A 673,102-nucleotide genomic window follows, 5' to 3' on the forward strand; every position below is an offset into this window, starting at 1 on the left:
GCGGCGACCGACCCCGCCGCGCTCTTGAAACTGTCGCTTCGGATCAACAGCCAGAGTGCACCGCCTCCGATCAAAGCCGCAGCCAGCGGATTATCACGAACAGCCGTGGTGAGCCCCTCGAAAAAGCTGTCTTGGGTTCCGCTCATCGCACCATCCCTTTCACGGTTTCCTTGTCTTTTTCCAACTGACTCAGCGTTTCGCGCGGCGCCAGATTGCGTGCGTCCAATCGGCTCATGCCAACCAGGAACAAGATCGCAGCCAGGATGCCGGCGCCGACGGCCGACATCAGGTAGGACATCGGCTGCGACCAACCCGAGGCGATCAGCGCCGCCGAAACGGCCATCAGGGCCATGACAATCGCGGGGATGACCAGGATCGCGCCAGCGGCGAAAAGTCCCACCGCCACACCGATTTGCTGCACTTTCGCGCTAACCTCAGCTTTCGCCAGGTCCACCTCGTTCTGAAACAGCTTGGCGAACTGAGAAAAAGCATCGCCAAGTAAAGTGGAGATCGTTCGGAGGTCGGTCTTCGTCGTCATGGCGTCCGACCCGCAAAAGACGAGTTTTGGGCGCGGTAGGCGGATGAAGATGCGCCGCCCCCCTGAGGTGACGTCCGCCCGTACTCGGGTTGAGCGGAGCTCATTCCCGCCACGTTCGTCGAGGACGGCCTTGCAGACGCCTTCAGGAAGCGCACTGCGGCAAAACCGGCGAGCACCGACAAACCTAGAAATGCTGCCGGCTGACGCCTTGCAAAGTCAGTCGCGCCATCCAGAAGATCACGCACACTCCCATTGCGGATCTTTTCTGCGGCTACGTCAACATAGCCTGCGGCCGAGCTGATGCTACGCGCAGCGATAGGCACATCGTTTTCGAAAGCACGCGCCGCTTCGCGTATATTGTCGGCAAGCCGGCCGACGAAATCCGCCCCGTTACGTTGTTGCTCGCGCGCCTGATCCTGAAGCTTGTCAGCGGCACTAGAGGCCACATCCTTCGCTGCGTCAGCTGCATCCTTGAGCTTGTCCCGGGCGGCGTCGGTCGATGTCTGCACCAAATCAGCAGCGCGCTGTTTCAGATCGGCCCCCGCATCGACCGCCTGGCTTTTCAAACCAGCGGTCTTTGCATTCTGAGCATTCGAGTTCGGCGAAGACTTGACGTTTCGTGTGGAGGTGTCGAAATCGCTCATGGCTGTCTCTTTCAGCTAGATGATGTACGGGAAGGTTCAAACGCCGTTGTTACAACGTCATCGGCTACTTCTTTCAGCCTTTGGGTCATGTCACCCGCGAGACGCCTGGACGGCTCACCGAGTTCTGCATTGGAAAAACTTTGCGTAGCCGCATCCGCAGCCGAAAGAACCCGATCTTTTGCCATCGCCAGGCCTGATTGAGCAGCCGTCGTGGCGGCCTGCTTGACCTGATCACTGGCGCCGCCCAGAACTTCAGCTTCTGCTCGCGTTCTTGGGAGCGAAGCTGCGAGGATAACGCCTATCGCCACGCCCAGCCCACCGACCAAGGCCGCGTTGTCTCGGATGACCCGGGCTGCGGCTGCGGGCGCAGTGTTCGCGGCCTGCACAGCCGACGCACGCGCACGCTCCACCGCTTCTTTGGCCTTCGCGGAAGCGGCGTCCATGCCAGATATCAGGTTATCTGTCACGTCATGGGTCACTCGCATGGCACGATCCTTGAGGTCGGCCGCAATATCCGCAGCCTCGCCCGCCAAATCCGTCCCCCGGCTCTCCGCCGAATGAATTGCCTGCCGCATACCGGACGCAAGTGAATGAGCGTGCCCCGCGGTTTCGTCCATGACGTCCTGCACCTTTTCCACGGCGGGCGCGGCCATTTCAGCGGCGCGGCTGCGGACGGTCTTTGAAGTGAGAGCGAGACCAGCTCCGATCATCAAAAGCGGGAGTGGAAATCCACGCGCCAGCCTCATCACGGGAACGGCAATCGCGGTTCCGACGGCGATCGCCTGCATCGGATTAGCCATGGCCTGTTCCTTAAGAGAACCCAGCCAACCCTGCGTCTTGTGGCTGATGAACTCCGAAACCTCGGCCTTGATGCCTTCAGCAGATACCTTGTAACGGAGGTCTTCGGCGGTATCAGTGATCTGCTCCTTCAACCGGTCTACGGTAGCAGTAAGCTGCGCCCGGCTGTTTTCCGAGTTCCGTTTCAGCGCGTCTAGGGATTGTGTCATTGGATTCGCCGCCCTGCGAGTTGGTGTTCTCTAAACGAACTCTGCGACGGTTGATTTGTTCCGGAGGTTTGTTCATGAGCGGCGGAAGCGTGCTCGTCATCAATTGCTTTGGTCAATTCGGCGCCGAACAGGAATATCTGCGCGGAATAGTACATCCAGAACATGAGTACGATGAGCGCGCCCGCCGCGCCGTAAGCTGAACTTGGGGCGGCCTGCCCGAGGTACCATCCAATCAAGGATTTGCCCACGGTGAACAGCAATGCGGTGACAAATGCGCCTAGAACAAGATGGCGCCAACGGATCGTGGCATCAGGCAAGACCCGGTATATCGCTGCGAACAACAGCGTGAAGATCGCTAGAGACACCACGATGTTGAGAACGCTCAGCACGGCCTTGCCGGCAGACCAGGTTTCCAACGCCGACAAGCCGGTGCTGGCGGCCAGAGACACGATCAGCAGGAAGCCGAGCGCACCGACGAGACCAAGGCTGGCGGCGCGGGCTTTGATCATGGAGAAGATCGACCCTTCGACCGGGGTGGCCTTGAATGTGGCATTCAAGGCGGTTCTCATCTCGCCGAACACGCCGGATGCCGTGATCAGCACGGTGATGACGCCGATGATCGTCGCCGCGGCCCCTGAAGCGGGATCGCTCGATCGTTCCAGAATAGACTTGATGAAGTCGCCGCCGGACTGCCCCAGCAGGCGACCGAGTTCCGCGCTGATGGCTTCGCGCGCGGTGTCCTGCCCGAACGCCAAGCCGGCGATGGCAACGACGATCAGCAGCACCGGCGCCAGCGACGTCGCGGCGAAGAAGGCCATCGAAGCTCCGCGGCTCAGGGCATCGTTGGCCAGGAAGCCGGATACAGCGGCCTTCAGGACCCGCCACAAGAATCCCATGGGCTCTTTCCTCAGTTGCGAAAGCGCCGCGCGTCCGGCGCAGAGCTGCAACGGCGGGATGTCACGGAAAGTTTCGTTGCGGTGCCAGTTCGTTGCGGCCCTGCGCCGCGGACCCCATGCGCGGGACGTTGCCTCACCGGCGTATCTCGGCGAGTTCCATAACTTGACTTGGCTCAACAAACCCGTGCGTCTGCACCATAATCTTGCGGTTTACGGCGAGCTGGAACGCGTTTGGCCAGGCGGCAGGACTTAACTGCTGTGAGGCGTCCGACTCTCGATCAGATAGGGCTGAGAATGAGGGCCGAACTTGCCCTTCCACCGTCGAAGCGGGATTTGCGGCTGGACCTGTTTCGGGGCCTCGCCAACTGGCTGATGTTCCTTGGCCACGTCTCCACCAGCGTACTGGCCTGGTTTTCGTTCCGGAACTACGGCTTCAGCGACGGCGCCGATCTGTTCGTGTTCATTTCCGGCTACACCTCCGCGCTGGTCTTTGGCCGGCGAATGCTGGAGGGCGGGTTTGTCTTTGGGACAACCCGGCTGTTGCGGCGCGTGTGGCAAATCTATGTGGCCCATGTCTTGCTGCTCGTGATCTACCTGGCTTCCGTCCATTTCCTGTCGAATCATTTCAACGCTCCCTACCTTATCGACCGCTTCAATGTCCGCCTGTTGTTGAACGCGCCGGTCGAGGCGATCACGCAGGCGTTGCTGCTGAGATACAAGCCGCTGAACCTTGACGTGCTGCCGATGTACGTCGTCCTGATGGGCGCGTTTCCGCCGGTTCTGTGGCTGATGCTGCGACACCGAAATTGGGTCATGCTGGGATCGGTGCTGCTCTATGTCCTTGCAAGGCAATTCAATTGGAACCTGCCGTCCTATCCGTCGGGGGTGTGGTATTTCAATCCATTAGCGTGGCAGCTTCTGTTCGTGCTGGGAGCCTGGCTGGCGATGGGCGGCGCCGATACGCTGCACTTCCTGCTGCGCTCAAGGACCTTCCTCATCCTCGGGCTGGCTTACCTGGTGTTCGCCGCCGTCATGACGCTGGCGGCGCTAATCCCCGACCTGCAGAGGTTGTTTCCGCGGGTTCTGTACGAGGCCTTTACTCCCAACGACAAGACCAACCTGGCGCCGTATCGCTTCCTGCACCTGGCCGTCCTGATCGCGCTCGCCGCGCGGTTCATCCCGATCGATGCGCCGGCGCTACAAGCCCCGATCTGGCGGCCGCTGATCAAATGCGGGCAGCAGTCCCTCGAAGTTTTTGCCGTCGGAATCTACCTGTCGTTCATCGGCTATTTTATCCTGGAAACCACCTCCAACGGGATTGTTGCCCAATTGCTGGTCGGCGCCGCGGGCATCTCGATCATGACGGCGGTCGCCTATTATCGGTCGTGGTCGAAGCGCGTTGAAAAGCCGGCCCACGCCGTCCATCCACCGGCGGACATGGCCGGGCTTGCCGCGACGCCAAACGAACAGCGCCAAAGGGCGGCCCCCCTCAATCGGCGTAAGTATTTGAATTAGCTGGCAGGAGTGGCAGGGCTCGAACCTGCGACCCCCGGTTTTGGAGACCGGTGCTCTACCAATTGAGCTACACTCCTGCAGGGAACCGGCGTGCGCAGGCCGGTTCGGGCCGTTTCAAGCATAGGGCATGCCCGGTTTGCAAGCGGCAAGCGGCTTTACGCCCTATCCAAAGCACGGCTTCTGCGCCAGACTTCGCATGCCGCCAACAACAAAAAGCAAACGGGAGAGACCATGAACGCGCAAACCGCCGCCCGGCAGACCTCCGTCCCCCAGACCCCTTCGCTGCCGCACGCCAAGCCTGAGACGATCGGGCTCTCGACTGTCCGGCTGCAGCGGGTGTCGGACGCCTTCAAGCGCGAGGTCGACAAGGGAACGCTGCCCGGCGCCACCGTCATGGTGGCGCGGCGCGGCCAGATCGGCTGGTTCGACGCGATCGGCCGCCAGGGACCGGCGACCGCCACGCCGATGGCGCATGACAGCATCTTCCGCATCTTCTCGATGACCAAGCCGATCGTCTCCATCGGCATCATGATGTTGCTCGAGGACGGGCACTTCGTGCTGGGCGATGCGGTCGCCAAGTTCATCCCGGAGTTCGCCGACCAGAAGGTCGGCGTCGAGAACAACGGCAAGCTCGAACTGGTGCCGGTGCAACGACCAATGACGATCCAGGATCTGTTGCGGCACACTTCGGGCCTGACCTACGACCATACCGGCAGCGGCCTCGTCCAGCAGCTCTACCAGCAGTCGCGGCTGCGCAGCCGCAAGATCAGCAACGCCGAGCACGCCACCATCATTGCCGGCATGCCGCTGATGTGCCAGCCCGGCGCGGAATGGAATTACAGCCGCTCCACCGACGTCCTCGGCCGCATTATCGAGGTCGTCTCCGGCAAGTCGCTTGGCGTCTTCCTGACCGAACGCATCCTGGCGCCGCTGCAAATGACGGAGACGGCGTTCCACACATCGGAGGCGAACGCCGGGCGACTTGCCGAGGCCTTTGCGACCGATCCCTGGAACGGCGACAAGGTCCAGCTCTTCAATATGCTGGAGCAGCCGGTGATGGAGTCCGGCGGCGGCGGGCTGGTCTCGACCACCATGGACTACGCGCGGTTCTGCCAGATGCTGCTCGGCGGCGGCGCGCTCGGCGGGGTCAGGATCATCGGCCGCAAGACGCTGCAACTGATGGCGTCCGACCACCTTTCCGCGAACGTCAAGGTCGACTCGCCGCTGATGCCCCCCGGCCACGGCTTCGGCCTCGGTTTCGCCGTCCGCACCCATCAGGGCATGGCGCCGTTCCCGGGATCGACAGGCCAGTTCTTCTGGAGCGGGATGGCCGGCACGTTCTTCTTCATCGATCCCGCCGAGGACATGTTCGCCGTGTTCATGATGCAGGGCCCAGGCCAGCGCGAATACATCCGCAACATGCTGCGAAATCTGGTGTACGCAGCGGTGGAGTGAGGACAGCCGAGTTCGCGCGATACCCTTTGCTGTCATGCCCCGCGAAAGCGGGGCATCCAGTACGCCGTGACATTGATTGTAATCGAGACGGCTGCGTTTACTGGATCGCCCGCCTTCGCGGACGATGACAGCGAGTAGAAAATGCGCCCCGTCCCGCCCCCTCTCAACTGATCGTTGCGCCGCCGTCGATGACGATGGTCTGGCCGGTCATGAAGTCACCCGCCTTCGACCCCATCAGTACCGCAGCGCCCGCGATCTCGTCGGGAACGCCGATGCGCAGCAGCGGCGAACGCGCGGTCGAAGCCTTCAGCGTCTCCGGATTGTCCCATAGCGCTTTGGCGAAATCGGTCTTGATCAGGCCGGGCGCGATGCAGTTCACCCGGATGTTGTGCTGGCCGTATTCGCAGGCGAGGTTGCGCGCGAGCTGCATGTCGGCGGCCTTGGAGATGGCGTAGGCGCCGAGCACGGTAGAGCCCTTCAGGCCGCCGATCGACGACACGATCACGATCGAACCATCCTTCCGCTCGATCATCTGCGGAACCACCATGGTGATCAGCCAGTTGTTGGCGACGATGTTGTTGTCCAGGATTTTTCGAAACTGCTCGTCGGAGATGCCGCCGAGCGGACCGTAGTAGGGGTTGGACGCCGCGTTGCAGACCAGCACGTCGATCTTGCCGAAGGCCCGGTTGGATTCGGTGACCAGGTTCTGCAGGTTCTCCTTGCTGGAAATGTTGGCGGCGATCGCCACCGCCGTGCCCTTGCCGAACTTGTCATTGATCTCCTTGGTGACGGCGTCGCAGACATCCTGCTTGCGCGAGGAGATCACGACCTTGGCGCCATGCTCGGCCATCCGCTCGGCAATGGCGCGGCCAATGCCGCGGGTGGAGCCGGTGATGACAGCGACTTTTCCCGACATATCGAACAGGCTCATGTCTCACTCCCGATGTTGACCCGGCGCTTTGGCCGGCTTTTGATTTTTTCTCACGCAGTTTTCGATAATTGGGGCCTCACGCCAGCTGGGTCGGCGACGGCGCGACTTCCGGACCCGCCGGCTGGTGCATGGCCTTGTGCGAGGCGTCCGCGATCCATGGCTGCTGGTTGACCATCGGCAGCCGCCAGCCATTGTGATCCGCACTTGCGAGATGGTCGAGCCGCGTCACCGAGCAATTGTCGATGGTGAAGGCAAGGCCCTTGTCGGGCAGACCGCCGAGGGCGAGCCCGATCGCCGCCTTGATCGTTCCGCCATGCGCAACCGCGATGATGTCCTTGCCGGCATGTTCGGCCGTGATCCGCTCGATCCCGCGCCGGACCCGGATGTAGAGGTCCATGAAGCTCTCGCCGCCGGGCGCCGGCTCGTCGATCGCGGCAAACCAGTTGCTGCCGGACGGACGGCTCGCCAGGAACGCCGCGCGGTTCTGCCCCTGCCACTCGCCGAGATGCTGCTCGGCGAACGCCGCTTCGTGCGGCATCGCAGCAGGCCTAGGGAATCCCGCCGCCCAAATCGCATCCGCTGTCTGATGCGTCCGTTTCAGGCTGCTCGCGTACCACACCGCGTCCCGCGGCAGAATTTTTCCGACCGCGTCGAACACCACACGATCGCTGGTGTCGCAGCCAAGGTCCTCTTGCCCATAGATGCAGCCGCCGTCTTCCCTGACCGGCGCGTGCCGCACCCACCACCATCGAGTCACCACCACGCCGGCGGCAACAGCGTGCGAAGCGTCATGTGGTTTGGCTGGATTGGACATCGCGGTGACCCTTCAATACTGTGTGTCCTACGTTAACGCACACCCGGCCTCAAGTGACTTTGATCGCCGGAGTGCTTTGCGCTTGAAATCTTGTTTGAATTCCGCAGGCCGGGGGCGCGGAACCGAAACAAACAATAACAGACAGGGAGACACTCATGGGCCGCCTCGAGGGCAAATCCGTCGTCATCACCGGCGCTGGCAGCGGCATCGGGCGCGCGGCCTCGGTTCTGTTCTCCAGCGAGGGCGCCAAGCTCGTCATCGTCGACCGCGCCGAGGGCGTGAAGGAAACCGCCAGGCTCGTCAGCGACGCCGGCGGTACGGTCGAGGCGGTGGTCGCGGATGCCGGTTCGGAAGCCGACGTGAAGGCCTTCATCGACAAGGCGGTTTCGAAATACGGCAGGCTCGACGCGATCTGGGCCAATGCCGGCGTCAGCGGCGGGCTGGTGCCGCTGGCCGAGCAGACCGTGGAGCAATGGCAGGAGGTGCTGCGCGTCAATCTGATCGGGCCGTTTCTCGCGATCAAGCATTCGATGCCGCACATGATCAGCCAGAAGGCCGGCTCGATCGTCTGCACCGCCTCGGTCGCGGGCCTGAAGGCCGGCGCCAGCGGCCATCCCTATGCGGCGAGCAAGGCCGGCGTCATCAGCCTCGTGCAAACCACCGCCTACTCGCTGTCCGGCACCGGGGTGCGCGTCAATGCGGTCTGCCCCGGCCTGATCGAAACCGGCATGACCAAGCCGATCTTCGACAATGCCAGGCAGCGCGGCACCGACGGCAAGATCGGCCAACTCAATCCCCTGAAGCGGGCCGGCCAGCCGCACGAACTCGCGGCGATGGGCCTGTTTCTGGCCAGCGACGACGCCTCCTATGTCAACGGCCAGGCGATCCCGGTCGATGGCGGCCTCACCGCCTCGATGCCCTATACCGGCAAGCCGGCCTGACTTTCGCCGGATCATGGTCAAAGTCCGTCGGGCGGCATGCCGGATGATGCCGCCGCCACCGCGCTGCGGCGGATGCGCTCGCGGTAGAAGGCGTAGAGGCCGGACGCCACGATGATCGCGGCGCCCAGCACCATCATCGCATCAGGCACGTCGCCGAACACGAGATAGCCGAGCAGCATCGCCCACAGCAGCGCGGAGTAGCGGAACGGCGCCACCGCCGAAATGTCGCCGGTGCGCAGCGCCTGGATCAGATACTGGTAGCCGATCAGCACGAGTACCGCGCCCAACGCCAGCAATCCGAGCCCGCCGGTCGAAGGCGGTGACCAGCCGCCGAGCGGAAACAGGATCGCAGCGCCCGCGATCGTGACCGTCACGGTCGTGACCAGCGTAATGAACAGCGACGGGATATGCGACGGGATTCGCTTGGTCGCGAGATCGCGCAGCGCGCTGAAGGCCACCGACACCAGCGCCAGCAGCGCGAACTGGTTGAAGCCTTCCATCCCAGGCCGGACGATGATGAGCACGCCGATGAAGCCCGCCGCGATCGCCGACCAGCGCCGCCAGCCGACCGGCTCGCCCAGGGTCAGCGCGGCCCCCAGCGTCACCGCCAGCGGCAACGCCTGGAAGATGGCCGCGGTATTGGCGAGCGGCAGATGCACAATCGCGGCCAGGAACGTAATCGTTCCGCCGACTTCGCCGAACACCCGCAGCGCCACCGGCTTCATCATCAGGGTGCGCAGCGGGCGCAGCGCGCCCTGGTGCCAGGCGAGCGCCCCGATCAGCACGGTCGCGAACACGCCGCGGACCAGCATGATCTGGCCGAAGTTCATCTCCGATGACATCGCCTTGGTGATGGCGTCGTTGATGGTGAACGCCGCCATCGAGACGGCCATCAAGAGGCTGCCGCGAAGGTTGGGGGAAAGCGCGAGCCAGGTCAGGTCGCGCCGGCCTTCTGCGCATATACCCACGCGGCCTTCGACAGCGGCACGGTGCGCGCTGCCGACTCCAGCGCCTTGGCGTTGGACGCGGTGCCGTCCCGAACCCGCCCGGCGATGCCCTGGGTGATGCCGGCCAGACGAAACATGTTGTAGGCAAAATACCAGTTCAGGTCAGGCACGGCGCTGCCGGTGACCTTGCAATAGATCTGCGCGGCCTCGTCGATATCGGGAATGTTGAGCGCCTTGAGATCGGCATTGGCGAGACCCGGCATGATCCACTGCATCAGCAAATAGGTGAAGTCGGCCATGGGGTCGCCGAGCGTCGACAGCTCCCAGTCCAGCACCGCCTGCACGCGCGGTTCGGTGGCGTGGAAAATCATGTTGTCGAGGCGGTAGTCGCCATGGACGATCGAAACGCGCTTCTGTTCCGGCACGGTTTTCGGCAGCCACTCGGCCGCCTTCTCGAATTCTGGAATATGCTGCGTTTCCGACGCGCGGTACTGCTTGGTCCAGCGATCGACCTGGCGCGCGAAATAATTGCCCGGCTTGCCGAAATCGCCGAGCCCGATCTTGTCGGGCTCGAAGATGTGGAGTTTCGCCAGCGTCTCGATCTTGCTGGTGAATATCTTGCGCCGGTTTTCCGGTGTCTGCGAGGGCAGCGTCGGATCCCAGAACACCCGGCCCTCTTCCATCGACATGATATAGAACGCTGCGCCGATCACGGCGTCGTCGGTGCACAGCGCATAGGCCTTCGCGACCGGAAACCCCTGCTTGCCGAGCGCGGCAATGACGCGGAACTCGCGATCGACCGCATGCGCCGACGGCAACAATTTGCCGAACGGCTTGCGCCGCATCACGTAAGCTCGCGCCGGCGTTTCCAGCTTGTAGGTCGGATTGGACTGGCCGCCCTTGAACTGGCGGACCGTCAACGGCCCCTTGTAGCCCTCGACATGCTCAACCATCCAGCGATCGAGGTTCGCCTCGTTAATGCGATGGCGCTCCTCGACCTCCTTGGTGCCGGAGAACTCTTCGTCTTTCCTGACGCCGTCGGCCACGATGACGCTCCCCTTCGTTTCTTATCCGTCGTTCCGGGGTGGTCCGGAGGACCAGACCCCAGGAGTGCAATTGCACCCCGGGGAACCTCGAGATTCCCCGATGTGCACCGCACATCTGAGGTTCGATGCTGCGCATCGCCCCGGAATGACGGCTGAGAGAGCGCGGCGTTCGCGCCCCCGTTATTTCAGTTACTGCGCAGCGTTTGCATACTTCCGAAGTTCAAGTCTGGCAATGGCGCGGTTATGCACCTCGTCCGGACCGTCCGCCAGCCGCAGCGTGCGCACATGCGCGTAGTCGCTGGCCAGCCCCGCCTCATCGGAGACGCCGGCACCGCCATACGCCTGGATGGCGTTGTCGATGATCTTCAGCGCCATGTTCGGCCCCGCCACCTTGATCATGGCGATCTCGAGCTGCGCGCTCTTGTTGCCGACCTTGTCCATCATGTCGGCGGCCTTCAGGCACAGCAGCCGGTTCATCTCGATGTCGGTCCGGGCTTCGGCAATGCGCTGTTCCCAGATCGAGTGTTCGATGATCTTCTTGCCGAACGCGGTGCGCGACGACAGCCGGCGCACCATCTTCTCCAGCGCCGCCTCGGCCTTGCCGATGGTGCGCATGCAGTGATGGATGCGGCCGGGACCGAGGCGGCCCTGCGCGATCTCGAAGCCCCTGCCCTCGCCGAGCAGGATATTCTCCTTGGGAACGCGCACGTTCTCCAGCAGGACCTGGGCGTGGCCGTGCGGCGCGTCGTCGAATCCGAACACCGGCAGCATCTTCTCGACCTTGATACCGGGGGTGTCGAGCGGAACGATGATCTGGGACTGCGCCTGGTGCCGCGCGGCCTTCGGGTCGGTCTTGCCCATCAGGATCGCGACCTTGCAGCGGGGATCGCCCATCCCCGACGACCACCATTTGCGGCCGTTGATGACGTAATGATCGCCGTCCTTTTCAATGCGGGTCTCGATATTGGTCGCGTCCGAGGAAGCCACCGCCGGCTCGGTCATCAGGAATGCGGAGCGGATTTCGCCGTCCATCAGCGGCCGCAGCCATTTGCGCTTCTGCTCCCTGGAGGCGTAGCGCATGAACACTTCCATGTTGCCGGTATCGGGGGCGGAACAGTTGAACACTTCCGAAGCCCAGCTGATGCGGCCCATTTCCTCTGCGAGCGGCGCGTATTCGAGGTTGGTCAATCCCGCGCCGCGGAATTCGTCGTCCTCATGCGACGACGGCGGCATGAACATGTTCCAGAGGCCCTCGGCCCTGGCCCTCTTCTTGAGGTCTTCGAGGACCGGGATCACCTTCCAGCGCGGTCCCTCGGCGTCCTGCTTCTGGTAGATCGGCACCGCGGGCCGGACATGCGCGCTCATGAACGCCTGCACGCGGTTGAGCCATTCTTTCTGGCGATCTGACATATTGAAGTCCATGGGAGGCTCCTGACCTTCAGCTTCGGGGATCGTTGGGCCGCACTGTCCGCCCGCCCCGGCATTCCCGCAAGGCATTTCGCGGCTGCGAGGCGACGGCGCGTATCGGGCCGAAACGCGACGCTGCCGCCGCGCGAATTGACTTTTCCTGCCCTTCAAACGATAGTTTCATACAACTGTTTGAATTGCAACGCCGCAAGCGGGTTCCTGATATGTCGAGCGATCGGACCAGGTCTGCCATCCTCGCCGCAGCCGAACGGCTTTACGCCGATCGCGGCTTCGGCGACGTCACGCTGCGGGACATCGTCGCGGAGGCCAGCGTGAACCTCGCCGCGGTGAACTATCACTTCGGCTCCAAGGACGAACTTATCGCGGAGTTGTTCGTCACCCGCAGCCTGGCCACCAACCGCGAGCGGCTCAATGAATTGAAAACCGCGGAGGAAACGGGCGGCGGCAGGGCACCGATCGACGCCATCCTGCGCGCCCTGGTGGGACCGACCTTGCGCGGCTGTCTCGGTCCCGACCGCGAAGGATCGACCGCGGCGCGCTTCATGATCCGCGCCTCGATCGAATCGGTGCCGCCGATCCGCCGCATCAAGAACCGCGAGGTCGATCATTTGCGAAAATTCATCGCCGCGATGCGCCGCGCCATGCCCGGCCGCGACGACGTCGATCTGTATTGGGGTCTGCATTTCGCGCTGGCGATGTCGCACCACACCATCCGGGAGAACGAGCGGCTGACAAAACTTTCCGAAGGAAAATGCGACCTCGACGACGTTCAGGGAATCATTGATCGCGTTGTCGCGGTGTCGGTGATGGCGCTGACGGGCGGCGCGACGCAGGCCAGGAAACCCGCCGGCAGGCTGGCGGCGCGGGGAGCGCGCTGACGCGAATGTCGGGGGCCGGCGGCCTCGTGGTTCGGAGCATCGTTGATGATGCGCAGCGTTGACGCGCTCCCTATACGTCGTCATTGCGAGCGCAGCGAAGCAATCCATGCTTACTTCCCTTGCGGCGCGATGGATTGCTTCGCTGCGCTCGCAAAGACGATGGATACAGTTTTGCGATTTCGCAGCGCATTTCGCCCGAGGCTTGCTTTCGTTCAGTGGCCCCCTTTGGCTGGACAGGTTTTACGTGTTTGCCCGTCGCGTTATCTTGGCGCAGTCTTCTCCGGCCGTCCTAGTCCGGATACTCTTCCGAACCCTGAACCCAAAGGAACGACTGCAAGTCGATCATGTCGCGCGGCTTGAGGTCTTGAATGTCGGTTCGCACGCGGCGGACAAACGAGAGGAGATCGCGATACAGCGGCCACGAGGGCCGTGAAGCGTAAGCAAGCTCGACGCCGTAGCGTCGCGCGGCTTCCCTTGTGACGGTCGGCTTGAAGAAAAAATGGGTCCTGGGTTGCGCGATAAAACCAAACACCGTTACCAGCGGCCAGGTCAGCACCCGGGTTTGTCGCTGCGGCAGCGCGGCCACGGTTTCGATCCAGGAAGAGAAGCGCGCTTCCATCGCGCGCGCGCCGTGCAACAGATCGAACAGCCCGCGCGAAAACGCCTCCGCCCCCGCCTCGGACCGGATCGCGTCCCGCAACGCCATCTTCTCGAACGAGAAAAGCAGATTGGTGCGCGACTCGATGCGGCTGGCGAGCGCCGCTATTTCCGCGAAGCGGCCGGAACGGAGCTTTGCCGCAAATTGCGTTTCGCCGAGCCCGTCACGCCAGCGCAGATGCGCCTGCCATTTGTAGTCCCGTTCCAGTTCGACATAATCGTCATCCCTGAATCCGCCCGGAAACCTCCTCACGAATTTGCGGCGTGCGCGCCGGGCTTGGACGAAATTCGCCGGGAGCCTCGTCGTTGTCAGAGCGCCGACGGATCGCCGTCGCGGGGCGCGATCGGGACCTGGCGGCGTGGCCTTGGCGTTTTGTCGAGGCGTGGTCATCACGCCGCAACGTCCTGGTAACGCGGCGGTTCCGCGCACCAGGCGCTGCGGGGAACCGGAATGGGTCGTCTTCGTTTGACAGGGAAACAGGAGAACGCAGATGGGACTTGCATCCTACGAGATCGTCGGCCACGGCGGCGAGTGGCGCGTGCGCCATGACGGCAAGGCCGAGAACGTCTACCAAACCAAGGAGTCGGCCTTCGAAGCCGCAGTCGCCGCCGCTTCGTTGGCGCTCCGGCAAGGTCACGAGGTCAGGCTATCCGCGCCGGGCCACGGTTCGGCGACCGGGGCGGCCAACACCGGCTAGTTCGCAGCGATCAGAGCCCGCCACCCCTGGCGGGAACCTCGTTGGCGCCTGCAGCGTTGGCAACCCCGAAGCTGCAGCACGGGAGCGGTGAATGCCGGCGCCAGACGTTCGGAAAGGGATGCCGCCGGTCGAATTGCCGCGCGAGGAATTCGAGAAGCGCTATCGCAGCCGCTTCGTCGATCCGGCCTTCCAGCCGCTGCAACGCGAACTGGATGCCATCGTCGCAGCGGCGTGGGACGCCTACAGCGGAGGTCGCAAGGCCCCGCTGACCCGCAAGGCCGGTCCCGGGTTCGCTGATCCCGACTATGAAATCTCGGTGGACTGGCTGGCCGCGCGCGACGCGATCATGGAAGCGCAGCGGCGTCATGACGATTCCGCCCTGCCACGCCGCATTCTCATCATCAACGGTTCGGCGCGCAGCGAACATACCTGCCCCGGCGAGATGTCGAAGAGCTGGCGACTGGTCAAGCTGGCGGAGCCGGTGTTCTCCGGAATGGGTTTTGCGATCGATATCCTCGACCTGTCACGCCTGACCTCGGAGTTCGGCCGCCAGATTCACCCCTGCAAATCCTGCATCTCGACCGCGATGCCGCTCTGCCACTGGCCATGCAGCTGCTATCCGAATTATTCGCTCGGGCAGACCGACGACTGGATGAACGATATCTATCCGCTCTGGGTCGCAGCCCACGGCATCCTGATCGTCACGCCGGTGAACTGGTATCACGTCCCGACCGCGCTGAAGGCGATGATGGACCGGCTGGTTTGCGCGGACGGCGGCAACCCCGATCCCACCTCGACGCACGGAAAGCGCGCGAAGGAAGCCAAGGCGCTTGAGCTTAAGGGCTGGCCGTATCCGCGCCACCTCGCCGGGCGTTACTTCGGGCTCGTCGTGCACGGCGACAGCGCCGGCGCGGAGGACCTGCGCCGCTCGCTCTCGGACTGGTTGACCGACATGTCGCTGATCTCGGCCGGCCGAAAGAGCGAAGCCGAAGGCTATATCGGCTACATGGAGCCGTATGCCACCTCGCATCAAGCGCTGGATGAGGACCAGGAATTCGAACAGGAGGTGCTGAATGCAGCCCGCGCACTCGGACAGGCCCTGCAGCTTGCGTTGGCGGGAAAGCTCGAAAATCCCGCCAAGGGCCTTGTCGACCCCAATCCGAAATGAAGTCCCACTCAGGCCGGCGTTCCCATCGCGTAGGGCTTGAGCATCGCATACATCATGGCGTGCGTCGGCGTGGCGACGCCAAGCTGACGGCCGAGGCTCACCACCTTGCCGCTAAGCCAGGGCAGTTCGAGCCGGTTGCCGCGTTCGAGATCGAGCGCCATCGACGCCTTCATCGCCGGCGGCGCGTGGCCGACGAAATCGAGAATCTTCGCCAGCGCGTCGGCCGGCAGGGCGATCCCCCTCGCCCGACCGACATCGATCACTTCCTGGAAGGCGGCGATCATGATCGGGCGCAGGTCGGTATCGTCGCGCAGCCTGCCGATCGGCTGACGCGTCGCCGCCGTGATCCCGGCATTGGTCGCAAGCAGGATGAACTTCATCCAGAGTTCGGTGAGAATCTGATCGCTCAGCGTCGCGTCGAAGCCGGCCTTCAGGCAGAGCGCGAGAAAATCCTCACCGCGCTGGCTGCGCTTGCCATCCAGTTCGCCGAAGATCACGCGCATGAAGGTTCCGACCTGCTGGATGATCCCGGGGGCTGCGATCGACGCGCTGATTTGCGCCACGCCGCCCATGACGGCGTGGCCGCCCAGGATCGGCAGCAGCCGCTCGGCGGCGTCGATGCCGTTCTGCAGCGGAATGACCGCCGTGCTCTTGCCGACCAGCGGCTTGATCGCCGTTCCCGCGCTTTCGACGTCCCACAGCTTGACGCAGAACAGCACGAAATCGACGGTGCCGATATCGGCGGGGTTGTCGGTCGCCTGCGTCGGCACCAGATGGGTGTCGCCGCGCGGGCTGAGGACTTTCAACCCCTCGCGCCTCATGGCGGCCAGATGCGCGCCGCGCGCGATGAAGGTGACGTCGGCGCCCGCCCTGGCCAGCGCCGCGCCAAAACCGCCTCCGACGCCGCCGGCGCCGACAATTGCCACACGCATGGCGTTATTCCTTTGATTGCTGGAACGCGTAGGATGGGTAGAGCGAAGCGAAACCCATCATGCCGCCTCCGCGCAAGTATCGATGGGTTTCGCTTCGCTCTACCCATCCTACGTAATCGCGGGGCGCGCTACGCCGGCTTGCCGTAGCTGTAAAACCCCTGGCCCGACTTGCGGCCGAGATGGCCGGCGGCGACCATTTCCTTCAGCAACGGCGCGGGGCGATATTTCGGGTCGTTGAATCCCTGGTAGAAGACCTCCATCACCGACAGCATGGTGTCGAGCCCGATCATGTCGGCCAGCGCCAGCGGGCCGATCGGGTGGTTGCAGCCGAGCTTCATGCCGGCGTCGAGGTCTTCGGCCGTCGCCAGCCCCTCCTGCAGCGCGAAGATCGCCTCGTTGATCATCGGGCACAGGATGCGGTTGACCGCAAAGCCCGGACTGTTCTTCGCGGTGATGGAGACCTTGCCGATCCGCTTGGCAAAGGCTTCGGCGCTGGCGTGGGTGGCGTCGGAGGTCTGCAGGCCCCGGATCAATTCCAGAAGCGCCATCAGCGGCACCGGGTTGAAGAAATGCATGCCGATAAAACGGTCCGGCCGGTCGGTGGCCGCGGCGAGCTTGGTGATCGAGATCGAGGACGTGTTGGTGGCGAGCAGCGCTTGCGGCCGCAGTTTTGCGCAGAGGTCCTTGAGGATCTTCACCTTCAGGTCCTCATTCTCGGTCGCCGCCTCGATCACGAGATCGCAGGTGGAAAATCCTGCCGTGTCCGTGCTCGTCGTGATCCGCGCCAGCGCGGCCTTCCGATCGGCGTCGGTCATCTTCTGCTTGTTGACCAGCCGCTCCAGGCTGGAGGAGACCACCGAAATGCCGCGGGTGAGCGCGGCATCGGAAACATCCGTCATGACCACGGGCAGACCCGCCGCCGCGCATACTTGCGCGATGCCGTTGCCCATGGTGCCCGCGCCGACGATGCCGATTGATTCAATCATGGTTGGGGTAACTCCGTTGCAGGGCTCTACTCCGCCGCTTCCCTGACATGCCGCGCCGTCGGCGTCCGCATCGTCACCAGTTCCTCGGCCGCGGTCGGATGCAACGCGAAGGTCGCGTCGAAATCGGCCTTGGTCGCCTTCATCTTAACAGCTATCGCGACCGCCTGGACGATTTCGGCGGCGGTGTCGCCGACGATGTGACAGCCGAGAACGCGGTCGCTCGCGCCGTCGACCACGAGCTTCATCAGCACGCGGGTGTCGCGGCCCGACATCGTCGCCTTGATCGGGCGGAAATCGGCCTTGTAGATGTCGACGTGGCTGAATTGCGCGCGGGCCTCGGCTTCGGTCAGGCCGACGGTGCCGACTTCCGGCTGCGAGAATACCGCGGTCGGGATGGTGGCGTGATCGACCTGGACCGGCCGCTTGCCGAACACGGTATCGGCAAAGGCATGGCCCTCGCGGATCGCAACCGGCGTCAGGTTGGTGCGATGGGTGACATCGCCGATCGCGTAGATGTTGTCGACCGAGGTCTTCGACCAGCCATCGACGGCGATACCGCCGTTCGCCGGGTTGATGGCGATGCCGGCCTTCTCGAGCCCGAGATTGGCGACGTTCGGATGCCGGCCGATCGCGAACATCACCTTGTCGGAGGCAATGCTGGAGCCGTTCGACAGATGGGTGGTGAATTCGTCGCCGTGGCGGTGGACCTTGTCGACGGTGCAGCCGGTGAGAATGGTGATGCCCTGCTTCTCCATCTCGGCGCGCACGTGCCTGCGGACGTCCTCGTCGAAGCCGCGCAAAATGTTGTCGCCGCGATAGACCACGGTGACGTCGGAGCCGTAGCCGGCGAAGATGCCAGCGAATTCCAGCGCGATATAGCCGCCACCCTGGATCACGATCCGCTTTGGCAGCTTCGGCAGGTCGAACGCCTCGTTCGAGGAGATGACGTGCTCGATGCCGGGAATCTCGCGCCCGTGGTTGGGCGCCCCGCCGGTCGCGATCAGGATGTACCTGGCCGTCACCTTCTCGCCGGTCAGAAGCCGCAGCGTGTGGGCGTCTTCCAGCACCGCGCGGGTCTTTGCGACGCGCGCGCCGGACTTCTCGACATTGGCGGCATAGATGCCTTCCAGGCGCGCGATTTCCTTGTCCTTGTTGGCGACCAGCGTCGGCCAGTCGAAGGAAAATTGCGGGATGGTCCAGCCGAACCCCCTGGCATCCTCAATCTCGTGGCGGACGTGCGAGCCGAGCACGAACAGCTTCTTCGGCACGCAGCCGCGGATCACGCAGGTGCCGCCCATCCGGTATTCCTCGGCGACCATGACCCTGGCGCCGTGGCCGGCGGCGATGCGCGCGGCGCGAACACCGCCCGAGCCACCGCCGATGACGAAGAGATCGACGTCGAACTCAGCCATTTCACCCCCGCCCGCGTCCGATCCCGGCCGGATCCGGATCAGATCTCCTTGCCGCGCTTCTTCATTTCGGCCCGGAACTGGCCGTTGACCGTTTCCGCGAAGTTCTGCGCCCACTGGTTCATGTAGGACATGCTGAACTGGATGGCGCGGGGCTCGTTCGCCAAGAGCTTCTGGCCCAGCGGCGACTTGTAGAAGTTCACAAGGTCCTTCAGCTCCTGCTCGGTGAACTCGTTGGCATAGACCTGGGCCATGCCGTCGCCGATTTCCTTTTCACGGCCGGCCAGACCCTTGGCAACCAGGACCGCGACCTCGTTGAGATCCTTCTGGTAGTTGAGGTTGCTTTGCAGCAATGCGTTCTTGGTCTGCTCGACGATGTTGGGAACGGCGCTGGCGTACATCGCGCTCGCGTTTTTCATGGTCAGAATTTCCTTGGCGGCGGCGAGCGCCGCGGGCGTCGCCGGCTTCAGCCCCGGAATCGTGGCCGGCGCGGGCGCCGGCGCGCTCTTCTGCTGCGCGTCAGCCGGGACGGCGGCGAGCGCCAGCCCCAGAGACAGGCCAGCCGCCGACAAAATCCTTGAAAGGCGCATCATTCCAGTTCTCCTCATTTACCGGCGTTACCGCCGCTCAACTACGCGAATTCCCTGACCACTTGCCAGGATGGCGATGGTCGCCAGACCAATGAACAAGCCGTGTTCGACGACGCCCGGGATCAGGTTCAGGAGGCCCGCCAGGCGCGGCGCCTCCGCGATGCGTCCAAGATGGGCATCGACAATCCAGTGGCCGCCATCGGTGACAAAAACGTGGCCGTCCCGGCCCTTCCGGAGCACCATTTGCCCGGAAACGCCGCTTTGCGCAAATGCCGCCGCCATCGCCCGCTGCGTTGCGGCCAGTCCGAACGGAATCACCTCCACCGGAAGCGGAAAACGGCCGAGGACATCGACCCATTTGCTGTCGTCGGCAATCACGATCATGCGATCCGAGGCGGCCGCCACGATCTTTTCCCGCAACAGCGCGCCGCCGCCGCCCTTGATCAGATTGAGCGCGGGATCGATCTCGTCGGCGCCGTCCACCGTGAGATCGAGCCGGTCGATCGCATCGAGCGTGGTCAGCGGAATCTTGCAGGCTTCCGCCTGGGCACGGGTCGCCTCCGAGGTCGGCACGCCCACCACTTTCATCCCGCCCGCAACCTTCTCGCCGAGCAGCTCGACGAAATGCTTCGCGGTCGAGCCGGTGCCGAGCCCGAGCTTCATGCCGTCCCGCACCCGCTCCAGCGCCCGCGCCGCCGCCTGCCGCTTCAACTGGTCCATATCCACCTGCTGACGATGCCCCTCAAGCCCCTGGTGAGGCTTCTCTACCCCCGTTTTGGCGTCGGGAACAGTACCACAGGCCAGCGCACGGGGACGATCGTGCAGGTTATAAGCTAACCTACTTGCATGAAGGCGCGCCGGCGGATAGCGAATTCCGATGATCCTTCCCCGCACCGTTGTCTTCGACCTCGACGGCACGCTGGTCGATACCGCGCCCGACCTGATCGCCGCGCTCAATTTCGTGCTTGGCCGCGAGGGCATCGCGCCCTTGCCGCTGCATTCGGCGCGCAACATGATCGGCGCCGGCGCCCGCAAGCTGATCGAGCGCGGGCTCGAGGTGGAAGGCGTCGCAATGGGCGTCGCCGACATCGATCGCTTGATGCGGGATTTCATCGACTACTACGCCGCCCACATCGCCGACGCCTCCCGCCCGTTCGAGGGGCTGGAAGCCGCCCTGGACGATCTCGGGGCGCAGGGTTATCGATTCGCGGTGTGTACCAACAAGCTGGAATGGCTGTCGAAGCGGCTACTGGACCAACTGGGCCTGAGCCGGCGGTTTTCGGCGATCTGTGGCGCCGACACGTTCGGCGTCGCCAAGCCCGATCCGGTCATCCTGCAACAGACCGTGGCGCGGGCGGGCGGGCATATCGCCGCGACCATCATGGTCGGCGACGCCGGGCCCGACATCGGCGTGGCGCGGCGGGCCGGCATTCCCGTGATCGGCGTCGAGTTCGGCTACACCGATGTTCCCATCGCCGACCTCAAGCCGGACCGGCTGATCGGCCATATGCGCGACCTGGCGGACGCCGTGAACAGCCTGGGCCAGGCTGCCGCCCGCCCGTAATGGCCGGTTTCGCCTGGGCAGCGTTTCCGGCCCCGATGTCCCAAGAAGGCGTGGGCCGCAAGCACCTCCGCCAGTCGCGCGGTTTGCCACCCGGACCGGTCTCCATTTCGTTCCAAACCGCCATAGATTATGCTTGGCGAAGCCGGTATGCCGGTGTCACGGTGGCGCGGGCGAACCGGCGCGCTATGGTCCATTTGCAAGGCATGTCTGAATGAGCGGATCCTCGTCGAACTCACCTGACCGACTGTTCCCGCCGATGGTCGATCCGTTCGGCCGAACCATCCGTTACCTGCGCGTCTCGGTGACCGACCGCTGTGACCTGCGCTGCTTCTATTGCATGTCCGAGGACATGACGTTCCTGCCCAAGGCGGACCTGCTGACCTTGGAGGAAGTCGACCGGCTGTGCTCGGCCTTCATCGCCAAGGGCGTGCGCAAGTTGCGCCTCACCGGCGGCGAGCCGCTGGTCCGGCGCAACGTGATGTCGCTGGTGCGTTCGCTGTCGCGCCATTTGCGAAGCGGCGCGCTCGATGAGCTGACGCTGACCACCAACGGTTCGCAACTGGCGCGCTTTGCGACCGAACTCCACGACTGCGGCGTGCGCCGTGTCAACGTCTCGCTCGACACGCTCGATGCGGCGAAATTCCGCGCCATCACCCGCTGGGGCGATCTCGACAAGGTCTTGGCCGGCATCGAGGCGGCGCGCGCTGCCGGCCTTGCCGTCAAGATCAACGCGGTGGCGCTGAAGAACATGAACGAGGAAGAGATACCCGCGCTGACGCAATGGGCGCACAGCAAGGACATGGCGCTGACGCTGATCGAGGTCATGCCGATGGGCGACATCGGCGAAGGCCGGATCGACCAGTACCTGCCGCTGTCGCTGTTGCGCGCGCGCCTCGCCCAGCAGTACACGCTGACAGATCTCGACGACGACACCGGAGGCCCCGCCCGTTATGTCCGGGTAGCGGAGACCGGCGGCAAGCTCGGCTTCATCACGCCGATGACCCATAACTTCTGCGAGTCCTGTAACCGGGTACGGATCACCTGCACCGGCACCCTGCACACCTGCCTCGGCCACGAGGACGCCTCCGATTTGCGCAAGCCGTTGCGGGCCTCTGCCGACGACGACCTGTTGTCGGCCGCGATCGATCGCGCCATCGGGCTGAAGCCGAAGGGCCACGACTTCATCATCGACCGCAGGCACAACCGCCCCAGCGTCAGCCGCCACATGAGCGTGACCGGCGGCTGACGGCCACCGTCGGATTTGTTTCCGATCCTGGGTGGCTTGATCAGGCGGCCCAGCGAATTAACCCCCGCGTCAATTTGACCATTTTTCAATTGACGCCGCCACGCCGCGCTGAAATGGTGCGGCTGCTTCACGCCTGCACGGCCGGAAACGAGCCAGCGCATCTTGCAATGATGCGGTCAAGACGGCGGTAGCGCGGGACGGGGAGGACGATCGTTGCAATTGCTCCAGCCAATGAGCGGCGGACCTGCGCGCTTTTCGCGCGGCGGCGGCCCCATCCGCGGGGGGCAAGCCGGCGACGCAACATCAACGAAAAAATCCGGCGCGCATCGATGATGCGCCCGAGGAGAGCGTGATGCGCCCATTGCTGGCAATAAGTTCTGTCATCGACCTGATCAACAAGAAACTGGGCAGCGTCTGCAACTGGCTGGTGCTCGCCGCCTGCGTCGTCAGCGCCGCCAACGCCATGATCCGCTACGCCTTCGGCTACAGTTCGAACAGCTGGCTGGAACTGCAGTGGTACATGTTCGCGGTGTTCGTGATGTTCGGCGCCTCCTACACCTTCGAGCGCAACGAGCATGTTCGCGTCGAGATTCTCTACCTGATGCTGTCGGAACGCGGCCAGCTCTGGCTCGACCTGATCGGGACGCTGTGCTTCCTGATCCCGTCCTGCCTGCTGCTCAGCTATCTGTCCTGGCCGTTCTTCATGCAGTCCTACGTCGTCAGCGAGATCTCCATGAATGCCGGCGGCCTGGTCCGCTGGCCGATCAAGGCCGTCGTGCCGGTGGGCTTCGTTCTGCTGGCGCTGCAAGGCGTCTCCGAGGTGATCAAGCGCATCGCTGCGTTGAAGGGATACGTCGTGATCGATGCGAAGTACGAGAGGCCGACCCAATGATCACGCTCGACATGATGCCGCCGCTGATGTTCGGCGGCTTGATTTTGTCCATGTTGATCGGCTTCCCGGTGGCCTTCACGCTGGCCGCGCTCGGACTGTCGTTCGGATTCTTGTCGATCTATCTTGGCTTTTTCGACATGAACTTTCTGCAGGCCATTCCCGGACGAATTTTCGGCGGCGTGCTCTCCAACGAATTGCTGCTCGCGATTCCCTTCTTCACCTTCATGGGTTCGATCCTCGAACGCTGCGGTCTTGCCGAGGACATGCTGGATTCGATGGGCCAGCTGTTCGGCCCGATCCGCGGCGGCCTCGGCTACTCCGTCATCATCGTCGGCTTCATCCTTGGCGCGATCACCGGCACGGTGGCGGCGCAGGTCATCGCCATGGCGCTGATCTCGATGCCGGTGATGATCCGCTACGGCTACAACATCCGCTACATCACTGGCGTGCTGGCCGCATCCGGCACCATCACCCAGCTGGTGCCGCCCTCGCTGGTGCTGATCGTGATGGCCGACCAGCTCGGCAAGTCGGTCGGCGACATGTATCTCGGCGCCTGGGGACCCTCGGTGCTGCAGATCGCCCTGTTCGCCGGCTACACCTTCTTACTGGGACTCTTCTTGCCCCATCACGTGCCTGCTGTGCCCAGGGATGCGCTGACGTTGCGGGGCTGGCCGCTCTGGCGCAAATGCCTGATGGGAATCATTCCTTCGGCCGTGCTGATCTTCGTGGTGCTTGGCACCATGATGCTGGGATTGGCGACGCCGACGGAAGCCGGCGCAATGGGCGCCATCGGCGCCATCGTCCTCGCTGCGATCCATCACAAGGAGCTGAGCAACAAGGGCCACAAGATGCTGCTGATCGGCATCGCCGCCGCCGGCATCGGCGCCATCATCGGCGTCATGCTCGGCAAGGGGTTGATGTTCAAGCTGAGCTTTGCGGTGGTCTATCTCGCCGTGGTCTGGCTTTGCCTGGAAGCCGTCCGGATTCCCGACCTGCGCGACCTGATCAAGCAAGGTTACTCCTCGACCATGCGCCTTTCCACCATGGTCGTCTTCATCCTGATCGGCTCGACCTGCTTTTCGGTGGTGTTCCTCGGCGTCTCCGGCGGCGTCTGGCTCGAGCACCATCTGACCTCGATTCCGGGCGGCGTCTGGGGCTTCCTGGTCTTCATCAATCTCTTCGTCTTCTTCCTGGCGTTCTTCCTCGACTTCTTCGAGATCGCGTTCATCATCCTGCCGATGGTCGCGCCGATCGCGCAGAAGGTCCTGGCGCCGGTCGTCGGCGCTGACGCCGCGCTGATCTGGTTCGGCGTCATGCTCTGCGTCAACATGCAGACGTCGTTCCTGCATCCGCCGTTCGGCTTCGCCCTGTTCTACCTGCGCGGCGTGGCGCCCAAAGAGGTCAAGAGCTCCGACATCTATTGGGGCGCGGTGCCATGGATCGGTCTGCAGGCGATCATGGTGGCGATCGTCATCGCCTTCCCGTCCGTGGTGACCGTCCTGCTCGACAAGCAGCGCGACGTCGATCTCAGCAAGGTCAGGATCGAAGTGCCGCAGATCGAACTGCCGCCGCTCGATTTCGGCGGGCCGAAGCAATAGCGGCGCGGCGCTCCGAAAAAAGAAGCCCCGAAGCTTTCGCTTCGGGGCTTTGACGTGTCGAGCTGACGCGATCAGCCTTTATGATCAGCCTTGCGGATTGCGCGCCATGAAGCTGTCGTAGCCGAGTTCGGCGACCTGGAACCATTGGTATCCGTTGTTGGTGAAGCCGTTCATCGAATCCAGCACCTTCTTGAAGTTCGGGTTGGTCGATGCGGTTTCGGCGTACAATTCCCTGGCCGCCTTCAGGCAGGCCTGCATGATCGCCGGCGAAAAGGCGTGCAGCTTGGTGCCTCCGGCGAGCAGCTTCTTCAGCGCCGGCGGATTGCCCTGGTCGTACTTCGCCATCATCCAGCTGTTGGCGGTCGCGCCCGCCTGTTCAAGGACGCTTTGATAGTTTTTCGGCAGCGAGTTCCATTTCTCCAGATTGACCATGCCGAGCAGCATCGGACCGCCCTCCCACCAGCCGGGATAGTAATAATGCGGCGCGACCTTGTTGAAGCCGAGCTTCTCGTCGTCATAGGGCCCGACCCATTCGGCGGCGTCGATCGTGCCTTTTTCGAGCGCGGGATAAATGTCGCCGCCAGCAAGCTGCTGCGGTACGACGCCGACTTTCTGCATCACGCGCCCGGCAAAGCCCCCGATCCGCATCTTGAGGCCCTTGAGGTCGTCAACGGTGTTGATCTCCTTGCGAAACCAGCCGCCCATCTGGCAGCCGGTATTGCCCGCCAGAAACGACGTGACGTTGTAGCTCTTGTAAAACTCGTTCAGGAGCTCCTTGCCGCCGCCCATCATGTACCAGGCCTGGTTGAGGCGCTGGTTGGGTCCGAACGGCACGGCGGTGCCGAAGGCGAAGGTCGGATCCTTGCCGAAGTAATAGTAGGACGCGGTATGCCCCATCTCGACGGTGGCGTTCTGAACCGCGTCCAGCACCTGCAGCCCCGGCACGATCTCGCCGGCGGAAAAAGCCTGAATCTGGAACTTGTTGTCGGTGGCCTCGGCCACGAGCTTGGTCATCAATTCGACGCCGCCCCACAGCGTATCCAGCGATTTCGGCCAGCTTGCCGTAAGGCGCCATTTGAGCTCAGGCATCGACTGGGCAATGGCGGGCGCCGCCATCGTCGCAGCGCCGGCGGCGCCGATAGCGGTGACTTTCAAAAACTCTCTTCGCTTCATGGGATCCGTCCTTGTTGGATGTGCGTCTCGGCCTTCTTGGTGAGGCTCTGGAACCAGCTTGGAACAACCGGTTCCGCAATTCCATACCCGAACCCGCTTAAAATGCAAAAAACCCGGTTTCCTAACGAAACCGGGCCGCTTTGCTGCGCCTCGGAAGCCGGATCAGCCGCGGGTGCGCGAGCGGATCATGAAGGTGTCGTAGGTGTATTCGGCCACCTGCCACCACAGATACTGGTCGGAGCGGTAGGCCTGCATGGCGTCGATCGACTTCTTGAAGTCGGCGTTCTTGCCCGACAGTTCCGCCCACAACTCGTTGGTCGACTTCAGGCAGGCCTCCAGCACTTCGTTGGTGAAGGGACGCAACTGCGTTCCGCCGGCGACCAGGCGCTTCAGCGCGGATGGGTTCTGCATATCGTAACGCGCGTTCATCCAGGCGTTGGCGTTGGCCGTGGCATTGGTGAGAATCGCCTGGTAGTTCTTCGGCAGCGCATTCCATTTTTCCAGGTTGCAGAAGGCGTGGACCATCGGGCCGCCTTCCCAGAAACCGGGGTAGTAGTAATACTTGGCGACCTTGGAAAAGCCGAGCTTCTCGTCATCGTAGGGACCAACCCATTCGGCGGCGTCAATGGTGCCCTTCTCCAGCGCCGGATAGATATCGCCGCCGGCGAGCTGTTGCGGCACCACGCCGACCTTCTGCAGCACCTGGCCTGCAATGCCGCCGATGCGCATCTTGAGGCCCGAGAGGTCGGCGACAGTCTTGATCTCCTTGCGGAACCAGCCGCCCATCTGCGTGCCGGTATTGCCGCAGGGGAAGGCGATCACGCCGAATTTCTTGAAGAACTCGTTGCCGAGCTCCATACCGCCGCCCTGATACCACCAGGAGTTTGCCTGCCGCGCATTGAGGCCGAACGGAACCGAGGCGAAGATCGCAAAAGTCGGATCCTTGCCGACGTAATAATAGGAGACGGTGTGGCACATCTCGACGGTGCTGTTCGAAGTCGCATCGAGCGCCTGCAGGCCGGGCGCAACCTCACCTGCTGCGAATACCTGGATCTGGAACTTGTTGTCGGTCATCTCGGCGACGTACTTCGCCACCTGTTCGGCGCCGCCATAGATGGTGTCCAGCGATTTCGGAAAGCTCGACGTCAGCCGCCACTTGATCTCAGGCGACGATTGCGCGATCGCCGGCGAGGCGACCGCCGTAGCGGCAGCACCCACCGCTGAAACTTTCAGGAAATCACGACGCTTCATTCAGGCTCTCCTTGGGAACGTTCTGATATCTCCTCGAGCATTTCGGCGGACGAATCTCGCGTCATCCGGTCGCTCAGGCGCGGCGGCTTTAACATGGAAGATGCGGCTGGAGAACGTGACAAAGGCGAAAAATGAAATCTCTGGAGCGTTCTCACGCAAATGGGAAACGGTTCGCCGGCGGTCGCATGCTTGAACTCCAGAAACGAATTCCGGTATCGCGGCCTTAGACCAAAGTCGTATGCGACACCCGAGCTTAGGCCGCCGCGATTGCGCCCTGCAGCCCTTCGCGCACCTTTGTTGCGATGGCGCGGTACACCGCGGCGTGCGGACCATCGGGCTCGCTCGCCACCACCGGGTTGCCCGCGTCGGAAGTGGTCCTGATCGACATGTGCAGGGGAATTTCACCCAGAAACGGCACGCCAAGGCGTTCGGCTTCGTGCCGCGCGCCGCCATGGCCGAAAATATCCGAGCGCGTGCCGCAATTCGGGCACTGGAAATAGCTCATGTTCTCGACGATACCGAGTACCGGAACGTTGACCTTCCTGAACATCGCCAGCCCGCGCCGCGCGTCGATCAACGACAGGTCCTGCGGCGTCGAGACGATCACCGCGCCCTTCAATGGCACGTTCTGCGCCAGGGTCAGCTGGGCATCGCCGGTGCCGGGCGGCATGTCGACGACCAGAACATCGAGCGTGCCCCACGCCACATCCCGCAGCATCTGGGTGATCGCCGACATCACCATCGGCCCGCGCCAGATCATCGCGGTGTCTTCCTCGACCAAAAAGCCGATCGACATGATCGAAAGGCCAAAGCGCTGGATCGGAATCATCTTCCGGTCGTCGTTGAGTTTCGGCTTCTCCTGAATGCCGGTCAGCCGCGGCACCGAGGGGCCGTAAATATCGGCATCGAGCAGGCCGACGCGCAGGCCGAGATCGCGCAGCCCCAGCGCCAGATTGAGCGCGGTGGTCGACTTGCCGACACCCCCCTTCCCCGACGCCACCGCGATCACGGCAGCAACGCCCGGGATTTCCGACTGCCTGGACATCGGCGACGCCGCGCCTTGCGGCGGGCGGTGCGCGGAAACCGGTTGCACGCCATGGGAATGCCGATGCGGCGCGGCCGCCGCCGGCTGTGCGCCCGGCTTGCGCTCGGCCGTCAGCGCGACCATCGCCGCGCTGACACCGGGAATCGCACGGACTGCCGCTTCGGCTTGCGCGCGCACGCTTTCCCACGTGCGGGCTTCCGCCGCATCGACATTGATGGAAAAGAACACCCTGCCCTCGGTGACCGAGATCGCCGACAGCACACCGGCATCCGTCAAGGCGACGCCACGCGGAGAAGCCACTTTGGCGAGGGACTCAACGACCTGTTGCTGCGTTACGCCCACGATGAATCTCCCGGAGTCCCCTTGGTTCTGAAGGAGAACCGGGCCTGTCCTCTTCTGTGTGTCGGCTCTGCGCCAACCCGATCTGCTTCGGAGCCGTCGCAACCTGGCGCCGAGCGATGTGGGCGCTAGAGCGGTTCAGCGCAAGAAGGCTACCTCGCTCCCATGTCGTCCGTCCGCATGGCCGGCGCCGCGCCGCTCTGCTCCTTGGCGGCTTCGTAGTTCAATTCGATCATGACGCCATTGGGGTCATTGACGAATATCTGCCAGAGGTCGCCGCCTGGAACCTGCCGGGAATCGTAGGCCATGCCCTTCGATTCCAGCCGCTTCTTCATGCCGTCAAAGCCGTGGCTGGCAAAGGCGACGTGGTGAACGACGCCGGAATCCGGCTTCTGCGCCTCCTCGGTCCTGGAGATATCGACCAGATGCACCACCGCCTTGCCTTCGCTGTACATCCACGCCCCCGGAAAGGCGAAGTTCGGCCGGGCACCCTTTTCCAGACCGAGGATCTCTTCGTAGAACCGGACCGTGTCGGCGAGGTTGCGGGTCCGGATGTTGAAATGGTCGAGCACGCCCACGCTGAAGCCCATGCGATGTCACTCCCTTTTGCCTTGTTGCGAGGTTCTAACCCAGCCTAGCACAAAACCTGGCCTGTCAGCCAAACGAAGCCGTTGCCCTGCCCGGCGCAGGGGGTATGGTGCGGCTCCCTCCCGAACTCCGTCCGGCCCGACCTCCTTTGCCGGCGAGACTCCAAGGTAGCACCATGGCCAAAGTCGCTTTTCTCGGTCTCGGCGTCATGGGATTCCCCATGGCGGGACACCTGGTGAAAAAAGGCGGCCACGAGGTAACCGTGTACAACCGCACCGCGGCCAAGGCTGCCCAATGGGCAAGCACGTTCGGCGGCAAGACCGCCGCAACACCGAAGGCCGCCGCCGAGGGCCAGGACTTCGTGATGTGCTGCGTCGGCAACGACAACGACCTGCGCGCGGTCACAACAGGCGTCGACGGCGCCTTCGCCGGCATGAAGGAGGGCGCGACCTTCGTCGATCACACCACTGCCTCCGCCGAGGTCGCCCGCGAGCTCGACGCCGCGGCCGCCAAGGCCGGCTTCAAGTTCATCGACGCGCCGGTTTCGGGCGGCCAGGCCGGCGCCGAGAACGGCGCGCTCACCGTCATGTGCGGCGGCAGCCAGGACGCCTATGCCGGCGCCGAACCTGTGATCGCGGCCTATGCACGGATGTGCAGGCTGCTGGGGCCGGCGGGTTCCGGCCAGTTGACCAAAATGGTCAACCAGATCTGCATCGCCGGGCTGGTCGAGGGCCTGTCGGAGGGCATTCATTTCGCCAGGAAGTCCGGCCTCGACGTCCAGGCCGTGATCGAGACCATCTCCAAGGGCGCGGCCCAGTCCTGGCAGATGGAGAACCGCTACAAGACCATGAACGAGGGCAAGTTCGATTTCGGCTTTGCCGTGGAATGGATGCGCAAGGACCTCTCGATCTGCCTCGCCGAGGCCCGCCGCAACGGCGCCAACCTGCCGGTCACAGCCCTGGTCGATCAGTTCTATGCCGAGGTCGAAAAGATGGGCGGCAAGCGCTGGGACACTTCCAGCCTGCTGGCGCGGCTGGAGCGCTAGGTTAAGGAAACGCGTTAAGGCAGACGGGCGAGCCCCGGTTTTTCTTGAGCCAGAAGTGAGGCCCGCTTGAGAGGACAGGTTAACTTAAGCTCCCGTTAACGGGATTTTTTAGCTCTTTAAGTCATCGCTTAATGATTTGGCCCCACAGATAGACAATGCAAAGCCCGCGCCGTTCGCGGGCAGGATTTGTGCTGTTTGATGAGTATCCCCGCAGAAAAGCCTGAAGTCGTCCAGCTTCCGGCGGAGCCGCCGGTCGCACCGCCCGTCAATGCAAGGCGCGCCGCGGCGCAGCGGGTGCGCGAAGCGCGCGACCGGCTCACCTCGACCAGCGGTACCCGCCCCGCCTTCGATACCGAATTGCTCCGGCAATATGCCCAGACCCGCATGTCGGCTTCCTATGTCGTCATGCTGCTGGTGGTTGCGACCGGCGTGCTGTTCGGCCTTTGGATCCACGTGGTGCCGGCCGCCGCATGGACCATCGGCATGCTCTGCATCCATGCCGCCATCATCCGCAACTGCGCCCGCTTCCTCGGCGCGCAGCCGAGCCTCGCCGAAACCCGCAAATGGCGCACCCGGTTCGTGCTGCTCGACCTGCTCTACGGGCTGTGCTGGACCGCGATCCTGCTCCACCCCGCGGGCCTCGACATCGTCTCGAACACGATGATGATGTTCCTGATGCTGCTGGTGATCGCGGTGTCCAGCATGCTGGCGGCCAGCCTGCCGATCGCGGCGCTGGCGGCGACAGCGCCTGTCACGGCCGCCATTGCGTTCAATTTCGCGCTGAGCGGCACCTATGACAATTACGCGCTCGCGCTGCTGGCCGTCGCCGCCGAGGGATACTTCGCGCTGCTCGCCCACCGGCTGCATTCGACGACGCTGGCCACGCTGGAGGCGCGCGCCGAAAAGGACGCGCTGATCGGCGAGCTTGAACAGGCCAAGGCGATCTCGGACGAAGCGCGGCACCGCGCCGAGTCCGCCAACGTCGCCAAGTCAAGGTTCCTGGCGCAGATGAGCCACGAACTGCGCACCCCGCTCAACGCCATCCTCGGATTCTCGGAGGTCATGAAGAGCGAGATCTTCGGGCCGCATGCGGTGCCGGTCTACAAGGAATACTCCGCCGACATCCACAATTCCGGCGTCCACCTGCTCAACCTCATCAACGAGATTCTCGACCTGTCGCGGATCGAGGCCGGCCGCTATGAACTCAACGAAGAGGCGGTTTCGCTGGTGCATGTCGTCGCCGACTGCCATCACCTGCTGAAGCTGCGCGCGACCAGCCGCGGCATCACCATTCATGAGGTGTTCGAACAGGGCATGCCGCGGGTCTGGGCCGACGAGCGCGCCTCCCGCCAGATCGTGCTCAATCTGCTCTCCAACTCGATCAAGTTTACCCCGCAGGGCGGCGAGGTCTGGCTCAAGGTCGGCTGGACCGCATCCGGCGGCCAATATCTGAGCGTGAAGGATACCGGCTCCGGCATCGCCGAGAACGAGATCCCGATCGTGCTGGCTTCCTTCGGCCAAGGCTCCAACTCGATCAAGTCGGCCGAACAGGGCGCCGGGCTCGGCCTTCCGATCGCAAAAAGCCTGATCGATCTGCATGGCGGCACCTTCACGCTGAAATCGAAGCTGCGCATCGGCACCGAAGTCATCGTCACGTTCCCGCCGGAGCGGGTGATGTCGGCGCTGGCGCCATTGGCCGAGGAGGTCCCGCCCCTGCAACCCGAAACACCCACGACGCCCGCCGACGACAAGCGGCGGGTGCGCAACAAGCCAATCATGAGCGCCGGCACCGGCTTGTAACCGGAGCGCTTGCGTCAACGACCGAAACCATTTCACTATTCCCAGGATGAGCACAGAAACGCCGTGTATCGCAGTCTGCATGATGGATCCCGCAACCAAACTCTGCTTCGGCTGCGGACGAACGCTTCCCGAGATCGCACGCTGGCATCGGATGGACCGCGCGGAGCGGCTGACCGTGATGGAGGGGCTTGCGGCACGCATGAAGGCCGCCGGCCTCGTGCCGACGCCGGCGCGCGGAACTTAACCCGCAACGGAGGCGCGCTGTGATCCGCATCATGCTCGTTTGTCTCATGCTCGCGGCGACCGCCGGCGCCGTCGTCGCCTATGGCGATCCCGGACGGATCGCGCGTGCCAGGGACCAGGTGGCGAAAATGCTGCAGCACCACAGCCTCGAGCCAGCGCCCGCCGTGCAGATCGCGCGCGGCCAGGCCGGCGAATTCGCGCTGCACGCCAGGATCAACGGCGTCAAGGCGCCGATGGTGATCGACACCGGCGCGACCTCGGTGGTGTTGACCTTCGAGACGGCGAAGGCGATCGGCGTGCCGATCGAGATGCTCGAGTACAATGTCGATGTCGAAACCGTTGGCGGCCACACCAAGGCCGCGCGCCTGACGCTCGACCGCCTCGCCGTCGGCGGGCTGGTGGAAAGATCGGTCCCCGCGCTGGTGGTGCCGCGCGGGCAGATGAAGACCAACCTGCTCGGCATGAGTTTTCTGAACCGGCTGGAGAGCTGGGGCGTGCAGTCCGACAAACTGATGCTCAACGGTTATCCCGACGTCTCCCGCGGCCCGAAGCGCCAACGGGCGGCGTCGAACTAGCGCCTACGCCGCGATCGGCGCCGCCGCGCGGTCCCCGACCAGCGCCATCGCATCATTGAGCACGTTGACGCCGGCGCCCGGCCTGACGGCGTTCTCGGCGAGGTGGCGGCGGAAGGCGCGCGCGCCGGGCACGCCGTGGAACGCGCCGACGAAATGCCGGGTGATCGCGTGCAGCCGCACGCCTCGCGCGAGCTGATCGTCGATGTAGGGAAACATCGCCTGGAAGACGTCCTTCATGCCGGCGTGCGGCGCCGCTTCGCCGAACAGCTCGGGATCGACATCGAGCAATCGCCACGGCTCCTGATAGGCTGCCCGCCCCAGCATCACGCCATCGACCTGGTCGAGGTGTCGCCTCGCCTCGGCAATCCCCGCGATGCCGCCATTGATGATGACGGGGACGTCCGGCAGCGCGGCCTTCAGCCGGTAGACCCTGTCGTAATTGAGCGGCGGGATGTCGCGGTTCTGCTTCGGTGACAATCCGTTGAGCCAGGCCTTGCGGGCATGCACGATCAGAGCGTCGGCGCCGGCCGCGACCACGGCCCGCGCCAGCGCGTCGAGCGCGGTTTCCGGATCCTGGTCGTCGATCCCGATCCGGCACTTGACGGTGACGGGAATCTTCACCGCGCGCTTCATCGCCGCAACGCCGTCGGCGACCAGCGCCGGCTCCGCCATCAGGCACGCGCCGAAGCGGCCGTCCTTCACCCGGTCGGACGGACAGCCGACATTGAGGTTGATTTCGTCGTAGCCGAAATCCTCGCCGACGGTCGCCGCCGTCGCGAGATCACGGGGATCGGAGCCGCCGAGCTGCAGCGCCACGGGATGCTCGCTGGCGTCGAAACCCAGCAGCCGCACCCGATCGCCATGCAGGATGGCGCCGGTCGTCAACATCTCCGTGTAAAGCCGGCTCCGTCGCGTCAGCAGCCGATGGAAGACGCGGCAATGCCGGTCGGTCCAGTCCATCATGGGAGCGACGGAAAGTTTCCGGCTTAAGCTATTCATTTTATTAATGTTTTAGATCCCAATTAATCCTCGAAGCTGCTGGACCGACTGATGAATTCGGCCCCGCGCGCGCTTTCCGGAAACTCGCCGCAACGTGACGCGATGAAACATCGAAAACGATGCGCGTTCAATCGAAATCAAGATCCGTCTCGGCAACGAAGTCCGTATTGATCAAATCCATCGAAGGCGAATCATGCGTACCGCAATGTCCGCCCTTTGCGGGAAACACCACAATAGAACGTGAGGGAAATGAAGAAATCGGAACGAGCTTCCTTCGGTACAAAGGCGCAAACTATCCTTGCGAAAGCGCCGTCGAAGAAATCGCCATGTGCCTGCCTAAGCGAAAGCGGCCTCACGATTTTTTCCGATTTCACTGCGCAGCCAGCCGTACCAGTTTGCCAGACCCTCGCCGCCTCGCGCCGAAACCTGTGGCGCTGAACAGTCGGAAGAGCGGAAAATTCCCGTGACGAAGAACTTTTCTTGGAGATCACGAATCCGTGCGATCCGTCCGGGTTACAACTCTCCCGATGTTCCGAAGAATATCCACCGGGAGAGGGAATAGAACGCCCACCCACGGCGTCTCTAGCGGTACGGCCAACACATACCTTTGGAGAAGTTCGATGTTGAAAACGTTATGCTACCTTGCCCTGTCTGTGGCGTTGTCCGCGGCGGGGATAGTCCACGGCTATGCCGCAACGCCGGCGCAGGTCGCAAGCTCCAGCAAGGGAAGCATCCTTGTCGATGGAACCGGCATGAGCCTCTACACCTTTGCCAAGGACAGCAAGGGCAAGTCGGCCTGCAACGTCCCGTGCGAGTACAACTGGCCGCCCCTATTGGTTGGGGTCGGCGGGGATGAACGTGGACCCGCGCATTTCTCGGTCATCACGCGCGACGATGGCAGGAAACAGTGGGCTTATAAGGACAAGCCTCTTTACAGGTGGGTCAATGATCACAAGCCGGGCGACACAACCGGCGATGGCTTCCTGAATGGCGCCTGGCACGTTGCAAGACCCTAACTTCCTTTGCCGGCGCCGATGAGGAACGTGGCTGACTTGTATGACCTTCCTCGGCGCCGGCCCCGCTGTTGTTGTCGATTTTATCCTGGCGGGCCGGAGCCCCCCGGTTCTCCCAGCACAACGGTTCTGTTCCCCCTCACTTTTGCGTCATCCCCGACGCTTCTCCCGCGACGATGGCGCCAGGCAGTGGGCCTACAAAGGCAAGCCCCTTTACATCTTCGTCAAGGATCGAAAGGCGGGCGATATCAAGGGGGACAGCTTCCTTGGCGACGCCTGGCATATCGCCAAGCCCTGATCTCCGCCTCGTCGCCGGCATGTGATCGGCCGGCGCCGGGGTGAAAGGGATTTCCGCGGTCGATGTGACGGTTTTTCTCAAGCTGCCAGCGGCTTCTGCCGGAAGCCTGCCGGTTTTCTCCAGACGGTATGGGTGGAATGCGAGCGCCATGAGCGACATGTCAACCCTCCTCGAGCAGCAGATTCCAGCGCTGCGTCGGTATGCGCTCGGACTAAGCCGCGACGACCACACGGCCGACGATCTGGTTCAGGATTGCCTCGAACGGGCGATTTCGCGCTGGTTCCTGCGTCGACAAGGCGGCGATTTGCGCGCCTGGCTGTTTGCGATTCTCCGGAATCTCTACATCAGCTCTTGCCGTACCCAGAGTAGGCGCGCGACCAGCATGGCCATTGAGGAAATCATTGCTTCGGACGGCTATCCTGATCCGGAAGCAAGGCTGGAGACGCGCGACATTCTCGTCGCGCTCGATCAACTTCCTGAGGAGCAGAAATCGATTTTGCTGTTGGTCGGGGTCGAAGACTTCACTTACGAGGATGTGGCGCGAATGCTGGGCGTACCCATCGGGACCGTAATGTCCCGACTGTCCCGCGGCAGGCAGCGCCTGCGTACGATTTTGGGAACAGGTCAACCGACGTTAATTCGGAGAGTGAAATGAATTCCCGCGACGCGCCCATCGGCGAAGACGACCTTCAAGCGTTCATCGACGAGCGATTGTCCGGGGAGCGACGCTCGATGATGGAGGCCTATCTCGCGCAGAGTCCCGACACCAGGGAACGTGTGGCGGAAGATCGCCGCCACCGCGACGCCTTGCGCGCACGACTTGAGCGTGTAGCCCGTGAGCCCATTCCGATGCGCCTTCGCATCGCCAATATCCAGGAAACCCGACGCGGGCAACGGTCGCGCTGGCTCAGCAGCGCGTCTCTGGCCGCCGGTATTTTTCTCGCCGGAGCAGCCGGTGGATGGTTCGCCGGTAGCGTTCATCCGCCGGTCTCGCCAACCTCATTCATTCCACGGACGGCGGTGGTTGCAAACGATGCAATTGCGGCGCACCAGACATTCACGGTCGAGGTTATGCACCCCGTCGAAGTCGATGCGTCCAACGAGGCTCACCTCGTTCAATGGCTTTCAAAGCGGCTTGGACGCCGCCTTGCCGCGCCGGATCTCTCTCAGTTCGGCTACCGACTGATGGGCGGGCGGCTTCTTCCGGGAGGTGGCGGACCCGCGGCTCAGCTTATGTATGATGATGTGGGTGGAAAGCGGCTGACCTTGTACGTGCAGGCCGCCGGTGGCGCGGCGACGGCATTTAGATTCCGTCAAGGAAAGAACGAAAGCACATTCGCATGGATCGATCAGGGTTTCGGTTTCGCTGTGACAGCGGCGAGCGATCGCAATGCTCTGCTTCCGGTCGCGGAATCCGTTTATCACAGTTTTGAAGAACCTGAAGGCCGTGCAATCAAGGACTGACGCCGGTCAGCCCGTGGCGTCAACGTTGTCAACTTGCGCCCCGCGACCAAGATAGTGCGTTCCTTCGAATATCGAGCTTGCCACGCGGCGGTATCCGCAAAAGTTGAGGCCGGCGATCCTGGAGCCGGCGCTCGAGCGCCCTCCCGGCACGCCATGTGACCGTTTCGTAGGACCCGCCCGGGCCATATGCATGGGCCTCTTGAAGCCACGCCAAGTTTTTCCAAACTCGCGGGCGGGCCCAATCTTCTTGCCAAGCGAACTGGAAAACCAGCCATGGCGCTGGCGCAGGACGAGAACTGGGCTTCACCTGCCAGTTTGGGTGGTTTAGTCTCGGCGGTCAAAACGCCCTTTCATCGACTATGGTCCCGGCTTCGGAGACGACCACACCGGCCTGAAAGCATCACGTGGAGATAAAACTGCTCGAGGACTTTCTGGCGGTGGCCGGCAGCGGCAACTTTTCGCGCGCCGCCGAGGCCCGCAATGTGACACAACCGGCCTTCAGCCGCAGATTGAAGGCTCTGGAAACCTGGATTGGCGCCCCCCTCCTCGACCGCAGCAGCTATCCGATCACCCTGACGCCCGCCGGCGAAAAACTGCTGCCGGTTGCCGAACGCGTGGTGCGCGACATCAAGGCTGCGCGCGCAGAGGCGCAGGCTGGCAAGGCACAGGGCGGTTCGATGCTTAAACTGGCCATGCCCCATTCTCTGGCGGTCGATTTCTTTCCCGTCTGGTGGCCAAAAGTAACGGGTGGCAACACGCGGATCACCGCGAAAGTCATCGCTGACAATCTCCACGATTGCGTCGAGTCCCTGCTGCAAGGCAGTTGCCAGTTCTTGTTATGCTACCGCGGCGAAGAGATTGCCAATCCGATCCTCGCAAACGGATTTCAGGGCATCCGGATTGACGCCGAGCGCCTGGTCGCAGTGACGGCGCCCTCGGCTCCCGGCGGCTGGCGTCAAGCGATCCGGCTCGGAAACTCCGAACCCGTGCCTTACCTTGGATATGCGCCGGATTCGTTCCTGGGAAAGGTGACTGCGAACCTCATCAACACATCCCCGACGCCCTTCAACTTACGGTTGGTCTATGAGAGCGCGTTTGCCGAGGCCTTGCGCGCCCAGGCCCTGTCCGGCGCGGGCATTGCATGGCTGCCAATCAAGCTCATTGCCAGTGACCTTGAAAGCAAGCGGCTCGTTGCGGCGGGAGACAGCCTGCCGGTGGCTGATCTGACCATCTGGCTTTACCGCGCCATTCAAGGTACGGAGCCCGCCGTCGAGGCGATCTGGAAGGCCGCCGAGCGGCTGTCCGGCCCAAGCCTCCATGCCGTAGCCACATAGTTTTATCCAATCTGCGCATTGGCTAGCGGTGTTGGCCTGAACTACGCTGCGGCAGTTTGAGGATGCTGGCATGGACCGCTCGGACGAACTGGTAGTGGGCGTAATGGGCGGGCTCGGGCCCGAGGCGACGCATGACTTTTTCGGCAAGGTTCTTGCCCATTCGAACGCTCGAACCGACCAGCAACATCTGCATCTGATTATCGACAACAATCCCAAGACGCCGAACCGCAACGATGCGATTGCAGGTGTTGGCCCGTCACCGGGACCGGCGCTGGCAACCATGGCGCAAAGGCTGGAAGAGGCAGGGGCTGATTTCATCGTCATGGCCTGCAATACGGCCCATGCCTATGAGAAAGATATTCGCCGCGCGATCAGCAAACCTTTCGTCAGCCTGATCGACGAAGTCGTCGCCGAAGTGCGGCGCAGCCATTCCGAAGTACGACGTGTCGGTCTGCTTGCCGCACAGGGCTGCATCGATTCGCAAATCTATCACAAGGCGTTTCGTTCCGCCGGAATTGAAGTCGTGACGCCTGACCCGCCATCGCAGTCAGAGCTCATGAAGCTGATCTATCGCATCAAGTCCGGCGAGCGTGACGACTCCGTAAGGAGCTCCATGCGCGCCCTCGCCGAACGGTTGTCCCAATCTGGCGTCGGCGTGCTGATCGCCGGCTGCACCGAAGTACCCCTGGTCCTGACAAGTCAGTCCTGCACCCTGCCGCTCGTCGATTCCACCGATGTGTTGGCGAGGCGTTGCGTCAGCTATGCCCGAAGAACAGAACCTCTGCCCGCAGGAGTCTGATCCCGTGACGAGCCGGTGTTCGTCGAAATTACCGACTCCTACAACGTCGACCTCGATGACCTCGAGCGAAAGGCTAAGGCGAGTGGCGCCAAAGTGCTGCTGCTCTCCCACATGCGCGGTGCGACATGGACGCGCTGGTGGCCATTTGCGACCGCCACCGCCTCACCCTGATTGAGGAGAAATTCCTGACCGATGCGGCAGCGCGCGGCGTGTCCGTCAAATGGTTCGGCCGTAAGCAGCTCGTCACCTCGGGGGTTATGCCGCTCCGGCATGATCCTTGCTGGATTCGGCATTGGTCAGCTCCGATTTCGCCTTCTAGTCTGATTTCGGAACGGGAGCACTTTCGCGATGCATCTTGCCAGATTTCCCAGAGTACGCCTGGGCCACATGCATACGCCGCTCGAGGCCATGCCCAATCTTTCCAAGCTGCTGGGCGGGCCAAACCTCTTTATCAAGCGCGACGATTGCACGGGCCTGGCGTCCGGCGGCAACAAGACCCGCAAGCTGGAATTCCTGATGGCCGATGCGCTCGCCAAGGGCGCCGATACCGTGATCACCCAAGGCGCGGTGCAGTCCAACCATGCCCGCCAGACCGCCGCCGCTGCCGCGAAGTTGGGCATGAAGTGCCGGATCCTTCTTGAAAACCGCACTGGCAGCAACAGCGTCGATTACTGCAATTCCGGCAACGTGCTGCTTGACCATATTCTGGGCGCGCCGACCCAGATGTATCCCGGCGGCGCCGACATGAATGCCGCCATGGCCGAGGTGGCTGACGAAATCAGCGCCAGCGGCGGCAAGCCCTACATTATCGTCGGTGGCGGCTCAAATGCCATTGGCGCGCTGGGCTATGTGAACTGCGCCATCGAACTGGTGGCCCAGGCCAATGACATGGGTCTGAACATCCACCATCTCGTCCACGCGACCGGCAGCGCCGGCACCCAGGCGGGACTTGTCGCCGGGCTCGAAGGTTGCCGCAGCCTCGTTCCCGTGCTCGGCATCGGCGTGCGTGCCGCCCGACCGCAGCAGGAAGAAAGCGTCTACAAGCTGGCCTGCGCCACCGCGGACTTGCTGGGGATACCGGGCAGCGTGGCGCGCGAAAAAGTCGTTGCCAACACCGACTATGTCGGTCCGGGCTACGGCATGCCGACCGACGCAATGATTGAGGCCATCAACCTTGCTGCTCGCTACGAAGGCATTCTCCTTGATCCGGTCTATTCCGGAAAGGGCATGGCCGGACTGATTGACCTGATCCGGAAGGGGCATTTCAAAAAATCCGAAAATATCGTGTTCCTGCATACCGGCGGCAACGTCGGCCTGTTCGGTTACAACAGCCTCTTTGACGCAACGCGACCTAACTGAGTTTTGATTGGCGCACCTGAAGCCGGCGACATGGCACGGACTAAAAATGTGGCTGCGTTGGCGCAAAAGGCGGTCATCGGCCATTCCGGTACGCCGTCTGGTCCCCTGGAACGGTCGTGCGTAACGCCATGAAGCCATCCACAGCAATCGCGCTCCGGGGCCTTGTGCCCGGAGTGATGGCCAGCGGCGTTGTCGCAATTACGGCCGTGTTCCTCAACGAGCATTACGGCGCGCCCGCCATGCTCTTTGCGTTGCTTTTGGGGTTGTCTTTCAAGTTCCTGTCGGATGAAGGCCCGTGTGGTCCGGGCATCATGTTTTCATCGACGAACATCCTGCGGATCGGCGTGGCGCTGCTGGGGTTCCGCATCACGACGGATCAGGTCATCTCGCTCGGACCGGCCGCCTTGCTGGCGATTGTCCTAGCGGTGACGTTGATCATTTTCCTGGGACTTGGGCTGGCCCGGCTGCTGAAAATGGACTGGCGACTTGGCCTGCTGACGGCAGGCTCGGTCGGCATCTGCGGTGCGGCCGCCGCCATGACCATATCCGCGCTGTTGCCCAAGAACGAGGATACCACCCGCTGGACCCTGTTCACGATTGTGGGCGTGACGGCGCTCAGCACTGTCGCGATGATTGGCTATCCGATCCTTGCCGTTTCTCTTGGTCTCGACCAGCAAAAAACCGGCTTCTTTCTGGGCGCCACCATCCACGACGTGGCGCAGGTGATGGGGGCCGGCTACGCAGTGTCGGACAGCGCCGGCGATGTCGCCGCGCTCACCAAGATGATGCGGGTGGCGATGTTGGTGCCGGTGGCCTTCGTCATCACCATTGCTCTTTCGGGCGCATCGGGCGGGATCGGAAAACTTCACAAATCCCTGCCCTGGTTCGTCGCGCTGTTTGCCGTGTTCGCGGTGTTGAACAACCTCGTGCCGATACCCGCGGCCGTCACCGGCTGGCTGTCGTCCGCTTCGCGCTGGTGCCTGATTATCGGCATCGCCGCCATGGGCATGCGCACCAGTTTCAAGGAAGTCCTGGCCATCGGGCCACGCGCGATTGCGATGCTCTGCATCGAGACGGTTGTCCTGGCCGCACTCATATTGGGGTTGATCGGACTGCGGCTGGTCTGAACCCCAGCCTGCAATCGGGACTCGGCTGGACCGGATTCAGGCGTTCTGCGAGAATACCCTGCTGGCCAGCACGTCCGCGGCCTCCAGCGACATGATGTCGTCGGCGGTCAGTACGCGGTCGAGATCGGCCACGAGGCGGTTGGCCTGGCGCAACCGCATGCGGTCGAGCGCGTTACGGATCGATCGCGCGTTGGAGAACAGAGGCTGGGTCTTGCGCAGCGCGATGTAGCGGACGAAGGCTTCGCGCGCGCCGGCGCTGAACCTGTAGTTCATGTCCGCCAGCATCAGATCGGCGATCGCGAGCAACTCGTCATCGGCATAGTCGGGGAAATCGATATGGTGCGCGATGCGGGAACGGAACCCCGGATTGCTGCCGAAGAACTTGTCCATGCGGTCACCGTAGCCCGCGAGTATCACCACCAAATCCTCGCGCTGGGACTCCATCACCTGCAGCAGGATCTCGATCGCCTCCTGGCCATAGTCGCGCTCATTGTCCGGCCGGTGCAGGTAATAGGCCTCGTCAATGAACAGCACACCGCCCATCGCCTTCTTCAGGATCTCCTTGGTCTTCGGCGCGGTGTGGCCGATATACTGCCCGACCAGCTCATCCCGCGTCACCGACACCACCTGCCCGCGCCGCACGAAGCCGAGCCTATGCAGGATACTGGCGATGCGAAGCGCCACCGTGGTCTTGCCGGTGCCGGGATTTCCGGTGAAGGACATATGCAGCGTCGGCACGTCAGAGGTCAGGCTCATTCGCTTGCGGATCCGCTCGATCAGCAGCAGCGAAGCGATCTCGCGAATGCGGGTCTTGACCGGTTTCAGACCGATCAGCTCGCGATCAAGTTGGTCGAGCACCTCGCCGATGCCGACCTCGTTGAACTCGCGGCGCAAGTCGACCTGTACCGCCGACGGCGTTCCCGACGACGAATCGACCAGCGCGCTCACTTGCCACCGTAGCGTCCACCCTCGGGACGATCGACGGCGTAGGATTTGGTGGTGTAGCGGATGTTGCGGCCATCGACCTCATGCCGCTCGAGCCGGAAGCCCGGCTCATCCTTCGGCCGGTTGACGATGAATGACAGCCGAACCGACTCCCAGCCGTGGCTGGAGTCGAACGCGGACATCCTGATATAGCGGTCGCCATACACCTTGCGGCACGCGTTCAACTCCATCATCACGCCTGCGGCGTCGCGGAGATCGAACATCGGCAGGCCCCACATCTCCCAGAAGGTGTTGCGGGGGTGCGGGTCGTCGGTGAACTCGATGTTCACGGCCCAACCCTTGCCGAGGCAGTATTGGACCTGCGCCGATATCTGTTCGTCGGTGAGGTCAGGCAGGAATGAAAAGCAGCCCTGGGTGACGCGCATGATCATGTTTCCTTACATCGAGACGCTGGTGGTCGGGGCGTAGTCGGGCATGTCCGTCGATTGGTAATTGAAGGTGACGTCCTTCCAAACCTCAAGCGCCGATTTCAGCGGCGTGCAGGTCTGCGCAGCCTTGGCGAGAATCTCAGGGCCTTCGTGCAGATAGTCGCGGCCCTCGTTGCGGGCGAGGATCATCGCTTCCAGCGCGACGCGGTTGGCGGTGGCGCCGGCCTGAATGCCCATCGGGTGCCCGATAGTGCCGCCGCCGAACTGCAGCACGACATCTTCGCCGAGATGGTCCAGCAATTGGTGCATCTGGCCGGCGTGAATGCCGCCGGACGCCACCGGCATCATCTTGTTGAGGCTCGCCCAGTCCTGGTCGAAGAATACGCCGTGTTCGAGCCGCATCGGATTGAAGTCCTCGCGGCAGATGTCGTAGTAGCCCCGCGTGGTCGCCGGATCGCCCTCGAGCTTGCCGACGACGGTGCCGGCGTGGATGTGATCGACCCCGGCGAGCCGCATCCATTTGGCTATCACGCGGAACGAGACGCCGTGATTGCGCTGGCGCGTATAGGTCGAGTGCCCTGCCCGGTGCAGGTGCAGGATCATGTCATTGCGGCGCGCCCATTTCGCCATCGACTGGATCGCGGTGTAGCCGATCACGAGGTCGATCATGATAATGACCGAGCCGAGCTCCCTGGCGAATTCGGCGCGTTCGTACATGTCCTCCATCGTGCCGGCGGTGACGTTGAGATAGGTACCCTTCACTTCGCCGGAGGCCGCCTGCGCCTTGTTAACCGCCTCCATGCAATACAGAAACCGTTCGCGCCAATGCATGAACGGCTGCGAGTTGATGTTCTCGTCGTCCTTGGTGAAGTCGAGCCCGCCCTTCAGCGCCTCATAGACCACGCGGCCGTAATTGCGGCCGGAAAGCCCGAGCTTCGGCTTCACGGTAGCGCCGAGCAGCGGACGGCCGAACTTATCCATCCGCTCGCGCTCGACTACGATGCCGGTCGCCGGCCCCTGGAACGTCTTCACATAGGCGACCGGCAGCCGCATGTCTTCCAGCCGCAGCGCCTTCAGCGGCTTGAAGCCGAACACGTTTCCAATGATGGAGGCCGAGAGGTTGGCGATCGAGCCGTTCTCGAACAGGTCCAGATCGTAGGCGATATAGGCGAAATACTGCCCTGGCGAGTTCGGAACCGGGTCGACGCGAAAACATTTCGCGCGGTACTTTTCAGCCGCGGTCAACCGGTCGGTCCATACCACCGTCCAGGTCGCCGTGGAAGACTCGCCCGCCACCGCGGCCGAGGCCTCGATCGGATCGACGCCGTCCTGCGGCGTGACCCGGAACAACGCAATGATGTCGGTGACCTTGGGCTCATAGTCGGGCTCCCAATAGCCCATCTTCTTGTATTCCATCACGCCGGACTTGTAGCGATCCTTGCCGCGGACGGTCATCGAGAGTTCGTTCATGTCGGTCTCCTCAGGTTCAGGTGGCGGCAGGACTCAATTGATCTCAATCGCCTCATTCGGCCGCATCGGCCATCGATCCGATTCGGGGATCGAGCGCGCCGCTGCGATAGCGTTTCGCCATCTCCGACAGGGGAAGCACCTTGATCCCCGAGGCGTGGCCGGCGGTGCCGAACTGTTCGAACCGCTCGCGGCAAAGCTCGCGCATCGCGTCCATCGCCGGCTTCAGGAACTTGCGCGGATCGAACTCGCTTCTGTTCCGGGTGGCGACTTTTCGGAACGCCGCCGTCATCGCCAACCTGCAATCGGTGTCGATATTGACCTTGCGGACGCCATGCTTGATGCCGCGGACGATCTCATCGACCGGCACGCCCCAGGTCTGCGGCATCTCGCCGCCGAACGCGTTGAACATATCCTGCAGCGGCTGCGGCACCGACGACGAGCCGTGCATCACCAGATGGGTGTTCGGCAACCGACGATGAATTTCTTCTACCACGTGCATCGCAAGAATGTCGCCGTCCGGCTTGCGCGAGAACTTGTAGGCGCCGTGCGAGGTGCCCATCGCGATCGCGAGCGCATCGACCCGGGTGGCGCGAACGAAATCGACCGCCTGGTCCGGATCGGTCAGCAACTGGTCGCGGGTGACCTTGCCTTCGACGCCGTGGCCGTCCTCCTGTTCGCCGCCGCCATGTTCGAGAGAGCCGAGCACCCCCAATTCGCCCTCCACCGAGGCGCCGATCCAGTGCGCCACCTCGACGACGCGGCGGGTGATCTCGACATTATAATCATAGTCTGCCGCGGTCTTGGCGTCCGCCCGGAGCGACCCGTCCATCATGACGGAGGTGAAGCCGTGCTGGAGCGCGGTGGCGCAGGTCGCCTCTTCGTTGCCGTGATCCTGATGCAGGCAGAGCGGGATCTGCGGATACATCTCTTCCAGCGCGTCGATCATCTTCGCGAGCATGATGTCGTGCGCATAGGCCCGCGCGCCGCGCGATGCCTGCACGATGACGGGCGCGTCGACGGCCGCCGCAGCGTCCATGATCGCCAACCCCTGCTCCATATTGTTGATGTTGAAAGCCGGCACGCCGTAGCCATGCTCGGCGGCGTGGTCCAGCAATTGCCTCAGCGTAATTCGCGCCATCGCAGTTCCTCTCAGTTGACCGGGAGCGTCATGAACAGGTCGCCATCATTCTCGCGCGCGCCAGGCATTGCATGGCCGTCGTCGCGACCACCTCCGCGGTGATGCCGAATTCGCGGTACAGCATTTCGGCCGGGGCCGATGCGCCGAATCCGGTCATGCCGACGAATGCGCCGCCGTCGCCGAGCCAGCGCGCCCAGTCGCCCTCGACCGCAGCCTCAACGCCAATCCGGGGAACGCCGCCGAGAACCGTTTCGCGGTATTCGCGCGATTGGCGGCGGAACAGGTCAAAACATGGCGCCGAGACCACTGCGGCGCGGACGCCGTCGCCAGCGAGCAGCCGCGCCGCGTTCAACGCAACCGAAACTTCCGAACCCGTCGCGATCAGGGTGACGTCGCGACCGCCATCCGGCTCGATTACCAGGTAGGCGCCGAGCGCGACCTTGTTGTCCGCGTCGACGCCGCTTCGAAATGTCGGCAGCGCCTGCCGCGACAGGCACAGTATCGACGGGCTTTCCCGCGCCTGCAGCGCGCAGTCCCAAGCCTCCGCGGTTTCGACGGCGTCGCCTGGACGAAACACCAGCAGGTTGGGAATGGCCCGTAGCGAGGCGAGATGCTCGACGGGCTGGTGCGTCGGACCGTCTTCGCCCAGCCCGATTGAATCGTGCGTCATCACATGGATGACGCGAATGCCCATCAGCGCCGCCAGCCGGATCGCGGGGCGGCTGTAGTCGGCGAAAGCGAGAAACGTACCGCCATATGGGATGAAACCGCCATGCAGCGCGATGCCGTTCATCGCCGCCGCCATCGCATGCTCCCGGACGCCATAGTGGACATAGCCGCCGTCATAGGTATCGGCTCGCACCGGCTGGTGCGTTTTGGCGCGCGTCAAATTGGAGTGGGTAAGATCGGCAGAGCCGCCCAGCAGATTCGGCAAAGCTTCGGCGATCGTGTCGATTACGCGTTGCGAAGCTTGTCGGGTCGCGATGTTCGGCCGCTCGGCCAAGAACCGATCACGTATCTGCGCCATGGCTTGCTTGTATCCGCAAGGCAGGTTCCTGTTCAGGGCGTCGTGGAACGGCGAACGCCCAGCCGAGCCGGGACGCCGGGTTCGTTCGATCCAGCTTCGGCGTGCAGCGTGTCCGCGTTCACCAATCCTGCGCCAGCCATCGAGCACGGCTTGCGGAACCTGGAACGGCGAGTGCGGCCAGTTCAGCGCCGCGCGGGTTTTCTCGACCTCCTCGGCGCCAAGCGGCGCGCCGTGAGCCTTTTCGCTGCCCTGGCGGTTCGGAGCGCCGAACCCGATCACCGTCCGGCAGGCGATCAGCGACGGCCGGTCGCTGCGCCGCGCCTGCTCGATGGCATCCGCAATCGCCTCGGGGTCGTGGCCGTCGATCCGGCAAGCTGACCAGCCGGAAGCCTTGAATCGCGCCAGTTGGTCGTCCGAACACGACAGCGACGTCGCGCCGTCGATCGAGATTTCGTTGTCGTCGAACAGCACGACCAGGCGGTTCAGTCCGAGATGCCCGGCCAGCGATATCGCCTCCTGGCTGATGCCCTCCATGAGGCAGCCGTCGCCCGCGATCACATAGGTGAAGTGGTCGACGAAATCATTGCCGAAGCGCGCGTTCATAAGCCGCTCGGCCAGCGCCATGCCAACCGCCGTAGCGAGGCCCTGCCCCAATGGTCCCGTAGTGGTCTCGACCCCTGGCGTGTGGCCGTATTCGGGATGTCCTGGGGTTTTCGAGCCCCACTGCCTGAACGCCTTCAGTTGTTCCGAGGTCATGCCCGCATAGCCTGTCAGGTGCAGCAACGCATAGAGCAGCATCGAGCCGTGACCGGCCGACAGCACGAAACGGTCGCGGTCGGGCCAGTTCGGATCGGCCGGATCGAACCTGAGAAAGCGCGAAAACAGCACGGTCGCGACATCGGCCATGCCCATTGGCATTCCCGGATGGCCGGACCCTGCCTTCTCCACGGCATCGACCGCCAGGAACCGGATCGCATTGGCCATCTCCGCGTGCGAAGCATCGATGCGACCGGACACGCAGGTGAGAGCTGGGACATTCATTTCGTGCGCCTCTTGCGTTCCATTAGTTGCAGGATCAGCGGGGTGAGGATGAGCTGCATCGCCAGGTCGAGCTTCGATCCGTGAATTACGATCGAATTGGCGCGCGACATGAAGCTGCTCGGGATCATCGACAGCAAATAGGGAAAATCGATCCCGCGCGGGTTCTTCAGCCGGATCACCACCATCGATTCGTCAGGCGTCGGAATCCATCGCGCGATGAAGGGATTCGACGTATCGACCGTCGGCACCCGCTGAAAGTTGATGTCGGTCTCCGCGAACTGCGGGCAGATGTAGTGCACATAGTCCGGCATCCGCCGCAAAATAGTGTCGGTGACGGCTTCGGCGGAATAGCCGCGGGTACTGCGATCGCGGTGCAGTTTCTGAATCCACTCCAGGTTGATAACGGGAACAACCCCGATCTTGAGATCGGCATGCTGCGCGATATTCACCTTGTCGGTCACGACAGCGCCGTGCAGTCCCTCGTAAAACAGCAGGTCTGACTTTTCAGGCAACGGACCCCATTCAGTGAAGGTACCTGGCTCCGCGCCGTACAGCTTGGCCTCTTCGTCGTCGTGGACGTAATGGCGCGTCGTTCCGGTGCCGGATTCGCCGTAGTCCCTGAAAACCTTTTCCAATTCTTCGAACAGATTGGTTTCCGGGCTGAAGTGGCTGAAGTGCTTGTTGCCACGCTCGGCCTCTTCAGCCAACTTCGTGCGCATTTCGACGCGATTGTAACGATGGAAGGCGTCGCCCTCGATATAGGCGGCGACAACCTTCTCCCGGCGGAAAATGGTCTCGAACGTCTTCTTTACCGAAGTTGTGCCGGCTCCCGATGAGCCGGTAATCGATATGATGGGATAGCTACGCGACATCTGCCCGGTCCCTTCAGCGAAACAGGCCACGCCGCGCAAACAGCGGCGAATCGCTATCGTCGAACAGCGGTTCAATGCCCCCGTGAACGGCTTCAACGTCGCGAACGCCGCGGACCGAGCCCATAATCAGCGGCACGCGCTGATGCGGCGTCCTGGCGGAAAGCTCGAGAATGCGCCGGCGTCCGGTGGACGCCGCCCCACCCGCCCACTCCATTACCAACGCCATCGGATGGGCCTCGTACAACAGGCGCAAGCGCCCCTCGCGATATCCGGGGCGGGCGTCGGCGGGATAAAGGAAAACGCCGCCGCGGACGAGAATGCGAAGCGCCTCGGCAACCAGCGATCCGATCCAGCGCATGTTGAAATCGGCGGCGCCGTTGCCATGGGTCCCGGCGAGGCATTCGTCGATATAGGCGCGGACCGGACCATGCCAGTGCCGGCGGTTTGAGGCATTGATCGCAAACTCGGGCGTGTTGGGAGCGATCTTCACGCCGCGCGCGGTCAATACAAACTCGCAAGCCCGGCGGTCCAGAATGAAGATATCGACGCTGCCGCTGAGCGCCAGAACCAATGTGGTCTGCGGCCCGTAGACGACGAACCCCGCGGCGCACTGCGCGGTGCCGGGCTCGAAGAACGTCGAGATGATGTCGTTGCCCCGCGGACGGATTGAGAAGATGGTTCCGACCGAAATGTTGTTCTCGAGGTTTGCGGATCCGTCCAGCGGATCAATCGCAACGCAGAGCGGCGCCGCGGCATCGAGAAACTCCGGCAGCTCGGCTTCCTCTGACAGGAGCCCCGCCACCGGCGTTGCGTGCAGAGCCCGCCGCATTATCATGTCAGCGGCGACATCGATGTCCTTTTGCAGATCACCGTCGGAATTGACGCCGCTTTGCCGTCCCGTGATCCCAGCCAGCGGCCCGTCGGCGATAAGGTCGGCCACCTCGATCGACGCCGTGGCGATCGCCTCGATCACGGCGGCGACCGCGGGCCCGAGGGGCGCGTCCCGTACCGAGTTATCGAGATGCGAACGCAAGGTCACGCGTTCGTCCATGGCCGCTTCCCCTCTCAGCCCCTGTTTGGGCCGTTTCAAACGCGTCGTGCCGTTCGGCAGTCCGCACCTCACAACAGCGCAATTTGCCAAATTAGTGAAATTTTCTTATCTTTGGCATCGGCAAAGTTTTTCTTATAAGGTAGATTCGATGGCAAGCCGGTTTCTGCGGGAATTGACCATCCGCCAGCTTCGCGCGCTGGCGGCCGTTCACAACGATCGATCTGTCACCGCCGCCGCCAAGCGGCTGAACCTGACGCAGCCCGCCGTCACACTTCAAATTCGCAATTTGCAGGCGCTGGCCGGGTTGCCGCTGATTCAGCGCACCAGCGAGGGGATGCTTCTGACCGACGCCGGGCGCGAGGTGCTGGCGCTCGCCGGGCGCATCGAGGCGGCGATCGCCGATTGCGAGACCTCGCTGGAAATGATGGCAGGCAAGAGCGCGGGGCGGATATCGATCGGTGCCGTCAGCACGGCAAAGTATTTCGTGCCGTTCTTGATCTCGGGCTTCTCAAAATTGTTCCCGAACATCGATATTGCGCTCTCGATCGGAAATCGGCAGGAGATCGGCACCGCGTTGCGCGGTTACGATCTCGACTTCGCGATCATGGGCCGTCCGCCGGTCGACGTCGACATGAACGTTCACCTGATCGGCGACCATCCCCATGTCATCATCGCGCCGACGAGCCATCGGCTGGCAGGTAAATCCAAACTCGCCCTCGCCGAGCTCGCCGACGAGACCTTCCTGACGCGCGAGCCCGGCTCGGGCACCCGCGGCCTGATGGAGCAATTGTTCGGAAGCGCGCGGGTTCGGCCGAAAATCGGCATGGCGATGAGCAGCAACGAAACCATCAAGCAGGCCGTCATCGCCGGCCTCGGAATTGCGTTTATTTCCGCCCATACAGTGGCCACCGAACTCGATGAACGGCGGCTGGTGACGCTCGATGTGGTGGGCCTTCCCGTGATCCGGCAATGGTTTGCCCTTTCCCGCAAGGACAAGATCCTGCTGCCGCCGGCCCGCGCGATGCTGGACTTCGTCAGCGCCCGCGGCGTGCAATTCCTGCCGCGAATCCGCGGCCGGGTTCGTCTCACCCGCCCATCAACCCTCGGCAAACGCCGCTGATCACGACGCCGAGCCGACCCGCGCCTGTTCGCAATGCACCATGTTTACGGAATGACGCCTGCCCGGCGTGACGGCGGCGCGGATTTCGGCTACGAAGCTCGGTCTTCGCCGCCAAGTACCGGACGTTTATCGGCCGGGTTGGCATAGCCGGTGGTATCGAACTTGACAACATCGACATTCAAGTTGGATGCAACCCACACATCCCAGGGATTGATAACGCAATGAGTGCGGACGTCCTGATCGGCGACGGCTCGCGGCTGACGCCGCATCCGCTGCGTGCCGCCATCCTCGGCGAGGTTCACGCCCGGCCATTCACGCCGATTTCAGTCCCGTCACGCATCGTGCATTTCGCCTTCGATACTTCGGGGCCGCGCGCCCAGGTCGATCGCGCCAACCTCGTGACATTCTGCGGGTCGCGCGGACTGCAGCCGCCGCTGCCGTACGAGAAACACCATCGCGCCCTGTTCGGCACAACCGTATTGCGATGGGAGCAACATTCGGAGTTCACCACCTATACCTGGGAGATGCCGACCGATCCCGACGCCGCGCCGTTTCACCCCGACGCGGCATCCCTGGCGTTGCCGATGCAGTTGGTGCCCCAGCCGGGACCGTTGCTGGTGGCCGTCGACCTGCACCTGCTCGCCGAGAACCTGCCGCGCACCGCGCCGGAACGCCTGTTCGACAATGCAAGCCTGGCCATTGCTGAAAACTCCGACGGCGCCGCGGTCTATGCGACCGACTTCCAGCCGGGGCCCTCAGGCTTCGTCCAGATACTCGTCGCCAACCGCACGATGTCGCCGGAGCGGGCCGGCGCGCTGGTGCAGCGGGTCATAGAGATCGAGACCTATCGCACCCTCGCCCTGCTCGGCCTGCCTGAAGCGCAGCGTCTATCGCCGTCGATCGCCGCCTCGGAGCGCCGGCTGGTCGAAGCTACCGAACAGATGCGCAGCGCCGGCGATCTCGCCGCCAACCACAAGCTGCTCGATGAACTGACCGCGCTCGCCGCCGAGGTCGAGGCCGGCGCCGCCTCCAGCGTTTTCCGGTTCGGCGCCAGCCGCGCCTATGAGGAAATCGTCGAACAACGGCTGCAGACCATCGGCGAACGCAAGGTCGGCGGTCTGCCGACCTGGTCGTCGTTTCTGGCGCGGCGAATGAAGCCGGCGCTGCGCACCTGCGTCACGACCGAAGCTCGCCAGGCCAGCCTGTCGCTGAAGCTGGCGCGCGCCGCCAATCTGTTGCGTACCCGCGTCGATGTCGAACTGGAGCAACAGAACCAGGAACTCCTGAAATCGATGAACGCGCGGACCAGGCTGCAGCTCCGCCTGCAGAGCACGGTCGAGGGCCTGTCGGTCGCGGCGATCACTTATTACGTGGTCAGTCTTTTTGGGTATGTCGCCAAGGCGGTCCACGAAACCGGAAAATTTCACCTGGAGCCCAGCGTTGCTACCGCTGCCTTCGTGCCCGTTGCGGCGCTTGCGATCTGGTGGATGGTGCGCCATATCCGCAAGAAGCATATCGCCGTCGACGACTCATGAAGCCGCGCTAAACTGCAAAGGCGCCAAACCATTGAACACGTCGCTGCCGTTCGAGTTGCTCGCCAAGGCCGTTGAAGCCCGCCTTTCCGTTTATGGACGGATCAGCGGGCTTCGGCTCGACCGCGCCGCCCCGGGCGAGGCCTGGTCAAGCCTGCCCTACCGCCCCGAGTTCGTCGGCGACACCGAAACCGGCGTTCTTCACGGCGGCGTCGTCACCGCGATGCTTGACGAGAGCTGCGGCATGGCCGTGCAGCTCGCGCTCGACGGCACCCGCGCGATCGCCACCCTCGACCTTCGCATCGACTATCAGAAGCCGGCCACGCCGGGCCTCGATGTCAAGGCGCATTCGTTCTGCTATCGCGTCACGCGCTCGATCGCCTTTGTGCGCTCGACGGCCTATCAGGAATCCGAGGACGATCCGGTCGCCACCGCGACGGCCTGTTTCATGGTCGGCGCCAACCGCACCAACATGCTGACCGACCGGCCGCAGAACGACAGCCCGCAGCCTGCGCTCGAAGTGCCGGAGGAGCCCGCCGGCCTGTTCGCCAATAGCCCGTTCGCGCGCTGTCTGGGCATCCGCGCCGGCGAGGATGACATGCTCGTCATGCCGTTCTCGCCCAGGATCATCGGCAACCCGGTGTTGCCCGCCATTCACGGCGGCATGACCGGCGCCTTTCTGGAGACGACCGCGATTGTAGGAGTGACGCGCGAACTCGGCATTCTCACTCCCCCCAAGCCGATCGGCTTGACGATCAATTATCTGCGCTCCGGCCGCGCGCTGGACAGCTATGCGAGAGCGTCGATCGTCAAGCAGGGACGGCGCGTCGTCGCCTTTGAAGCGCAGACCTGGCAGGACGACCCGGGCAAGCCGATCGCTTCGGCGTTTGGTCATTTCATGCTGCGAAAGACGCCCGGCGTGGAAGAGGACTAGGCGCGGTTTCAAAGGCCGCTCGCGCTATGTCTTGCGCGGAGCTGGTGCCGCTCGACGGGCTGCCTGGATGGCGCTCCAGACACGAAACGGCGTCGCCGGCATGTCCAGCTCGATGATGCCGAGCGGCGACAGGGCGTCCAGCACGGCGTTCATGACCGTCTGCGGTGCTGCTATGCAACCGGCCTGCCCGGTCCCCTTGACGCCGAGCGGGTTCGACCGGGTCGGCGCCGATTGATTGAGGCCCCCGCCGAAATGCGGCAGGTCCTGCGCCCGCGGCAACGCGTAGTCCAGGAATGAACCGCTGAGCAGCTGGCCCGATTCGGTATCAAACACGACATGCTCCAGCAGCGACTGTCCGATGCCCTGCGCGACCCCGCCATGGACCTGGCCGAGCGCGACGCGCGGGTTGATGAGGCGGCCGAAATCATCGACGATCGTGTAGCGATCAAGCCGCACGACGCCGGTGTCGGGGTCGATCTCGACCTCTGCGACGTGACAACCATTGGGAAAGGTGTAGAGGTCGGAGTCGTTGGTAGCACTGCCTTCAAGTCCCGGCTTCACTCCCTCGGGCAAACTGGCGGGATCTCGCGCGGCGTCGGCCACCTCGCCAATCGCGATCATGCGCGCCGTGCGTTGCACGACGAAGCTGCCTTCCACGAACGACACTTGTTCGACCGGCGCCTGCAGCAGATGCGCGGCGATCAGTCGGCCTTTCTCGATCAGCTTTTCAACGGCCATCACCAGCGCCGTGCCGCCCATATGCATCGAACGCGCGCCGCCATGGCCGTTACCGCCCGGCAGCAGATCGGTATCGCCCTGATGAAAGCGGAATGCGCCAATCGGAAGTCCCAACAGGTCGGCCGCGATCTGGGGATAGGCGGTTTCATGCCCCTGACCATTGGACTGCGTGCCGACCGACAGCGACACCGTGCCGTCAGTCTCGAAGGCGGCACGCGCGAACTCGGCCGGTGCGCCGCGCGCCGTTTCAAGAAAACAGGCAATGCCGACGCCGCGTAACAGGCCAGCGGTCTTCGATCGCGCGCGGCGCTTGCGAAATCCATCGAGATCGGCGAGCGCGATCGCGTCGTCCAGATTGGCGCCGAAGCGGCCACCGTCGATCGTCATCCCCATCGCCGTGCGATGCGGAAACTTTCTGATGATGTTGCGGCGGCGCAATCTGGTGGCGTCGATTCCGGTCCGGACCGCTGCAAGGTTCACCAGCCGCTCGATCAGGTAGTTGGCTTCGGGCTTGCCGGCGCCGCGGTAGGCGTCGATCGGCGGGGTGTTGGTAAAGGCGCCGCGGACCTCCACGAACACCGCGGGGATGTCATAGACGCCTCCCATCGCGCTGCCGGCCGCGTTGGTGGAACTGATCGGACCATAGGTCGAAAGATAGGCTCCGAGGTTGGCGACAGCTCGGACTTCGAGGCCGAGGAACCGGCCATTCTTGTCGAGCGCGAGCCTTGAGCGGGCAACGAAGTCGCGGCCGTGCGCAGAACTGACGAAGTCCTCGGCACGTTCGGATACCCATCGCACCGGCCGACCAAGCTTGCGCGCCGCCCAAAGCACCAGCACGTATTCGGGGTAGACGTAGTTCTTCATCCCGAAGCCGCCGCCGACGTCGGGCACCACCACCCGCATGCGCTCGATCGGTATCTTGAAAACGGCACTGGCAAGAACCTGGCGGATCTCATGAACCGCCTGACCGGTCAGCGAAAGCAGAAACCGGTCTGTCTTGCGGTCGTGGAAGCCAATGGCGGCGCGCGTCTCCATCGGCGCGGCAACCACGCGGTTGTTGACGAGTTCGCATTCGACGACATGCGCGGCCGACGCCATCGCCGCGGCCACCGCCGCCGCGTCGCCCCTGCGGTACAGGAACGCCGAATTGCCCGGCGCTTCCTCCCAGATCAGCGGGGCGCCCGGTTGCAGCGCGTTGGTCGCCGCGGTAACGCTAGGCAGCGGTTCGTAAGCGATCTCGACCGCTTCGCCCGCCGTCATCGCCGCTTCGGGCGATTCGGCGACAATGCAGACAACGGGGTCGCCGACGTGCCTGACGACGCCGCGGGCCAGCGCGGGACGCGGCGGATCGATCACCGGTTCGACCGCGTCGATCACGATGACGCAAGGCAACTCCCCGATGCCTTCGGCCGCTAGGTCGGCTTCGGTGAAGACCGCGGCGACGCCAGGGACGGCGCGCGCGGCCGCCAGGTCGAGCCGGACAATGCGGGCGAACGCGACCGGAGAGCGCAGCACATAGGCGTGCAGCACGCCGGGAACATGATCGTTGGCGACGTATCGCCCGCGCCCGGTGAGGAAACGCTGGTCCTCCAGCCGATGGAGGGACTGGCCTTTAAATTGCTCCGGCAACCGCGCACCTTTTCCTGCAGCGCCAAGGTGCGCCGGTTCGGATACTGGCGCAGGCGGCGGCAGCTTTGCAAGCCGGGAGCGACGGAGGTCCTGTCAGGGCGGCTCAGTTCAGCCGCAACTCCGTGATCAGCCGCGGGTCGGGGCTCAGCTCCTTGCGCTCCACCCGCTTTACGATGTCCGTCAGCGCCGCATTGGCCCGGCACGGCAGCCCGACCTTCTCGCCCTCGCGCACCACAAAGCCATTGAGGAATTCGATTTCGGTGCGCCGGCTCTTCTGCATGTCCTGGCCCATCGAGGGACGCTGCCCGGCGGAGGTCCGCTTGCCGTCCTTGAAGCGTTGCTCGTCGCAGGTCCGCGTCGCCGCCTCGTCGCCCTCCCCGGCACGCGCGATCGTCTCCGGCGGCAGATGCAGGATCTCTTCCAGTTGATAGCCGTGCGCCTGGCCGACGCGGATCGCCTCGCTACCGAGCCGCGTGGAGAAACGGCGGATCGGCTCGTTCTGCAGCACCTCGCCGCCGGTGAGGCCGGTGCAGGCGGAAAGTCCGTTGCCCATGACGTTGGCGACCAGCTTCGACCAGCGCTCGCCCCACAGATTATCCGTGACCTTGGCGCTGTCGGCATAGCCGACCAGGCGGCATATCTCCTGCGCCCTTTGCGTGATGCGACCATGGACTTCGCCGGCGCGAAACACCGTATGCGCGGCCCCGCCCTTGCCGGCGCCACGGTGGATGTGGCCGGGCTCCGGCAGGTTGACGGTGATGCTGCTGGCAATGCATCCGAGCGTCCTGCCCCAGCCGACAATGCCGGCGATCGTCTCCTCGTTCATGCAGTTCTGCAGCGACACGACGTAACCGTCCGGCGCCAGGTACTGCTGGATCAGCATGGTGGCCCATGCGGTGTCGTAGGATTTCATGCACACGAAGGCGATATCGATCGGCGTCTCCCTGGCGAGCTGCTGGGCATCGGTCAGGTGCAGCGCCCGTACCGCGACCGAAAATTCCGCGACGTCCGTCGCGTGGGTGACGCGCAGGCCGTGCTTTCTCATGTGTTCGACATGCTCGGGCCAGGGATCGATGAATGTCACGTCCTCGCCCGCCTGCACCATGTGGGCTCCGGCATAGCCGCCGACCGCGCCTGCTCCGACGATCGCTATCTTCCTGCCCATGCGTCCCCCCGATTGCTTGTTGCTGTCGAGGATAGCGCGCCGGACGGGCATATCACAACGGGCGAGCCACGCCGAAAGCGCGACGACCCCATGCGTATCGCGTGGGCGCCGGGGCGCCGCGGGGGCCAAAACAACATTGTGATACGTGAAGCCGATCACCTTTGCCTGCTGCCGCCCGGCGTAAAGCGGTAGCGCGCGAGTCATTTTTCATTCTTTCTGACCAAATGGAGTTTTCCCATGACGCGTCTGATGATTTCAGGATTCGCGGCAGTCGCCCTGCTCGCGGCGGTAACGCTGCGATCGCACTCGATTTCGACCGAACGCTCCGCCACCACGACGGGCATGGCGTCGCTGAAAAAAACTCCGGCCGCGGTCGGGCTGGACGGGCTTCCGATCGAAGACTTCGAGGACCTGTCGCTGGTGTTTTCGGCCCCCGCGAAGCCTTGATGCGGCGGATGGGGAACGGCTGATAAAGCCGCCTATCGCTTTGTCGCGCGCTCCAGAAATTGCACCAGCGCCGCACGGTCCTGTTCCGAGCCGATGCGCTGCTCGGGCATCTTGGTGCCCGGCGTATAGGCCTGTGGTCCGATCTCGAACAGTTTGGAAACCGTCTCCGGTGTCCAGACGATATCGAGCCGCTTGAGCGCATCGGAGAAGTTATAGCCCGGCGCGGTTGCGATCCGCCGGCTGAAGATGCCGGCAAGCGTCGGGCCGGCCTTGCTGGCCTGCTCCGCACCCAGCGTATGGCAAGCGACGCAGGCGCGAAAAACTTCCGCGCCGCGATCGCCGGCATAGGCGGCGAGCGGATCTCCCGTCGTCTCCAGCAACAGCCGATCGATCGGCTCGCCGGTCGCCGCGTTCCAGCGACGGACGATATTGTCGGCGCCGCCGGTAAGCAAAGTGCGACTATCAGGCAGGAACGCTACCGACCACACCGGCAACCCCGGGCCGACCAGCGTGCGCGCCAGGCTGCGCGTGGCGCGGTCGATCACCGCCACCGCGCCGCCGATGCTGGCGGCGGCGACATGCGCACCGTCGGGCGAGATCGCGATCGAGATCACCGGCCTCGGCCCGGCCGTCACCTCACCGGCGCGCGCCCCGCCGGCAGCCAGCCAGTAAACCCGGCCGTCGGCGCCGCCGATGGCGATTTCACCGTCGCGGTTGACGGCAACCGCGTTCAGCGGGGTCGGCATCGCAACCACGGTCGGCGCTAGCGAACCCGACAGCGGCCAGATGCGGACGCTCTGATCGTAGCTGACGCTGATCAGTGCGCGGCCGTCGGCGGCGAACGCCACGCCGTTGACGTTTTGCGAATGGCCGTCGAGCACGCGAGGGGGGCCGCCGGCTAGTGGCCAGAGCCGGACCGTGTGGTCCCAGGACGCCGAAGCGAGCGTCGCACCGTCGGCTGACGCCGCCAGCGCCGCGACCGGCCCGCTATGGCCTTCCAGCACCGTGTCGGGCTCGGATTTGCCCGAGGTCCAGATCGCGATGCGGCCATCTGCGCCCGCGGTCGCCGCGCGACCGTCGCGCAGCCATGCGACCGCGTTGACGGCGTCGGCATGAAAGCGAAGCACCTGCTCGGCCGCGTTGCGCGCCAGCGACCAGCGTACGGCGGTCGAATCGAAGCTGCCGGAGATCACCGTCTGCCCGTCCGATGAAATCGCCAGCGCCCGCACCGGGCCGCCATGGCCACGCAACTGGGCGAAAGCGGCGGTGACGCCGATCGGCAGCATGAGCAGCACCAGCGCAAAGATCACCAGCACCGATCGGCTTGCCCTGGCGAACGACAGGTTCGCGAAAATGCCGTGCCGCATCCGCATCGACCCTAGCGTACGCCGGGCCTGTCGCGATCAAGGCCCTTGGCCTCGAGATCGTCGATGTATTCCTGAAAGCGCCGGTCGGCGTTCAATCCGAGGTCGCGCAGAAAGGTCCAAGAGTAGATGCCGGTCGCGTGCATGTCGTCAAATCCGATCCTGACCGCATAGTTTCCGACGGGATCGACGGAGAGAATGGTCACGTTGCGCTTGCCGCCGACGGTCTTGCGCTCGGCTTCGGAATGCCCCTGCACCTCGGCGGAGGGGCTGGTCACCCGGAGCAGTTCCGCAGGCAGGTTGAACGTCTTCCCATCGTCAAAGGCGACCTGCAGCGCGCGGCGGTCCTTCAGCAGCCGGATTTCGACCGGCCAAGCTAGCGTGACGTCAGGCACGCCCTCCGCCGAATTCAGCTCGGACCAATCAGATTATGACCGGGATCGCTTACCCTGGCGCCACTGGTGGTAAAGCTGGTCGAGCTTGGCTTCTGGATGGTATCGAGGAACAGCGCGACGCCTACCGCGGCCACCAGCGCGAACAGCAGCGACGCAACAAAGACTTTCATGGCAATTTCCTCACTTTTGGTCTGAGCAGGGCCGGATCATTCGGCCGGCACCGCTCGCGCCGATCTATTTGCGGACGCATTGGCCTTGGCCTGCTCTTCCGCGACCCAGAGCGCGTGATGCTCCTTGGCCCAGTTGAGATCGACCTCGCCGGTGCCCATGGCATCGAACGCACCCTCCATCCCGATCGAGCCGATATAGATGTGCGCCAGCATCGCGGCGATGAACAGCATCGCGATCACGGCGTGGATCACTGTCCAGAACAACAGCCCGGTGACGTCAGGCAGCATGTAGGGGAACAGCAGATACCAGCCTGACACCGACATCAGCACACCGCCGATGATGACGATCCAGAAGATGCCTTTTTGGCCGGCGTTGAAACGTTTGGCAGGTGGATGCTTGCCTGAGGAAAGAAGGCCGCCGCCCTGCCGGATCCACTCCAGATCGATCCTGCCGGGAATGTTGTCCTTGATCCAGATCAGGAACATGATCACGAGGCCCAGCATGAACGGGAACGCGAGATAATTATGCGCAAGCTTGGCGTAGGCCGACATTGACGCAAAGGCCTCCGCGCCGAGCATCGGCATGATCAACATGCGGCCGAAGCTGATGTTGAGGCCTGAAAGCGCGAGAATGATGAAGCAGGTTGCCGTCAGCCAATGGGTGAAGCGTTCGAAGCTCGCAAACCGCAGGAGCGTCTTTCCCGAAAAGCCGTGCTCGACCCGGATCCGGCCGCGCACCATCAGGAAGATCGCCAGAAGCGCGAGCATGCCGAGAATGGAAACGCCACCGATGATGGGCAACGTGCTTCGCTGGAAATCGCGCCATTCACGGCCGGCGGGCTGAATTAGGCTGGCGGCCATCCCGTCGGGGATGGAGATGCGCCCTGAGATCTTGTCACCTTCCTTCAGCGCATTCAGCAGCTTGTCTTCCTGAACGGCTTCGGCGGTCGGCTTGAAGGAAAGCTGGGCAGCGGCGGGATGCGCGACCACGAACAGCAGCGCGAGCGCGGCCAGTAGCGATCTTAAAGCATCAAGCTTGAGAATTGAAAGTGAGCCTGGCATTTGCACAACGCCCTTTCGGTTCGAAATTAAACGAACGCCGCCGCGCGAGCGCGGCGGCTGTGGCGTCAGCCGGTCGGCGAGTCGCTGTAGGCGGTTTTCCAGCCCCACATGCCGGAACCGTAACCGCGCTTCATCACCCGCTCCTTGTAGATTTCGGCGATGATCGCGCCGTCGCCCGCGAGCAGCGATTTGGTGGAGCACATCTCCGCGCAGATCGGCAGCTTGCCTTCGGCGAGGCGGTTGGCGCCATACTTGGCGTATTCAGCCGGCGTGGAGTCGGCTTCCGGCCCGCCCGCGCAGTAGGTGCACTTGTCCATTTTGCCGCGCGATCCGAAGTTTCCGACCTTCGGATATTGCGGCGCACCGAACGGACAGGCGTAGAAGCAGTATCCGCAGCCGATGCAAAGGTCCTTGGAATGCAGCACCACGCCGTCGGTCGTGGTGTAGAAGCACGACACCGGGCAGACCGCGGCGCACGGCGCATCGGTGCAGTGCATGCAGGCCATCGACACCGAACGCTCGCCGGGCTTGCCGTCATTGATGGTGACGACCCGGCGGCGATTGATGCCCCACGGCACTTCATGTTCGTTCTTGCAGGCGGTCACGCAGGCGTTGCACTCGATGCAACGGTCGGCATCACAAAGAAATTTGACGCGAGCCATGATCTATTCTCCCCTCACGCCGATTGAATCTGGCACAGGGTCACCTTGCCCTCGTGCATGCCGGTAACCGGATCGTAGCCGTAGGACATGATCGTGTTGACGCTTTCGCCAAGCACGATCGGATCGCTGCCCTTCGGATACTTGCCGCGCTGATCGACGCCCTGGAACCAGCCGGAGAAGTGGAACGGCATGAACGCCACGCCCTTGCCGACCCGGTCGGTTACCATCGCCTTGACCCGCGCCTTGGAGCTGTTTTCCGGGCCGTAGACCCAGACCCAGCCGCCATCCTTTATGCCACGCTCGGCGGCGTCCGCCGTATTGACCTCGACAAACATGTCCTGCTGCAATTCGGCCAGCCACTTGTTCGAACGGGTTTCCTCGCCGCCGCCTTCATATTCGACCAGCCGTCCGGAAGTCAGGATGATCGGGAATTGCTTGGCGAGTCCCTTGTCCACCGCCGACTTCTGGATGGAGAAGCCGAGATTGGCCATGCGGAACTGACGGCCGTCCGGTCGCGTCGGATATTTGGCCACCAGTTCGGGCCGCGGCGTGTAGATAGGCTCGCGATGCACCGGCACCGGATCGGGCAGATTCCACGCCACTGCCCGGGCTTTGCCGTTGCCATAGGCCATCACGCCATGAGCCAGCGTGACGCGGATGATGCCGCCGGAAAGATCGACCGCCCAGCCAACGCCGTCGGGATTGTTGCCGCCGATCCTGTTGATGGTGGCGAGTTCGGCTTCTGTGAGATCCTTGTCCCAGCCGAGCTTCTTGAGCACGCCATAGGTGAACTCGGGGTAGCCGTCGGTCAGCTCCGAACCCTTGCTGTAGGAGCCCTCCGCCAGCAGGTTGACGTTCTTCACCGAACCGTCCGCCTGCTTCTCTTCATAGACCACACCGAAGCGGGCGCGGAACGTGCCGCCGCCATCCTTCACATGAAGGTTGGTGTTATAGAGCGTGTGCGTGCCCGGATGCTTGATCTCGGGCTTGCCCCAGCACGGCCACGGCAAGCCGTAATACTCTCCGCCGATCTCGGGCTCGTCGGCCTTGGCGCGCAGGGTCACCAGATCGAACTTGCCCTGGTTCTTCATATGCGCCTTCAACCGCTCCGGCGACTGACCGGAATAGCCGGTCGAGAATCCGCCGCGGTTGATTTCCCGCAACACGTCTTCGGGAACCGGACGCTTGTTCTCGACCTTGATGTTCTTGAACATCTGCGGGGCAAAGCCGACCTTCTCGGCCAGCCGATAGATGATCTCGTAATCGTCCTTCGATTCGAAGATCGGCTTGACCACCTGCTCGCCCCATTGAATCGACCGGTTGGAGGCCGTGCGCGAGCCCGTGGTTTCGAACTGGGTGCAGGCCGGCAGCAGATACGTGCCATTCTTGCGCTCGGAAATGTGGGCAAACGTGGTAGGATGCGGGTCGGCGACGACCAGCAACTCGAGCTTCTCGATTCCCTTCACCATCTCCGTCATGCGCGGAACGGTGTTGCCGCCATGCCCCATGATGATCATGGCCTTCAGGCTGTCGCGCTGATCGACGTCATCGGGATTGGCGAGCGTCGCATCGAACCAGCGGGTTGACGGGATGCCCGGCAATTCCATGTTCTGCTTGCGGGTGCGGGCCGGACGGCCCGCCTTCGCCGGTACTTCGTCGAAGCGCGCCTGCAGATAGTCGTAGTCGACCTCCCAGACCCGCGCCCAGTGCTTCCAGGCGCCTTCGACCAGGCCGTAATAGAGCGGCAACGTCGTGATATCGAGGCCGATATCGGTCGCACCCTGCACGTTGCAGTGGCCGCGGAAGATGTTGGCGCCGCCGCCGAAGGTGCCGACGTTGCCGGTCGCCAGCAGCAGGTTGCAGTAAGCGCGCACATTGGCGGTGCCGACGGTGTGCTGGGTTCCGCCCATGCACCAGATGAAGGTCGACGGCCGCTGCTTGGCAAAGGTCTCGGCGACCTTCTTCAATTGCTCGCCGGGAATCCCGGAGACGCGCTCGACTTCCTCCGGCGTCCACTTCGCGACTTCGGCGCGGATCTGGTCCATGCCGTAGACGCGTTGCGCAATGAACTGCTTGTCCTCCCACCCGTTGTTGAAGATGTGGTGCAGCATGCCCCAGATCACCGCGATGTCGGTGCCGCTGCGGAAGCGGACATACTCGGTGGCGTGGGCGGCGGTGCGGGTGAAGCGCGGGTCGAGCACGAACACGTTGGCGCGGTTGATTTCCTTGCCGGCCAGGATGTGCTGCAATGACACCGGATGGGCCTCGGCGGCGTTCGACCCCATGAAGACGACGGTCTTGGAGTTCCTGATGTCGTTGTAGGAGTTGGTCATCGCGCCGTAGCCCCAGGTATTGGCGACGCCGGCAACCGTGGTGGAGTGGCAGATGCGGGCCTGGTGGTCCACCGAATTGGTGCCCCAGAACGCACCGAACTTGCGGAACAGATAGCCGCCCTCGTTGGAGAATTTAGCCGAGCCGAGCAGATAGACGGAATCGGCGCCGGACTTGGCGCGGATCTCCAGCATCTTGTCGCCGATCTCGTTGATGGCCTGATCCCACGAAACCCGCTGCCACTCGCCATTGACCAGCTTCATCGGATATTTCAGCCGGCGGTCGCCATGCACGAGTTCGCGCACCGCCGCGCCCTTGGCGCAATGCGACCCGCGGTTGATCGGGCTTTCCCAGCCCGGCTCCTGGCCGACCCAGACGCCGTTCTGCACTTCGGCGATAACGGTGCACCCGACCGAGCAATGCGTGCAGATGTTCTTTTTGGTTTCCATCGCCGCGCCGACGATTTTCGGCCCCTGCGCCTTGGCCACCGAGCCCAGCGGCATCAGGCCGATGGCGGCGCCAGCGCCCGCCGCCAGACCGGACCGCCGCAGGAACGTGCGGCGGTCGAGAACTCCCGACGCCAAGCCAGCGGCGACACCCTGCAAACGCGCTTTGCCCGCGGATCCGTCTCTTCGCTTGATCAACATGTGCGTGGTTCCATCAATAGCGGTTGACGCGATAGAAAGTCTTGACGTGGTCGGTTTCCTTGTAGCGCGCCTTGACGCGCTCGGCCTGCGACTCGTCCGCGATGGCCTCGCCGCCCGCAAGCGGCATGACCGCCACCGCGGCGACCGCCGACCCGCCCATCATGAACAGGCTGCGCCGGTCCATGATCGCGGTCTGCGGCTTGCCCTTGCAGTCAAGCGCCTTGCTGTCAGATGGCTTGCTCATAACGTCCTCCCCTTTCGGCTCGCCTCGCGCCGTCACTCAGGACAGCGTGAAGGCCTCGGATTCCAATTCCATGAAGACACGACCGACGCGCCCGACCGAACGGTAGAAGCGCGACGATTGCGACATCTCTAAGTCCGCGAACATCCGCGCCGCCCACGGCTTGAGATGACGCTCGAAAAAACGCGCCTGCTGGGCAAAGTCGGCTTCGAAGTCGCCGCGCGCGAGGCCCGCCATGACCTCGAGCAGAATCGCGATGTGATCTTCCGGCTCGCGCGAACTGCCCGCGCGCTCGATCCCAAGCGCATCGAGCTCTTCGCGCACCCGCGCCAGCGGGCGCTCATGCAGGAAGCCGGTCAGGTAATACGAGGCATAGGGAAGCAGCTCACCGCGCCCGAGCCCGATGAAGAGATCGAAGAACTCCTTGCTGACGGCACGGTCGTCTGTGGCCGCTGCGGCGGACGCAAGCTCGATGTGGGCAAGGCCGAGATCGGATCCGTCCCCCTTCAGGGTGGCGACCCGAGCGAGTGTATTGGCGTCGGGCGCCTTGCCAAGCAGCACCGACAACAGGCCGTATTCCGCGGCGCGCAGCTGGTCGATCTCGTCAATTTCGGATTTTGATGTCACATGATTCCCGGAGGGCGGGTAGAGATCCGGACGAAGAACAAAGCGATTCACCTGAGTCAGCGCCTCGACAGCGAGAACTCGCTCCGCAGGAATGCGCGACCACGCAGACACCGAGGGCTGCGCAATGCCGATCCCTCGCGCCAGCGATGCGACGCCACCCGCTGCCCTGAGTGCTAATTCCAGACCGGCGTCACGCATGGTGCGACCGATTCTCTCCCCGCCTCGCGCCTCTCAATTGGGCATCCCCACCCAACTTGGAATTGTTCCAAGGAGCAAATCTGTAGCATAGGCTTTGCCTATTTCAGCAAAAACTTTTGTTGAAATGAAAAACTTTTGGCTAACCGATCGGTTTAGCGCTGCCATGACGTCGCACCTGTTGCTGCGGCGCGGTATTCTCAACGGGTCCAGTTTTTTCCATCCCGACAATCTCGTGATCGTCCCGAGCCGTTGAACCGACTTCGGATTTTGCCGTCGGTTCCTCACTCAACCGGCGAGGCTCAACGGGTGCATCGGGTGCAAGGGATTTCGCCGCTTCGCCGCTCGTCGGGGCGCGCGTTGCCGGCTCGATCGCTGATTCCCCACCCATGATCTGCGAAACCAGGCGCGCCACGTCGATGCCCGCGCCCAGCTCGCTGCTTCCGGGGAACCCGCCCGGCGTGTTCCAATCGTAGGCATATTCCAACGCCGGGTTGACGTAGTTGCGAATGGCGGGATCGAGCGCCCAGGATTTCTGCAAAGCCGCGTTACGCAAATGTTCCGGAACGCCCTTGCGCAGGAACGCGGAAATGTCGGTCGTCCCCGTGAGTTCCTCAAGCTTGGGCAGCGTGGAAAGGTCAAACTCCGGCTCCGTTGCCGTCTCGGCTGGCGTAGCCGGCGGATCGGGCGATGGAGCCGCATCCGCGGCGCCCTGTTCCAAGTCAGGACGCATTGCTTCCTGCTTGCGCTGGGACCAGCGCGCAAGAAAATTACGTCCCTGACCCTCTTTTTCAGGACCGCTCATGTCCGCCCCGTTCCCTCATCCGACGAGCCGCCCGGCAATCGCCGGCGGTCGCCGGGCGCGCGATCCCGGTCGCCGCCCGCGCGATCCCGCTTGCGCTTGTGGAATACGCGCTCGACATGAAATTCATCGACAAAAGCTGCAATCCACGACGCAATGTCAGGCGGCATCGGAACCGTGCCGATGACGTCGCAGCCGCTTTCGAACATGGCCTCCCCCTCGGTCGGGTCGGCCGTTACCTTGGTCAGTTCGAGTTCGGGCCCGCCCTCCTGACGCCGCAGCGCGACCCAGATTTTCGGTTCGCCATCGGCAAGATTATCGCGGTAACTGGCGGTATCCGAACTGAACAGCTCGATGCTGGCGGAGCCGGCATAGTAGATCGTCGCATCGGCCTCCGTCGACAGCGCCGTCCACGGCGCCGTCGCCGGCACCTCGTCCAGGATCATCGCCGGCGACCACAGATGGTCGATCCAGGGATTGTCGATCGAGCGGTGGCGTATCACGACGCCGACCTCGCGGGAAACTTCGGTCATGGCCAGGCTCGATGCTCCATCCGGTGGCCGATCATGCGACATTCGCGATCGCCGCCAGCGGCAGCCCCGCGATCAGGTTTTGCGGCTTCATCCGCACGACTTTGTCGGCGCCCATGGCGAGGATGAGGTAAACCGGCCGGTCGCCGACGCGTTCATCCACCAGCCGCGTATCCTCGAAGTTCAGGCGCATCAGCGCCACGATCCGCTCGGCGACGTTGCGCTCCGGCCGGTCACCGCGCCATAGCGCATTGCCGATCCGCGTCGCCTCGCTGTCGAGGCCGACGAACCAGCGCCAGTCGCGGTCCTCGATCGAGGGAACTGTCTCGACCTTGACGGCAACGCAGAGCAGATGACCGATCCAGCGCTCGATCACCCGGCACAACCCGGCCCGTGCCCTCGGGTTGCCGCCGAGATTCATCGCCATCGCGTGCGCGTCCGAACGGGACCAGTAGGTCCAGGCGTTGTCGTCGTCCATCACGTCCATCTCGCCGAACGCCTTTGGCTGCAGCATCGCCGTCAGCGGAGATGAATGCATGTCCTGGCGGGCCAGTTGCTCGGCCTCCACCACCTCCGCATCGGCCAACAGCAAGGTGCCGTCGTGCAGGGTCGCCAGCTGGCTGCGATAGAACAATTCGGCTGCACGCAGCATATAGGGATCCTCGCACCCCTCCAGCGCGTTGCGCAGAATCAAATGGCAAAGCTGCGACAGAAAGATCGGCGGAAGGTCGCCGGCACCCTTGCGGGCGAGCGCGACATAGACCGCCTCGAGCGAGGGCGCCGCCATCAGCCGGTCGCGGAACTTCATCATGAAGGCCCAGTTTTCGCGCGCGTCGGCGTCGGCGAGCGCGGCAATTTCACTCTCTGGAACCAGGCGAAGCGGATCGGCCATGAGGCTCGCATGCAGCTGGCGTTCGGGCTCGCAGGCGTCGGCCGGCGGCATCAATTCGGGCCGCGCCAGATAGGCCATGATCAGTTCGGGCGTGGCGACGAGGCCGCCGTGATCGGCGCGGCGCGTGAGGTGATGGCCGGAGGCGACCCAGAACTCTCTCATGTGCGATCCCTGGTCATGCGGCCGGCCCCCATCAATCCCAGCAGATCGACCTCCTCGGCCGGTTCGACGTCGCCTTCAAGCTCGTGGAAGGTAAAGGCGCTGGCATGCGCGTGCAACCGATCCGCGTCGCCCGCCGCCGGCCGCGGCTTCAGGGTACGGAAGCGTTCGCGGATTTCACCGTCTTCGACACTGCGCTGCACCGCGAGCAGCGTCTGCGGCGCGTGATCGCACAGCGAGGCCGCAAACCCGATCTCCTCCTCGGCGGCAAGGCGCGCGGCATTGGCGTCGGGCGCGCCGAACTTTTCCATCAACTGGCCGGCGAGACGCGCGATCATCGCCAGCCGTTCCGCTTCCGTCGCTTCGGTGACGACGGCAAGCGTCGACCATCCCAGGCTATCGATGCCGAGGAAGCCGGAACGCAGCGCCACGCGTTGTTTCTGGCCGAGGGTTGCGGGATCGCGATTCCAGAACACAAACGCGCCGGACACCGCCCATTCACCGGGCTCCGCCGCCCGCTCGAAGACGAAAGTGTCCGACGGGTCCAGCCTGATCGTGCGCGGAAACTTCAACATGTCCGCCTCATCCGAGTTTCGGGCCGCGTGCTTGCGGATCATACCAGCTGGCGCTTCGCAGCGCATCCACAAGGCTGCTCCGCTGCGGTGGTCCGCGACCGGCCGGCTGGCTCACCAGGAGGTCACCGTTGACGTCGATGCCGCGGCGCTCACCGGCCACGGACCGAGGCAGCCGCTCAAGATAGTCGCGCGCAATCGCCTCGAACCCGCGCTCGTTCCAGAGATCGAACGCAGTCATCAGATGCCGGGTGAAGCTTTCGATGATGGCTTCGGTATCGATCATTTCGAAACCTTCGCTCAGCAGCGACACGCCGGCGGCGGCCTGCACCTCCCCGACATCAACCATGTCGGCGGCCCGCAGGATGACGCCAAACACCAGCCATGCCGGGACCTCGGTTTCGGCGCATTCCCTGGGCCAGCCCAGCCGTCCGCCGCCAAGCAACCCCGCGTCGAACCGGATCGCGTCGGGCCAGTCGAAACGGATCTCGCGTTCGGGCGGGCAATGGGCGGCAATCGCGTCCGCAACGGCGTTCATGCCGGCGAAGAATGCCCGGCGCGCCGACTTCAGCGGCTCGTCCGGCTCCAGTATCACGGCGAATTCGACCAGGTCGTAGCGGCGCACCCATACCAGCGTCCCGGCGCCAGCCTGCGGCGCGATCTCGCAGCCATGCGCGAAAGCGTCGCCGAGCTCGCGAAGTGCGACCAAAGTATATCCGGGCGGTAGGTCGAGGGTCTTTTCCATGTCCTCAATTCACGCGATCGCGGTCAAATGGACCCAGCAAAGGGTCACGGGCCGCCGTGCGATGTCGACCCGCGCCGGCCGCTCGCGAGAGCGGCCTTTCAGCCTTGCAGTTCCTGGTCCGAGCGGTTACCGCAGAACCGTGGGGCGAAGCAACCGCCCGCTTGGTCAAGCGACTTCAGGATACCATTTCAGGATACCATTAATGAGTGCGCCGGCGTCTCATCTCCTGATCTGCAGCTGTGAGAAGACCATGCCGCTCGATGAGGCGGCGATCGGCCGCGGCTGCACGGCGCGCATCACCCAGGCGAACCAGCTCTGCGGCCTCGACCTCGACCGGTTCAGGCAGGCGCTCGCCGACGGCGCGCCAATCACCGTCGCCTGCACCCAGGAAGCGCCGCTGTTTCGCGAAATCGCGGAAGATTTCCCGCAAGCCCAGCTCACTTTCGTCAACATCCGCGAGACCGGTGGCTGGTCCAGGGATGCCGCCGCAGCCGGTCCGAAGGCTGCGGCGCTGATTGCCGCGGCGGGCGAGGAAATGCCGCCGATCTCGCCGGTGACGCTCGAGAGCCGCGGCGTCGCGCTGATCTACGGCCGCGACGAGGTCGCCATCGAGGCGGCGCAGCGGCTCGCCGATCGTCTTGACATCACCGTGCTGCTGACTAGGCCGGGCGATATCGCCCCACGGCGGACGAACGAGTTTCCGGTTCTCAAGGGCACGATCCGCAACGCCCGCGGACATCTCGGGCAGTTCGAGCTTGCCATCGACGACTACGCGCTGCCCTCGCCGTCCTCGCGCGCGAAGCTGGTGTTCGGGGCTTCGCGCGACGGCGCCACCTCGACCTGCGACCTGATCCTCGATCTCGCAGGTGGCAATCCGCTGTTTCCCGCCCATGAATTGCGTCCAGGCTACCTGCGCGCCGACCCCCGCGACAAGGCCGCGGTCGAGCGCGCGATCGCCGACGCCGGCGGCATGGTCGGCACCTTCGACAAGCCGCGCTTCATCCATTTCGAGGAAGCGCTCTGCGCCCACTCGCGCTCCTCGATCACCGGCTGCACGCGCTGTCTCGACCTGTGTCCGACCGGCGCGATCACCCCGAACGGGAATTCGGTTGCGATCGACGCCAATGTCTGCGCCGGCTGCGGTTCCTGCGCATCGGTCTGCCCGACCGGCGCGGCGTCCTACGCGCTGCCGGGCGCGGACGCCCTGATGCGCCGGCTGCGGACGCTGCTCGCGACCTATCGCAAGGCCGGCGGGAGTGATGCCATCGTCATGTTTCACGACGGCGAGCACGGCGAAGAGATCATCGATGCGCTGGCGCGGTTCGGCGCCGGCCTGCCGGCCAATGTGCTGCCGCTGCGCGTCAACGAGGTGACGCAGCTCGGGCCGGAGCTGATGGCGGCGGCGTTCGCCTTTGGCGGCGCCGGCGTCGCGGTTGTGACCCGCGCGAGGCCTCGCCACGACATCACGGCGCTTGCCCGCGCCGTCGAGACCACCGATCGCATCGTGACAGCGCTCGGCTTCGGTGCCGGCCTGGTGCGGACCATCGAGACCGACGATCCGGATCAGTTGCGCGCCATGCTCGACGCTGCGCCGCGCGGCCTCGCCACGCAAAGGCCGGCCGGCTTTGTGCCGCGGGGCGCCAAGCGCGGCGTGCTCGAAACCACGTTTCGCGAGCTTCATCTCGCCGCGCCCGCGCCCGTCGACATGGTCCCGCTGGCGGCCGGTGCGCCGTTCGGCGGGGTGAAGCTTGATGTCGAGGGATGCACGCTCTGTCATGCCTGCGTCACCGCCTGCCCGACCGGGGCGCTGTCGGACAATCCCGACCGGGCGATGCTGCGCTTTTCCGAAAGCCTCTGCGTGCAGTGCGGATTGTGCGAATCCACCTGCCCCGAAAAGGTCATTGCGGTCGAGCCACGGCTGGATTTCCAGGCCTGGAACACGCCGCTGCGCGTGCTCAAGGAAGAAGAGCCGTTCGATTGCATCGCCTGCGGCAAGCCGTTCGGCACCAGAAGTTCGATCGAGCGCGTGCTGGCCAAGCTCGGCGAGAAGCACTGGATGTTCCAGGGCGCCAACGCCAAGCGTCTGGACGTCATCAAGATGTGCGCGGATTGCCGCGTCGAGGCCGTGGTGAACGAGAGCTTCGACCCGCACGCGGCGCAGCAGCGTCCGCCCGTGATGTCGACGGAAGATTACCTGCGCGCCCGCGAAACCAAGAAGGGCGATCCGCTCGGATCGTAAGCAGCCTGTGGTGGTCACCCCCGATATCAAGGCGCGCGCGACGTCAAGGGCTGCCGGCATTCCCGGCGTCAAGCACCTGGTCGCGGTTGCCTCAGGCAAGGGCGGCGTCGGCAAGTCCACCACCTCCTGCAACCTCGCGCTCGGCTTTGCGGCGCTGGGACTGAAGACCGGCATCCTCGATGCCGACATCTACGGCCCGTCGCAACCAAAACTGTTCGGATTGCGCGGCAAGCCGCGGCAGCTCGGGCCACGGATGCTGGAGCCGATGGAGCGCTTCGGCGTCAAGCTGATGTCGATCGGTTTCCTGGTCGAGGAAGACAACGCCATGATCTGGCGCGGACCGATGGTCATCTCCGCGATCACGCAGATGCTGCGCGAAGTGGCGTGGCAGGATCTCGATATTCTTGTCGTCGATCTTCCGCCCGGCACCGGCGACGCGCAATTGACCATGGCCCAGCAGGCGCCGCTTTCCGGCGCGATCATCGTCTCGACCCCGCAGGACATCGCCTTGATCGACGCGCGCCGCGGCATTGCGATGTTCGAGAAGGTGAGCATACCGATCCTGGGCTTGATCGAAAACATGTCACACTTCTGCTGCCCAACCTGCAACCACGTGACGCCGATCTTCGGCCACGGCGGCGCGCGGTCGGAAGCCGAGCGCCGCGGCATTCCGTTTCTCGGCGAGATTCCGCTCGACATGCAGATACGCCAGACCTCCGACGACGGCCGCCCGATTGTCGCGGTCGAACCCGACGGAGTCCACGCCAGGCATTACATCGCGATCGCACGCGAAATCTGGGCGTCGATCGTGACCGGCGCGGCGCACCGGCCGCCGCCGCGCATCGTCATCGAGTAGGCGTTACGCCCCGGCGACCGGCAGGCTGGCGGCGGCGATGGCGACGATTTGGGCCAGCCGGCGCCCGATCCGGGACGACGCGGTGCGCAGCAATGAACGAACCTGCCGCATCTCACTCTTCCATGCGCGCCGGGACAAAGACTGCTTCAAGAAGCCGGCGCTGCAGGCAAAATGGGCTCCCAGGGCAGCCACGTCGAGATCGGGGAGAAAATAGCAACGCGCGCGTCGCGTGGACATCGATCGGCAGTGGATTCGTTGCCGCGATCGGCCCGGCGGCGGATGAAATTTTCTCCGACGCTTCCGCGGCCAGAGCCGGGCTTTTCGGGCCTGACGTTCCCGGCTCAAGCCCCGCCCTGCGCCGCCCGCGGCGTACCGAGAAAGCCGCGTAGCGACGCCAGCACTTCATCCAGCCGGTCATGATGAAGCCAATGGCCGGCGCCCGCGACCTTCACCAGTTCGGCTTGCCGAAAATGGGCCAGCAGGCCGGCGGCCTCCGGGTCGGGAAGAAAGCTTTCGTCGCCCCACATCAACAGCGTCGGGCAGGCGATGCGCGACCACAGCGCGATATAGTCGTTCCGCGACAGCCGATAGGGCGCCCTCGCCCGCTGGCGGTGGTCAAACTTCCAGCGATAGAGGCCGTCGGGATGCCGCCGAACGCCGTGGCGGGCCAGGTGAAGCGCTTGCGCCGGCGTCAGCCGCTTGTTGCGCGCCGCAAGCCGCTCTGCCGCCTCCTCGATGGTCCGGAAGGCCCTGGGCTCGTGCTTTGCGATGCGATCGAGCTGGTCGATCCATCGCGACATCTGTTCGGCGATCGGCGCGGGTTTCGGGTCCGACAGGAATGCGCCATCCAGCACCGCCAGGCGCGACACCTGGTCCGGGTAGGTTCCGGCGCAGGCCAGCGCGACCATTCCCCCCATCGAATGGCCGACGACGGCGGCATCCCCGAGCCCCGCCAAACGCATCAGGCGCGTGAGATCGTAGACATTGTCGGAAAGGCCGTAACTGCTGCCTTTCGCCCATTCTGAATCGCCGTGCCCGCGCAGATCGGGGGCGATGACGTGGAAATGCGGCTGCAATTGTCGCGCGATCGCATCCCAGGTGCGGCAGTGATCGAGCCCGCCATGAACCAGGATAAGGGGCGGCGCGGCCTCGTTGCCCCAATCGGCATAGTGCAGCCGCAGCCCCTGGGACTCGTAGAAGCGGTCTGCCGGTTCGGCCATCATGGCATTTCTCTTGCGGAGGTGACGGCCTATTTCGGCGCAAATCCGAACGCGCGCTCGAAGCGCTTCGCATAGGCCGGCCACACCTCGGGATTGACGATGCGCGGCGGGCGCTTGCCGTCGAGCGCGTCGAGAATCTGTTCGGCCGCGATTCTGCCCATATTCACCCGCGCTTCCCTTGTGACGCCGGCGGTGTGCGGGCTCGCCAGCACGTTGTCGAACTGCAGCAGCGGATGGTCCGGCGGCGGCGGCTCCTTGTCCCAGACGTCGAGGCCGGCGCCCGCGATCCGCTTGTCGCGCAACGCGTCATAGAGCGCCACCTCGTCATGAATGAAACCGCGCGCGGTGGTGATGAAGAACGCGTGCGGCTGCATCAGCGCGAATTCGCGAGCGCTGATCATGCGACGGTTGTCCTTGGTCAGGGGACAGGAGATCGAGACAAAATCCGAGCGGCGCATCAGGTCGTCGAGTTCGACCTTCTCGCCGCCCCGCGCCGCCATTTCCTCGGCGCTCAGGTAAGGGTCGTAGGCGATCACCTTCATGCGCAGCAGGCCATGGCACAGCTCGGCGATGCGGCGGCCGACATTGCCGAGGCCGACGATGCCGATGGTCTTGCCCTGCGCCTCGTTGCCGATCAGCGCGTTGCGATCAACATTGGCCTGGCGCCGCAACGCGCGGTCGGATTCGAGAATGCGCTTGGACAGCGTCAGCAGCATGCCGAGCGCATGTTCGGCGACCGAATTGGCGTTGCCGCCGGATTGGTTGACGACCAGCACCCCCGCCGCCGTGCAGGCGTCGACGTCGACAGGGTCGAAGCCCGCGCCGTTCGAGGAGACGATCAAGAGGTTCGGCGCGCGCCGCAACAGGTCGGCGTCGGCGTGGAAATGCCGGGCGATCTCGTCGCGCGCCGCCCCGATCTGGTAGGCATGCGCCGCCGCCAGGATCGGCGCTGCGACCGTATCGGGGCTGTCATTCTCGAGCCGGTCAAGCCGCACGTCCGGGCGCGCCTTGAGGATATCGACATAGATCTCATGGGCCAGGTATTTCACGTAGAAAACGCGCTTGTTGTTGACGCTCATTTCCTTGGCAACTTTCGTTTCGGGAATCGGCAGGGCTTTGGCGGGCTGGCGAGTACAGAAGGCACGAGGCATGTTGACAATCCCGCCGTTGACGTCAAGTTTCGGCGCGCCACGGACGCCGCGAGCGAAACAGCGTCGCGGACCAGGGAGACCAGGATGGCGGTTGCGGAGAACGACAGCAGGCCCGAGACTTTCGGCGGAAGCTGGCATGGCGTGGTGCTGGACACCCTCAAACGCAACGAAATCCGCATCGTCCCCTACGTGCCCGATCGCGTCCTGACGACGCTGATCAGGAGCCTGCACGCCGACCCGTTTTTCACGACCTTCCCCACTGCGCGCGAGGAGGAAGCGGTCGGCGTCGTGGCCGGCGCCTGGATGGGTGGCATGCGCGGCGCGGTGCTGATGCAGACCTCGGGATTCGCCACGCTGGCGAACGTGCTGGCGTCGCTGGCGGTGCCTTACCAGATCCCGCTGATCATGTTCGTATCCGAACGCGGCACGCTCGGCGAATTCAACTACGGCCAGTCGCTGGTGTGCCGCACCATGCGCCCGGTGCTGGATTCGCTGGCCATGGAGCACCACACTGCCACCCGGCTCGACGAGTTCGAGTTCATCGTCGACCGCTCGGTCAAGCAGGCGATCGCCACCCAGGCGCCGGTGGCGGTGATCCTCTCACCGCTCCTGACCGGCGGCAAGGTGTTCGAGAAGTGAGCGATTTTGGGAAACGCGCCATGACATCAGCCGCCGCAACCGCCGCCCGCAACACCAAGGTCATGAACCGCTTCGATCTCACCTCGCGGCTGATCGCCAAATTGAAAAACGAGGAGGCCGTGATCGGCGGCATCGGCAACACCAATTTCGACCTGTGGGCCGCCGGCCACCGGCCACAGAACTTCTACATGCTGGGCAGCATGGGCCTCGCCTTCCCGATCGCCCTCGGCGTGGCGCTGGCGCAGCCGGACCGGCGCGTCTTCGCGCTCGAAGGCGACGGCTCGCTGTTGATGCAACTGGGCTCGCTCGCAACCATCGCGATGCTGGCGCCCAAGAACCTGACGATGGTGGTGATGGACAACGGCGTCTATCAGATCACCGGCGCGCAACCGACGCCCGCCGCGGCCGTCGCCGACATCGTCGCCATCGCGGCCGCAAGCGGGCTCGCCAACAGCGCCTGGGCAGCGGACGAGGAGGATTTCGAGCGCCTGGTCGATCAGGCGCTGTCCGCTTCCAGACCAACCCTGATCGGCGTCCGCATTGACGACCGGCCGGGCGTCGGCACCACCCGCCGCGATCCCGTACAGATCAGGGAACGCTTCATGCACGGCATGGGCGTGCGCGAGCCGCTATAGGTACGAAAAAGTCCCCGCCGGCCCGACGCCGGCGAGGACTCTCGTCAGGATTGCGCCCTGAGTCAGTCGATGACGCGGATCACGCGGCGAGTGCGCGGGTCGACGATCACGCGCTGGTCGTTCACGACGGCATAGCGGTACTCGGTGTAGCTCGGCACCGGCCGCAGCACGACGGTTTCCGGCAAGGGTTCGCCAACCACCACGCGCTCGCGGATCGTGATCGAGGGCTCGCCCCGCGGCACCGCAGAGAACACCGCGTTCGGAATCTCGAGGCCGGCGCCGACAACGGCGCCGACGGTGCCACCGACGGCTGCGCCGACCGGACCACCAATCTGGCCGCCGGCGGCGGCGCCGCTCGCGGCACCAGTGGCCGTGGTGGATTGAGCAAAGGCCGCGCCTGAAGTCAGCAGCGAGGCGGCAATCAGGGATACGGCTAGACGGTTCTTCATGAGGTCCTCCAGTGATTTTGACAATGCGTCTCAACCGCGGGCGGACGTAGATGTTCCGGTTCCACTTGCCGCTTCCCAACGGTTCCCGACCGCCGGGTCAATTTTTGGCGATCTGGTGGTTCGCCATCATTTCCAGCGCCCGGGCCATTCCCGAATGGTCCCATGCCTTGCCGCCGTGCGCGGCGCAGGAACTGAACAATTGCTGGGCGACCGCCGTGCCGGGCAAGGAGATGCCGAGCGACCGCGCACCCTCCAGCGCCAGATTCAGATCCTTCTGATGCAACTCGATGCGAAACCCCGGCTCGAAGTTGCGCTTGACCATGCGCTCACCATGCACTTCGAGAATCCGCGACGACGCAAAGCCCCCCATCAGCGCCTGGCGCACCAGCGCCGGGTCCGCGCCGGCCTTTGAGGCGAACAACAACGCCTCTCCGACCGCCTCGATCGTCAGCGCCACGATGATCTGATTGGCGACCTTGGTGGTCTGCCCGTCGCCATTGCCGCCGACCCGCGTGACGTTCTTGCCCATCCGGTCGAACACCGGCTTCATCGCGTTGAACGCCCGCTCCGGCCCGCCCACCATGATGGTTAGGCTCGCCGCCTTGGCGCCGACCTCGCCGCCCGAAACCGGCGCATCGAGATAGTCCGCGCCGAGCGCCTCCACCTTCCTGGCGAATTCCTTGGTGGCCAGCGGCGAGATCGAGCTCATGTCGACGACGATCTTGCCCTTGGAGAGCCCGGAAGCGACGCCGTCCTGCCCGAACAGCACCGCCTCGACATGCGGCGTGTCCGGCACCATGATGATGACGACGCCAACCTGCGCGGCAACCTCCCTGCCCGATTTGCACACCACCCCACCGGCGTCGGTCAGTTCAGCGGCAATCGGCGCGACGTCGTGCAGAAACAGCCGATGCCCGGCGTTTTGCAGATGGCGGGCCATCGGGCGCCCCATGGTGCCGAGGCCGATAAAGCCGATATCGATCATGTCCAATCCTCCCTGTTTGATCTTGTCAGGAGCCTCGCTTCCGGCCCGGCGGAAACCTAGAGCCTTTTCCGTTTCGATGGAATCGAAACGGGACTCTAGATTCCTGATTTGACGCATTTTCTTGACGCGAACCGGTTTCCACCCCGCATCAAGTGCGGGGCAGGCTTTCGCTGGAAAACGCTCTAACCGATCAGGTCAAGCCCGAGAAGCAGGAGACTGGAAACCAGCCCCGCAACCGGCACCCAGGATGGACAGATGAACGCACCGGCGGGCGGTGCTTCGCCGCCACGCTTGAGCCGGAGCAGCGCGACGTTCACGATCGCAAAGATCAGAAGCGTAAAGCGCGCCGTCCACTCGGCAAGGCCGGCGAGCGGAACCGACAAGGCGAGCACCAGGATCGCCCCCGCGCCGATCACGGTGGCGAGTACCGGCGTGCGGGTCAGCGGGTTCAATCGCGCAAGAATCTGCGGCAGGCTGCCCTGGTCGGCCAGGCCATAGAGCACCCGGGCGATCATGATCATGTGGACGATGACGCCGTTGAGCGTGGCCACGATGGCGATCGTGCTCATGGTCACGAGCGGCATCCCGGTAAGCCGCTCGAACACCAGCGCAAGCGGCGCCGGCGAGCGGGCCAGTTCTTGCGGCGGCACTGCCGTGACCGCGACCCACGTCACCACCGCGTAGAACACTGCGGTCAGGCCGAGGGTCAGGAACAGCGCACGCGGCAAGGTGCGGCTCGGTTCTTTCAGTTCTTCCGCAATGTTGACCAGATGTTCGAAGCCGATAAAGGCGAACACGGCGATCAGGGCCGTTCCCGCCACCCCGATCCAGGCCGCGGGATCGCCGCCGGCAGGCCAGATCTCCGGCAGGCGGGTGACGATGTCGGCGCCCTGACCAATCCCGGCAATGATGATCAGTCCCCGTCCGCCTACCTCGATCACCGTCATGATCCCGGCAAAGGTGATCGATTGAACCGTCGCTAGACATGCCACCACGCCCATCGTGACTACCGCGCCGGCAATGATCCAAGGCGCGGGAACCGGCACGAACACCCCGATGTAGCCCGCGCTGCCGACGCTGATCGTCGCGGCCGAAACCATCGCGGTGGCGACGACGAGCAGCCCGACGGCGAGGCTGAGCCATTCGCGTTTGAACGCAGCCTGCACATAAGCCGCCTCGCTGGCGCTGACCGGCATCCGCGTCCCCAGTTCGGCGAACGTGGCGGCGCTGAAGGCCATCACGAGCGCGGCGCCGACGAAAGCCAGCGGCGCATGCATTCCGGCGCGGCCGGCGGCGACGCCGACGAGAACGTAGATGCCGGCGCCGATGGTTACGCCAAGCCCGTAGAGCACGGCATGGGTCAGCGTGAGCGAGCGTGCAAGCCGCGGCGTCCCTTGCTGCGTTGCCGACCGGCTAGACATTCATGTTCTCTCCGGTCCTTAAACGGCACGCGCACATGCGCAGGAAAAGGTCCTCTGGGGAAATATGTCCTTCCACTACAATCTTACGCGCCCGCGCATTTGATTCGCCTCAAGGAACTTGTTTGATGAGCCAGCCGACGGACACGCAACAGGGCTTGGTCGTACAGGCCCTCGCGGCATGGTCGCCCAGCCTGATGCGACCCATTCTCGGATTTCGCCAGAGCTATCTGCCGCTGCTGCTGGTCTATTTCGCCTACGGCGCGCTCGGCGTCATCGACGTCAGCCGCGACATGTGGGTCAAGGAGCGCCTGACCCTGAGCGCGGCGGAACTCGCCGGCATTGGCGTCTGGCTGAGCCTGCCGTGGACGGTGAAGATGGTGTTCGGCCAGCTTGTCGACAGCGTTCCGATCTTCGGCTCGCAGAGGCGGTCCTACATCCTGATCGGAACCGTCTTCACCGCCGGCGGAATGCTGACCCTGGCGGGCGCGGCCGGCGGATGGATCGCGTTCAGCCGGGCCGACCACCTCTACATTCTCGGCGCGATGCTGATCGTGGTCGGCACCGTGATCCAGGACGTCGTGGCCGACGCGATGTCGACCGAAGTCGTCTCGCGCGTGGATGCGACCGGGCACGCGCGCGCGGAGCACGAGATCAAGGCCGAACTCGGCATGGTTCAGGTGCTCGGCCGCCTGGCGCTCGGGATCGGAATCCTCTCGGTGGCGGGACTGTCCGGATGGCTCGCCCAGGTATTCGACCGTGAAACGGTTTTTCTGTTCGGCCTCGTCATACCCGCCATTTCGGCTTTGGGCGTGCTGCTCATTCGGTCGGAAACCGGCGAACGGCGGCCGGTCGACTGGCGCATTCTCGGCGGCGGCATCGGCTTCGGGCTCATCGTCCTGGCGGTCGCGCTCGGCGGACTGCCGTTTGCCCAGGAACTGGTGTTCGTGCTGTCGATGCTGGTGGTTTGCACGATGCTGGTGTTTGTCACGCGCGACCTCGATGCCGGGACCAGGCGCGCCATCCTGTTCGCAAGCATCATCATCTTCGCCTTCCGCGCCACGCCATCCGCCGGCGACGGCTATTTCTGGTGGACGCTCGATATCCTCAAATTCGACGAGGCCTTCTACGGCAGCCTGCGCCAGACTGCAGCCATCATCGCCATCGTCGCAATGTGGGCCTTCAGCAAGCAATTGACGGAGTATTCCGTGACCAAGGTGCTGTTCTGGCTCGCCGTCGCCGGAGCCATCCTGTCGCTGCCGAATATCGGCCTGTTCTTCGGCCTTCACCACTGGACCGAGGCGACGTTCGGGATCGGGGCGCGCGCGATCGCCGTGATCGACGCGGCCGCCGCCTCGCCCTTCGCACAGCTCAGCATGATCCCCCTGCTGACGCTGATCGCGTTCTACGCGCCGCAGGGTCACCGCGCGACCTGGTTTGCGCTGATGGCCTCGCTGATGAACCTGGCGCTGGTCGCGGGCCAACTGCAGACCAAATATCTCAATCAGGTCTTCGTCGTACAGCGTGGCGAGTATGCCGAGCTTGGCCCGCTGTTGATCACCGCGGGGGTGCTTGGCTTCGTCATTCCGGTCGGCGCCATCCTGCTCCTTGGCCGACGCGCCGAAAGGGCCGCGAAAGATACTGGCTAGCGCATGAGCCGGAAGAGTGTGTAGCGGTTTTCCGAAACGATCATGCGCAAACAAAGAGCTGAAGCGGGATGACGATTTGAAGAAAAGTCATCCCGCTTAGGCGCTTTGCCGGCGGCCCGGCAGAACGTTCTTCATAAGCTTCCATGCCGGAGCCACCGCATACTGAATAACCGGGATCGCGGCGGCACCAACCAGCAGCCCAAGGACCCCCGAGATCGCCGCTTCAACCACCCATTTCAGCACACCGGCCACCTGCGGAAGCGCGTGCGCCACCGCATCGGCGGCAGCGTGGACGGCGTGGCCGATCGCAGGCGGACCGTAGACCTCAAGGCCATGCAGGATGATGCCGCCGCCCACCCATATCATGGCGGCGGTTCCAACCACGCTGAGAATGGTCAGCAGGACCGGCATGCCGCGAACAATGGCGCGTCCGAGCGCACGGCCGATGCCACTGATCGCCGAGGCGCCATCGTTCCGCGCCAGCGCGAGACCGAAATCATCGGCTTTCACGATGAGGGCGACCACGCCGTACACTGCGACGGTAATCCCGATCCCGACCACCGCCAGCACCACCGCCTGCATCCACAGACTGCCTGCGGGAAGCGTCGCCAGCGTGATCGCCATGATCTCCGCCGAGAGGATGAAGTCGGTCTTGATGGCGCTTGCGATCTTCTCATCCTCGACTGTTCTTGCATTCAGCGCCACCGTGCCGAGCTGCGCTTCATGTTGATGCGCCTGGTGCGGCATGATCGCTTCCAGCACTTTCTCCACCCCTTCGTAGCAGAGGTAGGCGCCGCCGAACATCAAGAGGGGCGTGATCGCCCAGGGCAGGAAATAGCTGAGCGCCAGGGCGGCGGGAAGCAGGATCAGGAGCTTGTTGCGAAGCGATCCGGCCGCGATCCGGCCGACGATCGGCAGTTCGCGCCCGGCGTCGAATCCGATCACGTAACCCGGCGTGACCGCGGTATCGTCGATCACCACGCCCGCCGCCTTGGCTCCCGCCTTGGCGGCCTGGCTGGCCACGTCGTCAAGCGAGGCCGCGGCCACCTTGGCGATTGCCGCGATATCGTCGAGAAGGCCGATCAGTCCGACGCTCATCGATGCTTTCCTTTCATCATCCGCGAATTGCTCGGCGGCGAGATAGAATTGCCGGCGCACAAGCTCAGGCTTGCAGCGGTTGCCGGCGGGCGCGCATTTCGTCGCTCGGCCTGATATCCTGCGCGCGGCTATAGACGGCGACAGCGACGATCAGCACCCCCGTCAGCACCCCAAACAACGCGCGGTAGGCGGTTTCGCTCCGGGCGCCGTCGGCCAACGGCTCGAAGGCGCCGACGATGACGCCCGACAGCGTCTGCATGCAGGCGACGCCAAGCATCACCGCAGTGTTGATCGTCGCCACGCCGCGCCCAATCAGCCGGTCCGGAAAGATTCCGCGGCCGTGCGTCATCACCATGGTGCTGGCGGCGCCGAACAGGCCCATGCACAGGATCGCGGCGATCGGCACCCAGACCGGCGGGCGCGACGCCAGCGCCAGCACCGCGAGCATGGCGATGGTGACCAGCGTGCCGCCGACCGCGATCCATTTGCGCGTGTCCAGCACGCGGTCCAGCGGGCCGAAGCCGATGATGCCGAACTGGTAGGTGATGACGGCGGCGAGCAGGACGTTGCCGGCCTCGATCGCCGTGAGGCCGTAGACCTCGCGCAGGAACGGTCCGCCCCACAAGCCCTGCACGGTGAAGGTACAGGCGTAGTTGCAGAAATTCATCACCAGGATCGGCTTCAGGAGCGGGTTGCCTAGCACTTCGAGCAGGCCTTGCAGCATCTGGCGCGGCGTCTCCGGGGTGCGGTCCAGAAACGGATGGCCGGGCGGCGCGTCGCGCACCACCACCCAAACCGCGATGGTCGCGAGCGCGATGAAGACGACGACGGCGCCGAACACGGCGCGCCAGCCGACCGCCTCCGAGGCCCAGGCCAGCGGCGTGGTGGCGACCAGATTGCCGAGCAGGCCGATCGACAGCACCATGGCCGTGAGCGTGGAGAAGCGGTCCGGCGGGAACCAGCGCGAGATCACCACCATGCTGCCGATCAGCATGACGCCGAAGCCGGCGCCCATCAGCGCGCGACCAGTGAGCAGAACCGGCCAGCTCGGCGCCAGCGTGAACACGGCGGCGCCCAGCGTCGCCAGAATCAGCATGCCGGTTACGGTGCGTCGCGGGCCAAGATGGTCGAACAGGAAGCCGCAGGGTATTTGCATGGCGGCGAAGCCAAAGAAGAATGCACCGGTCAGCGCGCCCAGGGCTTCCGGCCCGATCCCGAGGTCGCGCATCAGGTCAAGCCCGATGGTGACGTTGGCCGCGCGAAAAAAATGGCTGGCGACATAGGCGGTGGCCAATGTCGTGACGATGATCAGGCCCCGGCGGTGGGGGAACGGGCGCCGCTCGGTGGACTGCATCGATGGGGCGAGATCCCGCTTCTCGTTAAGAATGGCTCGGCAGGCATTGCTGGCTTCCGAGCCTATGCGGGCTTGCCGCGCCGTTCAAGGTTGCAACGATCGCCGCGGCCCGGCAAATCACCGTCGGATTGCCTCCGATGCCCGGCCGGCGCGACCTCACCGGAACCGGCCGCAATGTTATCCAACTTTCCGACTACCGATCGAGCATAAACTTGTCGAACTGATTCGGCGGACTTTCGCGGTCCGCGAGGAGATTGTGATGGCTTTTTTTCGGCGCGAACCCAGCCCGGTCGCGCGCTTTGAGGGTGCGTTGAGAGACAGGCTGGCGGCGCGTCAGAAGCTGGCTGGCCGGTTGCGTACCGCGGAGGCGGAACTTGGAGAAAAGCGCGCCGCGGCCGAACGGCTGGCGGTGGCCGGCGCCGCCAACGCCCGGCTTGACCGGGCCGAAGCCAGCATGCGCGCGGTCGAAAGCCATGCCAAGACGCTCGCCGCCGCGCTGGCCGAATGCGACGAACAGGTCGCCGCGGCCGAGCGCGCGCTCGCTGACGCCATCGCTCAGCGCGACCGCAACCTGGTGGCCGACGAGATCGAGGCGATGGCCGCCGCGATCGAGCGGGCTGCGCCCGGGTTCGAGGCCGGCGCCGCCACGCTGATCGAGTCCGTCACCAAACGCTCGACGACCATGCCGGAAGCAACGAGGTTCTCGACGACCGTGGACGCCATGCGTCGCGAGGTTCTCTCGGCCGTGGAACTGGTATGCTGGGAACTGCGGTCCGCGGCGGTGCATGCGCGCGCGGGCAATGCCAACGTCGCCTGCGACGCGCCCTCGGAGTCCGAGCAGCCGCCATTGGCGGAGATCGAGCGGCAATTGATCTACACACTGCATCCCTTGCTCTGGCGCGAGGGCGGCGAGGTGACCAGGGTTCCCGCCTTCGCCCTGGTTGGGTTGCCGAAGGCGCTGCTGCCCACCGCGCTGCGGCATCAGCATGTGGACCATCTCAACGCCAGGCGGGTGCAGACCCTGATGCACCTCCACGGTAGCGAAGGGCTGGTGGGCGACCCGCAATATGACGAGCTCCAGCCCGTCGATCTCGATGCCCTCATCGCCGCCGAGAAGCCGGACGCCCAGGTCGATGTGGCGTGAATCCGCAAGCCTTCTCCGCTACAGATGAATCGAGAAGGCAACTGCGGGAAAAGATCATGGGCTTCTTCGAACGATTGAAGGCGGCGACCGCCGCCGAGTGGCGGACCTACACCGAACATCCTTTCACCGACGGGCTGGCGGACGGTTCGCTCAGCGAGGCGGCGTTTCGTCGCTACCTCGTTCAGGACTATTTGTTCCTCATCGAGTTTGCCCGCGCCTATGCGCTCGCCGCCTACAAGTCGCCCACGCTCGATGACATGCGCGAGGCGGCCGGCGGCATCTCGGCCATTCTCGACGTCGAGATGAAGCTGCATGTGAAGCTCTGCGCCGGCTGGGGACTGTCCGCCGCCGATCTTGAAAAGGCGCAGCCGGCCATGGAGATGCTGGCCTACACGCGCTACGTGCTCGATGCCGGCATGCGCGGCGACCTGCTGGCGCTGAAGGTGGCGCTGGCGCCGTGCGTGATCGGCTATGCCGAGATCGCGACCCGGCTCGCAGCACACCGCAACGCGCAGTCGGCAACCAATCCCTACCGGGTCTGGATCGCCGAATATGCCGGGGCGCCCTACCAGGAGGTCGCGGCGAGATCGCGGACCCACATGGAAGCGCTCGCCGAACGCTACGCCACTCCGGCGCGCGAGGCCGAACTGATCGCGATCTTCAGGGAAGCCACCCGGCTTGAAGCCGACTTCTGGGAAATGGGCTGGCGCGCCGGGGCGCGCTAAAGCGCGCGACGTGACTGGAACACGCCGCTTGGGCAGCCCGAAGCGGCATCGGTCATTCAGCTCACAGCAATCCGGCGCCGCGGGCCCATTTGTACTTGGCGCCGAGCACCTCGACCGGCATTTCGGTCGAATAGGCATAGGCCGGGATGCCGTTCTGGTAGAGATATTCGGCCGCTTCCTCGACCTCGACGTCGCCGGCGAGCGAGGCGACGATCGGCTTGACAAAGCCCTTGGCCTCCATCTCCTTCTTCACCTCGACCATATTGCGGGCAAACACCATCGGCGGCGTGACGATGGTGTGCCAGTAGCCAAGGATTAGCGCGTGAATCCGCTCATCCGAAAGGCCGAGCTTGACCGTGTTGACATAGGTGATCGGCGGCTCGCCGCCGGTGATGTCGACCGGGTTGCCGGCCGCGCCGAACGGCGGAATGAATTTCCTGAACGCCGCGTCGAGGTCGGGCGGCATCGCCATCAGCGACAGGCCGTTGTCGATCACGGAATCCGACAACAGCACGCCGGAGCCGCCGGCGCCGGTGATGATCAGGATGTTCTCGCCCTTGGGCGTCGGCAGCACCGGCACGCCGCGGGCGAATTCGAGCAATTGCCGCAGGCTGCGCGCCCGGATCACGCCGGACTGCGCGAACACGTCCTCGTAGATCTTGTCGTTGCCGGCGAGCGCGCCGGTATGCGACGACGCCGCCTTGGCGCCGGCCGAGGTGCGGCCGGCCTTGAGCACGATCACCGGCTTCTTCTTGGAGACGCGCTTGGCGGCCTCGGCGAAGGCGCGGCCGTCCTTCAGGTCCTCGCAGTGCTGCGCGATCAGGTTGGTGTTGGGATCCTGTTCGAAGAACGCCAGCAGGTCGTCCTCGTCGATATCCGACTTGTTGCCGAGCCCGACGATCGCGGAGACGCCCATCTTGGCGGAGCGCGAGAAGCCGATGATCGCCATGCCGATGCCGCCGGATTGCGACGACAGCGCCGCGTGGCCCTTGACGTCATAGGCGGTGCAGAACGTGGCGCAGAGATTGGCGTGGGTATAGTAGAAGCCGTAGATGTTCGGCCCCATCAGGCGCACATTGTACTTCTTGCCGATCTCGACAATCTCGTCCTGCAGTTCCGGCGCGCCGGCTTCGGCGAAGCCCGAGGGAATCAGGACGGCGCCGGGAATCTTCTTCTCGCCGCATTCGACCAGCGCGCCCGCCACCAGCTTGGCGGGAATCGCAAACACCGCGGTGTCGATCACGCCAGGCACGTCCTTGACGCTCTTGTAGGCCTTGTAGCCGAGAATGTCGGCGGCCTTGGGGTGGATCGGATAGATTTCGCCCTTGTAGCCGCCATTGATCAGGTTCTTCATCACGGAGTTGCCGATCTTGCCGTCCTCGGCGGAAGCCCCGATCACGGCGACAGCCTTCGGCTGCATGATGCGGCTCATCGCGGCGACGATTTCATCGGTTGGGCGCGGCGCCGGGCGCGGCCTGTAGTCGAAATCGACGACGATGCGCACGTCGGCGGCGATCGCGTCCTTTTTGGTGGCGAATACCGGGTTGAGATCGAGTTCGACGATTTCAGGAAAGTCGCTGACCAGCTGCGACACCTTGACGATGATGTCGGCCAGCGCGTCGCGGCTGACCGGATCGCCGCCGCGCACGCCTTTCAGCATCTCGTGGGCCTGGATGCCATCCAGCATCGACAACGCATCCTGCCTGGTCGCCGGCGCGAGTCGGAAGGTGATGTCCTTCAGTATCTCCACCAGGACGCCACCGAGACCGAACGCCACCAGCTTGCCGAAAGAGTTGTCGGTGATCGAGCCGACGATGACTTCGGTGCCTCCCGTCAGCATCTGCTGGACCTGGATGCCCTCGATCCTGGCGTCGGCCTTGTACTTTTTCGCGCTCGCCATGATCGCATCGAAGCTTTTTTCAGCATCGGCGGCGCTTTTCACGCCGACGATGACGCCACCCGCCTCGGTCTTGTGGAGGATGTCGGGCGAGACGATTTTCATGACGACGGGAAAACCCATCGCGGCTGCAATCTTCGCGGCTTCGGCGGCCGACTTGGCCACGCCTTCGCTCGGAACCGGGATGCCATAGGCATCGCAAACCAGCTTGCCTTCCGGCGCTGTCAGGCTGCTGCGCTTGCCCGCCTTGACCGCGTCCAGCACCCGACGGACCGCATCTTTCGACGCCGCCCCCACGCCATCCTTGCGCGCCGTCTCTGCAGAATTTGACATGGGCTCCTCCTGAGGCTGGTTTTTATGGCATTTGGTATGCCAGAAAAGAGATTGTCAAGACAAGCCCTTGCAGAGAAACGTTGGAAAACAAGGCCAACTTGACACTGTGGCATTTGGTATGCCAAAAATCTTGCGGTTGTTATCTGCTAGCAAGAGCCTCCCATACGGAGGAGACGCGTCGTGCCCGCACCCAAGCAAACCAAGGCGCCGCCTGTCATGGCTGAGGCTGATATCGCGATCGTCCGGATTGCACCCGAGACGAGCTTCAAGAACAAGGCCTATGAGGCCTTGAAGGAAGCCATCCTCAAGATGGACATCTATGCCACGCCCGAGCAGGTGATGCTCGACGAGCGCGCGTTGTCCGAACGCCTCGGCGTCAGCCGCACCCCCATCCGCGAAGCCATCGCGATGCTGGAGCAGGACGGCTTCGTCAAGACCGTGCCACGCCGCGGCATCGTCGTGGTCCGCCGCACCAAGACCGAGATCGTCGACATGATCCGCGCCTGGGCCGCGCTCGAGAGCATGGCCGCGCGCCTGATCACGACCACGGCGCGCAAGAAGGACATCTCGGCGCTGCGCGATTTCTTCAAGGACTTCGGCAAGGACCGGCTGCCGCAGAATCACGTCGAGGAATATTCCAGGGCCAACATCGCCTTTCACCAGGCGCTGATCTCGCTCTCGGAGTCGCCGGTGCTGGTCGACATGACCAACGACATCCTGCTGCATGTGCGCGGCTACCGGCAATTGACCATCGGGCGGACCGACCGCACCGCAACCTCGCTCCCCGAGCATATGGCGATCATCGAGGCGCTGGAGGCGCGCGATACCGAACTGGCGGAGAAGCGCGCGCGCGACCACACGCTGGGCCTCGCCGCCTATGTCGAGGCGCACGGGCAAGAACTGTTCACCTGAAGCAGCGTCGCTGCCGGAACGATCAATTCGTCCGAACAAAAAAACGATCCGGGAGATGGAGCCGATGCCTGACATTGCAACGAAGTCCGAGGCGCAAGGCACCGAGCAGGAATTGACGGACGGCTTTCATCTCGTCATCGACGCGCTCAAGCTCAACGGCATCAACACCATCTACGGCGTGCCGGGCATCCCGATCACCGATCTCGGACGGATGATGCAGGCCGCGGGGATTCGCGTGTTGTCGTTCCGCCACGAGCAGAATGCGGGCTACGCCGCGTCGATCGCCGGCTACCTGACCAAGAAGCCCGGCGTCTGCCTCACCGTCTCGGCGCCCGGCTTCCTCAATGGCCTGACCGCGCTCGCCCACGCCACCACCAACTGCTTTCCGATGATCCTGATCTCGGGCTCGTCCGAGCGCGAAATTGTCGATCTGCAGCAAGGCGATTATGAGGAAATGGATCAGCTGGCGATCGCCAAGCCGCTCTGCAAGGCGGCGTTCCGCGTCCTGCATGCGGCCGACATCGGCATCGGTTTCGCACGCGCGATCCGCGCCGCGCTCTCGGGGCGGCCCGGCGGCGTCTATCTCGACCTGCCGGCGAAACTCTTTGGCCAGGTGATTGACGCCGACGTCGGGGCGAGATCGCTGGTGAAGGTGATCGACGCAGCGCCCGCCCAGATCCCGGCGCCTTCGGCGGTCCGGCGCGCGCTCGACGTGCTCAAGGGCGCCAAGCGTCCCCTCATCATCCTCGGCAAGGGCGCAGCCTACGCGCAGGCCGACGACGATATCCGCGCCTTCGTCGAGAAGAGCGGCGCACCGTTTCTGCAGATGAGCATGGCCAAGGGCCTGTTGCCGGACACCCATGCGCAGTCGGCCGGCGCGGCGCGCTCGACCGTGCTGAAGGACGCCGACGTCGTGATGTTGATCGGCGCCCGCCTCAACTGGCTGCTCTCCCACGGCAAGGGCAAGACCTGGGGCGACGCGCCAAAGAAGTTCGTCCAGATCGACATCGAGCCCAGGGAAATGGATTCGAACGTCGAGATCGTGGCCCCCGTGGTCGGCGATATCGGCTCCTGCGTCGCCGCCCTGCTCGAAGGCATGGGCGGCGGCTGGCCCGCCGCGCCCGCCGACTGGGTGAAAACCGTCATCAGCAAGCGCGACGACAACGTTGCAAAGATGGCGCCGAAGCTGATGAGCAACGCCTCGCCGATGGATTATCACGGCGCGCTGGGCGCGCTGCGCACCATCATCCGGGAGCGGCCCGACGCGATCCTGGTCAACGAGGGCGCCAATACGCTCGACCTTGCCCGCGGCGTCATCGACATGTACCAGCCGCGCAAGCGGCTCGACGTCGGCACCTGGGGCGTGATGGGCATCGGCATGGGCTACGCGATCGCGGCTGCGGTCGAAACCGGCAAGCCGGTGCTGGCGGTCGAAGGCGACTCGGCCTTCGGCTTCTCCGGCATGGAGATCGAGACCATCTGCCGGTACCGGCTGCCGATCTGCATCGTCGTCTTCAACAATGACGGCATCTATCGCGGCACCGACGTCAATCCGGCCGGCGCCGACCCCGCCACCACCGTGTTCGTCAAGGGCTCGCGCTACGACAAGATGATGGAGGCCTTCGGCGGCGTCGGCGTCAATGCGACCTCGCCCGACGAGTTGAAGCGCGCCGTCAACGAAGCGATGGATTCCGGCAGGCCAACACTGATCAACGCGGTGATCGACCCGGCGGCCGGCTCGGAGAGCGGCCGCATCGGCAACCTCAACCCGCAAAGCGCTCTGAAGAAGAAATGAACCATCAACCCATCGGTGTCATTCCCCGCGCAGGCGGGGAATCCAGTAGCCACCAGACTATCGTTGACGAAGGCTGTGCCCGACTGAACCGACGGTGATTACTGGATGCCCGCCTTCGCGGGCATGACGGCGACAGATAGCAAACGGAGAATGAATATGTCTAAGGCGCTCACGGGCGTTCGTATCCTCGATTTCACCCACGTCCAGTCGGGACCGACCTGCACGCAATTGCTGGCCTGGTTCGGCGCCGACGTGATCAAGGTCGAGCGTCCCGGCGTCGGCGACATCACCCGCGGCCAGCTGCAGGACATCCCGAATGTGGACAGCCTGTACTTCACCATGCTCAATCACAACAAGCGTTCGATCACGCTTGACACCAAGAATCCGAAGGGCAAGGAAGTCCTGACCGCGCTGATCAAGAGCTGCGATGTGCTGGTGGAAAATTTCGGCCCCGGCGTGCTCGACCGCATGGGTTTTCCCTGGGAGAAGATCCAGAGCATCAATCCGAAGATGATCGTGGCCTCGATCAAGGGTTTCGGTCCCGGACCGTATGAGGATTGCAAGGTGTACGAGAACGTCGCGCAGTGCACCGGCGGCGCGGCCTCAACCACCGGCTTCCGCGACGGGCTGCCGCTGGTCACCGGCGCGCAGATCGGCGACAGCGGCACCGGCCTGCATCTGGCGCTCGGCATCGTCGCCGCGCTCTACCAGCGCACGGTCACCGGCCGCGGCCAGAAGGTCACCGCCGCAATGCAGGACGGCGTGCTCAACCTCGCCCGCGTCAAGCTGCGCGACCAGCAGCGCCTCGCCCATGGCCCGCTCAAGGAATACAGCCAGTACGGCGAGGGCATTCCGTTCGGCGACGCGGTGCCGCGCGCCGGCAACGATTCCGGCGGCGGCCAGCCCGGCCGCATCCTCAAATGCAAGGGCTGGGAGACCGATCCCAACGCCTACATCTATTTCATCACCCAGGCGCCGGTGTGGGAAAAGATCTGCGACGTGATCGGCGAACCCGGCTGGAAGATTCATCCCGACTACGCCAAGCCCCCTGCCCGGCTGTCGCGGCTCAACGAAATCTTCGCCCGCATCGAGCAATGGACCATGACCAAGACCAAGTTCGAGGCGATGGAAATCCTCAACAAGGACGACATCCCCTGCGGCCCGATTCTCTCGATGAAGGAGATCGCGGAGGACCAGTCGCTGCGCGCCACCGGCACCGTGGTCGAGGTCGATCACCCCACCCGCGGCAAGTACCTGTCGGTCGGCAACCCGATCAAGATGTCGGACTCACCGAGCGAGGTCACGAGATCCCCGCTGCTCGGCGAGCACACCGACGAGATCCTGCGCCAGGTTCTCGGCTTCTCCGACCATCAGGTGGCCGAGATTCACGATTCCGGCGCGCTTGATCCGCCGCGGAAGCAGGCGGCGGAATAACCCACCGGATACTGGGCAACCCGGCCGTCGCCGGATTTCTGGCGGCCTTGGTTCCCGTCGCAGCGCCGGCTGTTGTTTTCGTAGCGTTGCAAAACCGGGGGTTGTCGCCGGCAGAACCTGGCAGGCTGGCATCTGGCATGCCGTACCGTTGTGGATGTCGGCCGGGAAAGTCGGGCGCCCGATTTCGATGAAGGGAAAAAACCATTTGCATCGTGGCATATCATATACAAGAATGCCGGGAACGGTGATGAGAATAACAAGAACGCGCGATTGGGATGGGCACGTGCAATCCGCAGGGGACCGCGGACGAAGAACGGCGGAGGGCGCGCGGCGCGCGCATGCGCGGCTGTCTCACTCGCGTCATCCCGGAACTGCAATTGGCCAAAGGAAGCGGATGCCGCGCAGGCGCACCTGCCGTACAACCCAAGCCTGCCGCGACCGAGATCGAACAAACCTTGTAGCGTAACGATCGCTAGACCAAAGCCCGAGGATTGATCGGGATGAACCTGAAAGCCGGCAAAGACCGGCATCACCACAGCTCGACGGGAGAGAACACATGAAGCGTTCTGCAGAATTCGCATTGGCGACGATGGCCGCGCTGTACGCGGGCGCGATGGCGGCGCCGGCGCTGGCGGCGTGGGAGCCGGTGCGGCCGGTCGAGTTCATCGTTCCCGCCGGCACCGGCGGCGGCGCCGACCAGATGGCGCGCACCATCCAGGGCATCGTCACCAAGCACAATCTGATGAAGCAGCCGATGGTCGTCATCAACAAATCGGGCGGCGCCGGCGGCGAAGGCTTTCTCGACCTGAAGGCATCGGGCGGCAATCCGCACAAGATCATCATCACGCTCTCCAACCTGTTCACCACTCCGCTTGCCACCGGCATTCCGTTCAGCTGGAAGGATCTCACGCCGGTTGCGATGCTGGCGCTCGACGAGTTCGTGCTCTGGGTCAACGCCGAGCAGCCGTTCAAGACGACGAAGGATTTCATCGCCGCCGTGAAGGCCGCGCCCGCGGGCACCATGAAGATGGGCGGCACCGGCTCGAAGCAGGAAGACCAGATTATCACCGTTGCGATCGAAAAGGCCGCCGGCGTCCGCTTCACCTACATTCCCTACAAGGGCGGCGGCGAAGTCGCGGTGCAGTTGGTCGGCAACCACGTCGAGTCGACTGTCAACAATCCAATCGAGGCGGTCGCGCAATGGCGCGGCGGCAAGCTGCGGCCGCTCTGCGTATTCGACGCCAAGCCGATGGCCTATGACGAGCCGATCGCCGACGGCAAGAGTTGGAAGGACATCCCGTCCTGCAAATCGCAGGGACTCGACATCGAATACCTGATGCTGCGCGGCATCTTCATGTCGCCCAGGGCCACCAAGGACCAGGTCGAGTATTACGTCGATCTTTTCAAGAAGGTTCGCGCCACCCCCGAATGGCTGGACTTCATGAAAAGCGGCGCCTTCAACACCACCTTCCTGACCGGGGCCGACTACGCCAAATGGGTCGAGATCGAGGAGAAGCGTCACGAAACCCTGATGAAGGACGCGGGCTTCCTCGCCACCGGGAACTGACCGGGCAAGCACGATCGGTCGCCAGCCCGGATCCACCGCCCCCTGAAGGGCGGCGCGTAGACCGCGCGCGCCGCCGCATGGAGTTTCGATGACGACAGGCAGTTCGAGCAGCACCGGCCCGGCGCACCGGCTGGTGGAGGCAGGCATCACCGGGCTGATCGCGCTGTTCGGCGCGGTGGTGATCTACGGCAGCGTCAAGGCCGGGATCAACTGGGGCTCGGAAGGCCCGCGCGCCGGCTTCTTCCCGTTCTACATCGGCATCTTCATCGTCGCCTCCAGCGCCATCAATCTGTGGAACGGGCTGCGCGAGGACAATGACGCGCTGTTCGCGGAATGGGGGCAGCTGCGACAGGTCATGAGCGTGGTGGTTCCGACCGCGATCTATGTCGGCGTGATGCCGTTCGCCGGATTGTACCTCGCCTCGGCCGTCTTCATCGGCTGGTTCATGCGATGGCTCGGCAAGTACCGATGGGTCACCGTGCTGGCGGTCTCGCTCGGCATGCCGATCGTCACCTATTTCATTTTCGAGCGCTGGTTTCTGGTCCCGCTTCCGAAGGGGCCGGTCGAAGAGTGGCTCGGTCTGTAACCCGTCGCACCGTCAGGAATCACCGGGATGGAAGAACTCGCCAATCTTTTTCAGGGCTTTGCGATCGCGCTGCAGCCCTTCAACATCATGGTGATGGTCCTCGGCATCGTGCTCGGCGTCGTGATCGGCGTGCTGCCGGGACTGGGCGGCGCCAACGGGGTTGCGATCCTGTTGCCCTTGACCTTCAGCATGCCGCCGACCTCGGCCATCATCATGCTGTCCTGCATCTATTGGGGTGCGTTGTTCGGCGGGGCGATCACTTCCATCCTGTTCAACATCCCGGGCGAGCCGTGGTCGGTGGCGACGACTTTCGACGGCTACCCGATGGCGCAGCAGGGCAAGGCCGGCGAAGCGCTGACCGCGGCCTTCACCTCCTCCTTCGTCGGCGCGCTGTTCGCCGTCGTCATGATCACGCTGGTCGCGCCGCTGGTCGCGAGCTTTGCGCTGCGGTTCGGGCCTGCGGAGAAGTTCGCGGTCTATTTCCTGGCGTTTTGCAGTTTCGTTGGCCTCAGCAAGGAGCCGCCGTTCAAGACCATCGCGGCGATGATGATGGGCTTTGCGCTCGCTGCCGTCGGCCTTGATTCCATTACCGGCCAGTTGCGGCTGACTTTCGGTTTCACCGAGATGCTGAACGGGTTCGACTTCCTGATCGCCGTGATCGGGCTGTTCGGCATCGGCGAAATCCTGCTGACGATGGAGGAAGGGCTGAGCTTTCGCGGCGGCAAGGCCAAGATCAATCTGCGGGTGGTGGTGCAGACCTGGAAGGAGCTGCCGGCCTACTGGATGACCTCGTTGCGCTCCTGCCTGATCGGCTGCTGGATGGGCATCACGCCGGCCGGCGCCACCCCGGCCTCGTTCATGAGCTACGGCATCGCCAAGCGGATGTCGAAGAAGGGCAACAATTTCGGCAAGGGTGAGATCGAAGGCGTGGTCGCGCCGGAAACCGCGGCGCACGCGGCCGGCACCGCGGCGTTGCTGCCGATGCTCTCGCTCGGCGTGCCGGGTTCGCCCACCGCGGCGGTGCTGCTCGGCGGCCTCTTGATCTGGGGCCTGCAGCCGGGGCCGATGCTGTTCGTCGAGCAGAAGGAATTCGTCTGGGGCCTGATCGCCTCGATGTATCTCGGCAACCTCGTCGGGCTGATCGTGGTGCTGACCTGCGTGCCGATTTTCGCCGCCATCCTGCGCATCCCCTTCAGCATCATTGCGCCGCTGATCCTGGTGTTGTGCGCGATCGGCGCCTATTCGGTCCACAGCAGCACCTTCGACGTGATCCTGATGCTGGTGTTCGGCGTGATCGGCTATTTGCTCAAGAAGTGCAATTACCCGCTCGCCCCGCTGGTGCTGGCGATCGTGCTCGGCGACAAGGCGGAAGAGGCGTTCCGGCAATCGTTGCTTGGCTCGCAGGGATCGCTTGGGATTTTCTTCTCCAACGCGCTGGTCAGCACTATCATGATCCTCGGATTGATCGCGCTGTTCTGGTCGGTGATCCAGCAGGGCTATACCCGCCTGCGCGGCGCGACCGCCTGATGCCTTGGCGCCGGCGCGTGGCGGATTGAAGCCGCGCATTGGCGCTTTGTTGGCATACTTGCCTGGATCGGGGCGCTGGAGCGACGCCCGCCCACCTAAGAACTCACAAGCGGAAAAGCCCACAATTGTCAGTAATGCTGACAGTTTATCTAATCGCGGGTTCATTGACAATTGGCATTTTGTATACCACGATTGACCGACATTTCATTTCAGGAGGTTGCCATGCACGTTGGAGATATCCTGCGCAAGAAAACCGCCCGTGTCGCGACGATCCGCATGAACGAGACCGTCGCGGTGGCCGCGCAACTGATGCGCGCCAGCAATATCAGCGCCCTCGTCGTCAAGGACGTGGTTCGCACCGAGGGCAACACCGCGGCGGGCATGTTCACGGAACGCGACGTGGTCCGCGCCATCGCCGAGCACGGCGCCGCCGGGGTCAACATCAAGGTGTCGCAGCTGATCTCGGTGCAACAGCTGGTTTCCTGTACCTCGACCGATACGCTCGAGCATGTCCGCCACCTCATGAGCAAGCATCATATCCGCCACGTGCCGGTGATCGACAATTACAGCCTGGTCGGCGTCATCAGCATCCGCGACATCTCCAACGCATTTGACGACGAAGCCACGCCGTTGAAACTGACCGCGTCGGCTTGAGCGACGGCGGTCGCCCGCCTCCACCGATTGTCCTGGATTGACGGAGATCAAGCTCGCCCTGCTCCCGACGCATTAGACGAATGATGTTCGGGAGCGCGGGAATGATGAGCCGGCGCAGATTTCTGAAGTCGAGTTCAAGTTTTGCGGTCGGCGGCCTTGCCGCCGCTCCGGTCGGAGCGTCCGCGAAGGACACGAGCAAGAACACCACCGCCTATGACGAAGCGGTGCGATCGACCTGGGCGCCACTGCGCGTCGATGGCGGCGCGCGCGAACTGATCCGTTACGCGACGCTGGCCGCCGACAGCCACAACAGCCAGCCCTGGAAATTTGTCGCCGAGCCGCGGCGCATCACCATCGCGCCCGATTTTACCCGCCGATGTCCCGCGGTCGATCCGGACGACCATCATCTGTCCGCGAGCCTGGGCTGCGCGGCGGAAAACATCGTGCTCGCCGCGGCGGCAGCCGGGCTGGCGGCCACGACGACCACAGCATCCGAGGCGATCACGATTGCGCTCGATGCCGACCGCCCGCACGAGTCCGAGCTGTTCAAGGCGATTCCGCACCGGCAAAGCACGCGGGCGCTTTACGACGGCGCGGCCGTGCCGGGCGAAAAGCTGGCGGGCCTGGAGAAGGCCGGCACCGGTACCGGCGTCTCGGTCATCGTCATTACCGACCGGTCGAAAATGAACGCCATTGCCGACTACGTCGTGGAGGGCAATTCGGCGCAAATGCGCGACCCGGCCTTCATGAACGAGCTCAAGCAGTGGATCAGGTTCAACGATTCAGATGCGGTCGCTGCCATGGACGGATTGTCGGCCGCGTCTTCAGGCAATCCGCAATTGCCGGCCTGGCTGGCCCGCCTGCTGTTGCCGTGGGTCATGACCGAGCGCGGCGAGAACCAGAAGCATCGCGCGCAGATCCAGAGTTCGGCCGGTATCGCGATCTTCGTGTCCGACCGCAGCGACTACAAGCACTGGGTCGAGGCCGGACGCGCCTGCCAGAGATTTGCGCTGCAGGCGACGGCGTTCGGGTTGAAGCAGGCCTTCATCAACCAGCCGGTCGAAGTCCCGCATCTGCGCCGCCAGCTGGCCTCGTTCCTCGGCATCGGTGAGCGAAGGCCGGACCTTGTCGTGCGCTTCGGCGCCGGGCCGGACCTGCCGAAGTCGCTGCGCCGTCCGGTCGAGCAACTGATCGTCGCATGAGAACCGTCGCGGCAGCCCTGCTCTATTTCCCCATTGTCTTCGCGGTCGGCATGGCGCTGGGGCCGATCCGCGTGCTCTGGCTGGGATCAGCCCGCGGAGCAATTGGCCCGTTTCGCAACCGCGCCGGGACTGATCTACGCCGCCCTTCTGGTGGCCTTTGCCGCGATGCCACTTTTGGTCAATCGGGCCGCCATTTCTGCCCTGCGGCGGAATTAGCCGTTACCCTTGCATGAACGCGCGGCCCGATCGCACGGCTTGCGCGATGGACAATCGAGCGCCGGGGCGGCATCCTTCCGCCTCAGAACAACAATGTTCCAGGGACTGAAAACCAAGAGGGCAGACATGAAGACCCGATTCACCGAACTGTTCGGCATCGAGCACCCGATCGTGCAAGGCGGCATGCAATGGGTCGGACGCGCCGAACTGGTCGCGGCGGTGGCCAACGCCGGCGCGCTCGGCCTGATCACCGCGCTGACGCAGCCGACGCCGGAAGACCTCACAAAAGAGATCGCGCGCTGCCGCGACCTGACCGATAAGCCGTTCGGCGTCAACCTCACCATCCTGCCCGCGATCAAGCCGCCGCCTTACGCGGAATACCGCCAGGCCATCATCGAGGCCGGCATCAAGATCGTGGAGACCGCCGGCAACAAGCCGCAGGAGCACGTCACCGAGTTCAAGAAGCACGGCGTCAAGATCGTCCACAAATGCACCAGCGTTCGCCACGGCCTGTCGGCGGAACGGATGGGAGTCGACGCGCTCTCGATCGACGGCTTTGAATGCGCCGGCCATCCCGGCGAGGACGACACGCCCGGCCTGATCCTGATCCCGGCCGCCGCCGACAAGATCAAGATCCCGATGATCGCCTCGGGCGGCTTCGCCGACGGCCGCGGCCTCGTCGCCGCACTCGCGCTCGGCGCCGAGGGCATCAACATGGGCACCCGCTTCATGTGCACCAGGGAGAGCCCGATCCACCAGCTGGTCAAGGAACGCATTGTCGCCAATGACGAACGCGAAACCGAATTGATCTTCCGCACCATGCGCAACACCTCGCGCGTCGCAAAGAACGCGATCTCGAGCAAGGTGGTGGCGATGGAAAAGGAAGGCGCCAAGTTCGAGGACGTGCGCGAGCTCGTCGCCGGCGTGCGCGGCAAGCAGGTCTACGCCACCGGCGACGCCGACGAAGGCATCTGGTCGGCCGGCCAGGTCCAGGGCCTGATCCACGACATTCCAACCTGCGCCGAACTGGTGTCGCGCATCATGCGCGACGCCGAGGCCATCATCCGCGACCGGCTCGAAGGCATGCTGTCGGGCGCGCGGCGTCAGGCGGCGGAATAAGACGGATCGAGCGCGCCGCGAGCTCGCTGCACCTCTCCCGCTTGCGGGGGAGGTCGGATCGCATCGAAGATGCGATCCGGGTGGGGGCTCTCTCCACGCGGGCAGTTTAACTCGCGGCGACACCCCCACCCCAGCCCTCCCCCGCAAGCGGGAGAGGGAGAAAGAGAACAGCCCATGAAAGCCTATGTCTACGGCGCCAGCGGCGCTGAAATCGCCGATGTCGCCAAGCCTTCGCCCAAGGGCACGCAGGTGCTGGTCAAGGTGCACGCCTGCGGCCTCAACCGCGCCGACCTCGGCATGACCAAGGGCCATGTGCATGGCGCGGCCGGCGGCGTCGGCACCGTACTGGGGATGGAATGGGCCGGCGAAGTCGCAGCCCTCGGGCCCGACGCCAGGGGCGTCAAGGTCGGCGACAAGATCATGGGCTCGGGTACCGCGGCGTTTGCCGAATACACGCTGGCCGACCACGGCCGGCTGTTCCGCGCGCCCTCGAACATGAATTTCGAGGAAGCCGCCACCCTGCCGGTCGCGCTCGCCACCATGCACAACGCGGTCGTCACCAACGGCGCGCTGCAGGCCGGCCAGAGCGTGCTGGTCCAGGGCGCCAGTTCCGGCGTCGGGCTGATGGCGATGCAGATTGCCAAGCTGAAGGGCGCCAAGCTCGTGGTCGGCTCCTCGACCGACGCCACCCGCCGCGCCCGCCTCAAGGAGTTCGGCGCCGACCTTGCGGTGGATTCCAGCGATCCCGGCTGGGTCGATCAGGTGCTGCAGGCGACCGGCGGCGAAGGCGTCGACCTCATCATCGACCAGGTCTCCGGCAAGGTCGCCAACCAGAACCTCACCGCCACCAAGATCAAGGGCCGCATCGTCAATGTCGGCCGCCTCGGCGGCACCCATGCCGACTTCAACTTCGACCTCCATGCCGCCCGCCGCATCACCTATGTCGGCGTCACCTTCCGCACCCGCACGATCGAGGAAATCCGCGAGATCTTCGCCGAGGTCCGCAACGACATCTGGGGCGCGGTGGAATCGCGCAAGCTTCAGCTTCCGATCGACAAGGTCTATCCGTTCGCCGAGATCGACAAGGCGTTCGCGCACATGGAGGCGAACCGGCATCTCGGGAAGATCGTGGTGACGATGTAGGGGGTGGGCGGGGCAAGCGAGATCGTCATTGCGAGCGCACTGACTCGATTGGCATCACTGTTACGCACGCGCGAGCCAACGGCGGATTGCGCCCTCGGCCAGTCCGCCGACCCGCCCTATCCGGGGGAATTTGCCAGGTTTTCCAGCGGAGCCGTCAGCCGGCAAACCAGGCCGGTGGCTTCATACGACACCTCAACGGAGCCGCCGAAATCGTCCTTCAATACCCGGCTGATGAGTCGCGAACCGAAGCCCACGCAAGCCGGTTCCGACGCAGGTGGGCCACCGGACTCCTGCCACACGAAAACAAACTTCGGCTCATCCTCCTGGTCTTCCGACTTCCATGTGATCGACACGTGGCCGCTCGCGACCGTCAGCGCGCCGTACTTCAGCGCGTTGGTCGCAAGCTCGTGGAGGGCCAGCGACAAAGCGAGCGCCTGCCGGGACTTGACGATCAGCGGAGGACCCGCGATCGTAAACCGGCCTTCGCCGGCTCGATAAGGGGCCAGGGCGGTCTCGACCACGTCCCGGAGCGGCGCGGCCGCCCAGTTTGACGCGGTAAGCAGGTCCTGCGCGCGTCCGAACGCCGCGAGCCTTGCCTGGTACTTTTCCAGATCGGCCTTGCTCGAGGCGCCGCGAAATGTCTGCGCCGCCACGGCGGAAACAACCGCGAGCGTGTTCTTGACGCGGTGCTTGAGCTCCTCGTTGACGAGCTGCAGCACCTCCTTCGTCTTGTGCTCGGAGGTGACATCCTTGCAGACGACCAGCACGCCGCCGACCTTGTCTTCGAGATCGATCGGACCATAGCTGTAGGTCCACCACACATCCTCGCGGCGTCCGTGGCGCGTGACCGGCACCAGCTGGTCCTCATGCCAGGTCGCCCCCTTGCCCGCCATGACGTATTCGATTTGCGGGCCGATGATCTCCCAGATCTCGTCCCAACACTCGCGGCCGCGCGCGCCGAGCGCGCCCGGATGCCTTTCCGGACCCATCGTCTGGCGATAGGCGTCGTTGTAGAACTGGATCAGCTCCGGTCCCCAAAAGATGAACATCGGGTGGAGCGAGGTGAGAACAAGTCGCACCGTCACCCGAAGGCTCTGCGGCCACGTTTCCGGAGCACCGAGCGACGTTTTCGACCAGTCGAAAGCCCGCGTCAGGGCGCCCATCTCGCCGCCCCCGACCAGGAAGTTGCCGATCCGCTCGCTCTCGCTGCCCATGACGCGGCAATCTCACTCAAAACGCCCTTCGAAAATCTATAGCCGGAGTCTGGCGAAATACAACGTCCGCGGTAACAATGCATACGTGATCATCTGAAACGTGATGGCGCTTCGAGCTCCCGACCATGGGCAGAAAGCGGTTGCGCGAAAAATCGATATTCTCCCCCAACTTCAACGTGATTTGCCCGGTCCAGTCCGGTCAGCAAAAACATACAGCTTCGCGATTGCCCCAAATCACCCTTACAACTTTGCGCCAATACCGACGGCAAGTTCGGAGTATTCTTCGCCGCACATCAGGTCGCGGCAATCGATCTAGGGTGATCCAAAAAGTGTCAACCATGTCCCTGAACAGGTGTAAGCTATGTCTCCGGGCTGAACGCTCCGCTCGCAATGACGCGGATAAGCCGCAGCGTACTGGATACCCCGCTTTCGCGGGGTAAGACGCGCCGTTATGTGGAGACGATTGTTTCCGCCTTCGCGCTACGGCAGACGGGTGCTGCGCTCGCCATCACGGCATTGAATCGGAACAACTTGCAACAAATCGCTCCTGCAAGTGATTGGCGATTGCTCCCCCAACCCCCGCCTTTGATCTTTCATGACCGCCTGCTAAACCGCCGCCCATGAGCAGTCCCAACTCGATCAAATCCAGCGTCGCGGCGATCTCGATCTTCGCCAGCGCCGGCATGGCCGCGGCCAAGTTCGCGGTCGGCATCGCCATCGGCAGCCTGGCACTGATCTCGGACGCCCTGCATTCCTCGGTCGACGTGATCGCCACCGTCATCACCTGGCTGGTGGTGCGGGTGTCCGACCGCCCCGCCGACGACGAGCATCATTACGGCCACGGCAAGTTCGAGAGCCTGTCGGCGCTGTTTGTGATCGCGCTGCTGTACGTGCTGGCCGGCGGCATCCTGGTCGAATCGGTGAGCCGGCTGCGCGAAGGCGCGCCGCCGCCGACGCTGTCGGCGCTTCCCTTCGTGGTGCTGGTGATCGACATCGTGGTCAATTTCTGGCGCGCGCGGGCGCTGCACCGTACGGCGCGCGCCACACGGAGCCAGGCGCTGGCGGCCGACGCGCTGCATTTCGCCTCCGACGTGCTGGGCTCGTTCGCCGTCATCATCGGCCTTGCGCTGACTGCGCTCGGCTATGCCTGGGGCGACTCGGCCGCCGCCATCGCGGTCGCCGTGATGATCTCGATCCTCGGCCTGCGGCTCGGCCGCTCCACCATCGAAACCCTGCTCGACCGCGCGCCGGAAGGCGTGGCGGCGACAGCCGCCGCGGCGATCCGCGCGGTGCCTGGCGTGGTCGGCGTCGAGCGTGTGCGCGCACGCGTGGTCGGACCGACGCATTTCATCGACGCCATCGCCAGGGTGCCGCGCACCTACCCGATCGACCGCGTCGAGGCGATCAAGAAGGCGGCGCAGGACGCCGTCAGGGCCGCGCTCGGCGATTCCGACCTGACGTTTACCGCGGTGCCGGTGGCGCGCGACAATGAGAGCGTGCGCGAGCGCATCATGGTGATTGCCCGCAACTCCGGCCTCGCCGTCCACCACGTCACCGTGCACGACCTCGGCGGCAGGCTCACCGTCGGCATCGACCTCGAAGTCGACGGCGAGATGGACCTGTCGGCCGCGCACGACATCGCCCACGGGCTGGAGCGCAGCATCCGCGAGGATTTCGGCGAGGACGTCGAGGTCGACACCCATATCGAGCCGCTCGAACCGGAGCTGCCCGCCGGCGCCGACGCCGCGCCCGAGCGCGTCGAAATCATCAAGGCCGCGCTGGCGCGCTTTGCCGGCAGCGGCGCCATCCACGACATCCATAACGTTCGGGTCCGCGACACCGACGCTGGCGAAATCGTCAACTTCCATTGCCGCGCCGCGCCCTCGATGAGCGTCATCAAAGTGCACGAGAACGTCGACGAGATCGAGCGCGCGCTGCGTCGCGCGTTCCCGACCATCAAGCGCGTCATCAGCCACGCCGAGCCGCCGCGCGCATGAGTTTCAAATTTGGTGTTGCGCGTTCCCGTTTCGGACTCGCTTTGGCATGGCCGCTTTCCCTTTGGACAAGATTTATTTCGAATTAACGAATCGTTGACTCTCGACAGCCCGGAAAATCTGGATTCAAATCGCTGTGATTCGGAAGCGACGTGGGGTTCTTTCGGACGGTGTGAAGACGGCATTCGGTGGGGGTCTAAGGCATGGCGCGTGCGCATGCGGCGAACGCGTGCGTCCAATCCGATTCGATCAAGGGATTGGCGCAATCGATCGCAAAACCGGCCTACCACAGGTTACTTACCGCAGAGCCGGCGCTTCGTCGCGCCGTGCCGACGCTGATCATCGCCTTCCTGGTCACCATCTGCCTCGGCGCGTTCGTCCAGGTGATCGACCAGAGCCGGCAAAAACGCGGCGCGATGAAGCGCGATCTTCATGCGCTCAGCGATATCTTGTCCGAACGCCTCGACCGCCTCGCCTCGGTCCGGCAGGACCGCGCCGCCAACATCGAGCGGCTGCAAGGCCTGCTGCCGGGCTTCATTCCCGCCTGGGGCGCAGCCTCGGGCCGCCACGTCATCATCACCGGCGCCGACCATCGCGTCCTTGCCCGCGTCCCGGTCGAGAGCAACCCTGTCGGTATCGACCGCGTGCTTGACGCGATCAGCACCGCGCAACTGCTGGCCGCGCCGGCCCAGCAAGGCGTCGTCAGCGACATGACCCTTCCGAACGGCAAGGGCGCGCTGGCGATTTCACGCCTGGTCAAGTCGCTGCCCGGCCACGTCATCATCGTCCAGGAAAAGAACGAGCCGATCTGGGGATCGGACGCCGCGCTGTCGGTGACGCTCTCGGCCACCACCGGGTTCGTTGTGCTGATCCTGGGCTTCGCGTTCCACTGGCAGTCAACCCGCGCCCGCGAAGGCGACCTCATCAACGACGCGGTCCGCGGCCGGATCGACACCGCGCTCAATCGCGGCCGCTGCGGCTTGTGGGACTGGGACCTGTCGCGCGGCCGGATCTTCTGGTCTCAATCGATGTTTACGCTGCTGGGACTTGATACCCGAAACGACCTCCTGACCTTCGGCGAAGTCAACGCGCTGGTGAAGTCCGAGGACATCGACCTGCTCGCGATCGCCGAGCAGCTGATATCGGGCAAGATCGACCACATTGATCAGAGCTTCCGGATGCAGCACAGCGGCGGCCGCTGGATCTGGCTCAGGGTGCGCTGCGAACTCAGCCAGGCCGCGGCCGACGACAGCCTTCACCTGATCGGCATCGCCGTCGACATCACCGAGCAGAAGAGCCTCGCCGAGAAGACCGTCGAAGCCGACCTGCGGCTGCGGGATGCGATCGAGACCATCCCGGAAGCCTTCGTGCTGTGGGACGCGGAAGACCGCCTCGTGCTCTGCAACTCACACTTCCAGAGCCTGCACAAGCTGCCGGACTCCGCGGTGATCCCTGGCACGTCCTATGAGACCGTGATCGAGGTCGGCAGCATGCCCGAGATCCGCACGCGACTGCACGAGACCAGTGCGCAGGCGCCGGGCGCCCGCACCTTCGAAGCGCAGCTCGACGACGGCAGCTGGCTGCATATCAGCGAACGCCGCACCAAGGACGGCGGCTATGTCTCGGTCGGGACCGACATCACCCGCATCAAGGCCCACGAGCAGAAGCTGATCGAGAACGACTCCCGCCTGCGCGCCAACGTGATCGACCTCAAGCGCTCGCAGGCGGAGCTCGCCGACCTCGCCGAGAAATACTCCCAGGAGAAGAACCGCGCCGAGGAAGCCAACCAGGCCAAGTCCAAGTTCCTGGCCAACATGAGCCACGAACTGCGCACACCTCTCAACGCCATCATCGGCTTCTCCGAGATCATGGGCAGCGGCATGTTCGGCGTGCTCGGCTCCGAAAAATACCAGGAGTACTGCCACGACATCCTCACCAGCGGAAAGTACCTGCTCGAAGTGATCAACGACATCCTCGACATGTCGAAGATCGAGGCCGGCCGCATGAAGCTGGACATGGAGCCGCTTGACCTCTCAAAGCTGCTCGCGGAGTCGCTGCGGGTGGTGTCGGGGCGAGCCGAGGACAAGCGCCTGACGCTCGACGCCGACATCGAAAGCACCATTTCCGTGCTCGCCGACCGCCGCGCCGTCAAGCAGATCTTCGTCAACCTGCTGTCAAACGCGGTGAAGTTCACCCCCGACGAGGGCCGGGTCACCGTGCGCAGCCGCGTATTGCCCAATTCGATCGTCCTGGTGATCGCCGATACTGGCATCGGGATCGCGCCGGCTTCGCTGCGGCGGCTGGGCAAGCCCTTCGAACAGGTCGAGAGCCAGCTCACCAAGACCTACCAGGGCTCGGGACTGGGCCTTGCCATTGCGCGGTCGCTGACCGGGCTACATGGCGGAACGATGCGGCTGCGCTCGAAGCTCGGTGCCGGAACCGTCGTGCGCATCGCGCTGCCGCGCGATCCGAAGCCGGCGAAGATCGAGGCCGCGGCGTAGTTCCGCTGGATTCCCGCCCAGTCCCAACGTCCGAACGCCAACTTCGCCGGGAACCAATCCGCCGCCCCGCAATTGTGATCTGCGGCCTATAGGGGCCTCGATGCATCAACTCACCCGGGGTTGGTGGGGTGTGCGACTATCGATCGAGACAGGGCATGGGGCACGAGACTTTGGAACCGTCCGACCGCGCGCCGACCGGCATAGACGGCTTGGACAACATTTTGGGCGGCGGCCTGACGCGGAGCCGCGTCTATCTCGTGGAGGGCTCGCCTGGTACCGGCAAGACCACGCTTTCGCTGCAGTTTCTGCTCGAAGGACTGCGCCGCGGCGAGGCCGGGCTTTACATCACCCTTTCCGAAACCAAGGTCGAGTTGCAGGCGGTCGCGGCAGCGCACGGCTGGTCGCTGGAGGGTCTTTCGCTCTACGAACTCGTCAATGAGATCGGGCTCGATCCGGACAGCGAACAATCAATCCTGCATCCCTCGGAAGTCGAACTTGGCGAAACCACCCGCGAAGTGATGAAGCAGGTCAACGAACTCCGGCCCGCCCGGGTCATTTTCGACAGCCTTTCGGAAATGCGGCTGCTCGCGCAGAACCCGCTTCGCTATCGCCGCCAGATCCTCGCGCTCAAACAGTTCTTTGCGAGTCTCGACTGCACTGTCCTGATGCTGGACGACCGCACTTCGGATCCGAACGACCTGCAACTGCACTCCATCGCGCATGGGGTGATCTCTCTGGAGCAGAACCCCCGGGACTTTGGCGCGGAGCGGCGGCGGATTCGCGTCGTCAAAATGCGCGGGTTGAAATTCCGGAGCGGATATCACGATTTCATCCTCGACAGGGGCGGACTGACGGTCTTTCCGAGGTTGATCGCGGCTGAACATCACCACGCGTTTTCCGAGGAACTCAACTCAACCGGCAACGACGGACTGGACGCGCTGCTGGGTGGCGGACTGGCCCCTGGCACCAATACCCTGCTGGTCGGTCCATCGGGCGTCGGCAAGACCACGACCGCCGTGAGTTGCATGATCGCGGCGCTGCGACGCGGCGAGAACGCGACCTATTTTCTGTTCGACGAGGGCCTCGCCACGCTGCTCAAGCGCTGCAGACAGCTGGGAATGGACCTTCGACCGTACATCGAAAGCGGAGCGCTGAAGATCCAGCAAATCGATCCGGCCGAACTGTCGCCGGGCGAGTTCACCAGCCGCGCCCGGGTTGCCGTCGAACAGGCGCGGTGTTCGTTTCTGTGCATCGACAGCCTGAACGCGTACCTCCAGGCCATGCCAGGCGAGCAATTCCTGCTGCTTCAGATGCACGAATTGCTGAGCTATCTCAACCAGAGCGGCATCACGACGCTGCTCATTCTTGGCCAGCACGGCACGGTAGGCGATATGCGCAGCGACGTGGATCTGAGCTATCTCAGCGACACGCTGCTGATGTTCCGTTACTTCGAGGCGCAGGGAGAGGTGCGGACAGCAATCTCCGCGGTCAAGAGCCGGACCAATCAGAATGAACGGACGATTCGCGAGTTCAAGCTGGGGACAACAGGGCTCCAGGTCGGCGAAGCGTTGCGGGATTTCGAGGGCGTGCTTACCGGGATTCCCAAGTATGACGGCCAGATCGCTCTTCTCGATTCCACGCCGCATCCGGCGGAGAGCTAGCAGATGCCCAATCGTATCCTGCTGCTTGCGCCGCTCGGGCGTGATGCGCAGGTGATGATCCGTATTCTCGAACCAGCCGGCATGCCGTGTGAGGCGTGTCGAGATATCAACGGTTTATGCATGGCGCTCAATGACGAGGCCGCCGGTGTGATCGTGACTGAGGAAGCGTTGTTCGCGGACGAGGTTTCGTCGCTTATCGACTGGTGTGAGCAGCAGCCGCCATGGTCTGATCTTCCGATCATCGTCCTCTCCAAAAAACAGGCTGCGCCACGCTCGCGGCAATCCTTGAAGATATTTGAGCGTCTGGGCAACGTCGTCCTGTTCGAACGTCCCATCAACGCCGAAACGCTGGTGAGCGCGGTACGATCGATCGTGCGCGCACGCCGCCGCCAGTATCATGCCCGCGCCTTGTTGATGGACCTGGAGACGACCGCTTCGCAGATGCGCGCATTGAACGTCACACTTGAAGAGCGCGTGGCGAGCCGGACACGAGAGCTTGATGGAGCGCGCGAAACCCTGGCATTCGCGCTGGACTCGGCCGGAATGGGGTCCTGGGATCTCGATCTTGGCTCAGACACTACACGCCGCTCATCAAGGCACGACCAGATTTTCGGCTATAGCGACGGGTTGCCGTCATGGGGTCTTCGTCAATTCCTGGGGCACGTGGTGCCCGAAGAACGGGATCAGATCGCCAAGACCTTCGAAGACGCGATCTGGACGGGCAGCGTGGATTTTGACTGCCGCATTGTCCGTGCCGACGGGCAGACGAGGTGGATTTCCGTAAAGGGAAAAGTGAAGGTTGAGGAAGCCGATGCCCCCCGCCGAATGGCGGGGATCATCATGGATATCACCGAGCGAAAGCAGACGGAAGAATCGCTGCATCAGGCTCAAAAAATGGAAGCTATCGGCCAGCTCACCGGCGGGGTGGCGCATGACTTCAACAATCTCCTGACCGTCATTGTGGGCGGCCTCGACATGATGATCCGCCGTCCCGATCAGCCGGATCGCATCGTTCGGCTGGCCGAGGCGGCGATGATGGCAGCGCGGCGGGGAGAAAAACTCACCCAGCAGCTTCTGGCGTTCTCGCGCCGTCAGGTGCTTCGGCCGGAGACCGTCAACCCCAATCGACTGCTGCTTGATTTCGAGGGGCTGGCCCGGCGCGCGGTCGGAGAGGCAATTTCGTTGAAGCTGGATCTGGACCCCGGCGTCTTTCCCATCCGTGTGGATCCGACGCAGCTGGAGGCTGCGGTTCTCAATCTGATGGTCAACGCCCGCGACGCCATGAACGGCCGCGGTGAAATCACCCTGAGAAGCCGCAACGTGCATCGGGGCACGCAAGCCGTGGCCGACAGGGGAGTTCCACCAGGCGCCTATGTTATGGTGTCAATCAGCGATACTGGCGCCGGCATGGATGCGGCGACACGGGCGCGCGTTTTCGAGCCTTTCTTTACGACAAAGGAAGTCGGAAAGGGCTCCGGCCTCGGGCTCGCCCAGGTCTACGGGTTCATGCGCAGCGCCGGCGGCGACGTCACGATTGACTCCGAGGTTGGCGAAGGCACGGTCGTCAAGCTGCACTTTCCGCGCTCTACCGACGAGGCGGTGGAAGGGCAGGAGATGAAGTCCAGCAAGGTCCCGCTGCGCCGCGCCACCACAGGCGAAACGGTGCTGCTCGTGGAAGACGACGACGATGTGCTCCGGATGGCCGTCGAAAGTCTGGAGGAGTTGCAATACAGGGTGATCGTGTCGCGCGATGCCAAGGAGGCGCTGGACCATCTGAACGGCGAGGCGCGGATCGACATCATGTTTTCCGACGTCGTGATGCCGGGAGGCATGAACGGCGCTCAACTCGCGGTCGCAGCCAGGCGGATTCGGCCTGACCTTAAGATACTCCTGACGTCGGGGTATGTAGGTCAGGCGAGCGCCGAAGACGTCGTCGATCAGGAGCTTCCGGTCCTGAACAAGCCATACGGTCGCGACGAACTTGCCGAGAAGCTCAGGGTGGTGCTGGGCGAACGGTGATCGGTCGGAGGGGCCGCCCTACCCGCCCCCCACCAGAGCCCGGAATATCTGCCGCACCTCCGCCTGGGTCTCCCGGACCCGCGCTTCGAGCGTCGAGAAGTCGGGCGTGTCGCCGGCCCGCGCCATGACGCGCAGCAGGTTCTCTCCCGACGATTGCGGGCTGAACTTGCCGGTGACGCAAAGCCGCAAGATCTGCGTCAGATCGTGATAGAGCCGCGTCGCAGCGCGCAGGACCTCGGCGTCGGATTGTGGCAGCACGCCGAGCCGCGCAGCATTGTCCAGCACCTGCAGCGTGGAGACGCTGAGGATCTCAGGCTTGCTCGCGGCATGTACGAGCTGCAGATACTGCGCGATGAAATCGATATCGACGAGGCCGCCGGCGGCAAGCTTGAGGTCCCAGACGTCGTCCTCGCCCTTTTCCAGCGCGATCGCCCGTCGCATGTCGGCGACATCGCCCGCGGTACCGGCAGCGTCGCGCGGCCGGGTCAGCACGCGGCGAATGGTAGCCTCGATTTGCGCGCGGAATGCGGCCGACGACGAGATCACCCGCGCTCGGGTCAGCGCCATATGCTCCCAGGTCCAGGCTTCGCGTTCCTGGTAATCCGCGAAGGCATCGATCCGCGACGCCACCGGCCCGGCGCGCCCCGATGGCCGCAGCCGCATGTCGACGTCGTAAAGGACGCCGTAATTGGTCCGCGTCGTGAACGCCGAAATCAGCCGCTGGGTCAGCCGCGCAAAATACTGCGCGCCGTGCAGCGACCTTTCGCCGTCGGAATCCGGGCTGTCCTCGTCGAAATCGTAGAGCAGGATCAGGTCGAGGTCGGAAGATGCGGTCATCTCGCGGCTGCCGAGCCGGCCCATCGCCAGGATCGCGGTCTCCTGGCCCTTGATCCGACCGTACTGGGCCGCGAACTGGTCGGTGACCAGACCGTGCACGGTGTCCACGATGCCCTCGGCGACGTCGGCAAAGGCAATGCTGGCCTGCTGAGCCGAAACCGTACCGGACAGAATTCGCGTCCCGATCAGGAACAGGCTCTCCTGTCCGAACAGCCGCAGACGATCGAGGAAGTCCTCGTAGGAAGCGGCGTCCTTCAGCGTCGCCGCCAGCCGCGATGACAGCTCGCGCTGATCGGGCATGGCGCCGAAAAAGCGAGGGTCGATCAGGCCGTCCATGATCTGCGGCTGACGCGCCAACATGTCGCCGAGCCGCGGCGCGGCGCCGAGGATCAGCGCCACCAGGGCGACGAGGTCGCGGTTCTGGTTCAACAGCGCGATCAGCCGCCCGCCGCGCTGCACCGCCCCGAGGAAGCGATCGAACGCGGTGACCGCGTCGTCGGGATCTTCGGCATGGGCAAGGCCGTCGATCAGGCCGGGGATGAATTCGATGAACGCCGCCTTCGTCGCCTCGTTGCGCAGCGCGCGGTAGTCGCCGTCCATCCAGAGCTTTATCGTGCCGGCCACCATGACCGGTTGCTTGAAACCGAGCGTCGCCAGATAGTCGATCAGGCGCGGGTCGTCAGGGCCACCGCTGTAATTGACCTCCGGCAGCTTCGCCGACCCGGTCGGGTCGCCTACAAACAACTTGCTGTAATGTCCCTGCACGATATTGAGGTGGCGAAGCAGGTCGCCGGCGAAGGCCGCACGGCTTTCATAACCAAGGAAATGCCCGAGGCGCTCCACGGCCTCGGCATCTTCAGGCAGCGCGTGGGTCTGCTCGTCCGCAATCATCTGCAGGCGGTGCTCGACCCGGCGCAGATAGGCGTAGGCGTTCGTCAGTTCGTCGCGCGCCTGAACCGTGATCCAGTTGCTTGCCGCCAGCGCGTTCAGCGCCTCCAGCGTCGGGCGGACCCGCAACTCCGGATGCCGGCCACCGGCGATCAGCTGCTGGGTCTGGGCGAAGAACTCGATCTCGCGAATGCCGCCGCGCCCAACCTTGACGTTGTGCCCTTCGACGGCGATCTCGCTCTGGCCGCGATAGGTCTGCATCTGTCGCTTCATATCGTGGACGTCGGCCAGCGCGGCAAAGTCCAGGTGCTTGCGCCATACGAATGGCGCGAGCTCGGCGACGAGCGCCTCGCCCGCCAGGGCGTCGCCGGCGCAAGGTCGCGCCTTGATCATCGCGGCCCGCTCCCAGGTCCGCCCCTCACGTTCGTAATAATTCAGCGCCGCGTCGGTCGAAATCGCCACCTGCGTCGAGGCGGGATCCGGTCGCAGCCGCAGATCGACGCGAAACACATAGCCGTCGCCCGAGCGTTGCTGCAGCAGGCGAGCGAGCGCCTGCGTCACGCGCACGAAAAACGGCGCCGGCTCGATGTCGGCGACCAGCGAATTGGCGGCGGAATCGAAGAAAACGATCAGGTCGATGTCGCTCGAATAGTTCAACTCGCCTGCGCCCATCTTGCCCATCGCAAGCACGATCAGGCCGCTGCCCTCCTCGGGCCGGTCATGATTGGCCGCGGTCATCCGGCCGCGAACGACCTCCTGGCGCAACAGGAAGCGCAGCGCCGTCTGCACCGAGACGGTCGCCAGATCGGTCAGCGCCGCCGTCACGCGCAGGACCGGCCAGACCCCGCCGATGTCGCACAACGCGATCAGCAGCGCGGCTTCCGACTTCGTGCGCCGGAGAACATGCATGACGTCCGCCTCGCCTGTGGCGGCAAGCACGTCACGCGCGGTCTGCTCGATCAGCGAAGCGAAGTACCGCTCCGGCTCGCACGCCAGCAGGCGTATCAGCCGCGCAGCGTCGGCGCGGATCAGATCGAAAAGATAGGGCGAGAACGCGATCGTCCCGAGCAGGATGGTCCTGACGAACGGGCGATCCAGCCAGGTCTCGATCGCAGCCGATTGCTCTGGTTCAAGTTCGGCGAGCCAGTCGCGCAGCCGCTGTTCGGCCTCGCCGGCCCCAGTCGTGGCGATATGCGGCCCGCTCACGAACTGCGCGGCCAATGCGGAAGAATTCATGCCACCTTCTGTGGCATATCCTGCGTTTGAACCGCAAGTCTGTCCCCGCCGGAGATGAGGGCCGGGATCACGAGCGTGGCGGTCAGGCCCGGATGGGAGTCGCCCAGCCTGAGTTCACCGCCATGCAGGGTCGCGACCGCAGCGGCCAGGCTGAGACCGAGGCCGGAGCCCGGCAGCGTCCGGCTGGCTTCCAGCCGGACGAATCGCTCCACTGCATGCTTGCGATCGGATTCAGGAATACCGGGCCCGTGATCGGTGACGCTGAGCAGCACGTGTTCGCCCTCGCGCCGGGCTTCGATCAGAATTTCCCTGGCGCGCATCGCGGCAACAGGGTCGAGCGGTTGCACCACCGGCGACGGCTTGCCGTACTTGATCGCGTTCTCGACCAGGTTGGCCAGCGCCTGGCTGATCAGCTCGCGGTTGCCGTGCAGCGGCACCGGCGTGGTCCTGACGCGCAGAGTCATGCCGTCGTCTTCGGCCAGCGGCTCGTAGAGTTCATGGATTCCCCGGGCGACCTCGGCCGCGTCGAAATCGTCCATATTGCCACGCGCCTGACCGGACTCGGCGCGCGCGATCATCAACAGCGCGTTGAAGGTGCGGATCAGGCCGTCGGATTCCTCGATAATCCGTTCCAGCGCCCCCCGATACTCCGCCTCGCTGCCGGAACTCGCCAGCGCCTCCTCGGCGCGGTTTCGCAGGCGCGTCAACGGAGTTTTCAGGTCGTGGGCGATATTGTCAGAGACTTCCTTCAGACCGGTCATGAGGGCCTCGATACGCTCCAGCATAGCGTTGAGATTCTCCGCCAGCCGGTCGAGTTCGTCGCCGCTGCGTCCGACCGGCAACCGCCCCGAAAGGTCTCCGTCCATGATGCGTCGGGTGGTGCCGGTCATGGCGTCGATCCGCTGCAGCACCCGCCGCGACACAAAGACGCCACCGCCGATGCCGAGCACAATGACGACCAGAAGCGACCATTGCGCGGCGTTGGCGACGATGCCGAACAGCCTTCGCCGCTCGTCCAGATCGCGGCCGACCAGAAGCCGGAAGCCATTGGTAAGCTCGGTTACGAGCACCAGCGCACGATGTTCCGCCACATCCTGCTCGTCAAGCCGGCGATAGCGGATTTCCGACCAGCCGGTCGAAGCCATCACGCCTGGCGCCAGCGAGCCGACATTGCCGCCGATCGCCTGCCCGGTCGGGGTAGTGACGAGATAAAGGTTGGAGCCTGGCCGCAGCGCGCGATTGCCAACCGTAAAGACCAAGCCGCGCAAGCCGACGCGGGTATAGATGTCGTTGATCTCCGCGGTTTCGGCGTTGACCGTCGTGGTGATCTGCTCGTTGATCAGCCGTCGCGTATTCCAGGCGAAGTAGCCGAGCAGCGAGGCGGCAAACAGCGCAAACAAGAACAGATAGACCAGCGTCAGACGGAACGCCGTGGTGCGGATCAGTTTACCGAAGGCCGTCACGGATCATGTATCCGGCGCCGCGGATCGTGTGCAGCAAGGGCCGCTCGAAGCCCTTGTCGATCTTGGAGCGCAACCTTGAAATATGAACGTCGATGACGTTGGTCTGCGGATCGAAATGATAATCCCATACATTCTCGAGCAGCATGGTCCGCGTCACGACCTGGCCCGCATGTTTCATCAGATATTCGAGCAAACGGAATTCGCGGGGCTGCAGTGTCAACTCGTCCTTGCCGCGGGTAACCCGGTGCGAGAGCCGGTCGAGCTCGAGATCGCCGACCCGATAGCTGGTTTCCTCGGCCGGACCTACATTCCGGCGCGACAGCACTTCGACGCGCGCCTGCAACTCCGCGAATGAATAGGGCTTTGGCAGGTAATCGTCGCCGCCGGCGCGAAGGCCCTTGATGCGGTCGTCGACCTGGCCCAGCGCCGATAGGATCAGGACCGGCGTGCGATTGCCTCTTTCGCGCAAGCTCCCGATCACGGACAGGCCGTCGCGCTTGGGCAGCATCCGATCGACCACGAGCACGTCGTAGTCGCCGCCGTCGGCCATCGCCAGCCCCTCCTCGCCGTCGCTGGCGAGATCGGCGACGTGGCCGACTTCGCGAAACGCCTTGACCAGATAGTCGGCGGATTCGCGGTCGTCTTCGATGATCAACAGGCGCATTTGGGAGGGGGGTAAGATGGCGGTCACGGGAGCGGCTTTCTCGCACCATGGCGCGACCGCCCCGCACATGCAAGGCGACCGGCGGTCCTCTTGATCGAGGAAAAAATCGGGCGGTGAAGCTGGGGGACTCCACCGCCCTTAGGCCCTTCCGACGGAGGGGGGCGTATTCCATCGAAAGGTAGCCAGAGGGAGCGAGCTTTGGGCCCGCCCCCAGGAAGGAGCCGTCGGCGGGGGCGACGAATGCCGGCGAAACCTTCCATCTCCATTTAGCCCTTGGCCAGCGGCACTGCCACAAAGCGCGACGAACCGCCGCTCTTCACGCGCATGAGAACGCTGTTCTTGTTGTCCGTGCGCGCGGCATCGATCGCCTCGCGCACCTCGCCGGCGGTGCTGACGCTCTTTCCGGCGACTTCCAAGATCACGTCGCCCTCCTTGAAACCGCGCTCGGCCGCCGCACTCTTGGGGTCGACCTCGGTCACCACGACGCCATCCTTGCCGGCGCCGGCCACGCTGTTGGCGGGGGCGAGCGTCAGGCCGATCCGCGGCACTCCGGTTCCCTTGCTCGCGCTACCCTTGTCGTCCTTGTCGATATTGGCCTTGGCCTCGATCGTGTTCGGCAGCTGGCCGAGCGTCAGGTTGACGACCTTGTCCTGGCCCTTCTGCAGGACGTTGAGCTTCACCGCATTGCCGGGCGCGAGGCCGCCGATGGTGCGGGCGAGCTCGCGGGCATCCTTGACCGGCTCACCATTGACCGCGGTGATGACGTCGCCGGACTGGATGCCGGCCTTGGCTGCCGGACCGTCAGCCTGCGGCTCCGCCACCAACGCGCCTTCCGCCTTCTTCATGCCCAGGCTTTCGGCGATTTCGGCGGTCACCGGCTGGATCTGGACGCCGATCCAGCCGCGGCTGACCGAGCCCTTGTCCTTGAGCTGGGCGATCACGCTCTTCACCGTCGAGGCGGGAATCGAGAAAGCGATGCCGACGCTGCCGCCGGACGGCGAGTAGATCGCGGTGTTGACGCCCATCACCTCGCCATTGGTGTCGAACGCCGGACCGCCGGAGTTGCCCTTGTTGACGGGCGCATCGATCTGGATGAAGTCGTCATAGGGGCCGTTGCCGATGTCGCGGCCGGAGGCCGAGACGATGCCGGCCGTCACCGTGCCGCCGAGGCCAAACGGATTGCCGACCGCAAGCACCCAATCGCCGATCCGGGGCTTGCTGTCGGAAAGCTTGGCGAACGGGAAGTCGGTTCGGCCGTCGACCTTGATCAGCGCAAGGTCGGTCCTGGGATCGCTGCCGATCACCTTGGCGGTATAGGTCTTGCCGTTATCCATAGTGATTTCGACCTTGTCGGCGCCGTCGACCACGTGGTTGTTGGTCACGGCGAAACCGTCAGGCGAAATGAAGAAGCCGGAACCTTGGCCGGTCGTCGGTCCACGGCTACGCGGTCCGCCACGCATGCCGGGCGGCAAGCCATCGGGTCCCCCGAAGCGCTTGAAGAAGCGCTCCATCGGCGAGCCCGGTGCAAACGGCGAATCCTCGTCCTTGTTGGCGTTGTCGTCGCCCTTGGCGGGTTTCTGGGCGATGTTGATCTTGACCGAAATCACCGAGGGCTTCACGCGCTCGATAATGTCGGCAAACCCGATCGGCCGCTCGACCTTGCGGACTTCGGTGTTGACCTGGGCATGAGCCGCGCTGGTGAAGACATCGACCGCGGCCGGCTGGGGGTCAAACCCATAAACCGCAGCGCCCAGGCCCGCGAAGACGGACGCCATCAGCGCGAATTTGCGGGCTGCGATCAGCGATCGGCGCGGGGTGCCGGGAGTCTCAAGCGAGGAAGGATCGACGGGACGTTCGGTCATTTTCTGATGGTCTCCAGTGCCTGAATTTCGGGGGTGCGGGCGCACCTGACAGGCCTGAAAATGGGGTTTGTCGCCTTACCGCGCGCTGGCCGGCGAATTAAACTTTTGTAATGGAAGGACGATGGACGGGGCAGTTCAACGCAAGTTTTCCAAGCATTGGACGCCATTGCAGCAGTCCCTTTAGGCACACAAGAGCTACCGTCCGGCTTGCGCCTTTCACGCCGGAGACTGGAAGGCCAAAAGCCCAAGAGCTTCGCCGCCGGCGCTTCGTCCAGACTAACCGCCTATTTCTTCATCTTCATGCGACCCATGAAGTCGCGCTTGCCCAGCGGCACGCCGTTGGCGCGCAGAATGTCGTAGGCGGTGGTGGCGTGGAAATAGAAATTGGGCAGCGAGAACGACATCAGAAAGTCCTCCGCCGTGAAGGGCAGTTTGTGCTCGCCGAGGTGAAAGACAACGTCGCGACCGCCGAGCCCGTTGACCGCCTCCGGCGTCCACGCCGACAGCGCCTCGCGGGTCTGCGCGACCAGCGCCTGCAATCCCGCATAGTCGTATGGTGTCTTCGACGAGGGCGGACGAAATTCGCCGCTGTTGACCCCCTCGATGGCGCCATGGGAATGCTGGGCGACGGAAATGATCTGGAAGCGCAGCGGCAGCATGTCGGGCGCCAAGCGCGCCTCCACGATCGTCTCGGGATCGACGCCGTTCTCCTGAAAATGCTTGAGGCCGCGCTCGAGGAAACCGCCGACCGCGCCGAGGGTCTGCAGGTAGTTCGCCACGCTGGCGTCGTAGAGTGAAAGAGCCATGTCCAGTCTCCCCTTGCGCGATGTTTTTCTTGGCCGCCCGATGTCATAGCGGAAACGGGCGCGCTTGCAATCGAGGTCGCTAGACCAATAGAGTGCACCCGGGAAATCTTCGCCGGGCAGCCGCATGCTCACGGATCTCATATCCGCGCTGCAGGATGAACCGGAAATCCTGGCGCTGAGCAGCGCGGCGATTTTCCTGGCGGCGATCGTGCGCGGGTTTTCCGGCTTCGGCTTCTCGTTGCTCAGCATTACGGCGATCTCGCTTCTGCTGCCGGTGGCTCAGATCGTACCGTCGATCTTCCTGCTGGAGATAGCCGCCTCGATCAACCTCATTCCCGGTATCTGGCGCGAGATCGATTGGAAGTCGCTGAGGTGGCTGATGCTGGGCTATGTCGCCGGCTTGCCGATCGGTGGCTATGCGCTGATCAACGCACCGGAAGCGCCGGCGCAGATCGCACTCGGCGTGTTCGTCATCGCCACCGCCATCCTGATGCTGCGCGGGTTCCGGCTGCAAGAGACGCCGGGGCCGACTGCCAGCACCGGCACCGGCGCCGCTTCCGGCCTGCTCAACGGCGCCTTCGGCATCGGTGGGCCGCCGGTGGTGCTGTTCTATTTCTCGACGCCCGGCGCCGCCGCCATCGGCCGCGCTTCAATCATCTTCTTTTTCCTGTTCACCGACCTGCTGGGCATCGCTTACTTTGCCTATCAGGGCATCGTAACCGGGCGGAGCTTCGTGCAATTCCTGGCCTGGATGCCGGCGCTGCTGATCGGCATCTGGATCGGCGCCCACGGCTTTCGCCGCATGAACCAGGAAGCATTCCGCCGCGCGGTGCTCGCGATCCTGATCACGCTCGCCTGCCTCGGCATCGGCAAGGCGCTGCTCAGCCTGAGCGGCGGAGCCTAGACCGGCCTCTTCTCCGGCGCCGATTCCCCGGCGATCAGGCGCTCCAGCCGGACCTCCTCCTCTTCGCTCAATTTGAGCAAGGATGGATCGGCGGCGGTTGAGGATCGCGGGCGGCGGCGGCCATAGAGCCAAAGCGCCAACCCGCCGCCGGCCAATGCCAGCGGTGGCAACAGCCACAGCAGCAGCGTGCGCGGCGTGAAGCGCGGCTTCAGCAGCACGAACTCGCCGTAGCGCGCCACCAGGAAATCCATCACCTGGTTGTCGCTGTCGCCGGATGCGATACGCTCGCGCACCAGCAGCCGCAGGTCGCGCGCCAGCGGCGCGTCGGAATCGTCGATCGACTGGTTCTGGCATACCATGCATCGCAATTCGCGCGACAGATCGCGCGCTCTCGCCTCCTTGGCCGGATCCGCCATGATCTCGTCGGGCTGCACGGCATGGGCGCCCGGGCCGCCCGATACCGCAGCGAAGACAAGTACGCATGCAAGGAGGCGCCTCAATGGATCACTCCGCCGGCTGCAGCGCGCGGGCCGGCTTGGCGGGCTTCGGTGCCCCAACACGCAGCCTCCGGTCGGAGAGCGACAGCAAGCCGCCGAACGCCATCAAGACCGGTCCCCACCAGATCAGCAGCACCATCGGCTTGTGATAGATGCGAACCGCGACAGCCCCTTCGGCCGAGGTTTCGCCGAGCGAAATGTAAAGCTGGCTGGCGCCACGGGTCAGCAAGGCGGCCTCGGTCGTCGAGGAGCCGCGCGCGGTGAAATCGCGCTTCGAGGGCGTCATCAAGCCGAGCTGCCCGCCGTTGCGCGTGACCGAGAATTCCGCGGTCATCTCGCGAAAATTGGGCCCCTGCCGCTGCTTTACGTTTTCGAGCTTCAACTGATAACCGGCGATTCCGGCGACGTCGTTCGGCTTCATCGAGCCTATAAATTCGCTGTTCCAGGTGGTTTCGCAGACGATGCCGATCAGGGCTATGCCGACGCCGGCATGGGCGAACGCCCCGCCCCAGGCCGCGCGCGGCAATCCGCGCCCGCGCCGCAATGCGGTCGCCAGCGGAACGCGGAACAGTCCGGTGCGTTCGGCAAGATCGCTGAACGCACCTGAAATGACGAACACGGCAAGCCCGATCGCCAGCGGCGCGAATGTGCTGCCCCCAAAGGTCCACGCCCACAGCACCGCAACCGCGACCAGCGCCGCGATTCCCGCGGCCGCCAGCCGCTGCGCCGCGCCGAGCAGGTCGCCGCGCTTCCATGCCAGCAGCGGCCCGAACGGCATCGCCAGCATCAGCGGCACAAACAGCGGGCCGAAAGTCAGGTTGAAGAACGGCGCGCCGACCGAAATCTTGTCGCCGGTCACAACCTCCAGCGCCAGCGGGTACAGCGTTCCGATGAACACGGTCGCGCAGGCCGTGGTGAGAAACAGATTGTTGAGCACCAGGGCGCCCTCGCGCGAGATCGGCGCGAACAACCCCCCCTGCTTCAGTGTCGACGCGCGCCAGGCGTATAGCGACAGGCTGCCGCCGATGAAGATGCAGAGGATCAGCAGGATGAACACGCCGCGCGCGGGGTCGGTCGCAAACGCGTGCACCGAGGTGAGAACCCCCGAGCGCACCAGGAAGGTGCCAAGCAGCGACAGCGAAAAGGTCAGGATCGAGAGCAGGATGGTCCAGACCTTGAGCGCGTTGCGCTTTTCCATCACGACCGCGGAGTGCAGCAATGCGGTGCCGGCAAGCCAGGGCATCAGCGAAGCGTTCTCGACCGGATCCCAGAACCACCAGCCGCCCCAGCCAAGCTCGTAATAGGCCCAGTACGAGCCCATGGCGATGCCAAGCGTCAGGAACACCCACGCCACCAGCGTCCATGGCCGCACCCAGCGGGCCCAGGCCGCGTCGATCCGGCCCTCGATCAGCGCCGCGACGGCAAACGAGAACGAGATCGAGAAGCCGACATAACCGAGATAAAGCATCGGCGGATGCACGGCGAGGCCGATGTCCTGCAGCACCGGATTGAGGTCGCGGCCCTCGATCGGCGGGGCAGCGATGCGCAGGAACGGGTTCGACGTGACCAGAATGAAGAGATAGAATGCAGCGGCGATCCAGCCCTGCACCGCCAGCACATGCGCGCGCAGCGACAGCGGCAGGTTGTTGCCGAAGGCGGCCACCAGGCCGCCGAACAGCGCCAGGATCAACACCCACAGCAGCATCGATCCTTCGTGATTGCCCCATACGCCGGTGATCTTGTAAAGCAGCGGCTTCATCGAGTGCGAATTCTCGAACACGTTGACGACGGAAAAATCGGATACGATGTACAGCATCGTCAACGCCGCGAATGACGCCGCCACGAACAGCAACTGAGCCAGCGCGGTGGAGCGTGCGACGTTCATCAGGGCCCGATCGCCCCGCAGCGCACCCAACACCGGCACCGTGGACTGGATCAGCGCCAGCGCGAGCGCCAGCACCAGCGCGTAGTGTCCGGCTTCCGCGATCACCGCGAGGCCCCCTTGGTCTGCACGGGCACCGTCGCTGCACCCGGCTTGGCGCCGTATTCGTCCTTCCAATGGCCCTGCTTCTTCAAGGCGTCGGCGACGTCCTTGGGCATGTAGGTCTCGTCATGTTTTGCCAGCACGGTGTCGGCCTTAAAGACCCCTGACACGTCGAGCATGCCTTCGGCGACGACGCCCTGCCCTTCGCGAAACAGGTCGGGCAGAATACCCTTGTAGGACACCGGCAGGGTGGCGCTGCCGTCGGCGACGCTGAAGTTCACGGCGAGATTATCCCCCCGCACCAGTGAACCCGGCTGCACCAGGCCGCCAAGGCGAAAGCGCTTGCCGGGCGGAATCTGTTTCTCGGCCGCCATCGACGGCGTTGAGAAGAACACGATGGAATCCCGCATCGCGTTCAACACCAGTGCCGCCGCCACCGCGAGCACCGCGAGCGAACCGCCGATCATGGTCAAACGCCGCTGCTTGCGCGTCATACGTATCCTTTGTCTTCGTCCCTGCGATCCGGCAACCTGGTCATCCATCAAGCCCGAGATTCTTCGCGCCATCGTTAAGCTGGCGCAAGCGTTCCACATCGGCCGCAACCGCCTGGCGCGCGGCGGTGAGCGCGCGCACCGCCTTGTCGCGTTCGCCCATCACCATATAGGCTCGCAAGAGCCGCAGCCATCCCTCGACATCCCCGCCGTCCTCCTTCAACCGCGTGGCCAGCCGATCAACCATGCCGCTGATCATCGCGCCGCGTTCGGCTTCGCTCATGTCCTTGGCCGCCGCCACCGCCTCGTTGGAAAGCGCCGGCGCGGCGGGGCCTCCCACCCTCGCCAGCGCGGCCTCGACCAGCGGCCGCCACGGCGCATCGGCAGGCGTCTTGGCAAGCATGGCGCGCCAGGCCGCCGCGGCGTCGGTGGGCCTGCCGTCCTGTTCCGCCGCAAGCCCGAGGAAATAGGTTGCCTTGGGTTCCTCGGGGTTCAGCGAAACCGCCCGTTCGAATTCCCCCCTGGCCTCCGCCGTGACCACCCCGCCCGCTGATTCAACAAGGGCCTCCCCGAGGTCGGAACGGCGCGCGGCGCTGTCGCCGCCGTAGCTGATCGAATTGCGATAGGCCCGCACCGCGGCGTCGTGGCGCCCTAGCCGCATCAGCACCGGGGCCAGCACGCTCCAGCCGCGACCGTCGGTCGGATTTTTTTCCAGGTGCGCCTCGACCTGCGCCACCATCTTATCGAGCGGCTGGCTGACGTCGGCGGTGGAGACCCGCGACGCCAGCGGAAAGTCGCCCAGGCGAGGCGATCCGAGCGAGAGATAGAACGTCATCGCCGCAATCGGCAACGCCAGCAGCGCCACGACGGCCGAGGCGCGACGCAGGCCCAGGCTTGGCTGCGGCGCCACACCCTGCTCGCCGTCGTCGGCGGCCAGCAGGCGACGGCTGATTTCGACGCGCGCAGCCGCCGCTTCGTCGCCGCCGATCAACCCGGCTTCAACGTCGCGATCGATCTCGGAGAGCTGGTCCCTGTAGACCACAACCTCGCTGCCGCCGGGCTGCGCAAGAGCGCCGCGGCTCAACGGCCAGAGCACGGCAAAGATCGCCATGACCGTCATCAGCGCGAACACGAACCAGAGCGTCATCAAGCGGTACCCAGGCGGACGACGCTCACATGACAAGCGCCGATGCGCCGCTTTACACCACTGGCGGCAAGCCCGGCAATTGACAATTGCAGGAGTGAACGGGCTCCGGACGACAGAAAAACCGCTAAACGCCCTAGCTTGCCCGCGTCGATTTGCGCTCGGCGGTGCCGGCGTTCTCGACCGCCCGCCGCATCAGCGAGGCATAATCGTGGCCGAACAGGATTTCGCAGAAGCGGATCGCCGCCATGGCCTGGGTTTGCCGGTAGGCCCGCGCCTTGGCGTCACCGCCGCGCAACGCCTGCACTAGCCCCTCGGTGGACTGCTCGACATAGTGCTGCAGGTCCGAATAGGTCCGCAACGTCACTTCGTTGATCGCGAGTTCGCTGGCATAGGTGCGGCACACCGCCACGAAGTCGATCAGAGCCGCGGTTTCCTCGACCTCGGCCGCGTCGATCTTGGGAGCGGAGGCAATGTCCTTGTCGGCGCGCTGGCGCAGGAAACGGCGAACCCGCCCGGGCACGCTCTCGATCTCCGCCTGCAGCGAGTTGGAGATATCGGCGCGGATCGACGTCAGCTGCTTGCCCCACGCCGAATCGTTACGCAGGTCGAGCTCGGTGCGCAAGCCGCGGACGCCGTCGTGCAGTATCTTCAACTGCTCGCCGACATTGTCGAACTGGCCGCGTCGGATGTCCGTGCGCAGGCAGGCGGCAAGATAAGACAGATCGTGCAGTGCTATCGTGACCGCCACGCCGTACGGCGTGGCCGCAACGCGAAGCTCGTCATCCGAGGCTGCCATCTTGATTGCGATGCGGATGATCTGCCAAGGCGCATCGAGCCGCTGCATGATCAGCGACAGCGCGAACGGCAGCATTTGCGGTGTCTGCAGCGAAGGCACGGCGAGCGCCGACTTCACCGAGCTGATCTGTGCATCCGCGAAGTTGCGCAGCTGGCTGGGAATTCGGCTGGCAAGCGCATCCATTGCCTCGCGCACCCGCAATACCGCGCCGATCGACAACATGTCCTCGACCACTTTGGGCGACCCGATGCGGGCGAGCGGCCGATGCCTGTCGTCACCCTGCACCGGAGCGGCGGTCGCAACAATCGCCTCGGCTGCCGCGATCTGGAATCTGCGGGCGGCCGACTCCAGGCTGGCGGTCGAGCCGGTTTGCCGGATTTCGGCCAGAGCCGTTTCGAATGCGCGCGTGGCATCGGGCGCGCCGTCGCGACTGAGCCACTGCCAGACCGGCTGCAGCGACGCACGACGAATCTGCCCGACCCGCACCGGATAATTGCTCTCGACGAGAAACGGTTCGAGTGGATGAAACAGCAGCCGCGCCGGATCGTCGGTTCGGGGGCGAGCCTCATCTTCCTCTTGGGATCCGCGCACGACCTTGCGCAATTGATCGAGCACGAAATTGGCGACCGTAGCATCCTCGCCACGTTCGATGGCGCGTTCGAACTCCCGCATCAGCAGCGCCTGCGCCTGTGGCGGGAGCTGGGCGAGATAGTCCCTCAGCCGCTCGGTCGATGTCTGGCTCATGCGCCCTGGTGCGGATATGCCTGTGTCACACGGACGACAAGACGCGTCCGTACCCAATCCTAGGAGAATGGGCGTTAAGAAGTCGTTTAGGAACTGGGTCCTGCGGCGGGCGTGGCAGGCTCCGGCAGGCCTTTTTCCGGCGAAACTGCGCTCAAATCCCAGGTAGCACCAGTTCCGCCCGCAGCCCGCCGATCGGGGCGTCCGCGAGCACCAGACTGCCGCCATAAAGAGCGGCCAGATCGACGACGATCGAGAGCCCGAGGCCGGAGCCCGGCTTGGACTCGTCCAGCCGCTGGCCGCGCCGGGATATCTGGGCCCGTTCGGCGACCGACAGGCCGCGGCCATCGTCATCAACGACAATACGGAGCAACGACCCCGCAACCGGCTCGACCGGGGGCTCCACCAGCACCTCGATGCGGACCTGCGACGATGCCCATTTGCACGCGTTGTCAACCAGATTGCCGGCCATCTCCTCAAGGTCCTGGCGTTCGCCGCGGAATTTCGCCCTTGGATCCACCCTGACTTCGATGGCGATATCGCGATCCCGATGGATCTTTTCCATGGTCCGACACAGCGCCTCGATGGCCGGAGAAACCTCGGTGACGGTGCCGACGATGGTGACGCGCGCAGCGATCCGCGCCCGTTCCAGATGGTGGGTGACCTGGTCGCGCATCACGAAGGCCTGCTCCAGCACCTTGCCGGCAAACGGATCGACCGCGTGGGCGGAGGCTTCGTTGACGATGATGGACAACGGCGTCTTGATGGCATGGGCGAGATTGCCGACATGGGTACGGGCGCGTTCGACGATCTCGCGGTTGGCGTCGATCAGGGCGTTGGTCTCGCGCGCCAGCGGTGCGATCTCGACCGGAAACTCGCCCTCCAGGCGTTCGGCGCGGCCGGAGCGGATGTCGGCGATCGATTCCGAGATGCGCTTCAGCGGCGCCAGGCCGAAGCGGACCTGGAAGATCGTGGTCAGCAGCAGCACGATGCCGAGCGCGGCGAAGGTGCCGCCGAGGTAATAGTCGAAGTTGCGAATCTCGTCGAAAATCTCGGACGCGTCGCCGGCGACGCTGACGAGAAACTTGCCGTCGGCGCCAAGATCGACCGGCCGTTCGACCACCCTCAGAGTTTGGCCCTCGGGACCATCGATATACCCGAGGCGGATGCCGGCGCCGGTCAGTTCTGCGCCCTGCTGTTCGAGTTTCGGCAGCTTCTTGTCCCACAGCGAACGGGAGGCTCGCGTTTCGCCTTTCTCGTTGCTGCGGACGATCTGCCAGTACCAGCCGGACAACGGCAACTCGAACAGCGGCTCGCCGAGCGACTGAAACTGCTGTTCGGCCGGCTCGTCCGGCGTTGCAACTTCGGCGACCAGCGTGCGAAGATAAAGATTGAGGCGGCGATCGAACGAACGCTCGGTGGCGCTGCGATAAACCGAGGATAGCACCACGCCGGTGATGACCAGGATCACGACCACCCACGCGGTCGCCGAAAGGAACAACCGGGTGGCGAGCGAACTTCCGCGCATCAGAGCAAGATCCCGGTCCGAAGGACCGCGTTAGCGCAAGGTGGAAACCTTCATTAGAACAGGATCATGCTCAAAAAAGAGCAATTTCATCAAGCCCCCGGCGTCGGCGGCGTCAGCAGATAGCCGAGCCCGCGCACGGTCTGGATAATCTCGACGTCGAGCTTCTTGCGGATACGGCCGACGAACACCTCGATGGTGTTGGAGTCGCGATCGAAGTCCTGGTCATAGAGGTGCTCGACCAGTTCAGTGCGCGACACCACGCGCCCGGTATGGTGCATGAGATAGGCCAACAGCCGATACTCGTGCGAGGTCATCTTGATCGGATTGCCGGCAACGCTGACGCGGCCGGTGCGCGTGTCAAGCGAGACCGGGCCGCAGGTCAGCTCGGATTGGGCATGGCCGGTGGAGCGGCGCAGCAGCGCGCGAATGCGCGCCAGAACTTCTTCGAGATGAAACGGCTTGGCGACGTAATCGTCGGCACCGGCATCGAAGCCCTGGACCTTGTCGCTCCAGCGGTCGCGTGCGGTGAGGATCAGAACCGGCATGGCCCGCTTGTTGCGCCGCCATGCCTCCAGCACCGAGATGCCGTCCATCTTGGGCAGGCCGATGTCGAGCACGACGGCGTCATAGGGCTCACTGTCGCCGAGAAAATGCCCCTCCTCGCCGTCAAACGCGCGGTCAACCACATAGCCGGCATCGGTCAGCGCCGTCGTCAACTGACGGTTGAGATCCGGATCATCCTCAACAACGAGCAGCCGCAAGCTGGCCTCCAATGGTGAGAGCCCTGTTATAGCCATATCAGGTCGCAAAGTGAGGCCAAGCCGCGTGAACGGGCTATGAACGGAACACCGGAGGCAAGTTACTTTTTCTTCATGCGCCAGGAATCGCCGCGCCGATATACCCCCTGCTGGCTCTGTCGATCGGATAATCCGCTGCGATGGGCGCGACACCGCTGCATGACGCGTCGCACAAAGAAGCCAAGCTTAGCCGGGCTAGCCGCGAGCCAGGCCCCCTCCTGAAGGAACCAGACAGTTCAGGTGCGGAAGAAAACGAACCACACCACGCCCAGGATCAGCACGGCAAGCCCGGTGGAGGCCGCCAGCAATGCCAGCACGGAAGGACCAGGTTCGCCCTGACGCGCCTCGGTTGCTGTTTCGACAATCCTGCCATTTCGTCGCGTTACCATGGGAACTCCGTATTTCAAGTGCCTGTGATGCTGGCAAAATTCCACCCTGCTCTTAACGCAACGCCGGATTGGAATTGATGTTCCGGCAATTCGCCTCGGTGAGCGATCGATGCACCCATAGCCTCGCGCGTCGCGGCAGGATCCACGGCCTTGCGCGGTTAACGCCGTCCGCGATTTCCGGGATCTGACGGGTTTGAGGGGGGATAATCCGATGGTATCCTATCGCCCGTCTGTAGCGTTTTTGGAGTATCCCATGGCCCCGCGCGCCAATTGGAAGGGCTTTCTGCGGCTTTCGCTCGTGACATGCCCGGTCGCCCTATATCCCGCGACCTCGGACACCGAAAAGGTCTCCTTCAACCAGATCAATCGCAAGACCGGCCACCGCATCAAATATGCCAAGGTCGACGCCGACACCGGCGAGGAAGTCGCCAACGAAGACATCATGAAGGGCTATAAGATCGATGCCGACACCTATGTCGAGGTGTCGAAGGACGAACTCGACGATGTTGCGCTGGAATCGACCCGAACCATCGAGATCGACGAGTTCGTACCGAAATCCGATATCGACGGCCGCTATTTGATCCGCCCCTACTACCTCGTGCCGGACGGCAAGGTCGGCCACGATGCGTTTGCGGTGATCCGCGAAACCATCCGCAGCATGAACAAGGTTGCGATCGGACGCGTGGTGCTGACCAACCGCGAACACATCATCGCGCTGGAGCCGCTCGACAAGGGCTTGATGGGAACGCTGCTGCGCTATCCCTACGAGGTCCGCAGCGAAAAGGAGTATTTCGAAGACATCCAGGACGTGAAGATCACCAAGGACATGCTGGATCTGGCCAAGCATATCGTCGAGCAGAAATCAGGATCGTTCGAGCCCGAGAAATTTGAGGACCGCTACGAGCAGGCGCTGATCGATCTGATCAACAAGAAGCGCAACGGCCTGAGTACCACGGCGAAGGCCGCGCCAAAAACCGCCGGCAACGTCATCAACCTGATGGACGCGCTCAAGCGCAGTCTTTCCGGCGAACAGCAGGCCACCCCTGCCGCCAAGGCGAAGGGCAAGAAGCCGCGCAAGGCTGTGGCCGGCCAGGGCGAAATGCTGTTGCCGATCGCCGGCGGCAGCAACCGTGCCGCGAAGGAAGCGGCCACGGAGCAAGCGCCGAAAAAGGCCGAGAAGCCGGCGCGCGCCGCCGCCCGCACCAAGAAGGCGGGATGATTGGGCAAGGGTTCGCGCGGTCGCCTGGACTGAAGCACGACGGCGCGATAACGGCGCTCGATCCATTCAGAAAGCTGCGGCGAAGCGAGGTAGCCCCGCTCCGCCGCGGCCTTGACGAGGCCCGGGCCTGCGCCCGGACCGGGGGGCATTGGTTCTCAGAAGTTACGCTGGGCGCGAAGCTGTAGCAGGAACGTACCCTGGTCCTTGAACTCGTAGAGAGCGTTCGGCTTCGGCGCAGTCGCGGTGAACACGGAGCTTCCCGACATCTTCTGATCGAGATGGAACCACTGGACTTCGGCCGCGAAGGTCAGGTTCTTGACCGGCGTCCAGCGGGTGACCATGCCGAGCTGGGCAACATTGAAGTCGGGGTTACAAGTATAGGCCCCCGTAGCATTGCCAACCAATGCCTGACCTGGATGGCTGGCCGCGAACGCGGCGCAGTAGGCGCCCTTCGCGGTCGTGGTTCCCGCTCCCCGCAAATTGTCGTTGGCCCCGCCATCATACCTGACAGACGAGTAGCTGCAGAACAGGGCACTCGACCAATACGGGTCCCAGTTGTGATTGAACGCGCCGCGGACACCCCAGGCCGTCGTCAGGGCAATGCCCCCGGTACCGGCTGGCTAAGCCCACCCCCGATCGGGCCAAACGCATATCAGCACTTCCGCGCGCACGCGCCGGGCGCGCTTTACCGCGATGGAAAATCCTGTTCCAACTATCGACCAATCGGCCGGGAGCGAACCAGGCCTGCATCCAGGGGGAAAACGGCCATGAAGCTCGGCGCCGCCATTGCGGAAATCATGAAGCGCGAGGGAATCGAAATCCTCTGTGGCTATCCCGTCAACCATTTGATCGAATACGCCGCCAGTGCCGACATCCGCCCGGTGATGGTGCGCCAGGAGCGCATCGGCATCCATATGGCGGACGCGATCTCGCGCGTGACTTCGGGACATTCGATCGGCGCTTTCTGCATGCAGCACGGGCCCGGCGCCGAGAACGCCATGGGTGGGGTGGCGCAGTGCTACGGGGAATCCGTGCCCGTGCTGGTGCTGCCGATGGGCTATGCGCGCCGGCTCGCCCATATCGACCCGAACTTCAACTCCAGCCAGGCGATGCGGGCGTTTGCGAAGTCTTCGGAACCGATCAACATCGCCGCCGAGGTCAGCAACATCTTCCGCCGCGCGTTCACCAAGCTGAAGAACGGCCGCGGCGGACCTGTGATCGTCGAAATCCCGGCCGACATGTGGAACGAGGAGGTGCCGGAGCCTCTGAACTATACCCCGGTGCTGCGCACCCGCTACGGCGCAGACCCCCTCCACGTCAAGGAAGCCGCGGCACTCCTGGTCGGCGCCAAGCGGCCGGTGATCTATGCCGGACAGGGCGTGCACTACGCCAAGGCGTGGCCGCAGCTCAGGCGTCTGGCCGAGCGCCTCGCCATCCCCGTGACGACGAGCCTCGGCGGCAAGTCGTCATTTCCCGAAACCCACCCGCTTTCGCTCGGCTCCGGCGGCCTCGCGGTGCCGCGCGCGGTGCCGAAATTCCTCGGCGAAGCCGACGTGATCTTCGGGATCGGCTGCTCGTTCACCGAAACCTCGTTCGGGGTCGCCATGCCGAAGGGCAAGACCATCATCCATTCGACGCTCGATCCCGGCCATCTCAACAAGGATGTCGAGGCCAGGATCGGGCTGGTCGGCGATGCCGGCCTGGTGCTTGACGCCTTGCTGGACGAGATCGGCAAGAGCGTCACCTCGGATCGCGACGCCACGGCGGTGACCGCCGAAATCGCCGCCTCGCACAAGGAGTGGCTGGCGAAATGGATGCCGAAGCTGACCCACAATGAGGCGCCGCTGAACCCCTATCGGGTGCTGTGGGACCTGCAGCACACGGTCGACATCGCGAACACCATCATCACCCATGACGCCGGCAGCCCGCGCGACCAGCTTTCGCCGTTCTGGAAGGCGGTCGAGCCGCTGTCCTATATCGGCTGGGGCAAGACCACCCAGCTCGGCTATGGCCTCGGCCTGGCGATGGGCGCCAAGCTCGCAAGACCCGACAAGCTCTGCATCAACGTCTGGGGCGACGCTGCGATCGGCTTCACCGGCATGGATTTCGAGACTGCGGTGCGCGAGCGGATCCCGATCATGTCGATCCTGCTGAACAATTTTTCCATGGCGATCGAGTTGAAGGTGATGCCGATCTCGACCGAAAAATACCGCTCGACCGACATCTCCGGCGACTACGCCGCGATGGCGCGCGCCTTTGGCGGCTATGGCGAGCGGGTGACGAAACCCGAGGACATCGTCCCCGCCATCAAGCGCGGGATCGCGAAGACCAAGGAAGGCGTTCCGGTGCTGCTCGAGTTCATCACCAGCAAGGAGACCGAGGTCTCAAGGCCGGGGACCTGAGGGCCCAAAACAAAAATTCGCAAAACAACCCCATGCAAAGCGGAATACGGCTGAGAAAACGGTATCCTGCTACTCGGCCCGCTCCGCCGGCGTCGAGGGACCTGCCAGCGGCCGTTCCTCCATCAGGATGATGCAGAGCGCGGCACAGGCCAACAGCGCGGTGGCGGCCCCAAAGACGTAGCGGAACGCATTGATCATGTCGGCTGCTGGAATCGCGTTCGCCGGTCCGCGGTGCTCGCCGAGCGAGATGCCGGCGCCCAGCGCCATCAGGAGGATGGCGCTGAAGACGGCCACCATAAACGACGACATCAGCGAGCGGAAAAAATTCATCGCACCGGTGACGGTGCCGATCTGCGCCCGCGCCACCGCGTTCTGCAGCGAGACCACGCTGACCGGGAACGTGGTGCCGAGCCCGAGCGCGAACAGCGACATCAAGATCAGCAAACCCCACAGCGGCAGCGTGGTAACCGTCAGCACCGCGCCGAAGATCGCCGCCGCCGAAGTGCCCGCGATCGCCACCCGCTTGTAATGCCTGGCGCGCGCCATGGTCCGCCCGGCGATCGCCGCCCCGCAGGTGGAAACCGCGGCGAGCGGGATCAGCGCAAGCCCGGCTTCGCTCGCGGTCAAACCATAGACAACCTCGTAATAGAGCGGCAGGTGGACCGTGAGCGCGGTGATGGCACCCAGCGCGCAGCCGCCGGCCACCATTGCGTAGGGCACCACCGTTCCACCCAGCAGCGGCAGCGGCAGGAACGGCTCCTCGGCATTGCGCGCATGCCAGACGAAGCCGAACGCCAGCGCCACCGCAGCGCCGATCATCGCCATGATCGCCGGCGACAGCCAGGCATAACGGTTGCCGCCCCAGCTCAGCACCAGCATGACCACGACGGCGGACGCCATCAGCAGCACGCCGCCGAACCAATCGACCTTGCGTCGGCGATGGAACACCGGAATTTTGCCCATCTTCGGCAGCAGCAGCACCAACGCTCCCAGAGCCAGCGGCACGTTGATCCAGAAAATCATCGACCAGTGCAGATGTTCGGCGAACACGCCGCCGAGCACGGGGCCGAGCAAGCCCGCCGCCATCCAGACGCCGCTGAAATAGGCCTGATACCGGCCGCGCTCGCGCGGTGACACCACATCGGAAATCACGGTCTGGACGACAGGCATGATGCCGCCGCCGCCGAGGCCCTGCAAACCGCGCGCGATAATCAGCACCGTCAGGTTCGGCGCGACGGCGCACAGGATCGAGCCCACCGTGAACAGGGCCAGCGAAACCGTGATCATGACGCGGCGGCCGTAGATATCGCTCAAGGTGCCGAACACCGGCGCTACCGCGGTCGAGGCCAGCAGATAGGCCGTGATCACCCAGGACAGATTGCCGAACTCGTTGAATTGCCGGCCGATGGTCGGCAGCGCGGTGGCGACAATGGTCTGGTCGAGCGCCGCCAGGAACATCGTCAGCAGCAGGCTCATCAGGATGGTGCGGACTTCGTCGGGGCTCAGCGGCGCGCGTGGCGGCGCATCGCTGATATCGATGACCTCGGTCGCGATGTGCGAGAGTTCTTCGCCGATGTCGTCGGGCAATGTCGCCTGATCGGCAGGTTGTCGGCTCTGCCGTTCGTGCTCGTTCATGTCCGACGCAATATTCTTCTTCGCGACCGAGGCCGCCGAGATGGAATCGCCATATGCGTTGAACAATAAAGCCTAAATTCCCTTAGCGGCAGGCGCTTGCGCGCATGGGAGCATCCCGCGAGGGCATCGCCGGGTTCCTGCAATCGATCAATGCAAGCCGTCAGGGGGTTGAACTCTACCCAAAGCAACCGTTTGGCGACGTCAAAAGGACCATCGATGTCAGCGCCGACGTTAAGCCGGTGCCGCGCGCTCGTAGAGCGAAAAGCCCGCAGGCAGGGGCGCGGCCCCCCAATCCATCGCGATGGCCACGCTATGGCGACCCCGCGTTAGCGCGACGTAGAATTTAGCTCGGCTTTGGGCCTTCAACTCGACCGTGGGGTCGACAAGCCACTTTTGCATCGGCGCCGTGGGAAGTATGACCACATGGTCAAACCCTCTCCCCTTGGATTCTCCGAAATTCATCACGGGTAGCCTCTTGTCGACGCCACTGCTGGTGATCTTGTCGCGCAACTGCATCGGTCTGACGCTCGCCAGATAGTGAGCATGATCAGCGGGCCTAAGGATGAATACACCTGCGCCCGCCAGCGGAATTCCGCGGCACCCGAGACACTTGCAGGCGCGGCTGGCGGGCAGTGACGGAAACAGCCGCGAGGAGACCGCGCAGATGGCGTCACTGTTGCGATGCGACCAGCTCAAACTCGTTTCGTCGATCTGGACAACAACCTTCCGGGGAAGCTCCCGTTGCAGGAAGGCGACGATACCGCCATCGGCATATTTCCCATGGCGGCGCTCATGATGGGTCAGATAGGTTACCTGCCGCGGGTCGCCGACCATCAGCAAGCGGGCGGAACTGCGGGCGAGTGCCGCAAGGATGTCGAGATCGTAGCCGGCCAGGTCTTGGACCTCGTCGACGAAGATGTTGGGAAACACGCGGCTAAGCCGATCGATAACGGCGCCGTCGCTCTTGTAATTGCAACGGATCACGAGCTTGGAGAGCTTGTCCGAAAAGACCCTTCCGGTTGGGTCGAAGAAATGGTTGCCGATCTGCTCTTCGGGCCACGTTACAGCGATGCCTTTGTTGTTGTGGAAGCGAACTCCCGACTGCGTCTGGACCAGCAGCATGCCCGTGACAGGAAAATCGAACAGGCCGCCTTGGAATGGCTTTACGCCGTGCGTGATCAGGAGGCTGAACCAAGTCATAACCACGACGTTGGCAGGCACATGACCTACGAGTTCGAAGAACCTCTGGCGAATCTCCGCCTCGTTGGACTCCGTGTAGGTCGTGATCAAGACTCGCTCGCGCTTGATCTTCACCGCCTGCTCGACGAGGTAAGTCGTCTTACCGGAGCCGGCCGCGGCAATGACGATCTTGTTCTCGCCTGTCACGGCGTGATAGCCTGCTTGATATAGCCGGGATAGGCGATCGAGGCCGTTGAATTGAAAATGGACAAAGCGCTCTCGGTCTTGTTGGCTCGCATGTGAATGCGGAGTTCGTCGTCCGTTTTCGCCGACGTTCCAAGCACGCTGTTGAGCGTCGCAAGACTGTTCGCCTTCAGAATTTTCGGTTCCAAAGTATTATAGTTGAAGGCCTTGCCTTTAACGGTCAGAGATCCGCCATCGACGACAGGATCAAAGCAGACCTTGACGAGCGCTTCGCCTTTATACGCGGCATACTTCTTTTCAACGGCAGCGGTGTCGCCATCGTTGTCGGTCACCACGGCCACAGGAATCCTCAGTGCCCTGGCGAGCTCCAGGAAGCGCAGGAAGGCCGTACCGACCGAGATAACGTCGATGCCGTCCTGGATGGGCAGTCGTCCGCCGTGGGCGTCCATATAGGCCCGCTGGACGACGAGCTCGTCAGAGTCGCCTTCAACCAAGATTGCCTTGTGGGCCAGCGCCAAGCGCAAGGTATCGTACCCCGCCAGCTTCTTGAAGAAATCGCTGGCCTCCAATTCCGAGAGGCGCACCACCTTGCCGTCACGCAGCACGATCAGATGATCGAGACCGAGCTTGTTGGCCACAAAGCTGCTGTGGGTGGAAATGATGATCTGCTTCTGACCGTGCTGATCGGTCAGGTCGGCGATCAGTTCGTTGAGCCGCGCGTGCGACAGGTGGTTCTCAGGTTCTTCCAGCAGGATGGCCGTGGCCTCGGTGTTCTTCTTGGTGCTGAGGGCCAGCTTGGTCTTAATCACACATTGCTCGCCCTTGCCGATGTAGTGGAAAGGGATGAAGTCGATGTACGTCATAAGGCTGCTCTCCCAGGCGGTCTGGGATGACAAGTCGACCGAAATGCTAACCGACTTCTGGCTAATTTTGGCGGCTTTGGTGATCCGCTCGTTGATCAACTGCAGGTTCTTATCTTCGACGAAAGCCTCCTTCAGTTTTCTATGGGCCTGCGAAATCGACGCCCGCTCGGTCTCCTCAAGCACGTCGCGAATGATCCGAGAGACATAGACGTCGGAGCCATTCTGCAAGCGGGCGCTGGATGAATCGATTAAGGCGGATTTAATCGGGATGTTGCGCGAGGTAATGCCCCTGCGCGCGAACGAACGCATGGTCGCCATGTAGTACTCGACCGGAATGGAAGTCAGCTCGCCGCCCGCGAGCAGCGCCTCATACGGCCCCTTGTAGTTCTCCTCGTCGAACTCAATACGATAGACCACCCCGCTGGCTCTGATCTTTTCCGAGTTTCCATCCCCTTCCAGCTCGGCCAGTTCGCCCTCTCCTCCGGAGAAGAACAATTCGATGGTGATCGCCGGCGGCGGCAACGGAGAACCGGTGGCGAGGCTCTGCACGTACTTAGTCTGGGCAGCCAAGTTGAAGAGATAGCTTGTAAGGTCGCTTTTCAGGGGCCGGCCGTGCAGGAGTCCCGTCAGCGCCAGATGGATCGCTTCCAGGATTGTGCTCTTTCCAGACTCGTTGGCACCGACGATGACGTTTAGGCCGTCGTTCAAAGCGAGGGTAAAGGTCTCCTCGTAACACTTGAAGTTGGTGATCTTGACCTTGGCAATTTTCATGCGCCGCCCCAGCTCGTTGTGGCGCGCTAGCGCGCTGATTCGAATTGTAAGGCCAACACAACTGAAAGGCGAGCCGCAGCAGTGCAACCGATCTGAGAGCGCCGCTTTTCCGCGGACTGATCTCAGAAGCCCCCTCTCTAATGTCCGGAAACTGGCGCCGAGCTAAGGGCCCGTAATGGCGCACAGCAGTCGTTGGCAGATGTGACGGCGTCGGCTACGGATCATTTGCGACCCACTCAGCAGGGATTGTTGGCTGACTGACGTCCGCTTTGTCCCGAAACTACCGCTGCCGGGTCAGGCTAGTCGCATCGTTTCTAGCCAGACGCTTGAGATTCAATCTCCCAAACGGGGACTTCGAATCATGCGTTTTGAACTTGCCAACTATGAACGGTCTGACGCCTTCGGCGGCTTCTTCAGCCGCGCCCGCTTCGGCAACAGCGCGGGCCAGTTGACGATGTGATCCTCGAGATCGGCGGCGGCGATCTCGTCCTCGGTGCCCTGCACCCGGCCGCGCACGGAAACGCCGGCTTCATGGACGGTATTGGGGTCGCCCGAGATCAGCGGATGCCACCAGTACAGGTCGCGCCCCTCGGCAATCAGTCTGTAGCCGCAGCTCGGCGGCAGCCAGTTCAGGGTACGGACGTTTTGCGGGGTCAGCCGGACGCAATCCGGAACCTGGTCGGAACGATTCGGATAGTCCTTGCAGGTGCATCGCCCGGAATCGAGCAGCTTGCAGGCGACGTGGGTGAAGTAGATCTTGCCGGTATCCTCATCCTCCAGCTTTTCCAGGCAGCAGCGCGCGCAGCCATCGCACAGGCTTTCCCATTCGGCGTTGGACATTTGTTCCAACGTCTTGGTTTTCCAGAAGAATCCCTCCTGGCCGGAAGGCGGCTTGGGCGGCGCGGTCATGGACTCGGGTGCTTCCGGAATGCTTCGGCAGCCGCCCTTCTAGAGCGTTTTCGGGCACAGTGGAAACCGCTTTCGCCTCGAGAAAACGGGCGAAATCAAGAATCTGGCGTCTCGTTTCGAAACCGGGCTGCATGCGGCGCCATGTCGGGCCGATGGCGCGCCCATCGAAATCTGGAGAGCGTTGGGGTTTATCACCAAAATGGCGAGCGGGAGCATTGGTTTATGGCCTCCGCTCGGATAGAACAGCCGCGCGTCCCCACGGTCGCAAAAGCGCCTTGGGTTTACCGCAGCATCCTAGCAAGACGTCTCAGCAGCGCCCATTGGGACGCCTGAGCGCCTACGAGAACGGGCACCAGTGCGCCAGATCGTACCTGAGCAATGGAAGCAGAAGATCCGGAACTTCTTTCTGGATCTGGACGCGCGCATCGATTCGACGCTGTTCTCGTCGGGCAAGGGCTTGCGCGAACTTTACGAACGCTATTCCACCTTCATGGATCGCTTCCATGTCGGCCGCTGGAAACGCTGGGTTTTCATCGAGCCGGCCTCGGAAGCCGCAACCGTCGGCCTCGGCGGGTTGATCGTCATGCTGGCGCTCGCGGTCCCCGCGTTCCGGGAAACCGCCGATGACGACTGGCTCAAGAAGTCCGATCTGGCGGTGTCCTTCCTCGACCGTTACGGCAACCCGATCGGCAGCCGCGGCATCAAGCACAACGACTCGATCCCGCTGGAGGATTTCCCGGACAATCTGATCAAGGCGACACTCGCCACCGAGGACCGCCGCTTCTACGACCATTTCGGCATCGACATGGCCGGAACCGCGCGCGCGCTGGTCACCAACGCGCAGGCCGGCGGCGTGCGCCAGGGCGGTTCGTCGATTACGCAACAGCTGGCGAAGAACCTGTTCCTCAACAACGAGCGCACCATCGAACGCAAGGTGAAGGAAGCGTTCCTGGCGATCTGGCTGGAGACGCGCCTGACCAAGAACGAAATCCTGAAACTCTATCTCGACCGCGCCTATCTGGGCGGCGGCACCTTCGGGGTCGATGGCGCGGCGCATTTCTACTTCAACAAATCGGCGCGCGACGTCACGCTCGCGGAATCGGCGATGCTGGCGGGCCTGTTCAAGGCGCCGACCAAATACGCCCCCCATATCAACCTGCCCGCCGCCCGCGCCCGCGCCAACATCGTGCTCGACAACCTCGTCGATGCCGGTTTCATGACCGAGGGCCAGGTGTTCGGCGCGCGGCGCAACCCGGCCATCGCCGTCGACCGCCGCGACGAAAACTGGCCGAACTATTATCTCGACTACGCCTTCGAGGAGATGCGCAAGCTGGTCGATACCTTCCCGAAATCCTACACCGAGCGCGTCTTCGTGGTCCGCACCGCGATCGACATGACCGTGCAGCGCGCCGCAGAGGAAGCGGTCGAAAACCAGTTGCGCCAGTTCGGCCGCGACTATCACGCCACACAAGCCGCCGCCGTGGTCGCCGATCTCGACGGCGGCATTCGCGCGATGGTCGGCGGACGCGACTATGGCGCCAGCCAGTTCAACCGTGCGACCGACGCCTATCGGCAACCCGGCTCCTCGTTCAAGCCCTACGTCTACGCCACCGCGCTGCTGAACGGCTACAAGCCGAGTTCGATCGTGGTCGACGGCCCGGTCTGCATCGGCAACTGGTGCCCGCAGAATTATGGCCATTCCTATTCCGGCTCGGTCACCCTGACACAGGCGATCACCCGCTCGATCAACGTGGTGCCGGTGAAGCTGTCGATCGCGCTCGGCGGCAAGGCGCCGAACCCGGCCAAGGTCGGCCGTCAGAAGATCACCGAGGTGGCGCGCCGGTTCGGTCTGACAGCACCACTCCCCGACACGCCGTCGATGCCGATCGGCTCAGACGAAGTCACTGTGGTCGAACATGCGGTCGCCTATGCGACGTTCCCGAACAAGGGCCGGGCGGCCAAACCGCACGCGGTGCTGGAAGTGCGCAGCAGCGTCGGCGACCTGGTCTGGCGCTTCGATCGCGACGGCAAGAAGCCGGTGCAGGCGATACCGGCCTCCGTCGCCGCCGACATGTCGGGGATGATGAGCCACGTCGTCAGCGAAGGCACCGCGCGGCGCGCCGCGATCGAGGGTATTCCGACCGCCGGCAAGACCGGCACCACCAACGCCTATCGCGACGCCTGGTTCGTCGGCTTCACCGGCAATTTCAGTTGCGCGGTCTGGTATGGCAACGACGACTACTCGCCGACCAACCGGATGACCGGCGGCTCGCTGCCGGCGCAGACCTGGCGCGAGATCATGGTCGTCGCGCATCAGGGGGTCGAGGTGAAGGAAATCCCCGGGGTCGGGATGGGCGCGAAACCGCCGCAGTCCGCCCTCCCCGCCGCCGTGGCGGCCAGCAGCGCGTCGAGGATACTGGAGACCAAGCCGGGGCCCCCGCCGGTACTGACCAAGCGCGGTGCGGATATTCTGGTGCGCGTCGAGAAACTGCTCGACGACGCCGGCAAGGCCGCGGGCAAGACCTCGTCCAACGATCAGCCAAAGCAGCCCGCGAAACCGATCACCTCAGGCGCTGTGGCCTCGCCGGACAATTTTGCCGCGGCGGCCGGCGCCCAGGCGGCACCGGCGCCGCGAAACTAGTCGCATGATCCGGAAGCGGGCCATCGATTTTCTCGGCGCAGACGCGTATCCTTGACCCGGACATCATGCCCATATGACAGGACATCTCTCATATTCCCGTTGAAGCGAATCGACGGGAATACGACACGGTGAGATTTCGGAGCGCTGGCCCGTGCGGCTGATCTTCATCGCCTTGCTGACGTTGGCGCTTGCCGCCGTCGTCGGCCTCGGCTCGACCTATCTGACGGCGACCCGCGGCACCGATCTCGGTACGCTGACAATCGGCGCCTGGACCGCGCGGCCCAAGAGCGGCACCGCCGAGGTGGATCCCTATTCGCGCGCCGCCATTGCCCGCAGCGGTGAATTGCCGATCGGCACCGGCGACGGCATTGCCTTCTCAGCCACCACTGACGACAAGAACAGGCCGCTCGACGGACGATGCGATGTGGTCGTCAGCGGGGTGACGCCGGCGGCCCGGTTCTGGACACTGACGCTGTTCGACCGCAAGGGACACCTGGTTGCGAATTCGCTGCAGCGCTACGGATTCACCAGCCAGGAGATCATCCGCAGCTCCGATGGCCAGTTCGAGATCCGGGTGGCGGCGCGCTCGCGCGCCGGCAACTGGCTGCCGACCGGCGGCATCGAACGCTACGCGCTGATGCTGCGGCTCTACGATACGCCGGTCGGCGTGGCGACGCGGACGCAGCGCGACGCGCCGATGCCCTCGATCTCGACGGTGAGCTGCCCATGATCCGCGTGTTGTTCACCATCGTCGCGGGCGTGCTGCTGGGTGGCGTGGTGCATCTGGTCAGCGTGCTGGCGCTGCCGCGCCTGGCGAGCCAGGATGCCTATTCCCGCTTGACACCGCTGACCAGGCTGAACTCCGTCACGGCGCTGCCGCTGGCAGAGCCCAACAACGCGCCGATGCCGTTCATGGACCCGGCGTTCGCGGTCGCGATCTGCCGCTACGACCTCTCCGAGGGCGCCATCAAGCTGACGGTGCCCGTCAGCCAGGCCTACACCTCGGTGTCGTTCTATACGCGCAACGAGGTCGCCTATTACGCCATCAACGACCGCTCGGCCGGCCGCAAGGTGATCGAACTCGACCTGATGACGGAGGCGCAGCACGCCGAATTGCCGGAGGATGAGGAAGTCACCGCCGCCGACCGCCTCATCATCGACTCCCCGACCACGACCGGCTTGATTGTGCTGAAGGCGCTGGCGCCGGAGCCCGGCCTGATGCCGCAGGCGCAGGCGGCGCTCGCGGCTTCCAGTTGCAAGCTGCAGACCGAACCCGCGGCGGCGAAACAGCCGGAGCCTGCGCCGGCGCCGCCACCGGCGCCCCCCAAAGGCAGGAGCAAGTAGCGTCGCACGCGACCCGTTCCGGCGCCGGCGGCGAAAGTGATCAGCCCTTCACGCTCACGGCCCGCCCAATCACAGGCTGCGCGGCCATCGGCGGATTGGCGGTTTGCGCCGCGAGCTCGCCGATCAGCCGGTCGGCATCGGCGGCGATGATGTCGGGAGTTTGAATCGCCAGCCGCTCCAACGCCCAGCGATAGGACGCGATGCGCCGTTCCAGGCATTGCTGCACCCATTGCACGATCAGCGCGTTCTCCTCCATGCGCGCGACCGCATCGGCCTGTTCGCGCGGCGACAGTTCGGACACGACCCTGAGGCTGGCGTTGCGCTTGCGGTCGAGTTCGATCACGCGCGCGGCGGATGCAAAGAACGGCTCGAATCTGACAATGTCGTTGCGAACATCCTCGATCAGTTGCTGGTAACGCGAGGTGTGCGAACGGTGCGGCTCGTCGATCAACGCGCGCCCGTAGCTGGTGCGGTCGAACACCACCTTCTGCCGCCAAGGCGAAGGCAGCGGCTGATAGTCGCCGAACACGCTCTTCCAGGCCGGACGCGAGCGCGGCGGCTCGATCAGGGGATAGGCGAGATCGCGAAGCTGGCGTTCGTTTTCGGTGAGCTGGAAGTGCGAAGGCTTGAGGCCGACGCTTGCCGTCGCCTCCGCGCCCAGCCAGCGATGCATGTCGTCGTTGCGCATGTCTGCGCGGGTGCGGCCAAAGTCGCCGCCACTGCAGGCCCCCAGGGCCAGGCTCGCGAGCAGCAGGGTGAGCGCCGGGAGCGACCGAGTGCCGGTAGTCCGGATCGGAAAGCGCATCTCCGGCATCTCTGAATTTCCGTCAGGAGCGGCGGCGGCGACGGCGTCCGGGCGCAGCGCCTTCTTCCGGTCCACGCCCGTCACCGGTTTCGGCGACGCCCCGCTCGATGCGGACAACGGGAAGGATCAGCACGGTTCCGAGGCCCTCGCCCGGCGCCCCCTCCACGGCAGAGCCCGGCCGCCGCGAGGCCGCATCCGCCGGAAATTCGATGATAGTGCCCATATTCCATTCTCTCTGGTCGCCGCGCGGACAGGATGTGGCCGGCGGCATGGAGTCATTCAGAACAGAACGTGGTTAACGGCATCTTAATTTGCGCCGGCCGTAGTTTCCCGTGCCAGGAACGGCTTCGGGGCGACAGAACGATATCGAGCCAAGGGCGCCGGGCCTCTGTGGCCGACGCCTTGCATTTTAGCCAATCTCTTCACCGGCTGTTTTCCTTAACCAGCTCTTAAAGCCCCGCGCGTAGGCTGGCGCGAAGTATTGGCGAAGTCGCGTAACCTGACATGACCTCAGCTCCATTGTTTCCCGGTTTTGACGGGCTGATGACGCTCTCCCGCCGCGAGGGGGTCGATATTCGTCCGACGCTGCTGCGCGTGCTGACCGACCTTTATGTCCAGGCCAGCGCCCATTCCGCCGACGAGGAACGGCAATTTGTCGAACTGGCGTCCCGGCTGATCGATCAGGTCGACGACGCCACGCGCGCCGCCGTGCGGTCGCGGCTGGCGGTCTATCCGGCGACGCCGGCGGAGATCAGCATCAAACTGGGGTTGCGGCGTTCACCCCCCGGCCAGGATGAGCCCGTCGCCGTTGCGACCGAGCCTTGGCGGCAGCGAATGCCGAGCGAAGCCCAGTTGCGCATGGCGTCCAACCTGCCGATGCGGCCCAACGATGCCGTCGAAATCACCGGCACCTTCTTTGCCGCCGGCTGCAGCGAACGTGCGCTCATGCTGCAACAGCTCGCCGAAGCGCCGCTCAAGGCCTCGGCAAGAATCCCCGCCGCCCGCGCGGCCCGCGCGATCGAAACCCTGGAAATGGCCGCGTTCGCCGAGGACACCGGAAGCTTCGCGCTCGAACTGGGCGAGGCGCTGATCCTGCCGGCGCGGATCGCCGAGCAAATCGTCCATGACCCCGGTGGCGAGCCTCTGGCCTGCGCGGCACGGGCGCTGGAGATGCCAGGCGCGGCCTTTCAGCGCGTTCTGATGTTCCTCAACCCGGAACTCGGCTGTTCCGTGCATCATGTCTATCGGTTGTCGCGACTCTACGATCGATTGAGCGAACGCTCCGCGCTGGTCATGCTGTCGGCATGGCGCGGTACGACCATGTCCGTCACCCGCGCCAAGCACCGTTCCGCGCTTTACGACGACGAGCGCAACCGAGCGCGAGCCGCGACCCCGCAGGGACATTCCGGCGTGCAACCGGCCGGCGCGCCCGCCATTCGCACCGGCACCGACGGCTTGAAACGCTAGAGCGGAATGACTTTTCTTCGAATCGCCATCCCGCTCTAAGCCCTTTGTTTGCGCATGATCTTTTCGGAAAACCGCTACACACTTTTCCGGATCATGCGTCAAGACTTCGCCAGATCGAGAAAATGCCGCCCTGCCCGGTCCTCGGTCTCGACGATCCAGGCGTCGGGATCGAAGCGGATTTCGCTGGCCAGACGCTCTTCCACCGACTGTTCCGATACCGGCTGCGGCGAGGTCGGAACGAAGAAGCGCTCGGCCGGCCGGCTGTCGTCGTAAACCGTCTGCGGCGCAGGCGCAAAAAGCAGGGCGTTGCCGTCGAGCAGCGCCACCTTGATGAAGACGGCCCCGGCCTCCTCGGCGCCCCGCCGGCGCACGGCGCCAAAGATGCCCTCGGTCTGGCAGCGGCGCAGATAGGCCGCCACCCAGATGGATGATTTCAGTCGCATGGGCCGGACGTTAGGCCACCGCCCGCGGAGAATCTAGTCGATCGGATGGCCGATGACGGCGGAGAGTTCGCGCACCAGGCGATCCGACATCTGGCCGGTCACCGGGAGCTTGCGCTCCCGCTCGAACTTCGAAATGGCGGCCTGGGTATCGGCGCCGACGGCGCCGGTCGGCTTCAATTGGCCGTAGCCATACTGGGTGAGCGCGCGCTGTACCGCTGCGACGCGACGCGCGCCGGCGTTCTGCGCGGGCGGCGGAATCGGCGCCGGCGGCCGCGCGACAATCGCCGATGTCGTTGCGGGCGCGCCGGTCGGCTTGACCATCGGACTGGTCGTTGCGTCGGGGCTCCTCGGACCGGGATTCCTGGAATCGGCGCCCCTCACCTCGACTGGCCTGATTTCCTGCGGTTCGGCCTCCGTCGGCCTGGCGATGATCTCGACCGGGCGCGGACGCGGCAACGGGCCGGCGACGGCTGCTTGCTGCGCCGGCAGCGTGACGACCGAGCCAAACATCGGCGACGGATGCCGGCCGGTCTGCAGAAAGAGAGCGTTGGCGACAATGGCGCAGACGGCAGCGGCGGCAAGCAGGGCTGCGACCGTGTCCTTCGGACTGTGCAGCAGCGCGCGCATCACAAGGTTGCGCTCCTCATCGACGTCGAGCGCAGCCGGCCGCGCGCTGCGGCGGCGGCGCGGCATCTCGTGATCGTCATCGTTGCGTCTAGGCACGTTTCTTCACCTGATGGGCTCGGTCCTGCAATCCTGACCGCAGCGCCGGCTTCAGCGGCGCGACATTGCTTGAAGGCGGCTGCGGCGGCGTGAAGTCCAGCGGCAACGCCACGGCTACCGTGGTCCCCTCGCCGACACTGCTTTGCACCTTCAGCTCGCCATTGTGCAGCCCAACCAGACCTTTCACGATCGACAGGCCAAGGCCGGTGCCTTCCTGCTTGCGCTCAAAGGTCTTGCCGGCCTGGAAGAAAGGATCGCCAATCCGCTTGAGGTCGTCGGCGGCAATACCCACCCCGGTATCGGCGACACGAAGCAACAGCCGCGATCCCTCGACCGAAGCCGAGACCGTGACGCGGCCGCCCCGCTCGGTGAACTTGATGGCGTTGACGACAAGGTTCAGCGCGATCTGCTTGAAAGCGCGCGGATCCCCGGTCATGACGGGCAACTCTTCGGGCGCACGGATGATCAGGTCGACGCCGCTGTCGCGCGCCTTCAGGGCCAGCAGATTGCAGCAATGCAGCAATGCAGCACGAGGCGCGAAAGGCTCCGGCGAAATCTCGAAATTACCCGCTTCCATCTTGGACATGTCGAGAATACCGTTCACCATCGACAGCAGATGCTGGCCGGAATCGTGGATCAGCTGCGCGTACTCCTTGCGCCTGTTCGCATCGAGCATCAGCACGTCTTCCTGCACGATCATTTCGGAAAACCCGATGATGGCGTTCAGCGGTGTCCGCAGTTCGTGGCTCATGGTCGCCAGGAAGCGGGTCTTGGACGCATCTGCCCGCTCGGTGTCCGCGCGCGCCAGTTCGAGCGCCTGCTGCTGAAGCTTCCGGTCGGTGACGTCGCGCATCACGGCAACGACATCCGTACCCGTCGAGGCCCCATCAAGCGGCCGGCAACGCATCTCGACCCAGATGAAATCAGCGGCAATGTCCCGATCGCGAACCGCGTCGCGGCGGATCCGGAACTCGACGCGCTGCTCACCGCCGCGTGCGGCATCCGACAACGCCGTGAGATAGGCCGGACGATCGGCGACATGGACACGATCGAACAGACCGTGGCCGGCAAGCCGCGCGACCGAGGTGCCGAGCATGGATTCGGCGGCCGGAGAAATGAAGTGCACGGCGCCGTTGCGGCCGTGCCGCGAAATCACGTCGCTGATGTTGCGCGCGAGCAGGCGGTAGCGGTCTTCCTCGATCGAGAGCAGCGATCCGGACGCACGCGCCAGCGCTTCCGCGCCAAAGGCGAGCCCCGCGGCATACAGCGTCGCCGACGCCACGCCTGCCGTCATCAGCAGGCCGCGCAAGGCCGCGCTCGGTTCCGCCGCCGGCAGCAGATGAAAATGTCCGAGCGCGATCAGCAAGGCGGCGCAGCACAGCGCCAGCGCCGACGCGAACGCCACCACGCGGCGCGAAGCCGACAGCGCAGCCTCTACGGGAACGACCACCAGCCAGATCACCGCGAAGGATTCAATGCCTCCGGTGATTGCGGCGATCATCATGACTAGGCCTGCCACCGCCAACGATGACAGGATATGCGCAGCCTCATAACGGCCGGTGCGCGACAGAAACCAGGACAGCAGGATGGGCGCGGTCAGCCAGGCAAACGCCGCGACCTCGAGCGCGGTCGGCGCCCCGCGCAGCACCAGATATACCGGAAAAGCCGCCAGCGCGACCAGGCTTCCAAGCAACCGAGGCGCCATGAAGGCGCGATGGCGGGCGCGCGTAAGCGCATCATATCGTGCCGAGGGATGCAGCAACGCATCGAGACAATCGCGGATGATACTCAATACGGTCACTGCTCTCGCGCTTCGGCTTGTTCGCCAGCCAGAGGCGCCGAAACGCCCCCTCCAGACGCGGTACCGTGTCAGAGCGAACTTAAGCGAACGCTAAGGCTGCGCGGAGCAGCGGCCGACAACGCGCGTCCGCGAGACTTTCAGCCGCTACGCGCCGTTCATTCGAGGCGGATGGTGAACGTCGGGTTTCCGACCTGATCAATCCATGGTTTCGAATTGGTGGACGCACCGTCCGCGTCCGGTTTGGTCGCGCTGCCGTCGTCAATGGAAAATTTACGTCGAATCGAACCATTGCATCGTTTGCACAATTTTCGCCGGCTTTGCCTGATGCAAACACCATCGATTTATCGAGGGCTGTTAATCAGCAACCAACCAGCGGACCAACCGCGGGCAACCACAAGAGACGACCGGAATCGCGAGATGTTTTTCCTGCTTCGCATGGCTTTTTGGCTCGGGCTTGTGCTGGTGCTGCTGCCCAGGGACAAGACGCCTGAATCTGACAAGCTGCCGCAAATCGGCGCGTCCGAAGCCGTATCGGCGGCGACCGCCGCCGTCTCCGACATGAGCCAGTTCTGCAAGCGCCAGCCATCAGCCTGCGAGGTCGGCGGCCAGGCCGCGACCGCGATCGGCCAGCGTGCCCAGGAGGGCGCCCGCAAGCTCTACAAGATCATTATCGACAAGAAGGCGCCCGACCACACCGGATCGATTGTGGGCACCGAGGCCGCGGTGGCCGACGCCGTTCCGCGCGAGACGCTCAGTCCGGACGATATGGCGATCGAATGGCGGCTACCGCCCGCGCCATAATTGCAAATAACGTCACGGAACTAGCGCCATTTCCGTCGCTTTCGGCTGAACCGCATCCTATATATCCTGCTCGCATCAGGTGCCGAATGACGATCGACGAGATCAGGGAGAATTTCGAGCTGCTGGAGGATTGGGACGACCGTTACCGGTACGTCATCGAACTCGGCCGCACGCTCGATCCAATGCCGGAAGCGGAACATTCCGCCGAGAACAAGGTGAACGGCTGCGCCAGCCAGGTCTGGCTTTCCAGGCAGATCGAGCGCAGCGGCGCCGGCGAGCCGCGGCTGAAATATCTGGGCGACAGCGACGCCCACATCGTCCGCGGCCTGATCGCAATCCTGCTGACGCTCTATTCCGGACGCACGCCGCAACAAATCCTGGCGACCGACGCGCTGGCCGTATTTGACGGGTTCGGATTTCGCGAGCACCTGACGCCGCAGCGTTCCAACGGCCTGCGGTCGATGGTCGAGCGCATCCGCGCGGACGCGCGCGAGGCGCTGGCGGCAACTTCGTAGTTACTTCCGCTTCCGCGCCTGCTGGCCCAGTCCCATCTTCTTGGCGAGCTGCGAGCGCGCCACGGCGTAATTCGGCGCCACCATCGGATAATCGGCCGGCAGGCCCCATTTTTCACGATATTGTTCCGGCGTCATGTTGTACTGCGCGCGCAGATGCCGCTTCAGCGACTTGAAACGTTTGCCGTCCTCCAGACAGATCAGATATTCGGGGGTCATCGACTTCTTGACCGATACGGCCGGCTTGGCCGGCTCGAAAGCGGTATCCACCCGACCGGTCGATACCCGCAGCAGCGCAGCATGAACCTGGTTGATCAGGTTCGGGATTTCGGAAGCCGGTGTCGGGTTGTTGCTCAGATAGGCCGAGACGATACTCGCGGTCAGCTCAACGGGCGTTTTACCGACGGAATCGGTCATGGTTACCTTCCAGGGAAGCGCGAAACCAACTGACGATCGCCGTAGACCGACAGTGTCCGGTCCCGCCTATACGCGCACGGAATCGATTATCAACTGCCGAACATGAACGGATTGCCGGTGTATTGACAAGAACGGTGATCGCTTCGCGGCAAGTTTTGGCGGCTCATAGCCGCTGATCGAGATGCGCGCGCAGTTCGTCGATCGAGGCAAACCGCATCATGCCCTCCGGCATCTGGGCCTCGATCGAGCCGTCGGAATAAAGCGAATAGGCCATCCCCTCGACCACGCCCGACTTCAGCACCGTCACCGCCGCTTGACCCGTACTCCGCGCCGACGAACCCTTGGCTTCGCCGAACGTCGGCGGCGTCCGGCCGGCGCGCCGCGCGGAAGCTGGTTCACCGCCGGACTTCGCGCGTTTCCCCGCTGGTCGGGTATCTTCGAGCGCCGCCGGTTGCAGCCCGGCCGTTTCGATCTCCGGCGACATGACGGAGGAGTTCGGGCGTAGATCAGGCGGAAGCAGATCCGGCGAGAATGGCTCGCTGGTCCTCGCTTGCACCCGATCGCGATCCTGGCGCGATGTCGATGAAAACAGCAGATTTCGCTTGGGTTTCGGAGCCTGTGGAGCCATCTCGGCCGGCTCCGGCATCGGGTGATCACGCAATACAGCTTCATCCTGCCACGGGGGCGGCAGAGCGGACATATCAGTGCCACCTGCCTGCGGCATGCCCTGCTGATCACGGCCGGATGGAAAGCCGTTCTCGCCGGCGGCATAGTCGCGGTTGGCACCGGGCGACAGGACAGGTTGCGACTCGACTTCGCCGAGCGGCTCCGGCATCCCGCCGACAAACCGCCGCGCGGTTTTGCGCAACTCCCCGACCGCGATCCACAGCGATATCATGATCGCGCCGGTGCAAAACCCCATCGCGCCGGTGATGATCAGCGTGTTGCCGGTGCTGAATTCCTTGATCGGGACCCCGAAGCCGATCGCCAGCAGGCCCACCAGAACCAGGCCGATCCCGACGACCAACAAAACAACCATCATCTACCAACCCCCTGAGCCGTCGCGGGAAATGCCCACTGGCCGCTGATGCCACGATACCGTCATATTGTGCCCTTGGCCAACCGACAATTGAACCCAGAGTTCCCCAAAAGCTTTGGACCGGGTCCTTCTTTGCCTGGCCTGCCGGTTGGCTCATTCAGGCCCCATTCAGCCCGAGCGCCCCAAGAATAAACCGTTCGATTGCGGCTCTTTGCTGCGTTGCATCAAGGATTTATGTCACAATCCCCAATTACTTGGTAAGCCAACTCAGCTATATGGGATACTGGGGAATGAGGCTCAAGAATACCGTGACTGGGCCATAGGGGACACCGGGTTACCATCAGCCATGTCATCGATCACGACTTCCGCCCTCGATACGCCCGCGCGGCGCTCGGTGGAACGGACCTGCGACGACCTTGCCGTGTTCGCACTGGGCGCCGTCGCCCTCATCGCGGGCCTGACCTTTCGTGACTACGGCCTGGGCTGGGACGACTATACCCACGCCGAATACGCCGATCTGCTGCTGCGCATGTACGCCTCCGGTTTCGGAGATACCGCAGCGCTGTCTTTCGCCAATCTCTACATGTATGGTGGCGGCTTCGACATGGCGGCCGCGCTGCTGCACAAGGTCATTCCACTCGAACTGTTCGAAACCCGCCGCCTGCTCGGAGCCGTCGTCGGCCTGATCGGTCTTGCCATCACCTGGCGGCTGGCGCGGCGCGTCGGCGGCCCGCTGGCGGGGCTCGCGACGTTGCTGCTGCTGGCGTTGTGCCCGACCTTTTACGGCCACATGTTCATGAACCCGAAGGACGCGCCGTTTGCCGTCTCGATGGTCATCCTGATGCTCGGCCTGGTGCGCCTCGCCGAGGAATATCCGGCGCCCTCGCCGCGAACCATCCTGATCGTCGGCCTCGGGGCCGGGCTCTCCATCGGCTGCCGCATCCTCGGCGGGCTGGCGCTGGTCTATGCTATGGTAGGCTTCGTGCCGCTGCTGATCGAGGAGGTCCGCAACCGGGGGGCGCGCGAGGCCGTGCATCGCCTTGCCCACGTCGGCTATATGCTGCTGCCTGGCCTGGTCCTGGGCTACCTGATCATGGGCCTGATATGGCCGTGGTCGATCATGGAGCCCGGCCATCCGTTCCAGGCGCTGACCTATTTCTCGCATTTCTTCGAAAAACCCTGGAAGGAAATGTTCGACGGCGCGCTGGTGTCGGTGCCCGATATGCCGTGGTCGTACCTGCCAACGCTGTTCGCGCTGCAGCTTCCCGAAGTCCTGCTCGCGCTCCTGTTTGCCGGCGTCGTCGGCACCTTCCTGTCGCTGTCACGCTTTGACGTGTCAGCCCGCCGCAAGACCATCTTCCTGATGCTGACGCTGGCGGCCAGCCTGCCGCTGGTGATCGCAATGGTGAAGCGCCCCGCGCTCTACAACGGCATCCGGCATTTCATTTTCGTGATTCCGCCGATGGCAGTCCTCGCCGGCGTATCATTCGCCTGGGGCATGAACTGGCTGACAGAACATCACCGCCGCTGGCAACCGGCGGCGCTGGCGCTGTTCTCGTTCGGCCTGTTGCTGCCGCTTAGCGAGATGATCCGCCTGCACCCCTACGAATACACCCATTTCAACCACATCGCCGGCACGGTCCGCTCCGCCGACAATCTTTTCATGCTGGACTACTGGGGGTTGGCGCTCAAGCAGGCGTCCGATGGTCTGCGCGACGAACTGGTCGAGCGACAGGAATCGCCGCCACAGGGGCACAAATGGAAGGTCGCGGTATGCGGGCCGCAGCGCCCGGCGCAGGTCGCGCTTGGTCCCGAGTTCACGATCGGCTGGGACAGCCAGTCCGCCGACTTCGCGATGACGCTGGGCGAGTTCTACTGCAAGGGCCTCACCGCCCCGGTGCTGGTGGAAATCAGGCGCGACGACGTCGTGTTTGCGCGTGTCTACGATATTCGCGGCAGCAGCATCTCGACCCTGCTGGAGATTCCGCCACCCTGACCGCGCGCAGCCGGCCTGGCATCAGCCCCCGCCACGCTGGCTTGCTGCGGATCCGCTGGAGGAATAGGCTTGTTCGCGAACATCATCAATTGACGGGAGAGACCGCGTCATGTCGCCAGCCGAAGCCCGCCTGAAGCAAGTCCCGTCCGGCATGAGCGAGGCTGAGTGGACCCAGCGCGTCAACCTCGCCGCCTGTTACCGCCTCGTCGCGCTGTATGGCTGGGACGATCTGGTCGATACCCACATCTCCGCGCGTGTGCCCGGCCCCGACCATCATTTCCTGATCAACCCCTATGGCCTGATGTTCGAAGAAATCACGGCCTCGAGCCTGGTGAAGGTCGACCTCCACGGCAACCAGCTCACCGAAAGCCAGTACAGCATCAACCCGGCCGGCTTCACCATCCATTCGGCCATCCACGAGGCGCGCGAGGATGCCGGCTGCGTCCTGCATCTGCACACGCCGGACGGAACCGCCGTGGCGAGCTGCCTGGAAGGCCTGCTGCCGATGAACCAGACCGCGCATTTCGTCACCCACGACCTCGCCTATCACGATTACGAAGGCGTGGCGCTGGATCATGACGAACGCCCGCGGCTGCAGAAGGACCTCGGCGACAAGAACCATATGCTGCTGCGCAATCACGGCACGCTGACGGTCGGCCGTTCGGTCGCTTGCGCCTTCGAGCGCATGTATCATCTGGAGCGAGCCTGCACCATGCAGGTGCGCACCCGCATGCTGGGCCCGACCGCCTACCCGGTCGAACAGGCCGTGATCGACAAGAACGAGCAGCTGTTCCACAATCCCGATGGCGCGGAACGGCGCTCGACCACCCTGGTATGGCCGCCGCTGTTGCGCAAACTCGACCGCATCGATCCGAGCTACCGGAATTGAGTTTTCCGGATTTTTGTATAGTATCGCCTTCAACGACCTCTGCACTACCGGATCCAGACGCCGCCCAATTCCGGGCGGCGTTTTTTGTTCTGAGAGCGTGTCCCGGACGCGGTGCAGCGTTCTTCGTTGCTCCGGAGAGCCGGGACCCACTACCACGATTGCCATGGGTCTCGGCACTGCGGTTCACCACGCCGCTCTGCGGCGCAGCGTCTGGACCCAAAATTGCGAAAACAACCCCATGCAAAGTAGGAATGGGGTCTCGCACTATCCGAAAACGCAAGATCTAGTATGTATGGAGCCCTCAGGGAGCATAGGGTGTCTCCCTAAGGGCAGCTTCAGTAGGACAGCGTACGCGCCGCGCCGACGTGCTTTTTAGTCGGAGGCTGAGATCGAGCTCTGGCAGGGACAGCCTCATCGTCGAGGATGTCGCGACTGCCGGCGCCCAACAGCGAGCCCACCACCGCTCTCATCACCGGTGCACAGACGCCATTGCCGAGCACCCTTACCTTGTCCCTGCGGGTACCTTGGTCGAGCGCAAACTGCACGCCATTACCATTTTCATCCTTCAGATGGGTAAGGCCCATTGCACGCTTTAGCTCGGGTACTTGAAGCATCCGTAGCGTTGGCTGACCATCGATCCAGCGAACAAGCCCGAAGCGGTCCAACGTCGTTAGGGTCCGCAACGGGCGATCGAGCCGTTGCCAGCCGCCCGCTTTGTCTGAACCGTAGTAGACGATCAGGAAATCTTTCCCGCGACCGAGTTCTGCTATGCCGCGCTCCACGCGGGCTATCGTCGAAGCTGCCCGCTTGCCGTTGTAGACGGGATCAGCGGAATAATTGCCTTCACGCTCGAGAATGCACGAGGCGTCTCTTGTCGGCCTGTAGCCGGGCAATGCAAGAGTGGGTGTCACAAGTTGGTCGCCGACGATGAACAGGCGCCTGCGGCTCTGCGGAGTACCGAAATCAGAGGCATCGAGGGGGCCGATCCGGAGCTTGTACCTCTTCTTCAACGAGGCAATGAGACCGTCGAAGCCCGGCCAATTGCGCATCGGAGTCACGTTCTCGAGCACCACCCATCGCGGATCAAGCGCTTTGATGAAATTCATGACGTACCAGCCCGAGCGCTGGCTCTCCTGGTCGACCGGCCGGTTGCCGCGGGCGATTGAATGGTGAGTGCATTCCGGAGACGCTATCAGCATGTCGACCTTGCCGATGCGCCCGAAGATGTCGGGGCCGCTCCGGTCGGTGAGTCTCGCATTGATTACCTTGGCGGTCGGAAAGTTGTCGCCGTAGGTGGCTGCTGCGACATCCCAAGCATCCACGGCGCCGACCATCGTCAAGCCGGCATGTCTAGCGCCTGCGCTGCCGCAACCGCCTCCGGAAAACAGGTCGATGCCCTTCATTAAGTCCCCAATTATCTGAGCGCTGGAGTTTCGCTCAACATGCCAGGCTTTCTGGCAAGACGCCACGTCTCATCTGCGGTCTGCAGCGACAATTCTTGCGAGGCAGGCGGCGGGGTTCTTTTTTATCTGGTGCTCCCAAAGTCTAATCACCCTCCATCCGGAGCGACGCAGGGTCCGGAAGTTCCGGACGTCGCGATTCCTGTTGGCTTGGATCTTCCGCTCCCATTTCTCGGAAAGCTTGAGCCGCCATGCGGGGAACCGCCATCCATGCCAGAAATCGCCGTCCACGAAGATCGCGATACGGCGATCGCGCAGCACGAAATCAGGTCGGCCGGGGAGGTCTCTGGCATGCTCTTCCCAATCCAGTCCGGCCTCCGCGAGCAGGCCAGCGACAACCAGTTCTGGCCTAGTGCCTTTGCCACGGATCCGCGACATCAGGGCGCTCCGCTTCTGGGGGCTCATGATGTCACCTCGGTGCAGTCGAACCGGAGCGGCGTCCACGGGTTTCTTCCTAGTTTTAGTTGCGTAAGTCATTGATACATAGGAGGGTTGCGAGGGAGGACTCGAAAGATCGAGTTTTGCAAGAATGGAAATCCAGGATCGGATCGAAAGCAAGATCACGCAGGGCGATTTCCTTGCAAACATGCTGCGCGTCGCGCGGTCGGAAGGACCGCGGCTTCAGCATGCCTTTGTCGAGCATGTCGGCAACCTCGCGGAGAAACTGAGCGTGTTTCTTCGAGCCAATGGTCGCGTCCAGAAAGCGGCATACAATCCCGCAGAATTCTGGCCACGCCAGAAGGGGCGCGCTTTCGGCTTTGTTGATGGTGGCGTCGCCGCAATTGATCTCCCAGGTGCGTCGCCGCTGGGGATCCGCGTTGGCAGCTACGTGGTCCGGCCTGGCGATGAGTCGGGGGAGCGGGAAGAATTCAAGATCGAATTCTCCATCGTCGACGATTTGTATGCCGAAGAGCCTTTGACCTTTGACGTACCTGAAGACATCGAGGACCGATACGACGATCGGGCCAAACTCCGGGATGCCGCACGGATTATCTCAGAAATCGCAGCCGCGCTGGCGCTGTCGCGTCGCCGACAGGATCTCGGGGTCCTGCTTGTGCACGGTCCTCTGATCAACCCGGCGGCTCCGTACGGGCCACCTGGATTCCCTCACTTCACCGCCGAGGCCGCCGAAAGCCTGTTTGGTGCTGCCGTAGCAAGGGATGAGCGCCATTTCATACCGCTCTACCGTCAGATTCTGGAGCAATTGAAGGAAGCTTCGGCGCCGGTTTTCGGTGTGGTGGAGCGCGATGGCGGAGGCAGACCGCTCCTCGAGCGATTGATCCTGACGATGTATCAGGCGGGCGACTTGCCCGAGGCGGAAAAGAGGGCTGGGCTTGCGCTGTTGCGAAAGTACGATCTTTCGGATGCCCAGATTCTGGACGTCGTGCTGGAAGCCGGCGAATATCTGACGCCGACGACGGTACCGCGCCAGGAGCCGAGCAACAAATGGCCGAAGGACTGGGACGAAAATCTCAAAGTCTATCCCAATCCCCTGACAACGTTTCTGAAGCCATCGGAGACAGTTCGACCTTTCCGGGTCGAAACCTTCGAGGGAGCGCGGAATCACGAAGAGGCGATGACCTTGATCCTCGCTACGGCGCGCCTCTTGCCCGGATACGGCTTCCCGGTGGCTCTGGATATCGTCGACAAGTTCGCCAAGGTTCCGAGTTGGCTGAGCAAGGAGATAGGCGCCGGCCACAAAGCCGTTTTGCTTAGAAAGGCCTTCGAGTCGGATGACCGAAAGCTGCAGGAATACGCTATCAAGATGCTTTCAGTCAGCAGCAGGGACTGGTTTTTTCGGCCAAAGGCCTAATCGGGACATGAATGATGACATGGATAACAAATAGCGAGAACATGATCGGAACGGTCGTCGGCAACACGTCCACAGACAGCTACAAGTTTATCCTACGCAGCTTCCGAGCAAAGGTGGGAGATATCGTCGCGACTCTTTCTGCCATCCCGGATGACAACAAGAGCCATGGAAATGCGATCATCTGGGGCCGGATCGTCTCGATCGACAGGCACAACCCGTTCTTTCCGGCCGAAGCCGCCCAGGAGTTGGCCGAGCAGAACCTCCGCCTGATCGACACCGTCCTTTCAACCAGTCGCGACTACCTGAACGCCGAAGTCCTCATCCTGGGATCATCCGACGAGGATTCAACCAGTCAGATGGATCTCTCGCCGTTGACCTATCCCGTTCAACCCGCGGCCCGCGTCATAAATCCACCCGCGTCGGCCATAAAAAAATTGCTGGGTGCTTCGGAGGACAATGTTCCGAAACTTCACGTTGGCAGCCTGCTGGGACGATCGGATGTCGATGTCTCACTCGCAGCCAACAAGGTCGTTTCGCGGCATCTTGCAATTCTCGCGATGACCGGAGGTGGCAAAACTGTCGCCGCGCGCAGAATCATACTTGCGCTTATCGGCCACGGTTATCCCATCGTGATTTTCGATCCTCACGGCGACTATCTCGGCTTCTATGAGAACCGAGCGAAGTTGCCCCCGGGCACGGATGTAAAATTGTTCTATCCGATGATGAAGGTTTCCGAGGAGAATATCACGGTCGTTTCGGATCTTCTTGCCAAGATGGGAAGGAAGATGACCGATGCCCAGCATGACTTCTTCAACAAGATCGTGATGGAAACGAAGATCAGCGACGGCACCAAGGCGTCGGATTATATCCTCGAACTCATTCAGCGCGCCGAGAACACCGCGGCGAAGATCGCGAGAAAAGACAAGGAGGACGACGCCGAGGACTCGCCGAAGAAGTTCGGTGCCACGACGGTCAATGCGGTCAAGAGATCCTTGAGCTTTGTTCTTAATGCGTTGAAGCAGATGGAACAGAACAACAAGGTGTTGTGCGAACGCCTCAAGGATGATTATCAATTCCATGAAATGCCGGACCCCAAGCGGGATCCCGAGGATATCGTCAGGAAGAAGCAGGTCTCGATCTTCTATCTTGCCGGATACGATCACCTGACCCAGTCGACCATCGTATCGATGGTCCTCGACGCGCTGTTTTCACATCGGGCGGCGCTCACCAACCGCATTCCTCCGTTCCAGACTGTCATCGAGGAAGCCCACAACTTCATTCCAAGTCGGCAAGAGGGAACGGACGAGACTCCCTCCCTCATGACCGTGCGGAAGGTTATAACCGAGGGAAGGAAGTTCGGCACTGGATTAATGATCATCTCCCAGAGGCCGGCCCGGCTCGACGAGACGATCCTCACGCAATGCAACAGTTTCCTCGTTCTGAGGCTTGTGAATCCGAAGGACAAAAATTTTGTTCGCTCGGTAATGGAAAACCTGTCGGAGTCGGATGCGAATATCCTTCAGACGTTTGGCCCCGGCCAAGGGATCGTTTCCGGCCAGGCGGTCAGATTCCCGTTGCTGGTCAAGGTCCATCACGACAAGAATTTCGAAAGTTCCAAGATCGGCGATGAAGATTTTCTGAAGGCGGCGGCTTCATGGAATGAGAGCGGCACCCGCGCTCGCAACCGAGGAGCCTTTACAGCGGCCGCTGCGCCGACTCCTGCTGCGAAAGCCTCGCCCGACGCGAACAAGAAAGAGCAACAACCCGCGCCGTCGAAAGCTGCGCGGTCAGATCCGCCAAGCTTGAAGTTCAGCGCAGTCGCTAAGCGGAAGCGCTAGGCTGGGCTGACGACCTCACGGTCGATGGCACGTCGCGCGATGCGTCCTGCATGCTTCGCCTGCTTGGGTGATGGATTCTTACTCCAGCCTCCAATAGCCATCTTCTGCATGGTGGCTACGATGTTTCTTTCGAAATCGTCGAGCGACCTGGTCTCTGCACCCCAAACGGCGATCTTGGCCCAGGCGCGTTCGTTTAGCCTGCAGCATAGTTCGATATCATCAAGGCTTCCGGTATTCACCTCGATGTGATCGCTGCCGTTAGGGCTCACGGGGGCCGGACGCGCTTCCGGAAGGGCTGGTGGGTCTATAGAGAAAAGCGGGTCTTTGTCTTCCGAAAGAGCTTCCGGAGGCATATTCTTGATGATGAGCTTTACTGTGCCGACTTCCTCCCAGCAGGCGTCCTTCTTGCACCATTCAGTGACGTTCTGGCCGTTTGCTGATTCAACGATGCATTTCTGAAGGTCGAGCGACCATCCGAGCATCAAGTCGAAGAGTTCGTCCGAGATACCCTGTTCTGACCATATCCTGTCGAGACGGAAAGTCTCGAATTCAGAGGCGCAGCGCGCGGCGAGATAGGCTGTGATCTGCGCCCGATAGGCAGGAATGCCTGCCTTGCGGACTGCCCGCGCTGCCTCTTCGTAGAGGATTCCAATGGACACGGCATCCCGGTAGAACTTCGGGTCCGGTTCTTGACCCGCAGGCACGAACTCGTCGAGCTTGTTCATGAAGTAGTTGAAGTTCTTTTGCGCGCCCAGACAAGCCTTCTGCGGCTCCCCGGCCCATGCGACCAGATAGGCAGCTAGGTCAGTCTTTCCGAACTTCTGACTTTTTGGACACTCGTCGCGAAACTCTTTTTTCTTCTTCGGCGTGGTCCCGTAACGCATATACGCAGCTTCATAGGCACCGCGCGTCCGCTCGTAGAACCAGCGGCTTTGGCCGTCAGGGCACCAAACATTTTCGGAAAGCACTTCAAGCTGCCGGTGGAATTTGATGTTTGACTGAAGATCGGCGGCTTTGATCGGATTCTGTGTGTTGGCATATTCAGTGATGCGCGGGATGAATTCTTCCAGATCGTCGCTGTCCACACGCGTGAGCTTCACGGAAACATGTATCTGGGAGACATCCTCGCCGCCCTTTCGGGCGCGATGGATGGTACTCGTTGTCTGGGCGCCGTTGACGATCTGGAAGCCGACCAATTTTCGAATGACCGTCTGACCGTGCTCAAGTCCCGCTTCGATCGTGTCTGCAGTTGCACATATTCCGTTGTTGTAGGCAAGAAAACGAACCGGAGCCGTTTTTATCGTATCGAGAATCTTTTTGTTCACGCCGGTCTTTGGCTGCAGATAGGAACGGAGGTTCAGTTCGTACAGCTTGGATCCGTAGCGTTCAAAAACTTTGTATAGCGTCTCCCCATCCAGGGTCATAAGGTAGGTCTTGTAGTTGTAATCCTTGCCACTGACCTCGATGCACGGGATCCCGCGACCAAGCATTTTTTCGAAATCGATCTGGATGTCAGAGCGACGGATGGTGATATCGGAAATCCGATAAAGACGATCAATGTCGTATTGCTCGCTGCGAAATCTGCGAGTGCCGCTCTCAGCCTCCAGGTCATCGGCATTGATCCGAAGATTGGAAACCACGATGACACGAACTTCGCGCAATGCTCCAATTTCATCTCTGACGTGTTTAACGAGTTCGAGAACTTCGGGGCGATCATCAAGCTCGCGTCCTGCCTCAACCACGGCCACCAAGTTTGAGGCAAAGGTGACCAGGCTGTTGAACTCGGATGAGCCCAGCGTCGCGCCGTCGTTCCGGTACGCGCTTGTGACGAGGCGCAGAGTGCCGGTGTCATCGATGGGAGAATAGCCGCGCACAGTAACCCTGTTGCGTCCGACCTTCTCGTTAATTGAGCAGGGGATGAACTCCGGTATCCCACCGTCCTGGACAATATATGCGCCAGCGGCTTCCGCGAACGCTGCCTGAAGTTCATCGTCATTGGGAGATGTGGTCGCGAGACGATCAGATACCTCGACGTCCAGGCGCTTGCCGAACTCGGCCGCCTTTTCCTCCTCGATCGTCAAAATACGTTGTGGCTGAGACACCATGAGCCCTCAGATTCAACTTTTCACGCAAATACTGCGAATTGCAACTGTCAGATGCAGCAGCCTAATTTCGTCGCTGCGTCGACATCCAATGTCGCAGAATTATGCAAAAATACAACAACTTAGCCAGCCTGGAGAGGAATCTGCTATTGGTCTCCCCACAGAAGTGGAGCGGGAACTGCTGGCCGAAACGGGCTCGCCGGCTTCAAGGTTGCGTGAGAACGTCGACTTAATCAGCCGCCAACGCGTCGCAAAATCCCGATCGCCTTCAGCCAGTGTCCAGACCGCATGGAGATGATCAGGCAGTACGACGATCGCATCTGTCGTGAAGGGATGGCGCTCCCTTGTTTGACGAAACGCACCGCGCAATTCATCGATGTGCTCCGTCAGCAGTTGGCGATGCCTTTCCGCCAGATTGACGGTGAAGAAGAAACAGCCTCCTGCGACGAAGTTGCGACGATAACCGGTCATGGCGACCTACTGTTGCGGCGAGATGATGGGTTTCGCTGCGCTCTACCCATCCTACGATACCGCTACTTTGCCTCCGCGAACGCCGCCAAAATCCGCACCCACGAGCGGATGCCCTTGTGAAAACTCTTCAGGTCGTACTTCTCGTTCGGCGAATGGATGTTGTCGTCGTCAAGTCCGAAGCCGACCAGCACGGTATCGAGGCCGAGCGTGCGCTTGAAGTCGGCCACGATCGGGATCGAGGCGCCGGAGCCGATCAGAAGCGCCTCCCTGCCCCACTCGTCCGTCAGCGCGCGCCTGGCGGCCGCGAGCGGCTTCATGTTCCAGTCGAGCGCGATCGCGGGCGCGCCGGCATGATCGGTGAATTCGGCCTTGCAATCGGCGGGTAGCCGCGCCCTGACATAGTCGCGAAAAGCCTTGCGGATTCGTTCCGGGTCCTGTCCCTCCACCAGGCGGAACGAAACCTTGGCGGAAGCCTCCGCCGGAATAACCGTCTTGGAGCCTTCGCCGGTGTAGCCGCCGATGATGCCGTTGATGTCGCAGGTCGGCCGCGAGGAAACCTGCTCGATCAGCAGGCGATCGTTCTCGCCGGCGGGAAGCGAAAGGCCGATCGGATTGAGGAACGATTCCGGCGTGAGGTTCAGCTTCTTCCACTGCGCCAGGATGTCCGGCGGCAGGTCCTTCACACCGTCGTAGAATCCGGGAATGGTGATGTGGCCGTCGGCATCGTGCAGGCCGCCGAGAATGTTGGTGAGCACCCGGATCGGGTTGCGCGCGCCGCCGCCGAAGATGCCGGAATGCAGGTCGCGGTTGGCGGCCTTGATCCTGACCTCGTCATAGACCAGCCCGCGCAGCGAGGTCGTGATCGCCGGCGTGTCCGGGTCCCACATGCCGGTGTCGCACACCAGCGCGAAATCGGCCTTCAGGTCATTCTTGTTCTGCTCCAGAAACGGCACGAAGTTCTTCGATCCGATTTCTTCCTCGCCCTCGATCACCATGGTGACATCAACAGGCAGCGACCCCGTGACCTTGTTCCAGGCGCGGCAGGCTTCGACGAAGGTCATCAGCTGCCCCTTGTCGTCCTCGGCGCCGCGCGCCACGATGATCTTCCGGCCATCGGCATGGTCGGTGACGACAGGCTCGAACGGCGGGCGGCGCCACAGATTGAGCGGATCGACCGGCTGCACATCATAGTGGCCGTAAAACAGCACATGCGGGCGCCCGCGCGCGCCGCCATTGGCCTTGGCGACGATCGCCGGATGTCCCGCCGTCGGCCGCACCTCGGCGGCAAAGCCCAGCGTCGCGATGTCCTTCGCGAGATGCTCGGCGGCCGCCCTGCAATCGCCGACAAAAGCCGGATCGGCGGAGATCGACTTGATCCGCAGCAGCGCGAACAGCCGTTCGAGACTGTTGTCGAAATCGGCGTCGACCTGATCGAGGACCGGCTGAAGTCTGGCGTTGGACATGGCTGATGATCCCTGGCTATCGGGCTTTGTCGCTGATGTCCTGTTGTAGCTCGCCCGCAGCCCGAGGCAAGACGACGGCTGCGGCGGACCGGTGCCGCATATGCAGCACACTTTTCCGGATCATGCCTAGTTCGGACGAATCTCGACCACCATCACCGCCGGATGGCCGCGGAGCTGCGCGTGGCCGACGACGGCCAGCGCCGGATTTGCGGCCCTTAGCGCCGCCAATTCGGCCACGCTGACGACTGCCAGCGCAGGCGTCGCCAGCTTCGCCAGTTCCGCCAGTGGCGCTCTCCGGACTGGCGCCGGTACGTAGGCGAGCACGTTCATTTTGGAAGTCGCCTCGGAAGCGTAGACGACGCCAGGCACCAGGGTCCTCGCTCCGGCGATGACCTGCGCCTCGATCTTGGACTGGCGGAAGGTATCCGGCGAGGCCGGGATCACAACCCATCCGAGAATAACGAGCGCTGCCGACACCGCTACGACGACGGTGTTGGTCATCGCTATCAACCAGGGGCGGCTGAACCACCAGCGATCAAACAGAATCCCGCAGATCACGGCGAGCCCGAGATTGCCGGGCATCGCGTAGCGAGTCGCCACCCCGCCGGGCCAGAGCAGCAGAACAAGCGCGCCGAGCGTCGCGTACAGCATCGCCGCCAACATGAGATCGCGGTCTTCGGGCAGTTCTCTCCTGGCTATCGCGACAATGGCGGGAACAAGCAACAGCGAACCTGGCGCCCATTCCACGATCATGCTGAGCGCAAAGTCGAGGTGATCCCTCGCCCATTGTTGCAGCGTCATGCTGTCGGCGAGCCTGGAATGCGCGAGCCATCCCTGAACGTCGCCGGAGGCCATCACCATCCCGTACCAGCCGGCAGCCGACAATGCCGCGATCGCGTTCGCCAGAATGAATCCGGGAACGTCGCTCCAGCGGCGCTTGATCAGGATATAGGCGCCGACGCCGAGGCCAAAGAAGGCGAGCGGTTGCGGTCCCTTGGTCAGGCCCGAGAGCGCCAGCAGCACGCCGATGCAAGTCCAGCGCAGCAGCGTGACGCGGCCACCGCTCACGCCGCGCCACCAAAGAAAAAAGCCGCCGAACATCAGGACCGACAGCGTGACATCAGGCTCGGCGGTGACGAACTTCTGCGCCACCATCGGGCAGGCGAACCAGCACAGCGCGCCAAAGACGGCCGGCGCCTTGCGCGTATGCGGCAGGACGAGGTTGTACACCATCAAGCCGCCGGCCAGCAGCAGAAGCAGGTGCGGCAGGCGCGCCGACCAGATTCCGACGCCGCCCGTGACGCCGCCGAGCGCGGCGGCCATCCATGACAGCAACACGGGGCGCTCGACGAAACGCCCACCATAGAGATACGGAGCCAGCCAATGCCCGTCCTCGAGCGCCCCGCGGGCAAGGCCGATCACGGTTCCCTCTTCGTAGTGGGTGCCGCGGAGCGAAGCGGCGGGGAACGCCATCAGCGCCCACAGCAGGACCACCCACACCCACCCTGGAATATCGGCTCCCCGGAAACGATCGACCTGGCGCAGGAACCATGTCCAAACGAGTTCAGTGATGGCCGTCGAACTTGCAGCCTGCGGCACGACCCCCTCCCCCAGATTCGTCCAGGGGATTGGTCGCATCAAAGAACCGCAGCGACAAGCGCCCCTCGGCAGCCGCCGCCTGACGCTTGAGTTAGCGCCGCAGCAAACCGCCGAGCGCCCCGCGCACCAGCGCGCGCCCGACCGAGCTCCCGAGCGATCCACCGACCGACTTGCCGAGATCGGCAACCACGCCGCCGATCACCTTGTTGGTGACCGAGCGGGTGACATCGCGCGCGATGACCTGGCCGGTCGAAAGCCGGCCGCGCTTGACGTTGGTGCCGAAGATGGTGCCGACGATCGAACCGAGCTGCCCCAGGATTCCGCCTCCGCCACCGCCTTGACCATCCGCAGGCGCGGCCGTGCCGGCCACGCGCTTCTGCAACATCTCGTAGGCGGATTCCGCGTCGACCGCGGTGTCGTACTTGCCCTTTACCGGGCTCCTGCTCATGATCGCCTTGCGCTCTTCCGGCGTGATCGGCCCGATCCGCGCCGTCGGCGGCCGGATCATGACGCGCTCGACCATAGTCGGGGTGCCGCCGCCTTCGAGGAACGACACCAAGGCCTCGCCCTTGCCGAGCTCCATGATGACGCGGGAGGTGTCGAGCTTGGGGTTCGGCCGGAACGTCTGCGCCGCCGCCGCCACCGCCTTCTGATCGCGCGGCGTGAAAGCACGCAAGGCGTGCTGCACGCGGTTGCCGAGCTGGGCAAGCACCTTGTCCGGCACGTCGATCGGGTTCTGCGTGACGAAATAGACGCCGACGCCCTTGGACCGGATCAGGCGCACCACCTGCTCGACCTTTTCCATCAGCGGCTTCGGCGCGTCGTTGAACAACAGATGCGCCTCGTCGAAGAAGAACACCAGCTTCGGCTTCGGCAGATCGCCGGCTTCCGGCAATTCTTCAAACAGTTCCGAAAGCATCCACAACAGGAACGTGGCATAGAGCCTTGGACTCTGCATCAGCTTGTCGGCGACCAGGATATTGACCATTCCCCGGCCGTCGCTGTCGGTCTTCATGAAATCCTTCAAGGCCAGCGCCGGCTCGCCGAAAAACTTCGCCCCGCCCTGATTTTCCAGCACCAGGAGCTGGCGTTGAATGGTTCCGACCGTCGCCTTGCTGACATTGCCGAACCCCTGCGCGGCCTTGCGGATCGCGGCATGCGGGTCTTCCTCGGCATCTGCACCCTTCCTGCTGCCGTCGGGAACGATCGCATCCAGCAACGACCGCAAATCCTTCATGTCGATCAGCGTCAGGCCGTTCTCATCGGCGACACGGAAGGCGACGTTGAGAACGCCTTCCTGCACGTCGTTGAGATCGAGCATCCGGGACAGCAGCAACGGCCCCATTTCGGTGACGGTGGCGCGGACCGGGTGGCCCTGCTCGCCGAACACGTCCCAGAAAACGGTCGAGAACTGGTCCGGCTGGAAAGCGAGGCCCATCTCGCCGGCCCGCTTCAGGATGAAATCCTTGGCCTCGCCGACCTCGGATATCCCGGACAGGTCACCCTTGATGTCGGATGCGAACACCGGAACGCCCGCGCGCACGAACCCCTCGGCCATCACCTGCAACGATACGGTCTTGCCGGTTCCAGTGGCTCCGGTGACGAGGCCGTGCCGATTGGCCAGCGCCAGCGTCAACCAGGCGGACTGCTCGCCCTTGCCAACAAAAATCTTCTCGCCGGTATCAGCGGTCTTGGTATCGGAGGTCGCCATCACATCGCCTCTTCCCGTCCATGGGTGGTTGGTTGTCAAGTCCGACAATCGTCTGACGATCATCAGATCCGACAATCATATCGCATCCCGCGGGCGGAAAGAAACCGTTGGCCTGTCGCAAACCGCGACCCAAATCCTGTCGCATACTTGCCAAGCAACTCCGCTTTCACTCTTGCATCGCTGCAACACTCGCGACGCGATCTGGAGTCAAAGCGGGTTTGCGCGCGCTGATCGCTTGTATTTCAGATTTCATGCGCCCAAGATCATTTCGCAGACAGACAACCCGGTAAAAGCCGGCTGTGGGCGGGGCAATATGGACGAATTGATCGGGAGGCTGGGCACCAGGACCGGTATCGATGTCGTCGTCGCTGAAAAAACCATCGGCATCGTGCTGGGCTTCCTTCGTAACGAGGGGCCCGCCGACAAGGTTCAGGCCTTGATCGACCAAATCCCCGGCGCCGAAGCTGCGATTGCGGCATCCAACAGCGGCGGTGGACTGTCGAGGCTGATGGGCGGTGGCTTGATGGCGCTTGGCACCAGGCTGATGGCGCTTGGCCTTGGCATGAGCGAGATCAAGAGCGTGGCGCGTGAACTTTTCAAATTCGGTCGCGAGAAAATCGGAGCTGACACGATGGGCGAGATTATTTCGGGGACACCGGGCCTCAGCCAGTTCGCGTGAATCACAGGTTTCTCGAGCACGAACGGCGCAAGCACATTCATTTTCATCGAGTATCATGACCTATCCCCTTTGTGCGATCGACGGCCTCACTGCCTACTTTGCCTCGAAGCTGAAATCGCAGGGCATTCGCACTACGGACGCGCTGCTGGAGGCGGCCCGCACGGTCAAGGGACGCAAGGCGCTGGCGGCAAAGACCGGCATCAGCGAACAACAGCTGCTCGAATGGGCCAATTTTTCCGACCACATGCGCATTCCCGGGATGGGCAAGGCCAAGGTGGGCCTGGTCCGCGCGGCCGGCGTCACCACCGTGCGTGAACTCGCGCTGCGCAATCCGGCGCGGCTGGCCCAGAACATGAAGGACGTGAACATCAAGCGCAAACTGGTCCGGGTTCTGCCTTCGGAACGATCGGTCCAGCAACTGATCGCGCAGGCGCGCAAGCTGCCGCCCAAGATCAGCTACTAGGCCGCTTCCGGTAGCGCGCGCCCGCCCCACGGAGCCGGTTGCCGCGTCTTGACTCGCCAGCGCGGACCGCGCAAAGCGACCGCATGATTGCAACCAAGCCCATACCCGCCGATGCGGCCGGCATGGCCGGTCATCCCGTGCTGCCCGGGCTGCTGTCCCGGCCGTATCCGGCCGTGATGGGGGTGCTCAACGTCACGCCCGATTCATTCTCCGACGGCGGGCAGTTTGCCGCCCCCGAACAGGCGCTGGCGCAGGCCCGCCGGATGGTCGCCGAAGGCGCCGACATCATCGACATCGGCGCGGAATCCACCCGGCCCTACGGCGCAGAACCGATTTCAGCGGAGGAGGAACTGAGGCGCCTGCAGCCGGTGCTGGCAGAGGTGGTTTCGCTCGGCATTCCCGTGTCAATCGACAGCATGAAATCGGCCGTCGTCGCCTGGGCGCTCGATCAGGGCGCGGTCATCGCCAACGACGTCTGGGGCCTGCAGCGCGATCCCGGCATGGCCGGATTGGTCGCGGAGCGCCAGGTGCCCGTGATCCTCATGCACAACCGCGAGCGCGCCGATGCCGCTGTAGACATCATGCAGGATATCGCCGACTTCTTTGCGCGCTCGCTCGACATTGCCGCGAGGGCAGGAATCTCGCCTGACAAGATCGTGCTCGATCCCGGCATCGGATTCGGCAAGACACCCCAGCAGAGCATGACCGCGCTGGCGCGGCTCGGAGAGCTGGAGGCCTTTGGAATGCCGCTCCTGGTCGGCGCATCGCGCAAGCGTTTCATCAGCACCGTGACGCCGTCGGAGCCGGATCAGCGGCTTGGCGGCTCGATCGCAGCCCATCTGATCGCGGCGCAGCGCGGGGCACGGATCATCCGGGCCCATGACGTCGCCGAAACGGTTCAGGCCCTGCGCGTGGCATCGGCAATCCAGGAGCTGCAATGAGCGACCGCATCTTCATCACCGGCGTCGTCATCCATGCCCGCCACGGCGTCATGGAGCACGAGACCGAAGTCGGGCAGCGTTTTGTCATCGACCTCGAACTCACCGCCGACCTGTCGGAATCCTCGCGTACCGATCGCCTGGCCGACACCGTGTCGTATTCCAATGTGGTGGCGACCGCGACGGCAGCCTTCAAGAACACCAATTACAAGCTGCTGGAGCGCGCGGCCGGCGCCGTCGCCGACGCGATACTGGCGGCTTTCGCGCGCATCGATGCGGTCAAGGTCACCGTCCACAAGCCGCACGCGCCGATCGCCGCCATCTTCGAAGATGTCGGCGTGGTGCTGACGCGCACCCGGCAATCGCCCTGACATGGCCAATGTTCTGATCGCGCTCGGCGGCAATGTCGGCGACGTCCGCGCGACGTTCAACAAGGCCATCGCCAACATCTGCGGCATGACGCAGGCCGCCCTGCTGGCGCGGTCGTCGGATTACGTCACCCCGCCCTGGGGCGATGAAAACCAGGCGCCCTTCACCAACGCCTGCATCGAGATCGAAACCAGCCTCGACCCGCATGCGCTGCTGTTCACGCTGCACAAGATCGAGAAAAAGTTCGGCCGCGACCGCGCGAACGAGCAGCGCTGGGGGCCGCGCACCCTCGATCTTGACCTCATCGCCTATGACGATGTCAGGATCGACCAGCCGGACCTGACGCTGCCGCATCCGCGAGCTTTCGAACGCGCCTTCGTGCTGGCGCCGCTGGCCGAGATCGTGCCCGATCGTATCATTGCCGGACGCCGCGTCGCCGACGCGCTGGCCCGGCTTTCGACCGAGGGTATCCGGCGATTGCCCGACCTCGGCTGACCCTGAAACGACCGAAACTACCGTTTGGCTTGTCGGCCGCCCCGTGGCAATTTCCGGCCAGATGCCAAGAGACCACCAGGGAACGACCCGCCGTATGACCACCAAAACCGACGAGCTGATGTTGGCCGGGGATTTTCCACCGGCCAGCTACGAGGACTGGCGCAAGCTGGTCGACGGGGTCTTGAAAGGCGCGCCGTTCGAGAAACTGGTCAGCAAGACCGCCGATGGGTTGAAGATCGATCCGATCTACCGCCGCGCGCGGGGCGCGATGCCGGTCGCCGGCCGCGCCGCCGCCGCGCCCTGGCAGATCATGCAGCGGATCGATCATCCCGATGCGAAGGCGGCCAACGCGCAGGCGCTGCACGATCTGGAAAACGGCGCCACCGGGCTGGAAATTGAATTTGCCGGCGGACCGGGCGCGCGGGGGTTTGGCCTTGCTCACGCAACGAAGGAAACGCTGGCGCGGGTGCTCGATGGCGTATTCTTCGACGCGGGCATCACGATTGCGCTCCATCCGGTGCTTGGCCGCGAGAACGCCGGCGCCAACCTCGCCGATCTCGTGGAATCCCGCGGCTTCGATCCCGCCAAGACCGAGATCCGGTTTAATTATCAGCCGTTGAGCACGATGGCGACGCGCGGCGCAGCGGCGGCGCCCTGGCCGGAAATGGAGAGGCCGCTCGCAAAAATAATCGGCGAGCTCATGGGCCGCGGTTTCAAGGGTCCGTTTGCACTGGCGGACGGCCGTCCCGTCCATGACGCCGGCGGATCGGAAGCGCAGGAACTCGCCTTCGCGCTTGCGGTCGCGATCGCCTATTTGCGTGCCCTGGAGGCGGGCGGCATGGCGCTTGACGTCGCGCGTGCAGCGGTGTCGTTCCGGCTCGTCGCCGATGCCGATCAATTCCTGACTCTCGCGAAATTTCGCGCGTTGCGATTGCTGTGGGCGCGGATCGAACAGAGCTGTGGCCTGGCGCCCAAGCCCGTCTTTGTTGCGGCGGAGACCGCATGGCGGACACTGACGCAGCGCGATCCTTACGTGAACATGCTGCGCGCGACGATGGCGACCTTCTCCGCCGGCCTCGGCGGCGCCAACGCCATCACCGTATTGCCGCACACGCTGGCGCTCGGATTGCCTGATCCGTTCGCCCGGCGCGCCGCGCGCAACACCCAGCTGGTGCTGCTGGAGGAATCCAACCTCGCCAAGGTGGGCGATCCCGCCGCCGGCTCCGGCGCGATCGAAGCGCTGACGAGGCAACTCTGCGAAGCCGCATGGTCGCTGTTCCAGGAGATCGAGAAGACCGGCGGCATCTTTGACGCGCTCGAACAGAACCTGATCCAGCGCAAGGTGGCCGCGACCCGCGCCGCACGCGAGGCTGACATCGCCAGACGCCGCGAGGTGCTGACCGGCGCCAGCGAGTTCCCGAACCTGCACGAGGCCGACGTTGCCGTGCTCGGTGCAAGACCGGTTGTGCTGCCGCCCGATGGCGAGACGAAACTGAGGTTTGACCCACTGCCGCCGATCCGGCTGGCGGCGCCATTCGAGGCGCTGCGCGACAAGTCGGACGAGAAGCTCAAGGCATCGGGCGCGCGGCCGAAAATCTTGCTCGCCAATCTCGGCGCCCCGGCCGACTTCACCGCCCGCGCCGCTTTTGCCAAGAGCGTGTTCGAGACCGGCGGCATCGAGGCGATCGATACGCAAGGATTTTCCGACCCGGCGGCGCTAGCGGCTGCGTTCAAGGCTTCCGGCGCGGCGATGGCGTGTCTTTGTTCGTCCGACAAGGCCTATGCAGAACACGCGGCGGCGGCCGCCAAGGCCCTTCAAGCCGCCGGCGCCAGGCATATCTATCTGGCGGGGCGGCCCGGCGAGCGTGAAGCCGCGCTGCGGTCCGCCGGCGTCGGTGAATTCATCTTTGCCGGCGGCGACGCGCTGGCGATGCTGCGGGACGCCTGGCGGCGGATGGAGTGAGCATGGCCGACGAGAACAAGACGGTCCTGACCGGTGGCTGCCAATGCGGCGCCATCCGCTTTTCGATGGCGAAGGCGCCGACCAGGATCACCATCTGCCACTGCCGGATGTGCCAGAAGGCCTCAGGCGCGCCGTTTGCCGCTCTCGCCGACATCGAGCATGAGCATTTCACCTGGACCCGCGGCAAGCCGGCGACGTTCCAGTCCTCCTCCATCGCCGAGCGCGATTTCTGCGCCGCCTGCGGCACCCCATTGAGCTTTCGCCGCATCGGCGGCCCCAGGATCGAGATCATGACCGGCACGTTCGACCGCCCCGACCTGATAGTGCCGACGCGGCAATATGGAACCGAATCCCGGCTCGGCTGGGTGGTCGGCATTGCCAACCTGCCGAGCCAGACGACGATGCAGAATTACGGGCCGGAGAAGATGGCGACCATCGTCAGCCACCAGCATCCGGATCATGACTAGGTGCGCTCCCATGCGCCGAATATGCTACAGTGGTAACCAATGAGCCGAATACCGAACTTTGCGAATATCGCCTTTGAAACCGCCGCGCCCGCGCAGCCCGCAGGCCACGCCGAGCCGTGGCTGACGCCCGAGGGCATCCTGGTAAAACCCGGCTACAGCGAGGCCGATCTCGAGGGCATCGACTTCCTGGAGACCTGGCCGGGGATCGCGCCCTATCTGCGCGGCCCCTACCCGACGATGTATGTCAACCAGCCCTGGACCATCCGGCAATATGCCGGCTTCTCCACGGCCGAGGATTCTAACGCCTTCTACCGCCGCAACCTCGCGGCGGGACAAAAGGGCCTTTCGGTCGCCTTCGACCTCGCCACCCACCGCGGCTACGATTCGGATCATCCGCGCGTCACCGGCGACGTCGGCATGGCCGGCGTTGCGATCGATTCCATCTACGACATGCGCACGCTGTTCTCCGGCATCCCGCTCGACCAGATGAGCGTGTCGATGACCATGAACGGCGCGGTGCTGCCGATCCTCGCCTTGTTCGTCGCGGCCGCCGAGGAACAGGGCGTGCCGCCGGAGAAATTGTCGGGCACCATCCAGAACGACATTCTCAAAGAATTCATGGTGCGCAACACCTACATCTATCCGCCGGCGCCCTCGATGCGGATCATCTCCGACATTTTCGCCTACACCTCGCAGAAAATGCCCAAGTACAATTCGATCTCGATTTCCGGCTATCACATGCAGGAAGCCGGCGCGACGCAGGACCTCGAACTCGCCTATACGCTGGCCGATGGCGTCGAATATCTGCGCGCCGGGCTTGCAGCCGGGCTCGACGTCGACCGCTTCGCGCCACGACTGTCGTTCTTCTGGGCCATCGGCATGAATTTTTTCATGGAGGTGGCAAAAATGCGCGCGGCGCGGCTGTTGTGGGCCCGGCTCTTGACGCAGTTCAACCCGCAGGATCCGCGCTCGCTGTCGCTGCGCACCCATTGCCAGACCTCCGGCTGGTCGCTGACCGCGCAGGACGTCTACAACAACGTGATGCGCACCACGATCGAGGCGATGGCGGCAACCCAGGGCCATACCCAATCGCTGCACACTAATGCGCTGGACGAGGCGCTGGCGCTGCCGACCGACTTCTCGGCCCGGATCGCGCGCAACACGCAATTGTTCCTGCAGCAGGAGAGCGGCACCACCCGCATCATCGATCCCTGGGGTGGCTCCTATTACGTCGAACGGCTGACCCGCGATCTCGCCGCCAAGGCGTGGGGGCATATCCAGGAAGTCGAGGCGCTCGGCGGCATGGCCAAGGCGATCGAGGCCGGGGTGCCGAAACTGCGGATCGAGGAAGCCTCGGCCAAGACCCAGGCGCGGATCGACGCCGGACGGCAGGCGGTGATCGGCGTCAACAAGTACAAGCCGGTCAACGAGGCCGCGATCGACGTGCTCAAGGTGGAGAATTCCACCGTGCGCCGCCTGCAGATCGACAAGCTGAAGCGGTTGCGCTCCGAGCGCGACCAGAACGAAGTCGATCAGGCGCTCGCGGCGCTGACGCGCAGCGCCGGCGAAGGCAACGGCAATCTGCTGGCGCTGGCGATCGATGCCGCACGAGCGAAAGCCACCGTCGGCGAAATTTCGGACGCGATGGAGAAGGTGTTCGGGCGTCACCGCGCCGAGATCAAGTCCATCACCGGCGTCTACAAGCGGGAGGCGTCCACCATGTCCAACCGGGTCGAAAAAGTGCAGGCGCTGATCGATGCGTTCGAGCATGCGGAGGGCCGCCGCCCGCGCATCCTGGTCGCCAAGATCGGCCAGGACGGCCACGACCGCGGCCAGAAGGTGATTGCATCCGCCTTTGCCGATGTCGGCTTCGACGTCGATATCGGACCGCTGTTCGCGACCGCCGACGAGGCGGCGCGCCAGGCGGTGGAGAACGACGTGCATATCCTCGGCGTCTCGTCGCTGGCGGCCGCCCATCTCACCGCGGTGCCGGAACTCAAGGCCGCGCTGAAGAAGCACGGCCGCGAGGACATCATGATCATCATCGGCGGCGTGGTGCCGCCGCAGGATTACGAGGCCCTTTACAAGGCCGGCGCGGAAGCGATCTTCCCGCCGGGCACCGTGATATCGGACGCCGCCGAGGAACTGATCCACAAGCTCAACGTCCGGCTCGGCCACAGCGAGGCGGCGGAATAATTCTCCGCCCGGCCAAAGGATCGATCTTGCGTCGCACCGCAATCATCGGCTTCGCCAGGACCACAGGTTTCGCGGTCGTGTTTGCATGTGCCGCGTTGACAGACCTCGCTCCCGCCGCCGAGCAAAAAGCCGATATCTTAATCAAGACCAAGACGATCGAGATCAGCGTCACCCTCGATGTCAGGATCAAGGCCGACCCCGCGCTGGCGCGCAATTGCCACGCGGAAGGAAAGAAATGGGCCGCAGAGTTGCACGCGAACGCAGGCAAGACGAATGGGGAGAGCCCGGAGTCTTTGAGCGGCGCATCGACCTTCGACCGAACCTATTCAATGCGGTCAGTCGTCAACGGACGCTATGTCAGTATTATCCGAGGTGAGCGTGAGTATACCGGCGGCGCGCATCCCAATCATTGGGAGGACACTATCCTGTGGGACAGGACAGCGAACAAGCGCATCAGCATCCGCCCGTTCTTTACCGAAACGGCTGACAACGGACCTGCGCTGAACGCGATGCGGCAGGCCATCATCGCATCTCTGAAGATCGAGAAAAAGAAGCGCGGTGCGGAAGGAACGAATCTCGACCTCATCGAGGGCATCGAGCCGGAGCTCCTGAAGATCGGACCGGTGTCACTGGCGCCGTCGACCGTACAGGGCAAGAGTTCGGGGCTGACGTTTCATTACGCGCCCTACGCGGTCGGCTCCTATGCCGAGGGCGGCTATGTCGCCTTTGTGCCCTGGGAAACGCTAAAACCCTATCTGACCCGGGAGGGCGCTGCGATCTTCGGCGGTTCACGGCCCAAGGGGGACGAAGACCCGCAGCAGTGAGGCGATCTCCTTGCGCCGCGCGGCGGCGCCGGCGCGCGTTCATGCGAACGGGTTCCATCTGCAATGCATCACTCCAACGGCGCCTCCCAACGCCTTGCGACGACAGCGCAAAACCTCCTAGAATGCGCAAATCACAAGAGCGCCCGGCGTCACGGGCGCCGCAGGGAGGACGACCATGTCCAGGATTACGCGCCGCGCCTTCGCAGCTTCCTCCGCCGCGGTAGCGGCCGTCGCGGGCCTTGGCCTCAAGCCGGCTTCGGCGCAGGCCTATCCGGCGCGGCCGGTCACCGTGATCGTGCCATGGGGCGCCGGCGGCGGTACCGATGCGACCGCGCGCATCGTCGCGGCGCTGCTGGAGAAGGATCTCGGCCAGCCGTTCAACGTGATCAACCGCACCGGCGGCTCCGGCGTCGTCGGCCATTCCGCGATCGCCACCGCGACGCCCGATGGCTACACCATTGGCATGCTGACGGTGGAAATCTCGATGATGCACTGGCAGGGGCTCACCGAGCTCGCGCCAAAGAGCTATACGCCGCTCGCGCTGATGAACGAGGATCCGCCGGGCATCCAGGTCCCCTCCTCATCGCCCTACAAGACCGTGAAGGAACTCGCCGACGCCATCAAGGGCGCGCCGGCCGGCAAGTTCAAGGCCTCGGGCACCGGCCAGGGCGGCATCTGGCATCTGGCGCTGGTCGGCTGGATGCAGGCCATGGGGCTCGCCCCAAATCATGTTGCCTGGGTGCCATCGAACGGCGCCGCGCCTGCGATGCAGGACCTCGCGGCGGGCGGCCTCGACCTCACCACCTGCTCGGTGCCGGAAGCGCGCGCGATCATCGAGGCCGGCAAGGCGCGTAGCCTGGCCATCATGGCGGCGGCGCGCAACCCGGCATTCCCCGACGTGCCTACGCTCAAGGAGGCGATGGGCATCGACTATTCGACCGGCGCGTGGCGCGGCATTGCCGGTCCCAAGGGCCTGCCGGACGACGTCGCGACGAAGCTCACCGCGGCGCTGAAGAAAGTCTACGACTCCAAGGAGTTCAAGGACTTCATGAGCAACCGCGGCTTCGGAACGGTCTGGGGCAATGCGACCGAGTTCGCGGCGTTCATGGACAAGGGCAACGCCCAGATGGGCGTGGCGATGAAGGCCGCCGGTCTGTCGAAGGCCTGATCCGCCACCATCGGCTGACCTCGTCCGGATCCGCGGAGCCCCTTCATGCGCCTACCCGATCGCGTCACGGGATTGTTTCTCGTTGGCCTCGGCGCGGCGGCGGCCTATGGCGGCTGGCAATTGCCGCCGGTGCCAGGCCAGCCGGTCGGGCCGAACGTCTTTCCGCTCGTGATCGGCTCGGGCCTCGCGCTGTGCGGGCTCGCGATCGCGTTCGGAATCGGCAACAGCTTCGAAGAGGCAGAAGAGATTATTCCGCTCGAGGCCGGCCAGACCCGGCCGACCGGCAAGCTCTATGGTCTGCGTGCCCTGCTGCCGCCGGCACTGCTGCTGCTCTACGTGGCGGCGGCGGACCGGTTGGGCTTCATCATCACCGCCGCCCTCATCGTCTATGCGACAGCCACCGCGCTCGGCGCGCGCTGGAAGCTTTCGCTTCCGCTCGCCGTGCTGGCGCCGGTCGGTATCCATCTGATTTTCAGCAAGCTGCTGCGCGTGCCGCTCCCGGCCGGGCTGCTGCCAATGCCTTGGTGACCGATGCTCAACACCCTGATCGAAGCCTTCACGCTCATTTCCACCTGGGAAGTCATCATCGCGTTGCTGGCGGCATCAGTCTATGGGCTTGTGATCGGCTCGCTGCCCGGCCTTTCCGCCACGATGGCGACCGCCCTGCTGGTGCCGGTCACCTTCTATCTGTCGCCGATCGCCGCGATTGCTACCATCGTGGCGGCCTCGACGATGGCGATCTTCTCCGGCGACATCCCCGGCGCGCTGCTCCGCATTCCCGGCACCCCCGCTTCGGCCGCCTACGCGGACGAAGCCTACGCCATGACCCGCAAGGGCGAGGCCGAACTCGCGCTCGGCGCCGGCGTATGGTTCTCCGCCGTCGGCGGCATCGCCGGTACGCTCTCGCTGATGATCCTGGCGCCGCCGCTTGCCGAGATCGCGCTGTCGTTCTCGACCTTCGAGTACTTCTGGCTCGCGTTCCTCGGATTGATGTGCGCCACGCTGGTAGCGCGCTCCTCTCCGGTCAAGGCCATCGCGGCGATGTTCCTCGGCCTGCTGGTCGCCTGCATCGGCATCGAAAACCCGGGCGGCGTACCCCGCTTCACGTTTGGCATCACCGACTTGTTCGGCGGCATCGAACCGATCCCCGCGCTGGTCGGCGTCTTTGCCGTGGCGCAAGTGATGCGGGCGATGCTGACACCGGAGCCGCCGCCGATCCCGCGGCGCAAGTTCGGAAGCATCATGGCGGGCCAGTGGCGGCTCACGAAGAAATATCGCGTGCAGATGACCCGCGGCAACATCATCGGCATCATCATCGGCGTACTGCCGGGCGCGGGCGCCGACATGGCCGCCTGGGTCAGCTACGCCATGTCCAAGCGCTTCTCAAAGGAGCCGGAGAAATTCGGGACCGGTCATGTCGAGGGACTGGTCGAGGCCGGCGCCAGCAACAACGCCAGCATCGCCTCGGGTTGGGTGCCGTCGCTGCTGTTCGGCATTCCCGGCGACACCATCGCCGCCATCGCCATCGGCGTGCTCTACATGAAGGGCCTCAACCCCGGCCCGACGCTGTTCACCGAGAAGGCGTCGAGCATGTATGCGATCTACCTCATGTTCATCATCGCGAACATCCTCATGATCCCGCTCGGCATCGTCATGATCCGGCTGGCAAGCTACGTGCTACGCGCGCCGCGCTCCTCCATCATGCCGGTTATCATGCTGTGCTGCGCGGTCGGTTCGTTCGCCATCGGCAACAACATGTTCGGCGTCGTCACCGTCGCAACCTTCGGCATGATCGGCTACGTCATGGAGGAAAACGGCTATCCGGTGGCGGCCATGGTGCTCGGCATCGTGATGGGCACCATGGTGGAACAGGCGTTCGTCACCTCGCTGATCAAGTCCGATGGCAGTCTGCTGCCGTTTTTCGAGCGACCGATCGCAGCGATCCTCGCCGCCATGGCGATCGGCGCGCTGGTCTGGCCGATGCTGGTTTGGGCATGGCGGAGGCTAAAGCGCCAGGCCCCATCTGCGGCGTCGTCCCGCTGAAGACGCCCTACGATCCCCTCGCCTGCGCGGCGCGGCCGTTGTAAACCAAACCATGACCCTGCCCAAGACCATCTCCCCTGACATCGGGAAACTCGCCAAGGATCTCCGCGCCGGCCAGCGCGCGGCGCTGGCGCGCGCGATCACCCTGGTCGAAAGCCGCCGCGCCGATCACCAGGCCGCGGCGCGCGAACTGGTGCAGGCGCTGCTGCCCGCCACCGGCAAGGCGATCCGCGTCGGCGTTACCGGATCGCCCGGGGTCGGCAAATCCACCACCATCGACACGCTCGGCATGCTCCTGATCGCGCGCGGCCACAAGGTCGCGGTGCTGGCGGTGGATCCGTCCTCGGCCCGCACCGGCGGCTCGATCCTTGGCGACAAGACCCGGATGGCGCATCTGGCAAACTCCGACAACGCCTTCATCCGGCCCTCGCCTGCGTCCGGCACGCTGGGCGGGGTCGCGGCCAAGACCCGCGAGGCGATGCTGCTGTGCGAGGCGACCGGCTTCGACGTGGTGCTGGTGGAGACCGTCGGCATCGGCCAGTCCGAGACCGCGGTCTGTGACATGACCGATTTCTTCCTGGCCTTGATGCTGCCGGGCGCCGGCGACGAATTGCAGGGCATCAAGAAGGGCCTGGTCGAACTCGCCGACATGATCGCGATCAACAAGGCCGACGGCGACAATATCAAGCGCGCCAATCTGGCGGCGGCCGAGTATCGCGGCGCGCTGCATATCCTGAGCCCGCGTTCGGAACACTGGCATCCGCCGGTCCTGACCTATTCGGCGCTGACCGGCGCCGGCCTGGAGGCGCTGTGGCAGAAGGTGCTGGATCACCGCGCCGCCATGAACGCCTCGGGCGAATTCGCCGCGCGGCGGCGCGAACAGCAGGTGAAATGGATGTGGTCGATGCTGGAGCAGCGAATGATGGCGCGGCTGCGCGCCGATGCCACTGTTCGCGCCAGGGTCAAGAAGATCGAAATCGAGGTCGCGGAAGGCCGCGTCACCCCGTCAGTTGCCGCCGAACAGATCGCGGAATGGCTGCGGTGAGCGAGCGGCTTCGTATTCTCGTCACCGGTTTCGGCCCGTTCCCCGGCGCGCCGCATAATCCAACCCAGCCGCTGGTCGCGCGGCTGACGCGCCTGCGCCGTCCCGCGTTCGCCGACGTTGAAATCTCCGGGCATATCTTCCCGGTGACCTACGACGCAGTTGACCAGGAATTGCCGCTGGCATTGGCAAAGCACCGGCCGCACGCGCTGTTGATGTTCGGCCTCGCCGGCCGCAGCAAACATGTACGGGTCGAGACCCGCGCCCGAAACGCCGTCACCATGCTCTGGCCGGACGCGGCGCAAACACACGCCCGCAAGGGTTCGATATCCGCTGGCGCGGGAACCCGGAGATTCGGCCCGCATACCGCCAAGCTGCTTCGTGCGGCCAAGGGCACCGGGCTCGACGCCCGTGCCTCTCGCGATGCCGGAAGCTATCTCTGCAACTATTTGAGCTGGCGGGCGATTGAGTCGGTCTCGCTTGATTCCGGCCCGCGTCTTGCCGCCTTCATCCATGTCCCGCCGCTGGCGGGGGATGGCACCGTGAGGCGGAAAGGTTTTCCGCGAATCACGCTGGATGAACTGGTCGATGCCGGCGAAGCGATGCTGCTGGAAATGGTGCGGCTGACGCGACGGGCTTGATAGCGCCTACCCAAACATTAACCCTACCCTCAACAATCGCGGTGCTTGGCCCACCGCGTTCACCGGCAATGCCGGATTTTCGCGATAGCTACGAAGGCACGAATGCCGGCACGTGCGAACCACGAGGCACCACCCATGAGCATTGACCGCCGCCGACTCATAGCAGCGTCCGCCGCCGGCGTTGCCGGCGCGATGGCGATGTCGCCAGATGCCGCTCGCGCCGCGCCATCCGCCTCGACGTTGGGGCGCGACGTCACGCAATATGGTGTTCGCCCCGGCAGCCCCGACGATCAGAGCAAGAACCTGCAACGCGCGATCGACGAAGCCGCCCGGTTGCAGGCGCCGCTGGCGCTGCCGCCGGGCGTCTACCGCACCGGCATGCTCCGCCTGCAAAGCGGCACGCAACTGGTCGGTGTACGCGGCGCGACCAGGCTCGTGTTCAACGGCGGCGCGTCGATGCTGTTGGGCGAAGGCGCCAACCGCGTCGGCCTGTCAGGAATAACGCTCGATGGCGGCGGCATTCCGCTGCCGACGCGGCGCGGGCTCGTGCATTGCCTGGGCGGGCGCGACATCCGTATCGTCGATTGTGAAATCACTGATAGCGGCGGCAACGGCGTCTGGCTTGAGCAGGTCTCGGGCGAAATCTCCGGCAATATCTTCACAAAGATTGCCAGCACGGCCGTGGTGTCGTTCGACGCGCTCGGCCTCATCGTATCGCGCAACAGCATCACCGGCACCAACAACAACGGCATCGAGATCCTGCGCACCGCTGTCGGCGACGACGGCACCCAGGTGCTCGACAACCGCATCGAGGACATCAAGGCCGGGCCCGGCGGCACCGGGCAACACGGCAACGCCATCAACGCCTTCCGCGCTGGAAACGTGATCATTCGCGGCAACCGCATCAAGGATTGCGATTATTCCGCGGTGCGCGGCAATTCGGCGTCGAACATCCAGATCACCGGCAACAGCGTCAGCGATGTTCGCGAGGTCGCGCTCTATTCGGAATTCGCGTTCCAGGGCGCTGTCATCGCCAACAACACCGTTGATGGCGCGGCAGTCGGCGTCTCCGTCTGCAATTTCAACGAGGGCGGACGGCTCGCGGTCGTGCAGGGCAACGTCATCCGCAATCTGCTGCCGAAGCGGCCGATCGCCACCGCGCCTGATGACGACGCCGGGATCGGCATCTACGTCGAGGCGGACACTTCTGTCACCGGCAACGTGATCGAGAATGCGCCCGCCTTCGGGATCATCGCCGGCTGGGGCAAATATCTCCGCGACGTCGCCATCTCAGGCAACGTGATCCGCAACGCTTTCGTCGGCGTCGGCGTATCCGTCGTGCCGGGCGCCGGCACCGCGCTGGTGAACAACAACATGATCTCCGAAACCCCGCGCGGCGCCGTGGTCGGGCTCGATCACGCCCGCGCCGTGACGACCGACCTGTCCGCCGAAGGCGCGCAGCGGTACGCGCAGGTGGTGGTCGGATCCAATGCGGTAAGGCGGTAGTTCGGCCAGAGCGGGATGACTTTTCTTCGAATCGTCATCCTGCTCCAGCTATTTGTCCGAGCATGATCTTTTCGGAAAACCGCTGCACACTTTTCCGGATCTTGCTTTAAAGCGCGTTGCGCAACAGCGGATAGCGTTGCTGGATCGCGTCAATATCAGGCGCCGGCGATGGGCGATCATCCGGGGCGCGCCCCCCCGGCTCAAAGGCAATGATCCGGCTTGCACCTTCAACCGGAGCCCTGGCGCGTTGCGGTTCAAGCTCCGGGGTCGGCTCGGGCGCAACGCGGTCGGTGGGTGGCGTCGATGGCGTTGCGCCGGGCGAGACCGCCGTCGCCGATCGACCGGGCGAGGCTGTACCCCTCATCAAATTCCGCCAGGTTTCAACAGCGGCCTTGGCTTCCTGGATGTTCTGCAGGAGCGCCATTTCGTTGTGATAGCGACGCCAGCGCCCGCTCTCGAATAATTCGGTGAGGTGTTCCAGCCGTTGCTCGGCCAAACTGCACCAGCGCGCGGCGATTTCGCGGCCACGTTCCGCGTCAGCAAGTTGTGTCATAAATCAGCCCGTAACGAGAGAAACGGACGCAGACGCAACCTGGACGAATCAATCGACTGCAATTGACATATTCTGTGGAAAACTCTTGGTTTGTCCAGTGCGCGATGGCCGCGAGCACGCGTACCGCCTGCGAGACCGCGCCAGGATTCGGCGCAAGTCGCGTCACTTATCGTCGGTTCGGTCTGCCCGATCACCCCATGCCGGATGCCCGGGACGGCTTGGTCCGAAATTGAAGCACCAGGCCGAAGCGGCCGGGTTTTCCAGTCGGCGTCCCCGAAAGGAAAAGACCCGTCCGGGGGGACAACCGGACGGGTCAAGCCATATGGGCGCTTGGGGTGGATGGGCGCTCGCGCCTGATACAGCCGATGGGGAGGAATGATCGCTCCCACATGAATTCTGTCGCAACAGCCCGGCGATATGTTCAAAGGCTCCGGACGATTTTCTTGGATTTTTTTGGAAAGCGGCTGGCCGAAAATCACTGCGCCGCGGGGCGGTCGGCGGCTTTTTTCGCTGATTTTTCCGACGCGATCGATGGCATGGGGTCACTCAGGGCCCGGTTCACGGAAGCGTCATTCGGAGACGGCGTGCGCACCGCGGTTTCGCCTCCGGCAGGCTTGCCGGAGACCGCGGCAAGCGGCGCGGCCGGCACGGCGGCCGCAGCCGTGACCGCGGCGAACGCATCAGCCTTTCCTGCCCCGAACAGGTCGTCGCGGCCGGGAGCGCCGAGATCGCCGGCCGTTCTTGTCAGGATCTCACGAATGTCCCCCGGCTTCAACGCAGGGTTTCGTTCCAGCATCAACGCTGCAACGCCGCTGACGTAAGCGGCGGAAAACGAAGTACCCGACGCGATCTGGTATTTCTCTCCGGGCGCCGGCAGGAAGATGTCTGCGCCGGGAGCCGCGAGCGCGATGTGGTTACCCCGGTTCGACGCCGCAAACAACTTTTCCCGCGCGTCGATGCCGCTCACCGCAATCACGTTCGGGTTGGCGGCGGGGTACAGCGGCGGCGATTTCGCGCCGGCGTTGCCTGCCGCGGCTACCATCAGGATACCCCTGCCCGCGGTTGCGGCCACGGCGCGCTCGATCAACGGATCCTTCGGGCCGGCAAAGCTCATGTTGATGATCTGCGCGCCGTGCTCGGTCGCATAGTCCAGGCCCTTGAGGATCACGTAGCTCGTGCTCTCGCCGCCGGTCGATCCGCCGCTGAAAGCGCGGATCGCCAGAAGCCTCGCCTCCGGCGCGCTCCCCATCAGGCGGGCATGGGCGACGATCGCGCCGGCGATGCCGGTGCCGTGGATATGCGGACCCTCCCTGCTTCCGAGCGCATCGAAACTGTCGGCCACCGAATTGACGAGTTCGGGGTGTTTGACGTCGATACCTGAATCGATCACCGCAATGGTGACGTTCATGCCGCGGGCGAGCGCGTGGGCCTGCGGCAAGCGAAGCTGCGCAAGGGCGTATTGCGCGGGATCACCCTCGGACCGCTTCTGGTCCTGCAGGAAATGGCGGAAATTGAACTGAACCGACCGCACGCGACCGTCGGCAGCGAGTTTGTTGCGTACCGCGTCGATCGGGCGGCGATCGACGATCCGGAACAGGCCGATGGTGCTGCCGAGCAGCGCAAAGTTCTGCGACGCGATGCGTTCCAGGCCATGGCGACGCGCCAGCGCATCGGTTTCCGCCTGCGACAACGCGCCGTCGATTTCCGCCACGAGTTCATTATGGACCGCGCGAGGTTTCCCCGCAGCCTGTACCTTGCTGTTGCGCGGGCCGTTCTCGCCCTTTTTGGTCGAGACTCCGTCGCGGCCGCCGGCCGACATCGCGGGGCGATCGAAGCATTCGCCATCGGGGCCACGAAAGGCATGCTCGCAGGCGGGTTGTAGGTTGGGCGAAAAACGCGCGTTCGGAAGCGTCGGATTGATGGAAGGCACCCGCGAGCCCAAATTGAGATTGGGCGAGCGCATTGTGCTTTGCGCATGAGCCGGCGAACTTTCGAAAACCGTCAACGACAGCAAGGCCGCGGACAGCATCAAGACCGCGCGCCGCGCCTCCACCAGCCAACTCATTCTATCGTGAAACATGGGACCTCGGCCTGCCGGCCGCGCGGGGCGCGGCTCACGGCGTTGCCACCGCCAGGCCGACGATCTTCTCGCCCTGCAGTTTTCGCAGCAGGCTAGCGGCCTGCTCCTTGTCCACCGCCTTGCTGCCGAACTGCAGACGGAACAGGCCGCCCCTGGCACCATCGACGATGGACGCCTCATATTTGTCGAGCAGCGCGGTGATATCGGAGATACGCGCTTCGGGCGCGAACCGCACCAGCGCGCGCGGCGGCGCAAGGCTGCTGCCGATATCACGGGTGATTGGCGCCGACGCCGGCGCATTCATGCTCAGCGAAGCCGTCTGGAACGAACTGGTCTTGTTCTGCATCAGCACCGCACCGATCACCCCGGCCTGCAACAACAGCGCAATGGCGCCGAGACTGGCGGACCAGGCAAGCGTGCGCGGCGACATTCTTGCGAAGAATCCGGATGCGCGGGCTGACAAACCTGCCGAGAGCGAAGGCTTGCGCGCCGGCTCGGCGTCGATCGCGGCAAACAGCTTCTGCATGGCGCGCGCGGACGGCGCGCCCAGGCTCTCGTTGAGGCTGATCGTCTCGGCGTATTCCTCGCGAATGACGGCATATTGCCGGGCGAGTCCGGGATCGCTGGCGAGCGCGTCCTCGACGCGACGCGCGTCACGCGCGTTCAGCGTACCCGCGGCATGAAAGGGCAACAGCATCTCGATCTCGCCGGGCTCTTGATCCAGCATCTTCTTGCTCGCCGCCATCATGGCCAACCTCGCTCTATACCGGCTGCCTTGAGCAACTCGGCCAATTTCTTGCGCGCATAAAACAGGCGCGTCTTGACGGTGTTCTCGGGAATACCGACGATCTCGGCCACCTCTTCCACGGACTTCTCGTGGTAGTAGACGAGATCGACAACTTCCCGATGCTCGGGCGAAAGTGCGGTCAGGCACTTGCGCAGCGCTTCACCCGTATCCTTCTTCTGCACGACCACTTCCGGATCGTCAGACGTATCCTCGATCGCATTTGCGGCCTCGTCGTCCAGCCCAACGTCCTTGCGGCGCCTGAGCGCCGACAAGGCCTTGAACCGCGTAATCGCAAGCAGCCAAGTGGTAACGGCGGATCGGCCTTCGAACTTGCCGGCCTGCCGCCACACATCAAGGAACACCTCGCTGATGATGTCTTCCGCGATCTGCTCGTCCCTTACGAGCCGAAGCCCGAAACGGAACACCCTCACATGGTGCCTGCCGTAAAGCACCTGCATGGCGAGCCGATCCCCCAGAGCGATCCGGGCAATCAGAGCGTCGTCCGATACTGCCTGGGTCGCGCTCAACGGCCGTCTCGCAAGATTGGTCTGGTGGGGATGGCCGCGGGTTCGACAGGCTGGGCAATATTCTTCACATTGCGGTGTTCCGATTGCATGTGTGATCTACCCCACAGACGCACACTGCCCCGGCGATCTCGGCCGCCGGAACGAAAGAAGCTCCGAAATTGGTATCATAATAGAGGAACTTTCTTGGATAGCGCGCGATGCGGAACCACCCTACCAAATTCTCGGAACAGCCCAACCCGGGCGAAGGATCGACAGGATCGGTGTTTCAGCAGATTTCCTTTAAGAAACAAAGCAAAAGGCCGCAGTTCAACGGATCAGATTCGGCCAAAAGATACCAAACCTAAAGGCTTTCCCACCTAGATTTTGGCGGAGTTCCATCAACCGGCGAGACCATGGGCACCGCGTCCTCATTCGTAACCACGGCTGAGCTAGACCGCGGCAAGACCCAGCCAACGGCGCGCCTGCTGTTGCGGCGGGCCAGACAGCGCCGCCAAATCCTGGCCATGATCGGCGGCAGCTACGTCATCGATGGCGGAATCCTGCTGCTCTATGCCAAGGCCGGCGCGATCTCCGCAATGATCGGTCCGGCCTACGCGGCGTGCGGGTTGACCTTTGTCATCGCCAGCATCCTGTTGTCGGAAATCGGCTTCAACGAGCGTTTCAGGGACCACTATCTGGTTGCGCCGCAGGCAACCGTATACATGCTGATCGCGCTTGTCTTTGCCTATGTGGCGCCGCAGGTCGGCGGCATGTTCCTGTGCAAGCTATTCATTGTGTTCAGCTTCTTCCCGCTACGTTCTACGCCCTCCCAGACGATGTTGATCTGGACGGCGATGACAACCGGCCTGGCAGGTCTGTTCCTTCTGACCGACAAGCCAGTTTCCATGCCGTATGGCAGCTATCTCGAACGCTTCACGACCCTGCTGGTGTTCGTGCTGACCATCGGGCGTGGCATGTTCCTGGGGATATTCTCCAACTCGCTGCAGCAGTCGCTCTATCAGAGCGGATTGAAGCTCAGGGAAGCCTACAAGCGGATCGAGGAGCTCGCAGAACTCGACGAACTGACGGGTGCCTCCAACCGCCGTTGCATCATGCGGATGCTGGAGGAGGAGATCGCCCGCACCGCACGCACCGGGTCGCCGTGCTCCATCGCGCTCATCGACCTCGACTGGTTCAAGCGCATCAACGACGCCTACGGCCACCCCACCGGCGACGAAGTGCTCCGGGCCTTCGCCATCACCATGTTCGCCAATATCCGCAACGTCGACCGGTTAGGCCGCTACGGCGGCGAGGAGTTCCTGCTCATCCTGCCCGACATGGACGCCAACAGCGCGGTACGAGCCCTCGACCGTTTGCGCGTTATCATTTCCGATCTCGACTGGAGCGCATTCTCGTCCGGCATGAAGGTCACGATTTCTGCGGGCGTCGCAACGCTGAACCCGAACGAGACGTCGGACGTATTACTCGCGCGCGCCGACAGCGCGCTTTATTCGGCAAAGGCGCAGGGACGTAACCGGATCATCAGCGCCTGATACATTTCAGTTTTCGGCGACGGAGAATCCGTCATCGGCCAATTCTCCAGGAAAGAGCCATGAGTTCGAAACGCGCTACATCTCCCGTCAACCTGCTCGACGAGCTGCAGATCACACTGGCGCACGGCACCGTCGCGCGGCGGGTCGAGACCCTGCGCCGGGTGACGGACCTGTTCATCACCGGCGCGGCGGACTATTCCGACGAACAGGTCGGACTGTTCGACGATGTCTTCCAGTGCCTGATCGATCACATCGAAACTTCAACCAAGGCATTGCTTGCCAATCGCCTGGCCCAGATCGATACCGCTCCGCCGCTCACGATCCGCGCGCTCGCTTTCGACGACGTCATCGACGTGGCTGGACCGGTGTTGTCGCAGTCGGTGCGGCTCGACGACCAAACACTGATCGAGAATGCACGCTGCAAGAGCCAGGCGCATCTGATGGCGATTTCGACGCGCAAGGTGCTGAGCGGCGCGGTTACCGATGTGCTGGTGCAGCGCGGCAACGACGATGTCATTCAGAGCACCGTCAACAATCCGGGCGCGGAGTTCACCGAACGCGGCTTCAGCCGCCTGGTCAGCCGTGCCGAGGGCAACGACGACCTCGCGACCTGTATCGGCCTGCGTCCGGCCATGCCGCGGCACCTCTATCTGAAGCTGCTTGCCAAAGCGTCGCATACGGTTCGGCAGCGGCTGGAGGCCGCCAACCCAAGGCAAGCGGCCGAGGTGCCGACCGCCGTCAAGGAAGCGACGCGGCGCGCGCGCTCCGCCACCTCGGCGATTACCTCGAATACCGAGATCGCGCACGCGCTGGTCAAGTCGCTGCACGACCACGACCGGCTCGACGAACCTCAGGTGGCGCAGTTTGCCGAGGCTGGCAAGTTCGACGAGGTCAATGCGTCGATTGCCGCCATGGCGAACATGCCGGTGGCGATCGCCGAGAATATGATGATTGAAAGCCGCGCCGAAGGCGTCATGATCCTGGCGAAGGTCGCGGGATTGTCGTGGTCAACCGTGGTGACCATCATCAAGATGCGCGACGAATTGTCCGGCGCGGAGCCGACCGATCTCGATGCGTGCAAGGACACCTACGAGCGCCTGCGGCCATCGACCGCGCAGCAAGTGCTGCGTTTCCACCGCATGCAGGAGAGCTCGCCGACCGCTAGTACCTGAGCCATTTCGACCCGGCCAACGCGCCGACCGCGGCGACCAGCGCGGTCGCGAGCGTATACCAGGTGGCGACGAACAGCGGCGAATCGTCGGTACAATGCGATGCGTAAAGCGTCGCCGCCAACCCCGCCGACAACATGCCTGCGACGGCGCCGGCCACGGCCGGCCGCGCCGGCGCCCCGTGACGCAACCCGATCAGCGCGCCGGCCAGTATCGGCAGCGACAACGCCGGGATTGCAATCATGCAGATCCAGGAGTTCTTGCCCACCAGCCGGGTCATCATCGGCAACCGCTGCGGTATCATCATCTCGCCACCGATCGCCGCGGCCAAAATTCCGGCCGGTATCAGCAACAGCCAGCCAACGCCCTTCAGCGAGGCTTCCGGTCGCGACAGGTGCAGGCTGGCGGCGATGGCAGAGATCGCAAGCGCCAGCGTCACCGCGAATTTGACGCTGAAGAACGGGTTGCGCATCGCGGTCATCACGTCGGGCCGGATGCCGAACTCGGTGAAGAACATCAATAGCGAAACCGGCGCTGCGGCCAGCAACCCCAGCATCAGCGCGACGGCGACGGACCGACGAGGCCACGCATTGTCGGCCGCCAGCGTTCGAATAAGCTGATCGGTGTCCATTCTCACTGCCCCTGCAACTTCGCCGTCAGGCTGGTGAGGCCCCGGTGCAGCGCCACCCGCACCGCGCCCTCGCTCATCGAAAATCTTGCCGCGGTATCCTTGATCGAAGCGCCGTCGATCGCGATCGACCGCAGCACGTCGCGCTGCCGCGCCGGCAGCGATTGCAATCTAGCGGCGACCTCGCCAGGCGACGCCCTCTCGGCAGGCGTTTCACCGGCAAGCGTCTCGGCGAAATCATCGATATCAACAAAAATACGCCGACCACGCCGGCGCAACGCGTCGATCAGCTTGTTGCGGGCGATCGCAAACAGCCATGGGGCAAACGGAGCGCTAACGTCCCAGGTGTGCCGCTTCAAATGGACCGCCAGTAAAATGTCCTGCACGATGTCCTCGGATTGATCGGCCGGTTGCCCCGCCCGCGCCAGACCGCGGCGAGCCGCGGCCCGGAGCACCGGCGTGACGGCCTTGAGAAGGCGATGATACGCCACCCTGTCGCCTGAAATGGCCGACCGCATCAGGTCGGTCCATTCGTCATCCCGTTCGCGCACGCGCGCTCCTACCCGACAATTCGTTCAATCTTTCAATTTGTTACACGAGATCATGCCCTCACAAGATCGTGATGGGCGGTCTGGCGCCGTGCGGGACTCAGCAGACGGGTTCCCGCACGAGCCGCTCTTAACATTGATCGGCATGGTTAGCATCCCGACCTGGCCCTCCACGCGTTGAGGGAACTGCCCTAGCCCGCCGGTCTTGCCCAATAGTTGCGCGATTCCTCGAAGATTCCCTTTTTTCGCCGCGTTGTAGACAAGCGGCGCAGTCTCTTTCCTGCCGGCGGGCCAACGGGAGCAACCCCATGATGATGAGAGCCAGCGCAGGCTCGGCACTGCTGTTGGTCGCAGGGGTCCTGGGGTGTCTGGCTGCACCGATGCCGGCAACCGCAACCAGCCCGGACGAGGCCGCGGCTACCAAATCGATACGCGGCACGTCAGGAAAATCCGCGCAGCATTTACGCAGTCTGAAGGGCCAACCCGCTCGCAAACACGATCGCAAAGCCGTTAAAGCCGCCGCGACTCAAAAGTCGGCGGACAAGAAAGTAGCGGACGTAAGCGGCAGCGGCCCGCCCGCTATCCCGGCCTGGGTGGCCAACGCCAACGCGCAAATGAATCTGCCGGATGCCGCGCCCGACAGCGCGAGAGCGATGTCGGAGGCGATGACGGCCAAGGCCGGCTTCAACCTGCTGGCGGCGGCGAGCGGAACGGTTGAGGCGCAAGTTCCCGCCGATCGCGCCGGACTTTTTTCCGGTCCGCGCAATGAGTTCGATCAGAGCTTGCAGGAAACCCGTTCGGAGCAGACGGTCGCGATCGCTCCACTGAGGCCCGCATCACCACCAACGGCCATGGCATCCAGCGGCGACGGTCTGGATCAAGCTTCGCTGATCGGAAAGATCCTGATTGCGGTCGGCGCCCTGCTGACGATGGCCTCCGCGGCGCGCATGCTCCTGGCGTAGTTCATATCCGTGCAACGGAGGCTGCCACGCACCCGGCTGTACCGCGCTCCCACTTGAAGCCCACCTCGCCAACGGGCACATTGCCCGCGAAATCGGCTACCCGAGGTGAACCATGGCGACGTTCGAACACATCATTGTCGAGAGCAAGGGAGCGGTTGGCATCATCACGCTCAATCGACCGAAGATGCTCAACGCGCTGTCGTTTGGCGTGTTTCGCGAGATCGCCGCCGCCGTCGATGCGTTCGAGAACGACGACCGGATCGGCTGCATTCTGCTCACCGGCAGCGAAAAGGCGTTCGCCGCCGGCGCCGATATCAAGGAGATGCAGCCGAAAGGCTTCATCGACATGTTCTCCAGCGACTTTGCGTCGATCGGCGGCGACCGTGTCGCCACCTGCCGCAAGCCGACGATCGCGGCCGTCAGCGGCTACGCGCTCGGCGGCGGCTGCGAACTGGCGATGATGTGCGACATCATCATTGCGTCCGACACCGCGAAATTCGGCCAGCCGGAAATCACGCTCGGCACCATACCGGGCATCGGTGGCACCCAGCGCCTGACGCGCGCGGTCGGCAAGTCCAAGGCCATGGACCTCTGCCTGACCGGACGCATGATGGACGCCGCGGAGGCCGAGCGCTCCGGCCTCGTCAGCCGCGTCGTGCCGGCGGACAAGTTGATGGAAGAGGCGCTGGCGGCCGCCGAAAAAATCGCCTCGATGTCGCGCCCTGCGGCCGCCATGGCCAAGGAAGCCATCAACCGCGCCTTCGAGACCCCGCTGTCGGAGGGGATGAACGTCGAGCGCAACCTGTTCCACGCGACCTTTGCCCTGGAAGACCGCGCCGAAGGCATGGCCGCGTTCATCGAGAAGCGCAAGCCGGTGAACAGGAACAGGTAGGGCGGCGAGGCCGGAGCAGCACTGCGCTATCGTCCCCTTCCCCGCTTCAGCACCACAGAGAGCACGACACGCCAGGCTTCGCCGGTGAGCCCACCCGCAAAAAGAAGGCGGTGTGCGTTAATGTCGCGCAGCGGTTTATCTGTTGCCGCACCGCAGCATGGACAGATAGAATAGCACTGCGGTCGGGTGGCGCGAGATAGGCAAGCCGGTTTCCCACGGGACTAAGTTCAGGCGAGATGGCGCGGGTTTTCATCAGGATGGACTGTTACGTCCTCGTGTTCGCGACGGCATCAGATGCGTAAGCGCAAGATAGTATTCGGTCGTGCCGGACGGCGCGCGTTTCGATCGAGCATTGCCTTGGGCGTTGTGACGTGCGTGGCGTTGGCCGCGCCGGCCGCGCAAGGCGAAAGCCTCCCGGAGGCGCTGACCAAGGCCTATCAGACCAATCCCCAGCTCAATGCCGAGCGCGCGCGCCAGCGCGCTACCGACGAGAACGTGCCGCAGGCGCTTTCGGGCTACCGGCCGCAGATCGTGGCCGGGCTATCGGCCGGCCTTCAGGCCGTGCGGAACCTGCTGCCCGACAACACGATCCAGTCCGCAACCCTTAGGCCATGGACCGTCGGGGTCACCGTGACCCAGACGCTGTTCGACGGTTTCAAGACCGCCAACAGCGTGCGCGTGGCGGAGTTGCAGGTGCAATCAGGCCGCGAGGCGCTGCGCAACGTTGGTCAGGGCGTGCTGCTTGACGCCGTCACCGTCTACACAAATGTTCTGGCCAACCAATCACTGGTCGAAGCCCAGCGGGCCAATGTTGCGTTCCTGCAGGAAACGCTCGACATTACCCGAAAGCGGCTCAATGCCGGCGACGTCACCCCGACCGATACCGCGCAGGCCGAGGCTCGCCTGAACCGCGGGCGCGCCGATCTGAATGCCGCCGAAGTCAATCTGGCCGTGAGCCAGGCGACCTATAGCCAGGTGATCGGCAACGCGCCGACCCAGCTCCGCCCGGCGGAAACCGTCGACCGCCTGCTGCCGCGCAGCCGCGAGGACGCTCCAGGCCTCGCCTTCCGGCAGCATCCGACGGTGATGGCGGCAAGCTTTGACGTTGACGTCGCCTCCACCTCCATCCGCGTCGCCGAGAGCAGTTTGATGCCGAGGATCGAATTGCAGGGCAGCGTCAGCCGCAACAGGCAGACGGACGCCACCCTCGGCAGCTTCGGGACGGACCAAGCCTCGGTGGCCGGCCAACTGACGCAACCGATCTACGATGGCGGCCTTGCGGCCTCGCGGACCCGACAGGCCAAGGAAATCGCGGCCCAAAGCCGGCTGGTGCTGGACCTGTTCCGCAACCAGGCACGCACGGCGGCGGTCGGCGCCTGGGTCGCCAATGAAGGCGCCAAGGTCGCCGTCGCCGCGTCCGAGTCCGAGGTGCGCGCCGCCACCGTCGCCCTCGACGGCGTGCGGCGTGAAGCGGCCGGCGGCCAGCGCACCACGGTCGACGTGCTCAACTCGCAGCAGGACCTGGTTTTGGCGAAGGCGCGATTGATCGGCGCGCAGCGCGATCGCGTCATCGCCTCCTACACCCTCCTCAGCGCCATTGGACGGCTCGACGTCAAGACGCTCGGCCTCAACACGCCGGACTATCTGCCGGAAGTGCATTATCATCAGGTGCGCGACGCCTGGCACGGGCTGCGGACCCCGTCGGGACAATAGTTGGCGATAGCTCGCGATTTTCTTGCCATCGCGTTCTCGCGGCGCTGATCGCCCGAGGTTTGTTTCGATCATCGGCCCTCCTCGATGAAGAGACAGCGTTGTTTGCGCAGTTTAAGCTTTCTTCGCAGCCGTCCGCGCCGTTACAATGCACGCCGCACCTATGCAGCGCGGATCAACAAAGGAAAAACAAATGGATTTGGGTTTGAAGGGGAGAAACGCAATCGTGCTTGGCGGCACGCGCGGCATTGGGCGGGCGATCGCGGATACACTGGCGGGCGAAGGCGCCGGCGTCGCTGTCTGCGCCCGCAACGCCGATCAAGTCGCGGCCACCGTGGCCGAACTGAAGGCCAAGGGCGTTCGGGCGACCGGCGCCCCCGTGGACGTCACCGACGGCGCCGCGCTGAAATCGTGGATTACGGATGTCGCCCGGGAACTGGGCAGCATCGACATGCTGTTCTCCAACGCCGGCGCCATGGCGCAGGGCGGCGATGCCGCGTCATGGGAGCAGAATTTCCGGCTCGACGTGCTCGGCGCGGTGCATGCGTTCGAGGCCGCGCGGCCCTTCCTCGAAGCCAGCGGCGAGCAGCGCGGCGATGCCGCCTGCGTCATCATCTCTTCAATTTCCGCCGCGCAGGCCGACAACGCCAGCTCCTACGGTCCGATCAAGGCGGCACTGATCCACATGGCCAAGGGGCTGGCGCGGCAATATGCGGGCAAGAAGATCCGCGTCAACGTGGTGTCGCCGGGCACGGTCTATTTCAAGGGCGGGATCTGGAACACGATCGAGCAGAACATGCCCAAGCGTTACCACGATACGCTGGCACGCAACCCGACCGGCCGCATGGCGACCCCGCAGGAGATTGCCAACGCCGCCGTGTTCCTGGCGAGCCCGGCCTCCTCGTACACGACAGGCTCCAATCTCGTCGTCGATGGCGCGATCTCGAACCGGGTGAATTTCTGAGGTACGCGCCCGGCGTTCTGCGCGCCAGGCCCGTGAGGGGGAAACGGCGCGTCTGCGCCGCTCCTACCAACGAACGGCAGACGCCAGCGCGAAGCGATCGCCATCGCGCCAGCGCGGGCCATTCGATGGATGCCGCGCTCCTCGGCCTGCGGCACCGCAACCACCAAGACCCGCATCACCTGGTCCGAGCCGCTCCCGAACAGGGAGAACCTCTCACACGTATTTTTTCGTGACCAGCCGCGATTTATGACACTATTGCTGCAATCAGATGTCAGTTCAGTAAATTTTGGAGCAGCGAATGAGTTTGGAATGGCGGGCGCGGCCGGATTCCCTGGCCTGGTCCAACCCCGTTTCCTGGTGGTGGGGCCTGCTGAGCGTCGTCAGCGCGGTCAACATCGCGGCCTGGTTCTGGCTGTATCGGCTGCTTCCCCAGCAGACGCCGGGCGGTACCGGCTCCGGGATCGAACTCATGCTGCTGCTCTGTGCGGCGTATGTTTTCGGCTGCGCCTTCCGCTCGGTCCTGCCGCGCGCCGACGTGCAGCGGATCTGCCTGTTCGACACCTGGCTGTCGAGCGTCGTCGTCGGCCGCTCGGTGGCGACGGTGGCCGAGCTCTGCTTCGTGGCGCAGTGGGCGATCATCCTGCACCAATTGGGCACGATGACGGGCGCGGAAACCGCCGTGACTGCGGCATGGGTAATCGTGCCCCTGATCCTGGTCGCCGAATACCTGTCATGGCATGCGGTGCTGACCCGGAATTACCTCGGTAACGCGATCGAGAATTCGCTATGGGCGGTCGCCTTCTTCATCATCGGGGTCGGGCTTTGCCGGCTGCTGCCGGAATTTCATGGATCGGTGCGCGTGGTCCTCGCCGTGACGATCGGCGGGATCGCGTTCTACCTGGCGTTTCTAATGAGCGTCGACGTCCCGATGTACCTCAGTCGCTGGCGGACCGGGGCTGCCGATGGCGACCGGCGCCTAAGACCCCGCGAGGGTCTCCGCGACGTCAGCACGCGCTGGGTGGTGACGCACGACCTTGCCGAGTGGAAGGGCGAGATCGCCTGGATGTCGCTTTATTTCAGTGCGGCGGTCTGGGCGAGCCTCGCGCTGTGCGTCGCATATTCGCTCGACCATGAGCTACCCCGCTATCGGACCGAGGCTGCGGTTGCAAGCGGGCCGCCGGGCGCGATACCGGCGGCTGCCGGCGTCAGCCTGGCGCGCATGCCGGTGCATTAATCATCCGTCTCCAGACCGGTAAACTTGAACTTAATCAACTAAGGGAACCTTACAGAATATCCTTCAAGGTAAGGACCGGTTGCGCCTGGCCGGCTCAACGACGGATGGTCATATGCCTTTAGAAGACGCAAAGACAAAGGTTCAGCGAGAGCCGCGGCGCGAATTGCGCAAGCGGCCGACCTGGATGACGGTCGATGACGGCGTGACGAAGATCGAATGCTTCGTCCTCGATGTCTCGCCAGGCGGCGCCAAGATCGCAACCGATGCCGCGATCGACGTCAGGGACCGCTTCCTGCTGGCGCTGGTGCCGGAGCATCCGAAGCGGCAGGGCTGCGAGGTCGTGTGGCGCCGCGGCAAGACCTACGGCATCAAGTTCCTGGCTGAGCACGACGGCCTGGCGCAAGCTCCAGCCTCTCCGGCCGCAGAGAAGCCGATCATCGTGGGTGGCGACTTCCAAACCTGAGCGTGCAACCGAAGATATCCCGCGATGCAGCGGGACGATCGCCGGCTCCGGTCTGACGGGAGAAGCATTGTCTCGCGGCGGGCCTGTCGTGTATCACACGGACGGGGCTTTCGTTTCACGGCACAGACTATTGAACAGGTTTCAGATAGGCACACATTTTCTCGCCCTCGCCGCGGCCTTCGCGCTCGCGGTCCCGATCGGCTGGGATCGGGAGAAGCGCACGCGAAGCGCCGGGCTGCGAACCTTTCCGCTTGTCGCCCTCGCAAGCTGCGGATTCGTGCAGGCCAGCGAAAACCTGCTCGTGCATTCCCCCGACGGCATGGCCAAGGTCATCGAAGGACTGATCACCGGCATTGGCTTCATCGGCGGCGGCGCGATCCTCAAACTGGGCCACAGCGTACAGGGCACCGCGACGGCGGCGAGCCTGTGGGCGACCGGCGCGATCGGCGTCTCGGTCGGGCTGGGCAGCTACGACGTCGCGGTGACCGTCGCGGTTTTCACGTTCCTGACGCTGAAGCTGCTCACGATGGTCAAGGAGGACGGCGACCTCAAGAAAGGCGAAGGCGACGGAGCCGATTGACCGCAGCGGGTCTCAATCAGCGGCTCGGCCTCAGGCCTCCGGACCGCGCTGCAGTGCAACCGGAGCAGCCATCCCGGTCTGCCGCCATGGCACGCCACCAAATTGTCACGTTGCCGGCGAATTGCAGACCAATATATGGGCGCAGTTGCGTATCTCGGGACAGAGATATGCTCGTGCGGATGTTGCAGAACTGGCGCGAGGCCTTGCGAACATGAGCAGATCAAGCCTGGCCCTGGTCAATCTTCGGGCGGTTGTGATTCTGATCGTGCTCGCGTTCCACTCGGTTCTGCCCTACCTCGCCTCGCTTCCGGCCACCGCGTATCCGTTCGACAGCACGCCCTATCTGTGGCTGGCCTTTCCGGTCATCGACAGCCAGCGATGGTTCGGCTTCGACCTGTTCTGCGCCTGGCAAGACGTGGGGCTGATGTCGCTGATGTTCTTCCTCTCCGGCCTGTTCGTGTCACCAGGCCTTGCAGGCAGGGGAAGCGGGAAGTTCTTGTCAGACCGCGCGCTGCGCATCGGCGTTCCGTTCGCGCTGGCCGTCGCTTTCCTTGCACCGCTCGCCTATTACCCGGCCTATCGCGTCACGGCCGCGGATCCCGATCTTGCGGCCTACTGGCAGCATTGGCTTGCGCTGCCGTTCTGGCCCTGCGGACCGCAGTGGTTCCTGGGCCAGCTATTGGCATTCAACATTCTCGCGGCCGCGGCCCACCGGTTCATGCCGGGATGGGAGCGGCGGCTTGCCCGGCTGGTCGAAGACGTGAATCCTGTCCGGTTCCTGGTCGGCCTGACGACGATTTCCGCGGCAGCCTATATTCCACTGTTGCTGGCCTATTCGCCCTTTGCATGGGTAAACGTCGGCGCCTTCGCATTCCAATCCAGCCGCCCATTGCACTACCTCGTCTATTTCGCTGCCGGCGTGGCGGTCGGAAGTTGCGGACTCAATCGCGGCCTGCTCGATTGCGACGGGGTGCTGGCGCGGCGCTGGCCGGCATGGCTTGCCGCAGCCCTTGCCGGTTTCCTGCTCTGGGCCGCGCCGACGTCGGTGGTGGTGGCGGACTGGAGCAACGCTCCCCTGATCGCGAAACTCGCGTCCGGCGCCGGTTTCGCCGTGGCCTGCGCGACCAGCTGCCTCTGCTCGCTGGCGATCTGCCTGCGCTTTGCGCACCGGCTGGTATGGGCGTTCGACAGTCTTTCGGCCAATGCCTACCGCATGTATCTGGTTCACTATGCGCCCGCCGTGTGGCTGCAATACGCGCTACTCGACACCGGCCTGTCTGCGATCGGCAAGGCCGCGACCGTGTTCGGCGGCACCCTGATCGTCAGCTGGTCGCTCGCCGCCGCCATCGGCGGCGCGCTACCGATCTCGCGGCTGAACCAGACGATACGCGGCATGCGCAGCGCATGAAGCCCGAATTGACACTGGACCGAAAATAGCTGAGCCCACCATGCCGCTGGTTTTCACCCTCGCATTGCGAAACCTGTTTCATGACCGGTTGCGTTTCGTTGCGACGGTGATCGGGATCGTGTTTTCCATCGTGCTGGTGACGGTTCAGATGGGACTTTATCTGGGCTTCGGACGCATGGTGACGACCATGATCGACCACGCCTCCGCCGACCTCTGGGTGATGCCGCGGGGCACGAAATGCTTCGAGGACCCTTCCCTGCTCAACACGCGCGAGCGTTACCGCGCGCTTGCCATCAGCGGCGTGGCGGACGCCACTCCCGTCGTGATCGGATTTGCAGATTGGCGCGTAGCGGGCGGCGCGACGACCCCGGTTTTCATTGTCGGTTCGGATCTGCGATCAGGCGGCCTGCAGCCATGGAACCTGGTCGAAGGCCGGATCGAGGCGCTCTCGACGCCGAAAGCAGTCGCGGTCGACAGGACCTATTTTGACCGTCTTGGCGTCTCCGGGATGGGGGCGACCGCCGAAATCCGGCAACAGCCGGTCCGGGTGGCGGCCGTGACCAGCGGCATCCGTTCGTTCACCACGACGCCGTTCGTGTTCATGGACGTCGACCGGGCGCGGACGCATACGGGGGTTCCCTCCGGCAAGGCCACCTATCTCATTGTCCGCCTTGGCGCCGACGCCAACCTCGATCACGCTCGCCGTCAACTGATGTCGAACATCGATGGGGTCGAGGTTCTCACCCCGGCCGAGTTCCGCGAACGCAGCCGATCGTTCTGGCTGTTCGGCACCGGCGCCGGCGCCGCGCTCTTCGCCGGCGCCCTGCTTGGCGTGATCGTCGGCACCGTCGTTGTCGCGCAGACGCTTTACGCAAGTACGAAGGAGCACCTGAACGAATTTGCCACCCTGCGGGCCATGGGCTCGTCGCGGCGCTATATCTACCAGGTCATCATCTGGCAGGCGTTGCTCAGTGCCGTCATCGGCTTCTCCATCGCAGTGCTGATCGGCGACCTCATCGTGCGAATGACCGCCGAATCCGCCCTGCCGATCGTCATCACGCCCGGACTGGTCGGCGGACTGCTGGTTCTGACCATCATCATGTGCGTCGGCTCATCCCTTGCAGCGATCGTCCAGGTCACCCGCATCGATCCTGCCATGGTGTTCACGCGATGACCGACCCGTTGCTCGAGGCCATCGGCGTAACAAAGGACCTTGGCAGCGGCGCTGCCAGGGTTGCAGCGCTGAGGGGCGTCAGCCTTTCGCTCGGCGGCGGCGAACTGACATTGCTGATGGGGCCTTCCGGCAGCGGCAAGACCACGCTGCTGTCCATTCTCGGATGCATGCTGTCGCCGACGGAAGGAACGGTTCGCATCTGCCGGCAACCGACCGCCGGCGCCGATCCCGAGGAGCTGGCGCGGCTCCGGCGCGAGCATGTGGGATTCGTCTTCCAGTCGTTTCACCTGTTTCCGACCCTGTCTGCCAGCGACAATGTGCGGCTGGCGCTCGACGTGCGCGGCGAGCCCGCCAGGGCGGCAAGGGCGAGATCCCGCGATGCGTTGGCCAGGGTCGGTCTGGCCCACAAGACAAAGGCGTATCCGCGCGAACTCAGCGGCGGCGAACAGCAGCGCGTCGCGATCGCCCGGGCCATTGTCGCAGACCCCGCCATCATACTTGCCGACGAGCCGACAGCCGCGCTCGATGGCGAGAACGGCCAGGCGATCATGAAGCTGCTGGCGGAGGTCGCCCGCGAACCGGGGCGCGCCGTGCTGATCGTGACGCATGATCCGCGGCTGTTGCCGTTCGCGGACCGGGTCGTTCACATCGAGGACGGACGGATCATTGGCGAGGAGCGCGGCAAGCCGCAACGCAACGTGCTGGAGGACCACGCGTGATGTCGAAGCGCCGGATAGCTGTGGCTGCCGCTCTCGCCGCGATCGCGGTCCTCGGGGTGCTGTTTGTGGTGAAAGCAGCCGGCCCCGGCAGGCCGGCGATGTGGGGCCTTTCGGCCGACACACCGCCGGAAAAACGCTGGCAGGCGGTTGCGCCCGGCCGCGTCGAAGCCTGCTCCGGCCAGATCAAGGTCGCCGCGGCTGTCCTCGGCGTGGTCCACAAGGTGCTGGTAAAGGCCAACGACAAGGTGTTTGCCGGCGAACCGCTGATCCAGCTCGCCGACGACGAGCTTCGGGCCAGGCTGGCGGCGGCGGAAACCCAGGTCGCCATCCGCGAACGCGCGCGGGATGAACGATCGGCGACAGGCAGCGCAAGAACGCGGCGCAGGGCCCAGGATGCCATGGCCGAGGCGGAACGGGCGCAATATGAGGCGCAAGCCGCCGTGGACCGGGCTGCTGCGAAGCTGCGCGCCCATGGCGGGCCGGATGCCGACCTGACCGCCGCCAGGCTGGCACTGACGCGCGCCCAGAATGAACTGCTGACAAAGCGGGAGGAGCTTCGCACCGCCGAGGACGACGCCGCCTTGCCGACCTCGCTGGAGGGACAGCTCAGTATCGCGCGGTCGGAACTTGCGATCGCGCGCGCCACCCTCGATAAAATGACGGTGCGCGCTCCGATTGACGGCACTGTGCTGCAGGTCAATGTGCGGATGGGCGAGGCCGTCTCGCCCGGTTCGCCGCAGCCGCCGCTGCAGCTCGCCGACCTCTCGTCCCTGTGCGTGCGCGCAGAACTGGACGAACGCGACATCGGGGCGATCAGGGTTGGCCAGGCCGCAACCGTGCGGGTGACCGCGTTTCCCGGCCGCGAGTTCGAGGGCAGCGTCGCCTCGGTCGCGCCGCTGGTCGAGCCCGGCCGCCTTGAGCCGCCGGGATCGCGCAACCAGAGCGAGGTGGATATCGTTCGGGTGATGGTTGCGGTGACGGGCCCGGGAGAGCTCACGGTCGGAATGAAGGCGGATGTCTACTTCCAGCCGGACAAGATCACGACGCCGTGAAGGTGTTTCGTGGCCGCGGCGGCATGACACATCCGCGCTTCCCCGCGAAGCCGTTTTCCCGGGCGAGAAAGAAGTCCCGAAACAGTGCCGACATAGGGTGGCCGCTGATAACTCAGTGGAGTCCACCATGTGGAAGCTCATCAACATCTTGTACCGGGAATATTGCCGCGTCCGGTTGCAGGAAATGCGCAGGTTCACCCTTCGCTGAAGGTTGCGACTTGCATCCGAGTCCCGAAATCAGGAACACTGGCGGGACGGTGATCGAAGGAGAAGGATATGCAGCTATCAACCGACGATCTGCTGATACGCCAGATCAGCGCCCTGATAACGGCAACCGCCGAGGCGGCCTCGACCAGCAGGGATCACGCCCCGTTCATCGAGACAAGGCTGTACGAGGCGCTGGCGGCGCATTGCGCCGAAAAGCAAAGGCTGGCGAAATTTGCAGGAAGTTACGTCGGAAGGACGCAGCGGGGATTGATCTACTGGTAGCCGCTCAATGAAAATCCCGCGACGGCGGCAGGATGCGGACGTTGCGGGGATGACGAATCTTCTGCGCGGGATTGCCAGGGTCCTGCCGGCGGTCGTCGTTGAGCGGCTCGATCAGTGTAGGGCCTGCCGGCACCGGGTGTTTGCGGCTGATTGAGTCATTGGCGAGGCCGATCAGCTCGTGGGAACGGTCGAACAGCCGCTGCGCCACCAGATGCGTCACCTGTTCCGGGCTGCTCTGGATATAGCCTTCGACCAGGATGAGGCGGGCGCCCATCACCTCCTTGCGATACTGCTCCATCACCGTGGGCCAGACGACGATGTTGGCGATGCCGGTTTCGTCCTCGAGAGTCATGAACACGACGCCCCTGGCGCTGCCCGGACGCTGCCGTACCAGCACCACGCCGGCACAGCGGACCCGGCGCCTGTCGTTGCGATGGTTGACCTCGTTGCAGGCGACCACCTGCTCGCTGGCAAACATCCCGCGCAGGAATTCCATCGGGTGGCCCTTCAGCGACAATCGGACGGTCTGGTAATCGGCGACCACCTGCTCCGGCAGCGTCATCAGCGGCAGTGGTTGTGCAATCTCGTCGGGCTGCTCGCGCGCAGTCGCGGCCTCGAACAGCGGCAACGGCACGCCGGCGGGCAGCCGCCGCACCGCCCACAGCGCGGCGCGGCGATCGAGCCCGATGGAGCGGAACGCATCGGCGTCCGCCAGCAGGATCAGCGCCCGCCTCGGCAGGCCGGTGTCGCGGGCGAAATCCTCCAGCGAGGCGAACGGACGGCGATTTCGCGCGGCGACGATGCGCTCGGCCCAGTCGATTTCTCTGTCGTCATTCCGGGGCGATGCGACAGCATCGAACCCGGAATCTCGAGGTTCCGGGTTCACGCTTCGCGTGCCCCGGAACGACGACTGGCTTTGTTTCAACCGCTCCTCATCCGCATCGACCCAGTGAAACCCGTCGATCTGGCGGAACCCGAGCCGCACTGCGCAATATCTTCCTTTCCCCTCCTCCAGCGTGTTCTGCCCGAAGCTGAAGGAGACATCGACCTCGCGGACCTCGACGCCGTTGCTGCGGGCGTCGCCGACGATCTGGGCGGGGGCGTAAAAGCCCATCGGCTGGGAATTGAGCAACCCGCAGCAGAAGGCGTCGGGATGGTGGTGCTTCAGCCATGACGAGATATAGACGAGCTGGGCGAAGCTTGCGGCATGGCTTTCCGGAAAACCGTAAGAGCCAAACCCCTTGATCTGCTCGAAGCATTTTCTGGCGAAGTCCGGCGCATAGCCGCGCACGATCATGTTGCCGATCATCTTGTCTTCGAACCTGCCGATGGTGCCGACATTGCGGAAGGTCGCCATCGCGCGGCGCAGCCCGTTGGCTTCCTCGGGGGTGAATCTGGCGGCCTCGATCGCGATCCGCATCGCCTGTTCCTGGAACAGCGGCACGCCGAGCGTCTTGTGCAGCACCCTATGCAATTCATCCGGCGGACCGTGTTCGGGCGACGGCGATGGATAGCTGACCTCGTCGATGCCGTTCCGCCGCCGCAGATAAGGATGCACCATGTCACCCTGGATCGGACCGGGGCGGACGATCGCGACCTCGATGACGAGATCGTAGAAGGTCCGCGGCTTCAGGCGCGGCAGCATGTTCATCTGGGCGCGGCTCTCGACCTGGAACACCCCGAGCGATTCACCCCGGCACAGCATGTCGTAGACCGGCCTGTCGTCCTGCGGGACGCTGGCCAGATCCCAGCGATCGCCCTTGTGGGCGTCGATCAGGTCGAAGCATTTGCGGATGCAGGTCAGCATGCCCAGCGCCAGCACGTCGACCTTCATCATGTTGAGCGCGTCGACGTCGTCCTTGTCCCATTCGATGAAGGTGCGGTCCTCCATCGCCGCATTGCCGATCGGCACATAGGTGTCGAGCCGGTCCTGCGTCAGCACATAGCCGCCGACATGCTGCGACAGGTGGCGGGGAAACTCGATCAGCTCGGTGGCGAGCGCGACCGCGAGTTCGACCATGGCATTCGCCGGGTCAAGCCCGGCCTGGCGGACCTGCATCTCGTTGAGGCCCCGGCCCCAGCTTCCCCATACGGTATCGGCGAGGGCTGCGGTCACGTCCTCGGTCAGCCCCAGCGCCTTGCCGACATCGCGGATCGCGGACCGCGGCCGGTAGTGGATGACGGTTGCGATGATGGCGGCGCGGTGGCGGCCATAGCGGCGGTAGACATATTGCATCACCTCCTCGCGCCGCGAATGTTCGAAATCGACGTCGATGTCGGGCGGCTCCAGCCGTTCCCTGGAAATGAAGCGCTCGAACAAGAGATCGACCTTGGTCGGATCGACCGAGGTGATGCCGAGCACGTAGCAGACGGCCGAGTTTGCCGCCGAGCCGCGGCCCTGGCAGAGGATGTTCTGGCGGCGCGCATAATGAACGATGTCATGCACGGTCAGAAAGTAATGCGCGTAGTTGAGCTCGGCGATCAGCGCGAGTTCCTTGCGCAGGGTGGCCCGCAGCCTGTCGTCGATCCCCCCGTTGAAATACTCATCGACCCCGGCCCAGGTCAGATCCTCCAGGTGCTGCTGCGCGGTCTTGCCCGGCGGCACCGGCTCGTCGGGATACTGGTACTTGAGCTGGTCGAGCGAAAACGAAATGCGTTCCGCAAAACGCATGGTCTCCGCGATCGCCTGGGGAACGTCGCGAAACAGCCGCGCCATTTCATGCGGCGGCTTGAGATGGCGCTCGGCATTGGCTTCCAGGCGCCGGCCGATGGCGTCGATGGTGGTCTTCTCGCGGATGCATGTCAGCACGTCCTGCAGCGGACGGCGGGCGGGATGGTGGTACAGCACCTCGTTGGTCGCCAGCAGCGGGACTTTGGCGGCCAGCGCCAGGCGATGCAGCCGCGCCAGGCGGCGCTTGTCGTCGCCCCGGTAAAGAATGCTGGCGGCGAGCCACACGCCATCGGCGCGGCTGTCGTTCAGGCGCTCCAGGATTTTTTGCGCGCCCGCCGCATCGAAGCGGTGCGGCAAAATCAGCACCAGAAGCTGGCCTTCGCAAAATTCGAGCAGGTCGTCGAACCCCAGATGGCATTCGCCTTTCTCAACCCGCTGGGAACCTTCTCCGTTTCGATGGAATCGAAACGGAGCTCCAGATTCTTCATTTGACGCGTTTTCTTGACGCGAACCGGTTTCCACTTCGCTCGAAAACGCTTTGGCTTCATTGCCGCGCTTGCCGCGGGTGAGCATTTGGCACAGCCGGCCGTAGGCGGCGCGGTCGCGCGGATAGGCCAGAATGTCCGGCGTGCCATCGATGAAGACCAGGCGAGATCCGATCAGGAGCCTTGGCTTCTGCGTGACCTCGGGGTTATCCAGTTCTTTCCAAGCCCGCACGACGCCGGCCAGCGTGTTGTGGTCGGCGATCCCGATCGCGGCAAGGCCGAGTTCGCTGGCCTGATGCACATAGGCGCGCGGATCCGAGCCGCCGCGCAGGAACGAGAAATTGGTGGTGATGCCGATCTCGGCATAGCCGGGCTTTGCTTCAACTTGCGTAATGTTCGCGGGGCCGTTCATGCGAACAGCCCATGCACGAACCATCGGATAGAAGATGGCTGGCCTGCCCCCTCCGCTGGTTCGCTTTCATAAAGCCCGTCGCGAAAGATCCAGAAGCGCAAGCCCGCCTCATCCTCGATGCGGAAGTAATCCCGCGTCGGGCCAGCGCCGTCCGATTTCCACCATTCCATGGCGATGCGTTCCGGCCCTTCCACCCGCACCACCGCATGGGTGACGCGGCGCCAGGTGAATTGATGCGGCGGTCCGTCGGGCACGGTTGCGAACGGCACCTTGATCGGCTCCGGGCGGTCGAACAGCCGCAACGGGCGTAGCGGCGGCTCGCTTTCGACACGCGCCGGCCATGCCGCCTGCGCTGCGGCCGCCAGGTGATGCTGGGCCGGTGCGGCCAGCACCGCGCGTTCGGGAATGTGGGTATCCTCGGGCAGATGCACGACGACGCGCCTGCCGCCGATGCGGGCGGCGATGCGGTCGATCAGCGCGGCGAGCGCGTCATTGTCATGGACATTGGAGTCGAGGTCACGCTGCTGCTGCACCACGATTTCGGTGCGGCTGGCGGAAAGCCTGACGAGATCGAAGCCGAAACCGGGGTCGAGCGGATCGTTCAGCGCATCGAGCCGCTCGCGAAACAGGCGGCCGATCACCTCCGCCCTGGTTACGGGCCGTCCGGTCTCGACCGATATCGTGCGCACCGCGCCATCGGTGCGGAAGAAGCTGGCTTCCAGCCGCCGCGCGCCCTTGCCCTGCCGGTCCATCGCCGTGACCAGCATGGCTGACAGCGCGGACAAATTCAGCGCGATCACGGCCTCGGTGGCGACCGGTTCGGGAAAGCGCTTCTCGACAATGTAATCCGGCAGCGGCTTTCGCGGGCTGATCGGCGCATCGCCCTGCCCCAGCGCCTGTTCCAGCAAACAAGTGAAGCCTGCGCCGAAGCGCGCGGTGATTTCGTGACGCCCGCGCGCGGCGACGTCGCCAATAGTCTTCAAGCCGGCGCGGCGCAGGCCGCCGGTAATGGCCTCGTCAGCGCCGAGCGCGGAGACCGGCAGCGGACCGACGGCCGCGGCCTCCTCGCCGTCGGCAATGATTATTCCGGACGCCTGCCGCGTCAGGGTGCGGGCGCAAACCGGGGTACGGGCGATCGCGGCGCTGACGGCAAAGCCCTGCCGCGCAAGCGCGCCGCTGGCGGCCTGCAGCAACGCGCGTTCGCCACCGAACAGATGGGCGCAGCCGGTGATGTCCAGAAACAGCCCATGCGGCGGATCGAGCGCCACCAGCGGCGTGAAGCGATCGCACCAGTCGGCGATGTCGCCGAGCGTCTTGCGGTCGGCCGCCGCGTCGGCATCGAACACCGTCAGCTCGGGACAGATGGCGCGGGCATTGGCGAGCGGCAGGCCGATCGACAGGCCGGCGCGCATGGCGGTCTCGTCGAGCGCATCAATCAGCAGTGCGTTGTTTTGCCTGGCGACGATGACGCAGGGAGCGTCGAAGACGGTGTCGTTCCCTCCCCCCTTGCGGGGGAGGGTTAGGGAGAGGGGTAAGCCACAGGCACTGCCGTTGCCGCCGCCCCCACCCCGGCCCTCCCCCGCAAGCGGGAGAGGGAGCGCACCGGTCGTATCGTGAGAGACTTGGCTCGAAACCGCTTTGGAATTTTCAGCTTGCGCGCCGTTGTTGCCCGATAGCTGCCGCCTGATGCGGTCGATGGGCAGGTGTGGCAGCCACAGGCTGAGGATGCGTCGCCGGTTCGGTAAAAAAGCACTCATCAGATTTCCATTCCATGATCCACCGCCCGACCGGGCCATGACGGTTGCGAACCAGCTGGGCGTCGAACATTGGCGCGCCCCACGCATGCCAGGGCGCGGAAGGCGGCGAATGCGCCGCACGCACGATCCATCTGGTCTCCGCGGTCGAGGGCAAGGGTTCCGCGCCCACCCGCAGCAGCAGCGCGGTGACCCCGGAGGCCTGCGCGGCCAAGGTGAGCTTGCGGCTGGCGACGAGGTCGAGCTGACGCGCCGGCCCCCAGACTTCCAGCACCACGACGCCGAGCGCGTCGCAGGCCAGCGCGTCGGCGGCGGTCCGCAACGCGGCATCGGTGTCCGTGGCGCGCACCGTCACCACCAGGCGCGGGTCGAGGCCCAATTCGCACAAGCCACGCATCGACAGCGCGCCGGATTCGATTTCGCTGAAATCCTGCCGCACCCAGACCAGCGGCCGGCGCGGCGTCAGCCGTCCGGCAAGGCCCGCGACAAAGCCGGTTGCCGTCGCGCTCTGGCGGCCCTCGGCGAACACTTCATGGACCGCCGCAACCGCAAGGCCACCGCACAACGCAGCGTCCGCCGCTGCATGCCCGAGCGCGACCCTGGTGAGGTCATGCGCATCGCCATGCGCCTCGATCCGCGCGATGCGCCCTCGCAAATTCGCAAGCGTATTTGTGCACGCGCCGCTCATGCCGCTCCTGGGAAATCCTGGCCGCTGTGGTTCGAGAGGAGAACCAAAAGCTGGCTCATTTGTTCATGATATGTTCTAATATAGCGCTAACAGAGCCGGCGGAGTCAATCGGCATCGGACCCCCTGGCTATTCATGAACGGAATCAAGGGGATTCAACGATGGACGTGCAACGTAAGCTAGAGATCCTGGCGGATGCCGCGAAATACGATGCTTCCTGCGCCTCATCGGGCACCGAGAAGCGGGATTCCAGCGACGGCAAGGGCCTCGGCTCGACCGCACCCGGCATGGGCATCTGCCACTCCTACGCCCCGGACGGACGCTGCATTTCGCTGCTGAAGATCCTGCTCACCAACGCCTGCAATTACGACTGCCTTTACTGCGTGAACCGCACCTCCTCCAACGTGCCCCGCGCCCGCTTCACCATCGACGAGGTCGTGAAGCTGACGCTCGACTTCTACCGGCGCAACTACATCGAGGGATTGTTTCTCTCCTCCGGCATCATCCGCAGCGCCGACTATACGATGGAGCAAGTGGTCGGCGTCGCGCGCAAGCTGCGCGAGGAGCATCACTTCCGCGGGTACATCCACCTCAAGACCATCCCCGAGGCCGACGACGCGCTGATCAACGAAGCCGGCAGATATGCCGACCGTCTCAGCATCAACATCGAAATGCCGCTGGAAAAAAGCTTGGCCAAATTCGCTCCGGAGAAAAACGTCCGCGCGATCCGCCGCACCATGGGCCGGCTGCGGCTCAAGCTCGATGAAGCAAAAGAGAACGTCAGGACCGCGACCCGAACAAAGCCGCCGCGCTTCGCTCCGGCCGGCCAGAGCACGCAGATGATCATCGGCGCCGATGCGACCGACGACAAGACCATCCTCGACACCAGCGCCAATCTCTATGGCGCCTACCGGCTCAAGCGGGTGTATTATTCGGCGTTCAGTCCGATCCCCGACGCCAGCCGTGCGCTGCCGCTGGTCTCGCCGCCGCTCATTCGCGAACACCGGCTCTACCAGGCCGACTGGCTGATGCGGTTTTATGGTTTCGACGCCAGCGAGATCGTCGATGAAAGCGCCGGCATGCTGCCGCTCGACATCGATCCGAAACTCGGGTGGGCGCTGCGCCACCGCCATCGCTTTCCGCTCGATGTCGCGACCGCCAGCCGGGAAGAACTGTTGCGGGTGCCAGGCTTTGGCACCCGGTCGGTCGACCGCATCCTCGCCACACGCCGCCTGACGTCGATCCGCGTGGCCGACCTGGCGCGGCTGCATATCCCGCAGAAGAAGGCGTTGCCGTTCATCGTGCTCAGCGACCACCGCCCCTCGCCGCAACTGCTGGATGGCGCAGGGCTGGCGGCGCGATTCAAGCCGACAACAACGCAACTTGGGTTTGGGTTTTGACCACTGCCATCACTGCGAGCCACCGGGTCGCGCGAATGCGCGCCCGATGACAGGCTCCGCGACGCAATCCACCTCTCCGCACGCTGCGACATGGATTGCTTCGTCGCTTCGCTCCTCGCCATGACGAAGAGGATAGACATGCACCACATCCCCCTCGACGGCGAAACCGATTTCGACGGCTGGCGCCTGGCCGCCCGCGCTCTGGCGCTGAACGACGTGAAACCGTCGGACGTGACCTGGAGCGTTGCCGGCGATGCGTCCGAACTGTTTGCGCCGACAACGGCGCCGCAGGAGCCCGCGGGCGGCACGTTCAGCGTATCGGCCAGATTCGTCAAACTGGCCCAGCTTGCGATCCTGCACCGCAGCCCGGAGCGCTTCGCCCTTCTCTATCGCCTGCTGTGGCGGTTAAGGCAAAATCGCGATCTGCTCGATATCGCCACCGATCCCGACGTGTCCGATGTCACCGCGATGGCCAGGACCGTCCGCCGCGACGAGCACAAGATGCACGCCTTTGTCCGCTTCCGCGAAGTCGGCCGCGAGCAGAAATCGCATTTCGTGGCCTGGTTCGAGCCGGAACACCGCATCGTGGAGCTGGCCGCGCCGTTCTTCGCCCGGCGTTTCGCCGACATGCCGTGGTCGATCCTGACCCCTGAGGCCTGCGCGCACTGGGATGGTCATGCCGTCTCGATCACGCCGGGGGTTGCCAAGTCCGAAGCGCCGACGGCCGACCGGCTGGAGGAAACCTGGCGGCGCTACTATGCCTCGATCTTCAACCCGGCGCGGCTCAAGGTGAAAGCGATGCGGGCAGAGATGCCGCGAAAATACTGGCGGAACCTGCCGGAGACGTCATTGATTAAGCCCCTGATCGAGGGGGCCGACCGCATCGCGAGCGCCATGATCGCCAATGCGGCGACCGAACCGCACAAATCACAGAAACGGCTGCAACCACCCATGCCTTCAAGAACCGTGGAGAACACCGACGATATCGAAACGCTGCGTCAGCAAGCCGACGATTGCCGCGCCTGTCCGCTCTGGAAGGACGCGACCCAGACCGTGTTTGGCGAGGGCCCGCAATCCGCGCGGATCATGCTGGTCGGCGAGCAACCCGGCGACCAGGAAGATCTGGCCGGCCAACCGTTCGTCGGACCAGCCGGACAGATGCTCGATCGCGCGTTGAAAGAGGCCGGCATCGACCGCGGCAAGGTCTATGTCACCAACGCGGTCAAGCACTTCAAGTTCGTGCCGCGCGGCAAGATCCGCCTGCATCAGAAGCCGAATACGCTTGAGATCAAGGCCTGCCGGCAATGGTACGAACGCGAGCTCGCCGCCATCAAGCCCGATCTGGTGGTAGCGATGGGGGCGACCGCCGCGCAAAGCGTGTTCGGGAAAATCACGCCGGTCAACAAGAGCCGCGGGCGGTTGATCGATCTCGACGACGCCCAGGCGCTGGTAACGGTGCATCCTTCCTACCTGTTGCGATTGCCCGACGCCGAGGCCAAGGCGCAGGAGTATCGCCGCTTCGTCGATGACCTGAAAATAGCCGCTGCCGTGCTGCGGGGATCACCGCGCGCGGCATGAGGTTTCTGCCATCGGCAAAGACGGAAAAGGCGTGCTCACGCCGCTGAGCATTCTGCTGCCGGCGCTACGCGGCGCGCGACAGATTTTCTCACGCCGCCGCCAGCTTGTTCTCGACCAGCTTGATCCAGTACGAGGTGCCGTACACGATCGCCTCGTCGTTGAAATCATAGGCGGGGTGATGCAGCCCGGCGCTATCGCCATTGCCGCAGAAGATGAACGCGCCCGGCCGCGCCTCCAGCATGTAGGCGAAATCCTCCGCGCCCATCAACGGCGGCATGTCGTGGACGTTCTGGGCGCCGGCGACGTCCCTGGCCACCTGCGTGGCGAAGTCGGTCTGCTCGGCATGGTTTTTGGTGACGGGATAGCCGCGCTCGTACACCAGGTCGATCCTGGCGCCGGACATCTGCGCCACGCCCGCGACCACCTCGCGGACGCGCTTCTCGACCATCGCGCGGACTTCCGCCGTCAGCGTGCGCACCGTGCCGCGGAGCTCCGCGGTCTGCGGGATCACGTTGCGGGCGTTGCCGGCATGGAACTCGCAGATCGAGATCACCGCGGAATCCAGCGGATCGATGGTGCGGGAGACGATCGACTGCAGCGCGGTGATCAGCTGCGAGCCGACCAGAACGGAATCGATGCATTTGTTCGGCCGCGCCGCGTGCCCGCCCACGCCCTCGATCGTGATGTCGATCGAGTCGGTTGCGGCCATCACCGGGCCGGGCCGGATGGCGAACGAGCCGACCGGAATACCCGGGCCGTTATGCATGCCATAGACCTGCTCGATGCCGAACCGGTCCATCAGCCCGTCCTTGATCATGGCGGCGGCGCCCGCCCCACCCTCCTCGGCCGGCTGAAAGATCACGACCGCGTCGCCGGCGAAGTTCCGGGTTTCGGCGAGGTACCGCGCCGCCCCCAACAGCATCGCCGTGTGACCGTCATGGCCGCAGGCGTGCATCAAGCCCTTTGTCTTGGAAGCGTGGGGCAGATTGGTTGCTTCCTCGATCGGCAGCGCGTCCATGTCGGCGCGCAGCCCGATCACCTTGATCTCGCCCTTGCCCGGCTGCTTGCCCTTGATGACGCCGACGACGCCGGTGCGGCCAAGGCCGGTGGCGACCTCGTCGCAGCCGAATTCGCGCAGCCGGTCCGCCACGAATGCTGCGGTGCGGTGCACGTCGTACAGCAGTTCGGGATGTTGGTGGATATCGCGGCGCCAGGCCTGGATATCGGGTTGCAGATCGGCGACGCGGTTGACGATGGGCATGGGAATTCTCTGGCCTCGGGTTGGAACGCTCGGGGCATCTGTAGCATGCAAGCGGCGGTCCACCCAAGGCCGGTGCGGCGTGCCTGCCGGCCGTGATGGCGGGCTTGCGCGCCCGGCGAAGCCCTGGCGTAGACGGGTCCCGTTCCCCCAGCCCATATTCTGATATTGGAAACGCTTGGAAAGACGTGCATGCCCGGCGCATCTGGCGCGAATACGCGCTTCGTGCTTTTGGCCGGGCAGGACGGGAAAGTGGAATTCGGGATGGTCAAACGGCTCGATGGCGACTTCGACTATATCGTGGTGGGCGCCGGCACCGCCGGCTGCATCATGGCCAACCGCCTGTCGGCTGATCCGAAAAACCGCGTGCTGATCCTGGAGGCCGGCGGCGACGACAACTGGATCTGGTTTCACATCCCGGTCGGCTACCTGTTCGCGATCGGCAATCCGCGCTCGGACTGGATGTTTCGCACCGAGCCGGAGCCCGGACTGAACGGCCGTTCGCTGGCCTACCCCCGCGGCAAGGTGATCGGCGGCTGTTCCGCCATCAACGCCATGATCTCGATGCGCGGGCAATCCGCCGATTACGACCACTGGCGCCAGCTCGGCCTGACCGGCTGGGGCTATGACGATTTGCTGCCGCTGTTCCGGCGGCTGGAGGATCATTTCCTCGGCGAGAGCGAACATCACGGCGTCGGCGGCGGCTGGCGGATCGAGGCGCCGCGGCTGTCGTGGGCGATCCTCGACGCCGTCGGCGAGGCCGCCGAACAGATGGGCATCAAGCGCATCGCCGACTTCAACACCGGCGACAATGAAGGCACCGGCTATTTCCACGTCAACCAGAAGCGCGGCCGCCGCTGGTCTTCGGCGCGCGGCTTCCTCAAGCCGGTGCTGAACCGCGCCAATTTGCGGCTCGAGAAGAACGTGCTGGTCGATCGCCTTATCATTGAGAACGGCCGCGCCGTCGGCGTGCGTCTCATGCAGGGCGGTGAAGTGGTCGAGATCAGGACCAAGGGCGAAGTCATCCTGTGCGCGGGATCGATCGGATCGACACAGATCCTGCACCGGTCCGGCATCGGGCCATCAGACTGGCTTGCGCCGCTCGGCATCGATGTCGCGCTCGACCGGCAGGGCGTCGGGCGAAACCTGCAGGACCATCTGCAGCAGCGCGCGATCTACAAGGTCGAGGGCGTCCGCACGTTGAACGAGACCTATTACAATCTCTTCCGCCGCGGCCTGATGGGGCTCGACTACGCCTTCCGCCGCCGCGGGCCGCTGACCATGGCGCCGTCGCAGCTCGGCATCTTCACCCGCTCCGATCCAACCCGCGCCCGCGCCAACATCCAGTTCCACGTGCAGCCGCTGTCGCTCGACAAGTTCGGCGATCCCTTGCATCGCTTTCCCGCGATCACCGTCAGCGCCTGCAATCTGCAGCCGACCTCGCGCGGCACCGTGCGCATCCGTTCGGCCAAGCCTGACGAGGCGCCGTCGATCGCGCCGAATTATCTTGCGACCGACGACGACCGCCAGGTCGCGGCCGACGCCATCCGCACCACACGGCGGTTGATGAAGCAGCAGCGGCTCGCGCAATATCACCCGCAGGAATATCTGCCCGGCCCCGGCGTCGGCGACGACGACGCATCGCTGGCGAAAGCCGCCGGCGATATCGGCACCACGATCTTCCATCCCGTCGGCACCGCAAAAATGGGCCTGGCTTCCGATCCGCTGGCCGTGGTCGACGAGCGGTTGCGCTTCCATGGCATCGCCGGCTTGCGCGTGGCGGATGCTTCCGTCATGCCGACGATCACCTCGGGCAACACCAACACGCCGACGGCGATGATCGCGGAGAAAGCGGCGGGCATGATTTTGGAGGATAGGCGCAAGTAGCCGCGTAATGGGTTGGATTGCAGCGATTTTCGCGCCGGGCCGCAATCGTTGAGATTGTTTCGCGTTGTGGTAGAGTGATTTCATGCATCTCCCCTCTTCCACTCTACCACTGCTCTTCACCGCGATCTTGCTGAGCATGTCGATTGCAGCCGCACCGGAGGAAGGCCGCCCAAGAGCTGACGTTCACCAAGACGATCGTCAGAAATACGACAGCATCCCCTTTGCTGGAGGAGACTTTGAAGTTTCGGACCCTGCCTTAGTACCGAGACAACTCGCGCTTGCCGCAGAACAGGTAGGTTGCCGTTACAAGCATGACCTCAAGCAGCAGCCGATCCATTTTATCAGTACTGAAAACCGCCGCCTTGCGCTCGTGTTCTGTCGCTCCGGGGTCAGTGGATCGCATCATGTATTTGACTTTGCCAGCTTTCGAACGCCGACGCTTGTGCAGCTCCCGTTTACTGCAGAGAAGGAGGGGTTCGGCACGACCGTCAGGCCGGGCTTGATCACCTGGAGAAGAGAGGCCGGCGTATTTGAAGCCGTCTCTGGATCGGACATGTGTCCTAATTCGGAGCTCCGTCACACCTATCGATTGGGCTCGACCGAGGGCTGGGTCAGCCGCGTCGCAAGTTTCGTGGTTGTCCGCGTTGAAGTCAGGGCAAAGCCCTGCGGCGGCCAAGAGAGCGAATGGGCCACGATCTGGGAAGCGACACCGTGGCCCAAACCCGCCGTCGTTCGCTGAATCTGAATCTTTCCTTCAAACCACGCGGCGAAGCAATACGCGACGCTACGCCTGCGGCGGATAGCGCTCGAAACTCGGCAGTTCGTGCGCGCGCTCCATCCAGCGCAGCCGCTCGGCGGTCTGGATATGAACCATGGCCGGAACCGCCTCGGGATCGTCGTAGGTCCCGCTCTGGATGTCGATGATCCCCGGCAACATGTTCGCATTGATGTAGAAGAGGCCGGTGCCGCAATCGGCGCAGAAGTGCCGCCGGCCGTGCTCGGAGGATTCGTAGACCTTGGGCTGGCCCTTGGTCACCTTGACCGCGTCCTCGGCGTACATCGTCCATCCCACCACCGGCGCGCCGGCGTGACGCCGGCAATCGCTGCAGTGGCACAGCGCATGAACCATCAGTTCGCCCTCGACCTGGTAGCGGATGGCGCCGCAATGACAGCCGCCGGTGATCTTACTCATGCGCTCCTCCCATCTGCAGCCGCATCGTCATTGCGAGCCAACGGGTCGCGGATGCGCGTCCGATGAGCTCCGCGAAGCAATCCATCGGGCGGCGAAGAAAGGATGGATTGCTTCGTCGCTTCGCTCCTCGCAATGACGGCAGCGGCTGTGCCCTTACGCCGACTTCCGCACCGCGTTGTCGACCAGCGTCTTGCCGAGCGACCAGATCGCGCCGGGGACCTTGTGGCTGGCGGCGATGACGTCGTCGAATGCCGTTTCGATCCAGCGGCAATCCTCTTCGGTGATCACCAGCGGCGGCAGCAGCTTGATGGTGTGGCTGCCGTGGCCGGAGACCTGGGTCAGGATCTTGTGGTCCTTGAACAGCGGCACGGTGATGAGCTGGCAGAACAGGCCCTTGTTGGCGGTCTCCAGCAGATTCCAGGAGGCCTTCAGCCGCAGCGATTTCGGCGGACCGAACTCGACGCCGATCATCAGACCCTTGCCGCGCACTTCCTTCATCAATTCGTAGCCGGGCACCATCCGCGTCAGCGCAAGACGGATCTCGGCGCCGCGCCGGGCGGCCTGCTCGACCAGCTTTTCCTGCTTGATCACTTCGAGGGTGGCGATGCCGGCGGCCATCGCCAGATCGTTCTTCGCAAAAGTCGAGCCGTGCACGACCGCGCGATCCATCTGGCTGAAGATCTTGTCGAAGATGTGCTTGCGCGTCAGCAGCGCGCCCACCGGCACGTGGCCGCCGGACAAGGCCTTGGCCAGCAGCACCATGTCGGGCTCGACATTCCAGTGCTCGACCGCGAGGAATTTGCCGGTGCGGCCGATGCCGGTCTGGATTTCGTCGGCGATCAGCAGCGTGCCGTATTTCCTGCACAATGCCGCTGCGCCCGGCAGGAACTCGTCCGTGGGCATGTTGACGCCCTTGCCCTGGATCGGCTCGACGATGAAGCCGGCGACCTGGCGCGACGACAGGGCCTGCTCCAGCGCCGCCAGATCGTTGTAGGGAACCTGCGTGCAACCCGGCAGCAGCGGCTCGAAACCGGAGCGGAAGTTGGGGTCATCCATCAGCGACAGCGCGCCGTAGGACAGGCCGTGGAACGAATGGGAACAAGACACCATGCCGGGCCGGCCGGTCGCGCCGCGCGCGAACTTGATCGCGGCCTCGACGGTTTCGGCCCCGGAATTGGCGAAGAACACCTTGTCCAGATATGGGACATGTTCCAGCAGCCGTTCCGCCAACACGCCGGCCAACGTGGAAACGTCAAGCTGCACCAGGTTCGGAAAATCGCTGTCAAGGACCCCCTTCAGCGCCTCGCGCAACGCAGGATGATTGCGACCGATCGCAAAAACGCCAAATCCGCTCAGTAGATCAAGATAGCGAACCCCGTCCCTGTCGAAGAGATATTGACCTTGCCCCTTCTGAAAGCCCACATCGTAGCCGATGGTCTTGAGTACCCGGACGAGTTGCTCGTTCAGGTGGCGCGCATGCATGGAACTGCGCTGCGCTTGTCGCTCCACAAACATCCCGGAAACGTCTAGATATGAACTTTGCATCGGCTACATACGTCGGTTGATGACCGTTTCGTCAACTGAAAACGCACAATGCGGCGTTTTGACCGCGCGCTGAGACCCATCGACATAAACACAGGCCTGAAACATGTTGCACTGCCCAAGAAACGTCGCGCGAAAAGTCGGATACTCTGGACTCTTTTTGGCCGCCAGTTTCGGATGCGCGTTGGCGGCCGACCCCACCGGCGACTGGAAAGTGGCCGATGGCGTCGCCAACATCCGGGTCGCCCAATGTTACGGCAATATGTGGGGCGTGGTTGCCTGGGAGAAGACTCCCGGCGGCAAGGACAAGAACAACCCTGATGCGTCCAAGCAGAGCCGACCGACGCTCGGCATGCCGATCCTGATCGACATGAAGAAGAAGCCGGGCGCCTATTCCTGGGAGGGGCAAGTCTACAACGCCAAGGATGGACAGCTCTATAGCTCGACCATCAAGCCGGTCGGGACCGAGCAGCTGGAGATCCAGGGCTGCGTGCTGGGCTTCCTGTGCGGCGGTGAAACCTGGACCCGGGTCGGGCCGCCGATCCCCTCGAGCCCCGCCAACAGCATGGCCAAGGGCGCGCCGAAAGGCGCTTTCGCCGCCGCGCCGAAGACCGCAACCGCGCCGGCTCCCGCTCCTGTGGCCCCCAAGACCACGGGGACAGCCAGTCCCGCGCCTGCCGGTGCTGGAGCCGTCAACTCTGGACCCGCCAGCCCAACGGCTGCGCCAAAGGTTGCGCCAGGTCAAAAGCAGGCCGCCGCCCAACCGGCCGACATCGGCGATATCTGCCTACTTCCCGACATCGCGCGGTTTGCCCATTAGCGCGGGCTGGAACAGCAGCACGGCGGCGAGCGTGGTGACGAGCGAGAGCGCCAGCAGTTTTCCCATGCTGGCGGTGCCGGGGTGGCTGGATAGCCAGAGGCTTCCGAATGCGGTCGCCGTCGTCAGCGCCGAGAAGAAGATCGCGCGCGTCAGGCTCGACTGCAGCAGGTTCGTCCTGCCCTCGCGCCATGCCGTGACATAGTAGATCTTGAAGGCGACGCCGACGCCGAGCAGCAGCGGCAGCGCGACGATATTGGCGAAGTTGAGCGGCAGCCCGATCAGAACACATATCTCCAGCGTCACGGCCCCCGCTACCAGCAGCGGCACCAGCGTCAGCAGCACGTCGGTGACCCGCCGCAGCGCCAGCCAGAGCAGAATGCTGATCACCAGCAGCGCCCACAGGCCGGCAACAATGAACGCCGTGACGATGGTGTCGCCGGATTTGAGGATCGACACCGGCCCACCGATTGCGGTCGGCTCGGCCGCGAGAACCGCGTCGGCAAACCGGCGCAGATTGTCGTTGTCGTTGGGGTCGCCCTTCGGCAACGCCTCGACGCGAATCAACCCGTCCTTTGATTTCCAGCTTCGCACCAGTTCCGGCGGCAGCGTTTTCAAGGTCACCGGCCCCGCCTGCAGGGTGTTGCGGAGCTGTTCGAACATGATCGTGAGCGGGATGACGAACACATTCTGCGCCTTGTCGCGCGTCGCCTGGTCGGCCTCGGCAAGCTTCGACAGCGCATCCGCCAGCCGCCGCGAAGCGATCGCGCCCGGTCCGCCGCCGTCGCCGGCGGCCCTGCGCAGGCTCTCGACCGTTCCCTTCAGCGCTTCGACGTTCTCCTGGTCGGAGGGCGCCGGATCGACCTGGTCGGGATTGAGCGCCGGGCCGACCGCTTTGGCGGCCTGCGCGATCAGCTTCAGTTTGGCCGGCTGATTCTCCGGCACGAAACTGTCCAGCGACATCACGCGGAGGACTTCCGGCACCTTCTCCAGCCGCGCCTCGACCTGCTTCGCCTCGGCTTCCGAACGGGTCAGCACGTTGACCGCGTTGGCGCCGGTGTTCGGATCCTTGCGCAGATCGAGGAAGGTCGCGATCGATTCCACCTGCGCGTTGCGCAGATTGATCGGGTTGAAGTCGAACTTCATAAAATAGAGCAACGGCAGCCCCGCCAGGGCGACGAGCAGCGTGCCGACGATGATGATGACGCGATGCTTCTCCAGGAACTCGTCCACCGGCGCCAGAAACGCGTAACCGACCGGCTCGCTCTCGCCGGGCGGATTGAGCAGTTTCAGCATCGCCGGCAGCACCGTGATGCTGGTGAGGAAGGCGACCAGCATGCCCGCGCCTGCGATCTTGCCGAGTTCGGAAATTCCCCGGTAGTCGGTTGGCAGGAAGCACAGGAAACCGGCCGCGGTCGCCATCGCCGCCAGCGACAGCGGGACCGCAGAACGGTTGGCCGCACTCTCCAGCGCCAGCGCCAGATCGTCGTTCTTGAACCGTTCGGAACGGTAGCGGACGCTGAACTGAATACCGAAATCGACGCCGAGGCCGACAAACAGCACGGCAAAGGCGACCGACAGCAGGTTCAGCGATCCCACCATCATCAGACCCACGGCGGTCGTGATCGCAAGGCCGATGAACAGGCTTGTGAACACCGCAAAAATAATCTTGGCCGAATGCAGCGCCATCCACAGAATGACGAGAACGATGATGATGGTGCCGATGCCATTGACGATCGCGCCGTCCTGGACGGTGGCATATTCCTCGTTGGCGATCGGAACCGGGCCGGTCAGCCTGACGCGAGCGCTGTACTGTTCTGCGAATTTCAGATCGGTCGCGGCCTGCCGGATCGCATCGGTGGCGTCCCTGCCGGGTTCGAGCGAATTATAGTCGAGCTTGGGCTTGAATTCGATGAAGGCGCGGCGGTCGGCGTCGGTCAGCGGCTTGTTGCTGACCAGTTCGCGCCAGGAGAAGGTCGCCGTTCCCTTGCCGAGGATGCTCTCAACGGTCTGGCTGATCTGGTTGAAGGGACGTTCGGTGCTGTCGAGCTTGACCTGACCGCGCTTGACGCCGGCAAGGCCGGTCTCGAGCGCACCGGTGAGGCCGCGGATCGAGGGATCTCCGGCCATGATCTCGATCAGGGGCGCTGCGGCTTCGAGCTGGCCGGTGACCTTGCCCACCTCCTCCACCGGCAGGAACAACAGCCCGTTCCTCTCAAAGAACTCGCCAGAACCGAGCGGTTGCACCGACTCGAAATGTTTGGTGTCGCCCGACAGTTTCGCAGCCAGCGCCTTGGCGGCGGCGCCGGCAAGTTCCGGCGTCGACGCTTCAACGACGGCCAAAATCAGCTTTTCCCGCTCAAAGGCATGCTCGAACTGGTTGTCGCGCTTGCGCCAGTCGAGGTCGGGCGAAATCAGCTTGTTGATGTCAGTGTTGATCGCGAAATTCTGGACGGCGTAGTAGCTCGCCCCGATCGTGAGGATCAGCGAAAGCGCGACGACGGGGATGGCAAACCGCGTGCAGGTTCTGACAATCAAGACAACAATGCTGGTCAGCACTTCATTTCTTTCCGAGGCTGGCAGGGGTCCGCGAAAACGCCCCGCTGTCTAGCGGAGTTCACGGAGCCGATCTAATGTTGTTTTGGTCAGTTTCAGCCGGTTTCAGCTGAAATCACCAAATCACACATCGAAACAACATTCGGGCACGGGTATAGGCCCAATCCGTGGGCGACAAAGTGACGGAAGGGCGAGAAAACACCCCCGCGGGGGCGATGACTGTATTATAATACCATACCGCCGATAACCATTGCGCGACGGACTTTTCTAAATACTCATTTTTTGACACATACTCCTGCTCCTTCGGTTCCATCTTCCGGGGCGGCGGCCTACCTGCGCGAAGCCTCGTCATGGTGCGCGGCTAGCTGATTTCCGGCGCAATCGATATATGCGGAAGACCTGCCGCCGGGGTGACCGGGAGCACAGTAGCTGACACGTGAATTTGCGTTTTAGAATGGTCCCATTTGGTAGTGGAAGAGCCATGGAAGTATATCTTGCGCAGCCCCGCGGCTTTTGTGCGGGCGTCGTGCGTGCCATCGAGATCGTCGAGCGGGCGCTCGAAAAATACGGGCCGCCGGTCTATGTGCGCCACGAAATCGTGCACAACAAGCATGTGGTGGAGAGCCTGAAGAACAAGGGCGCGATCTTCGTCGAGGAACTCGCGGAAATACCTGCGCGAGCCGTGACGGTATTCAGCGCCCATGGCGTGGCCCGCAGCGTCGAGGAAGAGGCTGCCGCGCGCGGTCTGCCAGTCCTTAACGCCACCTGCCCGCTGGTCACCAAGGTCCATAATCAGGGCAAACGGTACATGTCCAAGGGCCGGAATCTGGTCTTGATCGGCCACGCCGGCCATCCCGAGGTCGAGGGCACCATGGGCCAGGTTCCGGGGCCGATCTGGCTGGTCCAAAACGCCGAGGAGGTCGCCAGCCTGGCTCTGCCGACCGACAGCCCGATCGCCTATATTACCCAGACGACCCTCAGCGTGGACGACACAAGAGACATAATTGCCGCACTTCACGCCCGTTTTACCGATATTCAGGGCCCGGACATCCGGGATATCTGCTATGCGACACAGAACCGCCAATCTGCGGTAAGAGACCTCAGCAAGTTGGTGGACGTCATCTTGGTGGTGGGGGCCGCCAACAGTTCCAACTCTAACAGGCTACGCGAAATCGGCACCGAGGTCGGGGTGGCCAGCTATCTCATTGCCGACGGCAGCGAGTTGAACCCCGATTGGCTGAAGGACGCGAGAGCCGTCGGCATCACGGCGGGCGCTTCGGCGCCCGAAGTTTTGGTCGATGACGTGATCGAGGCTTTGCGACGTATCGGACCCGTTACGGTGTCGGTGCTTCCCGGCCGGGAAGAAAACATCGAATTCCGCCTGCCGGCGGAATTGACCGCGGGCTGATCCACTTCACTGTTTCCTAGTCCAGAAAGAAAACTTCGCGATGGCAATACCGTTCTTCAAGGAAATACGTATCGGCGGCTACCTGATCAAGCAGAAGCTGCTGGGCCGCAAGCGCTATCCGCTGGTGCTGATGCTGGAGCCCCTGTTTCGCTGCAACCTCGCCTGCGTCGGCTGCGGCAAGATCGACTATCCCGATGCGATCCTCAACCGCCGCATGTCGGCGCAGGAATGCTGGGACGCGGCCGACGAATGCGGCGCGCCGATGGTGGCGATCCCCGGCGGCGAACCGCTGATCCACAAGGAGATCGGCGAGATCGTGCGCGGCCTCGTGGCGCGCAAGAAGTTTGTCTCGCTCTGCACCAACGCGCTGCTGCTGGAAAAAAAGCTCGATCTGTTCGAGCCCTCGCCCTACCTGTTCTTCTCGGTCCATCTCGACGGACTGAAAGAGCACCACGACAAGGCGGTGTCGCAGGCCGGTGTGTTCGACCGCGCGGTTTCGGCGATCAAGGCCGCAAAGGCCCGCGGCTTCACCGTCAACGTCAACGCCACGATCTTCGACGGCCATGCGGCCGAGGACATCGCCAAGTTTCTCGACTTCACCACCGAGCTTGGGGTCGGCGTCTCGATGTCGCCGGGTTACGCCTATGAGCGCGCCCCGGACCAGGAGCACTTCCTCAACCGCACCAAGACCAAGAAGCTGTTCCGCGACGTGTTCGCCCTCGGCAAGGGCAAGAAGTGGAACTTCATGCATTCCGGCCTGTTCCTCGACTTCCTGGCCGGCAACCAGACTTACGAATGCACCCCGTGGGGCATGCCGGCGCGCAACATTTTCGGCTGGCAGAAGCCCTGCTATCTGCTCGGCGAAGGCTACACCAAGACCTTCAAGGAATTGATGGAGACGACGGACTGGGAGACCTACGGCACCGGCAAGTATGAAAAGTGCGCCGACTGCATGGCGCATTGCGGCTACGAGCCCACCGCTGCCAACGCGGCGCTGGTCAACCCGCTCAAGGCAATGTGGGTAGCCCTGCGCGGGGTGCGCACCACCGGGCCGATGGCGCCCGAGATCAGCCTCGATAACCAGCGCCCGGCCCAATACATCTTCTCGGCCGAGGTACAGAAGCGCCTGTCGGAGATCCGCCGCGACGAGGCGGCGGCTGCCGCGGCCAAGCGACCGGCGAAGGCTTCCACCGCCGCCTGAGGCTGGCGAAGAATAGAAATGACTGAGAAAAGAGTAAGGGCTCCGGTTAGCTGAGAACCGGGGCCCTTATCTTTGTCTTTCTTGTCGACGCCCTCTGGGAATGCTCACGCTTCTGTCGCGAACCCAGGATCAGATTTCCGCCGTCATCAGGCGCTCGCCGTGCAGGAAGCCGCGGCAGCCGCGCAGGGAGCGCAGCGCGCGGTTGAAATCGATTCCGGTGGAGACCAGCGCGCGCAGCGTGGTGGGATTGCGGGCGAGCCCGCGCAGCACCTTGCGCAGATCGATGTCGCCGTTCGGCTTGATGGCGCTCTTGGCGATCGCCGGGAGCGATCGGCTGGCGGGATCCGATATGACCCGCAGCGCCGCGAACGGCAGCCCCGCGCTGGCCGCGTAGGCCGCCGCGATATGGCTTTCCATATCGACCGCGGCAGCCCCGGTTTCGGAATGCAGCGCGGCCTTGCAAGCCGTCGCCGCAATCACCTGCTCGACGCCGGCCAGACCACCCCGGACCACGCGCCGACGGAGCAGCGCGGCACGGGCGATCAATTCCTCGTTCAGCGCCAGACCGGCCAGGAAACGGGTATCGCCGGCCAGTACCTCGGTGGCTACCACGACATCGCCTGATTTAAGCGACGGATCCAGCCCGCCGGCAACGCCGAACGAGATGACGCCCCTGAAGGTCGTGGAATCCAGCGTCGCCAGCAGCGCCCGCAATTGCCGTGGATCGCTGGAACTGCAAATCACGATCATGCCGGGGCCGGCCGCAATGCGGGCCTCCTGCACCAAACCGGTCACGATCAAAACCGGCCGCGGATCGATTGAATTGCGATCAACCGAATGATCCGCGGTCGCGGCGGCCCCCGCCCCCAAAGTCACATCCCGACCCCTACCACCCTGCTGTTGGTGCTCCTCAAGTTTCGATACCGCGCCAGCGCCCAGAGCGGAAAGAACTTCGAGTAGCCATGATAACGCAAATAAAACACCCGCGGAAAGCCTGTAGCCGTGTACCGGGCCTCGTCCCACACCCCTTTTTCGGTCTGTGTGGTTTTTAGGTACGCCACGCCCCGCAAGACGGCCGGGTTTTCGACTTCGCCGGCCGCCATCAAACCGAGCAAGGCCCATGCCGTTTGCGAGGAGGTCGAGGGCGCATGCTCAAACCCCTTGTAATCGAGTCGGTAGCTGACGGCATCCTCGCCCCAGCCGCCATCCCTGTTCTGGATCGACACGAGCCAGTCCACCGCCTTGCGGATCGCCGGGTCCTGATGGTCGACCCCGGCGGCGTTCAGCGCGCAGAGGACCGACCAGGTCCCATAGACGTAATTGAGGCCCCAGCGGCCATACCATGACCCTTCCGGCAGCTGGGTGCGGCGCAGGTATTCGATCCCGTCCGCAACCGCCTTGCTGGTCTGCGCGGTTTCGCCGAGCTGTGCCAACATCGAGATGCAGCGCGCGGTGACGTCCTCCGTGGGCGGATCGAGCAGCGCCCCGTGGTCGGAGAACGGGATGTTGTTGAGGTAGTATTCGAGGTTGTTGACATCGAAGGCGGCCCAGCCGCCGTCGCGGCTCTGCATGCCCTCGATCCACTCGCGGCCGCGCGAAATGGCCTCGTCGTATTCCCGGCTGCCGGACAGCCGTCGCGCGCGGTCCATCGCCATCACAACCACGGCGGTGTCGTCGAGATCGGGATAATGGGGATTGTTGTACTGGAACGCCCAGCCGCCCGGACGGACATCGGGGGCCTTTGCTGCCCAGTCGCCCTTGACGTCGAGCACCTGCCTCGGCTTCAGCCAGTCGAGGCCCTGCTTCATTCTCGCAAGCGCCGCCTCGCCACCGGCCTCCGTCAGCGCGTGGCAGGCGAGCGCGGTGTCCCACACCGGCGAGACGCAGGGCTGGCAATAGGCCTCGTGTTCGCCAACCACGAGCAGATTCTCGATGCCCTTGCGGGTAATCGCCCGCGGCGGGAAATCCGGTCCCTTGCCGAGCGCCTCGTACATCATGACCACGTTGGCCATTGGCGGATAGATCGCGCCGAGGCCGTCTTCGCCGTTGAGCCGCTCCAGCGTGAACGCAACCGCGGCGTCGATCGCGCGCTGGCGCAGCTTTTTCGGGAACAAAGGTTCGACCACCCGCAGGATCCTGTCCAGCGTGCTGAAAAGCGCAAACCAGCCCCAGCTTTGATGCGGCGCTTTTGCGGTCATTCCGACCGAAGCGGGATCCTGCAGAAACAACTCGTCGATGCCGACGCCTTTTGGATTCTTCGCCCGCGGCTTCAGCGCCGCCATCACCATCAACGGCACGATGGTCGCGCGCGCCCAGTAGGATATCTTGTTGAGATGAAACGGCGACCATGTCGGCAGCAGCATGATCTCGACCGGCAACACCGGCACCGCGCGCCAGGTAAGGACGCCATAAAAGGCCAGCATGAACCGGGTGAAAACGTTGACGCGGGCAGCGCCGCCGTGACTGCGGATCGCATCGCGCGCGCGCACCATGTGCGGCGCATCCACGGAATCGCCGATCATCTTCAGCGCAAAATAGGATTTGACGCTGGCGCTGATGTCGAACGGGCCGTCCTGCACCAGCGGCCAGCCGCCATGCGCGCCCTGGGTGCGGCGCAGATAATTCGCGATCTTGGCCTCGAGCACGCTGTCGACCGGCTCGGCGAGGTAGTGGCGCAGCAGGATGTATTCCGATGGAATCGTGCTGTCGGCTTCCAGTTCGAACACCCAGTGCCCGTCCGGTTGCCGATAGCCGAGCAGCGCCGCCGACGCCGAGGCGATGCTCTGCTCCAGCGCGGCGGATTCGACGGCGACGGTGTGATCGGCGGAAAGCATCTCGCTAGACATCCCTCTGTTCGCCACCAAATCTGTGAAGCCGGTCACGCAACGTGTCCTCGGGCCTAGGCCGCCGCCAGCACCAGGTCGGCGGCGCGGTCGCCCGAACGTACTGACCCTTCGATAGTTGCCGGCAATCCGGTATCCGTCCAGTCCCCGGCGAGGAACAGGTTCTTGCAGGCGGTCACCGGGCCCGGCCGCAGCGCGTTCTGCTCCGGCGTGGCCGCGAACGTGGCGCGGCGTTCGCGCACGATCTGCCAGGGCGGCAATGGCAATTCGCCCTGCAGGCCTGCGGCTTTGCAGACATCCCGCCAGATCATGAGCGCGAGTTCTTCGCGCGGCATGTCGACAAGGCGGTCGCCGTTGCTGATAGTGACCGACAGCCGCTGCGGGAATGCGAACAGCCATTCCACGAGGCCACCGACGACGCCGAGAATCGGCGGCGAATCCGCGGGCGGGTCGAAGCGAAAATGCGCGTTGACGATGGCGCGGAATTTGGACGGCGTCTTCAGGCCCGGCAGCAGCGCCGCCGCCGGACGCGGCGGCACCGCAAGAACCACGACGTCATCAGGGCCGACCGCGATCGTGTCGTCGCCAAATTTCAGTTCGCCGACATGGCCGCCCGCCATGACGAGCTCGCGCAGTTCATGGCCGAAGTGGACCGAGGCGCCCTTTTGCCGCAGGAGCTTGATCGCGGGTTCGACCAGAACCGCGCTGAGGCCATCGCGCGCGATCAGGGGCCGGCAGGCCTGTCCGCCCGCCAGCAGCGTTTCCCGTACGATCGCGCCGGCAAGGCCCGCCGAGCCTTCGGGCGGATCGACATTGAGCGCCGCCAGCAGCAACGGCTGCACCAGCCGCTGGTACAGCGTGCCGTCACAGGGGATCGCGTTGCCGACGAGCTTGTCGGCCCCTGCCCAGATCAGCGGCATCAGCGCGAGATAATCGACGAGGCTGGTGTCGGGGACCCGCCGCGACTCGTCGAACACCCATAGCGGCAACCTGGTATCGCCAAGGTCGAGCTGCCAGCGCTGGCCGGTGGCCAGATCGACGAAGGGAAACTGCGCGCGCTTCGGCCCGACCAGGCCCGCCTCGGTACCGATCGACCTGGCGTAAGCCAGTGCATGCCGGTTGCCGGACAGGAGCAGATGGTTGCCATTGTCGATGGTGAGGTCGGTGGCCGCGTCATAATAGGACCGGCAACGGCCGCCGGCCTGCTGCGTGGCCTCATGGACATGCACGCTGCAATTGGCGTTGGCCAGCCGCACGGCAGCCGAAAGGCCCGAAATACCGGCGCCGATGATATGGACGTTCTTCTGCATCAGATGATCGCGTAACGGAGAAGGATGGCGATCTTCGCCATCTTGTGGACCCGAACAGGCATCCGCGGCGCGTCGAACCCCCGGGCCACCAGCAAGTCCAGGATCGCGCGGTAGTATCGGGACATGATGCGCGGCGCACGAACTGCGCGCCGCGCATTGCGGTTCATGATCAGCTCGGCATTCTCGAAATGCGACTTCGCGCGCTCGACCAGCGGCAGGCATGCTTTCGGAAGCGTGCGCTCGGCAACCACCTTCCGCGGGTCGTCGCTGGTGATCCCGGCATGCAACAGGCTTTCGCGTGGCAGATACAGCCGGCCGATCCCCGCATCCTCGTCGATGTCGCGCAGGATGTTGGTCAATTGCAGCGCGCGGCCGAGATGGTGGGCGAGCAGGACGCCGTCATCCTCGGGCAAGCCGAAAACCCGCACCGACAGCCGTCCGACGGCGCTGGCGACGCGGTCGCAATAGAGGTCGAGCGTGGCCAGGTCGGGCGCCCTGATGTCCTGCGGCACGTCCATTTCCATGCCATCGACGATAGCCAGGAAATCCTCGCGCTTGAGGCCAAAGGCCCGGACCGATGCCAGGTAATCCTTCAGGCGCGGCGGCGGATGGCCCCGATACAGCGCGTCGATGTCGCCGCGCCATTCCTGGAGCGCGGCCAGCCGCTCGGCCCGCGGCCGGTCGGAATCTGCGATGTCGTCGACCTGCCGGCAAAAATTGTAGATCTGGAACATCGCCTCGCGCTGTTGGCGCGGCAGGATCCGCATCGCTGCATAGAACGAACTGCCCGATGCGACGGTGCCGTGATCTGCGTTGGCCGCCGCCTGCAGTGTCATGCGCCGGCCGCCGGCCTGGAAACGGGGCGGCGCCCCAGGGTCCGCCGCACGATCTCGCCAAAGATGCCGCCGGCGCTATGCGCCAGCAATTCGAGCGGGCCAAGATGAACCCGCTCGCTCAGGGGATCGCGCACCTTGAGCATTCTGACGATCTTGTCGGCAAAGGCCTGGATCACGGCAATCTCGAGCCCGAGCCGGAAATCCCTCACCTCGGCGGTTAGCGATTTGCTTTCGTCGAGCAACGTCTCGGTCCGCCTCGCGAGCGCAACCAGGCAATCGCGCAGCGGCGGCGGAGACCTTGCCGCGCCCAGCATCTCGACCGCAGCGCCGCTGGCTGCCAGCGCATCGCGCGGGAGGTAGACGCGGTTGAGGTTCTTGTAGTCCTTGGCGCAGTCCTGCAAGTGGTTGTTGATCTGCAGGCCCGCGCAAAGCGCGTCCGAAGCCGGCCAGGTCGACGGGCTCTCGCCGTGGACGTCGAGCATGAAACGTCCAACCGGCATGGCCGAATAACGGCAATAATGAATGACGTCGTCCCAGTTCTCGTAACGCAGCTTGGTGACGTCCATCCGGAACGCGATCAACACGTCGAGCGCGTGGCGCGGCGCCATTGCGCGCTCCGCCAGGGCCCGGCGCAGGTTGACCGCCTCCCTTTGCGTCTCGCCCTTGCCGAGCAGTTCCGCCTCCAACAGGTCGAGATAGCGCAGCTTTTCGTCCGCGCCGAGGGTTGCGTGGTCGGCGATGTCGTCGGCCGTCCTGACAAAATTGTAGAAGCTCAGGATCAGCGCCCGGTGGCGCGGATGAATGATCCACGACGCCACCGGGAAATTCTCGTCGCGGTGGGTCTTTCCGGATCGCAGGTCGCTCGCGCTGGTCATCAGGAAATGGCTACATTCGGATTGGCGGCATGCGCCGGTGCACAGCGCCCGCGAGAAGATCGCGCGCCCCGTATAGGCGAATATGCCGCCAAAACCAATGCTGTATGGGCTTGCCACCCCAGCCGCCGCCGCGCGCCGTCCAGCCGGAAACCGGCTTTCGTTGGCGGTTTGCGGGCAGGCGCGCCGTTATTGGCCGTTACTCTTCAAAACCTGGTTACAGGCGCCGCTGATCTTGGGTCGATGTTCCTTGAGACAGGCCAGGATGGTGAAATCGCCCTGGTCGATCACCGGACGGCAGAACTTCTGCACGTCGCGGGAGCAGGCCTTCTGCTCCTCCGGCGTGCCGCTACGCTGCGGTTGCTGGGCTAAGGCTGCCGACAAAACCGGGATCGACAACAAGGTGAGAGCGAGGAGGAGCTTACGCATCGTATTCCTTCATTTCGTCAGCGAAAATCCTGTCCAGTCTCGCTGCGGATGGCCGGGGCGAATTCAGCTGCAGACAGGCGCCGCGTCACGCAGCGACCACACAAGCACTGCCAAATGCGGCCAAATTTGCGACGACCACACGGACTTGGCTAACCAACTGAGCCGGAGGGATTATTTTTGCACCGTCTTTCTCTGCAATTGGCTGTTGCAGACCGCGACCTGCAAAGCTAGATGCTGACGACGGATCGGTGGTGATGCTTTTCGATTCCCCCGGGCCGCAAAATGCCGTCTTTTTGGTGGCGATGGCCCGGACGGCGTTCCGTGCATTGAACCTAAGATACTGCGGGAACACTAAATCTTCGATGCGGCGAGACGTATCTGGCAAGAGAACGTCTATTTGATGGGAAAACTCACGATGAAAATCCTTGGCTCCAGCTTGTTCGGTCAGGCGCTCGCGGCTGCGAGTGTCGGCGCTGCGATCATGGTATCGGCAACCACGGCCCACGCCCAGGCCGGCGGGCCGTTCGCCGGATTTGACGGCAACTGGGCCGGCTCCGGCACGGTCGCGCTTTCCAACGGCACCACCGAGAACATCCGCTGCAAGGCCGACTACAAGGTCAACGCCAACGGGCTCGGCCTGAAGCAAAATCTGAACTGCGCCAGCGACAGCTACAAATTCGTGCTGTCCAGCGACGTTACCAGCCATGGCGAGCGGATCTCCGGCAACTGGAGCGAAAAGAGCCGGAACATCTTCGGCAACCTGCAGGGTACGGCCGGCGGCGGCCAGATCGAGGTGTTCGTCGAAGCCTCAGGATTTGCGGCAAACCTGAACTTGCGGACCACCGGCAACAAGCAGACCGTGCAGATCGACTCCAAGGGTGAAATCCGCGGCGTCAAGATCACCATGTCAAAGACCTGACAGGCAGTTGCCAAGGGTAGGATGCTCCAGCGCGACCACGCCGGCGCGATTGGCTAGCTGAACTGCCAGCACCAGTGCACGTCGCCGCGGTCGCGACGCTCCGTGACCTCGACGCGCATGAAACGATCATGGGCGAGCGCGGCCCCCACCCACAATTCGTTCCAGGCGTCGAACACCGCAGGCGCGAGCGCCTCGCGTTCCGCCATCAGGCGCCACGACGTCTGGCGCACGGTCGCTCGCCGGCCTTCCACCTGCAGTGCCGCGTCATCGTCCTGCGCCCGCGCGAGCCGCGCAAAGGCGGTGGCGAAACCGGGCGCTCCGGCGTCCACGCCGCCGAGCAGCGCCGCCACCTCGTCGAAGGTGTGCATGCCGACGAGCCGGGCCGCGGCGCCGGCGAGATGGCCGCCCTCTTCGGGGCCAAGCACCGCGATCGTTTCCGGCACGATCGAGGTGATGTACTCCATCGCATAGTTGCGGAGCACCTTCTGAAGCCGCGCTTCCGGCCATGTGTTCTCGGGCAGGCGCGGCGCCAGTTCGGCGCGGAACGGCGGACAGCGCTCGCCCGGAGAAAACTGCAACCGCTCCTCGGGGGCGAGCTCGTGATCCCATTCCCTGTAGTAGCCTTCAAGCCCGGGCTGGCCATCGACAGTCTGCCCGGTGCAGACGAAGCCGAGCCGCGGATTTCCAAGCACCACGCCGTTGTTGGCGTGCCATCCGCGCAGCATCGCCCGCGACACTTCCGATGGGATCCCGCAAATCGCGGTGCCGGACCAGATCCAGCGCGGTGGCGGATAGCGCACCCAGGCCTTGCGGTCGCTCTCGAAGACATACTCGACCTTCACGCCACCGACCTGGTTGGCCAGATAATGATACTGGGCGCACGCCACCGCATGCGGGAGCCGGTCGAGACCGAGCTTCTTCAATCCGGGAAGGAAGCGGGCCAGCTGCTGCCGCCGAAAGGTGCGAAACACCACCTCGGCCGCGCGCGGCGCACCGGCCCGGGAGGAAAGCGTCAGGATCAGGCCGGTCAGGTAGGAGTGGTAGATGTGTTCGACCGCGCGGTACGCGGCGCCGTCGGCTGCGGCGGAGCGAGCGGCGGCTGAGGTCGGGGTCACGCCGCGGCCCCTATGCAGCGGGCTTGATGCCTGACCTTCCGCGAATCCGCTCCGACAGATTGATCAGGAACATCGACGTCGGGCGCAGGATGAAGAGATCGGCGACCAGGGCTGCGACCATTGAGAACGCGCTGAGCCAGCCGAACAGCCGCAGCGACGGCAGGTCGGAGAACACCGTCACGACCAGGCCGCAGGCCAGCACCACCGTCGTCAGGATTAGCGCCGGGCCGACCAGCACGGTGGCGCGCTCGACCGCCAGTTCCGCGCTGATGCCGGGCTTGCGCTCCAGCCGCAGCCGGTTGAGGAAATGGATCGTGGCGCTGAGCCCGAGGCCGAACGACACCGTCAGCGCGACCACGCTGGCGAATTGCAGTCCCTCTCCCATGATCCACAGCACCGCCCCCGACGCCACCACCGGGAAAATGCCGGGCAGGATGCAGGAGAACATCACCACCACGGAGCGGAACGCCAGGCCGATGAAGACCGCGACCAGCAGGAACTCGATCGTCAGGCCCTGATTGAGCTTCTCGATCATGTTGGCGCTGTTGCGCGCGGCGATCGCCGACAGGCCGGTGACCGCGATCTCAAAGCCGGGATGCTCGGCCCGCACCTTGTCCAGCGCCTTGTCGAGCTTGTCGACCACGGGAAGGATCTCGCTTGAATCGAGATCGGGAACGCGGCCGGACACCACCACCGCGACCTGGTCGGCCGAGATGAAGCGGCGGACCAGATGCTCGGGAATCACTTCGACATATTCTTTCAGCGTCGCGACGTCGGAGCTGCCGGCCTTCTCGGCGAGCCAGCGGCGCAGGGTTTCCAGCGACCAGACGTTGCCGACGCCGGCCGATTTCTCCACCATCGCATGAACCTCAGCGATCGTCTTCAGCGTGTCCGGCGCATAGAGCGAGGCGCCCTGGGGAAATTCGATCAGCACGTCGATCGGATTGGCGCCGGTGAGCTTGGCGTCGAGGCGGCTCGACGCCGCAACCGCCTGCCGCTTGTCCGGCACCTGGTCGGCCAGACGGTAGCGCGGCTCCAACGTGGTGTAGATGAAGCCGAGCCCGGCGACGAGGAGCAGCGAGAGCAGGCTGAACAGCCCGGGACGGCTGACCATGCGCACCGCGATCCAGTAGCAGAAATTGCGCAGCGCCTGCACGCCTGCGTCGGCGCCCTGGAATTTGACGGCGAAAACCTTCTCGTTGCGCACCAGCAGCACGCCAAACACCGGCACCAGCGAGAGCACCGCGATCAGCGCGATAATGGTGGCGGCAAGGCCCGCCTCGCCGAACTTCCGGATCAGTTCGGAATCCGAGAACATCAGGGCGATGAACGAAATGCCGGCGGTGCCGTGCGTCAGCACGCAGGCCGGGCCGACCACCATCACGGCGTTGGTGAAGGCAGTGAGTTTGTCCTGGCCCGCGATCAGGCGGTCGCGCGCCGCGAAGGTGAGCTGCATCGAGTCCGAGAAGCTGATCACCATGATCAGCGGCGTCATCACATTCAGGAACATGTTGAGATTGAAGCCGGCCCAGCCGAGACCGCCAAGCGCAAGCAGAATCGCGATGATCGGCGGAAACGCCGCGACGATCATGAACGATATCTTGCGGAAGAACACGATCGCGATGATGCAGCCGGCGAGGATGCCGAGGATGTTGTAGGTCAGCCCGTCGCGCTTGACCGCGTTGCGGATCTCGAGCTGCATCACGGGAACGCCGGAGAGCTGGGCGTTGAGACCGCTGCCCTTGAGGTCGTCGGCCATGATCTTGCGCATCTCCCCGACCACCCGGCTGAGGTCGTTGCTGGAAACCACCGGGGGCTCGAGCGACAGCACGATCAGCGCCAGCGTCCCGTCCTCCGACAACAGCTTGCCGCGAATGATCTCGTTCGCCTTGACGGTCTCGGTGAACTTTTCATAGGCCGCGCCTTGCGGCAGCTCCGGCGGAAACAGCGCGGCCGGCAGCTTGCCGGGCTCCGGCGCCTGGCGCGCCGAGAACAGCGAGACGAGACCGCGCACGCCATCGACCAGTTGCAGGTCCGTGACCATGTCGCGGATCTTTTCGAGGTTTTCCCGCGCCAGCAGCGCCTTGCCCTCGACCACGACCAGCACGTCGAATTCGGTCGCCGGGAAGCGCTTGGTCACGGCCTCGTACTGCTTGTAGTCCTTGGAATCCGAACGGAAAAGCTGGCTCAGCGAATCGTCGATCTTGATGCGCTGGATGCCGAAGATCGCCGCCACGATCAGCACGGCCAGAACGATGCAGGATGCGATCGGCGCCTTGACCGCGAGCAGCCCGAGGCGCTCCAGCCCGAAGGCGATGCTCTTGCCCGGTAGCGGCTCCTCGATGGCTTCGACGTGGACGCGGCTTTCGGAGTTCTTGTCGAGCATACCCTGTCCAGTTCTCACGTCGGCCTGATGCTGCGGCTTGGTTGGGCAGCGCGGTCGGCGGCGTGAAGCGCGGCTTCGCCAACCCTGCCCGATCGGCGCTAGCCCTTGAAATCACGCGGTAAATTTATCGCCGCCGTTTTACAGGCCCGGACCGCCGACGGCAAGCGCGCACGGCAGGGCAACTCCGCGCGCAGATGACGAAAAGGCGCGTTAAGTCTCTGATTTGCCACACTCGACGTTGGCGCGCGGCGCCTGACTCGCGGAAATCCGCGCTGACGGTCCATCCCCGCTTTCATCCTTCAGGCCAACGCCGGTGAGCTGCCGCGCCATGCCCTCGCGAACCAGCCATGCGATCTTCAGGGCGGCCTCGTGACAGCTCAGGCCCGCGCGGTGGATGTTGGACACGCAATTGCGCTCGGCATCGGTGCGACCGATCCGCGGCGCGTAGGTGAGATAGGCCCCGAGGCTGTTGGGCGCCGACAGGCCGGGCCGCTCGCCAATCAGCATCGCCACCATCCGCGCGCCGAGCACGGCGCCGATCTCATCGCCGAGCGCCACCCGCGCGCCGGATGCGATCACGATGTTGCCGATCCCGACACCCGCCTCTGCCAGCCGCGCGCCGAGATGACGAACCAGTTCGACCGCATGGGCCTGGACCGCCGCAGGCGAGAGGCCATCGCCAATCACGACGGCAAGATCGCCTGCACTGCCAAGGCCCGCCAGCGCCTGGCGGGAGGCTGGATCAAGCATGCGTCCAAGGTCGGGACGGCGCAAATAGTCACGCCGGCTGCGCGCCTGGCTGGAAACCCGGCTGGCCTGCAGGCCGTAACCGGAAAGCCCGGCCAGCAGTCGCGGGACATCGAAGGCGGCATGCACCGCGTCGCGGGCGCGCGCATGGTCGAGGGTAAAGGCGAGCAGCGCATCGGTCGGCATGCTGGCGCCGGCGCGTCCGAGCCCGACGCGCGCCGGCGTCAACTCCCGCAACGCCTCGGTCGAGCGGAACGGCGGCGCCGGAGTCTTCATGGGGCATTCTACTCGGCAGGGACCAAGGCTTCGCGCAGGCGGGCCGAATAATTCGAAGCGTTCTGCTGTCCGACCGACGCGGCGCGCGCGAACATGATCAGGTGGTGGGCGATCATGGCGGAGGCGATCAACCCCTCGATATCGCCGTGTCGCAGCCGTCCGAGCGCGAATTTCCAGAACACCTTCCTGTAGTCGCCGAGCACGCCCACTTTCCAGAAAATATTCCTTAGCATGGTCAGGCCGCGCTTGATGTTGGCCCAGCTCCGCTGCTCGGGCGTCACCGGCACCTTGATCCGATGTGAATGGGTATAGTCGCACTGGTACTGGTAGCGCGCGAACAGCTTTTCCGGCTGGTAGGCGACCTCCATGCATTTGCGCCAGGAGCTGATGACCTGGTCGTAGGGCAGCAGGAAGTCGACGTTGGAATCGCGACTGTCGTCGTCGTTTTTCAGACGCCCTTCCTTCTCCAGCCGATCCCATAATGGCGTCTTCGGCAGCGCCTGCAGGAGATTGATCGTGAGCAGTGGAATCCGGGACTGTTCGGCGAATTCCAGCAGCGCGTCGCCGGTTTCCGGCTTGTCGGTGTCGAGACCCATGATGATGCCGGACACGACTTCCATGCCGTAGGAATTGATGGTGTGAATCCCCTCCAGGATCGGGACCATCATGTTGTGGTCCTTGTGCATCGCCTTGAGCGCGGCGGGATCGGGGGTCTCGATGCCGCAAAATACTGTTATGAAGTACGCCTCGCGCATCTTCTCCAGGATCTCGGGTCGCTTCGCGATGTTCAGCGTCGCCTCGCAGGCGAGCCGCATCACATAGCCGGTGCGCTTCTGCCACGCGATCAGATGCGGCAGCAGATCGAGCGCCGCCTTGCGGTTGCCGATGAAATTGTCGTCGACGAAATAGACCGAGCCGGTGACGCCGCATTCCCGGAGCCTGTCGAGCTCAGCGATGATCTGCTGCGGCGTCTTCAGCCGCGGATTACGGCCGTAGAGGCCCGGGATATCGCAGAACTCGCACTGGTAGGGACAGCCGCTGGAATACTGGATGCTGCCGAGGAAGTATTTTTTCACCTCCGCCAGCTCATAGGCCGGGATCGGAAACTCGGTCATCGGCAGGCGTTCCTTGGTGTTCAACACCACCTGCCTTTCGGGCCGCGACGGATCGCGCGCCAGCCGCGCGATCAGCTCATCGGTGGCGTCGCCGAGTTCGCCGACATGGAGGTAGTCGAACGAGGGATAATAGTCCGGGCACGCGCTCACCGACGGCCCGCCGATCGCAACCGCCAGATTGAACGCATGGGCGCGACGGCAGATATCGTTCATCTGCGGGCGCTGGATGTGCATGCCGCTGACGAACACTGCCTCCGCCCATTCGAAGTCTTCCCTGGTGGCGGGGCGAATGTTCTCGTCGATGAAGCGGACCGGCCAGTTGGCGGGCAGATAGGCCGCGATCAGGAGCAGGCCCTGCGGCGGCATAAACGCCTGCACACCGTCTGTCAGCGGATAGGCATGCTCGAACGTGCCAAAAGAAGACGTGTAGCGCGGAAAAACGCACAGGATGCGCCGTGCCGTCTCGATGCCTTCAACTCTCATCAAAATTCCTCAGAAACAGGTTTCGCAAATCTAACCACGACATTGAAAGCTGGGCCAGAAGTTCTTCAGAATTGTGGCGACCTTGTCCATCCGCAGCCGCTCAAGTCTTGCGGAACAATCGCGCCGGCACCGGTTTCTGACCCCGGTCAGGCGATCAGCCGCGAGGCAAACTCGGGCAGCGGTCCCGCGTTCCCCGAAAGCCGGAAATGGATGTCAGCAAGGCCGGTTCGAACCAGCCAGTCATCGAACTCGGGCGCCCGCCTCAGTCCGAAGAGGTCGCGGACATAGAGCGCGTCGTGGAACGAGGTCGATTGATAATTCAGCATCACGTCGTCGGCGCCCGGCACCCCCATGATGAAGGTGACGCCCGCGGCCGCCAGCAGCGTCAACAGGTTGTCCATGTCGTCCTGATCGGCCTCGGCGTGGTTGGTGTAGCAGACGTCAACGCCAAGCGGCAGGCCGAGCAGCTTGCCGCAAAAATGATCCTCGAGGCCGGCGCGGATGATTTCCTTGCCGTCGTATAGATATTCCGGGCCGATGAAGCCGACGACGCTATTGACCAGCAGCGGATCAAACGCGCGCGCCACCGCGTAGGCCCGGGCTTCGCAGGTCTGCTGATCGACATTGTGATGCGCGTTGGCCGACAGCGCCGAACCCTGCCCGGTTTCGAAATACATCACATTGGCGCCGACCGTACCGCGGCGGAGCGACAACCCGGCTTCTCGCGCCTCGCGCAGCAGCGCCAGATCGACGCCAAAGCTGCGGTTGGCGGCTTCTGTGCCGGCGATCGACTGGAACACCAGATCGACCGGCGCGCCTTGCCCGATCAGATCGAGCGTCGTGGTCACATGGGTGAGCACGCAGCCCTGGGTCGGGATCTGCAGCCGGGAAATGACGTCATCGAGCAGCCGCAGCAGTTCGCCGATCACGGCCGGGTCGTCGCTTGCCGGATTGATGCCGATGCAGGCATCGCCCGATCCCAGGAGGATGCCGTCGAGGATCGAGGCGGTAATGCCCCTGGCGTCGTCGAACGGATGATTGGGCTGCAGCCGCACGCTCATCCTCCCCTTCAGGCCGATGGTGTTGCGAAAGGCCGTGGTCACCGCGCATTTGCTGGCGACCAGGATCAGATCCTGGTTGCGCATCAGCTTGCTGACGCCTGCGGCCATTTCCGGCGTGATCCCGCGCGAAACCTTCGTCAGCGTCTCGGCGCTCGCGGCATCGGACAGCAGCCAGTCCCGGAAGCCGCCGACGGTCAACGACGAAACCGCGGCGAAACTGGACACGTCATGGCTATCGACGATCAGGCGGGTCACTTCGCAGTCCTCGTAGGGGACCACCGCTTCATTGAGGAATTGCTTGAGCGGGAGGTCGGCGAGCGCCATGCGCGCCGCGATCATCTGCTCGGCGCTGTCGGCCGCGAGGCCGGCCAGCCGGTCGCCGGAGCGTGGCGGGGTCGCCTTGGCGAGCAGATCGCGCAAGTCATGGAATTGATACGAGGTGGCATCGATCGTTTGGCGATAGACCATGACGGCTCCGGACTCATCTTCGCATTCAATCGCGGCGCCCGACAATGCCATTGCGCCGAAACGTTCGCGACGGGGCGTGATCGTGTTGACGGGGCGCCTGTTCGACAGCCTGGGAGCCGTTTCGGACAAGAACGAAAATCGTGGGAAGCGGCCAAGTTTCCGTGCCCCGCGGCCTTAGGTGACTGATCCGACTGCCCAAATACGGGCAGGTTGCAGGTTGGCGCATTTTCGCGCGTTAAGACATTCTCCATCAAGATTCCGCACAGTTTGCGGCGGTCGACGCAATCGCGGCCGGCCCTGGAGCGCCGACATGGCTGAGACCGTGAAATCCCCCAATTCCGCCCGTGGCAGCGTCCTGTCGTTCCGGTTCTCGCTGGCGGCCAGACTGTACGCAATCTTCGCGCTGGTTGCGGTGCTGGTGGCTGCCATTACCGCCCTGTCCGACTATAACACCCGCCGAAACGTCGAACTCACCGAAGCGGTGGCTACCGCGAGCCGGGCCGCGCTCCATGTCGAGACCGTCAATTCACTGGTCTACGCGGTGGTGATGGAATCCCGCGGCATCTACATGTCGACCGATCCCGCCATCGTAAAGCGATATGGCGACGGGCTGCTGAGGTTCAACGACCGCATCCTCGAGGCCGTCAAGAACTGGGAGGTTCTGGTGCAGGGCGACGACGCCGAGCAGTTTGCCGCATTCAGGAAGCGAATCGAGCAATTCGTCGGCTTCCGCAAGGAACTGGTCCGCCGCGGGGTCGAAATCAACGCCGCCGCCGGCCGCGAGTGGGGTGACAACGACGCCAACCGCGAGGTGCGCTCGGCCCTGAACAAGGATCTGGAGGCGCTGTCCAAAGTTTACGCCGAACGCAGCAAGAGACTGGCGCAGCAGAGCGCCGTGAACCATGTGATGGCTTTGGTGCAGACCTGCCTCGGCATCCTTGTGCTGCTGGTGGTCGTCGTCGGCGTGCTGATCATCGCCCGGTCGATCGCCCGCCCGCTCTCAGTCATCACCGCGACGATCAAGCAGGTCGCCGATGGCGCCGAAGGGGTCGAGGTTCCACATACCGACCGTGCCGACGAGATCGGAGCGCTGGCACGTGCGATCAATGTTTTTCAAGAGGCGATGGACCGCAACCGCAACCTCAATTCGCAGGTGCTGGAGGATTCCATGGCGCGCGACCGGCGCACCCGCCACATTGAAGCCTCGGTGGACGAATTCAGGCGGGCGATCGGCGGCGTGCTGCGCGCGGTCACCGACCATGCGACCTCGATGCGCGACACCGCCCAAACCATCGCCAGCGTATCGTCGGACGCGAGCGGCCGCGCGGCCGCCGCCTCCAGCGCCACCGCGCAGGCTTCCAGCAACGTTTCCGCCGTCGCCGGCGCCGCCGAGGAGCTTTCCGCCTCGGTCGAGGAAATCGGCCGCCAGGTACGCCACTCGGCCGGCGCCGTCGAGCAGGCAGGCCAGCGAACCGAGAAATCGATCGCGGAAATCGAAGGGCTCGCGGTCGCGACCCAGCGCATCGATGGCGTGCTTACCCTGATCCAGGCGATCGCCAAGCAAACCAACCTGCTGGCGCTGAACGCGACCATCGAGGCCGCGCGCGCCGGCGAGGCAGGCCGCGGTTTCGCGGTGGTCGCCCATGAGGTCAAGGCGCTGGCTGAACAGACCGCCACGGCGACGGCCGAGATCGGCCAGAACGTCGTCCTGATCCAGACCTCGACCAAAAATTCAGTCGAGGCGGTTCGCGACATCGGCAACGCCATGCGCGAGATCAGGGAGGTGACCTCGATCATCGCCGGCGCCGTCGGACAGCAGGACGCGGCGACCCGCGAGATATCGACCAACGCGCAACTGGCGGCGCAGGGCAACGAGACCCTGGTCGTCAACATCGGCTCGCTGAGCGAGTCCATCGGCACGACAAGTACGGCGGCGGCTTCCGTCCTCACCGCGTCCAGCGAACTGGCGGCCACGGCTGGGACGCTGTCGCATGAGGTCGAGCAATTCTTCCGCAACCTGCGCGCGGATTCGTCCGACCAGCCGCGGCGGACGGGGACCTAGGGGCATGATCCGGAAAAGTATGTAGCGGTTTTCCGAAAAGATCATGCTCAAACAAAGAGCTAGGCAACAGCGTCCCGGCCCATCCGCATCACCTACATGGTCGCGCCGAGCACCCAGGGCGCGAACTCGGCGCCGCCGAAATCGAAGCTCTCGCTCTTGGTCGGCTGGCCCGAGGCGGTCTTCAGCATCAGTTCGAAGATGCGCTGGCCGCATTGCTGCACGCTTTCCTCGCCGTCGAGAATCGTGCCGCAATTGACGTCCATGTCGTCTTCCATGCGCCTGTACATCGCCGTATTGGTCGCCAGCTTGATCGAGGGCGCGGGCTTGCAGCCGAACACGCTGCCGCGGCCGGTGGTGAAGCAGACGAGATTGGCGCCGCCGGCCACCTGGCCGGTCGCCGCGACCGGGTCGTAGCCGGGCGTGTCCATGAAGACAAAGCCCTTCTTGGTGACGGGTTCGGCGTAGTTCAGCACGTCGACCAGGTTGGTGCTGCCGGCCTTGGCCATCGCGCCCAATGATTTTTCCAGGATCGTGGTGAGGCCGCCGGCCTTGTTGCCGGGGCTCGGATTGGCGTTCATCTCAGCACCTTCCCGCCTGGTGTAGTCCTCCCACCAGCGCATCAATCCGACCAGCTTCTCGCCGACCTCGCGGCTGACCGCGCGCCGGGTCAGCAGGTGTTCGGCGCCATATGTCTCCGGCGTCTCGGACAGGATCACGGTGCCGCCATGGGCAACCAGCAGATCGCTCGCCGCGCCGAGGGCCGGGTTGGCCGATACGCCGGAGTAACCGTCGGAGCCGCCGCATTGCAGCGCCACCGTCAATTCGCTGGCCGGAACAGCCTCGCGCTTCACTTTATTGGCGTCGGTGAGCGCCTCGCGCACAAAGGCCACGCCGGCCTCCACCGTCTTGCGGGTGCCGCCGACTTCCTGGATGTCCATCGCGCGCAACCGGCCGGCGAGTTTCTGCTCCTGCATCAGGCCGCCGATCTGGTTGACCTCGCAGCCAAGCCCCAGCACCACGACGGCGGAAAAATTGGCATGCCGCGCATAGCCGCCGAGCGTCCGCCGCAGCAGCGCCAGCGGCTCGTCCTGGGTCATGCCGCAGCCGGTCTTGTGGGTCAGCGCCACCACCCCGTCGACATTCGGGAAATCGGCCAGCGGATTGTCGCCGGTGAACGGATTCTTCTTGAAGATATCGGCGACCATGCCGGCGACGTGGGCGCTGCAATTCACCGAGGTGAGAATGCCGATATAGTTGCGTGTCGCCACCCGCCCGTCGGCGCGGCGAATGCCCTCGAAGGTCGCGGGCAGATCGAAATTCGGCACCGGCTTGACGTCAACGCCGAACGCGTAATCCTTGGCGAAATCACCCATGCCGCAGTTTTGGGTATGGACATGCTGCCCGGGCGAAATCGGCGAGGTCGCAAAGCCGATGATCTGGCCGTAGCGGCGCACCGGCTCGCCTACGGCGATCGGCTTGATGGCTACCTTGTGGCCCGCCGGGATCCGCTCGACGGTGGTGACGCCGTCGGCCACCACCAGACCGGGCGGCAGGCTCGAGCGCGCGATCAGCACGCCGTCGTCGGGATGCAGGCGGATCACGGGCGGCGGGGTGGTCATGGAGAATGTCTCCTCGGGTTCGCTGCCACCTCTCCCCGTCCTGTACGGGGAGAGGTCGGATCGCGCTTGCGATCCGGGTGAGGGGCGAGGCAGTGACTTGATTACTGGCGCATTGCTCGCCGGATAGAGGCCCCTCACCCCAACCCTCTCCCCGCAAGAGCGGGGCGAGGGAGAAGCAAGAGCTTACGCCTTGCCGTTGGAATCCTTGCGGGTCTGGTTGACCTGCATCCGGGCATAGGTCTGCATCAACCCGCTCTCGTTCGACAGCGTCACCAGCTTGAAGCCCATGTTGATGGCGCGCGCGGCACCCTCGGCGCCCGAGCAGTGGATGCCCGGATAAAGGCCGCGCTTGCCGCATTCCTTGATGATCTTTTCGTAGATTTTCAGGATTTCCGGCTCGTCGCGGTCGAGCTTCGGCACCAGACCATAGGAGAAGCCGAGATCCGAGGGACCGATATAGACCCCGTTGATGCCTTCCACGTCGAGGATCGATTCCATGTTTTCGACCGCCGTCTTGGTTTCCATCATCGGCAGCAGCACGATCTCGTCGTTGGCGGTCTGCTGGTAGCCGCCGGCCGAGCCGTACATTCCGGAACGGATCGGGCCGTTCGAGCGCGTGCCCTTCGGCGGATATTTGGCGTACTGCACCAGATCCAGCGCCTCCTGCCGGGTGTTGATCATCGGACAGATCACGCCGTAGGCGCCGCCGTCGAGCACCTTGCCGATGATGCCGGGCTCGTTCCAGGGCACGCGCACCATCGGCGTCACCGGATGGCCGTTCATGGCCTGGAAGCATTGCACCATCGAGAGATAGTCCTGCACGCCGTGCTGCATGTCGACGGTGACGCTGTCGAAGCCGCATTGCGCGATCACTTCGGCGGAAAAGCCCGACGGGATCGCGAGCCAGGCGTTCACCACGGCCTTGCCCGAAGCCCATACCTTCTTGACGTTGTTGGTTGTCATTGGTCGCTTTCCCTTTGTATTCGTTGCAATTGATTGAAATTCACAAACTTCGTCAGCGGGCGGCCCGCTGGATGCTGGCTTCGCTGACGCCGACCTCGCGGGCGGTGTTGACGATCGCGGCCCAGGTGTCGTCCGGCAGCGGCACCCCGTTCCGGGTGCGCTCGGCGCGCATCTTCCGTTCGGGGTCGCCCGGGATCAGTACGGGCTCGCCGCCGGCAACCGGCTTGGTCTCGCGAATGAAGTCGGCATAGCGCGAGATTTCGCCGTCGAAATAGTTGGATGTATCGACCACCTTGGGATCGATGTAAAAGGCGAGCATGCCGTTGGCGAAGCGGCGGTTGCCCGCTGTGGCGCCGGTACCGGTCAGCGCGCCGCCAAGAAGTTCGCAAATGAACGCCAGTCCCGACCCCTTGTGATCGCCGAACGCGCGGATCGCACCTGAACCCTTGGTGTGGTCGCGCGGCCCATCCGGGGTGTACGGTCCGTAGAGCACGGCCGGATCCTCGCTCAAGGTGCCGTCGGCATCGACGAGCGCGCCGGTCGGCAATTTCTTGCCGCCACGGCTTGCCACCAGCACCTTGCCTTCGGCCACAATCGAGGTGGCGAAATCGAGCACGATCGGATCCTGGCCCTGGCGCGGAATGCCGACGCAATAGGGTGCGGTCGACAGCCGTTTCTGGACGCCGCCATAGGGCGCCACCAGCAGCGAGCCGGCCGCATTGACGAAATGGATCGACACCAGTCCCTCGGCCGCGGCCATTTCAGCCCAGTCGCCAACGCGACCGATATGCCCGGCATTGCGCAGTGCGATGGCCGAAAGCCCCGCCTTCTTGCACTTGTCGATGCCGATCTTCACGGCCTGCGGCGTCACGGTCTGGCCATAGCCGAACTTGCCGTCCACCACCGCCAGCGATGGCGTGTCGACGACGAGTTCGACGGTCTGGTCGGGGACCACCGAACCCATCTTCTTCCAGCGGACATAGACCGGCACCCGGATCACGCCGTGGCTGTCATGGCCGGTGAGGTTGGCGGTCGTGAGGTAGGTCGCGATGCGCCGGGCTTCGGCGGCTGAGGATTCCGAGTGGGAAAATACCTCGGCGACGAAATCAATCAGATTGTTGACCTGTATGGTGACCATGTCCGGATTTCAGCCCTGTCCTTGGTTCGGGAAGGCGGCGCGCTCGGCGGCGACCCCAGAACTTTCGTATCACTCCCGCACCGGTTTTCATGACCGGCTTGCCCGGCACTTGAGCGAAAAATCGCGCGCGTGTCTACCGCCACAGGCGCATGCGCCGGATGATTGCGATGATCGGCCAGGCCGCTATGCATCGGGCCGCTAGCATCATGCAAATTTGCGCTTACTCGCCGGGCTCGGCGGCAGCCTCATCAGCGATTTCCATCGCCGCAAGGCGCCGTTCCAACTCGCCCAGCATCTGCTGCAATTCGGCGAGCTTGCGGGCGCCGTAGCGGCTGGTGATTTCGGCATAGATCGCCTCCGAGGACGGCGCGACGGCTTCGATCAGCTTCAGGCCCCTAGGCGAGATCGACACCACGGCGCGGCGCAGGTCAGCCTTGGCGGGGCGGCGCTCGATCAGATTGCGGGCTTCGAGGTCACGAAGGATCCGAGACAGGCTCGGCCCGAGCAGGAAGGCGACGCGCGCCAGTTCGGTGACCTCGATGCTATCCACCGCGGTCAAAGCGCGCAGGATCCGCCATTGCTGCTCGGTCAGCCCGTGGTTGCGCAGGGACGGGCGGAACTGCCGCATCACGGCTTCGCGCGCCCGCAACAGCGACATCGGCAGCGAGCGCGAGAATTCGCGGATCGGCAGCCCCCGGGTCTCGGTCCCCGCGCCCGCGCTTTGGCGCGGTCCATCCGGTGATTTCTGGCCTGCCATGTTCCGTCCATCTTCGGCTATCGTCGATCGCAGCGCGCATGGGTTCGCACCGCAGCGCGCCATACCGGGCTTTACCCGTTATCACTTAACATGTTAATCAGATTTCGTCACCCGCTTTTGCCAAGCGCCGGGCCGGAGCCCTCGCACCATGCCGCATTTCACGATTGAGTATTCCGCCAACCTCGACGGGCGCCTCGACATCGGCGCGGTCGTGGAACTGGTCCGCAAGGCCGCGGTCGAAACCGGCATCTTCCCGCTCGGGGGCATTCGCGTCCGCGCGATCAGGTGCGAGCACTATGCGATCGCCGACGGCGGCGGGAATTTCTGCTTTCTCGACATGGTTCTGCGGCTCGGCGAAGGTCGCGACCTCGCGACCCGAAAGACCGCCGGCGAACATATTTTCGAAGCCTTGTCGGCCTATCTGGATCCGGTGTTTGCGGACAGCCCGTTCGCGCTGTCGTTCGACATCCAGATCAACGACAAGGAGACGAGCTGGAAACGCAACAATATCCATGAAGCGCTAAAGGTGGAGAGATTGAGAATCTAGCGCTCACCGTCGTTCCGGGGCGCGTAGCGAACCCGGAACCTCGAGATTCCGGGTTAGATGCTTCGCATCGCCCCGGAAGGACACAGAATCCAAGGAAGCAACATGCCTGTTCCGACGCACACTTTCGATCCGCCGTTCAACATCATCCGCTGCAGCCACGCCGTGCTCGACGTGACCGACCTTGATGCCAGCCGCGCGTTCTACGAGACCACGATAGGCCTGCATGTCGAGGACGCCGACGACAACGAGGTTTACCTGCGCGGCTCGGAGGAGCATCAGCACCACTCGCTGGTGCTGCGGAAAGCGGCCAAAGCGGCCTGCAGCCGGCTCGGATTCAAGGTCGGCAATGAAGCCGACCTCGACAAGGCCGCCAGCTTCTTTTCCGAGAACGGGATCGTCTACGCCTTCGCCGATCAACCGTTCCAGGGCCGCACCCTGCAATTCACCGATCCGGCCGGATTTCAGCTCGAACTCTACGCCGCGATGGACAAGCGCCCGCATCTGCTACGGCGCTACGATCTCTACAAGGGATGCCATCCGCAGCGGCTCGACCATTTCAACGTGTTCGCGCCGGAAGTCCAGGACACCGTTGATTTCTACGCGCGGCTCGGTTTCCGCCTGACCGAATATGGCGAGGAAGACGGCCCGAACGGGCGCATCGCGGCGGCCTGGATGCAGCGCAAGGGCAATGTCCATGACTTCGCCTTCACCAACGGCCGCGGTCCCCGCCTGCACCATCTCGCCTATTGGGTGCCGACCGCGATGAACATCCTGCATCTGTGCGACGTGATGGCCACTAGCGGCTTTCTCAAGAACATCGAGCGCGGCCCCGGCCGCCACGGCATCTCGAACGCGTTCTTTCTCTATGTCCGCGATCCCGACGGCCACCGCCTCGAACTGTACACCAGCGACTATTTCACCGGCGACCATGACCACGAGCCGCTGCGCTGGTCGCTGAAGGACCCGCGCCGCCAAACACTTTGGGGCGCGCCGGCGCCGCGCTCCTGGTTCGAGCAAGGCTCATCCTTCGCGGGGCAGACGGTACGCGAACCGGCCTTTGTCGCCGACGTCACGATCGCGGACTGAAGGGAACGTCGATGGCCTTTCCCCGCCTCGCCACGTTCGCCATCAATGGCGCGGAGAGATACGGCGCCGTGACCGATGCCGGCATTGTCGATCTCTCGGCACGCTTTGCAGGAGATTTTCCGACGCTGCGGGAAGCCGTCGCCGCCGGCGCGCTGCAGAAGCTCGCCGACGATGCGGCGCGGCGATCGCCCGACCATGCGCTTGATGCGGTCATTTGACGGCCGCCAATTCCCGCGCCCGAAAAGATCATCTGCATCGGCGTGAACTATCCGGACCGCAACGCCGAATACAAGGACGGCCAGGACGCGCCGAAATATCCCAGCATGTTCATGCGCACGCCGCGCTCCTTTGTCGGCCACAACGCGCCGCTGGTCCGCCCGCGCGCCTCCGCGCAGCTCGACTACGAGGGCGAACTGACGCTGGTCATCGGCAAGGCCGGGCGGCACATCAGGCAGAGCGACGCGCTGGACCACATCGCGGCGATTACGCTCTGCAACGAAGGCACCATCCGCGATTGGACGCGCCACGCCAAGTTCAACGTCACGCAGGGCAAGAATTTCGATTCGACCGGCAGCCTCGGCCCGTGGCTCGTGCCCTTTACCGATGAAAGCCAGATCGCTGACATCCGCCTGACCACCCGGGTCAACGGCGAAACGCGGCAGGACGACCGCACCGGACGCCTGATCTTCGGCTTCCGCTATCTGATCAATTATCTCTCGACCTTCACCACGCTGGTCGCCGGCGACGTCATCGTGACGGGAACGCCGACGGGGGCCGGCGCGCGGTTCGACCCGCCGCGTTTTCTCCAGCCCGGCGACATGATCGAGGTTGAAGCCGATGGCGTCGGCGTGCTGAACAATGGCGTGATCGACGAAACCTGACACCCATGAGCGAGTGGACCGAACGATGACCTCAACTTCCGGCGGCGAAGCGATCGTCAACGGCCTTGTCGTCCATGGTGTCGATACCGTGTTCGGCCTGCCCGGCGCGCAGGTTTACGGCCTGTTCGATGCCTTCCACCAGGCGCAATTGAAGGTGATCGGCGCACGCCACGAGCAGGCCTGCGGCTACATGGCCTTCGGCTATGCGCGGTCGTCGGGCCGGCCCGGCGTGTTCAGCGTGGTGCCCGGACCGGGCGTGCTCAACGCCGGCGCGGCGCTGCTCACCGCGTTCGGATGCAACGAGCCGGTGCTGTGCCTCACCGGCCAGGTGCCGACGTCGTTCCTCGGCAAGGGCCGCGGCCATCTGCACGAGATGCCGGACCAGCTCGCGACCTTGCGCACCTTCGTCAAATGGGCCGAACGCATCGAATATCCCGACGCGGCGCCGGCAATGGTGTCGCGGGCGTTTCAGGAGATGCTGTCCGGCCGTCGCGGCCCGGCCTCGCTGGAAATGCCGTGGGACGTCTTTACCCAGCGCGTGCAGGTCGGCGCTTGCCGAGTGCTGGACGCCTTTCCCGCCCCCCTGCCCGACCCGGACCGCATCAGGTCGGCGGCTGCGCTGATCAAGGACAGCAAGCGGCCGATGATCTTCGTCGGCAGCGGCGCGATCCATGCGCGCGAGGAAATCCTCGAGCTGGCCGAAATGATCGACGCGCCTGTGGTGGCGTTTCGTAGCGGGCGCGGCATCGCCTCCAACGCGCACGAGCTTGGACTGACCATGGCGGCCGCCTACCGGCTGTGGCCGAACACCGATCTGATGATCGGCATCGGCACTCGCATGGAATTGCCGGCATCCGGATTCCGCTGGCCGTACCAGCCGCCGGGCCTGAAATCGGTTCGCATCGATATCGATCCGATCGAAATGCGCCGGCTCACGTCCGACGCCGCCATTGTCGCCGACGCCAAAGCCGGCGCCGCCGAGCTGGCGGCGGCGGTGAGAAAGGCCGGCTACCGCAAGACCAGCGGCCGGCGCGCGGAGATTCGCGAGGCCACGGCGGCAGCACGGCAGGAGATCCAGAAGATCCAGCCGCAGATGGCGTATCTGAAGATCCTGCGCGAGGTGCTGCCCGCCAACGCCATCGTCACCGACGAGCTTTCGCAAGTCGGCTTCGCCTCCTGGTACGGCTTTCCCGTTTACGAGCCGCGCACCTTCATCACATCGGGCTATCAGGGCACGCTCGGCTCGGGTTTCCCGACCGCGCTGGGCGCCAAGATCGCCAATCCGGATCAGCCGGTGGTTGCGATCACCGGCGACGGCGGCTTCATGTTCGCGGTGCAGGAACTGTCCACCGCCGTGCAGTACGGCATCGGCGTGGTGACGCTGGTGTTCAACAACAACGCCTATGGCAATGTCCGTCGCGACCAGCGCGAGCGCTTCGACGGCCGCGTCGTGGCGTCAGACCTCGTAAACCCGGATTTCGTCAAGCTTGCCGAATCCTTCGGCGTCAGCGCGGCGCGCGTCACCTCGCCGGACCACTTCCGCCCGGCGCTGGAAAAGGCGCTGGCCGATGGCGGACCTTACGTGATTTCGGTGGAGGTGCCGACGGATTCGGAAGCCTCACCGTGGGCGTTCATCCACCCGGCGAAGCCGTTGTCATTCCGGGGCGCGTCGAAGACGTGAACCTCAGATGCGCGATTGCGCATCGGGGAACCTCGAGATTCCGGGTCTGGTGCTAGCGCACCATCCCGGAATGACAACGGAGAGAGTTAAACCCTTCTCTCCACCACACTCCGCTGCACCCGCGACGCCGCGAGCACCAGCAGCCCGGCGCCGGCAACCGACCAGCACGCCACCGGCGCCCAGTGCAGCAGCGGCGCGTATTCCGGAAGCTTCTGCAGGCCGCCGGCGACTGCGGCCATCCGCGCAAAGGTCGCGAGCGCCAGCGCCGAGAATACCAGCCCCACCACCTTGCCTTCGGCGCCGGTCTCCCCGATCGCCAGCGCCGCCGAGACTGCGGCCATCAGCATGCAGCCCCATGCCGCGCCGGCGACGAACTGCGCCGCGATCAGCATGTTGAGGTTGCCGGCGTATTCCGCACCGAGGACGGCCAGCGCACCCAGCAGGCCGGCGGCGCCCATCACGATCAATCCGCCGCGATGCTTGACAACGGCGCTGGCCGGAAACATCGCGATGTTGAACCCGATCCAGAACACCGGCATCAACCACTGCAGGTCATCGGGCTTTGCGAACCGCAGATAGAACGGCGTGCTGTTGATGGAGAAATGCAGCTGATAGCCGAGCGAGAGGATGACCATCGAGGCGATGAAGAACATCGGCACCTGACCGAGCGATTTTGCCCGCGTCAGCGGCGTCTTCGGCGCGATGGGCATCTGGGCCAGATTTCGCTCGACCTTCGACAACGCCAGCGCCGTGACCAGCAGCACCACGCCCGAAATGACGAACGGCAGCCGCGGATCGTGATTGCGCAACAATACGCCAAGATAAGGCGAGACCGCCCCCGCCAGACCGTATCCGAGCATCGCCAGCGCCGACAGCAACGGGATCGCCGACCGCGCGCTGTACTTGCCCAGCAGCGTCAGCGGCGGCGCGCGCAACGCCGATGAGGTCACGACCCAGATCAGGATCAGCGCGATGAACCAGACTTGCGCGCCCGGTCCCGCGCCGGCGACGAACGGCAGCGCGATGAAGGCCGCGCAGGAAATCGCAGCCAGGACGCCGACGAACACGCCGAGCCGTCCCATCCACGGCGCGACCTTGTCGGCGGCGATCCCCATCGCGGTGTCGCTGATTGTGAAGATCGCCTGATCCAGCATCAGGATCAGGATCACGTACGAGGGCGCAATCCCGACATCGGCGCATAGTTTCGGCAGATAGATGACGTACGTGGTCCAGCCCAGCGTGAACACGAGCTGCAGCACGGCGAGATAGACGCCCGTGCCGTTGGCGCTGATACTGGTCTCGGACGTTGCCTCTGATGCGGTCATGTCGGCCCCCCGGCTGCGGAGAGCCTAGACCAGAGCCAATGTCGATGGAACCGTCTGCCCCAACGCGCAATGCGGAGGATCACCGCGTCTTGCGGAAGGTCAGGTTGATACGCTGGCGGCCCATCAGAGCGTGTTGGCCGTCAGCCAGCGGGGCAACCCCGTGAAAGAACAGCCGCGACGGCCCGCCCCAGACCACGACATCGCCATGCGCCAACCGGTAACGGTGCGGCTTGTCGGCGCGCTTAGGGCCGCCAAACAGGAAGATCGCGGGCAGCCCCAGCGACACCGAGACGATCGGCGCGGTGAAATCCCGCTCGTCCTTGTCCTGGTGAAGCGACATCCGCGCGGCCGGCTCGTAGCAATTGACGAGGCAGGCATCCGGCGCAAAGCCCTCGAAGCCGCCCTCGGCGGCGGCCTGCGCAGCAAGTTTGAGGAAGGCCGCCGGCATCGACGGCCAGGGCTGCCCGGAATTGGGGTCAATGCCGTCGTAGCGGTAGCCGGTGCGGTCGGTGACCCAACCGACGCTGCCGCAATTGGTCATGGCGACCGACATCTGGTGGCCGCCCGGCGTGAACATCCGCCGGAACGGCGCCCGCACAATAATCCCGTGCAACGCCGCGATGACATCGCTTTCAAATGGCCTGGCGAAGCCGCGCAGCAGGACGGCGCCATCGGCGATCGCTTCGCGCGAATGCCGGACGTCGGCAACGGCCTCGAACAAATCCCGGGTCAATTCGCTTCGCCCTCACTTGGCATCGTGAAAGATCACGCCGACGGTATGGCGGTGGCCTGAGCGGATCCGGCTGACGCCATGGCGCAGGTTGACGCGATAGGGACCGCGCGTCCCCTGCACCGGGCGGACATGCACGGCAAAGGCGACGGCATCACCCTGCGCCAGCGGAACCACCTCGGGCCGCGACTGCATCCGCGGCCGCTGCTCCGTCAACACGAACTCGCCGCCGGTGAAGTCGCGCCCCGGCGCCGACAGCAGGATCGCGACCTGCAGCGGAAACACATGTTCGCCGTAGAGATCCTGGTGCAGGCAATTATAGTCGCCGACGCCATATTGCAGCAGCAGCGGCGTCGGCCGCGCTTGGCCGGCGTCGTGGCATCGTTTCAGGAACGCCTCGTGCTGCTCGGGATAGCGGATGTCGATCCCCATGGTCTCGTTCCAGCGATTGGCGACGTCACGAAGCCGCGCATAGAGCGCCGGCCGCAGTCGCGCGATCAGGTCGGGCAGCGGATAGGCAAAATACTTGTATTCGCCGCGGCCGAAGCCGTGACGCCCCATCACGATGCGGCTGCGAAACTTCTTGTCGTCGGGATAGAGCGCGGCCAGCGCGGCGCATTATGCAGGCGCGAGAAGCCCCTTCAGCACCGCGCAGCCCTGCGCGTCGAGATCGGCGGTCGCCTGCGCCCAGTCGATCGCCTCGATGCGGGCGGCGATGTCGGAGGATGCGGAATGGTCCACGTTTCGTGCGGTTGCTTTCATGGCGCGCATTCTCGCAAGACATAGACCACTTCGCCACCCGATTTCCGACGATCACCGTCATTGCGAGCCACCGGGTCGCGCGAATGCGCGCCCGATGACAGGCTCCGCGAAGCAATCCATCGTTCCCCCAAATGCGATATGGATTGCTTCGTCGCTAACGCTCCTCGCAATGACGGCGTAACCCTAACCCAGCACCGGCATCGTGATCACGTCATAGCCATGGCCGATCTTGCGTTTCAGCACGGGATCTTCCAGCTCGAACTCGAACCGGCTGGCCGGGCGGATACCGCCCTTGGCTGCAAAAGTGCCGCCGAACATGGCGCAGCCGTCCGGCAGTCCCTTGTCGCCGAAGCCGCCCGCGATCAAATCCCTTACCGGCAGCATCGCATCGAGCGTTCCTTCCTGGTAGAGCACCCGCGCCCCGTCGATCAGGGCCCAGGAGCGCAGGATCATCCGGTCCCAGTGGGCGATGACGTCCTCCAGCTCCCATAACACCGAGGCCATCGGCTTGTCGCACATCTGCTTGGAAACCGTGACGCTGTAGGTCTCAACCTTGCGGTCGGTGTGGTCGGAACCGCAGCCGACCAGGTTGCGGCCCCGCCAGCCGATCAGCACGAATTCGACCTCGCCGCTGGACTCCTCGCCGGAAACCTCGATGCGGTCGGCCAGCGTGATCCGCCGCGCTGAGCAGCGGTAGTAGATCGGCGTCGAAGCCGGTCGGGCGACGCCGATCGCTTCCAGTTCGGCGATGTGCTTGTCGCGCGCCACCGGGTCGCGCCCGGTCCAGCCGGCGATAACGGCCTTGTCGATCGCAAGCGTCAGTGGCGTCGATGCACCCCTGGCTTCGACGGTGAAGTTGAGATCAAACACGGATGATGTTCTCCATTCCGGCGGCGAGTTCTAGGATGCGACGATCCGATCCGCCCGCTGCCGCGAGCATCAGGCCGACCGGCGCCTCGCCTTCGCGATGGGCCGGCAACGAGATCGCGCAGCCGTCGAGCATGTTGATCAGCGTGCAGTTGCGCAGCGAACGCAAATTCTGCGTGGTGAATGCCTTGTCGTCGGCGAGGTCGGCGATGGCAGGCGGCGTGTTCGCCGTGGTCGGCAGCACCAGCGCATCGTAGGGCGCGATGCGCCTTTCCGTGCGTGCGACGAACGAACGTCTAGCGTTGAGCAGGTCGATGTAATCGGCGGCGCTGATGGCTTCGCCGCGCAGGATGCGAACGCGAACGCGGGGATCGTAGACGTCGCCATGGCTTGCGATCAGGAAACGGTGCCAGGCGTAGCTTTCCGCGGCGGCAAACCCGCCTTTGCTGTTCATGACGGCGACATCGTGGAATTCCGGCACCTCGATCCGTTCGATCGACGCACCCTGCCGCGCCAGTGCCTCCAGCGCACGCTCGAAGGTTGTCGCGACCGCCTCATCGAGGTCGTCGAGCGCGATCGTGGTCGGCACCGCAAGCCGCATGCCCCTGACCGGGCGCGGCTGCACCGGCTGCACCGCCTCATGGGCGAGCACGGCATCGAGCACCGCGCAGCAGCCCACGGTGCGCGCCAGCGGCCCGAAACTGTCCAGCGACGAGGCCAGCGGCACGCCGCCGTCGAGCGGGACGCGGGCTTGCGTCGGCTTGTAGCCGACGATGCCATTATACGCCGCCGGGATCCGGCACGATCCGCCGGTATCGGTGCCGAGCGCGCCATGCGCCATGCCGTCGGCGACCGACACCGCCGCGCCCGAGGACGAGCCGCCCGGGACGTGGCCGACGCGGCGGTTCCAGACACTCTTCGGCGTACCGTAATGCGGATTGATACCGATGCCGGAATAGGCGAACTCGGTCATGTTGGTGCGGCCGATCACGATGAAGCCGGCCTGGCGCAGCCGCGCCACCACCGGCGCGTCGGCCTCCGCCGGCGCGGAATCCTCCAGCGCGCGGGAGCCGGCGCGGGTCACTTGCCCCCTGATATCGAACAGATCCTTGATCGAGACGGGAATGCCGGCATAGGGCGACGGCGCGGCACCCGCCTTGCGCAGCCGGTCCATGGCGTCGGCGGCCTCCAGCGCCGCCGCCTTGTCGACGCGAACGAAGGCGCGCTGGCCTTCGCCCGCGGGATCGGCGATCGCGGCGAGGCATTGCTCGACCAGCTTGCGGGCGGAAGTCGCGCCGCTGTCGAGATCGGCTGCCAATGTAGCAAGTGTCGGGGTGTTGGGCATATCGGCTGTTCGCTCTCTTTTTATTCTTTGTCACCGGGTGGGGGTGAAATGTCGAGATCCAGCAGCGCCGAGCTCAGCGATTTGCCGTGCGCGTCGAGCGCCAGCGACCGCGTCACCCCGCCGCCGAGCGCCTGGTCCATCACGAAGTTCAGCGCGTGCAGACTTGGCAATTCATAGCGAACCACTTCGCCCCTGACAACGCCGGCGAAATGCGCCTTCACCCGCGCCGCCGTGACCTGCTCGCGCAGCACCGGATAATCCTTCGCGTCATAGGCGATCACGGAGATATTGGAGATGTTGCCCTTGTCGCCGGTGCGGGAATGGGCGATCGCGCGCAGCTTCATCGCTACGCCCCCACGAAGCGGATCTGCGGCCTGGCCAGTTCGCGCGGCAGCAACACCGAGGCCACCGCGACCACGTCCCGCGCCGATTTCCAAGCCCCGCCACCAGCCGCCGGGCCGTTGGTATAAAGGGTCTCGACCTCGTTGCCGATCCTGACCGCCTCGCGCAGGCTCTCGGTGCGCCCGGCGACGCGAACCCGCACCTCATAGGGTTCGTTGGCGCGCGCGGAGACATCGGGCCCATGCAGGGAATCGACGCCGACGAGCTCAAACCGCCATTCACTCGCGGCGACACCGGTCAGCTTCAGCCGCTCGCGGACAATCTCCAGCGCCAGCCGCCCGCGTGCCAGGGCGCCCGGGCCGGCGTAGGAAATCTGGCCCTCGCCGATATAGCCGTCGACATAGCCGACCGACACCTTGAGCGTGTCGGTGCGCTTCGTGCCACGCCCGCCGCTGACGCGAACGCGATCGGGCCCGATCTCCTCGACCTTCACCTGCGAAAAATCGGCGACCACGTCCGGCTGAAAATATCGGGTGGGGTCATGCACCTCGTACAATAGCTGCTCCTTGCAGGTGCGCGCCGTCACCGCACCGCCGGAACCTGGAACCTTGGTGATGACCAGATCGCCGTCCTCGCCGACCTCGCCAATTGGAAAACCGAGCCGCGCGAGATCGGGAACGTCCTTATAGCCGGGATCAGCGAAGTAGCCGCCGGTGATCTGGCCGGCGCATTCCAGCAAATGCCCGGCGACCGTGCCCTGCCCGAGCAGGTTCCAGTCATCCATCGACCATCCGAAGGCATGGATCATCGGCGCCAGAAACAGCGCCGGATCGGACGCGCGCCCGGTAATGACGATGTCGGCGCCCGCCGTCAGCGCCTGCGCCATCGGCTCGGCGCCGAGATAGGCGTTAGCGGACAACAGCCGGTTGCCGAGCTGCCGGACCGTGCCCTCGAACTCCATGATCCCGAGATCGCCGTCCTTGCAGGCATCGATCACGTCGTCGCCGACCACGGCGGCGACCTTCAGCGCGGACAATCCGAGCGACCTGGCGATCTCGGCGGTTTTGCGCGCCGCGGCTTCCGGATTGGCCGCGCCCATATTGGTGACGATCCTGATGCCCCTGGCGGCGCAGATCGGCAGCACCGCGCGCATCCGCTCCTCAAGCAACGGATCATATCCGCTTTCCGGATTCTTCATCCGCGCCTGCTGCGCCAGCGCCACCGTTCGCTCGCCCAGGCATTCGAACACGAGGTATTGAATCTCGCCTTTTTCGGCGAGCTCGATCGCGGGCTCGATGCGATCGCCGGAATAACCGGCGCCGGACCCTATTCGGATCGTTCGCACGTTGTCTCCATCGTCCCCGCCGACCGGTCGCGTGTCGCACCAAGAAATACCCTAGCGCGGAAAATCGCCGGCATACAAGCGCTGTGGCCCACAGGATGCGGCCATGCGACAGCGCCGCTGGACCGTTGACCGGGAATAGTCAATTGTCGCATCAAGATCATGGAAACGCGGGCCGACGCCCGTATCTCAGGGAGGAGTGGCCGAAATGGCGGAGCCCGCGCGCGCTAAACCAAAACCGACGCCGGAGACCCAGCATTTCTGGGACGGCACCAGGGGTGGGGAGCTGCGCCTGCAGCGCTGCGACGCCTGCGCCAACGTCTATTTCCCGCCGCGGCCGTTCTGCCCCTCCTGCGCCTCACGCAAGGTCTCGGTGTTCAAGGCGAGCGGCAAGGGCAAGCTCTACAGCTATGTCATCAACCACCGCCCGGCGGCCCCCGGTTTCACCCCGCCCTACGCCATCGCCATCGTTGAACTCGACGAGGGTCCGCGGATGATGAGCAACATCGTCGACTGCCCGCAGACGCCCGAGGCGCTCGAACTCGACATGAAGCTCGAGGTCGCGTTCGAGAAGCTCGACGATGCGATCACCCTCCCCCAGTTCCGTCCGGCGAAGGGCTAGGCACCATGCGCAAGAACGCAGTCGCCGTCGTCGGCGCAGCCGAGACCACTGAGCTCGGCGTCATTCCGAACGTGTCGCAGATCCAGCTCCACGCCGATGCGGCGCTCAACGCCATCGCCGACGCCGGACTGAAGCTGTCCGACATCGACGGCATCGCCACCGCGGTCGAGACCCCGCAGCAGATCGCCCATTACCTCGGCATCACGCCGACCTGGGTCGACGGCACCTCGGTCGGCGGCTGTTCGTTCATGCTGCATGTCCGCCACGCCGCGGCCGCGATCGAGGCCGGGCTGTGCAAGACCGTGCTGATCACGCATGCCGAAAGCGGCAAGTCGATGATCGGCAAGCAGCCGCGCTCGACGCCGCCTGACAGCCTGAACGGCCAGTTCGAGTCGCCGTTCGGCGTCTACGGCCCGCCCAGCATGTTTCCGATTCCCGTGCTGCGCTACATGAAGACCTACGGCATCACCCATGAGCAGATCGCCATGGTCGCCGTGGTGCAGCGGGAGTGGGCCGCGAAGAATCCGCGCGCCACCATGAAGACGCCGATCACGGTCGAGGACGTGCTGAATTCGCGGATGATCGCCTACCCGTTCCGCATCCTGCAATGCTGTCTCGTCACCGACGGCGGCGGCGCGCTGATCCTGACCTCGGCCGATCGCGCCAGAGACTTTCCAAGAAAGCCGGTTTACATCGCGGGCACCGGCGAGAGCGTGGAAACGCCGATGGTCAGCCAGATGGCGACCTTCAACTCCTCGCGCGCCTTCAAGGTTGCGGGGCCGGCCGCGTTCAGGGAAGCGGGCATCGCCCACAAGGACGTCGATCATCTGATGGTCTACGACGCTTTCGCGCATCTGCCGCTCTACGGCCTCGGCGATCTCGGCTTCATGCCGCATGAGGAGACCGGCAAGTTCATCGCCGACGGCCACACCCGCCCCGGCGGCAAGCTGCCGCTCAACACCAATGGCGGCGGCCTGAGCTACATGCATTCCGGCATGTACGGCATGTACGCGCTGCAGGAGAGCGTGCGGCAGATGCGCGGCATCGCGCCGGCGCAGGTCAAGGACGCCAAAATCTCGGTCTGCCACGGCGTCGGCGGCATGTTCGCTGCATCAGGCACGATCATCTTTACGAACGAGAAGTAATCACCTTTCGTCATTCCGGGGCGCGCGAAGCGCGAACCCGGAATCTCGAGATTCCGGGTCTGGTCCTTCGGACCATCCCGGAATGACCAAGACAACAGGAGAACCCCATGGCGAAATCATTGCAAGACAAGGTCATCGTCGTCACCGGCGCGGGCCGCGGCATCGGGCGCGAGATCGCGCTGCTCTGCGCGGCGGAAGGCGCCAAGGTCGTCGTCAACGATCCCGGCGTCGCCGCTGACGGCGCCGGTTCGAGCGCTGCTCCCGCCGAGGAAGTAGTCGAGGAGATCAAGAAGCGCGGCGGCACCGCGGTCCCCAACTTCGAGTCGGTGGCGGAAGCAATCCCCGCGAGCAAGATCGTGAAGACCGCGACTGATCATTTTGGCCGCCTCGACGGCGTGGTCAACAATGCCGGCATTCTGCGCGACATGATCTTCCACAAGATGAGCGTGGAGGCCTTCGAGGCCGTCATCAAGGTCCACCTGATGGGCTCGTTCTACGTTTCCCACGCCGCCGCAAGGCTGTTCCGCGAGCAGGAAAGCGGCTCGTTCGTGCACTTCACCTCGACTTCGGGCCTGATCGGCAATTTCGGCCAGGCCAACTACGCCGCTGCCAAGCTCGGCATCGTCGGCCTGTCGAAGTCGATCGCGCTGGACATGGGCCGCTTCAACGTGCGCTCCAACTGTGTTTCGCCGTTCGCCTGGACCCGGATGATCGGCACGATCCCGACCGAGACGGAGGCCGAGAAGGCGCGGGTCGAGAAGATCAAGCAGATGGGCCCGGAGAAGATCGCGCCGATGTGTGCCTTTCTGCTCAGCGACGCCGCCAAGGACGTCAGCGGGCAGATCTTCGGCGTGCGGATGAACGAGATCTTCCTGTTCAGCCAGAACCGACCGCTGCGCTCGGTGCAGCGCAGCGAAGGCTGGACGCCGCAGACCATCGCCGAGCACGCCATGCCAGCGCTGAAGGGATCGTTCTACAAGCTCGACCGCTCTGCGGACATTTTCCCGTGGGATCCGGTCTGAGGTCGCGAAGGGCGAGTGGCGAATAGCGAATGGTCCTTCCATTCGCCATTCGCCATTCGCTACTCACGTTCTTTGCTATCCGCTGTTCCTCAAGCCCGCTGAGATCCCATTGATGGTGATCTGGATGCCGCGCAGCACCGCCTCATCGGGGTTCTGCGCGCGGTGCTCCTTCAGCAATTCCACCTGCACGTGGTTGAGCGGGTCGAGATAGGGGAAGCGGTTGCGGATCGAGCGTTCCAGCAGCCGGTTGCCCTGCAGCAATCGCTCGTGCCCCATGATGTCAAGCAACGTCTCGATCGAGGCGTGCCATTCGCGCCGGATACGGCCAAAAATGCTTTCGCGCAGGGCGACGTCAGGCACCAGTTCGGCATAGCGCGAGGCAATCGCAATCGAGCTCTTGGCCAGCACCATGTCCATGTTCGACAGCAGCGTGCGGAAGAACGGCCACTCGCGATAGAGTTCGCGCAGGAACGGCATGCCCTTGTCCGGGTTGGCGGCGATCCAGGCTTCGACCGCGGAGCCGAAGCCGTACCAGCCCGGCAGCATCAGGCGGCATTGCGCCCAGCTGAACACCCAGGGAATGGCGCGCAGATCCTCGATCTCTCGGGTCTTCTTGCGTGAGGCCGGACGGCTTCCGATGTTCAGCGTGGCGATCTCGGTGATGACGGTGGAGGACCAGAAGTAGTCGGCGAAACCCTCGGTTTCATAGACCAGCCCGCGATAGGCCTTGAAGGCCAGCGCCGACAACTGTTCCATCGCCTCCAGATATTCGGCGCGCGGCGCGCTATGCCGGGGCTGCAGCAAGCTTGCCTCCAGCGTCGCCGCGGCGAGAATCTCAAGATTGCTGCGACCGACTTCGGCGTTGGAGTATTTGCTGGAGATGATCTCGCCCTGCTCGGTGATCCGGATCTGGCCGTCTACCGCGCCGCCGGGCTGGGCGATAATGGCGTCATAGCTCGGCCCGCCGCCACGGCCGACCGAGCCGCCGCGGCCGTGGAACAGCCGAAGCCGCACGCCATGTCGCTTGAATACCTCGACCAGTTCGATCTCGGCCTTGTAAAGCTCCCAGCCCGAGGTGACGAAACCGCCGTCCTTGTTGCTGTCGGAATAGCCCAGCATCACCTCCTGGACCGCGCCGCGGCTGTCGACCAGCTTGCGGTAGTCGTGCAACGACAGCATGCGATCCATGATGCTGCTCGACGCCTGCAGATCCTCGATGGTCTCGAACAGCGGCACGATATTGATCGCGCTGCGGCCCGAGGGATGGATGAGGCCGGCTTCCTTCAGCAGCAGCGCAACCTCGAGCATGTCGGACATGCCCTTGCACATGGAGATGATGCATTGGGGAATGGCGTTGCCGCCGAATTTGGCGTGGGCCTCGGCCGCCGTGTGGAACAAAGCGAGCTCGCCTTGCGTTTCCTCGCTGTACTTCACGAACGTCGACGTCAGCGGCCGCGCGTTGCCCAGTTCCTTTGCGAGCAGCGCAACGCGGGCCTCTTCGCTCAGCGACAGATAGGACATCCCGGGCATCGCCGCGTCGATCAACTCCGCGACGGTGCGTTCATGCACGGCGGAGTTTTGCCGGATATCCAGCCGTGCGAGGTAGAAGCCGAAGCAATCCACGGCGCGGCGCAACAGCCGCAGCCGCCCGCGCGCGATCACGCCCGAATTGTTCGCGATCAGCGAGCGATAGAGAATGTCCAGATCAGCCTTGAACTCCGCGACATCGGCATAAGGAGCGGCTTCGCCGACCGGCCGCCGGGTGATTCCGACATCCAGCCTCAGCGCGGTCGCGGTGAGCCGGGCATAGATGCCGGATACCGCGAGTCGGTACGGCTCGCCGCTTCGATGCGGCGACTTGTCCGGCGAGCGCTCGGCGAGCGCGCGCAAATCCTTCGAGACATCGGCAAGATGCGCGGCGAGCGACAGTTCGGAACCGAGCACGTGCAGCTCCTCGAGATAGAAGCGCAGCACCCGGCTCGACTGCAGCCCGAGCGTGCCGCGCATCACGTCCGCCGTGACGAACGGGTTGCCGTCGCGGTCGCCGCCGATCCAGCTTCCCATCCGCAGGAACGACGCCAGTTCGCCCCCTGCCGCGCCCTCGCCCTCGTTCAGCTCGTCCTCCAGCGCGCAATGCAGCCGCGGCACCTCGCGCAGGAAGGTGTAATCGTAGAATGACAGGCCGTTGGCGACCTCATCGAGCACGGTCAGCTTGGTCCGGCGCAGCAGGTTGGTCTGCCACAGCGTCAGCACGGCGCGGCGCAGCTGCTCGTCGCTGGCCGCGTTTTCCTCCGGCGTCAGCTGCACCCGCTCGCGTCGGTCCAGCAACGCCGCGATCTCCATCTCGCGGTCGATCGTGCTCTTGCGGCGCACTTCGGTGGGATGCGCGGTCAGGACCGGGCTGACCAGGGCTCCCGCGAAGAATTTCCGCAGATCGGCCGCGCTGAAGCCCGCCCCGCGCGCATGCGCCAGCGTCAAGGGCAGCGTGCCCGGACGCGGCGTGCCGCCGGCCGTCGCGCGCGCCCGCATCTGCCGGATGTTGTTCTGGTCCTCGGCGATATTGGCGAGATGCGAGAAATAGCTGAAGGCGCGGACGATCCGCACGGTCTGGCTGGTCGACATGCTGTCGAGGATCAGTTCCAGCTCCCGCCGCGCCTGGCTGTCCTCGTCGCGATGGAACCTGATCGAGGTCTGCCTGATGCGCTCCACCAGGTCGAACACCTCGGCGCCCTCCTGGTCGCGCACGGTGTCGCCGAGGATGCGACCGAGCAGCCGGATGTCGGTCCGCAGCCGCGCGTCTTCCTCCAGCGCCAGCGCCTCCTCGCTGCGATGGGACCGATCCTCGGGTCCGGATGGCAATATGGAGGGCACGATCTGGGAAGACATGGCTTGGCTACCTCAGAAATGGCCCCGGCGGTTCCGAGTGTGCAACTTTCTTGCCGCAGTGCAAGGTAAAGATGTGAGACACCGTTCTCGCCGCCACTGCAGGCGTTGCGGCGACCGCAGCCCGCTAAATCCTCCGCCCCGCCCGCTCCCAATAGGGATCGCGCAGACGGCGCTTGAAGATCTTGCCGGAATCCTCCCGGGGCAGGTTGGCCTGGATTTCGATCTGCCGGGGCACCTTGTAGTCGGCCAGCGACACCCTGAGCTGCGCGCGGATGGCGGCGAGGTCGAGGACGACGCCCGGCTGCGGCTCCACGACCGCCATCAGCGCCTCGCCGAACTCCGGATCGGGAATGCCGAACACCGCGCAATCATGCACGCCCGGTATCGCGTGCAGCGCCGCCTCGATCTCCGCGGGGTAGATGTTGACGCCGCCTGAAATCACCATGTCGCGCTTGCGGTCGCAGATGAAGACATAGCCGTCGGCGTCGATGTAGCCGACGTCGCCCGAGGTGATGAACCCCTCCCGCTCGATCTCGGCCCGCTTTTCCGGCTTGTTGTGATAGGTGAAATCGGGATTGCCGGCGATCCGCGAATAGATCTCGCCGATCTCACCCTGCGACAGTTCCGTTCCGTCGTCGCCGATGAAACGCAGCTCCGCGCCCGGGGCGATCCTGCCGACGGTGCCGGGTTTCTTCAGCGCGTCCTCGGAATTGGCGAAGGTGACCGCGCCGGACTCGGTGGAGCCGTAGAACTCATAGATCACCGGCCCCCACCATTCGATCATCGCGCGCTTGACGTCAGCCGGACATGGCGCGGCGGCATGGATGACATGGCGCAGCGACGACATGTCGTACTTGCTGCGGACCTGCGCCGGCAGCTTCATCAGGCGGATGAACATGGTCGGCACCATGAAGATGGTGTCGATCTTTTCGGTCTCGACCACCCGCAGAAATTCCTCCGGCTCGAAGCGGGGCATGATCACCAGCGCGCCGCCGAGACGGCCGGCGCGCAGGCCGAACGAATTCGGCGCGGAATGGTAGAGCGGCCCGGGCAGCAGCGCCCGGGCGCCCGGCTTGAGGCCGTAGATCATCCCGCGCATCCGTTCGGCGTTGGCGATTTGCTCCGGCGTCGGCGCGGCGCGGCGCACGCCCTTGGGATGACCCGTGGTGCCCGAGGTGTAGATCATGTTCTGCGGTTGCGGCACCACCGGCCCGTCATAGCGCGCATTTTGCTTGAGCCAGGATTCGAAATCGATGGCGAAGCCGGGCACCGCGAGATGATCGGGGTCGATCTTGTAGTGCCCAAGTATTTCCGGCGGCGTCGGCACGCCGAGCGCGGTGACGCCTGATGGTATCGCCTCGCGCAGCTGATGCAGGAGGTCGGCATGCGCGATCAGGACCGACGTGCCGGAGTCCTTCAGGACGTAGTTGATTTCCTCCGGCTTGAAATGCCAGTTCACCGGCACGCCATAGGCGCCGAGCCGCATCGCGGCGTAGGCCGCCTCGATGAAGGCGATGTCGTTGCGCATCAACATGCAGACGCTGTCGCCCTGCCGGACGCCGAGCTTGTGCAGTCCGTCGGCGATGCGTTCGGAGCGATCGGCGACCTCTTCATGGCTGCGCCTGCGACCGCCGCTGATGATGCCGTTGAACAGGGATGAGGTCGACATTGTCTCTTTCCGATCTGTGGTCGGGTTCAGGAGCTTCCCGTCATTCCGGGATGGTCCGAAGGACCAGGCCCGGAATCTCGAGATTCCGGGTTCGATGCTGCGCATCGCCCCGGAATGACGGAGGATATCTATCCCGCGTCCGCGAACCTTGGCGCGCGCTTTTCCATGTTGGCGCGAACGGCTTCGATCTGGTTGGGACTGCCGAGCAACTTCTGCTGCTCGACGGATTCGGCAAGCAGCGCCGGACCGGGATCGACGGACAAGTTATTGAGCATGCGCTTGGCGGCGCGGATCGCATCCGGGCTCTTGCCGGCGATCTCGCGTGCGACCTCCAGCGCTGCCGCGCGCGGATCGTCGCAGATCCGCGTTGCCAGACCATAGCCCATGGCTTCCTGCGCCGAGAAGACGCGGCCGGTGTAGGTGAGTTCGCGCAGGATATCGTCGCGAACGAGGCTGGCAAGAATCGGCGTGCCGGCCATGTCGGGAACCAGCCCCCACTTGATCTCCATGATCGACATCCGCGCATCCGGCGCGAGGAAGCGCATGTCGGCGCCGAGCGCGAGCTGGAAACCGCCGCCGAAGGCCACGCCCTGGATCGCGGCGATGACAGGCACCGGGAGCTGCCGCCAGCCCCACACCGCCTGCTGGGGGAAATTGGCCAGGCCATGGGTGCGCGCCGACAGGTCGCGCTTCTCGCCGCCGGCAACCCCGTTGCCGCCGCTTTCCTTCATCGCGGCGAAGCGCCCCATATCGAGGCCGGCGCAGAATGCCCGCCCCTCGCCGGACAATACTACCGCCCTCACCCCCTTCTCATGGGCAAGCCGCTCGGTCGCGGCCACCAACGCGTCAAACATCGCGGCATCGAGTGCGTTCATCTTGTCGGCCCGCACCAGCCGGACATCGGCGACGCCGCCCGAAATCGATATCGCGACGCGTTGCTCCATGAGAGGTTCCTCCACCCTTTATTGCTTGCCGCTTTACAGCACGGCGTTGCCGAGATTTAGTCAGTCGAACCAGTTAACAGACAAATCCCCCGGGTGGAAACCATGTTCAACGATCAGCTTCTTGCCGGACGACGCATCCTCGTGACCGGTGGCGGCACCGGCCTCGGCAAGTCCATGGCCGCGCGATTTCTCCAGCTTGGCGCCGAGGTCCATATCTGCGGTCGCCGCAAGGGCGTCTGCGACGAAACCGCGACCGAATTGATGGACCTTCACGGCGGGCGCGTGGTCAGCCACGGCGTCGACATCCGCAACGCGATGGCCGTCGACGAGATGGTCGAGGCGATCTGGAGCGACGGCCCCCTCACCGATCTCATCAACAACGCGGCCGGCAACTTCATCTCGCGGTCGGAGGAGCTCTCGCCCCGCGGATTCGATGCCGTCGCCAATATCGTGATGCACGGCACGTTCTACGTGACGCACGCGGTGGGCCGGCGCTGGATCGCCGCCAGGCAACCCGGCAACGTGGTGTCGATCACGGTGACCTGGGTTCGCAACGGCTCGCCCTATGTGGTGCCGTCGGCGATGAGCAAGTCCGCGATCCACGCCATGACCATGTCGCTCGCGGTCGAATGGGGCAAGTACGGCATTCGGCTCAACACCATCGCACCGGGCGAAATCCCGACCGAAGGCATGAGCAAGCGCATCAAGCCGGGCGACGAGGCCGGCGCGCGCACCAAGGCGCAGAACCCGATGGGCCGGGTCGGCACCATGGAGGAGCTGCAGAACCTCGCGGTGTTCCTGATCTCCGGCGGCTGCGACTGGATCAACGGCGAGACCATCGCCATGGACGGCGCGCAGGCGCTGGCCATGGGCGGCAACTTCTATCAGCTGCGCGACTGGAGCGACGCCGACTGGAACAAGGCGCGCGATTCGATCAAGGCGCAGAACGAAAAGGACCGCGCCGCGCGGGGGTGATGCTGCCGGATAGAAGATAGACAACAGAACGGGAGAGACATGTCCGCTTTGCAACCACCGGCCAACCTTGCCGACATGGTGCGCGACCGCGCCAGAACCCTGGGCGGCGCAACGGCCTATGAATTCGAAGGGCGCCGGACCAGCTTCGCCGAGTTCGACGTCAAGACCAACCGGGTTGCCAACGCGCTGATTGCGCTCGACGTCAAGCCGGGCCAGCGCATCGCCTATCTCGGCAAGAACAGCGACATCTATTTCGAACTGCTGATGGGTGCGATGAAGGCCAATGTGGTGATGGCGCCGGTCAACTGGCGTCTCGCCGGCCCCGAAGTGGCCTTCATCGTCGCCGACTGCAGGGCGCCAGTGCTGTTCGTTGGCCCCGAATTCATCGCCCAGGTCCGCAATCTAAAGCCGCAGCTGCCTGAACTGCGCACCGTCATCACGACCGAAGGCGGCGCGCCGGAATGTCAGGATTTTGCGGCCTGGCGCGACGCCCAGAGCGGCGACGATCCAAGGGTTCCGATCAACCCCAAGGACATTGCGATCCAACTTTATACGTCGGGCACCACGGGCAAGCCCAAGGGCGCGATGCTGTCGCACGCCAACTTCCTCAACCTGGTGCAGACCGGCAACGAGGCCGAGAAGCCCGACTGGAACAAATGGTCGACCGACGACGTCTCGCTGGTGGCGATGCCGATCTTTCACATCGGCGGCTCCGGCTGGGGCGTGATGGGGCTCTACCACGGCGCCAAGGGCGTGATCGCGCGCGAGTTCGATCCGACCAGGGTGCTGGACTTCTTCGAGCAGTCCGGCATCACCAAGCTGTTCATGGTGCCGGCCGCGATGCAGTTCGTGGTGCGGCAGCCCCGCGCGCGGCAGGTGGATTTCTCGCGGCTGAAATACATGCTCTATGGCGCTTCGCCGATTCCCGCAGCCCTGCTCAAGGAGTGCATCGAGGTATTCAAATGCGGCTTCGTGCAGATGTACGGCATGACCGAGACCACCGGCACCATCGTCGCGCTTCCGCCCGAGGACCATGTCGAGGGGCTTGAGCGCATGCGCTCCGCCGGCAAGGCGCTGCCCGGCATTGAGCTCGCGATCCTCGACCCCGACGGCAAGCCATTGCCGCCGCGCCAGGTCGGCGAGATCGCCACCCGCTCCGGCTCCAACATGGCCGGTTACTGGAACCTGCCGGAGGCGACCGCGAGGACGCTCGGCAGCGACGGCTGGCTGCGTACCGGCGACGCCGGCTACATGGATGAGGACGGCTACCTTTATATCCACGACCGCATCAAGGACATGATCATCTCCGGCGGCGAGAACATCTACCCCGCCGAGGTCGAAAGCGCGCTGTGCGATCACCCCGATGTCGCCGAGGCCGCGGTGATCGGCATCCCCGACGACAAATGGGGCGAGGCGGTCAAGGCCATCGTGGTGATGAAGCCGGGCAAGCAGGCGAGCGCCGCCGACATCATCAGCTTCACCCGCGAGCGCATCGCCGGCTTCAAGACGCCGAAATCGGTGGACTTCCTGGAGGCGCTGCCGCGCAATCCCTCCGGCAAGATCCTGCGGCGGAACTTGCGGGATCCTTATTGGGTGGGCAAGGACCGCCAGGTGAATTGATTATCCTCCGTTGTCGTCACCCGCGAAGGCGGGTGACCCAGTATCCCAGAGACAGCGGTGATTGAACCGACGGGCCGCGGCGTACTGGATCCCCCGCCTTCGCGGGGGACGACGAATGCGTGGCTGGCAGCGCCGCCCAGACCCTTAATGCTTGCCCGCCCCCATATAGCCGAACAGGAATCCCGCCACTTTCCGCTTCTGGATTTCCTCGCTGCCTTCGGTGATGCGGTAGCGGCGGTGGTGGCGGTAGATGTGCTCGAACGGCTTGTGGCGCGAATAGCCCATGCCGCCATGCACCTGCATCGCGCGGTCGGCGGCCTCGCAGCACAGCCGGTTAGCCCAGAAATTGCACATCGACACCCGGTCGGAAAGCGTATGCTCGACCTGCGCCTGGGTGAGCTGGTCCATCTCCCATGCGGTCTTGCGGATCAACAGCCGGAGCATCTCTGCCTGCGTCGCCAGTTCCACCAGCGGCCACTGGATTGCCTGGTTCTCGGCCAGCGCCTTGCCGAACGGCTTCCGCTGGCGGGCATATTTGACGCTTTCATTGATGCAGTAGACGGCCGCGCCAAGCGAACTCGCCGCCTGCCGGATCCGGTTCTCATGCACGAAGCACTGCGCCAGCGACAGGCCGCGATCGACCTCGCCGAACAGCGCGTCGTCAGGCACGAAGACGTCGGTGAAGCTGACGCGCGGATGATCCGTCGGCATGTTGAAGGTCCACATATACTCCTCGACCTTCACGCCTTCGCTCTTGGCCGGCACCAGCAGGCAGGTGATGCCGCGGGCGTCGCCGTCATTGCCTGATGTCCGCGCAAACAGCGCGCAATGGGTGGCGACGTGCATGCCCGTGGTCCACATCTTCTCGCCGTTGATGAGCCAGCCCTTGACGTTGTCGCGCGTCGCCGGCACCGCCCTGGTTTCCATGTGGGTGGCGTCGGAACCGTGGTTGGGCTCGGTGAGGCCGAAGGTGATGCGGTACTTGCCGGTGATCGAGCCGTCGATCATCGCCTTCTGCGCTTCGGTGCCGTAGCGGTCGAGCATGGTCACGATGGGCAGATTGCCGACGATCGAATGTTCGTTCTGCAGGTCGTTGTGCAGGCCGAGGCCCTGTGAGGCGAAGTGCTCGCGGATCACCGCCATCCAGAGATTGGAGCCGTCCTTGCCGCCATAGCGCTTCGGGATAGCAAAGCGCAGATGGCCGGCGGCGTCGGCGAGGTTCTTGGCCTTGCGCACCAGCGCTTCCCATTCGTGCCGCGGCAATCCGCCGTTCTCGAAATCGGTGCGCGCCCATTCGCGGCGATGGTCGAAGAAGCGGATATTGTCGTCGGCCTGCTCCAGCGGCTTGATCTCGCGGGCGATGAAGCGGTCGAGTTCACCGAGATAGGCAGTGAGGTCGGCAGGCAGGTTGAAGTCCAAGGCGGTATCTCCCGGAAATGTCGTTTGTTTTGAATTGCGTTTAGGCGCTACACAGCGCTCCTGCTCGGATCAATTTAGGTGAGAAGACGACGCCCAAGTCAAGCAACGGAATCGACCTTGGCGCGCGCGGGGGCCTTGCGTAATTGGATGGTATCGGACGCCGCTCCGGCGCTATGATCGCCGCCAATATCCTTCGCCACAGAAAATCGGAAACGGGAGCCAACATGGACCTCAAATTCTCCAAGGTGACGCGCAAGGGGCCGATCACCATCATCACGCTGTCGCGGCCGGAAGTGTACAACGCGCTGCACACCGACGCGCATTTCGAGCTCGACAAGGTGTTCGACGACTTCGCCGCCGACCCAGAACAGTGGGTCGCGATCGTCACCGGCGCCGGCGACAAGGCGTTCTGCGCCGGCAACGATCTGAAATGGCAGGCCGCCGGCGGCAAGCGCGGCTGGGACAAGGGCGGATTTGCCGGCCTGACCTCGCGGTTCGACTGCGACAAGCCGATCATCGCCGCCGTCAACGGCGTGGCGATGGGCGGCGGTTTCGAGATCGCGCTGGCCTGCGACCTCATCATCGCCGCCGAGAATGCCACCTTCGCGCTGCCCGAGCCGCGCGTCGGCCTCGCCGCATTGGCCGGCGGCGTGCACCGGCTGCCGCGGCAGATCGGGTTGAAGCGCGCCATGGGCATGATCCTCACCGCCCGCCACGTCTCGGCCAAGGAAGGCCTCGAACTCGGCTTCGTCAACGAGGTCGTGCCGGCAGGCGAAGCGCTCACCGCCGCCGAGCGCTGGGCAGAGACGATCTGCAAGAATTCGCCGATGTCGATCCGCGCCTCCAAGCAGGCGATCCAGCGCGGCCTGTCGGTATCGCTGGAACAGGCGATCGCCGAGCAACGCGACTACCCGGCGGTGAAGGCGATGGCGGCCTCGCAGGATTATATCGAGGGACCAAAGGCGTTTGCGGAGAAGCGCCCGCCGAAATGGCTGGGGAAGTGATACACCTTCCGCCGTCATTCCGGGATGATGCGCCAGCATCAGACCCGGAATCTCGAGATTCCGGGTTCTCGCTTACGCTCGCCCCGGAATGACGGGGAGAGTCATCTACTTCGTTCCCAACTCCCGCTTGTAGGACCCGTAGTTCGGCTGATCGACGGCGAGCTTGTCCATCGTGGTCTGCCAGAGATGCTCGGCCAGTCCCGGCGTCTGCAGGTCAAGCTCGCCGCTGGCGATTTTTTCCGACAGTGCGCGGTTTAACTCCAGCAGCGAGCCGTCCACACCGAGCAGCCGCTTCAGCCGCGCGGCCTCAGACGCATCGCCGCCCTGCTCCAGCGCCAGTTGGCGGGAGACGAGGTCGAGCGCATTGATGCCGACGCGGAGCTTGAAGGCGTTGTGGCCCTTGATGGCGGGCGCGATCTCGTTGCGGAGGAAATCCGCGACCACCTTGACCAGCTCTTCGGGAGTCGGTTCGTCCTGCATTATTTTTCCCTCGGAGCCAGCAGCCTGAGCAGATCGATCTCGGTCTCCGACGAGCGGCGGCCGATCATGGCGCGTTCCAGCGAGTGATCAGGCCCCTGCCGGAACCGCTGCATCATGCCGCAACACATCACGCCCCAGCGCAGTGTGCCCATCACTTCCCAGAACTTGACGCGGTCGGGGTCGACCTTGCGACCGGCTTGCTCGTAGCCGGCGAACAATTCCTCCCGTGACCCGAAACCCCCGACCGGCTTGTCGATCTCGCCGAAGCGCCAGGAGTTGACGCAGAGCCAGCCCAGATCCTCCATCGGGTCGCCGAAATGCGCCAGCTCCCAATCCAGCACCGCGCGCACGCCGTCGGGCCCGATGACGAGGTTGCCGTGGCGGAAGTCGCCATGCACCAGCGTCAACTCGCGCGATGGCCCGGGATCGTGCGCGCGCAGCCAGCGCAGCGCCAGTTCGAACACCGGGCGCGGCCGGCCGAAGCCATGGTACTCGCGTTCGAGGTCGGCGATTTCCTTTGTCGAGTTCATCTCGCGCAGTTTCGGCAGCCGCAAGGCCGGCAGGCTGTGGATGCCCGCGGCCACCTGGCCCAACTGCCGCGCCAGCATCGGTCGCGCTTTGGCGAACTGCTCGTCGCGCAGAATCTTGCGCGCGATGGTCTCGCCCTCGATCCGCTGCATGATGAAGCCGGCGCCGAGTCCGTCCTCAGGCTGCAGCACATGCAGCACCCGCGGCGACGGCAGGCCGGCGTCGTGCGCAAGCTGCATCAGCACCGCTTCGGCATCGAGCCCGCAGGCCCGTCCCGGCGAAGCGCCATAGCCCGGCGGCGCGCGGCGCAGGATGGCGCCGGTGACGCCGCCGGCGTGAATGATGTCGAAGGTCCAGGTTTCCTGGCTGGCGCCGCCGGAAAGCCTGGCGGCGCCCGTGACGCCGCTCGCCCCCTTATACCAGGAAGCGACGCAGCGTCCGAGTTGTTCCTCGATCATTTGCCCCTGAACTTGGCGGGACGCTTCTCAAGGAAGGCGGTGACGCCTTCCTTGAAATCCTCCGCCGCGCCGGCGACGCGCTGCGACTCGAATTCGAGATTGAGCTGCTCCTCGAAGGAGTTTTCCGGACTGTCCCAATAGAGCTTGCGGATCAGCGACAGCGCGACGGTCGGGCCATTGGCAAGCTCGTGCGCGAGCTTCATCGCCTCTTCCATCAACACGGCATCGTCATGGACGCGGTTGACGAGACCCCATTCGAGCGCCTTTTCCGCCGGCAGCCGCTCGCCCATCAGCGATAATTCGACCGAGCGCGCCTTGCCGATCAGACGCGGCAATAGCCACGTCGAGCCGCAATCCGGCACCAGGCCGATACGGCGGAACGCCTGCAGGAAATACGACGAGCGCGCGCACAGGATCATGTCGCCCATCAGCGCGAAACTCATCCCGGCGCCGGCGGCCGGACCGTTGACCGCCGACACGATCGGGCAATGCAGGTTGCGCAGCCGGCGCAGGAACGGATGAAACCCTGTCTCCAGCGAGGCGCCGGCGTTGCTCTTGCCGGGCTTCTGGTTGTTGCGGCCCTGCAGATTGGCGCCGGTGCAGAATGCGCGCCCGGCGCCGGTCAGCACCAGGCAGCGCACCTCCGCCCGCTTCTCCTCGATCGCATCGAGCGCGTCGGCAAGGCCCCCCAGCATGTCCATCGAAACCGCGTTCATGACCTCCTGGTGGTCGAGCCGGAGAATGGCGACCGAGCCGTCGAAATCGAGCGTGACGTGCTTGAACTGCATGGTTTCCTCGTGAGTTGCGTTTACGCGCTATTCGATCGGCCGGCACGCCGGATCCGACCTTTGCGCCCATATTTGATTTTCCGGGCACGCTTGTCCATGGTTGCAGCAGAGCATCTGCCCACCCTTGAACGCACGACTTGGCGCCCAACGAACGGAAACCCCATGAGCATCTTCGACCTCACCGGCCGCACCGCCGTCATCACCGGCGGCAATGGCGGCATCGGCCTCGGCATCGCCCAGGCGCTGAACGCCCAGGGCTGCAACGTCTCGATCTGGGGCCGCAACGCCGAGAAGAACAAGCGCGCGGCGGCATCCATGGCGGCCGGCCCCGGCAAGGTCCACAGCCTGATCTGCGACGTCGCCGATCCGGCTTCGGTCAAGGCGGCGATGAAGGCCACGCTCGATACTTTCGGCCGGGTCGATGGCTGCTTTGCCAACGCCGGCATCGGCGGCGGTGGACGGCGCGCCTTCATCGACCGCACCGAGGAGGAATGGCGGAAAATGTTCGCCACCAATCTCGACGGCGTCTTCCACGTGTTCCAGGCCGCCGCCCGCCACATGACCGAGCGCGCCGAGGCCGGCGACAGATTCGGCCGGCTGGTCGCGACCTCGAGCCTCGCCTCGCTGTTCGGCACCGCGCGCAACGAGCATTATGCCGGCACCAAGGCCGCGTTGAACGCGCTGTGCCGGGCGCTCGCGGTCGAACTGGCGCGCTACGGCGTGACCGCGAACGCGATCCTGCCCGGCTGGATCAAGAGCGACATGACCGCCGGCATCATGGGCAACGAGAAATTCGTCGCCAACGTGATGCCGCGGATTCCGGTGCGCCGTTTCGGCGAGCCCGCGGATTTCGGCGGCATCGCGGTGTACATCATGAGCCAGGCGTCGTCCTACCATACGGCGGATTGCTTCGTGATCGACGGCGGCTACACGGCGTTCTGAGCTTGGAAATTGGCGGAAATGGGCGACGGTATCGTCGCAACGCAACCGTCATTGCGAGCGCAGCGAAGCAATCCATGCTTACTTCCTTTGTGGCACGGTGGTATTGCTTCGCTCCGCTCGCAATGACGACGGAATGACAACTCATCCCCACGGCCCGCGCGGGGCCGAGGGCCGGCCCCACGGGGTGCGGCGCGGATAGTTGCCGCGCGCGCCGGCGGAAGGCATGCCACCGGCGCCAATCTCCGCCGCGAGTTGTTGCAGGGCGGCGATCCGGTTCTCGGTCGAGGGATGGGTCGTGAACAGATTGTCGTAGCCCTGCCCCGACAGCGGGTTGATGATGAACATGTGAGCCGTCGCCGGATTGCGCTCGGCTTCCGGGTTCGGCACCTGATGCGCCGCGTTGGCGATCTTGGCCAATGCTGAGGCAAGGTACATCGGCTGGCCGACGATGCGCGCGCCGAGATTGTCGGCGGCGTATTCGCGGGTGCGGCTGATCGCCATCTGCACCAGCATGGCGCCAAGCGGGGCCAGCACCATCAGCGCGATCGAGCCGATGATTCCGGGGCCGCTGTTGTTGTCGCGGTTGCCGCCAAAGAACATGCCGAACTGCGCCAGCATCGAGATCGCGCCGGCAATGGTCGCGGTGATCGTCATCAAGAGCGTATCGTGGTTCTTGATGTGCGCAAGTTCGTGCGCAATCACGCCGGCCAGCTCCTCGCGGCTGAGCGAATGCATCAGCCCCGTGGTGACGGCGACCGCCGCGTTTTCAGGGTTGCGGCCGGTGGCGAACGCGTTGGGCTGCGCCTCGTCCATCAAGAACACGCGCGGCATCGGCAGGCCGGCGCGGCCGGCAAGCTCGGCCACGAGACGGACGAGGTCAGGCGCACTGTTCTGATCGACCTCATGGGCGCCGTACATCGACAGCACCATGCGGTCCGAATTCCAGTAGGCGAACAGGTTGGTCGCGGCGGCGATCACGAGCGCGATCATGGCGCCGGTGGCGCCGCCGATCAGATAGCCGACGCCCATAAACAGGCCGGTCAGACCGGCCAAAAGCATGGCAGTCTTGAAATAGCTCATTGTCGTCTCCCAGCCGCGTCATGTCCCAGCCCCCCGCGGCAGGAAGGTCAGGGCTGGCATCCCAGAAATAGTGATCCACCCGGTGATGCTTCAAGATGCCAGAGTGCGTCGAGGCGCCGCGTTTGCCAGCATTAACTAGGCGTAATCTGCCGGCTTCGACCCGACACCCGGCTCCGGAGCACTTCCTTGCCCCGCGGCCATCGCCGCTTGTACAAGGCCGTCGCCGCCTCCTATATTGCCGCGGCAACGACGGCTCCGGGGCCATTCCTGGCTGAGTTCCGGGTAACGGTAACCGATCGTCGAAAAACAAAACCCGAGGAAATGAAGAAATGTTTTCGCATGTGATGATCGGCACCAATGACCTCGACAGGGCCAAGACGTTCTATGACGCGCTGCTTGGCGCGCTCGACGTCCGCCCCGCCAGGGTCGACCGCCACCGGATTTTCTATTCCACCAAGACCGGCACCTTCTCGGTCTCGAAGCCGATCAACGGCCAGCCGGCGACGGCCGCCAATGGCGGCACCATCGGCTTTGCCGCCAGCTCGCCGGCGCAGGCCGACGCCTGGCACGCAGCCGGCATCGCCCATGGCGCGACAACTTGCGAGGATCCGCCCGGCTGGCGCGAGAGCCCCGCCGGCAAATTCTACCTGGCCTATCTGCGCGATCCCGACGGCAACAAGCTCTGCGCCATGCACCGGCCGACATAACGGGGCTGCCAGACCTCATCCTGAGGAGCATCGCGAAGCGATGCGTCTCGAAGGATAAATGGCACCGGCGGGGCCTCATGGTTCGAGACGGCGCTATAGCGCCTCCTCACCATGAGGTTCGCCACTTCGCGGTTCGCCACTTGCCACGAGGCGGAAAATTGCCCCGTGAATGTACAAAGCCTGTTGCGCCGTTTACATTGCCGGCCAACCAATAGCGCGCACCCAAAAAAAGCCTGCGCCAACGGGAGAAACGACCCATGAAACACGCCTACATCCCGCGAACGACGACCTACAACCTCAATCCGGGCGAGGAACTGAACGATCTCAGAATGTCGGACCAGGTCCGTCCGCTGTACGAGCACGTCAAGAAATTCATCCGCGAGACCGTCGACCCGATGTCGGTGGAATTCGTGCGCCTTGGCGAGAACAAGAAGGACCGCTGGAGCTTTACCCCCGAGCAGCTCGCCGTGCTGCAGAAAGCCAAGGACAAGGCCAAGGAGGAAGGGCTGTGGAACTTCTTCCTGCCTGACGACGAGACCGGCCAGGGGCTGAAGAATCTCGACTACGCCTATATCGCGGTCGAGCTTGCGAAGAATCCGATGGCCTCGGAGACCATGAACTGCTCGGCCCCGGATACCGGCAACATGGAGGTGCTGGAGCGGGTCGGCACCAAGGCGCAGAAGGAGAAGTGGCTGAAACCACTGCTGTCGGGCGAGATCCGCTCCGCCTACGCCATGACCGAGCCCAACGTCGCCTCCTCCGACGCCAAGAACATCTCGACCTCGGCCAAGCTCGTCGGCGACGAATGGGTGATCAACGGCGAGAAGTACTACATTTCAGGCGCCGGCGATCCGCGCTGCAAGATCATGATCGTGATGGTCAAGACCAACCCGGACGCGCCGCCGAGCAAGCAGCAGTCTCAGATCCTGGTGCCGATCGACACGCCCGGCGTCGAGATCCTCGGTCCGATGCATGTATTCGGCCACGACCACGCCCCGCGCGGCCACATGCACCTGCGCTTCAACAATTGCCGGGTGCCGAAGGAGAACCTCCTGCTCGGCGAAGGCCGCGGCTTCGAGATTTCGCAGGTTCGCCTCGGGCCGGGCCGCATCCATCACTGCATGCGCACGATCGGCAAGGCGGAGAAGGCGCTGGACCTGATGGTGTCGCGCGGACTGACCCGTGAAGCCTTCGGCAAGAAGATCGCCCATCTCGGCGGCAATCTGCAGATCATCGCGCAGGCGCGCTGCGAGATCGAGGCGATGCGGCTGATGGTGCTGAAGGCCGCCAAGGCGATGGACGTGCTCGGCAACAAGGAGGCGCGGATCTGGGTCAGCATGGTCAAGGCCATGGTGCCGGAGCGCACCTGCCGCATCATCGACCAGGCGATCCAGATGCACGGGGCGACCGGCATCTCGCAGTGGAGCCCGCTCGGCGAAATGTACCAGGACGTCCGCCACCTCCGCTTTGCCGACGGCCCCGACGAGGTCCACTGGATGGTGGTCGGCCGCCACGAACTGAGCATGCCATAGGGCTATTGGGGCGCTCGCGGGAATCCCCGTGCGGCGCCCCCACCCTAACCCTCCCCCGCAAGCGGGAGAGGGAACGGAGCGCGTTGTGTAATTGACGGCGGACGCACAACACGCGACGCCGCACTCCCTCTCCCGCTTGCGGGGGAGGGTTAGGGTGGGGGTGCCTCCGCGGGCTCCCCTCTCCGAAATCCCTCTTGCCGCCAAACGCAGCAAAACCGGAAGCATTCCATGCAATACGCCGCCGACGACCTGACGCCCCGCGAGCGCTACAAGGTGCTGACCTCCTTCGTGCTGCCGCGGCCGATCGCCTGGGTGACGACGATCGGGCCGGCCGGCGTGGTCAACGCGGCGCCGTTCAGCTTCTTCAACGTGTTCTGCGAGGACCCGCCGCTGTGCATGTTCGCCGCCAATCTGCGCCCCGACGGCCGCGTCAAGGACACCGTGGTCAACATCCGCGCCAGCAACGAATTCGTGGTCAACATGACCGACGAGCCGCTGGCGCTGGCGATGCATGAATCCAGCGGCGACTTCCCGCCCGATGTCGGCGAGCCTGATTATCTGAAGCTGAAGTTGGCGCCGTCGACCAAAATCGCGGTGCCGCGGCTGGCCGACGCGCCGTTTGCGATGGAATGCAGGACCTGGAAGGAGATCGACGTCAACGGCGACCGGCTATTGGTGATGGGCGAAGGCATCCACTTCCATATCCGCGACGAATTGTGGGACCACGCCGCAATGCGCGTCCACATGGATCGCTATCACCCGATCGGCCGCATGTTCGCCGACCGCTATTGCCGGACCGACGACCGGGTGGTGTTCCCGCCGGCCGAGGGCGCAAAGCGCGCCGGTTAGGCGGTCGCCGGCCGGTGGGCGCGCAGGAAGGATCGGATCTGGCGCACCGCGAGCGGCACCCGCTCCTTCGGCTCCTTCCACGGAAACAGGCTGACTTCCGCATTCGGCGCCAGCATCGCGCTCTCCATCGCGACGTCATAGGGATGCGCGGGGATGTCGTCGGGCAGGACCAGGACCGGCGTCCGGCACTGGCGCACGAAATCGCGGGTCACGGTGAAGACGAAATCGGGGTTGTTGCGGTACATCCGGGTCAGGAATTTCTCGGCCTGCGCCATCGTGAGATCGGGCCGCTGCTTGAGCAGCTGCGGCGCCCAGCCCTTGATGTTGTTGTCGTAGAACAGATCGCGCATCTCCGGGCGCGAGCCTGACGGCATTGCCAGCACGGCCGCGACAACGCGCTCCGGCGCGCGCTTGATCAGGTTCCAGATCAAGGGACCGCCGATGCAGAAACCCAGCACCATGAATTTCTTGAAGCCGAGGTGGTCCATCAGGGCTAGCTGGTCGTCGGTATGGGAATCCCAGGGACGCTCGATCTCGAGCGGGCCGGTCGATTGGCCGGGCGGGGCGTTGCGCAGGTCGAAGGCGATGCAGCGGTACTCGTCGCCGAACTCCTCGATGGCGTTGAACGGCGGATAATCGCCGGTGATCCCCGCAATGTTCGAGTTCAAGCCGCCGCCGGCGATCAAGAGCAGCGGGAAGCCGGAGCCGGTCTCCTCATAGTGAATGCGAACGGCGCCTTTTTCGAAGAAGCTCATGGCGGTTTCCCCTGTCCTTTTTTAGCGCGCGTACGCGGCGCGCAATTTGTCGGGCCTCCATTGAGAGTCCCCGTGGGGCGCCCCCACCCCAACCCTCCCCCGCAAGGGGGAGAGGGAGCCGGGCGCGCGCTGCTTGGTGAAGAGCTTAGTCGACGGCGCGGATGTTGGCCAACAAGGAAGGTATTGTCGCAACACGCGCCCCCTCTCCCGCTTGCGGGGGAAGGTCGGGGTGGGGGTGCTGCTGCGCATTCGACTCGTGGAGAGTCCCCCCTCACCCGGCGCTTCGCGCCGACCTCTCCCCGCAAGCGGGGCGAGGTAAGCAAGCCTCACGCTTTCGCAGGCTCGCCGATCTTGTCCTGCGTCTTCGTGTCGAAATCGCCGGCGTCATGCCGCTCGTGCAATTGGCTGGCCGGATCGCCCGTGACCCGGTTGACCTTGCGTCCGCGCTGCACGGCGGGGCGCTTGGCGATCGCGTCGGTCCAGCGCTGCACGTTCTTGTATTCGTGCACCGACAGGAATTCGCCGGCGCCATAGACCAGGCCCTTGGCCAGCGCGCCATACCATGGCCAGGTCGCGATGTCGGCGATCGTGTAGTCGCTGCCTGCGAGATATTCATTGTCGGCCAGCCGGCGGTCGAGCACGTCGAGCTGGCGCTTCACCTCCATGGCGAAGCGGTCGATGGCGTATTCGATCTTGGTCGGCGCGTAGGCGTAGAAATGACCGAAGCCGCCGCCGAGATAGGGCGCGCTGCCCATCTGCCAGAACAGCCAGGACAGGCATTCGGCCCGCGCCTGCCCGCCGGCCGGCAGGAAGGCGCCGAACTTTTCAGCCAAATGCAACAGGATCGACCCGGATTCAAACACCCGGATCGGCACAGGCCCGCTGCGGTCCATCAGCGCCGGAATCTTGGAATTCGGATTGACCGCGACAAAGCCGCTGCCGAACTGGTTGCCGTCGATCCTGATCAGCCAGGCGTCGTATTCCGCGCCGCGGTGGCCGGCCGCAAGCAACTCCTCGAACATGACCGTGACCTTGACGCCGTTTGGCGTCGCCAGCGAATAGAGCTGGAACGGATGGCGGCCGACCGGCAGCTCCGCCTCATGGGTCGCGCCCGCGATCGGGCGATTGATCGCCGCGAAGCGGCCACCGCTCTCCTTGTTCCAGCTCCAGACTTTCGGCGGAACGTAGGCGGTGGGATCGGTCGCGGGGGCGTCGGTCATGCGTTTGACTCCGGGAGCGTAGGGTGGGGCAAAGGCGCGCTTGCGCCGTGCCCACCATGCGAATGTTCGTGTTGAATATGGTGGGCACGCTGCGCTCTGCCCACCCTACAAATACCTGCTTCCGTCAGGACGCCGCCACCTTCCGCGGCTGTTCCGCCTGCCCCATCACAAACCCTTCATAGCCCTTGGCGGCGACCTCGTTGCAGATCTGCCGGTAAGGGCCGACGCCGCCGATATAGGGCATGAAGATCCTGGGCTTGCCGGGGACGTTGGCGCCCATGTACCAGGAATTGGCCTGCGGGTAGAGCGTGGTGTAGGCGACCTCGTTGACATGGGCGACCCATTTGTCTTCGGCGTCGACAGCGGCCTCCATCGTTTCGAGGCCATGGTCGCGCATATAGGCCATGCAGTCGGCGATCCAGTCGACATGCTGCTCGATCGAGACGATCATGTTCGACAGCACCGAGGGGCTGCCGGGACCGGTGACGATGAAAAGGTTGGGGAAGCCTGAGCTCATCAGCCCGAGATAGGTGCGCGGGCCTGCGGCCCATTTCTGGTTCAGCGTCTGGCCGCCGCGGCCGTGAATGTCGATCTTCGCCACCGATCCGGTCATGGCGTCGAAGCCGGTCGCCAGCACCAGCGCGTCAACCTGGTAATCCTTGGCCGCCGTCCGCACGGCGCTTTCGGTGATCTCCTCGATCGGGTTGGACCTGATGTCGACCAGCGTCACGTTGGGGCGGTTGAAGGTCGCGAAATAATCGGTGTCGATGCAGATGCGCTTGGAGCCGATCGGGTGGTTGTCCGGCTGCAACAATCTAGCGGTTTCGGGGTCCCTGACGATCTCTGCGATCTTGGCGCGGACGAAATCGGCGGCGGTGTCGTTGGCCGCCTTGTCCAGCGCCAGGTTGTTGTAGACCGACATGAAGGTGAGTCCGCCGCGATTCCAGCGCGCCTCGTATTTTGAGCGGCGCTCGTTGTCGCCGTCGTCGAGCGCGCCGCGGTCGGGCAGCTCGGTGTAGATGCCGTTCCTTGCCTCCTCGCGGGCGAAGCGCCGGATCTCCGGATAGTTGGCGCGGAATTTCTCTCGCTCTTCATCGGTCAGCGGCGCGTTGCGCGCCGGGATCGAGAAGTTCGCGGTGCGCTGAAACACCGTCAGCTGGCTCGCCTGCTCGGCGATGACGGGCACCGACTGGATCGCCGACGACCCGGTGCCGATAACGCCGACGCGCTGGCCGGTGAAATCGACCGCTTCATGCGGCCAGTGGCCGGTGTGGTAGACATTGCCCTTGAACCGATCGAGGCCCTTGATGTCGGGCATCCGCGCGTTCGACAGGCATCCGGTGGCGAGCACGACGTGTTTGGCGGTGACGACCTTGCCATCGGACGTCGAAACCGACCACAGGCGGGCCGTCTCGTCGAACACGGCACGCTCGACGCGGGTGTCGAACTGGATGTCGGACCGCAGCTCGAAGCGGTCGGCGACGTGGTTGGCGTATTGCAGGATCTCGGGCTGTGGCGCGTAGCGCTCGCTCCAGTTCCATTGCTGCTGCAGGTCTTCCGAGAACGAATAGGAATACTGCATGCTCTCGACGTCGCAGCGCGCGCCGGGATAGCGGTTCCAGTACCAGGTGCCGCCGACGCCCGAACCCTGCTCATAGACCCGCGCCGTCATCCCCTGCCCGCGCAACCGGTGCAGCATATACATGCCGGCAAATCCGGCGCCGACCACGACGACGTCGTAGGATGCGGCCGGATTGGCGGCGACGGATGGCTTGACGGACATGGCCTCGGCTCTCCCGGACATCTTCATAGATTTGGCCGGCAGCATTCTCCGGGGCCCTTCAAAGCGCAAGAGACAAAAGCGCGGCCTGGCCGTGCATATTTTGCGAGGTGGAATGTTCTCGCCGCGTGGGAGATGAGGGCCGCGCCGGCGCGCTTGGCTTCCCGCCCTCCGATAGGCTAGCGTCGGGACAATACCGCCGCCAGAAGCCAGCAATGCGCGGCCGCCACAGGGAGCGAGCGCAACCATGAAAACGCCGATCTGCGACCTGCTGGGCATCGAGTTCCCCCTGTTCGCCTTCAGCCATTGCCGCGACGTGGTCGCCGCCGTCAGCCGCGCCGGCGGGTTCGGCGTGCTGGGCGCGACCGCGCATTCGCCCGAGACCATCGAACTGGAGCTGAAGTGGATCGACGATCACACCGACGGCAAGCCCTATGGGCTCGACGTGCTGATCCCGGAAAACATCTCGACCGCGGGCGAAAAGGACGTCACCTGGAAGAGCCTGGAGGCGCGGATCTCGCCGCAGCACCGCGACTTCACCCGCAACCTGCTGAGAAAATACGACATCGAACTGACGACAACCAATGTCGCCGACAACCAGCCGCAGCCGTTCGACGCGCAGCGCGCCCTTGAGGTGCTCGAGGTTTCGTTCCGCCACCCGATCAGGCTGATCGCCAACGCGCTCGGCGTGCCGCCAAGGGCCATGATCGAGATGGGCCGGAAGCACGATGTTCCGGTCGCCGCCCTCGTCGGCTCCAAGGAGCATGCGCTGCGGCAGGTCGCCGCCGGCGTCGACATTCTCGTCGCCCAGGGCACCGAGGCCGGCGGGCACTGCGGCGAGGTCTCGACCATGGTGCTGGTGCCCGAAGTGATCAAGGCGATCAAACCGATCCGCGACGTGCCGGTGCTGGCCGCGGGCGGCATCATGACCGGGCGGCAGATGGCGGCCTGCATGGCGATGGGCGCGGCCGGCGCCTGGACCGGCTCGGTCTGGCTGGCCACCGTCGAGTCCGAGACCACGGAGATTTTCCGCGAGAAGATGATCGCGGCCTCCTCGCGCGACGCCATCCGTTCCAAGGGCCGCACCGGAAAGCCGGCGCGGCAGTTGCGCTCGGTGTGGACCGACGCCTGGGACCGCGGGCCGGACAGTCCCGGCGCGTTGCCGATGCCGCTGCAGAGCATCATCAGCCGCGACGCCTTCAACTCGATCGACCGCGCGGCCGCCGCCGGCAACGTCAAGGCGCGCGATCTCGTCAGCTACTTCGTCGGCCAGGGTGTTGGGCTGATCGACAGCGTCAAATCGGCGGGCGCCGTGGTGCAGGAGTTCAAGGAAGATTTCGCCGACGCGGTCGAGCACATGAACGCGCTGATGGAGGAGTGATAGCTTCTCACCGTCATTGCGAGCGCAGCGAAGCAATCCATACTTTCTTTCTTGGCCGCGCGATGGATTGCTTCGCTGCGCTCGCAATGACGAAATCTACAAACTGCGAACTCTCTCGAGAAAACAAGAGCAAGAAACAATGCCGAGCAATGCCGCCCTCCCCGAAGACCGCATTCCCGTCATCGTCGGCGTCGGCGAGATCGTCGACCGGCCAAAGGAGATCGCCGACGGTCTTGAACCGATGGCGCTGCTGGAGCAAGCGGTGCGGCGGGCGGAGGCGGACAGCGGGGCGAAGCTGCTCGGCGACACCGGCTCGCTCGACGTCGTCAATTTCCTGAGCTGGCGCTACCGCGACCCCGAGAAGCAACTGGCGGGACGGCTCGGCATCGCGCCTTCGCATTGCTATTACGGCCCGGTCGGCGGCGAGAGCCCGATCCGCTACATTCACGAGGCGGCACAGCGCATCGCCCGCGGCGAGTGCAGCGTCGCGGTGGTCTGCGGCGCGGAAGCGCAATCGACCGCGACCAAGGCCGAGCGCGGCGGCGTCGCGCTGCCGTGGACGCCGTTCGCGCATGACGTCGAGGAGCCGAAGCGCGGCGCGGCGTTCCAGAAGCCGATGGCGGTAAAGCTCGGCGTGTTCCGTCCGATCACGGTCTACCCGCTTTATGAGTCGGCGACTTCGGCGCATTGGGGCCAGACCCCGCGCGAGGCGCTGGCGGAATCCGGTGCACTGTGGTCGACCTTTGCGAAAGTCGCGTCGGACAATCCCAATTCGTGGCTCAAGAAGCGGTTCACGCCGGAAGAGATCACGACGCCGACGCCGGACAACCGGCTGATCGCCTGGCCCTACACCAAGCTGATGGTGGCCAATCCGACCGTCAACATGGGGGGCGCGGTGCTATTGACGTCGCTGGCCAAGGCCCGCGCCGCCGGCGTCGCCGAGGACCGGCTGGTCTATCCCCTCGGCGGCGCCTCGGCGGAAGAGCCGCGCGATTATTTGGTGCGCGACCAGTTCTACGAAAGCCATCCGCAGAACGCCGTGCTGAAGGCGGTGATGGACCTGGTCGGGGGCGACGGCCGGAAGTTCGACGCCATCGAGCTCTACAGCTGCTTTCCCTGCGTGCCCAAGATGGCCCGGCGAACGCTCGGGCTCGGCGCCGACGTCCAGCCGACGGTGACCGGCGGGCTCACCTTCTTCGGCGCCCCGCTCAACACCTACATGACGCACGCGGCTTGCGCGATGGTGCGGGCCTTGCGCGGACGCGGCCAGCTCGGCCTGCTCTACGGCCAGGGCGGATTCGTCACCAAGCACCACGCCCTGGTGCTGTCGCGCAACGCGCCGGGAGAGCCGCTTGGGCAGAACACCAGCGTACAGGCCGAGGCCGACCGTCATCGCCGCAAGGTGCCGGACTTCGTCACCGAGGCATCAGGCAACGGCAAGGTCGAGAGCTTTACCGTGATCTACAAAGGCAAAGGCGAGGTCGAGCACGGCGTGGTGATGCTGCGCACCGAAACCGATCAGCGGGCGCTGGCCCGCGTTCCCGCCGACGACGCCGCGACGTTGGCGCATCTTCTGAACATGGACCGGACGCCGGTCGGAACGCTCGGCGCGATCGCGACCGCCGGGGATGGCGTACTGGAATGGCGCGCGGGTTAGAGCATGATCCGGAAAAGTGTGCAGCGGTTTTCCGAAAAGATCATGCTCCAACAAAAAGCTAAAGCGCGATGATGATTCATCCCAATCTCATCGCGCTTTAGGCCGCCCGCACTGAATCCAGGAACTTGCCAACCTCGAGCTTGAGGCGGCTTGAGTCCGACGACAGCGACCGGGCCGAGGACAGCACCTGCGCCGAAGCCGAACCGGTTTCGCTGGCGCCGCGCTGCACGTCGGCGATGTTGGAGGAGACCTGCAGCGTGCCTTGGGCGGCCTGCTGCACACTGCGGGAGATTTCCTTGGTCGCGGTTCCCTGCTCTTCCACCGCGGTCGCAATCGTGGAGGAGATCTCGGAAAGCTTGCCGATCGTGGCGCTGATCGCCTGGATCGCCCCGACCGACTCCCGGGTCGCAGCCTGGATCCCCGTGATCTGCTGGTCGATCTCGCCGGTCGCTTTCGAAGTCTGCTCCGCCAGCGCCTTGACCTCGGAGGCCACGACGGCGAAGCCGCGCCCGGCGGCGCCGGCGCGCGCAGCTTCGATGGTGGCGTTCAGCGCCAGCAGATTGGTCTGTTCGGCAATGCTGTTGATCAGTTCGACCACGGCGCCGATCCGGGCCGCCGCCTTCGACAGTTCGCTCACCCTGTCATTGGTCGCACGGGCCTGATCCACGGCATCGTTGGCCATCCGCGCCGATTCCTGAACCTGACGGCCGATCTCGGTGATGGACGACGCCATCTCCTCGGTGGCGGATGAAACCGACTGCACGTTGGTGGAAGCCTCCTCGGAAGCGGCGGCGACGGTTGTCGTGAGTTCCTGCGCGCGCGCCGCCGTCGCGGTCAGCGTGCTGGCGGAGGCTTCGAGTTCGGTCGAAGCCGACGACACGGTTTCCACGATCTCACCTACCGCGCCCTCGAAATCGTCGGCGAGCTTGATCATCTCGGTCTTGCGCTGTTGGGCGGCGACCTGGTCCTGCGCGACCTGGGCCTCCGCCTCATCGCGCGCTTTCTGCTCGGCGTTTTCGCGAATCACGGTCACGGTCTTGGCGAGGTCGCCGATTTCGTCGCCACGGCCGGCGCCGGGAATCGCGATATCGAGATTGCCGCCGGCCATCTTCGCCAGCGCGCCGTTCAGGCGCGTCATCGGACGCGCGACCCCTATGAAGGAGAATACCATCGAGACGATCAGCGATATGACGACGACGATCGTCATGATCAGGTTGACGCGGTTAGCCAGCGCCGTATCGGCCATCGCCTCCTCCTTGGCGGACTTTTCGTTTCTTTGCGCGAATTCGACGGTTGCCTCCATCACTTCGGCGGCGCTGGCGACGAGCTTGACGGTGCGGTTGACGACGATGTCGTCCTTCAATTGCTCGGTCTTGACGATGTCCTCGTTGGCGGCCACGAAACGCTTGACGATCGCCGACAGCGAACTGACCACGACCAGCAAATCGCGGTCGTCCGCCTCGCCGCGCAACTTGTTGAAGACGTCCTTCAGCGAGGCGTCGGTCTTGGCCATCTCGGCCAGCAGGCTGGTATCGCCGGTGAATCCCAATCGCCAGGCTGCAGCCCGCAGCGAGTTCACCTTGGCATCCGCCAGGAACAGCAGCCGTTCGATCTCCATGCGGTTGTCCAGCTTGGCCAGCGCCGGCGAAGCCAATTGGGCGTCGAGTGCCTTGGTCCACTCGGCAGAGATCGTCGAGCGGGCATCGATCTGCGCGAGCAAGGCCATCTGGGTCTTGGCGAGGTCTTCCACCGCGATCGCAAAGCTTTCCGACAAGGACTTGATCTTCTGCAGCCTTTCCCTGGTCTCCAACTGCTCGGCGGTCGCCAGCGCCGTATCCATTTCCCTTGCCTGTGATGTCTTGAAACGCCGCAGGTCGGCGACGGCCGTTTCAACATCGGCTGCCGTCCTGGCCAATCTGATATCGCGGCCGGCGATCTGCATTTTCCGCAGATCCAGATACGCCGCCAGCGAATTGTCCGCCACCACTTGCGCGCGGCCGGCGCGTTCGCTGGACGCCGTGATCTTGGCCTCGGTGCTCATCTGGTTGGCCGCCATGCCGACCGCCAGCAGGATGCCGATTGCGCCGGCCAGGCCCAGCTTGTTTCCGATGCGGTTGAGCTTGATCATGTCTGTGGACTCCAGATTCCCTGAGGGAGCTTTTCTGCGTGCGGTGTTTCAGCGGGAAACGGGACGCGGCAACCGCCGCGTGTAGATTCGAACCCGCCCCGCAAAGTAGGCACAACAGGTTAATTTCCGCTTGACCCCGCAGGCGCGTGTTCGGCCCGGCAATGAGGAATTCGCGCCAGCGCGAGGAAGCGGGCGCCCGCCCAGGGGCGGTCCCCGTCGCCCGCGACTCCCCGCGCGAACGCGAGGGATGCCCGTCAGGAAAGGTCTTTTGCGCCTTATGACGACGCCTTGAGGCTCAGAAGACCGCTGGCCGGCGCCGGTGCCGGCCAATACACGCGCGCCAGCTTCCCGCGGGTGCAAGGGATGCGACGCGGTCTGATTGTATTAATTTTCTGGTCCGTGGAATTACGGTCCACCGTAAGGACCCTTCAGAGAACGAATGGCAGCGGCGCGATCAGCGAATCAACCTAAGCGCGTCGGAGAAAAAATCGGGCCCGCCGAAATTTCCCGATTTCAGCGCCAGCAGCATCTCGCCGGTCGCGGTGCCGACGGCGCGCAGAACCGGCACGCCCGCCGCGATTTCCTCGCCGACGAGAAATCCGGGAATCCGCAGGCGATCGACCACCGCGCCCGAGGTTTCGCCGCCTGCGACCACCAGACGCCGCACGCCTGACCGCACCAGGCCTTCCGCGATCTCGGCCATCGCCTGCTCGATGGCATGTCCGGCCGCATCGCGGCCATGGCGGGACTGCAGGGCCGCGACCTGATCCGGCGTCGAACTGCTGGCGATCAGGATCGGACTGTCTCCGAGATGGGCGTTCGCCCAGGCCAGCGCTCGCCTGGCTTCATCGGGACCGGCGACGATCCTCTCGGGGTCGAGACGCAGCACCGCCATGGACTTTTCCGCGTTCGCGACCTGCTGCAGGGTGGCCTGCGAACAGCTCCCGGCGAGACAGGCCGCGGGACCGCCGACCGCCGCGCCGGATACCGCGCCGGCCGACCCCGATGTGACCTTCCCGGCAGCGACCAGCGCGCGGGCAAGACCGAGCCCGATGCCGGAGGCGCCGACGGACAGGCGGTGATCCAGCGCGACCCGGCCGATGGTTTCGAGGTCGCGGTCGAACACGGCGTCGATCACCGCGGCGCCGACGCCGCCTCCCGCGAGATCTGCAAGACGGCCGCGAACCGCGTCCACCCCCCGCGCCAGGGTGGCGAGATCGACCAGCCCGACCTTGCCTCGGCTCTGCCGCGCCAGCACCCGCACCAGATTGGAATCGTGCATCGGGTTGAGCGGGTGGTCCTTCAGCGGGCTTTCGTTCAGCGGCACGGCACCCACAAAAAGATTGCCCTGATAGACGGTGCGGCCGGTCTCCGGGAACGCCGGCGTCACCAGCACGATCTTCTCGCCGCAATCGGCGCGCAGCGCGTCCATGACCGGGCCGATATTGCCGGCGTCGGTGGAGTCGAAAGTCGAGCAGATCTTGAACAGCACGTGGCCGGCGCCGCGGCCACGCAGCCATTTCTCGGCGGCGCGGGAACGATCCACCGCAAGCCCCGCCTCGATCGAACGGCTCTTGAGCGAGACCACGACCGCATCGACCTCCGGCAAGGTCAGATCGTCCGGGGGCACGCCGATGGTCTGCACCGTGCGCAAGCCCTGACGGGTCAGCGTGTTGGCGAGATCGGAGGCGCCGGTATAGTCGTCGGCGATGCAGCCGAGAGATAATTTCACGGCTTGGCTCCGGCATAGGGCTTGAACCAGCCGAGACCGTCGATGGTCTTGCCGCGCGGGTTGTACTCGCAACCGACGAAGCCGGCATAGCCCAGCCGATCCAGTTCCGCGAACAGGAACGGATAGTTCAATTCCTCGCCGTCGGGTTCGTTGCGGGAGGGGATGCTTGCGATCTGGACATGGCCGGTGATCGGCATCATCTCGCGCAGCCGCATGGTGACGTCGCCATGGATGATCTGGCAATGATAGATGTCGAACTGCAGCTTCAGGTTCGGGATCTTCAATTCGACGATCAGGTCGCGCGCGAAACCAAAATCGTTGAGGAAGTAGCCAGGCACGTTGCGCGGGTTGATCGGCTCGATCACGACGTCGATGTCATGCGGCGTGAAGAACTCCGCCGTCCACGCCACCGACTTGTAGAATTGCTCGACCGCCTTGATATCGCTGCGGCTGGCGATGCCCGCCATCAGATGCACGCGCTTGACGCCGGTGGCCTTCACGTAAGGCAACGCGGTTTCCAGGCCTTTCTTCAGATCGTCGAAACGCGCCGGCAGCGCGGCGAAACCCTTTTCGCCGGCGTCCCAATTGCCCGGCGGCAGGTTGAACAGCGCCTGCGTCAGGCCGTTGCGCTTCAGCCGTTCGCCGACGGCCTCGGCCGGATGATCATAGGGAAACAGGAACTCGACCGCGGCAAAGCCCGCTTTGCCCGCGGCCTCAAAACGGTCGAGGAACGGAACCTCGTTGAACATCATGGAGAGATTGGCGGCAAAACGGGGCATGGAGGGTCCTCTGGTTTCTTGCCTCTTGCTTCTACTTCGGCTCGCCCGGCAGATGCGTGCCGGTGACCTTGGCATACATCCGCGCCACCGAGGCGTCGTCGTCGCGGCCCATGCCGGATGCGGCCGTCATCAGGAACATCTGCAGCGCCGCGGCGGCGACCGGCACCGGGAACCGGGCCGAGCGCGCCATGTCCTGGATGATGCCGAGGTCTTTGACGAAAATCTCAACCGCGCTGCGCGGCGCGTAGTCGCCGTCCAGCACATGCGGCATGCGGTTTTCGAACATCCAGGAATTGCCGGCGGAGGCCGTGATCACCTCGTAGACCTTTCTGATGTCGAGGCCCTGCCGGGCGGCGAACGTGATTGCTTCCGAGGCAACCGCGATGTGGACGCCGGCAAGCAACTGGTTGATCATCTTGAACGCCGCGCCTTGGCCGGCGGCGTCGCCCAATTCATAGAGCTTCGCCGCCATCGCATCCAGCGCCGGTCGCGCCCGGGCAAAGGCGGCCGGGCTGCCGGAGGCCAGGATGGTGAGTTCGCCCTGCGCGGCGCGCTGCGCGCCGCCCGAGATCGGCGCGTCGAGATAATGCCTTCCCGTCGCTTCGAGCTGCTTTGCCAGCCGCCGCGCCACCTCAGGGTCCATGGTGGCGGAGGAGACGAACACCGCGCCCTTGCCGAGGGTTTCGGCGACGCCATCGGCGCCGAACAGGATGGCTTCGGTCTGGGCGGCGTTGACCACCACGCTGACGACGATGTCGGCGGTCTTGGCGGCTTTCGCCGGCGTCTCGGCGCCATGGCCGCCGTCGGCCACGAACCGCTTGACCGTATCGCCCGAGACGTCGCAGCCGGTGACGTCAAATCCGGCCCGGCGCAGCGAGGTCGCCATGCCGAACCCCATCGATCCCAGCCCGATGACCGCGACGCGCGGTTTGGCGGATTCTGGCATGCGGCGGTCCCCCGAGGTTTTCTTGCGGCTTTGCTTCTGGGTATCACGGCTTGGCCGCGCTGCCAAAGCATGGGACAAGGCAAAACGGGAGGCCGCCGGGAATACCGACATGAGCGAAACCGCAATACGCGAGGAGATCTGCCGCTTCGGCCGTTCGCTGTTCGAGCGCGGGCTGACGCCGGGCTCCTCCGGCAATATCAGCGTCAGGCTCGACGACGGCGGCTGGCTGGTGACGCCGACCAACGCCTCGCTCGGGTTTCTCGACCCGGCCCGGATATCGCGGCTCGACGCCAGCGGTCGGCTGGTTTCCGGCGACGCGCCGACCAAGGAGGTGCCGCTGCATACCGCGCTCTACCAGAGCCGCAGCACCGCGCGCGCCGTGGTTCACCTGCATTCCACCCATTCGGTAGCGCTGTCGATGCTGCCCGAGATCGACCCCCGCGCCGCGCTGCCGCCGATGACGCCCTATTATTTGATGAAGTGCGGCCAGACGGCGCTGGTGCCCTATTTTCGCCCCGGCGATCCCGCCGTGGCCGACGCCATCAAGGGGCTCGCCGGCCAATACTCATCCGTGCTGCTCGCCAACCACGGGCCTGTCGTGTCAGGCGACACGCTGGAGGCGGCGGTGTTCGCGATCGAGGAGCTGGAAGAGACGGCAAAACTCTATCTGCTGCTGCGCGGACTGAACCCGCGCTATCTATCGCCGCAGCAGGTGGCGGATTTGAGCAAGACGTTCGGGCTAAGGCTGCCGGAGCATGAGCATCCGTAGGATGGGTAGAGCGCAGCGAAACCCATCATCTCTCCGCGCGATGAATTGATTGGTTTCGCTGCGCTCTACCCATCCTACGGCATCACTTTGACTTCTACAGCCCCAGATACGCCTTCCTTACATCCCGGTTGACGCAAATCTCAGCGGCACTGCCGTGCATCAAAGCACCGCCAACTGCTTGTTCAGGAGATCGGTCACCAGCATCATTCCCGGCGAATGCGTGATCGCGAACGGCAGCCTTGCCGCCGCAATCACCGATTGCGGCGTGACGCCACAGGCCCAGAACACCGGAATTTCGCCCGATCCCACCGGCACCGGATCGCCGTAGTCAGGCTTGTCGAAGTCGGCAATGCCGATCGAATGCGGATGGCCGAGGTGAACCGGCGCGCCATGCACGGAGGGAAAGCGCGAGGTGATCTGCACCGCGCGGATCGCATCCGCCGGCTTGAACGGCCGCATCGACACCACCATCGGACCGGCGAAAGGGCCGGTGGGGCTGCAGGCAATATTGGTGCGGTACATCGGCACGCGCAGCTTGCGCTCGATGTGCCGGATCGGCAGGCCATCCGCCAGCAAGGCTTCCTCGAAGGAATAGGAGCAGCCGATGACAAAGGCGACGAGGTCGTCGCGCCAATGCGCCATGATCTCGGTCGGCTCCTCCGCCACCTCGCCGTCGCGCCAGACGCGGTAGCGCGGCAGGTCGGTGCGGATGTCGAGATCAATGCCGAGCGCGAGAATGCGGGGATCGCCGACGTCGGACATGCCGATGATCGGGCAAGGTTTCGGATTGAGCTGGCAGAACCGGTGAAACGAAGCCGCCAGATTCTCCGGCAGGATCGCGAGGTTGCCCTGGACGAAGCCATTGGCGACGCCCGCCGTGGTGGCCACCATGCCGCTGCGGCAGGCGTGACGTGCTGCTACGCTGGGCAAAGGCGTATTCTGCCCGGTCGTTTCCATTCTCGCCGCACCGGTCATTTGCGATCTTGCTCCCGGCCGCTTGGCCCTCCCGTATGTGACTATGAGATCGCCTCTGTGCGCAAGACCCTGCCCTTCTCAATTCCGCCCCGGCGCGGCGCCGTTGTTGACGCGCCGCGACAGGCGCGTCATTGAAAAGCTCCCTATCGCCCGACCCCGGAATGACCTGATGACCCAGATCGGATCCAACCTGCAGATCGACCCCGAGCGGCTGTGGGACACGATTCATGAAACCGCCAAATTTGGCGCCACGCCGAAGGGCGGGGTAAGGCGGCTGACGCTCGGCCCCGAGGACAAGCAGGTGCGCGACTGGTTTCGCGCCCGCTGCGAGGCGGCCGGGCTTGAGGTGCATGTCGATGCGCTCGGCTCGATGTTCGGCCTGCGCAAGGGCCGCGACATGTCCAGGGCTCCGATCGGACTTGGTTCCCACCTCGACACCCAGCCGACCGGCGGAAAATTCGACGGCGTGCTCGGCACGCTCGCGGCGCTGGAAGTGGTGCGCACGCTCAACGACGCCGGCATCGAAACCGAGGCGCCGATCTGCATCTGCAACTGGACCAACGAGGAAGGCTCGCGGTTCGCGCCGGCGATGATGGCCTCGGCCGCCTATGTCGGCGACTTCACCACCGAGGACATCCTGTCGCGCCGGGACGCGGCCGGCGTCAGCGTCGGCGAAGCGCTTGATAGCATCGGCTATCGCGGCGACCGCCCGGTGGGAACGCAGAAATTCTCGGGCTTCGTCGAACTGCACATCGAGCAGGGCCCGATCCTCGAAGCCGAGAACAAGACCATCGGCGTGGTCGATTCCGGCCAGGGCGTCCTGTGGTACGACGGCAGGATCACCGGCTTCGAGAGCCATGCCGGCACGACGCCGATGCCGCTGCGGCGCGACGCGCTGGCGACGCTCGCCGAAATCGTGCTGGCGATGGAGGCGATTGCGAACAGGCACGGCCCGAAAGCCGTCGGCACCGTCGGCGAGGCCGTGATCGCCAACCCCTCGCGCAACGTCATTCCCGGCGAGATCGCCTTCACCATGGATTGCCGCAGCGCTGAGGCCGCCATCATGGATGCGCTGGACCGGGATCTGCGCGCGGCGATCGCCGCCATCGCGGCCCGCCGCAAGGTCGAGGTCACGCTCGACCTGGTCTGGCGCAAGCCGCCGACCCATTTCGATCCACGCCTGGTAGACGCGGTCGAGAGCGCGGCGAAAATGCTCGGACTCTCGCATCGCCGCATCACCTCCGGCGCCGGCCACGACGCCTGCAACCTCAACACGGTGATGCCGGCGGCGATGGTGTTCGTGCCCTGCAAGGACGGCGTCAGCCACAATGAGCTCGAGGACGCCAGCAAGGCCGATTGCGCGGCGGGCGCCAACGTGCTGATGCACACCGTGCTGGCGCTGGCCGGCGTCGCATCCTGATCATTTAGCAGCGAGGGGTAAGCCATGCGCGGAGTTTTCGTCGACGCCAATGAATCGCTGGCCGTGATCTTCGAGCGGCTGGAACAGCCCGGCAACCCCAAGGTCAGGATCCACCGCGATCCAGACATCACGCCGGAACAGTATCCCGCCGTGCTCGACGGCGCCGAGATCGCGATCGTCGACCACACCGCGCTGCCGACCGATATCGCGAAGAAATGCAAGGGGCTGAAGCACGTGGTGTTTCTCGGCACCGGCGCCCGCAGCTACATGAACCCGGAAGAGCTCGAAAAACTCGGCATCGCCGTGCATCTCATCAAGGGCTACGGCGACACCGCGGTCGCCGAATGCGCGATTGCGCTGATGTGGGAGGCCGCCCGCGGCCTGGCGCAGATGGACCGCGCGATGCGCGCCGGCAACTGGCTGCGCGACGACGGCATGCAACTGACAGGCAAGACGCTCGGCCTGATCGGCTTTGGCGGCATCGCGGCTGAAGTCGCCCGCATCGCGCTTGGCTCAGGCATGCGGGTCGTCGCCTGGAACCGGTCGCCCAAGAAGCATCCGAAGGTCGAATTCGTCGATCTCGACGAATTACTGAGCGAGAGCGACGTGATCTCGATCCACCTTCTGCTCAACGACGAGACGCGCGGCATGATCTCACAGGCCTGCATCGAGGCGATGAAACCTGGCGTCATTCTCGTCAACACCGCGCGCGGCGCCATCGTCGACGAGGACGCCATGATCGAGGCGCTGAAGTCAGGCCGGATCCGTCATGCCGGGCTCGACGTGTTCAACATCGAGCCGCTGCCGGCGGACCATCTGCTGACCAAACTTCCCAACGTGACGCTGTCGGCGCATTCGGCATTCCGCACGCCCGAAGCGAGCGAGAATTTGATGCGGGCGGCGTGGGAGCATTGCCGTAGGATTGTGAAGCGGTGACGTAACTCCTGTCGTCCCGGCCAAGCGAAGCGCGAGCCGGGACCCATAACCACCGGTGGTCATGTTGACGCGGGTTGGAGCCACAGCCCCAGCAGACAGGAAACACCTGTGGCTATGGGTCCCTGCGTTCGTAGGGACGACCGCAACCAAAGCCTACTCCACCATCTCGGCCACCGCCTTGCCGCAGGCCGCCGTATCGGCGTTGCCGCCGAGGTCGCGGGTGCGCAGCGTGCGCTCGCCGAGCGTGCGCTCGATGGCGCCGACGATGGACTGGGCCGCCTGCTTCTCCCCGAGATGCTCCAGCATCATCGCGCCCGACCAGATCATGCCGATCGGATTGGCGATGCCCTGCCCGGCAATATCGGGCGCGGAGCCATGCACCGGTTCGAACACCGACGGGAATTTGCGCTCCGGATTGATGTTGCCCGACGGCGCGATGCCGATGGTGCCGGTGCAGGCGGGACCGAGATCGGAGAGGATGTCGCCGAACAGGTTGGAGCCGACCACGACGTCGAACCAGTCCGGATGCAGCACGAAGTTCGCGGTAAGGATGTCGATGTGGTACTTGTCCCACTTCACGTTCGGAAAATTCTTCGCCATCGCCTCGACCCGCTCGTCCCAGTAGGGCATCGTGATCGAAATGCCGTTGGACTTGGTCGCCGAGGTCAGGTGCTTCTTCGGCCGCGACTGCGCCAGTTCGAATGCGAATTTCAGGATCCGATCGACGCCGATCCGGGTCATCACCGTCTGCTGGGTGACGAACTCGCGCTCGGTGTCCGGAAACATCCGCCCGCCGACCGAGGAGTATTCGCCCTCGGTGTTCTCGCGCACCACCCAGAAATCGATGTCGCCGGGCTTGCGGCCCGCCAGCGGCGACGGCACACCTGGCATCAGCCGCACCGGACGCAGATTGACGTACTGGTCGAACTCGCGGCGGAACTTGATCAGCGAGCCCCACAGCGAGATGTGATCGGGGATTTTCGCGGGCCAGCCGACCGCCCCGAAATAGATCGCGTCGTGCTTGCCGATCCTGGCCTTCCAGTCCTCCGGCATCATCTCGCCGTGCTTTTCGTAATAGTCCCAGGAAGCGAAGTCGAAATGATCGAAATGGACGGCCACGCCGTACTTTTTCGCCGCCGCCTCCAGCACGCGCAGGCCCTCCGGCACCACTTCCTTGCCGATGCCGTCGCCGGGAATGACGGCGATCCGGTACTGCTTCCTGACGCTGTTCATCGGGAGTTTCCTTGTTGCCCTGCGGGCAGCTAATGCCGCTTATTCGATCGCCTTGCAATGGATCAATGCTGCCGGCCGCGCAACGCTGCACTGCAATGTTGACCGCGACCGCGCCCGGAGCCTAACAGTTTCGTTGAACCTCTCCCGCCTCCCCTCACCCAGCGAGTAATTCCATGGATTTGCATCTGCGCGGCAAGCGCGTCCTGATCACCGGCGCCTCCAAGGGCATCGGCGCGGCCGCGGCCGAAGCTTTCGCCGAGGAAGGTTGCGACGTCGTGCTGGCCGCCCGCAACGGCGACCAGCTCAAGGCCCTCACCGAGCGGCTGCGCTCGGCGCACCAGATCGGCGCGACCGCCCAGGTCGTGGACCTGCGCAAGGGCGAGGACATCGCAAGGCTGGCAAGGGAAGCCGCCGACATCGACATCCTCGTCAACAACGCCGGCGATATCCCCGGCGGCTCCATCGACAAGATCGACGAGGCGACCTGGCGTCACGCCTGGGAACTGAAAGTGTTCGGCTACATCAACCTCACCCGCGCGATCTACGCGCAGATGAAGGCGCGTGGGCACGGCGTCATCGTCAATGACATTGGCGCTGCCGGCGAGAAGTTCGACGCCAACTACATCTGCGGCAGCGCCGGCAACGCGGCGTTGATGGCGTTCACCCGCGCGCTCGGCGGCAAGAGCCTCGCCGACAACATTCGCGTCGTCGGCATCAATCCCGGCCCGGTCGGCACCGACCGCCACGTCACGCTGCTGAAGACGCGGGCGAAGAACCAGTTCGGCGACGAAAGCCGCTACCGGGAATTCCAGAAGAACATGCCGCTCGGCCGCCCCGCGCACGCGCGCGAGATCGGCGATCTCATGGCGTTCCTGGCCTCCGACCGCTCGGGCTACACATCGGGGGTGATCTTTACCGTGGACGGCGGCCACACCGCGGGGTGGGGTTAGGTGATCCATTAGCCTCCGTCATTCCGGGATGGTGCGTCAGCACCAGACCTCAGGTGCGCAATTGCGCACCGGGGAATCTCGAGATTCTCAGGTGCGCAATCGCGCACCATAGTTCGATGCTTCGCATCGCCCCGGAATGACGGGTAAGTCAACATCAAGTCCGCTCGAACAACTGTCGGATCAGCGTCGTGATCCTGCCCTTCGGCGACATCATCTCGTGCAGGATCGTGAAATGGTCGGCGCCGGGGATCTCCTCGTAGGTCACCGGCAGGCCGTACCGGGCGCGGTGACCGGCGAAATCGGCGGTCTGCTTGCGCAGCAGCGGCAGTTCGGCGCTGCCGACCACCAGCGACAGCGGCTTTGACGGGCCGCCTTCCTGCATCATCGGCGAATTGCGGCGCGAGGTCGCCTCGTCGGCCCGCAGCTTCTCGTTGAGATAGGAGTGGCGGATCGGCTCGAGGTCGTAGATGCCAGAGATCGCCATGCCCGCCCTCACCTTCGGATGCGACAGCGCCATCGCGGTCAGATGGCCGCCGGCCGACCAGCCGGAGACCACGATGCCGCCGGGGGCGGCGCCAAGCGCGGGCAATTGGCCGGCGAGGAAGTCGATGCCGGCGTGGATCTCGGCGACGATTTCATCAAGGGTCGCGTCGGGCGCCAGCGTGTAGCCGATCAGCGCGACATTGATGGCATGCGCCATCGGGCCTTCGGCAACGACGGTGAAGACCTCCTTGGCGCGCGCCTGCCAGTAGCCGCCGTGAATGAACAGCAGCGTCGGCGCCTCGTCGGCCGCTTTCAGGAAATCGATCCGGTTGCGCTCGCGCGGGCCGTAGCGGAGATCGAGGCGAGCGGGGAAGCGCGCGCGCAGGTCGGCGGAGCGCTGCTCCCAGCCGGCCACCAGTTCCACGCTGCCGGCGACGGCGACGCCGTTGTTGAGGCCGCGGTCGCGGTCCTCCCGGCTCATCGCGCGCCAGTCCAGCGCGGAAAACAATATCGTCATGCTGATATCTCCGGTCGGCCGCAACTTGCCTGCGTTTCCACTTTGCCGGAAAATGTTCTACAGCACCACCTGCGACCAGGAAACGGAAACGAACGGGAGACGGCGACGTGGCGGATCAGGGGCTGGTGCGGGAGACGGCGTGCGCGATCATCGGCAAGCTGAGGTCGGGCGAAGTCACCCCGCTCGATCTGTTAGATGTGCTGGAACAGCGCATCGCCGAGGTCGACGGCAAGGTCAACGCACTGCCGACGCTGTGCTTCGACCGCGCCCGCGACCGCGCCCGGGCGCTGATGAAGAAGCCGGCCGCCGACCGCGGCCTGCTCGCCGGCATGCCGGTTCCGATCAAGGACCTGACCGCCGTCGCCGGCGTGCTGACGACGCAGGGCTCGCCGATCTACCGGGATCACGTCCCGGAGAAGTCAGACATCATGGTCGAGCACCTCGAGAACAATGGCGGGGTGATCTACGCCAAGTCGAACACGCCGGAATTCGGCGCTGGCGCCAACACGTTCAACGAAGTGTTCGGCCCGACGCGCAATCCGTGGGATACGTCGCGTTCCGCCGCAGGCTCCTCGGGCGGCGCGGCCGTCGCCCTCGCCACCGGCACCGCGTGGCTGGCGCACGGTTCCGACATGGGCGGCAGCCTGCGCAACCCCGCCAGCTTCTGCGGCATCGTCGGCATGCGCCCGAGCATCGGCCGCGTCGCGCACACGCCGGCGGCTGCGATCGACCGCAATCTCGGCGTCCAGGGCCCGATGGCGCGCAACGTCGAAGACCTGGCGCTGCTGCTCGACGCCATGAGCGGCGAGCATCCCGCCGATCCGCTGTCGCTGCCGGTGCTGCCGACCTCGTTCCTCTCGGCCGCGCGTTCCGGCAACCGGCCGAAGCGCGTCGCCTATTCGCCGGATCTCGGCATCACCCCGGTCGATCCTGAGGTCGTCGCCATCACCCGCAAGGCGGCGCAGCGCTTTGCCGAAGCCGGCGCCATCGTCGAGGAGGCCCATCCCGACCTGCGCGAGGCCCATGAATGCTTCCATGTGCTGCGCGCCTTCGACTTCGCGCTTTCCAAGGCGGCGCTGCTGCGCACCAGGCGCGACCAGCTCAAGCCGGAAGTGATCTGGAACATCGAGCAAGGCCTCAAGCTGACGGTCGAGCAGCTTGAACGCGCCGAAGCGCAGCGCGTCGCCATGACCGCGCGCACGCTGGAATTCTTCGAAACCTACGACCTGCTGCTGTGCCCTGCGACCATCGTCGCGCCGTTCCCGATCGAGAACCGTTACGTCGCCGAATGCGCCGGCAAAAAGTTCGACAATTATGTCGAATGGCTCGGCATCGTCTATGCGATCACGCTGGTGTGCTGTCCGGCATTGTCCCTGCCCTGCGGATTTACCGCCTCCGGCCTGCCGGTCGGGTTGCAGGTGGTGGCTCCGCCGCGCGGCGAGGCGAAACTGCTGGCGGGCAGCCGGGTGCTGGAGGACATTCTCGGCCTGCGCGGGACGACGCCGATTGATCCACGATCACCGAAATAGCGAGCGACGAAGCAAGAGGGCATAATGGCCGACGAGCATGAGCCGCCGCCGGAGAGCAAACTGACGCGCAGCAAGCAGCGCTGGGCCCGCGAGGCGAAGTTCCTCACCGGAAAGACTTCGCGACCCGAGGAGGCCCGCCTGCCGCCGGGCCAGCACCTGACCCGGGACTGGCCGACGCTCGATCTTGGCCTGACGCCCGGCATTTCGCGCGAGCGCTGGCGCCTCGACGTCTACGGCGCGGTCGAAAACCCGATCTTCTGGGACTTCGCGCAGTTTACGGCGCAACCGCAAAGCCGGTTCCTGTCCGACATCCATTGCGTCACCACCTGGTCGCGCTACGACAATCAATGGGACGGGCTGGCGACCCGCGATCTGCTCGACGCCTGCCGGCCGCGTAGCGAGGCGCGGTTCGTGGTGCTGCATTCGCATGACGGCTACACCACCAACCTGGCGCTGGAGGATTTCGCCGCCGAGGACGCCCTGCTCGCCCACAGCTGGTCCGGCGCGCCACTGGAGCAGGAGCATGGCGGCCCGGTGCGGCTGGTGGTCCCGCATCTCTACTTCTGGAAAAGCGCGAAATGGCTGCAGCGCATCGAGTTTCTCGAACACGACAAGCCCGGCTATTGGGAAGTCCGCGGCTACCACAACCGCGGCGACCCGTGGGCCGAGCAGCGTTACTCTGGCGACTAGGCCAGCCCGAACACATGGAGTGCCCATGCCGACTGAACGCTTTCAATTCACCGGCGAAGGCGGCCATCAGCTGGCCGCCGCGCTCGACACGCCGGACGGGCCGGTGCAGGCCTATGCGCTGTTCGCGCATTGCTTCACCTGCGGCAAGGACGTGGTGGCGGCGAAACGCATCGCGACCGCGCTCGCCGCCCGCGGCATCGCGGTGCTGCGGTTCGACTTCACCGGGCTCGGCTCCAGCGAGGGCGACTTCGCCAACGCGACGTTCTCCTCCAACGTCGCCGATCTCGTCCGCGCCGCCGATCATTTGCGCGACACCCGTGGCGCGCCCGCGATCCTGATCGGCCACAGCCTCGGCGGCGCGGCGATTCTGGCCGCCGCCGGACACATCCCGGAGGCCCAGGCCGTGGTCACGATCGCCGCGCCCTCCGATCCCGCCCACGTCACCCGTCTGTTCGGCGACCGCATCGCCGACATCCGCGCGCACGGAAAAGTGGAGGTCCAGCTTGCCGGCCGGCCCTTCCACGTCAAACGCGAATTCCTCGACGATATCGCCGAACAGGGCCTGCTGGCGCAGGTCGCAAAGCTCCACAAGGCGCTGCTGGTCATGCATGCGCCGACCGACGATACCGTCGGGATCGACAATGCCACCAGGATTTTCGTCGCGGCCAAACATCCCAAGAGCTTTGTCTCGCTGTCGGGCGCCGATCATCTGCTGAGCAACAAGCGCGACGGCGTCTACGTCGCCGACGTCATCGCCGCATGGGCCGAACGCTACGTCGAGCCGGTCGAAGCCCGGCCGGTTGCCACAGCCGAAGCGACGCCGGGCGTCGTCGTGGTGCGCGAGACCCGTAACGGCAAGTTTCAGCAGACGGTGACGTCAGGTCCGCACCGGATGCTGGCGGACGAACCGGTGGCCGCGGGCGGCCTCGACAGCGGGCCCGGGCCCTATGATCTGGTGCTAGCGGGGTTAGGGGCCTGCACCTCGATGACGATGCGGATGTATGCCGACCGCAAGTCGCTGCCGCTCGACCGCGTCACGGTCACGCTGAAGCACAGCAAGATTCATGCCCAGGATTGCGCCGAGTGCGAAACCCGCGAAGGCATGCTCGACCAGTTCGACCGGACGATTTCGATCGAGGGCGCGCTCGACGCCGAGCAGCGTCAGCGCCTGATGGAGATCGCCGACAAGTGCCCGGTGCACCGGACGCTCAAATCCGAGATCCGGATCGTGACCAAAGCTGCGGATTGAGCCCGCTCAGGCCGCCGCCAGCGGACGCACCCGCAGCGCGCCGCGCAGGCCGGCGGCGGAGCCGACCAGAATGCCGGCGAAGGCGACCAGCGAAGCCAGCGCCAGCGTCGAGAAGCCCGTCAGCCCCTGCCCGATCGAGCAGCCAAAGGCCAATACGCCGCCCACGCCCATCAGCGCAGCACCTGCGCCCGAGCGGAGCATGTGGCGCGGCGACTGAAAGCCCTCGAATTGAAAGCGCCCGGTCAGGAGCGCGGTGACGAGGCTGCCGGCGAATACGCCGAACACGGTGACGATGCCGAAATTGAGCGTCGATCCCGTCCACAGCATGACATAGAGCAGGCCGTCCGCGATCGGCGCGATGAAGCTGAGCGAGGTGACGGGCGTCGGATTGAAATCGTCGGCGCCGAGATAGCCGGTCGCAAACCAGCCGGCCGTCACCAGCAGGCCGATCAGGAGACCCGTTGTGACCTGCCCCGGCGATCGCCGGAATGCCGGATGCGCAAAGGCGAAGATGACCAGCGCGGCGGCGATGACCGAGGCTGCCAACATCCGCGCCGCGGTGGCGCTCAGCCCTGCCGACGCCAGCAGCGCCGGCACCGAGTTCGCCGCTGACGTGGTCTGCGACGCGCCGACCATCGCAACCCGCACCGGCGCGATCAGGCCCTTCAGCGCCATCTGCGCGAAAATCGCCAGCACCACCAGCACGACGAAAGAGCGAAGGTTGCCGCGCCCGAGCAGCACCAGCGCGCGCGAGCCGCAGCCGTTCGCTAGCACCATGCCGTAGCCGAACAATAGCCCGCCAAAGAACATCACGGGTGCGGAGAACGACGCCTGCAGGTAAATCGACTTGCCGATGTCGGCAAGACCCGCCGCCGCCAGCAATTGCGTCCCGGCGACGGCGACGCCGATCGCCAACGCGTAGGTGCGGACCAGACGGCCGTCGCCGGCCGACCAGTAGCCGCGAAGACCATTGAGCAGGCAAAACCCGCTCAGCAGACCGACCGATCCATAGACGAGCCCGATCAGCAGTCCGCTCAAGATCACGATATTGCCACTGTCCAACACCGGCTTTTCCCGTTCGCTCGCGCGACCGCATGGCCGCGACCATCAGATAGGCGTGAATTTCCGTGCTGCTATTACGCAGGAAATACGGGCGCGTCCACGGTTCGCCGACACAGAGAATGAATCACCCGTTTGGTCACGCGACCGGGAAACAAACGCGCTGCAGCTGAAAACAATAAGGGAGAATTCTTCCCGTGAAAAAACGCTGCAGCGGGGTGCGGCCAGCGAATAGCTGGAGTAGCAAGGGCTAGCCACTATTCTTTCGGCCGCTTGTCGTGGACGCGCTTCGCCTTGCCAAGCGAGCGTTCCAGCGTGTCCGGCGCCACCGCCTTGATGCGCGCGGTGATGCCGATGGTGTTCTTGATGAAGACCGCGACCTTCTCGGCATGGGTGTGCAGCCCGCCGCCGTCCCAGCTTTCCGGGCGGGCTTCGGCGAGCACGGTCATCTCGTCCATCCGCCCCTCGCGCGTCAGTTCGATGATGAAATGGCCGCCGCACCAGTCGGTCGCCAGCAGCGCTTCCTCGATCTGGGTCGGAAACACATTGACGCCGCGCAGGATGATCATGTCATCGGAACGGCCGGTGACCTTTTCCATCCGCCGCATGCCTGGCCGCGCGGTGCCCGGCAACAGCCGCGTCAGGTCGCGGGTGCGGTAGCGGATGATCGGAAAACCTTCCTTGGTCAGCGAGGTGAAAACCAGTTCGCCCTTCTCGCCGTCCGGCAGCACCGCGCCGGTTTCGGGATCGACGACCTCGGGATAGAAGTGGTCCTCCCAGATGTGCAGCCCGTCCTTTGTCTCCACGCATTCCTGCGCCACGCCGGGTCCGATCACTTCCGACAGCCCGTAAATGTCCGTCGCCTCCATGTCGAAGGTCTGCTCGATCTCGGCACGCATGGCGTTGGTCCAGGGTTCGGCGCCGAAGATGCCGAACTTCAGCGACGATTTTCGGGGATCGAGGCCCTGCCGCTTGAACTCGTCCGAGATCGCCAGCATGTAGCTCGGCGTCACCGTGATGATGTCGGGCCTGAAGTCGTTGATCAGCTGCACCTGCCGCTCGGTCATGCCGCCGGAAACCGGCACCACGGTGCAGCCGAGCTTTTCGGCGCCGTAATGCGCGCCGAGGCCGCCGGTGAACAGACCATAACCATAGGCGTTGTGCATCAGCATGCCGGTGCGCCCGCCGGCGGCGCGGATCGAACGCGCCATCACCTCCGACCAGATCTCGATATCGGCTTTTGTGTACCCGACCACGATCGGCTTGCCCGTTGTGCCCGAGGAGGCATGGACGCGGATGAGCTGTTCGCGCGGCACCGCGAACATCCCGAAGGGGTAATTGTCCCTGAGGTCCGTCTTTACCGTGAACGGGAATTTTGCGAGGTCGGCGAGCTGTTTGAAATCGGAAGGATGCACGCCGGCTTCGTCGAACGCCCCGCGGTAATGCGCGACGTGGTCGTAGGCGTGCCGCAGCGACCAGGCGAGACGCCGGGTTTGCAGCGCCATGATCGCGTCGCGCGAGGCGCGTTCGGTCTCGTCCAGCTCCGGGCGGTAATTCGTCGTCCTTGATTGCATGCCGGTTGCGGCCATCGCACCCCCCTTTATCGATCGCTAGGTTGCACCATCGACGGCCGGCAGCCACGTTCCGGCGATGGTGCGGGAATGCCCACGGAATTCGGCGATCACGACGTCACCGGCGCTGACGCTGACGTCGTAGATTTCGGACCGGCCGCTGCGCGAGACTTCCCGCGCGGTTGCAACCAGCACGTCGCCGAGCTTGCCCGGCCGAACGAAAGCAATGTCGCACTGCGCTGCGACCGCGCGCTCATTTCGCGAGTTGCAGGCAAAGGCGAAGGTGGAATCGGCCAGCAGAAAGATGAAGCCGCCATGGGCGATGCGCTGACCGTTGACCATGTGCGGCTGCACCGTCATCGCCAGCGTGGCCCGGCCGGGCCCGATCTCGACGATCTGCATGCCGAGGCTCTTGCTGGCGTCGTCTTCCTTCCACATCGCCTCCGCGCAGGCGCGGGCGATTTCGTCGGGCGAAAGCGCAAGGTTCATCGCGGTTCGGCCGCGCGGCGCAAGGGATTCACGGCGTTTTCTCCTGTGCGGTCGGGCCTGTCTGAGCAGGCCTTGGCTCGAGTGCGCGTTAGTGTGGAAGCGAAGCGCCCGAGCTGTCAACGATCCCGCTTCTCACTTCCGTCATTCCGGGGTGATGCGAAGCATCGAACCCGGAATCTCGAGATTCCGGGTTCGCGTCTTCGACGCATCCCGGAATGACGTCGGCGTTAGACATGATCGTAATCCACCACCACCTTGTCCGATACCGGCCGCGCCTGGCAGGTCAGGATGAAGCCCGCCTTCAATTCCCACGGCTCCAGCGAATAATTGACTTCCATCTGCGCCTCGCCCTCGACCAGCCTGGCGCGGCAAGTCGAGCACATGCCGCCCTTGCACGCGAACGGCAGGTCCATGCCGGCGCGCAAGGCGGCGTCCAGAATGGCCTCACCTTCCGCGACCGGCACCTCACGGCGCTTGCCGTCGATGATCAGCGAGGCCATCGCCCTCGGCGGCGCCGAGGCTTCAACGATCTTCTTCGCGCGCGGCTTGCCGCCGAACTCCGAGACGAAGCGCTCGACATGAATGCGATCGTCGGCGATGCCGATCTCGCGGCAGGTCGCCTCGATCGCCTCGCTCATGCCCGCGGGGCCGCAGATGAAGACGTGGTCAACGCTTGAGGCCGGCACCAGCGAGCGCAGCAGCACCCGCACCTTCTCGCCGTCAAGCCGGCCATGCAGGATCGGTATGTCCTGTTCTTCGCCCGAGATCACATGGAAAAGCGAAAGCCGCTGCATGAAGCGATCCTTCAACTCCTCCAGCTCTTCCAGGAACAGCATGCCTAATGTCGAGCGGTTGCCGTAAAACAGAAAGAAGCGGCTGTCGGGCTCGCGGGCCAGCACGCCCTTCGCGATCGACAGGATCGGCGTGATGCCGGAACCAGCGGCAAAGCCGACATAGACCCGCGCCTTATCCGGTGCGTGGGCTATGCCGAAGCGGCCGGTCGGCGTCATCACGTCGAGCTCGTCGCCGGGCTTCAGCTCGTCGGCGGCCCAGTTCGAGAACGCGCCGCCATCGACCTTTTTCACGGCAATACGCAGCTCGCCGTCGTCGGGTCCCGAGCAGATCGAATAGGAACGACGGACTTCCTCGCCGTCCATCATCGTACGCAGGGTCAGATATTGCCCCGGCGCGAAGACGTAGGCCTTCTGCAACGCCTTCGGGATCTCGAAGGTCATCGACACCGCGTCCGCGGTTTCGCGGCGCAAATCGTGGACGGCGAGACGGTGAAAGCGCGGTGCGAGCGACATCAGTCAGCTCCACCGTCATTGCGAGGAGCAGAGCGACGAAGCAATCCACACTTGCTTTGCGGTCCGATGAATCGCTTCGCTGCGCTCTCTTGCACAAACACTTCGCGCTTGTTGCAGACAATGACGGTCATGGATCCAATCTCAATGACACTTGAAATAATCAAAGGGTTCGCGGCAGCTCTTGCATCGCCACAGCGCCTTGCAGGCGGTCGAGCCGAATTCGGACAGCAGCTCTGTATCGTGCGAGTTGCATTGCGGACAATTCACCTGCTGCTCGCCGAACAGTGCGCGACGCGAATGCGAGGCCTGCGGCGGCGCGATGCCGTATGCCCGAAGCTTCCGGCGGCCGTCCTCGCTCATCCAGTCCGTGGTCCAGGCCGGCGACAGCACCGTGCGGATGGTCGGCCGCGCGATGCCGGCGCGTTCCAGCGACAGCTCGATCTCGAGCGCAATCATGTTCATGGCGGGACAGCCGGAATAGGTCGGCGTGATCGCGACCTCGACGCGGCCATCGTTCACCGTGACGTCGCGGAGTACGCCGAGATCGGCGATGGTGAGAACAGGTATTTCGGGGTCAACCACCTGCGACGCCGCCTCCCAGGCGCGCCGGCGCAGTTCGGCGTCGCTGACGAGGCTCGTTACCATGCGGCCCCCGGAAAACTCCGCGGCACCGATTGCATTTCACTGAGCAGATGCCCGAGATGCTCGCTGTGCCGGCCATCGCGGCCGCCCTGCTGCATCCAGTCGTTGCCGGGCAAATCCAGCGTCGCCTCGCGTGCGACCTCCGACACCGCCTTGAGCCACGGCGCGCGCAAGCCGGCCGGATCGACCGCGACGCCGACCTCGATCAGGCCGCGCTCGCTGTCGTCGGCGGCGAACATCTCGCCGGTGAAAGCCCAGAGCTCGTCGATCGCCGATTGCGCGCGGCGGTGGCTTTCCTCGGTGCCGTCGCCGAGGCGGACGATCCATTCCGAGGCGTGCCTGACGTGATAGGCGCTCTCCTTCTCGGATCTGGCCGCAATCGCCGCCAGCGTCGCGTCGCCGGAGCGCATCATCGCGCGCCAGTAGAGGTCGGCAAAGGTCGAGTAAAGGAACTGCCGTACCATGGTGCGCGCGAAATCGCCGTTCGGCTGTTCCAGCAGCAGCAGATTGCGGTACTGCCTGGCGTCGCGCAGATAGGCGAGCTTGTCCTCGTCGTTGCCCTTGCCCTCGACCCTGGCGGCGTAGGCATAGAGTTCGCGCGCCTGACCGAGCAGGTCGAGGCCCATATTGGCGAGCGCCATGTCCTCTTCCAGCATGGGCGCATGCCCGCACCATTCCGACAGCCGATGACCCAGGATCAGCGCGTCGTCGGCGCGGCGCAGCGTGTAGAGCACCAGTGGCGTTTCGGAGACGGATATGTTGGCGACGGTCATATGATCTAACCCAGGTCTGAGTCGTCATTGCGAGCGCAGCGAAGCAATCCAGACTTGCTTTGCGGCATTGCTTCGCTGCGCTCGCAATGACGGGGAAACCTACATATGCCCGACTTCGTCGGGCACTTCGTAGAATGTCGGGTGCCGATAGATCTTGGATTCCGCCGGCTCGAACATCATGCCCTTTTCGGCAGGATCGGATGCGGTGATCGCGTTCGAGGGCACCACCCAGATCGAAAGGCCCTCGCCGCGGCGGGTATAGATGTCGCGCGCGGCCTGCAGCGCCAGCGTCGCGTCGGTGGCATGCAGCGAACCGACATGCTTGTGTGCCAGCCCGTTGCGGCTGCGGATGAAGACTTCCCAGAGCGGCGTGTTCGGCGTCGGCATCACGGGTCTCCCTATTCAGCGGCCTGCAAGGCGGTGCGCTGCCGGCGCTTCTCGGCATAGGCCTGCGCCGCCTCGCGCACCCAGGCGCCTTCGTCATGCGCCTTGCGTCGCGCCGCGAGCCGGTCGCGGTTGCAGGGGCCGTTGCCGGCAATGACCTGGTTGAACTCTTCCCAGTCGATGGCGCTGTACACCCAGTTGCCGGCCTCGTTTTGCTTCATGCCAGGATCGGGGATCGTCAGACCCAGGAACTGGGCCTGCGGCACCGTGGCGTCGACGAACTTCTGCCGCAGCTCATCGTTGGAGAAACGCTTGATCTTCCATCGGGTCGAGGCGTCGCTGTGCTGGCTGAGCTTGTCGGGCGGGCCGAACATCATCAGCACCGGCCACCACCAGCGATCCAGCGCATCCTGCGCCATCGCCTTCTGCGCCTCGGTGCCGCGGCACAGCGTCAGCATGATCTCAAAACCCTGGCGCTGGTGAAAGGATTCCTCCTTGCAAACGCGGATCATCGCGCGCGCATAGGGGCCATAGGAGCAGCGGCACAGCGGGATCTGGTTCATGATCGCGGCGCCATCGACCAGCCAGCCGATCGTGCCGATATCGGCCCAGCTCAGCGTCGGATAGTTGAAGATCGAGGAGTATTTCGCCTTGCCCGCCAGCATCAGGTCGACCAGTTCCTCGCGCGAAGCGCCGAGCGTCTCGGCAGCGGCGTAGAGATAGAGGCCGTGGCCGCATTCGTCCTGGACTTTCGCCAGAAGCGCGGCCTTGCGGCGCAACGACGGCGCCCGCGTGATCCAGTTGCCTTCGGGAAGCATGCCGACGATTTCGGAATGGGCGTGCTGGGAAATCTGCCGGGTCAGCGTCTTGCGGTAGGCCGACGGCATCCAGTCGTTGGGTTCGATGCGCTCCTCGGCGTCGATCCGGGCCTGAAACTGCGCGGCGCGCGCGGCGTCTTCAACGCAGCGGTCTTCGCGGTCCGGCGTATTGAGGGCCTGGGTGTACATGGGCCGACCTCCCGAATGTCATCGCCGCCAACATATAACAAAAATCATCTTAAGCAAGACAGATGTGTCACATGTTCACACCGACCCGAAACGCCTGGAGAGCTCGGCGCCGGGCTTCGGCAACGGTCCGTCCTCATTGCTGGCGTGGCGATCAAGCCATTGTTCGGAAATGGGAAGCAGCGCGCGATAGACCTCGCCGCAGAGCGACCTTGCGGCCCGGCCCGGCCAGTTCGAAGGCAGCAGCGCGGTCGGCAGCAGCGGGTCGCGCAGCACGACGCGGCGGTAATGGTGAATCAGCAGGATCCGCGCGGTGAAGGCGTCGGCGTCGGTCAAGCGCTCGCCGCGGCCGATCCAGCCCCGCAACGGCTCGAAGGTTTTCATGAACTTCTGATAGGCGTCGGCGGTACGCTCAAGCGGCCAGCTTTCACTGAGCAGGCGCCGCCCGCTGTCGTCTTCGGCGGAGACTTCAAGACGAATCGCGCCGGCAGCTTCGTCCGGTACCGGCACCCCCGATGGCGCCACCCACACGCCTGGCAGCGGACTGCCGAAGCCGGCATTCTTCAACGCCTCGCGCGCGACGCCGCGATCCCCGCTATTGCCGATCAGCAGCAATTCGAACCGCCCGGTCCAGTCGGTGACCGGCGGGCCGTAGATGTGTCTTGTCGCGATATCAAAGGTTTGCCGTCCGCTCTGCACCAGGCGGTAGAAGCTGTGGCGGCCGATCCTGCTGCGCTCGAACCAGCCATCGGCGGTCAATCGCGACATCGCGGTGCGCACCACGCTGGCGTCAACGTCCAGCCCTTCAAAGAACGCCAAGAGCGTCCCGAGCCAGACCGAGCCGCCGCGCGGCACGATGGCATCCCCGAACACCGTGATGACGATCGAGCCGGTGCGCGATGGCTCGCGCTTCAGCTCTTGGACAATGCGGGCAAGCGGCGGCGGCATGCGTCAAGGCATAGCGCGTTTTAAGGATTTGCTACAGCGGAGCTAATCTTCTCCTTCTCCCCGTTCTTCACGGGGAGAAGGTTGGGATGAGGGGCTCTGTCCACGATCGTAATCTATCGATAGACATCTACCCCCTCCCCGGATCGCATCTGACGATGCAATCCGACCTCTCCCCGCAAGCGGGGCGAGGTAAGGAGCGCGGCGTCAGCGATGCGGATTTGGATAAACCAGGCTGCGCCAGCCTGAGCGGTCGAACGGCTTCCACTGGCCTTCCGGCTGCGCCAGCCGATCAGCCACCGCATAAACCGCGGCGGGGTGGTGGGCCATGCCGCAATGGCTGCTCTCGACCTCGATGCTCTCGGACGTCGCCGTCGCCTGCTCCCGACAACCCTGCCAGGCGCAAATGCCGTCGGTGCGGCTGAAGATCGCGGTGGTCGGCACCGGCGGCGTGCCCGCCAGCGCGCCGCCGAAGCGCGTATCCTCTTCATCGGCGCGCCGACCGCTGACCATCTCATAGACCTGCCAGGCGTTGGTGGCCTTCGGCCCGGCGGCGAACGGGCTGCCGAGCGTGATGACGCCGCGGACGCGATCCGGCAGCATCTTGGCGAGCTGGCGCGCATAGAGGCCGCCAAGGCTCCAGCCGATCAGGGATATCTTGCGACCGTGGGTATCGCTCAACTCTCGAACCAGATCCACCATCCCGTCCTGGACGCCCTCGCGCAAACCTAGATTGCGTCCCTGCAGCCATCCGCTCACTTCATACCCGCGCCCCCTGAGAAAGCTTCGCAGCGGACGCGTCGACGCATCGGACGCGACGAGACCGGGCAATACCAAGACAGGGTGACCGTCACCTCTCGGGGCGAGGCTGAGAAGCGGCAGGGCGCCAAGAAAGGCGCCCAACTCGGAGACGGCTCGCCCCTCCATCAGCATCAGCGTCTTGGACGGCGGCGACAGTGCCTGCGTTGCAATAGCCATCTTGTATGCTCTCGGGCCCGGCTCCTTGCGTTTCGGCAGCCGGCTGCTGGTTCAGGGATATAGACGCACACCCCCTCGAATCGTTCCGCAGCGCAACATATCGACCAAGAAGCTAGGGAACCGGCCTTCGCCTTTCAAGCGTCCCTGATCGCGCCGCAATCGGCTGAAAGGGCGAGCGTGATTAATTGGTCACAACCCCCGCAGCAGGTATTCCAGGGTGTAAAGCACCAACCCGGCCAACCCGCCGATCACCGAGCCGTTGAAGCGGATGTATTGCAGGTCGCGCCCGATGTTGATTTCGATCAGCGCGATCAACTGCCCCATGTCCCAGGACTTGACCTGATCGGAAATAAAGGTCGAGACGCCGCTCTTCTGCTCGGCGACGACCGTTCGCAGCACCGCCACCAGGCCCTGGTTGATGTCGCCGCGCAGCTCGGCGTCGCCGGCCAGCGCTTCGCCCGCCGTCACGAGCATGCGCACCAGATAATGCTCCAGCACCTGCGTCTCGCCCGAGGCGCTGCGCTCGAAGAAATCGCTCACATTGGCCCAGATGTGGCGTACGAGGTCGCCCAGTTCGGGACGCGCCAGCAGATCGCGCTTCAGCCCGGCGATGCGCTCGGCGTACACCGGATCGGTGCCGAGGCGGTCGACGAACGTCAGCACCATGCGGTCGAACTCGCCGCGAAACGGGTGCGCGGGATCGTTGCGGACCTCCTCGAAGAAGGCGCTGGCCGAGGCCACGATCTTGTTCACCAGAAACTTGTCGGCGCGGTAGAGCTTCAACAGCGTCGGCAACTCGTCGCGGATCTTCTGGCGGATCATCGCCATCGTCTCCGCTTGGGTCATGGTCTGATGCACCGCGCGCAGGATGTCGTCGAGCAGCCCCTGATGCCGCCCCTCCTGCACGAAGGCGCGCAGTGTGCCCGCGGCGAGCGGCGCCAGGTCGATCGACATCAATTGCGCGGTGACGCGGCGGCTGACGAACGTCATCAGCCCGGAGCTTTCCGTCGCCGCGATCGCGTCGGGCAGCAGCCGCAGCGCAAAGCGGGCGAGATCCTCGCTGCGCTTGCGGTCGCGCAGCCAGTCGGCGATGAATGAGCCGAAATCGATCTGCCGCAGCTTGGCTTCGACCGGCGCAGATTCGAGGAAATGCACCTCGATGAACTCACCGAGCTTGTCGGCGATGCGGTGCTGGTTGCCCTGGATGATCGCGGTGTGCGGAATCGGAAGCCCCAGCGGCCGTTTGAACAGCGCCACCACGGCGTACCAGTCGGCCAGGCCGCCGATGGTGGCGGCCTCGGCGAAGGCTGCGACAAAGCCGAACGCCGGATGCACCGGCAACAGCGCCCTGGCGGCGACGAAGACGGCGAACGTCGCCGCCAGTACGGATGTCGCCAGCAATTTCACCCGCCGCAACTCGGCGGCGCGCGCGGCGTCGCCGGGCTTGTCGGTGACGAATGATGCGGGAAGGCTCATGGCGGCTTTCGGACGTTGAATTCGAATTCTAACGCCTCGCGCTTGATGTGTCCCGGACGCGATGCAGCCTAGGCCATGAGAAGAATCGTCCGGCTTCGCGCTGCGCGCATAACCGTCATTCCGGACGACGCGAAGCGGCGATCCGGAATCTCGAGATTCTCGCGATGTGCGATTGCACATTGTAGTTCGTGCTTCGCACGCCCCGGAATGACTGGGCGCACCCGACAAAAAGAAGGCCCGCCTGAGCGGGCCTTCGAAAACGTCAGTTGTCAGGCGGATCGCGATCAGGCGGTCTGGGAATAGACCTTGGCGAAGTTGTCCTGCGCGGTCTTGGCGCCGTCAGCGGCGAGCTTGCCGAGATATTCGGTGGTCGCCTTCGCGCGCGAGACCAGAACTTCGCCGCGCGCACGGACCATGTCCGACTGGATCTGGGCCGCTTCGCTCAGCGACTTGGCCGAGGCGAGCTTGTCGATGCCGGCGAAGAACGCTTCGGCGTCCTGGTAGAGCGCCTGCTGGATGTTGCGGCTGATCTTGGCGGCCTCGGAAACCGAACCGGCGACGGCGGTCTCGATGGCGGCGGTCACCTTCTCGGAGCCGGCGTGCATGTCGGCGGCGCGAACCTTGGCGGTCTCGGCCTGCTTCTTCACGAATTCACGGGCGGCTTCCGGAACTTCCAGGTTCTGGAGCTTGGTGAACGCCTCGGTGACGGGCGCGAAGGCTTCCTTGACGGTGTTCAGCACGGAATTGGTTTCGGTGGTCATTGGGGTTCTCCATCCTCAGGTTTGAGCTATGGGCTCACCCCGTCCGGTTTGGCCCGGGGCAAGAGGGTTATGGCATGCTTAATGGTGCATCGCAACATTAATGATGCGCCGCGATATCACGAGTTCGTGAAGTGATCGATGGGCGCGCTGTCCGGCGGAACCGTCCAAAGTTCCACTTCGATCTGACACCGGAGCCACCCCCTCTACTTTGCATGGGGTTGTTTTGCGATTTTTTTGTCCGGCGGTGCAGCGCCGGGAAGCCACGTCAATGTTGGACCGCCGCCGGCAGCCCATAGGCCTCCATCTGTGCCCGGACCTGCGCCACATTGTGCCCGAGCACGACGATGTCGTGGGTCTTGCCGTCGACGTCCCGGACCTGGTCCCGCAACAGGGCCTCGGCCTTGAAACCGAGGCTTTCGAACAGCGCGATCGCCGCCTGCTGGTCCACCGTCATCTGCACCGAGAGCTTCTCAAGCCCGGCGCCGAGCGCGATCGCAAAGGTCTCCTGCGACAGCGCCCGACCCACCCCCTGCCCGCGCACGTCCTGCGATACGACCATGCGGATCTCGCCGACATGGGGCGACCAGGAATGGGGGTCGCGCACCAGCGTGCCGCTGCCGACCACCGTTTTGCCCCTCAGCGCCAGCAGGCTGACGATGGCGCCGCGCTCGATCTCGTTGATCCAGGCCGACAGCACCTTGGGCTCGCTGATATTGCGCGGCAGGAACAACAGATCATGGGTCGGGAGCGCCTTGGCAAAAGCCAGCACCGCCGCCTCGTCGCTGCGCGCCATCATGCGAAATTCGATCTCACCGGCATCGGTCTTGACGCGGCGCGGATAGGAACGGGTTTCACTCATGTCGATCTCTTGCCCAACCAGGAGTCCAGTTTCGGCCACAGCCGCTTGATCGCGTTGGCGCCGGCGACGAGGCTGACGTGACCGCCCTTCAGCATCACCTCCTCCTTGTCGGACGAGCCGACCTTGGTGATCAGATGCCTGGCGGCGTCATAGGGCACGATGTGGTCGTGTTCAGCCACCGCGTGCATGATCGGCACCTTGATGTTCGAAATATTGGCCGGGCGGCCGCCGACCGACATGGTGTCGTTGAACAGCTTGTTGTCCCACATCAGGTCCTTGGTGATGCCGCGGAAGTACTCGCCGGCCAGCGGCAGGGTGTCCGTGCCCCAGCGATCCATCATCCGGTAGGCCTTGACGTATTCGTCGTTCCAGATGTTCTCCCACAACTGCACCTGGCTCGCGGCGCGCGACGCCGGCCGCAGCATTTCGAACGACGACAGGATCATTTCGGGCGGCACGTTGCCGATGCTGTCGACCAGCCGGTCGACGTCGAAGTAGCGGCGATCCGAAAAATTCGAGAACAGCTTCATCTCGCGGAAATCGATCGGGGTGGTGAAGCAGATCAGGTTCTTCATCGGCCCGTCGTTGAAGATCGAGCCGTAGAGCAAGGACAGCACGCCGCCGAAGCAATAGCCGATCACGGTGACGTCGCGCTCGCCGGAATCCTGCTGCACGCGGCGAACGCAATCCGGGATGAAGTCGAGGACGTAGTCCTCCATCCGCAGGCTTTTCTCCTCCGGCTTCGGCGCGGTCCAGTCCAGCATGTAGACGTCGTAACCGCGTTTCAGCAGAAACTCGACGAGACTCTGGCCGGGCACCATGTCCAGAATGTAGCCGCGGTTGGTGGTCGCCATCACGATCAGGATCGGCACGCGGTAGATCTCGTCCGCCATCGGCCGATAGTGGTAGAGGTTCATGGTGCCGCGAACGGCCAGAATGTCCTTCGGCGTCGAGCCAAGCGCAGGGCCGGACGAGGCAATATACTCGACGCCCTTGATGCTGCGCTGGATCGCACGTTGCACCTCGGACTGTATCCGCTCGGGAACCGAGGCGAGGTCGAGGCCTGCGTGAGCGTTCATTTCTGACCTCCCTCCGGCGGCGGACGCCTGGTGCGCGGCGGCCGCGGCGTGCCGTGGCCGCCTTCCGGCGCCAGCGAATTGTGGTGGATCTGATGCAGCATCGCCTTGATCTCGTTGAGCTGGCCCTCGATCGCCTGGATGCGCTCGGCCATGCCCACCATCTGCGCCCGGCTCGGCAGGTTCATCGCGAGCAGATACTTCTCCATCAGTTCACCGAGCTGTTTCTGCGCGCCGGCGGTGACGCCGCCGACCTGGTTCATGACCTTGGAGAATTCCGGCGACGCCATCGCCTGGTTGGCGAAGGAGTTGAACCCCTTCTCCATCTCCCCGACCATGGTCTGCCAGATCACGGCAGGATCGTTGCTGTTGTCGGCCATTGACGCCCTCTCCTCGCGGTCACGAGCGCTTGCCACGCTTTGCTTGATGTTTGGCCCCATACCACACCCTTGCTGACGGGCGGTCAACCACCGCAAGGTCTTCTGCGGTGCAGGAAACCGTGCCATATCGTTTACCGATCGAGGCACCAGCTGAAGGAAAGACATACGCGATGCTTGCCCATCAACCGCCACAGATCGCCCGCGCCAACGGCATCGACATCTGCTACGAAATCTTCGGCGATACGGCTGCCGAACCCATGCTGCTGATCATGGGGCTCGGCGCCCAGATGATCCTTTGGGATGACGAATTCTGCCAGAAGCTCGCCGCCCGCGGCTTTCGCGTTATCCGCTTCGACAACCGCGACATCGGCAAATCCTCGCACCTTTCCGGCGGAAAGCGATTGACCATGCTGGAACTGCTCAAGCTGCGCTTCCTGAGGATTCCGGTTGCTGCTCCCTACCGCCTGATCGACATGGCCAAGGATACCGTCGGCCTGATGGACGTGCTCGGCATCAAATCGGCGCATCTGGTCGGTGCGTCGATGGGTGGCATGATCGCCCAGGAAATCGCGATCTCGTTCCCGCAGCGGGTGCGCTCGCTGACGTCGATCATGTCGACCACGGGCAATCCGAGAATTCCGCCGCCGACCCGGGAGGCCGCCGCCATGCTGATGGCGCCGCCCCCGAACACCAAGGAAGAGTATTTCGAGCGCTTCGCCAAGACCTGGAAAGTGCTGCGCGTCGGCTCGTTCCCGGAAGACGAGACGCTGGACCTTTCACGCGCCGCGCGCACCTTCGAGCGCGGCCTCAATCCCGCGGGCGTCGGCCGGCAGTTGCGGGCCGTGCTTGCCTCGGGCAGCCGCAAGGAACGTCTGCATCACGTAAAGATCCCGACGCTGGTGATTCACGGCACCGTCGATCCGCTGGTTCGTCCCGAAGGCGGCAAGGACACCGCCGCGTCGATTCCCGGCGCCAAGCTCTTGATGATCGAAGGCATGGGCCACGCTTTGCCGATCCCGATGTGGCCGCAGATCATCAGCGCGATCGACGAGCACGCGCATCGCGCGGCGGCGAAGGCGGCGTAGCCTCTGCCGTCGCGATCCATATGACGTGGCGTGCGCCGACACCCTTGCCGACGGCGCGCACCGCGACCTCGTTGACGGCATATCCGGCCTGGCGAAGCCGCTTTGAAAATCCTGCATTCGATCCGGACGACCAAACCGCCAGCACCCCGCCCGGCCGCAGCGCGGTGTGGGCCGCTTGCAGACCGGCGGCGTCGTAGAGAGCGTCATTCGCCTTGCGGGTGAGTCCTTCCGGACCATTATCGACGTCGAGCAGGATCGCATCGAAAGCACGCGGATGGCTTTGGATCACCTGCGCAACGTCCACCTCCTGGACATCAACGCGGGGATCGCTGAGGCTGTCGCCGAAAATCCCGGCCAGCGGGCCGCTGGCCCAGGCGACGACGGCGGGCACCAGCTCGGCCACCACGATCTGCGCCTTGCTTCCGAACACCGCAAGCGCCGCGCGCAAGGTAAAGCCCATGCCCAGGCCGCCGATCAGCACCTGCGGCCCGGCGACCTTCCCGATCTGCTTGGCGGCAAGCGTCGCGAGCGCAGCCTCTGAACCCGAAAGGCGGCTGTTCATCAGCTCGTTGGCGCCGAGCATGATGGAAAACTCCTGGCCGCGCCGCATCAGGCGCAGTTCCCCGTCGGAATCCGGCACGCGCGCGGTATCGATTTTTTCCCATGGAATCATGAGAACGCTTTAGCACGGCCGGAGGTGACAGTTACCCGCCAGCCCAGACGTCGAGCACGTAACGGTTGCCGGTGCCGAGCTTGTCGATCCAGCGCAAGCCCGCATCGGCGTCGGCCCCCGATTTGTCGCGATAGATCGCAACCAGCGCGGCTTTGACATCAGGCTCCATCTGGCTGCCGTCGCCGCAGACATAGACGATCGCGCCCTGCTCGATCAGGTTCCAGACCCGGTCCTTCTGCGCGGCAACCTGATGCTGGACATAGGTCTTCGGCCCATCGGCGCGCGAGAACGCGGTATGCAGCTCGACAACGCCGTCAGCGGCGAACGCCTTCAATTCGTCAGCATAGATGAAATCCTGGTCAGGATGACGGCAGCCGAAGAACAGCATCGCCGGACCGAGGCTGGCGCCGTGCGCCTTGCGATGCGCACGCTCCTGCAGGAAGCCGCGGAACGGGGCCAGCCCCGTACCCGGGCCGATCATGATCACGGGAACCGACGCATCGTCCGGCAGGCGGAAGCCGGCCTTGGTCTCGCGTACCGTCGCATGAACTGTATCGCCGACGCGGCGGCCGGCGAGGTAGTTGGAGCAGACGCCCTTGTAGACGCCGCGACCCGAACTTGCGGGCGCTTCGACGACGCCGACGGTCACGCTGCAGCGTCCGGGGTCGGCGGACGGCGAAGAGGAGATCGAATAATAGCGCGGCGCCAGCAGCGACAGCATTTCCAGATAGGCGTGGAACGGCAGCTCGCAGGCCGGATGCTCCTCCAGCAGATCGAATACCGATTTGCGCCTGGCCAGCACCTCGGAACGGTAACGCTCGGTGGACGCCTCGTCGTCGCCGACATAGGCCAGCAGTTTCGGCCTGGTCACCGGGCAGCGGGTATGTTCCGACATGATCTGGATCTGCTTGCGGGTGGCGATCTGCTGCAACTCGACGAACTCGGTCAGCAACCGCCCGACCGACACGGCGTCGCCGACCGGCAATTGCGCGCGGCGGCCCTCGGCGACGTGCAGCCTGATCTGGTCCGCCGGCAAGAAGCCGAAGCGGCGCGCGACCGAATCGACCAGCGCGGGATCGTTGCGCGGCACCACGCTAAGATGGTCGCCGACGCGGTAGGCGATGCCCGGCGGCAGTTCCACCTCGATATGCCGCGTCGAACGGTCTGACGGATTGGCGCCGCTTTTGTTCTGCAGTTCCGAATTGTCCAGCACCTTCATCGGCGCGACGCCGCCCTGGGCAACGATCATGTGGACGGCCGATGGCGCCACCGGCTCGATCGAATACAGCGGCGCGTCGTCGGCGCTGCGGCTGAAGCTTGAATCGATGCCGAACTCCTTCATCGCCGCCGCGGCGGCGGCGGCAAACCATTTTTCGAACTGGCCGTCGAGATCGCTGCGGGCATCGCCCTCGCCGCGGGCGTAGACGCTGCGCGCGCCATGTTTGGCGAGCTGGTCGTCAATCATGCGCGGCACCGACTGGTAGGTCGCAGCCCAGTCGCTGTTGCCGCAGCCGAACACCGCGTAGCGCACCTTGGCCAAGGCGCTCTTCGGCAAATCGCCGCCCAGCCATTTGACGAACTGCGTGGCGTTGTCGGGCGCCGCGCCATTATACGACGCACAGAAGATCAGCACCCCGCCCTGCTCCGGCAGCTTGCCGGCGTAGTCGTCGAGCGCGCCGAGCCTGGTCGCGAAACCGTTGACCTCCGCCAGATCGGCCACCCGCGTCGCCAGTTCCTCGGCAGTGCCGAGGTTGGAGCCATAGAGCACCAGCAGCGGCGTGTTGTGTCCCGGACGGGTCCGCGCCCTGGGCGCCGCCGTGTTCGAGGCGGCTGCGGTCGCGGCGGTACGGCCGGCGAAGGCGCCACGATCCCGGTCGGCGCGCGGCCGCACCTTGATCTTGAAGCCGTCCGGCTTGATCGTCAGCGTTTCCTTCAGGTGCATCTGGTAACGGTGATTGTCGATCAGCTTGAAACGCTGCAGGATCATTCCGATCGCGAGCGCCGCCTCGTGCATCGCAAAGCCGCGCCCGATGCAGGCGCGCTGGCCGTTGCCGAACGGCTTCCAGGCATTGATCGGACGCCGGGCCTCGGCCTCGCGGCTGAAATTCTCCGGATCGAACGCGTCCGGGTTCGGTCCCCAGACGCTGGGATCGCGGTGTAACGCCATCACCAAAACCGTGACGAAAGTGTTCTTCTTCAATTTGTACTTGCCGCCAATGGTCTCGTCCTTCAGCGGCGCAACGCCATAGGCCGGCGCCGGCGGCCACAGCCGCAGCGCTTCCTTCAAAACCTGGGTGATGTAGGTGAGCTGGGTGACCTGCTGATAGGTCGGCTTCGCATTGATGTCGGGCCCAAGCACCCGATCGACCTCCTCATAGGCCTTCTTGAGAACCTCGGGGTGCTTGAGCAGGGCATAGATGGTGCAGGAAAGCAGGCCGCTGGTGGTCTCGTGGCCCGCGATCAGGAAGGTGTTGATCTGATAGCGGATGTTGACGTCGTCGAGCTGTTCGCCGGTGGCGCGGTCGACGCCGGTCATCATGGCGCCCAGCATGTCCTTCCTGGCATCGGCGGCAGCGTCGGCGTTGCCGCGGCGCTCGGCGATGATCTCGTCGACCATCTTGTTCATGAAGGCGACGTCCTGCGCCAGGTCACGGCGGCGCTTCTGCAGCCACAGGCCTTCCAGTGGAATGCCGCGCGTCATCATGATGGTCTCGAGCGAACGCACCAGCGATTCCACGAAGGGGTGGTAGTCGCGGCGGTAGAACGAATTGAAACGGTAGTCGAAGCCGCACAGCCCGATGGTGTCGAGCGTCAGCGCGGTCATGTCGTGGACGACCTCGATCTCCTCGTCGCCGTTGAGCCGCTCCCACTTCTTCACGAGCTGTTCGGCGATATCGACCATGCTCGGATGGTAGGACTGCATCGCGCGGTTGCCGAACGGCTGCAGCAGGATGTTGTGCGCCTTGCTCCAGTTCGGCTCGCTGGTATCGGCGGTGAACAGCCCGTCGCCGCCCACCGCGCGGACCCGGCGCAGCGAGCCGCGCACCGCCTTGTCGAAGCGCTTCTCGTCGGATATCTCGTCGATGAGATCGTGGCCCGAGACGATGACAAGCGGCGCGCCCATCATGTCGAGCCAGAAGATCGGCCCCAGCTCCCTGGACAGCCGCACCAGATGCTGCACCGGGGCGTTGGGATCCAGCGACAGCATGTTGCCGACAACAGGCTTTTTCGGCGGATGCGGGATCGGGCTTAGCTTGTTGATCGATGCCATTTTTGAAGAGTCTCCTGCCCTGTCTCAACCACTCCGTCATTCCGGGATGGTCCGCAGGACCAGACCCGGAACCTCGAGATTCCGGGTTCGATGCTTTGCATCGCCCCGGAATGACTGCTCACGCCGCTTCGCTTGCAATCACGATGTGGCCATTGCCCTACCCGAACCGCTTCCTGCGCCATTCGATCAGCTTGGCGCTGACCTCCTCCGGCTTTTCCTGTTGCGTCCAATGTCCGCTGTCGCGCACCAGATATTTCTCCAGATCGGGAACGACCTTCTCCATGCCATCAGCCGCCGATGGCGGCAATACCGCGTCGTTCTCCGCCATGATCATCAGCGACGGCACCCGCACGATGTGGTCGAGCCCTGCCGAGCGCTGCCAGTTACGGGAAAAATTGCGGTACCAGTTGATGCCCCCGGTGAAGCCGGTTCGGGTGAAGGTATCGACGAACACTTTCTTTTCCTCCGGCGACAGGATCGGCGTCCGCGGGTCGAACCTGGCGTCATAGGCCGCGATCATCTGCGGGAACGCCAGGTTGGTCTTGCTCGATGCGCCGACACCCGCGGTCGCCGGAGCCGCCGGCGCGTCGTCCTTGCGCGGCAGCGGCTTGCGCATGAACGCGTCAAACGTCTGCTCGACGCGGCTGCCAAAGATCCTGTCAGGCTCGCGGGCGGGATCCTGGAACTGAACGATGTACATGCTGTCGCCGAACCGCTTTCGGAACAGCTCGATCGGGTCGGCCGGCAGGCGGTCGTAGTGCGGCGTGTTGACTCCGACGACGCCGGCGACGCGTTCGATGTGGCGCAGCGGCATCTGCCAGACGATGAAGCCGCCCCAGTCGTGGCCGACGAAGATAGCCTTTTCGATCTCGAGGTGGTCGAGCAGACCGACCAGATCACCGGTCAGGTGCTCCATGTCGTAAGCCTCGACCGGCTCTGGCCGGTCGGTCGAACCGTAGCCGCGCTGGTCCGGCGCGATCACCCGGATGCCGGCCTCGCTCAGCGCCTTGAGCTGGTGGCGCCAGGAGAAGGCGATTTCCGGCCAGCCGTGGCACAGGATCATTGGGGGCTTGTCGGACTTCGGCCCCGCCTCGTAATAGCCCATTCGAATGCCGTTGACCTGGGCGAACTGCAATGGCGGCATTTCAATCATGGTTCGAAACCTATTCAGCCGCGCTGGTCATGCTCTTCGGCGGTGCGAACGCTGCCTCCAGCGCCTCGAACTCCCGCGGAAGCATGTCGCACAAGACCTGGACATTCGGGATGATGTTGGCGCCGGCGATAAAGCCGAAATCAAGCTGGTCGCGGTAGCTTTGCACGGTGATGTTGAGCGCGAGCCCATGCGCCGAGATCGACACCGGGAAGATGTGCAGCAGCTCCGCGCCTGCAGCATACAGCGTCTGCCGCGGCCCCGGCACGTTGGACACCGTGATATTGGCCGATGGCGGCAGTACGTCGGACAGATTGGAGCGGCTGTAGAGCAGCGCCAGAATCTGCACCAGGATCGGCGCGCCCAGCATCGAGATGTTCGACACCTGCGGCATCAGCGCGCGCAGCGGATGTGACATTTCCTTGGACTTGACCGACTGCGCGATGATCGCCTCCAGCCGCCCCTTCGGATCCTCGACATTGGTGGCGATCGCGCAGATCATGCCAAACACTTGGTTATTCGCCTCGGTGTTGCCCTCCTCGCGTAGCGATATCGGCACCGCGGCGGTCATTGACTTGGCCGGCAACGCGCCACGCTCCAGCAGATAGCGCCGGACCACGCCGGAGGAAAGCGCCAGCACCACGTCATTCAGCTTGCCGCCGGATTGCCTGGCGAGCGCCTTGGCCCGCGAAAGCGAGATCGAGGTGCCGGCGAAGCTGCGTTCCGACGAAATCGCCTTGTTCAGAATGGTCGGCGGCGACACCATGCTGGCGATGCTGTCGCGCGACTTCGGATCGGAGATCTTGCCGACGACGTCGGAAACACTCTTCAACATCGTGGGAATGCTGCCGGCGAATTTAACCGCGCTCTCGATCTGGAGCATGGCGTTGTCGAACAGGATCGATGCAAGATCGCTTTTCCCGGATCGCGGCAGCTCGATGCTCTTCGACGTCGTCGCGCCGTCTAAAGGCTGGCGCCAGAGTTGCTGGTAGGAATCGATCAGGTTGGCGGCGATGTCGCGCGGCTCCCTGGCCCCCTTCGCCTGCGCGACGGGCTTGTGGACTTTGCGCGGGACCGGCGTGACGTCGTAGATCATGCTCGTCAGCGCCGCGCCGGCGCCACCATCGATGCAGGCGTGGTGCATCTTGGAATAGAGCCCGATCTCGTTGTCCTTCATGCCTTCGAACACGTAGAACTCCCAGAGCGGACGGGCGCGGTTCAGAAGCTTGGCATGCATCCAGCCGACGATGCGCTCGAGCGTCGCGCGGTCGTGGGGCGCCGGGAGACTGCCGCGGAAGATGTGACGATCGATGTCAAACTGGTCATCCTCGACCCAGGACGGGTGATCGATGTCGAGCGGCGCTTTTTCCAGGCGCGCCTTGAGGATCGGCGCGATGTGCAGCCGCGAGGCGATCATCGCCTTGAAGTCTTCGAAGAAATCACCCTTGTATTTCTCCGGCAGGCGAAAGATTGCCATGCTGCCCACATGCATGGGCATTTCGGGCGTCTCCAGGTACAAAAACGACGCGTCCATCGAGGACAGTTTCCTGGTGTCGGCCATATTCTCCTCCCGTGGTGGAAAACGCGGCGCTTTGGCGGCGCTTCTGGCGTTCAGGTCGTCTCCTATGGGGCGTCTTCCGCACACCGCGCCCATCCCGTGGAGGGCGGCCGGATTCGGGATCATGCCTCAGGCCTAAGGCTTTGAACTACGATTGTGCATTTTCTGGGGGGCCGTAGGCAATCGAAAACGGCCCGGTCCGGTCAAATGGCGTAAACTCCCCCTCCGCCTGTGCCAGGCGGTCAGCTACCGCCCAAAGGGCGGCCGGGTTGACCCCGAGCCCGACGTGGCTGGCGAGATGCACCTCGATGTTCTCGGCCTTCACAGAAGGACGCAGCAGGCTGGTGCGCCAGTTCACGATGCCGTCGGTACGAGAGTAGATCGAGGTCGCCGGGACCGGAAGGTCGCCGGCGATCGCTTGCCTGATTTCGGGATTGTCGTCGGAATCCTCACCCGTCAGCGCCTCATAGAGCCGCGTCGCGTTGGTTGCCCTGATGTCGCCGGTGAACGGGCTGCCGAGCGTGATCACGGCGCGCACCATGTCGGGCAATTGTACCGCGAGGTCGCGGGCATAGACGCCGCCGAGACTCCAGCCGACCAGACTGACCTTGCGGCCGGTCTGTCCGTGAATGCGCGTCAAGAGGTCGCGAAGCGCCGCGCGCCTGGAAGCCACGCCGCCGAGATTGCGGCCCATCTTCCAGGCGTAGGTGTCATGACCGAGTTCCTTCAGGTAGCGCCGCATCGGCGCCATCGAAAGATCGCTGGCGAGAAAACCCGGCAGCGCCAGCACCGGGTGCCCGTCGCCCTTCGGAGCCTGCAACAGCAACGGCGACAGCAGCAGGCTGGAATGAAGTTCGAACAGGCCCCTTGCCTCGGCCAGCATCAGCAACAGGCTCGGCGGCCGAAGCCTTTGCTCTTCCGTCCCGGCGCCTTCGGCGGCGGCCACTACTTATTACCCTTCTTGGTCGTACCCCCGAGGCCGGCCATGGTTACGAACATATCCTGGAAACGCTCGGCGATCTTGGGGTCGAAGGTGAACCAGCTCTGGATCAGAGACTCAGGCGAAACCTTGTCGATGTTGGACATCATCTGCTGCTGCATTTTGTCCATGACGGCGTTCTGCATCGGCGAGACATCCGGCAATCCGAAGAACTGCCTGGCCTCCAGTGGCGTGCATTCTATCTCGACATTAACCTTCATGAGACGGCTCCTTTGGCGAGGCTTTGCGCAGTATCGCCACGATCACCGCCATGGCGCAAGGACCAGCCCCCCGGCCTGTGTTCCCAACCCTCTGATATGGTCAACCAAAGCGTTCGACGGCGAACGGCTTGACGTCGGCGAAGGGGGTCTCCCCGGTCATCACTTCAGCCAGCAGGCGGCCGGTTGCGGGCCCGAGCGTGAGGCCGTGGTGTTGATGGCCGAAATTGAACCACAGCCCGCCATGGCGGGGAGCCCTTCCGATCACCGGGAGCATGTCGGGCAGGCAGGGGCGCGCACCCTTCCAGGGCATCGCGTCCACCGGCTCTCCCAAAGGAAACAGCTTGTGCGCCCGGGGCAGCGCCTGCTCGAGTTGGACCGGCGACGGCGGTGCGTCGCGGTGGGCGAACTCGGCGCCGGTGGTCACGCGAATGCCACGGTTCATCGGCGCCAGCAGATAGCCGAGGTCGGCGTCCAGCACCGGATGATGCAGCACCGCATTGCCGCGCGGCCTGAGATGCAAATGGTACCCGCGCTTGACCTGAAGCGGGATCGAATAGCCGAGCGGTGCGAAGATCTGATCGGACCACGGCCCCATCGCCACCACGGCCTCGCGGGCGGTGATCGTGCCCTCCAGCGTCGCCACGCGCCACCGGCCGCCGGACGCCTCGAGCGTTCGTGCATCGCCGACGAGGTACCGCCCGCCCTTGCGGCCGAACAGGGCGGCATAGGCCTTGGCGAGGCCACCGGGATCGGGCACGAATCCCGGCGTCGGAAAATAGACCGCGCCGCTGAATTCGCCGGCGAGATGCGGCTCGCGCGCGATGATCGCGGGACTATCCAGCACCTCGCCGGCGACGCCATGCGCCTGGGCCCGCGCCAAGTCCTTGACGGCGTTCGCAAGCGTGGCCTCGGAACGAAACAGCTTGATCCAGCCGGTTCGCCGCAACAGCTCGGGAACGCCCGCCTCGGCGATCAACGCCTCGTGCTCGATCAGGCTGCGCTGGATCAACGGCAGCTCGGCCATCGCGCTGTGCAGCGCGCGCTCCGGCGACGAGGCCAGGAAGTAGCGGATCAACCAGGGCAGGAAGTCCGGCAAATCCCTGAACCGGTAGCGAACCTGCGGCGCGCGATGCAGCGCGTAGCGCAGGATCTGGCCGAAGTCCCGCGGAAACATGTACGGAAAGACCGAGGCGCATTCGATCAGCCCGCCATTGCCGTAGCTGGTTTCCTCCCCGGCCACCGCGTGGCGATCGATCAGGACCACGTCCCGGCCGCGCTGCTGCAGATGCAGCGCGGCGCCGACGCCGACCATGCCCGCGCCCAGGACGAGAACGTCGGCCTTCAGTTCCGCCATCCGGCACTCCAAAAATTCAACGCCACCCGCTCGCGCGCGGCTCAAGCCAAAGCTAGTCGTTACCGCACCGCCGCGCAAACCGGCAGTCGAGACGGCGGCTGGACTCCGGCAGCATGGATCGGCAATATCAGCGGCTAGTTGCGGAAGTTGGCGATCAGCGGGGAGATCGAACATATGTTGGTACGCAAGAGTTTGCTCGCGGCGGCCACGGCGTCAGTCCTGGCGATGGCGCCGGCATCGGCCCAGAGCCTGCGCTACGCCAATCAGGGCGACCTTAAATCGCTGGACCCCTACACGTTGAACGAGAGCACGACGCACGCGCATCTCGGACAGGTGTTTGAAGGGCTGGTCGCCCGCGACAAGGATCTGAAGGTCATTCCGGGCCTGGCGGAACGCTGGGAAACCCCCGAGCCCACCCGCTGGCGGTTCCATCTGCGCAAGGGCGTGAAATTCCAGAACGGCGACCCCTTCACCGCCGACGACGTGGTGTTCTCGGCGGAACGTGTCCGCAAGAAGGGCTCGAACCTCCAGACCCGGATCGCGCCGGACGCCAAGGTGGTCAAGATCGACGACCACACCGTGGACTTCATCCTGACCACGCCCAATCCCATTCTCAATTCGCAATGGGATACCTGGTACATCATGAGCAAGAAATGGGCCGAGGCGAACAACGCCGCCGAGCCTACGCCCGCCGCGGCGACGACGCCGAGCTTTGCCTCGCTCAACGCCAACGGCACCGGCGCCTTCTCGGTCGAAAGCCACCAGCCCGGCGTCAAAACCGTTTTCAAGGCCAATCCCAACTGGTGGCGCAAGGCGGAGCACAACATCAAGGAAATCGTGTTCACGCCGATTGGTTCGGACGCCACGCGCGTGGCGGCCTTGCTGTCGGGCGAAGTCGACGTGATCGAGCCGGTTCCGATCCAGGATATCTCGCGGGTGGATTCCAGCCCGAACGCCCAGGTGATGAAGGGGCCGGAGATCCGCACCATCTTCCTCGGCATGGATCAGGTACGCGACGAGTTGCTTTATTCCAGCGTCAAGGGCAAGAACCCGTTCAAGGATGTCAGGGTGCGCGAGGCCTTCTTCAAGGCCATCGATGTCGAACTGATCAAGACCCGCGTCATGCGCGGGCTGTCGGCGCCCTCGGCGCTGATGATCGCGCCGCAACTTTTCAAGCATTCCGGTGACTTCACGCGCCCGAAATTCGATCCCGACGGCGCCAAGAAGCTGCTCGCCGATGCCGGCTATCCCGACGGTTTCGAAGTCACGATGGATTGCCCCAATGACCGCTATGTCAACGACGCCGCGATCTGCCAGGCGGTGGTCGGCATGCTGGCCCGGGTCGGCGTCAAGGTGACGCTGCTGGCCCAACCCAAGGCGCAGTATTTCGCCAAAGTGCTGAAGCCCGGCGGCTATCAGACCTCGTTCTACCTGCTCGGCTGGACCCCCGGCACGCTCGACGCCCACAACGTCCTGTTCGACATCATGGGCTGCCGCGACGACCCGAAGTCCAACCGCGGCGAGGCCAATCTCGGCGGCTATTGCAACAAGAAAGTCGACGAGCTTGCCGACAAGGTGCTGCAGGAACCCGACACCGCCAAGCGGGATCTCATGATCAAGGAAGCGTTCGAGATCGGCGCCAAGGACTTCGGATATATCCCGCTGCACCAGCAGGCGCTGGCGTGGGGCGTATCGAAGAAAGTGAAACTGAACCAGCGCGCCGACAATCAGGTCCTGCTCTACTGGGCGACCAAGCAGGACTGACCGGACCTCGACACTCCGTCCCGGCGGCCTGGCGGCTTCCGGGACATTTCGTTTCCGAACGTCTCCGCCGCGCGTAACCTAGCGGTGAAAGGAACACATGCTCGCGTTCACTTTACGCCGCGCGATCCAGGCCGTCGGCGTCATGATCGCGGTCGGCGTCATCGCTTTTTCGATGTTCCGTTTCGCCGGCGACCCCGTCAACCAGATCGTTTCCCTGGATACGCCGGCCGCCGAACGCGAGGCGGTGCGCAAGTCGCTCGGTCTCGACGATCCCGTCCCGGTGCAGTTCGCCCGCTACTTCGCCAATGCCGCGCAGTTCAAGTTCGGAGTGTCGTATCAGTTTCGCCAGCCGGTTTCGAACCTGTTGATGGAGCGGATGCCGGCGACGCTGGAACTCGCCGCCTGCGCCACGGTTTTCGCGATGGTGTTCGGCATCCTGATGGGGGTCTATTCGGCGCTGCGGCGCGACACGTTCCTCACGAAGATATTCCAGGCGGTGTCGCTGATCGGGATTTCGCTGCCGACGTTCCTGATCGGCATTCTCCTGATCTATCTGTTCTCGGTGACGCTGGGCTGGCTGCCCTCGTTCGGGCGCGGCGACGTGGTGCGGATCGGCTGGTGGACCACCGGCCTGCTCACGCTGTCCGGCCTCAAGGCGCTGATCATGCCCTCGGTCACGCTCGGCCTGTTCCAGATGACCCTGATCATGCGGCTGGTGCGGGCCGAAATGCTCGAAGTGCTCCGCACCGACTATATCCGCTTCGCCCGCGCCCGCGGCCTGACCACGCGGGCGGTTCATTTCGGTCACGCATTGAAGAACACACTGGTGCCTGTCATCACTGTCGCCGGGCTGCAGTTCGGCTCGGTCATCGCGTTCGCTATCATCACCGAAACCGTGTTCCAGTGGCCGGGCATGGGATTGCTGTTCGTGCAGGCGGTCCAGAATGTCGACATCCCGATCATGGCCGCCTACCTTTTAATGGTGTCGCTGATTTTCGTCACCATCAACCTGATCGTCGATATCCTCTACACCGTCGTCGATCCGCGCCTGCGCTCGACCCTCAGCCGTCCGGCATAGAGCGAGGCACCCGATGTCCGACGCAGTCGTCCCCGACCTGACCGAGCCGAACGCACAACGGGCGCGTGCCGGCGCCGGCTGGCTGAGCCGCGCGCTCGACAGCGACATGTTCTATTCGTTCCGCCGCTCCCGCATGACCATGGTGGCGGCCGCCGTCACCTTGACGTTCTTCCTGCTGGCGATCCTGGCGCCCCTGCTCTCGGTGCAGAACCCGTTCGATCCGGCGCAACTGCAGCTGATGAATTCTCGGATCTCGCCGCTATGGACCGCCGACGGCCAGAGCCCGTTCCTGCTCGGCACCGACGAGCAGGGCCGCGACGTGTTTTCAGCGATCCTGCACGGCCTGCGGATTTCACTCGTCGTCGGCCTGCTCGGCGTCGTGCTCGCCGGCACGCTCGGCATCACGCTCGGGCTGATCGCGGGCTATGTCGGCGGCGCGGTCGACGGACTGATCATGCGCATCGCCGACGTGCAGCTGACCTTTCCGGCGATCCTGATCGCGCTGCTGGTCAATGGCGTCGCCAAGTCCGTGTTCGGCAACCGACTCGACGCCATGAGTACGCTGGCGGTGCTGGTGGTCGCGATCGGGCTGAGCTTCTGGGTGCAATACGCCCGCACGGTGCGCGGTTCCGTCATGGTCGAGAAGAACAAGGATTATGTCGCCGCCGCCCAACTGATCGGCCTTCCCGCGCCGGTGATCATTTTCCGGCACGTGCTGCCGAACACGATGGGCCCGATCCTGGTGATCGCCACCATCAACCTAGCGCTCGCCATCATCACCGAGGCGACGCTCTCGTTCCTCGGCGCCGGCATGCCGGACACCATGCCCTCGCTCGGCACCCTGATCCGGATCGGCAACAATTACCTGTTCGCCGGCGAATGGTGGATCGTCGCCTTCCCCGGCATTGCGCTGGCGGGATTGATCCTCGCCATCAACCTGCTCGGCGACTGGCTGCGCGACGCGCTCAATCCGAAACTGCGATGACCGTTCCCGTCCTCTCCGTCCGCAACCTCGAGGTGGAATTCCTCACCCGCCGCAGCACGCTGCGCGCGATCGACGGCGTCTCCTTCGACATCGCCAAGGGCGAGGTGCTCGGCGTGGTCGGCGAATCCGGCGCCGGCAAATCGGTCACCGGCCTTGCTGTGATCGGGCTGATCGACCCGCCGGGCCGGATCGCCGGCGGCGAGATCTACCTGTCGGGGACGCGGATCGACCATCTGCCGCCGGAGGAAATCCGCCGCATTCGCGGCAAGCGGATCGGGATGATCTTCCAGGATCCGCTGACCAGCCTCAATCCGCTGTACCGGATCGGCGACCAGATCGTCGAGACGATCAAGACCCACCGCAATCTTTCCGACACCGCGGCGCGCAAGCGCGCCATCGACCTGTTGGCCGAAGTCGGCATCCCGGCGCCGGAAAAACGCATCGACGCCTACCCGCACGAATTCTCCGGCGGCATGCGCCAGCGCGTCGTCATCGCGCTTGCGATCTGCGCCGAGCCCGAGTTGATCATCGCCGACGAGCCGACCACGGCGCTCGACGTCTCGGTGCAGGCGCAGATCATTTCGCTGATCAAGCGGCTGGGGCGCGATCACGGCACCGCCGTCATGCTGGTCACCCACGACATGGGCGTGATCGCCGAAACCTCCGACCGCGTCGCCGTGATGTATTCGGGAAGGATCGCCGAGATCGGCCCGGTGCGCGACGTCGTGCAGAATCCGCTGCACCCCTACGCCAGGGGATTGATGGGCGCGATCCCGACGCTTGCGGCCGAGAACAAGCGGCTGGTGCAGATTCCAGGCTCGATGCCGCGGCTGTCGGCGATCCCGCCGGGTTGCTCGTTCAATCCACGCTGCGCACTGGCATTCGACCGCTGCCGCATCGAACGGCCGGAACCGCAAACGCAGGGCTCGCGCGCCGTGGCATGCCACCTGTTCGACCCCGCCTCGCCTGCAGCCGCACAGGAGACCGCGGCATGAGTGCGGCGGCTTTCGTCGAGGTGAAGAAGTTGCGCCGGGTGTTCGACGTCTCCAGGCCGTGGCTCAACCGCGTGCTGGAAGGCGGCGATCTGGAATTCCTTAAGGCGGTCGATGGCGTGACCTTCGACATCCGCAAGGGCGAGACCTTCGCCCTGGTCGGCGAATCCGGATCGGGCAAGACCACGGTAGCGCGCATGGTCGTGGGACTGCTGCCGCCGAGTTCCGGCGAAGTCGTCATCGACGGCGTGTCGATGACCGATGCCAAGCGATCGCAGCTCCGCCAGCGGCTGCGCCGTCGCATCCAGATGATTTTCCAGGACCCCTACGCCAGCCTCAATCCGCGCTTTCGGGTCGACGCCATCGTTTCCGAGCCGATCCGCGCCTTCGACCTGATCGAGGGCGAGCGCGAGATCCGAACGCGCGTCGGCGAATTGCTGAACCTCGTCGGCCTGCATCCCGACGACGGCCTGAAATATCCGCATGAATTCTCCGGCGGCCAGCGCCAGCGCATCGCGATCGCGCGCGCGCTCGCCTCCGAGGCCGAATTCATCGTTTGCGACGAGCCAACCTCGGCGCTCGATGTCTCGGTCCAGGCGCAGATCCTCAACCTGATGCGAGACCTGCAGGACAAGTTCGGGCTGACCTATCTTTTCATCAGCCACAACCTCGCCGTGGTCCGCCACATGGCGAGCCGCATCGGCGTGATGTATCTCGGCCGCATCGTCGAGATCGCCGAGGGGCGCGAGCTGTTCGCCAATCCGCGGATGCCCTACACGAAAATGCTGCTGGGCGCGGTTCCCGATCTGGCGATGTCCGGCCGCCAGCGAATTCCGGTCCAGGGCGAGATCCCCAATCCGATCGATCCGCCGCCCGGCTGCGCGTTCAACCCGCGCTGCCCGCTCGCCTTCGATCTCTGCCGCAGGCAGGCCCCCGAGCTGATCGACAACGTCGCCTGCCATGCCGTCAACAATCCCGCCGCGGCCACCGCGGCAGTTTGAGCACGCCCGTTCCGCCGGTTGGCAGCCAGCTCCGGCTGTGGTCAAGTGCGGACCCACAAAGGTGCCAGCACCGCATTGGACCGCCATGAGCAAGGTCAATCCCGATCCCTTCACCACCCGGCCGGAAATCGAGGGCACGTTCGGCGTCGTCACCTCGACCCACTGGATCGCGACTGCCGTCGGCATGGGCATTCTGGAAAAGGGCGGCAACGCTTTCGATGCCGGCGTTGCGACGGCCTTTACGCTGCAAGTGGTCGAACCGCACCTGAACGGCCCCGGCGGCGACGTGCCTGTTATCGTGCATGACGTCAGCCGCGGCCGCACCGAGGTGATCTGCGGCCAGGGCCCCGCGCCGGCAAAGGCGACCATCGCGCATTACCGGAGCGAAGGCCTGGTGATGGTGCCCGGCACCGGGCTGCTGGCCGCCTGCGTGCCTGGCACCTTCGAATCCTGGATGCTGCTGCTGCGCGACTACGGCACGATGCGATTGCGCGACGTGCTGGAGCCCGCGATCGCCTATGCCCGCGACGGCTATCCATTGGTCGAGCGCGCCGCGGCGACCATCCAGGTGGTCGAGCAGCTGTTCCGCAAGCACTGGACGACCTCGGCGGCGGTCTACCTGCCGAACAACCAGGTGCCGACGCCGGGTACGCTGTTCACCAACCGGCAGCTATCCGAAACCTATGCCCGCATACTCCAGGAGGCCGAGAGCGTCGGCGGCGACCGCGTCGCGCAGATCGAGCGCGCGCGCAAATCCTGGTCGCACGGCTTCGTGGCGGAGGCGATCGACACATTCTGTCGCACGCAGGAGGTCATGGACGTCAGCGGCGCGCCGCATCGCGGCGTGCTCTCCGCCGACGACATGGCGCGCTGGCAGCCGACCGTCGAAGCGCCGCTGACCTACGACTACGGCCGCTACACCGTCTGCAAGCCCGGCGTCTGGAGCCAGGGCCCCGTGATGCTGCAGCAGCTGGCGCTGTTGAAGGGATTTGAACTCGACGGGCTCGATCCCGCCGGGCCTGAATTCATCCATCTGCAGGTCGAGTGCGCCAAGCTCGCCTTCGCCGACCGCGAGAAATTCTACGGCGATCCCAAATTCAGCGATATCCCGATCACGACCCTGTTGTCGGACGCCTACAATGACGTGCGCCGCAAGCTGATCTCCAGGGACAGCGCCTCGCTCGATTTTCTCCCCGGCTCGGTCGAGGGTTTCGGCTCGGTGGTCAAGCTGCGCCGGGCGGAAGGCCATCGCGAGGCGGTCGGCGCCATGGGCGCGGGCGAGCCGACCGTCGGCCGCTTCGGCGAGGTGCGCGGCGACACCGTGCATTTCGACATCATCGACCAGGCCGGCAACATGATTTCGGCGACGCCGTCCGGCGGCTGGCTGCAATCCTCGCCGGTGATTCCCGAACTTGGCTTCTGCCTTGGCAGCCGCGCGCAGATGTTCTGGCTGGAGGAAGGCCACCCCGCGGCGCTGGCGCCGGGCAAGCGCCCGCGCACCACGCTCTCGCCCACCATGGCGCTGCGCGACGGCGAGCCCTACATGGCCTGGGGCACGCCCGGCGGCGACCAGCAGGATCAATGGACCACGCAGTTCTTCCTGCGGCATGTCCACGCCAGGCTGAACCTGCAGGAAGCCATCGACGCGCCGGCCTGGCACTCCGAACATTTCCCGATTTCGTTCTGGCCGCGCACCGCGCGCCCCGGCGTGCTCGTGGTCGAGAACCGCGTGCCCAAGGCTGCTGTCGATACCCTGAAAAGTCGCGGGCATATCGTCGAGGTCGGCCCCGACTGGTCGGAAGGCCGCCTCACCGCCGCCTCCAGGGTTGGCCGCCGCCGCCGGGCCGCCGCCAATCCGAGGGGCATGCAGGGCTACGCCGCGGGGCGATAGGCAACAGAGACAAGACAAGATGACCTGGTCGATCATCGCCCGCGACCCCGCCACCGGCCAGATCGGCATCGCGGTCGCGACCCGGTTTTTCGCGGTCGGGGCGCGGGTGCCGCATATCGCGGCCGGCTTCGGCGGCGTCGCGACGCAGGCGCTGGTCAACCCGTATTATGGCATCGACGGCTTAAGGCTGTTGCGCGAGGGGCGTTCGCCGCGCGACGTGGTGGCGACGCTGATCGCAGCCGATGACGGCCGCGAGAGCCGGCAACTTCACGTCATGGATGCGCAGGGCCGCATTGCCGCGTTCACCGGCCGCGAATGCGTCGATTGGTGCGGCCATGTCGAGGGCGGCGGTTTCTCCATCGCCGGCAACATGCTGGCCGGCAGCGCGGTGCTCGACGAGACGGCAACAACCTACGCGGCCAATCTCGCCCTGCCATTTCCGCGCCGGCTGATCGTCGCCATGCAGGCTGGTGAAGCCGCCGGCGGCGACAAGCGCGGCAAGCAGTCCGCGGCGCTGTTGATCCATGGCAAGGAGGCATGGTCCGATCTCGATCTGCGGGTGGATGACCACGCCGATCCGCTTGCCGAGCTCGAACGGCTGGAACAGGTGAGCCGCGAACGCTGGGTGCATCTGCGCGCGTTCCTGCCGACGCGCGACAACCCAGCCGGGATCACCGACCGCGCGATCATCGACGCAGGCTTTGAAGCGGACGCGCGCGCAAAGACCTAGATCACGATCTCCCGCAGCACGCGGCGGCAATCCATCTCGTATTCGAGATCAATCACCGGCGGCCGGGCGAAATGCCAGGTCAAGCCCGACCGCGCCGCGCCGCGGCGAACCATGGCCTCGGCAAGGACGGGGTGGAAATCGTGGATGGTGTAGGCTTGCACAGCCGTGGCATCCTTCCAGCCAAAGCCGAGCGCGCCCATCCGCTGTTCCATCGCGCCGACGACGTAACGCACCTTCTCCGCAATGCCGTCCGGGCTGATATCGCGGTAGCGCACCGTGCGCTCGGCATAGCTGGCGTTGCCTTCCTGCGACTCGCCGCTGCCGGCGATCACGAAGCTCGGCGCGGCGTTCTGGCTCGGCCGCGTGAACGAAAAGGCATAGAACGACGGTTCGGCCGGCGGGTCGATCTCGGGACAGACATTGCTGCGCGCGACCGGATTGGTCTTGCCGTCATAGACCCCCCACGCCGCCAATGTCTCGACGTAATGCAGGTTGAAATTGCGAAACCCTTCGTCGGTGAACGCCGCGGGCGAGCGCAGCTCGCACGCGCAGAACGACGTCAGCGGCCGGCCCGCGGCCTTGATGTAGCCTGCGATCTGCGCAAAGCCTGCGGCCAGCGGCACCGGCTTGTCGAAACGCACGCGCTCGATTTCATGACCGGGGCTGGCCGCCACGCCGCCGGAATACTGAAACACCCCCGGGATGAAGCGGAAATTGCCGGCGGAAAAATCGCTCGTCATGTTGCCCTCTATGTTTCCGCGTCGCCCGGCCCGCACACGCCGCTAGGTCACCTTGAGCCCCTGCGCTGCGTGATCGAACTCGTCGATTTCCCGTGTCCGCTGCGAGCCGGCCTTGGCGCGGTGGTCGGTGGCCATCGTCACATAGACCGCAGGCAGCACGAACAGCGTAAACAGCGTGCCGATCGACATGCCCGCGACCACGACCAGCCCGATCGAGAACCGGCTCGCCGCGCCGGCCCCGGTCGCGGTCAAAAGCGGAATCAGTCCCGTCACCATCGCCGCCGTCGTCATCAGGATCGGGCGCAACCGGATGCGGGCCGCCATCTCGATCGCCGCCCGGCGGTCGAGGCCTTCCCTGAGCTGGAGTTCGTTGGCGAACTCCACCATCAGGATGCCGTGCTTGGTGATGAGGCCGACCAGCGTCAGGAGCCCGACCTGGGTGTAGATGTTGATGGTCGCCACGCCAAAGAACAGCGGGATCAGCGCACCCACGATCGCCATGGGAACGCTGACCATGATTACCAAGGGATCGCGCAGGCTTTCGAACTGCGCCGCCAGCACCAGGAAGATGATGACCAGCGCGAAGCCGAAGGTGATCGCAAGCTGGTTGCCCTCCTTCACATACTGGCGGGAGTCGGCGAGATAGTCGTGACCGAAGCCCGCCGGCAGCTGTTTCGCCTCGCGCTCAAGGAAGTCCACCGCCTGCCCGACCGTGACGCCCGGCATCGGCACCGCCGAGAAGGTCGCGGAATTGAGCTGGTTGTAGCGCGTCAGCGCATTCGGATCGGTGCCGGTCTCGATCGTCACGATGGTCGACAGCGGCACGAGCTGCCCGGTGTTGGTCGGAACATAGTAACCGCCGAGCGCTTCCGGCGACAGCCGCATGCTGCGCGGCACCTGCGGGATCACCTGGTACGACCGACCCTCGAGATTGAAGCGGTTGACGTAGTTGCCGCCCAGCAGCGTCTGCAGCGTCGCGCCGACCTGCGACATGTTGATGCCGAGATCACTCGCCTTGGAACGGTCGATGGAGACGCGCACCACCGGCTGGTTGAAGTCGAGGTCGCTGTCGGAGACGATGAACAGCCCGCTCTTGCGCGCAGCGTCCTTCAGTTTCGCCATCTGTTCATAGACAGCCTGAAAACCGGCCGTCGAGTTGATCACCATCTGCACCGGCAAGCCGCCGGGTCCGCCCGGCAGCGGCGGCAGGTTGAACGCGAACGCCTGGACGCCCTCGATCTTGCTGAGCTCCGCCTGCACCAGCGGCTTCAGCTTGATCGAGGAGCGCTCGCGCTCGTCCCACGGCTTCAGCAGCATGCCGGCAATACCGCCCTGCGGCCCGTTGATGCCGTTCAGGACGAAGCGCAGGTCGGTTTCGGGAAATTTCTGGAACGCCTTGTCGAGCTTGTCGCCGTAGAAATCGACATAATCGATATTGGCGTATTTCGGCGCCTTGGTCACCGAGAACACGATGCCCTGGTCCTCCTCGGGCGCGAGTTCCTTGGCCGTGTTGAGATAGAGAAATCCTACCAACCCAAGCATGGTCAGCGCGAACAGCCCGGTAACCGGACGATAGTCGAGCGAGCGATCGAGCTGGCGACCGTACCAGCGCGTCATCCCGCCGAAAACGCGGTTGACCACTCTGGCGAAACGCCCCTCTTCCGCGCTCTTGAGCAAGACCGAGCACATCATCGGTGACAGCGTGAGCGCCACCACGCCCGACACGATAACGGACCCCGCCAGCGTGAAAGCGAATTCGCGGAACAGCGAGCCGGTCAATCCGCCAAGAAAGCCGATCGGCGCATACACCGCCGCCAGCGTGATCGTCATCGAAATGACGGGGCCGACGATTTCACGCGCCCCCTGCAGCGAGGCCTGCACCGGCGTCTTTCCCTCTTCCAGATGCCGGTGGATGTTCTCGACCACCACGATGGCGTCGTCGACCACGAGCCCGATCGCCAGCACCATCGCCAGCAGCGTCAACAGGTTGAAGCTGAAGCCCATCACCAGCATCAGACTGCAGACGCCGATCAATGACAGCGGAATCGTGACCACGGGAATAATGACCGAGCGGAACGAGGCCAGGAACAGGAAGATCACGGCCACGACGATCAGCACGGCTTCGGCCAGCGTCGCCTGCACCTCGTCGATCGACGATTGAATAAACTTGGTGGAATCGTAGGCCACCTTCATTTGCATCGACGGCGGCAGGTTGCGTTCGATCTCCGGTATCAGCGCGCGCACGCCCTTTACCAGCGTCAGCGGGTTGCCTTGCGGGGTAGCCTGCACACCGATAAAGATCGCCCGCTGGCCGCTGAACGCAACGCTTGCGTCGGTGCTTTGCGCGGCGAGTTCGACGGTCGCGATATCCTCGAGCCGCACGAAGCCGCCGTCCCTGGACTTGACGATCATCTTCTTGAACTGATCTAAGCTGCGCAGGTCGGTGTTGGTCTGAATGTTCGAGACGATCAGATAGCCCTTGGCCTGGCCGGCCGCGGCCTGAAAGTTGTTGGCGGCGATCGCCGCCGAAACATCGCTCGGCGACACCCCGCGCCCCGCCATCCGCAACGGATCGAGCCATAGCCGCATCGCGAAGGTCTGCCCGCCGAGGATGTCGGCGGATGCGACGCCGTCAACCGTCGACAGCACCGGCTGCACGACGCGCGTCAGATAGTCCGAAATAGCCGAACCCGAGAGCTCGTCGCTGGAGAAGCCGAGATACATCACCGCGGTGGTCTGGCCGGTCGTCTTGGTCACGATCGGATCGTTCGACTCTCTAGGTATCAGGTATCTGACGGAGTTCACCTTGGCGAGAACTTCGGTCAACGCCTGGTTCGGGTCGAAATTCAGCTTGACGTAGACCTGGATCGTGCTGGTGCCCTGGACCGACGACGAGGTGATGTAGTCCACCCCCTCGGCGGAGGCGACCGCCTGCTCGAGCGGTGTGGTGATGAAGCCCTGGATGAGGCTGGCCGATGCGCCGGGATAAACGGTGGTGACGTTGATCACCGTGTTCGACAGCTTCGGATACTGGCGGATCGGCAACACGCTGGCGGCCCGCAGGCCGATCAGCAGGATCAGCAGGCTGACGACGACCGCAAGAACCGGACGCTTGATGAAAATATCGGTAAAGGCCATCACAGATCATCCCGGTGGGTTCAGCAGTTCAAGGCGCCGTCTCGTCTCCAAGGCCGTTGCCCGTCCTGCGCTTGCGCGGCCCCTCGGGCCGCGTCCGTGGGTGGGTCAGTAGCGCGGCGGCTTCGCCGGAATCGGCGGCGTCGGATCGGTCGAGATCGTAACCGCCGACCCCGATTGCAGCTTGAGCTGCCCCACCGCCACCACGCGATCGCCGTCCTTCAATCCCTTGACGATTTCAGCACGGCCGCCGATGCGGTTGCCGGTCTGCACGAAGGTACGCGTGACAATGAGACTGCTCTTGCCATCCGCGTCCTTCTTCTCGCCAAGGAAATAGACGGAGTCGCCATAGAGCGTGTAGTCAACCGCGGTCTCAGGCACGGTGATCACCGGCGGCTTGTCCGGCAGCACCACAGTGGTGGTCGCGAACATGCCGGGCTTGAGGATGCGATCCGGATTCTGGATCGTCGCCTGCACGCGGATGTTGCGCGTATCGGTCGAGATCTGCGGCTCGATGGTCGTGATCCTGCCCTCGAAGGTCCGATCCGGATAGGCATCGACGGCGATACGAACGGTCTGGCCGACCTTGAGCTGGCCGGAGTCCTTCTCCGTCACGGTGAAGTTCGCAAACAGCACGGACAGGTCGGTCAGCGAGACGATCTGCGTGCCTGCGGTGAGATATTGCCCGACCTCGACCATGCGAACGCCGAGATCGCCGTCGAACGGCGCCCTCACCAGTTTCTGGGAGATGACGGCCTGGCTCCTGGCGATGCCGGCGCTGGCCTGGTCGAACGCCGCCTGCGCGGCGTCCACTGTTGCCTGCGGCCCGAACTGTCGCTCGGCCAGCTGCTTGGCGCGATCCAGCGAGAGCTGCGCCACGCGCTGCTGCGCCCTGAAATTGGCGAGGTCGGCCTGCTCGGGGCCGTCGAACAATTGGACGAGAGGCGTACCCTTTTTGACGCTCGTGCCTGCCGTGAACAGGATGTCGGTGATGCGCCCGTTGACGTCCGAGGTCACATTGACCTGGTGCACGGCGGCGAGATCGCCGACCGCGGTCAGCAGATTCGGAATGGTTTCGGACTTCGCGGTGGCGATGTTGACGCTGGTCGGTGGCGGCGGTTTGCTGAAGATCTCCTTGAACAGATTGGGCAGAAAGACGAACTTGAAGAAAACCAGGCCGCCGACAACGGCCGCAAGCAGCAGCCCGACGATCAGAAACCAGCGCACCATCCGGACCGGCCGCTTGCGCGTCTTGTCGGCAATCGGTTGGCCGGACAGCTTGGGTTCAGTGACGATGTTCATGTCATGCACTTTCTGCAGCTACCGGTTGTCCGGAATTCGACAACGGATCACGGTCCAGATGAAAAGAAATTGCGGCCTCGTTAAGTCCGATGCCGCGCAGGATAAAACGAGTGAGTTGTCGCTCCAGATCAACGACGTTGCCGTAGGAGAGGCAGGGGACCGCCGGAAGCCGCGTCAGCGCCGCCATCAACACCGTGTGATGGGCAAACCAGAACAGGTTCAGCGGGTCGCCGCCGACCCGCGCCGCGTCCCCGGCCGCCACCGCGCTTTGCAGCGAGGCGGCGAACACCGGGCCGATCAGGTCCCCGATCTTGGCGTGCAGCAACCTGGCAAACTCGCCGTCGTCCAGATAACTCGTCGTCATCAGCCGCACCCGCTGGGCTTCCTGCTCGTCCGGGCCGTCCGATATCCGGGTGAAATGGCCAACCATGCCCTTCACGAGTTCGACCAGCGTGCCGGTCGAGGGCTCCTGCCCGAGCAGATGCGCGAGATCCGGATCCGCCTCGCACTCTTCGGCCAATATCTCCGCATAGAGCGCGGCCTTGGAGGCGAAGTGCTTGAACAGCAGGCCTTCCGAGATCGCCGCCGCCGCGGCCACGCTCCGGGTCGTGGTGCCGGCAAAGCCGTTACGGGCGAAGCATCGTTTGGCGGCGCCAAGGATCAATTGCCGCCGCAGATCGCTGGTCATGCGCAGGTTGGACATGGGCGCGTGAGTAATCACTCACCTAAACCAAGTCAAGGATTTATTGCAGTGCACCCGACCTCTTCAGGTTCCGGGCGAACGCTTCACGGCAGGATCAAAACGGCCTATCCGTCGGCACCCACGGGTATCCAACCATGACAGCAGACGCGCGCGAACTGGCGGCCACCTTCGACCTCGAGAAGCTGACGCCGGAATTCTATGCCGACCCCTACCCGACCTACCGCGCGTTGCGTGAGAACGCGCCGGTCAAGCGGCTGGCGAACGGGTCATATTTCCTGACCCGCTATGACGATCTGGTCTCGGCCTACAAGAACAACCGAGCCTTCTCTTCCGACAAGAAGAAGGAGTTCGCGCCCAAATATGGCGCCTCGCCGCTGTATGAGCATCACACCACGAGCCTCGTCTTCAACGATCCGCCCGCCCATACCCGGGTGCGCCGGCTGATCATGGGGGCGCTGTCGCCGCGCGCGATCGCCGGCATGGAGCCGGATCTGGTGCAACTGGTGAACCGCCTGCTCGACGCCATCGCCGCCAAAGGCAAGGTGGACCTGATCGACGATTTCGCCTCCGCGATCCCGATCGAGGTCATCGGCAATCTGCTCGACGTTCCCGCGGACGAGCGCGCCCCCTTGCGCGACTGGTCGCTTGCCATTCTCGGCGCGCTGGAGCCGGTGATCGGCCCGGACGTGTTCGCCCGCGGCAACGCCGCGGTGAAAGATTTCCTCAGCTATCTTGAAGGGCTGGTGGCGCGGCGGCGGGCCAGACCCGGCAATCCCGAGCGCGATGTGCTGACCCGGCTGATTCAGGGCGAAGACAATGGCGAGCGGCTGACCGAAAAGGAGCTGCTGCACAACTGCATCTTTCTGCTCAATGCCGGCCACGAAACCACCACCAATTTGATCGGCAACGGGCTGGTCGCGCTGCAGGACCACGCGGGCGAAAAACAGCGGCTGATCGACAATCCCGCGCTGATCAAGACCGCTGTCGAGGAATTCCTGCGGTTCGAAAGCTCAAACCAGCTCGGCAACCGCATGACGGTGGAGCCGGTCGAACTCGGCGGCGTGGCGTTGCCGGCCGGAACGCCGGTGACGCTGTGCATCGGCGCGGCAAACCGCGACCCCGCCCAGTTCGTCGATCCCGAACGTCTGGATGTCGGCCGCGCGCCGAACCGGCATCTCGCCTTCGGCACCGGCGCGCATCAATGCGCCGGAATGGCGCTGGCGCGGCTGGAAGGCGCGATCGCGATTTCGCGCTTCCTGGCGCGGTTTCCGAACTACGCGCTTGTTGGGCCGCCGTTGCGCGGCGGTCGGGTTCGCTTCCGGGGATTCCTGAGCGTGCCGTGCGAGGTCGGCTGAGCGCGGCTCATTTCGCCGAATTGTTAATTGCCGGCGGTGTTGAACCGGGAAAGGTCGCAGTCGCGCTCGGCATATTTCACCCGGCGCAAGCCTTCGCTGTCCTCGACAACGGTCGGCTTGCAGCGTGCGCTCCAGGCGGCTTGCGCGGCTTCATCGGCCTTCTGCTCTTCGGGCGTCCGCGGAATGACTTTCACCATGCCACGACCGCCGACCGCGAAGTTGGTCTGTTGACTGGGAAGCAGCGGACGACCGTTCCTGATGGCGTCAGCCTTGGCGTTCTGATATTCCCGCTCCACATTGGCGGCCTGGGCCGCGGCCGCCGCATTGCCATGATCCATCGCAAACTGCGCCGATGCCGACGAGAGCGACGCTGCGACAATCGAGATCGCGATGAGGATACGCATTGCAAATGCCTCGTGAAGATGGATGCCGTCATCAGAATGACCGGCAAGCATTGAGGCGGCGTAAAGCGGCGTGGCTAACCGCGCCGCAATCTGATCCCTAAAGATTTAGTGGTTTTCCGTCGCGGCAGACGCGCCGCAAACCTGCGCCGCAGCGCATCGACCGTGGCGCCCGAAGCGCTCCCCGGTCGCGGCAGGGAGGCTGAATATCGGGCGCGGCGGTTACTCGCTGCGGCCGAACTCGCAGCCCTTTTTCGCGTAAGCCAGCCGGACCACGCCCTCGCTATCGTAGGTGCGCGTCGGCTTGCAGAACGCTTCCCACTTGTCGATGCTGGCGCGCCTCGCCTTTTCGTCTTCCTGTTCCTGGGCAGGGTTGCGCGGCGGGTCGTTCAGATAGGAGGTCGTGCATACCCGGCCGTTGAACTGGCTGAAGGTGCACCGCTCCACGACCTGCCAGGCGTCGGCCGATGTCGACATCAGGGCGAGAACTGCAATCGCATAAAGAATTTTCATGTTGGCGCTCATCGCTGCGGAGACATTCTCCGTGCGATACAGCTAGCGCCGGAGCTCGCGCGGCCGCAACGGTAACCCTTTGTTAAGCTGAATACCCCCGAAAAAGGTTAAATCGGGAACCGGCGCGCTGTATCTTGCCGTGACACTTTTCGGAGAATTTCGCGCAACGGTCCAGCTGCGTGACAATTGCGTTCAGCGTTGACACAGCGAAACGAAGCGCTGCAATCAGGACGGCTTTACCGCCGGGGGCTGCACCAGCAGCGTCGGGACGCCGCAGGTGCCGCCGCGCACGGTCATCACCCGCGTCCCCGGCTTGCGGCCGGCGCGGACTTCCGAGACGTCGACGCCCGCCTGAGCCAGCCGCGCATGGGTGGCGTCGATGTCGGCGACACGCCAGCACAGGCCTCGCAATTTGTCTTGCGCGCGCGCCTCCGGTTTGCCCGGCCGGTGCGTCACTTCGACGATGAGGTCGCCGCAGCGGAAGAACATCAGCCGGCCCCAATCCGGATGCGAGCGGTCGAGCGCCATGTCGAGACCGAGCCGCGCGCCATAGAGAGCCGCGGCCCGCTCGGGGTCGGAGGTCGAGACCACGACATGGTCCATCGCCGTGATCGATCCGGCCGTCGTCCGCACCGAGAGCGGCCGCTCCTGGTCTCGCTCGAGGAAGAACAGGCGAATTCCTCCCGTCGTCTCCGTCGCCGCACGGGTGCGCTTCCATGCCAGAGTGGCGCCGCTGATCGCGTCGCGGCTTTCGACCTCGACGATGGGTTCCGGCTTCAACGTGAGCCGATCGAGTCTGCGATGCATCTTGGCGATGTTGCGGGTTCGAAAACAAAGACTGACCAATCCCTCGCCTTCGGCGTCGAGCACCGCGCGAATCCGGTCCGCGTTCGCGCCCTCGCCGTCCGGCGCCATCAATTCCAGCGTCGTGTTGTCGAGCGTGAACAGGACGCGGTCGGCGCCGTCACCGCGGCTCCGCCAGGCCGGCGCCCGCGCGAAAAACGTCTGGTAGGCCGCACTGGCCGCGTCGATGTCGCCGGTGAGAACGACGACGTGATCGAGGCCGGCGATCACGGAAACAGCCCCCGCGTGTTCTTGGCGGCGCGAACCTTCTCGACACCGATCGCCATCGCCGCCGTCCGGTGCGGGATCTTGTCTGCCTTGGCCCGCTGCACCATGTGATCGAAGGCGCGATCGAGGATCGCGTATTCCCTTCGCATCACCTCCTCTTCCTCCCAGAACAATTGCTGCAGGTCCTGCACCCATTCAAAATAACTGACCACGACGCCGCCGGAATTGCAGAGAGTGTCGGGGATCAGGAATACCTCGCCCTGGCGCTTTTCCAGCACAAGATCGGCGTCCGGCGTGGTCGGACCATTGGCGCCCTCGGCCAGCACCCTGCACTTCAGGTTTTCCGCAACCTTCGCGTCGATCACCCGCTCCATCGCCGCCGGCACCAGCACGTCGCAGGCCAGCGTGAGGAGCTGCGCGGGATCGAAGCCTAACTGGCTGGAGAAGCCGGCGATGCTGCCATGCCTGCTCGCATGATGGGCCAGCGCGGGAATGTCGAGCCCGGCGGGGTCGTGCAGCGCGCCGGTGTGATCGCTGACCGCGATCACCTTGAGGCCATATCGGTGCAACTCCAGTGCCGCGTAAGAACCGACATTGCCGAAGCCCTGGATCACGGCGGTCGCGTTGCCCGGATTGATCGAGAGCTCCTTCAGCACGCGCCGCGCCAGATAGGCGACGCCGCGGCCGGTGGCTTCGCGCCGGCCGAGCGTGCCGCCCGAGGATACCGGCTTGCCGGTGACAATCTCGGTCACGGTGCGGCCCTGATACATCGAATAGGTGTCCATGAACCAGGCCATCACCTGCTCATTGGTGCCCATGTCAGGCGCCATCACGTCGGTATGCGGACCGACGAACGGAATCATTTCCTGCATGTAGCGGCGCGAAATCGCCTCAAGCTCCCGTCTGGAGATCTTGGAAAGGTCGACGTTGACGCCGCCCTTGGCGCCGCCATAGGGCAGCCCGACCAGCGCGCATTTCCAGCTCATCCAGATTGCGAGCGCCGCGATCTCGCCAAGATCGACCGAGGGCGCGAACCTGGTGCCGCCCTTGGTCGGGCCGAGCGTGAGGTGATGCTGGACGCGATAGCCCTCGAACACGGCGACCGTGCCGTCATCGCGGTGGATCGGACATGAGACCGTGACGGACCGCTTGGGCATCAGGAGGCGGTCGCGTTCGTCCATCGGGATTTCCAGATGGTTGGCAATGACGCCGAACTGGTTCACCGCCATGTCGAACACCGGACCGGAATAAACGGTCATCATTCCCTCCCTGTTGCCGCGCCGCCAACAACTCCAAGGCGAGGTCGGCCGTGATCGGCGGATGCCGGGATAGCCCCACCCCGGGGGTGGTCGTAGTCTCCTGATGCACCGATCTCAAGCCGCAAAGGCGGCGGGTTGCGAATAATTTCAGCGAATGCATCGGATATCAGGTGCTAATGTGGCGGCAGCGGCACCACCTTTGCCCAATGCGCGGCTGGACAACATGGACAACGAATGCAGGCCCTCTTCATCGGACAGACTTATATCGACGTCACCTTCATCACCGACCACATGCCTACCGGCGACGAAAAACACGTGGCCTCCGCCTACGCGGTTTCCTTTGGCGGCAACGCGGTTACGGCCGCGTTCTGCTGCGCCAAGCTCGGGATCGTGCCCGACCTGATCGCAACCATCGCCAACGACTGGCTCGGCCGCATGTTTCAGGACATGAGCGCGAAATACGGAATCTCGATCCATCCGCGCAAGGTCAATTCCTCCTCGCTTTCGTTCATCATGCCGAAGGATGGCAAGCGCGCGATCGTGCGCTGCCGCGATGACGAGCACATCCATCCGTTTCCGATCCTCAATCTCGGCGGCTGCCGGGCGCTGCATGTGGACGGTCACCAGCCCGACGCCGCGCTCCACTATGCGAAGCTGTGCCGCGAGGCCGGCATTCTGACCTCGCTCGACGGCGGCGGCCTGCGCGCCAATACCCATGAGCTGCTGGCATTCATCGACGTCGCCATCGTCGCCGAACGGCTGTGCGAGCAGATGGACAAGACGCCGGAAGCGATGCTGGACTACCTCAAGAGCCGGGGATGCCGGGTCGGCGGCGTCACCATGGGTGAGCAGGGCCTGCTCTGGTATGACGAGGCCGGCGCGGCCCGCCGACTGGCGGCGCTTCCGGTCCCGCGCGAGCGCGTGATCGACACCAACGGCGCGGGCGACGTCTTCCACGGCGCCTATGTCTATTCCTATCTCAGCAATCCCGCCAAGAGCTGGCAGGATCATTTCGAGTTCGCGCGCGCGGCCTCGACCTACAAGATCCAGCGCCTCGGCAACGAGGCGGGCTTGCCGACGCTGGCCGATATCGAGGCGGTCAAACAGGAGTTCGGTGTCAGTGCCTGACCGGCTGAACGGAAGTTAGCAATGGCGCGCGTTTTCGTTGCCGGCAGCATCAATATGGATGTGGTGGCGACAGCCGTCCGACATCCCAGGGTCGGCGAGACGGTCGCCGGCGAGGCCGTGCATTACTTTCCTGGCGGCAAGGGCGCCAACCAGGCGGTGGCCGCCGCGAAGCTCGGCGCACCGACTACTCTGATCGGCCGGCTCGGCGCCGACGCGTTCGGACAGCAGTTGCGGACGTTTCTCGCCGCACAGGGCATCGACCTCTCCTCGGTCAAGGAGACCGTGGGGACCCACACCGGGACAGCCATCATCACCGTCGCCGCTGCCGACAACACCATTGTCGTGGTCCCCGGCGCCAATGCGCTGCTGACGGCGGCAGACGTGGCCACCCCCGTTCTTGCCGAGGGCGACATCGCGGTCAGCCAGTTCGAAATCGCGCTGCCCGCGATCGAAGCCTTCTTCAAGCGGGCGCGTGCGGCCGGCGCGACAACGATCCTCAATCCGGCTCCGGCCCAGGCCTTTGGCCCGGATCTGCTCGGCCTCGTCGATATCCTGGTGCTGAACGAAACCGAGTTGGGGTTTCTTGCCAACACCGCGTTCGAGGCTGACGACCCTGCTGCCCGATTCATCGAAGCGGCGCGACATCTGCAAACCGATCCGGAACGGATCATCTGCATCACCCTTGGCAAGCGCGGCGTGCTGGCGCTGATCGGCAGCGAAATATCCACGATCGCCGGACGTAAGGTGAAAGCGATTGACACCACCGGCGCCGGCGACTGCTTCGTCGGCGCGCTGGCCGCGCAACTGGCGGGCGGAAGGCCGATCCGCGATGCGCTGGACTATGCCAATGCCGCAGCGTCGATCTGCGTGCAGCGGATGGGCGCCGCGCCGTCGATGCCGACGGCGGCGGAAGTGGCGGCAGCCTTGCGCCGATAGCAGGCCGATTGTTAGGCCAGACGATCGACCTAGGTCAGGGCCGCCTTAAGGTCGAAGCCGGCATCCGCCGCCTGCTCCGGCGTGATCGATCCATGCGCGGCAAGCAGACGACGACCGAACATGTGGTCGCCGGCGCGGTTAACCGACTCGATGCCGACGAGCTGGCCGGACCTGTAGCAGAAGGCCGAAAACGCCGCCTGCGCGCGGTCGCCGCGCACGACCACGCGGTCGTAGCCGGTGGTCAAGCCTGCGATCTGCAGCTTGTCGGGGCCCTGGTCGCTCCAGAACCACGGCAGGCCGTCATACGGCTTGGCGTCGCCGGTCAGCCGAGCCGCGACGCAGCGAGCCTGGTCGGCCGCGTTCTGCACGGATTCCAGCCGCAGCGAGCCGCCGAACCGAGGGCTCGCGAACAGCGCGCAATCGCCGATCGCCGAAACATGGGGGTCTGCGGTCAATAGATGTTCGTCGACGATAACCCCCGACGCCACAGCCAGGCCAGCCTCCGCCGCCAACTCGACGTTCGGCAGGACTCCCACGCCGACCACGATCAAGTCGGCGGCAATATGACGGCCATCGCTGAGGCTGACGCCGGTGACCTTGCCACCGTCGCTCTCGATGGCGGTGACCTGCACGCCAAGGTGAATGCGAATACCGGCCGCGCTGTGCCGCGCCTGAAAGAACTCCGAGATTTCCGCGGTCACCGCCCGCGCCATCACCCGCGGGCCAAGTTCAATGACGTCAACTTCCATGCCCTTGGCCCGCGCGGTCGCGGCAAACTCCAGGCCGATGAACCCGGCGCCGATGACAACGACGCGCCGGCCCGGCGCAATGCAGGCCCGCAACGCCTGGCTTTCGTCGAGCGTCCGCAGATAGCGCACGCCGGCCAGATGGGCGTTAGGAATGTCGAGCAGGCGATTGCGCGCCCCGGTCGCCAGCACCAGGTGGCCGTAATCAAGCGAAACCCCGGAGGCGAGCAATACCTTGCGCGCGGTACGCTCGATCGACACCGCTCGGTCGGAGAACAGGTCGATGTTCTGGTCGTGGTAGAATTTCTCCGGACGGAACATCAGACTGTCGGGCCCGCCGGTCCCCTTCAGATACGCCTTGGACAGCGGCGGCCGCTGGTAAGGCAGATGGCCTTCGTCGTTGACGAGGGCGATGCGCTCCGAAAACCCGTTCTGGCGCAGCGAGGCGGCGAGCTGGAAGCCGGCATGGCCCGCGCCGATGATGACAACAGGCCCCTGCATCATGGGGGCGGCCCGACTTCCAGGACACAGGAACTACCCATGTCGTCTCCTCTTTCCATAAATGTTGGCTGGCCTGTCTCGTCCCAGGAAAGCAGCGCTCTTGTCTGCGTCCCGAACGATGAGAGGCTCTATCAGACCTCACGGTGCAAAGCGACGCAAGGGTTGTCGCCGGCCCGCGCACGGCTTGCGCCGCATTTTGCAGATCCGGCCGGGGATTGTCACCTCTGGCCTTCTGCTGTTTAAAGGCATGCTCCCTTCCCCTGAGGCCAAGCCATGCCGACCCCCGACAACGCCGCCGACGCCCCCGCCCTGCTCCGGGTCGAAGGCCCGATCGCCACCATCACGCTGAACCGGCCCGCGGCTTTCAACTCAATCAACCTGTCGATTGCGCAACGGCTCGAACAGCTCGGCGCCGAGGTCGAGGCCAACGGCGACATCAGGGTGCTGGTGATCGAGGGCGAAGGCCGCGCCTTCTCGGCCGGCGGCGATTTGCAGACCATCGGCGCGGCGGCCGCCAGCGATACCATCGCCCCCGTCGTCGGCGAGTTGCTGAAGCACTACCACGCCTTTATCGAGGCGGTGCGGCGGATGCCCAAGATCGTGCTGTCCAGCGTTCACGGCTCCGCGGCCGGCGCGGGCATGGGGCTGGCCTTCGTCACCGACCTCTGCATCGCCGCCGACGACGCCCGCTTCACGCCGGCCTACGCCAAGATCGGGGTCTCGCCGGATGGCGGCAGCACCGTCGGCATGGTCGGAACCGTCGGCACCCGCCGAGCGTTGCAGATTTTTCTGGCCGAGGACAGTTTTTCCGCGCAGCAGGCCTATGAATGGGGCCTCGTCGCCAGAGTAGTTCCGGCGGCGGCGCTAAAGGCGGAGACGCGCAAATTCGCCGAGCGACTGGCGCAAAATCCACCGGCCGCGATCGCCGGCACCAAGCCGCTGGTCTACCAGGCCGCGGTAACGCCGACCAGGCAACAGCTCGCCGCCGAGGAAAAGGGAATCATTGCTGCGATGCAGACCGAGGATTTTCGCATTGCCGTGAAGAAATTCACCAGCAAGGGGAAGTGACGGATTTGCCGGCGCCGGCGCGCTCCTTTCTCTGCCTGCGGCATGGCGTCACCGACTGGAATGCCCAGGGCCGGTTTCAGGGCCGCACCGACGTTCCCTTGAACGCCGACGGCATTTCACAGGCGTGCGCGGCCGTCGTGCGATTGCGTGACGTGACATTCGACCATGTCGTCACCAGTCCGCTTGCGCGCGCGCTGAAGACCGCCGAGATCATCGCAGCGGCGGCGGGGTCGCCGCTCTCGGTCGACAGCGGCATCATCGAATGCGATTTTGGCAGTCTCGAGGGTAGATCGATCGCGGAGACCATGAAAGCGCACCGGCTCAAATCGGTGGAAGACGTCGTCTCGATCCTGCCGCCGGACGGCGAACCATGGCCAGAAATCGCGGCGAGATCACTGCGCTGCATCAGCCAGTGGCTGGACCATCACCCGCGCGCCACGATTCTGTTCGTCTGCCACGATGCGGTGATGCAGGCCATATCGGAGGCCTTGTGTGGCTGCTGGCTCGACAACCGCCACGCCACGCCGTTCAGGTTTGATCGAACAGGCGATGTGTGGCGCGTCGATGAGGTGGGTTGACGTCGCGCCCGGTGCTCGCCGGGCAATCGTGGTCCTTGCCTACCCTTTGCCCTGCCCGCGCATGAAATCGAAATCGCAGCCCTCGTCGGCCTGCAGGATGGTTTCGTTGAACAAATGCGCGTAGCCGCGCCTGGCCCAGTCGGGCGTCGTGGCCGGCGCCAGCGCGCCACGGCGTTTCTCCAGCTCGGCAGCGTCGACCAGAAGATCGATGCTGCGCCCGGCGACATCGAGCCGGATCATGTCTCCGTTCTTCACCAGCGCCAGCGGCCCGCCCACGGCAGACTCCGGCGTGATATGCAGCACGATGGTGCCGAACGCCGTGCCGCTCATGCGGGCATCCGATATCCGCACCATGTCCTTGACGCCGGCGCGTGCGAGCTTCCTGGGGATCGGCAGGTAACCCGCCTCGGGCATGCCGGGCGCGCCCTTCGGGCCGGCATTGCGCAGCACCAGCACGTCGTCGGCGTTGACGTCGAGCGCGGGATCGTCCACCCGCAGCGTCATGTCCTCGACCGATTCGAACACCACCGCGCGTCCGCTGTGCTGCAGCAGCCCCGGGCTCGCCGCCGATTGCTTGATGACGGCCCCACGCGGCGCAAGGTTGCCGTGCAGCACCGCCATCGCGCCCTCGGCCTTGATCGGATTGCCGCGCGGGCGGATCGCGTCCTGCCCCGGCACGTCCTCCGCACCGGCGACGACCTCGCGCAGGGTGGCGCCGGTGATGGTCCTTGCGTCGAGATCGAGGAGGTCGCCGAGCTGCGCCATCAGCTTCGGCACGCCGCCAGCATGGTGAAAGTGCTCCATGTAGTGTTCGCCCGACGGCTTCAGGTCGATCAGGACAGGCACGTCGCGACCGAGCTGGTCAAAGGCTGCGAGATCGATACGGTGCCGGGTGCGGTTGGCGATCGCGGTCAGATGGATGAGGCCGTTGGTCGAGCCGCCGATCGCCTGCAGCACCACTTGCGCGTTCCGGAACGAGGCCGCCGTCAGCAATTCGCTCGGCCGCGGGCCTTTCGCGCGCGCCATCGCCGCGGCGACCTTGCCGCTGGATTCGGCCGAGCGAAAGCGCTCGGCATGCGGCGCCGGGATCGTGGCACTCATCGGCAGTGAAAGCCCGAGCGCTTCGGTTATGCACGCCATGGTGCTCGCGGTACCCATCACCATGCAGGTTCCGACCGACGGCGCCAGCCGAGCGTTGACGGCCTCGATCTCGACTTCATCGATTTCGCCGGCGCGATGTTTGCCCCACAGCCGCCGACAATCGGTGCAGGCGCCCAGCACCTCGCCCTTGTGATGCCCGACCACCATCGGCCCGACCGGGATCACGACCGTCGGCAAATCGGCCGAGACCGCGGCCATGATCTGCGCCGGCAAGGTCTTGTCGCAACCGCCGATCACCACCACCGCGTCCATCGGCTGGGCGCGGATCATCTCCTCGGTGTCCATCGCCATCAGATTGCGCAGATACATCGAGGTCGGATGCGAAAAACTCTCCGCGATCGAGATCGTGGGAAATACCATCGGCATCGCGCCGGTGAGCATCACGCCGCGCTTCACAGCCTCGATGATCTGGGGCACATTGCCATGGCAGGGATTGTAGTCGCTGTAGGTATTGGTGATGCCGACGATCGGGCGATTGAGCGCGTCGTCGGAATAGCCCATCGCCTTGATGAAGGCCTTGCGCAGGAACAGCGAGAAGCCAGCGTCGCCATAGCTTGCCAGTCCCTTGCGAAGTCCGTCGGCCATTTTCCTGTTCCCGTGCTCGAGGTTTGGTTACGAATTCAACTTCCAGTCGACGATCCGGCTACGGTCACCGTCGAATTCCATGCTGCAGAACGCGCCGCCCTGGTAGAAGTCGCCGACCGGGTCGGGCTTCAGCTTCTTCTGCTCCGCCATGGCGTGTTCGCGGAAATCCTCCGCCCTTCCCTCCGGCCGGTAGCCGAGATCGTAGGCGCGGTGATTGTCCCACCAGGCGCGTTCGTTAAGGGAGGCGCCGTAGAGTACTTCGAAACGGATATCGGGATGGTCGAGACCGATCCGGCAGAGTTGCACGAGGTCTTCCGGCTTCAGCCAGATCGAAAGCCGGCGGTGGTCGAGCGGCTTCTCGCCGAAATTGCCGATCCGCAGACAGGTCACGCCGAGCCCGTGCTTGTCGGCATAGAGCGCGCCGACCGCCTCGCCGAACACCTTGCTGACGCCGTAACGGCTGTCCGGCCGCGCGGTGACGTCGGTGCCGATCCGGTGATGGCGCGGATAGAAGCCGACCGCATGGTTCGACGAGGCGAACACCACGCGCTTGACGCCCTGCCGCCGCGCCGCCTCGAACAGGTTGTAACAGCCGATGATGTTGGACTGCAGGATCTGGTCCCAGGGGCCCTCGACCGAATAGCCGCCGAAATGCAGGATGCCGTCGACGCCCTCGCAGATCGCCTCGACCGCGGCGAGGTCGGCAAGATCGGCCGCCTTGAATTTTTCGCCGCGGGCAAGATCGGCCGGCGTCGCCACGTCGCTCAGCAGCAGATCGGGATAGATCGGCGGCAGCAGCTTGCGCAGGCTTGCGCCGATCCCGCCGGCGGCGCCGGTCATCAAGATGCGTGGCATTTCTTTCCTCTGATCCGGGGACGCGCGAGCTAGCCGCCCGGCGCGCCCTGCGTGTTGACATAGAGCGCATAGATCGACTGGCTCGCGGCCATGAAGAGCCGGTTGCGCTTCAGCCCGCCGAAGCAGAGGTTGGCGCAGCGTTCCGGCAGTGCGATGCGGCCGATCATCACGCCGTCGGGGGCGAACACGACGACGCCGTCAAGCTCGGGATCGCCCATGCCCCAGCCGCACCACAGATTGCCGTCGATGTCGGCGCGCATGCCGTCGGGCGTGCCGGGTCCGGCGTCGACGAACACGCGCTTGTTGACGATCTTGTCGCCGCCGGGCGCGACGTCATAGGCCAGGATCTTGCGGTTCGGCACGCCGCGGGATTCGATGATGTAGAGAACCTTCTCGTCCGGCGAGAAGCAAAGCCCGTTCGGTCCGTGCAGGCTCTCGGCGACGATGCTCGCCTGACCGGTCACGCCGTCGATCCGGTAGACGTTGGCGTCGAGCTCGGGCTCGGCCTTGTAACCCTCGTAATTGCCGAGCAGGCCGAACACCGGATCGGTGAACCAGATCGAACCGTCGGATTTCACGACCACGTCGTTGGGAGAGTTCAGCCGCTTGCCGGCGAAGGAGTCGATCAGCACCGTGACCGATCCGTCATATTCGGTTCTGACCACCCGCCGGCCGCCGTGCTCGCAGGTGACCAGTCGTCCCTGCCGGTCGCGGGTGTTGCCGTTGGCGAAGTTGGACGGCTTGCGGAAGATGCTGACCTCGCCGGTTTCCTCTTCCCATTTGAGGATGCGCTGGTTGGGGATGTCGCTGCACAGCAAATAGCGCCCGTCGCCAAACCACACCGGGCCCTCCGCCCAGCGCAGGCCGGTCGCCAGACGCTCCACGGCCGACAGCTTCAGCCAGTATTTCTCAAAGCGCGGATCGAGCGCGTGGATAGCCGGATCGGGATAGCGACCGGCCGGACGCCAGGGCGATGAATGGGATGCGGCGTCGGACATTTGCTGTTCTCGTTGTTGCCGGTCCGGCTGCCATTGCGCCGAAATCGTAGGGTGGGCAAAAGCGAAGCGTGCCCACCCTTCTTGCGGAGAGTTCGATGGTGGGCACGGCGCAAGTGCGCCTTTGCCCACCCTACCAAGCTTCGTGATTGCAACAGCGGCGAAGCAACCCACTGCTTGCCAGCAGACTGGATTGCTTCGCTTCTCCCGCAATGACGGTCGCAGCCTACGCGGCGTTGTAGCCGGCGACCGCCTTGACCTCGAGATATTCCTCCAGGCCGTACTTGCCCCATTCGCGGCCGTTGCCGGACTGCTTGTAGCCACCGAACGGCGCGGTGCGTTCGTTCGGCACGCCCTGCAGGTTGACGTTTCCGGCACGGATCTGGCGGCCGACGCGGCGCGCGGTTTCGACCGTATCGGCCGAGACGTAGCCGGCGAGGCCATAGGGCGTGTCGTTGGCGATCTTCACCGCATCGGCTTCATCCTTGGCGCCGATGATCGTCAGCACCGGTCCGAAGATTTCCTCGCGGGCGATGGTCATGTCGTTGGTGACGTCGGCGAAGATGGTCGGGCGGACGTAGAAGCCCTTGTTGACGCCCTCGGGAAGACCGGGACCGCCGGCGACGAGGGTCGCACCTTCCTCGATGCCCTTGTGGATCAGCGCCTGGATCTTGTCCCACTGGATGCGTGAGACGACCGGCCCGATCGTGGTGCCCTCGGCGCGGGGGTCGCCCGCCTTGGTCTTGTCGGCGACGGTCTTGGCGATGGCCGCGACTTCCTTCATCTTCGACAGCGGCACGATCATCCGCGACGGCGCGTTGCAGGACTGTCCGGAATTGTTGAACATGTGCATCACGCCGCCGGTGACGGCCTTGGTGAGGTCGGCGCCTTCCAGGATGATGTTCGGCGACTTGCCGCCCAGTTCCTGGCTGACGCGCTTCACCGTGGGGGCCGCGCGCCTGGCGACATCGACACCGGCGCGGGTCGAGCCGGTGAACGAGATCATGTCGATGTCGGGGTGCTCGCTCATGGCGGCGCCGACTTCGGGGCCAAGGCCGTTGATCAGGTTGAAGACGCCCTTCGGCACGCCCGCTTCATGAAGGATCTCCGCGAAGATCAGCGCCGAGGTCGGGGTGAATTCCGAAGGCTTGAGGATCATGGTGCAGCCGGCGGCGAGCGCGGGCGCCACCTTGCAGGCGATCTGGTTCAAGGGCCAGTTCCACGGCGTGATCATGCCGATGACACCGACGGGCTCGCGCACCACGACCGCCGAACCGATGGTCTCCTCGAAATGATAGTTCTTCAGCACGTCCAGCGTGGCGGCGATGTGCCCGAGGCCGGCGCCGGCCTGCAGGCGTTCGGCCATCGGCAACGGCGCGCCCATTTCGTCGGACACGGCGGCGCCGATGTCCTTCATGCGGCCCTTGTAGATCTCGATGATCTTCTCCAGCAGCGCAATGCGCTCCTCGCGGCTGGTCTGCGAGAAGGTCACGAAGGCGCGCTTGGCGGCCGCCACGGCCTTGTCGACATCGGCCTTGGAGCCGAGCGCAACCTCATACATCGCATCTTCGGTCGCCGGATTGACGACGGGGGTGGACTTCTTGACGACCGGATCGACCCAGGCGCCATCGATGTAGAACTGCATGCGGTTGACCATCGTAACCTCTTTACTCTAGGGCGGGGTTTGGGAACGGAAGCGTTCGGCCGGCATCCTTGCACGAAAGCCCGGACAATTGAACCCGCGATATATCAATGCGGCGATGCGGGAGGGTCGCGGGTATGTGGGGTGGCGGGACGCGCCTCACTCGCGTGCACGTGCGGAGAGACCCCCACCCCGGCCCTCCCCCGCAAGCGGGAGAGGGAGGCCTTGCCGCGAACGAGATGCGCTCCCTCTCCCGCACTTGCGGGGGAGGGTTGGGGTGGGGGTGGCGCGGCATCGGAAGTCTTGCATCAGAGGGCCGCTCACACCGCCATCTTCCTGTGCCGCACCGGGGCGCCGACGGTCAGGGTTTCCGCCGCGTCGATGATGGCGTTGGCGTCGATGCCGTGGTGGCGATAGAGGTCGGCGATGGTGCCGGTCTGGCCAAACTGCTCGACGCCGAGCGCCTCGACCCGGTGGCCGTGCACGCTGCCGAGCCAGCCGAGCGCGGCCGGATGGCCGTCGATCACGGTGACGAGGCCGCAGTCGCGGGTGAGCGGCGCCAGCAGCTTCTCGACATGGCTGAGATGCGGCAGTCCGCGGCGGTCGCGGCGCAAGGTCCGCGCGGCGGTCCACCCCGCATGCAGCCGGTCGGCCGAGGTCACCGCCAAGAGGCCGACGTCGCGGCGGCTTTCGCCGACCAGGCCGACCGCCTCGATCGCCTCGGGGGCCACCGCGCCGGCGTAGGCGATCACAAGGTCGCAGTTCGGCCCGGGCGTACGCATCCAGTAGGCGCCCTCGGCAATGCTCCGCTGCAGATCCGGCGTCATGATCCGCTGCGGCTGGTCGAGCGGTCGGGTCGAAAGCCGCAAATAGACCGAGCCGCCCTCGCCGTCCTCGCGCTGCATGTGGCGGAACCCCCACCCCATCAGCACTGCGAGTTCATCGACAAAGGCCGGCTCGAAGGAGGCCAGCCCGTCCTGCGCCATGCCGATCAGCGGCGTGGCGATCGACTGATGCGCGCCGCCCTCCGGCGCCAGCGTGATGCCGGATGGCGTCGCCACCACCATGAAGCGCGCATCCTGGTAGCAGGCATAGTTCAGCGCGTCGAGGCCGCGCTGGATGAAGGGATCATAAAGAGTTCCGACCGGCAGCAGCCGTTCGCCATTGATGGCATGCGACAGCCCCAACGCCGACAGCACGATGAAAAGGTTCATCTCGGCGATGCCGAGTTCGAGGTGTTGTCCGCGCGGCGAATAATCCCAGTTGAAGGTCGAGGGGATTTTCTCCTGCCGGAACAGATCGTGGTTCTCGGCCTTGGCGAACAACCCGCGGCGGTTGACCCAGGCGCCAAGATTGGTCGACACGGTGACGTCGGGCGAGGCAGTCACGATCCGCGCCGCCAGTTCGCTGTCGCCGCGCGCCAGTTCGTTCAGCACCAGCCCGAAGCCCTGCTGCGTCGACATCTGCGCCGCCGGCTTGAAGGCGAGTTGCTGCGGAACCTCGATCACGGGCGCGGCGAGACGGCGGCGGCCGTGCTGATTGAACGGCGCGCCCGCCAGGAACGCTTCGAGTTGCGCCTCTGGCTGCGACAATCCCTCGAACCTGTCCCACTCATGTCCGGGACGGATGTTCTGCGCGGCGCGCCACTTCTCCATCTGCGCGACCGTCATCAGTCCCGCATGGTTGTCCTTGTGGCCCTGCATCGGCAGGCCGACGCCCTTGATGGTGTAGGCGATGAAGCAGACCGGGCGATCATGGTCGATCGCCTCGAAAGCGTCGCACATGCTGGCCATGTCGTGGCCGCCGAGATTCGACATCAGCGCCAGCAATTCGTCGTCGCTGCGACGCTCGATCAGTTGCGACACCTGGCCCTGGTCGCCGATGTCGTCCTGCAGATGCCTGCGGAAGGCCGCCCCGCCCTGAAAGCAAAGCGCCGCGTACATCTGGTTCGGACAATTGTCGATCCAGCGCTTCAGCGCCGCGCCGCCGGGCTCGGCAAAGGCGGCCTGCATCAAGGTGCCGTATTTGACGATCACCACGTCCCAGCCGAAATTGCGGAACATGGATTCGAATTTTTCCCACAATCCCTCGCGCACCACGGCGTCAAGGCTCTGGCGGTTGTAGTCGACGATCCACCAGGTGTTGCGCAGGCCGTGCTTCCAGCCTTCCAGCAGCGCCTCGAAGATGTTGCCCTCGTCCATCTCGGCGTCGCCGACCAGCGCGATCATTCGCCCCTCGGGGCGGTCCTTCATCCAGCCATGCGCGGTGACGTAGTCCTGCACCAGCGAGGAGAACAGCGTCTGGGCGACGCCAAGGCCGACCGAGCCGGTGGAGAAATCGACGTCGTCGGTGTCCTTGGTGCGCGAGGGATAGGACTGCGCGCCCTTGTAGCCGCGGAAATTCTCGAGCTTTTCGCGGCTCTGGCGGCCGAACAGGTACTGGATGGCGTGGAACACCGGGCTTGCATGCGGCTTCACCGCGACGCGGTCCTGCGGCCGCAGCACCGAGAAGTAGAGCGCCGACATGATGTTGGCGAGCGAGGCCGACGAGGCCTGATGGCCGCCGACCTTCAACCCGTCGGTATTGGGCCTGATATGGTTGGCGTGATGAATGGTCCAGGACGACAGCCAGAGGACCTTGGCCGCGAGCGCGGATAGCAATTCCAGGCGTGCCGGCTCGATGGGCATGGCATTGCTCCGACGAGGTTCGAGTATCCTTCGATTCTAGCGGCCGCGCGGGCGGCAAAAATCTCAATTTTGCGCGACGTACATCCGAATGTTGGGATAGCTTACCACGATTGACCCCCAAACGCACGAGTTCATGCCAATGCACGCCCTCGACGCCATCGACCGCAAGATCCTCGGCCTGCTGCAGTCCGACAGCCGGATGACCATGCAGGAACTCGCCGACAAGGTCGGCCTGTCGGCCTCGCCTTGCCATCGCCGCGTCAAGCTGCTGGAGCAACGCGGCGTCATCACCCGCTACATCGCGACCATCGACCAGAAATCGCTCGGGCTGCATGTCAGCGTCTTCATCTCGATCAAGCTGGCGCGGCAGAAGGAGGAGGACCTCAACCGCTTTGCGAAAGCGATCTCGAAATGGGACGAGGTGCTGGAGTGCTATCTGATGACCGGCAACCGCGACTACCTGCTGCGCGTCGTCGCCGCCGATCTCTCCTCCTACGAAGCGTTCCTGAAGAACAAGCTGACCCGGCTCGACGGCATCGCCTCGATCGAGTCGAGCTTCGCGCTGAGCCAGGTGAAATACTCGATCGCGCTGCCGGTGTGAGGCGTTGTCGTCAAAGCTGCCGGCGCGCGATTGCCGATGTGGAGCACCAACAGGCGTTCTGATAAAAAGTCGTTACCGCCACGGCTCGACAATGATCTTGGTGTGCGCCTCGGGATTGGCGAGGTCGGCAAACGCCCTGGCGACGCCGTCGATGCCGACGCTGGCGGTCACCATCGACGCCGCATCGACCTCGCCTTCCGCGATCAGGCGCAGCGAATAGGCGAATTCGTCGGGCGTATAGCCCAGCACGTACTGGACGTTGAGCTCCTTCATGATGCCGAGCATCGGTTCGGAGCGGTCGGTCTCCATGCAGACGCCGACCACGACGATGCGCGCGTCGCGTGGCGCGCCTTCGAACACCTGCTGGATCACGCCGGGGACACCGACGCATTCGAAAATCAGCGCGGGCTTCAGCGCCGGCAACAGCGCCTGCAGCGGCGGTCGCGCGGCTTTTTGCTCCAGCGACATCTGGGCGTGCTCGGCCCAGGTGACATACGGCTGCGTGCGCGCCGGATCGACGACGATGTCGGCGCCGAGCCTTTCCGCCAGCGCCCGGCGCGTCGGCGAATAATCGGCAGCAATAATCGGATGCATCCCCTTGATCCTGAGCGCGGCGATCACCGCCAGCCCCACCGGCCCGCAGCCGATCACCAGCGGCACCTCGCCACCGCTGATATTGGCTTTCGCCACGGCGTGAACGCCGACGGCCAGCGGCTCCGTCAATGCGGCGTGTTCGGCGGCAAGGCCGTTAGGGACTTCCAGCAGCAGCGCCTCGCTCAGCAGCATGCGTTCGGCATAGCCGCCGACATTGTCGTTGGAATAGCCGATCCCCTGCGGGCCTTCCGCCGTGAGCAAGGCCGGCAGCGAACATACCCTGGCGCCGGGCCTGACCTTGCGCGTCGTGCCCGGCCCATAGTCGAGCACCTCGCAGCAAAATTCGTGGCCGAACACGACGTCGCGCGACAGGTCCATCGGCTTGCGGCCGGGAAAATGTTTCGCCAGTTCGACCATGCGGTGGGCGTGCTTGCGCGCGTGCAGGTCGGAGCCGCAGATGCCGCAGGCGAGCGACTTGACCAGCACCATGCCGGGGCCCGGTCGGGGTTCGGGCATCTCGTCGACGACGATCTCGCCGTTCCGGAAAATGGCAGCGCGCATCGGCGTGTTCTCCCCGCAGTCTTGTTCTCTCTTACCACAGCAAAGCAGCGGGGGAAGCGCGATGGCCTCATTGGCGCAGGGAATTCAGCTCAGGCGTTGGGCGACCGTTCGCCCGCCCCGGCGAGAAGTTGCGACCGCCGCACCCGTTCGCGGTGGGCGGTGTAGAGCCCGCTGGCGACGATGAAGGCCGCGCCGGTCACGGTCCAGGCGTCCGGAACTTCGCCGAAGATGAGGTAGCCGAGGAAGCCGACCCACAAGAGCTGCGTATAGGAGAACGGCGCCAGCACGGAAGCATCGGCATAGCGGAACGCCAGCACCACGATCCACTGCCCCGCGGTCGAGGCGACCCCGATGAAGACGCCGAACGCGATGTCGTGCCAGCTCGGCATCACCCAGACGAACGGCACAAGGGCGGACAGGATCGCGAGGCCTACGATCGAGGAGTAGGTCATGGTGGTGATGGCGCGCTCGGTGCCGCTCATCATCCGCGTCATGATCAGCGTGCTGGCCCAGGCCAGCGCCGAAATCAACGGGAAGAACGCGGCAGGTTGAAAAGTGCCCGAACCGGGACGCAGGATGATGACGACGCCGATCAGGCCGACCGCGGTCGCCATCCAGCGGCGCAGGCCGACCTTCTCGCCAAGGAAGAAAATCGACAACGCGGTCACGAACAGCGGCGCGACGAAGCCGGTGGCGGAGGCTTCGGCGATCGGCAGGAACCGTAAGGCCGAGATAAAGAGCAGCGATGAGCCCACCAGCGCCGCGCCGCGCAGCAGGTGCAGGCCGGGCCGGCTGGTCTGCAGCGCAAACAGCGGGGAACCCGGCAGCATCGCCGGGGTCATGATCAGCGCGAACACCAGGAAACGGATCCAGGCGATTTCGATCGAGGGTAACGTCGCCGACAGATACTTCGCGGTTACGTCGGAGGCGCCGAGAAAGATCGTCGAGGCCAGCACCAGCACGATGCCCTTGAAGGGGCGATCGGCGCGCGCGGGGGCCTTGCCGCCGGCGGGTTTCTTCCTTGGCAAAGGCAATTCAGCGCTATCCAGCCTGGCGGCTGTGGCGGGGGGCGGTGTCAAAGGCGATCTCGGAAGCCAGTAATGATCGAATCGGGCGAGGCCTGAAAAAACACCAATATGCCCACTGCGACTAGGTCCGAAAACAGGATGCGGATATGCGCTGAGGATGCGCTTGCAACCCTTTGTTAAGACCGTGTTCTGGGGGCGATTGACCTACAGCATCGGCAGACTGCGCGGCTTTGGCCCGAGCGGAAAAGCCTTGTCGAGAGCGGCGATTTCACCGTCGCTCAACTTCAAATTCCCCGCGCCGGCATTGTCGACGGCGTGTTCCGCGCTCGCTGCTTTCGGAATCGCAAATACCCCCGGCGCGCGCGTCAGAAACGCCAGCGCGACCTGGCGCGCGGTCGCCTGGTGCGCCTCGGCGATCGCCTGCAGCGCCTCTCCCGCCTTGCTGCGCGGAGAGGGAAAATCATCGTGGCCAAACGGCGAATAGGCGACGACGGATACGCCGTGCCGCACGCACCACGGGATCACCGCATGCTCGATCGCGCGCTCCTGCAGATGATAGAGTACCTGGTTGCAGGCGATCTTTCCCCTGCCGGCGACCGCCAGCAGCTGATCCAGGTCATCAACATCGAAGTTGCTGACGCCCCAGGAACGGATTTTCCCCGCGTGGACCAGTACGTCAAACGCCGCCACCGTCTCCTCGAAAGGATACGAGCCGCGCCAGTGCAAGAGATAGCAATCGAGATGATCGGTCTTGAGCCGCTTCAGCGAACGCTCGCAGGCCGTGATGGTGCCGCGTCGCGAGGCGTTGCTCGGCAACACCTTCGAGACCAGGAAGAGTTTTTCACGCTGCAGGTCGGCGATCGCGTCCGCGATCACAAGCTCGGCGTCGCCATACATCTCGGCGGTGTCGATGTGGGTCATGCCCGCTTCGATGCCACGGCGCAGCGCCGCCACCGCTGCCTTGCGGTCGCCGCGGTCGAGATACCAGGTACCCTGCCCGATCACGGAGACATCGGGGCCGTTGTTGCCGAATGGCCGGGTGCGCAAGATGGCCTCGTTGGTGAAAGGTTGCGTGTGCAGACCTTAAACCAAACCAGCGATGATGTCGCTACGTCGTGGACCGGCCAAGTGTCGCGCAAATGCCCGCCCGATGACAGGCTCCGCGAAGCAATCCATCGCTACACGCGCGGAAGAATGGATTGCTTCGTCGCTTTCGCTCCTCGCAATGACGGTTAGCTAAAAGGTCGCCGCGGCCAGCTTCCGATGCTCCGCATCGTTGGTGCCGTTCCGCACGACGAGCCGCTTCAACTCGGGAATGCAGGAGCCACAATTGGTACCGGCCCTCAGCCCCGCGCCGATCTCAGCGGCGGTGCGCGCGCCGGCGGCGATGGCGTCGCAAATAGTGTCACGGCCGACGCCGAAGCAGGCGCAGACGATCGGGCCGGCACTGCCGAGGCCATCGATCGATTTGCCCGACAGCAGCATGCGGCGCTGGTCGGCGCTGAGCGTGTCGGCGGCAAACAGTCCCTTCACCACATTCCAGTCGCCGGCATCCTGCGCGGGGCCGATGAAGAGGCAGGTTTCGATGCGGTCGCCGGCGAAGGACGCCGCGCGATAGACGCCGCCGCCGACATCCCGGTATTCGGCTAGATCATCCGAGGCGATTGACCTGAGCCAGGATTGCCAGCCCGCCAGGTCGGCATTGTCGGCGAACAGGTAGCCGTGACCGCCGTTGACGGCGACGCGCGCCGCCCACGCGTGATCCGGCAGGTCGAGCGGCTGGCGCGAGAGCGCAAAGCCACGGAACACGTATTCGTAAGGCGCGATCGATACCGGCGTCGCCTTGTTCTCCGGCTGGCCCGAGAACGGGTCGGCAAATGGCGCTACCAGCGCGCCGATACGCGCGTCGCTGGCATTGGCCGCGCTCCAGTGGATCGGCGCGAACAACATGCCGCGCTGCTGGCGATCGCTGACGACGACCCGAAGCGTGCATTGTCCGTAATCCGTCGTAACCCGCGCGAAGTCGCCGTCGAAGACGCCGTATCTTGCCGCGTCGACGGGATGAACCTCGACGAACGGCTCCGGCAGGTGCTGGCCGAGCCGCGGGCTTATCCCCGACCGGGTCATGGTGTGCCACTGGTCGCGGATGCGGCCGGTGTTGAGCCGCAGCGGCCGCGCCGGCGTGGTCGCGGTCCGCAATGCCGGAACTTCCGGCGCGACGAAGCGCGCCCTGAAGTCGTTGGCGAAGAAGCCGCCATCGGCAAAGAAGCGCGCCTGCGGCTCGACGCCCTGCCGGATCGGCCATTGCACCGGCGCCAGCGCATCGAAGGCTTCATCCGAGAGCGACCGCAGCGCGCCGATGTCAAAATCCCGCCCGCCCTCGTTCTCGAACGCCGAAAGCGCGGCATGCTCGCGAAAGATATCCGCAGACGAAGTGAAGCCAAAACCCGCGCCGTGGCCGAGCCGCTTCGCCACCTCGCAGATGATCCACCAGTCCGGCCGCGCCTCGCCCGGCGGCTCCAGGAAGGCGCGCTGCCGCGAGATCCGCCGCTCCGAATTGGTGACGGTGCCGGATTTTTCGCCCCAGGCCTGCGCCGGCAGCAGCACATGCGCGCCGGCGTCGACCGTATCGTTGGATGCCACGTTCTCGGAAACCACGAACAGCTCGAGCTTTTTCAGCGCCTCGCGCACGCCATCGGCATCGGGCAGCGATACCGCCGGATTGGTGCCCATCACCCACAGCGCCTTGATCTCGCCGCGCGCCACGGCCTCGAACATCTGCACAGCCTTCAGCCCCTCATGGGTGGCGATCCGCGGCGCTTTCCAGAACCGCCGCACCCGATCGATGTCCGGCGGCGTGAAGCCCATATGGGCGGCGAGCTGGTTGGCGAGCCCGCCGACCTCGCGCCCGCCCATCGCATTGGGCTGCCCGGTCAGCGAGAACGGCGAGGCGCCAGGCTTGCCGATCCGTCCCGTCGCGAGGTGGCAATTGAGGATGGCATTGACCTTGTCGGTGCCCTGCGCCGACTGGTTGACGCCTTGCGAGTACAGCGTGACCGCGCGGGGCGTGCCGGCGAACATCCGGAAGAAGCACGCGACATCCGGCTCGGACAGGCCGGTCGCCAGCGCGGTCGCAGTGATGCTGCCGGCGATGCCGCGCGCGCGGGCGAGCGCCTCGTCGAAGCCCGAGGTATGGCGGGCGATGTAACCGCGATCGAGTGCGCCGCTGTCGGCAAGGTGGACCAGCAGACCGCTGAACAACGCCGTATCGGTGCCCGGCTTCAGCCCCAGGAACAGGTCATCGTCGCCAACGGTATCGGTCCGGCGCGGATCGATCACCACCATGCGCGCGCCGCGCCCGTGCTTGTTGACGAGCATGCGCTGATACAGCACCGGGTGGCACCAGGCGGCGTTGGAGCCGACCAGCACCAGCAGGTCGGCCTCGTCGAGATCTTCGTAACATCCCGGCACGGTGTCGGCGCCGAAGGCGCGGCGGTGGCCGGCGACCGACGAGGCCATGCACAGCCGCGAATTGGTGTCGACATTGGCGCTGCCGATGAATCCCTTCATCAGCTTGTTGGCGACATAGTAGTCCTCGGTCAGCAACTGGCCGGACAGATAGAATGCGACTGCGCCCGGGCCATCGCGGGCGATGATATGCTGGAACCTGTGCGCGACATGGTCGAGCGCATCGCTCCAGGCCACGCGCTCCATCGTCCCCTTGCCGCAACGAATCATCGGATGCAGCAGCCGGTCGGCCAGGCCGAGCGTCTCGCCGAGCGCCGCGCCCTTTGAGCATAGCCGGCCGAAATTGGCGGGATGGGCGGGATCACCCGCGATCGCCGCCCCGCCGTGGCCCTCGGGCGTCGCCAGTATGCCGCAACCGACGCCACAATAGGCGCATGTGGTGGCGATGGCGCGCGGATCGGGATCGGGGACGCTCATGCGGATGTCCGCATCATGCAGCCTCCGCGCGGGTGGCAAGCGCGCGGCCGAACACCATGTCGGTACGGATCTTCTGTGTCGGCTGCCGCGTGCGGATCAGTTCCAGATACCAGAGCGCGTCGCCGACCTCGCCGATCAGGACCGTGCCGGTCAATCGACCGTCGGAAATCACGAGCTTCTTGTAGGCGCCGCGGTTGAGGTCGGAGAGCACGATGCTCTCGCTGCCGTCGCCGCCGATGAAATCGCCGGCGGAAAATACGCTCACCCCGGACACCTTCAGGTTGGTGGCCACGGTGCTGCCGCCATAACGGGATTCCCGGCCGGCAAGATGCCGCGCCAGCACCCGCGCCTGCTCGTAGGCCGGCTCGACCAGGCCGTAACAGACGCCGCGATGCTCGGCGCATTCGCCGATCGCGAACACGTTCGCCATGCTGGTCTGCATGGCGTCATCGACCACGATGCCGCGGTTGGCGGCAATGCCGGCCTCGACCGCCAGCGCGGCGTTCGGCCGGATCCCGGCCGCGAAGATCACGGCGTCGGCCGGAATAACGCGGCCATCCGCGAGTTCGACGCCTTCGACGCGGGCCCCGCCGTGGATGCGCGCGGTGCTGGCGTTGAGCAGGACCTCGATACCCTTGCGCTCGACAAGGGACTTCAACAGTTCAGCCGCGGGCGCGTCGAGCTGGCGCTCCATCAGGCGGTCCATCAGATGCACCAGCGTCACCGGAGCGCCGGCCCTGGCGAACCCATAGGCAGCCTCGAGGCCCAGCAATCCGCCGCCGACCACCACCACCCGGCTCTTTTGCTTCGCCAGCGCCAGCAGCAAGTCGACGTCCCGGCTGTCGCGAAACGTATGCACGCCGGCAAGGCCGTTCCCCGGCACGTTCAGGCGCAGCGGCGACGAGCCCGTACACAGGACCAGTTTGGAGAACGGGACGGCCTTGCCGTTCTCGACCTTGAGTTCGCGGCGGCCCATATCGATGGCGGTAGCGACGCAGCCGTATTTCAGGGTGACGCCGCGGTCGCGCCACCACGAGGCCGGCCGCAGCTCGATCTCCTGCGAGGCGGTCTCGCCGGCCAGCACCGACGACAGCAGCACCCGATTATAGGCGAGCCGCGGCTCGTCGCCGATCACGGCGATGGCGTAGCGACCCAACGCCACCCTGGCCAATTCATCGACCAGACGGGCGGCGGCCATGCCGTTGCCGACGATTACCAGCGGTTCGCTCATGGCATGTGCTCATGCGCCATTCCAGGCATCCATCCCCAAGCATCGTTGCGTCCGGCGTCGGCCATAACGTCACGCCGCCTCGACGAAACGATGCCGTTCGTAGAGGAACTCAAGCACGCGCTGCCGGCACTTGATGTAGGTGGGGCTGGTCGCGAGCTCGAGCCGCTTGCGCGGACGCGCCAGCGGCACATCAAGCACCTCGCCGATCCGCGCGCTCGGTCCGTTGGTCATCATCACGATCCGGTCCGACAGCAGCACCGCCTCGTCGACGTCGTGCGTGATCATCAGGATGGTATTGCCGAGCTTCTGGTGCAGCGCCATCACCGAATCCTGCAGATGCGCGCGGGTCAGCGCGTCGAGCGCGCCGAACGGCTCGTCGAGCAGCAGCACCTTGGGCTCCATCGCCAGCGCGCGGGCAATGCCGACGCGCTGCTTCATGCCGCCGGAAATTTCCGACGGCCGCTTGTCCTTGGCGTGCGCCATCTGCACCAGGTTGAGATTGTGCATCACCCAGGCGTGGCGCTCGGCGCGGGTCTTGCTCGATGCGAACACCTTGTCGACGCCAAGCCTGACGTTCTCGTAGACCGTCAGCCAGGGCAGCAAACTGTGGTTCTGGAACACCACCGCGCGATCCGGTCCCGGCGAGTTGACCTCGCGGTTCTCCAGCAGTACGCAGCCCTGGGTGGTGGTGGTGAGGCCGGCGACGATGTTGAGCAGCGTGGATTTGCCGCAGCCGGAATGACCGATGATCGAGACGTATTCGCCCTTGTCAATCGTCAGGTTGATGTCCTTCAGCACGTCGGTCACAGCGTTGCCGCGGGTGAAGGTCTTGTCGATGTGATCGAGCTTCAGATAGGCATGCATGACATGCTCCTTCAGTTCATCGCGGTGCCGCGGGTCACGATCCTGGCCAGTCCCGCGATCAGGCGGTCCAGCACGAAGCCGATGATGCCCACATAAAACAGGGCCAGGATGATCTCGCTGATGTGCGAGGAGTTCCAGGCGTCCCAGATGAAGAAGCCGATGCCGACGCCGCCGATCAGCATTTCCGCCGCGACGATCGCCAGCCAGGACAGGCCGATGCCGATGCGAAGGCCGGTGAAGATGTAGGGCGCCGCCGCCGGGATCATGATCTTGGCGAAGAACTCCAGCGGATTGAGCTGCACCACGGCTGCGACGTTGCGATAGTCCTGCGGGATGTTGCGAATGCCGACCGCGGTGTTGATGATGATCGGCCAGACCGAGGTGATGAAGATGACGAAGATCGCCGAGGGCTGGCCGTCGCGGAACGCGGCGAGCGACAGCGGCAGCCAGGCCAGCGGCGGGATGGTGCGAAGCACCTGGAACAGCGGATCGAGCCCGCGCATCGCCCAAACCGATTGCCCGACCAGCGTGCCGAGCCCGATGCCGATAACCGCCGCGATCGAATAACCCAGCGCCACCCGCTGCAGGCTCGCGGACAAATGCCAGAACAGGCCCTTGTCGATACCGCCGCGATCGAAGAACGGATCGAAGATCAGCTCCTTGGTATCCTTGAAGACGCGTGACGGCGGCGGCAGAGTCGAGCCGGTGCGGCGGCAGACCAATTCCCAGAACAGCATCAACAGCGCGACCACCACCAGCGGCGGCACGACGCGCACCGCGGTCTCCCTCGCCATCTTGATGTATTTCTCGGAACGCGGCGCCTGTTTCGGCGTCATCGTCACCACCGGCGCCGCCGCGGTCGGCACGGCCATTGGAACGGCGGCGGCGGCTTCGGTCTTGATCGCAGGCATCGACATTGAAATTGTTTCTCCAGGTTTCGGTGAGCGGGCCGCCTCGCCTGTTGCGGGCGGCCCTCTGGATCAGACTTCAACACGCTTGATCGACAGCGACTTCAGGTAGGCTGACGGATTTTCAGGATCGAACACCTTGCCGTCGAAGAAGGTTTCCTTGCCGCGCGAGGTCGAGGCCGGGATGTCGGCGGCGGCGACGCCAAGGGTCTTGGCCGCGTCGCGCCACATGTCCTCGCGGTTGACCTTGGCGATCAGCGCCTTGCTGTCGAAGCCGGATTCGAATTTGCCCCAGCGGATATCCTCGGTCATGAACCAGAGATCATGGCTCTGGAACGGATAGGAGGCGAAGTCGCGCCAGTACTTCATGATGTGCGGCGAGTTCTCGACGACCTTGCCGGGAATGCCGTAGTTGAATTTGCCCTTGGCGCGATCGGCGATGTCTTCAACCGGGCAGTTGATCCACTGGCGCTTGCTCATGATGGCGGCAAGCTCGTCCTTGTTCTCCATCTTGTCGGCCCATTGCTGCGCCTCCATGACCGCCATCAGGATCGCCTTGGCGGCTCTTGGATTCTTGTCGACCCACGCCGCCCGCATCCCCAGCGATTTTTCCGGGTGCTTGTTCCAGATTTCGCCGGTGTTGATCGCGGTGTAGCCGATGCCCTGGTGGACCAATTGTCCGGGCCATGGCTCGCCGACGCAGAAGGCGTCCATCGTGCCGACCTTCATGTTCGCCACCATTTGCGGCGGCGGCACCGTGATGGTCTCGACATCCTTGTCGGGATCAATGCCGCCGGCGGCGAGCCAGTACCGAACCCAGAGGTCGTGGGTGCCGCCCGGAAACGTCATCGCAACCTTGGCCGACTTGCCGGCGGCCTTCTTCTGCTCGAACACCGCCTTGAGCGGCGAGGCGTCGACGCCGACCTTGAGGTCGGCATATTCCTTGCCGACCGAGATGCACTGCGCGTCCAGATTGAGCCGCGCCAGAATGTACATCGGCGTCGGCTGGTTGTTCTGCGTCACCTTGCCGGCCGAGATCAGGTAGGGCATCGGCGTCAGGATATGCGCGCCGTCGATGCCGTTGCCTTCCGAGCCCAGCACCAGATTGTCGCGGGTGGTGCCCCACGAGGCCTGCTTGACCACCTCGACGTCGGGCATGCCGTATTTGGCGAACAGCCCCTTGTCCTTGGCGACGAACAATGGCCCGGCATCGCTCAGCGCAATGAATCCCAGTGAAGCCTTGGTCACTTCCGGACCCGCGCCTTGCGCAATGGCGCCGGCCGGGAAATTCAGCCTGGCGGCGGCGAGCAATGCCGCCGTACCCCCGGTTGCCTTCAGGAGTTCGCGGCGGTTGAAACCATGAGCGGTCGGGCGGATGGGTTTGGTCATGGGATGTCGCTGTCCTTTGCAAGTTGAACGGGCCGTCCGTTTGGTGTCACCGAAAGGCGCACGGGGGCGCTTTCCAGGGAGGCCCCGGCGTGGCGGCGTCACAATTCGGATGAGTGGTCTCGAGGGACGGCATCTATGGCGTCGGGACAAAGCTATTCAAGCTTCGTGCCAAGCCACCGACATCGTGAAAAACTGATCTATTCCAATGAATTGAGCGTCTGGCTGTGAGAGGCGCATGAACTGGCGGCAGCCTGCTCCCGCATCCAAAATTTGCGATTCGCTCAATTCTTGTGCGCCGCACAAGAATTGAGCAGGGTCATCATCCGCGCCTCACGCGGCTTCGGTAGCGTTCGCCATCATCGGTTTCGGCGCGCTGCCTTCCCCCGGCTTCATGCGGAATTCGTAGGTCATCAGGTGCCATGGCTCCGCGGTGGGCTTGCCATCCGGCATCACCGCGTCGCTGCGCTTTTGGATGCTGGCGACCAGTTCGTCCTTGACCCCGAACACGACGTCGGAATCCAGATATTTGTCGCCCGCCATGAAGACGTGCGTGATCAGCGGCTGGTAGCCGGGCGCATCGACCAGGAAATGCACATGCGCCGGCCGCATCGCGTGCCGGCGCGTCTGCACGATCATCTCGCCGACCGGGCCGTCGGTCGGAATCGGATAGCTGCACGGCAGGATGGTCCGAAAGAAGAACCTGCCATCGGCGTCCGTGACAAAGCGCGCCCGCGACGTCGGCCCCTGGGTCGCATAGGAAGTCTTCTGGGAATCGTAATAGCCTTCGTCGTCGGCATGCCAGACGTCCACCGGCACGCCCGCCAGCGGCTTGTGCTTGAGGTCGGTGACGCGGCTCTGCACGAACATCCGCTCGCCCGGCAAGGTCGCCGAGATATCGGCGCCATGCGGCATCACCTTGTGTTCGCCGACATAGAACGGGCCCAGCACCGTGGTCTCGGTGGCGCCCCCGCGGTCGCGGTGGTTGACCGCGTCGACCAGCATCGACACGCCCATCACGTCGGAGAGCAGGATGAACTCCTGCCGGATCGGAGTGCATTTCTGGCCGGTGCGGGTCAGGAAATCGATCGCGTATTCCCACTCCTCAAAGGTGAGATCGGTCTTGCGGACGTACTCGTGCAGCGATTTCACCAGTTCCTGCAGCAGGAATTTGGCGCGCGGATCCGGCGTGTCCTCGAAACTGCGGATTACGGCGGCAGTCAGTTCGGTCTCGGTGAATTGAGGCATCTGGGCTGTTCCTGCGGAGCTTTGCGGCTGGCGTGAGCCTATACCACCGTCCCGCCGGCGGTAAGCAGGGCGGTTGGAACGGGGGGCACTTTTCGGCTATCAAGCAGGGACCCCAGCCGGAGAGCCTCCCGATGTTAGCCCCCGCCCCGCCCGAACAAGCCGGAATGTCGAAGGCGGCGCTCGACCGTCTCGAAAATCACCTGAAGCAGCGCTACCTCGACGCCGGCCGCTTCCCGGGGACGCAGCTCCTGATCTATCGCCGCGGCAAGATCGTCCATTCCAGCGTCCAGGGCTTTGCCGACCTCGAGCGCAAGGCGCCGGTCAAGGACGACACGATCTTCCGCATCTATTCGATGACCAAGCCGCTCACCTCGGTTGCCTTCATGATGCTGGTCGAGGAAGGCCGCGTCGCGCTCGACGAGCCCGTCCATAAATATATCCCGGCATGGAAGAACCTCGGCGTTTTCGCGGCCGGCACCTATCCGGCGTTCCTGACCCGCCCGCCGGCGCGGCCGATGCTGATCGTCGACCTGCTGCGGCATACGTCCGGCCTCACCTACGGCTTCCAGCAGCGCTCCAATGTCGACGCCGCCTATCGCGAAACCAAGATCGGCGAAGTCATCAAGGCAGGCACGCTGCAGACCATGATCGAAGATCTCGCCAAAATTCCGCTGGAATTCTCGCCGGGCGAGGCCTGGAACTATTCGGTCGCCACCGACGTGCTCGGCTATCTCGTCGGCGTGATCAGCGGCAAGCCGTTCGAACTGTTCCTGAAAGAACGGATCCTCGATCCGCTAGGCATGACGGACACCGACTTCTTCGTACCCAAGGACAAGGCGCATCGCTTTGCGGCGTGCTATTCGGCCGAAGTGCAAATCGGCATGACGGCCAGCGAGACCCGATTGAAGCTGCAGGACGACCCGGCCACGAGCCCGTTCCTGGCGCCGCCCTCGTTCATCTCCGGTGGCGGCGGCCTGTGCTCGACCGCGGCCGACTACCTCACCTTCTGCCGGGCGCTGCTCAATGGCGGCGAACTCGGCGGCGTCCGCCTGCTGGGCCCGAAAACGCTGAAGCTGATGACGTCGAACCACCTGCCCGGCGGGGTCGACCTGCCGGCGATGTCGCGCTCGCTGTTCTCGGAAGCCGCCTACAACGGCATCGGCTTCGGGCTCGGCTTTGCCGTCACCATGAACCCGGCGCAGACGCTGATTGCCGGCAGCCCCGGCGAGTTCAACTGGGGCGGCGCGGCGACGACCTCGTTCTTCATCGATCCGGCGGAAGAACTGATCACGATCTTCATGACGCAGGTGCTGCCCTCGAGCGCCTATCCGCTGCGGCGCGAACTGCGCACCATGGTGTATGCCGCCATTACCGACAGCAATCTGTAAACGCCAACAAACGCCCTGTGCGCCCAAGCTACTTGAGCATCTCCGGCACGATCAACCGCGGCAGGAACAGCGAGACGTCTGGCCAGATGATCACCGCGGCCAGCACCAGCAGCATCGGCACCAGCATGATGACGGTGTCCTTCAGCGCATAGCGCAGCCGCACGCCGGCGATCGAACAGGCGATCATCAGGCACAGCCCATAGGGCGGCGTGACCAGTCCGAACGCCAGCGATACGATCGAGATGATTGCAAACTGCACCGGATGGAGGTCGACCGATCTCGCCAGCGGCTCCAGCACGGTGCCGACGATGACGATCGCTGGGATCGCGTCGAGGAAGCAGCCGACCACGAGAAAGCAGAACGAGATGAAAAAGCCGGCCGTGACCGCGCCCATGCCCCACGTCGAAACATTGGCCAGCAGTTCGTGCGGGATCTTGTAGTACGCCAGCAGCCAGCCGAAGGCGCTCGCGGTGCCGATGCAGAACAACGCGACCCCGGCCAGCCGCCCGGTGTCCAGCAACGCCTTGTAGAGCTCGCGGGCCCCGGTCTCGCGGTAGAAGAACGTCGACAGCGCCACCGAATAGAGCACCGCGACGCAGGCGGATTCGGTGGCGGTGAACCACCCCAGCAGAATGCCACCGACGATGATGAACGGCGTCACCAGCGCCGGCAACGACCGCCAGATCGCGCAACGCATGTCCCTCCAGCTGTCCTTCGGGTAGGTCGGATAGCCGCGCCGCACGGCGTAGACATGCACGGTCGCCATCTGCGCGCCGGCGATCAAGAGTCCCGGCACGATGCCGGCCAGGTACATGGCGGCGATCGACGTCGAGATCAGCCCGCCCCATACGATCATCAGGATCGAAGGCGGGATGATGACGGCAAGCACCGCCGACACCGCAGTGATGGCGATCGAGAACGAGAGGTCGTAGCCCTCCCTGGTCTGGGCATCGATGAAGATCTTGGACTGGCTTGCCGCATCGGCGGTGGAGGAGCCCGAAATGCCGGCAAAGAACACCGACAGCACGACGTTGATCTGCGCCAGCGATCCCGGCCAATGCCCGACCATCGAGCGCGACAACGCCACCAGGCGGTCGGTGATGCCGCCGATGCTCATCAGGTTCGCGGTCAACAGGAAGAACGGAACGGCCAGCAGGATGAACGAGTTGTAGGCGTTGAACGTCTCCTGCGCGAGCGACATCATCGACAAGCGAGGCTCGAGCAGCAGGATCGGCACGCAGGCAAGACCGAGCGCGAAGGCCACCGGCACCCGCACGATCAAGAGAGCGACGAATCCCCCGAACAGGACCAGCGCGGCCTCGCCGGCAGAAAGGACATTACCGCTCATCGTTTTGCCCCAACCACAATCCGCGCCTCATCGAGGATCTGCTCGCCCGCAAATACGATCCACGTCACGCCCGCCACCGGCCACGCGACATGGATCATCCAGAGCGGCAGATCGGCCAGTTCGGAAGTCCGGTTCCAGGCAAACCGCGTGAATTCGAACCCGGCCCACAGGAACACCAGCGCCAGCGCCAGGATGCCGAGGCGGGCCGTAATCTTCACCGCCGCTTCCGCGCGCCGCGACAGTTCGGGCCAGATATCGACCTCGAAATGCTGCGCCTCCCGCACGCCGACCATGGCGCCGATCATGATCGTCCAGATGAACAGGAACCGCGCCATTTCCTCGGTCCAGATGTAGGAGGGAATGAACGGCGTGTAGCGCGAGATGATTTGCAGCGTGACCGGAATAATCAGAATGCCGACACAGGCCGCCAACAGGAATTCGAGCAGTGTCGCATAGGCCGCCGTCACGCGGCGCCACAGCGCCGGGTTGGCCGGAACAGGCATGTCAGTCATCGTAGCTCCGTGGGGGGCAATCATCCACGGGACAAGCACCACCGCTTGCCCCCTGTTTTCGTCGGCGGACCTGGCGATCCCTAGGCGATGTTGATCTTCTCGAAGATGCCTTCGGCTCCGATCTCCTTGGCGTAGGCGGCCATCACGGGATCGGCGAGCTTCTTCATGGCGTCGCGCTCCTCGAACGGAACGCGCTTGAGCTTTCCGGCCTTCTCCAGCGTATCGAGCTTGACGACTTCCTCGCTCGATTCCAGTTGACGGCCGTAGTCGCCGGCTTCCTTGCCGGCCTTGAAGATCGCGTCCTGCAAATCCTTGGGCAAGGTCTTCAGCGTCTTGACCGAGAAGCAGATCGGCCGGATCGATACCGCGTGCTGCGTCAGGTTGAGGTGCGGCGCGACTTCGTAGAACTTCATGGCTTCGACGCCGGCCGCCTCGTTCTCGCCGGCCGAGATCACGCCGTTCTGGATGGCGTTGTAGACTTCATTGTAGGCGATCACTGTCGGGCTCATGCCGACCGCTGCAAACGTCTTCGACCAGATCGGGGCGCCCTGCACGCGGACCTTCAGCCCCCTCAGATCGGCGAGGTTCTTGAGCGGCTTGTTGGCGAAGATGTTGCGAATGCCGCCACCGGCGTAGCCGACCAGCACCACTTCGGCCTTGGCCGCGACTTCGTCGGCGATCGGCGCCAGGATGTTCTGCTCGACCACCTTGTTCATATGTTCGATGCCCTTGAACACAAACGGCGCGTCGATGAACGGCGCCGCCTTGGCGAAGGTCGACATGTGCGCCGGCGAAACGATGCCGTAGTCGACCGCCTTGCCCTGGGACATGTACTCGAAATACTGCTTCTCGAGGCCAAGAGAGGAGTTCTTGTGCAGCGTGAAGTTGACAGGTTTGCCGTAGTATTTCTTCACCAGTTCCTCGAACCGGATCAGCGCCCTGTTGAAGGCGTGGTCGTCATTGAACTGCACGGCTCCGTTGAGCGTGACGGGCGCTTGCGCCCTGATGATCGACGGCATGCCGAGGGCGCCGGCCGCGGCCGTCGCGCCCAGGCCCGCAAGTACGGTTCTTCGCTTCATCGCCTTCCTCCCTGTAATGCCCGTCCCTTGTAAGCGGAACATTGGCTGCGGCCGACCGCGCGGCTGCCGACGCAAAGCGTATGCAAAACCGCTCGGCTGTGGAAGCCAATTCAGTCCACACCGCGCCCCATGGGCGCCCGCGGCCATGGGGTGCCAGACGCCGCAATGACAGCAATCATTCGACGGTCTGGCAGCCAGGGCCGGGCTTGAGTCGGTAGCCCGGCAACCACTGGCGGCGATACCAGCCTTACCCGGCAGCTTCACGGCTCTCGCGGACGTCGTTTCGCAGCCCTAAAGCCTCCGTAAAACCCCGGTGTTCAGGTCGCACAACGCAGAATGCGGCCCGAAATATGTGGCATTCGAACTCGCGGTAGTTGTGGTCTGGCCGATAATTTGGCTATTGTAGGAGTGAGGGCTTCATCAATGTGCCCACCGCTGCGACGGCTGAGTGTCGCCATCGCAGGCGATAAAGAATACATGTGGCTACCTGCGGTCTATCGGGGCTCCCCCGGAGTTTCGGAGGTAAACCACGGTCAAGGCGGATTAACGCGGCCAGTATGGATGAACCCCTGACCCAATTCGCCGGGGGGCGATCGAAGGACGGTAGAACCAGAATGAACAGATCGGTAGCAAAGAAAACGAAGCAGCGCAGCGCCGGCAAGCCCGACATCGAATTGGGCAAGCGAATTCGCCTGCGTCGTGTGGAGCAGAAGATCTCGCAGGCGGAGCTCGGCGACAAGCTCGGCGTCAGCTTCCAGCAGGTCCAGAAGTACGAGAAGGGCGTCAATCGCGTCGGCGCCGCCCGGCTTCAGCAAATCGCCACGGCGCTCGATGTGCCCGTCACGTTCTTCTACGACGGCGACGGCAAGGCGCGGGAGGTCGAGAGCCTGCTGTTCCTGGACAGTTCGTTCAGTCTGCGGCTGCTGCGCGCCTACAGCAAGATCAAGGACCAGACCGTACAGCGACAGCTGGTGTCCCTGATGGAGTCGATCGCCGCGAACGAGCGATAGCAATCCCGCTGCGGTCAGAGCGAAGCGAATACACCAAGTAATCAGCTCCAGCTCGGCCGGAGAGCGGGATAGCCGTGTGGCAGTTGATCTTGCCGCGAGGCTTGGCAGGCCATTGAGGCTTGGCCGACCATCCAGGCCTTGCCGAAGATGCCACCCGCTTCCAACCGAAAGCCGCGCCCGATGCTCGACGCTCCCAAAAAGGCCGAAAACTCCCATGCCGGCGGCAAGATCCTGCAGCGCGTCGACGACGGGATCGGAATTGTCACCTTCAACAATCCCGAAAAGCGCAACGCCATGTCGCTCGAGATGTGGGAGGGATTGGGCCACGCGCTGGTCGAACTGCGCGATGATCCCGATGTCCGCGTGGTCATCCTGGTCGGCGCCGGCGACAAGGCGTTCGTCTCGGGCGCTGACATCAGCCAGTTCGAAAGGACCCGCCACAACGCGGCGGCCTCCGAAGACTACTCCAGACGCAGCGAAGCCCAGCGCGCGCTGCTGGCCAGTTTTCCGAAGCCGACCATCGCCTGTATCCGCGGCTTCTGTCTCGGCGGCGGTATGCAGGTCGCCATGCTCACCGATATTCGCTTCGCCTCCGACAACAGCCAGTTCGGCATTCCCGCCGCGCGACTAGGCATCGCCTATGGTTATGACGGGCTCAAGCACCTGGTCTCGCTGGTCGGGCCGTCCTGGGCGCGGCTCATCATGTACACGGGCATGCGGATCGGCGCCGCGGAGGCGCTAAGGATCGGGCTGGTGGAGCGGGTATTGCCCGACACTGAACTGTGGAGCGCGACCATGGAAATCGCGCGCACCATCTCCGGCAACGCGCCGCTCGCCATCAAGGCCGCCAAGATCACCATCTCCGAAGTGCTGAAAGACGAGAGCCGGCGCGATCTGGAAGCGGTCAAACAGATCGGCACGGTCTGCATGGACTCCGAAGATTTCCGCGAAGGCCGCATCGCGTTCATGGAAAAGCGCAAGCCGCGGTTCAAGGGGAAATAGCGCCGCTGGATATTCCGGAACTGTCTGCTTCGCGGTCATCCAAGAATGGTGACTACAGTGCCGCCAGCACGGCCTTCGTGATATCCGCCGTGCCATTGCCGCCGCCGAATTCCATCGGCTTGATCCCTCCCGCATAGGCTTTGTCGACCGCGCGCTCGATGCGATCGCCGGCCTCGGCGGCGCTTTCGAGGCCATGCTTGTCGGCGAGCCAGTCCAGCATCATTGCCGCCGACAGGATCATCGCGGTCGGGTTGGCCTTGCCCTGCCCCATGATGTCGGGTGCGGTGCCGTGGCACGGCTGGAACACCGCGTGGCGGTCGCCGATGTCGGCCGACGGCGCCATGCCGAGGCCGCCGATCAACCCGGCGGTGAGGTCAGAGAGAATGTCTCCGAACATGTTCTCGGTCACCATGACGTCGAAATCCCAGGGGCGCTTCACCAGCATGAGCGCGCAGGCGTCGACATAGAGCCGGTCGGTCCTGACTTCGGGGTGGCGCGAGGCGGCTTCATCGAACATTTCGCGGAAGAACGCGAACGCCCGGAACACGTTCGCCTTGTCGACGCAGGTCAGCCCGCCATTGGCCCGTCCGCGCGCCTTGCGGCGTTCGGCGAGGCGAAACGAAAACTCGAACAAGCGCTCCGAGGTCTTGCGGGTAATGACCAGCGTCTCGCGCGCCTCGGTGTCGGTGACAATGCCCTTGCCCATCGAGGCGAACAGGCCTTCGGTCGATTCCCGGATCAACACCAGATCGATGCCGCGCTGGTCGGCGCCGACGATCGGGCTCGGCACACCCGGTATCAGCCGCGCCGGCCGAACGCCGGCATAGAGGTCGAAATGAAAGCGCAGTTCGACCTGCGGCATGATCTCGGTGTTGTCGGGATAGCGCACGGAAGGCAGTCCGCAAGCGCCGAGCAGGATCGCGTCCGCCTCCTCGCACAGCCGCACCGTGCTCTCCGGCATTGATTTGCCGGTCGCCAGATAATTGTTGGCGCCGGCTGGCGCGTCGGTGAAGCGAAACTTGAGGTCGCTCGTCGCCTCGATCTTGCGCAGGACCTCCAGCGCCGGCGTCATCACTTCGGGGCCGATGCCGTCGCCGCCGAGCACGGCGATGTGGAGAGCGTTATTGGCGGACATGGAGGATCCTTATTTGGGAAGTCATTCCGGGATGGTCCGGAGGACCAGACCTCAGATGCGCAATTGCGCATCGGGGAATCTCGAGATTCTCAGGTGCGCAATTGCGTACCGTAGTTCGATGCTACGCATCGCGCCGGAATGACGGACTTACGGCGTCAGCACGGCGCGGCCGACCAGTTTGCCCTTCTGCAAGTCGGTGAGCGCTTGATTGGCCTTGGCGAGCGGCATCGTCGTCACCGGTATCGGCGGGACTTTCTGGTTGCGAACCAGCTCGAGCAATTCCTCGGTTTCGCGCAAATTGCCGACATAGCTGCCCTGGATGGTGATCGCCTTGATCGGGATCAGTGGCAGGGCCCATGGCGCGCCGCCGCCGAACAGGCCGACAATCACGAGCTTGCCGCCCTTGGTCAGGCAATCGAAGCCGAGCTGGGTGGTCTGCGCGTTGCCGACCAGATCGATCACCGCGCGGATCGGGCCGCCGGCCCGCTTGGCGAGTTGTTCCAGCGCGTCGGGCGCCTTGCCGTCGACGGTGGCGAGCGCCCCGGCGGCTTCGGCGGCTTCGCGCTTGCGCGCGTCGATGTCGACGACGATGGCGCCCTTGCCGCCCATCGCCTTCAACAGCGATAGCGCCATCAGCCCAAGACCGCCGGCGCCGAAAATCACGATCGGTGAATTAAAGGCGAACTCGACCTTCTTCAACGCGCTGTAGGTGGTGACGCCGGAGCAGGCATAGGGCGCGGCGGTGACGGGATCGAGCCCCTTCAGGTTCAGGAGGTATTTTGGGTGCGGCACCGTCATGTGGTCGGCGTAGCCGCCGTCGCAATAGACGCCGAGCGAATTCGGCTTGACGATGCACATGTTCTCGTCACCGCCCACGCAGGTCTCGCACTTGCCACAACCGAGCCAGGGATAAACGAGCGCAACGTCGCCGACCTTGAGGTCGCGCTTGTCGGCGGCCGTGACGTCGGGCCCGAACGCGACCACCTCCCCGGCCGACTCATGCCCCATGGTGCGCGGCAGCGACACGCCGCGGTCCTTCAGCGACAGCGGCTTGCGGCCATGGCCCAAATCATAGCCGCCCTCCCAGATGTGAAGGTCGCTGTGACAGACGCCCGCCGCCTTCACCTTGATCAGCACCTGCGTGCCCGTCGGCTGCGGCGTCGGATGATCCACCTCTTTCAGGGGGGCGTTGAACTCGGCGACCTGAAAACTCTTCATCGCATCTCTCCCGTCGCTATTGTTCTTGAGCAAGTATTCGCTGCCGTTTCCGGGCGGACGTTGCCACGTCCGCAGCAGCCCGGCCCCGCAACATCAGAACTTCCCGTTTACAAAGTACATCGCAATCCAGGGTTGCCATATCACGAGCGCCAGACAAAACATCATCAGCAAGATGAAGGGAATCGCGGCGATGCAGAGTCGTCCGAACGGTTGCTTGAACGCGCTCATGGCCACGATCAGATTCAATCCCACAGGTGGCGTGAGATAGCCGATCTCCAGGTTGAGAATCATGATCACCCCGAAGAGCACCTTGTCGTAACCATAGGCCGCCGCGACGGGCGCCAGCAACGGGGCCAGTACCAGGATCGCTTCGCCTGTCGTCATAAGACAACCGACCAGCAGCAGCAACGCGTTGACCACCAACATGAACATCAGCGGACTGGTGATGTAGCCCTGGATGGCCGTCACCAGCATTTGCGGCACGCGGTGCTCAGTCAGGATGATGTTGAGGCTGAGTGCTATCGCCAGCACCGGAAACAGCGACCCGCCGAGTTTCGAGGTATCGAGTACCACCTTGTAGAAGTCGGCGAGTTTCAGCTCGCGGTGAATGAAGACTTCGACCAGCATGGCATAGCACAGCGCCACCGCCGCGGCCTCGGTCGCGGTAAAGTAGCCGGTGTAAATGCCCCCGAGCAGGATCACCGGCATCATCGCCGACCAGATGCCATTCTTGAATGCCTCCTGGAAGTGAGCGAAGTCAAACCGCTCGGTCGGCATATGCCGGTTGACCCAGACCGAATAGATGGACAGCACGACGGTGAGCAGGATTCCGGGACCGAAGCCGGCGGCGAACAGATCGGTAACGCTCGTTTCGGTCACGAGACCATAGATGATCATCGGGATCGACGGCGGGATGATGATGCCGAGGGTTCCGCCGGACATGATCGCGCCGAGTGTAAAGTTCAAATTATAGCCGGCCTGCCGCATCGCCGGATACATGATCGATCCGATCGCCAGCATGGTCACGATCGAAGAGCCAGAAATTGCTGCGAATACCGCGCAGGAAAGCACACAGGCCACCGCCATGCCGCCCGGCAGCGGGCGGGTGATCGACGCCAGAATATTGATCAGACGCTGGGCAATCGAGCCGCGCGTCATCACACTGCCGCAGAGGATGAACAGCGGAATCGACAGAATCACTTCCTTGTCGAGGCCGACCCACATGTCCTCAATGATATAATCAAGTTTGGCCTGTCCCCAGACAATGTGAATGTAAGCGGCGACCGACATCAGGATGACAAGCAGCGGCTGACGCAGGATCAGTAGTGCCAGGACGATTCCGACCAGCAGGAGCGCGGTCATTCCTGGAACTCCGGCGGCAACGGCTTCAGACCCGGCCAGGCGGAGAACAGAAGATAGCGTACCGCCGCGGACGCAAACCCCAAGGGGATCGCCAGCTGGAACGGCCAGACAGACCAGTTGAGCACCGGCGCTCTCAAATCGGTCGCCATCGAAGACTGAACGAAGCGGAAGCCATAATAGGCGACGATCAGCAGGAACACGCCAGTGATGAGGTCGGCGAGACGATCCAGTGTGGGGCCCCAACGTTCCGGAACCAGATTGAAGGCCACGCGCGGCACCAGATGGGCACCGGTAGCGGTGGCGATGCCGATGCCGGCGAAGCTGCCGATCACCAGCGCAAACACCGACATCTTCTGCGCTGCAAATATTCCAGTGGCCTGCTTCATCCCCATCAGACGGACGATCGGTCCAAGCAGTTCGCGTCCGAGCACATCGAGCAACAAAATCACGGCGATGAAAGTGAAGGCCGCGACGGCCACCCAGCACTCAACGGTGTGCCAGTTGGCGGCGAAACTATGCGCCCAGCGCGGCGCTCCCACCGCTGTCGTCTTTTGCGAGTGTTCAGACATTTGCGGCGCCTGGATGAGGGGTGGACCGGGGTTCGGCCTTTGCTGCGGCCGAACCCGTCCGTTGGAAGAAAATTTGATCCCTGCAAGCCTCGAGGGCGGGACGCCCCCGGTGGCTTACGCGCCGCAGCCCGCTCGTCCAGCTTCGATGGCCTTGAACAGGGCTTCGCCTTCAGGGCCGATTTCCTTGATCATGGTCGGCCATACCGGCTTGATCTTCTTGCGCCATTCCTCGCGCTGTTCGCGCGTGATCTCGACGACCTGACCGCCACCCTTGACGTGCAGGTCGCGCAGGGTCTGCTCGAAGCTGCGGATTTCCTTGCGCAGCAGGTCCGCCGAACGCCGCGCAGTCGCCCGCTCAAGCGCCGACTTCTGATCGGCCGTGAGCTTGTCCCAAGCGGCCTTGTTCATCACGATGATGCCGGGCGCGTCCGCCAGCTCGACCCGGGTCAGCACCGGCGCGATCTTGTTGAGTCCGGATGGCAGGTAGAAGGTGACGACCTGCGCCTGCACATCGACCAGCCCGGTCTGGAACGCCGACGATATTTCGGTGATTCCGATCGGGTTGGGGTTGGCGCCCAGCGCCGACCACAGCGCCGCGGAAACCTTGTTGCTGGCGGCGGCGGCCTTCAGGCCATTGACGTCGTTGGGCGATACGAACGGCCGCTTGCCGATCACATCGGCCGTGCCGACCTCGGTCCATCCCAGGAACTTGATACCCTTCTTGTCGAGGCCAGCGGATATCGGCGCGGTCATGTGCTTGTCGATGATGCAGTCCTGCTCGGCCGTGCTGCCGAACAGGAACGGAATGCTGAGCACCGACAATTCCGGCAGCACCAGCGCCACCGCGCCGGTCGAGAAGCCGCCCATGTCGATACGGCCGCGGGCGATTTGCTGGATTGTATCCTGCTCATTGCCGAGCTGGGCGGCGATGAAAGGATCGATCTTGAGCGCGCCCTTGCTTTCTTCGGCGACATCCACCACGAAGCGCTCAAGCTGCGTCACCCAGGGCGTCTTGGCAGGGGCGCCCGTGGTGTAGCGAAGCGTCGTGGCCGGCGTGCCCTGCGCCGACGCGGTCGTGATTGACGCTGCCACGCCAAATCCCGCCACAAGAAAAATTCGCGCAAACGCGCTCGATCGGATCGCCGCTTTCATGGGTGCTCCCTCCCGAATGTTTCGTGCGTCCGGTATTCCGGATCGCGGATAGCCAGTGGCAAGATTGTCCGGAAACGCCGTCGCGGGCAAGGCCGTTCGCATTCGCCCGGATGAAAAGCCGAGGGATTTATCCTTTGGCGGCCAGAGAGGACCGTCAGCCGGGTGCGGACCCTCTATGCCTAGTCGGCAAAGGCCGCGATCTCGTCTTCGGTCAGGCCGGTCTCCTTGAGATACGCGCGCGTGTGTTCGCCCAGCGTCGACACGCGCTTGGCCGCGGATACCCGGGCGGCGGACATGCGGAACGGCAGGTTGAGAACCGTGAAGCTCCCGCCGCCATCTTCGACTTCGGCCAGCGCGCCGCGATGGGCGATCTGCGGGTCGCGCAGCGCCTCGGCGACGGTACGGTAGGCCGACGAGGGCACGCCGTGCGCGTTGAGCGCAGCAAGGCATCCTTCGGTAGTTACGGCGCGCGACCACGCTTCCACGCCTTCCATCAGGCTCGCCCAGTTTTCGCGGCGATCGGAGTATTTGGCAAAGCGCGGATCGTTCACCCATTGGGGACGTTCGATCACCTTCATCAGGCTCTGGAACGTTTTTTCGCTGGCGATCGCGACCATCACATAGCCGTCGGAAGTCTCGATCGGTCCGAACATCGGCCGTTGCGTCGGCTTCACCTCGAATTGCGACCATTGCAGTTCGTTCAGTGTCAGGCTCAACATCGATTCCAGCATCGAGACGTCGATATGCTGTCCCTGCCCGGTTCGCCCGCGCTGAAACAACGCCGCCGAAATGGCGCCGAACGCATAGACGCCGGTGAGGACGTCGGCGTGATAGATGCCGCAATAGTCGGGTCGGCTTCGCCCGGGCTGGTAGGCCAGATGCGCCATTTCATAGCCCGATGCCGCATGAATCACCGGCGCATAGGCCGGCAGTTCCGCCGACGGCCCGGTCTGGCCGTAGCCGGAGATCGAGCAATAGACCAGCTTGGGATTGAGGGCTTGCAACGATGCGTAGTCGAGCTGCAACCGCCGCATCACGCCCGGGCGGAAATTCTCCACCAGCACGTCCGCGGTAGCGACCAGCCGGCGGACGGCCTCCACTCCCCGGGGCGATTTCAGATCCAGAACCAGGCTGTTCTTGCCGACATTGAGCTGGCCGAAGACGGTCGAGCAATTGTTCCGGACCGGCGGGCGGGTCCGCATCGTCTCGCCTTCCCCGGTCTCGATCTTGATGACTTCCGCGCCCATGTCCGCCAGCATCCGCGTGCAATGGGGGCCGGCAATCGTGGTCGAGAAGTCGAGGACGCGCAGGCCCGCGAGGCTGCCTGTCAAACTTCCCCTATTGTCATCCGCCATACTCGTTCCCTCAAGGCCATCGCCGCAACGCCTGATCGCCCGCGACCAGCCTGACCCTAAATCGGGCTGCCTCGGCAGGAAAGGCTGTCACACAGGGAACCGATGACCAGGGCGGGAGTTGTCGCTCCGGCAACTTGGACCCTTTCTTGCATCACTCCTGCTCTAAGTGGGTAAAGGGTAATCCCTTGAAGGTTCTGTTCGTTACCACGGAAATGGATGACTTCGTCCGGGTCGGCGGCCTCGCCGCGGTCTCCGCGGCGCTGCCCCGAGCCCTCCGCCCGTGGAGTGACGTCCGCATCATGCTGCCCGGTTATCGGGACGTCGTCGAACAGTTCACGCATATTGAAATCGTTGGACAATGCGCCGCGTTGGCGGAAATGCCAGCCTGCGCGCTGGGGCGGGCTTCGACCAGGGACGGCCTGCCGGTTTATGTGCTGCTCTGTCCGTCGCTGTACGAGCGACCGGGCAATCCCTATGGCGATGAATCCGGCCGCGACTGGCCGGACAATGAGATCCGTTTCGGTCGGTTCGCGTCTGCTGCCGCGGAGCTGGCGATGGGCACGCTGGACAAGAATTGGGCAGCGGATCTGGTCCACGCCAATGACTGGCAGGCCGCGTTGGCTCCTGCATACCTCGCCTGGAAGGGCGCGAGGGTTCCATCAATCTTGACCATCCACAATCTCGCCTATCAGGGCTTGTTCCCGCGCGACGCGTTGCGTCGGATCGGGGCGCCCGAGAGCTCCTTCCACATCGACGGGCTGGAATTCTATGACAAGCTGTCATTCCTCAAAGGCGGCATCGTCTATGCGTCGCACCTCACCACCGTCAGCGCGACCTATGCGAAGGAGATCACGACGCGCGAACTGGGCTGCGGGCTGGAAGGCCTGCTCCGGCTGCGCTCCGACGCCGCCCAGCTGACGGGCATCCTGAACGGCATCGACGAAAGCTGGGACCCCAGCGCTTGCGCGCAATTGGCGCAGCCCTTTGGCGCCGGCGATTGGGAGGGCAAGCGGGCCAACGCCGACTATGTCCGCCGGCAGTTTGGCCTGGCGCTGTCGCGCGGTCCGATGTTCGGCCTGGTCGCCCGGCTGGTTCACCAGAAAGGCGTCGATCTGGTGTTGTCCGCCGCCGACGAGATCATCGAGGCCGGCGGGCAGATCGTGGTGACCGGCAGCGGCGAACCCGAGATCGAGCAGGCGCTGGTCGAGGCGCATCGCCGCAGGCCGGAGGCGATCGGCGTCGTCATCGGCTTCAACGACGCCCAGGCGCGGCGGATATTCGCCGGGAGCGACTTCACGCTGATGCCCTCGCGGTTCGAACCGTGCGGGCTGAGCCAGATGTATGCGCAACGGTTCGGATCGCTGCCGATCGGTCACCAGACCGGCGGGCTGGCGGAGACCATCCAGGACGGCGAAACCGGGTTTCTGTTCGCGCAACCCTCGGCGGAATCCTTCCTTGGCGGCGTCAGGCGCGCGTTCGAAACCTTTCGGGCCAAGGATCGCCTCGACGCGATGCGCCGCAGCGCAATGGCGCAATCCTTTAGCTGGGATCTTTCGGCGGCCTGTTACAACGCATTGTACCGCAAGACGGCCGCGCCTTTCATCGGCGCGTGATTTCGTTCAGCTGCCTCTGGCATGACTTCCACCTGCTCGTGGAGAACAACTCCGGACAACGGATCGAACTCGCCGATCCATGGCTTCCGGTCGAGCACCGCCTTGGTGTGCTGATAACCGGCGTCCCAGCGTTGCATGATTCCCGACGGGCTGAAATCGATGTCCTTGGTGTGGTCCTCGCGACTGAGCTGCGGGGCGAGCAGACGCACGACGTGCATCCGTGTCGGACACCCATACCCCACCAGCTCCTTCACCGCCGCGTTGTTGCGCTCAGCCTCCGGCAAACGCGCCGCGAGCTGGTTGATGACGTGGCGCAGGCGGTGCGCCTGCTGCTGCCGGGCGATGTGGCTGGCGATCCGGCTCGAATACTGCACGTCCTTGTGGCGGTTCAGCACCTCCGCCATCGTGGTCGGTTCGGCGCCGGACGGATTCCAGAGATGCACGGCGAAGATCAATGAATTCTTGCGCGGATTGTCGTCGAACACGGCTTCCGTCGGTGTGTTCGACAGAATGCCGCCGTCCCAATAGAGTTCGCCGTCGATGCGTACCGCCGGAAACGCCGGCGGCAGCGCACCGGACGCCATGATGTGCTTGACGTCGATCTTGCCGTCGCGACTGTCGAAATAGCGCATCTGGCTGGTCCGGACATGGGCGGCGCCCACCGTCAGGCGCGGCCTGCACTGATTGAGCAGATTGAAATCGACCAGTTCGCTCAAGGTGCGCTCCAGCGGCGCGGTCGAGTAATAGCCGGCCTGATCGGGACCCAACGGATAGGAGTCGCCGGCATGGGCCAGCGGGTTGGGTCGGAAGAAGCCCGGGATGCCGTTGGTCACCGTCGACCAATAGGAAAGCTTTTCGTTGAAACCCGGAAAGATGTCGCGAAAGCTCCAGACCGGATTCTGCTCCATCTTCTTCCAGAACTCGCGCAGGCGCGACAGCCGGTTTTGCCGTGAGTTGCCGGCAATCAGACTAGCGTTGATGGCGCCGATCGAGGTGCCGATGATCCAGTCCGGTTCGATCCCGGCCTCCTGGAGCGCCTGGTAGACGCCAGCCTGATAGGAGCCCAGCGCGCCGCCGCCTTGCAGCACCAGCACGATCTGTCCAGGCTCGGACCCAGTCGATCTGGTATGGGTCGAAGACGAGACGTCCTTTCTATCGTTCATGTCACGTTCCCTCGTGTGATTGTCATGCTAATGCGCGGTCCAGCCGCCATCGACCGGCAACGCGATTCCGGTGATCGACGCCGCCGCGTCGCCGGCGAGAAACACCGTCAGCGCGCCCAGCTCTTCGACCGTAGCAAAGCGTTTGTTCGGTTGCTGCGCCAGCAGCACGTCATGGATGACCTGTTCGCGGGATATACCGTGCGCCCTGGCCTGGCCGTCGATCTGCGCCTCAACCAGCGGGGTGTAGACGTAGCCCGGGCATATCGCGTTGCAAGTGATGGATTCCTCCGCGGTCTCCAACGCCGTGACCTTGGTCAGACCAACGATGCCGTGCTTGGCTGCGACATAGGCCGCCTTGAAGGGCGATGCGACCAGTCCATGTGCGGAAGCAATGTTAACGATCCGCCCGAAATTGTTCTGGCGCATCGCCGGTAGCGCCAGCCGCGTTGTGTGAAAAGCCGACGAAAGGTTGATCGCCAGGATCGCGTCCCATTTATCGACCGGAAACTGATCGAGCGGCGCCACATGTTGAATGCCGGCATTGTTGACCAGCACGTCCAGCCGGCCATGTCCGGCGATCGTCGCGGCGATCATCTCAGCGATCGCCTCATGGCTGGTCATGTCGGCCGCGGAATAGCTGACCTGGACGCCAAACTCCTCCTCCATTTGCCGCCTGGTCTGAGCGATCTCGGCGGCCGCCCCAAGCCCATTCAGAACCACCGCCGAACCGGCCCTGGCCAGCGCGCGGGCAATCCCTAGTCCGATACCGCTGGTCGAGCCCGAGACCAGCGAGACTCTGCCGGCAAGCGCCATTGTCGCTGCGTTTTCCGCCTTCAGCCGGATATCCATGGCCGCCCTTTCGCTCGGTTCGTCAGTGTGTTCGGGAGCCTTGTTCTCAACGAAATCTGCGCGTGGAGCGCCAGTTAAGGAAATGCCGTTTGGCTTCCAACATCATAGGCTGACGCTATGGCGATTCTGGTGACATCGGAGGGCGCGAAGGGGTAGACTGTCGGCACACAAGATCGGGGCAACGATCGTGGAGATGCATCAGGTTCGCTACTTCCTGGCCGTGGTGCGGGTCCTCAACTTCACGCGCGCCGCCGACGAGTGCAATGTCACGCAACCGTCGCTGACGCGGGCCATCAAGCAGCTTGAAGCGGAACTCGGCGGCGATCTGTTCCGGCGCGAGCGCCCCGCCGCGCAACTGACCGAACTAGGCGAGCGCATGCACCCGCTGCTCAAGCAATGCTACGAAGCGGCGACCGGCGCGCGCGAACTCGCCTCCTCCTTCAAGAGCGGCCAAGTCGGCGCGCTCAGGATCGCGCTTACGCACTCCGTCGATCTGTCGCTGCTGATTCCGCATCTTGACCAGATCAAGCGGCTGTTCAACCGGCTGGAATTCCGGTTCCTGCGCGGCAACAGCCGCGAGGTCGCCGAATTTCTCAAACGGGGCGAAGCCGAACTCGGCATCGCCGCAGAAATCAGCGAAGAATGGGACCGGCTCGATACCTGGCCGCTGTTCACGGAGAATTTTCAACTCGCCATCAACAGGAACCATCCGCTGGCGGCGCTCGACAAGGTCGATTTCAATGATCTTCGCGCCGAGCAATTCCTGTCGCGAAACTATTGCGAGCATGCAGCGCAGGTAAAGATCTCGCTTCGCGAACACGGCCTCGACGTCGACCGCGGCCACGAAATCTCATCGGAACGCGATCTGATCGAGCTGCTCGAAGCCGATATCGGCGTCGCCGTGGTGCCGGATACCGCCTCGCTGCCGCCGACGCTCAAGCGCTCCACGGTCGAAGGACTGGACGCCCGGCGCACCGTCAATCTCTACGGCGTCGCCGGACGCGAAAGGACCGCCGTAGCCTCCACCGTGATGCGCATACTACGCGGCGCCGACTGGCAGCAAGTCGTCGGCAAGTCTGCGGGGGCGTCAAAGATGACGACGCGCTAGCGCTCTTCACTCGTGCCCTTCAGCGCGGCAATCAGGTCGTCGATTTCCATGCGCTTGCGGAAGTCGGGATCGACGAAACGTGCCTTCACCATTCCGTCACGGCCGACCACGAAGGTCGCCGGTATCGGCAGCACCCAGCCGTCATTGCCCTGGAACCTCGTCATGTCCTGATATGATAGCAGCTGCTGGATCTCAGTGCCGAGCCAGATCGCCAGATTGAGCGAGAGCGCATAACCGTTGTCAAGGTCGGCTAGAATCGGAAACGGTGCGTTCGCCTCCGACTTGAATTTCTTGGCATAGGCCTGCGTCTCCGGCATGATCGCAACCGTTTGCGCGCCCAATGCCTTGATCCGATCCTGGGCCTGGATCACCGCCCGTACGTTGAGCCGGCAATAAGGGCACCAGTGGCCTCGAAAGAACATGACTGCGACCGGCCCTTTATCGATCAGAGACTGCAAGCTGACCAGCCGGCCCGTCTCGTCCGGCAGCACGAAGGGCGGCATCGCCTCCCCGGGCCGCGGCGCATTTTCGCCGCCGCCATTCTCGTTCAAGCGGGCGACCAGCCGATCGACCGCTTCGCCGTAGGCCGGAAAGATCTCCCTGCCCGCCGCGGCATAGGCTTCGAGCTGCTCGCGCAGGCTGCCTTCCATGTCGCGGCATCGCAGGAATGCTTGCTTCAGGCGTTCGGCATTGGCTGGCGATAGCGAGGCCGTCATCTCGTACTCCGGCGTTCCTTCATTATTTTCCAGTCCGGTCCGCCCCGCAAGGGCGGCCCGGACTGTTGCAGCGACGCTGGATCAAGGCAGATAGAAATTGCCGGTGGGGTCGAGCATGCCCGAGGTCGAGTAGAGCTGGCCCTTGTCCATGAAGAAGACGGTGTTGTTGGGTACCTTGACGGCGTTCTTCATCATGGCGTCGTGGTTTTTCGGGGTGGCGGCCATCGCCATCGCCGACATTTTCCCGGGACCGGCATACATGTAAGCCATGCCCGGATTGAACTCCCACGGGACTTGCGAGAAGGCGGAGGTGGCGACGGCGGCAAGCGCGGCGGCGGCGATCAGGGTCTTCGAGAGCGGTCTCATTGGGGTTTCCTCACGGATTGGAGGCGCCCGCCAATCGGGCGCTGACCCATCAGAAGGCGACCTATCAGAAATGAGAAATGCCGTTGCACAATCGGTTCGATAGCCGCGACGCATCGAAGAATGCCGATAGCCGAATGCTATCGACTTGAGAGCAGCTACGCATTTCATATTTCCGGCCCCGGCGTCCATCCTGTTCCAGACACCATGCCAAGCGCATGCGCAAACAGGAGGCTTTCATGACCCGCCGTGCCACCAACCGCTTTGTGAATTTCTGCATCTCGCTGACGCTGGCTCTGCTCGTCCTTTCGGTCGCTGCGCGGGCCGATAGCGATGACGGCGTCGTCCGGGTGAAAAGCGCGGTGCCGATGACCGAGGCGATCGCCCGCATCAAGGCCGACATCGCCGGCAAGGGCATCAAGTTCTTCATGGAGATCGACCAGTCGAAGCTTGCCGCCGATGCCGGCATCAAGCTGCGCCCCTCGACGCTGCTGGTGTTCGGAAATCCCCCGCTCGGGACCCAGTTCATCACCTCGAACCCGAACGCCGGGCTCGACTGGCCAGTCCGGTTGCTGCTGACGCAGGATGACAATGGCGACGTCTGGGCGGTCTGGACTGACTTTGCCTGGATCGCCAGGCGCCACAACATCAGGGATCGCGTCGCGCAGTTCGAGATGGCAACCAACGTGGTCGGCTCGATCACCTCGACCATCACGGCGAAGTAAACCGGCCGCCAACGCGCTTGGCACCGTCGGGCTGCGGCGCGCCGCAGCCCGATCGTCTCAGGCGCCGGCACAGGAGCAGAGCGATGGCACCGGAAAAGTTCGACGTGGTCATTCTGGGCGGCGGCAATGCCGGCATCGGCGTAACCGGGCCGGTCCGGCGCGCAGGCATGTCGGTTGCCATGATCGAGGCCGATCTTCTCGGCGGAACCTGCCCGAATCGGGGCTGCACGCCGAAGAAGGTGCTGGTCGCCGCCGGTCACGCGCTGCACGAGATCGAACGGGCATCGTTTCATCACGTCGCCGTCGGCAAGCCGCGGCTTGACTGGGCCGCGCTGATCGACCGCGAGCAGGCCATGATCAAGGGCATTCCGGCCAATCTCGCGCGCTCGATGGCCAAACGCAATGTCGAGGTGGTACGGGGCCGCGCCGCTTTCGCAAGCCCCAATACCATCCGCGTCGGCGATCGCGTACTCGAAGCCCGCTACATTGTGATCGCGACCGGGTCGAAGCCGCGGCCATTGCCGATCCCCGGCGCGGAGTTGATGATCACCTCGGACCAAATGCTCAGCGAACGCGAGCTGCCCACTTCCGTGATCTTTATCGGTGGCGGCGTGATCGCGCTGGAATTCGGCCACGTCTATGCACGAGCCGGCACTGAGGTCACGATTCTCGAAGCGCTGCCGCGGCTGCTGCCGGCGATGGATGGCGATGCGGTCGCGCAACTGCAGGCCGAAAGCGAGCGGATGGGCATTCGGGTCAGGACCGCCGTCAGCGTCAAGCGGGTCCAAAGGGCAAACGGCCGCCTGCGCGTCGTATTCACCCATGACGGCGCCGAGCACGCAGCGGAGGCCGATCGCATCGTCAACGGCGCGGGCCGCGTAGCCAATGTGGATGCGCTGGACCTCGCAGCAGGCCAGGTCGAACACGCCGATGGCCGCGTCGCGGTCGACCGCCATTTGCGCTCGACCTCCAACCCCAATGTGTATGTCTGCGGCGACGCCATGCCGGGTTCGCCGCAGCTGTCGCCGATCGCGACCTATGAGGGTGACATCGTCGGCCGCAACATCGCGGAAGGGGCGAAACATAGCCCGGACTACGCGCACATGGCGACGTCGGTCTACACCGTACCCGCGCTTGCCGCAGTCGGTCTGACCGAGGCCGCAGCAAGGCAAGCGGGCGTGGCGGTCGACGTCCACGTCAACGACATGCTCGACTGGTTCTCAGCAAAAACCTATGCCGAGACCGTTGCATGGTCGAAGGTGATTGTCGACCGCGCCACCGACCGCATTCTCGGAGCCCATTTTGTCGGGCACGCTGGCCAAGAGCTAGTGAATATCTTCGGGCTGGCGATGCGCTTTGATATCACCGCCTCCCAGATCCGGGAGAATGTTTACGCCTATCCGACGTTCTCCTCCGACATCAAGCACATGCTCGGTCATGGGTAGCCACATAGCGGAACGCTATGGAGTCCAGAGTCAACCGGCATTTCCGCCAGAGCGCGAATTGGATGATGGTCGTGCGGTAGCCGACCGGCTCAGTCGGGCCAAGGCAAGAAAAACCAGGAGAGAGGAGACCAACATGTCCAAACCTAACATTTCATCACGCGCGATCTGGCGAGGCTTAGGCCTCGTCGGCTTGATCGTGGCGACCGCCCCATACGCCACCGCCGGCGAATGCCCGGCCGGCAAGATGAAGCCGAACGTCCGAGAAATGGTCGACCACAAGGCGGTCGGCGTCACCGACGTCACGCTCGGCTCGATCAACCTCGAGAAGCAGCCGGCCAAGATCAAGGGTCGCGAGCTGCGCTTCCGCAAGCTGACGATCGAGCCCGGCGGCATCGTGCCCTGGCACAGCCATGACGACCGCCCGGCCTTGATCTTCATCCAGCAAGGCGAGATCGTGGAATATGCCAGCAACTGCTCGGAGCCGATCATGCATAAAGCCGGTGAAATCAGGCCGGAAGTCGCCGGCACCTCGCACTGGTGGAAGAACCTCGGCAAGGAAACCGTCATTCTCTATGTCGGCGACGTCCGCAAGGACCCGCACGACCACAACATGTAAGGAGCCGTAACGAGCGCCGTTCGAGGTCTCGTTGCCGGATGTGATGCGCGGGAGTCCCCCCGTGTCGCCCCACACGCCCGGGCATCACATCCCTTCTTTTCGCCTACCCCGCGCGAAACGTCATGACCAACATGGCCGAGACGATGGAAATGCATGGTCGCTCCCCCGGCGTGGTGCTGCGATCGCTGGTCATCGGCCTCACCGCCTTTCTGACAGTGGTCGACCTGTTCGCGACCCAGGCAATCCTTCCCTCATTGACCCGGCACTATAACGTGTCCCCCGCCGAAATGGGCTTCGCGGTCAACGCCAGCACGCTCGGCATGGCGATCGCGGGCCTCGTCGTCGGATTCCTGAGCCCGCATATCGACCGCCGGCTCGGCATCCTTCTGAGCCTTGTCCTGCTCGCGATCCCCACCACGTTGCTGGCGAGCGCGCCTGACCTGACGATGTTCGCTATCCTGCGCGTCGCGCAGGGCCTCTGCATGGCCTCGGCGTTCGCACTGACCCTGGCCTATCTCGGCGAACAATGCAGTTCGATGGATGCGGGCAGCGCGTTCGCGGCCTACATCACCGGCAATGTCGCCAGCAACCTGGTCGGGCGGCTGGTATCGGCCGCCGTAGCCGATACGCTCGGACTGGCATCGAACTTCTACTTCTTTGCGCTGCTTAACCTCTCAGGCGCGGTGCTGGTCTATTTCACCGTTGCGCGCGTCAAGCCCATGCATGCGATGCCGACAACGCAGTCGCCCTTCGCGGCGACGATCCGCCATTGGCGCAACCCAGCGCTGCGCTCGGCCTTTGCCATCGGCTTCTGCATCCTGTTCGCCTTCATCGGCACCTTCACCTTTGTGAACTTTGTGCTGGTCCGCGCGCCGTTGTCGCTCGGGCGGATGGATCTCGGCTTGGTCTACTTCGTCTTTGCGCCGGCCGTCGTCACCACGCTGTTCGCCGGCAGGGCCGCGGCGCGCTTTGGCACCCGGCCGGCGATTTGGGGCGCGCTCTCGGTGGCCGCTTTGGGCCTGCCCCTGATGCTGTCGTCGCGTCTGCCCGAGGTCCTGGCCGGCATGGTGCTGGTCGGCGTCGGCACCTTCTTCGCCCAGGCCTGCGCCACCGCCTTTGTCGGGCAGGCCGCCGCCGACAACCGCGGCGTCGCCAGCGGAACCTATCTCGCTTGCTATTTCCTCGGTGGCCTTATCGGCAGCGCGGTGCTCGGTGGACTGTTTGATTCGTTCGGATGGATCGCCTGCATCGCCGGCGTCGGCGTGGCGCTGGCGCTTGCGGCGCTGTTGACCGCGCGACTTACTCTCAAAACGTCCGCCGCGACTCCAGTAGAGGTGGCGCTGATGTAGACGCCAATCGCTTCTACCACGACGATAAAGGGCCACATTCTCGGCCGAAGGCCCCTTAATGCGTCAAGACGATCGACACCTGAATCTGGCCGCGCGTTCGCAGCACCTCGAGCGACACCTCCTCACCGTGGCGGCGAACCCGCAAGTCGACGCTGGAGGAACCGAGCCGCAGGTCTCGCAACAAGACCTCGTTCAGAAACTCCGGGAGCCGAGGATTGCGCAGCCTGATCTCGCCACGATCGGCATCGAATTCCAGACCAAGTGCGGCCTCCAACAGGGTGAACGGCGTCGCGCTCGCCCACGCCTGCGGCGCGCAGGCGACGGGGTAGAGCACCGGACCGCGCCGCCTTTCGCGGCGGAAGCCGCAGAACAGTTCCGGAAGCCGCCGCAAATCCATATAGCTGGCGGCGTCGAACAGTCCCTTGAAAAGATGCGCCACCGAATGCTTCAACCCGTAGCGCGCGAAACCGAGCGCGATCAGGGCATTGTCATGGGGCCAGATCGAGCCATCGTGATAGGACATCGGATTGTAGCGGGCCTCACCCTTCGCAACGGTACGAATGCCCCAACCCGAAAAAAACTTGTGGCTCATGAGATCGGCGGCGACCCGTCGGGCACGATCGGTCCGGACGATGCCGGTGAACAGAAGCTGCCCGGCGTTGGAGGTTCGCACCCTGCAGGGCCGCTTGGCGCCGTCGAGCGCCAGCGCATAGGTGCCGAGATCCTCGCACCAGAACGCCTCCTCGAACCGCTCGGCAAGGCGCAACGCCTCGGCTTCGAGGCTGGCGGCCCGATCGGTCATCCCGAGGCGGCGGGCACAGCGCGCCGCCAGCCTCTTGCCTGCGAATACATACCCTTGAACTTCCGCCAGCGCGATACAGCCTTCGGCAAGCTGTCCATCGGCGTGAAACACGGCGTCGAATGAATCCTTCCAGCCCTGGTTGGCGAGCCCCTGCTCGGTTGCGCGCCGATATTCGACAAAACCGTCGCGATCGGGGTCGCCCGACACGTCTATCCACTCCAGCGCAGCCTCGATCGCCGGCCACAGTTCGGCCAGCGTTTCCTCGTCGCCGGTGCGTTCGACGTAGAGGCCGGCCAGCAGCACGAAAAGCGGTGTTGAATCAACGCTGCCATAGTATTGCGCGAACGGTACCTCGCGCAGCGCCGCCATCTCGCCACCGCGCATCTCGTGCAGGATCTTGCCGGGCTCGGCGTCTGCGAGCGGATCAACCGCCCTGGCCTGAAAGAATGCGAGCCGACGCAGCACACCCCGGGCAATGCGCGGATCGACCCAGAGCATCTGCATCGCGGTGATCAATCCGTCACGACCGAAGGTGGTTGAATACCAGGGGATGCCGGCATAGGGGTATCGGCCCTGCGGCGTATCCGTCATCAGCATGTTGAGGTCGGCCGTGGCACGGCACAGCACCTCGTTGAAAATGTTGTTGGAAGTCTCAATGCTGGTCGCGCAGGCGCTCGCTCGCCGCATTTCGCGACGGTGGGCCAAGAGGCCGCGGAAAAACGAAACCGGCTTCGGCGTCATCGCCTTGTTGCAGGATACCGCGACGAACAACGCCGTCGTTTCGCCTGGCGCCAGTTCGAAATGATAGGTCGCCGAATTGACGGAAAGCCGGGTCGGCCGCGGATCGAAATGCAGGGTGGTCGAGCGCCCTTCGCCGTCGAGCCCTTTGTATTCGAGCACGACTTCGGCCGGGCCGAGCAACCGGCTGGAACCGGTCCCGCGCCGCGACCGGTGTTCGCCGCGCACCTCGAACAGGTCGGCGAAATCATTGTCGAACAGCAGCGACAGGTCGAAGCTCGCCGGACGGTCGCCATGGTTCTGCAGCGCGATCCGCTGGTAGGCCGTACCGCGCCACAGGAACATCGAGCGCATGATGTGCAGCGTATCTTTCTGCAGCACCAGCCGTCCGTTGCGGTAAACGTCGGAATTGCTGAGATCGACGGTTAGCGCCGAATTGTCGTCGCGCAGATTGGATCCGAGCAGCAACGGCTGGACGTCGTCGAGCACCATTTCAAGGCGGGAAAGATAGCGCGTATCGGCGTTGAACAGGCCGTCGGGACCGCCTGCGGACGCACCGATGTCGCCGTGACTATCGAGAACAATGAAAGTGTCATCGTGCTTCAGCGAGCGTCGCGGCCGCGTCGCCGGACCGGTCATGGGAATGTAGAAAGGCGACTCCAAGACCTGCTCAGGCGTATGGGACTTAACCAACTGGGTGACTTCGGCTATCATTCGCACCTCGAAGCGATCCTCTAGGGTATCGTTCGTTCCGAACGAATCGGAACCACACCTTGGGATTTCTAGTGAACGCGTTTACTTGACGCAAACCGGCTTCCGGCACCGCACACAGCTAGATCAGGCGAGCGAGTCTCGGCCGACTCGCGCGAGCCGTCGCAGCAGGCCTTAACAACATCAAGACGGCGACGAACCTGTTTGCGTGAGATGGCAACAGCAAGACGGCCGTATGGAGGAAGCAAGATACGGTTCGAGGGAACCTGGCGCGAGCCGGAACGTTCCACTGTCTGATGCGCTGGCGCCAGCGGAATCGAGGCTTGGTGAGGTTGAGCACAGGAGACCGTAAATGCGCATCGCGCAAATTTCACCGCTGACGGAGGCTGTTCCCCCCAAGCTTTATGGCGGAACCGAACGGGTGGTGCACTGGCTGACTGAAGAATTGGTCGCGCTGGGGCATGAAGTCACATTATTCGCCAGCGGCGATTCCAGAACCTCCGCAAAGCTCGATGCCACATGGCCCAAGGCGCTACGTCTCGACGGTTCGGTCCGCGACCCCAACGCTCTGCACATGGTGATGCTCGAGCGCGTACGTCAGAAGTGCGACGAAGAAGAGTTTGATTTTCTGCATTTTCATCTCGATTATTACCCGTTCTCACTCTTCTACCGGCAACCGACCCCCTTCCTGACAACGCTGCATGGCAGGCTCGATCTCCCTGAACTGCAACCCGTGTTCAGCGCCTTCCCCCGTGTTCCCGTGGTATCGATCTCGAACGCGCAGCGGCGGCCGGTTCCACAAGCCAACTGGACCGGAACCATCTACCACGGCCTGCCCGAGGACCTGCTGATACCGAAGCCGGTGAAGCCGTCCTATCTCGCCGTGCTCGGGCGCATCGCACCGGAAAAAGGAGTCGACCGCGCCATCCAGATCGCCGCCCGCTGCGGCATTCCCCTCAAGATCGCGGCAAAGATCGATCGCGCTGACCAAGAGTATTACGAAGAGGTGGTTTCCCCGCTGATAAGGGCCAATCCGCTGGTCGAATTCATCGGCGAAATTTCTGACCGCGAGAAGCCGGATTTTCTCAGCGGCGCGCTTGGCCTGCTTTTGCCTATCGATTGGCCGGAGCCATTCGGCCTCGTCATGATCGAGGCTATGGCCTGCGGCACGCCGGTGATCGCTTACAACCGGGGATCCGTGCCCGAGATCATCGACCCCGGCCTCACCGGCTTCGTCGTCGAAGATGAAATCAGCGCTGTCGCCGTCGTCCATCGCCTCCCAGCGATGGACCGGGCGGCAATCCGCAGGCAGTTCGAGAAACGCTTCACGGCCCGCCGGATGGCGCTCGACTATCTGGCGGCCTATCGCAACCTGATGGAGGCGCCGGGACCGCGCATCAAGCTGGTCAGCAGCGCGGAGTAAAACCGGCTCCATCTCCTCCCCATCCGGGAGGACACAAGTTTGTGCTTTCGGGTCTCACCTTGCCATGGTTCGCTTCGGCTCGACGATCTCGAACATCCGCGGGAACTCGTCCATCAGCAACATCAATTCGCCGAGCCGCGTCGGATTGCCGGACGTCTTGATCCTGCCGCCGGCGACCGCCTCCGGAAACGTCATGAAATCGGCGATGACCTCGTCTAGCGCGCCGCGCGAGAGCGTAAAGCCGGCGTCGGCGTCGGCCGCTTGCGCGCCGGCGGCATAGGTCAGCGCGCAATTTTCCAGGTTGAGGATAAAGGTCTCGCCGGTATCGGTGAAATTCCAGTTCAGCACGATGCGCTTGCCTTCGGCCCTGGATCCGTTGAGCCGGACGCCAAGCACGTCCCAGAGCTGTTCGGTACGCAGCGCCGCCAGCGTTTCGCGCGGTATCGCCGCACGCGGCGGCGCCTTCGGCATGCCCTGCCGGAGTTCCTGGGCTCCGAACAGATAGGCGTTGCGCCAGGTCGCGCTTTCCGAGGCGTAGCCGAGCTGCTCGAACGTGTCGGCAAGGATGGCGCGGGCGCCCTGGTTTTCGGGATCGGCGAACACCAGATGGCTCACGGCTTGCGCGACGAAACGGAATTCGCCCCTGGCAAAGTCCTTGGCCGCGCGCGCCAGGATAGCATCCGCGCCGCCCATATACTCGACGTACTTCTTGCCGGACTCGACCGGCGGCAACGGATCGAGGTGAACAGGGTTGGCATCGTACCAGCCGAGATATTTCTGATAGATCGCCTTCACATTGTGCCTGATGTGGCCGTAATAGCCGCGGCCGTGCCATGCACCCTCGAGACTCGCCGGCAGGCGGATCACTTCCGCGATTTCGGTCGCCGTCAGCCCGTGGTTCATCAGGCGGATGGTCTGGTCATGCGCAAACTTGTAGAGATCGCGCTGCTGGCGGATCATGGTGTCGATCCGCTCCTGTCCCCAGACCGGCCAGTGATGCTGGCCGCACATCGCATTCGCCTTGCCGCCCCACATCTGCAGCGCCTCGCCGAGATATTTCGACCAGGCGAGCGCGTCGCGCACGTCAGCGCCACGGAACGGCAGCAGATTGTGGAAATTATGCGTGCAGTTCTCCGCCAGATTCAGCACCTTGTAGCGCGGGATGAAGAAATGCATCTCCGCCGGCGCTTCGCTGTTCGGCGCCATCTGGAACTCGAATTCGACGCCGTCGATGATTCGCTTGTCGCCGGTCGCCACGATGTGATCGGTCGGGCGCAGCAGCGCCACCGAGCCCGCCGCCATCGACTTGCCGAGCCCGCAATCGACCTGGCCGCGAACGCCCTTGGCGAGAAACGGCCCGAACTGATATTGCGCACGCCGCAGCATCGCCGGTCCCGCGATGATGTTTTCCGAGACCGCGTGCTCCATGAATAAATTGGGCGCAATGATCGGAACCCGGCCACCGGCGAGCGTTTCATCGTCGAGCACGCCACGCGCGCCGCCCCAATGGTCGGTGTGGGTGTGGGTGAAGATGACGGCGCTGACCTGCCGCTTGCCGCGGTGCTTGAAGTAGAGCTCCATCGCCGCCCGGGCGCCCTCGATCGAGGTCAGCGTATCCACCACGATGACGCCGCGCTCGCCCTCGATCAGCGTCATGTTGGCGATGTCGAGCCCGCGCACCTGATAGACGCCGGGCACCACTTCGAACAGGCCGTGATGCATGTTGAGCCGCGACTGCCGCCACAGGCTGGGATCGACCGTGGCCGGGGCTTGTTCGGCCGACAGAAAGCCATAGGGTTCCAGGCTCCAGACCACCCTGCCCTGCGGCGAAACAATCCTGGCGTTCTCCACCGTGCCGAGAAAACCGCGCGCGGCGTCGTCGAAATCGCGCGTGTCGGAGAACGGCAGTGCCTTCAGCGTCGCCGCGTGCTGCGCGATGACCTGCGCGGAAGCTTCCTTCGGAGATTCTCCGATCGTTTCCATCGTGGCTGACTGGCTCATTGTTGTGTGCTCCCTTGCAGCGTACCGAGGGTCGAGCAATCCGAACGGCGTCAGCGAAACGTCAGCCCCTCGAACTGGCCGCTGCTGCGCCATGCCTCAATGTATTTGAAATAGGCCAACGGGCCGGCAGGATGACCGACATTGAGCTTGGCGGAGGGCCCCGGCTCGCGCCCTTCATTGTTGTAATAGCCGGGCGTGCAGTCGGGCGAGCCGATCATCCGGCCGGCGCCGGTCAACAGCAATTCAACCCAGCAATCCTCGGCCTCGCGGGTGACCTCAATTTCCTTGAAGCCTTGGGCCAGGGCATGGCCGACCATCAGCGCGATGGTTCTCGCCGCCTCGGTCAAATTGTGCGGCACGTTGGAAATCAGGTTGGCGCCCTGCGTCGGCTGCACCAAGAACGCGTTCGGGAAACCATGGACGTGAATGCCGTGCTTGGTCCGCATGCCCGCGGCCCAATGCTCCGACAGCCTGAGCCCGCCGCGGCCGACCAGGTCGAAGCCCGCCCGTCGCTTGTACTCGGTGCCGACTTCGAATCCCGAGGCATAGATGATGCAGTCGAGCTGATACTCCTTGCCGGCGACGACGACGCCGTTTCCGGTGATCCGCTCCACCCCCTTACCGTCGGTATCGACCAGATAGGTGCCCGGGGTGTTGAAGGCCTGCAGGTATTCGTCGTGGAAGCACGGGCGCTTGCAGAGCTGGCGATACCAGGCCTTGAGCTTGGCCGCGGTTTCGCGATCGCCGACGATCGCGTCAACCCGGGCGCGGATCTCCTCCATCTTCTCGAAATCGGAATCCTCGAACGCCGCCAGCATGTTCTTCGGGATTCGCTGCTCGCGCGGCAGGTCCATGATCCTGGCCCGAATTCGCCGTGACAGGTCGGTCCAGCCGTCCTGCACCAGATCCTCCTCCGCGGTACCTCCGGCCTGGTTCGCCGTAAAGTTCTCAAGCCAGCGCTGCTGCCAGCCCGGCGTCGCGATTTCCGAAAACCAATGGGGATCAATCGGCGCGTTGGCCCTGACGTCCACCGACGACGGCGTGCGCTGGAACACGTAGAGTTCCCAGCAGGCGCGCGCCAGATGCGGCACGCACTGCACCGAGGTGGCGCCGGTGCCGATGATCCCGACGCGCTTGTCCGCCAGCGCGGCCATCGGCGCGCCCTTGGGATCACCGCCGGTGTAGGCGTAGTCCCAGCGGCTGGTATGGAAGGAGTGCCCTTTGAAGGACTCGATGCCGGCGATGCCAGGAAGCTTGGGGACATGCAGCGGCCCCGTCCCCATGCCGACGAATTGCGCGGTGAAGGCGTCGCCGCGGTTGGTGCTGACATGCCAGCGCGACGTCGCCGCGTCCCACTCCAGGCTCACGACCTCGGTATGGAACAGCGCGTTGCCATAGAGACCATATTGCCTGCCGATGCGTTGGCAATGCGCGAGAATTTCAGGCGCGTGCGCGTATTTCTCCGACGGCATGTAGCCGGTTTCTTCGAGCAGCGGCATATAGACCAGCGAGGCGGTGTCGCATTGCGCGCCGGGATACCTGTTCCAGTACCAGGTGCCGCCGAAGTCGCCACCCTTCTCGATGATCCTGACATCCCCGACACCGGCTTCCGAAAGCCGGGCAGCGGTGGCGAGCCCGGCAAAGCCGCCGCCGATGAAAGCAAAGACGACATGATCCGTCTTCGGCTCGCGAGGAACGACCGGCATGTAGGGATCGTCGAGATAATGCGCGAGCTGCCCTGCGACGCGCAGATACTGCTCGTTGCCATCGGGGCGAAGCCGCTTGTCGCGCTCCTCCGCGTATTTCTGGCGCAGCTTCGCCTTGTCGGTCGCGTCGCCTTGCAAACCCTGCGGTTGGTCCGATGTGGTCATCCGGGGGGGCCCTTCGGGAAGTCAGGATCCAACGCTGATGACGACGGATCACCAGCCGTTACTCATCTGCCAACGACCCGGTGTCTCGATAGGCCCAGCAACTCTCGCGCGGCAGCGAGACCTGGGTCTCGGCACCGACCTGATGCCGGGCCGCGGTGCCCAGCTCCACCACTTCCAGCCGGCGGCCGAACAGTTCGATGCCATAGGCGGTCTGCGTGCCCTGATAGCGGCGGTCGACGACGCGGGCGGAAAAGACGTTGACGCCGTCATGCCTGCCGATCGCAATGTTCTCCGGCCGCAACGCAACGCGCACTTTCTCATTCGCACCGAGCGATTGCAGCAACGCCACCTCTCCCCGCCTGCCGTCGCCGAAATCCACGGTGCCGTACGCGCCGTTCCGTGATACCAGCGTGCCCGCAAGCTCATTGGTCGCGCCGGTGAAGTTGGCGACGAACAAGTCCGCCGGGCGATTGTAGATCGCGTCCGGCGAATCCATCTGAAGCAGCTTGCCGTCGCGCATCACGCCGATGCGGTCGCCCAGCACCACCGCCTCGGCCTGGTCATGGGTGACGTACAGCGCGGTCATCCCGGTCTGCTTGAGGATGACGCGAAGATCATCGCGCAGCCGCAGCCGCAATTTGGCGTCGAGGTTTGACAAGGGCTCGTCGAGCAGCAGCAATTGCGGCCGATAGACCATGCTGCGCGCCAGCGCTACCCGCTGCATTTGGCCGCCCGACAGCGCGACCACCGGCCTTTCGGCATATTCCGAAAGGCCGACCAGTTCGAGCGCCTCGTCGACCATGCGACGGGCCTCGCTGCGGGAAAACTTCCGATGCTTCAGGGGATAGACCACGTTCTGGCGCACCGTCATGTGCGGCCACACCGCATAGGACTGAAACACCATGCCGAGTTCGCGCAGCCGCGGCGGCACCGAAATGCCGCGTTCCGGCGAGGATACGACCCTGCCGGCAATGTTGATTTCTCCCGACGTCGGATGCTCCAGACCTGCGACGCAGCGCAGCGTCGTGGTCTTGCCGCAGCCGGAGGGGCCGAGCAATACCACGATCTCGCCGGCCGGTACGTTGAAGCTGACGCCATCGACCGCCGGCCGGCCGATCGCAAACTGCTTACGCAGATCGGTGACTTCAAGCGTCGCGGTCATGAGCGCGCTTTCTCCACGCGATCGCTCACTGCCGGTACCCGAAAGTCTTGTCCCACTCCGCGACCCAGGCCGACTGCAACTTGACGTACTCATCAAATTTTGGATACCAGACCTTGACCACCTTGGGATCGAAGCCCTCGGGATAAACGGGCGGCACCTTCAACGAGGTCAGGTTCCCGAGTTCCTTGATCATGAAGGTCTGCCCCTCCAGCGACAGGCACCAGTTCAAGAACAATCTTGCCGCGTTGGGGTTCGCCGCGGTCTTGGGAATGCCGCTCGCGTAGGGATTGACCGGCGCTCCCTCCGGCGGGAAGAAGATCTTGATCGGCGCGCCGTCCTTCTGCTTCGGATAGATCGCGTTGTAGAGCAACGGCCCCATCGCCACCTCGCCACGCACCATCGAATCCGACATCGGCGCGCCAGAGGGATAGAGGATCGGCCGGGTCGCCGCCTGCTTGGCCCAGTAATCCTCGCCGAGCACCTGCCGTTCGAACATGATGCGGGTCCAGGTTGTGCCGCCGGACTGGGCGATCACCTGCCCGGTCATCTTCTCATATTGCGGCTTGGTCAGGTCCCTCCAGGATTTCGGCGGATCCTTGACCAGTTCGGAGTTGTAGGCGATCGACCAGACCAGCGTGACCCGCGGCCACAGTTTCGGTGAAATCTGTGCATCGGGATTGTAGTCCGCCGCATTCGGCGGCGCGTAATCCTGGAACATGTCGGCCAGCGGCAGCATCAGGGAGCGGTCCGAATGATCGATCACGTCGGCGATGAGCTTGCCGGCGGCGGCTTCCGTTTTTACGCGCGTGATGAGCTGACCGCCCGGGGCGCGCACCATCTCGATCCTGATTTCCGGGAAGCGCTTGTTGAAAGCCTTGATGACCTGTTGTTCGACCTCGGCGAAATTCGCGGTGTAGAACACCAGCTTGCCTTCGGCCTTGGCCGCCGCGATCAGTTCGGGCGATCCGAACTGCTGCGCCTGCACGGGCCCGCACCATGCGAGGCCCGCCAGCCCGGCGAACGCGGCGATCCCGGTGAATGTCCTTCTATCCATGGCCAATCCTCCCTTTGAGTTGTTATCCGGCGCGCACGACGCTGCCCTGCGTCGCACCGCGCGACAGCCAGTTGGCGCCGCCGATGAGAACGCCGAGCAGAACCGTCTGCACCAGGCTGAATGCGGCGGTCTTTCCAAGATTGCCGCCCTCGTAATAGTCCAGCAGCAGCACCGACATCACCATGGTGTTGCTGGTGTAGAGAAACAGCGACGAGCCCAGTTCACGGATCGCCAGCACGAATAGCAGCGTCATCGACGCGATCACGCCCGGCCGCGCCAGCGGCAACACAATCGTCCTGATGGTGCCGAGCACGCCCTTGCCGCAGACCCAGGCTGCTTCCTCGAGCTCGCGGTGGATCTGCAGGAACGAGGTCGACAGCGCCTTGACGGTATCGGGCATGAAGCGCGCGATGAACGCCAGCGCCAGAATCCAGATCGTCCCATAAAGACCGGCGGGAATTCCGATCCAGGCCCAGAGATAGGCGACGCCGACCACGAGGCCGGGGATGGCCACCGGAATGGTCGAAATCAGATCGATCCAGCGCCGGCCCGTCACCTGGGTCCGGTGAATGGTATAGCCGATGGCAAAGGCGAGCGCGCCGCCGACCACGGCGGTGATGACCCCGACTTCGACCGCGTTGTAGATCGAACGCAGGGTCAGCGGATTGTCGAAGATGCTGTAGAAATGCATCAGCGAATACTGCTTGAGGTCGAACAGGCTGGCGGCATCACGGATGAACATGAATTTTCGAAACGCGGCGACGATCAGCGCCAGCAGCGGCAGCAGCACCACGACGAGAAGGTAGACGAAGCCGAGGCCGAAGGTGAACCAGCGCCATCGCCCCAGGTCGAGGCTGCGCGGCCGGAACGCCTTGCCGGCGACGGTCGTGTAGCTGCGGCCGCTCAAGACCTTGTGCTGCAGCCAGACAAGAAGGCCGGTGACCACCATCAGGATGATCGCGACCGCGGCGGCGGTATTGTAGAGCGGCGGCGACCAGTTGGTGAGCTTGAAGATATAGGTGGTCAGCACCGCAAGGTTGGTCGGTGCGCCCAGCACCGCCGGGATGCCGTAGATGCCGAGCATGACGATGAACGACAGCAGCATGCCCGAGATGATCGCCGGCATGATCAGCGGAAACGTCACCGAGAACAGCGTCGCGAAGGCGCTGGCGCCGGAAATCTCGGCGGCCTCTTCCAGGCTCGGGTCCATGTTGCGCAGCGCCGAGGAGGTGAACATGTAGACGTAGGGCGCGTAGTAGATGCCGAACACAATCACCAGACCCCACATCGAATAGAAATCGACACGCCAGTCGAGGCCGATCCATTTGAACATGGTGTTGATCAGGCCGGTCTTGGGCGAACCGAGAATGGCCCATGCGACGCCCGCCACCAGCGGCGGCGCGAACAACGGCAAGATGCTGGCGGCCGCGATGAAGCCCTTGAACGGCGTATTGGTGCGGACGACGATCCAGGAGAACAGCAATCCGATCACGACCGCGATCAGGGTCCCGCCACCGCAGGCGATCAGCGTGTTGACCAGCGCCTCCGCGACATTGGGGTTGGCGAGCACGGTGAGGAAGTTCGCGATCGAGAGATGACGGAGCGAGATGCCCTCGACGACCGGGTTGGTGTCGGTTAGCGAGCCCAATAGCAGCATCAGGATCGGATAGAGGACGAGGAAGCCGAGGATCGCCAGCAGGAGCGAAACCCACAGGCCGGCCCACATGCGCCCCCGCACGCCGTCACCGGCGCTACGCACGACTTCGCTGCGCCCGCTTGCCTGACCGTTCAATGCGTTCCCCCCTCGCCGATGACCGTCTATTTGTCGATTTGCGGTCGCGATGGGCAAAACCCTAGTCGATTGTGCGGCGGGCCGAAAGGTGGTCAAAAGCCGGGCGTGCGAATATGGCGCGGAAGCCGCAGTTCCCGCCGCAGCGCCAGACACGCCTGGCCCGGGACTCGGGGTGGGGCTCGGCACCCGGCGCGGGGCGGGCCGGGACTACCGCTCCGCGAACGCCTTCTCCACCACGAACTGCGCGGGCTCGCCGTGGTTGCCTTCGACGAAGCCCCTGCCGGTGAGCAGGGCGCGGGTGTCCGTCACCAGCGCCGGGCTGCCGCAGATCATGACGCGGTCATGGGCGGGGTCGAGCGAGGCCAGCCCGATATCGCCGAATAGCCTGCCTGAAGTGATCAGGTCGGTAATGCGGCCGCGGTTGCGGAAGGGGTCGCGCGTCACGGTCGGGTAGTAGATCAGCTGGTTGCGGATGTAGTCGCCGATCAGTTCGTCGTTCGGCAGCTTTTCGGTGATCATCTCGCCATAGGCGAGTTCCTTGACGCGGCGGCAGCCGTGCAGCAGCACCACTTTGTCGAAGCGCTCATAGGTTTCCGGGTCCTTGACCACGCTCAGGAACGGGGCGAGGCCGGTCCCGGTGCCGATCAGATAGAGGTTACGGCCGTCTTCGAGATTATCAATGACGAGCGTGCCGGTCGCCTTGCGGCTGACGATGATCGCGTCGCCCTGCTTCAGATGCTGCAGGCGCGAGGTCAGCGGCCCGTCCGGCACCTTGATCGAAAAGAACTCGAGCCGGTCCTCGTAATTGGCGCTGGCGACGCTGTAGGCGCGCAGCAGCGGCTTCTCGCCGACCTTCAGCCCGATCATGGTGAACTCGCCGTTCCTGAAACGAAACGAGGGATCGCGCGTGGTGGTGAAGCTGAACAGCGTGTCGGTCCAGTGATGGACGCTGAGGACGCTTTCCTGGTTGAAGTTGCTCATCCTGACCGATCCCGTCTTGCCTGTTCCGCCTTGCCGATCCCGCCGCGCGGCGGCCGATCTGCAATGTTCGCATCGTTTGTACACAATCATTCGTATACGAATGAATAATCCAGCTTGATCCCGCCGTCAAGCCGCGGGCAAGATGGCGTTCCGCGCCCGAAAGCATTGAACACAAAGGACAAACCGATGGCCCACGATGCACCTGAGGCAGCCGGCCCGAGCAAGCTGGTGATCCGCAATATCGGGCTGCTGCTGTCAGGGGCGCTGGAGCGGCCGATCCTGGATGCGGACACGATCGCGGCCGAGAACGGCAAGATCACCGCCATCGGCCGCCTCAAGGACGTCGATACCGAGGGCGCCACCACCATCATCGACGCCCGCGGCGCCACCGTCGCGCCGGGCCTGATCGACAGTCACGTGCATCCCGTCGCCGGCGACTGGACGCCGCGGCAGAACCAGATCAACTGGATCGACAGCTATCTCCACGGCGGCGTCACCACCATGATCTCGGCCGGCGAGGTTCACATGCCCGGCCGTCCCCGCGACGTGATCGGCCTGAAGGCGATGGCGATCTTCGCGCAGCGTTCGTTCTGGACGCTCCGCCCCGGCGGCGTGAAGGTTCATGCCGGCGCGCCCGTGATCGAGTGCGAGATGGTCGAGGACGATTTCAAGGAGTTGGCCGCAGCCGGCGTCAAGCTGCTCGGCGAAGTCGGCCTCGGCGGCGTCAAGGACGGGCCGACCGCGCGCAAGATGGTGGGCTGGGCGCGCAAATACGGAATTCAAAGCACGATCCACACCGGTGGGCCCTCGATCCCCGGCTCCGGATTGATCGACAAGGACGTGGTGCTGGAAGCCGATACCGACGTGGTCGGTCACATCAATGGCGGCCACACCGCGCTGCCCGACGACCAGATCCGCTGCATCTGCGAGGGCTGCAAGCGCGGGCTGGAGCTGGTCCACAACGGCAACGAGCGTTCGGCGCTGTTCACGCTACGCATCGCGCGCGAAATGGGCGATCTCAACCGCGTCATCCTCGGCACCGACGCGCCGGCCGGCTCCGGCGTGCAGCCGCTCGGCATCCTTCGCATGGTCTCGATGCTCTCCTCGCTCGGCGAACTGCCGGCCGAAATCGCCTTCTGCCTGGCCACCGGCAACACCGCGCGGATGCGCGCGCTCGACTGCGGCATCATCGAGGTCGGCCGCGCCGCGGATTTCGTCATCATGGACATGGCGCAGCATTCCGCCGGCAAGAACATCCTGGAAAGCGTGCAGCTCGGCGACCTGCCCGGCATCGGCATGACCATCATCGACGGCATCGTCCGCACCCAGCGCAGCCGCAACACCCCGCCGGCAACGCGGATGCCGGAGATCGTCGGCCGCTGATCAGCGCAGCTTGTTCAACAGCGCCATCAGGGTTTCGCGCTCTTTGGCGTCCAGCGGCGCCAGCGTTTCCTTGGTGATGGCCAGCGCGTTCGGCGCGGCCTTCTCCGCCAGTTGCTGGCCGGCGCGCGTCAGGCTGACCAGCAGGCGGCGGCCGTCCTCGGGATCGGGGCAGGTTTCGGTCAGGCCGCGCGCGGTGAGGCGGTCGATCACGCCCTTGATGGTGGCGACGTCCATCGCCGTCAATCGCCCCAGCAGGTTCTGCGAGCACGGGCCGGTCTCATTCAGCTTCGCCAGCGCGGCCCATTGCGTCGGCGTCAGGTTGATCCCGATCTCGCGCGCGAAGATGGTGGCGTGGCGCTGCCACACCTGGCGCAGGATGAAGCCGATCTGCTCGTCGAGAACATAGCACGGCCGCGCCGGCTTGAAGGTCCGTTTCGGCGAAACACTCCTTGCCATCTGCGCTCCCTGCCCTTGCCTTTCCTCGTTCCGGTTACAGCGACAGGTGCGCGTCCCGGATGTCGGGCCGCGCGTCGAGTTCGGCCATGGTTCCACCGAAGCAGATCCTGCCGCGTTCGATGATATAGGCGCGGTCGGCAATCAGCCGCGCGAAATGCAGGTTCTGCTCGGACACCAGGATGCCGACGCCTTCCTTCTTCATCGCCAGGATGGCGTCTACCATCTGCTCGACGATCTTCGGCGACAACCCCTCCGAGGGCTCGTCGAGCAGCACCAGCGAGGGATTGCCCATCAGCGTCCGCGCGATGGTCAACATCTGCTGCTCTCCCCCGCTCATGCGCCCGCCCGGACGGTTGCGCATCTCGGCAAGATTTGGAAACAGCGTGAACAGCTTCTCCCGCGTCCAGTGCGGCGCATTGGGACGTTTCGGCTGGCGGCCGACTTCGAGATTTTCGTCGACGGTGAGGTCGGTGAAGATGCGCCGCTCCTCCGGCACGTAACCGAGCCCGCCGCGGACGATGGCGTGGGTCAGCTCGGCCGAGACGTCCCTGCCCTCGAACAATATCCGCCCCGAACGATTTTCCACCAGGCCGACGATGGAACGGAACGTCGTCGACTTGCCGGCGCCGTTGCGGCCGAGCAGCGTCACCACCTCGCCTTCGCCGACGTCGAGCGCGATGTCGAACAGGATGTGCGCCGGCCCGTAAAAGCTGTTGAGGCCTGAAACCTGCAGCTTCATGCGCCCGCTCCCTCGCGGTGGCGCGCGTCGTAAACCAGCCCTTCGCCGAGATAGATGGCGCGCACCTGCGGGTTGCCGCGAACTTCCTCCGGCGAGCCTTCGGCGATCAGGCTGCCGCGGTTCAGTACGAGGATACGGTCGGCGTGCTCGAATACCACGTCCATGTCGTGCTCGGTGAAGAGCACACCGATCGATTTTTCGCGGGCAATACGCGTGGTGAGCCGCATCAGTTCAATTCGCTCGCGCGGCGCCATGCCGGCGGTCGGCTCGTCCATCAGCAGCAATCTTGGCTGGTTGGCGAGCGCGACCGCAAGTTCGAGCCGCTTGAGATCGCCATAGGCCAGTTCGCCGCACGGCCGCCCGGCATAGGCGCCCATGCCGACGAGATCGAGCAGCCGGCCCGCCTCCTCGCGCGCGTAGTTCCCGGTCGAGCCCCAGAGATTGAACAACTGCCGGCCATACGATACCAGCGCGACCTGCACGTTCTCGCGCACGGTCATGGTCGGGAACGTCGCGGTGATCTGGAACGTGCGTCCGACGCCGAGCCGCCAGATCGCGCGCGGCTTCCGGCCGACCGTATCCTCGCCGAGCAGGTTGATGCGGCCGCTGTCGGGGACATTCTGGCCATTGAGCATGTCGAAGCAGGTGCTCTTGCCGGCGCCGTTGGGCCCGATCAGCGCCAGGATTTCGCCGGCCCTGAGCTGGAACGACACGCTGCGCACGGCATGGACGCCGCCATAGGATTTGCTCAGGTTTTCGACCGACAGCAATGTGGGGACCATGCTCATTCGGCAGTCTCGACCCGGGAGTTGAGGGACACGGGTTTCGCCGCCGCGGATCGCCGGCGATTCCTGATCGCCTCCAAGGTGCCGACGATGCCCTTGGGAAACGCCACGACGATCAGCACGATGAAGCCGCCCATCACCAGCTTGGACAGATCGGTCTGGCTCACCAGCCAGATGCTGGCCGCCTTGAAGACGATCGCGCCGATCACGGCGCCGGAAACCGTCTCGACGCCGCCCAGCAACACCATGACCAGCGCATCGACCGACAGCGAGATGCCGAGGCTGTCCGGGAACACGCTTCCCTTCAGATAGGCGAACAATGCGCCGGCAAACCCGGCCAGCGTGCCGGCTATGACGAAGGCGGTCCATTGTACGCGCTTGCCGTCGATGCCGATCGCTTCGCTGCGCAGCGGCGAGTCCCGCGTCGCCCGCAACGCATAGCCGAACGGCGAAAACACGATCACCCGCAGCAGGGCGACCGCGGCGGTCGCGATCCCGAGCGACAGCCAGTAGAAATTCGCCGGGCTCGCTGCCCATTTTTCCGGCCAGACGCCGAGGATGCCGTTGTCGCCGCCGGTAACCGCGACCCACTGGAATGCGATCGACCAGACGATCTGGGCAAAAGCGAGCGTCAGCATCGCGAAATAGACGCCGGACAATTGCACGGCAAAGAAGCCGAACACCGCAGCACCCAGCAGGCCCAGCAGCGGGCCGAGCAACAGCGAGACGATCATCGGCAATCCCGCCGCCTTGGCCAGGAACGCGACGCCATAGGCGCCGAGCCCGAAATAGGCGGCGTGACCGAATGAGGCGAGCCCGCCGACCGACATCAGGAAATGCAGACTGGCGGCGAAGATCACGAAGATCGCGATCTCCGAGCCGACGGTAAGCGCATAATTGCCGGCGACCAGCGGCAGCATCGCCGCAACGACCAGTGCGCCTGCTGACAGTAACCGTTCATTCGCGGTCAGCGGCCGCCACGGCGTAACGGTCAGGCCAGGCGTGCGGCGCGCGGCCGCCTCCGGTCTACCGAACAGCCCCCATGGCCGCACGATCAGCACCACCGCCATCACCAGGAAAACCAGGATGATGGAGATCTTCGGAAAGATCAGGATGCCGAAGGCGTTGAGTTCGGACACCAGCACGGCGGCGACAAAGGCGCCGATGATGCTGCCGAGCCCGCCGATCACCACGACCACGAACACCTCGACGATGATGCGCAGGTCCAGCGCGTGGTGCACGGCATCGCGTGGGATTTGCAGCGCGCCGCCGAGCGCTGCGAGAAAGACGCCGAGCGCGAACACGCTGGTGAACAGCCATTTCTGATTGACGCCGAGCGCGGCCACCATGTCGCGGTCCTGGGTCGCCGCGCGCACCAGCACACCCCAGCGCGTGCGCTGGAACAGCAGCCAGAGCGCGCCGAGAACGATCGGACTGAGCGCGATCAGGAACAGGTCGTAGCTCGGGATCTTCTGGCCGAAGAAATCGACCGCGCCCCGGAAGCCGGGCGCGCGTCGACCGAGCAGATCGTCCGGGCCCCAGATCAGCACCACGATATCCTGAACCATCAGGGTCAGGCCGAAAGTCGCGAGCAACTGGAACAGCTCCGGCGCATGGTAGATTCGTCGCAACAGCACCATCTCCACCAGCACGCCGATCACCGCGACCACCAGCGCCGCCACGACGATCCCGCCCCAGAAACCGAGCGCGCCGGAGAAGCGTTCGGTCAGCGTGAACGCGACATAGGCGCCGAGCATGTAGAACGCGCCATGCGCGAAGTTCACGATCCGCGTCACGCCGAAGATGATCGACAAGCCCGACGCGACCAAAAACAGCGACGCCGCGCTGGCGAGACCGGTCAGGAACTGCACGAAGTAGAAGGCCATTGGCGGTCCGGGTTGGCGCGGCGTCAGAGCGGGGCCTTCATCCTTCGAGACGGCGCTTCGCCTCCTTCGGATGAGGTCTTGCTTACCTCGCCCCGCTTGCGGGGAGAGGTCGGGTCGCCCTTGCGATCCGGGTGAGGGGGTACAGGTCTATCAGCGAAATACGACTCGTGGAGAGAGCCCCTCACCCCGACCCTCTAAGAGCGAGCTTCGCTCGTCTCGACCCCGCGAGAGCGGGGCGAGGGAGTAGTATACACCTCACTGCTTCGGGCGCATCTTTTCCACTTCGGCATCGCTCGGCAGATAATCGGCGCCCTTGCGGTAGACCGAGTTCACCATCACGCCCTTGCCATCCTTCAGCGCTGTCCTGCCGACATAGGCCCCGAGCGTCGATTGATGGTCGATCTTGCGGAAGGTGATCTCGCCGAACGGCGATGGCATCGTCAGACCCTGGGCCGCCGCGATCAGCTTCTCCGGATCGGTCGAGTTGGCCTTCGCCAGGATCGCGGCGGCGGCCTTGATGGTCTGGTAGCCGACGATCGAGCCGAGCCGCGGATAGTCGTTGAACTTGGCCTGATAGGCCTTCAGGAACTTGTCGTGGTCCGGCGTCTTGATGTCGTACCAGGGATAGCCCGTGACGATCCAGCCTTCCGGAGTTTCCTCCTTCAAGGGATCGAGATATTCAGGTTCACCGGTGAGGAAGGACACCACCGCGCGATTCTTGAACAGGCCGCGGGTATTGCCTTCGCGCACGAGCTTGATGAGATCGGCGCCGAAGGTGACGTTGAGGATCGCTTCCGGATTCGCGGCGGCAACCGCCTGCACCACCGGGCCGGCGTCGATCTTGCCCTGCGGCGGCCATTGCTCGTCGACCCACTGGATGTCGGGGCGCTTCTCCGACATCAGCTTCTTGAACACCGCGACCGCCGACTGGCCGTACTCATAATTCGGCGCGATCGTCGCCCAGCGCTTGGCCGGCAGCTTGGCGGCTTCTTCCACCAGCATCGCCGCCTGCATGTAGTTGGAGGGGCGCAGGCGGAAGGTGTAGCGGTTGCCCTTGGACCAGGTGATGGCGTCGGTGAGCGGTTCCGCCGCCAGGAAGAATACTTTTTTCTGGTTGGCGAAATCGCTGACGGCAAGCCCGATGTTGGACAGGAACGTGCCGGTCAGCATCACCACGTTCTCGCTCGACACCAGTTCGTTGGCCGCGGTGGTCGCATCCGCTGGCTTGCCGCCGTCGTCCTTGGAGATGACGACGAGCTTCTTGCCGTTGATGCCGCCCGCGGCGTTGACTTCCTCGAGCGCCAGCTGCCAGCCCTTGCGATAGGGTTCGGTGAAGGCCGGCAACAGCGAATAGCTGTTGATCTCGCCAATCTTGATCTCGCCCTGCGCCATGGCGCCGCCCGCCATGCCGGTCACCGCGATCGCCAGTCCTGCTCCAAGCAAATGTCTACGTCGCATCACTTACCTCCGATGTCTGAGAAACTATCTCAAGCCGTCTTCGCCCTTGACTTCCGAAACCGTCAATCCGCCGACACGTGGCAACGGCCGGCCGCTGTCGGTGACCGCCACCGCGACCATGATCTCGTTGGCGCGCGGCGCGTCGTTGATCTGCACCTCCATGCCGTCGAAATGGCTGCGCACGAACGCTGCGTCCTTGTGACCGAGCGGGATGTCGAGCGTGGTTCCCGGCCCGCTGCGCTTTTTCGACGACGGGATCAGCGCCGCGCCCTTGCCCAGCACCTTGCGCACCGGCGCGCCCATCTTCGGATGCAGGATTGCGGCCGCGTGCTCGAGTTCACCGTTTTCGCCGACCGCCGCGGCCTTGCCGTAGCTCTGCGCCCGCGCGCCATCGATGCCGAGTGCTGCGACCGCCTTCTGCGCCAGCAGTTCGCCAAGCTCCTCGCCGATCGCGATCAGCGGCGAAAGGTCTTCGACATAGCGGCCGGCGAATGGGTTCTCGATCACGGCGATCGCCGCCGCGCGCCGCGTCGGCGGCGCGACCTTCTGGCCCATCTCCAGATGGGTCTCCTCGACCACCGTGACGATCTTGCGAATAACCGCGCTCATGCCGCCTGCCCCGCTCCGGTATGCGTCACGCCCTGCATCGCACTTTCATGCAACGCCGGCAACGCGCCTGCCCGGCTCCCTGTTGCGCCCACCACCGCCGTCTCGCCCAGTAGACGCAAGGTCGCACCCTCGATCAATCCCGTCGCCAGCATTTGCTGCGCCCGCTTCACCCCTGCCCGCAGCGCAAGGTCAATCTCGCGTTTCCCCAGTGGTCCGACGTTGCGGGTGACGAGCCGCGAACCGAGGTCGCTGTCGGGCTGCAACTCATTGGCCGGACAACGGACAATGGCGGGATGCCCGGCCAGGTCCACCGCATTGGCGATCACGGTGGCGACGGCATCGGCCTGCGCCGCGGTTTTCGCCAGCACGGTGACGGCGTCGGCGATCCCGAGCGAAAAGCTGCGACCGTGCCGTCCGCTGGTCGCGATGCCCCGGACCGGGTCGTCGGCCTTGATCTCGAATGTCCGCATCAAGCCTTCCCGATCCGGCCGGTCCAGCAGCCCGACGGTGAACTTCTCGCCGTCGGCCAGATGCAGCGCGATGTCGCCGCCATTGTTGACGAAAGCCCGGTCAAGCCGCGTTGCGCCCAGCATCGCGCCGAGGATTTCCTCGGCGACGCTGCCGGCCACTGCCGCCATCGGCGTGATGAAATGATCCCGAGCAAAGGGCGTCACGGCCGCGTGCATCCGGCGCGCGACGACGCCTCTCAGCGCGCAACGCCCCGGAACAACCGCCTGCCGCAATTCGGCAAGTTCGACACAAAGTTCATCCAGCAGGCCAGTGAAGCGCCGCGCCGCGGCGTCATAGGCGGCGCTCACTTCCGTGCCGCTGCCATTCGCCTCGATCACCAGATCGATCGGGCCGTCCTGCAGATGCAATCGCCTGCCGTCGGCAAGAAGCGCGATCTGCGGACGCCGCGTCATGTCCGTTGCCCCGGGATATAGGGCATCGGGCGGGTTTCGGTACTGTCCCGCAGCGACGCCAGCGGACGCACATGATCCATGTGGCCGCCGAGCGCGGCGTAGTCGGACAGCCGCAGCGTAAACTCGATTGGCGCGACCAGCGCCGGCGTTGGCACGTAGCCGAACGCGCCCGCCGGCATCTGCGTCACGTCGACCATGAAGGTGATGCCGCCGCCGGGCCAGACGTAAACCGGTGCGCCGCCGCAGGTCACCCGCGTCAGCGCGTCCTTGACCGACCGCGTCAGCCGCACCGGATTGTCGGTGACGCCGGCGCGCAGCGAGCCGCCGGCGCCACCCATGAACAGCACCGTGCACAACGCAGGTTCGCAATTTTCCTGGATACGCTCCACCGACAGTTTCAGGTCAGGCGGCATCGGCTTTTCGACCGGCTTGAGCTGATCGTCGAGCTGGTAATAGGCCGCATGCTCGCCGGTGGTCGAAACCATCAGCATGGTGAGACCGGGCCGCGCCTGCTTCGGATTGAACGGCCCCAGCACCGACAGGGGATCGGAGATTTTCGTGCCGCCCCAGCCGGTGCCGGGCTCGGCGACCTGAAAATAACGTCCCGGCGTCGAGCGCCGGCCTTTCATCTTGATTCCGGTGTCGGGGATATCCAGCAGTTTGCCGGCCTGGTGCTCCGACAGAACGCCGGTGATGTGGTCGTCCACCACCACGACCTCGTCGACCTTGCCGTGCCATTGCTTGGCGAACATGCCGATCGTCGCCGAGCCGCAGCCGACGCGCATGCGCTCTTCGGGGACGCCGTTGACGACAGGCGGATAGCCGGCCTGAACCACCACCGTAGCGCCGCCATCGATCACCAGTTCCACCGGCTTGCAATTGGAAAGGTCCATCAGCGCGTCGCAGGTGACACGCCCTTCCTTCTTGGACCCGCCGGTCAGATGATGCACGCCGCCGAGCGACAGCATCTGCGAACCATACTCACCCGTCGTGACATGACCGATCGCCTCGCCCTCGGCACGAACCGTCGCCGTCTCCGGGCCGAGATAGCGGTCGGTGTCGATCTTCACCTTGACGCCGCAATAGCTGAAAATGCCTTCGGTCACCACCGTGACCATGTCGACGCCGTCGATCTCGGAGGACACGATGAAGGGCGCCGGCTTGTAATCCGGATAGGTGGTGCCGGCGCCGATCGCGGTGACGAAGACGTTGGGCGCATGGACGATCTTGCCGTCCCAGTCGCCGCCCCCGGCCTGGAACGGCACCAGCCGGCCGCCATGCGTCACGGTTCGCTCCAGCACGATATGGGGATCGACGCGCACCAGTTCGCCGTTGTGGTTGGCATAGCGATCGCACGCGCCAGCCGCGCCCAGCTTGATGTAGCACATCACCGGACAGGCATCGCAACGGATCTTGTCGCCACCGGCGATCGTCGCATCGGTCATGAACAAGCCTGCAATCGAAGCGGCGTCGATCACGCCCGCGGCTTGGCGGCGCGATCACTTTGTTCGTATACGAACAATGTTGCGCGCGGACCGAAATCCTGTCAAGCGGCGCCGCCAGCGAAAATCCGATTGCTGCATAACAATTCATTTGCCTCGCCCTGCCGGCCACAAAGCGGGCAACGCCGCGGTGCGGGACCGCGCGCTTGCACGTTTGTATACAAACGGTATCTTTCCCCGACGTCCGGCGCAGGGTTTTGCAGCGCAGCGAGGGCAACGGAGCATGACGCAGAGCACGACGCGGCTGACCGTCAACGGCAAGGCCTGCGATGTCGACGCCGCGCCCGATACCGCATTGCTGTACGTGCTGCGCAACGATCTCGCCCTGAACGGACCGAAATATGGTTGCGGGCTTGGCGAATGCGGCAGTTGCGCGGTACTGATCGACGGCGTTGCGGCGAGGGCCTGCGTGATTCCCATCGAAGGCTGCGTCGGACGCGACATTGTGACGCTTGAAGGCCTCGGCACGCGCTCGCACCCTGATCCGGTGCAACAGGCTTTCATCGACGAACAGGCCGCGCAATGCGGCTATTGCCTCAACGGCATGATCATCGCTACCAAGGCGCTGCTGCTGCGCTCGTCTTGTCCTTCGGAGGCGGAAGTGATGGAGGCGCTGCGGCATCAGCTGTGCCGCTGCGGCGCGCATGTCGAAATCATGCGCGCCGCGATGCGGGCCGCCGGCCATGTCGTCGAGGCGCAGACCTGATGACTGAACCCGACTCGCTCGCAGATCGCGAACGGCCGCAGGGCGCGCTCAGCGTCGTTCGCCCCGTCTCGCCCGGCAAGGCGGGCGCATTCGAGACTTTCATCAGGATCACCGCCGACGGATCGGTCAATGCCTATAACGGCCATGTCGATCTCGGCACCGGGATTCGCACCGCGCTCGGGCAGATCGTCGCCGAGGAACTCGACGTCTCCTTTGCACGCGTGGTGGTCGTGCTCGGCGATACTTCGCTGACGCCCAACCAGGGCGCAACCATCGCCAGCGAAACCATCCAGATCACAGCGGTGCCGTTGCGCAAGGCCGCCGCGCAGGCCCGGCAATTTTTGCTCGCCCGCGCTGCCGAGCGGCTGGAGCTTGCCGTCGAATACCTCATCGTTGACGACGGGCTGGTGCGTGGAAGGGACAACCGCAGCGTCAGTTACGGCGAACTGATATCGGGCGAAACCATCCGGCTCGAACTGGCCGATCAGGTTCCGCTGAAAGCTGCCGCCGCCTATACCATCGTCGGGCAATCCGTTCCCCGCGTTGATCTTCCGGCGAAGGCGACCGGCGAGCTGGTTTATGTTCACGACATTCGCGTCCCCGGCATGCTGCACGGCCGCGTCGTGCGTCCGCCCTATGCTGGCGTCGATGTCGGCGACTTCATCGGCAACAGCCTGATCGCCGTCGACGAAACGTCGGTTAGGGACATTCCCGGGCTGGTCGCTGTCGTCCGCGTCGGCGATTTCGTCGGCGTCGTCGCCGAGCGCGAGGAAAATGCGGTCAAGGCAGCGGCGCGGCTCAAGGTCGCCTGGAAGCCAACGCCAACATTGCCCGATCTCGGCAACATCGAAACCGCGCTGCGCGCCAATCCGTCCGCGCCGCGAACCCTGATCGACAAGGGCGATGTCGATGCCGCGATCGCCGACGCCGCCAAGCCGATGCGGCGAACGTATGTCTGGCCGTACCAGATGCACGCCTCGATCGGGCCGTCCTGCGCGGTAGCCGATTATAAGGAGGGCCGGGTCAGGGTCTGGTCCGGCACTCAGAACCCGCACCCATTGCGCGCGGATCTGGCGCGGCTGATCCAGGCCAACGAAGCGGATATCGAGGTGATCCGGCTGGAGGCGGCCGGCTGCTACGGCCGCAACTGCGCCGATGACGTCTCCGCCGACGCGGTGCTGCTGTCACGCGCGGTCGGACGCCCGGTCCGCGTCCAATTGACACGCGAGCAGGAGCACGCATGGGAGCCCAAGGGCACCGCCCAGCTGATGGACGTCAATGGCGGCATCAACGCCGACGGCAGCGTCGCTGGCTATGATTTCGCCACGCGCTATCCGTCGAACGGCGCGCCGACGCTGGCGCTGTTGCTGACCGGCGCCATCCCGCCAGCGCCCGCGGTTTTCGAGATGGGCGACCGCACCGCGATCCCGCCCTACGATTATGACAACCTTCGCGTGGTGGCGCATGACATGCCGCCAATCGTGCGCGCCTCGTGGCTGCGCGGGGTCTCGGCGCTGCCCAACACCTTCGCGCATGAATCCTGGATCGATGAGTGCGCCAGCGAAGCCGGCGTCGACCCGATCGAGTATCGCTTGCGGTATCTGAAGGACCGGCGCGCCATCGATCTCGTCAACGCGGTAGCCGAGCGGGCCGGCTGGACACCACGGCCGACACGCCAGGACAAACAGGCCGAGGGCGACATCGTGCGCGGGCGCGGCTTTGCCTACGCGCTCTATGTCCACAGCCAGTTTCCCGGTTACGGCGCGGCGTGGTCGGCCTGGATCGCCGACGTCGCGGTGAACAAGGCGACCGGCGAGGTCAGCGTGACGCGCGTCGTCGCCGGGCAGGATTCCGGCCTGATGATCAACCCGGCCGGCGTCCGACACCAGATCCACGGCAACGTGATCCAATCGACCAGCCGCGCGCTGATGGAGGAAGTGTCGTTCGACCGCACGTCCGTCACGGCGCGGGAGTGGGGCGCCTACCCCATCATCAAGTTTCCCGAGGTGCCCGAGATCGACGTGCTGATGCTGCCGCGGCAGGATCAGCCGCCGCTCGGCGTCGGCGAGTCCGCCTCCGTTCCCAGCGCCGCGGCCATCGCCAACGCAATCTATGACGCCACCGGTGTCCGCTTTCGCGAATTGCCGTTCACGCCCGAGCGCATCCTGCGCGGGCTGCGCGGCGAGCAAGCGACCGCGCCACAGGCATTGCCGTCGCCGATATCTGCGCCACCGCCCGATCCGGGCAAATGGCGAAACCCTTTCATCGGGCGACGCGGCCCGCTGGCGACCGCCGCGGCGCTGTGCGCGGCCGTAGTCGGCATCGGCGCGGCGGTGTTGCCGTGGCGCGCCATTACGCCGATCGCACGACCCGATGCCTCGGTCTATTCGGCCGCGACCATCGCCCGCGGCGAGCAACTCGCCGCACTCGGCAATTGCGCCGTCTGCCATACCGCGGAGGGCGGGGTGCTGAACGCCGGAGGCCGGCCGCTGCCGACGCCGTTCGGCACCATCCACGCCACCAATATAACCCCCGACCCCGGGACCGGCATCGGCGCGTGGTCCTATCCCGCCTTCGAGCGGGCGATGCGCGAGGGCATCCACCGCGACGGACGGCATCTCTACCCGGCGTTTCCCTATCCGCATTTCGCCAGAGCGACCGACGCCGACATGCAGGCGCTCTACGCCTACCTGATGGCGCAGCCGCCGGTGCGCGCCGAGACGCCCGCCAATGCGCTCGCGTTTCCGTTCAACCTGCGCCCGCTGCTGGCCGGCTGGAACGCGCTGTTTCACCGGCCCGGCGTTTTCCAACCCGACCCGGCCAAATCCGAGACGTGGAATCGCGGCGCCTATCTGGTGGAAGGTCTCGGCCATTGCGGCGCCTGCCATTCGCCGCGCAACGCGCTCGGCGCGGAGAAGGCGAGCGCCCATCTCGCCGGCGGATTTGCCGAAGGCTGGGAAGCCCCGGCGCTGACATCGTTGTCGCAGGCGCCGATCCCGTGGAACGAGGGCGAGCTGTACGCGTATTTGCGGACCGGCGAGTCCCGCTTGCACGGCGTCGCCGCCGGGCCGATGGAGGCTGTCGTGAGGGAACTGGCGCGGCTCCCCGATTCCGACATTCGTGCCATGGCGGTTTATCTCGGCTCGTTCAACGACACGGCCCTCGACATGCCGGCGCAGCAAGCGCTGGCCGCCAGGCTCGAAGCGGCGACCGGCACCCGAACCTCCGCGGCCGCCGGCATCGGCGCCCGGCTCTATCAGGGCGCCTGCGCGGTATGCCATGAAGTCGGCGGCGCGCCGCTGTTCGGCAGCCGGCCGTCGCTGGCGCTGAACAGCAATTTGCACAGCGCGGTGCCGGACAATCTGATCCAGGTGATCCTGCACGGCATCGCAACGCCGGCTTCGCGCGATCTTGGCTATATGCCGGCCTTCAAGGACAGCCTGACCGACGGCCAGGTCGCCGAACTGGCCACCTATCTGCGACGGCAATTCGCCCCGGACAAGCCCGGCTGGACCGATATTGCCGCGGCGGTCGGCCGGATCAGGCGGGAAAGCGCGCGCTGAGCAGCCATTCGCTGGCCAATATCCACTGGTTGGCCGGCTTCCGGCACGGTAGTGTCCGGCATGGCAGTGACCGATATCGCATCCCGGACCTACAATCACGGCTGGCGGCTCGATCCGATCGTGCGCAGCCTGCTCGATACCGATTTTTACAAGCTTCTGATGCTGCAGATGATCCGCGAGTTCTATCCGGATCAGCGCGTCACCTTTTCGGTGATCAACCGCACCAGGCATGTCCGCCTCGGCGAAATCATCGACGAGGCCGAGTTGCGCGCCCAGCTCGATCATGCCCGCACCATCCGCTTTTCCAAGAAGGAGCTGATCTGGCTCGCCGGCAACACGTTCTACGGCAAGACCCAGATGTTCTCGCCGGACTTCATCCAGTGGCTTTCCGGCTTCCGCCTGCCCGAATATGAACTGCGCAAGGTCGACGGCCAGTATGAGCTGCACTTCCACGGCCCGTGGACGCACACCACGATGTGGGAGATCCCGGCGCTCGCCATTGTCAACGAGCTGCGCTCGCGCCAGGCGACCAAGGGCCAGGGGCGGTTCGTGCTCGACGTGCTCTATGCCCGCGCCAAGGCCAAGCTGTGGTCCAAGGTCGAGCGGCTGCGCAAGCTGGAGGGCTTGCGGCTGTCGGACTTCGGCACCCGCCGCCGCCATGGCTTTTTGTGGCAGCGCTGGTGCGTCGAAGCGGTCAAGGAGGGCCTCGGCGCCTCCTTCACCGGCACCTCCAACGTGCTGCTGGCGATGGACAATGATCTCGAAGCGATCGGCACCAACGCGCATGAACTGCCGATGGTCGCCGCCGCACTCGCCAATTCGGACGAGGAGCTGCGCTGGGCGCCGTACCGTATTCTCGACCAGTGGCGCCATACCTATGGCGGCAACCTGCTGATTGCCCTGCCCGACGCCTTCGGCACCAATTCGTTCCTGCGCGACGCACCGGACTGGGTCGCCGACTGGACCGGCTTTCGCCCCGACAGCGCGCCGCCGATCACCGCCGGCGAGGAAATCATCAAATGGTGGAAGCAGAAGGGGCGCGACCCGCGCGAGAAACTGCTGGTGTTCTCCGACGGCATGGACGTCGGTTCGATCGAGGAGACCTATCGGCATTTTGCCGGCCGGGTGCGCATCTCCTTTGGCTGGGGCACCAACCTCACCAATGATTTCGTCGGCTGTGCGCCTGACGGCTCGGCCGATCTCGATCCGATCTCGCTGGTCTGCAAGGTGACGTCGGTCGATGGCCGCCCGGCGGTCAAGCTGTCGGACAATACCGAGAAGGCCACCGGCGACCCCGCCGAGGTCGAGCGCTATTTGCGCGTGTTCGGCAATGCCGGGCGCGTCCGCACCGCCGTCCACGTCTGAGCATCCAGGTATCTGTCCGCGAACCGACCTTATGAGCCCCGCATGCCCGCACCCAAGCCGCCTGCCTTCGAAACCCTGAGCCTGCACGCGGGCCAGCGCCCCGATCCCGCAACCGGCGCCCGCGCGGTCCCGATCTACCAAACCACCTCCTACGTGTTCCAGGATTCCGACCACGCCGCCGCGCTGTTCAACCTGGAGCGCGCCGGCCACATCTACACCCGGATATCCAACCCGACGACGGCGGTGCTCGAGGAGCGGCTGGCGGCGCTGGAAGCCGGCGTTGGCGCGGTTTGCACCGCCAGCGGCATGGCCGCACTGCACCTGGCGATCGCGACCCTGCTGAATGCCGGCGACCACATCGTCGCCTCCGCCTCGCTCTATGGCGGCACGATCAATCTGCTCGCCCACACGCTGCCGCGCTTCGGCATCACCACCACCTTCGTCAAGCCCCGCGGGCTCGACGAATTCCGCGCAGCGATCAAGCCGAACACGCGGCTTGTGATCGGCGAGACCATCGGCAATCCCGGACTTGAAGTGCTCGATATCCCCAAGGTCGCGCAGATCGCCCATGACGACGGGCTACCGCTGTTGATCGACAACACCTTTGCAACGCCGTTTCTCAGCCGCCCGATCGAGCTCGGCGCCGATATCGTGATGAATTCCACGACCAAATGGATCGGCGGTCATGGCATCGCGATCGGCGGCGTCATCGTCGATGGCGGCCGGTTCGATTGGCGCGGCTCCGGCAAATTCCCCCAGCTCACCGAGCCCTATGCCGGCTACCACGGCATCGTCTTCGACGAGCAGTTCGGCCCGGCTGCCTTCATCATGCGCGCGCGCACCGAGGGCCTGCGGGACTTCGGCGCCTGCCTGTCGCCGACCAATGCGTTCCAGCTGCTGCAGGGCGTCGAGACGCTGGGCGTCCGCATGGAACGCCACATGGCCAACACGCTCGAAGTGCTGCAGGCGCTGACCGCCAACAAGGCGGTCGATTGGGTGCTGCATCCCGCGCTGGAAAATCACCCCGACCATGCGCTGGCCAGGACGCTGCTGCCGCGCGGCGCCGGATCGATCGTCTCCTTCGGCATCAAGGGCGGGCGCGCCGCCGGCAAGAAATTCATCGAGTCGCTGCGGATGATCAGCCACTTGGCCAATGTCGGCGACGCCAAGACGCTGGTGATCCATCCGGCCAGCACCACCCACCAGCAGATGGACGCGGCCCAGCTCAAGGCCGCCGGCATCGGCGAGGAACTGGTGCGGCTGTCGGTCGGCATCGAAACCGCAGCCGACATCATCGACGATCTCGGCCAGGCGCTTCGCACATCGCAGAGGGCTTGAGCCATGCAACTGTCCGTCAATGGCGTTGATACCTTCGTTGCGACCGGCGGCCGCCCGTTCGATTCCTCGCTGCCTGCGGTCGTGATGCTGCATGGCGCGGGCTTCGATCATTCGACCTGGGCGCTGCACAGCCGCTGGTTCGCCCATCACGGCTATTCGGTGCTTGCGCCCGATCTGCCCGGACACGGCCGTTCTTCCGGCGCGCCGCTTCCGACCATCGCCGAGATGGCCGACTGGACCGCAGCCCTGCTCGACGCTGCCGGCGCGCCCAAGGCCAGGCTGATCGGTCACTCCATGGGCTCGCTGATCGCGCTCGAGACGTCGGCGCGGCATCCTGAAAAAGTCTCCGGCCTCAGCCTGATCGGCACCGCCGCCACGATGACGGTGGGGCCTGACCTGCTCAAGGCCGCGGAAGCCAACAGTCCCGACGCCATCGACATGGTCTCGATCTGGGGCCTCGGCTTCAAGGCCGAACTCGGCAGCAGCCTCGCGCCGGGACTGTGGATGCACCAGGGCGCGCAGCGCGTGTTGCAGCAGACGCGCCCCGGCGTGCTCTACAACGATCTCAACGCCTGCAACGAATATCAGAACGCGCTCGCCGCCGCCGCGCAGGTCAAGGTGCCCGCGACCTTCATCCTCGGCGAGCGCGACATGATGACGCCCGCCAAGGCCGGCAAGACGCTGGCGGCGGCGACGCCGAACGCCCGAATCGTGGTGCTGCCGGGCGCCGGCCACATGATGATGGCCGAAGCGCCGGACGAACTGCTGGCGGCGCTGCGGTAGAATCTTCGCGGCTCCTCACCATGGGGAGATTGAGCATCGGCATGCCTACGGCGCCCTTCGCAGCGTCGCCGGCCGCGCCTTGACGGGATCGAGCAGCGACCAGTCGCCCTCCGCCAGCGTGTAGCCTTTCGGGAACGGGGCGCGCAGTTCGAGCCCGAGCGAGCGCAGCACGCGGTCGTCACGATAGTAGCATTGCAACACCACGCGAACGAGCGTCTGCGCCGCAGCACCGCCGCCGGCGCGGAACTCCTTCGCTACCGCATCGCGTTTGGCCGTATCGAGCGCGGCCAGCGGCTTGCCGGCAAGGCGCGCGAGATGATCGAGCGCCTGCGCCACCATCGCAGTGTCGCGGCCGAGCGTCGCCAGCATGTCGGACTGGATCGCGGGGTCGTCGGCGCCGGGCACCTTGTATTCCTCGCTGGCGGGAATGATCATCGCGGCGACGGTGCGGAGATCGTCGCGCTGGGCCGGGGTCAGTTCGTTTGTTGCGGGCATGGCGCTCTCAGTCGAAAAGGTTGGCGAGGCGTTGCTTGATCTGGTCGGCGATGTAGAGCGCGACCGCCTGGATGGTCGAGGTCGGGTTCACGCCGCCCGAGGTGACGAACACGCTGCCGTCGACGATGAAGAGGTTCTTCACGTCGTGCGCTCGACCCCATTCGTTGACCACCGAGCGCGCGGGATCGGTGCCCATCCGCGCAGTGCCGAGCAGATGCCAGCCGCCCCAGGGAATCGGGTTGTTGGTGCAGATGTCGGTCGCGCCGGCGGCTTCGAGAATCTCGCGGCCGCGCGCCAATCCATGCTCCATCATCTTCCGGCTGTTCTCGCTGATGGTGTAATCGATCTTCGGCGCGGGAATGCCGTGGCCGTCCTTCAGCACGGGATCGAGCGTGACGCGGTTGTGCTCCTCGGGCAGATCTTCGCAGATCGCGGAGACGCCGAGGCGGTGGCCGTTGAGCTTGCGAAAGACGCGGTGATGGTCCGCGCCCCACGGCAGAATGCCCTTCTGCTCGCTGGCGACGGCTTCGAACACCGGCCCCGCGCCGCGGCCGAACTGGATGCCGTAGCCGCGGACGAAGCCGCGCGATAAATCCGTTTCGTAGAACTCCTTGCTCCAAAGGCAGGTCGGCGGCGCGCGATTGGAGTCGGTCGGCTCCTTCACGAAGCCATAGACTTGCGCATAGGGGTGGAACATCAGGTTCTTGCCGACCAGGCCGGACGAATTGGCCAATCCATTCGGGAAACGGCCGGAGACCGAGTTCAAGAGCAGCCGCGGCGTACCGACGCCGTTGCAGGCGATGATGACGACTTCGGCCGGCTGGAATTGCTCGACGCCGTCCTTGTCGTAATAGACGACGCCCGAGGCCATGCCATGTTCGTTGGTCAGGATCTCCCGCACCCGGCAATGGGTCTTGAGCTCGACGCCGGCGCGAATGGCGTGCGGCCAATAGGTGATGTCGGTGGACGCTTTCGCCCCTTGCGCGCAGGCCGGCGTGCAATGGCCGAGATTGATGCAGCGCGCCCGGCCCTCGTAATCCGTCGTCGCGACCGTGGTGTCCGACGGCCACCAGTGCCAGCCGAGCTTGTTCATGGCCTTGCCGATCAGCGGGCCGGAAAGTCCAAGCGGCTGCGGCGGCATCGGCGGATGGGTCAGCGGCGAGCGCGGATCGTCGGACAGGCCGGAGACGCCCATCATGCGGTCGTTCTCCTCGAAGAACGGCGTGAGCGCGTCGTAATCGATCGGCCAGTCGTCGGCGACGCCGTCGAGCGTCCTGACCTTGAAGTCACTTGGATGAAGCCGCGGCCAATGCGCGGTGTACATCACCGTCGAACCGCCGACGGCGTTGAAGTTCACGACCTTGATCGGTGAGTTGTCGTCGTTGATCGGATAGTCCTCGGGCCGGCCGCGGACGTTCGGGCTGGTCGACCACTCGCCGTAGAACTTCGCCTCCCAGTCGCGGCCGGTGCTGGGATATTCCGCCTGGTTCATCCAGCCGCCCTGGTCGAGGCAGAGGATGTGCATTTTGGTGTCGGCCAAGCTCCAGGCCACCGCCGCGCCGGACGCGCCGGCGCCGATGATCAGGACGTCAACGGGGTCGTGTGTGTTCATTCCTGTTCCTTGTTGTCATTCCGGGATGGTGCGTTAGCACCAGACCCGGAATCTCGAGGTTCCGGGTTCGATGCTTCGCATCGCCCCGGAACGACGATGGTGTTGCTATCCCACAATCCTTACCGGCAGCGTGCGGATGCCGCGGATGAAGTTCGAGTAGAGCCGCTGCGGCGGGCCTGTCAGTTCGAAGCGAAGGTCGCGGTTCAACAGCTCCTCCCAAAGAATTCGGATCTGCTGTTCGGCGAGGCGATCGCCGACGCAGCGGTGGATGCCGGCGCCGAAGGCGAGATGCTGGCGTGGCCGGGCGCGGTCGATGATGAACTCATCGGCGCGGTCGATCTTGCCCTCGTCGCGGTTGCCGGAGATGTACCACATCACCACCTTGTCGCCCCGGGCGATCCGGCGGCCGGCAAGTTCGACATCGTGGCGCGCGGTGCGGCGCATGTGCAGCACCGGCGTGTGATAGCGGATGGTCTCGGATACGAGGTTCGGGATCAGCTCGCGCCGCCTTCGCACCAGTTCGAACTGCTCGGGATTTTCAACCAGCGCCATCAGCCCGCCGCTCATGGAATTCCGCGTGGTGTCATTGCCGCCGACGATCAGGAGCGCCATGGTGCCGATGAATTCGCGGGCCTGCAGGTTGCGCGTCGCCTCGGAATGCGACAGCATCGAGATCAGGTCGAAGGCCGGCGGCGCCGCGGCGCGCGCATCCCACAATCTGCGGAAATATTCACCCATCGCGGTCAGCTCGGAAACGCGCTCGGCTTGCGAACGCACTACCGCGTCCGGCGAATCGACATTGGCGATCGCGACGTCCGACCACCAGGTCAACTTCATGCGATCTTCCCAGGGGAAATCGAACAGGGTCGCCAGCATCATGTTCGTAAGGTCTGTCGAGACCCGCGCCGCCCAGTCGAACGTCTCGTCGCGCGGCAGCGCATCCAGCACATCGCACGTCCGCTTGCGGATCAGCGGCTCGAAATTGGCGAGGTTGGACGGCGACACGATCGGCGCGACGGTACGCCGGTGCGCGGTGTGGCCCGGCGGGTCCATGCGAATGAAATTGGCGAAATCCTGGCCCAGCGGCTGGTCGGTGATCTGGATGCCGCCAAGCTCCGAGGTTGACGAATAGTTCTCATGATCGAGTTCGACGGCGAAGATGTCGTCGTAGCGCGTCACCGACCAATACGGCCCGAACGGCGAGCTCTCGCAATAATGCACGGGGTCGTCGCGGCGCAGTTGCGCAAACAGCGGCCGCCAGGAATCGTCCTGGTACAGGCGGGGATCGCTGACGTCGATCGAGGGCAGCTTGCGCTGCAGCGCCCGGGCCATCGCTTGCCTCCCCTCCTGCCGCCGCCGCTTGACCGGCGATCCTGGCACCAACGATAGGATCAGATGCGGCCGCGAGTAAAGCCGACGGAAGCCGGCTGGCGGCAAACCTGCAACCCTGCCACGCGTCGATGCAGGGTTTGTCCAGGGGTGTCCAACCGGGTAGCTTTGCGCCAAACCACAGCCAGGGGAGCGACGCCTATTTCGGACTATGACGCCATCATCATCGGCGCCGGCATGTCGGGCCTGTATCAATTGTACCGGCTGCGCGAACAGGGTTTGCGCGTGCGGGCCTTCGAGGCCGGCACCGACGTCGGCGGCACCTGGTACTGGAACCGCTATCCCGGCGCGCGCTTCGACTCCGAGAGCTATTCCTACGGCTACTCGTTTTCGAAGGAATTGCTGGCGGAATGGGAGTGGTCGGAGCACTTCGCCGGGCAGCCGGAAACGCTGCGCTACCTCAACCATGTCGCCGACAAGTTCGACCTGCGCCGCGACATCCAGTTTCGCAGCCGGGTCGCGGCGGCCGTGTACGCGGACGATGCGCGAAGCTGGAGCATCACGCTCGAGGACGGCAGCTGCTTCAGTTCGCGTTTCCTGATTACCGCGATCGGCCCGCTCTCGACGCCGACGCTGCCGCGGATCGAGGGACGCGACGATTTCAGGGGCCAGGCCTTTCACACCGCGCAATGGCCGAAGGAGCCGGTGGATTTCAGCGGCAAGCGCGTCGCCGTGATCGGCACCGGCGCCACCGGCGTGCAGACCATCCAGACCATTGCCGGCTCGGTCGGCCATCTCACCGTATTCCAGCGCACGCCGAACTGGTGCGCGCCGCTGCACAACGGCAAGATCGACGCCGAGACGCAAGCCAGGATCAAGGCCGGCTATCCCGAGATATTCGCCCGCTGCCAGGAGACCTTCGCCTGCTTCCTGCATACGCCGGACCCACGCGGCGCGTTCGAGGTTTCCGACGAAGAGCGCGAGGCATTTTACGAGAAACTTTATGGCGAGCGCGGCTTCGGCATCTGGCAGGGCAACTTCCGCGACATACTGACCGACCGCAGGGCCAACGCCACCATCTCCGATTTCGTCGCGCGCAAGATCCGCGCACGGGTGAAGGACCCGGAAGTCGCGGAAAAGCTGATCCCGAGGAATCACGGCTTCGGCACCCGCCGGCTGCCGCTCGAGACTTTCTATTACGAGGTCTATAACCGCGACAATGTCGAACTGGTCGACATCACGGAAACGCCGATCGAGCGGATCACGCCCGGGGGCATCAGGACCAGCGCGAAGGACTATGAATTCGACATCATCATCTACGCCACCGGCTTCGACGCCATCACCGGCAGTTTCGACAGGATCGATATTCGCGGCGCCGGCGGGGCGCGGCTGAAGGACAAGTGGAAACGCGGCCCGGAAACCTATCTCGGCATCATGGTGCATGAGTTTCCCAACATGCTGATGCTGATGGGACCGCACACCGCGCTCGGCAACATTCCGCGCAGCATCGAGTACAGCGTCGACTGGGTTACCGGGCTGATTCGATTTGCGCAGGAGAACAAGCTGACGCGGCTGGAGGCCACGCCCGACGGGGTCAAGTCCTGGACCGATCACGTCAGGGCGCTCGGCGAGGGCATGCTGTCCAACGAGGTCAACTCCTGGATGACCGGCATCAATTCCAACGTCGAGGGCAAGCAGACCCGCATCGTCGCCCGCTACAGCGGCAGCGCCCCGGCCTACCGCGCGCGCTGCGACGAGGTCGCGGCGAACGGGTATGAAGAGTTGCGGCTGGGGTAGCATTGTCACGCACGGACTTTCCTCCCCAACGACTGTCATACCCCGCGCATGCGGGGTATCCAGTACGCCGCGGCATATCGGTTCGATCACTACCGTCTCTGGAATACTGGATCACCCGCTTTCACGGGTGATGACGACGGAACGGGGGCTGACGACTGAATATGCGTTCGCGATCTCGCGGCATGTCTTGCCCGAGGTTTGCTGTCGTTCCTCTGCCCCCTTCAATGAAGAGGGCGCAGGGAAGACCGGGTGCGCGCTGCACCCGCGGTCTCGTGTGCATGTGCACTAGAAAATGCGCACACGAGCATACAGGTCCAGCGGAGAGCATCCGGCCTTCCCTGCGCAGTGGGTTGACGGCTTATAACGTGATCTCCCCGGTGAACGGCTCTTTTGCCACCGTCGCTCCCGGGAATTGCTTCCCGAGAACTTGACGCCAGCACCGCGGCGTCAGGACCACACGACTTCGCCGTACGCCTCGGTCACCATCGTCTCTGTGACCTCGGCGTCCACCGCATCCCACCGCGCGTTCGTGACGATCGCGATCCGCCCCTCTCATCGGGTGAGACGGGCGGATTCATAAAGCTGATTTGCCCGACAACGGAAGGGGAAATCTTTTTGTCGCGAGGGCTGGACAGGTTTTGGGTGATTTGCCCGTCGCGTTACCGTGTCGCAGTCCGACTGGCAAATAACGCTTGCGTGCAGGGGCGACGCATCGTCATTCCGGGGCAGCCCACGGGGCTGAACCCGGAATCCATCGGGCTGCACGCTCTGTGGTGAAATAGATTCCGGGTTCGATGCTTCGCATCGCCCCGGAATGACGAGAGAGAGCTTTCCCTACCACGCGTCGATACAAGGTCGCTTTTTCGTCGTACGCGGCTCCGGTTTCGGCACCGAGCGAAGGCCCGACATGATCCAGTGGCGGGTGTCGGCGGGGTCGATCACCTCGTCGATCTCGAGCACCGAGGCGATCGAGACCGCCTTGCCGTTGGCATAGAGCTCGGCGACCTTGGCCTTGTAGTAATCCTCGCGCGCCACCGGATCCTCGATCGCCTCCATCTCCTTGCGGAAGCCGAGCCGCACATAGCCCTCCAGCCCCATGCCGCCAAACTCGCCGGTCGGCCAGGCCACCGTGAAGAACGAGGCGTGGAAGCCGCCGCCGATCATGGCCTGCGCGCCGAGCCCGTAGCCCTTGCGCAGCACGATCCCGAACAGCGGCACGGTAAGGCTGGCGCCGGTCACGAACATGCGCGCGACATGGCGCACGATCGCGGTCTTTTCCGCTTCGGGCCCGACCATGAAGCCCGGCGTGTCGCACAGCGACAGCAGCGGAATGTCGAAAGCGTCACAGAGCTGCATGAAGCGCGCGGCCTTGTCGCCGGCCGGGGCGTCGATCGCGCCACCGAGGTGTCTTGGATTGTTGGCGATCAGGCCGAACGGCCTGCCTTCGATGCGGATGAAGGCGGTGATCATGCCGACGCCGAAATCGCGGCGGATTTCCAGCACCGAGCCCTGGTCGGCCAGCAGATCGATCACAGTTCGGATGTCATAGACGCGCAGGCGGTTCTCGGGGACGGCCTGCCGCAGCAGGCGCTGGTCCGGCGCCCGCCAGTCGGCGATCGCGCCTTGAAAATACGACAGGTACTTCTGCGCCACCGACGTCGCTTCAGCTTCGTCCTCGACCAGGATGTCGATCACGCCGTTCGGCGATTGGAACGAGACCGGGCCGACTTCGGCCGGATGATAGACGCCGAGGCCGCCGCCTTCGATCATCGCCGGGCCCCCCATGCCGATCGAGGCGTTTCTCGTGGCGATGATGACGTCGCAGCAGCCGAGCATCGCGGCGTTGCCGGCGAAGCAATAGCCGGACACCACGCCGACGACCGGCACCAGCCCCGAGAGTTTCGCGAACTGCACGAAGGACGGCCCGTCGAGGCCGGTCATGCCGAGCCGGTCGGTGTCGCCGGGCCGGCCGCCGCCGCCTTCGGCGTAGAACACCAGCGGCAGCCGCCATTGCTCGGCCAGCCCCAGCATGCGGTCGATCTTCTTGTGGTTCATGTGGCCCTGGGTGCCGGCCAGCACGGTATAGTCGTAGGAGATCACCATGCAGCGCGCGGCGTCGGCGCCGAACGCTTTCGCATTCACGGTGGCGACGCCGGCGATCAGGCCGTCGGCCGGCGTGTTGCGGATGAGATCGTCGATCGTGCGCCGCCGGCGCTGGGCGGCGATGGCGAGCGAACCGTATTCCACAAACGATCCGTCATCGACGAGCTGCGCGACGTTCTCGCGCGCGGTGCGCTGGTTGGTCTTGCGCCGGCGCTCGACCGAGGCCGGGCGGTTTTCATCGCGCGTGATCGCATGACGTTCGATCAGCTCGGCCAGGTCGGGCCGGATGTGGTCGAGATCGACATCGGCTGCCTCGGCGGCATCCTCGGCGTCGATCTCGGCCGGCTCGAGATAGAGAATCGCCTCGTCCTGCATCAGCGTCACGCCGGCCGCGGTCGCGACCCTGACCACCTTGCCGCCGTGCGGCGCCGTCACCAGATGCTCCATCTTCATGGATTCGAGCACGGCGATCTGCTGACCGGGACGGACGAGGTCGCCTTCGCTCACCTCGACCGAGACGATGGTGCCCTGCAGCGGCGCCGGAACCGGCACCGAACCTGCCGGCCCCGCCACACCGGCTGCCGGCGCAACGTCGCCGGCCGCGCGGCCGGATTCAACCAGCGCCGCTTCCGCCGAAGCCTCCGCCATCCTGCCGGCCTCGGCGACCAGCGCCGCGACATGGGTATCGACGAAACCGGTGGAGAGGCGGTTATCGACGAAATCCGGATGGGCCAGGATCGCCGCAAGGAATGGAATGTTGGTGGCGACGCCGGCAATCCGGAACTCGCGCAGGGTGCGCGCCGCCTTGTGCACCACATCGGCCCATTCGCCGCCCGGCGCATGCACGACGACCTTGGCGAGCAACGAATCGAAGGCGGCGCTGGTCCGGTAGCCCGAATATCCAAAGGTGTCGACGCGAACGCCGGGGCCAGCCGGCAGATCGAACAGGTCAAGCGTGCCGCCGGTCGGCCGCGTCCCGCCCGCCTCGTCCATCACCTCCATATTGACGCGAAGCTGCAGCGCATAGCCGCGGGGCTTCGGGATATAGGCCTGGGCGAGACCGAGTGAACCAAGCGTGGCGCCGGCGGCGACGGCAAGCTGCGACTGCACAAGGTCGAGGTCGAGCACTTCCTCGGTAACGGTATGCTCGACCTGAAGCCGCGGGTTGGCCTCGATGAAGGCGAAAGCCTTGTCGGCTACCCTGGCGTCGTTATCGACGAGAAACTCGAAGGTGCCGAGATTGTCGTAGTTCGCCGCCGCGGCAAGCTCCTTGGCGGCGTCGATGATCCGCACCCGCAAGGCGTCGCTCAGCGACGGGCTCGGCGCCACCTCGATAAGCTTCTGGTTGCGGCGCTGGATGGTGCATTCGCGTTCCCATAGATGGCTGATGGCGCCGTGCTGGTCGCAGATGATCTGCACCTCGATATGGCGGGCGTTGCGAATCAGGCGTTCGACATAGACGCCGTCGCTGCCGAACGCGGCCATCGCTTCGGACCGGCATCGCGCATAGGCTTCTTCCAGCATCGAGGCGTCATCGACGATGCGCATGCCGCGCCCGCCCCCGCCGGCGATGGCCTTGATCATCACCGCGCCCCCCGGTCCCTGCGCCGCCAGGAACGCCGCCGCCTCCTCCAGGCTGGTCGGCCCGTCGGTGCCGTCGATCACCGGCACCCCGCATCGCTTCGCCAGCGCCCTCGCCTGCGCCTTGTCGCCGAACAGGTCGAGCGCCTCCGGCGACGGCCCGACAAAGACGATGCCCTCGGCGGCGCAGCGCCGCGCCAGCGCGGCATTCTCGCTGAGAAAGCCGTAGCCGGGATGCAGCGCATCGCATCCGGTCGCCTTTGCCGCCACGATCATCGCCTCGATGTCGAGATAGGCCCGCGCGCCGCGCCCGGGAATTTCGTGGGCCGCGTCGGCGGTCCGCACATGCATCGACTGCGCGTCGTCGGCGCAATAGATCGCGACGGTGGCGAGCCCGGCGTCACCCGCGGCGCGGGCGATGCGAAGGGCGATCTCCCCGCGATTGGCGATCAGCAGCTTGTGAAACGACATCCCGGTTCCCGTCCAGCGGCCTCTCCTGGTCGGATCGAGCACGATCCGAGAGGATTCGCCAAGCGCCTTGAATGCCAAGGACATCAACAGAATGGCAAGCCCCCCGCGACCGGCTTGCGCACCTGCTTCCCCATGCCCCGGCGCCGCCTGCCGATGGAGGTACGGTAGTGACCACGCAACCCTGCTGGGGTACCGATACAAGTCGATCGCTGTTCCGCACTGCGGAATTATCCATCGGGTAGCATCTGCCCGTCAGCGGCAATCCAGCTGCGCCTCGAACCAGCCTTGCAGCGACGCGGACAGCGGCGGCCATGCACGTTGGAAGCCGGCGAGCTTGCGTGCACTGGCGCGGTAAACTGCCCGCAGCTCCTGCTCGATGGCGACGAGATCGACCCCGACGCAACGGCCATCGCTGACGATCAGCCGCCCATGCACCACCACATCGCGCAGCAACGACGCATTGCCGCGCGCGAACAGGAGATCCATGGGATCGACCGGCATGATCCGGTCGCGGTCGAGCCGGTCGAGATCGATGGTGACGAAGTCGGCGGGCGCACCGGACGCCAGAGCGCCCGATCCCGGGGCGCCGGTGGCCTTGCGGCCGTTGGCGACGGCAAGACCGAAGAACTGCGCCGGGGTCCAGGTTCGCTCAAAACCGAGGCCGCCGTGCATCATCTGCACCAGCCGCATCTCCCGCAATATGTCGTCGTCCTCGTCCAGCGCCAACCCATCGACACCGACCGCGATGGCGCAGCCGCATCGGTGCGCGGCCGCGATCGGCGCGAGGCCGGAGCGCAGGTGCAGGTTGGAACTGAAATTGGTGACGATGCGCGCGCCCGACGCCGCGATCATCTCGATCTCGTCCGGCCGGGCGTGGATGCAATGCGCCAGCGTCAGCCGCTCCGACAGCAGGCCGATGTCGCGGAGGTAACGCACGACGCCTCCTGGAAAATTCTGGTCCGCCCACGCGCGCTGATAGATCGTCTCGAGCAGATGCATGTGGACGCGGCGGCCGGTCTGCGCCGAATTCTCCGCCACCGCCTCCAGCAGCGGCTTCGAGCACCACTGCACGCCGGCCGGGCCGAGCTGCACGTCCACCATCGGACCCGCGATGGCCGCGGCAATCGCCTCCGTCAGATCGATATAGGCCTTCGGCGACATCGGTGCGCGGACGAACAACGCTTCGATCGCCTTGCGATCGTCGCCGGCAAATCCGGCCAGGACGGGTTCCTCGTCGCCATACACCACCGGATTGCGGTCGCGAACGGCGATGGCGAAGGCGATGCGAATGCCAACGTCGGACGCCGCCCGCGCGACCGCCATGGATTCCTCGACCAGCGGCATCGTGCCGCTGGGACGGGTGTAGTGAATCATCATCGCCGCGCAGCCGGCGCGGGCCGAACGCGCCAGCGCGGAGGCCGCGGTCAGGTAGGGATCGACGGGCGTACCAAGCGCCGAGCGCAGGATCCAGCTTTCCAGCGGCATGCCGAGCGCGCCGAACGAGGACGCGGTCGGGCGCGCGTGGTCGTGGGCGTTGACGAAGGCGGGAAGGACGAGCGTGCGCGGACCGGTTTCTGGCAGCGCTAAGCTAGCAATATCGGTGATGACGCCGTCGTCGTGCCGCAGCACGACGTTTTCGACGAGACCGCGTTCGGAGCCGGAGAACAGGCTATGCGCAGCGACTTCCATGGGCATGCCCCATTTCTCGTCATTGCGAGGAGCGAAGCGACGAAGCAATCCATCTTTTCCGATGCAGGGATATGGATTGCTTCGCTTCGCTCGCAATGACGAAAGGCTTCAGTTCGCCGTATACACCAGCTCGCGTTCGGCGCGCGGCGGCAGGAATTCGCGCGAAAAGATTTCCGACGGCGCGGGCGCGCGGGCCAGCTGGTAGCCTTCGACAATGATTCCAATGGCCCGCGCCATGCGGTCATCCTTGACGTCGCCAACGCCGATCTCCTTCATTTCGGGCGAGACGATCAGCTTGTCGAAGGAGAACTGCAGCCGGCGTTTCTCGACGTCGACGTTGATCAGATTGTCGTAGTTCAGCGCCGCCTTCATTCCGGCGTTCTGATCCCTGGCGACGACGATCATCGCCTTGTTGACGGCGCGGACGAGGCCGGCAACGGCCTTCGGGTTGGAGGCCAACAGCTTGCGCGAAACCATCAGCCCGTTGGAATAGAGATCAAGCCCGTAATCGCCGAACGAGAACCATTTGTAGTCCTTGTCAGGATCCTGGCGGTTCAGCACCAGGTTGAAGTAGCTCGTGATGTTGAACACCAGCGCAGCGTCGATGTCGCCTTTGATCAACATCGGCTCCTGCAGGTTCGGCGCCATGTTGGAGATCTTGATCTTCTCGCCTTCGAGCTTGTTCTTCTGGGCGAACACCGGCAGCAGCCGCGTGGTCGGCGTACCCTGCGCGCCGCCGAGGGTGCGACCCTCGAAATCCTTGATGGTGTTGATGCCGCTGGTCTTCTTGGTGACGATCGCGAACGGCGGCTGGTTCCAGATCATGTAGACCATGACCGGGGCGTCCTGCGGCCTGGTCGAGGCATTCTGGATGATGGCGTTGACATCGCCAAAGCCCGCGTCGTAGGCGCCCGACATGATGCGGGTCACCGTGGCGCCGGAACCCTCGCCCTGGTCGATCACGACATTGAGGCCTTCCGCCTTGAAGTAGCCGTTGTCCCTGGCATAGAAGAACGCAGCGTCGCTGCCTTGGGTTTTCCACCCCAGCGTAAACTTGATCGTGGTCTCCTGGGCGCCGGCGGCGCCTGCGAACAGGCCTACTGCCAACAGCGCGGCACTTGCTTTCTTCAACATGGCGATCTCCTCGACGGGGTTGGATGGCGGTTGGAGTATCTCTCAGGTCGCGATCAGGTCGTTCTTGCGGGTGGCCCAGCCGGTAACGCGCCCCTCGATCACCGAGAACACGACGTAAAGCGCGACGCCGAGGCCGGCGAGCACGAACAGGCCGGCGAACACCAGCGGCACGTTGAAGTTGGAGGACGCGGTCATCATCACATTGCCGATGCCGCGGTTCGAGGCGACGGTCTCGGAAAGCACGGCGCCAACGAAGGCGTAGCTGATCGCGACCTTCAGCGAGGCAAAGAAGAACGGCATGGTTCGCGGCAGGCCGACATTCCAGAGAATGTCGAACTTGCTGGCGCCGAGCGCCTTGAGCACGTCCTCGAGTTCAGGTTCGGTGGTTGCCAGCCCGGTCGCGATGTTGACCACGATCGGGAAGAAGCAGATCGACAGCGCGGTCAGCACCGCCGGCACCGAGCCGGAGCCGAACCAGAGCACGAAGATCGGCACCACCGCGACCTTTGGAATCGACGAAAAGCCCACCAGAAGCGGATAGGCGGTATCGTAAGCGGTCCTGGAAACGCCAATAACCACACCAAGCAGGACGCCGAGTCCGACGCCGAGCACGAAGCCTATCATCGTCGTCGCCAGCGTCTGCAGAATATGCGGCCAGAGAATCGGGAATTTCTCGACCAGCGTGACCAGCACCTGCGAGGGGCGCGGCAGCACCAGATCGGACATCCCGGTCATCAGGCAGAACAATTCCCACGCCGCGAAGAACATCACGATCAGTCCCGCCGACCAGGCCTTCTGCCGATAATCGAGATCGGGCATGTCAGGCCTCTCCGTGGGCTGCGGCCGCTTTGCTCGAGGCGGCTCTGGCGTCGACGATGAAGGCGCGCAGCTTTTGATTGAGCGCCACGAAATCAGGCTCGAAGGTCATGGCGATGGTGCGCGGGCGGGCAAAGGCGACGCGGCTGTCGTCGAGGATGCGGCCGGGCCGCGCGCTCATGACGCAGATGCGGCCGCCGAGGAAGGCGGCCTCGCGCAGATCATGGGTCACCAGGAGCACAGTCGGCCGGTGCGCGATCCAGAGCTCCTGCAGGATCGACCACAGCTCTTCCCGCGTGAACTGGTCGAGCGCGCCGAACGGCTCGTCGAGTAGCAGCAGGCGCGGCTCATGAATCAGCGCGCGGCACAGATTGGCGCGCTGAAGCATGCCGCCGGAGAGTTGCCAAGGATAGCGGGTGCCGAATCCCTTGAGGCCGACCTGCTCCAGCAGCGCGTTGGCCTTGTCGCGGAATTCGGTCTTGCGCAATTTGCGAAACTTCGAGCGGAACGGCTCGACGATCTTGAGCGGCAGCATGATATTGCGCTCGATCGTCATCCACGGCAGCATGGTCGGATTCTGGAATGCCATGCCGACGCGCAGCGCGCGCGCGGCCACTTCCCTGCCGCCAACGACGATCACGCCTGAAGTCGGCTGCACCAGGCCGCTGACCAGCCGCAGGATGGTGGACTTGCCGCAACCGGACGGCCCGACCAGCGCAACGAACTCGCCGTCGGCGATCCGCAGCGTCGTGGTGGACAGCGCCGGCACCGCCCGCGCGCCGCGGCCAAAGGTGACGGAGGCTTCCGACAATTCGATCGCAATCGGCGCTGCCGGGCCGGGAACCGGCGATCCCCGGAATTCGGAATGTGGCTGCATGCGCATCATGAAAGGGAGTGCATGCAAGCCGGATGCCAGCGAAACCCGCGTTCAAAATCAGTGACATCGCCGAATCTGCCAAAAACGCCGGATTCCTTTTGTGCAGTTTGCCCGCTGAACTGCATGCAATTGAGGCGCTCAATTGTCGCCCAATTGTGCTACGATGTTTCCGTTCGACGCACGTCGCCCCAAAGGATTCGCCGATGGCGTCCCGCTCCGCCAGCAGTACCGCTGCGACGTCCGACAAGGTCGGCGTGATCTGCCGGGCGCTGCGCCGCGCCATCATCGAGCAGGCGCTGGAACCCGGCGTGAAACTCCCTGAGGATTCGCTCGGCGAACGCTTCGGCGTCAGCCGCACCATTGCGCGACATGCGCTCGGACAATTGGCGGCGGAGGGCCTCGTCGAACTTCGCCGCAACCGGATCGCCGTAGTGGCGACGCCGAGCTGGCAGGAGGCCCGCGACGCCTTCGACATCCGCATCGAGCTTGAGCGCCTGGTGGTGCGCCAACTCGCCGGCAAGCTGACAAAGGGCCAGGTCGCCGAGTTGAACGCCCATGTCGACGCCGAGGACCGCGCCCGCGACGGCACCGACGCGGTGTCGATCAGGCTGGCGACCGAGTTTCACATCCTGCTGGCCAACATGACCAGCAGCCCGATCCTGGTGCGCTATGTCAGCGAGGTCGCCTATCGCTGTTGCCTGACGCTGTCGCTGTACAGCCGTCCGCACTCCTCGGAATGCGCGATCAACGAGCACCGCGCGATCATCGCCGCACTGGTAAAGGGCGACGAGGCGAAGGTCATGGGCCTGATGCACAGCCACCTGGATTCGGTCGCCAACCGCGCGCTGGTCGCCCCTGCCCCGCGACGCGGCCGCGATTTGCTGGAAATTCTTGCGCCCTATGCCGAGGAAGGCGAACGCGGGCGCGTGGTGAAGCTGCCGAAGGTAATCAGGACGAGGTAGCACCGTCATTGCGAGCGCAGCGAAGCAATCCATGCTACCGCGCAAAGGAAGAATGGATTGCTTCGTCGCTTCGCTCCTCGCAATGACGAGAGCTCTAAGCCTCAATCCCCCGCTGTACCAGAATGCGCTCGGCGCTGTCATTCCAGACGTCCATCTTCACGATCCGGCCGCCGCTGACCACGAAGCGGTCGACGTAGCGGTTGCCTTCGAACGGCGTGCCGTCGATCCATTCGCCGTAGAGGGTGCCGATGCTGTAGACGACGGTCTCGTCGGCGCCGGGGCAGACGTCGAAGCGCTCCATCTTCTTCTTGACCCAACGGTAGCGCCGCGCGTTGAAGCCGGTCGGCCCGCGCGGATGGTCGAACTCCCGTCCCCCGGTAAAGGTGATCACGGTGCCGGGTTTCATGTAGGCGGCGGCGGCATCGGGATCCGGAATCATCGACGCGATGAGATAGGCCTCGACCACCTGGGCATCCGACATTCCCTTGGTTTCGGCTTTGGCGGCAACAGACATCGCGGCTTCTCCTGATGCGGCAACACTACAATCTGTCCAGGAAACTGCATGCACATATTTTGGACAATCCAGCCAAGAAACTGCACACAATCTGGAGCTGCCCGGCGCGCCCGCTTCGGCTACGTTGGGCCCTCCTCCAGCCCGCCGGCGCCATGCACGCGAAAACCGCCTTTGACCTGATCTTCCGCAACGCCCGGACGCGAACCTCGGCGACCCCGGTCGATATCGGCGTCGCGGGCGGGCGCATCATCGCCATCGAACCCCGTCTCGACTGCGAGGCCACCGAGATCGACGTCGGCGGCAAGCTCGCGCTGCCGGGCTTTGTCGACAGCCACATTCACCTCGACAAGGCCTGCCTGCTCGGCCGCTGCGGCCACGACCATGGCACTGTTGCCGAAGCGATCGCAGCGGTGGCGGCCATGAAGCGCGAATTCACGGTGGCGGACGTCTATACGCGCGGCGCGCAGGTGATCGAGCGCGCCATCGTGCACGGCACCACGCGGATGCGCACCCATGTGGAGATCGACCCGCGCATCGCGTTGCGCGGCTTTGCGGCGATCAAGGCGCTGAAGCGCGATTATGCCTGGGCGATCGATCTGTCGATCTGCGTGTTTCCGCAGGAAGGCCTGACCAATGATCCCGGCGCCGAGGAACTGCTGGTCGCCGCCCTGCGCGATGGCGGCGAGGCGATCGGCGGCTGCCCCTACATGGACACCGATCCGGACACGCATCTGGAACGGATCTTCGACCTGGCGCAGGAATTCGACGTCGACATCGACCTGCACCTCGACTTCGACCTCGACCCGTCATGGTGGCACCTCGACGAGGTCTGCCGGCAGACCGAACGGCGCAACTACCAGGGCAGGGTTGCGATCGGCCACGCCACCAAATTGTCGGCGCTGCCGCCGGGCCGGCTGAAGGCGGCGACGGCGCGCCTCGCCGAGTGCGGCGTGGCCGTCACCGTGCTGCCGGCGACCGATCTCTATCTGATGGGTCGCGACGCCACCCATAATTCGCCGCGCGGGCTGACGGTGGCGCATCGGCTGGTCGAGAACGGCGTCGTGTGCTCGATCGCCACCAACAACGTGCTCAATCCGTTCACGCCGTTCGGTGACGCCTCGCTGCTGCGGATGGCGAATTTCTACGCCAATGTCGCCCATGCCGGCATCAGCGAATTCGACGCCTGCCTCGACCTCGTGACCGAGCTGCCCGCGCGGCTGATGAACCTTGGGGATTACGGCATCGCGCCGGGCAACCCGGCCGACCTCGTCATCCTCGACACCGACAGCGGCACCAACGCGATCGCCGAACTGCCCGACATGCTGATGGGATTCAAGAACGGCCGGCAGGTGTTCGAACGGCGAAAGCCGACGCTGTTTCCCCCGGCGGGTTAGCCATTCCACGTCGCCGACATGCCCGGCAATTGACGCCCCCGCCGATCCGTTGTTGTACTCGGCCAACAACAACAAGTCCCGGGGCAGGAAACCATGAAAAAGGCCACCCAGATCAGAAGCGTCGAGACGCTCGCCTGCGACGCCGGCTGGCGCAACTACCACTTCGTCAAGATCATGACCGAGGACGGCCTGGTCGGCTGGAGCGAATATGACGAGGGCTTCGGCGCGCCCGGCCTGACCGCGGCGATCGAGCGGCTGGCGGTGCGGGTGGTCGGCAAGAACGCGTTCCAGCACGAGCGGATCTACGCGGATTTGTTTGCGGCGACGCGGCCGGCCGCCGGCGGCGTGGTGGCGCTGGCGATCGGGGCGATCGAGAACGCGCTGCTCGACGTCAAGGCCAAGGCGTTGGGCGTGCCCTGCTACGAACTGCTCGGCGGCAAGGTCCGCGACCGCATCCGGGTCTACTGGTCGCATTGCGCGACCTGGCGCATCAACCACCCCGATTATTTCAAGCCGGCCATCACCGATCTCGACGGCGTCAAGGCGATCGGCCGCGAGGTGCGCGAGAAGGGCTTTACGGCGATGAAGACCAACATCTTCGTCTACAGCGACGGCAAGCCGCAGGGCTGGCGGCCCGGCTTCGGCACCCCGTTCGAACCCGAGATCAATGTCGACCGCACGGTGCTGCGCAATCTCTGCATGCATCTGGAGGCGATCCGCGACGGCGCCGGCCCCGACGTCGACCTGCTGCTCGACCTCAACTTCAACGCCAAGACCGAGGGCTATCTCAAGATTTTGCGGGCCATCAAGGACATGGACATGTTCTGGGTGGAGATCGACACCTTCAACCCGCAGGCGCTGGGCTACATCCGCCGCCAGAGCCCGCACCCGATCTCGTCCTGCGAGACGCTGCTGGGCCTGCGCGAGTTCCTGCCCTACTTCAATGAGCAGGCGCTGGACGTCGCGATCATCGACACGCCCTGGAACGGGGTCTGGCAATCGATGAAGATCGCCGCCGCCGCCGAGCATTTCGAGATCAACGTCGCGCCGCATAATTTCTACGGCCACCTCTGCACCATGATGAACGCGCACTTCTCGGCCGCGGTGCCGAACCTGCGCATCATGGAGACCGACATCGACCGGCTGGCGTGGGACCACGAATTGTTCACCCATGTCCCCGACATCGTCGACGGCTACCTGGTGATGCCGGACCGGCCGGGCTGGGGCACCGAACCCAACGAGGAAGGCCTGCGCGCCCATCCGCCGAAGAGCAAGGGCGGGCTGTTGAGCTACGGGCAGCCGGGAAAGAAGTAGCGGTGAGACGTCGTCATACCCCGCGCATGCGGGGTATCCAGTACGCTGCGGCCTATCCTCTCAGTCATTGCCGTCCCGGCGTACTGGATCGCCCGCCTTCGCGGGCGATGACGGCGGTCGTGGGTGGCGAAGCTGCGTCACTCCGCCCTTGCGTGACTGCCTTTCCAGATTCTCGATATGTTTGTACAGCCTCTGCAGCTCATGGGCTGCCTCGACGCTGCCCTGCTGGATCGCGTGCTTGTACCAGCGAACTGCTTCCTTCAGGTTCGGCTTAACTTCAAGCGCTCCCATTACGTAGATTCGCGCTAACGCGAGCGTGTGTATAGGTCCTGCGCCGAGTTCAACCGCCTTGAGATGATGGTCGAAGCGCCTGCGGGCTTCCTCATCGTAAGGAACATTGCCGACCCCGACATCGTAGGCGCTTCTAAGCTGCAAATGCGTTTCGACATCCAAGGGACCAAGCTGGATTCGATATCGTCGATCAACGCATGGACCTCCGATCGCGACAGGCCCGCCTCGTCGCCCATTCTCGCCAACATGACCCGGGCAGACATATCACCTTCCGCAATTGCTTGGCGGATCAAGGCGAGTGCCTCCGCATTTCGCTTCGCTATTTTGAGCTCCGTTACTTGGAGACGCCATCCTTCCTGCATGCTCACTCCTCCAGTCAGCCCGTAGCCCGCATGAGCGCAGCGATATGCGGGAGTCTTAACCAAAGAATCCCGGATGTTGCTTCGGTCATGCTACAGGCTTCAACGCAGTTCTATATCCAGCCACCCCAGCGCGTTGACCGTGACGCGGTCGCCGGCGTCGACCAGTACCGTCGTGGTTTCGGCTTCGATGATCGCGGGACCAGCCAGCGTCTGGCCCGGCCGCAAGTCATCGAGGGCGTAGACCGGCAGCTCGCGCCAGCCGCCGAGGAAGGCTTGCCGCCTGCCGCGCGGCACGCAAGCCTGCGACGACGGTGCGGGTTTCATATCGGAATCCAGCCGCGGCACCTTGCCGACCGCTGCGACGCGGGCGTTGACGAAGACGACTTCCTGGCCGGGCGAGGCGTAGGTGTAGAGTTCCTCGTGCCTGGCGTGAAAGTGGTGCTCGATCCGGTCCACCAGATCGGCCGCGTTCCAGTCGAGGCCATCCAGCGACACGTCGATCTCGAAGATCTGCTCGCCGTAGCGCATCTCGGCGGAGCGCTCGATCGCAATCGGCCCCTTGAACCACGAGCGCAGCCGGCCGGCGGCCTGCTGCTCCAGTTGCGAGAACAGCCCGCGCACTTCCCCGGCGGTGATACGCGCGCCGGCGCCGTAATGCGTGCGGCTGACTTCGTAGCGGAGATCGCTGGTCAGCATGCCCCACGCCGACAAGACCGAGGCCACGGTCGGCACGATGATGCGCCTGATTTCGAGCTCGCGCGCCACTTCGGCGGCGTGCAGGCCGGCCGCGCCGCCGAAACTCAAGAGCGCGAATTTTCGGGGATCGACGCCGCGGCGCAGCGTCATCAGGCGGATGCCGTCGGCCATGTTCAAATTGATCATGCGGCAAATGCCGGCGGCGGCCTCGATGCGCGACAGCGACATTGCATCGGCAACGCGGTCGATCGCGGCTTCCGCGGCGGCGCGATCGAGCGGGCGCCTGCCGCCCATGAAGGCGGCGGCGTCGAGATAGCCGAGCACGACATTGGCGTCGGTGACGGTCGCGGCCTGCCCGCCATTGCCGTAGCAGGCCGGGCCCGGCACCGCGCCCGCGCTTTCCGGCCCCACCCGCAATGTGCGGCCGGCATCGACGCTGGCGATCGAGCCGCCGCCGGCCGCAATGCTGGCGATATCGAGGCTGCGCAGCGCGATGCGCTGGCCGGCCAGCATGCCGTCGGCGGACAGCGACGCCTGCCCGCCCGAGATCAGCGAGATGTCGGTCGAGGTGCCGCCCATGTCGAACGGCACCAGATCGGGAATCCCGACCAGTTCGGCGCAGCGCCGGCCGCCGGACATGCCGCCCGCAGGTCCTGACAGCACGGTGCCGGCGGCAAGCCGCGCGGCTTCCTCGACCGGCGCCATACCGCCATGCGACAGCACGACGAACAGGCTGCCCCTGAAACCGGCCTCGCCGAGCCGCGTCTCGAGGTTGGTCAGATAGCGCCGCACGACCGGCTCGACACAGGCGTTCACGATCGTGGTCGAGACGCGCTCATATTCCTTGATCTGCGGCAGCACGTCGCTGGAGCGCGAAATGCTGACGCCGGGCAGCGCCTGTGCCAGCCGGGCGACAGCGGCGAGTTCGTGAACGGGATCGAGATAGGAATGCAGGAAGCACACCGCCACCGAGGTCGCGCCTGATTTCTCGATGCCGGCAATGGCGTCGTCGAGCGAGCCCGGGTCCAGCGGGATCAGAACCTCGCCATCGGCCTTGAGCCGCTCCCTGACGCCGAAGCGCCGTTCGCGCGGCACCAGCGGCTCCGGCGGCGGCGAGCGCAGATCGTAGCGGTCGGGTTTCAGCCCCTCGCGCATCTCGATGACGTCGCGATGGCCTGCGGTGGTCAGCAGCGCTACTTTGGCGCCCTTGCGCTCCAAGAGCGCGTTGGTTGCGACCGTGGTGCCATGCACGAGTCGATCGGTGGCGGCAAGCATGGCCGCGCGCGTGACGTTGAGTCGCCGCGCCAGCTCATCCAGCCCCGCCATCACGCCGATGGATTGATCCGCCGGGGTGGACGGCGATTTCGCGAACACCGTCCGCCCGGCCTCGTCGGTGGCGACGAGGTCGGTGTAGGTGCCGCCGACGTCAACGCCGATCCTGAACATCATTCGGAAAGCCGCTCCGCCGCTGCATCGATCAGGCCCTGCTCGCGGTCGCGGCGGCGCGCCTGCTCCGATCGCTTCGCCGGCGGCCCCCAGCCGCCGCCGCCGGACGAGCGGATCTCCAGGCAATCGCCGGGGCGCAGCTCGATGCCGACTTCCTTGGTGCGGAGCACGCGCGGCGCCCGGCCTTCGGACAGCAGACGGTAATGATGCGGCTTGCCGTCCTCGCCGCCGAGCATGCCGCAGGGACCGTGGCGGGCGCCGTCGCCCGCGGTGTTGCCCTTGGCAGGCTTCTCGGTTTCCAGCACCAGATCGAGCGCGACCCCGAGGCCACCGCGAAACTGGCCGTCGCCGCCGGAGCCGGCGCGGAATTCATGGTGGCGGAAATGCAGTGGAAAGCGCGCTTCGGCGACTTCGAGGCTGCCGAATTTGAGCCCGCCGACCGAATGCCACTCGCCGATCGACGACCAGCCGTCGCCGCCCGACGACGCGCCGCCGCCGGGGCGCGCCTGGAACAAGTGCCAGATGAAATTCCTGCCGGTGCGCGGATCCTCGCCCTGGATCGCGATCCGGAACCTTCGGCTCCAGCCGGCCATCGCGCGCTCCGGGCACGACGCCGACAACGCCTTGACGATCGCCTCGACGATCTCGTTGGAGGGATGGCTGGTGCACAGCGTCACCGGCCGGCCCGGATCGGCCCACACCACCGTCCCCTGTCGGGCGATCACCTTCAGCGGGCGCAGCGCGCCGCTGTTCTTGGGAATCTCGGCGTCGATCAGATAGGCAAACGCCATCGCCACCGCCGCCTGCATGTTGGCGTGCGAGGAATTGACGAAACTGGTCGATTGCGGATCGGATTGGGACAAATCGACTTCGACGTCGCTGCCGTTCTTGGTCACCTTGGCGGCGATGCGAATGTCGCTGCGGCCATGGCCGTCGTCGTCGAGAAACGCCTCGCCGTGGAACACGCCGTCCTTCCAGGTCGAAACCACGGCGCGGGTCTGCTGCTCGGTGGCATCGAGGATCGCCTCCATGGCGGCTTCGACCACCGGTGCGCCGAACTCGGAAAACAGCCGCGCCAGCCGCCGCTCGCCGAGTTGCGCGGCCCCCAGCATCGCGGCGAGGTCGCCGCGAAATTCGCGGGGGTTGCGGATGTTCAGCGCCAGCAGGTCGAGCAGGTCGTCGCGCAGCTTCCCCGCTTCATACAGCTTGATCGGCGGGACGCGCAGCCCCTCCTGGTAGATCTCGGTGGCAGCGGGATTGTAGGCGCCATGGGTGGCGCCGCCGATATCGCTCTGGTGCGCGCGGACGATGGTCCAGAGCAGCCGCCGCCCGCCGGCGAACACCGGCACGAAGGCAGTGAGATCGGGCAGATGGCTGCCGCCATGATAGGGATCGTTGAGCAGGATGACATCGCCCGGCGCGACGTCCTTGAAGCGTTGCTCGACCGCCAGCGTCGCCCAGGGCAGCGCGCCGACGTGAACCGGGAGGTGATCGGCCTGCGCGATCAGGCGCCCGCCGGTGTCGCAGATCGCCAGCGAGAAATCGCGGCTGGAATTGAGGATTTGCGAGTAGGAGGTGCGAAGCATCGCCTCGCCCATTTCCTTGACGATCGAACTCAGCCGGTGCTGGACGACGGAACGCGTGATGGGATCGACCGTGGCAGACATTCTTACCCGTTATTCTCAGCTAGTTTGGCAGCGGAGCGTAGGATGGGTTGAGCCCTTGCGGAACCCATCACTATCACGAGCCGCAATCGATTTGTATGATGGGTATCGCTTACGCTCCACCCATCCTACGTTACGCAGCATCACAGCGTGCTTGCGACTTCGCCAAGCGCGCCCGACGCCGCCTCGATGATCGCATCTATATCGGCATCCGTCATCGGGGTCGACAACGCCATCAAGCCGTTGCCCGCCGCCAGCACGCCGCGATTGAGCAGCGCGCGGGCGAAAACCGTCTGCCGTCGCGTTTCCTCCTCGCTCAGCCAGGCCGAGCGATAGTCGCGAATCTCGCGGTCGGCGAAATGAATCTTGAGCAGCGAACCGAGCCCGACCGTGCCGCCGGGCACGCGGTGCCGGCGGAACGCGGCGTCGATGCCGGCGCGCACGGCCGCGCCCATCGCATCGAGGCGCGCGAAGGCAGCATCGTCAAGCAGCTTCATCCCGGCCAGCCCTGCGCGCATCGTCACCGGATTGGCGGAGAAAGTGCCGCCATGCGGCAGCGCCGGCTTGCCGGCGCGCGGATCGAACACCGCCATGACGTCCCTGTGGCCGCCGATCGCGCCGACCGGAAAGCCGCCGCCGATGATCTTGCCGAGCGCGGTCAGGTCCGGATCGATGTCCCAGATGCCCTGCGCGCCGCGATAGCCCAGGCGAAAGGTGATGACCTCGTCGAACACAAGCAACGCGCCGACCTCGCGCGTGACTTTTCGGAGCGCCTCCAGATAGGCGCGGTCGGCCGGCGCGAGGCCAGCGCGGTTTGGCATGGGATCGACCAGCACGCAGGCAAGCTCCCGCCCATGCTCGCGGATCAGGCTGACGGCGGCCTCGGGGTCGTTGAAGGGAATGGTGACGACATCGGCCAGCACATTGTCAGGCGTGCCCTTCGCATAGGCGATCGAGACCGGCGTATTGCGGCCCCAGGCTTGCGGCGTCGGATCGAGGCTGACCTCGGCATAATCATAGGAGCCGTGATAGGCGCCCTCGCATTTGGCGATCTTGGGGCGGCCGGTATGCGCCCGCGCCGCCTTCAGCGCCATCATCACCGCCTCGGTGCCGGAATTTGCAAACCGCACCTGATCGACCGACGGCAGCCGCGCCACCAGCAGTTCGGCCAGATCGACCTCGGATTCGGTTGGAAGCCCGAACGCGGTGCCCAGCGCCAGCTGCGCGGTTACTGCCGCCATGAGCGCGGGATGGGCGTGGCCGTGGATCTGGGATGTGAAGTTGTTGATGCAATCTATGAAGACGTTGCCGTCGATATCCCAGACCCGGCAGCCCTCGCCACGGGCGGCGTAGATCGGATACGGCTTCATGAAAATGGTGGTACGGCTGTTGCCGCCGGGCAGGCTCGCCAGCGCCCGGTCGTACATTTTCTGCGACGAGGAATTTGAATCCGGGTACATGGGTTTTCCTTCCTGCGCCAACCCTACAATAAAGGACGCGACGATCTCCGCAATCATGACGGCGGCTTGATCATGCCGGCAAGCAGAACCATGATGCCCCGCCGGCCGGCCTCCGCTTCAGCCGGTCCAGCGGCCATCAAGACCGCGACCGGGAGTACAGCCATGGATATCACGATGAAAGATCGCGTTGCCGCCATCACCGGCGGCAGCAAGGGCCTTGGCCTGGCGATGGCGCGGCGATTTGCCGCCTCGGGCGCAAGGGTGGCGATCCTGGCGCGCGGCGCCGACGACCTCAAGGCGGCGCGGGAGTTGCTCGCCAAGGATGGCCTCAAGGTGCGCGACTATGTCTGCGACGTCTCCAAGGCGGCCGACATCGCCAGGGCGCACGACAAGATCACTGCCGATCTCGGCGGAATCGACATCCTCGTCAACAACGCCGGCACGGCGCGGACGATGGCATTCGAGGCCATCAGCGACGAGGCCTGGCAGGAAGATCTCGACCTCAAGCTGTTTGCCGCGATCCGCTTCTCCAGGCTGGTCTGGCCGGGCATGAAGGCGCGCAAATGGGGCCGCATCATCAACGTGCTCAACACCTTCGCGAAGGCGCCGGCCGCATCATCGGCGCCGACCTCGGTCTCGCGCGCGGCCGGCATGGCGCTGACCAAGGTGATGGCGAACGAAGGCGGCGAGCACAACATCCTGGTCAACGCCATGCTGGTCGGCCTGATCATGAGCGATCAATGGGTCAAGCGGCACGCCGCGCAGGCGCCAGACATGGATTTCGAGGTCTTTGCGAAAAACCTGGCCAAGGGCACGCCGCTCGGCCGCATCGGGACGTCGGAGGAATTCGCCAATCTGGCGTGTTTCCTCGCCTCCGATCAGGGATCCTACATCACCGGCACCGCCATCAACGTCGATGGCGGCCGTTCGCCTGTGGTGTAGCGCATTGTCAGGGACAGTGCCTACACCCTTCGAGACGACCGCTTCGCGGTCGCCTCAGGATGAGGTCAACCTTCGTTCCTCATGGTGAACTCAGTGCCGCCGAAAAAAGGCCCCCGTCACCGGAGGCCTCTTGGCGTTTCCTAGACGGCGTCCTTGGCGGCCTTGACTGGACGGGCCCGGACGATCTTGCGGGCCGGCTTGGCCTTGAACATCATTTCCTCGCCGGTGAAAGGGTTGGTGCCCTTCCGCGCCTTGGTCGCAGGCTTCTTGACCACGACGAACTTCGCGAAACCGGGAACGAGAAACACCCCGTTCTTCTTCAGCTCCTTGTGGCCGACGTCAACGAGCGTATCCATTACGCTCTTGACTTCCTTCTTCGAAACCTCGGTGGAGGTCGCGATCTTTTCGATCAGCTGCGACTTGGACATTTGGGTAGCCATGGTTGCTCCATTGATTCATGGGAAGGCGACGATAGGTCGGAAACCGCATAAAAAATAGGGTTTCCGACACTCTGCACAACTATCTCGCTAGTCCAGTTGCACTGATTCGTCCAATTTTGGCTGTTTTTCAGGCCTTGAGCGCCTAGCGACCCTGTTTTCAAGGGCTGTGAGACACATTGTCCGGCCGGTTTTCCGGCAATCCCGGACCGTGCCGCTTTCCCTGTTACTACCTGGACGCGAGGCGATCCTTGCACCGGCACGAAAAATCAGCAGGCCGATCGGCCGTTGAACACGTTGTTTTCGGAAAGGATTTTCCCGATCGCGCCGCGATTAGAAAATGACTCGCATTCCCCTTCCATCGTAACATCGACCGCGAAGGCGGATGCCTGAGCAATCCGCCATACCAAGCTGGAGACTTCGCATGGACTTGACGCGCATCGAGATCAACCGCCGCACCGCGCTGCTGACGTCGGCTGCGATCGCGGCCAACGTGATCAATCCGATGCGCGCCTTTGCGCAGGAAACGCCGCGCAAGGGCGGCGTGTTCAACGTGCATTACGGCGCCGAGCAGCGCCAGCTCAACCCGAGCATCCAGGCCTCCACCGGAGTCTACATCATCGGCGGCAAAATCCAGGAAAACCTCGTTGACCTCGACGCCAAAGGTCAGCCGGTCGGCGTGCTCGCCGAGAGCTGGGAAGCCGCGCCCGACGGCAAGACCATCACATTCAAGCTGCGCAAGGGCGTGACCTGGCACGACGGCAAGCCGTTCACCTCGGCCGACGTCGAGTTCACCGCCATGAACATGTGGAAGAAGATCCTCAACTACGGATCGACGCTGCAGCTGTTCCTGACCGCGGTCGAGACGCCGGACGCCCACACCGCGATCTTCAAATACGATCGGCCGATGCCGCTCAACCTGCTGCTGCGCGCCCTGCCCGATCTTGGCTACATCTCGGCCAAACATCTCTATGAGAGCGGCGACATCCGCCAGAACCCGACCAACCTTTCGCCGGTCGGCACCGGCCCGTTCAAGTTCGTCAAATACGAGCGCGGACAATACGTCATCGCCGACCGCAACGAGAATTACTGGCGCCCCAACGCGCCCTATCTCGACCGCATTGTCTGGCGCGTGATCACCGACCGCTCGGCGGCGGCAGCGCAGATGGAGGCCGGCGAACTGCATTGTTCGCCGTTCTCCGGCCTGACCATCTCGGACCTGGCGCGGCTCGGCAAGGACAAGCGCTTCATCGTCTCGACCAAGGGCAATGAGGGCAACGCGCGGACCAACACCCTCGAGTTCAACTTCCGCCGCAAGGAGTTGTCCGACGTCCGCGTCCGCCGCGCCATCGCGCATGCGATCAACGTGCCGTTCTTCATCGACAATTTCCTCGGCGATTTCGCCAAGCTCGGCACCGGCCCGATCCCCTCGACCTCGACCGACTTCTATCCGGGCGCCGACACGCCGCAATATCCCTACGACAAGGCCAAGGCCGCGGCGCTGCTCGACGAGGCCGGCTTCAAGGCGGGTAGCGGCGGCACGCGCTTCCCGCTCAAGCTGCTGCCCGCGCCCTGGGGCGAGGACATCTCGCTGTGGTCGACCTTCATCCAGCAATCGCTGCAGGAGATCGGCATTCCGGTCGAGATCGTGCGCAACGACGGCGGCGGCTTCCTCAAGCAGGTCTATGACGAACACGCCTTCGATCTTGCCACCGGCTGGCACCAGTACCGCAACGACCCCGCAGTCTCGACCACAGTCTGGTATCGCTCGGGCCAGCCCAAGGGCGCGCCCTGGACCAACCAGTGGGGCTGGGAGGACAAGGCGATCGACAAGACCATCGATGACGCCGCCACCGAAGTCGATCCGGCCAAGCGCAAGGCGCTGTATGCCCGGTTCGTCAAGGAGGTGAACACGGAACTGCCGGTCTGGATGCCGATCGAGCAGATCTTCGTCACGACGATCACGGCAAAGGCGCGCAATCACTCCAACACGCCGCGCTGGGGCTCGTCGAGCTGGCACGATCTTTGGCTATCCGCATGACGCCATATCCGCCAAGATAGCCTGATGCGTATCCTTGGCCTTGCGGGGCGGCGGCTCGCCGCCTCGATCCCGACCCTGATCCTGATCCTGATCGGCATGTTTCTGCTGCTGCAGTTCGCGCCGGGCGACACCGTCGATGCGATGATGGCGCAGATGGGCGGCGGCGACGCCGCAACGGCAAAGGATCTGCGAAAATTCTACGGGCTCGACGTCTCCATTCCCGCCCAGCTCGGCAACTACCTCTGGCGCCTGGTGCGCCTCGATCTCGGCTTCTCCTCGATCTACGGCAAGCCGGTGGCGTCGGTGATCATCGAGCGGCTGCCGCCGACCATCCTGCTGATGACCGCATCGCTGTCCTTTGCGTTCTTCTTCGGGCTCTTGTTCGGCGTCATCGCCGCCCGCGGCGTCAACCGCTGGCCCGATACGCTGATCTCGACGCTCGGCCTCGTGTTCTACGCCACGCCCTCGTTCTGGTTCGGATTGATGGCCATCGTGGTCTTCTCCGTCTACCTGCAATGGCTGCCGCCCGGCGGCTTCGAGGACATCGGGACGGTTCAGACCGGCATCTGGCGCGTGCTCGGCATCGCAAGCCATCTGGTGCTGCCAACACTGACGCTGGGGCTGATCTTTCTTGCCATCTACCTGCGCATCATGCGCGCCTCGATGCTGGAAGTGCTCAACCTCGATTATGTCCGGACCGCGCGGGCCAAAGGCCTCGACGAGACCCGCGTGGTGACGCGACATGTGCTCCGCAACGCCCTCTTACCGATGGTGACGCTGATCGGCCTGCAGGCCGGCACCATGCTCGGCGGCTCGGTGGTGGTCGAAAGCGTGTTCTCGCTGCCGGGCCTCGGCCGCCTCGCCTATGAATCGGTGGTGCAACGCGACCTCAATACCCTGCTCGGCATCGTGTTCGTCTCGGCGCTGCTCGTCATCACCGTCAATTTCGTGGTCGACCTGATCTATGCGCGGCTCGACCCGCGCATCACGGCCGGGGGCTAGGGCCATGGACGCGGTCAGGCGCTACTTCAGAAGTCCGGCGGCCGTCGCGGGCCTTGTCTTGCTGATAATCGTGATCGGAATGGCGGTCAGCGCCGGCTGGCTCTATCCGCGCGATCCGCTGGCGCTGGCCGGCCGCCCCCTGATCTGGCCGTTCTCCAACCCGCGCTTCCTGCTCGGCACCGACAATTCGGGACGCGATATCGCCGCCCAGATATTCTATGGCGCGCGAATATCGCTCCTGATCGGCGGCGTCGCCACCGTGATTGCGATCCTGATCGGCGTCCTTGTCGGCGCCTTTTCCGGCTACTATGGCGGCTGGGTCGACACCGTGCTGATGCGGATCACCGAAGCCTTCCAGACGCTGCCAAACTTCGTGCTGCTGTTGGTGCTGGTCGCCGTGTTCGGCTCGACGCTGACGACCGTCACCATCGCGGTCGGCGTGGTGTCGTGGCCGGCGCCGGCGCGGCTGACCCGCGCCGAATTCATGTCGTTGCGCAACCGGGAATTTGTCCAGGCCGGACGCACGCTCGGCATGAAGGACATCCAGCTCATGCTCGGCGAGATCCTGCCCAACGCGCTGCCGCCGGTCATCGTCTACGCCAGCGTCGTGATGGCGGTTGCGATCCTGCTCGAAAGCGCGCTCGCCTTCCTGCGCCTGTCCGATCCCAACGTGGCGTCGTGGGGCAATCTGATCGGGCTCGGCCGCGACGTGCTACGGGTGCAGTGGTACGTCTCGGCGATCCCCGGCATCGCCATTCTCGTCACGGTGCTGGCAGTGTCGCTGGTCGGCCAGGGCCTCAACGACGCGCTCAATCCGAGGCTGAAGGGCCGATGAGCGCGACTGAACCGATCCTCTCGCTCGATCGCCTCAGCGTTCGCCTGCCCCGCGGCGCCGACCGGACCCATGCGCTGTCCGAGGTGTCGCTGCAGATCGCGGCCAACGAAATCCTGTGCGTGGTCGGCGAATCCGGTTCCGGCAAATCGGTGATGGCCAACGCCGTCATGCGGCTGTTGCCCAACGAAGTGACGATCGACGGCGGCCGGGTGATGTTCGAGAGCCGGGATCTCTGCGCCGCATCGGCCGCCGAGATGCGCAAAGTGCGCGGCGCCCGCATCGCCATGATCTTCCAGGAGCCGATGACGGCGCTCAACCCGCTGCGCACCATCGGCGACCAGATCGCCGAGATGTTCTCGACCCATACCGAATTGTCGAAGGCCGAGATCGGCGCAAGGATGCTCGCCTTGCTCGCCGACGTGCGGATTCCCGATCCGAAGGTGGCGGCGAAGGCCTATCCGCACGAACTTTCGGGCGGGCAACGCCAGCGCGCCATGATCGCGATGGCGCTGGCGCTCGACCCAAAACTGCTGATCGCCGACGAGCCGACCACCGCGCTCGACGTCACCACCCAGGCGCAAATCCTGAAGCTGATCCGCGACCTGCAGCAGCGGCGCCGGACCGCCGTCATGTTCATCACCCATGATTTCGGCGTCGTCGCCGAGATCGCCGACCGCGTGGTGGTGATGCAGCACGGCGTGATTGTCGAGCACGGCACCGCCGCCGCAGTGCTGAACCATCCGCAACATGCCTATACAAGGCAGCTGATCGCCGCCGTGCCGCCGCTAAAGGCACCGCCGCCGCGCCCGCTCTCGGCGGAGAACATCCTGACGATGTCCGGCGTTTCCAAGACCTACCGCACCGGCGGCTTCCTGGGGCGCGGGGCGCGGGTGACGCCCGCGGTCAGGAACGTCTCGCTCAACCTGCCGCGCGGCGCGACGCTCGGCATCGTCGGCGAATCCGGTTCGGGCAAGTCGACGCTGGCGCGCTGCATCGTGCGGCTGATCGATCCAGATGCCGGCTCGATCTTGCTCGACGGCCAGGATTGGGCGAAACTGTCGCGCGAACAAGTGCGCCGCGAGACCCGTCATATCCAGATGGTGTTCCAGGACCCGTTCGCTTCGCTCAATCCGCGCCGCAAGGCGGCCGAACTGGTGGCGCAGGGTCCGATCGTGCACGGCACGCCGCGGGCGAAGGCGATCGCAGACGCCAGGGAATTGTTCGCGCTGGTCGGGCTCGACCCTTCCGCCGGCGACCGCTTTCCGCACGAGTTCTCCGGCGGCCAGCGGCAGCGCATCGGGCTGGCGCGCGCACTGGCGCTGAAGCCGGACGTGCTGGTCGCCGACGAACCGGTGTCGGCGCTGGACGTTTCCGTGCAGGCGCAGGTGCTGAAACTGCTGGCCGAACTGCGGGCGCGGCTCGGCCTGTCCATCATCTTCATCACGCATGATCTGCGCGTCGCCGCGCAGATATGCGACCTCGTCGCGGTGATGAAGGACGGCGAAGTGGTCGAGCACGGGCTGGCCGGACAGGTGTTCGGCGACCCTCAGCATCCCTATACCCGGGCGCTGCTCGACTCCATCCCCGGCGGCGCGTTTGCGCGCGAGCATGCAATCGAGGCGGTGTAGCTGCACTCCACGCTCATTCGCGGGGAGAGGGAGAGGTGGCACCTCGCCCGCTGACATCAAGCCATCTCGCGCGCATCTCTCCGGCGATAGACCAGCAGCATCAGCGGCGCCAGCTTGCGCAGGAGGCCGTGGGCGACGATCGGCGCAGGCTCCGTGAACGGCAGCGCCAGCTCGCTTTCGCTCACGCCGCGGACGGCCTTGGCCAGTTCATTGCCGAGCGGGATGGTCAGCGCCACCGCGCGGCCGTTGCAGCCGGTCCAGCCATAGGCGTCGGGGCCGAGCCGGTGGATGCGCGGCAGGAAATCCGTGGTCATGCCGACATAGCCGTTCCAGACGTAATCGAACGAAACCTCGCCGATCTGCGGCCATAGCCGCTGCAAGCGCTCGGTGACGCGGGCCTTGATCCGCTCGACCTTGTTGCCGGGGCCGATCACGGCGCCGCCGGTGACGAGACGATTGCGTGCGTCGTAGCGTGCGAAATAGAGTTCGCCGTGGGTGTCCGACATCGCCTGACGGCCCGGAATGATGGTCTTGCGGACATTATCGGACAAGGGCTGCGTCGCCATCTGCCAGGACAGCACCGGCATCACCTCGTGCGCGATTTCAGGCACCAGCGACTTCGAGAACTCGCCGCTATAGGCGTTGGTCGCCACCACCAGCGCACGGCCGGAGATCTCGCCCCGTGCCGTCTTGACCACCCAGCGGTCGTTGCGGCGCTCGAAGCTCTCGGCGGGCGATCGGGCGTAGATGCGCGCGCCGAGGCCGAGCACGGTGTGCGCCAGCCCACGGGCCAGCGCCAGCGGATTGATGTGGCCGCCGGTCCTGTTCCAGAACCCGCCGAACCATGCATCCGATCCCAGCATGTCGCGCGTCTGCTCGCGCGACAGCAATTCGACCGGCGCGCCGAACTTCGACCATTGCCGCACCCGGCGTTCGGCGATCTTAATGCGGCCCGGCGAATGAACCGGCTGCACCCATCCGGCCTGTTCCTGCTCGGCCGCGATGTTGTAGCGCCGAGTCAGGTCAAACAGGCTGGAGGCGCTGTCGCGCAACATGCCGACGAAACGCTCGCCCGCCTCGCCATGCCTGGCGACGATATCCTCGGGATCGGGCCGCGACAGCGTCGGGATCACCTGGCCGTTGTTGCGCCCGGAAGCGCCCCAGCCCGGCTCCATCGCCTCGACGATGGCGACATCGACGCCGGCCTCGCGCAGATGCAGCGCGGTGGAAAGGCCGGTGAAGCCGCCGCCGATCACGATGACGTCGGCCTGCTGCGCGCCGATCAGTTCGGGCAGATCGGGTCCCGGCGGGGTCACCGCCGCCCACAGAGAGCCGGGCCAGCGCACGTTGGTCGTCTCCATCATGATCCTTTCTTGCGGGCGCCTGGTCGATCTGGTTAGCTTGGTGCGCGCATCATCATGCCGGAGAATAAAGAGAGTGGCACTGAAAAACGTCATCGGAATCGATCACGCCGTGGTCATGGTGAAGGATCTCGACAAGGCCGCCGACAACTACCGGCGGCTCGGCTTCACCGTGTCGCCGCGCGGCACCCACAGCGCCCATATGGGATCGGGCAACTACACCATCATGTTCGACCCCGACTACATGGAATTGCTCGGCGTGCTGGCCCCGACCGAGCATAATGCGCCGGCGCGGGCGTTTCTCGCAACCAACGGCGAAGGCATCGAGCGCATCGCCTTCACGGCGGTGGATTCGGCCGACGGCGCGGAAGAGATTCGCGCGCGCGGTTTTCCGCCGATCGGCCCCACCGATTTCGAACGGCCGGTGAACATGCCCGACGGCACGGTGTCGGCGGCGAAATTCCGGACCTTTCAGTGGCCGGTGGCGGAAGCGCCGAGCGGCGTGCGCATCTTCGCCTGTCAGCACAAGACGCGCGAGACGGTCTGGATTCCCGAACTGATGAAGCATGCCAATGGCGCCAGACGCCTGAAGCAGGTGCTGATGGTCGCACCCGACCCGGCGAAGGAAGCCGCGCATCTGTCGCGACTGATCGATCGCGAACCACGCCGCGAGCCGGACGGCGCGGTCGCGGTGCCATCAGGGGGAGACCGCGCCGATTTCGTGTTCCTGACCCGGGATCAGCTCGGCAAGCGCTACCCCGGCGTTCCGCTGACCGGCCTGCCCGAACGCGCCGGCGCCGGGCTCGTGATCGCGGCCGATTTGGCGGCGGCGGAAAAGGCGCTTGGCACCGTCGGCATCCGCAGCGCCGGCGGCGTCGTGGTGCCGCCCGGCGGCGCCAATGGGACACTGCTCGCCTTCGTCAAGGCATAACCGGCGCCACTCGCGGCACCGGGAAAGCCGAGCATGGCGAAGCGCAGGACCGAACCGGACGACGATGCGGCAGGCAGCCGCCGCGGCCGTCCGCGTTCCGCCGAGACGACGAGCGCTATTCTGCAAAGCGCCTACGCCCTGATGGCGACCACGGGCCTTGCCGCCACCAGCATCGACGCCGTTGCGCGGCACTCCAATGTTTCAAAGATGACCATCTACAAATGGTGGCCGTCGCGAGAAGCGCTCCTGATCGACGCCTTCCTGAACCACGCCTCGCTGATGTTGCCGCTGCCAGGCACGGGCAGGCCCGCGGACCGGCTCAGGAGCCACGCCGCAGCCTATGCGAAAGCGCTGCAGGGCAAGTTTGGCCGGGTACAGCTCGCGGTGATCTCCGAATGCATCTCGAACACCGGCTCGGCGGAGATCTTCTACACCCGCTACCTCCGGTATCGAAGGGCGGCGCTTGTCGAACTGATTGCGGCTGGCCAGCAGGACGGCAGCATCGGCGCGATCGGGACGCCGCATGATCTGTATGACGCGATCTACGGCAGCCTGTTCTACCGCTACGTCTTCGGAATCAGGCCGATCTCGCCGGCACACGCCCGCAAGCTCGTCGACACCCTGCTGTTGGTCAGGAGCCGCTGACGCCTTCGGCCGGGTTACGCCGCTCGCGGCGAAACCAGCCCCAGGTCTCGCGCGTCACGGCCCGATAACCCTGTCCCCGAAAAACGATCTGGTCCGCGACGATCCGGTGCAGCTTCGGCAGCGCATGGAACGGGATCGAAGGATAGGCGTGGTGTTCGACATGGTAAGGCATGTTCCACGCAAACCATTTGGTGATGATGCCGGTATAGGTGGTGCGGGTGTTGCGGAAGGCACTGCGCGTCCGCTCGCAGCCGGTGTGTTCGGCATAGAGGTAGGGACGCAGGAACAGCTGACCGACGATCAGGGGAACGATCCAGACCCAAAGCAGAATCGCGGTACCCAGCGCGAGCGAGGCGAGCAGGAGCACGACATAGAATACGACATAGAGGCGCGCTTCCCTCACGATGATGTGGCGCTTGCCTTCCGGGATCCAGGGCGCGGACGCGTCGCCGGTGACGGCGTGGCGGAGCATCAGCCGTATCCGGAACGCAACCTGCCGAATGCCGCTATAGGCGATCGCGAGCTGGGTGTCGGATGCGGGGATCGGGCCAACCAGCAGTTCCGGGTCCCTTTCCGGGTCCTGCGTGTAGCGGTGGTGGTCCCAGTGGAACAGGCAGTAATACTCGTAAGGCAGCCAGATCGCTAAAGACGACAGATGACCGACCGCCAGATTGAGCGCAGGGCTGCGAAACGCCGTCTTGTGCGCGGTCTCATGCACGACCATGAACAGGAAGGCGACGAAGTAACCCTGCACGACCATGAGCGGCAACGCCCAGACCAGGCCATGGGTCGAGGACACCAGCCAGATCAGCGTGCCGAAGAGGCCGATCGCGCCATAATGGCTGGCCGCGCGAACAAGGCCCTGAAGGTCGGATCGTGCCGACAGTTCGCGAAGCGCGGCCGAAGTCAGCGGCTTTGCTCCCGTTGCGGTGACAGCAGTGCTCATGGCGCCTTTGCTCCAACAAGCGATCCCAGTCGCGCGACCCTATTTACTGTACCAAAAGTACATTATTTTTGCCTGAATGCAATCGCGCCATGACGTGCATGCGCAAAACCCTCACGGCTGTTGATGTTCGGGCTGAACAATCCCGGCAGCCTCCCGCGGCTGGAAATTCTCGATCAGCCGCAGCAGCACCCGCGCGCCGGCATCGGCGTCGAGAAGTTCGACATGCTCGGCGGGGTGATGGCTGACGCCGCCGCGGCAACGGACGAACAGCATGGCGACATCTGTGATGTCGATCATCGCCATCGCGTCATGGCCGGCCCCACTCGGCAGTTCGAACACTGGGTAGCCTTCCGCGGCAACGGCCTCCGCCAGTTGCGCCTTCAGCCAGGGCGCGCACGGCACGGTGCGGTTCTCGTGGGTGACGTCGAGCTGCAACGACAGACCGCGCCGCTTCGCAATCGCCTCGATCCGCCGCACGGTCTCGGTAACGGCGAGCGTGCGCCGGGCGTCGGTCGGCGCACGGATGTCCAGCGTGAAGGACACGTCGCCCGCGATCACATTGGCGGCGCCGGGCCTGGCGCTGATGGTGCCGACGGTGCCGACCAGGCCGCCGCCATCGGCCTTGCAGAACGTCTCGACCGCCACGACGCATTCGGCGGCGCCCGCCAAGGCGTCCCGCCGCTGCGCCATCGGCACCGTGCCGGCATGGCCGGCCATGCCGGAGAGCTTCGCCGCCAGCCGCGTGGCGCCCGATATCGCCGTCACCACGCCGACCGGGAGGTTTTCAAGCTCCAGCACCGGCCCCTGCTCGATGTGCAGCTCCACATAGGCATGGAGTTCGTGGCGGGCGCGCGCCGCCGCGCCGATATGATCGGGATCGAGGCCGAACTGCGCCAGCGCCTCGCGCATGGTGAGGCCGTCGCGGTCGCGCGCGGCGAGCACGCCCTGGTCGAAGGTGCCGGCGACCGCCCGGCTGCCCAGCAGAGTGGAGGCAAACCGCACCCCCTCCTCGTCGGCGAAGCCGACGATTTCGACCGCGAACGGCAGCCGCACGCCGCGGCGATTCAGGTCGGCGACGCAGGCGATCGCCGTGATCAATCCGAGCGGCCCGTCCCATTTTCCAGCGTCGCGCACGGTATCGTAGTGCGAGCCCAGCATCAGGCAGGGCAGTTCCGGGTGCGCGCCCTCGTAGCGGCCGCAGACATTGCCGATGGCGTCGAGATGCGCGGCCATGCCGGCCTCGCGCATCCAGGACAATATGAGATCGGCGGCCTTGCGGTGTTCGGGTGAAAGGAAAACCCGAACCAGTTGCCCGCCGATCTCCGAAATTGCTCCGAGCTGGTTGATCCGGCTTACGATTTCATCGCCGAGCATGGCCTATCCAATATCGAAGGCGCTATCGGCGAGGTGGGAGAGGTTGGCATGCCAGTGCTGCGCGATCTGAAGCCGCGTCGGCACCCAGACCCGTTCATGCTTTTGGACATAGTCGAGAAAGCGCATTAGCGCCGCGGCGCGGCCGGGACGGCCCACGATCCGGCAGTGCAGGCCGACCGACATCATCTTCGGCGCGGTCTCGCCCTCGGCGTAGAGGACGTCAAAACTGTCCTTGAGATAGGTAAAGAATTCGTCTCCGCCGCCAAAGCCCTGCGCGTTGACGAACCGCATGTCGTTGGCGTCGAGCGTATAGGGAATGACCAGATGCGGTTTCCGCCCGCGCGCCTTGATCCAGTATGGCAGGTCGTCGGCGTAGGAATCGCAGAGGTAAAGCAGGCCGCCGGCTTCCATCAGAAGCCTCTGCGTGTTGATCGAGGAGCGTCCGGTGTACCAGCCGAGCGGCGGCGCGCCGACCGCCTCGGTGTGGACGCGGATCGCTTCCGCGATCTCGGCGCGCTCCTGCGCCTCCGACATCTGCCGGTGCTCGATCCATTTCAGGCTGTGGCTGGCGATGTCCCAGCCGGCTTCTTTCATGGCCGCGACCACGTCGGGATTTCGTTGCAGCGCGGTCGCCACGCCGAACACCGTGGCCGGCAGGTTGCGCGCGGTGAACATTCGCCACAGCCGCCAGAAGCCGGCGCGCGAACCATATTCGAACATCGATTCGATGTTGGGGTGGCGCTGTCCGGGCCAGGGCTGCGCGCCCAGCACGTCGGACAGGAACGCCTCCGAGGCGGGGTCACCGTGCAGGATATTGTTCTCGCCGCCCTCCTCGAAATTCACAACGAACTGAACGGCCACCCGCGCGTCACCGGGCCAGCGCGGATCGGGCGGGTTGCGGCCATAGCCTCTGAGGTTGCGGGGGTAAGCGGCCTCGGCCACGCTACACCTCTTCGAACCGGATCTTCTGCGCACCTTCCCACAGCACGGTCTTGCCGAAGGCGGGCAGGTTTTCCAGCCCCGAGGTCAGGGTGATGAAGTGGTTGCCGGCGAGCTGGCCCATCTTGCTGGCGAAATGAACGCCGCCATAGGCCAGCAGGATTTCGGTCTCGCTGATGCCGCCGGGATAGAGAATGATCTGCCCGGGCGCGGGATAGCTGGTGTGGTTCTCGTAGGACACTCCGAAATCGCGATCACCGAGCGGCATCCAGACCCCCTCGCCGCTCCAGCGGACGTGGATCGCCTGGCTCTCGAACGGCATCGCCTTGCGGAACGCCGCAACCGTCTTCGGCGCCAGCTGCGCCTCGAAACGGGCCTGGAAGGTGAAATCGCCGGCGCGAACAATCAGTTGGCTCATTGCTCTCTTCTTCTGGGTGACACTTGATAGGGTGGTTCAGCACATCCATTGCAGCCGGAATGGCGGGAGGCAAGGGCCAATACGGCGACGCCACCGGCGTCTGGCGCGCTGCGCAACGCGGGATCGGTATGCAACCGCGGCGGCCGTAAAGGCTTGCTTTCCCCTGATGTTATGCGTTTCATCAGGCCAAGCCACGCCGGGGACACAGCCATGCCCGCCAGAATTATCGGTATGATCGGCACCCAGCAGGAAGGCGTCGCGGTCCACCTCATCAAGGGCCAGATATCGCGCCAATGGGTGGTCGATTTCACCCGCCTGCACGAGCAATGGAACTATGATTCCGTTCTGGTCGGCTATTTCGCCTCGGCCGCCGAAGGGTTCGCCATCGCGCTTTATGCGGCCGACCACACCGAGCGGATCAAGTTCCTGATCGCGCATCGGCCGGGATCGGTGGCGCCGGCGCTGGCGGCGCGGCAGGTCGCAACCTTCGATCAGCTGACGCAGGGCCGGATGGCGCTGCACATCATCGCCGGTACCAGCGACCAGGACCAGGCCAGCGAGGGCGACTTCCTGCCCAAGAACGACCGCTATCGGCGCGCCGGCGAATATCTCGACGTGATGCGCAAGCTCTGGGCCAGCGACGTTCCGATCGATCACACGGGCGAATTCTACCGTCTCAAAGGCGGCTACTCCGACATCAAGCCCTTTCAAAAGCCCTGCCCGCCGCTGTTCTTCGGCGGCTCGTCGGAGGGCGCGCTGGACATGGGCGCCCGGCACTGCGACGTGTTCGCGATCTTCGGCGAACCGCTCGCCGAGACGCGGGATCGCGTCCAGGACTTCCGGCGGCGCGCCACAGCCTTCGGACGCCGGGTCGGCTTCAACATGTCGCTGCGGCCGATCATGGCGGCAACCGAAGGCGCGGCCTGGGACAAGGCGCAGGCGCTGCTGACGGATGTCGAACGCAAGACCGGTGCTGCACCCGATCCCACCAACCACTCCGCCGAACGCCTGCTCGGTTACGCCGCGCGCGCCGACGTCCATGACGAGCGGCTGTGGATGGGGATCGCGCGCGCCACCGGCGCGACCGGCAATACGTCGTGCCTGGTCGGGACGCCGGAGCAGGTCGCGGCCGCGGTGCTGGAATATTACCGGCTCGGGATCGACTCGTTCCTGTTGCGCGGCTTCGAAAATCCGCACGACACGGTCGCGATCGGCCGCGACCTGATCCCGCTGATCAAGGCCGGCGCGCTTGCGATCGACCGGCAGGCAGAAGCTGCCGAGTAGCGACGTTGCCGCGAATCATCGAACACCTCGAAATGACGGCGCGCGGACCTTGCGCTGCACGAAGTAACGCATGAAAGAAATGACATGAAGGCGGTCGTTGTCGAGAGCTATGATTCGATCGACGGCATCGCGATCAAGGAAGTCAGCCTGCCGGGCATCTCGGCCGGCGAGGTCCGCGTCAAGATCGGCGCGGCAGCCGTCGGCTTTGTCGACGGGCTGAAGGTGCAGGGTCTATATCAGACCAAGGACCCGCTGCCGTTCGTGCCGGGCACCGAATTCGCAGGCGTGGTCGATGCGGTCGCCGACGATGTCGGCGCGTTCAAGCCCGGCATGCCCGTCATCGGCATGACCCGGTCGGGCGCGCTGGCCGAATACATCACCGTGCCATCGGCGGCGCTCAAACACTTGCCGGCGCAGGTCGCCTTCGAGGCCGGCGCGTCGTTCCAGGCCAATTACCTCACCGGACTCTATGCCCTCGACGCACGCGCCGCGCTACGTGCGGGCGAAACGCTGCTGGTGCTGGGAGCAGCCGGCGGCGTCGGCATCGCCGCCGTGCAGATCGGCAGGCTGATGGGCGCGCGGGTGATCGCGGCAGCCTCGACCCCGGAAAAGCGCGAGTTCGCGGCTCGTCACGGCGCCGACGCGACGATCGACTACACCAAGGCGGATTGGCGGGACACGCTCAAGGCGCTGACCGGCGGGCATGGGCCGGACGTGATTTTCGATCCGGTCGGCGGCGAGGTGGCGCTGCAGGCGTTTCGCTCGATCGCCTGGCGGGGACGTCATCTCGTCATCGGCTTCGCATCAGGCACCATTCCGGCGCTGGCGTTCAACCTGCCGCTGCTCAAGGGCGGAGCGCTGCTCGGCGTCGACCTTGCCCAAATCCAGAAGCGCGAGCCGGAGACCCACGCCCGCCTGATCGCGCAGCTGTTCGACTGGCTGGCCTCAGGCAAATTGAAACCGGTGGTCGGCAAGGTGGTGCCGTTCGAGAATTTTCGCGACGCCTTCAAGACCATGCAGTCACGGGCCGCACTTGGGAAGATGATCATCAAATTCGGCTGAGCCGACTTCATGGGTGCTACAGCGCCGCAACTAGAAAGAACCGATGCCTCCGGAACATAACGCCAAGACGGCCCGCCGCCACCTGCATACGCGATCGGTGGAGTGCACCGGCTATCTGCGGGACGACGGGCTCTGGGAAGTCGAAGCCTGGTTGCGGGATACCAAGCCCTTCGCCCAGCCCGCCGATCGTTTCCGCGGTGAACTGCTGCCGGGCGATCCCGTTCACGATATCGGCCTGCGGCTGGCGATCGACGACGACATGCGGATATGCGAGGCGGAGGCGACAATGCGCGCCACGCCCTACCCCACCTGCATCGAGGTCGAGCCGATCCTGCAGCGCCTGGTCGGCGAGCGCATCGGACCGGGCTGGCGCGAACTGGTCCGGCGCAAGATCGGCCGGATCGAGACCTGCACGCATCTGGCCGAACTGCTCGGCCCCGCCGTGACCACGCTGTTCCAGACCCTGTCGAACGGCAAGAATCCGGAAGGGCCCGAGACGCTGGACCAGCGCAGCGGCGGCGAGCGGCCGTTCTTCATCGGCGGCTGCCATTCCTGGCGTACCGACGGGCCGATCGTCGCGGCGATGTTCCCGCAGTTTGCGACCGGGCCGGCGGCAAAGGACTAGGCGGGCAGATCGCGCCGGCCGCCTTCAGGGTCGTTCAACGCGCCAGGGCCGCTTGAGGCGATCGTAGATCGCGAACGCCGCCGCCAGGGCGCATCCGGCAATGATCCCGACCGTAAGGTCTTCGATCAGCGTCAGGCCGAAGGTCGCGATCAGCACGGCCGCGCTGCGCCAGTCGTGAAGCAGGCGAAAGAACTCTTCCTTTTCCGCCATGTTCCAGCACACCACCACCAGCACACCCGCCAGCGCCGCGAGCGGAATGAAGCTCGCCAGCGGGGCTGCCACCAGCATGAACAACAGAACGAAGAGCGCATGCGCCATGCCTGAAACCGGGCTGCACGCGCCGGCGCGAATATTGGTCGCGGTGCGGGCGATCGTTCCGGTCACGCTGATCCCGCCGAACAGCGCAGACGCGACGTTGGCGACGCCCTGCGCGACGACTTCCATGTTATAACGATGCTTGCGCCCGGTCATGCCGTCGGCAACCTTGGCCGAGAGCAGGCTTTCGACCGCCCCGAGCAGGGTGAACGAGAGCGCCGTCGGCAACACTTCCAGCACGGCTGAATAGGAGATCGCCGGCAAGCGCGGCGACGGCAATCCACCAGGCAGTTGCCCGAAATGACTGCCGATCGTCTCGACCGGAAGCTGAAAGAACCAGGCGGCGACCGAAGCGAGCGTCACGGCGATCAGCATTCCCGGCCAGTTCGGCATCAGGCGCCGCAGCAGGAAGATCGCCGCCGCCGTACCCACGCCGATAGCAATCGCGGCCGGGGTGATGGTCGGCAGCGACTGCGCGAGCATAGCAAGCTTCGGCAACAGCGGCCCGGGCTCGGCAGCGGGAAGCTTGAGGCCGCCGAGGTCCTTCAGCTGGCTGGCAAAGATCGTGACCGCAATACCGGAAGTAAAGCCGATCGTGACCGGATGCGGAATGTAGCGGATCAACGCGCCGAGCCGCAAAAGGCCGATCAGCGTCAGCATGAAGCCGGAAATGAAGACCGTGAGCAGAAGGCCATCGAGGCCAAACCGCGTCACGGTGGCCGCCACCAGTACGATGAACGCGCCGGCCGGCCCGCCGATCTGGTAGCGGCTCCCGCCCAGCGCCGAGACAATAAAGCCGCCGATGACGGCGGCATATAATCCCCGCTCGGGCGAAACGCCCGAGGCGACGGCGATCGCCATGGATAGCGGGAGAGCCACGATCGCGACGGTCAGGGCCGCCAGCAGATCCCTTCGAAAACAGCCAAGATCGTACCCCTCGGTCAGGACCGTGACGAGTTTCGGACGATAGCGATGGGCAGAGGCGGAACCGTCAGGCATGGCGTGCTTACCAATCGGGATTGGGGACTGTAGCGGGGTGCCCGACGAACGAGCATAGCGCAATGCTTTTTCGCCCGGCAGCCGGCGAGAACCCGGCCCCGAACACCATCAATCCCGCCTACGGCGCCGGCTTGTCCGGAGCAGGTTCATCGTCGGCGATCGCCCGCCAGCCCGCGCCATCGAGGTCGTCGTACTGGCCGTTCTTGAGCGACCAGAGAAATGCCGTCAGGCCGAGAAGACCGAGCGCCAGCGCCAGTGGGACCAGAAATACCAGAACTTCCATCAGCCGAACTCCCGCGCGCCGCGGTGCGCGCGAAGCGCGTTCAATATCACCAGCAGCGACGAACCCGACATCGCCGCCGCCGCGACCAGCGGCGTCGCCAGGCCCGCAACCGCCAACGGCACCGCCAGCACATTGTAGCCCGCGGCCAGCCACAGGTTCTGCCGCATCAGGAGCAGCGCCTTGCGCGCGAAACCGATCGCGGTGACGACGGGTGCGAGGCGGTCGCCGAGGAATACCAGGTCGGCGGTGGCCTGGCTCAGATGGGTCGCGCTGACCGGCGACATCGAAACGTGCGCCGCGGCCAGCGCCGGCGCGTCGTTCATGCCATCGCCCACCATCAGGACCTTGGCCCCCTGACGCTTCAACTCCTCGATCCGCGCGATCTTTTCGGCCGGCGTCACGCCGGCACGCCATTCATCAATGCCGAGTGACCGGGCGGCCTCGCGCACGGCGGGCTCGCGATCACCGGACAGTATCTCGACCTTGATGCCGGCCTTGAGCAAGGTGGCGATCGCGCCTGCCGCATCGACGCGCAAACGCTGCCGCACGGCGAAAACATGCCGCGCGTCGCCGTGCCTAAAGGCAACCACGGACGCCTCCGGATCACGGCGCAGAGTCTCGTCGGCGATCAGCTCCGCACCGCAGAATGACGGCCTGCCGAGCCGAACTTCCAACCCGTTGACCCGTCCGCGCACCCCCTCGCCCGCCACCTCCTCGACCCCCTCCAACGGCGCCCTCGCTCCGGCAGCGCGAGCCACCGCGGCCGCGACGGGGTGATGGCTGGCAAGCGCCAACCGACCGGCGAGTTCGAACACATCAGGCGGAACGCTCGACGCATTGGTGACGTCGAGCTCCGGCAAGGTCAGCGTGCCTGTCTTGTCGAACACGACGCGGTCGACCACCGCCAGACGCTCGATGGCGTCGCCGGAATTGAGCAGCACGCCTGATCGGAACATGGCGCCAGACACCACGGTCTGCACCGCGGGGATTGCCAGGCCAAGCGCACAGGGGCAGGTGATGATGAGAACCGATATCGCGGTGACGATGGCGTCATGCCAGCTCGCGCCCCATGCGACCCAGCCCAGCATGGTCACGAGCGCCGCCGCATGCACGACCGGGGCATAGAGCCGCGACGCCCGGTCGGCGAGTTGCACATAGCGCGACCGCGCCTGCACGGCGTTGTCGAGCAGCCGGCCGATCTCCGCCAGCAACGTGGCTTCGGAGGCCGCCGCCACCCGCACCCGCAACGCGCCGGAAAGGTTGAGCGTCCCCGCATAGACGGCCGCACCCGGCCCTGCCTTTACCGGCAGGGTTTCGCCGGTGATCAGGCTCTGGTCGATCTTCGACTGTCCCTCGATCACCGTGCCGTCGACAGCGGACCGCTCGCCGGGGCGCAGCAGGACGATATCGCCGGCCTGCACCGCAGCAATCGGCACCACGCATATTTCGTCGGCGCCGATGTACTTCGTCGCCGTCTCCGCCTTCAACGCCGCCAGGTTTCCGGCCACCGCGCGCGTCTTGCGGCGCATGCTCTGGTCGAGGTAGCGGCCGGCCAGCAGGAAAGCGAGCAGCATCAGCGCGGCGTCGAAATAGGCATGCTCGGCGTGGTGGATCGTTTCCACCACCGACATCGCCAGCGCCAGCACGATGCCGATGCTAATCGGAACATCCATGTTGGTGCGGCGCGCCCGCAAGGCGCGGAAGGCCGAAATGAAGAACGGCTGCCCCGAATACGCTGCCGCCGGCAATGCAATGAGCGCCGACAACCAGTGGAAGAAATCGCGCTGCTCCGGGATCATGTCGCCGACATTGCCGGACCAGACCGGGATCGACAGCATCATCACGTTCATCGCGGCAAAGGCGGCGACGCCGAGGCAGCGCAGGAGAAAGGCCGCCTGCTCGGTCTCGACCGCCTCGGCGCGCACCGGCTCGAACGGATAGGCCTTGTAGCCAAGCTCTGCCAGCCGGTCGATGAAACGCGAGGGGTCGAGCGCGCTCCCCTTCCACTCCAGCGCCACACGGCGATCGGTCAGATTGACCCGCGCCAGCGTCACGTCAGGAAGCGCGGAAAGGCCGCGCTCGATCTTCGACATGCAGCCGGCGCAACTGACGCCCTCCACCGCCAGATCGATATGCGACAGGCCCGGTCCGAGATGGCGGACATAGTGGGAAAAATCTCGCGTCGCCTGCATGGTGAGGCCCCTCTAGTTCAACAGCACGCGATTTTTCGAAAGGAACAATCGCTGGCCCGCCGCGGCGCCTTTCAGCACCAGGTCCCATTGGCCAGGCGCGATCGCCGCCGCACTTCCGCGATAGATGCCGATCCCCACTTCGGAAAGCTCCACCGGAAGATCGGCGCGCCGGTCGGTCGGCCGCTCGAACCGGCCCTGAAACGTCAGGCCGGACATCGGGCGGCCGTCGCTGTCGCGCGCCTCGACCCGTAGCGTCGCGCCGCTTTGCCCGCTCCGCTCGACGCGGGCATCGACCTTCCAGTTGCGCGCACTCTGGTCGCGGGCCGTCGCAATCTCCCTGGCATAGGCGAGGCTGGCGCTGTAGGCGCTGTCGACCTCCGTGCCCGGCAGGGTCTGGATCGCCAGCCGCATCATGACGAGATTGACCCCGATCACGACGGCGAAGAACGCCACCAACATCAGGAATACCCGGCCACCGGTCAGCGGCCGCGGCAACTGCATCTGGCTCATGTCAACGCTCCGTATCTCATGGCGACACGAAATGATCGGTGGCCGAGGCGACTTCGCCCAGCCCGATATCGGTAACGCGGAAACGTACCGGAACGGATTTGGCGGCATTGCTTTCCGCCGGCGCCGTCACCAGCAGCCGCAACTCCGTGGTGGTGTCCCGCGGCAGAACGATCATCGGGCGATCCTTGGTGACGGAATCGGCGCCGACGACGTGGAGCGTGGCGTTGACCGGGCCATCCATGTCGATCGCGATGACGCGATCGAAGCCCCGCTTGTTCAGGAGGCGTACCGTGTAGGCGTTGCGAATCGAGCCGTCGCTCAGCTTCACCGCGAGCGGATTGCGATCATGCAACACGCTGATGTCCAGCAGCGTCCGGTTCAGCAACGCGTAGAGCATGATTGCCCCCACGGCGGCGATCATCACGACATAGGCAACGGTGCGCGGCCGCACGATGCGATAGATCGGCGGCTTGCCTTCCCGCCGCCGGTGGATGTTGATATCGTTGTCGTATCCGATCAGGCGGGTTTCTCGCCCGATCCGGGTCATCACACTGTCGCAGGCGTCGATGCAAAGGCCGCACTGGATGCAGCCGAGCTGCGAACCATCGCGGATATCGATGCCGGTCGGGCACACTGCGACGCATTGATAGCAATCGATGCAGTCGCCGACGGGTTTGCCTAGCGCGCGCAGCTCGTTCGCCTTCTTCAGCGACGTCCGCTTCTCGCCGCGATCGTACTTGTAGGTGACGTTCAGCGCCCATTCGTCGGTGAGCGCGGCCTGGATGCGCGGCCACGGGCACATGTAAACGCAGACCTGCTCGCGCATAAAGCCGGCCAGGAGATAGGTCGTGGCCGTCAGGATTCCGATCCAGATATAGGCGACAGCAGGCGCCTGGAAGGTGACAAGCTGCTTCACCAGCGTCGGCGCATCGTTGAAATACAGCACCCAGGCGCCGCCGGTCCACCACGCGATCATCAGCCAGATCGCATGCTTGAGCGCGATCTCGGCGTATCGCTCCAGCTTCATCGCGCCCTTGGCCGCATCCTTGCGCATGCGCTCGCGGCGGTCGCCCTCTATCATCCGCTCGACCGCGTAGAACAGGTCGGTCCAGACCGTTTGGGGACAGAGATAGCCGCACCAGATGCGACCACCCACCGCGTTCATCAGGAACAGCGTCAGCGCGGCGACGATCAGCAGGCCGGTGAAGTAATAGACTTCCTGCGGCCACAGCTCGATGAAGAAGAAGTAGAATCGGCTGTTCGGCAGATCGATCAGCACCGCCTGGTCCGGGGCGCCCAGGCCGCGGTTCCATCGCACGAATGGCAGCAGATAATAGACGCCGAGGCAAAGCGCCATCAGGCCCCATTTGGTGCGGCGGAAGGTTCCGGAAACGCTCTGCGGATAGACCTTCTTCTGGGCCACATAAAGCGGCCCATCGTCCTGAAGCTGCAGTTCGGTTGGAGTCACGGGCCTGTTCATCGCCGGAGTTGATCTGGTGCCATGTTCACTGTAGGCCCGGCTCCGCGACCGCGTTTGATCCACCTCAATCCGGACCCGGCCAGGCCTGGGTTCGGTCCGCGCTATTTGCCTCCGCCAAGCGAGTGGACGTAGACCGTCAGCGCCTTGATCGTCGAAGGATCGAGACGGTTGACCCAGCCAGGCATGACGCCAGCGCGGCCGTTGCCGATCGTCTCGACCAGCGTCGCCTCGTCCGCGCCGTAGAGCCAGATCTTGTCGGTAAGATCGGGCGAGCCGAGGTCCTGGTTTCCCTTGCCGTTGTCGCCATGGCACGAGACGCATTGGTCGGCGAAGATTTTCTTGCCGACCGCCGCGTCGTATCCCGCAGCCGTCAACAGGCCCGACAGCGAGCGGACGTAGTTGGCGACGGTCACGATTTCGTCCCTCTTGAGAACGCCCTCTTTGCCGAAGCCCAACATGACGCTCTCATGCGCCTTCGGATGGCCGGAACGAATGCCGAACTGAATCGTCTGCATGATCCGGTCAAGGCTGCCACCCCACAGCCATTCGTCGTCGTTCAGATTGGGATAGCCCTTGGCGCCGGCGCCACCAGTGCCGTGGCAGGGTGCGCAATTGTCGCCGAACACGGTCTTGCCGCGGGCACGGGCCAAGGCGAGCAAGGCCGGATCCCTGGCGATGTCAGCCAGTGGCGCCGCACCCAGCGCCACCATCTTGTCGCCGCGGACCTTCTCCAGATTGGCAAGCTCGGTCGCGACTTCCGCGCGGGTCGAGTAGTTCCATATTCCGGTCGTATGGCTCCACAGCAATGGCCAGGCCGGATACACGATCCAGTAGCCGATCGCCCAGACGATGGTCGCGTAAAAGGTGATCACCCACCAGCGCGGCAGCGGCGTGTTGAGTTCCTTGATGCCGTCCCACTCATGGCCGGTGGTCGTTCTTCCAGAAACCTGGTCAATATCGGGGTGTTCGGTCATGATTGCCTCACTCCTCGCGCAAGGGCATTCTGGCAGCCTCGTCAAAGGCGGCCTGGTTGCGCGGCCAGAGGGCGTAGACCACGATGGCGATGAAGATTGCGACAAAGGCCGGTGTCCAGAACGAGGTGACGACGTCCGACGCAATATTGTGGACAGTGAGAATTGCTTTCATCGTTCTGCCTTCTCAGCGAAGATTTGCTTTTTCGTTGTAGAGCTTGAAATCGACCAGCGTGCCGAGCATCTGCAGGTAGGCGACCAGCGCATCCATTTCGGTGGGCGTTCCGGGCTTGCCATCGAAGTTGCGCGCGACCGCTTTCGGATAGCGCTTGGTGAACGCGTCCACGCCGGCATTGTCAGGGTCGGCCTGCGCCCTGAGATCGGCGGCGGCATTGGCGATCTGGTCGTCCGAATACGGCACGCCGACGGCGCGGCTGGCGCGCAGGTGAGCCGCGACCTCCGCTTCCACGATTTCCGCCCGGGACAGGAAGGCGTAACCCGGCATGATCGATTGCGGCACGATGGCGCGCGGGTTGATCAGATGCGTGACATGCCATTCATCCGAATACTTGCCGCCGACACGCGCCAGATCGGGACCGGTACGCTTGGACCCCCACTGGAACGGATGGTCGTACATGCTCTCGGCCGCGAGCGAGTAGTGGCCGTAGCGCTCGACTTCATCGCGCAGCGGCCGGACCATCTGCGAATGGCAGAGATAACAGCCCTCGCGGACATAGACGTTGCGCCCGGCAAGCTCCAGCGGCGTGTACGGCCTGATGCCCTCGACCTTTTCGATGGTGCTCTTGAGATAGAACAGCGGGGTGATCTCGACGAGTCCGCCGATCGCGATGACCACGAGAATCCCCGCGACCAGGATGATCGAATTCTTCTCGAAGATTTGGTGCCTGGTCCAGAAGGACATCCGATCGCTCCTCATTCCGCCGGCTGAAGGGCGACCGGCGATTGCACTTCCGCCTCGCCGACGCGCACCGTCATCCAGAGATTATAGGCCATGATCAACGCTCCGATCAGGAACAGCGCGCCGCCCGCGGCGCGAATGATGTAGAACGGATGCATCGCTTCCACGGTCTCGATGAAGGAGTATTCGAGGAAACCGAGCGAGGTGTAGGCGCGCCACATCAGGCCCTGCAATATGCCCGACACCCACATCGCCGAGATGTAGAGCACGATGCCGATGGTCGAGACCCAGAAGTGCCAGTTGACCAGCTTCAAGCTGTAGAGGCCCTTGCGATCCCACAGCCACGGGACCATGCAGTACAGCGCGCCGAACGAAACGAATCCGACCCAGCCCAGCGCCCCCGAATGCACGTGGCCGATGGTCCAGTCGGTGTAGTGGCTGAGCGAGTTCACGACCTTGATCGACATCATCGGCCCCTCGAAGGTCGACATGCCGTAGAAGGCGACCGACACCACCAGCATGCGCAGCACGGGGTCGGTGCGAAGCTTGTCCCAGGCGCCCGACAGCGTCATCAGGCCGTTGATCATGCCGCCCCAGGACGGCATCCACAGCATGATGGAGAAGGTCATGCCAAGCGTCTGCGCCCAGTCCGGCAGCGCGGTGTAGTGCAGATGGTGCGGTCCAGCCCAGATGTAGAGAAAGATCAGCGCCCAGAAATGGATGATCGACAGCCGGTAGGAATAGATCGGCCGCTCGGCGCGCTTTGGAATGAAGTAGTACATGATGGCGAGGAAGCCGGCAGTCAGGAAGAAGCCGACCGCGTTGTGCCCGTACCACCATTGGAACATGGCGTCCTGGACGCCGCCCCAGGCGATGTAGGATTTCGAGCCGAACACCGATACCGGCAACGCGGGATTGTTGCCGAGATGAAGTACGGCGATGGTGACGATGAAGGCGAGATAGAACCAGTTGGCGACAAAGATATGCGGCTCTTTCCGCTTGATGATGGTCACGAGGAAGACCAGCAGATAGGCCACCCAGACGATCGTCAGCCACAGGTCGGCGTACCACTCCGGCTCGGCATACTCCTTGGATTGGGTCACGCCGAGCAGGTAGCCGGTGCCGGCAACCAGGATGAAATAGTTGTAGCCGACGACGACGAACCAGGGCGCGAGGTCGCCCGCCAGCCGCGCGCGGCAGGTCTTCTGCACCACGTAGAACGAGGTTGCGATCAGCACGTTGCCGCCGAACGCAAAGATGACGGCGGAGGTATGCAGCGGCCGCAGCCGGCCGAAGCTCGTCCATGGCAGGTCGAGATTGAGCGCGGGCCATGCCAGTTGCAGGGCGATCACGAGCCCGACCGTAAATCCGGCGATACCCCAGACCACCGACATGACGGCTGCGAATTTGACCGGGCCCATATTGTAGTTGGGCCGGCCGTTGATTTCCTGTGGCGTCACCCCCGCGGGCCGGGCGAAATACCGGTTTGCGATGACAATGACGGCGGCCAGGCTGGCGGCGCTCGACAGCAGGGCGTGAAAGGCGAACGCCGAATCCAGCGCCTTGGCGGCGGCGAACAGGCACAGCAGCGCGGACAGCGCGAAGACCAGCACCAGACCGGCCTCGCCGTGCGTCATCGATTTTGCGGTCTGAGATGGGGTCATGCGCGGGCTTCTCTTCTTCATGTGCACCGCACCATGATCACGGCTTAGCGAACCGCGATTTGATCGAAGTCAAAAGTTCCCTGGTTTGAATCTTGATTGGGGAAAATCACCGGCCAGAAATCGGCCGGTGAGACGATTCGGCAACAGTACGGACCCATCGGCAGTAGCCGTTTCCGCGGATTTCCGCCGGCCCGCACGGATGCCGGTCGGTTACCGACGTCGCATGTAGAAGCGTCACGCGCTTCAGGACGTGTGTCCACGGGGCCGGCTGGACGGAGCACGTCATCGCACGGACGCCTCGCAACAGTGATTCACAAACCGCAAGCTGGCGCCCATGTCTTGACGTGGATCAACGTGACCAACCTGTCAGACCGCCTTGCTGAAGCGCGCGGCGTTGACGCGGGTGTGGGGATCGAACACCGCTGCGATGACGCGAACAAGCGAACGGCCCGCCTCGGTGGCCGTCACGACCCGATCCTCGATCCGGACCAGGCCATCGCGGGCCAGCGGCTGGAGCAACGCGAACTCCTCGTCGAATGAGAGGTCCGGTGCAGTGATGTCGAGATCGGCGTGAAAGCTGCACATCAGGCTTTCAATGGTGCGGGCGCGCTGCCGCTCAGCCGCATCCAGGCGACAGCCGCGCGACGCTGCGAGACGACCGGACGAGATCGCGCGAACATAGCTCGGGACGTCCGAGATATTCTGGACATATCCGTCCTTAAACATGGAGATGGACGACGCGCCGAAGCCGATCAGGTTTCTCGTCCCATCGTCGGTATAACCTTGGAAATTGCGATGAAGCCGCCCCGACGCCGCGGCGCGGGCGAGCGCGTCGGAGGACCTGGCAAAATGATCGATGCCGATTTTCTGGAAGCCACGACCAATGAACTCATCGGCGATGATCCCGGCCTGATCCAAGCGTTGATCGGCGTCGGGAAGCGCGCGCTCGTCAATTCGCCGCTGGTTGGCCTTCAGGTGCGGCATGTGGGCATAGCCGTAGCAGGCGATGCGATCCGGCGACAGCGCCGCCACGATCGCGCAGGTCTTGCGAAGCGAGGCGGTGGTCTGCAGCGGAAGGCCGTAGATCAAGTCGAAATTCAGATTCAGAATGCCTGCGCGGCGCAGGCGCGCGACGGCGGTTTCGACATCATGCATCGGTTGGCAGCGGCCGATCGCGGCTTGCACCAGCGGATTGACATCCTGCACGCCAAGACTGGCGCGGTTGACGCCGAGTCGCCCCAGCCCGTTCGCCAGGTCCTCGGTTACATATCTCGGATCGAGTTCGATGGCGAGTTCATGATCGGCCTCGAAAACGAAGCGGTCGCGCAGAACCTGCATGACCGAGGCGAGCCCGTCCACTCCAAGGATACTCGGGGTGCCGCCGCCCCAGTGCAGCCGGGCGATGCGCATCGGCGCCGGCAAGATGTCGCTGACAAGGGCGACCTCATGCACAAGCGCGCCCCGATAGGCCGCGATGACGTCGTCACGCAACGCCTTCTTGGTATTGCAGCCGCAGTAAAGGCACAGATCACGGCAGTACGGCACGTGCAGATAGACCGAGACGGCTTCCGCCGTGTCGACATTCTCCAGCCACTGCCGCTGGTCGATCGCAGCGACGTCAGCCGTGAACTCGGCGGCCGTTGGATAGGACGTGTACCGCGGAACTTGAAGTCTGGCGTAACGGCGGACGATATCATTCACGGCGACGTCCTCTTGCGGCGGACGGCTCCGCCGGGAAACGCCATGAATCAGAACGCCCGGCGTTTCGCCGTGGACGGCCCGGCCAGCCGGTTCGGGCGGGTCTGCAGATCGGCCCAGATCAACACCCCGGCAAACACCGCGAACATGGCAACGACACAGACGGAAAGAATCAACGAATCGATCGGCATGGTTCTGGTCTCCTCTGTGGGATAACCATGCCCGCGCGCCGACCTCTCGGCTTTGACCTGAATCAACCAGACCGCGGCTTTGCCAGATTTGTTACGCTGCCGCCATCGCTTCAGCCCGGGCCGGGTCCAGCAGGCGGACGCCGCCGGCGACAATCACGAGCATCTCTTCACGCTCGAACCGGGTCAGCGTCCGGCTCACGGTTTCGATCGTCAATCCGAGATAGTCGGCGATGTCCTGCCGGCTCATCGGCAGCGCGATGGTCTGCCGGTCGTCGTCGATCTGTTTCAGGCGTTCGCGCCAGACAACAAGGAAGGCTGCAACCTTCTCCTCCGCCGTTCGCCGGCCCAACAGCAGCATCTGTTCCTGCGCCAGCATGAGTTCACGGGCTGCGAATTCGTTGATCCGGATCAGAAAATGTGGCCGCTGTCCGATGAAATGCGTGAACGCCTCCCTGGAGAGACGGCACACCGACACGGAATCGATCGCGTCCGCCGAAAAACTGTAGCGATCGGAAGGCGCCAGGCCGAGAAAATCTCCCGGCAACGCAAAGCCAATCACCTGCCGCCGGCCGTCCGGCAGCAGTTTATACAGACGCGCCACGCCCTCGGTCAGATTGTGAACGGAACTGGCGGCTTGCCCTGCCGCAAAGAGTCCCTCCCGAGGGCCGAGACGGACGTGGCGAGAGATTCGTTCGAACTCGGCGAGGTCGGACTGATCGAGTGCGCCACAAATGCTCAACGACCGAACGGCACAGGCCGCGCAACGGCCAGAATTCGCACGATTTGGTTTCGCAGAGATGGTGCGTATCATTGCAGCGCCTGCTCGACGGCGGAATGGCCGCCATATCTCCAGGCCCTTGATGGGTACGCCAGCGCGGAGACATATTTCATGGTAGTGGTTCCAGCGGTCGCCGGTTGATCCAGATCAAGTTCGGCGACGATTAAAGCCTCATCGTGGATTCTGTTCGGGAGGCCACGTTTCTCCATGGAGTTGGCGCCGCTATGATTGGACGAATTCTGGTGGCGCTGGCGTTTGCGCTGGCCGCTGCGACGCCGGGTGTGGCGGCCTCACCCCAACAGCAGCGCGGCAAGACCTTCGCGCTGAACAACTGCGCGCGATGCCATTCGGTCGACAGGGTTTCGCCGAGCCCGCTCAAGATCGCACCGCCCTTCCGTATCCTGCACAAGCGTTACCCGATCGAGACCATCGCGGAGGCGCTGGCCGAAGGCATGTATACCGGGCACCCCACGATGCCCGCCTTCCAGCTCGAACCGGATCAGATCGGCGATCTGCTGGCGTATCTGAAGACCCTCGAATAGGCGGATCGCGGCGGTCTGGCGCGCCGCGCGACCAATAGCGCGCCCCTCCTCTAGTAGACCTGCACCGTCCAGGCGATCATGTCTTTGGCAATCCGGCCGAACGCCGCGCTGAACGCCGCGACGGCTTCCGCCGGCGCGAGGGAGGCGAACCTTTCGTTTTCCTCAAACCGCCGCGAGGCGACGACCTTGCCGTTCTTGTCGACGATCCTGGCCGACAGGCCGATTTCGGCGGCGGGCCCAGGTTCGACCGCGATACGAAACCGCCGGACATCGATCAGGAGCTGAAATTCGATCTGGCCGATATCGGCCATACGCAACGGCGCATGCGCGATGTCGTAATTCTCGAAGCTTTCGATCAGCCGCGCCTGGATCAGTTTCGGCAGCGCGTCAGCCCACATCGCTTCGGCGAATCCCGGGTGTTCCTGCGCCGGCGAGAACAGGAAACGCTGCGTCTCCAGCATCGCCACCGCCGTTGGCTCCGGGATCGCCCACTGCACATTGATGATCTTGCCGACAGGACCGGCATCCCGCAGCGCCGCCAGATCATAGGTAACTTTCGGCGGCGGGCCGGTCACGCCGGTCATGCGCTCGAGGCCGGCGACGATGCCGTCCAGCTTGCCGGTGTTGCGGGCGAGACCCTCCGAGAACACCTTGAAGTTGGAAATGGTTTCCTTCAATGCCCCTGAATTCTCCGCCAGCACCGAATCCACCTTGCGCAACGCATCGCGCGCGGCTTGCGTCATGCCCTGCCCCGCACCCGGCTCGGCAACCAGCGTCGGCACCTCGCCGTCCTTTGCGACCAGAATGCCGCCTTCGAGCGCGATCACGGGCACCCCGGTCAGGCCCTGAAACTCCAGGCCGACCTTGGTGTCGGCCCGAACCGGCGTCGCCGCAGCGACCGAGATGCTCGCATGGACGCCGCGCGGATTGCCGGGCGCGAGACCGAGATCGGTCACTTCGCCGACCCGGATGCCGTTGAACAGCACCGCGGCGCCAACCAGCAGCCCGGGCACTGAACCCTCGAACTGCACGCGATAGGTCGTGCGCGGGCCGAGCCCGCCGGTGTTCTGCAGCCAGTAGACGAAGCCGAACACGGCGACGATGGCGGCCAGCACGAAGGCGCCGACGACGACGAAGGGAGCGCGGGTTTCCATCTTTCAACTCGCCTTGGGTTGCAGCATCTGGGAGCGCTTGCCGTGAAAATAGGCCCGGACCCAGGGATGCCCGGATTGCAGCAATTCGCGCATCGGTCCGATGGCAACGATCCTGCCGTCGGCCAGCGCGGCGACGCGGTCACAAACGGTGTTGAGGCTGGCAAGATCATGGGTCACCATGAACACGGTCAACCCCAGCGTTTTCTGCAATGTCTTGATCAGCGTGTCGAAATCGCCGGCGGCGATAGGATCCAGCCCCGAGGTCGGCTCGTCGAGAAATACGATCGCGGGGTCGAGCGCCAGCGCGCGGGCCAGCGCCACCCGCTTGGTCATGCCGCCGGACAGTTCGGACGGAAACTTGTCGCCGTCCTCCGGCGTGAGCCCGACCATCTCGAGCTTGGCGGTGGCGATCTCGTCCATCAGCGCGTCCGATAGCACGAGATTCTCACGCAGGGGAAACTGGATGTTCTGCCGCGCCGTGAGCGACGAGAACAGCGCGCCTTGCTGGAACAGGATGCCCCAGCGCCCGGCCGCGTCTCGGGTGGCGCGGTCATGGTTGATCGGCGCGCCCATCACCTCGATCTCGCCGCCCTGCCGGGGGATCAGTCCGATGATGGTCCGCATCAGTACCGACTTGCCGCCGCCGGAAGCGCCAACCAGGCCAAGGATCTCGCCTTTGCGAACATCCAAAGCGAGGCGATCAATCACGACATGGCGGCGGAAGCCGACTACGAGATCGCGCACGCGAATGGCAATTTGCCCGCCCGTGTCCAGCATCGCTACATTCCGATCGAGGCAAAGAACACGGCAAACAGCCCGTCGAGCACGATCACCAGGAAGATCGACTTGACTACCGAGGTGGTGGTCTGCTTGCCGAGCGATTCCGCGCTGCCCTTGACCCGAAGCCCTTCGCTGCAGGCGACGATGCCGATCACCAGCGCCATGAACGGCGCCTTGATGATTCCGACCTGGAAATGGGTGACGGAGACGGCGTCGTGCAGCCGCGCGATAAAGATCGCCGGCTCCATGCCGCCGTAGGCCCAGGCGACAAGGCCGCCGCCGTAGAGCGCCGCCATCGAGCCGATGAAGCTCAGGATCGGCAGCGCGCAGACCAGCGCCAGGATCCGGGGCAGCATCAGGACCTCGATCGGGTCCAGCCCCATGGTCGAGAGCGCGTCGATCTCCTCGCGCATCTTCATCGAGCCGAGTTCGGCGGTGTAGGCGCTGCCCGAGCGGCCGGCAACCATGATGGCGACGATCAGCACGCCGAGTTCGCGCAGCACAAGGATTCCAACCATGTCGACGACGTAGGAATCGGCGCCGAACTTGCGGAAATGGAAAATGCCCTGCTGGGCGATGATGGCGCCGATCAGAAAGGTGATCAGCACGACGATGGGTATCGCCTGCCAGCCGACGCGGTAGAGTTGGTAGGTGAACGAGGTCAGCCGCAGCGACCGCGGCCGGCGAATTACGCCCATGATTGCAACGCACAGCGCACCGAGCATCTGGAGGAATGCCGCGATGTCATCGCCTGCGCCGATGGTGCCGCGGCCGATATCGCCGAGCTTCGCCACCACGGGGTTGCGCGCCGGGGCGGGCGTCGGCGGGTGGCGGTTGACCTGGCGAACCTCCTCGATCAGCCCGGCATAGTCGTCGGCGATACCGACGACATCGGCGCGATGACCAGCGGCAGTTGCCCGCCGCGACATTCTCTCAAGCAGCCAGGCACCTATCGTGTCGAGTTCGCGCAGCCCGGCCATATCGACCCTGACGAAGCTGGCCCGGTCGAGCTGCGGCGCAATATCGTTGGAAAGCCGCTCCAGCGTGGCGGCGTTGGCCGCCGTCCAGGATCCAACTGGACGTAATTCAAGCGTATCGCCCGATGGCATGGCCGTTGACAGGGATGCGGTTGCCAAGATGCTGTTTCCACGGTTGCGTCGATTTTCCTCCTAGGTCGCACGCGACGTACCCGTGTTGACATGCCTCAATGCGTCGCCACGGCGCGGCCCCTCAACGCCCGGATTGACCCAAATCAAGTAGCGGTGTCGCCGCCTCACCTAGGATTTGCGTTACACAGCGACGGAACGGGCGCGATGTTCAGATCAGGCGAGTTGGGGACCGAGTTGCAGGCGCTCAAACGCGAACTGTCGCGCCTGCTGGACACGACAACGGATGACGTATTCGACGCCGCCAAGAGCCACGCCGAATCGCTCGCCGAACAGATCAAGACCGCCGTAAGCGAACTCGGCGAGACCCTGGGCGAGGAAGAGGAACACATCGAACAATTGATAGCGGAGCGGCCGATTGCAGCGCTGGCATCGGCCTTTGCGCTCGGCCTCGCCATTGGTTTCATGCTGAGGAGGCACTGAAGGTGAACAGCGAGAACGTCGTCAGGCAACTGCGCGCGTTGTGGCGAACCGATCGCATCATCGCGGAAATCCGGATGCGGCACATGCTGATCGGGCTCGGGCTGCGGGCGTTTGCCGCGCTGATCGCAGCCTTCGGCCTGCTGATGCTGGAACTGTCGGCCTATTTCGCGCTGGTGCAGATCTGGAGCGCGATCCTGGCCGCGGCGATCCTTGGCGCCGTCAATTTCGTGATCGCGATCGTGCTGTTCGTGGTTGCAGGAAGACCGGCTGCGGGACGCGAACTCGAACTCGCCTCTGAAATTCACGGCCTGGCGGTCGAGGCGTTGCAAAACGAGGCTCGCACCTTGCAATCGCATTTCGCCGGCATGGTCAGCCATCCCCTGAACAACGTGCTGCCATTGGTGCTGTCGCCGCTGATCACGCTCATCGTCAGGAGCTTGAGGAAGTCCAGGGTCGCCACTCCGGCTGGTACCCCGACTGAACATAAATGATCGAGACAATACATCGACCGCGCGCCCGCAAATCATGGAGACACAAGAGATGTCCACCCGCCCGAAACCGATCCTGAACGCTTCCCTGCCCAAGCAGTTCCGGCATATTCGGATAGCTCTCGCCCGCGAACCCGGCCATCCCGAGGGCGATGTCGAGGTCGGCTATATCTTGGTGGCGCCGCTCGACGCTGACGACCGCATCGACGCGAAATTATGGCGCGAACATAAGGATGCCTGCCGGGTCACGCGCCAGCGTCCGGGTGAGCCGGACCGGCACGGCCATCTCATTCACCGGCCGGGCGGCGGCTGGGGCTTTCACTATGACGGCGAAACCAGCCAGCCCGATGAGGTCGGGTATCACTTCGCGGACGAGCGCTTCGTCGTCGGCGAATACGTTTCGATCAACGAGCGCGGCAAGATGCACACCTACCGGGTGACGACAGTGTCACATCTCTAACCGATGACGGCGTTCGCCGGTCTAAGCGAGGCGGACGCACAGGCACGGCTGCAGGCCGAGGGACACAACGAACTCCCCCAATCCGATCGGCGTACACCGTTTCGAATAGCGATCGAGGTGGTGCGCGAGCCGATGCTGGCGCTGCTCCTGGTCGGCGGCATCGTGTACCTGGCGCTCGGAGATCTAAAGGAGGCGATCATCCTGGTCGCCTTCGCGACGATGTCGATCGTGATCACCGTGGTGCAGGAGAGCCGCACGGAGCGGGTTCTGGAGGCGTTACGCGACCTTACGAGTCCCCGTGCGTTGGTCATCCGCGACGGTCGACGCCGGCGAATCGCCGGCCGGGACGTCGTGCGCGGCGACCTGATCATTCTTTCGGAAGGTGACCGGGTGGCCGCCGACGCCGTGCTTCTGCATTGCCAGGACATGCAGGTCGATGAATCCACCCTGACCGGAGAGTCCGTCCCCGTGCGAAAAGTCGCATGGGACGATCGGGCGGGAAGCGGGCTTCGGCGCCCTGGAGGCGATGATCTGCCGCAGGTGTTCTCGGGCTCGCTGGTGGTGCGCGGCTCGGGAACGGCTGAGGTGACCGCCACCGGCCAGCGCAGCGAGATTGGCAAGATCGGCCAATCGCTGGTCGCTCTGGACATCGAGCCTCCGCGCCTGCAGGCGCAGACCCGACGCCTTGTCCGCCTGTTTGCCATCCTCGGCGGCGTGGTCTGCGTGCTGGCGGTCCTGCTTTACGGGATCACGCGCGGGGGCTGGCTGGACGCCGTGCTGGCCGGAGTTGCGCTCGGCATGTCGATGCTGCCGGAAGAGTTTCCGGTCGTCCTCACCGTCTTCATGGCCATGGGTGCGTGGCGAATTTCGCTGGCGCGGGTACTCACCCGACGGGCGGCGGCGATCGAAACCCTGGGCTCCGCGACCGTGCTGTGTACCGACAAGACCGGAACCCTGACCGAGAACCGGATGACGATCGTCGAGATGCGGCTGAAAGACGGTCTCGCGCTTCGTCCGCAGCACGGGACGGAAATGCCGGCGCCGTTCCGGACGCTGGGCGAGTTTGGCCTGCTCGCGAGCGCGCCGGAGCCGTTCGATCCGATGGAGCAGGCATTCCATGCCCTGGCGCGCGAGCGGTTGGCCGACGCCGGCTACCGGCATGCGGACTGGAAGCTGGTGCATAGCTACGGCCTTCGGCCGGACCTGCTCGCGATAACCAATATCTGGCAGCCAAACGGCGATCGGCACGCATCCGTCGTCGCCACCAAGGGCGCGCCTGAAGCGATCGCGTCCCTTTGCAGACTGAGCGCCGCCGACCGCGCGGCGCTGTCGCGGTCGGTAGACGCGATGGCCTCCGCGGGCCTGCGCGTGCTGGGTGTCGCGCGCGCCGCGCATGCGGGAGCCGATTGGCCGGATTCGCCGCGCGAATTGGCGTTCGAGGTCCTCGGACTCGTCGGCCTGGCCGATCCACTGCGGGCTGGCGTCGTCGAGGCTGTCCGCGAATGCCGGTCGGCCGGTATCAAGGCCGTGATGATCACCGGCGACTACCCGGCGACCGCAACAGCGATCGCGCATCAGGCCGGCCTCGAACGCGGCGAAGTCGTCACCGGCGAACAACTCGAGGAGTTGAGCGCTGCGGAATTGGCCGGCCGGGTGGAAACGACGCACGTCTTCGCCCGGATCATGCCGGAGCAGAAACTTCGCATCGTCAACGCCTACAAGGAGAACGGCGAGATCGTGGCCATGACCGGCGACGGCGTCAACGATGCCCCTTCGCTGAAGGCGGCCCATATCGGCATCGCCATGGGCGGGCGCGGCACCGATGTAGCGCGCGAGGCATCGGCGATCGTGCTGCTCGACGACGATTTCGGCTCGATCGTCAAGGCGGTGCGCCTCGGCCGCCGCATCTACGACAATCTGCGTAAGGCCATGAGCTTCATACTCGCCGTTCACGTGCCGATCGCGGGACTGGCCCTGCTGCCGCTGCTGTTCGGCCTGCCCCTCCTGTTCGGGCCGATCCATATCGCGTTCCTCGAAATGGTGATCGACCCGGTCTGCTCGCTGGTGTTCGAGGCCGAAACCGAGGAAGACGATGTCATGCGCCGACCCCCGCGCGATCCCGACGAGCCGCTGTTCTCATGGCCGCTGGTCGCCTGGAGCGCGCTGCAGGGAGCGCTGGCCTTTGCGCTCGTCGCCGCCATCTACGTCATCGCGCTCCGATCCGACATGCCAGTGCCGGAAGTGCGGGCGCTGGCATTCGTCTCGCTCGTCGCGGTGTTCGTCAGCTTGATCCTCGTCAACCGCTCCTTCAGCGCCTCACTGCTGACCGCGCTGCGGCGGCCAAACCGCACCCTGGCGGCGGTACTTGCCGTCGTCGCCGCGATCCTCGCCGTTGTCCTGCTCTGGCCGACGGCAAGCAGGCTCTTTACTTTCGGGCCCCTGCACGCCGGCGATCTCGCCCTGGCGCTCGGCGCCGGCGCAACCGCGCTGGTGCTCCTCGAAGCGCTGAAGCCGGTACTACGCCCTTGGATCCAGTCCCGGAACTGATACCTCCAGCCCCTTGCGATGAATCAAATGCGCCGGCCGACAGGACGCTAGATTGTGTCGCGCAAAAGGAGAATCTGATGGCATTCAAGGATATCTTGCTCACGCTGACCAGCTATCCCGACCCGACCCCGGCGCTGGTGGTGGAGGACGCGGCTTCGATCGCCGCCGCTTTCGGCGCTCACCTTGCCGCCGTTGCCTGCGAGGCGCATGTCGATATCCCCGGGCATTTCCTGTCCGGCTCGATCGCCGATGTCCCCGGAATGATCGCGCGCGAAGCCGACAAGAGCCGCAGAAACGCCAAAGACCTGCTGGCTGCGTTCGACGCCGCCGCCGAGAAAGCCGGCCTTCTCCACGAAACCTATCTTGAGAAATGCGCGACTTTCGCTGTGCCGGACCTGCTGGTCGATTATGCCAGGCTTCGCGACCTCACCATCGTGCCCGTACCGGAAAGCTACGACCAGTGGTATGCCGAAACGGTAATATTCGGATCGGGCCGGCCAACCCTTGTGCTGCCCGAAAGCCCCCGCCCGCGGCCGTTTGAGCTCAAAACCGTTGCGGTCGCCTGGGACTTCAGCCGCGCGGCGTCCCGGGCGGTGTCCGACGCGATTCCCATGCTCGAAAAAGCCAGCAAGGTACGCATCGTCACCGTCACCAATGAGAAGAAGCTGGACAGCAAGCATTCGGCGGAGGAACTGGCCAAGAACCTGGCGCGCCATGGGATCGATGTGGTGCTGGACAAGGTCGATGCCGACGGCCGGCCGATCGGCGAGGTACTTGAGGCCTATTGCGTTGCGCACCGGGTCGACGTTCTCGTGATGGGCGCCTATGGGCACTCACGATGGCGCGAATTCGTTCTGGGTGGCGCAACCAAGAGCCTGTTGTCGAAGCCGCCGCTCCCGATCCTGTTTTCGCATTGACACACCGCCAGCGGCCTTGAAACGCCGCGGAGTCCAGATGGCCGAAGGCAGCGATACGGACAATTCCCGCCCGCCACTGAAAGTCCGCCGCGTCAGTCTCGACACCGGACGCGAGAACATCGTGGTGATCTCGCGTCACTCCAGCGCGCTGCGGCCGGAAATATTCCGCGGCTTCAGCCGGGTCGAACTGAAGCGTGGCGCGAAAGCGCTGCTTGCGACGCTCCTGATCACGGACGACGACGCGCTGGTCGGATCCGACGAAATCGGGCTTTCCGAGCCGGCATTTCGGCGCTTTGGCGAAGCTGCCGGCAGCCTGGTCACGGTCAGCCCCGCCGCCTCACCTGAAAGCCTCGATGCAGTTCGCGGCAAGATTCAGGGGCGGGCGTTCAAGCCGGCCGAAATCGACGCCATCATCAACGACCTCTCGCATTATCGCTACTCGGACATGGAGATCGCCGCATTCCTGATTGGCTCTGCGAGTTTCATGACCAGCGGCGAGCTTCTCGCCCTGGTCCGGGCGATGGCCGCGGCCGGGACCCAGCTGACATGGCCGAACCCGATCGTCGTCGACAAGCATTGCATCGGCGGGATACCCGGAAACCGCACGTCCATGATCGTCGTCCCGATCGTCGCAGCGCACGGCCTCACCATTCCCAAAACCTCGTCGCGCGCGATCACCTCGCCCGCCGGTACCGCCGACACCATGGAAGTTCTGGCCCGGGTCGACGTATCGGCCGAGGAGATGAAAGAGATCGTCGCCGCGTGCCGCGGTTGCCTGATCTGGGGCGGGCACGTCAATCTGTCACCGGCCGACGACATTCTCATTTCCGTCGAACGCCCGCTGTGTATCGATACCCGCGAGCAGATGGTTGCCTCGATCATGTCCAAAAAGCTCGCGGCTGGCTCGACCCATCTCCTGATCGACCTGCCGGTCGGTCCAACGGCAAAGCTGGCGAACGCCACCGAAGCGATGCGGCTGCGCAAACTGTTTGAGTTCGTCGGCGATCATTTCGGCATCGCGGTCGAGGTGATCACCACCGATGGCCGCCAGCCGATCGGCAACGGCATCGGGCCGGTTCTCGAGGCCGAGGACGTCATGGCTGTCCTTGCCAACGAGGCGAACGCACCCGCCGACCTTCGCGAAAAATCGCTGCGGCTCGCCGCGCACCTCCTGGAATACGACCCGCAGCTTCGCGGCGGAACGGGTTACGCGCGCGCCCGCGACTTGCTCGAGAGCGGCGCGGCCTTGAAGAAGATGCAGGGGATCATCGACGCCCAGGGGCCCTCGGCCTGCCGCAACGATATCGGCAGACTGACCTTCGATGTCCGTGCCGGCGGTGACGGCGACGTTTCCGAAATCGACTGCCTGCAATTGAACCGTCTGGCGCGAACCGCAGGCGCCCCGATCGACAAGGGGGCGGGCATCAAGCTGTTCCGCAAGATCGGCGATCGCGTCGAGAAAGGGCAGCCGCTCTATCGAATTCACGCCTACGACCAGGCCGAACTCGACCTCGCCGTTGCCGCCGCCAAACGCAACAGCGGCTATGCGATCGGCGCCCGGCATCCGGCATCCAGAGAGACGGCGCCATGAGCGCCGCCATTCAGAGCCTGCCATCGTCCTCGCGCGACGCGGCACGCCTCGCCGCGCGGCTCGACATCCCCTTCAACGAGATCACCATCCATACCTTTCCCGACGGCGAAATGCGGGTGACCACCTGTCCGGCAGCCGCCACGACCATCATCTACGCTTCGCTCGACCGGCCAAACGACAAGCTCATTGCGCTGGCGCTCGCCGTCGAAGCGCTGCGGCGCGGCGGCGCGAAACGTCTCGTGCTGGTAGCGCCCTATCTGTGCTACATGCGGCAAGATACGGCCTTCCATGCCGGCGAGGCGATCAGCCAGAAGGTCATCGGCCTGTTCCTCGCGCGTTGCGCGGACCGCGTCATCACGGTCGATGCGCATCTGCATCGCACGCCCGACATCGGGGCCGTGTTTCCCGGCATCGAGTCCGATAATCTGTCGGCCGGGCCTGCGATATCGGAAACGCTGCGCAAGACCGGCCTAGATCCCACGACGGTGTTAGCGGGACCGGATGCGGAATCCCTGCCCTGGGTCCGCAATCTCGCCGGCCGGCTTGGCCTGTCGCATACCGTTGCTCAAAAGATCCGCCGCGGCGACCGGTCCGTCGCCATCACCTATCCAGATCCAGCGCGCATTGCCGGCCGCCCGGCGCTGATCGTGGACGACATCGTCTCATCCGGCGGCACCATCATCGCCTGCGCCAACGCGCTCATCGCGGCCGGCGCAATCACCATCGATGCGGTGGTCACGCACGCGCTGTTCTCGGAACAACTGTGCCGGGAGATGACCTCATCAGGCATCCGCTCGATCCGATCGACCTATAGCGTTCCCCATTCCACCAACGCCATTTCGCTCGATGACCTGTTTGTCGATGCCCTCAACGGCGAACTGATGCGCGCGGGCACTGCGGAGATTTCACGATGGGAGTGACCATCCGGTTTTGCGGCGCGGCGCGTACCGTCACGGGCTCGTGCTATCTGTTCGAGACCGGCGCGGGACGCTTTCTGGTAGATTGCGGCCTGTTTCAGGGACAGAAAACCCTGAAGGAACTGAACTATAGGGACTTTCCGTTTCGCCCCACCGAGATCGATGCGGTGCTGCTTACTCACGCCCACATCGATCACAGCGGGCTGCTGCCCAAACTCGTGCGCGACGGCTTCGCCGGCCGGATTCACGCGACGCGCGGCACCATCGACCTGTGCTCATACATGCTGCCAGACGCCGGCAGCATCCAGGAATCGGAGGTCCTGGCGCTGAACCGGCGTAACGCCGCCCGCGGACGCGCCCAGGTCGATCCGATCTATACCCAGGCCGACGCCATCGCTTCGCTGCAATCCTTCACCCCGGTCGAGTACGAAACATGGATCGACGTGATGTCAGGCGTTCGCGCACGCTACTGGAATGCCGGACATCTGCTCGGCTCCGCCTCGATCGAGATCGAGTTTACCGACGGAAGTACGTCACGAAAGCCGATGCGCGTGCTGGCATCTGGCGACATCGGACCGGACGCGAAACTGCTGCAGCCAGATCCCGACGCGCCCGCGGGCTTCGACCATGTGATCTGCGAATCGACATATGGCGACCGGGAGCGGCCTGCGACCACGCCCGATGCACGCCGCGCGCGTCTGGCCGAGGAGGTCCGCGACGCCGCTGCGCGCAAGGGCGCGCTGCTGATTCCGGCCTTTGCGGTCGAACGCACCCAGGAACTTCTGGTCGACCTGGTCGCGCTGATGGAACGCGGCGACCTTCCCCCTGCTCCGATTTTTCTGGATTCGCCGTTGGCGATCCGCGCCACCGAGGTGTTCCGCAAGCACGCCGAAAGCCTTGATCCCCAGGTCGACCTCCAACGGCTGTTGAGTTCGAGCCAGTTGCGGTTCACCGAAACGGTCGACGAGAGCAAGGCGATTGCGAGGTTGACCGGCTTTCATATCGTTATCGCAGCCAGCGGCATGTGCGACGCCGGGCGTATCCGTCACCATCTCAGAAACTGGCTTTGGAACGCCAAAGCCACGGTGCTGCTGGTCGGATTTCAGGCCCGGGGGACGCTTGGCCGGTTCTTGGTCGATGGCGCAAAGGCCGTGCGTATCCAGGGCAACGAGATCAAGGTCGCGGCAAGCATCCGCAGCATCGACGACTATTCCGGACACGCCGACGGAGCGGAATTGGCGCGATGGATCGGCGCGCGCCGACCGATACGGCGCGGCCTGTTTCTGGTCCATGGCGAAGAGCCGGCCGTTGCCGGCCTTGCCGAGCGGGTTGCCGAACGCATCGTTCCGGCAGCGAAGGTGTTTCAACCGCTGCTGGATGACGTCTACGAATTGTCGGCCGCCGTGCCGATGCCGCTTGACGCCGCCCGCCGCCGCCGTCTGGCGCCCGAGGCCGTGGTGGCGCTCGACTGGCACAACGACATGTCGAAGCTCGTCCTCGACATCAACGACCGGATCGAGGCCGCCGCCGACGACCGCGCTCGCGGCGTCATTATCCGGCGCCTGCGGCGCGCGCTGGAGGAATAGCGCTTCCGAGTAGGGTATGCCTCGCATGGGTACTGGCGCACGACACCAACCTACAGTGCGAGCCTGACGTTGTAGATATCGTGATCCGCCGGATCCGGCGCCACATCGAACCCGAGGCTCCGGCACATCTCCAGCATGGTCGTATTGTCGGCCAGCACGTCGCCGGAGATGACCTTCAGTCCCTCGGACCTCGCATATTCGATGATGAGCTGCATCAGGGCCCAGCCGAGTCCCCTGCCCTTGACATCCGACCGCAACAGGATTGCGTATTCCCCGCTCTGATAGATCGAGTCCGAGTGGATCCTGACCACGCCCACCAGCTCGCCGGTCGCTTCGTCCAGCGCCACGAAGGCCATTGCCCGGGCATAATCGAGCTGCGTCAGCCGGGCGATGAATTCGTGGGAGAACTCCTTCATTGGCGCGAAGAACCGCAGCCGCACATCCTGGATCGTGACGTGGCGCAGCATCTCGTGGATCAGCGGCTCGTCCTCGGGCCTGATCGGGCGAACGAGTGCCCGCCAGCCGTCCTTGACCTCGATATGGCGCTGCCATTGCGACGGATACGGCCGCACGGCGAAGTTGGCCGGGCCCGCCCCGCGAAACTTCCGATCCACGCGCCCGACCGCGACGCGGGCGTCGACGGCGAGCACGCCTTTCTCGTCCGCCAGCAGCGGATTGATATCGAGCCCGCGTATTTCTGGAATGTCGGCGGCCATCTGCGCCAGCTTGACCAGAACCATCGCGACCGCGTCTTTCTTCACCGCCGGCACATCGCGGTAGGCCGGCAACAGCCGCGAGACGCGGGTGCGTTCGATCAAACTGCGCGCCAGTTGCAGGTCAAGCGGCGGAAGCGCCAGCGCCTTGTCGTTGATGATCTCGACCGCCGTCCCGCCACGGCCGAAGACGACGACGGTGCCGAAGGTCGGATCGTCCGCCAGCCCGACGATGAGCTCGCGCGCCTTTGCCCGCACCACCATCGCCTGAACCATCACGCCCTCGATCCGCGCCTCCGGCTGCAGCGATCTTGCCCGCGCCAGAATTTCGACCGCCGCCTTGCGGACCGCGTCGGCGCTGGTCAGATTGAGGACAACGCCGCCGACGTCCGATTTGTGCAAGATGTCGCGCGACATGATCTTGAGCACGACGGTGGAACCCTGCGCAAACAACGCCGTGGCGTGAGCGACCGCCTCGTCCGCATCGACGGCCGCAAATGTCGGCACGACGTCAATGCCATAGGCGTCCAGCAGCCCCTTGACCTCGATCGGATCCAGCCATTGCCGGCCATCTGCCATCGCGGCCGCGACGATCCGGCTTGCGGCCGCCGCGTCCGGCGCAAATTCGTCCGGCATGGCGGGCGGGACCCGCGCCAGCGCTTCCACCAGTTCCCGATGGCAGACCAGGTGCATGAAACCACGCACCGCATCGTCTTCGGTGGGATAGTTCGGAATTCCGGCGCTGCTCAGCAGGGCGCTGATCGAATGATCCGCGCCGACCCAGACTGCGAGCACCGGCTTGGGCGACAGGCGATGTTCGGCGCGATATTTCCGGACCACGCCGGTCACAGTCGCGGCGATCTCGTCGGCGCGCGCGATTGCCGTCTGCACGTTCATGACCAGGACGGCGTCATTGCCGGCGTCGGCGAGCAGAACTTGGAGCGCCGCGGCGTAGCGGGCGGGATCAGCGTCGCCGATGATGTCGACCGGATTGGATTTCGACCAGGTCGGCGGCAACACCGCGTCCAGCTTCTCGTGAATCGCGGGCGATAGGCCGGCGGGAACGCCGCCCAGTTCGACCAGCCGATCGACCGCGAGCACGCCGAGGCCGCCGCCATTGGTCAGGATCGCGAGCCGTTTACCACTCGCCGCCTTGACCCGCCCGAGCGTCTCGGCACAGTCGAACAACTGGCGCAGGTCCGAAACCCGCAGGATGCCGGCGCGCTGAAACGCCGCCTCGTAGACCGCGTCCGCGCCCGCAAGCGCCCCGGTATGGGTCGCAGCCGCTTTGGCGCCCTGTGCCATGCGGCCCGACTTAACGACAAACACCGGCTTGACCCTGGCGGCTGCGCGCGCGGCAGACATGAACTTGCGGGCATCACCGATCGCCTCGACGTAGAGCAAAATGGCCTGGGTCGCTTCGTCCAGCGCGAAGTAGTCGAGCAGATCGGCGATATCGACATCGAGCTGATCGCCAATCGAAACGATTCCGGAAAAGCCGATCGCGCGCTGCGCCCCCCAGTCGACCATGCCGGCGGCGATGGCGCCGGACTGGGAGATCAGCGCAAGGTTTCCCGACGCCGGCATATGCGCGGAAAAACTGGCATTCAGACCGACGCCGGGCATCATGATGCCGAGGCAGTTCGGCCCGATCAGCCGCATGCCGTATTTTCGCGCGGCCCGTTCCGCCGCGTCGGCCAGCGAATCCGGTCCCTGGCCAAGCCCGGCACTGACGATCACCGCGCCCGCCGCGCCGCTGCGACCGGCCTCATCGACAAGGCCGGCGATCAATCGCGCCGGCGCGGTGAGCACGACGAGCTCCGGCACAAACGCCAGCTTGGCGATACTGCCGACGGCCGCGACGCCGTCGATCTCGGAGTAGCGCGGATTGACGAGGCCGAACTCGCCCTTGAACTGCGCCTTGCGAATATTGTTCAGAATGGCGCGGCCGACCGAGCCCTGGCGCGGACTGGCGCCGACCAGCGCGACGGAGCGCGGCGAAAGCAGGTTCTTCAGGCGGTAGGTAGACATCAGGCTTCCGTATCCGTCAGGCTGCATCCCCGAGTGAACGCCGGGAGTGTTCAGCCCAATGTGTCCTTTGCGCGACATGGTAGTCCGGCAAGGTCTCGGCCCGATGACGGTTCTGACCTCGCGGAGCTTCACCAGCCTGCACGTCATTGACACAGATCAACGCCGACCGCGACACTGCATGATGTCATTTCGTGATACTCATGCAACGGCCAAGAGGAACGCTTCCATGCCGCTAAATGTCGGAACGGTTGACCGGTATCTGCGGGTCGTGCTGGGGTTGGTGCTGCTCGCCTATGCGTTCCAGGATGGCCTTGCCATCCAGGGATGGCGCTGGGCCGGGCTAATCGGCGTGGTTCTGCTCGCGACGGGATTCCTCAGGAGCTGCCCGCTCTACTCCATCCTGGGCATTTCAAGCGCCCGCACCAACAAGTAGACCGGGTGCCCACGGCATACCCGCGCCGTCATTCGCGCACATAGTCGCCGGGTGCTTGGATCAAGCTCGTCTCATCGGTGGTTTCGAGGCCCATCCGCGGCGGGTCGATCCGCTCGCCCGATAGCGCGGCCAGCCACCTCGTCCATTCCGGCCACCACGATCCCTCAACCGTTGTGACGGTCTTGAGCCATTCGTCGGGGCCGGCATAGGTGGCGTCGGCCGCCTTGGTTCCGGCGCGATAGCTGTGGCCCTGTTCGCCGGGGGGCGCCACGATCCCTGCATTGTGACCGCCGCTGGCAAGCAGGAAGGTCACGTCGGCATCGACCTGATAGTGGATCTTGTAGACCGATTTCCACGGCGCGACGTGATCGCGAACGGTCCCGACCACGAACATCGGCGTGTGAATATCCGACAGCGAGATCGGCTTACCCTCGACCATGTACCGGCCTCCGGCCAAGTCGTTGTTGAGGAACAGCTTGCGCAGATATTCCGAATGCATCCGGTACGGCAGGCGGGTCGCATCGGCATTCCAGGCCATCAGATCGCTGGGCGCCGCCCGCTCTCCCAGCAAATAGTCGCGGGTGAGCCGCGACCAGATCAGATCGTTGGAGCGCAGCAGCTGGAACGCGCCCGCCATCTGCGTGGTGTCGAGGACGCCACGTTCCCACATCATGTCCTCCAGAAACGCGACCTGGCTCTCGTTGATGAAAAGCGTCAATTCGCCGGCTTCGGTGAAGTCGGTTTGCGCCGCCAGCAAGCTGATCGACTTCAGCCGGTTGTCGCCGCCGCGCGCCATGGTCGCCGCTGATATCGCCAGCAGCGTCCCGCCGAGGCAGTAGCCCAGCACATGAACCCGGCGGCCGTTGACGATACCGCCGATGGTGGCGAGGGCTGCTTCAACGCCGAGCTTTCGATAGTCGTCGAAGGCGATATCACGATCGGCGGCGTCCGGATTTCGCCACGAGATCATGAAAACGGTGAAGCCTTCGCCGGTGAGAAACTTCACCAAGGAATTCTGCGGCGACAAATCGAGGATGTAGTACTTCATGATCCAGGCCGGCACGATCAGAATCGGTTCCGGATGCACCTTGTCGCTGGTCGGATAGTACTGGATCAACTCGATCAGTTCGTTGCGGAATACGACCCGGCCGGGCGACGTCGCGACGGTTTCGCCGACGACGAAGCCATCAGTCCTGACGGATCCAAGGCCCGCCGCCGCAAGGCGGGCCCAGTCACTGCGCAAGTTCTGCCATCCGCGCACGAAATTCGCGCCGCCGCTCTCCAACGCTTTCCGCAGTACCTCCGGATTGGTCGCGGCGAAGTTAGAGGGTGACAGCACGTCGAGCATCTGCCGCACCGAAAACTCGACAATCGCTTCGTTCTGCTTTGCCACCCCGCGCACGCCGGTCGTCGCGTCATGCCACCATTTCTGACCGAGCAGAAACGCCTGGGCCATGAGATTGAACGGCGGATGTTGCCATTCAGGCCGGTCGAAACGCCTGTCTTGCGCTTGCGGCTTGATCAGCGACCACGGGGCCTGCCCCGCCGCGAACAGGCGCCCGGCGTCCACAAGCGCTTGCTGTGAAATCTCGATCTGTCGCTGCGGCGAGGAGGCCAGATGCGCGAGCCAGTCCGTATAGGCCAGCACCAGCGCGACCGGCGAAATGCCGCCGCTCAGGCGCGCGGTCATCGCATGCAGGGCGCGATCGGCCTGATGCGCTTCGGCCGGCGCCACTGGTGAGGCCGGCGGCTCGGGAGGCACCGCCGGCCGCACTTCGCTCCGGCCCGCGGCATGGTTGCGAAGCGGCAATACGGTCACTTTAGCCGTCGGCGAGTTCGGTTCCGGACGGATGCTGTTCATCGCTCGCCTTTACGCTGGTACATAGACAACCGCGTCAGTTCAGCGAACGTCCGTTGATCAGGTTGGACGTCGTCGCAATCATCCGTTCGCCGTGCTTGAACAGCCGCTCGGAATCGCGACGGAAGAAGTCGAGCTGGTGCTGGCCACACTCCTGGCACAACGTCCTGACGTCCTTGACGGAATGCGCGCCCGCCATTTTCGCGACGAACTCCGTCAAGAGATGCATTTCTGTCCGCGTTCTCTCCATCATCGCGTCGCTGACGAACATGAGCTCCTCGAACATCATTCGTTGCGTACCGAACATGAATTCGAGCATGCTCTGGTTCAATCTGGAGGCCTCCGCCTCTGCGGCCGACTGGGATGGACCTGACGAGATCCGTTCGGACAACTCTGCCATGACAACCTGCCTCCAGTTCTGGGAACTCCAACAAGCGATACGTGCCGAAACCAAGCGGTCATTGCGATGCATCAAACTGGGCGGAACAAAGCAGTCGGATCAGTGCGACATCAACACCGGTACGGTCAGCACGTTGAACATGCCTTGGGTGACGCCGCCGAGAATTCGCTCCTGCAATCGCGAATGGCCGTATCCGCCCATCACCAGCAGACCCATGTTGCTTTCCGCCGCAATCGACAGAATGGCGCCTTGAACATCGCTGCGCTCCGCCGTCAGCCGCTGGACCCGCGCCGGAACGCCGCGCCGGGCCAGATGGCGGACGAGCAGGTCTGAGGACGCCTCGCCCGCTTCCTCATTGACGGCAATCACGGTGACGGCTTTCGCGCCCATCAGGAACGGCATCGCATCGCGCATCGCACGGGCGGCGAGACGGCTGCCGTCCCAGGCGATCCCGACATGATGCGCATCGAGCGGCCCCTTGTGAATGTAGGGAACCATCAGCATCGGTCCACCGGAATTGAACAGGACCTGCTGGGGAATTTCGTTGTCGTAACTTGGCCTGGCGTATTCCGGCTGCAACACGATCGTCATGTCGTAAAGCCGGGCCAACGCTCCGATGGTCTCGCCGGCCTCGGCCGGGATCGCCGCGATGGACCTGACGGAGTAGGCTATTTCGGCGAGCTTGGCCTCGACCTCGAACACGGAAATCGCAGCGTTCGCCCTTTCCAAAGCGCGCTCCTGTTCGACTCCCATCACGGCGGCCATGGCGGCGCCGCCTCCCTCCACCAGCATTCCGGCGGCGCCCATCGATTCGTATCCGATGGCCACGGCATCGAGATGCGACCGGCGTGCGATCGTCAGTGCGACGGCGACGTCGACCACGGGCCTGACCGGACGCTCCGAGGGAATATGGACCAGAATGTTTCTGAACATCGTTCGATCTCCCAACCTTCGCAAAGGCCGCGCATCGTGCACGCCAGATACAGCGTACCCGGCGGGTGGCTGATCGAAGTTGATGCACATCAAACCCGAGACCAGCTACGTCAGCAGGCCCCGGCCTGCTTGAGGGTACGATGGGCTTTGACCGCGGCATTCAGCAGTTTTTCCCTCCGCCGGCGATAGCCGGGCGGACGCTTCTTGCCGCGCTGGCCATCGCCAGGCGCCGTGGCTTGTAGGCCAAGCTCGGCAAAGCGCTTGAGGTCGCGGAGGTCGCCCAACGCGCGCTGGAGCCGCTTCGCCGGTCCATGAAACCGGCGAAAATCGGCGCGGCGGCGCACGGCGACCGTTTCCGTCAACGCCTCCAGCATGTAACGGAAGCGCTTGGCCTTGATCCGCAGGCTGTGGCGGCGTGATTCGCCCAGGGTTTCCAGATGCCGCCCCTTGCGGATCAGCCGCCGACGCCAGCGGTTCAGTTCGCGTGCGCAATAGGCTTGGAGCGGTGCGGCACCCTCTTGCCTTGTCAACCACGATCCGTGTTCGATCCAGCTTTCCATCGCCGCGATCAGGCGTCGAAACCGGGCGGAGCGCATGCTACGAACCAGCCGGCGACCGTCTTGCCTTCGGTGTTGATTGAACCGCTCGCCCAGCGCGCGTTCCGCCCATGCCCGGTATCGCTTGTGGCGCGCGTACTCGGCGACGACGTCGCCGTCGCGCGCGGCCCCGAGAGAGATGTTCAGCCACGCGATCTCCCGTTTCAGGCGGAGCCATTCCCTGTCGACTGCAATCGGGGCAAAGAACGTGACGGCGGCGCGCAGCCGCGTGATTGCGACGCGGATCTGATGCAGGGCCTCGGCGTCGGCGGCGCCGGCACGGCCATGATGCGTCTTGATGATCGCAAGGCAATCCCGCGCAATCTCTTGCAACGCGGTCGCGCAATCATGTTCGCCCGCCGACGTCCTGGCACGGCCACGCATTCCAGCTGGGCGGCTTTTAATCATCCGTTGTCGACCGGTATGGAGGCAGTCAGAAAAGCACAGGCTCGGCGCAGGGTGTCGCCAGCCGTTCCGGAGGCGTCGACCATCGGCCAATCGACGGGCCCAATTTCCAGTGTATCCTGCTTCAGGGCAACCTCAAGTGTCGCATCGGAGGCATCGTTCTTTCTCCGTTCGATCCTGGCAAGCCGGGTGGCGAGATCTGCAGTCAGAAACAATCCGACGAAGCGCGCCCTACCCGTGATCGCCAACCTGGAAATCCTTGCCCGCTCCGATTCCCGCAGACAGGCCGCATCGAGCACTACCGAACACCCATGGGCGAGAACTCGCTGCGCAACGCTCAAAAGTCGATCATACACCTGTTCGGTGGTCCCGGCTTGATAAGCAAGGTCCGGCAGCGCCACAGTTTCGCTGACGCCGAACAGGCGCTTGCGAATAACGTCCGAGCGGACAATGAGCGCGCCGGGCGGCGGCTCGATCAGGCCTGCGAGTCCACGCGCGAGCACCGACTTTCCTGTCCCCGACAGGCCGCCGATCGCCACCAGCATTGGCGGCTTTGGCGCGATCAGTCGCAAAGCAAGATCGAAGTAATTCCTGGCCTCCCTCCGAGCCGCCTCGCCCGCCCGGGCCTGCTCGCTCTTCATGAACGACACATGCGCGCGGACCGCCGCCCGCATCGACAGGAACAGCGGCAGCGAGCCGAGGCCATCAAGATCTTCATCGCTGGCCGCGGCAAGGTATCGATTGAGCACGACGTTTGCCGCAGCACCTTGATTGAAGTGGATCATGTCCATCAGCGTAAAGGCCAGATCGTAGAGAACGTCCGTGGTGGCGATGACCGGATCGAACTCGATCGCATCGAACAGCAGCGGCCGGTTGTCGACCAGGGCAATATTGGCGAGATGGAGATCGCCGTGACAGCGCCGGACGAATCCTTGTTCGGCGCGCCGCCCGAGCAGCGATCGAAGCTGCGCCGCGCGATGGTGGCTGAGCGCGTGGAGCCGGTCGATGGCGGCGGCGTCAAGTCCGGCCACCGCGTGAAACGCCGCGGTGTTGCGGTCGATGATCGACGCGATGGAGGCGAGCCAGGCGCTGCCGTCGGCACGCGGCGCCTTGTTGTGGGAAAGCAGGATCACGTCGGCCACGGCGACCGCCAGCGCCGGATCGATCGTGGCCGAGGCCGCAATCCGGTCAAGCGCCCGCTCCTCATCGAACCGCATCATCTCGACCGCCCATTCGACCGGGATGCCAGCGCCGTCGACTTCCAGCGTACCGTCGGGCCTGCGCGTGATCGCGACGACGCGCCGGTAGAGTTGCGGGGCATTGCGGGCATTGACTTTCAGCTCCTCCTCGCAGGCACGCTTGCGCTTCTCCAGCGTCGAGTAATCCAGGAACGGCAGGCGAACGGCGCGCTTGATTTTCAGCGCCCGATCGCCCCCGAGGAAAACCATCGAGATGTGGGTGTCGATCCGCTTGCCGCCTTTCGCCGCGCCAAAGCTCGACGCATCGAGGAAATCGAGCACGCGCTGCTGGTCGGTCCCGGCGGCCCTGTCCACCTCGACCGGCCGTTGTTCGGTCATGGCTGCAACACGGCGGCGCCGGTGATCTGCCCGGCACGCAACATGGTCAAGACCTCGTTTGCCTCCCGCAGCGGAAACGCGGTCGTATGCGTCCTGACGCCGGCCTGCGTGGCGACTTTGAAAAACTCTTCTCCATCCCGGCGCGTGAGGTTGGCGACCGAAAGCAGTTGCCGCTCGCCCCAGAGGACCTGATACGGGAAGGACGGGATATCCGACATGTGAATGCCGGCGCACACCACCCTCCCGCCCTTTCGTACGGCGCGCAATGCCCGCGGAATCAGCGCGCCGACCGGCGCGTAGATGATGGCAGCGTCGAGCGGCACCGGAGGCTGGTCCTCCGACGCTCCGGCCCACTCGGCGCCGAGCGATCTCGCAAGCCGCTGGGCCTCCGCGTCGCCCTCCCGCGTGAAGGCATGGACCGAGCGGCCTTGCCATCGGGCAACCTGCGCGACGATGTGCCCGGCTGCGCCGAAGCCGAAGATGCCGAGGTGCCTTGCATCTCCCGCCATCACAAGCGAGCGCCAGCCGATCAGTCCGGCGCAAAGCAGCGGAGCGATCGCAACGTCGTCGCCTTGCTCGCCGAGCGGAAAGCAATAGCGGGCATCGGCGAGAAGATGCGTCGCAAACCCGCCGTCACGCGTGTAGCCGGTAAAGCGCGGGCGATCGCAAAGGTTTTCCCGGTTGCTCGCGCAATAGGCGCATTCGCCGCAGGTGTAGCCGAGCCAGGGAACGCCGACGCGGTCGCCCAGCTTCAGCGCGGTTACGCCCTTCCCAAGCGCCTCCACCCTCCCGACCACTTCATGGCCGGGAACGGTGGGGTAGGTAATTCCGGGCAGCTCCCCATCGACGACATGCAGGTCGGTCCGGCAGACGCCGCACGCCCCGACCTTGACCCGAACGGTCCCGGGGCCGGGCACAGGATCCTCCCGCTGCTCGAGCAGGAGCGAAGCACCCGGCGCTGTCAGGACCATCGCATGCATCTTTTGATCGCCCTCACGCAACCGTGTGCACCCTAACCTGGCCGACCTGACCCGGTTTGATCCTCGTCAAATGGAGCCTTGTTCCTGCGCTGTATCCTTGATTTTGCCAGTGCGGCTCTAGCGACTTTAACGAGGAGGCAAACATGAATGCGAAATCCGTGATCCCGGTTGGAACCCAGCGCGCGATCGCCCGCCGCGAAACCAACCCGTTCTCGCTCCTGCAGCAGGAAATCGACCGGCTGTTCGAGGGCGTAACCCGCAACATTCCCGGCCTCGCCACCACCAACATGCCCAGCATGGACATCAGCGAGACCGACAAGGCGATCGAGATCACCGCCGAGTTGCCGGGGCTGGAGAAGAAGGACGTCGAACTCAACGTCGCCGACAATCTCCTGACCATCCGCGGCGAGAAGAAGAACGAGCGCGAGGAAAAGAACAAGGACTATCACTTGGTCGAGCGCAGCTACGGCGCGTTCTCGCGTTCGGTCGAGCTTCCGGCCGGCGTCAAGGTCGAGGACATCACCGCCGAGATCGCCAATGGCGTGCTCAAGGTGACCGTGCAGAAGCCGGCGCCAAGACAAGCCAAGCAGATCGAGATCAAGTCGGCCGCGTGATACGGCACGGACGGAGCGCTCTGTTTGGAGCGCTCCGTCGTTCCTTCAAGGATGATTTAAGGCAGCTAACGGGAGATCGCGATGCGCGCCCACCAGATCATGACACGCCCCGTCGTCACCATCGCACCGGACGCCACGATCATGGAGGCCGCCAATCTCATGTTGCGGCGGCACATCAGCGGGCTCCCGGTGGTCGATCCCGCCGGCAGGCTGGTCGGCATCGTCTCGGAGGGTGACTTCCTTCGCCGCAGCGAGATCGGCACGCAGCGCAAGCGGAACCGCTGGCTCCGCTTCCTGTTCGGCGCCGGCTCCGCCGCGAATGACTACGTCCAGGAGCACGGTCGCAAAGTCTCCGAAGTCATGACCAGCAAGCCGCTCACGATCGCCGAGCAAACGCCTCTTGAGGAAATCGTGAAGGTGATGGAGACCAAGGGCGTCAAGCGCCTGCCGGTGATGCGCGGCGACAAGCTGGTCGGGATCGTCTCGCGCGCCAACCTGCTGCAGGCGGTCGCCAGCCTTGCCCGCGAAATTCCCGATCCGACGGCCGATGACGACCATATTCGCGACCGCATCATCAAGGAATTCGAGAAGAACGACTGGAGCCCGTTCGGCCTCAACGTCGTCGTGCGCGACGGCATCGTTCATCTCAGCGGCGTAATCACCGACGAGGAAGCGCGCCGCGCGGCCAAGGTGGCGGCGGAGAATGTCGCCGGCGTGAGGAAGGTTCACGATCATCTCTGCTGGGTCGAGACGATGTCCGGGATGTACCTGGAATCGCCCGAAGACATCGAGATGGCAAAAGCCGATTAGGCAGAGAAAAAGGCGGCGCGCCCCACGCCGATCTGGACGCGGCCTATACGCGGGCGGTCAGCGCCCGCATGACGTCTTCGCGCGCAATGATTCCCGCCAGCCGCTGCCCGCTATCCAGCACGGGGATGCTCTTCATCCGATGATCCACCATCAGCTGCAATACCCGTGTCAGCTTGGTTGCCGGATCGACATAGATGAATTCCGGCATCATGGCTTCCCCGACCGTTCGCGACAACAATTCGTCGTAGGCCGGAACCATGCGCCCCGGGTTGAACGTAAAGCATTTCAGGAAGTCGAATTTACTCATGATACCGACGATGTCGTCGCCCTCGCGGACCGGATAGCAGTTGAAGTCGTCGTCTTCGAACATCCGCTGCAATTCGCGCATGGTGGTGTCGCGGGTCACGGTCTTGACCGTGCGTGTCATGTACTGTCCGGCGGTGGCTTCGAGGAATCTATGCACGACAGCCCCTCGTCATCCTCAACTGCGTCAGCGGGACAGGAACGCGCAACGGCGCGATTCCATTGCAAGATGCCGGGTGACGCCACTGAGCGCCCATTCGCGCAGGCGCGAGTGACCATAGGCGCCGGCAATCACGACGCCGGCACCGACATTGGCGGCTACCTTCTCGAGCTGCTCGGTGACAACGGCGGGCCTTTCGGGAACCGTGGTGTGGGCCGCGATACCGTGGCCGCGCAGCCACGCGGCCACGTCGGCAACGTGCGACAACGCTTCGGCGCGACCATCGTCCTGCTCGGGAATTTCCGTAATCGTGACCTCCTTTGCCGCGGCCAGGATCGGCAGCGCATCAAACACCGCCCGACGGGCCTCGCGCACGTCCTTCCAGGCCACCAGGACACTTCTTAAGTCGAGCCACTGTGCCGCCGGCGGCACCACGATGAGCGGGCGTCCGGCCTGCATCACCAAGTCGCTCGGATCCGCGGCTGCGCCGGGATCGACCAGGGTCTCGGAACGGGCACCGACCACGATGATATCGGCGGCCCTCGCCTGCCGCAGCATGTAAGGTACCGGCAACCCTCGGGCGGAGCGCCACTCGACCGAAGCGGCGCGCTTCGCGACCGAGTCCCGGAATTCCGCCTCCAGTTCCGATAGCCGCCTGTGGATGGCGGCGGCTTCCTCATCGAGCATCTGCTGCGCAAAGGCGCCTTCCGCGAAATACATGGGCGGCCTGAGGTCCGCAGCGGCAATGCCCAGAACCCGCGCCCCAAAGCGTTCGGCGATATCTCCGGCCACCCGGAGGCAGGCACCGTTGGGGCGGTCGAGCGCCAGACCGACCATGACCGTTTTGTAGTCCATCACCTTCTCCAGGGCCGGGGCGGGATGCCCTTACATCATTCATCGTAAATGCCCGTCGCAAATCGAAACTGACCTAGATCAACAACCTTGCTCCTTGCAGGACATGCAGCCGCTGCCGACGGCACCGCCTCCGGCGACCTAAAATCTCATTTTACTTCAACAGGTTGAATGATAGCATGAATTTGCTCGCGGTTTCCTTGCGCATGCTTGTCGGTGTGCGATATCTGGCGTGCGGAAGCGATTGCAAAGCGAAGAATGATCGACACCAACTCACCGTTCAGTCAGCCGTTTCGCGATCAGGATCACCTCGATCGCGACGGCATCGGCGAATCCGATGTCGGCACCTGGGATCTTGAATTCTCAACCCGAAAGTTGGTCTGGTCCGACACCACACGAAAGCTGTTTGCGGTCGAACCCGAAACGCCGATCGACTACGATCTGTTTCTTTCCCTGCTCGATAGCGAGGAACGCGAGCGCACGGCAACGGCCGTGCTGGCGTCGATCAACACCGGATGCGACTTCGACATCCAGTACCGGGTACGGCGGCATTCCGATGCGGGTCACTGGGTGCGAGCATTCGGCGGCGTCGTTGGAGGCCCCGACGGCAGCCCGGCGCGGCTTAGCGGCGTCGTGATCGACATCGACCGCGAGAAACGGCTGGAGGATGCCGTCCGGACTCGCGAGAGGCACTTTCGTTCGATCCTGGAAACGGTCCCTGACGCGATGATCGTGATCGACGCGCATGGGATCATGCAATTCTTCAGCAGCGCCGCCGTGCGGCAATTCGGCTATACCGAGCCGGAGACGGTTGGAATGAACATCAGCCAGTTGATGCCGGAGCCGGACCGCAGCCGGCATGACGCCTACATTGCCCGATATCTGAGCACGGGCGAACGGCGTATCATCGGCATCGGCCGCATCGTCACCGGCATGCGCAAGGACGGCACCACGTTTCCGATGCATCTCACCATCGGCGAGATGCAATCGGGCGGCAAGCCGTACTTCACGGGCTTCGTTCGCGACCTCACGGAACAGCAGCAGACCCAGACGCGGTTGCAGGAATTGCAGTCCGAACTGGTCCACGTCTCTCGCCTCAGCGCCATGGGCGAGATGGCTTCCGCCCTCGCCCACGAGCTCAATCAGCCCCTGTCAGCAATCAGCAATTACATGAAGGGATCGCGCCGCCTGCTGGCGGGAAGCACTGACGCCAACGCTCCCCGGATCGAGGCCGCGCTCGATCGCGCCGCCGAGCAGGCGATCCGCGCCGGCGACATCATCAGGCGGCTGCGCAACTTCGTTGCGCGGGACGTCGCCGAGAAGCGGGTCGAGAGCATTTCAAAAATGGTCGAAGAAGCCGGCGCGCTCGGTCTGACCGGCGCCCGCGAGCAGGGCGTGGTGCTGCGCTTCAACCTCGATCCGACCTGCGACCTGGTGCTGGCCGACCGGGTCCAGATCCAGCAGGTGCTGGTCAACCTGTTCCGTAACGCGCTGGAAGCGATGGCGAGCTCGGGGCACCGCGAGCTGATAGCCGCAAACACCAGGGCCGCAGACGACATGGTTGAAATAGCCGTTTCCGACACCGGAGCCGGTTTCGCCGGCGATGCGCTCGCCAACCTGTTTCAGCCGTTTTTCACCACCAAGGATTCCGGCATGGGCGTCGGCCTCTCGATCAGCCGCACGATCATCGACACCCATGGCGGCCGGATGTGGGCGGAAACGAACGATTCCGGCGGCGCAACTTTCCGTTTCACCCTGCCCGCCGCGGCTGCCAAGGATACGACCGATGTCGCAACGTCATAACGTCTATGTCATCGACGACGATCCGGCGATGCGCGATTCGCTGGATTTCCTGCTGGGATCGGCCGGCTTCGGCGTGCGCCTGTTCGATTCCGCCCAGGTTTTTCTCGACGAACTTGCAAACCTGGGTCCCGGCTGCGTGATCACGGATGTGCGGATGCCGGGCATCGACGGAATGCAGTTGCTGCGTCAGCTGAAGGCCGGCGGCGGCAGGTTTCCGGTGATCGTCATGACCGGTCATGGCGACGTTCCGCTTGCCGTCGAAGCGATGAAGCTCGGGGCGCTCGATTTTCTCGAGAAGCCGTTCGAAGACGACCGGCTGATCGGAATGATCGAGACCGCCTTGCTGGAAAAGGAAAGCGGCTCAAGGAGCGAAACGCTTTCGGCCGACATGGCGGCGCGGGTTGCCTCGCTCACCCCCAGGGAACGCCAGGTAATGCAGGGGCTGGTGACCGGTCAATCGAACAAGGCGATCGCCAGGGAATATGACATCAGCCCCCGCACGGTGGAGGTCTACCGGGCGAACGTCATGACCAAGATGCAGGCGGATAACCTGTCCGAGCTGGTCAGGTTCGCGATCCGGGCGGGAATTGTCGGCGATTGAGCCAAGTCAAACCGGCCCGCCGGCAAGCGGTTTACGCTTGACACATGATCGATGCCCGAAACAGCTCCAGCTCCAGCGGAGAAACCGGAACCGGTGCTCCGCCTCGAAAATTGATGATCTACGTCGTTGATGACGATTACGACGTGCGGACGTCATTGCGTTTTCTGCTGGAGACGGAGGGATTCGAGGTCCGCACCTTCCGCAGCGGCACCGCGCTGCTGGGCTCGTCAACTCGGCACCGTGCGGACTGCCTCGTGGTGGACTACAAAATGGCCGAAATTGACGGTCTGGAACTGGCGCTCCGGCTGCGGCGCCTCGACGTGCGCACGCCGATCGTTTTGATTACGGGTTATCCGGACGAGAACATTATGGCCAAAGCGACCTCGGCCGGGGTCCGACAGGTGCTGTTGAAGCCCAATCTGGAGGAGAATCTGGTCGAGTGCGTGCGAAACGAAATTGATTCGCGCCGTGCCGCAGGCCCAACCTGAGGCTCGCCTCCGTAATGTCCCTTAGGGGATCGTGCTTAGGATATCGACCGAAATATCTGACAACCATCATCCCGGGTACACCACGCTATCCCTGCACCAAGGAGATGGCAAATGCTCACCCAGACGATCCCCAGCCCGGCAGTCCCCGCAGCCAAAGGTTTCTCTGCTTCGCGCGCTCCGGCTACCGATCCGTTCGGCGTGGTCACCCGTTGCGCAGGCGTGATCGCCACCGAGTTTTCCTATCGGAAGGAGGAAGAAATCTATGGCGAGGGCGAGCCTTCGGAATATGTGTACCAGGTGATCCGCGGCGCGGTCCGCACCTACAAGCTGTTGAACGACGGGAGGCGCCAGATCGGCGCGTTCCTGCTGTCGGGCGACGTCTTTGGCCTCGATCCCGGGTCCACCCACCGCCTGACCGCCGAAGCGATCACCGATACCACCGTCCGCCTGGTGAAGCGTCGCAGCCTTGAAGCCGCGGCCGGATCGGATGTCCGGGTTGCCCACCAACTCTGGACCATGACAGCGGGCGATCTCCGGCACGCCGAAGACCACATGCTGCTTCTCGGCCGCAAGACCGCCCTGGAGCGGGTCGCCACCTTCCTGCTGGAGATGGATCGCCGACTCGCCAAGGCCGGCATGATGGCGCTGCCGATGTGCCGCCGCGACATCGGCGACTATCTCGGTCTCACTCTCGAGACTGTGTCGCGGGCGCTGTCACAACTCAGCGACGAGGGTATCCTGGTGTTTTCGAGCGCCCGCCAGATTGTGTTGCGCAATCGCCAGCGGCTGGCCGACATGGACGCCTGAGGTTAAGATCGCGACAGCGTGCCCGCAGGAAGAGGAGTGCAAGATGAACAATTATCGCGTCTCCTTCTACAAGGAAATCCTGAATTCAGATGGCCATCGATTCAAGTGTCTGCAGCGTCAGGTCGATGTTCAGTCAGACGGGCTGTCTCAGGCACTGGTGGCGGCCGAACGGCTGGTCGACAATGAACGCTTGAACGCCGACTGCGTCGAAGTCATGCATTTGGCCGACCACCACCGATTTGAGCATTCGTCGAGCCCCTCTTACAGCCCTTGCGATACAGCGCCGACCCGCGTCGCGTCTTGATCCGATCAAGTTCGGCAATTCGCGTACACTGGCAGTTGGAATCCAGATAGTAGGTACAACCTCGCACGGCATTTTCCCGCCGAGCGTGTGAGGACGGAAGCGCTTGCCGGAATTTCGTGAGGCGGACTTCTCGCATTGCAAGAGGCAGTCACCGCTCGAAGCGCAAAAGGACGCAGGCGGAGCGAGCGCGCAGATTGCGCGTGACGCCGTGTCTCACGCATGCCACTATCTCAGCAGAAAAAAAGCCGCGCACGTCGGACGAAGCGCGGCTGCCGAGGGGGAAATCATGCGTCGGCGCGGGCGGCGGAGTTCCCCTTGTTGGCCTAACCGGTCCGTTGGCGTCGCATGGGACAACAGATCGTCCATCGTCTGCTGATTTCGTTCCCGGCCCTGCTCGGGGTCCTTTTCCTCTGTTTTTGCCTGTTGCAGGTCGTACCGGCGGATCCCGCGATGATCATCGCCGGACCCGACGCCAAGGCCGAGACGATCGCCGCGATCCGTCTTGAGCTTGGTCTCGACCGGTCGATCCCAATTCAGTTCTTCGAATACATCCTGCGCGTCCTGCGCGGCGATCTCGGCCGCTCGATCATCTCGAACAGGGAGGTGAGCGAGGAACTGGCGATGACCATCGGACCGACCGTCGAGTTGATGCTGGGTGCGATGCTGATCGCGGTGCCCAGCGGGCTTGCGCTCGGAACGCTGGCGGCGGTCAATCGCGGCCGTCTTGCCGATCGCGTCATCATGGCCTGCTCGGTGGCGGGCGTTTCCATGCCGGTGTTCTTTATCGGCCTGATCCTGATCCAGTTTGTCGGCTACAAATGGGCCTTGCTGCCGTTCACCGGCCGGACCGGCCCGATATGGGACGGTGGCTTGCCAAGCCTGATCCTGCCTGCGGCGACCCTCGGCCTCGTCCTGATCGGGCCGATCGCGCGGCTGACGCGCACCGCGGTGCTGGAAGTGCTGGGCGCCGACTTTGTGCGCACGGCCCGCGCCAAAGGGCTGCGCGAGACCGTCGTGATCATCCATCACGCGCTACGCAATGCGATGATCCCCGTCGTCACCCTGATCGGGCTGCAGGCGGCCTTCCTGCTCGGCGGCGCCGTGGTCACGGAGACCATGTTCTCCTGGCCCGGGGTCGGCCGGCTCGCGGTGGGCGCCATCGTCTCCAGCGATTTCCCGACCGCGCAAGGCGCGATCATGATCCTCGCCATCGCCTTCCTGTCGATCAACCTGCTGGTCGACGTGCTCTACGTCTATCTCGATCCCAGGGTGCAACGCCGATGAGCGTCGAAGCTCTCGAACCAGCCTTGATCGCAGAACATCCGACCGGCGCCTTCGCGCGCGCCGGTCTGCTGCAGCGGCTGGCACGCGACCGGGTGGCGGCGGCGGCCGCGATCACGCTGACCGCGATCGTGCTGGCGGCGCTGCTGGCGCCGTGGATTGCGCCCTACGATCCCTACTTCACCGACCTCACCAAGGTCATGCAGCCGCCCGGCGCCGAGCACTGGTTCGGCACCGACAACACCGGCCGCGACATCCTGAGCCGGGTGATTTTCGGAACCCGCAACACCCTGATGCTCGGGCTGGTCGGCGTGATCGTCGGCGGCCTGATCGGCGGTATCCTGGGAATCCTCGCGGCCTACTACCGCCGGCTGGACGGCTGGATCATGCGTCTGGTCGACGTCATGCTGGCCTTCCCGGCGATCCTGATCGGGCTGGCGGTCGCGGCGATCTTCGGCGCCGGCCTGGCCGCCGTGGTCATTGCGCTGGTCATTGCCACCATACCCGACGTCGCGCGGGTGGCGCGCGGCGCGGCCGTCGGGGTGATGGGACAGGAATTCATGGAAGCCGGCCGCGCCGTCGGCGTGACCGATGGCGCGCTGATCTGGCGCTACCTGACGCTGAACTGCATTTCGACGATCTTCGTGTTCCTCACCCTTCGCTTCGGCCAGATCATCCTGATCGGATCGGCGCTGGGTTTCCTCGGCATGGGCGCGCAGCCTCCTACCGCCGAACTCGGCATGATGGCGGCCCAGGGCCGCGACTTCCTGTTCATGGCCCCGCACATCGCCACCGTCCCGAGTTGCGCGATCTTCGTGATCGTGCTCGCCGCCAATCTTCTGGGCGACGCCTTCCGCGACGTCCTCGACCCGAGGCTGCAGACATGATCAGAACAGCTCTGAGCGCGGCATTGGCGCTTTGCGTTACGGCTTCCGCATCAGCCCAAACCCTCACCATGATGAAAGCGATCGACGCGCCGCATTACGACGCGCAGCGCACCACCTGGGGCCCGACCTCCGATATCGTCAACATGTTCCAGGACACGCTGGTGGCGCTCGACTGGGACGGCCGTACGCCGGTCCCCTATCTCGCCAAGTCCTGGACGGTCAGCCCCGACGGCAAGACCTATGTTTTCAAGCTGCGCGACGACGTGTCGTTCTGCAGCGGCAAGAAATTCACCGCCGAAGATGTCATCTACAGCTTCAAACGACTCAAGGACCCGGCGCTCAAGGGGCCGTTTGCCTGGCGCGCCGGCACCATCAAGGAGCTGCGCGCGCCGGATCCCTACACCGTCGAATACGAACTCGAGGAGCCGTTCTCGGAGCTGCTGCTGCAGCTCACCATGTTCACCAACGTCATTCACAACAAGGAGAGTGTGGAAACGCTGGGCAAGGACTATGGCATCAAGGGCGCTGACGGCACCGGTCCGTGGTGTTTTGACAACTGGCAGCCGCGCACCGAGATCGTGCTCAAGCGCCACGACGCCTACAAATGGGGCCCGTCGATGTACAAGAACAAGGGACCCGTTAAGTTCGAAAAGCTCGTCATCAAGATCGTCCCCGAGGATTCCAGCCGCGTGGCGGCGATGATGGCCGGCCAGTTCGACATCACCCACCAGTTTCCGGCGCAGTTCATCGCCCAGGCCAAGGGCGCGCCGATGCTGACCGTGACCGAGGCCAAGCCAAACTTCCAGTTGCTCTATTTCGGCTTCAAGACGACCCGGCCGATGGTGGCCGACAGGCGGGTCCGCGAAGCGATGAGCATTGCCATCAACCGTGCCGAGATCGCCAAGGGCATCCTGCTCGGCAACGCCGACCCGGCCTTCACCGTCGTCGATCCCGACGCGCTCGATTTCGACGCCAGCACCAATGGCGTCGTCAAGGAAGACATCGAGCGCGCCAAGACCCTGCTCGATGAAGCCGGCTGGAAGCTGGGCAGCGACGGCATCCGCGAAAAGGACGGCGTCAAGCTGCAGCCAAAGGTCTACTACACCCAGGCCGGCAACACGCCGCGCGTCGCCGAGGCGATCCAGGGCTATTTGCGCCGCATCGGCGTGCAGTGGCAGCTGCAGCCCTGGGATTCCACCATTGCCCCCGCCAAGATGGCCGAACAGGACTACGAAATCTGGTCGGTGACGGTGCCTTACCTTTCGGCCGGCGACCTCATGAACATCTATTTCGATTCCCGCAACATCCCGACGCCCAACCGGATGAACTGGAAGGACGCCGAGACCGACGAGTGGCTGAAGAAGGGGCGCTCGGCGCTGACGGAAGCCGACCGAACCAAGTACTACGGGCTGGTGCAGCAGAAGGTAACCAGAGAGCATCTCTGGATTCCCGTTCTCAACATCAACATGCACCAGGTCGCAAACAAGAAGATCGCCGGCGCGCGGCCGCACATGATCTACCAGAACACCTTCTACAAGGGGCTGGACGTCACGCGCTGAGACATCACGAGGGAGAAAACACGATGCGCAGCATTTCCACGGCCGCCCTGGCGCTACTGGCGGCGGCAGGCATTTCCGCAACGGCCGAGGCGCAGACCCTGAAGGTCATGAAGTCGCTCGACGCGCCGCACTATGACGGTCAGCGCACCACCTGGTCGCCGACGTCGGACATCGTCAATATGTTCCAGGATACGCTGGTCGCCATGGATTGGGACGGCAAGACGCCGATCCCCTATCTCGCCAAGTCGTGGACCAAGAGTGACGACGGCAAGCTCTATGTCTTCAAGCTGCGCGACGACGTGACGTTCTGCAGCGGCAAGAAGTTCACCGCCGCCGACGTGATCTATTCCTTCAAGCGCCTGACCAGCTCCGAGCTCAAGGCGCCGCTCGCCTGGCGCGCCGGCAACATCAAGGAGTTGCGCGCTCCCGACCCCTACACCGTCGAATACGAGCTGAACGAACCGTTCGCCGATCTCCTGCTCCAGCTGACCATGTTCACGACGGCGATCCACAACCAGGAAAGCGTGGAATCGCTCGGCAAGGACTACGGCATCAAGGCCATCGACGGCACCGGGCCATGGTGCTTCGAAAGCTGGCAGCCGCGCACCGAGATCGTGCTCAAGCGCCACGACGCCTACAAATGGGGCCCGTCGATGTACCAGAACAAGGGCCCGGTGAAGTTCGAGAAGATGAGCATCAAGATCGTGCCCGAGGATTCCAGCCGCGTCGCCGCCATGCTGGGCGGACAATTCGACGTCACGCACCAGATCCCGCTTCAGTTCATCGATCAGGTCAAGGCCGCGCCCAACCTTGTCGTCCAGGAAGCCAAACCCAATTTCCAGCTGATGTACTACGGTTACAAGACCACGCGGCCGATGGTTGCTGACGCGCGCGTGCGCGAGGCGATGAACATCGCCATCAATCGCGCCGAAATCGTCAAGGGCATCATGCTGGGCAACGCGGAGCCCGCCTACACCTTCATCGATCCCAAGGCGCTCGACTTCGCCGAATCGACCAAGGGGATCATCAAGGAGGATGTCGAGCGGGCGAAGAAGCTGCTGGACGAGGCCGGCTGGAAGGTCGGCGCCGACGGCATCCGCGAGAAGGACGGCGTCAAGCTCGCACCCAAGGTGCTGTTCACCCAGGTTGCCTATTTCGGAAGGGTCTCCGAAGCGATCCAGGGCTACATGCGCAAGATCGGCATCGATTGGAAGATCATGGGTTTCGACTCCACGATCGCGCCGGCCGAAATGGCCAAGCAGGATTTCGAATTGTGGACGGTGACGTTCCCCTACATTTCCTCGGGCGACCTGCTCAACTTCTACTTCGACTCCAAGAACATGCCGGCGCCGAACCGGATGAACTGGAACGACGCCAAGACCGACGAATACCTCAAAATGGGACGCGCCGCGCTGACCGACGCGGACCGGGCCAAGTACTACGCGCTCGCGCAGCAGCGGGTCACCGAAGAGCATTTGTGGATGCCGGTGATGAACATCGCGATGTACACCACCAACACGAAGAAACTGAAGGGTGTCCGGCCGCATATGCTCTATCAGAACACCTTCTACAAGGGACTGGATTACTCGTTCTGATGGAAAACCTGCTTGAGGTTCGCGGCCTGAGGACTCACTTCGCGACAGACCGCGGCCTGTTTCGCGCCGTTGACGGCATCAGCTTCAGCGTGCCGCGCGGCCGCACCGTCGGCCTCGTCGGCGAATCCGGCTGCGGCAAGAGCGTGACGTCGCTGTCGGTGATGGGCCTGGTGCCGAGCCCGCCGGGCAAGGTCGAGGCCGACGCGGTCATGTTCGAGAACCGCGACGTGCTGACACTGTCGGCCGACGAGAGGCGCAAGCTGCGCGGCGGCAAGATGTCGATGATCTTCCAGGAGCCGATGACGTCGCTCAATCCGGTTCACACCATCGGCCAGCAGATCATCGAGGCGATACTCGCCCACGCCACGATGACGCCGCAGGCCGCCAGGGCGCGCGCGATCGAAATGCTCGAACTGGTGAAAATTCCTTCCGCGGCGCAGCGCATTGACGATTTTCCGCACAGCCTGTCGGGCGGCATGCGCCAGCGCGTCATGATAGCGATGGCGCTGTCGTGCGAGCCGGCGCTGCTGATTGCCGATGAGCCGACAACCGCGCTCGACGTCACTATCCAGGCGCAAATTCTCGATCTTTTGAGTGAGCTGCAGCGCCGGCTCGGCATGGCGATCCTCATCATCACCCACGATCTCGGCGTGATCGCCGAAGTGGCCGATGAGGTGCTGGTGATGTATGCCGGCCAGATCGTCGAAAGCGCCGAGGTCGCCGATCTGTTCGGCGACCCGCAGCACCCCTACACGATTGGGCTATTGGGCTCGATCCCGCGCCTCGACGTCGACCGCAAGCGGCTCGCCACGATCGAGGGCACGGTGCCGAGCCCCAACAATCAGCCCAAGGGCTGCCGTTTTGCGCCGCGCTGCCCGTTCGCCGACCGGCGCTGCCGGCAGGACCCGCCGCCGCTGCGCGAAATCACACCCCGCCATCTGGTCGCATGCTGGAAAGCCCCGGTCGAGGTAAGTTCATGAGCGACGTCCCGGTGCTCCAGGTCGACGGCCTGGTCAAGCATTTTCAGCTCAGCCGCGGCATCATCCTGCGCCGGCAGGTCGGCCTTGTCCGCGCCGTCGAGGATGTGAGCTTCGAGATCGCCCGCGGTGAGACCCTGGCGCTGGTCGGCGAGTCCGGCTGCGGCAAGTCGACGACCGGACGCCTGGTATTGCGCCTGATGGACCCGACGGCGGGGTCGGTTCGCTTCAAGGGCGAGGAGATCGCCAACCTCGGTAAGGATGCGCTGCGCCGGTTGCGCCGACACATGCAGATCATCTTTCAGGACCCCTACGCTTCGCTCAATCCACGCATGACCGTCGGCGAGATCCTGGCCGAGCCGCTGCGCGTGCACGACATCGGCGACCCCGCCTCGCGCGAGGCGCGCGTACGCGAGCTTCTGGAGATTGTCGGCCTGTCGCCCGAACATGCCCGCCGCTATCCCCACCAGTTCTCCGGCGGGCAGCGCCAGCGCATCGGCATCGCCCGTGCATTGGCGGTCAATCCCGACCTGATCATCTGCGACGAGCCGGTGTCGGCGCTCGACGTCTCGATCCAGGCGCAGGTCGTCAACCTGCTGCAGAACCTGCAGCAGCGCTTCGGTCTCTCCTATCTGTTCATTGCCCACGACCTTGCCGTGGTGAAGCACATCAGTGACCGCGTCGCGGTCATGTACCTCGGCAAGCTGGTCGAGATCGCCGACAAGAAGACGATCTACGCCAAACCGCTGCACCCCTATACCCAGGCGCTGCTGGCGGCGATCCCCAAGCCGGACCCCAGCCTGCGCACCAAACGCGTCATGCTGCAGGGCGACGTGCCGAGCCCGTTCAACCCGCCGACCGGCTGTCGTTTTCACACCCGCTGCCTGCACCCGCAGCCACGCTGCTCGGCCGAAGAGCCGAAGCTCCGCGAAGCCGCCCCCGGCCATCGCGTGGCCTGTCATTTCTTTGAAACCTTGCCGGTCCCGGTCATCATCGCACGGGCCGGCATGGCGAACGGAAAGTTCGCCGAACGGCTGGCGGCCTTCGAGGCCGCCAAGCAGGCGCAGACACCGGCCTGAGCGCCAGCGTCGCAGGCGCTACACGATCCCGTTCTTCCGCAGCGCCGCGATGGCGGCGGCGTCATAGCCGATGCTGGCCAGAACGAGGTCGGTGTGCTCGCCCAGCGCCGGCGGCCGCGTCGCGATCTCGCCCGGCGTCCGTGACAGCCGCACCGCGGCGCGGGCCACCGGCGCCGGTTTCGGCAGGCCGGGATAATCAACGTCCTGCAGGAAGCCGGCGGCGCGAATATGCGGATGCTCGAGCGCCTGCTGCGGGCTCAGAACCGGGCCTGCCGGAATCATCGCCTGTCCCAGCGTATCGACCGCCTCCTGGGTCGTCCGCCCGGCGCACCAGCGCGCCATGCGTTCGCTGATAATAGCGCCGTTGTCGCCGCGCTTGAGATCGTCGGCAAAGCGCGGATCCTTCAGCCAGTAGTCCTCCTCACCCATCAGCCTGGCCCAGCGGATGAAGAGCGGGTGGCCGGTGACCTGGCACAGCACCCAGCCGTCTTTGGTCCGGTAGATGTCGGCGGGCGCTGCGGTCTGCCCGAGATTGCCGGTCGGGACGCGGTTGGCGGCGATCACGGCCTGTTCGATCAGCGTCGCGTTGGTGAAGGAAAGCGCGGTCGCCAGCAGGGCGCCCTCGACGATCTGCCCGCGCCCGGACTTGCCGCGTTCGATCAGCGCGGCGAGCGTTCCGAACGCGCAGTGCAGCGCCGTTCCGAAATCGACCCAGTTGACGGCGGCCCGGTAAGGCGGCTCGCCGGCGCCGGTCATGTACACCGCGCCCGACATCACCTGCCCGACGCCGTCGAAGCCGACGCGGTCAGACCAGGGGCCCGGCCCGCCGAAGGCGGTCGCGGTCGTCAGAATGATATCAGGCTTGACCGCCTTGAGCGATTCATAGTCGAGCTTCATCGCGCGCAGCGTCTGCGGCGGCAGATTGGCGACGACCACGTCCGCCGTGGCGACCAGCCGGCGCATGACCTCCTGCCCCTCGGGCTTCATCGGATCGAGGGTGATGCACTTCTTGTTGCGGTTGATCTGCAGGAAAAGAGCGCCCTCGCCGCCCGCCCCGACCGGCGCCACGAAACGATCCTCGCTGCCGTCGCGCTTTTCGACGCGGATCACCTCGGCACCGAATTCCGCCAGCAGGGTCGCGCAATAGGGTCCTGCGATATAGCGGCCAAAATCGAGGACGCGCACGCCCTCCAGAACTCCCCCCATCGACGGTTTCCCCGCTGCCGAAATTTCCGCCACGTTACAGGGAACGGCCGACAGCGCAAGACGGCGGTGCGGGGGTCGGGTTTCGCTCTATTCGGCGAAGGCCACATCCGCGATGACTGGAAGATGATCCGAATACGCGCCAGCCTTGCGATCAGTCCAGGCCGAGCGAATCGACATATCCCGCGAGGCATAGATTCTATCCAGCCGCAGCATGGGCATCCGGGCGGGAAACGTTCGCAGCCGCGTTCGAACCGGACAGGCTCGCGCGAGCACCCGTCGCACCGACATCACAAAGAGCCAGTCGTTGAAATCACCGACCACCAGCGTTCGCCTCTGCCGCGCCAGGTCAGCCAGAGCCCGTGCCTGGGTGTTTCGCTCTCGCATGCTCAAACCAAGGTGGGTCGCAACGACCCGCACCTCTCCGATGCCCGCGTTTATGCGCGCCGAGATCGCCCTGCGCGGCTCGCGTTCCTGATATGATACGTCGATGATGGTCGGGGCCTCGACGAACGGCCAGCGGCTCAGCAGCGCCTGGCCGTAATCGCCATCCTCGGTGACGATCGACCTGGCGTCTATCCGATGGTCGCCGACCGCCCTCGCCAGCCGGCCAAACGGATCATCGGTTCGTCCGCGAGAGTCAATCTCCTGCAGCGCCACCACATCGGGCGACCAATAGCTGATAATGGAACACACGCCATCCAGATCGAATGCCGGATTGAGGTTGAAGGTGCCGTGAACGTTCCAGGTCATGATGCGGATGGTATCGGTCACGTCTTTCGTCCCGCGAGCCAGGTCACCAGGAACTGTGCAACGAGGCAAACCGCAATCCAGGCAACGATCGCAACAGCAAGCAGCAATACATTGGTCCAGGAAGCATTTGCCGCCAGATCCGCGATCTGCGCGCCCAGCGCGGCCATCACGGTAATTCCCGGCATCATGCCGAGCGCGGTTCCAAGCATGAAGTCCCGCAAACCCAGTTTGCTGGCGCCGGCCACCATATTGACGACCGAAAACGGGGCAAGCGGCACCATGCGGATCAGAGCAACCGCCAAGACCCCCTTGCCGATAATGCGGCTCTGGACCCGCGAAGAACGGCGCCCGAGAAGCCGCTGCATCCGGGCCTGGCCCAGCACCCGACCAATTCCAAACAGCAGAAGTGCACTGAGAAGCACGCCGGCTGCAGCACTGATGAAACCCATCCACGGGCCCAGCGCTGCGGCGGTCGCCGCAATCAGAATCACGACCGGAAACATCATGAAGCCCCCGATGACGAAGGCGGCAATCGCAAGCAGTGGCGCGAATTCAGAGCGCGCGGTTTGCGCGATGAAGGCGGACACGAAACCTACATCGGAAAAATCCATTAGCGGAGTGTACTGCCAGACCAGCGCGAGGCCGGCGAGGGCCACCGCCAGGCCGCCTGCAGCCAATACAGTGTTCAGTGTCCACATGCGACTGGCAGCACGGTCGAGATGGAGGGGCTGTCTGGGGTCTGCGACCGGTTGCACGATCGACGCGACCCCGGCTAGTTTCTCGGTCGCATCGATCGGCCCCAGCGACTTCTCTCGCTCGCCCGTGGATAGCTGGTCGAGCAGTCCAAAAAGCTCGGCGTCGTGGCGTCCGACTTCCAGAGCATCCAAGCCGCAGAAATGTCCGATGAACCCGTGACGGATGTGATCGATGAATTTCCGATGCTGTTCGGAGTTCGCCTCGAAGAGGAGGTCGCATTCGGTATCCGCCCCCATCGATCTGTTGTTCAAGTTGGCCGACCCCACGCGCAGGACGCGATCATCGACGATCATCACCTTGCTGTGTACCATGACAGGGGTGGATGAATTCACGCCCCGCGCCAGCGGGTAGAGAATGCGAACCCGATCGGTGACGCCCGCCGAGACGAACGCCTCGATGAAGCCGCCGCGACCGCCCTGCATGGCCTGCGATTCAAACCAGGACGAATGCGTCTTCGGCGTAACGATCAGGACACGAAGCGAGGGTACGTCAAGCATTCGCTGCGCCAGCATGCCCGCGATATCGGTCGCGCTGATAAACTGGTTTTCTATGTAGATGAAACGGTTGGCGACGTTGATGGAAGCCTCGAACAGTCGCGCGACCTCGTTTGCGCCGGTAGCGCTGCCGGTCCTTAGCTCGGTCCGGGCGATGCCCGTCGCCATCTCCAGCGAATCGGCAGGCACCGAAGCCGGCCAACGATCGCCGTCGGTCGCCACCGCGCGTTCGACCGTGCAGCCGGCAGCCTGCCACCGGCGCTCGGCCAGTTCCCAAAGCGCGCCGGCGGCCTCGCCATCTACAAGGCACTGGACGTCGTGAAACGGCGGGTACGGCTTGCCGTCGGGATCGATGCGGAGCGGATCATCAGCTGCGTGGTTGCTGGTGTCCCAGCGGCGGATCGTGAGGTCGAGGCCGCCGGAGAACGCGACCGCACCGTCAATGGCCACGATCTTCTGGTGTTGCGCGGAGCCCAGGGGAAGGCTGGAGTCGAAACAGAAACGCAGCCTATCCGGCGCTTTGGATGAAAACTTGCTGGGCGAATTCCATTCGCGCTCGGCGGCATACAGGGCGGGAAAATTCCAGATGAGAATGTTGATCCGCAGGTCTTGCTTTGCCTCCAGAAGAGCCTTCAGAAACGGCCCCAGTTCCTCAGGAAACCCGTCGTCGGCACGTCCGGAAGGTCCGACAAAACGGGTCAGGCTGTGGATGTCCCACCCGATGATATAGACCTGCTGCGTGGCGAGCAGCAAAGCTTCCCGAAGGGCCGCGAAATAGGCCGCAGCATCGTTGAGGATTGTCAGCCGCCCGGCCTTGCATCTTTTCCAGACGGTTTCGCCGGGGATCAGAATGGATGAGCTCTTAAGCAGTCGACACCTCGGCGGGGGCCCAAAAAACGGTCGGGTAACTTGCAGCCTACGCTTGGCTCGCAGCGAACCCAACGATTATTCTGTGGAACAGTTCCTCCCGCCGGCCTCCCTCAACCGATCGGAACGACCCAGGCCCCGTCTGGAAGGCCGCTGGCGAAGACCGGGAATACATCGGAGCCGACTGGAAAACTCGGTGTCGAGGGTTAGATAGACTCGATCGCAGAAGGCGCGCCAGTTGACCCCATCGTGAAGAGATACTTCGTCATTTTTCTCCTGCTCATGCTGGTTCCGGTGGCCGTCTCCGCAGTGAATTACCTGCTGGGCGACCGGCGGGGAAACTGGCAAACCGCAGATCGCTCCAGTGCGGGGCTGCTTCCCGCTGCCTCGGAGCGCCAGGGGGCCCTGATCAGGGTGTTTGCTGCGCGCACCGTGCGCTGGCGCGGAATATTCGCGGTGCATACCTGGATTGTCGTCAAGGAGCGTGGGGCCGACCGCTATACCCGCTACGACTATACCGCATGGGGGGAGCCGATCCGGATCGATGGCTTTCTCGCCGACGCGCGATGGTTCGGCGCTGTTCCGGATACGGTCGTGCGCGTTGATGGCCGAGACGCTGAGCTTCTCATTCCCAAAATCCGATCGGTCGTCGAGAGCTACCGGTTCCGGGCCTATGGCGACTACAGCCCCTGGCCAGGTCCGAATTCCAATACCTTCATCCAGGCCATTCTGGACGCCGTTCCGGAATTAAACGCGGTCCTGCCGCCAACCGCCATCGGCAAGGACTACCCCTACCATGGCGAATGGTTCGGCCTCACGCCGTCCCGCACCGGCGTGTTTGCCAATCTCGGCGGCTATCTCGGGCTCACGGTCGGATGGATCGAGGGGATCGAATTCAACCTCTTTGGTGGCGTACTCGGATTGGACATCCGCCGGCCTGCGTTGAAGCTGCCCGCCGTCGGCCGGATCGGACTGCCATTGTCGTAAAGCGTCATCGCTTTCAACCGCGGCAAGGTCCTTACAACAGAGCCGCATGCACCCGGCCAGTCCGCTGGTCGGGTCCGCCCCGCCCATTGGCCCGACCCACGACAGATGGTCCGCTCGTCGGCTCGATCGCAGCCTGCAGCGCCGCGTTGATTTCCTTCATCCGGCCGAGCTTGACCAGGCATCTGGCGACTGCGACGTACCCTCCGGCCAAACCGGGCTGCAGCGGCATGAACTCGAGATGCTGGTGCAACGCTTCCTCATGCTGACCCAGCCCTTCGCAGGCCTGGCCAAGACGTTGCCACGCCTTGGGCGGCGTCGGGACGAACCACCATCAGGGTGCAGAACACCCGCCCGCCCTCGATCCGCAGGTTTCCACGGTTTCGACGACATCTCGTCGTAGTTCGGCCTTCTTGGCATCCCGACCTGATGAGAGTAAGATTGCCCCCACAATTAGGATACTGTGTGATTTATTTCATAGCGACCGCGATCATTTCGAAAGGATGCTGCTGATTGCGGTGCAAAATTCGATCGCAGTGCAAGAATTTTCAAGGGGCGCGTAATGTTGGTCCCATCCCGGAAAATGGTTTACATTGTTGACGCGCTGGCTTTTCGACGGGCTCGCGTCGAAAGCTTCCTGGGTGCGTGGGCCAGGAACGAGAATGTCGAGTTGCTGTCGCTTGATCCCGACGAAGCACATTCCAGACTCGTCGAACGCGCCCAATGCGACATGCTCGTCTACTGTGTTGGCGCCCCCCAGGCGCACGATCTCTTCACCGAAATCCGATTGTTGAATATTCTTCGCCGGGAGGCGACGCTGGCAATCGTCTCCGACGACGAGAATCCAGCCACCATCGTCGCCGCGATCCGTTCCGGGGCCAAGGGCTACTTCAGCAATTCGATGTCACCGGATCTGGCATTGCAGGCCCTTTCATTCGTCCTGCATGGCGGCACTTATTTTCCACCCGCCGTCATCATGGCCGGTCACGGGAACGGCGACGCGCAGTCAGTTGAATGCCGGCAGAACGACTTTCTCCAACTGCACGTTCCTCCGGATCTGGACCAGCAACATCAGGCGCCTCCCCTCGGACCCGGCGATGGCCTCTACGGTCAGCAGGGATTCCTGCTCGAAGAAAAATCAACGGGCGTCCGGCGCGGCAACGGTTCTGGCGGCGCTCGACAAGCACCGGAATTCACCGAGCGCCAGCATGCCGTTCTCGCGTGCTTGTGTCAGGGCGATCCCAACAAGGTGATCGGTCGCAAGCTCGGAATGACCGAAATGACCGTGAAGGTTCATGTCCGCGAAATTATGCGCAAGCTGGGCGTATCCAACCGCACGCAAGTCGCCATCGCCGCCGGCCGCAGCGGATTTGCCGCCGACCCTTTGGTTGAAACGTATCCCCTGAATTTGGCTGCAACGATCAAATCTTCCGTATCTCACTAGCGGAACACTTTTGGTGCTATCGTTGGTGTTAATGCTTGCGATACGTCCAGCCAGGTTCCAGTTCCGAAGCGTTGGCCTCCACAGCAACAGTGACGTCTCCAATGATGAGTGCGGAACCGAAAGCGGGGTTTCATACCAGACCTGCCAGCATGCCTGGCTTCCCCCATATCAGGCTCGATGCTCCAGCTCATCGACGCCTGTTTCTGCCGACCTATCCGTGATCACGCTTCTTTCGTCACAATCAGTTCCGTCGCGCGCGGTCCCCGCCACCGGCCCAGGTAGCGCATCAAGGGCCGTTCGATCGCCACGTAGACCACCAAGCCCACGGTCCAAGCTGCCGCAAGGAACACGACCCGCGCGCCCGAAACCCCAAGCATGGGAAACGCCCGCAACGCCCGAAGCAGGCTCGCCACCAGCGCGAGGGTGAATAGATGGGAAACAAACACCGAATAGGATGCATCCCCAAGTCTGCTAAGGAAGCGGACTTTCGGCCATCCCCACCGCTTCTCGACGGACACGCACGCGAAAAGGAAAGCCGCGTCGGCACCCCCCCAGTAAAGCGCCCGCTCACTGCCTTCTGACACGCCGCGCAACACACCCATCGCAAACATCGATGCACCGACGAGCAACACTGCCACGATGATCCAAGGCGACTCGTATCGTGTGAGGAACAGCCACGCGACGACCATTCCGAGCACGAAATCCAGCACCACGGTTGAGCCGTAGAAATTGAGCAGGTGACTTCTGTCACCAAACAATACCTTCAATACGACCAAGATGCTCAGGGCCGCGGCTACGCCAACGATCCGCCGGCCGGTCGACATGAACAACAACGAGCCAAACAGCAGATAGACGAACGCGAAATGATTGAGTACCCACCCTGAAAACAAGAATGGCACATCGACGCCAAGAACAGGGTGGGGATAGGGAATGAAGGCGAACGAGAACACAACGTGCCAGAACTCGGCCTTCGCCGTTACCAGGTAGTGCGGCGCGACCAGCAACACGATCAGCATCAGGAGCGTGAACAGCCAGTAGAGAGGCGCAATGCGGACAAAGCGGCGGTACAGGAATGCTCCGAAGGTGACCTGCCGATCGTGACATGTGTAGACAAGAATGAAACCACCGATAGCAAAGAACAAGTCGGTGCCAGCCGCACCGAAGCCGAGCGAGTGCTCGTGCACGCCGTCCGTCAGCCGCGTGATCTGCAGCTCGGTATGATAGAGGACGATGATCGACGCGGCGAACACCCGCAGTTGCTGCAGGCTTTGGATCCTGCCCACAGCGGGCTCAAGCTCGCTTGTTCCGGAACGATCCCTGCCCTGCGGCCTCGATACCAGAACGCCCTTACCCATTATGATTCCTGACTCGGTGACGCTACGGCACCGCCCAATCACTTCTTCAGCGCAAGCAGAAAACCATCAATGCACTTCACGAATGAGCGCGGCTTCCAGTGCGAGCCGCGACGCAGCTTCGAGCCGCGCGAACGGGACATCGGCACGGATCGCCATATCCAGCAGACTGTGCTTCCCATCTGCAAGGTTAAGAAGCCATAGCAGGTCCATCTGACCGGCGCCGCCGGCGTTGCGCTGGCCCGCAATTGCCCGGTAAAGTCCGCGCCTTCCGAGCTGTGGTTCGCCTCGTCCATCCACGCGTTCATAGGTGCGGTTACGATCAAGCAGATCCAGAACCGCCTCGATGACGGCGTAGGACTGTTCCAACGCTTCTGGCTTCACGAAATCCAGATTGTCGGCCGAGGTGTGGTATTCGGGAAAAGTCCCGTGCACGCTGCGCATCAGGCAGCCGACCGGCAGATCGAACCCCGGGGAACAGAACTGCCGCTCGTCGTAGCCATAGGGGTTGAATGGCAGGACTTGGTAGGGATGCCCGGAATGTTGCAGGACGTGCGCTACGGCGCGATCGATGACTGCGCCACTGCGGCTGTTCTTGTAGTGAAATCCGCCGGGGTCTCCCAGGCAGGTCAGCACCAGGCCGTGCTCGATCCCGGCGAGCCGCGATTCGTTTCGATCCAGCCACGCAATGGCGCCGATGGTGGCCGGGAGGAACAGGAAGCGATAGCTCAACCGTCGCCTTCCTCGGGCCTGCCGCATGGCAAGCGCGGTCATGACCGCGATTCCAGAGAGATTGTCGTTGGCGAGACTGGGATGACAGATGTGACAGGTGATCAGCATCTCCCGGTTGGTCTGACCGGGAAGAAACAGCTCCCCATAGGTGAGCGAACCCGGCGAAATGTCGCTGTCGATCTCGACGCGATAGTTCTCGTCCGTCATCGTTTGCCAGAGGCGATGGGCAAGGCAGAAGCCCCAGTCGTCGGCATAGTATCCGGTGCGATAGGGAACGAGGTCGGGCTGATCGGGCAATGTATGGACATGCGCCGCCAGTTCGGCGCGACTCACGACGCCCTCCACCGGCTTGCTGTAGCCCACCACATGAAGATTGTTTTCGCCAAAGTCGACCAGACGACGACCCGACATCGTCGAGATCGTGCCGCCGCGAATGTTCCATTCCATCGGCACGTGCCAGTCGAGCACCGCGGTGCCGGTTTCGACTTCCCGAACCGCGAGATCGATGTGACGCCCGACGATTTCAAGCGTCTTGCGAACACCGGCGCCGGTCAGACTCCGATTGATCGGAAACAATTCCGTGACCAGACCATGGAGGTCTATCGCGGGCTTCCGACCCGACAGCGATGGTTGCGACCTGTCCAGCATCCTAGTTCCAGAGCCTCACCACAGCTTGCGATGCGAGAGCAGTGGCCACCCGGCATCCTTGGGCGACAACACCGTTACCGGCTCCGGCCATCTGATACCGGACAAGGGATCATCGTGCCGAAATCCATCCGATAATTCTTCGACGTACTCCACTCCCATCAGGTACTCGACGACCGAGTCGTCCTCCAATGTTTGAAACCCATGCGCGAAACCGGCCGGGATGTAGACCATCGTTGCGGAGGACGGGGCCAGTTCATTGGCGAAAATCTGGCCCCGGGTCGGTGAGGTCGACCGCACGTCCACGATGACGTCGTGAATGCGCCCAGCGGTGCAGCGAACGATTTTTGCATCGGCCTTCGGAGCCCTCTGGAAATGCATTCCGCGAACGCTTCCGCGAACTCGCGTCAGCGAGCTGTTGCCCTGAACTGGACGAAAATCGATTCCCTGCGCCGCAAAGCTTTCCGCGCACCAGGTGCGCGTGAAGCTACCTCGCACGTCTGCACGGGGCGCCAGTTCGATCAAACGCGCATCTGACTCGCCCAGCGCAATGAATTTCACGGATCCAACCTCGTCGGTACAGTCTAATTCGGCGTGTTCAAGCTCAGCAGGAAGCTAGCTTCCATCCGCGGTCAGCCTTCAATGGTAGCCTTCGGAACCGGCACGATGAAGCGCCCTCCCCAGGCTCGAATTCCCTCCATCTGCGCCTTGATCTCCTGCTTGAGATTCCAGGGCAGAATAAGGACGTAATCGGGCTTGGCTTCGAAGATCGCTTCGGGCGGCAGGATCGGAATCCGAACGCCCGGGAGATAGCGACCCTGCTTTGAAGGCGCGCGATCCACGGTGAAATCGACGAAATCGACGCCGACGCCGCAGTAGTTCAGCAGCGTTACAGCCTTTGCGGGCGCACCATATCCAACGATGGTTTTCGACTGACGCTTGAGCGAGATCAGCAGGTCCAGGAGATTGCGCTTCGTCTCCTTTACCGATTCGCTCCAGGCAATATAGACGTCATCCCTATCCAAGCCGTAGTCGCGTTCCTTCGCCAGTACCTCCACCACCCGGGGGCTCTCAAGATGCGAGGCATTCGCATGGCACACGAAGAACCTGATGGATCCGCCGTGCGTTTCGGGCAATTCAACGTCGAACACACGAAGACCGGCCTTGGCGAAGATGCGCTGTCCGGCAATCAGCGACAGATAAGAGAAATGCTCGTGGTAGATCGTGTCGAACTGGTGCCGTTGCATGAGCGTCAGCAAGTGCTGCACCTCGAACGTGGCCACGCCATTGGGCGCGAGCAATACTCTGGCGCCCGCGACGAAATCGTTGATGTCGGGCACATGCGCCAGCACGTTATTTGCAGTGATCAGGTCCGCGACCCAGCCCTCGCCGCGCAAGATTTCAGCATACGCTCGACCAAAAAACTCAATGCGTGTTTCAATATTCTTCCTGCGCGCCGCAATCGCCACGCTCTCGCACGGCTCGATCCCGAGACAGTTGATGCCTTTGGCGATCGAGTACTGCAGCAGATAGCCGTCATTGGATGCGATCTCGACATGACGCGAGTTGGCGCCCAGCTGGAAACGCTCGGACATATCGTCGACATAGGTCCTGGCGTGGTCCAGCCATGACGACGAGTGCGATGAAAAATAGGCATAGTCAGCACGGAAGATGTCTGACGCTGCCAGCAGATCGCGGGTTTGCACCAAACGGCACTCGCCACAGACGAATGCCTCCAGAGGATAGAATGGCTCCGCCTTCATGTAGGCGGCCGGCTCAACGTAGTCGTTGGCGACCGGCGACAGGCCGAGGCTGATCAGCTTAAGGGAAAGTTGGTGCCCACAGTGGCGGCATTTCGGCGCAATGCCGGGAGCCGCAGGCGTGCTGATACTCATTGGTATTTCCAATTTCGACACTGTCGTCAGATTTCTTTCCATTCCAGGTTTTCATTGAGGCGACCGCAGTCAATGTGATCCTGCAACACCTTCAGGCGCATCAGGTCCGACGACCGGAATTCGCTATCCTGGAACTTCATTTTCTTGAGGCCGGCGACCAGATTCTGAATCGACTGATCAAGGCTCATGGTCGGCTGGTGGTTGGGCGCGAGTGATCGGAATAGCGAGAAATCGACCTTGTAGGAGCGGCTGTCGACTGGCGCTGAAGTATTGATCGATACCTTGGTGCCCGGTAGCGCCTTTGCTACCGAATTGGCCAGATCCTTGACCTGAAAATTACGGTCATCCGATCCCGCATTGACCGAGAGATATCGCCCCCCCGTTCCGGCTGGTCGGTCGATCGCCCAGTCAATGGCGCGGGCCATGTCGGCAACGTCGATCAACGGACGCCACGGCGAGCCGTCGGAGAGAACGCTGATCAAGCCTCGGCTGATCGCGCAAGCCACGAAATCGTTCAGAACGAGATCAAGCCGAAGCCGATCCGACATCCCGCAAGCCGTGGCAAAGCGAAGACAGGTCACGACCATATCGCTATCGATGGCAACAAGTTCCTGCTCCGCGCCAATCTTTGATTTCGCGTAGGCTGTGATCGGATTCAGCGGGTCGGTTTCCTTGCGAGGCGGACCGTCGGCAATTCCATAGACGCTGCAACTCGATGCGAACACGAAATGCTTGACGCCCGCGGCTGCCGCCGCCCGCGCGATCGAAACCGTCGTCTTCTGGTTGATATCGTGGGTTACCGCCTGGAATTTGTTTCCCATTGGATCATTGGAAATCGCAGCCAGTTGGACGACGGCGTCATATCCGGTCAGATCGAGCGAGACGTTGCGCACGTCACCGTAAAACTGTTCGTCGAGAAATCGCTCCGGAACGACCGTGGAGCCGGTCAGGCAATGCGCGAAATAGGCATTGTCGTAGCCGTGAAGCGTCGCATTCGGACGGCGGGACCGCAGATATTTTGCGACCGCGGGCCCAACGTAACCCATGTTGCCGGTAATGAGAACTTTCAAGAGATTGCCTCTAACAGCCGCGATCACAAATGCGCAGCAATTTCTTACGACATTTCCGGACCGAAACCCACCCTTTGTGCGATTCAGGTTAACGGCTATGGGCGCCACGGAGTGCCTGCTACTCGTTGTAAGTACAGGCTTTTGGACGTAAAGGAAGGGATAGAGTGAAGAGCCGCCGCGCGGTCATCAGGTCTTCCTGGTGAGGTCGCACGATGCGGGCCTTGCTACAGAGTAGAGCGAACTGAAATTTTCCGAGAGGGATTTCCTTGAATTCGCCAACCAAGCCTCCCTTTGCGCAGACGTTCGAAACCTCGGCAAGAATGCAGGCGCGCGCTCACGCCCTTATCCCGGGCGGAGCCCATACCTACGCCAAGGGCGATGATCAGTATCCGGTGCTGGCGCCCGGATTTCTGAAGCGAGGCCTGGGATGTCACGTCTGGGACGTCGATGGAAACGAGTTCATCGAATACGGGATGGGCTTGCGCGCGGTGACGCTGGGACATGCTTACGCACCTGTCGTCGAAGCGGCTCATCGCCAGATGCTGCTCGGCGAAAACTACACGCGTCCGGCCGCCATCGAACTGGACTGCGCCGAACAGTTCCTGAGCCTGATCGAAGGCTACGACATGGTGAAGTTCGGCAAGAACGGATCGGACGCGACCACCGCGGCGGTAAGGCTCGCGCGGGCATATACCGGGCGCGACCTGATTGCCAGATGCGGCGATCAGCCGTTCTTTTCTGTCGACGACTGGTTCATCGGAGATACCCCGATGTCGGCGGGCATTCCGAAAGCCATCCAGGACCTGACCGTCCAGTTTCGTTTCAACAACATTGATAGCCTTCGGTCGTTGTTTGAACAAAAACCCGGCGGGATTGCCTGTGTCATTCTCGAAGCGGCGACGGCCGTGGATCCGGAACCCGGCTTTCTCCAGTCGGTTCAAGAGCTGTGTCGCCGCGAGGGAGCGGTATTCATTCTCGATGAAATGATTACCGGCTTCCGATGGCATAACGCCGGCGCCAGGAAGGTATATGGAATCTCGCCGGACCTTTCGACCTTCGGCAAAGGCATGGGCAACGGATTCTCGGTGGCCGCGTTGGCGGGCCGCAAGGAGCTTATGGAACTCGGCGGTTTGCAGCATGACCGGGAGCGCGTCTTCCTGCTTTCGACAACCCACGGCGCCGAGACCCACTCGCTCGCGGCCGCGATCGAAACGATGCATATCTACCGCCGCGACGGCGTCATAGATTTTCTTCACCGCCAGGGAGAGCGGTTGCGGACCGGCGTCAATCAAGCCATCGACTCGCTTGGCCTCAAAGGAAACTTTGAAGTGCTGGGCCGACCCTCAAACCTGGTCTACGCCACGCGCGACCAGTCCAAGGTTCCGTCGCAGGCTTTCAGGGCGCTTTTCCTCCAGGAGACGATTCGACGCGGCTTGATCATGCCATCCCTGGTGGTGAGCTTCTCTCACAGCGACGCCGATATCGATCGCACGATTGAGGCGATCGGAGAGGCGCTTCAGGTTTATCGCCGGGCGCTGGAAGACGGTGTCGAGCGCTACCTGATCGGGCGCCCGGTAAAGCCGGTATTCCGGAAATTCAATTGAGAAGCAGCGTGACGGCCGCGGGCACGAACATGCCGAGGCTCTTCTAGCCCCTTGGATCTGTTCACGTAGCCGGCGTCCGGAGTTTGGCCTCGGCGGAATCGATAATCAGCACCCAGTCGCCGGAGCCAGGCGACGTGAAACTTCGTATTCCGGAATTGGGGAAATTTCCCGCTGCCGCTACCGCTCCCGTGCCGGGATCATACCAGTTGCAATTGGCAAGATGGCTGGCATCGGTGATCTTGCTCATGTCGATCGTGACCGTCCGGCGACGCAAAGCCAGCTTGTCCCAGAACGTCTGGCCCGCTGGCAGATAGACGATAATCGTTCGACCGTCGCTGGCACGCGCGCAGACGGACCCGCCAGCGGCGCCAGCCGTCATTACCTCGTTCGATACGTCCGGCACCAGCAGGTGAAAGCTTCGCGATCGAAACAGCTTGCCGAGTAGTTGCTGGCCGACCGAGCCGGCGGAGTTCAGCTGGCTCTGCCAGGTCGGCGGTCCAGCATTGACTCCGTTGCGAGCATTCGCCGAATTGAACGGCCAGATCGCGCCGTTGCCGAACAGGCGTCCCAGCGTGCAGCCGCCGAGGACAGCGCCATAACCCTCGGCGCGCAACTGCGCGGCGGTGGTCGAATGCTCAAGCTCGTACCAGTCCTCGCCCATCAAACAGGGCAAGCCTTGCGAATAACAACGCTGCGCGCCTGACACCACGCTCTTTAGTGGCTCGTAGACCCAATTGACATCAAGCCACGGTCTGACAGAGCCATAGGCGATTCGATGCGCATCGACGCTCGAGTAGCTGCCGTTCGGCGTTGCGGCCCCGGTTTCCAGAACGTAGTTGGCTTCGAGTGTCATCAGATGCAGGGGATCAGCGGCCTTGATGGCCATCGCCAGCTTGTCGAGCTTGCCATAGACAAGGGCATTGTTGGGATCGGCATCTCCGCCGAGCAGCCAGATCAGGTTCGGAAAACGCTTGTAGCGATTGGCGAGAAACGTCCCATACCCCTCAATTACCGCATCGCTGCTATCCCTCACGCTGGCCTGGTAACCTTCCGTACCCTTCAGGCCCACGAACATCGGCATCAGCAGCACGGTCATGCCGTAAGCCAGGCACCGCTGCATTACGTAGTCGACATGAGCCCAGTAGGGCTCATTGAAGTTCGTGAAATCGGCGCCGCTGAAGGGAGCATCGCCGGCGAAATTGTTCGGCGGGTTGCTCTGGTAGGTCTTGTCGGCGGCGATCATCCAGAGAACATTGATGCCGCGCGCCGCCCGGTCGAGCAAATACGCCTCGACGTCCGACCCGGAGAGCTGCTGGATCAGATGTTGCGGCGCTTCACCGCAGGCAAAGCAGGGCTTGCCGTCCTGGTCGATGAACGCTGTGCGTTGGGAATTCAGCGCAACTGGAAACCGCAGTGGCAGCGGCGATTCGCCCTGAGCCGCCTGAGCAACAACTCCGGACAGCGCCCGCGGTAGAAAACACCGCGCTAGGTCGACCCCTACCGCTCCGCAACCCGCCAAGAATGATCGCCGGCCTATGGTGTCGAGTGGCATGACATCGCCTCGCCAGACCCAGCCATGTGTTGCCTTTAACAAGCACGATTGACTGAACCCTACACCACCCTGTCCTAGACCACTAAAGACAAACTTGGTTGGCGCCGCCGAATTTCGAGCCGATTGCCGGCGACGTGCTGCCCGTATAAGCTCCGCATCGCGGTCTCAAGTTCTCTTCTATTCTCCGTTCTGGTCAACAGTCCTTCACGTCGATGCGCCTTGAGCAGGACGCAAACTCCCCTCGATCGTCTCCGTGAAGTGCCAGCCCTGTCGCCCGCCTGTAGCGGGTCCAAGCATGAACAGGCCACTTCTACGATCGTGGCGCTTCCGGTTTTTTCTTGAAAGATTTTTTCATGCCCTCCCTGACCAGCATCTCGAAAAAGATGGCCGAAACTGCCAATCTTGTACTCTCTCCAATCGGTCTAAAGCTCTCACGTAGTAGCCACGATTGGGGAGACGTCAGTTCGTTCATTCCCTTCGAACAAACGATTATCGAGGCCAAAAACTCCGGACTCCCGCTGGGCGAGTACATTGATGCCCGCCAGGGCATCGCTGGCGCAACCCAGGCCGTCATCGACGAAATGAAGCGACTTGGGGTATTCGAGCAACCCCTGCACACGATTCTCGAAATAGGCCCGGGATCTGGCCGCTATCTCGAACGGACGCTGCGTGAGTGCTCGCCCGAACGTTACGAAATATACGAAACCGCCGCGGACTGGGCAGCATACCTGATCAGGACCTTCCCTGTGCTGTCCCAACCCACCGACGGCACTCATTTGCGAGCAACGCCCGCCTCTTCGATCGATTTGGTTCAAGCGCACAAGGTGTTTTCCACCGTCACGTTCGTGACGACCGCCGGTTACTGGTGCGAAATGGACCGGGTACTCAAGCCAGGTGGCTACCTTGTCTTCGACGCCATGACTGAAAGATGCCTGCCTCCTGCCACGATTGAAGCCTGGGCGGGTCGCGGCATACCGAGCCATTCCTCCTATCCGGCGGCCATGCCGTCTGAAGCAATCGAAGGCTTCTTCAGCGCGCGGCAGTACAGGCTCGTCGGCTCGTTTCTGTCACCGATGCCGCCTGGCCAAACCGAGCTGTTCGTGTTCAGAAAATCCTCCGCCTAGCCGGAGTCGCCGGCGCACCGGCTCGATACAGGCCGCTTACGCTCCGGAGTTCGTTCGCGGGCTCTCGCATCTGCAAAACGAACTGCTATGGCTTATCCGCGCAATGCTTGAAGAAGCCAGACGCCATTTGCTTTTCCTGGTCACCGAGTGACGCTCTTGCGACGTGCACGTTCTCCTGTATCAACGCCTCGTAGCGGCACCTGTTCGACGTCAGTTCCTTGAACTGACTGATGAGTGTTTCGACGCTTAAGTCTTCGGTATGCTGGCTAAATGCCCCCAGCCCCATCACGTCCATCAATTCAGAATGGTATTCAGAGTAACCGGTGGAGATCGTCAACTTGCCTAGCATCAACGCAAAGACGGCGCTGTGAAAGCGAGTCGCGATTACCACGTCGCCATCGTTCATTTGACGCATGACGTCTTCGCGTGAGCGCGATGGCTCTGCGATCAGCTGGCCTTCGGACAGCGACGGACGTTCAGCAAGCAGCATGCGTTGAAGATCGGTGACAGCTTTCTCGTCGCGCTCGTCGCCCATGATCAGCCGAACAGAATGGTTCCGGTCCAACAACCAAAACGCGAACTCCTTCAGCTTCCCGAGGTACGTCTCATAAATCGTAGCGTCGGTTTCGAGATGACCGCGCCAACCCTGGTAATGCATCGCGCCAATACAAACCCTGAGAGGCCCGGACTGCGCAGCTTGAGAGTCCGCTGGTGCCGGTAAGGGCAAAGCAAACGCCAAGTCTGGATAGACAGGGTCGGCCGCGGTGTTCAGCCCCATTCCGGCGAGATACCTTTTTGAGAACTGGTTCCTGTATGAGCGGTAGCCTGCCATGGATGCAGAGCGTTTGACGAACCAGCGGGTCAGAGGGTGATGCAAGGGACCAGCACCGATGCTGACAAATGCAATTTGTGCGCCCACCATCTTCGCTGCGAAACACCACCGGAACAGCGTGTAGGGCATCCCTAACGGCGGGGAGCAGTAATCGTTAAGGATACCCGTGCCCGGAATGATCAGCACGTCGAGCCTCGTCATCGTCCGAATCGCGTACGAGATATTGGTCACTTTCCTTAAGAGGGAGGAGCCCTGCTGATTCAAAGGAGTTGCCGCCACCCCGTGCTCATCCCGCACCCGTTTCGGGTCCGTACATATGCAGGTCAGCTCGAGTTCGGATCCACTTCGCTTTAGGGCATCGAGCATGGCCTCGAGCGTGGCCTCGTTGCCAAAATTGCCGATACCGAAATTGCCGAAGATTCCGATCCTCAGGGGTCGCGATGGCATCCGTCATACCCCTTAACTCTGGAGAGATCAGTGTGCGGCTCTATGAGCAGCGTGGCGTCTAATATTCAGAAAACATTGTAATATTGTGATATGCAAGTGCGAAAGCGCGTGATGCCTAACCGCATTCCCCGGGTCATTTGCGCGTTAGCTCACCTAGGCGGTGCGGCCGCCTTGCCACGATTGAACGCCAATACAGGAGCAGTCAGGTGCCCGGTATCGATATTCTTGTCCCATCGTACCAGTACGGCCGCTACCTGCGCGATTGCGTTAACAGTATTCGTGATCAAGGCATCGACCGGTTGCGTATTCTCATTCTGGACAACGCATCCACTGACAACAGCGTCGAAATTGCACGTCAACTCGCTGCCGAAGACCCCAGGATTGAGGTCAGGGCGCGCCAAACCAACCTTGGTTTGATGGCCAGCTTCAATGAAGGTATTGATTGGGCGTCATCGTCCTACTTCATGATCATCTGCGCTGATGATCTGTCGGCGCCGGGCTCGATTCCGCGTGCCATCAGCTTCATGGATCAAAACCCGAACGTCGCTCTGATCCTGGGACAGGAACTCGAGCATCGGCAGGGCGAGCCTGTTCCCACCATCGATTCGACAGCCCAGTCGCATTGGAAGGTTTCGCGCGGCCATGACTTCATCTGGGAACGGTGCCGTAAGCCTGCAAGCTTCCTGGCACTGGGCACCATGGTGGTGCGAACTTCCGTGCAAAAGCAAGCAAAGCACTACAAACCTGAACTCACCTATACCGAAGACGTCGAGATGATGCTGCGGCTGGCCTGTTTTGGCGACGTCGCGGAGACCAGCGCCGTGCAGGGTATTCGTCGGCTTCACGGGCTGAATCAGTCCGATCAGCATCTGACCGGGCGAAAGTCAGATCTGGTGTATCGCAAGGCGGCTTTCGACAGCTTTCTTGATGACCAAGGCAGGTTGCTTCATGATGCCCAGCTGCTGCGAAGAACAGTTAACCGGAGCATTGCGCTTCGTGCGCTCGGTTGGGGCGCACGCGCGCTCCAGGCCGGTAATCTCCGCGAAGGTTGGGACCTCGTCAGATATGCCGCGAGTCTGTCGCCAACGCTGCTCCGTTCACCGGTAAAGACAGCAACCTCAGGCCAGCAGGGCACTTGATGTGATGTCCCGCTGGCGCGGCCCTCTGCGACCTTCGAATGGCGAGCACGCTGGATGTCTCGGAGAAAAGCCGGCGCCGCAACTGAGCGCAATGTGAGGTGGCTCTGGTGAAGAAAGTGACGTAGACAAACCGTGGGAACCAACAACGCCCTTTCTTCGACCCTCGGACGAGCGATGCGATCCTCAAGCTCACAAACGGACAAACTCAGTAGCCGCACCACCGCCAGCGCCGCCATTCTGATTACGTCGCGGCTGATCGCCCGCGGTCTCGACCTGGCCACGCTGGTCGTTCTCGGCCGCCTGCTCTCACCTGCGGATTTTGGGATCGTCGCCATCGCGATGGCGGTCGTTCAAATCGTCGAAGCAATCATGGAGCTGCCGCTCAGCCTGGCGCTTGTCGCGTTGCCGGCGCGGACTAAACGCCATTACGACAGCGCCTTCACGCTCCAACTCATAAGAGGCCTCGCGCTGGCGGCGATCTTGCTGGCTCTCGCCTGGCCTCTCGCGTACATCTATGATGATCACAGATTGATCTGGCTCGTGTGCGCACTCAGCATCGCGCCAGTCTCTCGCGGTCTTCTGAGCCCGCGCACGGTCGAATATGTACTGAACTTCAACTTTCTGCCAAGCCTTACAACCGAGTTCGCGGGCAAGTTGGCGGCCTTCGCATTGTCCGTCACCGTTGCGGGGCTGACCGGGAGCTATTGGTCAATCGTGGTCGGCACAATCGCCTCTCCGGTAACAATGCTCGTCGCGTCGTACTGCTTTGCGCCCTACCTGCCCACCATCTCGCTCAGGGAGTGGAGGGCTTTCTCAAAATACCTTCGTTGGACGACGGCATCACAGGCCGTCGCCGCCGTGGTCTGGCAAATGGACCAGCTCATGCTCGGACGCTTTGTCGATCGGCTTGAACTTGGACGATTTTCGATGGCTGCTAATCTTTCGGCCCTTCCGCTGCAAGTGCTGGTCGGCCAGATCACCAGCCCCCTCGCGGTGGCATTCTCTTCGGTCCGGGAAGACCTCGGAAGATTGAAAACCGCCTATCACACGAGCGCACTCGGCATCGTCGCGATCGGTTTGCCCATCATGGTGTGGATCAGCGCGAATGCCGAACCGATCATCCGCCTTATCCTTGGGGAGAAATGGGGTGGGGCGGCGTGGATATTGAGCGGGCTCTCCCTGGCGATGATCCCACCGCTTTTTGCGGGGCCCCTCATTCCGCTGGTGACTACCCTGAACAAGACGGACGTGTTCCTGCGCCTGAGCCTGATCGAACTCTTCATCAAGCTTCCGCTGATGCTCGTTGCGCTGATCTACTACGGGCTCGCCGGCGTGATAGCGGTCAGGCTGGCAACCGCATTGGCAATGTCGGGGTGCACCATGTTCGTCGTACGGGAAATGACCGGGCTGCGGCTGAGAGATCAGCTACTCGGGCCGTGGCGTACAATGGCCAGCGTCGCGATCATGGCGGTTGCCATCTTGCCTTTACAGGCAAGATTTTCGGACCCGCAGAGCCTTCTTCAACTTGTGCTTGACCTGACGATTGTTGGAAGCGTCGGAGCGGCCGTCTATGTCGCGTCGATGTTCTTGCTGTGGCGCGCGACCGGACGCCCGGACGGCATCGAGCTTCACATTGTAAAGCTGCTGGCGAGCGGTTGGCGGCTGATTCGCGGGAGTCACCCCAGCTAGGTCGTCCTGCCTCGTTGAGGTCAAACCCGCCGCAAAGCCCGGTCTGCCATGATACTCACTAACGGTGAATCGTTGCCACCCCTTGGATATCCGGCAAGCCCCGCGACCATGGTCCATTCATGCCCTACACTTGGACGGCATGCCTGGTGATGAGGAGCACAATGAGAAGCGTCAACCGGCCCTTTGACTGCGAGTTCACGCTGGCGCTCAACAACCGCACCGGTAAGTATTTCTTCTGCAAGGAGATGATCGAGTCGTCCGAAGATTTGATAGCCGCAATCCGCTACTGGAGGGTGCCGATGAAGCGGCCGCCGTCAGGATTGCTTGCGCGACTCCTTGGAAGGATGGCCCGTTGGGAAATCGACTTCAGGTCGGGAACCGGGCCCTTGAATCGCCTCTTGCCGCCCTCGCCACATCGCCGTCCGATGATCTTCACGGACCCACGGGAAGTGCTCTTCTATCGGTTGAAGTCATGCGACATCGTCGTGTGCCATGACATGGGCCCTGTCACGCACCCTCACCTCTACCATGTCGGCGTGAGCCATATTTATGGGAAGGCCTTCAATCAGATTCGAGATGCCCGGCCCTTCATGATCTTCGTCAGCGCCGCGTCGCGACGAGCCTTCGTCGCGCGATACGGCGACAACTACCCGTTGATGCAAGTGGTTTCTCCTCCGCTCCGAATCGACATGGTGCGGCGCGAAGAAAGCCCGCTCGCCGGCATTCCGGAAAATTTCCTTCTCACCGTCGGCGCGGTTGGCGAACGAAAAAACCAGCTTCGCGCCATAAGGGCATTCGACGCGACCGGCCTCGCGAAAGCCGGTTATGCCTACGTCATTTGCGGCGGCCTCCACGAAGCTGGCGCCGACCAGGTCGTTGAGGCGGCCAAGCGAACGCAAGGCGTTGTCTTGCCCGGCTATGTCAACGACGCGCAACTCCGCTGGCTGTACAAGAACGCGACGGGTTTCGTTTTGCCCAGTTTGCTGGAGGGGTTCGGTCTACCGGCCGCCGAGGCCGTCCATCACGGACTGGTCCCGCTGCTTTCTCGTGACGGCGCCCTGCAGGAGGTCGCCGGCGACGGCGCGATCTACGTCGACCCGCTGGAAGAGACCGAGATAGCCGCCGGAATGAAGTTGCTCGCCGACCTGACCCGGGAAGAGCGCAGCAAACGCCTGGATCAGCTCCTCGTTAACGTCAGCCGATTTTCGCTGGAGACGGAGACAGGGAAATGGCGTGAGACGCTGATGCTCGCGGCTGCGGCGTGGTCGGCTGATGCAGCGGGCCGGAGCTAGAGTCTTCCCATGGCGGTGTCCGCGGCAGAGCCGACCGGGCAGCATCTGTGGCTCCGTCGGCGCGCTCCTCAGGGTCATCCCGTTTCTAGCGCGCCCCGGGCAACTGCCGAAAGGCCGCGGGAGCTCGCATCAAACCGAAGCAGCGCTGGATTTCGCTCTCTTTTTAACCATCTAACGCGATGACCCGCGTCTTGCCGCAGCTGTGCAGCTATACCCGTCTTGTTCAATATTGCCGCGGTGCGGGTATCGTGCAAGCTTGCCCAGCGGCGTTAACTATGGCCCCCTGGCTTGAGGAAACTCAAAAATGAAAGTCGTCATTTTCTGCGGTGGAAAGGGCCTGCGGCTGCGCGAATTCTCGGAGAATACTCCAAAGCCCATGGTGCCGGTCGGTTCGAGACCGATCGTCTGGCACACGATGAAATATTTCGCGCATTATGGGCACAAGGAATTCATCCTGGCGCTCGGCTACAAATCCGAGTTCATCAAGGATTTTTTCCTCAACTACAGCGAGGCGATGAGCAACGACTTCGTTATCACGAACGGTGGCAGGACGGTCAAGTTGCTCTCATCGGACATCGACGACTGGACCATCACCTTCGTCGATACGGGCATCGAGTCGAATATCGGCGAGAGGCTGGTGAAGGTGCGCGAGCACGTCGCTTCCGACGAATACTTCATGTGCAGCTATGCAGACTGCCTCACCGACGCGCCGCTCGACGATATGATCGACACGCTCAAGAAATCGAAGAAGACCATGAGCTTTGTTGCGGTCAAGCCGAGCTCAAGCTTTCACGCCGTGCAGTACGATGCCGCGGGCAAACTGGTCGGGATCAAGCCAGCGGACCAACTCGGGCTCTATATCAATGGCGGCTATTGGATCATGCGCCAGGAAGTCTTTGACTATATCAGGCCCGGCGAGGAGATGGTTGAAGAGCCCATGAGGCGGCTGATCGCCGCAAACCAGCTTGCGCCGTACCGCTACGACGGCTTCTGGGCCTGCATGGATACGTTCAAGGAAAAGATGATGCTCGACGATATGGTGAACTCGGGAAAAGCCAAGTGGCAGGTGTGGACGAAGCCGGCATCGCCGCCAGCACCCCCGGCGATCGCTCCCGCCCTCAACGTCGGCGCTGTGATCCGCGACATCAACAGTCTTCAATAGCTTGGCACCGCCACGACCCCGCCTGGCCGGAAGGGCCCGGCCGGGAATCGCCTGGATCAATAGCGACCGCCGCCGCCCGACCGTTCACTAACGACGACCTGCCGTATCACCTCAACCAGCTTTTCCCCTGCCCGGTCCCAGGAAAACAACCCGGAGCGTTCCCGGCCTGCGAGAGAGTAGCGCTCCCAGAGATCCCGGTCGCTTGCGAGTCTGCCAATCGCTTCCACCCATTGCCTGGGGTCATCGGCCGCGGCGTACATAGCTGCTTCGCCTCCGACCTCCGGTAACGCGCCGCACGGCGCCAGCACGGCCGGGCAACCGACCGTCATACCCTCGAGCGGCGGCAGGCCGAACCCTTCGGTGGTCGACGGGAACGCCAGGCAGAGAGCGGCTTCAAGCAGCGCTCGAAGCTCGCCGTCATCGATCCGGCCTGTGAACACGACGCCCTTCGGGATCGCGTGACCCAACGCTTCGAACTGCTTCGGACCCGCAGCCCCCACCAGCACAAGCTTAGTCGAAGCGAGCGAGGGATCCGCGAACGCTTTCAGCAGCAAACCGATATTCTTGTGCGTCTGAACGTTCGCCAGCGCCACCACGAACCCGCGGCGGCGCAGCTGCAGCCGATCAATGATCCCGGCACGCGGCTTGTGACCGAGAAGATGGTCGACGCCGTTTGAGATGACCGAGATCTGCTCGGCTTGCGCGACACCGTACCGAACGAGCTGATCAGCCGAGAACTGCGATACCGCCAGTATTCTCAGATGTCGGCGCCCGATCGTCGGCAGAACGCAGCGATACCAGTTTGCGAACGCCCAACTATACGATTCCGGAGTTATGAACACCTGCGCATCGTGAATCATCGTGATCGCGGCGGTACTCGCCATCGGTCCAAGATTGCAGAGATTGAGAAGCAAATCCTTCCTCGCCAGCCTGGGAAGGTCCAGTTGCTCCCAAAGCTGCCCCCGGAACACGCCGCCTCGTTCGATCCCAAACGCAATCTCGGGGCCATGTCGAACATTTCGGGGCACAACTATGCCAGGGGTCTCGCCAAAGAGCTCCCTGAGCTCGTTGCCGCGAGCGCCGAGTTGACGAACAAGCTGTTCGGCCACGCGGTGTACGCCGGTGGGGTTGGCTCCCAGGAACTTGCCGTTGATGGACAACCGTCGAAAACTCACCCACACCTCGCAAGAGTACCTGGTGCCACCGGCACGCGTGATGCTGACCGGTCGTTATCGATGACATGAACATGACGTGGCCGCCAAACGGCAGTCAGCGGGGGACAACCCGACCGGCAAGCCTAGGCGACGACGAACTTTCGAGCGAAAAACGCTTCCGCATATCGCGTATTGCTTTCGAGCCCCCGGATCCGCATCAATCCCCGGAAGGTTTCCTCGTCGAACCAGTGCTTGTTGCGCTGGCTCGAGAACACGTCGCGCAGCACCGCGATCTTTGCCGCAACATCATCAGGATCGAGCGGCACAAACAGATTGGGCTGAGTCAAATCTCCGTCCCATTTCGGAATTTCATACTCCCAGATCTGGTGCGCGCGAAAGGTATTCCAGGTCAACTCGTTGACCATTCGATGGTCCTGATGCGCGTCGAAACGTGCATGCGTGAGGATCAGGTCGGGATCGATCGACTTCAGACGCTCTTCAAAGAACTCCTTGAGCTTCGCGCGATGTTCGGGAAAGCGTGAGTCCGAAAAGTCTTTCAGGATGATCGACCGGCCTGCACGCGGTCCGATCAACTGATCCGCGCCGCGGCGCGCTTCCTCCTGGCGAGTTTCATTTCCGGAAAGAACGCACCAGCTCACCTCAACGTCGGGATTTTCCCGGACGATGCGCAGCACCGTCGCGCCGGCGCCGATTTCGATATCGTCAGAATGCGCTCCCAGGCACAAGAGGCGCTTGACCTGTTTAAAACCGCCAAAGGCTATCATCAAAACCCCTTGCCGAAACCGTGTCATGCTCCGGTGTCGTCATTTTCACGTATCGCGCCGATTGTTAAGTCGGCACTCGAAACCTGGCTAAGGATCATCACAGATAGGGAATAGCCAACAGCCGTACAACGTTAATCCGCGGATAGCCTAAACGCGGGACACTTCACAGCCGGCCATTCGGCCGCTTCCTGAAGCGCCACCCGGGATTCAAGTTAACCTTCTTCGATTGATCACGGCCCCGGAAAGGACAAAACCGCCTATCAGGTAGACGGTCAGGTCACCGACCGATACCCTCCCCACGTTGCCACTGGCAGGAGCACGAATACCAGGGCCGCCGAGTTTCATTTACCAAGCACTCTTTCGCTATGCCGGAGATCGCCTGCAATGCTTATGAAACCGCTGCTTCAGCCGTATCTAAAGGACGATTCTTTCCGGCAAAACATAAAGAGTCTGGCTGGTCGAATCGGCTTTGATACCACCGACTGGGTGCGCGTGGTCATGTACCGGGAATGCTTTGCGTTCATCAAGAGCATTCATCCGGAATCCCTCGATGCGCTCGAGATCTCAGGAGGCCCGCAGTGGCGGCGAACTTTCGAGTTCAAGTCTTATACCTCCACTGATTTTCCCGATTTCGATATCTGTGCCGAAACGCTCGATCGTCAGTTCGACCTCATTATTGCAGATCAGGTGTTTGAGCATTTGCCCTGGCCAGTACGAGCCGGAAAAAACGTATACGCGATGCTGCGGCCGGGTGGATATTTTGTCATCGCGACGCCATTCCTTGTCCGCGTTCATGAAGTACCCATCGATTGCAGTCGCTGGACTGAGCAGGGCTTGTCCTTCTTGCTGCAGGAGTGCGGGTTTCAGCCCCGGGATATCAGAACCGCATCCTGGGGAAATCGAAAATGTCTCAAGGCCAACCTGTCCCGTTGGCGCCGGTACGGGTTTCATCGTTCGCTCGCCAACGAGCCCAATTTTCCGGTGATGGTGTGGGCGATTGCCCGCAAGCAGCCCTAATACGCCAGAAAATCTGCAATCAACGACCGGCGCCCTGTTCTACACAATGCGCGGCCGAGTAGGACGCCTATCTGGCTTTTCTGACCGTAACTTCCTTTACCAAAAATTCATTCGGTGAGGAGATCGCGTTCAATCGGAAGCTCCAGCCCCAGGCTCCGACGAAATTCGCATCCTGCACTTTCCAGGATACTTCCTGCCAAGAGTCGCTCACCGGGATGCTGCGATAATCAGAGCCGACATAGCCTCGACTCGATTCGTATTCGATACTGAGCCCGGCCAGTTTGTCGGGCGCAATCCGCTTTACAACCGCTGTGATCTCGAGGTTCTTCACGTCGAGAGCCGCAAATTGCGGGTCGACCCAGAAATAGACGTAGCGTCCCTCTTTGTCGGGGCGCAAAAAATCAGTTCGCCGCCACTCTCGATCGGCGATCGTGGTATCCTGATTGACCTGTCTTATCCCCTGCTCAACGTTCCGTTCGCCCAAAACGGCCTTCACCTGCGCCGTTTGCGAATAATCGACCGTCCAGGGGTAAGGCTTGTCCGATTGGGCCCTCGCCTTTTCGACCAATGCAATCGGCAGATCCTCGACCAGGATCGGCGCGGCAGTCAGCTTGAGGGGTTCGCCGGCTGGCAGCCCGCTCTTCTCCCCTTTCAGACTCGAAAGGCGCACGTCTCCATCGAATACGACCGTGACTTCACGCTTTGCAGCTGCCCACGCCGCCAGCACAGTCCTGCTGCCGCTGCCAAAAACGAAGCCGAAGCTTCCCTCACCCAGATCCAGCCAACCGGCCGGGACAGGCTCCGGCCCTAAGGTGGTTGTCAATGCTTTCAGAGCGTCATAGGCCGGACGGACTGTCATGTCGGATCGGATGATTCCGTGATCCATGTCGTTTCCGTAAGATGGCCCCCTGGCCTCGAACCAGAACACGCGCTGGAAGCCTGCTGCGATCGACAACAGATAGGCCTTCGCAAGAGCAACCGCCTGGAGCTGATCCAGCACGTCGTCTCGCTTCACCGGCGCGAGCGAACCAATCTCCGTGATCCAGAGCGGAATGTCCGCGGGCTGCTTGTTCATCGCGAGCATGTTCCGCAGCGTCTTGGTCATGTTCAGGAATGCCGGCTCCCCTCCCCCGAACAGCCCGGCCAACACTTCGTAAGGGTGTACACAAATGTAATCAAAGTGGTTGGCTGCGCCGGCCTTGATCGCAGCATCAAGAAACCGGACATCGAAATTCGCCACGCTCATTCCGATTTTCGCGGTCGGATCGACTTTTTTTGCGGCGATCGAAGCCTCGCGCACGAGTTCTGCGTAGGTTTCAGGCGAGCCGCCTTCGGCAAAACTCCCATTGAATTCGTTCCAGACCTCCCAGTACTTTATATCCGCGTGATACCTCGCCACCATGCCGGTCACATAGTTCCGCCAGAACCGGATATCCTTGATGGGAAATCTACGCGTACCGCCGTCCGCGGAAGCCCAGGGAGCAAGATACGCAAACACGCCGGTCAGGCGTATTCCGTTTGCACGTGCGTTCTCCAACAACCTGTCAGAAGGAGCAAAATTCCACTCGCCTTGCTTAGGCTGAATGGTTTGCCACTCATGAAAGCCGCGGAGCCAGCCTACGCCCGCCTGTTTCAGCATCGGATTGAAGCGCGGATAGTCGGAGAACCATTCCGCCCCCGACGCGATTCCCCAAGGGTTCCTGTCGTCTCGCGGATCGCTGGGCAGAAGCAGCGTATCCCTGCTTGACTGCGCTGAACTTGGAGTGCAAAGGGCCGGCACCATCAACAGCACTGCGCAACCCGTCACCCACAGGCAGATCCGTGAAGACGTCTTGAACGGCAATCGTCCGGACTCAAAAATGGTCACTCTCCCAGCGGCGGAACTCCGGTCGCTTTACAAGCTACCAGAGCAGGCTCGGTCAAACAAATTAAGACGTCCGCGATCTCCTGAAGAGCTACTGGTATGACACCACGGCTCGGGTGCTTGACAACAGGGGTTGTTTCCTCGGCGGCCCCAGGCAGCCCAGCGCGGCAAAAGCGAAAAACGGCAAGCCAAGGTCGATAAAGCCGGCAGACGCCGTCGCGGCAATCAGCCAGGCCAGGCAAGCCGATCGCGCAGCGACCTGCGTTGCCGAGGCGACCGACGGTTCAATCTGTCTGCCCCTGAACCAGATCGACAGTAGGAACATCGCATAGCTCGCCGCACCGACGAAGCCCAGGCTGGCAATGGCCGCGATCGGAAAGCTGGATGCACGCACGCTGCCATTGCCGGCGCCAAATCCATAGGTATCCAGGAAATTCCGTATCGCCTGGCTGTTCCAACTCGAGCGCTCTACGCCCGAATCGGTCGACAGCTTCTTGAACACAAACGTGTCCATGAGGTTTGAAAAATAGGCGTAGGTGGCGTCGTTGAGGCAAATCGCGATGATAACCACAGCCAGCACAAAGGGCGCGGCGATCATGAAGAGAAACATCTCGCGCCGGACTCGCCAAAACAAAAAACTGAAAACAATGATGGCGAACTCGACAAGGAGATAGCCCAGCAGTCCGACATATGCCGTGGTTGACGTCGAGAACAGCAAGGCGAAGAACGACAGGACACTCAGGGAGAACGTCAGCCGCACCGCGACGCCGTTAAGCCAGAGCGAGGTAACAAACGCAAAGTATCCCAATGTCCAGTATCCAAAACTTGACGCTTCGACAAACGAGCCCACGATCCGCTTGAAACCGGCCGACTCGGTGTCACTTAGGATCGAGTATGTCGAATTGCGAATGAACGACAGCAATTCGGTCGTGCCGGTCGCGTATGTCACCAGGTCGAGCCCAGCAAACAGCAGGCTCAGGATCACACACATCAGCGCCGCACGGCCAAGACATCTTCGCCCCGCCTCGGTGCTTCCAAAGCCGGCCACGACGACGAAGCAGACGCAATCTCCAATCAAGTAAAGCGACTGCGTCAGATTTGACGTTGTCGGCGCCAGCGGCGAGAGATAATTCTGCGCCTGCGCCCGTACCGAAAACGTCAGGGTCTGGCCCTGAAACAGCCGCGGCATCGCGTAAGCTGCGATGGTTGAATACACCACGGTTACGAGCAGCCAGAACCCGGGACTGCCGACGGTTACCGCTCGAAGCGCGCCTTCGCGGACTTCGCGGTCAGCCAGAAGTTTTGCTGCCAGGAAGCCGAGAAGCAGATGCGCCGGCTGGACCGTGGCTCCCCCGAGAGAAGTCAGAATGAACGCGGCTGCAGCTCCCAGCAGCGTCGATGCAAAGAACGCATAAACGATGAAGCTCGGCTGCACGAACAGACCAATAATTCCGACCACGAGCGTGATTGCACCAACAAATTCAATCGTCATTTGGCCGTTCGCTGGTTTGTCGCGAGATGCCCGCGATATCCAATCCGGAGCATGCACTCCGGCTTCATCAGGTCAATTCGAGAATCCGCTGCGGCGCGATTCGACCCGTGAGCAGGTCAAGCAACGCCAGACAATTGCCCTTCAGGCGCCCCCGGCGGTCGATCCAGGGCTCCGGTCTGAAGCTCTTCGCCAGATTGGCCAGCACATTTCGCCAGAGCAGTGGTGCGGCGAACGAAAACGACATCGTTCCCTTCCGGTACAGATAAACGGGATTGGCAATTTGAGAGTAACCAAACCGAACGCCGGAGGTACGTCCGCCCTTGGCGCCCAGATGAACCCCGTGCAGCGACTTCGCATCGACGATCCGGCCCGCTGCGGCGAGCTGTCTTGAAAAGTCGATATCTTCCTGCCAGCCGTAGAGCGGCAGATTTTCATCGAACAGCAAACCTCTCTCGCGGATTGGCCCCATCCGAAAAGCCATGTTGCATCCATACGTTCCATATGTCGGCTCGAACGTTCTTTCGCTTGGCACCCATCTGTCGGCGGCGATCAGCTTCAGCGCGTCGTCTGCCTCAAGGCCCGGACCGTTGGCCCCATCCAGGATCGGGCGTCCGGTTACCGCCACCACATCGGCGTTCTCAAGCAAGAGACGTTCTACTTCCTCAAGATAATTGCACTGTGGAAAGAAGTCATCGTCGAAGAACACGATTATGTCCGACGATGCCGCTGCCGCCAGAATCTGATTGCGCTGGGCCGTGAGCCCGCGCTTTCCGGACCGGACAGACGTGGCGAATGGAAGATGCAGAAGCGAGTCTTCGCACACGTCTTCGGCCGTTGCAGGGCATACGATCAGAATGTCCGGCGGGCGCGTCTGCGCCGCAATCAAATCGAGTGTGCCGGCGAGGATGTGCCTTCGGCCAGCCGTCGCGATCCCGACGGCGATCCGGAGCTCTTGTCCTTTCACCGGCTTGCGCAAGGCATGATCGATCTCGTTTTCCTTTTTCAACGCGTCTTCGTTTATCATTAATATTCTTCGAAAAATACAGCCGTTGCGTGGCACTCTGACATCGATTTCCGATCTAGTCTCAACAACAGGCCGGCGTCGCAACAATTTTCTGTCCCTGCCAGCGATATCTGCCGACTTAGTTAAGCGCGGCACTCGGTCTACCCGACGGATCAACCGGTACCGAACGCGGTTAATGCTACGGCAGCCGGGATTCAATCCTCGGAGACAATTGAGGGCCGCCGTGGGCTGGTCGGCGGGTTAATGTTACCCGGATCGATGCTTTCAGGAAACGTTGGCCTGCCTGCAGTATCGAGCTAAGACGGCGCATGCGGACCCGACACACATTGCGCGCTCCAGGGCACATCCAATGAAGGTAGCAATCATTCACTACTGGCTCGTTGGCATGCGCGGCGGAGAGAAAGTGATCGAAGCGCTCTGCGAGATGTATCCGCAGGCCGATATTTTTACGCATGTTTATGTTCCGGAGATGGTGTCTGGTCGTATCCGCCAGCACCGGATCATCCCGAGCTTCATCAATTCCCTCCCGCGAGCCGCGCGGATGTACAAGAGCTACCTTCCGTTGATGCCGCTGGCGCTCGAGCAGCTCGACCTGCGCGGATATGATCTCGTCATCAGCAGCGAATCCGGGCCCGCCAAGGGCGTCATTCCGCCTCCGGAGGCACTCCACGTCTGCTACTGCCACACTCCGATGCGCTATATCTGGAACATGTATCATGACTACCGGGATGGCGCCGGCAGGTTGACGAAACTGCTCATGCCGCCGCTGTCGCATTACCTGCGGATGTGGGATGTTTCATCCGCCTCGCGGGTAGACAGCTTTGTTGCCAACTCGGCTACCGTGGCACATCGCATCAAGCGATATTATGGACGCAGTTCCGCTGTCATTCACCCTCCCGTCGACACCGAAGCGTTCTCGATCGCAACCGCGTCGGAACTCGGCGACTACTACCTGATGGCCGGCGAACTGGTGTCGTACAAGCGGCCGGACCTGGCGGTTCGCGCGTTCAACGAGATGGGCCTGAAGCTCGTCGTGATCGGCAGCGGGGAAATGCTCGACGAGATTCGTCGCATCGCCGGGCCGACCGTTACGGTTATGGGCTCTCAGCCGTTCGACGTCCTGAAGACGCACTATGCCCGGTGCCGCGCACTGGTCTTCCCCGGTGAAGAGGATTTTGGAATGGTGCCTGTTGAGGCCATGGCGAGCGGTCGACCTGTCGTCGCCTATGCGCGAGGCGGGGCGACTGAAACGGTGAAGAAGGGCCTATCTGGGATTTTCTTTCGCGAACAAACGGTCGAGGCGATCAGAAAGGCGGTCACGGACATGGCCGATTTCAGATGCGATTCCGAGGCGATCTCGGCACACGCGCGGCAGTTCGGCCGTGAACAATTCTTCAGCAAGATGCGCGCCCATATCGACGGTTTATTGGAAAAGAAAGCCTTGACGCGGTAGCATCGGCGGCGGCAGCCATCGGCGCTGCTTTTCGTGGAAGGCCCTGCTAGATCGTGCTGATCGCCGCGAGCGAGTCGCCCTCGATTACCAGGCATGTCAGACGTCCTGTCGCAAATGCGCCAGTGTCGATATTGATCCGATTGATCCCAACCTCGACTTCACTCACTGGCGTATGGCCATGAACAACGATCTTGCCGAAATCGGCGTCTGAAGAAAGAAACTCCTCCCTGATCCATAGCAGATCGCTTTCCTTCTGGTCAGCTAGATCGACATACGGCCTGACGCCCGCGTGGGCGAAAAAGAAATCGCCCAGCACCAGCGAGGTTTGCAGATCGCGAAAGAACCGGAAATGCGACTGGGGCAACGCTTCGTGAAAGGAGGCTTGCAGCTCGACGATCCTCTTTCCATTCTTCACGCCGTGCGTGGCGACCTGGTAGGAGTTCAGCGTTTCCATGCCGCCAAGTCGCAACCATTGATCGAACAGGCTACGATTGCTCAGGCACTTGATCGCAATCAATTCATGGTTGCCCTTGAGGAACACGCACTCGTTGGCTTGGCTGTGTCGTATCAATTGATCAATCGTCTCGCGCGATGACGGCCCACGATCAATATAGTCACCCAGAAAAACGTAAACCGGCTTGCTGGCCGGGCGCAAACCAAGGTCCGTTTCAATCATGGCCAGCATCTGATCGAGAAGATCGAGGCGGCCATGAATGTCGCCTATGGCATAGATGCGCAGACCTGGCGGGGCCGTAGGACGGCGTCCGAGCACCCTTAACCGGTCAGCACCTGAAACCGAGTGCGCTACCAACTCATCCTCGCCACGAGTTTCGCCGATGACCGCGGATCGCTGGAATGTCGTGGCTTGGCATGGGAGCGAAAAATATTCCTCGACCGCCGGTCGGAATGCTGCATTTCAGGAGTTCTGACCTTAACCTGTCACCGCGGCGCCAGAGTCACAAGATATCGGTAAAACTCTATTATAATCAACAACTAAGCTTGCGAACCTCGGCTTTTCGTGAACCGGGTAGCGGCAGCCTGGCCAATCAACCATACTCAACAAGCACCGTTGATACTGCCTGCCCAGTTGTTGTAGAGATATCCTGTGCTTTTTTCTATCGAAATCAAATAGTTGGAGCGTGCTGTGCGTAATCTCCCCATCATAAGGATACTGCTCGCGCAATTGCTGCTGGTGTTTTCGATCAATCACGGGATGGCCGCGGCCTGTGTGGATAACCCGGTGTCCGAGGAAGCGCTCAGCCGGTTCAAGTCGGATCCCAAAGCCATCTTGGCTCCCGGCACCGATGCCCGGGTAATCGAAGAGTCGGTCCTGAAACTCGCAGCGACGGATGCGTCACTTGCTGCGGATATCGTTCGCCTGGCAGCAGGGACGACGCCGGCCTTTCGGTTGGCCATCGCCGCCGGCCTCGCCAGGGCCGCCGTCGCCTGTTCCACGGTAAATCAACAGGCGGCGCTGCTGATCCAGCAGGCCGTCGCCGGCCTTAGCGATGGCGAATTCCAGAATGCCTTCGCTTCGGTAGCGGGAGACCTGTCGACCGCTGCAACCATCGCGGCGCAGTCTTTTGCCGTGGGATCCTACGGCAGCGTCGTCGTCACAAACAAGAATTCGTCGCCAGGCCTGTCCAGAAATCCGGGCGGCGGTGGACGCGCGGCGATCTTCGAGATCAATTCAACCGGGATATCGATCAGCGGCAGGCCGACTGTCAATGGTTCGTCCACGGCCGCAAATCCGGTCAGCACGACCCGCTGATGTCCGCGACGAAGGGCGCCGACTCTGCCAGCGCCGGCGTTAGCTGCAGGAGTTCTGGATGAATGTAGCCGGACCATTTCAGCGGTATGCCCCGGCGATGGAAAACGATCCAGACGCTGGAACGCTGTCGTTGCTGCAGGCGCGCGATTTTCTGATTCGGCAGTGGCGTTTCATTGCGTTGGTCACCGGACTGACGATGATTCTGGGCCTGGCCTACCTTGCCGTCACGCCGTCACGATACACTGCGCAAGCCGACATGATCATCGACACCAAGAGGATCAGCTGGTCGCAGTCCGAACTTGCCACCGAGAACCGCTCTGTTGAAGACCCGGCGGTAGAGAGCGAGATAGAGACGACGAAGTCCGAAAAGGTCGCCCTGAACGTTATCCGCCGGTTGCGTTTGACCGAAGATCCGGAGTTTGTCGGCGTTGGGCATGGCCTGAAGCAGCGGATTTTTGCGCTGTTGAACATGAGTCCTGGGCCAAAGGTCGAGCGATCAGACGAAGAAATAATGCGCAACGTTCTCGCGACGCTGAAGGAAAACCTTCGTGTCACTCGCATGGGACGCAGCTACATCGCGCAGATCGCCTATACATCGCTCAGCCGTGACAAGTCCGCGCAAATAGCGAACGCTTTTGCCGACGCCTATATCGAAGATCAATTGCAGGCGAAATTCGAGGCTACCCGTCGCGCCACCGTCTGGCTGGAGCAACGAATCGGAGAATTGCGTCAACAGGCGAGTGACGCGTACAAGGAAGTTCAGGACTTCAAATCAAAGAACGGCATTATCATCGGCGTCGAAGGCAAGTTGGCGAGCGAGGTAGAGCTTGATCAGCTCGGCGTTGCTTTGGCGAAAGCCCGCGCAGATACCAGCCAGGCGCGCGCGAAGCTTGACCGCATCACGCGCGTTATCGAGCAGCGGTTGGAGAAAGAAGACGCCGCGATCCCGGATCCCGTCGTGACCGACGCGCTCAGCAATCCTGTCATCACCAAGTTGCGGCAGCAGTTCCTGGACGATCAAAACAAGGAATCGGAGTGGAGTAACCGTTACGGACCGGATCATCAGGCTGCAAGAAATTTGCGGGCGCAGATGGCGGCCACGCGACGTGCAATCTGGGACGAGATCAACCGTATTGCCGAGAGCTACAAGAGCGAGCTTCAGATCGCAAGAACCCAGGAAGAGTCCATCGATCGGCGCATGATGGAGGTATTTCAGCAATCGGGGTCCACGCGACAATCGCAGGTCCGTTTGCGCGAACTCGAAACCGCGGCCAATACCTACCGTGGCATCTACGAAACCTTCCTCTCCCGGTTCACTCAGTCGGTGCAGCAACAGTCTTTCCCATCGACCGAGGCGCGGGTAGTAACAGCGGCGTCCCCGCCGTTCATGCCAAGTTCGCCCAAGATCGGTCTTACGCTGGCGCTGGCCGGTGTTTGCGGATTGGGTTTCGGTATCATGCTGGCGTTCGCGCGCGAGCAAATGAACCGCCAGATCCATACCCGCAAGCAGCTTGAGGACATCGTGGGAGCCAGCTGCCTGGCCACTCTGCCGATCCTTGCTCCAAGCGCCTCCGCGCCTGGCACGCGCTGGAACGGGAAGAGCCAGGGGGCGTTTGAGCAGATCAGCAAGATCGAACCGTTCTCGGAGACCGCAGAGGCGCTGCGCTACATCAAGGTGGCGATTGATCTGCACCCAACCGGCTGCAAGGTTATTGGCATTGTTTCCGCACTACCCGGAGAGGGAAAAACCACCGTCGCGGCCGGTTTTGCCGCGTTTGTAGCCAGGGGCGGCGCTCATATCCTGCTGATCGATGCCGATTTGCGAAATCCGACCATGACGAACACGCTCGGCTATCAGGATACGCCAGGCCTACTCGACATGATCGCCAATAAATCGCCATTGGAGGATCTCGTTGTCACCGACGCCGAACACGGGTTCGATTTCCTGCCCTCCTCGACGCGTATCAGGCCTTCCAACAGCTCCGATATTCTCACCTCGCTGGCAGTGAAGCAAATGCTGAAAGCTGCCCGGGACAGTTACGATTATGTGCTCGTCGATCTGCCCCCTATTCTTCCGTTGGTCGATGTGAAGGCTGCGGCGCATTTGTTCGACGCCTTCGTCCTGGTCGTCGAGTGGGGAAGCACCTCTACCGACGACATTCGCAAGGCAATCGAGACCTCCCCGGTTCTGTCGGAGCGGTTACTGGGCACGGTGCTCAACAAGGCCGATGCGGCCGTCATGCATCGCTTTGAAGGATACTCGGAACGGCGCCACGACAATTATGGAAACTACTATACAAACCCGAAAACTCCCACCGAACCCGCATAGGTTTTTCTCTCGTGCGGACGAAGGAAAGAGTTTACCAACGTTTGGGGCTGCGCGTCTCGACCTTGATCGTGGGATCTCTGGGGCTTGCCTGGGGGGTCTTGAGCCTTGGACAGAGCATCGTTGCCAGCGACTTCTGGGACGTAGGAGCTCAACTCCTTCGCTTTGAGACCTTCAGCCGCGCCGCGGCTGTCAAGACGGTGGAGAGCCCTGCCGCGCAGGCTTTGAACCCATGCGACAGCCAGTCCCAGAGGGCGCTCTTGCTCTTGGAACTTACGCTCGTAGACAACGGCCAGAGTTCCGCAGCCGTCTCCGAGTTCGATCGGCGTGTCAGGTCCCTGGAAGCACGCACCCGACGAATCCTGAGCTGTGCGCCGCGCGATTCGTTTGCGTGGCTGGTGGCGTTCGGCCTGGAGGTTCGACACGGAACGACTAGCCCGCGCCAATTCGACCTGCTCGCGGCGTCCTATGAGACATCGCCGAACGAGGCCTGGGTGGCGCTTCGTCGGACGATCGTCGCGATACCTGTCGCGCTCGCCGCGCCCGAGCCCATCCAGCACAAGATACTGGATGAGTTCCAGAACCTGATCCAACATCGGTTTGTCGAGATTCCGGCTCGGGTCTATTTTGATGCGGCGCCCGAAACCCGCGCCCTCATTCAACCGCGGATTGAGCGGCTCAGCCCTGCCAGCAAGAGACTATTTTCCGAGGAACTCGACAAGCTCCGCCGGTAGCCATTGCCGGCCAGTTCACTTTCTTGTGAGTGGCGCCGAACGGGTCCAGGTTGGAATGATGCTTCCGAGGACCTCCAATGGCATCGCACGTCACCGCACTGTTGGTAGCTGCCTGTTTGGCAGCTATGTCGCTGTGCTGTGCCGCAGAAGAAACGGACTCCTCCGTGGATTTCGCACTCACGCCCGAGCAATGGCAACAGCGCCTGGAACTGGCGCGCCGTCGCTCAGAGGCGTTCGTGGCAAGCGCACGCGCACGAGCGACCACAATTGCGGAACCCGATCAGAAAGACGCGGAGGCCACGGAACGCGCAATGAAGGACCCGACTTTGCAGAGCGGCGATGTCATCGCGACAAAAAAGGGATTTCTTGTCTTTATCGGACGAGACGAGGAGCGTCGTCCCGATCAGTTCAGGTCAATCCCCCCTCCACCGTAACACGGCGGCAGCTCCTTTCGGTTCCATTCGCGACCTGATCATCCCCGCACCGAAAATCGGCTTTCCGCGCCAAAATTTGGTCGGCGAAATTAAAATTCCTAACGAATTAACTACCTTAACCAATTGACTCTGATCAAATCTTGCATCGAAAATTAGCTTTCAAATGGCCCGCACGCCTAGTAAATTGATAATTATCGGTAAACAAGACCCGTAAAATTACATAGCCAAAGCGTTTTTCGAGATTTTGTGGAGTGCGGAAATGAGTAGCTTTGCAGACGCAGATACCGCCAGCGCTCTCAAGCCCCATTCCTCCAAGACGCTACCGGCAGCTATTGGAACGCCCGCCAAGAGGCTGGTTGATATCGTAATTGCGCTTTCGGGGATCGTTCTGCTGGCGCCGTTGCTGGCGATTTGCTTCGTCCTGACTGTTCTCACCTCGCCCGGGCCGGCATTGTTTCGCCACCGCAGGGTGGGATTGAATGGAAAGGCGTTTGATTGTCTGAAGTTCCGCACCATGGTTGTCGACGCACCGGAACGCCTGCAGCGGTTGCTGGAAGCAGATCCGATCGCGGCTGTCGAATGGGCAGAAACGCGCAAGCTGTGGCGGGATCCTCGGTTGACCGTGATCGGCGACATTCTGCGCAGATCGAGCCTCGATGAGCTGCCCCAGCTTTTCAATGTGCTTCGGGGCGAAATGAGCATTGTAGGTCCACGCCCGGTTACCGACGAAGAACTGGAGCGATACGGAACTTCGGTGGGCGCATATCTGGCGTGCAGGCCCGGGATTACTGGACTTTGGCAAGTGAGCCGCCGCAGAAGCACCACTTACGAGCAGCGTGTCGCTTACGATGCTTTCTACGCGCAAAACTGGTCAATGACTCTCGACGCCAAGATCATTCTGGTCACACTCCCCTCCCTTCTGGTCTCGGATTGCGCTGTCTGAATAAGCCGGCAGTCCGTTCCGAATCTGGACAGGTTCAGCCAAGCATTCGCTCGGATTTTCCGACGATGGCCCGCCTGCAGCTTTGCTCCCTCGATTCAGCGACTTGACGGATCCGTCTGCCTAGAAATGTAAAGGAATTATAGATTGCTTCTTAAGCCTGCGGAAAAGAGACGTCACGCTTTACGTTAATTGCTCAGGTTAATTCCTCCTGGAGATTGATCCTTTCGTTTGTTTTCGGCTACTCACCACGGACGATTGGCTGGTGAACCTTGCGAATGGAAAATCTCAACCACGCCGACATGCCGGGCCCTCCGACCAGGACAAAAAAGGCGGTGGTTGGATTGCTCGTTGTGCTTGTGCTCTCGGCAATGACCGGATGGCTTGCGTTCCTGGGCTGGGGAACGATTGAATTTTTCCGCTCCTTGGCGGTTCTTATCATGCACGTCTGGACCGAGGTCGTTTGATGGACCGCCTCATGGGAACGAGCGCTTTGTCTGACCTGCGCTGTTCAGAAACTACAATATATGCCTAAAATTCTGGTGACTGGCGGAGCGGGCTACATTGGGTCGCACGCGTGCCTGGACTTGTTTCAAAAAGGCTTCACTCCGATCGCTTACGACGATCTCTCCAACGGGCATGCGCAGTTCGCAAAATGGGGCCCGCTTGAGATCGGTGACGTTCGGGACCGCAAGAGGCTTGATGAAGTTCTTGCCAAGCATAAGCCGGTTGCGATCATCCACTTTGCCGCAAGAATCGAAATTTCCGAATCTGTTCGGAACCCGATTGACTGCTATGACAATAACGTGGGCGGAACCATAAGCTTGCTGCGGTCAGCCCTCGCGGCCGGTATCGACAAGATCGTATTTTCATCGACTTGCGCGACCTATGGGGTCCCTTCGTCAATCCCGATATGCGAGAGTCACCCCCAGGCGCCGATCAATCCGTATGGCCGAAGCAAACTGATTGTCGAGCAGATCTTGAAGGACCTCGACCAGTATCGCGGCTTTCGGCACGTCATCCTGCGCTATTTCAATGCCGCCGGCGCTGACCCGGAGGGCAGGATCGGCGAATGGCATTCACCTGAGACCCACGCCATTCCGCTCGCTATCGAAGCCGCATTGGGACGCCGGTCGCATTTCCAGGTCTTCGGCACTGACTACGATACCCGTGACGGCACCTGTCTGCGCGACTTCGTTCATGTTCTGGATCTGGCCGATGCGCATACCCGGGCAATCGAACACCTCCTGAGCGGCGGCTCCAGTCTTGCCATCAATCTGGGAACTGGAGATGGAACGACAGTAAAGGAATTACTGCAGAGCGTCGAACGGGTTCTGGGAAAGAGCTTCGACATCAGATATGGGCCGCGGCGGGAAGGCGACGCGCCGTCCCTCCTCGCCGACAACACCTTGGCCAAGCGTATGATCGGCTGGCTTCCAAGGCACGATCTCACATCGATCATCGATACCGCGTGGAACTGGCACGCCAGGTAAATCTTCCCGAGAGCGCGGCTTGCTCCCGGCAGGCGACCCCACCGCCTGCTGCGAAGGTCGGTCAGGGCCTTCAACATGGCCTGTGATTAGCAAAGATTTAACTCCGGGAATGGACAATCCGCCGGCTGATTGCGTGCCTTTCGGCTCGCTCATTTTCGTTGTCAGGCGGCTATCCCATGGCGCGGCTTTTTCGAGCTTTTTCGCTGCTTTTAGCGCTTGGGGGATCTCTATTTTCTACCGATGCCCACGCCCGCGATCGATTTTCCAAGGATACCTACGCATCAATCGCCGAGGCCTCGCCGACACTGGCGCCCTTTCAGCACGTCCGCTTTTGCCTTCGTTATCCATCTGAATGCAACTCGAATCCGGCGGAAGCCGAGCGGATTGACCTCAGCGCTGAGAATCTCGAGCTCCTTCGCCGGGTCAACAGCAGCGTCAATGCATCCATTTCTCCCGAGCCAAAGCGATATGGTGCGGATCTGCAGGACGGCTGGACGATTGCGCCCGCCAGCGGAGACTGCAACGACTATGCGATTACCAAGCGACATAACCTGCTCAAGAGCGGCTTGCCGGCGAAAGCGCTGCGATTGTCGGCGGTCAAGACATCGTCTGGAATCGGTCACCTGGTTCTCGTCGTCGCAACGACCAAGGGCGATATGGTGCTGGACAATCTGACCGAGTCGATTCGACCATGGCAGAATACCGACTATCGTTGGGTGAAGATCCAATCGGCAACCGACGCCAGATTTTGGTATGAGGTGCGAACGGCCGCGGCCGTGGCCCAATCCGGCCCGAGGGTTCGCCTGGCCGACCGTTGACGGATGCAGAGACGATATTCCTCGACCTGGATGCAACTAGCCGGCGCGACCTCTCGACGCCACTTCAGCTCTGCCCGTGCGGACTGATGCTCGCGATCGAGCTTCGCCGGTCGTCTCTCGATTCGAACTCGCCCTCCCGAGCCCGCAACCGAGCACGATCCCGAACACGACGAGAAAGCCGGGTATTTGCAGCGAGAAATCGATCGTCGAATGCAGATAGGCCAGAACCGCAATTCCAGTGACGGCCGGCAGTAATTCTCGGTCCCGGCCGCGCGACTCCAGCGCGCCTCGACCCAGAACGAAGATCGACCCGGCGGCAGCTATTGCAATCGCGGTCGCGATCGGGATCCCCATCTCGACCGCTATTTCGAGAATTGTCGAGTGAGCGTAATCCCATACGCCCCAAATGCTGGAGGTGCTCGTCCGCATCGCGGGAAACAAATCGGCGAACGTACCCGCGCCGCCGCCCAACAGAGGCCGCTGTCGGATAAGCTCAAGGGAGGCTTCAAAGACCGACCATCGGCCGCTATCGAACAGCCCCTGGCTTCCGATTCTGCCGATTCCACTCAGCCAGACAGCCAACAACACGAGAGCGGCACTGCCGCAGCCGAGAACATACCAGGTCCGAGCCTTGAGCCTGCCTGAAACCATCAGGCCCATGGCCACAAGCAAGCCCACACAGGTGCAGATCAAGCCGCCGCGTGATCCTGTCAGCAACAGGGCAAAGAAGCACGCAAGTCCCGCTGCTGCCCGAAACATCAACTTGAAGGCCAGGGCTTCGTTGGACGGCATGAGCAGCAGCAATCGGATCGACGAATAGTTCAATGACTGCAGCGAAAGGTACGCCGAGCAGAGCCAGAGGATGGCGCCGGCTCCGATATAGGTGGCGGCTGTGTTGTGGTTGACGAAGGTCGCAGTAAGGTACCCCTGATAGGCGAGCTTCGGAGCCCACAACACCATATTCGGCGTAAGTATCAGCGCTACCAGACCGTAGACAGCGTACAACAGGATCGAGTATCGCGCGAACGCCATTAGCAGATCGCCGTTGCGGCGCGAGGTGGACACGAACAGGCCGCTCAGAAACGAGCTCACAAGAAGGAAGAAGTGTCCGACCGCAGCCGGCGGTATCTCTGCGCGACTTGAAATCCGGGCCGGAACGTTGAGGTCCAGAAGCTTATTTGCCCGTTCCCAGATCGGATCGGCCCAGGCTCCAATCAGATTGGGCGCGACTTGCACCAGCGCGACGAGCGCGTAAGCACCACATAAGGCAAGAAAAATCAAGAGTATGCGATTTGGAGCCGCGCCAACCGGGATCGCCAGCCCGCAAAGCGCGCTGATCGAAAGCACAATCGTCCACGTCACCGTCCAAAACGGATCGACCGAGCCAAAAAACAGCGGCGCGAGAACCAGCGCCGCAATGGTCAACCAGAGCTGAATTGATCTGATAGCTTCTATCCGAAACTTCAAATGCGGTCCGCAATCATGGGGGTGCGGGAATGAACGCTGCCACGCTTAGACCTACCACCTCGTCTTGACCGCCGTGTTCACGTTGGTAGCCGCGTTTGCCGTATTGGAAGCCGTGTTCGCCGTGTTGTTGATGAGCAACAACAGCTTGTAGTAATCGACGACCCTGGCATTTGCTACGTACATGACGTCTTTGGTTTTCATCTGGAAACCTGCAGCGAGCAGCATACCCGATGGATCGCGCAGGTTGACGCGATAGATGGTCGGTATCCTGTCGTAGGCAAATCTCGTTGTAGCGACGCCCATTTTCTCAAGAAGCCGGCGGTCCTCATATCGATAGACGTAGACCTCCGAGGGATCAGACTGCTGATCATTGAGACCGCCTGCCTTACCGATCGCCTGCGCAAGCGTCAGCGTTTCGACATCGAACGGAATTTCCGAATTGAAGCCGAACACGTTCTGATTCAGCGCTCCCAGAGCGGTGAATGTGGGCGCTTCTCGGGTGAGGAAAATGACGTCGTTGGGTCGAATGAAGATGTTCTCGCGAGGGTCGTTCACGACGCGGGACAGCAGCACTCTGACGCGCTTGCCGTCGCGCTGGAGCGTCACATAGCTTTCGATCGCTTCGAATTTCGGCCCACCGGCGCGGGCGATCAGCGACAAGAGACGTTCGCCCACGCTGTTGAGAGCAAGAACACCGGGCGTATTGACGTCACCCAGCACACTCACGACGCTGGAGAATTGCTGGTTCAGACTGACGATGACCTGCGGCTCGATGGCGCGATTGCGCAGCCGGGTGACGATCGACTGTTGAATGTCGGGCAGCGTCCGCGCAGCCGCAGGAATCTCGCCTGCATAGGGAACGTGAATAGAGCCCTTTTGATCGACGGCCTGGGCGGGCAGATCGACAAAGTTGCCAGGACGCGCGCCGGCCGCGGTCGGCGGCGTGAACAGACCGCCGGGCGCCGCCTCGAAGATCGAAATATTGAGAACGTCGCCAACGCCGACGACCTGCTGCGGCTTGGGACGCTTGTCGGTGAATTCGCCCTGGAACGTGATCAGGTTTGGTTGCGAGAGCAAACCGATAGTGTCGGCGCTGATATCGACCAGCGCGTAGGGTAGAGCGGCATCCGAACGCAATCCCGCGGTCGCATGGGTCTGCACGGCATTGCTCTTCGGGCCTGTGCCCGGCAATTCTGAACACGCCGGCAAGAATAACAAGGCAGCAACCGCGAGCATGGCAGGCAGGGCCCGCCCTGCGATCCCGAATGACCGCACCGACCCGGAATCAACAGCGGCAAGCCGCTCTTGGAACCGATTTCCAAACCCAAGACCTGTGGTCATCTGAAACTTCAACGCTTCCCCGGCTGCCTTGAACGGCGCGAAACTCTGCGGCAATTGACGAAATTTCGCCGCGAAACCCCCGCTAAAAATCCATGCTTGCGACCGTACAAGGCCGATCCCACCCATCAAAGGCTTGAGTCCTCGCCGTTACCCGTTTTAAGGAACAAGTTGCAGTTGGGCCACACTACCCCCGCCTATGAATGGTCACAAATTTCTCTTTAAATCGCGGTACTTACGCTTTGTTTGCGAAATAGCATTGTAAGTTGGCAGCCGCCGTCAGGGGCGTCATGGGCGGGCTCGGCAGGGTGAGCCGCTCGCGGTTTACCGGGTGGCGCTGGTCAGTTGTAGCTGATGTTTTCAGACATTCGTGATCTACTCAGCGACATGATTCGCGTCACAGCCGCGTAAGGCCGACCTCGATTGCAATTGCGAGAAGGCGTTTTTGGCACCATCGCCACAAGTAGCAAAGTATCAATCCGAAAGTATCAGTTTGCATGAACCGTGGGCAACAACGGCGGGTTCATGCCCAAAATATTCTTCGCTGAATGTCTGGAGCATGGCATGGGATATACCGCGCTCGCATTGGCCTTGGTGGGATTTCTGACCGGCGTATTGTTCCGCCTTAGATACCTGTTGGTAGTGCTGGCACTGCTGCTTGTGCTCTCGCTCGCGTTTTCCGTCAGCAGGGAATTCAGCTTTCTGGAAACGGCGCTTACGATTATGGCGGCGCAAACCATCACCCAAGCCAGCTATTTCCTTGGACTGGTGGCGCGGACGTTTTTCATGGCCAACACCGCGCGCCACATTCTCTGAATGGTTCTAACCGGAAAGCGATTCGATCGCCTTGCCTGCACGATTAGGTGCGCCAGGCGTCAGTTCTGTCCTGGTCTGTCTTCGGCTGGTTGCGCGGCCAAGTGATGCAAGACCCCAAGATACTGCCTTCCGCGCGATGTGTTGCCGCAATGCTTGCACCGGTCCTGGCCGACCGGCTTGGCGAAACCGAGGATTGCAGTCTATTGTAGGCACCGTCACCAAGCGTTCGCTTCCAAGGCCCTGCCCCAAGGATCAGGTTATGCCGCTCGCCATCAGAATCGCACTCGTCGTCATCGTTACCGCGCTTGCTGGGCTGCCCGGCCCGGCTTCAGCTCACGGGCGACTCTATCCCCTCACTCGCTGTGGTCCCGATCTGGCCTATCTATGCCGGCTCCATGGTCACTTCGATGCTGCGCCGTTCCACTACAATCTCGCGATCTACCCTGGATGCATCAAGGCGGTAGCCGTCGAGACCCCGCATGGCATCGAGCGCCGCCGCGCGGTCGTTTGCGGAGCCCCCGCAAGACCCATGGTTTGGTGGTGACGAACGGGGCGCGCAATAACCGATAAGCGGAGCTACTTCTTCGCGCCCTTAACAGGATTGGTGTTCGCATTGCCGGCGTTGGCCGTCGGTGGACGCGTCGGCGAGTTCCTGATCGGCCCGTTGTTCACCGGACCCTGATTGATCGCTCCCGGCGAGATCGTTCCACTATTGCGTGCAATATTGCCGTACATATCGCGCTGATTGGAAACTCCATATTGTGCGAATGCCGGACCGCTGTAAGCAACCAGGCATAAAAACGCGATCCCGAATTTCATGAAAGTCCTCATTTCACCTCGACCAACCCGAATAGAATAGCCTGAAAAGAGGTCTTGCGGGAGACCCGCATGGGTTTCTTTTCATCTCTTTGCGCGTGGCGTGGCCGGTAGGCTGCGGCGGGGTTAAGCGCGCCACGCCGCGGTGAGGCACGTTGGGAGCGCGTCAATCAGATTTTCCGACCGAGCCGCTCGTTTTGACCTTCGGCGACGTCCCCGACGATCCTATGGTCAACGCTTCAATTCAGGCGGCGGGTCCTGCCTGAACGAAGCATGGATGGCACGCTTGCAATCTTTTCGATGATACGCTGGCTCAAGACTTTGGGCATCTTCTCCGGGTCGAGCAAACTGTTCTCCGCCAGCACGCTCCCGTCATCATCGATCGTGGCCCGATCAAACGGCTTCAACGTTCGCCCGGAGTGACGCAAAGCCTCTATCGCCTTCAAAAGAGAGCCGGAATAAAGATCAAGAGCGGCGGAAAACTTGTGCCGCTCGACGCCCAGATGTTCACAAATGAGATTCTCACGCACCCCCACGATCGTATCGCGCAGCGCTTTCTCGCTTGGTGAAGAGCCCGTTGCTTCGACGGCGAGATCGCACTCCGTGTCAAAGCTCATGGAGCGATTGTTCAGGTTGGATGATCCGACCCGAAGCAGCTTATCGTCCATGGTCAGTATCTTGGCATGCACGTAAATCGGTTCACCGCCGGCCGTCACAGGGTAGTATACGCCAAGCCGCTTATGTGTGTCAGCCTTCCACAGTTCGTACAGTAACCTGTGACGTGCGCCATCCATAGCCTTGTGCTCGAGCCATCCTTCCGTCGTCTTCGGCAACACCAGTACTATCTCGGGACCCGCTGGTTCTCGCAGCCGACGGGCCATGGCATCGGCGATTCTGCGCGACGCCAGATACTGCGTTTCTATGTAAATCGCCCGCTCCGCTTGTCCGATCGCGTCGAGGTAAAGTGATTCGATCTCTCTGACTTCCCGCTGGTCGTCCAACTCCGGGATGGTGCGGGCTATTGCCACCTCAACATCCTCCATCAAGGGTGTTAGATTGTCAGGCCAAAGGTCTGACATCCTCGGAACAGCAGGAATCTCTTTTCCTGTCGCTCGGAGCCAACGCGCACGAGCCAGGTCGGCGATGGCTTGAGCCGCATCACCGTCTACAGCGGTAGTCGCGTCATGCCACGGGCCGTACGCTCCACCGCTCGGTTTCGTACGCAGCGGATTCTCGTCGAGGTGTTCGGGCGTGTCCCAGCGATCGGTCGTCATGTCAATTCCACCGCAGAATGCGAGCGAATCGTCGATAACGATGATCTTCTGGTGGTGAGCAGCGCCTACGGGGTGAGCGTGGTCCAGTCTGAGGTGCAACCGCTTGTCGGTCATCCAGTCCACAATGAACAATGGCGTCATGCCCCGTCCCAAGGCCTGTATCATGCCCAGATCCCACTTGAGCACGTAGACATTCAAGTGTTCACGATGCTTCGGAAGCCAGGAAAGAAAATCTCCCAGCGCGTTCGGCCCCTCAAGCGTCTGCTGCTCCGGCTCAAGTTTGATTCGCGTATCAAAATCCCACCCTATCAGCATGATCGTGTGCTGGGCTCTGAGCATTGCGCTTTTCGCATGGCGAAAGTAGTCGGCTGCGTCCACTATGAGCGCCAGACGCCGCGCGCGCTCAATACGCCAGCAATTCCGACCCACCGTCAGCATTCGCCCCCTCTCCTCATGCGCCCGGCTTCGGTCGAGCCCATTTCTGCCCCGTTGCGGTGACTGGCCCACTCTTTGTCGCAGATCATATTGCGGTACGATAACGCTTCCGGTTCAGTAAGTTCCATGTCGTCGCAGCGGAATTGCCTTTGCGAACGCCTAGGTGGCAATCGCAGCATTTCGAGCGAGACCGCCGGGCGTCAGTTGCCGCGCGAAAGCGCTAGGGCATGATCCGGAAAAGCGTGCAGCGGTTTTCCGAAAAGATCATGCTCAAACAAATAGCTAGTGGAAGATGCGTCCAGAGTCGATGACGACGGTCTGGCCGGTCATGGTCTCGGTGCGGCACATGGCGACCACCATGTCGGCGCAGTCGTCCTTGTCGGCCGGCTTCTTCAGCAGCGAGCCCGATGCGGAGCGCTCGACCTGCTCGGGCCGGAGATTGGCTGTCGCGCGAGTGCCTTCCAGCAGACCCGGTGCGACGCAGTTGACGAGCGTCTCAGGCGCCAACGCGACCGCCATGCAACGGGTCAGATGAATGAGCCCTGCCTTCGACACCGCGTAAGCGATCGAAGAGCCGGTTGGGCTGAGCCCGGCCACCGAAGCTATGTTGACGATGCGGCCTCGTCCCTGGGCCTTCATGATAGGCGCTACCGCCTTGGTCAGGCGCATCGGCCCGGTCAGGTTGATCGCCATGATCCTGTTCCAGACCTCCAGCGTCAGATCGTCGAGATCGCCGAACGGGATCGCGATATTGTAGGCGGCGTCATTGACCAGAACGTCAAGGCGGCCGAAGACCTGGGTTACGTCCCCTACCAGCCGATCCACGGCAGCGCCGTCGGTGATGTCACAGGCGAAAGCTCTGGCGTTGATCTGATAACGCGACATCAGTTCGCTGGCGACGCTTTCCGCCTGGTCACGGCTGCGAGCATACATGACAGCCACATGCGCGCCCTCCTGCGCGAGCGCGTGACAGATGCGCTGCCCCAGCCCCCCATTGCCGCCCGTCACCAGTGCAACCGCGCCCTTCAGGTCCATCGCCTTTCTCCCTTGATGCGGATGCGCAGTCGCATCACCACTTCTTCGCGCAGGCGCGAAACGTCAACCCGCCACGACCGCGCCCCGCTCGATGCGGAAGGTGCGATCGAGCAGGTCGATGACGTGGCTCTCGTTGGATTCCGACATCAGGACCGACACCCCCTCGCCCTTGAGATTTGAGAGAACCTCGCCGAGCCGACGCGCCAGCGCCGGCGCCAAGCCCTCGAAGGGCTCGTCCAGCACCAGCAGACGGCGCCCCGCCATCAACGCGCGGGCGAGAGCGACCATCTTCTGCTGGCCGCCGGAGAGTTCGAGTGCGCGGCGGCGCCTGAAGTTCGCAACCTCGGGCATCAGCGCATAGATGCGATCGAGACGCTGCTTCGCATCCGTCGAACCGGTCGCCAGAGCCGGCAGCAGAATGTTCTCCTCAACCACGAATTCCGGCACGAGGCGGCGATCTTCCGGCATATAACCGAGCCCCAACGCCGCGCGGCGATGTGCCGGTTCCGCCAGCAGATCAGCCCCGTCGAGGGTCATGATCCCCCGCGCCGGCAGCGCTCCCATCAATGCCCGCATCAGCGTCGTCTTGCCGGCGCCATTGCGCCCGATCAGGCCGGAAAACTGGCGCTCGCCGAGCGACAGTTGCGCATCGCGGATGATCTCGATGGCGCCGATCGAGACGTGCAGCGCGGATACCTCAAGCATGGGACGCCCTGCCGGCGTTGAGTGTGCCGTCCTTCGACCGGATCAGCGTTCCCGTGATGAACTCGCGCACGCGCTCGTCGCCGAGCGCCTGCTCGGGCGGCCCGTCCGCGATCACGGTGCCGTCGTAGAAGGCCAGCACGCGGTCAGCGAACCGCTGCACGATCTCCATGTCGTGCTCGACGAACAGGATGGTGGTGCCGCGCGCCTTCAACGCACCCATGATGACATCCATCAGGCCAAACTTCTCCTCCAGGCTGATTCCGCTGGTCGGCTCATCGAGCAGCAGGACGCGCGGATTGCCCGTCGTGGCCATCGCAATGTCGAGCAGCTTACGCACGCCCTGGGGCAGCGTTGACGCCAGCGCGTCGCGGAACCGGGCAATCTGAAACTGGCCAAGCGCCGTTTCGGCATCGGCGGTGGTCTCGGCGGAGATAAAACGCGACAGCGCCGCGCCGACCACGGAGCCGCCGAAACGGGCGATCGCGGTTGCCGCGCACAGGTTTTCGAACACGCTGAAGGTCGGAAAAACCTGCGCCACCTGGAAAGAACGCGCAATGCCCAGGCGCATGATCCTGCGCGACGGCAGGCCAGTGATGTCCCTGCCCTCGAACTGGATGGTGCCGCCCGACGGCGCCAGATGGCCGGTGATCATGTTGACGAAGGTCGTCTTGCCGGCGCCGTTGGCGCCGATGATGCCGATGGTCTGCCCCTGCGGTACATCGACATTGATATCGCGGGCGGCGACGACCTGACCGAAGGTCTTTTCGAGACCCTTGACGGAAAGCAGCGCGCTCATGCCGTGCCCTTTTCCGAAACCGCCGCGCGCTTGCGGATCATCAGCGAGCCTAGTCCCTCGGGCACGAACAGGATGGTCAGCAGCAGCACCGATCCGAGGATCAGTTGCCAGCCCCCGGGCAACAGGGCGACCGCGATCGTGCGGACGATCTCGAACAGCAACGCGCCCAGAAATGCCGCCGGGACCGATGCAGCGCCGGCCAGGATGGTCACGAACACGAATCCGCCCGACGTGGTCCAATAGGCCATCTGCGGATCGACATGGCTGATCGACAGCGCCGCCAGCGCGCCGCCGGCGCCCGCCAGCGCCGCCGAAATGATCAACTTCAGATGCACCAGCCGGGTCACGGAGATGCCGAGATATTCGACGCGAATTTCATTGTCGCGAATGGCGCCGGCCAACTGGCCGGCTACCGAACCGAGATATGCCGAGACGCCAAGCCAGGCGGAGAACACCATGCCGAGCGCCAGCCAGAACAGCGCGAAGGTGTAGGCGGGACCGCGCGGCTTCATGCTGAAAAAGCTGGCCTGGGCGACATTGATGCCGTCGGTCGATCCGAGCGTCTCGGATTTCACCAGCACCCCGTACAGGATCATCGACAGGGCCAGGCTGAGCATGGCGAAGAATATCTCGCGATACTGCGCGAGCAGGAAGCCGACGACGAATGCCACCAGCGCCGCCATGGTCACGGCCAGCGCGATCAGCAGGAATGCGTCCGTCACCCCGAACCAGCGCCCCGTCAAGGCCACCGTATAGGCCCCCGTGGCGAAGAACAGGGCCTGGCCGAATGGCACCAGGCCGCCGCGCCACAGAATGATCAGACCGCAAACCACGAGCCCGGTGGACATCGCCAGGGTCGCCAGCGAAATCAGCCAGAGCGGCGTAAATGGCGCGGCCGCCCCCAATCCGCCGAGGATCAAAGCGCCGAGAAGAATGCGAAAGGCGGTCATGTCAGATTTTTCTCGGTTGCGCGCGACTGAATAGACCTTGCGGGCGGAACACGAGCACCAGCGCCATCACCGCGTAGATCGCGAACAGTTCGAGTTGCGGTACCAGATGCACGGCTCCGGCGCGGAACAATCCGACGATCAGGGCGCCGACCAGCGCGCCCTCCATCGAGCCCATTCCGCCGATCGCCACCACCGCAAAGGCCAGCACGATGACCTCTACCCCGAGGCCCGGCGTCACTGATATCTTTGGAGCGGTCAACGCCCCGCCGAGCGCGCCGAGCACCGCGCCGACCAGAAAGGTCACGGTATAGACCCGCGACACATCGACGCCGAACGCGGCGGCGGTTTCGCGATCGTAGATCACGGCCGTCAACAGCCGTCCGAAGGTCGTCTTCTTGATGGTGTAGGAGGCCGCGATCGCCAGCACACCCGCAAACCCGACCAGACCGATGTCGTAGACCGACAGCGGCAATCCGCCGACCGTGAAGCTGCCGGCCTCGGTGTAAGGCTGATATGCCGATCTGCCGTCGGTGCCCCAGATCAGGATCAGCACATCCTCCAGGATCAGAAACAGCGCGTAGGTGATGAGAACGACGACGACCTCGTCCTTGCCATAGACACGGCGGAGAAAGACCCGCTCCAGGATGTAGCCCATCAGCAAACCGGTGACGATCGCGGCGGTGGCAATCGCCATGTAGCCTCCGACCACGGGCCAGCCGCGGTCGAAATAGAGACCGATCGCGGTCGCCGCCGCATAGGCGCCAAAGGCATAGAACGCGCCGTGGGCGACGTTGAGGATTTTCATGACGCCGAAGATCAGCGTCAGGCCGATGGCAACGACAAACAGCCAGGCGGCATAAACCAGGCCATCGGTGACGATGGCGATAACTGTGATCACCGGATGCCGTCCCTTACATCGTGAAGTGTAGCTGTAACCCGCGGCCGGCGGTGCCGGCCGCGGGCAATTACGGCGCTTAGTTGCATTTGGCTCCGGGCATGCCGGCCTCGAGCCAGGCCGTCGAGGTCATGTTGGCCGGAGGGTTCACGCACTCGGCGGGATAGCGGACGATGTCGACGATCTCGGCTTTGCCCTCCGCCTTGTTGAAACGGAAGCTGCCATAGGCGATATCGGAGATGCCTTGGTGGCCGTTACCGATCGCCATGCGGATCCTGGCGCTCGGTCCCTCGAATTCGAGACCCTCGAACGCCTTCACCACGTCGTCGATCGCGGGTTGCTGGCCACCCTTGGCCGCCGCGGCCTTCTCCCAGGCGGACTTGAGCCCGAGGATCGACTGCGCCATGTGATAGGCCGGATAGGTCGGCGCCGTGGCGAAGCGATCCTCATAGACTTGACGAAACCAGTTGTTCAACGGCGTGTCGGGCGCCATCACGCCGTGCGGGCCGCGGGCTCCAAGGATCGTACCATCCGGGATCTTGGCGCCGAGCCGGAACATAGCCGTCTCACCCGCCGTATAGACCATGGTGGAGCGCGCCGGCAGACCGCGGGCGCCATTCTGGACGATGAAGCTCTCGAGATCGCCGTCCCAGAAGCTCGAATGCACCACCTTGGAATTGGTGGTCAGCAGCGCCGAGATTTCCGCGCCGAATTCGCCGGCGAACAACTTCGGCAACAATTCCTTGTCGACGGTCGCCTTGGGCGCAAGCGCTTTCATGGCGGCGACAAAATCGCGCCAGCTGTCCTGCCCCCAGGCGTAGTTCTGGTTGATGCCCGAAAACGAAGCCAGATCGGGGAACTTCTTCAGCACATAGCGGGCGGCGGCGACGTTATCCATGGTGGCGTGCGGTGTTGCACGGAATACGTATTTGAGCGGCTTTTCCTCGAAGATACGCGGCGTTCCGCAGTCGAAGAACACGGTCAGCGCCTTCAGTTCTTCGGCAACCGGGGCCACCGCCAGGCAGTTGCCGGACGAGACATATCCGACGATGGCATTCATGCCATCGCGCTGAACGAGGTTGCGGAATTCGGTGACCTGATTGGCCGTCGAGCCGGCCTCATCGACAAATTTCGGCACAATCGGCGCGCCGGCGAGACCGGCGGTCGCGTAGGGCGCGGGCACTTTGCCAGCGTTAACCATTTCAATCATGATTTCGGCTGAGTTGCGGCCGGGAATACCGAATGGGCCGGCGGCGGGTCCGGTCAGGAAGGTTACTATCCCGAGTTTGACCGGCGGGACCGCTGGAGCGGTTTGGGCGACAGCCGTCATCGGCAAGGCCGCGAACAGCGCCGCCGTCACTACCTTGCGCACCGAACAGGCGCGTATGTTCATCCCCTGCATGCGAAATCTCCCCAAATGCTTTTTTTCAGCTGATACGGCCGTTGTGATAAAAGTCTATAGGCGATCGCGAGAGATGCCAATACACCCTCCTTAACCGCGCCTGCCTGCCATCAGGTTCAGGCAGACGCGCGGCACGAAGTGCCGCTCCCCGAGGATGATGCTGCAGCGCATTGGGGGTGGCCGCATTGCACGGATGTTGCGCGAAACCGGGGTTGCCGATCCGCCGGCGCCGGCCGGCCGACGAGGATTCGTCCCTTGGGAGATTCTCTGTTTCCCGGCGGTTCAATCCTCTTTCGGTCTCGTATCAATCGCCAAACCAGAGCAACGCGATTGTCGCAGCCGCAACACCGCAATACGCTCGTCGGTTGCGTGACCGAACGACTTCCATCTACTATCATGGCACAGTGAACGGCGCCCCGCACCATTGATGTGCGTCAACGACAAATCTGGCGGCACATTGGCTCTACCCGGCTCGGCCCCATCGAGCAACCCCGCTAGGCGGGAGCGAGAGGCTTGACCTTCCTCAATACCGAGAAAATCCGATCTGATGTATTGGCGATATGCCGAGCTATATCAGATCATTCCTCGAACTTGGATTGAACGACGTCGGGCTTGTCGGCGGCAAGACCGCGTCGCTTGGCGAATTGTATTCCGTTTTGTCGTCACAGGGGGTGGCTGTCCTCAATGGCTTTGCTATCACGGCAGACGCTTATCGCGATGCGCTGTCGCACGGCGATGTCGCGGGCGAACTTCACCGGCTTCTGGACGGTCTCGACAAGCGCAAGATCAAGCAACTTGCCAGCAAGGCCGCCAAAGCCCGCGAAATCATCTACAGGGCGATGGACACGCCGCTTCTCCGCGAACAGATCGTGGAAGCCTATCGGCAGCTTGAGCGAGACGGCGGGACCGGCGTCGCCGTTGCGGTACGAAGTTCTGCGACGGCCGAAGATCTGCCGACCGCGAGCTTTGCCGGCCAGCATGAGAGCTTCCTCAATGTGCGTGGTGCGAAGGATTTGTTCGAGGCCTGCCGGCGCTGTTTTGCCTCGATTTTCACCGATCGCGCGATTTCCTACCGCCTCGACAAGGGTTTCGACCACTTCAAGGTCGCCCTCTCCGTCGCCGTGATGAGAATGGTCCGCTCGGATATCGGCGCCAGTGGCGTCATCTTCACGCTCGACACTGAATCCGGATTTCGCGATGTGGTTTTCATCACGGGCTGCTACGGCCTCGGCGAAACCATCGTCCAGGGCAAGGTCGATCCCGACGAGTTCTACGTTCACAAGCCGACCCTGAAGCAAGGTTTTCGCTGCGTCCTGCGGCGGCGGCTCGGTGGCAAGCAAATCCGAATGATCTACGGCAAGGGCGGCGGCAGCCGCGCGACGCATATTCGAACGGTACCAAGCGCCGAGCGGCAACGGTTTTGCGTCTCCGATACAGAAGTGTTGAGCCTTGCGGACATTGCCATGCACATCGAGGAGCACTATTCGAAGCATGCCGGCATTGCCATGCCTATGGATATCGAATGGGCAAAGGACGGCACCGACGGCAAGCTCTACATCATTCAGGCGCGGCCTGAGACGGTTGCCTCGCAACGTTCGCCGGACGTCTACGAAACCTACGATCTCAAGGAAAGCGGGACCGTGATCGTTACCGGTCGCGCGGTGGGGGAAAAGATCGTATCGGGACGCACCCGCCGGATTGCCACGGCGCGGGACCTCGCCACCTTCAAGCCAGGTGAGATTTTGGTCGCGCCGTCAACCAGTCCGGATTGGGAGCCGGTCATGAAGATCGCGGCTGGGGTCATCACCGACAAGGGTGGCCGGACCTGTCATGCGGCAATTGTGGCTCGGGAACTGGGCATACCTGCCGTGGTGGGTGCGACACATGCGACAGAGAAGCTCAAGACGGGGACAAACGTCACGATCTCCTGCGCCGAGGGCGAGATTGGAAACGTCTATCGGGGAAAGGTCGCCTTCGACGTCACCCGCACGCCCGTAAGCGAACTCCGGCAGCCGCATACCGCAATCATGGTCAATGTCGGCACGCCTGAAATGGCCTTCCGGGTGGCGATGCAACCGCAGGCCGGGGTCGGCCTCGCCCGCATGGAGTTCATCATCAGCGAACATATCGGCGTACATCCGATGGCGCTTCTCAAGCCGCAGATGATCGCCTCGGCCAAAGCGAAGGCCGCCATCGCTCGTCTGGTCAAAGGCTTCAACAGCCCTTCCGATTTCTTCATTCGGGCGCTGGCGGAAGGCGTCGGCACGATTGCTGCTGCATTCTATCCCAAGCCGGTGATCGTCCGGCTTTCCGATTTCAAGACCAACGAATACGCCAGCCTGCTCGGCGGCGAGGCGTTCGAGCCCAAGGAGGAGAACCCGATGCTGGGGTTCCGGGGGGCTTCACGTTACAGCCACCCCGCTTACGCCGAGGGGTTCAAGCTGGAGTGTGTGGCTCTGCGCCGGGTGCGCGAGGAAATGGGTCTCTCCAATTTGCGCATCATGGTGCCCTTCTGCCGAACCGTCGAGGAAGGCCGACGCGTGATTGCGACGATGGCGGCCAACGGGCTCAAGCGCGGCGAAGGCGGGCTTGAGATCTATGTGATGTGCGAGATTCCGAACAACGTCATCCAGATCGACGCGTTCTCGAAACTGTTCGACGGCTTTTCCATTGGCTCAAATGATCTTACCCAGCTTACGCTCGGCGTCGACCGGGATTCCGATATTGTGGCCTTTGATTTTGATGAACGCGATCCGGGAATGCTGGAGATGTTCAGGCAGGCTGTGGTGGGCGCGAAGCGCAATGGACGTCACGTCGGCATTTGCGGAGAAGCACCCGCAAATTACCCGGAGATCGCACGCTACCTGACGCAACTTGGTATCGATTCAATCAGCGTCAATCCCTCAAGCGTGTTTCGCACCATGGCGGCGGTTGTCGAGGCCGAAGCCAGTTCAACGAAAACCAGGGCGTGACGGCCGCTATTCGGCATGGGCGGCCTTCGCGTGAATTTGCTCCGCCGCCGCATTGACCCGGGTCATCGTTTCAGTCAGTTCCGCATAGACGTTATCTTCGATCGTCACCAAGCCGAAATTCGAGTTCTCGCCGTCAAAGCGCCCCTCCGCTGGCTGATCGGCATGCTCGAACCAGTGATAGCCAACCACCGACGGTTTTCGCAGCGCAGCGGAGACGTAGCGTTCGAAGCTCTGGGCGCGCTCGATCTGGCTCGCCACCCGCGGTCCGCCACCGCGGGTATTGGGCAAGCCTGAATCGTCGCCGCGGAAGGAGAATTCGGAAATGAGGCACGGCTTCCCGCCTGCCGCATAAGCATCGATAGATGGACTGGCGTCGAGGTCATAGCAATTAAACGAGATGACATCGAGGTAGCGGCCGGCAGCCGCGATCACACTTGATTGCGGTTGGTAGCCGAACCGGGAGCCAATCACGAGATGGTTAGGGTCGACAGCCTTGATGGCCGATTGGCAGAGGGCGAAGTATTGCTCAGCTACGATCGCAACAAAGGCATCGCAATCGGCGCAAAATGCCGCGCGCGCTGGATTGGCCAGGTTAGCTTTCGTCTCAAGCGCGTCGTTCAGGCCGCCAGGCGGTATTCTAAAGAACGGCGCTTCGATGCGTCCAATTGAGCCGAGTTCCTCCCATGATCGCGCCGGAGTGCGCCAAACTGTGTTGAACTGGGAAAACTCCCGATAGTGCTCCTGTAATCTTGCAATCGCAGCGACCCGGCCAGGGCGGTGGGACGGCAGGTTCAGAAACAGCGTCAATAGTTCCTCGGCCCCTCGCCAATCGGGCGACCAATACAGCTCGTTATCGATGAATGTGCCAAGCAATCCGGCTTCATTGCGCCACCTTGTGCAATGATTATCCGCGCTTTCCCGAATGTGCGCGGAAAATGAGGGATCGAACACATCGGGAAAGATCTGGTCGCGCCGATGCAGCCGGAAAGTGGCACCGAGTGCAGCGGTGGGAGTAATCGCAAGCAGCGACGATCCTGCGGTGGCGACCAATTCATCCGACCAGCAGCCGAGCGTGTTGAACTTCCAGCTCGCCAGCCGATCGGCAACCGACGCCCGCCAGATGTGCTGGCCGCCATATTTCTCCCGGCACGTGTCGGCATATGGCACGCGATTGGTGTTTCCGATGTAGTCCTGATCAAAGCGGACGGTATTCACCCCCTTGGAAAGGAAACGTCCCCCGTCGGGATCGACCAGCCAGAACACCCCGTCATGTTCATCGACACGAAAAAAGCCGCTGCTTTTGAAGCGATCATCGGCGATGCCACCCCATTTGGTTCTTCTCAATCGGCCCCCCCACAATGACCAAATAGCCAAATAATTCATCGCACCGGCCCGTCGATTATTCTTGATATATCTCAAGATCGTCTTCGCGTTCGGTCGGACTGTTAACGTTACGGTTCTCTCGCTGGTTACATGAGCGGCCAATGGGAGACAATCAGAGGTCAGACGGTTCCATGCCCGCATCGGACTTTCCCACGATAGCCAACCTGCGCCCGGATTTCATCTGGGGAGTCTCCACGTCAAGCTTTCAGATCGAAGGAGCAACAAGAGAAGACGGCCGAGGAGCGAGCATCTGGGACGTCTACGGTCAAAAGGGAGAGATCAAGAACCACGATACCGGTGACGTTGCGTGCGATCACTACCATCGCTACCGGGAAGATGTTGCCCTGATGAAATTGCTGGGCGTTCAGGCTTATCGGTTCTCCGTTGCCTGGCCACGCGCGTTACCGCAGGGGCGCGGGTCGGTGAACGAACCCGGTCTCATATTCTACGATCGGCTGATCGATGAGCTGCTGGCGGCCGATATTGATCCATGGCTGTGCCTGTATCACTGGGACCTGCCGCAGGCACTGGAGGATCTGGGCGGATGGATGAATCGGGACGCGGTGACATGGTTCGCCGACTACACGACGCTGATCGCAACGCGTTTGGGAGATCGCGTCAAACGTTTCGCGACATTCAACGAACCGTCAATCTTCAATCTGTTCAGCCGCTCTCTCGGCGGGCGAGACCGAACCAGCGAAGACAATCTTCATCGGGCGATACACCACGGGAATCTCGCCCATGGTGCAGCCGTGGATGTGATCCGGGAAAACGTTCCCGGCGCATCGATCGGGTGCATTCATAATTTTCAACCGTGCTGGCCCGCGAGTGCCGACGAGGCCGACGCGGCCGCTGCCGAACGACTGGGCACCTATTGGAACTGGGCTTTCCCCGACCCGCAATGCCGCGGCGAATATCCATTGCTGATGCGGCCTGCCGTCGATCCACACATCCAGCCAGGCGACATGGCGCGCATTTGTCGTCCGGTCGACTGGCTCGGACTGAATCATTACAGCCCAGTATACGTGAGAGCGCAGCCGAATTCCATGCTGGGGTTCTCGTTCGGTGAGAAGCCCGCGAGCGTTCCGCTCACCCCGATAGGATGGCCAATCAATCCGGACGCCTTTCGCGACACGCTGTTGACCGTTCATGAGAGATACGGTTTGCCAATTTACGTCCTTGAAAATGGATATGGCAACTACGACAAGCCCGACGAAACCGGAGCAGTGATCGATGCGGAGCGGATAGCGTTTCTACGTTCCTACATCGAAGCCATGAATTCCGCCGCCGCCAGCGGCGCCGATGTCAGAGGCTATTTTGTTTGGTCCCTGCTCGACAATTTCGAATGGGAGTCGGGATATAGTATTCGTTTCGGCTTGGCTTACGTCGACTATGCGTCGCTGCGGCGCACTCCCAAGACCTCGTTCCACTGGTACAGTAATCTGATCAGGGCGGCACAGCAGAGATGAAAGCCGATTCCTCGGAGAATTCCATTCACAGAGCGTTGCTTGCGGACATCGGCGGAACCTACGCGCGCTTTGCGATTCTGGACGACGGAACAGTGCGCAAGATTGCTCGAATGGCGGTCGGTGACTATCGCAGCTTTCCGGCAGCTCTCAGCGCGTATCTGGGAAACCTGCAGGAAGCGGGCTTGATCCTGGTCGCGATTCTTGGAGTTCCCGGCCCGATACGAAACGGCCGCTGTCAGTCCACCAACAATCCCTGGGTAATCGACGCCGCGGAGTTGCGCGCTGCCTACGGATTTCGCGTTGTGCGTCTACTCAATGACTTCGAAGCGGTGGGATGGTCACTGCCCCACCTGTCCGCCGACAAGCTCCTGCAGATTGGCGGGCGACAAGCCGTCAAAGGAGCGCCTCTCGCAGCACTTGGCCCCGGTACCGGCCTTGGGATGGCGGCCAATATACCGCATGGACAAAATCCTATCGTCCTTTCGAGCGAGGGCGGCCATTCGACCATGGCCGCCAGCACCGAGCGGGAGGACGCCGTCATCGCCTGTTTGCGGCAACGATTCGGGCATGTTTCGGCGGAGCGCGTGCTTTCCGGAACTGGGCTGGAGAACCTTCGCGAGGCTCTAGCGGTCCTGGACGGCATTGTCTTGCCAAAGCGCCGCGCCGCCGAGATTACCCGGGATGGAGTGGAAGGCACTTGCGCGACGAGCCGCGCTGCAATCGACATGTTTTGCGCGATGCTCGGGACTGTCGCTGGCAATGTCGCACTGACGCTCGGGGCGAGAGGCGGCGTGTATATCGCCGGCGGCATTCTTCGCCACATGCCGGGCTATCTTGGCGGTTCGCAGTTCCGCGCACGTTTTGAGGACAAAGGACGGTTTCGCGAATACCTCGAGCCTATCCCCGTCCACCTTGTTCTCGATGAAGACGTCGCATTCGTAGGTCTCCGCAAGCTGGCGGAGGTCGAAGGCATTGGCTGAAACCCGAACACGCGAGACAACTCCTCCATCGCAGGTGAGTCGCACTCCACGTAGTGCGTTGGAACAGGGGATTTCGCGAGGTCCGGGTCGATTGTTACTTGCGCCTCCATTGATGCACACACTCAGACGACAAGACGTTAGAAATCGGGGCAAGCCGGGATTTCGGTAAGCGTCCATTTCTCGCACACTTTTCCCGTAGTTCGTAGGGACTATCTGTTTTCGCTCAATTTGCAAATGAGGAGAGCGAGACGATGGACAAGAACGGAGCGTGGACCCGTCAGGGCGAGCCTTTCTGACGGGTGCACCACGAGGCGTGGAAGCGTAGCGATTTGAATCAACGGTAGTATTGCGAGGCGGAGGGGATCCCGCTCAAGGCCTTCGGCAACTGGCGGACGATCTTCACGGCCGAGCCGCAGCCGCCCGAACGCAAGCTGCTCTGGCGGCGCGGAGGCCTAAGTCCTCCCTTTAGTCCTCCGCTAAGTCCGCCCTTTAGTCCTCCCCTTAATCCGGGGGCTTATCCCTCCTCCCGTTCGGCAAGCCCAATCGTTGCGCGACCACGCGAGGGACATCGGCGCAGGTTCAGTGAGGCGGATAAGCGCCAGATTATCGATCAGGCCGCGCTAGATGGAACGAGTGCCGCTGAGGTCGCTCGCCGGTACGGTATCGATGGCCGCATTCTGCGTCGATGGAAGCAAGAGCCGGTGCCTCCGGCATTTGTCGCCGTCGAGATCACCGATGCGGAGACCGTGGCATGACAACGCTGCTTCCTCCCAACGTAAAGGTGCATCTGGCGCTGGGCTTCATCGACATGCGCAAGGGCATCGACGGCCTCTCCATGCTGGTGCAGGGCGTGCTGCAGCAGGATCCGTTCACCGGTCATCTGTTCGTGTTCCGCGGCCGCACCCGGGCTAACCTGATCAAGATCATCTATTGGGACGGCACGGGGTTCTGCCTGTTCACCAAACGGCTCGAACACGGCGTCTTTCTCTGGCCGCCGAGTGTCAAGCCCGACGAGACGCTGTCGCTGACCTCAGCGCAGCTATCACTGCTGATCGAAGGCGTCGATTGGCGTGCGCCAGAGCAACGCTGGCGACCGCAATGGCGGGCTGAAGCTGCGACTGATTGACTCGATGATGCAAGCGGATGCAGCGAGAACGGTGCGAGTCAGCTAGACTCACCTCTCATGAACATCGATCTCGCCGCACTGCCGGATGATGTGGAAACGCTGCAGCGTTTGGTGCGTGCTCTCGCGGCCGAGCGTACCAACTTGCGCGAGGCGAACGCGGAGATCAAACGGCTCAATCTCATTATCAAGATGCTCCAGCGCAGCCAGTTCGGCCGGCGCGCCGAGCGGCTCAATGACGATCAGCTGCAGTTTGGCCTTGAAGACAACACCGATCTTGCCCGCGTCGAAGCCAGCCTTCCGCTTCCCCAAGCCGCTGATACACCCAAGGCCCGAGACGAGCGACCGAGCCTGCCGGCGCACCTCACCCGCGAGCACGTCCGGCTGGATGTCGAGCATCAGGCCTGCCCCTGCTGTGGCCGCGCGCTGCACCTGATCGGCGAGACGACGAGCGAGATGCTCGACCATGTCCCGGCGCGGCTGCGGGTCGTCCGTATCTGCCGGCCGCGTTACGGCTGCAGGGCCTGCGGGACCATCCACCAGGCGCCCGCGCCAGAACGGCCGATCGCCAAGGGGCTAGCGACCCCGGCCCTGCTCGCCCACGTCCTGGTCTCCAAATACTGCGATCACCTGCCGCTCTACCGGCAAAGCCAGATTTTTGCCCGGCAGGACGTCGAGATCGACCGCTCCACCCTGGCGAACTGGGTCGGCGGAGCCTGCTGGTGGCTCGCGCCCTTGCAGAAGAGGCTCGCCGAGCACGTGTTCGCTTCGCAGAAGCTGTTTGCCGACGACACTCCGATCCCTGTGCTGGATCCGGGCCGGGGCCGTACCAAGACCGGCAGGCTGTGGGTCTACGCCCGCGACGACCGGCCCTGGAATGGGCCCGAGCCTCCGGCGACCGTCTACCTCTATAGTCCCGACCGGAAGGCCGAGCGCCCGGCCTCTCACCTGGCCGGGTTCAGCGGCATCGTACAGGTCGACGGCTATCCCGGCTTCGACCGGCTCAGCAATGGCGGCAGAATCCAGCTGGCAGGGTGTTGGGCTCACGCCAGACGCAAGTTCTATGAGGTGCAGCGAGCCACGGGCTCGCCTGTAGCGGCAGAAGCGCTGCGGCGCATCGCCGAGTTCTACGCGATCGAGAATGCCATCCGCGGCCGAGCCGCCGATGCACGACAGGGCGTCCGTCAATCCAGATCGCTGCCTCTGGTCACGGCGATGAAGGCTTGGCTTGAGCGGCAGCTCGCTCAGATCCCGCCGCGCGGCAGCCTTGCCGACGCAATCCGCTACACTCTAAGCCGGTGGAATCTTCTCTGCCGCTTCCTGGATGATGGCCGCCTTGAACTCGACACCAACACCGTTGAGCGCGCGATCCGGCCCATCACGCTCGGCCGCAAGAACCACCTGTTTGCCGGATCGGACGGCGGCGCCGATCGCTGGGCGACCGTCTGCTCCCTCATCACCAGCGCCAAGCTCAACGACGTCGAGCCCCTCGCCTACCTCCAGGACGTGCTCGAGCGAATGTCCGGCGGCCATCCCATGAGCGAACTTGACCAGCTCCTGCCGTGGAACTGGCGTCCAAAAACCCTCAACTGACACGACGTGCAAGAAATGGACGCTTACTGCAAAATTTACAGGGCGCAGTTCTTTGTACGCACAGACACCGATTTGGAATCACCTGTTCATGCCGTCAGCGGCCGAGCACCGTTATGCAAGCCACCGCCTCTTCGATGCCGTGGATGCCGCCACCGTTCTCGGCGATCGCAATCCGCGCATCGGCGACCTGCCTGGGGCCCGCTTCGCCACGCAGTTGCGAAACGAGCTCGAATATCTGGCCAAGGCCGGTCGCGCCGATCGGATGTCCTTTCGACTCGAGCCCGCCCGATGGATTGACCGGGATGCGGCCGCCGATCCGCGTCTCGCCGCGCGCGGCGATCGGGCCGCCGTCGCCGAAGGCGCAGAAGCCAAGATTCTCGACCTGGATGATTTCACCCATGGCTGTAGCATCGTGGACTTCGGCGACTGAAACATCCTCGGGGCCAACCCCAGCAATCTCGTATGCGCGCTTCGCCGCCAGGGCAGAGACGTGCTTTTCCACTTCCTCCGGCTCACGATCGGAGCCCGACTGCACAACCGAGGCCAGAACCCGAACCGCACGCCGCGCGTCCAGTCCCAGACGAGTCAGGGCGCCCCTGTTGCAAATCACTGCGGCCGCCGCGCCATCCGAAATCGGTGCGCACATTGGCAAAGTCAGCGGATAGGCGATCGGAGGCGCCGCCAGCACCTCCTCCACAGTATAGCCGTTCCTGTACTGCGATTGCGGATTGTGGATTGAATGATTGTGGTTCTTGGCGGCAATGGCCGCCAGCTGCGCTCTGGTTGTGCCGAACCGCTTCATGTGAAAGCGGCTGAAGGCGGCATAGACATCCATGAAAACACTGTAGGGCTTGTTCGACATCGTGCCGTCGGGCACGTCGACGCCCTCCCCCATCTTCGCCAACCGGGCAACCGTTTCGTCCCGCGTGCTCACATCCCATCCACTGTCGAACACCGAGAACATCAGGTCGCGGTCGCGCGAGTACATCTTCTCTGCCCCGATCGCCAGGGCCACGTCGCCTTGACCGGCCTTGACGAAGTTCACCGCCGAGTTGAAGGCCGAGCTGCCACTGGCGCAGGCGTTCTCGACATTGATCACCGGAATGCCGCCGATCCCCATGCTGCGGAGCGCGATTTCGCCCCGGATCATGTGCTGGCGCTCCATGTGCCCCTGCGAGACATTGGCGAAATAGGCCGCGTCGAGGTCGGATTTCTCGATTCCTGCGTCGCTCAGCGCCGCGTCGGTGGCCTGCCGCGTCATGGTCTTGAGGTCTGTCTCAAGCATCCGGCCGAACGGCGTCATGCCGACGCCTATGATGAAGATTTCTTGCATGGTAATCACTCCCCCGCAGCCAAGCCAAACAGCCAGCAACCATCCGCCGGTCGTCCCAAAATTGCGCAAGAATGCGCGAACGCCCTACGCGGTCAGAAACCGTCTCACACACTCGCGGCACTGTACGCCGATCAGCACAAAAGGACCATCCATGCCCGCCCCGATCCGCCTTCCAAGCTTCCGTCTCGACGATCGCGTGGCGCTGGTCACCGGATCCGGCGCCGGGATAGGTGCCGGGATCGCAACCGGTTTGGCCGAAGCGGGCGCAGACCTGGTCCTCGTGGGCCGCAGCCATGGCCCGCTCGAAGCCACCGCCCGGCAGGTAGAAAGTCTCGGCCGCAAAGCAACCATCGTAGTCTGCGATTTGACCGATCGAACGGGGCTGCGACGCCACATTGCGAACCTGCAGCGCCTCGATATTCTGGTCAACAATGCCGGCACGAGTATTCCGGAACCGATCCTGGACGTTACCGATGCCAGCCTCGATACGACGGTCGGCCTCAACGTCACGGCGCTGTTCATCGCCTCCCAGGCGGCCGTCCGGAAAATGCTGGAAACTCCTGACCGCAAGCAGCGCGGTGGCGCGATTGTCAATATTTCATCCCAGATGGGCCATGTCGGAGCCGCCAATCGCACTGTCTATTGTATGACCAAGCACGCCGTAGAAGGCCTGACCAAGGCCATGGCGATCGAGCTTGCGCCACATCGGATCAGGGTCAACAGCGTTGGCCCAACGCTTGTTGATACGCCGCTTGCCCGCCGCATCGTGGATACGCCGGAGAAACGCGCCTATTTCGAATCCCGCATCCCGCTCGGTACATTGGCCAGCATCGAGGATATTGTGGCGGCGACCGTCTATCTCGCATCACCAGCGGCGGCGATGGTGACGGGCGCGCATCTTCTGGTCGACGGCGGCTGGACCGCGCAGTAGCTCAACGGTCGCCTTAATTCATATAGTGCCGGAACACGTCTGCATCGTTGCGAAGGTCGGCTGCTGGTGCGTGATGAACGATTGCGCCGTTCTTGAGAACATAGGCACGGTCGGCGATTTGCAGCGCGCTCGTCTTCTGCTCGACCATCAGAACCGCCATACCGGTTCTCGCGAGCTCGCCGAGAGCCGCGAGAATTCGCTGCAAAGCCTGGGGTGCGAGGCCCAACGATGGCTCGTCAAGCATCAGCAATTTGGGTCCCATCATCAGGCCCCGCGACACGGCCAGCATCTGCTGCTCGCCGCCGGAGAGGGAGCCGCCGAGAATATGGCGTCTCATCTTCAGGACGGGAAACCGCTCATACTCCGCATCCATGCGGCGTGCGATTTCGTCCCGGCCAAGCCCTGATAGATTCTCGGCCCCGATCGCAAGGTTCTCCTCCACAGTGAGGGCTGGAATGATCTGCCGCCCCTGCGGCACATGAACGAGACCGGAACGCGCCAGTTCGTGCGCCGTCGCACCCTTGTTTGTCCTGCCATCGAATTTGATGCTGCCGCCGCGCACCTCGACCAGTCCTGAAATGGTTCGCAGCAACGTCGTCTTGCCCGCACCGTTAGCACCGAGCACGACCACGAGCTCGCCCGGCGTGACGGCCAGGTCGATGTCGTGCAGGATATCGATACTTCCGATGCCAGAGCAGACCTTTTCGAGCCGGATCATTGGGCCGCCTGCGCAGGTGTGCCGACCGCCTCGGCTGCGGTTCCGAGGTAGGCTGCGATGACCCGCGGATCCCGCTGCACTTCGGCCGGCGTGCCTTCGGCGATCTTCTCGCCATAATCAAGCACACTGACCCGGTCGGACAGCCGCATGACGAACTCCATGTTGTGCTCCACCAGAAGGATGGTGGTGCCGCTGTTTCGAATCGTGCCAATCACCTGGGCGATCTCGTGCGCCTCCGCATCGTTGAGACCGGCGATTGGCTCGTCGAGCAGCATCAAGACGGGATCTTCGGCCATCGCCCGCGCGAGCTCGGCAAGTTTGCGATGGCCGTACGGCAAGTCAGCCGGTCGCGCTTCGGACAGGTGACCGAGGTTGAAGGCCGCAAGCAGCTGGTAGGCGCGGCGGCGCTCCACGGCGTCGAATTGTGGGGAAACGAGCCACGCGAGAAAATCGCGCGGCCAGGAGCGCTGCGAGCGCACGCCCAGCATGACGTTCTCAATCACCGTCAAACTCGGCACCAGCTGAAGGTTCTGGAACGTTCTCGACATCCCGAGCCGGGCGCGGACGTGCGCGGGCTCGTCTGTCACGTCGCGACCGCCGAGCTTCACGCAGCCACGGTCGGCCGAATAGAGACCCGACACGCAGTTGATCAGTGTCGACTTGCCGGCGCCGTTGGGTCCGATCAATGCATGCACGGTTCCAGGCATGACGCTGATGCTGATATCGCGCAGCGCCTTTACACCGGAGTAGCTTTTGGACAGGCCCTCGATCTCCAGCACCGCTCCGCCGCCGCTCCGGGCTGGCGGTACTGGTGTCGCTTCCGGCAGAAGAAAGTCGGAGCCCGGGATATCCTGACGTGCGGTTGACCGTCGCGCTCCAAGGCCGACCATGGCACCTATCCGCCGCATGATCCCGATCGCCCCTTCCGGCACGAGCAGCAGCACCACCAGCAAGATCGAGCCGTAGATCAGCAGCGAAATATCGTAGAGCGAGGCGATGAACTCGGCGATCGCCAATGTGATTATAGTGCCGATCAATGGTCCATAGGAGGTGCCGAGACCCCCTATCACGGTTGCGACCAGCAAGCTGAGCGTCAAATTTAGTGTGAACGCATCGCTGTTGATATAGGCGTTCTGGTGCGTGAAGAAGACGCCGGCGATGCCAGCCGCGACGGCACTCAGCGCGAACACCGCCGTCCGCCAAACCGGTACGTTGAAGCCGGCGGTTCGGGCCGCGCTCTCGTTTTCCTTGATCGCCAGCAGCACGCGGTAGTAGCGCGACGAGAACACGTAGTCGCTGAGGATCTGTACCATGAGATACACCGCCCCCGCGATCCACATGAAATAGACGCCGCCCAACTTACGCGAACCAAGATCCAGGCTCGGAATGCCGAGCACACCCATCGTTCCGCCGGTGAGATCCGTCCAACGCTGCACAGTGATCTCGACAATAAAGCCGAATGCCAGCGTCGCCATTGTCAGATAGATGCCGCGCGTCCGCAGCGCCACGAGCCCCACAGCTACGCCGAGGAGGCCGGCAATAGCCACGCCGGCAAGCATGGAGTAGCCGAGCGGCCAGCCCAACCTGGCCGACAACAGGGCCGATCCATAGGCTCCGGCGGCATAGAACCCGGCTTGGCCGAGCGACATCTGTCCGGACAGCCCGAGCAGGATGTTCAGCCCGATGACGGCGACCGCCGTGTAGCAGAGCGTCTGCGCCAAATGAATGTAGAACTTGTTGCTGACGACCAGTGGAAACACCATGATGACGACGGCTGCCAGCAGAAACAGCGCCAGCCTGAGAAGCGGACGGCGATAAGGTAGCGGTGCCGGTTCAGCGGACATCTGCCTTCGCCTCTCCAAACAGGCCACTGGGCTTCACAACCAGCAGTGCTAGAACGACCAGCAGTGGGTAGAGATCGCCGAATGCCGAGTTGAAATAGTTCGAGAAGCTTTCTGCCATTCCGAAGATGATCGCTCCAGCCAACACGCCGAGCGGATTGGCAAAGCCGCCGAGCGAAGCGACCGCGAGTGCTTTCACCGTGAAGACCAGCCCCATATGTGGCTGCACAGTGACGATCGGCCCAACGAGTATGCCTGAAATCGCGGCCAGCACAGAGGCGATCACGAAGACGAGCACGGTAGTGCGGGTGACGTCGATTCCAAGCAGTGCCGCCGTTTCGCGGTTGAACGCGATGGCGCGAATGGCCCGCCCATGGGTCGTAAGGAACAGGAAAACATAGAACAGGCCGACCACGAGAAACGCAGCGGCGATCACCAGCAACTCCTCCACAAAAACGCCAACACCCATGATCTTGATCACATTGTCGCGGGAGGCGGAGAATAGCGGCGGCGAGTACTGCGAGGACTTGCCCCACACCAGCGTCGCCACGTTCTGCATGATCAGCGCGACGCCCATGGTCGTCAGCACCCAGGAATACTGCCCCCCGACCAGCGATTTCAGCCGGTCGAGTGGCCGCAGTGCGATGCGCTCCAGTCCCCAGCCCATGAGCGCCAGCACGGCGATCACTAGGACGGCAACCAAGATCACCGGCACGCCCACCAAGAGCAAAGTCATGCTCAGATAGGCGGCAATCATCAGGAACTCGCCCTGCCCGAAGTTCATCCGGGTGGTAGCCAAGTGCGCAATGAACAGACCTTTGGCAGTGAGGGCGTACAGCGCACCCATCGTCAAGCCGCTCAGGAAGAGCTGAATGAAATTCGCGGTCGACATCGATGCTCCACGCTGCGAGAGGTCAGCGACGCCTCAATCAGTACTTCAGGCGAACGACGGCCCCGTCCTTCCAAACTCCGAGAAAGACGTGCTCCCGGTCGAGACACTCGTGATCCTTGGGTCCATATGGCTTGGCCGGCGTCGCCGAGATCGCTTTGATGCCATCAACCGCCTCCAGCGCATCGCGTACCGCTTCCGCCTCCATGGACTTGGCCGTGTCGAGCGCCTTGAGCGCGACTTGCGCCGCATCGAATCCCAAGGCCGCCACAACCGGCCAGCGAAACTCCTTGCCGTACTCCTTCTCCATGCGCGCGACGAAAGCCTTCGGGGCATCGAGTGACAGATCGAGGGCCTGACCCATGACCGTTCCCTCGATCTCCTTCGCGCCCACGATGTCGCGTACTTTCAGCGACGATAAACCCCAATTGCCGGCAATCGTCGGCTTGTAATCGATCTTCGACATCGGCCGGAACACCAGTTCGAACGACTCATGGAAGTTGAGCACAAGCTCGGCGCCAGATTCCTTCATCTTCAACATCTGCGGCGTCAGGTCCGAAACGTTCGGCGCCACAGCTTCCACTGCTACGAGGTTGGCTCCCCGCGCCTTGATGCCATCCGCGATCTCCTTTGCTGCGAAATTTCCGTAGCCCGTGGTCGAATGGACCAGACCTATCTTCTTGAATGTCTTCACGCCCCAATCGAGCATGCCTTCAATCTGATACTTCTCGACCATCGAGCAGCGGAAGATGAAGCTCGGTTTCTCATCGATAAACTGGGATGTGATGTTGGAGGCGATCGCAGGGCCTGCAATCAACGGCACGCCGGCCTTCTGAACAATCGGCGCGAACGCAAGGACGTTGCCGCTCGACACGGTGCCCATAATGAGCGGAACCTTGTCGCTCTGCAGCAGCCGCTGGACCAGCGAAACGGCTTTCTGCGGATTGGCTTCGTCGTCGTAAATGACAAACTCGACCTTGTGCTTGCCGGCTGCAGAGTAATCCTTAAGTGCGAGCTTCATGCCCTGCAGATAGCTTTCGCCGAAGTCGACGATGGCCGGCGGCCCACTCAGGCCCATGACTACCCCGATCTTCACGTCGGCGGCGAAGCTCGCACCCCCGAGCGCGGCGGATGAGAGAATCACACCTAATAAAGTCACGCCAATTTTTTTCATCTGCTTGTTCCTCCCGGGTTGACTTGTTTTTGTGGCATCATTGGAATTACAGCATTACTTGAGCATTACTTGGCCTTGAAATTGGCGTCGCGCCGCTCGCGAAACGATTGCGTTCCCTCCGCCAGATCCTCCGACCGGCCGAGATCATAAAACGACCGTACCTCCGCCTTCAGAGCGTCGGCGAACGGCATCCCGACCATCCTTCGCATCGTCGCTTTGGCAAAGCGATGCGCCAACGGCGCCCGCCGTGCCAGCATCTGGGCATAGTCGAGCGCCTTCGCCAGCAGTTCGGCCTGCGGCCAGACCCGGTTGACGAGGCCGATTCGATGCGCGGACGCAGCATCGATCCTTTCACCGGAAAGGATCATCTCCATCGCGTTGCCAAGGCCGATAATCATCGGCAGCCGCACCAGGCCGCCATCGCAGGCGTGAAAGCCCCACTTCGAATCCTGCAACGCGAATTCAGCGTTGTCGGAGCAAAAGCGGAGATCACAAGCGAGTGCGATCTCCAATCCGCCGGAGATTGCGAAGCCGTTAACGGCGGCGATCAGCGGCTTGTCGATCTCCATGCCCCGCGTGATCCCGCCGAGGCCGACGCCGTCGACCCATTTGCGACGGAATTCGTGCGGCGGCAGGGTTGCGAATGACATCGTATATGTTTTGAGGTCGGCGCCGGCACAGAACGCCTTGTCTCCCGCGCCGGTAATAACGCCGACCCGGGCCGAGTCGTCGGCATCGAATTCACGCCAGACATCGACCAGCGCCTCGTGCGCTCCGAAATCGAGCGAATTCATTTTTTGGGCGCGGTCGATTGTGACCAACCATACCGCCCCCTGCCTGTCGACGCGAATGTCAGCCATCGGGCTACTCCCTGGTCCGATTGGCTGCGAGTTGCGCCCGCAGCTCCGTTTTCAGAATCTTGCCATAACTGCTCTTCGGCAGCGAATCGATACGATGGTAACTCTTCGGCCGCTTATAACGCGCAACATTGTCCAGGCAGAGCTGATCGAGTTCATTGTCGCCCACTTCCTGTCCGGGCCGCAGCGTCACAAAAGCCGTCACAGCCTCGCCCCACTCGGGGTCCGGCACGCCGATCACTGCGCATTCGAGGATAGCCGGATGCTTGAGCAACACCTCCTCAAGTTCGCGAGGATAGATGTTTGAGCCGCCCGAAATGATCATGTCTTTGGAACGATCCTTGAGCGTCAGGAAGCCCTCGGCATCCATTGACCCGAGGTCACCGGTCCACAGCCAACCGTCGCGCAGCGACTTGGCGTTGGCTTCGGCATTGTCCCAGTAGCCCTGCATCACGCAGTCCGACCTTGTAATCACCTCCCCTATCTCCTCAACGGCCGCCGGTTGGCCGTTCTCGTCAACGACCCTGACCTCCACGCCGGTCCGAGCGAACCCACAGCTTGCGATAAGCGCTTCGCGGCGGGGGTGACGGCTCTGGCCGAGCAGATGTTTCGGCAAGCTGGTGATCGTCATGGGGGACTCGCCCTGTCCGTAGATCTGCGTCAGGCGTGGGCCAAATAGTTCCAGAGCCTGCTTCAGATCAGACGCATACATCGGTGCGCCGCCAAAATAGAGTGTCTTGAGGTTTTTGATCGCAGCCGTGCCGGCGCGGTCGTGATTGACCAGCCGGCTGACCATGGTCGGCGCGCCGAACAGGGTTACATTCTGATGCCGCGCCAGCAGGTCGTAAATCTGGTCCGGATCGAAGGAACCTGCCAGAACGATCTGATGCGATCCCCTGGCCAAGTGCGGGATGGCATACAGACCAGAGGCATGCGACAGCGGCGCAGCATGAATCTTAACGTCACGCTCGTCGATCTGGTCGATATCGGCGTAGTAACAATGGCTCATGAACAACAGGTTGCGGTGCGACAGAACCGCTCCCTTGGGCCGCCCGGTGGTGCCGCTAGTGTAGAACAGCCAGGCTTCATCCTCAGGCGCGCTCGACACCGTCGTGACCGGCTCATTCACCAGGAGCCGCTCCAGGTCTGGCGTTCCCGCCACCACGATCCGGGGAAGGCCACCACGGCTTTCACTACCCAAGCGCTCCGCGACGTCAGACGTCGCGAAACAGAGCTTGCAACCAGAGTTGCAAAGGATGAACGCCATCTCCTTGGCGTGCAATTTCGCGTTCATCGGCACGGCCACCAGGCCTGCGCGCCAGATGCCGTAGAGGATCATCAGGTAGTCGGCGCAATTTTCCATTGCGAGCCCGACGCGGTTTCCGGGCGTCAGATTCAGTCGCGACCTCAGACCGGCGGCTAGTTTCCCGACGCGGTCCTCAAGAACGCCATAGGATTGCCTCGTCTCCCCCGCCGTAATCGCGGGCTGGTTGGGAAGCCGGATGGCCGCTGTTCGTAGCGACATGGACAGGTTCATGGACGCCCCCCTTTGCAAACATGACTCCAGCACATCTTGATTCGGTTTTCGACAGGGAAACCATAGTCCGTGCCAAGTGCCAGAAGGACGCGCGCGAGGATAGAACCGAAAGCGACTTCGCAACTGCAGCAAAAATGTGGGCTACGCGACCTGAAATCTTGGGCGATATCCAGAGCGGAAATCGTCAGCTCCTCGACCGGCGCGTAGATGTTCCGCTTCTGCAGCGCCAGCTATCGCTCCTGAGCACATCAAGCCAGGTTAGAGCCTCAACGGTCGAAGCGCTTCACAGCCGGGCCTCACTCATCAAGCTACAACAGATGTCCCGTGCCGCTGTCGAGGCAGCTAACGGCAAACTCCTTTCATCGGTTAAATCAACAACGGGCCAACAGCGGGACGCGGTTATTTTGCTCATCTCTGTGCACATCGGCACACGCCGCCTTCCAACCGAATGAGAAACCTAAACTTTCGTTCCACTCCATGAAGGAGCGATGGAAAGCGGCAGCCTAACAAAGTCATCTGATGATCTAATTAATCTTTTCTGTCGCAAGTCGATCCCATAAGGGATAGGAGGACCAACCGGCAAATCGGGCGCGCCGGCGATGTCGGCCGAGCCGTCCGCTGTCTTCCTGGAGGCGGCGACCGCTTTCGACGGCTTAGGACGCTATATAGAACGTCGGTTTCGCGCCAAATGCAGCCATCCCTAAAGAAAGCCAAATGCTCTCTGGTATCAAGACCTGGTCGAACACCCTAAAACGAGACGGTCACGCGATCTATCTCGCGTCCCGCGACCCGCGCGTGCCGTGGTACGCGAAGGCGCTCGCCATTGTCGTTGCCGGGTATGCGCTTTCGCCGATCGACCTGATTCCAGACTTCATCCCGATCGTCGGCTATCTAGACGAGTTAATCCTCCTTCCCTTGGGCATCTGGCTCGTGGTCGCGCTCATTCCTGCCGAAACTATGGATGAGTATCGCGCTAGGGCGGATGAGGCCGGGCGGCGTCCAACCAGTCGAGCCGGAATGGTGGCAATCATCCTGTTGTGGATTGCAGGCGCATTGACGCTGGGAGGGATCGGCTATGCCTGTTGGAGCCGGCCTTGAAATGGCTCGCTTTCGTGAGCGGCACGATGCTCCCTGGCGGTACCCCCTGCTTCAGAACGTCGCTTTCAGGCCTGCGTAAAAGGCGCGCGGCCGCGCCGGGCTGACCGAACGCGCGTCGGTGAAGGAGACGCCGCCATTGGCGAAATTGGGCACGCCACCGGTATCGAAGAAAGTCCCGTAGGTCGCATAGCGGTTATCGAAGACATTATCCGCGCGGGCGTAGATCTGGAACGTCTTGTTGATCTGATAGGAAGCGTGCAGGTTGAAGACCGCATAGGACGGCAATCTCTGTGCCTGATTGGATTCATCGCCGACAAAATACTGGCTGTCGACGAACAACGCATCGCCTCCGACCTTGAAGGCATCGGTGACCGCATAATCGATACCGAACTTGAACCGGTTGCGGGGTATCGTCGGAATGCGATTGCCGGGCAGAATCTGCACATTGCCGCTGGCATCGGCGAACGGGCTGTTGGAGCCTACCTGGAGTGAATCGAGGAAGCGTGCATCCACGAGAGCATAGCTGGCATAGAGTTGCATCGTCTTCGACGTCAGATTGAACTGAGCTTCGATGCCCTGGCGGCGCGTCCGACCCACGTTCTGGAAGTAGCCAAATCCCTGCAGCTCCGGGCTCGGAATCGCAAGGATGTCATCGGCATTGGTTGCGCGGAACGCTCCAACCTTCCAGCCGAGCGTTCCGACATTCAGTTCGGTCGTTCCGCGGAAACCGGCCTCCACGGTACGGGAGACAACCTGTTTCAGCGGCGGGTCGGCGATGAGGAATGCGGCGATGAGACAAGGGCGCGCAGGATCGGCGCATGCGAGCTCCAGCGGGGTCGGCGCGCGATTGGCTTCGGCATATCCGGCATAGGCCGTCAAACCCGGTGTGAACTTGTAGGTGCCGCCGATCATCGGATTGAAGCGGCTGAACGTGTGACTGCCGTTGAGCGCGGTGCCGATCTGATCTTGAAGATCGATGATTGCATGGGTGAACCGGCCGCCGCCCGAGATTGAAAGCGCATCCGTCACGTCGAACGTGTCGAGCGCATAGAGCCCGGTGTACCGGTTGGTAGCTCGAAGCGCGACCGGGCCGATCGAAATCGGCTCGCCGGACGGGCCGAGATACATGCCGCTGCCGTTGACGACGTAGTTTGAGCCGATCGTGCCCAATTCCGCGCTGGCCCCGAAGCGGGTGACGCTGGAGTCGAAACTGGTGCCAACCATGAACTGGTTGTTGTGCCCGAAAAGCTGGCCGGTATTGGTTGCCTGAAGGGTCACCCCGGTCGTGACCGAACGCGTTGTGGTCCGGTCGATCTGTCCCAGCACAGCGTCGGGACCGAAGGGATTTGCGAGCTGGACGCCATTGAGGCCATTTGCCGGCACGTCATCGTCGTTAAAGCAAAGTAGCAACGGATCGGCTGCACATGGCTGGGTGGCAGTTGGATTGCCATCCACCGTCTTGTGCTGGAACGCGCGGACGCGCGCCGAGCCTTCGATCGTCCAGGTCGGTGTGGCCTCGACCTTTCCGGTCAGACTGACGTAGGCAACGCGGTTGGCTGTCGTTTGCGGCGTGGTGTAGGTCGCCCCCCAATAGTTCTGCAGCAATTCGATCGGCACCGTCGCAGCCGCGCCGAAATTGTTCTTGGCAACTCCCATGTTGAGGTGAAATTCACTGCTATCGGTCCGGTATCCGACATCACCGTAGAAACGACGAATTTCCGACTCCGAAAAGTTGCGAAAGCCATTATCACGCACTCCCTCGAGCGCGCCATAGACAGCAAACTTATCGATCTGCTTGCCATACTGCGCCGAACTCTGGATGCGTCCGAACGAACCGCCCATCGTGTTGATTTCGGCGCCACGATAGTTGAAGCCATCCTTCATCTGGACGTTGACGGCGCCGCCCAGCGCATTGAGACCGAACGCGGGATTGTTGGTCACGACGGTGACCGATCTGATCGCGGCTGTCGGGATCAAATCCCAATTGACGGTGTCCCCAAACGCTTCGTTAAGGCGCACGCCGTTCTGGTAAACCGCCAGTCCCTGAGGAGTACCGGCGACCGGAGATGCAACGAAGCCTCGAAATTGTATGTCAGGCGTAAATGGATTTCCGGTCGTATCACTGATGATGATGCCCGGCACCTGTTGCTGTAGTGCGTCCGCGATGTTCAGCGAGCCGGTTCTGGCAATTTGTCCGGCACCCACCGCGTTGACGCTCGCCGGCACCTTGTCGACATCTATTCCCGAACCCGCCGTCGGCGCGGGTGCGGTCGGATAGACGTACACCCTGCGCGTGTTTGTGGCGGCCCGGGTGGCATTTCTGTTGCGGACCGGCTTGGCCCTCGTCGTCGGCGCAGTTACCTCAATCGCGGGCAATACCTCGGCAGCACCAGCCGGGTCCGGGGCTTGAGCACAAGCACTCGTCGGAACCAGACCCAGTGACATTGCCCCAATAAACAGGAACCGAACGCCCATTTGCATCCCCACTGCATTCCGGCCGAGTTGGTGTCTGCCGGTCAGTAGCGAGCAATCTAAGGGCTCAAAAAATTTGCGCACCATTCAAAACGTCCCGAACAAGTTCGGGAAAATTCCCGAATCAGCAAAGCACGTCGCTGGGCACCACTGCCTCTACCGTTACACCGCTTTCACCGGAAACAATCGTGAGGGAGCCACCCAATGCCAAAATGCGCTCACGCATTCCCACTAGCCCGTAGCCAAGCCTGTGACCCGGCCGCAATCCGATGCCGTTGTCGCGGACCCGCACCCGTGCGGCGCCATGGCCGGTGTGCGTCAGACCGGCAGGCAGCCCGGTGGGTTCGACGGTTACGTTGACGCAGGTGGCGCCGGCGTGGCGAAAGACATTTGTCAGTGCTTCCTGAATGGTGCGGTAGATCGTCAGATCGGCCGTCTCTCCAATCTCCCCAAGCGACTGCGAGATTGCCGCTTCAATCGTTACTTCCGGATGTGACTCTCCCCATAGACGCAGCAGGGCTCCGAGCGCTTCACGAAGGCCTAGCTCTGCCAGCCCCACCGGCCGTAGCTTTTCAAGGATCCGCCGATTGGATTGCTGCAAGGCGTTTACCTGCTCCAATATGGCGCTGCCGTGCTTTCGCGCTTCTTCCGCGTTCAGACCCGTCGCATCTGCAATCCGTGTCAGCGCGCTGGCATGAGCTCGCAAAGCAAAGAGATAGGGTCCAACTTCATCATGAAGCTCGCGTGCAATTTCCTTGCGTTCGACATCCTGCAGCGAGACGACACGCTCGGCCAGACGCCTCTTGTCGTCGACCGCATCGCCCAGCGTAGCCGCCAGGTGATTCAACTTGTCGCAGATGGCAACGAGTTCCGGCGGGCCGTCCGGTTTCACGCGCGTGTCATAGCCGCCGGCCTCGATCTTCGTCATCGCCTCCGAGAGCGCCTGGATTGGTGCGAGCGCCCGCCTCACGACCCTGCTTGTAATGAGGAAGAGCACGATCGCGATCGCTGTGCCGACCTGGAGCTGGGTGATGATTCCGTCCCAGATCTCGGTCATCTCGTCGTTGGGATGCGAAGTGATCAGCAGCGAACCCGGCTTTCCCGTGATCGAAATCGGCACGTTCACGGTGGTTTGTTCGGGGTGAACAAGCCTGACAAACCATCCCGGCGGGGAGCGCGCATCGGAACTGTCATCCGGCCCGTCCGCGATCCCGGATCTTTCGGCTACGGCCCCTTGCCGCATGATGCTGACATGGCGGAGCCGGTTGAGGTCGTAAACAGTCTGATTCAACCGCGCTTCGGGATCCGGCGCCTCGTTGAGCCCTGCAACGATCGTATCGATAAATTCACGCGCCAACCTTATGACGCTTTGATCTTCGGCCTGAACACGAGGTCCGGCCTCGAGCACGAGCCGCGCAACATTGATGGCCAGACCGAGCGTGAGGACAAGCGCGAGCAGCAGGTTGACCCGGGCGCGCAAGGAGAGCTTTTGCCACATATCGTTTGTCCAGGAGTGAAATCGCCTTTGTCTGAGAGCGAACTCGTCGTCGATTCCCCGATTGAGCGAAGCGTTGACAGATAAAACAGTCGCCTATCTAATTGAAGCGTATAGCAACATCGCCCGGGTTGCATGATTATCGGCGGCAAGTATCCGAAGTCTGCGCCGGTGTTCCGCCTTCGGTGCAGCAACGGGATTGACGTGGCTATTCGGGACCAGTGTGCCAATGCGCGTTCTGATCGTTGATGATCATCGCATCGTTGCTTCGGGCTGTCGTGCCTTGTTCGCTAACGACCCGGAGATCGACATCGTGGACGCCTCCGACGCGGAGAGCGGCGAGCGCCTGTTCGGCGAACGGCACCCGGACATATGCGTGATCGATATCAATCTGCCGACAGTGTCCGGGTTTGAACTGGCGCGGCGCCTGCTCGGGCGCGATCCGTCCGCGCGCATCATCATTTTCAGCATGAACGATGATCCGGTATTCGCCGCGCGCGCTATTGCAGTCGGCGCCAAGGGGTTTGTCCCCAAGACCGGAGATCCCCAGGACCTTGTCGAGGCCATCCGTGAAGTAGCAAAGGGCGGGGTCTATTTGCCGCCGGCGATTGCGCAAAGTATTGCATTCGCTGGCCCCTCCTTCGCGCGAAGCCCACTTACGAAACTGACTGCGCGCGAGATGGAGATATTGCGGCTGCTCAGTGCAGGCAAATGCCTATCCGAAATCGCGTGGCTGATCCACTCCTCCTACAAGACTGTCGCCAACACATCCTCGATCATGCGCCACAAACTCGGCGTGCGTACGTCAGCCGAACTGGTGCGATTGGCCATCGAAAACGGCGTGGCCTGAGATTGCGCCGCGCGGCAGGGAACGACAAGTTCATGACGATTCAAACGGTTTCGCTCAACAAATCGCATGGAGGCATGCAAGGCGTTTACATGCACGCCAGCGCTGAGACCGGGACCGACATGGCATTTTCGGTCTATGTCCCTCCCCATCGCGATGGCGCAAAGCTGCCCGTGGTATGGTATTTGTCGGGACTGACCTGCACCCACGCCAACGTCACTGAAAAAGGTGAGTTGCGCAGCGCCTGCGCCGAACTCGGATTGACCTTCGTTGCCCCGGACACCAGCCCGCGCGGTGAAAAAGTGCCCGGTGACCCCGCCGGCGCCTACGATTTCGGGCTCGGTGCCGGCTTCTATGTCGACGCAACGCAGGAGCCTTTCGCGCGCAACTACCGCATGTGGAGTTATGTCACGGAGGAACTGCCGAAACTGGTCGCCGATAATTTTCCCATCGATGCCCGGCGGCAATCCATCCTCGGTCATTCCATGGGAGGCCACGGCGCACTGACCGTCGCTTTGCGCCATCCGGATCGGTACCGCGCCGTCAGTGCCTTTGCGCCGATCGTTGCTCCCTCGCAAGTTCCGTGGGGTATCAAGGCGCTGGGAGGCTATCTCGGAGCCGACAAGCAAGCATGGCGCAGACATGATGCGGTTGCGCTGATCGAGGACGGTGCCAGATTCTCCGATTTACTGGTGGACTATGGCGACGCCGATCAATTTCTCGCCGAGCAGATTCGCCCGGAATTGCTGAAGGATGCCTGCGAGAAGGCGAACATTCCCCTCACCCTTCGCCGCCAGCCAGGTTACGATCACAGCTACTATTTCATCTCGACGTTCATGGCCGATCATTTGCGCTGGCATGCCGCGCGCCTGAAGGCTTGAATTGTCTATTATTCATTGCGGCTGGGGCTTGCCATAATTCGGCGCCAGCAATCGGTTGCGCACGAGATAGTTCGTCGCCCGCATCCAGGATTCATCGGTGTTGCCGCGGAAATCGGCATTCATTGCGGTAATGAGTTGTCCGGTATGGACATCGCGCACGAAGATCGTCAGGTTAAGAATCAAGGTCGAGATCTTCCTTATGAGCCCGGTGATGACCAGATCGGCGCCGATCTGCTGCGCATATTGAACGTCGCAGCCGCCGCAGGCCTGGAGATTGCTGCCCTCAGCCGCTGCCTTCACCGGAGAAATGTCGAGGAGCTGGAACTTTCCGGATTCCGTCAACTGCCTGCGCACCAGATCGCCGATGCGCATCAGTCGGTCGTGCTCGTCGGCTTGAGGCCCTCTCATCTCGCCCTCGAGGCTCGTATCCAACAACTCGAAATCGAAGATCGCCAGCTTCGGTGGATCGGCGCGCGCCGGTACCGACACCAGGAGTATGAGTGCGGCCAGGGCAAAGTACGCTCTCATGACCGTGACCCCCGAACTCGACCGTCGCGCAACGACGAAATGCGAACTTGCAAGTTAGAGCAATTCCGTCATGTTTCAAGTCAAGAGTGCCTGCAAAGGCAAGCGCGCCTCCATCGTCGTCAGGTCGAGGGGCATCAGGGAGCGCCCATGATCCGACAATTGGTCGGTGTGATCGGCATCAGCCTCTTGGCCAGCTACGCGCTCGCCGCCGACCCGGTCGAGGTCGGCATCGGTTATCTCGGCCAGGCCGGCGTCAGATCGAAATTGTCTCTCGTCGAACAACCCTCGGAGAATGACGGCATCGCGGGCGCGCGTCTTGCGATCGAGGACAACAACACCACCGGAAAATTTCTCAATCAGCGCTTCTACCTGGAGGAGGTTCGGCTGAAGGATGGCGAGGATATCGCCAAGGCGGCAACGGCCCTCGCCAGCCGCAACGGCTTCATCATCGCCGATCTTCCTGCCGAGGCGCTCTTGAAGGCTTCCGATGCGCTTCGCGGCAGCAAGACCGTGCTGCTGAACGCCGGATCGACCGACGATCGGCTGCGCGAGCAGGATTGCCGTACCAATGTAATCCATGTTGCGCCGACCCGCTCGATGCTCGCCGACGCGTTGGCCCAGTATCTGGTATGGAAGCAGTGGAAGCGCTGGCTGCTGGTGGTCGGTTCACATGAGGCCGACAAGCTCTACGCCGATGCGCTGCGACGCGCGGCCGCGCGATTTGGAGCCAAGATCGTTCAGGAACGTGTATTCGAAGATGCCGGCGGCGCGCGCCGCACCGACAGCGGCGTGACCCTGATCCAGCGCCAGATGCCCGTCTTTACGCAGCAAGCGCCGGCCTATGACGTTCTCGTCGCTGCCGACGAAAGCGAGGTTTTCGCCTCCTATCTGCCTTACCGCACCTGGGACCCGCGGCCGATCGCCGGCTCGGCAGGCCTGGTGCCGACGAGCTGGGACGCGGCGCACGACCAGTGGGGCGCGATCCAGATACAAAACCGCTTCATCAAGCTGAATTCGCGGCGCATGACGGCACGGGACATGCAGGCCTGGACCGCAGCGCGCATGATCGGCGAAGCAACGTCGCGCATCAACTCCGGCGACCCGAAATCGGTGTTTGACTTTCTCAACGGAGCTGATTTTTCCGTTGCGGCGTTCAAGGGGCAGCGACTGACGCTGCGGGACTGGAACCTGCAGCTTCGCCAACCCATCCTGCTGGTCGATGGACGCATGGTCGTCTCGGTTTCGCCGCAGGAGGGCTTCTTGCATCAGCATTCCGAACTTGACACTCTCGGCGTCGACCGGCCCGAAACCAAATGCAAACTGAATCGATGACGGAGGGATCGCGGATGTGGCGTCGATGTCTGCTTCCCGGAATAGCTGGGTGGCTCGCGGCCGTAACGCCCGCTATGGCTTTCATCGCCTATGTGTCGAACGAGAAAAGCAACACGGTATCAGTGATCGATACCGAAAAATGGACTGTCACCAATACCATCAAGGTCGGCCAGCGACCGCGCGGCATCGAGTTCACGAGGAACGGCAAATTCGTGCTGGTCGCGGTCGGCGATGACGACAGGATCGAGGTGATCGATACCGCGACCCAGCAGGTGGTGGACAGCCTGCCCTCCGGCCCCGATCCGGAACTGTTCACCCAGGATGCCGCCGGCAAGATCCTCTATGTCGCCAACGAGAACGACAACACAGTGACAATCATCGACCTCGAAAAGCGCGTCCGCGTCGGTGATGTCCAGGTCGGCGTCGAGCCCGAAGGCATGGCGATCAGCCCGGACGGCAAGATCCTGATCAATACCTCAGAGACTACCAACATGGCGCATTTCATCGACACCGCGACGCGTCAGATCGTCGCCAATGTGCTGGTCGATGCGCGGCCACGCTTTGCCGCATTCAAGCGTGACAGCTCCGAATTGTGGGTGTCGTCGGAGATCGGCGGCACCGTCTCCATCATCGATCCTGCCAAACGGATCATTACCGGCAAGATTGAGTTCAGCATCCCTGGCCTGCGGCGCGAGGCGATCCAGCCGGTCGGCATCGGGATCACCAAGGACGGCAAGACCGCTTTCATTGCGCTCGGCCCCGCCAACCGAATTGCGATTGTCGATGCAAACACCCATAAGGTCACGAAATATCTTCTGGTCGGGCAACGGGTGTGGCACATGGCCTTCACCCCGGATGAGAAATATCTGCTGGTGACCAACGGCGTTTCAAACGATGTCTCGGTGATCGACGTGGCAGCGCAAAAGGTGATCAAGACAATCCAGGTCGGCGAACTGCCCTGGGGAATTACGTTTGCTCAGCCATGACGGCGATCAGCGCGCACAATGCCGGTCTCGCACCGCCGGACATCCCAACCCGGGACGATCCGGCGGTTACTCCCGCATTGTCGATCGAAGGCGTCAGTCATTCCTATGGATCAAGGCGGGCTCTGGTTGACGTCAACTTCGAGGTTGCACCGGCGAGCTTCACCGCGCTGCTTGGCCTCAATGGCGCCGGCAAGAGCACGTTGTTCTCGTTGATTACGCGGTTGTTCGGCATTCAGGCTGGGCGCATCGGCATTTTCGGCCACGACATCGGCCTTGCGCCCAGCGAAGCGTTGCGGCTGCTTGGCGTGGTATTCCAGTCCCGCACGCTCGATCTCGACCTCTCGGTGACGCAGAATCTGCTCTACCACGCCGCCCTGCACGGCATCGCCAAGCGCGCGGCACGCCTGCGCAGCGAGGACCTGCTGACGCGCATCGCACTTGCGGACCGCGCCGGTAGCAAGGTCCGCGACCTATCGGGCGGTCAGATGCGGCGGCTGGAAATCGCGCGCGCTTTGCTGCATCGTCCGCGCCTGCTGCTGCTTGACGAGGCCACCGTCGGGCTCGACGTCAAGGCCCGCACCGACATGCTCGGACACGTCCGGCAGCTTGTCATCGAGCAAGGCATCGGCGTGTTGTGGGCGACCCATCTATTTGACGAGACCATGCCCGGAGATGACCTTGTGGTCCTGCATCAGGGCCGGGTTCTTGCGCATGGCCGGGCCGAGAACATCGTCGCCGACGCCGGAGCCCGTGACATCAATTCCGCATTCATGCGCTTGACCGAGGCTGCGGCGGATCCTGGGAGCTCCGCGCCATGAGGTCCACGACCGTCAACCGAAACCACGGTGGCTTCTCGCTCGTGCAATATGTCACCTGCCTGAACGGCATCGTGTGGCGCGAGGCCCTGCGCTTCGTGCACCAGCGCGAACGTTTTGTTTCGGCGCTGGTCAGGCCGCTGGTGTGGCTTTTCATCTTCGCCGCCGGCTTCCGTCAGGTCCTCGGCATCTCCATCATCCCGCCCTACGAAACCTACATCCTCTATGAGGTCTATATCGCGCCCGGATTGGTGGCGATGATCCAGCTTTTCAACGGTATGCAATCGTCGCTATCGATGGTCTACGACCGCGAGATGGGAAATATGCGTACCTTGCTGGTAAGCCCGTTGCCGCGCTGGTATCTGCTGTTCTGCAAACTTGGGGCGGGAACCGCTGTCTCATTGCTTCAGGTCTATGCTTTCCTCTTGATCGCCTGGTTCTGGGATATCGCACCGCCGCCGATCGGCTATCTCACGGTGCTGCCGGCGCTGGTCCTTTCGGGCTTGATGCTGGGCGCGCTCGGCATGCTGATCTCCTCCGGCATCAAGCAGCTCGAGAACTTTGCCGGCGTCATGAATTTTGTCATTTTCCCGATGTTCTTCGCCTCGTCTGCGCTTTATCCGCTTTGGCGGGTGCAAGAGAGCAGTCCCCTGCTCTACTATGTCTGCCTGTTCAATCCATTTACCCATGCGGTCGAACTGATACGCTTCGCGCTGTACGGACAGACAAACTGGATTTCGCTGGTCGTCGTCTTTTGCTGCACGACGGCCTTCATGATCGGAGCCATATACGCCTATGATCCATCACGCGGCCTGGTCCGCCGCGGGCCCGCTGGAGGCGAGACATGAGACGGCAGATCGCGATCGGGGTGCTCCTCTTCGCCGCAGCGTCGACTGAAATCTGCCTTGCCGCCGATCCGCGCTACCCGGACTGGCCATGTACCCAGGCCAAGGTCCCGGAAATCTCGCTCGCCGCGGTATGGGCAGGTCCGCCGCTCGACGACATCAAGGACAAATGGAAGGACGACATCAAGGTGAGCGCGCTGGTTTCGAAGCTGGCCGCCAGACGGACCTCCCTTGACGACGCCCAGAAGCTGATTGCGGAATCTTTCGTGGGTTCGGCGGTCGAAAAGGCCACGGCGGGCAAACTCCTGTTCGCTGGCCTGTTCGAGAGTCTCAACGCACAGCGCACGTCGGTCATAAACGGACTGGAACGGATCACCCGCAAGCAGCGCGACGCAGCAGACAAGATCCGATCCGATGTGTCTGCCCTGCATGCGCTGCAGGGTGCGTCCCCGCCCGACCAGACCCGGATCGACGATCTCAGCAATCAACTGGTCTGGCAAACCCGAATTTTTGAGGACCGGCAGCGCGTGGTCAAATTCGTCTGTGAGGTGCCTACCGCGATCGACCAGCGGTTGTTCGCGCTTGGCCGTATGATCCAACAGGAGATTGAATAGCGAACCCGCGACCCTGCAAGGAAATACGCGCTAACGCGGTGATAACCCTTCTTCGTCTGTTCTGGGTTCAGGCTGCGCTTCAGCGACCGGCAGGTTGGCGTGCTCCCAACCTTCGGTTCCCTCAGGGTACCAGGCCACATTGGGATAGCCGTAGGACAGCACTCGTTTCGCCGCGTTCCAGGACATCCAGCAGCTTTCCTGACAGTAGATCACGAGCAGCGCAGCATTGTTGCCGCCGGAAGCCCGTTCGAGCCCCCGCCGCAGATAGGCCTCGGTTGCCGCCGCCAGTTTGCCGTATCCAGTGTCCGGCAACCAAATGCTGCCGGGAATGTTAAGCCGCGGCTTGTCGCGCCAGACCGTGCCAGAAGGAAGGTTTTGAGGCTTTGGCGCACGCGGCAGCACGTCGATGAAGGCACCCTTGCCTGCGCGCCAGATCGCTTCGGCCTCTGCGGTTGTTAAGACGCGTACGCCGGCGAGCGTTGCAGGAACAGGCGCGCGATAATTGTCCGTGCGGTATTCGTCAGGCTCGGCCACGTTCTGCTGCGCGTGAGCTTCGGCTGCGAGCGCAAAGGTCGCAACGACCACACACGCAAGCCTCCGTATCATGGCGACTTCGTCGCCGTCTCGGCGCCGATCGGCCGGTCATTCTCGTCGAGCAAGGGAACGCCGAAGTCGAGCAGTATCTTGTTGATGGCCGGCTGGTTCTCCTGGATCAGACGATTGAGAAGCCGTTTCCAGTTCTGGTCGGCTGGCCGGACCGCCATGCCGATGCGATAGGCAAGCCGGGATCCCATGGTTTCCTTGACAAGGGGCGTGACATGAAGTGGCGGGCTCGCTTTCTTGGCGAAAAAGCCGGCGATCGGTCCCCACAGAATGGCGGCGTCAATCTTTCCCGACGTCAGGTCGTCGATCATGACTTCTGCCGACGAATCGATGCGCGTATCGACCATCAACGGGTAGGACTTGGCGTCCGCCATCAAACCATTGGCGGTCATGCTGGTGGCGGGCGGCGTGCCGGCAACAATACCGATATGCTTTCCCTTCAGGCGACTGTCGCCCAGGGTCGCGACCTCGTCAAGACCGCTGCCTTGCTTGGTAACCAGCGCGTATGCCGTCCGGTAGTAGGGATTGGTACCCTGGACCATGTCATCGCCTTGCGGAAAGCCCATGATGACGTCGCAGCGATGAGCGGCTAACGTCATCCGGACGAAACCGGTCGCTTGCGGAAAGTACATGTAATCCAGCTTTTTCTGCAGCTTTTCCGCGAATAGCTCGCCGAGCCTGTTCTCGAAGCCCTCACCCTGGTCGTTCGAGAACGGCAAATTGTGCGGATCGGAACAGACCCTCAGCACCTTGGGATCGACGAGTTCGAGTGACAGGTCGGTGCCATCATTCGTCTGCGCCCGGGAAATGCTGGCGCCGGCAAGTGTTGCAGTGATCGCCATCAGCGCGAGAAGCAAGCCGGGACGTCGCGCAAGATTTGTCATTGCTGTGTTCCTCTCGATCAAACACCGGCTGCCAGCCATAGATTGCGCAGTGGGCGATGGCGTGCAACAGGAATAATCTTCGGGATGGATCGGCCAGCCATGCTGCGGCGCAAACCCGCTTCACCGGGACCACTACGAACGATATCGCGGACAATTCTATCTTGAAGCATTTCGACGGACCATGGGCGACCAGTTGTTGGATGGGGTGCGCATGATACCGCCCACGCTCCTCGTCGGCGGCACCGTCAAGCTCGATCTCGGTTCGCTAATCCTGACCTTAAGGTCGTGGCCTACCGCGCACGCGACAACGACCTCTCCGCGCTCGACGAGCAAACCAAAACCCTGTTCGCGGGCGATCTCGTATTCCCCACCCACATTCCGGTGCTGGACGGCAGTATTCGCGGATGGCTGGGGGTGATCGACGAACTCAGCACCCTTCCCGCAAAACGCGTGTTTCCCGGTCACGAACCTGTGAGCGACTGGCCGGGCGCCCTCTCCGACCAGCGACGTTACCTCGAGACACTGGCGTGGGATGTTCGCAAGCTCATCGCCCGTGGCGAGCCGATTACGGTCGCTGCCGACACCGCCGCGGCCACCGAGCGATCGCGATGGCAATTGTTCGACGACTACAATGCGCGCAATGAAACACCGCATTTTCCTAAATTGAATGGGAATAGCCCGCCTGATGGCGTATATTGACGGCGCAACGTTCCATCCCAGCGAGGGGCAGCAGCCATGCTTGGACGTCGTTTCCATCTTCTCTGCGTCGCCAGTCTCCTGAGCGTCATGCTCGGCGTGCGTGGTGCGCCCGCCGCAACGCCCGAGGCCTACGATCCGTGGCCCGGCCTGGCCCAGGACATCTTCAACAATCGTCCGATGAACGATGGCGCCGACGTGATCGCTATCGAGATGCCGTATCGTGCCGAGGATGCGGCGATCGTTCCCGTCACCCTGCGTACCAAACTGCCGCTGGGCGACAGCCGCCGCGTGCTCACGATCACGCTGGTCATCGACCAAAACCCAGCACCAATGGCCGCAAAGTTCGAACTGGGCCCCGACGCCAATGTGACCGAAATCTCGACGCGGGTGCGTGTCAACAACTATACCGATGTTCATGCCGTAGCGGAACTGAGCGACGGCAAGCTTTACATGACGAAAACTTACGTGAAGGCCTCCGGTGGCTGCTCCGCCCCGGCCACCAAGGACATCGACGAAGCCAGGAATAGGTTGGGCCAGATGCGATATCGGCAATTCGCGCGACCCAGTCAGGGCCCTACCAGCGGCGCCCGCGAGGCGCAGATCATGATCAGTCATCCCAGCCATTCCGGCCTGCAGATGGATCAAGTGACACAGCTCTACCTCCCGGCCTTCTTTGTAAACGAATTGCGGCTGTGGCAAGATGATAGTCTGGTACTTTCGATGGAAGGTGGGATCTCAATCTCGGAAGACCCCAATATCCGCTTTACCTATGTTTCGAATGGCGCGAAACGTTTCCGCGCCGAAGCCAGGGATACCCAAGGACACGTATTCCGGAAGGAGTGGAAGATCGACGATTCCGGCATTTGACGCGACGCGATAGGCCAACATCGGCGCTTGCGCCGACGCGTCTAGAAACATCTCACTTCCGCTTCGGCCTGCGCCCGCCGGAGTTCATTGAGCGCTCCAGCCGCCTGCTCGGAAGTACGGAATTGTCCACCCAGATTGCCCCGAACCTGCGACATGCTTAGGACGGTTTCGGCGGTGACATAGCGGTGATAGGGCAGGAGCGACGCGATAATGTCGATTGAACAGGAACATTGTTCCATCGCCTGTCGTGTCTCGCCATTCGCCTTGAGACAGCCAAAGACATATTCCGCTCGTGCCGAAGTCGGGTAATCGTTGATTTCCTGAGCCCTCGCGATCATTGCCGTCGCCCCCAGCGCGGTCAACGCGGTGACGATTCGTCGTACCGATCCGTAAGGCGCCATCGACTTTCTCCCCGCTCTGGACTGCGAGACTATGCTATGACTAACCCGCAGAAAAGATGACGTTCGAACTAGTGGCTCTGACACGATGTGACTTTTGTTCGCATGCTGCTGCGGAGGATAACCGTGAAACGCTGGCCCGGAATCGCAGTGCTCAGTCTTGCTGTGATGACCATGACAGCGGCGGCGCAGGACATGATGCGTCACATCGACCTGTCGTCGCCCGATATGGTTACGGCCGAAATGAACCGTGCAGAAGTCGAAGCCGCGCTCGCTGCGGCGACCATCGCCGCGCCCGCCGATTTCACCGGAAAGCGATTGTCCGGCCTCGACCTCTCGGGGCTCAACCTGTCGGCTGCGATTTTTCGCGCTGCACGGCTCAACAAGACGAAGCTGACCGGCGTGAAACTGGATCACGCCATTCTCGATCAGGCGTGGCTGCTCGAGGCGGATCTTACGGGCGCAAGCCTGAAAGGCGCCAACCTGTTCGCCTCGCAGATGGCTCGCGCCCGGCTCGATGGCGCCGATCTCTCGGGAGCACGCATTGCCGCCGATCTTTCCAGCGCGAGTCTCGTCGGAGCCTCGATCTCGGGTGCAAATCTGAGCGCCGACATGCGCAACCAGTCGATGGGCCTGATGCGCGCGGTGCTGAAATCCGCCAATCTGGAACGGTTGAATGCGCGCGGCGCAAACCTGTCTCGCGTCGATCTCGAATTTGCCTCGCTGAAAGCTGCCGACCTCACGGGTGCTTCCCTCAAGAACGCCCAACTCGGTGGCGCCGACTTGACCGGGGTCACGGTCGTCGAAACCGATTTCGACGGCGCCGATCTTGATTCAACGAAGTTGATAGCTCCAATCGGCCTCGACCGCGCAAGAAATTTCGAGAAGGCGAAAAACCGGGAACGTCTGATAAGGCACTGACGCCTTCAGGTTTGCCACGGGAGGATTGAGTGATGCGATGCATGCTGGGCTTGGTTCTGCTATTGTTCGCTGGCGCTGGCGACGTTGCCGCGCAGAGCAAGGGCATCCGGCTCTGGAACCTGACCACCTCGACGATCTCAGGTTTTCAGTTGTCGCCGGCCGGGACGGACGCCTGGGGACCGAACCAAACCCTGAACGACAGGGACAAGGAGGTCGACCACAACGAACGCCTGCGCATCACGAGCGTGGAGCCGGGACGCTACGATGCCAAGGTGAGTTATCGCGACTCAAGGCAATGCCTGGTGAGAGACATCGAAATCAGGGCAGACGCAGTGTTCTCGATAGCCGACAAGGATTTGAAGGACTGCAGCAAGTAATCCTTGCTGCAGCCGCGCAAGATCGCTTCAGCCTGCGGGCGCAACCACGCCCTTATCCGCCCGGTCGTTGAGGCGCGGATATTCGCAGCGCCACTTCACTGCGGTCCATTTGGGATGCTCGCCAACCCATTGCGCGATATAAGGCTGCGCAGCCATGACACATTGCTGCAAGGACGCGTTCGAGACAAATACAAGATGCCTCTCTTCGCAGGTGGCCGGCGACAGCACGGCACATACCGTCAATACCAGGTCGATCGCATTCATGCCTGAGATTCCCAGAGCTAGTGCGTTGAAAGATAACACAAACAGCTACGTAACAGGCAGGCAAAGCTTCACCATACCGTGAATACCCGGCCCCAGGTCGGCGCCGTGGCGGCCGTCCGCCTCAAAAGTTAACGCCGAATCTCAGCCGCACGTGATGGCGTTCGAAGTTGGCCAGATCGAGGGCCGCATTCGATCCGGCCGGACGTCCCCAGGCCTGAATACTCCAGGCTGCGGTCAATCGTGAACGCGGCGACAATTGGAAATAGGCGGTTGGTCCAACAAATAGCGCCTGACCCGTCAGTTCTTGCAAACCGATCCCCTCATACTGACGCAGATAGCGTGCTTCACCGCCGAGAAGGAAATCCGGACGTGTTCGCACCATCATGGCGAACGCGGCGCCGACAGTCGATTCCTGCTCTGCAGTCCCGATGCCGACCTGCCGCGTCCATTCCGGCTGGTAGATCAGATTGAGTGCGGCAACGGCGACATTCGGAATCACTTCCCGGTCGAACGCCAGCGTTAATCCTGTACCGTAGCTTCGGACCGCCGCCGCCGTGGTCTCGTTGATGCGGGTGGCGTAGGTTTCTACCACCATGGTAAAGCCAAATGCGGCCGCGTCCCGATCGAGAAACCGGTAGCGCAGGTCCACGGAAATACCTTCCCACGACAACTGCCGTCGATCTTCCAGACTAGGTACACCGCGGATGAAATGGGACGTAAAGCTGGTGCCTAGTTCCACCCGGACATTCCTGACAGGCACGAATTCCAATTGAAATTCCTGGCCGATTGCCCGGTAGTTCCCGCCGTTCCTGGCAAATCGTCCGAAAGTCTGGCTCTGGAATTCGCGCTCTCCGACCTTTCCGATGTCGGTGCCGATCATGAAACCGAACAGATGCTCGGTATCGATGCCCTCAGCGCAAACGCCGCCGGGAAGCAGCGCGCAGAGACACACAAACGCCATCCGGATGATCTTCGAACGAAACGGCATTCAAAAGCCATAGGAATGAAAAACGACGTGAATGAAACGAGGCGCCACTGATCGACGCAACCCTACCATAATGCAGGGGCTGGCGGCCATGGAATTGGAATTCGCGGTCCCCGCGTTCCGGTGACGGCGACGCCGGTTCAGGCGCGAGGGTCACAATACGTGGAACTCGAATAGCAAAGCTTCCTCTACGAGAAGCCTGACGCGTCGAACTTTCGCCTGTCGATGCAAGGCAATTGGAGATTGCGCTTTTGGTCCAGTCACGCCTTGGATACTGCATCAGACGAACTATCGAACCGGACGTCTGCCGCGGCTCGAAGCAGCAGCGCGCGTTGCCAGAGCCGGGCAGATCGTTTCGATGCAGTCTACTTGCGCGATGCGCAGGCGTACATGTTGATTTCCATGCCCACCGGCACTTCGACGATCTTCGGAGTCTTCCACGTCATTTGGGTCTCCCAGGTAGTTTTGGCGCGACGTCGCACCAAGTTGAACCTAGAGCCGCCCCGGACGCAGCGCAAGTGCGGCACATCGAAGCCGAGCACATGTGCGCCAAGGTACTTCTCTCCCGGGCAAGGCCACTTCTCTTCTGGACAAAGCTCTGTGTTACCAATGCGGGATGGGCGTTACGGCATCCCCCGAATGTGATGCCGTGACCTGCCGGTTTCGACTATCCTATCGCAGCTTGTGGCGTGGGGGACAGATGGCCGCAGGTTCCGGGTGGCCAGGTGGATCGCACCACTGCTTGGTCGGGCGCGCCTAGGTTCCCTCCGACCGCGGACCAAGGTTGCGAGGCCATTCATGCGATCGCTGTACATTGGAACACTCAGTGCATTCCTCGCCCTTCTCCTTACGCTGCCAGCAGATGCCGAGGACCGTTCGCGGCTTGGCCAGCCGACCCTGGATTCAGAAACACCGCCAGCATCCCTAACCGGAAAGGAGCGTGTCGGCAGGAAGTGGATGGACGAGCAACGGATCGACAATTGCAATGTGCCGGTCGACAAGCGTGGTCCCAAGCCGCGGCCAAGAGATTGTTGAGCGCTGCTGGGGTTTAAGCCGGCGCGCGACAACTAGGGAGCGCCTGACCGCGGGCTTCCGTGCTGCGCCTTATGGATGGAAGACGGAACAACTCCGAAATACTTGCGGAAGACCCGGCTGAAATGGGACGAACTAGAAAAGCCCCATGAAAATGCGACATCCGTAACCGTCTTTCCGGCGTGAGTCTCCAGTTCGTGCCGGCAGTTCTGCAATCGCGCGTGCCAGATATAGTCGCTGACAGTGATTCCCCTGTCGCTGAACAGCATGTGCAGATAGCGTTTGGTGCAGCCCAGTGCGGCGGAAATCTGGTCGATGCAGAGATCAGGGTCGCGCAGATGTTCGCGGATGAACGCCTGGGCGCGAATATACATCGCCTCGGGTCCGCCACGATCGAACGCCGCGTCCGCCTCGCGGAGCGGCAACAACAGGAGATCGATCAGCGAATCAGCGACGACGACGGCGTTGTTCGGTGACAGTTTCGCAGCCTGTTCGAACGCGGCATGCACGAAGTCATGGGCGATGCGGCCGGTACCGGTGCGCGCCGAAAGCTTGCACGCCGACATCCTCGCCATGTGGAAGCCGCGCTCCTGCAGCAGCGCCTTCGGCACGATCACGACCTCGTGCCGTGTCAACGCCGGACTGATGATCGTATGCGGACAGGAAACATCGTAGGCCAGACAATCGCCTGGCATCAGTTCGAAGCGGCGGCCGTCCTGCTCAAAATAGGAAATTCCGTGCGTCTGAAACAGGATCTTCACATAGGGATGTTCGCTGGCTTGTGAACGAGACACCGCGTGCGCGATCCGATGCTGGCTCACCTCGATCTGACAGAGCTTCAGCCGCGAGACCGTTGTGTAGTTGACCCGCGCCTCGAGCGATGACGCTTTCAGCGGATCGATGTCAAATTGGCCGCAGAGATCCGCCAGCGCATCTGACCAGCACTGAATCTGCTTCTTTGGCGATAAACCGGCGGTGGTAAGCGAGTGGACGGTATCCGACATTTCCAGCCACCGATTCGAGAAACGTGACTGTTGCCGCGCGCGGCTCGGTCACGATGAAGCGATATCTACCTCGGATTAAAGCAGCTTTTGTTGCTGAGCAACGTATCCCCTAGGATTGATCGTCTAACTTAGTTCCTGCTCCGTCAAGGGAAAACTCGCCCGTCGCCCCGCGCAAGCATCTTCCTGCCACGTGCTCCATTGCACTGCCGCATCGATAGCCGCGCCAGCTGGATTTGCGCCCGGAAGCGAGAAATCGGTTGCGTTTCGCTTTGGAGCAAATGCCGTTCCCTCTTGGGCAAGTTTCCTATTACCGGACGGGATAAGGATACGGCACAAAATGGAAAAAGCTGGGCCGTCTCGACGGAACCCGAGAGTTCATCAGTGGGAGGACGCGATGCGCAAAGTGCTATTTGCAACTTGTCTTGGCTCTATGGCGGCGTTTACCGCAGGCACCGCGGTGGCCAACGACGAATTGATCAAGATGTCGCAGAACCCGAAGGATTGGGTGATGCCGGCAGGAGACTACGCCAATACGCGCTACTCAAAGCTCAACCAGATTACCGCGGCCAATGCCGGCAAACTGCAGGTCGCATGGACGTTCTCGACCGGCGTGCTGCGCGGCCACGAAGGCGGACCGCTCATCATCGGCAACATGATGTACGTTCACACGCCATTCCCCAACAAGGTCTATGCTCTTGACCTATCCAAGGACCAGCAGATCGTCTGGAAGTACGAGCCGAAGCAGGATCCGAACGTCATCCCGGTGATGTGTTGCGACACCGTGAACCGCGGCGTGGCCTATGGCGACGGCAAGATCTTCCTGCACCAGGCCGATACCACCCTGGTCGCCCTCGATGCCAAGACCGGCAAGGTGGAGTGGAGTGCGAAGAACGGCGATCCCAGCAAGGGCTCGACCGGAACCTCCGCGCCGCTGGTCGTCAAGGACAAGATCCTGGTCGGTATTTCCGGCGGCGAATTCGGCGTGCATTGTCACGTCACCGCCTACGATCTCAAGTCAGGCAAGCTGTTGTGGCGGGCATTCTCCCAAGGGCCGGACGATCAGCTCATGGTCGATCCCGAGAAGACCACCGAACTCGGCAAGCCGATCGGCAAGGATTCGAGCCTCAAGACCTGGCAGGGCGATCAGTGGAAGATCGGCGGAGGCTGCACATGGGGTTGGCTGTCCTATGACCCCGCTTTGAACCTGGTTTACTACGGCTCGGGAAATCCCTCGACCTGGAATCCGAAGCAGCGGCCGGGCGACAACAAATGGTCGATGACCATTTTCGCGCGCAATCCTGATACCGGGATGGCCCGCTGGGTCTATCAGATGACCCCCCACGATGAATGGGATTACGACGGCGTCAACGAAATGATTCTCAGCGATCAGCAGATCGGCGGCACGGAACGCAAGCTTCTCACCCATTTCGACCGCAACGGGCTGGCCTATACGATGGACCGCACCAACGGAGAATTGCTTGTGGCCGAGAAGTATGACCCGACGGTCAACTGGACCACCGGCGTCGATATGAACAAGAGCTCGCCGACCTACGGGCGTCCCAAGGTCGTTGATCAATACTCGACCGAGAAAGGCGGCGAGGACAAAAACACCAAGGGTATCTGTCCAGCGGCGCTCGGCACCAAGGACCAGCAGCCGGCAGCTTACTCGCCGGATACGCAACTGTTCTATGTGCCGACCAACCACGTCTGCATGGACTATGAACCGTTCAAGGTAAGCTACACCGCCGGCCAGCCCTATGTCGGGGCCACGCTCTCGATGTATCCGCCTCCCGGCGCGACCCATATGGGCAACTTCATCGCCTGGGACAACAAGACCGGCAAGATCGCTTGGTCGAACAAGGAGCAGTTCTCGGTGTGGTCCGGCGTGCTCGCTACCGCCGGCGGCGTGGTGTTCTACGGAACGCTGGAGGGGTACCTCAAGGCGGTCGACGCCAAGACGGGCAAGGAACTCTACAAGTTCAAGACCCCGTCCGGCATCATCGGCAACGTCACGACCTATGAGCAGGGCGGCAGGCAGTACATTGCGGTGCTTTCCGGCGTCGGTGGCTGGGCGGGTATTGGTCTTGCAGCCGGTCTGACCGATCCGACCGCCGGCCTCGGCGCCGTCGGCGGCTACGCCGCGCTGAGCAACTACACCGCGCTCGGCGGAGCACTGACCGTATTCGCGCTGCCGCAGTGAGCTGAGCCACCTCAGAACCGGCGCATGGAGTTGCTCCATGCGCCGGTTCGCCTACCACCGCATCTCGAGGGCAAGCTCTTGCGTAAAATCTGGTTTGTGGGTGCTGCGATGATCAGCGTGATATCAGGCGGAATAGCCTTTGCTGCGGGCGCCGTCGATCCGACTCCCGTCAAATCCGAGAATGGCAAGTATCTCGACAAGGAAGGCAACCCGACCTTCAAGGTCGCCCCCGACGGCACCGTGGATTGGTACACCTACTCCGGCTACCGCCGTTATCACTCGGAATGCCATGTCTGTCATGGTCCCGACGGGATGGGATCGACCTACGCGCCGGCCGTCACGGATTCGCTCAAGACGATGAGTTACGGCGACTTCGTCGGCGTCGTCGCAAGCGGCCGCAAAAGCGGCAACTCCGTCATGCCGGCGCTGGGCGATAATCCAAACGTCGCCTGCTACATGGACGACCTATACATCTATCTGCGTGCCCGCGCCCATGACGCCGTCGGACGCGTGCGTCCGGCCAAGAAGGAAGACAAGACCGAGGCCTACACCAAGGAGGAGAATTCCTGCATGGGCCGAAAATAATCTTTCGGAGGATTCAGAGCGCGTGGGCCACGATGCCCTGCAACGCTTTCAAGTCCAACCCTGGAGTCTGCAATGAAGACGCGCGCTGCAGTCGCATTCGAAGCAAAGAAGCCGCTTGAGATCGTCGAGGTCGACCTCGACGGTCCGAAGGCCGGTGAGGTCCTTGTCGAGATAAAGGCGACGGGGATCTGTCACACTGACGCCTATACGCTCGACGGTTTCGACAGCGAGGGAATCTTTCCTTCGATCCTCGGCCACGAGGGCGCCGGCATCGTTCGCGAGGTCGGCCCGGGCGTGACGTCGGTGAAACCAGGCGACCATGCAATCCCGCTCTACACGCCCGAATGCCGGCAGTGCAAAAGCTGCCTAAGCCGGAAGACGAATCTCTGCACCGCAATTCGCGCCACGCAGGGCAAAGGCGTGATGCCCGACGGCACATCGCGTTTCAGCCGTAAAGGCAAGCCGATCTTTCACTACATGGGCTGTTCGACGTTTTCGAACTTCACCGTGCTGCCGGAAATCGCGGTGGCAAAGATCCGCGAAGACGCCCCTTTCGACAAAAGTTGCTACATCGGCTGCGGCGTCACGACCGGCGTCGGCGCGGTGGTCAACACCGCCAACGTCACGCCGGGCGCCAATGTGGTGGTGTTCGGACTTGGCGGAATCGGACTGAACGTCATTCAAGGCGCCAGGATGGTAGGCGCCGACAGGATCATCGGCGTCGACATCAACGACAGCAAGGAGGAATGGGGCCGTCGCTTCGGCATGACGCATTTCGTCAATCCGTCAAAGATCGGCGGTGACATCGTTGCGCACTTGGTTACGCTCACCGACGGTGGCGCCGACTTCACCTTCGATTGCACCGGAAACACCACTGTCATGCGCCAGGCGCTCGAGGCGTGTCATCGCGGCTGGGGCGTCTCCGTGGTGATCGGGGTGGCGGAATCCGGAAAGGAAATCGCGACCCGGCCGTTCCAGCTCGTGACCGGCCGGGTGTGGAAAGGCACCGCGTTCGGCGGCGCGCGTGGCCGCACCGATGTGCCGAAAATCGTTGATTGGTACATGAACGGAAAGATCGAGATCGATCCGATGATCACCCACGTCCTCAAGCTGGAGGACATCAATAAGGGTTTTGATCTGATGCACGAGGGCAAGTCGATCCGTTCGGTCGTCGTATTCTGAGTCGCAGCACGTCAAACATAAGGAGGGTAGTCCCATGACTGTTCATATCCACCCATCGGTCGACAACGGCGTCAAGAAAGGTTCAGGCGCCTTTGCCGGCGGCACCCTCGTCTGCAAGTGCAAGGACAAACCGGTCAAGGTCGGCATCAAGGGCGATGTCGCCCACAATCACGCCTGCGGCTGTACCAAGTGCTGGAAGCCCGAAGGGGCAACCTTCTCGGTGGTTGCCGTTGTGCCGCGCGAAAACGTGACCGTATTCGAAAACGGCGACAAGCTGCAGATTGTCGACACGTCCGCGACGATCCAGCGATACGCCTGCAAGGGCTGCGGCACCCACATGTACGGGCGGATCGAGAACAAGGGGCATCCGTTCTACGGCCTCGACTTCATCCACCCCGAACTGTTCCAGGAAGCCGGTTCGGCGGCGCCGGCGTTTGCGGCGTTCGTATCGTCCGTGATCGAGTCCGGCGTCGCTCCATCGGAAATGTCGGGTATCAGATCCCGCCTCAAGGAGCTCGGACTCGAACCCTATGATTGTCTGTCTCCGGCGCTGATGGATGCAATCGCTACCCACACGGCGAAATCGAGACCCAAGGCGGCCTGACCTCCCTGCGCCCGCCGGTGGCGGCTATCGCCGCCGGTAGGGCCGAAAACGGGCACGCCTCTATCCCAACAAGCAGCCGGTCACCGCCGTGCGCCTGATGAACACCGAGGCAGCACGACGCAAAAATCGAACCCGTGCTGTCCGACAATGGCCGCGAGTTCTGCGGACGGCCCGACCAGCAAGCCTACGAACTCTTCCTGCAATTGGAGGAGATCGAGCACCACACCATCCGCGTCAAACGCACGCAATCCACCGGCATCGTCGAACGGCTGCATCGCACGTTGCTTGACGAGCACTTCCGCGTTGAGGGCCGCACCTGGTTCGAGACCATCGAGGAAATGCAGGCCGTTCTCGACGACTACCTCGTCTATGATCAACGCAGGCCCCATCGGGACCGCGGCATGAATGGCAGAATGCCGGAGACTTTCGGCAATTTTTGCCTCGCGACAGGTGAAGGGGGAGTCCCGGAGACACAATCGGACGCGCGAGAAGCCCGGATTTCCGGTCGATTCTCGCGTCTCCGGGGAAGCCCGGCCAGACGCAGCACTGCCTGGCTGGCGACGCAGTGGTGATCGCGCCCGTCTCCAAGGGATTTCCCTGCAAACAGGGAACTTTGCAGGGAAATCGGCCATTCTTGGGTTGTGGAACATGATCTCTCAGCCAGAACACGCTGCGCTGCAGCTACTTCTGTGGTAATTTCGAATTAAGCGCAAAACCCGGCAAGTGTCGCACACGTCCATTTTTCGCGCACTTTTCCTGTGGTTCGTAAGCACGATTTGCTCTCACTCTCGACTAACAATTGTGGAAGCGAAGCGATCTGAATCAACGGCAATATTGGGAGGCGGAGGGTATCCCGCTCAAGGCGTTTGGTGGGAACATCCGCTCACCTCGTCCGGGACCGCGGCTTTGGGGCCTGCCCGTCGGGAGGTATAGTGTCCACAAAATCGAGCGGCCACTTCGCCGCACGGCGAACAATAGAGGCGCCTCCGTTCCGCAGGTCGCCACCACCCTCAAGACCGCGCCATGCTTTCCTCCCTTACTCGTCCCCAATCATTCGAATGAGCTCACGCGCATGATATTCCGCATCGCCGGTATTCACGATGGTGGCGTCAGGCGGAGTTGCGGCTTGGTACACGGCGCGGCGCAGCCGCTCTTCGATTTTTCCGTCGCCGTTGCGGCTCCGCACGGCTAGCCGCTGCGCTAAAACGTCCAACGGCGCCGTAATCGAGACCACGCGGACGTCGGCATAAGTGTGCCGCAACGCACCGATGACAGTACGCGAGACGTTGACGATGACGGTATGCCCGGCACGGATATCGTCATCGATCGTACGTGACAGGGCGTACCAATGGCCGTGCGCGCTCCAATGAATGGCATATTCGTCACGCGCCAGCTTTTCCTGAAAGGCGGCAACGCTAACTTCTTCATTGTCCTCGGATGCCGATGCTTGACGCGTAATGACACGCCTTGGGAAGACAATACAGGGATCGTCGGCGCAGGCCGTTTTCGCGAGCCCAAGCAGCGTATCCTTGCCGGCGCCGCTCGGGCCGACCACCAGAACCAACCGGCCGGGCCCAATCGCTGCAGATGGCCCGGCGGACCCGGTCGGCGATACCGTCATGCCACGCGCTGCCCTTCGCGCCAGACGCTGCGCACCACCGGAATGTCGCGTGCGACATGCACGCGGATCAAGTCGGCGCGCTTGCCGACCGCGATCTCGCCGCGGTCGGCAAGTCCGACCGCTTCAGCCGGTGTCTTGGTGACCGTTTGCACCGCCGAAGCAAGATCAATCGCAGGAACGAGCTGTGGCAATTGTAGCGCCGCCATCAACAGGCTGGAGGGAATGTAATCGGACGACAGGATGTCCAGGAGCCCCTCCCGGGCAAGATCGACCGCGGCGATGTTGCCGGAATGCGACCCCCCGCGCACCACATTCGGCGCGCCCATCAGGATGCCGATGCCGGCCTCGTGCAACCCCCGCGCGGCCTCCATCGTGGTCGGGAATTCCGCCACTGACACGCGGTCCCTGACCGCGTCGGCAACGTTTTCATCGGTCGTGTCGTCGTGGCTGGCGAGCGGGATCCCGTACTGATGCGCCAGCGCGACGATGGCGCGCAGATTGGTCGCGGCATGGGCGCGCTGGTAGGCAAAACGCCGTTCGAACAGCGCGTCCAGTTCGGCGTCGGTCATGCCAGCGCCCTTGCCGCGGTAATAATCGCGCAGCTTGCCTTCGTCGCGAAACTGACGCTGCCCCGGCGTGTGATCCATCAACGACATCAGGCGGATGTCGGGCCTGCCGATCAATTCCCTGGCTTCCTCGACCACGTCAGGCATCGGGATTTCGCAACGCAGATGAAGGAAATGGTCGGCCCGCAGCAGGTTGGATTCGCGCGCCGCTGTGATCGCCGCCGCGAGCACGCCGGCGCGGCCATCGACATCCTCGGCACCATCCTCGCGCCAGACCCGAAGCGAGTCTAGGACGGTCGTGATGCCCGAGGTGGCCAACTGCCCATCATAGGAGACGACGGCGGCGATCGGGTCCCAGAACACTTTCGGCCGGGGGACGTAGTGCGCCTCGAGGTGATCGGTATGCAGTTCGATCAGGCCCGCCATGACCAGATCGCCCGCCGCGTCCTCGCCGCCGGCCGGGCCATCGCCCTCGCCGATTTCCGCGATCCGACCGCCGGAAAGGCCGACCCAACCACGCTCGATCACCCGCTCCGCCAGCACGATCCTGGCATTGCCGATGACGGTCTCGGAACCGGTCGAAATCATGTCAGCGCTCTTTTCTATGCCGCCGAAGCAAATGCCGTCACGTCAACAATACGGTCGGCGATCACGCGTCGTATTTCATCGTCATGGACGATCGCCACCATTGCCACGCCCTGACGTTTCTTCTGACCGATCAATTCCACCACGACCGCCCTGTTGGCCGCATCGAGCGAGGCCGTCGGCTCGTCCAGCAGCAGAATGGGCAGGTCGCAAATGAAGCCGCGCGCAATGTTGACGCGCTGCTGCTCGCCGCCGGAAAACGTCGAGGGCGGCAGCGACCACAGCCGTTCCGGGATATTGAGGCGGCGCAACAGCGCGCCGGCCCGGTCGCGCGCGTCCGCTCGCGCCATTCCGCTTGCGGTCAAGGGTTCGGCGACGACGTCGATCGACGGCACCCGCGGCACCGCGCGCAGGAACTGGCTGACGTAGCCGATCGTCGAACGGCGGACGCTGAGAACCTGACGCGGTTCGGCGGCAGCAAGATCGACCATCCCTCCGTGATGACGGATGCCGATCCGGCCGCCGTCGCAGCGGTAGCTGCCGAACACCATTTTCAGGATCGAGGATTTGCCGGCGCCCGAAGGCCCCGAGAGCACCACGCATTCACCCGGCTCGACGCGAAAGGATACCCCGCGCACCACCGGCAGCTCAATGCCGCCCTGGAGATGCATCATGAAGGTTTTTTCGGCGCCGCAGACGTCGATCATCGCAGTCATGGCTCATACCGGCAGGATCGAGGAGACGAGCAACTGGGTATAGGGCTCGCGGGGATCGTCGAGCACCTGGTCGGTCAGCCCGGTTTCGATGACACGGCCATCCTTCATCACCATGACCCGGTGCGACAACAGCCGCGCCACCGCCAGGTCGTGGGTGACGACGACGGCCGCGAGACCTAGTTCGTTGACAAGATTTCGCATCAGGTCGAGCAACCGCGCCTGCACCGAAACGTCAAGCCCGCCGGTTGGCTCGTCCATGAGCACCAGCCGCGGCTCGGTGACAAGATTGCGCGCAATCTGCAGCCGCTGGCGCATCCCGCCGGAATAGGTCCGCGGCGCATCGTCGATGCGGGCGGTGTCGATCTCGACGCGCTGCAGCCAGGACGAGGCCGTGTCGCGGATCCGGCCGTAATGGTTCCAGCCGACCGCCATCAGGCGTTCCCCGACATTGGCGCCGGCCGATACCGCCATCCGCAGTCCCTGCGCCGGATCCTGATGCACATAGCCCCAATCGGTGCGGAACAAAAAGCGGCGCTCGGCCTCTCCCAGCGCGGCCAGATCACGCAGCATGCCGTCACGCATGCGGTAGGACACCCGCCCTGCGCTCGGCGTCAACTGGGCCGACAGCAGTTGCAGCAGCGTCGACTTGCCCGATCCGGACTCGCCCACGACCGCCAGCACCTCCCCGGGATAGAGCACGAATGAGACGTCCTTGCAGGCCGTCAGCCGACCGTAGTCCTTGCCCAGGCCCTCCGCCACCAGCAGCGGCGGGTCCTCCAGCCCGTCGCTTCGAGGCTCAACCATGTGCTACCTCCCGGTGCGGCGCCGCGCTCTCGCTGCCACGATGACCGGCCGCTTGACGGGTCTCGCAATAGTCGGTGTCCGAGCACACGAACATCCGGCCGCCCTTGTCGTCGGTCACGATCTCGTCGAGATAGGAATCGCCGGCGCCGCACAAGGCGCAGGGCGCGTCGAAGCGGTAGCGTGCGAACGGGTGATCCTCGAAATCCAGCGACACGACGTTGGTGTGCGGCGGGATGGCGTAGATGCGCTTCTCGCGTCCGGCCCCGAACAGTTGCAGCGCCGGGCAGTTGTCCATCTTCGGATTGTCGAACTTTGGCGTCGGCGACGGGTCCATCACGTAGCGCGCATTCACCTTGACCGGGTAGGCGTAGGAGGTGGCGATATGGCCGAAGCGTGCGATGTCCTCGTACAGCTTGACGTGCATCAGGCCATATTCGCCGAGCGCATGCATGCGACGGGTCTCGGTCTCGCGCGGCTCGAGGAACCGCAGCGGCTCGGGAATCGGCACCTGGTAGACCAGCACCTGCCCGCCATGCAGCGGCGCTTCGGGAATCCGGTGCCGGGTCTGGATGACCGTCGCCTCCGCCGTGCTGGTCGTCGTCGCGACGCCGGCGGTCTTGCCAAAGAACTTTCGAATCGAGATCGCGTTCGTGGTGTCGTCGGAGCCCTGGTCGATCACCTTCAGCACGTCGTCCGGGCCAAGGATGGCCGCGGTCACCTGCACGCCACCGGTGCCCCAGCCATACGGCATCGGCATCTCACGGCTGGCGAACGGCACCTGATAGCCAGGGGTCGCGATCGCCTTGAGGATCGCACGACGGATCATCCGCTTGGTCTGCTCGTCGAGATAGGCGAAATTGTAGCTCGGCGCGTTCATTCCGCGGCCTCCCGCATCGGCGCAGCTGCGGTCGCATCGGCGAACTCCTTGCGCAGCTTGCGCAGCAGGCCGAGTTCGGACTGAAAATCGACGTAGTGCGGGAGCTTGAGGTGTTCGACAAAACCTGTCGCCTGCACATTGTCCGAGTGCGACATCACGAACTCTTCGTCCTGGGCCGGCGCGATCAATTCCTCGCCAAGCTCGCGGGCGCGCAGGGATCGGTCCACCAGCGCCATCGACATGGTCTTGCGCTCGCTCTGCCCGAACGCCAGTCCGTAGCCGCGCGTGAAGCACGGCGCCTCGGTGGCCGATCCCTTGAACTGGTTCACCATCTGGCACTCGGTCAGCGTGATCGAGCCGAGCGGCACGGCAAAGCCGGCATCCTCGGCCATGAACTCGACCTCGACCTCGCCAAAGCGAATTTCGCCGGCAAAGGGATGGTTGCGGCCATAGCCGCGCTGGGTCGAATAGCCCAGCGCCAGCAGAAAGCCTTCGTCGGCGCGCGCCAGGTTCTGCAGGCGCAGATCGCGTTCGGCGGGAAAATCAAGCGGCTCGCGGGTAAGGTCGCCTACAATCGCATCGGCCCTGCCCTGGGGTGACGGCTCGATCAGGCCATCCCGGCCCAGAATGTCCGTCACGCGCGGCGTGGCAGCACCCGACGCATCGCCGACCATCGGCCCCTCAGGAGCGAATCCTTCCGCCAATTGCGGATCCAGCAGACGGTGGGTGTAGTCGAAGGTAGGCCCGAGGATTTGCCCGCCCGGAATGTCCTTGAACGTCGACGATATCCGGCGCCGCACCTGCATCTCGCCGGTATCGACCGGCTCGGTGGCGCCAAAGCGAGGCAAGGTGGCGCGGAAGGCGCGCACCAGGAAGATCGCCTCGATCAGGTCGCCGCGCGACTGCTTGATGGCGAGGGCGGCAAGCTCGCGATCGTAAAGCGAACCCTCGGCCATGACGCGATCGACGCCGAGCGAGAGCTGTTCGGAAATCTGGGCGATCGAAACCTCGGGAACGTCGCGGTCGCCGCGTCGTTCATGCGCGAGCAGACGATGGGCGTTCTCGATGGCGCGTTCACCTCCCTTGACGGCGACGTACATGATCAGCCTCCCCGCATCGCCAGCCGCGTGCTTCGCGGTATCGCGACAATTTTTTCGTCCCGCACCAGAACGACGTCGACGCCACGCGGAAACAGCGTTGCGTTGACGGCGAGCCGCTCGAACAAATCGCGCGGCAGACCTGACACCTGCAACATCGCCGTGCCGTCGATGCCGGGTCCGCGCAGTTCGACAGCGGTCCCCCGCCCGAAACTCTCGACCTGCAGGATCAGCGTCGTCGAGCGGTCGGGATACTCGTTGCTGCCGAACGCGAAGCGATCGAGCGGCGGAAGGTCGCGGGGATCGCCGAACAATGCAAAACTGCAAACTGATGAGTCCGCGATCACCGGCGCGCTGGTGTGGAACTTGAGCCATCCGGCGACATCCGGCCTCGCCGACATCCGCGCATCGAGCCAGACCGGCGTGTCATGGTCGAACAGGGTAAGCGCGATGGCCGCCGTCCCGGGCATCATTCCCTTCGGGGCGCCGGCGACAGCCGCGATCCGCTGAACGCTACCAGGCCGCGCCATTGCATCCATGACGGCACGGAACGTCGATTGCGCCGACAATACTTTGTCGGCGAATCCCGCGGGCAACTCGGCGAGCGGGGTCATCAACTCTCTCCGCGCACCAGGGTGTAGAAATCGACCCGCGTCGCCGCGGCTTCCGTGGCCTTGCGTTCCCGCTTCGTTGACAGCGCCGCGCGCAGCGGCGCTATCACCTGTTCCTCAGCCAGCCCTGCGAGCTCTTCCGACTGCACCATGGCGTCGCACAGCGCCATCATTGCCGCTTTCTGCTTGTCACGGCCGAGCACATAGCCGAATCCGACTTCGCCGGTGGAAAGCCGAACCGCCGCGCGCGAAACCGTGGCTTCGCCGAGATTGAAGGCCGCGCCATCGCCACCGATGCGACCGCGCACCATCACGAGGCCATTTTCCGGCTCGCGCAGGGTCTGGTGCGCCGGCAGGGCCGCCGCCTCAAGGCGGGCCGATATCTCCGCGGAGGCTGAGTGGGCGAGCACGGCCATTGCCGCCTTGCGCCGCGCCTGCTTGCTGCTTTCGGTTGCCGTCATGATCGCCTTGCAGGAATCAAGTTGTCTATGATACTAGACAACTTGATATCGAAGCGCCATGACCGTTTCGTGACAACCGGGTTGTTTTTTCCAATGGCCGTTGCTGGCGTTCTCCCATCATGAGCATCCAGGACGCAGCCTCCGGCGTGGCGCTGTGGCGGCTGGTCGCTGACGGAATCGAGCGCGGCATCGCCGACGGCCGCTTCGCGGCGGGCGAGAAGCTGCCGGCCGAGATGGAGATCGCCGGGACCTACCGCGTCAACCGTCATACGGTGCGTCGGGCATTGGCAGCGCTTGCCGAGCGCGGGCTGGTACGGGCCGAGCGCGGCAGCGGCACTTATGTCGAGACCCAGCGCCTCGCCTATCCGCTGCGCTCGCGCACCCGCTTCTCGGAAATCGTCGACGCCGGCGGCCATGAGCCGCGCGGCCAGTTGATCGACGCTTCTGTTGAGACCGCAAGCCGCGAACTGGCGCGGCAGCTCGGCATCAGGACCGGCGCGGTGCTGATCCGGATCGAAGCGCTGCGGTTCGCCGATCGCGTCCCGATCTGCGTCGGCACCACCTGGCTCGCGGCGGAGCGGTTTCCCGATGCGGGGCAGATTTATGAGCGGGTGCGATCGATGACCAGATTGCTGGCGCATTACGGCATTCGGGACTATCGCCGGGCTTCGACCAGAGTCACCGCCGCCATTGTCGACGCCACCGACGCCGCCCGGCTCGACCTTTCGCTCGGACGACCGGTCCTTGTGGTCGACAGCACCGATGTCGACGTTGACGGCAAGCCGCTGCTGACCACCCGCGCCCGCTTTGCCGCGGAGCGGATCGAGTTCGTGGTCGAGAACGGCTAATCCGGCGATTAGGCGATTTCCCGCCGGCCGATGATCGCGAAACGGAGCTTCCCGGAAATCCAGTCGATGGTCGATACCGTGATCAGGATCAGCAGGATTAGAAACGATACCCGTTGCCATTCCAAGACCCGAATCTGTTCGGCGAGTTGAAGGCCGATCCCTCCGGCGCCGACGATTCCGATGATGGTGGCTGAGCGCGTATTCGATTCAAAATAGTAGAGCACCTGACTGAGCAGGATCGGAATCACCTGCGGTAGCACCCCGAACCGGACGCCATGAAGGTGGTTGCCGCCGGCGGCCAGCACCCCTTCGCCGGGTTTCTTGTCGGCCGCCTCGATCGCCTCGGAGAAGAGTTTTCCAAAACTGCCGAAATCGCTGCAGACGAGGGCGAGAATTCCGGCGAACGGCCCCAACCCGACAATTCCGACCCAGATCAGCGCCCAGATCAAGGTGTCGATGCCGCGGATCGTGTCGAGGCTGCGGCGTGACAGAATGTGAACCACCCGGTTCGCGACCACATTGCGCGCTGCCAGCAGGGCAACCGGAAGCGCCAGCAGCGCCCCGCCCAGCGTGCCCAGAAAGGCGATCGCCACCGTCTCGCCGAGCGCGTGCAGATAGATCACGGCTTGCGACAGCGATCCGGGGTCGGGCGGCACCATCAGCCGCAGGAATCCGCCCAGTCTGGACATCCCGTCAGAGAGCCGATGAAAGGGAATGTCGAGCTGCACTATTCCGAAGATGAACAGCCCGACGACCGCGGCGAAACCTGCCGTGATCTTTACCCTCTGCCACCAATCCGGCCGGAACAGGTGTGGATGCCGTTCGGCGACGCTGGCCTGATTGTCGAAACGGAAAGAGTTCATCTTCCCGCCCCTTCCATTCCGAGGAGGCGGTGGCGCACGCGCTCGGTGACGAAATCGATCAGCATGACGGTGACGACAATCAGCAGGAGGATGGCGCTTACGTCCGTGAAGTAGAACTTGCGGACCGCTTCGATCAAATCCTGGCCGATGCCCCCGGCACCGACAAAGCCCATCACCGCGGCGCCGCGCACGTTGATCTCGAACCTCAGCAGTGCGTAGCTGACGAAATTCGAAAGTACCTGGGGCAATGCGCCAAACCGGACGATCTGAAGCCAGCTACCTCCGCTAGCCGCGACCCCCTCGACCGGCTTGCTGTCGATATTCTCGACCACTTCGGCGAACTGCTTGCCAAGCGCCCCGGCCGTGTGGATCGCGATGGCCAGAACGCCCGGCAGCGGCCCCAGACCGAACGCCAGCACAAAAATCAGGGCGAAGACGATCTCCGGCACGGTCCGGCAGAATTCAAGCGTCCGCCGCGTTACAAAGACGATCGCGCGCGACCTTACCAGATTGGCCGATGCCAGAAAGCAAAGGACGAAACCGCATAGCCCCCCGGCAAGGGTCCCCACATAGGCAATCAACAATGTATCGCCGAGCAGCCGCGTCCAGCGCGGCAGTCCCCAAAGCCACTCCGAAAGATCGGCCCATAGTGAAGAGAACGACAGCTTCGGGGCGATGCTGACAAAGTAAGTCGGAAAGCGCCAGAAGTTCTCGGAGAACTTCCAGAGGTCGACGTCGCCCATCCAGCCGGCGACCAGCACCGCGGCGACCATGACGGCGGCACCCAGCCAGAAGCGCCGGCGCTTGGCCGCTACCGCCGCAGCATAGTGATCCGCGAGTTCTCGCAGCTTGGCTTCAGGGAATTCGGGAACGGCGGCTCGCATCGGCTTTTCCGGCAAGGGAACGGGTGGACCTCGCGATCCGCCCAAATCAACCGGATCCGTCGCCGTGCTCAGGACTTCTGCTTGCGTATGCTGTCGACAAACTTGATCAGGTCGACCACCGGTTCATAGGCCTTGTGATCGACTTCGACGAACGGCAGCTGTTTGCCCTGATAGATCTTGTCAAACGCGGCCTTGTCCTTCACCGCGATTTCGAGCACCGCCTTCTTGATCGCCGCCTTGAGGTCGGCCGGCAGCGTGCCGAGATAGGCCATCGGCGAATTCACAATCTGCTCGGACTTCATGATGACCTTGAAGTCCGCAGCTTTTGCCATTCCCTTGCGTTCCATTCGCAGCAGGTTCGACTCGTTCTCATCGTTCCACCAGTTGAACGCGGCATCGCAGGTCCCCTGCGACAGCCCGATCACGGCGTTCTCATGGCTCCCGGAATAGACCACCTTGGAGAAAAACTTCTCCGGGTCGATGCCCATCTTGTCCATGGCGAAACGCGGCACGTTGTTGCCCGACGTCGAGTTGGGATCCACGAGGCAGAGGTTCTTGCCCTTCAGGTCCTGGATGTTCTTGTAGCCCGAGTCGCTTTTGACGTAGAGCACCGAGTAGTAGCCCTTGGTGCCGTCGCCATTCACTTCGATCGCGAACGGCTCGACCTTGGCGCCGATGATGTAGGCGCGGGCGTAGGACGCCGGACCGTACATCGCGATGTGGATGTTCCCGGCCCGCTGGCCCTCAATCACCGCGGCATAATCGTTGGCGATCCGCAGCGTCACCTTTACGCCGAGTTCGCGTGACAGATACTCCGTCAACGGCGTCCATCGGTCCGTGGTGCCGGAGGCATTCTCATCCGGCACCTTGGCGAACACCAGTTCGGAATATTTCGCCTTCCAGTCCTGCGCCGAAGCGGTGGAAGCCGAGAATGCCACTCCCGCCGCGACGGCGAGTATCATACGAAGGTTGATCATGACGTCTCCTGTTTGCAACGATTGAGGCTGGCGGATTGCCTGCCCCAAGGCTTCCGATCGACAAATGCAGCGCTCAGGCCGCGGCAGCTGTGCCAAGAGCAGGACGCGCCGAAGCAGAAACATGCGCGGGTGCCGCGCCCATCACCTCGTCCGCCTCGAGATCGTAGAGTTCGCGTGCGATACGATCGGTGAGCGCCTCCGGCGCGCCGTCAAACACGATCCGCCCCGATGCCATGCCGATCAGGCGGTCGCAGTAACTGCGCGCCAGGTCGAGAGAATGCAGATTGCAGATCACCGTGATGCCGAAATGCTTGTTGATTCGCAGCAGCGCATCCATCACGATCCGCGTATTGCGCGGATCCAGCGAAGCGATCGGTTCGTCGGCGAGGATCATCGCGGGTTGCTGAACCAGCGCGCGCGCAATTGCGACACGCTGCTGCTGGCCTCCGGAGAGTTGGTCGGCGCGCTGCGCTGCAATCGAGGCCATGTCGAACTGCTCGAGCGCCGACATCGCAATCGCCTTGTCTTGATCGGGCCACAGCTGCGCCAGCGATCGCCATGTCGGCACCGTCGCCAGCCTGCCCATCAAGACGTTGGTCAGCACGTCGAGCCGACCGACCAGATTGAATTGTTGAAAGATCATGGCTGACCGGGCGCGCCACTGACGCAGATCGTTGCCGCGCAACCGGGTCACATCAACGCCCTCGAACAGGATGCGTCCTTCGGACGGTTCGGCCAGGCGGTTGATCATCCGCAACAGCGTCGATTTGCCGGCGCCGGAACGGCCGATCACGCCCACAAAACCGCCGGGCTGGATCGAGAACGATGCATCGTCGACCGCGGTCGTTGTGCCGAACCGGCACGTCAAACCTTCCACCACCAACATGCAATGCTCCAGAAAGCCAAACCGTGCCTTTCGCTATCGTCAGGGCATTACAATTGTGTGACAATCACGCTGCGGCGCAACCACCGTCCACAACGCATCGACGTCATGCAATCGTCATGACGTCGTCATGAAGCGCAATGATGACGTGCGGCGTTGGCGCCTCTGGATCGGTATCCCCCTTGCTTCGCGGAAGGCTCGCATGACCGGCACAATGCTTTCGGTTGACCCGACGATCGATCCGTCCGCAAAATTGCACCAGACAAGGCTCGGCGCCTATTGCGAGGTCGGCCCGCGCACGATCCTGAATGAAGTGACGATGGACGACTATTCCTACGTCGTGAACGATGCCCCAGATCACGTACACAACAATCGGAAAATTCTGCTCGATCGCGGCAATGACGCGCATCAATCCGGGCAATCACCCGATGCAGCGGGCGTCGCAAGCCCATTTCACCTATCGCGCCAGCGCCTATTTCACAGGCGAAAGCGACGAGGCCGCGTTCTTCGAATGGCGGCGTCGGCACCACGTGGGTGTCGGCCACGACGTCTGGATCGGCCATGGCGCGGTCGTCTTGCCCGGCCGAAACATCGGGACAGGCGCGGTGGTCGCCGCCGGCGCGATCGTGACCAGGGACGTCCCGACCTATACGATCGTGGCCGGCAACCCGGCACGGCCGATCAGGCGCCGGTTTCCGGAAGACATCGCCGCCCGGCTTGTCGCACTGGCCTGGTAGAATTGGAACCATGCGGCGCTGCGCGAGGCCCTGCCCGATTTCCGCGCGCTCGCGATCGAGGACTTTCTCGCCAAATACGAGGCCATCGCCGGCTCCGCCCGCGCCGGGCTCCAGCGTCAACACGCGGCGTCGTGACCGACATCCAGATCGAAGGCGGCCGAGCTCTGCTGGGCCGTGAAATTCAGGAAACCTCGTTGCGGACCACAGGTCGAGACATCAGCGCGGTGGGCGCGCAGGACGGCCGCGCGCCACTTCGCATCAATGCCACAGGCCTGCTGGTGCTGCCGGGAATCGTCGATCTGCATGGGGATGCATTCGAGCGGCAGATGATGCCCCGCCCCGGCGTCGATTTTCCCGCCGATGTAGCGCTGGCCGATAGCGACCGCCAGGCGATCAACAACGGCATCACGACCGTGTATCACGCCGCGACCTGGTCGTGGGAGCCCGGGCTGCGCAGCGGCGACAACGCCAGGCAATTGCTCGAGAACATCGAATCGATGCGGCCGCAGCTCGCGGCCGACACCCGGTTCCATCTCCGCCACGAGACCTATAATCTCGATGCCGAAGCTGAGATCATCGAATGGCTGATCGACGGCCGCGTCGATCTGTTCGCGTTCAACGACCACATGGATGCAACGGTAACGAGCCTAGACAAGCCGCAGAAGCGAAGCCGCATGGTCGAACGCAGCGGGCTTTCGAGCGAGGCATTCGATCGACTGGTCGCACGCGTCGCTTCCCGCGGTCACGACGTTCCGGCATCCATCGCGCGGCTCGCTCAGGCCGGGCGCGGCGCCGGCGTCCGCATGCTGTCGCATGACGACGCGAGCCCGGCGCAGCGAAGCGCTTTCCGGGCGCAGGGCGTCGGCATCGCCGAATTTCCCGTCAACGAAGAAACCGCGCGGGCGGCGAAGGCGGCCGGCGATTTCATCGTGCTCGGCGCCCCCAACGTCGTGCGCGGCGGCAGCCATACCGGCTGGACCAGGGCATCCGACATGATCGCCAAGGGATTTTGCTCGGTGCTTGCATCGGACTATTATTATCCGGCGCCGTTATTGGCCGCGTTCCGACTCGCCGCCGACGGCATTCTCACGCTGGCCGAAGCGTGGCAACTGGTGTCGGCCGCACCCGCGCGTGCCGCCGGCCTTGCCGACCGCGGCGTGCTCGCCGAGGGGTGGCGCGCTGACGTCATTCTCGTCGATGACCGGATTCCGCTGCTACCTCGAATTGTCGGGGTAATCGCCGCCGGGCGCCTGGTGCATCTCACGGAAGCCGATCGCATCGCCCGGGTGTCATCCGCGCCGCGCAAGGCTGTTGCGGCCGCCTGAGGCCGCTTTATTCTGCCGCCATGACCCACACCCCGCGCTATGCGATCTACTACGCCCCGGCGCCCGACAGCCGCCTCGATCGCTTCGGCGCGCATCTGCTCGGCTATGATGCCTTCCGCGGCGAGGAGATCGCCTTCCCGAGCGACATCGAGCAGCAAGCGCCGGATTGGCGCGCGTTGACCAGCGATCCCCGAAGGTACGGTTTTCACGCCACGCTGAAAGCACCGTTGGCGCTGGCTCCGGGCATGAGCGAAGGAGAGCTTCTCGCCGCCTGCGCTGCTTTTGCCGCCACGCCGCGGACCATTCCGCTAATCCATCCTGTTGTCGGTTCGATCAGCGGCTTCATCGCGGTGATCCCGGCGCAGCCGTCCGCCGAGCTGATCCAGCTTGCCGCCGATTGCGTCCGCGCATTCGACCCGTTCCGTGCGCCCCTCACCGCGACGGACCGCGCGCGGCGAAACCCGTCGCAACTGACACCGCGACAGCGCGACTACCTCGATCGCTGGGGATATCCCTATGTGATGGAGGAATTCCGCTTTCACATGACGCTGACGGGCCGCCTCGCCGCCGAACGCAGCGACCCGATGCTGGCGATGTTGCAGGACCGCTTTGCGGCAATTGACCTGAAAACGATCGCGATCGACCGCATCGCCGTGTTCCGCGAGGATCACGCCAACTCGCGCTTCCGGACCGTCGGTCAATACCTCCTCACGCCAGCGGTCGGCTAGCCGCGGCTCAGAATTGCCGGGCCAGCGTCCGCGCCGCGCGCGCGTCCGGGCGCGGCTCGATATCGACCGACCACAGATCCCGGTTGTCAACGTCCTTCAAGGTCACCGTCATGACCTTCGAGGCGCCATCGATGTCGACGCGGCCGAAGAATTGCAACCCGAAACACGGCGCGAGGTTTTCGCCCTGCTCCGCACTGCAGCCCTTCTGAAAAGCCACCGAGGGCCCGAACGTATTGTCGAGTTCGCCGGGCCCCCAGGTGCCGGCATGCAGCGGCCCGGAGACGAATTCCCAGAACGGCTCGAACTCCTGAAACACCGCGCGGTTCGGATCGTAGCGGTGCGCGGCCGTGTAATGCATGTCGGCCGTCAGCCAGACCGTGTTCCTGACGCCGACGCGTTTCATGAACGACAGCAGATCGGCAATCTCGTTTTCACGCCGCTCCGGCGGACCATCGCCAAGCGCGATGGCGTCTTCGCTGATCACCCCGATCGGCATGTCCGCGGCGATCACCTTCCAGGTCGCGTCCGAGGCCGACAGTCCGCGCTTCAGCCAGGCCAGCTGCGCCGGGCCCAGAATGCAGGCGTCGCTGCGGTCGTCGCGGTTGTTGGCGGTCGAATCGCGATAGCTGCGCATGTCGATCAGAAAAACGTCGAGCAAAGGGCCGTAGGCGATCTTGCGGTAGATCCGGCCGGCCTGGGCGGGAAGATTGCGGATCGGCATGAATTCATGAAATGCGCGGGCCGCCCGCGCCACCAGCCGCGCGGTGCCATCGTCAGCGTAGCCGCTCTCGTCGGCGGTGCCCTGCGGCGACCAGTCGTTGGTTACTTCATGGTCGTCCCACTGCGCCAGCATCGGTACCTGGGCGTTGAAGGCTCGCAGGTTCGCATCGAGCAGGTTGTATTTGTAGTTGCCGCGAAACTGCCCCAGGCTGTGAGCGACTTCGGACTTCTCCTCCGTCACGATGTTGCGCCAGATATTCCCGTCGGGCAGCTTCAGTTCGGCCTCGATCGGGCAGTCGGCGTAGATGTGATCGCCGGAGTGGATGAAGAAGTCAGGGCGATTTTCGAGCATGGTCCGGTAGGTCCGCATCCCGCCGCGGCTGGGGTCGATGCCCCAGCCCTGCCCGGCAGAATCACCCGACCAGACGAAACTGATGGCGCGTGGTTCGACCGGCGCGGTACGGAAACGACCGATCTGCGCTTGGCCTGAAGTCCCGGTTTCACCGGCATCTTCAAACCACACGCGGTAGAAGATGTCCTGCCCCGCCGGAAGGTCCCCGAGCAGAAGCTTCGACGTAAAATCATGGTCCGGCAACGCCTCCGACGAGGCCGCGCCGATGATGGTCTTGAAGCTTTCGGCGGTCGAGTACTCGACCTGCATGCGCGCGGGACGGTCTGCTCTCGCCCAGATCACCGCGGAGCTGGCCGACACGTCGCCCGACGCGATCCCGCCGGCGATGCGAGGCCGGTCCGCGGCGCGGCTCAGATAGGGCCTGGCCAGACCCGTGCCTCCCACAAACGCCACCGCGGCGGCTGACCGAACCATCCATTGACGTCTGGTCAACCCGCGTTTGGCGCGTTTCGCAATCGGCATTCCGGCATCCCCGTCGAATCACGACCAAGGGTGCCTGCCCAGTTTGACCGCGGGCTGAAGGTTTTGCGACAGGTGGATGAACCGTCCGAACCTCAGATAGCTCGGGAAATCATTCCATCCGTTACAGGACTGTCAAATACCTGCCCTACCAGTGATCCGCGATCGGAGGATCACGACGTGGCGAAGATTGAACTTCAGGCAATCCGCAAGACTTTCGATTCGACGGAGATCCTCAAGGGCATCGATCTTGCCATCGAGGATGGCGAGTTCGTTGCGCTGATCGGTCCATCCGGTTGCGGCAAGTCAACCTTGCTGCGCATCATTGCGGGGCTTGAGCCGCAGAGCTCCGGCGAGGTTCGCATCGATGGCGCGCAGGTCGACGGCATCAGGCCCAGCGCCCGCAACCTTGCGATGGTGTTTCAGTCCTACGCGCTCTACCCGCACCTCAGCGTGTTCGACAATATCGCGGTGCCGCTTCGGATGCGACGTCATTCCACGCTTGCGCGCATGCCCCTGGTCGGCCGGCTCCACCCCGCGCGCGCCGCCACCGAACGCGGTATCCGGGAAGAGGTCGAGCGGGTTGCAGCTCAGCTCGAGCTCTCGGGCTTTCTGAAGCGAAAGCCCGGGCAACTGTCGGGCGGCCAGCGCCAGCGCGTCGCCGTCGGCCGCGCCATCGTGCGACAGCCGGTCGGATTTCTGTTCGACGAGCCGCTGTCGAACCTGGACGCCAAGCTGCGGGTGCATATGCGCGCCGAGCTCGCGCAACTGCATCGCCAGCTCAGGGCCACCTTCGTCTACGTCACCCATGACCAGGCTGAAGCGATGACGATGTCGAGCCGCATCGCCGTCATGATCGAGGGCCACATCGTTCAGGTCGGCACGCCAGCGGAAGTCTACGACAACCCGCAGGACATCCGCGTCGCGGAGTTCGTCGGCAGTCCCAAGATCAACGCCCTGCCGGGCGTCATCCGCGAAGACGGCGGGGTGGAAGTGCTGGGGTGGCCGCTTGGGTTGAGCACGCCTGCCGCAGCGGGCCGCTGCTCGGTCTGCGTTCGGCCTGAGCGGATGGAGCTGAGCTCCGGCCCCTCCGCCATTTCGGGCACCGTGCTGCACCTGGAAAACCTCGGCGCCGAGGCGTTCGTCCACATCAAGGTCGAGCGCATCGAAATGCCGCTGCTCGCGCGCATCAGCCCCGACCGGCAACTGCCGGCGATCGGAAGCGCCATCCAGTTCGGCTTCTCGACCACCGCCGTCAGGATTTTCGACGCCGCGGGCAAACGCATCGAGGTCACGGCGGCGGCCCGCAGCGAACGGATTCGGGAGAAGGCCGTTGGCTGATGCTCTCACCGCGACTACGATTTTGGCCGGGCGAGGCGCGGCGGCCGTCACGCCCGCGCGCGACAACAGCCGCTCCTGGCCTGCACTGGCCATGGTGGCTCCCGCCATTGTCCTGATGGGTCTCTTGTTGCTCGGACCGCTGCTCGGCGTTATCGCCCTGTCATTCACTGACTATCAGCTCGGTAGCCCGCGCTTCGCATGGATCGGCTTCGCGAACTATGAGGAAATGCTGGCCGACCGCGTGTTCTGGATCTCGCTGCGAAACACCCTGACCTATGTCGCGATCGTGGTGCCTACGGCGGTCGCCTTGGGGCTCGCCGTGGCGCTCCTGATCGAAAGCGGCAGCAGCCTGCGGGCCTGGTATCGCACCATCTACTTCCTTCCGGTGATGGCTACCCTGATCGCAATGTCGATCGTCTGGGAGTTCATGCTGCATCCCCAGTTCGGACTGGTCAACGGGCTGCTGCACAGCGTCGGGCTGGAAGGGCGCAGCTGGTTGCAGGATCGCGGCACCGCGCTCTACGCGCTGTGCGTGATTGGCGTCTGGCAGGCGCTCGGCTTCAATATGGTGCTGTTTCTTGCCGGTCTGGTTTCAATCCCAAGGCCGCTCTATGACGCCGCCGAAATCGACGGCGCACATGGCGCCTGGGCGCGCTTTCGGCTGGTCACCTGGCCGATGTTGGGGCCGACCACCGTATTCGTCGTGGTCATCACCGGAATCCGTTCCTTTCAGGTGTTCGACACGGTCCACGTCCTCACCAAGGGCGGACCATCGAAGTCATCCGAGGTGCTGATCCACACCATGTATATCGAGGGATTCGAGTTCTTCCGCTCCGGCTATGGTGCGGCCTTGACCGTGGTGTTCCTGGTGTTCGTGCTGCTGCTGACGCTGGTCAAGTCGTCGCTTGCGAATCGCGGGGTCCATTACGCATGACCCCGCGCCGCCATGGCATCACCTGGTCCGCGGCCCGGCATTTGCTGCTGCTGGCCGGCGCGGCCTTCATCCTGCTGCCGTTTATCTGGATGGTTTCGACGGCGTCGAAGCCGCAAACCGAGATTTTCACCACCGACATCCATTTCATTCCGCAGAACTTGGCGTTGTGGGAGAATTTCGCCACCGCCTTCGGCAAGGCCAGTTTGTGGCGGTTCCTGCTCAACGGGGTCGTGGTCACGGTCTCGATCTTCGCGCTGCAGGTGCTGATCGCGCTGCCCGCGGCCTATGCGCTGGCCAAGCTGCGCTTTGCCGGCCGGGAGGTTCTGTTTGCACTGGTGCTGTTCTGCATCCTGATCCCGCCGCAGGCAACGGCGATCCCGGTGTTCCTGTTGTTTCACCAGATCGGCATCCTCGACAGTTACGCGGCGCTGGTGGTGCCGTTCACGATTTCAGCGTTCGGCATTTTCCTGATGCGGCAGTTTTTCAAGACCGTACCGGATGATCTGATCGAGGCCGCGCGCATGGACGGCATCACCGAGTTCGGCATCGTCTGGCGCGTGATGCTGCCGACTGCGATTCCGGCCCTGACCGCTTTCGGCATCTTCTCGGTGGTGGCGCACTGGAACGACTATTTTTGGCCGCTGATCGTGCTCAACAGCGAGCATCTGCGTACCCCGCCGCTCGGGGTCGCCAGCTTCCGCAACGAGGAAGCCGGCACCAATTACGGCCCGCTGATGGCAGCCGCCATCGTCATCATCGCCCCGCTCGTGATCGCGTTCCTGCTTGCCCAACGCCGGTTCATCGAGGGCATCACGCTGACCGGCATCAAGTAACCTCAGATGCAACCGCAACGAAGGAGATATCGATGTTGAAGAGAATGACTGTCGCCGCACTGGCCGTGCTTGCCGGCGTCGCCGGCGCGCAGGCCCAGAACCAGACCGAAGTGGTGCTGCAATATCCCTATCCGGAATTGTTCGCCGAGACCCACAAGAAGATTACCGAGGAATTCGCCAAGGTTCGGCCCGACATCAAGGTAACGATGCGCGCGCCCTACGAATCCTACGAGGACGGCACCCAGCGCGTACTGCGCGAGGCCGTCACCAGCCAGATGCCCGACGTCAGCTTCCAGGGCCTCAACCGCATCCGCGTTCTCGTCGACAAGAACATCCCGGCTCCGCTCGATGGTTATATCGCCGCGGAGAAGGATTTCGACAAGCAGGGTTTCCATCAGGCGATGTTCGACATCGGCACATCGAGCGGCAAGGTGTACGCTCTGCCGTTCGCGATCTCGCTGCCGATCGTCTATGTCAACCTCGATCTGGTCAAAAAGGCCGGCGCCGACCCGGAGAATTTGCCGACGACATGGGACGGCATCATCGACCTCGCCAAGAAGATCAAGGCCGGCGCCCCCGACGTCAACGGCATCACCTACGCCTGGGACATCACCGGCAATTGGCTGTGGCAGGCGCCGGTGTTCTCCCGCGGCGGTTCGATGCTGAACGCCGATGAGAGCAAGGTGGCCTTCAACGGACCGGAAGGCCAGTTCGCGATCCGCAACCTGGCGCGTCTCGTCACCGAGGCCGGCATGCCCAACCTCGATCAGCCGGCGATGCGCGCCGCGTTCGCGGCCGGAAAGACCGGCCTTCACGTCACCTCGACCTCGGACCTCAACAAGGTGACGCAGATGGTCGGCGACAAGTTCGCGCTGAAGACGCACACCTTTCCGGATGTTGTGGCTCCGAACGGCCGGCTTCCCGCCGGCGGTAACGTCGTGATGATACTTGCCAAGGACAAGGCCAAGCGCGATGCCTCCTGGGAAGTGGTGAAGTTCTGGACCGGCGCGAAGGGCGCGGCGATCATGGCCGAAACCACCGGCTACATGCCCCCCAACAAGCTCGCCAACGATGTCCATCTGAAGGACTTCTACGTCAAGAACCCGAACAACTACACCGCCGTCAAGCAGCTGCCGCTGCTGACCAAGTGGTACGCCTTTCCCGGCGACAACGGCCTGAAGATCACTGACGTCATCAAGGACCACCTCAACAGCATCGTCACCGGCACGCGGACCAAGGAGCCCGACGCCGTGCTGGCCGACATGGCGGCCGACGTCCAGAAGTTGCTGCCGCGGTCGGTTGGTTCGGTACGCTGACCTCCACCAGTTCGGGGACAGCTCAGTGTTGTCCAGCGCAACGGGGCGCCGCCAACGCCCCGTTGTCGATCACAGCGAGGTTCGCATGAAACTCATCCATATGAGCGACATCCATCTGACCGCCCCCGGAAGCACAATCGGGGGTCGCGACCCCCGCCAAAATTTCGAGCGTGCGCTCGTACACGTCCTTGCCGACCACAGCGACGCCGAACTGATGGTGATCACGGGCGATCTCTCCGACTGGGGCGACCAGGCTGATTATCAATGGCTGCGGAGCCGGCTGAACTGTTTTCCGCTTCCGGTCCGGCTCTGTATCGGCAATCACGACAGTCGCGCGGCCTTTCTTGCCGTGTTCCCCGAATACGCCGAACCGGATGGCTTCGCGCAAGGCGTTCACGACACCGCCGCCGGCCGCTGCCTGTTTCTCGACACAACCGAGCCCCGGACGCATGCCGGCCGCTACTGTTCGCCGAGGCGGGACTGGCTGGAGCAACGGCTGTCGGAGCATGACGGGCCGTTTCTAATGTTCATGCATCACAATCCGATGCCCACCCACCTTGGCCCGATGGACCAGATCCGGTTGCTCGACGACGCGGCTTTCCGGGAAATCGTCGGACGGCATCGCGCGAAAATCCGGCACATCTTCTTCGGCCATTGCCATCTGCCGCTGGGCGGTTCGGTAGCGGGCGTGCCCGCCACTTCGCTCCGTGGCACCAACCACGCAAGCTACCCGCTGTTTTCCGAGAAGGTCATGCTGAGCGCGTCCGACCTGCCGGAATCCTACGGCGTCGCGTTCGTCGGGTCGGACTACGTCGCCGTGCACATGGTCGAATTCGGCTATCAGGGTGCAATCCGGATCGAAGGTTCGCCGGATTTCGCGATGTGGGATCGGGAGACCATGCAGCGATGAGGTTCGTCATTCTCACCGATACGCATTTCGTGCCGCGCGGCCGGAAGCTTTACGGGCTGGATCCTGCGCAACGTCTCGCGGTCGCCGTCGAAAAAATCAACGCGAGCCACAACGACATTTCCTGTGTGATCGTGTCGGGCGATCTCGCGCATTGGGGCGAACGGGCAGCCTATGCCAGCCTCTCTGGCGTGCTCGCCGGGCTCAAATCGCCAACCATCCTGATGATGGGCAACCACGACAGGCGCGAGCCGTTCCGCCTCGAATTCGCCGGCGCCGATCGCGATCCGCACGGTTTCGTGCAGGCGGTCCACACCTTCGATGCCGCCACCATTGTCACGCTTGATACGCTCAACGAGGAGACGCCGGATCAAGCCGGCATCCTGTGCCAGCGCCGGCTGGAATTCCTGGCCGACGCGCTGGCGTCAGCCCCGACGGACCGGCCGCTGTTGTTGTTCCAGCATCACCCTCCCTTCGACAGCGGGCTGCGCTACATGGACACCATCAAGCTGGCCAATGGCGAAGCGGAGTGGGATGTTATCGCCAGCACCCGCAAGCCCGACTACCTGTTCATGGGTCACCTGCACCGGCCGATCGCCGGAACCTGGCGCGGTATCCCTTTCCACATCCAGCGCGCCTTGACCCACCAAGTCGCCTTCGACTTCGAAACCGCGGGATACATTCCGGGCACGCTTGAGGCTCCGGACTACGCGCTTGTGGACGTGGACAAAGGGAATATCGTCATCCATCAGCGCTCGTTTCTCTACGATGGTCCGGCGTTTTCACTGCACGACCCCAAGGCCGCGTCATCCCGGTCGACTCGCGAACTGGCCGAGGTCGGCCTATGAACTTCGACCGCCGCCATTCTGCATCGTGGGTACCTTCGGAGACTTCGGCCCGTTCGCGCGTGTAGCGGGAAGCCCGCGGAATTCCGCACCCAGGCTAGGCTAAGGGTACGGCGATGGGCTAAAGTGGGAAAATCCGCGGTTTGCGACCCTTTCCCGCCTTCAGAAGTCGTGTCCGATAACCGCTGTGCCTGGCTGGCGACGCAGTGCTGATCGCGCCGGTCTCCGGGCGAATTCCTGCAAACAGAGAATTTTGCAGGGAAATCAGCCATGATTGGGTTGAGGAACGTGATCTCTCAGCCAGATCACCCTGCGCTGCAGCTACTTCTGCGGTAATTCCCTGCTCAAGCTAACAGGGAAATATTGCGAGCTAACAGGGAGTTCTCGAGGGTTAACAGTCGCACAACGGCAGCACGCAAACGTCCATTTCGCACACTTTTCCTGTCCGAAAGCCGGGCTGCAGGAGACCGGGTCTCTCAATGGAAGGAAAGAACCGGTCGCCGAAGATCATTGCAACACGGCAATCGATCGGACGGAGGCCTACCTAGCCCATCAACGAAGACCGCGCCGCCTGCAAGCCTGGGTGGTTGACTTGTACGGCTGGTGTGGCGTCCGTCGACCTACTCATGCAACGTGGCTGAAAGCCGTTCTACAGCTTCCGCATAATCCTTCATGAAATCGGCGACGACCGACCGCGCCGACTGCTCCGTATTCATGAGACCGACCGCCTGGCCTACGAAGTACGCAGCAAGACTCTTTGCGCCGTCGTGACCTCTCTCCGCGAGCTTATCGACCTTGGCCATGGGCGGCCGACTGAGTAGTCCCTGCAGCGGCATCGCCAGCGGCTCCGGCGCATCTTTGGCGCCCCAGGCATCCGACCAGGCCGACTGCAACTGTCGCGTCGGCTTGCCCGTGCGGCTCCGGGAACGGACGGTGTTGCGCGACGTCGCCTTCAGCATCTTCTGCTTGACCGTGGGCGTCGTCTCGGCCTCGACGGTCGTCAGCCAAACCGACCCACACCAGACGCCCGCTGCGCCCATCGCCATGCAGGCCGCCATCTGCCGGCCTGTCGCTATGCCGCCCGCGGCCAAGACATCGATGTTTTCGTAAGGCTCGACAGCCTGCAGGACCTCGGGCACGAGCACCATCGTCGAAACCTCACCGCAATGGCCGCCCGCCTCGGTTCCGGCAGCGACAAGTATGTCGACCCCTGCCTCGGCGTGCTTGATGGCGTGCTCCTTGGCTCCGGTGAGCGCGCCAACGAGGAAGCCCTTCGACCGTGCCCGTTCCATGATCGACTTCGGTGGCACACCGAGGGCATTGACGAAGAGCTTGATCAGATGCTGGAACGCCACGTCGAGAAGCTTTGCGGCTCCCGCCTCGCGCATGCTGTCGGCCGGGCGATTGTCGTACTCGCCGCTCCAAACATCCGACGTATCAATGCCGTGCCGCTCAAGAAGGCTGTTCACGAATTTTCTGTGTCCGTCCGGAATCCGTGACTGCAGCTCAGCCTCTGTAAGGTCGCCCTGCTTGTCCTCCATCTTGTTCGGAATCAGCAGATCGATCCCGTATGGCCGGCCCTTGACACGCGAATCGATCCAATCCAGTTCGATTTTCAAGCTCTCTGGTGTGTGGCCGACAGCGCCGAGAACGCCGAAACCGCCAGCGTTCGTTACCTCTGCCACGACATCGCGGCAATGACTGAACGCGAACAACGGGAATTCGATACCCAACTTCTTGCACAGCGCCGTCTTCATGATTTCTTGCTCCCTTGTCTCTTGCACCCACAGGTCCAGGCTGTCCGCCCAAAGTCGTGCGCGGGGCCGCGCAGGGCCATCGGTGTCATGCTGGGCATCCTGTTAGACCTATATGCGATCGGAAGACGGGCCCAACGCTCCACCCAGGCAGGCATGCCGGTCATCCGAGCAAGAGTGGGAGCTTTCGAGGCCCCCTGACCGCACCTTCGGACCACCTGACGGCTTTGGCATCGGCGAGACGAAACTCGGGAATCCTCTTCAAGAATTCCTCGACCGCAACGGTGAGTTCCATGCGCGCCAGGTTCGAACCAACACAACGATGTATTCCGAGGCCGAAGGCCGCATGGCGGTTCTCCTTGCGGTCAATAACGACCTTATCGGCGTCCGGAAAAACCGCGGGATCCCGGTTGGCCGCCGGGAAGGAGAGCAGCACCATTTGCCCCTTCTCGTAAGGGCAGCCACCTACGACCGTGTCCTTGGCGATGAGCCTCGCCATGGTCACCGGCGAATAGGCCCGCAGGAATTCCTCAATCGCCGTCGGCATCAGCGCGGGCTCGGCAACCAGACGGCGCCGATCAGCGGGCGTTTTTGCCAAATGCCACAGGCAAGCTCCGATCCCGCTCCATGTCGTATCGATACCGGCAATGAGCAGAAGGCGGAGGGTGCCGAGGATATGGTTGTCCGTCAAAGGCGCGCCATCGATCCGTTGGGCGGCCAGATAGCTGATGAGATCATCGGTCGGCGACCTGCGACGTTGTTCCACGTGATCCAGCAGGTAGGCGGTCATTTCCGACAAGGTACGCACCATCGCGGCATCGTCCAGGACGGCTTCCTCAACGAGACCATGCACCCAGCCACGGAACATTTCACCATCGCCTGGCGGCAGGCCAAGCATCCGGGCGATCACCCGCACCGGAATATGCTGGGCAAAATCCACCGCTGCATCACACGTCTCATCGCCGATAAACCGATCAATGAGGTCATTGCAGATCATGCGCGTCGCCGGGATTAACCTGTTGATGGCCTCGGGCGTGAACTGAGGCAGCAGGACCATACGGGCGGCCCGATGATGCGGCGGATCAGACGTGATCGGGGGCGCCGGCGATTTCACGGGGGGCGGCGTCTCGCGCACCTGGACCCGCCGTGAAGAGAAATGCTCGGTATCATACGCGATCTGACGGATGTCTTGGTAACGCGTGGGAAAGTACACACCCTGGAACCGACTCGTATGAGCAACCGGACAGGATCTGCGCAGATCGTCCCAGATTGGGAACGGGTCCTCAATCCATCGCGGGTCAAGGTGGTCGAAGTCTGTTGCCCAATCAGTAACGGGATGCCGATTGCTCATTCGGGCCTCCTTCCCATTGAACGGCGAGCCACCAAGTTTGGGGGGAAGCCACCCTCATCCGCCGAGCTATTCCGGTTCGCGCCGATCGCGACTGTCGGGTCCAGGCCAGCCTGACCATGCCGCATTGCAGCGTACAAACCGTCAACTTCTCGCCAAAATTTTCTAACGCTTGTTAGGGGCATCATCTAGCTCGTCTTGCCGGACGTCAAGAAGTTACGGGTTCCCCTCCGCAGAAATACGTCGTTTTGCTGCGCAAGAATTCCGGTGCGGCAGGCATCGCCGATCCGGATATGCCTCCATCCCCTTCGACGCCTTCTCGGCGGGGTCACAATCGAGGATATGGTATGGCGCCAATCGTGATTATTTGACCATGCTCGCTTCCGCATCGCCAGGCAGCGCCAACTCGACGACGACTCAATTCATTACCGTGCCCCCATCGACCGAGATGGTCTGGCCGGTGACGAAGCCGCTGTCACCGGAAAGCAGCCAGATCGCAGTGCCGGCAAGATCGGACGGCACTAGATTTCGCGGAATCGATTGCGACGCGGCGATCGCCTGCAGCGCCTTGGCATGCTTTGCTCCAAAAAACTCCTGCGTACCTTCCGTCAGTACGGCGCTCGGCGCGATGGCATTGACGCGGATGTTCTCGCGGCCCAGTTCGCGGGCAAGCCCGCGCGTCATGCCGATCACCGCCGCTTTCGAGGTCGTGTAGTGGATCGCATAAGCCAGGCCGTAGGTTGCGGCGAGCGAAGCGATGTTGACGATGCTGCCGCCGCCGGTCTTGCGCATCGCGGGCACCGCTGATTTGCAGCAGTTCCAGATACCCTTGACATTGACCGCCATGGTTGCGTCCCAGTCGGCCTCGCTGATGGCGTCAAACCGTCCGCCACGCAGCTTCGCGTAGAGCGCGGCATTGTTGATCAGCCCATCGACGCGATCGAACGCTTTCAAGGCGGCGGCGACCATCGCATCGGTCGCCCGGCAGTCGCTGACGTCAACCTTGACCGCGATCGCATCGCCGCCGACTGCTCTCACAGAATCGAGGGTTTCGCCACAATCGTTGATGTCCGTCGCAACCACCCTTGCGCCGACTTTCGCGCAGGCCTGCGCATATTCCTGACCGATGCCGCGCGCAGCACCTGTCACGATCACCACCTTGCCGTCCAGAGTCATTCCATTCCTCCTGAGTTACTGTCGGAACTGCCGGGCCGTTTCGATCAGAATGGCCTTCTGCGATGGAGCTATGGGTATCGTCAGGGAGCAAGGAACCTCTCGGTGTCCGGCATCGATGTCATTCGCCAGCAACTATTCGCATTGGCGAGCTTCAAGGACGCACGCTGCGCTTGCGGCGCCGATTGGCCGCGAGCCGGCTCCGCCGCGATCTGCACAGTCCACTCAATTTTGACCATCATCCGACGGCCGCTGGCAAGCGTGCGTCGACCGGCAGGCCGAGCGCCCGGCGCAAACCCTGATGGTAGTGAATCATGCCAGGCTCCACCTGTCCGTAGACCACGTGGGACTGGGCACCAGATCCGACGCCCAGTTGAATGCCGCGCCCAATCGGGAAATCTTCATTGCTGACGACCTTGACCAGGAGGTCAAAATTCTTTTCCCAGTGCAATTTCTCTTCGTCGGTCGTCGGCGGCTTGGGCACGTAGAAACCGGTCTCCATCACCGCCCGATCGACGCGGCCATCGACCGGGAAAATCCGTTGAATCTCGATGTGATCGCCCTGCGGCACCAGCAACGTATTGGGAAACAACAAATACACAATCGCGGTGTTCCGCATCAGGCTCCACTGGTCCTCGGGCTGTTCGCGAAGGCGGGCAAGTTTCTTGCGCGGCAAGATGACGCGCGCATTGCTCCCGAAGGCTTCGAAGTGGCTGACATTGCCGTAAAGGATCGAACCGAGCGATTCCTTGTGCAGGAAACCGATGTGATAGCCCTCGAGGAAGGTGTCGACGAGAATCTTCCAATTCGCCTTCTCCGGCACCAGCCGCCGGTCGTAGAGATGATAGGTATCGATCCGGTACGACGCGAGCTCGGGCCCAAGACCGCCGAGCCAGCGATCGATATCGAAAGTTGTCGCTCCGTCCGGGGCCGGCCGCGGCACGACCCAGACCAAGCCGTATCTCTCACATAGCGGTAAAGCCACCAGCGACGACCGACTCTCCCTGAAATTGGCAAATGCTGCCTCGGCGGGTACACCTCTCAACTGCCCGGTCAGATCGTAGGTCCATGCGTGGTAAGGACAGCGAAACAGTCTAGTCGCACCGCAGCCGTCAGCGACCTTGGCGCCACGATGACGACATACGTTGAGAAATGCGCGCAGTACGCCGTCGTTCCCGCGCGCGACAAGGATCGGCAAGCCGGATAGACCGTCGGTACGATACTGGCCAGGCTCAGCCCACTCAGCTGAAATGCCCATCAGGATCGGATAATCCCGAAACAGGGCTTGCTGTTCAAGCGCGAGACGCTCCGGCGAAGTAAAGGCGTCGACGCTGTTCTCCCACGGCGCGTCAGCGAGCGCTGTGGTCCCTGTATCGACATAGTGGAGGAGCGTCTTGCACAAGGCGATCTCGGTATCGCGATCCATCGGCGTTCTTCCCGTTCGCGAATCCTGCATACAATGGACGGCCGGCATAGCGTATCCGTCAGGATTTGCGCCATTTTCTAACGGACGTTAGATATTTGCAAGCGTTGCCTGCGCTCAGGACAGCCAGCGCTTGCGGCGCTTGTAGTGCTTGACTTCACGATAGGATTTGCGTGAACCGACTTCATTGAGGCCAAGATAGAATTCGCGAATATCGGAGTTCTTCTTCAGCGCTTCCGCTGAGCCCTCGAGCACAACACGGCCGTTCTCGATCACGTAGCCGTGCTTGGCGACGCCCAGCGCCATGGTCGCATTCTGCTCAACGAGGAGAACCGACAGCTTTTCGGCGGCCACGAGACGGCTCACGATCCCGAAAATCTCCTCCACCAGCATCGGCGCGAGGCCGAGAGACGGTTCGTCGAGCAACATCATCTTCGGGCTCGACATCAACGCCCGGCCGATCGCCAGCATCTGCTGCTCGCCACCCGAGAGATAGCCCGACTGCTGGTAGCGGCGATCCTTGAGACGCGGAAAATACTGGAAAACGCGATCAATTCCGTCGCGAACCTTGCCGTAGTCACGCTGCACATGCGCGCCTGCGATCAGGTTCTCTTCGCAGGTCAAATGCTCGAATACGCGACGGCCCTCGAACACCTGCGCGACGCCGAGCGCCGTAAGGTCGAAGGCGCGCATACCATCGATCCTCTGGCCATTGAACTCAATCGAACCCTTTGTCACCTGGCCGCGCTCGGTCCGCAGCAAGCCTGAAATTGCCTTGAGCGTCGTGGTCTTGCCGGCGCCGTTGGCGCCCAGAAGCGTCGTGATCGAACCTTGCTCCACATGGAGCGAAACGCCCTTCAAGACAAGGATCACGTTGTCGTAGACGACCTCGATGTTGTTGATTGCCAGCATGAACGGTTTCGCTTCGTTGGCGCGGCCTGAATGCGCAAGAAATATCGGTTGAAAGCTGACAATCGAATGTCCGCTTTGGCGTCTCATATGCTGTACGGCGCGCGGGTTGCCGGTAGCAGCAACCCGCGCGATTGTTCGCGCTATTTCGACTTTGCTTCTGCCGCAAGATGCTTCTTGATCAAGTCGCGGTAGGCCTGAAACCACTCGGTGGTCTTGACGAACTTGCCGCCCTTGACCGTCCATATTTGCACCCAACCGCCACCTTCGTGATCCTCGGGCGTCAGTTGCATCGGTGGCACAAGACCGCCGAGGGTAAGGCCCTTGACCCGCTCCATGCCGTTCTTCACGTCTTCGGACGTCGGCATCGCACCGTTCTTGGCCTTCACGGCGTTGCGGAACGCCTCAACATGCACTGCGGCGACCATGATACCCCGGTTATAGAGAACCGTTGTTTCGATCTCCTTCGGCGCCGGCTTGCCCTGCGCCTTGTACATGGCAATGATATCCTTGATCACCGGAAACTCATCGCCGACCCCGGCGAACTGGATCGTGTGATAGCCTTCGGCGATACCGAAGCCGCCGGCAGCACGCACGTCCGCCTCGGTCCCGCCCCACACCAACGACACGACCTTGCTCAACGGAAAACCCTTGCCCTTGAGTTCCTTGATCGAGACAGACGGCGAACGTCCGAACAGATGGGAAATGATGAAGTCGGGCTTGTAGCGCCCTGTGATATCGAGAACCTGCGCACCCAACTCGACGCCCGGCGGGGGCACCGCGAAAGTGCGCATTTCGAAGCCCTCGATTTTCGCGAGATCCTCCAGAATCGGCAGCGGCTCCTTGCCGGCCGGATTGTCATAGAACAGATAGGCGATCTTCTTGCCTTTGAGGTTGCCGCCGAGCTGCTTCTTGGCAAACTCGACCGCAGCCGCGGCCTGTGACCAGTAGCTCGCAGCGATCGGGAAGATATACGGGAAACGCTTGCCGTCGGTCGCGGCAGCGGTTCCGAATCCCGGCGAGGTGCCGAGAATCTTGTCTTCGTTGAGCTTTGAGGTCAGCGCTGCTGTTTGCGGCGTGCCATAAAGCCCCTCCAACACCGCGCCTTCCTTCTTGAAACGCTCGTGCGCCTCCATTGAGGGAGGCACCTTGTATTCATTGTCGACCTCAAGGACCCTGATCTTGAAGCCTTCGACGCCGCCCTTGCTGTTCACCAGCGCAATATAATCCTGATAGCCGGGACACAGGAAAACACCGACGTTTTGGGTCGCGCCGGTCCGGTCGCAGTGAAGACCGAACAAGGCTTCTTTTTGCTGGGCGGCAGCCGGGTGTGCGCCCAGAATTATCGCGCTGGCGAGGAGCATCGCTCCCGCCCAGTGTCTTGTCACCTTCACCATGACTTCCTCCCTTGTTGTGAGGCTGTGCCTTAGTAGGAAAACGGCCAGACTCTGAAATAATTGCGGACATTCCGCCACAAGCGGTTCAGACCTTCCGGTTCGAGCACCAGGAAAACGATGATGAGCGCGCCGAAGATTACAAGTCTCAGACTGGAGATGATGCCGGGCAGTTCGCTTGCCGTAAAGAACAGCGGACCGACCGTCTCCATGACCGTCCGGATCACGAGCGGCAGCAGCGCTACGAAGGCTGCGCCAAGAATCGACCCGAGCACCGAACCCAGCCCGCCGATGATGATCATCGCCAGAAAGTCGATCGATACGCCGAGCTGGAAGTTCTCGTAGTTGGCGATACCGAAATAGTAGGTGTAAAGGACGCCACAGACGCCAGCGTAGAATGACGATATCGCAAAGGCGATCAGCTTGTAGCGGAAAATATCAATGCCGATGATTTCGGCGGCGATGTCCTGATCGCGGATCGCGACGAAAGCCCGGCCAATCCGGCTTCGCACCAGATTGAGCGTGGCCACGATCGCCAGCACGCAAAAGAACAGCACGAAGAAATAGAGCTGGCCCTGGGTTTTAAGTTCGTAGCCGAACAGCGAGGGACGCGGCACCTGTATCGAGGCCTGCGTACCGCCGGAAATCCACGGCACATGGTTGATCGTCCACTCGATGATCAGCTGGCCGGCAAGAGTCGCAATCGCCAGATACAATCCCTTGATGCGCAGGCTCGGTATTCCGACCACCGCGCCGACCAGCGCGGCCATCAACCCGCCCGCGGGCAGCGTGACCCAGAACGGTAGATCGAGCCTGACCGCCAGATTGGCAGCCGTGTAGGCGCCGACCGACATGAACGCCGCATGGCCGATTGATATCTGTCCGGTGTAGCCGACGAGAATGTTGAGACCGAGCGCGCCGACGATCGAGATCATCACCAGATTGATGATCGAGAGGTAATAGTCGGCCAGCAAGAGCGGCGCCACCACCACGAACAGGACGAACAGTGCAATCACCGTCCCGCGTGCGACCGGCAGCGGATAGAGCGCCATGTCCCCCGCATAGGTGGTCTTGAAGGTACCGGACTCGCGGTGAAACATTGTGCGCCCCGTCCTATACCCGTTCAATCTTGCGTTTGCCAAAGAGACCGTACGGCTTGAACATCAACGCCGCGATCATCAGAAGATACGGTACAAAGTCCTTGGTGCCGCCGCCGACATAGGGATCGATGTACGCCGAGGCGACGCTCTCCACAATTCCGATGATGAGGCCGCCGACAACCGCGCCCGGAATCGAGTCCAGCCCGCCAAGAATGACGACCGGAAACACCTTGAGACCAACCAGCGCGAGCTGAACGTCAACCCCCAGCATATTGCCCCAGATGATACCGCTGACCGCGGAGGCGATACCCGCCATTGCCCACGCGATGGCGAAATAGCGCTCGACATTAATGCCCATCGCCATCGCCACCTGCTGATTTTCGGCGACAGCGCGCATCGCGACTCCTTTGCGGCTCTTCATGAAGAACCAGGTGAAGCCGGCAAGAAACAGTAGGGTCACGATCACCCCGTAGAGCTGGATCGGCGCTATCGTCGCCGGGCCGAGCGAGAATGCGTTATCTCCGATAGGGAGCGGCACAGTGCGGGTATCGCCGCCAAAGGTGATCGGCGGCAAGCCACGCAGGATCGCTGCAAGCCCGATGGTCGCCATGATGACGGCGACGATCGGCCGCCCAAGCAACGGGCGCAGCACGACCCTCTCCAGCCCGAAACTGAAGCCGATCATGATCGCGATCGTGGCAATCAGCGCCAGCACGACCGGCATCCCCTTCGCGGTCAATAGCGCCGCGGCGACAAAGCCGGCGAGCATGACGAATTCACCCTGCGCGAAATTGAGCGCTTCGGTCGCCTTGTAGACAAGGACAAAGCCAAGCGCGATCAATGAATACAGCATTCCGATCGACGCACCGCTGACGACGAGCGAAAAAAAGAAGTCGAGATCCTCGCCCATTCGCTACGCAGCCTCCTTCTCGCCGATCGGAGATCCATCGCCGTGAATGGCGATCACGGACCTCAACGTGCTTTTTCGGCCGTCCTCAAAGGTGATCTCCGTCGTCACCTCGACCTCCTTGGCGTCGCCATAGAGGGCCGAGATGACGTTTGCGTATTTCTCGGCGACGAAACCACGACGGACCTTGCGGGTCCGAGTAATTTCGGCGTCGTCCGCCTCGAGCTCCTTGTTGAGCAGAAGCATTCGGCGGACCCGCGTCGATTTCGGAAGCGTCATGTTAATCTTCGCAATTTCGTCCATGATCAGGGCCGCGACCTCTTTCTTGCAGCTGAGGTCCATAAAGCTGGAATAAGCCAGACCGCGTCGCTCCGCCCACGCCCCAACCGTGCTGAGATCGATGGCGATCATGGCCGCGACGAATGAACGGTCATTTCCGAACGATACCGCCTCGCGAATAAACGGGCTGAACTTCAACTTGTTCTCGATGAACTGCGGCGCAAACGGACTGCCGTCGGCGAGCTTTCCGACATCCTTGGCGCGATCGATGATCGCCAACTGGCCTTGCGGATCAATAAGTCCGGCATCGCCGGTTCGGAGCCAGCCGTCGGGCGTGATCGCCGCCCGTGTGGCGTCGTCCTGCTTGTAGTAGCCGACGAAGACGCCCGGCCCTCGCATCTGGACCTCGCCGCTGTCGTCGATCCGCACCTCAAAGCCCGGCACCGGCCGCCCGACGGTGTTGGGATCGGCCCGATCGTCGCTCTGGGCGCATGCGAGCGCGCTTAGTTCGGTGGCTCCGTAGATCTGCTTTAGGTTGATCCCGAACGAACGGAAGAAGCGGAAGGTGTCGGGGCCGAGCGGCGCGCCTCCGGTGAGGCACCAGCGGGCGTTACGCAGGCCCATCTGGTCGCGGACCGGACCGTAGACGAGGAAATCGCCGACGCGATAGGCGAGTCGCATCGCCAACGGTATGGATTTCGCGTCGCTTTTCATCAGCTCGTGGCGCTGTGCGAGATCGCGGAAATATTCGAAGGTTCGCCGCTTCAGCCACGACGCGTCAGCGGCCTTGACCTGGACGTCGGTGAGCAGGGTTTCCCAGATGCGCGGCGGCGCGATCATACCGTGCGGTCCCAGCTCGCGCAGGTCACGGCGCACGGTCTCGGGACTTTCCGGCGTATTCACCGTTACGCCGCCGACCAGCGCCGCGCTCAGCGAGAAGATCGTGTCGCCAACCCAGGCCATCGGCAAGTAGGCCAGCCAGTTGTCGCCCCGCTTGACCGACTCGACCCGCATGTAATTTTCAGAAGTCGCAATCAGATTTCGGTGACTGAGCAGGGCGCCCTTCGGACGCCCGGTGGTTCCGGAGGTGTAAGCAATCATCGCCACGTCGTCGGCCGCACCCTGATCGACTTCTTGCCTGTAGTAGCCTGGATGGTCTTTCGCAAACGCCCTACCCGCCGCCTGGGTGTCCGCAAATGACCGCAGCAACGGGTCGTCATAGGTCGCAAGACCGCGCGGGTCATCGAAGATCACAGCCTTGAGGTGCGGCAGTTCGCCCTTGAGCGACAGCACTTTGTCGACCTGCTCCTGGTCTTCGACGACGACGACCGAAACCTCGGCGTGGTTGAGCACGTAGGCCAGTTCGGTCGCTATGGCATCCTGATAGACCGGCACCGCGACCCCGCCGAGCGCCTGTGCCGCAATCTGCGCCCAGTACAGACGCGGACAATTGTCGCCGACCACCGACATTTTGTCGCCACGCCGGAAGCCAAGCGAAGCCAGGCCAAGTGCGAAGTCATGCACGTTGTCCTGGTAATTCTGCCAGGTGTGGGTCTTCCAGATCCCTAGATTCTTCTCGCGCATTCCGGCAGCGCGACCGAACGAGGCCGCATTGCGCAGCACCAACCGGGGCAGCGTCGAGGTCGTGGGATCTTCGGCAAACCCGGAGTGAGGTATGCTCATGATTTGGTCCCAAGATAGGCCTGCACGACTGCAGGATCCCGCTGCACGACATCCGGTGCCCCTTCCGCGATCTTGCGGCCGCGGTCGAGCACCACGACATGGTCCGAGATGTCCATGACCACGCCCATGTCGTGTTCGATCAGAACGACGGAAACGCCGCGCTCCAAGTTGACGTCGAGAATGTAGCGCGCCATGTCTTCCTTCTCGTCCTGATTCATACCGCCCATGGGCTCGTCAAGAAGGATGACGGTGGGTTCGAGCGCCAGCGCGCGCCCCAGTTCGACGCGCTTGCGCAGGCCGTAGGCGAGTGCCCCGGTCTGCTGCTTGCGCAGGTCCTGCAGTTTCAGGAAATCGATCAATTCCTCGCAGACCTCACGATTTGCAATCTCCTCGCGCTGGGCCATGCCCCAGTAGATCGCGCTGCTCAGGACGCCTGAGCGCATGCGCACGTGACGCCCGAGCATCAGGTTGTCGAGAACTGTGAGTCCACCAAAAAGCGCGATGTTCTGGAAGGTTCGCGCAATTCCCAAACCGGCAATCTCGCTCGGCTTGCGGCGGGTGATGTCGGCGCCGTCCAGAGTTATGCTGCCGCTATCGGGCTTGTAGAAACCCGAGATCATGTTGAGCAGCGAGGTCTTGCCCGCCCCATTGGGACCTATGATCGACAGGATCTGCCCCTTGCGCAGATCGAGCGATATATCCTGAACGGCTGTCACGCCGCCGAAACGTTTTGCGACGTTTGAAACCGACAATTGCGCGATCGCATTCGTCAACGGCAAAGGTGGATCAAGCCTGTTCGAAGGCCCGCTCATTGGGAACGGCAACCAGAACACGACTCGAGCCGGAAGCACGTAGCTGACAGCCACGTTGTCATTCGCATCCCCCTGGGTCTGACACTCCGGTCTTGATTGCCGGCTTCAGTCAACATCGCGATACTGCGATCGGCCTCAACCAAGGCATTTTCGAACGCACGTTAGTTTTTTGCAAGCGGCAAATCCCGGCACGTGGTCTTGGCATGGCACCGCAGTGCAACATTGCCACGCCGGAAGACTGAGGGTCCGGTTTGATCTGTCTGGTTAGAATACGTCGAGCTGAAGCATACCAGAAGCAAAGGCGGACATCTGCAGGGCGACACCATCGAACTCCACGACCTCTCCGGCGCACAGGAGCCTTCTGTTGTCTAAAGCTGAAACCACAGCTGTTCCGGTAGGGATAACCCTCGTTCCATGACCGGCGAAGTCAAGGATTCCCGATTTTCCCCATGATCATGTCAGCTGCGTTTTCCGCGATCATCATGGTCGGCGCGTTGGTGTTGCCAGCGATCAGCGTCGGCATGATCGAAGCGTCGACTACCCGCAGTCCCTCGATGCCGCGCACCCGGAGCTGCGGATCGACCACCGACGCCAGGTCGGCGCCCATCCGGCAGGTTCCGACCGGGTGATAGATCGTCTCGGCCCGCTTGCGGATATCGGCGGCGATCTCGTCATCGCTTTGAACCGCGGGGCCAGGCAAGACCTCCCGGCGGGAATGAACAGCCATGGCTGGCGCATCGAAGATGCGCCGGCCGATCTTGACCCCGGCGATCATGGTTTTCATGTCTTCGGGGTCATCAAGGTATCTCGGGTCGATCAGCGGATCGTCCAGGGGATCGGGGCTCTTCAGACCGATCCTGCCCCGGCTTTTCGGCAGCAGATCGCAGATGTGGAGCGTGAAGCCATAGCCATACGTGATCTTGCGTCCGTGGTCGTTCAGATAGGTTGGCAGGAAGTGGAATTGCAGGTTAGGCCGGTCGCGCTCAGGCGTGCTTTTGACGAAGCCTCCCGATTCCGCGACGTTGCTGCTCAGAAACCCGTTGCGGCGGAAGATGTAGGAAAACAGCCCCGCCACCGCGCGCGGCAGGAAGCTGAGCGCCACGCCGATCGGTATGCGCGACGTGGCCGCGTTCATCAGCGTGATGTCCAGGTGGTCCTGCAGATTCTTGCCCACGGCAGGCAGGTCATGCACCACCGGGATGCCATGCTCCTTCAACTCCCCGGCCGCGCCGATGCCCGAGAGCATCAATAGCTGGGGCGAGTTCACCGCGCCACCGGACAGGAGAACCTCGCCCGCTGGCTTCAGCCGCGCCTGCTGGTATTCGTTGTTGATCCTGTAGGTCACGCCACTGGCGCGCAGGCCGTCCATCACCACGCGCGTCACCCGCGCATCGGTGATAACCTCCAGGTTCGACCGATCCATCGCTTTCTCCAGAAACGCCTTGGCCGAACTCCAGCGTCGCCCACGGTTTTGCGTAACCTGATAGAGCCCCACTCCCTCCTGACGCTCGCCGTTGAAGTCATCATTGTGCTGGATCTGCAGTTCGCGCCCGGCCTTGACGAAGGATCGGCTGAGCGGGTTGACCGTCTGCAATTCGCTGACGAACAATTCACCGCCCGCCCCGTGATATTCGGAACTTCCGAACCGCTGGTTGTTTTCCAGACGCTTGAACAGGGAACGAACCCGTTCCCAACCCCATACCGAGGTGTCAGCGGCAGCTTCCCAGCCGTCGTAATCCGCCTTGTGGCCGCGCATATAGACCATCGCGTTGATCGAACTGGACCCGCCCAGCGTCTTGCCGCGCGGCCAGAACAGACGGCGGGCGTTCAGATGCTGCTGGGGTTCGGTATTGAAAGCCCAGTTCAGTTTCCTGTTGTTGGCCAAAAGCGCGATACCGATTGGCGTATGGATCAGCGCGCTCTTGTCTCGCGGTCCCGCCTCCAGCAACAGGACGCGCTTTGCGGAATCCGCGGACAGCCTGTTTGCGAGCACGCAGCCCGCCGAACCGGCGCCCACGATGATATAGTCGTACATGCCCTCGCTCTCCGATCGTCGTTCCGTGGAACCCATTACCCCAGCACCTTGACGACAAGGCTGATGAACCGCTTCACGAAACCCGTATAGGGCGGGTACAGCATGTGGACGATCGAGTAGCTGTCCTCCAGGATGGCCTTCTCATGCGAAAATGCCCGAAACCCGAATACGCCGTGCGCCGCACCGATGCCTGAGTTGTTCACCCCGCCAAAGGGCAGGTTGGGATGCAGGAAATGCACGACCGTAAGGTTGACTCCCACCGCGCCCGAACTGGTGCGCTTGATGATGTCCTCGACAAAAGCCTGGTCATTGTCGAAGACGTAGAGCGCCAATGGCTTCGGGTTGGAGTTGATCTGATCGACCACCCTGTCGACGTCGTCATACTCGATGATCGGTAGGATCGGGCCGAACAGTTCCTCGCGCGAAATCGCCATCTCTGGGGTAATGTGGCTGATCAGCGTCGGCGCCACGAATTTCTGCGCCGCATCCGTCTGCCCGCCCAACAGGATCCGCGCGCTCTTGGCGCGCGCATCCTCTATCAGGCCGGCAATCCGGCTGAAATGCCGGTCGTTCACGATACGGCAATAGTCGGGCGTCATCTTCTGCGCCTCGGGCGTCCTGCCATAGACGCGGCCGATTTCCGCCATCACTGCCTCGCTGAATTCTGGCGCGATGGTGCGATGGACGAATACATGGTCGGGCGCAATGCAGGTCTGGCCGTTGTTGGCAAACTTGCCCCAGACAATGTTGCGCGCCGCCTTCTTCAGGTTGGCGGTCGGGCCGATGATTACCGGAGACTTGCCGCCCAGTTCCAGCGTGACCGAGGCCAGGGACTTCGCCGCCGCCTCCATCACGAGCTTGCCCACCTGCGGACTGCCTGTGAAGAAAATATGGTCGAACGGCAGCGCCAACAATTCCTGCGCAGCGGCGGCGTCGCCCTCGATCACGGCCACAAGATCGGGCGAAAAAGTCTCCGCCACGATATCTGCAATCAGGGCGGAGGTCGCCGGCGTCAGTTCCGACGGCTTAATGATGGCGCTGTTGCCCGCGGCTAGTGCCGAGACCAGCGGGCCAAACGCCAGGTTCAACGGATAATTCCACGGCGCAATAATCAGGCATACACCCTTTGGCTCGGGTCGGATCCTGGCCTTGGTGCCGAAAACACCCAGCGTGGCCGCTGCCCGGCGTGGTCGCATCCAGCCCTTCAAGTGGCGCTTGGTGTGCGCGATCTCCTGCAGGACCGGCAGGATTTCGGTCAATTTCACCTCGCTCTCGGGCTTGCGGAAATCCGCATAGAGAGCCGCGACAATGTCCGCCTCGCGCCGCTGCAGGACTTCTCTCAGCCGGTTCAGCGCCGCGATCCGCGCCTTGCAGTCGAAATCCGAGCGCCGCGCCCAGCCTGCCTTGCGTTGTCTCGAAAAAACATCCGCAACGGATGATCTGGGATCTACCAATGAAATGTCGTTCGGACCGGCGTGAATGTTCACAATGACCTCCATGGCTGGCCTGACCGGCCCGACACTCCTGTGCCGACACGGGTCGACTAGGTTTCCTGGTAAAGCACGTAATCTTTCTTGGTAGCGCCGCACTCCGGGCAACACCAATCCTCAGGAATCTCTTCGAACCGGGTACCTGCGGCGATGCCCCCGGAAGGGTCGCCAACGGCCTCGTCGTAGACATGCCCGCAGGTGATGCAGACCCATTTTGCGAGAGGCTTGTTTTCGCCAGCCTCCGCGGCCTTGGGTACGGCGGCCATCCGCGCCGCCTGTCTTGACATCGGGCCGGCGGGCTTCTCGATAATGGCGGTGTCAGTGACCGTTACAGCGCTAGGTGCGATCCCGGCAAATTCGACGGCCTGAGTGGCCGGCGTCGTAGCGGCCGGCGCTCCGCCGATCAACTCGAAGTCGACCTTGTCGCGCACGGCGCAATCGGGGCAAGCCCATTCGTCGGGCACATTGGCCCAAGCCGTGCCTGCAGGAAATCCTTCATGCGGATGGCCGAGCGTTTCGTCGTACGTGTATTTGCAGCCAGGGCACTGATACTTGGCCATGTTGCTATCCCCCCATTTGCGCGCATCCGGCTTTGCCGGGCCGATTTCTACCCATCCCCGGTTTCTCCGTGGGCTGGTGCGCAGCAGCTGACCTCCTGCATGGCCTGATGCTGATAGTGACCTCCACTGGCCGACCAGCAAGCGAAGCTAGTCGTACGGCTCAGGGCTGTGGCGTCGGGTGTCCGCACCGTGCGGCAAGCGAGAGCGGTGCGGAAATTGGCGGCTCACTCGGCCGCAAGCATGCCAGGCTTGGCGCCAGTGCCGATCGTGCCGAACTTGCGCTCGTAAAACGCGTGCTTGCCCTCTTCGATCTGGATCTTGCTCAGATCGCCATGGGCCCAATCTACCACGCGCGAGTCCATGGCCGACCTGAACCAGTTCGGAATCATCGCGATGAAGAACATGCCCGGATAACCCGAGGGCAGCGTCGGCAGATCCTTGAAGTCGCGCAGCGATTGGTAGGACCGCGTCGGATGCGCATGGTGATCCGAGTGGCGTTGCAGGTGGAACAGAATCAGGTTGGACACGATGTGGTTCGAGTTCCACGAGTGATGCGGTTTCTGATGCTCGTAGCGGCCATTTGGCAGCTTCTCACGCAACAAGCCGTAGTGCTCGATGTAGTTAGCGCTGGTCAGTTGCCACCACCCGAACGCCATCTGGATCGGAAGGAAAACCAGCATCAGGGGGCCGAAGAACGCCAGCAGGCCCGCATAGAGCGCAAAGGTGATCAGCATCGGCTGCACAATCTCGTTCTCCAGGCTCCAGGCGCTCTTGCCTCGGCGCGACAGGCGTTCCTCCTCAAGCGCCCAGGCGCGGCGGAAGGCACCTGGAATCTCGCGGGTGGAGAATTGGTAGATGCTTTCACCCATTCGCGCGGTCGCCGGATCCATCGGGGTGGCGACGTCACGGTGATGGCCCTTGTTATGCTCAATGAAGAAATGGCCATAACCCGCAACCGCAAGCACCAGCTTGGCCAACCAACGGTCAAAAACCTCCTTCTTGTGCCCGAGTTCATGCCCGGTGTTCAGCGCGAGGCCGTTCACGATTCCCAACGAGAGCGCCAGGGTGATGATTTCCAGCCAAGACATCGCATGGGTGCTGACCCACCAGGCCGACACGATCAGGGCGGCGTAATGGATTGGCACGGTCAGATAGGTCAAGACGCGATAGTATCGGTCCTTCTCAAGCATCTCGACCGCCTCTTCCGGTGGATTGTTGAAATCCTCGCCAAACATGGCGTCCAGAAGCGGCACCATCCCGTACCAGACGATCAGGACCAGACCGTACCAGATGCTCCACCCGGTCTGGGCCACCAGCCAGAGCCCGATCATCGGCGTCGCCGGCCACACGGTGGACAGCACCCAGAGATAGCGTTTACGATCGACATATCCTGAGATTGAAACGGATTGTTCTGGCGTATTGGTCATGCGGCATGTCCTCCCCTTGACCCCACCATTCGTCGCGCGGCAGGTGATACCAGTACGCTCATCCCGGTCCCGAGCGGGTAGCTTCACAAGCGGAGATCAATACGCTGCGGTCTACAACTACACTTAGGTGTAGTTCTTGGGTTCCAATCGGGTATCCTACGCTCATCCGTGCGCGCTTTGAGACCCCATGACCAAGGATACCAGCGACGACCCGACATATCCGGGACGGATGCGTGCCGCCCGAACTTCCGCGCGTCTGGAGACGATCGCCAAGGGCTCCATCGCGCGGCCGCGATTGATCTTCTTGCACCAACCGGAGATGCGGACACTGATCCTGCGCGCAACGCAGGGATATGGGAAATCGGTCGTTCTGGCGCAGAACTGGTTGGCCTTCAGGGCCGCCGGGAACCATGCGGCCTGGGTTTCCCTGCGCGACGGCTGCGAAACCGAAGGCGCGCTGGCAGAGACTATCTACGGCCAACTGCTCGATACCGCGTCCCGCGAAAGCCGCGCGGTCCCGGCGGATCTGGCCGAGTTGGTGGCTACGCTATGGGAAGAATTCGGTGCCGAGCGGCCAATCAATGTCATCTGCATCGACGACATCGAACACGCCCCTGGCCTGCTGCACGCACTGGAAGCCTTCGCACGGGAAAGTCCGCCGAATGTCCGGTTCGCTATCGCCGGCGATACCCGGCGCGGCTTTGCCCGGCTTGGGCTCGAAAGCGGTGTACGGGAGATCTTCGCCCGCGATCTGGCCTTTACCTTGGACGATGCCGAAACGTTCATGCAGATGCACCCGGCCGCCAACGTAACGGCGCGGCAGATGATCGCAGAGACACAGGGCTGGCCCGCGCTCTGCCACATCATGTGCCGGACCGAATTGCCGGCGAGGCCTGCGGTAACCTGGCCTGAAACGGTAACCTTCCTCCACGAGGAAATCGAGCGGCGCCTGTCGCGCCGGCAGCTTGAGTTCGTTGAAAACGCAGCGATGATCGATCCGATTTCGGCGGAAAGCTACAACTACGCCTACAAGTCTGCCAACGCCGCCGCGCTGATCGAGGAGATCGACCTGGATCACCTGCTGTTTCGTCCCGCCGAAGGCGACCCAACGCTGTTCTCGCTGCACCCGGTTTTGCGCGACTATCTTCAGCATCGGTTTCTGGCGCGCAGTGCCGAGCGAAAATCCTATGTCCTGAAACGCGCGGCCTTCTGGCACTGGCGGCGACGCGAGTTCCAGAGAGCGGTAAACCTCGCGCTACGGGCGGGCGACCACCGCTGGGCGCTCGGGCTGAGCGAGGACATCATGCTTGATCTTGCCCTGCGCCAGGGCGAGATCGAGGCGTTGCGCGAATGGCTTGGCCGGTTCCCAACCCGCGAGTTGCGCAAGCACCCGATCATCTGCCTCAGCTACGCCTGGACCATGTATTTCAGCCAGCAGGCCGACATGGCCGAAAAGCTGCTGGGCTATCTGCCCGCCCCGCGCACGCCCTCCGACGCGCATCCAGACCGCGGCTGGCTGCAACTGGTCCGCGCGATCGGTGCGGCTACCCATGACGAGTTTCAACTGAGTGAGCGGCTGTGCGGCGAATGGATCCAGACCTTCGGCGACGATAATTCCATCGGCAAGGGTGCGGCACTCACCTGTATCGCCTTCATGCTGGCGAGCGAATATCGGTTTGGCGAACTGAAGCAGGCCCTGGTCATGGCTCATTCAGTCAACAGCGCCGCGCGCCAGCACTATGCTTCTGGCTGGCTTTATGCCGCTGAAATCCAGGCAGCCCTTGCTCGGGGCGACATACGCACCGCGCTGCAGCTGATCGATACCGCCCGCAAAGACCGCGACGTTCAGGTGACCGGTACATCCTTTACGTCAAAGATACTGATCGCTCTGGAACTTGAGGCGCTGTTCGAACAACGGCGGCTGGATCTCGACGAGAACGCCATCGCCAGCTTGCTTGACTTCATCTTCAACTACGGCGTCACCGACATATTCTACGGGGTGAGCCGCGTCATCGCGGCATGGCATCGGGCCAAGGGCAATATCAAGGGCGCCGCGGCGTTGCTGGAACGGGCACGCGCGCTTGCGGCGGAAAGGTCGCTGCCGCGACTAGGAGTACTGATTGAACTGGAGCTTGCCGAACTGGCGCTCTTCAGCGGTGCGCACGACGTCGACCACCTGCTGCCGAGAGACTCTCACGAGGTTCTTTCCGGGCCCCATGCAAGACCCCTGCGTGCCCAACTCTCGTTGTTGCGCGCGATGGAAGCCATCGCCAGGGAGCAGCACAGTCTCGCCCTCCGCAACGCCGAGGCGGCTGCCAGGATCTCCCGGTCGATTGGCGCTGGTCGATTGGAAGTGCGGGCGCTGATGTGCGAAGCTGCGGCCCATGCCGCCGCCGGCGCGCTGACGCCCGCGCGACGAAAGGCGGTCAATGCCTTCGAACTCATCAAGCAGTTGGGATGTTATCGAACCGGGCTGGACACGCGTGATCTGTTGCTGACCCTGACCCCGGCCTCCGCCGACGCCTTTGCCACGTTCGATTTCGACAGCATTGCCAGACCTCAGCCAAGAGCTGAACGGCCTTCGCTCCCCCCGGAGCTGACCTCGCTGACCGTCCGCCAGATCAGCGTCCTGCGACTTGCCCGCGACGGACTCTCCAACAAGCGGATCGCCGATCAGCTCCTGGTCAGCGAAGACACGGTGAAATGGCATATGCGCAAGATCTTCGCCGACCTGAAAGCGCGCAACCGCGTGCAGGCCATCAGCGAGGCCGAGCGGCGCAATCTGATCTGACGGGGTATTCGGGCCTCGGCCTGAAACGATAGAGATGACTCCTGCCCGATTCCCTGGTCGTCTCTCTGATCTGGAGAACACAACTGCGTACAATCGCTCGCAACGCGAGTTTGTCGTACAACCGAACCCGGCATCGCCCCCAAGCCGCCGTCGGTCCCGCAATGGAGATGATCACATGAGCGCAATCGGCTTTCAGCTTCCCGAAGACGTGGTGGCGGTGCGCGACGGGGTCATGCGGTTTGTCGAAGCCGAGGTTCTCCCGCGCCTGGAGCGCAACCATGCGCTGCTCAGCGATCCGCGCCTCATCTACGCTGTCGACGGGCGGTATGCGCCGGAGGTGCGCACGCTGATCCGCGAGGTGCGCATGGCGTCCGCGACGGCAGGTTACTATGCGATGTGTGCGCCGGTCGCGATTGGCGGCGGCGGGCTCGGACACCTTGCCTATTACGTCGCCTGGGAGGCTATCTACCGACGAATCGGCGGCCATTCGATCCTGACGCCCTGGGTGATCGCCCATTGGGCCTTTGGGCCGAGCGCCATGCTGACGCAGGCCACGCCGGAGGCGCAGGCGCGTTGTCTCGACGCAATGGTCTCGGGGCGCACCTCGATGTGTTTCGGCCTGTCGGAGCCAGGCGCGGGCTCGGATGCCAGCATGATAAAGACCCGTGCGGTGAAGGATGGCGACGGCTGGCGCATCACCGGCCGGAAACTCTGGACCACGAACTCGCCGACTGCGGAATGGTGCATCGTGTTTGCCGTGACCGACCCCGACAAGGCGCAGCGAAAAGCTGGCGGGATCAGCGGCTTTCTGGTGCCGACGGACGCCGAGGGCTTTGAGGTTGAAAGCGTCATACGGCTGTTTGGTCATCCCGGCGGTCATGAAGGTGCGCTGGTGCTTGAGAACATCAGGGTTGAACCATGGCAACTCGTCGGCACGCTCGACGACGGCTTCAAGCTCGCGCTCTATGGCGTTTCGCTCGGGCGGATCTACAATTCGGCGCGTGCGGTTGGTCAGGGCCGCTGGGCGATCGAGAAGGCGCTCGACTATGTAAAGCAGCGTGAGGCGTTCGGCGCCAAGATCGCCGAGTATCAGGGCGTCTCGTTCCCGCTCGCGCGCGCCGCCACTGAACTTCACGCCGCGCATCTGATGGGGCTCAACGCCGCAATGCTGCTCGATAGTGGCGAACGGGCGGTGAAGGAGCTGTCGATGGCGAAAGCCTACGCCGTGCAGGTGGGCTATCGAGCCGTCGATCAGGCGATACAGGCCCACGGCGCCATGGGCCTTACCAACGAGGTCGGCCTCGTCCATGCCTTGCAGGATTTGCGAATCATCAACATTGCCGACGGCACCAACGAGATCCTGGCGCGCACCATCGCGCAGCGGCTGCTGGCCGGCGATATCGAGTTGTAGCCGGCCAGACCATTGGGACCAAGGCTCGGCTCCCTTGCAACAGGCCGATCCGTCGATTACGGTCGGATCGTCATGATGTATCGTCCGAGATTTGAGTTGTTCGCTGGCCGCCCATTGAAAGTCGTTTCAGAGCTTCGCAATGTTGCCCGAGCAGCCTGGTTGGCCTATTGCACGGCATTACTCATCTGGTGCAAAAGCTGGGCTTTATACGGTGATGCCATTCGGGTTTGAGCGAGCAAGATTTGAAATCTTCATCGAGAATGAAGCGGGTTGCCAAGCGCGAGCCCAAGCGTAAAGAAGTCGCACTTTCCGTGCCGCCGAAATCGCATGTTTCACGAGACCTTATCCTTCGGGTCGCGGCACAGCTTTTTCGACAGCAGGGCTATTCCGCCACTACGCTTCGACAGATCGCTGAGAAGGCGGGAATGAAGGCAGGCAGCATCTACTACCACTTTGATTCGAAAACCGCGATATTGGACGAAATCCTCGAACTCGGATTGCAACGCATATTCGATGCGGTAAGGGCAAGTGTGAACGAACTTGGCAAGGGGTCACACCGGAACAAGATCAGCGCTGCTATCAAGACCCATCTCGTCACCCTGCTACAAGAAAGCGACTACACCTCCGCCAATATACGTATCTACGGTCAATTGCCCGAGCGCATCAAGAAGCGGCATCGACCACTACGCCGCGCCTATGGGAAGTATTGGGATGACATGCTGGTGGAAGCGCAGCGTGCCGGCGAAATCCGCCCGGAGATATTAATTGTTCCGCTACGCAGGTTTATTCTTGGTGCCTTGAATTGGACAGTCGAGTGGTTTGATGCGCGAAAAAGCAGCTCGGTACAGGAACTGGCGAACCGGACCACGTCGCTGATCTTCAACGGCATTTTGCCGCGATAGCGTCCAGTTTGTGCGTTAGTTATCGCATACGCTTGGCGACCTCTTCCAGCATTACTTCAGTAGTGCCGCCGCCAATCGATTGAACACGAGCATCCCGCGACATTCGTTCAATCGTGCTCTCTCGCATGTAACCCATGCCGCCGTGAAACTGCAGGCACGCGTACATCACCTCGTTAACGAGCTCGCCGCAATAAGCCTTGACCATCGATACTTCCTTGGTCGCGTCGATCCCCTGAGTTACCAGCCATGCCGCATGACAAACAAGCTGCCGCCCTGCTTCGACCTTGGCCGCCAGCATTGCCAGCCGGTGCCGAATCGCCTGCCGTGACCATAGCGGCGCGCCAAAGGTTTGCCGCTGCGTAACCCAGTCCAGTGTGATCTCAATCGCAGCTAGCGCTTCGCCCATCGCCATCGCGCCGATCACGATCCGCTCATTCTGGAAATTCTTCATGATCGCGTAGAAGCCCCGCCCCTCCTCGCCAAGCAGGTTCGCGCTGGGAATCCGGCAGTCCTCAAACAGCAACTCCGCCGTGTCGGATGACCGCCATCCTTGCTTGTCCAGGGCGCGTCCGACACGAAGCCCAGGCGCGCCCTTCTCCACGAGCAACATTGACAAGCGCTGCGAGGGCCGCGCGTCGGGATTGGTAATCGCCGCGATGCAGTAGAGATCGGCGTGCACACCGTTAGTGATGAACATCTTGGCGCCGTTGAGCACGAAGCTATCGCCCTCGCGGCGCGCGGTGGTGCGAATACCCTTCACGTCGGAGCCCGCGCCGGGTTCGGTGACGCCGACCGCGACGATCTTCTTTCCCGCAATGACATCCGGCATGAACTGGTCCTTCAATGCCTGCGAGCCCGCATTGTAGAGATGCACCGACGCCATATCGGTATGAACCAGAACCGTGATCGCTACGCCCGAAAACGTTGACCGTCCCAGCTCCTCGGCCAGGACAATGGTGGCCAACGTATTCATGTCGGAGCCGCCATACTCCGCCGAATAGCGGATACCCAGAAAACCAAGCTCACCCATGCGCCGCAGCACGTCGCGCGGCACCATACCATCCTGTTCCCAATGAAGCGCGTGCGGCTTGATCTCCTCTTCGACGAAACGCCGTAGCTGGGCTCTCAGCAATTCATGTTCTTCGGCAAAGTAAGCCGAGCGATTCAGGGCGTCGACGTGGTACGTGTTCATCATTGACCTTGTGGACTAAGGAACTTTGTCGGAAGGATTGGTTTTCGCTATCGATTTAAAAGCATGAAAGCGGACATCATTCGGCACAATCCTTATCTGCCGTGCCCTGTTTCCCTTGCCCTATTTCCCTCGCCACACCGGCTTGCGTTTCTCGGCAAAGGCTCTCGGGCCTTCAATGGCATCGAGGCTTGCATAAGCTTCAACATGAAGCCTGTTCGCCTCGACAAGTCCCTTCTCGCAGCCGAGGTCCATCGCGGCCAACACGCTGGCCTTTGCCGCCCTCACTGATAGTGGCGCGCCTTCTACAACCTTGCGCGCAAGTTGCATTGCACGCTCACGAACAGCATCGGGTGTCTCTTCCAGATAGTTGACGAAGCCGTATTCCGCGAGCCGCTCGATCGGCAAGGTATCCCCGGTCAAGACGAGTTCCATCAGCACCGGTTGAGGCAACATCCAGAGCAGCGGTACTGCCCACGGCGATCCCCGCCCCATCTTGACCTCGGTAATCCCGGCTCGTGTTCCGCGCAAGCCTACCCTCAAGTCAGACTTCAGCGCCAGCAGCATCCCGCCCGCCATCAGCGACCCGGTCATTGCCGCGATGACCGGCTTTGAAACGTTTCGCATGGCCGTTTGCATCGGATCGCGCATCAGGGTCAGGATATCGACACCGTCACGTGCCCTGATCTCGGCTGCCTGCCTGAGGTCCAGGCCGGCGGAGAATACGCCGCAGTCAGCCGAAGTCAGGATCACCACCCTCGCCTGGGAATCCCGTTCGACGCGCTCCCAGGCATTGGTCAAACCGTTCATCGCCTCGACCGACAAGGCGTTCTTACGCGCGGGCCGATCGATGGTAATCGTCGCGATGCCATCCTCGACCGCGTAACGAATAGGTTCATTGTCTGACATCGATCTGCCCTTTTATCTATTCTAACGTGTGTTAGAATATCCCAAACCTGACCGAACGCAACCGAACGCAAGAGCGTTTTCAGGCGTGGGATTGGCAATGCACGAGAGCCCTTCAGGAATGCGCTTCGCGCCGGACCTTCTCAAGGGTCAGATCGCGCTCGTCACCGGCGGCGGCACGGGAATGGGCCGCGCCACTGCCATCGAGATGGCGTGCTGCGGCGCCCGCATCGCCGTTCTCGGTCGCCGCATCGATCCGATAGAGAGCACCGCAAAGCTAATCCGCGATGCAGGTGGCGAGGCATTTGCCGTATCGGCGGACATTCGCGAACCCGACCTGATCGAACGCGCGATGGAGAAGATCAAGACCGAGTTCGGCGGGCTCAACATCCTCGTCAACAATGCCGGTGGACAATTCGTGACGCCAGCCCGCGAACTCAGCAACAAGGGCTTTGAGACTGTAATCCGCAATAACCTGATCGGCTCCTGGCATGTCACCAAGGCTGCCGCGGACCATTTCATGTTCGCGCATGGGGGATCGATTGTGTTCGTAACCGCCTGTGTCCGCAGCGGCCTTGGCGGCTTCGTGCATACCGCGGCGGCGCGCGGCGGCGTTACTGCGATGATGCGAACGCTCGCCTACGAGTGGGCCGAGTTCGGTATTCGGTTGAACTGTATCGCACCCGGAACCATCAAGACCGAGGCGCTTGGGCGCTATCCGATACCGCCGGAAGACTGGGTCAGGCTTAACCGTAACATGCTGGGACGCATGGGCAGCGTCGAGGATATTTCGGCAGCGATCATTTTTCTGTCCTCGCCGCTCGGTAAATTCGTCACCGGCGAGGACTGGTACATCGACGGCGGCGAGACGCTACACCTCGCCCACGACGCCCGCGACATGATCGACGCCGTCAAGTTTGCCAAGCGCGAACGCGGCGATTCAGATCGTAGCGGATAGTCAGAACCGCCGACGCTGTGGCGGCTCCTACCCCTTCAAAGCGCTTGCGCGATGCGCGCACCCTCTTCGACCGCGCGCATCGCGTCGAGTTCGGAAGCCTCCTTGGCGCCGCCGATGACATGCGTCTCGATTCCGGTCTTGAGCAGTTCGGCAAGCATTTCGCGGTTGGATACCTGGCCAGCACAGATCACGATCGTATCGACGGCGAGCGTACTTGGCTTGTCTTCCACCATGAAATGCAGACCTTGATCGTCGATCCGCTGATAGGTAACGCCTCCGACAATCTTGACCCCGCGCTTTTCAAGACTGCTACGCAGGATCCAACCCGTCGAGACGCCGAGACCAAGGCCAAGCCGGGTCTTCTTGCGCTGCAGCATGGTAATTTCACGCGAACTTGGCTTTGGCGCCAGCGGATCGCCTGATAGCCCTCCGGCTTTCACAAGGCTGGCATCGATGTTCCACTCCTGCTGAAACTCGCGAATATCCATCGCCCGTGACTTTGGCGATTGGTCAGGCTGCGAATGGCAAAGGTATTCGGCGACATCGAAACCGATACCGCCAGCGCCGATGATGGCGACTCGTCGCCCCGCATGGCGCTTGCCGCTCAACAGATCGTTGTAGAATACCACCTTCGAATGATCGATACCTTGAATCTCCGGCACCCGAGGGTGCACACCACAGGCGACAACGACAGCATCAAACCGCGCCTCTTTCAGGTCGCTAACCGCCGGCGCCGAGTTCAACCGGAGATCGACGCCGCCCTCGGCAATTTGGTCACTGTAATAACTCAGCATTTCGTCGAACTCGACCTTGCCCGGGATTGCTCGGGCAAGGTTGAGTTGCCCGCCTATGCGATCAGTAGCCTCAAACAAGGTTACTTTGTGCCCGCGTCGGCTGGCTTCCGCGGCCGCAGCGAGCCCCCCCGCGCCAGCGCCAATCACTGCCACCTTACGCGAGATCCGGGCCGGGCCGTCCTCAAACTCCGTCTCGCGGCAGGCGCGCGGATTAACCAGGCAACTCGCGGTCCGCCCGGAGAAGATCAGGTCAAGGCAAGCCTGATTACATGCAATGCAGACGTTGATTCTGCCGGAGTTGCCCTCCCGCACCTTCCTGGCAAAGTGCGGATCGGCCAGCATCGGGCGGGCCATCGAGATAAGATCGCTGTCCCCCGCTGCCAGAATTTCCTCGGCGACATCCGGCGTATTGATGCGATTTGACGCCACTACCGGAATCCTTACCGCCCTCTTCAGACGCGACGCCGCAAAACGCCACGCGCCGCGCGGGATGACGTAGGCTATCGTGGGAACTCGCGCCTCATGCCAGCCGATACCGGTGTTGAGAACGTCGGCGCCCGCGGCCTCAACCCGTTGGGCAAGCCGATCGATCTCCTCGCCGGTCGCGCCGCCTTCGACGAGGTCCAGCGCCGAGATTCGGTAGACAATGATGAAGTCGTCGCCGGTGGCGTTTCGCGTGCGTTTGACGAGTTCGACCGCGAGCCGGTGGCGGTTCTCCTCCGATCCACCCCACTCGTCGACACGATTGTTCGTTCGCAGCACCGTGAACTGATTGATGAGGTAACCTTCCGACCCCATGATCTCAATGCCATCGAACCCCGCCTCCTGCGCGAGCAGCGCGCAGCGCACGTAGTCCGAGATCGTCTGTTCAATCTCCGCCCCGGTCATCGCACGCGGAGGAAACCGGTTGATGCGGGTCGGGATGTCGGAAGCACCGACGCAGTCCTGTTGCTTGGAATATCGGCCCGAATGCAGCACCTGCATGCAGACTTTGCCGCCTTGCTGATGCACTGCGTCGGTGATGCGGCGAAGCTCACGAGCTTGTGCACGTTCGGTCAAGATCGGCCCCCCGGGCTCGATCAGACCTGCGGTGTTGGGCGCATAGCCACCGGTGATGATGAGTCCGACCTCCCCCTTGGCGCGCTCGGCAAGGAAAACCGCCATCTTGTGCACGCCGTTCTCCTCCATATCGAGGCGGGTGTGCATCGACCCCATGATCATGCGGTTACGCAACGTGGTTCGCCCGACCTTCAGCGGAGATAGCAGATGAGGATAGAGCGGCGTTCCTGGATCGGCTGGCTTCAGCATGGACGTGGCTCCGTGGCTGGTTGTCAAATTTCTAACAGTTGTTAGACTGAATGCAAGAACTCAAGATCACCTGGATTGGGAGAGGCCGCGATGGATTACGCACTGAGCGAGCAGCAGCAGGCTTTCCAGGAGACCGCGAGGCGGTTCGCCAAGGAAAAGCTGGCCCCCCACTATCAGAGGCGGGCAAGGGAACACCGCATCGATCGTGCCATGCTGAAACAAATGGGATCACTCGGCCTGATCGGCGCCGATCTGCCGGAACAATACGGCGGCCTTGGCGAAAGCAGCGTGACGGCAGGCGTTATTGTCGAGCAGATCGCTTATGGAGACTTCAACGCCAGCTACGTCCAACTCCTGGCGTCACTGCTCGGCGGGATGCTCGCCGAGCACGCCTCGCCCGAAATCGCCCGGGAGTGGCTACCGCAAGTGGCCCGCGGCGAGAAGATCATCGGCCTCGGCCTGACCGAGCCGCGGGGCGGTTCGGACGCTGCTAACCTCATCTTGCGAGCTGAAAAATCAGGAAATGGCTATCGCCTCAACGGTGAAAAAACCTCGATGAGCTTCTCGGATCAATGCGATGCGGCAATCATCTTCGCACGCACCGGGAAGGTTGAAGACGGTGCACGTGGCGTCAGCGCATTCTTTGTCGACCTGGCGCAGAGTGGAATCACGCGGACGCATTTTGATGACATCGGGACCAAGCCTGTCGGCCGCGGCTCGGTGTTCTTCGACGACGTCTTCATTCCGGCCGAGTGCCTGATGGCAGAGGAAAACAAGGGTTTTTCCAAGATCATGTCGGGCTTCGACTATAGCCGTGCCTTGATCGGCCTTGAGTGCATCGGACCGGCCCAGGCGTCGGTCGATGAAGCATGGCAATACTCGACGGAGAGAACCGCCTTCGAGCGGCCGATCGCGCAGTTTCAGGGCGTGAGCTTTCCGCTCGCGGAAGCCGAGACCCAGCTCACCATGATGCGGCAGCTTTGTTACTACACGCTTTCGCTAAGAGATCGCGGGCTTGCTCACACGGCGGAAGCTGCGATGTGCAAATGGTATGTTCCGAAGGTAACCTGCGAGATCATCCATCAATGCCTGCTGACCCACGGCCACTATGGTTACACCACCGATCTACCGTTTCATCAGCGTTACCTCGACGTCATGGGCCTGCAAATCGGCGACGGAACCGCACAGATTCAGAAACTTGTCATCGCACGCGAAAAGGTCGGACGTGTCGCCGTTCAATACGCCAAGCAGCCTTCCATTTCTTGACCGCAAATCAGGGAACGTAGTCGATGAACAATCCGACATCCTATGTATGGACACCTCCGCCCGAACTGATTGCTGCCAGCAACCTGACCGCTTTCCTGCGGGCGACCGGATATGACGATTACGACAGCCTCTCGATCAAGGCGGACTCCGATCCCGCATGGCTGATGGACGAGGTATTCAAATTTTGCGGCGTCAGGCTTTATCGACCTTACGACCGCATGCTGGATACGTCGCGCGGCCAGCCATGGGCGCGCTGGTGTGTCGGCGGCACCACCAACATTGTCCTGAACTGCATTGACAAGCATCGCGGCACCGACGTGTGGGACCAGACGTTTCTCGTCTGGGAGGGCGAGGACAGGCAGGAACAGCGTAGCCTCTCATATCGGGAAATCGACCTTGAAATCGAACGGCTTGCGCTCGCGTTGACAGGCCTCGGCATCGGCCGCGGCGATGTGGTCGCACTCTGCATGCCCAACGTGCCGGAAACCTTTGTCGCGTTCTTCGCGGTGTTGAAACTGGGCGCGATCCTGATGCCGCTGTTCTCAGGTTTCGGTCCGGCTCCCATCCAAACACGCCTTAACCATGGCGGGGCCAAGGCGGTCATCACGACCAGCGGGACCTGGCGGCGCGGCGCGCCGGCGGCGCTGAAATCCGTTCTCGACGTCGCGCTCGCCTCCTCCCCCACCGTGCAGCACGTGATCGTCGTCGAGCGCAAGGGCCTTCAGATCGACGTTCCGATGCGGGAGGGCCGCGATCACTGGTGGCACGATATCGTCGCCGGCAAGGATGGCGTGATCGCGACCGTCGAGATGAATGCGGAAGATCCCGCGATTCTGCTGTACACTTCGGGAACCACCGGCGAGCCGAAGGGGTGCGTTTGGACCCATATCGGCTTTATCGGCTCCATGGTCACGCGGGACATGATCATCTGCGCCGACTTTAAATCGTCGGACCGTTTTTTCTTCCTCAGTGACATGGGCTGGATGGTCGGCGCGATGTGCGCGTGCATTCCCAGTTTCGCCGGCGCCAGCCTTCTGATCGCCGAAGGCACGCCGGACTTCCCGGACACTGGACGATTCTGGCGGCTGATCCAGGAGCACCGCGTAAGTTACCTCGGGGTATCCCCCACCATCGTCCGTAGCCTGATGCGCTATGGAACACAGGATGTCGAGCGCTACGATCTCTCCAGCCTGCGCATGACCGCGTCGGGCGGCGAGGCATGGACCAACGCGCCGTGGCATTGGTTCTTCGAGCACGTCTGCAAGCGACGACTTCCAATCATCAACATTTCCGGCGGAACCGAGGTTGGAGGTTGCATCTTCACGGGAACGCCGAACCATCCCATGAACCCCGGCTCGTTTTCCCGCCCGGCGCTCGGCGTCGGCGCGGATATCGTGGACATGTCCGGCAAAAGCCTGCCGCCCGGCGAAGTCGGCGAACTGGTGCTGCGCCATGCTTCGATCGGATTGACCAAGAGCTTGTGGAAGGCCGACGCGCGCTATGTCGAAAGCTACTGGAGCACGCTTCCCGGCCTGTGGGTGCATGGCGATTTCGCCATGCGCGGCCATGATGGGCTTTACTACATTCTCGGACGCTCCGACGACACCATCAAGATCTCGGGCAAGCGTACCGGACCGTCCGAACTCGAAGGACTCTTGATCGACACCGGCAAGGTTTCCGAGGCGGCGGTGTTCGGTGTTCCGCACCCGGTAAAGGGTTCGGCGATCGTTTGCGCCTGTGTGCTCATGCCCGGCAAGAGCGTCGAGCGTGAAATTGCCAACGAGCTATCATCCGCCATCGTCAACGGCATGGGCGCATCGTATCGGCCGGAGAAGATCATTTTTGTGGATGATCTGCCTCGGACCCGCAACATGAAGATCATGCGCCGGGTGCTGCGGGCGGTTTTCGAGAACAAGGATCCCGGCGATCTTTCTGCACTCGCCAATCCCGAAGCGGTTGACAGGCTTCGCGAGAAACTCGGCGCCGCGTAAACCACGTTGGAAGGTTCGGCTCACGGCTACGGCAAGAAGGGGGCCAAGTTTAATCCAGGCCCCCTCTTCGAGAACATCATTGCGCGCAAACATCAGAGCGGGCAATCCTGCGGAAACACCGGCTTGCGCTTTTCGAGATGCGAGGCAAGTCCCTCGCGCGCCTCGGCGCCGGTGAAGCCCAAAATCTCAAGCGCGGTCGAGGTATCGAACAGCGGTCCATTGACACGCAGCCAGTTGTTGAGTGAGTACTTGGTCCAGCGGATCGCGCTCTGCGCGCCGTTGGAAAGCTCCTCGGCCGTCTCGAGCGCAATCCTCTGCAAGTCCGCGTCTTCGACGCATAGCGACACCAGACCGATCCGCTCGGCTTCCTCGCCGGACAACGGCTTGCAGGTGAGCAGATAGTATTTTGCTTTTGCAAGGCCGCACAACAGCGGCCAGATGATGCAGGCGACGTCGCCCGCCGCGACGCCAAGCCGCGTATGACCATCAACGATGCGCGCGGACTTTCCGCAAATCGAGACATCGGCCAGGATTCCAACGACAAGGCCGGCACCGACGGCGACGCCGTTGATCGCCGAGATGATCGGCTTGTTGCAATTGATGACATTATAAACGAGATCCTTGGCCTCCTTCCAGGTCGACATGCGTGCGACCGGGTTGTCCAGAATACTCTTGATCAGCTCGAAATCGCCCCCTGCCGAAAATGCCTTGCCGGCCCCGGTCACGATGATCGCGTTGATATCCGGATCGTCATTGATGTCACGCCAGATATTGGTGAGCTGGGTGTGGGTCTCGGCATCGACCGAATTGTAGGTCTCGGGTCGGTCGAATGTGAGCCGGAGAACCCGCTTGGACGGATAGTCGAGCTTCAGTTTCGTATAAGCAGCATAACGATTGGACATCGGCTTCCCTTCTGGACACTGGTTGATTTGCTGGGTCGGGCTAAGTCTTACGCGGGTCACGATGCATATCGCAATCGGAAGATCTCTCCTGCTTTCCGATACGTCCTCGCCGCGAACCCGCTATGAATTCATTCGAACAGATGTTAGAATTTTAGAGCCGACCGGGCGCCGCCGCAAGCCTGTACTTTTCAGTTGAGGCCGTCATCGGGGGCGACGAGAGCAAAACTCGGAGGATCTGCCGTGGCAGACGGAAACGAAAAAGCTCTGACAATGATGGCGGGAACAACTCTCACAGTTGGCGATCTGTTTCGCGCGAGCGCCGTGATCCGAAAATCGTCAGTCGCCATCGAATACCAGGGACGCCAAGTCAGCTATGGACAGCTCCTCGACCGGGTGAATCGTGCAACCTCGATGCTGGTGGACCAGGGTCTTCGCAGAGGCGACCGCGTGGCATTGCTTTCACGCAATCGACCCGAGTATCTCGAAGTAGAGCTGGCGGCCGCCAATCTCGGCGTCATCACGGCCTGCCTGAACTGGCGGTTGTCGCAGAAGGAGCTCGCCTATTGTATCGATTTGGTCTCGCCGAAGCTCTTGATTATTGAAGAAGAACTCGCCGGAGATTTCGAGCTTTCTCCGGCAGGAGACCCCAGGATCGTCAAGATCGGCCCACAATACGAAGATATGCTGCAAGCCCAAGACGGTCATGCGCCTCGCATTGCAGCGGAGTCCGAGGATGGGCTGGTTATCCTCTACACCAGTGGGACCACCGGCCTGCCCAAAGGGGCCGTGATTTCGCATCGAGCGATGATCACGCGGGCGCTGGTGTTCGGCTCCGAGCTGAGCATTTCGCACCGCGATGCCTTTGTGGCCTGGGCGCCGCTGTTTCACATGGCATCCACCGACCAAAGTCTGGCGACCCTGTTGCGCGGCGGAACGGTCATCGTGGTCGATGGATTCCAGGTCGAACCGCTATTGTCTGCTTTGGAGCGCCATCGGATCGGCTGGTTTGTCTTGATCCCAGGCATGATCGAAGCATTCATCGCCGGCTTCAAGGCGCAGAACCCTACCATAAAGGGCGTTGGTCTGTGCGGCGCAATGGCCGATCTGGTTCCTCCGCATGTCATCGCCGAAGTGACTAACCTGCTGCGGGCTCCCTACGTCAACAGCTTTGGTTCGACCGAGACCGGTTTGCCGCCGGCAACCAGATCGTTGATCCCGCTAGGCGAGATACCCACCAGCCTGGCGAAACAACAGAGCGCCTTCTGTGACATCAAGCTCGTCGATTCCGGCGACAATGAGGTTCCGATTGGTGCGCCGGGAGAGTTGGCCATTCGCAGCCCGACTTTGTTCTCCGGCTATTGGAAAGCCGATGAGACCAACGCACGCGACTTTCGCGGCGGGTGGTTTCACATGGGCGACGTGTTTCGACGCAACGACGACGGCTCGCTCGATTTCGTCGATCGAGCCAAGTACATGATCAAGTCCGGCGGCGAAAATGTCTATCCTGCCGAGATCGAGCGCGTCCTGATGAGTGATGCAGGGATCACCGAGGCCGCGGTCGTGCGTGTTCCCGATGCGAAATGGGGTGAAGTTCCCGTGGCATTCGTATCCCGCCGCGACACCACAGTCACCGAGGCCAGTTTGCTTGCTCTGTGCCGCCGCGATCTTGCCGGATACAAATGTCCCAGGCAGTTCCGGTTCATTGATTTTTCCGAGTTTCCGCGGTCCACCAGCGGCAAGGTTCAACGCCACGAGCTCGAAGCCAGGCTGGCGGGCGAAAGGCAACGGACAAACAGTTGATAGACACACGCCTCGCATCGCAAATTTATTAGAACGAGAACTGCTCGCGGCAGGCAAAGCAACGCAATCGGAGACGGAAACATGAATGTCGAAGAAGCTATTTTGACACGGCGCTCGGTCAGGCGATTTCTTCCCAAGCCGGTTCCAGAACAGGTCGTGCGGAAAATCATCGAGGTATCGGCACATGCGCCAAGTGGCCACAACATCCAGCCGTGGAAGGTCTACGCGGTTGCGGGCGAGTTGAGGGATCGGATCTGCGCGGAGATCCTGAACGCTGCCGAAACCGAGCCGGACAAGCATCGGCCGGAATATGAGTATTATCCAACCGAATGGCATGAGCCCTATATCGGGCGCCGGCGCGAACTCGGTTACGACCTTTACGCAAAGCTTGGCATTGCCCGCGACGACGTCGCCGCGCGCACCTCGCAGATGAACCGCAACTACCTCTTTTTCGATGCCCCGGTCGGACTTTTCGTGACGATGGACCGCCGCTTGAACACCGGCAGCTATATCGACATGGGTATGTTCTTGCAGAACATCCTGCTCGCCGCGCGCGATCATGGCCTGCACACCTGTGGCCAGGCCGCGTTCACCTGGTATCACGACATCATCCGCAAGCAACTTTCGTTTGACGACACCGAAATCCTGATTTGTGGCGTGGCGCTGGGTTACGAGGACACGGCTGCGCCCGAAAACAGGCTCGTCACCAAGCGGGTCCCAATCGATACCTACGCCAAGTTCTTCGGATTCTCCGGCAGCAGTGCCGGTGCCGCTTCGGCGCGCACGACGGCCGGAAGCTGACCTTCACGCATGACCCCTGGCGGAGACCAAATGCCTTCCATTCGTAAACAAACGCTACGCGGCAAGGTCGCGATAATCGGTATCGGAATGTCGTCGGTCGGCAAGGTACCGGGAAAGAGCCCGTTGTGGCTAGCCGCTGACGCCGCAGGGAAAGCGCTGGCCGATGCCGGAATCGGGAAAAACGAGATCGACGGCGTGCTATCGAGCCATGCGTTCGCTTCTCCCTTCCATCGCTTCAGCGTCGCATTCAGCGAGTATTTCGGTATTCAGCCAACCTTTTCCAACACGCTTCAGGTGTCTGGCGCCACCGCGGCGACGATGTTCAATATCGGCGCGGCCGCCATTCACAGCGGCCTCGCCGAGGTCGTCCTCGTGGTCGGCGGCGACAGCCTGCTGACCGGCCTGACGCCCGATCTGGCGCTGCGTTCGATGACGGAAAGCCGCGATCAGCAGTATGAAATGCCGTTCGGCATTCCGGTTGCGAATACCTTTGCCATGACGGCACACCGGCATATGAAGGATTTCGGTACCACATCGGAACAGTTGGCCGAAGTCGCCGTGGTCCAGCGCCGTCATGCGATGCGTACCCCCGGCGCGCAGCAGACTACCCCGATCACGGTGGACGAAGTGCTGAACTCGGGCATGGTGACGACACCGTATCACAAGCTTGATTGCTCGCTGATCTCGGATGGTGGCGCGGCATTCATCCTGACATCGGCCGAACATGCCAAGGCGCTCGGCATCAAAAACCCGATCTACATCCTCGGCGGCGGCGAGTGTTACACCCACGAACATATCTTCCTGATGCCGTCGCTGACGACCACCGGCGCAGTCGAGTCAAGCCGCAGGGCTTACGACATGGCGGGGTATGGCCCGAAAGATATGGACCTTGCCGGCGTATACGACTGTTTCACCGGTACCGTTATCATGATGCTGGAAGATCTCGGTTTCTGCCCCAAGGGCGAGGGCGGCCGCTTCGTCGAGGACGGGCAGATGACCTATGGCGGCCAAATTCCGTCAAATACCCATGGCGGGTTGTTGTCATTCGCGCATTCAGGAATCCCTGGATCGCTGTTTCATTTTCATGAGGTAATCGCGCAACTGCGGGGTCAGTGTGGCCCGCGTCAGGTACCGGACGCCCAGCTCGGACTGGTCCACAGCCTAGGCGCCGGTTTTGCAACCAACGCCACCACCATCCTGGGGACGGAGAACACGCTGTGATCTCGCCTGAGGACGCCATGAAGAAACCGATGCCCGCGCCCGACGCAGATTCTGCAGCCTTCTGGCGCGGCATGCGCGACGGCGCATTGCTGCTTCAGCACTGCGGCGATTGCGGCAATGTGCAATATTATCAGCAGGCGATGTGTCGTCAATGCGGCGGCGAAGATCTCGCGCATCGAGCGGCCAGCGGGCGCGGGAGGGTGCATTCCTTCAGCGTTGTGCATCGCGCGCCAGGGCCAGCCTTCAAGGCCGACATTCCCTATGCTGTTCTGCTCGTCGACCTTGAAGAAGGACCGCGGATGATCAGTACCTATACAGGCGGCAAGCCCGAGGATGTCGTGTTCGACATGGAGGTCATGCTCGTCTGCGAAAAGGTCAATGACGAGATCACACTGCCCCGCTTCAGGAAGGCCTGACTTGAGACCCCCATTGGCTACATCCGGAATGCGCCGAACTTCGTTCTCTTTGCGGGCGTCCGCCCGGCGAGATCCAGCAGCAGCGCCATGACGTCGCGGGTCTCGACCGGGTCGATTACCATGTCGCACCATAGATTGCGGGCAAAATTGTAGGGATCCGCGAACGACTCGAAATCCCTGCGGATGGGTTGCTTGAATTCCTCGCGCTGCTCGTCGGTCCAGGAGGTGCCCTCGCGCTGGTGAATGTTGTCGCGCACCATCGCGAGCGTTGTCGCCGCCTGCTCCGGTCCCATCAGAGCGGCGTGGGCGCTCGGCCACATCAGCGTGGCGTTCGGTTTGAACGCGCGGCCAAGCATTGCGAAATAGGCCGCCGCATATGAGCCGCCGGTAATAATGGTGTATTTCGGCACGTCGGCGCACGCCATCGCAGTCATGAACTTGGCGCCATGCTTGGCGATGCCCTGCCGCTCGACGGCGGACCCGACCATAAAGCCGGAGACATCAACCAGGAACAGGAGCGGGATATCGCGCTTGCAGCATAATTGGATGAAGTGCGCGCCCTTGATCGCGCTTTCCGAGAACAGCACACCGTCGTTGGCCAGAATGCCGATCTCAAAGCCATTGATGCGGGCGAATCCGCACATCATGGTTTCGCCGTGAAGATGCTTGAACTCCTGAAAGCGGCTGCCGTCGATGAGACGTGCGACGATCTCCCGGTTGTCCGTCGGGATGCGCCGGTTGGCGCTGACGATTCCATAGATTTCCTCGATCGCATGGCAAGGCGGCTCACCCAGCTCGACCGTCCAGCGCAATCGCGGCGGCTCTCCCAGGTTGGCGACGATGTCGCGCACGATCGCCAGCGCGTGGCTGTCATTCTCGGCGATATGGTCGGTGACGCCGCTGATCCGGCTGTGCATCTGTGCGCCGCCGAGCGGTTCGACCTCGATGATCTCACCGGTCGCGGCAAATACCAGTTGCGGGCTGCCGAGAAACATCGCGCCCTGATTGCGCACGATCACCACCTCGTCACAGAGCGCCGGAATATACGCGCCACCGGCGGTTGACGGGCCGTGAACGACGGCGATCTGGGCGATGTTCTCGGCCGACATCTTGACCTGATTGTACATGATCGATCCGGCCTGCCCTTCGTCAGGAAAGATATTGGCGATATCCGGCAGGAAGCCACCGCCTGACTGCACCAAGGTGATGCAGGGCAGCCGGTGTTGCCAGGCAAACAACTGGGCGCGGGTATGCTTTTTCGTTGTCATGCCGAACAGCGTTCCGCCCTTCACGGTGGCGTCGTTAGCGATAAGCATGCAACTGCGCCCGCAAACCTGTCCGACGCCCGTGATGATTGTCGCACCCGGCGGCACGCCGTCGTACATCCCCTCGCCCGCCAAGTGACCGAACTCGAGAAACGGCGAACCGGGATCGATCAGCGCCGTGATGCGTTCGCGCGGCAGCAGCTGTCCGCGCGATTTGTGCAAGGCGCGGGCCTTGGTGGAACCGCCTTGGCTGGCGTCCATCCGGCGCTTCTGGAGATCGGCGATCCGTTCCAGATAATGCGCGCGATTGAGCTTGAACTCGTCCGACCCGGTCGCGACAGTGGATTTCATCGCGGTCAATTCGCCGCCCCCCAAGAACCTGAACCCAACAGGAAATACAGGCTTGATCGCCTTTGACATTTTCTAACATTCGTTCGTTTTCGAACGATTGTTAGGTTGAAATCCTAAGCGCTTCTGCCTAAAGATAGCAAGCAATTGGTGCCGCCGACTTCAGCCGGCTGCCTCGCAAACGACAAACTCGACGGCGTTCCCGAGAAAGCTTCCGGTTCTCACCTTAGAAATAACGCAGGTTTCGGCCGGCGGCGGAGTTCCGACATGGACTTTGATCTCACGCACGAGCAACGGCAGATTTACGAATACGGCGACATGGTCGCCAAGCAATTCGACCGTAAGTACTGGATGGATTGCGCCGACAAGCACGTATTCCCTCACGCCCTCTACAGCAGGGTTGCGGAGGATGGCTTCGTCGGAACCATGGTGCCCGAGGAGTATGGCGGCTCCGGGCAAGGCATGGTCGAGATGCACCTGTTCCTCGAAGGACTATCGAACAACGGCATTCCGCTGCTCAATCTTGTCGTGGGCGCCGCGATGAGCTTGGGATTCATGGCCAAGTACGGCAGTGAGGCGCAGAAGATGCGCTATCTGCCCGACGCCTGCGCCGGCAAGACGCGCTTTTGCTTCGCCATCACCGAGCCCGACGCTGGAACCAATACGATACGTACTTCCACAATGGCGAAGAAGCGAGGCAATCGCTACGCGCTGAGCGGCCAGAAGACGTTTATCACCGACGCCGACGGCGCGGACTACGCCCTGGTGGTGACGCGGACGACGCCTCATACGGAGGTTCAGAAAAAGACCGACGGCTTCACCCTGTTTGTGGTCGACCTGAAGGCCAAGGGGGTGGCGAAGCAATACATACCGGTGAGCATCCCGGCGCCGGAAACGCAGTGGCAAATATTCTTCGACGAAGTCGATCTTGGGCCAGAGGACATTGTCGGCGAAGTCGACAAGGGATTCGGCATTCTGTTCAAAAGCCTCAATCCTGAACGCATTCTCGTCGGTTCGATTTCCTGCGGTCTAGGCCGCTATGCCCTCAACCGCGCGGTCGAGTACGCGAAGGAGCGGCGCGTTTTCAACAACGTGCCGATCGGTTCCTATCAGGGCTTGCAGCATCCGTTGGCCAGCGCCCGCACCGACGTCGAGCTGGCTTCTCTGATGACGCTGAAAGCTGCCTGGATCTTCGATCAGGGCCGCGAAGCCGGCGAATTCTCCAATATGGCCAAGCTTGCCGCCGCCGACGCCGGCATCAAGGCCGTGGATACTGCGCTGCAATGCTTCGGCGGCAACGGGTTCACCAAGGAGTATGGCATCTTCGATATCTACCCGCTGGTGCGGCTATTGAAGACCGCCCCGCTCAATCGCGAAATGATCCTCAACTACATCGGCGAACACGTGATGGGTCTGCCCCGCAGTTACTAGGGCACGGCCCGGAACGAGATCGCTTTCAAGGAACAAGGTCGTCTGCAATGGCTCTCATGAAGTCCGACGTTTCAGCTGCGAGCGAAGAGTATCGCCGCAACCGCGACGCGTACAGCTTGAGAATCGCCGATCTGCACGGCCGCCGATCAGCCGCCATGGTCGGCGGCCCGGAACGGGCTCGGCAACTGCACAAGGAACGCAAACAACTGCTGCCGCGCGAACGGATCGCTGCGCTCCTCGATCCCGGCTCGCCGTTCCTCGAACTTTGCCAGCTCGCGGGCGAAGGCATGTATGACGGCGTGCCGCCCGGCGGCAGCATTATCACCGGGGTAGGAATCGTGTCGGGCCGCGCCTGCATGATCATCGCCAACGACGCCACGGTGAAAGGCGGTACCTACTACGGTATCACCTGCAAAAAGCACGTCCGCGCGCAGAAATTCGCATGGCAACATCGCCTGCCCTGCATCACCATGGTGCAGTCCGGCGGCGCCAACCTCCCGGACCAACCCAACATCTTTCCCGACGACGGACAGTTCGGCTCGATCTTCTACAACCAGATCCGGATGTCGAGCGAGGGAATTGCGCAGATCGCAATTGTGCACGGGCCCTCGACCGCCGGCGGCGCCTACATGCCGGCGCTCTGCGATGAAACCGTCATCATCCGCAATCAGGGCGCCATGTTCCTGGGTGGACCGCAACTGGTCTATGCGGCGACCAGGGAAGAGGTCGGCGTGGAAGCGCTCGGCGGCGGCGAAATGCACAGCCGCGTCAGCGGCGTTACCGACCATCTGGCGGAAAGCGACAGCCACGCGATCGCGATTACCCGCGATATCGTCGCCCATCTCGGCGACACTCCCGCACAACGCTGGAACGTGGCGCCGGCGCGTGAGCCGCGCTTCGACCCCGGAGACATTTACGGGCTGATCAGCGCGGATCCGCGCATTCCCAACAACAATCGGGAGATTGTCGCGCGTCTTGTCGACGGCAGCGAGTTTCACGAATTCAAGCCGCTATACGGCGAGACGTTGATCACCGGCTTCGCCCGCATCATGGGCTTCGAGATCGGGATTGTCTGCAACAACGGCGTGCTGTTTTCCGAATGCGCGCTGAAGGCGACCCACTTCATCGACCTCTGCTGCAAGCGCAACATCCCGCTGCTGTTCATGGCCGATGTCACCGGCTTCATGGTCGGGCGCGAGGCGGAAGAAGGCGGCATCGCCAAGCACGGCGCCAAGATGATCACGGCGATGGCCAGCGCCAACGTGCCGAAATACACCCTGATCATCGGTAATTCCTACGGTGCCGGCTATCTGGCGATGTGTGGCCGCGCCTTCAAGCCGCATGCGATGATGATGTGGCCGCACGGGCGCTCCGCGATCATGGGGCCGGATCAGGCGGCCAATACGCTTGCGATGGTTCGGGACGATATCCACAAGCGCGACGGCACGAACTGGACCGACGAAGAGCGCGAGGCCTATCGCGCGCCGGTGCGCAAGACATTCGAGGATTTCGCAAACGCCTACAATTTCGCGCGCAACACCTGGTGCGACATGGTGATCGATCCGCTCGAGACCCGCCACGTAATAGCCCTCTTGCTCGATTTGGCCGGCCGGCTGCCGCAGCAGGAAACCGACTTCGGCGTATTCAGGATGTGATGGCAGAGGATATCGTTCGGTGTTCAAGAAAATTCTAATTGCCAATCGCGGCGAGATTGCCTGCCGGATCGCGCGCACCTGCCATCGGCTCGGAATCGCAGTGGCTGGCATTCACTCCACCGCCGACGCCGACGCCTTGCATGTGAAGGTGATCGGCGAATCCATCGAGATCGGGAGCGCCGCCGCCTCCGACAGTTACCTGCGGATCGATGCGGTCATATCAGCGGCGAAAACAACCGGCGCGCAGGCCATCCATCCCGGCTTCGGATTTCTGGCCGAGAACGCCACGTTCGCCCGCGCCGTCGAGGCCGCCGGCCTGGTCTTCATTGGGCCGACGCCCGACGTGATCAAACGGCTCGGCGACAAAGCGTCCGCAAAGCAGGAGGCCGAAGCGGCCAATGTGCCTATTGTCCCTGGTAGCAAGACGCCCAGTGAAGATGCCGCCGAGATCGCGCGGATCGTCCGGGAGATCAGACTTCCAGTGATGCTGAAAGCAGCGGCTGGCGGCGGCGGCAAGGGAATGCGCGCCGTTTCCAATCTCGATGGCCTCGACAATGAGATCGAATCGGCCATGCGCGAGGCGAAGAATTCGTTCGGCTATCCCGGGCTGATCGTCGAAAAGCTGGTCGAACGCGGGCGCCATATCGAAGTGCAGATCGCCGGCGATGGCAAGGGCGGCGTGGTCCACCTGTTCGAGCGTGAATGTTCGCTGCAACGCCGTCATCAGAAGCTTGTCGAGGAAGCCCCTGCCGCAAACCTCGCCGCGACGCTGCGTGACAGGATGGCGGCCGACGCGGTGCGGCTCGGCAAGCGGCTCAACTATCGTGGGGTCGGCACGGTCGAATTCATCCTGAGCGGAGACACCTACTACTTCCTGGAAGTCAATCCGCGTCTCCAGGTCGAGCACCCCGTGACCGAGATGGTAACCGGCATCGATATCGTCGAATTGATGATCCGCATCGCCGCCGGAGAAGGTTTACCGTTTGCGCAGGACGCCGTGACATGTCGCGGGCATGCCGTCGAAGTTCGTATCTGCGCGGAGGACCCAGCAAACAGCTTTCTCCCCTGCACGGGGGAGCTCGCCTACGTCAGATTTCCTGCCGACGGCGTTCGCGTCGAAACCGGCGTCGAAACCGGCTCGGTCGTCACGCCGTACTACGATTCGATGCTGGCGAAACTCATCACCCATGCCGAAACTCGCGATGAGGCGCTTGACAAACTCGACCGGGCTCTTGACGAGACCTCGATCTTCGGAGTTACGACCAATCAGGGATTACTCAAGCGCTTGCTCGCCCTTCCGGCGACACGCACCGCCACCTTCTACACCCACCTGATCGACGAGAAAATCGACCAGTTGGTCGACAGAGGAACGGATTTCGACGCCGAGGCGTTGGCGTTGGGCGCCTACTTCTGGATGATCCGGCAACGACGGCCTCTTGCAAGCGGGCCGTGGCAGTCGCGCGAAATGACTGGATGGCACATGGCCGCAGGTGGCGACGGACTGTCACCGATTCCGATCCTGCACCTCGAAACCGCTGGCGCGAGCGCGGAGATTCGATTCGCGCCGCTCGAGGCCGACGGCTCGATGATTGTCGGCATCAACGATGAAAGGGTATCCGTCAGACTCATCCCGATCAAAGACGACACCTTCACAGCGATTGTCGGCGCGCGGCGTGAGACGGTGCGCATTCATCAGCAAAACCAAACGATCTTCGTCCACGACCGCCGCGGCGTCCAACCGCTGACGGCTATTCCCTATCTGACTTACATCAGCGCCGTCGCCGAAACCAGCGGCGAACTGCGTGCGCCCATGATGGGCATGATCCTGAAGGTGAACGTCGCAGTTGGCGATAAGATCAAGGCCGGGGATGTCGCGGCCGTGCTGGAGTCGATGAAGATGGAGTTAAGGATCAATTGCGAAACCGATGGTGTGGTCACCGCCGTCAACTGCCGACCTGGCGAAACCGTCGAGCGCAACGCGGTTGTCGTGGTGGTGGAGCCGGTGCAGCAACCATAATTCAACGACGGAACAGGGAGCGGCGAACATGGATTTTAATCTGAAGGGCAAATCGGTCGTCGTCACTGGCGGCGGTTCCAACATCGGCCGGGCCATCGTGCTCGCATTTGCGGTCGAGGGCGCCAACATCACGATTGGCGATCTCGACCAGGCGCAAGCCGAAAAGGTTGCCGAACTTGCGCGGAAGAACGGCGCTGCCAGCGTTCAGGTATTCAAGACCGACGTAACCGACTTCGGTCAGGTCAAAGCCATGTTCGACGCGGCTACCGCCAGGCATGGCACCGTTGACGTGCTCGTCAATAACGTCGGGTGGGATCAACTGATGTTCTTTACGCAGACTACGCCCGAATTCTGGGACAAGATCATCAAGATCAACTATGTCGGCGTGCTCAATTGCACCAAATGCGCGCTTGATGTCATGATTCCGAAGGGCGCCGGCGCTATCGTCTCGATCAGTTCCGACGCAAGCCGCTCGGGAGAGCCGCGCGAAGCGGTCTATGGCGGCGTCAAGGCCGCCGTTAACTCCTTCATGAAGACCATTGCCAAAGAGAACGGCCGCTACGGCATCCGCTGCAACGTCGTCTGTCCCGGCGTCACCGTTCCCGTGGATGCGGAGGAAGTTGGCACCAACAGCATGTGGACAAAGCCGGACTCGATGTTCACGGCGGAGCAATTCGAGAAGGTCGCCAAGGCGCTGCCGCTGCGCAAGCTGGGCCGCCCGAACGATATCGCCAACGCCGTGGTGTTTCTCTCGTCCGCCGCCGCAGGTCATGTCACCGGCCAGGTGCTGTCGGTTTCAGGCGGATACACCATGATCGGCTGACGTCGGCCGTCAGTTTCGCCAGAACAAAATGCGCGAATGCATTCCTTGAGAGGCGCAAGCCGGATTTCACTGCATTTCGCTAACGACATGGTGCCATAGCGCAAGGGAGACTGCGATGAGACTGGGCAGCGTCAACTATGAAACCAAAGGGAAGATCGCCATCCTTACGCTGGATGAGCCAGGCAAGCTCAATGCGCTCAGCACAGGCATCCGCGAGGGCATTCTCGATGGTCTGAATCGTGTGGATGCAGACGACAACGTCCGCGTCGCCATCATCACCGGCAACGGGGACAAGGCATTTTGCGCTGGCGCCGATATCAGCGGCTTCAACTTTGATCCGGACAAAGTACGCAAGTTCATGATCGAGGCTCTAGAAGTACTTGCGGCACCAGAAAACTGCCGCAAACCCGTAATCTCCGCCGTCAATGGCATTGCGTTTGGCGGCGGCTTTGAACTTGCGATCGCCTCGGACTTTGTTATCGCATCTGATCGCGCACGCTTCGCGGTACCGGAGATCAAGCTCGGACTACTGCCCGGTTTTGCGATCGTGCGCCTGCATGATATGGTCGGCCGCGCCAAGGCCAAAGAAATGAGTATTCTCGGCGATCCAATCGGCGCGGATGAGGCATTCAGACTAGGCCTCGTACTACGGGTGGTTCCTCACGGCGATCTGCTCACGGACGCCCTGGCATTTGCCGAACGAATTGCATCAAAACCAAAGCTTGCGGTGCAGATGGCCAAATCGTTTTACAACCGCGGCCTCGGTGGCGATGAGATACGGCACGCCATCGATGGCTTTCCGCTCCTGTTCATGCATCGGGACGCACAGGAAGGCATCGCGGCGTTTCTCGAAAAACGCGAACCAAAATTCGAGAGCTGATAAAGTACACCGTGCGTGACAGCTTCGAAAACACCCTTCGAGTAGAGCACCTTGTGGTAGGTGGATCGAGCACAGTATCGAGGAATCGATGTCCCTGAAAGAATTTACTTTCATCGACGTGTACCGCCGTAATGCGGAGTTTTTTCCCAACCGCACCGCATTCGTTTTTGAAGGCCAGCGCATCACCCATCGCGAGTACCTGAAAAGGATCGAGCGGCTGGCGGCGGGCCTGGCACGCGAGGGCGTAAAATCCGGTGACCGCGTCGCCATCCTTTCGCAAAACTCGCTCGAAATGATTGATCTGATCGGAGCGGTCGCGCGGCTCGGCGCGATTTTGCTGCCGGTTAATTTCCGGCTCAACGCCGAAGAAATCGGCTACGTCCTCGCTGATGGTGCGCCGGTGCTGGTTGTGGCGGGGGCAGAATACCAGGAAATTATTGCGGCTCTGAAAGTGTCGCTACCTTCGGTCCGGAGCTATTTTGGCATCGGCAAGCACGCGGCGCCGTTTGCGCCGTTCGCAAATCTTGCGGCTTCGGACGCGTCGATGTCTGACGTGAACTTCAGCGCCGATGATGGCTTCGTAATCATTCACACCGCCGCCGTCGGTGGGCGGCCGCGCGGCGCGCTGTTGTCGCAAACCAACCTTCTAACGGCGCAGAGCTCGCTGATGCAGGCCTGGAGCCTGACCGAGCGTGACGTCAATCTTGGTGTGCTGCCGCTGTTCCACGTCGCCGGCCTTGGCCTGATGCTGACGGTGCAGCAGGCTGGCGGCGCCAGCGTCATCGCTTCGAAATTCGACCCGCAACAGGCGGTTCGCGACATTGCCGCCGAGAGGGTGACCGTCATGTCGGAATTCGCGCCGATGCTGGCGAGCCTGATGGATCAGGCCAAGGGCGACGAATTGAAGACGTTGCGCGCGGTCACCGGACTGGATACCCCGGCGACGATTGAACGCTTCGAGAAAGCCTGCCCCCACGCGGTATTCTGGGCAGCCTTCGGCCAGTCCGAGACATCAGGCCTCGCAACGCTGTCGCCCTACCGCAACCGGCCAGGATCAGCTGGGCGCCCCCTATTCTGGCGCACCATTACGGTTGTCGACAGCACCGACAAGCCAAGGCCCACCGGACAAACCGGCGAGATCGTGGTGCGTGGTCCCACCGTTTTCAAGGGCTACTGGAACAACGACGCCGACACCGCCCTCACCTTCCGTAACGGCTGGCATCACACCGGCGACATCGGCTATTTCGATGCCGATGGCTACCTCTGGTATGCCGGCCGTGCTCCCGAGAAAGAGCTGATCAAGACGGGTGGGGAGAACGTCTACCCGGCGGAAGTCGAAAACGCGATTCGTCAGCATCCGGATATCGCCGATGTCGTGGTCATCGGCGTGCCTGACCCCCAGTGGAGCGAAGCCGTCAAAGCGATCTGCGTGCGCCGAACTGGCACGAATGTCACAGCCGACGAGCTGATCGACTTCGTCGCCGGAAAGATCGCACGCTACAAGAAGCCAAAGCACATTGTGTTCGTCAATCAACTGCCGAAGACCGTCAAGGGCGACATCGATCGCGCCGCTGTCAAACGCGAGAACTCTTAGAGAGGACTTAGCGGTCGCCGGGCGCTGTTTAGGGCTTCAGTGAGGAACAACTTGGGCGCGGTGGGACGATAGTTGAGGACGCTAGTGAAGAAACGGAAGATTTTTGCGGGGCTCAGGGGCACGCGATTGTAGCCAACGTGTTTAATGAGGGGTCGCCAGTTCTCACGCGTATCGTATCGCGACTTCCATGGCGACGGTCCCCTCCGGCGTCAGGGCCCACAGCTCAGCTCCCTTTCCATCGTCAACGGCGCGGCCGACGATGCTGAAGGGCGCGGTATCGAATAGTGGCGCACGGGCTCGCTGCGTAAACGACCTTAGCGTTTTTCCCGGCGAGTGATCGCGCGCAAGGTCGATCAGGCACTGCTGCGAGTAAGGCCCATGCACGACAAGGCCGGGATAACCTTCGACGCGCATCGCGTAGTCCCGGTCGTAATGGATGCGGTGCGGGTTGAACGTCAGCGCGGAATAGCGGAACAGGGAAACCGGATCCGTTGTAATCGTCCGGCGCCACGGGGTGTCGGCTGGCGGCATGTTCCTTTTCGGGGTGACGCTCTTCTCACCAGACTTCACCTCTTCGCGGAACACGGTGTGACTCTGTTCTACGATCGCGAGCCCGCGAGGCGTGAAAATGCGACGGGTCTGCGTCGCGAATATCAACGCTCCGGTACCGCCCGACCGGAGCGAGACATCGGTGAACTCCGTCTCGCGCTTGAGCGCATCGCCGACGCGGATCGGATCGTGGAAGATCAGTTCGGTTCCCGCATACATCCGCCGCGGAAACGGCATGGGCGGCAGAACGCCGCCAGAGGTCGGCAACCCATCGTCACCGAGCGTCGCCTTCGGCGACAGCGGCATGAAGTACACCAGATGCCATCCCGGCTGGATCGAGTCCCCGGGCCCTGGAATCTGGTCCTGCCGATCGAAAGTCACCGCAAGTCCGCGCAGCGGCGCCTGTGTGGCGACATCTTGCTCGACGAATTTCGTCCCGATGTGCTTGCGCAGTGCGTCGACGTCCACGTTCATCTTGATGCCGCTCCGGATGATGAGATGGTCACGAGGCGACTACACAGGCGGGAGTCACCAGATCGTGCTTAGCCTGTTCGAAAATGATACGAACCGGCAGCCCAAGTTTGACGTCCGCCTCCCTGGCGCCGCGCAGAGGGGCTTGCACCCGCACGCCCTCGTCAAGGTCGATAGTGAGCAGAATGAACGGCACTTCGAGCTTGAACCCGGGATTGAAGGCATGGTGAGTGATGGTCCAGCTGTGGACCGTTCCGCGACCAGAGGCTTCTATCCAGTTCACCTCGAACGAATAACAGACGTCACAAATCGGCCTCGGATAGTGACGGATTTTCCCGCATTGTCCACATTTCTGAAGCAGCAGCCGTCCGCTTTTCAGTCCATCCCAATAAGGCCTGGACTCATGGGTCGGCTCAGGAACGGGCTTGAGGTAGGTCTCCGCAGTCATGGCCATCATCCCCTGCGCATGATGGCGACGGATCCGTCGCCCATATCGCCATAGCCGGTCACAAGGCCGATCTCGGCTCCCCGAACCTGCGCCTTGCCAGCCTCGCCCCTGAGTTGACGCACAAGTTCAACAATGTGGTTCATTCCAACCATGTGAGCCTGAGAAAGCAGTCCGCCATGGGTGTTGATCGGTAACTTCCCGCCAAGCCGAATGGCCCCGCTCGCAACAAACGGGCCCCCCTCGCCTTTCTTGCAGAAGCCGAGGTCTTCCAGCTGACACAGAACGATGTAGGTGAAGCAGTCGTAAATCTCGGCCACGTCAATATCACCAGGCAAGACACCGGCCATGGCAAAGGCCTTCGGCGCAGCCTTCGCGATCCCGAGGCGCGTCATATCCGGGCGTTGCGTGATGACGCTCGGTGAATCCGGATGGCCCTCGGCGACCCCCATGACGTAGACCGGCGGCTTGCGAAGGTCCCTTGCCCGGTCCGCACCACTGACAATGATCGCCGCGCCGCCATCGCTTTCCAGGCTGCAATCATAGAGTCTCAAAGGATCGGAAATCATGCGCGACGCCTGGTGATCCTCAAGCGTCAGCGGCTTGGTCATCATCCCATTGCCGTTTAAAATCGCGTTGTGACGCGTAGACACCGCAATTTCGCCGAGCTGCGAGCTCGTCGTGCCGAACAGCTCCATGTGGCGACGGGCCATCGGCGCATAGAGCTGTGCCGGGGCGATCGCGCCGACCGGCATTTCGTGCTCACCAACAACCTTGAACTGAGGCATTTGCTGAACGCGCGTGCCGATGCGACCCGCCGACGAGCCGTTACGACCGATCGGGATCAGCACGTTGCTGCACACGCCGCCGCTGATCGCGAGCAGCGCGCATTGGATCGCCGCGACGCAGCTGGCTCCGCCAAGCGGCGCGGTGGCCGAAAAACGCAGGTCCGATATGCCGAAATTCGTGACGAAGTCTTCGGCGACGACCGGCGAGTTCGAGTATGGAATAATGCCGTCGATTTCCTTGGGACTGAGCCCCGCATCCGCAATCGCGTTCAACGAAGCCTCGAGCTGTAGCGCAAGGACGCTCTTGCCCGACATGCGCGTGTACGCGGTCTCTCCCACGCCCGTGATGGCAGCCTTTTCTTTCAGTGACATCAGGCAAAGCTCCCACGGGAGGCTCGCAACGCCTGAACGATTCTCCTGACAAAGGAGCAATCGTTCACGCTTTCTACTTGACGCCGGCCGCCCAAGGCACGACTATTTCGAACAGATGTTAGATTTAATCCGCAGCGCGGTCAACCGACCGTGGCTCGTCCTTTGCGTGTAGAGCAACAGGCAAAAGCCGCACCTGGGAAACGGCATCTCTATGGACCTCCGCTACAGCGCACAACATCGCGCACTCCAGGAAGAAGCGCGCACCTTCATCCAGAAACATCGCCACCTTTCCCCAAAGACGGGGGGCGGGCGGAAGCGGCCCGACGCGCGAGCCCTGGATTGGCAGAAGCTTCTGCTGGAGCGCGGCTATTTCGCCCGCAACATTCCCCGTGAATATGGCGGCTTCGGCCGGCCGGTCGACATCATGGAATTGGCGATCATCGCCGAAGAATTCTCGAACGCGGGCGTTTCTCCGGGCATCATGAACCAGGGTATTTCCATGCTGGTGCCGACATTGCTCGAGGTCGGAACGAAGGAGCAGTGCGTCCGATGGATCGGGCCGACCATCCGCGGCGACATCATCTGGTGCCAGGGCTATTCGGAGCCGGGTTCGGGCTCCGACCTTGCCGCCGCCAAGACCTCCGCCCGGGTCGAGGCCGGCCAGTTTGTCATCAATGGCCAGAAGATCTGGACCAGTTCCGCCCACTACGCCGACATGATGTTTCTTCTCTGCCGTACTGAGTTCGACAAGAGCAAGCACGATGGACTGTCCTACCTTCTTGTCCCCATGAATGCGCCTGGCATTGAGGTGCGCCCATTGGTCACGATGACCGGTCGCGCCGAGTTCAACGAGACGTTCTTTACGGATGTCCGCGTACCAACCGACCAGATTGTGATGGGACGCGGCGACGGCTGGCATGTCGCCAATGTCACCTTGAAGTACGAACGGATGCTGCTCGGCGACGCCAACAAGCTGACCTACCGTCTGGCGAGAGCTGTCGAACTGATGAAGAAAACGACGCTCGATGGCTGCCGGTTCATCGACATCCCCGAATATCGCGAACGATTGCTGAAACTGCAGGGCGAGGTGATGGCCTCGAAATACCACGGTCTTCGATTAATGACCGAGCAGGCGAAGGGAGAGGATTCGGGGGTCAAGCGCCTGATCGTCAAGTTGAACGGGACGATGATTGCATATCGGCTGTCATCGCTGGTCGTCGACGTACTCGGCGCGGCGGGACTCGCTTACGAACCGGTCGGCGAAGCAGCGGAAGACGACGAAGCCACCACCTGGCAAATCGACAACATGTACGATATCGGCCTCATCATCGGTGGCGGCTCATCGAATATCCAGAAGAACATCATCGGCGAGCGCGGCCTGGGCCTGCCGCGCGAGCCGAAATCCGCCCCACCGGCCGTCAGGGCGTGAGCATGGAATTCGGTCTCAGCGAAGAACAGGTGATGCTCGCGGAATCCCTGGGGGGCTTTCTGGCCGAGCGGCTGCCGATGGGCAAATTTCGCACCGTCGCCGAGAGCGGCTCCGGCTTCGACGGTGAATTGTGGTCGGGCCTCGCCGCGCAAGGCATCATGGGCATCATGGTGCCAGAGGAGTTCGGCGGCCTGGGGCTCTCGCTGCTGGATGCAGTGGTTGCCGCAGAGGCGCTCGGCTATCACGCAGCACCGACACCATTCGCAGCCGCGCTGGTCATGGCTCCCCTCGCCCTCATGGGTAGCGGCGACCGTGCCCAGCAAAAAACATGGCTGCCGCGGATCGCCAGCGGCGAAGTGCGGATCGGGCTCGGGTTTGCCGGCATGTCGGGCCAGACCGGCGAAGCCGTCGGCCGCCTCGATGGCGATCGACTGTCCGGTCGGATCACGGCCGTGCTCGATGGCGGCAGCGCGACGCATTTTATGGTCTATCTCCAGGATGGCCGCGCGGCGCTGTTCGCCGCGGCCGGGGAGCCCGGCGTCAGCGTCACCACGCACCGCAGCCTGGATCGCACACGACCGGTGACGGAGCTGGTGTTGCACGATGCGCGGGCTACGATCCTCGGCGCAGCCAACGATCCGAAGGCAGCGGCGACCGCCGTGCTCGACGCAGGTCGCGTCTTGCTAGCGGGCGACACGCTGGGGGCGGCGCAGTCCATGTTTGACAAGGCGCTGCTCTATTCCAAGGAGCGGGTTCAGTTCAATCGCGTGATCGGTTCGTTTCAAGCCGTCAAACATACGCTCGCCGACATCATCACCATCCTCGAGCCGTGCCGCTCGCTGGTCTGGTACGCGGCGCATGCGCAGGCCGGACCACCCGCGGAGGCCCGCCTCGCCGCGTTGCAGGCGAAAGCGCATCTGGGCGATGCTGGGCGCGAAATCGCGCGCCTCTCGACCGAGATCCACGGCGGCATGGGATTTACCGACCTGCTCGGCCTTCACTACTGGTTCAAGCGCATTGCCTTCAACCGGCAGTTGCTCGGCGCTCCCGAGCGCTGCAGGCACGAGGCCGCCATCGCGCAAGAGTGGGTGAGTTGAGAGATCTTCTCGTGGCACGAATATTCAGTAGCGCTAAGAATGCCTAGCGAACATAAGTTCTATAGAAGTATGCGTCGTGATCGAACGTCCGGCGTCGATCTGCAGCATATTCGACGCTGGGCAGCAGCAGATTGCGGTATTCTTAGGCGCGCAAGCGATCCGCACGGTTATCTCGCGACGCGCACTTACTGAAATCGGCCTATGACTTTCCATAGCCTTCATTCCGCGAATCCGCTCGCCCCTGAGCAGGGCCGTTTCTTTGCGCTGCTACGGGGAGAAGCCGTCAGCGGCGAGCTTCTTGAATTTCGCGAGAAGTCAAAATCCCAGTTGGCGTCGGAAATCTGGAGTATGCGATGGATTTTGCCTCAACAAGCATCCTTCCCATGCTCCTTCCCTACTTCGATTCGGACGATGAAGTTGA

The 673,102-nt window shown here is 63.5% G+C and carries 588 protein-coding genes, 1 tRNA gene and 7 pseudogenes (1 of these 596 running past the window's edge); 262 read left to right on the forward strand and 334 right to left on the reverse strand.

Going from position 1 to position 673,102, the window contains the following annotated elements:
- The 5 genes in view from Q0D31_RS02845 to Q0D31_RS02865 are tightly spaced (at most 11 nt apart) and all read right to left on the reverse strand, a layout consistent with a single transcriptional unit that may run on beyond the window.
- Nucleotides 1-146: the 5' end (the start) of a hypothetical protein gene (locus tag Q0D31_RS02845; protein ID WP_291844439.1), read on the reverse strand. It extends 592 nt beyond the left edge of the window; the window shows 146 of its 738 coding nt (coding positions 1-146); it begins with the start codon at nt 144-146; its stop codon lies beyond the left edge, outside the window.
- Complete coding sequence (locus tag Q0D31_RS02850; RefSeq protein ID WP_291844441.1) at nt 143-538, reverse strand: phage holin family protein; 396 nt, start codon at nt 536-538, stop codon at nt 143-145. Before Q0D31_RS02850 ends, Q0D31_RS02845 begins: the two co-directional genes overlap by 4 nt.
- A complete protein-coding gene (locus Q0D31_RS02855; RefSeq protein WP_291844444.1) occupies nt 535-1,182 on the reverse strand; it encodes a hypothetical protein in 648 nt (215 codons plus the stop codon). Before Q0D31_RS02855 ends, Q0D31_RS02850 begins: the two co-directional genes overlap by 4 nt.
- A gap of 11 nt (nt 1,183-1,193) precedes the next feature.
- Nucleotides 1,194-2,189 (reverse strand): DUF3618 domain-containing protein, encoded by a 996-nt coding sequence (locus Q0D31_RS02860; RefSeq protein ID WP_291844447.1) that lies wholly within the window; start codon nt 2,187-2,189, stop codon nt 1,194-1,196.
- Nucleotides 2,186-3,085: a YihY/virulence factor BrkB family protein gene (locus tag Q0D31_RS02865; protein ID WP_291844450.1), complete on the reverse strand. Its 900-nt coding sequence runs from the start codon at nt 3,083-3,085 to the stop codon at nt 2,186-2,188. The genes Q0D31_RS02860 and Q0D31_RS02865 overlap by 4 nt, the downstream gene beginning before the upstream one ends.
- A 294-nt stretch (nt 3,086-3,379) precedes the next feature.
- Between Q0D31_RS02865 and Q0D31_RS02870 the strand changes: the two genes are divergently transcribed.
- Complete coding sequence (locus Q0D31_RS02870) at nt 3,380-4,600, forward strand: OpgC domain-containing protein (protein WP_291844454.1); 1,221 nt, start codon at nt 3,380-3,382, stop codon at nt 4,598-4,600.
- 1 nt (nt 4,601) lies between these two features.
- Here Q0D31_RS02870 and Q0D31_RS02875 read toward each other — a convergent pair.
- Nucleotides 4,602-4,677: transfer RNA gene (locus Q0D31_RS02875), tRNA-Trp, on the reverse strand.
- A 154-nt stretch (nt 4,678-4,831) separates the two neighbouring features.
- Here Q0D31_RS02875 and Q0D31_RS02880 point away from each other — a divergent pair.
- Nucleotides 4,832-6,055, forward strand: coding sequence for a serine hydrolase domain-containing protein (locus Q0D31_RS02880; protein WP_291844457.1), 1,224 nt, complete (start codon nt 4,832-4,834; stop codon nt 6,053-6,055).
- 163 nt (nt 6,056-6,218) lie between these two features.
- Here the strand turns inward: Q0D31_RS02880 and Q0D31_RS02885 are convergent, their stop codons facing one another.
- Nucleotides 6,219-6,986 (reverse strand): SDR family oxidoreductase, encoded by a 768-nt coding sequence (locus tag Q0D31_RS02885; protein WP_291844459.1) that lies wholly within the window; start codon nt 6,984-6,986, stop codon nt 6,219-6,221.
- A gap of 76 nt (nt 6,987-7,062) precedes the next feature.
- The gene (locus Q0D31_RS02890; RefSeq protein WP_291844462.1) at nt 7,063-7,800 is read right to left on the reverse strand and encodes a histidine phosphatase family protein; all 738 of its coding nucleotides are present in this window, start codon (nt 7,798-7,800) and stop codon (nt 7,063-7,065) included.
- 155 nt (nt 7,801-7,955) lie between these two features.
- On the opposite strand from Q0D31_RS02890, the gene Q0D31_RS02895 reads away from it, so the two are divergent.
- Nucleotides 7,956-8,741 carry an SDR family oxidoreductase gene (locus Q0D31_RS02895; RefSeq protein WP_291844464.1) on the forward strand — a complete coding sequence of 262 codons (786 nt, stop codon included), beginning with the start codon at nt 7,956-7,958 and terminating at the stop codon, nt 8,739-8,741.
- Between the two features lie 17 nt (nt 8,742-8,758).
- Here the strand turns inward: Q0D31_RS02895 and Q0D31_RS02900 are convergent, their stop codons facing one another.
- The 3 genes from Q0D31_RS02900 to Q0D31_RS02910 form a co-directional block, all read right to left on the reverse strand.
- Nucleotides 8,759-9,709: a DMT family transporter gene (locus tag Q0D31_RS02900; protein ID WP_291844467.1), complete on the reverse strand. Its 951-nt coding sequence runs from the start codon at nt 9,707-9,709 to the stop codon at nt 8,759-8,761.
- Nucleotides 9,676-10,734, reverse strand: a complete 1,059-nt coding sequence (locus Q0D31_RS02905; RefSeq protein ID WP_291844470.1) for a phosphotransferase family protein — start codon at nt 10,732-10,734, stop codon at nt 9,676-9,678. The genes Q0D31_RS02900 and Q0D31_RS02905 overlap by 34 nt, the downstream gene beginning before the upstream one ends.
- Before the next feature lie 189 nt (nt 10,735-10,923).
- Nucleotides 10,924-12,156, reverse strand: coding sequence for an acyl-CoA dehydrogenase family protein (locus Q0D31_RS02910; protein ID WP_291844473.1), 1,233 nt, complete (start codon nt 12,154-12,156; stop codon nt 10,924-10,926).
- Nucleotides 12,157-12,365: 209 nt separating this feature from the next.
- On the opposite strand from Q0D31_RS02910, the gene Q0D31_RS02915 reads away from it, so the two are divergent.
- Nucleotides 12,366-13,040, forward strand: a complete 675-nt coding sequence (locus Q0D31_RS02915; RefSeq protein WP_291844476.1) for a TetR/AcrR family transcriptional regulator — start codon at nt 12,366-12,368, stop codon at nt 13,038-13,040.
- 289 nt (nt 13,041-13,329) lie between these two features.
- Here the strand turns inward: Q0D31_RS02915 and Q0D31_RS02920 are convergent, their stop codons facing one another.
- Entirely contained in the window at nt 13,330-13,950 is a 621-nt protein-coding gene (locus tag Q0D31_RS02920) for a hypothetical protein (protein ID WP_291844480.1), read from the reverse strand.
- A gap of 238 nt (nt 13,951-14,188) precedes the next feature.
- Here Q0D31_RS02920 and Q0D31_RS02925 point away from each other — a divergent pair, with 238 nt between their 5' ends.
- Nucleotides 14,189-14,395, forward strand: a complete 207-nt coding sequence (locus Q0D31_RS02925; protein ID WP_291844483.1) for a DUF2188 domain-containing protein — start codon at nt 14,189-14,191, stop codon at nt 14,393-14,395.
- A 91-nt stretch (nt 14,396-14,486) separates the two neighbouring features.
- On the forward strand, nt 14,487-15,563 hold the full coding sequence (locus Q0D31_RS02930; protein ID WP_291844485.1) for a flavodoxin family protein: 1,077 nt from the start codon (nt 14,487-14,489) through the stop codon (nt 15,561-15,563).
- Between the two features lie 8 nt (nt 15,564-15,571).
- On the opposite strand, the gene Q0D31_RS02935 is transcribed toward Q0D31_RS02930, so the two are convergent.
- The 5 genes from Q0D31_RS02935 to rpiA form a co-directional block, all read right to left on the reverse strand.
- Nucleotides 15,572-16,495, reverse strand: a complete 924-nt coding sequence (locus Q0D31_RS02935; RefSeq protein ID WP_291844488.1) for a 2-dehydropantoate 2-reductase — start codon at nt 16,493-16,495, stop codon at nt 15,572-15,574.
- 128 nt (nt 16,496-16,623) lie between these two features.
- Nucleotides 16,624-17,481, reverse strand: coding sequence for a 3-hydroxybutyryl-CoA dehydrogenase (locus Q0D31_RS02940; RefSeq protein WP_291844490.1), 858 nt, complete (start codon nt 17,479-17,481; stop codon nt 16,624-16,626).
- Between the two features lie 26 nt (nt 17,482-17,507).
- Nucleotides 17,508-18,893 carry a glutathione-disulfide reductase gene (gor, locus tag Q0D31_RS02945; protein ID WP_291844493.1) on the reverse strand — a complete coding sequence of 462 codons (1,386 nt, stop codon included), beginning with the start codon at nt 18,891-18,893 and terminating at the stop codon, nt 17,508-17,510.
- 38 nt (nt 18,894-18,931) lie between these two features.
- Nucleotides 18,932-19,483, reverse strand: coding sequence for a DUF2059 domain-containing protein (locus Q0D31_RS02950; protein WP_291844496.1), 552 nt, complete (start codon nt 19,481-19,483; stop codon nt 18,932-18,934).
- A 24-nt stretch (nt 19,484-19,507) separates the two neighbouring features.
- Nucleotides 19,508-20,206 carry a ribose-5-phosphate isomerase RpiA gene (gene rpiA / locus Q0D31_RS02955; RefSeq protein WP_291844499.1) on the reverse strand — a complete coding sequence of 233 codons (699 nt, stop codon included), beginning with the start codon at nt 20,204-20,206 and terminating at the stop codon, nt 19,508-19,510.
- Nucleotides 20,207-20,357: 151 nt separating this feature from the next.
- Here rpiA and Q0D31_RS02960 point away from each other — a divergent pair, with 151 nt between their 5' ends.
- The 4 genes from Q0D31_RS02960 (at nt 20,358) to Q0D31_RS02975 (ending at nt 24,780) form a co-directional block, all read left to right on the forward strand.
- Nucleotides 20,358-21,044, forward strand: coding sequence for an HAD-IA family hydrolase (locus tag Q0D31_RS02960; protein ID WP_291844502.1), 687 nt, complete (start codon nt 20,358-20,360; stop codon nt 21,042-21,044).
- Between the two features lie 211 nt (nt 21,045-21,255).
- On the forward strand, nt 21,256-22,290 hold the full coding sequence (gene moaA / locus Q0D31_RS02965; protein WP_291844504.1) for a GTP 3',8-cyclase MoaA: 1,035 nt from the start codon (nt 21,256-21,258) through the stop codon (nt 22,288-22,290).
- Between the two features lie 352 nt (nt 22,291-22,642).
- Nucleotides 22,643-23,182 carry a TRAP transporter small permease subunit gene (locus Q0D31_RS02970; protein ID WP_291844506.1) on the forward strand — a complete coding sequence of 180 codons (540 nt, stop codon included), beginning with the start codon at nt 22,643-22,645 and terminating at the stop codon, nt 23,180-23,182.
- Nucleotides 23,179-24,780 carry a TRAP transporter large permease subunit gene (locus tag Q0D31_RS02975; RefSeq protein WP_291844507.1) on the forward strand — a complete coding sequence of 534 codons (1,602 nt, stop codon included), beginning with the start codon at nt 23,179-23,181 and terminating at the stop codon, nt 24,778-24,780. Before Q0D31_RS02970 ends, Q0D31_RS02975 begins: the two co-directional genes overlap by 4 nt.
- Nucleotides 24,781-24,864: 84 nt before the next feature.
- On the opposite strand, the gene Q0D31_RS02980 is transcribed toward Q0D31_RS02975, so the two are convergent.
- The 4 genes from Q0D31_RS02980 to Q0D31_RS02995 form a co-directional block, all read right to left on the reverse strand.
- Entirely contained in the window at nt 24,865-25,953 is a 1,089-nt protein-coding gene (locus Q0D31_RS02980; protein WP_291844509.1) for a TRAP transporter substrate-binding protein, read from the reverse strand.
- Between the two features lie 162 nt (nt 25,954-26,115).
- Nucleotides 26,116-27,204, reverse strand: coding sequence for a TRAP transporter substrate-binding protein (locus Q0D31_RS02985; protein ID WP_291844511.1), 1,089 nt, complete (start codon nt 27,202-27,204; stop codon nt 26,116-26,118).
- Between the two features lie 253 nt (nt 27,205-27,457).
- Nucleotides 27,458-28,591 carry an Mrp/NBP35 family ATP-binding protein gene (locus Q0D31_RS02990; protein ID WP_291844512.1) on the reverse strand — a complete coding sequence of 378 codons (1,134 nt, stop codon included), beginning with the start codon at nt 28,589-28,591 and terminating at the stop codon, nt 27,458-27,460.
- Between the two features lie 149 nt (nt 28,592-28,740).
- Nucleotides 28,741-29,178, reverse strand: coding sequence for a VOC family protein (locus Q0D31_RS02995; RefSeq protein WP_291844514.1), 438 nt, complete (start codon nt 29,176-29,178; stop codon nt 28,741-28,743).
- A gap of 173 nt (nt 29,179-29,351) precedes the next feature.
- Between Q0D31_RS02995 and Q0D31_RS03000 the strand changes: the two genes are divergently transcribed.
- From Q0D31_RS03000 to Q0D31_RS03015, 4 genes are all read left to right on the forward strand, one after another.
- A complete protein-coding gene (locus Q0D31_RS03000) occupies nt 29,352-30,221 on the forward strand; it encodes an NAD(P)-dependent oxidoreductase (protein ID WP_291844516.1) in 870 nt (289 codons plus the stop codon).
- 198 nt (nt 30,222-30,419) lie between these two features.
- Nucleotides 30,420-32,021, forward strand: coding sequence for a HAMP domain-containing sensor histidine kinase (locus tag Q0D31_RS03005; RefSeq protein WP_291844519.1), 1,602 nt, complete (start codon nt 30,420-30,422; stop codon nt 32,019-32,021).
- Between the two features lie 46 nt (nt 32,022-32,067).
- Nucleotides 32,068-32,265 carry a DUF1289 domain-containing protein gene (locus Q0D31_RS03010; RefSeq protein WP_291844521.1) on the forward strand — a complete coding sequence of 66 codons (198 nt, stop codon included), beginning with the start codon at nt 32,068-32,070 and terminating at the stop codon, nt 32,263-32,265.
- A gap of 19 nt (nt 32,266-32,284) precedes the next feature.
- Entirely contained in the window at nt 32,285-32,839 is a 555-nt protein-coding gene (locus Q0D31_RS03015; protein ID WP_291844522.1) for a TIGR02281 family clan AA aspartic protease, read from the forward strand.
- A gap of 3 nt (nt 32,840-32,842) precedes the next feature.
- Here Q0D31_RS03015 and dusA read toward each other — a convergent pair whose 3' ends face one another.
- Nucleotides 32,843-33,838 (reverse strand): tRNA dihydrouridine(20/20a) synthase DusA, encoded by a 996-nt coding sequence (gene dusA, locus Q0D31_RS03020; RefSeq protein WP_291844523.1) that lies wholly within the window; start codon nt 33,836-33,838, stop codon nt 32,843-32,845.
- A 620-nt stretch (nt 33,839-34,458) separates the two neighbouring features.
- Between dusA and Q0D31_RS03025 the strand changes: the two genes are divergently transcribed.
- The 8 genes and pseudogenes from Q0D31_RS03025 (at nt 34,459) to Q0D31_RS03060 (ending at nt 41,232) form a co-directional block, all read left to right on the forward strand.
- Nucleotides 34,459-34,854, forward strand: coding sequence for a hypothetical protein (locus Q0D31_RS03025; protein WP_291844524.1), 396 nt, complete (start codon nt 34,459-34,461; stop codon nt 34,852-34,854).
- Between the two features lie 163 nt (nt 34,855-35,017).
- Nucleotides 35,018-35,149 (forward strand): annotated as a pseudogene (locus Q0D31_RS03030) (hypothetical protein); the annotation flags it as partial.
- A 148-nt stretch (nt 35,150-35,297) separates the two neighbouring features.
- Nucleotides 35,298-35,804, forward strand: coding sequence for a sigma-70 family RNA polymerase sigma factor (locus Q0D31_RS03035; RefSeq protein ID WP_291844526.1), 507 nt, complete (start codon nt 35,298-35,300; stop codon nt 35,802-35,804).
- A complete protein-coding gene (locus Q0D31_RS03040; RefSeq protein ID WP_291844529.1) occupies nt 35,801-36,613 on the forward strand; it encodes an anti-sigma factor in 813 nt (270 codons plus the stop codon). The genes Q0D31_RS03035 and Q0D31_RS03040 overlap by 4 nt, the downstream gene beginning before the upstream one ends.
- A 404-nt stretch (nt 36,614-37,017) precedes the next feature.
- Nucleotides 37,018-37,947, forward strand: a complete 930-nt coding sequence (locus tag Q0D31_RS03045; RefSeq protein ID WP_291844531.1) for a LysR family transcriptional regulator — start codon at nt 37,018-37,020, stop codon at nt 37,945-37,947.
- Between the two features lie 70 nt (nt 37,948-38,017).
- Nucleotides 38,018-38,746 (forward strand): amino acid racemase, encoded by a 729-nt coding sequence (locus tag Q0D31_RS03050; protein ID WP_291844533.1) that lies wholly within the window; start codon nt 38,018-38,020, stop codon nt 38,744-38,746.
- Nucleotides 38,747-39,094: 348 nt separating this feature from the next.
- On the forward strand, nt 39,095-40,105 hold the full coding sequence (locus Q0D31_RS03055; RefSeq protein ID WP_291844535.1) for a D-cysteine desulfhydrase: 1,011 nt from the start codon (nt 39,095-39,097) through the stop codon (nt 40,103-40,105).
- A gap of 116 nt (nt 40,106-40,221) precedes the next feature.
- Entirely contained in the window at nt 40,222-41,232 is a 1,011-nt protein-coding gene (locus Q0D31_RS03060) for a putative sulfate exporter family transporter (RefSeq protein ID WP_291844536.1), read from the forward strand.
- Nucleotides 41,233-41,268: 36 nt separating this feature from the next.
- Here the strand turns inward: Q0D31_RS03060 and cbbX are convergent, their stop codons facing one another.
- Genes cbbX through Q0D31_RS03095 form a run of 7 tightly spaced genes read right to left on the reverse strand, consistent with a single transcriptional unit; the run spans nt 41,269 to nt 49,204 of the window.
- On the reverse strand, nt 41,269-42,180 hold the full coding sequence (gene cbbX, locus Q0D31_RS03065) for a CbbX protein (protein ID WP_291844538.1): 912 nt from the start codon (nt 42,178-42,180) through the stop codon (nt 41,269-41,271).
- The gene (locus Q0D31_RS03070) at nt 42,177-42,602 is read right to left on the reverse strand and encodes a ribulose bisphosphate carboxylase small subunit (protein WP_291844540.1); all 426 of its coding nucleotides are present in this window, start codon (nt 42,600-42,602) and stop codon (nt 42,177-42,179) included. Before Q0D31_RS03070 ends, cbbX begins: the two co-directional genes overlap by 4 nt.
- A gap of 12 nt (nt 42,603-42,614) precedes the next feature.
- A complete protein-coding gene (locus Q0D31_RS03075) occupies nt 42,615-44,075 on the reverse strand; it encodes a form I ribulose bisphosphate carboxylase large subunit (protein WP_291844542.1) in 1,461 nt (486 codons plus the stop codon).
- 52 nt (nt 44,076-44,127) lie between these two features.
- On the reverse strand, nt 44,128-45,213 hold the full coding sequence (gene fba / locus Q0D31_RS03080; protein ID WP_291844544.1) for a class II fructose-bisphosphate aldolase: 1,086 nt from the start codon (nt 45,211-45,213) through the stop codon (nt 44,128-44,130).
- Nucleotides 45,214-45,241: 28 nt separating this feature from the next.
- The gene (tkt, locus tag Q0D31_RS03085; RefSeq protein WP_291844547.1) at nt 45,242-47,281 is read right to left on the reverse strand and encodes a transketolase; all 2,040 of its coding nucleotides are present in this window, start codon (nt 47,279-47,281) and stop codon (nt 45,242-45,244) included.
- Nucleotides 47,278-48,153 carry a phosphoribulokinase gene (locus tag Q0D31_RS03090; RefSeq protein WP_291844555.1) on the reverse strand — a complete coding sequence of 292 codons (876 nt, stop codon included), beginning with the start codon at nt 48,151-48,153 and terminating at the stop codon, nt 47,278-47,280. The genes tkt and Q0D31_RS03090 overlap by 4 nt, the downstream gene beginning before the upstream one ends.
- 13 nt (nt 48,154-48,166) lie before the next feature.
- Nucleotides 48,167-49,204 carry a class 1 fructose-bisphosphatase gene (locus tag Q0D31_RS03095; RefSeq protein WP_291844564.1) on the reverse strand — a complete coding sequence of 346 codons (1,038 nt, stop codon included), beginning with the start codon at nt 49,202-49,204 and terminating at the stop codon, nt 48,167-48,169.
- A gap of 148 nt (nt 49,205-49,352) precedes the next feature.
- Here Q0D31_RS03095 and Q0D31_RS03100 point away from each other — a divergent pair, with 148 nt between their 5' ends.
- The 3 genes from Q0D31_RS03100 to Q0D31_RS03110 all read left to right on the forward strand — a co-directional run bounded on the left by Q0D31_RS03100 (nt 49,353) and on the right by Q0D31_RS03110 (nt 52,790).
- Nucleotides 49,353-50,324, forward strand: a complete 972-nt coding sequence (locus Q0D31_RS03100; protein WP_291844574.1) for a LysR family transcriptional regulator — start codon at nt 49,353-49,355, stop codon at nt 50,322-50,324.
- Between the two features lie 221 nt (nt 50,325-50,545).
- Nucleotides 50,546-51,859 carry a DUF3422 domain-containing protein gene (locus tag Q0D31_RS03105; RefSeq protein ID WP_291844579.1) on the forward strand — a complete coding sequence of 438 codons (1,314 nt, stop codon included), beginning with the start codon at nt 50,546-50,548 and terminating at the stop codon, nt 51,857-51,859.
- Between the two features lie 31 nt (nt 51,860-51,890).
- Complete coding sequence (locus tag Q0D31_RS03110; RefSeq protein ID WP_291844596.1) at nt 51,891-52,790, forward strand: hotdog domain-containing protein; 900 nt, start codon at nt 51,891-51,893, stop codon at nt 52,788-52,790.
- 24 nt (nt 52,791-52,814) lie between these two features.
- Here Q0D31_RS03110 and Q0D31_RS03115 read toward each other — a convergent pair whose 3' ends face one another.
- Together Q0D31_RS03115 and Q0D31_RS03120 are read right to left on the reverse strand one after the other, a co-directional pair.
- Nucleotides 52,815-55,157: a xanthine dehydrogenase family protein molybdopterin-binding subunit gene (locus tag Q0D31_RS03115; RefSeq protein ID WP_291844598.1), complete on the reverse strand. Its 2,343-nt coding sequence runs from the start codon at nt 55,155-55,157 to the stop codon at nt 52,815-52,817.
- Between the two features lie 103 nt (nt 55,158-55,260).
- Nucleotides 55,261-56,322: a 2-dehydropantoate 2-reductase gene (locus Q0D31_RS03120; protein ID WP_291844604.1), complete on the reverse strand. Its 1,062-nt coding sequence runs from the start codon at nt 56,320-56,322 to the stop codon at nt 55,261-55,263.
- Nucleotides 56,323-56,559: 237 nt separating this feature from the next.
- Between Q0D31_RS03120 and Q0D31_RS03125 the strand changes: the two genes are divergently transcribed.
- A complete protein-coding gene (locus tag Q0D31_RS03125) occupies nt 56,560-56,769 on the forward strand; it encodes a hypothetical protein (RefSeq protein ID WP_291844605.1) in 210 nt (69 codons plus the stop codon).
- A gap of 32 nt (nt 56,770-56,801) precedes the next feature.
- Here Q0D31_RS03125 and Q0D31_RS03130 read toward each other — a convergent pair whose 3' ends face one another.
- From Q0D31_RS03130 to Q0D31_RS03190, 13 genes are all read right to left on the reverse strand, one after another.
- Nucleotides 56,802-58,055 carry a c-type cytochrome gene (locus Q0D31_RS03130; RefSeq protein ID WP_291846719.1) on the reverse strand — a complete coding sequence of 418 codons (1,254 nt, stop codon included), beginning with the start codon at nt 58,053-58,055 and terminating at the stop codon, nt 56,802-56,804.
- 92 nt (nt 58,056-58,147) lie between these two features.
- On the reverse strand, nt 58,148-58,528 hold the full coding sequence (locus Q0D31_RS03135; RefSeq protein ID WP_291844610.1) for a DUF971 domain-containing protein: 381 nt from the start codon (nt 58,526-58,528) through the stop codon (nt 58,148-58,150).
- A gap of 14 nt (nt 58,529-58,542) precedes the next feature.
- A complete protein-coding gene (locus Q0D31_RS03140) occupies nt 58,543-58,698 on the reverse strand; it encodes a hypothetical protein (RefSeq protein ID WP_291844614.1) in 156 nt (51 codons plus the stop codon).
- Nucleotides 58,699-58,734: 36 nt separating this feature from the next.
- On the reverse strand, nt 58,735-59,760 hold the full coding sequence (locus tag Q0D31_RS03145; protein ID WP_291844621.1) for a formate dehydrogenase subunit gamma: 1,026 nt from the start codon (nt 59,758-59,760) through the stop codon (nt 58,735-58,737).
- Nucleotides 59,761-59,825: 65 nt separating this feature from the next.
- A complete protein-coding gene (gene fdh3B, locus Q0D31_RS03150) occupies nt 59,826-60,422 on the reverse strand; it encodes a formate dehydrogenase FDH3 subunit beta (RefSeq protein ID WP_291844632.1) in 597 nt (198 codons plus the stop codon).
- 14 nt (nt 60,423-60,436) lie between these two features.
- On the reverse strand, nt 60,437-63,400 hold the full coding sequence (locus Q0D31_RS03155) for a formate dehydrogenase subunit alpha (RefSeq protein WP_291844641.1): 2,964 nt from the start codon (nt 63,398-63,400) through the stop codon (nt 60,437-60,439).
- 13 nt (nt 63,401-63,413) lie between these two features.
- Nucleotides 63,414-63,644: a hypothetical protein gene (locus tag Q0D31_RS03160; protein ID WP_291844648.1), complete on the reverse strand. Its 231-nt coding sequence runs from the start codon at nt 63,642-63,644 to the stop codon at nt 63,414-63,416.
- A gap of 36 nt (nt 63,645-63,680) precedes the next feature.
- Nucleotides 63,681-64,466 (reverse strand): molecular chaperone TorD family protein, encoded by a 786-nt coding sequence (locus tag Q0D31_RS03165; protein WP_291844657.1) that lies wholly within the window; start codon nt 64,464-64,466, stop codon nt 63,681-63,683.
- A gap of 139 nt (nt 64,467-64,605) precedes the next feature.
- Nucleotides 64,606-65,268 (reverse strand): DUF3306 domain-containing protein, encoded by a 663-nt coding sequence (locus Q0D31_RS03170; protein WP_291844665.1) that lies wholly within the window; start codon nt 65,266-65,268, stop codon nt 64,606-64,608.
- A complete protein-coding gene (locus tag Q0D31_RS03175) occupies nt 65,265-65,798 on the reverse strand; it encodes a DUF3305 domain-containing protein (protein ID WP_291844673.1) in 534 nt (177 codons plus the stop codon). The genes Q0D31_RS03170 and Q0D31_RS03175 overlap by 4 nt, the downstream gene beginning before the upstream one ends.
- A 31-nt stretch (nt 65,799-65,829) precedes the next feature.
- A complete protein-coding gene (locus tag Q0D31_RS03180; protein ID WP_291844677.1) occupies nt 65,830-66,849 on the reverse strand; it encodes a DUF6352 family protein in 1,020 nt (339 codons plus the stop codon).
- Nucleotides 66,846-67,421 carry a DUF6505 family protein gene (locus tag Q0D31_RS03185; protein ID WP_291844679.1) on the reverse strand — a complete coding sequence of 192 codons (576 nt, stop codon included), beginning with the start codon at nt 67,419-67,421 and terminating at the stop codon, nt 66,846-66,848. The genes Q0D31_RS03180 and Q0D31_RS03185 overlap by 4 nt, the downstream gene beginning before the upstream one ends.
- Nucleotides 67,422-67,428: 7 nt before the next feature.
- Nucleotides 67,429-68,163 carry a biotin/lipoate--protein ligase family protein gene (locus Q0D31_RS03190; protein ID WP_291844682.1) on the reverse strand — a complete coding sequence of 245 codons (735 nt, stop codon included), beginning with the start codon at nt 68,161-68,163 and terminating at the stop codon, nt 67,429-67,431.
- 202 nt (nt 68,164-68,365) lie between these two features.
- On the opposite strand from Q0D31_RS03190, the gene Q0D31_RS03195 reads away from it, so the two are divergent.
- On the forward strand, nt 68,366-70,402 hold the full coding sequence (locus tag Q0D31_RS03195) for a 4Fe-4S binding protein (RefSeq protein WP_291844689.1): 2,037 nt from the start codon (nt 68,366-68,368) through the stop codon (nt 70,400-70,402).
- 58 nt (nt 70,403-70,460) lie between these two features.
- A pseudogene (locus tag Q0D31_RS03200) lies at nt 70,461-71,258 on the forward strand (Mrp/NBP35 family ATP-binding protein); the annotation flags it as partial.
- Between the two features lie 3 nt (nt 71,259-71,261).
- Here Q0D31_RS03200 and Q0D31_RS03205 read toward each other — a convergent pair.
- The 3 genes from Q0D31_RS03205 to Q0D31_RS03215 all read right to left on the reverse strand — a co-directional run bounded on the left by Q0D31_RS03205 (nt 71,262) and on the right by Q0D31_RS03215 (nt 73,557).
- Nucleotides 71,262-71,495, reverse strand: coding sequence for a hypothetical protein (locus Q0D31_RS03205; protein ID WP_291844699.1), 234 nt, complete (start codon nt 71,493-71,495; stop codon nt 71,262-71,264).
- 104 nt (nt 71,496-71,599) lie between these two features.
- A complete protein-coding gene (locus Q0D31_RS03210) occupies nt 71,600-72,481 on the reverse strand; it encodes an alpha/beta hydrolase (protein WP_291844707.1) in 882 nt (293 codons plus the stop codon).
- A gap of 26 nt (nt 72,482-72,507) precedes the next feature.
- The gene (locus tag Q0D31_RS03215; RefSeq protein ID WP_291846721.1) at nt 72,508-73,557 is read right to left on the reverse strand and encodes a hydroxyacid dehydrogenase; all 1,050 of its coding nucleotides are present in this window, start codon (nt 73,555-73,557) and stop codon (nt 72,508-72,510) included.
- Nucleotides 73,558-73,713: 156 nt separating this feature from the next.
- Between Q0D31_RS03215 and Q0D31_RS03220 the strand changes: the two genes are divergently transcribed.
- Nucleotides 73,714-74,268, forward strand: a complete 555-nt coding sequence (locus tag Q0D31_RS03220) for a thiamine pyrophosphate-binding protein (protein ID WP_291844716.1) — start codon at nt 73,714-73,716, stop codon at nt 74,266-74,268.
- A 20-nt stretch (nt 74,269-74,288) separates the two neighbouring features.
- The gene (locus Q0D31_RS03225) at nt 74,289-74,903 is read left to right on the forward strand and encodes a thiamine pyrophosphate-dependent enzyme (RefSeq protein ID WP_291844732.1); all 615 of its coding nucleotides are present in this window, start codon (nt 74,289-74,291) and stop codon (nt 74,901-74,903) included.
- A gap of 62 nt (nt 74,904-74,965) precedes the next feature.
- On the opposite strand, the gene Q0D31_RS03230 is transcribed toward Q0D31_RS03225, so the two are convergent.
- From Q0D31_RS03230 to Q0D31_RS03240, 3 genes are all read right to left on the reverse strand, one after another.
- Nucleotides 74,966-75,352, reverse strand: a complete 387-nt coding sequence (locus Q0D31_RS03230; RefSeq protein ID WP_291844745.1) for a DUF1236 domain-containing protein — start codon at nt 75,350-75,352, stop codon at nt 74,966-74,968.
- 97 nt (nt 75,353-75,449) lie between these two features.
- Nucleotides 75,450-76,337 (reverse strand): 2-hydroxy-3-oxopropionate reductase, encoded by an 888-nt coding sequence (locus Q0D31_RS03235; RefSeq protein WP_291844769.1) that lies wholly within the window; start codon nt 76,335-76,337, stop codon nt 75,450-75,452.
- Between the two features lie 182 nt (nt 76,338-76,519).
- Nucleotides 76,520-77,758: an amino acid permease gene (locus Q0D31_RS03240; RefSeq protein ID WP_291844781.1), complete on the reverse strand. Its 1,239-nt coding sequence runs from the start codon at nt 77,756-77,758 to the stop codon at nt 76,520-76,522.
- 125 nt (nt 77,759-77,883) lie between these two features.
- Here Q0D31_RS03240 and Q0D31_RS03245 point away from each other — a divergent pair, with 125 nt between their 5' ends.
- Entirely contained in the window at nt 77,884-79,404 is a 1,521-nt protein-coding gene (locus Q0D31_RS03245) for a hypothetical protein (RefSeq protein WP_291844790.1), read from the forward strand.
- A 96-nt stretch (nt 79,405-79,500) separates the two neighbouring features.
- Here Q0D31_RS03245 and Q0D31_RS03250 read toward each other — a convergent pair whose 3' ends face one another.
- Both Q0D31_RS03250 and Q0D31_RS03255 read right to left on the reverse strand, forming a co-directional pair.
- Nucleotides 79,501-80,502, reverse strand: a complete 1,002-nt coding sequence (locus Q0D31_RS03250) for a DUF808 domain-containing protein (RefSeq protein ID WP_291844792.1) — start codon at nt 80,500-80,502, stop codon at nt 79,501-79,503.
- Between the two features lie 64 nt (nt 80,503-80,566).
- A complete protein-coding gene (locus Q0D31_RS03255; RefSeq protein ID WP_291844801.1) occupies nt 80,567-81,856 on the reverse strand; it encodes an MFS transporter in 1,290 nt (429 codons plus the stop codon).
- A gap of 259 nt (nt 81,857-82,115) precedes the next feature.
- Here Q0D31_RS03255 and Q0D31_RS03260 point away from each other — a divergent pair, with 259 nt between their 5' ends.
- Nucleotides 82,116-83,000, forward strand: coding sequence for a hypothetical protein (locus Q0D31_RS03260; protein WP_291844812.1), 885 nt, complete (start codon nt 82,116-82,118; stop codon nt 82,998-83,000).
- 56 nt (nt 83,001-83,056) lie between these two features.
- The gene (tenA, locus tag Q0D31_RS03265; protein ID WP_291844822.1) at nt 83,057-83,725 is read left to right on the forward strand and encodes a thiaminase II; all 669 of its coding nucleotides are present in this window, start codon (nt 83,057-83,059) and stop codon (nt 83,723-83,725) included.
- A 61-nt stretch (nt 83,726-83,786) separates the two neighbouring features.
- Here the strand turns inward: tenA and Q0D31_RS03270 are convergent, their stop codons facing one another.
- A complete protein-coding gene (locus tag Q0D31_RS03270) occupies nt 83,787-85,955 on the reverse strand; it encodes an acetate--CoA ligase family protein (RefSeq protein ID WP_291844830.1) in 2,169 nt (722 codons plus the stop codon).
- A 216-nt stretch (nt 85,956-86,171) separates the two neighbouring features.
- On the opposite strand from Q0D31_RS03270, the gene Q0D31_RS03275 reads away from it, so the two are divergent.
- The 11 genes from Q0D31_RS03275 (at nt 86,172) to Q0D31_RS03325 (ending at nt 98,110) form a co-directional block, all read left to right on the forward strand.
- Nucleotides 86,172-86,867 carry a GntR family transcriptional regulator gene (locus tag Q0D31_RS03275; protein WP_291846724.1) on the forward strand — a complete coding sequence of 232 codons (696 nt, stop codon included), beginning with the start codon at nt 86,172-86,174 and terminating at the stop codon, nt 86,865-86,867.
- A gap of 64 nt (nt 86,868-86,931) precedes the next feature.
- The gene (gene oxc, locus Q0D31_RS03280; protein WP_291844838.1) at nt 86,932-88,662 is read left to right on the forward strand and encodes an oxalyl-CoA decarboxylase; all 1,731 of its coding nucleotides are present in this window, start codon (nt 86,932-86,934) and stop codon (nt 88,660-88,662) included.
- Nucleotides 88,663-88,818: 156 nt separating this feature from the next.
- Complete coding sequence (gene frc, locus Q0D31_RS03285) at nt 88,819-90,096, forward strand: formyl-CoA transferase (RefSeq protein ID WP_291844858.1); 1,278 nt, start codon at nt 88,819-88,821, stop codon at nt 90,094-90,096.
- A gap of 589 nt (nt 90,097-90,685) precedes the next feature.
- Entirely contained in the window at nt 90,686-91,663 is a 978-nt protein-coding gene (locus tag Q0D31_RS03290; protein WP_291846726.1) for a tripartite tricarboxylate transporter substrate-binding protein, read from the forward strand.
- 88 nt (nt 91,664-91,751) lie between these two features.
- A complete protein-coding gene (locus tag Q0D31_RS03295) occupies nt 91,752-92,249 on the forward strand; it encodes a tripartite tricarboxylate transporter TctB family protein (protein ID WP_291844867.1) in 498 nt (165 codons plus the stop codon).
- Nucleotides 92,250-92,276: 27 nt separating this feature from the next.
- Nucleotides 92,277-93,776 (forward strand): tripartite tricarboxylate transporter permease, encoded by a 1,500-nt coding sequence (locus tag Q0D31_RS03300; RefSeq protein ID WP_291844873.1) that lies wholly within the window; start codon nt 92,277-92,279, stop codon nt 93,774-93,776.
- 222 nt (nt 93,777-93,998) lie between these two features.
- Nucleotides 93,999-94,430: a CBS domain-containing protein gene (locus Q0D31_RS03305; RefSeq protein WP_291844884.1), complete on the forward strand. Its 432-nt coding sequence runs from the start codon at nt 93,999-94,001 to the stop codon at nt 94,428-94,430.
- Nucleotides 94,431-94,531: 101 nt separating this feature from the next.
- Entirely contained in the window at nt 94,532-95,632 is a 1,101-nt protein-coding gene (locus Q0D31_RS03310) for a nitroreductase family protein (protein WP_291844893.1), read from the forward strand.
- A complete protein-coding gene (locus Q0D31_RS03315; RefSeq protein ID WP_291844902.1) occupies nt 95,629-95,865 on the forward strand; it encodes a hypothetical protein in 237 nt (78 codons plus the stop codon). Before Q0D31_RS03310 ends, Q0D31_RS03315 begins: the two co-directional genes overlap by 4 nt.
- Before the next feature lie 109 nt (nt 95,866-95,974).
- Nucleotides 95,975-96,967, forward strand: coding sequence for a nitronate monooxygenase family protein (locus Q0D31_RS03320; RefSeq protein ID WP_291844910.1), 993 nt, complete (start codon nt 95,975-95,977; stop codon nt 96,965-96,967).
- Nucleotides 96,968-97,141: 174 nt separating this feature from the next.
- Nucleotides 97,142-98,110, forward strand: a complete 969-nt coding sequence (locus Q0D31_RS03325) for a zinc-binding dehydrogenase (protein ID WP_291844920.1) — start codon at nt 97,142-97,144, stop codon at nt 98,108-98,110.
- A 116-nt stretch (nt 98,111-98,226) separates the two neighbouring features.
- Here the strand turns inward: Q0D31_RS03325 and Q0D31_RS03330 are convergent, their stop codons facing one another.
- A complete protein-coding gene (locus tag Q0D31_RS03330; RefSeq protein ID WP_291844922.1) occupies nt 98,227-99,324 on the reverse strand; it encodes a PAS domain-containing sensor histidine kinase in 1,098 nt (365 codons plus the stop codon).
- A 620-nt stretch (nt 99,325-99,944) separates the two neighbouring features.
- On the opposite strand from Q0D31_RS03330, the gene Q0D31_RS03335 reads away from it, so the two are divergent.
- From Q0D31_RS03335 to Q0D31_RS03350, 4 genes are all read left to right on the forward strand, one after another.
- Nucleotides 99,945-101,321: a cation-efflux pump gene (locus Q0D31_RS03335; RefSeq protein ID WP_291844924.1), complete on the forward strand. Its 1,377-nt coding sequence runs from the start codon at nt 99,945-99,947 to the stop codon at nt 101,319-101,321.
- A 200-nt stretch (nt 101,322-101,521) separates the two neighbouring features.
- Entirely contained in the window at nt 101,522-103,819 is a 2,298-nt protein-coding gene (locus Q0D31_RS03340; protein ID WP_291844926.1) for an ATP-binding protein, read from the forward strand.
- A 155-nt stretch (nt 103,820-103,974) separates the two neighbouring features.
- Nucleotides 103,975-105,480, forward strand: coding sequence for an ATPase domain-containing protein (locus Q0D31_RS03345; RefSeq protein ID WP_291844928.1), 1,506 nt, complete (start codon nt 103,975-103,977; stop codon nt 105,478-105,480).
- A gap of 3 nt (nt 105,481-105,483) precedes the next feature.
- Nucleotides 105,484-107,499, forward strand: coding sequence for a PAS domain-containing hybrid sensor histidine kinase/response regulator (locus Q0D31_RS03350; protein ID WP_291844930.1), 2,016 nt, complete (start codon nt 105,484-105,486; stop codon nt 107,497-107,499).
- An 18-nt stretch (nt 107,500-107,517) separates the two neighbouring features.
- Here Q0D31_RS03350 and Q0D31_RS03355 read toward each other — a convergent pair whose 3' ends face one another.
- The 5 genes from Q0D31_RS03355 to Q0D31_RS03375 form a co-directional block, all read right to left on the reverse strand.
- Nucleotides 107,518-110,460, reverse strand: a complete 2,943-nt coding sequence (locus Q0D31_RS03355; protein ID WP_291844933.1) for a bifunctional [glutamine synthetase] adenylyltransferase/[glutamine synthetase]-adenylyl-L-tyrosine phosphorylase — start codon at nt 110,458-110,460, stop codon at nt 107,518-107,520.
- Nucleotides 110,457-111,923: an ATP-binding protein gene (locus tag Q0D31_RS03360; RefSeq protein WP_291844935.1), complete on the reverse strand. Its 1,467-nt coding sequence runs from the start codon at nt 111,921-111,923 to the stop codon at nt 110,457-110,459. Before Q0D31_RS03360 ends, Q0D31_RS03355 begins: the two co-directional genes overlap by 4 nt.
- On the reverse strand, nt 111,907-112,587 hold the full coding sequence (locus Q0D31_RS03365; protein ID WP_291844937.1) for a response regulator transcription factor: 681 nt from the start codon (nt 112,585-112,587) through the stop codon (nt 111,907-111,909). The genes Q0D31_RS03360 and Q0D31_RS03365 overlap by 17 nt, the downstream gene beginning before the upstream one ends.
- Nucleotides 112,588-112,853: 266 nt before the next feature.
- A complete protein-coding gene (locus Q0D31_RS03370) occupies nt 112,854-114,449 on the reverse strand; it encodes a Do family serine endopeptidase (protein ID WP_291844939.1) in 1,596 nt (531 codons plus the stop codon).
- Between the two features lie 284 nt (nt 114,450-114,733).
- Nucleotides 114,734-115,255, reverse strand: coding sequence for a DUF1993 family protein (locus tag Q0D31_RS03375; RefSeq protein ID WP_291844941.1), 522 nt, complete (start codon nt 115,253-115,255; stop codon nt 114,734-114,736).
- 124 nt (nt 115,256-115,379) lie between these two features.
- Here Q0D31_RS03375 and Q0D31_RS03380 point away from each other — a divergent pair, with 124 nt between their 5' ends.
- Complete coding sequence (locus Q0D31_RS03380) at nt 115,380-116,159, forward strand: sulfite exporter TauE/SafE family protein (RefSeq protein ID WP_291844943.1); 780 nt, start codon at nt 115,380-115,382, stop codon at nt 116,157-116,159.
- Here the strand turns inward: Q0D31_RS03380 and Q0D31_RS03385 are convergent.
- From Q0D31_RS03385 to Q0D31_RS03420, 8 genes are all read right to left on the reverse strand, one after another.
- Entirely contained in the window at nt 116,156-116,659 is a 504-nt protein-coding gene (locus Q0D31_RS03385) for a cytochrome c-type biogenesis protein (protein ID WP_291844945.1), read from the reverse strand. The two genes, Q0D31_RS03380 and Q0D31_RS03385, sit on opposite strands and share 4 nt — an antisense overlap.
- 4 nt (nt 116,660-116,663) lie before the next feature.
- On the reverse strand, nt 116,664-118,646 hold the full coding sequence (locus Q0D31_RS03390) for a heme lyase CcmF/NrfE family subunit (RefSeq protein ID WP_291844947.1): 1,983 nt from the start codon (nt 118,644-118,646) through the stop codon (nt 116,664-116,666).
- Nucleotides 118,643-119,134 (reverse strand): cytochrome c maturation protein CcmE, encoded by a 492-nt coding sequence (gene ccmE / locus Q0D31_RS03395; RefSeq protein WP_291844950.1) that lies wholly within the window; start codon nt 119,132-119,134, stop codon nt 118,643-118,645. Before ccmE ends, Q0D31_RS03390 begins: the two co-directional genes overlap by 4 nt.
- Before the next feature lie 40 nt (nt 119,135-119,174).
- A complete protein-coding gene (gene ccmI, locus Q0D31_RS03400) occupies nt 119,175-120,278 on the reverse strand; it encodes a c-type cytochrome biogenesis protein CcmI (protein WP_291844952.1) in 1,104 nt (367 codons plus the stop codon).
- Between the two features lie 133 nt (nt 120,279-120,411).
- Complete coding sequence (locus Q0D31_RS03405) at nt 120,412-121,818, reverse strand: hypothetical protein (protein WP_291844954.1); 1,407 nt, start codon at nt 121,816-121,818, stop codon at nt 120,412-120,414.
- Between the two features lie 151 nt (nt 121,819-121,969).
- Nucleotides 121,970-123,343, reverse strand: coding sequence for a sensor histidine kinase (locus Q0D31_RS03410; RefSeq protein WP_291844956.1), 1,374 nt, complete (start codon nt 123,341-123,343; stop codon nt 121,970-121,972).
- An 89-nt stretch (nt 123,344-123,432) separates the two neighbouring features.
- The gene (locus Q0D31_RS03415) at nt 123,433-124,104 is read right to left on the reverse strand and encodes a response regulator transcription factor (RefSeq protein WP_291844958.1); all 672 of its coding nucleotides are present in this window, start codon (nt 124,102-124,104) and stop codon (nt 123,433-123,435) included.
- A gap of 272 nt (nt 124,105-124,376) precedes the next feature.
- Nucleotides 124,377-124,529 (reverse strand): hypothetical protein, encoded by a 153-nt coding sequence (locus Q0D31_RS03420; RefSeq protein WP_291844961.1) that lies wholly within the window; start codon nt 124,527-124,529, stop codon nt 124,377-124,379.
- Between the two features lie 253 nt (nt 124,530-124,782).
- Between Q0D31_RS03420 and Q0D31_RS03425 the strand changes: the two genes are divergently transcribed.
- Nucleotides 124,783-125,748 carry a Ku protein gene (locus Q0D31_RS03425; protein ID WP_291844963.1) on the forward strand — a complete coding sequence of 322 codons (966 nt, stop codon included), beginning with the start codon at nt 124,783-124,785 and terminating at the stop codon, nt 125,746-125,748.
- Between the two features lie 155 nt (nt 125,749-125,903).
- On the opposite strand, the gene Q0D31_RS03430 is transcribed toward Q0D31_RS03425, so the two are convergent.
- Nucleotides 125,904-126,350, reverse strand: coding sequence for a porin (locus Q0D31_RS03430; protein WP_366518500.1), 447 nt, complete (start codon nt 126,348-126,350; stop codon nt 125,904-125,906).
- A gap of 165 nt (nt 126,351-126,515) precedes the next feature.
- Here Q0D31_RS03430 and Q0D31_RS03435 point away from each other — a divergent pair, with 165 nt between their 5' ends.
- Nucleotides 126,516-128,150: a thiamine pyrophosphate-requiring protein gene (locus Q0D31_RS03435; protein ID WP_291844966.1), complete on the forward strand. Its 1,635-nt coding sequence runs from the start codon at nt 126,516-126,518 to the stop codon at nt 128,148-128,150.
- Nucleotides 128,151-128,219: 69 nt separating this feature from the next.
- Here the strand turns inward: Q0D31_RS03435 and Q0D31_RS03440 are convergent, their stop codons facing one another.
- The 4 genes from Q0D31_RS03440 to Q0D31_RS03455 all read right to left on the reverse strand — a co-directional run bounded on the left by Q0D31_RS03440 (nt 128,220) and on the right by Q0D31_RS03455 (nt 133,711).
- Nucleotides 128,220-129,785: an MDR family MFS transporter gene (locus tag Q0D31_RS03440; RefSeq protein ID WP_291846734.1), complete on the reverse strand. Its 1,566-nt coding sequence runs from the start codon at nt 129,783-129,785 to the stop codon at nt 128,220-128,222.
- Nucleotides 129,786-130,016: 231 nt separating this feature from the next.
- Nucleotides 130,017-131,171 (reverse strand): UvrD-helicase domain-containing protein, encoded by a 1,155-nt coding sequence (locus tag Q0D31_RS03445; RefSeq protein WP_291844969.1) that lies wholly within the window; start codon nt 131,169-131,171, stop codon nt 130,017-130,019.
- A complete protein-coding gene (locus tag Q0D31_RS03450; RefSeq protein WP_291844973.1) occupies nt 131,168-132,802 on the reverse strand; it encodes an AAA family ATPase in 1,635 nt (544 codons plus the stop codon). Before Q0D31_RS03450 ends, Q0D31_RS03445 begins: the two co-directional genes overlap by 4 nt.
- Before the next feature lie 381 nt (nt 132,803-133,183).
- Entirely contained in the window at nt 133,184-133,711 is a 528-nt protein-coding gene (locus Q0D31_RS03455) for a YcgN family cysteine cluster protein (protein WP_291844976.1), read from the reverse strand.
- Between the two features lie 355 nt (nt 133,712-134,066).
- Between Q0D31_RS03455 and Q0D31_RS03460 the strand changes: the two genes are divergently transcribed.
- The 3 genes from Q0D31_RS03460 to Q0D31_RS03470 all read left to right on the forward strand — a co-directional run bounded on the left by Q0D31_RS03460 (nt 134,067) and on the right by Q0D31_RS03470 (nt 137,696).
- Nucleotides 134,067-136,352, forward strand: a complete 2,286-nt coding sequence (locus Q0D31_RS03460; protein WP_291844979.1) for a PBP1A family penicillin-binding protein — start codon at nt 134,067-134,069, stop codon at nt 136,350-136,352.
- A 151-nt stretch (nt 136,353-136,503) separates the two neighbouring features.
- Nucleotides 136,504-137,082, forward strand: a complete 579-nt coding sequence (locus Q0D31_RS03465; RefSeq protein WP_291844982.1) for a DUF1214 domain-containing protein — start codon at nt 136,504-136,506, stop codon at nt 137,080-137,082.
- Nucleotides 137,079-137,696, forward strand: a complete 618-nt coding sequence (locus Q0D31_RS03470; RefSeq protein ID WP_291844985.1) for a DUF1254 domain-containing protein — start codon at nt 137,079-137,081, stop codon at nt 137,694-137,696. Before Q0D31_RS03465 ends, Q0D31_RS03470 begins: the two co-directional genes overlap by 4 nt.
- Nucleotides 137,697-137,736: 40 nt before the next feature.
- On the opposite strand, the gene Q0D31_RS03475 is transcribed toward Q0D31_RS03470, so the two are convergent.
- Together Q0D31_RS03475 and Q0D31_RS03480 are read right to left on the reverse strand one after the other, a co-directional pair.
- Nucleotides 137,737-138,510, reverse strand: coding sequence for a hypothetical protein (locus Q0D31_RS03475; protein WP_291844996.1), 774 nt, complete (start codon nt 138,508-138,510; stop codon nt 137,737-137,739).
- 13 nt (nt 138,511-138,523) lie between these two features.
- Nucleotides 138,524-138,724: a hypothetical protein gene (locus Q0D31_RS03480; RefSeq protein WP_291845005.1), complete on the reverse strand. Its 201-nt coding sequence runs from the start codon at nt 138,722-138,724 to the stop codon at nt 138,524-138,526.
- A 281-nt stretch (nt 138,725-139,005) separates the two neighbouring features.
- Between Q0D31_RS03480 and Q0D31_RS03485 the strand changes: the two genes are divergently transcribed.
- A complete protein-coding gene (locus tag Q0D31_RS03485) occupies nt 139,006-139,968 on the forward strand; it encodes a DUF2336 domain-containing protein (protein WP_291845017.1) in 963 nt (320 codons plus the stop codon).
- Between the two features lie 98 nt (nt 139,969-140,066).
- Here Q0D31_RS03485 and Q0D31_RS03490 read toward each other — a convergent pair whose 3' ends face one another.
- From Q0D31_RS03490 to Q0D31_RS03500, 3 genes are read right to left on the reverse strand one after another with little or no spacing between them, the layout of a single operon-like run.
- On the reverse strand, nt 140,067-140,411 hold the full coding sequence (locus Q0D31_RS03490; protein WP_291845026.1) for a DUF1491 family protein: 345 nt from the start codon (nt 140,409-140,411) through the stop codon (nt 140,067-140,069).
- 33 nt (nt 140,412-140,444) lie between these two features.
- Nucleotides 140,445-141,134 carry a peptidoglycan-binding domain-containing protein gene (locus Q0D31_RS03495; RefSeq protein WP_291845029.1) on the reverse strand — a complete coding sequence of 230 codons (690 nt, stop codon included), beginning with the start codon at nt 141,132-141,134 and terminating at the stop codon, nt 140,445-140,447.
- On the reverse strand, nt 141,127-142,935 hold the full coding sequence (locus Q0D31_RS03500; protein ID WP_291845031.1) for an ATP-binding protein: 1,809 nt from the start codon (nt 142,933-142,935) through the stop codon (nt 141,127-141,129). The genes Q0D31_RS03495 and Q0D31_RS03500 overlap by 8 nt, the downstream gene beginning before the upstream one ends.
- 417 nt (nt 142,936-143,352) lie before the next feature.
- On the opposite strand from Q0D31_RS03500, the gene Q0D31_RS03505 reads away from it, so the two are divergent.
- Both Q0D31_RS03505 and Q0D31_RS03510 read left to right on the forward strand, forming a co-directional pair.
- Nucleotides 143,353-143,736, forward strand: a complete 384-nt coding sequence (locus Q0D31_RS03505) for a DUF5330 domain-containing protein (protein ID WP_291845033.1) — start codon at nt 143,353-143,355, stop codon at nt 143,734-143,736.
- Between the two features lie 86 nt (nt 143,737-143,822).
- Nucleotides 143,823-144,251 (forward strand): SufE family protein, encoded by a 429-nt coding sequence (locus tag Q0D31_RS03510; RefSeq protein WP_291845040.1) that lies wholly within the window; start codon nt 143,823-143,825, stop codon nt 144,249-144,251.
- Here the strand turns inward: Q0D31_RS03510 and Q0D31_RS03515 are convergent, their stop codons facing one another.
- Nucleotides 144,252-144,665 (reverse strand): MucR family transcriptional regulator, encoded by a 414-nt coding sequence (locus tag Q0D31_RS03515; RefSeq protein WP_291845049.1) that lies wholly within the window; start codon nt 144,663-144,665, stop codon nt 144,252-144,254.
- 163 nt (nt 144,666-144,828) lie between these two features.
- Nucleotides 144,829-145,707: a DUF308 domain-containing protein gene (locus Q0D31_RS03520; RefSeq protein WP_291845057.1), complete on the reverse strand. Its 879-nt coding sequence runs from the start codon at nt 145,705-145,707 to the stop codon at nt 144,829-144,831.
- Nucleotides 145,708-146,050: 343 nt separating this feature from the next.
- On the opposite strand from Q0D31_RS03520, the gene Q0D31_RS03525 reads away from it, so the two are divergent.
- Nucleotides 146,051-147,700, forward strand: coding sequence for a glycosyltransferase family 39 protein (locus tag Q0D31_RS03525; protein ID WP_291845065.1), 1,650 nt, complete (start codon nt 146,051-146,053; stop codon nt 147,698-147,700).
- A gap of 109 nt (nt 147,701-147,809) precedes the next feature.
- The gene (locus Q0D31_RS03530; RefSeq protein ID WP_291845073.1) at nt 147,810-148,589 is read left to right on the forward strand and encodes a class II aldolase/adducin family protein; all 780 of its coding nucleotides are present in this window, start codon (nt 147,810-147,812) and stop codon (nt 148,587-148,589) included.
- Between the two features lie 335 nt (nt 148,590-148,924).
- Here Q0D31_RS03530 and Q0D31_RS03535 read toward each other — a convergent pair whose 3' ends face one another.
- Together Q0D31_RS03535 and Q0D31_RS03540 are read right to left on the reverse strand one after the other, a co-directional pair.
- Nucleotides 148,925-149,992 (reverse strand): DNA cytosine methyltransferase, encoded by a 1,068-nt coding sequence (locus Q0D31_RS03535; RefSeq protein ID WP_291845083.1) that lies wholly within the window; start codon nt 149,990-149,992, stop codon nt 148,925-148,927.
- A 69-nt stretch (nt 149,993-150,061) separates the two neighbouring features.
- The gene (locus Q0D31_RS03540; protein WP_291845092.1) at nt 150,062-150,454 is read right to left on the reverse strand and encodes a very short patch repair endonuclease; all 393 of its coding nucleotides are present in this window, start codon (nt 150,452-150,454) and stop codon (nt 150,062-150,064) included.
- A 124-nt stretch (nt 150,455-150,578) separates the two neighbouring features.
- On the opposite strand from Q0D31_RS03540, the gene Q0D31_RS03545 reads away from it, so the two are divergent.
- Nucleotides 150,579-151,862: a DNA double-strand break repair nuclease NurA gene (locus tag Q0D31_RS03545; RefSeq protein WP_291845101.1), complete on the forward strand. Its 1,284-nt coding sequence runs from the start codon at nt 150,579-150,581 to the stop codon at nt 151,860-151,862.
- Nucleotides 151,863-151,903: 41 nt separating this feature from the next.
- Nucleotides 151,904-153,700, forward strand: coding sequence for an ATP-binding protein (locus Q0D31_RS03550; protein ID WP_291845110.1), 1,797 nt, complete (start codon nt 151,904-151,906; stop codon nt 153,698-153,700).
- Here Q0D31_RS03550 and Q0D31_RS03555 read toward each other — a convergent pair.
- The 5 genes from Q0D31_RS03555 to Q0D31_RS03575 form a co-directional block, all read right to left on the reverse strand.
- Nucleotides 153,697-155,805, reverse strand: a complete 2,109-nt coding sequence (locus Q0D31_RS03555) for an AIPR family protein (RefSeq protein ID WP_291845120.1) — start codon at nt 155,803-155,805, stop codon at nt 153,697-153,699. The genes Q0D31_RS03550 and Q0D31_RS03555 overlap by 4 nt on opposite strands.
- Nucleotides 155,806-155,904: 99 nt before the next feature.
- Nucleotides 155,905-156,273, reverse strand: a complete 369-nt coding sequence (locus Q0D31_RS03560) for a hypothetical protein (RefSeq protein WP_366518490.1) — start codon at nt 156,271-156,273, stop codon at nt 155,905-155,907.
- 62 nt (nt 156,274-156,335) lie between these two features.
- Nucleotides 156,336-157,736: a M20/M25/M40 family metallo-hydrolase gene (locus Q0D31_RS03565; protein ID WP_291845128.1), complete on the reverse strand. Its 1,401-nt coding sequence runs from the start codon at nt 157,734-157,736 to the stop codon at nt 156,336-156,338.
- 126 nt (nt 157,737-157,862) lie between these two features.
- Nucleotides 157,863-159,335 carry a glycosyltransferase family 39 protein gene (locus Q0D31_RS03570; RefSeq protein WP_291845137.1) on the reverse strand — a complete coding sequence of 491 codons (1,473 nt, stop codon included), beginning with the start codon at nt 159,333-159,335 and terminating at the stop codon, nt 157,863-157,865.
- 91 nt (nt 159,336-159,426) lie between these two features.
- Entirely contained in the window at nt 159,427-161,046 is a 1,620-nt protein-coding gene (locus Q0D31_RS03575) for a helicase HerA-like domain-containing protein (protein WP_291845151.1), read from the reverse strand.
- Between the two features lie 313 nt (nt 161,047-161,359).
- Between Q0D31_RS03575 and Q0D31_RS03580 the strand changes: the two genes are divergently transcribed.
- From Q0D31_RS03580 to Q0D31_RS03650, 15 genes are all read left to right on the forward strand, one after another.
- Nucleotides 161,360-161,725, forward strand: a complete 366-nt coding sequence (locus tag Q0D31_RS03580) for a DUF2267 domain-containing protein (protein WP_291846736.1) — start codon at nt 161,360-161,362, stop codon at nt 161,723-161,725.
- Between the two features lie 55 nt (nt 161,726-161,780).
- Complete coding sequence (locus Q0D31_RS03585) at nt 161,781-162,188, forward strand: DUF4332 domain-containing protein (protein ID WP_291845164.1); 408 nt, start codon at nt 161,781-161,783, stop codon at nt 162,186-162,188.
- 83 nt (nt 162,189-162,271) lie between these two features.
- A complete protein-coding gene (folP, locus tag Q0D31_RS03590; RefSeq protein WP_291845174.1) occupies nt 162,272-163,129 on the forward strand; it encodes a dihydropteroate synthase in 858 nt (285 codons plus the stop codon).
- Nucleotides 163,126-163,497, forward strand: coding sequence for a dihydroneopterin aldolase (folB, locus tag Q0D31_RS03595; RefSeq protein ID WP_291845183.1), 372 nt, complete (start codon nt 163,126-163,128; stop codon nt 163,495-163,497). Before folP ends, folB begins: the two co-directional genes overlap by 4 nt.
- A gap of 1 nt (nt 163,498) precedes the next feature.
- Nucleotides 163,499-163,990 carry a 2-amino-4-hydroxy-6-hydroxymethyldihydropteridine diphosphokinase gene (gene folK / locus Q0D31_RS03600; RefSeq protein ID WP_291845190.1) on the forward strand — a complete coding sequence of 164 codons (492 nt, stop codon included), beginning with the start codon at nt 163,499-163,501 and terminating at the stop codon, nt 163,988-163,990.
- A gap of 94 nt (nt 163,991-164,084) precedes the next feature.
- Entirely contained in the window at nt 164,085-165,953 is a 1,869-nt protein-coding gene (locus tag Q0D31_RS03605) for a methylmalonyl-CoA mutase subunit beta (RefSeq protein WP_291845198.1), read from the forward strand.
- 2 nt (nt 165,954-165,955) lie between these two features.
- Nucleotides 165,956-166,420: a GFA family protein gene (locus Q0D31_RS03610; protein ID WP_291845206.1), complete on the forward strand. Its 465-nt coding sequence runs from the start codon at nt 165,956-165,958 to the stop codon at nt 166,418-166,420.
- 39 nt (nt 166,421-166,459) lie between these two features.
- Nucleotides 166,460-168,616 (forward strand): methylmalonyl-CoA mutase, encoded by a 2,157-nt coding sequence (scpA, locus tag Q0D31_RS03615; RefSeq protein ID WP_291845235.1) that lies wholly within the window; start codon nt 166,460-166,462, stop codon nt 168,614-168,616.
- 26 nt (nt 168,617-168,642) lie between these two features.
- Entirely contained in the window at nt 168,643-169,440 is a 798-nt protein-coding gene (locus Q0D31_RS03620) for an RsiV family protein (protein ID WP_291845237.1), read from the forward strand.
- A gap of 175 nt (nt 169,441-169,615) precedes the next feature.
- Nucleotides 169,616-170,608 carry a tripartite tricarboxylate transporter substrate binding protein gene (locus Q0D31_RS03625; protein WP_291845238.1) on the forward strand — a complete coding sequence of 331 codons (993 nt, stop codon included), beginning with the start codon at nt 169,616-169,618 and terminating at the stop codon, nt 170,606-170,608.
- A 45-nt stretch (nt 170,609-170,653) separates the two neighbouring features.
- Nucleotides 170,654-171,136 carry a tripartite tricarboxylate transporter TctB family protein gene (locus Q0D31_RS03630; RefSeq protein ID WP_291845240.1) on the forward strand — a complete coding sequence of 161 codons (483 nt, stop codon included), beginning with the start codon at nt 170,654-170,656 and terminating at the stop codon, nt 171,134-171,136.
- 3 nt (nt 171,137-171,139) lie between these two features.
- Nucleotides 171,140-172,651 carry a tripartite tricarboxylate transporter permease gene (locus Q0D31_RS03635; protein WP_291845242.1) on the forward strand — a complete coding sequence of 504 codons (1,512 nt, stop codon included), beginning with the start codon at nt 171,140-171,142 and terminating at the stop codon, nt 172,649-172,651.
- Between the two features lie 52 nt (nt 172,652-172,703).
- A complete protein-coding gene (gene meaB, locus Q0D31_RS03640) occupies nt 172,704-173,696 on the forward strand; it encodes a methylmalonyl Co-A mutase-associated GTPase MeaB (protein WP_291845244.1) in 993 nt (330 codons plus the stop codon).
- The gene (locus Q0D31_RS03645; protein ID WP_291846738.1) at nt 173,693-174,334 is read left to right on the forward strand and encodes a pyroglutamyl-peptidase I; all 642 of its coding nucleotides are present in this window, start codon (nt 173,693-173,695) and stop codon (nt 174,332-174,334) included. Before meaB ends, Q0D31_RS03645 begins: the two co-directional genes overlap by 4 nt.
- A 135-nt stretch (nt 174,335-174,469) precedes the next feature.
- Nucleotides 174,470-175,840, forward strand: a complete 1,371-nt coding sequence (locus Q0D31_RS03650; protein ID WP_291845246.1) for a TIGR03808 family TAT-translocated repetitive protein — start codon at nt 174,470-174,472, stop codon at nt 175,838-175,840.
- A 106-nt stretch (nt 175,841-175,946) separates the two neighbouring features.
- On the opposite strand, the gene Q0D31_RS03655 is transcribed toward Q0D31_RS03650, so the two are convergent.
- From Q0D31_RS03655 to Q0D31_RS03670, 4 genes are all read right to left on the reverse strand, one after another.
- Nucleotides 175,947-176,393, reverse strand: a complete 447-nt coding sequence (locus Q0D31_RS03655; RefSeq protein ID WP_291845248.1) for a TIGR03809 family protein — start codon at nt 176,391-176,393, stop codon at nt 175,947-175,949.
- A gap of 475 nt (nt 176,394-176,868) precedes the next feature.
- On the reverse strand, nt 176,869-178,422 hold the full coding sequence (locus Q0D31_RS03660; RefSeq protein ID WP_291846740.1) for a S8 family serine peptidase: 1,554 nt from the start codon (nt 178,420-178,422) through the stop codon (nt 176,869-176,871).
- A gap of 85 nt (nt 178,423-178,507) precedes the next feature.
- The gene (locus Q0D31_RS03665; RefSeq protein WP_291845250.1) at nt 178,508-179,221 is read right to left on the reverse strand and encodes a hypothetical protein; all 714 of its coding nucleotides are present in this window, start codon (nt 179,219-179,221) and stop codon (nt 178,508-178,510) included.
- Nucleotides 179,218-179,787: a sigma-70 family RNA polymerase sigma factor gene (locus Q0D31_RS03670; protein WP_291845252.1), complete on the reverse strand. Its 570-nt coding sequence runs from the start codon at nt 179,785-179,787 to the stop codon at nt 179,218-179,220. Before Q0D31_RS03670 ends, Q0D31_RS03665 begins: the two co-directional genes overlap by 4 nt.
- Before the next feature lie 392 nt (nt 179,788-180,179).
- Between Q0D31_RS03670 and Q0D31_RS03675 the strand changes: the two genes are divergently transcribed.
- Nucleotides 180,180-181,319: a GGDEF domain-containing protein gene (locus tag Q0D31_RS03675; protein WP_291845254.1), complete on the forward strand. Its 1,140-nt coding sequence runs from the start codon at nt 180,180-180,182 to the stop codon at nt 181,317-181,319.
- Nucleotides 181,320-181,378: 59 nt separating this feature from the next.
- The gene (locus tag Q0D31_RS03680) at nt 181,379-182,491 is read left to right on the forward strand and encodes a DUF2336 domain-containing protein (RefSeq protein ID WP_291845256.1); all 1,113 of its coding nucleotides are present in this window, start codon (nt 181,379-181,381) and stop codon (nt 182,489-182,491) included.
- Here the strand turns inward: Q0D31_RS03680 and Q0D31_RS03685 are convergent.
- A complete protein-coding gene (locus Q0D31_RS03685) occupies nt 182,481-183,119 on the reverse strand; it encodes a DUF1109 domain-containing protein (RefSeq protein WP_291845258.1) in 639 nt (212 codons plus the stop codon). The genes Q0D31_RS03680 and Q0D31_RS03685 overlap by 11 nt on opposite strands.
- A 2-nt stretch (nt 183,120-183,121) precedes the next feature.
- Nucleotides 183,122-183,667 carry a sigma-70 family RNA polymerase sigma factor gene (locus Q0D31_RS03690; RefSeq protein ID WP_291845260.1) on the reverse strand — a complete coding sequence of 182 codons (546 nt, stop codon included), beginning with the start codon at nt 183,665-183,667 and terminating at the stop codon, nt 183,122-183,124.
- 305 nt (nt 183,668-183,972) lie between these two features.
- Between Q0D31_RS03690 and Q0D31_RS03695 the strand changes: the two genes are divergently transcribed.
- The 12 genes from Q0D31_RS03695 (at nt 183,973) to Q0D31_RS03750 (ending at nt 195,311) form a co-directional block, all read left to right on the forward strand.
- Nucleotides 183,973-184,626 carry a hypothetical protein gene (locus tag Q0D31_RS03695; RefSeq protein ID WP_291845269.1) on the forward strand — a complete coding sequence of 218 codons (654 nt, stop codon included), beginning with the start codon at nt 183,973-183,975 and terminating at the stop codon, nt 184,624-184,626.
- A gap of 112 nt (nt 184,627-184,738) precedes the next feature.
- Complete coding sequence (locus Q0D31_RS03700) at nt 184,739-185,518, forward strand: enoyl-CoA hydratase (RefSeq protein WP_291845277.1); 780 nt, start codon at nt 184,739-184,741, stop codon at nt 185,516-185,518.
- Between the two features lie 294 nt (nt 185,519-185,812).
- The gene (locus Q0D31_RS03705) at nt 185,813-187,231 is read left to right on the forward strand and encodes a TolC family outer membrane protein (RefSeq protein ID WP_291845285.1); all 1,419 of its coding nucleotides are present in this window, start codon (nt 185,813-185,815) and stop codon (nt 187,229-187,231) included.
- A 190-nt stretch (nt 187,232-187,421) separates the two neighbouring features.
- A complete protein-coding gene (locus tag Q0D31_RS03710; RefSeq protein ID WP_291845295.1) occupies nt 187,422-188,192 on the forward strand; it encodes an SDR family oxidoreductase in 771 nt (256 codons plus the stop codon).
- 298 nt (nt 188,193-188,490) lie between these two features.
- Nucleotides 188,491-189,426: a hypothetical protein gene (locus Q0D31_RS03715; protein WP_291845305.1), complete on the forward strand. Its 936-nt coding sequence runs from the start codon at nt 188,491-188,493 to the stop codon at nt 189,424-189,426.
- A gap of 112 nt (nt 189,427-189,538) precedes the next feature.
- On the forward strand, nt 189,539-189,889 hold the full coding sequence (locus tag Q0D31_RS03720) for a PilZ domain-containing protein (protein WP_291845314.1): 351 nt from the start codon (nt 189,539-189,541) through the stop codon (nt 189,887-189,889).
- Nucleotides 189,890-190,019: 130 nt separating this feature from the next.
- Complete coding sequence (locus Q0D31_RS03725; RefSeq protein WP_291846742.1) at nt 190,020-190,469, forward strand: MgtC/SapB family protein; 450 nt, start codon at nt 190,020-190,022, stop codon at nt 190,467-190,469.
- Nucleotides 190,470-190,680: 211 nt separating this feature from the next.
- Nucleotides 190,681-191,877, forward strand: coding sequence for an acyltransferase (locus Q0D31_RS03730; RefSeq protein ID WP_291845322.1), 1,197 nt, complete (start codon nt 190,681-190,683; stop codon nt 191,875-191,877).
- 40 nt (nt 191,878-191,917) lie between these two features.
- Nucleotides 191,918-193,051, forward strand: a complete 1,134-nt coding sequence (locus Q0D31_RS03735; protein ID WP_291845333.1) for an ABC transporter permease — start codon at nt 191,918-191,920, stop codon at nt 193,049-193,051.
- Nucleotides 193,048-193,770, forward strand: coding sequence for an ABC transporter ATP-binding protein (locus Q0D31_RS03740; protein WP_291845367.1), 723 nt, complete (start codon nt 193,048-193,050; stop codon nt 193,768-193,770). The genes Q0D31_RS03735 and Q0D31_RS03740 overlap by 4 nt, the downstream gene beginning before the upstream one ends.
- A complete protein-coding gene (locus Q0D31_RS03745) occupies nt 193,770-194,822 on the forward strand; it encodes an efflux RND transporter periplasmic adaptor subunit (RefSeq protein WP_291846745.1) in 1,053 nt (350 codons plus the stop codon). The genes Q0D31_RS03740 and Q0D31_RS03745 overlap by 1 nt, the downstream gene beginning before the upstream one ends.
- Nucleotides 194,823-195,098: 276 nt before the next feature.
- Nucleotides 195,099-195,311 (forward strand): hypothetical protein, encoded by a 213-nt coding sequence (locus Q0D31_RS03750; protein WP_291845375.1) that lies wholly within the window; start codon nt 195,099-195,101, stop codon nt 195,309-195,311.
- A 4-nt stretch (nt 195,312-195,315) separates the two neighbouring features.
- Here Q0D31_RS03750 and Q0D31_RS03755 read toward each other — a convergent pair whose 3' ends face one another.
- From Q0D31_RS03755 to Q0D31_RS03765, 3 genes are all read right to left on the reverse strand, one after another.
- Nucleotides 195,316-198,879 carry an error-prone DNA polymerase gene (locus tag Q0D31_RS03755; protein WP_291845386.1) on the reverse strand — a complete coding sequence of 1,188 codons (3,564 nt, stop codon included), beginning with the start codon at nt 198,877-198,879 and terminating at the stop codon, nt 195,316-195,318.
- On the reverse strand, nt 198,876-200,345 hold the full coding sequence (locus Q0D31_RS03760; protein WP_366518501.1) for a DNA polymerase Y family protein: 1,470 nt from the start codon (nt 200,343-200,345) through the stop codon (nt 198,876-198,878). The genes Q0D31_RS03755 and Q0D31_RS03760 overlap by 4 nt, the downstream gene beginning before the upstream one ends.
- Nucleotides 200,346-200,526: 181 nt before the next feature.
- Nucleotides 200,527-201,321, reverse strand: a complete 795-nt coding sequence (locus tag Q0D31_RS03765) for a DNA repair protein (protein WP_291845392.1) — start codon at nt 201,319-201,321, stop codon at nt 200,527-200,529.
- Nucleotides 201,322-201,480: 159 nt separating this feature from the next.
- Here Q0D31_RS03765 and Q0D31_RS03770 point away from each other — a divergent pair, with 159 nt between their 5' ends.
- The gene (locus Q0D31_RS03770) at nt 201,481-202,719 is read left to right on the forward strand and encodes a putative DNA modification/repair radical SAM protein (protein ID WP_291845394.1); all 1,239 of its coding nucleotides are present in this window, start codon (nt 201,481-201,483) and stop codon (nt 202,717-202,719) included.
- 138 nt (nt 202,720-202,857) lie between these two features.
- Entirely contained in the window at nt 202,858-204,297 is a 1,440-nt protein-coding gene (locus Q0D31_RS03775) for a UdgX family uracil-DNA binding protein (protein WP_291845396.1), read from the forward strand.
- Between the two features lie 88 nt (nt 204,298-204,385).
- On the opposite strand, the gene Q0D31_RS03780 is transcribed toward Q0D31_RS03775, so the two are convergent.
- Entirely contained in the window at nt 204,386-205,558 is a 1,173-nt protein-coding gene (locus Q0D31_RS03780) for a M20 aminoacylase family protein (RefSeq protein WP_291845398.1), read from the reverse strand.
- Nucleotides 205,559-205,819: 261 nt separating this feature from the next.
- On the opposite strand from Q0D31_RS03780, the gene Q0D31_RS03785 reads away from it, so the two are divergent.
- The gene (locus Q0D31_RS03785) at nt 205,820-207,442 is read left to right on the forward strand and encodes a GMC family oxidoreductase N-terminal domain-containing protein (RefSeq protein WP_291846747.1); all 1,623 of its coding nucleotides are present in this window, start codon (nt 205,820-205,822) and stop codon (nt 207,440-207,442) included.
- Nucleotides 207,443-207,524: 82 nt separating this feature from the next.
- Nucleotides 207,525-208,181, forward strand: a complete 657-nt coding sequence (locus tag Q0D31_RS03790; protein ID WP_291845401.1) for a hypothetical protein — start codon at nt 207,525-207,527, stop codon at nt 208,179-208,181.
- Nucleotides 208,182-208,226: 45 nt separating this feature from the next.
- On the opposite strand, the gene Q0D31_RS03795 is transcribed toward Q0D31_RS03790, so the two are convergent.
- Together Q0D31_RS03795 and hpnO are read right to left on the reverse strand one after the other, a co-directional pair.
- Nucleotides 208,227-208,634, reverse strand: a complete 408-nt coding sequence (locus Q0D31_RS03795; protein WP_291845404.1) for a GFA family protein — start codon at nt 208,632-208,634, stop codon at nt 208,227-208,229.
- A 153-nt stretch (nt 208,635-208,787) separates the two neighbouring features.
- Nucleotides 208,788-210,179: an aminobacteriohopanetriol synthase HpnO gene (gene hpnO, locus Q0D31_RS03800; RefSeq protein WP_291845406.1), complete on the reverse strand. Its 1,392-nt coding sequence runs from the start codon at nt 210,177-210,179 to the stop codon at nt 208,788-208,790.
- Nucleotides 210,180-210,282: 103 nt separating this feature from the next.
- Here hpnO and Q0D31_RS03805 point away from each other — a divergent pair, with 103 nt between their 5' ends.
- On the forward strand, nt 210,283-210,996 hold the full coding sequence (locus Q0D31_RS03805) for a DUF2147 domain-containing protein (RefSeq protein ID WP_291845412.1): 714 nt from the start codon (nt 210,283-210,285) through the stop codon (nt 210,994-210,996).
- Here the strand turns inward: Q0D31_RS03805 and Q0D31_RS03810 are convergent.
- Complete coding sequence (locus Q0D31_RS03810) at nt 210,964-213,552, reverse strand: MMPL family transporter (RefSeq protein ID WP_291845414.1); 2,589 nt, start codon at nt 213,550-213,552, stop codon at nt 210,964-210,966. The two genes, Q0D31_RS03805 and Q0D31_RS03810, sit on opposite strands and share 33 nt — an antisense overlap.
- Before the next feature lie 478 nt (nt 213,553-214,030).
- Here Q0D31_RS03810 and ispH point away from each other — a divergent pair, with 478 nt between their 5' ends.
- Together ispH and hpnH are read left to right on the forward strand one after the other, a co-directional pair.
- Nucleotides 214,031-214,957, forward strand: coding sequence for a 4-hydroxy-3-methylbut-2-enyl diphosphate reductase (gene ispH, locus Q0D31_RS03815; RefSeq protein ID WP_291846749.1), 927 nt, complete (start codon nt 214,031-214,033; stop codon nt 214,955-214,957).
- A 40-nt stretch (nt 214,958-214,997) separates the two neighbouring features.
- A complete protein-coding gene (gene hpnH / locus Q0D31_RS03820) occupies nt 214,998-216,158 on the forward strand; it encodes an adenosyl-hopene transferase HpnH (RefSeq protein WP_291845416.1) in 1,161 nt (386 codons plus the stop codon).
- A 129-nt stretch (nt 216,159-216,287) separates the two neighbouring features.
- Here the strand turns inward: hpnH and Q0D31_RS03825 are convergent, their stop codons facing one another.
- The 6 genes from Q0D31_RS03825 to Q0D31_RS03850 form a co-directional block, all read right to left on the reverse strand.
- On the reverse strand, nt 216,288-216,977 hold the full coding sequence (locus Q0D31_RS03825; protein WP_291846751.1) for a phosphorylase: 690 nt from the start codon (nt 216,975-216,977) through the stop codon (nt 216,288-216,290).
- A 53-nt stretch (nt 216,978-217,030) separates the two neighbouring features.
- The gene (gene shc, locus Q0D31_RS03830; protein WP_291845419.1) at nt 217,031-218,992 is read right to left on the reverse strand and encodes a squalene--hopene cyclase; all 1,962 of its coding nucleotides are present in this window, start codon (nt 218,990-218,992) and stop codon (nt 217,031-217,033) included.
- 65 nt (nt 218,993-219,057) lie between these two features.
- Nucleotides 219,058-220,311 (reverse strand): hydroxysqualene dehydroxylase HpnE, encoded by a 1,254-nt coding sequence (gene hpnE, locus Q0D31_RS03835; protein WP_291845422.1) that lies wholly within the window; start codon nt 220,309-220,311, stop codon nt 219,058-219,060.
- Nucleotides 220,311-221,147, reverse strand: coding sequence for a presqualene diphosphate synthase HpnD (gene hpnD / locus Q0D31_RS03840; RefSeq protein WP_291845426.1), 837 nt, complete (start codon nt 221,145-221,147; stop codon nt 220,311-220,313). The genes hpnE and hpnD overlap by 1 nt, the downstream gene beginning before the upstream one ends.
- Nucleotides 221,144-222,022, reverse strand: a complete 879-nt coding sequence (gene hpnC, locus Q0D31_RS03845) for a squalene synthase HpnC (RefSeq protein ID WP_291845433.1) — start codon at nt 222,020-222,022, stop codon at nt 221,144-221,146. The genes hpnD and hpnC overlap by 4 nt, the downstream gene beginning before the upstream one ends.
- 186 nt (nt 222,023-222,208) lie before the next feature.
- Nucleotides 222,209-222,448, reverse strand: a complete 240-nt coding sequence (locus tag Q0D31_RS03850; protein WP_291845435.1) for a cysteine rich repeat-containing protein — start codon at nt 222,446-222,448, stop codon at nt 222,209-222,211.
- A 415-nt stretch (nt 222,449-222,863) separates the two neighbouring features.
- Between Q0D31_RS03850 and Q0D31_RS03855 the strand changes: the two genes are divergently transcribed.
- Complete coding sequence (locus Q0D31_RS03855) at nt 222,864-223,367, forward strand: hypothetical protein (RefSeq protein WP_291845437.1); 504 nt, start codon at nt 222,864-222,866, stop codon at nt 223,365-223,367.
- Between the two features lie 53 nt (nt 223,368-223,420).
- On the opposite strand, the gene Q0D31_RS03860 is transcribed toward Q0D31_RS03855, so the two are convergent.
- The 5 genes from Q0D31_RS03860 to Q0D31_RS03880 all read right to left on the reverse strand — a co-directional run bounded on the left by Q0D31_RS03860 (nt 223,421) and on the right by Q0D31_RS03880 (nt 231,018).
- Nucleotides 223,421-224,482, reverse strand: a complete 1,062-nt coding sequence (locus Q0D31_RS03860) for a hypothetical protein (RefSeq protein WP_291845439.1) — start codon at nt 224,480-224,482, stop codon at nt 223,421-223,423.
- A gap of 10 nt (nt 224,483-224,492) precedes the next feature.
- Nucleotides 224,493-226,868 carry an MMPL family transporter gene (locus Q0D31_RS03865; protein WP_291845441.1) on the reverse strand — a complete coding sequence of 792 codons (2,376 nt, stop codon included), beginning with the start codon at nt 226,866-226,868 and terminating at the stop codon, nt 224,493-224,495.
- A gap of 210 nt (nt 226,869-227,078) precedes the next feature.
- On the reverse strand, nt 227,079-227,891 hold the full coding sequence (eutC, locus tag Q0D31_RS03870; RefSeq protein ID WP_291845443.1) for an ethanolamine ammonia-lyase subunit EutC: 813 nt from the start codon (nt 227,889-227,891) through the stop codon (nt 227,079-227,081).
- An 8-nt stretch (nt 227,892-227,899) separates the two neighbouring features.
- Nucleotides 227,900-229,489 (reverse strand): B12-binding domain-containing radical SAM protein, encoded by a 1,590-nt coding sequence (locus Q0D31_RS03875; protein WP_291845446.1) that lies wholly within the window; start codon nt 229,487-229,489, stop codon nt 227,900-227,902.
- A 146-nt stretch (nt 229,490-229,635) separates the two neighbouring features.
- Nucleotides 229,636-231,018, reverse strand: a complete 1,383-nt coding sequence (locus Q0D31_RS03880; RefSeq protein WP_291845448.1) for an ethanolamine ammonia-lyase subunit EutB — start codon at nt 231,016-231,018, stop codon at nt 229,636-229,638.
- A gap of 310 nt (nt 231,019-231,328) precedes the next feature.
- On the opposite strand from Q0D31_RS03880, the gene Q0D31_RS03885 reads away from it, so the two are divergent.
- Nucleotides 231,329-233,080: a methyl-accepting chemotaxis protein gene (locus tag Q0D31_RS03885; protein ID WP_291845451.1), complete on the forward strand. Its 1,752-nt coding sequence runs from the start codon at nt 231,329-231,331 to the stop codon at nt 233,078-233,080.
- 92 nt (nt 233,081-233,172) lie between these two features.
- Here Q0D31_RS03885 and Q0D31_RS03890 read toward each other — a convergent pair whose 3' ends face one another.
- The 4 genes from Q0D31_RS03890 to hpaR form a co-directional block, all read right to left on the reverse strand.
- Nucleotides 233,173-234,699, reverse strand: a complete 1,527-nt coding sequence (locus Q0D31_RS03890; RefSeq protein ID WP_291845453.1) for an altronate dehydratase family protein — start codon at nt 234,697-234,699, stop codon at nt 233,173-233,175.
- Between the two features lie 183 nt (nt 234,700-234,882).
- A complete protein-coding gene (locus Q0D31_RS03895; protein WP_291845456.1) occupies nt 234,883-235,662 on the reverse strand; it encodes an aldolase/citrate lyase family protein in 780 nt (259 codons plus the stop codon).
- A 52-nt stretch (nt 235,663-235,714) separates the two neighbouring features.
- Nucleotides 235,715-236,800 (reverse strand): malate/lactate/ureidoglycolate dehydrogenase, encoded by a 1,086-nt coding sequence (locus Q0D31_RS03900; RefSeq protein WP_291845458.1) that lies wholly within the window; start codon nt 236,798-236,800, stop codon nt 235,715-235,717.
- A gap of 220 nt (nt 236,801-237,020) precedes the next feature.
- Nucleotides 237,021-237,557 (reverse strand): homoprotocatechuate degradation operon regulator HpaR, encoded by a 537-nt coding sequence (gene hpaR / locus Q0D31_RS03905; protein ID WP_366518491.1) that lies wholly within the window; start codon nt 237,555-237,557, stop codon nt 237,021-237,023.
- A 148-nt stretch (nt 237,558-237,705) separates the two neighbouring features.
- On the opposite strand from hpaR, the gene Q0D31_RS03910 reads away from it, so the two are divergent.
- The 4 genes and pseudogenes from Q0D31_RS03910 (at nt 237,706) to Q0D31_RS03925 (ending at nt 241,752) form a co-directional block, all read left to right on the forward strand.
- The gene (locus Q0D31_RS03910) at nt 237,706-238,104 is read left to right on the forward strand and encodes a 5-carboxymethyl-2-hydroxymuconate Delta-isomerase (protein ID WP_291845460.1); all 399 of its coding nucleotides are present in this window, start codon (nt 237,706-237,708) and stop codon (nt 238,102-238,104) included.
- Between the two features lie 102 nt (nt 238,105-238,206).
- A complete protein-coding gene (hpaD, locus tag Q0D31_RS03915; protein WP_291845462.1) occupies nt 238,207-239,190 on the forward strand; it encodes a 3,4-dihydroxyphenylacetate 2,3-dioxygenase in 984 nt (327 codons plus the stop codon).
- Nucleotides 239,191-239,201: 11 nt separating this feature from the next.
- Nucleotides 239,202-240,071, forward strand: a pseudogene (locus Q0D31_RS03920) (fumarylacetoacetate hydrolase family protein).
- Between the two features lie 25 nt (nt 240,072-240,096).
- Entirely contained in the window at nt 240,097-241,752 is a 1,656-nt protein-coding gene (locus Q0D31_RS03925) for a thiamine pyrophosphate-dependent enzyme (protein ID WP_291845464.1), read from the forward strand.
- A gap of 86 nt (nt 241,753-241,838) precedes the next feature.
- Here Q0D31_RS03925 and Q0D31_RS03930 read toward each other — a convergent pair whose 3' ends face one another.
- The 7 genes and pseudogenes from Q0D31_RS03930 to Q0D31_RS03960 form a co-directional block, all read right to left on the reverse strand.
- Nucleotides 241,839-243,077, reverse strand: a complete 1,239-nt coding sequence (locus tag Q0D31_RS03930; RefSeq protein ID WP_291845466.1) for an MFS transporter — start codon at nt 243,075-243,077, stop codon at nt 241,839-241,841.
- Between the two features lie 79 nt (nt 243,078-243,156).
- Nucleotides 243,157-243,810: a DNA oxidative demethylase AlkB gene (gene alkB / locus Q0D31_RS03935; RefSeq protein WP_291845468.1), complete on the reverse strand. Its 654-nt coding sequence runs from the start codon at nt 243,808-243,810 to the stop codon at nt 243,157-243,159.
- A 12-nt stretch (nt 243,811-243,822) separates the two neighbouring features.
- Nucleotides 243,823-244,569 (reverse strand): annotated as a pseudogene (locus Q0D31_RS03940) (2OG-Fe(II) oxygenase).
- 183 nt (nt 244,570-244,752) lie between these two features.
- Entirely contained in the window at nt 244,753-245,439 is a 687-nt protein-coding gene (locus Q0D31_RS03945; protein WP_291845470.1) for a DUF2848 domain-containing protein, read from the reverse strand.
- Complete coding sequence (locus tag Q0D31_RS03950) at nt 245,432-246,781, reverse strand: amidase (protein WP_291845472.1); 1,350 nt, start codon at nt 246,779-246,781, stop codon at nt 245,432-245,434. The genes Q0D31_RS03945 and Q0D31_RS03950 overlap by 8 nt, the downstream gene beginning before the upstream one ends.
- Before the next feature lie 20 nt (nt 246,782-246,801).
- Nucleotides 246,802-247,125 carry a hypothetical protein gene (locus tag Q0D31_RS03955; RefSeq protein ID WP_291845474.1) on the reverse strand — a complete coding sequence of 108 codons (324 nt, stop codon included), beginning with the start codon at nt 247,123-247,125 and terminating at the stop codon, nt 246,802-246,804.
- 2 nt (nt 247,126-247,127) lie between these two features.
- Nucleotides 247,128-248,468, reverse strand: coding sequence for an acyclic terpene utilization AtuA family protein (locus Q0D31_RS03960; protein ID WP_291845480.1), 1,341 nt, complete (start codon nt 248,466-248,468; stop codon nt 247,128-247,130).
- Nucleotides 248,469-248,673: 205 nt separating this feature from the next.
- Here Q0D31_RS03960 and Q0D31_RS03965 point away from each other — a divergent pair, with 205 nt between their 5' ends.
- From Q0D31_RS03965 to Q0D31_RS03975, 3 genes are all read left to right on the forward strand, one after another.
- Nucleotides 248,674-249,087: a Zn-ribbon domain-containing OB-fold protein gene (locus tag Q0D31_RS03965; protein ID WP_291845485.1), complete on the forward strand. Its 414-nt coding sequence runs from the start codon at nt 248,674-248,676 to the stop codon at nt 249,085-249,087.
- Nucleotides 249,088-249,092: 5 nt separating this feature from the next.
- Nucleotides 249,093-250,232 carry a thiolase gene (locus tag Q0D31_RS03970; RefSeq protein ID WP_291845491.1) on the forward strand — a complete coding sequence of 380 codons (1,140 nt, stop codon included), beginning with the start codon at nt 249,093-249,095 and terminating at the stop codon, nt 250,230-250,232.
- 107 nt (nt 250,233-250,339) lie between these two features.
- Entirely contained in the window at nt 250,340-251,254 is a 915-nt protein-coding gene (locus tag Q0D31_RS03975) for an SDR family oxidoreductase (protein WP_291845500.1), read from the forward strand.
- Nucleotides 251,255-251,329: 75 nt separating this feature from the next.
- Here Q0D31_RS03975 and ppc read toward each other — a convergent pair whose 3' ends face one another.
- From ppc to Q0D31_RS03990, 3 genes are all read right to left on the reverse strand, one after another.
- Entirely contained in the window at nt 251,330-254,140 is a 2,811-nt protein-coding gene (gene ppc, locus Q0D31_RS03980) for a phosphoenolpyruvate carboxylase (protein WP_291845510.1), read from the reverse strand.
- Nucleotides 254,141-254,264: 124 nt separating this feature from the next.
- Nucleotides 254,265-255,809, reverse strand: a complete 1,545-nt coding sequence (locus Q0D31_RS03985) for an acyl-CoA synthetase (protein WP_291845517.1) — start codon at nt 255,807-255,809, stop codon at nt 254,265-254,267.
- A 128-nt stretch (nt 255,810-255,937) separates the two neighbouring features.
- The gene (locus Q0D31_RS03990) at nt 255,938-256,753 is read right to left on the reverse strand and encodes a crotonase/enoyl-CoA hydratase family protein (RefSeq protein ID WP_291845524.1); all 816 of its coding nucleotides are present in this window, start codon (nt 256,751-256,753) and stop codon (nt 255,938-255,940) included.
- A gap of 102 nt (nt 256,754-256,855) precedes the next feature.
- Between Q0D31_RS03990 and Q0D31_RS03995 the strand changes: the two genes are divergently transcribed.
- The gene (locus Q0D31_RS03995; RefSeq protein WP_291845536.1) at nt 256,856-257,728 is read left to right on the forward strand and encodes an SDR family oxidoreductase; all 873 of its coding nucleotides are present in this window, start codon (nt 256,856-256,858) and stop codon (nt 257,726-257,728) included.
- Between the two features lie 39 nt (nt 257,729-257,767).
- The gene (locus Q0D31_RS04000; protein ID WP_291845548.1) at nt 257,768-259,348 is read left to right on the forward strand and encodes a fatty acid--CoA ligase; all 1,581 of its coding nucleotides are present in this window, start codon (nt 257,768-257,770) and stop codon (nt 259,346-259,348) included.
- A 144-nt stretch (nt 259,349-259,492) separates the two neighbouring features.
- Here the strand turns inward: Q0D31_RS04000 and Q0D31_RS04005 are convergent, their stop codons facing one another.
- Nucleotides 259,493-260,767 carry an acyl-CoA dehydrogenase family protein gene (locus Q0D31_RS04005; protein WP_291845560.1) on the reverse strand — a complete coding sequence of 425 codons (1,275 nt, stop codon included), beginning with the start codon at nt 260,765-260,767 and terminating at the stop codon, nt 259,493-259,495.
- A gap of 224 nt (nt 260,768-260,991) precedes the next feature.
- Here Q0D31_RS04005 and Q0D31_RS04010 point away from each other — a divergent pair, with 224 nt between their 5' ends.
- A complete protein-coding gene (locus tag Q0D31_RS04010) occupies nt 260,992-261,771 on the forward strand; it encodes an enoyl-CoA hydratase-related protein (protein ID WP_291845573.1) in 780 nt (259 codons plus the stop codon).
- A gap of 105 nt (nt 261,772-261,876) precedes the next feature.
- Here Q0D31_RS04010 and Q0D31_RS04015 read toward each other — a convergent pair whose 3' ends face one another.
- From Q0D31_RS04015 to Q0D31_RS04025, 3 genes are read right to left on the reverse strand one after another with little or no spacing between them, the layout of a single operon-like run.
- The gene (locus tag Q0D31_RS04015; protein ID WP_291845580.1) at nt 261,877-262,251 is read right to left on the reverse strand and encodes a DUF6285 domain-containing protein; all 375 of its coding nucleotides are present in this window, start codon (nt 262,249-262,251) and stop codon (nt 261,877-261,879) included.
- Nucleotides 262,251-263,237: a phosphotransferase family protein gene (locus Q0D31_RS04020; protein ID WP_291845583.1), complete on the reverse strand. Its 987-nt coding sequence runs from the start codon at nt 263,235-263,237 to the stop codon at nt 262,251-262,253. The genes Q0D31_RS04015 and Q0D31_RS04020 overlap by 1 nt, the downstream gene beginning before the upstream one ends.
- The gene (locus Q0D31_RS04025) at nt 263,234-264,025 is read right to left on the reverse strand and encodes an enoyl-CoA hydratase/isomerase (protein ID WP_291845585.1); all 792 of its coding nucleotides are present in this window, start codon (nt 264,023-264,025) and stop codon (nt 263,234-263,236) included. The genes Q0D31_RS04020 and Q0D31_RS04025 overlap by 4 nt, the downstream gene beginning before the upstream one ends.
- Nucleotides 264,026-264,187: 162 nt before the next feature.
- Between Q0D31_RS04025 and Q0D31_RS04030 the strand changes: the two genes are divergently transcribed.
- Nucleotides 264,188-264,967 (forward strand): SDR family oxidoreductase, encoded by a 780-nt coding sequence (locus Q0D31_RS04030; RefSeq protein ID WP_291845588.1) that lies wholly within the window; start codon nt 264,188-264,190, stop codon nt 264,965-264,967.
- Between the two features lie 141 nt (nt 264,968-265,108).
- Here Q0D31_RS04030 and htpX read toward each other — a convergent pair whose 3' ends face one another.
- Nucleotides 265,109-266,047, reverse strand: a complete 939-nt coding sequence (gene htpX / locus Q0D31_RS04035) for a zinc metalloprotease HtpX (protein ID WP_291845590.1) — start codon at nt 266,045-266,047, stop codon at nt 265,109-265,111.
- Between the two features lie 329 nt (nt 266,048-266,376).
- On the opposite strand from htpX, the gene Q0D31_RS04040 reads away from it, so the two are divergent.
- The 3 genes from Q0D31_RS04040 to Q0D31_RS04050 all read left to right on the forward strand — a co-directional run bounded on the left by Q0D31_RS04040 (nt 266,377) and on the right by Q0D31_RS04050 (nt 269,135).
- Nucleotides 266,377-266,754: a VOC family protein gene (locus Q0D31_RS04040; RefSeq protein ID WP_291845592.1), complete on the forward strand. Its 378-nt coding sequence runs from the start codon at nt 266,377-266,379 to the stop codon at nt 266,752-266,754.
- Nucleotides 266,755-267,011: 257 nt separating this feature from the next.
- Nucleotides 267,012-268,286, forward strand: coding sequence for an acyl-CoA dehydrogenase family protein (locus Q0D31_RS04045; RefSeq protein ID WP_291845595.1), 1,275 nt, complete (start codon nt 267,012-267,014; stop codon nt 268,284-268,286).
- Between the two features lie 228 nt (nt 268,287-268,514).
- The gene (locus tag Q0D31_RS04050; RefSeq protein ID WP_291845597.1) at nt 268,515-269,135 is read left to right on the forward strand and encodes a flavin reductase family protein; all 621 of its coding nucleotides are present in this window, start codon (nt 268,515-268,517) and stop codon (nt 269,133-269,135) included.
- On the opposite strand, the gene Q0D31_RS04055 is transcribed toward Q0D31_RS04050, so the two are convergent.
- The 3 genes from Q0D31_RS04055 to Q0D31_RS04065 form a co-directional block, all read right to left on the reverse strand.
- Complete coding sequence (locus Q0D31_RS04055; protein ID WP_291845599.1) at nt 269,132-269,890, reverse strand: alpha/beta hydrolase; 759 nt, start codon at nt 269,888-269,890, stop codon at nt 269,132-269,134. The two genes, Q0D31_RS04050 and Q0D31_RS04055, sit on opposite strands and share 4 nt — an antisense overlap.
- A 326-nt stretch (nt 269,891-270,216) precedes the next feature.
- Nucleotides 270,217-271,110, reverse strand: coding sequence for a glutathione-dependent disulfide-bond oxidoreductase (gene yghU / locus Q0D31_RS04060; protein ID WP_291845601.1), 894 nt, complete (start codon nt 271,108-271,110; stop codon nt 270,217-270,219).
- A 124-nt stretch (nt 271,111-271,234) separates the two neighbouring features.
- A complete protein-coding gene (locus Q0D31_RS04065; RefSeq protein ID WP_291845603.1) occupies nt 271,235-272,893 on the reverse strand; it encodes an NAD(P)/FAD-dependent oxidoreductase in 1,659 nt (552 codons plus the stop codon).
- Between the two features lie 244 nt (nt 272,894-273,137).
- On the opposite strand from Q0D31_RS04065, the gene Q0D31_RS04070 reads away from it, so the two are divergent.
- Together Q0D31_RS04070 and Q0D31_RS04075 are read left to right on the forward strand one after the other, a co-directional pair.
- Complete coding sequence (locus tag Q0D31_RS04070; protein ID WP_291845605.1) at nt 273,138-274,271, forward strand: nitronate monooxygenase family protein; 1,134 nt, start codon at nt 273,138-273,140, stop codon at nt 274,269-274,271.
- A 139-nt stretch (nt 274,272-274,410) separates the two neighbouring features.
- Nucleotides 274,411-275,928 carry an acetyl-CoA acetyltransferase gene (locus Q0D31_RS04075; RefSeq protein ID WP_291845607.1) on the forward strand — a complete coding sequence of 506 codons (1,518 nt, stop codon included), beginning with the start codon at nt 274,411-274,413 and terminating at the stop codon, nt 275,926-275,928.
- A gap of 97 nt (nt 275,929-276,025) precedes the next feature.
- On the opposite strand, the gene Q0D31_RS04080 is transcribed toward Q0D31_RS04075, so the two are convergent.
- The 4 genes from Q0D31_RS04080 to ltnD form a co-directional block, all read right to left on the reverse strand.
- Nucleotides 276,026-278,056, reverse strand: a complete 2,031-nt coding sequence (locus Q0D31_RS04080) for a methyl-accepting chemotaxis protein (protein WP_291845609.1) — start codon at nt 278,054-278,056, stop codon at nt 276,026-276,028.
- A gap of 454 nt (nt 278,057-278,510) precedes the next feature.
- Nucleotides 278,511-279,788, reverse strand: coding sequence for a 3-oxo-tetronate kinase (gene otnK / locus Q0D31_RS04085; protein WP_291845611.1), 1,278 nt, complete (start codon nt 279,786-279,788; stop codon nt 278,511-278,513).
- The gene (gene otnI / locus Q0D31_RS04090; protein ID WP_291845613.1) at nt 279,785-280,567 is read right to left on the reverse strand and encodes a 2-oxo-tetronate isomerase; all 783 of its coding nucleotides are present in this window, start codon (nt 280,565-280,567) and stop codon (nt 279,785-279,787) included. Before otnI ends, otnK begins: the two co-directional genes overlap by 4 nt.
- A 31-nt stretch (nt 280,568-280,598) precedes the next feature.
- Nucleotides 280,599-281,624, reverse strand: coding sequence for an L-threonate dehydrogenase (gene ltnD, locus Q0D31_RS04095; RefSeq protein ID WP_291845615.1), 1,026 nt, complete (start codon nt 281,622-281,624; stop codon nt 280,599-280,601).
- Between ltnD and Q0D31_RS04100 the strand changes: the two genes are divergently transcribed.
- Nucleotides 281,623-282,282: an aldolase gene (locus Q0D31_RS04100; RefSeq protein WP_291845617.1), complete on the forward strand. Its 660-nt coding sequence runs from the start codon at nt 281,623-281,625 to the stop codon at nt 282,280-282,282. The genes ltnD and Q0D31_RS04100 overlap by 2 nt on opposite strands.
- Nucleotides 282,283-282,441: 159 nt before the next feature.
- Here the strand turns inward: Q0D31_RS04100 and Q0D31_RS04105 are convergent, their stop codons facing one another.
- Entirely contained in the window at nt 282,442-283,257 is an 816-nt protein-coding gene (locus tag Q0D31_RS04105; protein ID WP_291845619.1) for a putative hydro-lyase, read from the reverse strand.
- Between the two features lie 169 nt (nt 283,258-283,426).
- Here Q0D31_RS04105 and Q0D31_RS04110 point away from each other — a divergent pair, with 169 nt between their 5' ends.
- Together Q0D31_RS04110 and Q0D31_RS04115 are read left to right on the forward strand one after the other, a co-directional pair.
- Nucleotides 283,427-284,677, forward strand: a complete 1,251-nt coding sequence (locus Q0D31_RS04110; protein WP_291845626.1) for a Zn-dependent hydrolase — start codon at nt 283,427-283,429, stop codon at nt 284,675-284,677.
- A 24-nt stretch (nt 284,678-284,701) separates the two neighbouring features.
- Complete coding sequence (locus Q0D31_RS04115; protein ID WP_291845627.1) at nt 284,702-285,613, forward strand: NAD(P)-dependent oxidoreductase; 912 nt, start codon at nt 284,702-284,704, stop codon at nt 285,611-285,613.
- A gap of 153 nt (nt 285,614-285,766) precedes the next feature.
- Here Q0D31_RS04115 and Q0D31_RS04120 read toward each other — a convergent pair whose 3' ends face one another.
- The gene (locus tag Q0D31_RS04120; RefSeq protein ID WP_291845628.1) at nt 285,767-286,846 is read right to left on the reverse strand and encodes a tartrate dehydrogenase; all 1,080 of its coding nucleotides are present in this window, start codon (nt 286,844-286,846) and stop codon (nt 285,767-285,769) included.
- A 173-nt stretch (nt 286,847-287,019) separates the two neighbouring features.
- On the opposite strand from Q0D31_RS04120, the gene Q0D31_RS04125 reads away from it, so the two are divergent.
- On the forward strand, nt 287,020-287,796 hold the full coding sequence (locus Q0D31_RS04125) for an SDR family oxidoreductase (RefSeq protein ID WP_291845629.1): 777 nt from the start codon (nt 287,020-287,022) through the stop codon (nt 287,794-287,796).
- 154 nt (nt 287,797-287,950) lie between these two features.
- On the opposite strand, the gene Q0D31_RS04130 is transcribed toward Q0D31_RS04125, so the two are convergent.
- Nucleotides 287,951-288,796, reverse strand: a complete 846-nt coding sequence (locus Q0D31_RS04130; RefSeq protein ID WP_291845630.1) for an alpha/beta hydrolase — start codon at nt 288,794-288,796, stop codon at nt 287,951-287,953.
- 107 nt (nt 288,797-288,903) lie between these two features.
- Here Q0D31_RS04130 and Q0D31_RS04135 point away from each other — a divergent pair, with 107 nt between their 5' ends.
- From Q0D31_RS04135 to Q0D31_RS04145, 3 genes are read left to right on the forward strand one after another with little or no spacing between them, the layout of a single operon-like run.
- On the forward strand, nt 288,904-290,325 hold the full coding sequence (locus Q0D31_RS04135) for an amidase family protein (protein WP_291845632.1): 1,422 nt from the start codon (nt 288,904-288,906) through the stop codon (nt 290,323-290,325).
- A gap of 24 nt (nt 290,326-290,349) precedes the next feature.
- A complete protein-coding gene (locus Q0D31_RS04140) occupies nt 290,350-291,015 on the forward strand; it encodes a sulfite oxidase-like oxidoreductase (protein ID WP_291845634.1) in 666 nt (221 codons plus the stop codon).
- A gap of 25 nt (nt 291,016-291,040) precedes the next feature.
- Entirely contained in the window at nt 291,041-292,264 is a 1,224-nt protein-coding gene (locus Q0D31_RS04145; RefSeq protein WP_291845635.1) for a bifunctional alpha/beta hydrolase/OsmC family protein, read from the forward strand.
- A gap of 6 nt (nt 292,265-292,270) precedes the next feature.
- Here Q0D31_RS04145 and Q0D31_RS04150 read toward each other — a convergent pair whose 3' ends face one another.
- From Q0D31_RS04150 to Q0D31_RS04220, 15 genes are all read right to left on the reverse strand, one after another.
- The gene (locus Q0D31_RS04150; RefSeq protein ID WP_291846755.1) at nt 292,271-293,326 is read right to left on the reverse strand and encodes a YeeE/YedE family protein; all 1,056 of its coding nucleotides are present in this window, start codon (nt 293,324-293,326) and stop codon (nt 292,271-292,273) included.
- A gap of 254 nt (nt 293,327-293,580) precedes the next feature.
- Nucleotides 293,581-294,912 carry a phenylacetate--CoA ligase PaaK gene (paaK, locus tag Q0D31_RS04155; RefSeq protein WP_291845636.1) on the reverse strand — a complete coding sequence of 444 codons (1,332 nt, stop codon included), beginning with the start codon at nt 294,910-294,912 and terminating at the stop codon, nt 293,581-293,583.
- Nucleotides 294,913-294,933: 21 nt separating this feature from the next.
- Nucleotides 294,934-295,383, reverse strand: coding sequence for a hydroxyphenylacetyl-CoA thioesterase PaaI (paaI, locus tag Q0D31_RS04160; protein WP_291845637.1), 450 nt, complete (start codon nt 295,381-295,383; stop codon nt 294,934-294,936).
- Nucleotides 295,384-295,610: 227 nt separating this feature from the next.
- A complete protein-coding gene (gene paaE, locus Q0D31_RS04165; protein ID WP_291845638.1) occupies nt 295,611-296,690 on the reverse strand; it encodes a 1,2-phenylacetyl-CoA epoxidase subunit PaaE in 1,080 nt (359 codons plus the stop codon).
- Nucleotides 296,691-296,831: 141 nt separating this feature from the next.
- The gene (gene paaD, locus Q0D31_RS04170; protein ID WP_291845639.1) at nt 296,832-297,335 is read right to left on the reverse strand and encodes a 1,2-phenylacetyl-CoA epoxidase subunit PaaD; all 504 of its coding nucleotides are present in this window, start codon (nt 297,333-297,335) and stop codon (nt 296,832-296,834) included.
- Complete coding sequence (gene paaC, locus Q0D31_RS04175; protein WP_291845640.1) at nt 297,329-298,105, reverse strand: 1,2-phenylacetyl-CoA epoxidase subunit PaaC; 777 nt, start codon at nt 298,103-298,105, stop codon at nt 297,329-297,331. The genes paaD and paaC overlap by 7 nt, the downstream gene beginning before the upstream one ends.
- A 99-nt stretch (nt 298,106-298,204) precedes the next feature.
- The gene (gene paaB, locus Q0D31_RS04180) at nt 298,205-298,492 is read right to left on the reverse strand and encodes a 1,2-phenylacetyl-CoA epoxidase subunit PaaB (RefSeq protein WP_291845641.1); all 288 of its coding nucleotides are present in this window, start codon (nt 298,490-298,492) and stop codon (nt 298,205-298,207) included.
- A gap of 11 nt (nt 298,493-298,503) precedes the next feature.
- The gene (gene paaA, locus Q0D31_RS04185) at nt 298,504-299,496 is read right to left on the reverse strand and encodes a 1,2-phenylacetyl-CoA epoxidase subunit PaaA (RefSeq protein ID WP_291845643.1); all 993 of its coding nucleotides are present in this window, start codon (nt 299,494-299,496) and stop codon (nt 298,504-298,506) included.
- Nucleotides 299,497-299,571: 75 nt separating this feature from the next.
- Nucleotides 299,572-300,441 (reverse strand): phenylacetic acid degradation operon negative regulatory protein PaaX, encoded by an 870-nt coding sequence (paaX, locus tag Q0D31_RS04190; protein WP_291845651.1) that lies wholly within the window; start codon nt 300,439-300,441, stop codon nt 299,572-299,574.
- A 204-nt stretch (nt 300,442-300,645) separates the two neighbouring features.
- Nucleotides 300,646-301,416: an alpha/beta hydrolase gene (locus Q0D31_RS04195; RefSeq protein WP_291845653.1), complete on the reverse strand. Its 771-nt coding sequence runs from the start codon at nt 301,414-301,416 to the stop codon at nt 300,646-300,648.
- A 189-nt stretch (nt 301,417-301,605) separates the two neighbouring features.
- Entirely contained in the window at nt 301,606-302,892 is a 1,287-nt protein-coding gene (locus Q0D31_RS04200; RefSeq protein WP_291845655.1) for a DUF445 domain-containing protein, read from the reverse strand.
- A 284-nt stretch (nt 302,893-303,176) separates the two neighbouring features.
- Complete coding sequence (locus tag Q0D31_RS04205) at nt 303,177-303,653, reverse strand: phasin (protein ID WP_291845657.1); 477 nt, start codon at nt 303,651-303,653, stop codon at nt 303,177-303,179.
- 265 nt (nt 303,654-303,918) lie between these two features.
- On the reverse strand, nt 303,919-304,512 hold the full coding sequence (locus Q0D31_RS04210) for a GNAT family N-acetyltransferase (RefSeq protein WP_291845659.1): 594 nt from the start codon (nt 304,510-304,512) through the stop codon (nt 303,919-303,921).
- Complete coding sequence (locus Q0D31_RS04215; protein WP_291845660.1) at nt 304,509-305,591, reverse strand: alpha/beta fold hydrolase; 1,083 nt, start codon at nt 305,589-305,591, stop codon at nt 304,509-304,511. The genes Q0D31_RS04210 and Q0D31_RS04215 overlap by 4 nt, the downstream gene beginning before the upstream one ends.
- Nucleotides 305,588-305,968 carry a hypothetical protein gene (locus Q0D31_RS04220; RefSeq protein WP_291845661.1) on the reverse strand — a complete coding sequence of 127 codons (381 nt, stop codon included), beginning with the start codon at nt 305,966-305,968 and terminating at the stop codon, nt 305,588-305,590. The genes Q0D31_RS04215 and Q0D31_RS04220 overlap by 4 nt, the downstream gene beginning before the upstream one ends.
- 170 nt (nt 305,969-306,138) lie before the next feature.
- Between Q0D31_RS04220 and Q0D31_RS04225 the strand changes: the two genes are divergently transcribed.
- The gene (locus tag Q0D31_RS04225; RefSeq protein ID WP_291845662.1) at nt 306,139-307,053 is read left to right on the forward strand and encodes an alpha/beta hydrolase; all 915 of its coding nucleotides are present in this window, start codon (nt 306,139-306,141) and stop codon (nt 307,051-307,053) included.
- Here the strand turns inward: Q0D31_RS04225 and Q0D31_RS04230 are convergent.
- The 7 genes from Q0D31_RS04230 to Q0D31_RS04260 form a co-directional block, all read right to left on the reverse strand.
- Nucleotides 307,004-307,726, reverse strand: a complete 723-nt coding sequence (locus tag Q0D31_RS04230) for a spermidine synthase (protein ID WP_291845663.1) — start codon at nt 307,724-307,726, stop codon at nt 307,004-307,006. The genes Q0D31_RS04225 and Q0D31_RS04230 overlap by 50 nt on opposite strands.
- A gap of 31 nt (nt 307,727-307,757) precedes the next feature.
- The gene (locus Q0D31_RS04235; RefSeq protein ID WP_291845664.1) at nt 307,758-310,997 is read right to left on the reverse strand and encodes a cytochrome P450; all 3,240 of its coding nucleotides are present in this window, start codon (nt 310,995-310,997) and stop codon (nt 307,758-307,760) included.
- A gap of 157 nt (nt 310,998-311,154) precedes the next feature.
- The gene (locus Q0D31_RS04240) at nt 311,155-312,150 is read right to left on the reverse strand and encodes an alpha/beta hydrolase (protein ID WP_291845666.1); all 996 of its coding nucleotides are present in this window, start codon (nt 312,148-312,150) and stop codon (nt 311,155-311,157) included.
- A 10-nt stretch (nt 312,151-312,160) separates the two neighbouring features.
- The gene (locus Q0D31_RS04245; protein WP_291845667.1) at nt 312,161-313,708 is read right to left on the reverse strand and encodes a wax ester/triacylglycerol synthase family O-acyltransferase; all 1,548 of its coding nucleotides are present in this window, start codon (nt 313,706-313,708) and stop codon (nt 312,161-312,163) included.
- A 145-nt stretch (nt 313,709-313,853) separates the two neighbouring features.
- A complete protein-coding gene (locus Q0D31_RS04250; RefSeq protein WP_291845668.1) occupies nt 313,854-314,651 on the reverse strand; it encodes an alpha/beta hydrolase in 798 nt (265 codons plus the stop codon).
- Nucleotides 314,651-314,905, reverse strand: a complete 255-nt coding sequence (locus tag Q0D31_RS04255; protein ID WP_291845669.1) for a DUF6489 family protein — start codon at nt 314,903-314,905, stop codon at nt 314,651-314,653. The genes Q0D31_RS04250 and Q0D31_RS04255 overlap by 1 nt, the downstream gene beginning before the upstream one ends.
- A gap of 100 nt (nt 314,906-315,005) precedes the next feature.
- Complete coding sequence (locus Q0D31_RS04260) at nt 315,006-316,259, reverse strand: FAD-dependent oxidoreductase (protein ID WP_291845670.1); 1,254 nt, start codon at nt 316,257-316,259, stop codon at nt 315,006-315,008.
- A 174-nt stretch (nt 316,260-316,433) separates the two neighbouring features.
- Here Q0D31_RS04260 and Q0D31_RS04265 point away from each other — a divergent pair, with 174 nt between their 5' ends.
- The 7 genes from Q0D31_RS04265 (at nt 316,434) to Q0D31_RS04295 (ending at nt 324,700) form a co-directional block, all read left to right on the forward strand.
- On the forward strand, nt 316,434-318,023 hold the full coding sequence (locus tag Q0D31_RS04265; RefSeq protein WP_291845671.1) for an ABC transporter substrate-binding protein: 1,590 nt from the start codon (nt 316,434-316,436) through the stop codon (nt 318,021-318,023).
- A 97-nt stretch (nt 318,024-318,120) separates the two neighbouring features.
- Nucleotides 318,121-319,101: an ABC transporter permease gene (locus Q0D31_RS04270; protein ID WP_291845672.1), complete on the forward strand. Its 981-nt coding sequence runs from the start codon at nt 318,121-318,123 to the stop codon at nt 319,099-319,101.
- Between the two features lie 13 nt (nt 319,102-319,114).
- On the forward strand, nt 319,115-320,086 hold the full coding sequence (locus tag Q0D31_RS04275; RefSeq protein ID WP_291845673.1) for an ABC transporter permease: 972 nt from the start codon (nt 319,115-319,117) through the stop codon (nt 320,084-320,086).
- A complete protein-coding gene (locus Q0D31_RS04280) occupies nt 320,083-321,081 on the forward strand; it encodes an ABC transporter ATP-binding protein (protein ID WP_291845674.1) in 999 nt (332 codons plus the stop codon). Before Q0D31_RS04275 ends, Q0D31_RS04280 begins: the two co-directional genes overlap by 4 nt.
- The gene (locus tag Q0D31_RS04285; protein WP_291845675.1) at nt 321,078-322,079 is read left to right on the forward strand and encodes an ABC transporter ATP-binding protein; all 1,002 of its coding nucleotides are present in this window, start codon (nt 321,078-321,080) and stop codon (nt 322,077-322,079) included. Before Q0D31_RS04280 ends, Q0D31_RS04285 begins: the two co-directional genes overlap by 4 nt.
- A gap of 85 nt (nt 322,080-322,164) precedes the next feature.
- Nucleotides 322,165-323,970, forward strand: coding sequence for a gamma-glutamyltransferase family protein (locus Q0D31_RS04290; protein WP_291845676.1), 1,806 nt, complete (start codon nt 322,165-322,167; stop codon nt 323,968-323,970).
- Between the two features lie 19 nt (nt 323,971-323,989).
- Nucleotides 323,990-324,700: a DUF1028 domain-containing protein gene (locus Q0D31_RS04295; RefSeq protein ID WP_291845677.1), complete on the forward strand. Its 711-nt coding sequence runs from the start codon at nt 323,990-323,992 to the stop codon at nt 324,698-324,700.
- On the opposite strand, the gene Q0D31_RS04300 is transcribed toward Q0D31_RS04295, so the two are convergent.
- The 4 genes from Q0D31_RS04300 to Q0D31_RS04315 all read right to left on the reverse strand — a co-directional run bounded on the left by Q0D31_RS04300 (nt 324,697) and on the right by Q0D31_RS04315 (nt 330,580).
- Nucleotides 324,697-325,440 (reverse strand): hypothetical protein, encoded by a 744-nt coding sequence (locus tag Q0D31_RS04300; RefSeq protein ID WP_291845679.1) that lies wholly within the window; start codon nt 325,438-325,440, stop codon nt 324,697-324,699. The two genes, Q0D31_RS04295 and Q0D31_RS04300, sit on opposite strands and share 4 nt — an antisense overlap.
- Before the next feature lie 42 nt (nt 325,441-325,482).
- Nucleotides 325,483-328,578, reverse strand: coding sequence for a MexW/MexI family multidrug efflux RND transporter permease subunit (locus Q0D31_RS04305; RefSeq protein ID WP_291845680.1), 3,096 nt, complete (start codon nt 328,576-328,578; stop codon nt 325,483-325,485).
- A gap of 105 nt (nt 328,579-328,683) precedes the next feature.
- Complete coding sequence (locus Q0D31_RS04310; protein ID WP_291845681.1) at nt 328,684-329,877, reverse strand: efflux RND transporter periplasmic adaptor subunit; 1,194 nt, start codon at nt 329,875-329,877, stop codon at nt 328,684-328,686.
- A gap of 1 nt (nt 329,878) precedes the next feature.
- The gene (locus tag Q0D31_RS04315) at nt 329,879-330,580 is read right to left on the reverse strand and encodes a helix-turn-helix domain-containing protein (protein ID WP_291845682.1); all 702 of its coding nucleotides are present in this window, start codon (nt 330,578-330,580) and stop codon (nt 329,879-329,881) included.
- A gap of 134 nt (nt 330,581-330,714) precedes the next feature.
- Between Q0D31_RS04315 and Q0D31_RS04320 the strand changes: the two genes are divergently transcribed.
- The gene (locus Q0D31_RS04320; protein WP_291845684.1) at nt 330,715-331,935 is read left to right on the forward strand and encodes a cytochrome P450; all 1,221 of its coding nucleotides are present in this window, start codon (nt 330,715-330,717) and stop codon (nt 331,933-331,935) included.
- 23 nt (nt 331,936-331,958) lie between these two features.
- On the opposite strand, the gene Q0D31_RS04325 is transcribed toward Q0D31_RS04320, so the two are convergent.
- From Q0D31_RS04325 to Q0D31_RS04340, 4 genes are all read right to left on the reverse strand, one after another.
- Nucleotides 331,959-332,339 (reverse strand): hypothetical protein, encoded by a 381-nt coding sequence (locus tag Q0D31_RS04325; RefSeq protein ID WP_291845685.1) that lies wholly within the window; start codon nt 332,337-332,339, stop codon nt 331,959-331,961.
- 219 nt (nt 332,340-332,558) lie between these two features.
- Entirely contained in the window at nt 332,559-332,849 is a 291-nt protein-coding gene (locus tag Q0D31_RS04330) for a hypothetical protein (protein ID WP_291845686.1), read from the reverse strand.
- A gap of 225 nt (nt 332,850-333,074) precedes the next feature.
- Entirely contained in the window at nt 333,075-333,923 is an 849-nt protein-coding gene (locus Q0D31_RS04335) for a VOC family protein (RefSeq protein ID WP_291845687.1), read from the reverse strand.
- Nucleotides 333,920-335,179: a Glu/Leu/Phe/Val dehydrogenase gene (locus tag Q0D31_RS04340; RefSeq protein ID WP_291845688.1), complete on the reverse strand. Its 1,260-nt coding sequence runs from the start codon at nt 335,177-335,179 to the stop codon at nt 333,920-333,922. Before Q0D31_RS04340 ends, Q0D31_RS04335 begins: the two co-directional genes overlap by 4 nt.
- 234 nt (nt 335,180-335,413) lie before the next feature.
- Here Q0D31_RS04340 and Q0D31_RS04345 point away from each other — a divergent pair, with 234 nt between their 5' ends.
- Together Q0D31_RS04345 and Q0D31_RS04350 are read left to right on the forward strand one after the other, a co-directional pair.
- Nucleotides 335,414-336,307, forward strand: coding sequence for a sugar kinase (locus Q0D31_RS04345; protein ID WP_291845689.1), 894 nt, complete (start codon nt 335,414-335,416; stop codon nt 336,305-336,307).
- A 21-nt stretch (nt 336,308-336,328) separates the two neighbouring features.
- Entirely contained in the window at nt 336,329-337,243 is a 915-nt protein-coding gene (locus Q0D31_RS04350) for a ribokinase (RefSeq protein ID WP_291845690.1), read from the forward strand.
- Nucleotides 337,244-337,272: 29 nt separating this feature from the next.
- Here Q0D31_RS04350 and Q0D31_RS04355 read toward each other — a convergent pair whose 3' ends face one another.
- A complete protein-coding gene (locus tag Q0D31_RS04355; RefSeq protein ID WP_291845691.1) occupies nt 337,273-338,493 on the reverse strand; it encodes an FAD-dependent oxidoreductase in 1,221 nt (406 codons plus the stop codon).
- Nucleotides 338,494-338,763: 270 nt separating this feature from the next.
- Between Q0D31_RS04355 and Q0D31_RS04360 the strand changes: the two genes are divergently transcribed.
- Together Q0D31_RS04360 and Q0D31_RS04365 are read left to right on the forward strand one after the other, a co-directional pair.
- Nucleotides 338,764-339,558, forward strand: coding sequence for an enoyl-CoA hydratase/isomerase family protein (locus Q0D31_RS04360; RefSeq protein ID WP_291845692.1), 795 nt, complete (start codon nt 338,764-338,766; stop codon nt 339,556-339,558).
- Nucleotides 339,555-340,136, forward strand: a complete 582-nt coding sequence (locus Q0D31_RS04365; protein ID WP_291845693.1) for a histidine phosphatase family protein — start codon at nt 339,555-339,557, stop codon at nt 340,134-340,136. The genes Q0D31_RS04360 and Q0D31_RS04365 overlap by 4 nt, the downstream gene beginning before the upstream one ends.
- A 39-nt stretch (nt 340,137-340,175) precedes the next feature.
- Here Q0D31_RS04365 and Q0D31_RS04370 read toward each other — a convergent pair whose 3' ends face one another.
- The 5 genes from Q0D31_RS04370 to Q0D31_RS04390 all read right to left on the reverse strand — a co-directional run bounded on the left by Q0D31_RS04370 (nt 340,176) and on the right by Q0D31_RS04390 (nt 348,061).
- Nucleotides 340,176-341,882, reverse strand: coding sequence for an IlvD/Edd family dehydratase (locus Q0D31_RS04370; RefSeq protein WP_291845694.1), 1,707 nt, complete (start codon nt 341,880-341,882; stop codon nt 340,176-340,178).
- A 27-nt stretch (nt 341,883-341,909) separates the two neighbouring features.
- On the reverse strand, nt 341,910-342,737 hold the full coding sequence (locus tag Q0D31_RS04375; RefSeq protein WP_291845695.1) for an NAD(P)-dependent oxidoreductase: 828 nt from the start codon (nt 342,735-342,737) through the stop codon (nt 341,910-341,912).
- 29 nt (nt 342,738-342,766) lie between these two features.
- On the reverse strand, nt 342,767-343,735 hold the full coding sequence (locus Q0D31_RS04380) for an SMP-30/gluconolactonase/LRE family protein (protein WP_291845696.1): 969 nt from the start codon (nt 343,733-343,735) through the stop codon (nt 342,767-342,769).
- Nucleotides 343,736-343,958: 223 nt separating this feature from the next.
- Complete coding sequence (locus tag Q0D31_RS04385; RefSeq protein WP_291845697.1) at nt 343,959-345,389, reverse strand: aldehyde dehydrogenase family protein; 1,431 nt, start codon at nt 345,387-345,389, stop codon at nt 343,959-343,961.
- Between the two features lie 305 nt (nt 345,390-345,694).
- Nucleotides 345,695-348,061 carry a transketolase gene (locus tag Q0D31_RS04390; RefSeq protein ID WP_291845698.1) on the reverse strand — a complete coding sequence of 789 codons (2,367 nt, stop codon included), beginning with the start codon at nt 348,059-348,061 and terminating at the stop codon, nt 345,695-345,697.
- Nucleotides 348,062-348,200: 139 nt separating this feature from the next.
- On the opposite strand from Q0D31_RS04390, the gene Q0D31_RS04395 reads away from it, so the two are divergent.
- Nucleotides 348,201-348,662 (forward strand): Lrp/AsnC family transcriptional regulator, encoded by a 462-nt coding sequence (locus Q0D31_RS04395; RefSeq protein ID WP_291846758.1) that lies wholly within the window; start codon nt 348,201-348,203, stop codon nt 348,660-348,662.
- A 72-nt stretch (nt 348,663-348,734) separates the two neighbouring features.
- Here Q0D31_RS04395 and Q0D31_RS04400 read toward each other — a convergent pair whose 3' ends face one another.
- The 9 genes from Q0D31_RS04400 to Q0D31_RS04440 form a co-directional block, all read right to left on the reverse strand.
- Nucleotides 348,735-349,817, reverse strand: coding sequence for a zinc-binding dehydrogenase (locus Q0D31_RS04400; protein ID WP_291845699.1), 1,083 nt, complete (start codon nt 349,815-349,817; stop codon nt 348,735-348,737).
- An 89-nt stretch (nt 349,818-349,906) separates the two neighbouring features.
- Nucleotides 349,907-350,851, reverse strand: a complete 945-nt coding sequence (locus Q0D31_RS04405) for a DMT family transporter (RefSeq protein WP_291845700.1) — start codon at nt 350,849-350,851, stop codon at nt 349,907-349,909.
- 198 nt (nt 350,852-351,049) lie between these two features.
- Nucleotides 351,050-351,892 (reverse strand): aldo/keto reductase, encoded by an 843-nt coding sequence (locus tag Q0D31_RS04410; RefSeq protein ID WP_291845701.1) that lies wholly within the window; start codon nt 351,890-351,892, stop codon nt 351,050-351,052.
- A 189-nt stretch (nt 351,893-352,081) separates the two neighbouring features.
- Nucleotides 352,082-354,790: a nitrate reductase gene (locus Q0D31_RS04415; protein ID WP_291845702.1), complete on the reverse strand. Its 2,709-nt coding sequence runs from the start codon at nt 354,788-354,790 to the stop codon at nt 352,082-352,084.
- 13 nt (nt 354,791-354,803) lie between these two features.
- Nucleotides 354,804-356,021 (reverse strand): FAD-dependent oxidoreductase, encoded by a 1,218-nt coding sequence (locus Q0D31_RS04420; RefSeq protein ID WP_291845703.1) that lies wholly within the window; start codon nt 356,019-356,021, stop codon nt 354,804-354,806.
- Between the two features lie 69 nt (nt 356,022-356,090).
- Nucleotides 356,091-356,885: an ABC transporter ATP-binding protein gene (locus tag Q0D31_RS04425; RefSeq protein WP_291845707.1), complete on the reverse strand. Its 795-nt coding sequence runs from the start codon at nt 356,883-356,885 to the stop codon at nt 356,091-356,093.
- Between the two features lie 11 nt (nt 356,886-356,896).
- Complete coding sequence (gene ntrB, locus Q0D31_RS04430) at nt 356,897-357,802, reverse strand: nitrate ABC transporter permease (RefSeq protein ID WP_291845709.1); 906 nt, start codon at nt 357,800-357,802, stop codon at nt 356,897-356,899.
- A 63-nt stretch (nt 357,803-357,865) separates the two neighbouring features.
- Entirely contained in the window at nt 357,866-359,182 is a 1,317-nt protein-coding gene (locus Q0D31_RS04435; RefSeq protein ID WP_291845712.1) for a CmpA/NrtA family ABC transporter substrate-binding protein, read from the reverse strand.
- Between the two features lie 330 nt (nt 359,183-359,512).
- Nucleotides 359,513-360,427: a dioxygenase gene (locus Q0D31_RS04440; RefSeq protein ID WP_291845713.1), complete on the reverse strand. Its 915-nt coding sequence runs from the start codon at nt 360,425-360,427 to the stop codon at nt 359,513-359,515.
- A 131-nt stretch (nt 360,428-360,558) separates the two neighbouring features.
- On the opposite strand from Q0D31_RS04440, the gene Q0D31_RS04445 reads away from it, so the two are divergent.
- Entirely contained in the window at nt 360,559-361,815 is a 1,257-nt protein-coding gene (locus Q0D31_RS04445; protein ID WP_291845714.1) for a serine hydrolase domain-containing protein, read from the forward strand.
- Between the two features lie 28 nt (nt 361,816-361,843).
- Here the strand turns inward: Q0D31_RS04445 and Q0D31_RS04450 are convergent, their stop codons facing one another.
- From Q0D31_RS04450 to Q0D31_RS04460, 3 genes are all read right to left on the reverse strand, one after another.
- Nucleotides 361,844-363,163 (reverse strand): TRAP transporter large permease, encoded by a 1,320-nt coding sequence (locus Q0D31_RS04450; RefSeq protein ID WP_291845715.1) that lies wholly within the window; start codon nt 363,161-363,163, stop codon nt 361,844-361,846.
- Nucleotides 363,160-363,675, reverse strand: coding sequence for a TRAP transporter small permease (locus Q0D31_RS04455; RefSeq protein WP_291845717.1), 516 nt, complete (start codon nt 363,673-363,675; stop codon nt 363,160-363,162). Before Q0D31_RS04455 ends, Q0D31_RS04450 begins: the two co-directional genes overlap by 4 nt.
- An 80-nt stretch (nt 363,676-363,755) precedes the next feature.
- Nucleotides 363,756-364,754 carry a TRAP transporter substrate-binding protein gene (locus tag Q0D31_RS04460; protein ID WP_291845720.1) on the reverse strand — a complete coding sequence of 333 codons (999 nt, stop codon included), beginning with the start codon at nt 364,752-364,754 and terminating at the stop codon, nt 363,756-363,758.
- 614 nt (nt 364,755-365,368) lie between these two features.
- Between Q0D31_RS04460 and Q0D31_RS04465 the strand changes: the two genes are divergently transcribed.
- Nucleotides 365,369-365,764: a helix-turn-helix transcriptional regulator gene (locus Q0D31_RS04465; RefSeq protein ID WP_291845725.1), complete on the forward strand. Its 396-nt coding sequence runs from the start codon at nt 365,369-365,371 to the stop codon at nt 365,762-365,764.
- 180 nt (nt 365,765-365,944) lie between these two features.
- Nucleotides 365,945-366,766, forward strand: coding sequence for an enoyl-CoA hydratase (locus Q0D31_RS04470; protein ID WP_291845726.1), 822 nt, complete (start codon nt 365,945-365,947; stop codon nt 366,764-366,766).
- Nucleotides 366,767-366,818: 52 nt separating this feature from the next.
- On the opposite strand, the gene Q0D31_RS04475 is transcribed toward Q0D31_RS04470, so the two are convergent.
- From Q0D31_RS04475 to Q0D31_RS04500, 6 genes are all read right to left on the reverse strand, one after another.
- Nucleotides 366,819-367,901 carry an isocitrate/isopropylmalate dehydrogenase family protein gene (locus Q0D31_RS04475; protein ID WP_291845727.1) on the reverse strand — a complete coding sequence of 361 codons (1,083 nt, stop codon included), beginning with the start codon at nt 367,899-367,901 and terminating at the stop codon, nt 366,819-366,821.
- 147 nt (nt 367,902-368,048) lie between these two features.
- Nucleotides 368,049-369,119, reverse strand: coding sequence for an alcohol dehydrogenase (locus tag Q0D31_RS04480; RefSeq protein WP_291845728.1), 1,071 nt, complete (start codon nt 369,117-369,119; stop codon nt 368,049-368,051).
- 93 nt (nt 369,120-369,212) lie between these two features.
- Entirely contained in the window at nt 369,213-370,481 is a 1,269-nt protein-coding gene (locus Q0D31_RS04485) for a TRAP transporter large permease (RefSeq protein WP_291845729.1), read from the reverse strand.
- Nucleotides 370,478-371,020 (reverse strand): TRAP transporter small permease, encoded by a 543-nt coding sequence (locus Q0D31_RS04490; RefSeq protein ID WP_291845730.1) that lies wholly within the window; start codon nt 371,018-371,020, stop codon nt 370,478-370,480. The genes Q0D31_RS04485 and Q0D31_RS04490 overlap by 4 nt, the downstream gene beginning before the upstream one ends.
- Nucleotides 371,021-371,164: 144 nt before the next feature.
- Complete coding sequence (dctP, locus tag Q0D31_RS04495; RefSeq protein ID WP_291845731.1) at nt 371,165-372,202, reverse strand: TRAP transporter substrate-binding protein DctP; 1,038 nt, start codon at nt 372,200-372,202, stop codon at nt 371,165-371,167.
- Nucleotides 372,203-372,381: 179 nt separating this feature from the next.
- Nucleotides 372,382-373,557: a CoA transferase gene (locus Q0D31_RS04500; protein ID WP_291845732.1), complete on the reverse strand. Its 1,176-nt coding sequence runs from the start codon at nt 373,555-373,557 to the stop codon at nt 372,382-372,384.
- 185 nt (nt 373,558-373,742) lie between these two features.
- Between Q0D31_RS04500 and glgA the strand changes: the two genes are divergently transcribed.
- Nucleotides 373,743-375,170 (forward strand): glycogen synthase GlgA, encoded by a 1,428-nt coding sequence (glgA, locus tag Q0D31_RS04505; RefSeq protein WP_291845733.1) that lies wholly within the window; start codon nt 373,743-373,745, stop codon nt 375,168-375,170.
- On the opposite strand, the gene Q0D31_RS04510 is transcribed toward glgA, so the two are convergent.
- Both Q0D31_RS04510 and Q0D31_RS04515 read right to left on the reverse strand, forming a co-directional pair.
- The gene (locus Q0D31_RS04510; RefSeq protein ID WP_291845734.1) at nt 375,122-376,333 is read right to left on the reverse strand and encodes a patatin-like phospholipase family protein; all 1,212 of its coding nucleotides are present in this window, start codon (nt 376,331-376,333) and stop codon (nt 375,122-375,124) included. The genes glgA and Q0D31_RS04510 overlap by 49 nt on opposite strands.
- 27 nt (nt 376,334-376,360) lie before the next feature.
- On the reverse strand, nt 376,361-377,182 hold the full coding sequence (locus Q0D31_RS04515) for a 3-hydroxybutyrate dehydrogenase (protein ID WP_291845735.1): 822 nt from the start codon (nt 377,180-377,182) through the stop codon (nt 376,361-376,363).
- 187 nt (nt 377,183-377,369) lie between these two features.
- Between Q0D31_RS04515 and Q0D31_RS04520 the strand changes: the two genes are divergently transcribed.
- On the forward strand, nt 377,370-378,290 hold the full coding sequence (locus tag Q0D31_RS04520; RefSeq protein WP_291845736.1) for a LysR family transcriptional regulator: 921 nt from the start codon (nt 377,370-377,372) through the stop codon (nt 378,288-378,290).
- Here the strand turns inward: Q0D31_RS04520 and Q0D31_RS04525 are convergent.
- Both Q0D31_RS04525 and Q0D31_RS04530 read right to left on the reverse strand, forming a co-directional pair.
- Entirely contained in the window at nt 378,287-379,006 is a 720-nt protein-coding gene (locus tag Q0D31_RS04525; protein ID WP_291845737.1) for a peroxiredoxin-like family protein, read from the reverse strand. The genes Q0D31_RS04520 and Q0D31_RS04525 overlap by 4 nt on opposite strands.
- Before the next feature lie 81 nt (nt 379,007-379,087).
- Nucleotides 379,088-379,372, reverse strand: coding sequence for a hypothetical protein (locus Q0D31_RS04530; protein WP_291845738.1), 285 nt, complete (start codon nt 379,370-379,372; stop codon nt 379,088-379,090).
- A 236-nt stretch (nt 379,373-379,608) separates the two neighbouring features.
- On the opposite strand from Q0D31_RS04530, the gene Q0D31_RS04535 reads away from it, so the two are divergent.
- From Q0D31_RS04535 to Q0D31_RS04550, 4 genes are all read left to right on the forward strand, one after another.
- Nucleotides 379,609-380,094 carry a DUF302 domain-containing protein gene (locus tag Q0D31_RS04535; RefSeq protein ID WP_291845742.1) on the forward strand — a complete coding sequence of 162 codons (486 nt, stop codon included), beginning with the start codon at nt 379,609-379,611 and terminating at the stop codon, nt 380,092-380,094.
- An 83-nt stretch (nt 380,095-380,177) separates the two neighbouring features.
- A complete protein-coding gene (locus Q0D31_RS04540) occupies nt 380,178-381,539 on the forward strand; it encodes an NAD(P)/FAD-dependent oxidoreductase (RefSeq protein WP_291845743.1) in 1,362 nt (453 codons plus the stop codon).
- A gap of 133 nt (nt 381,540-381,672) precedes the next feature.
- Nucleotides 381,673-382,155, forward strand: a complete 483-nt coding sequence (locus Q0D31_RS04545; RefSeq protein ID WP_291845744.1) for a cupin domain-containing protein — start codon at nt 381,673-381,675, stop codon at nt 382,153-382,155.
- 122 nt (nt 382,156-382,277) lie between these two features.
- Entirely contained in the window at nt 382,278-383,504 is a 1,227-nt protein-coding gene (locus Q0D31_RS04550; protein ID WP_291845746.1) for an MFS transporter, read from the forward strand.
- A gap of 55 nt (nt 383,505-383,559) precedes the next feature.
- Here the strand turns inward: Q0D31_RS04550 and Q0D31_RS04555 are convergent, their stop codons facing one another.
- A complete protein-coding gene (locus Q0D31_RS04555; protein ID WP_291845748.1) occupies nt 383,560-385,758 on the reverse strand; it encodes an amylo-alpha-1,6-glucosidase in 2,199 nt (732 codons plus the stop codon).
- Nucleotides 385,759-386,107: 349 nt separating this feature from the next.
- Between Q0D31_RS04555 and Q0D31_RS04560 the strand changes: the two genes are divergently transcribed.
- Nucleotides 386,108-387,178, forward strand: a complete 1,071-nt coding sequence (locus Q0D31_RS04560) for a glycosyltransferase family 4 protein (RefSeq protein WP_291845749.1) — start codon at nt 386,108-386,110, stop codon at nt 387,176-387,178.
- A gap of 54 nt (nt 387,179-387,232) precedes the next feature.
- On the opposite strand, the gene Q0D31_RS04565 is transcribed toward Q0D31_RS04560, so the two are convergent.
- From Q0D31_RS04565 to Q0D31_RS04590, 6 genes are all read right to left on the reverse strand, one after another.
- A complete protein-coding gene (locus tag Q0D31_RS04565) occupies nt 387,233-389,179 on the reverse strand; it encodes an alkyl sulfatase dimerization domain-containing protein (RefSeq protein ID WP_291845750.1) in 1,947 nt (648 codons plus the stop codon).
- A 50-nt stretch (nt 389,180-389,229) separates the two neighbouring features.
- The gene (locus Q0D31_RS04570; protein ID WP_291845751.1) at nt 389,230-391,050 is read right to left on the reverse strand and encodes an NAD(P)/FAD-dependent oxidoreductase; all 1,821 of its coding nucleotides are present in this window, start codon (nt 391,048-391,050) and stop codon (nt 389,230-389,232) included.
- A 58-nt stretch (nt 391,051-391,108) separates the two neighbouring features.
- Nucleotides 391,109-392,212 carry an ABC transporter ATP-binding protein gene (locus Q0D31_RS04575; RefSeq protein WP_291845752.1) on the reverse strand — a complete coding sequence of 368 codons (1,104 nt, stop codon included), beginning with the start codon at nt 392,210-392,212 and terminating at the stop codon, nt 391,109-391,111.
- 25 nt (nt 392,213-392,237) lie between these two features.
- Complete coding sequence (locus Q0D31_RS04580; protein ID WP_291845753.1) at nt 392,238-393,266, reverse strand: extracellular solute-binding protein; 1,029 nt, start codon at nt 393,264-393,266, stop codon at nt 392,238-392,240.
- A gap of 22 nt (nt 393,267-393,288) precedes the next feature.
- Nucleotides 393,289-395,058, reverse strand: coding sequence for an iron ABC transporter permease (locus Q0D31_RS04585; RefSeq protein ID WP_291845754.1), 1,770 nt, complete (start codon nt 395,056-395,058; stop codon nt 393,289-393,291).
- Nucleotides 395,059-395,265: 207 nt separating this feature from the next.
- Nucleotides 395,266-396,039 (reverse strand): ferredoxin--NADP reductase, encoded by a 774-nt coding sequence (locus tag Q0D31_RS04590; protein ID WP_291845755.1) that lies wholly within the window; start codon nt 396,037-396,039, stop codon nt 395,266-395,268.
- A 186-nt stretch (nt 396,040-396,225) separates the two neighbouring features.
- Between Q0D31_RS04590 and Q0D31_RS04595 the strand changes: the two genes are divergently transcribed.
- The gene (locus Q0D31_RS04595) at nt 396,226-397,422 is read left to right on the forward strand and encodes an amidohydrolase family protein (RefSeq protein WP_291845757.1); all 1,197 of its coding nucleotides are present in this window, start codon (nt 396,226-396,228) and stop codon (nt 397,420-397,422) included.
- Here Q0D31_RS04595 and Q0D31_RS04600 read toward each other — a convergent pair whose 3' ends face one another.
- From Q0D31_RS04600 to Q0D31_RS04635, 8 genes are all read right to left on the reverse strand, one after another.
- Complete coding sequence (locus tag Q0D31_RS04600) at nt 397,423-397,878, reverse strand: MarR family winged helix-turn-helix transcriptional regulator (protein ID WP_291845758.1); 456 nt, start codon at nt 397,876-397,878, stop codon at nt 397,423-397,425.
- A 34-nt stretch (nt 397,879-397,912) separates the two neighbouring features.
- Nucleotides 397,913-398,617 carry an ABC transporter ATP-binding protein gene (locus Q0D31_RS04605; protein WP_291845759.1) on the reverse strand — a complete coding sequence of 235 codons (705 nt, stop codon included), beginning with the start codon at nt 398,615-398,617 and terminating at the stop codon, nt 397,913-397,915.
- Nucleotides 398,614-399,405, reverse strand: a complete 792-nt coding sequence (locus Q0D31_RS04610) for an ABC transporter ATP-binding protein (protein ID WP_291845760.1) — start codon at nt 399,403-399,405, stop codon at nt 398,614-398,616. Before Q0D31_RS04610 ends, Q0D31_RS04605 begins: the two co-directional genes overlap by 4 nt.
- Nucleotides 399,402-401,288: an ABC transporter permease gene (locus Q0D31_RS04615; RefSeq protein WP_291845761.1), complete on the reverse strand. Its 1,887-nt coding sequence runs from the start codon at nt 401,286-401,288 to the stop codon at nt 399,402-399,404. Before Q0D31_RS04615 ends, Q0D31_RS04610 begins: the two co-directional genes overlap by 4 nt.
- A 255-nt stretch (nt 401,289-401,543) precedes the next feature.
- Nucleotides 401,544-402,746: an ABC transporter substrate-binding protein gene (locus Q0D31_RS04620; protein WP_291845762.1), complete on the reverse strand. Its 1,203-nt coding sequence runs from the start codon at nt 402,744-402,746 to the stop codon at nt 401,544-401,546.
- A 24-nt stretch (nt 402,747-402,770) separates the two neighbouring features.
- Complete coding sequence (locus Q0D31_RS04625; protein ID WP_291845763.1) at nt 402,771-403,355, reverse strand: amino acid synthesis family protein; 585 nt, start codon at nt 403,353-403,355, stop codon at nt 402,771-402,773.
- Nucleotides 403,352-404,278, reverse strand: a complete 927-nt coding sequence (locus Q0D31_RS04630; protein ID WP_291845764.1) for a UPF0280 family protein — start codon at nt 404,276-404,278, stop codon at nt 403,352-403,354. Before Q0D31_RS04630 ends, Q0D31_RS04625 begins: the two co-directional genes overlap by 4 nt.
- Nucleotides 404,275-405,723: a 6-hydroxynicotinate reductase gene (locus tag Q0D31_RS04635; RefSeq protein WP_291845765.1), complete on the reverse strand. Its 1,449-nt coding sequence runs from the start codon at nt 405,721-405,723 to the stop codon at nt 404,275-404,277. Before Q0D31_RS04635 ends, Q0D31_RS04630 begins: the two co-directional genes overlap by 4 nt.
- A gap of 280 nt (nt 405,724-406,003) precedes the next feature.
- Between Q0D31_RS04635 and Q0D31_RS04640 the strand changes: the two genes are divergently transcribed.
- Genes Q0D31_RS04640 through Q0D31_RS04660 form a run of 5 tightly spaced genes read left to right on the forward strand, consistent with a single transcriptional unit; the run spans nt 406,004 to nt 413,535 of the window.
- Nucleotides 406,004-406,486 carry a (2Fe-2S)-binding protein gene (locus Q0D31_RS04640; RefSeq protein ID WP_291845766.1) on the forward strand — a complete coding sequence of 161 codons (483 nt, stop codon included), beginning with the start codon at nt 406,004-406,006 and terminating at the stop codon, nt 406,484-406,486.
- The gene (locus Q0D31_RS04645; RefSeq protein WP_291845767.1) at nt 406,486-410,049 is read left to right on the forward strand and encodes a molybdopterin cofactor-binding domain-containing protein; all 3,564 of its coding nucleotides are present in this window, start codon (nt 406,486-406,488) and stop codon (nt 410,047-410,049) included. Before Q0D31_RS04640 ends, Q0D31_RS04645 begins: the two co-directional genes overlap by 1 nt.
- 60 nt (nt 410,050-410,109) lie before the next feature.
- Complete coding sequence (gene pncB / locus Q0D31_RS04650; RefSeq protein ID WP_291845768.1) at nt 410,110-411,414, forward strand: nicotinate phosphoribosyltransferase; 1,305 nt, start codon at nt 410,110-410,112, stop codon at nt 411,412-411,414.
- Between the two features lie 42 nt (nt 411,415-411,456).
- Nucleotides 411,457-412,752: an O-acetylhomoserine aminocarboxypropyltransferase gene (locus Q0D31_RS04655; protein WP_291845769.1), complete on the forward strand. Its 1,296-nt coding sequence runs from the start codon at nt 411,457-411,459 to the stop codon at nt 412,750-412,752.
- Between the two features lie 3 nt (nt 412,753-412,755).
- Entirely contained in the window at nt 412,756-413,535 is a 780-nt protein-coding gene (locus Q0D31_RS04660) for an alpha/beta hydrolase (RefSeq protein WP_291845770.1), read from the forward strand.
- 45 nt (nt 413,536-413,580) lie between these two features.
- On the opposite strand, the gene Q0D31_RS04665 is transcribed toward Q0D31_RS04660, so the two are convergent.
- The 3 genes from Q0D31_RS04665 to Q0D31_RS04675 all read right to left on the reverse strand — a co-directional run bounded on the left by Q0D31_RS04665 (nt 413,581) and on the right by Q0D31_RS04675 (nt 416,974).
- Complete coding sequence (locus tag Q0D31_RS04665; RefSeq protein WP_291845771.1) at nt 413,581-414,030, reverse strand: hypothetical protein; 450 nt, start codon at nt 414,028-414,030, stop codon at nt 413,581-413,583.
- A gap of 7 nt (nt 414,031-414,037) precedes the next feature.
- On the reverse strand, nt 414,038-415,642 hold the full coding sequence (locus Q0D31_RS04670; protein ID WP_291845772.1) for a GMC family oxidoreductase: 1,605 nt from the start codon (nt 415,640-415,642) through the stop codon (nt 414,038-414,040).
- 105 nt (nt 415,643-415,747) lie between these two features.
- A complete protein-coding gene (locus Q0D31_RS04675) occupies nt 415,748-416,974 on the reverse strand; it encodes a cytochrome P450 (RefSeq protein ID WP_291845773.1) in 1,227 nt (408 codons plus the stop codon).
- Between the two features lie 165 nt (nt 416,975-417,139).
- Between Q0D31_RS04675 and Q0D31_RS04680 the strand changes: the two genes are divergently transcribed.
- Entirely contained in the window at nt 417,140-418,768 is a 1,629-nt protein-coding gene (locus Q0D31_RS04680) for an NAD(P)/FAD-dependent oxidoreductase (protein ID WP_291845774.1), read from the forward strand.
- 834 nt (nt 418,769-419,602) lie between these two features.
- On the opposite strand, the gene Q0D31_RS04685 is transcribed toward Q0D31_RS04680, so the two are convergent.
- The 5 genes from Q0D31_RS04685 to Q0D31_RS04705 form a co-directional block, all read right to left on the reverse strand.
- Complete coding sequence (locus tag Q0D31_RS04685) at nt 419,603-422,923, reverse strand: carboxyl transferase domain-containing protein (protein WP_291846778.1); 3,321 nt, start codon at nt 422,921-422,923, stop codon at nt 419,603-419,605.
- 252 nt (nt 422,924-423,175) lie between these two features.
- Nucleotides 423,176-424,618 (reverse strand): amidohydrolase family protein, encoded by a 1,443-nt coding sequence (locus tag Q0D31_RS04690; protein ID WP_291845775.1) that lies wholly within the window; start codon nt 424,616-424,618, stop codon nt 423,176-423,178.
- Nucleotides 424,619-424,720: 102 nt separating this feature from the next.
- Nucleotides 424,721-425,746: an ABC transporter substrate-binding protein gene (locus Q0D31_RS04695; protein WP_291845776.1), complete on the reverse strand. Its 1,026-nt coding sequence runs from the start codon at nt 425,744-425,746 to the stop codon at nt 424,721-424,723.
- A 42-nt stretch (nt 425,747-425,788) separates the two neighbouring features.
- Complete coding sequence (locus Q0D31_RS04700) at nt 425,789-426,565, reverse strand: ABC transporter permease (protein WP_291845777.1); 777 nt, start codon at nt 426,563-426,565, stop codon at nt 425,789-425,791.
- A gap of 1 nt (nt 426,566) precedes the next feature.
- Nucleotides 426,567-427,439 (reverse strand): ABC transporter ATP-binding protein, encoded by an 873-nt coding sequence (locus Q0D31_RS04705; RefSeq protein ID WP_291845778.1) that lies wholly within the window; start codon nt 427,437-427,439, stop codon nt 426,567-426,569.
- A 203-nt stretch (nt 427,440-427,642) separates the two neighbouring features.
- Between Q0D31_RS04705 and Q0D31_RS04710 the strand changes: the two genes are divergently transcribed.
- A complete protein-coding gene (locus Q0D31_RS04710) occupies nt 427,643-428,401 on the forward strand; it encodes a GntR family transcriptional regulator (protein WP_291845779.1) in 759 nt (252 codons plus the stop codon).
- Between the two features lie 94 nt (nt 428,402-428,495).
- Here Q0D31_RS04710 and Q0D31_RS04715 read toward each other — a convergent pair whose 3' ends face one another.
- Entirely contained in the window at nt 428,496-428,915 is a 420-nt protein-coding gene (locus Q0D31_RS04715) for a nuclear transport factor 2 family protein (RefSeq protein ID WP_291845780.1), read from the reverse strand.
- Nucleotides 428,916-429,067: 152 nt separating this feature from the next.
- Between Q0D31_RS04715 and Q0D31_RS04720 the strand changes: the two genes are divergently transcribed.
- Nucleotides 429,068-430,309 carry an amidohydrolase family protein gene (locus tag Q0D31_RS04720; protein ID WP_291845781.1) on the forward strand — a complete coding sequence of 414 codons (1,242 nt, stop codon included), beginning with the start codon at nt 429,068-429,070 and terminating at the stop codon, nt 430,307-430,309.
- A 93-nt stretch (nt 430,310-430,402) separates the two neighbouring features.
- Nucleotides 430,403-431,623, forward strand: coding sequence for a mandelate racemase/muconate lactonizing enzyme family protein (locus tag Q0D31_RS04725; protein WP_291845782.1), 1,221 nt, complete (start codon nt 430,403-430,405; stop codon nt 431,621-431,623).
- A gap of 60 nt (nt 431,624-431,683) precedes the next feature.
- On the opposite strand, the gene Q0D31_RS04730 is transcribed toward Q0D31_RS04725, so the two are convergent.
- From Q0D31_RS04730 to Q0D31_RS04745, 4 genes are all read right to left on the reverse strand, one after another.
- Complete coding sequence (locus tag Q0D31_RS04730) at nt 431,684-432,076, reverse strand: hypothetical protein (protein ID WP_291845783.1); 393 nt, start codon at nt 432,074-432,076, stop codon at nt 431,684-431,686.
- 299 nt (nt 432,077-432,375) lie between these two features.
- A complete protein-coding gene (locus Q0D31_RS04735) occupies nt 432,376-434,421 on the reverse strand; it encodes a hydantoinase/oxoprolinase family protein (protein ID WP_291845784.1) in 2,046 nt (681 codons plus the stop codon).
- Entirely contained in the window at nt 434,418-436,085 is a 1,668-nt protein-coding gene (locus Q0D31_RS04740; protein WP_291845785.1) for a hydantoinase B/oxoprolinase family protein, read from the reverse strand. Before Q0D31_RS04740 ends, Q0D31_RS04735 begins: the two co-directional genes overlap by 4 nt.
- Nucleotides 436,086-436,225: 140 nt before the next feature.
- Nucleotides 436,226-437,542, reverse strand: coding sequence for an aspartate aminotransferase family protein (locus tag Q0D31_RS04745; protein ID WP_291845786.1), 1,317 nt, complete (start codon nt 437,540-437,542; stop codon nt 436,226-436,228).
- A 174-nt stretch (nt 437,543-437,716) separates the two neighbouring features.
- On the opposite strand from Q0D31_RS04745, the gene Q0D31_RS04750 reads away from it, so the two are divergent.
- Nucleotides 437,717-438,484, forward strand: coding sequence for an SDR family oxidoreductase (locus Q0D31_RS04750; RefSeq protein ID WP_291845787.1), 768 nt, complete (start codon nt 437,717-437,719; stop codon nt 438,482-438,484).
- A 140-nt stretch (nt 438,485-438,624) separates the two neighbouring features.
- Here the strand turns inward: Q0D31_RS04750 and Q0D31_RS04755 are convergent, their stop codons facing one another.
- Nucleotides 438,625-438,924 carry an HU family DNA-binding protein gene (locus tag Q0D31_RS04755; protein WP_291845788.1) on the reverse strand — a complete coding sequence of 100 codons (300 nt, stop codon included), beginning with the start codon at nt 438,922-438,924 and terminating at the stop codon, nt 438,625-438,627.
- A gap of 421 nt (nt 438,925-439,345) precedes the next feature.
- On the opposite strand from Q0D31_RS04755, the gene Q0D31_RS04760 reads away from it, so the two are divergent.
- The 4 genes from Q0D31_RS04760 to Q0D31_RS04775 are packed head-to-tail and all read left to right on the forward strand — an operon-like array spanning nt 439,346 to nt 444,427.
- A complete protein-coding gene (locus Q0D31_RS04760) occupies nt 439,346-440,962 on the forward strand; it encodes an ABC transporter substrate-binding protein (RefSeq protein WP_291845789.1) in 1,617 nt (538 codons plus the stop codon).
- Nucleotides 440,963-440,986: 24 nt separating this feature from the next.
- Entirely contained in the window at nt 440,987-441,964 is a 978-nt protein-coding gene (locus Q0D31_RS04765; protein WP_291845790.1) for an ABC transporter permease, read from the forward strand.
- Nucleotides 441,965-441,968: 4 nt separating this feature from the next.
- Nucleotides 441,969-442,799: an ABC transporter permease gene (locus Q0D31_RS04770; RefSeq protein ID WP_291845791.1), complete on the forward strand. Its 831-nt coding sequence runs from the start codon at nt 441,969-441,971 to the stop codon at nt 442,797-442,799.
- Entirely contained in the window at nt 442,796-444,427 is a 1,632-nt protein-coding gene (locus Q0D31_RS04775) for an ABC transporter ATP-binding protein (RefSeq protein WP_291845792.1), read from the forward strand. Before Q0D31_RS04770 ends, Q0D31_RS04775 begins: the two co-directional genes overlap by 4 nt.
- Before the next feature lie 56 nt (nt 444,428-444,483).
- Here Q0D31_RS04775 and Q0D31_RS04780 read toward each other — a convergent pair whose 3' ends face one another.
- A complete protein-coding gene (locus tag Q0D31_RS04780; RefSeq protein ID WP_291846780.1) occupies nt 444,484-445,788 on the reverse strand; it encodes an FAD-binding oxidoreductase in 1,305 nt (434 codons plus the stop codon).
- Nucleotides 445,789-445,864: 76 nt separating this feature from the next.
- On the opposite strand from Q0D31_RS04780, the gene Q0D31_RS04785 reads away from it, so the two are divergent.
- Together Q0D31_RS04785 and Q0D31_RS04790 are read left to right on the forward strand one after the other, a co-directional pair.
- Entirely contained in the window at nt 445,865-446,719 is an 855-nt protein-coding gene (locus tag Q0D31_RS04785; protein ID WP_291845793.1) for a VOC family protein, read from the forward strand.
- Between the two features lie 33 nt (nt 446,720-446,752).
- Nucleotides 446,753-447,364, forward strand: coding sequence for a TetR/AcrR family transcriptional regulator (locus tag Q0D31_RS04790; protein WP_291845794.1), 612 nt, complete (start codon nt 446,753-446,755; stop codon nt 447,362-447,364).
- On the opposite strand, the gene Q0D31_RS04795 is transcribed toward Q0D31_RS04790, so the two are convergent.
- The 4 genes from Q0D31_RS04795 to Q0D31_RS04810 form a co-directional block, all read right to left on the reverse strand.
- Nucleotides 447,351-448,310: a fatty acid desaturase gene (locus Q0D31_RS04795; RefSeq protein WP_291845795.1), complete on the reverse strand. Its 960-nt coding sequence runs from the start codon at nt 448,308-448,310 to the stop codon at nt 447,351-447,353. The two genes, Q0D31_RS04790 and Q0D31_RS04795, sit on opposite strands and share 14 nt — an antisense overlap.
- A gap of 111 nt (nt 448,311-448,421) precedes the next feature.
- Complete coding sequence (locus Q0D31_RS04800) at nt 448,422-449,684, reverse strand: allantoate amidohydrolase (RefSeq protein ID WP_291845796.1); 1,263 nt, start codon at nt 449,682-449,684, stop codon at nt 448,422-448,424.
- A gap of 3 nt (nt 449,685-449,687) precedes the next feature.
- Nucleotides 449,688-450,626 carry an allantoinase PuuE gene (puuE, locus tag Q0D31_RS04805; protein ID WP_291845797.1) on the reverse strand — a complete coding sequence of 313 codons (939 nt, stop codon included), beginning with the start codon at nt 450,624-450,626 and terminating at the stop codon, nt 449,688-449,690.
- A 1-nt stretch (nt 450,627) separates the two neighbouring features.
- Nucleotides 450,628-451,041 carry a DUF3830 family protein gene (locus Q0D31_RS04810; RefSeq protein ID WP_291845798.1) on the reverse strand — a complete coding sequence of 138 codons (414 nt, stop codon included), beginning with the start codon at nt 451,039-451,041 and terminating at the stop codon, nt 450,628-450,630.
- Between the two features lie 210 nt (nt 451,042-451,251).
- Here Q0D31_RS04810 and Q0D31_RS04815 point away from each other — a divergent pair, with 210 nt between their 5' ends.
- The 3 genes from Q0D31_RS04815 to Q0D31_RS04825 all read left to right on the forward strand — a co-directional run bounded on the left by Q0D31_RS04815 (nt 451,252) and on the right by Q0D31_RS04825 (nt 454,012).
- Nucleotides 451,252-452,325, forward strand: coding sequence for an LLM class flavin-dependent oxidoreductase (locus Q0D31_RS04815; RefSeq protein WP_291845799.1), 1,074 nt, complete (start codon nt 451,252-451,254; stop codon nt 452,323-452,325).
- Between the two features lie 84 nt (nt 452,326-452,409).
- Nucleotides 452,410-453,387: an NADPH:quinone oxidoreductase family protein gene (locus tag Q0D31_RS04820; RefSeq protein ID WP_291845800.1), complete on the forward strand. Its 978-nt coding sequence runs from the start codon at nt 452,410-452,412 to the stop codon at nt 453,385-453,387.
- Between the two features lie 43 nt (nt 453,388-453,430).
- Nucleotides 453,431-454,012 (forward strand): DUF2889 domain-containing protein, encoded by a 582-nt coding sequence (locus tag Q0D31_RS04825; RefSeq protein WP_291845801.1) that lies wholly within the window; start codon nt 453,431-453,433, stop codon nt 454,010-454,012.
- A 66-nt stretch (nt 454,013-454,078) separates the two neighbouring features.
- Here the strand turns inward: Q0D31_RS04825 and Q0D31_RS04830 are convergent.
- The 12 genes and pseudogenes from Q0D31_RS04830 to Q0D31_RS04885 all read right to left on the reverse strand — a co-directional run.
- Nucleotides 454,079-455,326: pseudogene (locus tag Q0D31_RS04830) on the reverse strand (SulP family inorganic anion transporter); the annotation flags it as partial.
- A gap of 118 nt (nt 455,327-455,444) precedes the next feature.
- On the reverse strand, nt 455,445-455,609 hold the full coding sequence (gene ccoS, locus Q0D31_RS04835; protein WP_291845802.1) for a cbb3-type cytochrome oxidase assembly protein CcoS: 165 nt from the start codon (nt 455,607-455,609) through the stop codon (nt 455,445-455,447).
- Nucleotides 455,609-457,801, reverse strand: a complete 2,193-nt coding sequence (locus Q0D31_RS04840; protein WP_291845803.1) for a heavy metal translocating P-type ATPase — start codon at nt 457,799-457,801, stop codon at nt 455,609-455,611. Before Q0D31_RS04840 ends, ccoS begins: the two co-directional genes overlap by 1 nt.
- Before the next feature lie 12 nt (nt 457,802-457,813).
- Nucleotides 457,814-458,311, reverse strand: coding sequence for a FixH family protein (locus Q0D31_RS04845; protein ID WP_291845804.1), 498 nt, complete (start codon nt 458,309-458,311; stop codon nt 457,814-457,816).
- Nucleotides 458,312-458,327: 16 nt separating this feature from the next.
- Nucleotides 458,328-459,791, reverse strand: coding sequence for a cytochrome c oxidase accessory protein CcoG (gene ccoG, locus Q0D31_RS04850; RefSeq protein ID WP_291845805.1), 1,464 nt, complete (start codon nt 459,789-459,791; stop codon nt 458,328-458,330).
- A 101-nt stretch (nt 459,792-459,892) separates the two neighbouring features.
- The gene (gene ccoP, locus Q0D31_RS04855; RefSeq protein WP_291845806.1) at nt 459,893-460,765 is read right to left on the reverse strand and encodes a cytochrome-c oxidase, cbb3-type subunit III; all 873 of its coding nucleotides are present in this window, start codon (nt 460,763-460,765) and stop codon (nt 459,893-459,895) included.
- A 7-nt stretch (nt 460,766-460,772) separates the two neighbouring features.
- Nucleotides 460,773-460,937 carry a cbb3-type cytochrome c oxidase subunit 3 gene (locus Q0D31_RS04860; RefSeq protein ID WP_291845807.1) on the reverse strand — a complete coding sequence of 55 codons (165 nt, stop codon included), beginning with the start codon at nt 460,935-460,937 and terminating at the stop codon, nt 460,773-460,775.
- 12 nt (nt 460,938-460,949) lie between these two features.
- Nucleotides 460,950-461,684 (reverse strand): cytochrome-c oxidase, cbb3-type subunit II, encoded by a 735-nt coding sequence (gene ccoO / locus Q0D31_RS04865; RefSeq protein ID WP_291845808.1) that lies wholly within the window; start codon nt 461,682-461,684, stop codon nt 460,950-460,952.
- An 11-nt stretch (nt 461,685-461,695) separates the two neighbouring features.
- Nucleotides 461,696-463,318 (reverse strand): cytochrome-c oxidase, cbb3-type subunit I, encoded by a 1,623-nt coding sequence (gene ccoN, locus Q0D31_RS04870; protein ID WP_291846782.1) that lies wholly within the window; start codon nt 463,316-463,318, stop codon nt 461,696-461,698.
- 393 nt (nt 463,319-463,711) lie between these two features.
- Nucleotides 463,712-465,046, reverse strand: coding sequence for an oxygen-independent coproporphyrinogen III oxidase (hemN, locus tag Q0D31_RS04875; RefSeq protein ID WP_291845809.1), 1,335 nt, complete (start codon nt 465,044-465,046; stop codon nt 463,712-463,714).
- 47 nt (nt 465,047-465,093) lie between these two features.
- A complete protein-coding gene (locus Q0D31_RS04880; protein WP_291845810.1) occupies nt 465,094-465,234 on the reverse strand; it encodes a hypothetical protein in 141 nt (46 codons plus the stop codon).
- Nucleotides 465,235-465,325: 91 nt separating this feature from the next.
- Nucleotides 465,326-466,045: a helix-turn-helix domain-containing protein gene (locus Q0D31_RS04885; protein ID WP_291845811.1), complete on the reverse strand. Its 720-nt coding sequence runs from the start codon at nt 466,043-466,045 to the stop codon at nt 465,326-465,328.
- A gap of 191 nt (nt 466,046-466,236) precedes the next feature.
- On the opposite strand from Q0D31_RS04885, the gene Q0D31_RS04890 reads away from it, so the two are divergent.
- The gene (locus Q0D31_RS04890) at nt 466,237-466,554 is read left to right on the forward strand and encodes a cytochrome c (protein WP_291845812.1); all 318 of its coding nucleotides are present in this window, start codon (nt 466,237-466,239) and stop codon (nt 466,552-466,554) included.
- Nucleotides 466,555-466,604: 50 nt separating this feature from the next.
- Here Q0D31_RS04890 and Q0D31_RS04895 read toward each other — a convergent pair whose 3' ends face one another.
- From Q0D31_RS04895 to Q0D31_RS04905, 3 genes are read right to left on the reverse strand one after another with little or no spacing between them, the layout of a single operon-like run.
- Nucleotides 466,605-467,708, reverse strand: a complete 1,104-nt coding sequence (locus Q0D31_RS04895) for an MlaD family protein (RefSeq protein WP_291845813.1) — start codon at nt 467,706-467,708, stop codon at nt 466,605-466,607.
- A 3-nt stretch (nt 467,709-467,711) separates the two neighbouring features.
- A complete protein-coding gene (locus Q0D31_RS04900) occupies nt 467,712-468,485 on the reverse strand; it encodes an ATP-binding cassette domain-containing protein (RefSeq protein WP_291845814.1) in 774 nt (257 codons plus the stop codon).
- A gap of 2 nt (nt 468,486-468,487) precedes the next feature.
- A complete protein-coding gene (locus Q0D31_RS04905) occupies nt 468,488-469,597 on the reverse strand; it encodes an MlaE family lipid ABC transporter permease subunit (RefSeq protein ID WP_291846785.1) in 1,110 nt (369 codons plus the stop codon).
- Nucleotides 469,598-469,801: 204 nt separating this feature from the next.
- On the opposite strand from Q0D31_RS04905, the gene Q0D31_RS04910 reads away from it, so the two are divergent.
- The 8 genes from Q0D31_RS04910 (at nt 469,802) to Q0D31_RS04945 (ending at nt 478,583) form a co-directional block, all read left to right on the forward strand.
- Nucleotides 469,802-470,077 carry a hypothetical protein gene (locus tag Q0D31_RS04910; RefSeq protein ID WP_291845815.1) on the forward strand — a complete coding sequence of 92 codons (276 nt, stop codon included), beginning with the start codon at nt 469,802-469,804 and terminating at the stop codon, nt 470,075-470,077.
- A gap of 2 nt (nt 470,078-470,079) precedes the next feature.
- Nucleotides 470,080-470,568: a phage holin family protein gene (locus tag Q0D31_RS04915; RefSeq protein ID WP_291845818.1), complete on the forward strand. Its 489-nt coding sequence runs from the start codon at nt 470,080-470,082 to the stop codon at nt 470,566-470,568.
- A gap of 49 nt (nt 470,569-470,617) precedes the next feature.
- Nucleotides 470,618-471,025, forward strand: a complete 408-nt coding sequence (locus Q0D31_RS04920) for a hypothetical protein (RefSeq protein ID WP_291845820.1) — start codon at nt 470,618-470,620, stop codon at nt 471,023-471,025.
- Nucleotides 471,026-471,028: 3 nt separating this feature from the next.
- The gene (locus Q0D31_RS04925) at nt 471,029-473,572 is read left to right on the forward strand and encodes a cation-translocating P-type ATPase (protein ID WP_291845831.1); all 2,544 of its coding nucleotides are present in this window, start codon (nt 471,029-471,031) and stop codon (nt 473,570-473,572) included.
- Nucleotides 473,573-473,649: 77 nt separating this feature from the next.
- A complete protein-coding gene (locus Q0D31_RS04930) occupies nt 473,650-474,489 on the forward strand; it encodes a universal stress protein (protein WP_291845833.1) in 840 nt (279 codons plus the stop codon).
- Between the two features lie 37 nt (nt 474,490-474,526).
- On the forward strand, nt 474,527-476,080 hold the full coding sequence (locus Q0D31_RS04935; protein ID WP_291845835.1) for a thymidine phosphorylase family protein: 1,554 nt from the start codon (nt 474,527-474,529) through the stop codon (nt 476,078-476,080).
- Nucleotides 476,077-477,000: a ribose-phosphate diphosphokinase gene (locus Q0D31_RS04940; RefSeq protein WP_291845838.1), complete on the forward strand. Its 924-nt coding sequence runs from the start codon at nt 476,077-476,079 to the stop codon at nt 476,998-477,000. The genes Q0D31_RS04935 and Q0D31_RS04940 overlap by 4 nt, the downstream gene beginning before the upstream one ends.
- A complete protein-coding gene (locus Q0D31_RS04945) occupies nt 476,991-478,583 on the forward strand; it encodes an MBL fold metallo-hydrolase (RefSeq protein WP_291845839.1) in 1,593 nt (530 codons plus the stop codon). The genes Q0D31_RS04940 and Q0D31_RS04945 overlap by 10 nt, the downstream gene beginning before the upstream one ends.
- A gap of 50 nt (nt 478,584-478,633) precedes the next feature.
- Here the strand turns inward: Q0D31_RS04945 and Q0D31_RS04950 are convergent, their stop codons facing one another.
- Nucleotides 478,634-481,327, reverse strand: coding sequence for a bifunctional acetate--CoA ligase family protein/GNAT family N-acetyltransferase (locus Q0D31_RS04950; protein ID WP_291845841.1), 2,694 nt, complete (start codon nt 481,325-481,327; stop codon nt 478,634-478,636).
- A 226-nt stretch (nt 481,328-481,553) separates the two neighbouring features.
- On the opposite strand from Q0D31_RS04950, the gene Q0D31_RS04955 reads away from it, so the two are divergent.
- Nucleotides 481,554-481,760 (forward strand): DUF2892 domain-containing protein, encoded by a 207-nt coding sequence (locus Q0D31_RS04955; RefSeq protein WP_291845843.1) that lies wholly within the window; start codon nt 481,554-481,556, stop codon nt 481,758-481,760.
- Nucleotides 481,761-481,788: 28 nt separating this feature from the next.
- Here the strand turns inward: Q0D31_RS04955 and Q0D31_RS04960 are convergent, their stop codons facing one another.
- The 6 genes from Q0D31_RS04960 to Q0D31_RS04985 all read right to left on the reverse strand — a co-directional run bounded on the left by Q0D31_RS04960 (nt 481,789) and on the right by Q0D31_RS04985 (nt 488,509).
- Nucleotides 481,789-483,621 (reverse strand): alpha/beta fold hydrolase, encoded by a 1,833-nt coding sequence (locus Q0D31_RS04960; RefSeq protein WP_291845845.1) that lies wholly within the window; start codon nt 483,619-483,621, stop codon nt 481,789-481,791.
- 34 nt (nt 483,622-483,655) lie between these two features.
- A complete protein-coding gene (locus tag Q0D31_RS04965; RefSeq protein ID WP_291845846.1) occupies nt 483,656-484,018 on the reverse strand; it encodes a hypothetical protein in 363 nt (120 codons plus the stop codon).
- A 99-nt stretch (nt 484,019-484,117) separates the two neighbouring features.
- Complete coding sequence (locus tag Q0D31_RS04970) at nt 484,118-484,951, reverse strand: universal stress protein (protein ID WP_291845848.1); 834 nt, start codon at nt 484,949-484,951, stop codon at nt 484,118-484,120.
- A 110-nt stretch (nt 484,952-485,061) separates the two neighbouring features.
- Nucleotides 485,062-485,931: a CHAD domain-containing protein gene (locus Q0D31_RS04975; RefSeq protein ID WP_291845850.1), complete on the reverse strand. Its 870-nt coding sequence runs from the start codon at nt 485,929-485,931 to the stop codon at nt 485,062-485,064.
- Nucleotides 485,932-485,951: 20 nt separating this feature from the next.
- On the reverse strand, nt 485,952-487,529 hold the full coding sequence (locus Q0D31_RS04980) for a bifunctional aminoglycoside phosphotransferase/ATP-binding protein (protein ID WP_291845852.1): 1,578 nt from the start codon (nt 487,527-487,529) through the stop codon (nt 485,952-485,954).
- The gene (locus Q0D31_RS04985) at nt 487,526-488,509 is read right to left on the reverse strand and encodes a zinc-dependent alcohol dehydrogenase family protein (protein ID WP_291845853.1); all 984 of its coding nucleotides are present in this window, start codon (nt 488,507-488,509) and stop codon (nt 487,526-487,528) included. The genes Q0D31_RS04980 and Q0D31_RS04985 overlap by 4 nt, the downstream gene beginning before the upstream one ends.
- Before the next feature lie 143 nt (nt 488,510-488,652).
- Between Q0D31_RS04985 and Q0D31_RS04990 the strand changes: the two genes are divergently transcribed.
- On the forward strand, nt 488,653-489,123 hold the full coding sequence (locus Q0D31_RS04990) for an Hsp20/alpha crystallin family protein (RefSeq protein WP_291845855.1): 471 nt from the start codon (nt 488,653-488,655) through the stop codon (nt 489,121-489,123).
- Nucleotides 489,124-489,204: 81 nt separating this feature from the next.
- Entirely contained in the window at nt 489,205-489,933 is a 729-nt protein-coding gene (locus Q0D31_RS04995; RefSeq protein WP_291845857.1) for a CBS domain-containing protein, read from the forward strand.
- Between the two features lie 43 nt (nt 489,934-489,976).
- On the opposite strand, the gene Q0D31_RS05000 is transcribed toward Q0D31_RS04995, so the two are convergent.
- Together Q0D31_RS05000 and Q0D31_RS05005 are read right to left on the reverse strand one after the other, a co-directional pair.
- Nucleotides 489,977-490,396 carry a CBS domain-containing protein gene (locus Q0D31_RS05000; RefSeq protein WP_291845858.1) on the reverse strand — a complete coding sequence of 140 codons (420 nt, stop codon included), beginning with the start codon at nt 490,394-490,396 and terminating at the stop codon, nt 489,977-489,979.
- Between the two features lie 27 nt (nt 490,397-490,423).
- Entirely contained in the window at nt 490,424-491,251 is an 828-nt protein-coding gene (locus Q0D31_RS05005) for a universal stress protein (protein WP_291845860.1), read from the reverse strand.
- Between the two features lie 255 nt (nt 491,252-491,506).
- On the opposite strand from Q0D31_RS05005, the gene fixL reads away from it, so the two are divergent.
- The 11 genes from fixL (at nt 491,507) to Q0D31_RS05060 (ending at nt 502,629) form a co-directional block, all read left to right on the forward strand.
- Nucleotides 491,507-493,051, forward strand: a complete 1,545-nt coding sequence (gene fixL, locus Q0D31_RS05010; RefSeq protein ID WP_291845862.1) for a sensor protein FixL — start codon at nt 491,507-491,509, stop codon at nt 493,049-493,051.
- Nucleotides 493,035-493,652: a response regulator FixJ gene (fixJ, locus tag Q0D31_RS05015; RefSeq protein ID WP_291845864.1), complete on the forward strand. Its 618-nt coding sequence runs from the start codon at nt 493,035-493,037 to the stop codon at nt 493,650-493,652. The genes fixL and fixJ overlap by 17 nt, the downstream gene beginning before the upstream one ends.
- Nucleotides 493,653-493,765: 113 nt before the next feature.
- Nucleotides 493,766-494,140: a response regulator gene (locus Q0D31_RS05020; RefSeq protein WP_291845866.1), complete on the forward strand. Its 375-nt coding sequence runs from the start codon at nt 493,766-493,768 to the stop codon at nt 494,138-494,140.
- Nucleotides 494,141-494,251: 111 nt separating this feature from the next.
- Nucleotides 494,252-494,947, forward strand: coding sequence for a helix-turn-helix domain-containing protein (locus tag Q0D31_RS05025; protein WP_291845872.1), 696 nt, complete (start codon nt 494,252-494,254; stop codon nt 494,945-494,947).
- A 43-nt stretch (nt 494,948-494,990) separates the two neighbouring features.
- Nucleotides 494,991-495,251 (forward strand): hypothetical protein, encoded by a 261-nt coding sequence (locus tag Q0D31_RS05030; protein ID WP_291845877.1) that lies wholly within the window; start codon nt 494,991-494,993, stop codon nt 495,249-495,251.
- 345 nt (nt 495,252-495,596) lie between these two features.
- The gene (locus tag Q0D31_RS05035) at nt 495,597-496,535 is read left to right on the forward strand and encodes an ABC transporter permease (RefSeq protein WP_291845883.1); all 939 of its coding nucleotides are present in this window, start codon (nt 495,597-495,599) and stop codon (nt 496,533-496,535) included.
- Entirely contained in the window at nt 496,532-497,419 is an 888-nt protein-coding gene (locus Q0D31_RS05040) for an ABC transporter permease (RefSeq protein ID WP_291845886.1), read from the forward strand. Before Q0D31_RS05035 ends, Q0D31_RS05040 begins: the two co-directional genes overlap by 4 nt.
- A 68-nt stretch (nt 497,420-497,487) precedes the next feature.
- A complete protein-coding gene (locus tag Q0D31_RS05045; protein WP_291845888.1) occupies nt 497,488-498,978 on the forward strand; it encodes an ABC transporter substrate-binding protein in 1,491 nt (496 codons plus the stop codon).
- A 23-nt stretch (nt 498,979-499,001) separates the two neighbouring features.
- Nucleotides 499,002-500,573: an ABC transporter substrate-binding protein gene (locus tag Q0D31_RS05050; RefSeq protein ID WP_291845890.1), complete on the forward strand. Its 1,572-nt coding sequence runs from the start codon at nt 499,002-499,004 to the stop codon at nt 500,571-500,573.
- On the forward strand, nt 500,573-501,553 hold the full coding sequence (locus Q0D31_RS05055) for an ABC transporter ATP-binding protein (protein WP_291845904.1): 981 nt from the start codon (nt 500,573-500,575) through the stop codon (nt 501,551-501,553). Before Q0D31_RS05050 ends, Q0D31_RS05055 begins: the two co-directional genes overlap by 1 nt.
- Nucleotides 501,550-502,629 (forward strand): dipeptide ABC transporter ATP-binding protein, encoded by a 1,080-nt coding sequence (locus Q0D31_RS05060; protein WP_291845911.1) that lies wholly within the window; start codon nt 501,550-501,552, stop codon nt 502,627-502,629. Before Q0D31_RS05055 ends, Q0D31_RS05060 begins: the two co-directional genes overlap by 4 nt.
- A gap of 18 nt (nt 502,630-502,647) precedes the next feature.
- Here the strand turns inward: Q0D31_RS05060 and Q0D31_RS05065 are convergent, their stop codons facing one another.
- The 3 genes from Q0D31_RS05065 to Q0D31_RS05075 form a co-directional block, all read right to left on the reverse strand.
- Nucleotides 502,648-503,835 carry a CoA transferase gene (locus tag Q0D31_RS05065; RefSeq protein ID WP_291845916.1) on the reverse strand — a complete coding sequence of 396 codons (1,188 nt, stop codon included), beginning with the start codon at nt 503,833-503,835 and terminating at the stop codon, nt 502,648-502,650.
- 87 nt (nt 503,836-503,922) lie between these two features.
- On the reverse strand, nt 503,923-504,606 hold the full coding sequence (locus Q0D31_RS05070) for an endonuclease/exonuclease/phosphatase family protein (protein ID WP_291845931.1): 684 nt from the start codon (nt 504,604-504,606) through the stop codon (nt 503,923-503,925).
- Entirely contained in the window at nt 504,603-506,588 is a 1,986-nt protein-coding gene (locus Q0D31_RS05075) for a VTT domain-containing protein (protein WP_291845937.1), read from the reverse strand. Before Q0D31_RS05075 ends, Q0D31_RS05070 begins: the two co-directional genes overlap by 4 nt.
- A gap of 396 nt (nt 506,589-506,984) precedes the next feature.
- On the opposite strand from Q0D31_RS05075, the gene Q0D31_RS05080 reads away from it, so the two are divergent.
- Together Q0D31_RS05080 and Q0D31_RS05085 are read left to right on the forward strand one after the other, a co-directional pair.
- The gene (locus tag Q0D31_RS05080; RefSeq protein WP_291846786.1) at nt 506,985-507,689 is read left to right on the forward strand and encodes a DUF3750 domain-containing protein; all 705 of its coding nucleotides are present in this window, start codon (nt 506,985-506,987) and stop codon (nt 507,687-507,689) included.
- Between the two features lie 580 nt (nt 507,690-508,269).
- Complete coding sequence (locus Q0D31_RS05085; RefSeq protein ID WP_291845943.1) at nt 508,270-509,130, forward strand: response regulator transcription factor; 861 nt, start codon at nt 508,270-508,272, stop codon at nt 509,128-509,130.
- 221 nt (nt 509,131-509,351) lie between these two features.
- Here the strand turns inward: Q0D31_RS05085 and Q0D31_RS05090 are convergent, their stop codons facing one another.
- The 5 genes from Q0D31_RS05090 to Q0D31_RS05110 all read right to left on the reverse strand — a co-directional run bounded on the left by Q0D31_RS05090 (nt 509,352) and on the right by Q0D31_RS05110 (nt 514,824).
- Entirely contained in the window at nt 509,352-510,485 is a 1,134-nt protein-coding gene (locus tag Q0D31_RS05090; RefSeq protein WP_291845950.1) for an acyltransferase, read from the reverse strand.
- A gap of 66 nt (nt 510,486-510,551) precedes the next feature.
- Nucleotides 510,552-511,862: a DUF4910 domain-containing protein gene (locus tag Q0D31_RS05095; protein ID WP_291845957.1), complete on the reverse strand. Its 1,311-nt coding sequence runs from the start codon at nt 511,860-511,862 to the stop codon at nt 510,552-510,554.
- Between the two features lie 15 nt (nt 511,863-511,877).
- On the reverse strand, nt 511,878-512,420 hold the full coding sequence (locus Q0D31_RS05100) for a dTDP-4-dehydrorhamnose 3,5-epimerase family protein (protein WP_291845964.1): 543 nt from the start codon (nt 512,418-512,420) through the stop codon (nt 511,878-511,880).
- Between the two features lie 71 nt (nt 512,421-512,491).
- Complete coding sequence (locus Q0D31_RS05105) at nt 512,492-513,754, reverse strand: class I SAM-dependent methyltransferase (protein ID WP_291845983.1); 1,263 nt, start codon at nt 513,752-513,754, stop codon at nt 512,492-512,494.
- A 26-nt stretch (nt 513,755-513,780) separates the two neighbouring features.
- Entirely contained in the window at nt 513,781-514,824 is a 1,044-nt protein-coding gene (locus tag Q0D31_RS05110; protein WP_291846794.1) for an SDR family oxidoreductase, read from the reverse strand.
- A gap of 266 nt (nt 514,825-515,090) precedes the next feature.
- Between Q0D31_RS05110 and Q0D31_RS05115 the strand changes: the two genes are divergently transcribed.
- A complete protein-coding gene (locus tag Q0D31_RS05115) occupies nt 515,091-516,428 on the forward strand; it encodes a glutamate-1-semialdehyde 2,1-aminomutase (RefSeq protein ID WP_291845991.1) in 1,338 nt (445 codons plus the stop codon).
- Nucleotides 516,429-516,489: 61 nt separating this feature from the next.
- Here Q0D31_RS05115 and Q0D31_RS05120 read toward each other — a convergent pair whose 3' ends face one another.
- The gene (locus Q0D31_RS05120; RefSeq protein ID WP_291845999.1) at nt 516,490-517,980 is read right to left on the reverse strand and encodes a DUF4038 domain-containing protein; all 1,491 of its coding nucleotides are present in this window, start codon (nt 517,978-517,980) and stop codon (nt 516,490-516,492) included.
- 353 nt (nt 517,981-518,333) lie between these two features.
- On the opposite strand from Q0D31_RS05120, the gene Q0D31_RS05125 reads away from it, so the two are divergent.
- Nucleotides 518,334-519,104 carry a methyltransferase domain-containing protein gene (locus Q0D31_RS05125; RefSeq protein WP_291846009.1) on the forward strand — a complete coding sequence of 257 codons (771 nt, stop codon included), beginning with the start codon at nt 518,334-518,336 and terminating at the stop codon, nt 519,102-519,104.
- An 85-nt stretch (nt 519,105-519,189) separates the two neighbouring features.
- On the opposite strand, the gene Q0D31_RS05130 is transcribed toward Q0D31_RS05125, so the two are convergent.
- Nucleotides 519,190-520,383: a polysaccharide pyruvyl transferase family protein gene (locus Q0D31_RS05130; protein ID WP_291846017.1), complete on the reverse strand. Its 1,194-nt coding sequence runs from the start codon at nt 520,381-520,383 to the stop codon at nt 519,190-519,192.
- Between the two features lie 206 nt (nt 520,384-520,589).
- Between Q0D31_RS05130 and Q0D31_RS05135 the strand changes: the two genes are divergently transcribed.
- The 4 genes from Q0D31_RS05135 to Q0D31_RS05150 all read left to right on the forward strand — a co-directional run bounded on the left by Q0D31_RS05135 (nt 520,590) and on the right by Q0D31_RS05150 (nt 525,665).
- Nucleotides 520,590-521,522, forward strand: coding sequence for a glycosyltransferase family 2 protein (locus Q0D31_RS05135; RefSeq protein ID WP_291846025.1), 933 nt, complete (start codon nt 520,590-520,592; stop codon nt 521,520-521,522).
- A gap of 132 nt (nt 521,523-521,654) precedes the next feature.
- Complete coding sequence (locus tag Q0D31_RS05140) at nt 521,655-523,211, forward strand: oligosaccharide flippase family protein (protein ID WP_291846033.1); 1,557 nt, start codon at nt 521,655-521,657, stop codon at nt 523,209-523,211.
- Between the two features lie 161 nt (nt 523,212-523,372).
- Nucleotides 523,373-524,503: a glycosyltransferase gene (locus Q0D31_RS05145; RefSeq protein WP_291846041.1), complete on the forward strand. Its 1,131-nt coding sequence runs from the start codon at nt 523,373-523,375 to the stop codon at nt 524,501-524,503.
- A gap of 304 nt (nt 524,504-524,807) precedes the next feature.
- The gene (locus Q0D31_RS05150; RefSeq protein WP_291846048.1) at nt 524,808-525,665 is read left to right on the forward strand and encodes a sugar phosphate nucleotidyltransferase; all 858 of its coding nucleotides are present in this window, start codon (nt 524,808-524,810) and stop codon (nt 525,663-525,665) included.
- Between the two features lie 56 nt (nt 525,666-525,721).
- Here the strand turns inward: Q0D31_RS05150 and Q0D31_RS05155 are convergent, their stop codons facing one another.
- Nucleotides 525,722-526,840 carry a glycosyltransferase family 1 protein gene (locus tag Q0D31_RS05155; RefSeq protein ID WP_291846054.1) on the reverse strand — a complete coding sequence of 373 codons (1,119 nt, stop codon included), beginning with the start codon at nt 526,838-526,840 and terminating at the stop codon, nt 525,722-525,724.
- Nucleotides 526,841-526,962: 122 nt separating this feature from the next.
- On the reverse strand, nt 526,963-527,631 hold the full coding sequence (locus Q0D31_RS05160; RefSeq protein ID WP_366518492.1) for a PIG-L deacetylase family protein: 669 nt from the start codon (nt 527,629-527,631) through the stop codon (nt 526,963-526,965).
- Nucleotides 527,632-527,988: 357 nt separating this feature from the next.
- On the opposite strand from Q0D31_RS05160, the gene Q0D31_RS05165 reads away from it, so the two are divergent.
- Nucleotides 527,989-528,621, forward strand: coding sequence for a methyltransferase domain-containing protein (locus Q0D31_RS05165; protein ID WP_291846058.1), 633 nt, complete (start codon nt 527,989-527,991; stop codon nt 528,619-528,621).
- 67 nt (nt 528,622-528,688) lie between these two features.
- Here Q0D31_RS05165 and Q0D31_RS05170 read toward each other — a convergent pair whose 3' ends face one another.
- The 3 genes from Q0D31_RS05170 to Q0D31_RS05180 form a co-directional block, all read right to left on the reverse strand.
- On the reverse strand, nt 528,689-530,488 hold the full coding sequence (locus tag Q0D31_RS05170) for an endo-1,4-beta-xylanase (protein ID WP_291846060.1): 1,800 nt from the start codon (nt 530,486-530,488) through the stop codon (nt 528,689-528,691).
- Between the two features lie 88 nt (nt 530,489-530,576).
- Entirely contained in the window at nt 530,577-531,977 is a 1,401-nt protein-coding gene (locus Q0D31_RS05175) for an O-antigen ligase family protein (protein WP_291846062.1), read from the reverse strand.
- A gap of 67 nt (nt 531,978-532,044) precedes the next feature.
- Nucleotides 532,045-533,001 (reverse strand): glycosyltransferase family 2 protein, encoded by a 957-nt coding sequence (locus Q0D31_RS05180; protein ID WP_291846064.1) that lies wholly within the window; start codon nt 532,999-533,001, stop codon nt 532,045-532,047.
- Between the two features lie 349 nt (nt 533,002-533,350).
- Here Q0D31_RS05180 and Q0D31_RS05185 point away from each other — a divergent pair, with 349 nt between their 5' ends.
- Entirely contained in the window at nt 533,351-534,454 is a 1,104-nt protein-coding gene (locus tag Q0D31_RS05185) for a glycosyltransferase (RefSeq protein ID WP_291846066.1), read from the forward strand.
- A 46-nt stretch (nt 534,455-534,500) separates the two neighbouring features.
- Here the strand turns inward: Q0D31_RS05185 and Q0D31_RS05190 are convergent, their stop codons facing one another.
- Nucleotides 534,501-535,265: a metallophosphoesterase family protein gene (locus tag Q0D31_RS05190; protein ID WP_291846068.1), complete on the reverse strand. Its 765-nt coding sequence runs from the start codon at nt 535,263-535,265 to the stop codon at nt 534,501-534,503.
- Nucleotides 535,266-535,598: 333 nt separating this feature from the next.
- On the opposite strand from Q0D31_RS05190, the gene Q0D31_RS05195 reads away from it, so the two are divergent.
- The 8 genes from Q0D31_RS05195 (at nt 535,599) to Q0D31_RS05230 (ending at nt 542,970) form a co-directional block, all read left to right on the forward strand.
- The gene (locus tag Q0D31_RS05195) at nt 535,599-536,225 is read left to right on the forward strand and encodes a hypothetical protein (RefSeq protein WP_291846070.1); all 627 of its coding nucleotides are present in this window, start codon (nt 535,599-535,601) and stop codon (nt 536,223-536,225) included.
- Between the two features lie 58 nt (nt 536,226-536,283).
- Nucleotides 536,284-538,554, forward strand: coding sequence for a polysaccharide biosynthesis tyrosine autokinase (locus Q0D31_RS05200; RefSeq protein WP_291846072.1), 2,271 nt, complete (start codon nt 536,284-536,286; stop codon nt 538,552-538,554).
- 41 nt (nt 538,555-538,595) lie between these two features.
- Complete coding sequence (locus Q0D31_RS05205; protein ID WP_291846074.1) at nt 538,596-539,285, forward strand: hypothetical protein; 690 nt, start codon at nt 538,596-538,598, stop codon at nt 539,283-539,285.
- Nucleotides 539,286-539,362: 77 nt separating this feature from the next.
- Nucleotides 539,363-539,719 carry a hypothetical protein gene (locus Q0D31_RS05210; RefSeq protein WP_291846076.1) on the forward strand — a complete coding sequence of 119 codons (357 nt, stop codon included), beginning with the start codon at nt 539,363-539,365 and terminating at the stop codon, nt 539,717-539,719.
- A 259-nt stretch (nt 539,720-539,978) separates the two neighbouring features.
- On the forward strand, nt 539,979-540,662 hold the full coding sequence (locus tag Q0D31_RS05215; protein ID WP_291846078.1) for a sugar transferase: 684 nt from the start codon (nt 539,979-539,981) through the stop codon (nt 540,660-540,662).
- A gap of 275 nt (nt 540,663-540,937) precedes the next feature.
- On the forward strand, nt 540,938-541,126 hold the full coding sequence (locus Q0D31_RS05220; RefSeq protein ID WP_291846080.1) for a hypothetical protein: 189 nt from the start codon (nt 540,938-540,940) through the stop codon (nt 541,124-541,126).
- A 60-nt stretch (nt 541,127-541,186) separates the two neighbouring features.
- Nucleotides 541,187-542,152 carry a UDP-glucose 4-epimerase GalE gene (gene galE, locus Q0D31_RS05225; RefSeq protein WP_291846082.1) on the forward strand — a complete coding sequence of 322 codons (966 nt, stop codon included), beginning with the start codon at nt 541,187-541,189 and terminating at the stop codon, nt 542,150-542,152.
- A 176-nt stretch (nt 542,153-542,328) separates the two neighbouring features.
- Nucleotides 542,329-542,970, forward strand: coding sequence for a transglutaminase-like cysteine peptidase (locus Q0D31_RS05230; protein ID WP_291846084.1), 642 nt, complete (start codon nt 542,329-542,331; stop codon nt 542,968-542,970).
- Between the two features lie 36 nt (nt 542,971-543,006).
- On the opposite strand, the gene Q0D31_RS05235 is transcribed toward Q0D31_RS05230, so the two are convergent.
- Both Q0D31_RS05235 and Q0D31_RS05240 read right to left on the reverse strand, forming a co-directional pair.
- Nucleotides 543,007-544,395: an O-antigen ligase family protein gene (locus tag Q0D31_RS05235; RefSeq protein WP_291846086.1), complete on the reverse strand. Its 1,389-nt coding sequence runs from the start codon at nt 544,393-544,395 to the stop codon at nt 543,007-543,009.
- Between the two features lie 93 nt (nt 544,396-544,488).
- Nucleotides 544,489-545,904 (reverse strand): polysaccharide biosynthesis/export family protein, encoded by a 1,416-nt coding sequence (locus tag Q0D31_RS05240; protein WP_291846088.1) that lies wholly within the window; start codon nt 545,902-545,904, stop codon nt 544,489-544,491.
- A gap of 396 nt (nt 545,905-546,300) precedes the next feature.
- Between Q0D31_RS05240 and Q0D31_RS05245 the strand changes: the two genes are divergently transcribed.
- Nucleotides 546,301-546,591 (forward strand): hypothetical protein, encoded by a 291-nt coding sequence (locus tag Q0D31_RS05245; RefSeq protein ID WP_291846090.1) that lies wholly within the window; start codon nt 546,301-546,303, stop codon nt 546,589-546,591.
- A gap of 576 nt (nt 546,592-547,167) precedes the next feature.
- Here the strand turns inward: Q0D31_RS05245 and Q0D31_RS05255 are convergent.
- From Q0D31_RS05255 to Q0D31_RS05290, 8 genes are all read right to left on the reverse strand, one after another.
- Nucleotides 547,168-547,410 carry a hypothetical protein gene (locus Q0D31_RS05255; protein WP_291846092.1) on the reverse strand — a complete coding sequence of 81 codons (243 nt, stop codon included), beginning with the start codon at nt 547,408-547,410 and terminating at the stop codon, nt 547,168-547,170.
- Between the two features lie 236 nt (nt 547,411-547,646).
- On the reverse strand, nt 547,647-549,119 hold the full coding sequence (locus Q0D31_RS05260) for a phospholipase D-like domain-containing protein (protein ID WP_291846099.1): 1,473 nt from the start codon (nt 549,117-549,119) through the stop codon (nt 547,647-547,649).
- Nucleotides 549,120-549,398: 279 nt separating this feature from the next.
- The gene (locus Q0D31_RS05265) at nt 549,399-550,151 is read right to left on the reverse strand and encodes an SDR family oxidoreductase (RefSeq protein ID WP_291846101.1); all 753 of its coding nucleotides are present in this window, start codon (nt 550,149-550,151) and stop codon (nt 549,399-549,401) included.
- A gap of 63 nt (nt 550,152-550,214) precedes the next feature.
- The gene (locus Q0D31_RS05270; RefSeq protein WP_291846103.1) at nt 550,215-550,856 is read right to left on the reverse strand and encodes an ATP-binding cassette domain-containing protein; all 642 of its coding nucleotides are present in this window, start codon (nt 550,854-550,856) and stop codon (nt 550,215-550,217) included.
- Entirely contained in the window at nt 550,849-551,652 is an 804-nt protein-coding gene (locus Q0D31_RS05275; protein WP_291846104.1) for an ABC transporter ATP-binding protein, read from the reverse strand. The genes Q0D31_RS05270 and Q0D31_RS05275 overlap by 8 nt, the downstream gene beginning before the upstream one ends.
- Entirely contained in the window at nt 551,649-552,602 is a 954-nt protein-coding gene (locus tag Q0D31_RS05280) for a branched-chain amino acid ABC transporter permease (RefSeq protein ID WP_291846106.1), read from the reverse strand. The genes Q0D31_RS05275 and Q0D31_RS05280 overlap by 4 nt, the downstream gene beginning before the upstream one ends.
- A gap of 1 nt (nt 552,603) precedes the next feature.
- Nucleotides 552,604-553,500, reverse strand: coding sequence for a branched-chain amino acid ABC transporter permease (locus Q0D31_RS05285; RefSeq protein ID WP_291846108.1), 897 nt, complete (start codon nt 553,498-553,500; stop codon nt 552,604-552,606).
- Nucleotides 553,501-553,576: 76 nt separating this feature from the next.
- Nucleotides 553,577-554,899 (reverse strand): ABC transporter substrate-binding protein, encoded by a 1,323-nt coding sequence (locus Q0D31_RS05290; protein ID WP_291846110.1) that lies wholly within the window; start codon nt 554,897-554,899, stop codon nt 553,577-553,579.
- Between the two features lie 560 nt (nt 554,900-555,459).
- Here Q0D31_RS05290 and ppsA point away from each other — a divergent pair.
- Nucleotides 555,460-557,871 carry a phosphoenolpyruvate synthase gene (ppsA, locus tag Q0D31_RS05295; protein WP_291846112.1) on the forward strand — a complete coding sequence of 804 codons (2,412 nt, stop codon included), beginning with the start codon at nt 555,460-555,462 and terminating at the stop codon, nt 557,869-557,871.
- Between the two features lie 6 nt (nt 557,872-557,877).
- Here ppsA and Q0D31_RS05300 read toward each other — a convergent pair whose 3' ends face one another.
- Nucleotides 557,878-559,290: an agarase gene (locus tag Q0D31_RS05300; RefSeq protein WP_366518493.1), complete on the reverse strand. Its 1,413-nt coding sequence runs from the start codon at nt 559,288-559,290 to the stop codon at nt 557,878-557,880.
- 95 nt (nt 559,291-559,385) lie between these two features.
- Here Q0D31_RS05300 and Q0D31_RS05305 point away from each other — a divergent pair, with 95 nt between their 5' ends.
- The 5 genes from Q0D31_RS05305 to Q0D31_RS05320 all read left to right on the forward strand — a co-directional run bounded on the left by Q0D31_RS05305 (nt 559,386) and on the right by Q0D31_RS05320 (nt 564,419).
- Nucleotides 559,386-560,723 (forward strand): GH1 family beta-glucosidase, encoded by a 1,338-nt coding sequence (locus Q0D31_RS05305; protein ID WP_291846114.1) that lies wholly within the window; start codon nt 559,386-559,388, stop codon nt 560,721-560,723.
- Nucleotides 560,720-561,703 carry a glucokinase gene (glk, locus tag Q0D31_RS05310; protein ID WP_291846117.1) on the forward strand — a complete coding sequence of 328 codons (984 nt, stop codon included), beginning with the start codon at nt 560,720-560,722 and terminating at the stop codon, nt 561,701-561,703. The genes Q0D31_RS05305 and glk overlap by 4 nt, the downstream gene beginning before the upstream one ends.
- A 542-nt stretch (nt 561,704-562,245) precedes the next feature.
- Nucleotides 562,246-562,458, forward strand: a complete 213-nt coding sequence (locus Q0D31_RS23970; protein ID WP_366518502.1) for a transposase — start codon at nt 562,246-562,248, stop codon at nt 562,456-562,458.
- Entirely contained in the window at nt 562,455-562,829 is a 375-nt protein-coding gene (gene tnpB / locus Q0D31_RS05315; RefSeq protein ID WP_291846119.1) for an IS66 family insertion sequence element accessory protein TnpB, read from the forward strand. Before Q0D31_RS23970 ends, tnpB begins: the two co-directional genes overlap by 4 nt.
- Before the next feature lie 57 nt (nt 562,830-562,886).
- Entirely contained in the window at nt 562,887-564,419 is a 1,533-nt protein-coding gene (locus Q0D31_RS05320) for an IS66 family transposase (protein WP_291846121.1), read from the forward strand.
- 94 nt (nt 564,420-564,513) lie between these two features.
- Here Q0D31_RS05320 and Q0D31_RS05325 read toward each other — a convergent pair whose 3' ends face one another.
- Nucleotides 564,514-565,752 carry a thiolase family protein gene (locus Q0D31_RS05325; protein WP_291846123.1) on the reverse strand — a complete coding sequence of 413 codons (1,239 nt, stop codon included), beginning with the start codon at nt 565,750-565,752 and terminating at the stop codon, nt 564,514-564,516.
- A gap of 151 nt (nt 565,753-565,903) precedes the next feature.
- Between Q0D31_RS05325 and Q0D31_RS05330 the strand changes: the two genes are divergently transcribed.
- Nucleotides 565,904-566,683, forward strand: a complete 780-nt coding sequence (locus Q0D31_RS05330; protein ID WP_291846125.1) for an SDR family oxidoreductase — start codon at nt 565,904-565,906, stop codon at nt 566,681-566,683.
- Between the two features lie 13 nt (nt 566,684-566,696).
- Here Q0D31_RS05330 and Q0D31_RS05335 read toward each other — a convergent pair whose 3' ends face one another.
- The 6 genes from Q0D31_RS05335 to Q0D31_RS05360 all read right to left on the reverse strand — a co-directional run bounded on the left by Q0D31_RS05335 (nt 566,697) and on the right by Q0D31_RS05360 (nt 573,699).
- Entirely contained in the window at nt 566,697-567,401 is a 705-nt protein-coding gene (locus Q0D31_RS05335) for an ABC transporter ATP-binding protein (protein WP_291846128.1), read from the reverse strand.
- Complete coding sequence (locus Q0D31_RS05340; RefSeq protein WP_291846133.1) at nt 567,398-569,245, reverse strand: branched-chain amino acid ABC transporter ATP-binding protein/permease; 1,848 nt, start codon at nt 569,243-569,245, stop codon at nt 567,398-567,400. Before Q0D31_RS05340 ends, Q0D31_RS05335 begins: the two co-directional genes overlap by 4 nt.
- Nucleotides 569,235-570,134: a branched-chain amino acid ABC transporter permease gene (locus Q0D31_RS05345; protein WP_291846135.1), complete on the reverse strand. Its 900-nt coding sequence runs from the start codon at nt 570,132-570,134 to the stop codon at nt 569,235-569,237. Before Q0D31_RS05345 ends, Q0D31_RS05340 begins: the two co-directional genes overlap by 11 nt.
- 37 nt (nt 570,135-570,171) lie before the next feature.
- The gene (locus Q0D31_RS05350) at nt 570,172-571,305 is read right to left on the reverse strand and encodes an ABC transporter substrate-binding protein (RefSeq protein ID WP_291846137.1); all 1,134 of its coding nucleotides are present in this window, start codon (nt 571,303-571,305) and stop codon (nt 570,172-570,174) included.
- A gap of 65 nt (nt 571,306-571,370) precedes the next feature.
- Complete coding sequence (locus Q0D31_RS05355) at nt 571,371-572,165, reverse strand: enoyl-CoA hydratase-related protein (protein ID WP_291846140.1); 795 nt, start codon at nt 572,163-572,165, stop codon at nt 571,371-571,373.
- A 4-nt stretch (nt 572,166-572,169) separates the two neighbouring features.
- The gene (locus Q0D31_RS05360) at nt 572,170-573,699 is read right to left on the reverse strand and encodes an AMP-binding protein (RefSeq protein WP_291846142.1); all 1,530 of its coding nucleotides are present in this window, start codon (nt 573,697-573,699) and stop codon (nt 572,170-572,172) included.
- Nucleotides 573,700-573,719: 20 nt separating this feature from the next.
- Here Q0D31_RS05360 and Q0D31_RS05365 point away from each other — a divergent pair, with 20 nt between their 5' ends.
- Nucleotides 573,720-574,151 (forward strand): hypothetical protein, encoded by a 432-nt coding sequence (locus Q0D31_RS05365; RefSeq protein ID WP_291846145.1) that lies wholly within the window; start codon nt 573,720-573,722, stop codon nt 574,149-574,151.
- Between the two features lie 262 nt (nt 574,152-574,413).
- Nucleotides 574,414-574,797 carry a YkvA family protein gene (locus Q0D31_RS05370; RefSeq protein WP_291846147.1) on the forward strand — a complete coding sequence of 128 codons (384 nt, stop codon included), beginning with the start codon at nt 574,414-574,416 and terminating at the stop codon, nt 574,795-574,797.
- 51 nt (nt 574,798-574,848) lie between these two features.
- Here Q0D31_RS05370 and Q0D31_RS05375 read toward each other — a convergent pair whose 3' ends face one another.
- Both Q0D31_RS05375 and Q0D31_RS05380 read right to left on the reverse strand, forming a co-directional pair.
- Complete coding sequence (locus Q0D31_RS05375; protein WP_291846149.1) at nt 574,849-577,356, reverse strand: TonB-dependent receptor; 2,508 nt, start codon at nt 577,354-577,356, stop codon at nt 574,849-574,851.
- Nucleotides 577,357-577,393: 37 nt separating this feature from the next.
- Nucleotides 577,394-578,767, reverse strand: a complete 1,374-nt coding sequence (locus tag Q0D31_RS05380; protein ID WP_291846151.1) for a histidine kinase — start codon at nt 578,765-578,767, stop codon at nt 577,394-577,396.
- Nucleotides 578,768-578,993: 226 nt separating this feature from the next.
- Between Q0D31_RS05380 and Q0D31_RS05385 the strand changes: the two genes are divergently transcribed.
- The gene (locus Q0D31_RS05385; protein ID WP_291846153.1) at nt 578,994-579,614 is read left to right on the forward strand and encodes a response regulator transcription factor; all 621 of its coding nucleotides are present in this window, start codon (nt 578,994-578,996) and stop codon (nt 579,612-579,614) included.
- Between the two features lie 32 nt (nt 579,615-579,646).
- Complete coding sequence (gene fghA, locus Q0D31_RS05390) at nt 579,647-580,492, forward strand: S-formylglutathione hydrolase (protein WP_291846805.1); 846 nt, start codon at nt 579,647-579,649, stop codon at nt 580,490-580,492.
- 12 nt (nt 580,493-580,504) lie between these two features.
- Here fghA and Q0D31_RS05395 read toward each other — a convergent pair whose 3' ends face one another.
- Nucleotides 580,505-581,020 (reverse strand): DUF3280 domain-containing protein, encoded by a 516-nt coding sequence (locus Q0D31_RS05395; RefSeq protein WP_366518494.1) that lies wholly within the window; start codon nt 581,018-581,020, stop codon nt 580,505-580,507.
- Between the two features lie 147 nt (nt 581,021-581,167).
- Between Q0D31_RS05395 and Q0D31_RS05400 the strand changes: the two genes are divergently transcribed.
- From Q0D31_RS05400 to Q0D31_RS05420, 5 genes are read left to right on the forward strand one after another with little or no spacing between them, the layout of a single operon-like run.
- Nucleotides 581,168-582,352: an ABC transporter substrate-binding protein gene (locus tag Q0D31_RS05400; RefSeq protein WP_291846160.1), complete on the forward strand. Its 1,185-nt coding sequence runs from the start codon at nt 581,168-581,170 to the stop codon at nt 582,350-582,352.
- The gene (locus Q0D31_RS05405) at nt 582,334-583,338 is read left to right on the forward strand and encodes a YVTN family beta-propeller repeat protein (RefSeq protein WP_291846167.1); all 1,005 of its coding nucleotides are present in this window, start codon (nt 582,334-582,336) and stop codon (nt 583,336-583,338) included. The genes Q0D31_RS05400 and Q0D31_RS05405 overlap by 19 nt, the downstream gene beginning before the upstream one ends.
- Nucleotides 583,335-584,156 carry an ATP-binding cassette domain-containing protein gene (locus tag Q0D31_RS05410; RefSeq protein WP_291846170.1) on the forward strand — a complete coding sequence of 274 codons (822 nt, stop codon included), beginning with the start codon at nt 583,335-583,337 and terminating at the stop codon, nt 584,154-584,156. Before Q0D31_RS05405 ends, Q0D31_RS05410 begins: the two co-directional genes overlap by 4 nt.
- Nucleotides 584,153-585,001, forward strand: a complete 849-nt coding sequence (locus tag Q0D31_RS05415) for an ABC transporter permease (protein WP_291846172.1) — start codon at nt 584,153-584,155, stop codon at nt 584,999-585,001. The genes Q0D31_RS05410 and Q0D31_RS05415 overlap by 4 nt, the downstream gene beginning before the upstream one ends.
- Complete coding sequence (locus Q0D31_RS05420; protein ID WP_291846179.1) at nt 584,998-585,612, forward strand: hypothetical protein; 615 nt, start codon at nt 584,998-585,000, stop codon at nt 585,610-585,612. Before Q0D31_RS05415 ends, Q0D31_RS05420 begins: the two co-directional genes overlap by 4 nt.
- 30 nt (nt 585,613-585,642) lie before the next feature.
- Here the strand turns inward: Q0D31_RS05420 and Q0D31_RS05425 are convergent, their stop codons facing one another.
- Entirely contained in the window at nt 585,643-586,218 is a 576-nt protein-coding gene (locus Q0D31_RS05425; protein WP_291846187.1) for a PQQ-dependent catabolism-associated CXXCW motif protein, read from the reverse strand.
- Complete coding sequence (locus Q0D31_RS05430; RefSeq protein ID WP_291846809.1) at nt 586,215-587,057, reverse strand: substrate-binding domain-containing protein; 843 nt, start codon at nt 587,055-587,057, stop codon at nt 586,215-586,217. Before Q0D31_RS05430 ends, Q0D31_RS05425 begins: the two co-directional genes overlap by 4 nt.
- A 327-nt stretch (nt 587,058-587,384) precedes the next feature.
- Between Q0D31_RS05430 and Q0D31_RS05435 the strand changes: the two genes are divergently transcribed.
- The gene (locus Q0D31_RS05435) at nt 587,385-587,798 is read left to right on the forward strand and encodes a hypothetical protein (protein ID WP_291846196.1); all 414 of its coding nucleotides are present in this window, start codon (nt 587,385-587,387) and stop codon (nt 587,796-587,798) included.
- An 87-nt stretch (nt 587,799-587,885) separates the two neighbouring features.
- Nucleotides 587,886-588,665: a quinoprotein dehydrogenase-associated SoxYZ-like carrier gene (locus tag Q0D31_RS05440; protein ID WP_291846812.1), complete on the forward strand. Its 780-nt coding sequence runs from the start codon at nt 587,886-587,888 to the stop codon at nt 588,663-588,665.
- Between the two features lie 41 nt (nt 588,666-588,706).
- Here the strand turns inward: Q0D31_RS05440 and Q0D31_RS05445 are convergent, their stop codons facing one another.
- The gene (locus tag Q0D31_RS05445; protein ID WP_291846204.1) at nt 588,707-589,066 is read right to left on the reverse strand and encodes a hypothetical protein; all 360 of its coding nucleotides are present in this window, start codon (nt 589,064-589,066) and stop codon (nt 588,707-588,709) included.
- Between the two features lie 123 nt (nt 589,067-589,189).
- Here Q0D31_RS05445 and Q0D31_RS05450 point away from each other — a divergent pair, with 123 nt between their 5' ends.
- Nucleotides 589,190-589,984, forward strand: a complete 795-nt coding sequence (locus tag Q0D31_RS05450) for a pentapeptide repeat-containing protein (protein ID WP_366518495.1) — start codon at nt 589,190-589,192, stop codon at nt 589,982-589,984.
- 32 nt (nt 589,985-590,016) lie between these two features.
- Nucleotides 590,017-590,361, forward strand: a complete 345-nt coding sequence (locus tag Q0D31_RS05455) for a hypothetical protein (protein WP_291846214.1) — start codon at nt 590,017-590,019, stop codon at nt 590,359-590,361.
- A gap of 27 nt (nt 590,362-590,388) precedes the next feature.
- Here Q0D31_RS05455 and Q0D31_RS05460 read toward each other — a convergent pair whose 3' ends face one another.
- From Q0D31_RS05460 to Q0D31_RS05475, 4 genes are all read right to left on the reverse strand, one after another.
- Entirely contained in the window at nt 590,389-590,625 is a 237-nt protein-coding gene (locus Q0D31_RS05460) for a hypothetical protein (RefSeq protein ID WP_291846219.1), read from the reverse strand.
- A gap of 121 nt (nt 590,626-590,746) precedes the next feature.
- A complete protein-coding gene (locus tag Q0D31_RS05465) occupies nt 590,747-591,613 on the reverse strand; it encodes a hypothetical protein (protein ID WP_291846227.1) in 867 nt (288 codons plus the stop codon).
- Nucleotides 591,614-591,975: 362 nt separating this feature from the next.
- On the reverse strand, nt 591,976-592,056 hold the full coding sequence (gene pqqA, locus Q0D31_RS05470) for a pyrroloquinoline quinone precursor peptide PqqA (protein WP_291846818.1): 81 nt from the start codon (nt 592,054-592,056) through the stop codon (nt 591,976-591,978).
- 621 nt (nt 592,057-592,677) lie between these two features.
- The gene (locus tag Q0D31_RS05475; RefSeq protein ID WP_291846232.1) at nt 592,678-593,646 is read right to left on the reverse strand and encodes a helix-turn-helix domain-containing protein; all 969 of its coding nucleotides are present in this window, start codon (nt 593,644-593,646) and stop codon (nt 592,678-592,680) included.
- Between the two features lie 394 nt (nt 593,647-594,040).
- Here Q0D31_RS05475 and xoxF5 point away from each other — a divergent pair, with 394 nt between their 5' ends.
- The 5 genes and pseudogenes from xoxF5 to Q0D31_RS05500 all read left to right on the forward strand — a co-directional run.
- Nucleotides 594,041-595,846, forward strand: a complete 1,806-nt coding sequence (gene xoxF5, locus Q0D31_RS05480) for a lanthanide-dependent methanol dehydrogenase XoxF5 (protein WP_291846233.1) — start codon at nt 594,041-594,043, stop codon at nt 595,844-595,846.
- Nucleotides 595,847-595,954: 108 nt separating this feature from the next.
- Nucleotides 595,955-596,431, forward strand: coding sequence for a c-type cytochrome, methanol metabolism-related (locus tag Q0D31_RS05485; protein ID WP_291846821.1), 477 nt, complete (start codon nt 595,955-595,957; stop codon nt 596,429-596,431).
- A 72-nt stretch (nt 596,432-596,503) separates the two neighbouring features.
- Complete coding sequence (locus Q0D31_RS05490; protein WP_291846235.1) at nt 596,504-597,613, forward strand: S-(hydroxymethyl)glutathione dehydrogenase/class III alcohol dehydrogenase; 1,110 nt, start codon at nt 596,504-596,506, stop codon at nt 597,611-597,613.
- 34 nt (nt 597,614-597,647) lie between these two features.
- Nucleotides 597,648-598,217, forward strand: a complete 570-nt coding sequence (gene gfa, locus Q0D31_RS05495; protein ID WP_291846237.1) for an S-(hydroxymethyl)glutathione synthase — start codon at nt 597,648-597,650, stop codon at nt 598,215-598,217.
- A gap of 55 nt (nt 598,218-598,272) precedes the next feature.
- A pseudogene (locus Q0D31_RS05500) lies at nt 598,273-598,636 on the forward strand (integrase core domain-containing protein); the annotation flags it as partial.
- 617 nt (nt 598,637-599,253) lie between these two features.
- Here Q0D31_RS05500 and phnN read toward each other — a convergent pair.
- Genes phnN through phnG form a run of 8 tightly spaced genes read right to left on the reverse strand, consistent with a single transcriptional unit; the run spans nt 599,254 to nt 605,555 of the window.
- Nucleotides 599,254-599,838, reverse strand: coding sequence for a phosphonate metabolism protein/1,5-bisphosphokinase (PRPP-forming) PhnN (gene phnN, locus Q0D31_RS05505; RefSeq protein ID WP_291846241.1), 585 nt, complete (start codon nt 599,836-599,838; stop codon nt 599,254-599,256).
- Complete coding sequence (locus Q0D31_RS05510) at nt 599,835-600,992, reverse strand: alpha-D-ribose 1-methylphosphonate 5-triphosphate diphosphatase (protein ID WP_291846244.1); 1,158 nt, start codon at nt 600,990-600,992, stop codon at nt 599,835-599,837. Before Q0D31_RS05510 ends, phnN begins: the two co-directional genes overlap by 4 nt.
- Before the next feature lie 14 nt (nt 600,993-601,006).
- Nucleotides 601,007-601,705: a phosphonate C-P lyase system protein PhnL gene (gene phnL / locus Q0D31_RS05515; RefSeq protein ID WP_291846251.1), complete on the reverse strand. Its 699-nt coding sequence runs from the start codon at nt 601,703-601,705 to the stop codon at nt 601,007-601,009.
- Nucleotides 601,706-601,708: 3 nt separating this feature from the next.
- Nucleotides 601,709-602,509 carry a phosphonate C-P lyase system protein PhnK gene (gene phnK / locus Q0D31_RS05520; RefSeq protein ID WP_291846253.1) on the reverse strand — a complete coding sequence of 267 codons (801 nt, stop codon included), beginning with the start codon at nt 602,507-602,509 and terminating at the stop codon, nt 601,709-601,711.
- Nucleotides 602,502-603,386, reverse strand: a complete 885-nt coding sequence (locus Q0D31_RS05525) for an alpha-D-ribose 1-methylphosphonate 5-phosphate C-P-lyase PhnJ (protein ID WP_291846255.1) — start codon at nt 603,384-603,386, stop codon at nt 602,502-602,504. The genes phnK and Q0D31_RS05525 overlap by 8 nt, the downstream gene beginning before the upstream one ends.
- Entirely contained in the window at nt 603,383-604,486 is a 1,104-nt protein-coding gene (locus Q0D31_RS05530; protein ID WP_291846257.1) for a carbon-phosphorus lyase complex subunit PhnI, read from the reverse strand. The genes Q0D31_RS05525 and Q0D31_RS05530 overlap by 4 nt, the downstream gene beginning before the upstream one ends.
- Nucleotides 604,487-604,488: 2 nt before the next feature.
- The gene (gene phnH / locus Q0D31_RS05535) at nt 604,489-605,097 is read right to left on the reverse strand and encodes a phosphonate C-P lyase system protein PhnH (RefSeq protein ID WP_291846259.1); all 609 of its coding nucleotides are present in this window, start codon (nt 605,095-605,097) and stop codon (nt 604,489-604,491) included.
- Nucleotides 605,097-605,555, reverse strand: coding sequence for a phosphonate C-P lyase system protein PhnG (phnG, locus tag Q0D31_RS05540; RefSeq protein WP_291846261.1), 459 nt, complete (start codon nt 605,553-605,555; stop codon nt 605,097-605,099). The genes phnH and phnG overlap by 1 nt, the downstream gene beginning before the upstream one ends.
- A gap of 119 nt (nt 605,556-605,674) precedes the next feature.
- Here phnG and phnF point away from each other — a divergent pair, with 119 nt between their 5' ends.
- On the forward strand, nt 605,675-606,403 hold the full coding sequence (gene phnF / locus Q0D31_RS05545; RefSeq protein ID WP_291846263.1) for a phosphonate metabolism transcriptional regulator PhnF: 729 nt from the start codon (nt 605,675-605,677) through the stop codon (nt 606,401-606,403).
- Nucleotides 606,404-606,411: 8 nt separating this feature from the next.
- Here phnF and phnE (Q0D31_RS05550) read toward each other — a convergent pair whose 3' ends face one another.
- The 4 genes from phnE (Q0D31_RS05550) to phnC form a co-directional block, all read right to left on the reverse strand.
- On the reverse strand, nt 606,412-607,266 hold the full coding sequence (gene phnE / locus Q0D31_RS05550; RefSeq protein WP_291846265.1) for a phosphonate ABC transporter, permease protein PhnE: 855 nt from the start codon (nt 607,264-607,266) through the stop codon (nt 606,412-606,414).
- Complete coding sequence (phnE, locus tag Q0D31_RS05555) at nt 607,263-608,150, reverse strand: phosphonate ABC transporter, permease protein PhnE (RefSeq protein WP_291846267.1); 888 nt, start codon at nt 608,148-608,150, stop codon at nt 607,263-607,265. Before phnE (Q0D31_RS05555) ends, phnE (Q0D31_RS05550) begins: the two co-directional genes overlap by 4 nt.
- 68 nt (nt 608,151-608,218) lie before the next feature.
- Complete coding sequence (gene phnD, locus Q0D31_RS05560; protein ID WP_291846269.1) at nt 608,219-609,127, reverse strand: phosphonate ABC transporter substrate-binding protein; 909 nt, start codon at nt 609,125-609,127, stop codon at nt 608,219-608,221.
- Between the two features lie 73 nt (nt 609,128-609,200).
- Complete coding sequence (gene phnC, locus Q0D31_RS05565; RefSeq protein ID WP_291846273.1) at nt 609,201-610,013, reverse strand: phosphonate ABC transporter ATP-binding protein; 813 nt, start codon at nt 610,011-610,013, stop codon at nt 609,201-609,203.
- 199 nt (nt 610,014-610,212) lie between these two features.
- On the opposite strand from phnC, the pseudogene Q0D31_RS05570 reads away from it, so the two are divergent.
- The 3 genes and pseudogenes from Q0D31_RS05570 to Q0D31_RS05580 all read left to right on the forward strand — a co-directional run bounded on the left by Q0D31_RS05570 (nt 610,213) and on the right by Q0D31_RS05580 (nt 612,800).
- A pseudogene (locus Q0D31_RS05570) lies at nt 610,213-610,882 on the forward strand (chloramphenicol acetyltransferase).
- On the forward strand, nt 610,879-612,072 hold the full coding sequence (locus Q0D31_RS05575) for an alpha-D-ribose 1-methylphosphonate 5-triphosphate diphosphatase (RefSeq protein ID WP_291846275.1): 1,194 nt from the start codon (nt 610,879-610,881) through the stop codon (nt 612,070-612,072). The pseudogene Q0D31_RS05570 and the gene Q0D31_RS05575 overlap by 4 nt, the downstream one beginning before the upstream one ends.
- Before the next feature lie 20 nt (nt 612,073-612,092).
- Entirely contained in the window at nt 612,093-612,800 is a 708-nt protein-coding gene (locus tag Q0D31_RS05580) for a DUF1045 domain-containing protein (protein ID WP_291846277.1), read from the forward strand.
- A gap of 7 nt (nt 612,801-612,807) precedes the next feature.
- Here Q0D31_RS05580 and Q0D31_RS05585 read toward each other — a convergent pair whose 3' ends face one another.
- Entirely contained in the window at nt 612,808-614,394 is a 1,587-nt protein-coding gene (locus Q0D31_RS05585) for an alkaline phosphatase D family protein (protein ID WP_291846279.1), read from the reverse strand.
- Between the two features lie 177 nt (nt 614,395-614,571).
- Between Q0D31_RS05585 and Q0D31_RS05590 the strand changes: the two genes are divergently transcribed.
- From Q0D31_RS05590 to Q0D31_RS05615, 6 genes are all read left to right on the forward strand, one after another.
- Nucleotides 614,572-615,732, forward strand: coding sequence for an ABC transporter ATP-binding protein (locus Q0D31_RS05590; RefSeq protein WP_291846281.1), 1,161 nt, complete (start codon nt 614,572-614,574; stop codon nt 615,730-615,732).
- A complete protein-coding gene (locus tag Q0D31_RS05595) occupies nt 615,725-616,666 on the forward strand; it encodes a sugar ABC transporter permease (RefSeq protein ID WP_291846283.1) in 942 nt (313 codons plus the stop codon). Before Q0D31_RS05590 ends, Q0D31_RS05595 begins: the two co-directional genes overlap by 8 nt.
- Nucleotides 616,663-617,499 (forward strand): carbohydrate ABC transporter permease, encoded by an 837-nt coding sequence (locus Q0D31_RS05600; protein ID WP_291846285.1) that lies wholly within the window; start codon nt 616,663-616,665, stop codon nt 617,497-617,499. Before Q0D31_RS05595 ends, Q0D31_RS05600 begins: the two co-directional genes overlap by 4 nt.
- 32 nt (nt 617,500-617,531) lie before the next feature.
- Nucleotides 617,532-618,815: an ABC transporter substrate-binding protein gene (locus Q0D31_RS05605; RefSeq protein WP_291846287.1), complete on the forward strand. Its 1,284-nt coding sequence runs from the start codon at nt 617,532-617,534 to the stop codon at nt 618,813-618,815.
- Nucleotides 618,816-618,900: 85 nt separating this feature from the next.
- Entirely contained in the window at nt 618,901-619,725 is an 825-nt protein-coding gene (locus Q0D31_RS05610; protein ID WP_291846288.1) for a phosphodiesterase, read from the forward strand.
- Nucleotides 619,722-620,570, forward strand: coding sequence for a phosphodiesterase (locus Q0D31_RS05615; RefSeq protein ID WP_291846290.1), 849 nt, complete (start codon nt 619,722-619,724; stop codon nt 620,568-620,570). The genes Q0D31_RS05610 and Q0D31_RS05615 overlap by 4 nt, the downstream gene beginning before the upstream one ends.
- 617 nt (nt 620,571-621,187) lie before the next feature.
- Here Q0D31_RS05615 and Q0D31_RS05620 read toward each other — a convergent pair.
- The 14 genes from Q0D31_RS05620 to Q0D31_RS05690 all read right to left on the reverse strand — a co-directional run bounded on the left by Q0D31_RS05620 (nt 621,188) and on the right by Q0D31_RS05690 (nt 638,948).
- Nucleotides 621,188-622,324 (reverse strand): nitronate monooxygenase, encoded by a 1,137-nt coding sequence (locus Q0D31_RS05620; RefSeq protein ID WP_291846292.1) that lies wholly within the window; start codon nt 622,322-622,324, stop codon nt 621,188-621,190.
- Nucleotides 622,325-622,484: 160 nt separating this feature from the next.
- On the reverse strand, nt 622,485-623,672 hold the full coding sequence (locus tag Q0D31_RS05625) for a cytochrome P450 (RefSeq protein ID WP_291846294.1): 1,188 nt from the start codon (nt 623,670-623,672) through the stop codon (nt 622,485-622,487).
- 414 nt (nt 623,673-624,086) lie between these two features.
- Nucleotides 624,087-624,845, reverse strand: a complete 759-nt coding sequence (locus tag Q0D31_RS05630) for a glucose 1-dehydrogenase (protein WP_291846296.1) — start codon at nt 624,843-624,845, stop codon at nt 624,087-624,089.
- A gap of 235 nt (nt 624,846-625,080) precedes the next feature.
- The gene (locus Q0D31_RS05635) at nt 625,081-626,268 is read right to left on the reverse strand and encodes an SRPBCC family protein (protein WP_291846298.1); all 1,188 of its coding nucleotides are present in this window, start codon (nt 626,266-626,268) and stop codon (nt 625,081-625,083) included.
- Nucleotides 626,269-626,382: 114 nt separating this feature from the next.
- Entirely contained in the window at nt 626,383-627,177 is a 795-nt protein-coding gene (locus Q0D31_RS05640) for an ABC transporter ATP-binding protein (protein WP_291846300.1), read from the reverse strand.
- A gap of 140 nt (nt 627,178-627,317) precedes the next feature.
- A complete protein-coding gene (locus Q0D31_RS05645) occupies nt 627,318-628,649 on the reverse strand; it encodes an ABC transporter substrate-binding protein (RefSeq protein WP_291846302.1) in 1,332 nt (443 codons plus the stop codon).
- Complete coding sequence (locus Q0D31_RS05650; protein ID WP_291846304.1) at nt 628,601-629,668, reverse strand: branched-chain amino acid ABC transporter permease; 1,068 nt, start codon at nt 629,666-629,668, stop codon at nt 628,601-628,603. Before Q0D31_RS05650 ends, Q0D31_RS05645 begins: the two co-directional genes overlap by 49 nt.
- Nucleotides 629,669-629,681: 13 nt before the next feature.
- Nucleotides 629,682-630,578: a branched-chain amino acid ABC transporter permease gene (locus Q0D31_RS05655; RefSeq protein ID WP_291846306.1), complete on the reverse strand. Its 897-nt coding sequence runs from the start codon at nt 630,576-630,578 to the stop codon at nt 629,682-629,684.
- 3 nt (nt 630,579-630,581) lie between these two features.
- Complete coding sequence (locus Q0D31_RS05660; protein ID WP_291846308.1) at nt 630,582-632,537, reverse strand: AMP-binding protein; 1,956 nt, start codon at nt 632,535-632,537, stop codon at nt 630,582-630,584.
- Complete coding sequence (locus tag Q0D31_RS05665) at nt 632,534-633,253, reverse strand: ABC transporter ATP-binding protein (RefSeq protein ID WP_366518496.1); 720 nt, start codon at nt 633,251-633,253, stop codon at nt 632,534-632,536. The genes Q0D31_RS05660 and Q0D31_RS05665 overlap by 4 nt, the downstream gene beginning before the upstream one ends.
- A gap of 523 nt (nt 633,254-633,776) precedes the next feature.
- Nucleotides 633,777-635,384: a choline dehydrogenase gene (locus Q0D31_RS05670; protein WP_291846312.1), complete on the reverse strand. Its 1,608-nt coding sequence runs from the start codon at nt 635,382-635,384 to the stop codon at nt 633,777-633,779.
- Nucleotides 635,385-635,419: 35 nt separating this feature from the next.
- The gene (locus tag Q0D31_RS05675) at nt 635,420-636,871 is read right to left on the reverse strand and encodes an aldehyde dehydrogenase family protein (RefSeq protein WP_291846317.1); all 1,452 of its coding nucleotides are present in this window, start codon (nt 636,869-636,871) and stop codon (nt 635,420-635,422) included.
- A 56-nt stretch (nt 636,872-636,927) separates the two neighbouring features.
- Nucleotides 636,928-637,434: a rubredoxin gene (locus tag Q0D31_RS23975; protein WP_366518497.1), complete on the reverse strand. Its 507-nt coding sequence runs from the start codon at nt 637,432-637,434 to the stop codon at nt 636,928-636,930.
- A 224-nt stretch (nt 637,435-637,658) separates the two neighbouring features.
- Entirely contained in the window at nt 637,659-638,948 is a 1,290-nt protein-coding gene (locus tag Q0D31_RS05690; RefSeq protein WP_291846319.1) for an alkane 1-monooxygenase, read from the reverse strand.
- Nucleotides 638,949-639,048: 100 nt separating this feature from the next.
- Between Q0D31_RS05690 and Q0D31_RS05695 the strand changes: the two genes are divergently transcribed.
- From Q0D31_RS05695 to Q0D31_RS05705, 3 genes are all read left to right on the forward strand, one after another.
- Nucleotides 639,049-641,652 (forward strand): LuxR C-terminal-related transcriptional regulator, encoded by a 2,604-nt coding sequence (locus Q0D31_RS05695; protein ID WP_291846326.1) that lies wholly within the window; start codon nt 639,049-639,051, stop codon nt 641,650-641,652.
- Between the two features lie 175 nt (nt 641,653-641,827).
- Nucleotides 641,828-643,063 (forward strand): acyl-CoA dehydrogenase family protein, encoded by a 1,236-nt coding sequence (locus Q0D31_RS05700; protein WP_291846328.1) that lies wholly within the window; start codon nt 641,828-641,830, stop codon nt 643,061-643,063.
- A 260-nt stretch (nt 643,064-643,323) separates the two neighbouring features.
- A complete protein-coding gene (locus Q0D31_RS05705) occupies nt 643,324-643,965 on the forward strand; it encodes a TetR/AcrR family transcriptional regulator (RefSeq protein WP_291846330.1) in 642 nt (213 codons plus the stop codon).
- A gap of 19 nt (nt 643,966-643,984) precedes the next feature.
- Here Q0D31_RS05705 and Q0D31_RS05710 read toward each other — a convergent pair whose 3' ends face one another.
- Together Q0D31_RS05710 and Q0D31_RS05715 are read right to left on the reverse strand one after the other, a co-directional pair.
- The gene (locus tag Q0D31_RS05710) at nt 643,985-645,157 is read right to left on the reverse strand and encodes an acyl-CoA dehydrogenase family protein (protein WP_291846333.1); all 1,173 of its coding nucleotides are present in this window, start codon (nt 645,155-645,157) and stop codon (nt 643,985-643,987) included.
- 120 nt (nt 645,158-645,277) lie between these two features.
- Nucleotides 645,278-646,063 (reverse strand): enoyl-CoA hydratase-related protein, encoded by a 786-nt coding sequence (locus Q0D31_RS05715; RefSeq protein WP_291846335.1) that lies wholly within the window; start codon nt 646,061-646,063, stop codon nt 645,278-645,280.
- Between the two features lie 118 nt (nt 646,064-646,181).
- Between Q0D31_RS05715 and Q0D31_RS05720 the strand changes: the two genes are divergently transcribed.
- Nucleotides 646,182-647,018 (forward strand): SDR family oxidoreductase, encoded by an 837-nt coding sequence (locus Q0D31_RS05720; RefSeq protein ID WP_291846337.1) that lies wholly within the window; start codon nt 646,182-646,184, stop codon nt 647,016-647,018.
- Nucleotides 647,019-647,053: 35 nt separating this feature from the next.
- Here Q0D31_RS05720 and Q0D31_RS05725 read toward each other — a convergent pair whose 3' ends face one another.
- A complete protein-coding gene (locus tag Q0D31_RS05725) occupies nt 647,054-649,120 on the reverse strand; it encodes an NADPH-dependent 2,4-dienoyl-CoA reductase (protein ID WP_291846339.1) in 2,067 nt (688 codons plus the stop codon).
- Nucleotides 649,121-649,210: 90 nt separating this feature from the next.
- Between Q0D31_RS05725 and Q0D31_RS05730 the strand changes: the two genes are divergently transcribed.
- Together Q0D31_RS05730 and Q0D31_RS05735 are read left to right on the forward strand one after the other, a co-directional pair.
- Nucleotides 649,211-650,386, forward strand: coding sequence for an acyl-CoA dehydrogenase family protein (locus tag Q0D31_RS05730; RefSeq protein ID WP_291846341.1), 1,176 nt, complete (start codon nt 649,211-649,213; stop codon nt 650,384-650,386).
- Between the two features lie 23 nt (nt 650,387-650,409).
- Entirely contained in the window at nt 650,410-652,377 is a 1,968-nt protein-coding gene (locus tag Q0D31_RS05735; RefSeq protein WP_291846343.1) for an AMP-binding protein, read from the forward strand.
- Between the two features lie 92 nt (nt 652,378-652,469).
- Here Q0D31_RS05735 and Q0D31_RS05740 read toward each other — a convergent pair whose 3' ends face one another.
- Entirely contained in the window at nt 652,470-653,279 is an 810-nt protein-coding gene (locus tag Q0D31_RS05740) for an enoyl-CoA hydratase/isomerase family protein (protein WP_291846345.1), read from the reverse strand.
- A 240-nt stretch (nt 653,280-653,519) separates the two neighbouring features.
- On the opposite strand from Q0D31_RS05740, the gene Q0D31_RS05745 reads away from it, so the two are divergent.
- The 4 genes from Q0D31_RS05745 to Q0D31_RS05760 all read left to right on the forward strand — a co-directional run bounded on the left by Q0D31_RS05745 (nt 653,520) and on the right by Q0D31_RS05760 (nt 657,517).
- Nucleotides 653,520-655,079: an AMP-binding protein gene (locus tag Q0D31_RS05745; RefSeq protein WP_291846347.1), complete on the forward strand. Its 1,560-nt coding sequence runs from the start codon at nt 653,520-653,522 to the stop codon at nt 655,077-655,079.
- Between the two features lie 81 nt (nt 655,080-655,160).
- The gene (locus Q0D31_RS05750) at nt 655,161-655,880 is read left to right on the forward strand and encodes a nitroreductase (RefSeq protein WP_291846348.1); all 720 of its coding nucleotides are present in this window, start codon (nt 655,161-655,163) and stop codon (nt 655,878-655,880) included.
- A 30-nt stretch (nt 655,881-655,910) separates the two neighbouring features.
- Nucleotides 655,911-657,101: a thiolase gene (locus tag Q0D31_RS05755; protein WP_291846350.1), complete on the forward strand. Its 1,191-nt coding sequence runs from the start codon at nt 655,911-655,913 to the stop codon at nt 657,099-657,101.
- A gap of 17 nt (nt 657,102-657,118) precedes the next feature.
- Nucleotides 657,119-657,517: an OB-fold domain-containing protein gene (locus tag Q0D31_RS05760; protein ID WP_291846352.1), complete on the forward strand. Its 399-nt coding sequence runs from the start codon at nt 657,119-657,121 to the stop codon at nt 657,515-657,517.
- Between the two features lie 17 nt (nt 657,518-657,534).
- On the opposite strand, the gene Q0D31_RS05765 is transcribed toward Q0D31_RS05760, so the two are convergent.
- On the reverse strand, nt 657,535-659,133 hold the full coding sequence (locus Q0D31_RS05765; RefSeq protein ID WP_291846355.1) for a carboxyl transferase domain-containing protein: 1,599 nt from the start codon (nt 659,131-659,133) through the stop codon (nt 657,535-657,537).
- Nucleotides 659,134-659,397: 264 nt separating this feature from the next.
- Between Q0D31_RS05765 and Q0D31_RS05770 the strand changes: the two genes are divergently transcribed.
- The 6 genes from Q0D31_RS05770 to Q0D31_RS05795 all read left to right on the forward strand — a co-directional run bounded on the left by Q0D31_RS05770 (nt 659,398) and on the right by Q0D31_RS05795 (nt 667,530).
- Entirely contained in the window at nt 659,398-660,561 is a 1,164-nt protein-coding gene (locus Q0D31_RS05770) for an acyl-CoA dehydrogenase family protein (RefSeq protein ID WP_291846357.1), read from the forward strand.
- A gap of 47 nt (nt 660,562-660,608) precedes the next feature.
- Nucleotides 660,609-662,216 carry a carboxyl transferase domain-containing protein gene (locus tag Q0D31_RS05775; protein WP_291846359.1) on the forward strand — a complete coding sequence of 536 codons (1,608 nt, stop codon included), beginning with the start codon at nt 660,609-660,611 and terminating at the stop codon, nt 662,214-662,216.
- 19 nt (nt 662,217-662,235) lie between these two features.
- The gene (locus Q0D31_RS05780) at nt 662,236-664,233 is read left to right on the forward strand and encodes a biotin carboxylase N-terminal domain-containing protein (protein ID WP_291846361.1); all 1,998 of its coding nucleotides are present in this window, start codon (nt 662,236-662,238) and stop codon (nt 664,231-664,233) included.
- Nucleotides 664,234-664,261: 28 nt separating this feature from the next.
- Nucleotides 664,262-665,056, forward strand: coding sequence for an SDR family oxidoreductase (locus Q0D31_RS05785; RefSeq protein ID WP_291846363.1), 795 nt, complete (start codon nt 664,262-664,264; stop codon nt 665,054-665,056).
- Nucleotides 665,057-665,171: 115 nt separating this feature from the next.
- Nucleotides 665,172-665,936 (forward strand): enoyl-CoA hydratase/isomerase family protein, encoded by a 765-nt coding sequence (locus Q0D31_RS05790; protein ID WP_291846365.1) that lies wholly within the window; start codon nt 665,172-665,174, stop codon nt 665,934-665,936.
- A gap of 88 nt (nt 665,937-666,024) precedes the next feature.
- Nucleotides 666,025-667,530 carry an AMP-binding protein gene (locus Q0D31_RS05795; RefSeq protein WP_291846366.1) on the forward strand — a complete coding sequence of 502 codons (1,506 nt, stop codon included), beginning with the start codon at nt 666,025-666,027 and terminating at the stop codon, nt 667,528-667,530.
- A 162-nt stretch (nt 667,531-667,692) separates the two neighbouring features.
- Here Q0D31_RS05795 and Q0D31_RS05800 read toward each other — a convergent pair whose 3' ends face one another.
- Genes Q0D31_RS05800 through Q0D31_RS05810 form a run of 3 tightly spaced genes read right to left on the reverse strand, consistent with a single transcriptional unit; the run spans nt 667,693 to nt 670,155 of the window.
- The gene (locus Q0D31_RS05800; RefSeq protein ID WP_291846368.1) at nt 667,693-668,553 is read right to left on the reverse strand and encodes a MaoC family dehydratase N-terminal domain-containing protein; all 861 of its coding nucleotides are present in this window, start codon (nt 668,551-668,553) and stop codon (nt 667,693-667,695) included.
- 28 nt (nt 668,554-668,581) lie between these two features.
- The gene (locus Q0D31_RS05805) at nt 668,582-668,998 is read right to left on the reverse strand and encodes a Zn-ribbon domain-containing OB-fold protein (RefSeq protein ID WP_291846370.1); all 417 of its coding nucleotides are present in this window, start codon (nt 668,996-668,998) and stop codon (nt 668,582-668,584) included.
- Nucleotides 668,999-669,003: 5 nt separating this feature from the next.
- Nucleotides 669,004-670,155 carry a transporter gene (locus tag Q0D31_RS05810; protein ID WP_291846372.1) on the reverse strand — a complete coding sequence of 384 codons (1,152 nt, stop codon included), beginning with the start codon at nt 670,153-670,155 and terminating at the stop codon, nt 669,004-669,006.
- 211 nt (nt 670,156-670,366) lie between these two features.
- Here Q0D31_RS05810 and Q0D31_RS05815 point away from each other — a divergent pair, with 211 nt between their 5' ends.
- The 3 genes from Q0D31_RS05815 to Q0D31_RS05825 all read left to right on the forward strand — a co-directional run.
- The gene (locus Q0D31_RS05815; RefSeq protein WP_291846375.1) at nt 670,367-671,584 is read left to right on the forward strand and encodes an acyl-CoA dehydrogenase family protein; all 1,218 of its coding nucleotides are present in this window, start codon (nt 670,367-670,369) and stop codon (nt 671,582-671,584) included.
- 29 nt (nt 671,585-671,613) lie between these two features.
- A complete protein-coding gene (locus Q0D31_RS05820; protein WP_291846377.1) occupies nt 671,614-672,681 on the forward strand; it encodes an acyl-CoA dehydrogenase family protein in 1,068 nt (355 codons plus the stop codon).
- Between the two features lie 201 nt (nt 672,682-672,882).
- Nucleotides 672,883-673,102: hypothetical protein (locus Q0D31_RS05825; RefSeq protein WP_291846379.1), on the forward strand; the 220-nt coding region annotated here is incomplete at its 3' end.

The sequence above is a fragment of the Bradyrhizobium sp. genome (genome assembly GCF_022844465.1).
Classification (GTDB): Bacteria; Pseudomonadota; Alphaproteobacteria; order Rhizobiales; family Xanthobacteraceae; genus Bradyrhizobium.

What these genes read in the sequence shown, in the direction of transcription:
- Q0D31_RS02850 (WP_291844441.1), bottom strand. Translation starts at nt 538, where the DNA reads ATGACGACGAAGACCGACCTCCGAACGATCTCCACTTTACTTGGCGAT.
- Q0D31_RS02855 (WP_291844444.1), bottom strand. Translation starts at nt 1,182, where the DNA reads ATGAGCGATTTCGACACCTCCACACGAAACGTCAAGTCTTCGCCGAAC.
- Q0D31_RS02860 (WP_291844447.1), bottom strand. Translation starts at nt 2,189, where the DNA reads ATGACACAATCCCTAGACGCGCTGAAACGGAACTCGGAAAACAGCCGG.
- Q0D31_RS02865 (WP_291844450.1), bottom strand. Translation starts at nt 3,085, where the DNA reads ATGGGATTCTTGTGGCGGGTCCTGAAGGCCGCTGTATCCGGCTTCCTG.
- Q0D31_RS02870 (WP_291844454.1), top strand. Translation starts at nt 3,380, where the DNA reads ATGAGGGCCGAACTTGCCCTTCCACCGTCGAAGCGGGATTTGCGGCTG.
- Q0D31_RS02880 (WP_291844457.1), top strand. Translation starts at nt 4,832, where the DNA reads ATGAACGCGCAAACCGCCGCCCGGCAGACCTCCGTCCCCCAGACCCCT.
- Q0D31_RS02885 (WP_291844459.1), bottom strand. Translation starts at nt 6,986, where the DNA reads ATGAGCCTGTTCGATATGTCGGGAAAAGTCGCTGTCATCACCGGCTCC.
- Q0D31_RS02890 (WP_291844462.1), bottom strand. Translation starts at nt 7,800, where the DNA reads ATGTCCAATCCAGCCAAACCACATGACGCTTCGCACGCTGTTGCCGCC.
- Q0D31_RS02895 (WP_291844464.1), top strand. Translation starts at nt 7,956, where the DNA reads ATGGGCCGCCTCGAGGGCAAATCCGTCGTCATCACCGGCGCTGGCAGC.
- Q0D31_RS02910 (WP_291844473.1), bottom strand. Translation starts at nt 12,156, where the DNA reads ATGGACTTCAATATGTCAGATCGCCAGAAAGAATGGCTCAACCGCGTG.
- Q0D31_RS02915 (WP_291844476.1), top strand. Translation starts at nt 12,366, where the DNA reads ATGTCGAGCGATCGGACCAGGTCTGCCATCCTCGCCGCAGCCGAACGG.
- Q0D31_RS02925 (WP_291844483.1), top strand. Translation starts at nt 14,189, where the DNA reads ATGGGACTTGCATCCTACGAGATCGTCGGCCACGGCGGCGAGTGGCGC.
- Q0D31_RS02930 (WP_291844485.1), top strand. Translation starts at nt 14,487, where the DNA reads ATGCCGGCGCCAGACGTTCGGAAAGGGATGCCGCCGGTCGAATTGCCG.
- Q0D31_RS02935 (WP_291844488.1), bottom strand. Translation starts at nt 16,495, where the DNA reads ATGCGTGTGGCAATTGTCGGCGCCGGCGGCGTCGGAGGCGGTTTTGGC.
- Q0D31_RS02940 (WP_291844490.1), bottom strand. Translation starts at nt 17,481, where the DNA reads ATGATTGAATCAATCGGCATCGTCGGCGCGGGCACCATGGGCAACGGC.
- gor (WP_291844493.1), bottom strand. Translation starts at nt 18,893, where the DNA reads ATGGCTGAGTTCGACGTCGATCTCTTCGTCATCGGCGGTGGCTCGGGC.
- Q0D31_RS02950 (WP_291844496.1), bottom strand. Translation starts at nt 19,483, where the DNA reads ATGATGCGCCTTTCAAGGATTTTGTCGGCGGCTGGCCTGTCTCTGGGG.
- Q0D31_RS02960 (WP_291844502.1), top strand. Translation starts at nt 20,358, where the DNA reads ATGATCCTTCCCCGCACCGTTGTCTTCGACCTCGACGGCACGCTGGTC.
- moaA (WP_291844504.1), top strand. Translation starts at nt 21,256, where the DNA reads ATGAGCGGATCCTCGTCGAACTCACCTGACCGACTGTTCCCGCCGATG.
- Q0D31_RS02970 (WP_291844506.1), top strand. Translation starts at nt 22,643, where the DNA reads ATGCGCCCATTGCTGGCAATAAGTTCTGTCATCGACCTGATCAACAAG.
- Q0D31_RS02975 (WP_291844507.1), top strand. Translation starts at nt 23,179, where the DNA reads ATGATCACGCTCGACATGATGCCGCCGCTGATGTTCGGCGGCTTGATT.
- Q0D31_RS02980 (WP_291844509.1), bottom strand. Translation starts at nt 25,953, where the DNA reads ATGAAGCGAAGAGAGTTTTTGAAAGTCACCGCTATCGGCGCCGCCGGC.
- Q0D31_RS02985 (WP_291844511.1), bottom strand. Translation starts at nt 27,204, where the DNA reads ATGAAGCGTCGTGATTTCCTGAAAGTTTCAGCGGTGGGTGCTGCCGCT.
- Q0D31_RS02995 (WP_291844514.1), bottom strand. Translation starts at nt 29,178, where the DNA reads ATGGGCTTCAGCGTGGGCGTGCTCGACCATTTCAACATCCGGACCCGC.
- Q0D31_RS03000 (WP_291844516.1), top strand. Translation starts at nt 29,352, where the DNA reads ATGGCCAAAGTCGCTTTTCTCGGTCTCGGCGTCATGGGATTCCCCATG.
- Q0D31_RS03005 (WP_291844519.1), top strand. Translation starts at nt 30,420, where the DNA reads ATGAGTATCCCCGCAGAAAAGCCTGAAGTCGTCCAGCTTCCGGCGGAG.
- Q0D31_RS03010 (WP_291844521.1), top strand. Translation starts at nt 32,068, where the DNA reads ATGAGCACAGAAACGCCGTGTATCGCAGTCTGCATGATGGATCCCGCA.
- dusA (WP_291844523.1), bottom strand. Translation starts at nt 33,838, where the DNA reads ATGAATAGCTTAAGCCGGAAACTTTCCGTCGCTCCCATGATGGACTGG.
- Q0D31_RS03025 (WP_291844524.1), top strand. Translation starts at nt 34,459, where the DNA reads ATGTTGAAAACGTTATGCTACCTTGCCCTGTCTGTGGCGTTGTCCGCG.
- Q0D31_RS03035 (WP_291844526.1), top strand. Translation starts at nt 35,298, where the DNA reads ATGAGCGACATGTCAACCCTCCTCGAGCAGCAGATTCCAGCGCTGCGT.
- Q0D31_RS03040 (WP_291844529.1), top strand. Translation starts at nt 35,801, where the DNA reads ATGAATTCCCGCGACGCGCCCATCGGCGAAGACGACCTTCAAGCGTTC.
- Q0D31_RS03050 (WP_291844533.1), top strand. Translation starts at nt 38,018, where the DNA reads ATGGACCGCTCGGACGAACTGGTAGTGGGCGTAATGGGCGGGCTCGGG.
- Q0D31_RS03055 (WP_291844535.1), top strand. Translation starts at nt 39,095, where the DNA reads ATGCATCTTGCCAGATTTCCCAGAGTACGCCTGGGCCACATGCATACG.
- Q0D31_RS03070 (WP_291844540.1), bottom strand. Translation starts at nt 42,602, where the DNA reads ATGCGCGTCACCCAGGGCTGCTTTTCATTCCTGCCTGACCTCACCGAC.
- Q0D31_RS03075 (WP_291844542.1), bottom strand. Translation starts at nt 44,075, where the DNA reads ATGAACGAACTCTCGATGACCGTCCGCGGCAAGGATCGCTACAAGTCC.
- fba (WP_291844544.1), bottom strand. Translation starts at nt 45,213, where the DNA reads ATGGCGCGAATTACGCTGAGGCAATTGCTGGACCACGCCGCCGAGCAT.
- tkt (WP_291844547.1), bottom strand. Translation starts at nt 47,281, where the DNA reads ATGAATGTCCCAGCTCTCACCTGCGTGTCCGGTCGCATCGATGCTTCG.
- Q0D31_RS03090 (WP_291844555.1), bottom strand. Translation starts at nt 48,153, where the DNA reads ATGTCGCGTAGCTATCCCATCATATCGATTACCGGCTCATCGGGAGCC.
- Q0D31_RS03095 (WP_291844564.1), bottom strand. Translation starts at nt 49,204, where the DNA reads ATGGACGAACGCGTGACCTTGCGTTCGCATCTCGATAACTCGGTACGG.
- Q0D31_RS03100 (WP_291844574.1), top strand. Translation starts at nt 49,353, where the DNA reads ATGGCAAGCCGGTTTCTGCGGGAATTGACCATCCGCCAGCTTCGCGCG.
- Q0D31_RS03105 (WP_291844579.1), top strand. Translation starts at nt 50,546, where the DNA reads ATGAGTGCGGACGTCCTGATCGGCGACGGCTCGCGGCTGACGCCGCAT.
- Q0D31_RS03120 (WP_291844604.1), bottom strand. Translation starts at nt 56,322, where the DNA reads ATGGGCAGGAAGATAGCGATCGTCGGAGCAGGCGCGGTCGGCGGCTAT.
- Q0D31_RS03125 (WP_291844605.1), top strand. Translation starts at nt 56,560, where the DNA reads ATGACGCGTCTGATGATTTCAGGATTCGCGGCAGTCGCCCTGCTCGCG.
- Q0D31_RS03130 (WP_291846719.1), bottom strand. Translation starts at nt 58,055, where the DNA reads ATGCTGCCGATCGGCGTCACCGCCGCTTTCGCCCAGTTGCGTGGCCAT.
- Q0D31_RS03140 (WP_291844614.1), bottom strand. Translation starts at nt 58,698, where the DNA reads ATGAAAGTCTTTGTTGCGTCGCTGCTGTTCGCGCTGGTGGCCGCGGTA.
- Q0D31_RS03145 (WP_291844621.1), bottom strand. Translation starts at nt 59,760, where the DNA reads ATGCCAGGCTCACTTTCAATTCTCAAGCTTGATGCTTTAAGATCGCTA.
- fdh3B (WP_291844632.1), bottom strand. Translation starts at nt 60,422, where the DNA reads ATGGCTCGCGTCAAATTTCTTTGTGATGCCGACCGTTGCATCGAGTGC.
- Q0D31_RS03155 (WP_291844641.1), bottom strand. Translation starts at nt 63,400, where the DNA reads ATGTTGATCAAGCGAAGAGACGGATCCGCGGGCAAAGCGCGTTTGCAG.
- Q0D31_RS03160 (WP_291844648.1), bottom strand. Translation starts at nt 63,644, where the DNA reads ATGAGCAAGCCATCTGACAGCAAGGCGCTTGACTGCAAGGGCAAGCCG.
- Q0D31_RS03165 (WP_291844657.1), bottom strand. Translation starts at nt 64,466, where the DNA reads ATGCGTGACGCCGGTCTGGAATTAGCACTCAGGGCAGCGGGTGGCGTC.
- Q0D31_RS03170 (WP_291844665.1), bottom strand. Translation starts at nt 65,268, where the DNA reads ATGAGCGGTCCTGAAAAAGAGGGTCAGGGACGTAATTTTCTTGCGCGC.
- Q0D31_RS03175 (WP_291844673.1), bottom strand. Translation starts at nt 65,798, where the DNA reads ATGACCGAAGTTTCCCGCGAGGTCGGCGTCGTGATACGCCACCGCTCG.
- Q0D31_RS03180 (WP_291844677.1), bottom strand. Translation starts at nt 66,849, where the DNA reads ATGAGAGAGTTCTGGGTCGCCTCCGGCCATCACCTCACGCGCCGCGCC.
- Q0D31_RS03185 (WP_291844679.1), bottom strand. Translation starts at nt 67,421, where the DNA reads ATGTTGAAGTTTCCGCGCACGATCAGGCTGGACCCGTCGGACACTTTC.
- Q0D31_RS03190 (WP_291844682.1), bottom strand. Translation starts at nt 68,163, where the DNA reads ATGGAAAAGACCCTCGACCTACCGCCCGGATATACTTTGGTCGCACTT.
- Q0D31_RS03195 (WP_291844689.1), top strand. Translation starts at nt 68,366, where the DNA reads ATGAGTGCGCCGGCGTCTCATCTCCTGATCTGCAGCTGTGAGAAGACC.
- Q0D31_RS03205 (WP_291844699.1), bottom strand. Translation starts at nt 71,495, where the DNA reads ATGTCCACGCGACGCGCGCGTTGCTATTTTCTCCCCGATCTCGACGTG.
- Q0D31_RS03210 (WP_291844707.1), bottom strand. Translation starts at nt 72,481, where the DNA reads ATGATGGCCGAACCGGCAGACCGCTTCTACGAGTCCCAGGGGCTGCGG.
- Q0D31_RS03215 (WP_291846721.1), bottom strand. Translation starts at nt 73,557, where the DNA reads ATGAGCGTCAACAACAAGCGCGTTTTCTACGTGAAATACCTGGCCCAT.
- Q0D31_RS03220 (WP_291844716.1), top strand. Translation starts at nt 73,714, where the DNA reads ATGGCGGTTGCGGAGAACGACAGCAGGCCCGAGACTTTCGGCGGAAGC.
- Q0D31_RS03225 (WP_291844732.1), top strand. Translation starts at nt 74,289, where the DNA reads ATGACATCAGCCGCCGCAACCGCCGCCCGCAACACCAAGGTCATGAAC.
- Q0D31_RS03230 (WP_291844745.1), bottom strand. Translation starts at nt 75,352, where the DNA reads ATGAAGAACCGTCTAGCCGTATCCCTGATTGCCGCCTCGCTGCTGACT.
- Q0D31_RS03235 (WP_291844769.1), bottom strand. Translation starts at nt 76,337, where the DNA reads ATGATCGATATCGGCTTTATCGGCCTCGGCACCATGGGGCGCCCGATG.
- Q0D31_RS03240 (WP_291844781.1), bottom strand. Translation starts at nt 77,758, where the DNA reads ATGTCTAGCCGGTCGGCAACGCAGCAAGGGACGCCGCGGCTTGCACGC.
- Q0D31_RS03245 (WP_291844790.1), top strand. Translation starts at nt 77,884, where the DNA reads ATGAGCCAGCCGACGGACACGCAACAGGGCTTGGTCGTACAGGCCCTC.
- Q0D31_RS03250 (WP_291844792.1), bottom strand. Translation starts at nt 80,502, where the DNA reads ATGAGCGTCGGACTGATCGGCCTTCTCGACGATATCGCGGCAATCGCC.
- Q0D31_RS03255 (WP_291844801.1), bottom strand. Translation starts at nt 81,856, where the DNA reads ATGCAGTCCACCGAGCGGCGCCCGTTCCCCCACCGCCGGGGCCTGATC.
- Q0D31_RS03260 (WP_291844812.1), top strand. Translation starts at nt 82,116, where the DNA reads ATGGCTTTTTTTCGGCGCGAACCCAGCCCGGTCGCGCGCTTTGAGGGT.
- tenA (WP_291844822.1), top strand. Translation starts at nt 83,057, where the DNA reads ATGGGCTTCTTCGAACGATTGAAGGCGGCGACCGCCGCCGAGTGGCGG.
- Q0D31_RS03270 (WP_291844830.1), bottom strand. Translation starts at nt 85,955, where the DNA reads ATGTCAAATTCTGCAGAGACGGCGCGCAAGGATGGCGTGGGGGCGGCG.
- Q0D31_RS03275 (WP_291846724.1), top strand. Translation starts at nt 86,172, where the DNA reads ATGGCTGAGGCTGATATCGCGATCGTCCGGATTGCACCCGAGACGAGC.
- oxc (WP_291844838.1), top strand. Translation starts at nt 86,932, where the DNA reads ATGCCTGACATTGCAACGAAGTCCGAGGCGCAAGGCACCGAGCAGGAA.
- frc (WP_291844858.1), top strand. Translation starts at nt 88,819, where the DNA reads ATGTCTAAGGCGCTCACGGGCGTTCGTATCCTCGATTTCACCCACGTC.
- Q0D31_RS03290 (WP_291846726.1), top strand. Translation starts at nt 90,686, where the DNA reads ATGGCCGCGCTGTACGCGGGCGCGATGGCGGCGCCGGCGCTGGCGGCG.
- Q0D31_RS03295 (WP_291844867.1), top strand. Translation starts at nt 91,752, where the DNA reads ATGACGACAGGCAGTTCGAGCAGCACCGGCCCGGCGCACCGGCTGGTG.
- Q0D31_RS03300 (WP_291844873.1), top strand. Translation starts at nt 92,277, where the DNA reads ATGGAAGAACTCGCCAATCTTTTTCAGGGCTTTGCGATCGCGCTGCAG.
- Q0D31_RS03305 (WP_291844884.1), top strand. Translation starts at nt 93,999, where the DNA reads ATGCACGTTGGAGATATCCTGCGCAAGAAAACCGCCCGTGTCGCGACG.
- Q0D31_RS03310 (WP_291844893.1), top strand. Translation starts at nt 94,532, where the DNA reads ATGATGAGCCGGCGCAGATTTCTGAAGTCGAGTTCAAGTTTTGCGGTC.
- Q0D31_RS03315 (WP_291844902.1), top strand. Translation starts at nt 95,629, where the DNA reads ATGAGAACCGTCGCGGCAGCCCTGCTCTATTTCCCCATTGTCTTCGCG.
- Q0D31_RS03320 (WP_291844910.1), top strand. Translation starts at nt 95,975, where the DNA reads ATGAAGACCCGATTCACCGAACTGTTCGGCATCGAGCACCCGATCGTG.
- Q0D31_RS03325 (WP_291844920.1), top strand. Translation starts at nt 97,142, where the DNA reads ATGAAAGCCTATGTCTACGGCGCCAGCGGCGCTGAAATCGCCGATGTC.
- Q0D31_RS03330 (WP_291844922.1), bottom strand. Translation starts at nt 99,324, where the DNA reads ATGGGCAGCGAGAGCGAGCGGATCGGCAACTTCCTGGTCGGGGGCGGC.
- Q0D31_RS03335 (WP_291844924.1), top strand. Translation starts at nt 99,945, where the DNA reads ATGAGCAGTCCCAACTCGATCAAATCCAGCGTCGCGGCGATCTCGATC.
- Q0D31_RS03340 (WP_291844926.1), top strand. Translation starts at nt 101,522, where the DNA reads ATGGCGCGTGCGCATGCGGCGAACGCGTGCGTCCAATCCGATTCGATC.
- Q0D31_RS03345 (WP_291844928.1), top strand. Translation starts at nt 103,975, where the DNA reads ATGGGGCACGAGACTTTGGAACCGTCCGACCGCGCGCCGACCGGCATA.
- Q0D31_RS03350 (WP_291844930.1), top strand. Translation starts at nt 105,484, where the DNA reads ATGCCCAATCGTATCCTGCTGCTTGCGCCGCTCGGGCGTGATGCGCAG.
- Q0D31_RS03355 (WP_291844933.1), bottom strand. Translation starts at nt 110,460, where the DNA reads ATGAATTCTTCCGCATTGGCCGCGCAGTTCGTGAGCGGGCCGCATATC.
- Q0D31_RS03365 (WP_291844937.1), bottom strand. Translation starts at nt 112,587, where the DNA reads ATGCGCCTGTTGATCATCGAAGACGACCGCGAATCCGCCGACTATCTG.
- Q0D31_RS03370 (WP_291844939.1), bottom strand. Translation starts at nt 114,449, where the DNA reads ATGACCGAACGTCCCGTCGATCCTTCCTCGCTTGAGACTCCCGGCACC.
- Q0D31_RS03375 (WP_291844941.1), bottom strand. Translation starts at nt 115,255, where the DNA reads ATGGCTCTTTCACTCTACGACGCCAGCGTGGCGAACTACCTGCAGACC.
- Q0D31_RS03380 (WP_291844943.1), top strand. Translation starts at nt 115,380, where the DNA reads ATGCTCACGGATCTCATATCCGCGCTGCAGGATGAACCGGAAATCCTG.
- ccmE (WP_291844950.1), bottom strand. Translation starts at nt 119,134, where the DNA reads ATGACGCGCAAGCAGCGGCGTTTGACCATGATCGGCGGTTCGCTCGCG.
- ccmI (WP_291844952.1), bottom strand. Translation starts at nt 120,278, where the DNA reads ATGACGCTCTGGTTCGTGTTCGCGCTGATGACGGTCATGGCGATCTTT.
- Q0D31_RS03405 (WP_291844954.1), bottom strand. Translation starts at nt 121,818, where the DNA reads ATGAGCCAGACATCGACCGAGCGGCTGAGGGACTATCTCGCCCAGCTC.
- Q0D31_RS03410 (WP_291844956.1), bottom strand. Translation starts at nt 123,343, where the DNA reads ATGCGCGGAAGTTCGCTCGCCACCCGGTTGTTCCTTTCGGCGACCGCG.
- Q0D31_RS03420 (WP_291844961.1), bottom strand. Translation starts at nt 124,529, where the DNA reads ATGGTAACGCGACGAAATGGCAGGATTGTCGAAACAGCAACCGAGGCG.
- Q0D31_RS03425 (WP_291844963.1), top strand. Translation starts at nt 124,783, where the DNA reads ATGGCCCCGCGCGCCAATTGGAAGGGCTTTCTGCGGCTTTCGCTCGTG.
- Q0D31_RS03435 (WP_291844966.1), top strand. Translation starts at nt 126,516, where the DNA reads ATGAAGCTCGGCGCCGCCATTGCGGAAATCATGAAGCGCGAGGGAATC.
- Q0D31_RS03440 (WP_291846734.1), bottom strand. Translation starts at nt 129,785, where the DNA reads ATGAACGAGCACGAACGGCAGAGCCGACAACCTGCCGATCAGGCGACA.
- Q0D31_RS03450 (WP_291844973.1), bottom strand. Translation starts at nt 132,802, where the DNA reads ATGAAAATTGCCAAGGTCAAGATCACCAACTTCAAGTGTTACGAGGAG.
- Q0D31_RS03455 (WP_291844976.1), bottom strand. Translation starts at nt 133,711, where the DNA reads ATGACCGCGCCGCCCAAGCCGCCTTCCGGCCAGGAGGGATTCTTCTGG.
- Q0D31_RS03470 (WP_291844985.1), top strand. Translation starts at nt 137,079, where the DNA reads ATGATCCGCGTGTTGTTCACCATCGTCGCGGGCGTGCTGCTGGGTGGC.
- Q0D31_RS03475 (WP_291844996.1), bottom strand. Translation starts at nt 138,510, where the DNA reads ATGCCGGAGATGCGCTTTCCGATCCGGACTACCGGCACTCGGTCGCTC.
- Q0D31_RS03480 (WP_291845005.1), bottom strand. Translation starts at nt 138,724, where the DNA reads ATGGGCACTATCATCGAATTTCCGGCGGATGCGGCCTCGCGGCGGCCG.
- Q0D31_RS03485 (WP_291845017.1), top strand. Translation starts at nt 139,006, where the DNA reads ATGACCTCAGCTCCATTGTTTCCCGGTTTTGACGGGCTGATGACGCTC.
- Q0D31_RS03490 (WP_291845026.1), bottom strand. Translation starts at nt 140,411, where the DNA reads ATGCGACTGAAATCATCCATCTGGGTGGCGGCCTATCTGCGCCGCTGC.
- Q0D31_RS03505 (WP_291845033.1), top strand. Translation starts at nt 143,353, where the DNA reads ATGTTTTTCCTGCTTCGCATGGCTTTTTGGCTCGGGCTTGTGCTGGTG.
- Q0D31_RS03510 (WP_291845040.1), top strand. Translation starts at nt 143,823, where the DNA reads ATGACGATCGACGAGATCAGGGAGAATTTCGAGCTGCTGGAGGATTGG.
- Q0D31_RS03515 (WP_291845049.1), bottom strand. Translation starts at nt 144,665, where the DNA reads ATGACCGATTCCGTCGGTAAAACGCCCGTTGAGCTGACCGCGAGTATC.
- Q0D31_RS03520 (WP_291845057.1), bottom strand. Translation starts at nt 145,707, where the DNA reads ATGATGGTTGTTTTGTTGGTCGTCGGGATCGGCCTGGTTCTGGTGGGC.
- Q0D31_RS03525 (WP_291845065.1), top strand. Translation starts at nt 146,051, where the DNA reads ATGTCATCGATCACGACTTCCGCCCTCGATACGCCCGCGCGGCGCTCG.
- Q0D31_RS03530 (WP_291845073.1), top strand. Translation starts at nt 147,810, where the DNA reads ATGTCGCCAGCCGAAGCCCGCCTGAAGCAAGTCCCGTCCGGCATGAGC.
- Q0D31_RS03535 (WP_291845083.1), bottom strand. Translation starts at nt 149,992, where the DNA reads ATGAAGGGCATCGACCTGTTTTCCGGAGGCGGTTGCGGCAGCGCAGGC.
- Q0D31_RS03540 (WP_291845092.1), bottom strand. Translation starts at nt 150,454, where the DNA reads ATGAGCCCCCAGAAGCGGAGCGCCCTGATGTCGCGGATCCGTGGCAAA.
- Q0D31_RS03545 (WP_291845101.1), top strand. Translation starts at nt 150,579, where the DNA reads ATGGAAATCCAGGATCGGATCGAAAGCAAGATCACGCAGGGCGATTTC.
- Q0D31_RS03550 (WP_291845110.1), top strand. Translation starts at nt 151,904, where the DNA reads ATGATCGGAACGGTCGTCGGCAACACGTCCACAGACAGCTACAAGTTT.
- Q0D31_RS03555 (WP_291845120.1), bottom strand. Translation starts at nt 155,805, where the DNA reads ATGGTGTCTCAGCCACAACGTATTTTGACGATCGAGGAGGAAAAGGCG.
- Q0D31_RS03560 (WP_366518490.1), bottom strand. Translation starts at nt 156,273, where the DNA reads ATGACCGGTTATCGTCGCAACTTCGTCGCAGGAGGCTGTTTCTTCTTC.
- Q0D31_RS03565 (WP_291845128.1), bottom strand. Translation starts at nt 157,736, where the DNA reads ATGTCCAACGCCAGACTTCAGCCGGTCCTCGATCAGGTCGACGCCGAT.
- Q0D31_RS03575 (WP_291845151.1), bottom strand. Translation starts at nt 161,046, where the DNA reads ATGGCGACCTCCGATACCAAGACCGCTGATACCGGCGAGAAGATTTTT.
- Q0D31_RS03580 (WP_291846736.1), top strand. Translation starts at nt 161,360, where the DNA reads ATGGACGAATTGATCGGGAGGCTGGGCACCAGGACCGGTATCGATGTC.
- Q0D31_RS03585 (WP_291845164.1), top strand. Translation starts at nt 161,781, where the DNA reads ATGACCTATCCCCTTTGTGCGATCGACGGCCTCACTGCCTACTTTGCC.
- folP (WP_291845174.1), top strand. Translation starts at nt 162,272, where the DNA reads ATGATTGCAACCAAGCCCATACCCGCCGATGCGGCCGGCATGGCCGGT.
- folB (WP_291845183.1), top strand. Translation starts at nt 163,126, where the DNA reads ATGAGCGACCGCATCTTCATCACCGGCGTCGTCATCCATGCCCGCCAC.
- folK (WP_291845190.1), top strand. Translation starts at nt 163,499, where the DNA reads ATGGCCAATGTTCTGATCGCGCTCGGCGGCAATGTCGGCGACGTCCGC.
- Q0D31_RS03605 (WP_291845198.1), top strand. Translation starts at nt 164,085, where the DNA reads ATGACCACCAAAACCGACGAGCTGATGTTGGCCGGGGATTTTCCACCG.
- Q0D31_RS03610 (WP_291845206.1), top strand. Translation starts at nt 165,956, where the DNA reads ATGGCCGACGAGAACAAGACGGTCCTGACCGGTGGCTGCCAATGCGGC.
- scpA (WP_291845235.1), top strand. Translation starts at nt 166,460, where the DNA reads ATGAGCCGAATACCGAACTTTGCGAATATCGCCTTTGAAACCGCCGCG.
- Q0D31_RS03625 (WP_291845238.1), top strand. Translation starts at nt 169,616, where the DNA reads ATGTCCAGGATTACGCGCCGCGCCTTCGCAGCTTCCTCCGCCGCGGTA.
- Q0D31_RS03630 (WP_291845240.1), top strand. Translation starts at nt 170,654, where the DNA reads ATGCGCCTACCCGATCGCGTCACGGGATTGTTTCTCGTTGGCCTCGGC.
- Q0D31_RS03635 (WP_291845242.1), top strand. Translation starts at nt 171,140, where the DNA reads ATGCTCAACACCCTGATCGAAGCCTTCACGCTCATTTCCACCTGGGAA.
- meaB (WP_291845244.1), top strand. Translation starts at nt 172,704, where the DNA reads ATGACCCTGCCCAAGACCATCTCCCCTGACATCGGGAAACTCGCCAAG.
- Q0D31_RS03650 (WP_291845246.1), top strand. Translation starts at nt 174,470, where the DNA reads ATGAGCATTGACCGCCGCCGACTCATAGCAGCGTCCGCCGCCGGCGTT.
- Q0D31_RS03655 (WP_291845248.1), bottom strand. Translation starts at nt 176,393, where the DNA reads ATGACACAACTTGCTGACGCGGAACGTGGCCGCGAAATCGCCGCGCGC.
- Q0D31_RS03660 (WP_291846740.1), bottom strand. Translation starts at nt 178,422, where the DNA reads ATGCTGTCCGCGGCCTTGCTGTCGTTGACGGTTTTCGAAAGTTCGCCG.
- Q0D31_RS03665 (WP_291845250.1), bottom strand. Translation starts at nt 179,221, where the DNA reads ATGATGGCGGCGAGCAAGAAGATGCTGGATCAAGAGCCCGGCGAGATC.
- Q0D31_RS03675 (WP_291845254.1), top strand. Translation starts at nt 180,180, where the DNA reads ATGGGCACCGCGTCCTCATTCGTAACCACGGCTGAGCTAGACCGCGGC.
- Q0D31_RS03680 (WP_291845256.1), top strand. Translation starts at nt 181,379, where the DNA reads ATGAGTTCGAAACGCGCTACATCTCCCGTCAACCTGCTCGACGAGCTG.
- Q0D31_RS03685 (WP_291845258.1), bottom strand. Translation starts at nt 183,119, where the DNA reads ATGGACACCGATCAGCTTATTCGAACGCTGGCGGCCGACAATGCGTGG.
- Q0D31_RS03695 (WP_291845269.1), top strand. Translation starts at nt 183,973, where the DNA reads ATGATGATGAGAGCCAGCGCAGGCTCGGCACTGCTGTTGGTCGCAGGG.
- Q0D31_RS03700 (WP_291845277.1), top strand. Translation starts at nt 184,739, where the DNA reads ATGGCGACGTTCGAACACATCATTGTCGAGAGCAAGGGAGCGGTTGGC.
- Q0D31_RS03705 (WP_291845285.1), top strand. Translation starts at nt 185,813, where the DNA reads ATGCGTAAGCGCAAGATAGTATTCGGTCGTGCCGGACGGCGCGCGTTT.
- Q0D31_RS03710 (WP_291845295.1), top strand. Translation starts at nt 187,422, where the DNA reads ATGGATTTGGGTTTGAAGGGGAGAAACGCAATCGTGCTTGGCGGCACG.
- Q0D31_RS03715 (WP_291845305.1), top strand. Translation starts at nt 188,491, where the DNA reads ATGAGTTTGGAATGGCGGGCGCGGCCGGATTCCCTGGCCTGGTCCAAC.
- Q0D31_RS03720 (WP_291845314.1), top strand. Translation starts at nt 189,539, where the DNA reads ATGCCTTTAGAAGACGCAAAGACAAAGGTTCAGCGAGAGCCGCGGCGC.
- Q0D31_RS03730 (WP_291845322.1), top strand. Translation starts at nt 190,681, where the DNA reads ATGAGCAGATCAAGCCTGGCCCTGGTCAATCTTCGGGCGGTTGTGATT.
- Q0D31_RS03735 (WP_291845333.1), top strand. Translation starts at nt 191,918, where the DNA reads ATGCCGCTGGTTTTCACCCTCGCATTGCGAAACCTGTTTCATGACCGG.
- Q0D31_RS03740 (WP_291845367.1), top strand. Translation starts at nt 193,048, where the DNA reads ATGACCGACCCGTTGCTCGAGGCCATCGGCGTAACAAAGGACCTTGGC.
- Q0D31_RS03745 (WP_291846745.1), top strand. Translation starts at nt 193,770, where the DNA reads ATGTCGAAGCGCCGGATAGCTGTGGCTGCCGCTCTCGCCGCGATCGCG.
- Q0D31_RS03750 (WP_291845375.1), top strand. Translation starts at nt 195,099, where the DNA reads ATGCAGCTATCAACCGACGATCTGCTGATACGCCAGATCAGCGCCCTG.
- Q0D31_RS03755 (WP_291845386.1), bottom strand. Translation starts at nt 198,879, where the DNA reads ATGAACGGCCCCGCGAACATTACGCAAGTTGAAGCAAAGCCCGGCTAT.
- Q0D31_RS03765 (WP_291845392.1), bottom strand. Translation starts at nt 201,321, where the DNA reads ATGAGCGGCGCGTGCACAAATACGCTTGCGAATTTGCGAGGGCGCATC.
- Q0D31_RS03770 (WP_291845394.1), top strand. Translation starts at nt 201,481, where the DNA reads ATGGACGTGCAACGTAAGCTAGAGATCCTGGCGGATGCCGCGAAATAC.
- Q0D31_RS03775 (WP_291845396.1), top strand. Translation starts at nt 202,858, where the DNA reads ATGCACCACATCCCCCTCGACGGCGAAACCGATTTCGACGGCTGGCGC.
- Q0D31_RS03780 (WP_291845398.1), bottom strand. Translation starts at nt 205,558, where the DNA reads ATGCCCATCGTCAACCGCGTCGCCGATCTGCAACCCGATATCCAGGCC.
- Q0D31_RS03785 (WP_291846747.1), top strand. Translation starts at nt 205,820, where the DNA reads ATGGTCAAACGGCTCGATGGCGACTTCGACTATATCGTGGTGGGCGCC.
- Q0D31_RS03790 (WP_291845401.1), top strand. Translation starts at nt 207,525, where the DNA reads ATGCATCTCCCCTCTTCCACTCTACCACTGCTCTTCACCGCGATCTTG.
- Q0D31_RS03795 (WP_291845404.1), bottom strand. Translation starts at nt 208,634, where the DNA reads ATGAGTAAGATCACCGGCGGCTGTCATTGCGGCGCCATCCGCTACCAG.
- hpnO (WP_291845406.1), bottom strand. Translation starts at nt 210,179, where the DNA reads ATGCAAAGTTCATATCTAGACGTTTCCGGGATGTTTGTGGAGCGACAA.
- Q0D31_RS03805 (WP_291845412.1), top strand. Translation starts at nt 210,283, where the DNA reads ATGTTGCACTGCCCAAGAAACGTCGCGCGAAAAGTCGGATACTCTGGA.
- ispH (WP_291846749.1), top strand. Translation starts at nt 214,031, where the DNA reads ATGGAAGTATATCTTGCGCAGCCCCGCGGCTTTTGTGCGGGCGTCGTG.
- hpnH (WP_291845416.1), top strand. Translation starts at nt 214,998, where the DNA reads ATGGCAATACCGTTCTTCAAGGAAATACGTATCGGCGGCTACCTGATC.
- shc (WP_291845419.1), bottom strand. Translation starts at nt 218,992, where the DNA reads ATGCTTTCCGCCGATCACACCGTCGCCGTCGAATCCGCCGCGCTGGAG.
- hpnE (WP_291845422.1), bottom strand. Translation starts at nt 220,311, where the DNA reads ATGCAGAAGAACGTCCATATCATCGGCGCCGGTATTTCGGGCCTTTCG.
- hpnD (WP_291845426.1), bottom strand. Translation starts at nt 221,147, where the DNA reads ATGACACTGCAGGCGGCGGCCAACGCAGATCACGGCACCGTCGCATCG.
- hpnC (WP_291845433.1), bottom strand. Translation starts at nt 222,022, where the DNA reads ATGACCAGCGCGAGCGACCTGCGATCCGGAAAGACCCACCGCGACGAG.
- Q0D31_RS03850 (WP_291845435.1), bottom strand. Translation starts at nt 222,448, where the DNA reads ATGCGTAAGCTCCTCCTCGCTCTCACCTTGTTGTCGATCCCGGTTTTG.
- Q0D31_RS03855 (WP_291845437.1), top strand. Translation starts at nt 222,864, where the DNA reads ATGAAAATCCTTGGCTCCAGCTTGTTCGGTCAGGCGCTCGCGGCTGCG.
- Q0D31_RS03865 (WP_291845441.1), bottom strand. Translation starts at nt 226,868, where the DNA reads ATGCTCGACAAGAACTCCGAAAGCCGCGTCCACGTCGAAGCCATCGAG.
- eutC (WP_291845443.1), bottom strand. Translation starts at nt 227,891, where the DNA reads ATGAAGACTCCGGCGCCGCCGTTCCGCTCGACCGAGGCGTTGCGGGAG.
- Q0D31_RS03875 (WP_291845446.1), bottom strand. Translation starts at nt 229,489, where the DNA reads ATGAGAGTTGAAGGCATCGAGACGGCACGGCGCATCCTGTGCGTTTTT.
- Q0D31_RS03880 (WP_291845448.1), bottom strand. Translation starts at nt 231,018, where the DNA reads ATGGTCTATCGCCAAACGATCGATGCCACCTCGTATCAATTCCATGAC.
- Q0D31_RS03885 (WP_291845451.1), top strand. Translation starts at nt 231,329, where the DNA reads ATGGCTGAGACCGTGAAATCCCCCAATTCCGCCCGTGGCAGCGTCCTG.
- Q0D31_RS03890 (WP_291845453.1), bottom strand. Translation starts at nt 234,699, where the DNA reads ATGACCACCCCGCCGCCCGTGATCCGCCTGCATCCCGACGACGGCGTG.
- Q0D31_RS03895 (WP_291845456.1), bottom strand. Translation starts at nt 235,662, where the DNA reads ATGACAACCAACAACGTCAAGAAGGTATGGGCTTCGGGCAAGGCCGTG.
- Q0D31_RS03900 (WP_291845458.1), bottom strand. Translation starts at nt 236,800, where the DNA reads ATGGTCACCATACAGGTCAACAATCTGATTGATTTCGTCGCCGAGGTA.
- hpaR (WP_366518491.1), bottom strand. Translation starts at nt 237,557, where the DNA reads ATGGCAGGCCAGAAATCACCGGATGGACCGCGCCAAAGCGCGGGCGCG.
- Q0D31_RS03910 (WP_291845460.1), top strand. Translation starts at nt 237,706, where the DNA reads ATGCCGCATTTCACGATTGAGTATTCCGCCAACCTCGACGGGCGCCTC.
- hpaD (WP_291845462.1), top strand. Translation starts at nt 238,207, where the DNA reads ATGCCTGTTCCGACGCACACTTTCGATCCGCCGTTCAACATCATCCGC.
- Q0D31_RS03925 (WP_291845464.1), top strand. Translation starts at nt 240,097, where the DNA reads ATGACCTCAACTTCCGGCGGCGAAGCGATCGTCAACGGCCTTGTCGTC.
- Q0D31_RS03930 (WP_291845466.1), bottom strand. Translation starts at nt 243,077, where the DNA reads ATGACCGCATCAGAGGCAACGTCCGAGACCAGTATCAGCGCCAACGGC.
- Q0D31_RS03950 (WP_291845472.1), bottom strand. Translation starts at nt 246,781, where the DNA reads ATGCCCAACACCCCGACACTTGCTACATTGGCAGCCGATCTCGACAGC.
- Q0D31_RS03955 (WP_291845474.1), bottom strand. Translation starts at nt 247,125, where the DNA reads ATGAAGCTGCGCGCGATCGCCCATTCCCGCACCGGCGACAAGGGCAAC.
- Q0D31_RS03965 (WP_291845485.1), top strand. Translation starts at nt 248,674, where the DNA reads ATGGCGGAGCCCGCGCGCGCTAAACCAAAACCGACGCCGGAGACCCAG.
- Q0D31_RS03970 (WP_291845491.1), top strand. Translation starts at nt 249,093, where the DNA reads ATGCGCAAGAACGCAGTCGCCGTCGTCGGCGCAGCCGAGACCACTGAG.
- Q0D31_RS03975 (WP_291845500.1), top strand. Translation starts at nt 250,340, where the DNA reads ATGGCGAAATCATTGCAAGACAAGGTCATCGTCGTCACCGGCGCGGGC.
- ppc (WP_291845510.1), bottom strand. Translation starts at nt 254,140, where the DNA reads ATGTCTTCCCAGATCGTGCCCTCCATATTGCCATCCGGACCCGAGGAT.
- Q0D31_RS03985 (WP_291845517.1), bottom strand. Translation starts at nt 255,809, where the DNA reads ATGTCGACCTCATCCCTGTTCAACGGCATCATCAGCGGCGGTCGCAGG.
- Q0D31_RS03990 (WP_291845524.1), bottom strand. Translation starts at nt 256,753, where the DNA reads ATGGAGCAACGCGTCGCGATATCGATTTCGGGCGGCGTCGCCGATGTC.
- Q0D31_RS03995 (WP_291845536.1), top strand. Translation starts at nt 256,856, where the DNA reads ATGTTCAACGATCAGCTTCTTGCCGGACGACGCATCCTCGTGACCGGT.
- Q0D31_RS04000 (WP_291845548.1), top strand. Translation starts at nt 257,768, where the DNA reads ATGTCCGCTTTGCAACCACCGGCCAACCTTGCCGACATGGTGCGCGAC.
- Q0D31_RS04010 (WP_291845573.1), top strand. Translation starts at nt 260,992, where the DNA reads ATGGACCTCAAATTCTCCAAGGTGACGCGCAAGGGGCCGATCACCATC.
- Q0D31_RS04015 (WP_291845580.1), bottom strand. Translation starts at nt 262,251, where the DNA reads ATGCAGGACGAACCGACTCCCGAAGAGCTGGTCAAGGTGGTCGCGGAT.
- Q0D31_RS04020 (WP_291845583.1), bottom strand. Translation starts at nt 263,237, where the DNA reads ATGATCGAGGAACAACTCGGACGCTGCGTCGCTTCCTGGTATAAGGGG.
- Q0D31_RS04025 (WP_291845585.1), bottom strand. Translation starts at nt 264,025, where the DNA reads ATGCAGTTCAAGCACGTCACGCTCGATTTCGACGGCTCGGTCGCCATT.
- Q0D31_RS04030 (WP_291845588.1), top strand. Translation starts at nt 264,188, where the DNA reads ATGAGCATCTTCGACCTCACCGGCCGCACCGCCGTCATCACCGGCGGC.
- htpX (WP_291845590.1), bottom strand. Translation starts at nt 266,047, where the DNA reads ATGAGCTATTTCAAGACTGCCATGCTTTTGGCCGGTCTGACCGGCCTG.
- Q0D31_RS04040 (WP_291845592.1), top strand. Translation starts at nt 266,377, where the DNA reads ATGTTTTCGCATGTGATGATCGGCACCAATGACCTCGACAGGGCCAAG.
- Q0D31_RS04045 (WP_291845595.1), top strand. Translation starts at nt 267,012, where the DNA reads ATGAAACACGCCTACATCCCGCGAACGACGACCTACAACCTCAATCCG.
- Q0D31_RS04050 (WP_291845597.1), top strand. Translation starts at nt 268,515, where the DNA reads ATGCAATACGCCGCCGACGACCTGACGCCCCGCGAGCGCTACAAGGTG.
- Q0D31_RS04055 (WP_291845599.1), bottom strand. Translation starts at nt 269,890, where the DNA reads ATGAGCTTCTTCGAAAAAGGCGCCGTTCGCATTCACTATGAGGAGACC.
- yghU (WP_291845601.1), bottom strand. Translation starts at nt 271,110, where the DNA reads ATGACCGACGCCCCCGCGACCGATCCCACCGCCTACGTTCCGCCGAAA.
- Q0D31_RS04065 (WP_291845603.1), bottom strand. Translation starts at nt 272,893, where the DNA reads ATGTCCGTCAAGCCATCCGTCGCCGCCAATCCGGCCGCATCCTACGAC.
- Q0D31_RS04070 (WP_291845605.1), top strand. Translation starts at nt 273,138, where the DNA reads ATGAAAACGCCGATCTGCGACCTGCTGGGCATCGAGTTCCCCCTGTTC.
- Q0D31_RS04075 (WP_291845607.1), top strand. Translation starts at nt 274,411, where the DNA reads ATGCCGAGCAATGCCGCCCTCCCCGAAGACCGCATTCCCGTCATCGTC.
- Q0D31_RS04080 (WP_291845609.1), bottom strand. Translation starts at nt 278,056, where the DNA reads ATGATCAAGCTCAACCGCATCGGAAACAAGCTGGGCCTGGCCGGCGCA.
- otnI (WP_291845613.1), bottom strand. Translation starts at nt 280,567, where the DNA reads ATGCCCCGTTTTGCCGCCAATCTCTCCATGATGTTCAACGAGGTTCCG.
- Q0D31_RS04100 (WP_291845617.1), top strand. Translation starts at nt 281,623, where the DNA reads ATGAGCGAAACCGCAATACGCGAGGAGATCTGCCGCTTCGGCCGTTCG.
- ltnD (WP_291845615.1), bottom strand. Translation starts at nt 281,624, where the DNA reads ATGTCGGTATTCCCGGCGGCCTCCCGTTTTGCCTTGTCCCATGCTTTG.
- Q0D31_RS04105 (WP_291845619.1), bottom strand. Translation starts at nt 283,257, where the DNA reads ATGACCGGTGCGGCGAGAATGGAAACGACCGGGCAGAATACGCCTTTG.
- Q0D31_RS04110 (WP_291845626.1), top strand. Translation starts at nt 283,427, where the DNA reads ATGACCCAGATCGGATCCAACCTGCAGATCGACCCCGAGCGGCTGTGG.
- Q0D31_RS04115 (WP_291845627.1), top strand. Translation starts at nt 284,702, where the DNA reads ATGCGCGGAGTTTTCGTCGACGCCAATGAATCGCTGGCCGTGATCTTC.
- Q0D31_RS04120 (WP_291845628.1), bottom strand. Translation starts at nt 286,846, where the DNA reads ATGAACAGCGTCAGGAAGCAGTACCGGATCGCCGTCATTCCCGGCGAC.
- Q0D31_RS04125 (WP_291845629.1), top strand. Translation starts at nt 287,020, where the DNA reads ATGGATTTGCATCTGCGCGGCAAGCGCGTCCTGATCACCGGCGCCTCC.
- Q0D31_RS04130 (WP_291845630.1), bottom strand. Translation starts at nt 288,796, where the DNA reads ATGACGATATTGTTTTCCGCGCTGGACTGGCGCGCGATGAGCCGGGAG.
- Q0D31_RS04140 (WP_291845634.1), top strand. Translation starts at nt 290,350, where the DNA reads ATGGCCGACGAGCATGAGCCGCCGCCGGAGAGCAAACTGACGCGCAGC.
- Q0D31_RS04145 (WP_291845635.1), top strand. Translation starts at nt 291,041, where the DNA reads ATGCCGACTGAACGCTTTCAATTCACCGGCGAAGGCGGCCATCAGCTG.
- paaK (WP_291845636.1), bottom strand. Translation starts at nt 294,912, where the DNA reads ATGGCCGCAACCGGCATGCAATCAAGGACGACGAATTACCGCCCGGAG.
- paaI (WP_291845637.1), bottom strand. Translation starts at nt 295,383, where the DNA reads ATGAACCTTGCGCTTTCGCCCGACGAAATCGCCCGCGCCTGCGCGGAG.
- paaE (WP_291845638.1), bottom strand. Translation starts at nt 296,690, where the DNA reads ATGTCGCTCGCACCGCGCTTTCACCGTCTCGCCGTCCACGATTTGCGC.
- paaD (WP_291845639.1), bottom strand. Translation starts at nt 297,335, where the DNA reads ATGGTAACGAGCCTCGTCAGCGACGCCGAACTGCGCCGGCGCGCCTGG.
- paaC (WP_291845640.1), bottom strand. Translation starts at nt 298,105, where the DNA reads ATGACCGTCGCCAACATATCCGTCTCCGAAACGCCACTGGTGCTCTAC.
- paaB (WP_291845641.1), bottom strand. Translation starts at nt 298,492, where the DNA reads ATGCCGACGCCGAACACGCCGCTCTGGGAAGTCTTCATCCGCAGCCGC.
- paaA (WP_291845643.1), bottom strand. Translation starts at nt 299,496, where the DNA reads ATGTACACCCAGGCCCTCAATACGCCGGACCGCGAAGACCGCTGCGTT.
- paaX (WP_291845651.1), bottom strand. Translation starts at nt 300,441, where the DNA reads ATGCCGCCGCCGCTTGCCCGCATTGTCCAAGAGCTGAAGCGCGAGCCA.
- Q0D31_RS04195 (WP_291845653.1), bottom strand. Translation starts at nt 301,416, where the DNA reads ATGGCTATTGCAACGCAGGCACTGTCGCCGCCGTCCAAGACGCTGATG.
- Q0D31_RS04200 (WP_291845655.1), bottom strand. Translation starts at nt 302,892, where the DNA reads ATGAGCCTTCCCGCATCATTCGTCACCGACAAGCCCGGCGACGCCGCG.
- Q0D31_RS04205 (WP_291845657.1), bottom strand. Translation starts at nt 303,653, where the DNA reads ATGACCACCGAAACCAATTCCGTGCTGAACACCGTCAAGGAAGCCTTC.
- Q0D31_RS04210 (WP_291845659.1), bottom strand. Translation starts at nt 304,512, where the DNA reads ATGAGTGAAACCCGTTCCTATCCGCGCCGCGTCAAGACCGATGCCGGT.
- Q0D31_RS04215 (WP_291845660.1), bottom strand. Translation starts at nt 305,591, where the DNA reads ATGAACGCTCACGCAGGCCTCGACCTCGCCTCGGTTCCCGAGCGGATA.
- Q0D31_RS04220 (WP_291845661.1), bottom strand. Translation starts at nt 305,968, where the DNA reads ATGGCCGACAACAGCAACGATCCTGCCGTGATCTGGCAGACCATGGTC.
- Q0D31_RS04225 (WP_291845662.1), top strand. Translation starts at nt 306,139, where the DNA reads ATGCTTGCCCATCAACCGCCACAGATCGCCCGCGCCAACGGCATCGAC.
- Q0D31_RS04230 (WP_291845663.1), bottom strand. Translation starts at nt 307,726, where the DNA reads ATGATTCCATGGGAAAAAATCGATACCGCGCGCGTGCCGGATTCCGAC.
- Q0D31_RS04235 (WP_291845664.1), bottom strand. Translation starts at nt 310,997, where the DNA reads ATGGCATCGATCAACAAGCTAAGCCCGATCCCGCATCCGCCGAAAAAG.
- Q0D31_RS04240 (WP_291845666.1), bottom strand. Translation starts at nt 312,150, where the DNA reads ATGATTGAAATGCCGCCATTGCAGTTCGCCCAGGTCAACGGCATTCGA.
- Q0D31_RS04245 (WP_291845667.1), bottom strand. Translation starts at nt 313,708, where the DNA reads ATGGCCGACACCAGGAAACTGTCCTCGATGGACGCGTCGTTTTTGTAC.
- Q0D31_RS04255 (WP_291845669.1), bottom strand. Translation starts at nt 314,905, where the DNA reads ATGAAGGTTAATGTCGAGATAGAATGCACGCCACTGGAGGCCAGGCAG.
- Q0D31_RS04260 (WP_291845670.1), bottom strand. Translation starts at nt 316,259, where the DNA reads ATGGCGGAACTGAAGGCCGACGTTCTCGTCCTGGGCGCGGGCATGGTC.
- Q0D31_RS04265 (WP_291845671.1), top strand. Translation starts at nt 316,434, where the DNA reads ATGTTGGTACGCAAGAGTTTGCTCGCGGCGGCCACGGCGTCAGTCCTG.
- Q0D31_RS04270 (WP_291845672.1), top strand. Translation starts at nt 318,121, where the DNA reads ATGCTCGCGTTCACTTTACGCCGCGCGATCCAGGCCGTCGGCGTCATG.
- Q0D31_RS04275 (WP_291845673.1), top strand. Translation starts at nt 319,115, where the DNA reads ATGTCCGACGCAGTCGTCCCCGACCTGACCGAGCCGAACGCACAACGG.
- Q0D31_RS04280 (WP_291845674.1), top strand. Translation starts at nt 320,083, where the DNA reads ATGACCGTTCCCGTCCTCTCCGTCCGCAACCTCGAGGTGGAATTCCTC.
- Q0D31_RS04285 (WP_291845675.1), top strand. Translation starts at nt 321,078, where the DNA reads ATGAGTGCGGCGGCTTTCGTCGAGGTGAAGAAGTTGCGCCGGGTGTTC.
- Q0D31_RS04290 (WP_291845676.1), top strand. Translation starts at nt 322,165, where the DNA reads ATGAGCAAGGTCAATCCCGATCCCTTCACCACCCGGCCGGAAATCGAG.
- Q0D31_RS04295 (WP_291845677.1), top strand. Translation starts at nt 323,990, where the DNA reads ATGACCTGGTCGATCATCGCCCGCGACCCCGCCACCGGCCAGATCGGC.
- Q0D31_RS04300 (WP_291845679.1), bottom strand. Translation starts at nt 325,440, where the DNA reads ATGACGAGCGATTTTTCCGCCGGCAATTTCCGCTTCATCCCGGGGGTG.
- Q0D31_RS04305 (WP_291845680.1), bottom strand. Translation starts at nt 328,578, where the DNA reads ATGGCCTTTACCGATATTTTCATCAAGCGTCCGGTTCTTGCGGTCGTC.
- Q0D31_RS04310 (WP_291845681.1), bottom strand. Translation starts at nt 329,877, where the DNA reads ATGAACATCGTCACTGAACCCAAGCTGTCCGGCCAACCGATTGCCGAC.
- Q0D31_RS04315 (WP_291845682.1), bottom strand. Translation starts at nt 330,580, where the DNA reads ATGTCCAACCTGCGCATGACCAGCGATCTGCGGCGGCAATTGATCCTT.
- Q0D31_RS04320 (WP_291845684.1), top strand. Translation starts at nt 330,715, where the DNA reads ATGACAGCAGACGCGCGCGAACTGGCGGCCACCTTCGACCTCGAGAAG.
- Q0D31_RS04325 (WP_291845685.1), bottom strand. Translation starts at nt 332,339, where the DNA reads ATGCGTATCCTCATCGCGATCTCGATTGTCGCAGCGTCGCTCTCGTCG.
- Q0D31_RS04330 (WP_291845686.1), bottom strand. Translation starts at nt 332,849, where the DNA reads ATGAAAATTCTTTATGCGATTGCAGTTCTCGCCCTGATGTCGACATCG.
- Q0D31_RS04340 (WP_291845688.1), bottom strand. Translation starts at nt 335,179, where the DNA reads ATGACCGTTTATTCCGGTCCGGTGTTCGACATGGCGGTGAACCAGTTC.
- Q0D31_RS04345 (WP_291845689.1), top strand. Translation starts at nt 335,414, where the DNA reads ATGCAGGCCCTCTTCATCGGACAGACTTATATCGACGTCACCTTCATC.
- Q0D31_RS04350 (WP_291845690.1), top strand. Translation starts at nt 336,329, where the DNA reads ATGGCGCGCGTTTTCGTTGCCGGCAGCATCAATATGGATGTGGTGGCG.
- Q0D31_RS04355 (WP_291845691.1), bottom strand. Translation starts at nt 338,493, where the DNA reads ATGATGCAGGGGCCTGTTGTCATCATCGGCGCGGGCCATGCCGGCTTC.
- Q0D31_RS04360 (WP_291845692.1), top strand. Translation starts at nt 338,764, where the DNA reads ATGCCGACCCCCGACAACGCCGCCGACGCCCCCGCCCTGCTCCGGGTC.
- Q0D31_RS04370 (WP_291845694.1), bottom strand. Translation starts at nt 341,882, where the DNA reads ATGGCCGACGGACTTCGCAAGGGACTGGCAAGCTATGGCGACGCTGGC.
- Q0D31_RS04375 (WP_291845695.1), bottom strand. Translation starts at nt 342,737, where the DNA reads ATGCCACGCATCTTGATGACCGGCGCCGCCGGCGGGATCGGCGCAAGC.
- Q0D31_RS04380 (WP_291845696.1), bottom strand. Translation starts at nt 343,735, where the DNA reads ATGTCCGACGCCGCATCCCATTCATCGCCCTGGCGTCCGGCCGGTCGC.
- Q0D31_RS04385 (WP_291845697.1), bottom strand. Translation starts at nt 345,389, where the DNA reads ATGGTCAACCGCATGCAGTTCTACATCGATGGCGCCTGGGTCGATCCG.
- Q0D31_RS04390 (WP_291845698.1), bottom strand. Translation starts at nt 348,061, where the DNA reads ATGCCCATCGAGCCGGCACGCCTGGAATTGCTATCCGCGCTCGCGGCC.
- Q0D31_RS04395 (WP_291846758.1), top strand. Translation starts at nt 348,201, where the DNA reads ATGCACGCCCTCGACGCCATCGACCGCAAGATCCTCGGCCTGCTGCAG.
- Q0D31_RS04400 (WP_291845699.1), bottom strand. Translation starts at nt 349,817, where the DNA reads ATGCGCGCTGCCATTTTCCGGAACGGCGAGATCGTCGTCGACGAGATG.
- Q0D31_RS04415 (WP_291845702.1), bottom strand. Translation starts at nt 354,790, where the DNA reads ATGAGCGTCCCCGATCCCGATCCGCGCGCCATCGCCACCACATGCGCC.
- Q0D31_RS04420 (WP_291845703.1), bottom strand. Translation starts at nt 356,021, where the DNA reads ATGAGCGAACCGCTGGTAATCGTCGGCAACGGCATGGCCGCCGCCCGT.
- Q0D31_RS04425 (WP_291845707.1), bottom strand. Translation starts at nt 356,885, where the DNA reads ATGCATGCCTATCTGAAGCTCGATCACATCGACAAGACCTTCACCCGC.
- ntrB (WP_291845709.1), bottom strand. Translation starts at nt 357,802, where the DNA reads ATGTCGATGCCTGCGATCAAGACCGAAGCCGCCGCCGCCGTTCCAATG.
- Q0D31_RS04435 (WP_291845712.1), bottom strand. Translation starts at nt 359,182, where the DNA reads ATGACCAAACCCATCCGCCCGACCGCTCATGGTTTCAACCGCCGCGAA.
- Q0D31_RS04440 (WP_291845713.1), bottom strand. Translation starts at nt 360,427, where the DNA reads ATGCCTCAATTCACCGAGACCGAACTGACTGCCGCCGTAATCCGCAGT.
- Q0D31_RS04445 (WP_291845714.1), top strand. Translation starts at nt 360,559, where the DNA reads ATGTTAGCCCCCGCCCCGCCCGAACAAGCCGGAATGTCGAAGGCGGCG.
- Q0D31_RS04450 (WP_291845715.1), bottom strand. Translation starts at nt 363,163, where the DNA reads ATGAGCGGTAATGTCCTTTCTGCCGGCGAGGCCGCGCTGGTCCTGTTC.
- Q0D31_RS04455 (WP_291845717.1), bottom strand. Translation starts at nt 363,675, where the DNA reads ATGACTGACATGCCTGTTCCGGCCAACCCGGCGCTGTGGCGCCGCGTG.
- Q0D31_RS04460 (WP_291845720.1), bottom strand. Translation starts at nt 364,754, where the DNA reads ATGAAGCGAAGAACCGTACTTGCGGGCCTGGGCGCGACGGCCGCGGCC.
- Q0D31_RS04465 (WP_291845725.1), top strand. Translation starts at nt 365,369, where the DNA reads ATGAACAGATCGGTAGCAAAGAAAACGAAGCAGCGCAGCGCCGGCAAG.
- Q0D31_RS04470 (WP_291845726.1), top strand. Translation starts at nt 365,945, where the DNA reads ATGCTCGACGCTCCCAAAAAGGCCGAAAACTCCCATGCCGGCGGCAAG.
- Q0D31_RS04475 (WP_291845727.1), bottom strand. Translation starts at nt 367,901, where the DNA reads ATGTCCGCCAATAACGCTCTCCACATCGCCGTGCTCGGCGGCGACGGC.
- Q0D31_RS04480 (WP_291845728.1), bottom strand. Translation starts at nt 369,119, where the DNA reads ATGAAGAGTTTTCAGGTCGCCGAGTTCAACGCCCCCCTGAAAGAGGTG.
- Q0D31_RS04485 (WP_291845729.1), bottom strand. Translation starts at nt 370,481, where the DNA reads ATGACCGCGCTCCTGCTGGTCGGAATCGTCCTGGCACTACTGATCCTG.
- dctP (WP_291845731.1), bottom strand. Translation starts at nt 372,202, where the DNA reads ATGAAAGCGGCGATCCGATCGAGCGCGTTTGCGCGAATTTTTCTTGTG.
- Q0D31_RS04500 (WP_291845732.1), bottom strand. Translation starts at nt 373,557, where the DNA reads ATGGCGGATGACAATAGGGGAAGTTTGACAGGCAGCCTCGCGGGCCTG.
- Q0D31_RS04510 (WP_291845734.1), bottom strand. Translation starts at nt 376,333, where the DNA reads ATGAACGATAGAAAGGACGTCTCGTCTTCGACCCATACCAGATCGACT.
- Q0D31_RS04515 (WP_291845735.1), bottom strand. Translation starts at nt 377,182, where the DNA reads ATGGATATCCGGCTGAAGGCGGAAAACGCAGCGACAATGGCGCTTGCC.
- Q0D31_RS04525 (WP_291845737.1), bottom strand. Translation starts at nt 379,006, where the DNA reads ATGACGGCCTCGCTATCGCCAGCCAATGCCGAACGCCTGAAGCAAGCA.
- Q0D31_RS04530 (WP_291845738.1), bottom strand. Translation starts at nt 379,372, where the DNA reads ATGAGACCGCTCTCGAAGACCCTGATCGCCGCCGCCGCGCTTGCCGCC.
- Q0D31_RS04535 (WP_291845742.1), top strand. Translation starts at nt 379,609, where the DNA reads ATGACCCGCCGTGCCACCAACCGCTTTGTGAATTTCTGCATCTCGCTG.
- Q0D31_RS04540 (WP_291845743.1), top strand. Translation starts at nt 380,178, where the DNA reads ATGGCACCGGAAAAGTTCGACGTGGTCATTCTGGGCGGCGGCAATGCC.
- Q0D31_RS04545 (WP_291845744.1), top strand. Translation starts at nt 381,673, where the DNA reads ATGTCCAAACCTAACATTTCATCACGCGCGATCTGGCGAGGCTTAGGC.
- Q0D31_RS04550 (WP_291845746.1), top strand. Translation starts at nt 382,278, where the DNA reads ATGACCAACATGGCCGAGACGATGGAAATGCATGGTCGCTCCCCCGGC.
- Q0D31_RS04555 (WP_291845748.1), bottom strand. Translation starts at nt 385,758, where the DNA reads ATGATAGCCGAAGTCACCCAGTTGGTTAAGTCCCATACGCCTGAGCAG.
- Q0D31_RS04560 (WP_291845749.1), top strand. Translation starts at nt 386,108, where the DNA reads ATGCGCATCGCGCAAATTTCACCGCTGACGGAGGCTGTTCCCCCCAAG.
- Q0D31_RS04565 (WP_291845750.1), bottom strand. Translation starts at nt 389,179, where the DNA reads ATGAGCCAGTCAGCCACGATGGAAACGATCGGAGAATCTCCGAAGGAA.
- Q0D31_RS04570 (WP_291845751.1), bottom strand. Translation starts at nt 391,050, where the DNA reads ATGACCACATCGGACCAACCGCAGGGTTTGCAAGGCGACGCGACCGAC.
- Q0D31_RS04575 (WP_291845752.1), bottom strand. Translation starts at nt 392,212, where the DNA reads ATGACCGCGACGCTTGAAGTCACCGATCTGCGTAAGCAGTTTGCGATC.
- Q0D31_RS04580 (WP_291845753.1), bottom strand. Translation starts at nt 393,266, where the DNA reads ATGGATAGAAGGACATTCACCGGGATCGCCGCGTTCGCCGGGCTGGCG.
- Q0D31_RS04590 (WP_291845755.1), bottom strand. Translation starts at nt 396,039, where the DNA reads ATGAGCAACTTCAACCAGGAAAGCGTCCTCAGCGTCCATCACTGGACC.
- Q0D31_RS04595 (WP_291845757.1), top strand. Translation starts at nt 396,226, where the DNA reads ATGGCCCACGATGCACCTGAGGCAGCCGGCCCGAGCAAGCTGGTGATC.
- Q0D31_RS04600 (WP_291845758.1), bottom strand. Translation starts at nt 397,878, where the DNA reads ATGGCAAGGAGTGTTTCGCCGAAACGGACCTTCAAGCCGGCGCGGCCG.
- Q0D31_RS04605 (WP_291845759.1), bottom strand. Translation starts at nt 398,617, where the DNA reads ATGAAGCTGCAGGTTTCAGGCCTCAACAGCTTTTACGGGCCGGCGCAC.
- Q0D31_RS04610 (WP_291845760.1), bottom strand. Translation starts at nt 399,405, where the DNA reads ATGAGCATGGTCCCCACATTGCTGTCGGTCGAAAACCTGAGCAAATCC.
- Q0D31_RS04615 (WP_291845761.1), bottom strand. Translation starts at nt 401,288, where the DNA reads ATGGCCTTCTACTTCGTGCAGTTCCTGACCGGTCTCGCCAGCGCGGCG.
- Q0D31_RS04620 (WP_291845762.1), bottom strand. Translation starts at nt 402,746, where the DNA reads ATGCGACGTAGACATTTGCTTGGAGCAGGACTGGCGATCGCGGTGACC.
- Q0D31_RS04625 (WP_291845763.1), bottom strand. Translation starts at nt 403,355, where the DNA reads ATGAGCGCGGTTATTCGCAAGATCGTCACGGTGGTCGAGGAGACCCAT.
- Q0D31_RS04630 (WP_291845764.1), bottom strand. Translation starts at nt 404,278, where the DNA reads ATGACGCGGCGTCCGCAGATCGCGCTTCTTGCCGACGGCAGGCGATTG.
- Q0D31_RS04635 (WP_291845765.1), bottom strand. Translation starts at nt 405,723, where the DNA reads ATGACCGATGCGACGATCGCCGGTGGCGACAAGATCCGTTGCGATGCC.
- Q0D31_RS04640 (WP_291845766.1), top strand. Translation starts at nt 406,004, where the DNA reads ATGACGCAGAGCACGACGCGGCTGACCGTCAACGGCAAGGCCTGCGAT.
- Q0D31_RS04645 (WP_291845767.1), top strand. Translation starts at nt 406,486, where the DNA reads ATGACTGAACCCGACTCGCTCGCAGATCGCGAACGGCCGCAGGGCGCG.
- pncB (WP_291845768.1), top strand. Translation starts at nt 410,110, where the DNA reads ATGGCAGTGACCGATATCGCATCCCGGACCTACAATCACGGCTGGCGG.
- Q0D31_RS04655 (WP_291845769.1), top strand. Translation starts at nt 411,457, where the DNA reads ATGCCCGCACCCAAGCCGCCTGCCTTCGAAACCCTGAGCCTGCACGCG.
- Q0D31_RS04660 (WP_291845770.1), top strand. Translation starts at nt 412,756, where the DNA reads ATGCAACTGTCCGTCAATGGCGTTGATACCTTCGTTGCGACCGGCGGC.
- Q0D31_RS04665 (WP_291845771.1), bottom strand. Translation starts at nt 414,030, where the DNA reads ATGCCCGCAACAAACGAACTGACCCCGGCCCAGCGCGACGATCTCCGC.
- Q0D31_RS04670 (WP_291845772.1), bottom strand. Translation starts at nt 415,642, where the DNA reads ATGAACACACACGACCCCGTTGACGTCCTGATCATCGGCGCCGGCGCG.
- Q0D31_RS04675 (WP_291845773.1), bottom strand. Translation starts at nt 416,974, where the DNA reads ATGGCCCGGGCGCTGCAGCGCAAGCTGCCCTCGATCGACGTCAGCGAT.
- Q0D31_RS04685 (WP_291846778.1), bottom strand. Translation starts at nt 422,923, where the DNA reads ATGTCGTTTCACAAGCTGCTGATCGCCAATCGCGGGGAGATCGCCCTT.
- Q0D31_RS04690 (WP_291845775.1), bottom strand. Translation starts at nt 424,618, where the DNA reads ATGCCCATGGAAGTCGCTGCGCATAGCCTGTTCTCCGGCTCCGAACGC.
- Q0D31_RS04695 (WP_291845776.1), bottom strand. Translation starts at nt 425,746, where the DNA reads ATGTTGAAGAAAGCAAGTGCCGCGCTGTTGGCAGTAGGCCTGTTCGCA.
- Q0D31_RS04700 (WP_291845777.1), bottom strand. Translation starts at nt 426,565, where the DNA reads ATGCCCGATCTCGATTATCGGCAGAAGGCCTGGTCGGCGGGACTGATC.
- Q0D31_RS04705 (WP_291845778.1), bottom strand. Translation starts at nt 427,439, where the DNA reads ATGCAGCCACATTCCGAATTCCGGGGATCGCCGGTTCCCGGCCCGGCA.
- Q0D31_RS04710 (WP_291845779.1), top strand. Translation starts at nt 427,643, where the DNA reads ATGGCGTCCCGCTCCGCCAGCAGTACCGCTGCGACGTCCGACAAGGTC.
- Q0D31_RS04715 (WP_291845780.1), bottom strand. Translation starts at nt 428,915, where the DNA reads ATGTCTGTTGCCGCCAAAGCCGAAACCAAGGGAATGTCGGATGCCCAG.
- Q0D31_RS04720 (WP_291845781.1), top strand. Translation starts at nt 429,068, where the DNA reads ATGCACGCGAAAACCGCCTTTGACCTGATCTTCCGCAACGCCCGGACG.
- Q0D31_RS04725 (WP_291845782.1), top strand. Translation starts at nt 430,403, where the DNA reads ATGAAAAAGGCCACCCAGATCAGAAGCGTCGAGACGCTCGCCTGCGAC.
- Q0D31_RS04735 (WP_291845784.1), bottom strand. Translation starts at nt 434,421, where the DNA reads ATGATGTTCAGGATCGGCGTTGACGTCGGCGGCACCTACACCGACCTC.
- Q0D31_RS04740 (WP_291845785.1), bottom strand. Translation starts at nt 436,085, where the DNA reads ATGTCTGCCACGGTCGATCCCATCACGCGTTCCGTCGTCCAGCACCGG.
- Q0D31_RS04745 (WP_291845786.1), bottom strand. Translation starts at nt 437,542, where the DNA reads ATGTACCCGGATTCAAATTCCTCGTCGCAGAAAATGTACGACCGGGCG.
- Q0D31_RS04750 (WP_291845787.1), top strand. Translation starts at nt 437,717, where the DNA reads ATGAAAGATCGCGTTGCCGCCATCACCGGCGGCAGCAAGGGCCTTGGC.
- Q0D31_RS04755 (WP_291845788.1), bottom strand. Translation starts at nt 438,924, where the DNA reads ATGGCTACCCAAATGTCCAAGTCGCAGCTGATCGAAAAGATCGCGACC.
- Q0D31_RS04760 (WP_291845789.1), top strand. Translation starts at nt 439,346, where the DNA reads ATGGACTTGACGCGCATCGAGATCAACCGCCGCACCGCGCTGCTGACG.
- Q0D31_RS04765 (WP_291845790.1), top strand. Translation starts at nt 440,987, where the DNA reads ATGCGTATCCTTGGCCTTGCGGGGCGGCGGCTCGCCGCCTCGATCCCG.
- Q0D31_RS04770 (WP_291845791.1), top strand. Translation starts at nt 441,969, where the DNA reads ATGGACGCGGTCAGGCGCTACTTCAGAAGTCCGGCGGCCGTCGCGGGC.
- Q0D31_RS04775 (WP_291845792.1), top strand. Translation starts at nt 442,796, where the DNA reads ATGAGCGCGACTGAACCGATCCTCTCGCTCGATCGCCTCAGCGTTCGC.
- Q0D31_RS04780 (WP_291846780.1), bottom strand. Translation starts at nt 445,788, where the DNA reads ATGGAGACGACCAACGTGCGCTGGCCCGGCTCTCTGTGGGCGGCGGTG.
- Q0D31_RS04790 (WP_291845794.1), top strand. Translation starts at nt 446,753, where the DNA reads ATGGCGAAGCGCAGGACCGAACCGGACGACGATGCGGCAGGCAGCCGC.
- Q0D31_RS04795 (WP_291845795.1), bottom strand. Translation starts at nt 448,310, where the DNA reads ATGAGCACTGCTGTCACCGCAACGGGAGCAAAGCCGCTGACTTCGGCC.
- Q0D31_RS04800 (WP_291845796.1), bottom strand. Translation starts at nt 449,684, where the DNA reads ATGCTCGGCGATGAAATCGTAAGCCGGATCAACCAGCTCGGAGCAATT.
- Q0D31_RS04810 (WP_291845798.1), bottom strand. Translation starts at nt 451,041, where the DNA reads ATGAGCCAACTGATTGTTCGCGCCGGCGATTTCACCTTCCAGGCCCGT.
- Q0D31_RS04815 (WP_291845799.1), top strand. Translation starts at nt 451,252, where the DNA reads ATGCCCGCCAGAATTATCGGTATGATCGGCACCCAGCAGGAAGGCGTC.
- Q0D31_RS04820 (WP_291845800.1), top strand. Translation starts at nt 452,410, where the DNA reads ATGAAGGCGGTCGTTGTCGAGAGCTATGATTCGATCGACGGCATCGCG.
- Q0D31_RS04825 (WP_291845801.1), top strand. Translation starts at nt 453,431, where the DNA reads ATGCCTCCGGAACATAACGCCAAGACGGCCCGCCGCCACCTGCATACG.
- ccoS (WP_291845802.1), bottom strand. Translation starts at nt 455,609, where the DNA reads ATGGAAGTTCTGGTATTTCTGGTCCCACTGGCGCTGGCGCTCGGTCTT.
- Q0D31_RS04840 (WP_291845803.1), bottom strand. Translation starts at nt 457,801, where the DNA reads ATGCAGGCGACGCGAGATTTTTCCCACTATGTCCGCCATCTCGGACCG.
- Q0D31_RS04845 (WP_291845804.1), bottom strand. Translation starts at nt 458,311, where the DNA reads ATGAGCCAGATGCAGTTGCCGCGGCCGCTGACCGGTGGCCGGGTATTC.
- ccoG (WP_291845805.1), bottom strand. Translation starts at nt 459,791, where the DNA reads ATGAACAGGCCCGTGACTCCAACCGAACTGCAGCTTCAGGACGATGGG.
- ccoP (WP_291845806.1), bottom strand. Translation starts at nt 460,765, where the DNA reads ATGACCGAACACCCCGATATTGACCAGGTTTCTGGAAGAACGACCACC.
- Q0D31_RS04860 (WP_291845807.1), bottom strand. Translation starts at nt 460,937, where the DNA reads ATGAAAGCAATTCTCACTGTCCACAATATTGCGTCGGACGTCGTCACC.
- ccoO (WP_291845808.1), bottom strand. Translation starts at nt 461,684, where the DNA reads ATGTCCTTCTGGACCAGGCACCAAATCTTCGAGAAGAATTCGATCATC.
- ccoN (WP_291846782.1), bottom strand. Translation starts at nt 463,318, where the DNA reads ATGACGCACGGCGAGGCCGGTCTGGTGCTGGTCTTCGCGCTGTCCGCG.
- Q0D31_RS04880 (WP_291845810.1), bottom strand. Translation starts at nt 465,234, where the DNA reads ATGCCGATCGATTCGTTGATTCTTTCCGTCTGTGTCGTTGCCATGTTC.
- Q0D31_RS04885 (WP_291845811.1), bottom strand. Translation starts at nt 466,045, where the DNA reads ATGATACGCACCATCTCTGCGAAACCAAATCGTGCGAATTCTGGCCGT.
- Q0D31_RS04890 (WP_291845812.1), top strand. Translation starts at nt 466,237, where the DNA reads ATGATTGGACGAATTCTGGTGGCGCTGGCGTTTGCGCTGGCCGCTGCG.
- Q0D31_RS04895 (WP_291845813.1), bottom strand. Translation starts at nt 467,708, where the DNA reads ATGGAAACCCGCGCTCCCTTCGTCGTCGTCGGCGCCTTCGTGCTGGCC.
- Q0D31_RS04900 (WP_291845814.1), bottom strand. Translation starts at nt 468,485, where the DNA reads ATGCTGGACACGGGCGGGCAAATTGCCATTCGCGTGCGCGATCTCGTA.
- Q0D31_RS04905 (WP_291846785.1), bottom strand. Translation starts at nt 469,597, where the DNA reads ATGCCATCGGGCGATACGCTTGAATTACGTCCAGTTGGATCCTGGACG.
- Q0D31_RS04910 (WP_291845815.1), top strand. Translation starts at nt 469,802, where the DNA reads ATGTTCAGATCAGGCGAGTTGGGGACCGAGTTGCAGGCGCTCAAACGC.
- Q0D31_RS04920 (WP_291845820.1), top strand. Translation starts at nt 470,618, where the DNA reads ATGTCCACCCGCCCGAAACCGATCCTGAACGCTTCCCTGCCCAAGCAG.
- Q0D31_RS04925 (WP_291845831.1), top strand. Translation starts at nt 471,029, where the DNA reads ATGACGGCGTTCGCCGGTCTAAGCGAGGCGGACGCACAGGCACGGCTG.
- Q0D31_RS04930 (WP_291845833.1), top strand. Translation starts at nt 473,650, where the DNA reads ATGGCATTCAAGGATATCTTGCTCACGCTGACCAGCTATCCCGACCCG.
- Q0D31_RS04935 (WP_291845835.1), top strand. Translation starts at nt 474,527, where the DNA reads ATGGCCGAAGGCAGCGATACGGACAATTCCCGCCCGCCACTGAAAGTC.
- Q0D31_RS04940 (WP_291845838.1), top strand. Translation starts at nt 476,077, where the DNA reads ATGAGCGCCGCCATTCAGAGCCTGCCATCGTCCTCGCGCGACGCGGCA.
- Q0D31_RS04945 (WP_291845839.1), top strand. Translation starts at nt 476,991, where the DNA reads ATGGGAGTGACCATCCGGTTTTGCGGCGCGGCGCGTACCGTCACGGGC.
- Q0D31_RS04950 (WP_291845841.1), bottom strand. Translation starts at nt 481,327, where the DNA reads ATGTCTACCTACCGCCTGAAGAACCTGCTTTCGCCGCGCTCCGTCGCG.
- Q0D31_RS04955 (WP_291845843.1), top strand. Translation starts at nt 481,554, where the DNA reads ATGCCGCTAAATGTCGGAACGGTTGACCGGTATCTGCGGGTCGTGCTG.
- Q0D31_RS04960 (WP_291845845.1), bottom strand. Translation starts at nt 483,621, where the DNA reads ATGAACAGCATCCGTCCGGAACCGAACTCGCCGACGGCTAAAGTGACC.
- Q0D31_RS04965 (WP_291845846.1), bottom strand. Translation starts at nt 484,018, where the DNA reads ATGGCAGAGTTGTCCGAACGGATCTCGTCAGGTCCATCCCAGTCGGCC.
- Q0D31_RS04970 (WP_291845848.1), bottom strand. Translation starts at nt 484,951, where the DNA reads ATGTTCAGAAACATTCTGGTCCATATTCCCTCGGAGCGTCCGGTCAGG.
- Q0D31_RS04975 (WP_291845850.1), bottom strand. Translation starts at nt 485,931, where the DNA reads ATGCGTGGCCGTGCCAGGACGTCGGCGGGCGAACATGATTGCGCGACC.
- Q0D31_RS04980 (WP_291845852.1), bottom strand. Translation starts at nt 487,529, where the DNA reads ATGACCGAACAACGGCCGGTCGAGGTGGACAGGGCCGCCGGGACCGAC.
- Q0D31_RS04985 (WP_291845853.1), bottom strand. Translation starts at nt 488,509, where the DNA reads ATGCATGCGATGGTCCTGACAGCGCCGGGTGCTTCGCTCCTGCTCGAG.
- Q0D31_RS04990 (WP_291845855.1), top strand. Translation starts at nt 488,653, where the DNA reads ATGAATGCGAAATCCGTGATCCCGGTTGGAACCCAGCGCGCGATCGCC.
- Q0D31_RS04995 (WP_291845857.1), top strand. Translation starts at nt 489,205, where the DNA reads ATGCGCGCCCACCAGATCATGACACGCCCCGTCGTCACCATCGCACCG.
- Q0D31_RS05005 (WP_291845860.1), bottom strand. Translation starts at nt 491,251, where the DNA reads ATGGACTACAAAACGGTCATGGTCGGTCTGGCGCTCGACCGCCCCAAC.
- fixL (WP_291845862.1), top strand. Translation starts at nt 491,507, where the DNA reads ATGATCGACACCAACTCACCGTTCAGTCAGCCGTTTCGCGATCAGGAT.
- fixJ (WP_291845864.1), top strand. Translation starts at nt 493,035, where the DNA reads ATGTCGCAACGTCATAACGTCTATGTCATCGACGACGATCCGGCGATG.
- Q0D31_RS05020 (WP_291845866.1), top strand. Translation starts at nt 493,766, where the DNA reads ATGATCTACGTCGTTGATGACGATTACGACGTGCGGACGTCATTGCGT.
- Q0D31_RS05025 (WP_291845872.1), top strand. Translation starts at nt 494,252, where the DNA reads ATGCTCACCCAGACGATCCCCAGCCCGGCAGTCCCCGCAGCCAAAGGT.
- Q0D31_RS05030 (WP_291845877.1), top strand. Translation starts at nt 494,991, where the DNA reads ATGAACAATTATCGCGTCTCCTTCTACAAGGAAATCCTGAATTCAGAT.
- Q0D31_RS05035 (WP_291845883.1), top strand. Translation starts at nt 495,597, where the DNA reads ATGGGACAACAGATCGTCCATCGTCTGCTGATTTCGTTCCCGGCCCTG.
- Q0D31_RS05040 (WP_291845886.1), top strand. Translation starts at nt 496,532, where the DNA reads ATGAGCGTCGAAGCTCTCGAACCAGCCTTGATCGCAGAACATCCGACC.
- Q0D31_RS05045 (WP_291845888.1), top strand. Translation starts at nt 497,488, where the DNA reads ATGATGAAAGCGATCGACGCGCCGCATTACGACGCGCAGCGCACCACC.
- Q0D31_RS05050 (WP_291845890.1), top strand. Translation starts at nt 499,002, where the DNA reads ATGCGCAGCATTTCCACGGCCGCCCTGGCGCTACTGGCGGCGGCAGGC.
- Q0D31_RS05055 (WP_291845904.1), top strand. Translation starts at nt 500,573, where the DNA reads ATGGAAAACCTGCTTGAGGTTCGCGGCCTGAGGACTCACTTCGCGACA.
- Q0D31_RS05060 (WP_291845911.1), top strand. Translation starts at nt 501,550, where the DNA reads ATGAGCGACGTCCCGGTGCTCCAGGTCGACGGCCTGGTCAAGCATTTT.
- Q0D31_RS05065 (WP_291845916.1), bottom strand. Translation starts at nt 503,835, where the DNA reads ATGGGGGGAGTTCTGGAGGGCGTGCGCGTCCTCGATTTTGGCCGCTAT.
- Q0D31_RS05080 (WP_291846786.1), top strand. Translation starts at nt 506,985, where the DNA reads ATGCTGGTTCCGGTGGCCGTCTCCGCAGTGAATTACCTGCTGGGCGAC.
- Q0D31_RS05085 (WP_291845943.1), top strand. Translation starts at nt 508,270, where the DNA reads ATGGTTTACATTGTTGACGCGCTGGCTTTTCGACGGGCTCGCGTCGAA.
- Q0D31_RS05090 (WP_291845950.1), bottom strand. Translation starts at nt 510,485, where the DNA reads ATGGGTAAGGGCGTTCTGGTATCGAGGCCGCAGGGCAGGGATCGTTCC.
- Q0D31_RS05095 (WP_291845957.1), bottom strand. Translation starts at nt 511,862, where the DNA reads ATGCTGGACAGGTCGCAACCATCGCTGTCGGGTCGGAAGCCCGCGATA.
- Q0D31_RS05105 (WP_291845983.1), bottom strand. Translation starts at nt 513,754, where the DNA reads ATGAGTATCAGCACGCCTGCGGCTCCCGGCATTGCGCCGAAATGCCGC.
- Q0D31_RS05120 (WP_291845999.1), bottom strand. Translation starts at nt 517,980, where the DNA reads ATGCCACTCGACACCATAGGCCGGCGATCATTCTTGGCGGGTTGCGGA.
- Q0D31_RS05125 (WP_291846009.1), top strand. Translation starts at nt 518,334, where the DNA reads ATGCCCTCCCTGACCAGCATCTCGAAAAAGATGGCCGAAACTGCCAAT.
- Q0D31_RS05130 (WP_291846017.1), bottom strand. Translation starts at nt 520,383, where the DNA reads ATGCCATCGCGACCCCTGAGGATCGGAATCTTCGGCAATTTCGGTATC.
- Q0D31_RS05145 (WP_291846041.1), top strand. Translation starts at nt 523,373, where the DNA reads ATGAGAAGCGTCAACCGGCCCTTTGACTGCGAGTTCACGCTGGCGCTC.
- Q0D31_RS05150 (WP_291846048.1), top strand. Translation starts at nt 524,808, where the DNA reads ATGAAAGTCGTCATTTTCTGCGGTGGAAAGGGCCTGCGGCTGCGCGAA.
- Q0D31_RS05160 (WP_366518492.1), bottom strand. Translation starts at nt 527,631, where the DNA reads ATGACACGGTTTCGGCAAGGGGTTTTGATGATAGCCTTTGGCGGTTTT.
- Q0D31_RS05165 (WP_291846058.1), top strand. Translation starts at nt 527,989, where the DNA reads ATGCTTATGAAACCGCTGCTTCAGCCGTATCTAAAGGACGATTCTTTC.
- Q0D31_RS05175 (WP_291846062.1), bottom strand. Translation starts at nt 531,977, where the DNA reads ATGACGATTGAATTTGTTGGTGCAATCACGCTCGTGGTCGGAATTATT.
- Q0D31_RS05180 (WP_291846064.1), bottom strand. Translation starts at nt 533,001, where the DNA reads ATGATAAACGAAGACGCGTTGAAAAAGGAAAACGAGATCGATCATGCC.
- Q0D31_RS05185 (WP_291846066.1), top strand. Translation starts at nt 533,351, where the DNA reads ATGAAGGTAGCAATCATTCACTACTGGCTCGTTGGCATGCGCGGCGGA.
- Q0D31_RS05200 (WP_291846072.1), top strand. Translation starts at nt 536,284, where the DNA reads ATGAATGTAGCCGGACCATTTCAGCGGTATGCCCCGGCGATGGAAAAC.
- Q0D31_RS05210 (WP_291846076.1), top strand. Translation starts at nt 539,363, where the DNA reads ATGGCATCGCACGTCACCGCACTGTTGGTAGCTGCCTGTTTGGCAGCT.
- Q0D31_RS05215 (WP_291846078.1), top strand. Translation starts at nt 539,979, where the DNA reads ATGAGTAGCTTTGCAGACGCAGATACCGCCAGCGCTCTCAAGCCCCAT.
- Q0D31_RS05220 (WP_291846080.1), top strand. Translation starts at nt 540,938, where the DNA reads ATGGAAAATCTCAACCACGCCGACATGCCGGGCCCTCCGACCAGGACA.
- galE (WP_291846082.1), top strand. Translation starts at nt 541,187, where the DNA reads ATGCCTAAAATTCTGGTGACTGGCGGAGCGGGCTACATTGGGTCGCAC.
- Q0D31_RS05230 (WP_291846084.1), top strand. Translation starts at nt 542,329, where the DNA reads ATGGCGCGGCTTTTTCGAGCTTTTTCGCTGCTTTTAGCGCTTGGGGGA.
- Q0D31_RS05240 (WP_291846088.1), bottom strand. Translation starts at nt 545,904, where the DNA reads ATGGGTGGGATCGGCCTTGTACGGTCGCAAGCATGGATTTTTAGCGGG.
- Q0D31_RS05245 (WP_291846090.1), top strand. Translation starts at nt 546,301, where the DNA reads ATGCCCAAAATATTCTTCGCTGAATGTCTGGAGCATGGCATGGGATAT.
- Q0D31_RS05255 (WP_291846092.1), bottom strand. Translation starts at nt 547,410, where the DNA reads ATGAAATTCGGGATCGCGTTTTTATGCCTGGTTGCTTACAGCGGTCCG.
- Q0D31_RS05260 (WP_291846099.1), bottom strand. Translation starts at nt 549,119, where the DNA reads ATGCTGACGGTGGGTCGGAATTGCTGGCGTATTGAGCGCGCGCGGCGT.
- Q0D31_RS05265 (WP_291846101.1), bottom strand. Translation starts at nt 550,151, where the DNA reads ATGGACCTGAAGGGCGCGGTTGCACTGGTGACGGGCGGCAATGGGGGG.
- Q0D31_RS05270 (WP_291846103.1), bottom strand. Translation starts at nt 550,856, where the DNA reads ATGCTTGAGGTATCCGCGCTGCACGTCTCGATCGGCGCCATCGAGATC.
- Q0D31_RS05275 (WP_291846104.1), bottom strand. Translation starts at nt 551,652, where the DNA reads ATGAGCGCGCTGCTTTCCGTCAAGGGTCTCGAAAAGACCTTCGGTCAG.
- Q0D31_RS05280 (WP_291846106.1), bottom strand. Translation starts at nt 552,602, where the DNA reads ATGACCGCCTTTCGCATTCTTCTCGGCGCTTTGATCCTCGGCGGATTG.
- Q0D31_RS05290 (WP_291846110.1), bottom strand. Translation starts at nt 554,899, where the DNA reads ATGCAGGGGATGAACATACGCGCCTGTTCGGTGCGCAAGGTAGTGACG.
- ppsA (WP_291846112.1), top strand. Translation starts at nt 555,460, where the DNA reads ATGCCGAGCTATATCAGATCATTCCTCGAACTTGGATTGAACGACGTC.
- Q0D31_RS05305 (WP_291846114.1), top strand. Translation starts at nt 559,386, where the DNA reads ATGCCCGCATCGGACTTTCCCACGATAGCCAACCTGCGCCCGGATTTC.
- glk (WP_291846117.1), top strand. Translation starts at nt 560,720, where the DNA reads ATGAAAGCCGATTCCTCGGAGAATTCCATTCACAGAGCGTTGCTTGCG.
- tnpB (WP_291846119.1), top strand. Translation starts at nt 562,455, where the DNA reads ATGACAACGCTGCTTCCTCCCAACGTAAAGGTGCATCTGGCGCTGGGC.
- Q0D31_RS05320 (WP_291846121.1), top strand. Translation starts at nt 562,887, where the DNA reads ATGAACATCGATCTCGCCGCACTGCCGGATGATGTGGAAACGCTGCAG.
- Q0D31_RS05325 (WP_291846123.1), bottom strand. Translation starts at nt 565,752, where the DNA reads ATGCAAGAAATCTTCATCATAGGCGTCGGCATGACGCCGTTCGGCCGG.
- Q0D31_RS05330 (WP_291846125.1), top strand. Translation starts at nt 565,904, where the DNA reads ATGCCCGCCCCGATCCGCCTTCCAAGCTTCCGTCTCGACGATCGCGTG.
- Q0D31_RS05335 (WP_291846128.1), bottom strand. Translation starts at nt 567,401, where the DNA reads ATGATCCGGCTCGAAAAGGTCTGCTCTGGCATCGGAAGTATCGATATC.
- Q0D31_RS05340 (WP_291846133.1), bottom strand. Translation starts at nt 569,245, where the DNA reads ATGTCCGCTGAACCGGCACCGCTACCTTATCGCCGTCCGCTTCTCAGG.
- Q0D31_RS05345 (WP_291846135.1), bottom strand. Translation starts at nt 570,134, where the DNA reads ATGTCGACCGCGAATTTCATTCAGCTCTTCCTGAGCGGCTTGACGATG.
- Q0D31_RS05350 (WP_291846137.1), bottom strand. Translation starts at nt 571,305, where the DNA reads ATGAAAAAAATTGGCGTGACTTTATTAGGTGTGATTCTCTCATCCGCC.
- Q0D31_RS05355 (WP_291846140.1), bottom strand. Translation starts at nt 572,165, where the DNA reads ATGGCTGACATTCGCGTCGACAGGCAGGGGGCGGTATGGTTGGTCACA.
- Q0D31_RS05360 (WP_291846142.1), bottom strand. Translation starts at nt 573,699, where the DNA reads ATGAACCTGTCCATGTCGCTACGAACAGCGGCCATCCGGCTTCCCAAC.
- Q0D31_RS05365 (WP_291846145.1), top strand. Translation starts at nt 573,720, where the DNA reads ATGACTCCAGCACATCTTGATTCGGTTTTCGACAGGGAAACCATAGTC.
- Q0D31_RS05370 (WP_291846147.1), top strand. Translation starts at nt 574,414, where the DNA reads ATGCTCTCTGGTATCAAGACCTGGTCGAACACCCTAAAACGAGACGGT.
- Q0D31_RS05375 (WP_291846149.1), bottom strand. Translation starts at nt 577,356, where the DNA reads ATGGTGCGCAAATTTTTTGAGCCCTTAGATTGCTCGCTACTGACCGGC.
- Q0D31_RS05380 (WP_291846151.1), bottom strand. Translation starts at nt 578,767, where the DNA reads ATGTGGCAAAAGCTCTCCTTGCGCGCCCGGGTCAACCTGCTGCTCGCG.
- Q0D31_RS05385 (WP_291846153.1), top strand. Translation starts at nt 578,994, where the DNA reads ATGCGCGTTCTGATCGTTGATGATCATCGCATCGTTGCTTCGGGCTGT.
- fghA (WP_291846805.1), top strand. Translation starts at nt 579,647, where the DNA reads ATGACGATTCAAACGGTTTCGCTCAACAAATCGCATGGAGGCATGCAA.
- Q0D31_RS05395 (WP_366518494.1), bottom strand. Translation starts at nt 581,020, where the DNA reads ATGAGAGCGTACTTTGCCCTGGCCGCACTCATACTCCTGGTGTCGGTA.
- Q0D31_RS05400 (WP_291846160.1), top strand. Translation starts at nt 581,168, where the DNA reads ATGATCCGACAATTGGTCGGTGTGATCGGCATCAGCCTCTTGGCCAGC.
- Q0D31_RS05405 (WP_291846167.1), top strand. Translation starts at nt 582,334, where the DNA reads ATGCAAACTGAATCGATGACGGAGGGATCGCGGATGTGGCGTCGATGT.
- Q0D31_RS05410 (WP_291846170.1), top strand. Translation starts at nt 583,335, where the DNA reads ATGACGGCGATCAGCGCGCACAATGCCGGTCTCGCACCGCCGGACATC.
- Q0D31_RS05415 (WP_291846172.1), top strand. Translation starts at nt 584,153, where the DNA reads ATGAGGTCCACGACCGTCAACCGAAACCACGGTGGCTTCTCGCTCGTG.
- Q0D31_RS05420 (WP_291846179.1), top strand. Translation starts at nt 584,998, where the DNA reads ATGAGACGGCAGATCGCGATCGGGGTGCTCCTCTTCGCCGCAGCGTCG.
- Q0D31_RS05425 (WP_291846187.1), bottom strand. Translation starts at nt 586,218, where the DNA reads ATGATACGGAGGCTTGCGTGTGTGGTCGTTGCGACCTTTGCGCTCGCA.
- Q0D31_RS05430 (WP_291846809.1), bottom strand. Translation starts at nt 587,057, where the DNA reads ATGGCGATCACTGCAACACTTGCCGGCGCCAGCATTTCCCGGGCGCAG.
- Q0D31_RS05440 (WP_291846812.1), top strand. Translation starts at nt 587,886, where the DNA reads ATGCTCGGCGTGCGTGGTGCGCCCGCCGCAACGCCCGAGGCCTACGAT.
- Q0D31_RS05445 (WP_291846204.1), bottom strand. Translation starts at nt 589,066, where the DNA reads ATGGCGCCTTACGGATCGGTACGACGAATCGTCACCGCGTTGACCGCG.
- Q0D31_RS05455 (WP_291846214.1), top strand. Translation starts at nt 590,017, where the DNA reads ATGCGATGCATGCTGGGCTTGGTTCTGCTATTGTTCGCTGGCGCTGGC.
- Q0D31_RS05460 (WP_291846219.1), bottom strand. Translation starts at nt 590,625, where the DNA reads ATGAATGCGATCGACCTGGTATTGACGGTATGTGCCGTGCTGTCGCCG.
- Q0D31_RS05465 (WP_291846227.1), bottom strand. Translation starts at nt 591,613, where the DNA reads ATGCCGTTTCGTTCGAAGATCATCCGGATGGCGTTTGTGTGTCTCTGC.
- pqqA (WP_291846818.1), bottom strand. Translation starts at nt 592,056, where the DNA reads ATGACGTGGAAGACTCCGAAGATCGTCGAAGTGCCGGTGGGCATGGAA.
- Q0D31_RS05475 (WP_291846232.1), bottom strand. Translation starts at nt 593,646, where the DNA reads ATGTCGGATACCGTCCACTCGCTTACCACCGCCGGTTTATCGCCAAAG.
- xoxF5 (WP_291846233.1), top strand. Translation starts at nt 594,041, where the DNA reads ATGCGCAAAGTGCTATTTGCAACTTGTCTTGGCTCTATGGCGGCGTTT.
- Q0D31_RS05485 (WP_291846821.1), top strand. Translation starts at nt 595,955, where the DNA reads ATGATCAGCGTGATATCAGGCGGAATAGCCTTTGCTGCGGGCGCCGTC.
- Q0D31_RS05490 (WP_291846235.1), top strand. Translation starts at nt 596,504, where the DNA reads ATGAAGACGCGCGCTGCAGTCGCATTCGAAGCAAAGAAGCCGCTTGAG.
- gfa (WP_291846237.1), top strand. Translation starts at nt 597,648, where the DNA reads ATGACTGTTCATATCCACCCATCGGTCGACAACGGCGTCAAGAAAGGT.
- phnN (WP_291846241.1), bottom strand. Translation starts at nt 599,838, where the DNA reads ATGACGGTATCGCCGACCGGGTCCGCCGGGCCATCTGCAGCGATTGGG.
- Q0D31_RS05510 (WP_291846244.1), bottom strand. Translation starts at nt 600,992, where the DNA reads ATGATTTCGACCGGTTCCGAGACCGTCATCGGCAATGCCAGGATCGTG.
- phnL (WP_291846251.1), bottom strand. Translation starts at nt 601,705, where the DNA reads ATGACTGCGATGATCGACGTCTGCGGCGCCGAAAAAACCTTCATGATG.
- phnK (WP_291846253.1), bottom strand. Translation starts at nt 602,509, where the DNA reads ATGGTTGAGCCTCGAAGCGACGGGCTGGAGGACCCGCCGCTGCTGGTG.
- Q0D31_RS05525 (WP_291846255.1), bottom strand. Translation starts at nt 603,386, where the DNA reads ATGAACGCGCCGAGCTACAATTTCGCCTATCTCGACGAGCAGACCAAG.
- Q0D31_RS05530 (WP_291846257.1), bottom strand. Translation starts at nt 604,486, where the DNA reads ATGTACGTCGCCGTCAAGGGAGGTGAACGCGCCATCGAGAACGCCCAT.
- phnH (WP_291846259.1), bottom strand. Translation starts at nt 605,097, where the DNA reads ATGACCCCGCTCGCCGAGTTGCCCGCGGGATTCGCCGACAAAGTATTG.
- phnG (WP_291846261.1), bottom strand. Translation starts at nt 605,555, where the DNA reads ATGACGGCAACCGAAAGCAGCAAGCAGGCGCGGCGCAAGGCGGCAATG.
- phnF (WP_291846263.1), top strand. Translation starts at nt 605,675, where the DNA reads ATGAGCATCCAGGACGCAGCCTCCGGCGTGGCGCTGTGGCGGCTGGTC.
- phnE (WP_291846265.1), bottom strand. Translation starts at nt 607,266, where the DNA reads ATGAACTCTTTCCGTTTCGACAATCAGGCCAGCGTCGCCGAACGGCAT.
- phnE (WP_291846267.1), bottom strand. Translation starts at nt 608,150, where the DNA reads ATGCGAGCCGCCGTTCCCGAATTCCCTGAAGCCAAGCTGCGAGAACTC.
- phnD (WP_291846269.1), bottom strand. Translation starts at nt 609,127, where the DNA reads ATGATCAACCTTCGTATGATACTCGCCGTCGCGGCGGGAGTGGCATTC.
- phnC (WP_291846273.1), bottom strand. Translation starts at nt 610,013, where the DNA reads ATGTTGGTGGTGGAAGGTTTGACGTGCCGGTTCGGCACAACGACCGCG.
- Q0D31_RS05580 (WP_291846277.1), top strand. Translation starts at nt 612,093, where the DNA reads ATGACCCACACCCCGCGCTATGCGATCTACTACGCCCCGGCGCCCGAC.
- Q0D31_RS05585 (WP_291846279.1), bottom strand. Translation starts at nt 614,394, where the DNA reads ATGCCGATTGCGAAACGCGCCAAACGCGGGTTGACCAGACGTCAATGG.
- Q0D31_RS05600 (WP_291846285.1), top strand. Translation starts at nt 616,663, where the DNA reads ATGACCCCGCGCCGCCATGGCATCACCTGGTCCGCGGCCCGGCATTTG.
- Q0D31_RS05605 (WP_291846287.1), top strand. Translation starts at nt 617,532, where the DNA reads ATGTTGAAGAGAATGACTGTCGCCGCACTGGCCGTGCTTGCCGGCGTC.
- Q0D31_RS05610 (WP_291846288.1), top strand. Translation starts at nt 618,901, where the DNA reads ATGAAACTCATCCATATGAGCGACATCCATCTGACCGCCCCCGGAAGC.
- Q0D31_RS05615 (WP_291846290.1), top strand. Translation starts at nt 619,722, where the DNA reads ATGAGGTTCGTCATTCTCACCGATACGCATTTCGTGCCGCGCGGCCGG.
- Q0D31_RS05620 (WP_291846292.1), bottom strand. Translation starts at nt 622,324, where the DNA reads ATGAAGACGGCGCTGTGCAAGAAGTTGGGTATCGAATTCCCGTTGTTC.
- Q0D31_RS05625 (WP_291846294.1), bottom strand. Translation starts at nt 623,672, where the DNA reads ATGAGCAATCGGCATCCCGTTACTGATTGGGCAACAGACTTCGACCAC.
- Q0D31_RS05630 (WP_291846296.1), bottom strand. Translation starts at nt 624,845, where the DNA reads ATGACTCTGGACGGCAAGGTGGTGATCGTGACAGGTGCTGCGCGCGGC.
- Q0D31_RS05635 (WP_291846298.1), bottom strand. Translation starts at nt 626,268, where the DNA reads ATGGATCGCGATACCGAGATCGCCTTGTGCAAGACGCTCCTCCACTAT.
- Q0D31_RS05640 (WP_291846300.1), bottom strand. Translation starts at nt 627,177, where the DNA reads ATGCTGGCAATCAACAACATCGAGGTCGTCTACGACAACGTGATCCTT.
- Q0D31_RS05650 (WP_291846304.1), bottom strand. Translation starts at nt 629,668, where the DNA reads ATGTTTCACCGCGAGTCCGGTACCTTCAAGACCACCTATGCGGGGGAC.
- Q0D31_RS05655 (WP_291846306.1), bottom strand. Translation starts at nt 630,578, where the DNA reads ATGGGCGAGGATCTCGACTTCTTTTTTTCGCTCGTCGTCAGCGGTGCG.
- Q0D31_RS05660 (WP_291846308.1), bottom strand. Translation starts at nt 632,537, where the DNA reads ATGAGCATACCTCACTCCGGGTTTGCCGAAGATCCCACGACCTCGACG.
- Q0D31_RS05670 (WP_291846312.1), bottom strand. Translation starts at nt 635,384, where the DNA reads ATGTACGACTATATCATCGTGGGCGCCGGTTCGGCGGGCTGCGTGCTC.
- Q0D31_RS23975 (WP_366518497.1), bottom strand. Translation starts at nt 637,434, where the DNA reads ATGGCCAAGTATCAGTGCCCTGGCTGCAAATACACGTACGACGAAACG.
- Q0D31_RS05695 (WP_291846326.1), top strand. Translation starts at nt 639,049, where the DNA reads ATGACCAAGGATACCAGCGACGACCCGACATATCCGGGACGGATGCGT.
- Q0D31_RS05700 (WP_291846328.1), top strand. Translation starts at nt 641,828, where the DNA reads ATGAGCGCAATCGGCTTTCAGCTTCCCGAAGACGTGGTGGCGGTGCGC.
- Q0D31_RS05705 (WP_291846330.1), top strand. Translation starts at nt 643,324, where the DNA reads ATGAAGCGGGTTGCCAAGCGCGAGCCCAAGCGTAAAGAAGTCGCACTT.
- Q0D31_RS05710 (WP_291846333.1), bottom strand. Translation starts at nt 645,157, where the DNA reads ATGAACACGTACCACGTCGACGCCCTGAATCGCTCGGCTTACTTTGCC.
- Q0D31_RS05715 (WP_291846335.1), bottom strand. Translation starts at nt 646,063, where the DNA reads ATGTCAGACAATGAACCTATTCGTTACGCGGTCGAGGATGGCATCGCG.
- Q0D31_RS05720 (WP_291846337.1), top strand. Translation starts at nt 646,182, where the DNA reads ATGCGCTTCGCGCCGGACCTTCTCAAGGGTCAGATCGCGCTCGTCACC.
- Q0D31_RS05725 (WP_291846339.1), bottom strand. Translation starts at nt 649,120, where the DNA reads ATGCTGAAGCCAGCCGATCCAGGAACGCCGCTCTATCCTCATCTGCTA.
- Q0D31_RS05730 (WP_291846341.1), top strand. Translation starts at nt 649,211, where the DNA reads ATGGATTACGCACTGAGCGAGCAGCAGCAGGCTTTCCAGGAGACCGCG.
- Q0D31_RS05735 (WP_291846343.1), top strand. Translation starts at nt 650,410, where the DNA reads ATGAACAATCCGACATCCTATGTATGGACACCTCCGCCCGAACTGATT.
- Q0D31_RS05740 (WP_291846345.1), bottom strand. Translation starts at nt 653,279, where the DNA reads ATGTCCAATCGTTATGCTGCTTATACGAAACTGAAGCTCGACTATCCG.
- Q0D31_RS05750 (WP_291846348.1), top strand. Translation starts at nt 655,161, where the DNA reads ATGAATGTCGAAGAAGCTATTTTGACACGGCGCTCGGTCAGGCGATTT.
- Q0D31_RS05755 (WP_291846350.1), top strand. Translation starts at nt 655,911, where the DNA reads ATGCCTTCCATTCGTAAACAAACGCTACGCGGCAAGGTCGCGATAATC.
- Q0D31_RS05760 (WP_291846352.1), top strand. Translation starts at nt 657,119, where the DNA reads ATGAAGAAACCGATGCCCGCGCCCGACGCAGATTCTGCAGCCTTCTGG.
- Q0D31_RS05765 (WP_291846355.1), bottom strand. Translation starts at nt 659,133, where the DNA reads ATGAAATCCACTGTCGCGACCGGGTCGGACGAGTTCAAGCTCAATCGC.
- Q0D31_RS05770 (WP_291846357.1), top strand. Translation starts at nt 659,398, where the DNA reads ATGGACTTTGATCTCACGCACGAGCAACGGCAGATTTACGAATACGGC.
- Q0D31_RS05775 (WP_291846359.1), top strand. Translation starts at nt 660,609, where the DNA reads ATGGCTCTCATGAAGTCCGACGTTTCAGCTGCGAGCGAAGAGTATCGC.
- Q0D31_RS05785 (WP_291846363.1), top strand. Translation starts at nt 664,262, where the DNA reads ATGGATTTTAATCTGAAGGGCAAATCGGTCGTCGTCACTGGCGGCGGT.
- Q0D31_RS05790 (WP_291846365.1), top strand. Translation starts at nt 665,172, where the DNA reads ATGAGACTGGGCAGCGTCAACTATGAAACCAAAGGGAAGATCGCCATC.
- Q0D31_RS05795 (WP_291846366.1), top strand. Translation starts at nt 666,025, where the DNA reads ATGTCCCTGAAAGAATTTACTTTCATCGACGTGTACCGCCGTAATGCG.
- Q0D31_RS05800 (WP_291846368.1), bottom strand. Translation starts at nt 668,553, where the DNA reads ATGAACGTGGACGTCGACGCACTGCGCAAGCACATCGGGACGAAATTC.
- Q0D31_RS05805 (WP_291846370.1), bottom strand. Translation starts at nt 668,998, where the DNA reads ATGACTGCGGAGACCTACCTCAAGCCCGTTCCTGAGCCGACCCATGAG.
- Q0D31_RS05810 (WP_291846372.1), bottom strand. Translation starts at nt 670,155, where the DNA reads ATGTCACTGAAAGAAAAGGCTGCCATCACGGGCGTGGGAGAGACCGCG.
- Q0D31_RS05815 (WP_291846375.1), top strand. Translation starts at nt 670,367, where the DNA reads ATGGACCTCCGCTACAGCGCACAACATCGCGCACTCCAGGAAGAAGCG.